Raw genomic sequence first — 922,746 nt, 5'->3', positions numbered from 1 at the left:
AAAAAAAACTATTTTAGGAAAGGGATCAAAAGCATCACATTTGACATATTTAGGTGATAGTGAAATCGGAGCTAATTGTAATATTGGAGCAGGTGTAATAACTTGTAATTATGATGGAGTTAATAAGCATAAAACAACAGTAGGAGATTATGCGTTTATCGGATCTGATTCACAGTTAATTGCTCCAGTTAATATTGGTCCTGGTGCAACTATTGGTGCTGGATCAACTATTGCAAAAGATGTTCCAGCTGATAATCTTGCTATCTCAAGAGCAAGACAGCGTCATATTGATACTTGGCAGAGACCTGTCAAAAAAGACGATAAGTAAAAACTAAGGTATATAATGTTATGTGTGGGATAGTAGGTGCCAATTCTACAAGAAATGTTACAAATATTTTGATTGAGGGGCTGAAAAAACTTGAATATCGTGGTTATGATTCTGCTGGTTTAGCAGTAGTTAATGATTATAATCAAATAGATATGTGTAAAGAAGTGGGTAAGGTTGTTGAGTTAGAAAATGCTGTTAATGACTTATCAGATTTCAAAGGTAATATAGGTATTGCCCATACTAGGTGGGCAACTCATGGTAAACCTTCAAAAGAAAATTCTCATCCGCATGCTTCGGAGAAATTTTGCATAGTACATAATGGTGTAATTGAGAATTTTGCTGAATTAAAAAGATCATTAATTAAAGAGGGCTATCATTTTAAATCAGATACTGATACTGAAGTTGTGGCTCATCTATTAGATAGAGAATGGGATGATTCTAAATCTATTATTGAGAATATCAAGATTATAACCAAGCTTTTAAAAGGAGCATATGCCCTAGCAATAATTTCACAGAAGTTTTCTGATAAGATCGTTGCCGTTCGCTCAGGCTCTCCTCTAGTTATAGGAGTGGGTATTGATGAGAATTTTATTTCATCTGATACATTATCGTTATTGCCAGTTACTAATAGATTCTCTTATCTTGATGAGGGCGATATAGCTATTATATCTCAACAGGATGTTGAAGTCTTTGATAGTAAAGGAATACCTAAAAATTTAGAAGTTGAAGAATATAACTACTCATCTTCAAGTGCTACTAAAGATGGTTATAAGCACTATATGCTTAAAGAGATATATGAGCAACCAGAAGCTATATCAAATACTATTATGGCATCATTAAATGATGGTGAAATTAGTTTAGATAATTTTGATAGAAAAGCTCAAGAGCTATTTGAGAAAACTAAACATATAAGTATAGTTGCATGTGGTACTAGTTATAATGCTGGTATGACTGCTAAATACTGGATAGAAAAGTATGCAAAAATTCCATGTAGTGTTGAGATAGCTAGTGAGATTAGATACAGAGATAATATTGTCGTCGATGGTTCATTATTTGTTAGTATCTCACAATCTGGAGAAACTGCGGATACTTTAGAATCTCTAAGAAAAAGTAAAAAGCAGAACTATATTGGTAGTATGTGTATTTGTAATGTACCAAATAGCTCTTTAGTACGAGAGTCTGATATTGCTTTTATGACAAAAGCAGGTGTTGAGATTGGTGTTGCATCAACAAAGGCGTTTACAACACAGTTAGTAGCATTAGCAATATTTACACTTGTAATGTCTAGATTGAAGGAAAGTTTATCAAATGGTGAGATTGTAAAATATACTAAAGAACTTAATAATATCCGCGCATTAGTTATGGGTGCATTGAAATTAGACCCTGAAATAGACGAGATAAGTGAATACTTCTCTGATAAAGAGCATACAATATTTTTAGGAAGAGGATTGTATTACCCAATAGCAGTAGAGGGCGCTTTAAAACTCAAAGAAATATCTTATATTCATGCTGAAGCTTATCCTTCAGGTGAGTTAAAACATGGACCACTAGCATTAGTAGATAAACACATGCCAATAGTTGCTATGGTAGCTAATGATGATTTATTGGACAAAACTCTTTCTAATCTTCAAGAAGTTCACGCTAGAGGAGGAAAGCTAATTCTTTTTGTAGATAAGGCAATAAAAGATAAAGTTAGCTTTGATAATAGTATTGTCTTGGAATTAGATGGTGGACATGATTTTAGTGCGCCAATAGTATTTACAATACCACTCCAGCTTTTATCGTATCATGTAGCTATTATCAAAGGGACAGATGTCGATCAACCTCGAAACCTAGCTAAGTCTGTTACTGTAGAATAGTGATGCTGTAAATTCTGATAGCATTCCCTAAATTATTTTATATAAAAGGTATTCATTATGGATTTTAATAAATCTTTGTCATCTGAAAATATTAGACTTGAAATAATGACTAGAGGAGATTTTGATAGGTTATACAATATAGCTAAAGATCCTGAAATATGGGCTCAGCATAATGATAAATCACGTAGTCAAGTAGATGGGTTTAAAAAGTATTTTGATGATGGTTTAAAAAATCCTCAAAATTGTTATCTGATTTTTCATAATAAAGAACTTGTTGGTTCTACTAGATACTATGAGTATGACTGTATTAAAAAATCAATAAAAATAGGTTATACATTCTATGCTAAAGAATATTGGGGTACAGAGCTTAATAAAAAGGTTAAAAAACTAATGCTAGATTATGCCTTTGAATCAGTCGAAAATGTACTTTTTGATGTTTGGTATAAAAACATTCGTTCGCAAAAAGCTGTGTCCAAATTAGGAGCTAAACTTTGTGAGAATGATACTTCTCGTGAAAGACTAGTTTTTATATTAAATAAAAAAGATTGGGAAAATTTAAGAAGTAATTAGATGTAAGCTCTTCTTTGAGCTATTCTAGCTCTTTTGATAGCTTGACGTTTTGCTATCTTTCTTTTTTCAGTTGGCTTTACGTAGTGCTGTCTATCTCTAAGCTCTTGCTTGATACCAGCTTTTTCGCAAGCACGTTTGAAGTTTCTTAGGCTTATGTCAAATGGTTTGCGCTCGTCTACTCTAATACTTGGCATTATAGTACCTCAATATTTATAGCTTCAGGACCTTTTCTACCTTCTTGAGTTTCAAAAGTAACTTGTTGACCTTCAGCAAGTGTTTCACCATTAAGTTTTGAAATATGTACAAATACATCTTTACCACCATTCTCAGGAGTGATGAAGCCAAATCCTTTTTGATCGTTGAAAAACTTTACTGTACCTTGTGATTTATTATCCATTTTTATTCTCTTTAGTTATTTGTTTAGTTAGTTCTAGCACATTACTGCTAATTATTGTATGGATTTATGAAATGACAATTTAAGAGATTAAGCAAAAACTGAAATTAAATACTCAGAGAAACTTACTCATAAAGATTCCCTGGTTCCTTACTGTATAGATTGTATTATAAAATAGTGCCAAAAGATACAATTTAGAATAAAATATTTAAAACTCACTAAGTATATCTGAAGTAGTATTTAGTCTAGCTTAGACCTTTTAGCTTGCAGAAGATCTTTTGCACTTGACCATTGCTGTACTCGAGGTTCTAGATTTTTGATTTTTTTATCAAATTCTGCCTCAAGATTTATATCGTATAGATTAGCAATTTCAAGAACACATACCAAAACATCAGTTAATTCTGATTTGATTTTTTCATTATCTAAAGTTTCTTCATAGATTTCTTTCTGCATTATTTCATTAGCTAGTTCTCCAACTTCTTCTGTAAGAGCAATAAAACTAGCTAATCTTGGGTGAGAAATATCTTTAAAAAGCCTATCTATAATTTGTTGAGCTTCTTTGATTTGCATGAGATTTTTTAAGAATTAATTTCTGTTGTTATTTATTCTACAACACTTATATCTACAGAAGGACGTAAAGTTGAGCAAACAGCTAAAGCTTCGTGTACTGGATGATCAGCGAACTTTTCAAAAGGAGCATTTGCGCCTGCCTTAGTGTTGATGCATGGGATAGTCTGTTGCATCAAGTTGTAGTCAAATCTAGGCGCCCATTTACGAGATCCAAGTCTAGCTGTAGTTGAACAGTTATCAACCATATGAGCAACACCTTTGAAGTGCATATATGGATTTAGTGAATCTACAGCTTCAATGATAGACTCATTGACAATCTCAGAGTATGCATGACCTTTTTGAGCTAAAACATCAGATTGAGCCATTATACAAGCTATATATACCCCTGCTGTAATTGGATCAATAGGAGTTGTGTGCTGGTCACGTTCAGCTCTTACCTTTTCACCAACTTTCCATAGTTCAGTTTTGTCAATTTTGCCCATTGGTAGACGATCATGACGAGCACCAGCCATTACAACTGAGCGAATTTCATTACCGCTTTCAACATCTTCATAACATTCAATTAAGATATCAAATAGAGGAGTGTAAGCAGCATTGTAAGCATTTTCAAACTTTTGCTTGTCTTCGACAGATTCTAAGCTTTCGTACACTTTTTTCATTCCTTGCGTAGAGATAATCTTAGAAATAGGTCCAGTGATTGCTTCAGCAGTACGTCTGAAAGCTTCTTCTTTGTCCATACCATTATCAGTGAAGTAGCGATAAAGCACTTCGATGATGCCATGTACACCACCAAGTAAAACACCTCTTTCACCAAAGATATCAGAACGATATTCCATTTCCATAGTTGTTGGGAATACAAATGGTGCACCACAAGCTATAGCCCAAGCTAGAGCCTGTTCAGTTGCTCTACCGTTAACATCTTGATATACACCAATACTGCTATTGATACCGGCACCATTTACTGTCTTACCTTGCTCGTATAGGCGGCGAACGGAAGGCCCCATACCCTTTGGACACATTGCAACGATATTTATATCATCTCTAACCTTGTAGTTAATGCTCTCAATAAAGCCAATTAAGAAACCATGAGAGAAACCTAGAGTTGCTCCGGGTTTAACAGCTGCAAAAATCTTATCGTAAAGTTTAGCTTGAGCGGCATCAGAGATTAGGATAATAGCCATATCTGACTCTTTAATAACATCAAACATTTCACCTAAAGTACCATTTCCTTTAGTGAAACCTACAGCTTCAGCTTGTTTTTCTGAGCTTGAACCAGCACGTAAGCCAATCTTAACCTTGATGTCTGTTCCCTCTAAAGAATCACGTAAATTCTGAGCTTGAGCTGGACCTTGAGATCCCCAACCGATTACACCAATCTGCTTAATTCCCTCAAATGCTTGAGGAAGTTTTTCAAATAGGTGACGACCACCAGCAACGATAGTCTCATTTTGTCCACCTAAGTTATATTCTTTAACTTCAAAAATATTGCTTTGAATCTTCATTTTATTCTCCAGTATTAAGCTTTTTTATTATTAGTCTAACTATAAAGTTATACAAAGACTTGCTTGAAATAAAGTGAAAAATTTGCAACTATTTATTGCAGATAGTGCAATAAAATACAAATATGATTGACAAAAAAGAATTAAAAGCCTTTAAAATTTTGGCTGAAACTCTACATTTTGGTAAGGCAAGTGATAAGTGTTTCTTAACACCGTCAGCATTAACCCGCCTTATCCAACGTATTGAACAAGAAATGGAAGTGGTACTTTTTGAGAGAGATAATAGAAATATCAGACTAACAGATGCTGGTAAGATTTATTATCAATTTGCTAAAGATATGCTACAAAAATATGAAGATCTAAACTGTATATTACACCCTAAAAAAGGCCAAGTAGTAGGCGATATTAGGCTATCTTGTACCGTAACGGCATCATATGTGGTTTTACCAAATATCATTAAAAAGTTACATATCAATTATCCAGGCATAAAAATACAGCTAACTACAGGTTCAATAAAAAATTGTACTAGCCAGCTTGAAGAGGATGCAACAGATGTAATTATAGCTATTTTGTCAAAAGATATTCCTAGTAATCTTTGTGTTAAAGAAGTGTTGACTACAAAAATGGTAATGATCGCTCCTGCTGTAAAGAAAGTTAATAATTTAAAGCAAGCAATTGAAAATATACCTTTTATAAAGCCAGCCCACTATATTGGTGGTAGTAATTTAGATGAGTGGTTTAAAAAGCAAAATTTAAAACCTGAAATATATGGTGATGTGGATGGTAATGAGGCTATCTTGTCACTGGTATCATCAGGTATTGGAACTTCTATTGTGCCAGAGTTGATATTAAGACACAGTCATCTATCTAAATCTGTAAATATAATAAAAACTCAAGGTTTACCAAGTATATCTGTTGGAGTGGTAATGAGAAAAGAAGCTTTATCTTCGCCTGTTAAGAAGATGTTTTGGGAGCTTGTTGAAAGTTTGGGTGTCATTGAAATTTAAATTTCTTATGCGTTAAACAATTTTTTAACATCCTTTTGCTGTATCTATATATTCACTTGTTGATAGTTTATAATGTATATCTAAATTTTTTGATAAAAGTAGTTGTATTACATGAGTGAAATAATAATAAAAACTCCAGAAGAAATAGAGAAAATGAAAGTAGCTGGTAAATTAGCAGCAGAAGTTTTAGAAATGATAACTCCTTATGTAAAAGAAGGTGTGACAACAGCAGAGCTAGATCAAAGGTGTCATGATTATATAGTTACGGAGCAAGATGCTTATCCAGCACCATTGAATTATCATGGTTTTCCAAAATCTATTTGTACATCTATAAATCACGTAGTTTGTCATGGAATACCTGCTGATAAAAAACTTAAGAAAGGCGATATCTTAAATATAGATGTTACTGTAAAAAAGGGTGGCTATCATGGTGATACTAGTAAAATGTTCATGATTGGTGAACCATCAGTTATGGCTAAAAAATTAGTTGAGGTTACTCATGAATGTCTTTGGAAAGGTATAGAAGTAGTAAAACCGGGTAATCATTTTGGTGATATAGGTGCAGTAATAGAAAAACATGCTAAGAAATTTGGATACTCTATAGTTGATGCTTTTTGCGGTCATGGAATAGGCGCAAACTTTCATGAGCCACCACATGTTATGCATCATGGTAAAGCTGGAACAGGTGCTAAGTTTGAAGAGGGTATGATTTTCACAATTGAACCGATGATAAATGTTGGTAAAAGAGCTGTATCTGTTTTAAAAGATGGTTGGACAGCTGTAACAAAAGATAGATCTCTTTCAGCTCAGTGGGAGCATACAATCTTAGTTACGAAAGACGGTTGTGAGGTCTTAACATTAAGAGAAGAAGAAAGAAGCTAAAATGACAAAACAAGTAACTCAAAAGCTCGTAAATCAGAAATGTGAACTTTTACGTTCGCAGAATGAAGAAATCACAGTCAATAAAGTTAGAAAACTTATTGGAGAGGGTGTTTCTATTATTGATTTAGTTGAGAAGGTTACTTTATACAAAGACAATAGAAAACAAGCTATTGCAACTGGAGATTGTGAGCAGGAACTAACAATAAATACAGTTGCTAAAGATGAGTTACTAGAAGCTATTAAATCCACACTCAAAGAGTCAGATATTAAAGAAGATAAGCTCGCTTATGCTTTGCGTAGCAATATAAAGCAGTATATTGATAAAGAAATATCTAAAAGCATAAATAAAATAAAGCAAAAACAAGTCGAGATCTCAAATAAAAACGATAGCTTAGAAATAGCAAATCTTACTTTAGATAGGCGCTATAAAGAGTTACTAGAGAAATACAATGAATTAAAAGAAGAGTCATATAGTTTGAAACAGAGTTATAACTCTAAGTCTATAAAATATATGGAGAAAGAAGCTAGTGAGAAGATGATGCTGGCTTGGGAAGACTTTAAAGGAGTTAAGGAGCAGCTATCAAGTCTTGGTGGATATGCAAAAGTAGCTGTATATGATAAGCGGGGTGTCGTTGTCATTAAATTCCCCGCTACAGATTTTCTTACGCAAGAGTGTCGAGCTGGTGTTAGTAGATATTTAAAAGCAAAAACTGTCTTTGACTATAGTATTCAGGCTTGGGTTCTTTCTGGATTTAAAGATATACTTAAAACATTGGATTTTTTACAAAGAAATAAGTTCGTGTTCTCAAAAGAGCTAGAAACAATAGCTTATCTGAGAAGACAGAAGAGTTAATTAGAATCTTGCATTTACTACAAGGAGTTAAATTTATGGCTAAGTTCTTGAACACTAGTGCTACGAATTATTACTTAGAAGAGCTAATAAAAAGCGCATCCGATCGTCTTATATTAATTAGCCCGTATCTAAAATTAAATGATCGTATCAAAGAGTTATTAGAGGATAAAAATAGATTAAAAATAGATGTGCGAATTGTTTATGGCAAAAGTGAGTTGCAGCCAGCAGAAATAAGTTGGTTGAATGAGCTTACTTTTGTTAGAACGAGCTTCTGTAAAAATTTACATGCTAAATGCTATATGAATGAAACATCATGTATTATAACAAGTTTGAATTTATATGAATTTAGTCAGGTTAATAATAATGAAATGGGTGTATATATTTCTCGTGATGATGATTCAGAAATGTACCGAGAAACTTATGACGAAGCTCAAAGGATAATTAGAATCAGCGAAGAAGTTAGAATATCTTTACAAAAAATAGATAAATCAAAGCATGATAGTGTACTCGATAAAGATACTAATCAAATTGAAAGTGACATTGTTAAACTTACCTCATCAAAGCTTGCTAGTAAATATAAAATCAAAACATCAGACTTAATGGAAAAATTAGTCCTTCTTGAATTTTTAATAAAAGATAAGAATAACGAATACCAACTTACTGAAAAGGGTACTTTAGTTGGTGGTGAGGCTAAGAAAGGGCGATATGGAGATTATATTATATGGCCAGAAAGCTTGAAAATAGAGTAAGTAATACTTTTCTATTTAATGTAAATTGTTTTATTCTTTAGGATTTGATACTAATTCTATTTGTTATCACGCTAGCATCGCTAATTTGGTTGATATATAATTTATCGATAAATATTTATATTTTTCTATAAAAAATGGATTTATTCTCAAGCTTAGAAAGTACTCAGTCTGTAGGAGAGTTTTCTGAACAAGCATATTTAAATTATTCGATGTATGTAATATTAGATCGAGCACTACCACATATTTCTGATGGGCTTAAGCCTGTACAAAGACGTATTATTTACGCGATGAGTGAAATTGGACTAAGTCATTTATCTAAATATAAGAAATCTGCTCGTACTGTTGGTGATGTACTAGGTAAGTATCATCCACATGGAGATAGTGCTTGTTATGAAGCAATGGTGTTGATGGCGCAGAATTTCTCATATCGCTATCCATTTATTGATGGGCAAGGTAACTGGGGCTCAATTGATGATCCAAAATCATTTGCTGCAATGAGGTATACTGAGTCGCGTTTATCTAAGTATGCAGTATTATTGTTAGATGAGTTGAAAAAAGGTACTGTTGATTGGGTCAAAAACTTTGATGGTACAATGGATGAACCAAAACTTTTACCAGCACAAGTACCAAATATCCTCCTAAATGGAGCAATGGGAATTGCGGTGGGGATGTCAACATATATACCTCCTCATAATATTACAGAAGTGATTAATGCTTGCTTACATTTATTGTCTAATCCTAAAGCTAGTATTGAAGAAGTATTAGAAATAATTGAGGCTCCTGATTATCCAGGTGGAGCTAATATAATCAGTAGTAAAGAAGAGATCGCTGAAGTATACAAGTCTGGTAATGGCTCTATACGTCAGCAAGCTGTATATGAGTATGATAATCATGGTAATGTGATAATTACTCGATTACCTCATCAAGTTTCAAGTGCTTCGGTAATGGAGCAAATTGCTAATCAGCTTAAGCAACAAAAGATCACATGGATTAAAAATATCCAAGATGAATCAGATGATAAAGAGCCTGTCAAAATAGTTCTATATTCAGCGTCGACAAAGAAGAATATCCAAAAAATAATGGGGCATCTATTAGCGACTACTGATCTTGAAAAAAGTTTCCGTGTAAATATGAATATGATTGGCACGGATAATAGACCTCAGGTTAAAAATCTCTTAGATATACTTAATGAATGGTTAGAATATCGTAAGCGTACATTACGCAGAAGATTACAAACTAGTTTGGATAAGGTTTTAGATAGGCTACATATCTTAGAAAGTTTGTTAATAGCTTTTTTAAATATTGATGAAGTTATTGATATTATCAGAAATTATGATGATCCAAGTTTAGAACTCCAGAGTAGATTTGCACTTTCTGAAATTCAGGCTGAAGCAATTTTGAATATTAGACTACGTAAATTAGCGAAAATTGAAGAAATTGAAATTAAAAAAGAGCAAAAAGAGTTACAAAAAGAGAAAGAGTTACTTGAAGGGTATCTAAACAGTGAAGTTAAGTTTAGAAACCTAATGAAAAAAGAACTAAAACAAATTCTTGCTGACTTTGGTGATAGTAGACGCTCTAAAATAGTTCAAGCTGATAAAGCACAAGCTCTAGAAGAGAAAGATCTTATGCCTAGTGAGAGAGTAACGGTTATCTTATCAAAAGCTGGCTGGGTAAGATGTGCTAAAGGTGATAATGTTGATCCTAAAGGTCTAAGCTATAAGCCTGAAGATAAGCCATACCTATCTACTTCAGGTAACAGTAATATTAGGCTAATTTTCTTTACTAAACTTGGCAAAGCATATTCGATGTATGTTGATAAATTTCCATCAGCTAGAGGGTATGGTGAGCATATAACCACATATATTCCTTTAGATAGAGAAGATGAAATTATCAGTATGGAGTTTGTTAATGCTTCTACGCATTTCTTAATTGTTAGTACTAGCGGAAAAGGCTTCGTGATACCAGCTGAAGATCTGATAGCAAATAAAATTACAGGTAAGAATATATTTGATGCTGATGATGTCTTTAAGTTTATACCGTATGATAAAGGTTTGAAAATGCTTGCAGTTAGCTCACAAGGCAGAACTATTATTCGTGATTTTGAAAGTTTTGCAGTGCTTAAAAAAGGTAAAGGTAAAGCTATAATTAAACTAGATAAAAAAGATAAACTTAAATTTATAGAATTATTCAAACCGGGGCAAGAGCTTACTCTTAGTGCGGGTAAGAGGTTTATTCGTATTGATAATAAAAACTTTGAAACATACTATACAGATAAGCCATCAGGTGGAGGTGTATTATTACCTCAAGGATTTAGAAAGATAACAAAAATAGATATAGAGAGTGTAGAATGAAAAAAATAGCAATATTAGGGGCTATGGAGATAGAAATCCAGCCGATATTACAAAAGTTAGAAAAATACGAAACTGTAGAATATGCAAATAATAAATATTATGTTGCTAACCATAATGGTATAGAGCTTGTTGTAGCTTATAGCAAGATTGGTAAAGTTTTCTCTAGTTTAACTGCAACAATAATGATAGAACATTTTGGCGCTGAAGCAGTTTTATTCACAGGTGTCGCTGGAGGGCTTCAAGATTTACAAGTGGGTGATATGATTGCTGCAACTGCTACAGTTCAACATGATGTTGATATTACAGCTTTTGGTTACCCTTATGGCAAGATTCCTATTTCTGAAGTTGAGATTGAAACATCAGTAGAACTATTAGAGCAAGCTAAAATTACTGCAAAAGAGCTTGATCTGAATCTACATACAGGTGTGATTGCTACTGGGGATCAGTTTGTTCATTCAGCTGAAAGAAAAGTGTTTGTAGTAAAAGAGTTTGATGCGAAAGCTATAGAGATGGAAGGAGCTAGTGTTAACCTTATTTGTAATGAGATGAATGTTCCTAGTCTTATATTAAGAAGTATATCAGATACGGCTGATGGCGATGCTCCTGATAATTTTGATGAGTTTGCAAAAATGGCAGCAAACCGATCAGCAGAGTTTGTAATGAAATTGGTTGATAAAATAAGATAGTAATATGGTTTTTAAGTTAGGGGAAAAACTTTTAATATTGTTGCTAGTATTAGTATCGACCTATAGTTATAGCTTGACAGATAAGCAAATTAAAAATGTTCAACAGGCTATAGATCAGCTACAGCAAAGAAACTATCAAGATTATTTGATAGCTAAAAGTGAAAGTAAAATCTCTGATAAAAAAATAAAAACTTACTTAAAGTACAAAGAGATATCTCTACATCCTGATAAATTCTCTCAACAGCAAATCCAAGATTTTTTTAAAACCCATAAAGATGAGTATTGGGCATCTGAGTTATGTGATGATTTAGCAATATACTATGCTAAAACTAAAAATTGGAAGATGTTTGAGAAATACTATGATGGCGATTTGCAAACCGTAGGACAGTGTTGGGTTGCAGATAATCAGAATAAAATAAATAAAAAGAAAGCAATAAAGCAGTTTGCAAAATATTGGCAAAAAAATAAGTTTAATGCTCCTGAGTGTGTTGGACTAGATAAAGATGTAAAAAAATACACTAAAAAAGAAAAGCAATGTATATTAGATAAAGCATATAACCTCGCGTTGAGTAATGATTTTGGCGATTCTTCTAAACTTTTATCAAAGTATGTAAAACAAGATCAAGAGTATGCTGAGTATATAAATCAATGGAAATATGTTAACTATAATCTTAGTGTTAGTACGTTAGATAAATTCATAAGAAAATATCATAAGTATCCAAAGTTTACAGAAGTGATTTTAGATATTGCTAGTGATAATGTAAAAACTGATGCTTTGAAATATGCTAAGGTTTGGCAAAAGTTAAAGTATAGAAAGTTTCTGAGCTATAAAATACAACAACAAATAGATGAGAAAATAGCAATTGCTCTTGCACAAAAGCATGATAGTAATGCGAAGCAATGGCTATTAAAAATTGATAAAAAGCATATCTCTAAAATTGCAGAGCACTGGATCTTAAGAATTGACTTGTATAATTCTAACTACAGTGGTTATGTTGAAGATTATCTTGGTAGTTCGAAACAAGTGCAACAAGGAGTAATATGGAAGTATTGGTTAGCTTATAGTTATCAAAAACTTGGTATGCTCAAAAAAGCTAGACCAATATATACTGAATTAGCTAAGGCTCCTTATAACTACTATGCATACCTATCAGCTGATGCTATGGGATTAGGTTATAACTACGGTGATAATACCTATAATGGTATATCCTATTCTGAAATCCAGAAACTTGAATTAGATCCAGATGTTAAACATGCTATTGAACTTCACAAACTAGGCCAGTTTAAAGACTCCGTAAAACTTTGGAAGTGGGTGATTCGGAACAAGTTCTCGAGTGGACATAGAGATGAAATTCCTCTTTTGGCACAACTAGCTTGGCTTTATGAAATGTACTATCAAGCAATATTTAGTATGCATATGATGGGTATTGATAGTCATGTACACTTATTATATCCAGATGCATTTGATGATATTGTACAAGAGCAATCAACTAAATATGATTTAACTCAATCGTTAATTTATTCAATAATGAGAAAGGAGTCATTATTTGAAATTGAAGCAAAGTCATATATTGGTGCAAAAGGTTTGATGCAAGTCACGATACCTACAGTTAATTTTATATCTAATAAGTATAAATTAGGATATAACATCAGTAACTCATCTGATGAAGTATTTGATCCTTATATAAATATTAAAATTGGCTCAGCGAATTTAGATTTTTTAGATAGTTTATTTAAGAACAATTTAGTTCTAGCTATTGCTGCTTATAATGCTGGACCCGGTAATGTGAATAAGTGGCTCACAAATAAACAAGTGCCTGTAAAACAATGGATTGAGAATATACCATTTGGAGAAACTCGCCACTATGTGAGAAAAGTATTAGTTAATATGGTTGTTTATAATAATGTTATTTTGAAGGATAGTAAAAAGATAAAGTTGAGCAATCTACTAAATACAGAAGTATCTAATAAATATAATTTTAAAAACTGATTTCGTATAGTAGTGTTGGGCTTTTATCATTAATAATGTTAGTATTTCTATCAAAATGATTCCTTATATTATTAAATTTCAATGAAAAAAGTTATTATAGGTAGTTTAGCACTTTTGTCTATCAGTGCTGGCTATACTCTCACAAGCCAACAAGAAAGATATTCTCAGCAAGCAATTAAAGCCTTAGATAAAAAAGATTATAAATCTTATTATTACTTAAAATCAAAACTGAAAGAAACAAGTATATATCCATACCTTCAATACAAAGAAATAATCGCAGATCCAGCTATTTTTGAGCCGGCGACAATTGATGATTATTTAAGAACACATCAAGATAGCTATTGGAATAATCAAATCAAAGAAGATCTTGCTAGTTATTATGCTAATAAAAAAGATTGGCAAGACTTTAAAAAGTATTACGCCGGTGGTTTAGGGATATCAGGGAAGTGTTGGTCAATGCAGGCTGAATATGAGTTAGGCAATAAGTCTAAAGCTATAGATGAGTACGGACAGCTTTGGCAAAATCGTGTCTATATGCCATCAGCGTGTAATGATATGCAAAAGTATTGGGATAATTCTGAAGATAAATCAAGAGACTATTTAACTACAAAGGCATATACTCTAGCTTTTGCTAATAAGTTTGATGATAGTTTATGGTTACTAAACACTTATGTTAAAGACAATAAAGATTATGTGAACTATATATCAGCATGGCGAAATGCGATAAAAAATCCTAATAATCTAGACGATTTTATAAGTAAATTTCACAATTATAGAAATTTTGACAAAATATTCGTTGATATATCGAAAGATTTGGTTAGAAAAAATCCTGAGAAATATGCAAGAATATGGGATAGTTTAAGAAATAAAAGATATCTTAGTAATCAGACCAAGCAGCAGTGTATTTCAGCTATAGCAGTTAGTTTTGCTAGGTCACAATCACCTCAAGCTAAACATTGGCTAGCAAGGGTTGATAAAAAATATCTTGATACCACTGCATGGGAATGGTTATTGAGAGTTGATTTATATAATCAAAATTTCAAAGATTATATAAAAACATATAATCAGTTACCTAAAAAGTCTCAACAGGATGAAGCATGGAAATATTGGTTAGCATATAGTTACGAACAAACAGGACAAAAAGCAAAAGCTAATGAAGTGTTTGAAAATTTAACTAAGACTCCTCTGGATTACTATTCATTCCTAGCATCTGACAAGCTTGATAAGCCATATAACTTTGGTAATGATAATGCTGATAAATTAGATAGTCGTGAAACCAAGAAGCTTGAATCAGAAGAAGCTATTCAACAAGCGATAGATTTATATCAGATTGAGCAATTTAAGGATTCTACAAGCCTTTGGAAATGGACAATACGTAATAAACTTAAGAATAAAGATATTACACAGATCAAAGAGTTAGCTAGATTAGCAGAAGATAATAAAATGTACTATGCTGCAATATTTAATATGGCTGTAATTGGTAAATACAATAATATTGATATGTTGTTCCCAAAAGCATTTTTGGCTACAGTTGAGAAGAATGCTAAAAAATTTGGCATAGACCAAGATCTTGTATTATCAATAATGCGTAAAGAGTCATTATTTGATGTTGAAGCCGGATCATGGGCAGGAGCAAAGGGGCTAATGCAAGTAACAGAGCCTACAGCCAAATTTATTGCAAAGAAATATAAATTACCTCTTGTTGGTAATAAATCCGAAGGCATGGCTAGCCAGATATTTATACCGGAGAATAATATTAAGCTTGGTACAGCTAATTTATATTTCTTGGAAAAGCTCTTTGATAAAAATCCTGTATTGGGAATAGCTGCTTATAATGCTGGTCCAGGAAATGTTGCTAAATGGCTAAACAGTAAAGAGGTTCCAGCAACCATTTGGATAGAGAATATTCCATTTGGTGAAACTCGTCATTATGTTAGAAAGGTTCTAATGTATATGATTGTATATAATAATTTTGTATTTAAAGACAAAAAGAATCATATTAGTAACTTCTTAGATTATAAGATATCTGACAAGCAGAGTTTTAGAAAATAAACTCTTAAAAATCTAAATAGTATATTATAATCAATGGTAATTATTTCGTTACAGTATAAAGCTAATGCGTGTAATAAGTGGTGTTAAAAGAGAGAATTTATTAGCATACTTTCTGACATACGTTGGGTATATGACTCTAACAATCTCAATGACCTTAACACCATCGTTAGCATCTAATTTGAATTTATCTAATTATGTAACTCAGATAGCTATGAGTCTATCATTTTTTATGTTTAGTGTTTCTGCGATTTTATTTGCGACTTTATCAGATGTTTTTACAGCAAAGAGAGTACTATTTTTTTCACAGAGCTTGTCTATATTTGGTTTAGTTTGCATCGGACTATCAGATAGTATCTATACTGTATATATTGGTTTTGTGAGTTTGGGGCTTGGTACAGGATGTTACTCGTCTATCGCTAGAGCATTGATATCACGTAATGCTGACAATAATAGCCAAATGAAAAAAGCATATTCGGTTTTATCAGTAATGATAATAGTTGCACCGATAGTTAGTACATATTTAGCTTTATTATTGATTCCGATTTCTTGGCGAGCAGCTTATTTTTGTATGGCAACAATTGAAATGGTATTATTTATTTTTTCAATAAAGATATTAACTGCCGATGCTCAAAGACAAATCGTAATTCCAGCATCTAAAATATTCTCTGGCTTTGCTCATGCACTATCTCAGCCTAGATATTTGTTAAATGTAATGATTGTAGCGATACTCTTTTCTTTTTATTTAGGTGTCTTGATGAGCTCATTTAAAGGTTTGTTAGTTGATGAATTAAATATGTCGATGGATGTCTTTACTATGGTATTTTTGGTAACATCTTTACTATATATTCTTGGGATATTTAGTTATCGCATTAAGGCAGATAGTAGTCATAAGAAACGCTATAATCTAGGTATTTTGGCTATTATATTTATCTTTATAGCTCTATATAGTTTTTTAGAAATATCATCATATAGTACTGTGACAACCTTGCATTTAATATGTTATTTTTTAGGCTTTTTTATACCAATGGCTACAGGTGCAGCTATGAGTAATATTACTAAAGGGCATGGTACAGCGGCCGCGATGATAACATTCTCAGTGGCGTTGTGTATGTCAATATGGGGATTTCTAAAAGCACACTTTAATATGTCAAATTATCATTTTATACTATTGGCTTTGTGGATTAGTTTTAGTTTAGCACTATTGCTTAAGATTATTATAGTTTTCGTCTTGGATAGAAATCAAAAATAAAATCATAAATTTTATTTCTGGCCCTGATTATTACTAGATTCAAGCTGAATTTCTTTTGTGGAAACAAATTTGATTCCCATATCTTTTCCAATTTTCAAAACTTCTGAGATTAGGAACAACAAAATAAAAGCAATTTTCAAGAACCCATGAAATAATGAGTATTTTAAGTTTTTTGACATACTTATGTACTCAATAAAAGGTGTTCTTCCGGTGATTCCAAATTGACAGTATCTCATAGGCAATTTATTTAGCTAGGTATTCTTTTTTAGAAAGAATATTGTAAGCCTGATGTTACAAAATTCTGAGAGTCTCCAGAGAATGAAATGGTATATGTATATGTTACTTTTAGACTAAGGTTGTCGATATACTTGATAGGGAACATTACACCTACTGGGAAGACTGCAAATCCTCCCCATGTATTATTTGTATCTAAATAGCTACTAGGGGCGTTACGCTGGTTGGCTATACCATTAATATTAGTATGTCCTATTCCAAGTCCAGCGGCAGCATAGGCGGTTATATAGTTATTTATTTTATAATAGTATTTTGCAGCCCCAGCAAAGTAGTTATTCACTTGGGTTGTATTATATTGGCTAACAAGAAAGTTTTGGTAAACAAACTCTACAGCATAAGATTCGCTAAATCTATATCCTAAGTTAGCAACTACAGTTCCACCACCTTTAGACATGTTAGTTTGTTGTCCCCAACCACCATTAATTGCTACATATATTGATGGTTTAAATGTTTTCTTAGTTATATCGTCAAGATCATTAATGTTATAGTAGTTCGGAGGTAGTTGATAAAGGCCTCTAGTATCTTTTTCAAGCTTACTGGAGTCTGATTTAATATTAGTATCAAGTTCAGTATTTGCTAACGCTTGGTTTGCTATCAAAAAAAGAATTATACTAAATAAGAGGCTTTTTGTTTTCATACTTATCAATAAAGTTTGTAGGGTATGAGTTACTCTGAATAATTAGCATCAAACTGAATTTTTTGTGATGGTGCCAACTTGATACCGATTTCTTCAGCTAAATCTAGCACGCTCATAATAAATTGTTCCCTCTGTTCTAGCTCTTCTCCCCAATCTGTAGATATAAAGAAAACATAGACTAATATTTTGATAGATGCTGGTTTTAAATCATTTACACGTATATAGTATCCCTCTTTTCTCATATGAGGGGTATTTAATACTAGTTCATTAATACCATCAACATAAGATCTAAGTTTAGAGGTAGGTGTTGATTCGTCAATTTCAAGAGTAGTCATATATCTTCTATATATTCTCTCACCCATATTATTAATTTGTGAAGTTACAAAAGCATAGTTCGGTATAATAAGAGCAGAGTCCTCGAAAGTTCTAATAGTTGTACTTCTTAGTCCTATTTTTTCAACTATTCCTTCTTTGTCTTTTATGATTACCCAGTCCCCAATTTTTATAGGTCTTTCCATAGCTAGGATTATTGAGCCAAAGAGATTTTCAATTGTATCTTTACCAGCTAATGCAATAGCAAGACCACCTATGCCAAGAGCTGTTAAGAAGTGAATCATATCAATCCCTAGCTCTTCGATTATGATTCCGGCAATTATTAATATAATAATAAGATTAATTACTTTATTAGCTATTACTATAGCAAACGCAAATCTTGCAGATCTATTTTGATCCTTAACTTTTTTGTAAGAAGAGATTATGAATGAGCATAGTACATTCATAATCTCTGTACATAAGAACATTATTACAATTCCATATACAATTTTAAAAATTATATCGAAATAGTTGGAAGCATTTGTGAATATGATTAATGAGTTAAAAAAGAAAAAATATGCAGCATACATTGATACTATTAGTGATGTCGCAATATTTAATTTCCTCATTGTTTTATAATCTTTATTTTCAAAAAGACTACGTGTGATTCTAAATATAGGCCTTAAAACTATAAATAATATTTTATAAATTACATAAAATATCATTAGTGAGATTATTGATATAATACTAATATACAGATTTGGTCCATACTCTTTTAGAAGGCTAGGAATATTTTCCCAGATAGAGTTACGTAGATTAGATCCAAAAGGAGCTCTTATATTGCTATCTAAATCATCTAAAAATATACTTACCCCATCTATCTGAGCATTTTTAGGGAAAATCCAGTTTTTAGTCTTGCTATCCTTATTTGTAATATTTTCTAAATATATACTTTTGCCTGAAATAGGTGAGGTGTAGACCATTACTAAATTACTACCTGGAAGAACTTCTCCAGGTATATTTCGTATAGTGATTTTAGCAGTTTTGAAGACTCTATCCATACTGAAAGCTATAAATGAAGCAAAATCTTTTCTAATATTCTCCTTAATCCAGCTGGTATCCATTATGTTTAAAGCATCTGCCATTTTGAACTTATATGCATCATTAGCTCCAAATATGAACTGCATGTATGATAATACTGGCATTGATATATTTCTTATATTATCTTCGCCTAGGCTCTTTTCTTTTTTGAAGTCGGCAAATTTCTTGAGTGTATTAGTGTCTGTGAAATTTTCTTTTGTAAAATACCAATTTCCATGACTATTTTTTGCTAAATAAAATGTTTGTTTGTCATTACCTTTACCTAGCGTTAAATCTAGTTTATTTCCTGTGGTATTAATAGGCACATCACTTATTTTAAAATCGGTTTTTAGTATGGCTACTAGCATGGTATCAATATCTATATCTTTTTCACTGCTAGTATAATCATTAACTTTGACAGGTTCAGGAGAGATAGTGTTTATCACATCATAATAGTAATTATGGTATCCCATCCATAGACTTAAAGCTTTGTATGTAAAATTAGTAAATAAATTTTGAGGTGTTTTATTATTGAATTTATCCATTTCACTCTTACTCAAGAACCCGAATGAACCATCTTCCAGAGCTTCATATTGAGTCTCTGATAAATATGTGGCATTAACCATTGGTTTAATATAGAGGTATGCAGATACTATGAACAATACTAGAAAAACTATTTTAAAAATTAATAGTGCTTTAGATAAATTCTTATTTTTATTCATATTTTATAAACTTTAAGATAAGTAACTAAGTGATTTTAGATTAATGAAAAAAGCTATGCAATTTATTTTTAGCCTTGTGTGTTGATAAGGGTAGAAGATATTAACTAAGTTATCATACGTAAAGAGATATGATTTTAAATATTATTTATAGTAATATTTGTAGCTAAGTTTATAAATGATAAGTAACTAAGATGTTTTCTCACCTTCGTATCCATACTGGATTTTCTGTTGTTGATAGTACTGTTCGTTTGGGTGATCTCTTTGCCAGAGCAAAAGATAAGAATATCCCTGCAGTAGCACTGACGGACGTATGTAATTTATTTGCTGCAGTTAAGTTTTATAAGCAAGCTTTGTCAAATGGGATTAAGCCTATCTTTGGTGTAGAGCTAAAGATTGATACTGAGTTTGGTGTTTGTGATCTGGTTTTATTGGCAGAGAATAATCAAGGCTATCAAAATATTGTTGATTTAGTTTCAAAAGCATATCAAGAAGCTGAGAGGTTTGGCTCAATTCCACTAATTCCCAAAAGTTGGTTGAAAGATACTAAATTAGATAATGTTATTTGTTTAAATGGTGGTCAATATGGCGAATTTGGACAAGCTGTATTGACTAAAGATATTGAAAAAGCAGAGCAAGTAATAGCTGAAAATATCGCAATATTTGGTGTTGATAACTATATCGTAGAGATTCATAAGCTTGGATATGAAAATGAGGGCTTGTATAACGAGAAAGCACTTGAACTTGCAAGTAAGCATAATCTTATAGCTGTAGCTACAAATTTAACTGTTTTTATGGAATCAGATGATTATGATATCCATGAAATTAGAGCTTGTATCAATGAAAAAACAACAATTCTTGATGAGTCGCGTAAATCTAAATTTACAAGAGAACAGTATCTAAAGTCAGCTGATGAGATATATCAAATTTTTTCAGAGCTACCAGTATTGTTAGAGAATACTTTAGCAATCGCAAAAAGATGTAATGTAACATTTGATTTAGGTAAACCATGTTTGCCAACGGTAGATATTCCAGATGGTTTGACAGAAAGAGAGTACTTTTCAAAGCTATGCTATCAAGGTTTAGATAAACGTTTAGCAAAAATTTTAGAAAATAGACCAGCTGATAAGCATGAGCATATTATAAAAGTTTACAAAGATAGACTACAACGCGAGATCGATATTATCTGCGATATGGGCTTTCCTGGCTATTTCTTGATAGTTGAGGATTTTATTAGATGGTCAAAAGAGAATGATATACCAGTAGGTCCAGGGCGTGGTTCTGGTGCTGGCTCATTAGTAGCTTATTCATTGCTTATTACCGATATTGATCCTTTACCGTATGGTTTACTTTTTGAGAGATTTCTAAATCCTGAAAGGGTATCTATGCCTGATTTTGATATTGATTTCTGTATCCAAGGTAGAGATAGAGTTATCAAATATGTAGAGCAAAAATATGGTAAGCAAAGTGTTGGGCAAATTATCACCTATGGCACTATGGCTGCTAAAGGTGTGGTGCGAGATGTAGTGCGTGTGATGGGGCAGAGTTTTGGTTTTGGAGATAGGATTGCTAAGCTAATACCAGAAACACCGGGTACTACATTTAAAAAAATCTTGCATGAAGGTGAACCTCTATATGATGAAATGCAGGCAGATGAAGAAGTTGCTGAGATTGTTGAAAAAGCCCAAAAATTAGAAGGTCTACCACGAAGCCTGGGCAAACATGCCGCAGGTATTGTGATATCGCCAACGGTGATATCAGATTTTGCTCCTGTATATTGTGAAGATAAAGGTGGAGATATAGTTACCCAATTTGATAAGGGCGATGTTGAAGATGTTGGTCTTGTTAAATTTGATTTCTTGGGGCTAAAGAACTTAACAATTATCAAAAATGCTATTGCAAGCATCAATGCTAAGAGATCAGCTAATGAAACGCCTCTAGATATTTCTGATATTCCTCTTGATGATGAGAAAACATTTAAACTGCTTCAAGCTGGTAAAACTATCGGTATATTTCAGCTAGAGTCACAAGGGATGCAACAGATTGTCAAAGATCTTGGCACATCAAGCTTTGAGGAGATTATCGCCTTAGTAGCCCTATATCGTCCTGGTCCGATGGAGAATATCCCAACATTCGTAGATCGCAAACATGGCAGAAAGCAAACTACTTACTTACATCCATTATTAGAAGAAGTGCTTAGAGAGACTTATGGTATACCAGTTTATCAAGAGCAGGTAATGCAAATGGCGCAGAAGCTAGCTGGTTATACTTTAGGCGGAGCAGATTTGTTGCGTCGTGCAATGGGTAAGAAAAAGCCAGAAGAGATGGAGCAACAGCGTAAAATCTTCAAAGAGGGTGCCGCTAAATATCATAATATCGAAGCTGGACTTGCTGATGAGATATTTGACCAAATGGAAGCTTTTGCTGGTTATGGTTTCAACAAATCTCATGCCGCGGCTTACGCGTTGATTGCTTATCAAACTGCTTGGTTAAAAGCACATTATCCAGATGAATATATGGCTGCTCTGATGTCAGGGGATATGGGTAATACAGATCAGTTGGTTAAATTTATTTTAGATGCTAAGAATATGGGTATCACAGTTTTAGCTCCAAATGTAAATAAGAGTGTCTATGATTGTATTGCAGCTTCAAAAGGAACAATCTTATTGGGCCTAGGAGCTATCAAAGGTCTTGGTGGTGAAGCTATCAAGAGTATACTCAATGAGCGTGAAACCGGTGGTGAATTTAGTTCTATTTTTGACTTAACTCGTAGAGTAGACTTGCGTAAGGTTAATAAAAAAGCACTAGAAGCGCTTTGCTTTGCAGGAGCTATTAAGGATATCTCTAAAAATAGAGCAACAGCTTTTAACTCTATCGAAAAAGCTATCAAAAACGCTGGTTATGTGAATGAAATGGCTGCTGCTGGGCAAAATGATTTATTCGGTTTCACAGAACAAGAGAGTGATACTGATACAGAGCTTGAAAGAGAATGTATTGTAGAGGAGTGGAATCTTAGAGAGCTTTTGATTAATGAGAAAAAAGCATTAGGAATGTATTTCTCAGGGCATATTATTGATGGTGAAAGTCATTGGCGTAATCATGTTAGCTTTAGTGATCTTGAGAAAATCCAAAAACCAAATATGGATGGTAATTCAGTCAGAATAATCGCAAGTATGATAACACCTCCAGCTAGACGAAAAACTAAGACTGGTAGAGTTCTGTATATTATTAATATTGATGATGAATTTGATAGAGCAGATTGTCTAGTTGGTGAAGATGTGTTTGCTGCAGTTAAGGATAATATCCAAGTTGATGATGTGGTTGTAGTAGAGGGTAAAGTTAGCTATGATAAACAACGAGAGTGCAATAAACTAAGTGTTGATAAGGTACAACCGATATCACAATATATTGATGAGAATTTTAGTAAAGTTGAGCTGAATCTTAGAAGTCAAAATGTAAACCCTACAAACCTAAAAAAAGTATTAGATAACCTCAAGAAAAATATAGCTACTACTGATATTCAAAGAGAAAATGTCTTAGAGATAAAAGTATCTCTAGATGATGTTGACGCTAAGTTTGAATATTTTCGAAAGCCATTCTCGGTGTATGAGTTTGTTAATGATATTAGTAGGTTAATAGCTGAGGGTACTACTGTTAGTTTGGGTGGGGTTTAAAACATAAAAGTCATTCTATGGCCTGACCATAGAATCTAAAGAAGAGCTTGATAATGGCATTTGTGTATATTCTAGAGAGTAAATGTAATGGAACACTTTATATAGGTGTAACATCAAGTTTAATCAAAAGAGTTTACGAGCATAAGCAGGGTTATTCTGATGGTTTTACGAAAAAATATGATGTCAAAAAGCTAGTATATTATGAGCAGTTTAACAATATAACAGACGCTATTTATCGTGAGAAAAGATTAAAAACTTGGCAAAGAAAATGGAAACTAGACTTAATAAATAAGTTTAATCCTAGGTGGTCAGATTTGTATGCTAGTATTTTAGCATAGTGGATTTAATTTCACATTTTGGTTTTTGGATACTACGGTCGGAGCCGTAGTATGACGACTAGTGGATATATATTAAGACTTAGTGAAAAAGTTGTCATTCTACGACTTGATTGTAGAATCTAAAGAAAGGTTTAGCAATGGCATTTGTGTATATTCTAGCGAGTAAATGTAATGGAACGCTACATCGGCGCGTAACACTTGGCCAAATAATATGAAAAATTACAGAGGTAAAAAATGCGATATGTAGTGATACTGATAATATTGATTATTCTAGCTTTACTTTTTTTGTAGAGGAGTAGATAGATGTCTAAATTTTTAAAGTATATCCTCATTATTGCAATACTGATAATTACAGTGTCATTTGTTATAAGTAAGAAAGATAATGAGATAGTTCCGACAGTTGTTAGCGTTCAAAAAGTCGGTGAATTATCTACATTAAAAGTCACAGTCAGTGGTAATTCTTTATATGTCTCTGATAATGGTACATTAGTAGAAAATACTGCTAAATATAGCTACAAAGCATCTGCTACTTTATCAACGAATATTGATGAATCTGATATCAAAATTGATGCTAAAGATAAAACTATAACACTAAGAGTTAAACCACCCAAAGTAACATCCGTTACAATAGATTTTGATAAAACTAAGCAATTAAGTAGGCAAGCATATACATTTAAGGTATTGCCTAGATTAGGCGTTATAAATACTGATCCTGATAATCATCTGGCAAATATCGCATATAAAGAAGTTCAAAAACTTACAGATAATGAAGCTTCATCAAAAGAGCATATTGAAGAGGCGAAAAATAAGTTTGTTAGTTTGATGAATAAACAGTATCAACCACTAGGATGGAAAGTAGTAGTGGATTGGGTGGGGTAATTTTGAAACTCTTAAGGCAGAATTCCCTAGTTTTAAGCTAAAAATATCAACAATAGATTTACATTTAAAAAGTAATGATGCTAGCTATAAAGATTCTATTAGTCTTTGAAAGAAAAATTTCAAAACATTCTAGAAGATAAAAATCCTTAAAGAATAGTGTCTGTATTAAACCTGTCTAAAGGTCGAACTAAAAATTTTTAGCTTACTCAAAATTAATTTGGTTTGTGAAAATTAAATATTCAAATTACTTCTGTGTATTTAGTTTTTATATATAATTAGATTTTTAGTTTAATTTTTGAGGTTTCAGTTGTATAAGTTACTTACAAAACATAATTATTCTATACCAATTTGTAGTATTTTTTTGACTATAACATTAGGTAGTTGTGCTGCGCATATGGCTATGCCAATAGAGCTAGAAAATGACTCAACTAAAATATCTGTAGAAGGACGAGCTTTTTCTAACTTTAGTGGTGAGTTTAATTTTGGTAAATATCATGTTACTAACATTCATAGAGGATGGACTAAGCGTAGTGATGTAACTATATTAGGTTATGGCTCATCTAAAGTAGAGCAAAAATATCAATTTTCAATTGATGAGTCTGGCGATAATCTATGGATAGTAGAGTGTGTATCTGATGCAAGCTGGAATCATGCGACACTGGGTGAGTTTTTTGGAGGTAAAATAAGTCTAGAGTCGTCTTATGATCCGCAATTAGTTTGTAAGGTAATAGGGAACAATAATACTGAAGTGGCAGCAATTATTATGTCACAATCTTATGATTCTATTACGTTACAAGGAGATGTAACAGATGGTAAAACAAATATTGATATCTCAGGTGTAGATAAATTCTCTACAAGCTCTTTGTCAATGGGGCAGGCAATGGGTTATGTATTCTCATTAAACGAGAATCCTATTGGAGCAGTAGAAGTTATAAATAGTGGTAATGTTTGGATTAGTGAATCGACCAATCAAGAAGAGAAATCATTAATATCTGTTACGTCAGCAGCTATGCTACTATACCAAGATATAAAAAAGGGCTCATCTTAAAATAAGTACTTAAATAAAATAATAAATAGACACTTTCCTTTGTTCCAAGTTTGTCTCAAGATCAGACCAAGAGCTTTGAATATTGATGACTAAATAAAGATTTATCTTTTACCTTGCTAGAAGTTTTATAATAATTTCTAACACCTAAAATCGGCACAAAAACCTCAATATAGAATGTTAATATTCCAGCTAATGACATTGCAATTAAAAACATATTTTGAGAAAGACTCATTAAAACTAGTGGTGGCAAATAAGTGCATATTAAGACCTTAATGTAAGCATTTTGTCCAAAAGCATCTTTTAGCGCATCGATTACACCTATTGAGATACAACAGAAAGAGCCTATCATAGATATTAATTGAAAAGCGCTTAACATATTACTAATAGTGTATGACTGAGTAAAAAAGCTAATACTATTATTAAAAGCTATAAGCTGATTTTTACTATTATAAATACTCATCATTCCGTGACTACCTTCTGCTGGTATTGTAAAGAATATTGCCAAAATCCATGCTATATAAATCAGTGCTATGACTGTCGTACTAAAGATAAGCAAGAAAACAAAAGATTTAAAAGAAATACGATTATCATAAAACTTTACTAAACTTGGGATAATAAAGTGATAACCAAAAGCATTAAATAATACAAATAAGAATGAAAATGCTCCTATTGATTGAATAGGATAGTTATCAATGCTAAGAGTAATTTTGCTTGTAGAATAAAAAATTAGAAATATAGCTATGATGATAAGAGAGAGTTTAGCTACGACAAATATAACATTACTCTTGATTATAATTCTAGAGTTATAAGTTGTAATTCCACCTAGTATAAATACTAGAATTACACCAGATAATAAGTAACTTAAATTACTGTTTTGTGCAAAGTATAAGCTTACGGATGAACTAATGCCAGATATGTAAGTTGTCAGTGTTAAATATAATATTAATAGATAACCTCCAAAAACAGTAACCTTAGCTCCTTTAAAGTTTAAGAATTTGGTAGATAGCGAGAAATATGTATTGTGCTTAACTGGGAGGTTATAAGATATCTTTAATATACATAATCCTGTAAATGTCATTATTAACCATACTAAACATATTGCCAATAAGCTTCCCACAAATCCTAAGTTAACAGCAGCTATAGGTAAACCTATGATGCCACCACCTATAGTCGAACCAATAATCAAAAATACACCTATAAACTGCTTCATATTTCATTATTTTGAATAATTATTCATATATGATAGTTTAAAAACATCTATTTTGAAACATTTTTTATCATGGAAGTGAGATTTTTATTATTTTTTTGAATAAAAATTCACAAATCAGTTAAGTTTATTAGATGCTACCTACCGTGATAATTTAGTCTTATAGACTATTGTAAATTTGTCCTAAAATGCAAAATACTCTCCAAATGGGTTGGTTCAAAGTTATTACTTTGATTGGATTTTTGTACTATACTTATTAGCAAGATTAAAAGTAGATTTTTATAATGAAGTATTATAAGCATATAGATGGTCTTAGAGCACTAGCAGTGTTAGCTGTAGTGTTATTCCATTTAAATATTAGTTGGATTAAGTCAGGCTTTCTTGGAGTTGACATATTTTTTGTTATTTCAGGGTTTCTAATAACTAGTATTATTATTCGTGATTTAGAAAATAAGACTTTTTCTATCAAGAACTTTTATCTAAGAAGAATGAGGCGTATTTTGCCTGCATTAATTGTGGTGCTTATATTTTCGACAATTTTTGCATGGTTAATTTTATTACCTCAAGATTTAAGAGATTATTCTAAGTCGTTAGTTAGTGCTTTAGGATCATTTTCAAATTTATATTTCTTTCATTCACTAAGTTTTGGCTACTTTAGTACCGACTCAGAATTGATACCTCTATTGCATACTTGGTCTCTAGGGATCGAAGAGCAGTTTTATATTTTTTGGCCATTATTTTTGATAGCCGCTTTTAGTATTCCTGTTAAGCTAAAAAACCGAGTTGAGATGTCTATACATCATAAACTATTGTATGGTTGTATAATTTTGACCATTTTATCATTGGTTTCTTTGATATTTTTAAATGGCTCAGAGTATTACTACTTTCCAGTTACAAGAGCATTTGAGTTATTGTTTGGCTGTTTTTTGGCGATATATTCAGTTAATAAAGAAATTACTCTAAGTAAGTTGACCGCAAATATCTTAGGATTAATATCTGTTGTATTGATGCTAGTACCTATACTCTTTGTAAAAGTATTTTATCCAGGTTTGGGTATGATAGAGGCTTGTCTTGGTGCTGCTTTATTTATATATGTGGGCTTAAATAATAATGTCTCTTTCATACACAGAGTTTTCTCACTTAAACCATTGATTGCGATTGGTTTAATATCGTACTCATTATATTTATGGCATTGGCCGATAATTGCTTATGTTAATTATCTGAGTATTGATAGTACTTACCTTATTAAGGCTATTATTCTTATCGTTAGTTTTTGCTTAGCTACACTGACTTATTTCTTAGTAGAGAAACCTTTTAGATATAAGTTTAAGATGCCATTTTCTAAAACATTAATTGTATTATGGATAATCCCAGTATTACTAGCATCTTCATTTGCCTTATGTACTAAATATATCAAAAACTTTGCTGTTAATATTCCACCGCCGATTGTAGATCTTCGTAAATTAAATGGTATTTATGGTTTTGAGAGAGTTGATGAGAATAAATGTTTTTTACAAAACTCATCTCCAGAGTTTACATCAAAAATGCTGCCTCCGGAAAGTAAATGTTTAATAGGTGATGCTTCACAAGATAAAGATACAAATATACTATTTATTGGTGATTCTCATGCTCGTGCAGAGTTTCCAATGTTGGGGGTATGGTTATCAAATATTCATAAAAGTGCTTATTTAGTATCTCAAAGAAGTACTCCTTTTATAGAAAATCTTCCTAATACAGAATTAGGAGTATCAATGATTGATAGAAACAATGCGTTGAAAGACTTAATAAGAAAGCAGTCTTTTAAATATGTTGTTTTGGGTGGTGATTGGTCTGAGAAAAGTAATCAACCTTACATCTCAGGCATTGAAGAATCTATAAAATTGATAATAAAAAATCATGCCGTTCCAGTAGTAATACTGGATACACCAAAATTACCAAAAGGTTTTAATAACTATTGTATTGTTTCAACAGCTAAGTTTATTTTATTGTTTGATCCTCATCATTGTGAATTACCTTTGGAGTATGTGCAAAAACAACAAGAAAAGTTTATTAAACTGATTTATAAGCTTAAAGCCAAGTATCCTGAAATGGTGTTGATAAATCCTAAAAAGGTCTTATGTAATGATAGTTATTGTAAGACCTCTCTAAATGGTATACCTGTATATTTAGATGGTCACCACCTAAATTACTTAGGTTCTCAAGAGATAGCTAAAGAGTATCTTAAAAAGTATGGTAATCCTTTAGCGCCTATAATTAAGTAAAGTTAGGAAATGTAGTTTTTAGTATGAAATCACAATTTATACAATACAATGACTCAAATAATGAGGTGCTATATCAAAGGTGCAAACCTATAAATGATATTCAAAGTTCTGAAATACAAAATATCATAGCTGAAATGTATGAAAAAATGCAAGGCAATGGTATAGGACTTGCGGCTAATCAAATTGGCTATCCTTATCAAATATTTATGATAGAGTTTGATAGTTCTAATGCAAGATATCCATTAAGTTTTGATAGTGTTCCTTTTCAAGTTTTTATAAATCCTAAAATTACAAAAGTGTCTGAGAAACGAGTTAGTTTTTGGCATGGCTGTTTAAGTGCCTTAGGAGAAAAAAGAGGTAAGCTAGCAACATATAAAGAGATTGAGTATGAAGCATATAACCAGCATGGTAAGAAAATTACGGGTAAGTTAGATTCCATAGCTGCGGTAATATTTCAACATGAGTTCAATCATCTGCTTGGTTCTGTGTATGTTGATTTTGATACTGAATATATGGATAACGAAGAGCTTCAATCAAGACTTGCTAGCGGAGAAATCAACGCTTATGAAGACTGTGGTGATGAAATACCATTGATCATAGATGATTATGTTATCGGTAACGATATTTAGGAAGTGCCTGTTTTTTGACAAAACTCTTAAATATAGAGTTGACATAATAATTAATGAGAGTATTATATCACGCATTGACGATAATAGCAGTCTGGAACCACCTGATCCCATTCCGAACTCAGAAGTGAAACGGTCTTACGCCAATGATAGTCTGGCAATGCCCAGGTGAAAGTAGGTAATCGTCAAATCTTTTTCAACTTTTTATCTTTTTTTCAAAATATTTTAAGTTTTTTTCCGAAGGAAGTTTAAATATAGCTGACCGAAGTTAGTTTTCAAGTTAGTTATGTATAGACTCGTTATATAGCTTTATGTGTCCAGTTGTGTGGGGGGCGGATCAACATAAACCTTCTAAATCAAAACCTAACTAAGCCAGCCATATTTAGAACAACAAATTAGATATTATTGATGCTGTTACTATGTAAGCTATAGTTAGTCCACCTAAATATATTGGTAAAGCACAAAACTGAGATTTCAAATTTTTTCTCATATCTATTCACTTACATGTCTTTTTGTCAATGAGGCATATAATATAGCAATATAAATATTTCAACAATTAGTAAAAATTAACAAGGCTAATCAAATTTTGATAATTAGATATTTTTTTGATAAATTTGGCTATGGTTATTTGAAATGTTTTTAGTCCCTTAATATGTTATTATACATGGTAATTTTATTTGCAAAACAAAGCTTAAATGTTTAGAAGTCTTCCTCTTTTTATAGGGTTAAGATATATCCGTGCTAAGAAGCGTAATCGGTTTATATCTATTATTTCTGCTATATCTTTTTTGGGTATATCTTTGGGAGTTGCTGTATTAATTACAGTAATGTCTGTGATGAATGGTTTCGATCAACAAATCAAAAATAGAATTTTGATGATGGTACCACCTTTGAAAGTATATCAGATGGGTGGGCAAGTTACTGATTGGCCAAAATTAGCAAAAGATGTTGAGAAAAGTGCGCCAAGTGTTACAGCAGCAGCTCCTATCGTGGAGTCTCAAGGATTGTTAAGTGCAAATAATGGTGGTAGTACAACTGCTTTTGTACAGATACAAGGTATAGAACCAAAATATCAAACTAAGGTGTTACCAATTGGTGATCATATCATAGAAGGTAAGTTATCATCACTAGATGATAATGAGGGGTATAATATCGTTTTAGGTAGTGCTTTAGCAAATAGCTTAGGTGTTACCGTAGGAGATAAAGTTACTTTAATAGTCCCTAAAGTAAGCTTAACACCTGCTGGGATGATTCCTAGAATCAAGCAATTTAAAGTATCTGGTATATTCTCAGTAAGCTATCAATACGATGCTTATTATGCGATGATTAATATCAAAAATGCTCAAAAAGTATTTGAGACTGGTAATTCAGTATCATCTCTTCAATTAGGCCTAAAAAATATCTACGATGCACCTCTCGTGAAAAATAAACTTAATGATGGCGCTATACCTCCGTATTATTTCACTCGTGATTGGACTGATGAAAACAAATCTTTCTTTGATGCTTTAAAAATGGAAAAGACAATGATGTTCTTTATCCTGTTGCTAATAATTACAGTTGCTGTATTTAATTTATTATCATCTTTAGTGATGGTTGTGACTGATAAGCGAAGTGATATAGCTATTCTTAGAACAATGGGTATGTCATCAAGACAAATTATAACTGTGTTTATCTACCAAGGATTTATAATTGGTTTAATTGGTACAGTTATAGGAGTTCTATTGGGGATTTTACTGTCGACTTATGCTACAGAGATTGTTAATTTCATCCAGCATGTTACAGGGAAACAATTCTTGAGTGCTAGCGTATATCTGATTAATTATATCCCATCGGAACTTATGTGGTCAGATGTATTTAAGGTTACTTTAGTTTCTATGTTTTTAAGTTTCTTAGCGACACTTTATCCTGCTTGGAGTGCTTCTAAGGTTCAACCAGTGGAGGCGCTTAGATATGAGTAATGTAGTTTTAAGTTGTAAGAATGTCTCAAAAAGCTACACAGAATTTAAGACAGATATAGCTATACTAAAAAATGTAAACCTTGAAATTAATAAAGGAGAAAAGGTCGCTATATTGGGTCTATCAGGATCAGGTAAGACAACATTGCTAAATGTTTTGGGTGGACTAGATAAATGTAGCTCAGGTGAAGTAATGCTTATGGGCGAGAGATTTGATAATCAGTCTGTTAATAAGCGTGCAAAGATGCGAAATAAGCATTTAGGCTTTATCTATCAGTTACATCATTTATTGCCAGAGTTTACAGCTATTGAGAATGTAATGATTCCATTAGCTATTACCAAAAAATATACAAAAAAAGAGTCAATAAAGCTTGCTAATGAAATTCTAACAAAAGTTGGTTTAGAGCATAGGGCACATCACAAACCTGCCGAGCTTTCTGGTGGTGAGCGCCAAAGAGTTGCTATTGCGAGAGCTTTAGTTACCAATCCTAACTGTATCTTAGCAGATGAGCCTACAGGAAACTTAGATAGCCAAAGATCTGAGAGTATATTTGCTTTGATGCAGCAGCTTAGTGATGATTTTGGAACTAGTTTTGTAATTGTTACGCATGATGAGAGACTAGCTAGTCGTATGAATAAAATTTATAGATTAGTAGATGGTGAATTAGAATTAGTTGAACATACTAACTAATTTATTATTTACTGATTTTCATTAGCAAAAAATATTTTTATCTGACTCACTTTTAGTATACTGCATAAGTATATAGTCTATAAGTGGTAAAGCTAATGAAGACAATTGTATTTGTATATAAAGACTCTTTAAAATCCTATAAAGAAAAATTTTTACTAAAGATTGAAAAAGATCTACAAAGTTATGAATATCATACTTTAACAGTAGATGATTTATCTGAGGTTGTAGAGATTCTCGAAGATAATTCAAGAATATGTTGTATAGTCCTTGATAGAACTAGTTTTAGTATTGAAGCATTTCACAATATTGCGCATCTTAACACTAAATTACCAGTATTTGTCGTTTCTGATTATAGCCAAAGTATCAAACTCAATCTGCGTGATTTTAACTTAAATATTAACTTCTTACAGTATGATGCTTTAGCTGGTGAGGATTCTGATTTTATCCATAGAACTATCACAAACTACTTCAATGATATTTTGCCACCTTTAACTTATGAGCTGTTTAAATATTCCAAATCTTTTAACTCATCTTTCTGTACACCAGGACATCAAGGAGGTTATGGCTTTCAGCGTTCGGCAGTGGGCGCTTTATTCTATGACTTTTATGGCGAGAATATTTTTAAGACTGACTTATCTATTTCAATGAAAGAGCTAGGAAGTTTATTAGATCATTCGGAAGCTCACAAAGATGCAGAAGAGTATATTGCAAAAGTTTTCCAAGCTGATAGATCGTTGATTGTTACCAATGGGACATCAACAGCTAATAAGATAGTTGGTATGTATAGTGTTGCTGATGGCGATACAATTCTTGTAGATAGAAATTGCCATAAATCAGTTACACACCTAATGATGATGGTAGATGTTAATCCAATATATCTAAAACCAACAAGAAATGCTTATGGCATAATTGGAGGTATACCTAAAAAAGAATTTCAGCGCCAAACTATCCAAGAAAAAATTGATAATAGTAGCATTGCAGATAAATGGCCTGAATATGCTGTTGTCACAAATTCAACTTATGATGGTATTCTCTATAATACAGATACTATTCATTATGAACTAGATGTTAAAAAATTACATTTTGATAGTGCTTGGATACCTTATGCGATATTTCATCCAATCTATAAACATAAGTCTGCAATGCAGATTGAACCAAAGCCAGAGCATATAATTTTTGAGACACAATCTACTCACAAACTTCTAGCAGCTTTCAGCCAATCATCAATGTTGCACATAAAAGGTGATTATAACGATGAAGTTTTGAATGAAGCATATATGATGCATACTTCAACATCTCCTTTTTATCCAATAGTTGCTAGTGTTGAGACAGCAGCAGCAATGATGGAGGGCGAGCAGGGCTATAATCTTATTGACAAAACTATCAATCTAGCGATAGATTTTAGACGAGAGCTAGTTAAGCTTAGATCAGAAGCTGGTGATTGGTTCTTTGATGTTTGGCAACCTGATAATATTGCTAATAAAGAGGCTTGGCTACTAAGAAATGCTGATAAATGGCATGGATTTAAAAATATAGATGGTGATTTTTTATCACTAGATCCTATTAAGATAACAATCTTAACCCCAGGAATAAAAGATAACAATGTTGAGGACTGGGGCGTGCCAGCAGATATAGTAGCTAAGTTTTTAGACGAGCATGATATTGTAGTTGAGAAATCTGGACCTTATTCATTGTTATTTATCTTTAGTTTAGGTACTACAAAGGCAAAATCAGTAAGGCTAATATCGGTACTTAATAAATTCAAACAAATGTATGATGAAAATACATTAGTTGAGAAAATGCTACCAACATTATATGCTGAAGACCCTAAATTCTATGAAGATATGAGAGTTCAAGAAGTTAGTGAAAGGTTGCATCAGTATATGAAAGAGGCTAACCTTCCTAATCTTATGTATCATGCTTTTAATGTGCTACCAGAGCAGCGACTTAATCCTCATAGGGCATTTCAGAAGTTGCTAAAAGGTAGGGTCAAAAAAGTTCCTCTAGCAGAGCTATATCGACAGACTTCAGCTGTGATGATATTACCATATCCACCAGGTATACCAGTGATATTCCCCGGAGAAAAAGTAACAGAAGATTCTAAGGTAATATTAGACTTCTTATTGATGCTAGAAAAGATAGGATCAATGCTGCCAGGATTCGATACAGATATACATGGTCCAGAGAGAGCAAAAGATGGTAAATTATATATCAAAGTGATTGAAGAATAATATTAGATTTTTTTGAAATAAAACGCTTATATTCAGCTAAAAAAAAATGTATAGTGTTGCTTATCGAGTCTAATTTTAGGTGGAAAAATGCTTAAAACTCCTCTTTATGAATCGCACATAGCAGCAAATGCTAAAATGGTAGACTTCTCTGGATGGTCAATGCCAATTAATTATGGTTCACAAATTCAAGAGCACAATAATGTTAGAGAAAACTGTGGTGTATTTGATGTATCACATATGCTAGCAGTTGATATCCAAGGTAAAGATGCTGAAAAGTTTTTACGTCATATCTTAGCTAATGATGTTGCTAAACTAGAAGCGGGTAAAGCGCAGTATGGCTGTATGTTAAATCATGATGCAGGTATTGTTGACGATCTTATTACTTATAAAATTGATTCTGAAAATTTCAGAATTGTTGTCAATGCTGGTAATAGAGAGTCGGATGTAGCATGGTTTAAAGAAAACTCTCAGGACTTAGATGTTGCTATAACTCCACAACAAAGTTTAGCTATCGTTGCTGTACAAGGTCCAAAAGCAGTAGAGGTTGTCAAGCATACTGTGACTACTGAGATTGCAGAAGAAATAGCTAAATTGAAGCCTTTTACATTTAAGTTTTTTAGTAACTGGATGTTCGCTCGAACTGGTTATACTGGTGAAGATGGTTTTGAAATAATGCTGCCAGCAGATCAAGTAGCAGATTTTTGGGATAATTTATTAGAAAATGGTGCCGAACCAGTAGGTTTAGGTGCTCGAGATACTTTACGCTTAGAGGCAGGGATGCACTTATATGGGTCAGATATGAATACAACCACAACTCCTTTAGAGAGAGGGCTTGGTTGGAGTGTTGATCTCTCTGATGAGAGTAGAGATTTCATTGGTAAAAAAGCATATCTTGCGAAAAAATCACAGGGTATAGCTACCAAATGGACAGGGGTTGTTTTGAAGTCGAAAGGCGTGCTTAGAGCAGGTCAGGAGATTGATTTTGATAATGGTGAGAAAGGTTATATAACAAGTGGTAGCTTTTCACCTACTCTTAAAGTTGCAGTAGCATTAGCTTATGTACCTAAAGAGGGCGCTAATCCAGTCGTAAATATACGTGGTAAACAATTAGAAGTAGAATTAGTTAAGGCAAAGTTTGTCAAAAATGGACAATCTTTGATTTAAAACAATAAATATTTTCACAACAATAATTAATCGTAGTCAATACGGAGGTATAAAATGTCGAATATTCCTAATGAATTAAAATACACAAAATCTCATGAGTGGGTTAAAGTAGATGGTGAGGAAGTTACAGTAGGTGTTACCGAACATGCTCAATCTTTATTAGGTGATTTAGTATATGTTGAGCTACCAGAGGTTGGAGAAGAATTCTCAGCTGGAGATGATACTTGTGTTGTTGAATCTGTGAAAGCAGCTTCTGATGTGTATGCTCCTCTTGATGGCGAGGTTATTGATGTGAATGAATCATTAAGTGACGATCCTTCTCAAGTAAACCATGCACCATATAGAGATGGATGGTTATTTAAACTCAGAATTTCTGATGAATCTCAACTGGCAAATCTATTGTCTGCTGATGCTTATGCAAAAACTTTAGAAGACTAATTAGTATAAACCTTTAGAATTTCTATTTAGTCTTTATAAAATTCTATATACAAAGACATGGAGGAAATATGTCTTTTATTCCACATAAACCAGAACAAATCAAAAAAATGCTTGATACTATTGGAGCTAACTCCGTAGATCAACTCTTTGATGAAATTCCAGCTCAGTTAAGAGCCGATACTCTACAAATTCCTGATGGAATCAATGAGATGGAGCTAGCTAGGGTAGCTAGAAAAAGAGCAAATAAGAATCATCATAATACAAATTTTATAGGTGCTGGTGCTTATAGTCATCATATACCGGCTGCTATATGGGATATAGTAGCTCGAGGAGAGTTCTATACAGCATATACTCCATATCAAGCAGAGGCGTCTCAAGGTGGCTTACAAGTTATATACGAGTTCCAAACTATGATGGCAGAGCTGACAGGTATGGATGCTTCAAATGCTTCGATGTATGATGGGGCAACTGCTTTGGCAGAGTCAGTACTAATGGCGATTCGTTCAAATAAAAAAGCCAAGTCACAAAAAGTCTTAATAGCAGAAGCTCTACATCCAACTTATTTAAATGTACTTGAAACTATTACAAAGCATCAAGGTATCGAAGTTGATGTTGTAAATTTGGATTCTAAAAATGGTAAGACTGATGTTGCTAGATTAGATAGTTTTGCCGATACTCAATATGCTGCTGTAGTTATCCAGAGTCCTAACTTCTTAGGGCAGCTTGCAGATGTTGATGCTTTGACTAACTGGGCACATAAGCACGGTGCTTTGGCAATTGCCGTGACTAATCCTATGTCACTTGCGCTATTAAAATCACCTGCGGAATGGGGTGACAATGGTGCTGATATAGTATGTGGTGAGGGTCAACCTATGGGTGTACCACTAGCTTCTGGCGGTCCATACTTTGGTTTTATGACTTGTAAGATGCCTCATATTCGCCAAATGCCTGGTCGTATTGTAGGTAGAACAGTAGATTTAGATGGTAACGAAGGTTTTTGTTTGACGCTACAAGCTAGAGAGCAACATATACGTCGTGCTAAAGCTACTTCAAATATTTGTACTAATCAGGGCTTAATGGTAACAGCTGCAACTATTTATATGAGCTTATTAGGTGCAGAAGGTTTAGAAAGAGTAGCAAGTGTATCTCATGAAAATACTACTAAGCTAGCAAATGAATTATCTAAACTAGATGGAGTAAATGCTAGGTTTAATGATTTATTCTTTAATGAAGCAGTGATCGATTTACCTGTAAATGCGCAAGATTTTGTAACAGAGATGGAAAAAGAAGGTATAGATGCTGGTTATTTCTTAGGTGAGTATCATACTGATTTAGCTAACTCTATTATGGTTTGTGCTACAGAGATTCATACATCTGAAGATATCAAAGAGTACATAGAAGCTACCAAAAAAGTTTTAGCTAGGATAGGAGGTTAATTTAAATGGTTATTTTTGAAAAAACTAGAGGTAAAAACTCGCCATCTGTAATGCCTAGCAAAAAAGGAGATGTTTCAAATATCCCTGCAAATATGCTTCGTTCTAAAAAACCAATTTTACCAGAACAAGCTGAGCTTGATGTTGTCAGGCACTATACACAACTATCACGCAAGAACTTTTGTATAGATACGAACTTCTATCCGTTAGGTTCTTGTACTATGAAATACAACCCGCGAGCGGCGCATAAGTATGCTTCATTAGCAGGATTTTTAGAAAGGCATCCTTATGCAAGTGTCCAGAGTGTTCAAGGGACTCTTGAGTGCTTGTATGATTTACAAGACCTAATCAAAGAGCTAACTGGTATGACAGGTGTATCATTAGCTCCTATGGCTGGTGCACAAGGCGAGTTTGCTGGTGTTTCTATGATTAAAGCATATCATCACAAGCGTGGGGATTTTGAGCGTAATGAGATTATTGTACCTGATGCTGCTCATGGTACTAATCCAGCTACTGCAAAAGTTTGTGGTCTGAAGGTTATCGAGATTCCAACTAAAAAATGTGGCGATATTGATATTGAAGCCCTTGATAAAGTACTTGGGCCTAAGACAGCTGGTATTATGTTGACTAATCCATCTACAGTTGGTGTGTTTGAGAGAAGTATTGCTGTGATCGCCAAGAAAGTTCATGAAGCTGGTGGCTTACTGTACTATGATGGTGCGAACTTAAACGCAATCATGGGTAAAGCTCGTCCTGGTGATATGGGATTTGATGTTTTACACATGAATCTTCATAAGACTTTTGCTACTCCTCATGGTGGTGGTGGTCAAGGTGCTGGTCCTGTAGCTGTTAATGATAAGCTGAAAGAGTTTTTACCTGTACCAATGGTTGGTAAAAAAGATGATGAATTTGTATGGCTAGAAGAAAAAGATGTACCAAATACTATCGGTAGATTATCAGCATTTAATGGTAATATTGGTGTGTTAATTAGAGCATATATCTATGGAGCAATGCTTGGTGGCAATGGTCTAACAGAGGCCTCTGAAATAGCTACTCTAAATGCTAACTATATGATGGCTCGCTTAAAAGAAGAAGGCTTCACGATAGCATATCCTGAGAGAAGAGCTTCTCATGAGTTCATCGTAACTTTGAAGCCTGAGTTCCAAAATTATGGTGTGACAGCTACTGATTTTGCTAAGTGCTTGATAGATAGAGGGGTGCATGCTCCTACTATGTACTTTCCGCTATTAGTACCAGAGTGTCTATTAATAGAGCCTACTGAAACTGAAAATGTTGATAGTATGGAGCAGTTTATCCAAGCAATGGTAGAAATCAGAGATATTGCTAAGAAAGATCCTCAGTATCTAAAAGGCGCTCCTTATAATTTACCAGCGCGTCGTCTTGATGATGTCAAAGCAGCTAAAGAGCTAGATATCGTTTGGCAGCCTAAGTAATTCTTCTTTATAATCTCTTCTAGATTTATCAAAAAAATATAAACATGTCTACAAATCTTAATCTAGTCAAAATTATATTTGTAATAAATATAATTTTTATAACTTTATCTTTTTATTTTCAGAGTGAGTTATCTAGTAATCTTGCAGTACTATGTGCAGCTTTATCGCTTATAGTAAGTATGATTTTTGATAAGAGGATTTTCAATTCAAATCTATTTTTATTTTTATCAACCTTACCAATTTATTTGATAATACCTCTTTATCAAAATCCAATGCTTGCAACATTATTAATCACACTATTAATATCTGTATTAGTATACAAAAAGCAAGTTTTTGAGCTATTTAATTTTGGGGAAATAAAAGATATTAAAATCTGGTTAGCAGTAGCACTTGTATCACTAGTAGCCTCAATAAGTTTGATAGTTTGGGGAGTATCAACTAATGAATTAACTGGAGTTGGAGAAGCAACCTCTCAAGAGCTTGCGAAGCTTAATACTATTGTGATTCTAATACTAATACCTATTGGAGCACTGTTAAATGCAATTGTTGAAGAGGTTGTTTTTAGAGGAATTATCCAAACTGAATTGAGTAAAGTTTTTAATATTTTAGTAGTAATATTCTTACAAGCATTTTTATTTGCCGGATTTCATTACGCGGGAGGGTTCCCTAATGGGTTAATAGGTTTTGCGATGACTTTTGTCTATGCTTGTGCTTTGGGTTTGATGAGATACAAAGTCAAAGGATTATTTGCTCCTATCATTACTCATTCACTTGCAGATATGACAATTTTAATATTTTTGTGGGTGTATTTTTAGAGCTAAAGTTTTTATGTTCACTAGTGTATAATTTTTGTTATATTCTAATCCATATTAATTATTAGATGCGTAACATTTTCTTAAAAATATCTAGTATCCTTTTATTGGCCTCTTTATCTATAAATTATTCTTTTGGATATGCTCATACTAAACTAATGCTTGAGAATAACTGTAGTACAGATGTTGTATTTACTATCAAAGATAAAAATAACAAATCAACTTTTACAAAGACACTAAAACCACATCAGTACTATATGACTAAAGAGTTATCAAATGATAATTTTATGGATTCAACAACTTCATATTATGATATTGGCTTTAAGTCTAAAGATTCGTCAGGTTCTGTAGAATACGAGTTATCAAATGGCTTTTTTTATTTTGGTAAAAAGGGTGCAAATAGAGCTTTATTTAAAGATTCAAAAGGTAATATAGAAATAAATCATCAATTTCGCAATGATGGTTATGAGTATTATTGGACTAATTATTCAGTGAATCTTAAAACATTAATAAACGGTAGTTTAATAACACCAACTTTTACAGTTTCTGCATGTCATCAAGAGCTAGATATATTTGATAGTTTATTATTTGGTGTCAAAAGAATAATGATATTTGGTGATAGCTTAAGTGATAAGGGTAATTTGTATAAATATTCATTACAGCTCTTACCAAAATCAACACCATACTATAGAGGAATGTTTTCTAATGGAGAGGTATGGTCAGAACAGTTTGCAAATAGGCTTTATTTAAATAATATCCCTGTGAGTAATTATGCGGTAGGCGGTAGTTCGGTTATAGTGTTTCCTGAATGGGCTGAGAATAGTACCCCATACGTTTTAGATAATCAGGTCAACTTGTACCTAGACTTAGAAGCTAATGATGATATAAAAGACAATTTAGCAATATTCTTTGTCGGAGGTAATGACTACCTAACTACTAATCCAGAGATGACTGATATTGATGGAGCAGTCAAACAAGTGACCGATGGTATTATCAATGCTATTGAAAAAGTATCAGCAAAACAGACAGTTATTGTTGGACTACCTGATCTAAGTATCACAGGAGAATCTAAATCACTTAGCAATGAAAAAATTCTCAAAAAAATATACAAACAGCATAATAAAATTTTAAGAGAATATGCAGATAAGCATAAAATGAAGTTTATAGATATTGCTACAGTATTTGATGAAATGGTAAATAATACTAAGAGCTTTAATAAAAAATATAATGCAACTATAAGCTTGGATCATATTAAAGATTCTTGTTGGTTGGGAGGGTATTTTTTATCTGAGAAGTCTAGTATTGATAGTGCATATAATAGCCTAGAGGCTAACACCAAAACAGACTCTAAAGTCAAAATGAATGATCTATTAGATCAGCCATCAATGCAAAGTGTTATAGATGCAGGATATGCTGGTAGTATGTGTGATAATCCCCAAGATTATGCGTTTTGGGATCATGTTCATCCAACCTATCAAGTGCATAGGGCATTATATAACTATATATTGTCAGAATTAGGAGTTAGGCCTGTCACAAGAGATAAGTGATAGTGATTTTTCAAGATTTTGTTAAATAATCATTTGACAAAGATAATTCTAAGTAATATGCTGAAAGGTATGGATTTTGTTCCATATGAATTATAAGCATAGTCTTATAAACGTGTTGATTTGATAACTCAGCTTGCGGACACGAAAAATAATCTGCTAAAAGGTGTTTTGGATTATTCCATCTTTCCCTCTCAGATTTCTCCCAAGCTAAAGAGTTTTATAAGTAGGAGAAAACTATGAGTAAATATTCTTTAGAAACATTAGCTGTACATCGCTCTATACCAGAAAAGAGCGGGTCGGTACAAACACCTATACATCAAACTTCTAGTTTTGTATTTGAAAGTACAGAGCATGCTGCAAATCTTTTTGCATTAAAAGAGTTCGGTAGTATATATTCACGATTAACTAACCCAACAGTAGATGAGTATGCTTCTAGGTTAGCTAATCTTCATGGAGCTGCTGGAGGATTTGCCTGCTCATCAGGACATGCAGCACAACTTTTGATTTTCTTAAATCTACTTCAAAGTGGAGATCATATAGTTGCTTCTAAATATTTGTATGGTGGTTCAGTAACACAATTGACACATACATTTCCAAGGCAGTTTGGGTGGCAGTCAACTCTAGTTGATATAAATAAATTAGATGAGGTCAAAAATGCTATCCAAGAGAACACCAAAGCACTATTTATAGAGTCTCAATCTAATCCTTCCGGAGTTATTGCCGATATCAAAGCACTTGCAAAAATTGCTCATGAAGCTGGTATTCCATTGATAGTTGATAATACTGTTGCAACACCTTATTTATTAAATCCATTAGAACATGGCGCAGATATTGTCTCTTATTCTTTGACAAAATATTTAAGTGGTAATGGTTCTATAGTAGGTGGTGCAGTTGTCGATGGAGGAACTTTTGATTGGTCAGCGAATGATAAATTCCCTTTATTAGCAAAACCTGATAGATCCTATAATAATATTTCATTTCATGAAACTTTTGGCAAGTTGGCTTTTACCGTTAGGGGGCTTGCAGTTGGTTTGCGAGATATAGGTGCTACTCTTAGTCCACATACTGCTTTTTTGGCTATACAAGGTCTAGAAACATTAGGAGCAAGATTGGACAAGCATATCAAAAATGCTGAAAAAGTAGCAAAATTTTTAAATGCTCATCCAAAGATTAAAAAAGTTAATTATGCTGGTCTTGTTAATTCTCCATATAATCTTTTGGCTAATAAATATTTTCTAAAAGGTGTCGCGGGATTACTAACCATAGAGTTAAATGAAGGATTTGAGGCTGGTAAGAATTTGGTCGAGCAAACAAAGCTATTCACACACTGTGCTAATATTGGTGATGCTAGAAGCTTGATTATACATCCAGCATCAACCACACATTCGCAGTTAACAGAACAAGAGCGCATACAATCAGGAGTATCTGATGGTTTGGTAAGATTATCAATAGGATTAGAAGATGCTAATGATCTAATAGAGGACTTAAAGCAGGCTTTGGATTATTCGGAGGTGCAGTATGACGATCAATGCAAAAAAGCCATTTGAGTTTTTTACAGACTTACAGCTTAATTATCAAACTGAAATTAGTATCAAAAATAGCTCTAGTATCAAAAGATTAAAAGTTGCTATTGTAAACTTAATGCCAACTGTCAAAGAAACTGAAAAGCACTGGGCAGATGTACTTTCTCATAATAATTCTACAATTGTTGAGTTAGTGTTTTTTCATTCATTAGTACGTCCTAGTACAAGAGTTAGCGAGAGTTACTTACAAGAAAATTATGCTAATTGGCAGGATTATGATTTTGCTGATTTAGATGGGATTATTATCACAGGGGCTCCAGTTGAGTTATTAGAGTTTGAGAGTGTTGATTTCTATCCAGAAGTTTGTGAGATAATTTCAAAAAGTCTTGAGTATGAATTATCTGTGATGTTAGTTTGCTGGGCTGCTCAGGCTGGTCTAAATTATTTATATGATATAAATAAACAATGTCTAGAAAATAAGTTATTTGGTGTATATGAACATAAACCTATTAAACATGATCATCCACTATTAAAAGGTATAGATGGTGAGCTTAAAGCTTGTATATCTCGACAAACAAAAATTACAGATCAGAAAGTATTGGAGCATACAGATGTTATCCTAGCATCTGTAATAGATGGCTTAGATTGTTTAGCTGATAAAAAGTATGATATTACCTACATGTTTAATCATCTTGAGTATACCCAAGATACTCTAGAAGCAGAGTATTTAAGGGATAAAGCAACTATCGATAATATAGCTAAGCCATATAACTACTATGACAGCCAAAATAATATTGATTATTCATGGCAAAATGATAGAAAGACTTTTTATTCTAATTGGTTGGATATTATTAAAGATATTAAATAGCAGAATTATAAATTCCAAGCTTTTATTATATCCTCCTCAGTGATTTTCTTTTGATTGAGATTTTCAAAGTAGATCATATATTGTTTAATGAGCTGATTAATATACATATCTTCACCGGATATATAGAAAATATCATTTTTGTTACAATACTCGAGTAGATAATTTTTTTTATTATCTTTTTCAGGCATGGCGTGACAAAATACAATTTTTGCATCTTTAACTAAGTCTATAAATTGGGTATTTTGCTCTAGCTCTAGTGATGATGATATTGGTGTAGCATCTACTACTAGATCATACGGACCTTCAAAATGAGGGATGTTTTCTATACCTAGTTCTTTTCTTTTTTGAGCTACTTTCTCAGCATTTCTACCGACGATAGTTACTTTTATTCCTAAATCTTGTAGTACCTTAAAAGCCACACCAGATACGCCACCATTACCGTATATTACTGCGGTTTTTATAGTTTTGTTTGATGCCTTTATACCTTTTTTAAGAGCTGTTTGTAAGCCATGACAGTCTGTATTGTAACCATAAAGTTTGCCATCTTTATTGATAATTGTATTAACTGCTAAAGTCTCTTTAGCTATTGGTTCTATGTAATCTAAAAATGGTATTACTTTTGATTTTAGGCCATTGTGAGCCGTTACTGTACCACCATTGACAAAGGGTGCTCTAATAGCATCAGTATAAGTCTTGGCAGTTATATCACCAGAAAATGTAAAATAACAAAGATTTAAGCCTAGCTTCTGTATAGCAGTATTATGTCTTGATATAGATGAGTTACTACCAGAAGTAGAAAATAAAAACTTAGTCTCAGTATTAAGAGGAGCTTTAAAATTATCCGACATCTTATCTCCTTAGCTATGAATAATTAACATTGAATATGCTCTAAGAGGAGGGAGCTTGCCTTTAGTTGTTTTTTCTATAGTCTCCGTACCAGCTCTTTCATGATTTGCAATCACATGCCACACATTAGTCTCGGTAGTTGGAACAATATCGTTGATGTCATAGTTATCAATTGCTGTTGCATTATAAACTATAACAATATTTTTCCACATATCTCCATTGGCATTATCCTTGAGATGAGATACGATAACTCCAGAATGAAGATCATGGTATGCTGCTGAAACAATTAGGTGTTTACTGATATCCTCAGGGCTAGTCATTCTAAAAGCAGGGTGTTCTTTTCTTATCTTTATAAGTCCTTTTACATAATCAAAAAAAGGCTTGTATTGTAATTTATCTTGCCAGTGAAAAGCATTAATATCATCACCACTCTTATAACTGTTATGATCACCTTGCTTTGTTCTCAAAAACTCACAACCACCATGCAAGAATGGCACCCCTTGAGATGTTAATAAAATACCAAGGGCTAAACCGTTTTGGCGAACTCTACGACTTTCAAAGATATTTTCGGGAATATTTTTTCGATAATCTCCAGCTTGAATGTTCCTTTGCAGGCTTTTTTCAATTTGATCCCAAAGTGTATAGTTATCGTGAGCATCTACATAGTTGATAGTCTCTTTAGGGTTAGCAGTTAGATCATGTATAGAGCCTCTAAGACCTTCCATAACCTTGCCGATATTGGCTGGATTATGAGCATCTCCATTGATGTAACCATTACCTGGACTATTATTGCCTCTAATCGCATCCCTAAATGTATCATTAAATACACAGAAGTCTTGGTTTCTCTGAGTGCCCCTATATGTACCATTTCTTAGAGGTGAGTCACCAGCTTTCCATGGTTCTCCATAGACTATAATACCTGGATCTATTTGTTTTACTTCTTCAGTAATTTCTTTGATAGTATCCAAATCGATTAGTTCCATTAAGTCAAATCTTAGACCATTGACTTTATAGTTTTTGACCCAGTGCAGAACGGAGTCTTTGATAAACTTGCGCACCATTGGTTTTTCGGTATCAAGTTCATTACCACACCCAGAACCATTGGTAAAATGGCCTTGGCTATCAGTCCTGAAATAATATTTTGGCACAATACTGTCAAAGTTCGATGTATCAGTCATATGGTTATATACCATATCCATAACGACACCAATACCTTTGTTATGGAATCCGGCAATCATTTCTCTAGCACCTTTGATTCTTTGAGTTGGATCAAAAGGATTAATAGAGTAGCTTCCATCTGGTGCATTGTAGTTTTGTGGATCATATCCCCAGTTTCTATTATCTTTGATATTGGCATTTGACTCATCAACTGATGAAAAATCAAATATTGGTAATAGATGTACATGAGTGACACCAAGTTCATGAAGACTATCTATACCCGTTGAAACAGATAGTTCATCATTTGGAGTAGTTATTTCAGATCCTTCATATACTGTACCTAAAAACTTGCCTTTGATGTTTTCTGGTATTCCACTATCGGAGCCGATAGAGAAATCTCTAACATGTAATTCATAGATAACAGCATCCTGAGGGTTTTGAGGTGTATGGAAGTAGCTGTTTTTCCAGCTTTCAGGAGATAGCTCATCTGAGTTAAGGTCTAGTATGAATCCTTTTCTACCATTGGCACCAAGTCCAACTGCATAAGGATCTATAGCATAAGTTATTTTTGTATACTTATTACCACGATAGTCTATATCATCAAAATAAAGTCGATATATATAGAATTTATTTTCACAGAGGTCTCTAGGTATACAGGCACTATGTGTACCATATTCTAATTCTGGAATTAAATTAAATGCATCATCAGGCATCTCGTGTTTGTCATTATCATCTTCATGATATATCAAAAGCTCAACGTGTTTTGCTGTCGGAGCCCATATCCTAAATGATACTGTGTCATTAGAGAAGACAACACCCATATCATCATTTGGATAGTAGTATTTATCCAAAAAGTTACCGAATAATACTTTCGTTGGCATAAAGGTATTATTTGCACGAATTTCTATTAAATCGCTTGGCTTAAGCTCAGAAGGCAAATTGGTAAATATAACTTTTTTAGACTTATACTTAACGATATTTACAGCGTTTGTAACTTTTTTCGAATTTATCCATAGTTCAAATATAGTACCTATCAGAGGAGTATCTGATAAATAAGCCTCTATTTTATTTGGCTCATCAAGTACAGCATAATTTATTCTGGCATTAGTTCTGTTGACAACATCACTTAGAGAAGTATAAATATCATGATCTCCATAAACTATATAATAGTTATCATGATCTTCATCTATTTTGAATGAGCTTGTTTGTTCAGCCCAATCGTTCTGCCAGTACGTGCTCCATGTTCTTTTGCGTGCTATTATGTTTTTATTTACACAATCAGCATATAGTCCAAAGTCGCTCTTTTTAGACAGTGATTTTGGGCGTGTTTTTCCTTTTTCATCATACGTCCATAAATCCCAGCTAAAGTCCTGCCCTAGATATTGTTCATCTTTTTTTATAAAGTGAATAAGTTGACCTTTACGAGGTTCCCTAGCTACTCTAAAAATTCTTTCTGCTTTATGGTTAGGGTTGTTTTTGCTACTACAATATACTTTGACTTCACTTATATCTGTTACAGAAGGGTCAACACTTAATTTATTATCTTTGACTTCAATAAGCTTTGATTTTGGCTCTACTCGCCATGTAACATCAACAATACTTCTTTTTTTTGTTAAAGACTCTGTTATCGCTATCAGGTCAACTTTGTATCCGGGAACTATGTAATCTTCTGATGCTTTTATTGAAAGTATCTGAGGATTTACAAGCCAGTTGAAAGTCAGTGGTTCAAAAACTCTATTGCTTGCAGAAAGTCTTCTTTCATTGCCCTCTAGATCTATCAAAATAAAAGTATATTGATTTGAGCCATTGATAAGCCCAGAGATCTTAAGAATATTTTTTGTCAGCCATAAGCTACCATCATCAGGGTCAGCTTCCCATATTAGCCTATATCTATCTTCTTTTTTCCATTGATTAAATTGTCCTGTAACATAACCGTATGAGAAGCCATGCGCATTTATTCTAAATCTAATACTGTTTGTATCTGGGTCTTGGTCTAGAGAGTATTCAGCATCGAACTTTTCGAAGATGCTGTCTTTTTCTATCCATATATTATTTAATGACTGCATATTTACAACTTTTGCTTAATAATTTATATATTTTTTAAAAAATTTAGTTAAGCTATTATAGCCTTATTTTTTGAGTTTGAGAACAAGGGTGGCCATAGGCGGGATTTTTATGGCAATCTTTTGGTCAAAGCCATGCTGTGCTTCTGGAACTGATAGTATTTCATCTGAAATAACTTGGCCTGAACCACCAAACTCAAGGCTGTCAGAATTAAAAGCCTCAATATATGATCCTGCATCAGGAACACCTATGTTGTAGTCGTAATAAGTTACAGGAGTAAAGTTACAAACAAATATTAGCTTTTCTTGGTTATCTTTACTAGCTCGGACAAAAGATAAGATACTCTGTTCAGAGTTGTTGGCATCAATCCATTGGAAGCCTTGGTGATCGTAATCACACTCCCACAATGCAGTCTCAGCTTTATAGAAGTCATTTAACTTTTTGAAGAAATGTAGTGTTTCTTTATGTGTGTGATATTCATCAACAACCTGCCACTGTAATTGCTCATATTCTCGCCATTCAACAAACTGTCCAAATTCACTTCCCATAAAAATAAGTTTCTTACCGGGGTGACCAATCATATATGACATATATAGTCGTAGGCCAGCATATTTATTCCATAAGTCTCCCCACATTTTGTTTATGAGAGATTTTTTGCCGTGAACTACCTCGTCATGTGAAATAGATAAGATAAATTTCTCTGAATAGTGGTATACCATAGAGAAAGTGATTAAGTTGTGATGATACTTACGATAAACTGGATCTAAAGAGATATAGCGTAATGTATCGTTCATCCAACCCATATTCCATTTGAAGTCGAACCCTAAACCACCTTGCTCAACAGGTGTGGAGATATTTGGCCAAGATGATGATTCTTCAGCAATTGTGATCACTCCTTTGCAGGTATGCTTTAGGACACCATTGAGTTCTCTTAAGAAAGCAATACCTTCCAAATTTTCATGTCCACCATGAATGTTAGGTACCCACTGACCATCTTCTCTATCATAGTTTAGGTATAAGATATTCGATACTGCATCTACACGAAGTCCATCGATATGAAACTCATTGATCCAATACATTGCATTTGAAATCAAGAAACATTTTACTTCATTTCTACCTAGATCAAAATTATGTGTTCCCCAACCCTCGTTAACAGCTTTGGTAGGTTCTTGATATTCGTAACATGCACTACCATCAAAGTTGATTAATCCATGTTGATCTTTGCAGAAGTGTCCTGGTACCCAATCTAAAATTACACCTATATCATGTGTATGAAGTTTATCAACTAGGTGCTTCAAACCGACTAAATCGCCATGACGACTATTCACTGAGTAAAAACCTGTTGGTTGATAACCCCACGAAGCATCTAGTGGGTGTTCATGTAATGGCATAAACTCTACATGTGTGTATCCCATATCTTTGATATACTCAGGCAGTATCTGGGCTATCTCTTCATAACTCATAAATTCGCCATCTTTGGTTTTCCAAGAAGCAAGATGTAGTTCATATATGTTCATTGGACTATTGTAATAGTCAGCAGTAGCACGTTTTTTTAGCCATTTGTCATCATGCCATTTATATTCCATTTGAGTATTTATTATGGATGCTGTATTCGGTCTTAATTCTGAGAAAAAAGCATAAGGGTCACTTTTATAAACGTAATGATTAGTATCTTTATTTGTTACAACAAGTTTATATTTTTGTCCATTTTTGACACCAGCTATGAATACACTCCATAATCCTGAATTACTAATGGGTTTCATTTGATTTTTGCTTTGAATCTCCCAGTGACTAAAGTCACCTATGACACAAATACTTTTTGCATTTGGGGCCCAGGTTGTAAATCTAATACCATCAATACCATCTTCACAGGCTGCATGGCCACCCATGAATTCATAAGCATATATGTGCTTGCCTTCATGGAAGTAATGTATATCTTGCTCGCCAATGGTGCAATGTTTATTTTGTTTTGAATTTACGTTTTTCATAAAAGCTCCTAGTCAAAAGTATAGAATCAGTGTGTTTTTCAGCGTAGACGCTAATAAGTACTAAAAATCTCTATAATTACAATCTTAATCGTTTATATAAGCTTAGTAAACTGAATAATTAATTTAAAAAATAATTTTACCAGCAATACAGATATTGGTTATTTTAAATTCATAGAGATAGTGATAAGATGAAATGTATGGGCTTTCACCTATGCTCTATTAAGGTGACTAGGTAGTTCGCCAAATTAGTGTGTTTATTCTGTTAACATAATACTAGGGTAGAAAAATGGCAATTCAAAGAGTATTAACCAAACCTTTTGAAAATCAAAAACCAGGAACATCAGGTCTGCGTAACAAAGTCACTGCTTTTCAGCAAGCAGGATATTTAGAAAATTTTGTACAATCTATATTTAATTCTTTGGATGATATAGGAGGTAAGACTCTAGTTGTTGGTGGTGATGGTAGGTACTATAATGATGTGGCTGTACAAATTATTGTTAGAATGGCTGCAGCTAATGGTTTTAGTAAAATTATAGTTGGACAAAATGGTATCTTTTCTACTCCGGCTGTTAGTTGTGTTATTAGAAAGTATCAAGCTTTTGGTGGTATTGTGTTATCGGCTAGTCATAACCCGGGTGGTCCAAAAGGAGACTTTGGTATCAAATATAATGTTTCTAACGGTGGTCCAGCACCTGAGAAAATTACAGATAGAATTTTTTCAGAAACTAAAAAGATTAACCAATACTTAATAAGTGATGCACCTAAAGATAGTGTTAATTTAAACAAGATAGGCATATACAAAATTGAAAATACAACCGTCGAGGTTATTAACTCAGTAACTGATTATGCTGAATTAATGCAACAAATATTTGATTTCGATAAAATTCGTGAACTATTTGCAAATGGTTTTAAGGTGCGTTTTGACTCTATGAGTGCAGTATCTGGTCCTTATGCAAAGTATATTTTTGAGACTCTTTTGCAAGCTCCAGCTGGTACAGTTGTCAATGCTGAACCACTTGAGGATTTTGGAGGTTTTCATCCGGATCCAAATCCTGTAAATGCTGAAGACTTGGTCAAGCATATGCGTAGTGGTAAGTATGATTTCGGTGCAGCTTCAGATGGTGATGCTGATAGAAATATGATTGTAGGCAAGCAAATAGATGTATCACCTTCAGATAGTCTAGCAATTATGGCTGCAAATGCGCATCTTATACCAGCGTATTCAAAAGGAATTAAAGGTGTTGCTAGATCAATGCCTACATCAACTGCAGTTGACAGGGTGGCAGAGTCATTAGGTCTACCTTGTTTTGAGACTCCAACAGGATGGAAATTCTTTGGGAATTTATTAGATGCTCAGAAAATCACACTATGTGGTGAAGAGAGTTATGGAACAGGTTCAGATCACATTCGTGAGAAAGATGGAGTTTGGGCAGTATTGTTCTGGTTGAATTTAGTTGCTGCAACAGGCAAACATGTTGATCAGTTGGTTGAGGAACATTGGCAAAAATTTGGTCGTAACTTCTATTCAAGACATGATTATGAAGCTATAGATACTGTGATTGCTAACTCTATCATGAGTTCTTTAAGAGGTAAATTATCTAGTCTTACAGGGACTCAATTAAATGGTGAGAAAGTGGCTAAAGCAGATGATTTTAGTTATACGGATCCTATAGATGGTTCAGTTTCTAACCATCAGGGAATAAGAATTATTTTTGAAGATGGTTCTCGAATTGTGTTTAGGTTATCAGGTACAGGAACACAGGGGGCTACTTTACGTGTATATTTAGAAAAGTATGAATCTAACTCTTCAAAATTTGATACACCAACACAACAGGCTTTGGCTACTTTGATAAATATTGCTGGAGATTTAACCAATATTAAATCTTTAACAGGCATGGTTAAGCCAACAGTAGTTACTTGATTTAATTGCTATTATAAACACAAGGAGTTAATTATTATGAATAATCCTAATTCATCGCATCAGTTGTATAAAAAGGCTATGGCATTAGTGCTAGCAGGCGGGCGTGGTTCTCGTTTATATAATCTAACAGACACTAGAGCGAAGCCGGCTGTTTATTTTGGTGGTAAGTTTAGAATTGTAGATTTTGCCTTATCAAACTGCTTAAATTCTGGTATCAGAAGAATAGGTGTAGTTACACAATATAAGTCACACTCTTTACTTCGTCATATTCAGCGTGGTTGGGGATTCTTACGTGGTGAGCTAAATGAGTTTATAGATTTGCTACCAGCACAGCAAAGGGTTGATGAAGAGAGTTGGTATCGTGGTACTGCTGATGCTGTGTACCAAAATATTGATATTTTACGTTCTTATGGACCTGAGTATGTCATAGTTCTAGCTGGCGATCATATATATAAGATGGATTACTCAGTAATGCTAAGAGATCATGCCCAAAGCGGTTATAAGTGTACTGTAGGGTGTGTTGAAATTGCTGAAGAAGAAGCATTTGCATTTGGTATTATGGGTATTGATGAAGATCGTAAAATTACAAGCTTCGTCGAAAAGCCTAAAGATAATGCACCAACAATTCCTGGCACAACTGACAGATGTTATGCAAGTATGGGTATATATATATTCAATTCTGATTATTTGTATGATTTACTTGAGGAAGATATTGCAAATAAAGAATCAAGCCATGACTTTGGTAAAGATATAATTCCAAGAGTTGTTAGTGAAAAACAAGCTTTAGCACACCCATTTAGTATGTCATGTGTTCCTAGAGGAGAGGGTGTTGAACCATATTGGAGAGATGTTGGTACTATAGATGCATTCTGGGAAGCTAACCTTGATTTAGCAGCTAATATGCCTGAGTTGAATATCTACGATAAAGACTGGCCTGTGTGGACAGCTCAAGAGCAGCTTCCTCCGGCTAAGTTTGTGCCAGATAGAAAGGGTAATCATGGTGTGATTACAAATACTCTTGCTTCAGGTGGTTGTATAGTGCTTGGTTCGCAAATCTCTAAATCATTGATGTTCTCGAAAGTTAGAGTCTCAGCAGGTTGTGAGATTGATCAGTGCGTGATAATGCCTGAGGTAGTAGTAGGTGAAAATTGCCGTCTGAAAAAAGTTGTGATTGATAAAGGTTGTGATATCCCAGCTGGTATGGTGATTGGAGAAAATCCTAAAGAGGATGCTAAAAACTTTTTTAGAACCGACAAGGGTGTGGTACTAGTAACTAAAAAGATGATAGATGAACTAAAAGAAAAATAAGAGAAGTTTATGCGCGTTTTACATGTATGTAGTGAATTATATCCAATTCTAAAAACAGGGGGTCTTGCAGATGTTACAGCTGCTTTGCCTCCTGCATTAGCTAGTTTTGGGGTTGATAGTAGGGTTTTGGTTCCGGGGTTTCCGGCATTTATGAATGCTATTAAGGATAAACAGCTTTGGATGAATATCCCTTCTCGTTTTGGTGCAGAAGAGATAAACATATTTTTAGCTAAGATTCCTAACACTAAAATCGACATATATGTAATAGATGCTCCTAGTTTATTTGCTCGTCCGGGTAATCCATACGCAGATAGTAGTAATCAAGCTTATGCAGATAATTATCTCAGATTTGCTTTATTGGGTTGGGTAGCGGCAAGAATTTCTGAAGGCTTGGATGCTAAGTGGAAGCCAGAAGTTGTTCATAGTCATGATTGGCATGCTGGATTAGTACCTGCTTATATCAAAGCAAGTGAACTAGCATCTGGCAAAAAAGCTGTAAAAACAGTGTTCACTGTGCATAACCTTGCTTATCAAGGTCTTTTCCCAATGAGTGTTTTTGCGGAGTTAGATTTACCAGGTATATTCTTGAGTATGAATGGTTTAGAGTTCTATGGTCAAGTATCTTTCATGAAAGCAGGTTTGTATTTTGCTGATAAGATCACCACAGTAAGTCCTACATATGCTAAAGAGATTCAGTCTTATGAGCAGGGATGTGGATTAGAAGGGCTACTCGCAGATCGTCATAATGATCTATATGGAGTACTTAATGGTGTGGATCCTCAAGTATGGAATCCTAAAAAAGATACTCTTATAGAGGCTAACTACTCGATTACTACAGCTAATGTTGGTAAAGCAAAATGTAAGGCAGCTCTACAAAAAATGACTGGACTTGCGAAAAAAGAGGATGCAGTAGTTTTTGGAATTGTAACACGCTTAACTGAGCAAAAAGGCCTAAACCTTTTAATTGAAGCAATAGGTGAAATCACTAGTAGAGGTGGTCAAGTTGTTTTATTGGGAAGTGGTGATAAAGCTTTAGAAGAAGCATTTTTAGCTGCGGCTAAGAAATCTCCTAAATCAATAGCTGTACAAATTGGTTATGATGAAAACCAAGCGCATCGTATAATTGCTGGTTCTGATGTGATAATGGTACCATCACGTTTTGAGCCTTGTGGATTGACACAACTATATGGTCTGACTTATGGAACTTTGCCTCTAGTACACAAAGTTGGTGGTCTAGCAGATACTGTTACAGATTCTTCATTGGAAAATTTGGCAGATGGTATGGCTACAGGGTTTGTTTTTGATGAGTTCAGTGTGGAGTCGCTCACTTTAGCAATTCGCCGAGCATTCGCATTATATAATCGTAAAGCAGACTGGAAGAAGGTAAGAAAAACTGCAATGCAACAAAAAGTAGATTGGAATGCAGCTGCTGATAAAATACATCAAATTTATTCTCAATTAGTTTAATAGACTTTCAAAAAAGTTCAAAAAATCAATATTTTTTTTACCAAAAAAAATACTTAAATGGTATTATGATTTTTAATGTAATTACTTTTTATCAATAAATTATTATCAAAGGTTTCTAAAAAAAATGGACAACAAAAATCAAATCAAGCTTTTTTTACAAGATGCTTTAGGATGTGATATAGCTAAAGCAAGTGATCAAGATCTATATTATGCACTATTATCTTATGTTAAAGAGCAAACAGAAAAACTACCAACGCCTGATTTTAAAAAGAAAATATATTATATATCTAGTGAATTTTTGATCGGTAGAATGCTAGCAAATAATCTTATAAATTTTGGAATTTATAATGATGTTAAAGAGCTATTTGAGGCTAATGGTAAAGATATAGCTTTGATCGAAGAGTGCGAGCCAGAACCATCTCTAGGTAATGGTGGTTTAGGTAGATTAGCAGCGTGCTTTTTAGATTCAATAGCATCGCTAGCTATTCCTGCAACAGGTGTTAGTTTGAACTATCATTATGGTTTGTTTAAGCAAAAATTCAAAAAGAATCTACAAAAAGAAACACCTAATCCATGGATAGAGGATAAAGGCTGGCTTAATAAGAGAAAGGCTGCTTATAAGATTGATTTCAATGGTTTTAGTATACAATCTCAGATGTATGATATTGAGATGGTTGGTTATCAAAATAATTTTGTTAATAAATTATGCTTATTTGATGCTGAGAGCGTTGACTCTAGTATCGTTAAAAAAGGTATATCTTTTGATAAAACAGCTATCGAAAAGAACGTTACGCTTTTCTTATATCCAGATGATAGCGATGAAGCAGGACATTTATTAAGAATTTTCCAACAGTATTTCATGGTAAGTAATGCTGTGCATCTTGTATTTGCTGATATGGATGACAAAGGCTACTCAATTGACAAGCTTCATGAACATGCAACTATCCAAATTAATGATACACATCCAACTTTAGTGATTCCTGAGCTTGTACGTCAGCTTATGACTAGAGGACTATCTATAGATGCAGCTATCGAAATAGTTAAGAAAACAGTAGCGTATACTAATCATACTATCTTGGCTGAAGCGCTAGAAAAATGGCCTCTAAGATATCTTAAAAAAGTACTAACTCAAGAATTAATCGATATTATTAGATATTTAGATGCTAAAGTTAAGCTAGAGCATATCGATGAGAAATTATCTATCATAGATGATCAAAGTATTGTACATATGGCTCATATGAGTATTCATTATAGCTTTAGTGTGAATGGTGTGGCAGCTCTTCATACAGAGATTCTTAAAAATGATGAATTGAAGCACTTTAACGATATTTATCCGAAGAAATTTAATAATAAAACTAATGGTATAACATTCAGAAGATGGTTATTACAATCTAACCCTGAGTTAACAAAGTACTTAGAAAGTGTTATCGGTGATAGTTTTAAAACTAAAGCTACTGATTTAGAAAAACTTCTAAAATTTGATAATGATGATACTTTAAAAGCTCTTGAAGACATCAAAAAGGTTAAAAAAGCACAATTTATTAAATTTGCAAAAGAGCATTATGGTGTGGAGCTTATCAAAGATGGAATATTTGACGTACAAATCAAGCGTATCCATGAATATAAGCGTCAACAAATGAATGCTTTGTATATAATCCATAGATATTTACAGATTAAGTCAGGTAAGCTTAAGCCTGCAAGAGCTGTTAACTTTATATTTGGCGGTAAGGCAGCTCCAGCTTATATAATAGCTAAGGATATTATTCATCTAATATTATGCTTACAAGAGCTTATCAATAATGATTCTGATGTGAATAAGTACATGAGAGTATTGTTTGTTGAGAACTATAATGTAAGTGTTGCTGAGAAGTTAATCCCAGCTGCTGATATCTCTGAGCAAATATCTCTAGCATCAAAAGAAGCTAGTGGTACAGGTAACATGAAGTTTATGCTAAATGGTGCTATCACATTAGGAACTATGGATGGTGCTAACGTTGAGATTGCTGAGCTAGTTGGACAGGATAATATCTATACTTTTGGTAAGGATAGTGACACTATCATAGATCTATACAAGACTAGTGGTTATATTTCCAAAGATTATTACAAGCAGCCTGCGATTAAGCCGATCGTAGATTTTATAGTTTCTAAAAAACTTGTTAAGCTTGGTAAGAAATCTAACTTAAAAGAGTTGTATAACGAGCTACTTAATAAAGACTGGTTTATGACTTTGATAGATCTTGTAGAGTATGCACAAGTTAAGGATCAAATGATCAAAGATTATGAGAACCGTAAAGAGTGGATGTCTATGGCTTTAGTAAATATTGCAAAAGCTGGGTTCTTCAGTTCAGATAGAACTATTGCTGACTATAACAGAGATATCTGGAAGATTTAGACTTGTATTGCACTTGTGATATAAGGATGATTAGTGTTATGAATAATATGTCATTCTACGACTTGATCGTAGAATCCAATAACTAACTTAGCTTATAGCCAATGGATCCTATGGTCAAGCCATAGGATGACTGCAGTTGAGTTTGTCACTCTTAGAATATTTTAGTACTATTTGGTTACAGCAATGTGCATTTTTTTATGATGTAGAGAGAGTATATGAAAAAATCTGGATTATTATTAGCTATCTCAAGTTTACCAAGTCAGTTTGGTATTGGTGATTTGGGTAAAAGTGCTTATGAATTTGTTGATATTTTAAAACAAGCAAATACTAAAATTTGGCAGGTGTTGCCACTTACACCACTAGGTTTTGGCAACTCTCCATATCAGTCAAGCTCTTCTTTTGCAGGTGATGAAATCTATATTAGCTTAGAAAAACTAGCAGATTATGGTTTGCTTGAAGAATCATCTCTTAAAAGTTTGAATGTAAACTCTGATAAAGTTGAATATGAACTTGTTCGTAATTTCAAAGATAAGTATCTCGAAGAAGCATTTAGCAATTTTCAAAGTTCAAAAGATAAGTTTGAACAAGAATATAATAATTTTATAGCTCAAAACTCATGGGTTAAAAATTATGCTATTTTTAAAGCTTTTAGAAAGGCTAATAATAACCAAGCTTGGAATTTTTGGCCGCAAGAATATAAAAACTGGATCAAAGATAAAGCTATAGAACTTGATCAATTTCAAAACGAGATAGATTATCAAATATTTTTGCAGTTTATCTTTTATAAGCAGTGGTTTGAGCTAAGAGAATATGCTAATCAAAATAATATTGAAATTATGGGCGATTTACCTATTTATTTAGGTTTTGACTCTGCTGATGTTTGGGAGCATCAAGATATATTTCTATTAGACGAGAATCAAAATCCTAGTTTTGTTGCAGGTGTTCCACCTGACTTTTTCTCAGAAACTGGCCAGCTATGGGGTAATCCTCTATATGATTGGGATAAGCTCAAAGAAACAAATTTTGATTTTTGGATAGAGCGCCTGAAGGGTAACTTCAAGCTATTTGATATCGTTAGGATTGATCATTTTAGAGCTTTTGATACATATTGGAAGATACCAGCAGGTGAAAAGACTGCTATAAATGGTGAGTGGATCGAGGCTCCTGGTTATGATTTCTTTGATACAGTCTATAAGCGTATTCCAGATGCTAATATTATTGCAGAAGATTTAGGTGATTTACGCCCTGAAGTACTTGAGTTGCGTGATCACTATAATTTAAAGGGTATGAAAGTATTCCCATTTCATTTTGATCTAAAAACAGCTAAGTTTGTTGAGGGTACTAATATCATTGCATACTCAGGTACTCACGATAATAATACTCTCAAAGGATGGTATTTTGATGAGTTAAATAGATATCAAAGAAAGCTGTTAAAGAAATATTTTAAAGCTAATGATAGAAATATTTTTAGAAAGATTATTAAGTATTTACTAAATTGTGATGCTGAATATGTAATCCTGCCAGTACAAGATGTTTTAGAGTTAGATAGTCATGCTCGACTAAATACTCCGTGGATAGTTGGTTCACCAAATTGGCAGTGGAAGTTGACTGATTTTGACTTATTAAAGAACAGAAGTTTAGGACTTGAATAAGAAAAATAGTTATGAAAGTTAAACATTTCAAAGGCTTAAAAGACTTTAGATATTTTAATCAGATAAAAGAGCTTAGAAGGATATATAAATATTTTCCTTATCTATATAAATATAATATCCAAGAGGAAGAGGATTATTTTGAAAGTTATTTAGTAATGAGCTCTAATGTTGATATTTTTTATGTTGAAGAGAATGGAGAAATATTAGGAGCATCTTTAGGATGTCCAATATCTAAAAGTTTTGGTTTAACAAAACCACTTTTTGATATGGATATAAATATGGACAAGGCGTATTATTTTGCTGATATTATGATAAAGAAAGATCATTGGGGAAAAGGTATTGCATTTGATCTGTATCAGAAACATATAGGCTATGCAAAAGAAAATAATTATGAAAAGATATGTGCTTTGATAGTTAATCGAGATAATGATCCAAGAAAACCAGAATCTTTTAAAAAGTCAAATATTTGGCAGGTTAACAAGTTTGAGAAAACTGATAAAAATGTTGTATATCCTTGGAGTACATATCAGGAAGATGGTTCTGTCAAGCAAGAGATTAATCAACTAGACTTGTATATTAAAAACTTAAGATAGTTACTTAATTATATAAAATTGATACTTTTATATAATATTTATTGATATCTAAATATGATAAAATCTTTTACAAAATTATAATTATGTAAAAATTTTAATTAGTATGCTTACATTTCAAGAAATTATTTTAAAACTACATCATTACTGGGCATCTAAAGGTTGTGCGATTATCCAGCCACTAGATATGGAAGTCGGCGCTGGAACATTCCATCCAGCAACAACTCTAAGAGCGATAGGTCCAGAGCCATGGACAGCTGCGTATGTTCAACCGTCAAGAAGACCTACAGATGGTCGTTATGGTGAGAATCCTAACCGTACGCAACATTACTACCAATACCAAGTTGTGATGAAGCCATCGCCTGATGATATTCAAGAATTATATCTTGGTTCACTTAGAGAGCTAGGTATAGATCCATTAGAGAATGATATTCGCTTCGTTGAAGATAACTGGGAGTCACCAACATTAGGTGCTTGGGGTCTTGGTTGGGAAGTATGGTCAAATGGTATGGAGATTACTCAGTTTACATATTTTCAACAAGTAGGTGGACTGGAGTGTAAGCCTGTAATGGGTGAGATTACTTATGGTCTTGAGCGACTAGCTATGTATATTCAAAATGTTGATAGCATGTATGATATCTTATGGGCTAATACGCAAAATGGTCCTTTATATTATCGTGATGTATTTATGCAGAATGAAATCGAAATGTCGACTTATAACTTTGAAGAGGCTAATGTTGAAGAGCTTTTCAAACAGTTTGATTTATTAGAGAAAGAAGGTTATAGACTAGTAGGAAAAAATTTACCAATTCCAGCTTATGAGTTTGTATTGAAAGCTTCGCATACTTTTAACTTATTAGATGCGCGTCATGCAATATCTGTGACAGAAAGACAAGGCTATATTCTAAGAGTTAGAAAATTAGCTCTAGAAGTAGCTAAAGAATATTATAGTGCTAGAGAAAAATTAGGTTTTCCAGCTTTTAAAAAAGACAATTGATTAAATGCTTTCGCTAACTTACGATGTAAGTTTTAGCGACATACTTTTTGCAATAGCAGAAAAAGTATGCAAAACTGCTTAGCACATGTTTGCGCTTTAATGTAAGTCATTGGTGCCTACAAAACTCGCAAGCTCAGACAGTTGTAGTCACTGGATCAATGACTTCGACATAAGCTTGCCATAAAGTGCTTTAATGTGGTGAAAATTAAAATGAAAAGTATAAATCAAATATTAAAATTTCTAGATATTCAAACCTTATCTCAAAATAATTTTGAAATTGAATCGCTATCTTTAGATAGTCGTAAATGTGACGCAAAATCAGCATTTATAGCTCTCAAAGGTCTATCAAATGATGGTAATAAATATATTGATAGTGTTTTAGCTAAGGGTACAAAACTTATTTTGAGTGATAAACTACCCCGTCAATCTTCGATTGCCACCTCTTCAATAGCTGAAGGGGAATTACCTAATATTTTTTATGTTGAAAATTTAAAAGATAAGTTATCAGCTTTGGTTAAATGGTTTTATGATTATAAAAAGCCACAAAATATAATTGGTATAACGGGCACAAATGGTAAAACATCGATTTCTAGTTATATTGCACAATTGCAAAAATTAATTGGTCAAAAATCATTATTACTAGGTACAAATGGCAATGGGATTTATCCAGATCTACAAGAGAGTACCCATACGACATTAGATATATTATCTTTATATCAAACTATTTCATATTATAAGAATTATCAAAATCTTGTTATGGAAGTATCTTCTCATTCATTGGATCAAAAGCGTACCGAAGGTTTAGATTTTGATATTGCAGTGTTTAGTAATCTTAGTCATGATCATCTCGATTATCATAAGACTATGGATAATTATTTTGAGGCTAAAGCAAAATTGTTCCAGTTTAAAAGCCTTAAAAAAGCGGTAATAAATATAGATGATGAATATGGTCTGAAACTTTGGGGAAATACCAATAAATCGTCATTCCGTCAGGCTCCGACCACGGAATCCATAGATACTAACTTAAAGTATAGTATTGAGATTATAACAGTCAGCCTAAAGTCAAAAAAAGCAGATATATATATAGAGTCTAAGAGTATAGAGAATATGCAAACAAGCTTTGATTTATATATTTCTCAAAAGTACATGGGTACTTATCAAACATCTTTAGTTGGCGAATTTAATCTAATGAATTTAGGTTTGAGCTTAGCGGCATTAGATGATAGCTCTACTAGAGAACAACTTCTAGAAAATATTTCTAAATTAAAACCTGTAAAAGGGCGCATGGAAGTAATTGCACTAGCAAATGACGCTAAAATCATAATTGATTATGCGCATACTCCAGATGCTTTAGAAAAAGCTCTACAAACTCTAGTAAACTATCATCCAAATAATTTATGGTGTATCTTTGGCTGTGGTGGCAATAGAGATACTACCAAAAGACCGCTAATGGCTCAAATAGCAGAGGAATATGCTAATAAAATAGTCGTTACAGAAGATAATAACCGTTTTGAAAATATTGAAAGTATTTTTGATGATATCAAAAAAGGTTTTAGTCATCCTGATAAGCATACTTTTATTGATAGTAGAGAAGAAGCTATTAAATATACTATCGAAAACTCAAAAGCTAATGATGTTATTTTATTAGCCGGCAAAGGACATGAGTGCTATCTTGATAAAAATGGTATTAAAGAGTATTTTGATGAGCGCGAGGTTATTGCTAAGTATAAAAGCACTACTCCGTCAACCTAAAGGTTGCTACCCCTTCAATATTCTGAAGGGAAATTTATGATATTTGTGGAGCAAAATGACAAATTTAGAAAAGAAAATAAGTTTTATCCAAGAGATAGACAAGCTAAAAGGCGTATATCGTAGAGCATTGATAAAATGTGATAATAATCGTAGAGAGAATACAGCAGAACATAGTTGGCACGTAGCTTTTATGGGCGTTATATTAGAAGAATATGCAAGTGAAGAGCTTGATATGCTAAAAGTGCTTAAGATGCTATTGATCCATGATATTGTTGAGATATATGCGGGTGATACTTATGCTTTTGATAATCATGCAGTACTTGAGGACCAGAACGCTAAAGAACTAGAAGCTTTAGAGAAAATATTTTCATTGTTACCAGAAGATGAGGCTAATGAGTATAAAGCTTTATGGCTTGAGTTTGAAGATAATCAAACAACGGAAGCTAAATACTCAAAAGCTATAGAGCGAGCAGTCCCAGTTTTGCAGAATATGCAAAATAATGGTGGTAGTTGGGTAGCTTATGGCAAAGTGCCTAAAGAAAAAGTTATCAGTAGAAACATAGGATTAAAAGACATTGCTCCAGAGTTATGGCAATATGTAAAAGGACAGATTGATTTAGCTGTAGAGAAAGGGTGGCTTGTTTAAGCAAATATTTGTAGTGACAGATCAATGATCTATCACTATGATAGTTTATTTAAAGCTATTTCCCCTTCACACTTCGACTTCGCTCAGTGATCGGAAGAGGAATTTAATAGAGGTTTATAAAGGAAAATGATCAAATCATTAAAACAATTAGCAACACAAGCTGGCTTAGAATACATCGGCAAAGATGTCTCAATTCAAACTGTTAGCATTAACTCTAATGAAATTAAACAAGATGCTTTATTTCTCGCGATTGTAGCTAATCGTGATGGGCATGAGTTTATTCCAAGTGCTATTAGTAATGGTGCAAAAGCTTTATTAGTATCAAAAAAACAAGATATAAATATTCCACAAGTAGTTTGTGGTAATACTATTAAGGGATTACGAGCATTGGCAAAAGAGTATCGTAAGTCTCTGAAAATGCCTATTATCTCCTTAACAGGTAGTTGTGGTAAAACAACGGTTAAAGAAATGATTGTGACTTTACTTGGTGGTAAAAAAGTACATTTTACACAAGGTAATTTCAACAACTATCTTGGTGTGCCTATGACAGTTTTAGAAACTCCACAAGATGTTGATTTTGCCGTGATTGAAACTGGTACAAGCGTTGCAGGTGAGATAAAAGCTGCTGCTGAAATTATCCAGCCTAATGTTGCGATGATTACAAATGTTGGCGCTAGTCATTTAGAGAATCTTAAAACACTAGATGGTGTAATGATAGAGAAAGGAGAGCTTCTTAAAGCTTTACCCAAAGACGGCTTTTGTATTGTAAATCTTGATGATGAAAGAATACCAGCTTATGCAGATAAATTAGACTGTAACAAAATTACTTGCTCAATGAGTAATCAAGGTGCAGATATCATCATTTTAGATTATCAGATTACACCAGAGTTATACGATGTTAGGATTAGAATCTTTGACAAAGAATATAGCTATCAGTTACCAAACATAGGTAAACATAATTTGTCTAATAGTATGCTTGCGATAGCAAGTGTGGTTGCTGCAGGACTAGAACCTAATGATTTCTTACAAAATACGCAAAATATCAAAAACTATAAAGGCAGATTCTCAACCGAAAAACTAAATGATAAGTTAACTCTTGTAGACGATACATATAATGCTAGTGCTGGTGCTGTCCAAGCTGCTATAGCAGATTTAGCTGAATTTGATGGTAAAAAAGTTATAGCAATTACTTCAATGAGAGAATTAGGTGATGAGGGCGAGAATTATCATCGTAAAATGGGACAATGGCTCAATAAGGCTGGCTTGGATAATATATTTTTATTTGGCGAAAAAAATTTAATAAAGTTTGCTTTAGAAGAGTATAAAGGTTCAAATGTTAAATATTATGATGATAAACAACAGTTAAATAATGATCTATTAAAAGTACTTGATGGGTATAAATCTCAAAATACTAAACTTACTGTTAAAGGAGCTAGAAGCTTTAAGATGGAAGAAGTTGTCAAATTTGTTAAGGAAAACTTATAAGGGACATTATGAAAAGACTTTTTGCCATATTAGTTTTTGTATTACTTGTAAGCGTATCTTTTGGTAAAGATATCATAAAGTATCCAGTAATGGAGTCAAATGTACTTTGTGATTCTGTAAGACCATTTTGTGGCGATAACTGTAGTAATATGCCTTTTTATCCGACCTTATGTAAGCCTACTGAATATGGCTCAGCTTGGTCTGGTGGTGGAGCAACTAGTGCAACTAAACAACTATATTGTGCAAAAGCTACTTATGCAAATTGTCACTACTCAGGCTCTCCAGAAGCAACAGGTATAAATCCAAACAATCAAGCTATGCCATGTAAAGTAAGCGAAGATGGGAAAACAGCTAATTGTAGATGTAAAGTTTTCACAGGTCCTAATTATGTCAATATTGATGGAATTATGAACTTAGGCGTTTATTATGAGACAGTAGCAGTTTGTGGTAAAGATGGTTCAAAGTGTAAAAACCTTTCTACTTGTCTACCGGATGGTAGTGGTGATTGTAAAGGAGTAGAAGCTCCAGTATGTAAATATATAGCTGATCAAAATACTCAAGATGATAATGTATCTTTTATCCCAGGTGCTGATTTAATTTCAACTTATGGTTTTGATATGAATAAGGACTATGATATCGCAAAACCAGGTGAAGGAGTTAAATGTCAAAATATTGATGTAGCAGGTTGTATGACTCAACCATGCAAATATGAAAAAGGTTCAAAAGAATATGCGACTTGTAGTTGTCCTATTACAAATATGAAAACCATGATGCTAAGTCAAAAAGGTGTATCTTGTGATTTGCCAAAAGGTTATGTTTGGGAGTAGCCTAAAAGGATTGATAATTATCTTCTAAACTTTCTAATATTTTTTATCTTAGATTTTATTTTTAATAATATTTAAAACTCTTCTTAGCGGTTCTGCAGCTCCCCATAGTAGCTGATCTCCTACTGTGAAGCAATGAAATATATCATCAGCTAATAGAGACGATTTGATACGACCTATAGCGATATCAAGAGTTCCTGAAGTTGCTTGAGGTGTTAGATGCTTAAGAGTATCTTCTTTGTTATTATCTACAACTTTAACCCACTCATTACCTTGAGATATTTTCTGCTTAATTTGTTCAATTGTTAATTTCTGTCTAAGTTTGATTGTCAAAGCTTGAGAGTGTGATCTTAGGCTAGGAACTCTAACACATACGCCATCAACAGGGATTGCTTTTTTAGTATCTAAAATTTTGTTTAGTTCTGTGGCTGCTTTGTACTCTTCTTTTGTTTGTCCACTTGGCATACCAACATCTATCCAAGGCAATAGATTATAAGCCAAAGTTTGTACAGTTTTTTGTTGAGGGATTTTTGAAGAATCTTTAGATAGTTCTCTTAGAGTTTTTTCTCTTGTTAGGATATCTGCATTTATATCATCAGCTTTACTCAAAAGGTCAGCTTGTTGGAGAAGTTCTTGCATTGCTGCAGCACCAGAGCCTGATATCGCTTGGTAGGTACTAGAGTTAACCCATTCAACAAGATCTTCCTTGAGTAGTCCAGCGATTGCTAGAGACATTAAACTAACAGTGCAATTACTACCAATAAAGTCTTTTTTACCACTATCAATAGCGTTGATTATTTGCCCATGATTTAACGGATCTAGTACTAGGGTACTTTCATTCTCTAGACGTAGTGTAGATGCAGCATCTATCCAAAAACCTTGCCAACCATATTCTCTTAACTTAGAGTGAATTTCTTTGGTATATTCACCACCTTGACAGCTTAGAAGTATATCCATTTTAGCTAATTCTTCGATATTGTAAGCATCTTGCAGTATGCCATACTTCTCCATAAAACCTGAAGGCTGTTGTCCTGCTTGAGATGTTGAAAAAAACGTTGGTGATATATCATCAAAATCATTCGATTCAACCATGCGAGACATCAAAACTGAGCCAACCATACCACGCCAACCAATAAAACCAACTTTAAGCATAAAACCCCTATAATTATTAGTGATAAAATTTATTGGTTAAGTATAATACAAAAGTAATCGATTTGATATTTGTTAAGAGTAAGAGTATAGAATATGATAGTACATAAGTTTGGAGGCAGTAGTTTAGCTACATCAGAGAAGATAAAAAATGTTTCGAATATAATTAGTTGTATCGATGAGGCTGTGGTAGTTTCTGCATCAGCAAAAACTACTAGTAATTTACAAAAAGCTATAGATCAAGCAATTGAGTCTCAAGATTATAGCGAAACACTTAATTTTATTTTTGAGCATCATAGTTCTATACTTCATGATTTAGTTCCCGCTGATAATACTTTAAGAGAAACGATTCTTAAAGATTTAAGAGATATTAAGCATATTCTCAGTACTATAGTAATTACAGGGTTCTGCGCTGATAGTTTGAGATTCTTTATTTTGGGCTTTGGGGAAATATGGTCAGCTAAAATTCTTACGTTATATTTGCAATCAAGAGATAAGAATGCGTATTTTATAGATGCTTCAGAATGTTTGATTGTCAATGATAGTAATTATCCTGTTACAGTTAATTGGCAACAAAGCCCGGAGTCAATCGAGGCTATAAAATCTGAAAATCCTGCTGATGTATATGTTATCACAGGTTTTATTGCTCAAAATAAGCTTGGTAAGAGAACAATATTAGGCTTAAACTGTAGTGACTATTCAGCAGCTATTTTTGCAAAGCTATTACAAGCTGATAAGCTATATATTTGGACAGATGTGGCTGGTGTATACAGTGCTAATCCACAAGTAGTTCCAGAGGCAAAACCTCTAACTCAATTAACATATAAAGAGGCTCTTGAGCTTGCTTATTTTGGTGCATCTGTTGTACATCCTTTAACTATAGCCCCAATGGCTCTAGAGAGAACACCTATTTATATAAAAAGTAGTTATTCCCCAGATGAGGTTGGTACTAAGATTAGTGCTGACAAGGATGAAGACCAAGGTCTTATTAAAGGCCTAACAAGTGTCTCAGATGTGGCGATAGTACGAGTGCAAGGTGCTGGTATGATAGGTGTTTCTGGTATATCGTTCAAAGTTTTTGGAGCACTAGAGAAAGCAGGTGTATCTGTAATGATGATATCTCAAGCGAGCTCTGAATATTCTATATGTTTTGCTATAGATAGTGTCAATGCTGATAGGGCAACCGAAACTTTAAAACATGAGTTTGCTAATGAGATAAAGAATAATCTTATTGAAGAAATTGCTGTTCATAAGCATCATGCTTTGATTACGGCAGTTGGTGAAGGTATGAAGTCTAAGACTGGATCGTTAGCAAAGTTGGTAAACTCTCTTAAGTTAGCAAATATAAATATACATGCTATTGCTCAAGGGTCCTCAGAGAGAAGTGTTACATTTGCAGTAAAAGCTGAGGATGAAGCTAGAGGTGTCCAAGCTATGCATCGTCACTATAATTCTGTAAGTGATGATATTGCAATTGCTGTAATTGGTGCTGGTAATATTGGTAAGGCTTTTATTAAGCAAATTAAACAAACTTATGAAAAATGGTATTCAAAAGGTATTAACTTAGTATTGGTAGGAGCTACTAACTCAAAGCAAATGCGTGTCTCTTATGAAAATTTATTATTTGAAAATATAGGTAATCTACTTAATGAGAATACAGAGCAAGCTAATCTAGAGAAGTTGGCTGAATTTATGTCTCATGCTTCGGCTACCAAAAAAATTGTGATTGATGCTACAGCAAGTGAAGATGTTTCGAAAAGTTATGCTAATTTTTTAAACAACGGAATCAGTGTAATTACTCCTAATAAGTATGCAAATTCAGGGAACTATGAATTCTATCAAGAGCTTAGAAAAGTCGCTAATCAGAATGGCACTAGTTTCTTATATGAAACAAATGTTTGTGCAGGCCTTCCTCTCATAGTTACATTGCAAAATATGGTTCAAAGTGGTGATCATGTTAGATCTATAAATGGTATTTTCTCAGGAACTTTAAGTTATTTGTTTACTCAGTTAAATAATGGTGTGATTTTCTCAGATGCAGTTAAAATGGCTTATGATGCTGGGTATACAGAGCCAGATCCAAGACAAGATTTATCAGGTATGGATGTCGCAAGAAAGACTGTGATCTTAGCTAGAGAAATAGGTCTAAATATAGGTCTGAATGACTTGGTTATTGAAAATTTAGTACCTGAAGAATTACGTGAATGTAGTGTAGAAGAGTTTTTTGTTAAACTTCCAGCATTTAACGAGCAAATAATGCAACAAATTGCAGACAAAAAGAAAGATCTTGCTGGAGTACATTATGTTGGATCTATCGTTAATGGTGTTGCAAATGTAGGTATCCAAGCTTATGATGAATCTAGTCCTTTTGCAAATGTGAAAGGTACTGATAATATCGTGATGATAAATACAGATAGATATACTCAACCTATGGTTATCCAAGGTGCTGGTGCTGGTGTTGAGGTAACAGCAGCAGGTGTATATGCTGATGTTATAACTGTGATAAGAGAAAAGTAGTCATGAAATTAGCTAATATTAAATCAGCTAAGGCATTTGCTCCAGCAACTAGTGCAAATTTTGCAGTTGGTTATGATTTGCTAGGTTTTGCTATCGATGGGGTAGGTGATACTGTAGAACTTATCAAAAGAGATGATGCCGAGTTGGTTATCAAACAAATTAGTGGAGCTACCGGCGCAGATAAACTACCTTTTGACAGTGATAAAAATGTCGCTACAGCCGTAATCAAAAAGTTTTTGGCTGATAAAAATATCAAGATAGGTTTTGATGTTTATATACAAAAAGGTATAACACTAGGCTCTGGTATGGGTGGTTCAGCAGCTTCTTCTGTTGCAGCTCTAGTCGCGATGAATGCTTTTTTTGAAACACCGTATAGCTATGATGATTTGATTGACTATGCTATCTATGGTGAGAGTTTGATATCAGGATCATTTCATGGTGATAATGCAGTTCCGTGTATGTTTGGTGGACTGGTACTATTACAAAGTTCAAAACCATGTAAAAAAATAGATTTACCAATAGTTGATTGTAATGTAGTTATAGTTTGTCCAGATCTTTCAATTGAGACAAAAAAAGCACGTGAGCTTTTGAAAGAGCCTTATGATTTATCTACAATAGTTGAACATAGTGCATGCTTAGCAGCTACAATAAGTGCTTTATACACACAAGATATTGAATTGTTGAGTGAAAGTCTAAAAGATATATTGATTGAACCAAGAAGATCTAAATTAATCATAGGATTTTATGATGTACAGAAAGCTGCTTATGATGCAGGCGCGATAGCTTGTGGTATATCAGGATCAGGACCAACAATGTTTGCACTTGTAAAGAAACAAGATGATGCGAATGTTGTTGCTAAAGCAATGCAGGATAAATTTAAAGAATTTAACCTTAAGTCAGATAGCTGGATAAGTGCTATGAGTGGCAAAGGTGCATATATATTAGAGAAAAAATAATAAAGGTAAGACATGAATTTTATTAGTACAAGAGATAAAAATATCAAAGTTTCATTAAGTGAGGCAATGCAGTCTGGATTAGCTCCAGATGGAGGATTATTTGTACCTGAGAGATTTCCAAAGGTTGATTGGCAGAGTTTTACCAAAGATATCAGCTATGCTGAATTTGCTGCAAATACTTTGAGAGAGTTCTTTAAAGGAGATCAGCTTGCAGCTTCTTTAGATAAGATTTGTAATAATGCTTTTACTTTTGATGTGCCAGTTAAGCGCTTGGATAAAACGACATCTGTTTTAGAGCTTTTTCACGGACCAACTTTATCTTTTAAGGATTTTGGTGCGAGATTTTTAGCAAATTGTCTAAGCTCTATCGATAGTGAGAAGCCATTTACAATTTTAGTAGCAACTTCTGGCGATACAGGTTCTGCAGTAGCGGCAGCTTTTCACGGTAAGGGTAATATTCGTGTTATAGTGATGTTCCCTAAGGGTAAAATCTCTAAAAGACAAGAAAAACAAATAACTTGCTGGGGCGATAATATCCAAGCTGTTGAAGTTGAAGGAGTTTTTGATGATTGTCAAAGTTTAGTTAAAGAAGCTTTTAAGACACCTTGGTGGACAGAAAGAACAAAACTAAATACATCTAATAGTATTAATATTGGTAGATTATTACCACAATCTACTTACTATGCTCACACATCGTGGCAGCATTATTTACAGACTGGAGAGAAAGCAAACTACATAGTTCCATCTGGTAATATTGGTAATATCACAGCAGCATTTTGGGCTAAACAAATGGGCTTCCCAATCGGTGAGATATCTATGAGTCTAAATGCAAATGATACAGTTATAGATTATTTAAATACTGGAGAATTTAACCCAAGAGCAAGTGTTGAGACACTGGCTAATGCAATGGATGTTGGTAATCCTAGTAATTTTGAAAGACTTTTATATCTGTTAGGCGGTTATGAGAATTTCAAAGCAAATGTTAAAGCTATATGTGTTTCTGATTTTGAAATCATAGAAGAAATTAAGCAAGTTTATCGTCAGTATAATGAAGTAGTCTGTCCACATACTGCAACAGGCTTTGTAGCTAAAAATCAGCTAGATGCAAATAAAGATTATATAATTGTAGCAACAGCTCACCCTGCTAAGTTTGAAAGTGTAATTGAGCCAGTATTAGACATACAAGTCCCAGCTACTCCGGCGTTACAGAAGCTACTAGATAAAGAACAATATAAAGTAGTAATAAATAAATCTATGGATGAGCTTTGTGAGGTTTACACAAAAGCTTTTGAATAAAAGTAACTTTTTTAATTCGGCACTGAGGTTAAATTAGTATCCATTTAATGTAGTAACTTGAATGATTTCACCATTATTTGAGATTTTTATATAGTTACCATCTTTGAACCAGTCGCCAAGTACATATCTAGTATAGTTATTCGCTATATGTATAGCCATTTTGTGCGTATGACCATGAATGATAATATCACAGTTGTTACGATATTTTTCGATACCTTTGGTCGTTACATCAACATTCGGATTTTTACGATTTTTTACATAGCTTGCTTTTCGCACATTTCTTGCTGTATATTCTCTTATGAATAAAGGTAATCTTCTAAAAATAAATCTTAGAATAGGATTATATGCAATCCATTTTCTATAAGTTTGGTAACTCTTATCATCTGTACAAAATAGATCTCCGTGCGAGAAGAGTATTTTTTGATTAGATATATCTATATAATACGGATCTTTAATAAGAGTCACGCCACTTTGTTTAGCAAATTTTCTACCAATCAAGAAATCACGATTTCCATACATGAAAAATATTTCTAAACCTTGATCTGAAGCTTCTTTTAGCCAATTTGTGATTTTATGATAAAAGTCATCTCTATGGTTATCACCGATCCAATAATCAAAAAAGTCACCAAGAATAAAAAGCTGGTTTTGTGTAGATGTAATACTATCTAAAAACCTTTTAAAAAGATCGGCCATCTCAGCATGGTTAGCATTTAAATGAAGATCTGAAATTAGATAAATATCTTTGTTATGAGCCATATTTTTGACGGTATTGTTTAAATTTTTCGATTATTGTTTCATCAAGATTTTCTTTGACATACTCAAAAATACTTTCAAAGTTAGTTACTGCTAGAACAGGAATATTGAAATCTTGAGATATTTTCTTAGTTGCTGAAATATCGCTATCCTTAGCTTTTTCTTGACGATCTATAGACAGTACAACACCAGCTATTTCAGCATTAATAGTTTTTAGCTTGTTGTATGATTCATAAAATGCTGTACCTGCAGTCATCACATCATCTATGAGCAATACTTTTTTATTAGTCATATCGGCACCAACAAATACCCCACCTTCGCCATGATCTTTCGCTTCTTTACGATCAAAAGCGTAAGACATATCTATGTTGTATTTCAGCGCTAGTACAGTAGAAATAGCTGCAACTAGAGGGATTCCTTTATATGCTGGACCAAAAAGGATATCGTACTTCACATCGCTTTTGATAATCAATTGAGCGTAATAATCGGCAAGTGTGGCAAGTTGATCACCTGTGTTAAATAATCCAGCATTGAAGAAATATGGGCTAATACGTCCTGATTTAAGGGTGAATTCACCAAATTTAAGTACCTGATTCTTAAGGGCAAACTCTATAAACATATATTATGTCCTAACATATTCAAACTTGTTATAAATTATAGATAATAACTTTGGGAATACCAAGTAATTATAGTTTAAGATAAAAGATCTATTAATATATTTAAACTTAATAAGCTGATATAATTTAACTACTTTATTAGTTAGTTTCAAAAAAAAAATTAATGTCAAAACATATTCATATTTTAGGTATCTGCGGTACTTTTATGGGCTCCTTAGCGGTATTAGCCAAACAAAAGGGGTATAAAGTAACAGGTTCGGACCTTAATGTATACCCACCAATGAGTACTTATCTTGAATCTCAAGGTATAGAGATACTACAAGGATTTGATTGTGATCAACTAGATACAAATCCTGATGAAATTATTATTGGTAATATTATGAAAAGAGGTATGCCAATAGTAGAAAAAATTCTCGCAGAAAAGCTAAATTATTTTTCAGGGCCACAATGGCTATATCAGAATATTCTTAAGTATAAAAAAGTTATTGCAATAGCTGGTACACATGGCAAAACTACAACTACAACAATGACTATCAAAATACTAGAGCAAGCTGGCTTAAATCCTAGTTTTTTGGTTGGAGGGGTTAGTAGTGATTTTGGAGTTTCATCGCGTTATACAGACTCAGAATATTTTGTTATCGAGGCTGATGAATATGATACGGCTTTTTTTGATAAACGCTCAAAATTGATTCATTATGATCCAAGTATTTTTGTGATTAATAATATTGAGTTTGATCACGCTGATATTTTTAAAGATATTGATGCAATATTTTGGCAATTCCATCAATTACTCAGAAAAATGCCATCAACAGCAAAGATTATTTGTAATGACAAAGATGAGAATCTTCAAAAGATAATATCAATGGGATGTTGGTCAGAAGTAGTCAGAGTAAATTCTGATAATGGAATCAAAATAGCTAAACATATAGCAGATTATTCAAGATTTGAACTATGTGATTTCAATGATAGTAATGTCGAAATATCTTGGGACTTAATTGGTGAGCATAATGCGCTTAATGCAATGAGTGCCTATGCGGTAGCAAAACAACTAAATATATCTGATGAAGTGATAAAAGCTGCTTTAGAAAGCTTTAAAGGAGTTAAAAGACGTTTGGAAGTATTATCTCATCAGGATAATGTTACTTTGTATGATGATTTTGCTCATCATCCAACTTCTATTAAGTTAACTTTAGAAGCTGTGCGTAATAAAGCTAAAGATGCTTATGTAATAGCTCTTATAGATCCACGTTCAAACACAATGCGCCAAGGCGATAATAAAGATAATTTGCCGATGTCAATTATAGAAGCTGATAGAGTGTTGTTGTATAATCATAGTTTACTAAAATGGGATGCTAAAGAAGTTCTCAAGAATAGTAATAATGTTGATTTTATAGTTAGTGTTGATGATTTTGTTGATTGTGTAGATGAGTTATTAACTAAGTACCGAGATAGGAATATCCAGCTTGTGATGATGAGTAATGGCTCATTTGATGGGTTAAGAGAAAAGCTAGTCAAGCTTTTGGAGACTAAATGAGTAGTTTAATATATGGTATTCATGCAGTTGATAGTTTGGTAGAAGCTAATCAAGCAAAAGAAATATTGGTATTTAAGAAGTCAAATGCTAATCAAAAGATTGAAAGTATTATCGCTAAAGCTGAGTCAAAAGGATTAAAAGTTACTTTTATTGATAGTTTTAAGCAACTTCGAGGACGAGTCAGAAAAGATGCAAATCATCAAAATATCTTTGCGATAGAGATAAATGATTTTAAAACATACTCCGAGAATGATATTGAAAATTTAATTCCTCAGGATAAAAATGCTTTTATTTTAGTATTAGATAATGTCCAAGATCCTCATAATTTTGGTGCGTGTATACGTAGTGCATATTCAGCAGGTATTGATTTTATAATTATCCCTAAAGATAATAGCGCACCAGTCAATGCAACGGTCAAAAAAGTTGCTTGCGGTGCTGCAGAGCATACAAAGATTGTAGTTGTTACTAACCTTGCTAGAGCAATCGAGAAACTCAAACAATTAGGAGTATGGATTATTGGTTTAGCAGGCGAGGCAGATGATAGCTTATATTCAATGAACTTGGCAGATTCTGTAGCAATAGTTGCAGGTGCAGAAGGTAGTGGTATGCGTCAGCGCACAAAGGCTAGTTGTGATTTTCTTGCTAAACTACCAATGTTAGGAGAAGTTTCTAGCTTAAATGTTTCTGTTGCTACAGGTGTGGCATTATATGAAGCAGTAAGGCAGAGAAGCCTGTGATAACAGTACGAAGGAGTATTTATTTCAGGTAGATTTGTTATCTTTTAGAGCTAGTACTGAGTAGTTAATTTATAAACTAAAGGTATTTAAATGCAATTTGCTTTTTTAAATAGTAATAAGTATGCAGCGATAAACGCTCTTAAAGCTACAATAGCTGTTGCGATTGCTTATACACTAGGTCTTCTGTTAGGAAATTTTTTTAATATAGAGCAAATGTATCTATGGATGACAATTACAGTAGTAGTTGTGATGTCTACTCAGCCTAACTTAGGAGGAGCTCTAGATAAGGCACTAATGAGGTTTTTGGGGACAGTCGCTGGAGCCTTAGTGGCTTTAGTTATTATAGCTTCAGTCCAAAATCATATTTTACAAGTAGTGTTAATTCTACCATTTATATTTTTAGCTGTTTACTTTGCAGGAGCTTCTAAATATAGCTATGCTGGTACATTAGCAGGAATTACTCTTATAATTATTATTCTAAATAAACAGCCGGGTGTTCAAGTTGCTATCTATAGAGCTATTGAAATATCTTTGGGTATAGCGATCTCATTATTTGTAAATAGGTTTATATTTCCAATTAGAGCAGAAACAAGGCTTAAAGAAAGCTATATTAAAACAATTTCAGAAATCCATGATTTTTTTGATATTCTGTTTATTGAGCGTAATCATTCTCATAAAAAGCTTAGAGTTAGTATATTTCATGAATTTGCAAAACACCTTACTCTTATTAAAGAGCTGAAGTATGAAAAATCTGCAAAAAAAGTGCATGAGTTTGAAAAGATGAGTTTATATATTCGTAGGCTATACAGATATATGATCGTTATGTATGAATACATAGAGTTTTCTTTTGATCCTCAAACCATTGCAGATCTTGATAAGGAGCCAGCTTTTATAGAATTTAAGAGTTATATTATGAAATCATTAACTGATGTGTCAGAAGATATTAAGAAACGTAAGCGCATAAGTTATAAGGAGTTATTGCGTTTTGAAAGACATATTTTACCTTTATTAAAAGATGTTAAAGTTTTGAACGATAAGGATGAGAGTTTTATATTTTATATAAAGATGTTCCTTAATGCGTTGAAAAAGCTTTCTTTAGAATATAACTATATTTTGCAAATCTCTAAACATTGATAAACTAAGCTTGTTACGGTAGTATATACGCTTAAATTTTCTTATTAAAAAATCTTTTATTTGTACTTGTTACGAGGTTATAGAAGTTATGAACTTACACTCTAAAAATATTTTAATTCCCATACTTATCACGACAATTATTATAGATATTATGGGAGCAGGACTTGTTTTTCCAATTATGCCTTCGCTATTCTTTGGTCAATCTTGTGTCACATTTGGTGATCCAGGTGGTAATTTTCAAAACTGGTATTACTCTATAGCTTTGGCTTGTTGGCCACTGGGACTGATGATTGGTTGCCCAATAATAGGTGAGTTGTCCGATAAATATGGACGTAAGGTAATATTAGTTGTGGCTTTATCAACAACTTGTGTTTCTTATCTTTTATCAGCGTATGCGATATATTCACATGATTACTTATTATTTGTAGCTAGTAGATTTGTTTGTGGCTTAGCTGGTGGAGCTTTTGAAATCGCTCAAGCTGCGGTTATTGATGTATCCACGGAGGAGGATAGATCACGAAATCTGGGTTACATAACTATGGCGGCATCTTTAGGCTTTGTTGTTGGTCCAGTAATTACTAGTTTTGTATCAGTGATGGAAGTAAGCCATACAATACCATTCGTATTTGCTGCTGTCTTAGCATTAGTAAATATCACATTTATAGTTATTATCATGAAGAGAGATCTACCAAAAAATCCAGGTTTGGTTATTCAGTTGGGTACGATCTATAAAACTATATCTTTTCTACTATCAGATAAACGTGTGAGATTAGTTGGAGTTGTATATCTTCTTATTCAGTGTGCTTGGGGTTTTTATGCGCAGGGAGTAGCTCTATTCTTAAACCTAACATATGGTTATAATGTTTCTATGACAGGAGCATTTTATGCAGTGATGGGGTTAGCTACAGCGTTAGCGAGTATTTTGATACAGCCCAAAATTTTTGCAAAAGTATCAAATCAAGTAGCTTTTGTGAGAGCTGCCGTTGTTTGTGGTATCGGATTCATTCTGGTATCAATTATCTTTAATGAAATTGCACAATGGATGTTGACAATAGTTTTATCGGCTTCTCAACTTATATGTTATACAGCTCTTCTCTCAATGATTTCAGGGTCAGTATCTGATAAAGAGCAAGGTAAAGCTATGGGGGCAGCTGGTGCAGGTTTTGGTCTTGCATGGTTTTTAAATGATATTATGATGGGACACCTATCTTCAATATCGCCAAGTTCACCTATTACATTTGCTGGCTTTATGTATTTTATTGCTGCTATTATCTTTGTCTTTTCTATCAAAATCTTGCGTGAAAGGGTACAATAATCAGCATTAATTAAATTTGATTATTTTTCTTAAATGCAGCTAATCTCTCTTAAAAATGTAAGTTTAAACTTCGGCACTCAAATAGTCCTTGATAAGGTTAATTTAGAAGTTACAAAAGGACAAAGAATCTGTTTAATTGGACGAAATGGTACAGGCAAATCATCACTACTTAAAATTATTGAAGGTAATGTTATTCCAGATGGTGGTGAGATAATAGTTCATAATAATGCTATTGTTGCTAGTATGATACAAGAAGTTCCTAGTGATATCAGAGGAAGTGTTTCAGAAGTTATATTACAAGGCTTAGGAGAGCTTGGTGAGCATTTGATAGCATATCAGCAGACTTTAGTTTTAGATCCTGAATCTACTAAAGTTGAAAATTTACATAGCTATATTGATGAAAAGCATGGATGGTCATACTTAAATGATGTTGAAGTTTTGGCTTCTAAACTTAATCTTGATTCAGTAGCCTCTTTTAAAGATCTATCTGGGGGGATGAAAAGAAGAGTTATTCTAGCAAGAGCTTTGATAAAAAAACCAGACTTACTTCTTTTAGATGAGCCAACAAATCACTTGGATATTGACTCTATTAGTTGGCTTGAAGAATTTTTGTCGGGCTTTGCTGGCGCGATACTTTTTATTACGCATGACAGGAAGTTTCTAAACAATGTTGCTAAAAGTATTATAGAACTTGATAGGGGACATTTATATTCATTTGATGGTAACTATACAAAGTTTCTTGAAAAGAAAGAGCAAATCCTAGATGCTCAAGACAAAGCAAATAGTGAGTTTGATAAAAAGTTAGCTCAAGAAGAAGCTTGGATTCGTCAAGGTATCAAAGCTAGACGCACTAGAAATGAAGGGCGTGTTAGAGCACTAGAGCAAATGCGTCGTGACAGACAGCAACGTAGAGAAAATGTTGGAAAAGCTGATATCAAAGTGGCTCAAGCTAATAAATCTTCCAAAAAGGTTATTCAAGCTGACAATATTGGCTTTGAGTATGAAGGTGACTTTTTATTTAAAGATTTCTCCACTGAAATTCAAAAGGGTGATAAGATTGCAATTATTGGTCAAAATGGTTGTGGTAAAACAACCCTATTAAATTCGCTGCTCGGATTGGATAAACCTACGCAAGGTACAGTAACTTTAGCTGATAATATTAAAATTGCATATTTTGATCAGTTAAGGGATCAGCTAGATGAGTCTTTGAGTATAATTGACAACGTTAAAGAAGGTTCTGATTTTATTAATATAGATGGTAAGGAAACTCACGTAATTACATATTTACAAAAGTTTTTGTTTACTCCAGAGAGATTACACTCTCCCATTACACACTTATCAGGCGGCGAAAAAAATAGATTATTGTTAGCTAAGATTTTATCAAAGCCTAGTAATGTTATTATACTTGATGAGCCAACCAATGATTTAGATATTGAAACTTTAGAGATTCTTGAAGAAATGCTTATAAGCTATCAAGGAACTGTAATTATTGTCAGTCATGATAGAGAGTTTATAAATAATGTTGCAACTAGTACTATAGTTTTTGAGAATGGTAATTTGCAAGAATATATTGGTGGCTATGATAGTTGGGTAGCACAACGAAAGCAACTTGTGCAGCCAGTCAAAGAGACAAACAAAGCTCCACAGTCAAAAAATAAATTAACTTATGAGCAAAAAAAACAGCTACGTAATTTACCAAGTCAAATAGAAAAACTAGAAGCAAATATTACTTTGATTCAACAGCAAATGGGAGAGTTGGATTTTTATCAAAAGTCACAAGAACAACAAAATGAAATTCAGCAAAAACTTGATACTTTAAATACTGATCTTGAAGGTAAGTATCTTTTATGGGAAGAGCTTTTAGAGCTAGAGTAGCTTTTATAGTATTAATTTACTCATATTTTGATTTCTAATTTTAACTTAATGATACTTGATATGCTATCATTGTATTATAGCTAATTTTAGAACAAATACTTCATGAGGACTTATAAGCGCGATATTCATGACGCTGCAGAAGAAAAAAAAGTTTTAACATTGACCGCTTTGGCAGAGTTTGCTGAAAGGTATGGTTATTATGTGGTTCAATCATTATTAATATTTTTTCTTATTGAAAAATTTAATATCTCTCAAGAGGTTTCTGCCTCATTAGTAGGAACAACATTGGCTATGATTTATATTTCAGCTATTGTTGGTGGCTATATTGCAGAAAGTTTGTTGGGGTATTATAGGTCGGGGTTACTCGGCTCCTTTCTTATGTTAGTAGGATTCTTTCTTTTAGCATCAACAGTAAGTCAGGCTGCACTATATCTAGGATTAAGTTTGGTATGTATAAGTAGTGGCTTAATAAAATCTAATATGGCGGCATTTATTGGAAGATTTTATGATCGTTCATCTTACGATCATACTAGAAGGGATTTTGGTTTTAATGTATTTTATATGGGGATTAATCTGGGTGGTTTTTTAGGATTAGTCTTAGCGATGTCTCTTAAAGATCATTTTGGTTATGATGCAGCATTCTACAGTAGTTTAGTGGTAAGTTTTGGAATGCTTATTTTATTATCAGTAGGCTATAAAATAATAGATAAACATTTACTAGATGTCACAATTAATCTGACAGTTATTTTAAAAGTTACTGTAATTTTATTTGTATATATAACTTTATTATTTTTTATATTTCAGTTTCCTGAAGTTGCAAACTTTTCTGTATTAGGGTCCTTATTCGTTTCTCTAATTATCTTATTTATATCTGTTCGTAAGAGTAGTTTTACCAAGGTCTTTGTAGCAATGATATTCTTCGGATTGTCTATTATTTACTGGGCTTTATATTTTCAGATGTTTATAAGCTTACTACTATTTACTGAGTATACGGTTAAACAATACTTATTGAATTCCAGTCAGATATTAAGTGTGGTTTCGGTAACAATTTTGTTATTTGCTGTTGTTATGGGTAAACTCTGGATATATCTCGGTCGTAGAAACCTTATGACTAATGATATAGATAAGTTTAATATGGCATTTGTGATAATGATTTTAAGTTTTCTTATAATAGAAATTTTTATCTATGCTACTCCGTGAGTAGATAAAGTATCTCCATTTGCATTTATTATTGGCTATTTTTTCATAGGAATATCTGAGTTATGTATTTCTGCGATAGGTTTATCATTGGTGACTAAAATTGCACCTAAAGGCTTTGTTGCTTTATATATGGGGATATGGCTCATTACATTAGGTATTGGAGGTAAGTTAGGTGGACTCTTATCTAGCTATTTCTATGTTCCAGAGAGTAATGTAGTTCTTGCTAAAGCAAATATTTCAGATGCATTAGATACTTTTGTTGTAATTGCTGTATTAACTTCTTTGTTTATTGTTTTGGTTAGGAAATATGTTAATAGGAACGCTACATAGCATGGTTTAAGAAGAAATGGTTTAAGTTTATTTAGTTTCCCAAGTATTTCTAAGAGTAACAGTTCTGTTAAATACTAAATTTTCATGACTACAATCTTTTGAGTCAGATATGAAGTAGCCAATTCTGTTAAATTGAAAGTGTTGCTCAGGTCTTATATTTTCTAGAGATTTTTCTACTTTAGCATTTTTAATAATCTTTAGAGAATCAGGGTTTAGTACATCTTCAACGTTATCGAAGCTTGCAGGGTTCTCGTGATTAAATAGTCTGTCATATACTCTGACTTCAGCATCAATACAATTGTTTGCATCAACCCAGTGAACAATACCATTTGGTTTTACACCATCATCAGGTTTTTTACCGCCTAAAGTTTCGGGTAAATAAGAACATACCAGTTCTGTAACTTTACCTTCATCATTAGTTACAACTTCCTTACATTCAATTACATAAGCATTTAGAAGTCGTACCCTACCGTTTGGGCTAAGTTTTTTCATACCTTTTTCTAGTTCAAAGACAAAGTCTTCTCTTTCGATATAAATATCAGAAGATATAGTTATATCTCGACGACCAAACTCAGGGTCTTGTGGATGGTTTGGTACATTTAACTCATGAAGAGGCATGTCTTGGATACTCACTTTTATAGGATCTAAAACTGCATTTTTTCTTAGAGCATTTTTGTTAAGGTCATTTCTAATAGATTCTTCTAAAACAGATATATCTATTATTGAATCTTGCTTAGATATCCCTATCATGTCACAAAAATTACGGATAGATTCTGGAGTATAACCTCTGCGTCTAAAACCTTTGATTGTTGGCATACGTGGATCATCCCAATCATTGACAAGATTGCTATCTACAAGATATTTTAGTTTTCTCTTACTTGTTATAGTGTAGTTTAAGTTTAGCCTTGAAAATTCTATTTGCTGAGGCCTTTGTTGAAATTCAGTTTCTTCGATAACCCAGTCATAAAAAGGTCTTTGATCTTGAAACTCTAAAGTACACAGAGAGTGAGTAATACCTTCTATGGCATCTTCCAGTGGGTGAGCAAACGCATACATTGGATATATACACCATTTATTTCCAGTTTTTGGATGGTGTGAGAATTTTATTCTATATAGAGCAGGGTCTCTAAGATTGATATTACCAGAAGCCATATCTATCTTAGCACGCAGTGTTTTACTTCCTTCAGCAAATTCACCATTTTTCATTGCTTCAAAAAGCTTGAGATTCTCATCTACACTACGTTCTCTATATGGACTATTTTTACCAGCTTCTTTTAGTGTGCCTCGATATTCACGTACTTCTTCTGCTGATAGGTCGCAGATATATGCTTTACCTTTTTTTATGAGTAGCACAGCTAATTCATACATTCTATCGAAGTATTCTGAAGCGAAACGAGGCTCATTTTGCCATTTGAAACCTAGCCACTCTACATCATCTCTTATTGCATTAATATATTCAATATCTTCTTTATCAGGATTAGTATCATCAAATCTTAGGTTACATTTACCTTCAAACTCCTCAGCTACACCGAAGTTCAAGCATATAGATTTTGCATGTCCAATATGAAGATAACCATTTGGCTCAGGAGGAAAGCGTGTTAGAACACTAGAGACTCTCTTTGTTCCAATATCTTTTTTGATTATATTTTTGATAAAATTAGTTTTATTTGCTTTAGTTTCATTATTCATTTTGTCAAAGAAATTATTTACTTAGTAAATTTAAGTAATAGTTTACTTTATTACAAAAACAATAACATATTTTTGTGAAAAAAAAGTATATACTGGATATAATTTGCAGTTAAAATCTAAATGCTTCGCAACATAGGAACTTTCATTATGGATCCTTCAACCATAGACGATAATAAATACTTATATACAATCAAGGAAGTACACAGAAATTTATCACTAGATGAATTAGCTCAACATGCCAAAGAGAATAGTGGTTTTGTTGGCTGCGAAGGCAAAACTCTAGTCGTTGACAGTGGAGATGTTAAGGGCAGACTTCCTGATGATAAGTATATCGTTGAGACCAAGTATGCTAAAAAGAATATATGGTGGAACGAGAATGGATCTGATAATAAAAGATTAAAAAGAAAAAGTTGGAAGTTAATAAAACAGAAGTTTCACGAGGATGTTTCAACGAAAGACATTTTTGTTGTAGAAGGTTATTACAACCATGATGAAAAAAATACAATTGCTGTTCGTTTGATAACAACTCAAGCATCTGCAGCATATTTCTTTAAGTTAATATCAATAGCTCCTAATCAGCAACAATTAGATGAGTTTGAGCCTCAATGGGTAATTATGCACTCTCCAGAGACAGAGATTAGTGATTATGTTGAGATAGGTTTAAACTCACCTAAAATTATCGCTACAAATCTGAAACAACGTGAAAGCATACTTGTTGGGACGTTGTATTTGGCAGAGATTAACAAGGTGTTGTTATCTGTTATGAGTTATTATTTGTCCTTGAATAATATTGGTGTTTTTTATTGTGCAGTTGGTGTTGATGACGAAGCTAATAGCTCTATGTTTTTTGGATTATCAGGGAGTGGTAAGACAACTTTGGCACTAGATAATAATAAAAAACTAGTAGCTAATGAAGCTATAGCATGGACTGAAATGCGAGGAATATATAGTTTAGAGTCTGGCTTAACTATTAAATCAGCAAGTTTTAAGAAAAATGATGGACGTATAAAGAAAGCTCTTCAAGGTAACTTATTAATTGAAAATCCTAATTTTGATGACAGTCAAAATATTATTTTTGGAGAGAAATCAAAGTCACAAAGTAACACATACGTAACTTTCCCGAGAGAAAATTTTGAAAATATAGTAAATACAAATGATCCAAGTAAAATAATTTTTCTTGTAAAAGATGCTAAAGGAGTTCTGCCTCGCGTAGCTAAACTAAGTAAAGGTCAGGCAATTTATTATTTCTTATCAGGTTATACATGTACCTCTACAGGCATTGAGGCTGGAGTTACTGAACCTAAGCCAGAATTTTCTTGTTGTTATGCGCAACCATTTTTATTACTTAAGCCAACTCGTTATGCCAATATCCTACGTCAACGTTTGAAGCATAGTGATGCCAAAATATATATGATTAATGTTGGTTGGATTGATGGTGATTATAAAACTGGTAGACGAGTGCCTGTCGAAGAAACAAAAATGATTGTAAACTATCTTTTGACGGAGCCAGAAAATGTCAGTTTTAAGTTTGAACGACAAAAGTATTTTAACTTTAAAGCTTTGACTTCTATTTATGATAATGATGAAGTTATGCATTTAAAAAATATATGGGAAGATCAATCTTCATACAAGAAACAATATAAATCTCTAATTAAGAGTTTTATCAAAAATTATGAGCAGTTTGAAGATGATGATTTCGCTCTTAAATACAAGAAATTTGAACCAAGTATATAGATACTAATTTTCTCTCTATAAAAAACATAATATATCGATTATAATAGCGCCAATACACTGAAATTTTTTATTATATGTTAATTTATCTTTTTAATTGGTTAAGTCATTACTATAAAGGTCTAGAAGTTTTTAGCAGTTATGTATCTGTAAGAATTATAATGATTTCCATAACTTCATTGTTAATAACGCTTTTTCTCGGTAGGCCAATGATTAGATGGTTGCAGAAAATGCAAATTGGCCAAGTTGTAAGAGATGATGGACCACAAAGTCATTTTTCTAAGAGAAATACACCAACTATGGGTGGAGTTTTAATTCTTTCTTCTGTTATTATATCGGCTTTACTTTGGGGGAATTTGTCTAGCATATATTTATGGATTTTAATTTTAGTAGTTATCTTCTTTGGAGCTATTGGTTTTTTTGATGACTACTTAAAACTAGTTCTTAAGCATCCAAAGGGACTAAGGGCTAAGCACAAATTTGCTTTACAATCTGTTTTCTCAGTTATATTGGCTATAGTTTTGTTTTATCTTTTGTCTAAAAATGGACAAATGAGTCTTTCAATACCTTTTTCTAAGAATCTATATATTCCTATGGGGATCTTTCTGTTTGTGGTATTGACCTTTTTCATTATTAATGGAAGTAGTAATGCTGTAAATTTAACTGATGGATTAGATGGTTTAGCGATAGTTCCTGTAGTTCTTGTTGCTGCAGGATTAGGTATTTATGCTTATATTGAAACAAATAGTATATTAGCTAACTATTTACTTTTCCCGTACATCGACAATAAAGGACTTGTTGAGGTGGCAGTTTTTTGTGCGGCTTTATGTGGGTCGGGCTTAGCATTTTTATGGTTTAATTCGCACCCAGCAGAGGTCTTCATGGGTGATGTAGGCTCATTGACGTTAGGTGCTGTTTTGGGAGTGATTGCTGTGATGATTCGCCAAGAATTGATATTTTTTATTATGGGTTTGTTATTCGTTATAGAAGCATTATCTGTGATGTTGCAAGTAGGATCATATAAGCTTAGAAATGGTAAAAGAATTTTTAAAATGGCACCTATCCACCACCATTTTGAACTAATGGGCTGGCCTGAGACAAAAGTTGTAATACGTTTTTGGATATTCTCTTTGATACTTTTCTTAATCGGTTTGATAGCTATTAAGGTTAGGTAATGTTCAATTTCTATTTTGATGATAAAAAAGTATCTAAACTACTTATGGTTGGTTATGGCTCTACAGGTAGGTCTGTTTGCGATTTTTTAGCTAACTTTATTGATCTTTCAGTTGATATCTCACAGAACGATAATGATTTTATAAATTGTGATTTAGAACAATATGATTTAATAACTGTAAGTCCAGGTATTCCACTTAATAAGTCGCCGTATAGAGTTTTATCTAAATTTAAACAAAAAATAGTTAGTGATATTGATCTGTTTTATCAATCAATTAGAAACACTAAGGCAAAAATGATAGCTGTTACAGGATCGAATGGGAAAAGTACTATCGTCACAATGCTTGATTTTGTTTTAAGAGACTTAGGCTATAAAAGTATCCTTGTTGGTAATATTGGTACGCCACCCCTCAATAAGATTGGTGAGAGATTTGATTACTGTGTGGTTGAGGTTTCGAGTTTTCAAATAGATTTGTTTAATAGTGTAGAGTTTGATTTAGGGTGTGTGATTAATGTATCACCTGATCACTTAGATAGATATAATAACTATGAAGAATATAAACAGTCGAAGCTAAATTTAGCAAAATTTAGTAAAGATTTTTTTGTTTATGATGTGCATAACAATGGTCTTAAGTATGCCGGTGAATATCAGATAGTAAGAGGCTCTATCTATAAAAATGCGACTAAGTTGTTAGATATAGATGAGACAAATCTTTTCGGAGAACACAATTTAGAGAATATTATAGTTGTTCTCAATATTTTTGATAGATTTGGTATAGATGCATTTAAGGTAGTAAATTCAATTAAAAAGTTTAAGGGGCTTAAGCATCGTTGCGAAGTTGTCAAAAAAACAAACGGTGTTACTTATATCAACGACTCAAAAGGTACAAATGTTGGAGCTACTATAGCTGCACTAAATAGTATTACCAATTCGAAGAATATTATATTGTTATTAGGCGGTGTTGCTAAAGGTGGTGATTTTAATCTAATGAAAAAATCTTTAGACAAGTATGTTAAATACATTTGTGTATATGGTCAAGACAAGGAATATATAGAGAATTATATCAAAGATCTATGCCAGTATCAGATTTGTAATGATATGAAAGATGCATTTGACTCAGCTAATCAAAAAGCCCGGGATGGTGATACTATTCTTCTATCACCAGCGTGTGCAAGCTTTGATGAGTTTAGTGGATATGCGGAGCGTGGTGATGTATTCGAAAGATTAGTTGCTAAGCTAAAATAAAAAATGGGAAAATGTAGTGCTATATAGATTAAAGCTTTTATTAAGTGGTCAAAATACAAAAAAAGAGCGTGTTAGGGCAAAGCTAGAAATAGATATTTCGATAGTTTTTGTAATGTTAGGTTTGCTGATTTTTGGTTGGGTAATGGTTACATCTGCTTCTATGGTTGTTGCGTTAGATGATTACAATAATCCATATTTTTATTCTATTAGACAAGGATTTTTTGCAGTTATTGCAATATTTCTTTTCTTATTGGCACTGTTGGTACCTACTAAGAATTATGAGAAAAACTATAATGCTTTTTTCTTTATAATGCTTATAGTATTGGTAGCTGTTTTGGTTCAAGGTGTAGGTAAAAGTGTAAATGGGGCTAGACGTTGGATACCTCTTATTATTATCAATATCCAAGTTGCTGAGTTAGCTAAGCTTTTAGCAATTATTTTTTTCTCTGGGTATATAGCTGAAAATTTACCTAAAATGACTAATTTTAAAGAAGGTATTCTTACGCCTATTACATTATTGGGATGTATTGCAGTTTTGTTGCTTATGCAGCCTGATTTTGGATCAACTGTAGTTATTTCAATATGTGTTATGGGAATGTTGTTTGTGTCTGGTAATAAGGTGCGTTGGTATGGTCTACTTATAGGAGCAATGCTTATCATGGCGACTATGCTTGTGATTGTATCGCCATATCGAATGCATAGGATTACAGGATTTCTTCATCCGTGGGAAAACGCGAATGGTTCAGGTTATCAGCTTGTGCAGGCTCTTATAGGCTTTGGTCGAGGTGGTTGGTTTGGTGACGGATTAGGTAATGGAGTTCAAAAGCAATTTTTCTTACCTGAAGCACATACGGATTTTATAACATCTGTGATAGCTGAAGAGATAGGTGTTATAGGGTTGATGATTTTACTCATGGTATATTTATTTATAGTATTTAGGGCTATGAATATTGCAAAAATGGCTTTTGAGCTAAAAAGATATTATCAAGCATTTCTATCTTATGGGATAAGTTTTTGGATTGGTTTTCAGGTTTTTGTTAATATTGGTGTTAATACCGGCTTGTTACCAACAAAGGGTCTTACTTTACCGCTTATAAGCTACGGCGGTAGTAGTTTACTTATTATGTGCTTTACACTTGGTATTCTAGTAAGGGTTGACTTTGAAAACAAACTCTTGGCGGATACTATCAATCCAAAATATATATATAAGAAAGTAAGAAAATAGTTATAACAATTAATAATATTTTCTTTTGAAGAGAAATGTTTTAAATTTCGCTAAATTGTTCTGGTTTATCCTCTTTATTTTCAAATAAGAATTTTTGCATTTCGTCTTTGAGAAATTCCTTAGCTTTTGAATCCATTAAGTTTAAACGATATTCGTTGATCAAAATTGTTTGATGAGCTAACCAAGCCTGCCATGCTTTATTTGAAATCTCAGCATGTATTTTTTTACCAAGTTCACCAGGTAGTGGTTGAAATGGGATAGCATCTAGTTCTTCATTATATTTTTTGCATAAAATTTTTGTCATTATTCACTCCTTTGAATATTTAAATACATCTTTTAGGTTTTGGAAGTCCTGCTAGTTTTGCAGCTTGTACAGCAGGCGATACAGGAAATAGTATCTGTAAGTACAAACTATTGCCTATTTTTTCTCCATATTTTTCTTTTAGGCCCTTTACAAGTTCTCTTATAGCCGGAGACTTCTTATTTTGTTGATAAAAGTCGCGTAAGAAGTTGATGACTAGCATATGCTCATCTGTTAATGATATGTTTTCATCATTAGCCATTTTAGCGCAAAAATTGACATCCCAACTGTCAAAGTCTAATAAAAAGCCTTGCTTGTCTATGTTGTAGTTATCCACAAATATGGTAAAATTTCATACTAGTTTTTATTATCTGACAATTATAGCAAACAAGAGTAATTGTTTTAATCCATAAAAAGGCATATTTGATGAAAGTTACATTATATACTACTAAATATTGTCCATATTCTTTGAGAGCAAGAATAGCTCTATCAGAAAAGAAAATGGCAATGGATATTGTTGAGGCAGGAGATTTGGAACCAAAGGTTGTGAAAAAAATTTCTCCAAATGGTATTTTTCCTGTTTTAATGGAGAAAGACTATAGTATAAATAATAGAAAAGCATTATTAATATACATAGATGAGAGATTTCCGGCTCCAAGTTTACTGCCAAGTGTTGTTAATGATCGTATTAAGATACGCCTTTCATTGGACAAAATTGACAATGAGTGGTATCCAGTACTTGATGAAATTAGAAAAAATAAAGAAAATAAAGCTAAGTTGAAAGCAATTTTTAAAGATCTTAAAGAGAGTTTATTAGCTATGGAAAAAGCTTTTTCGGACTCTGACTATTTCATATCCTCAGGTTTTACACTTGCTGATTGTTACATAGCTGCTTTAATTATTTGTTTAGAAGCAGAAGGTTTTGTAATTGATGAAGAGTATGGGTCAATTTTTAATTATAAGAAGCGTGTTTTTGCAAGAGATTCTGTCAAAAAAGCCAATTTAAAAGGTGGGGCTGGAGAGTCTTTGCTAAAGACTCTAAGAGCTCATCGATAGGATATAATAATTATGTGGTATCAAGGTTTTATAGATTTTGTATTTTTTGTTTTGAGTACAATCTTGGTTGTAATAGCTATTGTTTTTGTTGTAGGTAGCTTTTTTTCTTTACTTGCCAAGGCAAAGCAAGAAGTTGCAAAGTTAGCTAAAGGCAAGCTTGAGATAAATAAAATAGGCGATGAGTATAGATCTACTAAAGAGCAGATTTTAGGAACTATTCTTGATAAAAAAGAATATAAAAAGTTTGTTAAAGAGCAGAAGAAAATTGATAAGCAAGAAAAGCCAGAACAAAGAAAGTTTGTTATCAGTTTTAAGGGAGATGTTCACGCATCTCAGGTTGAAAATTTACGCAACGAAGTAACAGCAATTTTAGCAGTTGCGAAACCTGAAGATGAGGTTGTGGTAAGAATTGACAGCCCCGGTGGTGTTGTTAATGGCTATGGTTTTGCTGCGGCTCAGTTGGAGCGTATTAGACAAGCAGGAATAACTTTGACAGTTTGTATTGATCAAGTTGCTGCTAGTGGTGGCTATATGATGTCAGCTGTTGCTAATAAGATTATTGCTGCACCTTTTGCAATAGTGGGCTCAATCGGTGTTGTTGGGACAGTTCCTAATGTCAGAGAGTTACTTGAGAAAAATGGTATCAATGTTGAAATGCACACGTCAGGTGAGTTCAAACGTACGCTTACAACTGTTGGTGAAAATACAGAGGAAGGGCGTAAGAAATTTAAACAAGATTTGGAAAATATTCACGAACTATTTAAAAAGCATATCTTGGCATATCGTCCGAGTTTGAATATACACGAAGTAGCTACTGGAGAGTATTGGTTTGGTAAAGATGCTTTAGGTTTAGGACTAGTTGATGAGATTAGAACTTATGATGACTATTTGATTGAGTTATTAAACAATCATTATTCTGTTTATGAAGTCAGTTATGTTAGGAAAAAGGATAAAGGACTAATAAAATCTAAGCTTGCTATGATTAAAAAAACTATTACAAGTTTTTTGTATGCACGTAAAATAATATAGGGCGAAAGTGTTATCTTTAGATATTCATCAACAACTTCTTGATAGTTTTTTTGAACAAAAAACTAAGAAAATGCTTCATCATGCTTTTATTTTTAGAGTTAAAGATGCTGTGTTACTAGATGGTTTTATAAGTTCCTTGTGCCAGCTATTGTTGGGTCAGAAGGTTGTAGACTATAAAGAATCTCCTTATATAAGTATAGCTGCTATAGAGAATGATGAAATTAAAGTTTCAGAAATAAAAAAGATAACCAAAAACTGTGAGTTAACTGCGCATAATAATTTATGTAAAATAATTATAATTGAAGAACTTGATTTCTTAAATGAGTCTGCAGCTAATGCTTTATTAAAAACATTAGAAGAGCCTTCAATAGACACATTCTTTTTGATGTTTACCAAAAATTATACTGATATTTTGCCTACAGTTAAAAGTAGATCTTTAGTTTATGACATTAAATTTAGCCAAAAAGATAAATATAACTATTTAAAGTATACATTTGATATGTCTCAAGAAGCAGTTGAGAAATCATTGTTGATGGCTCGTGATGATGTGAATATTGTAGCTAAAATCAAGCTTGAACAACATTTTTGGACTCTTAGAAATAATCTAATGAAGGTTTTGGTTAAGCAAACAAACCTTAATGTGTTTTTGAAAGAGGTTAATCCACATTTTAGAGATGTTTTATATTGGTTAACGAGTGTAATAATTGATGCTTATAATTATAATCTCGATGAGCAAGCTAGTATTGCTAATTACGATAAATTGGCAGTTATAAAATACCTCTCAGCTAAGTTTACAGATGATTACATATATAAGCTTTATTATAAATCATTGGAAGCAAAGGGTTATTTTGCAAACTTTAAGAATGTTGATAAAGAATTGGTTATAGAAAATTTAATATTAGAAATTATAAAATAGGTGAAATAAAATGGATGTTAAACAACAACAAAAATTAAAAGCTCAAGCACACTCATTAAAGCCCGTTGTCCTAATGGGGGAAAAGGGCCTTACTGAGAATGTAATGTTAGAAATAGATTTGGCTCTAGCATCACATGAGTTAATTAAAGTAAAGGCAGGACGTCTACCGAAAGAAGAAAAACAAGAAATTGCAGCTGAGATTGTTAAAGCTACAAAATCTGAGATTGTGCAAATTATAGGGAATATTCTGGTGTTATATAGACATAATCCTAATAAGAGTAGAAAGTAATAGTAGTTATTTTTAATAGACTTCACTTAATTCAATAACTTATTTTTAGTACTATAAATATTTTAAAAAATTCTATAAAATTTAATTTATAAGTCTTTTCTGGATCTATTTGATAATGAAAAAAGATTAGTTTGATTTTTATAGTAATTCTGGGTCTAGCTTTGTACTCGTGTTCAACGATGTCCAGTGACGAGTTCGTTTATTTAGGTCATCCGAAGTCTTTAAGTGAATATCACATATACTATGATAAAACTCAAAATTTATATATGTTTGTTGATACTAAAGGCTGTTTCTACAAATCTGAAGAGTCTGGAACATGCTTTGCATTAGATGAAGATGAAACAAAATACTTCCTTGATAATGTGCTACCTAAGATGATAACCGCTGAGAATAAGATCTTAAAGTATAAGCAAAAGCTTTTAAAGTATATGAAGGAAACAAATAAAAAATCTATTAAAAAAGCTGTGAAGATAAACTATGAAGTTAGGCCTGTGAAGCAGATAGATATTGATAACCATAAGGAGTATCATTTAGTTAATCAACAGTATAACCTTGAAGCTAATTTAGTAGTTATAGAAAATGATGATGACATCTTGGTCTTATATTCTGTTAGAATTCCAGAAGCTATGAAAAGACAAAAAACACCTAATAAACCATTCTTGCTTGATCCTGAGTATCTGAAAAAAATCATGAACAAGGATTTTATAGCACGAGCAGAAAGATATCATTTAAATAAAAAAGCAGCAAAAAAAGCTAAGCAAGAAGAATTCAATAACTTTTTAAACAATGATATAGATATATAGAAATGATAAATATTGCATTATATGAACCTGAGATTCCACCCAACACTGGCAATATAATTAGATTATGTGCAAATGTAGGTGCTAAATTACACCTGATTGAGCCATTAGGGTTTAAGTTAGAAGATAAGCAACTTAGAAGAGCTGGTCTTGACTATCATGAGTTTGCAGATCTTAAGATTTATAAAAATTTTGATGAGTTTTATCAGAAAAATAAAGAAAATAAGATTTGGGCGTGTACAACAAAAGCGAAGCAGTACTATCATCAAGTAGATTTTGATAGTGATGATATTTTACTTTTTGGTCCAGAAACAAGAGGTTTACCAGCCGAAGTTTTAAGAATGCTTGAACAAACTCAGCTCAAGATTCCAATGCATGAAAACAGTCGTAGTTTGAACTTATCAAATTCTGTGGCAGTAATTTTGTATGGAGCATTGAGTAATATAGGCTTCGATAAATTAGGCCTTTTGTAGTGAAACTCTATAGCTAATAATATTAGACAAATATTAGTGTTTATTTGAGCTATTTGGTTAAAGTTTGTGAAATTTACTGATTAATAAGTTTCTTTTTAAATGGTGAAAGACCAAAAGATATAAATGAAACAATTACTATAGCAATTCCAATCATTAAGAAAAGGCTGGTATAGGTATTTAGAGATAGAGTGAGGGTTTCTGAAGATACTTGCTGTTTACTTATCGCAGTTAATTGAGCAACTAATCCACCCAAAATCGAAGCAAATGCCAAGAATACCCACCACACTCCAATCATAAAGCCATTAACTTTAGCTGGAGCAAGTCTACTAAACATTGATAGCCCAATCGCGGATATTAGCAATTCCCCTAGTGCTTGAAGTGCATAACTACCAAATAGCCAGTATGATGAGATTACACCACTATGAGCTGTAAATTTAGAAACATACAGTAGTATGAAAGATAGGCCTATTACAAGTAACCCAGTAGAGAATTTGCTATATACATTTAAGCTAAACTTCGTGTTATTAGAGTGTACATAGTACATCGCTAAGATTGGACTTAAAACAAATATCCAGAAAGGATTAAGTGCTTGGAATGTCTCCGGTGCTATTATAAATCCTAAAATTGAATGATCTGTGTTTTTGATAGTAAAGAGGTTTATTGATGATGCCATTTGTATGTATGATATCTTATATACTATAGCTTCACACATTAGTATCAAAGCAAGCATCATCTTGTAGAAGTAGCCATCTTTCTTGTATAAAAATGCTAAATATATATAGATAAGTAGACAAGCAATAAAACTCAAAATGACTATTAATTTTGCTAAGAATAGATACGCAAGTAGAGCTTTGACTATATATATCATAGCAATTACCCCTATTATTACCCAGAATAAATAACTTAATCTAAGCTTTTTGGCACCTGCGTGAGTAGAGATATGCTTCATTGTGAAACCAAAGCCTACAAAAGTAGCTATAGCAAAAATTAAAGCTATAGAGATAACTACAAAACTCGCAGAGTAACCGTAATGTTTTGCAATCGTTGGAATTGCTAAGCTACCAAGTAGTGAGCCTAAATTTATAGCCATATAAAAAAGAGTGAAAGCATTGCTGATTTGTCCGGAGTCACTTTTTTCATAACATTTTGATAGCAGGCTTGTAGGATTTGATTTAAATAAACCTGTACCAACACATATAAAAGAAAGCCCCCATAGTGTTGACTCCTTATCCCCAATCGTTAGAAGTACATAACCGCTTAACAAGACAATAAGCCCCAGAATAATGGTTCTTTTTGCCCCGAGAATTGCATCCCCAATATAGCCGCCTAATACTATAAAAGCATATACTAGTGCTGCAAATGCAGCATAGGTCGCAATTGCCGAACTTTCGCTTAATTGAATGCTACCACGTTGTAAATAAACAACTAAGATGGCAACTAAAGCCTGATAGCCAAATCGCTCCCATATCTCTAACATAAAGATAGTATAAAAAGCCTTAGGCTGTTCAAAGATTTTTAACATAAGTTGGTTTCCAATTATTTCTAATTAATTTGATAGTAGAGATTGAGGTTAAGTTTAATGAGCATGAAGTGATATTTATCTCTACATTCTTTCAGGAATAGAGATTCCCAACAAATCTGCTGCTGTAGTCATGGCTTTTATTGTTGCCATACATAATGCTATTCTTGATTTTTTTAGTTGCTCATCTTCAATATTCATTATAGGGCAGTTTACATAAAACTTATTAAAGATATTGGCTAGAGAATATGCATATTCACAAATATGATGAGGTTGGGAGTTTTCATAAGCACGAGATATTGCAATAGGGAATTGTATTAACTGTAGTTGCAGTTTTTCTTCATGTTCATTAGCTGCTTTTGCTATTCTATATTCTTTAGCTAAAGTATTAATGTTGTAGCTCTCGCCGAAGATCTTTCTCAAAATAGCTTTTGCTCTAACGGTTGTATATAGTAAGTATGGACCTGTTTTGCCTTCATATTGGGCGAATTTTTCTAAATCAAAAATATAGTCATTAGAGTAGTTGTTAACCAAATCACCAAACTTAATGGTTGCCATAGCTACTTGATTAATAATATTTTCATCCTTCTCCTCAGGCATTCTTTTGTGAGCATACTCTTTTGCTTGAGATATTAGATCTGAAAGGTGCATTACGCCACCTTCACGTGTTTTAAATGGACGACCATCCTTACCATTTACTGTACCAAATGCAACGTGTTTAAGTTTACATTCTTCATTAACGACTTTTGTTCTCTTAGCCACACTAAATACTTGCTTAAAGTGAAGGGACTGTCTTTTATCCACCACATAAATTATTTCATCGGGATTTAAATCTTTAGCACGCTGCCATAGTGTTGCAAGGTCTGTTGTGCCGTACATCACACCACCATCTTTTTTGATAACTATAAGAGGAGGAATTCCTTCCTTATTAGTGTCAATGACCCATGCGCCTTCATCTTCATATATGAAATTATTCGTTTTAAAATAGTCAATCATTTCATCTACGAACTTGTTCGCATCACTTTCACCAAGCCATAAGTCAAAATGGACATCTAAACTATCAAAATCTTTTTTAATAGCTTCTATAGATATTCTCACGAAATGCTGCCATAGAGCTACGTAGCCTTTACGGCCTTGTTGAAGCTCAAAAGTTGCTTGTCTTGCTTTATCCATTTCAGTTATATCTGATTTGCATCTTCTTGACGCTCTAGGATATATTTCCGCAAGTTCTTGAACTGTTACAGGAGAGCTTTTTGGATACTCACCGCTATAGTTCTCATCAAAGTATACAAGCTCTGGGGATTCTAGTTTTATTTCTTCTATTAGCATGCCCATTTGTGTGCCCCAGTCACCAAGGTGAACATCTGATATTACATTATCATTATAGAATCTGTGTATTCTTTGTAGCGCGTCCCCTAAAAGTGCTGATCTAATATGTCCAACGTGCATTGGCTTGGCTACGTTTGGACCTCCAAAGTCTAAAACTACTTTTTTTGATTGGGCATTAGTTTGTACGCCAAATTTAGGTGAGTTGAGAAATTTGTCAGTTGTACTAGCCAGAAATTTATCTGATAATGATATGTTTATAAATCCAGGCTTAGCTACTTCAAGTTTAGAGAAAATATCTTCTCTATCAATTTGCTCTATTATCTCTTGGGCTATTATTAGAGGAGCTTTCTTAGCAAATTTAGCTAGTGGCATAGCGCCATTACATTGAAAGTGACCCACGCCTTCACGAGTAGATGTTACAACTTTAGCAAAAGTTTGAGAGTACCCTAGCTTTTCAAATGCTTGAGCGAATATGTCTGATAAATAGTTTTCTATATTCATTGAAATAGTCCAGTTCTTTGTTTTAGAAGTTACCGTCTTTAAAATTAAAAATGGAAAAATTAAGTAAATGTAGATATAATATCACGGTTATTTTTAAAAACTCAATAAAATTAAGGCTTTTAAAGGTCAAATATGCTAAAGGGGATTCACAGGTATTTACTAGTATGTTTAGGTACTGTAGCATTTACAGTGCAAGCGCATGCTGCGCGAATTATTAGTAAAAATCCTATCAAAGAAGATTGGAAGTGTGAAATTGTAGATGGTCAATGGAGCTGCAAAAGAGCAGAAAAGCCGAAGAACGTTTTTGATAAAGAAATTAGTGCAGCAGAAAAAGAGAAAGCTTTAGCTGATGATTTAGCGTGGGTTAAGAAACCAGAAACTTTTGTAGGAGGTTATTATAGTAATGACCCTCAGTTTACTCAAGCGCTATGTGCTTCAAAGAAGACCGACCTTAGTTATGAAAATTCAGAATTTGACAATGACGGTACATTAATTGCTTCTGGTAATGTTCAAGTTCTTCAGTGTGATCAAGAATTATATGGGAATAATGCCATAGTAAATCTAACTAGTGATAATAGTGCAATTAGATCAATGGTCATGACAGGTGATGTTATTGCCAAGCAACCATCGACAGGAATTGTTATTAGAACTAAAGAGTTAGATTCTGATATGACTAATGGTACTTATAGTACTGGCGAAGCTTACTTTAGAATGGCACGTGAGACACCTGATACTAGAATATATAATAAAGAGAACTTTACTGGTTATTTGCGCGGTTATGCGAAAACTCTTAAGAAAGAGGAAGATGGTAATATAATGCTTTCAGATGGTTATATTACTTCTGGTGGACCATATGATAATGCTTGGAAAATAACTGGTAGTGATATCGATATCGATACTAATACAGAGATGGCATATGTTAAAAATGGCTTTTTCAAAATAGATGACGTGCCAGTGATGTACATACCATATTTCTCACACCCGATAAATGATAAACGTAAATCTGGATTCTTATTCCCGTGTTTTGTTCAAAATAGTAATTCTGGCATAGGGGTTTCAGTACCATATTATTTCAACTTAGCACCAAACTATGATTTCTTACTTAATAACGTTATTTGGTCAGAAAGAGGTGTTATGGAGAATGGTACATTCCGTTACATGACCAAATACTTTGAGGGACAGTTTGAAGGGTCGTTAGTACCATGGGACTTCAAAGAAGGAAGAATGAGGGGAGCGTTCGATATAACCACGACAGGTAGTTATGCACTTGGCGATGGAACATTATCTACAAATCTAATATATGAGTATGTTAGTGATGAGAATTACTATAATGATTTCTCGTCAGGTAATGTTGATTTGGTTACAAAGACACTATTAACTAGACAATTTGACCTTAACTATGGTAATGAATATATAGACTCTGGGATAACAGTCCTAGATTATGGAGTTGTAAATCCAGCTATTGACTTAGCAAATATACCTTATGCTAAACTACCAGAAGTGAGGTTTAATATAACTTCTGATGGCTATACTCCTGATTATGTAACTCTTAGTGCAAATACTCTTAATACTTACTTTTATAAGTCTCCTTGGGAAATAAATCCTGCTGCTGGCCCTGAGAGAGGAACTAACGTGAGTGGTTTTAGATCTTATGAAGCACCAAAGATCAAGGGTAACTTTAATAATGGTTGGGGGTATTTTAATCCATCCTTAGAACTACCTATTCGTTATTACCAGCTTGATAGAAAATCATCTGATACAATTAAGTTTGATAATAGTACAGTTACAAGTGTTTTACCTATATTCAATATAGATGCGGCTGCTTATTTTGACAGGGATTATACAACTGAAAGTGGCTCTTATACTCAAACAATTAAACCGAGATTATTCTACACATATATCCCGTATCAGAATCAAACGGATATTCCAATATTTGATACAAGCATGCAGAATGAACAATATATGCAGATGTTCCAGGTAAACAGATTTACTGGGTTTGATAGAATCAATAATGCTAATCAGTTAACTTATGCATTAGAGACTTATACAACGAGCCAAGACGATGGAAGTACTTTAGCTTCTGCTAAAATTGGCCAGATGGCATATTTTGAGGATAGAAAAGTTAACTTGTGCCAAGGTGATGCAAAATGTCCATATCCTGGAATGGAAGATAAGTATGCGAATGATATGTTTTCTCCGATTATGTCATCTTTTGAATTTCAGGTAATTAAAAATATTTATTTGTCAGCACAAATTAACTATAGGCTTCAAACATCAAAGTTTGATTATCAAGTCTATCAACTATCATATAAAGATGAGAATGAAAATATTTTCAATATTTCTTATAACAGTATAGAAGATAACTGGAACTCTATTACACAAGAGCAAATTAATAATGGACAGACTCCACAGCCTCAGGAGACAATAACGTTATCTACAATATTAAATATTACAGATCACTGGGGTGTTACAGCGTTGTGGAACTACAACTTTAAACAGCAGCAAATATCGAACGTATTTGCAGGTATTCAATATAATGCTAAATCTTGGGCTATTAGGGCTATGTGGCAGGCTAGTTCATATACTAACGAAGATCCTAACAATCCACAAAAGTTAGCTGATTTGACAAGTACATATATGTTAGAGTTCGAATTAAAAGGTCTTGGAGGTATTGGGGATACTAGTAATCTATCTTCACGTTTACAACAGATAAACGGTTATAAGGTTGGTGAATGGGGAGAAGGTATATAATGAAGAGGTTACTGTCTTCAATTACTATAGTGCTATTAACTACTTCTGTGGGATTGTCTGATATTTCGTCTAGTTTGTTTCAAAATTCATTTAATTCTAGTATTAGTGCACCAGCAGATTCACCAGAAATGTCTGAAGATAAAAGACATTTAGTTAATAAGACAGTAGCGATAGTTAATAGTAAGCCTATTACTTCTTTTGAACTGGATCGAGAGGTAGCAAAGCTCGAAGCTATGAATCCAAATGCAAATTTTAATTCTGATTCATTACAAATTAGAAGGGAAGCTTTGCAAGAATTAATAGCTCAAAGCGTTTTGTTACAATTGGCTGAGCGAAATAATATTGTGGTTTCTAATCAGCAGCTTGACTCTGCAATAAAAGATATAGCTGCAAAAAATGGCGTTTCTGTTGACTCTCTCAAATTAAATATTGAAGCATCAGGCATGTCTTTTGATAGCTATAAGAAAAGAATCAGAGAGCAGCTTATGGTGAGCCAATTACAACAACAAGCCATTTCACAACAAGTATATGTTTCTCCGGAGGAAATCCAAAAATATATTAAAAAGCATCAAGAGCAATTCGATAAAGAAATGGCTCCTGTTAAGCTTTATACTTTAAAAAATCTGATTGTGGCTCTACCAGATTCAAAAAAAGCACGCCAAAAGAAAATAGATTTATTTAAGAAATTAGCAATTGCTGTTAATAAAGGCTATATTGACTTTTCTGAAGTTGTTAAGCAATTTTCTCAAGCCCCTAATGCTACTTATGGTGGTATTGTTAGCCAACAGGTAAAATTTGATTCAATACCTAGTATGTATAAAGAGTATGTAAAAGATTTGAAAGAACATCAAGTATCTGAGCCTTTTATAATAAACCATACTCTACAAATGATATATGTAGACAATATTGATGAAAAAGCTCCGATGCTCAGTAAAAAAGTTACTAAGTATTATGTTTATGCTATTGAAATAAAACTAGATGGAGGCATGACAGAAGAGGGTGCTAAAAGCTCCTTAGATCGAGCTAGGCTTGCTATAGAGAGTGGTCAAAGTTTTACAAAGGTCGCTTTAAAGTATAACCAAGATTATGATCATGCGAATGGTAGGTTTAGATGGGTTTCAAGATTAGATAGTCCACCTGTCATACCACCAGCAGCATTTTCAAAATTAGAGTCAATGAAAAAAGGAGAGGTTTCTGAACCTTTTCAGGCAGATTCTAAGACTTGGATGATTATCAAATATACTAAAGTAAAAGAACATGATGCAGCAGAGGAGCTCAAAGAACAAAAAGCACTGGAAGCAATATTCTCTGAGAAAGCTCAAGAAGTATATAAGACATGGTTAACTTCTATGAAGGACGATGCTTATATTGAAATATTAGAAAGTGATTTAAAGACACCAGAACTTTATTAAAATGCAATATAAAACAAAAGCTAAAAAATCATTAGGTCAAAATTTTCTGCAAGATGAAAATATAATAAGAAAGATAGTTCAATTAGCGAATATTAAAAAAGATGATATGGTGCTTGAAATAGGCCCTGGTTTAGGAGCATTGACTCGCTATATACTCACATACTCTAACCATGTAAGTGTAGTTGAGTTTGATGCTAGTGTCATTGATACTTTGTTACAAAACTGTCAAAAATATGGCGAGCCAAAAATTTTTAATGAAGACTTTTTGAAATTTAACTTAGATACCCTTAGAGTCGAACATCAGCAAAAAATAAAACTTCTTGGTAATTTGCCCTATAATATCTCATCACCAATATTGTTCAAAGTGATTGAGCAAAGCGACAAGATTATCGATGCTCATTTTATGCTTCAGAAAGAAGTTGTCGAGAGAATTATATCTCAACCAAATTCCAAGTCTTATGGGAGGCTGTCAGTGGTTTTACAGTATCATTTTGATTGCAATATGATAATGAAAATTCCTCCTGAAGTGTTTTATCCTAAGCCTAAAGTTGATTCGGCTATTCTACGTCTTAAACCAAAAACTAATAAACTGATTATTAATGATTATCACTTTTTTGAAAGTATTGTTAAACAAAGCTTTGCGCAACGCAGAAAAACTCTGCATAATAATCTTAAAGGTATATTAAATGAACTTAATGTAGATCCTAGTACTTTGCCCGTAAATACAAAGTTAAGAGCGGAAAATTTAAGTGTGGAGGATTTTGTTAGTTTAGCAAACTTTTTGAAATAAGGTGTAAGATAAATGGCTACATATGTTATTGGTGACGTACAAGGCTGTTACGATGAGTTGCAATTGTTGTTGCAAGATATAAAGTTTAATAAAAATAAAGATAAACTTATTTTTGCAGGAGATATTTTAAATAAAGGACCTAAGTCTCTTGAGACAGTTGATTTCATAATGTCTTTAGGAGAGTCAGCGCAAGTTGTATTAGGTAATCATGAGATATTATTTCTGGCTATTAGCTATAACTACTTGCCGTCAAGTAGTAAAAATACTTTCGATGATATTATTAAAGCTAATAATTTAAGAGAAATTCAAGAGTGGTTATGTAATCAAAGCCTTCTAATCAAAGTAAACGATACTTTTGTTGTTCATGCGGGAATTCCACATATTTGGTCGCCTAAAAAAGCTCTTAAAAGAGCCAATGAAGTAGAGTTTGTATTAAGAAACATAACGACTAGAAGGCTTTTATTAGCTAATCTGTTTAATAATGAAATGGAAAAGTGGAATAAAGAGTTAGAGGGTATAGATAGATGGTTGTGTATACTTAATTACTTTACTAGAATGAGAACTATAGATAAAAATGGAAGATTAAATCTTAAGTTCAGCTCAACAATTGATCAAATCCCACAAAGTTTTAAACCATGGTTTAAGATCAAACATAAGAAATTTGAAAATAATTATAAGATAGTTTTTGGTCATTGGGCAGCTATCAAAGGAGAAACAAAAGATAAAGGTGCTATAGCTTTGGATACAGGTTGTGTTTTTGGTGGTCGACTAAGTTGTTATTGTATAGAAACGCATAAGCACTATAGTGTTAAAGCTTTGAAAAGCTATAAGGATGTTTAATATGGATATTTTACTCATTAACGGTCCAAACCTTAATCTATTAGGTAAGAGACAACCTCATATTTATGGTAATAAGACTATTGATGATATTAATAATGAGTTACTTAAAATAGCACAAAATAATAATGTAACTATTGATTTTTTCCAGAGTAATCATGAGGGAGAGATCGTTGATGAAATTCAGCAAACAGAGGCAAAAATAATAATTATAAATCCAGCTGCATATACTCATACAAGCATTGCAATACGCGATGCTTTTTTGGCTATAGAGAAGCCTTTTATTGAAATACATTTGTCGAATATATATAATAGAGAAGAGTTTAGGACTAAGTCGCTTCTATCAGATATTGCTCATGGATGCATATTTGGGTTTGGGCCAAACGGATATACATTAGCGCTAATAGAAGCAATTAACTATATTAATATGAAAGGAGAGTAGAAACATGGATTTATTAAAAGCGATAGATAGAGTAGCAGAGATTCTTAACTCGAGTGATATCAAAGAGATTAGAGTTAAAGATGGTGGCTCAAGCATCTTTATGACAAAAAATAATACTGCTGCTACGGTTGTATCATCAGCTCCTGCTGTAAGTAGTGTTGCTTCAGCAGCACCAGTAGCAGCTAGTGCTCCAACTACTGCAACTTCAGCTCCTAAGCAAGTAGAAGCAGAAGAAATTAACGGTGAAGAAGTTAAATCTCCAATGGTTGGTACTTTTTATAGTGCGTCTTCTCCTGATGCGGCACCTTATGTTAAAGAAGGTCAAGAAGTTAAAAAAGGCGATGTTCTTTGTATAATTGAAGCAATGAAAATTATGAACAAGATTGAAGCTGAGAAAGCTGGTAAAATTGTTAAAATTATCGCTAAAGATGGTGATCCTGTACAATTCGATCAACCTTTATTTATTATTGAATAATAAACAATCAGTAATTTAAGTAAAGACTTCATAAATCTAGTATAAACTTTTAAAGGTAATACAAAATGATTAAAAAAGTATTAATTGCCAATAGAGGTGAGATAGCTCTTAGAATATTAAGAGCATGTAGAGAGTTGGGGATTAAAACAGTAGCTGTTTATTCAACTGCTGATGCTAATCTGATGCATGTTAAGTTGGCTGATGAAGCAGTTTGTATAGGTCCAGCTGCACCTAACCTTAGCTATCTTAATATTCAAGCAATCATCACAGCTGCAGAAATAACTAATGCCGATGCTATTCATCCAGGATATGGTTTCTTATCAGAAAATGCAAAGTTTGCAAAAGCTGTTGAAGAGAGTGGTTTTATCTTTATAGGGCCACGTGCAGAAAGTATCGAAGTGATGGGTGACAAAGTTGAAGCTATTAAGTGGATGAAAAAAGCTGGTGTTCCTTGTGTTCCTGGATCTGGTGGCCCACTTGGTAGTGATGAAAAGAAAAATTTAGAGATTGCTGAGCAAATTGGTTATCCAGTTATTATCAAAGCAGCTGGCGGCGGCGGTGGCCGTGGTATGAGTATTGTTAGAAAGAAAGAAGATTTAATTAGTTCTATCTCTCTAACAAAAAGTGAGGCTAGAATTGCTTTTAATAATGATATGGTATACATGGAGAAGTTCTTAGAAAACCCTCGTCATATTGAAATTCAGGTATTTGGTGATGGTAGAGGAGAAGCAGTGTATCTATTTGAGAGGGACTGCTCTACTCAAAGAAGACACCAAAAAGTCATAGAAGAAGCTCCTGCAATTGGTTTGACTGATGAGCAAAGAAAGCGTATTGGTGAACAATGTGTTAATGCTTGTAAAATACTTAAATATCGTGGAGCCGGTACTTTTGAGTTCTTATATGAGAATGGAGAGTTCTATTTCATTGAAATGAATACAAGGATTCAGGTGGAGCATCCAGTTACAGAATCAATTACTTCTACAGATCTTATCAAAGAGCAAATTAAAGTTGCAGGTGGAAGTAACTTAAGCTGGAAGCAAGAAGATATTGCTATAGTTGGACATGCTATTGAATGTAGAATTAATGCTGAAGATCCTGAGAAAATGATTCCTTCTCCAGGTACTATAGATATGTATCATGCTCCTGCTGGTCCAAGAGTTCGTGTTGACTCCCATATATACTCTGGTTATACAGTACCACCAAATTATGATTCGATGATTGCAAAAGTAATTGTTCGTGGACATGATAGAGAGACTGCACTACAAAAAATGCGTGCTGCGCTTGAAGAAATGGTAATTAACGGAATCAAAACTAATATACCTCTTCATCAAGAAATTCTTAATCATGAGGAATTTATTAAGGGTGGAACTAATATTCATTTCTTGGAAAAAATGTTAGAAAAGAAAAAACAACCTAAGTAAATCTATTCTTTCACCTATATCTTCATTTAAATTTTAAATTTTTTCTTATATACTTTTATCAATATTTAAAATAATATCATATTTGTAAATTATGCATAGTTTTCAAACTTTTCTAAAGTCTACAAGAGAAGCAAAAGAGCTTCAAAGAGAGACAGTTGCAGATGCTATAAACTTATCAGTACAAACAATTGAGATAATCGAAGAAGCTGATAATGATTCATTATTACAAAACTCTAGTAGTGTACTTAAAAATCAAGTGAGAAGATACTGTGAATATTTAGAAATTTCTGAAAAGAAGATAGTATCGATACTTAATAAAATAGATGTGTTGCACTATAAAAAGTCACGTTATGGTAAGTTAAAACTGTTTGATTATATAAACAGATTTGCAATTCTTATACTAGCTGTAGTAATAATGGTTTTAGTGATTAAACACTTAAAAGAGGATGTGTATGTATCAGTATCAGAAGAGAGTCCTAAATCAGCTATAATCTATACACCAATCAATTATGATTTAAATGAACCTGATCAACAACAGCAGACCGAAGAGCATAAGCCTGTCGCTGATATATCTGCTACTCAAAATGTCTCAAGTAGTAATAATGGAGTGGATAGTGGCTCTTCAGAAGTAACAAAGGCTGGTAATGATTCTCCTGATGCTACTATTAATCAAAGAGCTATGAAGGCACATCCACCTGCAACTGCTAATATGAATAATATTGTTATTGATGACGGTATTGATGATACTACTAAATAATATTCAACTATAGTTTCTTTATAATGAATGTTTTAAATAATGTATTACTTAGAGTGGAGAACTACTCAGTTTCTTATATTCTATTCATAGATTTTATTTTATGCTTCGTACTTAGTGTAATTATTTCAGTTCTTGGTAGTATCTTAGTAATTAGGTATAAAAATACAATTAGATTTACATTTGTTAAATCATTTAAATTAACTTTATATCTAATAATATGGGCTTATTTTATTAAGACTTGTGTCGATTTACCCGTAATAGTCCATCTGCCAAATTATAAAGAAGTTATAATTCTGTATTCTGACAAAATTTTTGATTTTTGCGTCTACTTGGCAATTATTATTAGTTTATTCAAATTCTTGTATAATAGTAAAAGTATAGCTATTGAAAAGAAAAAAGCACAAAATAAAGATGCGTATAGTGATTTTAGAGATATTAATGCCATATATAAAGCTTTTGAATTAGGAGCAGTGGCTATCTCTGTTATATTGGTTTTAGCAGCATTTAATGTTCCTTTAACAGCTTTGGGAGCCTTTAGTGGAGTTGCTTTTGCCGGACTGACTTTTTCTCAAAGTACTTTGATAACGAATTTTTTTGGTGGTTTATTTGTTGTATTTAATCGTAAGTATTCTGAGGGGGATGTGATTTCATCTGATATTAATTCATCGATAAAGTTTAGTGGAACTATTAAAAAAATTGGCACTCTTACAACACAGGTTGATAATTATGAAACAGCGCCAATGCATATTCCAAATTCAGTGTTTTTGAATACTTGTATAACAACAACTTCGCGTCGTACTCACAGACGTATAGTACAATTTATAACTATTGATTATAGGTATATCGATAAAATACCAGTTATTAAAGAAAAAATTCTTGCGGTGCTTAAATCTCATCCTAATATTGATCAGAATAGAACAGTATCAGTATCATTAGCTTCGAGTGGAAGTAATATCTCTGGTAAATTAGAAGGGAGTTTTGGAGCTAATGGCGTGAATTTGCAGGTCTATGCGATGGTAAGTAAAGTATTTTTTGTTGACTTCATAACAGTTCAGGATGAGATATTTTTGAGTATTGCAAAAGAGCTGAATAATTTAAATGTTGAATTTGCAATTAATCCAATTACTTTGAATAAGTCGCAGTAGCAATCTTAAGTATTAATTAGCGATTGTTTTAGTTTAAAATAGTCAAATTTTGTATCTTATCAATATTTTCTAAACTCATAATGAGTCTATCAAAACCTAATGCTACTCCTGAGCATTCTGGTATATTTTCTATACAGTTTAGAAGTTTGTGATCTATATCTAAAGTGACTTTATCTTGTTGCTTTCTTATCTTTAAATCATTATTAAATCGTTTCAGTTGTTCATCTTTATCAATAAGTTCATAGTATCCATTTGCTAGCTCAATACCATTATTGAATACTTCAAACCTAGCAGCTACTAATTGATTGTTTGGATTATATACTTTTCTAGCTAGTGCGGATTGATGAATTGTATAATCATAAATAAAATAAATAGTATCTTTTTGGTTAAGGTTTCTTTCAATTTTATAACTAAAAAGTATATCTAAACAATCTGTGATTGTTGGATTTGTCAGTCCTTGGATATCTCCGACAGTATCTCTGACTATATCTTGTAAATGCTCTAGAGAAATATCGTGAGGATTAATATTATAATATTTTTCAAATGCTTCATGATAACTTAAATATATAAAGTTTAAACTTGGTTTAAGCTCTAAGAATAAATTTTGCATTTCTTGCATTAGCTGTAGATAGTCAATACCTACTCGATACCATTCTATCATTGTAAATTCATGCTTATGGAGTTGTCCACAAGGCTCATCACGAAATGCTTTACAAATTTGGTATATACTACCACTACCTGCAGCTAATAGTCTTTTCATCGCATACTCTGGAGAACTTTGAAGGTATCTTTTACCAGAAACTGTCTCAATACTAAAAACATCTATAAAAGGGTCTGTTACACCAAACTCATATGCTAAGGGTGTATCCACTTCGAGTACTTCTAAGTTTTTGAAATAAGTACGAATTTTTTCTAAATATATAGCACGTGTTTTAATATTCTCTAGGCTCATTGTATAACTCTTATTTTGCTGATATTTGCTAGATCAAATTCATGAAGATTGTTATTTTTATCTAAAATTCTTAGCATTAGATTATCAGTAACGCCTTTTGCGGTCCCTTGAAGACTCTTATCTGAATAGTTAAAGGTAATCTTTTTGTTTAGAGTGTAATCATATTCTGAAAAAGTCTCAAGAATATCTAAGTAAGATTTCTCAAAATTATTAATAACATATTTTACTAAATCAACTATAATTTTTGACGAGTCTATCTCATGGTTATTAATTATAGACAGTGATGTCCATTGCCTATCAATATCTTCGTTAATATTTTTCATATTTACATTTATACCGATACCAATAACAATATCAAAACTATCTTTTTTAATATTTTTAGTTTCAATAAGTATTCCTGCTAATTTATGATCTTCAAAATATATATCATTTGGTAATTTTATTTTTAGCTTTTCTTGTTGATCAGCTGGAATATATTTCTTGATAGTTTCTAAAACTCCCAGTGCTATTTTAAGACTTATAAAAGAGTCTTTTACGATGCTAAAGTTACAGCTAAATGCTAATGTTGAATAAATATTATCACTGTTATCAGAGATCCATTTATCACCACGACGTCCACGTCCTTTAGTCTGTTGATCTGCATAGCAAAAATGATACTTATGTGATAGCTCTCTTTCTAGTAAATAGTCATTAGTTGAGCCTATTGTAGTGAAATGTTCAACATATATATCATCAATAGCTTTACTGAGAGTTGTTTTAATATATTTATGATTTTTCATTTTTTGATAAGTTTAATATTGAGAGATAAGTTTGTCTGTCCGAGAAACTCTTCTTTTTGGAGCTCATAACAGGCTCTTATAGTATCGCCAATAGCTATATGTTTAGTTATTTTATTGTCTGAAGCATTAAACCATATTGCTTTGATTGAAGGAATGTTTTTATAGCGTAAAACTAGTTGAGCATGGTTTTTATCTTTACCAACTAAACGTAGATTTTCTATAGTGAAGCTATTGTAAAATAGAGGTTTTTCAAATTCTCTACCAAATGGTTCAAGAGATTCTATCTTTTCTAGAGTTTGTAGTCTGAAATCATTTTCGTCAAGCTCAAAATCATACTCTAAAATAGGCTCTAAAGATATATTATTGTTTTTAACGAAATTGATAATTTCACTTTCAAATAAATTATAAAAAGTATCGAAATCAGATTTATTAATTGTTAAGCCAGCAGCTCCTTTATGGCCACCATACTTTATTATCAAAGTAGGTGATTTACGTGCTATAGTATCAAGGATGGTTTTAATATTAATATTATCTACACTTCTAGCAGAGCCTGATATTAAGTTGGGATCATTTTGTGTTTCAGAAAAAATAATGACAGGTTTGCCAAACATTTCTTTGACTCTACTTGCGGTTATACCGTGAATTCCAGAATGGCCATCATCAAGTAATATACACAGAGAGAAATTGTCGTCGTTCAGTTGATGTGCTTTGATTATTGCTTCATGAGTAAGCTTTTTTTGAATTTCTTTACGTTGGTTATTTTGCTTGGTTAGGTTTTCGTATGTTTCTTCAATTTTGCGTTCATCATTTTCAAGTAAGAAGCTAACAGATCCTAATGCATCAGAAACTCTTCCATCACTATTTAGCAAGGGGGCTATACTAAAGCTAATATACTCACTTGATAGCTTCTCTTTATCTAAGAAGTCCCAACATAGACGATCGTTATTCTTTAGTTGCTCTATACCTAGTTTTGTAACAATGCGGTTATTGTGACTATTTGCCATGCTAACACAGTCTGCAACTGTACCAATTGCAACAAAGTCAAGTAAATTACTTAATCCGTAAGACTTAGATAATGATTTACCATTTTGCAGATATTTTCTACGAAGAGCTGCCATAAAAAGCCAAGCAACCATACAGCCAGCTACAGCTTTGTCTGGATAGTTACAATCATGTTGAGTTGGATTAAGTATCGCTATAGCACTTTGCGGAGGGCCTTCTGGTGGAATACCATGGTGATCTGTTACAATGGTGTCTATTCCATTTTGTTTAAGAACTGCAATCCTAGGTTCATCTGTTGAACCATTGTCAGCTGTTATAACAAGGCTTGGTCTAATACTATCTGTTAATATTCTATTCATCAAAGACTCAGACAGACCATATCCTTCCTGCATCCTGTGACCTATATATGAACGAATCTTTTCTTGAGGGTAATTAAATATCTTTGTCAGTGCTTCATATAAAATTGCATGAGATGTTTGCCCATCACAGTCGTGGTCGGTTTCTAATCCAATGATTTCATTATTTTGTATTGCTTGAAAAAGTCTATCTACGGCTTTATCGATATCTTTGAAGAGAAAGGGGGACGATAGATCTTTGATTGATCCTTTCAATATAAGATCAATATTCTCAAAATTATTTACTCTAGAAGAGATTATTTTTGATAAGAATGTATCGTAACCTTTTGATATCAAAGTATCTAAAACTTTTTGGTTAATTTGTTTTTGTTTTATTAGCATAAATTTATATTAGAAAGATTTTTTTTACCACTGAGGTGGTTTCGACACATATTTACACCTGATATAAATAGTAAGCCTAGAGGTATTGCAAAGAATATACCCCATAAACCCCAAATACCCCCAAATATAAGAATAGATGATACAACTCCAACTGGATGTATATCTAAAACTTCTGAAAATAGAAGGGGAACCAGTAAATTACCATCTAAAGCTTGAATAATAAAAAATACAATCAGCATTGATACAAATGTACCATTTAGTCCAAATTGAAGGATACCAACCATAACAACAGGGATTGTGATAATGATCATTCCAATATATGGAATAATAACAGATAGGCCAACACCTACTGCTAATAGTAATGCATAGTTCAAGTTAAAATACGCAAAACCAATATATGTTACAATCGAAACAATAATTAGCTCAATAGCTTTGCCCCTAACATAGTCAGCAAGCTTAGGTTTTAAATCATTCCATACAAAATATAGGGCTCCATCTTGCTCCGGTAAGAATGATTTGAACCAGTTAATCATTTTTTCTTTGTCTTTTAGGAAGTAAAAAACCATAAGTGGTACTAAGAAAAGATATATCAATATAGAGAAAATAACAGGTAGTGTTGTAGCTGTATTCTCTAATATAAATGAGCCAATACTGGAGCTGATTTTCTTCCAATCAATGCTGTCAAACCAACTTACAATAGAGTTAATTCTTTCATCTGTAAGAATTGTAGGGTATTTGAGAGAGAGCTGCTCTAGACTTTCTTTCAAACTTGATAGGGTGTGAGACGCTTGTTTAATAAAGTCAATCAACTGATTAACGATAATCGGTAGCAATACAAATATCAATGACAAAAGTAAAATTAGGAATAGTACATATACAAAATATACTAGAATGATTCTCTTAATTTTTGTAATTTTATGTAGAATATTTACAAGAGTGTCAAGTAAGTAAGCAATAACTAGAGCAGCCAATATTGGTGCTATATAGTCACCCAAGAAAGTTAAAACTAGATAGAAAAATAACATTAAACCAAAAAACACTATTGGTTCATTGTTTTGATATCTGTTACCATACCAGTTTTTTATAGTTCGTAAGAGCATTGTTAATTAAGCTATTATTAAATTGATAATATTGTATCAGTTTTGAAAAAAATTGAATATATAAAGGTATTAATGGAAAGAATTTAAAATATTATTTCTTAATAGTTATAACAGCTGGGATAATTAATGTTATTACAATTCCACTAATAAGCATCATATCAAAACTAAAAACGGACATTGCCATGCTATCTATAGGTATGAATCCAACTATAATTGCAACAATACATCCAATACACCCTAAAAGAGCCATTAGTATAGTACCTAGAGAGCCTTTACATATTTCATACTGACCTTCTTGAAGAGGAGAGCTGAGTTTAAGCTTCACAGCTGTAATAAACATGAGTATATATGCAATAACAGCTAGCTGAGCAGTTAAGTCACTTAGGTACCAATATGCTTCATTTACTGATGGCATAAATATATACGAGAAGCAAAATACTGTGAAAATGAGTGCTTGAGTAATTAGCATAGTATCAGGAGCATCATTTTTGTTAGTTCTACCAAACATCTGGGGTAGGATATTGTCATTACTGACAACCATAAATGCTCTAGATAATCCCATAATCCAAGCTGAGGTTGTAGTAAATGCACCAAATATTAATGTAATAGCAATAATATATGTCATCCAAGGCATATTGATTTGGTTAAAGAAGTAGTGAAATGAAACCATCAATCCTGTAACAATATCAACATCGCCAATCTGTAGCTGACTACTAACTAAAATCACTGCAATATTTGACAAAATCAAAGAACCTAATATTACAGAACCTGAAATTAGTAGGGCTCTAGGAAAGTTCTTTTTGGCATTTTTGACATTAGCAGCGTGGATTGCACTCATTTCTAGACCGAATAAACTAAACATCACTGTGATAAATAAAGCCCAACTACTAATGTTATTACCTGATGGGATAAAATCAGTAACACTAGGTAATACTATTTCAGAGCTGTGAGAAAATGACCAAATAATAGCTATTAATATAATAATAAACATAGGTAGGAGTGTACCTATAATAGCACCAAGAGTACTAACTGTACTTGAAGTTTTGATACCAAATAAGTTGATAGCTGTAGCACTCCAAAACATCACCAAACTCATAGAGATCATATACCAAGGGTTAGCTACTAGTTCGTTGGCATTTTGACCTATAGTTGGAGCTATTACATAAGCGATAATACCAGCGAAAAAGCCACAAATAGATGGAAACCAAACTAAGTTATAAACCCACTGTATCCATATCACTAGGAAGCCCAATCTTTTACCAAAAGCTTTTTTGACCCAGATATAAATACCACCAGTTTCTTGAGAGGATCCTGTAGACATTTCAGCAGTAAGTAGGGCGCATGGAACTAAAAAGAAAATACCTGCTAGTATATAAAAAGTAATAACTATCCAGCCAGCTTGAGCGGTGATTGATATGTTTCTTAAGCTATCAACAGCAATAATATTTATCATTATTAGTCTGATTAGACCAAACTTTTTACTACTAACAATTTGTTCCATTATTCTATTTTTCTATTTCTCCGATACCACGGTTTAGTATATACTTAAAGGAATTTTATAACAACTAGAGCGTGTGTTAGTTTTATGAAACAAAAAGTTTTTGTTTTAGGCCTGCTAGTTAGCCTATTTAATGTGGCTTATTCTGAAGAAAATTCGTATGTTTGTGATAATAAAATTCTTAAAAATCCAATTATATCAACAGAGTCAAGAACTCAGTTGAATTTTACAAACTGGGCTGACTATATATCTCCTGATATAGTACCTTGCTTTTCTGATTTATCTAATACCAGAGTTAAGTACATATATACATCTGACGATAATATGACTAGGGCAAAAATAATGACAGGCTCTTCAGGTTTTGATTTGATTGAGCAAGGCGCTCTATATCTAAATAGTGAAATAGCATCTAAAGCACTTATTAAACTTGATAAGTCAAAATTACCAAACTTAGATTATCGTAATAAAGTAATTTATGATAAGGTTTCTCAAATTAATGATCCAGGGAATAATTATGCTGTAGTTTATAGCTATGGTACTACTGGGTTAGCTTATAACAAACAAGAAATAGAACAAAGATTAGGTAAGGGTATTGTTCCTGATAGTTGGAAATATGTATTCGATAAAAAGTATCTCAAACAGATAGCGCCATGTGGAGTCTCATTGCTTGATGAGCCTGAGCAGATATTCGGTAATTACTTTTTTTATCATGGTATTGATCCTAATACTAATAGTAAAGCCGAATATGAGAAGGCAGCTCTAGATATTATCAAAAACGTACGTCCATATATTAAGTATTTTGATAGTAATAAATATCAAAATGATTTCACGGCTGGTAATCTTTGTCTAGTAATGGGATACTCTGGCGATGTGGTTAGATCTGTTGAAAGAGCAAAGACTGTTAACCCTGATGTGACTTTAGCTTATGTGATACCTAAAGAAGGTACTAATATTTGGTTTGATATGTTAATGATTCCAAAAGGAGCTAAAGATCTTGATAAAGCTTATGCTCTTATGAACTATATTATAGATCCATACGTAGCAGCTCAAAATAGTAATTATTTATATCAGCCTAATGCAGTAACACAAAATGAAAAATATTTAGATGATATATTTAATGATAGGAATATCAGACCTACTGATGAGATGATCAAAAAAATGTATGTTCTTAATATTCATGATGCAGAAATGCAGAGTTTCATCAGCAGAATGTGGATGAATGTTAAATATGGCATAGAATTTACACCAAAGTACTATAAGCCAGCTCAAAATAGTTAATGTGTATACATACCTACGCTAAACTACTAGCAAGTATAGGGTAGGTAACAAGCATTATCTGAGTTATATTAACTAAATAGTGAGTTGTAATACTTGCTAATAGATTATTTGTAGAATTATATGATAATCCATAAATAATACTTGCAAAAAAAGCAAGAATTGCAAATTTATAGTTTGCAAAAACCAAGTGTGCTGTTGCGAATAAAATAGCTATTATGAGTATGGATAAATATTTATTTAAATAATTGTTAAATATGTTCTTTTGTAATAATCCTCGCCAGAAAACTTCTTCATAAAAACAAGTAAAAAATAAATTTTGAATTATAAATATGATAATCAAATTATTAAATTTAATATCCCATTTAACAAAATTGAAGTTAAATGCTATACCTCCAATTATAAGAATAGCTAATAAACCATAAAAAATACCGAATAATATAGATTTCATAATCTTGTATTTTAACTCTTGTACTAGAGTTGGTATCGCCACAGTAATTATTGATAATCCTACAAATAGAGAGTCAAACTTTAAAGTCATAGAGTATGGTATAGCATCGGACGAGACTAGTATATTTTTATATAAATTCAGATTGTTAAATCCTGGAAGTATATGTAGCATCAACAGATATGCAAATAAAGCTAATATGATTTTAAATACAATGTGATTATATTTATTCACAACTATAGAAAATGCTAAAAATAATAATAGAATTAAAGCACCAATTAAATTTATAATATTAGTCAATAAACCTATTAATAATGACAATATTAGAAATATTATATATTTATAGTCACCTTTTTTTGAATTCATTGAAATACCTGTAGATACATGATTTTAAATATATTTTAAGATCTTGATTATTATAGTTATGATTTGATCTCTGCTAATATTCGATGATAATTCTTAAACCTAACGGGGTTGATATGACCTTGTTTAACTTGCTCGACTATTTCACAACCTTTAGATCCCTCTTCATGTGAGCAATTTCTGAATTGGCACATCCCTTTATATTTTTTGAAATCTAAGAAACCATCAAAAAGCTCTTCTTTTGTGATATGCCAAAGTCCAAATTCTCTAATGCCAGGAGAGTCAATTATGCTAGTAGTATCATCTATCTCGTACAAGGTAGAGCATGTAGTTGTATGACGCCCTTTTTTGGTGGAATCCGATACAGCAGTTGTTGCAGTGATTTTAGTACCTAGTATTGTATTTAATGTTTCAGACTTGCCTACACCTGATTGACCTAAAAATATAGATGTTTTATTTTTAAGTTCTTCAAGTAAGTTGTCAATCCCTATATTGTTTTGTGCAGAGGTATAGAATACTTTATAGCCGATTTCTTGGTAAACATTTGCTAAGTCTTGAATATATTTCTTATCTTTCTCTTTTTGATCATCGATTTTATTGATAACAATTATGGGTTCAATATTACTATTATGTAATGCTGCTAGATATCTATCAATATAATGCTCAACTGGTGCCGGAGAGTGTGCAATAATTATTACAGCACTATCAATATTTGCAGCGATATTCTTATTTTTGCGCTGATATTGATTAGGGCGAGCGATTAAATTCTTTCTATCTAATAATTTAGTAATTACATAAGTGGAATTTGTATATTCTAATTCTACATTATCCCCTACAGTCAGTTCACCTTTCAAGTGGCTTCGTAATAGTGCCGAAACTTTCTCGCCACTTGTAAGTTTGACAGAAATATTGCCACCAAAGTTTGTTATGATTTTTCCTTGCAAAGATATATTATGAATTATCTTTTTATTAAAGTTAATTATAAGCATTATTTATGAAAATGCGAATAATGTCTTGTATATATTTGAATAAAAATATTATCTTTGCTAGTATCGAGAGATTAAGAAAGAAAATTCATATTTAATCTTAAAGAAGAATTAAAGGAGAAGTAATGAAGAAAACTAAATTTTTGACATTGATGGCTTTGGCAACATTTGGTGCGACGAGTTTTTCTTATGCAGATGATGCAGGTGGAGTTAATCTATCACCAGAAGGATACTGGGTACAATTTGATGAAGATCCAGATGCTGGTCGAGGTATGCCTCAGGGTATAGTACACACATACTTTGCAAAGAATAATGATTATGGTAAAAAAGGTACTCTACAGATGGAGATTGTTGTACCTTTAATGTATGTAGACTCATCTGGCAAGCCAACTAAGCCTAGAGCAACTTGTAATAACTGCTCAAATGGTTCATATAACGGATTTGACTATAAAGGTAAAAACACCCCATTACAAGGAATAGTATTCGCAGGTAATATGCAGCCACAACCGGGTACAGGTGTTGCTGGTCAAAGTAGTGATGTATATAAAGATGGTGGTGTAATAAATCCAAATGATGGTAAAGTTTACGCATCTGAAGCACAAGTTCAAGATGCTGGTAGAACAATGTATGCAAAAGCTGCTTATGTTGTCTGGGGCAAAGAATTGGGTAGCAAAGCTGCTCATTGGCAGAGAATCACAAAAGCCGATTACGAAAAAGTTAAAGCAGATTGTGGTGTAACCGCTGATGGACAATATGTAAATAAAGATGAGAAAGTTACTGCTACTTGTACTAACTATCCTGTTGAGCAATTTGGTGTTAAAAGTCCTGTCTAATTAGTTTGTATAATTACAAATTTTCTTTATACTCTCTTCTAAAATAATTTTTCAAATTTAAATATATAGTGTTACGAAAAATTATATTTATAGTTTTAGTGATTTTTTTCACAAGTTGTTATGCTAATAATAAAAAGCTTTCACCAGAAGGATACTGGGTGCAATTTGATGAAAATCCAGATGCTGGTCGTGGCATGCCTGAAGGGATTATTCATACTTACTTTGCTAAGAATGATGATTACGGTGAAAAAGGAACTCTACAAGCAGAGATTGTTGTTCCTTTAATGTCTATTAACTCTGTAGATAAACCCGCTCAACCGAAAGCTACTTGTAATAACTGTTCAAATGGTTCTTATAATGGTTTTCACTACAAAGGGCAAAATGCACCTTTACAGGGTTTTGTATTTGCAGCTAATATGAAAGAGCAAAAAAGTACAAGCCAGCTACCTGTTAAAGGTTCTATGTATAGCAGAAGGGGGTGTTATAAATCCTAGTGATGGAAATGTATATGCTTCAGAAGTTCAAGTTCAAGATGCAGGCAGAACAATGTATGCAAAAGCTGCTTATGTTGTTTGGGGCAAAGAATTGGGTAGTAAAGCTGCTCATTGGCAGAGAATCACAAAAGCTGATTACGAAAAGGTTAAAGCAGATTGTGGTGTAACCGCTGATGGACAATATGTAAATAAAGATGAGAAAGTTACTGCTACTTGTATTAACTATCCTGTTGAGCAATTTGGTGTTAAAAGTCCTGTCTAATTAGTTTGTATAATTGCAAATTTTCTTTATACTTTATCTTAAAAGTCATAATAAATTTCTAGAATGATTAAAAAAATTACGTTTCTAATTTTTGGTCTTTCCATTGTTATGTCAGGCTATGCTAGATTTGATAAAACAAATGCAAATGGCTACTGGTTACAAAAGGATGAAGCAACTAACACAAATGTGGGAGTGATTCATGCTTATACTAATGACCATGGTAGTTTGAATGCTAGAATGTTTGTGCCGTTAGCAAATGTAGATGGTGGCAAGGTTCACCCACCTATGATTTATTGTAAAAATTGTGGCAAGGGAGATGCTTATGGGCATAAATATGATTACTCTAGTGGGAGTGATACATATCAAGGGCTAGAGTTTGTATGGGATATTAAAAAATCAGGTTCTGTTGATAAACCACATGGTAAAGGACCAGTTTATACGGAGGGTTCGGTACTAAATCCACATGATGGTAAGTATTATCACGTCAAAGCTCAAACCATAGAGGATGGAGACAAAGTATATGTTAGAGCTTTTTGGGGCTATTTGGGTAAAGATGAGTATTGGCAAAGGATACCTAAGTCACAAGCAAACAAGATAAAATGGGAATGTGGTTTGACCAAAGAAAATATCTACCCATATCAAGATAAGTCTGGAAATATAGTTGATCAGAAGCTATGGAAGGAGTGTTCAACAAGAGATTTCGTAAAAGATCCTTTGTAATAGTTATTATTTATGCATTTTCAGCAGAATTATCGTCAAATAAAGGTTTTATCTGAAAGCTTAGCTAATCAAATAGCGGCTGGAGAAGTTATAGAAAGACCCTCGTCTGTAGTCAAAGAACTTATTGAGAACTCTATAGATGCTGGAGCAACTGCTATCACCATAGAAGTTCAAGAGGGAGGTAAGTCATTAATCAGAATTAGAGACAATGGTAAAGGGATTACTCGTGATGATTTGCGACTAGCTCTAGTACCTCATGCAACAAGTAAAGTCTATACTCTCGAAGAGTTAGAATCTGTGGCTAGTATGGGTTTTCGTGGTGAGGCTTTAGCGAGTATTGCATCTGTATCTAAGCTAAAGATTATCTCAAAACATCAAAATTTAGATGATGCTTGGCAAATCAATAACCAAACTAGAGAGGTTGTACCAGCTGCACATGTGACAGGGACAACTATTGAGGTTAGTGAGCTATTTTATAATACTCCAGCTCGACGCAAATTTTTAAAGAAAGACAATACTGAGTTTTTACATATTTCTGATTTACTTAAGAAGTATATGCTTTGCTATTTTGGTATAGCTTTTAGACTTATTCATAATGGTAAAGAGGTCAAAGATCTACTTTCAGCAGAAGATGCGCAACTTAAATATAATCGTGTGTTAGATTTGTATAGTCGTGACTTTATTGAGAATGCTATCTATATAGATAAAGAGGTTGGAGATGCTCATTTATGGGGATGGGTGGCTAGTCCTAGATTTAATAGAGCTAGAGCAGATATGCAGAGCTTCTATATAAATGGACGTATCATCAAAGACAAGGTTGTTACTCATGCGATAAAAAATGCTTATAAAGATGTAATGTATGGTAATAGATATCCAGCATTTTTGCTTTATCTTGATATGGATTATAAAGAGGTGGATGTAAATGTTCACCCAGCTAAAAGTGAAGTGCGCTTTAGAAATCAGAAATTCATCTATGATTTTCTTTTTGGTACAGTTAATAAAGCTATAACTACAAGTGCAGATATAGAAATTGAAACTTCTAGCTCAAGTGAAAACAATACATATCAAGAATCTAAAGGTACTAATAATCCTCTTAATATTGGTAATATGAGTTTGGATATTAGTGTGGAAGATGAGCAAGAGGAATCCGAATCAAATACTAGCTTACTTGAAAAATATTTAAATAATCAAAACACTCAAGAAAATGAAATTCATATTAGCCAACAACCTAAGTCTAGCGGATTAGGGCAGGCTATTTGTCAGATTCATGGTATCTATATACTTTCACAAGTTGAAGATGGTGTAGTACTTGTAGATATGCATGCAGCACATGAGAGAATACTTTATGAAGAAATGAAAAAAACTTGGCATGCAGATACGGATAAATTTAAACAGAATCTACTTATGCCACTTACATGCCAGTTATCTAGTAAGACTGTTGCAACAATTGATGAAAATATTGAAACTTTCGAAAAGTTAGGTTTTGAGATATCTATAGTAGCTGATGATGCAATACTTGTACGATCAACGCCTATTTATGTTAAAGATAAAGATGTGCAAAATCTAATATCAAATGTAGCTACAGAGCTTACATCTTCTGGTAAGACAAAGAGTGTTGAATTTTATCTAAATCATATATTGGCTACAGTGTCTTGTCATGCTGCTGTTAGAGCAAATGATAAGTTAAGTATTCCAGAAATGAATCATCTATTAAGACAAATGGAAACTGTGGAAAACTCAGGCCAGTGTAATCATGGCCGACCAACTTGGGTGAAGCTTAATTTTGCACAATTAGATAATTTCTTTTTAAGGGGGAGATAATTAAATAAATTTTGCCACTGAATATTAATCTTTTAACTAAAATGACTAATTATAAGTTTCGCCTCATCGATTTTAATTGATAGAATAATTATCAAAGATACTGATAACTAAATACTAGTATGACTCTAGAAAGAAAAGTAGCAAAAGTATTTAATCTAACGGATGATAACTGGATGAAGCATGCTAATCCGTGGAGTGTTTGGACAAGATATTCTGTACTTCCTTTAATTGTATTAGCATTTTGGAGTCGTACTTGGATAGGTTGGTGGTGTGTTATCCCAGGTGTTATTTCTTTATTATGGATGTTTTTTAATCCAGTATTTTTTAGTAAGCCTCGTTCAACAAAAAATTGGGCTTCTAAGTCTGTATTAGGAGAGAGAGTTTATTTAAATAGAGATCGCATCGAGATACCAGATATTCATAAAACTCCTTTATATAGTATCCTTAATATAATTTCTTCTATTGGAATGATACTCGCAATTTGGGCTATTATTTATTACTCTGTTTGGGGAGCTATTTTTGGTACAGCATTAGCATATATTGGAAAAAGCTGGTATTTAGATCGTATGGTTTGGTTATATGAAACAATGAAATCAAAAAATAAAGAATATCAGAGTTGGGAATATTAAATAGCAATAAAAAATTTGTTTATAGTTCCGCTACTTACTGCGTAAGTTATAGCGACATGCTTTTTCCATAGCAGCCACACCTCGCCATTAAAATAGCACCCCTCTCAAGAGGGGAATTGTATGCAAAACTGCCTAATATTTGATTATTGTGTAATTTGATACGTTATTAATACTTTCTAATATGGTATTTTTATACTGTATTATTAATATAAAAAATGTGGCTTTATGAGTGTTGGAATAGAAAGTTTAATTACTTTATTTATATCATTTGGATCTTTAATTATATCTTTGATATCTTTGTATTTTAGCTTATTTTATAAAAGAATTTCTTTTGTTGGGGCTCTTGCCTCATGGAATCCTAGGACTGTTAGTTATGATGATTCTCAAGTATGTGAAATAGCAGTTTCTAATTCTGGGAATAGGGAGTTTATAATTAGGGAATTAAATATTTTTGATTCTCCCGAGGAAGAAGGAGACATGTTTCCTATACTTAAGATAGACAATGTTCCTATGGTTATGAAGCCAGGAGAGATTAAACTTTTGATATTTCCTATAGATGATTATTACCTTCTTAAATTAAGAGATAGAAATAAAAGGTTTAAACTAGAATTTCATATATATACAGACAAGGCTAAACATATGATTGCAATAAAAGAGTTAAGCCCTAATATTGTTAGTGAAGAGAATATTCCAAAATCAGATTGGGAACCATTTAAAATACAGAAGAAATGGTTTTCCTTTTTTTAAAGATTATTTCTACTATTGCCATACTTTCATCTTGCTTATAAATATTTTTAATATAGAATCTCCTTAGATTATTTGTGTCTGCATTTTCAGTGATTAATTTAGTCTCATGACTTTTAAAAAATCTTATTTTAGATAGGTACTAGTATGCTTAATTATTTTAAAGCTAGAAGTAGACTATTTAGTAATAGTTCTTTTAGCTATGCTTGTGTGATGACTCTATTTAATGCTACTGTGGTAGGCATTGCTTATATATCTATAAGTTGGCATTTGTTAACTCTAAAGAATAACCTTGAAGTTATAATGTTATTTATGCTTACTTGGTGGATCTTTGGAGTTATATTATCTCCAATTACAGGTTATTTTGCTGATCTTATACCTAGAAGAATAATTATAGTTCTAGTAAATATCTTTAGAGTTATATTACTTTCAGCATTTGTATTTTTGGGTAATTTAGATTCTTTAACTCTAGTATATTTGTTTACAAGTATATGGGGGATCATATTAGCATTTTTTATGCCTGCAATGATGATAATGTCGCGAGAGCTGTTTCCTAATGATGATGTTCTATTATATGCAAATAGTACGATGGATGGACTATTTGAATTTGGTATGGTTATTGGAATGTCTTTAGGAGGGATCTTAGTAGCGTATTTCGATATGCATCAGATTATGATAATAATGCTTGCTGGAAGTATTTTTGCGACTTTGTGTAGTTTTATGATTGTACCAAAGAGAATTGTAAAAAATCAAAAGGGGGGCTTTTTAGATAATTGGAAGGAAGTTATTAATTATCTTAGTAAAAATATATCGTTATATTGGTGTTATTTGGCTCAAGTTAGCATCACTTGTATATATATGATTGCTCCAATTTTCATATCTCCATACGCTAAGAATATTCTTCATGCTTCATCTTTGGAATTTGGACTAATAGAAGTGGCATTTTCGGTAGGTTTTATTATTGGGAATATTTTACTGCCATATATGATAGAAAAAATGTCGCCAAAATTAACGCTAGCTTTTTCTATGAGTGCATCAGCTATGATGTATTTGTTATTGGGATTAAACCAAAGTATAGCTTTTGCTATTTTGTATTATCTAGTAGCTGGTGTATTTATATCATCATGGGTGATAATTGTTACTATAGCACAAAAAAATACGCCGATAACTTTACAGGGTAAAATACAAGGTGTTGCTTATGGTTTATCTGGTCTAGTGGTTATGTTTATATATACAATATTTTTCATGATTAATTATTTAGAACCATTACCTAGTAATAGATGGTTTTATGTATTGGCAGCTTTGGCATTATGTACATTATGGCCAATATTTAATGGATTAAAGTTTTTAGACAAAACTAAGTAATAGATATTGAATTAGTGATGAGTTGAAATTATTGATTTAGATTATCTAAATACTTCTCAGCATCTAACGCAGCCATACAACCAGTACCTGCAGAAGTTACTGCTTGTTTGTAAACATGATCAGCTACATCACCAGCAGCAAACACGCCTTTGATATTTGTTTGCGTAGCATCGCCAGCTAGACCAGATTTTACCTTGATATAACCATTTTCCATTTCAAGCTGATCTTTGAAGATACCTGTGTTTGGAGTATGACCAATAGCAATAAATACCCCCATAACATCAATCTTAGATTCTTCGTTAGTTTTGACATTTTTAAGGCGTAAAGAATTAACGCCCATATCATCACCAAGAACTTCTTCTAATGTAGTATCCCAGATAATGTTTACATTACCATTTTCTGCTTTTTCCATTAGTTTATCGATAAGGATTTTCTCAGATCTAAGCGAATCTCTACGATGAATTAGTGTTACAGATTTCGCAATATTTGATAAGAAAAGGGCTTCTTCAACAGCTGTATTACCTCCACCGACTACTGCGACATCTTTGTTTTTGTAAAAGAAGCCATCACAAGTAGCACAAGCAGATACGCCTTTGCCCATGAACTTTTCTTCTGATTCTAAACCTAAGTATCTAGCAGTAGCACCAGTAGCTATAATTAGAGCATCACAAGTATATTCTTCAATCTCTCCAACTAACTTGAAAGGTCTAGTTTGTAGATCTACAGAGTTAATTGTGTCATATGTGATTTGTGTATCGAATCTCTCAGCTTGTTTCTGTAGCTTTTCCATAAGCTCAGGACCCATGATACCATCAGCTTCACCTGGCCAGTTATCTACATCTGTAGTAGTTGTAAGTTGTCCACCGGGTTGCATACCTGTGATTATTACAGGGTTTAAGTTTGCACGAGCCGCATAGATCGCTGCAGTATATCCAGCAGGACCAGATCCTAGGATTATTAATTTATGATGATTTGCCATTTTAAAAAGTTCTTCAAAATACGATTATGGCGAAATTATAGCATAGTGCTTGTTCAAGTGAAATTTTGAAATAACCTTCTTAAGAGGTTTATTTTGAAAATACTAATTGCTGATGTGGATTTATTTCTTTGACAATGTTTTTAATCTCAGCGAAATTATCAATATATGCAAAGCTATCTAGAGCTTCTAGATCTACACCATTATGATAACCGTAACTTACCATTATAGTTTTTACATTTGCCTCTCTAGCACATAAATAATCATTCATAGAGTCGCCAATCATCAAACTCTCTTCAGCTTTAGCATTTAGCTTATTCATAGCAAACAGTAAGGGTTCAGCGTATGGTTTGTAGCTCGTTGTAGTATCTCCACCAACTATAATTTCAAAATAATCAATTAAGCCTAAATGAGTTAGAGACTGTATAGCATCTTCTTCATGTTTGTTTGTTACAACAGCCATTTTTATACCTTGTTGCTTTAAGAAATCTAAAGTTTCAATGACATTGGGATATGCTCTACTATTTGTACTATTTAAGGTTTTGTATGTTTGACTGACAATTTTAACACCTGTATCAGCGATAGATTCAATATAATTATTATCATTAAAATCTAATGCTAGAATTTTTCTAACAGTAGTAGGGTAACCTTTACCAATTATATTTGCTAAGACATCTTCAGATACCGGCTCAAGTCCAAAATGTTTACGCATGGCATTTGTTGCAACTGTTAGATCACCAACTGTATTTACAAGAGTGCCGTCTAAGTCAAAGAATATATTTTTTATCATGTTTTTTCTTACTTATTAATTTGTGATTTTATCTTGTTCATCTCATCAACTTGACTAACTTTAATTTCTAAAGCAGACGATGGAAAAGCAGTGCATTTAGTATCTCGTAAAATTTTTTTAGAAGCAGAGCAGTGGATATTTGTTACTTTTGTAGTTTCGAGTATTTCTTTTAAATTATTTGAGTTAATTCCACCACCAGGCATTATTTGAATTTGGCTGCCAAACTTTTCTTGTAGAGTTTTTATGATTTTTAAACCTTGTATTACATTTGGCTTAGCTCCGGATGTTAAAATTCTATCAAAACCTAGTTCAATAACTTCTTGGGTAGCTGTGTATATATCTGTTGTTAAATCAATTGCTCTATGAAATGTTAGTTCTTTGCCAGCTTTTTTTGTAAGTTCAATAAATGGTTTCAGAAATTCTTTATCAACTTTATTTTCTTTGGTTAAAGCACCAATTACAATTCCATCTATATTTAGTTCAAGCATTGTTTTTAGATCATCGAGCATAATTTGCTGGTCTATCTTATCGTAATAAAAATCACCAGCACGATGGCGAACCATAGCCTGTAATGAACCTATGAAATTCTCTTTGGCAAATTTGACTAAACTAGGCGAGGGTGTAAGTCCTTCTACTCCAAGAGCGGAGCATAGTTCTAATCTATCAGCGCCAGCTTTTTGGGCATTGAGTATTGATTGATAGTTATCTATACAGATTTCTAGGGTTGTCATGGATGAGCAGATTATCTAACTTTGATTTATCATATTATAACATTAGTTTTATGTTGGTTTCGCTACTAACTACTAATGAGTAACCCTTTATTAATCATAACTCATAGTCTTCAATTTGTTTTAGAGTTGGTATAATTGTTTGTAACAAAATTAATTTTATAGAGTTTTTATGAGTCAACTATTTATCGTTTATCTTGGCGGGAGCGCACCCAAAGCAAATATCGAGTTACATGATGTACAGTTTGTAATTGGTAATACTATCGAAGATACCTATGAGCAACTTAGACAAAATTGGTTTGGCACGGTCAAAGGATTGCATTTGGATAGTTATAAAGCTCTCAAAGGTGCAGATGGTTATCAAATATCTATCCAAGATAGACCTCAAAACTTTAATAAAAAGTTATATTTTGTCAATCTTGGTGGCTATGATGAATCTAAGTTAAATGAGCTACATGAGTTTGCTTTATTTGTTGCTGCAGATAAGACAGAGGCAAAAGAAAAAGCAAAGCAAAGCCTACTAAAAAACTCATTACATCAGCATAAAGATAATCTTATGGAAGTTGATGATTGTTTAGAGCTTAGCTCTATTGATGGTAAATATATTCATCTAATTCCAAGTGATGAAAAATATGATTTAAAACCTGATTGGTTTGGTTATAGGGTGATTGGGTAGAGTGCTATAGTTTCGCTACTTACTATGTAAGTTATAGCGACATACTTTTTTCATGGCAGAAAAAGTATGCAAAACTGCCTAGCACTACGCTATCGTAGCTTAAAATAAATGGAAAATAAAAAACTCACTTTGTTCAAACAGTTTTATTTTCTAGACATTTATTTTATAAGCTACTAACCGCTAATGTGCTTTTATGATTATGAAAAAATCACAAAATCAACTCAGCCTGTTTTTTAACAGGTTCATTCATACCATCAGTCCAAATCCAGTAATAAACTGGTTCGCCACCTTTAAAACTAGCTACATAGTGATTATCTTGATTATCAATAGCATGAATTGTTAGCTCATCTAAATATCCAGTTTTAAGATGGCGTAAATCTTTAGCAGCTTCTAACACAGCATCTTTTACAGACATTCCCATTTTCATATATAAAACTACAGACCTAGCTGTGCCACAACGAATAGCCATCTCACCAGTATGTGTACAAGCACAAGCACCATATCTAGAGTCAGCATACGAGCCAGCACCAATAATTGGGCTATCACCTAACCTACCAGGATAACGCCAGCCCCAGCCAGAAGTGCTTGTAGCAGATGAGATAGTGTTATTATAGTCTTTTGATAGATAGACTGTAGTGTCAAATATCTTCTCAGGATCAACAGCAAATTTACTTAGTTCTATCAGTGGAATATTTGGAAACTTAGCTTTTTGCTCAGCAGTTAAGTGTTTATCTAAATGTTTTAACCAAACTTTTTTAATTTCTGGTAATAGGTTATCGATTTTAGTCGCATTAATTTCATTAGCAAATCGATTTGCTCCTTCAGCAACTAATATCTCATGATGTAATCTTTGCATAACTTCATAAGCAACCTCGACAGCATTAGCATAACCTTTTAGAGCACCGATAGAGCCTGTACGCAGATCATCACCATCCATTACAGAAGCATCTAGAGTTACATTGCCCAAAATATCAGGCCAAGAGCCTCTACCTACAGTTTTGATAGTAGTATCATTCTCTACGAGTTTAATACCTTCAATTATAGATCTGAGACCATTTTCTTTATTTTTAAGTCTTTTGAAAGCTTCAGGTACGCCACCACGACCTTCATCATTTGCAATTAGAATCATCTTTATACCCTAAGTTTAGTAAGTTTTTTTAATAATGGAGTTAATGCAAATAATATAACAGCCATAATAATTGCTGCAATAAAAAGTTTAAAATATCCTGATGCAAAACTATTTGCAGGAGTGTTTTTATCTACAGCAATATGTGAACTAATTACACCACCAAAGAATCCTGCATAAGCACTAATTGTCCACCACACACCCATCATTGTTGATTTTAGATGCTCAGGAGCAAGGCGAGTGACTAAGGCTAATCCAACAGGTGAAATGCACAGCTCACCAAATACAAGCATTAGATAGCATAGTAATAACCATATTACATTAGCATGATCTGACTGAGCTGCTATTGATCCTGCTATGCTTAAGAATAAGAAACATAACGCAAGAAATACTAAGCTAAATACAAATTTTAACTCATCAGAAGGTTCTATGTTACGTTGACTTAGTTTCTGCCATAAAACACCAAAGAAAGGGGTGATTATAACTAATAAAGTTAGTTGTGTTGCCATAACAGTAGTAACAGGCATATTAAAACCTAAGATATTAAGCTCAATATTATGCTTGATAAATATAGGAATACTAATAGAAGTTTGGTTACTCAATGACCAATAGAAAAGCATAAAAATAGATAATATTAAAAGAATTGCAATATTAGTTTTTTGGCTGCTTCCAAGAGATTTCCAAAGAGATATTAGATAAATCAACAGAACAATTCCAGATAATGAAATAATTATCATAGATTGAGTAGGGTGAGCTATTAAATAAGCAAAAATACATGCTGAAAAAATCACAAATAATATAATTGCTTGCCAAATATTTAATCCCAAGAAAAGTTTTCTTTGCATAACTTCATAGTTTGGCTCATCACAGCTTTTAGGGAAATGCTTTTTACCTGATTCAAAAAATATTAACCCGAGAGCCATTCCAAAAGCGGCTAAACTAAAACCATAATGCCAACCAATTTTTTCACCAACAAAACCAACTATAAAAGTTGCTAATACAGAACCAAAGTTTATACCTGTGTAAAAGTAGGCAAAGCCACTATTCCGTAGAGAGTCTCTATCATCATAGAGCCTACCAACCATTGTAGAGACATTTGACTTGAAAAAACCTGTACCGGCAGAAATACAACCTAACCCTAAAAATAATGCAGTATCACTAGATCCAGATAGTGCCATAATTATATGACCAGTCATAATTGAGACACCACCAATTAGCACACAACGCCTGTAGCCAATAATTCTATCTGCTAAAATCCCACCAACAGCAGTAGTGATATATAGATATGTTACATAACTACCAAAAACTAGAGCAGCATTAGCATCTGTGAAATCTAATCGCTGAGTCATGTATAAAATTAAAATAGCTGATAATCCGTAAAAGCTGAAGCGTTCCCACATTTCTGCGAAAAATAAGAATTTGAGTCCTTGAGGATGCCTAAGATGTTCCATTTTTGATTTTATTAAAATATAGGGTAAATTCATTTTAACTAAACACTAAATATAAATCATTAATAAGCTATTGCTAAATGTACTTTTAATAGCTAAAAAGTCTTAGTAGCTATTGATATCTAATGTATATTGAATATAATTTCCGCTCTTATATAAATTAATAACCCAAGGTAAATAAGTATGTCATTCAAAGGTTCATGTCTTTGTAATTCTGTTAAATTTGAAATTGATGGTAGTTTTGAAAATTTCTTTCTGTGTCATTGTGAGCATTGTCGTAAAGATACAGGTTCAGCTCATGCAGCTAATTTGTTTTCATCAAATGCAAAATTAAATTGGCAATCTGGTCAAGAATTAGTCAAAAAATATAAACTACCTGCATCACATCATACAAAAAGTTTTTGTAGTGAATGTGGTTCAGCATTACCTTTTGAGCAATCAGAATTTAATTTAGTAGTAGTGCCTGCTGGTAGTCTAGATGATAAAGTGGATATTAAGCCGACAGCTAATATATTTATGGCTAGTAAAGCTAATTGGGATGAAAATTTAGCATCAGCTCATAGTTTTGATGCTTTTCCAATGCCTTAAAGAATAATATTACTTACTATTTTTCATAAGTTTTTCTATACCAACGAATGTAACATTAAATATTACAGGTCCAAGAAATATTCCTATAAAACCAAAAGCTTGGATTCCTCCTAGTATACCTATCAATGAGGCAGCAAAACTAAGTTGTACTTGTTTATTGATAATTTTGGGTTGCATAATATTGTCTGTGAAAATATTTAGAGCAAAACCAACTACTAGTATGATAATAGCTTTGGTAGCACCATATACTACAAATACACTAGCTCCGATGAGTATATAAACAATGCCAACCATAAATGGGATCATAGATGCTATAGCTACAGTAAATGCAAGTAAAATTGGTGTTGGCATGCCTGTTAGTAAAAATACTATAGCCATAACAGTACCAACAAGTGATGCGGTTAGAAAAATTGCTAAACTTACTCTACGAGTTGTAATAATCGCTGTAGATATGAAACTATCGCTATCATCAAAGTCCTTAAGTACTACTTTTTTTGCAAATTTTTCTAAAGTAGAGCTACTAACTAGGAATTGATATACCAGTAAAAGTGTAATTAAAAAATCTGTTATAAAGCTTATAGATGTTGAGCCTACGTATCTAACTTTAGGTAATATTTGACCTAAATTGGAGATTATGGTGTCACTATCATCATTAATGGCTTTTATTAGTTTATCAAAATGTTCTTGAAGGATACTTCCTATGTAAGGAATTTTGCCTATAGAATCACCAAGCGTAGCAAAAGTTTGTGAAAGTGTTTCTGGATGCTGTAAGTATGAAACAATCTCTGAGATAGCATAATACAGAACAATTAATATAGGAATAAATACACACAGAAGAATTCCCATAACTAATAGGAAACTACTTCTATGTTTACCAATATGTTGCTCTAAGTACTCTTGAAGGGGAGCAAGTATTATTGCCAAAAGTCCTGCAAAAAGAATAGAGTAAACAAAAGGGTATAAAACCCACATTACTAAAGCACCAATAATGCAAATAATAGATAGTTTTTTAATAGTTTGTAGTGACATTTTGTTTATAGTTGTAGTAATAATTAGAATAAAGAATAGCAATATGTTTAAGTTTTATAAACTGCTCTATAACCTTAATTCATAAAATTTATAACTATTTAAGTTGATTCTAAAGTGTAACAAGCTTGATTTATGAACGTTTAGAAGCATTTCAAGAGGTTTTACCATTGCTCAATATTTCCTTGAGCATCTAAAAATTTTCCAGAATCTTTATGATGGAGATTTTCAATAAGATTAGTCATCGCTTGGATGCTATCACTAATTTCCACAGTAGCATTATCTCCACCCATCTTAGTCTTAACCCAACCAGGTCGAAGACTTATGGTAATTATCTCTGGGCACTCAGCAGCAAATGTTTTTGTTAACATATTTAGAGCTGCTTTTGATATGCGGTATGAATAACCAAAACCAGCTTTTGTTTGCTCTATAGAGCCAGCTTGACTAGCCATATTGATAACTATTGGATTAGCAGATTTTAGCAGATTCTCTTTGAAATTATGAATAAGATAAAAAGCTCCTAAACAGTTCGTTTGAAAAGCATTATTTATCCAGTTTGGATTAGTTTCAGAAATACTAAATTTTTGATGGTTCTCAGGGTAAATACCGGCATTGTTTATTAATATATCAATAACAATACTTTTATACTTTTGAAATAATTGCTCTTGGTCTCTAGGACTACTAACATCAAGTTTTTCTATAATAAGTTTTTGATATTTCTTAGAAAGTTCTTTTAGGTCATTTGCTTTAGCTGGATCACGGCAAGTTGCGATTACATTACAGTTTTTTGTTAAATAGTGTTCAACGAAACCTAGCCCAATTCCTCTATTTGCGCCCGTAATTAAAATATTTTTTTGCATTATTTTAGTACTTATATATTTGGTTTTATATTATATGACAATTAGTTTTGGCATCACTAATTAAACTCTTTGCGGTACTTTTAGGTAGTTCAACAGCTCCTACTCCTGCGCCTAAAATAGCTCCTAAAATAACAGCCCCACCTATTTGGAATGGTTGTATAAATGAGTTTTTGCTCAAACCACCACTATCAAACATCATTGGAGACATCATGGCTCCGCCAACCATTCCTCCTAATAAACCTACAGGTACCATTAGAATAGTTCCTACTCCTATACCTATTGCTGAGATAGGTGTCATAAGGATAGTAGATAGTGTGCCACATTCTTTGTTTTGTTTATAACTTTCGCTTTTTAATGTTCCCGGTGCTACAGAATTTATATTTTTATTTTCTGATAAACAATATCCCATGCTGGTAGTTAGGAGTAATGTTGTAAGACTAAAAAATAAGATTACTTTTTTAAACATAATTTCATTAGTAAGTTAATAACTTATATTAAGTTATATTATCACTTTAAATTAGATTTTTGAAAATTATGAAATTGAAATATAAATAAAGAAAAATATTTAGAAAATAAAAATTACCAACCAGTAACTTCTTTAAGTTTAGAACCTAACTCTGCAGGTGATCTAGTATAAGCAATACCAGCAGCTTCAAACGCAGCGAATTTTTCATCAGCAGTACCTTTACCACCAGAGATGATAGCACCAGCATGACCCATACGCTTACCTGGAGGAGCTGTAACACCAGCAATATATCCAATAACTGGCTTAGTAACATTGTGTTTAATGTATTCAGCAGCTTCTTCTTCAGCTGTACCACCAATTTCACCGATTAAGATGATAGCTTCAGTTTGAGGATCATTCTCTAAAAGTTTAAGAGCTTCGATTTGGTTCATACCTGGGATTGGATCTCCACCTATACCGATACAAGTAGATTGACCAAAGCCTAACTTAGTAGTTTGAGCAACTGCTTCATAAGTTAGAGTACCAGAACGAGAAATGATACCAACTTTACCAGGTTGGTGGATATGACCAGGCATAATACCAATTTTACATTCACCTGGAGTGATAACACCAGGACAGTTAGGACCAACTACTTGTACATCTTTACCTTTTAAATATTCTTTAACTACTAGCATATCTAGAGTTGGTACACCTTCTGTAATGATTACAACTAGTTTAACACCAGAATCGATAGCTTCGATTGCAGAATCTTTTACAAATGGAGCTGGTACATAGATTACAGATGCATCAGCACCAGTAGCTTTTACAGCTTCTTCCATAGTATTGAAAACTGGTCTGTCTAGGTGAGTTTGACCACCTTTACCAGGAGTCACACCGCCCACGATGTTTGTACCATAAGCAATAGCTTGCTCTGAGTGAAAAGTACCGTTTTTACCAGTAAAACCTTGTACTAAAACTTTTGTATTTTTATCAACTAATACGCTCATTATTTAATATCCTTTTAACTGTTTTAATTTATTAACCTAGTGATTTTACAACTTTATCAGCAGCATCAGCTAAACCATCAGCAGGTATTAGTTTTAAACCTGAATCAGATAGGATCTTAGCACCTTTTTCTGCATTGTTACCTTCTAGACGAACAACTACTGGTACAGTTACATTTACTTCTTTAACAGCTTCGATAATTGCCTCAGCGATCATATCACAACGTACGATACCACCGAAGATGTTAATTAAAACAGCTTTTACATTTTCATCATCTAGGATTAGTTTGAAAGCTTCGATTACTCTTTCTTTAGTAGCTCCACCACCAACATCTAGGAAGTTAGCAGGCTTACCACCGTATAATTGGATGATATCCATAGTAGCCATTGCTAGACCAGCACCGTTTACCATACAGCCGATGTTACCTTCAAGAGCTACATAGTTTAGCTCATGCTCAGAAGCTTTAAGTTCTTTAGCATTTTCTTGAGATTTGTCTCTAAGAGCTAATAGTTTAGGGTGTCTGTAAAGAGCGTTTGAATCAAGGTTGATTTTACCATCAACACAAACGATTTCGCCGTTTTCTCTAACTGCAAGAGGGTTGATTTCAAATAATGCAAAATCACACTCAACAAATGCTTTGTAAGCACCTAGCATAGTTTTAACGAAATCATTAATTTGCTTACCTTCAAGACCAAGTTTAAAAGCTACTTCACGAGCTTGGAATGGTTGAAGACCAACTAATGGATCTACTTCTACTTTAAGGATTTTCTCTGGAGTGTTGTGAGCTACTTCTTCAATATCTACACCACCTTCAGTTGAAGCCATGAATGTTACTTTACGGCTAGATCTATCAACTACCGCACCAAGATATAACTCACGAGTAACAGGGTATACATCTTCAAATACACCTACAGAATTAACTGGCTGACCTTCAGCATCAGTTTGGAAAGTAACAAGATTTGTACCGATTAGGCTCTCTGCTACTTCACGAGCTTCTTGAGATGATTTAACAACTTTTACACCACCAGCTTTACCACGACCACCAGCATGTACCTGAGCTTTAACCACAGCAAATTTACCACCAAGTTGGTCAAATGCTTGAGCAGCTTCATTTGGGTTATGAGCTACGATACCTTTTTGAACTTTTAGACCATAGCTTTCTAAAAGATCTTTAGCTTGATATTCATGTAAGTTCATTGATTTTCTTCCTTATTTGATCGTTTGACGAAAATTTTTGTTAAATAACATCTCAAATAATAACTCATTTACGCTATTTTTTCTAATAAAAAACAGAATTTAAACTTAAAGAATAGGATATATGAAAACTCTTTAGCTAAAGCATGTAATGGAGTACTCAATATCATTGATTTTATTGTCTATAAGTATTTTGTTTATGGTGGTGTTACATTTTACCTAGAGTAAATATAATTTACTAAAACTCTCGAATGCTGAAAGATTAGTCCTAAAAAAGTCGTTAATAAAATGCAATTATAGTAATATTATTTGGTAAATTTAAAAATAAAATAAGGTGATTGGGAATGTTTGATTACATATTTAATAAAATTAAATCGACTATTTTTTCTAAACTCACGCCTGCACAGTTGTTAATTACATCAGTATTAGCGTTTGTGTTTGGTTTTATTCCGGGAATCTCATACTCTCCATTACTCTTTGTAGCAGTAATAACATTAGTGATAATTCTTAGGATAAATATTGGTGTGTTTGTATTTATCGCGATTATTGCAAAAGCACTTTCATTTTTGCTTGAGATTGTTAGCTTCTCATTCGGACAATTTTTGCTAGATGGTTTTACACAACCTATTTTCAAGGCTATGGTTAATACGCCAGTCTTAGCTTATGCTGGATTTGATTATTATCTCGTCGCAGGAGGGTTTGTTCTAGCAATAATCTTAGGTGTTATATTTGGTCTTATTATCGCAAAGATATACAAAAAGATAATTGCAAAAATGTCATCTATTCAGTCAGGTACAGAACTATATAACAAAATCACTAAGAATTTTTTTGTTAAGGTAGCTAGCTGGATCTTCTTGGGCAAGAATATTGCAAAAGTTGACTGGGTTGAAATGCAAAATCGTAAGTTTAGACAGCCATTTAGATTAACAGGAATTGTTCTTGTAGCTTTAATTATTGCGGCTTTGATATATTCTCCTAAGCTCTTAGAAACATCAATGGTATCAAATATCATTAAGCAACAGTTGACTAAAGCAAATGGGGCAACAGTAGACTATCAATCTTTAAGCTTAGATTTCACAAATGCAAGTCTTGATATTAAAGGTTTAGGTGTGGCAGATCCAAAAAATCTTGATAAGGATAGATTCTATGCTGAAAATGTGAGTGCAAGTCTAAATATTTCAAATTTACTTACTAGACAATTAACATTAAGAAATGTTTTGGTTACTGGTGTATCTTTAGATAAACAAAGAGCTAAGAAAGCTAGTTTATATATCAATACTAAAGCAGTATCTAAAGATGATGCTAGCATAAATTCAGAAGAGTTTAAGAAGAAAGCTATAGAAAGTATTGGTAAGGCAAGTCAAAACTTACAACAAGTAGATCTGCAAAAGTTAGAAGCCAATACAAAACAAGCTAAAGAAGTTGCTAATGGTATTAAGCAAGTAGCAGAGTTCTTATCAAACTTTAGCTCTAGTAGTGAGGATGATACAACTGGTGCTAAACAGGCAGGATCAGTTACACCGAAGCAACAAGCTAAAGTATATGGTTACGCGAATGTAAAAAATGAAATGCTTCGTGATAAGTATCCTAGTTTTGTAATTCAAAATATTGATATAAAAGGTTATCAAAATGCCGATACTACATACGATGCTAATATAACTAATATATCAACAAACCCTGTGTTATTAGGTCAGCCAACAGCAATTAATGTTAAGTCTGTAAATAATAGTGATGTTGATGTTAGCGTAGTTGTTTCAAATAAGCTAAATGTTGATAATACTGTCAAGTTTAATTTGCAAAATGTAGCCGGGAATGCAATTAAAGGTTTGAATATTCAAGGGGTTAATATAGATGCTAATAGCTTAACAGTATCTGGTCAGGGAACTTGGCAGTTTAGTGGAGTAAGAAATATAATGTTCAATATTCCTTTGCAGCTAAAATTTGATATTGTGAGTGTTAGCTTTAACCAGTTTACCCAGAAAATACCTAGCTTAACATTAAACGGTGTTATCACTGGTGATTTGAATAAACTCAACTTTAGTGTTGATGCATCTTCTTTGAAGAGTCTATTGAATGTCGATACAGTCAAAAATGTTGCTAGCCAAGTTGCTAAGCAAGCAGGTTTAGATAAGAAAGCACAACAAGTTATTAATAATACTAAAATTAATGGTAAGTCTATCCAAGATTTAAATGCGAATGACATCAAAAAGATCAATAAAAAAGATGTTCAAAATATAGCTTCTCAGTTTGGAATCAAAATTAATTAAATCAAAGGATTTCTCTAAGTATAGTTTATATGTTTAAAGAAATGTTCAATTTACAAATAATTGTTCGCTAGGTTTTTGGATAAATCGTGTGAGACGACAAGCTATTTTTATTTGGTTATAGCTGTAGTATTTTTTATCAAAGACCTTTGACACTTAAAATATTGCTCTTAGGCTTCTCTTTATGGTACAAAATTTTTACTTTAGTGATTTTATTGCATTTTAAATATATAGGCTTTCTTAGCTCATCTGCATAATAGATATACTTTCCATGCTCAAAGTGTGAGCTTATAAGTGTGTATGGAGTTCCTTCAATACTTGCAGGCAGTTTTATGGTTTGAGTGTTTGTTATAGAATTTGAATTAGTAACATTTATGTTTTTTTCTATAAGAGGAGTGTGACTATTTTTCGATATTATATTGACTGATGATGGGTGATTGTTGATTTGCATATCGATAGCATATGCATCTATATTGAGATAGCCAACACATGTTGAGCCCTTTGGAGCATTATAATAAGATAGCTCAAAATCAGCTAATTTATCAGAATTAGAAATTTCAAATATATCTTTATTCGTCGTTTTTACACTAATGTAACTATCCGACTTAATATCAAAAGAGTAGCTGCCTGGTGGGATAATTATATCTTTATTTGATGTTTGATATGACTTACCTAATACAGATAACCCTCTGTCAATACTTCTGCGAGGAAAGGATATTGTTACATTATCGTAACGTTGAGTGACTTTAGCATTCCAAAAATACGGTAGATTGGTACTACTTATGGTATCTTTAATTTTTACATTTGGGTTTGTTAGGATGAGCTCTATTTTACTTTTGCTTAGATTTATCTGTTTTTGAGAGTTAAAGTATACTTTATAAGTGTTATTGGCTTGTGTTTTAAGGTTTGGGTAACTAGATGAAAAACATACTAGGATTATAAATAAAGTCTTAAAAATGTAATTCATGGTTATTGATTGTTAACCTCTACATTTGTTGAATAATATCATAAAAGCTAGAATAATTAATACGATGATATGGATCATAAGAGTGAAGGTGTTGAAAAAGATTTATGTCTATATCAACTATCTTAATGATGACAAATTCATATTTATTTGATTTATGTTGGTAAAATAGAAATACATTATTATGCACATGCAAAAACAATCATGTTTAGTATAGGATGTATAAAGAATAACTTTTAATTATAAGTTGCACTTTAGTAATAACTAATACAAATATTTACATCTGCTTTAATTAAATGTACCATACCTTTAATTATAATTAATTTTAATTTAACTGGTGAGAAAGGTAATAATTTTCTTCTTTTTTTATTTAAGTATATCAACTGTAATTGCTGCAACATATAATGTAGGTCCAACAAAAGAATACAAAATATTACAAGATGTTGCCAAACTTTTACAACCTGGAGATGTTGTGTATGTTGAAGGAAATGCCGAATATCCAGGGAGTGTGAAATTTGAAAACCATGGAACTAAAGTAAAACCGATAAGAATAATAGGTGTAAAAGTAGCTGGTCAAAAACCTGTTATAAAGTCTGAAACAAAAGATGTAGTTGTTACATTTTTTGGAGATAACTATATTTTTGATAACTTTGAGATAGTAGGTAATATGCAAGAAGCATCGGATCCTAAACTTATTACAAGAAGAGGCTTATATCAGGTTGCTGATGGTATTACAATTAGGCACTGTAGCGTCCATGATTCTGCAAATGGTATTATGGGTAGCGATCTTTTCAGTGGAAGCTTAACTATAGAATATTGTGATATATATCACAACGGTGCATTTGTAGGAGATCATAATATCTATATTGCTTCTGACAGAGTTAGACACCCAGATGCAGTTACAAAAGTCAGGTTTAATTACATTCATGACTCTTATCAAGGAGCTGGCTTAAAGAGTCGTGCATTAAGAAATGAAGTATATTACAACTGGTTTGAAAATAATTATAGTTCAGAAGCAGACTTTTTTGGAGCAGACTTGGGACCTGGCACACACCCTATTTATAATGATAAAGGTGAAGTTATTGGCTACACCGATGATAACCATACTACACAAGATGAATTAAGAAAGATTGATAAATCTTATGGTGAGAACTATGTTCGAGAGGATACGGATTTTGTTGGCAATGTTGTAGTTAATGAGAATAAGGTAAAGTCTTTGACTATTGGTGGAGATGGTGGTTCTGGTGGTCCAACTAGAAATGGTACAAGTTTTGGGCGTTATCGTTTCGTAAACAATACTTTTATAAATACTGCGTCAGCAGATGGTGCGGGTCGTTCTTATGTGGGTCAGCTAAAGTTTGGTATAGGTAGCTTAGAATTTGATAATAATATTGTCTATAATAAAAATGGCATAAACATAGTCTTTTACTTTAATCCTTATGATTTAAATAATGATATACATCAAACAAATTCTGATTTAAGATGGAGTGCGGATAGACAATTTATTGGTCATAATAACTGGTTTAAAATCGGTACAAAAATATCTGAAGGTATCACTGATAGTATATTAGGAGAGGTTCCTGATTTTGTTAGTTTAGTAGATAAGGATTTTCATCTAAGACCTGAAAGCCATTTAAAAATATCGGGCTCGCAGTATAATTCAAATATTTTTTCAACGGCAATATATTATACTAATATCGGTGGAGTATTAAAAATGGATGTCGAATTTATTGAGCCTTTAATGTATCCATATTATCAAGCCCCTGATCCTAGGCATTATGACGAGTCAACATTTGATCAAGTTAATATAGCTATAGGGGCATATTCTTAGATTTGTTTACTCAAATACTTCTAGAGCTTTCAGGAAAGTATCAACATTGGCATCTTTTTTGGTTGCATTTTCACTTAAATAGCGGCGGAAGACTTTGGCATTAGGTAAACCATTGAATAAGTTTAATGTATGCTTTGTTATATTATTAAGCTTCATATTAGGATCATTGTCTAGCTTGATTTTTATGTACTCAGCCATCTTGTAGGCTACCTCAAGTGGGGAAATATCATTAATGTGCTGGTTGTAGAACAGATTGTCAAAATTTTTAAATAACATTGGGTTATGGTAGGCTTCGCGTCCAATCATTACGCTATCTACATGTTTTAAGTGTTCTTGGGTATCTTCTATGGTTGTGATACCACCGTTGATGCCTAACTCAAGATTTGGGAAATCTTTTTTGATATTATAAACAGTACTATATTTTAGTTCAGGAATAGTTCTATTTTCTTTTGGAGATAAGCCACTAAGCCATCCTTTGCGAGCATGAATACAGAGATAATCTGCCCCAGCTTGTACTTGTTTATCAACGAAATTATATAGCTCTTCATAACTGTCATTATGATCGTAGCCAATACGACATTTTACAGAGATAGGTATATCTAGATTATCTTTCATAGCCTTGACACAATCTGCTACAAGCTCAGGTTCTGCCATTAGAGATAAGCCAAAATTACCTTTTTTCACTCTTTCACTAGGACAGCCTACATTTATATTTATTTCATTGTAGCCAAGATTTTGTGCAAGTTTACCACATGTTATGAAGTCTTCTGGTATACACCCTCCAAGCTGTAATGTAACAGGGTTTTCTTCAGGATTATATTTTAATAAGAAATCTTTATTACCATGTATTATGGCATTCAAGGTAATCATCTCTGTATACAGCATAGTGTGCTTTGTTATTAGACGCATCATGTAGCGGTAGTGTTTATCGGTCCAATCTAGCATTGGAGCAATACATATTTTTCTATTGGAAGCTTTCATTTTTTATTATTCTGATCAAAAGATTAATTACTGATAATTATAATGGATCATCGTCAAAAGTTAAGCGATGAATGATGCTATCTATTTGTGTACGGTATTTTACTGTATCTTTTGAGTATCTACTATACTGTGGGTTTGATCTATCATATAACCAGTTAGCCAAGTCCCATCCGTAAGTAGTCTGGAAACAGAGTTTACCAAATTCTGTTAGATTAAACTCTGCTTGAGTTTGTAAACACCCTGTCATGAAAACATCAGCATAAGTTTGTAGAATTGGATAGCTCTTATTTGGGAAGTCGGCATCCTTAAAGTCCTTCACGTACATCCAGTAATCACCCTTAGGTAAGCTTTTGACACCTAGCGGTACTATATCTTTACGAGGTATTTTTACACGACAGTATGATGCTTCTCTCAAATCAGTCGCAGAAATATCAGAAGCACTAGCTTTGTAGTATATTGCATTCATAGCATAGCCTTTGTTAGGGACCGCTAGTAAAAATGTAGCGTGAGATTTTTCTCCTCTTGATGCCCATAGTCTTTCAAAGCCACTAACCAGTACTGGCGCAGCATAAGTCGCTTCAGGAACAGTTATTTGTCTAGAATCCTTGTTCATCAAGCTTCCATAACCAATAACGTAGTTGTTTCTTTTTGAGCTCACTTTTGGGCGACAATTTATGCTATTCTCTGGTGTTTGTGATAACTTACTCTGTTCAAGTATTTTAAGTTCACTTTGGTGTATTGATTCTGCTTTTTTAATACCTGATTTTTTCCCAATCAGAAAACTAGAGGCAATTACAGCAACTAACAATATTACTACTAAAAAATTTTTCTTTTTCAAGGTTTTCAAACTTGCCTTATATCTAAAGTATAAGATTATATTAGCATTTCTATATTAAATGAAAACCCCTGAAGGATTATTACAAGGTTACTGATCTAAATTAATATAAATCTTTATTTGTGTTATAATATGATGTGATTGTGGATTTTAAATATAAATATATATTGGAGCTTGTTAATGTCTGAAAATAAAGCTTATGACTCATCGAGTATTAAAGTACTCAAGGGTTTAGATGCAGTTAGAAAAAGACCAGGGATGTATATCGGTGATACAGATGATGGTAGTGGCTTGCATCATATGGTGTTTGAGGTTGTTGATAATGCTATCGATGAGGCTTTAGCGGGCCATTGTGATGATATTAAAGTTATCATCAATAAGGATGGTTCAGTGTCTGTATCTGATAACGGGCGTGGTATACCTACAGATATTCATAAGGAAGAAGGTCGCTCAGCTGCTGAAGTTATTATGACAGTTCTTCATGCTGGTGGTAAATTTGATGATAATTCATACAAAGTATCTGGCGGTCTACATGGTGTGGGTGTGTCAGTTGTAAACGCACTGTCAGAAAAGCTCACTTTGGATATATCTCGTAATGGTTATAGGTATTACCAAGAGTACACGCATGGTGTGCCAGATTATCCGCTAAAACAGTTAGAGCCAACAGATAAATCAGGTTCAATAATTACATTCAAACCAAGTAAAGATACATTCTCTTTTGTTGATTTTGATTATGATATTTTGATGAAAAGAATTCGTGAATTATCTTTCTTAAATTCAGGTGTTAAAATTGAGCTTATCGATAAAATTAATAATAGGTCTGAGGTATTTAAGTATGATGGCGGTATCGCAGCATTCGTTAAATATTTAAACAATAGTAAAAAGCCTATTCATGAAAATGTTATAGCTGTAAGTGGTATCAAAGATGATATTCAGGTTGAGCTTGCATTACAATGGAATGACTCTTACAAAGAATCAATTTTTTGTTTTACAAACAATATTCCTCAACGCGATGGTGGTACTCATTTATCGGGGCTAAAAGCGGCTGTTACTCGTACAATGAATACATATATTGAGTCAGAAGGTTTAAATAAAAAGCTTAAAGTCACTCTTACAGGTGAGGATACTCGAGAAGGTTTAGCTGCTGTTTTATCTGTGAAAGTTCCAGATCCGAAATTTTCATCTCAAACAAAAGATAAATTAGTATCATCAGATGTTAAATCAGCTGTTGAGTCACTAGTAAATGAAAAGCTTCAAGAATTCTTACTAGAAAACCCTAAAGAGGCTAAAATCGTTTGTGAAAAAATTCTAGACTCAGCAAAGGCTCGTGAAGCAGCTCGTAAAGCTCGTGATATGACTCGTCGTAAGGGAGCTTTAGATATAGCCGGTCTTCCAGGTAAGCTTGCAGATTGCCAAGAAAAGGATCCTTCATTATCTGAAATATACCTTGTGGAGGGAGATTCTGCAGGAGGTTCAGCTAAACAGGCTCGTGATCGTAAAACGCAAGCGATTCTACCCCTAAAAGGTAAGATTTTGAATGTAGAAAAAGCTCGCTTTGACAAAATGCTTGGCTCTCAAGAAGTTGCTACTCTCATAAAAGCACTAGGGTGTGGTATAGGCGCAGAAGATTATAATCCTGATAAAACTAGGTATCATAAGATTATTTTGATGACTGATGCTGATGTTGATGGATCTCACATTAGAACTCTTCTTTTAACATTCTTTTATAGACAAATGCCGGAGCTTGTTGAAAGAGGGTATTTATATATTGCACAACCGCCTTTATATAAGGTCAAGAAAGGTAAGCAGGAAACATACCTGAAAGATGAAGATGCTTTAGCAGTATATCTAGGTAATATTGGTCTTGAAGGGGCTAATATCTTACTTGAGGATGGTAATGCTATTTCTGGTCAAATTTTAAATAACTATTATGAACTTTATCAAAAATCTGAGAAGGTAATTAAAAAGTACGCAAAGACATATCCTGAAAAACTGCTCAGAGTAATGGCTTATAGCGCTAAGTATGTAGATGAGAATGCAGATATCAAGAAATGGTGGGAGACTATTGCTGAAGCATGTAATCAAAAAGCATTATCTTATGAAAGGTTTAAGCTTATAGAAACTAAAGATGTTAATGAAGATGGTCAGGAAACTATCTCTTACGGTGTGAATCACTATATAAATGGTTATGACACGGATTATATTGTTAGAAATAGTTTCTTTACTACTAAAGATTATGAAGATCTTGTTACTTATGGTGATGTATTATCAGATATTTCTTTTAAAGGTGCTTATGTAGAAAGGGGTGCTAAAAAAGAATATGTTGATGACTTTGAGTCAGCAATTGACTGGTTACTTAAAGAAGCAAGACGCGGTAATGATGTACAGCGTTACAAAGGTCTAGGTGAGATGAACCCGGGCCAGCTTTGGGAGACAACTATGGATCCTGATAATAGAGTCTTGCTTCAAGTATCAATCAAAGACGCTGTTGAGGCAGATGCTTTATTTACTACTCTTATGGGTGATGAAGTTGAACCTCGTAGGAATTTTATTGAGTCTAATGCGCTTAACGTTGTTAATTTGGATGTTTAATCTAATTTTTTTCTTTATCTCTATTTTTTTCAAATCTTAACAAAAATTAATTTATCTACAGCAATTTAAAAAATTATAATCTTTCATAAATTTTGAAGAATGACAAACTTAATGGAGTCTATAAATGTCAGATATTAATTTGAAGATTGGTTTAGCTGAAATGTTAAAAGGCGGTGTTATCATGGATGTTGTCAATGCCGAGCAGGCAGAGATAGCTCAACAGGCAGGTGCAGTGGCTGTAATGGCTTTAGAAAGAGTGCCGGCAGATATCCGTAAAGATGGTGGTATCGCTAGAATGTCAGATCCAAAGTTGATTAAAGAAATTATGTCAGTAACTTCTATACCTGTGATGGCAAAAGCTCGTATAGGACATTTTGTTGAGGCGCAGATTCTTGAATCTTTGGGTGTTGATTTTATTGATGAAAGTGAGGTTTTAAGTCCTGCAGATGATCTTAATCATATAGACAAAGATAGCTTTAAAGTTCCTTTTGTATGTGGCTGTACAAATTTAGGTGAAGCTCTAAGAAGGATTGGTGAGGGGGCTGCTTTAATTAGAACAAAAGGTGAAGCAGGGACTGGTAATATTGTTGAAGCTGTTAGGCAGTTAAGACAAGTTAATAAAGATATTAGTTACATTAAAGGTGCTGATCAATCAGAACTTATGGCTATAGCAAAAAACATGCAGGCTCCGTATGATTTGGTTAAGTATGTACATGAAAATGGTAAGTTACCAGTGCCAAACTTTTCTGCAGGAGGTGTGGCAACTCCAGCTGATGCGGCTCTTATGATGCAATTAGGAGCGGAGTCAGTATTTGTAGGCTCTGGGATATTTAAATCAGCAGATCCTTTAAAGAGAGCTAAGGCTATAGTTAGTGCTGTTACATATTTTAATGATCCAAAAATATTAGCTGAAGTTTCAGAAGATCTTGGTGAGCCTATGACGGGTATTAATTGTGATTTTGAGAAGTTTTCACAAAGAGGATGGTAAAAAATGTCTGTGAATGTGGGCGTACTAGCTATTCAAGGTGGGTTCCAAAAGCATGCTGAGATGCTTGAATCTTTGGGGGCAGAGGTTAAATTAGTCAAATTTGCAAATGATTTTGATAAAATTGATAGGCTTATTATTCCCGGAGGAGAAAGTACAGCATTACTAAATCTTTTGAATAAGCATCAAATTTTTGATGAATTACAAGATTTTTGCTCACGAAAACCAGTTTTTGGAACTTGTGCAGGTAGTATAATTCTATCAAAAGGCTCTGAGTATTTAAGTCTTATAAATTTGGAGGTAGAGAGAAATGGCTATGGACGTCAAGTTGATAGTTTTGTCACAGACTTAGCTTTTATGAGTAATTCTATCAAAGCCGTATTTATTAGAGCACCAAAATTTACTAGAGTGGGTGATAATGTTGAGGTATTGGCTAAATTTGATGATTCGCCTGTATTAGTTAGGCAAGATAATATTTTAGTGAGTAGTTTTCATCCTGAGTTGACTGAGGATTCTTCTGTGCATAAGTACTTTCTAAATATGTAGTCTTATTTTTGACATTTTTTGCAAAAGAATGTATTCCTTTGAGCTATCACTAAACTTTCAATTTTAGTGTTACAGATATGACAGTTTTGATTGGCTCTACCATAAACATTGAGTTGTTGCGTGAAGTAGCCAGGTTTACCTTCTGTATTTTTATAATCCTTGAGTGTTGTACCACCTTCTGCAATTGCTTTATCAAGTATTTTCTTAATTGAAGTTAAAAGCTTTTCAGCCTCTTTTTTTGTGATAGTGTTAGAAGCTCTTGTAGGTAGAATATTACTATCAAATAATGCTTCACTAGCATATATATTTCCTACACCAACAACTATGCTATTATCCATGATAGTTTGTTTGATCTTTCTAGAGGTTTTCTTTAATTTAGATATCAAATATTCAGCATTGAAATCATCTGTTAAAGGTTCAACTCCATGAGTTGCTAAAACTTTATGTTGTAGTGGTGTTTCGTTTGTGTTGACTAGCCAGTATCCAAATTTACGTGGGTCATTGTAGACTAGACTTAGGTTATCAGATAATTCTAAGATAATGTGGTCATGCTTGATCTTATCATATTCAGAGGTATTTATAATTTTGACAACACCTGACATACCAAGATGAATAATTAACTGCAAGTTATCTTCCATAAAAATAATTAGGTGTTTGCCTCTTCTTTGGACATCTTTCACTACTTTACTTTTTAGTGATAGAAGTTGAGCTTTATCTATGGGGTAGCGAAGCTTATCTGTATTTATCTGTATGCTTTTAATCTTTTTGTTAATAATATTTTTGGTTAAACCTCTTTTGACAGTCTCTACTTCAGGAAGTTCAGGCATAAATTTAATATTACTATAAAAATTAAGATTACTATATGATAACATAATAGGTTATCTATGAGCTTATTATTACAACTAATACTGGTATAAAAATGCGCCTAAAACAGCTTAAATCTTCTATACATAAAAAATTAAATCAATCTTACATATATGACTGCAATAAACAGATAGACTTTAGCAAAATCATAAATGGTTCTATAATTATTGCGAATGATACTTCAATAATCACGATACTAGCTTTAAAGAGTTTTCTGAAAGAAAAAACGATAACGGTTTTGGGCCACTTTGATACTAGAGTTAGATGTTTTGAAAAAGCTATAGCAAATGCTGAAATAAAATATATTGATGATATTAGTTTTTGGGATCATCAAGGTGTACTTATTGTGGACAAGAGTTTTATTTCTCAGGTTGAGCAAAATGATAATAGATTCTTGTTGTTTGTATGTGGGCCTGAGATGCCATATTTTTCAGACCGTAAAAATTTAGATAGACAGGTATTTTTTGATATTGCTAAACTTAAAAGTTTGAGAAGTCTAAATGAGGAGATGGATGATCTTTCTGTGAAAGCTTGGGAGGAGTATTTAGCTCTTTTGAAGGCTCCTGCTGAGATTTGGTTTAGGCAAATGTTAAACGCTAAAAGTAACTTGGTATTAACTGATACGACAGGTGTCACTTTAGATGGTTACAAGTTTGCGACAGGGGCAGCATTGATGTCCAAAAAACTTCAAGAAATTACTAAGCAAGAAGATAATGTTGGTGTTTGTTTACCTACAAGCGCAGGCGGTTATTTGGCGATATTAGCATTAATGATGAGTGCAAAGGCAATAGTTAATCTAAATTATACAGCTTCAGAGGAAGCATTAAGACATGCTATTAATAATGCAGGAATTAAAACAATAATTACTTCTAGAGCATTTGTTGAGAAATTAACTCACAAAGGTTTCTTTGTTGAAGAGATTTTTTCGATGTGCAAGATTGTATATTTGGAGGATATCAAAGCAAAAATAACCAAAGCTGAGTCAATAAAGACATTCTTGCAAATCAAAATGCTACCTGCGTCATGGTTAGTTAAAAAATACCTTAAGCCAACTAAGCTAGATGACTTGGCCTTTATAATATTTAGTAGTGGTAGTGAAGGGGTGCCTAAAGGTATTGCAATCAAGAATAAAAACCTTCTTGCAAATGTTTATCAAAGCACAAATGTTATCGAGTGCCAAGAGAATGATTCTGTGGCAGGGATTTTGCCTATATTTCATGCTTTTGGTCTTACAATCTCACTAGTTTCTCTGTTTCAAGGGGGGTATATAGCATGCCATCCAGATCCAACAGATGCTAAAGGAGTTGCTAATTTAATCAAAAAAAATAAAACTACAGTGTTGTGTGCGACACCAACATTTTTAAGAATTTATACCAAAAATAAAGCAGTCAAAAAAGAAGATCTTGCAACACTTAGGCTTATTATTACAGGTGCTGAAAAACTCTCTAAAGAAGTACGCACTATGTTCGAAGACAAGTTTGATAAGGTTATTAATGAAGGATATGGGACTACCGAACTTTCACCAGTAGCTGCTGTTAATAGACCAACTAAGTCGCCAAATAAAATAGGTACTGTAGGTTTGACAGTTCCCGGTGGTCAATTCAAAATTATACATCCTGAGTCTCATGAAGAGCTACCTATTGGTGTAGAGGGCATGATTATATACCGCGGTGTTAATAAAATGGATTACTATCTTAATGATCCTAAAAAAACTAATGAGGTTATGATCGAGAAATATGGATATAAGTGGTACATAACAGGAGATAAAGGTAAGATCGATGGCGAAGGTTATTTAACGGTAGTTGATAGGTACTCCAGGTTTGCAAAAGTTGCTGGTGAAATGGTGAGTTTGGGACTTTTGGAGCAAAAAGTCTATGATACTTTGAGAGAAAAGGGGTATGATTCTCATAAAATTGATTTTGAGGTTTTAGCTGTGGCTACATCAGATACTAAAAGAGGCGAGATTATTAACTTACTATATAATCTAGAAGACTTAGAACCAACTGAGTTGAAAGAAATCGTAAGATACTCTGGTATTGAAAATCTTTATAAGCCAACCAACTATTTCAAGGTTATATCAATACCTAAATTAGGCTCTGGGAAGACAGACTTTTCTAAGGCTAAAAAGCTCACTAATGAACTAGTTAAGGCATAAGTTAGATGCATTTCTCAGTTTTACTTCGAGAATCTGTAGATGGTTTGGATATAAAGCCAAATGGTATTTATATCGATGCAACATTTGGCAGGGGCGGGCATTCAAAAGCTATATTGGATCGACTAACATCTGGAAAGCTTATTGCTTTTGATAAGGATTTGGATGCTATAGATTATGCAAAAGAAAATTTCCAATTTGAAAATTTCCAGATAGTTCATGCAAGTTTTGCTAGTATTTATGATTATTGTTCTCAGAATAATCTTCTAGGTGAGATTGATGGTGTCATTATGGATTTAGGAGTTTCTTCTCCTCAATTAGATAATGCTAATAGAGGGTTTAGCTTTACGCATGATGGTCCACTAGATATGCGAATGGACACATCAAAAGGCCTTACTGCTAGCCAAGCTTTAGAAGAGTTATCAGTAGATGAGTTAACTTACATCTTTAAGGTTTATGGTGAAGAACGTTTTGCAAAAAAAATTGCTCTAAGAGTTAAAGACTATATAGCTGAGAATGGAAGCATAACTAGAACACATCAGTTAGCTGACCTTATTCGAGCAACCATTGGTAAAAGAGAGAAAAAAAATCCTGCGACAAGGTGTTTTCAAGCATTACGTATATATGTTAATAATGAGCTTAAGGATTTAGAGTTCCTTTTAGGAAATATTCTAGATGTTGTTAAAAAGGGTGGAAGAATTGCTACTATTTCTTTCCATTCATTAGAAGATCGTATAGTTAAACAAAATTTCACTTCTCTTATTAATCCAAAACAAGAGTTAAATAGGATTTCTAAGTTGCTTCCACAAGATACTAGTGGAGTAAAAATGAAATGGATTACAAAAAAAGCTAAAGCAAATCAAGATGAGCTTAGTCAAAATGTTCGCTCTAGAAGTGCTATTTTAAGGATTGTTGAAAAGATATGATGCTAACAAACCGTCAAATACGGATAAGATTATTTGAGTCGTTAAAAAATAGTTTTTTTAAGAAAACGGTGGCTATTGCATTTGTACTTTTATTTGTGTTATTGCTTACAGCATTTGCTTTAATTGTGACACGTTTTGAGTTTAAACTTCTGTTAAATGAGCGTAAAGATCTAATTGTTGAGCAGACCCAATTAGATGAGCAGTGGAGTCAAATTGTATTGGAGTACAGTTCGTTAGCAACACCTACGGCTGTAGAAAAATTTGCTGAAAAAGAAAAGATGTCTTTACCAACTAGAAAGAGTATAGGTACATTGAGTAATCAAGAGGAGAGCTCTGCAAATGAATAGCTATAGACCAAAATTAAGACACTTAGTGGTCATTCTATTGCTATTGTTAAGTTTTATAGTCTTATTTGCCAAATTGATTTATATGGAAACAATTCAGTATCCTAAACTTAAGCAAGAAGGTGATAATCGTAGTGATAGAAGTATAGATATAAAATCATATAGAGGCATAATTCTTGATAGAAATGGTAATCCTTTGGCTATAAGTACTCCGGTTGATACCATTTGGGTTGACCCTTACTATGTCAGTGCAGATAGCTCTGAATTGAAAGAGGTTATGAGTATTTTAAAACTATCCAAAGAAAAAAGAGAAAAGATAGAAAGACAAGTTAAAGTCAGAGAAGGAAGGAGTGGCTTCGTCTATATTGAGAGAAAAGTTCAGCCATATTTATCACAAAAAGTTAAAGATTTGGATATTACAGGTATTCATGTGATACGTGAATTTAAGAGATATTATCCAATGGCTGAGGTTGCGTCCCATATTGTTGGTTTTACTAATGTTGATGGTAAAGGTCAAGAAGGTCTAGAGCTAGAATTTAATAAGTTTTTGACAGGACAAGATGGATATTTCGAGTATAAGAAAGATTTACATGGTGGTGTTGCAAAAGTTGAAGATAACTTTATAATGCCTAAAAATGGTCATAATCTTCAAATAAGTATTGACTCTAGACTACAGTACATTGCATATAAGTATCTGAAAAAAGGCGTGATCAAGACGAATTCTGAAGCAGGTTCAGTTATTATTGAAAATATTCATACAGGTGAGATATTAGCTATGGCTAATTATCCTTCGTATAATCCTAATAGTATGGCAGATGCTTATCCTGATAGACGCAGAAATCGAGCTATTACGGATGTGTATGAGTTGGGTTCGGTAATGAAAGTCTTTGCAGCGGCTACTGCGCTGATTTATGGTGATAATGTGACACCAGAGCAACCTATTATCAATTCGCACCCAGGCTATTATCGTATTGGTAAAAATACTGTGAGAGATGAAAGAGATTATGGTGAAGAAGATTTAAGATATATTCTTATGAAATCTAGTAACGTTGGTATATCAAAGATGATATTGAGCCTAACTGATCCTACAATACTTGAGCCATCACTTAGAAACTTCGGATTTGGTGATAAAACAGGTATACAACTACCTGGTGAGCGTGATGGATTTGTCCCAGCTAAAGATAAGTGGGGAGATTTTCAGCTAGCAACTTTATCTTTTGGGTATGGTATGAATGCAACAGATCTTCAGCTAGTTGCTGGAGTCTCAGCAATTGCCAATGATGGTAAGTATATTAAGCCAACAATTCTTAAAAGAAGAGCTGGAGAAGAAATTGACTCTAGGCCGGTAGCATCTAAAAAGGTTTCTGAAGAAATGGTTAGTATGATGCAATCTGTTGTTGAAGGGGTTGGTGGGACAGGAGCAAGAGCGCAAATTCCTTTATACCATGTTGCAGGTAAAACAGGTACGGCTAGGATGTTGTCAGGAGGGACGTATGGTGCGAAATATTTGGCAAGTTTCGTTGGTGTCGTGCCAGCTAGTGATCCACAGTTGGCTATTGTTGTTACAATAAAGGATCCTAAAGGTGATAAGTATGGAGGTGGCTCTGTAGCTGCTCCAGTTTTTGCTGATGTAGCACTTAATAGTTTGCAAATATTGGGTATTAGGCCTGATAAGATTGGTAACTAAATCTTTTGTCTTTTTTGCTTTAATGGTATATAATCTTAAACCGGTAAACTGTTCCTTTGTGCGGTTTGTCATACACATTAATTAATAGAAAACAAATGGAGAAATGTTATGTTAACAACTCAAGATAAGCAAAATATTATTAAAGAAAATCAGCAGTCTGAAGGCGATACTGGTTCACCTGAAGTGCAAGTTGCTCTTTTAACTGCTAGAATTAACGACTTGCAAGGACACTTTGCAACTCACAAAAAAGATAATCACTCAAGAAGAGGTCTTTTAAGGTTAGTAAGTCAACGTCGTAAATTATTAGACTATTTACATGGTAAAGATGTAGAAAGATACCGTGCTCTAATCAAGAAATTAAACTTACGTAGATAATAATTTCATCCTAATCGTTCTTACGTCATTAAATCAAATAATTATATAAGGTTAAACTGTGAAAATATTTAGAGAAGTCTTTGAACTAGGTAACAAAGAAATAGTTCTAGAAACAGGTGGTATGGCTCGTCAAGCAGATGGGTCTGTGACTGTAAGTTGTGGTAATAATGTTGTATTGGTAACTACAGTAGTTAAAAAATCAGTATCAGCAGGTGCTGATTTCTTTCCATTGTCGGTACACTATTTAGAGAAAACATACGCAGCAGGTAAGATACCTGGAGGCTTCTTAAGAAGAGAGGGAAGACCTTCTGAAGAACAGATTCTTATTTCTAGATTAATAGACAGATCTATAAGACCATCATTTCCTGATGGATTTTTTAATGAGATTCAAATTGTAGCTACAGTTTTATCTTATGATGGGACATTTTCACCAGATATGTTGGCACTAATAGGAGCATCTGCTTCTTTAGCAATATCAGGAGCGCCTTATGATGATATTATTGCTGGTGTAAGAGTTGGTTATACTAATGGTAAGTATATTCTTAATCCTAATAAAGCAGATTTAAAAGAGTCTGATCTTGATTTAGTAGTTTCTGGTACTGATGATGCAATACTAATGGTGGAGTCAGAAGCTAATAGTTTGCCAGAATCTGTGATGCTTGGTGGTATCTTATATGCACACAAGCATCTTAGAACTATTATTAGCTCTATTAATAAACTTGCTAAAGTAGCTTCAAAACCACGTATAGAATATACAATTTATGAGATAAATAAGTTGTTAAAATCTCAGATTAAGTCACATTTCTTTGGTGAAATCAAAAACGCATATACAATAGCATCTAAGCAAGAGAGAAATATTAAGCTTAATGAAGTAAGAAAAAATGTTTTAGAGCATATATTCTCGAGTGATGTTGATGGTAATGAATATACTGAAAAAGAAATTTTAGAAGCTTTCCATGATATTGAAAAGGATCTTGTTAGATCAAATATTTTAGATGGTAAGCCAAGAATTGATGGAAGATGTACGGAAACAATACGACCTATCAATGTTAAAGTTGGTGTATTGCCAGGCGTGCATGGTTCAGCTCTATTTACTAGAGGTGAAACACAGGCTTTAGTGGTTACAACCCTCGGTAGCGATAGAGATGCCCAGCTTGTAGAATCTTTAGATGGTATGGAAAAATCACGATACATGCTTCATTATAACTTTCCTCCATACTCTGTAGGGGAGTGTGGTATGGTGGGTATGGCTCCGAAGCGTCGTGAAGTTGGTCATGCAAATCTAGCTAAACGTGCAACACAAGCGGTTTTTCCAAATGAAACTGCTTATCCATACGTCGTAAGAATAGTATCGGAAATATTGGAGTCAAATGGCTCTAGTTCCATGGCAACTGTTTGTGGCTCATCTTTATCTATGATGGACGCAGGTGTGCCAATAGCTGAGCCAGTTGCAGGTATTGCTATGGGTCTTATCAAAGATGGCGCAAAATATGCAGTTTTATCAGACATATTAGGTGATGAAGATCATTTGGGAGATATGGATTTCAAAGTTGCTGGTACTAGATATGGTGTTACAGCACTTCAGATGGATATCAAAATCAAAGGCATCTCTAGAGAGATTCTTGAGCAAGCACTTGAGCAAGCTAGAACAGGTAGGTTGCATATCTTAGGGATTATGAATGAAGTAATAAGAGAGCATAAAGAATCTGTTTCTGATGTTGCTCCACAAATTCATGTCATGAATATAAACCCAGCTAAGATAAAAGATGTTGTTGGTCGAGGCGGATCTGTTGTAAAAGGTATCGTAGAAAAAACTGGAGCTCAAATTGATACTAGTGACTCTGGTGAGGTTAAAATATTTGCTAAAGATAAAAAATCATTAGATTTGGCTAAATCTATAGTTGAAGAAATTGTTGCTGAAGTTGAAGAAGGACAAATTTACAAGGGTAAGATTGTTAAGCTTTTAGACTCTGGCGCATTTGTTAATCTTCTTGGTAGTCAAGATGGATATTTACCATTCTCAGAAATTGAACAAGCTGGTATGAAAACTAATTCATTAGTCGAGGGTCAGGGCTTAGAAGTCTTGGTTCAAAATATAGACAGAGGTGGTAGAGTTAAACTTTCTCTTGTAGCGAGGTAATTTTATGAGTGAAGTAGTTCAAAGTGTTGATCCAATCAACTTTACAGAATCGGCATCTTTAAAGGTTAAAGAGCTAATTGAAGAAGAAGGAGATAACTCTCTTAGTCTTAGAGTTTATATAACTGGTGGTGGATGTTCAGGATTTCAATATGCTTTCGCATTTGATAATGAGATAAAAGAAGATGATATGGTTGTTACGAAAAATGGTGTTCGCCTTCTTGTTGATTCTATGAGCTTTCAGTATTTAGTTGGGGCTGATGTTGACTATAAAGATGATGTTGAAGGAGCTTATTTTGTGATAAGAAATCCAAATGCGAAAACAACATGTGGTTGTGGTTCATCTTTTTCTGTATAATATTTAATCGTAATCAAACTTATTTAAAGTAGAAATGTTTTATGAAAATTGCTAATTTTGAAGTAGGAAATGGTAAGCCATTTTTCTTGATGTCTGGGCCGTGTGTGATTGAATCAGAGCAAATGGCTATGGATACAGCTGGGTACCTAGCTGAGATCACTAATGATTTAGGCATTAATTTTGTATATAAGTCATCTTTTGATAAGGCGAATCGTTCTTCTATTAACAGTTTTAGAGGTCTTGGTGTTGATAAGGGGCTTGAGATTTTATCTAAAGTTAAAAAAACCTATAATGTACCAGTTGTTACAGATGTCCACGAAGATACTCCTTTTGCTGAAGTAGCAGAAGTTGTTGATGTGATGCAGACGCCAGCTTTTTTGTGTCGTCAGACAAATTTTATACTAGATGTATGTAAGCAAGGCAAACCTGTGAATATCAAAAAAGGTCAATTTCTAGCTCCTTGGGACATGCAACATGTTGTTACTAAGGCAAAATCCACAGGTAATGAGCAGATCATGGTTTGTGAAAGAGGTGTAAGCTTTGGTTACAATAATTTGGTTTCAGACATGCGCTCTCTTGAGATAATGAAAGATACAGGTTGCCCCGTAGTGTTTGATGCTACTCATTCAGTGCAATTACCTGGTGGACAAGGTAGCTCATCAGGTGGTCAACGAGAATTTGTACCTGTTCTATCAAAGGCTGCTATGGCAGTCGGTATTGATGGTCTTTTTATGGAGACTCATCCAAAGCCAGAAGAAGCATTAAGTGATGGTCCAAATTCATTCCCGATGTATAAAATAAAAGAGTTTTTAAGCTTATTAAAAGAACTGGATCATTTAGTTAAAAGTCAACCAAAAATAGAATTATAAGGTAAAAAATAATGGCTGGTAAAGGCGATGTTTTTATAATCGGTATTGTTGGTGGATCTGGCTCCGGTAAAACTTTATTTTCAAATGAAATTATAAAAAAATTAAAATCAAAACATCTAAACCAAATAGCAGTAATTTCTGAAGACAGATATTATAAAAATTGGGGAGAGATGGTTGGCTTTGAAGAAGCTAATAAAATTAATTATGATCATCCAGATGCTTTTGATCACAAACTCTTAAGGAAAGATTTAGCTGATTTGGTTGAGGGTAAAGATATCCATATTCCTTACTATGACTATACAACTCACTCAAGAGTCAAAGAAAAGTCAGAAGAGATCGCTGGTGGTGTAAGTGTCATTATACTTGAAGGCATTATGTTATTTAATGATCGTAAGCTACTAAAAATGATGGATTTCAAAGTATATATGGATACACCATCTGATCTGTGTTTCATTAGAAGGCTTATGCGTGACCAAAATGAAAGAGGCCGAAGTGTTGAAAGTGTTATAAGTCAGTATTTAGAAACAGTTAGACCTATGCATATAAAATTTATTGAGCCATCAAAGAGAAAAGCTGATATTATAGTTCCTGATGGAGCTCAAAATAAAACTGTGATTGATATAATATATAACAAAGTAAAACAATTATTGAAGAAAAATGGAGTAAAAAATGGCTAGAGTAACGGTTGAAGATTGCTTAGATAAGGTAGAAACAAGGTTTGATTTAGTAGTTTTAGCTTCGATGAGAGCGAATAATATACTTAAAAAAGGTTATTCAGAGTCTGTAGATAATGAAAAAAGAGAAAAGGCTACTGTGGTAGCATTGAGAGAAATAGCAGAATCTGAAATATCTCCAGAACAAATCTTAAGAAATGAAATAGAAGGCTAATAAAATCTATATAAAAAGCTTGACTTGTTTTTATAAGGCTGTATAATTCTCAGTTATCGGGTGCTTAGCTCAGCTGGGAGAGCATCGCCCTTACAAGGCGAGGGTCGGGGGTTCGAACCCCTCAGCACCCACCACGATTCCAAAAAGCGACATTAGTCGCTTTTTTTATGTCTAATATTTTTTCATATACATTATCTTTAAGATTATTATGTTTTTGTGTGCTAGAATTTATATAGATAATGTAGTTAGGAGTTAGTGTGAAAAAAATATTATTGAGTTCGTTGTTTTTATCTTTGAGTATTTGTTCATTGTCTTATGCAGATGATTCGGGTACTACAGTGTGCCCAGCTGATTTGAAATATCAAACTATTAATATGAGAGACATGACCTTTGAATATTCACAATATGAAGATCATATATGTGCTGTTTTGAGTGTTGATATGAGTAAAAATAGTGACTGGCAAGAAGGCGGTAGTGGATGGTTTGCTGCTGGGTTTGGTGCAGAGACCATGAAGGGTTCTAATATGTTTATATTCGTACCAGAAAAACTGCAACAGGGTGTTAAATATGATGTCTATGCAAATATTGGTGGAGTATATGGTCCAACTAAACCGTTGGATACAAAACCAGAGGCCGGCCAGATCAAATTATTATCATCATCATTAGGAAAGGTTAACTTTGCTATTTATCCTCAGAAAATATCTGGATTATCAAATAGTGGTAAGGTTGATATGATTTTCTCTCACTCGGCAGCAGGTGTATATAAGTTTGCTCCAGGCCATGTCGCTGCATATGATGGAAAAGCTATGGATTTGAAGTAATTCCTTGAGTTGTATTTGTGAGTTTAATTAAATACAATTGTCGTAATATCATTTGATAAAATTTTTTATGGGAAGATCTAGAAGATATAAGAAACCTCAAGAGGGTATCTTTGAAGGTGAAATTATAGCTCTCAGCCATGATGGTAGAGGAATAGCAAAGATTAATGGTAAAACAACTTTTATTCCATTTACACTGCACGGTGAAGTAGTTAAGTTTGAGTATACATTCACAAAAGCAAAATTCGATGAAGCAAAGGTAGTTGAGTATATTAAAAAATCATCTAATAGAGTTAACCCTCCATGTGAACATTTTGAAATGTGCGGTGGGTGTAGTTTGCAACATATGTCTACAGATGCTCAGATTGAGCACAAGCAGCAAACTTTGCTAAATCAGCTAAAATATATTGGTCAGGGTGTAGAGCCTCAGAATGTTTTAGAACCATTATGTACAGCTAAAACCGAAGGGTATCGTAATAAAGCACGTTTAGGTGTTAGATATGTCAATAAAAAGGGCAAAATTTTAGTAGGCTTTAGAGAACGTAATGGCAGATTTTTGGCTGATATAGATAAATGTATAGTCTTAAATCCTCTTGTGGGAGAGAAATTAACAGAAATTGCCTCTTTCATAGAGACACTTTCTATATATCAGCACATAGCTCAATTAGAGATTGCAATTGATGATGCTAGACCAGCGCTTATCGTGCGCCACCTTGAACCATTTGTGAATGAAGATCTCGAAAAGCTAAAAGCTTTTGGTTTGGAAAATGGCTACTGGATATATCTGCAATCAAAAGGTCCTGATACTATCTATAGGCTATATCCACAAGAAGATGTTGAGCCCAAGAAGTTAAGCTATCAACCAGTTACAGGGATAAATATCGGTTTTGAGCCTAATGATTTTACTCAAGTTAATAATGATATTAATAGAAAGATGATTAAAAGAGCTATTGATCTTTTAGAAATATCAGAAAATGATTCTATTATTGATTTGTTTTGTGGTTTAGGAAACTTTACGTTGCCAATTTCTCAGTATGCAAAAACAGTAATTGGCGTAGAAGGTGAGCAGACAATGGTTAGTAGAGCTAAAGAAACAGCTATTAGTAATAGTATTAATAATGTTAAATTTTATGCAGCTAATCTTTTTGAAAGTTTCGAAGATAAAGAGTGGTTTAATAATTTTGAATATAACAAAATGCTTTTAGATCCACCGAGAGCTGGGGCTCAAGAAGTTTGTAGCAATATTGAAAAATTTGATGTTGAGCGTATTGTTTATGTGTCATGTGATACGGCTACTTTAGCCAGAGATGCTGGAGTTTTAGTAAATGACAAAGGCTATAAGCTAGTTAGTGCCGGAGTCATGGATATGTTTCCTCATACTATGCATGTTGAGTCAATAGCTGTTTTTGAGAAGGTATAATTATGTACATAGGTTTAGATATTGGTGGTAGTAATATTTCTGCAGGAATTTTTGATGAACATAAAAATCTACTTAAGACAGCCAAGGTAAAATCAAAAGGCAAAAGTGATTCTGATACGATTTTGGGTCAAATTTTTAAAGTTATTAACAAATTAATTGATGATTCAACAAGAGATAAAATAAAAGCTATAGGTATTGGTATAGCAGGTTTTGTTGATTCGAAAAATGGTATTTTAAACTTTAGTGCAAATATCAACCTCAACGGTATAAATATAGCTAAAAGAGTTAGTCAAAAATTTGATAATGTACCTGTTTTCGTCGAAAATGATGTAAATGTAGGTGTCATCGGCGAGTGGAAATATGGAGTTGGTAAGGGACATGAAAATATCGTTGGTATATTTGCAGGCACAGGGATTGGTGGTGGCCTAGTTATAAATAATCAGTTTCTATATGGTGTTACCGGCGGTGCTGGAGCTGTTGGCCATGTTACTATTAATACTGAAGGCACTTATTGTCAAAGTTGTGGTTCACAGGGTTGCGTAGAGACATATGCAGGTAAGGTAGGTATGGAAAATAGGATTCTAAACCTACATAAAAAGGGTATTAAAAGCTTGCTTATAGACTTGGTTCTAGAAAATAATGGTAAACTGAAAGGATCTCACCTAAAAAAAGCATTAGCTGCCAAAGATCCTGTAGCAGAAGACATAGTTAACTTAGCAATGACGAATTTAGGTATTGCAGTAGCTAATTATATAAATCTTTTGAATCCATCACTTGTATTGTTTGGTGGTGGCGTTATGGAAGCAATTGGGAGTGAGTATTTAGATGCTATCTATTACTCATGCTCAAAATATGCTTTTAAGACAATGTTGGATGCTTGTGAATTAAAAATCGCAACTTTGGGTGATAACTCAGGTGTTTATGGAGCTATGGATATAGCAGTTAATAGATTGGAAGGAAATTGGTAATGTTAATAGGTGTAGATATTGGCGGTTCAAATATGGCTGCTGGACTGTTTGATGAAAGTAAAAAAGTAGTAGCTACGGCAAAAGTTAAATCAAAAGCAAAAGAAGAAACAAGTATTGTCATAGGTCAATTATTTAAAGTTATCGATAAGTTAATCGCAGAAATTCCTTCAGACAAGAAGCTTGATGGTATAGGTATTGGTGTAGCAGGGCTTATAGATAAAAGAACATCTGTTGTTCGTAGAAGTGTTAACATAAATCTTAATGGTGTTAATCTGAAAGAAGTTGTTGAAGATAGGTACAAGATTAAGTCTGAAGTAGATAACGATGTTAATGTTGGTATTTTAGGTGAAGCAAAATATGGAGCAGGTGTTGGTTGTGATGATATAGTTGGGGCTTTTGTTGGTACTGGTATCGGTGGTGGACTAGTTCTAAATGGTAAACTCTATGGTGGTAATAGCGGTTTAGCTGCTGAGTTAGGTCACACAATCATAAAACAAGGTGGAGCATACTGTCCAGGATGTGGATCTCAAGGTTGCTTAGAGGCATATGCTGGTAAAGTAGGTATAGAGAAAAAGATTGAAAACTTAGCAAAAAAGAAGATCAAAAGTACTCTTATTGAATTAGTAACTGAAAATGGTGGAAAGCTTAAGAGTAGTCATATCAAAAAGGCAATCGAAGCAAATGATGAAATTGCAAATGATATTCTTAGCGAAGCAATGGAATATTTGGGTGCTGGTTTGGGTAGTGCTATTAATATGATAAATCCTTCGATGGTAGTATTAGGTGGAGGAGTTATGGAAGCTATTGGTGAGCAATATTTGCCACAAATTAAACGAGCTGCTATGAGAAATTCATTTGCTGACATTTATGCAGAATGTGAATTTAAATTAGCTAAACTTGGTGACCAAGCTGGAATTTATGGAGCTATGGAGTTAGTTGCTAACTAGTCTAATTAGGTTTATTTATTATGACTCGTATAATTAATGAGTTTTTTTCTCAGTTATCTATTTATTTTAGTGGTTTTAGACGTCTTAATCTGTCACAAATTTTTCATGATTGGAATGTTTTTGAGATAGCTTGGCTTGTGGCTTCTGTAAGTATTCTAGCTGTCATAAGTATTTTGACTACAGATGATTATTTAGTGCTTACTGTTATAGCTACAGTCACTGGTATGTTAAATTTATTGTTAGTTGCTAAAGGTAAGATACTTAATTATTTTTTTGCGTTTGTAAATAATCTTACTTATGCTTACATTTGTTATACTCAGGGTATTTATGGACAGTTTTTACTTTTTGCATTTTTCTTTTTTCCAATGCAATTTTATGGTTTATATACTTGGACTAAGCCGCAGAATATAACAGAAAATAGTGATATCATCACAAAAACGCTATCTAACAAATATAGGATTTATCTTATTAGTGGAATTGTGCTAGCTGCATTTTTGTATGGTTTTTTCATTCTAAAAGGATACTTTCATCAACAGATAGGCTTAGTTGCTGACTCTCTAACTGGTGTGGTATCAGTTGTAGCAATTATTTTGATGGTTAAAGCATATATTGAGCAGTGGGTATTATGGATAGTTATTAATACTCTCTCAACAGTTATATGGGCGCAACAGTATTTTTCTGGTTCAGGGGATGGTGTCGCATTTTTGGCGATGTGGTTGATATATCTATTTAATGCAATATATGGCTATATAAACTGGCTAAAGCTTAAAAAAGACATATAGAATTTCTTATAAAAACTTTCCTATAATTAGCTTAACTTACTTAGTCCATTTCTATATAATCTGCTGTATTGATTATATATCTTACGGAGGGTAGAGCAATGACTGTTAGACAAACTCTATTTCTTATTCTTACTCCTATAGTCGCAATGTGTGTACTATCATTTGGCAATGGTTTCTTCACAACTTACTCATCAATAGAGCTAAATAGCCTTGGTCGTTCTAACTTAATGATAGGTATAATATCAGCAGCCTATTTTTTTGGAATGACAGCAGGATCATATTTCTCTCAATTTACGATAGTTAGAGTCGGATATATTCGTGCTTTTGTTTTATTTGCGTCTCTTATGGCAATTAGTACATTGATTGTAGGTGTTAATAAAAGCGTACCTGTTTGGGTGTTTTTTAGATTTGTATGTGGGTATTCTCTTGCAGCATTATTTATCGTTATAGAGAGTTGGTGTATTTTATCTGCAGAGAAAAAAAATCGAGGTTTAGTATTTTCGATATATCTATTTGTATATTATGGGACTCAAGCATTATCACAGTTAATGATAAATGTTCATTTTAGCAGTGGACTATTGGCATATTGCTTTATATCGTCGCTTTGTAGTATTGCAATTGTTTTGATGGCATTCACAAAAACAGTCGCTCCGGTACCACATTCTGAGGAGGTTTGTTCACCAATAAAAATTATCAAGAAAGTACCTCTTGCTATGGCTGCCAGTGTTATAGGTGGATCCCTTTTAGGTTCTATCTATACTTTGTTACCAATATTTATGGTTAGAGTAAATATTGATCATGATATGGTTTCCGTGTTAATGATGACAACTATTCTTGGAGGAATGTTACTACAAGTTCCTATGGGTAAAATCTCAGATCTTATCGATAGACGAAAAGTAATATTATTAGCAGGTGCCGGTATATTTATAGCATCTTCACTTATAGCTCTATTCCACACATCTTATTTAATATTTGCAATAGTGATATTTGTATTTGGTGGTTGCGCTTTTGTGATATATCCATTGTCAATATCACATGCTAGTGATTTTTTAGAGGAAAATGAGGTGCTAGGAGCAATAGGGGTTTTAACAATTGCTTATGGTATAGGATCCGTTGCTAGTCCTATTATAATATCTAGTGTTATGTCTGTATTTGGGCCATTTGGATTTTTTATCATAACAGCAATACTTAGTGCTATTCTGTGTGTGTATTCAATATATAGAATTTTTGTAAGAAAGTCAGCGGTAGATACTTCTTCATTCACCATAGTTACGCCAGAGAGTCTTAACTTTAGTGAGGCTCAGGAGATAGTTTCAGAAAAATAATCTAAGTATATTAAATTGCAAAGCATACATTGCTAGCTTATAATTGATAGGATTTTTTTAAATTCATAATAAGACTTAATTTATCTAAAGGAGATTATAGTTATGTCATCACAAATCAAGCAAGTTTTTGCTAGACAAATATTAGATTCGCGTGGTAATCCTACTGTTGAGGTGGATGTGATTTTAGAAAGTGGTGCTTTTGGTCGTGCTGCTGTTCCTTCAGGAGCTTCTACAGGTATTAGAGAAGCATTGGAATTAAGAGATGGTAATAAATCTCTTTTCTTGGGTAAAAGTGTCTACAAGGCAGTTGAGAATGTTAATACAAAAATTGCTCAAGCTGTTAAAGGTTTGGATGCGTTAGATCAAAGATTAATTGACAAGACTATGATAGAGCTTGATGGTTCAGAGAATAAGGGTAATCTTGGAGCTAATGCTATTCTAGGTGTTTCATTGGCAACAGCTAGAGCTGCAGCATCTCAGTTGAGAAAACCTTTCTACCGTTACTTAATGGATGTTAAAGAGTATTTGATGCCAGTTCCGATGATGAATGTTATTAATGGCGGGTCACATGCAGATAATAATGTTGATATGCAAGAATTTATGATTGTTCCTGCTGGTTTTGAGACATTCTCTGAAGCGTTAAGATGTGGTACAGAGGTTTTTCATACACTTAAGAAGGTGCTAATAGCAGATGGTTACAGTGTCGCTGGAGTTGGTGATGAAGGTGGTTATGCTCCAGATTTGCCATCTAATGAAGCAGCTATCGAAGCGATCTTAAAAGCTGTTAAGGAAGCTGGATATGAGCCGAGCAAACATGTATTTATAGCTTTAGATCCAGCAAGTAGTGAGTATTACAAAGATGGTAAATATGAGCTAGCATCTGAAGGGAAGTCTCTAAACTCTGAAGAAATGGTTGAATACTATGCTAAATGGGTAGAAAAATATCCTATCGTATCTATCGAAGATGGTATGGCAGAAGAAGATTGGGCTGGTTGGAAACTAATGACAGAGAAACTTGGTAACAAAGTACAGTTAGTTGGAGATGATTTATTTGTTACTAACCCAAGTATCCTAGCTAAAGGTATCGAGCAAGGTGTCGCTAACTCAATTTTGATTAAGCTAAATCAAATAGGTACTTTAACAGAGACTTTCGAAGCAATGGCAATGGCTGGTCAAGCGGGTTATACATGTGTAGTATCTCATCGCTCAGGTGAGACATCTGATACTATCATTGCGGACTTGGCAGTAGCAACATGTTCAGGACAAATTAAAACAGGTTCTTTATCTAGGTCTGATCGTATAGCTAAATACAATCAATTAATCAGAATTGAAGAAGAGCTAGGTGAAAATGCTATCTATCCAGGTGTTAAGGCATTTGTCTTTAGTTCAGAAGAAGCTGATCATGAAGTTCAAGAGATTGTTGTAGAAGAAAGTGAAACTGAAAAAGTTGTGGTTCAAGTAGAAGAATAATAGTTTCATGAGTATAAAATCTAATTCTTTTTTTTATATTTTTATTTCAATAGTTTTATTATTAATTGCCTTATTACAATATCAACTTTGGTTTAGTAATACAGGCTTATTAAAGTATGAGATTTTAAAAAAATCAATTGCTACACAGACAAAAGAAATCAAGCATAAATCTCAGACCAATGCTCAACTGTATTCAGAAGTAGTTTCGCTGCGTAAAAATAGTGAAGTGCTTGAGAGTTTGGCTCGTGAAAATATGGGGTTGATAAAGCAGGGAGAGATTTTTTATAGTGTCAAATAAGTATGTAATAATTCCAGCTGCTGGTATAGGCACAAGGATGGAGTTGGATATTCCTAAGCAATATTACAAACTCATTAATGGTAAAACTATACTTGATAATACTTTAGAAAAATTTGTGGAAGATTCTTTCTTTGACAAAGTTATTGTGGCGATTAGTGATAGCGATAATCTTTGGAATACTTCTGAGTATTTTGATCATCCAAAAGTTCAATACTGTGTAGGTGGTGCTACAAGGTTCCATAGTGTTTATAGTGCGCTTAAATTTATCGGTGATCGTAAAAGTGATGATTGGATATTTGTACATGATGCGGCTAGACCTTGTGTGAATATAGAAGATGTCATAGCGCTTTATAATCAAACTCAAGACTCTCATACTCAAGCTGGTATCTTGGCTATTAGAGCATTTGAGACGGTTAAAAAGGTAGCTATAAAGATGATTATAGCTAAGACTATTGATCGACAAGATATTTGGCTTGCACAGACTCCACAACTATCAAGACTTGGTCAGTTAGAAAAAGCATTTGATTTTTGTTATACAAATAATCTCATAGATAAAATAACAGACGAAGCATCGGCTTTGGAGCTGTATGGTATAAACCCAATAGTCGTTGAAGGCTCTAGAAAGAATATTAAAATCACAACCCAAGATGATTTAGAGTTTGCTAACTGGCAGATTAGCTAGTTATCTACTTTAGTAGTAAACCTATTACATATCCAAATATTATTACTAATCCCATTATAAATAAAATAGAATCAAGTACTACACGTCTGTAGTTTTTGTATTGTATGTTTTTGTAGATTATTATCACGGGCAATACGTACAATAAGAAAGCTACGGTAGGAGCGACTAATATTCCTATAATGTTAAGTATTTTGAAATTACAGATTGTACATATCCATAAAATCATAAATATTAAACCGACACAAATTCTATTTATGACTACTTCTGTGATATTGATCTTATAGATATTTCTAAAAAAGTATTTGAATAAATATTTTAATGCTTCTTTAGAGCCAATATAGCAACCGATAAATGAGCTTATAATAGCTGTAAAAACTATCATAGGAGCTAGAATGTTTAGTAATGTTCCTGGATGTTGTTCTTGTATCAGAGTTACTATTGAGAGGTTATTTATATTCGCTCTATCAAGGTCATGTATTGTGGTGCTGAGTAAGCAAGATGTTACGAATAATAGTACAAATATAAAAAGAATCAATGCATTAATCTGAAGGATTTTATATACTTTGTACTTCTCTTGCGAACGTTCTACTTTTACATAATCACGATAGAATATTACTAGACTAGAAATAACCGGTGAATGATTCATTGATAATATCAAAATTGGCAAGACCATTAATACACCAGTAATATAACCAATAGTGTCAAAATGACTATCAGTTATAAACTCAAAGTTCCAATATGGAATTATATATAGTGACAGTGTAATTACTAATATTATTAGAAATATTACTATTAGTTGCATAAATTTAAGGATTAAATTGATCCCTAAAGAAACAATAACTAATAGTCCAGCAAGAATACTAAAGCTAAACCATATATTAGTCGAAAGATTTGTGTTAACAATATGATAGTTTAATAAGAAGTTACTTAGTTCATTATTTAAACCAATTGAGTACATCGGCATATTTAAAAATATAGCAAAAAAATATAGGACTACACAAATTAGCCCAAATAACTTACCAAGATTATGTGTAAAAACATCTGTGATGCCACCATTATCTGTATATAAAACTATATTCGCCATATTTTTATGTGAATAATATGTCAATGGTAGCGCAAAAATAAGAACTGTTACTAAAGCCCATAATCCACTATGCCCAGCTTGAACAGGAAGATATAATAATCCAGCTCCGATAGCAGTACCAAATAGTGTAAAAATCCACTGTATATCAACTTTAGTTGTATCTGTGTGATTCGAATTCTCCATTTAGTTACTCCAATCCAATATCACTTTGCCACATTGACCACTTTTCATTATTTCAAATCCTTTTTGATAATCATCGATATGAAGTCTGTGTGTGATGATTGGTTCCATATCCATACCTGCTTGAAGCATACTAGTCATTAGATACCATGTTTCAAACATCTCTCTGCCATAAATACCTTTAAGAGTAAGACCTTTGAACAAAATGGTTCCCCAGTCAACAGAGATATCTCCAGCTGATATGCCTAAAAGTGACAGCTTGCCACCATGATTCATAACATCAAGCATCATAGATATTGCTGAGTTAATCCCAGACATTTCTAAACCTACATCAAACCCTTCTGTCATGCCAATTTCTGACATGACTTTACGCATTTGTGCTGTCAATTGTTGTTGATTTTGAAACTCTGATACATTTACTGCAACAGTAGCTCCGAAGTCTCTAGCCATCTGAAGACGATATTCATTAATATCTGTGATAACTATTCTACGAGCACCACAGAATCTTGCTATCTTGACTGCCATAAGTCCAATAGGACCAGCTCCAGTTATAAGCACATCCTCACCAGTTAGGTTAAATGAAAGTGCTGTATGAATAGCATTACCCATAGGATCGAATGTACTAGCTATATCATCACTGATAGAATCAGGAATCTTAAAAACATTGACAGCAGGCATTACTAAGTATTCAGCAAAAGCTCCTTGTACATTTACACCTATGCCTATGGTTTTTCTACAAAGATGGCGCTTACCGGCCCTACAATTACGACATTTTCCACATACAAGATGACCTTCACCAGATACTCTATCGCCAACATTTACACTTGTGACACCATTTCCCTTAGCTACAACTTCACCAGCAAACTCATGTCCAGTAATCATTGGTACAGGTATCGTAGCTTGAGACCATTTATCCCAATTATAAATATGTAAATCAGTGCCACAAATTGCTGTTTTTTTAATTTTAATCAAAACATCATTGTAGCCATATTCTGGCATAGGAGCATCATCAATCATCCAAATACCAGGTTCTTTTTTTAATTTAGCAAGTGCTCTCATAGTTTGATTCCTATTAACTATATAATACCTAATTCTTTAGCAGCTTTTGTAAAGCCATCAACAGCTTTGTCAATTTGCTCAAAAGTATGAGCAGCAGACATTTGTGTTCTAATTCTGGCTTTACCATTAGGTACCACTGGATATGAAAAAGCAATTACATATATGCCATAATCTAGTAGCTTATCAGCAAATTCAGCTGCTTTTTTCTCATCGTATATCATGACAGGAATAATAGGGTGTTCTCCTGGTATTAAATCAAAACCTGCGGCAGTCATTTTTGATCTAAATCTCTGTTGATTTGCTTGTAATTGCTCTCTTAATTCATTTGAATTTTTAGTTATTTCTAAAGCTTTAATAGATGTTTTAGCTATTATAGGTGCTAAAGCATTTGAGAAAAGATATGGTCTAGAAAGATTTTTAAGTAAATCTACTACTTCTTTTTTAGCACAAATGTAACCACCTGAAGCGCCACCTAATCCTTTGCCTAGAGTACCAGTTAGGATATCAACTCTACCCATAATATCACAATGTTCAATTGAACCTTTACCATTTTTACCTACAAACCCTGAAGCGTGAGAATCATCAACCATAACAATGGCATTATATTTATCGGCTAAGTCACAAATAGATTTTAGATCAGCAATAATACCATCCATTGAGAAGACGCCATCTGTAGCAATCATTTTAAACCTTGCTCCAGCTTGATCAGCTTCTATAAGTTTTGCTTCAAGGTCTTGCATATCATTATTGTTATATCTAAAACGCATCGCTTTGCACAATCTAACACCATCAATAATACTAGCATGATTAAGTGAATCACTTATAATAGCATCTTCTTTTGTAAGAAGTGTCTCAAAAAGCCCTGCATTGGCATCAAAACATGATGGATATAGGATTGTATCTTCAAACTCAAAGAACTCACTTAGTTCTTTTTCTAGTTGCTTATGCACAGAGTTTGTACCACAGATAAACCTAACTGATGCCATACCATAACCACATTCTTCAATATGGTTTTTTGCATAAGAAACTATTTCTGGATTATTTGCAAAGCCAAGATAGTTATTTGCACAGAAGTTAATTAGTGTTTCACCATTTTCTAGATTAATTACAGGTTCTTGTGGAGTAGCTATTATTCTTTCGCTTTTGTATGTGCCTGCTTCTTTTATTTCTAGTATTTTATTATTTACATTAGTATAGAAATTATTATTCATGATTAGTTTCCTCTCAAAAAATTAGAATTTAAAATATATTCGACTTTAGAATATTAGCTAATAAACATAAGTTTTAAAACAATTTAATGTCAAATTATATTGTCAATAAATGTTATTTTCTTTTTGCTAGATCGTAATCTGTAAATTTGTGCAAAGAAAACTATTTGAATTATTAATAATTTATTTGTTTTTTATTCCATTATGTAATTATAAATTAATCTTCGTATTCGAGTTTCAGCTATTATTTTTTATCTGGAGCTATTAGTTTTTGATAATTATTTATTTTTGGCTATATGTTATATTGTGTCTCAATAAGAATCTAGCAGGACCTTTAAAGAAAAATTAATATTTATTTATGCAAATCATAATAAATAGGTTTTGAAAAAAAATTTGCTTGATTTGCTTGATTTGATAAGCATAAAATGAATCTGTAAGCAATAAACTTACAGTTATTAATGTTTGTATAAGGAGAAATTCATGAACAAAACAAAATTAGTTTCAATGGTATGCGCTTTGATGGGCGTTGGTTCTTTTGCAGTAGCTGAAGCAGCTCCAGTAAATGATGTTAAAACTTATGATTTTAAAGCACCATTTAAGGACTATAATAATAAAATTGTTTTAAGTATTAATAATGTGGCATCTGGTAAAACAGTTGAATTTACAAGTAACTTTAAACCTAAAGCAGGTTGGGGTAATTGTTTTGGTACAACTGTTGATAATGTTAATTTTGATACTACTCAGAATACCAGTGGTGATTTTGTAACAAAAATGACATTAAAAGATGATACTGCATCATTTAACTTTAGCCAGTCATGTGACATCATGGGTACAGATTCTGGTAATGCAGTTGTGCTGCCAGGGGTAGTAGTTCCCATCGTAAGCAGTCTAAAAGTAGATGGTAAAGATCTAGATATTCAAAGACCGTGTGAAAACAATGTCTGTGAGGATCCAACTCCGGGATATACAAATGCTGCATACTACGCACAGTGGGCTGTCTGGGGTCGTAAATATAACCCGTATGATTTCAAATACGATAAGTTAAACACTATAATTTATGCGTTTATAGGGTTTGATAAAAATACTGGTAATATCAAAACATTAGATGCTTCAGCAGACTCATGGGGTCTGTCTGCAGCAGCTAGAGCAGCTAAAAAGTATCCATACTTAAAGTCATTCTTGTCGTTTGGTGGTTGGACTAATAATGGAATTACAACAGCTCCAATGTTTGAAAAGCTAGCTTCTAGTCAGCAAAGTATGCAAAACTTTGCAGATCAGTCGATTGAATTAATGCGTAAGCTTGGTTTTAATGGTATTGATATCGACTGGGAGTGGTGGTCAGATTATGGTAATGATGTGGCGCCAGCTAAGAAGATGTTGGCTTTCTTCAAAGTTCTTCGTACTGAATTGGACAAGGCAGGTAAAGCAGATGGTAAAAAATACTATCTTGCTATAGCTGTGAATGGTGCTAGAAGTCGTATCGAGGCAATGGAAAATCCGAGTAATCCAAATAGCGTATCAGATTTCTGGAAGCAAACTGGTGAGCTGATGGATGAAATCAATATTATGACTTATGACTATCAAGGTGGTTGGGGTACTGGTTTCCCTGCATACTTCCAAGCGTCAACTGATTTCCCTAGTAATACTCCGTATAGTAATAGAGTGTACTCGGCTGGAAAAGGTCCTACTGATGCTATTGATAATGTTACTGATGTTGCAGCTGATGGAGTAACTCTAGATCAAGCTATTGGTAAAGAAGGTGGTTGGTCAATCAAAGGATCTGTAGATGCGTATATTGCAGCAGGTGTGCCAGCTAAGAAGTTAATTGTTGGTTTACCGTTATATGCTAGATCAATGACGGTTGATAGTGATGTTGATGGTGGTCTATTCCAGACTATTACAGCACCAGGTATTGGTGACTACGAAGCTGGTGTATTTGACTATAAATGTCTAGTGAATCCAGTAAATGATCCTGTAACAGGATGTGGTACAGCTAAGCCTGTTAGTGGTCTATCTAATCTTAAGTATTATGATATTAGTCATAATGTTGATGTATTTAACAAATATGGTAAAGTTGCTATGCAACCTTGGGCATATAGTCCATCAACTAAATCATTTATAACCTATGATGACGTATGGTCTGTAGGTGAAAAGACTAAATATACTAAGAGTAGAAATCTTGGTGGTACTATGTTCTGGCAAGCAGACAATGATTCTACAGATCCAAATAAATCATTAATAAATGCGGTTGCTAAGGTCTATGCATCAGACACAATTAATGTTTCGGTAACAGATATTACAGAAAACTCAGCGACAGTATCATGGAATAAACCAGAATTAGATGGTTCTATCAGATACAAGATAGTAGTTAATGGTGATGTGGTTGCTGAGAATATTACAGCCCTTAATTATGTACTGACTAATTTAGAAAAAGGAACAAGATATAATGTAGAGGTTATCGCAAATACATCTGCTACATCTAGAGAAGATAGTCTAACTTTTGAGACTGTAGGTGCAGAACCAGCTGATGATCAAAACCAAGATCAGAATGATGATCAAAACAATAACGATGATCAAAATCAAGATCAAGGCGATGATCAAAATACTGATAATGGAGCAGCAAATACTTGGACAGCTGATGGAGTATACAACAAAGGCGACAAAGTAGTTATGAATGGTGTAACATATGAAGCGCAATGGTGGACTCAAGGCGAGAATCCTACTCAAACAGGTCAGTGGGGTGTATGGCGTACAGTTTCTGGTCAGACTGATAACCAAGATAATAACCAAAGTGATGACGCGGACCAGGGTAATGATCAAGGAAACACAGATCAAGGTAATACTGATACAAACCAAGGTAATGATAATGATAACTCATCAGCTTCAGGTACTTGGGATGCTACAAAAGTCTACAATAAAGGCGATAAAGTAACTTATAATGGTGTAAGTTATGAAGCACAGTGGTGGACTCAAGGTAATAAGCCTTCTGATGGTGGAGCTTGGAAGAAACCTATTGTGGCTGGTGGTGCTTGGGAGAGTGGCGTTGCTTACTCTGGAGGTCAAACAGTGACTTATCAAGGATCTACATACAAAGCTAAATGGTGGACTCAAGGAGATACTCCGTCAAACAGCAATGTTTGGGAAAAACAGTAATAATCTTTTGTTTAAAAATTTCTAAATAATATTATTTCCTATTTCAATATACCTCCTGACTATTTAGCAAGGAGGTTATTTATTTTACAGATCGTAATAAACTAATTCAAAACACTTAATTTAATAAACTTTTGTTATAATTAAATAAATTAGTCTATCTCGAGAAAATTATGAAAGTAGTTGAAATCAATCATCCTATGGTTAAACATAAATTAGGTCTTATGCGCGCATCGGTGATTAGCACACAAGAGTTTAGAAGATTAACTAAGGAAATAACTAGCTTATTAACTTATGAAGTCACAGCAGGGTTTGAACTTGAAAAAACAGAAATTCTAGGCTGGCAAGGTGAAAATATTGAAGTTGATCAAATTAAAGGTAAGAAGTTGACTGTTGTACCTATACTTCGTGCTGGACTTGGTATGATGGATGGAGTGTTTGAGCATGTACCCGCTGCAAAAGTTAGTATGGTTGGTATGTATCGAGATGAAGAAACTGCTAAACCAGTGGCTTATTTTGCTAAACTTTGTGATAAGCTTGATGAGAGAGTGGCACTAATAGTGGATCCAATGTTGGCGACAGGTGGGTCTATGATTGAGACTGTTACATTATTAAAAAAAGCAGGATCAAAAGATATCAAAATTATTACTCTGGTATCTGCGCCAGAAGGTATAGAAGCATTAGCGAATGCTCATCCAGATGTTGAGTTATATACAGCATCTATAGATAGTCATCTAAATGAGAAAAAATATATAATTCCAGGTCTTGGTGATGCTGGGGATAAGATATTTGGAACTAAATAAGTCAAAAAAATAACTAAAAATCTAACTAAAATAATAATTATGTATTATAGTTTATGGTTACTATTAATTTCTTTTAAAAATATATAATGCAAAAGTATCGCTTATTGATTGAGACAGATGACCAAAAAGGCTTGGTTTATAAAGTTTCAAAAATTATCTATGAAAATAATCTCAATGTTGAGAGAAACTCTGAATTCGTTGATAAACAGCATAATAAATTTTTTATGCGTACTGAGTTTTCTGGAGAAGTAAATATTCAGCAAATGTTGGTTGATTTAAAGAGTACTTTGCCCACTGATTCAGAGATTAAACTAGTAGATTCTTCTAAGAAAAATATAGTTATCTTGGCTACAAAAGAAATGCATTGCTTAGGGGATTTGCTCATAAAGCATGCGGAAGGAAAACTAGATGCTAATATTACTGCAGTAATATCAAACTACGATAATCTTAAGAATCTGGTAGAGAAGTTTGATATCCCATTTGAGTATGTTTCTCATGAAGGGATTTCTCGAAAAGAACATGAGGAAAGAGTTCAAAACATCATAAGAACTTATGATTATGATGTAATTGTACTTGCAAAGTATATGAGAATATTGTCTCCAAATTTTGTTGAGCAATTTCAAGGTAAGTTACTTAATATTCATCATTCATTTTTACCAGCATTTATCGGGGCTAATCCTTATAAGCAGGCTTATGAAAGAGGTGTGAAAATAATTGGTGCAACTAGTCATTTTGTCACAGATGATTTGGATGAAGGACCAATTATAGCTCAGGATATAATTAGGGTAGATCATAATTACTCATGGCAAGACATGCGAGATGCTGGACATGATGTTGAAAAAAATGTTTTATCAACAGCTTTGAGCCTAGTTCTTAATGATAGAATTTTTATTTACAATAATAAAACAGTAATTCTTTAAGAGACTTTGCCCTACAGGTTGTTAATGTAAAGCAAAGTACTAATCTAAAAAGCTAAAATTTATATCAGGAAATTTAATTATAGAAGATGATTGAGAATTTTAGACTGAATTAGTTATAGGCTACTCCTTTGATGCCATCAACCCAAGTCCAGCCTTGATAGTCATCTGAATTTAGAATCCAAGTCATTACACCGCCGTATTGACTATAGTTACCAAGACCACCGTTAGTAATGTCTTTAGTTATATCAGCAGGTTTGTATAATCCTGAACCTGAGCATTCAGCTGTCGCTAAACAAGTTCCTGTTCTGTACTCAGACTCAGATACTGATGGATCTTTAAAGTTTGGTACTCCTAAGACTATCTTTGTTTCTTCTGGTACATAAAATGCGTCAGCAGGTACGCCAGGCATTTTATCGCGTGTTTGAGGGCTTAGTAGCTCAAATGTTTTGGTCAAGAAGCCAACATCTTGTCCTTTAAGTCCAGAGAAGTTAGCACCACCATACTGGTTGTATGTTTGTATAAAGAAAGCGTCAAAGTGAGCATTATTTACAAAGTTTTGAGTATACATAGGTTCAGCAAACTTAGCACTACCACTTGCCCATTGACCGCTTCCATACCAACCTTGTATTTGAGGAGCTGCCGTTAGATACATGTCTTTACCAGTGATGTTTTTGTACTCGGCTCTAGTTGCTTCGATATAGCGTAAGAAGTTTGCATCTATTTTAGCTGATCCAACAGGGTGCTCAACATCTATATCTAAACCATCGAAGTTGTGTTCTGCAATGAATTTCCCCATAGCTTTACCAGCAGATACTGCTTTTTCTCCACTCATATCCGGTCTGAAGAAGTTGACTCCTCCACCAATAGCTATTAAAGCAATACCACCTTTTTGATGAATTGTTTCCATTTGAGTAGGCAGCTGGGCAATTAGGCTATCTTCCCATTTAAGTTGCATGTTATCTACCTCAAAAGGACTGTCAAAGAAAACTGTGCCGTCAGTATCTTGACCAATAAAAGCATATACTAGTACATTGTAGCCTCTGTCAAGAGCTGTTGAAATCATTTGATTTGTGGTATCTGGTTGACTATACCATGTAGAGTTGTAGCCTTTAACATAACCTACAACAACTCTATCAGGCCAGCCATCTTTTGACGAGCTATTTTCAGTAATTTTTAGTGAGATTTGTTGAGTATCTTGGTTAGCTGTGAAAGATGTTGGAGTCACAGCAAGTTTAAATCCAGCAATTGCGGCTACTGCAATATTCCAAGTATTTCCGTCTTTTGGTACTTCTACAGTAATTGAAGAGTTACTCTTAATATCAACTTCTTTAGTATCACCATTTTCGTTAGTTAGTGTAAGAGTTGTTGCTTTATCTTTTGGCAGGCCTTCTACTGCTATGGAAATAGTTTCAGTAGGAACCTGTTTCTTAGCAAATGTAACATCAACTGCTGTTGTATTAAAATTAGTAACAGTTATAGCGTAAGTTTTGCTAGGAGTATAGTTATAACCATTAGTTGTAAAACTACCTATAGTAAGAGTATAGCTTGTACCACTTTCAGATGAAGGGATATGATCTAAAGTTGTAGAGTCATTGATTTTAAGATTGCCATTACTAACAACGTTTCCATTGGTATCTTTAAGAGTATACGTAGCTGTAGGGTTGCCTGTTACTTCCGCTGAGGCATTTATTTTGATAGATCCTTCTTCGGCAGGCTTAGGAGCTGTGTATTCTATATTGACTGTTTTAGAGGCATTTTTAGCAAGAGTGAATGAGGCTGGTGTAGCAGAACCTGTAGCACCATCAATAGCTGGTACACTTACTGTTAAATCTGAGCTATTTCCAACTACAACTTCTAGATTAGTAGTAGAACCCCATTTAGCATTAGTTGATTCTGCTATTTTTTGACCATCTTTTAGGATCTGAACATCTGCTAATTTGTCTTTTGCGATGAAGTCAGGTTTTGCAGGTAGTACTATTGAGACAGTTGCTTTACCTTGTTCAGTTACAGGTCCTTCATTTTTCCATACCCCCCATTGTCCAGATTGGCCAGGATTTTCTCCGCGTGTCCACCATTTAGCAGTATATAAGTTACCATTATATATAGCTTGAGAAGGTTTGGATTTGTCGCTTGGATTGTATACAGTATTCGCATCCCATTGTTGTACTGAATCACCGGGATTTACTGGGTCTGGTGTAGGAGTCGGTTCCGGAGTTGGCTCTGGTGTAGGCTCCGGAGTCGGAGATGGATCATTACCAATAACATCCCAAGCATCAGAACCATATGTTCCACTAGGCTTATATGCAGCAATTTGACACCAACCAGAAGCTGGCCAGCCTTTACACTTATATGTTTTGCCACCATCAGTTACTTGAGAGCCTGCAACATATGACTTTAGGTTTGCAGTAGACCAAGCATCAGTAGCATTAGCTATTGAAAATGATCCTATACCTATCAAAGCACAAACCATAGTAGGTGTTAGTTTAAGTTTATTTTTCATAATGGAATTCTCCTAATACAAGTATTAATAACCGTAAGCGTATTGCTTACAAATTAATTTTATGCTTACGAAATAAAGCTAATCAAGAAAAAAATATTTTTCCTGATGTTTATTATGATTTGCATAAATAAATATTAATTTTTCTTTAAAGCTGGTTATGTATTATTGATTGCGACACAATATAACATATTGTTATAAATTGTTAATTATCAAAAACTAATAGCTGGCTGTAAAAACTAATAGCTAAAATATATATAACTAATGGAATTGTTATATATTTTTAAATGTTATAATTTTGTTCATAAGTAGATTTTTGATTCTTTAGATGCACAAAAAAATATTTTTATTATCTTTACCACTTATACTATCAAATCTAGTTTTACCAATGGTTGGTATTGTCAATACTGCATTAATTGGTCATCTCAGTGACAGCAATTATCTTGCTGCAATAGGCTTAGGAGTTTCAATAATAAATGTTATTTGTTTCATGTTTTCATTTTTTAGAATGAGTTTGACAGGGTTGATAGCTCAGTCATTAAATAATCTTGAAAAGATGCTAGAAATAGTTATAAAGGCCGTGTTAATAGCATTACTAATATCAATAATTGTTTTTAGTCTTAAAAGTGTGATTCTGATTGCTGTATTAAAAATAGTAAATACTTCATTTGATATAAAAATGTTATTAGAAAACTTTTATAATGTTGCTATTTATATTTTGCTTTTTTCATTACTAAATTATATTTTTATTGGTTTCTTTATTGGTGTTGGAAATCCTAGAGTAGTACTTTATAGTTCTATTATCTATATGAGTGTAGCAATAGGGCTGAGCACACTCTTGGTGGTTATTCTCAATTATAATGTTGTTGGTGTAGCAGTTTCTTTAGTTATAGCTGCTGCTAGTTGTAGTATTTATCTGAGTACAAAAATATTTAGATATTTCTATAAATTAGGTAGTTTTAGTATCAAAAAGTTGGTGGATTATAAGCTCTTAAATTTGCGTAGTTATATGCCTTTTCTTCAACTTAATATAAATATTTTTGTGCGTTCTTTATGTTTATTATTAGCATTTAATTCTTTTTATATATTTTCTTCGAATTACGGAAAAACTATTCTAGCAGCAAATACTATACTTGTAGAAATAGGTATGTTTTTTGCGATGTTTCTAGATGCTCTTGCTAATACAACTGAGTCGTTAGTTGCTCAAGCGTACGTTGATAAAAATACTAGCCTATTGAGAGAAACTATTTACAAAACATTTGTGCAAAGTATGATACTAACTCTGGTTTTATCTTTGGTTTATTTTTCTTTTAGTGGTTATATAATATCAATCTTTACCGATATTGTAGATGTTAAGATCCAGATAAATAAATATATTATTTTTTCGTTTCTTATGCCGTTATTTGCAAGTTTTAGCTTTTGGATAGATGGTGTGTTTGTAGGTCTCCTAAAGACTGTAGCAATGAGAAATGCGATGATTTTATCAGCAGGAGTGTATATTGCTTTTGTTTTTTTATTACAACCCTATGAAAATTATGGCTTATGGATTGCGCTAATATTATTCTATATAGCTAGAACAGTATTTTTGATGCCTCCACTAGGTCAGTATATTAAAAAAGGAGTTTAAATGCCGCATATAATCTTAGAAGTACCTCAACAATTTGATACAGAATTAGCAAAGAAGGTAATAAATTTAGCGCAGCAATTTTTGGTAGAGAAGTTACCAACTAGATTAGAAACCTTTAAAAGTAGAGTTTATAGGTACAGTTTTAGTAGTGTAGCAGGAGATGATAGCTTAGATGTAATCCATGTGCAGATTAAAGTTCTAAAAGGAAGAAAGCCTGAGCATCTAGAAGAAATATCACAACAATTGAAAGCTAAAATTTGCCAATTATTAAATTCTGAAATTAATCTAGACAATTACAGTGTAACTTTAGAGTTGATGGAGCTATCTACTGCTTATGCTAATTAATATTTGATTATCGTTATTATTTCACTAATATATACTAAAATCTTCAAACTTAGATATTAGAAAATTAATGAAAAACTATAATAGATTACTATTTTCATCATTAGGTGCTGCTTTTGAGTTCTATGATTTTGCAATATATTCTGTATTTGCTGTAGCTATTGGTAGTAAGTTTTTTGATAAAAGTAGTTCTATAAGCAATACTTTATTGGTTTTTTTAGTTTATATCGTTGGCTATCTTGTGCGTCCTATTGGTGCTTGGGGATTTGGATATATCGCTGATAAGAAGGGTAGAGCATTTGTCTTGAGGCTTAATATGTTCTTACTATTTTTTGCGACTCTAGCATTAGCTTTTTTACCCACGATAGAAAGTATTGGTGTTTTAGCTACTATTTTGTTTGTTGGATTGCGCTGTGTACAATCATTGGCGGTAGGTGCTGAGATACCTGTGTCAGTAGTATATATTGTCGAGAACTACCCTCAAAGACAAGGCTTTATGACAAGTATAGTGTTTTGTTGTTTGAGTATTGGGATTATGATGACATCACTTGTACTGTTTATATTAAATCATTTTACTAGCCAAAGCTTTATAGAAAATTACGGTTGGCGGATTGGATTTTTTATAGGTGCTTGTTTTACATTTATATTATTTTTCTTGAGAAAAAATATTGTAGATATTCCTAAAGTTACTGAAATGTTAGATAAACCTCGCTCTGAAAACTCTATGTTTATTGTGAAAGTAATTGTTGGTATAGCCTTAGTTGCTTGTATTGCTATGTTAACTACTCAGCTATATATGTTTTTACCTGCGTATAAACAAATGTATGTAGAGTCAAATTATGATATTTCTAGTTTACTTCTAACTGGTTCTATAATTATGGCGATTAGTTGTTTGTTAGGCGGTTTTATTAGTGATTATGTATCTAAGTCTAAGATGATGGCGCTATTGATTTTGATAAGTATAGCAGTAACCCCAATCTTCTATAAAAATATGATTGCCGGAACTGATGTTTTTGCATGTTTTATTATTTTGTCAATTATAATGGGATTTTTTGCTTCAACATACAATGTGATTATTACAAATTTTTTTAGATTAGAGTATAGATGTCGTGGTTATGGTATTGCCTATAATCTGGGATATCTGATATTTTCTGCAGGTATACCCGCTTTGACAATATCACTTATAGCTACAACTAATAGCCTTTTAGTACCGGTGTATTTAGTTGTATTTGCTGGAGCTGTATCATTTTTTGGGATTGCTACGGCTAGTTGGTTTATGAAAAAGGCTTAAATATCATCGCCGAAGGATCTGATTTGAATTGATTATATAGTTCTATTATATATCTATCGGTCATAGATGATATGTAATCGCTTATTATTCTAGCTTTACCATGAGAGCTATGAGTGTTATAGAATATAGCACCAATATCATCTGGTAGTAGGCTTTCATCCGGAGTTGAGCTAATCAAAATATCAAAAATCTCTGAAATTATCTCTCGACCACGATACCTTAAGACATTAAGTTTAGGTGATTTTATTATTTTAAATAAAATATATTTTTTAAGTACTTCGACTTGTTTTCTAATTTCATTATTTAAATATACCTTTGAAATAATAGGAACTTCTAGGTTTAGGTCTAGCTCAATATTTTGAATGCAACTATTGACTAGTTTCGAGGTTAGTTTTGTACGTAACAAGCTATTATTAGCAATATTTTTTGATATCTTGTATATCTCCGTGCTATCTATATTGAAATCAATATAATCTGAAAATATATCTTTGAGGATATTTTGAATTTCATCTTTGGTTATCTCTAAATCGTTAGGCATTGCATTATAGATTTTGTCTAGAAGCTTGTTATCAATGCTTGCCATAGATAGTGGATCTATAAATCCGCCTTTAAGAGCATCTTCGACATCATAAGTTGAATAAGCAATATCATCTGCTACATCCATAATATAACATTCTATAGTTTTGAAGTTTTCTGTAGTTGTTATGCCATAGGGCTCGAGGAGCTTATGTTTGATATCTTCAACTAGTCTTGATTCTTCATTATAGTAGCCCTTCGTAAGCTTACCTAGATCACTAATTGGTGGAATAAGCTGATCATATTTTATAGTTGCTGCGAGAGTTCTATATGTTAGGTTTAAACCAAAAGTTTGCTTTTGATCAATATCTTTTTTCGCAGTATGTGATATTAGTCGTAGCGTCTGAGCATTACTTTCAAAACCACCAAAATTACGCATTTTTTTATTTAAGGCAACTTCACCATTATGACCAAAAGGAGGGTGACCAATATCATGACAGAGTGCTGCTGTTTCAATTAGATCATAATCTAAATTTAGACCATGTTCTGTGTTGAGTTTAACAGCTATAGATTTAGCTATTTGCGCTACTTCTAGAGAGTGAGTAAGCCTATTTCTAAAAAAGTCATTTTCAAAACTAGGGAAAATTTGTGTTTTTGCTTGAAGTCTTCTAAATGATGAAGAGTGGACAACACGAGCATAATCCCTTCTAAAAGGAGAAAAGTTATCTTTTTTTGATATATCATTATTTTGTCTTAGATAATCATTTTCATGATAAAGATTTAATGCCATATATACTCGAATATAATTTGTGATTATATATTAAATATTAGAGTAAATGATTAGATATGCAATATTTTAGTAGTAAGAAAGATAAAGAGATTAAGAATAATTATTCTTGAACATCAAACCTGCCAAGCATCATAACTTTATGCCAAGCTTTTGCAAAGTCGTTTACAAATTTTTGCTCATTACCATTTTCAGCATAAACTTGAGCCACAGCTTTAAGTTCAGAATTTGAACCAAAGATTAGGTCTACAGAAGAAGCAGTCCACTTTTGTGCACCAGTTTTTCTATCTATACCGATATACTCACCATTGTTTGTGTCAGATTTTTCCCATTTTGTAGACATATCAAGTAAGTTTACAAAGAAGTTATTATTTAACTGACCTGGAGTTTTGGTAAATACACCTTCTTGAGAGTCATCGTAGTTTACATTTAGTGCACGCATACCACCAACTAATACTGTCATTTCAGGGATATTTAAATTAAGCATACTTGCTTTTTCAACTAATGCCTGAGGTAGTTTATTAGATGCTAGACTACCGTCACTATAGTTTACAAAGCCATCAGCTTTTGTTTTTAGATAGTTGAAAGAAGCAATGTCAGTTTGAGCTTGGGTAGCATCTGTTCTACCCGGTACAAATGGTATCTCTATACTATAGCCAGCTTCTTTAGCTGCTTGTTCAACACCTACATTACCACCTAGTACTATTAAGTCAGCTAATGATACTTTAGTGCCATCAGTTTTGCTATTGTTAAAGTTGGTTTGAATCTCTTTAAGCTTAGCAAGAACAACTTCAAGTTTAGCAGGTTCATTCATTTGCCAATCTTTTTCAGGAGCTAAAGCAATTCTTGCACCATTTGATCCACCTCTATAGTCGGTTTTACGATAAGTAGAAGCTGAATCCCAAGCAGTTCTTATAAGTTGTTGATTTGTTAATCCAGAGTTTATGATATCTTGCTTAAGTTGAGCGATATCTTGAGCTGATACTTGCTTGTAGTCAGCAACTGGCACAGGATCTTGCCATATAAAGTTTTGTTCAGGAATCCAAGGACCTATATATCTAGATTTTGGACCCATATCTCTATGAGTCAGTTTAAACCACGCCTTAGCAAACTCTTCTTTGAATTCTTCAGGATTCTTATAGAATTCTTCAGCATATTTATTAAATATTGGATCTTCTTTTAGCGCTAAGTCTGTTGTAAACATAATAGGCTTATGTTTTACCCCTGGCTTATGAGCATCAGGAACCATATTTTCTGGCTTAGCATCTGTAGGAGTCCATTGGTGAGCTCCAGCAGGACTATGAGTTTTTTCCCAATTTAGATTATACAAGTTATGTAGGAAGTCATGGTTCCAGAAAGTCGGTGTAGAAGTCCAAGAACCTTCGAGACCACTACCCATGGTGTCATCACCATTACCTGTACCATAACTGTTATGCCACCCAAGACCTTGCTGTTCAATAGGAGATTTATCTGGAGCAGGACCAATATCCTTTTTGATATTTTTTTCAGGAACTGCACCATGAGTTTTACCAAATGAATGTCCACCAGCAATAAGAGCTACAGTTTCTTTATCTGTCATGCCCATACCGCCAAATGCTTGACGAATATCGCTAGCAGCACCTTTGATATCCGGTTTACCATCTGGCCCCTCTGGGTTTACATATATTAGTCCCATTTGTGTTGCTGCATAAGCTGGAGCAAGTTTGCCATCTTTGACATTGCTAGACATTAGCTCTTCAGGAGATACACCCCAGTTTGTATCATCACCTTGCCAATCATCTTCTCTACCAAAGGCAAAACCAATCGGCTTCATACCCATAGATTCTAGAGAAACTGTACCAGCTAAAACAATCAAATCAGACCATGATACAGCATCACCATATTTCTGTTTGATTGGCCATAAAAGCTGTCTTGCTTTATCAAGGTTAACATTATCAGGCCAGCTATTTAGTGGAGAAAATCTTTGCTGGCCACGATTAGCACCACCACGACCATCTACTACTCTGTAAGTACCCGCATCATGCCAAGATAGTCTAATAAAAAATGGCCCATAATTACCAAAGTCAGCTGGCCACCAGTCTTGAGATTGGGTTAAAAGATTTTGCATATCTTTCTTAAGCTGTTCTGTATCTAGCTTTTTGAAAGACTGATGATAGTTGTAATTTTTCCCCATTGGACTATCGAGTTTATTCAAATTGCGTAGTGGAGATAAATCTACACTTTGAGGCGTAGCCACTTCTGTACTTTTGTCATCAGCAATAGCACTACTGGTTGCTAATAGCATACCTGACATTCCTAATGCCGTTACAATTTTTTTTAGCATGGTGATTTCCTTACTATAAAGTTAACTATTAATACAAGATTTTTCTTATATTCTCTAAATTAAACCAAATCCTATGTTTAAAATAAAATTAAGGTCTATAAGTGATTGTATGTAAATGAAAAAGTCTAGTCAAATAGTATATGGTTATAAGCTCTATAACAAATTCTTATAGATAGAAAATAAATAGTAATTTAGATGTTTTTGGAAAATTATATTTATTTGATACATGCATGCGTATAAGATCCTACCCATTTTCTAGTATATCCTGATTTACATGAACAGACCAAGTGCGCATGATTATTATGTAATCCTTTTGTTGGATCACATCCTTCTAAGTACATATAGGTTGTATCATGAACACCATTAGGATGAGGACATCTTGCACTTACAAATCCACCGTAACGATCTCCGGGATTACCTGTTAGGCTTATATATGCCCAATCGCATCTTCCCGGGGATGATCCTGATACTCCTCCCCAAGAGCCACTAGGACTATTGACTAATTCTACAGCATCAATATATCTTTGATTATTGATAGTTGCTTGATCTAAATCACTTTGAGTACCACATTTTAAATTACCATACTCTTGATATGGTATTCCACCAGCTGCTTTGCATTCAGATAAGTTTATGCTCGATGTAGTATAAAAAGTTGGTAGCTCACGAAGTCGTATATGCGTAGTTGGAAAGGTGCATGATATATTATATTTAATATTTTCTGTTCCATAAGAGTATTCTAATAGTTCACATCTTCCCGTATTTGTTAAAACTCCATTTTTTAGAGCAAAGCAAGTAGAGCAAGTTATAATAAATAAAACAATAGATATACCATAATTTTTCATATTTTATCTTCCTACAAATTTTTATTTAGGCCAAGTATCACAATAACTCAGAATTTCCTGTGCTGTCTGTCCATTATAAGTATTGCCTAGACTACTCCATGCTCCCCATTTTCCAGAATATAAAGGATCTTCAAACTTATTTTCCCATTTAGCTGAATAAAAAGTTCCATTTCTAATTACAATATCATTTGCCATATATGTAATAGAATCATGCCACTTATATATGTCGTCTACTTTCCATACATTGCTATTATATGGATCAAAACCTTTACTAGCCCACCATTTATTAACAAATCGTTTACCATCAAATATGACTTTTATGGAGGTATCTCCATATGTAATATTGCCACTATATGGTACAACCCAATCTGAATTAGGTGGGGTATATATTCTCCAACTACTATCATTAAAAGGAGATCTCGTTGTCCAATATTGAGCTATAAACAGTTGATTGTTTTCATAACATATGTCCCCTGTATCATATTGGTTGCCATTAATACATTGTTTATATATCGATGTATCAATGCTTGGATATGCACCATTACAGTTTAGATATTCTTGAGCTAATATATTGTTTGAATATGGAGAGGTAATTTCATCTCTATACGGAAAAATTATATTATATGGCTTAATATCTGTAGCGCTCATTCCGGCAATAACTTGCCCTTGCAATTCTGTAGGCAATTGATCGATTTCATCTTGTGTTAGTGTTGAGCCAAGATTTTCCCAGTGTCGTGTATTATTCGGAGATTTATTTTTGCTATTACTTGTTTTTTGAAAAAACTCTCCATTATATATGACAACTTCTCCTTTAGCATATTTATCAATATTTTTACTAAAACCATATATACCATTAACTTGCCAACCACTGTTACTATTACTTGGATCTTGATTTTCACCATCTTGAGTATTTTCAAACAAAATACTATCATATACGACTAGATCTCCCACGCTATAGTAGGCACCTTGTGTATATGGAGCCACCCAATCAGGATCAGGATAATAAACTCTCCAATTAGAAGCATTTTCAAATGGTAGTCCTTGAGCATTATTTGTATGAGCTATAAATAGTATTCCATCCTCATGGCATATATTTCCTTTATTATATATTTCTCTAGCAATACACATTGGGAAATTTAAAGGATTTGGATATCTAGCATCTTCATAATTTATGTCAGTATCTTCCTCAATAGGTACACACTCTAAAGCAGATATATCAGCAATAAAATCGTCTAAAGAAGATTTTATAATACAACCTTGGGAAGAGTTTATATTATATACTCCAATTGATACTTCCCAAACTCCGTTATTTAACAACCATCCTTGTGATAAATTAAATATGCCAGTGAAATTTGATGGTAAATTAAGGTAATGTTTTGATCCATCAGTATTTGTAAAAGTAAGTTCATTATCATTGTTAATAGATAAATCTCCTATGTACCCAACATCTGCATTAGTAAGAGTATCATTTGAATTAAGCTGTATTTGTGATAGAGCATGATAATCTACAGCTGGAATATTTAGTGAAATTGAAGATCGGTCTATAACATTATCTTGGCTTATATATTTGTTACTAATTACTCTAATATTTACGTTTTTCTCGTAATTATTTATAGTTAGTTTTATATAGTAGTCTAACGCTCTTGTCGTATATCCATCACCTGCTAAAATAAAAGGTTTTACTTGTAAGCTGGCTTCATTTAAGTCACTATTTGTAGTTTCATAAAAATATTTACCACTTTCTATATCTCTATATTCTGCAATCTTAGGAAGTATTAGATTTTCTGAATAATCAAAAGAACTATTTGCTATACTGTTGGTAAATGCTTCTTGCATAGAAGACATTTTATGGATTTTTTCTGTTTGATTCTTGCTTAATACTGAGTTTGAATATGAAATATTAAATAGTGTATAGCTTACAAGTAACATAATAGTCGCTATGCTTATAGCTGCTATTAAAGCTACCCCTTGTTGTGATTTCGCTAGTTTAATATTACGTCTCATTTTAAAATGGTCCACCAACTTCGTTAAAAGAGATTATGGCTTCTTGTTCTTTGCCATCTAATAAATAGTTTATTTTTATTCCTTTTACTTCTCTATTCCACAATCTTTTATATTGATCATTTGCATTTTGTTCTGGAGCAACTCTTTGCCACGTGTTATTCAAGTTATAACTTATCTGTAGATCAGAAACACCTTTAAGTAGTATTTGTTCGCTAACTTTATTGCTTCCTGTATAAAATATCTCATATAATGCATATTCTTTTTGACCAGTATCTCGAATGTATATGATTTTGAAACTATAATCTGTATATAATACCGAGCCAGATGGAAAACTATGATCTATCTTTTTAGATAAGTGAATGAGGTTATCATTATCAGTAGCAGTTTCACTAGCACTTAATAGTGTTTCTTCTTGTCCATCTGTTAACATCATAAATGTACCACTTTCAACACTAGAGGTATTATCATCAACTAATCTTAAGATACTTTGATCGCCACTAGATATAGGAGATGTTAGAGTTTGTGGTGAATCAATCGTTTGAAGGACTAAGATGTCTGTTCCAATTTGTACATTAGCAGGATAATCTTTATCACTAATTAATGGAGCTTGTTGTGCATAAATTAGGGGATAATCAAAGGGGTTAATTTCTAGGGTTTGATCTACGGATACATTTTTTTTTATTAAAAATGAACAAATCATATTACCACTAATATAAGAATTATTTATTAAGTTTTGAAAAATAGCTCTTGCTTCAATATTTCTATTAAATGTATTAAATTTTTCTATAGAGGATTTATAGCCTGTATGCATTTGATAGAGACTTTGTATAATTAATGTTGATACAAATATCATAATTGTAATAGTAAGAAGAACTTCTATTAGTGATATTCCTTTATGTTTTTTTGAATAAATCATTTAAATATTTAAACTCATTTTTAAATTAGGATCATTTTTACTTTGAAATATCCAGGTACTTCCTGATATTTGAATATCAATATTATTTGTAGGAGTAGTATCTAAACTTCCAGTTATAATAAATTCATTAAATCTATTGTTAATAAGATTTGTTAAATTTTTATTTTTATTTATAGAGTTTACGGTATTAAAAGTTTTATATAATGCAAATTCAAAAGCTAGTATACTTGAGCATATAATAGTCATGGCAACAATTAATTCAACAAAGGAAAGTCCTTTTATATCTTTATGTCTTAAAGAATTATTAAGCATTTTACACTATCTCAGTAATTTAAATAAACTATGTATTAATTTAATATTTAGTATTATATTTTAAATTTTAAATTTTGCAAATTTATTATTAATATTGTATTTTTATAAGTTGGCAAATTTGAAATTTTATTATGTTATAATTTTAATGTTAATACGTATTTTTTATAAAAATAATTAATTTTTAATTAATAAGTGCTGTTCTGAAAAAATTAAATTAGCAGATAAATAATTAAAATATAAAAAGCATATTTAGGAGTTTAATCAAAAAATGAGAATAATATATAGAATTTTTATTATAAACATATTATTGATAATAATTCCTAATATGGTGCTTGCATTTGTAAAGATTAATTTTGTTCCTACTGATAGTGGAATGTATAATCTAATAACAAAAAAGGAATCTTCTTCAGTCATAAACTTACAGTTAACATCTTTACAAAATGATCAATATAGTAATATGGGATCATCTGTTTCAATAGATACGGGCATTACTTTAAACAATATTGTGACTATTCCAATATCAATTAATAATAATCAGTTTATAGATAAAGTGATAGTAATTCCAATGGAGTCTGGTACTTCAGGTGATAAGTTTTCATCTATTGATATATTAGATGCTGATTTACAAAATCTTAATACTTCTATAGTAGCAACTTCAGAAATTAACTCTATTCCTATTATTATAAAAAATAATAAGGGTATCTTTCTCATATATGCATCTCATGAAAATTCTAATAATGATACTTTAAAAATTTATGAAATAAATATAGATAATAATTCACTCTCTGAGATACTATCAGTAGATAGTTATGAGAACATAAGTAAAATAATCCCTTTGGATGAAAATACTCTAGTAATTATTGAGAAAAAATTTGATTTTTCTGTAGTTGCATACATATATAGTATTTCTAAGCAGGAAGCTGTATATAGTCATGCATTAACAACAGATTCGAATGTAAGGGTTGAGTATGATCCTAATATGTATAAAACTAGTATAGTATCTGATTTAGATGATATAGATATAACTAATGCTCCATCACCATTTGGGATTACAAAAATATATTAAATATTACAAGCATCATTATTTAGAGGGTCTTCGATGGTAATATTTCCTGTAGAATTAATTAATATTCTTTTATAGGCATCATTTTTTTGACATAATGTTAGAGTTCCATCTAAACTATGGCCTTTTCCTTTTATTTTTATAAATGATGTAGTTGGAAAGCGACTCCATTGATAATAAAAATTTGGATTAGGTGTCTCAACACGTCCAAGTAAATAATCATCTTTAGAGTTATACTCACTTGTTCCATCGTTACTAATAAAAGAAATGATAAATTTGCCTGCCCATAAATTATTTGTATCGCAAGTTATGCCATTATTTGAGGAGCAAATAACTACATCTTTATTATTTTGTAGTCCAGATATCCTTGCTTTTTTCATTAGAGTATAAATTTCATCAATTTGATTGTTTTGATAGTATTTATCCATTTTAAAATAACTAATAGTAGCTATAGCAAGTATTATTGTGATTACGAGTACTACTAGTAATTCAACTAATGAGTAAGCATTAATATATTTTTTTATCATATTCTTATTTAAATGAGATAAAAGAAGTGCTTTAAAGCATAACATACATTAAGTAAATATTTTATTAATTTAATATATGTTTAAGATAAGTTGTGATTAATATAATTTTTATTGTAATGGGTTCTGCAATTGATAATCTTATATTTTATAGTCCACCAGTGATATCAATAATAGTACCGGTGCAGTAGTTTGCACCATCTGATAATAACCAAATAACTCCACTAGCAATCTCTTCAGGATAACCACCTCTTTTAAGCGGAATTTTGTGTTTGATTTTATCAACTCTAGCAGCATCACCAGATAGTTTATGGATATCTGTATATGTAGAGCCAGGTCTTATACAGTTTACAAGGATTCCTTCATCAGCTAGTTCTTTTGATAAACCTTTTGTAAGAGTATCAATTGCACCTTTGGTACAAGCGTAATCTATATACTCATTAGGCGAGCCTGAGCGAGATGCACCAGATGATATATTAATAATCTTACCACCGCTATAACCATATTTTTGCGACATATTTTTTATAGCATGTTTTGCACATAGAATATTCCCAATAGCATTTACTTGGAATACTTTTTGTAGACGATCAATACTCATATCCTCTAGACGAGAAGTATGAAAAATCGTACTAGCGTTATTTATAAGCGCATACATGGAGCCATGGTCAGATATAAACTCATCAAACATTTTTTTGATATCTTCTTCATTTGCTATATCAGCACAATAAGTTGATATATTGATATTATAGCTAGATAGCTGAGTCTTTAGCTTATCAATATTCTCATGATTTTTATTATAATGTAAACCAACATTATAACCAGCTTTTGCTGCAGCTAAAGCTATGGCAGATCCAATCCCACCATTAGCGCCCGTTATTAAAATATTTTTAGTCATTATTAAAGCTCAATAATTTATTTTATCGCAATTCTAGCAGATGCCCTCAAGCAAGTCTCTTTCTACAGCGATAGCAGCTTGTTTTTGTGAGTCTTTGAGGTTATTAATCAATATTGAGAATATATATTGCTTATCATTAGTGTAAAGATATCCAGATAGAGAAACTGAAGTTGTTCCAGTGCCGGTTTTTGCATAAACTTTGCCTTTTAATATGACGCTTGAGCGATTTTTAAGTGTACCGGTTTCTCCATATATTGGTAGTAGACTCCTAAAAAGCTCAAAACTCTTATGCTGAGATATCTGTTGTAATAGATTACTAATAAAATCAGCTGATAATAAATCATTATCTGACATTCCAGCACCATCTTCAATTTGAATTTGGCTAGTGTCAATTTTAAGCTTACTTTTTAGTATTTCACCAATAGCATTTTTGCCGGATACGATACTTCCGACTTGATTATACTTATAGCCTATAGTTCTTGTGATTGTCTGAGCATAAAGATTATCGGATACTAAAAGCATATGTTTTAGCAACTTTGTTAGATTAGCTGATTTATGATCTGCTAAAAATATTAGATTTTTTGGAAGTTTATTTGTGACTTTTATTTGTTTGGATGATGAAATTTTAAGCTGTGCAAGTTGAGCTAAGACAGCTTGTTGCATATGTCGTTGAGGATTTTCTATGGCAAAGTTAAAGGTATAGTTGTTTAATGGTAGGCAACCACTAAGAATAAGTTTATGATCCACATAATTAGAGCTAAATTGGCAAGTCTTTAGCTGCTCTGGTTTAGCTACAACTAGCTTATTCACAAAATTAATTTTCTCACCATCAGTTTGCTTTATTTTGAAGGAGTTAGAGCTTGGTGTAAGTTGAAGGGTTATTGCATTTTCATTCAAGTTATATATTGAGCTTGGGGCTCCGTAACCAAATATAGAACTAGTATTGCTTTGATTGATAGGTGTATCACGCCCTTTAAAGTAGCTGTTTACAAAGTAGATATCCTTTATGTTGCGGATATGTTTTTTTTGTAAGCTCATTAAAAGTTTATTTAAGTCCCCGGTAGTAAAACTCGGGTCACCTGAAAACTCAATATAGAGATTGTTAATGGTATGATTATTAATATAATCATAATATATAGCAGTTGAGTATTTAAAGTGTTTACCAAGAAATAGTAATCCTGAGATGCCCGTTAATAATTTAGTGTTACTAGCGGGCATGAAGTTTTTGTTAGAGTCTTTTGAAAAAATAACGGCTTTATTCTGAGAGTCAATAATTTTGATCCCAATTAGTGCTGATTCAAGATTATGATATTTTATTGAGTTATTTAGTTTTTCATTTAACTCTTCAGAGTTAAATGAGAATGCTAAGTGAATTGTTAGTATGAAAAATAATAATGATTTAAATATTTTTGTAGACATTAAAGTCTTTGTACTTAACTTTCAGAAGCTTGATTATAACTAAGATTCCAACAGATAGCTAATAATGCAGTAGCAATTACACAAGAGCCTAATAAGAATATAAATACAGCATCCCAACCTAGCATAGTTGCGATAATACCAATTACAGCTTGAGCACCAACTGTACCTAGGAAGTAGCCAAATAATCCTGTGAATCCAGCTGCAGTACCACCAGCTTTTTTAGGGACTAAGTCCAAGGCTAATATTCCGATCAGAGCGACAGGTCCGTAGATAAGTACACCCATAGCAGATAGTGAAAGTAGTAATATCCAAGCAGTGTCGCTGTACCAGTATACAAACAAAGCACCCATAAATAAAAGCATACATATCACACCCATAGGAGCTCTACGACTACCAAAATATTTATCTGTTATCCAGCCAATTATTATAGTTCCCGGAATCGCAGGTAACTCAAATAATGCAAATCCCAAAAGTCCCGTAGTTGTTGACATGTGTTTAACATGAACAAGGTAATATGTTGACCAGCTTAAAAGACCATATCTAGCACAATAAACAAAAGCATTTGCAAATGCAATTAGCCAAACCCATTTATTATTTAGGACATATTTAAAGAAGATTTCTTTAGCTGAAAACTCTTGTTCATGATGAGCTTCTGAAGTTGTATAGCCTTTGTATACTTCTATAGCTGGTAAACCCACTGATTGAGGAGTATCTGCACCAAAAATTAGAACTAATATTGATACAAATATACACATTGCACCAGCAACATAAAAAAGACCGTGCCAGTTATCATTGAATATTAGTAAACCAATAGGTACAACCGCAATAGCTAAAAATCCTGCTCCGACATTATGAGCAGTATTCCAGATTCCCATTTTTGTGCCGCGCTCATTAGCACAGAACCAGTGTGTCATAATACGTGCACATGCTGGCCATCCCATACCTTGCACCCAACCATTGATAAGCATAGCAATGAATAACACAAGTACGCCTAATGATAATAAGCTAGGTAATATTAGGTTTATAAGTCCTGTGATAAATAATCCAATAGCCAAAAATATCTTTGCATTACTTCTATCTGAGATATTTCCCATCAAAAATTTACTTATACCATAAGCTATACCTAAACCCGCTCCAATTAGTCCAAGCTCATCTGGAGTTAAGGTTGTAATATACTGTTTTGATACATCGAAACTACTACGACCAAAATAGTATGTGAAATAACCTATATAGGCTACCAAAAACATTCTTAGGCGCCAATGAGGGTATGCTTTTTGAATTTGCTCTTTAGCTAATAAAGGCAGAGCTTTTGCTGGTTTAAGGAAATTCATCGTTAATTAGTAAATCTTAAACAATAATAGCTTGCTAGTTTAGTTTAAATTTTGGTATTCGGCAATATAAATTAACTGTTTAATTTTAATGTTTTAAATAATGATCAGAATTTTTTTGGAAAAGGAATATTGGGATAGGCAGGTGGTAAATCTAAACCTTTGGCTGCTTCTACACCTCTTAGTATATCTGGTCTATCAGTGATGATACCGTCAACTTTCCAATCGATTAAGTTATTGATAACTTTATAATTAAAATCGCTACCTTCATCTTCTGTCCAGCCCCAAGTCACAACTTTGACACCTAGTTTATGAGCCTCTTCAACATCTTTTTTAGTTAGATCTTTTTCATAAGGTTCCCAGAATGTACCACCTAATTTTTTGACCACCAATGGATAATTGTAATTATAGTCTTTAGGGTCAAGTGGAGCTGTCCATTTTTGATAATCCGTAAGTTGTTTTGCTTGTTCAGCATTCATTGGTTCTGTTGTATGATCTGTCAAGTATGCTGTTTTGACTTTTGGATTTAATTTCTGTAAATCTACTAGAGCTTGCCATTCAAAAGATTGTACTTCAACATTATCAGTCATATCTGTTTTAACCAAAACTTTGTTTAAAGCTTCAGCCATTTCTTCTGCTGACCAGCTTGCATTTGGATCATAAGGGTTGGTTTTTATCTCGATTTGCAGACGAACTCTACTGCCAACATTAGATTTGACATAGTTGATAACTTCTTCTAAGGTTGGCATATGAACATTGTCCATGCCAATATGGTCTGGATACATCTTAGCTGTAGCAGAATTAGGCTTTATATATCCAACTGTGTATTTTTTGACTTGATCTAAAGTGAGATCTTTTATTGGAGTCTTTTCTGTTATCCAATTACCATTTTCATCTTTTGTAAGATCTGGGTTTAGTGTTAAATCGTGTGTTACAACTAAAACTTTGTCTTTAGTCATATTTATATCCATATCAATAACATCGACACCAACACGCATAGCCTCTGTATATGCGGGCAAAGTGTTTTCTGGAGCAATAGGTCTAAGACCTCTATGAGCATAAATATTTATAACATCAGCAGTAGCAATACTAACACTACATACTGCAAAAGTAGCAACGGCGATCTTTTTAAACATTTTGATTTAAGTGGTTTTGGTTTAAAACACAAATATAATTACTTTTTTATTATTAAATAGCAATATTTTTATATCAGAAAAATGGTTTTTTATGATAGTTGTTTACTTTATAATCACCGTAGTGATTTTTATCTTTGATTAGTGATGTCGATTAGAAAAAAAATTATAATTGTATCGATTATATTTGTTATTTTTGTCTTAGGATTTATTTATTATATTAGTAGATCGAGTATTAAAGTAATTCCTGGTTACGTTAGTACAGATGTTAGATATATATCTTCACAGGAAAGTGGTAGGCTACTTAGATTAGATGTAACTCAAGGAGAGTATATTAGAGAGGGGCAATCATTATTTCTAATTGATTCATCAAAAAATCAGACTTTATTAGATTCAAATAAATTTCTGTATAGTGCATCTCAGGCAGTCTCAGAAAATATGTCTAAAGGTAAAAGACAACCATATATAGAAAAGACAGCCATCGATATATCTAATGCTAAAGCAAATTTAGCCGTTGCATCTAAAGAGTATCAGCGCCAACAAATGTTATTAAAAGATGATAGTACTTCTCAAAAAGAATTTGAACAGGCGCAAAGTAAATATATCCAAGCAAATAATCAAGTTGAAGCATTAGAGGTAATGCAAATTATTAATAATTTACCTGCTCGAGAGGGTTTGCGAAATGCGGTTGACTTTATGTCAAAATTTATCAATAGTAACTCTAAATATTTACAACAAAAAATCAGTTCAGCAGATGTTAAATCACTAGAAAATGGTTATGTTTATCAGGTTTTTTATCACAAAGGTGAAGAAGTGCGTGCGTATAGTCCAGTAATGACTATTATTAATCCTGAAGATGTATATATTGTATTTTATTTATCAAAGGATAATTTAGCTAACCTACATATTGGCCAAACTATTAAATTTATTACACCTAATAATAAGAGTTTAGAAGCTAAGGTTAGTTATATCTCACAAAAGGCTGAATATACACCGCCATTATTGTATGGCATAAATTCTGATTCAGAGATTTCTTTTGAAGTGCATGCTAAGGTTGATTACTCCGCAAATAGCTCTGAGATTCATATCGGAGAGCCTGTAAAGGTAGAGCTAGGATGATAAGTGACAAAGAGGATCAACTAATAATAGATGTCAAAAACCTTACCAAAGTCTATGGTGATAAAACGGTAGTTGATAATATCTCTCTGCAAGTTAAGCAAGGGGATATTTATGGTTTTTTGGGACCTAATGGTTCAGGTAAGACAACCTCTATAAGAATGGTATGTGGTCTACTTCCAATTACAAAAGGTGAGGGTACTTGTCTTGGTTATGATATAGGTACTCACGCGAGTATTATCAAACAGCAAGTTGGTTACATGACTCAGAAATTTACACTCTATCCTGATCTTACAGTTAGAGAGAATCTCAAGATTTTTGCGCGACTTCATAGTTTAAAAAATATTAAAGAAGCTGTTGAGAAGACTATAGATAATTTACAGATAGGTAAAGCTAGAGCAAATCAAAAAGCTTATGAGTTATCAGGTGGCTGGAAACAACGATTAGCTTTGGGTGTGGCAACAATTCATGATCCTAAATTATTACTATTAGATGAACCTACAGCCGGAGTAGATCCAAAAGCACGTAGAGAATTTTGGGACTATATATCAACACTATCAAGTAAAGGCATCACAACATTGGTATCAACTCACTATATGGATGAAGCAGAAAGATGCAATAAGTTGTCATATATCGCTTATGGAAAGCTGTTATCTAGTGGTACTCAAAAAGATATTATTGATAGCTGTGGTATCAAAACATACAATATTTCAGGCAAAAATGTTTATAGCCTTGTGTTAGAGCTTCAAGATAATACTGAAATTGAGCAAGTATCAATGTTTGGTAGTAGTGTACATCTTAGTGTTAAAAATAATGTTGATATTACACACATTCAAACAAAGTATAATCAATTTGAATGGCAATCAATAGAAACATCACTTGAGGATGCTTTTATATATTTGATGAGTAGCCAAAAGGATAACTTTGCATGAAGTATTTTGATATTAATAGATACTATGCGATTTTTCTCAAAGAAGTTATTCATATGCTTAGAGATAAAGTCACAATTGGACTAGTGATTGGTATACCACTTATTCAGCTAATACTATTTGGCTTTGCTATAAATATGAATCCAAAGCATTTAAGTACAGCAATAGTTAATGCTGATAAGACACTACAAACAAACTATCTAATCGAGAAAATTAATAATACGGGTTATTTTGATATCAAATATCAAGACATCTCAAGAGATGATGCGACAACACTAATGCGTAAAGGTAAGGTACAGTTTATCATAGATATACCGCCTAACTTCACTAAGCAAGTTTATCGTGGTGAATCTCCGAATATTCTAATAATAGCAGATGGAGCAAATGCAACTTCAAACTCAGGTGCTTTACAAGCTGTTGATAAGGTCAAAGAGATATACAGTCAATACTTTTCTAATAAACAAATACCTCAGCCACAGCCTTTTAATTTTGTAATCCATAATAAATATAATCCAGAGAGTAAAACACAAAATAATATCGTACCAGCATTGGCAGGAGTGATTTTGACTATGACTATGGTTATGGTTACATCTTTGACAATCACACGCGAGAAAGAGTATGGAACTATGGAATCTCTGCTTGCAACACCTGTTACCTCTCTAGAGATTATTTTCGGTAAGATTACTCCATATATTGTGGTTGGCTATATTCAGTTATTGCTTATTATAATATTTGCCAAAGTAATATTTGGAATAACTATAGTTGGTAGTATTTTACTATTACTTATCGCAACTTTTCCTTTCATTATTGCAAATCTCTTGGTGGGTATTACATTTTCAACTATTGCTGACACACAATTACAAGCAATGCAAATGACATTTTTCTTTTTCTTACCATCGATATTGCTGTCAGGGTTTATGTTTCCATTTGATGGTATGCCAGAGTGGGCACAAGTCATAGGTAATATTTTACCATTAACTCATTATCTAAATATTGTCCGAGAAATTCTTCTCAAAGGAGGAGGATTCTTTGATATCCTCAATAGTATTTACCCACTATTGATTTTTATGATAGTGGTTTCGATAATATGTGTTAAAAAATACAAAAATACTATTTAGATTATTTAGATGAACTTTAATTCTACTTAAATACAAATTTCTTTTATGGTATCTTTAAGGCTTAAAAATTAGAATCTAAAAAATTAGGAAATAAGTTTGTTAAATTATAAAGAGAATTTTGTTGGCAGGAACATCAAATCAGATGTATTATCTGGTTTTGTAGTTGCAGTTGCTCTTATCCCTGAAGCTATAGGCTTTTCATTTATTGCTGGAGTATCTCCTACAGTTGGTTTATATACTGCTTTTATATTAGGTTTGATAACAGCTCTTATAGGTGGTAAGCCTGGGATGGTCTCTGGAGCAACTGGAGCAGTAGCAGTTGTGTTAGTAAGCTTAGGTATTCAAGTTAAAGCATCACTTTCTCCTGAGATGCTTCATAGCTTAACAGCTTCAGGAGAATTGAGTAGTTATATCTTACAGTACATATTGTTATGTGCGATTATGGCTGGTGTTATACAAGTTATAATTGGGATACTTCGCTTAGGTAAGTTGATTAGACTAGTACCACAACCAGCGATGTATGGTTTTGTTAATGGTTTAGCAATAGTTATCGCGCTAGCGCAAATACCATTATTTAGAGATGAAGGAATTGCAATGTATGTTCTAGTTGGTGTAACTATGCTGATTGTTTACTTCTTACCTAAATTTACTGACAAAGTGCCTTCAGGTCTAGTAGCAATTATTGTTATAACAGCTGTAGTAGTATTCTTCAAATTACAGACAAAAAATGTCGGAGATTTGGCAGATATCTCTGGAGCATTTCCAAGTTTTGCATTGCCTAATATTCATTTGACTATGCAGTCATTTCTTATAGTATTACCTTATGCTGTGATTGTTGCACTTGTTGGCTTGATTGAATCACTGCTAACATTATCAGTGCTTGATGAAATGGATAATAAGCGTGGTAATGGTAATCAAGAATGTATCGCTCAAGGTACTGGTAATATTGTTTGTGGTTTCTTTGGTGGTATGGCTGGTTGTACTATGATAGGTCAGTCGATAATTAACTTCACAAATGGTGGACGTGGGCGTTTATCATCATTAACAGCAGCATTGCTATTGATATCTTTTGTAGTTGCTCTATCTGGGTATATATCTTATATTCCTGTCGCGGTTTTAGCTGGTATTATGTTTATGGTGTGTATCAATACTTTTGAGTGGGAGAGTGTTAATCGTATCCGTTATATGCCAAATTCAGATAAGGTGGTTTTAGTAGCAGTTACTGTTATTACTGTATTTTCAGATTTAGCGATTGCTGTTATCTCTGGTGTGATTATTTCAGCTTTAGTTTTTGCTTGGAAAAGTTCACAAGTACATAGCCGTACTCACAGAGAAGATGACAATACAAAAGTATATGAGTTTTTTGGACCACTATTTTTTGGTTCAACATCTTCGTTTAAGAGCTTATTTGATGTAAATTATGATCCAGAAAGTGTTATATTAGACTTTGCTAACTCTAGAGTTATGGATATCTCCGGAGCTGAGGCAATAGATGATATTACTAAAAAATACTTAGATTTAGGTAAGAAAGTTACGCTTAAACATCTAAGTGAGGATTGTCGTAAAATACTCAAAAGTGCAGGTCCATACTGTGTTTTTGAAGAAATAGATCCAACTTATAAACTCGCGAGGGATGTCTAATGGAAAAGATTAAAATAAATACTACTAATGCACCGCAAGCTATAGGTTCGTATGAGCAAGCTATAAAAGTAGGAAACTTTGTATATACTTCTGGTCAAATACCACTAAAAGCAGATGGCACTATGTCTGGAGAGTGTGTTAAAGAACAAACTACTCAAGTCATGCAGAATCTAAAAGCGGTATTAGAGGCAGCTGGCTCAGGTCTAGATAAAGTAATCAAGGCAACTATTTTTATCAAAGATATGACAGAGTTTAAGCTTATTGATGAAGTTTATGGCTCTTTCTTTAATGGTAATTTCCCAGCTCGTTCATGTGTAGAGGTAGCTAGATTACCAAGAGATGTGAGAGTTGAAATAGAAGCAGTGGCTTTAGCAGAGTAATAATTTTCTAATATACTATCTTTTAGTAGAAGAGATTATAAAGTTTAAAGCCTAAGACAGTAATTATCATCACTACAGAAGGGTAGAATGTTAAAGTAAACCCTAAAGCTCTGGCACTGGCTCCTTTTCTATAATTGACAAAGAATAATACTCTTCCTAGAGCAAAAGTGAAAGCTGCGAAAATGATAGTTGACATACTTTGAGCTGGCATGGCTGCAGACCAAGCAGTGTATGCTACAAAAGCTATGCATAATTGTTCTAAAGTATTTTGTATTAAAGATTGTAGGATCTTAGCTTGCTGTGATCCTTGTGTTAACCCGCTACCATTTATATCAGTATCACTAAAGAAGCGATATTTTGCTAACCTTGCTACGGCAATTATAAGAAATACTCCGGGAATTATTAAACTATTAAAAGCTATAGTAATTTTATTATCTATTTTTTCCAAATTAAAAACATCACATATTGATCCTATAGCAACTATCAAAACAGATAGAACTATTCCAATTAATAATCCCTGTAAAACGCCTTTTTGTTCATTGGTCATCATATCTAATCCTATATTTTTATCTCTTAGAAGTATTATGATTTCTTAAATGATAACTTGCAAACTTTAGTAAAAACAATTTACTTAGGATATCTTTATAAGATATATTGAAATTATGACTTCTTAATTTTGAGATCAATATGAAAATATTTCGTCATTTATATGCACAGGTTTTACTTGGTATATTTATAGGAGTTTTACTTGGAATTATTACTCCTGAATTTGCAGTAGCTTTGAAGCCTTTTGCAGATGTTTTTGTTAAATTAATCAAGCTGATGATAGCTCCAATTATTTTCCTCACTTTGGTGTCTGGTATTGCTGCAATGAAAGATTTAAAAGCAGTGGGTAAGATAGGTGGAGTGGCATTATTGTACTTTTTCTCAATGACTATAGTTGCTCTAATCATTGGGATGTTTACAGCAAATTTATTAAAGCCTGGATTAGGTCTTAATATTGATCCATCTACTCTAGATGCGAGTGCTGCAAAAGCTTATATGGGTAATGTTGAGCATGTAGAGAGTATTCAAGGTTTCTTTATGAATATTATCCCTCATACATTTGTAGGAGCTTTTACAGATGGTGATATTTTGCAGGTACTATTTGTATCAATATTATTTGCTGTTGGCTTAGTAATGTATGGAGAATCAGGCAAGCCAATACTAGATGGTATCCAGAGCTTATCCAAAGTGTTTTTTAAGATAATTCATGTGATAATGCACTATTCACCGATAGCTGCTTGTGCTGCGATTGGTTATACAATAGGTATGTATGGGGCAGGTACACTACTTGGTTTATTAGGGTTGTTGCTATGCTTTTATATTACATGTTTGATATTTATCTTAGTATTTTTAGGATTAATACTAAAGCTATATTGTGGCATAAATATATTTAAACTACTTGGATATATTAAGACAGAAATACTTATCGTATTAGGTACTTCATCATCAGAAACTGTTTTGCCAAATTTGATGGAGAAACTTGAGAATTTAGGTTGTGATAAATCGGTTGTAGGTCTGGTGATACCAACGGGATATTCTTTTAATTTAGATGGTACAGCGATATATTTGTCACTAGCTGCGATATTTATAGCACAAGCACTAGGTATAGAGCTTACTTTGAGCCAGCAGGTTTTTATGTTATTAATTATGGTTATTAGTTCAAAAGGAGCTGCAGGTGTTACAGGCAGTGGATTTATCATATTAGCGAGTACTTTGAGCGCCTTGGGCGTAGTACCAGTTGCAGGTATTGTGATTATCTTAGGTATAGATAGATTTATGTCAGAAGGGCGTGCTATTACAAATATGATTGGTAATACTATTGGGACAATTATAATATCCAAATGGCAGAAGAAATTAGATATTGATAAATTAAATAGAGAGTTGAGAGGGCAACTTACAGTCTAACAACTCTATCAAAACTTTCCAAAAGCTTAGCATTATGAGTAATAAATATAACAGTTTTATTTTGCATAAGCTTAACTAAGTTTTCAAAAACTAGCCTTTCAGTCTCTTTATCAAGTCCTTCAGTAGGCTCATCTAGGATAAGTATAGGCTTATCTTGTAAGAATGCACGCGCTAAAGCTAGGCGTTTTTGTTGACCGCCTGATAATTGCCTACCAAGCTCACCAGTCCAAGTATCAAGACCTTTTGGTAGTGATTCAACGTGTTTTTTTAATTCAACTTTTTCTAAAGCCTCTAATAACTCTTCTTCAGTAGCATTATCCTTAGCAATCTTTAGATTCTCTCTAATAGTTGTGTTAAAGATATGTGGAGATTGATTAATCACAGTCATTAGGTTTCTAAGTTGGTCTTCGTTAAATTCTTTGATATTTCTATCGCCGATAGTGACTTCGCCACTACTAACATCCCAGAATCTAGCAAGTAGGTTGATAATGGTAGATTTGCCTTTTCCTGTTGGTGCGAATAGTGCTATTTTTTCATTTTGTTTGATTTTTAAACAAAAATCTTTAAGTACTGATTGCTCTGCATTATATCCAAAATCAACATTATTGAAGCTGATACTATAGTTATCTAAACTAATGTCAGAGTTTGTTGGATACTCAACATCTGCTTTAGCATCTGTAATATTTAATATCCTTTTTGAAGCAGAAATTGTCTTACCTAAATACTGATATGCTAGTGGTAATGGCATAATTGACTCAAACATCGCCATTATCGCCAAGAATATCAAAGCAATAAATGCACCACTTATATAGCCATTTTGAGTTAGTTTGACTGCAAAGACTGTTACCATAACTACAGTTAAGCCTAATGCCAAAGTCATTAAAGCACTACCAAAACCACTTATAAAACTGATTTTTTCTTCTTGCTTTAGTAGTTCAAAATTTTGCTTTTTAATATTTTCAAGATGCTTACCTTCTAGGTCAAAGATTTTAAGCTCTGCTAGAGAATTAACATGTTCTGAGATATTTGTTTTTAATTCAGCACTAGTGTGATTAAGATCTTGAGTTTTTTTCATGGCTAATAGACTACTAACTAATGGTATTACAAAACCTATTAGCAACAGTGCTATAAATGTAAGTAGTGCAAGACTTAAGCTAAAGAAGCTAAATAATATAGCTATAGTTATACTTGCTAAGACAAATACAATGGTTGGGGAAATTATACGAATATATAGATTATCTAATGCACCAATATCATTGACTAGACGTGTAAGTAAGTCGCCACTTTTATATTTGTACAAATGAGAAGGTGCAAGTGGTTCAAGCTTTTGATAGAACCATACACGAATATCTGTAATTATTCTAAAAGTTGCTTCATGTGTTAGTATTCTTTCACCATATCTACTTAGTATTCTACCAAGTGAGAAAGAGCGTACACCAGCAGAAGGGTAAAAATAGTTAAATGAAGTTGCAATAGCATAGGTAGTAGTAGCCAAGTAACCAGTATATGAGATAAACCAGCCAGATAGTGACATTAATCCTATGCCCATAAGTATTGCTGACCATGCAAGTAGGGTACCCAAGAGCATCCATTGAGTTTGATTTTTAAACAGCTTTATAAATGGTATTAAATTTCTCATGCTGTTACCTCATTTCTATAGAAGTTATAGAATTCACTATTTTGATCGCTAACTAGCTCTTCAAATGTTCCAGTTTCAACTATTTTTCCATCTGCTAAGACTACAATTCTGTCAACACACTCTAGGAAGCTTAGTTTGTGAGTTAGCATAATCACAGTTTTATCATTCCAGTTTGATTTAAGTGAGTTGATAATTTTTTCTTCACTATTTTTATCTAAGCTCGCTGTAGGTTCATCGAGAATTAGAATATCATGAGGCTTTAGATATGCACGAGCTAAAGCTAATCTTTGTGCTTGACCTCCAGATACTCCTATATTCTGCTCACCAACCTCCGTATCTAAACCATTTGCAAGAGAGCTTACAAAGTCATTTAAATCAGTGTTTTGTAAAGCTTGATTTATTTGCTTATCTGTAGCACTAGCATTTGCCAGTAGTAGATTATCTTTGATAGAACCTTTGAATAATGATGAGTTTTGTCCTAGCCACGAGATATTTCTAAGCCAAGATTTTTCTTCAAGATTTTTTAGCTCAATATTGTTATTAACTAAGATATTGCCTTGATATTTTATAAAACCAAGTAGTGTATTTATTAGGGTGGTTTTACCTGCGCCACTAGCTCCAACTATAGCTATTTTCTGTTTGTGATTAATCTCTAAAGAAACATTATCAAGAGCTGTTTTATCATCATACTTAACTATCAGATCTTTGATGTTTATAGAGTTTACTTTATCGTTAAATATTTCATTTCTTTCTTGATGAGACGGTTGCATCTCAAATATTTTAGAAATTTCTAGAGCTGCACCAACTGCTTCCGCTTTGGCATGATAATGAGTGCTAAGCTCTCTAAGGGGCATAAAAAATTCAGGGGCTAAAAGTAGAATAAATAATCCACCTTGTAAAGTTATATTTTCTAGCGACCACCAAATATCATTACCTGCGCCGGCATTGATAAAGCCCATACCAAGATATATCGCAACAAGAGCGATAGAAGCAGCAGCAAAAAGCTCAAGTACAGCCGAAGATAAAAAGGCAATTTTAAGAACTTTCATTGTACGGATTCTATAGTTATCAGATGCTTCGTAAATAGTCTCGCTGTGAGATTTACTTTTATTAAAAAGTTTTAGAGTTGTAAGTCCTTTTAGAGTATCTAAGAAAGTCATACTCATTCTTGCAAGTGTTTTAAAATGTTTTTGGCTTTCAGATTCTGCACCTAAACCTACCAAGATCATAAATAGTGGTATAAGAGGAGCACATATTAGTAGTAGAATCCCACAGACTATACTTTGTGGAAATATGAATACTAGAATAGCCAGTGGTAATAGTCCAGATAATGTTATTTGAGGTAAAAATTTAGTCAAGAAACCTGTTAACCCTTCAACTTGCTCCATAGCACTAGTTATTATGTTGGCATTAGAAGTTTTATTAAGCTCAATAGGACCAAGGTTATTGACATGAGCTAGGATATCTTCACGAATTTGCTTTTTGACCATTGTTGCGGCTTTGTAGCTTACTATTTCTCGGATCCAGCTTAGAGCAGCTCTAACTAGTACAATCACAATAATCAAAACAAAGTAAGTACTTAGTTGACCTAAGGTTGAATTTTGTAGATATGCTTCATAAGAAATATGAGCAAGTAAATACAGCTGACCTATTAGTAGTAGACCGCTAAGAAAAGCGATTAATACAGTTAATTTAATCCATTTTTTAGCAGGAGATGCGATATCTTTAAGCCAATTCCTTGCTAGTTTTTTATCTTCTTTAGATGCATCTGATAGCATTAGAGATTCATTAGTTTTTATTTTGTTTTAAATTATAACACAATAGAATTACAAACTTGTTTATCATGTCAAACTAGTGCTGAAATATAGTAAAAAAAAGAGTTTTGTGGTAATTTTTATAATAGTTAGTTCATTACCCTGAGGTTTATGGGATGAAAAAAAGATATATACACTTATTTATATTGGGCCTAGTAATAGTACCATTATTTTGTGGGGCTGTTCCTGAAGCTACCTCTATGGATACTCCAGCTCAAAATATAAGTGATGATGGTAGTACAAATCAACAGCAATCAGAAACTGTCAAAACTTTGTCGGATGTCGAGTCTGAAAATAATCAAGCAACTATTAATAACTCCAGTAAGACTCAAACTATGAAAGAGGAAATTAGTAATATTGATGATGCAGCTAATGGTTTGACCAGCTAGCTAAATTTAATAAATTTGATATATAGCTATTAGGAGATTATTTTATGAAAAAAATTAAGATAGCAATTGCCATGGCAACCTTGGGGTTATCTACTTTGTCATTAGGATATGCCGATGACTTTGACTATTCACAAGGAGATTCTTATCAGGTGGGCAAGGAGCTTGGTCAATCAGTTACTCAAGCAAAACAGGATATTATTGAGAAGACTAACAATGCTTCACAATCTATGAATCAAACATATAATGATGTTAAGAATAAATTTTCAGAAACAGCTAATCAGATAGTAGATCAGGCAAATAAAAGTCAAGAAGTTATAAAAGCAAAGGCAAGTGATGCATCAGATACTTTGAATGATATGACTAATAGCGCCCAAACAAAAGTTCAAAACTTTAAAAAAGGATTTGATGAAGGTACAAGTGATGATCAAGCCAGTAGCGGCGCTACGATGGTTTTTTAAATAGTTAGAGTAGAATTTTTATGAAAATGTTTAAGAAAATTTTTGGGAAAATTAATGTTCCATTAATTATTTTCCTAGTATTAGTGGGTGGATTGTTATTTGTTGCAAATATGAAGAATCAACCTGTAAAAGAAGCTAAAGAAAAAGTAAATAATGCTGTGGATAATGTCTCTAAGTCACTTAATAGTGCAGCAAAAAGCAATAGTAGCCCAATAGAATCATAGCTGTAGATTTATCTAAAAGTAAAAATAGTAGGGTTGATTTTTATTTTTGTAACTACTTTATATAGTAGATGAATATTCCAATATATCATTGATATGCTTGAGGCAATTGCTAATCCATATACACCCCAGTATATCGTAAAAATACTTCCTAATACGATATTTAGAATTAGTGCAATATAAAATGCAAAGCAAGTACTTCTTTCAAATCCTGCCATGTTAAGAATAGTTGCTACACAACCAGAAAGGACATTAACAATTTGCCCAATCATTAGAATACAGAAAATAAAGTATGATGTTGTATATTGCTCTCCATACATCAAAGTTATTGGATAACCACAAATAATAAGCCCTAGAATAGCGAGAATAGAAAGAATAAATATTATTCTAGTATATGATGATATCTTTTGTTGAAATATCTCTCTAGAGTTATTTTTGTAGTCATCTGCTATCTGTGATAAAACATTTGAGTTGACAGCATTTAATACAAAGCTTACTAAAGCACTGAGCTGTAGCGCAACACCAAATAGAGCTACATCACTAGGACCTGACAATCCTTTTAAAATGATAATATCAATCTGTGATAGAAGTAATAATCCCCATTGCATCAAAGCAAAAGATAAGTTGCTACCAACAGGTTTGGCACTTTCGAAACTATATTTAGATGTTTGGATAAGCCATATAGATGTAACATATATGGTCATAAAAATCATCATTGTGCCAATAAGCATTGCAGTATCATTAATGTATAAAACTATAAAAGCTATAGTTAAAAATAGCATAATAAGTCTTAATCCAAGTTGCATTAAATTGGCAAAAACAACCACTCTTCTTGCGACAAAGAATGATTGGAATATATTTGCCATAAAAAATGGTACGGCAAATAAGAGTGCAAAATTTTCTATAGAATTATCATGGTGTTCAGAGTGGTTATAAAAAGTTATTAGAGCAATCAATATGATTACTATTGCAAAGCCTCGTTTAAAGTACCAGTTGTGGACTCGATACGTTTCTTTATGGCGCTCAAAGTTGCTTTTTAGGTCAGATTTACCCCAAGTTCTAGCTAATATGCCTCCGGCTCCCATAGTTGCTATTACTGCTATGATAGTGGCAACTGTAACTCCAAAGATATAAAAGCCATAGTCTTTTATATTCAGGTGCCGAGCCAACAGTATAGCCGTAATAAATGCACATGCTTGACCCAAAGCTTGAACTACCATTGTTTGCAAAGATTTAGATAGTATATGATTAGAACGTATTTTATTTATCAAGATTAGCTAAGTAGTTTATTTTTCAATTAATTTAACAAGATTTTAACAGTAAAGAGCAGATAATATAAGGATAATTTTGACTAGATTACTTTGTTTGTGTATTGAATGTCTCTAGTGCAAGAGCAAGAGAACCTTTGACGCCTGTATTATCGCCAAAAGAAGCAGGTACTATAAAGCTATCCATATCTTTTAATGCAGGATAATCAAAGTAGTTATTTAAGTATTGTTTCACATTTTTACGAATCATATCAAACAAGATTGTTTTATGCATTACACCACCTCCAAGAATAATCTTTTCTGGAGAAAATGCGCATATATAGTTTACCAATGCTTTTGCTAGATATTCTGCTTCAAATATCCATGCAATATGATCATCGTTAAGAGCTCCTGCATGAGCAACTTGCCATCTTTTATTTATAGCTGTACCAGAAGCTAGACCCTCTATACATGTGCCATGAAAAGGGCAGCAGCCCTCGAATTTATCTTTAGGATTTTGTGGGATGAAAAGATGACCAATCTCAGGATGCATAGCTCCTTGGACTAATCTATTATTACATATAACACCGCCACCAACACCAGTACCAACTGTTAGATATAAAAGATTTTCTAAATCTTGAGCACAACCCCAAAGTTGTTCGCAAATTGCCGCAGCATTTACATCAGTATTAAAACCAATCGGTCCTTTATATACTGACTTTATAGCTCCAACGATATCAAAGTTTTGCCATGCTATCTTAGGGGTGTTTGTAATGTATCCATAAGTTTTAGATTTGATGTTGATATCAATAGGTCCAAAACATGCCAAACCTAGAGCTTTGATTTCATAGTTGTTTTGATAATCTGCTATTATCCTAAGAACCTCAGACATTGTTTCTTCTGGAGTAGTAGTATCTGTACGATGACGTTCAATTACATTTCCATCAAAATCACCAATAGTTGTAAAAAACTTGGTTCCACCAGCTTCTATACCTAGTAAATGCATATCAATTGATTTAAATAGTGTATTTAATATTCTAAATAGTATCACTGATAAGCTTACTTTAGAATTATTTGATTGAATGTTTATTAAGTTTTTGAGAAGTTTATTTTTGATTTTTTAATTTATCAGTAAATATTTTCAGGTCTTTTTTTTCAAAGTCATATTTTAATTCATTATTAGCTTGAGCTAGACAGTTTGATAGATATCCTTTTATAAAATTAATGCTATTATCATTCTCCAGTTGTTTAGAAATATGAAGAAGACTTTTTTGGATGCGTTTTGCTACCTGAAGATTATTGCTTCCATAAATTCTTATATATTCAAATCCACTTTTTATAAAACGATCTATCTCAATACCCTCAACATAAATATTTTTATAAATAACTTTGGTAGTAGAGTCTGTATGATCAATTAGATACTTCAAACAACGATTAAGCGAATCAATAACACTAATAGCAGTTCCAGGATCATTTGTTCCAGGACTTAAAGCTTTAGCTGCGATTTCACTGAGGGTTTCTACTCCAAATATTGGATCTTCAATAAAGTTTTTTTCATTAGAGATAATAAAATTATCAGTAATTTTGCTAAGCATCTCTTTAGATAAATATTTGGGAGATTTGATATAAGCTATAATTTCAGAGCTAGCTAAGTGTTCTCCTTTGTATTTTACAATGTATAGTTTTGCATTTAGTTTTTCACAATGGTTGTTTAGAAGTTCTAGATGAATTTCATTAAGAAATCCATAATGATCAGAGTAAATTGGTAGTGCCTCTTCTGGTATTCTTTCTTTATCCAGCTTATTACAGTACATGTACGGATTTTTTGTATATTGTTTAACTGTAGAAAAAGCTTGTTTCTCTGTTTTTTGCAAGATAGTTTTTATTTGTCCAAGTTTTGCAATATTGTCAATCCATACAATAAACGTAAGAATAATCCATATAAATACGAGTATGGTAATAATAAATATTAAAAAGATTCCTGTTTGATTAAAAATTCCAGATTTAAGACCAATAGTAGCAACAACCCCATATATAAAAGCGCCGATAAAGGTTGATGTGGCTTTATGAGAGGTGCTGTCTCTTAGAAGTATAGATAGTACTCTAGGTGTTCCGGATTGACTAGCTGATGTATAAGCTGTAACTATAGCACCCACAGCAAAAACCATTGCTGCAATCATACTATTTGTAATTATAGAGAGTAGGGTAGTAACAGTATCTTTATTAATAGTTGTAGAATAGAAATTTATACCTATTTTCTGAAATAGATAACAAAAATATATTGCTAAAGTTGCAACAACACAATAAGCTGCAGGTTTAAACCACAATTTACTTCTAAGTATATATATCTGATGTTTTACAAAGTTTATAAATTTTGACATTATTTAATCTTCCATAATATTTCCCTGATGAAATTTCATTTTCCAGTCATTATCTACTTTAATCCAAATAGAACATCTATGGTGTTTTTGAGGGCTATCTAAATTTATAGTTTTATATGTTACCAATACTATATGCTCATTAAGCTTATCAATCTCAAAGCTATCATTAATTATTTTCATGTTAATTTTAGCTGGTGAGAATGTGGATTCTAAAATGTCTTTTTTTGTATAGAAATATCCAGATTTTCCAAACTCTTTAAAGTCATCCATTAAAACTCTAGATATATATTTATAATCAAAGCGAGTTTCATAGGATAGTAAAGATTGCTCTAGATTAAGAAGAAGTTGACAAAGAGAAGTCATAGGATTATTTAATAACAGAAATTCCACCCATATAGTTAATAAGTGCTTCAGGAATCATGATAGATCCATTTTCTTGTTGGTAATTTTCAATAATAGCTAGTAATGTTCTACCAACTGCTAAACCAGAACCATTTAAAGTATGTACTAATTCAGGTTTTTTCATACTTGGATTTTTGTGTCTAGCTTTCATACGACGTGCTTGGAAGTCTCCGCACCAACTACATGATGATATTTCTCTATAGGTATTTTGAGAAGGTATCCATACTTCTAGATCATAAGTCTTTTTCGCACTAAAGCCCATATCTCCTGTACAAAGTTTGACTACTCTGTATGGTAGGTTTAGTTTTTGTAGTACTTTTTCTGCATGAGATGTTAATAGCTCCAAAGATTCTTCACCTTTATCAGCTGTAGTGATATGGACCATCTCAACTTTCTCAAATTGATGTTGACGAATTAAACCTTTAGTATCACGCCCATAAGAACCAGCCTCACTTCTAAAACATGGTGTGTGTGCTGTGTAGTATCTAGGTAGAGATTCTGTATCTAAGATTTCATCTCTTACTAGATTTGTGATAGGTACTTCTGCCGTTGGTATTAGGCTATATTCAAAGTCACCTTCTAATTTAAACAAATCTTCAGAGAATTTAGGTAACTGGCCTGTTCCATATAAACTATCATTATTTACCATATATGGCACATATAATTCTTCATAGCCATGCTTTTCTGTATGCATATCTAACATGAATTGTGTCAATGCACGATGAAGCTTAGCAATTTTACTTTTTAGAACTACAAATCGACTACCTGTGATTTTTGCTGCAGCTTTGAAGTCAATCATATTGAGTATTTCACCTATATCTGCATGATCTTTAGCTTGAGCTTCAGGATGAAATTCACGAGGAGTCCCCCATTTTTTTATCTCGACATTTTCACTCTCATCCTTACCAACTGGTACATCATCAGCTGGAAGATTTGGCATTGAAAGAAGAGTGTTGTTTATACAATCTTGAAGGTCTTTTAGCTCTTTTTCGATTACTTTTAGTTCATCGTTAATATCATTAACTTTGGCAAAAAAATCACTAGCATCTTCACCTTTAGACTTTCTTTTACCTATTTCTTTGGAGATAGTATTACGTTGAGATTGAAGCTCTTGAGTTCTCTCTTGAAGATTTTTTCTTTTTACTTCTTGAGCTTTGAATTCTGCTATATCAAACTGATAACCTCTGGTTGCGAGTTTCTCAGCTACTTCTTCTAAATTATCTTTAATATATTTAGCATCAAGCATTTTGTCTGAAATCCTTATTTTTCAAAATTAAAAATAGTTTTGCCTGTCATTTCTTGAGGCTGAGTAATATTCATCACATTAAGTATAGTTGGAGCAATATCAGATAACTTACCATGCTCTAAAGCTACTTGAGCTTTTTTATGTCCAACATATACAAATGGTACCAGATTGGTAGTATGAGCAGTATGAGGTTTTTGTGTTTTAGGATTAACCATCATATCAGCATTACCATGATCTGCAGTAATGAACATGTTACCGTCATGTTCAAGTATTGCGTCTTTTAACCTCGCTAAACATTTATCAAGATATTCAATTGCTTGCATTGCTGCTTCATAGTTACCAGTATGACCAACCATGTCTGAGTTTGCATAGTTGCAAACTATACAATCATATTTACCATTATTGATGGCATCAACTAATTTGTCAGTAACTTCCGGAGCAGACATCTCTGGTTGTAGATCATAAGTGGCAACTTTTGGAGAAGGAATTAAGATCCTATCTTCACCTTCGAATTGATCTTCCTTACCACCATTAAAAAAGAATGTTACGTGAGGATATTTTTCAGTTTCAGCTATTCTTAGTTGAGTCTTATGATTCTTCATTAGCACTTCGCCAAGAGTATTTGTTGGCTGATCCGGTGGGAATGCTACATTGCATTTAAGTTTTGAATCGTACTCTGTAAGAGTTGTGAAGTTTATGTTTAAATGTCTGTCTTTCGGGAAATGATCAAAATTTTCATCTGTGAAAGCATGAGATATTTCTCTAGCTCTATCAGCTCTGAAATTCATAAAAATAACACTATCATTATCTTCAACTTTTATCAGTTTTCCATCTTTTTGGATACAAGTTGGAATGACAAATTCATCAGATTGATCTCTAGCATAAGACTCCTCTAGAGCTTCAAGCGCAGAATTACAAACAAACTCGGCATCTGCATTGACTATCGCGTTGTAAGCTTTTTCAACTCTATCCCAACGATTGTCTCTGTCCATTGCATAATATCTACCACTGACGCTGGCGATATACCCGATTTCTAAGCCTTGTAATAACTTGTCTGTTTTTTTGATAGAGTCTTCAGCGGAGCGCGGAGGAGTATCTCTACCGTCTAAGAAAGCATGTAAGTATACTTTTTTGACACCTTTTTGCTTGGCAATTTTTATCATTTCAAAAATATGTTCTTCGTGAGAATGAACTCCGCCAGGAGAGAGTAGACCCATTAAGTGAAGGTTTGAATCTTTTTGGATAACATTGTCAATAGCATCACAGATGGCTTTATTGTCACCAAAAGTTTTTTCTTCGATTGCTTTGTCAATTTTTGTAAGCTCTTGATAGACCACTCTACCACAGCCAATATTTACATGTCCAACTTCAGAGTTTCCCATTTGACCTCTAGGTAACCCAACTTCTAAGCTAGATGCGCTAATTAATGTTTTAGGAAAATCTTGCCAGATGCTATCCCAGGTAGGTGTATTTGCATTTCTGATGGCATTGAAGTAATCACTTTCGCTGTAGCCCCAACCATCCAAGATCACTAAAAGAGTAGTTTTTTTCATATTTATCCTCAAAAACTTTTAACTTTTGAAATTATTTTTAAATACGATTGTCATTATAACTTTATATTTGGAGTTTGTCTGCTTTGATACAAAAAAATGAAATGTTTTTATCTTTTATGTATTTTCCTAATATTATTTATGTGAAGTTAATTTTCTTATATAATTCTAGGTGGGTATTATCTACTTTTTATTAACCAGGATAATTTTTTATATATGAAAACAAGTAAACTGCCAGTCTTAAATAATACAAATGCTCTAAATGCTTTGATTAGTGCTTTTGCTGAAGAGTTGATGAGTAAAGGGTTTGAAGGTGATATACATTCTGATTATGCTTCAAGAATATCATCATCAATGGATAACAGTGTATATCATGTTGTTCCTGAGCTTATTGTTTTTCCATATGGTAAGAATGATGTTAATAGAGTTTTTGCATTAGCGAGTAAGAAGGAGTATCAAGAAATTAAATTTGCTCCTCGTGGAGGGGGTACTGGTACTTCAGGGCACTCATTATGTGCTGGGGTCATCATAGATACTAGTCGATACATGAATAATATTCTAGAAGTAGATTTTGATAATGGATATGTCAAAGTTGAGCCAGGTGTTGTGCTTGACCAGCTGAATGATACATTAACTGATTCAGAATATTTCTTTGCACCAAATTTATCACCTAGTAATAGAGCAACTTTAGGAGGTATGGTAAACACTGATGCGTGTGGTAAAGGTTCTAGAATTTATGGACGGACAAGTGCGCATGTCTTAGAGTTGGAGTGTACTTTAATAAATGGGCAGAAGTTATCTACTAAAAAAATTAAATTAAGTGATCTTAATGAAGATAAATTAAATGACATTGAGAAAAATATATACTCAATAGTTGTTGAACATATTATAGATAAGTACGAATTAATTGAGGAGAAATTTCCCAAGTTAAGTCGTTATTTAACAGGCTATAATCTTGCCAAAACCTATAACAAAGATGACAATACTGTCAATTTAAGCTACTTAATATCTGGTTCGGAGGGAACATTAGCTTTTGTTACGGAACTCAAACTTAAACTAACTAAAAAACCTAAATTTAAAGCACTGTTTGCGATTTCATACAATAGTTTTAATGATGCGTTGAGAGCTGCTAGAGATTTATTGTCATCTAAGCCATCAGCTATAGAGACCATAGACAATAATATAATTGAAATTGCAAAGGGCGATGAGATTTATCTCAAGATAAAGTATATGCTTGAAAAGAATAACTCTATTAATGTGGCAGCAGTAAATTTAGTTGAATTTATTGCTGATAGTCAACATGAGTTAGATAATATGACCTCGCGTCTAGAAAGGCAATTACTAGAAAAACAATCAGTGTTTCATTTCACAGAAAGCCAAACTGATATGGATAGTCTTTGGGAGTTGAGAAAAAAAGGTGTAGGCTTACTTGGTGCAATGAAAGGAGATCGTAAACCAATACCTTTCATTGAAGATACAACAGTAGCTCCTGAGAAATTAGCAGACTATATCAAAGAGTTAACAGTGTTGCTAGACTCTTATGGTGTAAGATATGGGATGTTTGGTCATGTTGATGTAGGGTGTTTGCATGTAAGACCAGCACTAGATATGTCCTCAGCTGAAGATTCTCAGAAGGTTAAACAAATTACTCAAAAGGTTAGTGAACTTGTTAGAAAGTATGGTGGGGTTTTATGTGGTGAGCATGGTCACGGCTATCGAAGTGAATATATAAAAGAGTACTTTGGTCAAGAGCTTTATGACTCATTAGGACATATCAAAAAAGTATTTGACCCGCATAATCAACTTAATCCGGGTAAAATTACTGTTCCAACAGGTAGTAAGGATAAGCTTGTAAAAGTAGATGGGCCATTCAGGGGTTATTCAGATGAGCAAGTGCCTAAAGATATGCGCGAACAATTTTCTGGAGCATATAACTGTAATGGTAATTCGCAGTGTTTAAACTATAATTTAGACACTGTAATATGTCCATCAGCCAAAGCTAGTAGAAACTGGTTATATTCACCAAAAGGAAGATCAGCGGTATTACGTGAGTGGCTTAATCAGCTTTCGGCAGCAGGATACTCAACAAAGGATAAAGTCTATAATACAGGTTTCGATAAAATAGAAGATTATCCTGATGATTTCTCTCATCAAGTTTATGACTCTTTGGATAAATGCTTAGGGTGTAAAGCTTGTGTGTCAGGTTGTCCTATAAAAGTTGATATCCCTACAATGAAATCGAAATTCTTATACCATTATCATTCTAAGTATAAGAGACCTGGTCTAGATTATTTCGTTAAATATAGTGAGTCACTGTTGAGAATCAACTTATATATGCCAAAAATATATAATGATATTTTTAATATTCAGTTTGTTAGAGCTGGATTGACTAATTTAGTTGGTTTTGCAGATACTCCAATCATCAGTTCGTTAAATTTAAGGTCAGAGCTCAAAAAAAGAGGCGCTCCAGAGTTTAATCTTGAAGAAATGAGAAGTTTGTCTACTGAACAGAAGAAAAGAGCTGTTTGTATCGTCCAAGATATATTTACATCACTGTATGATACTCATATAGTTCTGTCGTTGTATGATTTCTTGACAGCACTAGGCTTTAGAGTATATTTTGCTCCGTTTAGAGTTAATGGTAAGCCTTCTCATGTGAAGGGTTTTCTGAAGTATTTTAAAAAGCATGCTCTAAAAGCTACTAAACTATATAATCAAATAGCTGAAACTAAAGTCGAAATGATTGGGGTTGATCCTGCTATGACGCTGGTTTATAGAGATGAGTATAAACAAGCTTGTCGAGATAAAATAAGATTTAAAGTCAAACTGGTACAAGAATGGTTGATAACAAAACTTGATACCTTACCTACTATGCAAAAAATGTTAGATAAAGAGTTTAATCTTTTTAATCATTGTACAGAAAAGTCTTTATCTGTCGTATCAGTAGAGCAGTGGCAAAAAATATTTAAGCATTTCGGTGTTGAGACAAAAGCAGTTAAAGTTGGATGTTGTGGCATGTCTGGTAGTTTTGGACATGAGACTAAACATATTGATGCTTCTAAACATATTTATAATTTGAGTTGGAAAGCTAAAATTAAAGAAAGTGGTATAAGATCTGTGATTGCCACAGGATTCTCCTGTAGGTGCCAAGTGAAACGTATGGAAGGACATACAATAAAACATCCTGTTGAGATATTGGAATTAAATAGAAAAAAACAGCATAAAGTGTTGACACATAAAATCTAGTCAGTATAATAAACATCAAATCTTTAGGGTTGTTAGCTCAGTCGGTAGAGCAGTTGGCTTTTAACCAATTGGTCACAGGTTCGAATCCTGTACAACCCACCATTTATTTTACCTCTTACTTCAATTTTTTTGTAGTTATGGGTTGTTAGCTCAGTCGGTAGAGCAGTTGGCTTTTAACCAATTGGTCACAGGTTCGAATCCTGTACAACCCACCATTTACCTAAAATATTTCATATAAAAAACTTAATAGGTAAATAATTATTTATTAATATTATTATTTTGGAAGTTCCAATATAATATTAATACTTTAAAAGTTAGAAAATTACTATGTCTAGTGTAAATTTAAAACACCCAAGAGCTTTACCTATTTGCTTTCTTACTGAAATGTGGGAAAGATTTGGTTATGCAATAATTGCAACAACAATGATTTTTATTTTGATCCAAAGGTTTGACTTAAATGATAGTAAAGCAAATATTATAGTTGGCTCATTTAGTGCAATGCTTTATATAACATCAGTATTAGCGGGGCAAGTTGCTGATAAGCTTATAGGGTATTATCGTAGTGTGCTTTTGGGAGGCGTCTTCTTAATAGCAGGCTATACATATCTTGTGTTTGCAAGTGACTTATTTACCTTTTGCATTGCCTTAGGGGCTGTCTGTAGTGGCACAGGTTTATTGAAAACGAATGTTGGTAGCTATTTAGGTCACAGTTATAAGCCTGAAGATAATCACCGTCAGAGCGGATTCACAATATTTTATGTCGGGATAAATATAGGAGGATTGCTTGGTTTCTCAACCGCAGGTTATATATATAATTCTATGGGAGATATAGCAATATTTGTTTTAGCTGCGATAATGATTCTGATAGGAACTTTAACTTTTTATATAGGATTCAAAAAATTAAGTTTGGAATTGTACAGAGAAAGTGTCAGCGTTTTTCAATGGATTCTTGCTATAGCTATATCGATTGGTGGAGGGTTAGCAAGTGTAATTGTTATATACAACCCTAGTATTTCTAATTTGTTCTTAATTTTAATTATCATATTTAGTTTATTTGTTATATTTAAGGGTGCTAAAGATCCAAAAGATTTGAAGAAGGCAGTATCCTACCTAATATTTTTGATAGTTGCTGTAGCATTCTGGGCGTTATATAACCAAATATTTATGTCGTTAAATCTGTTTATAGATAGAGTTGTTGATCATAGAATTTTTGGAGTTAATATTCCAACTCAGTCATTTCTGATATTTAATACTTCGACAGTATTAGGAGGAGGTGTTTTATTAGGACTTTTATGGAAAAAATACAATTTATTAGACACCTATAAGTATTTAATAGGGATGTTTATATTAATCTTTATGTATGTGACTGTCGCAGTAGGAATTCATCTATCTGGAGTAGATACACAAAGTCTAGTAAGTGGTTATTGGGTTGCTTTATGCTATATCTGTCTTGGTTTTGCAGAGCTCTTTGTATCAGCAATAGGATTGTCTTTAGCAACTAGACTGGCTCCACGTGGACAGATAGGTGCTTATATGGGATTATGGCTAGTAAATATTGGTATTGGTGGATTTGTAGCAGGTATTATTGCAAATTTTGCAGCCATATCTGATAACAATATAAATAATATTATTGAACTTAAACATGTATATTTACATGGTTTTAATATCTATATCAGTATTGCTGTGATTGCATTTGTTATAACCATGGTAGCAACCTTTTTTATCAAAAAACTACTTGGTGATGATGCTTAAACTATAAGGAAAACATATATGGAAGTAATTCTTTAATATTTGTTTGTTTTATATCTGTTTTTTTGATGTTAGATAATATAATTGGACACTCAAGATCTAGAAGCTCAGACATAACTTGTCGGCAAGCTCCACATGGAGAAACTCCTTCCGGAGTGTCAGCAACTACTGCGAGTTTTTTGATATCTTCTTTACGATAGCCTTGTGCATAAGCATAGAATAATACTGTTCTTTCAGCACAGTTGCATAGTCCATAAGAAGCATTTTCTACATTAGCACCTTTTAAAATAGAGCCATCTTTCATTAATAGTGCAGCACCAACATTAAACTTGGAATATGGAGTATAAGCATTCTCAGCTGCTTGTATAGCTGCATCAATTAGTTTGTTGTTAATATCATTGCTCATTAGTGTTTATTTTTCCTTAGTTTTCAAAATTATTCTCAATTGAGTGTTTTATGATTGATATTATGTTTTGCATACCTTCATCATATCTGCTTTTATTGACTGATTCTGAAGTTGTTCTCTTTGCTAGAACTGTACATATACAGCTGGCTTGCAAGCCAAAAGTGGCACATACTGTAAGCAAAGCAGAAGACTCCATTTCTAGATTAAGAACGTTTAATTTTCTCCATTCATCTAGAGATTCTCTAAAATGTTTTCTTACATAACCGCTATAGCTATCTCTTCTTTCTTGGCACGGGTAAAAGGTGTCAGAAGATCCTGTAATTCCACAGTGAATATTTATATCTAATGATTTTGCTGAGTTGTATAAAGAACTATTTAACTTAAAGTCAGCAACCGCAGGATACTCTATTGGTGCATAATGATATGAAGTTCCATCTAGACGAACAGAAGCAGTGGTTAATATCAAATCACCAAAATCAATATTTTCTTGAATAGCACCACATGTTCCCACACGTATCAGTTTTTTGATTCCTATCATAGCTAGTTCTTCGATACATATTGCTGTTGAAGGACCACCCATACCTGTTGATATGATGACAGCATTTCTGCCAGCTACTTTAGCCAAATACGATGTATATTCTCTATTAGTAGCAAGAAACTTAGCATTTTTATCTAGCATTTTTGCTAAAGGCTCTGACCTTTTAGGATCTCCGGGAAGAATTGCGATTTCTGCACTATTTATCATCTCTTCACTTAATCCTATGTGATAAAGCACTTCATCTCTAGCCACGCGTTTATTAGCTATATTTATATTACTCATAACTTTAAATATTCAGATTTACTCATATAAACATTCTACTCTTAATAATTTTAAATAGAATATGTTAAGCAATTTTTTTATAATACTGCAAAAAGTAAATTTATAAATTATCATGAAGCAACAGTACGCGAATTTTGCAACCATTGAGAATTTTTTGTTATGTGAAACGCCTGATCAATGGATACAGAAAGCATTAGTAAATATAGAGCTTATGCTTGTAGATCATGCTCACTGTGAGATGAAAGCAGCATCTTCAGCTATGACATATATTTATAGACACCCTGACAAATATGAACTGGTAACTAGAATGTCTAAGATCGCTAGAGAAGAATTGGTACACTTTGAGCAGGTGTTGCGTATTATGAAAAAGCGAGATATTCAATACAAAGCTATATCAGCATCTAGATATGCTAGTCAATTAATCAAGGCCGCTAGGACAGATAAAGAAGGACGCTTTATTGATGCTTTGATAATTGGGGCATATATAGAAGCTCGTTCTTGCGAAAGGTTTGCAAAAGTTGCTCCATACTTGGACTCTGAATTACAGAAGTTCTACAATGGGCTATTAGAGTCAGAAAAAAGACATTTTACGATATATCTGCATTTTGCAGAAAAATATTCTTCTACAGATATTGGCGAAGATATCAAAAGAATAGGTGAAATAGAAAAGGATCTTATATTATCTTCAGATTCGGAGTTTAGATTTCATAGCGGTATCTAGGTATAGATTATTAACTTTACTAGATTATCGGTAATTTCCATTTATATATTATTGACATAATTCTTATTGTCAGACCAAAACCTATAATTATTGCAGCACTTATATATAGGTTTACATTTAGGTATATGAAAATAATGTTCATTCCTCCTACAACAGCTGCTACTGAAGCGTATAGCTCTGCTGTAAAAGCAACTGGGATATCATTACAGATCATATCACGCATGATACCTCCAGCAACGCCGTTAAGTATAGCTATAACAACACCAACTATAAAAACACTAAAGAACTGCATATTAAATACTTCAGTACAAATCTGGTGTGCAATGCTACTACCTATGTAAGCAAAAGCAATAAGACCAATTGAATCTAATATCAAAAATATTTTATAAAACTTATTAATGTATTTTTGTGTAAAGATAGCAATAATTGAGAAAAATAAACATATAACAATGTAATAAGGGTGGAGGATAATCGTTACAGGAAGATTACCTAAGATTAGGTCTCTGACTACACCGCCACCTAAAGCAGTTGTTAAAGCGATTGCTACAACTCCAAAAGCATCCATATTTCTTCGAGACGAAGATATAACACCTGTCATACTTTCAGCAATTATTCCTATAAGAAACATCACTGTAAAAATATAAGGTCCTGATATTCCAACGTGATACATGATTCATTTCCTGAAGCTAGAGTTGGCATATATTTTAGAGATTATTTTTAGAATTTAAATGGTTTTTTGTTATTAGGTTGGTATAACTTCTTTTTATTTCTTCTATGGACAGGTTTGAGCTAAGAGCATAAATATAAGTTACAAGAGAAAATATAAAAATTAGTAATAAAGTTAAGATTAAGGAAAAGTATTCTGGGTAGGTGTTATAGCAAAAAGATATAATAGTTATGCATATAATATGTAGAAAGAACCATAAACTCTTTAGAAAATGAAGCTTATGACTTTTTACTCGGGTTTTTTCTATTATGATAAATATAGTGCTACAAATAATTGCAAAGATAACAATATTAACAATGGTATTCCAGCCACTAAAGAAGATAATAATACTAGAGAAATAGAATGATAAGAAGCAAGTGACATCTGCAGCTTTTAGTTTGTATGCTCTATTTACATCTGGTATTGATTTTCTAAAGTTCATAGTGGCTAGTGGGCCAATTAGGTATGTAATAGCCATAAGTGCTGCAATAAATGTAGATACTTCTGCCCAGTTGTCAAATATAAAGAAAATAAATAAAGAAATGATAAAGCTAATTAACATATAGGTTTTCATGCCTTTTCTATTTTTTGTGGCATCTTGCAGTAAGATATTTTCTGTTATTAGGACATTCAATGACTCGACAGAAACTCGTAGATACATAACACCACATATAAATGGAAATGTTAGAGCTGAAAAATATAAGATAGTACTTAGGAGTCTTGAACCTATATTTGAAGCAACTACACCAAATGCTCCAAGCTCATTTGTTCCAACGTAGACATTATCAAAATTCTTAGCAGAGTAGAAGTAAGCGATTTGCACTAGAAGGAAAATTATTAAAGATATTAAAATCACTAGAATTATTGATAATGGAATGGTGCTTTTGGGGTTATGGGCTTCGCCAGCTATTTCTATAATCGTTTTAAAACCAATAAATGAGAATGCAATACCACCCATTGTGATAGCTGTGAAAATCTCTGACCATTTCCAAGTTAGTATATGTGGTGAGCTATCGCCGACATAGTGTGTAGCTTGTTCTGGAGTACTAAGGCAAAAAATCACTATAAATAAAGCCACAAATATTGGGATAATTATTTTTAGTATAGTGAAATAGCTATTTATACGAGATATCAAGCTTATTGATAAGAAGTTTAGTAAACAGGAAAGTGCCACAATAATTATACCTGCTATCATGTGATGAGTTTGGTTTTTTAGCAGTGTTGGGAAATATACCGCTAAATATTGGATAATAGCATGGCTTTCTATGGGAACAAACATCATATAAGAAAGCCAAGTAAATACTGCAAATATAAACCCAGTCATAGGACCGTATATAATAGTTGGAACTTTTGATGAAGCACCATTCGTTGAGAAAAGTGTACTAAACTCCATAAAGGATAGAGCAATTACAAAAGTGATTATTGCTGCAACAATCCAAGAAACTATAGATGCATAACCTGCTATTTTTGTACTATATTCGGCAGTAAATAGCCAGCTTGAGCCTATTAAAGAAGTAATCCCTATACCGATTAAACTAGTCAAACTAATACTTTTTTGCATATAAATATAAAACCTCAAATTTGTTATGCAGTTATCAAAATATCTAACATAATAAGTATTTATTTAAAGATTATGGTTTATTCGTAAGTTTAAAGATAATTAATTTTTTAAATACGGGCTATTAGAAAAATCAATTTGCTTTATGCCTACTCCTAAGTGATTATGAAATAAAACTGATTTATTATTTGCCTTCTTTTAAGTATCTAAGGCAGATAAGTTTCAGTAACAAAATATTTTATTTAAACATTATAAGAAAAATTAAAACTAAGAGGAAAGTATGATGAAATATCAAGCAAATAATTTTATAAATGGTCAACAAGTTAAGCCAACAGGAACTACAGTTATTGATATAGATAATCCTCAAACTGGTGAAGTAATTGCCAAGATGACTTGTTCATCTGTTGAAGATTTAAACAATGCTGTGAATATAGCTAAAGAGGCTCAAGAAGCTTGGGGAAACACTACGTTTAAGACAAGAGCTCAGGTATTTTTTAAATACAGACAGCTTTTGGAAGAAAATTTTGAAGAATTAGCAGAGCTTTGTGCTGAAGAGAATGGTAAAACAGTTGCAGAAGGTGCTGCAGAAATAGCAAAAGCTATGGAGCTTTGTGAACTTGCAATATCTATCCCTCAAACGCTAGGTGATAGAAGACAAGTTATTAGTACAGGTATTGAGTGTAAAGAGCAAAGAACTCCTCTTGGAGTAGTTGCAAGCATTGTACCATTAAACTTTCCAGTTATGGTTCCTCATTGGACTATTCCAATGGCTCTAGTTTTAGGTAATGCGATGATTGTGAAGCCTTCAGAAAGAGTACCATTATCTTGTATAAGAACTGCTGAGTTATTAAAACAAGCAGGTCTACCTGATGGTGTGTTTAATATTGTTCAAGGTGATAGAGATATTGTAGAGGGTATTTGTGATCACGCAGATATTAAAGCAGTATCATTTGTTGGATCTAGTCCTGTAGCGAAGATCGTATATGAGAGATCGGCTAAGTCAGGCAAAAGATGTATTGCTTTGGGAGGTGCTAAAAACAATTTATTACTATTACCAGATGCTGATCCTGATATGGCATCAAGCGATATTGTGGCATCTTTCACAGGGTGTGCAGGTCAAAGATGTATGGCAGCATCATTACTAATAGCAGTTGGTGATGTTGATCATATTATTGAAAAAGTTGTGGAGAAAGCTAAGGATGTACAAGTTGGTGTAAATCTTGGTGCAATCATAACAAAAGAATCTAAAGATAGAATAGAAAACTACATTACTAAAGCAAAAGATGCTGGATGTAAGATTTTACTTGATGGTAGAAATTCTGTAGTTGAAGGTAAAGAGGGTGGTTACTATGTGAACCCGACTATTATCGATGGTGCAGAGTTTGGTCAGCCATGGTCTTGTGATGAGATTTTTGGTCCAGTTGTAACTATTATTAGGGTTAAAAATATTGAAGAGGCTATCAAGATTCAAAACTCATCTATATATGGAAATGGTGCATCTGTATATACTCAAGATGGTGAAGCTGCGACTTATGTTATTGATAGGTTAACAGCTGGTATGTGTGGTGTGAATATTGGTGTACCAGTTCCGAGAGAACCATTTGGATTTGGTGGTTGGAAAGACTCTAAATTTGGTGTTTCTGATATTACAGGATCTCAACCGGTAGATTTCTGGACTCAGACTAAGAAAATTACAACAAAATGGAATGCTAAGCATAAGAAAGATTGGATGAGCTAATATTTACTCAGGCTAAAGTATTTAAACAAAAACTATATTGTATTTTTTAGGAGAGAGATATGAGTATTAGAGAACAAATCAAACAAAATAATATTGATTATAACGTTTTTACTTGGGTGAAACAAGGTGGTTTAAATCCTGCATGTATCGAAAGAGGAGAAGGTTCTTTCATATATGATTATGATGGTAAGAAAATTTTAGATTTTACTGCGGGTTTGATCAGTGTAAATCTAGGGCATGGTAATCAGTCTGTAATTAATGCTGTAACAGAGCAAATGAAAGCAATTGCTTTTCCTGCACCTGTTCACGCTACTAAAGTTAAAGGTGAGTTAGCAAAGAAATTAGCAGAGCTTTTACCGGGTGACTTGAATAAAGCTTATTTTACATTGTGTGGAGCAAGTGCAAATGAAGCTGCAATCAAGGCCGCTAGAGCATATTCAGGTAAACAGAAAATACTAACAAGGTATAGATCTTTCCATGGTGGTAGTTATGCTACTATGACGCTAGGTGGTGATCCTAGAAAACTTCCTCACGATGCTGATGGTATTCCTGGTGTTGTTCATTTTGAAATACCATCTACTTATGATGGTATCTATAATGAAAACCCTAAGAAACAAACAGAAGAAGCTTTAAAGCATTTAGAAAGAGTAATTAACTACGAGGCTGCTGAAAATATTGCTGCAATTATGCTTGAGGGAGTAAGTGGTACATCTGGTTGCTACCTATATCCAGAAGGCTACATGGAAGGTGTAAGAGAGTTATGTAATAAGTACGGTATTTTACTAATCGTTGATGAAGTAATGAGTGGTTTCTGCCGTACTGGCAAATGGTTTGGTTTTATGAACTATGATATCGTGCCAGATATCGTAACCATGGCAAAAGGTATTACATCATCATATTTACCATTAGGCTGTTGTATGCTTTCTGAAAAGATTATGGCTAAATTCCAAGAAACAGCTTTTGTACTAGGTGCTACATATAGTGGTCATCCAGTATCTTGTGCAGCGGGTCTTGCGACTATCAATGAATATGAAAGACTAAATATACTTGATAATGTAAATAAAATGTCTGCATACTTTGGTGAAAAAGTAGAGGAGCTAAAAGCTAAGCATAAATGTATTGGTGATTATAGGTCAAAAGGTCTATTAGGTTGTTTTGAGCTTGTCAAAAATAGAGAAACAAAAGAGCCATTAGTTCCTTATAATGCTAAAGATGTTAGTATTACAACTAAGATTGCAGGTAAATTCAAAGAGCTAGGTTTACACTCTTTTGTAAGATGGAATCATATATTTGTTGGGCCGCCACTAACAATTAGTAAGGAAGAACTGGATATAGCTGTGACTGTTCTTGATGAAGTATTTACTTTAGCTGATACTTTCTGTGACTAGACTAGTATTCTTGTTTCTGCAACCAATCACAAAATAGTTTAACAATTTTCGTGTGGTGCTTATTTTTCTTCAATATAATTCGATGATTTCTTGTCATTACAATATTTTTTACATTAATAACCTTTAGTGAGTTATTGTCTATCTCACTAAGGCTTACATTAGGTACAGTTGCAAGAAAATCGCTGTTTGCGACATATACTTTAACAGCTTCAATATTCGGTAGATAGAAATCATCATCAATGAAAGAGTTTGTACTTTCTTTTATCATGTCACCATTTTTTGTAAAAACTATATCTCCTAGAACAATGTTCACTTTAACATCGTAGTCACCAGCCCATTTCCTCATGATATTTGAGTTTTTATCTATCTTGGTTATAAGAATATCTCGCGTTGTAAAAGTGTCATGATAATATGCCCATTTATATCCAAAAACATCATCAATGTTAATAGAGTCATACTTTGCAAGTGGGTGGTTTTTATTGCAGATTATTTTGAGTTCAGACTTTTTTATAATGATTTCTTCTGATTTCATTTCATGTAAAAGAACACGTCCCTCGACAAAGCCTATTTCACATATTTCATTTTCAATATTAGCGAAAGTTTTATCAAGGTTATCACTGATAATATTAATCTTTATGTTTGGGTATTCTGTCTGGAATTTATAAAGTAGTTTTGGCAGTACATAAGTTGCTATCACAGAGTTTGCAGCTACAGAAATGTCACCTTGTAGGTTTTCATTGGATTTATTAAATAATTCAAACTCATTTGATTTTTCTATGATTTCAATAGCTTTCTTAAATAGGGCTTTACCGTCACTATTTAGGCTTAGACCACTTTTATTACGGTCAAAAAGTTTTATTTCAAGGATTTTTTCTAACTGACCTAAACTAATACTAGCTGCAGATTGTGATATAAAACATGACTTGGCACCTTCGCTGATAGATTCAGCTTTTGCGACTTCAATAAAAACTTTCAGATGTTTGAGAGTTATACGCATAATGGAGGATAAGTACTACTAAAAATATATTCACAAATTGTAGCATAATTGAGCTATTTAAAAGTCTAAATATATAAAGACTTATTTTTTACGTAGAAGTTTGGCGGATAGAGTACTTGTGGTTTTTTCTTTTAATATATCAAAACCATCAAGTTTATATGTAGCTGTTTTTTCAGTTTCTACATAAATCAATGTTTCATTAGGAATATTTTGATTTTTTAATATTGACTCTAGAGCTTTTGGAGTAATGTTTTTATTGAATGGAGGGTCTAAAAATATAATTAGCTTAGAATTTTTGGCGTCAAAATTTGCAAGGGCTTTTATACTATCGGCTTTATATATTTCACAATTCTTTATTTCCAATGTATTAATATTTTCTTTGATTTGCTGCAAAGCTTTAAAATTAAGTTCATAGAATATGGCTTTTGAAGCACCTCTTGATATGCTTTCTATACCTAGGCTACCACTACCAGCAAAAGCATCAATGCAAATGCTATCATGTATATATGGAGCTAACCAATTAAAGATAGTTTCTTTAAGTTGATCAGAGGTTGGGCGTAAGCCATTTACATTAGGGAACTTAAGCCTTCGATTCTTATATTTTCCAGATATTATACGAATAGTATTTGTCTTCACTTATTCGATATCTCCAACCATTACTGTGATTATGTTATTTTCTTGTATCACTTGATAAGCATTATGAATTTCTTTAGCAGTAACATTATTAATATGCTCAACATAAGTATCAAAGAAATCTAAAGGTAGATTTTTATTTGCGATTGAAGATAGCATATTTAATTTAGAGCTATTTTTTACACTACTGAGTAAATGCGTGCCTTCAATATGCTTTTTAGAGTTTGTTAGGGTTTGTTCATCTATAGTTGAATTGATGAAATTACTATAGACAGTGTTTATAGTGTCTATAGCAAGGTTTGGATTACTTGTTTGAGCCGATATTAAAAAACTACCGTAATCGGGATTAATATTTGCTGTGCTTGATATGTTGTAAACCAGTCCAAGCTCTTCACGAACTTTATTGAAAAGCAAAGAGTTTAAACCGCCACCACCAAGTATCTCATTTCCTAGTTTTAGAGGGAAGTATAATGGATCGTTAATTTCGAGTAATAATTGATGACCAACTAGTATTGCAGTTTGTTTACTTGGAAATTTGTTTTTAACTATTTCGATATTGTTTTTTTGTTGAGCAAATTTTTGCGTATTTTTTTTACCTTTTGGTAGGAGGCTAATTATTTTTTGAGAAATACTTTCAGCCTGAGATTTATCTATAGCACCAACTATACATATATTGGCATTATTTGCACAAATATTTTGATTAAAGAAATCTTCAATATCTTTTTTTGATATTTTTTTAATAGTTTCTTTGTAGCCAATTGTTGGCTTACTATAAGGGTTATTTGCAAAAATATGCTTTGAAAATTCAAGTGATGCTAGGTAGTTGGGCTGTTGATATAAATAGTCAATATGAGTAAGAGTCTGAATTTTTTCTCTTTCTAATATATCAGGATCAAAGTCTGGAATAGTAAAAACTTCTTCTAATATATTAATAGTATTGCTAATAATATTATTATCATTTAACAAGCGAATTTTTATATTAAAAAATTCTTTAGTAGTTTCTGAATGTATAGATATTCCATTATCAGTTATTTTATTTATAAGTTCTTGCTCATTAGACTTCTTAGTCTTTGTAGCAAACATTCCTACTGCCAAATCAGCTAAACCATTCAATTCTCCATCAAATGCAGAGCCAGCTCTAAAGTTAAGCTGTATATCAATCATTGGTAAACTTGGAGATTCTTGGAAATATACTGTTGTATTATTTATATTAAATTTATGGATCATGATTTTTAATCCTTTAATAAGTGAAGAGATGTAAGGTTTGATTTGTCAAAATATCTGTCTAGTACACGGTTAACATCACTAGTTGAAACATCATAAAGTTTTTCAAGATACTTATAGTAGTCAACATCTAGATTTATACTGGCAAGAGAACCTATTAAATTTGCTTGAGTTTCAAGAGAATCCATAGCAAACACTTTATCAGCTTTTATAGTTACTTTTGCTCTATCAAGCTGCTCTTGGGTTATACCATTGTTTTTTAGCTTTATAATTGAATTCTCTATTTCATTTTGGATTTTATCTAAGCTTTGGTTGTGGTTTGCTATAGCTGTAATCATAAAAAGATCCTCACCTTTTATGAAGGGAGAGTATTCGCTATCAATATGACAACATAGATTTTTATCTCTAACAAGCTCTTGTTGTAATACTGATGCATCAGCACTACCAATAATATTATTTAGGATCATTAAGGCAAAAGGATCATTATCATGATAATCAGTTGTTAGCGAGGGTGTTATGTATCCTAATATCGCAGCATCTGTATCATTTGGTGATTTTTGTACTTTTGAGTGTCTATAGCCAATATTTATTAAGCTTGGCTCTTTTTCTATATTAATTAATTTAGATTTAGGAATACTGCCGAAGTAATCCTTTATCATAGGTATAGCTGATGATTCATCAATATCACCTACAAGAACAATACTAGCGTTATTTGGGGCGTAATTTTGTTGATACCACTTTTTTAGATCATTAAGAGTGTAATTTTCAATATCTTCACGCCAACCAATTATTGGAGTGTGTCGTGAATTATTTTGATATGCAAGTCTCATAAATTGTTCAAAGGCGTAGCTAAATGCTTTGTCATCTACACGTAGATTTCTTTCTTCGAGTACAACTTTTCTTTCAGGGATAAATTCATTTTCATCAAAGAGTAGGTTAGACATTCTCGATGACTCAATAGATAGGCTTAGTTCTAGATTTTTTTTATGCCAAAATTGGTAGTAAGCAGTATAATCAAAACCTGTGAATGCATTTTGTACACCCCCATTATTCTCTACTATACTATTAAGCTCATCTTTGGAGTATTTGTTAGTACCTTTAAACATCATATGTTCAAGCATGTGAGATATGCCAGTTAGTTTAGTGGGTTCGTATGTAGAACCTACTTTATACCAAATCTGTGCAAGAGTGACGGGAGCTCTCAAATCTTTTTTAATGTATATACTTAAATCATTGTTTAAGGAATATTTGTTAATGCTCATATATTATTTTATGTTTCTTTAGATTTTATAAATAGATAAATTAGTAATATTAATGCAACAACCGTAGGTCCTGCAGCACCAATTATTGTTGGTAAGTGCAGAATCAGCGCAATTGGGCCAAATATTTGGTTAATAATAAAAAATGCGAATCCAAAAAATGCTCCTAAAAGTAGCTTGAGTATTAGGGTTGATGATCTTGTGGATCCTATACTTAAAGGCACAGAAAGTAGTATTAATACCATTAAAGCTATAGGCTGAAAAATTTCTTGCCAAAATTTTAGTGATATAGAGTCCTTTGCCTGACTATTGGAAAGCATATATTTAGTTAACTGAGTAAAGTTTAGATAATCATTATCGTTGATAGTAATAACTTTAGCTACAGATATTGGTATTGGATTAGACCAGATAGCTTTATAAACATTTTCTTTGACACTTATATGTTTGGCATTGCTGTTGGGGAATGTTACAACACTTACATCAAACACATTTGCTGTCGCATCATTTACGTATTCAGCTTTTTTTGCATATCTAACCTGTTGCACTTGGTTATCACTGGTTATAAACTTTCTTATTCCGAATGCTTTTCCTCCATTAGGATCTATATTTGAGATATTCATAAACCCGTCAGAAGTTTTGAGCCACAAGTCGTGAGTGTTATATGCAACGGTGTTTGAGTCAGCGAGCTTTTGTAATACTGGAGCTATATAGCCACCAAAAACCATTGTGATGATAGAGCCAATTATACCGACTAATACTACCCCTTTTGCAATTTGAGCAGTAGAGCGACCAAAAGATCTTAATACTATTATTTCGGAGTTGTTTGCAAGTAAGCTAAGCCCCATTAGTGCTCCCACCATAGCACAAGCAGGAAGTAATGTGTATAAGATTCCTGGTAACTGATATATAGTTACTATAATAAGCTCTATGTTACTTGCGCCTGTATCATTATTACTTACCTGTGCTAGATATGTGAAAATAAAAAATAAAATACAAAAGATCAAACTTACAACAAGAAAACTGCTAAATACTGTTTTAAAAATGTAACGATCAATACGGTTTAAAAACATTTACTTTTCCTTTTTAGATGATCCATTATCTTTTCTTATTGTTCTAATAGCATAAATTATAAAAAAGATATGTGGAAGCCAGCAGCCTATCCAGATTGGCAATTTACCACCAACCATAAGAGTGTTAACAAACATATTACTACATAAGTATACGGCCAGAACAACAACAGAGGGCAGCAGTTTAGCATATTTATTTTGTCTTGGTCTTAATCTACAAAGAGCAAGAGCCAACAATGATGCTACAATTACAGAAATAGAGTTATTGATACGACCAAAAAGTTCCCCACGTGAAACTGTTCCGTTGTCACTATCAGAAAAATTTTCTATTAATGTGTGCATGTATAGCCTATCAACTTTATCGTGATTGTAATCACGGTCAGAAGTGTCAAAAATAGTGTATATGGCATTCTTAGCAGTGTCATAAGAGTGTTCGTATGTTTTAGGTTCTTTTGTATAAATATGAGCATCGTGGAAGTCTACGTATGCTGCACCTTTATCTGTTATAACCTTTGCTATAGGGGCTGTTACAACTTTGTATTCATCACTATTATCTGTACCCATATATAAGAAAACGTCTTTAAGCGTGTTTCCTGATTTACTTTTTATATATATGACTTTTCCATCAGTAGTTTTAATTATCTTGTCATCTGTTATTGATGATAGTAGTGCTTTTGCAGTCAGTGATGCTTGATAGATGTCCTGCGTCTGTTTAGATAACGGATTAATATACATTACTGTCAAAAATGTTATAAAGGTTAAAGCATATACAGGCTTCATAGTGTTTTTGACAATTTGCATCCATGTGACACCGCCGGCAAGCGTTACAAACATTTCATTGTTTGCAAAGTACTTACCAAAACAAATCACAATAGCTAAAAATATTGCGATAGGAGCGACAAGACTTACATTTCCAGGTATTGTTAATATTACAAATTTTATTATAGAGTCAATTCCAAGACCCTGTGAATAGGCCTGCTGAAAAAGTCGAATAAGTAAATTGGCAGACACAATAGATATTATAAAAAGAGTAATAGATGTGAATGTATTAACTATGTCTTTGTTGTAATATTTTTCTAGAATCAAAGTATGCCACTATATTTATATAATAATTATGCTAGTAGCAATTCTATATTTTTTATAAGCAAAAGTCAGTAAATAAGAATAACTAGCTTTTAAATTTAATGCGATAAATGTCGTTTTTTGATATTATGTTTGAAAATATGTTACAAAAAATACAGGATCTCTAATGAAAATTGTTGTAAATAATCAGTCGACTTTGTCCGCTGAAGTGTTGATTGTTGCTCAAGAAAACCTTAAGAAACTTGTTGAAGAAACAAAATGTCCAAATTCAAAGTCTTTACTAGATAAAAAAGTTTTTAAAGCTGAGTCTAGTGAGGTTCTTCCTTTACTACATGGTGATAAAGTTGTAGTTCTGCTAGGTCTTGGGCTTAGACAAGATTTTATAGCTTCAGAATACGATAAAATTATTGCAAAGGTAGCCGAACAGCTTAAAAAATTAAACATAAAAGAGGTTTCTGTAAATATAGATTATATCTTTGCAAATTATAATGAGAAGCAGTTTACTTTAGACACCATTAGAGCATTGATTTCTGAAACCTATGTTTTTGATCAATTAAAATCTAAAAAAGAGAATTTTTCATTAGAACAAATCGAATTAGTATATTCAGGAAATCAAGATTTGGAAGAGTCTGCTAAGGTTGGTTCAGCAATTGCGTGTGGCCAGAATTATGCCAAGGATTTGCAGAATCTTCCAGCAAATATTTGTAATACAGATTATATGCTAAATGAAGCTAGAGATTTAACATCTAAATATGAAACATTTAATCTTAACTATTTAGATCAGGATGCTATGGCAGAGCTTGGAATGGGCTGCGCATTAGCTGTGGGTCGTGGCTCAGATATGTCTAATTATACTGTATGTATGGAATATAATGGTGGTGATGAAGATCAGGCTCCGATAGTACTTGTTGGTAAAGGTTTAGTGTTTGATAATGGAGGTATCTGTATTAAGCCCGCTGCTGGAATGGATTCTATGAAAATGGATATGGGCGGAGCTGCTGCTGTTATGGGTACAATGAAAGCTCTAGCAATGCTGAACCTTCCTATTAACGTTGTTGGTGTTATGGGGCTTGCAGAAAATGCTGTAGATGCTAGATCATATAGACCAGGTGATGTACTTAAAAGTATGAAAGGTATAACGGTAGAGGTAAGTAATACAGATGCAGAAGGTCGTCTAGTGCTTTGTGATACTTTAACTTATATTGGTAAATATAATCCAAAAGCAGTTATTAATATGGCAACCCTGACAGGTGCTATGATTATCTCTTTAGGAGATGCATTTTCTGGAATGTTTGCTAATAGCGATAAACTTGCCAATAGTCTTCAGCAAGCAGCCGATGTCTCTAATGATTTAGTATGGAGACTGCCTTTGCATAAGCCATACTTTAAAAAGTTAGAAAGTAAAGTTGCTGATATGGATAATTGTGGTCGCGATAGATCAGCAGGCTCTATAGTTGCAGGATTGTTCTTATCAAAGTTTACAGAAGATTATGAGTGGGCTCATCTTGATATCGCTGGATCGGCAATGGGAGATTTTGCAAATTGCAAAGCATCTGGTAGACCAGTACCATTACTTATACATTATCTATTGTCGCAATCTAAATAACATATATTTCTCTCTAGTATATTTTTTCTAGTATGGTAGAATACTTCTGTAATTAAATATCACCTCTTTTAGATTTTAATTACGGAGATTAAAAATGCTAAGAATTACTCAACAAGCGATCACTTTTGATGATGTATTGCTTTCACCTAGATATTCGAACGTACTTCCACATCAGGTAGATTTGAAAACAAATATTACTAGGAATATTCAATTAAATATCCCTTTAGTATCTGCAGCTATGGATACTGTTACTGAGTCACGCCTTGCTATAGCTATAGCTCAAGAAGGTGGGATTGGAATTATACACAAAAATATGTCTATACAGGCTCAAGCTCAAGAAGTTAAAAAAGTTAAGAGATTTGAGAATGGGATGGTGATTGATCCAATTACCATAAAACAAGAGAGCTCAATCAAAGATGTCATGCAGCTTGCAAAAGAACATAATTTCTCTGGTTTTCCAGTCGTTGATGATACTAATAAGATTATAGGTATTGTAACTAAGCGTGACTTTAGATTTGCAAAAGATTTAGATGAGCCAGTGAGTTCTATAATGACACCTAAAGATCAGTTAGTAACAGTAGCTGAGGATGCTTCTCAAGGTGCAATCAAGAAAAAACTTCATGAGCACAAGATAGAAAAGTTACTTGTAGTAAATGAGCAAGGCGAACTAGTTGGTTTGATAACTACAAAAGATATTGAAAGATCACAAAACAAGCCTAATGCTTGTAAGGATTCGCTTGGTCGTTTGAGAGTTGGTGCTGCAGTTGGCACAGCGGCTGACACTAAGGAACGTGTCACGGCATTAGCAGCAGAGGGCGTTGATATAATTGTTGTTGATACAGCTCATGGCCATTCTCAAGGTGTACTTGATATGGTTAATTGGGTCAAAGAGAATTATCCAAAAATTGAGGTTGTAGGTGGGAATATTGCTACAGCAGAAGCTGCGAAGGATCTTGTTAAAGCTGGTGCTGATGCTGTTAAAGTGGGTATAGGCCCGGGTTCAATATGTACAACAAGGATTGTTGCTGGTGTTGGTGTGCCACAGATTACTGCGATATCAAATGTTGCTGAAGCTTTAGAAGGCACAGGAGTTCCAGTTATTGCGGATGGTGGTATCAAGTTCTCTGGAGATATAGCAAAGGCCATAGTAGCTGGAGCTTCAGTGGTTATGATTGGTGGTCTTTTTGGTGGTACTGAAGAGTCTCCTGGTGAGGTGGAACTTTTCCAAGGACGTTCTTATAAGTCATATCGAGGTATGGGATCTCTAGGTGCTATGGAACAAGGCTCTTCTGATAGATACTTCCGTGGTAATACTGATGCTAAAAAATTTGTTCCAGAAGGTGTCGAAGGTAGAGTGCCTTACAAGGGGCATCTTGCTGCAGTTATACATCAGTTAATAGGTGGATTAAGATCTAGTATGGGGTATACTGGTTCAAAGGATATTCAGACTATGCGTACAGAGCCAACTTTTGTTCAAATTACAGGTGCTGGGTTCAAAGAATCTCATGTACATAACGTTACAATTACGAAAGAACCACCTAATTATCAATCTTAAAGCTCTTTATTTTCGTTCTATTAAGCTATAATTTACTATTATTTTTTAGTAGATATAAAGTGATGTCTGAAGCTATACTGTTTCTAAATGGTAGTATCAATTTGTCTTTTTGTGAAAAGTACATTAGAAATATTTTGAATAATTACGATATATTTTGTGCAGATGGTGCTTACAAAAAGATTAGTGAATCTGCTTGTTTAAGTCCAAAAGTTAAAAAAGTTGTAGGTGACTTTGATTCATTCGCTGTTCTAGATGATGAGCTATTTCTTATTGATAAGGATCAGTACTCTACAGATTTTGAAAAATCTTTAGAATATATTATCTCTTTGGGTGTTACAAAGGTTTATGTCTTTGGAGCATCAGAGGGAGAAATGGATCATTTTTTATGCAATATTAGTATTGCTAAAAACTATATGCGAAGATTAGATATTGAGTTTATAGATACTTACTCTAGATATTTTTTTATACCTAAGAAGTATAGTATAGGCGGTGTGCTTGGTAAGATGTTTTCAGTTATGCCTTTTGGATATGCAGAAAATATATACTATAATGGTCTCAGGTATCCCTTATCTGGTGAGACCTTGAGTATAGATACTGGTACAGGTGCAAGAAACTATGCTATTGAAGATAGGGTGGAAATATCTTACTCAGATGGAGATATTTTATTATTTATATCGCATGCAAAATATAAGGATAGATTAAATGACATTTTGTAATAATTCTAGAAAGGGACTAAAACAACAGAATGTAAACTTGAAACAAGAGTTCGCAGTAGATGATCATAGAGTTGAAAAATTATCTTTGAAGCTTGAAGGTATTTACTTTGATTATTCAAAAAATCTTGTTAATGATGCTATATTAAAATCTCTTTTAGAAGCAGCTGATCAGTCTAACCTTAAAAATAAGATTTTGCAGATGTTCACAGGAGAAAAAATCAACTCTACAGAGAATAGATCTGTTTTGCATACTGCGTTACGTGATTTATCTAATTCTCCACTAGTCATAGATGGACAGGATATTCGCAAAGAAGTCAATGAAGAGAAGCAACGTGTAAAAGCTCTTGTTGAAAAAGTAACATCAGGAGAGTGGAAGGGCTTTTCGGGTAAAAAAATTACGGATATTGTAAATATCGGTATTGGAGGTTCAGATTTAGGGCCAAAAATGGTTGTTAGAGCGCTGCAACCATATCACTGTATAGGTCTAAAAGTTCATTTTGTTTCAAATGTTGATGCGGATTCATTATTACAAGCTTTACATGTTGTTGATCCTGAGACTACTTTGTTTATTGTGGCATCTAAATCATTTTCGACAGAGGAGACTCTTTTAAATTCCATATCTGCTAGAGAGTGGTTGCTGGATCATTATGATGATGAAAAAGCTGTAGCTAATCACTTTGTGGCTATATCTAGTAAATTAGATAAAGTAGAAGAATTTGGTATAGATCTTGAACACTGCTACAAGATGTGGGATTGGGTTGGTGGACGCTATTCATTATGGTCATCAATTGGTATGTCGATAGCTTTTGCAATTGGCTATGATAATTTTGAGAAGCTGTTAGCTGGTGCATACTCTGTAGATAAACACTTTAGAGAAACGAGCTTTGATAAAAATATTCCTGTAATTATGGGATTGTTAGCCAGTTACTATTCATGTGCTTATGCTAGTCAGTCACAAGCATTACTTCCTTATGATGAAAGGCTCTGTTATTTTGTGGACTATCTTCAACAAGCTGATATGGAGAGTAATGGTAAATCTGTGAATCTTGCTGGAGAAACGGTTAATTATCAGACTGGCGTGGTGTTATGGGGTGGTGTCGGTACAAATGGGCAACATGCTTTTCATCAACTGTTACACCAAGGTAATGTTTTTATTCCTGTTGATTTTATAGCTGTGGCTACAAGCCATCATAGATATGATAATCATCAACAGGCTTTACTAGCTAATTGTTTTGCTCAGTCACAAGCACTAATGTTTGGACAATCTTACGATATGGTTTATAATGAGCTCTTAAATTCTGGTCTAAGTGAACAGCAGGCAAAAAAGATAGCTCCTCACAAAGTAATTCCAGGGAATAGGCCAAGTACTACTATTATGCTTGATGAGCTTAGCCCATATACTCTTGGGGCTCTTGTTGCTTTATACGAGCACAAGATATTTGTTCAAGGAGCACTGTGGGGTGTGAATAGTTACGATCAGTGGGGTGTTGAACTTGGTAAAAAACTTGGTAAAAATATTTTAAAGGCAATGAGCGATGATTCTTCTGATGAGTATCAGAATCTTGATGAGTCAACTAAATGGCTTATAGCAAAGGTAAAAAATAAATAATGTTTGTTAGTAAGAAAAAAGGCTTTTCTTTAGTTGAGACAATGGTTGTTATTGTCATTATGACTATATTGATGATGGCAGCAATTAGTTCTTTTACCTTTTTTTTTAAAACATTTGCTGAGACTAGATTGACTAATTTACAAAAGTTTATTGAGTATAGTGTTATTAGGGCCCGCTCTGATGGCAGGACTGTTATAATTTGTGCAGCTACTCCAGATAGTTTTGATGAATCAGGTAAATTGGATAGAAATAGTTTGTCTTGCTCTAATTCAAGATTGTGGGGTGACGATCCTCTCGTTGCTTTTGAAAGTACTGATGGTACAGAAATATATGATGGTAATACTGATGAGATAATAGCAAACCTTCCTCAGGGAAATAATGGTCGTATTTATCTTAATTTAGCGGGAAATCCTAGCTTTATTAGGATTGCGCCTAACGGTTTTATGGCTACAGGTAACGGTAATATTACATATTGTGATAGAAATAATAATTATCAAGCAGCATTAGTTATTAACTTGGTCGGTAGAGTAGTTTATACTGATAGTCCTACGAGAGATGGTGGTGGGGCATTTACTTGTGAATAGTTTGATTTGTGTTATTAAAAGGAGAGAATAAATAATGACAAATGATAGAGTACCTATGACTCCAGTAGGAGAAGAGGCATTAAGAGCAGAGCTAAATAGACTAAAAAAAACTGAAAGACCTGCGATTATTGAAGCTATAGCAGAAGCTCGTGATCATGGAGATCTTAAAGAGAATGCTGAATATCATGCTGCTAGAGAGAGACAAGGTATTATAGAAGGTAGAATTAAAGATATAGAATCAAAACTATCTAATGCTCAAGTTATTGATGTAACAAAGCTTCAAGCCAATGGTATGGTTATATTTGGAGCTACAGTTACAATTATGAATATTGATACGGAAGAAGAAACTACATATCAGATAGTTGGTGAGGATGAAGCAGATATAGATAATCATAAAATATCTGTTATTGCACCTTTGGCACGCGCTTTAATTAAAAAAGAAGAAGGCGATGAAGTTACCTTGGATACGCCTAAAGGTAAAGTCACTTACGAAATCTTAGAAGTAGAATACAAATAATCTAAAATTCAACGGATATTTCTCTAAAATTCTTTATGAAAAAAATTATCATTAAGGGTGCAAAAACCCATAACTTAAGAAATATTGATGTTGAGATACCTAGAGACAAGCTTACTGTTATTACAGGCTTGAGTGGTTCTGGTAAATCATCATTAGCATTTGATACGCTATATGCAGAAGGCCAAAGACGCTATGTCGAATCATTGTCTTCTTATGCTAGGCAGTTTTTATCAATGATGGATAAGCCGGATGTTGAGCATATAGAGGGCCTTTCGCCGGCTATCTCAATTGATCAGAAAACGACATCTCACAACCCAAGATCTACAGTTGGGACCGTTACAGAAATATATGACTATCTGAGAGTCTTCTTTGCTAGGGCTGGAACTGCTAAATGTCCAGTACATCATATCGAGCTTAAAGCACAGACAGTTAGCCAGATGGTTGATAAAATTTTAGAGTTTGATGAGAAAGCTCGGTTAATGATACTTGCTCCGATCATTTCTCAGAAGAAAGGTACTCACCATACTTTGTTAGATAAAATATTAGCACAGGGTTATATCCGCGTTCGTATAAATGGTGATTTTTTTAATCTAGATGAGGATTATCCAGAGTTAGATCGCTATAAGAAACATAATATAGATGTTGTAGTTGATAGATTTAAGCCTAAGAAAGACAATGATCAAAGAATTGCAGAGTCTATAGAGACCGCTTTAGATCTTGGTAATGGTATCGTCAAATTAGCAGATATGACTAACGAAAATGCTGAAGATATCTTATTCTCATCAAAGCATGCTTGTCCGTTGTGTGATTATGCTCTCAAAGAGCTATCTCCAAGAATCTTTTCATTTAATAGTCCATTAGGGGCTTGTAGTAGTTGTGATGGTCTGGGGGTCAAAGAATTCTTTGATGAGAAAAAAGTAATAATAGACCCTGCAATTTCGCTTAAGCATGGAGCAATTGTTAAGTGGAATAAAACAAATCAATACTACTATTCACAATTAGAATCTTTGGCTGAGCATTATAAATTTTCATTAGATGAACCTTTTGAGAAATTATCTAAGAAAGATCAAGAAATAATCTTGTACGGTTCTGGTGATGAAACCATTAAGATGACTGTTGATTCAATTAGGGGTGGTAGACAAACTAGAGTTAAATCATTTGAGGGAGTCATACCTCATTTTGAGCGTAGATACTATGAGTCTGACTCAGATATGGTCAAAAAAGATCTCTATGAGCTTATGAGTAACCTTAAGTGTAAGTCTTGTAATGGTGCTAGAATTAATGAATATGCTAGAAACATATTTATAGCAGATAAAAATATAGCAGATGTGTGTGCCTTGTCTATAGATGAATTATTGAAATGGCTTGATGAACTAGAGTTTGTCGGGCAACAAAAAGTTATTGCAGAGAATTTACTTAAAGAGATCAAGCTAAGAGTTGAATTTTTAGCAAATGTTGGTTTGGAGTATTTAAGTCTTTCAAGACAGGCTGATACTCTTTCGGGTGGTGAAGCACAGCGTATTCGTTTAGCTAGTCAGATTGGTGCTGGATTGGTTGGCGTTATGTATATCTTGGATGAACCTTCTATTGGTCTTCATCAGAGAGATAATCAACGCCTTTTAGATGCATTGCATAATCTTAAAGATTTAGGTAATACGGTTATCGTTGTTGAACATGATGAAGATGCAATTAGGCAAGCTGATTATGTTATTGATATGGGGCCAAAGGCTGGTGTCCATGGTGGTGAAGTAGTTGCATCAGGAAATTACCAGACTATTATCAAAAATAAAAAATCTTTGACTGCTGATTATTTAAGTGGTCGCAAGAAAATAGAAGTGCCAGATAAAAGGCTGAAAGCTTATAAGAATCGTTTTATTGAAATAAACGGAGCAACTGGCAATAATTTACAAGGTGATAACTTAAAAATTCCTGTTGGTGTTTTGACTTGTGTAACCGGTGTATCAGGGTCTGGTAAATCAACTTTGATTAATAGGACATTATATCCTCTAGCATCAAGATTATTAAATAGAAGTACACTTGTACCTATGGAATATAAATCACACAAAGGATTTAATCATTTTGATAAGGTTATTGATATTGATCAGTCGCCAATAGGACGTACTCCTCGTTCAAATCCAGCTACATATACAGGTGTCTTTACACCGATAAGAGAGCTGTTTGCAGCTACAGCGGAGTCTAGGTCTAGAGGGTATAGTCCAGGAAGATTTAGCTTCAATGTTCGCGGAGGTAGATGTGAGGCTTGTCAAGGTGATGGTGTTATAAAAGTTGAGATGCATTTCTTAGCTGATGTATATGTGGCTTGTGATGTTTGTGAAGGAAAGCGTTATAATCGTGAAACTCTAGCTGTACAGTACAAGGGGAAAAACATATACGAAGTATTAGAGATGACTGTGGAGGATGCTCTAGGGTTTTATGATGCTGTTCCGAGTATCAGGACTAAATTAGAAGCTTTAATGAGTGTCGGATTGTCTTATATTAAGTTAGGCCAAAGCGCGACTACCTTATCTGGTGGAGAGGCTCAAAGAGTTAAACTAGCTAAAGAGCTTTCAAAACGCTCAACAGGCAAAACTTTATATATTTTAGATGAACCTACTACAGGACTACACTTTTATGATATTCATCAGCTTTTAAAAGTAATTATGGATCTGCGTGATAGAGGTAATACGGTAGTAATTATTGAGCATAATCTTGATGTTATTAAGATGGCTGATTGGATAGTGGATTTGGGTCCTGAAGGTGGAAGTAAAGGCGGACAGATAATTTTTGAGGGAACACCAGAAGACATTGTCAAATGTAAAAAATCTTATACAGGTAAATACTTAAAAAAATTATTGTATTAATAATATGTTAATTTGGCAAAATGACTAGCTAATAATTGAATTTTTTACTATAGTATTAGTTGGATTTTAGTATTAAAACTTCATAGGGAAGAAAAAGGTAAAATAAATATATGGCACAAAATAATGATAATAAAAATAATATGCTCAAAAATATTATTTTTTGGATTTTAATCATTGGTGGGATGCTACTGCTTTTCAATGGTATCAATGATACGAATAGTTCATCTAAAAGTATTAATTATTCATCGTTCGTTAGTAAGTTAAAAGATAATAAAATTAGTTTAGTAGATGTCGATGGTAGAACTATTACTGGTAAAACAGAAGATGGTGAAAGCTTTGTAACTTATGCTCCACTACTTGATGGAGGCTTGGTTAATAAGCTAGAAGATAGCAAAGCTGTTATTAAAGCAAAAGCACCTGAGAAGCCAAATATATTTCTGGCATTCTTGTTAAATTGGTTACCTATGTTACTAATCTTTGGTTTCTTTATCTATATGATGATGAAAGCAGGTGGTGGCAGTAAGGGAGGGCCTTTCTCTGTAGGTAAGAGTAAAGCTAAGCTTTTAGGCGAAGATGAAATCAAAGTAACTTTGGAAGATGTAGCCGGTGTCGATGAGGCTAAAGAAGAAGTAGCTGAGATTGTTGATTTTTTACGCGAGCCAAAAAAATATGAAAAAATTGGTGGTAAAATTCCAAAAGGTGTCTTAATGGTAGGACCTCCGGGAACGGGTAAGACACTTCTAGCAAGAGCTATAGCTGGTGAGGCTAAAGTACCATTTTTCTCAATTTCAGGTTCTGACTTTGTAGAGATGTTTGTTGGTGTCGGTGCATCTCGTGTACGCGACATGTTCGACCAAGCTAAGAAAAAAGCGCCTTGTCTGGTATTTATTGATGAGATAGATGCTGTAGGACGTCATCGTGGCTCGGGTATGGGTGGCGGTAATGATGAGCGTGAACAGACTCTAAACCAAATGCTTGTTGAAATGGATGGTTTTGCTGATAATGAAGGTGTTATAGTCATTGCTGCAACTAATAGGCCAGATGTTTTAGATAAGGCATTATTAAGACCTGGTAGATTTGATAGACAAGTAAATGTAGGTTTACCTACGGTTAAAGGCCGTGAAGCTATACTTAAGGTTCATATGAAAAAAGTAGCTTTAGGCGATGATGTTAGGGCTGACTGGATAGCTCGTGGGACTCCAGGTTTTTCTGGTGCTGAGCTTGCTAACCTTGTAAATGAAGCAGCTCTATTTGCTGCAAGAGAGTCTAAAGATAAAATTAGTATGGCAGATTTCGAAAAGGCTAAAGATAAAATCTTGATGGGCTCAGAAAGAAGAAGTATGGCTATGACTGAGAAAGAGAAGAAGCTTACTGCATATCATGAAGCTGGTCACGCTATTATTGGTAAACTGATGCCTGAACATGATCCTGTTTATAAAGTAAGTATTATACCTAGAGGTAGAGCTCTTGGTGTAACTATGTATATGCCAGAGGGTGATACTGTTAGCCAAAGTAGGCTTATTTTACATGGACGTTTATGTAGTATCTTTGGTGGCAGAATCGCAGAAGAGCTTATATTTGGGTATGATCATGTTACTACAGGAGCATCTAATGATATTCAAGTTGCTACAGATATCGCTCGTAACTATGTAGCTCGTTGGGGTTTATCAGATGCTATGGGAACTATACTTTATGATGTTGAAGATGATGGTCCATTTGGAGGAAGTGGTGGTAAATCTGTCAAAATGTCAGATTCTACTATTCGTGAAGTAGATACAGAAGTACGTAAGTTGATTGATAAGAGCTATAACAAGGCTAAGAAATTATTAGAAGATAATGTTGATATCCTTCACGCTATGGCAGATGCTCTTATGAAATATGAGACTATAGATGCATTACAGGTAGATGATTTGATGGCACGACGTGATGTACGTGAACCAGGTGAGTATGGAGATAGCTACAAGCCAAATGTCGAGGTTGGTAAGGTTATAGCTCCTGCAGCTCCGGATGAGGATGTTCCAGATACATCTGATGAATCTAATCCTAAAGAGGATCTCTAAATATATATTAAATTAAAATCATTCTTAATTCTAAAAATATTCAAGTAAAAATCTAATATGTATTAATAGTAATTTTAAAGTTAATGTGTTAACTAAAGTTAATAATATTAAAAGCTATAAAACTAAGATTTTTGTATAATTTATGCTAATATATTCTGAGTGAAATTAAGATAAAGGGAACAGATATGTCATTACCTACTCCTCATATAGAAACATTAAGAAAAGAAGAATTTGCAAAAACAGTTATTATGCCTGGTGATCCATTAAGAGCAAAATATATTGCAGATAACTATTTAGAAAATGTTACAAGAGTTAATGCTGTTAGAAATATGTTTGGTTATACTGGTACTTACAAAGGTAAAAAAGTAAGTGTCATGGGTTCTGGAATGGGTATGCCTAGTATGGGTATCTATGCTTATGAGCTTTTTAAGTATTATGATGTTGATAATATCATTAGGGTTGGCTCTGCGGGTTCTTATAAAGAAGAATTCAAAGTCTATGATGTAGTACTTGTTGAAGAAAGTTACTGTGAATCTGATTTTGTTGAAATTGTAACTGGTGATAAGGATCGTGATGTTAAGTCTTCGGAAGAGCTTAATAAGGATCTTGAAGAGTCAGCTAAAAGACAAAAGATAGAGCTTAAAAAAGCAAAAGCACACTGTACTGACGTTTTTTATAGAAAAAATTCTGATGATTATAAAAAAATCATCAAAAAGTATGGCTGTGATTTAGTTGAGATGGAGACTGCTGCTTTATTTGCAACAGCAAATGAGTTGGGTAAAAATGCATCTGCGGTTGTAACTATATCTGACAGCTTTATAACAGGTGAATCTACTACTGCTCAACAGAGAGAGCAATCTTTCACTAACATGATGGAAGTTGCTTTAGGTACCATTACTGAAAAATAGCAGTATATCTAATTTTCTGATTCACCAATCTCCTGTTTTATCTTTTCTAATGCTTTTTTAGCTACTTTGTTTATTAGCTTTTTATTGTTTGTTTTTGCATAAAAGTTGGTGGGTTGTTCTATAATAAGTTCTATTTTCTCAACTCTTGAAAACATAGTTGTTTGGTTTAATTTTGTAATAAACTGGCTATGAAGTTCTTTTATTTTTGATTTTAGTATTTCCTTATCACTTTTAACCATAATTTTAACTGGTGAATAAAAAACTAAACTAGTATCTTTTAAATAAGGTATATTTAGCTTCTGTAGTTCTTTATTAGCTACTTCTACAGTAGTCTTTAGATTGGATGCTCTAGCGATAAGTGTTTTATTGGCGTAGGTTGAGTCAGTGATTTTTTTTCTAGTCTTATGTGATTCTATATTAGCTATTTTTTCTGGGATAACTTTTATGCTCATAATTTAATATATATTTGTTGCATTACTTAGTTGAGAATAGAATATTTCAATTGCATTGTCTATGGCTGAGTCTCTTCCTTTATCGGAACAAGATTTAATGGTATATGGTTTAGAAGCTAGTTGACCGGTTAAGTTATCAGTTATTTGTAATTCAATTTCCGTGTTTATGCAGTATTGGCTTTTCACTAACTGGTTATCATAGTCTTTCAATTTTAGAGATATACTAATATTTGCAGAGTTCCTATTATCTGTAGTTAGATAATTGTTTACTTGTATATATTTTTCTAAAGAGCTATAAAAAAAGCCACTATTCTGTTTATCAATGTATATTTGTATGGTTCGCTTAATATTTAATAGTTCGTTGTTTATATCATTTAGAGCTTCCATATAGCTACTAATATTAATTGTTGGAGATAAAATTACTAATGCCCTTAAACTTGATTTTATTACTTTGATGTTTTTATCTATTTGATGAGCTATGTTAAGCCTATAGATAGAGTTTTTATTATATGTAGTTGCTAATGATTGATTTGCTTGGTTGATATTGCTAATAATTAATTTACTTAAATCTTCTATGGTTTGAGATTTATCTATTTGAATTTCTATATAGAATGCTTGATTTGTTTGAGACTGATTTATTATTTTATAGTTTGGAATTGTAATATCTGCTGTAGAGGTTGTAACTTCTTTGATAAGTTTTTGAGATATTTTATTATTGTCAGCAATACTGCTGAAACTAGTTGTTGAAGATACAGTCACCTGTAGTCTTTGAATCATATCTGCTAAAGCGTTATGCGTGGCTTGATCTAAGGTTTTACCTGAGCCGAAACCATATAGAGTTTCATCAGTATTGGATTGACTAGTTAGAAACCACTCTGGAACTGGTTCAATATTTATATCTCTAACCATAGGTTGTTTATTAATACTTTTATGTGTCTGAGGTGTGTTTTTGGTAATATCATATTTTTCTTGAGTATTTCTGGAATAACTACACGCGGATAAACTAAATATTATTAGCACTAGTAGTTTTAGCTTAAAATATCTCATTATTACACTATATGATTCAATTCGTACAATTAATGTATCTATCTTAATTTAAATTTCTTATAAACTCTATATAATGTACATTTAGGTTATTATTTTTATTTAAAACTATAAGAGAATTGGTTAATTAATAATGTTAAATTTAGTTCAGAAAATTATAGGCAGTCGCAACGATAGGTTTATTAAGAAAGTTTCTAAAACGGTTCAGAAAATTACTAGTTTAGAGCCTAAGTTTGAGAAACTTAGTGATCAAGAGTTAAAAGCAAAAACTCAAGAGTATAAAGAAAGGGTCGCAAAAGGAGAGACTTTAGAGAGTATTCTTCCAGAAGCATTTGCTACAGTTAGAGAAGCAGGTAAACGAACCAAAAATATGCGTCATTATGATGTACAGTTAATCGGAGGAATAGTTCTTCATCAAGGTAAGGTTGCCGAGATGAGAACTGGTGAGGGTAAAACACTGGTTGCTACACTACCAGCATATCTGAATGCCTTGACTGGTAATGGGGTTCATGTGATTACAGTCAACGATTACCTTGCAAAGCGTGATGCTGAGTTGATGAGTGATATTTATGAATTTTTAGGTTTATCAGTAGGTGTAATTGTAGCTGACCTAAATCCAGAACAACGTAAAGAAGCTTATGCATGTGATATTACATATGGGACAAACAACGAGTTTGGTTTTGACTATCTTAGAGACAATATGGCTTATGATAAAGAGCAGCAAGTCCAAAGAAGTCGCAACTATGTAATTATAGATGAGGTTGATTCAATTTTAATTGATGAAGCTAGAACTCCACTTATTATATCTGGGGCATCTGATGATAGTTCTGAGATGTATAATATTTTTAATAGACTAGTGCCTTACCTAGAGAAGCAGGAAAAAGAAGAGTTAGAAGAAGATCAAGAGCAGAAAGATTTTTATGTTGATGAGAAGTCTAAAAATGCTTATTTAACAGAAAAAGGCTATGCAAAAATTGAAAGTATGCTTAAAAAAGAGGGCATCCTTGAAGAAGATGATAACTTATATAGTCCTCATAATATTACAAAAATGCATTATTTAAATGCTTGTTTGAGAGCTAATTCATTATACCAACTGAATGTTGACTATATTGTACGTGATCAAGAGATTGTCATTATTGATGAAAGTACCGGTAGAGCAATGCCAGGTCGTAGATGGTCAGATGGTCTACACCAAGCAATAGAAGCTAAAGAAGGCGTTAAAATCAATGCTGAAAACCAAACAATGGCATCCATTACATTCCAGAATTTCTTCAAGCTATATAATAAAATAGCAGGTATGACTGGTACAGCAGATACCGAAGCTTTTGAGCTTCACTCCATTTATGGATTAGAAGTGATAATTATTCCTACTAATAAACCATTAATTAGGAAAGATCATCATGATGAAATCTATGGCAGTGTAAGAGAGAAGTTTGATGCTATAGTTACTGACATCAAAGAAAGGATATCCAAAGGTCAGCCAGTATTAGTTGGTACTGCTTCTATTGAAGCATCTGAGGTTTTATCAACCTTGTTGAAGAAAAAGAAAATTAGACACAATGTATTAAATGCGAAGCAACATGAGAGAGAAGCTAGCATAATTGCTATGGCAGGATATCCAGGTAATGTGACTATTGCAACAAACATGGCCGGTCGTGGTACTGATATTATCTTAGGTGGTAATTTGGACGTTGAAATTGCACAGCTTGAAGATCCTTCAGCAGAGGATGTTGAGAAAATTAGAGCAGAATGGATTAAGCGTAACGAGGTTGTCAAAAATGCTGGTGGATTATGTATTATTGGTTCAGAAAGACATGATTCACGCAGGATCGATAATCAGTTAAGAGGTCGTGCTGCTCGACAAGGTGATCCGGGTGAGAGTAAATTCTATCTATCAATGGATGATAATCTTTTGAGGATTTTTGCATCTCAAAGTATGGCAGAAAGAGTTAAGAAAGGTCTTAAAGGTGGTGAATCGTTAGCTTTTGGTTTTATGTCAAAAGTTATATCAAAAGCTCAAGGTAAAGTCGAAAGTTATCATTTCGATATCCGTAAAAACTTACTAGAGTATGATAATGTTGTAAACACTCAGCGTAAAGTTATTTATGAGCAAAGACAAGCATTTTTAGATTCTGATGATGTTAGTGAAATTCTTGCTGATATTCGTATAGACGTGGCGGAACAGTTATTTCATGATTATGTGCCTGCTGGCTCTATGCATGAATTGTGGGATCTTGAGGGTCTAGAAAAAGCACTTAAGTCTGACTTTCTGATAGAGCTTGACTTACAAAAGTCTTATCAGGAAGATGATAGTTTAGGAGAAGAAGATCTTAAGAAGCTTGTAAGAGAGGCTATAGAGTTTGAGTTTGCTGAGAAAACTAAAGATTTAGAGGTTGGAGCAGTTAGGCAGTTTGAGAAGTTCTCATTATTGCAGTCATTAGATAGTCATTGGCGTGAGCATTTAAGCTCAATAGATCATCTACGCAATAGTATAAATTTACGTGGTTATGCTCAAAAAGATCCAAAAAATGAGTATAAGAAAGAAGCTTTCGAGTTGTTTTCAACTATGCTAGATAACTTTAAGTATGAGGTTATATCTTCACTTGCTAAGATAAGAATTGCTACAGAAGAAGAAACTCAAAGAGCTCAAGAAGAATGGAAAGAGTCTATGAGTGAAATCAAAGCTGAGCATGAAAGTGTTATTGATAATAACCAATCAGAAGATGATAAAGAGCAAGAAGAAGCACCAAAAGTTCAGCAAGTTAAGAGAGAGGGTCCAAAAATAAAGAGAAATGATCCATGTCCTTGCGGCTCAGGTAAGAAATATAAACAGTGTCATGGTAAAGTTGAATAATTCTATATAAACTTAAATGGCTTACAAAAATCGTTGCTTTGGTAATAAACCTAATCAAGAGCTTTATGCAGGTTATCATGATGATGAATGGGGTATACCAAAGTATAATGATAAGGAACTTTTTGAGCTTCTGGTTTTGGAAGGTGCCCAAGCAGGACTTAATTGGGAAACTATTCTAAAAAAACGTCAAGGTTATCGTGATGCTTTTTATAATTTTGATCCCATTAAAGCTGCAAGTATGTCAGATTCTGAACTTGAATCTCATCGAGATAATCCAAATATTATCCGTAATAAGTTAAAAATCTATTCTGTTAGAAAAAATGCTCAAGTATTTCTTCAAATTCAAAAAGAGTTTGGTAGTTTTAGTAATTATTTATGGGCATTTGTGAATAATAAACCTATTAAAAACCACTGGAAATCCTATCAAGAAGTTCCAACCTCAACGTCTATCAGTGAGAAAATCTCAAAAGATCTCAAAAAAAGAGGGATGAGTTTTGTTGGACCAACTATTATTTATGCTTATATGCAAGCAACTGGCTTAGTTAATGATCATCTAGTTGATTGCTGGTGTTATACTAGAGATATGTAAAAATACATTTATAAATTTCAATGAAAGGTTTAGTTCATAAATTACTTGACTGGAACAGAGAATATTTAATATGTGATAGTAATTTAACAATCGATAAAATATCAGAAGTATTTGCTGAGAGATTCGATGTTTTTGCGAATGGTCGAAATTATCTCAATGTTGATCATGAAATATATTTTGATTTTCTATGTGGGTTTAAAGAAACTATCGCAAAAATTGATTATAAAGTTATTGATACTATTGTAGATAATAAATCAGTAGTATTACCTATGATTGCAGAAGTTACTCACCTAGATGAAACTATTGATATCTTTGATGCAATGCTTTGGTTAAAGTATGATGATGAAAATAAGATAGTTTTATGGCACGAGATTTATACACAAAAATAAAGGTTGCGTTGGAGTCAGGGCTTGTGATTTTTGGGTTTTTTGTTATAATATGGTGTCTAGTTTTATAACTAGGTACTATGGAATAATAACAAAAAGTCAGAAGTCTATTGATTGTAGGCAGTTCTGAGGATTTAAAATCTAATAAATGGAGTAATAAATGTACGCGATAATTAAAAATGGCGGTAAGCAATACAAGGTTAAAGAAGGCGAAGTTGTTAAACTTGAGAAATTCGATCTTGGTATTGGCGAAAAAGTTGAGTTTGATACAGTTTTGATGGGTCAAACAGCAGAAGGCGAAGTTAAAATAGGCGCTCCTATTGTAGAAGGTGCTAAAGTTGTAGGCGAAGTTGTAGAGCAAGGTCGTAACAAAAAAGTTAAGATCATGAAGTTCCGTCGTCGTAAGCACAGCATGAAGCAACAAGGTCACCGTCAGTATTTTACAGCGGTAAAAGTTTCATCTATTAGTTTATAATTTTATTAAGAATATTTAAGGAGTATACAAATGGCTCATAAGAAAGCTGGTGGTAGTACTAGAAACGGAAGAGATTCAAACCCTAAGTATTTAGGTGTTAAAAGATATGGTGGTGAGTTTGTTAAAGCAGGTACAATTATTCTGCGTCAAAGAGGTACTAAGACTCATCCTGGTGTAAATGTTGGTTGTGGTAAAGATCACACTTTATTTGCTCTTAAAGATGGTACTGTTAAGTTCCATGTTGGTGGTGCTTTAAATCGTAAGTTCGTTTCAATCGACGAATAATCTATCTATATCTATCTATCTTTTGAGAATATCATAATTTCATATTGATTATTTGCTGAAAAAGATATCATAATTAATTATTTTCTGGATATAATCTTTACTTTAAAACTTAAAGTTAGTTATATGAGTTTCTATATACCTTTGTTCTTATTTTGCATATCATCGACTATTACACCTGGACCAAATAATCTTATGCTTTTGATATCATCAATCAGATTTGGCGCGAGGAAGACTCTATCTCATTATCTAGGAGTCTGTCTTGGCTTTCCTTTTATGGTTTTAATTATAGGGCTCGGTTTAGAGTCAATTTTTGTAAGCCATCCAAGACTACATACAGTGATAAAAGTTGTGGGCGGTATTTATATGTTATGGCTGGCTTTTAAGATAATTTTATCATCTAATTTTGATGATGAAAAAAGTAGTAAACCACTAAGTTTTATTCAAGCAGCTCTATTTCAATGGATAAATCCTAAAGCTTGGATTATGGCAATTGGAGTTGTATCTACTTATACGGTAGTTAGTGCTAATATGAGCCTGTTAGTTCAGGTAGTTATTATTACTGTTATTTATATGGTAGTTTCATTCTTATGTACTGGGTTTTGGCTATTTGGTGGTAATTCAGTAAAAAGAATTCTAAATAATGAAAATCATTTACGAATTTTTAACCTGATTCTAGGAATATTGCTTATACTTTCAATAGTACTTATGATTTTTGAGTAACCTTTTAGCTTTGTCTTTTTTGGAATTTAGCAGAAATAAACATACCAAGTAATACGCCTATTATGATAATTGCTATCATAATTGTCGCTAGGGCATTTATTTCAGGGGTAGGTCCATTCTTGACAGTTGAGTAAATGTACATTGGTAGGGTAGGGTTATCACTACCAGCCACAAACTCTGTGACAACTAAATCATCAATAGATAATGTAAATGTAAGTAATGCAGATGTAATCAATGCAGGTATAAGTTGAGGTAAAGTTATTTTAAAGAAGGTCTCTATAGGACCTGCACCTAGATCTAGAGCAGCTTCTTCTAATGATATATCTACACTAGCTATACGTGATTGCATTACTATTGCAACATAAGCTGTACACATTGTTACATGTGCTATAACCACCGTAGTAGTTCCTCTCTCATGAGGCCAGCCAATAAGATGTTGTAATGTTGAGAACATTAATAATAAAGCCACCCCAAGAATGATATCAGGTAAAACAAGTGGAGTTGCTACAAGACCATATAAAAAACTTCTCGATCTAAAAAATTTAAATCTAGTCATAGCGTAGGCTACTATAGTTCCAAGTATTGTCGCAATAATTGATGTTATTGTTGCTATCTTTAGGCTAGTAAAAGTGGCATTTATAATATCTTCATCATTAATTACTTCATGATACCAATCAAAAGTAAAGCCACCCCATAAGTTTATGATCTGAGAGTCACTAAATGAGAAAACTACTAGGATTACTAAAGGTATGTATAAAAATACCAAGCCAAATACAAGCATTATGCTACTAAATGAAAATTTTTTCATTGCTTATACCCCCTAAACAAAAGTTCTCTTAGCTTGTATACGTTGCATCCACAGGATAGGCAACACTAGAACGACTATTAGTACTACAGATATTGCAGCAGACATACCCCAGTTATTAGATGTGAAGAACTCTTCCCAAATAACATTTCCTATCATTAATGAATTCATCCCGCCCATAATCTGTGGTACTACCACTTCACCAATAGCCGGAATAAATATTAACAAGCTACCGGCAATCAAGCCAGGCATAGATAATGGCAGAGTTATTTTAAAGAATGAATTAACTGGCTTGGATCCCAAGTCTTCTGCAGCATCGTATATGCTTGGGTCAATTTTTATTAAAGTACTATAAAGTGGCAGTATTAAAAAAGGTAAATAACAATAAACCATCCCTAAATACATTGAGAAGTCATTGTATAATAAGGCCATACTTGGCAAACCTAAATCCATTAAAAACTGGTTGAGAGTATGATTTCCTAATAGTGTTACCCAAGCATAAGTTCTAAGTAAGAATGATGTCCAGTAAGGAATAATAATTAATACCAAAAAGAAAATTTGTGTATTTTTTTTAGCTCTAGATAATGCTAAAGCCATTGGGTAACCAATAAAAATACACAAAGCAGTAGTTATAAATGCGACTTTAAAAGATTTTAAAAGAGATATGAATATTAGATTATAGTGAATCAACTCAATATAGTTACTTAGATATAAGGTAAAGTTTAGAGTTGAATCTTTGAATGTCATCAATGCAGTAACAGGGGGAGTACCGTCCGCTGGCAATGTAAAGCTAATACCTACAACAAATAAAAAAGGTATAAGTAAAAATACCATAAACCACACAAAAGGAACTAGGTATACTAATGTGTGTCTAAAGCTTTTCTCTAAGTTTTGCATTATGAGTATAACACCATGATATTTTGTGATTCCCAAGTAAGATATACTTCATCATCCCAAGATGGATGGTCTGCATTTCTTTCAATATTAAAATCTGTAGATTTCATTATATTACCATTAGTGGTTCTAACATGGTAAGTAGATAATCCCCCCATATAAGCAATATCTTCAACAATACCCTTGATACAGTTTATAGGTTTGTTGGGATCATAGTCTTCTGGCTTTTCTTTGCTAATAACAATTTTTTCAGGGCGAAGACCGACCCAAATTTCTTGATCTTCAATTGCTTCTATGTTTCTTCTTAATACAAAATCTGTACCCGCCTGCTCAGAAGTTATAACACTTCTAGTTCTTCCGACTTCTTCTACACGACCCTCAAAAATTGTACTTTTACCGATAAAGCTTGCAACAAATCGACTTTTTGGAAATTCATAAATTTCAGAAGGAGTACTTACTTGTTCTAACCAACCATCGGTCATAATACCTATTCTAGTAGACATGGTCATAGCTTCTTCTTGATCATGAGTTACCATTATAAAGGTACTACCTGTTTGTTCTTGAATATCCACAAGCTCAAACTGCATTTGATCGCGCAAGTTTTTATCTAGAGCCGATAATGGTTCATCTAGGAGAATTAATTTAGGTCTTTTTGCTAAACATCTTGCTAGAGCTACACGCTGACGCTGCCCACCAGATAATTGATGTGGTTTTCTTTTAGCAAGATGATCCATTTTTATGATTTTTAGAGCAGCATCAGTAGCTTTTTCTATTTCTTCTTTTTTTAGAGATTTCTCTTGTTTTAAACCGAACATAATATTTTGTTTAACATTCATATGCGGAAAAAGTGCATAAGATTGAAACATCATATTCACAGGTCTTTTATACGGTGGAGTATTTGACATATCTACACCGTCGATAATTATTTTTCCATCAGAAGGTCTTTCAAAGCCTGCTAGCATTCTAAGAAGAGTACTTTTACCACTTCCTGAACCACCTAATAAAGAAAAAAACTCTTTTGGGTAAACGTCAAGATTAACAGAATCAACAGCTAAATGACCATCATCAAACTGTTTCGAAAGGTTCTTTATAGAAACCAAAGGTTTTTTTGAAGACTTTTGCATCTTTAGCTCTATATACAAATTAGTTAAGATGCTTAATAATAAGCAATTTTTATATAGAAAAAAAGCAAATATTAAGATTAATGAGTATTATTTAAATTATTGAATCTTTAGCATTTTATTAAACTAGCTAGTGATAATAAGTATAATCTAAGAAGTAGCATTATGATTGGTAGTGAAGTATGAGTAAGTTGTCTTCGATTTTCAACAGCGTTGAAAAAGAGTTTTCTGAGCATATATTGAGGCCAGAATTATCAAATCTTCCTGACTGGTTTAGTGGTCAAATTATCAGAGTAGGTCCTGCTAAATTTGAATATGGAAATATTAAGCTAAATCATTGGTTCGATGGTTTGGCTATGTTGTATAGCTTTACTAATAGCAATAAAGGTATTTGTTTTTCAAATAAATACTTACAATCTGAGCAGTATCTATCAGCTACTAAAGGGCGTATGAGATATGATGAGTTTGGTACAGTGTTACCTTATAGGTTCGCTAAGTTAGTTTCGATAGTTAAGACTATTTTTGGGGGCAAAGTAGAAAAGCCAAGTTGCAATGTTAATATTCTTAGAATGGACGATAAACTATTGGCCACTAGTGAAGTTACTACTATGCTTGAGTTTAATAAGAATGATTTGCATACATTAAAAGAATTTAGTTTTAGTGATAAAATGAAAGGTCAGTTTAGCTGTGCTCATCCTCAGCTTGATCCTGTCACGAAAGAACAGTTTAACTTTGTCGTAGATATATCAAAAAAATGTAAATATACTATTTATAAAATTGCGAAAAACACTTCAGAAAGAACAAAAATATATGAATTCTATGATAATCAATTTATATATAACCATACGCTATTTCTCACGGAGAGCTATGTTGTTTTATATTTAGGTCCATTAAGAGCAAATCCACTTGATTTTTTGACTAAACCTGTTTCAGAAGTTATATCTTATGATGATACTGCAAAATGCAAATTATTGGTTATTGATAGACGAACATATGATGTTCGGATTGTAGATGCTGAGAGTGTTGTCTTCCTTCATAGTGTTAATGCTTTTGAACAAAAGAATAAAATATATCTAGACTTTATTGAGTATACTGATAATCTTGAACCATATAAGAAGTTCTACTTTAAAAATATTGAGAATGACGATTGTAAACTAAAAACACGGCTAACACGAATGGTTGTTGAAATCGGTCGTAACACAATAGAGAAAAGTATTATTACAGCTCTTAATGTTGAGTTCCCAAGGATTAATGAGAAATTTTTGATAAAAAACTATCGTTATGTTTATCTAGCTAAGCGTACAGATCAAGCAGAATTTTTTAATAGCATAATAAAAATAGACTTATCAAATAATGATATCGTTGAATATTGCTTTGGAAATGATTTTGTCTCAGAACCTATATTTATAGCTAATCCACAAGCTCAAACTGAAGATGATGGTCTTATATTTGTAAATGTTATCGATACAGATAAGAAACTTAGTTATATTGTCTATTTAAATGCAACTGATTTAAGTTTAGTATATAAAGCATATTTACCAATCCTAATTCCTCCAGCTCTGCATGGGGTATACTTAAAGTAGTATTTTATGAAAAATGTAATTTTTGATTTTGATTCAACATTGGTTAAAAAAGAATCATTAGAGTTAATCTTAGAGCCATTATTAGAGCAATCTCCTTCAAAGCTAAAAGAAATTGAGCATATTACCAATTTAGGTATGCAAGGAGACATTTGTTTTAGAGAGTCTCTTGAAAGAAGATTAGCTATTGCAAGTCCAACAAAGCAAAGTATCAAAGATTTTGCAGATAAGTATTGTCCTGATTTACTGACAAGTGGTATCAAAAAAATAATCGAAACACTTAGAAATAAAGGTTATCAAATATGGATTTTTAGTGGTGGATTAACTGAGAGTATCGAGCCATTTGCAGATTATTTGCATATTCCACGAGACAATATATTTGCAGTAGATATTATTTGGAATGACGATGGAAGCTTTAAGACTCTTGATAACTCTAATGGAGCATGTGATTCAAAGTTAAGCGCTTTTGATAAAGTCAAAGATTTGATAAATGGTGAAATTATAGCTGTTGGTGATGGTTATACAGATTATCAGCTATATGAAAGCGGTTATGTTAATAAGTTCATAGCATATTTTGAACATGTTGAAAGAGAAAAAGTGTCACAATTATCTAAATATATAGCTAGAAATGTAGATGACTTAGAGCTATTGCTTTTCTAACTTTTTGGCAGATATTACCGAGTGAATAAAGGCTATAAACAATACTAGTATTCCTATAGAACCACTAAACCATTCTGGGATATGAACGAATATCTTTAGTAATAGTACAGCTGCTAAAAAACCAATAGCGTAGTGAGCACCATGTTCTAAATATATATATTTTGCCAGAGTTTTCTTTTCTACAAATAGTATGGTCAGTGATCTTACAAACATTGCACCAATACCAAGACCAATCATAATTATGATAATATTTGCTGTAATAGCGAATGCACCAATTACACCATCAAAACTAAATGATGCATCTATTATTTCAAGGTAAATAAATCCCATTATGCCGTTGCGAGCAACTGTCGAACTATCTATATGCGATGTATCAAATATGGAGTTAAGCATACCAATGCTTTCATGTACAACTATACCTAAAAAGTAAGCAATTGCTAAACTGCCTTGATAATCAGGTTCTGCATCATAGATGATTATTAAGCCAATAAAAATTGCAAATAGAATATATCCACCATTATAATCACGTATTTTTCTTGTAATCCTATTGTTCTCAACTATAGGTATCCAATGATGACCTTCATTTTCACTGAGAAAAAAGTTCAGAAAAACCATAAGTAAGAAACTACCACCAAAACTGCAAATATAGGGCATCGAATGTTCTAATATATTTTGATACTGTTGAGGATTGTTTAAAGCAAGTGTAACTACGTTAGTAAAATTAATACCACTTGTGACACTTACCAATAAAATTGGGAATAATAAACGCATACCAAAAACGGCAATCGGTAAACCTAAGTAGATAAAGATCTTTTGCCATTTTTGTGACATTTGTCCAAGAATTTTTGCATTGATGACGGCATTGTCAAAACTAAGAGAAATTTCAAGTATGGCCAGAATTAATACCGAGTATATTGTTTCTAATGGAGCAGTTGGATAAATAAATATAGCAATACTGATACCAATAAGAGTTACAAAGAAAGAACCATAGAAGTATTTTAAAATTTTCAAAGCGATCAAAAAGTATGTTTTTAACGAGTAGATTTTAACATATAATGATATTTTACAAGATATTTTCAAGGTAGTTATATGTCGTTAGCATTGTATACGATTATTTTTTTAGGATTATGTTTCTTTTTATGGCGTAATTTTATGAAAAATAAGGAATATGCTGTAGATGTTGCTCAACGTTCAACGGCAAAATATGATTTAGAGTTGCTAGATGAAACTGTTTGTTTACGTAAAATAGATGTTAAGCTTGAGAATAGGCGTTTAGTTTTTTATAGAGTATACTCATTTGATTATAATAGCTCATCATCTGATGAGAGGTTTCGAGGGTATATTGTTATAAGAAATGGAAGACTTGATGATATTGTGATATCTGAGTTTGAGAAAGCTGATATTGTCAAAGAAAATATTGTATCTAGTCAATTTGAAGACACTCAATCAGGATCAGCAGCAAATAATGTTATAAATTTTGATGAAGAAGGGAAGTTATGATTATTCATTTACACCAGTTACCGAAATTAAAAGGAAGGAGTTATAGTTGTAGTCCTTTTTGTCTAAAGCTTGAGCTATATTTAAAAGCTACTGATTTGAGTTATCAAAATCATTTTAGTTTAGAGTTTAATAAATCACCAACAGGTAAAATGCCATATATAGAGACTATGGGTAAGAAATTTGCTGATAGCAATCTCATTATCGAAATGTTAGATAAGCAAAATCATAATAACTTGGATGAGCATCTAAACCCTGAACAAAAAGCCATATCTACAGCATTTATAAGATTATGTGAGGATAGCTTGTACTGGGTCGGAGTGTATAGTCGTTGGGCTGATAAAGATAATTATACATGGAAAAAAGAGTTCCTAGAGTCCACCAAGCTACCAAAGGCTATGGCGAGTATAGTTTACCCTGTTGCTAAGAGAAATGTTCTGCGTCAACTAAAGGCTGCTGGTGTAACAAATTTAACTAATAATGAAATTTATTTAAAAGCTGAGCGTGATTTACAAGCTATAGCAGACTATTTAGGTGAAAAAGAGTATTTCTTCAATTCTAAGCTATCATTACTAGATTTAGTGGTGTTTAGTTTTATTGTCAATATTGCAGATGGAAGTTGTGGGCGTAGGTTACAAAGTTTTTTGGCTAGCCTAAAGCTTGATAATTTCATAAAAAATATGCAAGAATCATTTGAGATCAGTTGTTGATCTAGGTAACTATCTTGATCTATAAAGTAATATCTTTATGGGTGATCTTAATTATAAAACTGTAAGAGCTATTTGAAAGAGTTTCAGTAGCTTGTAGATAATTTGACTTGAACACAAGGAGGGTGTGTAGTGCAATATATAGAGGAAAAACAACGAACGAAATACTTCATTTCATTATTTTTATTACAATTATTTGAAAGGTTTAGTTTTTTTGGTTTTTTTTATATTTTAATATTTTTCTGTATAAATAAGTTAAATCTTACAGAATCTTACGCATCAACCTTTGCTGGTTCATTTACTGCTCTTTGTTATGTTCTGAGCTCTTTGGGAGGTTTTATATCTGATAAGGCCCTAGGTGTGAGAAGGACTTTAATTGCAGGTGGTATTTGTCTACTATCAGGATATTCATTGTTAGCGACTAGTGATATGCTAATGAATTTTTCGATCTATATAGGGTTGGCAATGATTATTGTTGGAGCATGTTTATTTGTGCCAATGACATTGAACAGTGTATCTAGATTATATGCAGGAGATCCAGCAAAGTTAGACTCTATATACGCTTACTTTAATATGGCTAATAATATTGGAGCATTATCAGGTGCTATTCTAATACCTTATTTAAGCAGTGCAGATTCATATGGTTTAGAAAATAGGCATTATGGAATTGCTTTAGGGGTGTGCGCTTGTGGAGTATTACTAGCTCTGGGCAATATATTTATGAATAAGAAATTATTTTCAACAATAGCTGCACCAGTTGGTAAAAAAACACTTAGTTTTCAGCAGTTGGTTTTAGCTATAGTAGGAATAGTCTTTTTTATATCAGTAGTTACTGGCTTATTGTATTTTAGTGATTTAATTATTATTGTACTTATTCTAGCGGTAATAGTTATTGTTGGTTATTTCATAAATGTTACTTTTCAGCAAGATAAAGAGTATCGCTTAAAAATGCTACTTTTATTAGTATTTATATTTTATGCAACAATATTTTTTATGACTTATGCTCAAAAGACAACATCATTCTTCCTATTTAATGTTCATCATGTGGATTTAAATGTTTTGGGTATAAAATTGAATTCACAAACTGTACCAGGACTTTTAAATACTTCAGGGATTTTAGTTTTTTCTCCACTTCTTGCTATGTATTTCAATAAAATGGGTGATAGATTAAGATCAACAAGTAAATTTGCTTTGTGCTTGTTATGTGCTGGGATATGTTATGGTTTCTTATATTTGGTGTGTGTTTTTAATGATCCTTCTACAAAAGTTTCCTTTTGGTGGGAAGTCATAGCTGTAGGTGTGTTTTTTTCCTGGGCTGAGATTATGGCAACGGCTGTTGGCTTATCTTTGATAACGCAACTTGTCCCGACTAAGGTCAGAGGCTTTTGTATGGGGATGTGGTTTTTAACTTGGGCAGTTGGTATTAAGCTAGGAGCATACGTGGCTTCACTTTATGCTAGTAAAGATTTGGAACACTCAAAGAGCTCATTGCTAGTTGGTCAAGCTAAAATTAATAGCTATCTGGGTTATGAGAATTTATTTATGTGGATTGCTATTGTTACTGTAGTTGCTGCTTTTTCACTTCTAGTCCTAAAAAATAAAATTAATAATGTTATTTATAAATAGTGTGGGAAATTTATGAATATTTTAAAAATTAGTAAACAAACTTTAAGGAATAATATTAAAATTATTCGAGAGTATGTTGGCAATGCTAAGATGTGTTTTCCTGTCAAGGCAAATGCTTATGGGCATGGTATAGAAGAGATAGTAGAGAATACACATGATTTAGTAGATTTTTTTGCTGTTGCTAATTCTCTAGAGGCTTTTAGAGTAACAGCTGTTGCTAAAAATCCAGTGCTAGTATTTGGAGTAATATACTATGAATATATTGAAAAAATGATCTCAGAAAATATCAGAGTTAGCATTCAAGACTATGAAGATATTGAAAAGTTAGAACAAATAGCCAAAGAGCTTGATAAAAAAGTATATGCCCATATTAATATAAACACAGGTATGAATCGTATGGGGGTGTGTTATAGTGATGCTTGTAGAACTATAAAAAGAGCACATGACTCTCAGTGGATTTTACTTGAAGGAGTTTATAGCCATTTAGCATGTGCTGATAATCGAGATCATCCAACAAATACTAAGCAAAAAAAGAGATTTTCAGAAATTGTTGAATATACTAAAGAGTTATCTCGTAAGATAATTTGTCATTTATCAAATTCTTATGGTTTTCTAGGAGATAAGGAAATTTGTTATGATATGATTCGCCCAGGTATTGTAACTTACGGTTTTCTTCCAGAGTTTTATGTTGATAGACCTATAAGAGAAATAAAGCCTATAGCAAGGCTATTATCAAAGGTAGTTAAGATAATTGATTTGGAAGAAGGTGATGGTGTAGGTTATTCTATGATATATAGGGGTTTTCATGGAGAGAAAGTTGCTGTAATACCTATTGGCTATGGCGATGGTTTTCCTAGGGAGCTTGGTGATAGAGGGTTTGTGAGTATCAACAATGTACTATACCCTATGGCTGGAAGAATGAGTATGGATGGATTAACGGTTTCACTAGGCTATAATGAACACGATGTTAAAGTAGGAGATGTAGTAGAACTAATATCTGATATTCCACGCAATAGAAACAGTGCTTTTCTGATGGCTAAGCAAGTCAATACAATCGAGTATGATATTATGAGTACCTTAAACGAGAGAGTTATAAGAGAGGTTATATAACTCCTGAAGTATTTACATGTAAGATCATTCGCAGTAAACTCTTAATTACTATTTAGTAATTTGTTAATTAAAGGATAACATGGAAAAGAAGAGTCTTTCTACCCTTAGCTTGGTAGCTATGGGTGTTGGTGCTATTATGGGGTCAGGGTGGATGTTTGCCGCGCAGTATACATCGCAGGAAGCTGGTCCTGGATCTATTCTTTCTTGGATAATAGGTGCAATTTTAATGATTTTTATAGCCTTAGTGTTTGCTGAGGTTTGTACAATTGTACCAGTTGAGGGGTCTACTTCACGCATTCCTCACATTACTCATGGGACTATGACAAGCTATATGTTCGCATGGATTACATGGATATCATACTTGGTCTTAGCACCAATTGAGGTTCAAGCAGTTATTCAATATTTGGCAGTATTTTATCCTTCACTCATTGATGCTAGCAGAGATGGTGCTTTGTCGATGGCTGGAGTACCGTTAGCAATAATTTTCCTTTTAGGATTCTGTGTTATTAATTTTTATTCACTTAAATGGTTAGCAAAAATTAATAATATTGTTACTTTATTTAAGGTTGCTGTACCAATATTTATATCGATTGTATTTGTTATATTTTGTTTTACTTTACCAGCTTTAAAGGATATGAAGGCAGAAGAATTGTCATTTATGCCATTTGGGTTTAATGGTGTTTTGGCTGCAGTTTCAGTTGGTGGTATTGCTTATGCTTTTACTGGTTTTAAAACTATAGTAGAGCTCGCAGGAAGTACAAAAAACCCTAAGAAATCAATTCCAGTTGCAACGATCGGGGCAGTTTTGATTTGTTTGATTATTTTTCTATTCTTACAGGCTGCGTATTTATTAGTAATGTCAAAGTTTGTACACAATAATGATTGGCAAGGTGTTGTTATGCCAGGAGCTAGCTCATCTAGTTTTGGTCCATTTGCTGTAATGGCTCAAAGTTTTGGAGTTACATGGGTTATGTACCCACTCTACTTTGGAGCTATAGTATTCCCTCTTATGGCTGGTCTAATTTACTTTAGTATTGCACTAAAATCTTTGGGAGCTATGGTGCATAACGGTTACTTGCCAAGTGTTTTAGGGAAGTTAAGCCCAATTATGCAAAAACCAATCTATGCTATTGGACTTAATTTCTTGATCGCTTTAGTTATGTTTGCTCCATTCCACTGGTGGAAAGAAATGGCTACTTTCTTAACGTCATTGATAGCTCTTACATACATTACTGGTCCAACATCAACCATGGCACTTAGACATCATCTACCTGACATGCATAGACCATTTAGGCTTAAAGGTGCTTATTTGCTATCAACTTTAGGTATGTTTGCTGCTACTTTGGTATTTCTATGGAGTGGATGGGCAATAGTTTCAAAAGCTGGTATAGCTCTAATTATTGCTTTGATTATGCTTGGAGTTTATAGAACCTTTAGAAAAGATAGATCAGAAGAAATACATTGGAATTTTAGAGAGTCGATATGGTTTTGGATCTATATTGTACTAGTTACAATAGTTTCTTATTTTAGCTCATTTGGCGGAACAGGGGATTTAGATTTATACTGGAGTTCAGCAATAGTTCTTGTGATTAGTTTTATCGTTATTACAATAGCGAAGAATCTATGTCTGTCTGCTGAAGATATGCAAGAAGGAATCAAAAAAGCTATTAGTGACGACAATTATATCTAAATAAACAATTTTATCTTATTATCTCATAATGTATTATATTGTTTAGAAAAGTTTATTAATAATACACTATGATTAAAGTATCTTTTCAGGGTGAGCATGGGGCTTATTCTGAGCAAGCAATAACTAATTTCTTAAATCAACAAAATATTAAAGATTTTCAGACAGTTCCATGCTTCTCGTTTTCTGAAGCAATTGAACATACTATAGCTGGTAAATCAAACTTTGTTATGATTCCCGTTGAAAACTCATTGGCTGGATCAGTCGTGCCAGCTTATGATGAATTAATTAAGAGTAATTTAAAAGTAAAAGCTGAAGTAGTTTTAAAAATCAAACACTGTTTAATGGGATTGGAGGGAGTGCAGCTTTCTGATGTTAAGAGTGTTATATCTCATCCTCAAGCATTATCTCAGTGTTCTAAAAGCCTTAATAAACTAAAACTTGTTCCTGAGGCTTTTGTTGATACCGCTGGAGCCGCAAAGTATATTTTTGAGAAGAATGTTAAAGATAATTTAGCAATAGCTGGAGAGCTTGCGGCAAAGACTTATGGGTTAAAAATTTTTCAAAACGAGTTTGAGGATGAACATTTTAACTATACACGTTTTCTATTAATGGGATATGACGATATTCAGGTTGATATAGATAATAGTAAATATAAAACAACTTTACTTTTTTCTGTTGAAGATAAATCTAATGCACTCGTAAATACCTTAAATGTTTTTGGTAAACATAATATTAATCTTACAAAAATAGAATCTAGACCATCAAGAAATAGGGCTTGGAATTATTTGTTTTTTATAGATTTTGAAGGCTCTGAAGATGATGAAAATGTTCAAAAGGCTCTGTTGGAAGTGCTTAAAAAGAGTACTTTTTTGAAAGTTTTGGGCTCATATAAAAGCTATCATTATAATTAAAGGACATGATTATGAGAAGGTATCTTAGTTTTATACTAATATTTTTTAGTATTGTATTTGTTTATGCTCAAGATGATATAACGGTTTTATCTTTAAATGACTTTCATGGTCAGGTTGAGCCAAATAAAGACATGGTTGGAGCAGCAAAAATAGCTAGTTTTATAGATAATTATAAAAAGACACATCCAAATCTGGTAGTGGTTGCAGCTGGCGATAACTATCAAGGTACGGGTATATCAAATATTTCTCATGGTGATGTGGTTAATGATTTTTTTGATTACATTGGTGTTAAGTACTCTGCTGTGGGGAATCATGATTTTGATTATGGTCAGAAGTGGTTCAAGCATTGGTATGACAAGAATGGTATTAGATTTTTAGCTGCAAATATTAGTTATAAAGATGATTCGTTATTTGACTATTTTTATAGGAAATATACTGAGCAAAATTCATTAGATTATATTAAGCCTTTTGGCTATGAAACCTTACCAAGTGGTAAAACAATATATTTTATAGGATTAGCGACCTTAGAAACTCCTGATACTACAGCAGAAAAAAATGTCTCGAATTTGAAGTTTATGAATCCTGTTACAAGCGCTAATAAATGGGTTAAGTACATAAATAACTATAATAAGCACAAACTGCCAAAACCAGATACAATAGTCTTATTAACTCATATTCCTACTGATCAACAAAACTCTGAAATTTTTTTTGCAAAGAGGGCTGATTTGGGCGATGAGTCAGAAATATATGCGGTGGTAAATGGTGTTGACGATATCTCAGCTGTTTTGACGGGACATAGTCATAAGTTTGTTAATGGTTTGAAAAATGGTGTTGTAGTTGAGCAAGGAGAGAGCCAAGGTAAAGATATAAGTGTTTTACACTATGATTGTCACACATCCGATGTATGTAAAGTAACACCTGAAGTTATTAATTTAGCTCAGGCTACAAAAAATCTTAAACCTAACAAGGAAGTTAGTAATATAATAGCTAAATACAATAATTCTGTTAAATCTGAGCTTGATAAGATCATAACAAAGGCTCCTGCTGATATGTCAGACGAAGCGCAAGATGGTTACTACAATATTCCTTTAACTTATACATTAGCAGATATTATTAAAAATCAAACCGGTTCGGATTTAGCTCTTGTTAATTCACATGGTATTAGAAGATCTCTACCACAAGGTAATATTACCTATGGTATGATATATGAGGCGATGCCTTTTGATAATATGGTAGTCACTATGGATATAAAAGGGAGTGATTTATTTAAAATGATTGAGCATAGTTTGCAGCCACTTGGAGATAAACAGGTAGGTGTTTTTGCTGGATTAAATATTACATTAGATAAATCAAATCAAATAAAAAGGATTTTAATCGACAATCAGCCTTTAGACGAAAATAATACTTATAAACTTGCAACTATTGATTTTTTAACTACTGGAGGAGATGGTTTCATCTTTGATAATGTTAAAAACTATAAAGACACTAATATTACTATCAGAGATATGGTAACTGAATATTGGTCGAGTAATAATGCTGATATTAAACAGGGCTGGCAGAATATAACAGTACAATAACTTATGTCATATGAAGTTGATATAATATATAAAAATGTTAAAAATCTAAAAATTTCCCTGAGTGTCGACGGTGTAATTACAGTTACCTCGCCCAAAGGAGTTTCAAAAAAAGAAATTCTAGAGCTTTTACAAACAAAAAAAAGATGGATAGATAGGCATACTAAACGTTTACTGATCAATCAAAGATATGACTACAATAATTATAATTTGGATGATGGAGATTGTATTTATTTTTTAGGGCGACAATATCCTATTCAAATAACTTGTTCAAAACATAACTTGGTTAATTATTGTGATGATTATATCGAGTTCTTACTAAATTCTAGTGTTATCAATAATAAAGAGTTTAAGCAAAAACTATTGGAAGAATTTTATAAGGATCAAGCAGACATTATTCTCAATAATCTTGTGGCTAAATATCTGAAAATCACTAATCAAGAAATAAATAGAGTAACAATAAAGAAGACAAAAACTAGATGGGGCTCATGTAACTACGTTAAAAAAAATATAAACCTAAATTTTAATCTGATTTTAAGAGATATAGAGGCTATAGAGTATGTGGTGCTTCATGAAATAGCTCATCTGACTCATCCTAATCACTCCAAAGAGTTTTATGACTATATTTCATGCTATATGCCAGATTGGAAAGCTAGAGAAAAGAGATTAAAATAAGATATAATTTAATTATCTTGTATTATTTCAGTTTTAACTTTTGGAGGAGTTTTATGGAAAGTACGTTTGAGCTTTTTTCTATCGGGGTAGGACCATCTTCATCTCATACTATAGGACCAATGAGAGCTGGCAGCAATTTTATTAGTTTGTATGAGGACAAGTTAACTGAAACTACAAGAATTAAGATTGATTTATATGGGTCACTTGCTCTTACTGGCAAAGGTCATAAAACAGATTATGCAGTTATCTTAGGTGTAATGGGGTTCTTGCCAGAATCGGTAGATATAGAATTAGCAAAACAGCTTTATGACGACTGTTTAAAGCAAAAAAAACTTAATTTAGGTCAAAAATTTGAAATTAATTTTGATTATGATCAGGATTTAATATTTCATTATGATGAATTTCTTCCAGAGCACTCTAATGGAATGCGTTTTTCGTTATTTGATGATGATAAGCTTCTTTGTCAAAAAGAATATTTCTCTATAGGTGGTGGTTTTATCGTTGATAAAAAACAAATAAAAAAAGATGAAGTCCCTACAGAGGTGGAGTGTAATAAGCCTTATAAATTCGCTAGCATGGCAGAACTAAAAAATATTTGTCAAAAAGAAGGTATGTCTATTGCTGAGATAATGTTTGAAAATGAGAAAACAGCTTATGGAGAACAATATTCTTTGAACAAGTTAGCTGAAATTTGGCAGGTTATGGAAACATCAATAGAAAAAGGCTTAACTTGTCCGGAAGCAATATTACCAGGTGGTCTTAAGGTTAGGAAAAGAGCTCCAAGTATGATAAAAAAACTTAAAGAGCAGAATGTTGTTAATACTGACTTTAACTATCTAAACGCCTTTGCAATTGCTGTGAATGAGCAAAATGCATGTGGTGAAAGGGTAGTTACAGCACCAACGAATGGAGCTGCTGGTGTGATTCCTGCTGTATTGAAGTATTATCTGCAGACTCATGAAATTATTAATCAAGATGAATTATCAAAAGTTGTTAATAAATATTTACTTGTATGTGCCGCTATAGGTATTTTATATAAATCAGGAGCCTCTATATCTGCTGCAGAAGTTGGTTGTCAAGGTGAAGTCGGAGTTGCCTGTTCGATGGCAGCTGCTGGCTATTGTGCACTGCTTGGTGGAGATATTGACTCTATAGAGTCAGCAGCAGAGATTGGTATGGAACATAATTTAGGATTGACTTGTGATCCTATTGGAGGATTAGTTCAGATCCCATGTATTGAGCGTAATGCAATGGGGGCTGTACAGGCTATAAATGCTGCAAAATTAGCTCATTTAGATACAGGCGAGAAGAGATTCGTTGGACTAGACTATGTTATTAAAGTTATGTATGAAACAGGTCTGGATATGTGTAGTAAGTATAAAGAAACCTCTTTAGGAGGTTTAGCGACCAATGTCCCTGTATGCTAATTCATTTCAATTATTCTACATAAATCATAAAATTCTACTACTGACAAAATTATACTAATTTAGTATAATTTGTTTGATTTATATATTTAATAGGCAGTATACAATGTATGATGTGAAAAAAATTAGAAAAGATTTTCCATTTCTTGAACAAGTAATTAATGACAAGCCTGTTGTTTTTTTTGATACAGGGGCTTCGGCTCAGAAACCACAAGTAGTCATCAATGCTGTAGCTGATGCATATAGGTTTAATTATGCTAATGTACATCGTGGAGTTTATCAGCTAAGCCAAGAAGCTAGCGACAGATATGAAAATGTACGTGTAAAGGTTCAGCAGTTTATAAATGCTAAGTCATCAAATGAAATTGTGTTAACCAAAGGCACTACAGAGTCAATTAATCTGCTAGCAAATTCTATTGGCAAGTCAATTGTTTCTGAGGGAGATGAAATTATTGTTACTGAAATGGAGCATCATGCTAATTTTGTGCCATGGCAAGTGCTCTGTGAAGAAAAACAATTAGTTTTCAAAGTGGCTAAAGTCAATGATAATGGTGAACTTGATATTCAAAACCTTTTATCTTTGATTACAGATAAAACTAGGGTTGTGGCTATAACCTTGTGCTCAAATGTCTTAGGGACTATTAATCCTGTCAAAAAGATAATAGAAGACATTAAAAAGATTAACACAAATATATTAGTAGTTGTTGATGGTGCTCAAGCTGTTATACATTCAAAAGTGGATGTCCAAGATTTAAATTGTGATTTTTTTGTGTTTTCAAGTCATAAATTATATGGACCAACTGGTGTTGGTGTTCTATATGGTAAATATGAGTTGCTACAAAAATTACCTCCATATAACTATGGTGGGGATATGGTCAATGACGTAACAATTAATAAGACAACATTTGCGTTACCTCCGTACAAATTTGAGGCGGGGACACCTGATATAGTTGGTTCTATAGGGTTTGGTGAAGCTATAGACTACGTTAATTCTATTGGTATGGAAAATATAGCAAACTACGAGCAACAGTTATTAGAATATGCAACAACAGAGCTACAAAAAATTGAAGGTCTAAAAATAATTGGTCAAGCTCAAAATAAAGCAGGAGTCATAACATTTGTTGTTGATGGCTGTAATGCTGGGGATATTGGAGAGCTATTGGCTATAAAAGGTATGTGTGTTAGAACAGGCAAGCATTGTGCGCATCCTTTATTAAATAGAATGGGTGTTTCATCAACTGTGCGCATATCATTTGGTATGTATAATACGGTTGAAGAAATAGACTTATTTATTAAAGCATTGAAAAAAGTAATATCTCAATTAAAATAGTCACAATAAACTGAAAAGGTTAGATAATATGGTCGAAGTTTTTGATCCTAATAATAATATTCTAGAGGTCACAGAAGCTGCTGCTAAGCATTTTGAAAAGCATTTGGCTAAAGACTCTGAAAACATAGGTATATATATAGGTACAAAGTTAATGGGTTGTTCTGGATTAGCTTATGATATAGATTTTGTTACTAAACAGCCAAATGATACAACGATAGTAGATAAGCATGGTCTAAAGTTTTTTGTATCTAATAAGTCCATGGATTTTTTAAATGGCTTGCAAATTGATTATGTTAAACATGACTTTGGACTATACAAATTAGAATATACTAATCCAAATGAATCAGCTCGTTGTGGTTGTGGTGAAAGCTTTACAATTTAGGAATATATAAAAAATGAAGACAACAGATGTAACTATAGTAAGAAGGCAAGTAAAAGCAGTAGCTGTTCCATTTGGTAATGAGATTGAGCTTATGCCTGGTCAGGAAGTTTTGGTAACTCAAGATAAAGGCGGAAGTTTTACATTAAACGTAAATGGTAATTTGCTCCACTTAGATGGAAAGGATGCTGATGCAATAGGTAAGCAGGTAGTTAAATATCCAGTTGAAAATTATGAAATCAAGCACGGAGACCCTATAAATATGGATGCAGTTTGGGATCAGATGAGAACAGTTTATGACCCTGAAATTCCAGTTAATATAGTCGATTTAGGCTTGATTTATAATGTAGTTACCAGAAAGTTAGAGAATGGTAATTTTCATGTGATTATAGATATGACTCTTACAGCTCCAGGTTGTGGTATGGGCCCTGTACTAATGACTGATGTTGAGAAGCGTGTAGCAATGTTGCCAAACGTTGATAAGGTTGATGTTGTGATGGTCTTTGATCCACCGTGGAATTCTGAACTTATGACAGAAGAGGCTAAACTAGAGTTAGGATTATTTTAATTAAGTCATGACAAAAATAGCAATTTATCCTGGTACTTTTGATCCTATCACAAATGGTCATGTTGATTTGGTTGATAGAGCATTAAATATTTTTGATGAAATAGTGGTAGCAGCATCTACCGCATATGGTAAGAAAACTCTCTTTGATTTAGATACAAGAGAGCGAATGATTAGAGAAGTTTTCAAAGATAATAGTAGAGTTAAGGTTGTTAGCTTTGAGGGGCTTCTGGTAGATACTGCCGCAAAGTATAATGCCTGTGCTATTGTGAGGGGATTAAGAGCAGTATCTGATTTTGATTATGAGTTCCAGATGTCTAGTATGAACAATAAGCTTAATAGCGATATTCAGACTATATTTTTAACTCCCAGTGAAAAATTTTCTTGTATATCATCCACTTTAGTTAGGGCAGTTGCTATTCATAACTATCAAAGAGTAGGTGAGTTTGTACCAGAGTGTGTATTTAATAAAATAAAGCTAAAATATTCTAAGGACTAGTATGGCACTATTGATTACAGATGATTGTATAAATTGTGATATATGTGAACCAGAATGTCCTAATGAGGCAATATCACAAGGTGAGGAGTATTATGAAATTAATCCTGACAAGTGTACAGAGTGTGTGGGTCACTTTGAAGAGTCTCAGTGTACCAAGGTATGTCCAATAAGATGTATCATAACAGACCCTAATAATATCGAAAGCCAAGAAGAGTTATTAATAAAATATAGAATATTAACTTCATAAAAATTAAAAAAAACTTGGAAACTTTATTCTAATTTTGTATAATGCTTCAGTCTTATTTATTTACTACTAGTTTAAAAAAGAGTTTTAAAAGGAGCTTTTGATGAAATTAAAGAACATTGTTATCGCTACGACAGTACTATTAGGTACGGCTACGTTTTCATTTGCTGCAGGTTCTGACAATATGGATACGTCAGTAGATGCAAATTCAACAGCTACTCAAAGTAGTGCTGGAAATAGTTTCCTTACTCCTTTTGCTAATACATATAGCTCTTTAACTAACAAAGACAATACTTGGGGTCCACAAGATAGAACAGGTCAGTGGTACTTTGGTGTAGATGCTAATGGTCTTGCTGGAACACCTAATTCTCCTTCTGGAGCTGGCGCAAATATGATAATTGGTTATAACATCAATAAATATTTTGCAGTTCAATATAACCAATTAGTTGGTAGAGTATTTGCAGGTTTAGGTGAGGGTGTTATTAATTTCAGTAATAGTACTATGATCACTCCATATGCTGCTGGTGGTGCTGGTTGGGCTAATTTGGCTGGTCAAGCTACAGGTGCATGGGACGTTGGTGGAGGTCTTAAATTTGAGCTTTCTAGAGATGTTCAAGTAAGTGCTGATTATAGATATATTCAGACAATGGCTCCAAGTGGTATGTCAGGTGCTCAAGGTAGAGCGGGTACTAACATGATTGGTGGTGGTATTACATGGTTCTTTGGTGGCAAAGATGATAATAATAATGATACTGGCAACATCCAAGACAATGGTGCTACTACAGCTGCAGAAACTACAGCTATGCCAACAATTGATGAATCTAAGTATGTTTTACCTCAAGGTATTAAGCAGTGTGAAGGTAACTTCAACTTAACTAAAGAAGGTGTTGCTTGCTATACTGTGAACGGCGATGATGTAACAGTTTATTTAGATACTAAATTTGCTTATGATAGTTCAAAATTAAACAGTAAGGGCAAAGATGCTATAGCATCTTTTGTTAACTTTGTTAAGAACAGTGATATTAAAACAGTAACAGTTAAAGGTTATGCTTCTCAAGGAACAACAGGAAGTGAATTTGAGATATATAACCAAAAACTTTCTGAGAAGAGAGCAGAAGCTGTAGCTGAGTACATGAAGCAACTAGGTTTAGATAATGATAAAATCATTACTAAAGGATTTGGCTATGAGAATACTTTAGATGGTATCCATAAGTCAGATGCTCGTAATCAACGTGTTCAAGCGAGTGTATCAGCTCCTTTAAAAGAAGAAGCTTAATTTCTTAACTTATTAATATTAATCTCTCGAATTTTCTTTTATCATTTTTTAATTTATTTTATTTTAGATATTTAAATACTGATTTTCATATCATCATGTTGTAGAATCAGAAAATGTGAATATTAAGGTTCTCAATTAGCTATTTTATTAACTATCTCTTATTGTACATCTGACTTATATTAGTAAGAGTCTAGATAACTATGGTACTTATCATATGTTTCTCTATGATGGTTATAATAAATGTCTGTTTTAAAGTAGGAAATATCCTACTAAGTGTTTTGGTAAATTTTGTTATACCATGAAGATTATCTTAGCGATAGCCTTTAAGAAATACGCTTGGGAATTGCTACGAGCAAGAGAATAATACTATTTTTGTAAAATAATATAGTAATAAATTTAGATAAAATATTTTGGATAAAATGAACAAATAAGGTTGCTAGCCTATAGCATCTCCCATTTGGAACATTGGCATATACATACTTACTACAAGGAAACCGACAACACCACCTAGCACAATCATAATTAGAGGTTCTAACATTGAGCTCAAACTTCCTACAAGTGTATCAACTTCTTCTTGATATACTCTATTAAGGTTTCCAAGCATCGTTTCTAAAGCACCTGACTCTTCACCAACAGCTATCATCTGTTCTACTAAGAATGGGAAGCTTCCCGTTTCAACAATAGCTTCTTTAAATGATGCTCCTTCACTGATACTTTTTTTAATGTCTATAGCGGCTTGGTCATACTTAGCATTACCTGTTGCTAATGAAACCATATCTAATGCTCTTGTTAAGCTCATACCTGATTGAACAGTAATCTCTAATGTACTAGCAAATCGTGCTAGAGCAGATTTGAAAATAACCTCACCAATTATTGGTATTTTAAGCATAAAATGGTCTTGTGCAACTTGTATCTTTGGGAATTTGAATTTCAGAGATTTAAATATTGATAGTGACATAAATATTACAAGAATAATTTTCCACCATGAATCTTGCATGAAGTTAGATGCATCAACAGTGACTTGAGTAATCGCAGGCAGGGGTTTTCCAGAGTTTATAAACATTGCTGAGAATGCTGGAACCGCAAAAGTTAAAAGTATCCCTGTTACACCGGCTGCTATAACACATACAACAATTGGATATGAAAGAGCTTTTTTAACTTTCTTTTTAATACTTTGTAATGCTTCACGTTGGTCAGCTATTTTATTAAGCATAAGATCAAGGTTACCAGATTCTTCTCCAGCAGTTATGAGACCTATATAAAGCTTATCAAAAACTTTTGGAAAATTACTCAAGGCTTTTGAAAATGATTCACCACCTTCAATAGCTTGCTTAATTTGGATGGCTAATATCTTTAGACGAGGGTGTTTACGAATACCCATTATGAAGACTTCAAAAGATTTAATAATTGGGATACCTGCTTTTGTCATTGTAGCTAGCTGACGAGTCATTTCCGTTATATCCTGATATGATATTTTTTTCGGAAGTAAATCTTTAGGCTGTTTTTTGACTTTAACATCAGTGTAGCCTTTTTGTCTTATTTGAATCTCAGCTTTTTCTTTAGTATCAGCATCTATGATTCCTTTTATGGTTTTACCATTTTTGAGCTTGGCCTTATAGCCCCAAGATGTAATCGTTATTTTGTTTTTATTCTTATTTCCAAATAGCATATTTTATCCTTTAACTTACTCTGTAAGCCTCTTCCATAGATGTTAACCCTTGTGAAACTCTTACTAGTGCTGACTGTCTAACTGTGGCAACTCCTTCTTTTTGAGCCTGTATTGCTAGCTCCATAGTGTTTTTGTCTTCTAATATCATTTTTGCAATTTCTCTAGAAACTGGCATAACCTCATATAAACCAAGTCTTCCTTTGTATCCTTTAAAGCATCTTGGACATCCTTTAGGGTTTGGTTTGTATATCTTTGCACTCTTTACTTTTTCAAGTTTTGTACCGAATGTTTTCATAAGTATCTCATCATTTAGGCCACTGTCCTCAACAAGTAATGAAAACTCGGTATCAGTATCTTCTAATTTGCATTTTGGGCACAATTTTCTTGTTAAACGCTGAGCAATAATCAACGTTACAGAAGTAGCAATATTATATCTAGGTAAGCCCATATCTACCAATCTATTTAATGTTTCTGGAGCACTATTTGTATGTAGTGTTGACATAACCAAGTGACCTGTTTGCGATGCCTTAATTGCAATGGATCCTGTTTCAATATCCCTAATCTCACCGACCATGATTATATCTGGATCTTGACGTAAGAAAGATTTAAGAGCCGCGGCAAATGTTAACCCCTGTTTATTATTAACGTTAACTTGGTTGATACCTTTTACAAAAAGCTCGACAGGATCTTCTGCTGTAGAAATATTTTTTTCAGGTTTATTCAGAATGTTTATACCTGTGTACAAAGTAACTGTTTTACCTGAACCAGTTGGACCTGTTACTAGTACCATGCCTTGTGGTTGTTTGATATATTTAAGATATGTTTCTTTTTGAGTTTCTGAGAAACCTAATTGTTCAATTGGTATTTGTGTTGAACTAGAATCAAGAATACGAAGTACAACTTTTTCACCAAAACTTATTGGACATGTACTAACACGAAAATCAATAGCTTTTTCTCTTGAAAGAGAAATTTTAAATTTACCATCTTGAGGGATTCTTTTTTCTGCGATATCAAGGCTAGACATAATCTTAAGTCTTGATATAACTTTAGGTCCAAGATTTTTTTTGGTATTAAAAGTCTCTATTAGTAGGCCATCTATTCTGTATCTAATACGAAAGTTTTTTTCATATGGTTCAAAGTGTATATCTGAAGCACCTTTTTGTATTGCATCCACAATAGTATTGTTGATGAATCTAATGATAGGAGCTTCTTCATCTTCACCACTTCCTATTATGGCATCTCCTTCACGCTCACCTTCTTCAACAAAGTCAATATCAAGCTCACCACCAGCATTCATCTGCTCTTCAAGTTTTGATTCGCTTTCTACGTGTCCTTCATCTTTGAGATATTGATCGTACTCTTCAATCTTTTCTCGTATTAGATTAATTTCTCCTACAATAGGAGTAAAAGAATAATCATATTTACTGCGTAGTTTTTTTAGTATTTCTTGACTATCTATTGGATTAGCTATTGCTACATAAATGCTCTTTTTTCTTTTAAATAGTGGTAAACATTTATTCTCATTACAAAACTCAGCATCAAAGTAATCTTGCGGTAGAAAATTTACATTTATAGCAGTTAAGTCAATATACTGTAAACGTAACAGAGTTGCAGATTCAATCATAAATGATTTACTATCAACTAATTCATGATCAATTAGGTAGTCTAAGAGGTCTTGTTTGGCTAGTGATTTATCTAAACTTATCTCTTCAAGTTGCTCTCTTGTTATAAGCTTACGATGTAGTAGTAAAGAAGCTAGCTTCTTGTTAATATACGGACTATCAATCATTTATACTAAAATAAATCACAAAAATTAACAAAAATTATATCATGATTGAGATAATTATTAAAAAACAAAATATTCAATATAAATTAATAAAAAGGATTTATTTTAATAATATTTTTTAATGTATAATTCAAATCCGAGTTTAATAAATTTTTTGATATATGCATGTAGATAGATATATTTCTCATAGAGGCGCAAATAATGATGCTGTAGAAAATACAATAGAAGCCTTTCAAATTGCCAAGAATGCTGGGTTTAATTGGTTTGAAACAGATGTGCAAATGAGTTCTGATGGGGTGTTATTCTTGTTTCATGATGATACTCCAAAAAGGTTTTTTGATATTGATAAAAATGTTACTAATATGTCAATATTTAGCTTAAAGTCTTTAGAACTTGTTCATCCTAAGTTAAAGTCAACAGCTAAAATATTAACACTGAAAGAGTATATCGAGTGGGCGGAGAATAATAATGCTTTTTTGAATCTTGAAATTAAAGTAAGTAATGAAAATATAAGCTACCAAAAGACTTTAGTCGCTAAGGTTATTGAGCTTCTTGAGCATTATCCAACTATGAAATCAAAAATTTTATTGTCGAGCTTCTCAAAAGTGGTAATGAGAGAGTTAAGAAGACATAAAGATTTTACTCAAGGTAAACTTTTTTACACCGTTAACTGGGTTAGGGATTTTGAATATATTGATAGTGATTTTTATAAAGACTTTGTTAAAAATAAATATATAGCAGTCATAATAAATTATAGCTGCTTAACCGATTCAAGAGTTAAATATTTGAAACGTAAATTTGGTAAAGTTTTTGTTTATTCTGTTTATACAGATGATGAAGTTAAACACTTGCTTGAATGGCAGGTTGATGCGATATTCATTGATAAGAAAGAACAGTTAAATCTTAGTCTTTAGATAATCTTTTAAAAGATGTTCTACATCTATTATAATACTTTCACTATGAGGACAACCTTCAGGATAAAAGTACTTTAACTCGATAAAGCCTTCTGCAATTCTATATTTGAAAGTAACAAACGGATATTTTTCCTTAATCACTTCTAAGTTTTCTGCAAGCAGGCTTTCACCAATATTGAAAATATTCCATTTTTTACGAACTATTTTTCTTTTTTTATTTGTTTTGTTGTTTAGATTTAATGCCTCAAGCATAGGAATGCACTCTTTAGGAGGTCGAGGAAAAACATATATATATCGACCAGACTCAAACTCTAGTTTAAATCCGTTTGCAGTACCATTTTGATTTATTAAGATTTCTGAGCCCTGAGGAAACATAGCTTGTTTTTCAGTACCCAAAGTAATTCTACCATATTTTTCAATCATCCTTTTTTCTAGTTTGTGCCATGAGTTATCGTCTAAAGATAGACTTTTGTCAAAATATTTGGCAATTGACTCTGTGGTTAAGTCATCTTCAGTGGGACCCAAGCCGCCTATAGTTATAATGTTTTTATGATTTTGCTTTAGAAACTCTATACTTGAAACTATATCTTCATAATCATCTTTACACGATATATGAAACCCTATTTCAAAATCATTACTTACTAGGTATTTAGCAAAATTACAGGAGTTAGTATTAACTATATCTCCATCTACTACCTCATCGCCAATAGCTATAAAGCCGAAATCATATTTCATTATCTTCCTTACAAATTTTTGTAGAATTATTAAAATCCGCTATTCTTGGACATGATTTTTATGTATCATGATTTGTGAAGTATATATTAAGTGTATACAAGATTGAATATCTAAGGAGTCTTTAATGAAAATACTATCTACTAATGTTTATGTCGGACCTAACATCTATGCAAACTTTCCTGTTATTAAACATGAAATTGATTTGGGAGTGCTTGAAGAATGGCCATCTGCAAAGATTGGTCAGGATTTTGTAGATCGACTTGTGGATAGTTTACCGAGATTAGAAGAGCATGGTTGTTCATATAGAGAAAAGGGTGGTTTTATCCGTAGAATGAGAGAGGATGAAGGCACTTGGATGGGTCATATTTGGGAGCATGCAATACTAGAGCTTCAAGATATAGCTGGTAGTAATGTAACATATGGTCGTACTAGATCGACAGGTGAGCTTGGTTGTTATAATTTGGTCTATGAATATAAGCAAAAAGATGTTGGTCTAAGAGCTATGGAGTTGGCTAGAGATTTATTGATATCTTTATTGCCAGAGGATCTTAAAAAGCAAGTGGCTCATAAGAATGAAGATTTTGATTTTGAATATGAAAAAGTAAGGTTTATAAAATTTGCACAAAGCAAAGAATTTGGACCAAGTACAGCATCATTAATTGAAGCTGCTAAAAAAAGAGATATTCCGTATCTTAGATTAAATGACCATTCATTAGTTCAATTTGGTTATGGTAAATACCAACAAAGAATTCGAGCAACAATTACAGGTAAAACTACTAGTATTGCTGTTGACTTATCTTGTGATAAAAATCAGACGAATACTATTCTACAAGGTTTGGGGCTTCCTATGCCTAAGCAAAGGATGGTAACTACTGAAGAGGGAGCTTTAAGAGCTGCAAAAATCCTAGGCTTCCCATTAGTTGTTAAGCCTCTGGATGGTAATCATGGTCGTGGAATATCTATTAACTTAAAAACTATGCAAGAAATTAAAGATGCCTTCGTTGAAGCAAATAAAGTATCTAGATATGTTTTAGTGGAGCAGTTTGCTACTGGTTTCGATCATAGAATGTTGGTGGTTGATGGTAAGCTTGTAGCTGTTGCTAAAAGGGTTCCTGGTCATGTGATAGGAGATGGTAGGCATAATATTAAAGAGCTAGTTGATATTGTAAATGAAGATCCACGTAGAGGCGTTGGACATGAGAAAGTTCTAACAAAATTAGAGTTGGACTATCAAGCTAAGACTTTATTGGCAGCTGCTGGGTATGATGAAAATACTATTCTTAAGGATGGAGAAGTTTTCTATTTAAGATCTACAGCCAACCTTTCAACTGGTGGTACAGCTATTGATGTCACTGATATTGTACACCCTGACAACAAAGATATGGCGGAAAGAGCTATAAAAGCTATAGGTCTTGATGTTGGTGGTGTTGATTTCTTGATAGATGATATATCACAATCTTATCACGATATTGGCGGTGCTATTTGTGAATGTAATGCTGCTCCGTGGTTTAGAATGCATGTGGCTCCTAGTGAGGGTAAATCTAGAGATGTTGCAGGTGCAGTAATAGATATGCTGATTCCTAAAGAACATGGTAATGCTAGGATTCCAATTGCTGCTATTACTGGTACAAATGGTAAAACTACAACATCACGTATGGTTGCTCATATGTGGAAAAATGCTGGGAAAATAGTAGGACTTACAACCACAGATGGTGTTTATATCAATGGAAAACTAACTGTAGCAGGTGATACTACAGGTCCAGCTTCAGCTCAAATGGTTTTGAAAGATCCTTCTGTAGAAATGGCAATCCTTGAAACTGCTAGAGGAGGGTTACTAAGAAGTGGTATGGGCTATGATTACTGTAATGTTGGAGCGTGTTTAAATATATCCTCTGATCACCTAGGTCTTAAAGGAGTTAATACGTTAGAAGATTTGGCTAAAGTTAAGAGTATAGTTCCTCAAGCAGCAAAGGATGTCGCAGTTCTAAATGCTGATGATCCTAATGTACTTAAAATGTCAGCTAAAGTAACAGCAAAATATATACTATATGTAACTATGAATCCAGAGCATGCTTTAGTTAAACAACATATACGTGCTGGCGGTAAAGCTTGTATTATTGAAAAGGGTGTTAATGGAGATATGATTACAATTTTTGATAATCATGTTCATATACCAGTTTTATGGACTCATTTGATTCCAGCTACAATGGAAGGTAAAGCTATCCATAATGTTCAAAACTCTATGTTTGCAATAGCTATATCTTACAGTATGGGTATGAGTTTAGATGATATTAGAGATGGATTGAGAACATTTGTAACATCATTCTACCAAGCGCCAGGACGTATGAACTGGTTTGAGGAGCATCCATTTAAAGTACTGATGGATTATGGACATAATCCAGCAGCAATAAAGCTTGTGAGCCAGATGGTTGATAATATGGAGTTTGCCGGTAAGAAAATATGTGTTTTAGCATCACCAGGTGATAGAAGAGATGAAGATATCTACGAAATAGCTAAAACTGCTGCACCATATTACGATCACTTTATTTGTAAGCGTGATGATACTCTAAGAGGTCGAGCTCCTGATGAAGTTCCAAGAATGCTTAAAGAAGGTTTAATAGAGGCTGGTGTGACTGCCGATAGGATAGAAACTATCGAGAGTGAGCAAGAAGCTGTGGATCATGCTCTGGCAATGGCTCAGGATGGTGATCTGGTAGTTATTTTTGCAGATAAATTAAAAAGAACATGGAAGCAGATTATTTACTTTAACAAAGAAGATGCTGACGACAATAAAGAGCAAAAAGAAGAAAAGAAAGAAATGTTTTCTGCTTCTATTATTGCTCAGGATCCTAGTCTATCAGAAGAAATTTCTGAAGTTATAAAAGCAGGTGTTATAGCTGATGAGAGTGGTGTTAGAGTTATTTTTGATGAAGAAGATAACGACTAATTGTTTATTACTATTTTAAGGGAGCCTTTATATGATTCCTGAAGGTTATTCACGTAGACTTGTTGGACCTAACTTGTTTTTTAAAGAGACTGGAACGGTTCTGGATGTGCCACTTATAGAGCACCGCGATAAATTGACAGAACTTTTTTATCAAGAGGCTAATAGGATTCTTCCTGTATTAGGTTGGCAAGATATAAAACTTACTCATAAGTTTTTTAATAATGGTGTTCGTTATGCAATGATTGCCCCTGTCGACATTACAATGCCAGCGTGTGATGTTATTGACTTTATTTGGCTTTCTGTGAGAGAAGGTTTTGAAACAGGCAGTTTCAAATCACTTCAAGAAGCACAAGATGAGCTAATGCCTTTTATAAATGAAGATAAAAACTTAACTTATAGAAAGCTTTATGAATTAGCTAAATCCAAAGGTTTTAATGCTTTTAGAGATAAGAATAAAGCTTATGTTGGTTCTGGTACTGGCTGTTATGAGTTTGATTTAGACAACGATAAAATTGAAGATGTTGACTGGTCAAAAGTTTATGATATACCGGCTGTTATTGTGACAGGTACAAATGGTAAGACTACAACGGTCAGACTTACTGATTATATTTGTCGTACAGCAGGTAAGCTTACAGGGTATACATCTACTGATTGGGTAAAGGTAAATGATGAGTTGATAGATGAGGGCGATTACTCGGGTCCAACAGGACATCAATTTGTTCTTACAAATAAGAAAGTCGAAGTAGCTCTGCTAGAGTCTGCTCGAGGAGGACTTTTAAAAAGAGGTTTAATAGAAACTTATGTTGATGCAGCAGCTGTTACGAATGTCTCTGCTGATCATTTAGGTGAGGATGGAATAGAGACTGTTGCAGAGTTAGCAGAAGCAAAATCGATTGTGTTCCGTACGATGGGCAAAGGCTCTCATGCTATTATCAACTTAGATAATTCGTATATGAAAGAGCGCTTTGATAAGTTAACTTGTGCAAAAATTATCGTGACGCAAAATCCAGAGCAACACGATATGGACTATTATTTATCAAAGTCTGATTATGCTTGTATTGTTGAAAATGGTAGCTTTACTTGGACAAGTAGTGACTCTAAACAGGAAATACTGCCAGTTGTTGATGCTCCATTGACAGTTAAAGGTTTTGCTAAGCATAATATCGAAAATGCTATGATCGCTATAGCTTTATCTTTTAAGCTTGGAATTAGTTTTGATAATATCGAAAAAGCTCTTAGAAGCTATAAGAATGATCCTAAAGTTAATAGAGGCCGTGCTAATATCTTTGAGTTTGATAATAAGGTTGTGGTTCTTGATTATGCTCATAATGAAGCTGGTATGGATGCGTTATTGAGTATGATGAAAGCTTATGATAAAGGTGGCAAGAAATACTTGATGATTGGTACTACTGGGGATAGGAAGTATCTGATACCTGGCATAAATGACATTATAATTAAGCATGGTATTGATTTTGTGGTCATTAAAGAAACAGAGAAGTATCTTAGAGGAGCTGAGCCTCTTGAACTACCGACATTAATCCGAGGTGATTTACAGAGCAAAGGGTTTGATATCTCAAAGACTTATATTTCACATGGTGAGCTAACAGGTGTGAAGTATATCTTAGACAAGCTTGAAGATGATGATATTGGCATTTTCTGTTGTCAGGCTGAGCTAGAGGAAGTCGCAAACTATCTTGAGAACCTAGCTCAGAAGTAATTAAATCAGTTATCTATTTAGTAGGCATACAACGTGTGTGGCAATGCCTTCTTTCCTACCTATAAATCCTAACCGTTCTGTGGTTGTTGCCTTAATATTTATTTGATTAGTTTGAACTTCAAGCACATTTGCCAAACAAGCTTTCATTTTTTCGATATAAGGAAGCATCTTAGGTGCTTGTGCAATTATGGTACAATCAATATTACTGATTTCGTACTCCTTATCATCAAGCATTTTTTTTATTTCAGATAAGAAAAATTTACTATCAGTATTTTTATACTCCATATCGGTATCAGGGAAGTGTTTACCTATATCTCCAAGACCTAGTGCACCTAAAATAGCATCACAAAGAGCATGGATTAATACATCACCATCAGAATGAGCTTCTAGTCCCATTTCATATGGAATCTCAATTCCACCAATAATGATATTTTTTTTTGAAGATGTGAATTTGTGCACATCATAACCGTGACCAATTCGAAATGACATTATATAGTTCCTAGTCTTGTGTTACAGGGAAGTTATTATTTAACCATGCATTGATTCCACCTTCTACAGATATAATATCCATATAGCCCATACTTTTTAAGCTTTTAGCTGCTAATGCCGATCTAAAGCCACTACCGCAGTATAAATATATTTTTTGATTTTTATTTGGAATTAGACTCTCAATTTTGACTTCTATTTGCCCCTTGCTAAGATGGGTAGCACCTTGGATATGGAATCTATTGAACTCAGAATCTTCTCTAACATCAAAAATGACACCATCTAGTTCATTAGAGTTTATCTTATCGTATAAATCAGATACAGAGCATTCTTTGATATCAGATTTGGCATTATTGACAAGCTTTAAAAACTCATGTGGTCTAGCTTGATTAGGTGATTTAGTAGGATAGCCTTTAGCATTCCATGCTCTCCAACCACCATCAACAGAAATTACATTTTTATAACCCATTTCACGCAGTTTATCAGCTACGATAGCAGATCTGAAGCCACCACCACAATAAAAATACATCTTTTGATTTTTGTTAGGAACTGCTGACTCAATAGCACTTTCGATAATTCCTTTACTAATATGAATAGCATTAGGAATATATCCATTTGCAAACTCTGACTCTTCACGTGTATCAATAAGTAAACCATCAAGAGTTTCTGTTTCATTCATTTTGTTGATATCGTCAACTGTACATTCTTGTATTCTACTTTTTGCATCGTTTACTAAATCTAAAAAACCTGATGTGTGTTGCATATCTATACCTTGTAATTTTGTGATTAAATAACTATTTATATTTTATATTTTTATTTGCTTAAAGAGAATATTTAAAGAATATAATCAATAACTTGGAATATGATGATGATAATTGCAATAGTTAGAGCAAAGTTGTTAAGCTTGCTATTTTTCATTGATTTGTAAATTATTTCAAAATTACGGTTACGAAGTATTCTAACCATATTTAGTGGACATGAAACAAGCATAATTAGAGAAAATAGACCTACAACAGAAAGAGCGATTAAGAAAAGCTTTTTAAAATAATAGTTCAGAAATATCGGTAACATGAAAAGCAGAAAGCTTAGAAGAATGTTTTTGCTTAGTGTTGATAGGTTGTTCATTTTAAATCTATCAAGTATTAGATCTTTTAATGCTAATGATAGAGTTATAAAAGCAGTTGTCACAGAAATTGTAATAAAGGTATAAATTAAAGTTATAACTTCAGAAGACTGAATATTAGCTTTAAGAATATAAATAAGCTGAGTGACACTATCTTCGGAGCTAAGAGATTTTAAGACTTCAGCAAAACTATTTTTATCACCATAAATAGCTATATTGCCAAATATTGATACTATCCAGCATACATATATTACTAGTATTATTAGAGATGCAACTATAATAATTCTTCTAATATCTTTTGGGTGTGGTCCTACATAGTTGACAACGCTAGGAACAATTATGTGAGCTGAGAATGTTGTGGCAAGTATAGGTAAAGTAACTATAACCTCTTTTAGAGTGCCAAAACTATAGCTATCTAGCTTAGAGATGCTTATAGACTTGAAGAGTAAAAGTATTGTAAATAATATGATAATAAGCTTTACGGTAAGAAAAATCCTATTAAGCCATTCAGCAGGCCCTGTGCCTTTTAATATAAATCCACCAAAAAGTATAACAAAGCCAATCTCTATAATAATATAGTTTATATCTAGTAGGCTTTCAAAAGATGAGCCTATTGCAGAGATATATGCTGCAAGCATTCCGTAAAGTATTCCAAAAGCACATATATAAACCAGAATGACTCCTGGTTTTTTAAAGAGTTTATGAGCAAGTCCTAGATAACTAATACCACTTTCAAAATGTAGGCATGCTTCTGCAACAGCTAATGTTGAATATGTCATTAAAAGCCACATCAAAAACATTATGATGCAACCAATAACGACACCAAAGCTTGAAAGAATCATAGGAATAGCAAGAATACCTCCGCCCAAAGAGGTACCTATAATCAAGAAGATACTACCAATTTGTTTATTTATACTTGTCAATTTTTAGAATAGTAAGTTTTATCTTTGAATACATTAAAACATATAAAATTGTGATTATAAATTAATAAATGAAAGAAATAATTACCAAGCTGGTATAGCAGCACCATTCGGATAAAGTTTTTCAGCTAATTGTTTAACTTCATCTGTATTAAATGCTTGTACATACTCTTTAAGTTTAGGATTATTTTTTTGTGATTCTTTAACGGCAATGACATTTGCAAAAGGAGAATCTTTAGGTTCTACAAAAAGAGCATCTTTTAGGCTTAGACCTGCCTTAGGTATATAGTCATTATTTACAATACCAATATCTACATCGCCTAAATTATTAGGGATTTGATCTGCTTGTAAAGCTATGATTTTTAGATTTTTGGGATTACTAGCTATACTATCTGTAGTAGCCTTCCAAGTTATACCATCTTTAAGTTTGATTAATCCAGCATCTTGTAGAATCATTAATGCTCTACCTTGATTAGTAGGGTCATTAGGGATTGCTACTGTAGCGCCATTTGGAATATCTTGGATATTTTTATACTTTTTAGAAAACATTCCCATTGGGTATAAGAAAGTCTTACCAATATATGTAAGTTTATAACCAAACTGTTTGATTTGATTTTCTAGGAATGGAATGTGTTGGAAAACATTTGCTTGCAACTCCCCATCATTAAGTGCTCTATTAGGAATGTTGTAATCACCAAATGTTACTAGATTTACGTCAAGATTATATTTTTCTTTAGCTATTTTTTTACTTAGCTGCATGATTTTATCTTGAGGAGGACTGGTAATATATCCTACAGTTATTTCATTTGTATTGGTAGTAGCTGCAGCATTTACATACAGCTGTGTACCACATGCACCCAATAGAATAGCTGTAATAATCCAAAGTGAAGTTAACTTCTTGGCGGTAACTAGATAGTTGCCGTATGATTGTGTAATTTGAACAAGTATAACTAACATAATTACACCACCAAGTAATAAAGTGTAATTACCGTAATTATAACCTTTGAAATAGGTCAAATCACCTAGGCCACCACCACCAACGATACCAGCCATAGCTGAGAAACCGATTAGTGAAATACATGTTAAAGTAGCAGCATCAATCAACAAATTTTTTGATTCAGGAAGTAATACTTTAAAAATAATCTGTCTTTTAGTTGCTCCCATTGATTTGGCTGCTTCAATAAGCCCGTTATCAACTTCACGCAAAGCTGATTCAGTTAGTCGAGCATAAAATGGCAGAGCAGCAATAGCCAGAGGTACTATTGAAGCGGTAGTCCCTATTGTTGTGCCAACTATAAGTCTTGTCAGAGGATATAGAAGTATTAGCAATATGATATATGGGATACTTCTAGTTATATTTATAATAATACTGAATGTTTTGTTAAATCCTTTAACAGCAACATTTTTACTATCTTGTGTTATATACAGTAATATGCCTAATAATATACCACCTATAACAGCCACTAAAGTAGCTATGAAAACCATAAAAATAGTTTCCCATGTTGATTGAGCTATTAGGCTAAGCTCATGTAAACTAAATATTGTCTGCTGTTGCATAACCTAGCACCTTTAAATTAACATCTTGGTTTGAAAGAAATCTTAATGCATTTTCCCAGTCTTGACGCTCACCTGTAATATGACAAATGGCAATTCCAACTATTTGTTCTTGGATTGTTTCTATATTTGCTTGAATGATACTCGCTGTAGCATTAAATTGACGAGAAATCTCGGCAATGATAGGCATCTTACCTTTATCTCCATAGAATGTTAGCTGTACTACGGGGTATGTATCATCATAGCTATAAGGATTGTCATAAAGTCTTTTAGCTATGAAGTCTGGAACTTTTGTGTGTATGCTTGTTTCAACAAAAGATTTTGTTACAGGGGCTTGAGGATCTAGGAATATATCTAATGTTTTGCCCATTTCTGCAATACGACCTTTGTCAATAATTGCTACACGATCACAGATTTTTCTGACAACATCCATTTCATGTGTAATCAAAACTATTGTTAAGCCAAGTTCTTTATTTAATCTTTTAAGAAGTGCCAAAATCTGTTTTGTAGAGGTTGGATCTAGTGCCGATGTTGCTTCATCTGATAATAAAACTAAAGGATCTAAAGCTAAAGCTCGAGCAATGGCAACTTTTTGTTTTTGACCTCCACTAAGCTCTTGAGGATATGCATTTGCTTTATTTGGAAGCTCTACCAGCTCTAAAAGCTCAAAAACTCTTTTTTTTATTTCGGCCTTTGGTATTCCTTGAATCTCAAGTGGAAGGGCAATATTTTCAAAAACATTGCGAGATGATAGCAAGTTGAAATGCTGAAATATCATCGAAACTTTTTTGCGAAATTCTCTAAGCTGTTTTGGATTCTTCTTTGTAATATTCTCATCAGCAATGAATATTGAACCATCAGTAGGTTGCTCTAGAAGATTTAAGCATCTTAAAAGTGAGCTTTTGCCTGCACCACTATGACCTATTATACCAAATATCTCGCCTTGCTTAATATCAAGGTTTATATTGTCAAGCACGAGATTGCTAGTATTATTTGATCTGTACTCTTTTTTTAAATTTTTAATTTGAATCATTTTTTGCCTTTGCTTTATCGCCGATTTTACTTTCTTGACCACTGACTAATCTTTGAATATTTCCTCTGTGTTTAACAAGTATTATTATCGCTATTATCAAAAATGGTGTTGCCACTTGTAAATCAGATGTAAATATTACTGAAAAACTTGCTATAACAGTAGCTACTAATGCGGATAAAGATGAATAACGAGTAATCACAGCAACACATAACCACGTAATGACAAATATTAAACCCAAAATCCAACTAAATCCAAATAGTGTACCTATTAAAGTTGCAACACCTTTGCCGCCTTTGAAGCCAAAGAAAAGTGGGAATATATGACCAAGGATTGCATATAGTGCAGTACAAGCAGTTATAAACTCATTCCCAGTTAATACTTTAGCTAAAACTACGGGCACTAGACCTTTTAGTATATCAAATGCAAGAGTTATTACTGCTGGTACTTTACCACCTATTCTTAGAACATTTGTAGTTCCTGGGTTACCAGAACCAACGCTTCTTGGAGATGGTAATCTAAATATATAACAGACAATAATTGCACTATTAATTGATCCCAAAAGATAAGCAAACACTAGTATGCTAAAATTTAAAAAGTTCATTGTTTTCCTTGATGATTTTAAAACTATTTGAGTTATTATAAGAGATAATACTATCTAGGCAATATCTTCGCTAGCTATTTTTATAAGTTTGTTATAGGATTAGTAGCTTAAAAAAACTTATTCATTAATATCTGTTTCAAAAGGTTAAATTTTATGACTGTAATGAAGTTCGACTTGATTAAAAAAGAAGGTAAAGCTAGAAGAGGGAAAATAAGTTTCCCAAGAGGAGATATTCAGACTCCTGCATTTATGCCAGTAGGGACTTATGGAGCTGTTAAATCTCTATCTCCGGTTGAGTTAAAAGAAATGGGTGCTGATATTATCTTGGGTAATACATTTCATCTATGGTTACGTCCAGGTACTGAAATTATCAGAAAACATGGTACTTTACATGATTTTAACGGTTGGGACAAACCTATACTTACAGACTCTGGGGGATTTCAAGTCTTTAGTTTGGGTAAAATGCGTAAACTTACAGAAGAGGGCGTTACATTTAAATCACCAATTAACGGTTCAAAAGTTTTTTTATCTCCTGAGATATCAATGCAAGTCCAAAGAGATCTTGGCTCTGATATTGTAATGTGTTTTGATGAGTGCACACCATATCCAGCTACTGAAAAAGAGGCAAAAGATTCTATGGAACTATCTATGCGTTGGGCAAAAAGATCAAAAGATGCTCATGGAGATAATCCATCTGCATTATTTGGAATTATTCAGGGTGGAATGTATGAGCATTTACGTGATGAGTCTCTAAAAGCTTTAAAAGAAATAGATTTCGATGGTTTTGCAATAGGTGGATTATCTGTGGGTGAGCCTAAAGAAGATATGATTAGAATACTTGATCATACTGCTCATCAAATGCCAGAAGATAAGCCGAGATACTTGATGGGTGTTGGTACGCCAAAGGATTTAGTAGAGGCTGTTTATCGTGGTGTTGATATGTTTGACTGTGTAATGCCGTCACGAAACGCTCGCAATGGTCATATGTTTACATCAGAGGGTGTTGTTAGAATTAGAAACGCCAAACACAAGGATGATGTGTCTCCATTAGATTCAAACTGTGATTGTTATACTTGTCAAAATTTTAGTCGTAGTTATTTGCATCACCTAGATAAAACGCAAGAGATATTAGGTTCAAGATTAAATACAATCCACAATCTAACTTATTACCAAAACCTAATGAAAAATATTCGTCAAGCCTTAGAAGAGGGCAGATTTGAAGAGTTTAGAAAAGAATTTCTAGAGAGCTATAAAGGCTAAGCATCAAATAGGATGTCCTAAGTATGAGATTGAAAGTATAATTAAAAGTATGAAGATAATAATTTTTTGATAATACTAAAACTATCTGTCTCTGAATCTTTTGCTAAAAGATAATATGATTTTCCTGTCATGTAGTCTTGTTGAGGTGGTACATAAAGAAATCCATTTTTGATGTGTTCTTGAATTAGAAGTCTATCTGTAACAAAGAAACCAATACCTGAAAAGCAAGCTTGAATTGCTTGAAGAGAATTTTTGAAGATTATATTTTTGTTAGGCTTTTTTGAGATGTTGTTGTGTTGTGCCCAGAGTTGATAATCATCAATGCGAATTTTATCATCAACATAGATTAGCTTTTGTTCTAATATTATTTCTGAGAGGCTTCTACCAGAGTGTTTATTATTACAAACTAGTATTAACTCACCATCTGCTAGTTTGAATTTGTTTTTATTGTTAAAATTACTGTCAATACCATACTCTATGCTGATATCTATATCGTCATAATCAAAATTTACTCTTCTGCCTAGACTAATGAGCTGTATTTCTGTATTTACTAGTGAATTTATTAAATCATCGAGTTTTGGTATTAGCCAATTTGCACAAAGTGTAGTCATACAGTTTATAGATAATTTTTTAGTGCGTTGTTTTTTTAGTACCTCTGTTGCATTGTGAATTTCTGATATTAGAGGGTCTATCATTGTGTAGTACTCTCTGGCTAAGTCAGTAATGACTAGATTTCGTTTATCCGTGATAAATAGTTTTTTATTAAGGTAGTTTTCTAATTTTTTTATAGATTGGCTCACAGCAGAGTGAGTCATAAATAGCTGTTCTGCAGCTTTAGTATAACTTTGTGTTTTCATTACTGCTATAAAAACTGGTAATGAATTTAAAGGAGGGAGGTCATTTTTTTTAATCATATTATGTAAGAAAAACTTACTTATAATGTAAGAATAAAGCGTTTTACAGATTGGTGCAAGAGTTATATTATTCTTATATCTTAAATTCATGGAGTAAAGAAAAATGAACCGAATAAATAACTTTATAAGCTTATGGTTTATGACAGTTTCTGCAGCTCTTATAGCTTTTGGATCATTTGCACGCAAGTATCTGATACAAATAGATGGGATCTACTTAACCATGTTAGTTTCATTTGTTGGTGGAGGCATACTTATGTGGTGGGTTGTAAGTATTTCTTCCTTTTCAAGGGTTGCTCCTTTCGCTTGGCGTTCAATATTTATTAGGGTGGTGTTTAGTCTATTTGCACAGTTATTTTTCTTTATAAGTTTAAGTAATGGCTCATTATTGATTACCATTTTACTATTTAATACTAGTCCTTTATTCATCCCGGTTATTAGGTTTTTGTTTTATAAGCAGAGTGTTAGTTACTTTAATTTTGCTTGTATTATTATTAGCTTTTTGGGAATTTATCTTATACTGGGTGTTGGAGAAGGTAATGTTAATACATATAATCTTTGCGCTCTTTTTGCGGGAGTTTTAAATGCAGCATCTCAAGTTGTTTTATACAATGCAAGCAAAAAAGAAGATGTGTTTATTATAAATCTTTGGATATATACATTTATAGGAATATTTTTATTGTTATTGCTACCGTTTAACATGTCTGCTATATCTAGCTTAAATGAGGTGTCAATGAAGCCTGTAGTCATTTGGGTATCAGTAGCTATAATTATATTTGGTATTAGTTCACAGATTTTTAGAGTAAAAGCCTTTAAGTATACTAAAGATCCTTCACTAATAGCTCCAGCTATGTATTTTTCAGTAATAGTTGCAGCATTATTAGATGTTGTGTTTTATGATAGCTCTATAGGTTGTATGGAGATGATAGGAATTTTGATGGTGTGTGTTTCGAGCATATTGTCTTTAATAAGAAAATAATAAGAGGAAAAGAAATGAAAAATAAAATCGTGATTGTTGCAGACTTTATAAATGAGATAGTCGATGAGAAAGGCGTTTTTGGCGCTCATAACGCTAAGAGAGTTAAAGATGATAAAACTATGGAAAAGGCAAATCAATTAATTGCATGGGCAAGAGAGAATAATATCATGGTTGCTCATGTAAAGGTTGGTTTTAGTAAAGATTATAAGGAGTGTTCAAAAGTTTCTCCTATGTTTAAACAAGCTCCGGAATATGGTGTTTTGAAGTTAGATACCTGGGCAACAGATTTTCATCCAGATATGGATGTCCAAGAGCATGATGTTATAATAACAAAGCATCGTGTGAGTGCACTTTATGGAACTAATTTAGAAGTTGTTTTAAGAGCAAATAGTATTCAAGATATTATTATTTGTGGAGTATCGACTAGTTATGTGATAGAGTCTACAGTTAGAGAATTACATGATCGCGATTATAGTGTTACAGTAGTGGCAGATGCTTGTAATGCTAGCAGCCAAGAATCGCATGAAGCGAGTTTGTCAAATCTGAATAAAATTGCTAAAATTATATGTGTAGATAATTTGTTAAAGGGAGAGTGTTTTGGTAATTAAACTTACTCCCTTTTTTGCTGTACCATGATATAATACACTGTATTGCATATAGAGAGTAAATAATATGAATAAAATAACCTCCGTTCTTATTGGGATATTAGTCTCGATTTCGTTATTCAGCTTTTCTTATTCATTCAATGATACTGAGAATTTGCTGTATCTTCAGGCTTACTATAATCACCAAAATGTTGAGAAAGTTAATACTTTTCATCAAGGTTCTAGAATGTCTAGATATTCAACAAATTTGAAAGTTGATGATTACAGATAGTTGCTTTATCAATTTATCAGGGACTCTGCTTTGAATAAAGTTCACTCTAAACCTTAATATGTGTTAGTTTCTACAGCGCTACTGGGTTACACTTCAATAATCAATCTTTCAAAAAAAAACAATTGAAAATTCTTTTTAAGTTTATCTAGGTGTTTTTTATTTTTTATATTCTTCTTCTGGTTGGTAACTTGCATTGGTTCATTCGGTAAGGTTTAAACTAGAAGCACTAAGATTCTTAGGTTCTTTATAAAATATACGCTTTAGTTTGGCATAGAGGTTTTTATTTTGGCATTTATTTAGTCATAAGATGAGTGGTTTGGTGATTAATATCGTTCTTGTTTTTGTATCGTGATATAATACACTGTATCGAAATTTAGAGTTGAATGATATGATTAAATTAATATTTGTTTTTGTTAGAGTAGCAATTTTGATTTTTTTATTTTGCTTTTGTTACTCATTTAATGACACTAGGGATCTGCTATACCTTCAGACTTACTTTGATACGCAAAATGTTGAGAAAGTAAATGTTTATCATCGGGGTTCTAGAATGTCTGAGTACTCAACAAATCGAAAAGTTGATTATTATAGATAGTAGTCGTTACTGATGTTTTCAAAAGTTATCCGAAATAAAAGCTATTCAGCTACATAAATATCTTTCTGTTGCTCTCATTTGACTATATAGTATCAAGTAGCAACTGTTATTTTATTTGGCATAGGGTTTGTTATGGCATCTATAGATATATCTCTGGATACTAAGAAGAGTTTGTTTGATAAAGATATTGACCGTAAAAAGGCTATACTTCTTACGTTTGTGGCATTTTTGTTTACTGGTTTTCAGTGTGCTATTTATGGCATGTTGACAGTACCGATTTCACAGCATTTTAATATTGATTCTAATACTATTATATTTTTTGATGGTTTCGGTTTATGGGGGCAGATTTTAGCAATGGCGACTGGAGGCATCCTTATCAAAAAAATTAAAGGCAAAAATACTTTAATAGTTGCTGCATTATTTATGATTATAGGGTCAATTTTATCGATATTTGCTCCAGATATTTATGTTTATACAGCAATGACTTTTATATGCAATATGGCTGTTGGTTATGTGTTGGTATCATGCAACTATATTGTGATGGGAACTGTAGAGAAACAAGGTGAATCTGAAGGTAAACTTAGTCTTTTAAATGTATTTTTTAGTCTTGGCTTTTTATCTAGTGCTTTTATAGTTGGGAATATTCTTTTTTATACTAGTTGGCAGGCAGTATTTGTGGTTGTTATGGTTTTATTTATCATATTTATATTATTTTTATTGTCTCTTCAAATTAATGAGAAAATTGAACAGGGCGTAATCACTAAAGCAGAAAATGCATCACAGCCTAGATTTATATTTTTGTCTAAGCCTATTGTTTTGATGGCTATAGCACTATTTTGTATAGTTTATACAGAGCAGATAATGAACTACTATAATCAACCGCATTTACATTTTGATTTGGGCTTTAATATGAAAGATGTAGGTCTGCTAGTGGCTGTTTATACAGGCTCTCAACTTTTGGGTAGGATCTTTTTTGGTAAATTCTTATTACCTAGAGTAAGGATTGAGCGTTATCTTGTGGTGTCAGGGTTGGTTTTTGCTTTTGCAATATTTATTTTCATATATACAAAATCATTTGTGCTAGTACTAATTTTAATGGCTATACTAGGGCTTAGTGATTCATGTATATATCCATCTGTTTTAGGATATGCAATGGATAAACTTCCACATGTATCAAGTGGAGCAACATCATTTTTAGTAACTGTTGGTGCAATTGGTATTCCGTTAGGTACATCCCTATCTGGTATGCTTGGTAACTTATTAGGGCGTGAGCCTGCAATGTTAGTAGGGCCAGTTATGCTTTTGGTATTGGTTACATTGGTAGTGATTGTACACAATTTAAAAGTCGTGAAATAGTGGGGGTGTTATGTCTAATACTGATCAGATAAAAAAATTTATTCAAAGTTCAAAGTATGTATACAAAAATATAGAGATACCAGAGGGTGGTAGTATTAACTATATGAATGAGGATTTGAAGCCTATCCTTGAAAATAAACTTACATCTGCCCAAGCAAAAATCATACTGAATAAATATCATAAAGCTTTTGATATGGGTTTAACTAAGACAGGTTTTCCTAAAGCAGCGGAAAGAGATACAAACGATGATGCTACAAACTATGATGCTGTATGGGTGCGTGATGCAATTTGGGTCTATTATTACTTTAGTGAATTTAGAGAAAATGATGCTAAAACTCTAATTAACAAGCTTTTTGAATATTATGATTCGCCGGCACAACAAGAACGCTTTAGAGATATTATAGCAAATCCAAAGTTGGCAGCAGATAAAATGGCTGTTCCTCATATCCGTTTTGATAGCTCTAGTAATTGCTATGATGATGTGATGATAAATGGTAAACCACAAGTATGGAACCATAAGCAGATGGATGCTCATGGACTTTTTTTGTTAGCTTTAAATGATGCTTATCAAAAACAGATATTCAATGTAGACGATTCATCATTAGTAGCATTTTTAGAGCGATTTTTTGGTTTCTTAGCATCAATAAAATATTATGAATATGCTGATGCAGGGGCTTGGGAGGAAATTGATAGGGTAAATACAAGTAGTATCTCTTTGGTGGCAAATGCTGCTAAGCAATGGAAAAGTACTTTAGATAATAAAAACCTTAGGTTATCAGTAGATTTACAACAGTTAAGTAATTTAGGTATAAATAAAGTTAAAACTCAAATAGCTAGAGGTGGTGAATCACCACTTTATGATGCGGATGATATTTGTTATCGTGAAAGTGATGCTGCGATGTTGCATATTTTTACACCATACTTTAGTGATGATTTAGGATTTGCTGAATATCAAAAAACTTTAGCTCTAGTAGAAGATCTTGTGCGTGATTATGGAGTGATACGTTACAAAGGCGATAGTTATCAATCTGGTAATTTTTGGTTCGAAGATGATAGTACAGCAAAAGAAAGCTTAACAGATGATGCCTCAAGTGTAGAAGAATTTGCAAAAAGAGCTAAGGGTAGATTTGAAGATTCTGAAGCGCAATGGTTCTTTGACAGTATGTTAGCTTTAGCGATGATGAATTTGTATGATAAGTATTCACAAGAATTTAACAAAGATAAGTATTTTAATAAAGTTGCTTGGCATCTAAAAAGAGCTCTAGCTCAAATGACAGCTAGTGATTATATAACAGCAGATGGTCAGCCAGTTAATGCAGAACTGTTACCTGAGAGTATAAATGTTATTATTTTTGATGAGCAAAGGTATTATTTGCCATCTCCTATTACTCCACTTAATTGGGCGAAAGCTTCATTAGCAACAGCGCTTAAAAAATTTAGTAATTATAATATTGTATAAAAGCCACAAATTAGAATATCCAGTTTTTTAATAAAACACTTATTCTAATCTTATTATTAGTCTTTAATTGATTAAGTACTACTACTAATGTAAAATTCCTACGTTTAAAAATTAAAAATTTTCGGGAGAAAAAATGAGAAAGTTACTATTATCATTATCTGCAATCGTATTATTTACATCAACTTCATTTGCAGAAGGTGCTGAACAAGCAGCTGGTAGCCCATTAAGCTCAATCTTAATGCTTGTGGTGTTTTTTGCAATATTCTGGTTCTTATTAATTAGACCACAGCAGAAAAAAAATAAAGAACTACGTAAAATGTTGTCAGAGCTTTCAAAGGGTGATGAAGTTGTCACAAATGGTGGTATGATAGGGAAAATTGCTAAGATTGATGAGTCTTTTGTAGAATTGGAAATTGCTGAAAATGTTGTTGTTAAAGTTCAGAGAAACGCAGTAGCTAATATTTTACCTAAAGGTGCTACAAAAGCTTAATAAGCTAAATTTCTATAAAGTCTTTTAATTTTTTTCTTTTTATGTAAAGGAATTTTCAATGAGTAATAACAGAAGCCTACCTATAAATCAATTTCCTTTATGGAAGAATCTTTTGATAGTTGTTGTATTAGCATTGGCACTTTTTTATGCTTTACCGAATGTGTTTGGTAAAAGCCCAGCTTTACAGATTTCTCAGAAAGATGGTGATGTAAGTACACAGCTTGTCAAAAATATTGAAGATACTCTCAGTACTGACAAAATTGTTTACCAAAGAGTTAACATCTCAGATGATAAGAGTAATGTTGCTATTATCTTCAAAGATGTCGAAGAGCAGCTAAAAGCTAAAAAGGCTCTCAAAGAAAGTCTGGGAGATGAGTATATTATAGCTATGAATATGCTTTCAAACTCTCCAGGTTGGTTATCTGCGCTAGGTGCTAACCCTATGAACTTAGGATTAGATTTACGTGGTGGTATGTATCTGATGTTAGAAGCTGATACAAATACTGCGATTAATGCTCAGTTAGATAATTCTTTAAGTACAATTCTTAGTGCAGCGAAAGATAATAATATAAATATTGTCAGCTCTAAAAAAGCCGAAGAGAAATCAATAGTAAAAGCTCCGCAAGATTATATAGATAACGGTTTTGTTTCTGTTACTCTAGAAAACTCAGTAGGTGTTGATCAGCTAAAACAATATTTGAATACTGAATTTAGAAAGACCCAAGACCCTAATATAGTTTATAGTGTAAAAGATAATACGGTATTTATATCTTATAACAGTGCAAAAATTTTACAGCTTAGACAGGATGCTATATCACAAGTTGTGACGGTTATGCGTAATCGTATTAATGCTTTGGGAGTTGCTGAAGCATCTGTAGCTCAGGCTGGTGATAATCGTGTGGTGATTGAAATACCAGGTATGCAAGATGCGACTCAGGCTAAGCAAATTCTAGGTGGTACATCCACAGCTAGTTTTTATTTAGTTAGTCCTGTTACAGATAGGTTAGCTGCAGAAGAACAGGGTTATAAGGTTTATTCTTTAGATAATGGCAGAGGTTATCAAAGCTATTATAGTTTAAGAGGCGCGCCTGTAGCTGGTGGTGCTGATATTATCGGCGCAAGTCCTTCTATCGATCATCAGACAGGTACTCCTATTGTTATGGTTGAGTTAGATAGAAGTGCTGCAAGCCACTTTAGGCAAATAACAGGCAAAAATATTGGTAATCCAATGGGTGTGATGCTTGTTAATACAACTTATGAAAAAGTCAAAGATAAAGATGGTAAAGAGAAAAATGTAGTAAATAAAACTGAAAAGCTAATCAACGTTGCTACAATTCAGTCAGCACTAGGATCTCAGTTCCAAATTACAGGATTAAATCAAAAAGAAGCAAATAATCTTGCGTTGATGATTAAATCAGGTGCGCTACAAGTGCCAGTGCATATCGTACAGGAAACACAAATTGGTCCAAGTCTCGGTAAAGATAATATCGAAAAAGGTATGTTATCTATTGTGGTAGCTCTGATTGCAGTTATAGTCTTTATCTTAGTTTACTATAGAGTCTTTGGTGTTATAGCTAATATAGCTCTTGTAATGAATTTGGTGTTAATTGTTGCTGTGATGTCAATCATACCGGGTGCTACACTTACATTACCTGGTATAGCAGGTATTGTACTGAACTTGGGTATGTCGATAGATGGTAACGTGCTTATATTTGAGAGAATCAGAGAAGAAATTAGAGCAGGTATGCCACGTCAAAGCGCGATTCATATTGGTTATGAGAAAGCATTTACAACTATTGTAGATTCAAATATTACAACTTTGATTGTTGCTGTTATTTTATTCTTCATAGGTAGCGGAGCAGTCAAAGGTTTTGCTATAACTCTAATGATAGGTATTGTAACATCTATGTTTACATCTGTAACTGTCTCTCGAGCAATGACAAATTTTGTGTATGGTAAGAGAAAGAAATTAGAAAAAATTTCTATAGGCATATAATTTTAGGTTGGATTTATAATGGAATTTTTCAAACAAAAAACAAATATAGACTTCTTAGGAATAAAAAAATATACGACAGCTTTCTCTGTTTTAATGATTGTTGTTTCATTATTTTTTATATTTACAAAAGGTCTTAATCTAGGGCTAGATTTTACAGGTGGCTATCAGGTACAGATTCAAGCGACTAGTTTACAAAACTCAGCAATAATCTCTGAAAAATTGGCTAAAGTTGGTTTTGAACATACTACAGTTACAACTTTTGGCGAAAATAATAACTATCTTATTAAATTTACACCAGATGAAGTTAATTCAAAAACTAATAGTCTAGATAGTGCCCAGCAGTATCTTAAACAACAGGTTGAGAGCTCTCTTGATGCTAAAGTTTTGAGTGTGAATTATATAGGTCCACAAGTAGGTAAAGAGCTTGCTAGTAATGGTGTATTAGCAATTATAATAGCTTTAGTATGTATTTTGATCTATATAAGCGCTAGATTTGAGATGAAATTTGGTATTAGTGCATGTGTTGCCTTACTCCATGACCCTATAGTAATTTTAGGTATATTTGCAGCATTTCAACTTGAGTTTGATTTGACTGTATTAGCAGCTATATTAGCAGTGATAGGTTACTCACTAAATGATACAGTTGTAATCTACGATAGAGTGCGTGAGAACTTTAGAAAAATGCGTAACGCTAATGTAGTTGAAGTAGTTAATAAAAGTATTAATGATACATTATCTAGAACAATTTTAACATCAGGGTTAACGATGCTAGTTGTAGTTGTGCTTTATCTATTCGGTGGTAGCTCTGTGCATAACTTCTCATTGGCTTTAATTTTGGGTATTGTAGTTGGAACATACTCATCTATATATGTTGCAGGTGTTGTGGCTGTAGCACTGGGCTTAAATAGAGAATCGCTGCTTCCTAAGCAAGTATCAAAAGAAGATATGCCAATACTTTAATATTTATTAATGTTAGTTATATAGGTAAATGGTGTATAATTCTAAGGGATAAATTTAAAAAGGATTAATAAATGAGAAAAATAATATTGGCTTCATTAGCTATATCTTTAGGGTTCACTTCAGGCTTTGCAATGTCAAAGAGTGAGCCTGCACAAACTCCTAAAGTTAGTGAAGTTTCACAGCAGTCAAGTAAACTTGTAGATATCTATACAAAAGATGATACTTCTTCTGACGTAACTGGACAAATTGACCTAAAAAACCAAGATAAATATAATATTTTCTACTGTAAGCAAAATAGCTGGTGCGAAGTTGTTAATAAAGAAAATGGTGATACTGGTTGGGTTAGTTTAGAACAATTAAAGCAAGCTAAACAAAAAGCAGCTAAAATCATGCACAAGAAAAATGCAGTGAAAAGATTGGAAGAGTATATGGTAATTCAAGATCAAAAAATTGCTCAGTTGTATGCAATGATGACGCAGCAACAACAAGAGTTCGTCAGAATTATAGAGCAACAGCAAATGCAAATTAATCAGCTGAAGCAAGCTTACTACCGTAGATAGTAACTTATAGTCTGCTATAGGAGCAATATGACGAAAAAAAAATTATTACCAGCTACAAAAGGCAAATCATTACCAGTTGTATCTGATAATAACCTTAGCTCTTATCTAAATTTTGTTAATAAATTACCAATACTGTCTCTTGAGGAAGAGCAAGAGCTCGCCAAACGCTATAAATATCAAAAAGACTTAGATGCTGCTCAGCAGCTTGTCTTGTCACACTTGCGTTTTGTTACTAAAATCGCGCGTAATTTTTCAGGTTATGGCCTTTCGATAGCAGACCTTATCCAAGAGGGTAACATTGGTCTAATGAAAGCTGTAAGTAAGTTTGATCCTGATCAAGGTGTCAGATTAGTATCATTTGCAGTGCATTGGATTAAAGCAGAAATGCATGACTATGTTCTTAAAAACTGGAAGATTGTTAAAGTTGCTACTACAAAAGCTCAGCGTAAACTATTTTTTAATCTTAGAAGTAGTAAAGATAAGATTGGCTGGTTAAGTTCAGAAGATATTAAGCAGTTAGCAGAAGAATTAGGTGTCAAAGAAGAAACAGTTATAGAAATGGAAAAGAGAATGTGTCAAGGTGATGCAAGTCTTGATTTACCATATACTGATGACGAAGGCGGGCAATCTAATCAACAGAGTCTATATTTAGAGGATAAATCATCAAATGTAGAACATCAAATAGTGCAACAAGATTATTATGATAACTTTAAGATGATTGTTAAAGATGTATTAAGTGGTTTTGATACGCGTACTAAAGATATTATTATGTCGCGTTATCTACTTGATACAAAAGCGACTCTTCAAGATCTAGCAGCTAAGTATAATATTTCGGCAGAAAGAGTGCGTCAGATTGAGGAAGAGGCACTTACTAAGCTTAAAAAAGCTATCAAAAACAGGTCCTAATTTTTAACTTTATTGATGGTTAATTATTCAAAAAAATAGTGTTACTTATGTTAATATTACCAGCAATATAGTTTTATTTACTTATTAGATGAAAGATTTTATACCCAAGGTAAAATCAAAAATAAAATCCTCAGTTTATTTAGATGGTTCAAAGAGTATATCGAATAGATCTTTGATAATTGCAGCTATGGCACAAGGTCAAACAACGTTTGTAAATCTACCTAATAGTGCTGATGTACTGGCATGTGTTGGAGCGTTAAAAGAGTTAGGCTGTCAACTAGAACATAACCAAGAATCTAAAACTTTGGTGATCCAAGGATGTAGTGGAAAATTTGTCAACTCAAATGCAAAAATATTTTGTAATGAGTCAGGTACTTTGACAAGATTTATAATCCCTATGTTAGCAGTGCAAGCTACTGGCCAATACTATGTATATGCAAAGCAAAGAATGATGGATAGACCTTTAGCTGATCAATTAATACCTCTTGAAAAGCTAGGTATATCAGCACTCTATCATCAAAAAGAGCATGCTATGCCTCTTACTATCAAAGCGAAGTCTTTAGATGGAGATAATATCGAAGTAGATGGTGCTAAGAGTTCTCAGTTTGCATCAGGTCTGCTTATGGCAGCTCCATATATGACAAAGGGCCTGCAACTAGACTCTATCACAGATCATAAGCAACCATATTTAGAGATGACTGCTAAAGTAATGGCGGAGTTTGGTATAAATGTAGATATTAATGGAAGTGTTTATAGTGTAAATAACTCTAACTATGTTTCCCCGGATAAATATGTTGTTGAGCCTGATGTTTCGACTGCATCATATTTTTGGGCATTTGCTGCTATTACAGGTTCAGCTATTAAGGTCATGAATGTAACGCAAAAATCTAAACAAGGCGATATTAAATTTTTAGAAGTACTAGAGAGAATAGGTTGCCAAGTTAATTACTTTGATGATGGTATAGAAGTTGTAGGTACAGATAGTTTGAGTGGTATAGAAGTAAATATGCGTAATTTTTCTGATACCTTTATGACACTTGCTGCTATTGCGTGCTTTGCAAATTCTGATACTCATATTTCAGGACTTAGTCATACAAGAGGACAGGAGTCAGATCGTGTTGATGCTATGGCAGAAGGACTTACAAAACTTGGTATCTATGTCGAGACAACTCAAGATAGTATTTTAATATCACCAACAAGAAGCAAATTTAAGCCAGCTGAAGTTGATAGTCATAATGATCATCGTATCGCTATGTCGTTAGCATTATTAGGATTGAAATATGATGGTGTTGTGATAAATAATGCAGAGGCGGTTAGTAAAACATGCCCTGACTATTTTGATAGAATGAGAAACTTAGTAGGTTCGTGATGACAAATAAAGAGCGTATTATTACCAGATATCTAAGTCAAAGATGGTATAAGAAGGCTCTTATTATCACGCCTAAAGAGCAGAGCTATTTTTATAAGATAAATGTTCTAAAGCTGGTGGCTTGTTCGGGCTATCTAAAAAATGAGCCTCCGCTAGGGTGTGTATTTGATGTAGAGGCTTGGCCCTTTGAGCATAAGTTTTTTGATCTTATCATATTAGATGAGAGTTTTATAAATTGTCCTGCTTTAATGAAAGCAATATTCAATCAGCTTCATTTTTGTCTAGCAGATGATGGTGAAGTTATTGTCGCTTGTTCGGGCAATATTAGCCTATACAGTTTATTATCAAGATTTATCTCAAATGGTTTTATTAGTAAGCGAGTTAGGTTAATAAACTATACTGGTAACTTCATAGTAAATATGTTCAAAAGAATTTTTAGTAAATATTTTGTAGTGGTTTTTAAGAAGGATAATTACTTCTCTGTTGATCCACTTAGTGTCGGAGAGCTAATCAAAGAACCTACAAAGTCTGAAGTAGCTAAAATATACAGTGGTGGTTGTGCTAAGGAAGTATATGGGAATTTTCACAAAGAAAAATAATGTAATTGCTTATACAGATGGAGCATGTAAAGGTAATCCAGGTATAGGTGGTTGGGGAGCTATCTTGAGTTATAATGGTGTTGATAAAGAGATTTATGGTGCCGAAAAAGATACAACAAATAATAGAATGGAGCTCATGGCAGCAATCAAAACTCTACAAGCACTAAAAAGAAAATGCGATATAACAATCTATACAGACTCTAAGTATCTTCAAAATGGTATTAACCAATGGTTAGCAAATTGGAAGGCTAATGGTTGGAAGACAGCAGCCAAAAAAGAAGTCAAAAATAAAGATCTCTGGCAAGAGCTAGATAGTTTGACAACTAAACACAATGTAACTTGGAGCTGGGTAAAGGGTCATAGTGGTAATCAAGGTAATGAAAAAGCTGATGAGTTGGCAAATAAAGCAATCTTTGAATTGATAGGAAAATAAGTATGGATAATTATTCTAATAAAAAAATTCTAGTTTTATATACTGGTGGTACTATCGGGATGATTAGTACTGAGCAAGGCTATGATGTTGAAGCAGGCTATCTGACAAAAACAATCGCTGGAATTAGAGATTTTTATCATTATGATATGCCAGAGTTCGAGATCAAAGAGTATAGTGATCTTATTGACTCATCAAATATTGACCCTAAAAGATGGATTTCGCTAGCACAAGATATATTGGATAACTATGCTAATTATGATGGTTTTGTGATTTTGCATGGTACAGATACTCTTGCTTATACGGCATCGGTATTATCTTTTATATTGGGTGAAATTGATAAACCAGTTATTGTTACAGGATCACAAATACCAATCTCCAAAATCAGGTCAGATGCTATAGCAAATATCCTTAATAGTTTGATTTTTGCATGCAATGATAATATCAAAGAAGTTTGTGTCTATTTTAATCAAAAGCTAATGCGTGGTAATAGAACTACGAAAATATCAGCGACAGATTTTGATGCTTTTGGATCTCCGAATTATCCAACTCTAGCAAAAGTTGGCATAGATATCGTAGTCAAGCAGAAAAGATTGTGGCAAAGACAAAAGTCACTTAATATACCAAGTTTAGATACGTTTACAATCCCTAAGATTGCGATATTACAGATTTATCCTGGTATGAATAGTGATATGCTATCAGCTATTGTTGAGCAACCATTACAGGGATTAATTCTCAAGACTTATGGTTCTGGTAATATGATGAATGATCCAGAAATTTATACGACTCTTAAAAAGGCTAGTGATAAGGGAATTGTGATAGTGAACTGTACGCAGTGCTTGTATGGTAGTGTCAAAATGGCTACATACAAAGTCGCAAGAGGACTGATTGATGTTGGTGTGATCTCAGGTCGTGATATGACTGATGAAGCAGCATTTGCTAAGCTTTTTTATTTATTAGGTCAAGCAAATATTTCTCTAAAAGAGATCAAGAGAGCTTTTGAAACTTCTTTGCATGGCGAAGTAACATTGTCATAGCAATTATAAAAATTTGTTTATTTTATAGTACTAATATAGTATATTGATACATGAAAAAAAATTCACTTATAAATAAGGGGACCAAACGATGAGTAATATTTCTGAATTAATAAAAGGTAACAGAGCTTGGGCTGAACAAATCAAAAAAACAAACCCTGAGTTCTTTGAAACACTATCAAAAGGTCAATCACCAGAGTATCTTTGGATAGGTTGTTCAGATAGTCGTGTACCTGCTAACCAAGTTTGTGGCTTGATACCAGGTGAGGTTTTTGTACATCGTAATGTTGCAAATGTTGTTTCGCTTACCGATTTAAATTGTTTATCAGTGTTACAGTTTGCTATCGAAGTTTTAAAGGTCAAGAAAATCATAGTATGTGGTCACTATGCTTGTGGTGGTGTTGAAACTGTTGTTAAAGATAAGAGCTATGGCTTGATTGACAACTGGCTAACATCTATCCATGAGGTCAAAGAGCAAAATAAAAAGTTTATTGAAGAGTCATTAGCTTGTTACAAGAATAATGAAGATGAGTACATGAAGAAAAAAGTAGATATGATGTGTGAGCTAAATGCACTCCACCAAGCTCTTAACCTATGTAAAACTACGGTTGTGAAAGATGCTTGGGCAAAAGGACTTAACTTCACTATTCATGCTTCTATATATGGTATTGGCGATGGTAAGCTGTATGAAATCGGTGGTGGTGTAGGCTCAAGAGCTGAGATGGATGCTATGTATGCCGAGGCTATCGAATCTATCAAATCTAGATATTGTCAAACTCAATCTTGTTCATTGTAATTCTTCTTTCTTATAGAAAAATCTTATCATTAATCATATTATATAGAATATATGTGATTAAAAATCTCCTAAATGTCGTATTCTGAAGCAGATACTAAAGCTAATAAGCAAAATTGAGATTATTCTTTAGAAGTATTGTTTTTAACGAAATTTGATTTTTCTATTTAATATTTTATACAAAATATAAGCTATTAAAGCAGTTGTAATATTAATAAAGAACACAGCTTCGACATATTGACTATAAATCTGACCATTAAATAGCGTAAGAGCATCTAATAATGTATAGATAGCAAAAAATATCAAACAAGCTGCTTTGAATTCTCTAGTTTTAAATAGTGCCAAAATTGAGAATAAAAAGATGGCTAACTCAAAGATTCCAATCTGGAAAACTGCCGGAGTAAAAATCCATCCTTGAAATTTACTGATACTATCCCCATCTACTAAATATGTAAAACTGTTGATACAAGCATATAGGCTTATATTGAAAATAATAAAGTAGTTAGCGTAGATATTTGCGTGATGTTTACCGTATATAATGCTAGAGTGTAAGAAAGCTATTATAAAAGGTGATATTAATAAACAAATACTTATAATTACAGTTACCATAAGTCGCTTAAGATTTGTAGAAATAGCTAGATTTTACAGCAAATGTTTTGGCTTGTCATATATTTAATAATAAACATATAGACAATCTAATAGATGATAGTTAAAATTTGCTACTAGACAATTGTTAAATAAATAAAAGGAAAACTTAATAATGCAAGTTACTGTAGAGAAGAAAGAAGGTATCCATTGTTCACTATTGATAGAAGTACCAGCGAATGAGATTGATAGCGTAGTTACTAAAGAGATTAACAAAACTGCAAAAACTATCAAGATGGATGGTTTCAGACCTGGCAAAGTACCTGCTGGTATGGTTGAGAAAAAGTATGGTGAGCAAATCCGTATGGAAGTGATCTCTGATATCATTCCTCAGAAGTATACTAAGGCTATACAAGATGAGAAGTTGGCAGTAGCTGGTATCGAGGTAGACCTTAAAGAAAACAAAAAAGGCGAGCCTCTTAAGTTTGTAGCTAACCTTGAGCTATTCCCAGAATTTGAAGTTTCAGGTTTTGAGAAAATCGAAATTCAAAAGCCAGTTGTTGAGCTAACTGACAAAGAAGTTAAGCAAATGATCGAAAACCTTAGAAAGCAAATGGCTACATTCTCAGAAGTAGAGAGAGCTGTGCAAAAAGATGACAAAGTTGTTATCGATTTCGTAGGTAAGAAAGATGGTGAAGTTTTCGAAGGTGGTTCTGCAAATGATCAAGAATTAGTGATTGGTTCTGGTCAAATGATCCCAGGTTTTGAAGATGGTATCATCGGTATGAATAAAGATGAGCAAAAAACTATCACAGTTACTTTCCCAGAAGAGTACCAAAACAAAGACTTAGCTGGTCAAGAAGCTACTTTTGATATCACTGTTAAGAAGATTCAAGAAGCTCAGTTACCAGAAGTTGACGAAGAGTTCGTTAAGAAGTTTGGTGTGAAAGGTGGGGTAGATACTTTTGAAGACGAAATCAAAGAAAATATGCAACGTGAACTTAAGTTTATCCTACAAAGAAAGATCAAAGATCAAGTATTCAAAGGATTAAGAGAAATCGCTGAATTTGAAACTCCAAAAGCTTTAATTAAAAGAGAAATAGAAGCTGCTAAGCAAAATTTAGTTCAACAAATGGGTGGTGGCCAAAACTTTGATGTTAACCAATTGCCTGATAACTTATTTGAAGCTAACGCTAAGCAAAAAGTTGATACTAGTTTAGTTCTTGATAGTGTAATGAAATCTCAAGAGTTCAAGGCAGAAGATGCTGAAGTTGAGAGCTTATTAGATGAATTAGTTCAAGCTTATGAAGAGCCAGAAAAAACTAAAGAGCAAATCAAAAAGAACGAAAAAGAAATCTCTAACTTAAAAGCTTTAGTTATAGAAAACAAGCTGACTGATTGGGTACTATCTCAAGCTCAAGTAACTGAAAAGCAAGAAGATTTCTTTGAAGTTATTAAAGAAAACATGCAAGCTCAGCAAGGTGGTTTCTAAGCTAGCTTATTAAGAGAGGATATAAATGATAACTAATAACTTAGTTCCTACTGTCGTTGAGAAAACAGCTGGTGGTGAGAGAGCTTTTGATATTTATTCAAGGTTACTAAAAGAGCGTATAGTTTTTTTAAATGGTGAGGTAAATGATCAATCAGCAAACCTTGTAATCGCTCAGTTGTTGTTTTTGGAGTCAGAAGATCCTGACAAAGATATATATTTTTATATCAATTCCCCAGGTGGTATGGTTACAGCTGGTATGGGTGTCTATGATACTATGCAATTTATCAAGCCGGACGTTAATACTATATGTATTGGTCTGGCTGCTAGTATGGGATCGCTATTGTTAGCTGGTGGAGCTAAAGGTAAAAGATATAGTTTGCCTAGCTCACAGATTATGATTCATCAACCACTAGGTGGCTTTAGAGGACAAGCTTCTGATATAGAAATTCATGCAAAAAATATTCTACGTATCAAAGATAGGTTAAATAAAGTTTTAGCGTATCATACAAGTCAAGATTTAGAGACTATTGTTAGAGATACTGATAGAGATAATTTCATGATGGCAGAAGAAGCTAAAGAGTATGGTCTAATCGATCATGTAATAGAGTCTCGTGAAGCAATTATTAAATAATTAAAGGAATTCTAATTCAATAATATGGCTAAAATTCTATACTGTTCTTTTTGTGGTAAGTCACAACAAGAAGTTAAACATATCATCGCAGGTCGTGATGGTAATATCTGTAATGAATGTATTGCTAAATGTGCAGATAAAATTCATAGCACAGAAGGAGCTTCTCTAGAGGATGTATCGTTTGAGAAGTTGCCAAAGCCAATCGAAATCAAAAAATATCTTGATGATTATATTATTGGTCAAGACAATGCTAAAAAAGTATTATCTGTGGCTGTATACAATCACTACAAAAGAATCACTTCCGAAACTGCAAAAGATGATGATATTGAGCTTAAAAAAAGTAATGTTCTATTACTAGGACCTACTGGCTCTGGTAAAACATTATTTGCCCAAACATTAGCAAAGCTTCTAAATGTTCCTTTTGCCATAGCAGATGCAACAACTCTTACAGAGGCTGGCTATGTTGGAGATGATGTTGAGAATATCATTGTTCGATTGCTACAAAATGCTGATTTTGATGTTGCTAAAGCTCAAAAAGGTATTATCTATATCGATGAAATAGATAAGATTGCACGTAAGTCAGAAAGTGCTTCTATAACACGTGATGTATCTGGAGAAGGTGTTCAGCAAGCACTTTTGAAGCTTATAGAGGGTACTGTATCATCTGTACCTCCTAAAGGTGGTCGAAAGCATCCTAATCAAGAGATGATACAAGTTGATACTTCAGATATATTATTTATATGTGGGGGAGCGTTTGCTGGTATTGAGAAAGTTGTTAAGCATAGAATGGATAAAGTTAGTATTGGTTTCAATGCGGATGTGGTACAACAAAAAAATAGCTTAGATACTGAAAAATTGATGCAGAAAGTCGAAAGTGAAGATTTGACTAGATTTGGACTTATTCCTGAACTTATTGGACGTTTACCAATTGTTACTGTGCTAAATGAGTTAAAAGAAGAGGATTTGGTCAAAATTCTTACGGAACCAAAAAATGCTTTAATTAAACAATATGTTAAGCTGTTTGAATTTGATGATGTAATGATTGAGTTTAGTGATGAAGCTCTTGTTGAAATAGCTAAAAAAGCAATAGCTAAAAAAACAGGTGCGAGAGGATTGAGAACTATTCTTGAAAATATACTTCTTGATGTGATGTTTCATGTCCCTTCATCTGAAGATGTTGAGAAAGTTATTATCAACGATAAAGTAATATTAGAGCAAGAAGAGCCAACTCTTGTAATGAAATCACAGCAGCAAAAACAATTAAAAGAGATAATCTAAAAAAATTACAGGAGAATGTAAGTTTATGTCAGAAGTCCTAAATGTCGTTCCTGTTATTCCCTTAAGAGATGTGGTTATATACCCATCAATGACTTTACCTTTAAATGTGGGTCGTAAAAAGTCAATTGAAGCAGTCAAGCAGGCATCTAACAGTTATAATAACTATATCTTATTAGCAACTCAAAAGAACGGTTCAAGTTCTGGTGATGTTGTTGATAATATATACGATATTGGTACGTTAGCTAAAATTGTTCAAATTATGAAGCTTCCTGATGGTAGCTTAAAGATCATAGTAGAAGGTGTAGCTAAAAGATTAGTTGCTAAATATGATAGTGTTGATGGGTGTATATTTGCTAACTTAGATAGCCTTCATATTGATGATAGTTATGATCCTAGTCAAGTTGATAAAGAGCTAAAAGCAATCTTATTGTCGATTAGTGATTCTCTCAAAAAGTTTGTTGATATTAGTGGAAAAGTGTCTAAAGAATCTTTAGCTACGCTTATAAATACAGAAGAGCCTCATAAGTTTATATATGAGATTTCAACTATTCTAAATACAGAGATTACTAAAAAGCAAAAAATTTTAGAAGCTACAGATATCAAAAATAAAGCGTTATTACTTTTATCTTGCCTATATGAAGAGTTAGAAATTCTTGAGCTAGAGGCTAAAATTAAAGATAGAGTCAAATCTCAAGTAGATAAGAATCAACGTGAGTACTATTTGAATGAGCAAGTCAAGGCTATTTATAAAGAGCTTGGTGAGGCTGATGAAGAGTCAGAAGTAACAGCTCTTAAGAAGAGAATTGAAACTACTAAAATGTCCAAAGAAGCAAAAGAAAAATGCTTAAAAGAACTTAAAAAGCTTAAAGCAATGCCTCCTTCATCTTCTGAATCTGCTGTATCAAGGAATTATATTGAGACTATACTCTCATTACCTTGGGGTAAGAAAGCAAAAGTTAAAAAAGATATTAATCTTGCTGAAAAAGTTTTAGAGAAAGATCACTACGGTATTAAGAAAGTTAAAGAAAGAATATTGGAGCATTTAGCTGTTCAAATCAAACGAGACAGTAATACAAAAGCTCCTATTCTATGTCTAGTAGGTCCTCCGGGTGTTGGTAAGACATCAATTGGCCAATCCATTGCTAGAGCAACAGGGCGTGAATATGTTCGTATGGCTCTTGGTGGTGTAAGAGATGAGTCTGAGATTAGAGGACACCGTCGTACATATATAGGATCTATGCTCGGGCAAATTATCCAAAAGATAATTAAGTCTAAGACGGAAAACCCACTTTTCTTACTTGATGAAATAGATAAAATTTCTTCTGATTTTAGGGGAGACCCATCTGCAGCTCTTTTAGAAGTTCTTGATCCAGAGCAAAATAGTACATTTAACGATCATTATCTTGAGATAGATTATGATCTATCTAAGGTGATGTTTGTTGCTACAGCAAATTCACTTGATATAGATCCTGCATTACGTGATAGGCTAGAAATTATACACTTATCAGGGTATACAGAGATTGAGAAGCAAGCAATTGCTAAGCAATATCTAGTACCAAAATCATTGGAAAACAATGGGCTGACTAAGAATGAAATTAATTTTACTCCTAAGGCTATTTTGGATGTGGTGAGATATTATACGAGAGAAGCAGGAGTAAGAAATTTACAACAAAAGATAGACGGTGTATGTCGTAAGGCTGTTAAAAATCTTCTTAAAGATCCTGAGCATGGTAAGGTATCTGTTACACAGAAAAATCTTGAAGACTATCTTGGCGTTCATCAGTTTGATTATGGTATCAAAAATGCCAAGCCTAAAGTAGGTCAAGTCACAGGTTTAGCATGGACTTCTGTAGGTGGTGAGCTACTAACTATAGAAGCTCTGGCGATGCCTGGTAAAGGTAAGGTTAAGTACACAGGTAGCCTTGGCGATGTCATGAAAGAATCAATTGATGCTGCTTTTAGTGTTGTGCGCTCGATTTCAAAAGGCTATGAGCTAGCAGATGATTGTACATATACACGTTCCTGAAGGAGCTACTCCAAAGGATGGTCCAAGTGCTGGTATCGCTATGACTACATGACTTTTATGAGAAAAAAGATGTACATATACACGTTCCTGAAGGAGCTACTCCAAAGGATGGTCCAAGTGCTGGTATCGCTATGACTACAGCTCTGGTTTCTGTATATACAAATAAACCAGTTAGAAATGATATTGCTATGACTGGTGAAGTAACTTTGCGTGGAGATGTTTTAGCAATTGGAGGGTTAAAAGAGAAACTTTTAGCTGCGCTAAGAGGTGGAATTAAAGAGGTTTTGATTCCTAAACAGAATGTTAAAAACTTAGCAGATGTTGATAAAGAAATACTTGAAAAACTTGAAATAACGCCTGTAAATAGTATAAAAGAGGTGTTAGAGAGAGTTTTTTGATGATAAAGTATTGAAACACTACATTTTTAGTGTTATAAAATTAAATGACACTTGTCGATTATGTATAAATAAAGGAGTTTAAGACATGAATAAGAGTGAATTAGTAAGTGCTATAGCTAAAGAAGCAGATGTTACTAAAGAAGTTGCTAGTAATACTCTGGATGCAACTATTGCTGCTGTAACTAAAGCTTTAAAGAATGGTGATAGCGTTACTCTAGTAGGCTTTGGAACTTTTCAAGTAAAAGAAAGAAGTGCTAGAGAAGGTAGAAATCCTAAAACTGGTGAAACAATCAAGATAGCAGCTTCTAAAGTTCCAAGCTTCAAAGCAGGTAAAGGTCTTAAAGACGCTGTAAAATAAAGAAAAATTACAAAAATAGTAATTTTTTGAAAAGCATACTTAACAGTATGCTTTTTTTTTATCTATAATATCTATAGTTTAATAAAGCAGTAATTATTTAAGGTTGATAAAATGTTACAGTCTTTCAATGATAGACTCAAAGGTCCATTTACATGGATTATAATTATTTCTATAAGTTTTATATTTGTCATATCTGGTATGACATTTTTTTTCACGAATATTGGCTCAAGTAGATCTTATGTGGCTAAAGTAGGTGATAATGAGATAGGTCTGCAACAGTTTCAGCAGTATGCTCAAAATGCTACAACTGAGGCACAGAAGAGAGCAGTTTTAGATCAGATGATAAATCAATACTTAGTACTTGCAGATGCGCAGCGCCATAATATTGCGGTATCTAAGTTAGCATTACAATCTGCGATATTTACAAATCCCATGTTTTTTGACAAAGAGGGTAAATTCTCAGCCGATAAGTTGAAGCAAGTTGTAGAGTATATTGGAGGTATGAGTAAATTAGAGCAAATCTTAACTCAAAATATTCAGGCAACAATGATTCCAAAGGCTATAGCGGATACAACAATAACAACTGATTATGAGAAGAAGCTTTTAGATAATATTTATCTAGTTAATAAAAAAATAGAGTATTTGAAGATATCTCCATCAGATTTCAAATCCCAAATTAAGCCTACTCAACAAGATTTGGAAGCTTACTATAATGCTCATAAAAATGAGTATATAAATCCAGCTAAAAAGAAAATTAACTATTTTATAATCACAAAAGATAGCTTTATATCTAAGAGTGATATTAGTGAAAGCGATATAAAATCATATTATGATACTCATAAGGAATTTTTTAAAGGCTATAACAAAGATGCTAAAACTACTATTGCGAAAATAATTCAAAATAGAAGAGCCTTGGAGAAATTTAATACTTACTCGCAGAATATTGATAGTATTAGTTTCACTGAGCTTGAAAAGAATTTAGGTAACCCTAAGGTGGCGAATATTGTGAATAATGATGAATCTACAATATCTACGGTAGCTAATAGTCAATTCTTTGTAAATACAGAGAAGTACTCAAGTATTCCGGTTGCTGATAATGAGATTTTAGTATATGAGGTAAATAACTCTCAGCCATCAACCCAACAAAAACTAGCAGACGTTAAGAGTGAAGTGTCTAAAGCCGTAATTGCAGAGAAATCTCAAAGATTGTCTTTAGAAAAGTCTCAAAAGCTACTTGATGACTTGGTTAGTGATAAAAAAGTAAGTGTTAGCTTCAAGCAAGCAACTATTGATAGTAACTCGAAGTCATTTAGTAAAGAGTTTAATGATTATGTGATGTTTAATACTAATAATCAGTATCATAGTTATCAAGCGGATAATGGTGATATATACATATATAAAGTTATTAAAGTTGAACCTTTAGGTAATAAAGATACTAAATTACCTAGGCAAGTATTAAATACAGTCAAAGAAGAAGAGTTAAACTTCTATTTACAAGTAGTTAAGCAAGAAGTTCCTGTTAAAGTTAATTACAAAAATATCTAAATGAATAAGCTAATCTATGGTCTTGCTGGACCAACAGCATCTGGTAAAACCTCTTTATCAATATCTATTGCAAATAAAATTAATGCTGAAATAATTAGTGTTGATTCATCACTGGTCTATAAATGTATGAATATTGGTACAGCTAAGCCAACTTTGGATGAGCAAGGAGGTATTAAACATCATTTAATAGATATAATTGAGCCAACAGAAAGCTTTTCAGTTGCTGACTTTATAACGAATGTTAATAAGATTAAAAAAGAGGTTTGGAGTAGAGGGAAAGAGGTCTTACTCGTAGGTGGAACGATGCTTTATTTCAAAGGTTTGATAGAAGGTTTATCATCTTTGCCTGAGTCACAGCCTGAAGTGAGGCAGACTCTTGAGTTAGAAAGAAAAGCAAAAGGTTTACAATATTTACATCAACAGTTAAATAAAATGGATCAAGAATCTGCTCAGAAAATTAATCCTAATGATCAGCAAAGAGTATTTCGTGCTTTAGAGGTAATTATGATAACTAGTAAAAAATATTCTGAACTTGTTAAAACATCTAAAGTCGGCGGATTAGAAGAGAAATTAAAGTTATGTGCCCCGGTACCTAATGATAGATCAATTCTACATGATAATATTGAATTAAGATTTAAACAGATGCTAAATCAAGGGTTTCTAGATGAAGTTCAAAGTTTACGCAAAAATCCTAAGCTTACTAAAGAAACTACTGCCATCCGAAGTGTTGGATATCGTCAGGCATGGGAATATTTAGATGGAGACATTAGCTATGAGGAGTTCGTTAAAAAGGGAATCGTAGCCACTCGCCAACTTGCTAAGCGTCAACTTACATGGATTCGTAATTGGCAGGATGAGATTAAATTGATTGAGATGGAGAGTCAAAATAAAGAACAACAAGTCTGGGAATATTTTGGTCATAAATAAGATTTGCTGATAACTTTAAATATTGTTAGAATATATCGCGAAGTTTAATTGTTAAACTTGATAAAATAATAACTATAACAAAATAATTAAAAGGAAGTGAAACAATGTCAAGAATATCATCTTTACAAGACCCGTTCTTAAACGCTCTAAGAAAAGAAAAAGTTAGCGTATCTGTATACCTAGTAAATGGAATCAAACTACAAGGTCAAGTAGAAGCTTTTGATCAGTTCTGTATCGTACTTAGAAATACTGTTAATCAAATGGTTTATAAGCATGCTATTTCTACTATAGTACCGGCTAAGAGTGTAAGAATGGTTTATAGCTCTTTTAACCCATATCATCAAAATTCAAATGATGAACAAGATGAGAATGTAGATGATATTCATTCTGATGATCTTGAAGCTCAAGAAAATCAAGGCAATGTTGCTGAGTAATCAAACTTTATATTCTTTTTTCTTTAATTCCATTCTGGAGTAACATAAATTAATGGAATTTTTCGAGTCTTATGAAGCAGGCAGTAAATGCTTACTTGTAAATATAAATTTTAAATATCGCCGCGAACTAAATGCTGATTTAGCTGAACTGGAAGGTTTGGTTTTAGCAGCTGATAAAGTTGTGTTGGAGAGTTTAGATTTCAATCATCCTGAACCTGATATCAAGTATTTTTGTGGTATGGGTAAAATGGAAATGATCAAAAATAAACGTGATGAGTTAGAAGCTGATCTTGTTGTATTTAATCATCCATTAAGCCCATCCCAAGAGAGAAATATTGAGAAGTTTCTTGAGTGTAAGATTATGGATAGAACGAGGCTTATTCTTGAAATATTCTCACTTCGAGCAAAAACTCATGAGGGTAAGCTTCAAGTTGAGTTAGCTCAACTAAATTATCAGTCAACACGCTTAGTCAAAGGTTGGACTCACTTAGAGAGACAAAAAGGTGGTATTGGTGTACGTGGTGGGCCAGGAGAAACCCAGCTTGAGATTGATAGACGTCTAATTAGACAAAGAATTAAACAAATTACTCAAAAGTTGGAAAAAGTAAAACATCATCGTGATTTAAGTAGATCCTCACGAAAGAAAAATAATATTCCAACAATATCATTTGTTGGTTATACCAATGCTGGTAAATCAACACTTTTTAACAAAATAACAAATGCAGATGTTTTAGCTAAAGACCAACTATTTGCTACACTTGATCCTACTTTACGTAAAGTAATTGTACCAAAACTAGGTGAAGTTATCTTCTCTGATACAGTAGGATTCATTAAGAACTTACCTCATGATTTAGTAGAAGCATTCCATGCAACTTTAGAAGAAGCTATAGAGTCAGACCTTCTAGTTCATGTGATAGATTATGCAGATGAGGATTATAAAAGTTATATCGAGCAAGTAGAAAAAGTTCTAAAAGAAATAGGTATCGCAGATAAAGAGATGATCTGTGTTTATAACAAAATCGATAAAATTGAGAATGCTTATGCTGGATTCGTTCCTATGGATGATTCAGACTCAAGTGTGGTTGGCAGAGTATATCTGTCTGCTCAGACTGGAGATGGTATTGAAGAGTTTTATCATGCGTTGGCTACATTTTTTAATAAAACATGGGTTAGTGAAACTTTAGAATTACCACCTAAATATTCAAAGGTTAGAGCTATGATGTATGAGCTTGGAGCTGTTGATGGAGAAGATGTTTCTGAAGAAGGTAACTATTTGCTTAAAATAAAAATTTCAGAAGATGATTTTGAAAGGTTTAAAAGAGAGTTTGATTTAGATTTAGAAGAGTTCTTCGTTAAATAAGTTTTGATCTTATTTGTACTCAGGAACCTCAATTGGATCTTTAAATATTCCAGCACCTATGAATTTAGAGATAACTGGAGTAGATGATATTTTAACTGTAATAGTCGATAAGTATTTTTTAACTATTTCATCAGATGCTGCTACAGATAGGTTGGTAAGCCCAACTTTTTGTTTTCTAGCTATAATATCTTTTAATCTATGTTGCCATTGATCAAAAGCAATATTATAGTCACCATTTGCTTTATGAAGTTCACCAGCTAATACATAAGCCTCAACGATTGCAAATATACTTCCAAGCCCCATTAATATAGATGGGCAAGCAGCAGAGTCTCCAACAAGAGCAACTCTTCCTTTGTGCCAAGTATCCATGCGTATTTGACTGACTTTATCAAAATAGATTTCCTCCACATCATTTAACTTGTTAAGTATATCTGGAGTCTCCCAGCCAAAGTCATGAAAAGATTTTTGTAGTAGTTCTTTTTTTTGCTCTAAAGTTACTGGGAATTGTTTCACAAGTTCAGCATCTAATGTAAACATAATCAAAGTTTCATCTTGGTCTAGACATACTCTTGCTACTTGTTGCTTCTCACCTACGCTCAGAGCATAAGTATATTTCTCATAATGATCGTATTTTTTGAGAGAAAGAGCTGCTACATATTTATCCAACTCATATTCTTGATATTCTGACTTGTCAAAAGCGATGTTACGTATATGAGAGTGTAAGCCATCAGTTCCTATAACCAAATCAAAGTCCTCTTTAGTTCCATCGCTAAGATGAGTAGTTATAGTTTTATCTTTTTCTTCTATTTTCTCGATAGATGTACCAAACCTAATATCTATACCTTCGCAAGCTTTATAAATAGTTTCTGCAATATCTCCGCGTTTGACACTTAGAAAGTCATCATAGTTATCAGTGATAAGAGATGAGATATTAACTTTTGAAGATCTTCTACCATTTTGATCAAAACAGTGAATATTCTTAATTTGATAAGATTTCTCTTTAAGTTGCTCAAATAGTCCCATCTTTCTCACTACTTCACAGGCAGGACCCCAGAAATCAACTAGGTAACCACCAGTTCTAAATTCCGAAGCTTTTTCAAAAAGAGTAGGTTGGAATCCATACTCTCTCAACCACCATGCTAAAGTTGTACCTGCTATGCCAGTACCATTTATTGCAATTCTTTTCATTTTCATATTCCTAAGAAATGTATCTCTATTATAGATTTTAGAGTTATATTGATAGTTATTCAATACAGCTTTACTGTGCATTTGATATTTATTTGTAGATAGTGCAAAAAATATAGGAAAATTTATATATAATAGGTAGGATAAAAATTATTCAATACTATTTTGGATTAGGAATTATAGGAATAACTATTTATGATAAAAAAGCTTAAAGAAAAATGGTTCTGGAGCAAAAACTCGGAGCAAGGGCCACCAGACTTAGAGGAAATAATCAAAAAATTCTTTGGCAAAAAGTCAAAGAAGAACGATGATGAGAATGAGAGTATTTATTCAAAAAATGCTAACAAGAATAAACCTGTGTTTGATAAACCTCCTGTAGCTAAGATTGCATCTATAGTTGTGGCAGTATTGATAGTTGCATGGATAGGTTTTGGTTTTTATGTGGTACAACCAGCTGAGCAGGCTGCTGTTCTTAGATTAGGCAAATTCTCAAAAATGGTAGAACCTGGTCTACACTGGCATCCTATTGGTATTGATAAGGTGTACAAAGAGAATGTTCAAGAGCTTAAAACTACGTCGTTAAAGCGTGATATGCTTACATCTGAAGAGAATATTGTTCATATTTCTTTTACAGTTCAATATCGTATTGTAGATTTAGAGAAATATTTATTTGCTAATGTAAACTCAACACGACTATTGCAGCAAGCTTTAGAAAGTGCTGTTAGACAGGTTGTTGGTGAAAATAAGCTAGAGCAGATATTAACTACCAATAGGGCTGTGATTACGCAACAAGTCCGTAAAGAGATGGAAGCACTACTAAAGTCTTATAATACAGGGATATATATTAGTGAAGTGATTATGCAACCAGCTCAAGCACCTGATGCTGTTAAAAGTGCATTTGATGATGTAATCAAGGCTCGTGAAGATCGTGAAAGGGAGCAAAATGAAGCCGAAGCTTATGCTAACAGAGTAGTTCCAGTTGCACAAGGTAAAGCTCAAAGAATTGTTGATCAGGCTAACGCTTATAAACAAAAAATTGTTTTAGAAGCTCAAGGTGAAGTTGCCCAGTTTGAACAATTATTACCAATATACAAAAAATCTCCTGATATAGTTATGAATCAAATGTATTTTAATACTATTTCAAATGTACTTCAGCACAATAAGATATTCTTAATAGATGGTGATGGTGCAAAAAATATTTTCTATGGTTTAGATAATGCTCAAAAGCAAGCATTATTACCAAATACTCAAGGGGGTAACTAAGATGAGTAAGTTTCTAAAAATATTCTTAGTACTTGTAGTGGTTGCTTCTGTGGTGGTTTTGAGTACTAAATTTATTGTTAAAGAAGGATCAGAGGCAGTTATTTTAAGACTAGGAGAGCTAGTTAAAGATAAAGATGGTAAAGCAATTGAGTATGAGCCTGGCTTGCATGTTAAGATTCCATTTATTGATACAGTCAAAACTTATGATATGCGTAATAGAGTATTAGAAGCAGACTCAGCTCGTGTTGTTACAAAAGAGCAGAAAGATGTTCTAATTAATGCTTATGTTGTGTGGAAAGTTAGTAATAGTAATATCTCAAAATTCTATACGAGTACAAGTGGAAGTGTAGAAAGAGCAGAAACTTTATTGAAACAGTTTTTAGAGTCTTCTTTGAGAGCAGAAGTTGGTAACAATGATATTCAAAGCCTAATCAATAATAATCGTGATAAGTTAATGATTGCTCTGACAAATAGTGTCCAAAAGCAAGCTAAGCAAATCGGTGTTGATGTTATAGATGTAAGAGTTAAGCAAATTGATTTACCAGATACTGTTACGGACTCTATTTACCAAAGAATGAGATCTTCACGTCAGAAAGTTGCAGCTTCTATTAGAGCTGAAGGTAAACAGTTGGCTGAAAAGATTAATGCAGCAGCAGATGCTAAAGTTACTGTAACAATGGCGGAGGCTGAGAGAGAATCTAAGATCATAAGAGCTGAAGCTGATGCGAAAGCAGCTAAGATATTTACAGAGGCTTATTCTAAGTCCGTACCACTTTATGAATTCTTAAAGAGTATGAACTCTTATAAAGAAAGCTTTAATGGTAAAAATGAAGTTGTATTTATGCTAAAACCAGATAGTAAGTTTTTCCAAGGTTTTAAGTTAGAACCAGATAGTAAGCTTGCAGAAGATATGAAGGAAGCAAAATAAAAATGACTAAAGTAAAAGTACTTTTTGTATGTAAAGGTAACATTTGTAGATCACCAACTGCTCATGGTATTTTTAGAGATATTGTCAAACAAAATGCCTTAGAGAATCATATTCATGTTGCATCTTGTGGCACTAGTTCACGTATGTGGGGACATGAAGGCCATGGAGCTGATTTACGCTCTATAGAAACGGCTAAGAAATATGATTGTAATCTTTCAGATCAGATTTCTCAGCAATTAGAGGAAACTGATTTTGCAGAATATGATTATATAGTTGCGATGGATCAAGAAAATATTGATACAATGAGAGAAATGTTTCCAAATGCTGATTTTTCAAAGGTATCAAGGATGTTGCAGTATGCTCCAACAATTGAGTTGACTGATGTGCCAGATCCATATTATCAAAGTAATTTTGAAAAGGTATTCCTCATGATAGATACTGCCTGTCACGGACTTTTTGAAAAAATAAAGTTAGAGTATAAATTATGAATTACACTAAAGCAAAATACATAATGGGTGCTGCAAAAGTTTCTCAACTTCCAGAAGATAATGGTATAGAGGTAGCTTTTGCTGGGCGCTCGAACGCAGGTAAGTCTAGTGCTCTTAATACTCTTACAGACCAAAAAGGTCTTGCTAGAGTAAGTAAGACCCCTGGTAGAACTCAGTTAATTAACTTATTTGATTTGGGAGATAATAAGCGTTTAGTTGATTTACCTGGTTATGGTTATGCAAAGGTTTCTGAAGCTATAAAGAGACAGTGGCAAAGTGAAATGGAGAGCTATTTGACTTCACGTAAATGTCTTGGTGGTATCGTACTTTTGGTAGATTCTCGGCATAATTTAAAAGAGTTTGACTCTTTGATGATTGAGATGGCAATATCTTTTGATTTGAACTTACATATTCTTTTGACAAAGGCGGATAAGCTAAATAATAAAGAAAGAGCCCAAGCAAATAGAATGATAGAGAGTTTTTTAAAAACTTTTATCCGTACAGATAAAATTTCATACCAGTTATTTTCTTCATTAAGTAAAATGGGTTTAGATAAGTTAAAAGAAAGACTCGATACTTGGTATCAATAATACTAGAAATACTTTTGTTATATAGATTATCAATTGTTACTTAATTAAAATAGCCTGTATAGAATATTCAATTCTAAGTTAAAATACTTTAGTATAAAGTAGATCTAAAATCTTTTATAAAATATGAGGTAATTCTAAAGAATGTATAAAATATTAAACTTTTACACCAAAGAAGAAGTTTCTACAGATAGTTTTGTGTTTGCAGGGGAAAATGAGCCCTGGGAAATCCAGATGAATATTGATGAAATTAGTAAGAAAATCAATAAAGATTATTTTACTCAAGCATCACCGTGTCTATCCAAATATATACCATTTATGCCGATAAAGGATCCATCAAGTTTTGTATCTTTAAGAGAGTCGGCAACTCCACTGCTTAAGAGTAAAATTATTGGTAAAGAGCTGGGAATTAATCTGTATTTTAAAGTCGAAGGTAAAAACCCTACAGGGTCATTCAAAGATAGAGGATCTGCAGTTGATATTACAGTTGCAAAAGAGCTTGGTGCTAAGGGGATAGTACTAGCATCTACAGGTAATATGGCGGCTTCATGTGCTTGTTATGCAGCAGCTGCGAAGATGCCGTGTTTTATTATTGTGCCAGAAGGAGTTGCAGCTTCTAAGTTAGCTCAGGTAATGTCTTATGGTGGGAAAATAGTTCAAGTTAAAGGTAGCTATAATGAAGCAGCAAAATTAGCTTATGATATCGCAAAATCTAAAGATTTTTTCCTTGCTGGGGATTACGCGTTTAGGGTAGAGGGTCAGAAGACAGCAGCATTTGAGCTTATAGATCAGTTACTGTTCCAAGTTCCAGATGAGGTTATAGTTCCTATAGGTTGCGGTACTAATATGACAGCATACTATAAAGGATTTAGTGAATATAAAGAGTTAGGATTTATTAAATCTGTTCCTAAGCTTACAGGTGTTCAATCAACAGAGGCTGATACATTAGCTAGAGCATATCAGAAAAATCAAAATAGGATTGAGCCACTAAAAACAGCAAATACAATTGCGACTGCAATAGCTGTGCCATATCCTATCGATGGTGATAAAGCTATAGATGCAATATATAGCACGGGTGGAGAATCTACTGCTGTAACAGATATGAAGATGTTGGAAGCACAATACTTGCTGTCAACTAAAGAAGGGTTATTTGTAGAATTAGCATCAGCGTCAACTATTGCTCACTTACTCAAAAAATATGAGGAAGGTAAGCTTCAAAAGGGAAGTACGGTAGTATGCGTGTTATCTGGAGAAGGTTTGAAAGACCCTGCGGTAGTGCTAAAATCTGCTATTCAACCACCAATTATATATCCGACAGAGATAGATTTTGACAGGCTTTATAATAGCCATTTCTTTGATAATAAAACGATGTTATTCATAGAGCAAAATGAAGTAATATTTGATCAAGTTCCAACTCTTGAGGAAGTTAAAAAAACTCTAGGTGAGTTATTTGGTGCAAATTATGATAAGAATTTCTTGGCTAAGGTTAGAGAACTGATTGAGAGGTTTTTAGTCAAGGGTAAATCAATTAATGTCTCTGATATACAAGATATTATACAAGATGCTACTGAGATGGCAGATGCTATCAGTAAAGATATCTTAGATGTACAGTCATTTAAGGTAAATGTGGAGCTTGATCAAAAATCTGTGGCTGAAGTTACTGTTAAGGTTGCAGACCAGTTATATTTTGCATCAAGTTCTGGTGTTGGACCTGTAGATGCTGTTTTAAATGCTTTATGTAAAGCCTGTCCTAGTGATATTAGCTATAAGCTGACTGACTATAAGGTTAAAATACGTGGTCAGGGTGCTGATGCTGTTGTTTATGTAGAAATGAGCTTGGAAAAAGAAGGTATTAAAAGTATTGGTAAAGCTGTTTCTCCAGATATAATCCAAGCTTCAGTAGAGGCTTTTATTGATGCTTATAATATTGCATATGCATAGAAAATATTTGAGGTGAAATTAATGAAAAAAGAGTTGAATAAATATAGTAAAAGATTGACAGAAGATAAATCGCAAGGCGCTTCTCAGGCTATGTTATACGGCACGGGGATGAGTGATAACGATATGCATAAGCCTCAAATTGGTATTGCTAGTGTATGGTATGAAGGTAATACTTGTAATATGCATTTAAACCAACTTGCTCAATTTGTCAAAAATAGTGTTGAAAAAGAGAACCTCAAAGGCATGAGGTTTAATACTATAGGTGTTAGTGACGGTATTTCTATGGGCACAGATGGTATGAGTTATTCTCTGCAGTCTAGAGACCTTATTGCAGATTCAATTGAAACTGTAATGTCTGCGCACTGGTATGATGGGCTAGTATCTATACCTGGCTGTGATAAGAATATGCCAGGATGTATGATGGCTTTAGGTAGACTTAATAGACCAGGATTCGTGATCTACGGAGGTACTATCCAAGCTGGGGTTATGCGTGGTAAGCCAATTGATATTGTTACAGCATTTCAGAGTTATGGTGCTTGTATATCTGGACAAATCACAGAACAAGAGCGTCAAGAAACTATCAAAAAAGCATGCCCAGGAGCTGGAGCATGCGGTGGTATGTATACTGCAAATACTATGGCGTGTGCTATAGAAGCTTTAGGAATGAGTTTACCATTTAGCTCATCAACTCCAGCAACTTCTGTTGAGAAAGTACAAGAGTGCGATAAAGCTGGTGAAACTATCAGAAATCTTTTAGAGCTAGATATTAAGCCAAGAGATATTATGACCCGTAGAGCTTTTGAAAATGCAATGGTTCTTATTACAGTTATGGGTGGTTCAACAAATGCGGTACTTCATTTATTGGCTATGGCAAGTTCAGTAGATGTTGATTTAAATATTGACGATTTCCAAGAAATAGCTAATAAAACACCAGTTCTAGCAGACTTTAAACCAAGTGGTAAATATGTAATGGCTGACTTACATGCTATAGGTGGTACACCAGCTGTAATGAAAATGTTACTAAAAGCAGGTATGTTACATGGTGATTGTTTAACGGTAACTGGTAAGACTTTAGCGGAGAATCTTGAGAGTGTGGCAGATCTGCCTGAGGATAATGCAATTATTCACAAGTTAGACAATCCTATTAAAAAAACTGGTCATTTACAAATCTTAAAAGGTAATGTTGCTCCGGAAGGATCTGTGGCTAAAATAACGGGTAAAGAAGGAGAAATCTTTACCGGTGTAGCAAATGTTTTTGATTCAGAAGAAGAGATGGTTGTTGCAGTTGAAGAGGGAAACATTAAAAAAGGCGATGTAATAGTTATACGTTATGAAGGTCCTAAAGGCGGCCCTGGTATGCCAGAGATGCTTAAACCAACATCACTCATAATGGGTGCTGGCTTAGGTCAAGATGTTGCTTTAATCACAGATGGGCGTTTTTCAGGTGGTTCGCATGGTTTTATTGTAGGACATATAGCCCCAGAAGCCTATGAAGGTGGTATGTTAGCATTATTAGAAAATGGCGATAAAATTACTATTGATGCAATTAATAACGTTATAAATGTTGGCTTATCAGATCAAGAGATTGCTCAAAGAAAATCAAAGTGGCAAGCGCCTAAGCAAAAGGCAAATAGAGGAACGCTTAAGAAATATATAAAAACAGTTTCATCAGCTTCAACAGGATGCGTTACAGATTTAGATTAAAAGTTTGTAAAAAAAACTACTAAATATACTTTTTCTATTTAAAAATTTCAAGTCCATGTCTATAATGATTTAACATTTAGTGATTTAATAACATTGCTGAGTGTAGTTAAGTGTTGAATAATATTGAAAAAAGGAGAGTGCTAAAGTATGAAAATAACAGGCTCTCAAGCCATCGTGAAATCATTGGAAGCTCAAGGGGTTGATTGTATATTTGGGTATCCTGGCGGTGCTATTATGCCTACGTACGATGCTTTGCATGAGTCAAGGGACAAAGTTCACCATGTTTTGGTTAGACATGAGCAAGGTGCAGTACATGCAGCAGTAGGTTATGCTAGAGCTACTGAAAAAGTTGGTGTTGCAATAGCAACTTCAGGACCTGGAGCAACAAATCTTATTACAGGAATTGCTGATGCGCAGATCGACTCGGTTCCTATTGTTTGTATAACAGGTCAGGTTTTTAGCCCATTACTAGGTACTGATGCTTTTCAAGAAGCAGATATTATAGGAATGTCTGTCGCGGCTACTAAATGGAATTATCAAATAACAGATCCTAATGAGATACCAGAAGTATTCAAAAAAGCTTTTGAGATAGCTTCTAACGGTAGACCAGGGGCCGTACTTATTGATATTACAAAAGATGCTCAAGTTGGCATGATGGAATATAAAGAGGCTATTGGAAATAAGTTAGGGAAGTGGTTGCATAAGCCAACTATAAATATGGATGATATTTTAAAAGCTTCTGAATATATTAATAGTGCTAAGAAGCCTATTTTGATCACCGGACATGGTGTAATGCTATCTGGAGCTGAGGAAGCTGTTCTAAAAGTTGCTGAGAAAGGAAATATACCAGTTGTAAGTACATTGTTGGGCTTATCAGCTTTTCCTTACAATCATCAACTTTACAAGGGTATGTTAGGGATGCATGGTAATTATGCAGCAAATGTCCTTTGTAACGAAGCAGATGTGGTAATAGCAGTCGGTATGAGATTTGATGATAGAGTAACTGGTGATTTGAATCATTATTTACCAAATGCAAAGATTATTCATATAGAAATTGATCCCTCTGAAATTAACAAAAATGTTAAAGCAGATATTGGTATTAATGCTGATGCAAAAGAAGCGCTAAATTGTTTGTTACCATATATTGCTAATAACTCTCACAGTGAGTGGCATCAAGAGTTTGCATCTGAGCATGATAAAGAAGTCAAAGCTATCATCAATGATGAAACTATGCCTGTTGAAGGCGAAATTAAAATGGCTGAGGTGATTAGTTTACTTTCAAAAGAAACTAATGGACGAGCTATTGTAGTATCTGATGTTGGGCAGCATCAAATGATTGCTGCTAGATATTACCAATTTTTAGAAACTAATTCTCATATTAGTTCTGGTGGCTTAGGTACAATGGGATTTGCATTACCGGCTGCTATCGGTGCTAAGATGGGTGTTAAGGATAATAGAACAGTCGTCGCTGTAATTGGTGATGGAGGCTTTCAAATGAATATCCAAGAGCTTGCAGTACTTAACCAAGAAGGTATTAATGTTAAGGTTCTAATATTGAATAATTCTTTCTTAGGTATGGTTCGTCAATGGCAGGAGTTATTTTTTGAGAGTAGATATTCTTATACAAAAATATCATCGCCAGATTTTGTAAAAGTTGCAGAGGCCTATGGAATACAAGCTGAAAGAGTAAAAGAAAGAAGAGATCTAAAAGATGCATTAATTAGATTTCTTAATTCTGATAGCTCATATTTGCTTGAGGTAATGGTAGAAAATCAGGAAAATGTTTTTCCTATGGTTCCTGCAGGCGAATCAATTAGTAACACAAAGCTTGGTGTAGAGGAGTAGAGCTATGAGTGAAAATATATATTTTATAACAATGAATACTGAAAATACTCTTTGTGTGTTACAAAGAATCTCTTCTGTGTTATCACGTAATCGCGTTAATATAGAGCAACTAACAGTATTTGAAACAGCAAATAAGGGTATTTCTCATTTCAATCTTGTAGTACATGGTACACAAGAAAAAATAGAGAAAATCGTAAAAAAGCTAGCAAATGTGATCGAAGTAATAGATATTAATATTACAAACTGTTTACCAATGCAAGGAGCTGTAGTAAGTGAAGTTCCTCAAAGTGTGAGAACAGTTAGTCAAAGAAAGGCAGCTTAATATTAAAATTTATGAGAAAATAACAAATCGCATAGATGAAGTTTTGCAGTGTCGAAAAAAACAAATATAACTCAGTAAGAATTTAATTTTGAAAAGGCATTAGATATTTTGAAGAATAAGACTATAACAATTGATTTTGGGTCTAGTTTAGTCTCTTAATTTAAGAGATAATGATTCCAATGTAATAATTGGATAAAGAGAGAATTCTAAGTCATGGGATAAAGTAATCGAAAATGATTGGGTTGTTGGCGGATTTCTATTCAACATTGCTAAAGCTACACCTAGAGGTGTATTCTCTGATTTATATAATGAAGTGAAAAATGGTAATGAAGCACAAAGGACTATTCATAAAAATAGTCATCCTGACTATTATCGCAAAGATCTTGAAGAGCTAAGTTAAATAGCGGTTTGCCAAGCTGGTAAAACAGTTATATCTCTTTGTCCTAATAAGTAATTTGTTTCTAATATTTATCTTATAAAGATTTTACTGATTATAGGGTTTACCAATAGTTATTAATAAATACATTATTTAATTAGTGTGAGATGTTTTTTAAGAATTTCTCTATAAACTCTATTCTTTGTTCAGCGGTTTTAGTGCTTTTTGTGATGAGTAGATATTGTTCTTTCGTAATTCTAAAATCAGCGGGTTGAGCCTGAATTAGCTTTATTAGTTTTTGAGGCTCAAATTTAGTAGTGTTAGCAAAATTAATCTTACCAGATGTGGCAAACATTTTTATTTGTCCAATACCTAAATTTATAGCATCAATTTTTATGTGAGCAACTTTTAAAAGATATAACACTTCAACAGGTAGCCTACCAAACCGATCAATAAGTTCGATTTTTATATTTACTAACTCTTTATGATCGGCTTTTGAAATTCGCTTATAAATATTTAATCTAGTATTTACATCACTAATATAGTAATCAGGAATTAGCGTTGGGATATTAAGCTCAACTTCACAAACAGTTGAGTTAATGACATCTTCAATATTTAGCTCCTTCCCAGCTTTAAGATTAGCAATCGTTTTATCTAAGAGATCCATATATAGATTTAGACCTATACCATCAATATTACCACTTTGTTCTTGTCCAAGAATCTCTCCAGCCCCACGAATTTCTAGGTCATGATTTGCGAGTGTGAAGCCACCTCCAAGTGAATCAGTGCTACCAATAGCCTCTAACCTTTTTATAGCATCTTTCGTAATACTACCTTCACTAGGAACTAACATATATGCGTAAGCTTGATGGTGTGAACGACCAACTCTACCTCTTAACTGATGTAGCTGGGCTAGACCTAGATTGTTAGCATTTTCAATAATTAAGGTATTTGCATTTGGTATATCAATACCAGTCTCAATAATTGTGGTACAAAGTAGTATATGATATTTGTTATGCTTAAAGTCAAACATAACTTTTTGGATTTCTTTTTCACTCATCTGACCATGTGCTATAGCTATTCTTAAACGTGGGAATAGTTCTTCGAGAATTTCTTTTTTCTTTTGGATAGTATCGACTTTATTATAAAGATAGAAAATTTGTCCACCACGAATGGTTTCACGACTTACAGCTTCACGAATTATATTATTATCATATTCCTTGACAAATGTTTTTACAGATAAACGTTTAGCAGGGGGAGATGCAATAATTGATAAGTCACGAAGTGCTGAGAATGCCATACTTAAACTACGTGGAATAGGAGTTGCTGACATTGTTAGAATATCTATTTCAGCTTTCAGGGCTTTTAATTTTTCTTTTTGCGCGACACCAAAGCGATGCTCCTCATCAATAATTAATAAGCCTAAGTTATTAAAGTCAATTTTTGAGGATATAAGCTTATGTGTACCAATTATTATATCAACAGTACCTTTTTTGAGATTATCAAAAAGCTCTTGCTGAGCTTTTGCTGTTTTTGAACGAGTTATAACCTCTATATTTACAGCAGTATTAGCAAACCTGTCTTTAAAACTATTGTAGTGTTGTTGAGCTAAAATAGTTGTAGGTACTAGAATAGCTACTTGTTTTTGATTTTGAGTTGCTAGAAATGCTGCCCGCATCGCAATTTCTGTTTTTCCAAAACCAACATCACCACAAATTAGTCTGTCCATTGGCTTAGCAGATATCATATCTTTAAAGACATCATTTATCGCTAAGAGTTGATCAGGCGTTTCTTCATATGGAAAATCTGCACAGAATCGTAAATATTCTTCTTCATCTAAAGAATTGCTGAATCCTTGTCGCATTTCTCTTTTTGCATATATTTCTAAGAGATTTGCAGCAACATCGATAATCTTTTTGATAGTCTTTTCTTTTTGCTTTTTCCATTTATCTGAACCAAGTTTATTTAATGCTATTTTTTCAGTAATAGAAGAGTTATAAATAGAAATTAGATTTAATGAAGTGATTGGCACATAAATTTTTGCATCATTTGCATATCTTAGAAGTATAAACTCATCTTTTTTACCATTTAATTCAATACTTTCTAAGCCTTCGTATCTGCCAATACCATGATCAATATGGACTACATGCATTCCCGGTTTTAGATCTGTCAGATCTTTAAGGTCAACAGTAGGGTGATGATCATGTTCTGATATTTTAGAAGAGTTTTGAATATGCTCAGGAAAAAGATCTGATTCAGTAATTAATATGATTTTCTTATCAATTATTACACCTTCTTGAAAAGGTGAGATAATTAAGCAGAATTTATCTTTGATTTTAAGAGCATCGTCAAAACTTTTTGCAATTCTTATATTTAACTGTAATTTATTCAAATGTTCTAAAAGTATTTCACCACGTCCATTCGAATCAGTTGAAAATATAACTTTATCAAAATTAGAGCTATCTATTAATTTTTGTAAATCCCTAAAAGGATTAGCTAATTTATAGTTTGCTGAGATTTTTTCTAGATGATCTATATTTAGAGTTTTAGACTTAGATTTTGGTTGTTGGAACCATTTGATATGTTGATGTTTTTCATACAGATTTTTGACTTCTTTTTGTGAATAAAAAAGTTCTTGATATGGTAAAACAGGTCTATCAATATCATGCTTTAACTCGTTATATCTATATTTAACCTCTTCTGAGAATGCTTCAATTGAGTTGCTAATATTGTCAATAAGGTGGATATTTGCAGACTTTGGTAAGTAGTCAAATAGACTAACAAGTTCAGGATAAAATAATGGTAAATAGAATTCTATACCACTAAAGTATTCATTATTTTTTATATATGTCGCAATAGTTGAAATTTGCGATTGTTCACCACATAGTATTTTGAGTTTTTCTAATGCTAAAGAAGTATTTTGTGAATTATAAATCAGCTCATGTGAAGGCATAATGTTTATAGATTTTATTTCTTTGCCAGAGCGTTGAGTTTCTGTATCTAACTCTTTGATTGTATCAACTTCATCATCGAAAAGATCAATTCTAAAAGCTACTTTTGATCCAACTGGGAAAATATCAATAATACTACCACGAATACTAAATTCACCTTTTTCAAAAACATTGTTTACTAAAGTATATCCAGCTTCGGTTAGTAATACTTTTTGTTTAGTTATATCTAAGCTATCGCCAATCTTGAGTATGAAACTATGTTCTTTGATAAACTTGGCAGGTGGAAGTTTTCTTAATGTATTTGAAATACTTGTTATTACTAGAGTATTTTTAGGATTTTGTGTAAGTTTATGCAATATTTCTTGTCTTCTTGAGATAATGTCTATTGCTGCAGAGAATCTATCATAAGGTAGTATTTCTAAGTTAGGAAAATAGAATACCTCTATTTTTGAGTCTTTATTTAGATACTTTAATTCATCATAAATTCTATGTGCTTGTTGAGAGTCTTCAGCAACTATTAGATTAAAGTCGCGATTTTGTTTAAGATATTCGTTAAACAAAATGCTAAAAGAAGAACCATAAGCATTAGACACAATAGTATCTTTTGCAGATATTTGATTATTGAGCATTAAAATTTAGTAGATTAGAAATTATTAGAATAAATAATAATATAAATTAGTCTCTATCACCAGCTACAGCACCAAAGATTTGTAGTAGAGTTACGAAGATATTAAATAGAGAAACATATATATTAACAGTTGCTAGGATATAGTTATTTTCTTCACCTCTTACGATAGCATTTGTTTGCCATAAGATAAATCCACCAGAGATAAATGCAAACACTAGCGAAATTACAAATCCTAAAGCAGGTATTTGTAAGAAGATGTTAAGTACTAAAGCAACTATTGCAACAATAGCACCTATAGCACAGAATGATCCTACTCTATTAAAGTTCCTAGCAGGGCTCATAGCAACTGCAGATAGACCTAAGAAGATTAGACCTGTAGTACCAAAAGCCATCATTATAAGTTCAGCGCCATTTGAAAATTGCTGAATGTATAAGTTTAGAATTGGACCTAATGAGTACCCTAAAAGTCCTGTTAGTGCAAATGTAAGTACAATCCCCCAAGGCGAGTTTTTAGTAGCATTGATACCAAACAATAAGCCAATATAAACTACAAGCATTAGTATAGGATTTAACACTGCAGCGCCTGAGCTCATAGCAACAAAAGCCATCAAAGCACTAAATAACAATGTCATTGACAGTAGCCAATATGTATTTCTAAGAACTCTATTAGCTCTTAGTACAGACTCTTGTGACAGGGAGTCTATTACACGAGTATTATTTTCAAAGTTATTCATTTTTTCTCCTTTTTTAAATGTTTTATATATGAATAAAATTCAATCAGATCTGATTATAGCATATTTGTATATTCTTAAATATGGGGCAAGAAGCTAAATTTACAAGAAAATTATTTATAGGCTAATAGAAATATCATATAAGAAGGATACGAATATTAAAGAAGAAAATATTAGGTACAGTAGACTAGTTGTGATAACTTCGTTTTTACCACCAGCAAGTATTTTACCTAATGAAAAATATATAGGTACAATAAAAATATTTAAAACCAAAGCTAGTATCGTTGCTACAATTAGACCTAGGTTACAAAAAAGAGTATTGTTTGTAAAAATGGCTATCATTAAAATAAAAACTCTTAAGGTTTCTATGTAGAGCATTGTCTTTATGATGTGAGACTTCGTAATTGATTCTATACGTAAAGTTATTAGTTTGAATCGCCATCCAAAATATATGATTATGCATATAAAGTATCCTGCTAATAAAAATGAGAATGTACTTAAAGGAGAGTTAAGATATTTTGGATCTACTACATTTTCATATCTAAGAAAACTAAGATAAAAGATTTTATTCGCTGCTAGAAGTCCTAGACTAAAATATATGTATTTTAGGAGGTTTGTACCACTTTCTTTATTATTTGAGATGGTAAGGATATGAAGATATATCAAAGAAATTGGTAATATGACCAAATTTATACTACTAAATACATTTAGGTTTTGTAATAAGTAAAATAAAACAAAAGAGAATATAAAGAATATTAATAATACTCCATAAAAGCTAATATCAATTCGTTCAGTTTGGTTTGTTAGAGATGTGTTAAGTTTGTAGCTGTTCTTTAAGAAAAAAACTAGTAAAAATATAGCTATGAATAAATAAAATATTTTAAAATTATATAAGTTTTTAAATATTGTAATATAGGTGATAATACCTATTGCTATACCAAGTAAAGCGCTAGAGTACACGCCTATAAACCCATACATTCTACGTAAGTCTGTTTTTAGATAAAAAGCACTTAAGTTAAAAAGAAGATTAACTATTACTATAGCTATTCCAATCCATAAGACAGAACAGCTAAATAATGTTATGTTATCAATGAATGAGAGAATCATAGCTATAATTATAAGCTGTAGTCCATGAACTATTGATTTAGTTGAACCAAAAAGATAGTTGCTGATACAGCCAAAAATTCCAGCAAAAAAAATGACAAAGAGATAGTCATTCCTATTATAGAATAAATCAATATCACCATAACTATTTAGAATAGTCATGAAAGGTCCAATACATAAGCACAGGCAAAATGTCATAAAGGCAATGATATGTAGACCCTTAGGTTGCTTAAAATGAATATTTACTTGAGATATTTTTTTAATATTTCTCATTATTTAAGTACTAACTCTTGTAATTTAGTTAAATAATTCTGTTCATCTGGTAGAGTATTGTATTTTTGTGACAGCCACATTTCCTCTGCTAGATAGTCTATCATAAGATGGTGTACTTTATGCTCATCATTGTTGTTTTTACTAAGTAGTTGATGATATGTGGTATTTATCCCGATAGGGCGATTAGTTTGTACTTGTTCAATAATTGCTAAGTGAAGGCTAATATGCAAAAAAGGATTTATTTGTCCCATTTCAGGCGAATAATCTTTGTCAATGTTTTCAATAGTAATTTGTTTATGATACTCAGGGTGTAACTCTATTATTCTAGATATTTGTTCTTCAATGGCTGTGAGTGGTTTTTTATCTAAAAACTTAGCCCAACTATCTATAAAAAGCTTACGAAGTTCATATCTGTCTTGAGAGAGAATCATAAATATTTTTCCTTATCCTTAAATTCACAGTATTCAAAAATTATACAATTACGACATTTAGGTTTTTGAGCTGTGCATATATATCTACCATGTAGTATTATCCAATGGTGTGCATCTTGAAGATACTGTTTTGGAATTACACGTAAAAGTTTTTTTTCAACCTCATTAACATTTTTACCTTTGGCTAACGGTATGCGATTTGCAAGCCTAAAAATATGAGTATCAACCGCCATAGTTGGTTGATTAAATGCTGTGTTAAGAACTACATTTGCAGTTTTTCTACCGACACCCGCTAGAGATATTAGATCATCGAAGTTATCAGGAACTTGGCTATCAAATTTTTCGATTAAATCTTTACATGTTGTGATTACGTTTTTTGCTTTAGTTTTATATAATCCAATAGATTTAATATATTGGGCTAGCTTTTGTTCTCCAAGAGCGTATATTTGCTCTGGAGTATTAGCTATTTTATATAAAACTTGTGTTGCCTTATTCACACTGACATCAGTAGCTTGAGCTGATAAAATAACCGCAATTAATAGTTCAAAATTTGATGAATATTCTAACTCAGTTGTTGGACTAGGATCATTTTGTTTCCATGTTTCAAAAATTTGGATTCTTTTCTGTCTATTCATTATTTGGTGTAGATTTTTTTCTATTTTTATATTTTGCTAATGAAGCTGCAATATAAGCCTTTTTATCTATTTCTTGAGCAGTAGCAATATTTTTATAGACAGCTCTTTGCTTGGCTTTTGTTTGACTTACTCTATATTTGTGGTACTCATATCTATCTTTGAAATGATTCTTTTGGTGAGTATATTGTTTCTCATCAAGATTATCAGGTTGCATATCTGTAGCTAAATCAACTAGAGATATACAATCCATAGGACATGGTTCAATACAAAGTTCGCAACCAGTACATTCTGACTCAATTATAGTGTGCATCAGTTTTTTTGAACCAACAATAGCATCAACAGGACATGCAAGTAAACATTTCTCACAACCAATACACATAGACTCATCAATCTTTGCTACAGCACGAGGTTTGTGTTGACCAAGTGAGCCATCAAGTGGTATCTCAGGTTTGTTTAAAAGTTTAGATAATTCTTTTAAAGTCTTTTCTCCACCGGTTATACACTTATTATAATTTTCGCCATTCGTAATAGCCTTAGCATAACTATAGCAGTCATCATAAGTACATTTTTGGCACTGTGTTTGCGGTAATATTTTATCTATTGCTTCTATGGATATAATCATTTTAATATAGTTCTATATTTGTTTTGGTTTCTATACTTTTTATGTAACTATTAATATTATCAGGAACCTCAAGTAAATCCCTAGCCATGGTTAGTATGAAGAATATTGGAAAAATATTTATATCATCCCAAGAAAAATTATCTCCATTGATGAAAGGTATTTTGACAAAAGGTTCTATCTCTTTGAGGATTTTATTAATTGCTATAATTGAGTCGTAGGGAGGATTTCTAAGCAGAGCATCAAAATCCCCAATGTATTGAGATTTCTTGTTTATAAAATAATCTTTAGCACTTTGTGTTGGGAAATCACATTCATTACGAGGGTGATGAGGAATGCGAGGGTATACTATCCTACGATAATGTTCTGCTAATTGAGCAACCAATTCCTTAACAGAGCTATTAATCATTGATTCTGCTATGTCAAAATTTTGAGTTTTTGCTATAAACTTACATATTTCATCACTTTCTATTATAAAAGTACCATCGTCTTTCTCTAGAAAAGGAACTTGCTTAGAGCCAATTCTGTCTATATGAGATTTTTCATCATCATTCGCTAAGATTATCATCTCATAGTCTAATTTGCTAAGATCTGCCACTAGTCTAACTTTTATACAATACGGGCAGTGATGGTAAAGATATATTTTCATATTTTATTAGTATTTTCAAATCTATGAGGCTAATTATATCATTTATCACAATTAGATAAATGTCTTAAAATATTATTGATATGAGATATTTTTAGTGATTATAATTATTTTAAATAGATATTAAAAAGTTATATTGGCAGGAGAGTGTTTCCAATAGTCTTGACTTTTACCCATTTTATAGCCTAATTCGTATAACTGATTCATTTCTAGATTATCAAATGGTTCTTGTGATATCGGATTGTAACTATATGGGATGTATGTGAAATTATATTTAAAACCATCTTTCATGCTTAGGTAATATATTCTAAATAAGTCACCGATACCCTGAGATGTTGTCAAGGTAAATAGCGCTTTGGTACCTATTGATAAGAAGCTTTGATCAACAGGTACATAGTCTTTATGAATTTTACTATTGCGAATAATATACAGAGACTTATCAATTTTCTTATGGTAATCAATTTTATTTAGAGCTTCTGAAAAATCAACACTAAAACCGTATAAAAATACTTCTGTCATCATGCCTCCATCAACATGAAGTTCATCATAGTCATTATCATCTACCTTAACATCAAATCTTACCGGTGGGAATGCTACAGGTATAGATGCAGATGCTAGTAATATCTTTCTAATAAGTGCTAGAGATTTTTCTTTATCTGGTTGAATCGCAATCTCTCCAATATTCCAGATATTGACTCTTTGATTGTCAAGGTTAGTCGTACCAATATATAGTCTTCTACCTTGATTATGTGCTTTGATAATATCCATTAGAACTTCTTCAGTTAGATATTTCTCAATAAGTTTTTTTAATGGCTCTGTAGAAGCCAGAGATGAAGAGTTACCTAATATAGCATCAGTAACATTAATTTCAAACACATCTTTAGCTGAAATTGTTGTAAATGCTTCTTTTAACCTTTGGTCATATTTCTCACCTAGAAAAGCAAATGGTGCTACTAAGGCTCCAGTGCTAATACCAGTAACTAAATAGAATTCAGGCCTTTTGCCAGACTGGGTCCAGCCATTAACGATTCCTGCACTGAATGCTCCATCACTACCTCCACCTGAAAGCGCTAAAATATCTATTTTAGGATTACTACCTTGGCTTGATAAATACTTTACTAGACTTTGCTCTAAATCTTTTTGGAAATATTGATTTTTACCATACCCGTGAGCTCTAACTGTTTCATAGCCCTTTATATTTGCTTTTTGAGCATATTCTTTTGGGACGGGATTCCTTTTTACAGAACAATTAGTAAGAGTAAGAGTTAATAGTATTAAAAATATATTTCTGAGTAAAGTCATGATAAGTTATTTAGTGTTTTCTGGTTAGTTATTATTATCTACAGATAAGCAGGTAAGCTACTATTCTAAAAGTTATTAGATGATATCACAATTTATGATTAATATATAAAATTAAATCTTTATTTTTATTTAATAGAAAGTTCTTCGCTATAATTCTATATTTCTTTTTTATTAAATACGTAATAGTATAAAAATATTCTATTTTCTAAAGGGTTTATATGTTAAAAGATTTAAGAACAAAACAAAGCTTTACAATTGCTGCTATAACATTTTGGGGCCAGTTTGCCACTTACAGTTTCAATGCTATTTTAATTTTGTATCTGACAAAGTCTGTACTAGATTATGGTATTGGTTTTTCTGAGAGTCATGCTTACTCATTTCAGGGTATTTATAAAGCAATGAATTATGCAATTATTATGTTTGGTGGATATATTGCGGATAGGTACCTTGGTTTGAGAAGATCAATATTCTGGGGTAGTTTGCTATTAGCTTTTGCATACTTAGCTGTATTTTTAAGTGGTTTCATGGTCCATGTAAGTAATGAATTTTTTATTTTTACATTTGCTTTGGTTCCAGTCTGTGGGTCATTATCAATGGGTACTGCATCTGCAATGGTTTCTAAAATTTATAGCACAGATCCTGTTCATGCAAAAAGTGGTATGACTATGTTTTATATATCTATTAATTTAGGTAGTTTGTTAGCATACTTAGTAGCACCCTCATTGATAGGATATCAATTTGGTGCTCTAGCTGTATTAGGTATAGTCTTTGTTGGTAAATTAATAGCTATAGCAAACTTTTCTTATAGGTATAAAATTTATGATAATGTTGTTGATGAAGCTGACAAAAGTCCAATGACGATTATAGCTAAGAAGGTCGTTTTAGGGTATTTAGCCATAGTATATATTTTTACAGTAGTTTGTTATCACTACCCAGATTATGCAAATGTTGTAGTTGCAGGTATTAGTATACTTTGCTTAGTGATATTTTTATTTAGAACAATTTTTTTCTTAAAAGACGATGTACGGATTAAGCAAATAGTAGGTTTGATATTAATAATTGTAGCTGTAGTATTTTTTGTTATCTATAACCAGATGGAATCTACTCTTGTTATGGCCGCAAAGAATAATTCTGATCTTTTAATGTTTGGCTTTAGTGTCAATCCAGCAAGCTATCAAATGGTTAATCCAATTTTGATAATATTTGGTGGGATGCTACTTATAAGAATATATCCATTGTTACCGAGATTTTATATACCTTACCAATTTGCAGTAGGAGTCTTGTTAGCTGCTATTGGTTTATTTGTAATGTATTATGGCTTCTCTCATGATAATAATGGAATCATAAGTGGTAACTATATTACTTTATCATATATTTTGATTTCCATATCAGAGCTGTTTGTAAGTGCGATTGGCCTTAGCATGATAGGTATTTATTGTGATGGTAAGACTATAGGTTTTGCTATGGGTGCATGGTATATATCTGCTTCTATGGCAAATTCTATTACAGGATTATTAAACCAAGTTGTTGCTCTTCCAGAAGATGGAATCAGCACAGTAGAGAGTGCTAGTTTGTATCAGACTTATTTTTTTGATACGAGTATTAGTGTTATGTCTATAGGAATATTTGTACTTGTACTTGCATATTTTTTGATAAGATTTATGAAAAGAAGGAAAATAGATTTTGTGTAAGTATTAGCCTAAGTCAGGAGCACTAAAGCTTCTTTTAGCAGCTTCTTGGTCTAACATGTATAAACCACCATCTTTAACTAGCTTAATTTTGTTTATCATATCGTTAACAGTAGCTTCTTCTTCAACCTGTTCGTCAATGAACCACTGTAAGAAACTCTTAGTAGCATGTTCTCTTTCTTCTAGTGCTATATCCATCAAGCTATAAAATCTATTAGTAACTTCTTGCTCGTGCTCAAGAGTTGCTTCAAAAGCCTCAAGCAATGAGTTGAAATGATTCTGAGGAGCAGAGACAGATTTAACTTCTATGCGACCATTTTTGTCGTTTATGAATTTCATAATTTTTTTAGCATGGAAAAGCTCTTCTTCATACTGCGCCATAAACCAATTAGTAAAACCACCAAGGCCTAAATCTTCAGTATATCCAGCCATCGCTAGATAAAGATTAGCTGATTCAAGTTCATAATTAAATTGATCATTTAGAGCATCTAATAATTTTTGTGATAGCATGACATTTTCCTCATTGTTTATAATTTACGGATTAAGTTTAAATGTTTTTAGCATCATCTGCAAATTTATAGGCGAAATGATTTTTGGATATTGGATAAGTTATTTTTGTTGAGAATATAATCTTAAAGTAAATATTTATAAATAGGAGTTTATATTTTATAATGTAGTCAAAATTACGGATTTATAAAAGTTTCAATAATTACATGAAAGAAATATCTAGTATAAAAGTGAAAGTTGAGAGTGGTACAAAATATACTACAGACCATGGTTTCCACGCTGTCAAAGATGGTATTAGAAACAAAAAAGAAAATTCTGTACATATACGCAAACCAGAATGGTTAAAGGTAAAGAAGCAAGATTCGAAAGAGTATTTGAAAGTTAAGTCTATAACCAAAAAACATAAATTAGCAACTGTTTGTGAAGAAGCAAAGTGTCCAAATATTAATGAGTGTTGGTCTCATGGAACAGCTACAATTATGCTAATGGGAGCAGTGTGTACCAGAGCATGTAAGTTTTGTTCTGTTGATACGGGTAACCCAAAAGGTTGGCTAGATAAAGAAGAGCCTCAGAATACAGCAGAAAGTGTTAAACTTATGAATCTAGAGTATGTTGTATTAACATCCGTGGATCGTGATGATTTAGTGGATGGTGGAGCTGGACATTATGCTGATACAATAACAGCTATCAAGAAATTAGATGAGAATATAAAAGTTGAGGCTTTGACTCCTGATTTTGCGGGAGTTAAACAGAATGTTGATAAAATCATTGATACAAAAGTTGATGTAATAGCTCAAAATATAGAGACTGTAGAACGTTTGACGCATCCTGTACGTGATCCTAGAGCTGGATATTGGCAAACACTAGAGTTTTTGAGATATGTCAAAGAAAAAGCACCTAGTGTACTAACTAAAACTAGTATTATGGTTGGTCTTGGTGAAACCGATGAAGAAATTTATAAGACAATGGATGATGCTCGAAGTGTTGGAGTGGATATAATAACTCTTGGTCAGTATATGCAGCCGACAAAGCATCATCTAAGTGTGGAGAGGTTTGTAACTCCTCAGCAGTTTGAAGAATATCGTAAAATTGGTCTTGAAAAAGGATTTTTAGAAGTTGCCTCTGGCCCAATGGTTAGATCAAGTTATAGAGCTGATAGAGTTTTCAAAAGAAATAATCTAGATTTGTAAATAAAAACGTAAAGGTGAGTTTAAAATGTCAAAAATAGCGGTAGTGTTATCTGGTTGTGGCTATCTAGATGGTTCAGAGATACAAGAAACTGTTTTAACTATATTAGCTTTAGAAAAACAAGGTGTAGAGTGGCAGGGAGTTGCTCTTAATAAAAATCAAAAGCATGTTATTAATCATTTGCATCAAAATGTAGATAATAAGGCCTCTCCGCGTAATATTTTAGAAGAGTCAGCACGAATTACTAGAGGCAATGTTATTGATATTGCAGATGCAGATAGTGATGAGTATGATGCAGTAATTTTCCCAGGTGGTTTTGGAGCTGCTAAAAATATTATGGATTTTGCATTTGTGGGTGATGAAAGCTATCAGATGGATGAAGATGTATTAACCTTTGCAAGAGCATTTTATCTAGCTGATAAGCCAGCAGGTTATATCTGTATTGCTCCTTTGATGATACCTTTAGTTTATCCAGAAGGTACAAAAGCAACCGTAGGAACAGATGATAATACATCAGCAATCTTAGAGAAAAAAGGTGCAGAAGCTGTTATTATGGATGCAACAGATATATGTGTTGATGAGTCTGTAAAAGTTGTATCAACTCCAGCGTATATGTGTGCTAAAAATATTTTAGAAGCATCTCAAGGTATTGATAAATTAGTAGAAAAAGTGGTTAGTTATATATAAATTAAAATAGGTGTAAAAATGGCAGGTCATAGTAAATGGGCTAATATTAAGCATAAAAAAGCTAAAGAAGATGCTAAAAGAGGAAAAATTTTCACAAAGCTTATCCGAGAAATAACTGTTGCTGCAAGATTAGGTGGGGGCGATAAAGATGCTAATCCACGTTTGAGAGCGGCTATAGCAACAGCTTTTGCAAATAATATGAGTAAAGACACTGTTGAAAGAGCTATACTGAAGGGAGCTGGTGGAGATGATGGCGCTAATGTTGAAGAAGTGCGCTATGAAGGCTACGGACCTGGTGGAGTTGCTATAATAGTAGACTGTATGACTGATAATCGTAATCGTACAGTTGGTGAGGTTCGTCATGCGTTTACAAAAAGTGGTGGTAATTTAGGCACTGATGGTTCAGTTGCGTATATGTTTACAAAAAAGGGTATTATCTCTTTTGCTCCAGGAGTTGACGAAGATGCTCTTATGGAAGTGGCCCTTGAAGCTGGTGCAGAAGATATTATTACTCATGAAGATGGAAGTATTGATGTTTTTACAGCACCTAATGACTTCTCAGATGTGCAAGAAGCATTGGTAGAAAAAGGATTTGAATCTGAAAGTGCTGAAGTAACTTTTGATGCTGAAACAAAGGCTGATATGGAAATTGAAGTGGCTGAGAAAGTTATCAATCTAATTGATAAGTTAGAAGATCTTGATGATGTGCAGAATGTATACTCTAATGCCAATTTCACTCAAGAGATTATGGAGCAATTAGGCTAAATATTCTACGGTAATACATTATGGTTTTTATTCTAAAATATTATACATAATTTATAAAAGCTTCTATCTATTGAGAATTATCTATAATAAAATCCTTCTAAGTATGTGTAACAAAAATCTATAAATGGTAATCCTAGGAATAGATCCTGGTTCAAGAATAACAGGCTTTGGAGTTATAAAGATACAAGATAACAAAGTATACTATGTGGCAAGTGGCTGCATTCGTATTACGGAAACCGGTACTGCTAAAAGGCTCAAACAAATCGCCGATGGTATCACAGAAGTTATAAATATTTATGCTCCAGATGAATCTGCTATTGAGCAGATATTCATGTTTCAAAATCCTGGTGCAGCACTTAAGCTTGGACAAGCTCGAGGTGTAGCAATGTGTACTCTTGCTATTAATAATCTTGAAGTATCAGAATACTCAGCTAAGCAAGTTAAACAAGCCGTAGTTGGAACAGGTGGCGCAGCTAAGTCTCAAGTCCAACACATGATACAGTCAATATTAGGCTTAAGTAAAAAACCACAAGAAGATGCAGCAGATGCTTTAGCTATAGCAATATGTCACTATCATAGTAGTAAATCGCTAGCTAGAATCGCTGGAGCTAGTCGAGTTGTACATAAAAGAATCAAATAGTATAAAAAATAGTTGACCCTAACCTTTGGTAATACCTTAATATTCCTCCAACATATCAAAAAGAAAAAGGTTTTTTATGCATTGGTATACAAAAGAAATTAGCAAATTGACAAATGTATCTGTCAAAACTTTACATCATTATGATAGCTTAGGCTTGATAGTTCCTGTACGTAATATAAATGGTTATAGGATTTATACTGAAAAAACTTCAAAACATAATAGTTCTAAAGTCATTTGGTTTTAATTTGAAGCAAATAAAACAGATTTTAGATAAGAAGTTAGATATTAAAGAGAGTTTTTTACTGCAATTAAATACCTTGAAAAAGCAAAAAGATCAGCTTGAAGAGTTAATAACTATACTTTCTAAATTTACAGAGCAAGATGATTTTAAACCTTTTGATATAAGTAATATATTTAATATGATTAAGGAGTCTAATATGTTAGAGGTTTATGAAAACTCTCTTGAAGAGGTTTTAAATGATTTAGAAAAACAACAATATAATCAGTTAAAGCAAGAGAAAAAAATAACGGAAGAGGTTTTCAACAAAAGATGGAAAACTCTTTGCGAAGAAATTAGTCTAAATTTAGATGAAGATCCTTTTGGTGAGTATGGTATTAAGATGGGTGAGAAAATTCATGCAGCTGTTTATAATCTTTATGGTAGGAGGTATGCGGGCTTAAAACATACTGTATGGAATAAAGGTTTTATGACTGGGAAACTTGAAAGCAGTATAGTTACTGAGAAAGTCATTAATTGGATAGATAAAGCTATGCAAGCTTACTTTTCAGTTAGATTAAGAAGCATATTTACTGGTCTGGAGACTAAACAAGATAGTCTTGTAGCAGAGCAGTTTGGACAGCTATTAGATGAAATGTTTGGCAATGAAGATAGTTTAAAACTAAACTTTTTTGAACAAATGTTTAATCATAAGGAAGTACCTGAAAAAAACAAAAAATGGGTCAAGCAAAATCAAAAGATCTTTTTATAGCTAATAGATTGATAAAATATTTGTTTATATAGTCTTCAGTGCTTATAATGGCGTTATTAAGATGATAATCAGTTTTATAAAATGAATTCAAAATACTATTTTAGAGCTTGTACAGTTTGGCTTATTGGTGCAACATTTTTCTTTTATGAGTTTTTCCTAAGAGTATTACCAAATTCATTACATCAGGAGATTATTGATAGTTTTCAAGCAACAGCATTCAGTTTTTCATTGTTTGGTGGTGCTTTTTATCTTTGTTATTCTGCCTTGCAAGTTCCAGTAGGATTTATATTTGATAAATATGGTATAAAAAAATCATTATTCTTTGCTACTATTGCATGTGCTTTAGGTGCTTTATTATTTTCTCTTACATCTAGTATATATGTTGCAATCTTTGCTAGATGTTTAATGGGTGTTGGTGCTGCGTTTGGTTTCTTAGGATTGTTGATAATTTCAACACAATGGTTCCCTGTTAGATATATGGGAATTCTGTCAGGCTCTACTCAGATACTTGGAACTCTTGGTCCAATTTTAGCTGGTGGGCCATTATTGTTTTTTGTTAGCTATTTAGATAGTTGGAGATTAGTAATATTAATATCTGCTATTATTGGAATTTTTTTGGCCGCTCTAATTTTAATTTTTGTCAAAGAGGGTGCTAAAGCTGCTGAAACTCTAAGTAAACAAGAAGTAAATAGCGAAATTAAAGGTAATCTTTTAAATAAGAATCTAATTACTATATACGTCTATGCTTTCTTTATTTACTGTTCCATACCTACTTTAGGAGCTATATGGGGAGTAAGTTTGCTAGAAACTAAAGGTTTTACTGCAACTCAGGCATCATATTCTGTTGCTTTTTTATGGTTAGGATTGGGTATTGGTAGTCCATTTTTTGGGTTTTTATATGACAAGTTTAAAAATAGAATTAATATGTTGTTCGTGGTATCTCTACTAGGATTTGTCTGTGTTTGTGTATTATTGTTTGTACAGTTAAATCACCTAATGAGCATGATAGTATTATTTTTGATAGGATGTGCAGCAGCAGGTCAGACGTTATCTTTTACAGTAATTGCTAATTATAGAGCAGAGAAACCAAAGTCGATATTTTTTGGTATAAACAATACAGCTGTTATGCTTTCAGGATTTGTTGTTCCTTTAGTCGTTGGAGTTTTGGTGAATAGTTTTGATTTAGATATTTCTGTTGCTCTTATGACCCTACCAATTGCATTCTTAGTTGCACTTATGGTTAGTTTGAAGTTAAATACAATTCAAAAGTGCTAAGGAACTGGTAATGATTAGTTTTATTAAAGGGACTTTAATCGAAAAAGATCCAACAGCTTTACTTATAGACGTAAATGGTCTTGGTTATGAGGTTTTTGTACCAATGACTACGTTTTATTCTTTAGGAGAGCTGAATAGTCAAATTAGTCTTTATACTCATTTTGTAGTTCGCGAGGATGCTCAACAGTTATATGGTTTTAAATCAAAAGTTGATAAAAAAGTTTTTCAAGAGCTAATAAAAGTAAGTGGTATAGGTGCTAGAACCGCTATTGCAATATTATCTGGTATGGATTCTACGACACTTCTACATTGTATTGAAAATAAAGATTATGGATTATTAGCTACTGTACCTGGTATTGGTAAAAAAACCGCAGAACGTCTAGTTGTTGAGATTTATGATAAGCTATTGAAAATGGCAAATGAAATTTATAGTCAATCATCTGATACATCTACAAATTCGAATACAAGTAGTGCTCAACAGAGCCAAACGCCAGCAGCTATTTCAAACTCAATTTTTGGTGAATCAGTAGATGCTCTTTTAGCTCTTGGTTATAAACAAAAAGACGCAGAGAAAATGATTCGTGGTACTATTGGAGAATCAACAACAGCTGCTGAGGCAATTCGTAAGGCTCTTCAAGGGTCTATAAGATCAAAAAATAAATAATCTAAGGAATCTTAAATGATATTAGCTATAGCATTGATAGTGCTATTAGTCATCTGTGGCATAGTGCTTTTTTTTAATCTTAATAAAAAATCTAAAGAAGCAAAGCATATTCGTGCTCAATTTGATGATTACAAAAATTTAGTACAGCAAGAATTGTTGTCTTTGCGTAGCAAAGAATTAACTCTTGATACACTTTTAGATCAAGAAAAGCAAAAGAATTTAGAGTTAAAGCAAGATAATACTCTACGTATAGATGAGCTTAAGCAGGAGCTCAAAGAAGAGAGAGAAAAATCTTATAGTTATATCGAAGAAATAAAAAACTACAAATCTCAAGTATCAATGCTTGAAACTCAGCTTAAAGAACAGAATAATGCGATGCAAGATAAATTAGAGCTTCTACAAAATAGTGAGACTAAGTTAAAAACTGAGTTTGAAAACTTAGCTACTAAAATCTTTGAAGATAATTCAAAAAAGCTTAGTGAGCGTAATCAAGAAAGCTTAAGTAGTGTTTTAAATCCTGTACGCGAGCAACTTAAAGATTTTAAGCAAAAAGTGGAAGATGTCTATGATAAGGAATCTACAGCTAGAGGGGCTCTACAAAATGAGTTGAAAACTCTTAAAGAGTTAAACCAAAAAATGACTGCTGAAGCTCATAATCTAACAAATGCTCTTAGAAGTAGTACAAAACAACAAGGTATCTGGGGTGAGATGATACTTGAGAATGTTCTTGAAAAGTCTGGACTAAGAGAAGGCTTTGAATACTTCAGAGAAAAACATACTACTGATGATGAGGGCAAAGCATATCGTCCTGATGTGGTTGTCAAATTGCCTGATAATAGAGATATTATTATAGATGCCAAGACTTCGTTATTTGCGTACAATGATTATATGGCTGCAGATGATGAGCAAAAACAAACTCATTTAAAAGCCCATATTCGCTCTATTAGAGAGCATATTAGAGGTCTTTCTAATAAAAATTACGAAAATTTAAAAGGTATAAATTCATTAGATTTTATATTTATGTTTATACCTGTAGAAGGAGCTTTGCTATTAGCATTAGATAACGATACTAATCTTTATGATGAAGCATTTAAACAAAAGATCATCTTAGTTAGTCCTACAACTTTATTAGTAGCATTACGAGCTGTTGAAAATACTTGGCGTTATGAGAAGCAAGCTCAAAGCATTACAGACATTTATAGTAGAGCGGAAGAGTTGTATAAGAAGTTTGTAGGTTTTGTTGAAGATTTAGAAAAGGTTGGTAAATCTATAAATGATGCTAATAAATCTTATGAGAATGCTTTTAATAAGTTAAAAACTGGTCGAGGAAATTTAATTGGTCAAGTTGAAAAGCTAAAAGTAATATCTAACATAAAGCCTAAAAAAGAGCTTGATAATAATTTAGTTGAAAATGCTATGGGTGATGGTGAGTAGGGAAAATGAAGATTTTTAAAGAATATTTTTTTATAAAGTCTTTTTGGCAGTATCTTGGTCAGTCACAAGACAAGAATTATCGTATTTTACATATTGTAGTAGGTATTGCTGTTTTATTTCAGATTATAAATAGTAATTTTGTGCATACTAAATATGGACTCAATTCATGGGCATATATTCATATGCTTAGTGGGCTAGGGTTAGCTGTGTTAAGCGTACTATTACTTATTATGTCATTAGACAAAAGAGGTATGAGATACTATTTTCCCTATTTGTATGGTGATTTCTCAGCGCTTAAAGAAGATCTACTAGAGTTAAGAAAGTTTAAATTACCTAATGCTCGTAGTGGTAGTCTTGCTGCCATAGTCCAAGGTTTAGGTTTATTAGCTTTAACTCTGGCATGGGTTACAGGATTTTTTTGGTTCACAGCTTGGAACTATCAGTCAGCATATATTGATAGTTTAAAAGCTATTCATAAAACACTAGTTGATCCTGTTGAGATATATATCTATGCTCATGCTCTAATGGGTATTTTGCACTACATTTTACAAAGATACTTTCCAGATAGAATTAGTGGAGTTAAATAATATTAAGAAATTTTTTTTGATAAAGGCTTCAGAAAATCATCAATAGTGCAATGATTTTCGATAGGATGGCGAAGGTTTTTGTCTTTATTGATACTGTAATGGTTATTTCTGCCAACTTTTTTTACTTTTAAATAGGCTGTCTCGGTTAGGTCACTTAGAATATTTAGGACTGCTCTTTCAGTGATCCCAACCTTGATAGCCATATCTCTAATAGTTATGTTTGGGTTACTATTAATGAGACATAACACGTGTGAATGGTTAGTCAGAAAAGTCCAACTTTGTTGTTTCTTAGTAGCCATTATCTATACTTTAGATTATCAATTAGTTAATTATACTGGAGAATATGGCAAAGATGAATGGTGAAGCACAATTTGCAACTCCCCATTAGCATTTGGTTTGAAGCCCATGGTGTAATTAGCTATTACCTTTGTGCCATCAGTTTGAGTTAGGTGTTTATTACCCATGACTATACCTATATTATCTTCAACAATATAGCCAGTATTTTCAAACTGTAAGTCAGCCCATGGACCAATAGCAAAACCATTATCTTCTGGGTATTTATCATTACCAGCCACAAAATAAGATACTGCACCATCTAAGTCACCTCTAAACATTTGTTTAGAAGCAAGAGTGGGCTTAAAAAGAACGTCACTATTATCATAAGCATACATATTTTTGATAAAGTTGTGAGCTAGTTTCTTATAGTCTCCTCCTTCTCTATAAGTCCTAGAAATCTTTAGAAGTCCATCTTTCCATTTAGCTAGTGCGTTATCTATATCTAAACTAGTCATATTTTTCTCCTCTCTCTAAATATGAAATTAAATATATGTATTATATTTCGTGTATTATAATTCATAATATTTATTTGTAAATACAAAATTTAAAAAAAATTATTTTTTAGTATGTGCTTTGTAATTATTTAATTGATTTTCTAAGGCTATATATTAAAAATTAGATTATCTATACTTTTAAGAAAAGTTAATTATTCCAGTGTAATTTATCCACTGTTTCAAGTATTATATAGGTAATTATTTTTACTATTTTATGATATGCACAACCATCCTTCTATACTTGTTTTTGTTCTAGTAATGCTTGGAATTTTGATAGTAACAATTACTTTGAAAAAATTAAAGCAGCCGTATGTGGTAGCATATCTACTAACAGGAATTTTGCTAGGACCATACGGTTTAGAACTAATTCAAGATCAAGAAAATCTTGCTCAACTTGGTGAAATTGGTGTAATACTATTGTTATTCTTTGCGGGTATGGAAGTTTCTCCTAGAAAATTTGCTGAAAATTGGAAAGTTCCAACTATAGGTACAATACTTCAGATAGTAATAACCAGTTTCATTGTGTCTATTGTAGGTATGGTTTTAGAGTGGAGCTTGGCAAAGATATTATTATTTGGTGCTGTGATTAGTTTAAGTAGTACAGCAGTTGTTCTTAAACTACTTAATGATAGTGGCAGCATGAAAACTCGTTTGGGACAAAATGTACTTGGAGTGTTGCTTATTCAAGATTTAGCAGTTGTTCCAATGTTGATAATATTGAGAACAATTGGTGGGGAAGAACCGTCTATCAGTCAGATATTAATACAAATTTTAGGTGGTGTATTTGTTATATCAATAGCCACCTTTATGGCGATTAAAAAGAATCTAAAAATACCATTTATTAGTGTTCTGGGTAAAGATGAAGAAATGCGAGTTTTTGCCGCTTTAGTTATTTGCTTTGGGATGGCTGCATTTACCGAATCTTTAGCATTATCTTCCGCTTTAGGAGCATTTATTGGTGGGATGATTGTGTCAACTGTTGAAGAAACAGAATGGGTAGGCCACAGTTTATCAACAGTTAAAACAATTTTTATGGCATTGTTTTTTATATCTATTGGTATGCTTATTGATTTGAATTTATTTTGGAATCATATTGAACTTTTTATTTCTCTTCTTTTGATAACATATATGCTCAATACTACAATAAATGCCCTGATTTTTAAGGCCCTTAGACAAAGGCTTGATGAGGCTTTAATTGGTGGTGCAATGTTATCACAGATTGGAGAGTTTAGTTTTGTACTTATTTCTATGGGTTATGTTTCTGGAATTCTGACAAATTCGCTTTATCAGTATTGTATTACTCTTATATCTTTATCGCTACTATTTAGTCCATTATGGATTAGTGGAGTTAATTTGTTTATTAATAAGACTATTAAAAAGAAGTGTTAAGTTTGATTATTTTTACTAATTCGTTTAGATATAGTTGTTCTATTTCTTTTTTATCGTCCGAGAAACAGTAGAAATAAGCTTGTATATTTAGGGTATCTGTTTTGTCTGATAGAGTTTTAATCTCAATATATGGTGCGAAATCATTAATGCCATATTGCCTAAGTTTATGCTTAGTGACTAAATTACTTTGAGTAAAAGTTTCGTTAAACAAATACTTCTCAGAAATTATTGCTCGGATAGTTAAGTCTAGAGAATCTCTAATTTTTAAAATATCACTATCAGTACTTATCAAAAAAGGAATTTTATTTAAGGAAATATTCTCTTCACTGGTAAAAGTAGATATAACATTTGTTATAATTATTGAATTAGGGAATTTTAATAGTTTTCCGGTAGTTTTTTTATCTCCATGTTCGACTGTCTCATACATTCTGAAATAAAATAGTTTTATTTCAGTAACACAGCCATGATACCCCATGATTTGTATATAGTCGCCCTCAGAAAATAGGCTTCTCCAGTTAATAATTATCCAACCTACTAGATTCATAACAGTTTCTTTATTAACGATTATAAGACCAGCAGCTACTAAGCTTAACATTGTAAGTAAATTAGTGATTCCACCAAGCCATATTTTTATTATTATAAGAGAAAAAATAATTATGCTTATGTATATTGTACGAGATTTTAGCTTACTAATTTGTTTTTCAGAGGTCTTACGTTTTTTCAATATGTGAAATACTACTGTAGCAATTATAGTTATAAAGATAGCCATAATTGCTGTATCTATAGTGTTCAAAAAAAGCTCATTGTTTAAGGTCATGTTACTAAATTGGTATTTGTATTTTATGTAACAGTATATTATTAATTTTATGGATTTTAAATTTGTATATCTTAATGGCGTAAAAAACTGTATTAATAAGCTTTACAAGTAACATAAAAGTTTTGATATTTAATCGCAAAACAGAGCTTTTTTCTATATCCTATAAGTTATGGTTAAATAATAATATCTATTGGCTAATGAAGACTCATAAATATAGTCTACTAGTGGGGTGGGGGATTTGGATTGTTGCGGCGATTTTCTATGGATTAGACTATTTTCAGCATACTGCACCAAGTGTTTTAATCAAACCAATATCTATTGGAATGGGAGTGGGTATAGAAGATATTGCTTATGTGATGAGTATATATTTTCCTATTTATGCAATATCTCAAGTTCCTGCAGGTATTCTATTAGACCGGTTTGGTTCTAGGATAATGTTATCAATATCTTGTTTAGTTATGAGTCTGGGGATTCTATTATTTGTATATGATCCAAATCTAAGCACAATGCTAATAGGTAGAGTTCTTATTGCGATAGGATCTGCAGTAGCCTTTATAGGTACATTAAAAGTAGCTGCTGATGTTTTGCCAGAGAGGGTGTTTCCTATTGCTGTTGGTCTAACTAATACAATCGGGGTACTAGGTGGTATATTTGGTCAAGTATTATTAAATCATTTAGTGATCCTTCATGGTTGGCAATCAGCTTTAGCCTTAATAGGCTATTTTGGTATTTTTTGGAGCATAATAATTATTGTATTCTTAAAATCATCAATAAACATTGAAAATTCAACTAAGAATTTTAAGTATTTAAGTTTCACACAAAGCTTAAAATTGCTTCTAAACAAGAAACTGTGGTTATTAGCAATTTATGCAGGATTAATGGTTGGTATTGTTGTTAATTCGTTTTCAGAGCTGTATGATGTTTTATTTTTAGAGCAAGCCTATAATCTATCACAGCACACAGCAGCACAAATAAGTGTAATGATGTTCGTAGGTATAGCAGTTGGTGGGCCATCGCATGGTTTTATTGCTAGTCTATTTGGTGAAAAGAGAATATGGATGTTAATTTGTAATTTAATTACTTTATTAGCATTTTCGTCTGTAATTATATTTGCAAGTTCCATTACAGTTAGCTACCTATATATTATATTCTTTATAATAGGATTCTCGGTTTCTAGTATGCTTTTAGCTTTTTCGGTAGTGGAAGAAATATTTCCCGCACAGATTAAAGCAACAGCTCTAGCTATTGTTAATATGGTCATAGGGTTATGCGGAGCAATATTTCAATACTTAATTAGTTATATTAGTGTATATCTTAATGGAGGACCGTTAACTGGACAGGTAGATATAAATGTTTTTGATAGGGCGTTTTTATATCTTATTGTACCTTTATTTATAAGTACTTTAATAATATTCTCATTGGTTATAGAAAAATATAGAATGCGAGAGATTAGTTTAGATAAGCTAAGCAAGTTTTAAAAATATCTTATTTCATGTCTACAAATATTACTTCTTTCTTAGAGCGACAGAATGTTTCTTTAATAAAAAATATACTTATTAAAATACCTAAGGCAGTAAATACCAACAGTAAACTTAAACTAGTCTGGTAGCTAACTACAGATGGGTTTTTTCCTTGATTAGAAAATAAGTCAAAGACTTCACTAATAATAGGCGAACCAACTCCTACTGATAGCATGATAAGAAAGTTATTAACTCCCAATGCTGCCGCTCTACATCCAGAACTAGATTGTTCAGCAATAATTGCGAATCCTATACTCTGCCCACTCGCCCCTAAGCCTAAGCAGATAAATGATAAATATAATATTGTTTGATTTATTGGGAAGAAAATAATTGTAGCTAACGAAACAAAAGTCAAGCAGATAGCAAAAATCATAACGGGCTTTCTTCTTTTTATACGATCAGATATTGCACCAAGACTAGGACAGCCAATACCATAGCCTAACCATGCTAAGGTGATCAAATAAGAACTAAATTTAGCATCAAAGCCATTTAAAGATAAAAAGCTTTTTGTAGCATTTTCAGAAAGATATTCTATAGCTAAGTATGTAGTAGCTGAAAAAATAGCAATTAACCAAATTTGTTTATTGGAGAATATACTTTGAATCTCTTTCATCACAGATGTTGGAGTATTTAGAATAATAAATCTATTTTTACTAGAGTCGCCAGATTGATCATTATTTTTTACTAAAACTATGGTTACTCCAGCTAAAATAATTCCTATTATTGCTAGAGCAATAAATACATAACGCCAGTCTACACCTCCAGCTTGTGACAAAGACTCTAGCGGGCCTGCTGCGATCATTGGACCTAGTACTCCGATAAATTGAGAAAGACCTATAAACAAACCAATATGTTTATGTGGAAGCCAATCATATACAGCAATTAATAAACAAAGAAAGCCAAAAGATGCTCCAAAACCTATCATAATCCTATAAATTAAAGCAGCTGCAAAGCTACTTGATAAAGCGAATAGCCCAACACCTAGAGCACATACTAATATTGCAAGAGTTAGAGCTTTTTTTAGCCCAAGCTTATCTGTGATAATACCTACGGGAATTTGCATGATTCCATATGTAAGCTGATAAGCCGTAGAACTAAGAATACTAAAAGTTAGTATGCTTAAGTCAAGGTCGGATATTATTTGATGTTCGAATGTACCTAGTATAGTTCTCAATAAGAACTCGTACATAAAAAATACAGCACAAGTAAGCCATATAGTGATTGCTAAAAAAGATAATTTATTATTCATCGCTAAAACTTTCTTTTGCTATTTCTTCCCAATCTTCTATTTTTGCTTCTGCTTTTTCATCATCTTGAAATGAAGAAACTTTAAATACTAAATCGCCTTCTTTAATCATAGGATAGTTGTTAATACCTAATATAATTCCATCGATAGGAGACTTTAAGCTAACACTATCATCATTGCCAAAAGGGTCTATTAGTTTACCAATCTTTTGATCTTCTTTAACTCTTGTGCCAAGTTCTATTTCCGTTCTTAAAATTCCTGGTTTATCAGATATCGTCCATTCGGTATCTTCTGAAACAAGAGGCTTAACTTGCTGGATAAAATCCTGGTCTTTTAGCAGATTAATTTTGCGCATTACATTTTGAATACCTGCTGTACCAACATTTATAGCCTCTTCACCAAATTTATTAGCTTCTCCAGCTTCATAGCATATAAACGGTATATCTAGATCTTGGTGGATTTTACGAATACTAGAACGATTCATATTTACAGCAGTAATAACCGGTGCTTGAAAGGCTCTAGCCATTTTGACAGACTCTTCATCTTCCGCATTAAAATATACTTGTGGCAGTATTTCATGATTTAATGCACCTGTCTTAATTTGTACAGAATAGTCAGTTTTTTTGATTATTTCTTGAGTTATTCTATATGCATAACGATGCATGTATGAACCAGATTCATCACCGGGGAAGGCTTGTTCGAGCGTTGGGTTGTGTTTGGCAGCATGTACTAGACCAAAGACATTTAACACTGGAATGGCTATTATTGTTCCGTGTAGCTCTTTAGGATTAGTTTTTTCTAGAACAGAGTTAATTATTTCGATACCATTAAACTCATCACCATTAACCATACCAAAAATTAGTATACAAGGACCTTCTTTAACGCCGTTAAGAATCTTAATTGGTAAATACATAGGTGCACATGAATATTGGCTAGGTAGTGGCATCGCCAAGGTAGCCATTTCTCCGGCTTGGAAAGTATTATCAAAGATTTTGAATTTCATAAAATAATGTAGATTAGAAATGTTAGATTTTAGTTGTACGGGTAGTATAACAAAGACACAATCTTAATTCAAAATAGAGCGTAGTATCTAATAAATAGCAAAATAATAGATAAAAACTCATTTTTAGGCTTTTTAAAATATTTAAAAAACATTAGAATTATGATGCGTTAGGTGTGTGAATTTTTTTAAAAGGTTGTTTAGGTATGTCTGAAGATTTGATGATATTTAGTGGTAATGCTTCTAAGAAGCTTGCTTGTGAGGTTGCAAAGGAGTTAGGGGCAACTCTTGGTAATGCTACTGTTGATAGATTTAAAGATGGAGAGATACATGTAGTATTGAATGAAAATGTCCGTGGTAAAGATGTTTTTGTTATTCAATCAACATGTCCTCCATCTGATAACCTGATGGAGCTAATACTTCTAATAGATGCTTTGAAAAGATCATCAGCGGAGAGAGTAACAGCTGTATTGCCATATTTTGGATATGCTAGACAAGATAGAAGATCTAAATCTGCAAGAGTACCAATATCTGCTAAGGTAGTGGCTAATCTTCTCCAAGCTGTTGGCTTAGATAGAATATTATCCGTTGATATTCATGCTGAACAAATTCAAGGTTTTTTTGATATTCCATTTGATAATGCCTTTGCGACAAAAATATTTCTAGAGTATGTGCGCAAGAATCCTGAAAAATACGAAAATATAAAAATAGTCTCACCTGATATGGGTGGGGTAGTGAGAGCTAGATCTGTAGCTAAGAATTTAGGTGTTGAAATTGCAGTTGTAGACAAAAGAAGACCTAAGCCAAATGTAGCAGAGGTCATGAATATAATTGGTGATGTTGAAGGTAAGCATTGTATATTAGTTGATGATATTATGGATACGGGTGGGACAATGTGTCAAGCTGCAAAAGCACTAGTTGAAAAGGGTGGCGCGGCTAAAGTTTCTGCCTTTTGTGTGCATCCTCTGTTATCTGGTGATGCTATCAAAAATATCGAAAATTCTGCTATTGAAGAACTTATAGTTACTGATTCAATTCCTCTCAAGCCTCATGCTGAATCATGCAATAAGATAAAGGTGATAACATTAGCTCCTTTACTTGCACAAATTGTAGAAAAAACTAATGGTGAAGAGTCTGTGAGCGATATCTTCAGAATAGATGGATTAGTTGATTAATATCTTGAATTTATTATTATAGCTGACTATAATAGCTCAGTTAATCTAGGGTCGCATAGATTAATATATTTGTTTAAACGAAAATAAAGGAATTTAACAATGGCAAATTTTGTTTTGAAAGCAGCTAAAAGAGAAGATTTAGGATCTGGTGCGAGCCGCCGTCTAAGAAGAGCGGGTAAAATCCCTGCTGTTATATATGGTGGTGACAAAGAAGCAGTATCTATAGTATTAGATCACGATAAAGTTTTACACTCTACAGAAGACAAAGCATTCTTCTCAAGTGAAATCACTTTAGAGATTGATGGTCAAGAAGAAAAAGTAATCATCAAAGCACTACAAAGACATCCATATAAAGTTAAGCTTGTTCACGCTGACTTCATGAGAGTATAATACTTCTCTCTACAAATCATTTCTGATTATATTTTTTTATTATCAAAGTTCTTATGTTAAAATAAGACTTCGCATTATCTTCATTATTATCTAATTAGATGAGTACTTACACAGTAATTATTATTTTATTTATTCTTATTGGTATTTCAGCTTTTTTTTCGAGCTCAGAAACAGCTATGATGGCTTTGAATAAATATAAGCTTAAACATTTGGCAAAAAAGAATCATCGAGCAGCTAAAAGAAGTCTGTCTTTAGTTCGTAATCCTGAGAGATTGCTAGTTGCGATACTTATTGGAAATACTTTTGCGAATATATTCGCTGGAACAGTTATCTCATCATATTCAGAAGATCATTTTGGTGACATTGGTTTATTGATAGCAACAATTGTTGTTACAGTTTTAGTTTTAGTTTTTGGTGAAATAATCCCAAAGTCTTTTGCAGCCGTATATCCACAAAGGTTAGCTTTTCCATTTTCATTACCTCTAAAAATAATAATGGTATTGCTATATCCTGCGGTAGTTTTTCTCAGTATGGTTTCAAAATTAACCTTAAAGCTTTTTGGTATAAAGATTGAGCCTGTAAATAATGAGTCTTTGGATAAGGAAGAAATACAGACTGTTGTAAATGAATCAAATGCAAAACTCGGTGTTAAAAATAAAAATATGCTTATAGGTGTCTTAGAGCTTGATAAAGTCTTGGTCCAAGAGGTTATGACTCACTTTAATAAAATAGAATATATAGATCTGAGCAATTCTATAGATAAGATTTTGGCTAGAATAGCAAAAATGAAATCGTTGAATATTATTTTATGTGAAAATGGAGTTAATAATGTTATTGGTGTCATAAAGCTTAAAGAAATAACTAATTTATTGATATCAACAAAGAGATCACAAATAACAAAAGCAAGTTTACGTAAAATTGCTCATCAAGCATATTTTATACCTGAGACTGTCTCTTTACAGACTCAGTTGGTTAATTTTCAATACAAGAGTAAACGGTTTGCTATTGTAGTTGATGAATACGGTGATGTTTGTGGTACTGTTACTATAGAAGATATTATGGAAGAAATTGTTGGAGAATTCTCTGATAGATTTGATATGAATAATAATATTCGCAAACTTGAGGAAAATAGTTATTTAATAGGTGGTAGCGCTACACTAAGAGAAATAAATCGCCATATAGGGATAGAGTTTGAAAGTGAAGATGCTAAAACTTTGTCAGGCCTTATAATAGAAGAAATTGAGAACTTACCACAAGGACCTTGTTGTATAAAATATAATAATATCTTACTTGAAATAACGAATATTAGAGATAACAAAATAGTTTCTATAAAATTAACTACCATTCTAGAAATATAAAATAGATTTTTGTTATTAAACGTTCATCCTATTCCAGTTTATATTCTGCATAAAAGGACTTGGCTGAGTAAAGCCAGTTTCTTCATAGTACTGACCTTGATATGTATATGGACTAGTTTCCATCTGTTCAACACTTTGCTGAAAGTAACCATGAATCAGATCATCTTTATCATAGTCTGGATTATAGTATGTTCCGCTAGGTTGATAATTTGGGTAGGTAAAAGAAGTATTACATCCAACTATACTAACGACTGATAGCCAAACTAAGCAGTTATTAATTATTTTTTTAGGCATTATATATTGATATTAGTTATACATTGAATCTAAAGTTTACAACATCGCCATCTTTCATGATATATTCTTTTCCTTCTAGACGAGCTTTGCCTGCTTCTTTTGCACCTTTCTCGCCATTATACTGAATATAATCATCATACGAGATGACTTCAGCCCTGATAAATCCTCTCTCAAAGTCAGTGTGAATTACGCCAGCGGCTTGAGGCGCTGTAGCACCTACAGGGATTGTCCAAGCTCGAACCTCTTTAACACCTGCAGTTAGGTATGTATGAAGATTTAAAAGAGCGTAACCAGCTTTAATTACTCTATCAAGACCAGTTTCAGTAAGCCCCATATCAGCTAAAAACTCAAGTTTTTCATCTGGCTCAAGCTGAGATATCTCTTGCTCCATAGCAGCGCAAACAGGAACCACATTTGAGTTCTCAGCTTGAGCATATTCTATAACTTTATCTAATAATGGATTATTTTCAAAGCCATCGTCATTGACATTAGCAATATATAATACAGGCTTGCTAGTCAATAGAGGAGTTTGCTTGAGCCATTTAGTCTCATCATCTGTTAGTTCAAATGTTCTGGCTGGTTTTTCTGATTCTAAATGTTCTTTTAGTTTTGTATAAAAATCTGCTTTAGCTAAAGCCTCTTTATCACCAGACTTTTTCATTTTAGCAAATCTTTGAATAGCTTTATCACAAGACTCGATATCAGCTAAAATAAGTTCCATATTAATAGTATTAATATCATCTATAGGATCAACTTTTCCACTTACATGGATAATGTTATCATCTTCAAAACATCTAACTACATGTGCTATAGCATCTGTTTCACGAATATTTGCTAAAAACTTATTTCCTAACCCTTCACCTTTGCTTGCACCTGCAACAAGACCAGCAATATCAACAAACTCCATAGTTGTAGGAAGTATTCTTTCTGGTTTGACAATTTTTGCCAACTCACTAAGTCTTTGATCAGGTACAGAAACAATACCTACATTTGGATCAATTGTACAAAAAGGATAGTTCTCTGCATCAATCCCAGCTTCTGTAAGAGCATTAAAAAGAGTTGATTTACCAACGTTAGGTAAACCGACAATACCACATTTAAATCCCATTATTTTATTCCTTATAGTCTTATTTTGTATGTAGCTTCTGCATAGCAGGTTCTAATTTGTAGTTTATTATATCATCTAAAACACATATACCATTATCAATAGCCTTGTCTATATCATTTCTCTGAGCTATAGAAGGATTCGATAGTACATAATTTGATACCTTTGATTTATGCCCTGGATGTCCAATACCAATTCTTAGGCGAAGATAGTCATTGGTTCCTAAATGTTGATTAATACTTCTTAAGCCATTATGACCACCGTGTCCACCACCTTTTTTTAAGCGAATTTCTCCAGAGTCGATATCTAGCTCATCATGTATTACTAGTATTTCTTGTGGCTCAATTTTATAGAAATTAGCAACTTTACTAACAGCTAAACCACTGTTGTTCATAAAAGTAGTTGGAAATACTAATATTACGTTACTATAATCGATACTTACTTTAGCAATATTACAATTTAGTTTAGAATTTAGGCTAAAATTTTCATTACTATCTTTAGCAATCCTTGCAATAAACCATTCACCAACATTATGGCGTGTATTTTCATATTCCTTGCCTATATTTCCTAGGCCAACAATCATTTTTATTTTAGGCATCTTTACTTTTATTGTGTTGTTCTAACTTGTCCAAAAGTATTTTAGTAACTTCTCTTATAATTTTACTATTTGGTTTAGCGTTTTCTTGTGATTGAGTATAAAAAATAGCCATAATTATAGCTCTATCATCATCAGGCCAAATAATTGCAACATCATTTGTTGATCCGTAGGCACAAGTACCTGTTTTATTACCAACGTCCCACTCATCAGGAATTTCAGCTGCTATACGATTATCATCGGAATCATTTCCTAAAAGCCATTTTTTAAATAATAGTCGATGCTTTTTATCAAGAATATTATTACTAAAAGCAAGCTTATTAATATCTCTAGCCATTATTTTAGGAGTGGTCTTGTTTTGATTGGTGGTAAGATTAACTTGGTTGGCTATGGGCTCTAGACCAGCTACTTTTGTTGCATGATCATGTAGCGATAGTATAAACTTATTAAGTTTACTCAAACCGCCGAGTTTCTCTATTAAAAGATTGGTGGCTGTATTATCACTTTGAATAGCTGCCCTACTAAGTTGGCTAACTGTCATTGTCTGATTGATATGTTCTTTCGTAATAGGGGAGTATCCAACTACTTGATTTGATAAAATCTTTATTTTTTCATTGAGTAAATCCTTATTTGTCATGCTCTGCTTGAGGATGGCACCAACGACAAGAAACTTATAGGTGCTACAAATGGGAAAATAGAAACTTTGGTTATGGGAGAAGTTACTATTATCGTTCCTATTAATTGTATATACACCAATTTTTCCGCCATACTGTTTTTCTAGATTGTGTAAACTATTTGATATTTGAATATTTGCTATAGTCGTAGAAAAACCAATACTTGAGAAAATAAGAGTAGTTGCTAGAATTATTATCTTTTTCATATTTAAAGTTAAAAATTATTAGATGTTAATAGTAAGAACTCATTAACTTTTTTGATATTATCTTTTTCAGCAATTTTTGCCTCGGTAAGAGGGAGCTTATTTCCGCCAGATATCTTAAGAGCACCTTCTGGTGTTTTATATATAATGGTTGGAAAGCCATTGATCTCAGTAGATAGTTTCATATTATTTTCAGCTTTTTCATGAGATTTAGTTAAATTTTTATCATATACTTTCGTATCATGATACTGTATTAATGCTTGTAATGGGTCTTTTGAGTTTAATATACTATTTACGACATCTGCACTATTGTGTAGACTCCCTAAAGGAATCCATCGGACTGCTAGGTCACCAGATTTAATGGCTGGTTGAGATGCATCAAATAAACTTGAGCAATAACCACAATTAGGATCGATTATAGCATAAAACTTATGTGGAGCATTGTCACTACCTTGCTGAATATATGTGGCATATTTCTTAATGTCTAAGTAAAGGTTATTAGCTCGAGTAGATGATGTGAAATAATTAGCATATATTTGATTTAAACTTGTTAGTTTATTTTGATTTCTGTCCCATGCTAAAAGTTCTCCATTAACAATAACATCTCCATTTTCACTAGTGAAAGTAACAGTTCGTTTTGTAGGATCTTTTTTATCTTCTAGTATATAAGCTTGAAGGTGTATACCTGTATCAAAAGTCTTTACTACTTTGTATTGTGGGAAGGCATGTTCAACAATATATAGCCCTTGTTGGTTGTTAAAAGGTGATCTGTTAAGATTAGTGGTACTAAAAAAGTATATAATCACTAATAAAAACAATACAAACACTATAAGTGAAGCGAAATATTTTTTTTGCATCTGAAACAATTAGTATTGAATAAGCATAGCGTGATTATACCATATATAGAGATTATCTTTCGTTAGAAGATAAAAAAATGTCGCTAAAATTATAGCAGGACCAAAGGGTATAACATTAGTACGTTTTGCGATGAGATTAATGCCAATAGCAATAAATATCCCAAAGATACAACTGGCAAAAATTGTATAAAGTAGTATAGGGTAGCCGAACCATGCACCAATAGCAGCTAGTAGCTTAAAATCACCATAGCCAAAACCTTCTTTACCTGTGAAAAGTTTATATACCCAAAACACACTCCATAGAGATAAGTATCCAATAATTGCTCCCCAGACTGACTGATCTAGTGTGGTAAATACACCATAATAGTTGAGAACAATACCGATCCATACTAATGGAAGAGTAAGTGAGTCTGGGAGAATTTGATATTTTGCATCTATAAAAAATAGAGGAATAAAGAATGTGCTTAAACCAGCAAGAGCTATCGCCTGAATAGTAAGTCCAAATACATAAAATATAGTTATGAATACCATAGCTGTAATAAACTCTACTAAAGGGTATTCAAAAGAGATATTCTCCTTACAAAAATAGCATTTACCTTTAAGTATAAACCAACCTAAAATAGGTACATTATGTCGATACTTGAGTTTATTATGACATTTTGGGCATCTAGATGGTTCGATTAAACTAAAGTTTTGTTCCGACTCTTGTTTAGGTAGGTCAAGTATTTCGCGGGCTATGTTTTTTTCATCTGCAAATATTTTATTAGGTATTCTATATATCAAAACATTCAGGAAGCTACCTATAGTTGCTCCAAAGAGAAATATAAATATGAAAATTATATATATATCGTAATACATATTTATTTGTGTTCAGGTGCATATTGCTTATTTTTAGGCTTAAGCTTGTTAACACCATCAATACCCGCAATACGATAGGCTTCAGCCATAGTAGGGTAGTTAAATGTTGTATTTAAGAAATACCTAATACTGTTATGTTTACCGGGCATAGATTTTATTGCTTGACCAATATGAATAATTTCAGATACCCTATGGCCAAAACAGTGAATACCTAGAATTTCGAGTGTTTCTTTGTGAAATAATATTTTTAACATACCAGTTTCACTTCCAGAAATTTGCGCTCGAGCAAGATCTTTGAAGTAAGCTCTACCACTTTCATAAGGAATTTTTTCTGCTGTTAGCTGTTCTTCAGTTTTGCCTATGCAGCTTATTTCTGGTCTTGTATAAATACCTGTTGGAATATCTTCGACTAATTTATCATTGCATGATCCATCAATAATATGAGTAGCAGCAAACCTACCTTGGTTAAAAGCAGATGATGCAAGTGAAGGGAAACCTATAACATCACCAACTGCGTATATATTAGGTTGAGTTGTTTGATAGTTATCATTTACATTTACTAAGCCTCTTTGAGGGCTGTATTCAACTCCAATTTTATCAAGATTTAGACCATTAGTATTACCGGCACGCCCAAGAGCAAATAGCACATAGTCAGACTCTATAATTCTGCCAGAGTTTAATGTAGTAATTACTTTATCACCCTTAGCTTTGATACTCTTGTAAGTTTCGTTATGCATTAGGTTGATTTTTTGATTAACAGTGAAATGGTTTGTTAAAGTTTCTATAATCTCATCATCAAGGAATGACATCAGCTTATCTCTAGTATTGATAAGATTTACTTGAATATCAAGAGTGCCCAATATAGAAGCATACTCACAACCGATCACACCGGCACCATATATGGTAATTGACTTGATATTTTTATCTTTTAACTCAAGAAGTTTGTCACTATCTAAAATTCTTGGATGAGTAAAATCTATATCTTCAGGTTGGTATGGACGAGATCCAGTAGAAAGTATGAATTTCTTAGCTGTTATGATTTCTGTAGAACCATTTTTACGAGAGATTTTAATTTTGTTTTTGTCTAGAAAGCTTGCAAAACCATAAAATACATCAATTTCATTATTGGCAAAACGATTTTTTTTGATCTCTCTTTGTTTTAATACTACTTCGAATGTAGTGTCAAGCATTTCAGGGAAATCAAAGTTTTTTTTGTTATACCAAACTTCACGTGATAGTTGTCTAAGAGTTTTACTCGGAATTGTTCCCCAGTTATTACAACCGCCACCAATCGCATCATCTTCGATAATTGCTACTTTTTGACCATTTCTAGTCGCTTTCATGGCAGCACCTTCGCCACCAGGACCACTACCTATAATGATAATGTCGTAATTATATTCCATGGTTTTACTCCACAATATATTTTTTGGAAAAATTGGTACATATATTCTCGAAATAATAACATAGTCTATAGATATGTTAATTATTTTTGGTGAAATTATTCATATTTTATTAGCATTTCAGCAATTTTCTTAGTTGGAGAGACTATTTGGTCTACTCCTATATTATTTGCGATATTAATGCTTTCATCTTTATCAAGTTTAATAGATATCTTTATATTATTTACTGATTGTTCTGAAGTTTTTAATACTTCTTTTATTGATAATAAAGTTAATATATTATCCGAATCCTTTTCATTGAGAATAAATATACTTTTAGCTTTGCTAATATTTGCCTTTTTTAGAGCATCATAGTCATATGATTCTGCATCTATAAAGTGTTTTTCTTGTTCTGCATCAGTATTTATGAACTTTTGATGATAATCTTTCTCGATTACAATGATATTATCTATTTGAGATTTGAAGTAGTCTTTTATTAAACATTTGGTAATTTCTGTATAGCCACATATTACGATATGGTCTTTCATTAGAGTTGCTCCATCTTTTTGTTTAAACTTTTCTGTAATCTTGTTGATGACACTACCTGCCATTACAGTGATAATTGTTGCAAATAAACCTATACCCATAATCATTATAGATACAGTAAAAAGTTTGGCTTCTTCTGTTAAAGGGTGTATGTCGCCATACCCAACCGTGCTAAATGTAACAATTGTAAAATATATTGCATCAGAGACATTTGTAATTCCATCAAATTCATCTTTGAGATAATATAATCCAGTTACACTATATCCAATCGCTAAAAGAAGTGAAATTAAAAGTACAAACTGGTAGAAGGTGATTGTGTTAGAATTTTTCTATTAAAAGTTTTTCTGAAGTAAACCAGTAAAAAAATCTCTAAAATATGAGTGAAAAATGCAATATCGTATGATATATGCTTATCTTGGATATAGTCACCGATTATTGATAAGCTAATGAAAACAACAGCTAAAAACCAAAAAGATCTTTTTCGATTATAAATACCACGAGCTATAATTATCATCAAATAACCGAGAACTAATGGCAAGAATATTCCCAAACCAGTATTATATTTCATACCAAAGTCATAAAGATCAGAAGGAATGTTCGGATCTAAGTTGACAGAAAAAATCTTGTTAATAACAGGTATTGCAACTGCTAAAATAGTTATAAAACCATTTAGAGTCATCGTTACAGATATAAAAAGTGGAATATATTTGGAATATTTTTCTTTAATAGTCACAGACTGATGATATTAAAATAATTAAACTGATATTTAGAATTATAGTGTATAGATTGATGAAAATACAGTTAATATACAACTATATATGAGCTAACCTTCGGATTTTTGGAATTAGTAAATACATAATAAAACCTGCTATACCAGCAATGATAGCTAGACTAGCGAATAGAGTTAAATAATTATGATTTGTTTCAATTGGGGTTGCATTTATATTTGGTGATGAAACTAATATCGATAGTAAGCTTGCTATAACCCCAGATGTACTACCGGTGACTACCATCCAAGACCCCATCATTAAGCCTTGTAGTCGAGGATTAGCAAGTTTGCCAATCATAGCATATCCTGTTGGCGATATTAAAAGCTCTCCTATGGACTGAAATACATAACTTAAAATTAACCATATAGCAGCTGTTTGTCCAAGTTTGTTCGCTGAGAAAATTCCTATCACTAGCATCAAAAATCCAATTCCTATAAATACGATGCTAAAACAAAACTGCATAGGGAATGAGAATATAAATTTTCGACGAATAATTATAAGAAGACTAGGTAATAACACACCTCCCACAGCTATTACTACAGTATTTACATTTTGAAACCACTGGGTCTGGATTGTGAAGCCAAAAATGTGCTTGTTAACATTGGCTTCTGTGAATACAGTCAAAGCCATTGGAGCAAGCTGATAAGCAGACCAGAAGACTAATCCAAAAGTTGCTAAAATAATATAAGCGTATACCTTTTCTTTTTGCTCTTTATTATCTTGTGATTTTGCAATAGGTACGAACATTGCTAATAATGCAATTCCAATACCTAAAGCAATATAGTTGGTATTTAGAGGATACTGTAAGGCTATAAATAAAATAGCTATAGTCACTAAAATTAAAATAACAGTATATATACTATTTTTATATAGGATATTTGTTCCCGAGTTTTTTATTTTTCTGACAAGAGGAGTGGTTCTGTCTGCTACAGTTTTCCAGCTAGTTATTACAAGCAGAAAAGCTACTATATTTGTAATAGTTGTAATAAGAAAAAGTATATTATAACTATGTTCTGCTTGATATACGCCTGCAACTGTAAATCCAATGAAAAATCCAACATTCATGCCTGCATAGTTCCAAAAAAATGCAGTCTCCCGAGAATTGTCATCATTTTCAAATTGCTGAGTTAACATCATGTTTATACATGGGACATTTAGTCCACAGCCTGTTAGGAAGAGGGCTAGTGCAATATATAAGTGCTCGGTACTTGGGAATGATAAAAATAGACAAGCAATTATTTGTAAAACCATGCCTATTAAAAATAAAGTTCTATAGCTAATTAATCGACCACCAATATATCCACCTAGGATATGTAAGCCATAGTTAAACGCAACAAAAACACCCATTACAGCACTTGCTTTTGTGACGGTGAATCCCAAAGCTTGTGTCATAAATAAGACTAATGTTGAGTAAAGAACAGCAAAGCTTACAGTTGAAAATAGCTGAGTTATTAGTAGTAGCCTAGAGGCTTTTTTAATTAGAGTAACACCCATTAATTTATTAAAACTAAAGTAGATAGTAAAATTGATTTTATAGATGTTTTTTTCTAAAAAGTAGCTAAAATAGCAAATTTAGTAAAGGATTATAGAATATACTGACTTAAATTTTTATTTTTGACTAATCCACTTAGTTTTTCATTTATATAATCTGTTGTTATATTTATAGATTTATTTTCTAAGTCTGGGGCATCAAAAGAAATCTCTTCTAATAGTCTCTCCATAACAGTATGAAGTCTTCTAGCACCGATGTTCTCGACTTCCTCATTTACTTGGAAAGAGATTTCAGCAATCTTTTTAATAGCATCTTCTTCGAAGCTTAATTCAACACCTTCAGTCTTCATTAGAGCGACATATTGCTTAAGGATAGAGCAGTCAGGTTCTTTTAGTATTCTAACAAAGTCTTCTATCTCAAGAGATTTTAGCTCTACTCTAATTGGTAATCTACCTTGAAGCTCCGGAATTAAATCAGATGGCTTAGCAACATGGAAGGCTCCTGATGCTATGAATAAGATATGATCAGTTTTTATCATACCGTATTTAGTCGAGACAGTAGAACCTTCTACCAGTGGTAGTAAGTCACGTTGCACACCTTCTCTAGATACATCTGCACCTGAATTTCCAGATTTTTTACAAACCTTATCTATTTCATCTAGGAATACGATACCATTTTGTTCAACAGACTCAAGAGCTCTAGCTTTGATATCTTCTTCATTGATCAGCTTAGCAGCTTCTTCATCTTGGACTAGCTTGATAGCATCTTTGATTCGCATCTTTTTGGTTTTTTTCTTATCACTACTTAAACTAGAGAATAGATCCTGAAGCTGATTTGTCATATCTTCCATGCCCGGAGGTCCCATAACACCTATACTTTTAGGAGCTACAGATACTTCGATTTCAATCTCTTTATCATTTAACTCGCCATTTTGGATTTTTTTTCTAAAAATCTCACGAGTTTTATTTTCTTTTTCTTTTTTAGAGTGAGCATCTTCAGCAGGCTCATTCGCAAATCCTACTTTTGACTCAGAAGCTCTAGCTGGCGGAATAAGAACATCTAATATTCTCTCCTCTGCTAATACTGCAGCTTTTTCTGTAACTTGTTGCTTAGCTTCTTCACGCTTCATTTTGACTGCTGTTTCTACTAGGTCGCGGATTATAGACTCAACATCTTTACCTACATAACCAACCTCTGTAAATTTAGTAGCTTCAACTTTGATAAAAGGCGCATCCGCTAATTTTGCTAGTCTGCGCGCAATCTCTGTTTTACCTACACCAGTAGGTCCTATCATTAGGATATTTTTAGGAGTTACTTCTTGACGCATCTCATCATCAAGTTGCATTCTACGCCATCTATTACGTAGAGCAATAGCAACTGCTTTTTTAGCATCATTTTGACCAATAATGTGTCTTTCTAATTCATGTACAATTGTTTTTGGAGTCATCACTTGTGTCATCGTATAACTATCCTTTTTTATTTTCTAAACTTTCTATAGTGAAATTATGGTTTGTGTAAATACAAGTATCTGCAGCTATAGTAAGACTTTTTTTGACTATATCTTCTGCTGAAAGATCAGTATTTTCAACAAGGGCTGTTGCCGCTGAGCGAGCATAAGTTGACCCAGAACCAATAGATATGATGTCATTTTTGTCAGCAGCCATAACATCTCCAGCCCCTGATATTAGAAGAGATAGCTTTTCATCTGCAACTATAATCATAGCTTCTAACTTACTCAGCATTCTATCTAAACGCCACTCACGCACCATTTCAACAGCAGCTCTTTCAAGATTACCTTGATAAAACTCTAGTTTTTGTTCAAATTTTTCAAATAGTGTGAATGCATCTGCAGTAGAACCTGCAAAACCTGTTAGAACTTTACCACCATTTAATTTTCTAACTTTTATGATATTTTCTTTTGCTATTGTATGTCCTAATGTAGCTTGACCATCGCCACCAATTACTACTTTATCACCTTTTCTAACGCATAGGATGGTAGTTCCTTTCATTGCTTCCATAATCAAATCCTTTGTTAGGTTTGTTAAAATAATCTATGTAATATTACTAAATGGTATTGATATAAAATTTTACAAGTATTTATTATATTTTTTTTAAGCTTTAAAGCCGTTATTGATTTTTGTAAGACAAAAATAGTAAATTTTATGTTATATTTTAGCTTGTTTTATTTTTACTAGAGCATTTATGATGAATAATTTAAATTTTAGAGAAACGATTTCGATAGCAACAAATATATACAAAAGAGCCTTTAAAATAACTTTTGTATTAGCTTTTATGCTGTCATTTATATCAGAGTTTTGTTTTGTATATTTAATGAAACATGGTATGGCAGACTATATTCAAAGTGGTAACGAAGCTGATATCTCGCAATTACCATCGGGAAATATACTAGCGAGTATGTTTTTGTTGATTGTAGTAGCTACAGTATTTGTTTATGCAATGATAATAATATTGCAAGGTGTAATGGTTAAACATGAGCTAAAAGTATCAGATGCATTAAAAATAGCATTACAAATCTTTTCTAAGAGAGTATTTGTATTTCTTGGAGCATTTTTACTTTCCATGATTGTGATGACAGTACTCACTATGTTTTTACAATATATAGGTATTTTTCTGGGAGTATTATTATTCTTGACGGTTATGCCTGCTGTGTTATTGGCACAAAAGGGTGTTTTTGAATCTATATCTAACAACTTCGCTATAATAAGAAGTAACTTTTTTTATATGTTTAGAATATCGATAGCAATATTAGCTCTTATGGTAATAAAACCGTTAGTAACTTTTGGATTGATATATCTGTTGAAAAACTTTGGTCTAGAGATGAGTTCATTAGAAATGTCTATTCAAAACATCATTGTAACAGTTGTTGATGCTTTTATTTTACCTTTTATTTTTGCAATTAGTGTTGCGACATTTTTCTCAACAAGCTCTAAATAAAATTTATTCTGTAAGAATTTTTTAAAGAAATCAAAATCATAGCTATTTTCAAAACGAATATTTTTATCAGCAAGGTTTGTATTTTTATAAACATTATTAATCTCTGTAACAATACCAGCATCAATCTTGATTTTGATTTGTTCACTACCTTTAGTGTATGTCTTTGTAAACGGTAGAGTTTTGCCGAAGCGCCATTTCCATTCTTTGAGTGTTTCTATCTCTTTGTCTATTAGCTCTCTATTTTCTAATGGCGTTTCTTCATTTATTAAGCTTAAATCAATACTTCTGAAGCTTTTAATAAAAGACCTTGTGAGATCTTGAGTTTGTATATCATGCTTTATCTCAGATAGATTGATCACTTTTGAGCGATGAGATTTTACTCCCTTTGTATCTAAAGATTTATCTATTGGTTGATGAAGATAGTCATAGAGTTTTTTTGTATTAGCATTGATGAGTAGTGTACCATGATGGAAAGCACGATCTTTTTTCTCTCGAAAAGCGCTACCTGATACTTTGTAGGTATGACCATTATGATCAACAACAATATCATTTCTTTCATTTGCATATACATCTATACCTAGCTTTTTGACTGTATTGCATACTAGTTCTAGGTTTGCTTTGATGTTATGTTCTTTTTTTGTACTAATGATAGTGTAGTTAAGATTACCATAATCATGATAAACAGTTCCACCACCACTTTGACGGCGTACCATTGGTATACTATCGTTATTCATTGCTTCAAGATTACATTCAAGCCATGGGTTTTGAGCTCTACCAATAACAACACATGGAGAGTTTTGCCATAAAAATAGAATTTTATCGTGATGTAGTTTCTCTAAAAATAACCAATTTTCAAAAGCTAAATTAAAATAAATATCATTACTTTGTGATATATATATATGCATAGGATATTAAATGTTTTTACTTTGTAGTAAGTATAAGGTTTTATTGGTTCTATAAAAGAGTTTTGTGCTATAATTTTGCTTTATTGAGAGAAATTTTTATATACAAAAATATAATGTCGACGATACAACAGACTTTAGAAATAATCAAAAGAGGGGCAGATGAAGTCCTAATTGAAGAAGAATTAGTTAAAAAACTCGAAAAAAACAAGCCATTAGTGATTAAGTTTGGTTGTGATCCAACAGCTCCTGATATCCATCTTGGTCATACCGTTGTAATTAATAAATTAAAACAGTTGCAAGATTTAGGACATGAAATTCACTTTTTGATAGGTGATTTCACAGCTCAGATAGGCGATCCTACTGGTAAAAATGCGACAAGACCTCCATTGACTGCAGAAGAGGTTGCTGCAAATGCTGAAACATATACTAAACAAGTATTTAAAATCTTAGATAAAGAAAAAACAGTCATTCGTCGTAATGGTGATTGGTTTGATAAAATGTCTGCAAGCGATATGATCAAACTAGCATCTAAATCAACAGTTGCTAGAATGCTTGAAAGAGATGATTTCTCAAAAAGATACAAAGGTGGCCAGTCTATCTCAATACATGAGTTTTTGTATCCATTAGTACAAGGCTATGATTCTGTAGCTATGAATGCGGATATTGAGCTTGGTGGTACAGATCAGAAGTTTAATTTGTTGATGGGCAGAGAGCTACAAAAACAACAAGGTCAAGAACCACAGATTATCATAACAATGCCACTTCTCGAAGGTTTAGATGGTGTCAAAAAAATGTCAAAATCTAGCCAAAATTATATAGGTATTGAAGAAGCACCTAACGATATATTTGGCAAGGTGATGTCTGTTTCAGATGAATTGATGTGGAGATATTACGAATTACTTAGCTTCAAATCTTTAGATACTATAGCTAATTTAAAACAAGATGTTGCTAATGGCACAAATCCACGTGATATTAAAATAGAGTTGGCAAAAGAGTTAATAGAGAGATTTCACTCTAAGGAAGATGCTGAAAGTGCGCATCAAGATTTTATCCAAAGATTTCAAAAAAATCAGATACCTGATGACATAAATGTTGTAGAATTAAGTCAAGAATTGCCAATAGCAAACTTGCTTAAAGAAGCAGGATTGGTAGCAAGTACTTCAGAAGCTATTCGCATGATTAAGCAAGGAGCTGTTAAAATAGATGGTGAGAAGGCTGCTGATAATAAAGCTGTTTTTGGTAAAGGTACAGAAAATGTTTTCCAAGTTGGTAAGCGTAAATTTGCAAAAATTATTATAAAATAAGGGGTTATTTAAAATGGATAAGTTTTTATCAATATTTGTAGGTGTTTTAATAATAGTAACTATTATTACTATATTTATTAATCTATTTCCAATTGCTATTAAAGTATGTTTTATATCGGCAGTAATCAGTGCAATAATTTACGTTGTGCTTAAGATGATAGAAAAGTTTAGTAATTAATCGTTAATAATCTATATTGTTTAATAGTGGATCAATCATTTCTTTTAAAATCAATTATCTGTCTACGTTGTTTTTTTGTAGGTTTTTCTGGGCTTAATAAGTTAGCAGTCTTTCTGATGGTTGCTTCTTTTTCTCTCTTTTCGATACTTTGTTGTGTTTCTGTGTAAAGTTTTTGAGCTTCAGTAGCTGATTTTCTAACTTCATCGAGAGCTTCGACAATTATTGTTTTTTTAATATGTGATTGTTGGATTTGGTATTCATCGCCAATATTTACAGCTTTACTGACTTTTGTTTTTTGTCCCTGAAAGTGTACTTTGCCACCTTCGATAGCTTTTTTTGCGATAGCTCTAGTTTTGTAGAATCTAGCTGCCCATAGCCATTTATCTAGTCTTACACTCATATCAGAACCAATTAGTTTGATTAAATTGATTATAGCTAATAATAACAAGGATTTTAACTGCTTTTAAAGTCTGTTATCCTAAAAGGCAGTTTAGTTATTAAAAAAAGTATTAATGAATAAAACAGTAAATTTACACAAAATGATAACAACATTAGATAGTGATAATAATGCTCTATATGAGTTAGAAGATATCTGTATGAATGATTTCATTGGCAAAAATATGAGAATAGAGTTTTTAGATGAAATTAATTGTGTATCATGTGGCATCAAAACAAAAAAGAGCTATTCTCAAGGTCATTGCTTTATGTGTATGAGAAAGTTACCTGAGTGTGATATCTGTATAGTTAAACCTGAACTGTGCCATTTCGCGGCCGGGACATGTAGAGATTCTAATTGGGGTGAAGAAAACTGCATGAAAACTCATATTGTATACCTATCAAATACAGGAGATATTAAGGTAGGTATTACAAAACTTAAAAATATTCCTTCACGTTGGATAGATCAAGGTGCTAGTCAAGCTATTCCAATCTTTGCTGTGGAGACTAGACTAATTTCAGGATTAGTTGAGGTCGCAATCAAAGAGCATATTTCAGATAAAACAAACTGGCGAAAAATGCTTCAAGGTGAGCCAAGTTCTGAAGTTGAATTTGAGGATCTAAGAGATGAACTGATCGAAAAGTCTAGTGATAAAATAGCTCAAATTACAGCCAAATATGGTGATAATAGTGTTGAAGCTGTAGAGGGTAATATTCAAACTATAAATTATCCTGTGCTTGAGTATCCTACAAAAATTAAATCATTTAACTTAGATAAGAATCCTATTATAGAAGCTAAGCTCATGGGTATAAAAGGTCAGTATTTAATATTTGATACAGGTGTAATAAATATCCGTAAGTATAGTGGGTATAAATGTACTATTTCAGTGTAAATTATGAATAGAGTCGCAATTATCGGTGCCGGTGCTAGTGGACTTATTAATGCAAAAGTTCTCAAGGATGGCGGTTTTCAGGTTAAAGTCTTTGAAAAAACGAACAATATTTGTGGTGTATGGAATTATGATGAGTCAGAAGGTGCATTATATGAAACACTAAAGACTAATCTACCCAAAGAAATAATGGTTTTTGAAAATGAAAAAATTCCTTATAACTCTAATAAATCTTTTATAGAGCATAAAGAAGTTTTGTATTACTTAGAAGCAAATGCTAAAGCTTGGCAAATAGATGATAGTCTTTGCCTAAATGCTGAAGTTATAGGTTTGAAACCTATCCAGAAGTTATCGAAAAGGCCATTATGGAAATTATCTTATATAAGTAATAGCGCGGTATTTAATGAAGAGTTTGACTTTGTAATAATTGCTAATGGGCACTATGATGAGCCTAAAATTCCAAATGATACTAATGGTTTTGATTATATTGTAGGTAGTGCTTCACACAGCAAATATTATAGAAGTGTAGATAACTACGCTAAGAAAGTTCTATGTGTAGGATATTCTTCATCTGGTGTGGATATATCTCATGAGTTATATAATAGTGGTAGAGATGTTTATGTTTCTGTTAGAGAATTAGAAAAGAACCAAGAACTATATAATCTACAAAATAATCTAAATATTAAGTTTATATCTTCTATTGACAAATATTATAAATGCAATGATAAATGTATAGCTACAACTATTAATGGTAATACTATTGAGATAGATGAAATTATTTTTTGTACTGGTTATAAATATAGTTTTCCTTTTCTATCTCAAGATATTATTTCAACAAAAGATAATGTTGTGAGTCCATTATGTAATCAGATACTACATAAAGATTATCTTAATCTTGCTTTTGTTGGCATACCATGGAAAACGGTACCTTTTGTTTTATCAGAATGCCAAGCTATATTTTTGGCAAAGTTGTGGCAGTCTAATCAAGATATCTTATCTAGTATTGTTGAAAAAATGATAAATACTCACAAGCATAGCTTTAAGTTTGATAGTCGCTTATTGAAAAATTATCATATGCTTGGAGATGAACAATGGGAATATAATTTAAGTATTCTTGATGTTGTCGGTGAAAAAACTCATAACAGAGAAGAAAGAATAAGGCTTATAGAGCAAGTATATAATGATGTACATAAATTAAAGATAGAAAATCCTCATGGCTATAGAGATATCGTTTATAATGTTGATTTTGAAAAAGGTCACTATAACAAGCAAATAAATTAGTTGGCTTTAGCTAGGCTCTGCAAAGCAAATTCAATATCTTTTTCGGATGATGAGTCTTCTTTTCTATTTCTATAAACACTGAGAATCTTTTTGATTAAAGTAGCTTGATAGCACTCCTTAGATATTTGTTTTCTTTGAAATTTGTGAACATCATTGATTATAGATCTGATAGCAACCTTTCTACTTAGAGTGTGAGGAGTAAGTGGAAATAGCTTAAATGCTAACCAGAGACCTAAGCATCCAACAATTGAGCTCATAGCTATGGTAAATGATGAAGTGATTTCAAAACTCATATGATTACTTGGTTGGACCATAAATACAAAACCTAAATAGAACCCAAGACTATACATCTGCAGTTTAGGAACGTTAAGAGCTGCTATGGGAATGAGTAGTACAGTTAATAATATTAGTATTAATAGTTCAAAATAGCCCACTGCTTGAGATAGTAAATTTAGTGTTATAAGAATACTTATTGGTATTGATATAATTATGCCTATGATATTTTTTTTAACTGTTTCTGTGGGATTAGGTACGGATATAAAAAGTTGAGACAAGACACAAGGTAGAATAATCATCATAAGAAGACTAGAGTTGCCGTCTGTACTTACCCATACGAAGTACATGATAAGCAGCAAACTTATGGTTCTAGCGATAGCAATTAGTGTAACTATAGGGTTGGTATATGTTATAAAACTATAAACTATCTTGTTTTGATCACTTTTGGCTTCTAAACTTTTGTAACTAGCTAGTAGGTTAGCTATTTTTGAGATTACCTTATTCAGTTTATGATCGTTAGATATGATGTTTAGATTATTACTTGTGCTATTGTCAATATTATTTAGATTGTTTGCGATTGTTTTTAAGTGATTTTGTAGGGTAGAATTATTTTCTGTTTTAGCTAAATATTTTCTTAATGAGTGTACTGTTTCTATTAGTTCAACTACAGTGTTTGAAAATATAAGATAATTACCTTTATCCAAGCTCTCGTATTTTGCTGCACTCAAATCATTATCAAGAGTTATAAGATTATTAAGAATTGCTTCAACTTTTGAATTATATTTTATGTTATTAGTGAAGTCTTGTGTTAGAAACATTTCTTGAACATAATATATAGTAAGTTCTAGTACTTTATTAGATTGGTTCTTTAATGTTTTTTGAACTTTGACTGGCAATATGTAGTAGTTCACAAGGCATGAGCAGATACAGCCAATAGATATTTCAGTTACACGAGAAAATCCGGTATGAAAAATTGTCTCTTCAGTAGTGAGCATAGGATTAGCTATAGAGTAAAAAACAATTATTATGCAGGTAACATTTGCCAATGCTAAGGCATAGATAAAGTTTGGATGAGACATGTTGGCAGAGAAGAATATAGATATAGATATAAAGCTACATAGAGCCATTAGTGCTAATACAGGAAAAGGCAAAAAAAATGTGACTATCAAAAAGCCAACAAACACTCCAATAAAAGATACAGCTATTAATAAAAGAGCTTTTTCAATGATAAAACCTGTTTCTGGTCGAGTTTGTAAAAATAGTGCAGAAATCATAGCCCACATCGGTTTATCTAAATTCAAACTCATTGATATCCATAGAGCCATAGTCAAAGATATACACCCTTTGATTGTATAAATAATATTTTCTTTATTTATAATTACTTCTAGCTCATCTGATAGTCTTTGTATCATTGTATTGTTACCGTTGCATTTATACCTGATATTAAGTTGATACTTTTAGGTATCACATCTAGAGCTATATCAACAGGTATTCGCTTAGATAGTCTTACCCAATCGTAGGTCTGCTGTACTTTTGGCAGTAGTTGACTATTCACATCTGTATTGTTGTCTGCTACAGCTTTGCCAATACTTATTACATGTCCATGTAGTAGTTCTCCACCACTCATTAACTCGATAGTAGCCTTATCATTGATTTTTATATTGGGTAGTTTGGTTTCTTCAAAATATCCAGTTACATAGAAAGAATTAGCTTCAACTAAAGACATCACTGGTTTTGCTGCTACAACATAGTTACCTTGTCGTAGTTCAATATTATTTATAGTACCATCAGCTGGTGCATAAACACTTGTTCTATCTAGATTGATCTTTGCGAGTCTAGCCTCTGCTTTTGCTTTTTCAAGATTTGCCTTTTTTAGCTTTACTTGCATGTGATATTCATCGAGAGTGTCTAAGCTTATTGAGCCATCTTTTCCAAGTTGTTCTCTACGTTGATATTGACGATCAGCTAGCTCCCATTGCATTATTGCATGTTTTAGCTCTGCTTCTTTTTCATCTAGAGTTGCTGCATATCTATCTTTGTCTATTGTAAAGATTAATTGACCTTTTTTTACTCTTTGGTTATCAGATACATATATTTTGGTTACAAACCCAGAAACATCTGGTGCAATAGTGATGATATTAGCTCTAATTCGACCATCTCTAGTCCATGGTGAGTATAGATAGTATCTCCAGATTGAATATAGAGAAAACAATGCCACGCAAATTATAACAATACTAATAGTAGTTTTGGTTCTTTTGTTTGGCATTTTAGTTTCCTATTAGTAGCATGCTTAACCCTAGATAACAGATAAATAGTGCAAGATTAAACCAAGATAATTTAAGATCTACATAGTCATGTATGATTTTTGGTATTGCTAGGTTTGTAGTTATAGTCAATATTGCTGCAATAGCTAAAAATAATATTATTGGAGAAATTAGTAGTCCATCAAAAGTAATTACAGGCATATCAGACTCCTTATTTTGTGCGAGATTTTTTTAATTTTATTTCTGGAGGTAAATTAAGGCTAATTTTCCTAGAGACAGATGTATGATACACTGTATCGCAAAATGGTACAAGAATATTTTGGCAATTTTATATGAAAAAAGCTATTATTAGTCAAAAGACTTTTAAACCTCAGAAATTATTAACTTTTTATGAGTAATGAAAAAAAAATCCAAGTAATCAGCAGAGCTGTGAATGTGCTACAAAGCATTAGTAATGAGCCCGGAGGTATGAGCTTGGGAGATATAGCAAAGAAGGTCAACTTACCTCGATCTACAGTCCAAAGAATAGTTGCTGCTCTTGAGGCTGAAGGATTCACACGAAGCGAAGGGGCAGGTAAGATTTTGCTTGGATCAGGTGTTTTTAAGTTAGCATCTTCATCTTATGCAGATATAGTCTCTTTGACACAGAATACATTAAGGAAGCTTAGTGAAAAAATACGTGAAACAGTTGTTCTGACACAATCAAACAATACTGATCTTATAATAATGCATAGGTTCATAGCGAATAGGGAACTGCAGGTAATTCCAAGAATAGGTGTACTTGAGAAGCCAATTTACTATACAGCTTCTGGTAGGGCTTTGTTAGCACTGTACTCAGATGAGGAAATTATCGATATCCTGGATGAAGGTATTGAAGATAATAAAGAATTGTTTGAAAGGCTTGCTAAGATTAGAGAAGATGGCGTTGAATATGATTATGGTAAAACAATAGAGGGCATAGTCAGTACGGCAGTAGCTGTAAATACATTTTTAGGTAGTCTTGGTGTTTCTATTCTTGTACCTCAATATCGTTATGCGGAAAATAAAGATTTTTATATCAAAGAGCTTTTAAAAGTTAAATCTAAAATTTTAGCAGATATAGGTGTGAAATATTCTGAATAGATTGATCAATTAGATCTTCTAGTATAAACAAATTGACAATCTATGGTTATATGAGAGAATTCGAAGATCAAAAAATCTTATTTTAAAATATAAATAGATGTCTACTAATGACTGGAAAAAAGCCCTTAAAGAATCTTTCTACTCACCTTTAGAATTATTAAAGTTTTTGGAAATAGATAGTGAAGAGGCCAAAGTTTCATTAAATATAACCAAGAGATTTAAAATGATAGTGCCTAGATCATTCGCTAATAGAATGCAAAAAGGTAATATCAATGATCCATTGCTCAAACAGGTTTTACCAACTATCGATGAAGAAGTGATAGATCAATCCTATAGTAGCGATCCACTTGATGAAAAAAATTATAATAAAGTGCCGGGACTATTACATAAATATCATGGTAGAGTTCTGCTGATATCACAAACAAGCTGCGCTGTGCATTGTCGCTATTGTTTTCGTAAAGAGTTTGATTATAGAGAAAATATCCCTGGTAGAAAAGATTGGTTAAAAGCATTTGAATATATAGCAAATGATAGTAGTATCGAGGAGGTCATATTAAGTGGAGGTGATCCTCTTTTAAATAACGATGAGATATTAGAATTTTTTGTAGAAAATATCCAGCAGATATCTCATATCAAAAGGCTTAGGATTCATTCAAGAATACCTGTAGTATTACCAGAGCGAATGACTGCTAAACTTTTGAAAATTCTTTCAGAGCATAGGCTTGATACTGTATTAGTGATACACGTTAATCATCCAAATGAGTTAGATGATAGTATTAGAGAGGTTTTAAAAGAAATACACAACCATGGCATAATTATCCTAAATCAAAGCACATTGCTTAAAGACATAAATGATGATGCTAATGTACTATATGCTTTGAGTACAAAACTTATAAATGCTAAAGTGATTCCGTACTATATACATTCACTAGATACTGTCTCAGGAACTAAACACTATAATGTTGATAATGCTAAAGATATTATGAAAAAACTGTCTGAAATTTCATCAGGATTTATGGTGCCTGTATTAACCAAAGAGATCCCGGGCTATCCATCTAAAAAATGGCTATCTTTTCATAGTTAATTGAAGAATAAAAATATGAATTAATTTTCTTAAGAAAGACTATCTTTATAGTTATAAGGATGGTTTAGATTAGATAGATTTGATATTAACAGCAGCCATTTTGCCTCTGTTTTCTTCAACTTCAAAGCTAATTTTTTCGCCTTCACGTAGAGTGCTTAAACCAGCATTTTCTACTGCACTGATATGAACGAATACATCTTTACCACCATCTTGAGGCTCTATGAATCCGAATCCTTTAGTCGTATTAAAAAATTTAATAGTACCTTGTCTCATTGTTTTATTTCCTTTTGTTTTGTTGTCTTATATAAGTTAAATCACATTGGGCTTAGTTTTAAACTTTAACGATTTACTTATAAAGAATAGATTATTGGAAATAAACTTCTGATTATATTAGTTTCGTAGTAGTCAAATTAAAGTTACAATATAAATAACTGACACTAATCATATAGTATAAAAGTATTAATTGAAAGCTTTTTAATGAAAACTAGGTATTTTAGTTAAATCAAAATCTTCTTCGTATTTGTCCAAGTCTTTTAGATATAAGCATAAATCTTGAAAATCTAAACAACTTTCTACCATCGAAGATTCTTTGTTATCACTAAAGTCTCTATCCGTCATATGGTTTATTAAATTAATAAACTGTTCCATAATCTCAGTATTGAATATACTAAGCTCTGCTGCTTGAGCTATACTTACTTTTTTCGATTCTGATATTTTCTGGACTAAAGCAGTTATATCACTAAAAATAACTTCTAACATTTTATTTTTTTCAAAATTAATGAATGTGTTTTTGGGATCAATCATTCTAAACATATATTGTTAAATAGATGCTTATTATACTCTTAAATGAGAACATAATCTTAGTTATATTTATATATGTCTCCATAATATGTATCTTTAGTGGATACTTTGTATTAACATTGATAGTGTATAAATAAAATAAAGCCTCTAAATCTTCTTTAGATACTTCATTGCTATTTTGCTAATAATAATTTTTAACCCTAAAAGAACTTTAATAGTTCTTAATATTCTAAAATTAAGAGAGGATAATATGCCAAGAATAATAGTCGATCCCAGAAAACCTTTTGATATTAGTCTAAGAAACTTCAAAAGAGCTTGTGAAAAAGCAGGTATTAAACAAGAGCTTAGAGAAAGACAGCATTACGTAAAACCAACCCAGAAGAGAAAAATGGCTAAAAAAGCAGCTATAAGTAGAGCTAAAAAAGAAGCAAGAAGGTCTTATTCTTATTAATCCTAAGACTGTTGGTCTTTTTTTACTATCAACTTTAAGAAAGCTTAATAAAAAGTTTAGAAGTGTAGTTTGGTAGGGCAGTATAATAGTTTTACGTGTATTAGATGAAAAATACTTTACAAATTTTAGACATAAAAAAAGCCCACATTGCTGTGAGCTTTTAATATGGCGGAGAAAGAGGGATTCGAACCCCCGGACCTGTTACAGTCAACGGTTTTCAAGACCGCCGCTTTCGACCACTCAGCCATTTCTCCGAACTGATGGAGTATATTATACAATTATTTGTCTGCATTGCAAGGCGATTTTTGACAAAAATACCAAGATATTTGAAGATTTATATAGTAACTTTTATAAAAGATAATATATTATCGATAATATAGCTTATATTTAAAGGTTGAGTGATGATAAATTTTTTAGCAAAAAATCAAAATTGGGCAAAAATAGCTCCATGGGCTGGTATATTGTTTACAATATTACTATTTGCTAATTTTTCTGTATATGATCCACATTTTTGGGGATTAATTAATATTCCTATGTATTTGTTCCATCAGACAGAGGAGCACTATGTGCCAGGTGGCTTTAAAGATTTTATGAATCGTACAGTTATGGCATTGCCACAAGGTCAAGAAAAACTTACAGACATTAAGATATTTTGGATAAATATACTTATGGTGTGGTTAGCATTTGCAGTTTTTGGCACTTTGAGCTTTATCAATCTTGGTTTTGGATTGTTGATTATAATTTTTAGTATTATAAATTGCTTAACACACATTGCAGAAGGAATTAAGCGTAAAAGCTGGAATCCTGGATTAGTTATGGCTAGCCTACAGTTTATCATATCTATATTTGCAGCTTATTATGTAACAGTACATGGTTTGGATAATCCTGTAGCTTGGTGGGTAGGGACAATAATTTTTTCAATCTTTGCGCATATCTTATTATTTAAACTTGTAATGACTAAAGATTAGTCATAAATCTATATTTATAAATAGACATTTCTGATACATCATATTATTATCTTGCTTAAAATTTGTTTAGCTAAATCTAATAAAAGAGGCTCAAAAATGTCAGATACTAGATATCAAATTACCAAAAAAGTTACTCTAGTGGGGATGTTTGTTAATGCATTGCTTGCTATTTCAAAAACATTTATTGGAATTATAGGACGCTCACCAGCATTGTTTGCTGATGGCATACACTCATTTTCAGATCTTTTGAGTGATGCTATGGTTTTATTTGCTGCTAAGTATGCTAATAAAGGCGAAGATCACAATCATCCTTATGGACATGAAAGATTAGAGACTCTAGCGACATTAGTGCTTTCTGGTTTACTTATATCTATAGGTTTTTTGATTGTATATCATTCGTTAGCTACATTGATACTAGGTGAATATGAAACTCCAGATAGATTTACTGTGTATGCAGCAGTTTTTTCTATATTTGGCAATGAATTTATCTATCAGTATACTATGCGAGCTGCAAATAAAATTGATTCTGATATGTTAAGGGCCAATGCTTGGCATAGCCGTTCGGATATGTGGTCTTCAGTAGTTGTTTTAGTTGGCTTGTTTGGTGCTTTTTTAGGTTTCCCATGGATGGATGCAGTTGCTGCCCTAGTAGTCTGCTATATGATCGTTAAGATGGGTGTCAAGTGGGGTTACTCTGCTGTTGCTGAGCTTATCGATGAAGGTGTTGATGCTGAAACACGTAAAAGCATCAAAGAAATAATTACCAATTCCGAAGGGGTGCATGATTTTCATTTTTTGAGAACTAGAAAAATGGCTGGTAAAATTGTATTGGATGTACATATTTTAGTTGATAAGTTTAGTACAGCTTCTGAGGGTCACTATATAGCAGAGATTGTTAAGAGTAATATTTATCATAATATCGAAAATATCAAGGATATTACAGTGCATGTGGATGTTACAAATCATGAAGATGGTGTAATTAAGCTTGAGAACTTTGAGCCTTCTCGTTTGGAGATACTATCTGAGATAAAAGCTATTTTTGATGAAAATAATATTCCAGAAAGTAATATTTTAGATAAAAAGATGTCTATATATTATTTTGAAAATGAAATTTTAGTAGATCTATATGTCAAAAGATCAAATGATCTAAAAAGACTATCTAAAGTATTGAGCAACTTCTCTGTAAACGGTTATAATATTAATGTAAGCTTGTACTGTAATTTAGCTGATAGCTAATACTAAGGAGATTAAATGAAAATCAAAAAAGCGGTTTTTCCTGTTGCCGGTTGGGGAACTAGATTTTTACCAGCAACTAAATCATGTCCTAAAGAAATGCTAACTGTTGTCGATAAACCATTGATCCAATACGCAGTTGAAGAAGCCATTGAAGCTGGCTGTAAGGAGATAATTTTTGTTACAAGCTCTAACAAAAAATCTCTGGAGGATCATTTTGATAGAAACTTTGAGCTAGAATATTCATTAGAGAAAAAACAAAAATATGAGCTACTAGATTTAGTCAAAAATATAATCCCTAAAGATGTGAGCTTTTTCTTCGTTCGTCAGCCCGAAGCTCTAGGGCTAGGTCATGCTGTGCTATGTGCTAAACCTCTTGTGGGTATCGAAGACTTTGCTGTAATACTGCCTGATGATCTAGTATATAATCATGATTGTGGCACTGGTACCCTTAAACAAATGGTCAAAGCTGTAGAAGGTACTGATATTAGAGGTTGTATAGCTACTCAACAAGTTAAAAGAGATGAAACTAGCTCTTATGGTATTGTAGCTAAAGATAGTGAAAACCTTATAAAAGCAATAGTTGAAAAACCAGCTCCAGAAAAAGCACCATCAACAAATGCTGTAGTTGGAAGATATTTGCTACCAAATAAAATTTTCAGATGTTTAGAATCAACTTCAGAAGGTGCAGGTGGTGAAATTCAACTAACAGATGCAATAGCTAAACTTCTTGATCAAGAAGAAAAAATTCTATCTTATGAGTTTAAAGGCACTCGTTATGACTGTGGTAGTAAATTAGGCTTTTTGATTGCTAATTATGAAATAGCTCTTCAGCATAAAGAATTGGGTGATAAATTTAAAGAGTATCTTCAAAATAGATAAATCTTTATCAATATTTAATAATTCTTATTAAATATTGATAGTGCAAATATAGTCAAAAATTCAGCTAAATATGCTAATATAAATTTTAATCGTGTTTTTAAAGTTAATAATATGCCGTACTCAAGTTTTCAAGTTTCAGAAGACTTCATAGCCCAGGCTAATGTCAATGCTGAGCAATATGAAGTTATGTATAAAGAATCAATAGAAAATCCAGAAGCATTTTGGTCAAAGCAAGCCCATCATATTAGCTGGCATAAACCATTTGATAAAGCTTATGCAAGTAGTTTTGATCCGGTTGATATTCAGTGGTTCAAAGGTGGTGAGCTAAATGTTTGTTATAACTGTGTTGACAGGCACTTAGTAGACAAAGCAAATAAGATTGCATTTGTTTGGCAAGCTGATGATCCATATCATACTAAAAATATTACATATAGAGACTTGTATCATAGAGTATGTGAAATGGCTAATATACTTGAAGCTAATGGTGTCAAAAAAGGTGATGTTGTAACCATCTATATGCCAATGATACCAGAGGCAATATATGCGATGTTAGCTTGTGCACGTATAGGAGCTATGCATTCAGTTGTATTTGGAGGTTTCTCAGCAGAAGCACTTAAGCAGAGAGTCATAAATGCAGATAGTAAGTTTATAATTACAGCAGATGAAAGTATTAGATCAGGTAAGAGAATACCTCTTAAAAAAAGTGTAGATAGAGCAATCTCTGGTTTAGACTTCGTTAGAAATGTCCTAGTTGTGAGTAGGACTAAGACAAAGGATATGGTTTGGAACGATATAGATCTTTGTTATGATAAAGAGTGTGCTAAAGTTTCTGATGAACATAAAATAGAATTCTTTGATGCAGAGATGCCTCTGTTTATGCTGTATACTTCAGGATCAACAGGTACTCCGAAAGGTCTTGTCCATACTTCAGGAGGGTATCTTGTCTATGCAAGCATGACTCATAAGTTGGCTTTTGATTTGAAGGAAGATGATGTCTACTGGTGTACAGCTGATATTGGTTGGATTACTGGGCATAGTTATGCTGTTTATGGTCCGCTTGCTAATGGTTGTACCTCCTTAATCTTTGAAGGTGTTCCAACATACCCAGATGCTTCTAGAATGTGGAAAGAAGTTGATAGACATAATGTGAAATCGCTATATACAGCACCAACTTTGATTAGATTATTAATCAAAGCTGGGGATCAGTATCTTAGAGATTCAGATAGAACTTCATTGAGGGTATTAGGATCTGTAGGAGAGCCTATTAATCCAGAAGCATGGAACTGGTTTGTAGAAAAGGGTGCTAATAATCAAGCACCTCTTGTTGATACTTGGTGGCAAACTGAGACTGGTGGACACATGATCCTACCACTACCAGGAGCACACAAGTTGAAGCCAGGATCGGCATCTAAACCTTTCTTTGGTGTTGATGTGGCTTTATTAGATACAGATGGTAAAGAGATCGAAGGAGTTGGCAAAGGAGCTTTGTGTATTAGAGCTGCGACTCCTGGTATGGCTAGAACTATTTATGGTGATCATGATAGATATATTCAAACATACTTTAGTAGTTTCAAAGGTTTTTATTTCTCAGGAGATGCTGCTAGAAGGGATGAGGATGGCTATATCTGGATAGAAGGTCGTATGGATGATGTTATTAACGTATCAGGTCATAGAATGGCAACTGCTGAAATAGAAGCTGTATTGAATACTCACTCTAGTGTTGCAGAATCTGCTGTAGTTGGTATGCCTCATGATATCAAAGGTGAAGCAATTTATGTCTATTGCATACTAAAAGATGGTCATGATGGTAAGGGTGCTGGAGATGAATATCTTGATAGCATCAGAAAAACATTGGTATCTTATATTAGACAGGAGATTGGTCCAGTAGCAAGTCCAGATGTGATTCAGTTTACTCCAGATTTACCAAAAACTCGTTCTGGTAAAATTATGAGAAGAATTTTGAGAAAAATAGCAGCAAATGATTTTGATAATTTAGGTGACACATCTACACTTTTAGATCCGAGTATAGTAGAGTATCTGATAAAAAATAGATAACCTAAAACTCATGAGCTCTTCTTTATTTCAAGGGTATGTCAAAATATTCTTAGCCTTAATTTTCTGGGCTAGCTTATATCATATAGCACCCATTCCATTAGAGTATGTCGATATATATATGGTTGGTCTTATTCGTTACATTATGGCGTCTTTGATTTTTCTTGTAGTGCATTATATTTTCACCAAAACATTATTTCCACGCTTAAATCTTAGACAATGGCTTTATGTTATAGCTGTGGGGTTCTTTGGAGTGTTCTTGTATAACATAACATTCTTATGGGCTGAGAAACTTATATCAGGAAATATTGTTGCAATTATATATGCTTTTAGTCCATGTTTAATAACTATACTGTCAAGCTATATGTTCAATATGAGAGTTAATCAACAAGCAAAAATAGGTATCTTAGTTGCTTTGTTAGGTACAATAGGTGTTGTTATGTTTTCTAGTGGTGCCTCACAATGTTCAACTAGCGTAAATATGAATCTTGGAGAAATATTAAGTATATTAGCAGTTGTTTGTTTCTCCGCTTATGCAATATTCGGTAAATGTTGTGTAAGAGAAGGTGTTGATATGATTACAATCAATACTTATGGAGCTATAGTTGGTATGATAATGTTTGCTGTTGTAAGTTTATTTAAATCTGATTTTTCAGAACTTGCTAATACAGATATTAAGTTCTGGGTGAGTATGTTATACATAGCTGCATTTGCAACGGTATTAGCTTATTTATGGTACTTAAGAGCTCTTGAAGAAATTGGGGTTTATAAGACGGCAGTTTTTCAAAATACTATGCCATTCTTAGTTATTTTGATTGGTTTTGTTTTATATGGAGAAACAATTTCGATCTTATCACTACTTTTTGGAGGAGTAGTGTTCTTGGGTGTATATATGACAAATGTTGCAGTTAGAAGGAAATCATAGACTATAACATATTTTATTGGCGCTTAAATTGACACTGTGTATATTGATTATGACATCTGGTTTTAGCTTAGATCAATTAAAATTTAACAAGGACTGTTAATTATTCCTATATGTTTTAGACTGAAGAATCGTTATTATAAGCCTCGAGATAGTTCTATATATCATTTGAATGCGTACAAAAGCGGGATTTTCATTATTGGAGTTAATGGTCATGATGGTTATTATGGCTATTATAGCTACTGTAGCTATACCCATGTATTCAGATTATAAGACTAGAGCTAAAATCTCAGCAACAGATGTAGTAGCAAATAGCTATCTCAATCAAGTTACAGATTATACTTCTGGGAGAGAGATATTTCCTGATGAAACTTCTGGATTATGGGGTTGTAGAGAAGTTAATAGTGATAATGTTACTCGGATATGTACAGAAAGAATAGATTCACAAAATGCTATTATGAAAGTATATGTTAATCAAGATATATTATCTAATATAGAGGAACCTTACTATCAATATAATTTAACTTTAGTATGAGTTTTAAGAGGAGTGGCATGTTTATTAAAATACTAATAGTCGCTATTGGAGTTATTTTTTTAAATATATCTTTATTAAATGCAGCTATTCTGTATATAAATAAGATTGCTGGAAATATACCTAGTAATTTAGTTGCTGGAGTTGATTCTAATGAATCATCATCTGAGCAAGATACTAATTTAGATTATCTTTATGATACACCTAGCTTTGGAAATATAGCTAGTATGCCGGGGTTTTATAAATGTGGAGGGAGTGGTGATTTTCTCCCTATTTGTAGAAAGTATTCAAATGATGTGTATATAGGCTCGAGACATAATGTTACTTATATTATTTCAGGTGAAGGAGATGCTAGTGCTGGTTTTTATGAAGATCCAAATGTTTTTGGAATGTTTATTGACTCTAGTGGTCGATTAGGAACTTATACTAGTCTTCCAGAAAATAGTGCAGGGTATTCTAGTAATGTAGGAGATATTATTGATAGATATACTAATACTGATTTTTCACCTTATGATCCTCCTAATTTTAATGTCATCGATGAATTTGAGAAATCAATTGCAGCTTTTTTGGAGACGCAAGATTCAGGAGATAATGATATAGTGAATAAGCCTTGTGGAAGCGGTTGGTTTTGCTCAAAAGAAACTATACGTGAACAAATTAATAGTTATTGCTCTGAGAATCAAGCCAATAAATATTGTAAAACTAGATCTTTTTCTAATTAATTTTATTCTTAAAATCTGCACCGTATGGTGAATACTTAAATCCAATACTTTCACGATTATGAACTTCAACAAGCCTTGAGTGTAGATCAGAGCTAGTAGCTGAATCTCTATGGAATTTACTCCATTGATTGTTTTTGTAGGTATCTTTACAACCAACGAGCATGAAAGCTAGGCTTATAAAGCCTATGATTTTCTTTAGCACAACTGAAAATTCATCGATCAGTTAATAATAAAGTTAATTATATATTATTGGATTAAATTAACGAATAGATAAAGTTTTTTAAACAGTAATCATTTATGAAAATATAGTTTTACTAATCAATTTTTAATAGATGCTATTATTTTTTTCTATGTATTCGTGGATTAATAACAGTTATCCTTAGAGCGTTTTTTATTTATCTGTATAGTTGTATGAATAATAGAGGTTTCTCAATAACAGAGCTAATGATAGTGGTAGCTATTTTCGCTATTATAGCTGCTGTAGCAATACCAATGTATTCAAATTATCAAGTTAGAGCAAAACTTTCTGGTGCAGATATTGCAGCCCGAAGCTATATTAATGAAATTACTCATTATATATATGAAACTGGAAAATTTCCTGATGAGGACTCTGAACTTTGGGGATGTGTTGAAGTAAATAAAGATAATGTTGTACAAGTGTGTAAAGAAAGAGTAGATGCTCAGAATGCAAATATTAAAGTCTATGTTGAACCAACTTTAATACCTGATATTACAGATCCGTATTATCAGTATGATTTAGCATTATCTGAGTAGGATATTAACTTAGGAGGTTAGTCATGAAATTTAAGAGAATATTGGTTTTATTAGGAGGTGTTTTTATCAGTGTATACTGCTCAAATGCGACAACTCTTAAAGTAAGTAAATCTGCAGGAAATTTGTCTAATGGTATGGTTCCCGGTGTTGCTAGTGATAGTGATATAACAGATGAAGCATCTGAGACTACAACTGATACAACATCTGCTCCAACAATTGAAGATACTCGAGCAGCATTAATTGCATCTGGTGATATCGTACAACAGGCTATTCCAACTAAATCTTTATTAAATGATCAGAAAAGTTACTTAAATGAAGATGGTACTCATGGATTTGAATGGGTCGGTACTCCTGAAGAGGGACATCTCGAAATTGCTGCACCAGATGGTTCAAGGCTTGCTCTTGAGCTCCCTGAGAAAGTTGGATATAGATACTCTTGGGGAGATCGTTATTGGGGTCTAAAAGATGCCGAAGGTAATCGTTATTCAATTAATTTACATGATAATGGTGGTATAGATGCTTGGCTAGGTTCAACAAATGTCTACTCAAATCATGTTTCAAGTAATAAAACATTAGAAAAAGCGCCTCAAGGATTCCAAGATCTTTTTACGGCTATTAAAGAATAATAATATTAAATTTAGTATTTATTTACATTTTTACTTCTTCTAAAAACCACCTATCAAGAGAAATTATACAGTTTCCATATTTGATAGATTCATAAGTTCCTCCATTATATGCTGAGCTAATATCTAAGCAGATATTATCACGGTATCTTTTAAAATCTTTGATGTTAGAGCCTTTAAGAGAATCTAGTTTTTTGTCATACGTTTGAATTTGAGCCTTGAGGCATTGGTTAATTTCATAAGTATTACCATCACATATTGGATTATTGGCAAAAACTAGTATTGGTAGAAACAGTGAGAGTATTATTCTAAGCATTATTTTATATCCTATATTTCGATGATATGACTATCTAAATCAAGAAAGTCATTAATTTTGTTTTTTTCGGTTGTGGTAATGAAAACCTGTGATTTTAGCTTTTTTAGATAGTTAAATAGTGTCTGCGTGTGAATATTATCAAGTTCGGATGTTATATCATCTATTAGATAAATACATTTGTTTTCATTTTCTAGGTTATGAATTTCTCCTTGTGCTAGTTTGATTGCACAAATCAGTAGTTTTTGTTGACCACGGGAGAAGATATCTTGTATTGGCTTATGATTTGTAGTTAGGACTATATCTGCCTTATGAGGTCCATGATTAGTTACATTATATCTATTATCAGATTCAAATGACTCCTCTAAAACCTGTGTTAGACTTTTGTGTGAATTCCAGCCGCGGAAGTAATCTATGTCCAGTTTTAAATTTGGGTTAAACTGCGATAGAATTTCATAGATCTTTGGTTTTAATTTTGAGAAATAAGTATGTCTCTTTTTATCCAATATATCTGCAAATTCACATAATTTTTTATCTATTCCGTTAATATAAGCTTTAGGATAGTTTTGTTTGAGAGCTGAGTTTCTTTGCTTTACTAAAAATTTGGTTTGTTGCCATATTTTTAAAAATGTTTTATCAAGATAAAAAGCTCCCCAGTCGAGTACTTTACATCTTTGTTGAGCACCTGAATTTATAATGTTGAAGCTTTCAGGATTCATTAATTGGATAGGCAAAGCTCGAGTTATCTCAGTGTGATTTTTTTGAATTTCTGAGTTTAGTTTTGAAATATTATTACTATTTTTCTTGCGTGATAGTGAGATGATTACTTCATCTTGGTTATAGGCTTTGGTGTATACTATAAACTCATCGCAATCATGATTAATTATGCGATTGAGCTGTGAGCTGCGAAATGATCTACTGTGCGAGAGAAAATATATCGATTCAAGTATAGATGTTTTACCAGAACCATTTTTGCCAACTATAAAGTTTATACTATTTTTAAAATCAAAACTCTTAAAAGGAATATTTCTAAAGTTTTGTAAGCGTAAGTTGGCTATATACATTTTTTAGATAAATTCTAAGCTAGTATTATAAATTTGTTGTTTTAGTATATCAGGATTTAGTTGATAAATATCCTTAAGCAATTCAAAAATTGTAGGTATATTTTTTGGAGTGTTAATATCTTCAAAACTATTATAAAGTCTCATGTCAGGTGAGTCTGTTTCTAAAACAATATTTTTAGGATTGATTTTTTGTAGAGTTTGTTTAAGTTTTGATTGTGGATGAGAGATAATTCCTCCAATGCCTAATTTAAAACCAAGATCTATATACTGTTGTGCGATAGTATCGTTTGCATTAAAAGCATGAATAATACCACCATTAGTAAATTTTAAATCTTTAATGATCCGTAATACCTCATTATGAGATTTTACAGCATGAATAATTACTTGTTTATTGAGATTTTTAGCAATAGCTATTTGCGCTGAGAAAAATTCTATCTGTTTATCAAAATTTTCAAATCTTTTATCTAGACCAATTTCCCCAATTATTTTAGTTGAGTGTTTATTACTATATTCTTCTAAAGCATTTAAGTCAGAGAGGCTGTGATTATTCATAAATACTGGATGTAAGCCAAAACAAATAGAGATATTATTATATTGTTGATTAAGTTTAATTAGATTGTCCCAATTATTTCTTTGAGTAGCAGGGTTTATAAAGTGAGTAATACCTAATTCATCACAGTTTTGTAATAGTGTAGTTCGTGTTTTATCAAAAATAGTAAAATCTAAGTGACAATGCGTATCAATAAACATAGATGTTTAGTTAAATTCTTTGGGTTATTAAGTTATAATATAGCCCAATATTCATGATAATTATACTTTCCAGCATCTAGAGAGTATTAATAAAGTAAACATTTATCTATAGGGTTTGTAAATGAGCAAAGTTACAAAAGATTTTTTATTTGAATTAGGTACAGAAGAATTACCTCCAAAAGCATTGAGAAATTTAGCACAGTCACTGTTAAACAGTGTAAGTAACCAATTACAAGAGGCAAAAGTTAGTTTTGGTAAAACTAAGTGGTTTGCGTCACCAAGAAGGTTATCTTTTGTAATTAAAAATTTAGCAGAGTTTCAAGATGATATAGTTATTGAAAAACAAGGACCTTTAGTAAATATTGCGTATAAAGATGGTGAACCAACAAAAGTAGCTTTGGGATTTGCAAATTCTTGTGGTGTAGAGCTTGATCAGTTAGATAGAATCGAAACACCAAAGGGTGACAAACTTTATTATAAAACTACACAGTCTGGTCAGCCAACTATTTCCTTATTGCAAGAAATCATTGCAAAAGCGCTTAAACAGCTACCAATTCCAAAAATGATGCGTTGGGGTGATTCGGTAGTTGAATTTGTGAGACCTGTGCATTGGGTCTTGGCATTATACGGTAGAGAAGCTGTTGATATTGAGATTCTAGGACATAAGGCTTCTAATGTTACTTATGGGCATAGGTTTCATCATCCTGATGCAATATATATCAATGAGATTTCTGAATATGAGGGAGTATTAGCTGAAGCTAAAGTTCTTGTCGATTGGGAGCAACGCAAGCAGATGTTAATTGAACAAGCCCAAAAGATAGCTAAAGAAAATAACTATAAAGTAGTTTTGGATGATGATCTTGTTGAAGAGGTTTGCGCTATTGTAGAGTATCCGAATGCTATGCTATGTAGTTTCAATAATGATTTCTTGAGAGTACCGCAAGAGGCGTTGATATCCTCAATGGAGGAGCATCAAAAGTGTTTTGCATTATTAGATTGCGATAATAATCTTGTTGCAAACTTTATTACAATCTCAAATATTGAGAGTAAGAAGCCTGAGCTTGTAACATCTGGTAATCAAAAAGTTATGAACGCAAGATTAGCTGATGCGGCATTTTTCTATGATACAGATCTGAAGAAATCTTTAGAACAATTATTACCTAGATTAGAAAATGTTACATTCCAAAATAAACTTGGAAATATGTATCAAAAAGCTCAAAGAATTGCTAATACAGCACAGAAATTAGCAGATTTGAATAATGTAGATAGCCAACAATCTTACAGAGCTGGTTTATTAGCTAAGGCTGATTTGATATCTGATATGGTATTTGAGTTTACTGATCTACAAGGGATAATAGGTAAGTATTATGCAAAAGCGCATGGTGAAACAGATATCGTCGCTGATGCTATAGAACAACAGTATTGGCCAAAATACTCTGGTGCAGAATTACCCAAAACTGATGTCGCAGCTTGTGTTGCATTGGCGGAAAAGTTAGATACTCTAGTTGGGATATTTGGAATTGGTCAAAAACCAACAGGAAACAAAGATCCATTTGCTCTAAGAAGATCTGCAATTGGTATTCTACGTATTCTAAGAGATACAAATATTGATATAGCTTTAGAAAAGGTTATCGAAATTGCATTAGATAGCTATAAAGAAGTAAATAAATTAGAGTTTAGTTCTGATATAAAAGCAGAAGTTATATCATTCTGTCTAGATAGACTAAAAAATCTATATAAAGATGAAGGTGTCGCTGTAAATATCTTTGAGTCAGTGATTAATACTAAATATGATTCAATCAAGGATTTTGCAGCTAGAATAATGGCTGTAACTAGTTTTATATCTACAGATAAAGCTCAGAGTCTTATAGCATCAAATAAGCGTGTTGCTAATATTCTTAGTAAGAACGCTTCCGATGGGAATAAGGACTTTTATAATATTGAGTTAGCTAAATCGGCAGGTAATGAGTATGAGCTAGCACTTGCTTATAGTATCGAAGAAATAAGTGCTGATCTTGATAAGTATTTAGACAATAGAGACTATGGCTATGCTTTAGAGCTTCTAACTTGTCTTGATAAAGTCATTAGCGAGTTCTTTGAAAATGTAATGGTTATGGATGATGATGCCAGTGTCAGAGATAATCGAATTGCATTACTTGCAACTATTCATAAGATGTTTATTGGTGTAGCTGATATTTCAAAACTTTAATCTTAAAATATTTATTTCATTATTTTTCTGCTTTATTATATTTAATAAAACAATCTTTTTTTAAAAAATATGTCAGAACAAAGAAATGTTTTAGGTGATATATTGAAGCCATGTTGTTTAGAGCCTAAGACAGGGTTTTATAGAGATGGCTTTTGTCGCACTGATAATCATGATCATGGCTTACACGTTGTTTGTGCTATTATGACAGAAGAGTTTTTGGAGTATACAGCATCAAGAGGTAATGACTTGTCTACATCTAATCTTTTATTTGATTTTCCAGGACTCAAACCTGGAGATAAATGGTGTCTATGTGCGTTGAGATGGTTAGAGGCATATCAAAATGGAGTAGCTCCAGAAGTAGTGCTTGAGTCAACTAATGAGAAAACTCTACAAGTAGTTAAGAAAGAATATCTGTTAGAAAAGGCTCATTCTGTAGAGGTTTAGTGTATAATTTTACCTCAAGAAGATAAAAGGTATATTTACAAATATTAGATGGTCAAATTGCTAAAATAGACCTTTTATTTTAAATAATTCTTTAGGGTTGAAGATGACTATATCAGGCTGTAATTGAATGCACTCGTTAGTATCTCCATATCCATAACTTACAAAACAAGATTTTAAACTACAATTCTTGGCAAATTTGATATCTGTTAAAGTGTCACCAATAATATATATTTATATCCATTATTATTATATAAGTTTCTATAGATCTTAACTAAGAAATCTATGTCGAAATCTAAGTTAAGGCTTGTATTTATTTTTGAAAAAGTCTTTTCCAGTGAGCATCCTAGTTTTAAAGTATCCTTAATAAGATCCTTGGATATATTTTTATTTAGTGACTTGTATGTCAAGTCTGTAATATTTAAGATACTATCTTTTGTATCACAAATCGTTCCATCAAAATCAAATATGGCTAAAATCATAATGAGTTCTCGGGATAATTGATTAGTATAAGTTATAAGAAAAAATCATTTATTAAAAGAATTTTTATTCTGATTTATTAATTATAATAACGAATTTATGAATACTTTTTATTTAGTTTATAAATTCCAAAAAGTAGCATAACTGTTGCTAATGCAAAGATAAATTGAAAAATTGGAGATGCTATCACTAAATCTCTATCATGATAGAAACTTATAAAATAACTTCCGCTTGCAGCAATCATATTTTTGATAAAGTTAACAATCGAGTTAGCTGTGCCAAAACTATGGTCAATTTGATCAATTGCAAATGAATAAATAAGAGTTGAGCTAAAGGCTACATTTCCACATAAAACAAACATTATTAATGTATAAAAAAAGGCATTATCAAGATTTAGGCTATTAAAGATAATTGAAATAATACAGCTTATAGTTATAAGTGCGACACTATAGTATAAAAATTTAAGTTGTTGAACTTTGCTTGAGTGTCTTTTTATCAAGTAATTTGCAAATATAGCAGCAACACAGCATAAACCATAATATATACAGTACCATAAAGATCCTGTTGCATAGCTACCTAGGTAAATTAAAGCTGATGATGAAATATAGATAAAAAGAGCTGCAAAAATAGTACCACTTGCTACTGTAGCAAGCATAAAGCGTGGATTAGTTAAATGTTGAAAGTAGCTTGGTATTAATTTTAGAATACTAGACTTTCTATCTTTATGCTCTAGAGTTTCTTCAATTAGAAAAGCACATAGAAGCATAACTACACCATATATAGTTAAAAAGTGAAATGTACTTTGCCAAGTATGAGTTAAATTTGTAAGAATAGTGCCAATTATTGGAGCTACTATTGGAGCTATTAACAATATTATTATTATTGATGCTACAAGGTTTGTAAGTTTAGCACCTTTGTAACAATCACGAGCTATTGAGAAGGCTATTACAGCACCTACTGAGTCAGATAATCCTTGTATCAAACGCATTATTTCAAGCATTTTGAAGTTATAACTATATGAACATAGGACAGTACTTATGATATAGATTACGCTACCAATGATAATAATCTTTTTACGGCCATATTTATCAGAGATAGCTCCCCAAAAAAGCATACCGAATGAAAAGCCAATAAAATATGTTGCAAATGTTGTAAGAACAGTGCTATTACTAACACCAAAGTCATTAGCTATCAGTGGAATAGCAGGAGCATAAGTGTTGACAGCTAGTGGTGGAAGGGCAGCAAACAAAGCCAATACTATAGGAAATAATTTAGAATCTCGAGTAATATTTTTCATAATTAGATAGTAGAGAAAATGTCATATATTATTTTATGGTATCAAGTATATACTCTTTTAATTTTTTACCAACTATTTCATATCTCCAACCAACTAATAGCTTATTATTCGAGTAATTAGGATCGATACTAAGATTGTATGCTACTGAGCGAATATCTTTTCTTGATGCTATTAATGAAGCATCGAATTTGAAGGTCTTTGTTTCAAGATCAAAAAAATTAGTTATTTTGTCATTTATCTCGGTGGATATTTTAGCTCCAGATTTTTGCTCTAAGTTTATATGCTCTAGATTCTGTTTAGAGTTAATAACTGTTATTATGCTTTTTTTGATCCAAGGTTTAAGTTTTTTTAATTCTTCAGTATCAAATGAATTTAAAGACTTAGGATTTTTATGAGCTATTGCATAGAGAATTTTATTATCAAAAATAAATCTAACAGGAATATTTTTTTGTTGAGCGATAGATTCACGCCATTGAGCTACCAATATAGCGTTTTTTTGAGTTTTTTCATTAAATTTTTGGATATTACCAATTTTATTATGGATATTATCAACAGTGTTAAACTCTGTTTTTTGTATCTCTAATAGTTCTTCATGGAAGTATTGCTTATAATCAGTTTGATTAAGTTTTGATTCAAGATGGTATTTGATTTCTATAAGATGCTCAACATCTTTTAGAGCATAGTCAAACTGCTTTTGAGAAAGCGGTCTTTTACGCCAGTCTGAAAACTGTGATTCTTTCTCCATTTCAATATCAAGTATATCTTTGAGTAGAGCTTTGAGAGATATCTGCGATTGAGTACCTAAAAATGAAGCTGCAAGCTGAGTATCAAAAATATTATTAACCTCACAATCAAAAAATCTTTTTATAATTGGGATATCATTTGTTGCCGAGTGGATTATTTTTTGGATATTAGTATCCTCAAAAATATCTTTGAGTTTACTAAAATCAAGATCTTCTAGAGTGTCTATCAAGAAGATTTTATTTTTAGTAGCTATTTGTACAAGACAAAGCTCTGGGTAATATGTACGCATCCAGTAAAACTCTGTATCAACAGCTATTTCTTTTGCATTTTTGAGAGCATTTACAACATCTTCTAATTTCTTATTTGTATCTATTATCATTTTTTTAATTTGTTGAGAGGTTTACGCCATGCATGGGTGGCTATTTGTTTAGCATTTTGGGTGATTAAATCTCCGTGAGCGAGAATGATTTTATCAAAATCCCAATCTAGAATTTCCTGTAAAGAGTGAGCCGCAAGCTTTTTATCACTCCAACCTATTTGATATTCTGGAGCAGGTTTAGCTTTGTTCCACATTCTAAGAATTAGCCACCATATCTTTATACCCCAGCCTATATTGTTTGTATTACTACCTATATTTTCAATAACATCTACTAATATTAGAGTTTTGGTGTCTTTATGAAGAAAAGCAACTTCGTTCATAATTTTATTACCTAGAATGGGTTGCTGTAGTAATTCTTCCGAGATAGGCTCATCTGTAAGTATCTTATCATATTTTAGGCCAGGCTGTTTCTTATCCACACCTTGGCAGATATAAGTTTTAGCCTTAGGAAAAGCATCTTGTGCAGATTTGACATGTAAATGATGGAAGTTTCCAGGAGCTATTATACAGCTAACGTCACCAATCTTTAAAATCCTATTTTTTAAACTATTGTCAATCTTACATGGAGAGTGTATTAGTATGGAATCATCCTTTAGCTTTACTAGTGTTGTTCGGGAGCTAAATTTTATCCCTGAATACTTAACTGGATACTCAATAATCCATATTCTATCAGTTATAAAAGGGTATATTTCATACATTAGTTTGTATTTATTAATAAGTAGTAGATTAAACTAGGTATATGTTATCATTTTCATAGATTTATTGTTTAATAAAATTAGATGATTGCTGATAATTCTAAAGATTTTGATTTAAAAAGTTTCTTGGCTAACTTGACTACACACTCCGGTGTTTATCGTATGCTTGATAAGCACGGAGAGATAATCTATGTCGGTAAAGCAAAAAATCTCAAAAATCGGGTAAATAGTTATTTTTCTAAAGGCGCGAAAGATAGTAAAACTCTAATGATGGTAGAGCAAGTAACTCGAATTGAGATAACTATTACTCCTAGTGATTATGAAGCATATTTGTTAGAAAACAATCTCATTAAGCAACATCGTCCTAAATATAATATTCTATTTAAAGATGATAAAAGTTATCCATATCTAGTAATTTCTCGTGATAAATTTCCTAGAGTATCTTTTTATCGTGGTAAATCAGCATATAAAAAAGGTCAATGTTTTGGACCTTATGTATCTATATCATCAGTTAAGAATACTCTAAATATTATCCAAAAAATCTTTCCAATTCGTCAGTGTGAAAACTCATACTATAAGTCTAGGGTTAGGCCATGTTTGCAATATCAAATTAAACGCTGTCTAGCACCATGTGTAGGCTTGGTTTCTCAAGAGCAATATGATGAACAGTTAGCTATTTTGAAGAAGTTTTTAGCGGGGAAGTTTAGTAGTGTTTTAGAAGACATTTCAGCTAAAATGTATCAGGCTTCTGAAGATATGGAGTATGAAAAGGCTCAAGTTTATCGCGACCAGTTAGTGATATTACGCAAATTACAACAGCAGCAAATAGTAGATATCCAAGAAGATAAAACATTTGATGTAATCGGTATCTATATGCAAGATAGCTATGCAAGTATAGCCTTATTACAAATTCAAAATGGTGATGTTGTCGCAGATAGACATTGGAGTATCGATGCCAAAGGCCAGGATAAAACTTCAATAATGCATGCATTCTTATCACATTTTTATTTAGGTGATGAAATTCGTAATATTTGGCCAAAAAATATAATCATATCAAAAGTTGAGTTTGCTGATATTACTGATCTTATGAATAGTATCTCCCAAAAAATTGGTCAAGCCATAAATTGGATAGTTGCACCAGCTGCTGACAATCTCAAGTGGTTGAAATTAGCTGAGGTAAATGCACGACAAAAGCTAAATATCTACACAAGTTCAAAATCTCAGTATCAAAAACGCTTAGAAGCACTCAAAGAATTTCTTGAGTTAGAAAAAGATATTAAGCGTATTGAGTGTTTTGATATTTCACATTTCCAAGGTGAGGCAACCATAGCATCATGTGTTGTATATACAGATGAAGGTGAGGACCGCAAATCTCATCGCAGATACAATATCAAGGATATTAAAGCTGGAGATGATTATGCAGCAATTCATCAGGCAGTATCGCGTCGAGTTAGTTCAGGTTTAGAAGCTGATAATCTTCCTGATATTATGATAATAGATGGTGGTAAAGGGCAGATTCATCAAGCAGAAGCCGTTTTTAGAGAGTTTGGAATTCAAGGTAAAGTCCAGCTTGTAAGTTTGGGTAAAGGTGTTGAGCGTATAAGTGGTAAAGAAAAAATCTACAAAGGTTTTGATGATAGCGAATATACACTAGATGAACACAATCCGGGGTTTTTATTATTACGACAAGTTAGGGACTCTGCTCATGATCATGCGATTAAAGGTCAGCGTAAAAAAGTAAGTGCAAATAGACAATCATCAATTATTGAAGAAATAGAAGGCGTTGGACCAAAGCGCCGTAAAGCTTTGATAATGTATTTTGGAGGCTGGCAAGAGCTGTCTAGAGCATCTGTTGATGAAATCGCAAAAGTCAAAGGGATTAGTAAAAAACTAGCCCAAGAGATTTGGGAATGTTTTCATTAAAAAATACTAAACATCAGCAACATAATGGCGTAGAATATTCGCATTTTAAAAACTATTAAATTAAGAAAATGAATAAAAAAGGTTTGCTACTAATTATTTTAGGAATATTTTCAATACTCTTTTGTTACTACTTTGTTGATAGACAAATTGTTTGGTTTCTATATGCGCATAATTCTCGACAATACACGATTATGAAGTTTTTCTCAGATGATATTATTTCATTTATAAAAGTTTTGGTATTTGTATTTTATGTATACTATTTCATTAAGCTTATACTCAAAAAAGTAGTAGATATTGATACAAAATTCTTGCTAGTAGCTAATGCAATTATAATTGGGCAATTTATCAAAGATATTTTAAAGGGTATTTTTGGTAGATATTGGACGGAAACTTTTAAGAATAATCCTTCTTTGATTAGAAATGATTTATATGGGTTCAATTGGTTTTCATTCGATAATATTAATAACTCTTTTCCATCTGGCCATGCTACATTTATATTTTCATTTAGTGTAAGTATGTGGATTTTATTTCCAAAATATAGATGGCTTTGGGCATTGTTGGCATTTTTAGTCGTGGTTACACAATTGTTACAATACTTCCACTTTGCTAGTGATTTAATTGCTGGATCAATGCTAGGATCAATAATTGGGTATTATGCGGCTCAGTCTTATAGTCAGAAAACTAAACAGTCTTAAATAGAAATACAAATCTCACAAAACTATAGTTATAAAATATCGATATGTTAAAATTATTACAAATATTTAATATTTGATTTAATTAGACAAAAATAATAATGGAAAAGAAACAAGTTAAAGCAGTATCACTAATCTCTGGTGGTCTTGATTCGATGCTTGCAACAAAGATGATGCTAGAGCAGGGTATACATGTAGAAGGTATAAATTTTTTTACTGGTTTTTGTGTAGAGGGACATACTCATGCAATCCGTAAGCAAGATAAGGAAAAACAAAAACGTAACAATTCACTATGGGTTGCTGAGCAGTTAGGGATTAAGTTACATATTATTGATGTGATTGAAGAGTACAAAGATGTCTTACTAAACCCTAAATATGGCTATGGTGCGAATATGAATCCATGTCTAGATTGTAAGATTTTTATGGTGCGTAAAGCAAAAGAATGGGCAAAGGAAAATGGCTTCGATTTTATAATTACAGGTGAAGTAATAGGTCAAAGACCAATGTCACAGCGTAAAAGTACAATGCCAGTTGTTCAAAAACAATCGGGTGTAGATGATTTATTACTTAGGCCGCTAAGTGCTAAAAACTTGCCAGAAACAAAACCTGAAAGAGAAGGTTGGGTTGATAGATCTAAGCTAATGGGAATAACTGGTAGAGGTAGAAAAGATCAAATGAGAATGGCGCGTGAGTGGGGTATAGAAGATTATGCATCTCCTGCTGGAGGATGTTGTTTTCTCACTGATAAACAATACTCTGATAAACTAGTTGATTTATGGCAGGCGCGTAACTCAAAAGAGTATGAATTTGATGATATTATGCTTCTTAAAGTAGGTAGGCATATTCGTTATAAACCTGAGTATAAACTTATAGTCGGTCGCGAAGAAGGTGAAAATAATTATTTAAATGGCTATAAAAATCAATTTATACATGTTTACTGCTCATCCCATCAGGGTCCTTTAATTCTTATTGATGGCGACTTTGATAAGGCTGATGAAGATTTTACGGCACAAATTTTAGGCAGATTTACTCAGGGTAAAAATGCTGAAAGCGTAACAATGGTGTTTAACTATCTTGACGGTACCAGTAAGGAAGTTGTGGTTAAGCCGATGCCTGCTGATGAGATTAAAAAAGAGTGGTATATATAATGCAACAATTAAACTTAGAAAGACTTCTTTGTCCAATGCCAGTTATCAAAACACAAAATGCTTTGAAAGCCATGCAGTCAGGTGAACAACTAAAAGTAGTTTGTACAGATCCGGGGACTATGCATGATATTCCAGCATGGTGTAAAGTAAATGATTATATACTTGTCAAAGCAGAACAAGTAGCAGATAAATATGAATTTATAATAGAGGTGAAATAGTGGATCATTCGGTTTTAAATGTGTTGGTTTGTCCAGTTTGTAACTCAAGCTTGCATTATGACAAAGAAAATCAGCTTTTAATTTGTAAGGCTGACAAATTAGCCTATCCAATTCGTGAGAATATTCCAGTAATGTTAGTTGAAGAAACCAAAAAACTAACGCTAGAAGAGGTAAAAAAATATGGCTAATATTCATGTTGTAATTCCTGCTAGACTTAAGTCAACACGTCTACCTGGCAAGATGCTTGCAGATATCGCTGGTAAGCCAATGATTCAAAGAGTATATGAACAGGTAGCTAAATCAAAATTTAAGAGCATAATCATAGCTACAGACTCAGAAGAAATAAAAGAAGTTGCAGAAAAATTTGGTGCAAAAGTAATCTTAACAAGAGACGATCATGAATCTGGTACAGATAGGATAGCTGAGGCAGTTACTAAGCTAGGTTTTGCTGATGAAGATATTGTTGTCAATGTACAGGGTGATGAACCTTTGATTCCAATTGAAAATATCGAGCAAGCAGCGCAATTATTAATCGAAAAGCCACAAGCAGTTGTCTCGACACTGTGTGAGAGAATTACTGAACCTGGAGACATATATAATCCAAATAATGTCAAAGTTGTTTTTGATAAAAATAATTATGCTTTATATTTCAGCAGAGCCTCAATCCCTTTTGAAAGAGGTTTTTCAGAGAATCATCAAGTTAATATATCTGAGTTTTTTAGACATATTGGTATATATACTTATAGAGTTGGTTTTTTGAAGCACTATGCGGAACTTGAAATATCACCAATCGAAAAATATGAAGCTCTTGAGCAACTAAGAGTGTTATATAATGGTTATAAAATTGCTGTTGAGCAATCAGCTAAACCAACTCCTGCTGGTGTTGACACGCTTCAAGATTTAGAAAAAGTAAGGAAACTGTTTGATGTTTAAACTAGATTCTCGTTTAGAGGCAGATACATTTGAAATTTATGAACACTTAGACTGTAAAGTTTTGCTAATGAATAACTCAATAGTGCCTTGGTTTATAGTTGTACCGTTTACAGATAGAACAGAGTGGTATCAACTTGATGATTCACAGCAGTATAATATTAATAAGATTATTAATAAACTATCTAGCTTTGTAGTTAAAGAATATAATACAGACAAACTAAATGTAGCTACTATAGGTAATGTAGTTAAGCAAATGCATATTCATGTAGTAGGACGTTTTGAAAATGACCCTGTATGGCCAGCTCCAGTTTGGGGTAATATTCAGTCTAAAGCATATACTGAACAAGAAAAAAATAACTTATTAGAAAAACTCAAAAATATATTCTAGTTAGATTAATCATTATATACTATTTATTTCAGTTAACATTTAAATTATTAATTAGCTATAATATTAAGTAAATAATTTTTTATTTTAAATGGCTTGAATTTCTATGAAATTAAACAAGATATTAATAACAGTTTCAGTTTTATTTATCCCTATACAGTTTTGTTATAGTTTTGCCCTTACTACAGGTGGTCAAATCAAAGACATGGCCCAAAGCTATGCTGAAAAAAAATATAATAGACAATATAAAGTTGAGAGAACTTATGATCGAGGATTATCTGTAGTTTTAGGAGAGTATGTTGATACAGGCTGGTTATCTAGTAAAAAAGTAAATGAATGTACTGTGTTTGTGGCTAATCAACTTGATAATAATCTTGTGAATGCTAACCCTACTGTGCCTAGCATAGACGGGAAGTACAACGTGAATAGTGATAACTGTGGTGAGAATATACTAATGCCGAAAATCAAAAAGTATATAGAAAGTAACTTTATAAAAAATTACTATAGCTTAGATACTATAAGTCTTCATTTAAAAATAAGCTATAACTCATCAGAAAACTATCGTGATCTTGAAAGATTGTCTTATAAAAATAAACGTACTTATGAAATATTTAATCAAGACAATAATTGGCTATTAAGTGCAGAAGAATGGTTTGCTAAATATAAAGGCCAACTTAAAGTTAAAAGTATTGTTATAGATATTTATAACCAACCTAAAAATCCTATGAGTATGACAAAAGCAATAGAGTTTGGCTATAATCTTGATTCTTATTTACGTTATTTGACAGATAGTAATAATATACAAGGGCTTTATATTCACGTAACTTCTTTAAGTTCTCAAGAGCTGAAAGATAAAGGTGGTTCCAAAACTAAAGTTGAATTATCAAAAGAACATCCTAGAGGAGTTATTTATAATTACTATTTTGGTATAGCTAATGCAAAAAATGAGCCACTTACAAAATCAAATATATTTGAACATGCTTATCTTACAGATTCTAATAGTGAAACTGGTTACATACTTGTTAAAGATTCAAAATACTATCAGCCGATTGAGAAAATATTAGCTAAAAATAAAAGATATTAGTTAATAAGCTACTAAAGTTTATAGAAATGAATATATTAAGCCTGTTGTAACGATATTTACAGATGTATTGTTAAAATTTCTGACATAAATATAATTCACACCAACACTTAAGTTGTCGATAAATTTAACAGGTGTTCCTAAGCTAATAGGGAAAATTACAAATCCGGTTTGAGAGTTATCACTATTAAGATATGATTCAGGAGCATTATTCGCATTGTCTATATTGAGTATATTATTATGACTAAGGCCAGCTCCTACACCAGCACTTAAATTTAAGTAATTATTTATTTTATAATAGTATTTTAAGATGCCCATATAGTTATTATTGACTAATGTAGTAGAATACTGCTTAGATATGGCAGCAGCATAGCCAAATTCAGCACCAAAGGATTCTGTAAATCTATATCCAACAGTCGTAAATACTATACCACTGGGAGATCCAGCCGTAGCTTGCCCCCATCCTCCACTAACTCCTACAAATGGTGTGGGTTCGAAATCTTTACTATTGATATCATCAAAGTTATATACGTTGTAATAGCTTTTTTTATCAAGTATATCCTCATCATGGAAAGGTTCTGAAGCAAAAGAAAAGTGTGATGTGATCAAAGCTATGATAGTATAAAAAAATATCTGAATCTTATAATAAATTGTAGTCAATTTTGACTCTAATAATTTACCAAGAATAGTCATTCTAGAACTTCATAGAATATCAGTTATTTTTACCACATATTATATGTGTGCCTTGACAAGCTTTTGAAATATAAAAAGTAGGCTTTATATTAAATTTTTCAAAATAGTTTTTTTCTAAGTAGTCAGTATAATCCTTCAAAAGTTTAGTCGGCAGAAGGTGTATAGTTGAGCCTCCAAAACCGCCGCCCGTCATTCTAGCTCCATAAACTCCAGCAAAACTTTGAGATAGCTCGACTAAGTAATCAAGTTCATTACAACTAACTTTATAATCATTTTTTAAAGAGTTATGAGATTGGTACATTAAATTACCTAAATCATTCCAATCTTTACTTATCATTGCATTAGTAGCATCTATTACTCTTTGATTTTCTGTGTAGACATGCAATGCCAGTTTATAGTCTTCGTTCTTAAAATTAGCTTTAGTATGCTCTAATTTTTGTATATCTAGCTCACGCAGTGATTTTATATTATTAAATCTAGCTATATCTTCACAAACTTGACGACGTTCATTATAGGCAGAGTCTGCTAGATTATGTTTGATATTTGTATCACAAATAAGTACCGATAGATTGTCAAGTTCAAAAGGTATGTTGTTACAATGATTATCATTACAATCAATCATTGTTGCAGCATTCTGCTCTGAAAATAAACAAGCCATCTGATCCATAATTCCACATTTTGTACCAATATATTCATGCTCGACTTTTTGAGCAATTTCTGCAAGTTCAAGTTTAGAGATGTTTAGTTTATAGATTTCATTATAAGCATAAGCTAATGCAGTATTTAAAGAAGCAGATGATGAAAGACCAGCTCCAAAAGGTAAATCACTAAAGATGTAAATATCCGCACCTTTGATATCGTTATGGAAATCTAATTTAATTATATTTATAACGCCTTTTATATAGTTTTGCCATGTGTTTGATACTTCTTGTTTTATTTCATTGATATTAAAAGAAGTTGAGTCATCAAGATTTTCACTATAGACATTTACAACATTATCACTTCTTGTTGCTATAGATATAAAAGTGCCTTTGTTGATTGCAAATGGCATTACATAACCACTATTATAATCAGTATGTTCTCCAATTAAATTTACTCTGCCAGGCGAGAAAAAAACTTGGGGAATTCTACCATAAAGTTTAACGAAACGATTGATTAGATTATCTTTGATACAGTCCATCATAATTATAGCTCTCTTAATACTTGTGCTGCTAGCTCTGGAGTAATATCTCTTTGCGATTCTCCAAGCATTTCAAAACCAACCATAAATTTCTTAACTGTTGCTGAACGCAATAATGGCGGATAGAAATGTGCATGAAGCTGCCAGTAATCAGATTCTGTAGCATTTATTGAACCGTGCCAGCCCATTGAATATGGGAATGAAGTATCAAATAGCTTATCGTATTTTACTAATAATGTTTTAAGAGCATTGGCAAGTGATCTTCTTTGCAAATTATTCAGATGATTAATATGAGCGCATTTGAATTTTGGTAGCAATAATGTTTCATAGGGCCATGTTGCCCAAAATGGTACAGCGATTAACCAGTCATCATTTTGATAAACAATTCGGTCTTTTTCATTTATTTCTCTATTAGCATAGTCTAACAGCATATTAGACTTGTTTTTCTCAAAGTATTGTTGTTGCGATTTATACTCTTTTTGAGCCTCTGTTGGTAAGAAGTCACAAGCCCAAATTTGTCCATGCGGATGAGGATTTGAGCAACCCATAATTGAACCTTTATTTTCAAAAACTTGCACCCACTGATATTTTTTACTGAGTTCATTAACTTCGGCTGCCCATAAATCTACAACTTTAGTTATATCTTCTTCTTGCATTGATGCCATTGTCAGATTATGTTTAGCAGAAAAACAAACAACCTTAGCAATACCTGTAGCACCACTTAATTGAAATAAATCGTCATTTATTTCAAGTTTAGGGTCTATCTTTTCTTTAGAAAGTGCTGAGAAATCATTCTCAAATACAAAAGTTTCTTTGAAGTCAGGATTTACTTCTCCATTTGCTCGAGTATTAGTTGGACAAAGATAACATTTATCATCATACTCAGGAAGGGTGTTCTTTTGTGTTTCTTCTGATTGACCTTGCCAAGGTCTATTTAATCTATGAGGAGATACTAATACCCATTCGTTAGTCAAAATGTTTTTACGACGATGGGAGAATTTTAGTTGTGAGACTGTAGTCGAAATCTTCATTTATAATTAAAAAAATGTTGTTTTGTATTTTGAGTATAGTATATCATGAGTAATTGGAGTGTTTAGTAAAAATTAATGTAGGAAGTTTGTATGCAGAGTGAGAAAAAAATAAATTTTGTAGTCATTCGTGTGGCTATAATAGCAGCACTTGCTGGTTTACTTTTTGGTATGGATATTGGCTATGTCAATGGTTCATTACATTTTATATCCCAGACATTTGACTTAAGTGTTGCTGAGAGTGGTCATGTATCTAGTGTATTGTTGCTGGGTGCTGCTTGTGGAGCGTTATGTAGTGGCTTTTTATCAAAGCACTATGGACGTAGAAAAGTTTTATTAATTGCAGCTGCTATATTTTCTATATTTACAATTGTAGGTATTTTAGCTCCAAATTATGAAGTGTTTATTTCATCAAGATTTGTTTTAGGTATAGCAGTAGGTATAGCTTCATTTATAGCTCCATTATATTTATCTGAAATCGCTCCAAAAGAGTTTAGGGGAGCGCTTATAGCTTTATATCAGTTAATGATTACTATTGGCTTGTTTTTGGTTTTCTTGACAAATTCCGCATTAGAAAGTACTGGTTCATGGAGAATAATGTTAGCTGTATTAGCAGTTCCATCTGTGATAATGTTTTTTGGGTGTTTGACGTTACCAAGAAGCCCAAGATGGCTAGTATTAAAGGGTAATAATCAAGAAGCTGCGTTAGTCCTTAAAAAGATAAGATCAAGTGAAGCTGAAGCTCTAGAAGAGCATGAGGAAATTAGACAAACAACTCATACAGGAGTTAGTGTCTTTTCACTACTTAAGAAAAAGTTTTTTATAAAGGTAGTATTACTAGGTATTGCTTTACAGGCATTTCAACAGTTTACTGGTATGAATGCTTTTATGTATTATTCAACAGATATTTTCAAACTAGCAGGATTTACTAATCCTTCAACATCAACAATAGTAATTGGTTTACTGAATATGTTGACTACGTTCTTAGCTATTAAGTATGTTGATAAGTTTGGACGTAAACCTATTTTATACTTTGGATTAAGTTTACTTATTACATCATGTCTTGTAGTAGGATTTATATTTAAAGCTCACTTTGAATATGGCCAACCAATGGTTTTATCTCAAACACTACAATGGACTGCTCTAATTTTCTGTTTATTATTCATTTTTGGGTTTGCTATATCTATGGGTCCTGTAATTTGGATTTTATGTTCAGAGATTCAGCCTATCGAAGGTAGAGACTTCGGTGTTACAGCTTCAACTATGAGTAACTGGATTTGTAATGCTATTATTGGTAACTTTGCATTAACTTGGCTGACATTTCATCCAGATAGTACATTCTTTGGATTTGCTATATCTTGTATAATTTGCGTTTTATTTGTGAAGTTTTTTGTACCAGAGACAAAAGATGTATCTCTAGAGGAAATTGAAAATAATCTAAGAGCTGGCAAACGTCTAGCTAAAATTGGTAATTAATTTGTTAATTATTGAGTAACTAGTGAGGTTAAAGTATGGATGCTCATCAAGAATATAGAAAAATAGTTTATTTGATAGCGGCAATAGCGGCATTAGGCGGGTTGCTATTCGGTTTAGATCAGGGGTTTATTGGTAATGCTGGTGACACTCTCAATAAGCTTTATGGTTTAGACCCAAATGCTGCTGGTAGCTTCAATGCTATATTAGCAACAGGAGGTATTTTAGGTACTATTTGTAGTGGCTTTTTTACTAGATTCTTTGGTAGAAAAAATACATTAATGATTGCTGGATTTGCTTTCCTAGTAGGTGCTTTAATTTCATCTTTTTTGCCACCTATTAATATATTAACTTCATGTAGATTTTTACTCGGTTTTGGAGTTGGTTTGGCATCATTTGCTACTCCATTATACCTTGCTGAAACAGCACCGACTAAGATTAGAGGAGCAATTTCAACACTATTTCAGCTAATGATAACTTTTGGTATATTTTTGATTTCTCTGACCAATATTATTATTGTGATGTGGTTGGGGCATCAAGAAATTTCATTAACTATGATGTTTAGTGTTATTACGTTCTTCGCATTTTTAATGTTTGTTGGGTGTTTTTTCTTACCTAAAAGTCCAAGATGGTTATTATCAAAAGGTAGAGACAGTGAAGCTCATAAGGTTCTTTCAAGATTAAGGGCTGCTCATGAAATTGATAAAGAAATTGCTGAAACCAAAAAAGTTCTTAATACAGATCATGGTTCAGTTGTAGAGAGTTTAACTAAAAAATATTTCTGGAAAATATTAATCGTTGGTGTAATTATTCAAATGTTCCAACAATTGGTTGGTATTAATATGATGATTTATTATGCACCTCATTTTTTATCTGATGTTGGACTTAATGTATTAGTAGCAGCTCTTGCCGTGTATTTGGTTAACTTCTTATCTACATTCCCAGCTATAAGATGGGTCGAAAAATGGGGAAGAAAGAGGTTGTTAACAGTCGGTGCTATTGTAATGATGTCTTCATTGATAGTGTCTGCTATATGTTTTTACTTCATTAAGCATACTCAAGATCCAGCTGATTTTATCAAATATGTATTGCTTATATCTTGTTTGGTATATATTTTTGGTTTTGCTTGCTCATGGGGACCAGTTGCATGGACCCTTTGTTCTGAGATTTTCCCTATTAAAACTAGAGAGATAGGTATGACAGTTACAACAGTTGTTAACTGGACATTTGCAGGATTTGTGATTGCAAATTCAAATGTTATTATGACAAAAGTAGCATTTGGTGATGTTATCATATTCCTAGTTTATGCAGCATTTTGTTTAGCAGCTATATTTTTCTTAAAAATGTTTGTACCGGAAACTAAGGGTACTAGCTTGGAAAAAATTGAAAATAATCTTATTTCAGGTAAAAAACTTCGTGACTTGGGGCATTAGTCGCTTCTTAATAAAGTTGTATATTTCTACCAAATAATGTATCCTAAGCTTTGTAATTACTAATAGTTAAATCAAAAAATAAGGAACTATAATTATGAAAGCTTCAGCTAGACATTTATTAGTACAATCAGAATCTGAGTGTCAACAAATCAAAAAAGATATATCTGAAGGTAAAATAACTTTTGAAGAAGCAGCTAAAAAACATTCTCTATGCCCATCAGGAGCTAGAGGTGGTGATTTAGGTACTTTCTCTCAAGGTCAAATGGTTCCTGAGTTCGATAAAGTTGTATTCAACGATGAACTTCACAAAGTTCACGGTCCTGTTCAAACTCAATTTGGTTATCATTTATTAGAAGTTACATCTCGCGGATAATTTTAAATTTCTCAAAATTTTCAAATTATTAAATAAATTTCTCATATAAAAATTTACGGACAAAAATGAATTCTGAAACTAAAAAAGATTTTAGTCAGCTTGGGCTGAATCAAGATATTATAGACACTGTTATAAAATTAGGATACGAAAATCCAACACCTATTCAACAGTATGCTATTCCATATATCTTATCAGGTAGAGATGTGCTTGGTCAAGCACAAACGGGTACAGGTAAAACAGCAGCTTTTGCATTACCTTTAATAAACAATATGGATATGGAATCTCGAGATAGAGCTCCTCAAGTATTAGTACTTGCTCCAACAAGAGAACTAGCAATACAAGTAGCAGAACAGTTTGAGGCTTTTGCTAAAAATATACCAAACCTAGATGTTACATGTATCTACGGTGGTCAAGAATATGGTTCTCAAATAAGAGCACTTAAGCAAGGAGTAAAAGTTGTAGTTGGTACTACTGGTCGTGTGATGGATCACATCGAGAAAGGTACATTACAACTAGATAATTTAAGAGCATTGGTATTAGATGAAGCAGATGAAATGCTCAGAATGGGCTTTATTGATGATGTTAGATACGTTCTAAGTCATGTATCAGATGAGTGTCAGAGATTGCTTTTCTCAGCGACTATTCCTACTGATATAGCGGATATTATCCAAGAATATCTAAGAAATCCTTGTAAAATACAAGTAAAAGCAAAAACAAAAACAGCAAATACTGTGACGCAGAAGTTCATGGTTATTAAAGGCTTTAGAAAGATAGATGCTTTAGATAGATTGCTTGAAGTTGAAGAAACTGACGGAGTTATTATATTTGTTAAAACTAAAACAAGTACCATAGAAGTAGCTGATAATCTAAAGGCTCTTGGTTATAAAGTCGCAGCGATAAATGGTGATATGCAACAATCTCAAAGAGAGTATATTGTTGATCAATTTAGAAGTTCTAAATCTGATATCTTAGTGGCTACTGATGTGGTTGCCAGAGGTATAGACCTTGAGCGTATTAGTCATGTGATTAATTATGATATGCCAAATGATACAGATACATATGTACATAGAATTGGTCGTACAGGTAGAGCAGGTCGTGAAGGTACATCTATCTCTCTAGTTCCACTAAAAGAAATGAGATTTTTGCGTACTTTAGAGAGATTTACAGGCTCTCCAATGCAAGAAGTATTTATGCCAAGTGCCAAAGATTTAGCACAAAGTAGAATCGATCACTTCAAAACTAGAGTCGCTTCAGCATTAGATAAAAACAAGTCTTTGGATAAATACAAAGAAATTATCACGGGTATTCGCGATGAATTAGAGTTAGATTCAGATGAACTTCTAGCAGTACTTACTTTATTAGCGCAAGGTAAGAAGTCGTTTTTCCCAAGAGAAATTCAAGCTAGAGATGACAGATCTCAAAGAGATAGGAATTCTAGAAATAATCCTAGAGATGGTCGTAGAAATGATAGATTTGAGCGTAGAGGTGAGCGCGGTGATAGAAATAACCGTTTTGAAAGATCAGATAGAAAACCTCGTAGAGCTGTAAATATTGATTTGACGACATATAAACTTGAAGTTGGTCGCGATAATGATGTTCAGCCTAGAAATATTGTTGGTGCAATAGCTAATGAGGGAAATATTGATAGTAAGCATATTTGTAACATTTCTATTCAAAAAGATCATACATTAGTAGATCTTCCAGCTAACTTATCTCCAAAAGTTATCAGTCATCTCAGAAAAGTTTGGGTTGCTGGTAAAAAGTTAAATCTTATAGCTCAGTAAAAAACTTTCTACTTTTATTTATTATTTTTTAATCTGTATATCTTAATTCCATCTTTTATGTTTAGGATCATTAATATTATATTTATTAGTCCTGCTAATAGTTCAATTATTTGTATTATATAAAAAGTTTGATTGAAAAACATTCTAGATGCTAGATAGTTTAGGACTATAGCAGAAGGTATAAGTATAAATATTCCATTAAATGTAATAAGAATCATTCTTTTCTTTTTTTTAGTTACGATACCTTTTTTTGATTTTGTCATTATAGACCCACTTATGCCAGTTGCTACAATAAAGGGTATTAAAATAAACAAACCCGGGAATAATATAAGTTTTTTTACTATTGCTATATTTTCATAATTACCTAATACCTCACTAACTACAGTAGCAGAGAAGAACAAAGTGATACAAAAAGTAGCCATAAGTGCAGAAAGTTTATGTATTATAATTTTCATGATATGTAAGTTAGATTAAAGTATTATATAAATTTGATGTTATATTACATTTTTTAATATGTCAACATGTTGTCGGATTTGGAGTTATGAAAAAAGAAATAATATTTACTAACCTCGTACTAGAAACATTTAAAGCTAGTGGAATACTAAATATACAGGGTGATAATTTAACAAAAGAGTTTGGACTTACATCTTCTAGATGGAAAATATTAGGAGCAATTAAACTATCTAAAGCTCCTATGACGATAGTAGATATATCTAGTTATATGGGACAAAGTCGTCAGGCTGTACAAAGAATAGTGAAGACAATGATTAATGAAGGTTTAGTGAAGCAAGTAGATAATCCAAGGCACAAACAATCTAAATATATAGAGCTAACAAAAAAAGCTAATGATATATATGAGCTCTTAGATGAAAAGCAGTCAAAATGGGCTAAAGAAAGTTCTAGCTGTTTTAATGAGTCAGATTTGTGTATTGCTTTAAATGTTTTGAATCATATAAATAAACTATATTCATAGTTGAATTTATAAAATTTAATAGATAAGGGAAATAGAAAATTTTGTAAAGCTGTGAGTATTGATTTATTATATTCTCAAATAAATAATTTCTTGTGTATTATTCTATTTACTGATCTAAAGTTGTATAATTCATCGGACTATCTATACAATAATTTTTTTCTATAAATGAGTAACTATATTTTTATAGTTTCTGCGCCTTCTGGTGCTGGCAAAAGCTCCTTATTAAAAGCTTTTTTAGAAACTGAAATTGGCAAAGAAAATTTTGCTGTTGCAACATCACATACAACTAGAGATCCTCGGATAGGTGAAACTAATGGTAAAGAGTATCATTTTGTTTCAATTATAGAGTTTGAAAAGATGCTAGATGCTAATGGCTTTATTGAATATGCCAAAGTTTTCAAAAACTACTATGGGACATCTAAATCTGAAATAGATAAGTTGCTTGCTCAAGGTAAAAATATAATACTTGAGATTGATTGGCAAGGTGCTCAGCAAACAAGATCTATATATGGACACAAGGCAAAGAGTATATTTATTTTACCTCCGTCTATGGATGAGTTGAGAAAGCGTCTAGAAATTAGAAACACAGACTCTAAAGACATTATAGACTATCGAATGAGTCAAGCAGAGTCTGAAATCTCTCATGCAGGTGAGTACGATTATCAGCTTGTAAATGATGATTTTAGTCAATCATTAGAGCAACTATGTAAATATTTCGAAGAAAATATCCAAAGCTAATAACTAAGGAGACATTTGGATGTTAAATCAAAAACTTATAAAAGACAAAATATCACAAGCTAGACAAGAGTTACCTAGTTTGAAAATAAAAGATACTGAAAAGCAACAATATATGCATGAAATACAAGAACTATTGAAGCAGCATAATGCTTGCTTGGTAGCACATTATTATGTTGATGCAGAAATACAAGAGTTAGCAGAAAAAACTGGTGGTTTTGTTGGCGATTCGCTTGCTATGGCAAAGTTTGGTCTTGAAAGTGAATGCGATACTCTCGTGGTTGCGGGTGTTAGATTTATGGGTGATTCTGCTAAGATCCTTAGTCCTGAGAAAAAAATTCTTATGCCAACCTTAGAAGCTGAGTGTTCGCTAGATTTAAGCTGTAGTAATGATGAGTTTAAAAAGTTTATAGAAGCCAATCCTGATAGGGAAGTTGTTGTATATGTTAATACATCTGCGGAGATTAAAGCGCTAGCTGACTGGACTGTGACATCATCAAATGCTTTAGAAATATGCTCACATCTGCATAAGCAAGGTAAAAAATTACTTTGGGGACCTGATAGATTTCTAGGAGATTGGATTATAAAACAAACAGGGGCTAATATGCTACTATATGATGGTAGTTGCATAGTACATGAAGAGTTTAAGGCACAAGCGCTTGATGATCTGATGCTTGAATATCCTGATGCTGCGGTTTTGGTACATCCTGAGTCACCTGCTGAGATTATAAAAAGAGCCGATGCGGTAGGATCAACTTCTCAATTAATAGCTGCAAGTAAAGAGATGGACAATGATAAGTTTATCGTAGCGACTGATACAGGTGTGTTTTATAAAATGAAACAGTTATCACCGCATAAACAATTTATTCCAGCACCTACAGCAGGTCGTGGTGCAACATGTCAATCATGTGCAAAATGTCCATGGATGAAGCTAAATCAACTTAAGAATCTAAAAGATTGTTTGATTAATCAAGATAATGAGATATTTGTAGAAGAAACAGTGCGCCAAAAAGCTCTTATTCCTCTAAACAGAATGATAAATTTCTAAGGAAGTATTATGTCTGAAATAATGTTAAATACTAATCAGATTACTAGTGTTCCAGAGAATGTTATTAAAAAATTAGTATCAGAGTCTTTAGTCGAAGATATTGCAGATGGTGATATTACTGCGCAGCTTGCCGAAGATGTAGATACGACAGCATTTTGCATTACACGTGAAGATATGATTTTATGTGGCCAAGAGTTTGCTAATGAAGTTATAAATCAAGTGGATAAAAATATCCAGATAATATGGTTTTATGATGATGCAGACAAAATATCTGCTGGTGAGAAGATTTTTGAGCTTAGGGGAAATGCTCGGAGTATTTTAACAGCAGAGAGAGCAATGCTTAATTTTATTCAGATGCTTTCTGCTACAGCTACAGCAACAAATAATTTAGTTAAATTGATTGCTGATCATAAGACAAAGCTTCTTGATACGCGTAAAACTATTCCAAGTTTTCGTATGGCTCAAAAATATGCTGTTAAATGTGGTGGAGGATTTAATCATCGCATAGGCTTATTTGACGCATATTTGATCAAAGAGAATCACATCCGCTCAGCTGGCGGCATTGCAAAGGCTGTTTCAAAAGCTGCTCGTTTACAACCTACAAAAACTATAGAAGTTGAAGTGACTAATCTTGATGAGTTAAATCAAGCGATTCAAGCTGGTGCTAATATCATTATGCTAGATAATTTCTCAATCGAGGATATAAACAAAGCAGTCGAGATTGCTAAAGGTAAAGTAGCGCTTGAGGTATCTGGTAATATAGATAGTAACTCTATAGTCGAAATAGCTAAAACGGGTGTGGATTTTATATCTGTTGGGGCAATTACTAAACATATTACGGCGATAGATTTATCCATGCAGGTTCAATTATAAAAATGATTACTAGAAAACATGATGTAGTTATAGTTGGAGGAGGATTAGCTGGTATAGTAGCCACTATTGAGTTAGCTGAGCATGGATTAAATGTGGCTTTGATTTTTGATCAAAAATTAAGTCATAGCGCAAGCTCGTATGCTCAAGGTGGAATCGCAGCAATAGTTTCTGAGGAAGATACCATACAATCACATGTAAACGATACATATATAGCTAGTGGTAAGATTGCAAATCTTGATAGTATTACAAAAGTAGTGACAGAATCTAACTCCGCAATATCGTGGTTAGAAGAGCATGGCGTAGAGTTCGATAGGAAGTCAGATGGTAAATATAGCTTACATTTGGAGGGAGGTCACTCCTTAGCAAGGATTTTGCATATTAAAGATTATACTGGTCGAGCTGTTATTACTAAGTTGTACGAAAATCTTGATAGATTAAAGAATATCACTATATATTCTGAACATAATGTTATTGAATTGATTAAAAAAGATAATAAATGTATAGGCTTATATACTCATGATGTAAATCATAATGTGACCAAGTTTATTGCAAAGAAAGTAATGTTAGCTTCAGGAGGTGCATCAGGGCTATACAAATATGTAACTAATGCAACAGCTGGCACTGGAAACTCTATGATAATGGCTTATGATATTGGTTGTGAGCTTGAGAATTTAGAATTTACACAATTTCATCCAACGTGTTTTTTTGCTCGAAATGGAGATCCTGTATTAATATCAGAGGCTATTCGTGGTAGTGGAGCAGTACTAGAAACTGAGAAGGGCTTACGAATAATGAAGTCAGTCCATGAAAGACAAGACTTAGCTCCTAGAGATATTGTTGCACGACAAATATACATAAATATGCAAGCTGGAAGAGATATTTACCTAAATGCTACTCACTTGAGCTCTAGTCAATGGCAAGAAAATTTTCCGTACATATATCAGAAGTTATTAGATAATAATATTGACCCTACGAATGATAGAATCCCAATATCTCCGGCAGCGCATTATAGTTGTGGAGGGATTAGTGTAGATAAATATTCCCAAACTAATATCGATGGACTTTATGCAGTTGGTGAGGTTTCTTGTACTGGTCTTCACGGAGCAAATAGGCTTGCGAGTAATTCACTATTAGAATGTATTGTGTATGCACTTGCAGCTAGTAAACATATTTTAATAAATATAAAAGATACTTATCTAGAGGACAATCAACAGTTAAAATTAGTTGAATCTCATTGTGATTATACAAAACAAATCACTCATATACGCCAATTAATGTGGGATAGTGTTGGATTAGTTAGAAAGCAAAATGAGTTAATAAATGTCTATAAAGAGCTAGAAGTATTAGAAAAATCTATTGTCCATAATTATGATTTAGAAAATTACGATTTAAAATTAGAGGCTTATCGTAAAGTAATCAAGTTAGCTAAACTTTCTGTAGAACAAGCATTAAATAGAAAATATAGTGTAGGAAGCCACTTTCTTAGGTCTTAATTTTTAAATATTAATTGTTTTATTCTAATCACAGTTACTCCAATTAACATTGCATATATAAAATTGATGAAAATAGGAATAACATAGCCAAAAGAATACATAAACACACCATCAAGAAAGACTAAAGTTTGCTCTGGAGTTTTATCAAAATATATAGCAAACCATTGTATAAAATTTTCACTAAAGAATAACTGATTTGCTACATGAATTTTTGTAGTAAAGATAATATTGCAAAGAGCTCCAACAAATATTCCAGGATCAGTTAGTAAGTGTCTATAATCTATACTACTAATTTTTATAGTTTTTGTATGAACAATTTGTAAATGATTATATTCACATAAAACAAAAACTATCAGAAAAATAATAATGTAGATTTTAAAATTAGTGGGTGGTAGTTTGTTTAACAAATATAGCTTGATTATTAAAGTTACTAGAATGCAAAATATAAAAGAGAAAATATATATTTGTGCACTTAAGTAAGAGCCTAGTATTAAAATAAACGAACAGAATATCAACCAGTTAAATAATCTAAGCAATTTTGGTTTGATAATATTTGCATGATCTTCTATGTTATCAGAGCTTTCAGGCTCTGAAGAATCAGTAGAAATTTTACTTTTAAAAAACATAAGGCAATTAATTAATTTTTTACATATTATGGGCTTTTAAAAGTTTTTGTAAACCATTATAGTATCTTTACTATATTAGGAGTTTTATTATATATGAAAAAGTATCTATTAATGTTGGTGAGTATATCAATATTTGGTATGTCATTTGCAATGACACCAAGTAGCTTTATAGCTAAACCTACGCCAAGTAAATATGAGTCTGAAATCATGCACGCCGATGAGCAAATTATAAAGAGTATAGCCGAGCGACAGGAGTTAAGAAGTAAGATGTTGGATTTACAAAAAGAGCAAAACTTACCAGATTCAGATCCGTTCCAAGATAAGGACTTAGAAGCTACGCGTACAAATTTTGCAATAGAGTATAATGTTAATCCTAAACTTGTGGATGAGATTTTTAGTATTTTGAACTCTCCGGATCAGAATACACCAAAGTAGTTTTTAAATAATGTATATAAGAGGTGATGGAATGTCGATTTACGACTTTAAACTAACTAAAAACGATGGTTCGGAATATTATTTACCGAAAGATAAAGTCCTTTTGATTGTTAATGTTGCAAGTAAGTGTGGGTTTACTAAACAATACAGGGGACTTCAGCATTTGCATAAAATACATCCGGATTTAGAGATAGTAGCTTTCCCTTGTAACTCGTTTGGAGGGCAAGAACCCGGTAGTGATGAAGAGATTAAAAACTTTTGTGAAACTAACTATGATGTTACTTTCCCAATAATGAAAAAGACAAAAGTAAATGGTAAAGATGCTGAACCTATATTTGAATATCTCAAGGATAAGGCAAGAGGCGTACTAGGTACAGAACGTATAAAATGGAATTTTACAAAATTTTTAGTATCAAAAGATGGTGAGACTGTCATTAGATATGCGCCTAAAACAATTCCTGAAGATCTAATATCTGATATCGAGAATTTTCTTAAAGATTAAGTTCAAAAATCTGTATAATTTATTTATCTCTGTTTTAAATTCTAAAATATGATTTCGACTTCATTATCTTATATATCATCTTTATTACTTATATGTAGTCTTATAGTTTTGTTATCAAGTAAATCAAAATCAAAATTATTTGAATATTTTCCAGCGATTGTAATTATTTATTTTGTCATAGTAGTACTTTCAGCTATGGGATTTTGGGATTCAAAATCTTCAGAAATTATTCAAACAAGATTACAGCTTCAAGATTTAATATTGCCTGTGATGTTATTTTTGATGCTTATTCGCTGTGATATTAGAGTAGTTATAAAGCTAGGTAGAAAATTACTTATAGCATTTTTTGGAGCTACAGTAAGTATCATGATAGCTTTTGTCATAATGTATTTGACTGTTGGTAAGTATATATCGCCAGATGCTTGGAAAGGATTCTCAGCTTTATCAGCAAGTTGGATGGGTGGTACTGGTAATATGATAGCTGTTAAGCAAGCTCTTAGTACTCCTGATAATCAGATGGGCTATATACTATTGACAGATTCTATTAGTTATTCTATTTGGTTTGCTTTTCTGTTTGCGCTAATTTCTCGAGCAAATATATTTGATAAATGGACAAAAGCCGAATGTATTGAGGAACATATACGCAAAGTAGATATCAATAATCCTTATGATGTCAAAGGCGATATTAACTTTGTTGGAATATTTGTACTAATTGCAATGGCATTTACTGCTACTGATATAGCAAAGATTTTATCAAGTTATTTACCAGTAACAGATTTAATATCTGCTAAGACTTGGACAATACTGCTAGTAACACTATTTGGGTTTGTAGGTGCTATGACTCCATTAGCCAAAATTAGAAGTGATAGTATTATTGCAAGTATCTTCTTATATTTTTTGGTCGCACTTATAGCATCAGGCTCAAGTTTCAAAGGGTTTTCTCAAGCACCGATATACATAGTTTGTGGACTTATGGTTCTTGTTATTCATGCTATACTTATGATAATAATTGCCAAGATATTTAGGCTAAACTTAGCAATGTGCTCTATTGCCTCTTTAGCAAATATTGGTGGAATAGCAGGAGCACCTATATTAGCAAGTGCATATACAAGAAGTTTGGTATCTATCGCAGTTGTTATGGCTTTACTTGGGTTTTTGATTGGTACCCAAGGTGGATTAATTGTAGCTAAGGTACTTTCAGGATTTGCAATATGAGTAAGATAATTGATATAAAAACATCTATCATCAAAATACCTCTTAAAAGAACATTTATAACAGCTGTACGAAGTACAAACCATATTGATTCCTTAGCAGTTGAGCTAACTTTAGATAATGGAGTTAAAGGTTATGGTGTATCTCCAGCAACCACAGCGATTACTGGAGATACGTTGCAGGGTATGCAATATATTATTCGTGAGATATTTGCTCCAGTGATACTTGGCTCAGATTTATCTGATTACAAACAAACTTTAGAACTAGCTTTTAAAAAAGTGATGTTTAACTCCGCTGCTAAAATGGCTATAGATTTGGCGTATCATGATTTATTAGCCAAAGAGCAAAATATGTCTGTTGCTATATTACTTGGAGCTAAAGCAAATTCTATAGTAACTGATGTTTCTATAAGTTGTGGAAGTGTTGCAGAAACTATACAAAATATTCAAAATGGTGTGGAAGCTAACTTTACGGCTATTAAGGTTAAAACAGGTGCTGATTTTAATAGAGATATCCAGTTGCTTAAAGCTCTTGATAATGAGTTTAGTAAAAACATTAAATTTAGGTTTGATGCTAATCAAGGTTGGAATCTAGCACAAACAAAGCAATTTATCGAGGAGATAAACAAATATAGTTTAAATGTAGAGATAATCGAGCAACCTGTTAAATATTACGATATAAAAGCAATGGCAGAGATTACTAAATTTAGTAATATTCTTATAGTTGCAGATGAGTTAGTATTTGATGCCAAAGATGCAGAACGAGTTATAGATGAACAAGCGTGTAACATGATTAATATTAAACTTGCAAAAACAGGTGGTATTTTAGAAGCTCAAAAAATCAAGAAATTAGCAGACAGTGCAGGTATATCATGTATGGTGGGGTGTATGATGGAGTCACCAGCAGGTATTTTAGCTACAGCGAGTTTTGCATTAGCAGAAGATATTGCAGTAGCTGATCTTGATCCTTTAGACTGGGTAGCTAAAGATTTGTATAGTGATTATATTACATTTAATGAGCCTAATATTATTCTAAAAGATAATCTAAATGGTTTTGGTTTTAATCTCTAAGTAGTACATATAACTATGAGTAAAGATAAAGTTGTAATTTTGGTACATGGTTTTATTAAAAATAGTAAAGACATGTCATCTTTAGCTAATTTTTTAAAAGATGGTTATGATGAGGTTATAGCAGTTGACTTACCAACAACATTTGTAAGTGTTGATGTAGCAGTTAATAAACTATGTCAAATTGTAAAAAGTATTCCATCATCAAAGTCGTTGATATTTGTAGCTCATAGTATGGGTGGGATAATATCATGTATGACTATTGATAAGTTACAGCTTACGAATGTTGAAAAGTGTGTATTTATAGCTTCTCCATTTGCTGGCTCAAGAGTCGCAGATTTTGGTGATAGGATTCCTTTTTATTCTAGAGTGCTAAAACCAAATAAAGATCTCAAAGTAACAGATAAGTATTTAGAAATTTGTAATCGAGTAGCAGACAAAGTATCAGTAGGTCTTATTGCTGGTAATAAGTATTCTAAACTTAATTTTTTAGCAAGACTATGTCTGAGAAATGAGCATGATGGTTTGGTAGAAGTATCATCAGTGTTTTCTATAAACAGTCTTGATAGAATTACTATAAATAAAAATCATAGTCAAATTCATCATGATGAAGAAACTCTTACTAAAGTATCATTTTTCTTGAAGACTGGCAGGTTTCTATCTTAAAAATTAAGTTATCTAGTATTAAGAACGAGGCTTGCACGCGAGATTCATTTCTGGCTCTGAGAATGAATTGTGACCCACCTCATGAGCATATCTACAATTTTTACTATTAAGCTGGGTAGCTTCAAAGAATTTGTTATCATTAGTGTGTATTGAGAATCCTTGATTAAACAAGATTATAGATGTGATCAATAGAGCTATTTTTTTCATTTTTTTTCCATCAAGTTTTAATTTTATTGGTATTATGGCAGGTAAATTATATATGTAAAACTAATGATTTTTATATTTCATATTAGTTTAACTTATAAATGGATATTGATTTAGAGATCTTTTATCTGATCATATATCATGCTGGATACTAGATAGATAATAGATAGTCATTAATATACAATGATTTAGTCGTGAAAATACAAGGAGATGTATATGAATAAAAAGAAAGTTCTTTGTATAGGATGGGAGCCAAATTCTGTTGATTACTCCAAATATCCTGGTATGGATCCCGAAAGGCTTCGTAGTGTACTTGAAGTAGATTTACAAAAGTTAAATGATATTGGTTATGATGCTCAAATGGGATATATAACTAGTGAAGAATCTGCAGTTAAAGAGGTTGTTGATCTACTTTCCAATAGAAGGTTTGATATTGTTCTAATAGGTGCAGGTGTACGTAAAGATGATGATTGTTTTTATCTATTTGAAAAATTAGTGAACGTAGTTCATCAATATGCAACTACTGCAAAAATTTGTTTTAATACAGGACCAACGGATAGTGTACAAGCGGTTCAGCGCTGGGATTTATAACTTACTCTAAAAGGTATTTTATGATATCAAAAGTTTTATCTTTCACTTATTATATTTATAGACTTAGTAATTTTTAGGATTTTTAAAAGTGTATTTCTTAACAGAAAAACAAAACCGTGAAATTGAAGAGTATGCTATTTCTCAAGGATTAAATCTAATCGAAAATGCTTCAGATGAAATTGTTAAATTGATTAGTGCTAAGTTTGATAAACAAAGTAAAGTTTTAGTAATAGCGGGTTCTGGCAATAATGCTAGTGATGGAATTGCAGCTGCGATCAAGCTTTTAAATAATGGCTATAGTGTTGATGTTTATAGAGTTTTTGCTAAGGGAAATCAAGACAACCAAAACTATTATCAAAAGTTTTCAAAGTTAAAGACTCCTTTAGATAAATTGCCGGATATTAATAATTATGATGTCGTAATCGATGGAATATTCGGTATAGGATTAGATAGAGATTTACAAGGTGATATTTTAGAACTTGTTAAAGTTATAAATCAAAATTCAAAATACACATTAGCTATAGATGTACCGAGTGGATTAGGTGCTTTTAATGCCAAAGTATATGGTGATGCTATCGAAGCTAATGAGACAATTACATTCTTAGCAGATAAGCAAGGGCTACACACAGGTGATGGTTTAGATTATGCTGGTCAGGTAACTGTCAAAGAGCTGATTGATAATCAAAATATCAATATTACTCAATCAGGCTATCAAGTTTATAAAAATCATGTTCAAGATATAAATCTTGATAATATCCTTAGGAAAAAGAAAAATACCAATAAAGGTACTTATGGTCATCTAGCTATAATAGGCGGTAATGTTGGTATGAATGGAGCTTTGCAATTAGCTAGTAAAAGCTCGTTATATAGTGGTTGTGGTAAGGTCTCGATGATATCTTTAGATAAAGACTTTCGTGCTGATATGTCTATACCTGAGCTAATGACAAAACCATTAAAAATTATTAGCAAAAATTTAGCGATTTTCTCAGCTTTGGCAGTAGGGGTTGGTTTTGATACAACTGATGACTCTCGACAAGTTTTACAGTTAATAATTGATAACTTAACTCAATCAGCGATTTTTGATGCAGATGCCTTAAATATAATCTCAACTAATCAACAAATTAGAGAAAAATTTATCCAATTAGAAAATAAAATAATAACACCACATCCTGCAGAAGCAGCAAGACTACTTGGCTGTACTACCAAAGAAGTCCAAGATGATAGATTTGTAGCAGTTAGAGCATTAGCTAAAAAGTATAACGCCACAGTAGTACTAAAAGGAGCTGGAAGCCTAATTTGTAAATCTGATGAAATCTATATAAATGCTACAGGCAATCAAGGTATGGCAGTGGCAGGGCAAGGAGATGTGTTGTCTGGAATTATTGGAGCGTTCTTAGCTCAAGGTTTGGATACTCTATCAGCAAGTAGATTAGCTGTATATGTTCATGGTTTAGCTGGAGATAATATCGTTAAAAAACTAGGTGGATATGTTGGAATATTTCCTAGTAGAGTGGCTGAGGAGATTAGTATTATTTTGAATAATTATTAGTTGTCAATAAGTCATTTTTAAAACTCTTATCTAAAATCGTCAACACATCATCATGAAATCTTTCTCTTTTTTGATGTGTAGATCTACCACAGAACAACTCAGCGAATCTACTAGTTGGCCATTCAGCATCGACATGGACAGCTCCATCAACTTTGATAAAAGTATTATCTTTTAGATTTATTATGAAGTCTTTGTAGTTATTATTGGCATTACATGCGCTTGCTGAGGCAGCTATTATATAGGTTGGGCAATTTATATTCTTGGCAGCTTGAGAGCCAAGATTGCCTACATCTACAGGGTCTAATCCTATCCAAAGCTTGACCCTAGTATTCTCTGATGTCGCTATCAAAGTAGCTAATCCTCCAGCGGAGAAACCAACCAAAGCAAGATTATTATTTATAATGCTTGTATAGCTGGTATTGCTATAGATATAGTTTATTAGTTCAGATATAAATTTAGCATTTCTATTATGATTAGCCCAAAATGGTAGATTAGGCACTACTACAAAATATCCATGGCTAGCTAGGAAATTCCCCCAACCAGACATATTATCTTTTGATCTTGAGAAACCATGTACGACTATAACTACTGGTAAATTTCGATTAGATTTTTGATAAAAAATATCGTAGTTGGAACTCGCAATATTTAGAGAAATATTAGCCGTTTCTTTGATAATTTTAGATGAGTTTTTGCTATCTTGAGCATTTGACATACTAAAAGTAAAAAATATAGAAAACAAAATAAAACTAAGAGAAAACTTAGTTTTTAGCATCAGATTTAATTAAGAGTCGATTTCTATATCACTAAATTGGATATCCATAACATTATTTTGAGCATCAACTACTTCTACATAAGTTATAGTTTCACCACCTTTTAGGGTTACTTCTTTAAGAGCTTTTGACAGTAATTCAGTTTTAGGAGTTAATACTAATGTCCAATCATCTGTAGTACCGCTAAATTTAGTATTGAAATTATCGTAGATTACTTTTGAGTCACCCTCTAATACAGATAAGAATACTTTAGAGAATGAGAATACCATTGGGCTATCTTCTTCACCAAATACAGATTTTGGACTATCTGCAGTCTTAATTGTAATAGTATCTTTTGTTGCTTTTAGAGAAGATTTAAACGGTTTCTCTTGGTTCCACTCTAACCCATCTTTCTTAGATAGCTCAAATTCACCAGATGCAAGAATAGGCTTGTCCAAACCTTGAATTTTGCGTGATTGGATGAAGTGACCAGAATAGTTATCATTTTTAACTAGCTGTTCTTCTACTTTAGCAAAGTCTGCTGAAGGGGCAGCATAAACTAATCCACTAACTAATATACTTGTAGCAATCGCAACTTTCTTTAACATTTTATATCTCCTGTATAATTTTTATAAATTTAGTTCCAAACTAAGTATTATTAATATTACATATATAACCTTAGTATACTAGACTTATAGATAAGTAAATTATAAAAATTAACAAATATTAATAATCTTATTCATATATGAATAGATACTAATAGTAATTCTTAGCTTAAATTAAAAAGGTGTAATATCGTGGAAAACATCATCTACAATTTGAAAAGGAAGTTTTAATATACAACTATTTAAACTAATGCAACAGATAGCAATTGAGCAAGCAAACAAAACTTTTTTTAATTTCATAACTTATGATTAATATATTAAATTTTCTATATATATTATAGGACTAAAAATTACTTTTCTAGAGATGTCTTTTATTTGTTATAATATTTCATAATACCTAGATAGGCAACTATAGTGAAACATCAACTTAAATGGATGGCATGGGAGACAACTAGGCGTTGTAATCTTAAATGCGTGCATTGTCGTTCATCTTCAGAATGTGAAGTAGTAGGACATCCAGATTTCTCTACTGAGGAAGGCTTTAGAATCATTGATAATATAGTGGAATTTGCTAACCCTGTATTAGTACTCTCTGGAGGAGAGCCACTTTTGCGAGCAGATATTTTTGAGCTAGCAAAATATGGTGCTAATAAAGGTTTACGTATGGCTTTAGCTACTAATGGTTCATTAGTTACTGATGAGATTTGTGAGAAAATTAAAAACTCAAGTATAAGCATAGTATCTTTAAGTATAGATGGAGCTACAGCTGAGACTCATGATGATTTTCGTAGTCAAAAAGGTGCCTTTGAAGCAACTGTAAATGCCGCTAAATTATTTAAAAAACATGGTATACCATTCTTGATAAATTCATCATTTACCAAACGTAATCAACATGAGATCAAGGATGTTTATAAACTAGCAAAATCACTTGAAGCTACAGCATGGTATCTGTTTATGATTGTGCCGACAGGGCGTGGTGAAGAGCTTATGCAAGAGTTGATAGATATCGATGATTATCAAGATATCCTAAATTGGCACTATGATATGGAAGCCGATGAGCAAGATATGCTTGTGCGTCCAACGTGTGCACCACATTATTATCGTATCCGTTTTGAGCGTAATAAAGAAGATGGAGCAAAAGTTCGCTCTAGAGCTCTTAGCTTTGGTACTGGTGGTGGTAAAGGGTGTATAGCTGGGCAAAGTATATGTTTGCTAGATGTTGATGGTAATGTTTATCCATGTAGTTATTTACCTGTGAGTGCAGGTAATGTCAAAGAGAAATCATTTGCAGATATTTGGCAAAATAGTGATGTGATGTATGATATGCGTGATTTTAGTGCTTATGAAGGTAAATGCGGTTCATGTGAATTTATCAAAATTTGCGGAGGCTGTAGAGCTAGAGCTTATAATATCCATGGTAGCTATCTTGCAGAAGAGCCATTTTGTAATCACATGCCAATTAGAATGAAATAATTAGTTAGAATAATTTATAGATATTACTGTCTTTCTAAACCAACTACATCACTCATATTAACAATTTCAATAACTTTTTCTTTTGGAGTAGGCTTGATTATATGCTTGTTTGCTTCTGGAGGCACATCAGTAAAATTCATAGCATTTAGATCATAACTGATATATCCTTCGTTAATACCTGCTGCATAAACTCCAGTAGGGCTATTACCTTGATATGCTGCAATATCTTTATATGAGACTATTAGGTTTTTTAGATCTTTAATAGTAGTCCATAAAGTCATAGAAACCTCATATGGTGGTACAGCGACATTATTAATAATTGATGAAGCATGGAAACAAGCTTCTCTATTTGATTGAGGCTCAGGAACTAGTTGAGAGAGAATATAAGCTCTGACAAACCTAGATACTCCACTGAAGTCTCCAGGCATACCTATCAATTGAGCAACCTCAGGACGAGAACTTGAAACAGTATCTTTATAGTTTATTGTTTTATCAGAAAATTGACTATTGCTACCCTCAAATGGTTCTAATAAAGATTTATATTCTTTGATATTCTCTAAATGCCAATCATAAGTAGGTGCATTAGTTAAGACATTACCAGCATTTTTATGAATGTACATTTTACCACCAATAAACTCTATCACAGCACTGTTGCCATTAGCATCTCTTAGACACATGTGAAGAGGAATATTTTTTATATATATGCCATCTTTTAACTTTACAGCACTATTCACTATCTGATACTCAGATATTAATTTAAGAGCATCAGCTACATCTTTTGCCATAGCTAACAAAAAATTACCTAACTCATACACCGCTAGTGCAGGCCTATTATCATTATCATCATAACTTGGATATACCGTACCATCTAAATACAAGATACTATATGAAAAGCCTTGAGTATTTAAACCATCTGTTACATAACTCTCAAATCCTAATCTACAAAAGTAACCATATTTTGAAGTCCACTTAGCGATTCTGCTTTCAGGAATTTTATCAGCATCTATTACAACATCTGTTACATTTTCAATACCGACATAACCCCAACCATTTTTAAAGGCAATATTTATTGGAAAATCCATAGATCTTGCTTCGATTTTGTATTGATTTTTATTTATAAAAACATTAGTACACATAGTAATCTTACCTTTCAAATTTCATTGCTGGTGCTATACTTACAATATTAATACTACATTATTTTGGAATATAAGAGAATGACTCAAGAGTTTAATAAGATTGTTTTATACAGAATGGTAACACCAGAGAAAACTTGTCCGTATGGTTTAAAAGCAAAAGCGTTATTTGAAGAAAAGGGTTGGTGTTTTGAAGACCATATTTTAAAAACTAGAGCTGAAACAGATGCTTTTAAACATAAGTATAATTTAGAAACTACACCTTTAATATTTATTGATGATAAACAAATTGGTGGTTATAGTGATTTGCTTGAGTTCTTAGGTCAGAAATGAATCAGCAGTTAAAATACTTTGTCTTGTCAACTAAGGTATTACCTGAACATATCGATCCAAATAACCATCTTAATAATATTGTCTATCTTCAATGGATGCAGGATGTGGCTATTGAGCATGTCAAGGCTAATGGCGTATTTGACGTTACAGAGGCTCATGGGCTGACATGGTTTGCTAAGAAGCATACTATAGAGTATCTATCGCAAGGATTTTTAGGTGATGATATCGCTGTAGTTACGTGGGTAGAGAGTATTACCAAGATTTCTACATTTAGAAAGTATCATATTTATAGAAAGTCAGATAAAGCTCTTCTGTGTAAAGCAGATACCCTTTGGGTAATGATAAATGCTCAGAAAGGCAGACCTGCAAAAATACCAACAGAATTAGTTGAAATATTTGATAAATATAATAACTATGAGATTAATAATATTGATAGCTTAATCTAGAAACTAACTTTTAAATTATTTTTTATTATTTTTGACGACTTCTACTGGACCATGATCATCGCAGTGATCTCCATGAGGATGGTGTAATCTACCATCAACAATATAGTCTATATGGTCCCCATGAGGTACTGCCTCATGTCCACAATCTGGACCATGAACATGATCACAACATTCATCCTTGATTGGCTTACACCCATCTGGATTATTAGCTGTGACATCTAGCGTATGCTCATCATAGTGATCATTGTGCTCATGATGAAGATGCCCATCATGTATATAATCATAGTGATCGCCATGTTTAATTTTAGTATGACCACAACCATCCTTATGTTCATGATCGTGATTTTCGTGTACTTTACATTTACTCATAAACTTCTCCTATGTAGGTTTACACTGTTATTTTAACATTTTTTGTCTTAGACCCTCAAATAAATATATAGTGGCTGCTTGAGCTACATTAAGAGATTCAATATCACTTAATGTTGGTATCATCGTCTTTTGGCCTACTGAAAAGTCTTGGATACCATTAGCCTCCTCACCAAATACTAAGATACTATCATTTAATCTAAATTCTCTAGAATAGCAAGAAACTCCCTCATGTGGTGTTGTTAGCCAAATTTTTCGTTCTTTCAGTGCTGGATAGTTTCTTACAGCGCTTAGATTTTCAAAATATCTAAAATTAAGACTAAACTGTGCTCCCATACCAGCTCTTATAGCTTTGGGGTTAAAAGGATCTACAGTGCCATTTATAAGCACTATCTCTGTTAAGCCAACTGCAATGGCTGTCCTTAATATTGTGCCAATATTTCCAGGGTCTTGAATTCTATCTAGTACTAGAATGAAATCATCCTTAAATTCAATGTCAGATGGGGTATCTCTTTTCTTAGCTAAGATTAGCACTCCTTGGGAGTTTTGTGTCTGTGTTAGTTGATGGAAATCTTTCTCTGGAAGAGTATGTTTTATATCAGTAGGGTAGTCATCACTATCGGAGCTTTCTGTTGTTAATAATGCGACTATGTCTTTCTTGGGTAGTCTTGTTAAAGCTTCATTACAGCATCTTAACCCTTCTATAACATAGTATATAGACTTTTTTCTACCTTGAGGTGAATGAAGTTTTTTGATTTCTCTGAGTAGTTTTTGACTTAGATTTTTCATTGAGTAAATATCTAAAATATTTTGGTTGATATTGTATGGGTTTTAATCATGAGATTAAATAGTTACCGTATGTATTTTTGATATAGATACATATAAATGTTATGGTAATATAAATTTTATTCAATATTGGGAATTATTATGCAACGAGAAAAGGGTGCCTATGCGCCAGTTTTTTATCCTGCAATTATTTTAGCTATCATTCTTTCTTTATCGGGGATTTTTTATCCAAATGAGTTTGCCAGTCATATTCAAAACTTACAAAATTTAATTTTGGAGAAATTTGGTTGGACATACATATTGGCAATGAGTATATTTTTGTGTTTGTGTTTGATATTAATGTTCAGTCGATTTGGAGATATCAAACTCGGTCAAGATCATGATTTACCAGAGTATTCAAATGTTTCATGGTTTGCTATGTTATTTGCAGCAGGTATGGGAATTGGTTTGATGTTTTATGGAGTTGCAGAGCCTTTGAAGCATTTTTTAGCGCCACCTAATATATCCTCAGACCAATTAGAAGTCGTTAAAGAAGCTATGAATACGACATTCTTTCACTGGGGAGTAGAAGCCTGGTCTGTATATGCTATTGTTGGTTTATCGCTAGCTTATTTCGCTTATAGACATGATTTACCATTATTACCTCGTTCAGTACTTTATCCAATTTTAGGTAAACATATATATGGTCCTATAGGTCACGCAATAGATGTATTTGCTGTTTTAGGGACTTTATTTGGTGTTGCTACATCTCTAGGTTTTGGTGCAATGCAAGTAAGTGCAGGGATGAATTTTTTGACAGGTTTACCTGATACCATAAATATGCAAGTTATATATATTGTATTTATTGTAGCATTAGCGACTATATCTGTTGCATTAGGACTTGATAAAGGTATTAAAGCATTAAGTAACTTTAATATTGTATTAGCAGTAGTACTATTAGCTTTTGTATTATTGTTAGGTAATACAGCAGGGTTGGTACGTGATTATATCCAAAATATTGGCTACTATTTGAGTACTATAGTGAATCAGACCTTCAATCTCTACGCATATAATCGAGAGAATCAAGAATGGTTACAAAACTGGACTCTATTTTATTGGGGATGGTGGATAGCTTGGTCTCCATTTGTTGGGATGTTTATTGCTAAAGTATCCAAAGGAAGAACAGTTCGTCAGTTTACTATTGGTGTACTATTTATACCTGTTGGTTTTACATTTTTGTGGATGACTGTTTTTGGAAATTCTGCTATTGAAATAGCTATGAATGGTAATGGTGAAGCTTTGATAGATGCCGCAAATAATAATATACCAGTAGCATTATTTGAATTTTTACAACACTTTCCATTTTCTACAGTATTATCAATATTAGCAGTATTTTTGATTGTAACATTCTTTGTTACATCTGCAGATAGTGGTGCCTTAGTTATAGATATCTTAGCCACAGGTAATGCCAAACAATCAATGACATTACAGCGTATCGCTTGGTCAGTACTTAGCGGTTTGCTTGCAATATCTTTAATATTAGCAGGTGGATTACAGGCTCTTCAGTCTGCAACTATAATTAGTGCGTTTCCGCTATTATTTATCTTACTCTTAATGTGTATTTCTTTAATTAAATCTTTAAGGTTGGATTATTTGAGGCTTAAAAGTATTGAGACACATTCAACTGTTGTTCAATTTGCAAAAGCAAACACATCTTGGCAAAAAAGATTAGAAGCAATTGCTCATAAGCCATCGAAAGATCAGGCCATAGAGTTTTTACAAAAAGATGTCACAACAGCTATAATCGAAGTTGCGGATGAAATGGAAAAAAATGGTATTAATACAGAAGTTATTAGAGACCATGATCATATACAATTAACAATTTCAATAGAAGGTAATGAAGACTTTGTATATAGTGTTATGTTAAGAGCATATCAGTCAAAGTTGGACAATTATAATAGAGTCGAGGTGCTTTTGAGTCATGGTGGACAGTACTATGATATTATGGGATATTCAAAAGATCAGGTTATTGCAGATATAGTCAATCAATATGATAAACATTTGCATTACTTACATTTAGCTGTTGCTGATAAAGATATTCTTAATTAAGCATTGCGTAGTTGAGATTAAGTATCCACGCAAAACCTACCCATAAAAGATATGGTATAAGCAAGTACCCAGCAATTTTGTTTATATCTAGAAATACCTTTAGGTTCCATGCTATAAGCACCCATAAGATAGACATCTCAATAAGAGCTAAATCAATATTGTGCCAGCAAAAAAATATGAAGCTCCACAAAAAGTTTAAGCCTAACTGAATTGCGTAAATAATAAAATTTTTTTCTCTTAGAGCCTTTTGTTTGAATACTATCCATCCAGATATTGCAATCATAATATATAAAACTGTCCAAACTGGCGCAAATAACCAGTTAGGTGGTGCAAAAAAAGGATATTCAAGTTTTACAAACCATGTTGGAATGTTTGTTGATGTTAGGGTGCCGACACACATGCCTATTCCTAAAATAACTATTATAAAGAAAGTTAAAGAGATATAGTCTTTACTTTTTATATTACAAGTCAATTTGCTTTCTCCTTAATCGTGCTGAAAAATAGCTTTTAATATCATATAAATATTGTAGATTAGAATATACATTTTTTTGAGTTTATATGATAATTATTAACAATATTTAATAGCTAGAGGTCTTATAATGTTAAAAACTAAAAGTTTAACACCAGAACAATATGAAATTATAATTAATAAAGCTACGGAGCATCCTTTCACAGGAAGATACAATGATTTAGATCAAGCAGGTACGTACATCTGTCGTAATTGTGGTACACCATTATTCAAGGCTGATAGTAAATTTATTTCAACATGTGGGTGGCCTAGTTATGATATACATATTGATAACAATGTAAAAGAGTTACCAGATGCTGATGGCAGAAGGACAGAAATTCTGTGTAATAAATGTGATGGCCACCTGGGACATATATTTCATGGAGAAGGATATACTAAACTAAATACGCGTTACTGTGTCAACTCAGCATCTGTAGATTTTGTTGCAGCAGAAAATTTAGGTGAAACTGAAGAAGTTATCGTAGCAGCAGGCTGTTTTTGGGGTGTGGAATATTACATGAAAAAACTCAAAGGAGTTGTATTTGCTGAATCAGGGTATTGTGGTGGAGACCAGCCAAACCCAGATTATAAAAAAGTTTGTGCAGGAAATACTGGATATTTAGAAGTTGTCAGAATAATTTTTGAGAAAGAAAAAATATCACTAGAAGAAGTTCTAAAATATTTTTTTGAAATACATGATTTTGAGCAAGTTGATGGTCAGGGTCCAGATATTGGGGAGCAATATAAATCAGCAATATTTTATTATAATGAAGAGCAGAAAAAGATAGCTGAAAGCATAAAGTCTGAGCTTATTGATAAAGGATATAAGGTTGTTACAGATGTTAGAGAAGCTAAGCCATATTATGTAGCTGAAGAATATCATCTAGACTATTATATGAAGCAAGGTTCTCTTCCATACTGTCATGCACGCAAAAAAATATTTTAAATAAAAGATTTTTCTTCTGGAAAAAGTCTGCTCTTAATGCTCATAAAGATAATAATTGAAATTACAATAAATGCGAGTTGTTGAGCTGGGATACCAACCATTAGTTTTGATATTGATATAAAGCTTAAGAAAAACCCTGCTAAGGCAGCAACCATAAATTTTACTAGTCTAATTATCGCATTGCCGGCAGCATAACCTTCTTTAAGAATATCAAGAGCTTTTGATGTAGTAATAATATTTACTAAAGCAAAGCATCCTGTTGCTAAAGCATTTAATATAATAAATATATAGATATTATTAAATAAGTATGAGTTTAATATGTTAAGCGATATTACTGCTATGGCTAAATAATATCCAGTTACAATAAGATCTTTTTGATTATGTACTGTCTGTTTTCTCTTGATAAAGCTGCCTGCAAATATTATGCCAAACATATTTAATGCAAATAATATGCAATATTGAGTGTAGCCAAGGTGATAATATTCAATTATCAAATTTGATGATGTGCTAATAAAGCTAAATAATGCGCCAAAACATAAAGCTCCTGTCAGAGCTCCGACAACAAATGGTAAGTTAGCCATGTGAATGATATATACTTTAAAACTTCTAGCTAAACTCTTAGAGCGCTTATGTGTAGGGAGTGTTTCTGGCATAATCAATGTTATAACTAATAAAACAACACCATAGATAGTTAGGAAGTGGAAGATATCTTGCCATCTTCCAGTTGTATAAATGATAATACTACCTATTATAGGAGCAACTATTGGAGCAATCATAAATATCATCACCATTGTTGCTACAGTCTTGACTAGTTTTTGACCTCTATAACAGTCTTTTAATATTGCCATAGCTGCAACAGATGCTGGAGAATCTCCAAGACCTTGTAAAAATCTCATGAATATCAAAGTATCAAAACTATGTGTAAATGAGCATAAGATAGTACTTGCAATGTAGATAATCATACCGATAATAAGTATCTTCTTACGACCAAAGCTATCTGATAACGCGCCCCAGAAAAACATACCTACACCAAAACCTATAAAGTATGTAGAGATGGTAATAGCAAGTTTATTTACATCAACATTAAAGAAGTTACCTATATTACCAAAAGCTGGGATATAAGCATCTATGGCAAAGGGCGGTAGAGCCACAAAGATTACGACAAAGAAAACAAGATACTTACTACCTTTTCTAATTTTTAACATAAGAATTATTTTTACTAATTTTGATGATATATCTTATCAGATAAATTAGGCAATATTTAGTAATTAAGTGCCATGAATAATAAAGAAATGATTAGAGTAAGTATAGATACTAATTAAGCTTCAACGTTATCATCTGAACTGCTAGGTTGATTAGCCGCAACAGAACTGCCTGAATCTGTAACAGGAGCTTCAGTTAGGCTTGGTTGAGTAGTATTTGTATCACTACTAGTTGTAGCCGTGCTAGGAGCCGATGTATTGTCTGTGACCGTCGCATTAGTAGTTGTTGATTTTGCTTTGTCAATCGCTGACTGAATATCGCTAGCACCTGTGTAGCCACCTATCACAGTTGTATTATCAGCATTAGCATTAGTTGCTGGAGCGATTACTAAGAATGGAGTTCCTTGAATACCAAGATCCTCAAAACCTAATTTCAAAGTATCTTTTAGATGATCTGCAATCTTATCATCTTTGATTGCTTTCTTGACTTTAGCAAGATCAGCACCTGACTGAGTAGCTACTTTGTCTACAGTAGAGTTTTTGAGTTTACCTTCATCCTCACCTGTAGCGAAGATACCGTTATGGTATTTCACATAAGCATCAGCACCATACAGTTTATATATAGCAGTACCTACTTCGGCAGCGTATTCAGAAGCCGGAGCTCTTTCACCAAATATTGGGAATTCTGCAAAAACGATTTGTACATTACTATTATCGTGCATTATTTTTTCTATTTGTGGAGCAAGTTTCGAACAATACATACACTGATAGTCAAAGAATTCATATACAACCACTTTCGGATTTTTAACATCAGATTTCGGTGTAAGATCAGATCCATAAATACTATCTCTAACCTTTAAGAAGCTAGAAACTCTTTCTTCACTCATTTTTTGCTGTACTTTGTTACGTAGAGTTTCCATGTTTTTTGCTATTTCTTCAGGAGAGATAGCAGGTTTTTTCGCATTTAGAGCATCAGAGAAGCCCTCAACAATTTTGTCATCGTTAAGGTTGTATGATTTTACATTTTTATCAGCTTCTACAGTAGCACCCATACCATATCCGATAGTATAACTAGCATTTTTAGTAATAGTGTCTGTATTCTGTGTTGCAACGTCAGCAGTTGGAGTAGCAACTGAAGATCCAGAGTTTGTAACAGCTTCAGTAGTAGACTTATCTTTACTTGAGCTATCAGAACATGCAACTAAGCTTGTTGCTATTGCAGCTACAGCTAAAGCTTTTAATAGTTTCTTTTTAGTCATTATAATTAACTCCCTTAATTATTTCTTCTGAGCAGCGACAGCTTGTTGTTGGAATTGCAACATTGCATTTTGCATTTGATCTGGAGTAAGCTTAGATTTACCTCCAGAAATACCATCTTTTAGACCACTAACAACTTCTTGGTTGTCAGTAGTAATATTGTTTTGGTCCATTTGAGTTTTCAATGCTTGGCCCATAGTGTAGCCAACTGAGTAGCTAAGATCATCCTGATTATCTGCAGCTGCAAAAGCGCCACCAATAAGTGAACCAGCAACTAATGGTGCTATAAGTAGAGTTTTAGTTAATTTCATTATTTAGTTTCTCCTGTAGTTTTGGAAATGTCTATCCTAAGTTATTCTAACAAACCGGTTGTAAATCACAATCTTTTATCTATTTTACTTAGCTTAATTTGTTTATTTAATGCCCACTCAATATGTTCTAAAATGATTTTATTGTCTATAAATTCATTTTTCTTATTTTCTAATGATAGTATATTTTCTTGCTTATATGGTGAATTTCCAATACCAACTGCTATATTCCTTATCCAAGCATCATAACCAATTCTTCTAATTGCCGAACCTTGTGTATATTTATCAAAATCTTTTTTAGACCATGAGAATAGTTCAAGAAGTGGCTTGTTTATTAAAAAATCTCGTTGTTGGAAGTCTTTTTCTGTAGTTACTGGAGCATTATTGTTAAAAGGGCAGACTAATTGGCAGTCATCGCAACCGTATATTCTTGTGCCAATTTTATCTCGAAGTTCTAATGGTATAGGCCCTTTGTTTTCTATTGTTAGATATGAGATACATTTTCGTGAATCAATCATTTTACCATGCTGAATTGCTCCAGTTGGACATAACTTGATACATGCTTGGCATTTGCCACAAGAATCTTGATGCTTTGGTAAGTTAGGTAAGTCTGACAGATCAAGATTACTATAAATAACACCGATGAAAAAAAATGAACCTTGTAACTTGTTCATGAGCATAGAACTCTTGCCTTGCCAGCCCAAACCTGCTTTTTCGGCTAGTGGGCGTTCTAAGACTGGGGCACTATCTGTAAAAACTCTAAATTGATGGCCACCTGTAAGATCGTCTATATATTCTCCGAGTTTTTGAAGTTTTTTTTTCATTACTTTATGATAATCTCTACCATGAGCGTATATCGAGATTTCTGCAATGTTAGTTTGCGATCTTAGTCTTTTGACTTCATTTTTAATAGTTACGGGTCTATTGAGGTAGTTTAATGTAGCAACAATTACACTATTAGTTCCAGGGACTAGTTCATCTGGTACAAATCTTTTTGAACCATGTTTGGTCATATATTCAAGATCGGCCTGATAGTTGTTTTCTATCCATTTATCATAATGAGGAATATATTCAGATAAGTCGCAATCAGATTTAGAAATGGATGATAAACCAAGATCTGCAGTAGCAAATTTTTGTACTTGTTGCCACTGCTCTAGAGAAAGCTTTAGCTTCATTATTAGTCTTCTTTACGTTGAATATCCCAAAGCTTTTCTAGTGCATATAATTCTCTAGTTTCTTCAAGCATTACATGTACAACAATATCGCCAATATCGACCAAAACCCAGTCAGATTTATTGTCGCCTTCAACACCCAGTATTGATACTTTATTGTTTTTAAGTTCTTGTTCTAGATTTCTTGCAAGTGATTTGGCGTGAGTCGTTGATGATGCTGTAGCGATCACTATTTTATCCATCATGTCAGTAAGGTGCTCTACATCAATTGCTTGAATGTTTTGGCCTTTTAAATCATCTAGAGCATCTAGAATAATCTGTAGTCTTTGATCAGTAGTCATGAATTTGATTTAATTATTGTTTATAAATTTAGCCTAAGATTATACCATAAGTTAGTTTAAATAATGATATCATTATATAAACAAATAGTTTCAGAGGATCAAAGATGAAGAAAAAGAATTTATTTCTATTCATACTTTTAGTAATTTTGACTGTAATAGTTTTGCTTTTATTCTATAGATTTGCTCAATGGTATGAACAAAAGTTAGGAACAATATTTTCATATATTGTAATGATAGGAATTACTCTGTTTGTATTTACACCTTTTAAGTTTATTAAAGATAACAAAGCAAAAGTAAATATAATCAATTACTTTAAATATTTAGGAGCAAGTATTCTAAAAGTAGCTCAAATAGTTGTCACTATTATTAAAGAAGCTAGTTTAACCATAATGTATCTTGTTACACGATTATTTGCTAAAGACTCATCAGAAAGTAAGTAAGACTAAATTCATAAATGAAATATACAGCTGAACAACAAAAAATCATTACCCATGATTTGAATAAGCATGCCTTAGTCTCTGCAGTCGCAGGCAGTGGAAAGACTCAAACCTTAATAGCCAGGATTGAGTATCTGATTAGTAATAATGTTCCACCTAACAGGATATTGGTTCTAATGTATAACAAATCAGCTCAACTTGATTTTGCAGAGAGACTTAGAAAAGTCATTAAAGCTGATATTGCAAGATTAATTAATGTCAGAACAATGCATTCTTTGGGAAATAGTTTTTTACAAGCTTTCGCAAAAGCAGGGTATGTCAAAGTAAATAAAATCCTCAAAGAATATGAGGTTGATACAATAATTCTAAAGTTACTTAAACTGCGCCAAAAAGAATTTAAAATAACTAAAGAAGTTGATAGTGAGAGAGTAGAGGTATTTAAAGAGTATATTTCATTATTGAAATCAGATTTATCTCTCAGCAATAAGAAAATCAATGATCTTAATGCTAAAGAGAAGAAACTTTTAGATAAGGTGTTCTCAGAATTTCTTAAAGAGTGTGAGATTCAGCAAGCCATAACTTATGATGATATGATATATCTTCCAGCTAAGCTGTTTGAAAAAGATAAAAATAGTGTTACTCAGGCTAGTAGTTTATACTCTCACATAATTATAGATGAGTATCAGGATATTAATCAGGCTCAACAGTTTTTTTTAAAGTGTTTGGTTGGGCAGAATACCTATATTATGGCTGTAGGAGATGTTGATCAGACTATATATCAGTGGCGAGGCTCTACTCCGTATTATATGTTAGAGGGTTTCAAAAAAGATTTTAAGGATGTAAAGCAGTATAGTCTTTCATATACGTTTAGATATGGGGACTTAGTATCTTTGATGGCAAATAATATTATAACTAATAATAAAAAACGTCATGATAATTTATGTATAACATATCCAAAACTAGATAAAGCAACTGATATTAGTATTCTTGATAGTAGTGATAAAGTTGTCCTTAAACTTAAAGCATTGATTGATAGTGGTGTTAAAGCTAGCGATATAGCAATTCTTGTGCGTAAATATAACTCAACAACAGTGTTTGAATTAAGTTGTCTTTATCATGATCTAGCTTACAATGTCATTGCGGATAAAAATATTTTTAGTGAAAACCTATTTAAAGCCATATATGGTTATTTGATGTTATTTAACAAAGCTAAAGGATTTGCAAAGCATAGTGTTGAGCAAAGAGTTGATTTTATTAAATCTATGCTTGACTATCCATCACTATATCTCAAAAAAGATGCTAAACAAAATTTAGCAAATAAAATAGCACAAGATATTTCAGCTAGCATGAATATAATTTCAGAACTCACCAAAACAGTTGATAAACCATTTAAAGAGAAAAATATATTAGCAGTATCAGCTAGTTGGAGAGCTATTTTTAATAATACTCGGATTAAAAAGTCTGAGAGAGCTATAAATTTTATATTAGAAACTCTAGATCTTGAAAAACAAATTTCTAAAGTCTCTGGTGAAACACATTCAAGTAAATCTAAACTACAGATCATAGATGGAATGAGTAGTTTTGCTAAGGGTAAGAAAAGTTCGCTATCAGAGTTTATAGAGCTTTTATATCAGCTATATATAAAATCAGATCAACAAGGTGAAAATGATCCAAATCAAATTCAGATCATGTCAATGCATAGAGCAAAAGGTCTGGAATGGGATTATGTTGTTGTTCATGATGCTACAGAAGGAGGTTTTTTTGGAGAAAAGAACTCTAAAATTAGTGATGAGACAATTGAAGAAGAACGAAGATTGTTCTATGTGGCAATTACACGAGTTAAAAAACACCTCTTTATAGTATCTTCTGATGATATTAGTCGTTTGTCATCGTGGTATGAAATCAAAAAAAACACATACCCCAAGGATTTGAAATGTAAAAATAGCTTGAGATTTCTATATGAAGGTAATCTGAAAGACTGTCAATTACATTTAGAAAATATAAATGATAATGAAAGAAAGTCTTCTAACAAGATCTTCAGACGATACTATGAAAAACTATCAAAAGAGAATTAATTAGATTTATCTTGTAAAGATTCGTTTGGAGTGTCAACTTTCGGTGCTAAATCATCTTTAGATTCAAAAGGTTGGTCTGAGAAATACATAGCTGGATGAGCTATGATTTTGTTGTCATCTATCTTGTTACACCACTGGCCATTCTTATCAATGCTAGCCGAAAAGCCATCAAGAATTTGAATATATTTCTTCCAACACTGTGCTTTAAACATTGCTTTTTTACCTGTGGTAACATTAGTTTTGTGCCAGGTTTTACCGTTATCAGATGACTCTAAATATGTTATCAAGCAGTAATCATGTGGTTTTGGCATTTGAGCTTCTTTTTCTGCTTCAGCAGCTTTTTCCTCTAGCTCAGACTGATAGTGAAAATAATAAGTAATACCTGAAACAGCTATTATTAGACCTACTATTATTGTGAAGATAAATAACTTCTTTTTCATTTTAAAACTTACATGAAAATAACGACTTATTTACGATTATATACTTAATTATATCCAAATGCGATTGGTAGAGTTTATTTTGTTTACTAAAATAGTTTATAATACTAGCTGTTTTGAATTTAATTTAAATATCTGTAGGCGCTATCTACTGGAAGGTAAACTATGATTTCTACTAAAGAATTACGTACTAAATTTATCAACTATTTTGAGTCTAAGAATCACTCGCACCAGCCAAGCTCATCTTTAATACCATTTGGGGATGATACGTTGTTATTTACAAATGCAGGTATGGTGCAATTTAAAGATGTATTTTTGGGGTTAGAAAAGAGAGATTTTTCTCGTGCTGTAACAGTTCAGAAATGTCTCAGAGCTGGTGGTAAACATAATGATTTAGATAATGTTGGCTATACAGCTAGACATCATACTTTTTTTGAGATGCTTGGTAATTTTAGTTTTGGTGATTATTTTAAAAAAGATGCTATTAGTTTTGCTTGGGAGTTTCTAACTAAAGAAATCAAACTACCTGCGGAAAAACTATGGGTGACTATATATGTTACAGATGATGAAGCATTTGATGTGTGGCATAATCATATTGGTTTACCAAAAGAAAGAATCATACGAATAGACTCAAATGATAATTTTTGGTCTATGGGAGATACAGGTCCGTGTGGTCCTTGTACTGAAATCTTCTATGATCATGGTGAAGATGTTGCAGGAGGCTTACCCGGTACACCTGAAGAAGATGGAGATAGATATATTGAAATCTGGAATATAGTGTTTATGCAGTATAATCGCCATGCTGATGGTACAACTACTGATTTACCTAAACCATCTGTCGATACTGGTATGGGGTTAGAGAGAATCGCAGCTGTACTACAAGATGTTCATAGTAATTATGATATAGATTTATTTCAGGCGCTAATTAAAAAAGCCCAAGAAGTTACTAATGCGTGTGATACAAGTTCACCATCATTAAAAGTGGTTGCAGATCATATACGTTCATGTGCTTTTTTAATTGCAGATGGTGTTTTACCATCAAATGAAGGTAGAGGATATGTTTTAAGAAGAATTATTCGTAGAGCAATTCGTCATGGTAATAAGCTTGGCGCTAAGGATATATTCTTTTACAAGTTAGTGGCAGAGCTTATTAATCAAATGGGTGAGGCATATCCTCAGCTAATAGATAAGAGAGAGCTTATTGAAAAGACTCTTATCAAAGAAGAAGAACTATTTTTAAAAACAATTGAAAATGGTATTAAAATTTTTGATGCAGAAGTATCTGAATTAAAAGGAGATATTATTTCTGGTGAAATAGCATTTAAGCTCTATGATACTTATGGTTTCCCTTTTGACTTGACTGCAGATATGGCAAGAGAAAAAGGTTTGAAAGTTGATGAAGAAGCATTTAAAAAGCAAATGCAACAACAAAAACAAAGGTCAAAAGAGGCTGGTAAATTTAATATTGATTATAATAATACTATTAATTCACAAGTAAAATCAGAGTTTAAAGGTTATTCAACGTTATTTGAAGATGCTAAAGTGCTAGAGATATTCCAAGATGGACAACATGTAAATACTATTAGTAATGGATCTTCGGCAGTTATTGTCCTTGATAAAACACCTTTTTATGCTGAAGCAGGCGGACAAGTTGGTGATAAAGGCATATTAGAGGGTGTAGGTGTTGAATTTATAGTTGATGATGTCCAAAAGTCTGGTGAAGCAGTTCTACACATCGGTAAATTGGCTAAAGGAGTTTTAAACACTAGTGATGAAGTTTCTGCAAGAGTTAATAATTTGAGACGGCTTGCAACTGCTGCTAATCATAGTGCGACACATCTACTGCATAAAGCTTTAAAAGTTGTTCTAGGTGATCATGCTGAACAAAAAGGCTCACTTGTTGACGATGGTAAGTTAAGGTTTGATTTTACTCATGATAAGGCCATATCTCGTGCTGAAATTGAACAAATTGAAATTTTAGTTAATCAGCAAATTAGAGCGAACTATCCTGTGGCTACTATTGAGACATCACAAGAAAAAGCTAAATCACTAGGAGCAGAGGCTCTGTTTGGTGAGAAATATGGAGATATAGTAAGAGTAATTTCAATGGGAGATTTTTCTATTGAGCTTTGTGGAGGAACTCATGTTGCATATACTGGAGATATTGGATTATTCAAAATAGTATCAGAAAGTGGTATTGCATCTGGTATTAGAAGAATAGAGGCTATTACCGCAGATAAGGCTATAAAACATACATTTACTTATGAAAATAAGTTGACAGCTGTGAAAGAAGCTATCAAATCAAATGATGCTAACTTATTAGAAAAGCTACAATCATTGTTAGAGCAGTTAAAAAAACAAGAAAAAGAAATCACAAAGCTTAAAAAAGACCTACTATCTGGAACAAGTAATGATATTAAAGAATCTATAATTGGTGACATTAAAGTTGTAGTAGCTAATTTGAAAGAAGTAGATATTAAGACTTTGAGAGAAAAGATTGATGATTATAAATCTAAAAATGATAAGATAGTTTCAGTGTTGAGTACTATAAATGCTGATAAAGTGCAATTTGTGATCGGAGTGAGTAAATCTATTACATCATTAATCAAGGCTGGAGATATAGCTAAGGAGTTTAGTGGGTATATAGATGGTAAAGGCGGTGGTCGTCCAGATATGGCTCAAGGTGGAGGGAACAACTCTGCTAACATTGATGAGGCTCTAAGTAACTTAGAACAATATATCATAAATAATATAAGACAGTAGAGTTTGGTTTTGAAAAGGCTGTATAGACACTTATTAATATCATTTGGAATATTTGGCTTTTGTGTTAGTTCTGTAGCTAATACTATTGCTGATTATACAGATACAGTAAAACAATCTATACAAAATTCACCACAATACAAGTTTATTGGCTTTCAGTTAAACTCCGTGCAGATGGATCCAGCGATTCAACTAGGTAGATTATTACCTAGGATAGATATTGGAGGATCTATTAAAGCAACAAACATTATAGATCAAGAAACTATGGCAGATGGGGATATTGCTGGAGGGCGTTTTGATTCTATCCAAGGAAATATTTCACTAACTCAGCCATTATATGATTACGGAGCTTATAAGGATCTTCAGTCAGCACAAGAAACAGCACAGTTTGCTCAACAGGATTATAGAACTAATTATCAGCAGTTCTTATATGACACAAGTTATGCTTATTTTAATTTAGCCAAGACAATAAAAAATGTTGAGTATACTTCGTATAACTTAAAATCAAATAAACAAAGCTTAAATGAATTAGAAAGTAAATTTAAAGCGGGTACAGCCGATATCGCTGATTATGAAACAGTAAAAGCAAACTACTATATTGCTGAAGCTAGCTATGCAGCAGCTAAAAGAGAAGAAAAAGTTGCTCGAGCAGAGTTGCGTAAGTTCACTAATAATGATGATGATGTTGTTTTATATAGTAATGACTTTAAGATTAAGGATCCGTCACCTAATACTGAAGAAGGTTGGGAAGAGCTTACAATGCGAAGTAGCCCATCATATTTAGGTTCTGTACATACAAAAGAGAGTAATTACTATAACTATCAATCTGCGACAAGCTCATTTATGCCTAAAGTTAATTTTGAAGTTAAATACTCTCCAGGTTTTAATGATGTTAGTTCGCTGGGTAACCCCGTGTTTGATAATTTTCTATCATCAAAAGGTACAGTAAATGCTTTTTATTTTGGGATTAATCTTACTTGGAGTATTTTTTCTGGTGGTACAGATTATGCTCTACTTAAAAAGGCTGCATATAATTATCAGTCCTCTGAATTTGATATGATCCAAACAGGAAGGGTTGCTCAGAATGACGCGATGTATGCTTTTAGGTTTGTTCAGCTTAAAAAGAAAGAAATCGAATCTCTGCGTAAATCTGTTGCAGCTGCAAAAATAGCTTATGAAAAGTATAAAGAAAGATATAATCAAGGAACGACAACTATTACTCAGTACTTTATACTTTTAAATAATTATTATCAATTTCTTATCCAGTTAAATAATACTGAGTTTGATTATATTATGGGCTTTTTGAGCTTGTATAAAACTGCAGGTATTTTAACTTCTAATACCGTTCAGGATTTTAATAACTGGTTAATACTAAATCAAGATGTGGAGTTATAATTATGTATATTTCAACTAAACTACAGTGTTTTTTATATCAGCAAGAAAGTGACTCTAAGCCTGTTTACCTAATTAAAAAATCAAATTTCTCAGATTGGCTTTGCAAGCAAGATAGTTTAACTCAAAATTTTGTAAAACTGTTTGAAAGCAAAAAAACAGTTCTAGCTATTCCTGATAATAACGGCAATATTGAGAAAATAGTATGTATAGTTACAAAAGATATGTACAGTTTAGCTGCACTAACTAGTGAATTACCTAGAGGTAATTATCATATAGAGTATTCTGAGATTGGGGATTTATCCCTATACTATATTGGCTTTGCATTGGCAAGCTATAAGTTTGAAAAATATAAATCTAAATCACAGCCGATTAATGTTAAATTATTCTTGCCAGAGAATTATACCTACCTTTTAACAACAGTTGAGGCAAATTATATAGTTAGAGATATGATTACGACTCCTGCTGAAGATATGGGTCCTGAAGATATTTCTAATATTATCAAAAATGTTGCTAAAGAGTTTGGGGCTACAATTGAAGAAGTTGTTGGTGAGGAGCTTAAAGAACAAGGGTATATGGGAATTTATACTGTTGGTAAGGCTAGTCATAGACCTCCAAGATTAGTTAAATTAAATTGGGGTAATGATAATCACCCTAAAATTTCTATAGTTGGTAAAGGTGTGGCTTTTGATACAGGTGGCCTTGATGTAAAAGCAGCTCAGTTTATGTTGTTGATGCATAAAGATATGGGTGGTGCTGCAAATGCTCTAGGTCTTGCTTATATGATTATGAAACATAATCTTCCAGTAAGATTGACTTTATCAATACCGACAGTTGAAAACGCTGTAGATGCGAAGTCATATCGCCCTAGTGATATCATTAAGATGAAAAATGGAACAACAGTTCAAGTTACTAATACTGATGCTGAAGGAAGATTGATTTTAGCTGAACCACTACATGAAGAGGCTACTAAAAATCCAGAATATTTAATAGACTTTTCAACTCTAACAGGAGCTGCAAGAGTCGCAGTGGGTGATAAAATTTCAGCATTTTTCTGTAATAATGATGATGTTGCAAGAGATGTTTACAATTATGGAGAAATCGAGCAAGATCAGACTTGGAGACTCCCGTTAGCTGATTGTTATAGAAAAAATCTTGATACTGAGTTTGCAGATATATCACACTGTGAGCTGTCAACTTTTGCAGGAGCTGTAAAGGCAGCACTGTTTATGGAGCACTTTGTAGGTGTTGAGAATGCCCCTACTTGGATTCATTTTGACATAATGGCTTGGAATGTTGCTAACTCTCCAGGTAAGCCAAAAGGTGGAGAAATGATGGGTGTTAGAACAATGTTTAAAATGTTGGAAGAGAAATACAGCAAATAAATTTTAAATAATTAATATTTACTTTATTTACTAATATTTTCGAAGTTGTATACTTTATTAATGAATTATAAAAATCTTATTATATAACTATGCAAAAATCGTTATTAGAACAGCTTAAAGAAGTAACTATGGTAGTCGCTGATACAGGTGACTTTGAGTTAATTGAAAAATTCAAACCAGTTGATGCTACTACAAATCCTAGTTTGATTTTAAAAGCTGTTAAAGATCCAAAATATTCTAAGTTAGTTACAGATACTATAGATAAATTTAAGCAAAATAATCCTGAGCTCAAAAAAGATGATCTTATTAAAGAAGTTGCTATTGAGATATTAGTATCTTTTGGAATAAAAATATTGGATGTGATTGATGGGAAGGTGTCTAGTGAAGTAGATGCAAGAGCATCCTTTAACTCTGCAGAAACAATTGATTATGCTAGAAAAATAATTAAAAAATATGAGTCTTACGGAGTTTCAAAAGATCGAATTTTGATAAAAATAGCAGCTACCTGGGAAGGTATAAAGGCTGCTAAATTATTACAAAAAGAAGGTATTAATTGTAATTTAACACTTATTTTTGACCAGATTCAAGCTCAGGCATGCGCTGAGGCTGGAGTTTACTTAGTATCACCATTTGTTGGAAGAATCACAGATTGGCAAATGCAACAGAGCAAACTTGATGATTTTCCTGCTGTAGTTGATGATGATGGTATAAATTCTGTTAGAGCTATATACAAATTGTATAAAGATTGTGGTTTTAAAACCATTGTGATGGGAGCAAGCTTTAGAAGTGCCAAGCAGGTGGTAGCATTAGCAGGTTGTGATGCTTTGACTATATCACCAGCATTGCTTGAAGAGCTTGAAAATAGTTTTGAAAGCTTGGAAGTTAAATTAAAACGTTCTAATGATGTTAGTACCCAAGTGCCACAAGTTACAGAATCTGATTTTCGTTGGCAAATGAATGAGAATTCTATGGCAACTACAAAATTAGCTGAAGGAATTAGGCAATTTGCAAAAGACACCGTTGAATTGGAAAACATAATAACAAAACATTTATAAATAAGAGGTTAATATGAAAAAAACTTTATTAGTATCGGCATTGAGTTCTATTTTTATGGCTCCGTTTGTTTCTTTTGCTAATGATGATCAAGAATACTTAAATCCTAGAAGTGACACACAATTGCATTCTCAGCGTCAGATGATCAACCAGAGAAATAGTCAAGCTTCACAAATGCCTAAGAAACATCAATTAGGTATCACAGAAGAAGATATGAGAGTTCCCGGCGAATCAAGTAGTAAATCTCGTAATATGAGTACTAAAAAGGGCTGGGGAAGTGCTAATGAACAAGAAAAAAAGTCAAAGAGTAATGAAGACTCGGATGATGAAAACCCTAACTTATCTGATTTAGCTAATCCTGCGCCTAAAAATATTCATAGTAATTTATCAATAAGTGATGAAGATAGAGCATTAAATAGGCAGATGATGTTATCTGGCCCTAAAGGTGGTTTTCAAAATAATCAGCCAAGAGGTATTGGTGGCTCGAGTGCTAACCTATAGTCAAAACATAATTGCTTACATTATCCAAATATACTAAAATCTATTAGTTTAAATAATTTAATTCGCTTAGGTCTTTAAATGAACTTTCAGTATAATAATTTTAAAATTTTAGAAATAAATGGATTAGATACCATAAAGTTTCTTCAAGGTTTAGCAACATCAGATTTAAGTCAACTATCTAATGATAATAACTTATTGATGACTGCTTTTGCCAACTTAAAAGGACGAATAATTTCCTTATGTTTTGTGAAGTATATTTCTAGCGAAAAGCTATTGCTTTCAGTTGAACAGAGCATCGTTGATAATTTACTTACTTGGTTAAAAAAGTATGGAATGTTTTCTAAAATTAGTTTTACAGTTAATGAAGATTATGCATTATTTTTTACTAAAGAAGGATTTTTAAATCATAATATTTTAGTTAAGAATACTCTAAATTCTGATACTACATACGAGCAAATACAAAAAACTAATATTTTGAATAAACTTGCTGTCATCAATCAAAATAATATTGAGAAGTTTCTTCCAGCAGAGTTAGATCTTGATAACGTAGAAAAAGTTATTAGTTATACTAAAGGTTGCTATATGGGACAAGAAGTAATAGCTAGGATGCATTATAAAGCTAACTTAAAAAAAGAGCTTGCAGTTGTAAAAGCAGACAAAGATATTGAAGCTTTGGACCTGAAGACTTGTGATAGTAAACCTCTAGCAAATGTTATAAATAAAGTCTATGTAGACGGTGTATGCTATATGCTGGTGGTGTTTCATAAAGAAGCAACAGAGGTTGAGTATCAGCTAGAAAATGAAATAATTATAACTAAATGCTAAATAATCTTAATCAGCAGCAACAGCAAGCTGTAAAATATACTAGTACTCCCTTACTAGTGCTAGCTGGAGCTGGTAGTGGCAAAACTAGTGTGATTATTGAAAAAATTTCTTATTTAATAGAACAACTTTTGTATCCCGCTAAGAGTGTTTTAGCTGTTACATTTACGAATAAAGCAGCTAGAGAGATGCAAGAGCGCGTTAAATCTCGGCTTGATAAAGAAAAATCAAAGGGGTTGATGATTTCAACGTTCCATTCACTTGGTTTAACAATTTTAAAAAAACATTTTTTAGATTTGGGGTATAAGAAAAACTTTACACTTTTTGATAGTCACGACTCACTTGCGTTAATATACGATATTGCGTACGAGGAATATCAGTTACCTAAACAAAATGCTGGGTTTATTCAATCAAAAATATCATTTTGGAAATCAGCGTTACTAACACCTAATGAAATACAACCTAAGGACGATCTTGAAGAGCAAGCAGCTTTTATATATAAAGAATATCAAAAATATCTAAAATCTTATAACTCTTTTGACTTTGATGATCTTATATTTCAACCGATACAGTTATTTAAAAATTACTCAAATATTCAGAAATTATGGTCAGACAAGTTTAGATATATTCTCATTGATGAGTATCAAGATACCAATGAGTCGCAATATCAGCTTTTAAAGTATTTGACTCAGGGTAAAAATAAATTCACAGTTGTAGGAGATGATGATCAGTCTATATATGCATGGAGAGGTTCTCGACCTGAAAATTTACGCCATTTGCAAGAAGATTTCAAAGACCTAAAAGTTATTAAGCTAGAACAAAATTATCGCTCTACAGGCAGGATACTTAATGTTGCAAATAAGCTTATTGAAAATAACAGCCATATTTTTGACAAAAAACTTTGGTCAAATAAAGATTATGGTGAGCAAATTAAGGTTATTAGTCTTACAAATGATGAGGATGAGGCACAATTTATAACTAGTGATATTTTTTTTGATAGGGTAAAAACAAAATCTAAAAACTCTGATTACGCCATACTAATTAGAAGTAATTACCAAGCATACTTACTTGAAAGATATATGCAAATGCACAAAATCCCTTATACAATTAGCGGCGGAAGTTCATTTTTTTCCAAATCAGAAATCAAAGATATCATTTCGTATTTAAGGTTAATAGTTAATCCGGATGATGATAGAGCATTTTTACGTGTTGTAAATACTCCCAAACGTGAGGTTGGAAGTGCTACTATTCATAAATTAGGACAGTATGCAAGTTATCATCACTGTAGCTTTTTCCATACTTTATATAATTTAGAAAAGTTTGAAATACGCGATTTTACCAAAAAAAACTTATCATCTTTTAAAGATTTGATACTGAATACACAGCAAGAAATAAATTCAAGTATATCTGCTCAAGAGTTAAAAAATATAATTAATAATTTTATTGATAATATTTCATACCGACAGTGGCTTATAGATTCTAGTTCTTCAGAGAAACAAGCAGAGTTTAGATATGCGAATGTTATTGAGGTTGTTAAATGGATTGTTAACCAGCTTGAAGGCGAATCATATAATGCTCTTGAGTCACTTGCTTTAGTTTTAAATAAAATGCTTTTGATCGATATCTTAGATAGAGATAATGAGGATAAAAATGATAATCAGGTTCAAATCATAACTATGCATGCTTCCAAAGGTTTGGAATTCAAAAAAGTTTATATAATGGGAATGGAAGAAGGAATTTTGCCACATCAGCAAAGTATTGAGGAAGATTCCATAGAGGATGAGCGCCGATTAGCTTATGTTGCGATCACTAGAGCTAGAGAAAATTTGACTATAACAATGACAAAGCATCGTAAAAAATTTGGTGAAAAACAGATTTCTATTCCAAGTAGATTTATTGATGAATTGCCAGAATCGGATCTATACTGGGTAGGCACAGAAAAAGAGTGTGCAGAAACGCGTCAGCAAAATTCTAAGCAGAATATATCAGCACTTAAAGATATGTTTAGCTAGATTAATATTTTTTCTTAGAAATTATAATTATTCCTCGTGACTTGTTAGTCGAAGAGTCTTTGGACTGGATTGCTTGATATAAGTCAATAGTTCTTATCCAAGCTGAAGGGTATTTATATCTGGCGACGTCCATAAGCAACCACATATCTTCTCTAGGGTTGTATGCTGCTAGTGGTGAAAAATGTCCTCCTCCTTGAGCTCCCATATCACTACGTTTATAATTTATAATTATATAATCTCCTTTTTTCATTGATGATAGCATTGTATTAAGGAACTGTTCTTGATTTTTAAATTCGCTCGCGTGAATTACTTTTACATAAGCCTTAGGGCCTATCGTTTTTTGTTTGTTGATTAGCTCAGCAGTTTGCTCAATAGATAACCCTTTTGCATATACCCATTGAGGAGTTATACCAGATTTAATTAAAGCTTTATTATAGAAAATGTTATTTTGATCAAATATTGAATATTGCATGTGAGCTGGTGATAGACTTGGCTCAATTTTTAGAGCATTTAATACCATGACAGCGGAGGCTGGACCACAGAACGTAGTGCCTTTCTCAGTGGTAAAATATTCTGCAAGTTGCCAATATTGTTGTGAGTATTTTTCTGGTGCTGATTTTAATAAATACTGTCCTTGTAAGCTAGAGAAAGCGATTGTATTTTTAGGTAGGACTAGTTGTTTTGCAAAACAACAGTTGATTAAAACTACTAAAAAGATAACTATATTAAAAGCTTTTTTCATATTATTTTAGAAATTTTAATTTGAAGAGTGTAATTAGACTATAAAAGAAAAAGCTTATATATAAAAGATTTTATATACTAATACAATAATATTAAATAAGAGCTGTTTGTCCTTAATACAATATCAAAAATTTATTAATTGTTTTTATCTGTGATAATATAGAATTGTTTTAAGTAAATGGTATATATTTTGATTTCAATAGGAAAATATTCTAGATTAAAGATTCTTGAGAAAACTTCGAATTGGCTGGTTCTAGATGCTTTGGAGCTTGGTACTGCAAACATTGCTAGTTCGGAATTCTGTGATACAGTAAACGTTGGCGAAAGTGTAGAAGTTTTTTTGTATCATAACTCAAAGGCTGAGCTTATCGCGACTACAAAAAGAGTTCCAACCGTAGGTCAAGTATCTTATTTGAGAGTTAAAAATATTACAAGTATAGGAGCTTTTTTAGACTGGGGACTTGATAAGGATCTTTTTGTACCATTAGCCGAGCAACATAGACCATTTGAAATTGGAAAGTCGTATATTGTCTATTTATATCTTGATAAGATTAATGGACGTATAACAGCTTCTTCAAAAATCAATAAGTTCATAAAAGATTACGCAGGTAATGATATAACTCAAAATCAAGAAGTGGATCTTATAATCGCGAATTCTACAGACATAGGTTATAAAGCAATAATTAATAACAGTTATTGGGGAATCATTTATTCTTCAGAGGTGTTTAAGAGATTAAGTTTTGGCCAATCTGTTAAGGGATATATAAAAAATATTCGAGATGATGGGCGTATAGATCTGTCGTTACAGCTAGTGCACAAAGATTTAGATAGAAATGCTGACTTGGTAGAAAAGTATCTTGTAGAGCATAACGGTTCTGCTCCTTTTAATGATAAATCTAACCCTAATGATATAGCGCGCGAGTTTGGAATTAGTAAGGCTGCTTTTAAGCGAGCTATAGGAACTTTGTTAAAAAGAAAAAAAATAGTAATTAGAGAGGGCAGTATTCATTTAAATGGATAATATTCTGTAAATATTATATTGTTATTAAGAGTTTATATTAGTATAATAATGTCTTGCTCTTTGCTATGCAAAATAATTTTGTATAGCTTATCAGTAAAAAACTAACAATGATAAACCGGAAGGAGTTTACAAAATGAAACATTATGAAATCGTGTTAATGATTCATCCAGATCAATCTGAGCAGCTTGATGCTATGCTTGGTAAATATCGTGGAATCATTGAAGAAAAAGGCGGAAAAATCCATAGATTCGAAGATTGGGGACGTCGTCAATTAGCTTATCCTATCGAGAAACTTCATAAAGCACATTATGTGTTATTCAATGTTGAATGTGACGTTGAGTCTCTAGAGAAGCTTCAAGAAAACTTAAAGTATAACGATGCAGTTTTACGTCGTTTAGTAATTTCTAAGAAAGAAGCTGTTACAGAGCCATCAATTATGATGGAAACTAATGAAAAAGAAGTAATTTAATAGAGGGATTTTAAGATGAGTCGTCGTAAAGTTTGCCGTTTCACTGTTGATGGTGTAAAAGAAATTGATTATAAAGATGTAAATAAGTTAAAAGCTTATATTACTGAAACAGGTAAGATCGTACCTAGTCGTGTAACTGGTACATCAGCTAAGTATCAAAGACAGCTTGCTACAGCTATTAAAAGAGCTAGATTCTTGGCGTTATTACCATACTGTGATCGTCACTTTAACTAATACTGGAGGTTGATTACAATGCAAGTTATTTTAAAAGAAAAAGTTGAAAACCTTGGTGTATTAGGTGATATAGTTAATGTTAAGCCTGGTTATGCTAGAAATTTCCTTATCCCTTTTGGTAAGGCTGTTCAAGCTACTAAAGCTAACATCGAAACTTTTGAAGCTCAAAAGGCTGAGTTAGAAAAAGCAGAAAAAGCAAGATTTGATGCTGCAGTTGTAACTGCAGATGCTATCAAAGATAAAGTTTACACTGTTGCAGCTCAAGCTGGAGAAGGTGGTAAACTATTTGGATCTGTTGGTACTGCTGAAGTTGCTGAAGCAGTATCTCAAGCTTCTGGTAAAGAAATTGAAAAGAGCCAAGTTCGTATGCCGGAAGGAGTTATTAGAACTACTGGAGAGTTCGAACTTACTGTTCATGTATATACAGATGTAGATGCAGATATCAAAGTAAATGTTGTAGCTGCAGAAGCTTAGTTTTATAATATATAAACTAACACAATATCTTAATTAATATAAAAACCATGTGTTAGGCATGGTTTTTTTGTATATGAAATAAGGATTTTGATGTCAATGGATTATCAATTTAAAGTTGCTGAAACTGCATATTCAGTTGATGCGGAAAAGGCAATACTAGGCAATATTCTTCTCAACAATGATAATATAGAGCTAGTTGAAGATTTTCTTCTAATTGATGATTTTTTTGATAAGAGACATAAAATTATCTATAAGCAGATAGCTGTTTTAAATCAGTCAAATACTCCATTTGATGTTCTAATTTTGAGTGAATATTTAGCAACTGAAGGTTTACTAAATGATGCTGGAGGCGAATCATATATTATTGATTTGGCAACTAATACGCCAACAGTTTCAAATATAAAAACATATGCAAATATTGTAAAAGATAAAGCTAAGCTGAGAAGTCTACAAACAAGTGTTAATGATATAGTTCAAAAAATATATTCATCAGACTCTAAGAATCCTGACGATGTTATTGATTATGCCGAAAGCCGGATTCTTGATGTGGCTAAGGAAAGAGAGACTTTAGTTAAGGGCCCTGAATCAATTAAATCAGTTATTCCTAAATTAGTTGATAGGATGAGTGCAATAGTCGATGCAGGTAGTGGATTGACAGGGGTTTCTACAGGCTTTATTGATCTTGATAAAATGACCTCTGGCTTACAACGAGCTAATATGGGTATTATTGCAGCTCGTCCATCAATGGGTAAAACCGTACTAGGAATAAACATAGCTCAAAATGTTGCTAAAATTGCAGATAAACCAGTTTTAGTTTTTAGTTTAGAGATGCCGTCAGAGGATATTGTCACAAGGATGCTAGCATCACAGGCTCGTGTAGAAATGAATTTGCTTAAAGAGTGTAATCGGCTTAATGATGCTCACTGGGTTAAGATTACAAGTGCAATGAAATCATTGAGTGATATGCCTTTATATATTGATGATACATCAAGCTTAACCCCAGCTGAGATGCGCTCAAGAGCTCGAAGACTATATAATGAACATGGTGGTCTATCAATGATATTAATAGACTATCTACAGCTTATGAAAATACCTGGTTATGAAAATAATAGAACCCTAGAGGTATCAGAGATATCTAGATCATTAAAAGCACTTGCAAAAGAGTTAGATATTCCCGTTATAGCATTATCGCAGTTAAGTAGAGATCTTGAAAAACGTCAAGATAAGCGTCCGATAATGTCTGACTTGAGAGAATCTGGAGCAATAGAGCAAGATGCTGACTTGATAATGTTTATTTATCGCGATGAAGTTTATAATAAAGAAAAAGAAGATAATAAAAATCTTGGTGAAATTATAATTGGGAAACAGCGTAATGGTCCTATTGGCACAGTTCATGTTCGTTTTGATGGGCAGTTTGCAAGCTTTGCTAATTTGACTTATGAGAATGACAATATTTTACCTGGTGATATAGGTTATAATGAATAATTTTATAAGAATGAAAGAGAAATTCTATGCAACAAGATAAAGTGAATTTACTTGGGTTAAATCAAAAAGCTATGGAAGAGTTTTTTGTTTCTATAAATGAAAAAAAATTTCATGCAAGACAAGTTTTTAAATGGATACATAAGAAAGGGGTCATTGATTTTGATAAGATGACAGACCTTGGTAAAAATTTGCGTAATAAGCTACAGGAAACCTCAGAAATATTTATTCCAAAAGTAGTTTTTAGTAAAGCATCGAAAGATGGTACGCATAAATGGCTAATTGATGTCGGTGGAAGTGCTGTTGAAACAGTTTTTATTCCAGAAGATGGTAGAGGCACCCTCTGTGTATCTTCACAAGTTGGATGCACTTTGAATTGTAGTTTTTGCTCTACTGGTAAACAAGGGTTTAATAGAAATCTTTCATCTGCCGAAGTTATTTCTCAGCTTTGGATAGCTGCTAGAACCTTATCAAAAAATAATGGCGAACATGATTTTAGTGTTACAAACATAGTTATGATGGGTATGGGTGAGCCATTGATGAATTTTGAGAATGTGGTTCCAGCTATGGATATTATGATGGATGATTTAGCATATGGGCTATCTCGACGTAAAGTGACTCTTAGTACATCTGGTGTTGTTCCTAGAATATATGATTTACTTGAGCAATCAGGAGTGTCTTTAGCAGTATCATTACATGCAGCGACTGATTCTTTACGTAATGAAATAGTACCGATCAATAAAAAGTATAATATTGACGAACTTCTTGAAGCATGTAAACTTTATGCTGAGAAAGGTCCTCATAAGCACATAACATTTGAGTATACATTGATGGAAGAAGTTAATGATAATTTATCAGATGCTGAAGGGTTAGTTGAGTTGTTACGCTCTCGAAATGTTCCAGCTAAAATAAATCTTATTCCATTTAATCCATATCCAGGAACACCATATAGGAAGCCTAGTAATAATCGTATCCATAGATTTAAAGAGTATTTACAACATAATGGTTTTGTCACTACAGTAAGAAAAACTAGAGGTGATGATATTGATGCTGCATGTGGACAGTTAGCTGGTGATGTTATGGATAAAACGAGTAGAAAACAAAGATATTTAAAGAAGCTTGGTGATAAGAATGCAGGCTAGTTTTAAAAGAGCTTTAGTTACTATAATATGTTTTGGGATGCTAACTTCGTGTTCAACTCCTAATAGTTCAAACAGTAGTTCAAGCCCTCAAGTTCAAAAGGATAATAGAAATCAAAATGTAGAAGAGGTCAACTACTCTTTTGATAATAGCTCTTTCCCCAAAGCTAACTATAAAGAAGCAACGAGAATTAATTCTGAATTAGCTATAATATATTCTACGGAAGGGTATCTTGAAAGGGCTAAGACTAAGCTTATAAAAGCACAAGAGTTAGCAAAAGAACACAATAATAATTTGGCAATTGTAGATTATGCAGGTGGATATTATTATCAAAGCATAGGAGCGAATACAATTGCTGAAAAATACTACAAAAGAGCTCTTGATAATCATCCTAAAGACTATGAAGCTATGAATTTTTATGCTCAGTTTTTATGCATGCAAGAAAGTGACTATAGTCGCGCTCAAGAACTCTTTGAAGAATCATTGTTTATGTCAAATAATAATGATATGGCTCAAACATTATTTTTATACTCTCAATGTATGTATAAACAAGGTAAAAAAGATGATGCTCTAGCGTATATGAAAAGAGCAGATAAGTTTAGAGAGGACTATAAGGCAGCCAAATTAAGATTAGCCCAAATGTATTTTGAACGAGGTGAGTACAAAGAATGTTATAAGGTTATTTATGGCATGAAGAATGACACAGCGTTTTTTAATAATAAGCTTATTCTAGATATGAGGTTAAAGTTGGCAGAGTATGCGAATAATAAAAATGAAGCTGCGGCTGTAAGACTAGTTTTATCTTCTAATAACTATAATGATGAGGATATTGAAAAGTTCTTTTCAGCGGCAGATCAAAAGGATATAGATGAAAATGCGTAGAATTAATCAAATGAGTGAAAGTACTCCAGAAAGATTACAGAAATTACTAGCAAAATATGGCATAGGTTCGCGTAGAAAGATAGAGGAATTTATCCAACAGGGAAGGGTACGTGTAAATGGTAAAGTAGCGACTCTAGGAGATAAAGCTACAGATAAAGATAAAATTAGTTTTGATGGAAAAGCCTTACATTTATATGGTCAACCTATGACTAGACCAAGAGTCATTATTTACCACAAAAGAGAAGGTGAAGTCTGTACTAGTAAAGATGAGAAAGATAGAAAGACTGTTTTCGATTCGCTACCTAAACTAGCTAAGTCACGTTGGATAATGGTAGGACGGTTAGATATAAATACTACAGGATTATTGCTTTTTACGACAGATGGGGATTTAGCTAATAGAATGATGCATCCATCTTATGAAATCGAAAGAGAATATGCTGTAAGAGTTTTTGGTCAACAATTATCAGATGAGACTTTAAATAAGTTTAAAGAGGGAATACAACTAGAAGATGGCTTAGCTAAGTTTAACAGCATAAAATTTTCTGGTGGTGAAGGAGCAAACGTTTGGTATTATGTAACTTTATCTGAAGGGCGTAATAGAGAGGTTAGAAGAATGTTCGAGGCTGTAGGTGTTACAGTTAGTAGACTTACTAGAGTTAGATTTGGAGATATTGTTCTTCCTAAGTTTGTTGCAAGAGGAAAAACACTAGAACTTAATCCTTCAGAAGTTAATAAACTGAGAAAATCTGTTAAGTTAAAAGAATATAAGTTTCCTAAAAAACTAGTTGAAAGATTAGAGAAGAAATAATGGATTTTGTGCGTCAAGTAGAAGATATTTTTGATATTGATATCTGGGAGTTGAAGCCAGCATATAGTTCTATAAAACAAACTCAAAGTGAAATCATAGATGAAAATTCTCACGATGCAACAAAAAAAGAGCTCGAAATTATCTACACTAATATAGTAGATAGTTCTAAAATTATAAATATACTTTTAAGTGATAAATTAGATATTGGTTTTTTAAAACAAGTTGCTAATAGTTTATTTTTTAAGTCTAGTGTATATATATATAAATCTAATGATATCAAAGATTTTAATGATTTAAAGGGGATTAATCTTTCAGAAAAAGACTTTATCTGTGATAATTGTGAGTTATTAAAGATTCAGAATAAAAAAGCAATATTATCAAATTTATACAAGTATGCAGATTTTAGAGCTTGATATTACATTTCTAACAAAAACAATTCAGCTAGTAAGAGCTACTGATAAAGATTTTAGCTGGTCAGATAAACAAATCGAAGATTCATTAACTAATGACACCGTTTTAGGTTTAATGATTGATAGTGAGCTTGCTGCTATTGCTATTTTTAACTATATATTTGAAACAGCAGAACTTTTGTATATATGTGTTGATACGGCTACGCAAGGTAGAGGAGTTGCATATAAGCTTTTGAAATATTCAATTAATCATCTTGCCAAGAAAGAAGTTAAAGAAATATTATTAGAAGTCGACATCAATAATACTAAAGCTATATCTTTATATAAAAAAGTCAATTTTATTGAGGTATCATTGCGCAAAAACTATTATAAAAAAGCTAATGGTTATTTCAGTGATGCTTTGATTTACCGATTAAATATATCAAATTAATTTTGCCTATGCTATATTAACGCCTAAAGACAACAGGGGTGCTATCTTACTCGAATAAGATGGCTGAGAAAATAACCCTTTGTACCTGATCTAATTAGTATTAGCGTAGGGAGTTTGTTTGATTATTTTCTATAAATATCATTCAAATTCTTATTATTTAACTTAGAAATAATAGGAGATTAACCGTGGAATATTTAGGTTATATAACTTTAAACATATCATTAGTAATATATTTTATTCATTTTTTACCACAAACCATCCATAATCAGTTCAAGCATAAGACATTTGAAATTAGTCTCTGGACTCATTCGTTAATGATATTTGCTAATTCTTTAGATCTTATATATGCGATAGGGTTTAATATGCAATGGCAATATATCTTAGTTGATATTATTCTTTTAAGCTTTTTAACAGTCCAGCAACTTCAAATCTTAAATGACAGAAGGCAGAGAAATATATTTATACATACTGTGTTTATTTTGTTATTCTTACTGATTGTTATTTATATAGTCAAATTTATATCGCTGAGCCAACAGACTTTGTTATGGAGTGGCTCAATTAGTGGGGTAATATATAATGTATATTGGTTACCTCAGATATATAAAAATTTTCGCCAAAAACAAGCAGAAGGGTTTAGTATATTCTATTTAGGACTTTCTGTACTTAGCCTTATGTGTGATATAAATAGTGCTATATTTTTAGGATGGCCTATCGTATCAATAATAGTTTCTAGTTGCCTATTTATTTTGGTATCTATACAAATTATTCAATATTTCTATTATAAAGGAATGCTTTCAAAGCAAATATTAAATACTTCTATAAACTAGAGTTATAGAACACCACGTGTTTTATGTTAAAATTAGTGATCAGTATTTTTAGAAAAAATTAAAGTATGAAAAAAATTATTAAATTTTTAGTGTGTATATTATCTTTAGGTGCTTGCTCTCTAGTATTTGCATTGGATAATACCTCAAAAACATATATAGCTTATTCAATTGGTGATGCACTGGGTAAAGCTTCACATAAAAGTTTTAGTGCTATGAATCAAGAAATTATTAAAAAAGACTTCATTTCAGGTTTTGATGATACTATTTTAGATCATAAACCTGATATAAACAAAATTTCAGATAAAGATTCTTATGAAGTGGGAATGATTATTGCAACTCAATATAAGTCAAAACTAAAAAAAATGATTGTCATAAACAAACAAAATTGTGAAGAGTTTATTAAAGGTTTTGATGATGGAGCTAATAGTAAAGATCAGTCTTTAACCCCAGAAGATAAAGAGATATTAAAACATTTCAGAATTTCAAAAGATGAGGACAACTAGATAATATCAACTAAATATGGTTGATAAATATATTCTGCTACTTTATTCTTAAATCTAACTAACTCAAAGTCTTAAAATATATAAATAAAATGCAAAGCTTAAAAGATATTCAGAAGTTAATTAAACAAGATATTGAAAATAACAATGAGTTTATAATCAACTCTCTTTCATCAGATGTTGTTCTTATCAATCAAATTAGTCACTATATCATAAATAGTGGTGGCAAAAGACTTAGGCCTTTGTTAGTGATGCTATTTTCTAGAGCTCTAAATTATACTGGCAAAGATCATCTAGCATGTGCTGCAATTATAGAGTTTATTCATACAGCAACTCTTCTACATGATGATGTAGTTGATGATTCGCATCTACGTCGAGGCAAAGAGACAGCTAATAATGTTTTTGGCAATGCTGCAAGTGTATTAACCGGAGATTTTCTATACTCTAGAGCTTTTCAGATGATGGTAGGTTTAGATAATATGCAAATTATGCAAATATTAGCAGATGCTACTAATAAAATATCGGAAGGTGAAGTGCTTCAACTATTAAACGCTAGAAACATTGATTTGACAGAGGAAGATTACATTAATGTCATATACTGTAAAACCGCTAAATTATTTGAAGCATCATGTGAGTTAGCTGGTGTAATTAGCCTAGATAGACAAAGTTATAGTAAATTTCAAAATAGTATTAAAAACTATGGTGTCTATTTGGGGAATGCTTTTCAGATAGCTGATGATGTATTAGACTATGTTTCTGATGCGGAAAGTTTGGGTAAAAATATTGGTGATGATCTGGATGAAGGTAAAATGACGCTACCAACGATTTATGCGTTAGCAAATACTTCAAATCAAGAACAACAGAAAATAAAAGAAGCCATTGAAAAAGGAAACTATGGCATAAACGAAATTATAGCTATAGTTAAAAATAGTGGCGCTGTTAAATACTCTTATCAAGTTGCATGTCAATATGCTGAAAAAGCAAAAGAATCGATAAGTTTCTTACCAGAATCAGAATATAAGAAGGCTATGATCTTACTGTGTGATTTAGCTGTGAAGAGAAAAAATTAGTTATTATTTAAAATCTTTAAGTGTAATTTCGAAAGTTAACGCTTGGTTAGGTCCTATTGTAGCAGGAGCTCTAGTCCCATAAGCTTTGTTGGGAGCACAGTATAATATAAAAGTAGAACCATTAGGCATCTTAGGAATAGCGTCTTTCCAACATTCTATTAGGTTTCTAAGTGGAAAGGTTGCGTTTTCACTTGAGTCAAAACTTGGTCCTATGAGTTTAGCTTCTTTTACATCATTAAGCTTTGATTTGTCGTCTTCATAAGCTATTACTGGTGTTGTTCCTTTGTAAGCAATAGTTACTGTGCTATCTGCAGAAGGTTTTTTACCATCACCTTGTTTAACCATTTGGTAGTAAACACCATCATTTACTTCGACAGCATTATCCATTTTAGCAATTTGCGACATGAACTCATCTGATTTGACTTTATTTAGCTTAGCTATATCTAACTGCTTTTTAATCATCCTATCTTTTAAAGTTTCCATATTTCTTCTAATTTGACTTTCAGAAATTCTAGGCTTCTCATTGTTGAGAGCATCAGCAAAACCTGAGACTGTTTGTTTGTCATATAGCCCAAAATCTTGTCTAGCAATTCCAGACCCAACCTGGTATCCGACTACATAACTTGCATCAGATCCCATTTTTAAACTGTTATTAATTGAAGTATCCTTTGTTTGAGTTTGAGTTTGAGTTTGAGTTTGAGTTTGAGTTTGAGTTTGAGTACTTGGAGTACTAGTAGCTATAGCTTGAGTTTTAGTCTCACTAGTTGTTTCTTTTGTTGAGCATGAACCAATTGCTACTCCTAGGACAGTACATGACATTATCGCAACTATTTTTTTTAGTTTCATCTTATCTCCTTATTTATCTTTGAATATCATCTTTTGTGATATTAAAAAAGTCAAAAAGCTCTTTATCTAACATTTGAGATGGAGAAATATTTGATAGAGCTTTGAATATAACATTTTTTCTTTCAGGGTTATTATTCTCCCATCTATTAAGCATATCTTTTATAAATACTCTTTGCAAATTATCTTGTGAACCACATAGGTTACAAGGAATTATCGGGAAATTTTTTAGTTCAGAATATTCTAGTGTTTCTTTTTCACTTACAAAAGCAAGAGGACGAATTACAATATTACGTTTATCATCACTTAATAATTTCGCAGGCATTGATTTAATAGTGCCGTTATAAAAGAGATTTAAAAAAAATGTCTCTATGATATCATCACGATGGTGTCCTAAAGCAATTTTTGTAATATTGTTCTCCTCAGCAAAATCATACAGAATGCCGCGCCTCATTCTCGAGCATAATCCACATGTAGTTTTACCATCTGGTATAACTCTTTTGACAACACTATAAGTATCTCTTTCAATAATATTAAATTCTATATCTTTAGTTCTAAGATAATTAGGTAAAATCTCTTCAGGAAATCCTGGTTGCTTCTGATCCAAGTTTACAGCTATGATATCAAATTTTATAGGAGCTTTCTTTTGGAGTAATAAAAGCATTTCAAGCAAACAGTATGAGTCTTTACCGCCAGATAGGCACACCATTATTTTATCGCCATCTTCAATCATGTTGTATTGATTAATTGCTTGGGCTGTTTTTCTAAGTATTTGTTTTTCTAGCTTTTTTAAAGGTTGTTTATTAGTTTCTGTCATTTTTTTCTAAAATCATCTTTTTTAGTTCATTAGGTATTTTTTGTAATCTTCCTGTCTTTGTATTGTAACAAGCAAGTTTAGCACTTGCTTTTGTAATAACTTGTTCATTATTAATTAAGCGTATCTCATAATCAAATTCGATGCTTACTGCACCAATTTTAGTAATATGTTGAGTTACTTCAATCTTATTAGGGTGTAGTAGTGGTAAGATGTATTTACAGGTTTGTTCTGTAATTACAAGTTGGATAGAGTTTTGAGTAGCCCAAGACATTAATCCACTATTTTCATATGCCCATGTTGTTCTAGCTTCTTCAAAATAGTTAAAGTAGGTACAGTTATTTACATGTCCATATTTATCAGTGTCAGCAAAGCGAATATTTACAGTATGCTTAAAAATATTTGATTTCATAACTTACCTTTAGAAAATATATGACAGTAGGGGTTTGCGAGGTACTTCACAGTTCTGTAATTGTATAGCATATTTTTGAGCTACATCAGCGGTTTTACGGGCATAGTTTTTTAAGAATGAATTATTTCTATGGCTGCCTCTTCTATATCCTCCAATACCCTCATGGTATGCAAGATATAAATCATAAGTATTTGTTTTACCTATACCTGTTTTATTATGGACATTGTTTAAATACCAACCTATGAAATCTACAGCATCAGCATAATCAGAACGTGAGACAAAAGATTGTTTAGTTTCTTTCTTGTAATGCTCCCATGTGCCATCTAGAGCCTGTGCATAACCATAAGCGCTGGATGCTCTACCTTTTGGAATAAAGCCAAAATAATATTGCATAGAAGGTTGTGCATCAGCCCTGAATGAAGATTCTTGACGTACGAATGCCATTTGTATATTTAGAGGTATCCCCCAACGATCGTAGGAGTCTATCATGTCGTAGTACCAGTCAGGATATTGGTGGATTATACTACACGCATTGTTTATATTTTTTGGAGGCTCTGTTGAGCAAGAACCCAAGAGTAATATGACTGTGGTAATCAGTATTAGTTTTACTATCTTTTTCATTATAAATTCCTATAAAAAACATCCACAACTTTATCTTGGAATCTACGAGCATTGTAACGATCAGAGTACTTGAGATCATTTAGCATGATCGAAAATGAGATGCGATGGTTTTTTGCAGTTAAAACATAGCCTGATAGTGTTGATACTCCAGATAATGTACCTGTTTTTGCATGTACTCGACCAAGCAGTTTGCCTCCCATTCTATATGCGATGGTACCACTTATTCCAGATGAAGGTAGGTAATTATAGAATTGTTTACCAACTTTACTGTTAAAAGTTTTAGTCAAGAAATCAACCATAAATTCAGGACTAACTCTATCCAGATGTGATAATCCAGATCCGTCATACATAGTCAAAGCAGACGTGTCTAATCCTAGTTTTGAATATAAGATGCTTTGAACAGCTTCAGTACCCGCTTTAGTTGAGCCAATTCCTTTTTCTTGTAAACCAATAGTATTTAGTATAGTTTCTGCATATAAATTGTCAGAGTGTTTAAGAGTTTGGTCAAAGAAGTGTCCAATTGTTGCTGATCTTGTTGTTATTTGTGATTCATAACCAGCTGGAATATCACTAGCAATAAGTACCTTACCATGTTTTACTCCACTAGAACTTAAAAAATCATTAACAGTATCTACTGTCTTTAAAGCAGGGTTTCTAATTGCCAGTTTAAACATTTTTTCAGCTGTTCTAGATAAATATCCACTTATATATACCACGTTATCATCATTCATTGATAAAATCGTAGCCTTTGTTGCACTTGTATATTTAGCTGAATTTTTTATGTCAATGTTGCTAGCATTGCTAAGCTCTACAACTCTAGTAGTTAAACTATTTGGATTTTTAACTAGTTTTATAACAGTACAGTTTCTATTTAATGTAAAGCTAGAAGCCGGTGCACCATAGCATAATGTTTTATCTTCTTTAGACCAACCCCTAGGGATATATGGTCCTGAAAATACACCAACAAGATATACATCGCCTGTAATTTTAGATATTCCTTTTTCTGTTTTTATTTTTCTTATCAATGATGATAACTGACTACCAGTAAGGGCTGGATTACCAGTAAATTTTATATACATATCACCATAGAGAGTATGGTTTGATATTCTATTAGATGGATACATAACAGTAGTTGTAAATCTAAAGTTACTAGGAATAGCAAATAATCCTGAGACGATTGTAAATACCTTATTATTACTTGCAGGTTTCATTGATCTGTTTTCAGCATAGGCATACAGATCAGCACCTGTCATAGTTCTTTGGGCTGCTACAGCAATTTTAGCATTAGATAAGTTATATTTTTTTACAAGAGATTGTATTTCGCTACGAGTAGATGCGTAAGATAGGTTTGCGCTTGCTACAAATATAGATATAGCTACTAAAAGCTTAGTTCTTTTTATCAAAGTGATAAACCTATATATGTTTCTAATTTCTTAATTTGGAATAATAGCATTTTATACACTATAAATATAGTGGGGGTACTGTGTAATATATAGATAGGTTTTGGGTTAGTGTAAATAAGTTGTAGCTATGTTGCATTTATATTGTTATATGGTAGAATGATAGCCTGTAAATTTGTCTATCAGCTTTGGGTAAAGAGCTGTAGTTTTGTTAAATTTAAATTAAACTGGCATTTAAGTGAGGTGAGAGGGTATGCCAAGCGTTAGAGTTAAAGAAAGAGAACCTTTTGATGTTGCTCTTAGAAGATTTAAGAGATCTTGTGAGAAGGCTGGAATAGTATCTGAACTACGTCGTAGAGAGTACTTTGAAAAGCCAACTTGGGCACGTAAAAGAAAGAAAGCTGCTGCTGTCAAAAGAGCTTACAAGAGCAATATGATGGCTAGAAGGTAGTATATTATTTAATTCACCGTTGAGAGTTTAACTCTCCCTTTCACTAGGAATTCTTTTTTAAAATGTCACAAATTTTTGATCAATTGACTCTTGATATGAAAGAGTCAATGAAAAATAAAGATAAAAATAGATTAACTACTATTCGTATGGCTATGTCGGCCATTAAGCAAAAACAAATTGATGAGAAAATTGATATTACAGATGATATTGTTACAGCTGTAATAACAAAAATGATCAAGCAAAGACAAGACTCTTATAATCAATACATACAAGCAGAAAGAGCTGAGCTTGCAGAGGGTGAAAAAAAAGAGATTGAAATCTTGACTAAATATATGCCCAAACAGCTTAGTGATGAAGAGGTTGTGACTATTGTTCAAAAAGCAATAGAATCTGTTGGAGCTACCTCAATGAAAGAAATGGGTAAAATAATGGCTAGTGTAAAAAAAGAGCTTGCTGGTAGAACAGATATGAGTAAAGTAAGTGCTATAGTAAAGTCAAACTTATCTTAACTTTCAGATTTTATCAGTATGGCAAAAAAGATTTCAAATAGTTTTATAAAAGAGCTTGTTGCAAGTGCTGATATTGCAGATATTGTGTCTAGATATGTCAATCTCAAGAAATCTGGAAAAAATTATAAAGCATGTTGTCCATTTCATAATGAAAAAACGCCTTCATTTTATGTTAATACTCAAAAGAAATTTTTTCATTGCTTCGGGTGTGGTGTATCTGGAGATGCCTTAACTTTCGTTAAAAAAATAAATAATTTAGACTTCGTAGAAGCAGTTAATAATTTAGCAGAGATTGTGGGGAAACCCATTGAATATGAGAATTATTCACAAGAAGATTTGCAAAGAGAACATCTTTTTAATAAGTGCATTGGTTTTTTAGCGATAGCTCAAAAATATTATCGTTGGAATCTTGGTAATTCAGTATCAAAAGAAAAAGCTATAGAGTATCTTAAGAAAAGAGGAATCGATAGTGGATTAGCTAAAGTGTTTGGTATTGGATATTCATCAGAAGGTTGGAATAATATTACCCAGCTTGCTAAATCTGTTAATGTATCTGAAGATATATTAATTGATACAGGTCTTTCAATAAAGAATGATAAAGGAAATGTTTATGACCGTTTTCGCAATAGAATAATGTTTCCTATCAGAAATATTCAAGGAAGCGTTATTGGTTATGGCGGTAGGGTGATTGATGATTCTGATACAGTTAAATACTTGAACTCTCCAGAAACTATAGTTTTTCAAAAAAATAATATTTTGTATGGATTATATGAATATAGAGAGAGAAAAAAACAACATCCTGAGTTGGCAAATCAAAGTCTTATTGTTGTAGAAGGGTATATGGATGTTGTTGGGTTGGCTCAATATGGTTTTTATTCTGCTGTGGCAACGTTAGGAACAGCATTTTCACAAAATCATGCAAAAATACTATTCCGTGAGAGTAACTCAGTGATACTTTGCTTTGATGGCGATAGTGCTGGACAAAACGCGGCTATCCGAAGTATTAAAATAATTTTACCTATTTTAGATGGTAATAAAAAACTTAGAATACTTACTCTAAAGGAAGGAAAGGATCCTGACGATTATATCAAAGAACATGGGTTGATAAGTTTCCAGAGTGAACTAGATAACTCTTTGTTGGTTTCAGATTTTATAATAAGACATATAATAGGCAATAGAGATATTTCTAAAGCTGAGTGTAAAGCAGAAATTTTGGAGAATTTAAAAGATTTTTTATCTGATGTTAATGAAAATATTTATTCAGAGAGTATTGTATCAACCGTCTCAGAGAAAATAAATATTAGTTCTGATCAAGTAAAAAGATTAATCAAGCTAGGAAAGCAAAAATTTAGTATTGATACTATGAATAAGAGTAATCATATGATTAAGCAAAAAAGGCTTTCAAAAAATATTTTACTTGAAGAGGTAGTGTTAGCTGAAATTTTTGTTAATATTGATGATTTTCGCATTCTACTAAAAGAAAATGACTTTGAAATATTTTCTACTTCAAAAAATCTTGATATTCTTGTAAAAAGCTTGAAAATTTTAAAAGAAGACTCATCTAATCAAATAGAAACTGTGGTATTGATACAGTTTTTGGCAGAGGACTATCCTGACTATAGAGAGTATTTCTTTGAATTATTGAGTTATGGCATTAACAAGGCTAGAAAAAAATCTGATGGTGAACAGTATTGCAGTCAGATATTAAATGACTTAAAAAGGATTGAAGCTAATAGTGTAAAAGAGCAGCTTAATCATTTAGGGTCTCTACCTTTTAGGACAGATGTTCAAGAGATGGAACGTAAGTATTTAGTAGCAAAATTAGGTAATAAAATATAAAAAATTCTATTGGAGTATTAATAGATGACAAGAGAAGATTTACTTTCTGATCTAAAAGATTTGATAGTTGATGGTAAAGAAAGAGGTTATTTAACTAGAGCAGATATTCTGGATGCATTACCGGGAGATGTGTCAGACGATCCTAAAAAGTATGAAGAAATAGAAGCTATACTTATAGATGCTGGTATTGATGTTTATGATAGAACTCCTCAATTAGATGAAGATGATGAACGAAAAGTAAGTGAGGCGAACTTAGATGATTTGAAAGGTAAGACTTCTGATCCTATCCGTATGTATATGCGAGAAATGGGTATAGTAGATCTTTTAGATAAAAAAGGTGAGACTGATATCGCCATCAGAATCGAAGAAGGTACTACGGAAGTTTTTAGTACTATTTTGAGTTACCCAATAGTTATTAAAACTTATATTGAACGCTTTCGTGAATTAGAAGAAAAAGCTGATGATTACATGTCATCACAAGATATTGAAGATGAGTCTGTAGCTAAGTATATTCGCTTTAATGAAATTATAGCGGGCTTCAGTGATGAGCAGATTACAGAAGAAAAAGTTGCGGAAGATGATCATGATGAGAAGATTGATACTCAAAGAGCATATAATTTCTTTGTAAACCTTGAGAAAATGTTTGAGGAGTACCAGGAAAAACCTAATAAAAAGCTATATAACAAAATAGTTAAAGAGTTTGAATGTTTAAGGTTATCTACTTCTCACTTGCAGAAATTGGTTGACTACATTAGACTCCCTTATGCTCGAGTTAAAGAGTTCGAGAGAAAAATACTTAGATTGTGCGTAGAAAGATCAAAAACTCCTCGTCAGGAGTTTATCAAGGTATATGAGATTGGCTCTGTTGAGTGGCTGGAGCCTTTAACTAAAAAATATAAATTTACAGATAATACTATCAAAGAAATTAATAACTTAACTAAGCAAATTAATCAATTTCAGACTCTGATGATGATGAAAGTTGAAGAACTTAAAAAAGTTAATGTTGAAATTTCTAAGAGTGAAGCAAAAATTACTCAAGCTAAAAAAGAAATGATAGAAGCAAACTTAAGACTAGTTGTTTCAGAGGCTAAAAAATATACTAATAGAGGTTTGCATTTCTTGGATATTATACAAGAAGGTAATATTGGTCTAATGAAGGCTGTTGATAAGTTTGATTACAGAAAAGGTTTTAAGTTTTCAACTTATGCAACTTGGTGGATTCGTCAGGCAATCACTCGTTCTATTGCAGATCAAGCTAGAACAATTCGAGTTCCAGTTCATATGATTGAAACTATCAATAAAGTTAATAGAATTAAACGTCAAATACTTCAAGAGAAAGGACGCGAGGCTACAGAAGAGGAGATTATTGAATACACTCCAAATATGACTAAGGATAAGCTTAAAAAAATTCTTAATATCTCTCATACTCCTATTTCTATGGAGAGTCCAATTGGTGATGATGAAGATTCAACAGTAGGTGACTTTATTGAGGATAAGAATAATTATTCCCCAATTGAGGCAGCAAACTTAGAGAACTTAAGAGAGGCTATTAAGGAGCTTATTGATACGGGTTTAACTGAAAGAGAAGCAAAAGTTCTTATGATGCGTTTTGGTATTGGTATGAATACGGATCATACTCTTGAAGAAGTAGGTAAGCAGTTCAATGTAACCAGAGAACGTATTAGGCAGATTGAAGCAAAAGCTCTTAGAAAGTTAAAGCATCCATCAAGATCGGCATTCTTAAAAACATTTTTATAAATTTTCTTATTAATAAATTTCTCAACTAAAATGGCTTTTTGTACTTAGCTGTGCTATATTTTTGCTAAATTTTATTTATTCAATTTTATGATGAAAAAAATAGTATTAATATTTATACTAATATCAAGTACGTTTAGTCTTAACAGCTGTTTATTAATCGGAGCAGGTGTTTATGGTGTTGATCAAGCTGCGTCATACTCTGAGAACCTTGATTACTCTGTCATAGATGTTAGCAATTCAGTCTTGCACGTTCTTAGAGAAATGCCTGGTGTTACTATTACTAAGAATATTATAACTAATCAAGCATCAGAGATTGATGGCGATGTTAACTCGGAGAGATTCAAAGGGACGTTTAGTATTAGTGTGACTAGAATAGCTGACAATTCATCAACGTTAACTATTAAGTACGATATATTTGGTGATAAAGTTCAATCGAAAAGATTCTTAAGAAATGTTAAAGAAGATCTGCATAAAAATGCAGCTTGAAATAAATAATTAAAGTTTGGTTAAGCTTTAATTAGTTTTATGAACTCATCGACATATTGTTTTTGAACTATTTTAGTATCAATGTTATCGATAAAGTCCGATAGTTGGCACATCTCTAAACCACTATATCCACAGGGGTTAATATAACTAAATGGCGTAAGATCCATTTTAATATTTATAGCAATGCCGTGGTAGCTTTTACCTTGCTTTATTCTTAAGCCAAGAGAAGCTATTTTTTTATTATCAATATATATGCCATGGGCATTCTCAATAATGTGAGGGTCAAGATTATAGTGCTTTTGAAGTATATTGATACAGGCTTGCTCTACTACATCAACTAATTTTTTTGCACCAAGTTTATTTCTTTTTATATCAAGCATAAAGTATATTACAACTTGACCAGGACCATGATATGTAACTTGTCCACCTCTATCAGTTTCAACAATAGGTATATTGTGCGGATTTAGGATATGTTCGGGTTTGCCATGTTTTCCTTGTGTAAAAACACTCAGGTGTTCAACAAGCCAAATCTCATCCTTAGTAGTATTGTCACGTTCGGTTGTGAAATCAGCCATTCGTTCAAAAACATCAGAGTATGGCTGTAATCCTAAATCTCTAATTATGATATCTTCTTTCATAGAGTAACGATTATTATAAAACCATGTGTACTTCAGGATGGCTAGAAATTTCTTTGTAAATATTATCTAACTGTTGTTTGCTATCAGCTGTAAATATGGCTGTAATAGATATATATTTACCAGTTTTACTTTCTTTGGTATTAAAATCAATCTCATCATGTTTTGGAACATGTTTTTCAAAGACTTTAAGAATAGCTTCTACAGTCTCTTTCTGTGGGTTTGCCATAATCTTTATTGGAAACTGACATGGAAACTCAAAAAAAGTTTCCGGCTGATTACTGTTATTATCTTCAGACATTATAAATCCTCTTATTTTAGGGTTACCACCAACCTCTTTGTGATATATCATTCATAGATATCACTGGTACACTTGCTATTTTTTCTTTAGTGTCTCCAAGAGTTATGACTAGTTCACCTACGGGTTGTCCTTTTTTAATTGGAGCTTTTAATCCGGATGTAAACACAATACCTTGCTTTAAGAATGGAATATAAGTTTTAGGTACGGTTTTATAAATATTTTGAGTTGAGGCTACAGTTATCTTTTGTCCAGCTTTGGCGTTAGGGATGTTATCTGCACTTATTGTGACTGGAGAGTTAGCTTTGTATAATAAGACATTTTCATACTTACTTATAGCATATCTCAATAATTTAGAAGATTCTGAATCTCTTTTAGCTGAGCTACTAGTACCAAGTACTACAGAGATGAATCTTTCGCCATCTTGTTTTGCAGAGGATACTAAACAATAGCCAGCTGCATCTGTGTGGCCTGTTTTCATGCCATCAGCACCATCAAAAGTGAATAGAAGCCTGTTTCTATTGTTTTGAAGTACAAAGTTGTCGCCTTTAGGGAATAGTTTTGAGCACTTATCTTGAGCTTGAGAGTCTAGCCCTTTTGCAGTAAAACTTTCTAAAACATTACCGCTTGAACGATCAAATTTAGGTAAACATTGCTTACGATCTGCTATGCTTACAGATTCTTGCTCTGTAGCATTCCAAACCAAACCTCTGTCATCGTATATCTCATATGCTTCAGGGAAATTATATATGTAAGATCTAGCTAATAATGCCATGTCATGCGCAGTTGTATACTGTTCTCCTCCGGGCAGCCCATCTGGGTTGGCAAAGTGAGTATTATTCATTCCAATTGCTTTTGCTGTTTGATTCATAAGATCAGTAAATGCATCGGCAGTACCACCGATATATTCTGCTAAAGCTATAGTAGCATCATTACCCGATACAACATCCATTCCTGTTACTAAATTTTTAACAGAAACTTTAGCTCCTGCTTTTACGTACATTTTAGATCCGCCAGTTGAAGCAGCTTTTTCACTTATTGGTACCATAGTATCCCAACTAAGGTTTCCTGCTTTGATTTCACTGGCAACAATATAAGATGTCATGATTTTGGTCAAACTAGCAGGAGGTCTTCTCACATCCATATTTTTCTCACTAACTACATCACCAGTGCGATAATTCATAGCTACCCATGCTGGAGCATCTAGCTCAATATTTACAGGTCTTACTATTATATCTTTCTGTGCTAGTCCGTTACCTCCATTAAAATATGGGTCTGAGCTAGAAGAAATATTGGGTGCTGCGAATGCTGTAGTTGCAACCAAACTAGCTGTTAATAAAGCCATCTTTTTAAATTTCATAATTTTCCTCTTTAAACTTTTGTTAAAGTGTAACTTATTAAGTAATATCTCAAAGTATTTTAATATTTATAGGTTATAAATACAAAGGTTTTTATGATAGACTCTTGTGTAGTGTATCAAGCGTTTATGCTTTAGCAAAAATATAGGAGAAATTGTTATGCTAAAAAATATACCTTGTGGAAAAGATATTCCTAATGATTTCAATGTTGTTATTGAAATACCCCAAGATAGTGATCCGATTAAGTATGAGTTTGATAAAGATAGTGACATGATAGTTGTTGACAGATTTATGTCATCTACTATGAGATATCCTTGTAACTATGGTTTCGTACCAAATACTCTTTACGATGATGGCGACCCAATTGATGTTTTAGTATTGGCTCCATATCCTCTTGCGGTAGGTTGTGTGATTAACTGTAGAGCAGTTGGTGTTTTCAAAATGGAAGATGATGGTGGTGTTGATGCAAAAATTATTGCAGTACCAAGTTCTAAATTAACTAAGGAATATGATCATATAAATGATGTTGATGATTTGCCTGTTTCTTTAAAACAAAAAATTGAGCATTTCTTCACTCATTATAAAGATCTTGATTCTGGTAAGTGGGTAAAAGTCGATGGCTGGGATGATGTTGCTTTTGCTAAAAAAGAAATCGAAAAATCTGTAAATAATTATAAATAATTTCTTCTTTTGTTTTTAATATTTTAGTCTCTAAGTCATTTGTGATAACATTTCATATCGAATTCAATATTTTCATGAAATTTAGTATGAAGCAAAATGTCGTAAATAGTATTAAACTAGTAATCTTTGATGTCGACGGTGTCCTTACAGATAGTAGAATAATAATCTCAAATGACGGAAATGAGTTTAAAAATTTTAATGTTAAAGATGGTCTTGGTATCGTTCTGCTACAGAAACTGGGTATTAAAGTTGCAATTATAACTGGTAAAGAATCAAAGATTGTTCAGCAGAGACTTCAAAGTTTAGGTCTAGATCCCCACGATATTTATCAAGGCCAAAAAAATAAAATCAAAGCATATGAAAGCTTAAAAAATAAATATAGTCTAAATGATCAGAATATTGCTTATATGGGTGATGATTTGCCAGATCTTGTATTAATGAATAAGGTAGGATTGTCTGCAACGCCTACAGATTCAATATCAGTAGTAAAAGAATATGCAAATTATGTATGCCAAAATAATGGTGGTAATGCTGCAGTTAGGGAGTTTTGTGACTATATTATTAAGCAATCAGGTTTTTATGATAAGGTTATTAAAGATTTTATTGATACTGGTGAGGTTAAATAAACAAAAATATGAAGTTTTTCACTAAGTATTCTTTATTTGCTAACGTACTTTCCATAGTTATTATTATCTTAGCTATGTTATATATAAGTTATAATGCTTTAGATGGCGCAAAACCATTAAAAACTAGTCAACAGAAGAATAGAGTTGAATTAAAGGCTTATGATTTTACATACAATAAATATGATGTAAAAGGTAATTTAGTAACGAATTATTTTTCAAAAGAGTTAAGACGCTATATTAATCAAGACTTATTTATGATTAGTCTTACAGAAAAAAGTTATGACGATAAAACAGGCAAGTTACAGTGGCAAGTTAAGTCTAAGTATGGCTATATTCAACAGTTTACTGGTCAAAATTTGACTCATTTATATGATGGTGTTGATGCAATTATTTATACTAGTAATGATTCATCAGGTAATCAAACTAACGAGGGTAAAAACTCCTCTTTAGATAGAATCTTTATTAAAACTTCAGAGATGTTTTATAACTCTGGTTCAAAAGATTTTTATAATGCTAGATTTACAAAGATGTATGATCCTGAGACTGGTAACAATACAACCGGTATTGGAGTATCAGGAAATTCAGACTCAAAAGTTATAAGACTAGGTCAGAATGTGAGGAGTTATTATGCATCTAGTTAGAATGATAGGATTAACGCTACTGGTATTTGTTTCTAATGCTTTCTCAGAAACACAAGTGAATCAAATAGATGATGCTCTTCCGATGTATAATGCAGCAGCACAAGAAGATAGTGTTACTGATAATGAAAAAGAGGATAATTCTGAGGGCAATAGCTTGAAAGAATATGGACCGGTAACAATATGTGCCGATAGTGCTACATATGATGATAGTCAGCATGTTATTACCTATTTAGGCAATGTATTTGTAATGCAAATCCATAATAATCATATACTTTGTCATAAACCTATAGCGCCTAGAAAAGATGTTATTTATTTTGAAAGAGATGAAAACTTATCTCTGGAACAATTACAAGAGAGTTGGTTAAAAACAGCTAAACAACTATGTTCCGAACAAAAAGAATGTAACTTCATATCTGGACAGAGACTTGTAATAAATTTGGATGAGAATAAGAAATTGAAAACCTTCACCATGATTTCAGATGATAATCATAATTCCCAATTCTATACATATCCAACAAATTCAAACCCTGACTATAAAGATGTTAAGACTGCGACTAGAGGTCCTGTTGAGGGTAAATCAAAAATGATAATCTATCATGTTGATGACAAGCATCTAGAAATGTACAGAAAGGCTGTGGCCTTCCAAAATGATAATGTTTATAAGGGTGAAAAAGTTATTTTTGATATTGAACATGATCTAATATCAATTCCTGGTAGTGAAAATAAAAGATCAACAATAATATTAGATGGAGTACAGAAACAGACTAAAATTGATACAGGTCTAACTCCTATTAGTGACTATGAGAAAGATAGACAAAAAGGAAGTGTTAGAGGCTTAAATACATATAACTCTACAACTTAATTAAAGCAGACAGGTTTAAAATGGAAAAATATACATTAGAAGCAAAAAGGCTAGGTAAAAAATATGGTTCGCGATGGGTTGTAAATAATGTCTCCATGAAAGTTTCAACTGGTGAAATAGTTGGTCTCTTGGGACCTAATGGAGCCGGGAAAACAACATCTTTTTACATGATTGTAGGACTTGTGGCTGCAACACGTGGTAAGGTGCGTATGGGGGATGATGATGTAACAAAGATGCCAATTCACCTTAGAGCTAGAAGAGGCTTAGGTTATCTTCCTCAAGAGGCTTCTGTTTTCAGAAAACTAAGTGTTGAAGATAATATTGTTGCTATTTTGGAGACTCGTAAAGAACTTAGTAAAATCCAGATTGAAGAGAAACTAAATCAACTTTTGGATGAGTTTAGTATTCAGCACATACGTAAAAGTTTGGGTATGAGCTTATCTGGAGGAGAGCGAAGAAGAGTTGAAATTGCAAGGGCTCTTGCTATGGATCCTAAGTTTATACTTCTTGATGAACCATTTGCCGGAGTTGATCCAGTATCTGTAATAGAGATTAAAGAAGTTGTGAGACACCTTAAGGATAGAGGAATAGGTGTATTAATTACAGACCATAATGTACGAGAGACGCTTGATATTTGTGAGAGAGCATACATTGTTAATGCTGGGAATATGCTCGCTGCTGGTACACCAGAAGAAGTCTTAGCAGATGAAACGGTTAGAAAGGTATATCTCGGAGAAGACTTTAAGTTGTAATAATCACAATTCATAAAAGGAAGTAAATTATGCAAATTGATCTGACAAAATCAAAAGTAATTTGTATAGGTAGAAACTATGTTGAACATATCCATGAGCTAAATAATGAAATTCCAGATAGTCCAGTAATATTTATCAAACCTAACTCAAGTATAGCTAAAAATCTTAAATTATCGTCAGCTAGAGAAACACACTATGAGTGTGAGATAGTTTTTGCTTTTGATAATGATTCAAATATAAAAGCGGTAGGTTTAGGTTTAGATTTAACTGATAGGAATGTACAATCAAAGCTTAAATCAAAAGGACTTCCATGGGAGTTAGCAAAAGCTTTTGATAATAGTGCTGTGATTAGTGACTTTGTTAAAATCAATAATCAGGATGTTGAATTTTTAAGCTTCAAAGCATATAAAAATAGCTCTTTAATTCAGCAAGGCAGTTATGATTTAATGATTTATAAACCCCAACAAATTATAGACTTTTTAAAACAAAATGAAATCACCATAGCTGAAAATGATTTGTTGATGACAGGAACACCCAAAGGTGTCGGGGTAGTAAGTATCGATGATAAATTTAGAATAGAACTTTTTTGTAAAGATAAAAAAATATTAGAAACAACTTTTGGATAAATGAGATATGTGGGCAATTGTAGGAAGTAGTGGTTTTGAGTCTTTTGATGATTTTGAGATTATAGAAGAACTCTCTCGAGAAACTCCATATGGTCTGTGTTCTAATGGTTTATTTAAAATAAAAATAGAAGATAAGGAAGCATTATTTCTAAATAGAACTGGTTTAGGTCAGAATATATTACCACATCAAATAAACTACAAAGCGAATATATATGCTTTGAAAAAATATGGTGCTACTTCTATTATTGCCTTATCTTCAGTTAGAAGTTTAAGAGAAGAGTTAAAACCTGGGGACATGGTTATTCCGTACCAGTTTATTGATAGAACAAAATCTCTACGAGAATTTACATTTTGTGAACAGGGGTTGCTTAACTATGTATCTCTTTCTAAACCAATAACAGAAAGTATTGCCGAAGAAATTAGGTCAAAGAAACAAGAGTTTGATTTTGATATTCATTTTAAGCAGAGCTACGTTTGTATAGAAGGACCTCAATTTCCTACTATAATTGATGCTAAATGCTTCCAGAGTATGGGAGGTGGTGTCATAGGTATGACAGCTTTTCCAGAGTTTGCTTTAGCAAGAGAAGCGGGGCTTAATTATATTAGCTGTAACTTTATTGTTGACTATGTTCCTTGGTCATATGATGTTAGAAATTTGTATAATGTATTAGAAATAAGGGAAACAAATAATTATAAAGCTGAAAAAATTGTCAAGTGGATGGTAAATAACTTGTCATTTTATGCTGAAAATGATTGTCATGAACTAGGTATTGCTCGATATTTATCAACACCTATTGAGTCATTGCCTCCAAATAAGAAAGAGTGGCTAAAAGTTATAGCTAAGGATAACTCTGAGCATGAAGAAGCACTTGAAGCTGAAATTCTTAAAAAGGTTCCAGATCTATATGGAGGTATTAAGACTATACCACCTAAGCTTCAAGACTTACTGACATTTATTAGTAAATTTGATAGGGATGGCAATCGTCAAGATATTGATACCACAAGAAAGGCTGCTGCATCACTAGGGTTATATAGTTATCCTAAAGTGGATATTGAGAGTGTTGAAGATATTGAAATTACACATAATGATGGTCACAATATCCCTGTTAGAGTATATAATCCTAAAACTGATGAGAAACTTAAAGTAATAATCTTTTCTCATGGTGGAGGGTTTGTATCTGGTACTTTAGACTCATTTGATGCTTTTTGCCGTAAGCTTGCTTTAACTACCAATAGGATTGTTTTTGCTGTTGATTATCGTCTTGCGCCTGAACATAAATTTCCAGCTGGTTTGAGTGATGTTGAGTTTATTACAGAATATGTTTATCAACACTCTAAAAAACTTGGTGTATCTCGTAAGAAATTTACTTTAATGGGTGATAGTGCAGGAGCTAATTTGACAGTTTTAGCAACTTATAATCTATTACAAAAAGGTAGTGTTAAAATTGCCAATAATATTATTTTATACCCATCTGTAGATTTATCGCATATGCCTACGAAATCGCTTGAAGACTATTCTAGTGGCTATATTTTAACTAAAGCAAAAACAAAATGGTATTCTGAGTTATACGTGCCTGAAGGTATGGATAAATGCTCTCCTGAAATATCACCATTTTATATCAAAGAATTAGATAATATGCCGAGAACTTTAGTTATGACAGCAGGCTATGACCCTTTAAAAGATGAGGGCTTATTATTTGCTGAAAGGCTTCTTAGACATGATGTTGAGGTACAACATTATCACTTTGATAGTTTGGTACATGGTTTTATTAATTTCTCAAAATTGATTCCAAAAGAGATGGAAATACTTCACTCTAGGGTTGTTAAATTTCTTGGCTAATTATGAAAAATTATCTACTACAAATTGAATATTTTGGTAAAAACTATTGTGGATGGCAAAGACAGTCTCATTCACCAAGTATTCAAGAAGAGCTAGAAAAAGCACTTTCAAAAATTGCAAATCAAAATATCGAAGTTATTTGTGCAGGTCGAACAGATACTGGAGTACATGCGACTTCGCAAATTGCTAACTTTCATTCAGATGCTGATAGGAGTCTTAGTTCTTGGATGAGGGGAGCAAATGCTCTTTTACCACAAGATATTAAAATACTAGATATTAAAGAAGTTGATAATGATTTTAATTCGAGATTTACAGCGATAAATAGAACCTATAATTATATTATCTATAATTCTGCAATTAGCTCTCCAATATTTGCTGAGCATTGTTTGTGGGAGAATAGAGAGTTAAATATAGATAAGATGAATCAAGCCTGTAAATACTTATTAGATGAGCAAGATTTTACATCTTTTAGATCATCTCAATGTCAGTCCAATACACCATTTAGAAATATTCAAAAAGCTGAGTTTATTAAGAAGGGGAATTTTATAGTATTTGAGGTTGTTGGTAATGCTTTTCTACATCATATGATTAGAAATTTTATTGGCTCGTTATTAAAAGTTGGCTTAGGACTTAGGCTTCCAGAATGGATTAAAGAAGTATTACAAGCAAGGGATAGAACAAAAGCAGCCGAAACAGCTAAAGCACACGGTCTATATTTTGTTGGAGTTGAATATCCTCAGTTTAGTTTTAAACGTCGAGTAATAGAGCTTTTTTGTTAGTCTAATCATTTAGTTTTCTAAGAAAGTCTTTTGTAAGTATTTATTTAATGTTACTTTTATTACTAAAAGCTAATTACAATCAAATTCATTTAGGTTAAAATATCCTTTTAAGAAAATCTCTATTTCTATAAAAATGACAGATATACATAATCATAAGATTTTGATTTTAGATTTTGGTTCGCAATATACTCAACTTATCGCGCGTAGAGTGAGAGAGGTTGGCGTGTTTTGCGAAATATTTCCTCACGACATAGCAGATGATTTTATCAAAGATTATCATGCTAAAGGTATAATTCTTTCTGGTGGTCCTGAGTCTGTATATGATTCAGATGCTAAAGCCCCAGAAATAGTCTTTGAATTAGGTGTTCCTGTTTTGGGTATCTGCTATGGTATGCAGACAATGGTAATGCAGCATGGTGGAGAGGTAAAAGGAGCTGATCAAAGTGAGTTTGGTAAAGCAATCATTAATATCTTAAAATCATCAGAAAATATATTTTCAAATCTTAAAACAGAACAGTCTGTATGGATGAGTCATAGCGATAAAGTTACTCAAACTGGTGAATATTTTGAGGTAATAGCATCATCAGCTAATGCTCCTGTTGCAGCTGTTGCTCATAAGAGTAAACCTTTTTATGGAGTACAGTTTCATCCAGAAACCACTCATACAGAGAATGGTAAACAGATTATAGAAAATTTTGCCTTAAATATCTGTAAATGTGATGCTCTTTGGAATATCGAAAATATTATTGAAAACGATATCAAAGAAATAAAAAAACAGGTTGGAAATGATAGAGTGATTTTAGGCTTATCAGGTGGTGTTGACTCATCTGTGGTAGCAGCAATATTACATGAAGCTATTGGCGATCAACTTACCTGTATATTTGTAGATACTGGACTACTTCGTCTTAATGAAGGCGACCAAGTGATGGAAGTATTTGCAGAGCATATGGATATTAATGTTATTCGTGTAAATGCTAAAAATAGATTTTTAGACGCTCTAAAGGGGATTGGTGATCCTGAAGAAAAGCGTAAAATCATAGGTAAGCTTTTTGTTGATATTTTTGATGAAGAAGCAGCTAAAATTGAAAATGCGAAATGGCTTGCTCAAGGCACGATCTATAGTGATGTAATTGAGTCAGCTGGTAATAGCCAGTCTAAAGCTCATGTTATCAAATCTCATCATAACGTTGGTGGTTTGCCAAAAGAGATGAAGCTTAAGCTATTAGAACCTCTAAGAGAGTTATTCAAAGATGAGGTGCGTAAATTAGGGCTAGGTTTAGGCTTACCGTATAATATGCTTTATAGACATCCGTTCCCGTGTCCAGGTCTTGGTGTGCGTATATTAGGTGAAATTAAGAAAGAGTATGTTGAAACTCTACAAAAAGCAGATGCTATCTTTACTGAAGAGCTCTATAAGCATAATTTGTATCATGATATTTCTCAGGCCTTCGGGGTTTTCTTACCAGTTAAGTCAGTTGGGGTTGTTGGGGATCAGCGTAGATATGAATATGTTATAGCATTAAGAGCTGTGGTTAGTATTGATTTTATGACTGCAACATGGGCAAATTTGCCTTATGACTTCTTATCTATAGTTTCAAATAGAATTGTAAATGAAGTTAAACAAGTATCACGAGTCGTTTATGATGTAACAGGTAAACCACCTGGAACAATTGAGTGGGAGTAACCACTAGCTGACGAAATGTTTAATTTATTAAAGTATATATTCTTTAGAATTGTACTTTTGGGTTAGATGAAGATTTTATACTATGTCGAAATATACTATTTTAGATAAGATAAATACCCCTGCAGATCTTAAGCTTGTACCTGAGGGACAACTTAAAGAACTAGCATCTGAGTTAAGAACTTTTTTGGTAGATACATTAGATGTGAGTGGTGGACATTTTGCAAGTAGTCTTGGTGCTACTGAGCTTACTGTAGCACTACACTATGTTTTTAATACACCTTACGATAATATTGTATGGGATGTTGGACATCAAACATATATTCATAAAATCTTGACAGGTAGAAAAGATAAGCTTATTACTATCAAAAAAGATGGTGGAATTTCAGGTTTCCCAAAGCGATCTGAAAGTGAATATGACACTTTTGGAGTAGGGCACTCAAGTACATCGATAAGTGCAGCACTTGGCATGGCTATTGCAGATAGACTACAAGGTAAACACTCTAGCTCAATTGCTGTAATTGGAGATGGTGCTATAACTGGAGGTATGGCATTTGAGGCACTTAATCATGCTGGGGGAATTAAAGAGGACATTTTAGTTATTCTCAATGACAACGAAATGTCAATTTCTGATAATGTTGGTGGTCTTTCTGCTCATTTTAGCAAGATTATTTCAGGTGGCTTTTATAACTCTATTCGTGAAAAAGGTAAGGAAGTTCTTAAAAATATTCCACCGATGTTTGAGTTTGTGAAAAAGATAGAAACACAGACTAAAGGAATGTTTGTCCCTGCAAATTTTTTTGAAGATTTAGGTTTTTATTATGTAGGACCAATAGATGGCCATAATGTTACAGAGCTAGTAAAGACTTTAAAAATTTTAAAAGATCACAAGGGTCCGAAACTTTTACATGTAATTACTAAAAAAGGCAAAGGTTATACTAGAGCAGAGTCTGATCCAATTAAGTTTCATCATGTTGCACCAAGTTTTCACAGTGGAGATGCTCAATCAAAAGCTTCTAAGCCAACTTACTCAAATATATTTGGTAACTGGATTTGTCAAAAAGCAGCTAAAGATGAGCGCTTAGTAGGTGTAACTCCAGCTATGAAGGAAGGCTCTGATTTAATTAGATTTTCAGAACAATATTCAAATAGATACTTTGATGTAGCAATTGCTGAGCAGCATGCAGTAACTTTTGCAGGTGGTTTAGCCTGTCAAGGACTTAAGCCTGTAGTTGCTATTTACTCAACATTTCTACAAAGAGCTTATGATCAGGTTATACATGATATAGCATTACAAGATTTAGATGTCTTATATGCTGTTGATAGAGCTGGTCTGGTTGGAGCAGATGGAGCAACTCATGATGGTAGTTTTGATATATCATTTATGCGTTGTATTCCAAATCATGTAATTATGACTCCAAGTGATGAAAACGAGACATATCATATGCTTGAACTTGGATATGAATACAAGGGACCTGCAATGGTACGCTATCCTCGTGGAGCAGGTATCGGAGCTGAAATTACTGATAATCTTGATATAGAATTAGGCAAAGCAAAGCTTATTAAGAAAGGTTCTAGAGCCGCAATTTTAAATTTTGGAACTTTATTACCTCTTGCTAACCAGATAGCAGATAAGTATGATATTACTGTAGTTGATATGAGATTTGTAAAACCTCTTGATGAACAGCTGATTGATGAAATATGTCAAAACCATAATATTATATTTACACTTGAGGAGAGTTCAATAGCAGGAGGAGCGGGTTCTGCGGTTAATGAGTATATACTTGCTAGCGATCTAAGTAAAAATACAATTGTCAGAAACTTTGGTCTCAAGGATGAGTTTTTAACTCATGGTACAAAAGATCTTCTGCTAGATTATTCAAATCTTTCTTTTAGCAAAATATCAGAAGTCTTAGAAAAACTTTTAAGTCACAAAGGATAATTATTTGTCTAAATTCTACTTATTATTAATAATGCTATAGATAGTATTTTGTTGGTTACTATTTTATAATTTCAAATATATTATTTTTAGAAACGCTTATCTAATGAAGAAATTAATTTTACCTATTTTTGTAATAGTTTTATTAGCATTGTCATACTATTATTTTATCTATCAAAACTATAATAATTGGCCTATTGTTAACCAAAATCCACAAGGCGAGACTATTGTTGCTTTTGGTGATAGCTTAACAGCTGGATATGGTGTAGATAAATATGATAATTACCCATCTCAATTATCAAGGATGATTGGTGAACCTGTAATAAATATGGGAGTATCTGGTGAAACAACAGGTCAAGCACTATTAAGAATTGAAGATGTTGTGCAAGCTAACCCTAAGATAGTAATGGTGTCATTGGGAGCTAATGATTTAAGAAAAAGAATTCCTGCAAAAGAAGCGTTTGCAAACTTAAAGCGTATAGTGAATATACTACAAGCAAACGGAGCGTTAGTTATTATCGGAGGTCTAGATATACCATATTATAAAAATGATTATGCTGAAGACTATATTAACTTTGCTAAGAGCTATGGATGTTTATTAGTTCCTAATGTTTTAGAAGGTGTAATTGGGAATAAAGATTTAATGGTTGATGCTGTACATCCAAATGCAAAAGGATACAGGATTATGGCAAATCAGTTCTATAATGTTATAAAAGAATATGTAGATTAATTGTTAAAAAAATTAGATACCTTTGTTAAGGTTAGAAATACCTTCTTTTTGATAAACGTGATAGACATCTAAACCAAGCTTTCTTCTAATATATGGTAAAGAAAAATAACCACGGATATATTTTTCACCATTTTCATTTTTATCATACACTACGATATGATGATAGTCTGAGTTAATTAATGTGTTTAGGATATGGCCAATTTTAGTACTTTTTATAATTGAATAAGATACTGTGTTTACTTTGGCAATAGGTAACATAATATCATGTGCAACTAAATCAGCTGGTTTTGTACCAGAACTTCTAGCTCTTTCTTGAAGGGCTTGGCTCTCTATATAATGAAGAGCAATTGTTCCCACAACTTTATCTTCAGCACTAATTACCAGTGCAAAATCTTTATGATTATCAATAATTTTTGTTTTTACATCCTTTAGGTTAAGATCTGCTCTAACTGTTAAAGCATCATGATCTTTATAGTCTCTAAAGACATCTAAAGCAGAACTTTCTAAGTAAAGAAGGTGACTAGCATCATCTCTAAGATAATTTATTGATTTAGTATCACTGAAATGAGAAAGTTCTATTTGTTTGAAATCTTTTAAATCCACTATTTTCTCCATATATTAATGTCGATTCTATTATTAGATTTTAGACAAAACATTTACCTTTTTCAAAGTTTATCACTCAACATTTTACTATATTGGTATAATTTGATTTTTATATTAGTTACAACCGCAAAAATATGCTGTATATAATCCAAAGTCAAATTGAGAGCAATAAAATGTTATAATAAAAATTAAATCTTATTAGAACACTATAATATGATAGAAACTGACAGAATAATATCAGCAAATACAGCACAAAATAAAGATGAAAACTTCATTGATAGAGCTATAAGACCAAAAACTTTAGCTGAATATGAGGGTCAGCCTGCAGTACGCGAACAAATGGAGATTTTCATTCAAGCTGCAAAATCTCGAAAGGATGCGCTTGATCATACTCTTATATTTGGGCCCCCGTGTTTAGGTAAAACAACATTATCAAATATCATTGCCAATGAAATGGAAGTGGAACTTAAGCAGACTAGTGGTCCAGTTTTAGAAAAAGCTGGAGATTTGGCAGCACTTTTGACTAACTTAGAAGAGAACGATGTATTATTTATCGATGAAATACATCGCTTAAGTCCTGTTATTGAAGAAATATTATATCCAGCTATGGAAGATTATCAGCTTGATATTATGATTGGTGAAGGTCCCGCAGCAAGATCAATCAAGATTGATTTACCTCCATTTACATTAGTAGGAGCTACAACTAGAGCAGGGCTTCTGACTTCACCCTTGAGAGATAGGTTCGGTATAATTCAAAGGCTAGAATTCTACTCAATTGACGATTTAGCTAAGATAGTTTATCGTTCGGCTAAGCTTTTAGATCTAGATATTACAGACGATGGTGCTAATGAAATTGCTAAACGTTCAAGAGGTACACCAAGAATAGCAAATAGATTACTACGTAGAGTTAGAGATTATGCTCAAGTTAAAGCGTCTGGAGTTATATCTTATGATATTGCTGATAAAGCTCTTACAATGCTAAAAGTCGATCCCGTAGGATTTGATCATATGGATCATAAATATCTACTCACTCTGATGGAAAAATTTGGTGGTGGTCCAGTAGGATTAGATACGATGGCAGCTGCACTTAGTGAAGAAAAGGGAACTATTGAAGATGTCATAGAACCATATTTAATCCAGCAAGGATACATCATGCGTACCGCAAGAGGGCGTATTGCAACTTTGCTAGCATACAATCATTTTAAATTAAAAATACCAGATAGTTTATCATCAGATCAACAACAGAACTTATCTCTTTAATTCAGAACTTATTCTTTAACAAGAAGCTTTAAGCTTATCTAAATTATTTGATTTAATTACACTATTTAATCTATTTTGATATTCATCTCCCTCTAACGCAGAGTATTCTGTCAGAGTATTAATGAGTTGAGAAGTATCGCCATTAGCTTGTCTTACTTGTCTAAATTTAGCAAACTTTTCTCCAGTATTTAATCTAAAGTAGTATCCAAGAATACTATCTCCAACATCTTTAAAAGTTTCTACTTGGACATCTGAATCTTTAGCTTTGGCACCACAGTTTTCTTCAAAACAATGTAATCCAAAGTAATTATTATAGTCAACTGCAAATCTAGATGTTCCCCAGCCAGTTTCAAGGATTGCTTGAGCAATTACTAGACTTTTAGGCGCTATATTAACTTTTGTAACTAAAGCATTAACTTGCTCTTGTAACGTCTTAGCATTCCATATTTTATAGAAGGAAGTATATTTTTTAATTTTTGTTTTTTGATTTTCATCTAAATCTTGTTTACTATTAAGAATTTCTTGTAGTTTCATAATAGTTTTTCTTTGTTTACATAACTCTTGATTAGCTTCATCTATTTCTTTTGACATAAATTCTATAAAGACTTTTTTCTTTTCAGATACATCTTTTATATTTCTAAAGTCAGGTTTATAAGTTCCTGCCGGTATTGGAGGAGTTTCCAAATGATATTTATCAGAACTTGCAAAACTTATATTTATGAAAAATATAGTTAAAACAAAAAATACTTACCTAAATTGATTGTATTCATAATTTATATTATCTAAGATTAATTTTATTTGAATACAATTGTAACAATATATATAGAATATTAGTATATTTATATTTTATAAGAATTTAATCCTCATAAATTAATATGTCTCCCGGTTGGCAATCTAGATACTTACAAATTGCTTCTAGAGTAGAAAATCTAATAGCTTTTGCTTTTTCGTTTTTTAATATTGATAAGTTTTGCTCTGTAATTCCAATAGCTTTTGCTAAATCTTTAGATTTAATTTGTTTATCAAGCATTATTCTTGCTAAGTCAATTCTTATAGACATCTAAATATCCTTAAATTGTTAAATCATTTTCTTCAGCAAGTTCATGAGCTTTTTGCATAACTTTTGATATTGTTATAATCACTCCCCCACATAATAATGCTAGAATTTCGTTAGTACCAATTGATACACTTACGAAACGTTCACCTACAGGATTATGATAACTTAGAGTCAATGATATTAAAGGCTCAAAAATAATTTGAGCAAAAAAATAGTATACTAATCCCCAACCTAATCTTTTGTATATCAAAACTACTCTAGAAGAAAAAACCTCAAGCTTTTCATAACACGTAAATAATTTGACTAAAAGAGCAATTATATAAAGTATTACTGAAACTGGTATCAAGCTAACTAAAAGACCTATAATTCTAGTATCTAAAGCTATTGGTTGTGACATTTGATCGATATAATGCTGCGCAGTATCTGTGACATTAGGTATATATTCGCTTTGTGCAAAAGCCCAAAATGATATAACAGATATTACTATCAATATAAATACTATTCTAAAAATATTTTTATAGAACTTACTAATTTTTTCTAAGTTTTGCATGACTTTATCTCCACATTTAGATTTTGTTATCTATTTTAGATTAAAATTATCGTTTATCAATAATTATTTATTGTAAAACAGTAACTATTTTGTAAAAATATTTTAAAAATAGAGAGGAATATAATATATGCTTAGAAAAATTTTATTAATATTTAGCTTTTGTTTATTTATGAATTTATCAGTTGCTAATAAGTTACAAAATAATCTGAAAGAATATAATTACAAAGCACTGAAATTAGAAAATAAAAAAGAGTTTGAAGCACCATATATACTTGCAAAGGTAAACGATAGACCTGCTTATGTGATTTTTGACTCAGGATCAAAAGGAATAAGTATTTTTAATCACTCAGTTGATCAATTAAAGCTTAATCAAGAGAGTGGTTCTGAATATTCATCAAATATGGTAGGACAAAAATCTAGGAATCAAAATGTAATATTAAAAAAAATACAAATAGGAAATGTTTTACTTAAAAATGTCAAAGCTAATATAACCAATCAACCTAAAGAAAAGTTGTATCCAGTAATTGTCATTGGTACAGATTTCTTAGCAAGATATGATGCAATTTTTGATTTTTCAGCAAATTTGATATATCTAAGCAAAAATAACTTAACCGCTAAACAACACCATGAAATAGGAAAAGTATTAGATGAAGAAAGTTATTTATTAATTAACTTAACTAAATTATTGTCTCAGCATCAGACAATTGCCATATCAATAGATAGTAATCAACCGGTTAATTGTTTACTTGATACCGGAACTTCTAATTTTACAATTTCAGATAAATATCTGCAGAGCATAGACTTAGCACCAACTAAGCCCAAGAAAACAATTCAGGCAACAGATGGAACATTAACAGTCAGTGATATTAAAATTAAGAAGCTAGTGCTAAACCCTTTAAATCTATTTTTCCAAGATAAAGTTCAAATGGTTAATCTAGAAGCAACAGCTGCAAATATTAAGATTATGAGTAAATTTTTAGGAGTTGTATGCATTTTAGGATATCAGGAGCTAAAGGCAGAAAAAGTAATATATGATTTTTCTGCAAGTAGAATTTATGTCAAGAAATAAGAACTGAAGGGTATATCAATTAGTTAGGAATAACTTTGCTTAAATTTTCGAACATAGTCGCTTGAAGAGCTACATAAACTTGTTCTTCGAAAGCAGCATCGACAGTTTGGTCTTTAGCTATTTGGCTAGCTATCTGTTTTGTAGCTGCAACCATTGCTTTAGCTACAGGGTTATTACTGTTTTGTGCAGCAGTAAAGTTACAAGCGTTTTCTCCAAATAGTATACCATCAGCATCACTTACTTGCTTGTAGATACCGTTTTCAGCGATAGCATTAGCTACTGGAGCAGCAACAGCACTTGCAGGTCTTAACATTAAAGTATGATCTTTAACGTAAATAACACCTTCAGAGCCTATAGCAACAGCAATAGCATTGACAGCAGCTTTAATAGCCCAGTTATTTCCAAGTTTATCTAAATCATATACCTTAATATCACCAACATTTATGATATCAAGGAATTGAGTAAGAATAGATTCTACTGCTTTTTCATCAGATAAGTCTTTTAATACGTTTCTAGCTGTAGCTACATTGCTGTTAGCTCTAATTTCAAGTAAATCAGCTTCACATATTGATTGAGCAGTTCTAGGAGAAGCTATTTTCTCTTGAATACCACTTTCTAAGTCGCCCAGTGTAGTCACTGTATATGCAAGAGTGTTTACATTAGCATAAGTAGTAATTGCCTTATCATTATTACCACCTTGGATCAGCTGAATAGCTTGAATAGTCAAGTAGTTAGTTATATCGTTAAACTCTATAGCTGTTTGAGCATCTTTGCTATTTATATTATATTGACCATTCCAAAGAGCAACTCTTGCGCTCCAGAATTTATCTATATTATTTCTATAACCAATATAATCAAGAGCAGTAGCTGAATTCCATGCAGCTGTTAGCTCAGATGAAACTGGTTTAGCAATATCATTATAGTATGCTGTAGGACCATTTACAGTTATATTTTGGATAGTATTGAATTGAGCAATCTTTTCTTCTGCATAAGCTTTATCGCCTTTTTCAATGCCTTTTAAGATATCGATTTTAGTATTGATACTTTTTAGTTTAGCTTTTTCTGCAGTTACTTTGATTCTCCAGCCTAGTTTTTTCTTGCTTTCCAAATCTTCTATCTTTTTACTGATTTCATCTCTTTCAGCTCTATATTTTTCAAGACCTTGAGCAGCAGAAGCTTCGTCTTTCATATACATATCTTTAGGCTTAACAGAATTAGGTATTTTAACTTTACCATTATTAGTTAATACTAGACCTCTAGCTATTTTTTCACCGTTTGTTTGGATATCGCCAGCGTCTGCAGCTATGCTTTTAACAGCATAAATTGGTGAATTAGGATCAGTATCAGCAGCTGTTTCAACTTTATTTGAATAATCAATGATAGAGTTGTTTACGATATTAGCATTTAAATCATCAGCATAAGCAGAAGCTGCTGCGATTGAGCCTAAAAGTGCAAGGGTAATAGTCTTTTTCATTTATATCTCCATTATTAACAAAATATTAAATTATCATTGATAAAGTATTTAAAACACACGACTATTATATTTAATATTTATTGTATGTCAATATTAAAATTAAAATAATATTTTAAAGTATTTATTTTTTATTAATATTTGCTTCGTATATATATGAAATTTATATCTAAAACATGTAGGAGTAATGATTTTGTAAATAAATATAAAATTAATGTATGGTGTGGTTATTGAAAAATATTAAGTGTAGTGAGACCGAAGATGAGTATTTATTTATTAAAAGAATATTTATATAAACTTTTATACCATAAAAATATAATTCCAGCAGCTAGCAATTTACAAAGGCAAGGTAGAACACAATATATAAACCTAAGAGATATTTCAAGATTTTCAGTATTAGATGAAAATGAGGAGTTAATAAGAGGAAATGTTATAATTGTTGCAATCGCATAACTAAATTTAGTTATAAACGCTAGCGTAGCATAATAACCGTTACCAAGCTCTTTTCTTTCTGGATAGCTATCTATCCATTTGGCTAGAAGTATATTTGGAAGAATTAATTCAGTTGCAAGTCCAGCTCCAGAAATAAAACATATCAACGTAAAGAGTATATAATCGCCATCAGATAGAGCAAATACAAAAGAAAATATACTTGCATAGAATAAAAGAGCATAACCCCATGTTTTAATAATTCCAAATTTAAGAGAGATTTTTTTCATTATAGGAATGAAAAATATTGCCCCAAAAAAATACGTAAAAATATATAGTCCAGTTAAGTCTGGTGTTTTGAGAATATATTTACTAAAGAATATGATAGTAACTGCAGGTAAAGTTGATCCTACAGCACTAATTGTATATCCGACAAATAAAAATATACCATCTTTGTCAAAGTGATCAATGTAATTCTTAATATTGAAACTATAAATTGTATGTTTAGATTTATTATCTAGATTAACTCTATTAATCCATTTAAAGAAAAATATGGTAGCTACTAAGATTAGTATTATTGCAATAATAGCATATAAAAAATAGCTTCTTCCATGCGGCATTAAGGTAAGTAAGACAGATAGTAATATCGAAGCGATTAATACACCTAATATATTAGAAATTTCACGGGCAGAAATCACTAAAGATTTACTATTGTCATCTTTTAACCAAAGGGCCCCTTTTGTAGTTGAGAATATTGTAATATAGCTAAAAGCAAGCGTAGATAAAAAAATCCCAACAGAAAGATTAAGTAAAATATTTGAAAATATTGGCACGCATATAACGTATACTCCAACTATAAATATAGCAACTACAGCTACCAAACTAATTTTACTTAGATAGTGAAATCTATCACAGTACCAACCAATTAAGGGATCGAATATAGCATCTAACGCTCTTAGTATGAATAAAACTATACTTAGTATGGTTAAGTTTATTCCAAAATTGGTATGGTAGTATTCAGGTATAAATATATATATAGGAATACTAGCAAAGGCTACAGGGAAAGCTATAAATGCATAGTTAAAAATATCTGACTTTTTAATATTCATACAAATGATAAATTATTATACTAATACTATAATACCATTTACCTAAATGCATTTTGATTTAAATTTTATTACCAGTTAATTTTTTTATTTGGAACCCATTTATCTAAAAGGCTTTTATATTTTTTCTCTAAAATCTCTTTGGGTGGTAGTTCAGGCAGTTTCGAATATAAATCAGCTTTCTGGAAAGCTTTTAATAGAGGTAGTAATAGCCAATCTTTTTCATTAGCAAGTTCTTGATAAGCATGTCCTCCAGTTTGAGGAGTGTGCCATGGATAAAATGAGTGATATCGTAGAAGATATAATCCTTCATACGGTATATCACTACCTTGCTCAAAAACTTTATAAATATATTCATCATGGCCAAAACTCATATCAACATTATCAAAGCCACATTTTTTCTTATATTTTCCATAATGAGTTTCAGATTCGGTATTATAGTTATTATAATCTTTAGAGTCCTTGACAAACTCCCTATGAGAAAAAACATTAGCAGAAGCAAAAGGGCAAGCAATAGGATATGTATCACCAACAGTTGACCATTGAGGTAATTGACCATATTCTGGTAATGTCATAATTTTGCCTAAATCATGCACAAAACCAACCAGAGGGAACCAAGACCAGTCTTTAATATGGGTATATAGATTTCCTAGACTTTGTTTTTCAGTATAAAAATCTTGCCAAATTTTAGGAACACTTTGCCACTCATGATCTCTAAATAGTGATCTAATTAAAGCATTTTCTCTAATTTCAGTATCACTTTCTAAGAACTTATTTTGGCAAGCTTCTGCTGTTTGATAGGCATGTTCAATTTGTGGAAGATCGTTGTCTGGATCACTTTCATCATGAACGTTTTCTAAAAGCTTAAATACTTCGTAAACATCCATTTTTCCCAAATCAAGTTTGAAGTATTTATCCTTCATTTGAGTAACATATTCAAGATTTTGATTGATATGCATATCTTTATATGTTCTTTCTACACGATCTTGGAATTTACTATCTGTATAGTTACGAAATTCGCCAAATGTATTTTCTACTGTTTGAGACATAATATCCACCTCTATTAATCAATAATTTCTTTACCCAAATATCTCGTTTTTATACCTTTATTCAGGTTGTTTTCAATAGTTTCTAAATCAACTCCTTTTGTTTCTGGAACAAAAAGATATGTTACAATAAACGCTAAGCTGGCTACGCATGCATATATCCCGAAAGTAAATGAAACGCCTAGTTTTGTTAAAATAGTTAAAAATGTAGCAGCAACAATAAAATTAGCTAACCACTGTATTGACGCAACAAAACTCATCGCAGACCCTCTAACGCTTAAGGGAAAAATCTCCGAAATAATTAGCCAGAAAAGAGAACCAACACTAATACAATATCCCACGATATATATTAAAAGACAAATTAAGGCTAATATTGCGACAGTACTACTTGTAACATTATTAAGCAAATAAATCATGCTAAATAAACTTAAAGCAGCCATAGCGGATCCAAGTAGTAGGAATTTTCTTCTACCTAATCTGTCAATAAACATTATAGTTATAATTGTAGCTATGAAGTTAACGAGTCCTAAAGAAAGGGTCATAAGCATCTGCATTTCACTTCCATTAAAACCTATATTTTCCATTATATATGGCCCATAGTACATTACTGTATTTATACCAAAAAATTGTTGAAATATGCCAAGAGCTAAACCTATATATAGAACTGGTCTAATTTTTTTATTAAAAATTGCAGAGAACTTAGGTTTAGTTGCTTTTTCTAAATTATTTTGAATGGCAGATAATTCTTCTGAGACATCATTTGCATTTTCTCTAATTTTTGTAAGTGTCTCATGAGCCTCTTGCTTTCTTCCTTTAGAAAATAACCATTTAGGTGAGTAGGGCATAAAACACATACCTACAAATAGCATAATTGCTGGTACGAGTCCTGTAGCTATCATAATACGCCAACTACCGCTGCTTGTTAGAAAATAATCAACAATAAATGCTATAACTTGGCCACCTGTAAGAAATGCTCCATTCCAAAGAACTAATGAGCCTCTTTTAGAAGCTGGAGCAACTTCAGGAATGAATAAAGGAACTGCGTAAGATGCTACACCAATAGCAGATCCCAACATAAATCTGCCAAGTACTAATGATTCTATATTTGGAGCTAACGATGCCACTAGAGTGCCTACTATAAATAACAAACTGGTAGCAATCATTACTTTTTTACGGCCAAATTTGTCGGTAAAATAACCACTAGCAAGAGCTCCAAAAAAGGCTCCTAGAACACAGAAACTGACAACCATTTCTAATTGCCAATGCTCAGCTAAGAAATCTTGCTGAATAAATGGCGTAGCGCCGGCTATTATAGATGTATCAAAGCCAAATAGTAATCCACCAATTGCAGCAACTGCAACAATAATAATTACATAAAGTTTCGATGATTTATGATGATTTTGTTGCATTTTATTATCCTAATAGATGACTCATATTAAATATCTTTATAGATTGTGTATATGTAATATCGTAAGCAATATCTAAAGCATCTTTTTTAGATAGTCTTCCCTGTAGAACCATTTCAGCTAAATAAACAGCATCAACACGTCTAGCGATATCATGTCTTACTGGTATGGACAACAGAGCTCGCGTATCATCAATGAATCCTGAACAATTATAAAAGCCAGCAGTTTCAGTCACAGCATGACGAAATCTTTTCATACCTTCAGCAGAATCATTAAACCACCAAGCAGGACCTAAAAACACACTTGGGTAATGTCCAGCTAATGGTGCTAACTCTCTAGTATAGGTTGACTCATCCATAGTAAATAAAACCGTCCTAAAGTTGCGATTATTACCTACTTTACTTAAAAGAGGGTGAAGGCCATTTACAAAATCACACTTTAATGGAATGTCGCAACCTCTGTCATTACCAAATTTTCTTTGAATTCTTGTGTTATGGTTTCTAAAAACTCCAGCATGAATTTGCATTACAAGACCGTCATTAGTCGCCATTTTTGCCATTTCGGTTAACATTTGTCCACTGAATACACGCTTATCTTTATCTGAAGCAACATTTGTAATTATTTTTTTGAACAGGTTACGACGCTCTGTTTTATCTAAATCATATGTTTTAGGTATAGTCACACCATGATCTGAGGCTGTGGCACCATTAGCCTTAAAAAACTCTCGTCTCTCCGCTAATATTTTAATAAAATCGTCATAGGTTTCTATATTTTTATTTAGTTTCTTGGCTAATTTTTTTATATTCTTATGGACAGGGTGAAGTTCTGGGTTGGTCACACTATCAGGACGAAAAGTTGGAACTACTTTACATTCGAAATTAGAGTTAGCAATATTTTTGTGATGACGCAAATCATCAGCTACGTCATCTGTAGTAGCAATAACCTTTATATTGAATTTTTTACATATCTCACGAGGAAGGAAATCTTTCTGCTTTAAACAGTTATCTATGTGGTCATATAATTCATCAGCAGTTTCAAGATTAAAAGGTTTGTTGTAGTTAAATACATCTTTGAGTTGAGCATCAAACCATAGACCAACTTGTGTACCTCTAAAAAGGTACCAGTTCTCTGCCACCTTTTTCCATATTTTCTTAGGGTCAGTTTCAACTGGCTTATCATCTTTTCTAGATATGCCAAAATCCTCAAGCCTTAAGCCTTGTGAATAAAACATTCTAAAAATATAATGATCTGGTTTTATAAGTAGTTCAACTGGGTTTTCAAAAGCTAGATTTTCATCAAACCATTTTGGATCGGTATGGCCATGAGGACTAATTATTGGTAAATCTTTAATATGATTATAAATCTCTAGAGCTAGATCTCTAGTTGTTTTATCTGCCGGCATTAATACGTTATCGTTTAACATATACTCCTCCTTTATATTAACGATGAACTTCCTATAGCAATAACATTCTCTTGATCTAAGTATTCTTGTTGGTTTTGAGCATTAATTCCTCCTGTTGCACAAAATTTGACCTCAGGGAAAACTGCTCTATAATTTTTTAAGAGTTTAACTCCTCCAAATGCTTCTGCTGGAAAAAACTTAATAGTTCTAAAACCATAGCTCATAACAGTCATGATTTCAAAAGGTGTTACAGCGCACGGTAGATATTTTAGATTATGTTCTTGAGCGAACTTTAGTAATTCATGATTAGCTCCTGGAGAGACATAAAAATCAGCTTCAAGAAATCTAGCTTTTCTAAAAAGTTCTATATTAGTTATCGTTCCTATACCAATAATTAAATCTCTATTTGACTCTATTACTTTTTTTACAACTTCTAGAGAGTTGGGTGTTCTAAGAGTGAATTCAACTATATTAAGATTTTTTTCCCTTACCTTTTCTAAAATAGCATTTGCCTCTTGAATAGTATCTGCAGAAACTACTGGAATAATAGGATTATTTTTAAGAATCTCACCTGTAGGCATTTGTTAACTCCTTTAATTTATCTAAGTGCTTATCCGTATATTTTTTATCAATTATGGCTCCATTATGTTGTATTATTTCTGCAGCAAAATCTTGTGCGAATTCAATACTTGCTTGTAAGCCCAAATTATTAATAAAAGCAGCTAAGAAAGCAGCATTAAAACTATCTCCTGCTGCAGTCGTATCAACTGGGGTAACTACCTTGTTAGCTTTTACTAAATTAATTTTGTTTTGATATTGTAATAGAGTTGGATTTTTACCGTGTTTTATAATGACTATTGGAATATTGAATCTATTATATCTATCTAAGGTTTTTTGGTAATTAACATCGTCAAAAAGTAACTCTTCGTCATCAAAAGTTGTTAAAACTATCGTTACATACTTTAGTACTTTTTCTAAAAACTCTTTAGTCTGTTGTTTAGATTTCCAGCATTTAGGGCGATAATTTAAATCAAAAATTATCTCTTTATCATCACCTGAGTTTCTAAAATCTTTTAACCAGTTTGCAAATATTTCTAACTGCCTATTGTCCCATCTTGAGAGGGAGATACCTGAAAAATATAAATAATCATACTCTTTACAATACTTATCCAACTCTTCTTTGGATAAATGATAAAAAATATCTTTAATAGGAGCTTGCTCACGCCAATAATAAAAACTTCTTTCTCCGAGATTATCTGTTTGTATAGCATACAAGCCTGGGACTTTATCTTTTATTTTTAAAACTTTTAATGTATCAATATTTTCATCATTCCATTTATTTATCATTTGGTTTGATAAGTTATCATCGCCTAGGGCTGTTAAAAAAGAGACATCACCGTTTAATCTAGCATAATATAGAGCAGTATTTAGAACATCGCCTCCAAAATTCAATTTTACTTGTGAGTCTAACTGAGCTTGACCGCTTAACTCAAGCATACATTCGCCAATAGCTAAAAGCTTACTTTGATTCATTTTCTAGCTCTCTTTTTACAGCATATGCAACACCGCGAACTTCAGCAAGACCTTTCATACGGCCAATACATGAGTATCCGAGATTAGTTTTCTTATCTAAATCTGATAGCATTTGTTGGCCATGATCTGGTCGCATATAGATTGGCTGAGAATCTTTTTCTATTTTTAAAATCTCTTTCACAAGAGCATACATATCAGTATTGCCACATAAGTGCTCAGCCTCATAGAAACTGCGATTATCAGGATTTAGAGCAACATTTCTTAGATGTGTGAAATAAATTCTTCTACCAATTTTTTTTGCCATAAGAGGAAGATTATTATCCCATCTAGAACCTAGTGATCCAGCACAGAATGTTATACCATTCGCCATAGATGGTATATTCTCAAATAACCAATCATAATCTTCTATAGTGCTAATTATTCTTGGTAAGCCGAATAATTCAAACGGAGGATCATCAGGATGTATAGCTAACTTCGCACCGACTTCTTCAGCTACAGGAATTACTTTCTTCAAGAAATATATTAAATTATCGCGTAATTTTTCTTTATTAATGTCTTTATATTCATCAAGAGCTGCTTGAAATTGTTCTAATGAGAAACTTTCTTCAGCTCCAGGTAAGCCAGCAATTATATTACAAGTAAGTTTATCAATCTCATCTTGAGTCATATTTTCAAAATATTCTTTTGCTTGAGATATTATTTCAGCCTTATATGCTTTTTCTGAACCCTTACGTTTAAGTATATGAATATCAAAAGCCGCAAATGCTATCTCATCAAAAGATAATGTCTTTGCACCCGTAGAAGTTTGTTTACCTAAGTCTGTACGCGTCCAATCTAATACTGGCATAAAATTATAAATAATTAATTTAATACCACATTTGGCTAAATTACGGATACTTTGACAGTAATTATCTATATATTCATTACGTGAAGATTTACCTTTTTTGATATCTTCATGAACTGGTATACTCTCAACAACAGACCATGTTAAATTTGTTTTACCCAGTCTAGTAGAGTTTTCAACTTCAAATTGTCTTTTTTGAATTTCTTCTACAGACCAAACCTTACCATTTGGTATATGGTGTAGGGCAGTTACAATATCAGTAACTCCAGTTTGCATAATATCTTCAATACACACAGGATCATTTGGACCAAACCAACGCCATGACTCTATCATTTTATTCTCCTAATTTAGTAAGAGTTTTAATAACACCATTTTTATTAATTTCTTCAATAAAAAATACTATTTTTTCTTTTAAATCTTTATTTGTTGCTATTGTTTCCGGGAATATGCTTTTTAATGATAAAAAGTTATTAACTATATCAATAATTTGAATATTCTCTTGATATATCAATTTATAGTCATTTTGTAGAGGATCACTAATTTCTAATATTTTTCCATGTTGATCTTTACCACTACAAAATAATATCCAACCAGCCAATCCCAAAGCTAAAATATCATAATTTTGCTTGTTTTCTAAAAGATATACTAAAGATCCTAACCATCTTTGAGGAATTTTTTTAGAGCCATCCATAGCTATCTGTTCAGTTCTATGCTTTAAATGAGGGTTAGCAAATCTATTTAAAAGTTTATCAGCATATTCACTAGTTGAGATCTCTTGTGGTAAACCATCTACTAAAGGAGCTGCAATTTCTAACATATATTTTCTAATGACTGTATAAAATTCATATTGAGATATAACTTCATCAACTGTCTTTAAGCCAGCGTAAGCACCAAGATATGCAATTAAACTATGACTACCATTTAACATAGTTAGCTTTAATTTTTCGAAAGGTTCTATATCTTTAACAAACTCAACCCCAACTTTTTCTAGAGCAGGGCGACCATTAACAAAATCATCTTCGATAACCCACTGAGAGAATTCTTCAGTTGCCACTGCTGAGATATCTTTTTGACCAATCATATTTTCAATGTTATCTAGAGCCTGTTGAGTAATAGCAGGAACAATTCTATCTACCATAGAGCTAGGGAAGCTAACATTCTCTGCTACCCAAGTACTAAACTGCATATCTATTTTACTTGAGAAGTCTAGAATAGCTTTTTTTAATATTTTGCCATTATTTGGCATATTGTCACAACTTAATAGAGTAATGGCACCAGCATTTTCCTGCCAACGTTTATATAGCCCAGCTATAGTAATTCCTATAGCAGTTTTAGGTGAGTTAATATTAGCTAAATCATAAGCTATATCAGGGTTTTCAAAATTTAATTCTTGAGTTGATAAATCAACATAATAACCTTTTTCAGTAACTGTATAGGTGATTATTTTTATATTAGGATCTGAAATTTGGGTTATTAGATTTTGAGATTGACCATTACCTGCAAAGTAAACATCTTTTAATGCACCTACTATAGTGTTTTTAGTGCCAGATTCATCATTGGTTGATAAAGTATATAAGCAGTCATTTGCTTTTAAATCATCAATTAATTTTTGGTTAGTTCTAATAGTACCACTTATATAGCCCCAGTTTAGGGCATTTTGATTACCAGTATTAAGTAACTTATCAATATAGAATACTTGATGAGCTCGATGAAAAGCTCCTATACCTATATGCAATATTCCTGGCTTTAAATTAGTACGTTGATAGTTTGGTAAACTACAATTATGTAATTTTTGAAGATTAAGCATTATATTCTAAATCCTTATTCATATTGATTATCTGAGGGTGAGTCACTTTGAAATTATCATGGCCCTCATATTGCCAATTAATATCTAGTTTATCATTTCTATTAGTGATTTGAATATTTAAGAAACCACATTCATTGTCTAAGTACTTAGTACTTTCACCATCATCTAAATATATTTGATGTTGAGTAGCTTCCTCACTTAAAGAAGGATAAATTTTATAAACAATATCTTGTCCGAAATTATTAAATTTAGCCTTACATTTATTTATAGTAATTACGCTTCCTTCTTTAACAAATATAGGAATACTTTCGATATCAATATTCAGACTTACAGTTTTACCACCTTCATATACTTCACCAGTATAGTAGTCATACCAGCTTGAACCTTTAGGTAGGTAGATTTCTCTGACTCTTTGATTTTTATCAAGAATATTTGCAACAAGCAGGTTTCCAATCATAAAATCCTTACTTTCTTGAAATGTTTTCTCATCAGATTCAAAATCATAAAAAGTTGGCTTTAAAATTGGTTTAGCATTAGCATGAGCTTGATAACATAACTGATAAATATATGGACTTATCTCATTACGCAAATCAAAAGCTTTTTGAATAGTCTCCAAAGCTTCTGGATACATCCAAGGAGTATTCACTGATTTATCATCGTTCCATGAGTGAATTGTAAATCTAGGATAAAATATACCATGCTGAATCCAGCGAATTAATAATTCTGAATCTGGAGCAGGACCACTAAAACCACCAATATCATGACCAAAATTATAAATTCCTGATAGAGATAGGCCTTTCGCCATTTCTAGATTATATTTCAAAGTTTTCCACTCTGTATAGTTATCACCAGTCCAAGTTTGAGCATATCTTTGTAGCCCAGCACATCCTGATCTTGTAATTAAGTAAGGACGTTTATTAGGAGCGAAAGCTTTTTGAGCTTCAAAGCTCGCTTTAGTCATTAGCAATGATTGAACTGGCTTTATATGTTTGATTTTTATTTCTTTGTCAAAACCATAACAAACAGCCTCGCCATTATAGACTTCATATTCATTATTATCATTCCAAGTTGATTCAATGCCTTTTTCTAATAATTGTTTTGTAATATTATCTTGCCACCATGAGATAGTTTTTGGATTCGTAAAATCAAGGTAATATCCTAATTCATCCCAAAACTGTGCTAATTCAGGTCTTTGATATTGTTTGTTATATATGAAGCCACCAAAACTGGCAACTTCATCTAATTTAGGATGGTCTTGAAGTAGACAAGGTTTGATATTTGCACATAGTCTAATACCATTATCTAAATATTTCTTGGTGAATCCTTCAATATCTGGAAATTTTATATGATTCCAATTAAATACATATCTCTTATCACCAATAGAAGTATACCCTGAACTTAGCTGAAATGATCCACATTGGATATTGTATTTCTGGCAATCATTAATAAAATTATCCATTTGACTCTGGGCATCTGGAAGGTCTGTATAAGTCATTGTAGAACCAGAATAATACAAACTCCAATAGGGTGGTAATATAGTTTTACCTGTTATCGTGCTAAAAGTTTCAGTAACTTCAGCGATATTATCACCAATCATAAAATAGTAATCTAAGTTACCAGCTTTTGCCTCATAGCTAATGTATGGACCATGATAATTATCAATTTCTTTACCAAAGTTAAAAACACTATCACTTAAATTATCATAGAAAACCCCAAAAGAACTTTTATTTGTAGGATTATGAGATATGAAAAAAGGAATGTGTTTATATAAAGGGTCAGAGCTTTCTGCATCATAGCCCATGGGATCTATTGATTTCATCTCATAACGTTTTTTATTACGGTTGAGAGAACCAGTTTTTTCACCAAGACCAAAAAACATAGCTTCAGGTTCTTTCTTAATAGCGTGGTATACACTTCGATCTGACCAAAAGTCTAAATTATATGCTTGGGTTTGTAAATCCTGAGATACTTTGATCCAGCTATCAACATTTTTTTTATACCAACTAATTCTAAAGCCATTAAGCTCAATTTTACATTTTAACTTTGATGTTTCTATAAAAGCAAAATCATCATTACCATAAGCTTCAAACTTAGGACAACTAAAACTGGATGTGTCTAGTCTATCAGTCCCTTCAAATGGAATGTCATCTTTTGTTATTGACCAAGTTTTATCTAAAGATGGTTTTAGGGATTTAGTGAAGAGTACTCTGAAAATATTTTCTTCAAGAACAAAAACTCTAGCAAATATTTGTTTTTCTTCTAACTCAAATAAAATGTGATCTACCCTAGTATCTTTAAGTTTAAATTTACAAATGTCTAACATAATTCAAAATCCTAAAATGTATTATTATGGCCCCAAGTTTTTTGATGAGGCCAACCTGTAAGTTCTTCAACAACATTAATTGCTTCTTTGGGAGCTTTTTTGAGTTCTCCTCCAGCTCTTAGTCTTTCTAGTTCAGTTACTAATATAGAGTGTTTCGCTTGAGTTAATCTAAATCTTGAACTAGCAATAGCTCCAATGATACAGAATAGTACAGTTCCACCAATAAAACAGATATTTATTCCCAATAAAGCAGATTCTGATTGAGTTATGACCCCTGCTTTAAAATTAAAAATTGATAAGGTAAAGCCAACAATTGCAAACGCTAATGCCTGAACAAGTTTACGTGAAACGGTCATTGTACTAGCAAAAGTTCCTTCTCTTCTTTTAGTGGTTAATGCTTCATCTATATCTGCAATAAAATTATAGATATTCCACGGTGTAAAGTAACATCCTGCTCTAGCAAAACCTAAAACAAATATAATTACAACAAATGAGGTTAAAGCAAGAATCGGAGTAAACATAGGAATGATAAGGAAACTAAGCATGCTTACAAGTAGGCAGCTAATAGCAATTCTATAACTCATCACACTACCAACTTTTATACATAAATATGCAAATATAGGTACTGAAATAACCTGAATTATTGAAAAACATGTATATACAATTGATGCAGAACTAATATTGTAATCTAATATAAAAGTAAAATAGTAAGCAAAACTAGCTCCAAATACATCTAATGCGACAAAAGCACCAATATACATCAGGAGATTAAGTCTAAATGCTCGAACTCGTAGTGTTGAAAATATATTAATAAATATGAATTTTATTTCTTTAAATAAAGAAGAATGTTCTTTTTTTGAAACTTCAACTTTTCTTTCCCAAGTGAACTTATAGACAAAGAACCATGGTAGCATGAATAGTATTGAACAAATAACTCCCATAATTATAAAAGAGGTTTTTTCATCAGCAAAAAAATACATAATAGCTGCAGGTAAAAATCCTGCAACAATATTAGAGCTTTGTGAAAAGACCATTCTAATTCCAGTCATCTTAGATCTGATATGATAACTATCTGTCATTTCCGCAGCTAATGTTTCATAAGGAACTTGAATCATTGTGAAAATGAAATTAAAAGCAATATAGCCGAATAAATAGTACCAAAAGCCAAATCCGGGAATCCAAAGTAGAGCAAATACTGAAACTAAAGGAGCGCCTATTACAAAGAAAAACCTTCTTCTGCCTAATGGACCTCGCCAATTATCTGAAATATATCCCATAATTGGATCTGCAAACACATCGAGACCTCTACCAATTGCTACTATTAATCCTGCTTCTGCTGCAGATAAACCAGCAATATTTGTATAAAAATACATTAGCCATAATCCAAGAATAGTAAAGGCACCACCGCCAAAAAAATCTCCTGACCCGTAGGCAACCATGTTCTTAAATTTAACTTCTTTAGTATTTGACATCACTCTTGTATCTAAGATAGTTATAACTTCAAATATAAGTAATTTAGAGCTAATTTGAAATATAAATTTAATATTTGGTATGTTTTTTTTGATTAACTACCATCATACAAACAAATATTATTAGTGCTATTTTTCAAATATTTTTCTTATAATATAAGTTAATAGTAGCTATAATCGAATTCTAAATAAAATTATCTTGGATATAAAGTTGATGAATATTAGAAAACAAAATTCATTTTTTTTGTTATGTTTTTTCGAATTTTTTGAAAGATTTGGTTACTACGGGTTTAGCTATACTGCTATTTTGTTTTTTATGAGTGAGTATGGTTTTGATTTTACAGAAAAACAAGCTGTACTTCTATTTGGGGGCTTTGCTTCATTAACATATGTTTTTAATGCTATTGGTGGATATGTCGCAGATAAAATTTTTGGCATAAAAAGAACCATGTTTTTAGGAGGTTTTTTTCTTCTGATTGGATATTTTAGCTTAGCGTTAAGTCCTTATTTTGTGAGTATAGATAATTATGTTTATATAAGTTTGGCTTGTATTATTGTTGGGTCTTCATTGTTTAAACCGGCACCTACAAACTTAATATCTAGAATATATACCGATAAACTAAAATTAGATTCTGTTTATACATATTTTTATATGTCGATAAATTTAGGATCATTATCCGCGTCTCTTTTGATACCAGTTTTAGCAACTAAATATGGTTATACTGTTGCATATGGTGTGTGTTCTGTAGGTTTTGCGATAGGTATATTGAATAGTATATTGAGCTACTCTAGTATCAAAAATATTGGTAACGAAGTAGATTTTAAAAACATGGGATATCTAAAAACTATTCTTATAGTTTTGATATTCATTATCGCTATAATGGGACTAAGCATAATATTACAAGCCAATGATACTATAAACTACATATTATGGTTTGGAGCGGGACTCATTTTTGGAGTCTTTGCTTTTCAAATTTATGTTGAAAAAGATCCTAGTTCAAGAAAAAAGATAGTCGCGGCGATTGTTTTATTAGTGTATGCAGTATTATTTTTTATAATATATCAGCAAAAATCAACGTCATTTTTCCTGTTTAACGTGCATCATGTTAATTTGGATTTATTTGGTTATAGTGTCAATCCTCAGAGTATACACGGAGTTTTGAATACTGCTGGTGTGATTATATTATCACCTATATTAGCTTTTATATATACAAAGCTAGGAGCAAAAGATTTTAGCTTACCATTTAAATTTGCCTTAGGAATCTTATTCTGTGGTTTAGCATATGGCAGTATGTTTTTAGCATGTATAATCAACGATCCCACATCTAAAGTCAGTATACTTTGGGAAGTTTTAGCTATAACAGTGTTTTTCTCAGCTGGTGAGTTATTGATTTCAGCCCTAGGATTGTCTTTAATGGCTAAGCTTCTACCACAGAGAATCACAGGCTTTGCTATGGGAACATGGTTTATAACATCAGCTATTGGTATTAAGATTGGTACAACAATTGCTCAAGCAGTTACAAGTGGTATACAGTATGATGAGTCAAAAGGTTTTGATACTCAGATGACTATAAGTAGTTTCCATAAATATCAAGAGTTATTCGGTTATGTTTCCTTAGTCGCGATAGTTTTTGCAATAATTGCTTTTGTAATTGGCAAAAAACTTAATAAAATGATTCAAGATTAAATAATATCAACTAATTAATAATGATGCATAATCAACTTTCTGCTAAAAAGGCATTAATATTGTTACTACTGACTATAACAATGTGGTCAACAGCTTTTATTGGAATCCGTTATTTGATGTTAAATGGATTTAGTGCTGGAGGCTTATCATTAGCCAGATATGCTATAGCTAGTATTGTTATGCTTATAATATTTTTTAGACAAAAAGATAAAGCTAGGCCTAGTTTTAAGGATTTATTGAGATTTGCTATTTTAGGCTTCTTTGGTTTTTTTGCATATAACGTACTGTTAAATTCTGGAGAATCTAGAATTACGGCATCTAGTGCTAATTTTATCATAGCACAAGCTCCCATAATTGTAGCTGTATTTGCATTTATATTCTGGGGTGAAAAAATTAATAAATATGGTATTTTTGGATTTATTTTAGCTATCATAGGTGCCGCAGTAATTTTTTGTTCAAAGAATGATACCTCATTTGAATTTATTGGTATTTGCTTAGTTTATGGAGCCTGTTTTTCAGGTGCTATTTATTCGGTTTTCCAGAAAAGTTTATTTATAAAATTTCACCCAATTGAAGCTATTACTTATTGTATTTGGTTTGGCACGATTATGTTAATGATATACTCTAATGAGGCTTATACAGAATTATCTACTGCAAATTTTACAAGTATCTTTGTTGTTATCTATATAGGAGTATTTCCTGGAGCATTAGGTTATTTATTTTGGGGATATGCTTTTAGAAATATTCCTGCAACAGTTGCTATTAGCTCGTTATATTTTATGCCTATTATTTCTTTATTCTTAGGTTGGATCTTTTTAGGAGAGACAGAAGCATATATATCAATAATTGGTGGAATAATAAGTGTTGTCGGTGCTTTTATAATTAGTAAATATGGCTTAAATAAAAAAACTAACTAAAACTCTTAAATTGTTTGTCTTACCACATTTTAATAAAAATCTTTTTTGTCTATAATATCTGCAAGTTTTTAAATAAAGGATTAGTATGCAAATAGTTGATCAAATGAGAGATCAGGCTCTTGAAGAGTTAAATCTTGTCAGTGATAAAAAGTCTCTAGATGATATTCGAGTAAAGTATCTTGGTAAAAAGGGTGAGTTAACTGGTATGATGAAGCTGATAGCTACATTGCCAAATGAAGAAAAACCAAAGCTTGGTCAAGCAGTAAATATTGCAAAGCAAGCATTACAAAATGCTATTAATGAAAAACTAGCAAAATTTGAAGAAGCAGAATTAAATGAAAAATTAGCAAGTGAAAAAATTGATGTTACATTAAAAGGAGTAGGACAAAATCAAGGTTCACTACATCCTGTAACAAAAACACTTAATCGTATTGAAGCTTTTTTTAAGCAAAATGGTTTTGCAGTGGAGGTTGGTCCTGAGATTGAGAGTGACTATTATAATTTTGAGACTCTAAACATACCATCACATCATCCAGCTCGAGCTATGCATGATACTTTTTATATTGATGATACTCATGTACTTAGAACTCATACATCAGGTGTTCAGATTCGCACCATGGAAAAGCAAGAACCACCTATTAGGATTATAGCTCCGGGTAGAGTATACCGTTGTGATTCTGATATTACTCATACTCCAATGTTTAATCAAGTAGAAGGCTTATTGGTTGATACAGATGTTTCTTTTGCTGATTTAAAAGGGCTTTTACACGCATTTTTAAATTCATTCTTTGAAAAAGATTTAAAAGTAAGATTTAGACCTTCATATTTTCCATTCACAGAGCCATCAGCAGAGGCAGATATGGAGTGTGTAATGTGTGATGGTAAAGGTTGTAGAGTATGTAAGCATACTGGTTGGTTGGAGGTGCTAGGTTGTGGCATGGTGCATCCAAAAGTCCTAAAAGCTGGTAATGTTGATACTGAGAAATATCAAGGTTTTGCTTTTGGTATGGGTGTCGAGAGACTCGCTATGCTTAGATATGGTATTGATGATTTGAGAATGTTCTTTGAAAATGATCTAAGATTTTTGAAACAGTTTTAATTTTTATTATTGAGGTTTATAAATGAAATTTTCACATAATTGGTTAAATGAGTATCTAGATGATACTCAAGATAGCCAAAATCTAGCAGATACTTTAACTTTAGCTGGTTTAGAAGTTGATGCGATTGAGCCAGTAGTTGCTGAAAAAGTAACAGGTGTCGTAGTAGGGCAAATCAAAACTATCAACAAACATCCAGATGCTGATAAACTAAATATATGTAGTGTAGATGTAGCAGAAGAAGAACTACTAACTATAGTTTGTGGTGCTAGTAATATTTATGAAGGAATGAAAGCTCCAGTTGCAACAATAGGTGCAGTTTTACTTGGTAACTTTAAAATCAAAAAATCTAAGCTAAGAGGGCAAGAATCTTTTGGGATGATGTGCTCAGAAGAAGAGCTTGGTCTAGCTGAGAAGGCTGATGGTTTGATGGATCTACCAGCAGATGCTCCAGTAGGCAAAGATATGAATGAGTATCTAAATTTAGATGATAATATTATCGAAGTTGATTTAACCCCAAATAGAGCAGATTGCTTAAGTGTCTATGGTATTGCTCGTGAAGTATCTGCCCTTACAAAAACACAACTTAAAGACATTGAAATAAAAGCGACAGACGTTTCATTGGAAGAAACAAAAGATGTACAAATATTAGCTAATGACGCTTGTAAATCTTATCTAGGCTGTATTATCAAAAATGTAAATAACAAAGCTCAAACTCCACTATGGATGGTTGAGAAGCTAAGAAGGAGTGGTGTGGGCAGTATTTCATTTTTTGTTGATGTGACAAATTATGTGATGTTACTAACTGGTCAGCCGATGCATGCTTTTGATTTGGATAAACTAGAAGGTGGTATTAATGTTCGTTATGCAAATGATAATGAGAAGCTGACTCTGTTAGATGAAACACAAGTTAAATTACAATCAGATACTCTAGTAATTGCAGATGATAAAAAAGCTCTTGCAATAGCAGGTGTGATGGGTGGTTTAGATTCATCAATTACAGATGCTACTACTAACATTTTCTTAGAAAGTGCTCATTTTGTACCAGAAAAAATTGCTGGTAAAGCGCGTAAATATAACTTACATACTGACTCTTCACATAGATTTGAAAGAGGTGTAGATCTTAGACTACCACAGGATGCAATGCAACTAGCCATTAATTTAATAGTAGAAATTGCTGGTGGTGAAGTAGCACCTATATCTGGTGTAGAAGATTCTGAATCTATAGAGAAGACTACACCTATCAATCTATGTATCAATAAACTAAATAGAGTTTTGGGTACGCAGTTTACTATTGAGTATGTAGCTGAAGTACTTACAAACTTACACATGCAAGTTACAAAAATAGATGAATGTTGTTTGGAGGTGATTCCTCCATCATATCGTTTTGATATGGAAATTCCAGAAGATTTAATTGAAGAAGTTGCTCGTGTATATGGCTATTCAAATCTGCCAGAAACTATGCCTAAGTATCAAGCTTCTAAAATTAATATATCAGAAACAAAGCAACCTATAGATACTTTAAATGCTAGACTAGTTGATAGAGGTTATCATGAAGCTATTAATTATAGCTTTATAGATCCTAAGTTTGATGAGTTTTTCTTTGAAGAAAAGGGTATAGCTATTCAAAATCCAATATCGCAAGATTTATCTATAATGAGACAATCTTTGATACCGGGATTAATTAACTCTTTTAAAGCTAATACTGCCCGTCAGCAAAATAGAATTAGAATTTTTGAGAAGGGTGCTTGTTTTAAGTTAGAGAATAACCAACGAGTTCAGTTTGATAGAATTGCAGGTCTAGCTTATGGAGATCTTTTAAACCCTAATTGGTCAAATACTAAAAAAGTTGATTTCTTTGATGTTAAAGCAGATATTGAAGGGCTTTGTGCTGATGTTATAAATCTAAGTTTTGAAGTTTGTGACGATGTTAATTGGCTTCATCCAGGTCAGTCAGCTTATATACTAGCAAATGGTGAAAAGATTGGTGTAATTGGTGTGATTCATCCATCTGTTTTAAAAACATTCCAAATCAAAGCCAAAGCACCAGTAGTATTTGAGTTAGACTTAGCTGTTTTAACTAACAAAAAAATACCTAGTTTTGAGAAAATCTCGAAATACCCATCGGTATCAAGAGATATATCATTCTTAGTAGATAAATCAGTACTTGCTGGAGATATTATCAAAACTATAAATGACCTTAATATAAGTATACTAAAAGATGTAAATATTTTTGATATCTATGAGTCTGAAGAAAATGCAAGAAAGAGCATAGCTTTAAGTATGCTTTTCCAAGATAATGATAAAACTTTAGATGATATAATTATAAATCAAGCTGTAGATTCTGCTTTATCTATTTTAATAAATAAGTTTGGCGCAGAACAAAGAGTTTAATTCTATGTTAGAATGAAATAACATAGGCATACTCTAAAGGATGAGTAAATGTTATTTCTAGCTGTTTGTTTTATAATTACTGGTATTATAGTTGGTATTCTTTCAGGGCTTTTTGGGCTTGGTGGAGGGTTAACTGTAGTGCCACTTATGATGGTATTTGTATCAGTATATGAGCCAAGTTTTAGTGCTAATGCTATGCATATAGCAGTTGCTACATCTCTTTTCGTAATGATATTTACATCTACTATTACAACGTATTCTCACCACAAAGCTAAAAATATAATATGGAAGGTAGCTATCCCTATAAAAATTGGGGTAATAATTGGCGCTATTTTAGGTGCGATACTTGCGAGTTTCTTATCGAGTAAGATATTAAAAATATTTTTTATTATATTCTTGATTTATACTGTTATTAAATGGGCGGCTAAATCATTTTCTAAAAAGAAAAAGGACGGTAGAGCTAGTCAAAGAATAGAACCAAATAATATATTATCTACTATATATGGAAGTTTTACTGGTGCTATAGCTGTACTTCTTGGAATTGGTTCTAGTGTAATGATTGTCCCATTTTTAAAACATAAGAATTTCACAATGGGACAAGCTGCAGCAATAGCTGCTGCTGTTACTCCATTTATTGCACTACTGGGTGCTTTAACGTATATTGTTACAGGTTTTTCAGAGATATCATTACCTCATTTTTGTCTTGGATATGTATATTTACCTGCGGCTATAGGTATTATCTGCGGATCCTTAATTGGAGCACCAATTGGAACTAGGTTATCGGCTAAAATAGCACCTGCCATACAAAATATCATATACTTTGCATTTTTGATTATTATCTTGATTATAATGGTTAGTTAATAGTTGACATAACTATCTCAGAAATAGGATTGTCTAATGCATAAAGTCGCTGTTTCTATTTTATCTGTTATTTTTGTTATAAAAGGATATTCTGATGACTCAATAAAAATACAGCAAAAAAATTATTCTTCAGATTTGACAGAAACTGTAGACAATGTCACGATGCAGTATGGAGAATCACTAAATAAAAACAAACTCAATCAGATCGAAACTTATACCTATGATGATCTAATAAATAGTCAATTAAATACATCTTATCTTAAATATAAATCTTTTAATGGATTTAGGGTTAATGAAGTATTTTCTCATGCAATGTTAAATCCACTTAAACGTACTGGACATCCCTTATTTATGATGCAATCTAGAAAAGACGGGTTACTTGAGGATGGATATATTTATACAGGTGGCAAAACGGCTTTTATTGATTGGAATAGACTTCATGCAATACATAATCAAGGTACAACAAAAGACTTTTCATATTTTATAGATGGGTATGTTGCTTCTACACTATCTAAGTGGGTTAGTGCATTTGGTAGCTTAACTATATATAACGATGGAGCAGGAACACATGTAATCCCATATTCATGGTATGTAACAGTAGGAGACTTATCTGAAAGTAATGTTTTTGGCTATATAGCAAATGATGTAGTTATGTTTGGTAATTTTGATATTGTATCAAACTTCGTATCTACTCTTACTCGATTGTATTTCATGCAATCAGGTGGAAATGCGAACTTATCGTATGCTACAGATAGTATTCTCTTAAATGCAGTTATACTTAATTCAAATACAAAAGGCTATTTTGGAACTACAAATGCTGATAGTAAGGGGGGAATAGGTTATACATTAAATGCTAAATATACATATAAAATGTCTACCGAAGGAGATTATCAATACTTTGGTATATCATATACAAACTCTTCAGGGTTTAATTCAACTACTAATGGTAGGGTTGGAATATTTGATGCTCATTATGTTGCGGCTATATCTGATTTTAACTTTTTTCTTGAAGGAGCTGTTACAGATAAAGGTGTTAGTGGTGTTAACTACTCTTCAGCAATTAGTTCAAATAAGATCTCAGGAGTTCCTTTCTTTGGGTCTATTAGACCAGACTCTCAGTATATCTATGATAACTTTTTAAACTCTGGTGATATGGTTGGGTCATGGTCAATACAAGGAAGTTATACCTGGAACTTATTTGAGAAAAGTCTTATAACTTATTTAGACTATTCTCAACTTTATCAGAGTACAAATAATAATGCTCTTCAATATGGTGGTGGATTTCGTTATAACATATTGTATAGCTCTTGGCTTGGCTTAGATTATACAAGTATTACAACTAAAAGTACTGACTATAAAAGCTCACAAAATTATTTGTCTATTAGTTATGTTATTTATGTCTAATATATTTCAGCCTTTCAAAATTAAGTTCCTTTGTACTCCCAAACCCTCTATTTCTAATTCAAGTACATCATTTTCTTGTAAATAATTAGTTTCTAATCCAAGAATTTCATTTTCAAGCTGAACGCCCCTAGGAGTTCCTGTTAAAATAACATCTCCAGCTTCTAAGGTAAAATACTCACTTAATTTAGCTATTAATGTTGGGATTTTAAAAATCATTGTTTTAGTTGAACCATTTTGCATGATTTGATTATTTACTTTAGTTTTTATGTAAAGATTATCTGGGTTAATCTCATCTTTGCTAACGAGATAAGGCCCTAGTGGACAGAAAGAGTCACAGCTTTTACCCATATTATATTGCCCAGGTTGTTGAAATTGTAGTCCTCTTTCAGAAGCATCATTAGCTATACAATATCCAAATATGTATTCATAGGCATCAGATACTTTGATATTCTTCGCGGGTTTACTAATAATAACAGCAAGTTCGTTTTCATAATCTAGTTTATTACAGTTTTTGGGGATATATATAGGATCGTAAGGTCCTGTAATACTACTTGAAGGTTTCTGAAAAAATATAAAATTAGTTGGTTTAATTTTAGGTCCACCAAGAAAATTGACTCGCTCTAAATGATCTAAATAATTCATTCCTATAGCGACTATTTTTCGAGGGTTATTAATGCAGTTAGTTATATTATTTTCGTTTATATTTTTTATTAATACAGGTAAAGTATTTATATCAATATTGCTTATTATAGAGGTAAGTTTGACAATATTTTGCGGTGAAATATCTGATACGAAATCTTTAATATTGTATAAAATGTCTTTTGATAAGATACATGGATAAATATCATTATTATACTTATAATGTAGAAATTTCATAATAATTCCTTTTTATTGTTAAAATTTTAGATGTATCAATAATCTTGGAGCAAGTTGAAATTATAGTTAATTTAGTGCTATAAAACTAATATTACACTAACTTTCATTGAGACATTTATCGCATAATCCTCTTAACTCAAGATTCCAACTCTCAATCTGATAAGGTGTAAGTTTTTGAAACTCTTTAAAAATATCTAGATTACAAAAATGTGATTCATCAACAAAACCACAATTTTGGCAAACAAATACTTCAAAGCCTTGATGCTTGTGATTTTCTTTACATTTTACATAACAATTTTGACTTTCTATCCTATGGATAAAACCATGTTTTAACCAAAAATCTATTGCTCTATATACAGTAGGGGGATTTGTTTGTTTTTTTGCTGAAAGAATTTCTAAAATATCATAAGCACTTAGTGGAGTGTTTTGATTATAAATAGTTTGGAGCACTTGTTCTCGAGGTTTAGTAAATCTGTATTTATTCTTTTCACAGAAATTTTTAGCTATTTGTATACTTTTACTCATTAATAGAAGTCAAACTTTGTTTAATTTACTCGACAAAGTATAACTCATTTCTTATCATTTAATAAACTGTTATATTGTAACATATTGTATGTTTGTGTATTATATCAATCAAAATTTAACTACAAAGAAAACTCTATATGAAAAAATTACCTGTTACAGTTTTATCTGGCTTTCTAGGGGCAGGTAAGACTACTTTATTAAGTAATATTCTCAATAATAGTAATGGTTTAAAAATTGCTATGATTGTTAATGACATGAATGAAATAAATATTGATGCTGAGCTAATCAAAAATCATGATTCACATATCTCAAAAACTGAAGCAAAGATGGTTGAGCTTAGTAATGGCTGTATTTGCTGTACACTACGTGAAGATTTGCTAATAGAAGTAGAGCAGTTAGCAAAATCACAAAAATATGATTATTTAATTATTGAAAGCACTGGTATCTCAGAACCATTACCTGTTGCGACAACTTTTGAGTTTAGAGATGAAGAGGGTAAGAGTCTAGCCGATGTTGCTTATATAGATACAATGGTTACGGTAGTCGATAGTGTTAATTTTATGAGTCATTACAGCTCTTGTGAATATCTAAAAAATACTGGTGAGAGCTTAGGGGATGAAGATGATCGAGCAATAGTTGATCTTATGGTTGAGCAGATAGAGTTTGCTAATGTCATAATATTAAACAAAATTGATGAATGCTCGACGGCAGAAAAAGAGACTGTCAAATCTATAGTCAAAGGTCTAAATGTTGATGCCGAAATAATCGAAACAAGTTTTTCAAAAGTTGATATAAATAATGTTATAAATACCAAGAAATTTAATTTAGAAGAAGCTGAAAATCATCCATTGTGGAGCAAAGAACTTTATAACTTCAAAGAGCATGTACCAGAAACAGAAGAGTATGGTATTAGATCATTTGTTTATCATTCAATAAACCCTTTTAATCCGGTTAAGATAAAAAACTTTTTTGACAATGTAGAGTGGCCTGGTGTGGTTAGGGCAAAAGGATTCTTTTGGGTATCTACAAGACCTGACTATGTTGGTGAAGTTTCACAGGCTGGTGCTCTAGTTAGACATCAAGGCATGGGAATGTGGTGGGCTAGTATGGGTAAAGATCAATGGCCAAATACTCCAGAGTTCCAGCAAATGCTGAAAGATAGATGGAATGATATCAGTGGTGATAGAAGACAAGAGATAGTATTTATTGGTCTAAAAGATGAGATGAAAGATGAGCAAATAAAAGCGGCTCTAGATGATTGCTTAATAAATGACTACTGGGATCATCCAGAAAAATACACTAATTTAGCAGATCCATTTCCTGCTTGGTTTGAATCAGATGATGAAGAGGCTTAAAAATGAGTAACTTTCAATTAACAATTCTGCTTGTGATTTTATTCGTAACGGCAATTTCTGGTATATTTCCTTTTGTAAAGAAAGCAAATAATCCTGAGGGATTTCACTTCCCAATAGGTGATGCTTTGGCAAGCGGTGTATTTTTAGGTGCTGGTCTAATTCATATGCTAAGTGATTCAGCTGGGGATTTTTCAGAACTAAATATAGATTATCCATTTCCATTTTTAATAGCAGGGATAACTATTTTACTCTTTTTGTTGTTAGAACATATAGGTGGAGCACTATCAAAGAGCAATAAAGGCAATCTATCTTTTATGGCTATAATGGCAACAATAATGTTATCTATTCATAGTTTCTTTGAAGGTGCAGCATTAGGTTTATCAGAACAGTTAAGTGTCGCATTAGTAATATTTCTAGCAATTATTACTCATAAATGGGCAGCAAGTTTTGCTTTAGCTATAAGTATAAATAAAACAAATATGAGCTTTATAACTAGATTTATGCTTTTTATAGTATTTGTAATAATGACTCCACTAGGAATAATCTTTGGACAAGCTGCGCATAATTATGTCACAAATCCATTTGTTGAGCCCACATTTACTGCTATAGCAGCAGGGACTTTTATATATATGGGAACTTTACATGGTTTAGATAGATCTGTACTTGTTAAAGACTGTTGTAATACAAAGCAGTATAGTTTTGTAATTATTGGCTTTGCAATTATGGCAATAGTCGCTATTTGGACTTAGAAATTAACAATAATTTAGACTCTAATTACCACTATAATATTTATTATCTTTGAAATTCTTACAATAATTAATTGTACCATGCTCTAATATTCCTGATTTAATTTTATTATAGCAACTTTGAGTAGGAGCAGTAACAGTCATCAACATACAGTTGCTAGGGTTATCATAGTTATTAGGTACTATATTACTTTGGAATAGTTGATTTGGGAATTTGACTTTTAAACCACTATGAGAGCCGTACCAATCAGTCATTTGATCACCAATAGACATAAGCCAATATACATTTCTTTGCTCTGATAGGGCTTGTCTAAATGAATCTTTATAAGCGACTTTATCATTTGCACCAGACGCACAAAGGCTATTTTCAATTGAACCTGACAAAAATACATATTTATCAATCTGATCATCTGTAAGATTGAGATTATTTTTTAGCCATTTTGCAGTAGTAGTTGCTGAGGCAGTATTACAATATCTAGCAGTTATAAAATAGCAATCAACTCCATTTTTAAAACATTGTTTTTTTACAAATTCAGTAATATATGGAGTTGGTTTGGTACCTTTGCTATCGTAATCATCATTAAAAGACGTTAATTCAAGAGTATTATCAATATCGAACATAATAGCAGGGTGTTTACCACTTTGCTCTATAGCTTTAATAAAGCCAATATCTTTAAATTCGTACATTAGCATATTTAAGCTATCTACTAATTTTTTTGCTGTTTGAGCATACTGAGAATTATCTGTGTAGTCATAACCTGTTTTGCTATCCATATACTTAAATACATCCGAATTTTTGGTAATGTTTGTAGTACATTGTTTAGCATTTTGGGGTAATTTGAATGTATCGCCATACTGCTCATCAAAAGCTGCTTCAAGCTGAGTTACTTTGTTATAAAGTTCTAGTGGATTAACACTACTTTTGTCATTATCATCTGAACATGATGCTAGTACAGTTGTGCCTAATCCTAGTATAAATAATGCTTTCGATGTGGCTTTGAGTTTTTGCATAATAGTATATATCTCCTTGGTTTAACTAAAATAAATCAAAAACAAGGATATAATAATTTACAAATTCAAGGGATTAACTAGTTTTTATCAAATAAAAAATATCAACAAAAGTCTATTTTAAAGATAGCAAATAAGTGTTATGATTTACGGTTACATTAACGGAGTAAGTATTTTAAGAATACTTTCTGCGATCAGGCTACCTCTACTTGTGGTCATATGCTGTGTGCTTTGAGTAGAATCAGCTAATATTTTGTCAGCCCACTGATATATTTTTTCGACATCGTTCTTACTATACAAAAAAGTAGCAATTTCATAATTCAAAAATAAGCTACGATTATCTAAATTAACAGAACCAAGCATAGCGATATTATTATCTATTAACACGGCTTTTGCATGGATCATATTCTTTGTAAAATGAACATCAATATCATTTGCTAGAAAATCTCTTATATAACTGGCTCTAGCACGATCAGCTAATTGATGATTAGATTTTTTAGGTGTAATAATTCTGACATCTATGCCTTTCTTTTTTGCTAGTATAATTGAATGGTATAGTTCAGCAGATGGTATTAGATATGGAGTTATTATCCAGAGCTTTTCTTTGGCTGAATTAATAGCTGTAATAAGACCAGAATATAGTTGATCTTCCTGTAAGTCTGGTCCTGAAGGTATTACTTGAACAAAACCTTCCTGAGAAATAGTGTTTTCAATTTTAAATTCAAGCTCTTCACTTGTAGCAAAGTGCCAGTCTGAGCAAAAAACTTTAAGAAAATATGCTAATGAATCTCCTTGTATTTTAAATAAAATATCATCCCACATTCCTTCATGCTCAATTGGCGACATATATTCATCACCTATATTCATACCGCCACTAAATACAGTTTGATTATCAAAAATATATATTTTACGATGGTTTCTATAGTTAATATAGTTACGTAATGGATTTGATATTACCGGCATAAAAAATACAACTTGAGCGCCTAATTTACGTAAGTTTTTAAAGATTTTTCTATTATGGCGGTATATATAGAATGATCCTAAAGAATCTATCATCATTTTAACTTCAACACCTTCAGCAGCTTTTTTTTCTAAGGCATTGATTACAAGTTTAGATGTTGTGTCATTTTTAAATACATACGTTTGAATGTAGATATTTTTCTTAGCAGCTTTAATCGCTTCCATAAAAGCTTCGAATGACTTAACCCCATTAGTATACATCTCAAAAGAGTTTTTACTTGTTAAGGTTGGTAGATCCATATTTGTAAAAACATTTATTGTTTCTATCGGCAAATTTTTGCAACTATCACTATCATTAATACAAAATGATTGTAAGCTTGATTCGCTAATATCCATATTTTCCTTTTGCCAAAAGCTACGCTTATCTTTGCGTTGGAATATAAAGAAAAAAGGTATAGCCATATACGGAATAAAAAGTATAGCTAATAACCATGCTATTATATTAGAAGCAGACTTCTTATCGACTATTAATTTTAGAACAATTAATATTGTAAATGCCTGACATACAAATAAAATGATGTTTGCTTCCGGGATGTATAGTAAATGTAGTAAGAAATTTTCCATTTATTTATATGGTAATAACAAATTATTAAGCTAGATTGTAACACAGCCTCAATTTTATAGGTAATTTACATTAATGGTGTCAATATTTTCATTATACTTTCAACTATTAAACTTGTGCGTTTCGTTGGTAGGTGAGATGCATCTTGTGTTGAGCCTTCTATTACAGTTTCTGCCCATTTATATAATTTCTTAACTTGTTTAGGTGAATATATAAAAGTTGCTACTTCATAGTTCAAAAATAGACTACGATTATCTAAATTTACTGAACCTAAAATAGCTATGTTAGAGTCAACAAGTACAGCCTTTGCATGTAGCATGTTTTCAGTAAAATATACATCTATGTTACATTCGAGTAAATCTCTAATATAGCTAGATCTTGCTCGATTAATTATTTTATGGTCAGAGTTTTTAGGTGTGATTACTTTTACATCTATTCCACGACATTTTGCTAATAGTATTGATTGTAATAAATCAAGTGATGGGATTAGGTATGGTGTTATAATCCATAACCTATGTTGAGCAGAGTTTATGGCAGTAATTAATCCAGCATAAAGCTGATTTTTATGCATATCTGGACCAGAAGGTATTACCTGAGCGAAACACTCAGTTGTGATTTGACATTCAATTTTGAAGTTTAGTTCTTCTGATGTTGCAAAGTGCCAGTCTGAACAAAAAACTTTTAGAAAGTGGACTACAGATTCTCCTTCAATTTTGAACAATAAATCACTCCACATTCCATTATGCTTAGTCGGTGACATATATTCATCACCTATATTTATTCCACCACTAAAAGCTGTGTTATTATCAAAAATAAATATTTTACGATGATTACGATAATTTATATAATTACGCAAAGGATTAGATATTATAGGCATAAAAAACACTACTTTAGCGCCTAGCTTTCTTAGATTCTTAAATACTCTTTTGTTATGACGATAAACATAAAATGATCCTAATGAATCTATTAATATTTTAATATCTAAACCCTCAGCAGCTTTTTGTTCTAATGCTCTTATTACAAGCTTTGATGTTGTATCATTTTTGATAATATATGTTTGAATATAAATACTATGTTTGGCTGATTTTATAGCCTCTATAAATACTTCAAATGACTTTGTTCCATCAGTATAAATATCAAACGAGTTTTTCATAGTTAGAGTAGGCAGCTCAAGATTTGAGAATGTTCTAATAACACTAACAGGTAAGTCCTGACAACTATTTTGATATATACATGATTTATCAAATGATTCGGTATCATCCATACTCATAGCATTTTTTTGCCAAAATTTACGCTTATCCTTACGCTGAAAAATAAAAAAGAATGGGATCGCAACGTAAGGAATAAAAAGTATAGCTAATAGCCAAGCTAATATATTTGATGGTGATTTTTTGTCAACAATTAGTTTTAAGACTACAAAAATGGTAAAAGCTTGGCATATAAACAAAATTGTATTTGCTTCTAAAATATATACTAGACTGTTTAGGAAGTTTTCCATGGTAAAACTAAATAAAAAAAATATAAGAAAAATTTTATCATAATGATAGCAATCTATATAGCTATGTTATGTTGACCAAATTTTTTAGTGATAAGTAAAATTATAATAGAAATGGCAACTACGGTTAATATTAGATATAGAGGCGTTAATATATATCCCTTAGCGATCCCTAAGCTCGCTAGAGCTAAAAAAGCACCATTAAACACTGCAAAACTAATATTATAACTAAAACCTAATCCACTAGCTCGTACTCCTGGCGTAAATAGAGTGCTCGCATAATTAGATGCTACTCCAACAACAAGTCCCATAAAGATATTGTTAATAAGCATTATTCCTAAAAGATATTTTGAATTAGTTATAACACTATAGTAGAAAAAGCTTCCAAATATCATTAAGCCTAAAGCACCAATCAAAAGTATACGTAAAGGTGTAAATTTATCAGCAAGATATCCTGCAGGTATAGAAACTACTGAAAAAACAAAAAGATTAATAAGTATTAAACTAGGTCCATTTTCTATATGATTTAGCTGAAAGTATGTTGGTAAATATAATGAGAAAAAACCAACTACCATAGCAAATATTGAGACTGCAGCTGTTGCTCTTACGATTGCGAGCTTTTCTGTTTTGAATAAATCAATTAATGGAACTTTGTGATGATCTTTCTTATTTAAAAAAGTGTTGGTTTCATGTATCTCTTTTCTAAAAAAATAACTAATAATAGCAGCAAGACCACCAAACATAAAAGCTACGCGCCAAGCATAATCATCAGTAAGAAAATGAGTAGTTATAATCTTTGTAATCTCTGCAAAGAAAATACCAAAGTTAATAAAGCAAAAAATAATTCCACAAGCAAGACCGCCATTTTTAACTAAAGATTCCTTCACAAAAACTACAGCACTTGGAATTTCGCCACCAATTGCTGCTCCTTGGATAATTCGTAGTACTACAAATAGTAATGTGGCCAATATACCTGCATTCTGATATGAAGGTAGTAGTGCTATCAAAAAAGATGCTAGACCCATAAATAGTATTGTAAGGATAAATGATTTTTTACGTCCGTATCTATCGCCAATATGTCCAAATAATATTCCACCAAATGGTCTAGCAAAATAACCTACTGCAAAAACGGTAAATGCAGAGAGCGCTTGTAATGCAGCAGATCCTTCTGGTGGAAAAAATGTCTTGCCTAAGACGATTGCAAACATACCGAATATGACAAAGTCATAAAATTCTAACATTCCACCAATGCTTGTTAGCAAAATCGTTTTAAAATCATCTTTTTTAAGCATATTTAATTAAGTATAATTAGAGTCAAATTGTATCTATGATAGCGAAAACGCTAGTAATTTGAAATCATGAAAATTGAAAATGTCGCTAAAAGGAAAGTCCAAAAAGGACAGAAGCTTTTGCCTAATATAAAAAATATAATCTTGGTTGCATCTGGTAAGGGTGGTGTTGGTAAATCAACTGTTACGGCTAATCTTGCTGTTAGTTTCGCAAAGATGGGGGCTGGTGTTGGTATATTAGATGCTGATATCTATGGTCCTAGCCAACCAACATTATTTGATCTGAAACAGAACCCTAATACAACAGATAAGAAAAAGATTATTCCGTTGGAAAAATACGGAGTTAAGATGATTTCTATAGGAAATCTAATAGACTCTGAATCAGCAGTAATTTGGCGTGGTCCTATTGTATCTAGAGCGTTGATGCAACTTTTGAATGATACTGACTGGGGAGATCTTGATTATTTATTTTTAGACTTGCCACACGGAACAGGAGATATCCAGCTTACTATCTCTAAAAATATGCCTGTAACAGGAGCTGTAATCGTTACGACACCACAAGACTTATCACTGATTGATGCAAGAAGAGCACTTGCAATGTTCCAAAAAGTTGATATAAAAACTCTTGGTGTCATAGAGAATATGAGTTACTATATTTGTCCGAAATGTGGTAATAATGATCACATCTTTGGTGAAGATGGTGCTCATCTATTGTGTGGTAAAAATAACATTGAATTTTTAGGAAATTTACCACTACATAAATCTATCCGTGAAAATGCTGATAATGGAAAACCATATGTCAGTTTAGATAAAGATGATGCTATCAATACTAGTTATATGACAGTTGCTGAAAATATTGTAAATGAAATTGAAAAACTACCTAAAGCAAGTAGTTTAGATTCTATTGGTGTTAAATTAGAAAATTAAGAGAGAAATAATAGTAATGACTATAAAATCAGATAAATGGATCAAAAAAATGTCTCAAGAGCATAATATGATAGAACCTTTTGAGGCAGGACAAATTAAAGTTTCTAATAACCAAAAAATCGTTTCTTATGGAACTTCAAGTTATGGATATGATGTACGTTGTGCTGATGAATTTAAAATATTTACAAATATAAACTCTTCAATAGTCGATCCCAAAAGCTTTGATGATAAAAACTTTGTAGATTTTAAAGGAGATGTTTGTATTATTCCTCCTAATTCTTTTGCCTTAGCTCGTACGGTTGAGAAATTCAAAATCCCTAGAGATACTTTGGTAGTTTGCTTGGGTAAATCTACATATGCTAGATGCGGAATTATTGTTAATGTAACTCCTCTTGAGCCAGAATGGGAGGGCTATGTAACTTTAGAATTCTCAAATACTACACCATTACCAGCTAAAATATATGCTAATGAAGGTGTAGCTCAGATGCTATTTTTCCAATCAGACGAAGAGTGTGAAACTTCTTATGCAGACAAGGGCGGTAAATACCAAGGCCAAGTTGGTGTCACATTACCTAAGTGTTAGTTTTACTATCTATTCTACCTCTAATATCCTGGAATGCCCTTAAACCAAATAAGTGCATACTTGCATAAATATAATCAAAGATTCCAGCTTGTATAGCTTCATAATTAGCCCAAACTGTATCTGTTGTATACATATACAGTTGGATTGGTAAACCTTTTTCTGTAGGTTGTAATTCTCTTACAATAAATAACCAACCGGGCTCTGTATGAATTTTTGGATGATCTTTCAGATAGTGTTCTAAGTATTTTCTAAACAATGTTGTATTAATCAATTCGTCCTTATTACAAGAGTTTATAATATCATCCATGTAATTTAGTTTTCTTAAATTATCAAGAGTTTCGACATCACAAAACTTAATACTATCAACATCAATATTGAAAGATCTTTTGATCTGTCTGCCACCCATTTCAAACATACCACGCCAATTTTTAACGCTATTTGTGATTAATGAGTAAGTAGGAATGTTATAGATTGTCTTATCAAAACCTCTAATTTTTACAGTATTAATTGATATTTCTTGGACAGTTCCTTCTACACCTAATGACTGTATACTTATCCAATCACCAACTCTAACCATATCTAAAGCTGCTACTTGAATATTAGTAGCAAAGCCTAAAATTGTATCTTTAAAAACTAGCATCAACACTGCTGATAGTGCGCCTAAGCCAGTTAAGAATGCAATAGGGGATTTATTTAGTAACAAAGATATTACTAATATTACTCCAACTAAATATAATAAAATCTTTACTACTTGTGCATAGCTTTTTAGAGAGTAATATTTAAATTCATGCAGGGATTGAAAATAGCTAAAAATAGCATCAATCAAAGATATAAAAAAAGAAATTATTGATATTGTAATGTATACCTCAGCTATTAACTGGATAAAGGAAACTAATTGTGTAACCCACGGATACTCATTACTACTTATAAATCCAATTACAATATATATAAAAACAGCAGGAGCAATATGAGCCAACTTATCAAATATTTTGTTTCTTATAAGTGATTTGCCTAATGATGAGTTAGCCTTAAAAAAAATCTTTTCAGCAAGGGTTGATATATATTTGCTAATTATCTTATTTATAAGCCATGAGAAGAATAGAACAGCTAACAATAATACCATAAAACTCAAGACTACCGTTAACGTAGAATCGTTTGTCAACTTTATATAATATTCCTTTAAAATATCCATTATATCAAACTTCCTTAGTTTTCTATTTTGTCTCTTTACTAGGTAATAATTCTGCAACTTGAAGAACTATTCTTGTTAGTAAATCAGATTGTAAATAACCCCAGATTCTAACTAGTTCATTATTCTGAGCTAATTGTGTACTTGAGTTTGATTGCCAGAACATTTGTGCATTAACAGTACTATCAGGAACAACAGGTGTTTTGACATTAGGTTTAACAACATTATATGTTATTGTATAAATAGCAAGGAATGTGTTATTTGATGCACCACCCACGATACTAGTCATTTGAGTATTCTTGGTTGCACCACGGATATTTATTATATAATCAGCGTACTTTTCTTGTTTTTTACTTCTTATAACAACAGCACCATATCCTATAAGCCTACGTCTTAACTCGTTAATTAAGCTTTGAGGTGCCCCACCTGCATTATAAATATAGAACTTAGTATCAATAAGGCTACTAAAATTTCCAGCATTACCATCTGCAAGGTCACCACGAAGGTGGAATCCACAACCTGATAATAACGTAGCAATTATTAATAAATATAAGGTCTTAGTATAGTTTTTTATCATTGTATATACCTATTTGACTACAATATTGATTAATTTCTGAGGCACATATATAACTTTTATTATTTGCTTATTTTCGATAAAAGTTTTGATATGCTCATCATCTAATACCTCTTGTTCAACTTGATCTTTTGTTAATGAGGCATCTAACTCAAGTTTTGCTTTAACCTTACCATTTATCTGTACAATTAAAAGAAACTCATCTTTTTCAAGAGCTTTCTCATCAACTATTGGGAATTTAGTATGTAGAATATCATCTCCTAGACCGATCTCTTGCCATAAATAATGACAAATATGTGGTGTGAAGGGTGATAGTATTCTTAATAAAATACTAAAGCCTTCTGACTTAACACTATCTGATAAATTATCATAATTGTTAAGCGTATTTAAGATTTTCATACATGCTGAAACAACTGTATTAAATTGACTCTTTTCAAAATCAAAAATAGCTTGTTTCAAATTAGCATAGATCTCATAACGAGCTTTTTTATCATTTTTTGATAATGCCCCAGTATCTATAGTGACATTTTTTGCTAATATCTCTTTATTTGTATAAGCATAATTATATACTTTACGTAAGAACTTATTAGCTCCATCAACACCAGTTTCTGACCATTCAAGTGATTGCTCAGGAGGCGCTGCAAACATACTAAATAACCTAACAGTATCAGCACCATATTTATTGATAAGCTCTTGAGGATCAACAGTATTGCCTTTAGATTTAGACATTTTAGCGCCATCTTTTAGCACCATACCTTGTGTTAGTAGGTTTTTAAATGGCTCATCAGAAGTTATTAAACCTTCATCACGCATTAATTTATGGAAAAATCTTGCATAAAGTAGGTGCATAATAGCATGTTCAATACCGCCAATATATTTATCAACTGGTAACCAATAATTAGCTTCTTCATTTAGCATTTCATTAGCAGTAGGGCATGTATATCGTGCATAATACCAAGATGATTCAAAGAACGTATCAAACGTATCGGTCTCTCTTTTGGCAGGTTTTCCACATTTTGGACAAGCAACATCTAGAAACTCAGGCATATCTTTTAGTGGAGACCCAGCTTCTGTAAGAGTTACATTTGTTGGTAATTTAACTGGTAAGTTTTCTTCTTTTTCAGGAACAACACCACAGTCATTACAATGTATCATAGGAATAGGACATCCCCAGAATCTTTGACGTGAGATACCCCAATCATGAATTCTAAAGTTTGTAGTTTCATAGCCTTTATTGTTATCAAAAAGGTATTTTTTCATTGCTTGATATGCTTTTTTGAAATTCAAGCCATCAAACTCTCCAGAGTTAGTCAAAATACCTTTTTCTGTAAATGCTTCTTTATCTAAGTCTAATTTTGACTTATTATCACTAGGCTTAATAACTTGTTTTAGAGCAATATTATATTTCTGTGCAAATTCCCAATCTCTTTGATCATGTGCTGGGACTGACATTACAGCTCCAGAGCCGTATCCCATAAGAACAAAGTTTGCTACCCATACATCTACAGTTTCACCAGAAATAGGGTGGATTACTTTTATAGAAGTTTTGAAACCTTTCTTTTCTTGAGTAGCCAAATCAGCTTCCATAGTTGATGATTTCTTACATTCCTCTATAAAAGAGGCTAACTCGACATTAGTTTCTGCTTGTTCAAGAGCAAGAGGGTGCTCAGGTGCTATACCCAGATAGCTAACTCCCATAAGAGTATCTGGACGAGTTGTAAATACCTCAATTTCTTGATCAGAATTTTGAATTTTAAACTTAACAGTCAGACCTTTTGATTTGCCAATCCAGTTAGTCTGCATAGTCTTCACAGCTTCTGGCCAACCATCTAATTGGTCAATATCTTTTAGAAGTTCATCTGCATAATCTGTGATTTTCAAGAACCATTGAGGAATTTCTTTCTTCTCTACCAAAGCTCCAGATCTCCAACCTCTGCCATCAACCACTTGCTCATTTGCAAGTACTGTTTGATCAACAGGATCCCAATTAACTACTGAATTTTTACGGTATGCTAAGCCTTTTTTGTATAGTTGAATAAAGAACCATTGTTCCCATTTATAATAATCTTCATCACAAGTTGCTATCTCTCTTGACCAATCAAAACTAAATCCAAGAGAATCTAGCTGTGATCTCATATATGCAATATTGCTTTTTGTCCATTCATAAGGAGATTTTTTGTGTTTTATTGCAGCATTTTCGGCAGGTAATCCAAATGCATCCCAACCCATAGGATGAAGGACATTCTTACCTTGCATCTTTTGATATCTTGCAATTACATCTCCAATCGTATAATTACGCACATGTCCCATATGAAGGGTACCACTTGGATATGGTAACATTGACAAACAATAGAATTTTTCTTTATTCTTATCTTCTGTAGCTTTAAATGAATCATTTTTACGCCAATATTCTTGGGCTTGTTGCTCAATCTGAGTAAAGTTATATTCGCTCATTTAGATGTTAATTCCAGTTAATAATTTATTGAAAATATAATTGCTTAATTTTATTTGAAAATGAGTAAAATATCTAGGAAGTTTATTATGATATAGTATTTACTTAGCCCAAAAGAAATATTTAACAGTATTTATCTAAAATAAGCTTAATTCTCTGCCATCCAAGTTTCTAAGATTACACAAGCTGCCAAGGCATCTACTTTTATATGTGATACTTTTTTACTTTTTACTTCTTCTAAACGCCATCTTGCTTCACGAGTTGAATATGCTTCATTGATAAGATGAACATTTCTTTTATAGCGTTCTTTAACTTCTTTAGCAAAATCTTTAGCTGCTTTTGTAATATCTGTTTCAAAATCTTGAGTATCTAATGGTAATCCTATAATAATATCAGAAGGATTCCAGCGTTTAACAATCTTATCAAGCTCAATCCAGTTAGGCACACCATCATAGGCTTCAACTGTACCTATAGGAGTAGCAGTTTTGGTAATCATTTGACCACTAGCTAATCCAATTCTAGCTTTACCATAATCTATTGCTATTAAAGATTGAAACATTAGCAATTCCCTATATTTTTGAATAAACTATCTAGGCTTTGTAAAGTATAGCCAGCATGTTCAATATGGTTTTGCCATTTTACTTTATTCTCATGATTAAATAATATTTTTTTGCTTAATTTACTTGTTACAATCCAATCATTGGATTTTATTTCATCCGTGAGTTGGTCAGCAGTCCAGCAACTATAGCCAACTACTGGTAGAAAATACTCAGGTAAAATATTATTTGCTAAATCTTCCAGAATATCCATAGAAGCAGTTATAGCAAGACCTTCATCTAGTTTAATTGTAGAGCTATAGTTTCTACCATTTGTAGTATGCAAAATCATAATTTTATGGGGACTAATAGGACCACCCATATAAAGAGGGTAATCTAAAATCTCATTAAATGTATTGTTATGAGGGATTTCTAATTCTTCAAAAACATCTTTTAATGTATCACTTAAAGGTTTATTGATAATCAAACCCATAGCACCATGACGATCATTTTGGCATAGATAAATTACAGATTTAGTAAATATAGCATCATCTTTGATAAGTGGAGTTGCTAATAAAATTTCACTTTTGTGGTTTTGGAACATATTATATTTCTTAAGTATAAAAATTTTTTGTAAAAAATGGCAAAAATAAATGCCGCAGTGGCGATAATTTTAGATGAACAAAGTGCTAAAGTCTATATAAGTCTAAGACAAAAGTTTCAAAGCTATAGTGACTACTGGGAATTTCCTGGTGGTAAGGTAGAAAAAAATGAAACTTTTGAACAATGTATAAGAAGAGAGGTTTATGAAGAAGTTGGTATAATAGCCAAATCAGTAAGTTTTTATTTTCGCAAAAAACATATAAATAAATATAACGATGAAGTTAATCTAGAGTTTTTTATAATTAAGGATTATGAAGGTAAACCTTATGCTAAGGAAAACCAGCAATTAAAATGTATAAACATCCTTGAACTTAATAATTATAAGTTTCTGCCAGCAAGTTTAGAAGTAATAGCAATGTTACAACAAGATTACTCATACGATAGTTAGTATCAAGTCAATAATTAAGCATTTTGTGAAAAGGTTAGGATATAATTTAATGATCTAGAAGATAAGTATGTAATTTAACATAATATATATTATGCGAATTTATATATTTTATTATTTCGCAGTAATAATCTTAGTTGATTTAGTTATATTTGCCCAAATTATTATAAATATAATAATTGTTGCTATGCCTACTATTATATTGATTACAGGAACTACATTTAATAAAGTCAATCCCACATACCAATATATAAGTGAAGCTTTAAATTTTAATTTTTTTTCGTGCGTTTGATTATATAATTTAGTTTGCTCATCTAACTTTACAGCTGTTACCACTAATGCTATATATGACCATATTGGTATTAGTTGAGTCCATAACCATGCTGGATGTATTTGTTCACCAGTATTTACAGTAACTAAAGCTTTTGCTAATTTCTGTTGCGATAAAATAAATAAAACCGAAACAATCAAAGATGTAATTATTAAAACTACTATACATATTTGTATAATGAGCATCATTGTTTCTGGAGATATAGAGTTTATCATTTTGGACTAAATGTATAAATTAAACATGATGATTATTTTATATAATAATTAAGTGTCAGTAAATCCTACAGTTAATTTTGCTAATTAATATTTCTTATTATTTTGATATTTAAATATTTTGTTAAAGACTTAGATTATGGAATAATTCATATAGTTGAAATATTTCTGAAAATTTAATATGGACGACAAAAATAATTTAAAAAGAGATATATTATCACGCCATATAGTCATGATATCTCTAGGAGGTACTATCTCAGCAAGCTTTTTTCTTGGTATAGGTAGTATTCTAAACTCAGTTGGTGCATTTGGTACTGTATTAGGGTTTTTAATTGGTGGGATAATTATGATGCTAGTAATGATAAGTCTAGCAGAAATGGCTATAGAGATGCCGGTAAGTGGATCCTTTCAAAATTATGCTACCAGATTTATTTCGCCATACTCGGGCTTTTTGACTGGCTGGTTATACCTAATAAATTGGCTTACAGCAGCGGCTGGAGGTCTTGTTGCTGCTGGAATTATATGTCATAACTTTTACCCTGCTATTAGCGTTTGGCAGTTTTGTATAGTTACTATATTTATCATAAGTTTATTAAATTTATGTGCCGTAAAAGTCTTCGCAGAAATTGAGTTTTGGTTATCTGCAATAAAAATCATAACTATTATAGTATTCATATTAATTGGTATTGGGATTATAACAGGATATTTAAATACTAATAAGCCAATTTCAGGCTTAGTAAATTTCTATGCAGATGGTTTGTTTCCAAATGGATACAAAGCATTTTTATTTGGTCTAGTTATTATAGTATGTACATTCCAAGGAGCCGAACTAGTTGGTATTGCTGCGGGAGAGACAAGTAATCCCGAAAGAAATATTCGTAAAGCAATAAAAAGTGTAGCTATTAGAATATTACTCTTTTTTGTATTATCATCATTCATAATAGCCTATATTATTCCATATAAAGACTCTAGCGTAGCTAATACTCCTTTTATTACAGTGTTGCAACTAGTCAATATTAAGTATGTTGATACCATTATGCAACTTGTGATTCTTACAGCAAGTTTATCAGCTGTAAACTCATGTTTTTATACTTGTGCAAGGCTTATGTGGTCTATGGCTTCAGATAAACAAGCACCAAAAATATTTACAAAACTTAGCAAAAAACAAGTTCCGATATATGGCGTCATATTTGTAGCTATACTTTCTTGTCTTTGTTTGATTACAAAATTTGTTGGTGCTGAGAAAATATTTATACTCGTAGTTTCATCTTCAGGTATGGTTGGATGTATGATTTGGATAATTATTAGTTTATGTCATATCTACTTTAGAAAATCTCTTTCTTCAGAACAAACTAAAAATCTTAAATTCAAAGCATGGGCTTTTCCACTAATCCCATATTTGAGCATATTGTTTAATTTTTGTGTAATATTAGGAATGTTTTGGGATCCTGATCAACGCATGGTTATTTATTCAGGGATTAGTTTAATTATTTTATTTTCATTATGTTATAAGCTATTTTATAAAAATGAATAAATTCTGCTTTGAAAGTCCCCTACTTTCGTGAGATATCTTTTCGATTTTTCACATTTTGAAACATACAAAATATCATTAATTACATAATAGATCGCATCCTGCGAAAATTCCGCACCTAAATTACAAGCTTCATCAAGCGATTTAGCATCAAACATAAAACCATTTTCTTTGTGCTTAGATGACTTATCAAAACCATTAATTTCATAGAACCAACTATATGACTTTTCTAATTGATTTCTTAATATTTGATTTCTAGCTAAATTTTCTTGATCTTCAAGAAGCTGATTAAATGGATTGTATGCTGTAATAATCGCAAATTGGTTAGGATACCTGCTAGGTAATATAGGGACTTCAAATTTAGTTGTAAAATACCATTCACAAAGATCTAAATTAGAACTATTATTCATAAGCCTTTAGCTTTTGCTCTAATTGGCTACCTGTATGGACACCAGTAAGCGTTTCTACAGGCTGACCTGCTTTGAAAATTATCATAGTTGGTATACTTCTTATGCCAAATTTAGCTGCTAGACTTTGATTATCATCGACATTGACTTTGACAATCATAGCTCCTGTATAATCTTTTGATAGCTGATCAAGTATCGGCGATAAAGTCTTACAAGGACCGCACCAATCTGCATAAAAGTCTACTAATATAGGTTTTGCAGAACTACTTATTAATTTATCAAAGTTAGCTTCATCAGTCTTTATTACTTTGCTTAATGCCATACTATCTCTCCATAAATGTTACATTTGCTCTTATATTAATATCCTGAGATACAGCTACTGGATTATAGCTATTTGCATCATTTTCATTATAAGCTGCTGTTTTCATTAACATAACTGTATTTCTAGGCTTATATCCGTCTGTATCAATATACTGTACTGATTGAATAATATAGTTACTATTAGTCTGTTTATTAAAATTAGTAAGATAATCCTTTGTATCTTTAAAAAGTTGTATCATAAGTTTTTGTTTTGCAGCCTCGACTTCTTTAGCAGGAGGATTATAATCTAATACTTTTACAGCTAATCTTTTTCCAGAAGATCTGTCTTGATTTTCAATTGCTTGTTGTAACTTATTCAAATCACTTTGAGAAATTCTAGATTGAAGTTGTATCGTAATATTGATAGCACCGCTATTGTTAGTATTTTGTTCAATGTTTTTGACTTTCCAGTCAGACTTTACAATGTTGTTGATACTATCTGTAATTTGATTTTCTATACTATTTTGTTTATCTAATGAAGTTGTTGCATAACCAGTCACTTCGACAAGTATGCTATCACTCTTTATCGTGGTTTCACCTTGAGTTGTATACTTAATGGTGTTGTACTCGGCACAGTTATCTGATGCTGCTACGGCAAGAGAGACAGAGCTAACAAACCCAATCAAACAAAATGGAACTAACTTTTTCATATATACGTCCTTTAGAAAACACTTATATAAATTTAGTCTAGCAGATAATGAGATATTAATCAGGTTCAAATGTAGCAATTGTTTCTAAGAATTATATTATATCGTGAAGAATATCATCTAATGCCTCTAAGATTTGCTCTTTCATTTCATTTTCAAATGGGAAATCATCTGATGTTAATTGAGATTTAACAAAGCTCTCTAAAAGTAAATGCTGAGCACTTTCTAAAGTCAGTCCTCTTGACTGTAAATAAAAAAGAGCATCTTTATCAAGCTCCCCTATTGTTGCACCATGTGTACACACTACATCATCAGAGAAGATCTCTAATTCTGGTTTTGTATTAATCTCAGCTTTATTACTTAATTGAATATTTTTATTGTTCTGAAAAGCTTGAATTTGCTCTATACCTTTATTTACGACTGCTTTTGCATTAAACCATGCTTTAGAGCTACCATTAGCTACACCTCGGAAGTTTACATTACTATATGTGTGAGATGCATTATGATTAACTAAAAAACATGCATTAGCAATAGCATTATCATTTACTAAATATAATCCTCTGATATCAAATCTAGAGTACGGCTTATTTAGATTTACTACAAAATCATTTCTAAGAAGTGCATCCTTATTCAATAAGTTAAATCCATTAAATTCAGCAGCGCGATCTAAATTGATTAGATAATTAGCTGTAGTAATTAACTGAGTATTATTTGGATTATCAGCATTGTTTGTGAAGTTTACTTTTGCTGATTCTGCAATATTTATGTCTAAAAACAGGTTTATGGCTGAATTTTCTGTAAGACTGACAAAGTCGATATCTAAATCTAGATTTGCAAACATATCAACGTCTAATTTTAGAGATATATTTGTTAGCTTATCTTTAGCCATATCAGTATTTATAAAGATTAGACTTAAAGAATCTTTAGTATCTTTAGGTATACTTATAGCCAAGTGTTTAGAATTTTCTATTGCTAACTTAGACATAGTTCTTTGATCTCTATGTAGCTCTAAAGCACTAATATGATTCAGTTTTTTGTTGTAATCAATAGCTAAAACACCATCTAGTATTATTACAACATTTTCTTCCGTATCAAATTTAAAACCTTCTAAATAATCTTTAGATTTAGGAGAATCTTTAAGCATTTCAGATATGCCACTTTTGCTATATATAGTAGCTAAGTTAGTATATTTCCAGCTTTCTTGTCTAGTAGTTGGTAGAAATTTATTATCTATTAACATTATTATCAACCTTTAGCTATTTAACCAAGAATATCCTTTTTCTTCTAGCTCAAGAGCTAGCTCTTTACCACCTGTTTTGACAATTTTACCATCAGCTAAAACATGAACAAAATCAGGTTGTATATGATCTAAGAGTCTTTGGTAGTGAGTAATTACCAAAAAGCTTCTATCATCAGATCTCATATTATTTGCACCTTGAGATACCACCTGAAGAGCATCAATATCTAGTCCAGAATCAGTTTCATCTAAGATAGCAAGCTTAGGTTCAAGCATCATTAGTTGTAGCATTTCATTACGTTTTTTCTCTCCACCTGAGAAGCCTTCATTAACTCCACGCGACATGTATTTCTGATCTATTTTTAGAACTTGCATATTTGCTTTTAGCTTTTTCATAAAATCTATAGCATTGATTTCTTCTTCGCCATTTTGCTTTCTAATGCTATTTACAGCTGTCTTTAAAAATTGAACATTACTAACACCAGGAATCTCAATAGGATACTGTAAGCTTAAAAAGATACCAGCTGCGGCTCTTTCGGATATAGATAGATCATCTAAATCTTTACCGTTAAATGTTATCGACCCTTGAGTAATCTCATAGCCATCTTTACCAGCTAAAACATTACTTAGTGTACTTTTACCAGCTCCATTAGGTCCCATAATTGCATGGACTTCACCTTTGTTAACTTTTAGATTTAAGCCTTTTAGAATCTGTTTCTTTTGTTCGCCAACACTTACATGTAAATCTTTAATTTCTAATAACATTTTATTAACCTTTTAACTTATATAATTCTAAAGTTTAACCAACAGCACCTTCTAAACTAACTTCCATTAGTTTTTGAGCTTCAACTGCAAACTCAAGTGGTAACTTTTTAAATACTTCTTTACAAAAACCATTAACAATCATAGCAATTGCATCTTCTTCCGAAAGACCTCTTTGCTTACAATAGAAAAGCTGATCATCAGAGATCTTTGAAGTTGTAGCTTCATGTTCGATTTGAGATGAGTTGCTCTTATTTTCTATATACGGGTATGTATGTGCACCACAATTATGCCCTATGAGTAATGAGTCGCATTGAGAAAAGTTTCTAGCATTAGAGGCATTAGGCGATATTCTCACGAGCCCTCTATAAGCTTGAGAAGCTTTACCTGCAGAAATACCTTTTGAGATAATCGTACTCTTAGTATTTTTACCAAGATGAATCATTTTTGTACCAGTATCAGCTTGTTGAGCATGACGAGTTAAAGCTACAGAATAGAATTCACCAATTGAGTTATCTCCACGTAATACTACTGAAGGGTATTTCCATGTAATAGCAGAGCCGGTTTCAACTTGCGTCCAAGAGATTTTTGCGTTCTTATGACAAACACCTCTCTTAGTAACAAAGTTGTATATACCACCTTTACCTTCTTTATCTCCCGGATACCAGTTTTGTACTGTAGAATACTTAATTTCAGCCCCATCTAAGGCTACTAACTCAACCACTGCTGCATGAAGCTGATTTTCATCACGCATTGGTGCAGTACATCCTTCTAAATAACTAACATAACTGCCTTCATCTGCAACAATTAATGTTCTTTCAAACTGTCCAGTATTCATTGCATTTATTCTGAAGTATGTTGACAGTTCCATAGGGCAAGTCACACCTTTAGGAATATATACAAATGAGCCATCACTAAAAACCGCAGAATTTAAAGCTGCAAAAAAGTTATCACCTTGAGGTACTACAGAACCTAGGTATTTTTGCACCAGTTCAGGGTGCTTTTGTACAGCTTCTGAAATAGGACAAAATATTACCCCTGCTTCAGCTAATTTTTCTTTGAATGTTGTTACAACTGAAACTGAATCAAATACAGCGTCAACCGCTATATTTTTAACTCCAGCTAGCATCTCTTGCTCATGCAAAGGAATACCAAGCTTGTTATATGTATCAATAATTTCTGGATCAACTTCATCTAAACTTTTAGGATGATCTTTTAATGATTTTGGCGATGAATAATAGCTTATGGCTTGAAAATCAATCGGAGGATAGTTTAAATCCGCCCATTTCGGTGATTTCATTTCTAACCATTTTTGATACGCTTTGAGGCGCCACTCTAGTAGAAATTCAGGTTCGTTTTTTCGCGCAGATATCAGACGGATTACATCTTCATTAAGACCTGCATCGATAGTCTCAGCTTCTACTTCAGTTACAAAACCATGCTCATAATCTTGTTCAATGATTTTATCTAAATTTTCGCTCATATCTTAACTTTTGCCCTTCTTGTTGACAATATCATAGATTGATGTTTTTGAAAGTAAATCTAACAGTTGGTTATTCAACACTTTCCAATAACTGCTTACAGTACAGTTTCCTATGCTACACTTTTTTTGTAAATCACAACACTCTGTAAGATTTACATCCTTTTCTACAGATCTAACCACATCTAATACAGTAATATTTTGAGGATCATCAACAAGTGTGTATCCACCTTCTATACCGCGCTTTGAGACTACAATATTTGATATTGAAAGCTGATTTAACAACTTTCTTACTGTAGGAATATTCAGTCCCGTGGTTTCTGCAATTTTTGCAGCACTATAAGGATTTGAGTTATTTTCAGCAATTGTTACAACTACTAGCAAACCGTAGTCGAGTAATTTACTTATTTTTAGCATAATTAACTCTAATCTATACTAATTTAGTATCATATTGTGAATATAATAATATTTATAATGCTTAAAGTAAATTAAAAAATTGATTATTTTTAAACCTTAGACTAGTATTTGTAAATAGTTAAATACTACATTTGTTATTATAACAACTAATTATGAGAATAGCTATTTTAGGCGCAGGACAACTTGGAATATATTTAACACAGAGATTAAGTCTGGATCATCAGGTTTCTATAATTGATTTAGATGAAGAAAAACTTGGGTTTATATCTTCTGCTTTTGATGTCCAAACGATTATTGGAGATGTTACAAAACCTAACATAATGATGGAAGCTAATTTTAAAGATACAGATATGATCATAGCGGTAACATCTAATGATACAACCAATATAGCTGTATGTGATATGGCTTATAAACTTTATAAGACTCCATACAAAATAGCTCGAATCCGTGATACAGAATATAATAGATTCCCAAAACTGCTTAATAATATCGACTTAGTTATAAAATCATTTTTTGAAACAACTAAGAGACTAGAACAGCTAATTTTTTTATCAGGAGCGTATTTTATTTCATCATTTTTTGATAAGCGTATCCAACTGGTTGGAGTTGAGGTTTCACAAGACTCACCACTAATAGGCTTGTCTGTTAAAGATATATACTTAGGTTTAGGTGATATTAAAGTTGACATAATTTCAGTACATAGAAATGGTAAAAAGTTAGATATAGACGACACTGATATTCTAGTTGAACCAGGTGATAGAGTTATGTATTTGTCAGAAAAAGCATACTCTTCTCAAATTCTATCAATTTTTCAGCCCAAAAAAGCAAACATTAGAAAGATTTTCATTGCTGGGATCAACTATGCAAGTATCACCCTTGCAAAATCATTGGAAAATAAAGGCTATATAATAAAAATGATTGATCCTAATGCTGAAAAGTGTGAATTTGCTCTGAATGAGTTATCAAAATCTACAATTTTACATTACAACCCTGTAAATAATAATTTATTAGTTGCTGAAGGTATTGATGAAGCAGATATGTTTTTTGCCTTAACTAACTCCGATGAGATAAATATCATGTCGTCAATTTTGGCAAAAAAACTTGGTGCTCAAAAAACAGTTGCTACTGTAAATAGTTCTGAATACTATGATATAACTAGAGATTTGAAACTTATAGATATCTCAATTTCTCCTCATAATTTCTCATACACGACAATCAAAGCATTTCTAACTCAGGTAGATATGCTTAAAATGTATGAGGTTGAGGATAGTGATGAGATGTTTGTAGAGCTAAAAGTACATGGCCAAGAAAATATGTCTACAGTCATTGGCAAAAAAATAACAGACCTAAAACTGCCAAGTGGCTTACAAATATTAGCGATTATGAAAGATGATAATACTCCTAAATTTTTTACTGATAATTCTCTCATTGATGATGGAGATAGACTAGTTATAAAAGTTGACAATAAAAGTGCATTGCAGACCCTTGAAAAACTTTTTCAAGTAATGCCTTTATACATCGCATAAAATATTGATAATATATATGTGGTTAGGTTAATATAAATCTATCGTATAATTTGTTCATATATAACCCATGGTATCAAACTCAACCGGAAAAGAAAAAATTGGTTTAATTCTGCTTATATTATTAATGACAGGAGCAATTGATAATATAAGAAACCTTCCTTCTACTGCTACTTCAGGAACTTATATATTTTTCTTTTTTATTGTCGCAGTATTTTTGTTTCTAGCTCCTGTAGCTTTAGTATCAGCGGAAATGACAGCAACATATACTGCCAAGGGTGAGGAAGGTGTGTATGGTTGGGTAAAAAAAGCCTTTGGTCCGAATATAGCAATGTTAGCAATATGGTTCCAATGGATCAATACTTTAATATGGTTCCCAAGTATACTAACATTTATTGCAGGAACTATTGCATATATATTCAATCCTGATCTAGCACAGAATATTAAATTTACTATTATTTTTATTACAGTAGTTTTTTGGTCTTTGACTATTCTAAATCTTAAAGGTTTACGTGTTTCTGCGATTTTTGCAAGCGCCTGTACATTTTTTGGTATGGTGGTACCTATGCTGCTTATGGTTATTTTCGCATTAATATGGTTATTAAATAGCTATACTATAAACATTCATTTTGAATTAGGTAATTTAATCCCTAGCTTTACATCTACCGAGTCTTGGATGGGGTTGACAGCAATAATTGCTTCTTTTTTAGGACTTGAATTAGCAACAGTTCACATAAGAAATGTTGCAAACCCTAAAAAAACATTTCCATTAGCTCTATTAATTTCAGTGGTTTTCATTGTAATTACGATGGTATTAGGTGCTTTGGCTGTAGCAATGATATTCCCTCAATCTGAAATAGATGTTGTACATGGAACAATTAAGACTTTTAAAGTTTATCTAGAAAGCTTAGGCATACCTATGTTTTTCTATTATGTTCTAGGATTAATGATCTTCATAGGTTCTATAGGATCGATGATCAATTGGATGATTTCACCTGCTCGAGGTTTGTTACAAGCTGCAGACGATCATTTTTTGCCTGATGCTTTAGACAAAACTAATAAGCATGATGTACCAAGTGGTATCCTTATATTACAAGCAGTTATTATGACAATAATATGTCTTCTGCTAGAGCTTGTACCATCAGTTCAGGCTTATTATTGGCTTCTTACTGCTCTAAGTACACAAATTTACTCTTTGATGTACCTAATGATGTTCTTTGCAGCACTGAAGCTAAAGTTATCGAGTAAAGAATCTATGAAGAATACAGAGGACTTTAATATCCCGTGCGGTAAATTTGGTATGGCTTTTGTATGTGTTTTAGGTATTGTAGGAACAATCTCTTGTGTAATAGTTGGTTTTATTCCGCCTGATAATTTATATCAAAATCCTTTTGAATTTATTCAAATGTTATCAATATGTTTTGTACTATCAATTCTTCCTGTAGTATTATTCATGGTTTATAGAAAGATCAAACTTAAAAATATCTAATGCTTGAATCATTAATTCTCTTTATATTCCTAATTATTGGCTATTATATTTTTAATTTCTCACAATCATTAAAAGTTATAAGACTTATAAACTTATCATTAGACATTATTGTAATTTCTATAATTTTTTTACTAGGTTATAATTTTAGTATATTTACTAATACAAATACTATAGTTCTAGAAGTTATAGGTATAAGTTTGATATATATTACAATTATTACAGTTGTTAATATATTAGGGATTTTTGTTTTTTGTAAGAAAGATCCTAGTATAAAAGCTCACTTTGTATCTGATAACATAAGTCAAGCTAAAGAAAATCTATTTATTACAATCCTCAAAGCAAGCAAGTATCTAATATATTTAGTTATAGGTTATGTACTAGGTGAAATTATTAACATAAATATTACTTCACTTATAAACGACATTGTATTTGTAATGTTATTACTTCTTATGCTGATTATTGGTGGTTTATTAAGATTTGAAAATATATCACTTATAAGTCTCTTTAAAAATAAATTAGCTATGTCCGTGGTTGTTATAGTAATTGCAACATCGATAATTTCAGCTATTTTGATCAGTTATATGATTAATATACCAGTCAAACAAAGTATCATGATCAGCTCAGGCTTGGGCTGGTACTCTTTATCAGTTGTCTTAAATACTGACTTCATTGGTGAATATTATGGGATGATAACATTTATGGTTGATTTCTTACGAGAAATACTAGTAATCGCGATGGTACCATTACTCAAACGATATTTTTCTGTAGAGATGGTCGGATATGCTGCTAATACAGCTATGGATTTCTGCTTACCAATCCTCAGAAATAATTATGGTAATAAAATAGTTCCATTAGCTATAACTATTGGCCTAACAATGACAATCATAACCCCTATTCTTCTAGTATTAGAGAATATGGTCTTATAATTTCTATAAAGCTTAATGAGTGACTAGATCAAATAAAGAGGATTATTTACTACGGAACTTAATACGACCTTTAGTTAAGTCATAAGGAGTTATTTCAACTACTACCTTATCTCCAGTTAATATACGAATATAGTTTTTTCTCATTTTACCCGAGATATGGGCTGTTACAACATGCCCATTCTCAAGTTCTACCCTAAACATTGTGTTTGGAAGAGCTTCTAAAACGACTCCTTCCATTTCTATACAATCTTCTTTTGCCATATTGGCCTCATCTCCGGTTAAATTACTTTTTAATAGTTACACAAAACAGCATCTATTTTAAAAGGAATTATTTAAAAACTCAAATCTTTTGAAAAATAGTTATTAAAAGGTTATAATTTATTATCAAAATTCCAATATTTAAGCATTCCATAGTGGAAAAATTCTTTTTCTTTGAGCTAGTAATATTTGTAGTAGCTGTCTTAGGAGGCGGCATAGGTGCTATCATCGGTATTGGAGGAGCTTTGGTAATAACTCCTCTACTATCAACTGTATTAGATGTACCTCTTCATTATGCTATAGGAGCATCTTTAGTAGCTATAATCTGTACATCAACTGCAACATCTCTTGTTTCTTTAAAATCTCATGGATTAACCAAAGAAAAACTAGGGTTATTTTTAGCATTAGCAACTGCTATAGGAGCTATTTTTGGTGCTAAACTAGCCCTAACACTAAAATCACAAGCATTATTTCTTATATTTGGTGGAATTTTATTTGTAGTGGCGGTTTTGAGTTTTATAAAAAAGAAACAAAATAATAATTTTATTCAAAAGACTACCAAAGTATCGATCATTGCTGAAAAACTTCAACTTAATGACTCGTTTGCTGTAGATAAAATAAAGCATCAATATAGTGTCCAACATCCTATACTTGGTTTTATATTTATGTCTGGAGCTGGGTTTATTGGGGGGTTGCTGGGCATTGGTGCTGGTATTTTTAAAGTAATTGCTATGGATAAAGTTATGAAAATACCTTTTAAAGTTAGTGCATCTACTAGTAATTTCATTATGGGTATTACTGCATTTGCGGCAACTTCAACGTATTATTTTGCAGGATATATTGATAGTTCTATAACGGCTCCTGTTGCTTTAGGTACTTTATTAGGGGCTACTATAGGCTCTAAAATTATGCCTCATATTTCAACAAGAGTTTTAAGACTTACATTTTTTATAGTTTTATTTATTTCAGCATTACAAATGATAATTAAAGGATTTATATGATCAAAGATAATGTCGTATATCGTGTTATAAAATTAAATCTATCATTAGCTGTTTTTATAATCTGTCTAGGTGCTATAGATGCTATTTTTGGAAGTCGCGAAATTGCAAAAAATATCGTTAATTTTGGAATATTTTTGATAATAGTAACGCCAGTTTTAAGGATTCTTTTAGAACTTATCTTTTTTATCAAAGCAAAAAATTACACTTACATACTTATATGTTTAATATTATTCCTAATAATAGCTCTTAGTATAGTCTGTTAGATAGTATATTTATTCTAAAAATGTTAATATTTTCTCTATTGTGATAATTGTGCTCATAAGAGCTGAAAACTTATTGAAATATGTTTACTAGTTTATCAGATAAATTACAGTCTTCATTTAAGAAGATAAAAGGACAAACGTCTTTAACAGAAGAAAATATACAGTCAGCCTTGCGTGACATCAGGGTTTCTCTTTTGGAGGCAGATGTTGCGTTACCAGTGGTCAAAAAATTTATAGAAAATATAAAAGAAAGAGCCATAGGTGAAGAAGTTAAAAAAAGCCTTACACCAGACCAAACATTCATTTCATTTGTAAAGAAAGAAATAGAAAAAGCATTAGGTGAAGAAGCTGTACCCATTAACTTAAAAACACAGCCTCCTGCTGTGATACTAATGGCTGGTTTACAAGGTGCTGGTAAAACAACATCTACAGCTAAGCTTGCTAAATATTTAAAAGAGCAACACAAGAAAAAAGTAATGGTAGTCAGTGCCGATATTTACCGCCCTGCTGCTATTGATCAATTAAGAACTCTTGCAAATAGTTTAAACATAGATTTTTTTGAATCTGATGTATCTCAGAAACCTGACTATATTGTTACAGAAGCTATTAAAACTGCTAAAACAAAATTAATAGATGTTCTGATAATAGATACTGCTGGTAGATTGCATATTGATAGTAATATGATGGATGAAATAAAACAAATCCATAAAATTGCAAATCCAATAGAGACATTCTTCACTGTAGATAGTATGACAGGTCAAGATGCTGCTGTTACTGCCAAAGCATTCAATGATGCTTTAGAGTTAACAGGTGTTATTCTTACAAAGACTGATGGTGATGCTAGAGGTGGTGCTGCTCTTTCAATTAGAGAAATTACAGGTAAGCCAATTAAGTTTTTAGGTACTGGAGAAAAAACAGACGCATTAGAGCCATTCCACCCAGATAGAGTAGCTTCTAAAATACTAGGAATGGGTGATGTTCTTAGTTTGATTGAAAGTATTGAGCAAAAAACAGAAAAAAAATCTGCTGAAAAATTAACTAAGAAGCTTAAAAGTGGTAAAAACTTTGACTTAGAAGACTTTAAAGGCCAAATCCAACAGATGAAAAGTATGGGTGGTGTTGGCTCAATCATGTCTAAATTACCAAATATGCCAGCAAATATGCCGGGTAATGTTGGTGATGAAATGTTCAAAAAAATTGAAGCTATGATAGACTCAATGACTCCACTTGAGCGTAAGAAACCTGAATTAATTAAACACAGTAGAAAACAAAGAATCATTAAAGGATCTGGAACAACAATACAAGACCTTAACAAACTTCTACAACAACATACACAAATGAAAAAAATGATGAAAAGTGTAGTTGGTAAAAAAGGAGGTATGGCTAATATGATGAAACGTATGTCTGCTATGCAAGGTATGGGAAATATGCCAGGTCTTTTTGGTAAAAGAAAATAAGAATAAAAATTATAAGGAAATCTCTAAATGATAGGTGATAAAAACTTTGATAAAGTCTCAAATATAAATATTAAAAAGGAAAAAGTATTGATTCCAGCGGAAGTTCTAATCCAAGATATACCTCTTTTAAAGACTTCTTATGAAACTGTCAAAAAGTCTCGTAAAGAAATGGCGGAAATTATTCATGGTAAGGATGATAGAGTTGCTGTTATAGTTGGACCTTGCTCTATTCATGACACAGAAGCTGCCGTAGAATATGCTAAAAAGCTAAAAGAACAAGTCAAAAAATTTCAAAAAGAAATCCTTATCATTATGCGAGTGTACTTTGAAAAACCTCGTACAACTATAGGTTGGAAAGGACTAGTTAATGATCCAGATCTTGATAACTCTTATAATATCAATAAGGGTCTTCGCATGGCACGTACTTTGCTGTCGGAAATTACGAATATGGGCTTACCTTGTGGGACAGAGTTCTTAGATGTAATTACTCCTCAATATTTTGCAGAACTTATCACTTGGGGCGCTATTGGGGCTAGAACTGTTGAGAGCCAAGTTCATAGAGAACTTGCTTCAGGTCTTTCTGCTTCTATTGGTTTCAAGAATGCTACAAACGGAGATATTCAGGTAGCTGTTGATGCAATTAAATCAGCCACTTACCCTCATCATTTCTTGAGTACCACAAAATCTGGCTCTACAGCTATCTTTGCTACTAAAGGCAATCAAAACGGTCATATAATTCTTCGTGGTGGAGCATCAGGACCTAACTTCAGCAAAGAGCATGTTGATGACTGTATCGAAAAGTTGAAAAAATCTGAAATTGATACTAAAGTTATGATTGACTGTAGTCATGGTAACAGCAAAAAAGATCATACTAAGCAAATCGCAGTATTAGAAGATATTTGTGAGCAAATTAAGACTAGTAATGATGTATTTGGAATAATGATTGAAAGTAACCTTGTAGCTGGAAATCAAGATATTAATAATAAACCTCTAACTTATGGACAAAGTGTAACAGATAAGTGTGTTGATTTTGATGAAACAATCAAAATGCTTGAAATGTTAGCCGATGCAGTTAAAGCTAGACGTAACTCACAAGAGAAAAAAGAAACTAAGGAAGAGTCTCAATTTTCCTTATTATAAATACTTTTATTGATACAAATGAGACACTGCATTCTACAATATTTTCGGATATTTCTGATAGGATTCAGTATTTTATTACTTTCTAATTGTGCTGATCAGAGCGTTACTTTCAAAAATCTTCCTCCAGATAAGCAACCAATTATTGGTAAAGTTTCTAATATCTATATACTAGGTGGATTGGGACAAACATCAGAGGTAACTCCTGCTGATATATGTGGTGGACATCAAGAGAAAGTTGCAAAAGTCACTTTTACAAAACCTTTTCTGTGGGATGGACTAATATCATTGATAACCTTAGGTATAATAACTCCTCGACATACTTATGTTTACTGTGGGTAGCCCTTATGAAGAAGATTATAACTTTTACCATATATATAATACTAGCTGGCTGTGCAACACAAACTGTAAATTTTGAAAAGCCTAAACAAGTATTAGAAAAGCCTACTTATTATAAAAAAGATACCTTCTTGTTAGGTATGGGACCATCAACAGATATAAATGCCAGTAAAATATGTAATGGTCGTAACAATATATACAAAGTTGATGCTGAGCAAACAACTTCAGATTTGATCATAGCATGGGCCACTTTTGGTATATATACTCCTCGTAGCATAGCAATTTATTGCAAAAAATAAGATATAAGTAAAACTTATAACTAGTATAAAATCTATATATTTAACATTAAAACAATTCTTTGTCATAATACTCTCAGAAAATAAATCAAAATATTAAAAGGTATAAAAATGAAAAAGTTAATTCTATCAGTAGTAGTTATGTTTAGTCTAGCAAACTTAGGTTTTGGTGGTAGTTTACACCCAATAAGTGGTTTTTCTCATAATGTTTCATATGCTGCACCTGTAATGATTCTTGCAGAGTAGTTAGATAAATAGGAAAATTATTAGTTATTAATTAATGTCTGTTTTATCTGTTTACCAAAGTCTGTAGCTGATTGAGGATTTTGCGCAGTAATAATTTTACTATCAGTTTTCACACAAGATTGCCACTCCAAAGCACTACTATATTTAGCACCAGCTTTGACTAAACTATCCTCTAGAGAAAAAGGCATAACATTAGTCAAACCGACGATTTTTTCTTCATTATTACTAAAGCCGGTTACTTCTTTATCTCTAATAATATTTTTCCTGTCATTATCTTTAACATTTATCAGAGCTGCTACACCATGACATATTGCACCAACTACTCCATTTCTAGAATAAACATCTAAAATCTTATTCTGTACATTAGAATCATTTGGGAAATCCCACATTGTCCCATGTCCACCAGCAAATATTATTGCATCATATTCTTTGATATTTACATCTCTGAGACTAGTGCTATTTTTTATAATATTTTTCAAATTATCATCGGCTAAAAACCTATCATTTAAAAGATCTTTTTCAGCAACACTATTAGGATCAATAGGGATTTCTCCACCAGTAATTGACACAATATCAATTATGATATTTTCATCAAGAATACTGTAATATGGGTGAGTAAGCTCTGATAGCCATAATCCAGTTTTTTCATTCAAATCACCCATTTTGCTATGACTAGTTGTAACCATTAATACTTTTTTCATAACGTTTTCCTATTTGTTAAAAACTTTATCTAGATGGTTTTTATAATTCTCAGCATACTCCTCAATTTTAGGATCTTTAATAACATCGTTTGCAATAAATGTTGGTAATCCTTTCATACCTATGAATTTATGAGCTTTATGAAAGTGTAGGTATACCCCATCAACTCCAACACCTTCAAAAAGCTGATCTTTCTCCACAAAAGCCTCTAATGGAGCATTCCATGTTAATGAGAACATATATGTTTTACCCTGAAGTAAACCACCAGAACCATATTTTTTGCTAGCATCATGTCTAGATCGACCATCACTAGCATACATAACACCATGACCTGTGGTGAATACTTCATCGATATATTTTTTAACAATCCAAGGTGGACCCATCCACCAACCTGGCATTTGATAAATCACTGTATCAGCCCAAAGCCACTTTTGAATTTCCTCATCTATATCATAACCATCGTCAATTACTGTAACTTTGACATCATGACCAGAGCTTTTAAGGTGCTTTTCAGCGATATCATTTAGATATTGATTCAAAGCACCTTTCGAGTGCCCAAATTCCTTTTTACCATTAATTAACAATATTTTTTTCATATATTTTGCCAGTAATAATTAGATAATAGCCAAGTTAATCAATTGGCTTCCTTGACAGACTGCACCAGTATTATGAATACTAATTACAACACCACCATAAGGTAGAATTAAGTCTTTCTTTTGCATGGTAGATGTCTGAATATATTGACCAATTACATCTCCAGCTTTGAAAATATCACCTGGCTTTATAAACCATTCATATAATCCACCTTCAATTGCTTTTAGGTGTTTATAGTTAGCTCCATAGACATGATGTCTAATATCAGTATTCAATAAATTTGCATCAAAAGGTGATTCAATAATATCTTTATGTTTCAGGTAATTAAGGATGCCTTGAGTTTGCATTTTAGCATTAGCAAAATTTATATATTCCTCAGAACCTAATTCAAGTGTATAGCCCTCTTTTAGTATTTTTTCATCTCTACCTTGTTTTTTAAACTCTTGAGATAAGTGCCACCATGGACAAAATGTAGCTTCATCAAGAGCACCACCAGCTTTATCATTATCAATAATTAGCATATCTTTATAGCCAAATTTTTCTGCTGTTTGTCTAGCAAAATCTGCCGTATATAAGTATGTAGTCGCATCTGTATCAGTATGTAAATCAAGGACATAATCTGCCTTTTGGGCTTCTCTTTGGACTAGAAGATTTAATCTTTTAGCTCTAGATAGCTCCCACTCATTTGCTAGTTCTTTATCTAATTCTTGCTGTAAAAGATTTTCAAAAGCTTGCTTATACTCCGCTGTAGTAGAGTTGATATGTTCTTTGACAAATGCTGAGTAATCAATAGATGGGTAGAAATAGTATCTATTAAAATTATCTCCTGTTGCAGAATCAAATCTACCTTGGTGCCCTGCTCCTATAAATACATCTTTACCGATAGGGTTGCATTGAGGGATTAGATAAACATCGCCTTTTGGCTGATGCTTTTTGAAATACTCTAAAAGCTCTATCATTACAGCATTTCCTTGTAATTCTGAAGCGTGCATACTTGCTTGCATATATACACTTGGTGCTGATGAATCAGAACCTTTGATAATTATTTTCTCTACATGAATATCTTCACCTGTTGATGATTGACTTACTTTGATTTTCTGTTTGGAAATATAGTTAGACATAATGATAATTCAATTTTTTATGATTAGGTAATTATAGCAATATAAAACTTGTACTATAAGAATATTTACTATCAAAAACATTTATTGACTCAATAAGTATTTACTATTACACCACTAGGTCTAAAATGCTAAAATGTCTAAATAAATCTTAAAACTTAATAATAATCTGATGATAAAAGTAATGACATTCAATGCTAATGGTATACGCGCAGCTGCTCGTAAAGGATTTTGGGAGTGGTTTAAAACTCAAGATATTGATTTTTTGTGTATACAAGAAACAAAAGCGCAATTTCATCAGATAGAAAAAGATGAACAGCATTTCCCAGATGGCTATTACTATGATTTTAAAGATGCTGTAAAAAAAGGCTACAGTGGTACAGCTATTTATGCTAAGAAAAAGCCTCTAAAGGTAATCAAAGAGCTTGGATTAGATTGGGCTGATGACGAAGGAAGATATATTCAATTTGACTATGAAAAATTTAGTATTGCCAGCCTATATCTACCTAGTGGTTCTAGTGGAGATATTCGCCAAGAGTATAAAATGCAGTTTCTTGAAAAATATAAAAAAATATTAAAAGAACAAGCAGAATCTGGTAGAGATTTTATAGTTTGTGGTGATTTTAATATTGTGCATAAAGAGATAGATATCAAAAACTGGAAATCTAATTATGGTAAGACATCTGGGGTATTGCCAGAAGAGCAAGCTTGGTTAGATCATATTTTTGATGATTTGGGTTGGGTTGATACTTTCCGAGTGATTAATCATGAGCCGTTACAATATACTTGGTGGTCAAACCGTGGTCAAGCGCGTGCAAACAATGTCGGTTGGAGAATTGACTATCATATTTCAACACCTGCTCTAAAAGATAAGGTTGTGCCAAAGTCTGATTATGTCTACAAAGAAAATTGGTTCTCAGATCATGCTCCGCTAACTATTAGTTATGATTATGAGATTTAATCTATCAAGGAGCTCTCAAAATGCTTAATAGAACTGTTTTAATCACAGGTGCCACAAAAGGAATTGGATTAGCTACAAGCTTATATTTAAATAATCAAGGGTGGCAAGTTATTGGAATAGCGAGATCATATATTGATAATTTTCCCGGAGAGTTGTTTTTATGTGACTTGGCTAATGAAGAACAAACTGCCTCTACACTCATTCAAATAAATGAGATTCACGGATGTCCGGATGCAATTATTAATAATGTTGGAATAGCTATTCCAGAACCATTTGGAAAAATTTCTATTTCAGCACTTAATGACGTCTATAATTTAAATGTTAGAAGTGCTGTGCAAGTATCACAGTTTTTTATTGAAAAAATGAAATTAAAAGAACAATGCAAAATTGTTAATATTGCAAGTAGAGCTATCTTTGGAGTTAAAAATCGTACAAGTTATTCCGCTGCAAAATCTGCTTTAGTTGGATGTACTAAAACCTGGGCTCTAGAGCTTGCTAAGTATGGGATATGTGTAAATGCTATAGCTCCGGGTCCAGTAGATACTGAATTATTTAGAAAAACTAGACCTATTGGTAGTAGTGAAGAAAAAGAAGTTTTAGATTCTATTCCTATGATGCGCATAGGGAAGCCTGAAGAAATAGCTGCAACAATAGCTTTCTTATTATCAAATGAAGCATCTTTTATCACAGGACAAGTTATTTGTGTTGACGGTGGTGGAAGTTTATAACAATGTACTATATTTATATATTCTCAGGTTTGCCAGGAGTAGGCAAAACAACTTTAGCTAAGCAACTAACTCAGGCTCTGACTAATGTAGCCTACTTCAGAGTAGATACTGTTGAGTACTATCTCAAAAAAGCATATTCGCAAGAGCTAAATAAACAAGGCTATGAAATAGTTTATTATCAAGCTAAGGAAAACCTTGAGCTTGGTAAAAGTGTAATTATAGATTGTTGCAATCCTATCTTAGAGTCTCGAGAATTATGGAACTCATTATCAGAGATAAATGATACAAAAGTTATAAATATAGAAATTATCTGTAGCGATATACAAGCTCATCAAAATAGAATAGAAACTAGATATAAATCAAACCCAAACAAGTACCCTACTTGGCAAGATGTTGTAAATAGAGATTATCAATCATGGAAAGAAGACATTATTAGAATTGATACCGGAGAAACTGATATTATAGAATCGTTTAATATACTTATAAATCAACTCGAGGAATATTAATGAAAGATAAATTATTTTATAAGTTATTTATTTTATTTGCATTTCTGTTTATCACACTAGATAGCTTTGCAGAGAGTTTCAAACAGTATAATGTTTATCTAATCCCAGATACTACAGCTGATAAATATGTTAAAGAATTTGATGATTCTTTAGCTAAAACAAATGTACTAGAAAAATACAAGACTACTCCGTTTATCAAAAATCATCCAGTACATTTGACATTGTATTTAACAAGTTTTCAAAGCAAATATCTTAATGATATTGAGATTCAATTAGCTGACCTTGCTAAGAATACAAAATCATTTTATATAAAAACTACTGGTTTTAGTGCTGGTAAAAGTGGCTTTGTAATGCTTGATATCAAAAACTCTCAATCATTACAGCGATTATCAAACTCTGCAATAAGTAACTTAGCAAAGTACAGAGATAAAGACTATCCTGCCCCAAGTTGGGTTAAATTCTATCCGAGTAAATTAGCATCTTTTGAAAAATATGGTTCACCAAATGCTTTTGCAGAATTTAATCCTCATATAAGTATATTAGCTGCTAATTTACAAACAGATCAAGAAAGAGATAGCTTTGACAAAGATTTTAATGCGATTATCAAAGATACGAAATTAAAACCAATTAGCTTTAAGATTAAAGCAATCGGTTTTGGTGAAGTAGATGAAAATGGACAAGTAACTAAAACTCTACATATTTACAAACTAAATAAGTAAAATTGTATTAATAAAATAAATAGTAAGGAAATAAAATGAGTAATAATCATTTTGATGTAATAAGTTTAGGTGGTGGTTCTGGTGGTATAGCATCTGCTGTACAGGCTGCCAAATTTGGTAAAAAAGTTGCAATTATCGAAAAACGTGAACTCGGTGGTACATGTGTAAATAGAGGTTGTGTACCTAAAAAAGCTATGTGGTATGGAGCTAATCTAGCAGAAGCTTTGAAACATGATGTCGCAGGCTATGGTTTTGACGTTGAAGTTAAAGGATTTAACTGGGCAAAGCTTAAAGAAAAAAGAGCTACTTACATAGGTAATATTCATGGTTTCTATGACAGGCTATTAGATAAATGGAACATTACCCATTTTAATAATTGGGGTAAGTTTAAAGATAACAAAACTATCGTACTTAATGATGGTACAGAACTAACAGCAGATCATATCTTTATTTCTCCAGGTGCTTACCCTATTGTGCCAAAAAATATCGAAGGTTCTGAACTTGGTATCACATCTGATGAGTTTTTCGAACTAGAAGAAACTCCAAAAAAAGCTGTAATCGTTGGTGGTGGCTATATTGGTGTTGAGATCGCTGGAGTGCTAAATGCTCACGGTACAGATACAACTGTTATGGTGCGTAGAGATAAGCCATTGATGGAGTTTGATAATTGTATTAGTGATGCTCTGGTTGAATGTATGCAAATGACAAACCTAAATATCATGAATCATACAAATATTACAAAAGTTGAAAAAGCTGGTAGAACTCTAAAAATCACTACTGATACAGGTAAGGTTTTAGAAGGTGTTGATACCCTAATATGGGCAACTGGTCGCGCGCCAAATACTCATAATTTAGGTATAGAAAACACCGATATAGAAATTACTGATAAAGGTATAATTCCTGCTAATGAATGGTCTGAAACAAATGTTAAAGGGGTGTACTCTTTAGGTGATGCTTCAGGCGTGCCACAACTTACACCTGTAGCTATCAAAACAGGTAGATATCTAGCTCGTAGATTATTTAATGGTGAAACTAATCTAAAAGCTAATCTAGAATATATCCCAACTGTGATCTTCTCGCACCCTGCTATTGGTACTGTAGGATTAACTGAAAAAGAAGCTAGAGATAAGTATGGTGATGGTAATGTAAAGATATACAAATCTCGCTTTACAGCTCTATATTGTGCTATCTCTGGTCATAGAATGCCAACCGTTATGAAGCTTGTTGTAACAGGTGATAATGAAAGAGTTGTTGGATGTCATATGATTGGTATAAATGTTGATGAGATGCTACAAGGATTTGCAGTAGCTATCAATATGGGCGCTACAAAGCGTGACTTTGATGATACTATAGCTATCCACCCTACTAGCTCCGAAGAGCTTGTAACTATGTAAGGAAATCTTATGATATTGACTACAGCTGATACTCTTGGTAAAAGAGAAATTATAGAACACAAAGGTCTAGTTACAGGGATAATTGTGCGAACTCCAACTATAACTCAAGGAATACTAGGTGGACTAAAAAATATAATAGGTGGCAAAAATACCTCTTATACTAATGTCTGTAAAGAGGCTAGATTGCATGCTGAGCAAGAGATGATAAACCAAGCTCAAGAGTTAGGTGCTAATGCTATAGTAGCTATACGATATGATTCAAGCAGTTTAGGTGGAACTACTAGTGGTACAGAAGTTTTTTGTTATGGGACTGCTGTAATTGTTAGATAGTTGATATTAAACGTATATTAATACATATTGAATAAAAATATAATCTTCCCTGTTATTTATCATTGTTTTTACAGCTTAAATACTCTATGATGAATTTTTGGCCTTTTTTAAAAGGTTATTTTGTATTGTTCAAAATAGGAGAATAATTGTGACTATTAGTGATGTAAATCATTCAAAAAAAAGTAATCTTACCCCTTTCTGGGTATTGTGGACATTAGAGTTATGGGAGAGATTTGGTTATTATGGTCTGCAAGCTATATTAGCCATATACTTTGCTAAAAAATTAGGCTTCAGTGAATCTGAGGCAATGTTGATTTTTGGTTCATTTTCGGCACTATTATATGGTGGTCCATTAATTGGTGGTTGGATTGGTGATAACTATTTGGGTGCTAAGCGTACGATATTTATCGGAGCAGGAATTTTATTTTTATCTTACCTATCTCTTAGTTTTAGTGCGGTTATAGCAGATTCATTCGGTAGTACAGAAAAAACTGTCGTAATGTACTCATTAGCAGGTGTTGCGATAGGTGGAGGTCTATTTAAAGCTAATCCTACTTCTTTAATTTCAAAATTATTTGAAAAAGGTGACCCAGCTCTAGATGGTGCTATGACTTTATACTATATGGCTGTTAATATTGGTTCATTTGTATCTATGCTTATAACCCCTATATTAGCTGCAAAGTATGGCTATTTACATGCTTTTTTATGCTCTGCATTTGGTATGTTTCTTGGTTTGATTAGTTATACTGTTTTCTATCCAAAAATCCAGAGAATTGCTACAGAGGCTGGTAAGCAAAAAATGTCTTGGATGAAAGTCTTAGTTGTGATTATAGGAGCTTGTATAGCTATATTTATTACAGGTAATATTTTAGAAGATACTACTTTATGTACTAGTATAGTGGTTGTAATTGCAGTATTAGCATTAATATACTTCTTTATGCAAATGTTCAAACAATCTGACCATGAAAGAAAAAGAATGTTAGTAGCTCTAATACTGATTGTTCAGGGAATTATCTTCTTTGTACTATATCAACAAATGCCTACTTCACTTAATTTCTTTGCAGTTAATAATGTTGATCCTCACTTCTTAGGTATGACTGTTCATGGTGAGCAATGGCAGGTACTTAATCCATTAGTGATTGTACTAATGTCACCTTTATTATCTGTAATATATAAGAAGATACCTGGTACGCATGTAACAAAATTCTGCTTTGGTATGACACTATGTGCTATGGCATTTTTAGTACTATACTTCCCACAGTTTACAGCTACTGATGGTATTGTATCTGGATGGTGGTTAGTTGCTAGCTATTTCTTCCAATCTACTGGCGAGCTTTTAATCTCAGCATTAGGCTTATCTATGGTTGCTGAGCTATTCCCACGCAAAATGAGTGGTTTTGCTCTAGGAATGTGGGCTCTAACAACAATGGTCGCTGGTCCAATTGGTGGTTATGTAGGTGCTTTGACAGCTCCAGAAGCAGGTACTGTATTTACAAAAGTTGAAGGTCTAGCAGTCTATGGACATGTATTTTTAACTATAGGAATATTTGTAGCAGTAATCGCAGCTATTATGTGGATTGCTCGCGGATGGTTAAACTCTATCATTGAAAGTACGAGAGTACATTTCGTATCTGAGAACACTCATGGAATGCATGAAGAGAATGCTGTATTACCTACAAAATAATTAATCTTGAGCCTTTGGCTTTCTAACACTTTTATTCTGATGAATTTTTTGTTTTATCTTTTTTGCAAAATCTTTATTATGGCTTGAGCTTTTCTTTTGATTAGTGTTTTTATTATTTTTATTAGCTCTTTTGGCTGCTATTATTTTGACTTCATCAATTTTTTTAGCCTTAGTTTTACGTGACATACTTGTAATAGGTACATTATGAGTAGCCTCAAAACCTTCTAACTCTTCTCGTGGTAACAGATGTCCAATTAAATGTTCTATATTTGATAGTGATTCAACTTCATCTGCGCTTACTAAAGAAATAGCTAGACCATCTTGCCCTGCTCTACCAGTTCTGCCTATTCTATGAACATAATCTTCAGCCACATTTGGTAGATCAAGATTGATCACACATGGTAGTTGGGCAATATCAATTCCACGTGCTGCAATATCGGTTGCAACTAAGACGTTTATATCTTTGGATTTAAAATCTGCTAATGCCTTTGTTCTAGCTGTTTGGCTTTTATTACCATGTATTGCACTACTTGTTATACTAGCTTTATTTAGTTTCTCTGATATCTTATTAGCGCCATGCTTTGTACGCGAAAAAACCAAAACCTGATGTAGATCCTGATCTTTTATTAGTGAAATCAGAGCATTAATCTTAGTTGATTTATCTAGTGTATAAATTTTCTGCGTAATCTTTTTGACTGTTGTATTTACAACATCTGCTGATACTGATTGAGGATTATCAAGAAACTCACTTGCAAGATTTTTTATCTCTGGTGAAAATGTAGCTGAGAACATTAATGTTTGTAATTTTTTTGGTAAAAGCTTATGAATTCTTTTTAAATCATTAATAAAACCCATATCTAACATTCTGTCTGCTTCGTCTAAAACAAATGTATTTAAACTATCAAATTTAAGAGCATTTTGACTATATAAATCAAGTAACCTACACGGAGTCGCTATCAAAATCTCAACTCCTTTGCGTAACTTCATCATTTGAGGATTGATACTAACACCACCAAAAACCACTGCTGAACGAATATGAGTATTCGCTGCATATATTTGAATTTGTTCTTGTATTTGTGCTGCCAGCTCTCTTGTTGGAGTTAGGATTAGAGTTTTGATTCGATTTGCTTGAGCTTTTGGTTGATCAAGAAGTCTTTGGATAATCGGTAATGTGAAGCCTGCTGTCTTGCCTGTTCCTGTTTGGGCAGATGCCATGACATCATTACCTTTTAGAACTAATGGAATCGCTTTGGCTTGAATTGGAGTTGGTTTTGTATAGCCTTTTTTTTCTAAAGCGCTACATATTAAAGGATTTAAACCTAAATCTGAGAATTGCATGAATTTTTTATTTCCGGTATTTTTTAGCATAGCTATATTAACACTAATAGCCTCTATTTACTCTATAAAGATGAGTTATTAAATAATATAATACTTAAAGCCCATTTAATTAAATTGAAAGCTAATAAAACATGAATGATAAATACTGTTCTAAGCTAGGTAGAGATGTGCAACAACATCTCATAAAATTAGGTCTAGAACAAGCTAGAAATTTTGAACTTGATAACGATGCTAAAATTGCTAAGATCTCAAAAGCATATCGTGAAATATTAGATGCTCTAGGCTTACAGACACATGAATTTGAAAAAACACCTTTTAGAATAGCTAGGATGTTTACTCAAGAAATATTCAATGGCTTAGATTATGCTAATTTTCCAGCTTGTGCATTATATGAGAATGAATTCAAATATGAAGGAATACTTACACAAAAAAATATAACTATAATGTCATTTTGTGAGCATCATTTTGTGCCATTTGAAGGTATTGCTGAAGTTTCATTTATTCCTAAAAATAATAATATTATAGGCTTATGTCGTATCAATAGTATTTGCAACTTCTTTGCAAGACGTCCACAAATACAAGAAAGAATGACTGCTCAAATATTTGAAACTCTAAAGTTCATCCTCTCAACAGATGATGTAAGTGTAAAGATAAAAGCAAAACATACCTGTGTATCATTTAGAGGTACAAATAATCAAAACTCTGAAACATATACCGAAATGCTTGGTGGTCTCTTTGCTAAAAAAGAATGATTCTAAAATGAGTAGTTTATTAGATATTGGATTTTTATTTTTTATTATCCTAATAATTGTTTGTATATTTGCAACAGGCTATCTTAGATATTTTGTTATCATTGTAACAATTATCTACTATCTCGTGGGTAATGGCGTTATTGGTAATATCTTGGCTAAACCTATTAGATTAGAATCCACAGATATTGAACAATGTGCAAATACCAAAGCAATTATTCTATTAGGAGCTGGTATCAATCAAGCATTTGATAAATTAGAACCTAGCATTAGTGCTTATGATCGTATCCTTAAGACTGCTGAAGTCTATAACGAATATCCTCAAGATATTATAATAAGTGGTGGTTCTCCATCTGGTTATAAGTTGTCAGAAGCTGAAGTTTATGCTGATATTCTCTATAAGTTAGGAATTCCTAAATCAAAAATAAGATTAGAAAAACAATCTAAAAACACTTACGAGAATGCTCAATTTACCAAAAAGATTTTAAGCGATCACAATAATACATATTGCTTAATTACAGGAGGTATTCACTATCAAAGAGCTAAGTTAATCTTTGATAGCTTTAATATAAATACAATAAACATAGCTTCATCTAAAGTAACTCCTGAAATAGGTCTTCTACCTAGTGCATATAATTTTTATATAACGCAGGCTATAGTCCATGAGTATTTGGGAATAGCTAAATTTTACTTAAAAAGATATTTTTAGTTTATTAAAAGATTGAGCCGAGATTGAAGAAAGATTTTAAAACTATATAATGGTATAAATGTTATAATTTTATATTGTGGAATAATATGTTCAAAGAAATGTTATTGAAAGTCGCAATTATATTCGGTCTCACGATTGGTATGCTTTTTTTGCTTTTAGATACATCTGATGCTCATGCAGTTAGCAATCCACCTATTTTAGAGATAGTCTCTTTTAAAACATCAGAAGATACATCTACTAAACAAGTACTTGATTTGTCTAGTAAAGTGACACAAGAGCTAAAAGGATATCAGGGTTTTATAAAAAGGACTCTAACGCAAAATACTGTTAATCCAAATCAATGGGTTGATATCATTGAGTGGAAATCAATAGATGATGCTCATGCTGCTATGAATCAAGCTCTTAAAAATAAAGATGTAGAAGCATTTCTTAAACTAATGAAGAATGGCTCTAAAGTTTATCAAACTAAATCAGAATATTTAAGTATACAGTCTCAGGCATCTTAAGATCTAGAAAGTAAATTACTTTCCTAGATAGGAGAATAACTAGAATGGTTAAACACCTAAAATATTTAATAATTATCATCATATTTATTAGCAGTTATGGATATAGCCAAACAATTAATATTGCTGCTGCGCAGATGCTAATCAAACAACAGTCTTTTGATGAGTTTGCCAAAGATATGAATAGACTAACTAAGCAAGCTAAAGACCAAGGAGCTGAAATTGTAGTTTTTCCTGAAGATAACACGGTAAATTTAATTGATGGTTTACCATGGGGCAAGGATAGTATTATTAAACTTAGTGAATACTATAGTAAAACTAAAAATTTGGTTACCGACTTAGCTAAAAAATACCAGATGATTGTTATAGGTGGAACTATTGCCAAAAATAATGATGGTAAAATATCCAATACTGTTTTGGTAGGTTTGCCCAACGGGCAAGTAATAGAAAATGATAAAATTTATCTAACTCCAGAAGAAAGAAATGTTGGCTATAATAAGTTTGGTAACAATATATTAGTACTAGATTATAAAGGCACTAAAATTGCTGTTGTAATATGTTATACAAGTGAATTTCCGAATGTCTCTGAACAACTCTCAAAAGTTAAGCCAGATATTATAATCGCACCATCTTACACCAATGATTTGTATGGTTTAAATAGAGTTCATACTGCAATGAAAATGCTATCTATTCAAAATTTTGCATATGGTATGGTAGTAGGTATGGCTTCAGGCTTAGATAAACAAAATACTCAAGGAGTTGATGGAGTAAGTCAAATAATTTTTACATCTCCTCAGAATAAAGCTTTTAAACTCAATCATTTAAATATGGGTAATTTCAATAAAGAAGATGTAGTTGTCGAAAAACTAGATATTACAAAATTACACCAAGCTCGTAAAAATTATGATGCATTCCCTAATGCAGATATTAAATATAATCCAACAATATCGACTAAATTAGTATCTATAACCCAATAAAAATATTTAAATAGAATAACTTCAATTTTAAGCTATAATTTCTACACAGATTTAAATTAAAAAATTAGCTATGAAATATACTAAACTTGGTAAAACTGATATTGATGTTAGTAGAATATGTCTTGGTACTATGACTTGGGGACGTCAAAATACTCAAGATGAAGGCTTTGAGCAGATGGATTATGCTCTTGCACAAGGTATTAACTTTTGGGATACTGCCGAAATGTATGCAATCCCCCCTACTGCTAAGACTTATGGCAAAACTGAAGAAATAATCGGTAACTGGTTTAAAACAAGGCAGAAACGAAATGATGTAGTATTAGCGACTAAGTTTTCGCCTATGACATGGGCTAGAAATGAGCAAAATCCTATTACTGATAAGACAAACATCATTGATGCTGTAAATAATAGTCTAAAGCGCTTACAAACCGATTACATAGATTTATATCAATTCCATTGGCCGACAAATAGACCTCACTATCATTTTGGCAACTGGTGGGACTTCGAGCCTTCAACTGGACATAAAAATAAACAGCGTATAGTTGATAATATCTATGAAATTTTAGTTACTTGCGATGAGTTAATCAAAGCTGGAAAAATTAGACATATAGGGCTGTCAAATGATTCAACTTGGGGGATAAATCAATTCATTAGCTTAGCAGAAAAACATAATCTACCACGTCTAGCAAGTATTCAGCATGAATATAATCTGAATCGCCGTAGAGATGAAACGGATATCATGGAGACATGTGCTCTTGAAGAGATATCATATCTTGCATGGTCACCACTTGAACAAGGAGTACTAACTGGTAAATATCGCAATGGTGCTCGCCCTGCTGGTACTAGAATGTCTGCTGAAATTCTAGATGGGCAAGAAGATCGCTATGCTTTTAGATTTGCTACTAATGATGATGCTGTCACTGAATATATCAAAGTCGCTGAAAAACATAATCTTGATATATGTCAAATGGCTATAGCTTTTACTATCAGAAAAGCCTATATGAGTTGTAGCATAATTGGAGCTACATCTATGGAACAACTAAAAACAAATATTGAATCTATTAATCTAAATCTCTCTGATGAGGTTTTAGCTGATATTGAAAAAGTTAGAAGAAAATATCCTGTTCCATTTTAGAAAAAAATACAAATCAAATTTTGGCCATTATTTGCTATAATTTTTACAGTTTAAAATAATTAAAGATAAATATGAAATATACAAAACTAGGTAAAACTAACATTGATATAAGTAGAATCTGCCTTGGAACTATGACTTGGGGGGCACAAAATACTCAGGATCAAGGTTTTGAACAAATGGATTATGCTCTTTCTCAAGGAGTTAATTTTTGGGATACTGCTGAGCTATATGCTGTTCCACCAACACCTGATACTTATGGTAAGACAGAAGAAATTATTGGTAACTGGTTTGCTTCTAGACAAAAAAGACAGGATGTTATATTAGCTACAAAATTCTCCCCTATACCTTGGGCTAGAAATGAGGAAAATCCTCAGATAAATCGTGAAAATATTATTTCAGCTGTTGATAATAGCCTTAGAAGATTAAAGACAGACTATATCGATTTATATCAATTTCACTGGACTGTAAATCGACCGAACTATCATTTTGCAGATTGGTGGTCATTTGAACCAGCTCAGGGTGCTAATGCTAAACAACAAATACAAAATAATATTCTTGAAACACTTAAAGCATGTGATGAGTTAATCAAAGCTGGAAAGATTAGACATATTGGATTATCAAATGATTCGGCTTGGGGTCTAAATCAATTTATTAACTTAGCCGAAGAACATAATCTACCAAGAATAGTTAGTTTACAAAATGAGTATAACTTACTTAGAAGAAGAGATGAAACTGATGTAATGGAGACTTGTGCTATTGAAGATATATCTTATCTAGCATGGTCACCACTACAAATGGGAGTTTTAAGTGGCAAGTACTTAGATGGTAATATCCCCGCTGGAAGTAGAATGTCTGATGAGGTTATGGGATCACCTGAGCAGAAAGCTCGATTTGCAACTAGACAAAATGCTACAGTTGACTTGTCTGTTAAAGAATATTTAGAAATCGCTAAAAAACATAATCTAGATGTTTGCCAAATGGCGATAACTTTCACAATTAGAAAAGAATATATGAGCTCTAGTATAATTGGGGCAACTACTATGCAACAACTAAAGACTAATATTGATGCTATAAATCTTGAGTTGTCAGCTGAAGTATTAGCAGATATCGAAAAAGTTAGAAGAAAATATCCAATACCGTTCTAATACAGGTTCAAAACATTGTCCAAAAAAATCTTCCTAATCTTAATATGGTTAAGTGCAGTAGCATTTTATATGTATACTCGCATGATAAATACTTCACTTTCAGCATTTTCTATACCATTGATAAATCAATATGGATTTTCTAGTATTGACATTGCTTTTGCTATATCAATATACAGCATCGCAATGCTAATTATGAAAATACCTGTTGGAGTTATAGTTGATAGATATGGTATTGATATCCCTGTAATGATTGCGATGACAGTAGTTCTAATTGGAACTATAATTTTTGCTTTCCCTATTAACTCAGCTACTCTACTAGCTTCACGATTTATTATAGGTATTGGCACGGCTTTTGCTATGATGAGTGCTTATAGACTGACTAGCATTATTCTTAGTAAGCGTCTATTTGCAGTTGCGACAGGTTTTATTTATTTCTTTGGCTCGTTAGCAGTTTCTATTTCAGGAGCGCCACTAAATTATACTGTTAAGCAATACAGCTATACTTATATAGTTTTAACATTAGCAGGTATTATGCTTGTTATATTGATGCTCTACTCTATTAGCAGATTTAAATATGGTAGGATTCCTAGAAGCGATGATATCAAATCATTTAGTGATTATTTTGCTGGTATTAAAGATATTTTCAAAGATAGACAAATAATCTTTACGATACTTTATGCTAGTCTTTTTACTTGTGTCTTTTTCAACACTATTGGCTATTGGGGAAATACTATCTTATTAAATACTAAGCTAGCTAGCCAACAAGCTGGTTTAATAGGTAATAGTATTGCATCACTTGCTTCTGGTATTGCTTCAATCGTTGTTGGTCTAATTATTGCCACTCAATTTCTCAAAAGAAGTCATATTTTTATTTTTACATCACTAGCTAGTATTTCGGTTATTATGATCTTTTATACCAACATCAGTAATATTTATATACTTAGTTTAGCTGCATTGTTTTTTGGTATTGGTTTTGGTTTTACAGGTATAGTTTTTGGACCATAGGGAGCGAATGAACAGAAAGTTACGGTTTGGATTCATTTTTAATGTTGATGGTTGTTTGAATGATTTTGTAAAACCTCTACATTTTTTATAACCCCAATTGAGTGACGATATACTAACTCAGCTCCTAAATAACCTGTAAATAGTGCTAAACATACAGGTATTATAAAACCCATCATGAAGAAAGCTGATGGAAATTTCTTTTTCCTTGAAAGAATCACAGCCCAAATAATAAATATAAATATTGAGAAGGTAAATATTAACGCTATATTTCTATGCAATACCATAGCTTTATGTGCTATCATATTATGAAAATTCACAGTATAAAAAGCATAGAATCCTGCGAAGATAGTTAATATTATAAATATTCCTAACATATATAAAATCATTTCAGCAGAATCAAAACATTTTTTTGATATTCTATCTAACTTTAAAAAACTAAAACCATAACCTAAATTTAAAAGAATAAAACATACTATAGTGAGAGCAATTGAAAAATGCACTAAAAAGGGATGTATATTAGGTATAATCTCTATCATTTTTTATCTCCTTTTAATTCCCATTTAATTAACAGATACTGATAATATAAAGCAGGCAATAATATTAGAGAAAGTATTAAAGTACTAAGCATACCGCCTACCATAGGGGTAGCTATTCTTTTCATTACCTCAGATCCTGCACCTGAACTTAAAACTATTGGTATTAACCCTGATATAACAGCTACAACAGTCATAGTTATGGCTCTCACTCTTAAAGTTGCACCATCTATTATGGCATTATTTATATAATGTAGTTTCGTTAATTGATTATTTTTAAGAGATTGTTTTATGTAAACTAACATTAAAACATTAATCTCAATAGCTACGCCAGCTAAAGCTATAAAGCCTACTCCTATTGCAACCGAAAAACTATATCCAAGCAAATATGTAAGCCAAATTCCACCAACTATAGCTAATGGTAAGGTTAATACTATGATGATGACATCAAAAATATTATTTAAACTCATATATAAAAGTAAAACTATAATTATTATAGTAAAAGGTATAACTTTGAGTAGTTGTTGGTTAGCACGTTGCATATATTCATATTGTCCTGAAAATGTAATTGAGTATCCAGTTGGAAGTTTCAGGTTTTTTTTAAACTCCGATTTCACTTGAGAAATATAATTACCAATATCTACATTAGAATCAACATCTACAAGAACTAAACTAGTCAAGCGACCATTCTCACTTTTTATAATAGGGGGTCCATTGTCAATGTATACTTTTGCAACATCATCAAGGGGAATTTCGGCACCTGTTGGTGTAATAATAGGAAGAAGTTTTAATTTTTCAATAGAATCTCTTTCATACTGAGGAAATCTGAGATTAATAGGATAGCGTTCTAAACCTTCTATAGATTCAGAAATATTAATTCCTCCTATTGCAATTGAAACTAAAGATTGAATATCAGCTATTGATAATCCGTAGTTTGCTGCTTTTACACGGTCAATATCTACATTGATATACCTTCCCCCTTCAGCTTTATCTGCATATACTGACGATGTGCTAGGAATTTTTTTTAGCAAATTCTCTATATTTGTACCAATATCCTGAAGTTTAGTTAAATTAGACCCAGATATTTTTATACCAATTGGTGTTTTAATTCCTGTAGCAAGCATATCAATTCGTGTTCGAATAGGCATAACCCACGCGTTAGTTACTCCGGGTAGCTTAACAGTTGAATTGAGTATTTCTTTTACTTTATTAAATGTCATACCCTTGCGCCATTCTGATTTAGGCTTAAATTGTATAATAGTTTCAATCATTGTTAGCGGAGCAGGATCTGTTGCTGTCTGAGCCCTACCAATTTTTCCAAAAACTGTTTTTACTTCAGGCACAGATTTTATTAATCTATCAGTTTGTTGAAGAATTTGTCTAGCTTTCCCTATAGAAACTCCTGGCATTAATGTTGGCATATACATAAGATCACCTTCATTCATTTCGGGCATAAATTCATTACCAATCTTTTTTATAGGGTATATAGTTATAAAAACAATAATTATTGATATCAGAATAGTAGTTTTTGAATATTTTAAAATTTTGGCTAATATAGGTTTGTAAATGACTATAAGTAACTTATTTATAGGATTTTTATGCTCCGGCACGATCCTACCTCTAACTAAATACCCCATTAATACTGGTACTAAAGTTATAGATAATCCTGCAGATACTGCCATAGCATATGTTTTAGTATAAACTAAAGGAGAGAAAAGTTTACCTTCTTGGGCTTGTAAAGCAAAAACAGGCATGAAACTTAAAGTAATTATTAATAAAGAAAAGAAAATAGGTGGCCCTACTTCAGATGTAGCAGATGCAATAATATTCCACCGGTTTTCTTTAGTTACTTCATTTTTTTCAAAGTGCTTATGAAGATTTTCTATCATTACGATAGCCGCATCTACCATAGCTCCAATAGCTATTGCAATTCCTCCTAATGACATTATATTTGCATTAATACCTTGAAGCCTCATGATTATAAATGCACACAATATACCTATAGGTAAACTTATTAATATTACTAAAGATGAACGTATATGAAATAAAAATACTAAACAAACTAAAAGTACAATCAAAAACTCTTCGACGAGTTTAGAACTCAAATTATCAATAGCATTATTTATAAGGCTAGAACGATCATATGTTTCGATGATTTTAACGCCATCAGGAAGACTTGATTTTAAAGATTTTAATTTATCTTTCACTGCATTAATCGTTTTGAGAGCGTTCTCTCCTGTTCTCATTACTATAATCCCGCCTACAGTATCACCTTGACCATTTAAGTCAACAACTCCGCGCCTCATTTCAGGTCCAACTTTAATAGTTGCCACATTTTTAAGTAATACAGGGGTTCCGTTATTTTCTATTCCAACAGGTATATTTTCTATAGATTTAATATCTTTTAAATAACCATTTGTTCTAACCATATACTCAGCTTCAGCTAACTCTATAACAGACCCTCCGACCTCCTGATTTGAATTAGTTATTGCTGTTTTAATTTGTTTAATACTCAACTTATAAGCTCTCATTGCATTGAGATTAAGTTCTATTTGATACTGTTTTACCATTCCTCCTACAGTTGCTACTTCAGAAACCCCTGAAATAGTTTGTAATTCATATTTTAAGAACCAATTCTGTAGACTAGTTAATTTTGAAATATCTAAGGTGTGTGATGTATCAATTAACGCATACTCGTAAATCCACCCGACTCCAGTTGCATCTGGTCCTAAAGACATTTTAGCTGATTTAGGCAACTCAGATGATATTTGATTTAAAACCTCTAAAACTCGAGATCTAGCCCAATACATATCTGTATTTTCATTAAAAATAATATATACATAGGAGTCACCAAAGAAAGAATATCCTCTTACTGTTTGTGCTCCTGGAACTGTTAATAATGCAGAAGATAACGGATAAGTAATCTGATCCTCTACTACTTGTGGTGCTTGACCTGGATAACTTGTTTTTACTATAACCTGTACATCTGATAGGTCAGGTATAGCATCAACAGGAGTATTTTTAACTGAATAAATACCCACACCTAAGAGAAAAAACATAGCAACCAATACTAAGAATCTATTTTTAATCGACCAGTTAACTACTTTGGTAATCATTTTTATGATCCTTTTGATTCTTTTAAGCTAATAGAAATAATAATATTATTTGGAGCATTTTTTATATATTCAAACTTAATAGATTCACCTAATTTAAGGTCATTAATATCTATATTTTTCTCGAGTTTGAAGCTCATATCCATATTCATTTTTTGATGGAATACAGTTATTTCACTACTGACCTTATTAATCCTTTTAATAATTCCTTGAGCTGAAAAAACATTATTTTGTTTACTATTATTAGTAGAATCTGAAAGAGTTAATCTTTTTAAACTTTCTTGAATATTAGACTCTGAATCAATTAGAAAATGCGAAGAAATAACAACTTCATCATTTGCTTGTAATCCTTGTAAGATCTGAGTATATCCTTGAGCTGTTTGACCTATTTTTACTTTTTTAGCAAAAAAATCATTACCATTTTTTACAATCACATAATCAAGATCTTTACGTCTTATTATAGCAGAAGTGGGTATAGTTAACTGTCTAGTTAAATTGTGTTCTATAGATATATCCGTATATAAGTTAGGCCTTAACAAATATTTTTCATTATTAAGTGTAGCTCTAACTGAAATAGTTCTTGTAGTGGGACTGATTTTAGGAGAAATAAAGTCTATTTTCCCAGTTATATTTGCATTAATTTTATCATTTTTGATTATTAGCTTATCACCAACTTTAATATCTTTAGCTTGACCAGGAAATAATTCAGCACTTATCCATACGTTATCAAGATTAGCAATTGTTAAAATATTTGTATTATTTTCAACATACATGCCTTCCCGGGTTTCAATATTTGAAACAAAGCCAGAAATTGGTGCTACTATATCTATTAATAAATCAGGTTTTCTATTTTTCTCTATACGTTTAATTTGTTCCTCAGAAACTCCAAGAGATAGAAGCCTACTCTTTGAATTTAAAGCATAATCTTTACCCCTAAATATTCCATTTAAATAATCTTGCTCATCTACATATAATTCAGGTGAATATACTTTTGCTATTACCTGACCTTTTTCAACTCTATCACCAACCTCACTTACATATAGCTCTTTAATCCAAGCTTTTCTATATAGATGAATATGTTCTATATTATTCTTATTTTCTTTTATTATCCCAAGAGTATTTATGCTTTCTGTAAGACTTCTACTTTTAGCTTTAGCAATTTCAATACCAATATTATTAATTACTTTGGGAGAGATAGTAACTCCAAGAGAATCAGACTTTTCTGCATAAACAGGTATTAGCTCCATACCCATTGGAGACTTGCACGGTTTGTCACTTTTATAGTTAGGATCCATAGGAGCTACCCAATATAAAGGATTATCAGATAGTTCGTTCTCTAATTTATTAGTTTTCTCTATATAAACAAAATGATATAAACTCAATCCCATTATTACTCCGGTGAGTAATAAGAGTATGATTTTAAAAACTTTATGAATTTTTTTTATCATAAGAATTCCTATTTTTAACAGAGTTTATTTTTTTGTTTCTATAAATGTCATCATTCCAGAATGCATGTGATATAGCATATGACAATGTATAAACCATTTACCTTTAGCGTCTGCTTTTAAAGCAATTGTCACACTTGATTTAGGCTCAACATATATAGTGTCACGTATAACACCATCTTTGAGTGGTTTTCCATTTATATCAACTACTTTAAAAACATGTCCATGTATATGTATTGGGTGAGACATACCAGTATTATTTTCAATCTTAAATAGATAAGTTTTTCCATAGTTTAACTCTATTGGAGATATATTTGGCCAGGTTTGCCCATTAATCTGCCAAACATAACTTTGCATATCACCACTTAATTTCAAATCTATAGTTTTTTCAATATCAGAGGTATCTATATCATCATTTTTAGCATGAAGCCTTCTTAATTGATCATAGCTAAATGCTTTAGAATCAGTTTTAGACAGTTTCTCTATAGTTAGTTTTTTAACACTTTTTTTAGTCTCAGTAGTTAAGATAATACCAGTTTGATCTTTCTCTCCCTCAACTTGACCTAATATAGGAAAAACACCTGAGGCTGGAATTGTAATTTCTACATCCATCCTTTGAGCTATAGCTAATTGGAAAGTACTATCTTTATAAGATTTAACATTAACTCCATCGACAGCGATAACCTTACCTTTTAATTTACCTAGATTTATCCAAAAATTTGTTGATGACGAACCATTGATAAATCTTAAACGATATTTTTCTCCTGGTATTACTTGTTTTATTTCAGGATTATCAACACTTTTATAATTTGTCAAAAATGCATCATATGAAACATCATTTAAATCTGGCTTCATATCATTATCCATTGCCATACCCATGTTGTGCATAGCATGCATATGATGATTAGTGTTATCACTATGTTTAAGATCTTTTATGATCTTTTCTGGTTTTTTAAAACTAAAGTCTTGAAACATAATTACTATATCATTTTTAGGATTATATCCCTTTGGATAAATTATAAGAGGTGCCTCTACATATGTTTGCTCCTGAAAACCATAATGTGAGTGCATCCAGAATGTACCACTCTGCTTTAGTTTAAAATTATAATTATAAGACTCTCCAGTCTTTATATATGGTTGTGTAAGTTCAGTACCATCAGCTTTATTTGGTAATAATAATCCATGCCAGTGTAGTACGGTCGGCTCTTTTAAACCATTTTTAACTGTAACATTAAAGTTATCACCTTCGGTTCCATAGTAACCCCAGGTCCCATCTGGTTGAACTACTGTATTTACAACAACATTTTTACCATCAACTTGTATAGTTTTATTAGTTACTAATAGTTCTACACCATCCTTATTTTTAGGATAAAAAAATACAGCTAATAAAATTATTACTACTACTAATAATAAAACAAACAAAAGTTTCTTTAATTTTTTCATTTTAGACCTTAACCATTTACTATATACATAGCACCCATACACCCATAATTATCATCATTATATTTTCAGTTAATGATAAAAAACCAAGAGGCACTTTACTATTGCCACCAACACAAGCACACTTAAGTTCACGCTTTTGGATATATACAGCATAATATACTGAGACAGCTCCTATAGAACCGATAATTATCGCGATCACAGCTATTATTGAAGTAAATATACTTGCCACGATCCCTATACCAACAACTGCTTCTGCAAATGGATAAATATATGCATAATGTAGCCATCTCATAGCTAATAAATCATATGTGATAAATTGATTTAAAAATTTCTCGATATCCTGGAGTTTTAACATAGCTAATATAGATATGCTAAAGCCCATAAATAATTTAATGATAGATAAAAAACCTAAGCCATATGTATAACTAGTTGCACTAGCTAATAAAAAGGCTATAGCAAAAACAGCTATAACAGGAGTATATGATTTTTCTTTTTTAGGTTTATCCTCTCCAAAAAATACTAGAAGATCATCGTAACCACCGATTCGCTTACCATCTATAAAAGTTTGTGGAGTAGTCTTTACACTATGCTCTTCTTTAAATTTATCAGTCTCTTCTCTAGTTTTTAGATGATTATCTTCAACTTCATAACCTTTTTTTTTCAAAAGATCTTTAGCTCTTATACCATAAGGGCAAATATGCTTATCTGTAACCATTCGATAAAGAACAGCTTTTTTTACTATGTTTTGCTGATTATCACTCATAATGACTCCTTCAATTTACTCGTACTTTTTTAGTAGAGCCATAATCTCTGAGATTTTTTCCTCTCGAGCATCTTGATCATTATGACACTCCTCCAAACAAGACTTCATATGTGTTTCTAAAACTGCTAGTTCTACAGCTTTTAAAGCACTTCTTGCTGCCTTTATTTGAGTCATGATATCTACACAGTATCTATTCTCATTGATCATCTTTTTTATAGCCTCAACTTGACCAGCTACTCTGTTTAACTTGCTTAAATGTTTCGAATGACAAGGATGCATATTTGTAAATTTATTTAATAAACACTAATTTTATTATATACCCTATGGCGGTATATTGTAAATAATTTTATCTTGTTTAGTACTTTTAGGAGCGAATTAACAGAAAATTACGGTTTCAAACGAATTTTTAGATATTTCTACTATTCAAACCGTAACTTTCTGTAAGAAATTCCACAAACACAGGATATGCTACTCTGTTTCAATGAAATATGTACCATTTGGCAATACATGCTTGAATGGTAGCAGTGATATATGAGATAGAGTTTCTTTACTAACCTTTATATTCTGTTTTTCTAATGATTTTATTATTTCGTCTATTTTTATAGTGTTCCACATCAATATGGCATTTGAAACCAAGCTTAGACTACTAGCTTTATTCATTATCTCTTCATAATCACCAGTAGTAAATTCTCCTTGATTAGCAAAGAATATCCAGCGAGGGAGCTTATGTCTATATTCTCCTTTATTAAGCTGAGTTTGAACCGTTTGTCTTAGATCTTTATCGGTTAGATATTGAAGTATATATTTGGTTTTTACAATCCTACCAAGATTTATAAAAGCTCGTGTTAATCTATCAGCTGGGCCACTACTGGTTAAACGTTGAACAACAATGTTTGCTTGAACAGTTTTTCTTTTCAGCGATATCGCTATTCTTAATATATTATCCCATTGTTCTTGGATTATATCTAAGTCAACTATCTTTGTAAGTAATGACTCAAAAGCCCCATATGAATAATTTCTATCAACTTTATACAACTGCTGATCTTTTAAATCCTTAATCCTAGGCATAAAGAAAAAATCTAATATATAAAACATCGCAAAGACTATTTCTGTATATCCATGAGTATCAGTAGTGTGAGCTTTAATACCTAGGACAGTATTATTTTCTAATAATCCATCTAAATCACGAGGTCCACAAGATATAGCTTTCGTATGATAAACAGAAAGTTGATCAGAGACATGTGTATATATTCCTATAGCTTTCTCATAATAGCCATAGTATCTTGGATAGTGAGAAGCCATTAAAGAGCTTGCTCTTATTTTAAACCTCTGTAAATCTGAAGATGAGATTTTTCCATCACCTTGTATAGAGCTTAAAGGATGATTATGATGATGCTTTACTATTTCAGCACTTGCTTGATTAATATTTTCCTCATTTATATAAGTTCCAATAACATGTCTAAGCATATCAACAGTTATTCCAGGAACACTTGCACTAGTTGCTTGGATACCTAAATTTGTAGCTTGAGATATAATGGCTGCTATTAAAGTTTTATAAAAATTATTTGGTCTAGATTTGTGTCCTTGAATAGGTGTAAAGTACTTACTAAAACCTGTGACTTTATCTATATCTATAAGTAATTGCTCTATACGTATTGGAGATAGTCCTGACTCTATTAACTTTTGTATTTTTTCAACCTCGTCAGAGACGATTAGTTTATCTTTTCTTTTAAGCTTTAGCTGGCCATTAATAATAGTTGCAAAATCATCTTTATTCCAGGCTTTCACATACTCTGCAAGTTCATTGTTAAAACCATTTACTAACTCAGATTTTATAATATATTGTGATGATAAGCCTAGCTCATTAGGCGCTTGCTGTCTTACATTCTCCCATGTTAGATCATCAATCATCATATTCCAAAATGGTATATGCTGTCTACTTTCAGCAAGATAGAGATCTCCAGATCGTAATTTTTCACGCATTTCTATAGCTACACTAAGTTCCCAAGCATTTCTATTAACCTTATTATTATCTTTTAACCTAGAGGATAAATCTTTAGTAGCAAAATCATGTGGTGCATTTGAAGGAAGTGTTTTTATTTTACTAGCATCTAAATCTCTTATTATATTTATGCATTCGAGTAAGTACTCACTGCCACTCTCAACTTTAAAAGGTAAATTAATAAAATTGGCAAAGTATTTTCTGAAATTTGGATATCTACGTAAAATTGTGTCACTTAACCCTTTCTCATCTAATAGTTTGTAAGCTTTTAGATTATTTTTATGTTCAAGTAATTTTGAGTCTTGTATTTGATCAAATAATGACTCAATACTAATATTGTCATCCTTTTTAGCATTTAAAATAAGTTCACTAAATTCAATCATATAATCTACATCTTTTCCATGAGATCTACGATTCTGTTTGAACTTTTTTTCATAAGCATTTTTACAGCTGCGTAACATTTCCTGTATAAATTGATCATGCATTTTGATTAAGTTATCTAGCAAATACTTTTTACTTTCAATAAGAAAACAAATCATTAATGCATATCGTTTATGTCCATTAAACCTTTTGATATCTCTAGAATTATAGTTTTTAGTTAGCTTAAAAATATAGGCTAAGAATTTTGAATTTATAAAATTGCTATTAATTCTTTCAAGATTAAAAGAACTTAGCTTTTCATATAATTGCAAATATGTGTTTATAGAAGAAGCAGTTGAATATGGGGGATATTGTTTTAGCTGACTAAAATATGATTTAGAGTCATTGGATGAATCTAATGCTTCATCTATCTGTTCTTTAAGATCAATAGGCAAGCTATTATAAATCTTTTCAAATATTTCACTATGAACTTTATTACAAATACTTGTTATAGTTCTGTCTAATACTGATTTACCTGGAATGACTATTTTATTTTTAAGTAGAAATGCTTGAGCTTCATTATTTAACTCATTTGGCAACATACCTTGTCTAGCCTCTGACTCTATCCATGCTTCAAAGCCTAAAATAATTAAGCCTTCATATTTTTCAAATTCTAAATATGATAATAATTTTTGGCGATGTTCTGTAATAGTTGCTTTACGAGATGGCTCATTAACTATCAAAGTAGGTGGCAATTTTAACTGCTTACTTAAGTAGTTAATGATATCAGCAGGAATATCATTACAATATTGAATAAATTTACCATTGTTTCGTAAAGAGCATAGTTGTATGGATAAATATAATCTGAATTCAGCTTTTACGCTTTTAACTTCGTTTTTATCATCTTCTGATAATGTCCAATTTTTAATAATAAGTTCTTGAGATAATTTCTTTTCCATAATTTTGTCCATTTAGAGTATAGTCTAATCTGACTGTCAGGTCAGTATATAATATGTGTCAGTTATAGGTATGTATTTTACTTTATTGACAAAAACCATTCAAACTTATAGAATCTAATCTGACACTATTTTATGCGAATCTAAAATGACTGGTAAAAAAATTGGTTATATCCGAGTAAGTACTTTAGCTCAAAATCATGAGAGACAATTACATGGCTTAAAATTGAATAAGATATTTATAGATAAAGTATCTGGTAAAAATATCAATAGACCTGAGCTAATGAATCTTTTAGAGTATGCGAGAGATGATGATATTGTTTATATCCATAGTATGGATAGACTAGCAAGAAATCTAGAAGACTTACGTAAAATTGTGACTCAATTAACATCAAATAATGTCGTAGTTAAATTTGTTAAAGAGGGTTTAACATTTTCAAGTGAAGATAATCCTATGTCTATTTTATTACTGTCTGTTATGGGAGCTTTTGCTGAGTTTGAACGCTCTTTGATTAAGGAACGACAACTTGAGGGTATAGCCCTTGCTAAAAATAAAGGTATTTATAAAGGAAGAAAACCTACCTTAGACAAAAATAAAATATTAGAATTGAAAGAGCGTGTGAGCAATGGAGAGAAAAAGACGCATTTAGCTAAAGAGTTTGGTATAAGTAGGGAAACTTTGTACCAGTATTTACGACAATAATTCCAAACCGTAACTTTCTGTTCATTCGCTCCCTAAGGTCCTTTTTGATACTGCAAATAAACGTAAGCAAAGTTATCTTGTCAGTATATTATCACTACTATTTTTGGTTGAATATATCTTAAATAGCATTATTAATCCACTAGCTGCGTATATCCAAAAAGCTACCGTAGATTATGGTTTTGCTACTTTTTTGAGTTATAAAATAGCTTATGGTTTATTCTTGGGATTATTGATTATTGCTAATATTTTAAGCTTTTATATAAAACCTCAAAAAATATAATCAAAGAGCTAAAAAATTCTTTAAAGTTAATAAACCGTATTCGGTCAAATATGCTTCTGGATGATATTGAACACCAAAAATATTTGCATTTCGATGAGCAAAAGACATAATTTCATCATTTTCGGTTGAGGCTAAAGTAATCAAAGGCTCTTTAATATCATTAACAATTAAAGAATGATAACGTGTTACAGCAAATTTCAGTGGATGATCTTTATATAATGCTGATGATTGAAGCTGTTTAATCTCTGAGAGTTTGCCATGGTATATTTGTTTAGCTTTTATGATTTTTGTTCCATAATATTGAGCAATAAGCTGATGTCCTAAGCATATTCCTAACAAAGGCAAATTACTTTGCTGACAATACTCAATGATTGGATAGATATTTTTGAGCTCATCTGGATGACCTGGTCCTGGGCCAATAATAATATGAGAATATTGCTCAATATTATCAATTTGCTCTTCAGTTTTTAGCATTGATACTTGGTAACCAAGATAAGTTATATAATCAACAATCGTACTACTAAATGAATCATAATGATCGATATATAAAACCATCTCAAATCTCCAAATACCCCGGTATTAAGCCTCTGACACTATTAATAAGATATACTTTATCAGCAGTTTTTAGATCATCAAAATTTAGGCTTTTGGATTGCAGTTTGCCTTGAGAAATTAAAGATTTCCTTGCAACACCGGCTAAGACACCATCTTCTAATTTTGGCGTGTAAAGTTTATCATTTTTCTCAATAACTATATTATGAAACCTAGTTTCAGTAATATTATCTTTTTCATTTAAATAGATAAGCTCACAATTATCTTCATGAATGTATTTGTGATGCATTTGAGTATAAAAGCCTCGTATCGAGCTATGTGTAGTTTTGTGCTGAAATAATTTATTAGCTGAATTTATTTTCTCAGGGCAGATTTTTAGTTTAATAGCTTGTTGGTTGGTAGTATTAATTTTAGTATGCTCGATATTTATAGACTTATCATAATGATATTCTAGTCGGATTTTATATTCTTTATCATCAGTTAATTGCTCTACATAATCATATAGTTGATCTCTAATCTTGCAAATATCGATATCAAAAAATAACTGTCTAGAAGAGTCATCAAGTCTATCTAAATGTAACTCTAAATTTCTAAATTTATTATGGTAATAAATACTCTCAATTAAGCAAAAATCTGGTTGATAAATTTGGTGTATAAAGTTTATTTTGGTATTCATTTCTTGCCATTCTGACTGTGCATCTGAATAAACAGTAATGCCACCACCTACGCCAATTTGTAAGTTATAATGATATTGTTGAATCGTGCGAATAGCAACATTAAAACACATATCATTATTTGGCATAATATAGCCAATGCTTCCAGTATAAACTCCCCTTTTACCTTTCTCTATTTGTTTGATTAGTTCCATAGTTCGTTTTTTAGGAGCTCCTGTAATCGAACCACATGGAAATAAGCCATCTAGGATCTTCCTAAAAGATATTTGTTTATCTACTTTTGCTGAGATTTGTGAAGTCATTTGTAATAGATTTTTGTATTTCTCTATTGAAAAAAGTTTATCTACATTAACTGTATGAGTTTTTGCAATAGCGGATAAATCATTACGCAAAAGATCAACAATTATTAAGTTCTCTGCCCTATTCTTATCACATGATGATAATTCTTGGCATATCTTTTGATCTTCCAAGTCATTACCAGTCAGCTTTGCTGTACCTTTCATTGGTTTGACAAGTAAATTATCAGCTTCTTTTTTAAAGAAAAGCTCAGGCGAAATTGATATTATATCTGGGTTTAAAAATGGTAAATATGCAGCATATTTAACTGATTGTTGTTGTTTGAGCTTATTGTACAACTCATAGCTAGTAAGCTTTGTAGTAGCTAAGATATTTTTAGTTAAATTAATCTGATAGCTCTCACCATTTGTAAGTGCTTGTTGAACTTCATCAAAGCTTCTTTGATAACCTGCAAAATGAAGACTATCTATCATCAGATCTATATTTTTATCTGAAACTATATTCTTGGGGATTTCATTTGAATAATTACTAAAAGCGACAAAATGAAGTAATTTAGTATTATCATGATCGCATAAATCATAAAGATTGTTATTAAGATAATAGCTAGCTTCATAACTTAAATACCCAACTAGATATGAGCCTTGTTGCTGCAGTTCTTCCAACTGCCCAAAAGCTAACTCAAGTGATTCTTTATCGTTAGCTATAACTTCTGCAACTGGATTGTAAAAATAGTAGCTTTGCTTATTCATTAAAGTATCTTCAAGAATTGCAAATTGTGGTAATTGGATATTACTCATGATTAATCATTTCTTTTAGTTTTTTTCTATCAGTTTTACCAGTTGTCGTTGTTGGAATTTCATCAATATAAATAATTCCATCTAATTTTTTGTATTCAGCTACATAATTGCCTAGCTTATTATTTATAAACTCTAATGAGTACTGTTGAGATGCTACCAAATATGCCCAAATATTTTCCCCCCATATTTTATCTTTTTTAGATGTAACTATGCAATTATCTATATTTGGTATTTTCAAAATCGCTGCTTCTAACTCAATTGGAGATATATTTGAACCACCTTTAATTATTATATCTTTATAACGTCCATAAAAACTAAGCTCATGGCTTTGAGCATCGAAACTACCTATATCTCCTGTTTCTAACCACTCAGTTTTGATATTTAGAGGTAGCATATTATTTTTGATGAAGATTTTACCATAGTCACTATTTTCAAACTTAACTATTTTTACTTGAGTATCTGCAAAAACTTTGACTTTATTAACTGTATTGGCAGATATATTTTGACCATATCCAAAAACCTCTGTCATACCTAAACCGTTTAGCAATAGTATACCAAGTTTATTTTCAACTTGATTTGCTAAACTTTCACTAACTATATCACCAGCAACACTTAGATAGCATAAATTATTGTTACTATGAATATTTTGCTCTAACAAAAAATGATACATTGTTGGTAACAGTGCTAAAGCAGTTACATTATTTTGGTTAATAATCTCTGCTATTAATCTTGCATCAAATTCACTGATAATTGTTATATTTAATCCAATAGCTAATGCTGGTAAGATTTGATAAGAAAAAGCAAAAGCGTGATTTATTGATAATGCTACTAATAAGTGGTCATTTTGTTTAAGACCTAAATCATTAATTCTATAATTAGCATAATTAATTATTTGATTAATATCATGAAAATGCTTTTGATAAAATCCTGTTGTCCCAGAACTTACATGCGCTGTTAGAGATTTAGCATAAATCGAATAATCTTGCGTATATTCAAGACTCTCAAAAAATGATGTCGGATTTTCTATGTATAATTTATTTACTTCAAGAGTAGATATTTTATCTGTAATAAATAAACTATCATCTTCAATTATCGCTGCTAGCTCATTATCAACCAATCTTGGATTGATTGGCACAAAAATATCTATATCTGCTATCCAACTAGCTATATACAAGCTTACAGATAATGGCGAATTTTTTAGATTAGAATATATTTTCCTATAACCACAAGACTCTAAGAATCTAGATAAACTATATGATTTCTGCAAAATTTGATAATAGCTATATCTTATGTTATCAAAATATATATAAGTATCTTTACCATATTTTTCTATATTTGCTAAAAAATCTCTAAGTTGATGCATATTTGCGGGCAATAAGTTATATAAGCATTTGCCAATATGATATATTAAATAACAAAATTTACTCTAATTTATCTAACAAAATGAAACAATCTCTGTTTTTATCTAATATGGAAATATATGTAAGTCTTGGCTGCTCTGAAGAGGAAAGATCTCACAAACAAATGATAACTCTAGACTTAGAACTTGAGTTTAGCCAAAACTATAGCGCAAGCAATTCTGATAATCTTGAAGAAACTATTTGCTATTATACTCTGAGAAATAACATTCAACACTTTTGTGATAACGTTAGCTGTAATCTTATAGAGTACTTAGCTAAGCAAATTTATCTGTTTATTGGAGAAAAACATAGAGATATAACAATCAAATACTTGAAACTTAACAAAAAGCCCCCAGTTTCACAGTTAGGTTCTGCTTCTTTTATTATTAGGAATTAATGTGCAATATATTATAGGGATTGGAACAAATATTGGTTTCACTATCGAGAATATTCATCTTGCGTTAGATGCTCTAGCATCACACCAAAGTATAAGAATTATTAGAAAAGCTAGCTTATACAGTAGTAAGGCTTTACTTAAAGAAAATGCCCCAAAAGAATGGGATATTACATTTTTAAATACCGCTGTAAAAATTAGTACGTCTCTCAAACCTCAAGATTTGTTGATAGTTTTAAAAGATATAGAAGAAAAAATTGGTAGAGATCTAGATGCTCCAATTTGGTCTCCTAGGCTTATTGATTTAGATATACTATCAGCTGAGGATTTAGTAGTAGATACAGCTAAACTTACAATTCCTCACAAAGAATTAATAAACCGTAGCTTTGCTCTAGCTCCATTACTAGAACTATCCAAAGGTTGGCACCATCCAAAATATGTTGAATGGAATCTAAGCCTAAGACTAAAAGAGCTAGAACCAATTGAAAAACTTAATCAAACACTATCAAATACAATGCGCATGGGTATAGTTAACTTATCAGATCAGTCTTTTTCAGACGGAGATTTTGATGATACTCAGCGTAAATCAAATTTTATTGAGCTAATAAATAATGGTGCTGAAATTATTGATATTGGTGCTGAATCAACCAAGCCTAATGCTACTACTACTAGTGTAGATGAAGAGTTTAATAAATTAGATGAGTTCTTAGAATACCTTAAAGAACAACTTAATGATTTGAATTATAAACATCTTGTAAGTATTGATACACGTAGATTTGAAGTCATGAGTAAAATCTTAGAAAAACATCATGATATCATTTGGATGATAAATGATGTTGAATGTAATGATATTGATAAAAAAGCTCAACTTATAGCTAAATATAAAAAGAAATATGTAATAACTCATAATTTAGGTATCACAGATAGAAACCAATATTTAGATAAAGAAAACGCTATAGATAATGTATGTGAGTTTATTGAGAACAAAAAACAAACTCTCCTAAACCATGGTGTAGCGCAACAAAATATATATTTTGATGTAGGCTTTGGTTTTGGTAAAAAAGCAGATACTGCAAAATACTTATTAGAAAATATTGTTAATATAAAACAAAAACTAAATCTAAAAGCACTAGTTGGACATTCACGTAAACCATCTGTATTAGGTATTCCTAAAGATAGTCACATCAGTACTTTAGATAGTGCTACAAGAGAACTTTCAAGAAAATTAGAAAAACTCAATGTTGATATTATAAGAGTACATAAAATTTAGTAAGGAAAAATTATGCCATACCATCCAGCATTAGAGTCGCTATTAGATACTCCCGAAATAAGAAAAATAAAAAAATTAGATTTAAGAGATCAACGTAAGATATTTGCAGATCTTTCAATAGCACAAATCAAACGTCTACCTCGCCCTGATATTATCGAAGAAGATATTAAGTTAGAAAATGATACTATATTAAGACACTATAAACCTAAAAAAGCATCTGATAAAGCTGTACTTTTTATTCATGGTGGTGGTTGGTGTTTGAGCTCTATAGATACTTATGATCACGTATGTAGATACTTATGTGATCAAGGTAATTTAAATATTTTCTCATTAGAGTATGGCTTAGGCCCTGAAGATAAGTATCCTGCTGCTGTTAATCATGCGCTATATGCTTATGACTGGCTTTATGAAAATATTACTAAGTTTAATTTATCTACTGAAAATATCTTTGTAATGGGCGATAGTGCTGGTGGAAATCTTGTAACTATAATATGCCATGAACGTCAAGAAAATATGCCAAAAGCACAAATTTTGGTTTATCCTGCTGTTGATATGTATACTAAATATGACAGCAATACTAAATTTGATGAGTATAAATATCACCTAACTACCGAATGGTGCGAGCTATTTCTAAAAGCATATATAGGTGAAGACATAATGTCAGAGCCTAAAAAACTTAGACAACCTACAATATCTCCATTATTTTATAAAGATACAAAACAACCTGATACACTAATTGTAGCGGCTACTCATGATATCCTTATAGATGGGATTTATGCTTATGAAGAGAAGCTAAAACAACAAGGTACTTATGTTGAAACTCACTATGATGATGAAATGTATCATGGTTTTATTGGAGGACTTGGTGTAGTTCCATTTGAAAATCCTAAAATAGCTTTAGATAAAATAATTGAGTTTATAAATAAAAGATAAATACTGGTTAAATTATATGATTCCATTTTTTAAAACTGATAAAAAGTCTGGCGAAAAATCAGAAGAACTTATTAAAAAATTTAATGACCTACCTGCTTTTGTCGCAACTGGTGGAGAAATAGTTTTTGTCTCAGACGATTTTCATGAAGTACATCTAAGATTTAATTTAACAGATAACACCAAAAACTATCATGGCACTGGTTTTGGTGGAGCTATATACTCATCACTAGATCCAATTTATCCATTACAGTTATGTAATATTCTTGGTGATGATTATGTGGTTTGGGATTTATCAGCTAATATAGATTATCTTAGACCAATTACACATCATGTTTATGCTAGATTTTTACTATCTCAAGAGATTATCGCAAAAATAAAACAAGATATAATAGATAAAAATAAATCAGTAGTTAGCCTTCCGGTTTGTTATCAAGATAAAGATAGTAATATTTATGCTGAAGCAACTAAAACTATATATATTGCCGATCGAGAGTATTTTAATAATCGTAAAAAATAACTTAGCTAAATACATTTAATATAGATTGTCTTGTTGCATTCTTCAATAACTCAATTTCTTGTTGTGTACTATTTAGTGGTGGTAACCAGTAGATAGTATTTCCTAGTGGTCTTAATAATGCGCCTAATTTTATAGCTTCTCGATAGACATCTAAGCCAGCTCTTTTTTTATCAATATTTAAATCTGCTGCGATAACTGCTCCAATACCTCTAACGTTTTTTATAATAGGTAATTGATTTTGTAGTTCCACAAAGGATTCACCAAATTGTTTTTCAAGATCTTTAACATTGTTAAGTATATTTTCTTCTTCAAATATGTCTAATACTGCATTTGCTACTACAGCTCCTAAAACATTACCACTATGAGTATGTGAATGTAAAAAAGCTTTAGTTAACTCATCATCATAAAACATCTCATAATATTGATTTTTTGTCAAAACAATACTAAAAGGTATAATCCCAGAGGTCAATCCTTTTGATACACACAAAAAATCAGGCTTAATATCAAGATATTCATAAGCAAAAAGTTTACCCAGTCGCCCTACTCCAGTCATTATCTCATCAAAAATAATATAAATATCATTTTCCCTACACCACTTACAAAGTCTATTTAAATAATCTTTACTATAAATCAACATCCCTCCAGCACCTTGACAAATTGGCTCTACTATTAAAGCATTAATAAATTCTTTGTGTTGCTCAAGATATTGTTGCGATTTATTCCAATACACTTCAGCATCTGACCAGAGCGGATCACTTTTGCCAGTAACATACGGAATATTTTTTAACTTAAAACTATCAAATAATAATGGCTTATACGGATCAGAATATAAACCACAATCACTAACACTCATAGTTGCTAATGTCTCACCATGATATGAGTTTTCAAGACAGACAAACTTAGTCTTTTTAGTTTGATTTTGAAAACTTCTAAGGTGTATTGTCATCTTTAGAGCTATCTCTACAGCACAAGATCCATCACTTGCGTATAAAGTTTTATCCATAACTGTCAAATTACAAATTCTTTGACTAAACCTATCTATTTCATCATTTGTAGTATTTGCAAATATTGTATGCTCATATTTATCAAGTTGTTTTTTAAGTTTATCTATTATGTATGGATGTCTATGTCCAAGAGATTTACACCACCAACTTGATGTAACATCAAAAAGCTTTCTATTATCTTTTGTGTAGATATATCTCCCTTCAGTTCTATAAACATTCATAGGAGGTGATTTTTCAAAGTCTTTCATTTGCGTGCATGGATGCCATATGTTTGAGCTATACATATTGTAAACCTTTTGTAGAATATTAAGTTGACATAAATTGTACACAAGATATAAAATACTTTACAACTTTAAAACAATTTTTTATAAAAAATGACATTGGAACAAATCAAAGAAATTTACTCAAGACCATTAACAGAATTAATTTTACAAGCCTTAGAAATTCACAACAAAAACTTTGGTAATGATATTGAGTTATGCTCACTAAAAAGTATCAAAACTGGCACTTGCCCAGAAGACTGTAAATATTGTCCTCAAAGTGGCCATTACAATACTAGCATCGAAAAGCATAAACTATTAGATAAAGATAGTATATTGGCAGAAGCGAAAAATGCGAAAGATGCTGGATCCAAAAGATTCTGTATGGGTGCTGCTTGGAAACACATTCCCAAAAAAGACTTTGATCAAGTAGCTGAGATTATTACTGAAGTCAAAAATCTTGGCTTAGAAACATGTGTAACTCTTGGAAGTATCAACGCTGAGGAGGCTACTAAATTAAAAGAAGCAGGATTAGATTATTATAATCATAATCTTGATACTTCAAGAGAATTTTATCCTGAAATAATTACCACACGCAAATTTGAAGAAAGAATTGAAACTATAAGAAATGTTGCTCAAGCCGATATAAATGTCTGTTGTGGTGGTATATTAGGTATGGGCGAATCTCTAGATGATAGATTTAATTTATTACTTGAGCTATTACAATTACCCGCTGCTCCAAAAAGTATTCCTATCAATACATTAATACCTGTTAAAGGAACGCCTTTAGGAGATAAGTATACAGATGCTCAAATTGATAGTTTTGAATTAGTAAGATTTATAGCGACTACAAGAATACTATTTCCTCAAGCACGCTTGAGATTATCAGCAGGTAGAGAGAATATGTCTTTAGAGACTCAGACTCTATGTTTTCTTGCTGGCATCAACTCAATATTTTATGGTAATAAATTATTAACAGAGAATAATGCTACTGTTAATTCTGATAATTTTTTATTAGCTAAGCTTGGTTTGGAATCAAATGTCGAATTATGTTAAACCTACAAGACAAATATACTCAATATCAAAAGGATAATTTATTAAGAGAGTTAACTCCTTTTGTAAAGGATGATTCTACTATTGATTTTACAACTAGCGATTATTTAGATCTATCATCAGCACACAATCTTAAAGATGCCATAGTAACTGGTTTTGATAAGTATGGTTTTGGAAGTAAGGGATCTAATATAGTCTGTGGTTACACCGATGAGACACAGCAATTTGAATATGAGTTTGCAAAATTTGTTAACTATCCTAGAGCTATATTTTTTAGTTCAGGGTTTATGGCAAATTTAGCAGTTTATTCAACACTATTTAGTAAGCATGATAGTATCTTTGCAGATAAGTATATACATGCGTCTATTATTGATGGAATCAAACTTTCACAAGCTAAACTAAAAAGATATAAACATCAACAATTAGGTCACCTTCAAGATATATATGATGGCAAGAGCTTCACTACAACAGAAGGAGTCTTTAGTACTTCAGGATCAATTACTCAACTTGATAAGCTTGCTAAAATCACACCAGAAAAGCTTATAGTTGATGAGGCTCATAGTTTTGGGATTTTAGGTAAAAACGGTCGTGGTGCGATCAACAGCTTTCAAATAAGTTATAAAAATTGTCCTATCTGTATTTTTCCTCTTGGTAAAGCATTTGGTGGAGTCGGTGCTGTAGTTTGTACTACAGAAGCAATTGCAGAATACCTAATACAATTTGCACGTAACTATATCTATACAACAGCATTACCACCAATGATATTAAAAGCTGCTTTGATACAACTAAAAAATCTTGAAAAGGCTAATGATAATCGAGCAAAACTTCAACAAAATATCATTTTTTTTAATGAACTATGTCATGATAAAGATCTTGAACTAGTGTCTAAAGATTTATCACCTATTAGAAGTATCCAACTAAATGATGCTAATCTAGCGATTAGATTAAAGGATAAGCTCTTTGAAAATAAAATAATAGTGTCTTGTTTTAGATATCCTACAGTACCTAAAGATCAAGCTATATTGAGATTTTCACTACATAGTAATAATACCTTTGACCAAATTCATCAGGCTTTAGAAATTATCTCAAAAGAGGTCAAATATGAACATATATGATCAAGTTAAAAGTAACTTTGCAAAAGCTACAGATTACTCTAAAAACTCAACCATCCAAAATCAAGTACGCCAATTACTTTTAGAGCCGACACTAAACTACTCAAGACTAGTCAACTACAATCATACTAATAATATTCTAAATTTAGGAGTGCGTGATTTATCAGAGCCATTAGAACTTAATAGGATATTTTCAGCAAAGCAAATAGATGCCTGCGATATTGCTTTAACAAAAAACTCAAAATATACAAATATAAACACACTAAAACTTAATTTTGATACAGATCTACGTCTGCTTAAAAATAGCTATGATTTAATATTTTCAAATATGTCATTTCAATGGAGTCAAGACATAGAAATATTAATCAAGAATCTGGCAAAAAAATTAAATAATCGTGCAATTTTAGCCTTTAGCACTGTTTTGGATAACAATTTTCATCAAGTAAAAGACATACTAAGAATAAATAAAATGCACAGTAGCTCTAACATTTTAGAATTTATCAGAAAATCTGACTTAAATTGTCTACATCATGAAGATTTATATTTAGATATTAAATTCAATAACTTTAAAGAGCTAACAAATCATCTAAAATCTACGGGAGTTAATACTTATACAGGAAGCAATAATAAACCTAGCTTTTCAAATATCAAAAAGTTTCTTACAAATACTGACCGTATAAACCTTAGTTATCATATTGGTTTATTTATATGTTTTAAGGAGTAGTTTATGAAAAAGTTTTTTATAATTGGTACTGATACTGAAGTAGGCAAAACATATATATCAACCAAGCTTATTGAAGCTTGTGAGTATGAAAATATTAAATCACTTTGTTTGAAACCTGTAGCGTCTGGTAAAAACCAATTTTCAGAACTATGTGAAGATGTAGAGAGTATTCTAAATGCTTATAAGAACAAATTTACAGCAGATGAAGTAAACCTAATTTCATTCAGTGAAGCAGTTGCCCCACACATAGTAGCAGCAAAATCAAAAGTAGATATTTCAATTGAAAATCTCAAACAATTTATTGAAGATAAGTATACTCGTCGAGATTTAGATATTCTCTTTATCGAAGGAGCTGGTGGATTATTAACTCCATACTCAAATCATGCTACCCAGTTTGATCTAATAAAAGCTCTGCAAATACCAGTACTACTAGTATCAGCTATAAAAGTTGGTTGCATAAACCATACCTTACTAACTATAAATGAGTTAAATCGCCATAATATTAAATTAGCTGGTTGGATTGCTAATTGTAATGACTCAAATATCAAATATATTGATGAACAAATAAATACTATAGAAGAGATATCAGGATATAAGTGTAGTGCAAAAATTTCTCAAAATGCTGATTATTTAGATTTTATAGATTTATCCAAGATACTAATATCGCCAGAAGAAAATGAATAATTCCCTTCAGTATTCTTAATAAGAATTTCGCCATTATTTGCTAGGCCAACATAGTTACAGTTATTATAAGTTTTATCAACTAAAGCCAATGAAAACTCTTTATCTCTTAGATAATTAAGTGATTCAAATTCATTTTTAAAATATGTAAAACCTTTATTAATAAAAACTGCTAAATCTTCTTTAATAGCCTTGATAATTTGTATAGTTAGGTTAGTTCGATTGGCATGGCGTTGAGATTGTAACTTTATTGATGTCCAATCTTTAGAAATTTCTTCATTATATTGCATATTAACATTTATACCAAAACCTATAAATAGCTTCGCTCTACCATTAATTTCGGCACTAACATTTATAATAATACCAGCTATCTTTTTATCATCTACATAGATATCATTAGGCCATTTTAATTTAGCATCTAAGTTAATATTTTTTAGAACTCTTGCAATACTGATTCCAACAACTAGGGATAATCCATTAAGTTTCGATATGTCTAACTCAACTATTTCAAGCATAGTACAGTAGATATTTTTGCCAAATGGTGAAATCCATTTACGTTTAAATCGTCCAAATCCATCTGTTTGGAATTCTGAGATGAAAATTGCATTCTCACTATACTTAGCTTGATTTTCTATTGCATATTTTGAAGTTGAGTCTATAGAATAAAAATAGTTTATATCGTTAAAAACTTTGATTAATTCATCAACTTTGATTAGATCTAATTTTTCTTGGAGTCGATATCCAATCCTGGAGTTAGAAGATACTATTATTTGATAGTTATCCTTAAGTGCTTTGATATTTTTTGAAATTGCTGCTCTTGATATACCTAACTTTTGGGCAATATCTTCACCACTTACATATTTTTTATCATCTAAAAAGGTTAATATTTGCTGTTGAGTTTTGTTCATTTAACCTTGCTCTTTTAACAAAATCATAAATTGCTACTTCTATCCAAATAAACAGCTGCAGCACCAAAAACTTGGAAGTCACCTTCCGTTTCTGACCATTCTATTTTAATTTTTTTAGCTGACTGAGTAAAGGCAAATGTTTTAATCTCTTCCCACATTGCTTTTTCAAAATACTCTCTAGCTGACATTATTGATCCTGCAATTATTATCACCTCTGGATCTAAAGTATACATAATAGACTTTATTGCAACTCCAAGATGTTTACCAAATTGCTTATAGATGTCTATAGCATCGCTATCATTATTTCTTGCTCGTTTAAGGATCTCAACACCTTCAATACCTATCTTTTTTATAAAGAATTGGCCACTACAATAATCTTCCAAGATTCCATCTAAATATGGTAACATGCCAAACTCTCCTGCTCCGCAATTAGAGTCTTTTAGTAAAGAGCCTTTATTGATAATACCGCCACCAATACCCGTGCCTATTGTAATACCAACGAAATTTTCATGCTCTTTGCCCTTGCCATATAGTCTTTGACCTATAGCAAAACAATTAGCATCATTATCTATGAAAACTGGTACTTTAAACTCTGTTTCAAGTATTTCTTTCAGATGAATCTCTTGCCATGATTTGATATTTTGCACATCATATACAATTCCCTTCTCTCGATCTGCAACACTAGGAATACCAACGCCTATGCCTTCTACTTCAGAAGTGAAGACTTTTGCTATTGTATTTATGACAACATCAATAACAGATTGAGCATTATGTTCTGCATCTGGTGGAATTTTACTCAAGTAAGAATCTAATAAATTTTCTCCACATACCCTACCTGAGTTCACTTTAGTGCCACCGATATCAACACCAACCACAGTTCTATTCTTAATTTGAATTTCTTTACTCATATCACTTCAACTTATTTTTTAAATAATTCTGTTAGCTTTATAGTTTTATTATCAATTAATGGCTTAGCTGTTATGGCTACATATAAAATATATATTATAGTTAGATATACAAAACACATTCCTATTCTTAAGCCTAAGATATCTCCAATATTACCAACCACTAATGGCACTATAGCACCACCAATTATCCCCGTACAGAATATTCCTGATACTGTTCCATGATGTGATTTTAGGGAGTTCATTCCTAATGAGAAAACTCCTCCATACATTATCGATGTCAAAAAACCACAAACAGGGAAAAATATCAAAGCCATAGTAGCCGTTCCAAACAATGCTAGAGACAATGATATTAGTTGTAAGATTAGAAATACTTTCAAAATATTTTTGACATTATATAACTTCAATAAAACTATACCTAAAATACCGCCAACACATTGCATGATCCAGAATAATGCTACAGTAGTATTGCCTACAGTTTCGGTATTAAAGCCATGATAGTCACTCAAGAATTTAGAAATCCAGACACTAATTCCTTGTTCTTGACCAACATAAGCAAAGATCGCTAAGAAATATATTATTACGACTTTATTTTTTAGAAGATGTAATACAGTAGCAAAACCCTCTAATTTCTCATCTTCCTTCAACTGAACTTTTGGAAACTTAATTAAAGCAATAAATATTACTAGCAAAAACATTACAATTGCATTGAACCAATAAATAGCAACCCAACTAAAGTTTGTCCCTGTTAGCTTATTAAAAAATAGTAAAAAATAATTACTATCTCCAGAATATGGAAGATTCATAACTAAATAAGAAAGTACAAATGGACTAACAAATGATGCCCCACCAAAAAATACTTGCTGTAATACAGAGAAAAATGAGTAATTTTCCTCTCCACCAGCAACTCTTAATAAAGGCCAAAATGCTACCTGTAAAATAGCAGCCGCTGTCCCAACAGTAAATAAACTTACGATATAAGTAAGATAGCTAACTTTTAGACAGAATAAAATTGAACCCAGAGAGCCCAATAAAAAAGCAAATAAGATCATCTTTTTAGATCCATATTTCTCTAGCGCATAACCTGCAGGAATAGAAATAATATATGCTATAAAAAATGCAAAAGGTAATACCCCAGCTTGCGAAAGTGTCAAACGCAGATCGTTAGTTGCATCTGGGATTATAGGTCCTAAAATATTAGTCACAAATGATACAGCAAAAAAGCCAATCATCACGACAGATACTATTAAATAGTTTTTTTTCATAAAATTTGCCTCAAAAAATTTCTAAGTATGAACCCGTTGCCTTAAATTACCACTTAATAAAATTATAAGATAATCAAAAGCTTACTTTTAACAAATATAATACATAATTCAAGTTTATACTATTAAATAGATATTTTTATAGAGTATTTTTAATTCAAAAAATGGTAAATATACTTTTTAATCAAACATCTTTGAGTTATTACTATTACTAAAAAAATATTAAAGCTTATAATATTAACTGGAACAAAAACAATTCTGGAGATCTAAATGAAAATAGAAGATGTTAAAAAAAATGTTTTTTCGATGCCGCTAGTATCACCTACAGCAAATAGAATAGCTTATAAATTCACTAATAGAGAATATTTCATAATCGACTATATGGCTGATATAGAAATCCTAAAAAAATATGTACCAGAGCCTCTTAAGCCAACTGGTCTTGTAAAATTTGAATTCATGAAAATGCATGATGCAAATGGTTTTGGTAGTTTTAATGAGGCTGGACAACTTATCGAAGTTGAATTTGAGGGTAAGAAAGGCTTATATTCTCACATCATGCTATTAGATAATTTACCATCAATTGCAGCTGGTCGTGAAATATGGGGCTTTCCAAAAAAATATGCTCACCCTACCCTTACAGTAGATTCTGATACATTATTAGGGACAGTAAAATATAATAGTGTTGATGTAGCTTTTGGAACAATGGGATATAAATATGAAGAGCTTAATAAAGATGCTATCAAAAAATCGCTAGAAGAAACCCCTAACTTCTTACTTAAAACCATACCTCATGTTAATGGTAGAGATGTAAGTATTTGTGAACTTGTTAAATACCATGTTAAAGATGTGACTGTAAAAGGTGCATGGACTGGGCCTGTAGATTTACAAGTATTTAACCATGTTCAAGCGGCTCTTCATCATTTACCAGTTTTAGAAATTGTCAAAGGCTCTCACTTTATCGCTGATGTTACATTAGGCTTTGGTGAAGTAGTTTTTGATTATCTTAAGTAGTACTTTCCTAGATTCTTTTTAAAATTGTTCTTATATTTTTTGATAGTATTATTATTGTAGCTACTATGACTATACCTATGACAGTATAAATTAATCTAGATAAGCTTATCTCATACCCGGATAAATGTGCTAACTTTAGGAGCATTGCAATAAATATTGTCAGAAAGAATACATAGCTTCCATAATGCTTAATAATACAACATATAGTAAAAAATGTTGTTATAAACAAAATCATCCAAATGGTATAAGCATTTGATAGATATATAGCTAAAGGTATAGCAAATAATGATCCTATTATAGTACCTATCAAACGATGCTTAATAGCTGTAGATGATCTAATTACATCCGGTTTAAATATTAATAAAACTGTCATAGGTACCCAGTATCCTATTTCAATGTCAAAGTAAATCGATATAAAATTACCTATAATTAAACCAAGTGATAAACTAACCGCATAAATAGTAGAATCTATATCAGGCAGTATTCTTATACTTCTATAATTATCATCAAAAGTATCTTTTATACTTATTTTTTTTAGAATAAATACCAAAACTATTATAAATACTAATGCTCCTATTAGTGTAAATAATCCTATGAGTATTGAATCTTTAACATTAGCATTAAATCCAGTTCCTATGACATACATATCAGCAATAAAGAGAATGCCATTAGCAAAAACCAAATCTGATTTTGCAGTATAGCCAATCAAAAAAGAAAATCCTAATAGTATAAGTGAACTTGTAATTAAATCATGTGAATAATAACTACCTAAAGATATTGCTATACTCATACAAAATATAAATAATACTCCTGCATATAGCCTAAATTTAATACTATGATTGCGTATTGAAACTTGATGAAGTGCTACTACAAAACATCCTAATGCTGCAAATAAGCCGTAAATATTTTGTAGGTCTAAGACAACTTGTAAAACTGTAAAAAAACCTATTACCAAAGAGGCAGTAATGCCTAAGATAATACTGTTCTTTTTAAGACATATATATTTTGACATAAAGCATCGCTGATCTAAAATAATATAAATTATATATATGATTACTACTATTAATCTATTATTTTTTATTTATATGTCATATATCTGATGATTAGTGATATATAATAACATTATGTAATTAAAATATTTTTGTTAGGAGATTTTTATTATGTCAGTTAAAAATAAAGTGACTTTAATTACCGGAGCTGCATCAGGTCTTGGACTAGGTATGGCGACAGAATTTGCAAAACAAGGAGCTAAAGTTGTAATTGCAGATTTGGATTTAGAAAAGTCGCAAGAAGTAGCTATAAATTTATCATCAAAATATGATGTAGAAACTATGGCTGTACAAATGGATGTAACAAATGAAGACCAAGTAAAATCAGGTGTAGATCAAACTGTTAAAAAATTTGGTCGTATTGATACTGTGATTAATAACGCAGGTATTCAAATAATATCACCTATAGTAGATTTTAGTGTATCAGCTTGGAAAAAATTATTTGATATTCATATGACTGGTACATTACTTGTAACTCAAGCAGCTATGAGGCATATGATTGAACTAAAAACTGGTGGTAGAATTATAGTTGTAGGTTCTGTTCACTCAGTTCTTGCATCAAAAAATAAAGCTGCGTACGTAGCAGCAAAGCATGCTCAAGTTGGCTTTGTCAGAGCTCTTGCTAAAGAAGGTGCTGAGCATAATATATCTTCAAACCTAATTGGCCCCGGGTTTGTGCTAACTCCATTAGTAGAAAAACAAATACCAGAACAGGCAAAAGAGCTAAACATCAGTGAAGAAGAAGTGGTCAAAAATGTTATGCTTGGTGGTACTGTTGATGGTGAATTTACAACTGTTCAAGATATTGCTGATACAGCTATATTCTTAGCTGGATTCAAAACGAATGCTTTAACAGGTCAGAAGATTTTGGTAAGTCATGGTTGGGGAATGTAAACAAAGCTAATACTTCTGTGATATATTTATAATCATATTAATTTTATTCTAAAACTGTAGATGCCTACAAATTCAAATATAAGACAAAAACTAGGTCAACTAATTATGCTGGATTTTCGCTATTGGGGTGAAGATTCAAATAATCAACGTATACCTTTTACAAAAACCAATGATATCGTCAATAAGATCTTCCAAGATTATAACTTAGGTGGTTTTATCCTTTTTAGAGAGAATATTCAAAATAATGAGCAAGTCATCTCTCTATTAAGAGATCTTCAAGCTAACACTAATACACCAATATTTTTCGCTACAGATCAAGAAGGTGGTAGAGTTAATCGCTTACAACAAGGTACTAGTGGCTGCGGTAATATGGCACTAGCTGCGACAGATAATCCTAGTAATGCTTACACTATGGCTAAAATAATTGGTGATGAATTATATTCTTTAGGTATCAATATTAATTTTGCTCCAGCTGTAGATGTCAACTCTAACAAAAATAATCCTATTATTGGTGTAAGGTCTTACTCAGATAATCCCAATGTAGTTACTGACTATGCCAAAAATGCGATAAAAGGTTATCATGATGCTAAAATCATCGACTGCATTAAGCACTTCCCTGGTCATGGTGATACTGCAACAGATAGTCATTTAGGTAATGTAATCTTAGATAAAACTTTGAAAGAATTACAGACAACAGAACTACTACCTTTTAGTAAACTTGCTAGAGATTGTAGTATGATAATGACAGCTCATATTAGTGTACCAGCCCTAGATGATACCCAGTACCAATCAGTTTCAACAAGTGAAAATATTTATGTGCCAACTACTCTTTCTTATAAGATAATAACTAAATTACTAAAACAACAAATGAAATTTGATGGTCTAGTAGTATCTGATGCTATGGATATGCATGCTATTGCTAAACACTTTGGAACTATTGAAGCTTCAAAATTAGCTATCTTAGCTGGTATTGATATTTTATTAATGCCTGTTCGAGTATGGTCAGAAAGTGATCTTTATAAGTTAGAAGAGCTTTTTTGTGAACTAGAAAACGAATATAATCATAATCCTAATTTTGCTAATGCAGTTGATAATGCCTACACGAATATTACTGATTTCAAAGCAAAACATAAACTCGATGAAAGTTTAATATTCAAACTCTCATACGATGAGCAATTAAAATATGCTAATCAAATAGTTAATTGTAGTAAACATCAACAGATATCTTTAGATATAGCTAAGCAAAGTACAACTGTAGTTAAAAATTCAGGTATTATTCCATACGATCTCAATAAGTTAAAAAATATCTTGGTTGTAGATAGTGATAGCCAACGTATGGCAGATTTTCATAATGAGTTACAAAAAATAGTATCAAAAAATAGCTATACTACTATAATAAACTCTGAAAATATTAATAATCAAGATATTGAAACTAGTATCGAAAATGCTGATATAGTTTTGCTAATTTCAGCAAACCTGCGTGAATATAATCAGATTTATAGTTATATAACTTCTATAAAGCCAGAGCAAACTATAAATATCGCAGCACTTACCCCTTATGACATTAGTTATATAGATAATATTATTAATTATGTTTGTATTTATGGTGCAACTTCTATAGATCAAACAAATTATACAAAGACTTCACTAAAGATTAATATTCAAGCAGCATTAGAAAATATTTTTAACGGTAATATTCCAACAGGAAAATTACCTGTTCAGATTTAATATCTTAAACTGTTTTTGAACCAAAGAATTCATAATGAATATTTTTTTCTCTAACGCCATTTTTTAATAACTTTTCATGTATATAAAGCATAAATTCTTTAGGTCCACAAAAGAAGTATTGAGCATCATTCTTACCTTCACTAATGTGTTGTTGGACAGTATCTATACAGACTAGTCCTTGCTTTGCATCAGATCCAGAATTATCTTCATAGAAGAAAATAGTTTTAAGTCTTGGGTTCTCACTTGATAGTTTTTCTAACAGCTTAGCAAAAGGATGTTCATTTTTGTTTTTCTTACCACAAACAAAAAGTACTTGTCTTCGATTTTGTGTTTTTAGCTCCGATAAAAGCATACTCATTAAAGGTGTAATACCGATTCCTGCTGAAATAAAAACTATCGGTTTATCAAGATTTTTATTTACTTCCAAGAAAAATTCGCCGCAAGGAGGTGCTATTTCTATTTTGTCACCAACTTTTATCTCATGCGATAGGTATTGAGATACATAACCTTGCCCCTCTTGTTTAACTGTTATTCTTAGATAATCCTCACCAGTAGCTGAAGAAATACTATAATTTCTCATAGTAGTCATTCCATTATATGGAACTCTAACAGTAATATATTGTCCTGGTTTGAAATCATATCTTCTGAAAAGATCATTTTTAAAATAGAAAGAATATGTATTTATACTCTCATTTTCTTTTTTGATTACCTCAAACTCTTTAAAATTATTCCAACCATACTGCTCTAAATTCTCCTCGTATATTCTCTTTTCACGATTAATCAAAATTTCAGCTAATAAATTGTAGGCTGCTGTCCAAGCTATAACTATGTCATCATTATCATTTAAGTCTAGGACTTCTTTAATTGATTCGATTAAGTTAGAACCTACTATTGGATAATGCTCTGTTTTGATTTGTAATGATGCATGTTTTTGGGCTATTAGCTCTACTGCATTGCCTAAAACTTCAAGATTCTCAATATTTTTTGCATAAGCCAAAATTGCTGCAGCTAAAGCTTCTGGTTGAGATGAGTTTTTTTGTCTTGAGGTATTAAAAAACTTTTTAACTTCGGGATTATGCTTAAACATTCTATCATAGAAATGTTTTGTTAAAGCAACTCCATTTTCTTCTAAAACAGGAATTGTTGCTTTTATAGTATCTATATTCTTTTGGCTTAACATAAGATATTTCCATATACTCAAATTATAATATGCATTATATATGCATATTATAATTTATGCAAATTTATCCTATACTTTGGAAACATCTTTTCTAAAATATTTTGTATGAATTTAACTTCTTTTACTGATTACTCTCTTAGAATATTAATAATTTTAGGATCAAATCCCAAACAAAAATATAAAACTAAGGATCTTGTAGAGTTATTAGATATTAAACTTAATCATGCTACTAAAATCATTAATAAACTATCCAATCTCAACTATATAGAATCATATAAAGGTAGGTTTGGTGGTGTATCAATTTCTAAAGCTACATACAATATCAAATTATCAACTATTGTCAAAGAACTAGAACCAATGAACATTGTAGAATGTTTTGATAAGGATAAAGCAACCTGTCCATTAATACCAAACTGTAAACTTAAATTTATACTAAATCAAGCAAGCAATGATTTTATAGCGAGATTAAATGACTATAGATTTATTGATATATGCAATATCATGCCCCCAAATCAAAATAACGAATAAGTCTTTAAACTATATTTTTATATCTTCACTAGCAACTATCGTCGCATTATCTTGACTAGAGATTATATAGAACTTACTTGGATTTAGTTGTTTTTTATAATCATCAAAAGCTAGAGGGCTATGCTCTTTAGGCTTATTTTTTACAACAAGAATATTTAACTGATTTGAGTCATTCCAATATTTAACAAATTTATCAAATTTCATTAAATATTTATCTACATTCGATTTAGGGAACTGTCTAACATCATCTAACTCTCCCTCATCATTTATAATAATTACATTACGTTTAGTGTAGAAGATAATATCATAAAAGCGATCACTCTCAAAAACTTGAGCATTTGGATATTTCTGATATATTTTAGATATTTCTTGAGCTGTCTTATATTTAGAGCTTGTATCAAAATAATCTCCCAATAAATAACCTAAATTTGCAACAACCATCATCATCATACAAATATAAGCAACTAATTTATTTACTGAAAAAGCATTTAATTCTTTGATTAATTTAATCGTGATTACAGTAGCTATTATTGCAATCGCTAATAATATTAAGATATATATAGAGCCAAAACTCCAATACTGAGGAAGACATAAAAGAGCCACAGCAACGATAGGTAGCAAAGCAAAAATAAGGATAATAAATTTAAAGCTTATACTATCCCACTTATCAAACTTTTGTAAGTCTATACTCTTAAAGTGCATAGCTACAAGTATTGATAATGGTAATATTAATGGTGCTAGATAACCAAATAGAAAAGATTTAGAAATCCCAAAAAATATAAATATAAATGTTGCCCAAATAAATAAAAACCACTTATCTGAATTTTGCTTACGATTTTTAAAAGCTTGTTTTGAGAAGAAACTCTTAAGAATTTTAGGTAAAAACAGAGTCCAAGGAAAAAAAGCTCCCATAATTGCTAACAAATAAATAATTTTAGAAACTTCTCTATTTTGCTCATCTGTTGAAAATCTGAGTATTTGTTGAACTACTATGTAGTAATAAGCAAAATTAGGATGATACTGTTCAACTGCAAATATCCATGGTAACGAAATAACTGCTACAATTACCAAACCTAAGTAAAGCCTAATATCAAGTAGCCTTTTATACTGTCCCATAATAAGAGAATATATACCTACTATAGCCATAGGAAAAACTATTCCCATCAATCCCTTGGTCATAACCGCTAACCCAGCAAATACAAAGGCTAAAGTAAGCCAATATGTACTTTTCTTGTAATCATCATATTTAAGGCTTACCCAATAGCTAAGCATAGTCATATTTAAAAATACAGCTATAGCCAAGTCCATGTTCAGATATCTACCAACAAATAGAAATAAAACTGTACTTAAACTTACTCCTACTGATAATAGTGCTGTTTGACGGCAATCTAATACTTTGCGTACTGTTATATATGTAAAAATTAAACATACACCTAGTAATACAGGGTTTACAAGTCTTGCGCCCCATGTATTCTCGCCAAAGATGCTCATAAATATACAAGTAATCCAATATACTAGTGGCGGCTTGTGAAAAAATATCATTCCATCAATATATGGAACTATAAAGTTATGGTTAGCGAGCATCTCTCTTGCTACTTCAGAATACCTAGTTTCATCAGGAGCATAAAAATTAGCTACACCATACATACAAAAAGCTACAATAATCGTAGCTAAAATTAGCAAAATATCTTTAAATTTGTTATTCATGGAGATTAATTAGTTCTGATTTTCCTGGAAGAATTTTTTAGTAAGACAAATAGTTTTTTCGATATCTTCATCACTATGTGCAATTGATATAAAGCCTGCTTCATAAGCAGATGGCGCTAGATATACACCATTATCAAGCATATATGCAAAATATTTATTAAACATTTTAAGATTAGTTTTACCTAAATCTGTAAATGTATTGACAGCAACTTTTTCATTACAGAAAAATAGTCCAAACATTCCACCTAAATATTTCGCATGGAAATTAAAGCCATAGGCTCCAGCAGCTTCATTCAACCCATCAACTAACTGTTTAGCTTTAGCTTCCAATCTGACAAAGAAGCCCTCTTGTGAAACTTTTTCTAATGTTTTGATACCAGCTGCCATAGCAATTGGATTCCCTGATAAAGTACCTGCTTGATATACTGGTCCAGCGGGAGATACTTTTTGCATAATTTCTTTACGACCTCCAAAAGCGCCTACTGGCATACCACCACCAATCACTTTACCTAATGTTGTTAAATCAGGCTTCACATTATAAATACTTTGAGCACCACCCAAAGCAACTCTAAAACCAGTCATCACTTCATCAAAGATAAGTAAGCTATTATTTTCATCACATACTGCTCTAAGCTTAGCTAAGAAATCATCTTGTGGGAAAATCATATTCATATTACCCGCGATTGGCTCAACTATGATACAAGCAATTTCATTTTTGTATTTTTCAAAGAAAGCTTGTATTGAGTCTATATCATTGAAGCTAGCAACTAAAGTATCCTTAACTACATCTTCTGGTACACCTGGAGAATTTGGCTGACCTAATGATAGTGCTCCAGATCCAGCAGCTACAAGAAACTCATCCGCATGTCCGTGATAGCAGCCTTCAAATTTGATAATTTTATTTCTACCTGTATATGCTCTTGCTAATCTAATAGCACTCATTGTCGCTTCAGTACCCGAATTTACAAATCTAACTTGTTCAATATTTGGCATAAGCTCTACTATTTTTTTAGCAAGCTCAATCTCTTGTTTACAAGGAGCGCCATAACTTAGACCATTTTTTAGCTGACATTGTATAGCTTCAAGGACATCATCATCACCATGACCTAAAATCATTGGCCCCCACGATCCGATATAATCTATATATTTGTTCCAATCAACATCATATAAATAAGCACCTTTCGCTGATTTTATGAATCTTGGGAATTCTTGTCCAACACTTTTAAATGCTCTAACTGGAGAGTTGACTCCGCCAGGAATATATTGCTGCGCTTCTTGGAATAAACTTTGAGAGTTAATTTTATTCTCCATGTTCTTGTTCCTGCCTCATTTTATTTATTTTTTTCTCGACTGCTTGCATTAATAAGCTTGCAGCATTAACTTTTGTAGCTTTATAAATTTCTTGAATGCCTGTTGGGCTAGTAATATTTACTTCTGTTAGTTTATCTCCTATCACATCTAAACCAGCAAAGATTACACCCTCTTTCTTTAATTTCTTGGCAACTTTTTTAGCTATTTTATAGTCTTGTTCCTGAAGCTCCCTTACTTCAGCTCTAGCTCCAACTGCTAAGTTACCGCGATTATCGCTATCACTAGGAACTCTAGCCAAGAGATATTTAATAGGTTCTCCATTTACTATCAAAATTCTCTTATCGCCATCTTTAATTGCTTCTTGATAATCTTGTACCATTATATATCTGGTTTCATGATGAGTTAGAGTTTCAAGGATGACATTTTTGTTTTTATCGCCATCTTTGATTCTGAAGATAGAGCTACCACCCATTCCATCAAGAGGCTTAACAATAATATCTTTATGCTCTGCGTAAAATTGATTAATCTGCTTATAGCTTCTAGTTATCAGAGTGTTTGGTGCAAATTTAGGATAATTTGAAATAGCTACTTTCTCATTTAAATCTCTAAGTGCTTGTGGATTATTTACGATTAACACCCCATGTTTTTTTGCCAAATCAAGCATATATGTCACATATATATACTCCATATTAAATGGTGGATCTTTGCGCATAAATATACAATCAAGATCTAATAGTGATAAATCATGATGTTGAGATAATATTTCATACCAAGATTCTTTTGCTTTATGGATTTTTATCTTAAGCGCATCGCCTTTTGGCTTACCATTGATTATGGATAAATCATTCAAATAAAAAGTATAAATTTCCCAGCCTTTATCTTGAGCTGCTTGTAGCATCATATACGTGCTATCTTTTGAAATATTAAAAGAGTTTAAGTTATCTATTATAAATCCTACTTTCATTATTTATCCTATTTTATACCCGATATATTTATCTAAATCTTTACCATTCAAAATATCTGCAATATTTAACATTTTCTTGTTGGGAAATTGTAATTGCTTAAATCTGATTATCTTGTCATTTGTAGCAATATCAAAACCATTTTTAGTTATATCTATAATTGCTGTAACTTTATCATTTGTCGATTTTTCAAGTATCTCAAAATCACCTACTTTGACTTGCTCGCCCTCTAGCATAAAAAATGCTGATGGCCATGGAGTAAATGCTCTAATATGACAACTAATTTCTTTGGCAGATTTTGTGAAATCTATAAGACCTTCTTGCTTAGTAATCTTATGTGCATAAGTAGGCTCACCTTGCTGAGGCTGCGACTTAATCGTATCAATATTTTCTAGAGTTTCTAATAATGGTTTTATTGATAGTTTAGCAAATTTATTATGTAGTGATTGTGATGTATCTGTATCTTGTATCTTAATCTCTAGAGTATTCAATATATCTCCAGTATCAAGTCCAGCATCCATTTGCATTATACAGATTCCAGTTTTAGAGTCTCCTGCTTGAATTGCTCTCTGGATAGGTGCTGCGCCACGCCATTTAGGAAGTAATGAAACATGAATATTTAAACAACCATATTTAGGAATATCCAAAAACTCCTGAGGCACTATAATTCCGTAGGCTATCACAACTATGACATCTGGTTTTAATTCTCTAATTTGCTCAAGTACTTGAGGATCTTTCTTAAAAGACGATGGTTGAAGAACAGTTGTGTTGTTGGCTATAGCGACTTCTTTGACAGGTGAGAATTGTATTTTCTTACCACGCCCTTTTGCTCTATCAGGCTGAGTAAGCACCGCTTGAATATTATGCTGCGATTGGTATAGGTCTTTTAAAACTTGTGCTGAAATATCAGGAGTTCCAGCAAAAACTATATTTAACTTTTTCACACTTATCCTCTAAATCCGAAGGCTCTTAGCTGAACATTATTATGCTTGTCGATTGATGAGCATACATATTTTAATTTAAATATACCATTGTCAGCAGCGATCGCCACAGCAACTTTTAAATCTTCAGCGCAAAGCATTTCTTTTGTTTGAGCTAGTGACTTAATATGTCCTACGACATTTATAACACCAACACTATTATTCAAATTATCTTCACGTCCTAACTTCGTAGTAATCACTTCACTCTGATCTATTTTTTGTAACTCAACAAAGTTATGACCAGGCAAAAATATACCTTTTGGCTCATTTTGGAAATCGCTACCAAAAGCTTTTATACAAATAAATAATAAAATTGCACTAATAAAAGTGTATAAGATATTTTGATACATTTTTGTCATATCTAATCTCTAAAAGCATATGCCCGTAATTGAACACTACTTAATTCAGTAATTTGCCCCTCTGGGAACAGACAAACATATCTTATCTCATGTGCTCCATTTTGAGCAGCTAATTTTGCAGCTTCTCTTATATTTTCATTACATAGTTTTTGGAAATCTCTCTCTTTATCCACACCTATTACTACTCTTATTTCACCTATGCTATCTTGTGTATCTGTCTGATAGCGTAAATTGAAAATCTTGACTCGGCTTGGGTCTGTCGCAGGTAGCTTTGCACTATATTTTGATAAATAGATACCTTTGGGTTCAGGGGTATTCTTAGAAACAAAAAAATATATACAAGATATAAAAACTATAAACAATACACCAACATACATCAAATTTTGACTGAATCGACTCATTAAAAATTAAATATTACTCTAAACTAGCTAGATTTTAACACATCTAGTCTATATTGGCTAAATATTAAGTTATTCAGATAAGTATTAGAAACAAATTGAAAATCATAATTAAAACAATTATCATATTTATAGATTTAAATATATATATTTTTCAATATGTTATCTATCACAAGTTTTTTAAAAGTAATTTCTGATAAAAATAGATTAATTATTTTATATGTATTGAACAAAAATACTCTTTGCGTATGTGATATCCAAAAACTTATCTCATTAACTCAAGGAGCGTTATCAATACAGCTAAAAAATCTTGTAACTGCTGGGTTGCTAGAGTCTTTTAAACAAGGCAAATGGGTGTTTTATAAACTAGATAAAAATATTCCGGAATATCAGTTAAATATTTTAAATGAGCTTTTCAAAAAAATAGATAAAGACGAAGAAATTCAACAAATAATTTCTAAACTAGAAATTTCTGAAATTTGTAAAATTTAAGGAGTAATAAATGAAATTAAAGTTTCTCGATAGGTTTCTGACCTTATGGATTTTTTTAGCTATGATTGTGGGTATCATTATTGGATATACTCTACCCGAAGCTAAAAATTTTATATCAAAATTTGATATCGGATCAGGTAATTGGTTGATTGGACTGGGTCTAATTGTGATGATGTATCCACCACTAGCAAAAGTTAAATACTCAACAATACCTAAAATATTTAAAGATACTAAAATTTTGCTTTTATCTTTAATTCAAAACTGGCTGATTGGTCCTATTCTGATGTTTATTTTAGCAGTTGTTTTTTTCCATGATCAACCTAGCTTTATGATAGGACTAATTTTAATAGGGCTAGCAAGATGTATTGCCATGGTAATTGTGTGGAATGATCTGGCTAAAGGATCTAGAGAATATTGTGCTGGACTAGTTGCATTTAATTCTATTTTTCAAATAATATTTTATGCTGCTTACGCATATATATTTATTACAGTTATTCCAAAACTACTGGGATTTGATACGAACATCAATATAAATATATCAATGTTAGATATAGCAAAAAGTGTCGGAATATATCTAGGAATACCTTTTGTAGCTGGAATATTAACTAGAGCTATCTTAATCTCTAAAAAAGGTGAACAATGGTATATAGATAAATTCACTCCAGCGATATCACCTCTGACATTGATCGCCCTACTATTTACTATAGTGCTGATGTTTACTACAAAAGGAAATCAAATAATTAACCTACCATTTCAAGTAATCAAGGTTGCTATTCCGCTTTTGATATATTTTTTGATAATGTTTAGCATATCATTTTTTATGTCATATAAAGCTAAAGCAACTTATGAGCAAGCCGTATCTTTGAGTTTTACAGCAGCTTCAAATAATTTTGAGTTAGCTATAGCAGTTGCAATCTCAGTATTTGGCATAAACTCTACTGAAGCTTTTGTCGGTGTAATTGGTCCTCTAGTTGAGGTGCCTGTTTTGATTGGTTTAGTAAACGTGGCTTTGTGGTTGAATAAAAGATATTTTAATTAAGCCAATTCTGCAATATTATTAAGAATATAATACCTAAATTATACATCTTCTATGCCATACGTATATCTAGTTATAGCTATAATCACTGAAGTCCTTGGAACAGTTTCATTACCATTATGCAATGGTTTTACAAGGATTGTTCCTTCACTATTTGTTTTGATATTTTATGGACTTTCGTTTTACTTTTTATCATTATCATTAAAATATATGAATATTGCTTTTGCGTATTCTGTATGGTCAGCATTTGGAATTATTCTAATAGGAATTATAGGATATCTATTTTTTAGGCAAAAGTTGGATTTACCATTTATCTTAGGAACACTGTTTATACTTATTGGAACTATTATTATTTGTGCGTACTCAAAGACTATTATGCATTAAGTTTATAATTTTTATTTCTTGTATTTAATTTCCCAACAATTATGGATATTTTTGTTAGATAAAAAATCTCTTGATAAACATTTCTTATCAATATTTTCACAGTCAAATTTAGCAATTATCTCTGATGACATTTTGAAGCGACGATAATTATTAGAGAAATATAAGACTCCATCTTTTTTGAGAGAATCCATAGCTAAATTTATAAGTAACTCATGATCTCTTTGAATATCAAGAATATCATCCATACGTTTAGAGTTTGAAAATGTTGGCGGATCTAAAAATATCACATCAAACTTCTCGCTGTTTGATTTTAACCAGCTAATACAATCTGCCTGAATAAAATTATGCTTTTTAATATCTAAATTATTTAATTCAAAATTATTCTTACCCCACTCAAGATAAGTATTAGACATATCTACACTTGTAGTTTTTGCTCCCTTTAAAGCAGCATGAACACTAGCTGTACATGTATAACTAAATAAATTCAATAAAGTCTTATTTTTTGAAGCCTTTGCCACAAGCTGTCTAATTTTACGGTGGTCTAAGAAAACACCAGTATCTAAATAATCATCAAAATTCACATAAAATTTAGCATCAAATTCATTAATAACATGAAAGTTATTTTTGTCATTATTTTTTTGATACTGCTCTTTGCCTTTTTGACGTTGACGAACTCTTGTATGTATATTCTCGTATTGAATATCTAGAGTTTTATGTATCTGATATATAGCTTGATAGAATCTTTGTTTAGCCATATTTTGATCAATAGTAGCATCGGCACGATACTCTTGTAAAAACACATGCTCGCCATATATATCAACAGCTACAGCAAAAGTTGGAATATCAGCATCATACAAACGATAACATTCTACTCCTGACTGCTTTAACCATGGTTTTAGGTTTTTAAGATTCTTCTTTAACTTGTTAGAAAAATCTACATGCTCATCTGACTTTTGTGCACTTGCTTCAGCTATACGAATATTTTTCTCAAGCTGGCTTTCATGTTTAAATCTTGCATGCTCATTTATATCAAACTGATACAATACTGTTTCAATAGCGCCATTATAGAATTTATTCTTCTTAGTAGTACGTAGCTGCATTTCTTTAATTGACTCACCGAAACTTGTCAAAATCGCAACTTTCCAACCATAAAAGTCTTGAGATAACCTATCACCGAAACCATTAAATATGTCTAAAAGTTCATCAAGCTGATCACCATATAAACGCTCACCATAAGGAGGATTTGTAACTATCAAACCTTCACTTTCAAACTCATTTTCAAGATCACGGATATCTTGTCTTTTGATATTGACAACATCTTCAACACCTGCTTGATAAATGTTTCTATCAGCCTTATCTAAAACATTATTATCAATATCATAGCCTTGAATAATTGCATTTGTTGGCTTTTGAGCTTTTTTTGCTATTTCTAATAAGTTACTCCATAAGTCTTCATCATGAAGCTTTGAATTGAATAGCTTAAATTCTTTATTTAACAACACAGGAGCTATATTTTTTGCAATAAGAGCAGCTTCAATAAGAATAGTCCCAGAGCCACACATTGGATCAATCAATATAGGCTGTTCTTTTTTAAGCTCATCTAACCACCCTGCTTTGATAAGTATCGCTGCTGCTAAAGATTCTTTTAGAGGTGCTTGACCCTGAAACTGTCTATAACTACGCTTATGTAAACTCTCTATATTTAAGCATAAAAACACATTCACATACTGCTTATGTAAGTGAAGTTTAATGATATTATCTGGATTATCAGTATCAATACTTGGTCGTTCATTAGTTTCTCTACGAAACTGATCGACTATAGCATCTTTTGTTTTTTGCGAAACGAACATAGTATTATTGAAATCATAATGCTTACCTGAGATTATGATTTTAAAAGCTGTGTTAACATCAAAATAATCTAACCAATTTATTGATGATATGAAATCATATAAAGCTTGCTGATCTGTAACTTTTTGAGTAGCTATTTTTAGCATAACTTGGCTTGCTAGATGAGAGTAAATACAAACTTTGTAGGCATCTTCAAAAGATCCCTCAAACTCAACTCCAGCAAATTTTTCAGATGATGATATGCCTAACGCATCTAGCTCATCTTTTAATAAAAGCTCGATACCCTTTGCACAGCTAGCGAAAAATGTAAAATTTTGCATAAGAAATTATAAAATATAAAATATGTGTTAAATGATATATTAATTCAAATAAATAACAATTAATAAGCGAAAATCTATTGATTTTATAAGATATAAAATTATAATATCTATTCTAAATACTCGCATAGCTCAGTTGGTTAGAGTACTACCTTGACATGGTAGGGGTCACTGGTTCGAATCCAGTTGCGAGTACCATAACTTATATTAACTCTCTATATGGTTCTAAATACTTAAAGTTCTCTACATATACATATTTATAATTGACATTATTAATATCGATAAGATACTATAAAGCAAATTATTGAATCCAGAAATTTTTATTAAAAAAATAATGTTCAAACAGATTAAAAAATTAAAATTACTTATCCTATACATATTTATTATAACAATATTTTCCTCATGTGTTATTTATAAAGATGGTTACGATAACCTTATTTCAAACACAATCACTTATCAGGAGATGAAAGAACCTTCTTTCGGAAAATTTAGCATAAAATTTCCCAATTCTGAAATTACTCTAGATTCAAAAGATGCCTCAATAGAATGGACTTGTCCAGCTCCAACGGTAGTACCATCAGCACTTATATCTAATATACCTTATAATAGAGAAAAAGAGACTTTAAGATGTATCGCTGTTGGTGGTTGCGATACTTATTCAGCCACTGCAATACGTCAGAAATCTTCTAATAAATGGTCTATAGAAGATGATAAAGTTGCTGTTACATATACACAAAATGCAACTGTACCAATATACAATAATACAATTAATAGTTCAGGAGATACTAAACTTAGTATCATTTGCGTACCAAAATCTCAAGTTGACTATTGGGAATAGGCAAACTTTGATAAATATAAAATAAGGAATGATAGATTATGAAAAAAGTTACAATTAAAAGCTTACTTACATTAACAGCAATGACGCCATCAATATTATTTGCTTCTTTTGAAAGTGTAAGTGATAGCTTTAGTACAGTATCCAACTCAGCCCAAAAGACAGCTGAGGTATCAAATCAAACTCAAGCAAATATAGATAAAGCAAAAAATTTACCTAATAGTTATGATTCTGATGCGAAGCAATATGCGACACAAGAACTTGATAAGCATACAAATAATAGTATATCTAAGACTCAACAAGCATCTAATAATATAACCCAAACTAGAGATACTATAGCTAAAACAAGCAAATCATTAAATAATCTTTTTTCATAAGATTTAAATATTAATAAACCCAATACTCTAAAAAAATACTTTGGCTCAATTTGCTTACTTGCTATACTAAAATTATTAGATTTATTTATACTAGTAACCAATAATGTCTACCCCACTAACGATAGAATTATTCAATGAGTCTACAACTTTAGATTTACAAGTTAATGAACTAACCATCAAATCAGCTATTAATGAACTCTTTGAAGTTAGCCTTAGCTGTGGTGTTCCAGTTAGTGATGATCTACTTGCAAAGTTAGATAACTATGCAGATTTTACCCTAAGCATAAATGGCGATTTCGGTAATCCTAAATTTGAATTAGAATTACAATCTTATGATATTAATTATCAACCTAATACCGATATTCAAATCTTAGAACTTAAACTAACAGATAGATATGCTAAGTTTAGAAAACTAGACCATAAAGGAGCTTTTTATTATCATAATCTCAATGATATTTGGTTAAAGTTTTATGATGGGTTTAAAGATAGACTTAATAGAAAAATATCAGATAATATATTATTTGACTCTAATAATACTGACAAATACCCTACCCATCCTATTTATGTACAATATAATGAAACACATTGGAATTTCTTAACTAGAACTCTGCTAGAGCACGGTGTTAATTATAACTTTGTTGCTAGTCAAGATGGTTTTAATTTTGTTATGTATAATACTAATGAAGATATAACTAAATTTATCCAAAGTGACAAATCTAATAGCATAGATGAACTTTATAGTTACAATCTCAAACTCGATGCTAATATCAAAAATAAAGATGATACGGTTCTAGCTTACAATATTATCCCAGCAAAATCTGGGTATGTGGCAAATAAAGATATTAAAGACTTTTGTAATTATCATAATAAAGAAAAACAACGACCTACTCTTCGTCCCAAGAAATTCATAAAAAATATTAACTTTATTCATCATAATCCATATACTCCTGAAAGTTTTTTGATTAGTAAAGCGACTTTGGATTCTAAATTCCCTATAACTCAAGACTTTAAATCTAGATTTAATACTCTTACTCAATCACAATTAGATGAATGCTTAGATACACAAAAGAATGTATTAAGTAGCTTAGATGCTGAACAGCTTATTTGTAATATTAGTAAGGTATTTTTATTGGCTGGGGCTAAACTAGATATATCTGGCAATAACAAACTTGAATCTAGAGAACATATTGTAACTTCAAGTTTAGTTAAGTTATCAGCTAGTACATCAACCGATAAAGTTATTGGAGCTACTCCTAAAAAGAACTACAATGTTATAACTACACTAATATCTCAAGATATTCATATAGACTATCATCAAGAAGCTCCCGAACAACCGCAGATTAGTAGTTTAGTGGGAGTATTTCCATATCTTGCCGAGTCTAGTACAAATCATGATGTAGTTGATCCTGATGATATAGGTAATGTTAGAGTTAAATTACCTCTAGATTACGAAGTTTGCCCTAATAATGAAAAAGATATTCGTTATTATGTACCCCGTATATCAGATTATGGAGATACTAACTCTAGTCATAGTGTACAGTTATATCGAGAAAGTGAGCTACTATTGATGTTTATAGATGGTAATCCTAACAAACCGATTATTTATGGTGCTTTATCACATGGTCAAACATCTGACCAATCAATGAAAGATCATCATAATAGACATGTTAAAGAATGGGGACAAGGCTCTGGTTTTGGATATTCATCTGATGCTAAAGGTACTAATGATATATTTATCAAATCTCAACATAATGATGGTATAGCTTGGGTAGCTCAAAGTAATCATGGTTCTAAGAATGAATTATCTTTAGATCAGCTATTTGCTAGTACTTCAAATAGAAGTGATTCAGCTACTGGAGAATATCAACACTTCTACGGCTATGATGACAATACAAACTTTGCTGCCAATCATCATAAATCAATCAAGCCAAAAACTGCGGTTGAAGATATGCTCAAAACAAAGCAAGAAACTTTACAAAATAAAAAATAGCTCTTCTAAAAACTACATTTATAAACAACAAGTTTAGCTTAACTTTAAAATATTAAATATACTAGCCTAACTTTAATTTAATACAAAAACCTTGATATTTAATTCCCAAAAGCATCACATTTTATATTATTTTTTGCTATGATGTAACTATATTGTAAATTTTTCTTTTAAATTATGGCTGGAATCATTAATACAGTAGGAAGTGGTATATACTTTAGTTTAGAGCCTGTGATGTATGGTCCTTTTTTGGGAATTGGGACGTCGACAGCTACTCAAATAGGAGCTCAATCGCAAAGCACCGTTTTTTTTGAGAACGCTCCAGTAGATGCCTCAGATACTATACACCCTGTTACGTTGTCTTTACCAATGCTGCCAGGAGCTATTACTGGAACAACATGCATGCCTGCTCAAAAAGTAACAGATGCTAGCAATATTTTTTCGATAAATAATCAAGCTGTAACAAATAGTGGTACACACAAAGTCCAAAACATCGGCAATTGCCCTACCGCTCCAATGATCTTATCAACAAGCCATCAGGCTAGATTCTACATATCCAAATAAAAGGAGAAATAATGTCTGTTTTAGTAGAACTCAAAACTTTAGTAAAGCAATTAAATAAAAAACTAACAGTTTCATTAGAATCTGCAGTCGGGTTGTGTATGTCACAAGGCAATTATGAAATTACTTTAGAGCATTGGTTAATAAAAATTTTATCAGATGAACAACCAAATGATTTTACTCAGATTTTAGAACATTATGATATATCAGTTCCAGATGTAGTTAGAGAGTTACAAATTAACTTAAGAGACTTTGAAACTGGAAACTCTGGCAAGCCTTTATTTTCACCTCTTCTTTTAGAGATTATTCAAGATGCATGGACTATAGGATCACTACAATTTAATGCAGAAAACATTAGATCTGGCTATGTTTTTTTAGCTTTATTAAATAAAAAAGCTCTTTTATCACAAATGAATCTGCTTGAGTCACTTAAGATAATATCTAAAAATAAGCTTATAGAAGATTTTGATAACTTTGTTGCTGCTAGTTCAGAAAAAGATCAAGTTAAAAAAACTACTAAGGTAGAATCTTCTAAAGATAGTGACTCAGCAATAGAAAAATACTGTGAGGATTTAACTCAAAAAGCATTAGATGGTAAAATTGATCCAGTATTTGGTAGAGAAACAGAGTTAGATCAAATGCTTGATATATTTTGTCGTCGCCGAAAAAATAATCCCATATTAGTTGGAGAACCTGGAGTAGGTAAAACAGCCGTTGTTGAAGGTCTGGCTCTGAGAATAGCTGAAAATGATGTTCCTGATGTTCTTAAGAATACAAAAATTTTATCATTAGATATCACCCTTCTTGAAGCTGGTGCAAGTGTCAAAGGAGAGTTTGAAAAACGTTTAACTGCTGTAATAGATGAAATAAAATCATCTGAAGTTCCACTTATTGTATTTATCGACGAGGCTCATCGATTAATTGGAGCTGGTGGTCAAGCAGGTAATGATGCTGCCAATATTTTAAAACCAGCACTTTCAAGAGGTGAGTTAAGAACTGTTGCTGCAACCACATGGAAAGAGTACAAACAATATTTTGAAAAAGATCCTGCTTTAACGCGTAGATTCCAATTAGTCAAACTAGATGCTCCAAATGATGATATGACTGTGACTATACTTAGGGGTCTAAAATCAAGATATACTCAAAATCATGGTGTAGTTATTCGAGATGATGCCTTAAGAATGGCTGTAAATCTTTCTTCTAAATATATAACAGGTAAAAATCAACCAGATAAAGCTATTGATTTGATTGATACTTGCGCTGCTAGGGTTAAAGTCTCAATGAGTTCTAGCCCAAGCATTATTAATCACGCTATTAAAGATATTGGAGCATATGAAAGAGAGCTTGAAGGTCTACTAGAAGATGAGGCTAGAGGCGTAGATACAGACAAGAACAGTATAGAGGCTCTAAAAAATAAAATTGACAACCTAAACCAGCAAATTAAAATTAATCAAGAACAATGGCTAAAAGAAAAGGAAATAATACAAGAATTACAAAGTGTTCATGATCTGATATTAGAAACTGATGATGAAACAGTCTTGTCTGAACTAATCGAACAGCGTAGCTCCTTAACTAATCAATTAGAGCAAGCTCAAGATGATGCTCCTATGGTATTTTTTGAAGTATCTCCTGATACTGTTGCTAAAGTTGTTTCTGACTGGACAGGTGTACCCCTTGGTAAAGTCCTAAGAGATGAGTCTCAGAGTTTGCTGACGTTGGATGAGACATTATGCAAACGAATAAAGGGTCAAGATCAAGCAATGCTTCAAGTTGCTCAACACTTGAAAATGTCTAAAGCAGGTCTTAAAACACCAGAGCAACCTATGGGAGTGTTTCTCTTAGTTGGACCAAGTGGTGCTGGTAAAACTGAGACAGCACTAACTGTAGCTGATACTTTATTCGGTGGAGAAAGCTCCATGTGTACGATTAACATGGGAGAGTATCAAGAAAGGCATACAATTAGTAGATTGATAGGATCTCCTCCAGGATATGTAGGTTTTGGTGAAGGTGGCGTGCTTACAGAAGCTGTTCGTCAAAGACCATATAGTGTTGTTTTATTAGATGAAGTTGAGAAAGCTTCTTTAGATGTTATGAATCTTTTTTATCAGGTATTTGATAAGGGCTCTTTAACAGATGGAGAAGGCAAAGAAATTGATTTTAGCAATACTGTTATTTTTCTAACAAGTAATCTTGCAACTCATGAAATTACTGAACTAACATTACAAGATCCTAATATTTCTATGCAAGATTTAGTTGCAAAGATCAGGCCAGTCTTAAGTAATTGGTTTAAACCAGCACTCCTAGCTAGAACAACAATTATTCCATATTTCATATTGAGTAATGAAGCACTAAAGGAGATAGCTACACTTAAATTAAACAAATTTGCAAAACAACTAAGAAAAACAAATAAAATAGAACTTACATATAGTAATAGTGTCTTAGAAAATATTGCAGATAGATGCAAAGAAGTAGAAACAGGCGCAAGAAATATCGATATGATTCTAAAAGCTAATGTAATGCCAAAACTTTCTGAAAAGCTACTTTTGGCCATGTGTGATGACGCACAAATAAAATCAATCCATATTGATATTGATGAAAATAGTGAATTTATATATGAAATCAAATTTAATTAATATAGGACACGGGTAAATGGCTGAAGAAAATAATAATCAAGAAGAAAATAAAAAAACAACTACAGCTAAGCGTAGTACTACAAAAAAGCCTACTTCGGCAACTACTAAAAAAACAACAAGTACTACAAAAGCTAAAACTACAACAACTAGAGCAAAATCAAGTACTACAAAGACCACAGCTACTAAAAAAGCTACGGGGACCACAAAAACTAAAAGCGCTGCAACTAGAGCAAAATCAAGTGCTACTAAAACTACAGCTGCTAAAGCTAAAGGGAGTACAAAAACCACACCTGAATCAAGCACCACTACAGTCAAATCTATAACTGAAGATAAGATTTCTAAACCTGAACGAAATGCTTCTGGGTTAGCGAGTGATTTTTTGAAAAAGCAAGCTACAGGCAAAGTAGCAAATATCACTAGTAATAAAGCTGATTCAAATTTAACGAAAGAATCTTCTACTCAAATCAAAGATGAAAAAGAAGAACCAAAAGATAAATCTAAAATAGTCAAAGCAGACACCGATAAAACCATTACTATCATTGAACAGCCATCCAAAAGTAAACCTAAAACTCAACAAAAAGAATCAAAAATTATTAGCATTGATAGCGATGCTACTTTAACTGCTGGAACAAGCACAAACCTTTCAATAGGTAATAAAGATAAAAAACTTGCCTATCAAATGCTTGATGAGAAAAGAGTTTTGAATGATAGATTTCAACTAGAGGATATCATTGGTATTGGTGGTATGGGGATAGTATATCGAGCTACAGATATTATCCGTCAGCAGGTAAAACCAAACAACTGCTCTGTTGCTATCAAGGTACTTAGCCAAGATGTCAAAAAATATAAACAAGCATTTTTAGCTCTACAAAGAGAAGCTTACAAAGAACAACAATTATCTCATCCTAATGTTATTAAAGTATATGATTTCAATAGATGCGATGATGCTGTATATAAGGTTATGGAGCTAATCGATGGTATTCACCTTAAAGAATGGATGAAAGAAGCTCGCAATAGCGGAAAAGCAAAACCTAATTGTGAAAACTACATCAAACAAGTCAAACATATTATAAATGAGGTAGCTAAGGGACTAGAGTATGTACATAATCAAGGTATTGTACACTCTGATCTTAAACCATCTAATATTTTTGTGCTAGAAAATGGCGATATTAAGATTTTTGATTTTGGTATTGCAAGAACAATAAAAACAACAAATTTTAATCAAAAAGATCCTGATGCTTCTATTTTTGATCCAACAACATTTGCCGCATTCACTCCTAAATATGCTAGTTATGAAATGCTAACTAGACAAGCACCCTCTCCTGCTGATGATGTGTATGCACTAGGGTGTATCATGTATGAAATGCTTACAGGACATCACCCGTATAATGGCAAAAATGCCAAAGATGCTTTAGAACTAGAGATGTCCCCAGAGAAGCCAAATGATATTGATAGCGATCTGCAAGATTTAGTTATGTCTATGCTTGAACTTAAAAAAGAAGATCGTATACAAAACATGACAGATATTTTAGATAAGCTTAATCAACAATATCTACCTAGTATTGAGAAACAGAACCATTATGACACATCATATACTGTTGATACGAATTCTCTAATTATAAACAAGCCTTTTATCTTAACTATTTCATTATTATTAGGGGTCGCTAACTTATATGGATTAAGCACATGGTTTAAACCTAAAAGTGAAACTTATGTTATTACTGACCCAGTAGAAGTAAAAGAAGCAGTTGCTGAAAATACTACTGAAAGTAGGCAAATAATAGGTACAACACCTGGGTGTGAAAGTATAATTTCCTCAGTAGACCCTAATGGTGAAAAATGTCTACTATCTCTAAAGACCGATAATGGCAACGTTTACAGACTTAATATGTTAGTTTTTAGTGGAGAAGATGGAAACTATGCAATATCAAAAGATCCATTGAACAATATTAGTGTATCCTCTTTAGGAGAGCATCTAACAACTGAGGAGCAAGAAAATCCTCTAGCTGTACATAAATTCACAAAACAAAGCTTACAAACATTCTATATACGTACAGTTTCTTTATATGGTAATTTAGGTTTAGCGACACCTAAGCAAATTGTATCACTTTCTAATAATGGTCAAAAAATATGTGATAACTCAGCATCTTCTCCTAATAGTTTAGACTTTTTGGGTAGGGACTATGGAGAGGCTGTTATCAAGGGAGGGAGTAGCTTTGATGTATTATCTGTTACTAAAGACTGTAATATCAAGTCAACTCCTCTAACAGATTATAATGGTAAAAATATTATTACAAGACTGGTTTGGAAGCCAACAAGATAAAAGGTAAAATTATGACAACGAAACAAAGAATGAAAATGACTTATCTGTTATATATTTTTAGTGTATTTTTTATCCCTTTAATGGCTTTTGTACTATTTTTTGCAAATAAAGAAAGAAAACAGCAACCAAAAAAATGGTTAAAAACTCACTGTAATACTCTAATAAGATATACATTACTAAATCTTGCTTGGATAGTTACAACCATACTAATTGTTTATATCGCTAGTTTAATCGGGGGCAAAATATACACATTCTTCTTATTACTTAGCTGGGTTGGTATGATATGGTTATGGGCTTTTAATCTAGACCAGTACTTCACACTTGTTGTGGCATTTTTAGTTGAAAGAGAACTTGGTACTCCTAGATATTTCACTGAAATGAAAGTTCTTGCAAAGCTTATGTACAAATCAATAGTAGAGAAATTTCAAAGAAGAAAAATTAAAAGATTATAACTTTACTTTTTGAATATAGTATATAAAAGGTTGTAAAAATCATGAGTATCCAAAGACATTTAACTTTAAGTATAGATGATCAAAAACTAGAGCTAGAAGTAGCTAGCTTTGAGTATCTAGGTAAAATCAATAATGGCTATGATGTAGAGTTTATAGCATATACTGACGAAAACATTCAGAGCTTCATAGGTTGTCGCTTTGATTTTAGTTACTCAGGTGTTGCTATCACCGGTGGCTCTATACGAGGATATGTTAAAGAGGCTATTTTGGGCTATGACTCAAAACAAGCTCGTCAGATGTATAGAATTATCTGTAGAAGTGTTGTTGGTTTTCTTAAAGATTACTATCTAAAGAAAATGTTTAGTGAATCTTCAAATCAAGCAATAATTACAAATATGTTAGAAACTCTATGTAGTACTCAAGCTGACTTCATAGGGTTATTTAATTCTCTAGAAATACAACAAAATAGTAGCCAACTATTAAATGGTAATGCTTTTGAATTTTTTAATTATCAATTCAATAACTATGGTTTTTATATAGCTAATGACAAATTTTTAGATAGAGATGTTGTTGATATATATAGCCAGCCTAATGATTTGACAGGAATGAGTGGTAGCTATAATGTAACTAAATCAGCTAATCAAACTGCTATAAATCAAGTCAAAAGCTTCAAAAAACATACATATAAACATTTACCAGATCTAGATATACTTGGTTATGATATAGATCTTGGACAAGATGCAACAATCGCAGATTCTCCTTTTGCAATCACTGAAGAAAATGCTGCTAGAATTTTTTATGATAATAATTTCAAACAAAACGATGCCAAAGAACTAACCAAACGTATTAATCTTAGTATTAATAGTTTGAATGGACTAAGTCAGCTAACTCTTGAAAATATAGTACATCGAGAAGGAGATATCATTGAGCTAACTAGTGGTGTAGAAACCAAAAGATATTGGGTATATAGCTCTCATATCAGAGCAAATGTTGAAGAAACCAAACATTGGGCTATAGAGACTCATCTAAATATTTTGGAATTAACAGACAATCCTTGGTACCCTCCTCTAGCAGCTAAACCACTAACTAAGGTTGTGGAAGGCTTTAAATACAATAGTCAACAAGGACTAGGAAAATATAATAAATTACCCATAAAATCCGATATACCTTTTAATCAAGATAAAGATCTTAGCCATACTAGAAATGTAAGCTTGAGTAGTTCAAAAACTGGTGGTGTATATAGTAGTCCACAAAGTGATAGTAGACTGGTATTAGCAACTAGTGATAATAATCGTGAATATGTAAGTTTAGGATTTAGCAGTGATGCTACAGCAGATGAACATGTAAGTAGTAAGAATATCCAAGATAGTGGTATATATAGTGCAGGTAATGTTGGACTAGGTTTCACACGGACTAGAGCTGGGCAAGATTACTCCAAAGTTAGCTTATATGGTCAAAGCTCAGAGGGCAAAGTTAGTGAGTTAGGTTTGGGTGGAGAGAATACTACTAGTCATAATGATGACTTTACTCGAAATACTTTCTCAAATGATTACCCTAACCTTGAAGGAATTATCAAGCGTAGTGTAAATAGTGCTATAGATATAGCAGCTGGAGATATAGCCTTAAACTATGGCGATATAGAGAATATAACTGTAGATAAGAGAACTACTTCAGATAAAGCTACAGATCATTATAGACACACTATAAATAGTGATAATTATCTGCATAGATATTTCATCAAAAATTTCAGTGAAAATAAATCAGCTACTAATGCTGTAGATACTAATTTTATTACAGATTTTAAGCTTAATACTGCAAAGATTAATGATAATTATCAAACTACAGTTATTTGGGCTACAGAGAGACCAACTGAAAACAAAATAGAGCTAGATGGCCAACAAGAAAAATTAACAAAACAATACTATAGCTTTGAAAAAAAGCAAAATAACTATAATTTTAAGATTACACTTGATAATCAAACTCAGCTAATAGCACAAGGATCAAATCTTGATGAAAATATCAAAAGTATAAGTATCCAAGCAGAACCTCTTAGCAAAACAAAAACTTATGGTTTAGTAGTTGGTTGGAGTATATTTGGCAAAGGTAGTTTAGAGATATCTGGAAATAGTGTTGAGATATCCAAGCAGCGAGTTTTTGTTGAATTAAAAGATGCTGAACCTTTGGTATTTAAATTCAACATAAATGGTAATACTAGCACACTGACTGTACAACTATGTCAGCTCAAGGCTATCAAATCTGACTTGACTCCCCTACCCGATGCTGATGAAATCATAACTGCTGATGATAGTGGTATCAATTATCAATCAAATCTAGAACAACATATAGTCTATACAGATAAGCTAGTAGCTAGTGATGATAATCCTGAGACAGATATCCTAACATGGCATGATAACTACACATCGCAGAATTATAATAATACCAATTCTTCAAAGCTAGTAGGTCAATATCAAGCTAATAAATTAGCTCAAGCTAAGAGCTACCATACAGATAGCCTAGCTAAAGCCGAAGATATATCTACTGATGCAATCTACAAGCGAGATCATCAAGGTAATCTAAGTGTCATTCATAATGCTAAGTTTGAAGAAACTAAAAAACTAAGTGATCGCTATGAAATCAAAAATATAGCCGAGAATGAAATAAAAAAACATACAGAAACCATACAACTAGAAGACTATACCAAAAAAACAGAGACTAATATCAAAGGCGATATAACTATGCAGTCAAACAAAGCAACTAGAAGTTATGCAGAATATAGTTTGACTGGGCTACAAGGTATGAATTGGGAAATAGAAAAACTAGAGTTAAATGCAAAAGAATCTAAGATAACTGCTAAAGAATATAATATTGGTGAGCAAGACGATGGACAATAGTAAATTTACTGATATATCAGATAAGAAATTTTTGACATCAACTATGAATTTTTACAATAACTGTAAAAGTCCTGATGTAAAAAAAATGGATGATTTGGATGATCTTGTTAATAGTCTAGTAGCAGATGCTGAAGCAGGAGCTGATGGAGGTCTTAGAAAATCAGACTTAAAAGATGGTTTGCAACATCTACTAGTAACACCAAGATGGCGTAAGAACACTCCTAATAATACACCAAAAGCAAATAGTACAAGCAATATAGCAGTATTAAGTAGACTATCTACAGGGCAACAAGAATATATACTAAGAGAGATAACTAATCTATATATACCTGACTCCGCAGATCAAGATAAGCAAGTCCAATTGCCAACAGACTATAGTAATTTAGATCAGTTAATCAATAACGGCATACAAACCAAACAAAAGGCTATCCAAGCAGAGATTGATGCTAAAAATTATCAATTAAAAATTACTGATAGTTTAGCTGCTGGAGAATTTCAGTATTTAGCAAGCACTACACCTGAATATCAAAAAATAAAAGATGAAATAAAAAATTTAGAAGATAAGTTAAAAGAACAACAGCAAAAAAATGCTACTCTTAAAAAACATTTACAAGATGAGATTATAAAAGACCTACAACCTATAAATGCTGAAACTATGGCAGAGGGATATGTTTATATCTTCTTGCAAGACAGCAAGGTTGAAGGTTATGCGGAATTATCTTTGTACAAAGAATATAAATCTAGTATCACTAATGATAATACATTCTATGCAGAGGTTGATATATCAGAGTATAAAGACTGTGACTATCGTGTAGCAGATGCAGATAGTGCCAAAGCTCAGATTCCCCTACCAGCGTGTTATGCAAAAGATCAAGCAACTTATAAGCTACAAAAAGTAGTTGTACTATTTAGTACTGTACAATTATCATCTGCTAGATTAGCCAAAATAGAAAGCGATAGTAAACTACAAACCCAACATGCCAAGACTCTAAATAGCTCTAATCTCAAAGATAGCTTTGATATGAGTCTAGTAGAGAATATCTCTCATGCCAAAGCTAAAGCTCGTGATATCAAATATAACTATCAAGATAATGGTGCAACTCAAACACAGTGGACAGAGCTAGAAGTTTACCCTATATACAACTATAACCGTAAAACTATAGGTTGGAATCTGCTATTAGATAATCCTCTTGGAGTGATGAATAATAATAACTTCGCTATAGACTGGTTACAAACTCAACTAAGTAATGTTTGTGTCCAAATCCAAGCTGATAACTATGGCAAAAGCTCTATTTTGATAGCAAATTTCCTATTTAATCCGCAAGCTAGTGGTTTAATTAGTGTTGATATGGACGATATGGATTATGATGATAATACTAACCCTTTGAGTCCATACAACAAAACTTTTAGATTCTCTAATACTGATGTAGAAGCACAATATAGATCTAAAGTACCGCAGTGGGAGGCATACAATGCTAAGCTTAAAGAGATTGAGCGTACCAAAAGTACTATTGATTTAGATCGCTTAAAATACAACCTTAGATCCAAAGCACGTGAGCTAATGCGTAATCTGATGGAAGCATTTCAAAAGCAAGGATTAGACTGGGTAGATCCTAATGATAGCCTGATAGAGTGCTGGCGAGATATATTCAGTCAAGGAGCGTATGGCTATAGTAGTAGTTTTGAAAAATGGTTTGATACTGTCAATCATCTTAGTTTAGATCCAAAAGATACTGATAGCTTGTATGATGTAATTAGTAATAGACCTGTTGATACTATAAGAATCAAACATGATTCTAAAGGTCAGATGGTTTCTACAAATAGTAAAGATTCTTATATATATACATTAGAGGGCTATACACTGACAACTTATGAGTATCATATCTATTATTATAAAAAAACTGTCAAAACTTATGATGAGAAACTCAATCTCAAAGGAGATCCTGAAGTTACTTATGTACAAAAGGATAATCCTAAGACAGTAATTGCAGATATAGGTGCTTATGCAAAAGGCAAAGCTCCAGACGGTTTGAAATATATTACTAGAGCATTGAAGCCTAATGATTGTGCCTCTGATGATATAATCCGCACATGGGTAGCCAACAGCGTATCACAAATTACAGGTACAGATTTAAACACCTTCTTAGAGGGAGGTAAACCAGAGGTATCTGAACTACTAATACCAAGTGATACTGTACCAGCTGATAAATCTCAAGGTCTTTATGATGCTAAGAAACTAGCTCTAAGTAATAGTGTTGAACTAATACTATCTCAGGCTAAAGATACTCCTGTACCTAGAAACCAGTTTAATGAAGCCGTGATGAAATACTCTGAAGAGTATATGAAAAAAGGTGCTAAAAAAATAGCTGGGGAAACTAGTGTTACTACTTATGAACTAGTTGATAGTATTATCAAGGGTAAAGATATCCCTTCTGCTACTATTAGCCTTATCACAGATGAAAAAGTAGAAACTGCTATAACTAGCTTTATAAACAAAGTACATATCAGATATGCTAATAATGAGTTTACAAGGAATATCCTTAGTGACAAAGCACTAAAAGATAAGTTCACACAGATGGTAGAAGATAGCTTTGAGGTGAAGAACTTCTTTGGTGCACCGAATGGTAAATCTATCACTAGAATATTACTAAGTAGTAAATTTGATACAAATGTTAGTATAGCTCAAGAAGTTAGCCCACTATTAGCTAAAGCTGCTAGTGAGAGAAATATAGCTGTAGAGACTAGATATTATAAAGGAGAGACTCACTACTTCGTAGAGGAAAACTCTTATAGAGAGTTTCAACAGCAAGTACATACTGAGACTGATGATTATCTCAAGAAGCTAGATGAGCAAAATAAACTAAAAACTAAAAATCTAATAGATAAAAAGCAATATGAAGAGCTGAAAAATACATCTATTGGTAGTTTAAGATTTAAGTTTGTAAAAGGAATTATGGAGAGTTGTTATGGTACATATAGTGCTATTGATGAGCTAAATGAAAAGTTACAAAAACTACAGCAAACAGAAGGTGTAGATAATGCTATAGTATGTTTGGGATTGTATAAGCAGGTATTTGATATACAAAAAAACTGTGTTGAGATAGTTAACAAATGGAATAATCACAAGCTGAGTATGATGCTAAAAGTAGTACCATGCACAGAGCTATTTGGCAGTATAGAGACAGAGACTACCAAAAAGATAGATAACTTAATGACTAAGAAAAAAGATATTAGTCAACTACTCAAGATGAATGATGTAGTAACTGGGACATTAGGGCTAGGTATAAGCACCCTACAGCTGATACAAAGTGTTCGAAGCCTTGCTGAGAGTATGAACCAAAATGATGAGCATATTATACGGGCTGATATGGCTAACTTTATAAATGCTGGTGCTACTACTGTGTCTTCTGCTAAAGCTATCGCTGATACGCTTAAAGATCAAGCTCGAGAAAAGCTAAAAGACATGGCTATTGAAAGCCGTGCTAAGAAGAATTTGGCTAAGCAAAGTGGTAATCTTTTAGAACAAGGTGCTAAGCAAGGTCTAAAAAATGGTGCTGAAGTTGTGGCTAAAGAAACTTTTAAAGAAACTGCTATTTTAGGACTGAAAAGATTTGGTATAGAAGCCGTAGCTTTTTTAAGTATTCCATACTTAGGAGAGATATTACTTGTTATTGATATCGCCACTACCTTGTGGGCAGCTTGGGAAGAGGCTCATAAAGATAATATTTATCAACAATGGGTGAAACTATCTAATCTATATCCATAGTCAATTCCCCTTCGAGTGTCGAAAGGGTGGCAGTCATTAGACTGACGGGGTAGTACTTTAAAAAATAAAACAAATTGTCATACTACGGCTTGACCGTAGTATCTAAAAAAAGGAAAATAAAATGAAACTAAAAAATAAACTATTACTATCAACTTTATTAATAGGTATATCAACTTGTTCTTTTGCAAATCTTGAAGACTGTTACAAAACAGGTATTAATGGAGATTATGATGGCGCTATAGAAAAATGTAAGCCATATGCAAAAAAAGATTTCTTAGCAACTGTTATGATTGGTTCTGCTAATGTAGTTCAAAAGAACTATAATGATGGCTTATCTGATTTAAATTGGGCTATTGATTATTCTAAATCTAACAAGCTATCAGAAGAAGAAAAATATAAATCATTATCTGGGGCTTATGCTACAGCAGGTAACATCTACTACTTTGGACAAGCTGGCAAAGCAGATAAAACTAAAGGACTAGAATATATAACTAAAGCTGCTAATTTGGGTAATGATTATGCCCAATATCAATTAGGAGAAGTATATCAAAGCGGAGAAAATGGAACTGTAACAAGAGATATATCTACAGCTTATAAATGGACTGAAACTGCAATAGCTAATGGTAGTCAAGATGCTAAGGATAGTTTTCTAAATGTTAATTTAGATGGTTTTACAAAACAAGTTCCATACTGTATAGCAATGGGCGAACAACTAGTAGCAGAAGCATATATGGATGGCTCTGCTGGATTACCTAAAGATAACTCAAAAGCTAAAGAGTATCTAAATCAAGCTATAGCACTATATCAAGATAATAAACCTACAGCTGAAAACACTAAATACTGCCCTACTGGTGCTGATAAACTAAACTTAGAATCTGCTAAGAAAGAGTTGGATAGTTTGTAGATTTCAAAAAAGTACTACCCCGTCAGTCTAATATCTGCCACCCCTTCAACACTTGAAGGGGAATTGTAGCAAAGTAATGTTTTATGAAGGTGAGTCATGGGCCAGCTAATATCTGAAATAAACTCTTTAATTGAGCTAACAAATAATATTAAAACACAATCTATTATTGTCATAGTAATAATCATAATATCAGTATTTTTATATAAACACTTTAGAAACCCTTTTTCAAAAGAAAATAGAATATATAAAAAACTTGAAAGATTAAATAACCTATCTACAAACATAGCTAATAACCCTAATACTTTTTCCAAAAAAACAATTGAATTAAAATTATTGCTTTCAGCTGGTCAGCTATTATATTCAAATTTCAAAATCACTATATATAATCACTATGAAACTAATTTGCTATTTAAAGCCCTTGAGGTTTTAAAACCTTTTGAAATCAAAATACTTGGTTCGTCCGGAATACTCCATTTTGAAAAAGATAAAATTCTTATCAAGAAAGGGCAAGCTTCTAAGTACAACAAGTTTTTGAAAAAATTAGACTTTTATACGCTTTTTTAATGATACTTTTTTTATTTATTGGTTATTTACTTTTAATGTTTTTTGAAAAAAATTACTTTATGATATTTTTAGTATCTTTTTAATGATAATAGGAATTCTTTTTGAGGTTCTTGCTCTGAATATAGCAGATAAAATTGTAAGAAAAAGAGCCTATAAAAATATATTAAAAAAGATCAAAAAAAGTGAATATATCTTTTAAAATAATTAGCTAATATTAATATTCAAAAATTGATTAATCATTTCTATCAGTATAAATTAAAACTATGAACATTTATTTGTAGTGAAAGATTTTTTATGACTGAAAAACACTACTTGGGCTACATTAAATTTATTCAACAAGTTATTTTTCTTTATTATTTAAACACCTTCTTAGAGGGAGGTAAACCAGAGGTATCTGAACTACTAATACCAAGTGATACTGTACCAGCTGATAAATCTCAAGGTCTTTATGATGCTAAGAAACTAGCTCTAAGTAATAGTGTTGAACTAATACTATCTCAGGCTAAAGATACTCCTGTACCTAGAAACCAGTTTAATGAAGCCGTGATGAAATACTCTGAAGAGTATATGAAAAAAGGTGCTAAAAAAATAGCTGGGGAAACTAGTGTTACTACTTATGAACTAGTTGATAGTATTATCAAGGGTAAAGATATCCCTTCTGCTACTATTAGCCTTATCACAGATGAAAAAGTAGAAACTGCTATAACTAGCTTTATAAACAAAGTACATATCAGATATGCTAATAATGAGTTTACAAGGAATATCCTTAGTGACAAAGCACTAAAAGATAAGTTCACACAGATGGTAGAAGATAGCTTTGAGGTGAAGAACTTCTTTGGTGCACCGAATGGTAAATCTATCACTAGAATATTACTAAGTAGTAAATTTGATACAAATGTTAGTATAGCTCAAGAAGTTAGCCCACTATTAGCTAAAGCTGCTAGTGAGAGAAATATAGCTGTAGAGACTAGATATTATAAAGGAGAGACTCACTACTTCGTAGAGGAAAACTCTTATAGAGAGTTTCAACAGCAAGTACATACTGAGACTGATGATTATCTCAAGAAGCTAGATGAGCAAAATAAACTAAAAACTAAAAATCTAATAGATAAAAAGCAATATGAAGAGCTGAAAAATACATCTATTGGTAGTTTAAGATTTAAGTTTGTAAAAGGAATTATGGAGAGTTGTTATGGTACATATAGTGCTATTGATGAGCTAAATGAAAAGTTACAAAAACTACAGCAAACAGAAGGTGTAGATAATGCTATAGTATGTTTGGGATTGTATAAGCAGGTATTTGATATACAAAAAAACTGTGTTGAGATAGTTAACAAATGGAATAATCACAAGCTGAGTATGATGCTAAAAGTAGTACCATGCACAGAGCTATTTGGCAGTATAGAGACAGAGACTACCAAAAAGATAGATAACTTAATGACTAAGAAAAAAGATATTAGTCAACTACTCAAGATGAATGATGTAGTAACTGGGACATTAGGGCTAGGTATAAGCACCCTACAGCTGATACAAAGTGTTCGAAGCCTTGCTGAGAGTATGAACCAAAATGATGAGCATATTATACGGGCTGATATGGCTAACTTTATAAATGCTGGTGCTACTACTGTGTCTTCTGCTAAAGCTATCGCTGATACGCTTAAAGATCAAGCTCGAGAAAAGCTAAAAGACATAGCTATTGAAAATCGTGCTAAGAAGAATTTGGCTAAGCAAGGTGGCGAGGCTTTTGCAAAAGGAGCTGCAAATGTAGCTGAAAAAACAGGCACTAAAGCTGTAACAGAGAAGTTAGTGGCTAAAGGTGCTATTGCCGGTATAGAAAGAGTAATAGGTGGAGCTGCTGCTTTCTTAGCAATTCCTTATTTGGGTGAGTATTAGTAATAGATATTGCTACTACCTTATGGGCTGCTTGGGAAGAAGCCCATAAAGATAATATATACCAGCAATGGGTAAAATTATCTAATCTATATCCATAGTCAATTCCCCTTCGAGTGTCGAAGAGGTGGCAGTCGTTAGACTGACGGAGTAGTACTTAAAAAATAAAACAAATTATCATACTACGGCTTGACCGTATATCCAGAAAAGGAAAACATAAAATGAAACTAAAAAATAAACTATTACTATCAACTATTTTGTTAGGCTTATCTGCAAATTTATATGCTAGTGTTGAGGAGTGTTATAAAGCGGGTCTAAATAAAGAATATAAAGAAGCTATTGAATTATGTAAGCCTTATGCAGAAAATAAAGATTATCCTGAAGCTAGCGGAGTTCTTGCAGGAAGTTATGCCCAAGAAGAAGATTATAAGAACGCTCTAAAATATTCTTTATGGCTTAGTAACTATTATGGTAATCATAAACCTGAATCCACTAATGAACGTGAAACATATACTTTAACCTTAACTACAGTAGGCAATATTTATTACTTTGGACAAGCAGGCAAAGCGAATAAAACTAAAGGATTAGAATATATAACTAAAGCCGCTAATTTGGGTAATGCTTTTGCTGAAAAACAGTTAGGTGGTATGTATGTAAGCGGTCAAAATGGAGATCTTAAACAAGATTTTGCAACTGGTTATAAATGGACAGAAATAGCCATAGCTAATGGTAATGAAGAAGCTAGGAGTAGCTATCTAATGACTAATTTTGATGTCTTTGAAAAAGAATATCCTTACTGTTTAGCTATGGGCGAACAGCTAGTAGCACAGGCATATATAGATGGTTCTGCTGGATTACCTAAAGATAATTCAAAAGCTAAAGAATATCTAAATCAAGCTATAGCACTATACCAAGATAACAAACCTACAGCTGAAAACACTAAATACTGCCCTACCGGTGCTGATAAACTAAACTTAGAATCTGCTAAGAAAGAGTTGGATAGTTTGTAGATTTCAAAAAAGTACTACCCCGTCAGTCTAATGACTGCCACCCCTTCAACACTTGAAGGGGAATTTGTAGCAATAAAATTTTTTAATATTTATTCTTATTAACTCGAGTAAAAGAATATTAATCAAGGATTTTAAAATTAGTACTAATACGGTAATATTTTATTAGAAAACAAATATAAGTTTGTATTTAGTTCTATTATTTTTAGAATTACATTTAGTCTTAGATAGGAAGTTAATATGGCAAAATTTGACAATTCGGAGCAACAATTAGAAACATGTATGACTATATTTAATCCATTGGATATAAATATAGATATTAACAATGATGCTAAAGTTGATAAGCAAATGAATAAAGCTCCAAATACTCCTTCTGAGAAAATATGGGACTCTGCTATAGATAATACTTTCTACACAGAAAAAACAACTGAAATAACAGTAAGTCTTGAATGTCCTAAATTTGCTGAAGATCCTAAGAATATAGAAGTTATATTTGATGTGTATGCTGTAGATAGTACAACTATATTAAATTCAAAAGTTGATTTTAGTTATAGAATACCTATAGACACTAAACAAATAGAAAGTTTAGGGGCTGGTGGGGATACTTTACTTAAAAGTATAACAAGAGATAATTTAGTAACTGTATATAGTAAAGTAAATAGCTATTTACAAAATAAGATACAGAGTAAATTTCATTATGATATGACACAAAAGTCATTAAAAAATACTATATCAAAGGAGTTAGGTACTGTAAAACTATACGCCCTCGCCTATATAGTTATTGATAACAAAATCAAGAAAGGCGATGAAGAAGTAACTATTAAATCAACAAGACCTAATATAGCAATGCATAAATATAAACTTGATGAGCAAGCTAAGACTAACTATGATAATTTTATGCTAGAAACTGTAAAAAATAACATAGACAAAGAATTAAAAGATAAGGTTTATTTCTTTAAAACTTTTAAAGAAATCAAGGGGCTAAAAGTAGAAGATATCTTAAAGGATAACTTAGTAAACTCTAAACCTGTACCTAGACAAGAAGATAAGTTTTTTGTGAAAATTGGGTGATTTTATGCTTGAGTGTGTAAAAAAAGGCATTAAAAGTGAGTTAAAAGATAAAGCTTATTTCTTCAAAAAATATCAAGAAATAAACCTTATTAAAGAATTTAAAGGTCAAAATATACCTGCTCAAAATATATCTAAAAGCGAACTTAATATACTAGTTATTAGTTAGATCTTTCTCAGTTAGTGGTTTTATTTGAGCTTGGGAAGTCTTTTTAAGCTGATTATCATCAAATCCTTGAGGCAAATTTGCATACGCATATATTAGCTTCTCTAAAGTACAGTTTTGAATAGAACTATTAACGATAAAGTCAGTTGCTGTAAAATTAGCTTGTGCAAAATCACAATCAACAAGCTTACAGTTCGCAAGTATCCCAGTAGCGAAGTTATCTCCAGCACCCTCAACTCCAACCAAGTCCGTATCATGCATTTCTACTTGACTAAAATCATTATTTAGCATTTGCGAATTTTGAATCTCAACTTCCCTCCACTCACTATCACTGAAGTTACATTGTTGAATATTTTCATTATAAAGTAGAGACTTATATATACTATTACCATTAGCAAAGCCCACTTTTAACCATGAGTTATTATTTAGCTCTCCATTTTGGATCTGGCTTGCAAAAAATGTAACTTTTAAAAAGGAACTATCAGTTAATTTTGAAGAGTCTATCAACATCCCACTAAACTGACTTTTATTAAATACTGTCTTTGATATACTAGTTTTTAGTATATTGCCCTTATACCACATCTCTGAATTAAATTTAGATTGTATAATATTACAATTATGTAAGTCAGTAGTATGAAGCTGTGTACCACTAAAGCTACATTTAGTAAATGTGCAATCTTCAAAGACAATACTCTTAATAGTAGCTTTATCAAAATTAACATTATCAAATGTACAATTAGTAAATGCACTTTGACCTAATTCAGTAGACTCAAATTGACTATTTGTAAAACTACAATTTTTATATTTGCATCCTACTATTTTTGCATTATTAAATTTAGCAGCTGAAAAATTAGCTCCTGTATATTTATTAGATACGATTGCACAGTCTTGCGCATTTAGATTAGCAAAATCAGTATCTTGATGATCTATAGTATCTATAGTTTTTGCTTGCCAATCTTTATTTAATTTCTGAACTTTGTCTAATAATGAATCATACGCAGGCTTTGTCCATAATTTATCGTATACAAAGTTATTTATACTACATAACTCGACTGGATATTCTAATAGCTCATCGACCATATCAGGACCTAATGATACATTATATAAAGGAGGTTCTGCACCATAATCACCCTTATGATCTATCTCTTGTATAGATGGGATACTCTCGCAATAATCATCCAATGGTCGTTTTTCTTGTTCATTTGACATTATAGCATCCTCTAAATATTTTCATTTTGCATAGATTTTGGCAATAAATCAGTTTCTTTCAATCCAGTTTCACTAGGATTTGTAATTCTCTCATCTATATATTTTATATTCTCTGAAAGTAAATGCGGATTATTAGCATCATTAAGCTGTATCATAACCGTATCTAGTTCATCAGCTAAAACCATAGAATTTGTTTCAAATACAAATCTTGTAACGATTACCCCAGCTCCTAAATTTGGTAATAAGACCAAAGTATCAGTCTTTCCATCATATTCTTTGTATTTAGCATTATTATCTTTAGCAATGATATTTACCCTATAATCAGGAACCACCCCCATTATTTCCTTATTACCAAAGCCTATAAGCTTGTACTTGGTAGCAGGCTCTAGATTATCTAACCATTGATCTGGAGAACTCATCATAAAATATCTTTGATCCATAGATTTTGGAAAGGCAGGTATTGCAGCTATAGATTTTTGCTCACTTCTACTATATTTTCCTAAAAATGTTCGTCTAGAAGCACATAATACATGTTTTCCAGACAGTCCAGCCGGTTCAATATTTCTATCTATAGGAGTATTTACTTGATTAGATTTATATTCAAATATTGGTAACTCTTGAGACATTTTTTTGCCGAAATATCCTTGTCCAAATGGATTTTTAGAATATTCTGGACTTCCATAAGCTTTCGTATAACTCAATGGTACAATTTCTGTTGAATTTGATTTTTCAATCACATAGCTCATACCACTTTTTTTCCAAACTCTTTTCGGCTGTTGGATGATCTTTTTTGTATTATCGCCTACAGAGACTATTAGCTCTTTAGGAGCTTCTACTGCTGGTAAAACTGCATATACTAAATATTCTGGCTGAGGCTTATCATATCCCTCATCGTAACCCATCTTTTGGCTCTCTAGTAATTTGTTCAGCATTGTACTAAGACTGTTAATAGGTATCAAATTCTCAGAAGCTTCTAAATCAAAACCATAACTTACACTTACAACATGTTTGAATTTACCAGATTTACTATCATAATAAACATTAGGTTGAGCATGAGCATAACTTGATATATATTGTTGCATAATGCTATATTCCTTCTAAATATATTGTTTGAGGCTGCTCTTGGCTGGTAACCATCGTTGTCCAGCCTAAATAAACATTATCTGCAGATAATGTCATTGGGATATTTTTGGGTAAATGTAAAGATATCGAATATAAAATATGATGTGGCAATAAAAATTTTATAAGCTTATTTAAAAGAGCATTCTTACTTCCATTAGGAAGATACTCTTTTGCATCTTGTAAATATATATGAATCATACAGCTATTCTGGATATCAACAGTTTCGTTACCGAGCACAAATCCTCCATCAAAATCGCTATTTGCTTTGGATAATCTTGTTAAATTATTAGCCTTTAACTCTATAACTCTAGGTACAAAACTTTCTATATATACTCTGTCAAATTCAAAGAAATTTTCTATCAATTTTGCCGAATTATTAGAAGATATACGATTACCAAATAACAAAGGAGCACTATTCATAATACGATAAAAAACTTGTTTATCATCACTATACACTTGTAGAGCTAATCCAAGAATATTAGGCCAAATATCATTTATAATATTATTTCTAGCAAGTACATTTTTATAAAAACTCTCAGCTAAAAGCTCAACAAGCCTATTATTAAAAAAATTATAAAAATCATTTAACTCGTTACTGTCATTATTAACATCATGCACTATTTGCTCATGAAGATTTAGAGGTAATGGACTATTTACACTTTGTAATCCAAAAAAGTTTATATGAATTATAAGCTCAACAAACTCATCATCAGATACTTTCCAACTAATATCATCTATCTCTCTAGCTGCAAATGCTAAACTAGCATCACACTTATATCCAATTTTAATCTTATTATCATATTTCGAATTGATTGATAGAACTTTCTTTACAACAACTTCTAATGATTTATCAATATATATCTTTTTAAGTTGTTCTAATTCTATTAGTAATAAGTCATCTATGACAGACATGCTTGCCACTCCATGACTGAACCCTTTTCCATACCTATCATTCTCACACGATTATATGTATTCACATCAGCTAGATTACTATATATTTGGTTCAAAATTGATCCAAAAAGATATATATCTCCTTCATTTAAAAAACTTTGTTCGTTAATTATTATCTCAATAACATTTCCTCTAATAACTCGTCCTTTATAATATTCCTGCTCTATTTCTAAATTAATTTTATTAATAGCATTACATACTTTCTGAGTTAGTGATTTTTGCTGAGTTTTTCTATGTAATTGAATATCATTAAATAATATTATCAATTGTCTAAGAGTTTCTACTGTAGTTAATTTACCCAAACGCACAGAGAAGAAATTTATTAGTTGCCAAAGATTCCTATCAGAATAATCAGGAATAATAGGTGCTGTAACATGAGTGATATTTTTATATGTATAAGCTAACTTTTTAGTAGTAGAACTAATATTACCTTCTCCTAGTATCTCATGAGTATTTAAACAGAAGCTCTCCCCCTCTATCGATATATATGAGTTATCCAATACACTACTTTCAAAAGTTAGATTAAATTCGGGCTTACCATTTACAGCATTATTACTAATAAATTGTTTATATAGAGGCTTGTCATTGAAACTACTTTCAAAATCATTCCATAAAAATATTTCGTTTTTCTTAGCAGAATTTTTACTAAGACTACTTACTTTTGTAATCTTATTAATAGCTTTATTTTTATTATCATCTAACCTAATTTTATGATTCTTAGTCTTATTATTATAATGTATAGGTGAAATTGATGCTTTTTCTACATTTATAATAGGTGTTGTATACAGAGCAAAGTTTTTCATAGTCATTGGAATATACTCAATTCCATCTAGAGCTACTGTTATTCTCAATTTAAACTTATCAATATTTATTCGAGATCTAGAGATACCTTTCTTGACTAACTCAAGATTTATATAATTGAATAACTCTGGATAACGAAAATAATGAGTAATCAACCTAAAAATATCTGGCTGAGTTGATTCTACCCCTGCTTTTTCTAGTAAATCAACATCTGAGAAACTGGCATTATATCCTCCAATAAGATTATTATTAGAATCAAGTAACTCTAAGTTCATAACTTTTTTCTTCAATAAGTATGCTATTTGCAAACTAGTTGATTGATTGCCTAATATGTATATTGGTAGCTTTATTTCTTCAAAATCGAATAATGACATTTTATAATCAATGTCAAAATGTAACTCTATAATCTCCTTGTTATTATATATATCAGAGCTTACTTTAGTTAAATTAATTGGGTAAATATCAACATCTGCAAAAGTTCTAAAACTTAAATCTATTTCTTTATATTTTCCAGATATTATTTTACTTTTTGGAATCGTAAGTTTTTCTTCTTTGGGTTTATCATTTAATCCAAATTTTAAAACTGTAATTGAGGGATATGGCTGTAAAAATTTTGGCCATATCGTTTGTAAAATGTTTTGAGATAATTCAGGTACTCCATCATCAAGGCGCTTTTGAACTTTTGCAGTTAAAAATGCAAAAGCCTCTATCAACCTTTCAACATCTTGGTCTTGAGAATGATTTTCTAAAAAAGGAGCTATATTAGGAAAACTCTTAGCATACTCCTTTGCTGTATTTCTTATATGAATTAATTCTTTTTCATATACATCTTGAAAGCTCACTAACTACTCCTCACCATCACTCTTCCAGTATCTGTCATCACTGTTTGATATTCTATATAGTGTTTTTTATTTTGATACAGTACATATCCCTCTAATATAAAAAGTATTTGTCCTGGATTCTTTTTAGAATCTATAGTAGTTTTTATACTTTTAACTTGCATTCTTTTTTCATACTTATTAACTATCCTAATTATTTCTTTTTCTAACGCTGATAGCTCTTGATAAATATTATGGGTGATCCCATTAAAATCAGGTATCCCATATTCTAAATCAATTAAAGTAGCTCCCTGCTTTGTATTTAATAGCAACTCTAAATTAGTAGAAATTTGAGATAACAAGTCATTGAATCCAGCTTCGCTGTAAGAAAAATCTTGGGATTTAATACGATTAAATAAGCTCTTAGCATGCATAATCTCATCCCTGTTTTAATAAGTATTACTTTAAAGTTTAAATCAATTAACCCTTTTGTTCATCTAATCGACCAACTAGAGATAAAGTAACATCAGCACCTTGATATTTAAAGTGTGGTCTCACTAGAATCTTCACAGTATACCAACCAGCATTACCGGGAACATCACTAACTGTTACTTTAGCTTCTCTTAGTGGCTTTCTACTACGAATTTCTGCAGTAGGATTATCTTGATTTGCAACATATTGAGATAACCATTCATTTAACTCTCTAGAAAGATCTGTAGCATCTTTCCAACTACCTAGCTGTTCTCTTTGCATTACTTTAATGTAGTGAGCTATTCTAGATATGACAAACATATATGGTAGTTGTGTGCCTAATCTATAGTTTAGTTCCGCAGCTTTGCCTTCTTCAGAGATCCCAAAAGTTTTAACTTTCTGAACTGAATTTGCAGAGAAGAAAGCAGCATTATCACTACCTTTTCTATACGCTAAAGGAATAAAACCAAACTCTGACAATTCATATTCCGTACGATCAGAAATAAGAGTCTCTGTAGGAATCTTTGTTTCTATATCACCCATAGATTCGAAATTATGTATTGGAAGATCTTCTACCGCACCTCCACTTGTCGGACCAATAATATTTGGTGACCAGCGATACTTGGCAAAACTTTCTGTAATTCTACTAGCAAATGCAAAAGCTGTATTACCCCAGCTATAGTCATTATGTTCTTTAACTGTTTCTTTATAGTTAAAAGATTTTATAGGTCTTTCTTCAGGATCATACGGTTCTCTCAATAAAAACTTCGGCATTGTTAAGCCTACATACTTAGAGTCTTCAGTGTCTCTAAATGCATTCCACTTAATATATGCTTTCTGCTCAAATAACGATGTCAAATCTTTTATTGTTGATAACTCAGTAATATCATTTATACCAAACATTTTTGGTGAAACCGCTGCTATAAAAGGTGCATGTGATATAGAACCTACAGCAGCAGCATTCTGCAACAGCTTCACATCAGGAGTTGAATGTGAAAAATCATAATTAGCTATGATAGCCCCATATGGTTCACCACCAAATTGACCATATTCTTGAGTATATACTTTCTTATAAAACCCAGATTCGCTTATTTCAGCAGCATCTTCAAAATCGTCCATCAAATCTTGTTTTGAAAGGTTCATTAACTCAACACGAGTATTCTCTCTAAAATCAGTTCTATTGACTGTGAAATGTAAACCTCTCCAAGCAGATTCTAACTGTTGAAATTTTTCATTATGGACAATCTGATCAACTTGTTTGCTTAATTTTTCATCTATCTCCGCTATGAACTTATCAATTAATGAACGATCGATTTTTTCTTCCGCATCTTGATGTTTAACTATCTCACCTAGTAATGCCGTTAAACCCAATTTTGTTTCATCTATCTGTTCGCTATTGCTCTCATCATAAGAAACATCTTCTAATAAACTCTCTAACAAAGAACCTTCATGGCTATGTTGTGTAGACATTATTCTATCTCTCCTTTAAAAACTATAAAATATTACTTTTCAGTATTAGACTCTATTCCTAGTTCTTGACATAATTTATCTAATGACTCTTTATCTTTAACTAAGCTTTGTAGATTTCTTCTGAATTTTGGCACATTACCAAGAGGGCTCTTAAGAGCAACTAGAGCTTCTCTCAACTGCTTCAATTTTTTTAATTCATCAACTTGCTCAACAATCGAGTCAGGATTAAAATCTTTTATAGAATCGAATTTAAGTTTAATACCAAGTTCTGAATCTTTTTCATCTTCATTTATTTTATTTTCAACAGCCATATCTAGTGATAAATTATAGCTCTTCATAACATCATCAAAATTTAACTTATTTATATTTACAGCCTTTCTATCTTCTACAGGAGTATCATCCTCTTTTAAAGTAAAGTCACCAACAGCAAGAAGCTTTAGTGGAAGTTCTTTTTCTTCGACTTTATCACCATGACTACGGTATTTGATATTTATTCTTTCTTTTGGTGCAACACTACCTTCTTTTGATATCCCTTTTGCCATAAAACACTCCTTTCTAGTTAAAATTTATGTATATATAAATTTGATTATAAGTTAAATAATCATCTTCTAAAAGCTTAGAAACTAATTTTTTTCATTATCTCTTCTTTTCTTTTTATTAAAGATTGATCTGATGTGTCAACTATATATTCTTCGTACAGGTTATTTAAACTCCTGAAGACCTCTCTTAGTTCGATATTATTATCAATACATTGATCTACCAAAGAGTCATCACAAACAAATTTTTCAATAACATTTATTTTAGAATAGTTACTTAAATGTGGATTATCACAAGCATATAACAAGAAGCCCATTTTTAAATTCAAGAATTTGGATTTCTTTACATACTCTATAACTTTATTATATTGCATATCCACATCATAACATTCAATGTATTCCTCAAATTTTTCTCTAATAATAGATATATCATCTACTAATTGAGTAAAAACCCAGTCGTAAATATACTCTGGAATACAAACTCTATCTTCATAAGATAACTCAAAAATATTTGGAATTTGGCTTATTAAAAAAGCTAATTCAGCAGAAATAAAATCACTGATTTTTTTAAATACTTTATCATTAGATTTCATGTACATATCATCTAGTATTTGTATCATATACACTTGTATATCCAACAAAAAAGGATTTTTTATAAATAACTTCTCTAACTCACCTAATTTTAAAATAGGATCCGAAATGCATAGTATTTGATTTAATTCTACTAAATCAGATGAAGTACTAGTTTCTATGGTTTCCTCATACAAATCATTATAATAAAGAGTATTCCACAAGATTTTTCTGGATTGGACTAGCAATGTAAATAAATCATCTTGATTATCTTTACAAAATGCTAACCTATCAAGTAATTCAGATCTAGCATACTCTTTAACACTAGTAAAATCGTCTATTGCTAACTCTTTAGAACTAAGGTCTTGCTCTTCTATTTCACTCTCAACATATTGTGTCTTGACTAAATCTCTGTCTTCTTGCTCTTGTCTTTGCCTTTCTAAAGCCTCTTCTTGTTCTTGCTTTAGCTTTTCCTGTTCTTGTCTTTGCCTTTCTAAAGCCTCTTCTTGCTCTTGCTTTAGCCTTTCTTGCTCTTTTTGAGCTAATACAGTTTTTTGTTCTTGAATTCTTTTTTCATTCTCTAAAGTCTTCTTTGCATTAAGAAACCAATCATAAATTTGTAATAATGCTAAATTGTCATCATCTGCATGAAACTCATTAAACCAATTAATCACATCTTGTTTAGCTTGATCTACTCGATCTAAATCTTTTAATTGCAAATCTTGAGGGTTTCTATCTCGATAATCTGCTATGAACTTTACCATCCATGTTATCAAGTTTATTCGAGATTTTTTCCTTTTCCCATATGGCATAATAGCATCTTTTTCTTGAGTCAAAATGTTAGAAAACATATATAAACCAGCAAGTAGTCCACCTACTTTATATTTCTGATATAGTGCTACTATTATATAAGTGATAATTTTAAGATGCTTGCCTTGTGTAGTTAAAACCACCTTCCCATTTTCAATAATTAATTGCCAATCAGGTGTTTCAGGTACTACATTTTGTAACTTCTGTATCTCATTTTCAATAGCTTCAAATTCTTGACTATATTGAACCTCTGATATATCTAAAGGCTCAATACTATTTGTAACATCGACTATATAATTTTCTAAAAAACCTAACATTTTTCTCTCTTAAAACTTACATTGTAAATTTTCTAAGCTTCCTAAACTATTTATACTACCTTTACCTTTTGTAGATATTTTATATGTTGCGAAACTCTTATTAAACTTGATAGTATAAGTATCATCTTTTTGATTATATTCAAAATGCGATAAGAAGTTTATCAATCCCCAAGGTCCAGTATAAACATTTTTGACATCTTCTTTATTTTTATAATGCCATATTATTTGTACTGTACCACTAGTACTACTATCTTTTGCTGGCCAATAAAAATCTTGCTGATATTGAGGACCATTGAAATAACCATATTTTTTATTATCATATATAATATCGACTCCAGATAAGTCACTTGAAAGGAGTACTGGCGTTAGTCCAACTGTCATATTTAACTTATCTTCTGACGAATTAGTATTGTTATTTTTTGTTAACGCATTTAGCTGTGAAATCACATTAATTTGTTTAAATAAATGCTTATCAAAAGGAAACTTAACATTATTAATTTCTTTAATGGTTAACAAACCAGATTTATCTTTTATAGCAAATGGTAAAACATTATTATTTATATAATTCATCAAATCACTAGACTTAGACATAAGCTGTTTATATTCATTTAGACCTAACTCATCTTTTGAATTTGCAAAAGGATAATTTGATGCTAAATTACTAGAGCAAAACTGTGAAAGTTCATTATTCCATAAATCCGTATCATAGATAGCACCAGCATCAAACATGCTATAAGTGAAACTACTCAAATAGCTATCAACTAAGAATGTCATTGATGTAGGTAACTCTTTAACCATTTCCTTAAGTCCTATTAAAGAATCCTGTTTGTTTGTAGCTATTAATTCAGATACAACAAAAGCTTGTTCTTGATTCGTACTTGAATTGCTGCTCATTATCATAACTAACTTTTCGAGTAAACTAATCTTTTCGTTAAGCTGATCAACTCTATATCTATTATTAACAAAGTTAGCCAGAGAAGATATCATTTTCTTATCACTACCATTTGTTGATGAAACCACATCTGAAGTTAAGTTAGTTTTCAACTGGGTAAATATTTGATCAAAAACAGATATATAGCTATTATTTCTACTATCATTATACTTTTGCTGGAAATTTGTCTTCCTGAATTTGATACTTTTCAAGGCGTCAACCCATACACTCGCATAATCATTCCAGTAAAGATCAAATATTTTTGATTTTGCTTTTGTCGCATCAAATTTGGATTTTTGATCTATTGAATCAAAAACCCACTGGTCTTTCTCAGCTATTTCTAGTTCTTTAACTAAGTTTTCTTTTGAATAATTCTGCCATCCATCTACAGTATAAACATAATTAATACTTATAGGTTTTTCAAATAAATTCACATACTGTAGACCGCCTATTATTACAGGCCTATAGTTTGCTTTTTGCTCTATATTTTTTTGTTTAAACTGTTCATAAGCTCTATAAACATAAATATCACCACCCAACACATTCTTTGCTTTTTCTATCAAAGAGTTATCTAGTTTACTATGTAGAGCATCTGATGGTAGTAAAAGTAAATCATCTAAATAAACCTCTAGTGAATTTAACGTCTCACTATCATTATCATATAAGTTTTTCCAGTAACTATCTAAATTATCTTTTATAAATTTAGTATTCATATGTTGTGTTTTATCAAACATCACATACATCATTAACCAGTTATATAAAGTTTGCATTTTTTGAGCTTTATCAACAGTCTCATTATCACCAGTATTTGAGATTTTATCCATTAAAGATTGAATATTATTCTTGATTTCTTGTAAAATGTATGGCCTAAATACTTCTTTCAACTCTATATTATACTGCTCATTTAATGCCTTGTCTGTTAGCGTAGGAAAACTAAAACCAAAATGATGCCAGCTTGCAAATTTTGTATTTCTTAGTTTTGCTAAATATTCTAACTTTTGCATACGTTCCCAATAGCTTGGAGTATATAAAGGGGCTCCTATTATAGGCTGTAAAGTATTATTGGTATGTTTAACTTCTGCTAAATAGTATGATGCTTGTGTATATCCTGTTATCCAAGACAATACCAAGCCAACAGCAGTAATACCTGAAATAGAATAAACATAGTTTTTATGTTTTGATAGAAAGTGGACAGTATTATCAATAAATGTTGCTTTTCTACCCTCTTTTAATATGACATCTTTCATTATATTTTTTAAGAAATAGATATCAGATCTAGCTTTATCAAAATGATGTATTTTATTTGTACTAACCGCAGTAAAATAAACACCTCTCAAATATAAACTCTTTGTGTAGTTATTTTCATATACAGCATCTGCTAATAAAGAGTTTAACTTTTCACATAGATATGTAAAGTATCTGACAAAATAAAATGCTCTATCATTATCTATATTTGAATTTTTCTTTCTAATACTAGAGAAAACATTTTCATTGATATTATTAACTATATTATTAAACTGATCATCAAGCCAATCAAGTGGTTCTGAAGTATTTGAAGATGGTAATGTTACTCCTAAAATATTATTTGTAACATCAAAACTTTTAGGATCGAAGTATTCTACAAATCCAGGTACTTTATCCATATTAGTTAAAAAAATATATATAGGAATATTCCTAATACCACTGTTATATATCTTTTTTAAAATAATTTTATATTTATTAAAATCTCTTTCTAATTCATTAGGTGTCTCAGTAATGAGACGCTCAGCATTTATATTTAAAATTAATCCATCTAATGGCTTAAGACGACGATTTCTTTTGATTAAGTCTATAACACTATCAAATAGACTTGTTTCCTCGACTCTAGAAACTTCTGTTAGTTTAGAATTTATATCTATGAAAGTTACATCTGGTGAACTATACCAATCGAAAGTTGGCTTATTTGATTTTGCGCTAGTTTCACTGTATTTTGAATTAAAATGTATATTGCAGTTTTTAACTATAGTGGTTTTTCCACTATCAGATAATCCAAGTGTCAGAAACCATGGTGATTTGTATAATCCTCGCCCTCTAAAAAATTTAATATTTTTTGTCTGTAAATAAATAAGTTCTCTTAAGGCTTCTGAGAACTTAGATAAATAACCATTATATTCTTGATCTGCATTATTAAAATTAATTTTATAATCTTTATGTGCTTTAATTACATAAAAAGTAATAAAGTATATACAGGTCAAAAATAATTTAACTACCTCACTAGCAAAAAGATCGTAGCTAGATAATTTAAAAAAAGGTAATAATATCCATATAATAATTAAAGCACTAGCATGGCTTATTATCGTTTTTGAAACTAAATCTCGCTTCATTTATTTACCTCATTAGAGTTATCAATGTTATCAAACACATGTAGCTTTTTAAAAGTTTCAAAACTAAACTTGTCATCTAAGCTACTGGTTTTTAATATGTATTCTGCTAAAACAGTTTTGTCATTATAGATTTTAAATATATTAACGCCTTTCTCATCATTGTAGCTAATATTACCTTTTTCCAAAAATTTAAATAGTCCCCATTCACCATCAAAATTTATCATATTTGTTTCATTATCTTTTGATGTATAGCTTATCGTAACAGGAGACTTACTAACATTAGTAGTTGGCCAGTCAATAATAAAATCTTCTTGAGGCCCATTAGCGTAGCTATATGATTTATTTGCATAATTTATAGTCAGCACAGATAAATTTTTAGCCAAAAACTCAGGTGTTAAAAATAATTTAAAACCAACACCATCATTAGAGAAAAACATATTTTCTATCATATTAAATGAATTAATCATTTCCAAAAAGTTCTTATCATAAGCAAATGGTTCGCCATAATATTTTTTCCAAACATAACCGTTAGAATTAGAGCTTTTCTCAATAAGTGATGACATATTTTCTTTTATGAACTTTTGCATGACACCGCCTTTTTTAAAGAACTCTATAAAAGACTTTGTTGAACTCTCTTTATGTGATTCTAATTTTATTGGATACCTATCTTTTAGATAGCTATTGTAATATGTTAATGGTCCTTTCTGCCAACGCATATTTATTTCTTTTATTGCCATATCATTTAAGACTCTCGTTGTAATATTTACAAGTTGAGATGTCCATTTTTTTACAGGCTGTGGAGCATTATTGCCCATCTCCCATAAACTTGCAAGATTTTTAAATATAGCCGAATCCTTTTTGTTTTGCACTAATAAAAATGCATCTAAATCAGGCTGACTAGATAATGATATTACCACAAGAGAATTGCGAATATCTCCCAACTCACCTGCTATCATAGATATGGTTCCTGAGCCTTTAGATGAATCATTTTCACTAGCTTGAGACTTTTTATATTCAGCAAGAGACTTAATAAGTCCTCTATAACTTGTAGTTACTATGTTTCTATTATTACCACTTAGTCCAACTTTACTAGATATATCTTCTACGCTTATAAAATTAGTATTTTGTGTAATCTTCTTAAGCACTGCGATGATCGAATTATTTTCTACAGTTAAACTATTTAAAAGCTTTATAAGTGTGCTAATACTCGTAGTTCTTTGAATATTAATATCATCTAATGCCTTATTCCATACTTCTAAATAATCATTCCAATATAAAATATCCATATTAGATTTTAAAGAAACTAAAGATAATCTATCAAAGCTATCTTCATCTGATAAAACCCACATACTTTTTGCAGCCTGTTTTAAATATTCAACCTGATTTTTAAGATAAATATCATAGTACCCTCTTTTGGTGTATAAAGCTGGCAATTTGACTACTTTATTATCAAATACCAGGCTTGTGTTTAAATCTCCCGAGTCTCCCAATAAAATATATTCATCATTATCTACTAGTGCCTTATCCTTCAACATTTGATATGCTAAAACATAAGTTGAGCTTGATCTTAAAATATTTCTAGCCTCAAATAATAAAGATTTGTTCAATTTAATAGTATCTGGAAAACCAGAAATAATAACTGCTTTTAACAACTCTTCTTTATCAGAAAGATCTTGTGCTGATATTTGTTGCTTTTTCCACATAGTATAAATATTTCTAGTGAAAGAAGTTTCATTAAAATGCTCTTTATTTACTAGCATTAAGTATGTTGCTAGCCATATATTCAAATGCTCAATTTGTTTTGAGTTAGCTGTATTATTTTTAGGTATATCATTTATCGCTTGTCTAAGTTGATTCTCAATATCACTTTGCAGATCTGGTATGAACTTAATTTGCACAAGCCTTTGATATATTTTTAATATATCGGTAATAAGAGTTCTATTATAATATAGTCCATACAATGAAAGATTATGCTCATAGTTTATTTGTTTAGCAAATTCAATTGCAGCATTATTAGGTCCTATATTAGAGTGTAGCGCTTTATTATATTTAGAGTCCACACTGTTAAATAAGTTTATATAAGATAAGGAGCTTTTAATCCAGATAAAAGACAATACAAAGCCACATGATAGTAAAGCAGCAGATTTACTATAGTCTCTATATTTTAACTTTTTGATATAAGTAGTATTTTCACCAAAGTTATAAACTTCTTTTAAGATAATCTTTTTAAATATATTGTCTAAAAAATAAACCCTTTGGTCCATTGATTTTTTCACCTTACTCAAGGTTTGCATGCGCATAAAATCAAAGCATGTATCAGAATTTTTATAACTGACAAAATAAAAACCTCTAACTAATATTTTCTCTTGAATTTTGTTATCAAAGAATCTATCTAGACTAGATTCTATAGTATCCAAACAGAAAAGTACTTGCTTAGAAAAAGTAATTATATTAATTACTTTTTCCGTAGGTTGCGTATTATCACATTTAGTAATAATATTTTCATTTAAACTATCAAAAAACTCTTGAAACTTTTCTCTTATTCTTCTGAAGCTAATAGATTCACTCTCAGATAAAGTAACTCCTAAGGGGTCATATTTAAGCTTATCTGAAGCTACAGAAAAATAATCTTCAAATCCAGATATAACCTCCATACCTGTAAAGGTAACATATACAGGTATTTTGATATGAAATTTCTTATTTATTTTTTCCAAATATTTTCTTAATTCAAAAATTTCTGTTTGGATTTTTTTCTGATACAACGATATAGCATCTTTTGACTCAAATATCTTATCTAAGCTAACAACATAAATGATACCATTAATCGGATAGTGCTTGTCCATTGCATAAATATGTTGAAATAATCCATAGAAGTTTTTGAGATTAAATAAAGCTATTAACGCTTTATCTACAGACATATTCCACGATAACTCTGAACTATTAAACTTATCTACAACAGATATAGAATCATTTGTAACACTACTACTCTTAGAGGTATGTCTCATAAGAGCTTCTATACATTCTTTATTATTTCCAAGAATCGTATATACCGGAGTATTAATCTTACTTATCTTTTTTCTTTTCTTTAATAATAAAGATAGTTTTTTTAACTCTTCTCTTACCTTATAACTTGTTAAATTAAGAGCTTTAGTTTTTTTATTCTTTCTTTTTGCGAGAAATACAACAAAAGATGAAAAGCTTAATAGATTTTTCTTATGTAATACATATATTAATATAACAACTATAAGAAATAATGTTGTGAATAGCTTAGCATTTGTTGATTTTAAAATAGAAAACCCAAATAATGAAATACCTGGGATAACTAACCAAATAAATAATATTAAAATACAAAATATAGCAAGAAATAAGAACCATCGAGTTCTTACAAACTTACTCAAAGCTAAAGGAACTTTTCTAAAAAGATTAGTCATATAGATCTATCTCCAAATGCCTTGCTACTCGTTGACTGTATCTTTAGAAACAGGCGGAACAGACGGTGATGACTCATATGATGATATAAGCTGATTTTTAGTATTATCAATATCTTTCAAAACAGGTTGCTCTGCTTGATTTATAAAGAATGAGAGGCCTATATATATAACTAAAAGTATAGCTAAAATAACTCCAAAAAAGATAGAAAAAGTATGCTTATATTTTATTGGAGCTTTTGGCTCATAATCTGTCTGCCAGTGTTTTGCAATAGAAGCATCATCATGTAGATCTCTATATTGACATATAACATCGTATGACTCTCTCTTAAGCCTATCTAACATAAGCTTCCCATTCGTCTTACTAGAGAACTGTCCTTTAAACCCAAGGCATAAACATATATAAATAAGCTCAAACACTTCTATATATTCAGATATATTATCTAAACAAAATAATCTGATTTTGAAAAACGTTTCTCCACCCCAAGACTCATTAAAGTTACTACTTAGCATAGATTGCTGAGACCAGTGTATATTTTGCCCATATTCTGTAGCTAAAATTGCCTCATCTATGAAAGCACATAAAATATACTTAGCGCTTTTAAGAAGATTATCACCTATACCATCCTGTTGACATCTAATTGTAAACTTTGTCAATCCATCTGATAGAATCATTTTTAATTTATCAACACTAAAATCTATGGAGTGATTAATTACTTGATAATGTGTAGCAAAGATTTCACTTGCATATTTCATAAGGCTATTTGGACCAAACATATACTCCTGTTTCGAAACCTTTTGAAACAAGCTCTCGCTAGTTATTTCTCTAACTTGCTCCTGTTTTACTTCCCCAAAATTACGCTGAGTTATTTCGTCATTATCAGCTAATGGCATGAATATAGTTTTATCATCATCATTATTGGCATACATAATAATACTTACCTCTTTGTTGCCCATAGTTGCATATCAATTTGCGAAAATTTTCTTGTTAGGTATATAGACATTATCTTCGATTCATATATTGATTTCCAAAAATCAGAATTTTTATCTAATTCAAAATAGACATAATCTGACATAAATGGTATTTGTTTTGGTGAAGAAGCCATTGATACTACTTTGATACCCGGTAACTGTTTTGATACAACATTTGATATCTGGCTTTTTGATGCTATCTTTATAATTTTAGGAAATGTAAGAGCAAGTTGATCTTTTGGCATTTCAGTTTTACATGCTATAACAAAGCTCCATTCTGAAATATTTGTTAAATCGATGCTCTCCACATTTGCAATATACAAAGCATATTTCTCAAAATAACTAAGAGGTATTCTAATAGCTCGCTCTTCAAAAACGCATGCAAATGCTTCTTTTAAATCTTCAGATAATATTGAGAAAATTTCTGTAAGATCTTCATGTTTATATTTAATATACTCATTGTATCCTTTATCTTCATGAGTAAAGGTTCGTAGCTCTGAACTAAACTGTAATAAAACTTTAAAAAGTTCTTCTGGATGTACTCTACTACTGTTATAAATATGCTCTACAATAGGAATATATCTATTTAATAGTTGTACAAACAGCATCTCGATGAGACCTGCCGTCCCATATTCATCGACATTTTTAAGACGCTGCATGATTTGTTTTTTTCTTTGCTGTGCTAACATAAAAACATTTTTTAAAATATTTTTAAGTCTGTTACTAGCAAAAATATTTAATAATGGTGGAATATAAGCTTTGTCTAATAATACTGTTTTATTAGGACTTACAGAGCTTATTTTAGCTACTGGTAACAGAATAAATTCTTGGAAATTAGAAGTATCTATAATCAAATACATATTTAGTTTTAATATAGATAGCTCTATTGATTTCTCAGCTCCCATCATAGCATCACTAACTGTCTGATTTGACATATAGTATCGCTCTGTAGTAGCGTTCAATTTAGTTTCAGAAAATAAACGTGCATTTTGAGGAATAGGTGATACAGCCAAATATACAGTTTTATTGACACAAGTTTCGTCAAGTTGTAATGAGATTTCATCGCCATCAATTTCTGGGATATTGATTATTGTACCATCTGGTAATATAGCCTCACACTTTGTAATAGAAATAATCCCTTGCTCTAACTTAGCTTCATCCACTTCAATGCTCTTTAGACCGTAATTGTATCTACCACTTCTAACTAACTCTTGCTGAGCCGATTCAAAAAGAGTGTCTTGTAATTGAAAATGCTGTTGAGAAACTGTCAGTCCAGAGAACCATGCTACTCTTTTCATATATAAACTATCCTAATTTTATTCTTTAAGTTTAACCCCGTAGCTTGTTAACTTAAGCTTATACGTTTTTGGCAACCAATGACTTTCTACAGGTACTATTTGTTTCCAATCTAAGTTAATATTTCTATAGCCGGCTGCTATACCGATATACTTAGCATCTTCATCTGTAGATATGTATATTTCCTTTTGCTCACCTGGTTGTAACACATAGGTTTCTCTAGATATAACTGATCCTTTCAAGCCATTCTCACTATTAATTTGAGAAAAATTGGCAGAATCAAATGCCAGTTTATCCTTAAGTTGAAATACATAGATCATTATAGAAGAAGGAGTACCCTGCAAGTTAGGATTTATATCATTAGTTGTATCTGCATCAAGATATACAGTTGAACATGAGTCTAAGAATAGAGATAAAATTAAAGTAGTAGCAACACATAACAAACTTCTTTTTTTCATTATTCCACCTATACAATTAATTTTGGTTATATTTTTCTGATATATATTCTTTTATATTTTTCTTCTTCTGTTTTTCTGATGTGCCAAGCATTTGAGTATATTTAACTTTATGCTTTGACCAGCATTTACTGGCAAGTGTGCCGGGTAAAACTCTTCCTGTTTGTGTAACTTCTTTTTCGATCTGATCAGGGTCAAAAGACTCAACCATAAGCTCAACTACTTCTCGAGTTGAATTATCTATTTTTTTGAAATGAGAAATTACTTCACTAATAGATTCCCCTACTGCTTGTCTTGCTGGCATTATCTGATTATTCATATCAAAAAACACTGTTTCTAAGGCTTGCTTTGCAGACATACTCATTTTGAAAGGGTTTTTGACTTGAGAAGTAAACATTGTTAAGTCGCTATCCAGTTTGTTTTTAGCATTGTTTCTTTCCATCATCAACCGAATTAAACCATCTACTGAATATGAGAGTATATCAATGACATCTGAATAAACTTTATCTCTATTAATCTGTGAAATCACATTATAAGACAGTCCAAGTTTTTGACAGAGCATCTCAAGAAATTTGTCATCTCCTTTAAAGCTTTCTTGTTGTATACTTTTTTGTCGTTGCTGATTTATAACTTGTACATCTACCTCTTTGTCTATTTTTCTAGGCTGTTCTAAGCCCTCAGGCTTGAAATTTGCTGTTTGTAAAGGTTCTTGTATAGTTTCTTTTAAAGTAAAAGATTGCTCTTTTTCTTTTATTGCAGAAAAATCAAACTCCTGATCAGATTCCTTTATATCCACTATATGTGAATAATCTTCTAAGTTTTCATCTTCATTATTTTTTTCTATAGTTTGAGGAGCGTCAATACTTTTTTTATTTAGATCATCAATTATAAAATCCGACTCAATTCTTAATTGTTCAAAAGGATCTCTTGACTGATGAATTGCTTGATTTTTAGAGTCTTCAAATGGAAGATGATTGTTATCTGCAAGGTTTAATTCATTTAGAAATGCAAGCGAGTCATTATCATCCTGAACTTTATTGTCATCGATAATATGTTTAATATCAGTGTGAGCATCATTTTTTAAGATATTCGCAACAACTAACTTATATAGACCTAACTCTAATATATCACCCTGTTTTATTTTAGTTGGTAGATTTCTCTCTAACTTTAAACCGTTAAGCTTAGTTCCATTAGTACTAATATCTGTAACAAAGAACTCTCCATATTGAGATTCTAAAAGCATATGCTTGCCTGAAATTTTTCTAGTATGATCATTTAGTGACCACAAACAGTCTTTTGATCTACCTATATAACCCCCAAGTTCAGAAAAAGTCTTTTGATTCTCGACATCTCCATACTCAGCTTTTATATCTTGTAAGTTACCTATTCTTAAAGTTAGCATAATTTACCTTTATTTACATATCTACTAAATAAATACAACATCAATAATACATGCTGTCATATTATCTCTACCCACATTAGCCAAAGCTTCTTTAATCATCATATCACAGGTCACCCGAGGAGCCTCGCTTCTTGATAAAATAGCCTCTAAGTCAGTATCAGTTAACTCTTTATTTATACCATCTGAACAAAGAAGAAACCTTTCGCTTTTTTTGAGGACTAACCTGTGCTCATCAACAACAACATCTTCTTCTCCGCCAACGACTCTAGCAAGAGCTTCCTTATATTGCTCTGCCATAGGATGAAATTCATCAACAAGTCCCTTCTGTTTTAAGGAATTAAAGACTGTATGATCGATAGTAACTTGAGACAACTGGTTAAACTCAGGGTCAAATCGGTATATTCTACTATCTCCAACCCATAATATCGCAACTTTATTGCCTCTCATTATAAGAGCAACAATAGTAGTACCACATTTCACAGAGCTTCCAACTTTTTTTGCATAATAAAAAAGTTCTGTGTTCTTTTTTCTGATAAAAGCTTTTATGAAATCAACGGTTTGATCAAAACCCACTATATTGTCAGGTAACATAATTTTTTGAGTTACAAGTCCACTAGCATACTCACCATTATGATGCCCTCCCATTCCATCGGCAACTATCCATACTCCAATTTCTGGTTGAGCCAAAAAAGCATCTTGATTAACAGCTCGTTTGTTCCCTACATGAGTTTTTGCGTTAGAAATTATTTTAAGAGACTTACCCATAACTATGTTCTCTTCCTAACTTTTTTTACATTTAAAACCATTTTTTTTCGTAAAAGCTCTATTTATATAATTAAACAAATGATAACAATTTTATAAATAGTTATCATCAAGAAAAATATAAAATAAAAGATTTAAATTAGCTAGCGTTTGTAGTGTCTAGGTGACCACTAACATTAATCACTTTATCATCGTAAGTGATATCTTGGAACTTCATTTTTACAATAATATGACCACGACCTTTTTCATCTGGATTTCTTTGATCACCTTGTTCTAATTTAAGATCTGTAACGATACCATCTTTGAAAGTAGACATCATTGTGGTTTTATTTGAACCACCTGTTGCAGCCCTATCGACCTCAACAACATCCATTTCTTTGATGTTATCTTTACCTGCCATTACGTTTAACAATAGCGCTGGGATACTGTGGTACATAGGAACTTTAACCCATACTATTGATTCTAGAGCTGCTTGCGAATGATCTGCAGCACCAAAGCTATCATTATGAGGTTGATGAAACTCATAACCCCAGTCAAAAGTTAAACAATAGTCTTCAGTCAAAGGGCTTGTAGTATTACTATTACGTCCTGCAACATCTTTTGATCCTGTTTTTTGAGTAATTGTACCAAAATTTCCTGAATCAATTTTTACATAAACTGGCATTTTAATTTATCTCCTGGTTTAATTTATTTTTCACATAGCATTAGAGTAAAGATAAAAATCCTCAATGCTATAATTCGATTGTAGACAAATTATTTTTCCTTTTCTAGCCTTTTGAATTTTTTTTACAAGTATTTTCACAGCATCATTTTATCTTTTATAATCAAACCTAAAGATTTACATTATATTTTTGCAGACATACAATTAATCAAAACTAGTGTAGATTATTTTTAAGTATTAAGACTATGTCCTATCAAAAAGAAGAATTTAAAAAAAATGTAATAACTTTGTCTAATGAAAATAATGCCCATAATATATATGAAATAACTAGCATTAAAAATGATATATTCACTCTTAAAGATAAAAAAGAAAATTTCCAAGAAGCTGAGTTAGCTGCTTCTTGTATAATTGTACCTAAAGTTGGTGATATCGTCCTTTGTATAGAGCATGATAGTCAACTATATATAACTTTTGTTATTAAAAGTTATAGTTTAGAGCCTAAAGAATATAATTTAAAAGGTATAGTAAAAGCTGGACTAGATGAAAGTTATATCAAAATTGATCCTCAAAGTATTAATCTACAGACAAATAAAATCAATTTGGTATCTCAAGTTATTTCAACAATGGCTAATATTGGTAAATGGATAATCAACGGAATAAGCATTAAGGCAGAATCAATTCATCAAAAAACCCAAAATCATAATATTGAATGTAATCAAACATTAAATATATCTGCAAAAAACAAGAAAACAATCATAAAAGAGTTAGATTCTCAAATAGCTGATACAACTCTACAAAATAGTAAGCAAATAAACATTACCACAGATAAACTGAATATAAATAGTTAATCTAAAGTTTCTTAGTACGTCAAACTCAATATAAAAAATTAAACTACAATTAACCAAAATATTTGATTAATAATTCAGATAAGTATAAATTAAAACATATATACTTTTAAAAATTATACGCTGATTTCCACGATGATAAACTTCGCCCTCAATGGTCAAGTAGTGCGTCTATTTGATATTAAGTTTAGTCAAGGCTTGTATACCGGTATTTCAGGTAGTGCCTATATTGATAGTAAAGCTAATGTCGGTGATGAAATCGAATTTAAGTTAGATAACATATCTTTTAAAGCTATAGTTACTAGTACGGACATTGATTCTCAGAGTTGGGCTTTTGGTGGTAATAATCCTACATATATAGCTTTTGTATCTAGTGAAGTTTTTCTCAAAGAAGATAAATCTCTAATCAAATATCCTGATGGCAAGATAAATGATGTTTTAGAAAAAGTCTTAAAAAACTACGAAATAACAGCTGATTTTGAGAGTAATAATAGTATCTTTGTTGATAATGTCTTACAAAATAATAATCTATCTACCTTTAATTATCTAACTAATATATGTAACCAGTACGGGATTGTATTCTATAGAGATTTAAGAGAAGATGCTCAGCTTAAATTCTGTAATACCTTTGCTAATAAAGATGCTATTAATGTAGATGTTCTTGATAAACAAAAAGCTACTATCGATACTAAACCTGTGGCTTATGTAGCTGAAAATATTGTTATTGATGATAATCATAATGTTTTGGCTCTTGGATTTAATCGTCATCAAGCAGATGGTGGCTATAAGAAATATGTCGAAGTTAAAAATGGTATTATCCAGTCGCCATTTATTGGTAGTACTTCTGATTTAACTAACTTTTATGCAGAAAGTTTAGCTAATCATTTTCAAACTTATAGAAATATCTTGGCTTTAGATGGTGTTGGTATTGTAGCTGTTGGTGATACTATACATATCGATAGTAAAAAACTACCTATAGATACCAAAGACTGGTCGATAGTACAAGCAGATGTAAGTATCACTACAGATAGCCAAGAGTTCAATAAATTAGCTACTTGTGAATATTCTGCTATTGCTGTGGCTAATAATGTCCAAAACTTGGCTACAGGTATATTAGATCAATACAATCTATCTAAATTTGTCAAAGAAGGTTTTGCAGTCAAAGGGTATTCTGATGATACAGAAGATGCTACTACTCTTAACGATACAGGTAAGTATCAACTATCTATACCTGAGTACTATACCCAAATTGATGAGGATGAGGTTATCAATGATGTTGCCAAAATTCATCTAAATCATACTCCCGATCAGAAACATAGCTTCCCTCTTGTGCAGAACTCCCCTACTCTAATCATGGAGTTACAAGACCCTACTATTCTTGGTACACGTAATACCGAAGCTAGACCAGCCCATAACAGAAAAGGATACGAGCAAGATTATCGCTTAGCTGATAATAAACATAACTCGCTTAACTTTATTAATACTGGTGCTTTTAAGCATAATATTGCTAATCCTAAATCCACCAACTCTGTGGTATTAGAATCCCAAGGCTATCGTGGTGCTAGCCGCTCTGCTGCTCTGCGACTGGGTGATGAGAGCTATCGAGATATCCATAAAGGCAAGAAATCAGGGATGTCGTTACAATCTCAAGGTAATCACTATGAGCTACACCCTAACTATAAGGCAACTGTGTATGGTAATCGCAATAATGTAGATGCCAAATACCAAAGTATCTCTCCTGTATATGCTATGGTAGCACAGAGATTACATTCTCAGGATAATCCATATCATTTGTTAGAGGCAATCAATGCTGATGAATATCATCAAGAAATATTTGCTAAGACTAGTAGCTTAACTACTCATGTCCAAGATAATATTGCAATTGATACTACCGCAGCAAATATTATTGATAAATATACCAATAAAGTAACTAAAGATATTTATCTAAATACAGAAGAAACTCACACAACTGATGATGAGCATAATCTACAGTTCAATGAAGTTGAAAGAAATCTAACTGTTGAAAATGATATATTTGAAGAGACTCAAGCTAAAGAGATAAATATAAGTGCTAATGAAGCTATTAATACTCTTTATCATAATCAAAAAGATACCAATGTTGATGGTGATTTGACTTTTGAGGAACATGAGCTAGAGCAGAATATAACCAAAGGCTTAACTCTAGCTGGTGGTGCTATGGCTATCACAGCTAATGAGTTGGTTAAACATGCTCCACAGGGAATACATATCACAGCTAATAAAGTATCTGTAAATACTGCTGAGCAATTAGTCTATGGTATGTATAGTGTTGTTAGTGATGAAAGTAACGTTAAAGATCCACAAAAACCTACTAATGAAGTACTTAGAATCTATATCATGGATAAATATTGTACTGATGAGGAAGTTGCTGAGGATGACAAGAAAATCTTAAAAGATAAAGATAAGATCGTTGATTATATTCAAGATTCTGTCTTGACACCATTATTATCTAATAGCTATATCGAAGCAAAAAGTTTCAAAGATGGTGATGATATTGGCACTCCAATAGCTGTTGAGTTTACACAAGATAAATATTATGAAATCAAACTAACTGATGATATTGAGGCAATATGTTTGAAGTTAAACACTTTGAATATTTCAAATAATCGTTTCCAAAGTCTGATAGTTGGTGTAAATGGTGAAAAAGCTGAAGATGTAATAGATGACTTCAAACACCACCAAAACACTCTATCTTTGAAACCAAAAGATTGGCAAAAGATAGAAGTCAAACAAGGTAAGACTGAAACTATTAATGATATTGAGACTACTGTTAACCATCTTGTTATCAATGTCTTTGAACCTCCGATGATGATTAATCTTAGAGAGGATTATTATTTTGCATATTATAAGGCTAATCAAAACTTTGGTGAATATAACAATCTAATACAAAGATATGCTCCTCTAGCTCATTACTACGAACCTGTTGGATATAAAATTGCTTATTATGACCATATCGTTGATGATAGTGATGACTTCTGGCAAGAATATATCCTCAAATTAGCAAAAAGCCAAAATAAACTACTTAAAAGACAAAAACCTGGTAGTACTATCGATCCTAATATTACTTTTGCTATTCATGGATATAATGTAGCTGTAGAAGATAAAATAAATAATAAAATGCGTGGCTATCCTCAAGCTCTAGAATATATGGATAGTCAGTATGATATTACTGAAAATAAATTAATGAATGATACCCCTTGGTATGATGTAACTGGTTACTTCAAGGGTAATATACATAAACTATCTGACCAGAAAGCTAGTATCCTACCTTTTGATAGTGATAAAGAGTCGCTTGAATATAACACTGATAATGAAAATACTGCTGAAGGCGCTTGTAAATGGAATCTACAGTTGGAGTATTCATTAAACAAAGCTGCTGGTTGGGATGAAAAATCTCTTGATGATTATAACCGTATTGTTCAAATAGCTTGGCAAGGTAATCCTAAAGCTCCGTATGACTATAGTGCTGCTATTGCTATGAGTGAGTTTGCTGGGCAGAAGCTAGCTATTGTGATTGATTATCTTAAACAAAATGGTATCAAGGTTAATATTATGGCTCACTCTTTGGGTAATGCTGTAATTATGAATACTTTGAAGAATGTAAGTACTCCTGTAGATCAAGCTCTATGTTGGGAACCTGCTATTGCTAATGATAGCTTGAGTAATTCTAATAGAAATGAAGCTGTACAAACTATCTCTAATACCTACGAAAAGTATGAAGATGGTAAGCTTGTGCTTGAATCTAAACCAACTCCTCAAGAATACAATGTCAGCTATAACTATGCAGCTGCTGCTAGTAAGGCTGATAAATTCACAATTGCTTATAGTAACCTCGATGAGATGCTAGGACCTATTCCTAATATTCCTAGCTTGTTCAAAAAAGGTGAAATTCAATCTATGACTATGAATGAAGCTGTCAATAGAATGATTACCCATGTCTTAGTAAGTGTATCTAGCTACTACTTCTCTACTGCTAAGATTGGTACTAGCTTTGCTGATACTACTTATAAGCTAATTCCTAATATCTTAGCTGGGAATATTGATTATAATAAATATCCTGAGGCTCAAGCTATTCATGAAAAAATAAGTGATAAAGGCGCTGGATTATTATTCGCTATAATTGGTGTGGCCTCTTATGCTCTTGATAGTTTCGTAGCTCAAAGTACTAGTACAGATACTAATGGTGGCTTTGAATCAATTTATCAAATTGCTAATAAGTTTATCTATCCTGCTAGTTTCTTTGTCGAGGGTAATATTGGGCAAAAGTGCCAAGCTTTCTATAGAAAATGGTTACAAGTCTACCCTAACCCTAATGATAATAAGCCTTTCTTAGCTACTAATGATACAGATATGCTAACTGGTGAAAGCTTATATCAAAATCTAAATTTAAGAGAGAAGTTAAGACATAACTTTATCCCTATATATGCTTATCATGAGAAAGATACTCTATATGATATTGCTAGTGAAGTTATCGATAAGTTATACAAACTAACTAATACTGGCGTTGCTGATATTCCTCAACAAGTTTGGGACAATTTGGAGGATTCAATATCTAACATATTCAACCAAAATCCAATATCGACTGTTTGGGATACTTCGATGAGTTTCGTGGGGCCTGCTGTTAATGGTGCTGGTAGTTTGACTACTACTGTTATTGATTTCTTAAAAGGGGCTGATATACAAGCTGCTATTAAAAATATCAAAGATAATAAAGAAGAGCTATTAGCTGTAGTATTCACAGTACTTATGCAACCTAACTCTAAAGTAGCTCCGGCTATGGGGTATAGTGGGGTTGATGATAACAGTGAATTTTATAATACTAATATTGGTAGTAAACTATTCCAAACTCCGCAAGAAGTTGACACAATGCGTTTACCTGAATCGACTAGAGGTAATTACCCTTGTTATTATATTGATGAAAATAATGAAAAAGTAACTACATCTTATGACCAATTAACTGATGTACAAAAACAAACAGCTAAATCAATGCTATGTATAGATCATTCGGCTATGTTGTACCCTACTGATGACTTTATGAATTATATTTATAAAGGACAATTATTCGGAAGAAAAGATATTGGATTAGATTTCTTTGGTGATTATGATATGGATGAAGCTAGATCAAATAACGAAGAATACAGTTAAGGGCGATTATGTTTAGTTTAAAAAAAATAATATTCATATTCTTTTCATTTATTAGTGTTAGTTTGCTGTATGCCATGCCTACTATTCTTTCAGTATCAACTGATGGTAAATATGTAGTTAGTGCAAATAATGATGGTAATGTTTATTTATATGATTTAAATAATAAAAGCATAAAAAAAATAAGTAATAAAACTGTTAATGTTTTTAGTGCTAACTTTATTAAGGATACTCATGATTTCATATATCAAACATACAATGATAATGTAGTTTATATAATAAATGCTGACACACTAAAAACAATAAAATCTTTTACAGGGCAAAAAAACAGTGTTATGCAAACTGTAAATAAAGATTTAAATACTTATGCTTTTGCTACATGGAATGGCTATATAAATATTGCTCAAATAAAAGGTGATAAATTAGGACATATATATTCGTATGGTAATCAGTTTATGAATATGGATTCAAAATTAATACCTACTTTCTATAAAAATAAGTTAATTACTACTACTGGTAGTGGCTCACTTTTAATATTCAATATTGATGAAATATTTAACAGCGAAAATAAAGATAATCCTAAAAATCAAATAGAAATTCATAAAAACTCTGGGGCTGTTATGAGTGCCATAGACCCTAATGGTGAGTTTGTTTATACAGCTGATAGCTCGAGAGTTGGAATAGCTTATAACTTAGATACTCAAAAACTTATATCAGAAAAGAATGGAATTTATTTTACTAATGAAGTTGCCGATGTTACTTATTTAAAAAATAACGAAAAAAAATCTATTCGACAGGGAATATCAAATTTTAAATTTATAGATAAAGACAAAATTATAGTCACTTTTAAAGGAACTAGTCAGCCATATTTATGGGCATGGTTCTTTACTCCTAGCAAATTTGATTGGAGTGGGAACGGTAAATATAAAAGACCAATGTTTTATTCAGATAAATATGCAAAACTAGTCAATAACCCTCTTGACTACATAATAGGCAACTACAATATCGAGCCAAGACCAAATGTGGATGGTTATAACTATACATTTGATACTTCTGTAGAAGCTCACAAACTTGTAATTGGTCAAGCTAATGGTAATGGTATTATGGTGTATAACTATAACCCTAGTGATGAAACTCTAAAACTTGAATGGGTCGGAGAACCTCCTAAAGCGGAAGAGAAAAAAGAAGAGAAAAAAGAAGGTTGGTTTTGGTAGTAGTTTGAAAGTACTACCCTGAGCTACTTCGACACTCGAAGGGGAATTTTACCAAATTAGTGCTTGCAAAAATAAGGATCTATAAAATATGAGAGAGGTTATAATTCAAGTTGTTTCAATATCTATTGTAGGTATCGTAAGTTATTTAATTAAAATAATTAATTCTAAAGAAACCTCATTTTTTTCTTTTTTTTATAAAAGCAATAGAGTTAAAAGCAAACTAGATGAAATAAGTCATACAGATTGTATCATCAAAAAGCGGTTGCTAATTAATGAACTTGAGCAATCTTTTCCTAGTTCATTAAAAAACTTTTATGGTCTTTATAAATTTAATCTCGTTGACTATGCTATAGCTGAAAAATTGAGCAGTTTCATAAGTCATCATTTAATTAAAAATCTTTTTCTAAGCTATTCAATCAAAGTAGATATAAAAAACAAAAAGTTTAGCTTTCATAAAAAAAATAATATAAATACAAAGGTTCGAAGAAAAAGATGGTTAATATTAATTGCCTATATTGTCCTATCCATTCTTACCGCTTTGTTATTTTATGTAGCTTCACAATCAAACAGTTTTGTATTAGGTATAGTAATAGCTATAATAGCTCAACTATTATTAGTTATGATTTATTTTTCAATAGCAATTGATGGTATTGATATGTTTATCAATACTAAAAATGTTGTCAAAATGGTTAAAAAACAACTTCCTGATAATTTTGATTATTCATTTGAAGATTATAAAAAAAGGCTATTAGCAGATGATAACTAATATTAAAGAATATGTTAATTTGGACAGTGTAGCTGTAGTAATAGCTATATTATCATTCTTTGTATCAATTATTACAATTTTTATGACTCGTAAAAATATAGCATCTCAAATAAAAGCAGGATTAGCTCAAAATAATAGACAGACTTGGATTAATGAGTATAGAGAAAAAACATCACAACTATTAATGTTGATTGACAGTTATTCTATGCTTAATGATGATGATAAAAGTCGCTTAACTCACTTTCAAAAACTATCTTCAACAACATATCAGTTGATGCTAATGTTAAATAGTAAAAACGATAAAGACTTATATGAACTAGTTGAAAAAATAGCAAAAGCAGCTGAATCACAAGTAAGCAACAAATTAACTTTTGAACAAAAAAATAGTATATATACAGATATTTATAAACAAAGAGAATCTTTAATATCTAAGACCCGAAAGATGTTAAAAAATGAGTGGGAAAAAATCAAAGAAGAATCTGGAATAGCTAAATAGATTTATATGAAAAATAACAAATATTCTAAACAGAATTTTACAGTTTATTTTTTACAGATAGTATATTTAAACTATCTAGTAACTCTATTTCATATCTTCAAAAAACAAAACCTTACCCCTTGGTATGATGTAACTGGTTACTTCAAGGGTAATATACATAAACTATCTGACCAGAAAGCTAGTATCCTACCTTTTGATAGTGATAAAGAGTCGCTTGAATATAACACTGATAATGAAAATACTGCTGAAGGCGCTTGTAAATGGAATCTACAGTTGGAGTATTCATTAAACAAAGCTGCTGGTTGGGATGAAAAATCTCTTGATGATTATAACCGTATTGTTCAAATAGCTTGGCAAGGTAATCCTAAAGCTCCGTATGACTATAGTGCTGCTATTGCTATGAGTGAGTTTGCTGGGCAGAAGCTAGCTATTGTGATTGATTATCTTAAACAAAATGGTATCAAGGTTAATATTATGGCTCACTCTTTGGGTAATGCTGTAATTATGAATACTTTGAAGAATGTAAGTACTCCTGTAGATCAAGCTCTATGTTGGGAACCTGCTATTGCTAATGATAGCTTGAGTAATTCTAATAGAAATGAAGCTGTACAAACTATCTCTAATACCTACGAAAAGTATGAAGATGGTAAGCTTGTGCTTGAATCTAAACCAACTCCTCAAGAATACAATGTCAGCTATAACTATGCAGCTGCTGCTAGTAAGGCTGATAAATTCACAATTGCTTATAGTAACCTCGATGAGATGCTAGGACCTATTCCTAATATTCCTAGCTTGTTCAAAAAAGGTGAAATTCAATCTATGACTATGAATGAAGCTGTCAATAGAATGATTACCCATGTCTTAGTAAGTGTATCTAGCTACTACTTCTCTACTGCTAAGATTGGTACTAGCTTTGCTGATACTACTTATAAGCTAATTCCTAATATCTTAGCTGGGAATATTGATTATAATAAATATCCTGAGGCTCAAGCTATTCATGAAAAAATAAGTGATAAAGGCGCTGGATTATTATTCGCTATAATTGGTGTGGCCTCTTATGCTCTTGATAGTTTCGTAGCTCAAAGTACTAGTACAGATACTAATGGTGGCTTTGAATCAATTTATCAAATTGCTAATAAGTTTATCTATCCTGCTAGTTTCTTTGTCGAGGGTAATATTGGGCAAAAGTGCCAAGCTTTCTATAGAAAATGGTTACAAGTCTACCCTAACCCTAATGATAATAAGCCTTTCTTAGCTACTAATGATACAGATATGCTAACTGGTGAAAGCTTATATCAAAATCTAAATTTAAGAGAGAAGTTAAGACATAACTTTATCCCTATATATGCTTATCATGAGAAAGATACTCTATATGATATTGCTAGTGAAGTTATCGATAAGTTATACAAACTAACTAATACTGGCGTTGCTGATATTCCTCAACAAGTTTGGGACAATTTGGAGGATTCAATATCTAACATATTCAACCAAAATCCAATATCGACTGTTTGGGATACTTCGATGAGTTTCGTGGGGCCTGCTGTTAATGGTGCTGGTAGTTTGACTACTACTGTTATTGATTTCTTAAAAGGGGCTGATATACAAGCTGCTATTAAAAATATCAAAGATAATAAAGAAGAGCTATTAGCTGTAGTATTCACAGTACTTATGCAACCTAACTCTAAAGTAGCTCCGGCTATGGGGTATAGTGGGGTTGATGAAACTAAGGCAAGTACTCAACAGCTAATCTCAAGTGGCAAGCTTTTCCAAACTCCTCAAGAAGTTAACACTATGGATTTACCTGAGTCAACTAGAGGTAATTACCCTTGTTATTATATAGATAGTGACAATACTAAACACACAGTAGCTTATGACCAATTAACTGATGAACAAAAACAATCAGCTAAGTCAATGCTATGTATAGATCATTCGGCTATGTTGTACCCTACTAATGACTTTATGAATTATATTTATAAAGGTAGATTATTTAGTGGTAAGTTTAAAGGCTCTTTTGATTTCTTCGGTGATTATGATATGGATGAAGTTAAATCAGCAAATAATCAATTTGCTGGTGATGATACTACAACTGGCTCACAAGGAAGCTACTAATGAAAAAGATATTTATAACATTATTTTTAAGTTCTTTTTTCCTAAATTGTTTTGCTAATGTTAGCAAGCTTTCTATTTCAACTGATGGTAAATATGCTGTTGCCACAGATACTAATAAACATGCTTACTTATATAATCTTGAAAATAAAAAAGTAAAAGATTTAGGCGATAACTATAATTATAGTTCTGCTTATTTTATACCTAATAGTGATTACTATTCTTTACAAGATAATAATACTAAAGTAGTAAAAATCTTCGATACAAATCAAAAACTCATAAAAGAGTTTAAACCTGATTTTATAGCTAGAGCTCAAGCAATAAATGAAAATATGAACTTATGGGTTGGCTCTGATATCGGTGGTAATGTTTATCAATATAGTTTACCTGATAATAACAAGAAACAAATATTTGTTTCTTGGTTATGGGGCAAAATGGATACTACTCCATATTGGAGAGGTAATCCTTATAAAGGTAACCTACCTAACGGATGGACTACATTTAATAGTTTCTCTTTCTACAAAGATAAATTAATAATGACAGCTGAAAATATTTTAGTTGTCTATGATACAAAAAATCATAAGTGGAAAATGGTAAATGAAAATGTTAATGAAACTATGAATGCCATAGACCCTAATGGTGAGTTTGTCTATACAGCTGATGATCGAGCTATGGGAGTTAAGTATAATCTAGATACTCAAAAAGCTATTGAATTTACAAATAACACAGCAAATCCTGCTAACTATAGATTAGATTATCTAGACAAATCCATAGAGCCAATCCCATACTTTATCAAAAATAGAAAGCCTATTGGCAAATTATCTAACTTTAAATTTATTGACAAAAATAGAATTGTTGGCACCTTAAAAGGAACTACACAACCATTTCTATGGTTGGGGCTATATGATTATAATATAAAACAGAAAGCTATAGGTAAAGACTATCATTTTGCAACAATGCCATTACTAAAATACATACCATTAATTAGTACTCCAATGGATTATATAACTGGCAATTACAATATAGAACCAAGACCAAATGTAGATGGTTATAATACTACATTTGATACTTCTGTAGAAGCTCACAAACTTGTAATTGGTCAAGCTAATGGTAATGGTATTATGGTATATAACTATAATCCTAGTGATGAAACTCTAAAACTTGAATGGGTCGGAGAACCTCCTAAAGCGGAAGAGAAAAAAGAAGAGAAAAAAGAAGGTTGGTTTTGGTAGGATGTAATTCCCCTTCGGGCCTGTCCCAAACTTGATTTGGGATCTAAGGGGTGGCAGTCGTAGACTGACGGGGTAGTACTTTTAAAAACCACCCCCCGCCAACAAGTTGGCACCCCTTCGACACTACTCACTCCAATGCTTATCCAAGCTCTTAGATTTCTTAACATCCAAATACCAATATATACAACCTACTAGCGATACTATTGGGATTAACCAAGATGATAGAAGTAAAAAGAAAGTTTGCCAAAAACCATTAATAAAGGAGTTATATATATATATAATCGCTCCTAAACCTTCTCTATTGACACCTATACCTGGCATTGTAACTAACCAGTAAAACATCAAAACAAAAGAAATAGGTAGCGCTATTTTTTTTTTCTTAAACATAAGGAATGCTAAAATTACAATGATAATTTGATAGAAAATAGAACTTTTTTTAATAGCTTCAACAGCCCCTAACATCTTACTAAATGAGTAAATAGCATCCCAACTTGATAATATCAAAATGATATATAATCCTAACAATATATAAAAAGTAATCTTTAATCTTTTAGACATTTTGTTTCCTTTCTTATCCTAAGCTTCTTTCAAGAGTGAATAAAGTAGCTAATCCGCTAGCTACACTAACTACTGTGGCACCCACTCCAGTTGCAACTGCTCCTGCGACTCCGACAAGCACAGGTGCTGCAACCGCCGCACCAGCAACTACAGCAATAGCTCCACCTACAGCAAAAACTGTTTTTGTCGCAGCGCCATAGGCCGCCGTATATTCAGCCTCTAATATTGGTTCTAACAACAAGTGGAACTCTAGGTTCATACTTCCTTTTATCTCCTGACCATCAGTTTTTTCATCTATTAAACTTTGCTCATTAGATAAACTTCCTTTAACTTCAATAGAACCATTAGCATACCTCTTAGAGTAGTCTATTTTTAAGTCATAACTTCCAAATTTACTACTAAAATTCATTATGGGGTTAGCATCATCAGGCAGAGCCTTCTCAATACTCAAAGTACCCAAAGCATTAGCCAAATCAGATTTTGCTTTGGCTTGTATCTCACCTTTTCTAGTCGCCGTTAGCTCTGTTTGTTGTAATGTTGATGTTGTATCTTTAACTGTAAAGTCACCAGCTAGTGTAATTGTCCCTGTGATTCTATATGGAGGGACATAGCATGGCTGTATAGGTATAGTTTCTGATAGTAGCTCAACCTTAGTCGATGGATTACCATTTTCTAAACTTGTCTCACCAGTTTTTAGTTGTTTCTCTATCTTCTCAGCATCTCTCTCACTTACATAATCTACTACTGGGAATTTTGAAAAATCATGTTTCGCAAAGTCACTCTCTTTATCTTTTAGCTCCATTTGCTCAGAATTTAAGTACTTATATGCACCATAAATATCTGCATAGCTACGACTAACATTATATACATCTTCAGGAGTTTTTGCATTTTTACCATAATCTTCAAAATATAATATTGAATTCTTATCATGCCATATAGCATTTATTGCTTCTTGGGCATTCATCTTATTATATTCTGTCAATGGCTGATAACTCTCTAATGCCTCTAAGTAAGCTTTTTTCGTGCTCAGAGTTGATAGCAGTTTGAGAGCTACTTGCATAGCTTGGAATACTAAAAATCTTGCTCCAGCTTCTCCATCTTGGTCATCAGCCTTTGACCAATCTACATTTATTAGTAAATATAAAAGTTTACCAATTGCACTAGGTGGTAGTGCTAAAAATAATTCATCTGAAGCTTGTAAAATCTCGCTGTATGTATTAACTACATTTTTAGTTTGATTATTTTCTTGTAAGCTTTTTAGATACTCTTTAATCTTACTATCTGCTGGGACATCATAAGTATCTACTAACATTTGATACAAACATCTTCTTTCTAACTTCTCTGCTACATCTTTTGATACTAATTCATCATCTAGATCAAAATTAGCTCTAGCTAGTTGATAATAATAAAACTTCTCTAATGTGTAATGTTCATCTACACTAGCTTCAAATATCAAAGCATCTCCAGTTGGGTAATCCAAATCATGATTATGTGTAGACAATAGATACTTCGAATCAGCATATACTAACCATTTATCATCTTTATAATCTATCTGATAGGGTTTTGTTAATGCTTGCTTCTTGATATCACTTATTTTAAGTCTACCTAGATTTAGCTTTTCTATCTTTTTATCATGCTTTGTACTAGCTGTCCTACTCCACAATAATAATCCATCTTTTATTTGATTATCTTTATCTGTAGGGTATTTATTATGATTATCACCTTCTAAGACATATTTATTATTTTTGACTGCTACTTCCGCTGTCTGTGATAATAGTATCTCACTATCTACATATTCCTCTGTAGTAATCAAATCAAATACTCCATAATCTTCATCTATTTCATGTTGATATGATTTATATGCTATAGCTGTCTCATTATCATAGTCAATATCTGCTATCACATCTGGTTTATACGGTAGTCTTGCTTGTTTCTCTGATATCTGTTTGAAATTATATCTACCTGCCATTAGTAAGCCCATATATAGCAAACTAGCTTGATATGTCTTGCCTATATCCAACCATCTATTTATATTATTCTCTGATAAGCTCTGTAAATACTTAACTCCATCATCTACTGCATCTTGATTTGCAAACTTATAGCCTGCCTTATATCCCAAGCCTTTTACTTTAGAATCTAAATCTGAATTTATAGTTCCCCAATTTATTAATGATGTATTACCATCCAATTTAGCCTTACTAAAATCTAGTGCTACTATATTTGGATTACTAACTACTGATTGATCTAACATACACATACTAGCTCTTACAAAGCTTATATGAATATAATCTCTATTTGATAATAATACTTGCTCTAAATCAGGACTTGTATCAAATCTATTTGCTACTTGGCGTTTACCATAGTTATATTTGTATACTGAGTTTGTCTTTGATTTATTCAAATACTTTTGTTGTGAGTTAAATACTTCTCTAACCAAATTTGTAGGTACAAAATATAGCTTTGATAACTTAGGGCTATATATAACCTCACCTATATAATAAACATCATCTGCAACATCATCTGGATGTTTGTATTCTGCTTGTTTGGTTTGATAATTTTGTAGCTTAAATGATGACTTACTGATATCAGCATCCATCATTAGCTTTTCGCTTACATTATATTTAACATCTCCTGCTTTGACATGCTTAAATGGTGCTTTCTCTGTATGCTTCTTTGCACTCATTCCAAAACTAGCACCTTTAACATCTAACTTCTCTGCTGAGATCTTGGCAACATTTGATTTGATATTAATATTCTTAGTAGCTGTAATAGCATGTTTACCGGGGCTAGTCTCTGTTAGCTTATTAGTACTAATAGTTGTACTATCTGCTATTATGCTCTCTGTTCTATTAGCTGTCTTTGTTAGTATTGTTTCTTTTTTGATTTCACTTTTAAAATCATTCGAATGATAAGATTCTTTGGCTGTCTTTGATTGTTGGGTTAGCTTAGTGTCATCTTCATAGGTTGTTGTAATATTACCCTTACTAGTCTCTCGAACTTCACTTGATGATAGTAGTTTCTTCTTTTGAGATCCTGCATAGTCCTCTTGAACTATACTGTTATCATTGACTACATTCTTTTGGACTTTGCCACTTTTATACTCTGATACACTACTTTGGCTCTTCGCTCCTGATTCATCCTTATCATCCCAATCAGATGGGCGATTATCATATATTTTGGCCATAACTAAGTTTACATTTTTTAAAAGAATCTAACAAAAATGATAACTAAAAATAACATCAAGAGCTAGTGTTATTTTTTCAACTTTAATTCAAAATTAACTATGGTTATCGAATACACATAATCGATATCAAATTTGAAAAATCAAAACCTAATAAATTTTTAACTTCATCACTTTTTAGCAATGCTACTAAGCCTGCTTTGGTATTATCATGTTTGAATATTTTTTCTATCGTAGCGTCATTTTCAGTCAGCTGAATTTTCAAAAAATCTTTTTCTAAAAAAATCTTACACCCTTCTTTTAAACTTGGGTGATGTGCTAGACCATATTCGTATGCTTTTAATTGATTATCATTTAATGTCATACTTACAAACTCTCATCTTCTTTGACCCAACTTTGCATAGCTGTAATAAGCTCAGCAAAAATATCTGCCATTAGTAATAAATCAACTTCATGACCAACATTATCTTCTTTATTTAGATCTTTTATACCATCTAAGAATTTAATACTTTTAAACTGTAACTTAGTATTTGCTGTCATAGCAAGCTGCCCTTTCCAAGTTATAGCTAGCTCCGTAATGTACCCTCCACTATCAATAAATGATTTGATATTATCATTCAGCATTGAGCTACCTTGACATGAGATATTTGCAATACTATCTCCTATAGCACTTGTGAGCTTACATTTTTCTGCTATTTCAATATCTACTGGATAAGTATCTTCGACAAGCCATTCTGTTAGAATATCTGTTTCTTCTTTGATGACAGGCTCAAACCTTGCTTCACATCTATGTAATAGATCTAAAACTTCTGTAATTTGCTTTTCTGAAACACTATCAATTATTAGATAGTTATTAGTCAGATCCAAATAGCCATGAATCTTTCTAAACTTACTAAATGCTAGAGGTAGTAGCTTTTGCTCCATATCCTCTTTTATTTGTGTTTTTCCTTTTTTACTTACATATCGAGTAAGTTCTAACTCTTGAATATACTCTTGTGCTTGTTGGTTGATAACTTGAGCGGGAAGAATTTTTTCTTCAGTAAGCAAACAAAATGCAGCTAAATGATTAAACTTAAAAAGGCATTGTTCATCTTTTATAAATGGGTTTGTAAAACCTCTCGAAGATTTCTGAGAATTACTACAAGGAATAAATGCGAGTTTATTCATCGAATCTTCAAAAATATCTATATTAATATCAGTAATTTTGAATGCTGTAAGGTTTTTAAAAAACATAAAAAACGATTAAATATAATAAAACTGTCTCAAAATAATAAAACATCTAATCATAAAGTAAAACTATTAAACTACAAATTTAATAGTTTATATGATTTAACTATCTCAAAACTCATGACTGTTGTTGCTGTATCTGCTGGGAAATATTTGATTATAGCTATTTTGTCAAAGATAATTTTTTTAGAAAATTGATATTCCAAAAGCTTGTCATAATTAGTAGCGCCATACACTAAGCTAACATGAGGATCTAAATTATATTCACTTTCTATATCTAATTTTCTTATACTAGCAAAAAGATTATCTAACTGTATAGTTTTTGATAACTTGAGATAATAGTTTATAAAATAAGAGTCTCTATCTATAACTATACTATCAATATCTAATGAGATATTCTGATAATCAAGCTGACAAGCCCGATACCCAAAATCTTCAACAATATTTTTAGCAGAGCTAAATAATGTTAAATGAGGTATAAATGATGGCTGTCTAGCAATATAAGAATTATAGTTGATACATCTAGCTAGAGCTAAGAGATATTTCTGTGCTGGTATTAGCCAAACACTATATTTATGAGATGACACAATTATTAACTCATTCTAACAAAAATTGTAATATTTGTTATAATAGCAAATCTTTAGTTATATAAATTATGAATTTCTAGGAATAAATATGTCACAAATAGTTGTTTGCGCAATGTACAAATTTGTAACGCTTGAAGATTATGAAGCTATGCGCCAGCCTCTGCTTGATACTATGATAAAAAATAATGTCAAAGGTACACTACTTCTTGCTAATGAAGGTATTAACGGTACAGTAGCAGGATCTCGTGAAGGTGTAGATGAGTTATTAGCATATCTAAAATCTGATTCTAGATTAGCTGATATTGACTACAAAGAGTCTTATCATCAAGAAATGCCTTTCTATCGTTCAAAAGTAAAACTTAAAAAAGAGATTGTAACTCTTGGTATCGAAGAAATTGATCCAAATAAAGTCTGCGGAAAGTATGTAGAGCCTAAAGATTGGAATGCTCTTATATCTGATCCAGAGACTATACTTGTAGATACTCGTAATGATTATGAGATCGAAATAGGTACATTCAAAAATGCTATCAATCCAAATACAGAGACTTTTAGAGAGTTTCCGGAATATGTCGATAAAAATCTAGACCCTAAAAAGCACAAAAAAGTAGCTATGTTTTGTACTGGCGGTATTAGATGTGAGAAATCTACAGCTTTAATGAAAGCTAAAGGTTTTGATGAGGTTTATCACTTACAAGGTGGTATCTTAAAATATCTAGAAGAAGTACCTAAAGAAGAATCCATGTGGGAAGGTGAATGTTTTGTATTTGACTCAAGAGTAGCTGTAAATCATGATCTTGAGAAAGGTAGCTATGATCAATGCTTTGCTTGTCGTATGCCTATCACCGAAGAGGACAAAAAACGCCCAGAGTATGTCAAAGGTATAAGCTGTCATCATTGTTATGATAAAGTTACAGAAGAGCAAAGAGCACGCTTTGCTGAACGTGAAAAACAATCTCAACTAGCTGCTGAAAGAGGGTTTTCACATGTTGGTGATGATGCCAAAAAATTAGCAAAATTAAATAAACAACAAAAACAACAAGCAAAAGAAATAGCTCGTAAAAAAGCAAAAAGTGAAATTTAACTTCTACTTATAAACAATCAAAATTCAAATCATATTTTTAGAAGCAATTTTATACTCCTACTGTTAAAATAACATATATTTAAATATTTCTTTTAAGATAAAATTCTCAACATAAAAGGCTATAACTCTTATGCAAGAAAAAATCACACAATTTGAGAACTTTTTAACTCAACTACAACGAAAAATCACATTTACTCTTGAGCAATCTGAAACTAGCTCAGCTAAATTCATTAGTGATAAATGGCAAAAGCCAAACACTCCTGAACAAAAACTCAAAGGCTATGGTAACTCTATGATTATAGAAGGGGGCGAAATTTTTGAAAAAGGCGTCGTTGCATTCTCTAGAGTACACGGAAATGCTTTACCACCATCTGCTACCGCAAAAAGACAAGAACTTGCTGGTAAATCATTTATTGCCACAGGTGTTTCGTTAGTTATTCATCCTCGTAATCCTTTTGTGCCAACATCTCATGCTAACTTTAGAATCTTCGTTGCTGGTGCTGATACAGATAATCCTATATGGTGGTTTGGTGGTGGTTTTGATCTAACCCCTTACTACCCTTTTGAAGAAGATGCTATTCATTGGCACCAAACTGCAAAAAATGTTTGCGATAAACATGACGCTAGCTATTATTCTAGTTTTAAAAAATGGTGTGATGAATACTTTTATCTCAAACATCGTGATGAATGTAGAGGCGTTGGAGGTTTGTTTTTTGATGATTTAAATGACAAATCTTTTGATGAATGTTTTAAATTTGTGACTGATTGTGCAAATTCATACTTAGATGCTTATATACCAATAGTAGAAAAAGGAAAAAATATCGAATATTCACAAAGGCATAAAGATTTTCAACTTTACCGTCGTGGTAGATATGTCGAATTTAATCTAGTCTTCGATAGAGGTACAATATTTGGCCTTCAAAGTGGTGGACGCACAGAATCAATACTATCATCAATGCCACCTATGGCTACTTGGAAGTATAACTGGCAACCTGAGCCTGGTTCTGAAGAAGAAAAAGTATATGAATATATAAAGCCAAGAGATTGGATTAAATAGTGTTTACAACTAAAAAACATATCATTTATGTAAAAATAATTATGTTACAATAAGCTCAAATTATTAGAGGTTTTTTTAGATTATGAAAATTAATTTTTGTGCAGGTCCAGCTGTTGTGCCTATATCTATAATAGAACAGTTACAACAAATGATGATTGATTATAAAAATACTGGAGTATCTTTATTATCTATTTCACATCGTGATAAAGTTTTTGATGAAGTGCATGCCTCTATTCAAAAAAATCTCAGAAGTTTACTTAATATTCCGGATAACTACTCTGTGCTTCTAATGCAAGCTGGAGCTACGGCACAATTTGCTGCTATACCTATGAATTTATCAGATAAGTATAATAGAGCATTGTATGTATGTAGTGGGCAATGGTCAGAAAAAGCTGCCAAGGAAGCTACTAAATTTATGTCTGTAGATGCTGTGAAGTATGATAATAATATTGCTCAAAGTTTCCAAGCAGATACATACGATTATATATATTATACAGACAATGAGACTGTAGATGGTTTTCAGATTAACAAACTTGCCAAGTCTTGCAATACAGAAATAGTTTGTGATATGTCATCAAGCTTTCTATCAAAGCCTATCAATATTAGTGATTACGGTTTGATATATGCTGGTGCTCAGAAAAATGCTGGTATACCAGGCTTAACTATAGTTATCGTCAAAGATTCTTTAATCAAAGCAAAAGATAATATTCCGGTAGTGTTTGACTATCTAGTTACCAAGAAATCAAATTCAGTTTACAATACTCCTTCTGTTATCTCATGGGTTACTTTTGAGTTGACACTAGAATATTTAATTAACAAATTTGATAATTTGAAGAATGTAGAGTCTTTCAATAACCAAAAAGCAAATCTACTCTACTCAGCTATTGATAATTCAAAGATTTTCAAAAATGAAATTAAGCCAGAATATCGCTCTAACATGAATATTATATTTCATCTACCAAATGAAGAACTAACTGATAAATTTCTAAATGAGGCTAGTAAAGCTGGCTTTTATGGCTTAAAAGGACATCGAAGTGTCGGTGGCTGTAGAGCTAGTCTTTATAATGCTGTTAGTCTAGAAGATGTTGAGAAATTAGTACAATTTATGCAAGGTTTTGAAAATGAACAACTCTAAAATAATAACTGTAGATGGACCAAGTGGTGTTGGTAAAGGAACATTATCAAAAAAATTAGCAAAGCACTTTGACTATAAACTTTTGGATAGTGGCGCAATATACAGAATAGCTGCATTGCATTGCTATAATGCTGGCGCTAATTTAGATAATGAAGATGATGTTTGTAGTAAGCTTGAATTACTAGATGTATCGTTTAAAGTTCAAAATGATTCTATAATAGTCCTTCTAAATAATGCTGATGTGACTAAAGCTATCCGTACTGAACAAACTGGTATGCTAGCATCAAAAACTTCTGCATATCCAAAAGTACGCCAAATGTTACATGATAAAATGCTCTCTTTTGCAACTGCTGCTGGACTTGTAGCAGATGGTAGAGATATGGGTACAGTTGTTTTCCCTGATGCTAAATACAAATTCTTCTTAGATGCTAGCTCAGAAGTTAGAGCTCAGAGAAGATATGATGAGCTACTGATAAAAGGTGAAAATCCTAATTTTGATAAAATTAAAAATGATATTGAACAAAGAGATTTTCAAGACAGAAATAGAAAAGTAGCTCCTTTGAAGCCTGCTGATGATGCTATTTTAGTTGATACTAGCAACCTATCTATCGAAGAAGTTTTTCAAAAAGTTTTAAATCATATTAACAATCTTTAATTTCTCCACACCAACAACATAAAATATCACAACCATTAGCTCCTGAAAAGACAGAGTGTTGTGAGTTAATAGGGTTTACAAAAAAATCACCCTTGCTAAACTCTCCTCTTTCATCACTCATAGAACCATCTATAACATATACCCATTCAACATCTGGATGACTATGTTGGCTTAATTTTGCATTTGGCTCTAATCTAATAAAATCTATTTGAAAGTTTCTTGAATCATCTTTAGCTAATAACTTTTTAGAAATTCCTGGTTTAAATGCTTCAAGGTTGATATCTTTTAAATTTATTTTCATTGGGCTAACTCCACTCAAACTAAACACTGCTAATAATTCTACTTTATCATAGATAAAAATAACTTTATAATTACACGATTAAAAAAGATTTTAACCAAATTAATCAATGTCTGAAATTAATTCTCTAAATAAAAAGTTAAATAAAATAATTATTGAAACAAATGGTTTATCAATATTTAATACTCTTGAACTACTAAGTTATGAGAATCTAGATGAACATGAATCGCAATGTCTTCAAGATTTTATAAAAAAACTCAAATTATTTAATAATGATGAGCTAGATATAGAAGACTTACTAAATCACCCTATTGGTATAGCATTCTATGACTTTTTAAAGAGTTTTCCTCTTAAATATCATGAAGAGCATATCCACCTAACAGGCTCTCTCTCAGCAGAGTTTATTTATCCGCGCCTCAAGAAACTTTTAGATGGTAAAAATGGTAATATCTATAGTCAAAAAATAGTAAATATCTATGGCGAAAATGCACTACCAATAAATTCTGTAGAAGATGTTGAAAAACTTATAGTTTTAAAAGATGGTGAAAAATTCTCGAGATATTTAGATCTTTTATATCTTGCAAAAATTATTCTCAATACAAAACAAGATCATATAGATGCCGCTTATCACATGGCTAGTGAACTATATCATAAACATAATGTAGGAAGTATTAGGCTCAAATTCACACTATCACGCTCTACAAGTGATGAAAAAGAAGCAATTTTAAATGAGGACTTAGCAACAGAAGAGGATGTAGTTCTTGGACTTTATGAAGGTTTTGAAAAATTCAAAGAAGAATATCCAGATTTTGGCTATGTACTTTCTCCATCATTTAGAAAAGAAGCTAATTTTTTTGATGCTACAAAGTTTAAAACAAAAAAAGAAAGTTTTGAATACCAAGTAAACTGTCTAATCGATATATTAGAAAAATATTCATTTCTACAGAATGTAATGAAAGATATAGATACTGTCGGTGATGAAAAAAATATCTATAAAAAAGCCCATTTTGAAACATTAAAACAAGGAATTAGAAAACTGCAATATTATGGTTTTAAAATTCGCTCACATCATGGAGAAACTTTCCATACACTAAAAAAAGGTGTTCAAGCAGTTGATAATGCTTTAAATATTTGGAATATTGATACGCTAGAGCATGGCCTGTCAATAGGTATCAATCCAAACTACTACTTTCAAAGATTGCTACAAAAGGTTCTAAAACTTAATCAGAACTCTCAGCCTCTTGATGACAAATCTATGGAATATCGTGAAATACAAGAAATTCATTGGAATGAAAATAACTCTTCAATTAGAGATAAAATCACAAATGGAATAAAACTAAATTCTGATGAAATTTTAGAATTTACAAAAATAAAATTCCATACAGCTATAGAGATAGAAAGATATCAACATGATGTTCTAAATAGAATTATCAGTAAAAATATTGGTGTTGTTGGTCTTCCTTCTTCTAATCTCAAATTAACTACAGCCATTCCAGACTACAAAGACCACCCTTTCAGCTGGTGGGAGAAAAAAGGTATCAAACTAGGTATTGGTACGGATAATTACATTACTTTAGATACTAACTATATTAGAGAAATGCTGATTATTTTATTTTCTGATGCGCATAATCTAAAAATTACTAAATTGCTAATGGTCGCTTGTAAAGAAAATAGACGAGCTTACATTAGTAGCCTACTCTGGAAAATGAATAAGAAATAAATATTATTTAGATATTTTGAAGAGCTTCTTCAACCTTTTTTCTGTAGTTTTTATCAGCTTGAGCAAACTGGTCAAGCATTATTTCTTGGATATCTTGACTAGCATGTATCAATCCTTCTGCAATATTATTAGCTAACTGTTGCTGTTGAGATTCGCTCATTAATCTAAAAAGATCTCCAGCTTGTGAATAGTTATCTTCACCTTGTGCATCATAATAATCAATATAACCCTCTATTTCTATAGGTGGCTCTATATATTGTTTGGCATCTGAAGGAGAATCAGAATGCGCATTTGGATAAAAATTAGGCATTTCATTCTGTGATACATTAAGAGCTGTACCAGCCATTGCTCCATCACGCTGATAATTATGCATTGGACATTTTGAAGCATTTACAGGTATATGACTTGCATTTACACCGACTCGATATCTATGAGCATCTTGATAAGCTAGTAGTCTAGCTTGTAACATCTTATCTGGAGATACTCCAACACCAGGCACCAAGTTATTAGGAGCGAAAGTAGCTTGTTCTACTTCAGCAAAATAATTATTAACATTACGGTTTAACTCTAAAACACCTATTTTTTGAAGTGGGAGATCTTTATGTGACCAAACCTTAGTTAAATCGAAAGGATTTATACTAAATTTTTTCGCTTGCTCTTCAGTCATAATTTGTAATTTAACATCCCATTTTGGATAGTTTCCACTTGCTATAGCATCAAACAAATCTTTTTGAGCTCCATAGCTTGGCTGCCTAGATGCTTCTTCATTTGTGAGATTTTTAATTCCTTGTTGTGTTTTAAAATGCCACTTAACCCAAAAACGGTTACCTTCTTGATTATAAAAGCTAAGTGTATGAGAGCTAAATAAATGCATATGCCTATAGTTCTTTGGGATACCTCTATCAGACATCAATATTGTCATTTGATGCAAAGATTGTGGGTTTTTTGACCAAAATTCAAACTGGGCCGCAGGATCTGGTAGGTTAGTTTGAGGATTCTTTTTTTGTGAGTGTACAAAATCTGGGAATTTATTAGGATCTCTTATGAAAAATACTGGTGTGTTATTTCCTACAATATCAAAATTACCTTGCTTGGTATAAAATTTGATAGCTGCACCACGCACATCTCTAACATAATCACTAGAATCTTGACCTCCACCAACAGTAGAAAATCGTACAAAAACATCAGTCTGTTTATTCTGATCTCTTAAAAAATCAGCTACTGTCAAATCTGATAAGTCTTTTTCAAGAGTGAATGTACCATACGCTCCTGTTCCACGTGCATGTACTACACGTTCAGGGATTCTCTCACGATTAAAATGAGCTAGTTTTTCAAATAATCTAAAATTATCAAATGTTAGCGAACCATTTTTACCTGCACTAATACTTGTATTATCATTAGGTACTGGAGCACCATTTGCTGTAGTTAGTATCTTATTCATGTTCTCTCCTCATTGAAATAAATATCAATCATTATTAAGCGCAGCAATACATATCGAATGCATTATTAAAATAGGCACTTAATGAAATAGTATATATATGAATAGAATTGGTCAATATTGTTAAGAACTTTAAGTCTAGAATAGTTTTTTGATAAAAAAATTAATAACCAGCTTTTATAACACTGCCATTAGCAATACCTGCTACTGACTTAAGATATGCGTTAGCTACTTTTTCTGCTTCTACAGGTTCATAACCCACAAAGAATGGTCCATATTTTGCTAATGCTTCTTTGACTACAGTTGGACTAACAGTATTTATACGGAAGTCTTTATACTCAAGAGTTGCTGCTTTTACAAACCCTTCTACTGCAGCATTTACTGTAGCTGCTACAGCACCTAAAGCAATTGGTTCAACATTCAATATCCCAGTAGTCAATGTAAATGAACCACCCTTATTGATATAGTTTGCACCAATTTGCACTAGGTTGATTTGTCCAAGTAGCTTATTTTTAAAACTGAAGTTCCAGTCTTCTTGAGTTAAGTCATCAACAGCTTTAAAAGCTACTTTACCGGTAGTAGATACTAAAGCATCAAAAGGACCTACTTTTTCAAAGAAATTTTTGATAGATTCTATATCTTCTATATCAATACGGTGTGAACCATTACTTCCACTAAATGTTGCAGGAATAACTTCATAACCAGTGCTAATGAACTTATCATAAGTCGCTGATCCTATTACTCCGCTTGCACCTATTAGAACTATTTTTTTGCTCATTTGAGACTCCACTTATTACTATTTAGCTTCTAAGTATTTTAGAAGATTTTCAGGAGAAGACTCACCATAAGGATCATCTTCAGCGTTATCACGCTTACCAGGCTCTACAAACATCTTTTCGATTTCGTGATTATTAACAATCATCGCATATCTCCAAGATCTCCTACCAAAGCCAAGATTTGACTTATCTACAAGCATATCCAAACCTTCCGTAAATTCACCATTACCATCAGGAATTGGTTTAATATTTTTAACATCTAGTGCTTGTATCCACTTATTCATTACAAAGCTATCATTTACAGATAAAACATAAATTTCATCTATTCCCAGCTCTTTAAATCTAGCCGCATTATTCTCAAATCCGGGTAGTTGATAAGTAGAACAAGTCGGAGTAAACGCTCCAGGTAATGAAAAAACAATTACTCTTTTGTTATCAAAAATATCAGCAGATGTAACATCTTGCCATCTAAATGGGTTTGATCCACCAATACTTTCATCTCTTACTCTAGTCTTAAAAGTTACATTAGGTACTCTTTTAGTCATGTCTAACTCCTTGTGTTTTGTTAAGTTACACTGTTATTGTATTGCTTTAATAAATAATTTAAAATATATTATATTTATACTAGCTATAAGCTTTACTTATATGAATACTCGTACTCTTGAATATATCATTTCTGTATATGAAACTAAAAGCTTTATTACAGCGTCAGAAAAGTGCTTTGTCAGTCAACCAGCTCTTAGTATGCAAATAAAAAAATTTGAAGAGCTTATAGGTATACAAATCTTTGAAAGAGGTACAAAACAAGTACTTATAACAAAAGCTGGTATGAAAATAGTTAACCAAGCCTATAAAATTCTAGACGAAGTAAAAAACTTAAAAAAAATATCAGAACTGCACTTAAATAATGGAAAAATAAGTATCTCGATAGGAGCATTTCCAACATTATGTCCGTATTTAATGCCAAAAATACTACCTGCTATCAAGAAAGATTTCCCTAATCTGAGTATATCCATAATTGAAGAAAAAACTGATACTCTTGTAAGTATGCTTGATCAAGGTAAGATTGACTTTGCTCTTTTGGCGACTCCTACCGATAACTATCAGTTTAAAAGAAAAAAAGTCTTTAATGATAAATTCTACGTAGCTGTAGCAAAGACTAATCCCATAGCAAAAAGCAAAAAAATTTGCATAACTGAAATAGTTAAGCAAAATCTTATGCTATTAGATGAAGGACATTGTCTGAGAGATCAAACTTTAAAACTCTGCTCATTAAAAGATTTTAATAATAATGATTTCAAAGGTAGTAGCTTAGAAACATTAAGACAAATGGTATCCATTGATGAGGGCATTACACTAATTCCCGAAACAGCACGCATGAAAACTGAAAATGTTAAATATATTGATATTGATAATAGAGATTTTTACAGAGAGATTGATTTAGTTATGCGTAAAAGCTCTATCTATGAGGACTTATTTACCAAGATTAGTGAGATAATTTCAAAAAACTATAAATAGATTATTTAGCATTAGTACTTTCAAATATCTTATCTGCTGATTTGGCTACAAAACCTTGATATAACTTACCACTTTGATCAGGATAGCGTTTTGCAAACTCATAGTAACAACAAGGAATTTCTTTCCACCCCTCTATAAATTTAACTTCAGAGTTGCCTGAGATTGTACTTGATTGTTCTAGATAATCTGCTGGTGTTCCTTTGATTTCTCCACCTGAGCTATTCAATACAAAGCCATTCAATTTTAGAAAATCATTAACTTCAGAAACTTCGCTAAATTTTTTCAAATCGTTAATAAAGACAGTAAAATGATTCGCTCTAAAACCAAAAGCATAAAACCAAGCGGCATATTCAGACTCTTCAAGAAGTTTTTGATAAGTTTTGTAACTTATAAAGCTCCAACTTGCACCTGATGTTAACAAAGCTTCAGGATTCTTCAGTAAACTATTAGGTATACCTTCTACACAAGCTTCCATCGTTTTTTGTAAGAATGGGCTAAATTCACTAACTAGAAGCTGACTAATAAACACTTTAGGCTGATTACGATCACTATGTTCAAGATGAATAGCTTTTAATCGCTTGACGTCAAAGTCATAATGTCCATATACCTTATAGCCAATATCTATAAAGGGCTTTGATAGCACATTTATATCTATTTTTGGATTATCTAACGTTCTTAATGCTATATGATCATTGACAGGCTTTTCACCCTCAGCCACAAAAGAATCATAAACTTGCTTAACATGTGAATTAGTTTCAATATACTGATCCCAAAGTTTATCTAAAATCTTAAAACTCATAAACTAATCCTCCAGATTAAATTTGATTCCTTGAGCTAATGGTAAATCTTTACCATAATTGATTGTGCTAGTCTGACGTCGCATATATGCTTTCCACGCATCTGAACCAGCTTCACGACCGCCACCAGTATGCTTTTCACCTCCAAACGCGCCACCAATTTCAGCACCTGATGTACCAATATTCACATTCGCAATACCACAATCACTGCCTGAACTAGATAAAAACTTCTCTGCATTTTGGATATTATCAGTAAATATAGAGCTTGATAAACCATATCTAACACTATTGTTGAATTTGATTGCTTCATCAATATCTTTGAATGGCATTATGTACAAAATAGGACAGAAATTCTCTTCTGCCACTATTGGCATATTAGCATTTGCTTCAATTATTGTTGGCTCAACAAAGAAGCCAGCTTTTGCAATTTTTTTACCACCAGTTAAAATTTTACCGCCTTCTATTGTAGCTTGATCTACAGTTTTTAAGAAATTATCAACTGATGCTTGATCTATAAGAGGTCCCATAAGATTTTTTTGATCTAACGGATCTCCAACTGTAACTTGTTTGTAAGCATTGACCATTTTATCTTTGACCAAATCATAGATTGATTCATGTACAAATAGTCTTCTTAGAGAAGTACATCTCTGCCCTGCTGTACCAACTGCTCCAAAAACAGCTGCTGGTATTGCTAATTTTAGGTTAGCTGATTCATCAATAATTGTAGCATTATTACCGCCTAACTCTAGAATTGACTTACCAAATCTTTTTGCTACTTGTTGTCCTACATCTTGACCAACTTTTGTAGAACCTGTGAAAGATACTAAATTTACCCTTTCATCATTAACTAATGCCTTTGAAACCTCAATCTCTTTAGAAATTATTGTATAAAAAATTTCAGGATAACCATGCTCTTGAATTACTTTTTGACATATATTGTGTACAGCAATTGAGCATAGCGGTGTCTTTTCGGACGGTTTCCACACTACAGTATTACCACAAATGACTGCTATAAAAGCATTCCAAGACCATACAGCTACTGGAAAGTTAAATGCAGAAATAACTCCAACTACTCCTAATGGATGCCATTGCTCATACATTCTATGATCGTGACGCTCAGAATTCATCATCACACCGTATAACATACGTGATTGTCCTACTGCAAAATCTGCCATATCAATCATCTCTTGAACTTCGCCATCACCTTCTTGCTTAGATTTACCCATCTCAAGAGATACTAAGCTTCCTAGATAATCTTTATTTTTACGGAGCTCTTCGCCAATAAGTCTAACTAACTCTCCTCTTTTAGGTGCTGGAATTTGACGCCATTGTTTAGCAACCTCAGCAGCCTTTGTAATAGCATATTGCATATCATCTAGGTTTTGATTTTTAACTTTAGCTAAAAGCTCACCAGTTGCTGGACTTAAAGTTTCTATAACATTTTTATTATCATCAGTTATATACGCTTCTAAACCTAAATTTAATTCTTGTAAAATACTCATTATGTCCCCCAAATTAATCTGCTTGTATCAAAAGTCCTGAATTTCTATAGTACTTACCGAATCTATTATCATAAAACTCTTGTAAACATATAGATTCTTGGTTTATAAACCCTGTAGGATTATCTTTAGAGTTAAGCAATAGATCTATACTTACACACAAGCTTGTAGCAGTAGTTAATTGTAATGCTGAGAAATATTTACCAAACATACGTTTTGAAGGGTATTTTTGCGCAAAATGACGCTCTGCTTTTAAGCCTTTTCGGATACCATCTACTGATACATAGATAAGAACTACATCTTGATTAATTCTTGGAATCGCTCTTTCCATGATTTTAACCATAGTATCCAAATCTTCGCCTAGCTTCATATCTTGCATTAAGAATTTCATCTTATCACAATGCCCTGGATGACGGATACTTTTGTAGTTTATATTTTTAACCTTACCTGCATAAGTCTCGATCATCGAGCCAATACCACCAGAGGTATTAAAAGCCTCATAGGTAAGCCCATCTATTTTAATCTCTTCAACATCAGCTAATGGAGCTAGAGTTCTTTTTTTACCATCAACGACTCCTTCGCAAGGCTTTGCATATTCATTTATTAGGCCTTCTGTAGACCAAGTCAAACCATATTGAAGTGTATTCGAAACATTTAAAGGCAAAGCTCCTACCCTCATACGTACGGTATCAATTGAGTCGAACTCTTGCATAAGATTATTAGATACAATACTTATAAATCCTGGAGCTAGGCCACATTGCGGTGCAAAGAAACTATTTTCTGCTTTATCAGCTATACTTTTGATATAGTTAGTAGCCTCTACATCTTCTGTCAAGTCAAAGTAGTTAAGCTCTAACTCGCCTGCTATTTTAGCTATATCTTTATTAAGAAAAAACGGTAAACATGAAACTATAGTTTTTATATCATTCTGCTGCACATAGTTTTTTAAGTCTGAAGAGTTTGTAGCATCTAACTCTACGTATATCAAATTATCTACATTTTTTTCCAAAACTGGTTTGTCATGAGGAATGTATCTATCAATTAAATGAACAGTATAGTCACCACTTTCAACCAGTAAGCAGCTAACCAAAGACCCGACTCTGCCGGCACCAAGTATTACGATATTTTTCATAAATACCTCAAAATTACGCCTCTTGTACTTTAATTTATATCACTTGGACTGCTATGAGTAAATATAATTCGTGCTAGATTAATTAGATTACTTTGAAATTATTTAATAGAAAATAATAAAAATACAAATGATTAGTTAATTTAAAATATAATAAGAGCAACTTTATACTACTAAAAAATAAAATAATATACTTTTTTGAATTTGCCAATATCTACAATCCACAATAAAGTAGTCTTGCCTTGTTTTACATCTATTTTTTGACGAATATTATTAACCTGAATTGTATAGTTGCCACTATCAATCTGTTGTTCGAATAGGTCAATGCTATTGGGTAATAACAACCATGATCTCATATCTGCTCGCTTCGGATCAGTATTTGATAGGTCAAATTTTAAATGACTGCCCAAAAGCCCTCCTAGAGGAAAATTTTTATCATAATCATATTTAAATGCCTCAATAACAACACTTTGTGTAACAACTCTAGAGTAACTCTCTATGAGCGATTTCATAGCATATAGTGTCGTGTCAAGTAATGTCTCTGTATAAGTATCTACTAATGCACTACCTCCCGATGAAATTACTACTCTTTTCGGCTCAAAAAAACTATATTTTGTTTTGTATACAGGAAACTCCAGTTTCTTGATTCCTATATTGCCTAAATCAAGATTAACTTGTGCAGATTTACGTATATTGACAAGGCCTTGTTCATAAAAAACCACAACTCTACCCATTCCCATAGAAAAGGGAGATATTTCACCAGCTACTGCAGATCGATACTCATTAGCTGTTTGATCAAGATATTTGTTACCAATTGTATATTTTTGAGCATTTTCAAGGTCGTTCAAAGATTCCTGATAATTTTTTGAAATAGCTGAGTCCAATAAACTTTTTAGATAGTAAGCCATTGGATTACCATAAGCATTAGGAATTATTGATGAAAATTCAAGCATGGCTTTTAATGACTTAAAGTTATCTAAGCCTAATTCATCGCTAGTGATATCATTTCTATCAAGATCCTCTTTAGCAAGCTCCTTCATACCACCTGCTATTATATTTTGTTCATTTCTCCATATTTTGGCAGTCTCTAAACTATCCAGTGATTTAAGTGCTTGATTAACATCATTCGTTTTTAAATAATTTAGTGCTTGATATGTATACAAAAAGCTTATTGCATAGTCTGGAATATTATATGATGTTTTGATGTCATAATAGTTGTATGTATTTTTATTTAATAAAAACTTTTTTGCTTGCTCTAATGACTGGTCTTTATCTTTAGGGATAGATTTAATCGCTAGATCATAAAATTTTATAGAATCTAAGTAGTTATCGTTAAACTGCAGTAATCTTCCAGACTCCAAATTATTAAGGTTTTTTAACTGCTTTATATTAGCGATATTATTATTTTCATTTATTGCTTCAGATATATTATCTTCTACGAGATTTTTTCGCACTGGAGCAAATATCCATGGATAATTATAAGATGCAAATTTTATTTTTGTGACATCTTTTTTTGTGGTTGTACACGAGCTCAAAAGAACTACTGACAACGCTAATATTAATAGCTTATTGGATTTTTTCTTTTTCATCTTTGATAACACCAATGCCAAGGCTCATAAATATACCCATAATCATTATCACGCGGAAAACTCATCTTAAAACCAAACCTGTGAGCATTTTTACTTAACCACTCAAAAGCTAATGTATTTTCAAAAGATTCTGTTAAAACTTCTTTTTCATCTCCAGTAGTCAAATCTATAGCTCTACCTGTATGATGCTCACTCTCTCCGTGCAGAGCATTTACTCGCATAATTTGTTCAAGTGTTTGACCACTAGCTAGTTTTCTATCTATAATTTTTTGCTGATAATCATAACTTCTAAAACCAGAAACTATATACAAAAGAATACCCTCTTTTTCTGCTGCTTCTTTTAGTTCTAACCAAACTTGATGAGTATTCTTTTCTAAGAACAAATCTCGAGCAAAAAAATCCTTGCCAGCATAGATTAAGTCTTCCTTTTTAGCTTCGGGAAATATTATTTTTCTTACCATTTAGCTGACTCTTCCAACCTTAATAACTCACAAAGATATTTATCATGTTCAGAGGTATTAATAACTGTTTCATTAGCTGAGCGTAAATTTAATTTACCAAAATCAATATCTATATTATCTTTACTAGCATTTTTTGCAGTGTGTAAAGTAAGATTAGTTTGTCCCCCTGTCATTGCAAGATATACATCAGCCAATAACTCACTATCTAATAATGCTCCATGGAAAGTACGATGATCATTTCTAATGTAGTACCTTTTACAAAGAGCATCTAGATTATTTTTCTGAAGAGGATGTTTCTTCCTAGCAAGTTCCAAGCTGTCAACGATTTTCGCAACATGTTGTTCTAGAGTGCCATACTTATTATTTTTCAGAAGCCCAAGCTCCCAGTTTATAAATGGCACATCAAATGCAGCATTATGGATAATAACTTCGGCACCTTTAAGAAAATCAATCATCTTTTCAACATTTTCTTCAAAGAGTGGCTTATCTGCCAAAAACTCATTAGTTAGACCATGAACTGCTAAAGCTCCAGCCTCAACTTCATAATTTGGATTACAATAAAAATGTAGATTATTACCTGTAACTTTCCTATCAATGACTTCAACAGCCCCGAATTCTATAATCCTGTTACCTATTTTATAATCAAAACCCGTCGTCTCAGTATCTATAAAAACTTGCCTAGACATCAAAATTTCTCTATTTTGTTACTAAGCTTTAGTATAACAGTAGATTACTATAAATATAACGTATAGTTGAGAGAAAGATAGTTCTGTCTCTCTTTAAAATTACTACTACGAGAGTAAATATTTGTATAATCTAAACCCAACCAAGAGCCATAGAAAGCATTGTATCTTACGCCAGCGCCGTATTGATAAGCAAAATTTGATTTATTTTGTAAAACTTGTGAATAATCAACATAAGGAATAAATCTTTTACCATATATTGTTGCTGTATAACTTGACTGTAATGACCAAGAAGCAACATTTTCTCCTGTACCTAAGAAATTATCATATATCAAAGCTGCACTAGGCCTTACGGAACCAAAAAAAGGTACACCAGCAATATTATTTGGGCTAACAGATGAAGAGTCATTGACTCCTCCAACACCCCTATCTGTTAAAAGAGCTTCTGCTTCAAAGTTAATATCTGAAATAGCTAGGCCATAATTCAAATCAAATGCGCCAACATTTCCACCATTTTTAGTTTGGAAACCTGATACATTTGAATACGCAGCTCCAAAAAACTGATAATCCCCTACTGTATCCATCTCGTAGACATATTTACTATTTAAAGAAAACCCCACACCACTTTTACTAGCAGCATTAGTTACACCAAAATAGCTATCAGGGTTTGCATTTAAAAGTACCGCATTTAGATGCAAATCTTGTGTATGATAAGAAAGATTTATATTCCCACCTGACTGCATAAAATATGTCCTAGTCAACGTCGAGACATAGTTCGAAACAATATCAAAGTTACCGTACATCACAGTTGAGTTTGCCACATAACCAAAAAATGGACTTTCTGAAAGGTTTCCTAGAATAAAATATAATGTATTTGGACGTACATTGAAGCCTTCATCACTGTGATCTTGATATAACGTAAACCCAACGAGTGACGTAAACCATTTAGAAATAGTTGATGCCGCATAAAAATCTACTGCATAAGAAAAAAGTCTATTTTCACCTCCTTGGGGAACTCTATTTAGTCTTTGCCAATCAATCAATGCTACTTTTGTTCCAAAGTAGATATAATTATCATCTAAAATACCTTGCTGTCTTGCTTGGAGCATAAATAGAGGATCTCCAGTATCTTCCTGAACATTCAGCATTGCATGAGTTAACGTTTCACTAACTCTAAAGCCGTTAAACCAAGAAGTTTTTATAGAATCAATATTTAGTGCTTGGTTAACTTTAGTATCAAAGGTTTTCTTAGCTAGTGCTCGTTTTTCACTATCTGTAAGAGCCTCACCTTCTTTGATTGATAAGTCTTGAATAGCTTGCTGCGCAACTTTCTCTTGCTGTGCTGTACTTAGTGGAGCTTTATTAAAGATATAATCTTGGTTAGGAAAGACTCTTCTATAAGCATTAGATTCAAGCCGACGAATATTATCAGGATCATAGCCACTTTCTACAGAACTAGCATCAGCTGGATCAGAACTTGTATCAGCACTGACAGCTACACTAAATGGGAATAATACTAAAATACTTGCTAAAGCTACTATCTTTCTAAACATGAAACTACAATTCTTTGCTATCTAAGTCCTTGTCATTTTCTTCTATTATGTCAACTATTTGTTGTTGGCTTAGTGCTTCACCTTCTTTTATTTCTATATCATCTATAGTATCAGCCACTCTTTTACTCACAGGAATTTTTTTGCCATTCTCTTCTATGTAATATGCATAACAAAAACTACATACAAATCCAAAGATAAGAAAAAAAGATAACCTTATATACTTCATTTTATATTTTTTTAACAAATTGAGATTTTAATTTCATAGCCCCAAAACCATCAACCTTACAATCTATATCATGGTCTCCAGTAACTAAACGGATATTTTTAACCTTAGTTCCAACTTTAATAACTTTTGATGAACCTTTTAATTTTAAATCTTTGATAACACTTACAGTATCACCATCAGCAAGAAGATTACCATTTGAGTCTTTGATAACCAACTGTTCATCAATAGATTCATTAATTTGCCATTCATAACCGCATTCTGGACATATTAGTAACTCACCATCTTGATAAACATATTCGGATTGACATTTAGGACATGAAGGATACTCAGACATAATAATCCCCTTTAAATTCTTTAGTGTGCATTAATATAACATTATAGTCTGCTAATTACTATCAATTATATTTAATCGCACCATATACTCAAACAATCTAATTTTATATAAATATTCTCAAATACATAGTCATAATATTATCTTGCTCTGAGAAAGTTTTTGCCCTTCCTTTAACATACGTATAGCTAAAACCAAGCCACCCATCAGCAAAAACATTATATCTAAAGCCAGTTGCCAAAGATGCCGCATAATTATCAGATGCTTGTTGGATCTGAGAGTAACTCACGAATGGTACAAAATCCTTATTCATAACATTCGCTGTATAGTCGAGCTGTGAAGACCAGCCAAAAACATTACCTCCACTAGTCAAAAAATCATTCGACTTTAAATCTGGAAAAATTGATGATGCAAAAGATTCTCTTAAATTAAAACCTCCCGAAACATCTGTCATTGAGGTTACACCTTTATCTGTAAACACAAATTCATTAACAAGCTCCAATTTGCTAATATTCATCCCCACATTAAAGTCCACGACTCCGACGTTGTCATTATAGTCATTTGTAAAGCCCGAAACATTTGAATACGCTGCTCCAACATACCAATAATCTCCAACACTTTGTAAATCTTGGGTATATTTCATATTTACAGAAAAACTTAACTTAGAGTTACCTTCATATGCATTAGCTACTTTCAAAAAATCATCCTTAGATGAAGCTAAGAATACAAAATTTGTCTGCAAGCCATCTTTATTATACGAAAGATTCACATTACCCCCAGATTGCATAAAATACAAACGTGTTAAGGTAGGTATAATATTAGTAGACTCATCAAAATTCCCAAAATTCACAGTTGATAGTGCAGCATATGAATAAACAGGTAATTTATTCAAATTACCTAATATAAAATATACTCCACCGGGAGTTGCTGACCACTTACCATCAATAGTATAGGTATTTAAAGAAGCAAAAACAGATGTCCAATCACCTAAAGTACTTGCTACATAATACTCTAGTGAATAGTTATTAATTGAACGTGATGATACGCCATTTTGAGTATCTAGCCCCCAGGTTGGAATAAAAGAAGCCATTCCTCCCACATATAGATAGTCATCTTTTAGCAAACCGTTTTGGCGTGATAAAATGATAAACTCAGGATCTCCGGTTTCTTGCTGGGTATTAAGCATTGCTTGAGAAAGTATTACATTATTTTTTATCCCTTGATAGAATGGAGGCTTAACTTTATCAGCACGAGACAGCTTTAGAAGAGTTTTTCCAACATCAAACGTTGTCCCGGGAGCTATTGATTCTCCTTCATACTGTTCGACCGTATCTAAAGCAGAATTATCTTGAGAAGTATTAGCTTTTGATTTATCAGTATTAACTAACTTTTTTTGAGTATCTATATCTGCAACATCATTTGCCGCATAGACATCATAAGTCAGCACTAGCAAACTTATTAATATTAAAAAAATATTTTTCATCTATGAGCAAAAATTGTGATTAAATTAGAAAGTATAAGAATAAATGATAAATTATAGATCTACAACGTGATCAGATAGGTATTCAGCTACACCTTCAGGAGATGCTTTCATACCTTCATCACCTTTGTTCCAACCAGCAGGACAAACTTCACCATGTTCTTCATGGAACTGTAACGCTTCTACCATTCTAGTTATTTCATCCATATTTCTACCAAGAGGAAGATCATTAACAACCTGATGACGAACGATACCTGATTTGTCGATCAAGAAAGTACCTCTAAATGCCATACCACCTTCAGACTGAACATCATAAGCTTTAACAATTTCTTGATTAATATCTGCAACCATAGTGTACTGAACTGGTCCAATACCTCCGTCATTAATTGGAGTATTTCTCCATGCATTATGTGTGAAATGAGAATCTATTGATACACTTACAACCTCAACACCTAGCTCTTTTAGCTTAGCTGTTCTTTTGTCTAAAGCAATTAATTCAGATGGGCAAACAAATGTAAAATCTAGTGGATAGAATACCACAACAGCATATTTACCTTGGATAGCTTTAGCAAAGTCATAACTATCAACAATTTCACCAGTTCCTAAAACAGCTGGTGTATTAAATACAGGTGCTTTTTTACCTACTAATACCATAATTCATTCCTCCATTTATACAAAGTTTTATGGTCAATATTAAAATTTAACGCTCTTAATTTTGCTTTCTAATTATACTTATGTCAACTCTATTTATCGTATATAATATTGATAACAATACTTATTAACAAAATTTAATATGCTTTTACCTGTTCACAAAAACACAAAACTTCTAATTTTTGACTGTGATGGCACAATCGCAAACAATATGAAAATACACGTTAATGCTTGGCTTAGTGTATTGAAAAATACCAAGCCAGAGGTCGAATCTATCGACTTTGATAAATATAACGGACTACCTAGTGAGTATATACTCAAAGAAGTATTCAAATTTGATGAAAGTGAAACACCCATAATCGCTGAAAAAATTAAAGAAGCTTCTTATGAACTATTAAGCCAAACTAGACCTATCCAACCTATAGTTGACTTAGTTATACACTATCATAATAAAATACCCATGGTAGTAATATCTGGTGGCAAACAAGCCAATGTAATTAAGTCTTTAGATGTTCTGGGACTTACTGATTATTTTGACAGCATAATTACAGCAGATGATTCACACCCAAATAAAAGCTCACCTGATGCATTTACATTATTAGCGAATAAATACAATGTTAAACCTCGTGACTGTCATGTATTTGAAGATGGTGTACCAGGTCTTATTAGTGCTCTAAAGGCTGGGATGACAGTAACTGATGTTAGAAATATTAACTTAGATATATAATTAATTAGAGTAAAATCACATGATAAAAAACACACTATTAGGACTACTACTGTTATCTTCTTTGGGGTACACAGAAGTAGTAAATACGGCAACATGGACAACTAAAGATATCGAAAATGATTTCAAAACAAAATATTTCTGTAATGAGAATCTATCAAAAGAGGATTGTGATAAAAATTTTAAGAACATAAAAGATTATGGCATAGATGTCGGCTCTCTTGGTAATAAAAATATAAAATACATCCAACTTGATAAAATATCATATACTACAACCAATTCTTTCCCAGCTACAGGAAAAATAACATCTCATGTATCTGGACTTGTAATGCTTCCTAACACCAATCATCCAAAGGGAGTAGTCTTATACTATCACCCTACTGTATTTGATAATGCTGGAGTTCCTTCTAATCTAGATAAAAAAAATAAGACTAGCTTGTATCTAAATACTGTTTACGCTGGAGTATATGCCGCTAATGGATATATCGTTGTTGCTCCTGACTATATTGGTCAAGGAGATGACTATAAAAACTATCACCCCTATGTTTTATATCCGAAACAAACCATAAATACAGCTGTTGATTTATTGAATAATGCTAGTAGTGATATCCGCAAAAAATATGGTCTGAAAGATAACTCAACACTAAATCTATTTTCAGTTGGTTATTCTGAAGGTGGAGCATATTCTATATGGACAGCCAAATGTTTAGGATGGCGTGGTAACTGTGAAGGGGTAGATAAGTTAGATACACTATATAGATATAGAGCTGCTGCTGGATTAAGTGGAGCTTATGATGTAAGTAATACCACTCTAGACTTTATGACTGATAACAATGACTCTAGTAAGTATTTTTTACACAGTAAACTTATCACATCGATGCTAAAACCTGGTTTAATGGCAAACACTTTTATGAGTTATCTAAATTATAGCAATGTATCTAAAACTATAAGCACAAACGATATTGATAAAGGTTTCTTTGAAATGAAGTGTTCAACATTCTCACAAGAAAAGTGTAATCTTGAAAACAAACACTATAACTTCGATTCTTTATTTTTGCAGCAGCATTTACCAAATACACAATTTGCTGGAGCAATATTTAATAGTGCATTATACAAGAAGTTCCCTAATCAAGAATCTGCTTCTCATTACGCTATACCTACTGGTAACAACTCAATGTATGACTTATTTAATGAAAAAATATTTACCAATAAAGAACTTATTGAGACAATGAAAGCTGCAGATATTGTTGATTTTGGTAAAAAAACCAGAACTCCTTTGTATCTATTTGCACTCAAAGAGGACTCTGTAGTAACTCGACTTAATTATGATAAATTTATGCAAAATGCCAATGCTATAGTTGATGGTTTTATTTTGGATAATAACAAAATTGTTACAAGCACTACTGATTGGTTACCGGTACAGCTCGATATTAATGAAATTGACCATGTAACTGGTGAAACCTATGCTAATCTATTTGCATATAAATACATTGATGATATAAATAAGGTATACATATAAAACTATGATTGATGCTATTACACAGAGGACCGGTATTTTAGTCGATGAAACTGGTATTAATAAACTTGAGAATACTAACATCTTTGTAGCTGGATGTGGCGGAGTAGGCTCTTATGTGATAGAGGCTCTTGCCAGAGCAGGTATTGGCAAGCTTACTATAGTTGATATGGACGTAGTAGATCCATCAAACATTAACCGACAGCTAATTGCTCTTCATAGTACTATTGGAAAATCAAAAGTTGATATTATGAAAGAGCGCATCGCAGATATAAACCCAGAATGTAAGGTTAATGCTTTAAAGACTTTTATAAACCCAGAAAATACTCTTGAGCTACTTAGCAATGAAAAATATGACTATGTAATTGATGCTATTGATACACTTAATGCTAAAGTAAACCTCATTAAGGTAGCTCATCAAGACTTAGGTATAAAAACAATATCAAGTATGGGTGCCGGTGGAAAAACAGACCCAACGCAGATAAAAGTAGCAGATATATATAAAACTGATGTATGTGCTCTAGCAAGGGCGATGAGAACAAGATTAAAAAAATTACATGTTGCAAAGGGAGTCAAAGCTATCTTTTCAACACAAAAAGGTATAGACCCTCTCCCACCTAATGCTCCCGAGCCAAATCAACATGGCAGATCTAGAGCAACAAATGGAACCCTCAGCTATATGCCATCACTATTTGGTCTCACAATAGCAGGTATTGTTATCAAAGAAATTGTTGTAAATCATTTTAATCAATAAAATATTTTAAACCCTAGAAATATACTCTCATATCATTTACCCTTAATGATTAATATAACTAAAAAGTCATTTAGAAAATGCCAAAAAAGTTTAGACTTAGATATGTATTACTTGTTGTAATTATTGTAGCAGCTGCAGTTTTTTTCTCTAGTAACTCCTCAGATGTACAAGTTGATGCAAATATGGGAGCTTGTGAAATATTAGATCAAAACCCTAACTGGAAATTATCACTAAAAAAAGCTCAAGATAAATATAATCTATCCCCAGCTTTTGCAATGGGTCTTATATATCAAGAATCTCGTTTCGATGCCGAAGCTAAAAGCAGTTACTCAACTGCTTATGGATATGCTCAAGCTATAAACAGTACATGGAAACACTTCCAAGAAGAAGTTAAGCAAAATGCTAAAAGAAATAATTTTGATGATAGTGTACAGTTTATAGGCTGGTATATGGCACAACTTTCAAAATCTCTAAAACTTAAAATGAGTGATAGCGAAAATCTATATATGGCATATATGCTTGGAGCAACTGGATATAAGCGCTACAAAGCTGGCACATTCAAAAATAAGGCTAAAATCGAAGAAGATAAAAATATAGCAAATAAAGTTAAAGCTTATACTAATTTATATAAGTCACAGTTGAAAGACTGTAAAATTTAGAATCTATACGCCAGTGTAGTCATTACTTTTGACTGAAGCTTCATTATAGCTTTTACAGGTTTAGGTAACTTTTTGCCTCCAGCTTTCTCTGCTTCAATTGCATGCTCAGATTCATCAAGGTACATTTGTTTAAGTATCTCACGTGAGCGATTATCATTAACTGGTAAGTTTTTTAAATGTGAATCCAGGTGTTTCATAACTTGTTTTTCTGTCTCCACAACAAAACCATAACTTAGACTATCACTAATAGAGCCAGCGGTAGCTCCTATACCAAAAGATGCCCAGTACCAAAATGGATTTAGTAAACTAGGCTTTGCCTCTAACTCATCTAGTCGCTCCGCACACCAAGCTAAATGGTCATACTCTTCGTCAGCTGCGTGATATAAGTGCTCTTTTGTTTCAACTGATTTTGCTACAGATGCTTGCCCTCTATAAAGTCCTTGAGCACAAATTTCTCCAGTATAATCAACTCGCATCAGTCCAGCTGCGTGTTTTTTATCCTCATCAGATAACTTACCATCTCTTATATCACCAGCTGGAGACTTTCTATTGGGATTAAGAGGATGCTTTGTAAATCTTGCATAACTATCAATTTCTTCAACAATTCGATCTAAAAAAGATAATTTTCTCATAACTGAAGTCCTTTCTTAAATAAAACCAAATATCGCATTAGCTGCGACAATTGCAAACAACAGATTGAGTATCAAGAACACCCAACCCACCGTATAACCTTCTCTAATTGAAAATACAGCATAAATAGCCAAAACTATACCACATACAATCATAGGTTCATTTCTACTCAATAGTATACCAAAACATAACGCTACAAGCCCTATAAAAGCACAAACTCTAGCTATATTTATTTTATACTTACTAAAATAAGTAATTGAGAATATAATTGCCAATACTATGAATACTAGTAAATTATATATCTGAGAAAAACTAAAAAAAACCATAGTGGCACTAACAAATGCAATACCTTGCAAACCACTAAAAAATGGCTCTTTTTGGATCACAGCTGATAAGAATAAGAAAAAAGTTGCAAAAAAAACTATAAGATTTTTCTGAGCAACATCTGTTTCAACTAAACCAAACATAAATATTATTAGACCTACAATTCCCACTAGTAAGCCTACATTACTCATAATTTTTTTTAACATATAAAAAGACAAATCAGTTTAATTGAAAACTATTATAATTATAAACTATAATCGTTACAAAAGTTTTCATTGAATAACAGCTAAACTATTAGTTATAATTATGAAATATCTATTTTGATTCATTTTTTAGCATAATTAAGGAGATTTTAATGGCTAGAAAGAAAATAGCGCTTATTGGTGCTGGTAATATTGGTGGAACACTTGCTCATTTATCACTAATCAAGCAGCTAGGTGATGTGGTTCTTTTTGATATAGCTCCGTGCATGCCTCAGGGTAAAGCTCTAGACTTATTACAAACTTGCCCTATTGAAGGAGTTGATTTCAAAGTTAGAGGTACAAATGATTATAAAGATCTAGAACACTCTGATGTGGTAATAGTCACAGCTGGTGTACCAAGAAAGCCTGGTATGTCTCGTGATGATTTACTTGGCATCAACATTAAAGTAATGCAAGCTGTAGGCGAAGGTATCAAGCACAACTGCCCAGATGCATTTGTTATATGTATCACGAATCCTCTTGATATCATGGTAAATATGCTACAAAAGTTCTCTGGTGTACCTGATAATAAGATTGTTGGTATGGCTGGTGTACTTGATTCTGCAAGATTTAGAACTTTCTTAGCAGATGAGCTTAATGTCTCTGTACAGCAAGTTCAGGCTTATGTAATGGGTGGACATGGTGATACCATGGTACCTCTTACAAAAATGTCTAATGTTGCGGGTGTATCTCTAGAGCAACTAGTCAAAGAAGGCAAAATTAGCCAAGAAAGACTAGATTCTATAGTAGCTAGAACTAGAAGTGGTGGTGGTGAAATTGTAGCTTTACTTAAAACAGGTTCTGCTTACTATGCTCCAGCTGCTGCAGGTATACAAATGGCAGAAAGTTATCTAAGAGATAAGAAGATGGTTCTTCCATGTGCTGCAAAAGTAAAAGCTGGTATGTATGGTGTTGACGAAGATCTATTCGTAGGTGTTCCAACAGAAATCTCTGCTAATGGCGTAAGACCTATTGAAGTTGAAATTTCTGATAAAGAAAGAGAGCAACTTCAAGTATCAATTAATGCAGTTAAAGAGCTTAATATTGCCGCTGCTGAAATTTTATCAAAATAATTTTCTAGCATGTCTAGACAGTAACCATTGTACTGTCTACATCTCAAAAGTGATTCATCAAAGTCAAGTGTAATATTTGACTTTTTGGTATTCTAAAATCAAAAAAAATTGATAAAATTTCTTTAGTTAAAAATCAATTATACTAAATTAGTATAGATTTGTTACTAATATAATATTTTTGAAATTACTTTAAATTTAAATAGGGTTTTTGTTTATTATGTCTAATGAAAAATACCTTGGCATCCATATAGATATATCTAAGGATCATGAGCTATCAGAACAAGCACAACAATTGCTTACTAATTACTATTGTCTAGAGAATGAACCCTCTCCACAATATGCTTTTGCAAGAGCTTCTGTTGCATACTCTTTTGGCGATATGAACCTTGCGCAACGCATATATGATGCTGCATCTAAAGGTTGGTTTATGTTTGCATCTCCGGTGCTTTCAAATGCCCCTCTTCCAGGTGCAAAAGTTAAATCATTGCCAATAAGTTGCTTTTTATCTTATGTTCCAGATTCATTAGAAGGCCTTATAGAACACTCATCTGAGCTTAGATGGCTGTCAGTAAAAGGTGGTGGTGTTGGTGGACACTGGTCAAATGTAAGAGCTGTTTCAAATAAAGCTCCGGGACCGATACCGTTTATGCACACAGTTGATGCAGATATGGTTGCTTATAGACAAGGTAAAACTCGCAAAGGCTCTTATGCTGCTTATATGGATGTTTCTCATCCAGATATAGTTGAATTCTTGGGTATACGTGTACCAACAGGTGATGTGAACAGAAAGTGCTTAAATCTACACCATGCAGTTAATTTAACTGATGACTTTATGCAAGCAGTTGCTGACGATGCAGATTGGAAACTTGTAGATCCTGATGACAAAACTGTTAGAGATATAGTCAAAGCTCGTAAAATATGGGAAACAATTCTAGAGACTCGCTATCGTACTGGTGAACCTTACTTAAACTTTATCGATACTGCGAATAGAGCGTTACCAAAATCACAAAAAGAGCTTGGTTTAACAATTAAAGGCTCTAACCTATGTAATGAGATTCATTTAGTAACTGATGAAAAGCGTACAGCAGTTTGTTGTCTTTCTTCAGTAAATTTAGAAAAGTATGATGAATGGAAAGATACATCTCTAATTAAAGATTTAATTAGATTTTTAGACAATGTTTTACAGTTTTTCATAGATCATGCTGGAGATGAAATTTCTAAAGCTAGATATAGTGCTTCTCGTGAAAGAAGTCTTGGCTTGGGTGCTATGGGCTTTCACTCATATTTACAGAAGCATAATGTTCCATTTGAATCTCAAAAAGCCAAAGAAATTAATGAAGAGATATTTAAGCGTATAAAAGAGCAAGCTGTAGAAGAGACTCTAATATTAGGATCTGAAAAAGGTGAAGCTCCTGATATGGCTGGTACTGGTCGTAGAAATGCTCACTTATTAGCAATAGCACCTAATGCCAATAGTTCTCTTATATTAAACACTTCGCCAAGTATCGAGCCTTGGAAAGCAAATGCTTTTACCTCAAGAACTAGGGTTGGTTCACATTTAACTAAGAATAAATACTTAGAAAGAGAGTTAGAAAAGGTTGGTAAAAATACTGAGGAAGTTTGGTCAGATATTATTACTAATGGAGGCTCTGTTCAACAGCTAGAATTCTTGAGTGATGATATTAAAGCTGTATTTAAAACAGCAATAGAAATGGATCAAGATTGGGTTGTATATTTAGGTGGACAACGTCAAAACCATCTATGCCAGGGGCAATCTCTTAATATATTTTTTCCAGCTGGAGCTTCTCGTGGTTATCTCCATAAAGTTCACTTCAATGCTTGGAAATATGGTTGTAAAGGATTATATTACTTAAGAACAGAGACTTCTAATAGAGCCGAAAATATTTCTAAGAAGGTTGAAAAAAATAGGCTTGTAGAATTCTCAGAGTTAAAACAATCTGAGAATGAATGTATCGCTTGTGAGGGCTAAAATATGAAAGTAAAAATATATACTAGAAATGGCTGTCCATTTTGCGTATGGGCGAAACAATGGTTTGATGAGAATGAAATATTCTTTGAAGAAACCATAATGGATGATCACTCTCAACGTCTTAGATTTTACGAAGAAATGAATCAAAGTGGTAAAGTTGCTTTCCCGATTTCAACTGTACCACAAATATTCATTGATGATGAGCATGTTGGTGGCTTTACAGATCTTAAAGCCAATGAGAAAGAAATCTTAGCTAAGAAATAGGTAATAATAGTGGAAGTAAAAATATATACAAAAACGAACTGTCCTTTTTGTGACCTCGCTAAAAGTTGGTTTGGTGCAAATGATATTCCTTTTACACAAATTACTCTTGATGATGATGAAAAAAGACTAAATTTCTATGCAGAAGTAAATAAGAATATCCTACTCGTTGAGGAACATGTTAAATCAGTACCACAAATATTCGTCAACGATGTACATATTGGTGGCTACGACAATTTAATGGCTAGAGCTGGTGAAGTTATTGCTCGTGTCAAAGGTTCTTCTCTAACAACTTTTTCTAAGACATACAAGCCATTTAGCTATCCTTGGGCTGTTGACCTAACTGTCAAACATGAAAAAGCTCACTGGATAGAAGACGAAATAGATTTATCAGAAGATGTAACTGACTGGAAAAATGGTAAAATTACTAAAGTTGAAAAAGAATATATTACTAATATTCTAAGGTTATTTACTCAATCGGATGTAGCTGTTGGTCAAAACTATTATGATCAATTTATTCCAGCTTTTAAGAATAATGAGGTCAGAAATATGCTTGGCTCATTTGCTGCACGTGAAGGTATTCATCAAAGAGCATACGCCCTTTTGAATGACACTCTTGGTCTTCCAGATTCTGAGTATCATGCTTTCTTAGAATATAAAGCAATGACCGATAAAATCGATTTTATGATGGATGCGGATCCTAGTACTCGTCGTGGCTTAGGACTTTGTCTTGCTAAGACAGTATTTAATGAAGGTGTAGCCCTATTCGCATCATTTGCAATGTTACTTAACTTCCAACGCTTCGGTAAAATGAAAGGTATGGGTAAAGTTGTTGAGTGGTCAATCCGTGACGAATCAATGCACGTCGAAGGTAATGCTGCATTATTTAGAATGTACTGCCAAGAAAATCCTTATATAGTTGATAATCAATTCAAAAAAGAAATATATCTAATGGCTAGCAAAGCCGTTGAACTTGAAGATAAATTTATTGATTTAGCTTATGAGATTGGTACTATCGAAGGTCTAAAAGCTGATGAAGTAAAAGAGTATATTCGTCACATTACAGATAGACGTTTAAATCAACTTGGTTTAAATGAAATATATAGTATTGATAAAAATCCTCTTACTTGGTTAGAGTGGATCTTAAATGGTGCTGATCATACAAACTTCTTTGAGAACCGAGTAACAGAATATGAGGTTGCAGGTCTAACAGGTAACTGGGATGAAGCTTATCAGCACTAATTCTACTTTTTATTAATTTTTTTCTCATAATTAGTTTCTTTTATATCCCTTACAAAAATTTTAAATATCTATTTCGTATAAAGCTATGTTTTAATATTCATAGGTAGTATAGATAAATATTAAAAATGGATTTTCAAAATTTAGAAAATATTATTAACCATGATATTTCACATGGCTTCTCAGGAGTAGCTGTGAATGTGGTTTTTCATAACAAACCTATTTATAAAAATAATTTTGGTTACGCATATAGATATAATCAAGAAGGAAATCTTGTCAGCAACCCACAATCTTTAAGAAATAATATGCTTTTTGATATAGCTTCTCTGACAAAAATTTTTGCAACGACTTATGCAGTCATGTACTTATATGAGCGAAAAAAAATCAAACTAGATGATAAGATAACAAAATACATTCCAGAATTTAAATTTGAGAATACCTCTTATATCCCAACTATTCGAGATTTATTAAATCATGCTACTGGTGTAGCTCCATTTTTTGATTTTTATAATAATCATATTGCAGATTCTCTATATAGCCAAGACAGAGAAACTACTATCAGATTTTTAAAAACAAAGATGTCTGTCATTGAACCAGCACAAAAGTATTGCATCTACTCAGATATAGGTATGAAAATATTAGGATGTTTAATTGAGACTATAACTAATCAAAGAATGGATGATTTCCTAGAAAAAAATATCTATTCGAAAGCTGGTGCTCAAAATACCTGTTTTAATCCTTTGGAAAAAGGCTATTTACCAAATCAAATAGTAGCAACTCAAATTGACGGCCATGCTAATTGTGGTACAACTAATTTTAATAATATAAAAACTGATACTCTTCGAGGCTTAGTTCACGATGAAAAAGCACTCTACTCAATGAGCGGTATTGCTGGTCATGCAGGATTATTTTCTACTATTGACGACATTACCAAACTAGCAGGCTTGTTATATCAAGAAAATACATTTTTTACTCAAGGCACCATAAAAGAATTTAGTCAACCATCTAACATTAACCCTTCTTTTGGATTAGGGTTTTGGACAGCAAATGGACGCAAGAACAGACCTTTTTTTGGTGAAAAATGTAGTGATCAAACTATAGGACATACTGGATTTACAGGTCAATGCTTTATTTCTGATTCTCAAAATAAGATTACCATTATAATTATGTCGAACAGTGTGCATAGTCCTATTATCTATCCTAGAATTTTTGAAGGCAAAACTTATAGAACAGGCATGTATGGACAATTAATAGACTCGATATATACGGAGTTAGGTTTATGAATTTAAATTTTAGATACAGTTTTAAGTTTATTCTTCCTGTATATATCATCTCAGCTATCATTGGTGGCTATGCCTTAGCAATTGTTGGAGGCATTGGTAAAGATATTCAATATAACTTCGACCTGGATAATCACCAGTTATCTATTTTACTAGGCTTAGTATTCCTAGGTGGTATTTTAGCAAAAGTTGTTTGGCTAGCTACAGATCGAATTGGTCGAAGAGCAATGATAATTTCTTTTGCAATAATGTATATCATAGGAACTTATCTTTTTGTAATATCTAATAGCTATAATACTCTAATAGTAGCCAGATTTATTCAAGGAGCTGCTATTTTACTTTGTACTTATGCATTTCCTATATATATTACAGAAATATCTCCAGCTAATAGAAGAGGTATGTATGTAACTTTATTTCAACTATTCTGGACAGCTGGAATGTGTTTATCAGGAGTTATAATATTTTTCTTTTATAATACTCTTAGCTGGTATCAATATTTATACATTACAATATTTCTTGTAATAGCTTTGCTCGGCTTGATTTGCATATTACCCCCGAGCCCTACTTGGCTTGTACTAAGAAAGAGGTATGATGATGCATATATAGTCATAAGTAAAACTCAACCCACTTTGACAAAGCAGGAAATACAAAAGCATATCGAAGAAGTTAGAGTTAGCCTCAGAGAACACAAGCCTAAGACTTTTTTACAAAAAATTTTAATTGGAAAAGATATTTGGCCTGTTTTATTAGTAACAACAATCTTAATATTAAATCAATTGACTGGTATTAATTTTATTATTTTTTCTTCAGAGCTAATCCTTTCACCATTAACAAATAACATTTATATAACTCATATAGCAAACTCTCTAATTTTAATTGTTAACTTTGGAGTCACCATATTAACCATCTTTTATATAGATAAGTGGGGAAGAAAAAAAGTTATCTTTACAGGACTAACAATTGCATTAATAAGCATGATTCTGCTAGTAGTATTATATAGCCTACCTACTTTTGACTATAATTACATACTAGTAATTTTGTTCTTAATAACATGTATTGCCGGATTAGCATTTGGTCCTTCTGGAGTCATCGTAACCCTTATAAATGAACTATTACCGAATAGAGTAAGAATTATTGGTATCTTCATAGCGGGTGTAGTTTCAATGTTATTTGCATTCTTCTTTATTGGATATTTTTTACAAATAGGCGAGAGATACGGCTTTAATATTATGTTTGGAATTATTTTTATAAGTTCATTTGTATATTTATTGATTGTTAAGAAACTTATTCCAGAAACTGCTGGCAAAACATTAGAAGAAATAGAAAATGAGTTTCAATAAACCCTAAGCTAATTATTAATTTTATATTTACATTTAATTATTTTTTGATAATATTACATAAATTTTAATTTATTGAATAATTATACAATGCCAAAAAGAAAAGTTATAAGTTTTTTTACTTTACTTATTTTTTGTTTATCTTATATATATGCTAACGTTGATCAATATCAGCAAAAAATGGTATATTTCGGCTATGGATCTCTGATTAAAAACTCTGATGGACTACATATAGGACCTTGGCAGGCTAATGGTCCTGATATGGCCGTAGATTTTTTGAGGGTTAGCGGATTATATTTTGCTCCTCCTACATCTAGTTCTGCATGTATTAAGCAAGAAGATGGGACATGTAAAAAAATGACTGTTCCTCTTCCGGCTGCAATGTGCTTAAGTGTGAATGATGAGGATGGTAAAAGTACAGGCTATCTTTTAGCAAATCAAGTTAGACTAGCGGTTACATTTATCCCACAAGATTTAATAACTCTCGATGCAAAAAGGACTGCTATGCATTATGCAGTTGTTGACAACGATATTAACTTCGACCAAGCAAGAGAAGAATTAGCAAAGAGAGAAGGGACTTCAACAATTGAAAATATAGCTTACATAAAGAGAGAAAATCAAGACTATAATAAATTTGAACTCTCGACAAAAGCAAAATCCTTGAATGAACAAGATATTAACGAAATAAAAAATTGGATGGATAATCAAGGAGTAGATGTTGTATTCTTTGCCTATTTTGATGCAAATTTCACAGAGCAGATGCAAGCATTATCAAATGCTTTAATTGATAAAATAGATGTATCTGAATGGAACTCAGAAAATGTTCATGGGTTTTATGACATGCTTAGATACTACAACTGGGGAGCATTAGGAACTGCAAATAACTATATTGTTACTACTCCTGAAAATACCCAACACGCTAGTAAATTCTGGATTAACTCTCAGAATAACTTACTAACATATACAAAAGACTTGCTTAACAGTGGCATAAATCCCAAGGAATTTAGTCATTGGCATATCGACTGTAGTCAGTTTATCGCCAATGATCTTTAAAGTTCTTTGATCAATTAAATTCTAATGAATAAGTAGCTATTGTATTTAAAGCTTCATTATTAATTTTTCATTTCTTTTAAACTTTCTAACTCTTGTAAGGCTTCAAACCATTCTAATTCAGTTTGTTCTATTTTTTCTTTTAACTGAGAATGCTCAAGTAAAGTTTGCTGAAGTTTTTGCTTATCATCATATAAATCCTGATTTTGGAGAGCATCTTGCATTTGTTGATCTTGCTGTTGTAATTTTTCTAATGCCCTTTCAAGTTTTTTGACTTTATCCTGAAGTGGTTTAAGTTGCTTTCTTTTATCTGCAGATAATTTTCTATCTTGTTTTTTAGCATCATTATTAGATTGAACTACTATATTTGATGTATTGTTCTCAGATTTTTTGACTTCAAGAATGTACTTATAGTAATCCTTCATGTCACCATCAAAAGGCTTAACCTGCCCTTCACCAACTAGCATATACTCATCAACTGTTGATTCTAATAAAAATCTATCATGCGAAACTAATATTATAGCTCCTTGGAAGCTCTGTAATGCTACAGTTAAAGCTTCTCGAACGCCTATATCTAAGTGGTTTGTTGGTTCATCTAGTAATAAAAAGTTAGGCTCTTGATATACAATCATTGCTAGAGCTAATCTAGCTTTCTCACCACCAGAAAAAGTTCCTGCCTTTGCTAAAGCCTTGTCTCCTACAAAGTTAAAACTACCCAAAAAAGTTCTAAGCTTTTCTTGAGTTGCTTGTGAGTCTAAGCGTTGCATATGTAATAATGGCGAGGCTTCAGAATCAAGCATATCTAATGAGTGTTGCGAGAAATACCCAACTCTAAGATTTGGATGTTTTTCTATCTTACCTGATAAAATCTCAATATCTCCAATAAGAGATTTAATAAGTGTTGATTTACCAGCTCCATTTAAACCCAATAGACCTATACGCATTTCATTATAGATATTTAATTTTACATCATTTAAGATCTTCTTATCACCATAACCAAGATCAGTATTTTGTAAACTGACCAAAGTACCTCCAAGATGCTCTTTAACTTGCTTAAATTCAAAGCCAAATTCAGAATCTGACTTAACAGCTTCTATTCGCTGTATTTTTTCTAACATTTTGACACGACTTTGTGCTTGTTTTGCTTTTGATGCTTTAGCTTTAAACCTATCAACAAAACTTTGTAAGTGAGCTATATGCTTTTGTTGTTTCTCAAACTGCTTTTGTTGTAGTACTTTTTGCTCATAAGACTGCTTTTCATAAGATGAATAGTTACCAGCATAAGTATCTATATTCTTATTATCGATATGAAATATTTGCTTGACAACATTATCTAGAAAGATTCTATCATGTGAAATAAGTAGTAAAGAACCTTTATATTCTTGTAGATACTCTTCTAACCATAGTACAGCATCTAAATCTAAATGGTTAGTTGGTTCATCGAGTAGTAAAATATCTGACTCTTGTAGCAGTGCTTGAGCAAGATTTAAACGTATCTGCCAACCACCTGAGAGCTCTTTTACCTTTTGTTGCAAGTGACTAATACTAAAACCTAAACCTGAGAGCAATTTACCAGCTTGAGACTCTATTGCATAACCTCCTAAAGATTCATACTCTTCATGATATTTTGAGTAATCTACAAAGTTCTCAGACTCTAAAGATTTTTGCATTTGGATCTTCAATTGTTTTAAAGATTCTATACCATTGACTACATAATCTATCACTTTAGCTTCGAAATCATCAACCTCTTGCTTAACAGTAACTATACGGGTATTTTTAGCAATCTCAATATCGCCCTTATCTGGTGTTAGATTGCCTTGTATAAGGTTAAAAAGTGTCGTTTTACCTGTACCATTTTTGCCCACAAGACCTATTTTTTGATTAGGAAAGATTGAGAAATTAATACTATCAAAAAGTTCTTTTATCTCTACTTGATAAGATACATTTTTAAAGAAAATCATTTGTTTTAATATAAATATTTCATTAGCTAAATTATATACATTGAGTATTTATATAAAAGTGATTTTCAAATATAAGCTACTGATTTAGCTTATTTAGTAATGATAGATATACAAAGCAAACAATATAAGCAACTACAGTACCCCAATTAATACCCATAATTGGATATAACCAATATATCAATAAGTCATAGATTAATAAGATAGAAACTCCATAAGAGAAATGTTTTAACACACACGGAAATAGCTGATCTTTGTATGTAAATATCAAAACTGTAGTCACGGATGTTAACATAACTGGAAATGATGAAAAAATACCGGCCCACTCATGACCCACTATACGAGACACTCCAGTAATCAACAAAACTAATGAAGCAACTAGAATAATCCTAAATGTAATAACAATTAGTTTATTAGCCGGTTTAAGCTTAACAGCTACCTTTGTATGCTTATTATCAGCAACTCTTCTGAAAAAAAGAATCGTGATAAACATGGCGACCAAGAATATCATGAAACCAGAGAATATATTAATACTAAATTTTGTAAGAATATAGCCACTGATAAAATAAATAATAAAACCGACAAAAAGAGCGCTTAAAGTATTAAAATAACGATTATTAAGAAATAATTTACCACCTAAATAGAACCCTATTGTAAATAACAAAGTACAACAGAATCCTGCAAAAGCATAAGGCATTGAATCTATCAAAAACTGTAATCCATTCTCACGCGCATAAAAATAAGTAAAAAGACCAACACTAAGTGGTAAACCTGAAAATAAACCTCCTAATCTAGGACTTTTCTCAGATATATATATTAATCCTAGTACCATTAAAGCTGATAATATTATTTTTATAGTAATCAACAACATATAACAAATACCTTTATAAAATATAGACTAAAAGTTTACACTATTTGGTATTTTTATAAATCATTTTACAGATCTAATAATGCTATACTATTCAAAGCATTTATTTATATTGGTATCTATGATGCAAAATGTAATTATTGTCTTATTTAATGAGTTTGAAACCTTAGATGTTTTTGGGCCAGTTGAAATTTTTGGGAGTTTCAAAGAGCACTTCAAACTTGAGTATTATTCTCTAGAAGGTGGTAATGTATATAGTAGTCAGAATGTCTGTATAAATACCAAAAAACTTTCAGATGCTAATTTTAAAAACTCGATATTATTTGTGCCTGGGGGTATTGGTACAAGAGAGTTAATATACAATACAAAATTAATAACTGAATTAACTAGACTGGCAAATAATGCTAAATATATACTTACAGTCTGTACTGGCTCTTCCTTATTTTCACAAACAAATCTGCTTAATAGCAAAAAAGCCACCTCTAATAAAAAAGCTCTAAAATGGACAAAATCTATAGCTCCAGATGTAATCTGGATCGACAAAGCCAGATGGGTAAAAGATGGTAATATTTATACAAGCTCTGGCATAAGTGCAGGCATAGATATGTCTCTAGGTTTTATCGCGGATATCTTAGGCTATGATGTAGCTAAACAAAAAAGTATTGAGTTAGAATACTCATGGCAAGAAGATGCAAATGTTGATGAATTTGCAGATATTTATAAATAGTTAGTCATTTGCAAAGAGTTTTAAAACGCTATCAAGCTGAGGCTGTTGAATATTCCAAAATATAATATTAGCTCCAATATAATTCTTATCAAAATCATATAATTCTGCTGGTGTAAATTTCTTCAATGTTTTTGGATTTGTGTATGTATAATCAGGCTCTTGAACTGCAATAGCTATAGTATTTATATCTGCCTTATATTTATATAAAAATTGATAACTATTTTTCATCTGACTATTTCGATATGGTACTGTGTCAGGATTACCTATGCCGATATTATTTTTGATTGCTATATCAAATATCTCTTGCATAAAGCCATGATCATTATTCCATTCACACGGTAAGAAATTGATATATTGCACTACTTTGCTTTGCTTAAACTGTTTTTTAAGATAAAGCATATTGCTAACTACTGAATCTACATAAGTCTTACAAAACTTATCCGTTAAAAACTTATCATCTATATCAATAGATGTTTCAGGTAAGTTTATACCCGCTATTTTACCATCATACTTTTTAGCTAGCTGACCTATCAACTTATGAAATCTCTTGTTTACTTTAGGATTCCATTGTTTAGTAATCCAACCAGCACCTAAAGGCTGCCCCTCTCCTGCGAAATCAGTTTGTCTGAGCACTCCATCATCATAGGTTTTAGATTGTAAGTATTCTGGAACTGGAATACGCTTAATTTCAAATGATTTATCTTGTAGCTGTATAAATAGCTTTTTATTATATTTTTTGAGTAATTGATAATCCTCCTCGATATCTGAAAAATCATAGTTATCTTCTTCTGGCTCCAATCTTTTCCAAGAATAAACTATTTGAGCACCTTTTACCTGAGGATTATCAATTTCTTTGAGATGATCTTTTACAGAATCTCCTCCTAAAAATAAATATAGCTCTGGATTACTCGCAAAACATAAATTAAAGGCCATAAAACTTACTACAAGTATAATTATCTTTTTCATATATATCCTAAATTAAAAACTACAAACCATTAGAGTGTATAATAGCGAGTAGTTGTCAACCAAAAACTTATACAGCAAATATCATTATGAGTAAAACAAGAAAAATCATACATATTGATATGGATTATTTCTTTGCTCAGGTAGAGGAAAAAACAAATCCGAGCCTCAAAGATAAACCATTTGCTGTAGGTGGTACAAATCCCAAACGCGGTGTAATATCAACATGTAATTATATAGCTAGAGAATATGGTGTACATTCTGCTATGCCAACAGCTATCGCTCTTCAAAAGTGCCCAGATCTTATACTTCTAAATACGGACTTTGCAAAATATAAAGCAGATTCTGCGATTATTCGTGAGATATTTCATTCTTTTACAACTAAAGTGGAGCCTCTATCTCTTGATGAAGCGTATCTAGATGTTACGGATGTTACAGTATATAAAAATAGTGCAACACTAATTGCTCTAGCGATTAAGCAAGAAATTTTTAACAAAACGGGACTCACAGGATCAGCTGGAGTAGCTCCAAACAAACTACTTGCAAAGATAGCTAGTGATATTAACAAACCTAATGGCTTATATGTAATCACTCCTGAGCAAGTTAATGATTTTGTTAAAAATTTACCAGTTAAGAAACTTTTTGGTGTTGGTAAGGTCTCCCAAGAAAAACTAAAAAGTATGAATGTCGAGACTTGTTCAGATTTGCAGCAACTAAGCTTAGCTACTCTAGTAGATAAGTTTGGTAAATTTGGAAGTAGTTTATATAACTATGCTAGAGGTATAGATAATCGTGAAGTTAATCCAGTTCGTATTCGTAAATCTGTAAGTGTTGAAAATACATACCTTGAAGATCTAAAGACTCTCGAGGCCTGCCTAGAGAAACTACCAAGTTTATATGATAAATTGACTAGTCGTATAACTGACGAGCATTATAAGTCTATTATTGGTATTGTTGTCAAATTTACAGATACAAAATTTAATAAAACCAGTCTGACTAGAGTAGCAAAAATACTAGATAAAGAAGTGATAAAAAATCTAATAATTAAATTACATCAGAAACAAAATCACCCTATTCGATTGATTGGTATAGGTGTAAGGCTTGGAGAAGTTGATGACAGGCAGATGGAATTGTTTTGACCATTATTCTAGGGAGAAATTAAAATTACTATTTTTCACTCAATTCATAAAAATCTAATAGTTCTTGTTTCATATTTTTCTCAAAACCTTCCATATTATCATCATATTCAAGATATCTATTAGGTCTGATATTAAAACCTATTATTTCTGTATTTTTATGCTTTATTAGCTTTATTCTTCTTGTTTTATCATCACTTTGTTCAAGTCCCATAGCATAACCAATTTCATGATAAACATTTCCATTGATATTTTTATTTCTATCATCACTTAAATTAGCTATAAGTAAACCACTCCTTCTAATTCCATCCAATACAGCTTTTGGAATATCATTAGCACTTATTTTAGGTTGCTTATCTATTCTGAATAGTTCCAAGTCTATATTATATTCTCTATTTATTTTGTCTATAACATTTTTTAAAGAATTATAAGGGTTCTCTACTGTACTTTCATTATTAAAAGGCATAGATACAAAAATAGTATGTTGAAGTGTTTTCAAGTATTCTGAAAATATTTTATAAATTTCTTTTCCTTTTACATAAATATTTAAAAGATGTTGCTTTAAAACCCAATTCTTGTATATTTTTAGTCTTTTTTCAGTATTCTCACTTTCTAAAATAGTTCTAACCCCAGCGACCAAAACACCCTTATTAAGCAGATTTTCTCCTGTACAAAAATCAAAACAAGAAATAACTTTATCAATAGCATCTTTAATTTTTTCAACTTTAACTTCTTGTAGATTCTCATTTTTAAAAATTTCTTCAAGGATATCATGAGTAGTTTCATAAGGCTCTTTTTTAACCTTTTCATCAACCCAGCCTTTATCAAAATCTATTTTACCTAATTTTCTAATCATAGGATAAAAGTTTCCGAACTCTCTAACAAGCTCATCATCATCATAAATATACTGATTCTTATATTTCCCTTCGATAATTCTTTTTATATTCTGCTCTTTTGATATCGGCAATTGCTTATAATTTATGTTATTAAATATAATAGGTGCTGTTCTCTCATATTTCTCATCATTAAATAATACAATTGTAAAGCTTACTGTTAGAAAACCATCATTTTCTTTGGCTGCTTCAAGCCTATGATTACCATCTATTCTAAATAATGGGGCTTGATTCTCTTCTATGCTTAATGTAAAAAGCTCAAATTCTTCTACAGCTCTTGATGCTTTTGTAGATTTCACCTTCTTTATTGACATAGAAATTTTATCAGAAATCTTTAAATTTGGTACAGACTTATCTGATCTAAGTTTTGTATTAAAAGTTTCAAAACCATCAATCTTTAAAGCGAAAGTCAATTCAGGAAAATATCTATTTTCAGCTTCTTCTTTTATATATTTTTTCAACCTATCTAATTGTTTAGTGTCTGCCTCTCTTTGATATGATTGATCTGGCTCAGATATTCTAATCAAATCTTTTATATTAGCTTCACCTCTTAAACAGATGTTACCAAGCTTAGAGTTTATTATTCCTTTTAATTCTATAGCCATCTTAATCTCCCAAAATCATCTTTTCTATCTCTGCTTTTGTAGTTTCTAAATCTGCTATAGCTTCCTCTTGTAACCGCTTGGCCTTTGCTCGTATAGCTGAGATATGCTCTACTATCTCTTGTTGAGATATTTCACCGGCTTTTGCTTTTGCTGGTGTAAGTGGTGGTAATGGTATTTTTATTCCTTTTACAGATTCTTTTGTCAAACCTGTGACTGTTGCTCCTGTTATCTCTCTTTTTAAAAATATCTGTCCAATACTAGAATATAAATAGAAAGCTAAATATGTAGGGTTTATTTTTTCTTTTAATGTTCTTATAAGAAAAACATGCTCATTAATATTTTGTCCTACAAAACCAATGTTTTCTAGTAAGCCTACTTTCCCAGTTGTTGCTCCATCCTTAACTAAAATAATATCATTAATTTTAGTTTCTGTTTTTAGTATCTTTTTATGAAACTCTAAAGGTATATACTTGGGTTTTCCTTCATAAACTTGGCATTGACTATTAACATGCTCACCACCAATACTAAAAACACCTTCTTTTATACTACTAACCCCACCTTTGGGTCTAGAGCCACTTTCTAAAAATGAAATTACTTCTTTTAAAGAAGTAATATTGTATTTGTCATTAAATAAATTTGTTTCAAATTTTTTATAATATGTTTGATGATAATCACAATCCCACCTACTCCCACTAACCTCACTAAAATCTGTAGTAAAAATCCTAGCTTGTAGTGAATTATCTTTTTCTGGCAACTCTATACCAAGCTTATCTAGTAAATAACTATCTATACTAGCTAGTAATTCTCTTGCTTTTTGTTCCTTTTGCTGTTTTTGTTGATAGGCTTGTTCATATTTTTGAATTATTTGATTTTGAATTTCCAGATTTGGTAGAGGGATTAGTAAGGATTTATATTCTTCTGCATTAATATTAGGTTGTCCCGAACTTCTCTGAACATTTTTAACCCACTCTTTATACAAAGTAGTCTGAGTATAAATAAATATATATTTTGGCACAGCCTTAAATGTATCTATTACAAATCTAATCATATACCCAGCAAACAATGATTGTTCTCTTACTTTCTCATGAATATATGACTTACCTACAGTATTTCCACTTCTTGCAATTAAAATATCATTTTCATTTAACAGAAATCTACTTTCTATTTTGTTTGCTGTTTTTCCTAATCCCGGAATTAAATTACCAAACTCATCAATATCTGTAATACGAACATACTTAGCTTGTTCTTCAGTAGTTCTTTCTATACCAGCTTCATTAGCGCCATATTGAGGGTTTACTTTAAGTAAATCCTTAAATTTAACAACTTGGCAAGAAAAGTTATGCAATAAGTTTTGAATATAGCTATTAAAAGCTGGATCCCACCTATTCTGTAACTCGGAATAATTCACCAAAAAAATTTTATTATTATCTACAGAACTATCAAGTTTATATTCTGCCATCTTCAATATCCTTGATAAATTTTGTTAGATGCTGCTGTATTTGATCTAGCTCATTACTACCAGTTTCTTTACCTGTTGCATCGTAGCCAATATTTTCAGCTATTGCCATGAATATAGGATAATCAAGATTTTGAGCTTTTATTTGCTCTTTTCTCTGTTCCTGATATAGATCTGTTAGCTTTTCTTTAAAATCTGCTAACTTTTGATTATATTCTGCTGAGATTTCTGTTTTCCAGTCTTTAAACTCTTGTGTTTTTTCTATAGTTTTTTTATCAGTTTCTGCTGTAGTGTTTATAAATCCAGTATGATTTTTTATAACTTCTTTTTTCTCAGCTTCTATAGCTTTACAAGTATTTTGATAGCCTTGCGAATCTTTTATATTATTCTGTAAATCTACTTTTAGTTGCTTATAAGCTTGGCTTTTTATAGCTGGCCATTTTCTCAAGAAAAGCACCGAACTTTTGACACCTGCGCCATTTGCAGCAAATGCTGTCTGCGGCATAGATACAACAGCCACGAGCCTAAACCAATCTTCTATTTGATCTCTTACATATTGTAATGAGCTATTTGTAAGTATCCCATCAGGTATAACTATCGCAAGAAAGCCATTTTCTTTTAAAAATCTATAACATTGCTCTATAAATAAAACTTCTGTACTTTGTGAATCCTTTTCTTTGCTTTTTTTAGTCTTTAAATCAAGCCAGTCTATTTCTGTATTACCAAAATCAAAAGTTTTTAGATAATTTTTTTCAGATTTTTTGACCTTACTCCCAAATGGTGGGTTTGTAATAATGAAATCCATAGAGTTAGCTTTAAACTCTCGATTTGTCTTTTGCATCTCATCAAAGCTAACCAATCCATCGCTAGCTATTACATTTGTATGACCATCATCATGGATAATCATATTCATCTTAGCAGTTCTAGCTATTTGTTCATTTATCTCTATACCAAATAGATTTTTCTCTGCAAAATCATGCCAATAGCTATGATGGTATTTTGCATCATCTATATCAGTTTCAAAATCAGGATATTCTTCATCCGCTTGACTTCTAACCTTATCCAAAGCATGCAACAAAAATCCACCACTACCACAAGATGTATCTAATACTCTGTTCGTGTTTTTAATATTTAAAACATCTACAACAAACTTAACTATAGGTCGTGGCGTAAAATATTGCCCAAAATCACCCCTAAAAAAACTTCCCATAAAAGTTTCAAAAGCTCGACCTTTGCTATCTAAATCTGTCTTGTTAAGGTTTACCCCTTGTAGATAATTTACAATTGTTCTAATTCTATAGTCTGAGAGCCTAATATCATCTTTAAAGACCTCTTTATCAAACTCTTTACCGCGATTATAAATATATCTTACTCGCTCAGCTAAAGCTTTATTAGTACGATAATCTTCATCCCTATTTTTTTCTTTATCTTCTTTTGTTAAATCTTCTTGTATTACTTGAAAATGATATACTTCACCTTTTTTACGAGCTTTTTTATTATTACCCTCAAGGTTATATCTCTCATCCCAAATCTTACAAAAAATTAACTTATCTAACTCGTCAAAAGCTTCCGAAGGATTTAGCTGACCTCCTGCCCAAAGTGCATTATGCGCTTGTTTAAAAATCCTAGTTAACTCACCTTCTGACACTGTTTGGATATCTTTAAACTTTTTATCTTTATAAGCTTTATATTTGGCTTCTTTACAAACGCCACCTTTTGCATACTTAAATGGTGGCACTCTATCTTCACCAAATTTAGGAATATCTGGTAATGTCTCTTTTAGATTTTTATCTTTATCAAACCTAAAATACTCATTTAAAATACCAGATGTCACCCAAATATATTTGATAGTTCGAGAGATAAATCTCGCATAGCTAAAACCCTGCTCTACTGCTTGACGATATTCTGACTCTGAAACTTCTTGTTTTTTACACTCTACAATTAGCTTAGGTTTTTCATGTGTTTTATCATCATAGACGACCATATCTACTTCTTTTTTAGTAGAACCATCAGTTATAGTTTCAAATTGGTTTATATACTCTGGACTATAATCATAGTCATATACTAATTTTAAAAAAGTATCTGCCTGAACTCTTTCTTCTGGATTATCTATATTTCTTGATTTATTTTGAAATACATAAGTTATTCTCTTAAACTCTTCATCAAAACTAATATGATTATCTTGTATACCTTGCTCTAGGTATTTTATTTCTTCTTTAAGCTTGATGAATTTTTCTATTAGGTTTTTTTCTTCCATTAAATCAACTAGAGTGAAAATTAACTAGGAACAATTTTACAACATAAGAAATTAAAAAAGAATTTTTAAAACTTATATAATGACCTTTTATATTCTTCCAAAACTCTAAAAATCTCCTGCTCATCAACTAACTGATTTAGTTTTTGCCTAAACTCTTTTGAACTAGGTAAATCAGCAAGATAAAAACTTGCATGAGTTCGAATTTCTTTAACTGCTACTTTAGGAGTTTTTAGCTTAATAAGTCTTCTTAGATGTTCTCCTAATACTTCAACACGCTCAACTGGTGTTGGTGGCGGTATTAGCTCGCCTGTATTTAGATACTCAGCAATTTGTCTAAATATCCAAGGGTTACCACGAGATGCTCGACCTACCATCACCGCATCTACTCCTGTATGCTCCATCATAGCCTTAGCACTATGAGGACAGAACACATCACCATTGCCAATCACAACTGTATCTACAGCTTTTTTAACATCACGGATAATATCCCAATTTGCTTTACCAGTATACATTTGTTCACGCGTACGCCCATGTAAAGCTATAGCACTTACGCCAGCATCTTCACATGCTTTAGCAACCTCTATAGCATTGATATTTTCATTATCCCAGCCGATACGCATCTTTACAGTTACAGGTTTATGTACTGCCTTGACAACTGCTGTTAGTATCTCATGTATTCTATCGACATCTTTTAGAAGTGCTGCTCCTGCTTGTAGTTTTTTAGCAATTTTTGGCATAGGACAGCCCATATTTATATCCAAAAAATCACATTCCGTATTCTCTGCAATATATTTTGTCGCACCAACAAAACTCTCTAAATCTGTACCAAATATTTGTATCCCAAGTGGTTTTTCACTGTTTTCCATATAGAGCATTTCCATTGTTTCCCAATTACGCTCTACTACAGCCTTATTACTAACCATCTCAGTATATATTAGCCCTGCACCATGCTCTTTGCATATTGTACGAAAAGCACTATCACAAAAACCTGCCATTGGTGCAAGTACGACATTATTTTCTATTTCAATATCAGCTATTTTAAAGCCCATCTTTTACACCATCTAATAGAAACCATTGCCCCATTTGTTTGGGTTGGCCAAAGCTTATGCCATGTTTTTTAAACTCTTGTTGAACTTCATCAACTTGATTTTCAATAATTCCTGATAAGGCTAATTTACCGCCATGCTTTAGACTACATGTAATACTCTCAACTAGACTTATAAGTACATTTGAAAAAATATTTGCCACAACTAAATCAAACTGTTGTGTAGGTGGGTTATCACTAAAGTGGGTTTTATCTGCTACGCTATTCTCTTGAGCATTTTTGATAGATGATTCTATTGAGTTCGGATCAATATCTATACCTTCGGCATAATTTGCCCCTAGTTTAACAGCTCCAATAGCTAAGACTCCAGTACCACAACCATAGTCTAGTACTTTCGAATCTTTGCTAATATGCTGTTCTAACCATTCTAGACACATTTTAGTTGTTTCATGATTACCACAGCCAAAAGCAATACTAGGATCAACTATTATATAAGTATGCTCATTATCTTGAGGTGGCTGCTTCCAATTTGGATAAACAACTATATTCTTACCTATTTCTATAGGTTCGTAATCATATAACCAAGCAGCTTCCCACTGCTGATCTTTGATTATTTTATAATTTATTTCACTTTCAACTATATTTTCAAACTTTTGTTGAATATTAGCAATGATAACATCTATATTATGATGGTTCTCATATAAGACTGTAATACTGACTATATCATCGGATTTATCTATTCTTGTTACAGAACCTGCATTGTTATCAAAGAGATAATCCTCGACTATATCAAAATATTTAGATTTTAGCGTAAATTCTAACTGGTGCCATTGTTGCATTTTATAAAAAAATAGTTCAAAACTTTATATATCGTAAAATAATACTAAATATACTAATTAACGGCTAGATTAAATTTATTATTTAGTGTCTGATAATTAACCTTATTTCAACAATCTTCATTTTAATTTTCTTATTTTGACCTAGTTCTTCTTAACCAAAAAATGATTAACAATCCTCAGTACATGCACTGCCATATATCCAGCACTAGCCACTAACAAGCCCGCGACAAAACTACCTAAAAACAACGGTTTCCAAAACTCATGTAAATGATTGAGCATATAAGAACCAAATGTTTCCCAGTCTGAGATATAAACCTGCTCTCCAAGCAAAAAGCATCCAAATATATAGTTTCCCAAATACATCGGTACCCAAGTCAAAGGATTACTAATCCATACTGTTGAAATCGCTATTGGCATATTAGCTCTCAAAATTATAGCTGAAATAACTACAGGAGTCGTTTGCAGGGGCAAAGGAATCATCATCCAAAAAAAGCCGACAAAAACACCTCTTGCTACAGTGTCATAATTAGCAATCCATAGACTTTTATCTGTAATTCTATGCGCAGCAAAGCCGAGTAATTTAGAATTTTCTAATCTTCTTCTCTTTCTAATTAGTTTTCGAGCTCTTCTTGTATTCATACGCTTATCTTCTACAAAAAGTTTCTACCAAGAATCAATATCCATACATTAATAAACGTTTTCTTATATTTAAACTCAGAATATATAACCCAACTCTATGGCTGACTATAAGACCAAAATAGTCTATTTGCGTCATCACCTGGGCTAAATTCTACTTGCTTATTGTCAATATATTCACCATATCTTGAATTAATGAATTGTCTATCTGGTGGTACATAAGCAGCACCTTGAGCTCTCTCTTGCTCAACTTCAGGACCATAATACATTGTATATGGATTTGCTGGACGCATATAAGAGTAGCTGATTGCTACACTCATCAAACCAAGTGTCATTAAAATTATCTTTTTCATTTTATATCTCCTTTAAAAGGCTTTTAGGCCAAAATTAATTATAACCTTTTTAGTTACTTATATGAAAAAAATTTAACTTTAGACTATCGATATTTTGTTACAATTATTCTTAGTAAAAATATATACATAAGTAACTATGCAACAATATAGTAACAAATATAATAAAAAAGCTATTTTGTTAGTTAATCTAGGTACACCAGATAACTATGATGCAAAATCCATCAAAAAATATCTTAGAGAATTTTTATCTGATCGAAGAGTAATAGAAGCTAATCCTTTATTATGGAAGCTAATCTTAAATTTAATTATTCTACCAATTCGTTCAAAAAAGAATGTCCATACTTATGAAGCCGTATGGAATAAAGCACATAATAAATCACCTCTGCTCCTATACACCGAGAATCTAGCGAAAAAACTAGATCAAAGAAGCGATAATTATATAGTAGATTGTGCGATGCGTTATGGTAATCCAAGCATTGAAAGTAAGATTAAAAGCTTACAAGATCAAGGGGTAACTGAGATAATAGTATTTCCACTATATCCTCAATATTCTGCGACTACTACTGCGACTGTGTATGATGAGGTTTATAGAGTCTTATCAAAGCTAAGATGGCAACCCACTATCAAAGCAATAAATCCTTACTATGATAATAAGTTTCATATTCAAACTATCAGTCAACAAATTAGAAATTATCTGCAAGCTACAGACTCATATCCGGATATAATTTTATTTTCTTTCCACGGCTTACCAAAGGAATATTTTGATAAAGGTGATCCCTACTATTGTCATTGTCACAAAACTTATCGCTTGGTTAAAGAGAGCCTACAGAATGAATATCCTAATATAGATTTTGAATTATCATTTCAATCTCGTTTTGGTCCTAAAAAATGGTTAGAACCATATACAACTGTCAAACTAGAAGAATTTGCAAAGCAAAATAAAAAAGTTGTAGTTATAGCCCCAGGATTTAGTGCCGATTGCCTAGAAACATTGGAAGAGCTAGCAATCACTGAAAAAGAAAACTTTATTGAAAAAGGTGGTAAAGAGTTTAATCTGATTCCATGTTTAAATGACTCTGATGAGCATGTCGATATGTTATACAAAATCATAGATGGTGAAATATGTCTAAAAAAATAGCTATACATTGGTTTCGTCAAGACTTACGCCTTGCGGATAACCCTGCTCTACATCAGGCTAGTCAAGCAGATGAAACAATTACAATATTTATACTAGACGAGAATCAAGAGATTGGTGGTGCTAGCAAACTTTGGCTTCATCACTCTTTGAACAGCCTAAATAAATCTCTAGATAATAAACTCCATTTTTTTAGAGGCAACCCTCTAAAAATCATAAAAAAACTTGTTAAAGAAAATAATATCACAGATTTTTATTGGAATAGATGTTATGACAAGTACAGTATTGATAGAGATACTCAGATTAAACAATTTCTACAAGAGCAAAATATAAATGTAAGTAGTTTTAATGGTAGTTTACTTATCGAACCATGGCAATGTAAAAAAAATGATGGCACACATTACAAGGTCTACACACCGTTCTATAAGGAACTTATCAAAATTAGAAAATATCGCTCAAATATTGCCAAACCATGTTTTAATTCGCTAGAAAAGCTAGAGACTGCAGCTGACTTAAGCTCTTTAAAACTATTAGAGCCAAAACTTTCTTGGCAAAATATAATAGATCAATGGCAAATTGGCGAAGTTGCCTCGCATCAAATCCTTGAGGAGTTTCTAGATAGTAAAGTAAAAGAATATAAAACAGCTAGAGACTTTATGAGTACAGACTCAACTTCTAAATTATCTCCATATTTACACTTTGGTGAGATATCACCTAACCAAATTTTTAATGCCGTGCAAAGTCTAGACTATATTGGTAACAATGAAGAGCACTTTATCAAAGAGTTAGTTTGGCGTGATTTCTCTTATTATCAGATATATTATTATCCTGAACTACATAACAAGAACATCAACCAAAAATTTGATAGTTTTGAATGGGATAATGATCCTACTCTTCTCAAAAAATGGCAAACAGGACATACTGGCATCCCGATAGTAGATGCGGGCATGAGAGAGCTTTGGCAGACTGGCTATATGCATAATCGCGTACGTATGATAGTTGCTAGCTTTCTTATCAAAAACTGTCTTATCCACTGGAAATATGGAGAAAAATGGTTTTTTGATACTTTATTTGATGCTGATTTTGCTAGTAATAATGCTAACTGGCAATGGGTTGCTGGTTGTGGTCTAGATGCTGCTCCTTACTTTAGAATTTTTAATCCTGTACTTCAAGCTGAAAAATTTGAAGCTTTTGAATATATCCGTAAGTATGTACCTGAACTCAAACTTTTACCCAATAAACTACTTGCAAAGCCATGGGAAGCAAGCGAGTTAGTATTACAAGAAGCAGGAGTTAAATTGGGCGATAATTATCCAAAACCTGTAGTAGACCTCAAAAAATCTCGAGATAAGGCATTAGAGTTGCATAAGAAATTAAACTAAAACTCAAATTTAATAAATTGCTTATATTGCTGCCTTTTCTTGAGTTTGATATCTGAATTATAGTAATTTCTGCTAACTACTGTAAATGTGTTCCTGTGTAAATTTCAAAAAATATATACTGCTAAATATAGCTTGAATCTACATATTTTCGATCTAGACTATTACACATTCAATTTCTCTAATATTCATAAGGAGTATTATAAAATGCTCATAATTGACATTATAACTTTAATAGCAGCAGGTATTGCAAGTGGTTTTTTCACTAGCTTATTCGGCTGGGGAGGAGGATTAACTATTGTACCTGCACTATTAATTTATTTTCCTCTGACTGGAGTAAGTCTGGCAATGTCAGTGCACTTAGCTTTTGGAACCTGTTTTTTAGTTATGCTAGTAACTAACATTGCCAGTACATATAGAAGTCATAGGTCTGGGCAAATGCTTTGGAATATCTTCCTGATATTACTTCCGTTAACAATATTTGGAATGATTGCTGGTGGTTTTATTGAGAAAATTATGCCTGCAGAAATGAATATTATTATTCTAATACTAATTACCATCTATGCTTTTATAAGATTCATTCAAAAACTAATATCTCACAAAAGCTCTAATAAAACATCGGATGAGATCAAAATAGACAAAAGAAAATATACTATTTTTGGTTTCTTTGTAGGATTGCTATCATCTTGTACGGGAGGTGGGTCAAGTCTAATGCTATCTCCTGTCTTAAAAAGCTCTAACCTTACTATGAAACAGACAATAGGCGTAATAACAGCGATGAATATGCTAATCGCTATGATGGGAATAATCGTCTTTATAATTATTGGAGCTCACATATCAAACTTACCGGCTTATAGTATTGGTTATGTTAATTTTTCTGTAGCACTTATACTAATTTTATGTTCTTTTGTTGGAGTACCTATAGGTCATAAAGTAGCAAAATATTTAGATGAATTTCAATATATAGCTCTTTACATTATTTCACTACTAGTCATTTTAATTATTTTAATTTTAAAGTTGACATAATACTTATTGTGACAATATCATAAAACATAGTTCAATTCCTTGCTATATAAAACTACAATTCCTAATAGCAACAAAATCTAACACTTATAACATACTAAAAACGTAAAAAAATTCCTGAATTTGTTAAATCGTATTTATAATTTAAACAAATTCTAGCCAGTGCAAAACTCAAGTTTAATGAACTGTTTATATTGCTGTCCTTTCTTGAGCTTAATATCTGACTTATCATAGTTTTTGCCAATTACTGGTATAAACTGTGGCTCAAAACATATTGCATGAAATTTCTGTGAATTTAAACCATTTGATAACTTCAAACCATCAGGAAAATTAGTAGTATATATCTGCGTAGCTGGATAAGAACTTGTTACTACAAGCTTTCGTCCACTGATCTCATCTGTCAATTTAATAGCCCCATCAACAATATAACAATGATCTACCCCGCCACCACTAAAATATTCAAAATTAGTTTCTAATTTATCTGCAATAACTGATTCTTGACTAAAATCCATTTCATAAGGAACTTTTATAATTTCCTTAGGTATACTGTTTGTATCAGTTATTACTACTCTCTCTGCAGATACTTGTAATTTGTGATTTTCAATAGTCGCTTTAAAATCTCCAGATAAATTGTAGTAATTGTGATTTGTGAGATTTAGCAATGTATCTTCATTAGCTATGGCTTCAAAATGGATTACTAATGAATTATCTTGTAACTCATAAGTTATATCAATCTGTACATCTGCTGGAAAACCATCATCTGATGATTTTTGAATACGACTAAATTTAACTTTATTTTGATTAATTGTATAATCAAATCGCTGATGAGAGATATTATTAAAACTTCCATGAAGAGTATTAATAGATTTCTCATTTTTACTAACACTATACTTTTTATTATTTAGGATAAACTCACCATCTTTGATCCTCCCAGCTACCCTACCGATACTAGCACCATAATATGATGGATTATTAAGATAATTTTCTATATCTGTATACTGTAAGATTATATTTTCAAACTTACCATTGTTATCTCTAGTTCTAAGAGAATATACAGTAGCTCCAATATCTAATAGTTCTAATTGGATATTATCATTTTCTAATGAAATTACATTTAGGAAGTTTTGTGCAGTTTTAATTCTTTTAGTAGATACTTTTAGCATAGTCTAATATCAATTTTGCAACTTGTGATTTTGATATATTATTATACTCTTTTAAATTATTTTCAGATAAGATTGTTACACTTGAATTATCATTACCAAATACTTCGGTTGAATTAGCAACTATCATATTTAGATTTTTTTTGACAAGCTTAGATCGAGCATATTCAACTATATTTTCAGACTCGGCCGCAAAGCCTATAGCAAAAATACTTGGATATGACTTTTTACAATTTGCTAAAACATCAGGATTTTTAATAAACTCTAAAGTTAAAGTTTCATCAGTTTTTTTAATTTTATTTGTAAATTTATTTTTGATCTTATAATCAGCTACTGCAGCACAACCAATAAAAATATCACTATCTTTAGCTTTCTCGAGCATTGCCTGATTCATCTCATCAGCACTTTTGGTATCAATAATTTCTAAATTAGGATGTTTAATATCAAAACTTATTGTAGTTTTTGCTTTTAATACTACTACATTTGCTCCTCTTACAAGTAACTCTCTTACCAATGCAAAACCCATCTTACCAGAGCTGTAATTTGATAGGTATCTAACACCATCGATATCTTCTACAGTTGCTCCTACTGTTATCACTACTTTTTTAGCTTTGAAATCTTGAGCAATATTCAATAACTCAAATAAAACTTCAGGCTCATGTAATCTGCCACCACCTATATCTCCACAAGCTTGAATGCCTTGATCTGGAGCAATCAAATTAAATCCTATATTTTGAAGCTTTGTGATATTAAGCTGAGTTAGTTGATTTTGCCACATATTTACATTCATAGCAGGAGCTATATATACTTTAGAATTATCCTCATTAGCTAATATTGTTTGACTTAATAAATCATCAGCTAAACCATGAGCTAATTTTGCAATAGTATTTGCTGAAGCCGGAACTATAAATATTTTATCAGCCCAACGTGATAAATTGATATGTGCCATACTTTGACTATATTCACTCATATTCAAAGATTCATCAGTGTAGACATTACAGCCTAAGGCTACTAAAAGTTCAGGCTTTATAAACTGCTGTGCTCCTTTAGTGACTATAGCTCTACACTCAACACCACTTTTAATAAAAAGTCTTATCAAATTTATAGTCTTAAAAGCTGATACACTACCAGTAATCCCAAATAAAATCTTATTACTCATAAATATTAATCTCTATTTATTTAATATCTTCTCTCTTTTATAAAACATTATTATTAGTAAAACCATAATAGCTACTAATACAGCTAAGATATTTACATTCATTCTAAATGTGCTTTCATTAGTAATCCAATAAGCAAAAATAATCCCAAAGAAAATACTACTAGTCCTGCCTAAGGCAAATATCATATTAGTAGCTAATGAACGAACTTCTGTTGGAAACTCAGTTGCTGCATATTGTGCCCACATAATGTTATAACCACCACCAATAAGCCCAATAAGTATTCCATAGAAAAATATAAAATCACTAGATACATATTTATACGCAAAGATACTCACCAGAAATATAACTATATTTATTACAAAAAATAAACTCGGTGATTTAAAATATTGGTTATATATTCCGCTAAGAATACTACTAATAATATTTCCTGCAAAAAATCCAAATAAAAACAGCTTAACTAAACTTGCAAAATCGACATCATTCGCGATGAATTTCACCAATGCAAACATTACAGTTATCACAAAGAAATAAGGTAGTGTAATTAAAAAGTTAAGAATCAGCGGTTTATTATAATTTCTGATAAGAAAACCAATACTTCCCGCATTTTTAAATTTATCAGATTTATACAACTCTATAAAATGTGGGGACTCTTCTAACACTCTTCGAAATGCGTATATACCCAAACCAGCAAATCCACCGAAAACGAACATCACTTTGTAAGAGAAAACACCAAAAAGTGTAGCAACAACTCCACCCATTACACCTAAAATATACAAAAGACTCATTCCCCAAGCGGCTAATCGAGGCGGAAAGAATTCTACTATCAAAACACTAGATACAGCAAACTCACTCGCTAGAGCCAAGTATGCTAAAAATCTTAGTAACATAAAAATGTAAATATTATTCACAAATATACACATCAAAGTAGTCAAAGAATAAAGCAAAATACTATATTTTATAACAGTAATACGCCCAAACTTATCAGCTAAGATACCAAAGAGGATTGCACCGACTAAGATACCAACCATTTGAATATTGTTTATCAAGTAATAAGTTTGTTGAATTTTAGTAGAATCAAAAATTCCAAATTGTTGTTTTAGTAGATCAACATAAGAAACACTAAACACCGTTAAATCATAAAAGTCTATAAAATAACCTAAACAAAGGATTATTAAAATCCATTTTGCATTTTTCATTACTCAAAATAAATTGATAATATTAGAGATGTATTATAGATAGATAAAAGTTTAATGACTATAGCTAAAAAGCATTAATCGACAATAATATTCTTCTCATTTGCTGTAGATCTACAAAATGCTACATAACGCTTATCAGTCACAAACAAATAGAAGACAATACCAACAGCTGCATCAGCAAAATAGTTTGTGATAGGTGTAGTTAAACAAACAAAAATTATAAATGGTAATATAAGCATCAGAAGGTTCTTAATTCCAATTCTTCTAAACTCAAGACTTGCATATATAGTTATAAGAACTACGAGTATAGCACTCATATTAATTTGTGTTTGAATCTCTACAGTATTAAGTAGTAATGTCAAAACTACAAATACTACTAAACCAAATAATCTAGTACGTGGTGCTAAAGCTCCCATACTCACAGGTGCTGCCATATATCCAATAATATGAAAGCCTGTCACAACCAACATTAAACCTGTCCAGTTGTCTGAGAAAAACAGAAATATAACTGACAATATAAAGTTTGCAAGAAGAGATCTACGCGAAATATTTACAACTGGAGTAATCTTAGCAAAGTATCTAGGCATCTGCCCTTCTGAGGACATTGCATATAGCATTCTCGAAGATGCACCTAAATATGTATAACCTGTAGCAGATGGACTAACAACACTATCAACTATAAGCAAAAATGAAATATATCCAAGTCCTAATAATGTTGCTAGCTGTAATAATGGTGAATCAAAATCTAAACCAGCCCAACCACCTTTTTCTAAAAGATATTGATGAGGTACCGCTTGCATGAATGCATATTGTAAGCCTAAATATAAAGTCAAAACTATTAGTAGCGCTAGAATAATAGCTAATGGGATATTTCTACCGGGGTTCTTAACTTCACTAGCATAAGCAACTACAGTTTGAAAGCCATTGAAAGTATATATTAAACCACCTGCAACAATAGCTGTTAATGCTGAGCTAAATCCAAACTGGGAATTATTAGGGATATCATCTGAGAACATACTTACATGATCAGAACTGTGCATAAGTGCATAAGCTATAAATATAATGACAATTATAAATGGAACCGCCATTTTAAAAACTGTTATAGCATTATTAACTCTAGCTAGTAGTTTGACACCATAAAAATTAATTACTAGATATATAAATAGTACAACTAGTGCAAAAATCATCCCTGACATAGTTAAAACACCATCGTGCATCAACCACTCCATAGCTTTAACACCTGATAAATACTGTGTAGTTGCTAAAGCCTCTGATGAAATAACCACTACAATACCAAACCAGTTTGCAAAAGCAAATGGCATTGCAAAAATACTATTATGAGATATCGCGCTCGATCTAGTAGTAGCTCCTCTTACTGGATACAGAGATACAACTTTACCAAGACATAGCGCAATCATCACAACAATTAATGCTGCTAAGATCCATGCTAAGAACGCCCAGTTACCAGCATTTTTAGCTGTAAGCTGAGCACTAAATAGCCAACCTGAGCCGACCATACAAGTAGTACCGATTAAAACGGCACTAAACAACGACATCTTTTTTACAGATACATTATCACTCATATTCATTCCTTATAATTAATTTAAAACTAGACAAAAAAATATTTTTCATATTTTTAAGCTATGATTATTTGATAGTTTTCGATCATTAACTGACAAAAAAATTTAACAACGTAACTTTTAAATTATCATCAAGAATATGAGTTTACAATATTTTTTATTCCTCTAGACTCATTAAAGAGGCATTACCACCAGATGCTGTAGTGTCAACACTAACTGTTTTTTCTACAACAAACCTGCGCAAATATAGAGGTGATGCTGTTTCTATTGCCAAGCTAGTACACTTACCATCTTTAGCAACACTCTCAGCAACAAACGGGATAATTGCTCCTCTACGTAACGCTAAAGCCTGATGAATCTGTTTAACAGAAGAAATACTTCCAGAAAAAGCTACTAAAGCTACCTTACTATTAAAGAGTAATGCCGAAATAATCTCCTCATCATCAGATAAGATTAGATGGATAACTTTAGGGTTAACTCCTGCTTTAAGCATTAACTTAACAATATTATAAGCTGTAAGGTTGCCTGTGTATGCCGGCTTTGTAACTACAGTATTACCTGCTAATAGTGCTGCTGTAGATTGACCTACAAATCTTATTAACATGTCACAGCTTGAACACATACTAATTACTACACCGCGACCTTTCAAGCTTAGTTCATCAATTTCACCTGTTGGTCCAGGCAGTAGTTCAGGATGAGCAAATTCTTTTTTAGCCTGTAAACAGTAGTATGCTACCTGCTGTATAGTTTTATCAATCTGAATATGAGCATCTTCTACAGATATATTTGACTCTGCGACCAAGCATGATGCTACTAGATGACGTTCTTTTTCTAATAAATCTAAGAATTTCTCAATAATTACAGCTCTGTCTTCAGCATTTATATGATTCCAAATATCTGCTTCTGCATTGGCGATTTCTATAGCTTTATCTACAGTACTTACTGAAGCAATATGTTTTTTACCAATATTTTTGCCATCAGCCGATTTTAAATCGATATATTTATCCTTTTTGGCTTTCTCACCAGCCACAATACTACTAATACTGTACTTATCTTTTATTAGTTTATTTGTGGCTTTTTCATCGTTAGAAATTTTTTCAGGATTATAAATCTCTTCTACTGCTCCAACACCTGATAGCTTCTCATTTGCCAAACGATGCATATAATAAGGACCACCTGCTTTTGGACCAGTACCAGACTTACCTTGTCCGCCGAAAGGCTGAACACCTACAACAGCACCAACAATATTCCTATTGACATAGACATTACCAGCTTTAATATTATTTTTAACATAGTTCATAACTTCATTAATTCTACTATGAACACCAGCAGTCAGACCATATCCAGTAGAATTAATATCTTTTACAAGTTTATTAAGCTCATTAGCTTTAAACCTAAGGATATGAAGAATCGGACCAAACTGCTCCCTACCAAGATCAGATAGTTTCTCTATTTCAAATGCTGTTGGCAATACAAAAGTACCCTCTTGAGTATCTTCATTTGGCTTTGATTGATATATTAGTTTAAATTGTTTTTTCTTCTCTTCTATATACGCATTTAGATTATCAGCTGCTTCTTTGTCTATTACAGGTCCAACATCTGTATCGATGTATTTTGAATCACCTATTTTAAGTTCTTTCATAGCACCAACAATCATTTTGATATAATTATCTGCTATATCTTCCTGTAAGCATAATATACGTAATGCTGAACATCGTTGGCCGGCACTGTCAAAAGCAGAACGTATAACATCAGCAGTAACCTGCTCAGGAAGTGAAGATGAATCAACAATTAAAGCATTTTGTCCACCTGTTTCTGCTATAAACGGTACTATCTCACTAGATTTTGATGCTAACGTTTGGTTTATAATTCCAGCGACCTCAGTTGAACCTGTAAATATTACACCTTTACACACAGGACTTTGAACCAAAGCACTACCAACAGTTGCTCCATCTCCAGGAGTAAACTGCAACACCCCTTTAGGAAGACCTGCCTTGAATAGTAATTTAACAGCTTTATAGGCAATGATTGGAGTCTGCTCAGCTGGCTTAGCAACTACTGTATTACCAGCAGCTAATACAGCGGTTATCTGACCTAAAAAAATTGCTAATGGGAAATTCCAAGGACTAATACATACCATAGCTCCTCTACCTGTAAACTCAATCTGTTTCAAATGATCAGATAACGCTGGTAAATCAATAGGTCCATTAAATTCTTTACGAGCTTGAGCTGCATAATAGCGACAAAAATCTACAGCTTCTCTAACTTCATCAATTGCATTTGATAAAGTTTTACCCGCTTCAATCATAGCTATAGCGATAAATTCATTAGTATTTTTCTCTAATAGATCTGCGAATTTCTCTAAGATTTCTGCTCTTTGGGATGCAGGAGTACTGTTCCAATCCTCAAAAGCACTCTGAGCATTTTTCAATGCTCTTTTAGCCATTTTGGCATCAGCATTGATAACAGACCCTATTGTATTTCCAGTATTAGGATTTATAACCTCTTCAGCAGTTGTTTTGTCAATATCAACATTAGAGACTATTGGTTTTGCTTTGTATGTATTTTTATGAGTATATTTCTCAATATTTTTATACATACTAGCAAGTTCAGCAAAGTCATTTGTATTGTAGCCTTGTGAATTTAACCTAGGAGCTACTATATCTTTAGGATAAGGTATATTAGGATGCTGACCACAGCCATAATCTATAGCTTTTTTAACTGGATCCTCTATTAGCTCTTCAATAGGTAAATTTTCATCAACGATTCTATTTACAAATGAACTATTAGCACCATTTTCTAATAATCTTCTAACTAAATATGCAAGTAAATGCTTATGACCTCCAACAGGCGCATATATTCTACAAGGAATCTCCTCATATCCCTCTTTACCTACGATATTATCATATAGAGGATCTCCCATACCGTGTAGACATTGAAATTCAAAATCTTTATTACCATTAGCTAACTCCATAACTACAGCTACAGTTTGCGCATTGTGCGTAGCAAATTGAGGGTAAATATATTGATGGTTTTCAAAAAGTTGTTCTACACATGCTTGATAAGAAACATCTGTATGATATTTACGTGTAAATACCGGATAGCCATCTAAACCTTGCTCTTGAGCATGTTTGATTTCAGCATCCCAATATGCACCTTTTACAAGACGAATCATAAATCTTCTATTTGTTTTCTTAGCAAGATTAGCTAAGTAGTCTAGTACGTAAGGAGCTCTTTTTTGATAAGCCTGAACAACTATACCAATTCCATCAAATCCATCTAGAGATGGCTCATGAGCTAATCTCTCTACTAGCTCCAAAGATATTTGTAACCTCTCAGTTTCTTCTGCATCAATATTCATGCCAACATTATACTGTTTAGCTAATTGAGTAAGCTTTAGAAGTTTTGGATATAACTCCTGATGAACTCTTCGGTGTTTAGCAACCTCATAGCGTGGATGCAAAGCAGATAGTTTTATGGATATACCTGGATTCTTTTTAATTTCTTTATTTGTAGCATATTTAGCTAATTCATTAATAGCATGTATATATTGTTCATAGTAGTAGTCAGCATCAGCCATTGTCATCGCTGCTTCACCTAACATATCATAGGAGTAGCTATAGCCTCTAGCAACTTTCACCTCTGATACTTTTAATGCTTCTTCAATAGTTTCACCAAGTACGTATTGCTTACCAACTATTTTCATCGCTTGCTTCATAGCCTGACGAATTACGGGTTCACTCGATTTTTTTAGTAAATTTTGAAATACTTTTCGATATGCTCCATGAGGATTTTTTAGTATTTTACCTGTTAGCATCAAGCTCCAAGTAGCAGCATTGACAAACAGATGCTTTTCTCTACCAACATGATTCTTCCAAGCAGCACTTGTGAGCTTATCTTTTATTAACAAATCAATAGTATATTTATCAGGAACTCTTAATAATGCCTCAGCTAAACACATTAGAACTATGCCCTCTTCAGACGATAAATCGTACTCAATCATAAAAGCATCGATACCAGATTTTTTTAATCTATTTTTTCTAACTTTTTCTACTAGGCTATATGCTCTTTCTCTTACTTGAGCTTTCTGGACACTTGTCATGTGAGCTTTTTCAACAAGCTTAGTTACAGCTTCTTTTTCTTCTACTAACCAATATTTAGAGATATTCATTATTTCACTTGAAATAGGATACTCACTTGAATGATTTAATAAGTTATTCATATAGTTTCCTCTTATATTTACTTTAGTATATTTTTATTAAACTTCTTTTTCTCTTGAATAATTTTATCAACAAGCTCTTTATATTTATCAGGTGGAGTTACCCCTTTAAATAACCAATCAAACATATCATTATCTTCACTAGCCAAAAACTCAACAAAAAGTTTCTTACCAGTAAGATCTTCTTGCATATAACAATTATTTAAATATGGCGCTAAGATTATATCAAGTTCAAGCATCCCTCTACGTGCAGAGTATTTTATTTTTTCAACTGAATTGAATATAAGATCATTTTTTATTTTCATGATAGACGAGCTTATTAAATATAAGGATTACACTAGTTTATACTATACACTTAACACAACCAATATCGTTAAAGGAATTATTTCAAAAAATACTCTTTTATTTAGCTAAACATTCCGGTATTATTTGCTCTATAATTTTAGGTTTATTCATAGCATTTATTACCTATCTAAAATAAGTTTATTCAAACAAAAAAATACTAAAAGGATTTAAATTTAATGGCTATCAGTCAAAATGTTACAAAAATACTTCAAGATATTGACGAACTGGATTTATTTAGCAATATTTCAGATGAGTGGTCAACACTACTTAATGAACCTGATGAAGAAATCAAAATCAAAAAACTATATTCTGCATTAGTAAAGGAAAGTATCCGTCGTGAGACTGCAGAAAGATTAGCTAAGGATGCTAGGTCATATTGCGATCTTGTTCAAGAACAATCTAAACAACGCATATCTGACTTGAAAGAAAGTCTAGAAAGTCAAATTACTTTTTTGACTCAACAAATTAAAGATTTGAAAGATGAGTCTTCAAAAAATCTAGACTACTATAGAAAAGAACTAAAAAAAGCTACTAAAAATCTAATAGAAAATAAAAATTAAATCATCAGTATAGCTAGTTTCAAATAACTACTTTGCTTCGATTAAAATTAAGAAAACCAATACTACCTATCGATATATCTAAAATTTCCAGTATAGGAAAACACTTCTTTGTTGTTACACCTTGAAAAAACAGCTCTTGAAAACCTATCTTGATTATCTTTTTCTATTTCTAAATCAGCACAATTAGTTATAACCTTACCTTGATCATCTAAAACACCATAGCTTGCATAAGAAACGCCTAAAAGTGATAAAAACATCAATCCTGTTACTAAAATTTTACCTTTCATATTACATAACATATTAAGAGTTACTTATAAAAACATATTACCAAAGTAACTACTTATTTTCTATTAGAGTTTATTAAGAATAATTCTAAGTCTCTTTTAGACTGTTTTTGCAAAGCTAAATTGCCAATGTCTTTTATAAGAATAAATTTTAGCTCTTTATTGCTATTTTTCTTATCTAAAAGCATAGCATTTAAAAATTCTCTTTGACAAATATCTTTAGGAAAGTCAGTTGAGATTCTAAAGCTAGTTATGAACCCTTTAAAGTCTTTTGCTTGTTGCTCTGATATCATCCCTAGATAGCAAGAAAAATCTATAGCTTGTGCCATCCCAACACCCACAGCTTCGCCATGCTTTAGCCCCAAATACTTTTGACACTTCTCAATAGCATGACCAAAAGTATGGCCAAAATTAAGTATAGCTCTAGCTCCTGTAGTTTCTTTTTCATCTTCAGCTACGACTTCCGATTTAATATGGCAGCTTCTTTTTACCATCTCAATCAAAGTAGAAGTATCTTTAGCTAAGATTTTTTCTTTATTTAAGTCAAGCCAAATATAAAAATCTCTAGATATAAAAGCATACTTAACAACTTCAGCCATACCAGATATATATTCTCTTTGGGGTAAAGTTTGATAAAACTGTACAGATGTATATACAAGCTTTGGTTGATAAAAAGCTCCTATCATATTTTTGCCTAGAGAATGATTTATCGCTGTCTTACCACCAACAGAAGAATCCACTTGTGATAATAATGTAGTCGGTATTTGAATGAAATCTACTCCTCGCTGATATATCGCAGCTGCAAATCCCGTGATATCACCAACAACACCTCCTCCTAATGCTACTAAAACGGTAGAGTTACGTGTATACTGATTCTGCAACAAACATGACAAAATCTTATCCAAGCTCTGTTGCGACTTATATTGTTCCCCATCTTCAAGTATACATGTTTTGATGTTTAACTCATTGGGTACTGAGTCTAAAAATATACTGAGATACAAATCAGCTACGGTAGTGTTCGTAACGACCAAAATCTGTTTGTTTTCTATCCATGAGAAAATATGAGAAAAATCTAGTGAGGAATCTACTAAAATATCATAAGCTGCACTAGATGTGGGACTAACTAATAATTTACTAATCACAGAATTGTTTCTTCAACTAGGAATGTAGATATTTTATTAACTATATTTTTAACCGTTGCACCATTTGTCTCAACCACAACATCAGCAATACTCCTATACAAAGGCTCTCTCTCAGCCATTAACTGTTCTAAAACAGGTCTTTTATCATCGACTCTCAGAAGAGGTCTCTTTGTATCTTTAGCAGTTCTCTCAAGTTGTTGCTCAATAGTCGCCTCAAGATAGACAACTTTGCCACGTGATGATAGTAATGATCTAGTATCAGAATCAAGGATAGCACCACCACCGGTAGCCAATACTATATTTTGTTTTTCCGCTAAAATTTCAGCGATAACATCTCTCTCGCGCTGCCTAAAACCTTCTTCACCCTCCAGGTCAAAGATCCAATTAATATCAACGCCACATTTTTTTTCTATTGTATCATCAGAATCTATAAACTCTAATTTTAACTGTTTCGCTAATTGCTTACCAATAGTAGATTTTCCAGCACCAACTGGACCAATTAAGAAAATATTTTTTGTTCTTATCATTTTTGACTCAAAATTATAAGTTGATTACACACTGTGATAGTTTGTTACTAATCACCCCTTGTACATAAAAAATTATAGGCTATAAGATACCTAAATATTAATACTATTGCAACTATTATCTACTATCATTTTTGGACTCGTGACTCAATAATCTTAGGTGTGATGAAAATTAAAAGTTCAGCATCTTTATCATCTATCTTAGTAAAACTAAATAAATAACCTAGATATGGGATATCACCTAAAAATGGTATCTTATTGCGAGTCTCTGTTTGAGTTTTGGTATAGATACCGCCAATTACAACTGTATCACTATCTTTAACCATAACCTTTGTAGTTACTTCTCGTTTTTTAATAAGCGGTGGCAAATCTTCACCAGTCGAAGTTTTACCTGAAGATGCTCCAACACTGTTTTTCGTTACAAGCACTTCCATTACAATATTACCGTCTGGCGCAATCTGAGGTGTAACTTGTAGCTCTAAAACTGCCTCTTGGAATGCTACTGATGCTGCCCCTGATGCAGTAGCCTGTTGATACGGTACATCTGTACCATCTTTAATAAATGCAGTTTCATTATTTGCGACAACCAAATGTGGAGATGATACCTCATTAGCCAAAGATTCATTCTCCAAAGCTCTAATCTCCATTTCCAAATTAAGACCACCTGCCAATGTGTATGCTAACTTAGCAGTACTTGCAACTACGCTTTGATCATCGCCACCTGTCTGCGTACCATATGTGTTAAGACCTATATCAACGCCTGAAGGATGACTAACTGTGTAGTTAAAACCAAGCTCTAATCCACTTGTTCTAGTAACCTCGACAATTCTTGCCTCAATTAGCACCTGATCATTAGGTATATCAATTTCATTCACAACTTCTTTAATACGCGGAATTTTTTCTTCTGTATCTGTTACTATGAGAGTGTTTGTACGAGCATCTGAAGTTATACTACCTCGTGGTGACATAATTCCACCATTCTGTTTTGCCATAGACGTGATAACAGTTTGAGCTGCTTGTGCTGTGGTATAATTTAGAGGAATAAACTCTGTTACCAATGTGGCATTATTCTCTAGCGACCTTTTTGTTTGTAGCTCTAGTTGCTCCTGAGCAGCGATTTCAGCAGCAGTTGCAACATACAGGATACTACTCATCTTCTTAGTAGCAAGACCTTTGCTAACAAGGACAATATTCATAACCTCATTCCACGGAACATTCTTAAGGTCTATAGACATGTTTCCACGCACACTACTACTTACAACCAAGTTTAACCCAGCAAACTCTGATAAAACCTGTAAAACAGTCTGCACAGGAGTATCTTTGAAGGATATAGATATAGGCTCATTAACATTAAAGCCTTCAACCCGACTGTTACGTCTATCTATCTTAAATTTAAAAGTATTACCCTCTTTAAAATCGCTTAACGCTATTCTATCTAATGAGTGTATTATAAAAATAACATTACCATTATCTTTAAGAATCTTAATAGAGTCTACTATCGTGTTAAATACTTTGGTATCAATATTACTGACCCATTTATCAGAAATAGTTGTATCATCAAAAGTTATCGTAAGAGTATATCCATCTTGTGATAATTTAGTTTTATATCCAGCAAAATTACTAATATTTTCTTCAAAAGCCACATCAAAAACAGCACTACCATTCAAGCTTCGATGAAATTCTAAATCTTTTATATGTTTATTATAGTTAGTAGTTTTATTTTCATCTCTTCCAACTATTTTTGTTTCTGGCTGCTTAGTTTCTTGAAGCTGGTTTATTGCTGTTTGGTTAGCCTCTTTTGGGTCAGCAAATGATACTTCACAACCCAAGAACCCTCCAATCACGGTCAAAATAGCTAATAATTTATTTTTTCTAAAAAACATTAATTCATCCTAATGTATAACAACTGGAGTTTTTTGCCAAACTCTTTTTTCATTATTCTTTTTCCATTCGTCAACTACAATACCTTCTTTGGTAATATCTTTGACTTTTCCATAGTTTTGTCCAATTAATTCACCTTGCTTAACATATATTGGCTTAGTTTCCATTGAACTCTCTATTACACCCCATTTTTGCTTATTTTGAAGAACAACTCCTTTAAATTTAAAAGAGTTTAAAGGATATTGTTGTAAACCTGTAGGTTTAGTATTCATAACCTCTTTAAGCTCTTCTGGAATAACTATAGGTTTTAACTTAACAACCTGTTGTTTTTGTTCAATACCTTTAATTGGAACTTTCTTCTCAAAAGGGAGTGCATGATCAACATTAAAAACATTACGTATCTTTGATAATCTTTCAAAGGTTAATGTATCCCCTTTATATTCAGGGATGTCAAGCTTTTCGGTACTCTTCATAGTTTTAGTCCTATTTTGAATAAGCTCATTAACTTGGTTTATTCTAGTTTCATAATTAGCATAGCAACTGCCGTAGCTACTCAGTAATAATACAAAACTTAGAAATTTTAATCTTTGATGTCTAATCATTTAATTTACGCTCCTACTCCTTGACGTGAATAGGTCTGTAAATTTAGTTCGGTAACTATTTTAGTATCAGACTCTTTTTTAATGTTTATATTTGTAATAACCGCTATATCTTTCATATCAATTAGAGCAACAAAAAGCTTAATTAACTGAGGAAAATCACCAACTAATTTAGCTTTAAAATCAAGAGCGTATAAATCTAAATATTTATTTTTTTCGACTCCTGCAGGTGAAAGATCAATAATTGTAATACCAGAACTACGAATAGCTTCATTTAATGCAGATAAAAAAATAGGTACAGAATGACGCTCGGGAATACTAAATCTTTCTTCAATATTATGTTTTTCTAACACCTTAACTTGCTCTTTAAGTGCGTTTAAGTCTTTCTCTTTCTTAATTAATCTAGGTATTTGAGATTCCATAGATTTTATATGGCTTTCTCTTTGATTTGCCTTTGATATAACTGGGCTTACCAATATACCATAAAATATAAAAACAAATAGAACAAAAGTTACTATCAGCACAGGTAGTTTAATTTTCAGAGGAGTATCAATAACAATTACAGAGTACTTGTTAGATAAAAGAAATTTTCTAATTTTATCTACCATTTCACACTCTCCCCCTTAAACGCATTACCTTCACCAAACTTAAACTCTAGAGAGAAGCTTCTTTGACCATTTTTTTCTGATCCTAGATTTTTAAGTTCCACTTTTTTAACTCTAAACTCTATTTCTAAGTTTTTCATAAAAATTGAAAGTAATTTCAAATCTCTAACATCGCCTGTAATAACAATGATATCAGTATTTGATACATAATTAATATTGGTAATATATAACTGGTCAGTAATAGCTCTAGAAATTTTCTCTATACCAAGTAATATATAATACTGGCTAGCTTTAATATTTGCCAAGTCAGATGATACATCTAACAGTTTATCTCTTTGATTTTTTACGTCTGAGTATTCTGCTACATTTTTATTAAGCTTACTAATTTGAGTCTGGATATATCTCTCTACCTTTATATCTTCATCACTAGACCACGAAAATATTATCGAAAGAATAAACATTGATATAAAAGCTACCAATACCATAAATGCTAGATCAACACCTATGTAAGTAAGCTTTTTTTGGCGCCAACGACCACGTACAAAATTAAGATTTTTCATTACTACAAAGCCTCCTTCATAGCAATCGCCACTGACAAAACATATCTATATGGCTGCTCTATGCTCCCAAAACTCTGGGAATCAATATTTACAAATGGATCAAGTATTTTACAATTTTTTTGAGACAAATCTTTTATTGACTCAAAGATACTTTCAAAATTTTGCTTAATTCCATATACGTATACATTATTATCTTGAACTTCATCAAAACTGTCAAAATTACTTTCACTAAGATCCAAAGACATAAAATCCATAAACCTTAATAGCAGCTGGATAACTTCATCAACATAAGCTATATCACTAATATTTTCATCAAAAATTTTAACAGATTCATAACTTTTTAATTCGCCTTGAGGAGAAAAGCTATAAATAGATAATTTATCTGAATATAAGCCTAAAAATATACTATCATTTGCATGCTTAGATATTTCACTAAGATAAAGATTTGAAACAAAATCACTAATCGCAAGCTTATCTAAAACACATGCAGACAAGGCTCTCTTTGCTTTATTAGCAATGTTATATAACTTTTTCATCTTTTCATTATCAGATATATAATAGACTATTAACGTACCATTACTTTCCAATTGATCGTAATAGTCATATGCAATATCAGCATAACTCTCTGGAAAACGCTTCTTCAAAAAGTATTCAGATATATAAAAAAGTACACCTTCTTTTTTGATTATCTCTAGTGCTCTTTTATCACAAGAAATTTCTTCTTTTGTAACATCAATTTCATTATAACTAGCAAAACCTAGTTTAGTAAAACGGCCAAGTTTATTCCTTTTTATTATTTCCGCAATAACGCTACCAACGTATTCCGTTGTTAACTCACCTTCAAAATATGCTTCAGACGTAAAAATATCACTATCACAGCTAACTAGCGCGTAGCTATCGCCTTTTCTGTCAAGCTTCACACTAGCAAGTGAACACCTATCATATTCAACACCCAAAACTGTTCTTTGAGCTTTTTTGCGTCTTTTCTCAAGTAATAACGATATCATAAAATTTCTTATAAAAAACTGTAGCCAAAAATTAGATACTCTATTTCTAGATATATAAGTTTGTTTATTTTATAATTAAATCCACATTAAGTAAACTATAGTTTTAAAACGTTAAGGCTAAATTAACTATGCGTATAATACTTTTAGGTGCCCCTGGAGCTGGCAAAGGGACTCAAGCAAAAATAATCGAAGACAAATATAGTATCGCTCATATATCTACAGGAGATATGATTAGAGAGACAATTAAGTCAGGAAGTAATATTGGTCAAGAACTAAAAAAAGTGCTCGATGCCGGACAGTTAGTTTCAGATGAATTTATCATCCAGATTGTTGAAGACAGAATTTCTAAAGACGACTGTAAAAATGGTTTTTTACTAGATGGAGTACCTAGAACAATAACTCAAGCAGAAGAACTAGACAGATTGGGTGTAAATATAGACTATATAGTTGAAGTTGATGTTGCTGATAGTCTATTAATAGAAAGAATAACAGGTAGAAGAGTTCATCCTGCATCTGGTAGAACATATCACACTAAATTTAACCCCCCTAAAGTTGAAGGCAAAGATGACGTTACAGGAGAAGACCTGATAACCCGTACTGATGATAATGAAGATACAGTTAAAGAAAGACTCTCTGTGTACCACGCTCAAACGTCTAAGCTAATTGATTTTTATAGAAACTTCTCATCTGCAAATACAAAAACGCCAAAATATATAAAAATAGATGGCGATCAAGCTGTTGATAAAGTATCACAGGATATTTTTAACCAACTTAAATAGCTATTTAATCTAAACACTCTAGCAACAATTCTGTAAATGATATGTATTCCAATTCTCCATGATATGAAAGTCCTATCTGACAGCTGCGATTAAAACTAACTCCAACCTCACAGTCTTTAATTTGCGGCTTAAGAGATTCTAAGCTTGTAGCATTTAACTCAGGAGTTGTAAAACCCTTATCTCCTGCAAACCCGCAACAGTATATTTGCTCAGGAACAACTACTGATGTACCACATTTTTTTAGTGCATTTACATAACTATTATCAATATTTTGTTTACGAGTAGAACAATCAATATGCAAAGCTATTTTATTATACTTTTTTGTTAATTTGATGTTATCTAATTTATCTATAATTAGACTGTTAATATTTATAATATCCAAATTTTGATCTTTAGCAAAATTAGCACAGGAACTATTATCAGTAACCACATAGTCATACTGAGTATAATCTATACTCTGCTCCAATAAACCTTGAGATGCATGTTGCTGAGTATGATTCGCCTGTGAGTGATACATTTGCCCACAACATTGATTATTCAAATTCTGCGGATAATTAACTTCAAAACCCAGCTTTTCTAATATTAGTTGACTTGGATACTTTGTATATTTTTTACTACTGGCGAAAATTCTATTTGGACAAGCTGGTAACAATAATACTTTTGGCTTTGTATTTTCTCTATTAGAGTCTATAAAGCTTGAGGATTGTACTTTTGGCATAGTTTCCAAATATACAGGTATAGATTTGAAGTTATTATGTAGTAGCTTAGTCATACCTTGAAGATTCTTCTTTCCTATAAAATTAGCAGCTAAGTTCCCTAATTTAACTTTTTGTTTCGCTTTAGTTATTTGTTTGTCATGATTAACTAGCTTGTTTTGCAGCTTTTTCTGACTAAGAATAAAATCACCAGTATCAATATCAACTGGACAACGAGTTTTGCATAAACTTGTAGTAGCACATGTTTGTATACCATAGTAATCATAATCTTTAAGCCATTGTTGTTTTTGATTACCATCTAGAGTCTGAATCTTACGAGCAACAGAGTTTCTTTGTCTTGGAGTTAAACTTAAGTTTCTTGATGGACAAACAGGCTCACAAAAGCCGCATTCCATACATTGATCTATTTTCTCATCAACGCTATTTAATTCTTTGAGATTCTTAATATGCAGACTCTTATCTTTAGTAAGTTTAACATCAGGATTAAGAGTGTTTTTAGGATCAAAAAGCTTTTTAATGCGCCACATAATATTCAAACATTTATCACCCCATTCCACTATTGCGAATGGTGAGATATTTCGTCCACTTCCATGCTCTGCCTTAAGCGAACCATTATACTTCTCTGCAACTAAAGAAGTAATTTCTTGCATAAATTCATCATATTCAATTAACTGTTTCTCATCATTAAAATCAGGAGTAAGAACGAAATGAATATTCCCAGCCAAAACGTGACCAAATATTGCAGCATTGGAATAATTGTATTTGATAAATAGCTGTTTAACATCTGTTATCAAGCCTGGTAAATCAGCAATATTTACTGCTATATCCTCAATAAGCACAGTACTGCCGTTTGGCCTTTGCCCAGCAATTGTAGGCAAGACACCTTTCCGAGCTTTCCAAATGGTTTGAATCTCTCGCTCATCTTGCCTAAAGCCGACTTGATGAAGAATATTTGCCTGCTCAATACTTTGATTTATTATATCAAGTTTATTATCCAAGCTATCTTGACTATCCTCAGATACTTCAACCATAATCGCAGCAATATCAGAACTTTCAAGGTTTATCAAAAAGGGCTGTAATTCCACTACATCTGCTACTGATTTCAATGATAGGTGGTCAAGTAATTCAACAGATGAAGGGGTATATGGCTCAAGCTCTGTAGTCAGTCGCACTAGCTCATCAAGGCTTCCATATATTAAATTCAAGGCCTTAAATTCATGGTCAGCAACAGTATTTAATGTCACATTACTAACAAAACCAAGAGTACCTTCAGAACCAATGATTAATCTTTCTATAATTTTTATTGGATCATCAAAATCTAAAAAAGCATTCAGACTATATCCACTAGTATTCTTGATTGAAAATTTCTTTTTAAGAAAAGCAACCAAATCTTCATCACTCTTTATCTGACTATGAATAGCTAATATTGAATTTATGAAATTCTCATTATTCTCTTTAAAGCTCGTAATACTAGCAGAATCAGATGTATCTAGCACTTGACCATCAGCAAACACAACTCGCATTGAATCTAAAGTGGCATAAGAATTTTTTGCTGTACCACAACACATTCCACTAGCATTATTTGCAATAATACCACCGACCTTAGCACTATTAATTGAGCCAGGATCAGGTCCAATTTTACGATTGTATATCTTGAGATATTTGTTAGCATTCTCCCCTATTATGCTCGGCTCAAGCTTAATCTTATTACCATTATCAACAACCTGATAATTAAGCCAAGCATCAGAAGATAAGACCACAAGTACTTCATCAGTAACCGCTTGACCAGAAAGGCTAGTTCCAGCTGCCCTAAATGTTAGCTTAACATTATATTGATTTGCTAATTTAATTATCTCTACGACTTCTACTTCTGTTTTAACAAATATTACTAGTTTCGGCACCATCCTATATAGGCTAGCATCTGTAGAATATGCATAACGCAATAATTCATTTTCAATAATTTGTTTATCTTTTAAAAATTTGCTTAGCTGTGATCTAAATTCATTTAACATTGGAAAAAATCTCTAGATATATACTTGATAGAAGTATACCTAAGATTATACTGAAGATTAATTATTTTTCAGTGAATAGCATATATTTAGTTAAGTCACGAATATCATTTTTATTTTTAAAATTTGATTTATGCAACCATATTTTGATTTTTTTATTCGAACCTTGCTGGACGGCATAAAGATAAATCCAGCTATTAATGACAATATACTTTCTAATAGTCCAAAAATCAGATTCTTTAGCATTTATAACAAATGTTAAAGAATTATTATCTAAGCTATTAGGTAAAATAATAGTTTCAACTACTTGCTTATTTGATACAGCCTCGAACAATATTGATAATATAATCAAAAATATACCAAAAAAAAGAATAACATTTTGGTTATAATAAACACCAATAACAAAACTTGTCAGAAAGACCATGCAACAGTATATGAGTTTCCTATATTTTCGAGACTTTTTGACTTCTAATCGCTGCATAATCGCAATGTTTTAGATCAAATCATAGCCAAGTGACTTCAATGCTCGATCATCATCAGACCAACCACTTTTTACTTTGACGTGTGTTTTAAGGTTAACTTTCATACCAACTAATCTTTCGATGTCTATGCGGGAATCAGTACCAATTTTTTTAAGCTTAACTCCTTTTGCACCAATAACTATACCTTTTTGGCTATCTCTTTCGACAAGTATACTAGCATAGATATCAGCGATATCTTTTTCTTGATCAACCTTATAACTATCTATTTCTACAGCTATTTGATAAGGTACCTCACTACCAATAGTTCGCATAATTTTTTCACGAATTATTTCAGCAACCATAAATTTAATACTTCTATCAGTGATTTGATCATCCTCATAGAAAAAATACTCTGATTCAGGCAAAAGTTTCTCGACTCTTGATTCAAGTTCATTTACATTATGACCTTGCTTAGCAGAAACATATATCACATCATAGAAGCTTAATTTTTCTTTAACGGACTCAATAAACATTGACGCCTCTAATGATTTCTTTTTATCAACCTTATTGACAACTAAAAATATTGGGACTTGCGAATGCTTTAATTTCTCTACGATATTGTCCTCTAACTCAGTCCACTTGCCCAACTCAACAACAAATAAAATTACATCAACATCTTTTACCATAGTTGTCGCTGCTTTATTCATAAACTTATTGATTGCCTTAGGTTCTTTTATATGAATGCCGGGAGTATCAACATAAATAAACTGTGTATCTCCAAGTGTTTTGATACCCGTTATTTGATGTCTTGTTGTCTGAGGTTTACGCGAAGTAATACTAACTTTATATTTTAGTATATTGTTGAGTAAAGTAGATTTACCCACATTAGGTCTACCAATAATTGAAATATAACCACACTTTTTCATAAAAATTTCACAATAAAAATAATATATTGATTTTAACAGGTATAGAAATATATTTAAGCAATATTTACTCATAACTATGTTTAAAGTACGATGTCTCTTGTGATTATAGCAACACCTTGTTAAAATTTTGCAGCTTGGTTCATAAAGCAATAAATATAAAATTAAGTAAATATGAAACAAATAGGTCGTAAGTTAATTTTAAAAAGAATGATGTTATTGGTATTTGCCATTAGTACTGCTTTTAGCATCTTTCCTGCTAGTAATGTAACGCCTATATCTAATCACATAACTATTAGTAATCCTTGCAGTAGTGCTAGTAGCGCATCCACTTCAACAACTATAGGTTGTAACAGTATTAGTCTTGCAGCATTTTTAGCAAGATTCAAGCAAATTTCAAATATCTATCGGCCTATTGGTATTCTATTTATCAAGATGGTTTCAGGACTAAGTTTTTTATTGATAGAGCGTATTTATCGTCCACCAAAATTTGTTTTTTGTTAATGATTTAATAATATCTCTAGCCATTTAACACTCAGTAAAAATGGTTATTAGTTTTATACCCAAAATAGCAAAAAAGGTATTTATATGTTACAGAAAACAAAGTTATTTTATGTTTTAATATTAGTTGGAATAGGTGTTTTATTATCTAGCTTTGCTAATGCTTCAGCTACGCAACAAAACCTAGTAGCTAATGCAATCGATAGCATTGCTCCAGGCTCAATGAGTCTAGCTGATAAAAGTATGTTAAAACAATACAGTGTTGATAGGAATTTTCAATTACAAGTCAAAATTCTTAATGAAAATACTTTAATAGCAACATGGAATATTAAGCCAGGCAATTATCTGTATTTAAAGAATTTTAGTTTTTATAGTCTAACCCCACAACAAGTCAATATTCAAAAGGTTATTTTTCCTAAAACATACCATATTAAAGATGATCCTTTTTATGGGCGAGTAAAGATTTATAAAGATAGTGTAGCTATTAAGCTAAAAATTAGTAGAAGCAATAAAACTATTAATAAATTACCACTAGTTATTGCTTATCAAGGTTGTTCTGAAAGTGGTATTTGTTTTGCTCCTATTCAGCAAAAATTTAACCTTGATTTATCATCAACTAACAAAATTTACGAAGGTGAAGAATATTTTGGCCAGTTACCTAAAGAGCTTCAGAAAAAATTAGATGTTACACATTCAAATATTGGAGATAGCGATTATACAAGTTTTTTAAGTCATACAAATATTGTTTGGGCATTTTTGATATTTTTTGGCTTAGGTTTGTTATTGACATTTACACCTTGTGTTTTACCGCTATTACCAATCATCTCAAGTATTGTTACTGGACAAAAGCAATTAACGACAACAAAAGCATTTAGCATTTCATTATCTTATGTTTTAGGGATGGCAATTAGTTATGCAGTAGTTGGGGTATTAGCAGGAATTTTTGGAGGTGGTATCCAAAATATACTTCAAACACCATGGGCAATTGGGGCTATGGCATTATTGTTTGTGGTTATGGCTGTGGCAATGTTTGGAGTTTTTGAATTAAAAATACCATCATTCATACTTAGTTCTGTAAATAATCTAAGTAGTAAACAAAAAAGCGGCACCTATATTGGCGTATTTATAATGGGTATATTATCAACGTTGATTGTTTCAACTTGTGTAACAGCTCCTTTGGTAGCAGTACTAGCTTATATTAGCTATTCGGGTAACGCCTTTTATGGAGGACTTATCTTATTTGCGATGGGGCTTGGTATGGGTGTGCCAATCTTAATTGTGGGAACAACTAGTGGCTCAATCTTACCAAAAGCTGGTAATTGGATGCATACGGTCAAGCATATATCCGGATTTATGCTACTTGGATTAGCAATTTATATGTTATCAAAAATTATCCCTGCACGATTTACTCTATTGCTAACCGGGATTTTGATTTTAAGCTTAGCAGTTTACTCAGGTGCGTTTAGTTTTTATATCAAAACAGCATCAGCAAAAGTAAGGCAACTTTTTGCTTATATATTTCTAGTTTACGGAAGCACATTATTAATTGGATTTCTAATGGGTAATACAAGTATTATTGAACCTTTAGGAGCTACGGCAGCTCAAATAAACCAACCACAACTAGAGTTTGAGCAAGTTACTAATTCAAAACAATTGCATAGAGCTTTAGAAAAAGTTAAAAAACAAGGTAAGCCTGTTATTGTTGACTATTATGCAAACTGGTGTTTGGACTGTCAGTATATGAAGCATACAACTTTTGCAGATCCAAAAGTGATTAATAAGCTTAAAAATTACAAATTAATTCAAGCTAATGTTACCGATGTTGGACAGGATAGTAGCAAGTTATTGAAAGAATTTAATCTTTTTGGACCACCTAGCGTGATTATTTTTGACCAAAAGGGGCATAAAGAGAAAAGTTTTGTTGGTAAAGTCGATGCTAAAGAGCTACTAAACTCAATCTAAATTATGCGCTGAGTTTGTAAGCGATAAGTTTAATCACAATTAAAGGTGGCTTAACTAAAATTACTTCAGTAATACAAATTTTTATTTCATAATCTTAGGAATAAATATTTTTTTAAAGAGAATTATTAAGAAATAAATAGATCAAATAAGTAGTAATCAAGACGTATGACGTTTTACAAAGCTTGAAAGTCTATTCATTGCTTCTTCAAGTTCTGGCATTTCATTTGCACAGCTTATTCTAGCAAATCCAGACAAACCAAATGCTGTGCCCGGCATCATAGCAACATACTCTTCTTCAAGCAACGCATTGCATAACTCTATATCACTACTGAATTTTGTGTGTTTGATTAAATCACGAATATCTGGGAAAAGATAGAAAGTACCATCGGCATTCTTGACATCAATATATGGCATATCTTTCAGAGACTTTGTAACAAACTGCTCTTTTTGTTTATATGAGTCAACAAAATATTGCAAATCCTTAGCAGGCATTTCCATAGCAGTAATAGCTGCATACTGGGATATAGAACAAGCACAAGTAGCTGATTGTGATTGAAATTTTTTCATTGCATCATTAAGCAACTTCGGAGCAATAGTAAAACCAACTCTCCAACCTGTCATAGCAAAGTTTTTTGAAACTCCACTGGCAATTACATATCTATCAGCCAGATCAGGAGCTACTTCTGTTACTAGAGTTATTCTATTGTTAAAATAAAGCTGATCATATATATCGTCACCTATTATCCAAATATTAGGATATTTTCTAAGCAAATTAGCTAAATCCTCAATACACTTTCTTGAGTAAATTAACCCTGTTGGATTATTAGGTGAATTAATAATAATAGCCTTTGTTTTTTCTGTAATAAGCTTTTCTAAATCTGTAACATCTATTTCAAAGTCATTTTCAAACTTAGTTTCAATTGCTACTGGCTTAGCTCCAGTAAGAGCAATCATATCTGGATATGACACCCAATAAGGAGCAAAGAAAATAACTTCATCTCCTTCTTCTAAAATACAGTTAAATATATTGTGTAGACTATGCTTAGCGCCCGATGTTATACAAATTTGATCTGCAGCAAAATCAACATTATATTCTCTTTTGTATCTTGCTGAAACCGCTTCTCGCAGTTCCTTAATACCGTCAACATTAGTGTATTTTGTGATATTATTGTTAATAGCACCTATACCAGCTTGCTTTATAACTTCTGGTGTGCTGAAGCCAGGCTCTCCAATAGCAAGCGAAATAACATCATGCCCCTGGTCTTTAATTTGTTTTGCTAATGCTGCCATCGCATTAGTTGGTGAAGTTGAAACATTCTGAATCTTTGTGTTTAGTGATGCCATTTTAGTTCCTTATAACTTTTCTACTTTAAACTCATTATGTTTAATCTCAATACAAGAATAATTGTCTATATATGTGTACAAGTCAGAATCAACCAAGGGCTCTGATAGTACTAAATAACCATTTTTTAACTTATGCTTTTTTGATAGTTCTAGAGTTTCTATAATATCTTTATAACTTATATAGTATAGCGATGGTTCATTACCAATGGTAGACATTTTTAGCGAATATGATGTATGTCCATTCGAGTAGGCAATACTTGCTTTAACTTTTTCTTTCAAACCATTTCTAGATTGGATTTTTGTTATTTGCTCAATAGATTTGGCTATAGCTGTCGTTGGATTCTTATCTATATCATTTGATAAAGCTAATAAAAATATAGCTTCTGAATCTGTAGATCCTAACCTTGCTTTGAAATACTGAGGTTTGATATGTTGCTCAATCTCTTGACGAATCTCATCAAAATCACCGATAGAACCATTATGCATAAATAGATGCTTATCAAATACAAATGGATGAGAATTAACTCTAGATGTTGGCGCAATAGTACTAGCTCTTATGTGTGCCATAAAATTTCTACTTTTTATGTGCTTAGCTATAGATATCAAGTTTTGATTATTCCAAGCTGGTAATGAGTCCTTAAAAACTCCCGGTTCTTTGTGCAAACTTGTATACCAACCAATACCAAAACCATCTCCATTAACAGAAACAGCGCCTTGAGATGAATGTATACTTTGATGTATGAGTGAGTTCTCTGGATCTACCAATAAATCACTCATTTTAATTTTATCGCCATGATACATTAGCCATCTACACATAAGATTATTCTCCTTTTGTTTTCCAATGACTAGTCCCTCTCAAATAAACTGGGAAGGTCTCTTGAGTTAAACTTTGATTTAGTTTCTGCTGCTGATACATATCAAATACATAGTCTACAATCTTATCTACGTCAATTTTAAAATCATTATTAACTATTTGTATCTCAGCTATAGATTCTCCTATTAATTCATAACCTGAGTATAACTTTTCTGAATATTCCTCAAGTTTATAAACATTCTCAGAAATTATTTGATTTGTTTGCAAATCGTAAAGTCCTAAATAGAAATCTCCCATCTTGGCATCAAGAATCACGGCTACCTTGTCTGATGTTGTTGGTGTACTTTTAGCTAATGCAAACATACTCGAAAACCCTACAACAGGAATATCCAGGCCTACGGCAAAGCCCTGACTTACTGCTGCTGCAAGCCTCACTCCAACAAAGCTACCAGGACCAACACCATAAGCTATAAAATCTAATGATTTCATATCTATACAAGAGTTATCAAAAACACTTTTAACCATCTCTAGTAAGTATTTATTGTGTTGCCTAGGAATCTCCCTAGTCTCACCATATACTCTTCCATTGGCAGATAATACCACGGAACAATACTTACTCGATGTGTCAATTATCAAAAAATTCATTATCCAAACAACTCCTGTTTAATAAAAATATTCCTGAAGAATTATAAACCTTACTATAATAAATTAAAAATCATCATTCATTAAAAAAAGATAACTTTGCATAAATCACATACAATATGTAAAATCATGTTCTATATTAACCGATCCTAGCCTATTTATATATAATGTTACATTGGTTCCCCGGGCATATGCATAAAGCTACTAAAGAGTTTCGCAAAAAAATGCCATCTACTGATATCGCTATTGAGATTGTGGACGCACGTATTCCCGACTCTAGTAGCAACCATGTTTTAGAAGATATTGTTGGAGATAAGCCGATAATAAGAATTTTATCAAAAAGTGATTTAGCCAATCCTCAAGTAACTAAACAATGGTTGGATTTCTATAGTGGTAGCGCTATCGCAGTTAATACATTACAAGACAAAAATATAGCAAAAAGAGTAGTTGAGTTAGCTCAAAAAAAATGTCCTAAAAGAGGCACGGTTTTAAAGCCCACTAGAGCTATAGTATTTGGACTCCCGAATGTTGGAAAATCAACAATGATAAATAAGCTTGCTGGCCGTAAAGTTGCTAAAACAGGAAATGAACCAGCCGTAACTAAGCTACAACAACGCATCGATATTAGTAAAAATTTCATGATTTTTGATACTCCAGGAATCATGTTCCCTAGCCCCAAGAGTGAAGCTAGTGGTTATAGAATCGCAAGTATTGGCTCTATTCGTGATACGGCGATGGACTACGAAGGTACAGCTCACTATCTTATAAACTTTCTCAAAGAGAGAAATACAAAAAACTTCTTATCGCGATACAATTTCATATCTGGGCAAGATTTTTTAGAAAAACACCCTCAAGAAATAATTAAAGATATATCTGCTGTAAAAACCAACTACAATATAAAACAGGCTTCTAAAAATATAGTCCATGATTTCAGAGCAGGACATTTTGGTAAAATTTCCTTAGAAGACCCACTAACGATACAGCAAGAAAAAGAACAACTTCTTCTAAATCTAAAAAACCAAGACAACAATATCTAATTGTCTTAAAATAAATATAAAGTTATTATATACAATAGTTAGATACATTTATTTGAAACTATAGTTAATGTCTGAATCAAAAAACACTTCAAAAAAGCCAAAAAGAATTGGTCACATAAAGGCAAATAAGAAGAATATACTTGGCGCTATACTAATTGTAACTATTCTCAGTGGAGGTGTCTATGGTGTAAGTAGTTATCTAGATTATAGACATAGCAAGTTTCTCAAAGAATATAATACTGCTATCACAGATATTAAAAGTCACAATAAAAATGGTTATAAGAATGCGTTCAACATTATTAAAGAGCTTGTAGATGATGATGAAGCATCAGCTCAAGATTTTTTCTATTTAGCATACTCTTACCAGTATGGACTTGGTACAGAAAAAAATTATTTTGATGCATATAAATATTATAAAAAGTCAGCAGCCCTAAACTATCCACAAGCATTCTACCAGATAGGTACTCTCTACAGAGATGGACTAGGAGTCAATAAAGATAATAAAAAAGCCATAAAATATTTTAAAAAGTCCTACGATTTAGGTTACAAAAAGTCAATATCATCTATCGCAAGCATGATTAATTCAGATAACAACCTAATTGCGACTATTGATTCAGAAATTTTATATGACATTTATCTAGCTTATCAAAATGGTAAATTAACTAATGAGAATGAAAAAAACATAGATAAATACATTACAACTGCTGCTGCTAATGGTTATGAACCAGCTATTATTGTTCAAGCCCGAGACTTTACAAAAAAAGGTGATAACTATAGAGCTCTAATGTTATGGCAGACACTACTGTACAGCTCTGACCCTAAAGTGGCAGAACTAGCAAAAAAAGAAATCGTAAAAGTCGAAGAACTAGTTAAGCAAGAAAGGTTAGAAACACTAGAAAAAGAAAGACTAAAACGTATTGAACTACAACAAAACTTGCGAAAAAAACGAATTGAGAAAGCAAGAAGAGCAGAACAAGTAAAACAAAAAATCGAACTTGCTCTATCAACACCAAAACAAGAGATACCAAATCTAAATGGTTTAATCTATTTAAACCTATCAAGAGTTAATAAAGATCAGTTACAGCAATTTTACTCAGATATACTAAAGTCCTCTATTGATATGAAGATGTTAGATATTAATGATAATTTAGATTATAGCTATATTGATGACTTCTTAATACTATCAAAATACATTGATATTAGATCGTCTTTAAGATTTGACTTCGGAGAAAAAGCTAACAGTAACAAGTATGAGGGAATTGTTTATTTTTTCTATAATAATGAAAATAAATTTATTAAGCAGTATGCTATTAAGGCTTTAAAAAATATACAAGTAAAAGACTCATCACTATCACCAAAATTAAAAGATTTTGAAAAAATAAAGGTTATAAATAATCAAGCTCAAAGTACAAAAGAAAATAAAAAGCAGAATAGCAAGCTTAAAAAAGCTCCTGAAGAAAAAATTCAATTAACTCATGAAGAGAAAGTCCAAAGAATGCAAATCTTTGCTCAAAAAGGTGATTTTAGACAGTTATATAAGCTAGAACAGGCAGCAAAAGGTGGTGATGCTTATGCTATGTACTATGCTGGAGAATATTACTACAACGCAAAAGAATACAAAACAGCCCTTGACTACTTTAATAAATCCGCAGATAAAGGGTATGGTCCAGCCTACTATAAATTAGCATCCTTGTACTATAATGAAGAGCAAAACGGTGTGCCTTATGATAAACAAAAAGCCATGTACTACTACAAAAAGGCAGCTCAGCTAGGTGTAAGAAACGCTCAACATATTTTAATGCTTATTGAATAAAAACCTCTTCTGCTTACTGGTATTCACCCTTTTTCCAGTGTTTACGACAAACTGAAACATATTTTGTATCAATATCTTTTAGAGAATCATCATCGACAACTATTGGATTCCCTTCTTTTACAGCTTTACCATTTTGCACCATCATATTAAAACTAGCTTTTTTACCACAGAAACATATAGTTTTAACCTCCTCTAAAGTATCAGCAATTGCAAGTAATAAAGCCGAGGTTTCAAAGGGTTGGCCCAAATAGTTTGTACGAAGCCCATAACATATAACGGGTATATCCATTAAATCAACAACATCAGAAAGTTGCCAAACTTGCTCTTGAGTAAAAAAATGTATTTCATCTATCAATACACAGTCTATTTTGTGTTTTTTATTATATTCTCTAATAAACTCAAATATATTATCCTGATCTGTCAAAGAATAAGCATCTTGATCTATACCTATGCGTGACTTGACCTTATTTAATCCTGCTCGCTTATCTATCGCAGAAGTTAAAACCAAAGGTTTTCTACCTCTATCCTCATAATTATAAGCCACTTTTAAAAGATCTAATGTTTTACCAGCATCCATTGCTGAATATCTAAAATATAATTTTGCCACTATTAAAACCCTTTATATTTTTTCCTAATAATATTAATCCCATGACGAATTGGTAAAACCAATGTCTCCAAATCATCTCTTTGACTTACATATTTATTAAAACTATCCAGTGCTTTTGCTCGTTTATCTTGGGGATTTATTACCTCACCACGCCAAAGTATATCATCTACTATGATAACTCCTTTATCAGATAGCTTATCAATCAAGATATCAAAATACTGTTGCGTTTGTTTTTTATCAGCATCAATAAATGCTATATCTATCTGATCTGGTAGGGTTGGTAATATATCAATGGCATTACCCTGACAGTACTCTATGTTAGGATATTGAGCTATAAAATCTTTTGCAACTACTTCGCCTGACTGATTAGTTCTATCAATTGTATAGACTTTTGTATTAGCAGATACTTCTGCCATTGCGATAGCCGACATTCCAGTAAATGTGCCAACATCCACACAAATTCTTGCTTGAGTCGTAAATACAAAAAATTGTAGTAATTTAGTCACCATCTTTTCTGATAGCATCTGAGCACCATGAATAGACTCTTTAGTAATATCATTTAAACGATTAAGATTAGTTGATAAATCACTCGTATGCTCAATACAGTATTGCCAAATACTATCTTCAGTAAACTGATTTTGTTTCATTACAAATGAGAATATAAAATAATTGACTCCGAGTATTTTGCATTAATGATAATCATTAGTCTAGACACTTGCCGTGCTTTTAATTAAATTTTATGATAGAATTTGCGAGCATTTTATTATAAACAACTCTCTTATACTTAGAGAAAAATTACTAAACAGAATAAATACATAAAGGTTTCAAATCAATGAAAGAACAAAAAAAAGTTTTTATAAAAACTTTGGGTTGCCAAATGAATGAATATGACTCGCAAAAAATGCATGAAGTATTAGATGAGCATTTCCATACTGTCAAAACTGATGACTATAAAAATGCAGATATAATTCTAATCAATACATGTTCAATTAGAGAAAAAGCCCAAGAAAAAGTATTTCATGAGTTAGGAAGATGGAAAAATCTTAAAAAGAAAAATGAAGACCTAGTTATTGGTGTTGGTGGATGTGTTGCATCTCAAGAAGGTGAAAATATAATTAAAAGAGCTCCTTTTGTAGATTTAGTGTTTGGTCCTCAAACAATTCATAGATTGCCTGAAATGATCAAGCAAAAAAGAGAAACTCAAAAATCTCAGGTTGATATATCTTTCCCAGAAGTTGAGAAATTTGACTTTTTACCTGAGCCAAAAGCTGAAGGTGCTAAAGCATACGTATCAATTATGGAAGGATGTGATAAATATTGCTCATACTGTGTAGTACCATATACTCGTGGACCTGAAGTTAACAGACCATTTGAAGATGTACTTGGAGAATGCGCAGCTCTAGCAGAGCAAGGTGTAAGAGAAATTACTCTATTAGGACAGAATGTAAATCACTACTTAGGTCCAATGGAAAATGGCGAAACTGCAGATTTAGCATTACTAATTCACTTCATAGCTGAAATAGATGGTATTGAAAGAATTAGATTTACAACTTCTCACCCTGTAGAGTTTTCACAAAATCTGATTGATGCTTATGGCAGTGTACCTGAACTAGCTAACCATTTACATCTACCTGTGCAACATGGTTCAGACAGAGTTCTAATTAATATGAAAAGAAATCATACAATTTTAGAATTCAAACAAAAAATTAGAAAATTAAGAGCAATCAGACCAGATATTACTATTTCATCTGACTTCATCGTTGGCTTCCCAGGTGAAACTGAAGAAGATTTCCAAAAACTTATGGATTTAGTAAAAGATGTGAATTTTGATCAGTCATTTAGCTTCATATATAGTAAACGTCCTGGTACCCCTGCTGCTGACTTACCTGATGATACACCAATGGAAGTAAAAAAAGATAGATTAAAAAGACTACAAGATTTATTAAATAGTAATGCCCAAATTATTTCTAGACAAATGGTTGGAACAGAGCAAAGAATCTTAGTTGAAGGTACATCTAAAAAAGATGATAATGTTCTAGCTGGTAGGACAGAAAATAATAGAATTGTTAATTTCATGGGCGATAAGTCTTTGATTGGTCAGTTTGCTATGGTTAAAATAACAGAAAACTTACCAAATTCTCTTAGAGGAGAGCTTATTTAACTTATGAATAAAACTCAATTTGTTCTAGAGCCTTATAATTACGATGCTATGATGCTACTTTGTGGCAATCTTGATGAAAATATTCGTGCGATTGAAAATTACTTCACTGTTGAAATTAAGCATCGTTCTGATGAATTTGAGATAACAAGTGAATCAAGTGCTAACAATACTCAAGCAAAAAGATTTATCAAGTCATGTTATGCTGAAATTTTAGCTGGAAATACTGAGCTTGATTTAGAACAAATCACAACAATTCTAAACGCTACTGCAAAAGAAAAAATAGCTTCAAGCAATAAACCTCAAAAGAAAGTTGAAGAAGCTGAAGTTCAATTAAGAAGTAAAAAGCTCAAAGCACGTACACAAAACCAAGCAATTTATTTAGATAATATCAAAAATAATTTTGTTACATTTGGGGTTGGTCCTGCAGGTACTGGTAAAACTTATATGGCTATTGCCTGTGCTGTGTCTGCCTATGAAAGAGGCGAAGTTAGAAGAATAGTACTTGTTCGACCTGCTGTTGAAGCGGGTGAAAAGCTAGGCTTTCTACCTGGTGATTTAACACAAAAAATTGACCCTTATTTACGTCCAATGTACGATGCCTTGTTTGATTTTATGGGTGTCGAGAAAGTAACTAAACTAATAGAAAAACAAGCCATTGAGATAGCACCTTTAGCATATATGCGTGGTAGAACCATTAATGATTCTTTTATAGTCCTTGATGAAAGTCAAAATACTACTAAAGAACAAATGAAAATGTTTTTGACAAGAATTGGTTTTAATACTACTGCTGTCATAACAGGAGATATAACTCAGGTTGACTTACCTAAGAATGTAACTTCTGGCCTAAGACACGCCCTATCAATTCTTGATAATATTGATGGAGTAGCTATTACATATCTTAAATCAGTAGATATTGTACGCCACCAAATAGTTCAAAAAATTGTAAATGCTTATGACAAGCATGAAGAGAATACTAAAAATGGATAGTCTAAATTTAAATGTCATCAATGATGACGAACACCCCATACCTAATCAAGATTTACTAGAAAAATGTTTTGCTCTCGTAGCTGATAAGCATAATATTTCACAAGCTGAAGTGAACGTAAACATTGTATCAAATCATGAGATACAGCAAATTAACAAACAATTTCGCAATAAAGACAAGCCGACAAATATTATCTCTTTTGAATTTGAAAAACCTGAAGGATTACCTGAAGATATAGCTAATGACTTTTGGGGAGATATTGTTATAGCTCCGGAAGTACTTCAGAAAGAGGCTCTAGACCAAAATAAAAAGCTAGATCATCACTGGCAGCATATTTTTATCCATGGATTATTACACTTACTAGGTTATGATCATATTACTGATCATGAAGCCGAAGAAATGGAAGGCTTAGAAATTGAGCTATTAGCTAAGCTAGATATAGCAAATCCGTATATTGAACAAGAGAACTCAAATGTCAGAAAATAATCATTTCATAAAAAAACTTACATCGAGTATTTTTAATATTAAAAATGAAGATGCCCTTATTGATGCTATTAATAGAGCAGCAGATAATGAAGTTATTGATAAAACATCACAAAATATGCTAATTGGTGCTATGAAAATATCATCTTTAGATGTGGGTGATATTATGATTTCACATACTAAAATAGTTGCTATAGATATGTCAATGTCTATAAATGAAATTTTAGAAAAGACTATAAACTCCAGTCACACACGTTTACCAGTATACTGTAAAGACAAATCTGAAGTTCTAGGAATTTTGCATTCTAAAGATCTATTAAAACTAATTTTTGAAAAAGAAATTGAATCATCTGATGATGAGGAGTTAAAAGCAGAAGATATCAAAACTATACTTCGCCCTGCTATTTTTATACCAGAAACAAAAAAACTTAATGCGATGCTAAAAGACTTTAAAAATAGTCAAAATCATATTGCTATTGTTGTTGATGAGTATGGTGCAATTTCTGGACTAATAACAATCGAAGATGTCTTAGAAGAAATTGTTGGAGATATAGAAGATGAGTTTGATATTTCTAGTCAAAATATTATCAAAATAGCTGATGATAAGTTTATAATTGATGCTACAACATCAATTGAAGATTTCAACGAATATTTTGCAACCTCGATAGATGATGATGGTGATTATGACACTATTGCTGGGATGATAATTCAGACTTTAGAAAGATTACCTGAAAAAGGCGATAGTATTGTTGTTGATGGCTTGAAATTTATAGTACAAGAAGCAGATAATAGAAAAATCATTAAAATTTTAGTCGAAAAGTTTAAAAAGTAATGAAAAAAATTATTCTAAAAATCACTCCACCAGTATTAAGTGGTGCCTTACTAACGTTAGCTTTTGCTCCATTTCGCATTGATGTATTAGCTGTTGTAGCTTTAGTAACTTTTTTTTATTTACTGAATAGATCAGTTAGAATTCGTGATGCTTTTTTCACATCTGCATTATTTGGAATAGGATTCTTTGGTACTAGTATATCTTGGGTATATATAAGTATTCATCTATTTACCGAATCAGTAGCTGCTGGACTATCTGCTGCTATTGCATTAGTAATTTTACTTAGCTTCCTACATATAATACCTTTTGGTGTTTTTAGTCATATTCTCACACGTAAAGCTAGTAAATTTGCTAAGCTATTAATTTATCCTGCATTGTGGACACTATTTGAGATTGTCAAAGCAAACCTTCTATGGGGAGGGTTTCCTTGGGTTTCTCTCGGTTACTCACAGACAGAATCACCTCTAATTTGGTATGCAAATATTGGAGGTGTTTATTTAGTAAGCTATATAGTTGCTTTGATTGCTTGTCTAATAGTCTTTTTCATCTGTGACAACACTTCTACTAAGAAGATAATTAGTGTTGTAGCTATTATAGTAGCGTTATATTTAGGTGGTTATATCATTAAATACAATCAACCTGAAATTCAAACGAATCAACCTCAAAAAGTAGTTTTGATCGAGGGCGATTTTGTCCAAGGGTTTAAATGGGATCGTGATAACTTTGCAAAAATGCAAAAGTACTATCAACAAGCTGCATCTAAATACAAAGATTCCTTAATAATACTATCCGAAAATGCTATCCCTAATTATCGACAATTCATGAGTGAATATTTTAGAAATCTTACAAAATCTGCAAATAAAAATAATAATGCTATGCTTATAGGATCTTTAAGTGCTGATCAATCAGCTGGTGGAACCAAAATTTATAATAGCTCTATCATTATTGGTAAAGGTGAAGGCGTTTATAATAAACATCACTTAGTCCCATTTGGTGAATATTTTCCAATTAAGTTTTTTGGATATGTAGATAGTGTTGGTCTTAGTAGTTTTAATGCTGGTGATAATATACAACCTATTATGACAGCCTTTGGCTCGCCTATTGCTAATTTTATTTGCTATGAAGTTGCATATCCTGAACAGGTTCGAGATCAACTACAAGGTGCTAGACTTATTTCTATAATAAGTGATGACTCGTGGTTTGGTGACTCCATAGCACGTGAACAGCAGCTACAGATATCTCAAGTAAGAGCTATAGAGAATAACAAATATGTTCTTACAACTACAAGCAATGGTATTACAGCTGTTATTAATTCAGATGGAATAATTGTCAAAGAACTACCCAAAGATACTCGCACCTCTCTTGAGCAAACGGTTTACCTCAATGATTATCATTCTATTTGGATGAAAGTTGGTATGTCATTAATATGGTTACTAATAATATTCAGTGTAATAGTTGGCATAATTATCAAAGAGAAATCACAAAAAAAATAATTATACTTTTCTCCTGTAAAGGATATGTTATAAATATTTAGATATTCCTTGTCCGACTTTAAAAAAAGATAAATACCTGCTATATAAAATTTTTGTTTAATACAACTCTTCTATAAACTCTAACTTATTGGTTCATGACAATATGTTAAACTCAAATGAAACGCCTACTATTTACATCTTTATCCTTAGTTCCAACATTTTTACTAGCAAATACTACTCTAGATGACTCTTTTAAGAATTTGGAAGATAAACATCATGGCAAACTCGGTATATACACCGTCAATACAGATGATAAAACTAATATCAGCTACAATGAAAATTATCACTTCCCAATTTGTAGTGTTTTTAAATTTCTATTAGTCGGTGCAGTTCTAGAATATGATATGCAACACAAAGGTTTTTTAGATAAACAAATTCTAATAACACAAGATGATATTGGTACTCTAGGTTATGCTCCAGTAACAGGCAAAAATATTGGTAAAACTTTGACAATATCACAACTCAATTACGCAGCTATTCTGAGTGATAATCCTGCTGCTAATATCCTTGTTAGAGAGATTGGGGGCTTGGAAAACCTTAATAAATTAGTAGCAAAGCTTGGAGATAAAGATACTATTATCAAGAATGATGAGCCTAAAATCAACCACACAAAACCAGATAGCAATATCAACAAAACAACACCTAAAGCTATAACTCAAGACATCTATAATCTAGCATTTGGTAATATTTTAGATAAAAAACATCGTGAAATTTTTATAGGATATTTACAAAAAAATAATACTGGTGCAAATAGAATAGCTTACAGTATGCCTAAAAATTGGATAATTGGTGATAAGACAGGAACTTGTGGAGAGTATGCAGCTAGCAATGATGTAGCGATAATTTGGCCACAGGATAAACAACCTTTTGCTCTAAGTGTTTTATATACAAATCCTAGTGATGTAAAAGCTCCAAGTAATGAAAAAATTATTCAGCAAGCATCTAAGCTCATTGCAGATAGTCTATTAAATAATAGCTATAAATAAGATGTACGCCACATAGAAGAGACATTATTTACAACGGAATCCCTATCTTGAATATTAGTCAAGAAATATAATCCAGTTCGTTGTTCAATGTCTTTGATTGATACTCTATAATTTGCAATCTTTGTCTTCTCAACTCTTGCATTAGGCATTACAAAAGCTATGGCTTGATTTTTAGAAGGTACATATATTATCTTAAAGAAGTAATCCGGCACCGCTATCTTATTATCACCTATTGTTTTATGTATCTTCTGTTTCTTATATATAGGACCTGTATATACATAGATTGAATCATACATATTTGCCCAAATTCGCTCATCTGTTTCCAATCTCTCCCAACCTTGCCTGTTTAATCCGGCTTTTTGAGGAGACATATTTGATAATAAAAACGATTCATCAGCAGATTTTTTACTAAAGTCCATTGAAGCATAAGATGCCAAATGTCCTCTATCATAACCAGAACGATAATAATCATCTAATGTAGCTCGATAAACAAAAGGTATATCTCCATCCTCTTTAAATTTATCATCTCTTTTTAGTTTATTAGCGACTTTTGACTTTGTAAGCTTAAATGCTACCCAGCTTGCCTCTTTAGTTTGATAATTATAGCCAACAACATAACCATCACGACATAGGTAGAGATTTGATTGTCCTAACCCTTCTTTAATATCATAACTAGGATTACCATAAGCCAAAAATCCATGGCAATAATCAGTCACTGCAGGCAGTATTCTAACAGGTGGATACTGTTTTAGATTCTCGAATTGATTTATTTGCTGTTGTTGATCTTTTGCACTATCACTTTCAGAAAAGAATTTTGCAATTATATTTTGATTATCTTTAGCAGTATATTGCTTTAGTGGCTCGCTAGTAAAATAGTTATATATTTTATAACGTAAATCTATAAACTTATTTTTAATATCAAACTTATCAAATAGAAGTCCTGAAAAACCTCCACTAATAGTTAATACCAAAAATAATACTATCTTTACATAGCTAATTGACTTCTTATTGTCTTTGTTAGAGTTTTTCTTTTTTGCTGCCATGTTTACCTATTTTTTATCACAAAAATATCACTAGAAATTTTCATCTATATTAATTGAAAAATATTAGAAATAAAAAATTATTCAGCTATTTAATATGTCTTGTCTTGAATAATAAGAAATCTTTGACTTCTTGATCTTCGATTAATGGTAATACTTCTTTTCTAATTCTACTATAGTAATTGTTTATAGTTTTTTTCTCGGTATAAGTTAGCATCCATGTTTCAATCAAATTATATTCATAAGGTACTAATGTCAAATCCTCAAAACAATAAAAAGGTCCATGCCCTGTAGGAGAATCTTGATTGCGTTGCTTTACATAACATAAGTTTTCAATTCTAATACCAAACTGACCTGGAAAATATGCTCCCGGTTCATTGCTTAGAATCATACCGGGCATTAGCTCAACTTTTGATGCTGAGTTTATGCGTTGAGGACCTTCATGCACACCTAAGAAACTACCAACTCCATGACCTGTACCATGAGCATAATCTGAACAGAAATGCCATAAATGCTCACGAGCTAATACATCTAAGTGAGATCCTGTAGTTCCTTTTGGAAAGACTGCCCTGCCTAAACCAAGATGACCTTTTAAAACTAATGTATAGTATCTTCTATGTTCATTAGATGGCCTACCAAAGTGAAGTACACGAGTAATATCAGTTGTTCCTTCTTTGTACTGACCCCCAGAATCACATAGTAGAGGTGCTTGATCATCAATTTTCTTTAGATTTGCATCTCTCTTAGCTGAATAATGAATAATCGCACCATTAGCAGCATGACCAACAATATATGAGAAACTATCTTCAACATAACCCTTTTGCTTAGCACGAAACTCTTTGAGCTTTGCCATCGCATCAAGTTCATCTATCCCTTGATAGTTGTTCTCCATCCAATGCCACCACGAAATAAATGCTGCAGCATCCTTTTTATGAGCATCTTTTGATCCATTTATTTCCACAGAATTTTTAAGAGCTTTGCTTAAAATTATTGGGCTAGTATCTTCGATAAGTTTACTATGCTCATTTTCTTTGATTGCTAATTTAACAGCATAGCTTGCAATATTACTATCAATAACAAACTTTGCAGCAAACTTTTTCAAATCTGTAAAAAACTCTTTATAATCCAGAACAATAATATTGTTTTGCTCAAAATCACTCAGAACATCTTCCGTGACTTTATCTTTATCAATATACAAGAAAGTACTTTCAACTGTAACCACCATATAACAAATTGCTAATGGCGTATTTTTGATATCTCTACCTCTTATGTTTAAAGTCCACATAATTGAGTCTAAGCTTGTTTCTATCAAACACTCAGCTTTGATAGATTTCAAATATGTTCTAAGATTTCTCAACTTTGAATCAACAGATTGACCAGAATATTGAATCTCATGAGCAAATATTTTCTCTTTAGGCAATGCTATTTCTTGATTAAGCTCTTTTTGAGCCTGAGCAACTAAATTATTGTTATCAAAGATAATTTTGCCATTTACTTTTTTTGCTATTGATAATAAGTTTTCCGCTCTAGCAATACCTATTTTTTTTGGATCTATCGCAAGTGTTTTACCAGCTAAATTTTCTTCAAGCCACTCTTCTATTTTTGAAGAAAAAGTTGTTTGCTTCAATAGTTCAAATTCATTTTTATCAAGTTGAAAATCTGCTTGAGTGAAGTACCTACCATCTGTAGAAAGATAAGACCTATCTAAGCCTACAAGCACATCTCCTGCTGAGCCATCAAAGCCACTAATCCAACTACGGTACTGCCAGCATTCTGGAACATATTCATTATTATGATCATCTATAGATGGAACTAGATAAAAATCATAGCCTTTCTCTTTCATCAACCTTTTTAAAACTTGTAATTTTTCAGACATTTTATCCCCATTAGATATATTTAAATTCATTCAAACCATACAAATGTAGCTTGTCTACCTGTAATACCCTCTTTGCGATAAGAGTAAAATCTTTTGTTACTGTAAGTACATAAACCAGAGTCGACTATATCAAAACAGTGATTATCATTTAATATTTGTCGAGCTACCATTTTCATATCAAAAAGATATTTATCTTCACTTTTTGAGCGAAATGCTTGTCCATATGCCTCATGCTGCTCTACAAATTTATCATGAACATCACAACCAACTTCATAGAAATTTCCAGATATACAAGGACCAAACCAAGCTACTAGATCTAAGCCAACAAACTCTTTGAGAGTCTGCTCTAATATTCCTTGCAACAAACCTCTCCAACCAGCGTGAATAGCAGCTACTTTTGTCATCTTTTTATCAAAAAGTATTATAGGTAGGCAATCTGCTGTCAAAACTACACAAGCCTGCTTAGGCTTATCTGTAACTATAGCATCACAAAATTCACCACTATATTCTTCAAAATATGTGACAATATTTGTATGATTTTGTCTTAACCATTTAATATCAGCATTGATGTACGATCTAAATGAATTACGATTTTTTTCTACAGCTAAATGCTTATCACCAACATTATTTGCTAGATTAAATTTAGCATATTTATCTTTACTAAAGCCTTGAGTATTATTTGTATAACCTAGTTTAAGTCTAGCAAAAGGCGTATTTACAAAAACTACTGACATCCTCTTAAACTTACCTATTTTTTAGCGTAACGATTTTTAACATAATTCTCGACAATCTCTATGAACTCTTTTGAGATATTATCACCTCTAAGAGTATGAGCTTTTTTACCATCTATAAATACTGGTGCTACAGGAGACTCTCCACTGCACGGCAAACTAATACCAATATCTGCATTTTTTGACTCACCTGGTCCATTTACTACACAACCCATCACAGCTACTTTCATAGCTTCAACTCCATGATATTGGTCTTTCCAAGTATGCATTTTTTCATCTAAATGCTCTTTGACCGTACTAGTTAGCTCTCTAAAAAATGAGCTAGTAGTTCTTCCACAGCTCGGACAAGATGTCACACTTGGCGTGAATGTTCGCATACCAAGGTTTTGTAAAATCTCTCGACAAACTCTAACCTCTTCTGTACGTGGAGCATTTGGTGCTGGAGTCAATGATACACGTATAGTGTTACCTATACCCTGTTGTAATAATATCCCCAAGCTAACAGCACTAGCAACAATACCTTTTGTGCCCATACCAGCCTCAGTTAAACCTAAGTGTAGAGCATAGTCACACTCTTTAGCAAGTTTTTGATACACCGCTACTAAGTCTTGAACTTCACTAACTTTACATGAAATAATGATTTTATCTTTTGCTAAGCCAAGATCTTGCGCATATTTTGCGCTCTCTAATGCTGAAGTAATAAGCGCTTTGTGCATTATTTGCTGCAATGTTAACGGATTTTCTTGAAGATTATTCTCATCAATTAGTCTGGCTAATAATGCCTGATCTAAACTTCCCCAGTTAACTCCAATACGAACAGGCTTATCATTTGCAATGGCAATTTTGATAATCTCTGCAAACTGAGTATCTTTCTTTTTACCAAAACCCACATTACCTGGATTTATACGATATTTTGCTAGTGCCTTTGCACACTCTGGATATTTACTAAGTAGAGTATGACCATTATAGTGAAAATCACCAACCAAAGGTACATGGCAATCATGCTTTGCCAACTCTTTAACAATCTCTGGCACAGCGGCAGCAGCTGGCTCATCATTAACGGTAATTCTAACTATCTCACTACCTGCTTTATGAAGAGCTAAAATTTGCTTAACTGTCTTTTCAATATCTGCAGTATATGTATCTGTCATTGATTGGACAACAACCGGATTATTTCCGCCAATTAAGACATCTCCAACTCTTACAACATTTGTTTTACTCATATAAGAACCCAAAAAATTATATTTATATTTTTAAATAATTTCACGAAAAGTATACAATGTAAGATTATATCATCATAAAGATTAATTTTCATAAGCTATGAACTTTAAAGAATTAGAAAATTACTTAAATAACTACTTTGATATCGCTCAATTTAAAGACTATTGCCCAAATGGTCTACAGATTCAAGGAGATAGAGATATCAAGAAGGTTATCACTGGTGTCACAGCATGTCAGGCACTTATAGACCACGCTGTAAAAGAGAATGCTGATGCCATTATTGTACATCATGGTTATTTTTGGAAAGGTGAAAATTACCCTATCATAGGTATGAAGTATGAGCGTATCTCAAAACTTATAAAAAATGGTATACACCTATTTGGTTATCACTTACCTCTAGATGGACATTCTAAAATAGGTAATAATATCTTATTAGCAAAAAAACTAAATCTTACAAATCTAGAGTTTTTTGAAACAGGTTCCAAGCCTGATATTTCAGTGATAGGCAACTGTGATTTAGATTTAGATACTTTTAGCAATTTAATAGAAAATAAACTTGATAAAAAGCCAACCGTAATTTCTACAAAACAGCAAAATAAAAAAGTAGCTATTTGTACTGGTGGGGCACAAGACTATATTGAATATGCATATCAAGCAGGAGCTGACACTTTCATATCAGGAGAAATCTCTGAAAGAACAACTCATGCTGCTCGAGAACTAGGTATAAACTATATCGCAGCAGGACATCACGCTACAGAAAAAGAAGGTGTAAAGGCTATTGCTAATTTGCTTAAACAAGAGTTTACTTTAGATACAAAATTTATAGATATAGATAATCCAGCCTAGTCATACTCATTATTTCCGAGGTAATTCTTGAGAGACTCCTTCAGGATATCCCCTGTAAGAGATAATCTTTTTATCATTACTTGGGTTAATAATTCTATCTATGTATCCCAAAAATTTAGTGTTATCAGTTCCTAGCCTATATACTAAACTATTCCAGTTTATTTTTTTATCTTTGACAGTAATATTTGGATCTGCCCATGATGCCTCAGCCAAACCAGTCATTTTCGGAAATGCCATATACCATAAATGATTAGCATTATTAATATTCTCTGACCACAGAGCTCCTTCTAGACCCTTTATATTTTTAGCGTCTTTTGTTGATAAACTTGTAATTGTAGTTTTTGAATCTAAAGCACTATTTAAAGCAGCATGAGTATCTGCATATTCAGTAGCCCAGTAAAAACCAGGCTCCCAAAAATCTGGATTATATGATAAATCAAAATATGTATCGTCAGCATATGCTAATACTGTAGAGTAACCAGCCTTTGCTAGTTGTTGTGCTTCATTGTATCCAGAGCTACTAAATGCACTCCAAACCCAAATATATCCGGTTTTATCGGAAGGTATTGAGTTTTTATCAATACCTCCCGCTAAATTTCCACTAGGATCATTTTGGACAGTTTGTTGCCATCCAGATATTCTAAGATTTGTATTTTGTTGCAACTCTTTGAAAAAATTATGCGACTTTTCTAATGCATTTAAATCTTTTTGATTTTCACATGTCGAGTCATTAATCCAAGCATCAGCAGAAACTTCATCACCACCTACACTAATTTGCGGCTCAAAATATACTGTATTTTGGTTATCAAAAAGTTTATATATCTCAGTTACAATCTGATCAATCTTAGCTGTAAACTTTTCTCCTTGAGTATTTGACTGGTTATATAAACACACTGGTAAAACATCATCATAATACCCTTGTACACTTATAAAGTCACTTTTATCAGATTTATTAATAAATATATCTGGTGCTGAATCAATTAATGCTTTAGCATGACCTGGTAGATCTATTTCAGGAATAATAGTTATTTGTCTAGCATTTGCATAACTAATAATCTCTTGAATATCTTTTTTTGAATAATATCCCTCATAAATCGTTGCAGCTGTTGGGTAATTAGGCGATATAATATCGCTATCTTTTATTTTCTGACTAAAGTAATTTGATTTATCTAAATTTGCTTGTTGATACATTTGTGCCGGAATAATTGAGTTGTCATTATATCCTCTTGTACTGGCTCTTTTAACATCAACACTATCTAAAACTAGTCTAAAACCTTCATCATCAGAAAAATGAATATGTAAAGTATTTAGTTTTTGGCTTGCCATAGCATCAATTAGTGTTTTTATTGTCTGAACACTAAAGTAATGTCTAGCGACATCTAACAATATACCTCTATACTCAAATCTTGGTTGATCTTTGATTATTACTTGAGGAAGTATCAACATATTAGTAATATTCTTACTACCAACATTATCTTTTTGATAAAGGTTTCTCAGTGTTTGGATAGCATAAAATAAACCAGCATTTGTCTGATATCTAATATAGACCTTATTATCAATTATTTTTAAAATATAGCCTTCTTTATTTTTAATAGATAAATCTTTTCAAGAATAATACTTGCATGACTTTTATCAGTAACTACTTTTAAGTCATTAGTTGTAATCTTATCTGTTTTAAAATATTGATTTAACAATTTGATATTCTGCTTACTATTAGAATCATCCACATATGCTCCATTGTCTAAATTTATATTTTGCTTTGAGCCAATATCACTAATACTTAGGGGAGTTGGTATCAGATGATATTGATTAGCAAACTCTGAAGAATCACTGGCAATTGAGTTATCAATATATGATTGTAATTTTTTTTGGATTTCTATATAAATATTAGCTGAATCATAGCCCTGAATGCTTGAGATTTCCTTAGTATTTTTAGATATATAAGCATTTGGATTAGCATTGGAAGTTATTACATTACCGTTAGAGTCAATCAAAAAGAAGCTTTGAGGAAGAGATGATATATTACCGGGAACCCACAGGTTATTATTCTTGAAATTAAATCTATATGTATGCCCTGCCTCTAGTTCAAAATCAGTAGTAGCTCTAAACAAATTACTATAACCATCAGCATAGATCGGCATAGTAGTCAGATTGTCTGCTTTTTTAACATAACTTAGATTTGCTGATTTTTTAGTGCTTAAATCAATTACCTTAAGAGTAAGATTAGGATTTACATCCTTAGATGAGTTATAAGTTCTCGGCATATAAAAACCAAAAAGCCAATTTCCTGTTTGATTTTGATTAATCTTGACATCAATATTCATATCAAAATTACGATTATTTTGACTAATATTTTTTATTTGAATTTTTTGAACATCAAAATCAGTTGCAAATCCACTACCAATTAAACACTGAGAGCTAAGTAATACAGCTATTAAATTCTTTTTCATATATGCCTTATATCAAATTGAATTAATTTAAAATAATAACAATTATTAGAGATATTATCTAAACTATTTGATATATTGAAAATAAAAGATAAGAGGAAATATAGAGTAAAAAAATTATTTAATGAAATCTTGTTCGATTTCTTCTAGGGTACGTCCATTTGTTTTTGGTACAAATTTAAATGCTATAAAGCTATACACCAAAGTACATACTCCGCATATACCCAAAATCACACCATAATTTCCATTAAAATGTTGTGTTACAGGCATCACTGAAGAAGCTAATATTGCAGAAGCCATACTATTTAAGAATAGAGCCACTGCTAAACCTTTACTTCTGATATTAGTTGGTAAAAGTTCAGACATAATAACCCATATATACGCTCCTGGACCAATTGCAAAAAAGAATATATATAAAATAAATCCTATAAGCAAAACTATACCTTTTGCTGAAGTATCAGGCATCGTATACATAAGCACGGCGAGAGTCAGTAAAACAATAGAAACCATTAAGGTCCCAAAAGTAATTACAAATTTTCTTTCAATTTTATCTGCTATAGCTACTGCTATAATTGTTGTAACAAAATTAAGACCTGTGATCGCAACACCACCAACTACAGCAGCATATACAGAACCTAAACCAGTTTCTTTTAGCATTGTTGGAGCATATTGCAAAATACTATTAATTCCTGTCATTTGAGCTAAAATAGCAACAGAGAATACTATAAGCATTGGCATCAAATAATGTCTTTTAGTAAGACTTGATAATAAACTACCTTCATTCTTAGTTTTTTCAATCAAAGCCTTAACTTCTTGCATTTGCTGTTTTGCTGCATCTACACCTATTGTTTCTGTCAAAATCTTCTCTGCTTCTTGTTCTCTATTTTTCATAATCAACCACCTAGGAGACTTGATTAAAAGAAAACCGCCTATGAATACGATTAAGCCGGGGATTAAAGCTGTAAGAAACATATTTCTCCAATCACCAGTTTCTAAACCAGTTGTAGGATCAGTTGATATAAATAGTAGACTTACAGCAACAGATATTAATATACCTGCTGTGAGAAATAGCTGAAAACATGTAACGGCTAATCCTCGAATCATGCTAGGCACAGATTCTGTTAAATACAATGGAACTGTTATAGATATAAAACCAACAGCCACACCCTGTACTAACCTCGAAAAAAGTAAGAAATTATAACTTTCAGCAAAGTAAATCATAAATACTGATACTACAAATATTAATCCAGATGCCGTGATAATATTTTTTCTACCAAAAATATCTGCTAATACTCCACCTATAAGAATTGCAAAAGCTCCTCCAAATAACACAGAACCACCTAAAAATGATTCTTGAGCAGCAGTCATACCTAACTCAGATTTAATAAAAGGCAAAGCTCCTCCGATTATACCGATGTCATAACCATATAACATTCCACCCATCGCTGAGAAAAATATAATCATAAACACCTTTAGCTTATTAGCTTCTTTCATTGTTTTCTCCTTCAAAGATAAAACTATAGTAAATACCTAAATTAAACTGTTTCGGTAACTTTTTTTAGATTACTAGGACTATCCGGATTATAACCTAACGACAATGCTAGATCATTAACCATCAAATAGAATTTTTGCAATATAACTACAGTTTCAAGAATTGGATGTGTTGCTACATTAACATGTAGATGAACTTTTGCATCAGATTGATTATCTGTTGTAGCGAAAACAGTTCTAACTCCTAAATCAGTCATTCTCTTGACTATATCACGTGTACCTTGAGCACTCTCATCATGTTGCAGTATGGTAAATGTTGTAAAAGTCTGATTCATCAAAGCAAATGGACCATGTAATACTTCGGCTGAACTAAATGCTTCTGCATGTATCCCACATGTTTCTTTGAATTTCAAAGCCATCTCTTGGACTATCGGGAATCCAAAACCTCTTCCGATGACAAACATGTTTTTACTTTTCTTAAGCTCTTCTATAGCTGGAGTCCAATCAGAATTTAGACTCGTTTCCAGTGTTTCAGGGAGACTATTCAAACTTTCCAAAAGAGCTTGATCTTGATTATATTCAGCTACAATACTTACTAGTGCAACTAATGAAGTTATTACACTCTTGGTTGCTGCAACAGCATTTTCTGCATCAGCTCTCACAGGTAAGACTAAATCTGCGCTGTCTGCTAAAGGTGACTTTTCCACGTTGACTATAGCTAGTGTAGTACACCCTGCTTTCTTGCAACCTTCAAGAGCTAGACGCAAGTCAGGGCTACCACCGGATTGTGATATACCTATAGCTAATGTATGCTCATCGCCTATATTTTTATTATAAATAGTCGTTACAGAAGGTGGTAGCGAAGAAACACTAAATCCTAACTGAGTCTCAAATAAATATTTTGCATAATTTGCCACACAATCAGAACTTCCTCTTGCTACAGTAATAACTCTTTTAATGTTCTTTTCTTTAAGAGTTTTGACTATAGATTTAATGATATCTTTGTTAAGTTTAAGTTGATTGGCAACTTTTTCGAAACTACTACTAGCTTCTTGATGCATAAGCGTTTTTGTCATATTAATTGATAAAGTAAAAATTATAGGTAATCAATTATAGGCTTCTTTTTTTTATTTTTACAATAAAAACATCTATCAAATATAGACAATTGTTATTAATTTTTGATAAGAAAAATTCATGCCAGGTATGTAGTATACCAATCTAGTAAACTATGTTAAAATCCATCTCTACAATTTTATATAATAAGGTTAAAAATATGGTGGTTTTACTTATAATATCAATCTCTCTTCTAATATATCTACATGTTAAGCAAGTTAGCTTCAACCTTAGAACGATATTAGCACTAGTTACAGGAATTATTATTGGCATTGTTTACAATTGGACAAATAGTTATAGTAATAGTTTCATACAAATTAGTAATATTTTAGGTGATGGTTATATCTCTTTACTTAAAATGTTAATTATCCCTATTGTATTGACATCAATTATTCACTCAATAATAAACCTAAGAAACCATAAAAGCTCATATATAATAAAGCTTGCTACAAAAACAATCATAATTTTACTTGTTCTTACTGGCATAAGTGCTGCGATTGGCTCAACAGTTGCTATTTTAATGAAGCTTGGTCAAGGTATAGATCTTAGCTCAATGACTGCAGTAACCAAAGAAGCAAAATCAGCCACTCTATCTGAGAATATACTAAGCTTCTTACCAGATAATATTTTTCAACAAATGGATAAAAATAATGTTATTGCTGTTGTTATATTTGCTATATTAATTGGTTTCTCAATGCTTATAGCTCATCGTGAAGATAGTAAGCTAGCTGATCCATTTATAAATTTTATTGATTCTGCTTTTTTTGTAATCAAAAAACTAGCAAAGTTAGTTATTGCAACTACACCTTATGGAGTGCTAGGACTAATGATACAAATGAGTATTGAATTAGATAAAGGAAGTATATCTGCAGTTATTTCTTTTGTTTTAGCTTGTTATATAGCTATGTTTATAGTTTTACTTATGCATATAGCATTGCTTCTGATATTCGGTACAAATTTAGTAAAATTCTATAAAAGTATATGGAGAGCTTTACTTGTAGCTGCTACGTCTAGATCAAGTATGGGTACCCTACCACTATCTATAAATGGTCTTAACAGATATGGATTATCAGAGACTATTTCTACATTTGCACCTACTATGGGCACCACTATGGGTATGAATGGTTGTGCAGGAGTATTTCCTGCAATATTAGCAATTATGGCTATGTCTGCAACAGGTATGGATATAAATTTTGCAACAATACTTACTATATCTCTAATCTGCATGTTTGCTTCACTAGGTGTTTCTGGTATTCCTGGCACTGCGTATGTAGCCGCTGGCGTCGTATTTACATATTTTAATTTACCATGGGAAATTATTGGTTTAATACTAGGTGTAGACGCTCTTATTGATAGTTTTAGAACACCTCTAAATATACATGGAAGCATGACTACAGCAGTAATAGTAGATAAAACTACCAAAGCTTCTTAACACGCTAATATTTAATAAACTATTTAAGTACCACAAAAAGTAAATCTAACTTTCTCTTGCTCTAAAGGCTCTGACATATATTTCTTAGTGAACGCGTTGAGTTTATATGGTGCTTCAAGTGCTGTCACAAGACTTTGAAGAATACTAAAATTACCATTTTCTGCAAACTCAAGTGCTTTTTCAACTTGATGATTACGCGGAATTATTACTGGATTAGATTTCATCATACTTTCAAAATTGATATCGTAATTGACATATTTATCTAACCAATCTTTTAAGCCTTTATTCCGCAAGTAATCAAAATTATTATAGCTTAGATTATAGAACGTATTTGTATAATCTAACTTATGTTTAAACATATCAGTGAGCAAACCGGAAATAAGTTCATCATCATATTCACTATTGATACTAAAACCTATTTTACTAAGAAACATTTGTCTCCATTTTTGCTTATAAATTTCCGAATAACTTTGCAGTTTATCTTGAGCTAATTCAATAGCTTCATCCTCATCTGTTGAAATAAGTTTCAATAAACTTTCTGCTAGTCTTGCAATATTCCAGCCAGCAATTGATGCTTGATTAGCAAATGCATATCTTCCATCTCGATCTATTGAACTAAAAACAGTATCAGGATCATAAGTATCCATAAGTGCACAAGGTCCATAGTCAATAGTTTCGCCTGAAATAGTCATATTATCAGTATTCATAACCCCATGAATAAAACCTACTCTTTCCCATTGTGTTATTAAAGTTGTCTGTTTATCAATGACATAGTCAAGTAAGCTCAAAGCTTTATTATCAGCGTATGGAATATTATGTCTAACAATCGTATAGTCTAATAACTCTTGGCTATAACTCTCCCCAAGCATAGCTGCATACTGAAAAGTACCTACTCTAATGTGACTACTTGCAACTCTAAGAACTATTGCTCCTTGTTGTAATTTATTTCTTTGAATATTCTCACCTGTTGATATCACAGCTAAAATTCGGCTAGTAGGTATGCCTAGATTATGCATAGCTTCACTAACTATATATTCTCTAAGCATTGGCGCTAAAGCTGCTTTACCATCACCACCCCGAGAGAACTTAGTTAAGCCAGCTCCTTTTAGATGAAAATCAACCAGCTCCCCATTTGGTTTTTCATATTCACCAATTAAGATAGCTCGACCATCTCCTAACATTGTAAAATTACCAAACTGATGACCAGCATAAGCTTGTGAAATTGGCTTTATACTACTATACCCTAACAAATTTTTTAATAACTCTTGTGCTGATTTACCTTCTAAATCTAAGCCCAAATCCTTGGCTAAACAGTCATTTACAATCAGTAACTTTGCATTAGGATATCTGTATACTTTTTGTTGTGAATAAAACTCATTAGATAAGTCTGTATAACTATATTGGAAATCAATCATAAAATCTATACTTTACTATTTTAGTATAATTTTAGCAGAGTATAGATAATATCATAGCTTTTGAGGTAAAATAGATACCATAAGCGCTAGGATAAGGAGTCAAATAGTTATGGAATATCTCAAACTAGCAATAGTTGATTCTGAAAACTATAACAACTTCTCTCATATTTCTGAGGGTAATTTTGACAGAGTAATTGTCTTTACTAATCCACAAGAATTAGAAGCAAACTTCAATAAAACCCAAATCTACCATAACTTTGAACTTGTACCAATAATTTATGGTGAAGGCAACAAAGATAATATGGATGGTTATATTTGTGCTAAAGTTGGTGAATATGTCGAAAGATATCGTGATTTCCGTACTTACCTTAGCATCACAATTTTTAGTAATGATCGAATTTTTAGAGGTATTGCGTCATATTATACACGCAAAGGATTCAATATAGCTACTGCTGCTCCTAACCAATGCGACACTGGTAATAGTAATACTGATCCTAAAATACGTATCAAAAAATTCCTGTCTTGCCATGAAAGCGTTGTTAATAAAACATTCAAAAAACACTTTAATGAAACCAATCAAGATGCCTTCTATAGACTCATTAGAAGACATTTAGACAAAGATATACCTAGACAAATTACAGATCTTTTCGTTGAAAACAATATTGTATTCTTTTCAAATAAATCACGTAAGATTGGTATTGATGAATCTAAGTATAACCTTTTGTAATGTTTTAATAAGGTACTGGATATACGATTTTTATAATGCTAAAATATTGCAACTTTTTATTTACTAATCATTTTTTTAGAGTTAATTATGGAATATAGAAAATACATTTGTATCGTTTGTGGTTTAATTTATGATGAAGCTGAAGGTTGGCCAGAAGATGGTATTGAACCCGGTACTAGATGGGAAGATGTCCCTGAAGACTGGGAATGTCCTGACTGTGGTGTTGGTAAGGATGAGTTTGAACTATTAGAAGAATAATTTCTTAAATGGTCTCCTTGTTTCAAGAAATATCTTTTGAAAATAAAGATTTTATTGTAATGAGAGATGATCTAAATCACCCTATCTTCTCTGGCAATAAGGCTAGAAAATTAGCTTATCTTCTAAAAAACCCAGATAAATACTCTCACATCAAGACTATTGTATCTTTTGGCGGTAATCAATCTAATTTCATGCTGGCATTATCACAGCTAGCTAAGATCAAAGGCTGGGATTTCCATTATTGGATAAAACCACTACCAAAATTTCTTAAAAATGGTAAAAATGGTAACCTAAAGATAGCTCTAGAAAATGGCATGCAGTTATTTGAGACTACAAGCTCTCTAAACCTAGAAAGTATAAAAACAAATTACAATATAGGCAATAGCCTTTACTTCTTTGATCAAGGTGGTAGGAATACTCTCGCTGAAGAAGGCATAGCTGACTGTGCTAATGAAATTAAAAAGTACTGTCTAAAAAATGATATCGATAATTATAGTGTTGTTGTGGCATCTGGTACTGGCACAACTGCACTATATCTTGAAAAGTACTTACCAAACAAAGTCTACACTATTGCCTGTGTTGGTGATAATCAATACTTAAAAAAACAATTTAATGATATTGATAATGGTCTCAAACATCCTAAAATTCTCAATTTAAACTTTAAAACTCATTTTGGGCAATTAGATATCCAAAATTATGCAATATACCAAAAGCTTTTAGAGCAGACAGAAATTGAGTTTGAGCTACTATATGACCCTATAGCTTGGCGTGCATTATTAAATGAACATCATAAACTTACAAAGCCTATTATCTATATTCACTGTGGTGGAACTAGTGGCAACGAAACAATGATTGCTAGATATACAAGACTAACAAAATAACTTGTTAAATATACTGTGCTACTAATATTTTGTTTAATTGCTTTCTTAATTCAACAATATTTGTCTTCACAGATCTACATAGATTATATGTAGTATTAAGCTTCTCTGTTGTTGAATTACTAAACCTTATACTACTAAGATTCGCCCTTGGAGAACTTTCAATAGCTGTTAAGACTGTAGATTCTTGTAAATCTAGAGGCTCCTGTAATATTTTTACTATCTGTCGAGCATAGGCTTTGATTTGCTCAGTTTTCGAAGAAAAGTCATGCTCATGGTTGATATATTCAAACATTTTATAAGCTATAGACATTCTCATTTGCTCTTCGAGAAAGATATAAGCTAATTGATGTTCTATATTTTTACTCAACTTCTCATCACTACCAAACTCTAAAGACTTCCATTGGTTCAATAGAATATTCATCCTTTTAAGCTGAGTTTTTATGATGCGCATTCTTTGATGAAACCTATTTTTATTTTGCTGTATTAGCTTTTTGATTTCTTTAGGCTGATTTTTTGTAGATAGCTGTTTTATTGATTGCTCTAATTGATTTAGATTGTTTGTTATATCTGGAGCTGTATCAACAACTTCTATCAAATCTAAATCAGGCGCAACTTCAGATACAGTTAAATAACATTGTTTATAAATACCTAGAATATGATTATATTTTTCAAGAACTCCTGTTCTTAACTTCTCTATAGAATTAAATAAATAATCTTTTTTAGCATCTTCAAACTTAGAAACTGCTTTCAAATAATAAATTTTTCTACCAGATAATAATTCTATAAAAAGAGTTATAACATTACTTGCATCTTCTAAATCATACAAGTTATACATCCCTGCACTACTATAAATCTTAGACAAAAAGCCTATTTTCCTATCAAGGCCTTTCTTCAAATCTGAATATTTACCAACTAAAGCATTTTGAAACTTGATCCTTAAATCATCAGGAATACTCTGGTTACTATTTATTTGCTTATAGAAGCTTCTTAATTTACGCTTATTGCTCGGAGTGTCTATAGGAAAACCATTATCTCTATACAGGTATATGATCTCAGCAAACTCTGCCATTTCCTCATTAAAATGTAATTTAAATGCATAAAATATTTCTTTACTTGTTGGATGAGACTTAGCAAGAATCTCATAAGCAATTTTATTATCTCTTACCTGATCGGTTAGATTACTAAGAGTAAGCTTTTTAGACATATATAAACTTTGATATGATTCCTCAATTACAGATAGAAACTTATCTTGCATCAACTCTTTTTCACGGTGCTTGATAGAATCAAAAATTATTTTACTAATAAAACCTACTAAACCGACAAAAAACACATAAAAAGAAAAATATGCAACTGTAACTAGCGGAACTCCTTGACCATGACTTAAATAATACCCCAAAGTTATAGCTATAATCGTGACTGGTCCAGCTGCCCAAAGTATAGATAGTATCGCCGCTTTGACATCAGCACGATGAATCGATGATATTAGTTCACTAACATAGGTATTATTATACGAGTTTCTACTTTTAAATATTGCTTTTATTCTATTGAGCTGTAACAAAATACCCCAACTATAATTTGCTAATAAGTTTAGTTTATATTTTAACAAAACCATTCAGCAACCCCAAATTCATAAAAGATTATTTTGATATTGAAATTAGAAAACCAATTATCAAATCAAAGTATTTAATTTTTAGGTACTTTTAAACCTTATTAGTCTATAATTGTTGGTGATTTTATAAAAATAGGTAAAATTTAATGATTGAGAATTTAAGAAATATTGCGATTATCGCACACGTTGACCATGGTAAAACTACACTGGTTGATAAACTATTACAACAATCTGGTACACTAAACACTCGTGGCCCAGAAGTTGAAAGAGTCATGGACTCAAATGACATTGAGAAAGAAAGAGGGATTACAATCCTTGCAAAAAACACTGCTCTAAAATGGAATAACTACCGAATTAATATCGTAGATACTCCAGGCCATGCTGACTTCGGTGGTGAGGTTGAACGTGTATTATCTATGGTTGACTCAGTATTACTACTAGTTGATGCTGTTGATGGTCCTATGCCTCAAACAAGATTTGTAACAGAAAAAGCTTTTGCTCAAGGTTTAAAACCAATTGTGGTCATCAACAAAATCGATAGAGATGGTGCTCGCCCTGACTGGGTAGTAGATCAAGTATTTGATCTATTTGATAGATTGGGGGCTACTGATGAACAATTAGATTTTCCTATTATTTATGCTTCTGCTATCAATGGTTGGGCAACTAATGAGCTTGGCGAACAAAAAGAAGATATGACAGATCTTTTCAAGGCTATTGTTGAAAATGTTGAGCATCCAGCTGTTGATGAAAATGGTCCATTCCAAATGCAAATATCTTCCTTAGACTATTCTAACTTCACAGGTACTATTGGTATTGGTCGTATCCAAAGAGGTAAAGTCAAAACAAATACTCCTGTAACTATTGTTGGTAAAGATGGTAAAACTCGTAATGGTAGAGTATTACAAATATTAGGCTATATGGGTCTAGACAGAGTTGAAGTGCCTGAAGCTCAAGCTGGTGATATTGTATGTGTAACAGGTATGGAAGGTTTGAATATATCAGATACATTATGTAGCCCTGATAAAGTAGAAGCATTACCTGAGCTTTCTGTAGATGAGCCAACTATTAGTATGACTTTCCAAGTTAACAACTCTCCATTTGCTGGTAAAGAAGGTAAATATGTAACTTCTCGTCAAATTAAAGACCGTCTTGACAAAGAACTACTTACAAACGTAGCTCTAAGAGTTGAGCAACTTGATGATCCTGATAAATTTAAAGTATCTGGTCGTGGCGAGCTTCACCTTTCGATCTTACTTGAAAATATGCGCCGTGAAGGTTATGAGATTGCAGTATCTCGCCCACATGTAATCTTTAAAGATGTTGATGGCGAAAAACACGAACCTTATGAGCAAGCAATTATAGATATCGAAGAAGAGCATCAAGGTACTGTAATGGAAAGAATGGGCTTACGTCAAGGTGAGCTTAAAAATATGGAACCAGATGGTAAAGGTCGTGTAAAACTTGAATTTATAATACCATCTCGTGGTTTAATTGGTTTTTATACAGAATTTTTAACTATCACATCTGGCTCAGGTATTTTAAACAAAGTATTTGATCATTACGGACCTATGAAAAAGCAAACTCTTGAAACTCGTCAAAACGGTACTCTAGTTTCTATGCTATCAGGTAAAGCAGTAGCGTTTGCTCTTTGGAACCTTCAGGAGAGAGGTAAAATGTTTATCTCTCACGGTACAGATGTTTATGAGGGTATGATTATTGGTATTCATAGTAGAGATAACGACTTAGCGGTTAACCCTTGTAAAGGTAAACAGTTAACTAACGTTCGTGCCTCTGGTAAAGATGATGCTCTTACACTAGTTACTCCAATTAAACTAACTCTTGAGTATGCTCTTGAGTTTATCGAAGATGATGAGCTTGTTGAAATTACACCTGAATCAATCAGACTAAGAAAGAAACATCTAACAGAATCTGATCGTAAAAAAGCAGCTCGTGGAACTCTTTAATTTTATAAAATAATTATATATTTCTATATAAATCATATAATACATTCTAAAGTTAACTCCTAAATCACTTTTATAAAATTTAAATAATTTATAGGACTTTCTTATGAAACGATTAGATAATAAAATAGTATTAATAACAGGTGCTGCTAGAGGAATAGGTAAGGCAACTGCTGAACTCTTTTCAAATGAGGGAGCAACTGTGATTGTTTCAGATATAAACGACAGTTTAGGTAATCAAACGGTTAAAGATATTAACTCATCAAATTGTGAATATAAACACTTAGATGTTAGTATTGAAGGTAATTGGATAGAAGTTACTAACTATATTGAATCAAAGTTTGGCAGATTAGATATTTTAATTAATAATGCAGGTATTACCGGCTTTATTGAAAGTGCAGGTCCTCATAACCCTGAGGATTTAGATATGGATTCTTGGCAAAAGGTTCATTCTATAAATTCTAATGGTGTAGCCTTAGGGTGCAAATATGCTATTAAACTTATGAAAGAAAATGGCGGCAGTATAGTCAATATTTCTTCCCGCTCTGGACTTGTAGGTATACCTCAGGCTGTTGCATATGCTTCGAGTAAAGCATCTGTAAGAAATCATACTAAATCTGTTGCTTTATACTGTGCTGATATGAATTATGGGATTAGGTGTAACTCAATTCATCCAGGAGCTATATTAACGCCAATGTGGGATGAGATGCTGCCAAAAGATGAAGATCAAAAACAAGCAGCTATTAAAACTATTACTCAAGACATACCTTTAAAGAGAATGGGTAATGCAAAAGATGTAGCTTATGCTGCTTTATATCTAGCATCTGATGAATCAAAATATGTCACAGGGATTGAACTAAATGTAGATGGTGGAATACTTGCAGGAAGCTCTGCTGCACCAGAAGACAGAAAAAAGTAAAAAACCAATATTATTCCTATGCTTCTTAATAAATATATTGAACAAAAAGATTATGGTAACCCCAATGACATTCTGGAACAAAAAGAAGCTTTTTTAGTTAATTATACAAATGTGTTAACTAAAGTTGTTCTTAGAACAATCAACCCTTCTGATATTTTATCTTTATATGGTGAGGGTCAATACCGCTACAATCACTCTACTCCTAGAATTCCAGGTTTTGAAGCAGTTGGTATTGTTATAGGTTCAAAAAAACCAGAGTATAAAGTTGGTGATAGAGTTCTAATCATGACATCTGGTACTTGGCAAACATTTATAGATATTGAGCCACAACAATTACTAAAATTGCCTAAAAAAATACCTGATAATATTGCTGTACAATGTTATATAAATGGTTTAACAGCTTGGGTAATCCTGACTGAAGTAATAAACATTTCTAAAGACGACGTAGTCATAATAAATGCTGGCAATTCATCAATAGCTAAAATTTTTATTCAACTTTCGAAATGTTTAAATTATAAGATTATAGTTGTCACAAGCAGTAAAACCTCAAAAAGACTATATGATTATGGTGCTGACTTTGTAATAAACTCTAAATTATCTCTACAAGAGCAAATTATTAAAAATAATATACCTTTACCAAATATAGCCTTAGATGCTGTAGGAGGTCTTAATGGAGTCAGATTACTAGAAACAATTTCTAATAATGGAAGGTTTATAGTATATGGTTGTTTGTCCATGACCAATTACCCCAAGAAAGTATCTAATATTTTTTATGATAAAAAAATCATTCCTGAAAGATTTTTTTTGAAAGAGTGGGAAAAAAGAGTTGGAGCAATATTTCGTAATGCTAAACTTAATCAGTTTATCGAATATATAATTTGCTATAAACTAGACTTACCTGTTTATAAGAATATAAATTTAGATAACTTCAAGCTGGCATTTTATGAGATTGAAAATAGAAGACAAAATAATAAATATGGCAAAATTCTATTAAGTAGTTATTAATAACCCACTGCTAAAGCATTACCTCTACGTGGATCTGCTGCACCATAGACATATTGTCCATCAGACATTACAGACTCTGCAGCACCCATAGCAGCATAAGGAGTAACAGTGTTACCCATTTTTTTAAGTAGATTGATAGTATCCACAGATACACCCTGCTCTACACCAATTTCTTCTGGCCATAGTTGACTATGTATACGAGGATTGTTAACTGCTGATTGTAGATTCATATTATAGTCTATGATGTTTAAAATCACTTGTAATGTTGTTGTAATAATACGACTTCCACCTGGTGAACCTGTAGCTAAAAACGGCTTGCCATCTTTATCAAGAACAATTGTCGGGGTCATTGAGCTTAATGGTCGCTTATTTGGAGCAACTGTATTAGCTTCACCTTGAACTAAACCAAACACATTTGCCACGCCTACTTTTGCTGCAAAATCATCCATTTCATTATTTAACAATATACCAGTTCCTGGCACAACAATACCATTCCCATAAGAATAATTAAGCGTATAAGTATTAGACACCATATTGCCATCTTTATCAACTACACTAAATTGAGTAGTCTGAAGCTTTTCGCGATCTTCTGGATCAACTGTACTTATATCTTTACTCGGAATATGCTTATCTGTAGTGATTTTTTGAGCAATCTGTTTCGCATATTTTTTAGACAAGAATTTAGCCAAATCCATCTTAACAAAATCAGGATCTCCTAAATCAGAGTTTCTATCATTATAAGCATAGCTCATTGCATTACTCATAAGATTAATGGTTTTAGCGCTATTGTTACCATAGTCAGCTAATGGGAAGTTCTCTAGAATATTTAATAACTCTATCAGAATTACACCACCGGAGCTTGGTGGCGGCATAGAATATACTGTATAACCTCTATATGTACCTTTAAGTGGCTTCATTTCTTCGACATTGTAGTTTTTCAAATCTTGTAATGTGATTAAACCACCATTTTTAGCCATACTATCTGCTATCTTATGAGCAATATCTCCTTCATAGAAAGCTTTTTTACCTTGTTTTGCTATTAGTTTCAGACTATTTGCAAGTTCAGGCTGCTTTAAAATTTCTCCAACCTTATAAGCAGAACCATCTTTATGATAAAAAATCTTCATAGCTTCTGGTGATTTTTCAAGCCATGGTTTTGCAGTTATAAGCGACTGATTTAGGTCATAGCTTACCGGGATACCATCTTCAGCAAGCTTGATAGCTGGAGCAATAACTTGTGATAATTTCAATTTACCGTATTTTTGTTGAGCATCTACTAAACCAGCTACAGTACCTGGAACACCAGAAGCACTGTATGAGCCAGAAACCTTAGCATAATCAACATCTCCCTTGTCATTTAAAAACATATCTTTAGATGCTTTTGCAGGAGCTTTTTCACGGTAGTTTACAGCTATATTCTTATTGCCATCTTGTAAGTGGATAATCATAAAGCCACCACCACCAAGATTACCAGCTCTAGGTAATGTAACAGCCAAAGCAAAGCCAACCGCAACAGCTGCATCTACAGCATTGCCACCTTGTTTTAATATATCTAAACCAACCTGACTTGCTAAAGACTCTTGAGAAGAAACCATACCATGTGTTGCAACTACTGGTTGAGCAATTTGCATCTCTTCTTGAATAGGAATAAAATCATAACCTGTTGGTACTGGTGCAGCAATCAAAGCTAAATTTGGTAAAAAAATTACCATACACATCAAACTTACAAATAGTTTTTTCACTAATAAACCTCAGTAACTATTTTTCAAACATAATATATAAGATATCAAAAAACGATACCTTAAAAAAACTTTTTAAGCTAAACAAAAGATATTTTTTAAGACTTGTTTATAACTTAGACTAAACTTCAGTAACCTTATTTACACTAGCAAGACTACTTTTTAGAACTGGTGGAGTATTTTGATATGCCTGGACAAAACTTTCATCACTATAGGCAACTTCTGATTTAGTATTTTTGTTTTTAATACCTAAAACACTTAATATTGCTTGATCACTTTGAGGACTATCAAGTGATGGATCTTTTTGTTTAAGGACTTTTGCCATACCATAGTCATAGTTCTGGAGGTAGGCATTTCTCATAGCTGCATATGGATCTACCGATACTTCTTCTAAGTTTGAATATGCCGGTAAATAAGAGACTCCTTCATTGGTATAATATAATCCATATACACTATAGTTTACAGCATAGGCTGTAAATGTACCTACTCCTGGAGCCAAAAACAAATACGACAGAGGATTGAACATAGCATCTACGCCATCACTAACTCCCTCTATAGTACCAGGTCCAAAAACTGGCCAAACAATATATGGTGAAGCATATCCTTTCTTATACACTCCCCATTTATGAAGAGTAACTGCAAAATCCTGATGATAACGCATTGGCAATCCAAACCTACTACCAGCTACATCAAAAATACCTACTACCCCAAGAGTTGTATTTTCTAAAAATCTCATACTATCATCACCAGCATATCCCCATTCACCTTGAAAAAGATCATTCGCTACTCGACTAGGTTCAAAAAGATTTTGGAAAATATTGAATATACCCGTCTGTACAGCATCAGGCATAACATAATTATAAGCTTTTGCTACAGGTGTCAGATCCTCATATAACTCATTATTCCAATGAAACATCTCGCGATTATAGTTTTCATAAGGATCTCTATCATTAAGAGGTGTCTCCCATTTAACTGAACAACCTGATAGTACTATGATAGTAGCGAGTAACAAAATACTCTTTTTTATTTTTAATTTCATGAACTTATTAAATTGATTCCTAAAAATCTCACAATTATAGCTAATAATTGCTATATATACATACTGAAGTAGTATTTTATGAAAATTTTTGACCTTTCTTGAAGCTTCTAACCCAAAAACGCTCTACAGCAAGTGCTTCAAGTAACTTATCTGAACATTGCTGACTTTGATTTGTTATATATGATGTAATAATCTTAGCTGCTAATAATGATGAACATAAACCTTTTGAGCCAAATCCTGAAGATACATATAGACCTTGTTGATACTCAATATTTGGCATTTTTGATTTTGGATAGCCTTTAGACAGAGGCTTATAAAAAACTTGTTCAAAACTATTATAATCAGCAAGCCTACCAATAAGTGGTAAATGATCAGAAGTTACACATCTCGTAGCTACTCTTGAATTAATAATTTCAACATTATAATTTTTATTATCAAATATTTGCTTAATTTGATTAATATTAAAATTATTATCTTCTTGCCTTATATCTCCACTAGTATCATTATTATCTCGAAATGTTGCTCCAATAACTTGTAGATTATCTTTATAATTAGGGATTATATATCCTTTATCCATAATATTATTTGAGATATCAAAACATCTTTTGATAACTGTTAGCTGTCCTTGTGATGGGTATACCGGAATATTTTGCAGCAGAGAAATATTTTTAAATAATGGATACCCTCCAGCAAATATCACAATATCAAAATCTTCAGTAAAATTATTAAATTCTAATTGCCAAGTATTATTCTCTAATTTCTTAATATCCAAGAGCTCATTATTTAATTTTAATTTAGCAGTTGATAATTTAAGCCATAGCTGACAAATACTTTTAGGTACCACAGATAAAGCATTAGGGTAATATACAGCCATGTTATGAGTATCTTTGCCAAGTAATTGCGAAAGCTCTTGATGAGATATTAGTCTAGCTAAATCATCAGCTATCTCTCTTTTTGTAAAAATCTTATGATATCTATTTAGTTCTTTTTCATCACTTAATATTTGCAAGACACCCTGATTACAAATTTCTATATCATTACGATACTGATTTATAAACTCTAATAATATACTATATCCTAGTGTATGAAACTGATCTGAAAAATTGTTATCTGAAGTTAAATATGGTTCTAAAATTCCAGCGAAGTTTCCAGAAGCTTCTGTTGCAATATCAGAGTTTTTATCAAATATAGTTATATTAAAGTTAGATAGTGTACTTAATTCATAAGCTAATGAACATCCTGCTAGTCCAGCTCCTATTACTGCTATTTTCTTATTCATATAAATTCTCGTAATTATATTTATCCAAATACCATTTAGCTGGATTATTTTGGATATATTCTCTGATTTTTGCTAACGATTCTTGATTTCTTATTATATGGTCATAAAAAGATCGTTGCCATTGAAATTCAATTAAGCCAAGGGCGTTACGAATTTGCTTAGTACAAATCTCTTTATAAGATTTTATAACTTGTGATAAATTAGATTTTTCATTTGTAGTGACAGCACATTGTGCTGTCATTGTTCCTTTAGCAAGATTATCAGATTGGACAGAACACTGTTCTGTCCCTACATTTATATTATAGTTTTGGATTATAATTATTGCGTGAATATGATTAGGCATAACTATAAATTCATCTAAAAACACATCATTATAAAATTGAGGAATATTCTTTAATCTATCAAAAGCTATGACACCACAATCATTCAAAACCATCTTGCCATGATTAGATATTTCACCAAAATAATTGACTCTATCTTTTGTGCAAATGGTTACAAAATAATAACTGTTTTGTGAATAATCAAAACTTTCTAGACGATTATATTTTCTTTGATTATGCTCTTTAAGCACCAAAACCTCTAATGCCTTCTCTTTTACGCTTTTGTTCTGCTCTTAGCATACGGGCTTGTTTTGGATCAATAGTTAGATTTCTGTATATCTCAATTCTATCTCTATCCTCAAGAACATGATCTAAATTGACTATTTGTCCATAGATACCAACTTTAAGATTTTCGATAATGTCTAATTCAGAATAAGCATCTAAGATTTTTGATTCAATAATAGCTTCTCTAACAGTCATAGAATCACCAGACTCAACATAAAAAGACTTCTGCTCATTAGGTAAAGCATAAATGACTTCTACTTTCACTATTTATAAACCTCTTCTGCACGTTTACAAAATGCTCCCAACATCTTATCTGCAAGCCCACGAAATACTGGACCAAGAGCCATTTCCACAAATTTATTTTCAAAGGTAAACTCCATGTCCAATGATACTTTACATGAATTTTCATCTTGAGGTTCAAATTTCCAATCACCTGTTAAACTTTTGAATGGTCCATTCATAAGATTTAAATGAATATGCTCATCTTTTACCATTGTATTATGTGTAGCAAAATCCAATTTCACAAATCCTGATTTGATTTTTAGAGATGCTTTTGCTTCTGTTTCCGTGTGTTCAAAAATCTCAATATCGTAGCACATCGGCAAAAATTCAGGATAGCTTTTAATATCATTTACAAGATCATACATTTGTGAAGCAGTATAATTAACAATTGCAGATTTATTAACTTTATTCATTTATTTAATCTTTTGTGTTTTGCTGATAATATATAGCGTTACATTGTATATCTTTTACAAAAAATAATAAAGTTATGAGTAAACATAAGGTTTCTCCAGCAACTATTGCTAGGAATAAAAAAGCCTTCCATGATTATACTATTCTCGAGAAATTTGAAGCTGGAGTAGTACTACAAGGATGGGAAGTAAAAAGTATCAGAGCTGGTAAAGTACAGATGACAGATAGTCATGTGCATATCAAGCGTGGTGAAGCTTGGCTTTTTAATTGTCTAATAACTCCTCTATTATCAGCATCTACTCATGTTGTAGCTGATGCTTCAGCAAATCGTAAACTATTACTTAATCGCCGTGAAATAGATAAAATCATGGGACGAATTGAGCAAAAGGGATTTACATGTGTGCCTTTGGCTATGTATTGGAAAGGTCCTCGTGTAAAAGTTGAAATAGCTCTTGCTCAGGGTAAAAAAGTTCACGACAAGCGTCAGGCTCAAAAAGATAAAGATTGGGCTCGCGAAAAAGATAGAATCTTTAAGAAGGCGCATAGATAAAATGACTGAAATAAAAATAAGCAAAACTGAAAAAAAATTACGCCACTATATTACTAAGGCTATAGCTGATTATAAGCTTATCGAAAAAGGTGATAAGGTTATGCTATGTCTATCAGGAGGTAAGGATTCTTTTGGATTATTAAAAGTTTTGCATGGTCTTGTCAAAGATGGAACTTATGATATTGATCTTCATGTGTATACATTAGATCAGTCTCAACCTGGTTGGGATGATAGTCAACTTAGAAAATATCTTGACGATCTAGGTATATCTTATGAGATTGAAACAAAAAACACTTATGGTGTTGTTATAGATAAGGTTCCAGAGGGTAAGACTTATTGTTCGTTATGCTCGAGACTTCGCCGTGGTAACATCTACAGATATGCAAAAGAGCATAAAATGGATAAAATCATTCTAGGACATCATCGCGATGATCTGATCGAATCATTGCTAATGTCGATACTTTATCAAGGACAAATCAAGTCTATGCCACCTAAGTATATAACTCAAGATGGTGAAAATACTGTAATTCGCCCAATGGTACTAGTTCAAGAGCGAGATCTTATCGAATTTGCTAAAGAAGAGCAGTTTCCGATAATCCCTTGTAACCTATGTGGATCACAAGAAAATCTTAAAAGAAAAAAGGTTAAAAAACTTATCCAAGATCTAGCACATGAAAATCCAAAAGTACCTAGTAACATCTTAAATTCGCTTTCAAATGTATTACCTAGTCATTTGATGGATAGAGATTTACTTAATATCATACAAAACTAAATTTGCAAGTTCCTCTATCTATTCTATCATTCTGAACTAGTTTCAATCTCAATAAAATAAATACTTATCATAATATCGAGTTTTGAATTAATTAACATATATAATCACAGTACATTAGCAGTTAGTAGTCCATAAAACAAATTATTAGAAAATAAAATTAATACTATTCGCCATACTACTGCTCCGACCATAGTATCCATTAACAGAGTAGAGATGTTATCAATATCATTTAGATCCTATAGTCAAGCCATAGGATGACATCATTTTTTCATTATGTCATTCCAAAATATTACAAAATAGAGTGATATTTTATATCTATAGAACTAACCCACATTATGAGAAAAATTAGAAATTTTAAATGTATTTTGACATGTACTTTGGTTAGCATTTGGTGCATTAGCTAGCAAAGCAGACAAATCTTTTTGGCTTGGCTCATCAGCATTTTTAGGTAATGATATATACACATCAACTAGCATACCATCTTTACAATTTAGATATACTTTATTACTAGTACCAGCCCCAAAACTTTGATTAAAAGCATTATCAAACTGTTCAATAGTTATATCTTTACCAATATTTTGGCTAAATAACTGCTCTAATTTCGAATCATTTATTTGATTTACAAAAGTAGCTGCTTGAGTATAGTATTGGTTTTGATCATGTAATTGACAAGTTCCATGCTTATACCATTCATGGCGTTGTAAACATGAAGAGTCATTATATCCTGGCATCACACTATGCAGCAACTCCATGGTTTTATCATCTAAATTTAATGGCGCATAATTACAAAAATCAGATTGTTTCTGAGCATCACAAAAACCATAATTAGTACCACAAGTATCTTGATTTGGCCAAAATCCATGTAGCGAAAAACTCTTAGCCGCTGCACTATCTACAGGTAGATTTTTACACTCTTGCTTTCCAGCACTGAAGCCATAAGTCTCACAAAATGCAGGCTGCCAACTTAGAGCTAATACATAGCTATCAGCAAGTCCAGGCTCCTGGACACATTGTTTAGCAGGAGTATCACCTCCTTCTTCAATATCTGCGATACCGCAACTACTACTTACCCAGCGCAACTGGCTTTCACTAGCATTTGAAATAAATACTCTAAACCAATCAGGATTAGTATCTTTATTTTTTTCCTGAATAGAGTAAATTTGCCCTGCAATTACATAAGTATTATCAGGGTTAGTCATTTTGTTTTTTGATATATATGCTTGACACGATGACTCTGCTGTAAATGTACCTTTAGCAGGCACTGCGTACACTGATGTAGTAATTAATGCCAAAAGGACAATCACTAATATACGAATTATTATTTTCATATAAGTAAATTTTTGGTTAACTTCAAATAGTAATTATAACTTAATTAGAAGTATTTCGAGAAACTAACTTTTGACAAATTTGTTCTAATGAAATACCTTTCTCTCTCAGTAAAACTAATAAATGAAATAATAAGTCCGCTGTTTCAGATATTAGCTCATCTTCTGAATCTTGCTTCATTGCAGCAATCACAACTTCTACACCTTCTTCGCCAACTTTTTGAGCTATTCTAGGTAATCCTTTTTTAAATAAACTACTCAAATAGCTATTCTCAGGTAAATAGTCTTTTCTTTCAGCAATTAATTTTTCTAATTTATCTATTATATACAAAGAGCTATTTTCTTCATTTTTAGTAAAACATGATTTACTACCAGTATGACAAGTTGGACCGTACGGTATAGCTTTTATAAGTATAGAGTCATTATCACAATCAACAGCTATATCTTTTAGCTCAAGAAAATTACCGCTTTCTTCGCCTTTAGTCCACAATCGCTTCTTACTACGACTATAGAAAGTCACTTTGCCGATTTCTAAAGTTTTCTCTAAAGATTCTTTACTCATATAGCCTAGCATTAAGACACTATTATCAATTGCTGATTGAATAATAGCTGGAACTAAATTATCCATTTTTTGCCAAGCTATAGACTCTATAATTTTGTTATCCATTTTGTATCCTATTTTACTACTCTTGTCGGTATATTATTTTTAAAAAGCTCTTGTTTTAATTCAGGTATCGCAATAATATCATCGTGAAATACACTTGCTGCCAAAGCACCATCTATATTGGTATGCTTAAATACATCGATAAAATGCTGAATCTCTCCAGCTCCACCAGAGGCAATAACAGGGATTGATACATTTGATTGGACTTCTCTAAGATGCTCTAGATCATAGCCACCTTTGACACCATCTTGATTCATACAATTAAGAACTATCTCTCCAGCACCACGAGACTCAACTTCTTTTGCCCAGCTAACAGGATCTAATAACGTCTGTACAGTCTTATCAGCACTACCTGTATATTGGCAAACTTTAAATTCACCATCAATAAATTTACTATCCACGCCAACTACCACACACTGTGTACCAAACTCATAAACTAACTCATCTATCAAATCAGGTCTAGCAAGCGCTGCTGAGTTGACAGATATCTTATCTGCTCCTTCATTTAATATTGCGCGAGCATTCTCTACAGACTTGATACCTCCAGCTACACAAAATGGAATATTTATCTTTTTAGCTATTTCTTGTATCCACTTGATAGAAAGCAGCTTATTATCAGGACTAGCTCCAATATCATAAAATACCAGCTCATCAGCTCCTGCATCTGAGTATTTCTGTGCTAGTTCAATAATATCGCCAATGATTCTATGATTTCTAAATTTTACACCTTTGACAACTACGCCACCTTTGACATCAAGACATGGAATTATTCTTTTTGTTAACATTCTAAAGCCTCTTGAAGTGTAAATTTATTCTCATATAGAGCTTTGCCTATAATAACACCATAAGTATTTTGCTCTTTTAGAATTTCTAAATCTTCTAAGCTACCAACACCACCAGAAGCCATGAATTGAATATCTGGATAAATAGATGAGTAGATTCTATATAGCTCAAAATTGGGACCTTGCAGCATACCATCTCGAGAAATATCAGTACATAAGACATACTCAAGACCATCACCAAGATAAGTTTGCAATATCTCATCTAAAGTTGTTGTGCTTGATTCTTGCCAGCCATGCGTTGCTATATAAGGTATTCCTTCTTTGATAAATACATCTAAAGCTAAAACTATCTTCTCAGCTCCATATCTCTCAAAAAACTTCTTTGTTAATGCTATATCCTTAACAGCTAAACTACCAACAACTACCCTATCAACCCCAATCTCTAAAAGCTTTTCAATAGTCTCAAAATCTTTGACACCTCCACCAACCTGTAGAGTCATATTACAGTTCTCTCTAATCTGCTGGATAGTCTCAAATTGACAAGTTTGGCCTTTTTTAGCACCATCTAAATCTACGACATGGATAAACTCTGCACCAGCTTGTTGATATGACTTTGCAACATCTTTTGGCTCAAGCTCATAAGTAGTAGTTTTATTGAAATCACCTTTTTCTAAACGAACACATTTGCCATTTATTAGATCTATCGCTGGAAATATATTCATTTACAAAGCTCCTTGTATAAAATTCTCTAAAATCTTCATGCCAACCCTACCGGATTTCTCAGGATGAAATTGTATTCCATAAAAATTATCTTTATTTACCATCGCAGTGAAATCATTTATATAGTCATTAGTAGCTATGCTAAATTGATTAAGCTCAGCATAAAAACTATGCACAAAATATACATAATCATCTTCTGCGATACCTTTAAATAAAAAATGATCCTTATTTATATTTTGTAAACTGTTCCAACCCATATGTGGAATGCTAAAACCTTGCGTTTTTTTAAAAGCTTTTACTTTTTCAGGAAAAATACCTAAACAATCTGTATTTCCTTCTTCAGAAAAACTATACATAATTTGCATTCCTAAGCAGATTCCTAATACTGGTTGCGTCAGTTGTGGGATAAGCTTATCTAAATTATATTTTTTTAGATTTGCCATTGCTGATTTAGCATGTCCTACACCAGGTAAAATTACGCAGTCTGACTTTTTGATAACTTCAGCATCATGTGTTAGGACTATTTCTTGCCCTAATTTCTCAAAAGCATATTTTATCGAAGCAAAATTACTCCCACAACAATCTATTATCGCTATCATAATACTCCCTTTGAACTAGGAATCTCATCTATACCATTTTTGGCAATCGCTTGTTTGAGCACTTTTCCTAAGCCTTTAAAACACGCTTCTATCATATGATGAGTATTCTCACCTGTTACTTTAATATGTAGTGTTGCTTTTAGACCTTCAGCAAAAGATACAAAGAAATGCTTTACTAATTCTACTGATAAATCTCCAACCATTTCTCGATCAAAACTTGCCTCAAATGAGCAGTAATTTCTACCGCTTAAATCTAGAGCAATCTCAACTAAAGCTTCATCCATTGGTAATAAGAAACCATAACGATTAATACCATACTTATCACCAAGAGCTTGAGCAATTGCTTGTGAAAGAGTAATCGCAACATCCTCAACACAATGATGATCATCGATATGAAGATCGCCTTTTGCCTGAATTACCGCACTAATACCTGCGTGTTTTACAATCTGATCAAGCATATGATCAAAAAACCCAAGACCCGTATCTATTTCTCGAGTTCCGGGAACATCTAGATTAACTTTTACAATAATATCAGTTTCATTAGTTACACGCTTGATTTCAGCTACTCTAGGCTTATTTAATATTGCTGTAGTAATATCATCCCAAGATTGATAATTTCCAACACCAAATTGAATAGGATTGACTTTTATATTATGTGCTAATTGAACATCAGTTTCTCTATCACCTATCACATGGCTATCTTTTAGAGAGATCTTTTGCTCTACTAAATAGTCCATCAATAAACCAACTTTAGGTTTACGACAGTTACAATTTTCATGAGCGAAATGTGGACATATTAAGACATCCTCAAACTCTATCCCTTGAGACTTAAATACCTTCATCATCAAGTCATGTGGCGCATCAAAATCTTCTTGAGGAAAAGACTCAGTTCCTAATCCATCTTGATTTGATACCATAACAAGTTTAAAGCCTGCTTTTTGTAATTTTTTAAGAGCTTCAAAAACACCATCAAAAAACTCTAGTTTCTCAATACTATCGACCTGCTTATCTATAGGTGGCTCAACTATTAAAGTACCATCTCTATCAATGAATAAATATTTATTTTGTTTCATATTCGCTACTTAATTTTTGTAATACTTCGATTAATTTTTTATTTTCAGATACTGTCCCTATGCTAATTCTTAGAACTTTTTCATCATTGAAAAAATGAGCCATAGAACGGACTACTATTTTATTATCGATTAGTTTATTAAAGATACTCTCTCTAAATCTAACTAATATAAAATTAGCATCTGATGACCACAATTTATCAACAATCTTCATTTGTGATAATGCTTGATATAGATGTTCTCTTTGCTCTTTTACTTCAGTAATTTGACTAGCTATATTTGCTAAACTCTCATCATCAAGCATTGCTAATATAGTATTTTCTGTAGTTTTTGGGATTGGATACGGTGCTAATATTTTTCTCAACCAAGATATTCTATCTGAGTTAGTAATAACAGTCCCTAGCCTAAGACCTGCCATACCAAAAGATTTTGACAAGGTTCTTAGCACAACTAAATTTTCATATTTATTGATAATGCAAGAAACAGATTTTTCATTACTAAATTCAATATATGCCTCATCAACTACAACTACACACTTGCCAGCTAATTCACTTAAAATTTGTTCAATATCAGCTAATGATATAGATTTACCAGTAGGATTATTAGGAGTACATAAAAATAGTAATTTACAGTTATCAGGAATACTCACTAAAAGCTCTGTAACATTAATTTCAAAGTTATTTTCTTCTTTTAGCTTAAGAGTCTTATAATTAACACCTTGTAATTGAGCAGCTATTTTATACATTCCAAAAGTAGGCTCAACTGCAAAAGCTGAATCTTTTTGATACTCACAATATAATCTAAATAACAGATCAATCCCCTCATCACTACCTCGAGTAACTAATAGATTGCTTGCATCAACATTATATATTTTTGCTAATTTCTCCACTAATTTCCTTGGTTGTGGTTCAGGATAGCGATTATATAGATATTCATCATTATATGGTGATTCATTAGCATTTAACCAAATATCTCCATCTAATTTTAAGGAGCGTGCAGATGAATATGCACTAAATTTTTGTAAATCTTTACGAATAAGACTTTCTGTAGTTTGATTTTGCATAATGTTATAAACTCTCCAAACGAATAGCTATTGCGTTTTCATGAGCTTTGAGACCCTCTATATCAGCTAATCTCATTGCTATTTGACCTATGTTTTTTATACCTTGCTTAGATACATTTTGAATACTTATAGCTTTCATAAAATCTATAGTTGCTAAACCGCTATAGGCTTTTGCATATCCATAAGTAGGTAGTACATGATTTGACCCAGTAATATAATCACCTAATGCTTCAGCCGCCCAAGGACCTACGAATACAGCACCTGAATTTTGAATACTATCAATATAATTATATGCATTTTCAATATTTAAAATAAGGTGCTCAGAAGCATACTCATTAGCTATATTAATTGCTTGGCTAAGTGTATCTACAACAATAATTGCACTATTTTCTAAAGATTTTTCAATGATAGCTTTTCTTTGGGCTGTACTAGTTTGCTTAGAAACTTCATCTCTAACCTTATCTGCTAAAATTTGACTAGTTGTGATTAATAAAGCTTGTGAATCTGTGCCATGCTCAGCTTGAGCTAACAAATCTGCAGCAACAAATCTAGGATCTGCGCTCTCATCAGCAACTACTAAAACCTCTGAAGGTCCAGCAGGTAGATCAATAGCAGCACCTTGACTATCATTAGATACTTGCTGTTTTGCCTCTGTAACCCAAGAATTTCCAGGACCATAAATTTTATTAACTTTAGGTACAGTTTCTGTACCATAAGCTAGAGCAGCTATAGCTTGAGCTCCTCCTAGTTTATAAATCTTTGAAACCTTACAAATATCAGCTGCTATTAAAATTAATGGATGAACATTACCATTTTTATCACAAGGTGTGGTCACATAAGTTTCTTTACAACCTGCGATTTGTGCTGGAGCTGCTAGCATTATTAGCGTAGAAACTAAAGGAGCTGAACCACTAGGTACGTATAAACCAACTTTTTCAATAGGCCTATAAACTTTTTTACAAACTACCCCATCATTAGTATCACAAACAGTTGTTTTTGGCTTCATTACTTTATGATAATTAGATATACGAGCTATAGAATTCTTAACTAACTCGATATCATCTGGCGAGGCTAGTGAGTAAGCTTCTTTAATCTCATCTGCTGAGACTTCAATATTATCTAAATCAACACTATCAAATTTAAAAGTAAATTCAAAAAGTGCTTTATCACCGTTCTGCTTAACTTCATTTAAAATATCTCTAACACCTGCAACTAAGCTAGCTTTATTAGCAGAAACTGGGCGAGACAGAAGCTCTACTTGCTTAGTAGTGCTAAGCTCTTGCCAATTATATATTTCAATCATTGTCGCTACTTACTCCAACATCTTCTCAATTGGTAAAACTAATATAGAACTAGCACCAGCTTCTTTTAACTTCTCTAAAGTTCCCCAGAAAACTCCCTCTTTGGTAACCAAATGTATCGCAACTTTAGTATCCCCATATAAAGGCATTATAGTTTGACCTTCATGTCCAGGTAGAATATGAGCAATCGTATCTATCGAATCTTTATCTATGTGAAACATAATATATTTACGCTCTTGAGCATGCTTTACACCCTCAATTCGTCTAAGTAATAATTGATAATATTCTTCTAATTCATCTCCAAAATTTTCATTTGAGCGAATTAAAATAGCTTGGCTTTTCATTATTGTATGAATTTCTTTAAGATTATTCTCTTCTAGAGTTCGACCAGTAGAAACCAAGTCACATATTGAGCTAGACATCTGAAGATTCGGAGCTATCTCAACTGATCCTGAAATAGATAGAGGATCTAGATTTAAATTATTCTCATCTGAAAATTTCTGTACTAGATAAGGATATGATGTTGCGATACGAGTATTCTTAAGTGTATTAATATCATCGCTAGCATCATTAGGAACTGCTATAGATAATCTACAATATCCAAACCCTAATTTCTTAGTTTTGATAATATCATTCTTTTTACTGGTATCTTTTATACTTAGTAAGTACTCTTCTAAAACATTCTCACCCACTATCCCAAAATCACATACATTGCCATTAACTAGAGTTGGAATATCATCATCTCTCACAAAAAGAAAATCAATTGGAGCATTTATTGAATGGCATAACAAGTTACTTTTACTTGAGAACTCTACTTTAATACCTATTTTGTTGAATAATTCCATAGAATTGTCATATAGTCTACCTTTTTTTTGTACAGCTACTCTTAATCTTTCTCTCATTTTAGCTCTCTCTATTAGTTTTATTATAGATAGTATTGTAACCATTAGTCCCGTAACTAAGACATCTTGCAACTCTGCTAATAGTTGTAAGGCTAACTCCTGTTTCAGCATGTATCTGCCTATAAGGCTTATCTTTTTTTAGCTCTTTAACTACTCTCCAACGTGCAGCCATTGCCATCAAATCTACAGGCGTACATAAATCTTCTAAAAAAAGCTTAGCTTCTTCGACAGAATCAAAGTTTGTAAAGACCTCGTAAAGATCATGCAGATTTTCTTCATTATTTTTTATTTCAGACATCTATTATTCAATTAAATAATGTATTAATGTACTATCATAGTAGTACATAAGAACAGCAAATACAAACAAAAATATTGGCTAATATAATATATTTACTAATTAGAGAAAAATATTACAGAAATAAGGGCTTTACTCTTCTAACTCGATGCCTTTAGTCTCAGGCATAGTTGCTATGATAATAACTATAATTATAGAAGCTATTAGAGCATAAAAACTAGGAGCAACATTACCGAAATACATAACTAACGCTGCTGATACCATTGGTACAGTTCCTCCTAACAATGCATTACTTATATTATATCCAGTTGCTACACCACTAAATCTTAGATGTGTTGGAAATAGCTCATTGATTGTGACTACAAATGTCGCTGTAGCTGCTGATATTAATAACATTATCACAGTCATAACTAATGTTATAACAATTTGTGAATCTGTATTAGTCATAATATAAAATGCGGGTATTATTAAAACTCCAATCCCAATACAAGATATTAATAATACTTTTTTTCTACCAATTTTATCTGATAGTCCACCCCATATTGGAGCTGTTGTAAAATAGAAAAAAGCTGCAATCATAGACATCAGCATTGCTGTGTGTACAGAATAACCCAAATCACTTTTTAGGAATGTTGGTATAAAGCCAGAAACCATATAGTATACAATTCCTAAATAGCCTGCTAAAGCAAACACAATAAAGATTTGATAAGGATATTCTTTAACTGCAGAGACTACAGGAGTATCATCTAACATCCCATCTTCTTTTGATTTAAGATACTCAGGAGACTCATCTGATGCAAACTGAAGTACCAAAACAACAATAGCTAGTATCGCCCCAACAATAAAACAAATTCTCCAACCATAAACATGCATCTGATCAGAATTTAAAAAACTTGTTAAGATATAGACTATAAATGTACCTAAAAAGACACCTAAGCCTGAGAAAAACGTACCAAAAGCAGTAATCAACCCACGCTTACTATCGGGTGCACCTTCACTTAATACTGCAAGTACACCATTATATTCACCACCTATTGAGAAACCTTGAATCATTCTAGCCAGGAGAATAATTATCACAGATGCAATTCCCAAACTTCCATAACACGGAGTAAAAGCTATCATAGCAGTAGATATAAACATCAGCGCCACAGTAAATATTAATACATGCTTACGCCCTTTTTTGTCCCCGAGATTACCAAAGAAAATCCCGCCTATGGGTCTCATCAAATATCCAGCAGCAAACAATCCAAATGTTTTTAATATAGCAACAGAAGAATTATTATCCGGAAAAAATGTTGCAGAGATATAAATAGTTACATACGTAAATAGAGCAAAATCAAAATACTCTACAGTTGTTGCAAAACCTGCAAATATTATATTTTTGGGAGATACCTTTTTTTGCATTTCATCAATTTTGAATTTATTTTTAACTATTATGATGAATAATAATTTAATTTGCAAAAATACTCTTATATCATTGTTTTATAAAAACTTTTTTATTTACTATAAAAATGAGATATATAAATATAAAGCTTGCAACTATTATACTTGCTATAATCGGTATGTTGAGTCCAGGCTTTGCTAACAAAAGTACTAGTTCAAGCATTGCAAGCATTAGTCTAAAGCAAAAAGCTATTGAAAATGTTCAATACAGTATCTTTAACCAAAAAGCCGCAGATACATATTTGCATAATGCTATAAATGCTCTTGAATTAGCTATGAAGCAAACTGATCCTGATAGCAAAGAGCTCCTACAATTAGGTTTATCATTGTTTTCTCTTCAGATTGAAACAAAAGAATATAACCAAGCTGGTGAAACTCTGGATATGCTGGTAGAAAATTTCCCTGACAACCCTATTGTACAAATATATGACTCAGCATATTCATATATTTTTGATTTTAGTAATTTTAGAAAAACATTTGCTAAACTAGAAACATCTAAATGGCCTGAAATGCCAGTATATATAAATGCCTTTGATATTATCAAAAGAAGCTTTAATTTACATATAAATACTAACGCCAACCAAATACAACTTACACGAAATTCTATACCTGTAATTGTAATTTTAGGATCTCCGTTAAACTCTAATGCAAGTATGAATGAATATTTAGTAAGAAGGCTATTCAAAGGGTTAGATGCATACTATAGGTTTTCAAATGCAAGAATTATAGTCAGCGGTGGTCGAGTTACAGGAGGTAAAACAGAATCTTATCAAATGAGACAATGGCTAGTTAATAGTGGTGTACCCTTAGATAAAATCATACTAGAAGACCAATCTTTTAATATGGTTTGGCAAGGAGTCAATACTTTTTCAACAATAAAAAATATGAACCCTAAACCTACTGATATTATTTTAGTTGATTCAACAGCGAATATTAGAAGAGCTAGTGCTATATTTAAACAGGAAGCATTTGACAACAATATGCTGGATATAAAGATTCATAATTTAGCCTCAGAGACTAAAGGATATAACATAATGTATCCTCTTACAGATTATGAAAAAGTAATGATTATCAAAGATACTCTTAGAGCCGCTGGAATATGGGAAATGCCAGGAATGATTTTTTAAATCTTATAAAGAGATTTAATTTATGGTAATTTTTTTATATTATCTTGTAATATTTTTTAACAAAACCTAAATATGAAAGTCTCAAAAAAAATTATCCTAAGCTTAATAATTATAATTTCACCTATCTTATCATTTGCAGATCGATCAAATAACTTCAATCTTGATATCCTGAATAACCAACAAACTGCAATAGCAAATATTCAGTATGATTTGAGTGTTTCGACTGATGATAAAAATGATGGCTCTATTACTCAAAGAGGCGACCTACAAGGCTCAATTAACTCTTTAAAAAGTGCTCTTAAAGAATCTAAGCCCAATAGTTATATCAGTACACAGCTTACCCTTGCATTAGCATCTTTAGAAATATCTAATAATTCAGTAAATGATGCCAGAAAAACATTAAGCTCTCTTGGCACTATAAAATCTTATAATAACCCGATATTACAGATATTCTTAACCGCATATTCTTTAATTTGGAACCCTAATAATTTTGATCAAAATATTACTATTCTTAAAGAATCTAGATGGTCAAAAATGCCTCGCTTTATACAAGCAATACAAACTGCTAAAACTAACTTCAAATTAGGCATAAACTCAAAATTAGATCAGTTAAAAAACATTGATCAAAATTCTTTAGCAATAGTTACATTAGGATATTCATTAAATGATGACGGCACCATGAGCAATATATTAGTTGATAGACTAAAAATAACTCTATCAGCATATAAAAAATACCCTAATGCGATAATCATAGTATCAGGTGGCGTTGCTCACGAAGGTGTAACAGAATCATATCAAATGAAACAATGGTTAATTAAGCATGGTGTTTCTGCACAAAGCATAATACAAGAGGATCAATCAACTAGCACTGTCACCAATGCCATTAATACGATAAATATAATCAAAAAAATAAATAGACCTGTTAAAAATATTCTACTAATAAGCTCTGACTCTCACATTCGTAGAGCAAACTCTATTTTTGAGCAAGAAATTTACAATGCTAAATTACCTATCAAAATGTCTAATATAACTGCTAGAACAAATTATGATATTGATAAACCAGCACAGCAACAAGAAAAAATACTAATAATCAAAGATACTCTTAGAACAGCTGGAATATGGCAAATGCCAGGTATGGTTTTCTAGTCATTACCTTCAAATTCATCTATAAACTTCTGAGCTGCAGCAATTCTTTCTTTACATAACTGATAACTTTTTGAGGCTTGTTCTAGCATTGGTGCTAATTCATCTAACAGAGCAGGATTATCTTGTTGCTCTTGAAGTTTTTCATTAATCTCTTCTAATATTTGATAATTTTTTGCAAATTTTTTACTTTGAGTTGCCATTTTCTTTCACCTCTACTTGTATATTTCCATCGGCATAAACTATCTCTAAATCTGAGTATGCTTGTGCTTGTTTTTGAGTTGTTATATATTTGCCATCTGTTGTCTTTGTCAAGCTAAAGCCTCTTTTAAGAGTTGGCTCTATTGATACAGATAATATCTGCTTATAAAGAGATTCGCTTGTTTGATTATAGTATTTTAAAATATTTCGAGCTGTATTAGTTGACTGATTATATGAATTATAAATGTTATTTTCATAACTTCTTATCAAGCTTTTTGAGCTTGATAATATATTTTCATGCATAGTATTCACGGTTTTATCATATAGCTTAGTAACTCCCCTTGCTATAGAAGTAGATTCTTTATAGTTATGATCAACACTTTGATTCATTTGATAGAGATAATGTTCTATACGTGTTTTAAAATTATGATACAGATTATCTAATTGATGTTTATTTTGTTTAGCTAAATTTTTAGTAATTCTTACTATCGATTCATAATTATATTTAGCGTTTATTGCATTATCAATAATTGTATTCGCTATATAATTTATAACCTTAGATGGCGTATCAAATCTTTTTGTACATATCTCATCTAAAACTGTGCTATCTCTTTCATGTCCTATACCAACTAGCACGGGAATTTCACTATTACAAATACTTTCAGCTGGTAGTATATTATTAAACCAGTCAAGATCAGCCTGAGAACCCCCTCCTCGGATTAATACTATCGCATCATATTTATCAGCCATTGTTGCTATCTTAGAAAATGCTGTTGAGACACTTTTCGCACATTCTGCACCTTGCATCTTTGCTTCATATATATCAAAGTTACATAAACTTAAATCTTGTAATTTATCAGCCTCTTCAAAGAAATCTCCTTTACCTGCAGCCGTTATACTTGTGATTACTGCAACATTGGTAAAATCATCTGGCATATTAAGAACTTTATTTCTCTCTAAAATACCTTTTCCGGACAAGCTTTGTAGAATCTCAATTTTACGAGCTTGCCTATCACCAAGTGTAAAGGCAGGATCTATATCTATTATATTTAGACTAAGTCCAAAACTAGTATGATAATTTACACTTACCCTAAATAAGACTTTCATATCTGTTTTTAGAGTTTCTCCAGTAGCTTGACTAAATTTACTATGGATATAATCAACTTTATTTGCCCAACAGTTACATCTAATTTTAGCTATAGGAAATTTACTAACACCATCATGCTCTATAAGCTCACCATAGTAATGTTTACCAGATCTACGCCATTCAGATAGCTCTGCAACTACCCAAAAACCTTCATAGCCGAAACTCATTTCAATAGTACTTTTTATAAGCTCAAGAAACTCGCTTAACTTCAATGATTCTTGCATAATAGTATTAATTGGAAAGTTTAATTGAGATAAATTCTACACTTACGAAATTATTATACAACTGTTATCAAACTAGCTAACCTCGAGATCTAAAATATTTTTATTGCCTATCAAAAGTTGCCGTAATTTCATAAACATCAACACTCTCTTCATTAGCTACTCCCATAAAATGAGTATCAGGACTGAATATAAGCTGAAGAGGCTTATCTTTTAGATAAAATGCTTGAGATAAGACAAACCCATTAAATACTTGTATAGCCGATTCACTCATTATGGCTGTAACTTTATCGACATGCTCCACATCAATAAGGGAAGCATCAAAACCTCTTTGCAAAATAAGTTTATCTTCTATCGCATTTGTTTTAGCGTTAATCTCTCTAATATCAAAGCTATACTCATATGCTACTAGAAACATTTGTTTTTCATCATATGCATATATTTGATAAGGCTCTAGCTCCAGATTAACACTTGATGTAAGTCTCACTCCCACACCATTAAGTAAATACATTTTTAAGGCTCCTTGACTAAGTCCAGAATCACCATTTTTTAAAGCTACTACCATCCGTAGTGTTTTCTTGTCTTTATCTTTTAGTATTCCAAAATCCTTAATCGTATTACCTGGATAATCCACTAGTTTACTAGAGCGATTAATTGTGCCATCATTCAAAATATCATATTTATATATCTGCTCTTTAGATCTAACATAAACATAATCAAAGCCTGTATCAGCATAAAACTTAAATCCAAGTGGAATATAGCTCAAAGACTTAGAGTCCGTCTTATCTAAACTCCCATCATTCCCTATGTTAAATATAATTAAGGAGCCTTTATTACTATCTTCTTCGTGTGTCAATACATAAATTTTACTGTTAAACTTTTCAACAGCTATAATATTCTGGGTTATATGTTCACTTGATATCTGTGAGTTAACTCTACTTGATATAGGAGACACGCCATATTCAGAGATTATATGCTCTGAAAACAAATATAATCGGGATCCATTTTCAGAGATAATCGCTTTTAAGACTTTGCTACCAATATTAGTTTCACTATCAAAACAACTAGAAGATACAGCACTATTACTTATTGAATAGTTTAGCTTTATAGCACTACTGCAGTACTGTGTTCCTTCACGATATATTGAGTATAGTCTAGAGTTTTTTCCTTCTGACATAGCTAGTGTTTGAACATTAGGCTCATATACTGTACTTATATAACCTGGCTGAGCCTTATGATTATCTTTACTGGCACGAACAAAGCTAGCTTGAGTATTAGTACTAAAAAATGTTAACAATATGCTTATACAAAATATTTTTTTCACCATACTCATAAATTGTAATATCTACATAGTTTTATTAAGTAGTATTTGCAAGTATACATGACTATGAAAAATATTTAAGTTTATCTAAGTTATATATCAAACTAGAAGTTAGATAGCTATTGTAGACAAACTCATCTTTGACCAAAATAACAAAAAAATGCTATATTAAGCAAAATATTTTATAAAAAATAATGAATTTAGTAGTACTATGAATAAAACAAAAATAGGCTTTGCAAGTATAAATAATATAACTACAGAGGAAATAAATACTCTTGTCAAAATTATTAATGATGCCTATAGGAGTGCTGAAGGAGATCTATGGATAGATTCTGCAAAAAGAACAACTTTTAATGAATTAAAGACTCTAATTAATAATAATCAGATAATTATCGCAACAAATAATAATCAGATTATCGGCTCTGTAAAAGTCACAAGACTCTCAGAGAGTATAGCTGAACTTGGAATGCTTGCTACTGCCTTTAACCATAGGGGGCTTGGCATTGGTACTAAGCTTGTGAATGCTGCAGAAAATTGGGCAAAGAATAATGGCTTTAAAATAATGCAACTTGAACTACTTACCCCTAAACACTATATTAATCCAAGCAAAGAGGTTTTGAAAAGATGGTACACCAAATGTGGATACATACACCACTCTATAGAGCCATTTAAAAGCTTATTCCCTGATACATACCATCTATTAGCTGTAGAGTGCGACTTTAATATCTATCACAAGTCACTAGTCACTCCTTTAGACAAAATTTTATAACGTGCTAGTTACATCAAAAACTTTAACGTTTATCGACAAAGACTCTCCACCTCCTCCTCGGTAAATTGTTCCTGCTGTCGGCGTAGCATCAATATATGTTCTACCACATGCAATACGTACATGATCACTATTAACTTCACAACCATTTGTAGGGTCATATCCTATCCAGCCAATCCACGGTATATATACCTCCACCCATGCGTGCGTAGCGTCACTCATCTCAGTATTATTATAGTGACCACCATTAAATATATATCCTGAACGATATCGAGCAGGTATACCTAAAAGCCTTGCTAAACAAATAAACAGATTTGAAAAGTCTTGACAAACACCTTGCCTAGTAATATATACATCATAAGCAGTTGTGGCAAAATTAGTAGAGCCTGAGACGTATTTATATTCGTAATAGATTGTTTTATTAATATCATCTAGTACCGCCATAATATCACTATCATTCCTTTTGACAAAAGATACAGCATAATCCATCAACTCTTCAAGTTGAGTTTGTGGCAACTCTACAGACAATAGATATGGAGTCATCATCTGCCTCTGCCATGGCATCCATGAGATTGGCATAGTTGTACGAGAATTAATAGACCTTTTACGCACACTATGATCATTACTCACAGCAATTTTTGTCTTCATTTCTATTGTAAATTCTTTATAAGATTCTTTAGTTTTGAGAAACACAACGTCATTACCAAAAACATCAGTATATTCTTCTTTCTCGCAAGCAACTGATATTTTAAGATCATAATTGAGTATACGCTGTTTTGCATCTACAATTGGTTTCATACGAATATCATGTTTACTTAAATTCACTGGAAACTCATAACTGTATTTTGTAGTATGAATAATGTCTAAAACTCTTTCTGAGCTTTCAAAAACTTTATTCTCAACTGGAACATTTAATCGCTCAGGCTGGTATGTATGCCCTCCATAATTACTACTACTTTTATCACTATTCCATACAACACGACCATGAGAAACAGCTACCATTTGACCTGGCAATAATTTTCTCCATGTACCGTCAACGTTTGTATTATTTGAAAATATTGTATAAGTTCTAAGCTCATCTCCATACAAGCCTGTTGCTACATTCACATAACCAATATCTAAATTATTACTATTTGTCGGAGGGTAGAACTTTTTATAATAAATTGGATTAAAATCCTCCTTATCTTGATAAACTACTGTTATATCACCATTAGAAAGAACCAAGTTTACTTGACCAACCTCATTTATCTGCTTCAATAAGTCATAAACATAAAATAGATTATCGTCATTTAGCTCTCTAATATTTTTTTTTCTAAGTTGAGAAAGAATCCAGCATAATATATATTCTGAATCAGTTTTACCGACAGGTTCATAGTCAGAAAAGTTAAGGCATAACGTATTTTGATACATCCTATTTAAATCGCCGTTATGAACAATAGTCCACTCTTTACCTGCATGAGGTTTCATAAATGGCTGAAGATTTAAATCAGTTTTGTCAAACAAACTATGACTATAAATATGTCCAATAAAAGTGCTAGAACAAAAGTTTGGATTGTTGTCAAACAAAGCACGTAAAGCTTCTACATTTTCAACATGATTATCTTTCATAATCGATACAGCATTATGATTATCATGATACCATCCTATACCCCACATAAATTCTTGTAAGGTTGCGGTATCATCTGCTAAAAAGTTAATTCGTGGAGATATTGGGCAATCTGAAGATATAGCCAAGATATTACTAAACATTAAATATTTTTCCTTTTTTATTTCTACCCTTCTAACATTGCTACGTAGAAATCTACATCAGATATAAAGAATTCTTTTGAAATAATAGTTGTAAGTTGTGCCATTGAGTTTATCAGATATGTAATAAATTCATGATTTTTTTCTAGCAATGACTCAGTAGCATTACTTTCAAAGTATTTTATAATTTCCTCTACTTTTGTTCTAGATTGCATACCTATACCTGTCGAATGATATGACATCCTTTTTAACACAGCAAGACAATCATTTAAACAAAAAGTAACTGTTCTAGGATAATCATCTGATTTCAACAAGAACTCCGCTACATCTTTTCTGTTAACGTCAAAATCTGCTTTACGCATAAATGCGTCTTTTGACATTGTATTTAACAACATCTCCTGCCAATACTGTGATTCATCTGTAGTTTCATTCTTTGACGCGAGACTTATATGTCTATGATGATGTATATCACCTAATCTCAATGTAAAGTCAACTCTCTCAATAAGCATACCTAACTTCATAAAGTTATAAGTATCATTCCTTAGAATAAAATTATGATAAAAACCTATCCACAAGAAGCAAAACTTAATGATTTTTTTACAGAATTCATCTAGATTTACTACAGAAAATCTATGAGTTTCAGCTGAATTAATCCACAACCATAGCTCATTAATCTCCTCCCACATATCTGCAGCTATCAGATCTCTAATTATCCGAGCATTTTCACGTGCAGAAGATAATGATGAATATATCGAAGATGGATTTTCTTTATCCCAAATCAAAAACTCTTGTATCTTTCTTGCGTTAGACTTTGCACTGTAACCATATTTTTTAATAAATGCCTCTTTACCGCCTAATACCACTACTAAGGGATACCAAATATCTTCAGCATCACCATATATCTCAAGTTCGACGTTATATGCCACTTCAATAGCATTAGTTAACATCTGAACTCTTTCAATATTTCTACTTAACCAAAAACAATTTTCTGCTGTACGAGATATCATCATTTCTTATCTCTCCCTAAAACCCATGTATCTTTCGAACCACCACCTTGACTAGAATTCACAACATATGATCCTTCTTTAAGAGCTACTCTTGCAAGCCCTCCTGGTAGTATCCATGTATCTTTACCAGTAACTAAAAACGCTCTCAAATCCACCCTTCTTGGCAATACCTTACCATCGATAAATGTAGGACTTGTAGATAACTCTACTAATGGTTGAGCTATATATGCTCTCGGCTTTTCTTTTATTTTAGTAGCAAACTCTTGTAACTCCTCTGCACTAGCCTGTGGTCCAATAAGCATCCCGTAGCCTCCAGAACCATTAGCTTCTTTTACAACTAATTTATCAAGATTACTCAAAACGTAATTTCTATCATCTTCTTCACTACAAAAATATGTTTTAACTTGGGCTAATATTGGCTTTTCGTTAAGATAATATTCAATCATTTTGTGAACATACGGGTATATTGCTTTGTCATCAGCAATACCATTACCTACAGCATTTGCTAAAACTACATTACCAGCCTTATATGCCTCTATTATGCCAGGTACTCCAAGCATACTTTCAGGATTAAAGAATTCCGGATCTAAAAACTTATCATCTATTCTTCTATAAATTACAGTTACAAGCTTAGGTCCTTTAGTAGTTTTGAGATATACATGATTATTATGTACAAAAAGATCTGAACCTTGTACTAGCTTACATCCCATTTTACGTGCAAGATAGCTATGTTCAAAGTATGCTGAATTATATTGTCCCGGCGTTAAAACTACACTTAAACCTTTTTTACCGTCTACAACCGGAGAAATACTAGATAGTGCTTTTCTCAATTCAGTTGGATAATCCACTACTTTTTTGATATTAGCATTTGCAAATGCCTCAGGAAGTACTTTCATTAGAGAATTACGATTTTCTAATACATAAGAAACACCAGATGGAGTTCTTACATTATCTTCTAATACCATAAAACCACTTTCATCTTTTATAAGATCAAGTCCTGCAATATGGCAATATACACCATGTGGAGGCTTCACGCCTCTCATCTCGGGTAGATACTCTTCTGATGATTCTACAAGCTCTCTTGGTATCACACCATCTTTTAATATTTTTTGCTCGTCATATATGTCATTCAAAAAAGCATTTAGTGCTTTAAGACGTTGTTTTAATCCTTTCTCAAGCTCAGACCACTCTTTTTCAGAGATTATTCTGGGAATTAAATCAAATGGAAAGATCTTTTCTGTACCTTGAGTATCACTATAAACCGTAAAAGTAATTCCATTTTTTAGAAAAGAAGCATCTACAAACTTCTGCTTTTCGTATAAAGATTCTACACTTAACTCATCTATAGTTTTAATTGCCTGAGAAACATCACCACGCACATGACCTTCATTAGAAAAAATTTCATCATACACTCCAGGATAAGGAGCGTAACCTGAAAAAATACTATCATTAGACATATATGAGAGACCTCCAAATAAAATAATCTAACAAATTCATAGTATAATAAATACTTATTTTTGTATACAAAAAAATTACTTTTATATAAACAATACATTAAAGTTTAACTAATTTTCGCGCACTTGTAGTATAAAGACTACCTAGTTTCTATAAAACAATATCTCCTTATAATTGAAAAATATTAATATTGCTTTGACTACCAACACCTATGAAATTATTTGATAGAAATAAACTACTATCAGAAGTCTCATTTAGAAATAAGTTTGATAATAAATAACCCTCTTTTAAATCATAAACGACTACCGAGCTTGAATATACCACAGCAACAAGACTATTGTTTTGCAACAAACCTACAAAATTCCCATTAACCTTATATTCATCACCCAACAACTTTACGCTTTCATCAGTACCATTAATAAGCTTAGATTTAAAAGCTACTAAAACTTTACTCTGTCCACTGAACTTATCTTTGTATGTGACTATTTTCAGAGGTAAATCTTTATAAACTCTATTATTTGTTTGTCTCACTATACCACTTGAAAAATTATATGTATTAACAAAACCTATTTCTAAACCTTCATTACCAGAATGACCAACCAGCAAAACTTTGCTTTCAGTAGAGCTTTCAGTTATTACAGAAAAATCAGATATTTCTCCAGAAGGTATAGTTATTATTTTTTCATTTTTAATCACTTTTCCATTTCTTAAAAAACTATAAAAATAAATGCTTTTATTACTTTGTATATATACACTTTCAATACTGTTAAACACTATTTTTTTAGGCTTATACCTCAATACGGTAATATTAAGCTCATCTAATGATCCATCTGTATTAACTCTATAAATTATTAATTTACCTTTTTGACTTTTGTCACTTGCAGTTAACAAATATAAATATTTTCCTTCATCTACTAATTTAGCATCTACAATTTTTTGTATAAATCGCTTTCTAAAAATTTGTCCTTTTATTCGATCTGTAATAGGAGAAATGTTGTAAGCAACTATATTATAATTTGATAATATATAAAAAGTTTTTCCGAAATTATCCAAAATTATTTTATTAACTTTATTGCCAACAACATATTGATTACCAAAACAGCTTGTTGTTGAACCAGTATTATTAATTGAATATGAAACCTTTGTAACACTGAGACAATAATTATCACTTGGTCTAAATATTGAGAATAGTTTTGTGCTATCACTAGTAATAGCTGTTGCTTGTATATTTGGCTCAGCTAGAGATGTGATATATCCAGGTTGAACTATATGATTATCTTTAGCAATTTTTACATAATACGCTTCAGAAAATTGTGAAAAAAACAAAATCACAAAAGTAACGAATATATTTTTCATTCTTGGATACCATAATAGAATATTTGATAGTAAAGTAAGTAGAGCATATATAGATACATAGATATGATCATTTAGCTCTATTTAGACAACTATATTTGAGAAATATTAATATTATTCTCATCTCCAAAGCCTATGAAATCTTTGGATATAAACGAACTATTCTCATTAATATCCTTTAAGAACAACTCACTGAGTAAACTATTTTGTCTTAAATCATAAGTTACTACAGACCCAGAAAAGATAGCTTCAACAAGATTATCATGTTGCAACAATTTCAAAAAGCTACCGTCTATTTTATACTCATCAACATCTTCAAAATATGTATTATTAAGGTTAGCCACTATATACTTATGGTCAAAAGCTATTAATACCTTCCCATGACTACTTCCCTTATCTATATATGATGCTATTGCACTGGGTATATCATCATATTTCTCCTGGTATAGCAATCTTGAAGAACCGTTAGAAACTTTATATACCTCAACTATACCTTGCTCTCCTGACTCATTATCTTGTGTCGCTAATATCACTTTACTTTCAGTACTATTTTCATTTAATACTGAAAAATCGATTATTTCACCAGAGGGTATAGTAATTATCTCTTCTTGCTTTTTGATCTTACCATCCGACATAAGATTATAGCTATAGATACTTTTATCACTTTGAATATATACATCATTGCTATCATCAAATATAATTTTCTTAGGCTTAAAACTCAGTGGCATTATTTTTATTTTCTTTAAAGTCCCTACAGGATTAACTTCATAAACAAAAAGCTTACCACTTTCATTTGTGTAGCTAGCTGTCACAAGATAAAAATACTTTTCTTTATCTACTAATTTGGCATCTATAATCTGTTGCGGATATTTCTGAGTATAAAACTTTGGACCAACAATGTTCTTATTCTTATTTATAGTATATCCAAGGACTGCACTATCAGATAATGTATAAAAAGCTTTTCCATTATCTGTTAGGATTATTTTTTTGACTTTGTTACCTACAATATATTGATTATCGAAGCAACTAGTAAATGAATTTGCATTATTTATCGAAGCAGCTAATTTTGTAATATTAAGACAGTAACTACCGTATGGCCTAAAGACTGAAAATAACTCTGTTCCATCCTTATTTACACTTGCTGTCTGAGTATTTTTTTCTTTAATAGTTGCAATATAACCAGGCTGAGAAACATGATTGTCTTTAACAATTTTTACAATATATGCTTGAGAACTTTGTAGTAAAAAGAATCCCAAAAAAGCAAGAACCGCATTTTTCATAATTAAATTTACAAGATACTTAAATTTAATAAATTATAACATAGGTGAATATTATTGCTTTTATCAGTTTTTGACACCTATTATCAAAAATTAAATATCACTAACTTTTCAGATCATATTATTTTTGATGATTTTTTATAAAAACTTATTCCTAATTTCTTATATAAAAAAATTGCAAACAAAGCAAATATCAAACAAATCATACAAATAATAGTAGGACCAAGCCAAATAGTGCCTGTTTTTGTTATTATCGTTGTAGCAACTATAGGACAAACACCGCCAACAAAGGCTGAATTTAAACTATAGCTCAAGGCAACACCTGATAATCTAAACTCTGTTGGAAAAATATCACACAAGAAAAATAATGTTGTCGATGCACCAACTGAATAGCAAATAATTAAAAAAATCATGCCTATAAAAACACTAAAAGTATCTGACATCAAATAGAATATTACAGGAATGGTTATCAATAAAATTAAACAACCAACAATATACATTTTACTAAGTCCAACTTTATCAGATATATAGCCAAATACTATCACAGATATCAAAACTATTATCTGTACTGGAATCATTATTAAACTTGTGTTGCTAGTATTTAATAATTTTGCAATATAAAAATTAGAATACTGAAGCAAAATTATTGCACCTAAAGCAAATAACATTGCGAAACAAAAACCAATAAATATGTTTATATAGTTTTGTTTAAAAAGAGTAATAATACTCTTTTTATCTCTACTTGCAATTTTCCTAAACAGTGGTGTTTCTGTTAATCTTAATCTTGCGTAATAGCCGAATATAGCCAAGAAACCACCTAATACAAAACCAATTCTCCAAGCATAATCATCAAATAAATATTCAAGAATCAGACATACTGTTGTTGCAAATAAAAACCCTGATAAAACAAATGCAAATAAAATACTTAGTTTAAATCCTATATTCTTTGTACTTGTTTCATAAACAATCACATACGCTGCAGGCAACTCTCCGCTTAAAGCAAATCCCTGTAATATCCTAAACATTACAAAAGCTATACTTGCAAACACCCCAAAAGTAGCATAAGAAGGCATAATCCCCATTAGTAATGAAGATATTCCCATAAGAATTATTGTAAATGTAAATATTTTCTTCCTACCATATCTATCACCCAAGATTCCTAAAGTAACAGCTCCTAAAGGCCTAACAATATATGTTAGAGAAAATATAGCAATTGTGATGAAACTTTTAATTAATGAATCATCAATCCCAGCAAAAAATGTATTTACAATTTGTGCCGAAAATAATACATATAACAAAAAGTCATAAACCTCTAAAACTGCGCCTGTGCCAGCAATTAATACTACTTTGAAATCTTCTTTCATCACTAAAACTACTTACAATTTAACTATCATATCTTTGTTGTTTTTATGATAGCCACCTCTTTTTGAATAAACATACACTCCTAATAACCCAATTACACCACAAACAATGCCAACAAGAGATGGACCTAGAAAATTATATGCTGTCATTGTAATTATTGTTGTACTCACTAAAGGAGCGATTCCTCCAACTATAGCAAAAGCAAGGTTATAGCTAAGACCTACTCCAGATAATCTAACATCTGTCGGAAACAAATCACAAAGTAAAAATATAAAGGTAGCCGCAACTAATGCATAACACAACATAATAACTATAGATGCTAAAACAATTGCCGATACATTACCAATACAACTCATCAAATAAAATACTGGTAAAGCACAAATCACAATAAGCCCAGCACCAGCTATAAACATTTTTGCAATGCCAACTTTATCTGATAAAAAACCAAAAATAAAAGTAAAACAAGTAAGTGTTAAAACACTTGGTGTTAGAATCAACGAGATTTGACCAGAATTATATCCAGTTAAAATATCTTCAACAAATTTATGTATATATAGAGTCAACATTACGCCGCCAAAAGCTACTATAATTACTATACATATCCCAGCGAACAAATTTGGTCCATAAGTTGAAACTAAAGAGCCAAAAGAGTGTCTTTTTTGTTTATCAATATTCTCGAATTCAGGTGTTTCATGAAGATTGCGACGCACATAATAACCGACAAATCCTAATAGCCCCCCAATAATGAATCCTGCTCTCCATGCAAAATCACCAAATATATACTCAAGAGCAAAACCTACAAAGTCAGAAAATAAAAATCCACCTGTTACAAACGTAAATAATATAGCGGTGGCAAAACCTATTTTACCTTTAACTGATTCATATACAATAACATAAGCCCCGTGCAACTCTCCACCCAAAGCAATACCTTGCAAAATACGTAATAACACAAACACAAAGCTCGCATATAGTCCCCACTGAGCATATCCAGGCATCAATCCCATACACAATGAACAACTTCCCATTAATAATATTGTAAATAATAGTAGACGTCTTCGCCCTATCAAATCACCAACAATCCCTAATATCGTTCCTGCAAACGGTCTAACAAGGTATGCTATGGAGAATATTAATACTGTCAAAAATGCCTTGATAGTAGGATTTGTAATTTGAGCAAAAAAAGTTGCTGAGATTTCTTTAGAAAAAATCATATATAAAACAAAATCATAAAACTCAAGAATTGCACCAATTCCAGCTAATAAAATAACATTTCTACTGTCTTTATCGTACATCTACAATACTCACTTTAAAAATCAAGTTTAGCAAATCATACATTTTTTTAGCTTTATTTAGAAGAATTTAAATCTATAAAAAATACAAATTACTGACATAGGTTACAATCAATGTCTTTGGACAAATCAAATTTATTTAGTTGCATTGATGTTGCGTTATATCTATATAAAGTAGAACTCTGATAGTCTTGTTTTTTTAATAAAAAATTGATTGCTAAGTTCGCCAGAGTTAAGCCTGCCTGACCAGCTACTATGCCAATAACTCCTAAAGTACTCTTGTGCTCTACTTTAGCCAGATCAGGATATAAACAATTTAAACATGCCGAACTATGGCTAATATTAAATATTCCTGCTTGAAAGTCCAACCCTAAAACTCCTCCTGATAATAAGGGTATAGAATATTCTAATGAAATTTTATTACTTAGTATTTTAGTTAAATAATTATCACTTGTATCTATTATTAAATGATACTTTTCCATATCTAGTTTAGTATAGTTATGATTAGTTAACCTTTGTGTAATTGCAGTTATACTTATATACGGATTAAGCTTTTGCAACCTATTTTTAGCTATGACTGCTTTACTTTGCCCTAAGTGATCAATATCAAATAAAACCTGCCTGTGTAAATTTGATATTGAAACCGAGTCATCATCAACTATACTCAATTCCCCAATACCCAAACCAGTTAAGTAAGTGGCTACAGGTGAGCCCATTCCACCCACACCTATAAGCAACACTTTAAACTTTTTAAATTTTTTTTGAGCATCAATACCAAAACCATCAAGAATAATTTGTCGCTTATAATATTCAAGTTCAGATTCTGATATTTTATGATGATAAATCATCTACTTCTCCAATAACTTTATTATATTTTGTATCTCATAATTAGATATCTCATCTATTAGTGTGACTACAGCTATACCATCGACTCCTATATTCGCTATAGACTGAATGTGCCTCTTCTTTATACCTCCAATTGTAACCAATCGTGTATTAGTGATATTTAACCACTCATGAATCTTATTGATACCTTGTGGTGCAAATTTCATTTTTTTAGTATTTGTCGTATATATAGGACCTAAAGCTATATAACTAGGATTAACTCCCAAAGCTATTGCTAACTCATAATAATCATGTGTACTTAGGCCTAATGCTATATCTGTATTTTTAATTTTTAATAAAGTTTGCCTATCTATACTTAATAAATCCTCATACCCAAGATGTACACCAAAAGCTTTATGTTTAATTGCTAATTCATAGTAGTCATTTATAAATAGTTGCAGACCATATTTGTTTTGATACTCTACAGCTTCTACAATATGCTTTTGTATATACTCACTATCATTTGATTTAATTCTAAGCTGTATAGTTTTAACCCCTAAGTTAGCTAAACTAGGTATCTTATCAGCACTGTCGACTATCGGGTAAAAGCCAGTTTTATTAATTGATCTAAATTTTATACTTAGATCTTTACCATGCACACTTACTTTAGGAAATAATCCTTGTTTATTTATATATTTAGAATCTACAATGAAGAATCCATACGATGCTATTTTTTGGCTACTTTTAATAGCGTTAGAAATATATGACTTAGCTAGAATAATAGAATTATTGACATCAAACCCTAAAGTTAAAAAACTAGCAATAGCACTTGCAAAAGTGCAACCTGTTCCTCTTACTTTTTCATCTAACTTATATCTTTTTGATGTTAATGTATAGTTAACTTCAGGAGTATAATAGCAGTCCAAAGATATATTTTTATCAGAATCATGCCCCCCTTTCAAAAGTACACTTTTACAGTTGTATTTTTCTTGTATTGCTTTAGCTATTTCAGCAATTTCGACATTAGGAGAATCATGCTCATCAAGAAGCATCTTAGCTTCATCAAGGTTTGGTACTAAAATATTAGCTAATGGATAAAGCTTCTGCTTAGAATATTCTACAAGTCTATAATCAACCAAGCTATAGCCTGTGGTACTCGCCATCACTGGGTCACAAATGTAGAACACATCTTTTAAATCATTCAACAAGTCTACAACAATATCAATCTGCTCCGTAGATGATAGTACTGAAGTTTTGATGACTTTAATCTTAAACTCTTTACTTATTGCTTGTATTTGTTCTTTGAAAATACCTTTAGAAACCTTTTCAATATTTAAGATATTGGTTGAGTTTTGTGCAGTAACACAGCTTATAATTGTACAAGCATGAACACCTATGTTATTAGCAGTTTTGATATCCGCTTGAATACCAGCTCCTGATGAACTATCTGAGCCACCTATGGTCAAAAATATATCACGCATAATACTATCTCTTAGTACTGGTGCCAAAATGGCGTATCTACTAAATTAGTTGATGGAACAGCAATTTCTCTTTCAATCATCCTTTTCGCTTTAAAAGCTTCTCTTCCTGCATATATTGCTAATTTAAAAGCATTAGCCATACTAGCGGGATTCCCAGCTAATGCTACAGCACTGTTCAGTAATACACCATCATAGCCCATCTGCATAATTTCACATGCTTGTGAAGGCACGCCAATACCTGCATCAACAATTAGTTTAATCTTATCAAATCGTTCTCTTAGAACTTTCAAAGCGTATGGATTTACCAATCCTTTACCACTACCAATTGGCGCTGCCCAAGGCATTAAGACCTCACAACCAACGTCAATTAATTTTTTAGCAATTACTAAGTCATCTGTAGTATAAGGTAAAACATTAAATCCTCTTTTTACTAACTTCTCACATGCGTCTATTAGCTCGACAGAATCAGGCTGTAAATTATAGTCATCTCCTATAACTTCAACTTTAATAAAATTAGTGGCAAATATTTCACGTGAAATTTCTGCTATTTCTATTGCCTCTTGAGAGTTTCTACAACCAGCAGTATTCGGTAAAAACTTACACCCTGTATTTTTTAACTCCTCCCAAAATTGATTTTTAACATTCACATTTTTTGCAGACCTTTTTAAGGATACGGTCAGAAGATCTGCTTCTGACTTATCTATAGCTTCAAGCATAATCTCAATACTAGGATACAAGGCTGTTCCTAATATAAATCTTGAGTTAAATTGCTCTCCATACAACTCAAGCATAACCTATCCTCCTTGCATTGGTTGAACAGTAACAACCACATCATTATTTTTAAGAAAAACTTCAGAATAACGTCTTTTTGCTATAAAGCTATTATTAAGCATTACAGCAAAACAAGGGTATTCAAATTTTTGGCTCTTTAATAAATCTGTAACTGTTATACTATTATCAAAATTCAGCTCTTTTTCATTAAACAAAATACGCATATTCAGCCTCCAAAATCATAATTATTCTTTATCACAGTTTGTGCAACCATTGGTGAAAACAAGTATCCATGTCGTGATAAACCATTTAGATATGTTATATTCCCTTTAGTACTTATAATTGGCTTATCATCGATACTCATCGGACGCACACTAGTTAAAGTTTTCAATATCCTTGCTTCTAAAAAACGCTTATCTAGCGTAACTAACATACTTAGCAACTCTAATGCACCCTGTACAGAAATCTTAGAATAATCAATACTATCAATACTTGTTGCACCAAGATAAAAAATACCATTCTCTCTAGGAATCAAATAAATAGCGTGTCTCGGGTGTAAAAGCCTAATAACAGAATCTAACTTAATACTTTTATTTTCTAAAATAATCGACTCCCCTCTTACACCATACAACTTGATATCATCAACACTTGAGATACCTGTACAATCAAATATATGCTCATACTCTTTATCAAAACACTCTCGATAGAATTGTTCTTTAGTAGTTTCAATAATTTTTATATTTTCGAGGTTAAGAAATAACTCTTGTGTTAATACAAAGAATTTTGGAACATCAATTAATGCTTCATCCGCTATTAGAGCTTTTTCACAAAGAGAGTTTGATAAAGACAACCCTTTATTAAGGATATCTACCTTTTCTATAGAACATATATCTATAAAAGGCTTTGTATCTAAGTTTTTTAGTCTTAAATCTATATTTCTAATAGCTAAATCCAACTCATATTTATCTTGATTATGTGCAACAACACAGGTATTAATCTTTTTTACAAAGCTATCATCCATACCTAGACTTTCATTAACAAACACATTTAATTCATACCAAAGATCGTAGCTATTAAATCCCAGCTTATACACATGCTTTTGGCAACTTATTAGCTCAGTTACTGGAGCAAGCATACCTCCAGCACAATAGCCACAGCTAGTCTTATAATTCAGACTATCGGTATAGATATCGATCTTTAAATTAGGATATCGTTTAACTAGATAAAGTGCTAAAACTCTACCCATAAGCCCTGATCCTAGGATTGAGACTTTACTCATGTTTAGATTCTATTTTCTTAAGATCTTGAGAAAGCTTCATAGAACAAAAGCTAGGCCCACACATAGAACAAAAATGAGCAAATTTATGCCCCTCTTTGGGTAATGTTTGATCATGAAAATATCTTGCTTTATCAGGATCCAAACCTAAATTAAACTGATCTTCCCATCTAAATTCAAATCTTGCTTTTGATAGAGCGTTATCTCTTATTTGAGCGCCAGGAAAGCCTTTTGCTAAATCTGCAGCATGCGCTGCTAGCTTATAAGTAACAATTCCCTCTCTTACATCTTCTTTATTAGGAAGGCCAAGATGCTCTTTTGGAGTTACATAACATAACATAGCAGTACCATACCAAGCAATTTGGGCAGCCCCAATTGCTGATGTAATATGATCATATCCAGGAGCAATATCTGTAACTAATGGACCTAGTGTATAGAAAGGTGCTTCAAAACAGTCTTTTAACTCATAATCCATGTTTTCTTTAATTAATTGCATTGGAACATGGCCAGGTCCCTCTATCATAACCTGTACATCATGCTTCCACGCTATTTTAGTTAACTCCCCCAGAGTTCTTAATTCTGACAATTGTGCACTATCATTAGCATCGTTTATAGATCCCGGTCTTAACCCATCACCAAGTGAAAAACTAATATCATAAGCTTTCATAATTTCACAAATTTCCTCAAAATGAGTATAAAGAAAATTTTCCTGATTATGATGTAAACACCACTTAGCCATTATTGATCCACCGCGCGAAACAATCCCTGTAATTCTGTTTGCTGCTAATGTAACAAAGGCTTTTCTAACTCCAGCATGAATTGTAAAATAACTAACGCCTTGTTCAGCTTGTTCAATTAAGGTATCTTTATAGATCTCCCAAGTTAAATCCTCAGCTTTACCATTTACTTTTTCTAAAGCCTGATAAAGAGGAACTGTGCCTATAGGTACGGGACTATTTCTAATAATCCATTCTCTTGTCTGATGAATATGCTTACCTGTAGAAAGATCCATAACAGTATCTGCTCCCCACTTTACTGCTATAACCATTTTTTCAACTTCTTCTAGTGTAGAAGATGTAACTGCCGATGTCCCAATATTAGCATTAACTTTAACCAAGAAATTTCTACCGATTATCATCGGTTCCAATTCTGGATGATTAATATTAGCCGGAATAATAGCTCTACCCGCAGCAACTTCTTCTCTTACAAACTCAGGAGTAATTTCTCTTTGAATATTTGCTCCAAATGATACTCCCTGATGTTGATTTGTATACTCAGCACTTAAATGAAAATTAGCTCTTAGAATATTTTCTCTAATTGCAACATAATACATTTCTGGAGTTATAATACCTTTTCTTGCATAATGCATTTGCGAAACATTTTTACCATATTTTGCTTTGATAGGTACATGCCTATTTCTAAAATTTAATTTATCTTCTTTAAATTGAGCATTGGTATAGTCTGATGAGAAACATCCCAAACCTTGTATATCTTCATTTTTTTTGAGCCAACTTAATCTATGTCTAGACAAGCCCTTTTCTATATCAACCGCGTTACCTGAAGAATACTCTCCAGATGAATCATAGACAAAAACATCTGGATTTGTACTGATATTACCTTCGATATTTGTATTTGTTTGAGCAATTTTTCTAAAAGGAACTTTTAGTGCTGTATTAAGACATTCAACATAACATTTTTCCGAATTTGGATATTTAATCGTTATTGTTGAGTTTTCTGTATTAGTTTGAATATCTTGATTTCTAGAGTTAGTCATTTCATCTCCTATTTTCAATTCAAACTAGTATAGGCAGATGAAATTAAAGGTATAATTGATACAGTAATAGAATCACAACTATAGCAAATACAACCAAACTACACTTCCTACACTAGTGCTAACTAGATCAGGTTCAAAGGGTTGGAAAATCCTCTCAGCATGATTCGAAAAAAATCATGCACCCCTGTGTTTTCGGTATAAAGTTAATAGTATATCTAAATCAAAGTCAAGTTAGTAACCAGCATTTTCTATTAGTAACTATCTAAACTAACTATTTCAAGATGTTGCATCTGTGTTTGTAAAAACATCTCGCCAACAGATCTAAACTTCAGAGGAATATCTGTAACATAAAATTTATACTCTGGATTAGAATTGTTTTTATTCAAAAGATTATTTTTAACAAGCAGTTGCTGAAGCATCTTACTAGCTTGTAATGATGGGTCTATAAGCTTTACATCAAGAGCTTTAGCGATACTATCTTTGATAATAGGATAATGTGTACAACCCAAAATTAGAGCTTGAATGCTTTTATCGTTAAAATACTCAAGATATTGTTTAGCTACTAATTCAACAACTTCTCCCTCTATAAATCCCTCTTCAATCATAGATACAAAAAGACCACATGAACTACTATAAACTTCGGTACTAGGATTATTTTTGTGTATTTGTAGTGCGTATGCGTTACTATTGATAGTAGCTGGGGTTGCTATGACACCAACTGTTTTAAGACTATCGACTAAGCTAACTCCAGCACTTATCACATCAATAACAGGAACTGTTTTAGCAATTTCTTGAACGATATCTTTTGCAATAGCTGATATAGTATTACAAGCAATAATTATTGCTTTAACTTCTTGATCAATCAAAAATTTAGCCGTTTGGGCCGCAAACTTTTGAATAGTCGCTCGTGATTTAGTCCCATAAGGTATTCTAGCAATATCACCAAAATATATAATATCCTCATTTGGCAATATATTCATCAAGTTCTTGACGACAGTTAAACCACCAATTCCTGAATCAAAAACACCTATAGGCCTATCGTCAAGCATTACTTTTTCTCTATTTTACGAATTATTTTTCTACGTGAACGCGTAGGCATCTTCTCTAAATATTCTTCTTTTGCTTTAATAAAAGGTATTAGATTTCCTAATGACAAAACTGCTTGATTAGCATCATCTGCAATGAAATTTTCACTTAACTGTGCATCATCGTTTGCAAAAATAACAACAGTCACAACAGGAATACCTTTTATATATATTTTTTGTTTATAAAGGTATGTTTGTAGTACTTTTTTCTGGGCAAATGTTTGCCTAATTGGATTTTTTATTGTTTTTGCATAGACTTTGTTGTTCTGAGAAGTCTTTGATACATTCCATCTCTCGGCCATGTTCTCTACTTCGATATAGCCACGATTATTCTTAACCTCAATTATGTATATACCTTTACGAGATACTGCAATAAAATCAATTTCTCTATTGCCAACTGTGGATTTCTCATCTGGTAAAACCACTCGATTAAATAGTACAAAATTATTGTCTAATTTTTTTAACTCATCTAAAACCGTAGTTTCGCCTTCTGCACCAGAAATGATTATATCTACAGGATTATCATCTTTTGTTATTAAAAAGAAAAATACAAATAGTATAAACGCTAATGTAAATCCAACCTCTAGCGATTGAGTAACAAATTCAACATCTCCTAGATATAGATCAACACCAACTATCAAACCACATAGAATAATAGATGCATATAGACTTTTTTTTGCTCTAATCAGGTAGTTCCTTAACCTAGCCCATGTAAAGCGCAAAAAGAGCCTGTCTTTTTTTAATTTACTTTCAATAGCCATAATACCAATATACTTTGTTTAAAAACGTAAAATTATAAATTAATAAACTTCTGCTTTATTTCAGTTATTTTATCTCTAACTGCCGTTGCCTGCTCGAATTCAAGCTCTTTTGCATAAGCTCTCATTCGTTTTTCTAGAGCTTTGATAACCTTCGAAGCTTCAGTCATACCTAGTATAGCCGAAACATCAACATCATCAACCTTTAAGCGCGAATTATTTTTATAAGCACGCTTTTGCATTTCTGGAGAACTATCTAACATATCATCTATGCTCTTGATGATTGTTTTAGGAGTTATATTATTTTTCTGATTATATTCGTTTTGAAGGTTGCGACGTCGTAAAGTTTCATCCATAGCTTTTTTCATAGATTTTGTGACAATATCTGCATACAAAATAGCTCTACCATTTTGATTCCTAGCTACACGTCCAATAGTTTGGATAAGAGATTTCTCAGAGCGCAAAAACCCTTCTTTATCAGCATCAAAAATTAATAAAACTCCAACCTCTGGCATATCAAGACCCTCTCTAAGAAGATTAATACCCACAAGCACATCAAATACACCATGACGTAAGTCATGAATAATTTGAACTCTCTCAACAGTATCAATATCAGAGTGTAAATATCTGACATTAACACCATGCTCAGATAGATACTCTGTTAAATTTTCTGCCATTTTTTTGGTTAAAGTCGTTATTAAAATCCTTTCTTCTTTGGCTATAGCCTTATTTATCTCTGATAACGCATCTTCTACTTGTATAGCTACAGGCCTTACAGAAACTTCAGGATCCAATAAACCTGTTGGTCTGATCACTTGTTCTACAGTGTTTTGAGACTTTTCAAGTTCATAATTAGCTGGTGTCGCAGATACATAGATTGTCTGAGGCAACAAATTCTCAAACTCATTAAATTTCAAAGGTCTATTATCCAAAGCAGAAGGCAGTCTAAACCCATAATTAACAAGATTAGACTTACGAGACAAATCCCCTTTGTACATTCCACCAAACTGTGGTAGTGTGACGTGCGACTCATCAACTATGACTAAGGCATTTTCTGGTAGGTAGTCAATCAATGTTGGTGGTGGATCACCGGGAGCTCTACCTGATAACAATCTTGAATAATTTTCGATACCCGTGCAATAGCCAAGCTCTTGAATCATTTCAATATCATATTTAGTACGTTGTTCTATTCTTTGAGCTTCAAGTAATTTACCTTCTTCTTCAAAATATTTAACTCTTTCTTTAAGTTCTGCTTTGATCTCTTCTATAACTATATCTTTGCGCTCTTTTGATGCAACATAATGTGTACTTGGGAATATTGTTGCTCTATGTAATGTTTTAATTTTTTTGGAAGTTAATGAGTCGATCATACTTATCGCTTCAATCTCATCATCAAAAAATTCTACTCGAATAGCATCTTTTTCAGAGTCTGCTGGGAATATATCCAATATTTCTCCCCTAACTCGGAAACTACCTCGACTGAAGTCCATATCATTACGCGAATATTGCATCTCTACTAACTTAGTTTGAGCTTTTTTTAGCCCTAGTTCTTCTCCTACCTTTAGGTGCAAAAGCATCTGCATATACTGCTCAGGGTCACCTAGACCATAAATAGCCGATACAGTTGCGACTATAATTACATCATTACGCTCAAGTATTGCTTTGGTAGCTGAAAGACGCATTTGTTCAATATGCTCGTTTACAGATGAATCTTTTTCTATATAGGTATCAGAAGCTGCAACATAAGCTTCTGGTTGATAATAATCATAATATGACACAAAATACTCAACTGCATTATCTGGGAAATATTGCTTAAACTCAGAATATAATTGAGCTGCCAAAGTTTTGTTATGTGCAACAATCAAACATGGTTTTTGTGTTTGTTGAATCACATTTGCCATAGTATATGTTTTACCTGAGCCTGTAACTCCTAGCAAAACCTGATGCTGTAACCCACCATTAACACCTTCAACTAACGATTTGATTGCCTTGGGCTGATCACCACCTGGGCTATATTTTGTTACTAATTTAAACTTATATTCTGACATTCTTCAAACTTAATTTTTTTATAAAAAAGCTGTGCTAAAGCCTTGAGAATTTATTATAACATAGCTTTATATCTGTATTAAAAACTATAGCTTAGTCCTGTTGTTATAAAGTTTGCTTCTCCCTTATCAAAAGATTTTACATATAAATATGTAATTAAGAAATCCATATTATCAATAAAACCTGTTGGAACTGATAAACTTACTGGAACTGCGAACAAACCCGAGGTTTTACTGGAACTTAGCCCTAAAAGCTTATTTTTTTGAAAGCTACTTCCAATACCAAGGCCCACACCTGCACCTGCTCTTACCCCACTAAACAACTCATAATTATACTTTACAAGCCCTAAGTATGAATTACCATTAAGCTCAGTGTCTTGTTTGCTCGCAAAATAACCAAGATATCTAAATTCGCCCGTAATATTTTTAGTGAAAAAATACCCTGCCGTGGTGGTAAAAACTCCTGTATTATGTGGAGACGAACTAAGATGTCCCCAACCTCCGGATGCTGTCACAAAAAATCTATTAAAGTCAGCACTGCCGGTTACAGTTTTTGGATCACTATAACTCTTAAAAAAAGTAGTGACTAAAACTAAAGTATAAAAAGTCTTTTTAAAAAAGATATTCTTCGAGCTCATATAGCAAAGCTTGCTGTTCTTCTGTTAGATCACGATTCATGCGTAAATCTTGCATTTCTTGATAGATATCTTCCAAAGTTTTGCGAGTTTTACCTTTATGATCAATCAAAAGCTCATCATTATCTAGGCTAACAATCTTATTTAGATACTCTTGAAACTCCATTTGGGCTTTATCAGGTAGTTTTGAAAAATCTAATCTACCAATTATCCTTACAGCTCTGTTATAATAAGGTTTTGGTAATTGATTAAGCATTTGCGCTTTTTGATAAATTTGTGAAGTATGAAACTTATCACAACCCCTTTCATCAGCAGCACTCATAAAGTCACTTTGATAAATTGCTGCATCTATATCAACATTCTCAATCTCTGGATACTTATATTCCAATACATAATCAACAAAATTAGTAAATATTTCTAGATTGTTTCTTATAAATTCCTTATTTGCCTTTATCAAATCCAGTCTATCTTGAGGTAATCTCCCCACAAAACGAGTTTTAGCAGGCAATATTAGCGGAATATCACCCCACTTTTTGTTTAAAGTCAAACGCCAATGCTCAGCTTCTAAACTGCCAAATTCTTCTATAAATTCACTAAATAAATAACTATCTAAGCGAAGAAATATCTCTTGATTTTTGTAATGCCTATGCTGACCAATATCTAATATGGCCGACATAAAATTATTTTTAAAGCCAAAAACTCCACTTACTGCAATTGCTTGTCTATACCCAATACCACCGACTTCTATACCGATATCTAGTTGAGCTAGAGTATTTTCATCATTTTGCTTATTAAACTTTGCCAATAAAAACTGCCACATTTTAGGATTAGTTATTCTTAACTTTTTAGCTAGCTCTACTGTGACAATTACATCTGTAATAGCATCATGAGCTCTACCACCACTATATAGATTATTTTCAGTATTTAAATTTTCTAACTTCAAAGATATTTTCTTCTGTCCTTCTTCATCGAGAACTTTAGGCCACTTAAGAGCATCATTACAAAATAAATAATAGCAAGTAACTATTGGAAACAGATCAGCCCTTGAACAACCATTTTTAAATTGATGACTATATGGAGGTAGCATATTTTTATAAAAAGCAAATCTCAAAAACTCATCATCAAATCCAAGTGTATTGTAACCTATACTAATAGTCCCCGGTGTATTTATGATTTTATGAATTTTTCTAATTGCCTGATATTCTGACACACCAGTATTTGCTTGAGCAATAGAAATATGATGCGTTATCGTTGCAATTGGAGATGGAGTTGTATCAGGATTTAGCTTCACAAAAAAATTAAACCTTTCAATTTCATTAAAGTCTAAATCTGTGCGAATCGCAGCAAATTGTAATACTTGGTCAAAAGAATTGTTAATACCAGTAGTTTCTAAGTCATAAAATAAAAAAGTTTGATTTTGAAACATTAAAGAATAAGCTCATATTTAATTAAATTATTAGCTTAGAATTTTAACATACCTTTATAATGATTAATAATTTTGAATATTAGAAATAAGCTTGATTTAAAGACTCAACAGAAACTCTAAAGAATAATTTTTGTGTTTATAAAGTAAGATTATGCAGGCTGTCTAGTTGCAGCAATTACAACTTCTCGTATATTTATATTTTGTGGTTGGCTAAACATAAACATAGCTGTACGAGCAATATCATCTGCTACTAAAACCCCACCCATAGACTCTTTCCAGTTTTCATAATCTGATTTAATTTGATCAGATGTAGTATGACTTAAAAGCTCAGTTTCTACAGCACCTGGACAAATTGTCATTATTCTAACATTATCATCAGCAACTTCTTCACGTATATTCTCACTCATTGAAGATACTGCAAATTTTGTACCAACATATGCAGCGTGATTAGGGAAAGACTTCTTGCCTGCAATTGAACTGATATTTATAATCGTTCCACTTTTTCTTGCCTTCATATCACCCAATACAGATTGAATACCATTTAATAATGCCAATACATTCACTTCGTACATCTTTTGCCATTCAATAGGATCTTGTGTATCAATTTGACCAAGCAACATTAGACCTGCATTATTAACCAATAATTCAACTGGACCGTATTCAGCTTCAGCTTCTTTTATAGCATTTTTTAGAGCTTGAGCATCTGTTACATCTACTTTACGAATCATTGTGTTAGGTAAATTTAATTCCTCTATTTTTTCTATTCTTCTACCTATTAGCAAAAGTGAATGGCCTGCTTCAGAAAATCTTTTTGCAATTGCTGCTCCGATTCCAGAACTTGCCCCAGTGATTACAACTAATGATTTAGACATACTATTTCTCCTTTATTTTTTGTTTTAGTATTTACACCGTTTCATTGGTTGTAAATTTTATACAAACTTATTAAACTGATAAATACCAATAATCATAAAACATTGTTATTAAATAATGAACAATATTTATTGGCGAGGTATCCAATGTTTCATCCACGTCGCAGAACAGCAAAGCTTTACAAAGGCAGCAGATATATTAGGTATGGCCAAATCAAACCTAAGCCAAAATATTAAAGACCTAGAAAGCCACCTTAAAGTTCAACTACTATATAGAAGCACTAGACATGTTCGTCTTACCGAAATAGGACAAGATTATTATAAGAAATGTAAGCAAGCTCTCCAAGACCTTGATATAGCAACGCAACTAACTAGCCAAGAACACAACGAAATAAGTGGTAATATAAAAATCAACTGTGTTGGAGGAATAATTGGTGAAGATGTTATTGCCCCTGTAATTTTGAAGTTCCAGCGACTACATCCAAAAGTCAATCTTCATCTTGATTTCTCTAGCAATAGAATCAATCTCATAGATAGCGATTATGATCTAGTTATCCGTATGGGTAACTTACCTGACTCAAACTTGATAGTTTCACCGCTTAGAACTGTTACTACCAAGTATGTAACGAGTAAAGACTTTTTTGAGAGATATAGTGAGATATCCGACCCAAGACAGCTTGAAGATATACCTCTAATCTACGGTAGTATTAAGCAATGGAATTTTAACTCTACAAATGATAAATACACCCTCCATATTCATAACAATGGTTTTCATGCAACTAATGGCAGAGTTATGAAACAAGCAGCTCTTCTAGGATTAGGAGTCACTAGATTGGTAGATATTTATGTTGATGCGGATATCAAAAATGGTAGATTAGTCGAAATACTACCTCAATATAGAGAAGAAACAAAGCTTTCTATCATTTCACTACCCGTAAAATATCAACTTAAAAGAATCAGCTCTTTAATAAATTATCTCAAAACTAACTTTAATACAGAATACGAAAACAAAAGTGAGATAAACTAAACTACTTTTGAGCTAATAATCTATCATACCTAATTGTTATTTTCTTAAAATTACTTTGTATTTGCTCTTTAGTAAAATACACAAATTCTTTATACAGACCATCATCATGTTTTTTTTGTTGCATAAATAAAGTTCTATATGTCCTCAGATTAATCAACAATTCATCTATAAGTATCAATACTTTCTTATATTCATAATATTTTTTTGTATCAGAAAACTCATATTTAGCATTTACTAAAGTTTCATTAAGCTTAATACTTTTTTCTATCAATGAAATAATCTTCCTATTCTCAACACTACAGTCAACTTTATTAACAAGATCCTTAAGCTCAGAATAGATCCTATACATATCTCTGTTAAAAAGCACTCTATTCTTTCGCCCTCTAGTAAGGAAAGTTATCAAAACTATACTTAATGTTCCTATTGCTACACATGTAACCCTAACAAAAAATAATTCCTTGTCCCAACCAATAAATAATCCAAAGTACATTACTAAATATACATGTATAAAAAAAACACTAGTTGCATAGTTTAAAAACATCGTATATACATACAATGCTAAAGCAAAACAACACAGTGCAGCAACCAATGTAAAATTATGAGGTATATTTTTTTGGATTAGCAACAATACTATAGACCCTATTGAAGTACCCAGTAATGAGAAAATAACAATCGCTTTAGCTCTAGTGTAAACAACACTTGTACTGGTACTAGCTGCAACACTAACTACTGCTATAACCACCCAATATATCCTATCTCTAAAGTCATCATCACCACTTAAACTAAATATCAAATAACAAATTATTAATCCAACTATCGATGCTATAAAAACCCTTATGGCTAATAATGTAGTATCAGAAAGCTTATCTACATATCTATCCTTAAATAAGATCATAATACGCCTCTCTGATATTTTCTAAACCAATAAACATATCATCCAAAAATAATAAACTACTAAATAAAAGTTTTCTTTTTTGTTTATCTCTTTGATATTTATGGATATAGTTCATTTCAAACTTATATTTCAAATGAGATATATCCTCAGATTTTTTTTCAAAAACTTCAGCAGATTTTTGTATATATAACATCAAAAACATTGTGTTTTTATAAATTTTTTCTAAATCTTGTGATAATTTTTTTGCTTCACTTTCTTCAAAACCTAAACGAACATAATCAATAGTAAGTTTTTTATAAACCAGTAGAAATTTTGATGTTAAGCGATTAAAAACCACTAAGTTATGACTTAAATATCGCCATTGCTCTTGATGGCTTTTACGTAAAAACATTAAGCCATGATTTTTAAACGAGTTTATATTTTGGTACTTTAAATTACTTACTTCAACAACATTTGATTGTGTAAACCTTCTATATTTTGCCTTTTCAAATGTATCAATATAGTTACGCACAAAATTTTTTAAAAACTCATTAAATACTTTACTAACATCATTAGCCTTCATTAGTTTGTAGTTTCTAATAATCACCAGATAAACAATCAAACCAATCAAAATAGCTGTAAGAGTAAAATGTAAATGATTGTCCTTCTCCAATGGATAGCGCACAAAACAAATACAAGTAATGACTACAATCATCATCGGAAATATAGTAAAAGCCTCTCCAAACCTTCTAAACCAAAATGCTATAAAAGCGACAAACACTATTAGCATAAAATTAGTTTCAAACAAAGGGTGAACATATGGAGATATATTAACGATAATTATGGCTATAATCATATATAATGCAAAAGCCAAACGTTTAGCCTGTATACTCCCCAGCAGAATACTTCCAGCCAAATTAGCCATAAATAATATAATTATAATAGTAAGATTTTTATCAATATTTAAAAATGCTGCGAGACCTAAAAATGAAAAAAGTATAATTGCAGATTTGATAGCTCCATCTTGAAATACTTTCATAGGGTCTTGATCAACATATTTATGATATATCTCACTAATACTAAGCATTTACAAATCTACTTTTAGTAGTAAAAACATTTTAGGAATTATATTGCAAAAGTTACTTAATTAATATCACTAGAATAGTTATTTTTGTTTTAAAATATAGTAAAATTTAATAGCATTAAAATAAAATACACATTTATCTTTATGATTTATAACAATACTTATGATGTTATTGTTGTTGGGGGCGGTCATGCAGGCATTGAAGCTGCTGCTGCTTCAGCACGTATAGGCGCAAAAACTCTACTACTTACTCACAATATTGACACCATTGGACAAATGTCCTGTAACCCAGCCATTGGTGGAATTGGCAAGGGTCACTTGGTTAAAGAAATAGATGCCATGGGCGGTATTATGGCAAAAGCCATTGATATGGCAGGTATTCAATTTAGAATCCTTAATTCTCGAAAAGGCCCAGCTGTTAGAGCAACAAGAGCTCAAGCAGATAGAGTTTTATATAAAAAAGCAATTAATTCTTTACTTAATGGTCAAGAAAATTTAGATATTTTCCAAGATTCTGTAGATGATTTAGTAGTCGAAAATGGAATTGTATATGGAGCTATCACAAAAACAGGAATAACTTTCAAGTCAAAAAAAGTTGTTCTTACAGTTGGGACATTTTTAGGAGGTAAAATACATATAGGCAAAGTTTCTAAAGCTGGAGGTCGAGCGGGAGATCAGCCATCAAATGCATTAGCTGCTCGCTTAAGAGCATTACCATTTAGAGTAGATAGACTCAAAACAGGCACTCCTCCACGTATAGATTGTCGAAGTGTCGATTTTAGTGTTATGGATGTACAACACGGTGACACTCCAACACCACACTTTTCATTTTTCTCAAAAGGAAAAATTGAACATCCAAGACAAATACCTTGCCATATAACTTACACTAACACAAAAACTCATGAGATTATCACAAACAATCTTGACAAATCAGCAATGTACAGTGGACTTATAGAAGGTATAGGACCACGTTATTGCCCTTCTATTGAAGATAAGATTGTAAGATTTGCAGAGAAAGACAGACATCAAATCTTTGTTGAACCTGAGGGTTTAAACAGTATTGAGCTGTACCCTAATGGTCTATCAACTAGCTTACCATTTGAAGTACAGTGTGAGTATATACGCTCAATTAAGGGTTTTGAAAATGCTTTTATTATGCGTCCAGGCTATGCAATTGAATACGACTTCTTTGATCCTAGAGACCTTAAACCAACCCTTGAAACTAAGCATATTAAAAATTTATTCTTTGCTGGACAAATTAATGGAACCACAGGGTATGAAGAAGCTGGAGCTCAAGGTTTAGTTGCTGGTATAAATGCTGCCATTAGTCTAGACAGTGATAAATCATGGTATCCAACTCGTTCTAATAGCTATATGGGTGTATTGATAGATGACTTGATAACCAAAGGTACTAAAGAGCCTTACCGCATGTTTACATCCCGTGCAGAGTATAGACTAATTTTACGTGAAGATAATGCAGATTTAAGACTATCCGATAAAGCCTGTGAATTAGGATTGCTAAACAAACAAGATCAAGAGTTTTTTATCAATAAAAAAACTGCTATAGATGAAAATATAGCTATGATGAAAAATACTTGGATTGGTCCTCAAACCCAAAAAGCTCGTGACTTAGAAAAGTATTTAGATAAAAAAATGACTCGTGAAAGCACTCTTTTTGACTTACTAAAACGTCCAGAGTTAGACTATAAAAAATTACAACAAATTCCAGATGTTAACTTAAAAGTGAATGATGAGGCTGTGATTGAACAGATAGAGATCTCTGCTAAATATTCTGGTTACATAGAGCGTCAAAATAAAGATATCGAAAAAATATCGACTCTTGAACTAAAAGCAATACCTGAGAACTTTGACTATTCTCAAGTCAAAGGCCTTTCAAATGAAGTTCTTCAGAAACTAACTGAACAAAAGCCCACAACATTAGGAGAAGCATCTCGTATACCTGGCATAACCCCTGCTGCAGTATCATTACTTACTATATACATGAAAAAAACTGGCTTTATAAAATAGGAAGAAAATATATGAAAAAAAACTCTTTTAGAATAATAGCTTTAATAGTACTAGTATTAGCACTTTTTTCATGTGCTACTAAACAAAAGTATATAGAACAACAAAAAGCATGGATTGGCAAAAACATCTATTCTTATACTAAAGAGTTCGGTATGCCCAACGATGTTATACAAGTATCTCCAGATCCTAATATTGAAACTTATGTATATGTCAGAAAAGCAGTAAATCCAAATACTCCTGCTTTTGCTGGTAATCCAATGAATAGCTTAATTATGGCAAATAGAAATCCTCACTTTGTACAATTTGGTGCTTTAATGTGTACAACTTGGGTTTCATACAACAAAAGCACTGAGCTAATTGTAAACATAACATTCCGCGGTAATTACTGCGCTATTAATTAGTACATGACAGGGAAATTTAATGAATATTAAACAAACTTCGACACCTTTGATTACAGGGCTAGTGTCTGCATCTATATGCTTTAGCTTCGGATTTTTTTCAAATGTTTTCAAATATAACGGACTAGAATTTTTCTACGCTTATATCGCTTTTCTGGTTTTATTATGCTATCCAATGAACCTCATAGCAATATATTTCCAAAAAGCTTTCCCTGACTTAAATTCTCATAATAAATTAGTCTATAAAATCACAGGCAGCAATAAGTTTAAACCTGCTAGTATATTATTAACTGGAATGATGATTATCTTTGTTGCTCTTATTATGTTTAACATGTCAACTTATGTTTTAGATTTTTTTGATAATATTCCAGCTATTGATAGACTGAGTAATCAAAGCTTAAAATTTAGTAACAACTTCCCAATATACACATCTCTATTGGCAATATTCATTGCTATCCTTTTAATGTTTATACTTGCGGATAAGAAAAAAATAAACTTAAATGAGACGCTTAAGACTACTGCTCACATATCTCTATATTTAGTGACTGTATTAATGTTAATAGTCATATATACCCCACAGGGGATAATTGGAATAAAAGATTTCCTTTTTGGCATAAACTATCAAAAGGTTGAACAACTTCGTTGTATGTTTGGATTGGCTTTAGTTTACGCAATATTAAGCAATTTTATATCAATAGCATTTTATAAAAACATTATAAATATTGGTGATAATAACTTTAATAAGCTTAAGACGAGTGCATTTAAAAGTATATTTTATAATATAATTTTTTCGTTTATGATTTGTATAACTATATATGCTATATTAGGTGACTACAGAAGCTACCTACAACCAACAGAAAGTATACAAATTACAACTATTTTTAAAATAGTAAAAACAAATTATCCGATGTATTACTTATTACTTGAGGTGATATTCACAACACTTAACCTAGTAGTTTTTGTTACATCATTGAAGTATATTTTTCAAATTGGAACGAAATTATATACTAAACTGCTAGTTCTATTAATTCCCTTTATTATAACTATATTTTTTATCAAATCTGGTATCGCTTACGTTGATTTCTCTAATATGAGTGCTCTTCATATAGTCATCATATTTATCTTCTTATTTGACGTATTCATTATAGGTTGGATTTATGATGCTCAAAAGCTTAGTTATGAAATACTTAAAAGCACAAATACTAAACTATCACCAATATTCAATATAGCCCTAAGAATAATTATACCGTTTATATGCATTATTATTACTATTGGCTATATATTCATACATATGTCTATTATGTGGCAATTTATAGCAACAATAGTATTGATTACCATATATATAATCAAAGGAAGTATTTTCAGTAAAATATTTAACAAGAGAAAGTTTTAAAATGTTTTTTAATAAAAAAAGTAAACAAGATGAGCTAAAAAAATTAGCCGCTAGCGAGGCTGCTAAACATATTACATCAGAAATAACCTTAGGTGTTGGCACTGGTAGCACAGTAGCCTTTTTAATCGAAGAGCTAGCTAACTATAGAGATAAAATAAAAGCTGTAGTGTCAAGCTCAGAAGACTCCACAAAAAAACTTAAAGCACTAGGGTTTGAAGTAGTAGATTTAAATTATGCTGGAAATATAGACTTGTATATTGATGGTGCTGATGAGTGTAATAGCCATAAAGAACTTATCAAAGGTGGTGGTGCAGCACTTACACGTGAGAAAATATGTGTCGCAGCAGCAAAAAAATTTATTTGTATTATTGATGAATCTAAAAAAGTGAATACTCTAGGAGAGTTTCCTCTTCCTGTAGAAGTTATCCCAATGGCAAGAAGTTATGTAGCTAGAGAAATAATTAAATTAGGCGGTCAACCTGTATATAGAGAGCAGACTACAACTGATAATGGCAATGTCATTCTAGATATCTACAACCTAAAAATAGATAATCCACTAAAACTTGAAACAGAGCTAAACCAAATCACTGGAGTTGTAACAAATGGAATTTTTGCATTAAAACCTGCTGATCAAGTAATTATGGCAAAGAATGATGGGAGTATTGTAACTTTATAATAATTTTTGACAATTTCATCTTTTACAAAATAAGGACTCGCTCCTAATGATCTTTCTAGAAAAACAAAATGATAATTCTGAAACTCTATCATATATAGGCCATGTTGATAATGTCATCCAAGGCATAGTTCCTGAAGAGTTAAAATATAAACGTTTCCTTGCAAGTAATTTTGATTATGGTTTTGAATTAGGCTCACCTCAAAGTATTTATAACCTTGGTGAATGCATTTTGCTTAATGATATGATTTATTCTTCAAGAACAGATGTTAGCAGAACAGAAAGAGATCCCCTGATGTGGGGACCAGAATTCGTAACAACTGGGATATTTCTTATTCCTAAAAACACTCCTGTAAACTATATAGCTAAATATTTTTCTTTTGATAAAGAAAGTACATTAGCTGATATATATCGACAGATTTACAATCAAATCAAATCTCCTTTTGCCATTGTTGGATGTGTACAGTTTTCAGCAGTAAATGCTGAAGCTATCACTAAAGCCCCCATAAATAGAGAAAATATTTTCACAAATAGTCAAAACTACTATGATGAAAAAAAATATGAAGATACCGATGTAAACTTTGCTATTATGGGTGTTGTAAGTAATCCAAACGATAAAAAGTTAGAGAAAATCAATCAAGAACTATCATCCGTGTTGTATCACAATCCTTTTGCAAATAAAAATAAACTTTTAACCCATACACACGGACTAATGCTCAATAAGTCAATTATTGATATCGAAAAGGTTCATCCACGTAATGCTAAAGAGGTTCTGCATATACAGGACCGATCACTTGTTCGCTATATTAAGCTTAAAGTCTATAAAATAAAAGGCCTAAAGAAACATGCTTAAATCTATAGAAATATAATCTTATCTAAGCACTCTTCTTCCATCGCAAAATAAATTTGAAAATAAAAGGAAGTAGTGTCAACAATAGCAGAATTACAACAGCTAATACAAACTTATAATCGAACAATTTAGTATAATCTAATTGAGAGTTTTTAAAATGAACACCAAACCATACATATATAAATGTTATAGGAATAATACCAATCAAAGTAGTCAAAAAGAAGATACTGTTTTTAACTTTTAAAATTCCTGCCAAAATATTTGGAACAAAAAAAGGAATTGGTAAAATTCTAGAAATCAACAATATAGACACAGGATAATTTTCTACCAACAATTTAAATCTTGAAATGATCTTAAATCTTGGATTTGCTTGCACCTCTCCCCAATTATGTTTAATAATCAAAAAAGCTAACATCGCTCCCAACGTGGCTGAGAATAAACAAATAAAAAAACCCAACATGAGCCCAAATAAAAGTCCGGCAAGTATTTTTAAGAATGGTTTGATTGGAACAGAAAAGAATACTGTCAAAATGTATATGCAAGCATAACTAAAAGAGGCTAGTATTGTATGATTATCTATGTAAGAATTAGCTCTCTCGTAAGCAAAGTTGATCTTATCTAAATCTAAATATTTATAGCCATTGAGAATTAAAAACACAAAAACACCTATACTTAAAAAAAAGACTAAAATAAGCCTTTTAACAAGTAAGGGGTTTATGAATTTCACAAAATTTTATAAAGAAAAAATTTGATTAGAATACTCAATTAAGCTAAAGCAGCTTTTGCTTTTTCAACAACAGCAGCGAAAGCATCTTTGTTGTATACAGCTAATTCAGCTAATGCTTTTCTATCTAGCTCAACACCAGCTTTGTTTAAGCCATTGATCAATTGGCTATAGCTAATATCATGTTGTCTAGCAGCAGCATTAATACGAACAATCCAAAGAGATCTGAATGTTCTTTTTTTAACTTTGCGATCTCTATAAGCGTATTGACCAGCTTTAATTACAGCTTGCTTAGCTACTCTATATACTCTTGAACGAGCACCATAGTAACCTTTAGCTTGATTTAAAATCTTCTTATGACGTGCGCGTGCTGTTACGCCTCTTTTTACTCTTGACATTATTTAGTCTCCACTTTAAAAATTGATAAACAAACTTATGCGTATGGCATCTGTTGAACTAGGCTAGCTTGATCAACTTTAGCTACTTGATTCATACCTCTTAAATGACGCTTTCTTTTAGTAGTCATCTTAGTATTGATATGAGCACGATTTGCACAACGGTGTTTGAAACCACCCTTACCAGTCTTTTTAAAGCGCTTAGCAGCACCACTCTTAGTTTTTAACTTAGGCATTTTAAATACTCCGCATTGTATTAATTGTTATTATTGATTTACTACTTTTTCTTAGGTCCTAAAACCATAATCATTTGGCGACCTTCCATTTTAGGTTGGTGTTCCACCGCACCGTATTCAGCAGCATCGTTTGCCATACGCTTAAGCATTTCCATGCCTAGCTCTTTATGTGACATTTCTCTACCTCTGAATCTAAGTGTGACTTTTACTTTATCGCCCTTTTCTAGAAACTTTATCAGGTTGCGTAGTTTTACCTGATAGTCCCCTACATCAGTCACAGGTCTAAGCTTTACTTCTTTTACCTGTGTCTGCTTTTGGTTCTTTTTAGCTTGTGCTTTTTTCTTACCCTGTTCGAATAAGTACTTACCATAGTCCATCAAACGACAAACTGGTGGATTAGCATTAGCTACCATTTCAACCAAATCAACATTAGCTTCTTCAGCTAATGCTAAAGCCTCATTGATAGATACAATTCCTATTTGCTCTCCATCAACACCAACTAAACGCACCTCTTTTGCTCTGATTTGCTCATTTATAGGTGCTTTTTTATCCGTTTTAATAACTTTTTTCCTCCACAGAAATTATTATTTTTTTGCTTTAATTTGCTCACCTAAGAAAGTGCAAAAATCTCCTGTAGACATCTGCCCAAGATCTTCACCGTTATGCTTTCTTATAGTAACAATCTTTTGCTCTTGCTCGTTTTTACCCAATATAACAAGGTATGGAACACGCAAAAGAGTATGCTCACGTATTTTAAACCCTATTTTTTCATTTCTCAAGTCTAATTTCGCTCGAACACCATTTTTTTCTAAGGTTTCAAAGACTTCTTGGCAATATTCATCTTGATGATTACTGATACCCATGACAGCTACTTGCACAGGTGTTAACCATAACGGCATATTCCCTGCATAATGCTCTATCAGCATTCCAATAAATCTTTCTAAAGATCCCACAATAGCTCTATGTAACATTACAGGAACTTGCTTATTACCATTTTTGTCAATATATATAGCTCCAAGTCTATCAGGCATAGAGAAATCCAACTGTATTGTTCCGCACTGCCAACTTCTACCAATAGCATCTTTTAAATGAAACTCAATCTTAGGGCCATAAAATGCACCTTCACCTGGCAATAGCTCATAATTCACATTATGAGCATCAAGAGCATTTTTTAGCATTTGCTCAGACTTATCCCAAGTCTCATCATCACCTATTCTCTTATCTGGTCTAAGTGCGATCTTGACTGTAAAATCATTGAACCCAAAATCTTGATAAACCTCAAAACATTGTTTAACCATTAAGATCACTTCTTCTTCAACTTGTTCTGGAGCACAAAAGACATGGCCATCATCTTGAGTAAAACTGCGTACCCTTAATAATCCATGCAAAGACCCCGATGGTTCATTCCTATGCACTATTCCGAACTCAGCCATTCTAATAGGCAGATCCCTATAACTGTGAAGCTTTGTATTATAAACTTGTACACAAGTTGGACAGTTCATCGGTCTAATTGCAAAATCTCTATTTTCAGATTTTGTTGCAAACATATTCTCAGCATATTTTGAAGCATGTCCTGACTTTTCCCACAGACTAAAATCTGCTATCAAAGGAGTCCTTATTTCACTACACCCATATTTTTTATTTGAAGCACGCATGTAATCCTCTACTTCACGCCAAATTCTAACACCATTATCATGCCAAAAAGCAATGCCTGGTGAATCTTCTTGAAAGTGAAATAAATCCAAAGCTTTACCAATTTTTCTATGATCGCGCTTTTCTGCTTCTTCTAACACATTTAAGTACTGATCTAAATCTTCTTTAGTCGCCCAACACGTTCCATAGATACGAGTCAACATTTCATTATTAGAATCACCTCTCCAATATGCTCCTGCTAACTTAGTAAGCTTAAAAGCTTTGATAACAGATGTGCTTGGTATATGTGGACCACGACAAAGATCACTAAACTCCCCTTGAGTGTAAATCTTAATTTGTTGATCTGCTGGAATACTATCTATTATATCAACTTTATAATTCTCACCTTGAGCTTTAAAAAACTCTATAGCCGCGTCTTTAGAAACAACTTTATAACTTACAGGGGTCCCTTTCTTAGCAAGCTCTTTCATTTTCTTTTCGATCTTCGGCAAATCTGCCTCACCAATAGCTTCTTTGAAAGAAAAATCATAATAAAATCCATTGTCAACAACAGGTCCAATCGTAACTTCTGTATTTGGATACAACTCTTTGACTGCATGAGCTAAAAGATGCGCACATGAATGGCGTAAAATTTCTAAGCCTTCAGAATCTTTTGTTGTGATAAGCCTTAATTCACAATCATTCTCAATAATATCTTTAGCATCTGTTAACTGGCCATTTATGTATACTCCCACAGTTACTTTAGCCAAACCTGGAGAAATAGATTTTGCAACTTGTAATGAATTAACGCCTTTTTCAAACTCTCTTATCGAGCCATCAGGAAATTTAATATTTATCATATCTACTAAGTCTTATCTGTTTAATAAAGTTATCGAAAATTTTATAGCGTTTATTATATGTTATAGGCTTTGCTATGTAAATTAATAATCAATTCATGGAATATAATTTGGCACAAGTCTACTCTAACAATTTCAACATATAATAATATTATCAACATACCTAAAGCCATAATATAAACTTATGAAAAGTTTATTTTTTTAACCTCAAGTCAATTGATATTTTATAAAATCCCACTTTATTAAATAAAAATTAAAGATATGAGTTAACTAATCACAATATTCATTAATTTTTAATTTAAAAGTCCTTTTTATTAATTTTCTGTAACCCGAAAGTATTAATACACAGGCATTTCAATTTACTTTTAGTAATTGATAATATAGAAATGCAGGTATTTTATTGATATCTGTGTTATTAGATAATGTAGATAAGGAGTCTTATTATGAAACTTAATAAAATCACTTTGACTACCGGGCTAATTTTATTAGCAAGCACACAAGCTTACTCACACGGATATGTTGAAAGTCCAGCTTCTCGTGCGCTGTTATGCAAAGAAGGGAAAAATAAAAATTGTGGAGCTCGTGCTCAGTACGAACCTCAGTCAATTGAACAAGCAGATGGATTATTCAACTTAGGTGCTTTAGATAATAATATAGGTAGTGCTGATGTGGCAGGTTTTGAGCCATTAGATGAGCAAGAGCAAAGTCGCTGGGCAAAAACTGTAGTGCGTCCAGGACAACCACTACAAATAAAATGGTTCTTTACAGCTAATCACAAATCTAAGCATTTCAAATTCTATATAACTAAGCCTAATTGGGATCCAGACAAATTACTTACACGTGACAGTTTTGAAGAGCAACCTCTAAATTGCTACAACCCACAACCAACATGGATAGCTCCTAACCAGCCACCTCAGGAGGGTCTAACATTTACTTGTACACTACCTAGTAGATCAGGTTATCAAATTATAATGGCTGAATGGGATGTAGATGACACGAGAATGAGTTTTTACAATTTATTAGACTTAGACTTTACAAACGACAAGCCTGCTGGATCTGTTATCTTACCAAATGGTGATACTACCAACCCTGATGATAATTCAGGTGAATCTAGTACTCCTATATACGATCCTGCTAAATCTTATCCAACACCAGGAACAGAGGTCATCTTTGAAAATAAAATATATCAAAACAAATGGTATGTAAATCCTGGGCAAAAGCCTGGTGCTGGACAGTGGGGACCATGGGAATACGTTAGAGAGCATGAACAACAAAATGATCCTACAGATAAGTTTCCAATAGAGGCAACTAAATTCACCATCAACCCTTTAAATATTAAAGAAGGCGATAAGATCACTTTACAATTGTTCAAAGATGGTACTATGTATGAATATCCTTTGCTAACAGTACCAAAAGCTATGAGCACAAGTGATTTATTTACACAGCTAACAAATAAGATAAATACTCTTAGCGCTACTGACTTAGATAATCATGTTATCGCAGGTGTTAAAAATGAAAACAATGATGTTGTTCCAAATAATAACGCTGTTTATGTTTATCAAACTGCTAACAAGCCATATAGCCAAATTAGTTTCTACTATCAGCAAGCAGATCAAAATGTTAAAAATGAACTGCATTTGATGGACTTCAATAGTGAATATAGCGTTGGATCTGACAATAAACTATATATAAATGCCAAAATAATGTCTCACAGTTCAACTAATGCAAATGTATCTGTTGTATTGCAAGATCAGAATGGTAATCAAGTTTATAGAAAATCAGATATTGAAATATCTCCAATGGATACATATAACTTAGCACTACAAATAGACAATATCAAAGCTGGAAATTATAAAATTGTTATTTCTAGTGAAATACCTGGGGCTGAAGCTTGGCAGAAAGATCTCGATATTAAAGTAACAAATTCAGAAGACTCAGGAGATACACCTCCTGTAGTCGACAAAGAAATAAATGTTACTATCAACGCGAATACTCCTTTCTATCAAGTTAATTCAGATGATACTGTAACTGCACGAGCATGGTCTAGCAGCCTAGGAAATATAAATCTAGCTAATAATCAGATAACCATTACCCCTTGGAATAAAACTACTGCATCTAAAGGTAATGACAGCTCTGCATACGTAAAATGTCCATTACCCACAAACAACCAAACAAATGTTACATACCTAGTCAGTGGTGACTTAAACAACATCTCTTGTGTAATAAAATAATTCTTAGATCTTTGTAACCACATATAAAATTATTCATATTCACATAGCTCTTATTAGCTATTATGATTATCTAGATTATCACGATATATAAGGTGCATTGTTGCCAATGCATTATTCGTATTATATAGACCCTGATAACCATTCATTTTTGCATTGCACTTATTATTATATTTCTTGTTACACTTATCTAAATAGTAAAGACAAAAGTCTAAAGATATTTTGGTATGAGTTTCATACTCTATACCTTTTTTAGGATTATATATTTTGCAATAATTAAGATATTCATCACTAGCTTGACTAGATGATATAAGTAAAAATATAGAAATAAATAAAGAGAGTTTATTCAACATGACTCCTGTAATCTTCAGAGAGTAATAATTCTTCAGCTTCTCCAGGTTGAGACATCTCAATTTCAAACAACCATCCCTTTATATAGCAAGATTGGTTAATTAACTTTGGATTATCTATCAACTCTTTATTTATACTTATAATCTTCCCTGATATAGGTGTATAAATATCTGATGCCGTTTTAACAGATTCTATTACACAAATTTCATCATCTTTTGAATATTGATTACCTAATTTAGGCAAATCAACATAAACGATTTCTCCAAACTCATTTTGAGAATAATCATCTATTCCTACTCTTGCAGTATTACCCCTGATTTCAACCCATAAGTTAGAGTCTGTGTATAAGTAGTTTTGATTTATTTCAGCCATAATTCCTCTTTAACAAAACATCTTTATATTTTAGCTAATAGATGATAATAACATAAAAATCCTTTAAAATTAATTTGAAAATCAAAAGTTAATTTGTAGGTATTTATGAGCTTGAAAAACAAAAACATAATTATTACCGCTGGCGGTACCGGTGGACATATATATCCAGCTCTTGCAGTAGCTGAACTATTAAGAAAATACGAAGCTAATGTGATATGGGTTGGAACTCCTAATAGTATGGAGGCAGAAATTGTACCTACACACTTTAACATGCAACATATTAAATCTTCTGGAGTGAGAGGCAAAGGGATTATAAGAAAAATAACTTTTCCATTTAAACTTATATCAAGCACTCTAAAAGCACGTAAGTTACTCGCAAAACTAAAAATAGACTTAGTTATAGGTTTTGGAGGTTATGTATCTGGGCCTATATGCCTAGCTGCTGCACAAAAAAATATTCCTATAATAATACATGAACAAAATGCAAAAATTGGCTTAACCAACAGAATACTAGCTAAACTTGCAACAAAAATATGCTTAGCCTTCGAGATACAGGATATACATCAACGACTTAATTCTAAACAGATGGCAAAAACAAAGATTGTTGGTAACCCTATTAGAGACGATATTGTTAATCTTAATAGTAAAGTAAAAGATATAACTAAAAACAGTGAATTAAATCTTCTTATTTTAGGAGGCAGTCAAGGAGCTAAAAGTATAAATGAGATTATACCAGAGCTAATTATAAATGCTGCTAAACAAAAGATAAACATAAATGTATGGCACCAAACAGGTAAGCTATCTTTTGAAGCCACTAAAAAGAGCTATGACAAAGTACCTCAAGGTCATATTAAGGATATATCTGCATATATAACAAATATGACCGAAGCTTATGAGTGGGCTGACATACTAATTTGTCGAGCAGGAGCTCTAACTGTTTCAGAATCTGCTATAGCTGGCGTCCCCGCAATATTTATACCATTACCATCAGCTGTAGATGATCACCAGTTTTTTAATGCTCAAACTATGGTAAAGAATCACGCAGGATTCTGTCTCAGACAAGATCAAATGACTTTAGAGAATTTAATAGATATAATAAAGCCACTTTATGATGATAAAAATAAACTCCAAGAATTATCAGAAAAAGCAAAAAAAACGTTGATAAAAGACTCTAGTGAACAGATATTAAGATCTGTAGAAGAAATTTTGAATAAAAAATAAGGATTAAAAATGAACTTTGATATGTCAAAGCTAATGCAGCAAGCTCAAAAAATGCAAGAACAAATGAAAAAAGCTCAAGAAGAGCGTGAAAATATGGAAGTAACTGGTGAATCTGGAGCTGGACTTGTTAGCATAATAATGACTGGTAAGTATGATGTTAAAAGAGTCACTATAGATGACTCTCTACTGTCGGAAGATAAAGAAATGCTAGAAGACCTAATCGCAGCAGCGATAAATAGTGCAGTGAAAAAAGTAGAAAGTGATTCATCTTCTGCAGATATTGGTAAAATGGCAAAGGATGCCGGTATAGATTTACCTAATGGATTTAACTTCCCTTTTAAATAATGGACAGTAAGATATTCTCTCCTAAAATCACTGCTGTAATGGAGTCTTTACGTAAATTACCAACTATTGGTAAAAAATCATCACAAAGACTCACTTTACACCTGCTTGATAAGTCTCCAGAAACGGCTGTTGCAATTGCTAACTCACTCTTAGATGCGGCTGAAAACATCAAAAAATGTAAATATTGCCAATCTCTTACAGAAGAAGACATTTGTCAGATTTGTAGTAGCCAAAGTAGAGATGAATCTAAATTATGTATTATTGAGAGTATGCTAGATCTGATTGCTATCGAAGAAGCTGGTTTTTTCAAAGGGAAATACTTTGTACTAAATGGTAGAATATCTCCTCTTGATGGTATCGGACCAAACGAGCTCAAACTTGATATCTTAGAGCAAATTATTACCGATAGAGATATCAGTGAAATCATCTTGGCAATTAGTCCTACCGTAGAGGGAGAGACAACAGCTCACTTTATTTCCCAAATGATTGATAAAAGTATAAAAATCTCTAGAATTGGGTTTGGTGTCCCTTTTGGTGGTGAATTAGAATACTTAGACCAACAAACATTAATCCATGCTTTTAATGCTAGGACTAACATTTAAATAAAATTTATTTATTTAAGATTCTCTCAATATCCGCACAAACATCTATTTTTCTTACTAAACGGATTAGTAAATATAACTCTCTTCTGTTCCTGACAACTACTACACAAGCAAGTTTCGCATGCTTTTTGTCAACAAACATCATATCAAAGCTTCTAATATTCACTCCTTCTCTTGCAAAAGTAGCTGTTATCTTAGCTATAGCTCCTGGAATGTTTTTGAGAGTAATAGAAAGTCTAGCTCTAAAACTAGGATCATCATCAGCATTTGTAAACCAGTCAGCATTGATTTGTTTTACTTGCCCATCTTTAGTTTTAGAGTAAAGTTCATTACAACTTTTTCTATGCACCTCAACATTGCCATCATCGTTAACAATACCGATTATTTCATCATTTGGTAATGGTAAGCAACAATCTGCTATACGTGAATCATCTCCATAGCGAATTTGTATTTTAGACATAGATGATTTCTTATAAGCACTACGCATATCATTGAAGTTTTTAACAATAAAATCGATAAAATTATTAGGATCAATTAAACCAAGCCCAGTATCTAAATAAAAACGATTTATAGTATCTATTCCTTCATAATTAAATAAAGCTCCATCTACAATTTCATTAGGAACCTCTCTCAAGTCTACACCAAGTAATCTAAGCTCCCCTTCTACAATATCTTTTCCTCGAATATAATCTATATTTTTATATTGTTGCTTCAAGAAATCTTTTATAGCTGATTTCGCCCTACTAGTTTCTGCAAACTCCAACCAAGCAGGGTTAGGATCAGCAACAGCTGAGGTTACAATTTCAATATTGTCACCCTGTTTTAAGCGATAATTTAGAGGTACTGGCTTTCTATTTACTCTAGCAGATATAGATTTATTACCAATATCTGTATGAATAAAGTAAGCGAAATCTATACATGTAGAATTAATAGGTAACTCAACGATATCTCCTTGAGGAGTAAATACAAACACATCATTACTAAATATATCTGATTTGACATTTTCTAAGAATTCAACTGAGCTAGCTGTATAAACATTTATATCTGATATCTTTTTAAGCCATCTTTGCAATGCTTTGTCAGTTTTCTCGCCTATTTTATAGCTCCAATGAGCTGCGATACCGTACTCCGCTTGACGATCCATATTATTTGTTTTTATCTGTATCTCTAAAGGTATGTTATATGGCCCTAAAACAACTGTATGTATAGAACGATAGCCATTAGCTTTTGGTGTAGCAATATAATCTTTAAACCTTTGAGGAATAGGCTTATAAAGCTCATGAACTTTACCAAGAGCAACATAACAATCAATTCTATTAGGAACAATAACTTTATAAGCATACATATCCATAATCTCATCAAATGAGATACCTTTTTTACGCATTTTATTATAAATGCTATATAAGGTTTTTTTACGTGCTTTGATACCATCATCGATAACAATACCACTTAGCTTATCAACCAATGCATCCTTAACTTGCTGAAAAACTTTTTCCTTATTTTTTTCTACTTTTTTTACTTTTTCTTCTAATATATGGTAACGATATGGATTCATCCCTTCGAATGCAAGAGTTTCTAACTGCTCTTTGAGAGTGTTGATACCTAGCCTATGAGCTAGAGGAGCGAATACATCTAAAGTCTCTTTAGATATCCTACGCTTTTTCTCTGGCTTAAGTGGAGCCAATGTTCTCATATTATGCAATCTATCAGCAAGTTTAATAAAAATGACTCTTACATCTTTAGTAACCGAAAGCAGCATTTTACGAAAATTTTCTGCTTGCTGCTCTATTTTGTTTTTATGCCTAATTTGTGTAAGCTTAGTTACTCCTTCAACCAGTTCTGCTACTTTATCTCCAAATAAGTTAGCAATATCCTCTGCTGTATGATCAGTATCTTCAACTACATCGTGTAGCAATGCGGCTATAATAGTGTCAACATCCATATGAAGTTCAGCAAGTATACAAGCTACAGCTACAGGATGAGTAAAATAAGGCTCTCCTGAACTTCTTACTTGAGTTTCATGAGCATCAGCACCGAATATATATGCTCTAGCTATCTTAACTCTTTCTTCAATAGGAAGATATTTAGAAATTAAATGGTTTAGGCTATAAAAACAAAACATATTTAACCAATATTTTTTAATAATATCTAATTAAATGATAAATTGAATTAGAGGCCAAAGCAATTTATAACTACTTTGATTTGAAAGAAATTAAATATTTTCTTGAAATAAATGCCATAAAGGCTATCAATGCAATATCAATAATAAGTAATGCTGCTGCTAATGTAGTATTATATTTTTTCTGCGAGAACACAGCCCCCTGTCCAGGTGGAACTACATTAGTTGGATTATAAGTCATACCATATGTTTTAATGATACTAGAGTTTATATCTCTAACATTTACTACAGGTATATCATCTTTCAAGAAATTAACAGCTACAGAGTTCACTGTACTATATTCAGGAGGGAGCTTAGTAGTTACTCCTGTAGGGAAACTATGTAGTTTAAGAATTTGCTCATCAGAACTTTTAGTAGTTGCTTTTTTATCTTTCTTTGACTTCTTATCAGAGTCTTCAACTTTTACTTTTGGCTGCTTCAAACCAATAGAAGCCATATTACCACCTACATTTACGTAAGCCTTTATACTATTTTCGCCTGCAGCTTCTTTGTACATTTTAAGACGCTTTGCAACAGAAGTGTTTGTAGAATCTTTATATGGAATATTAATTACCTTAAAGTCATTCCTTTTTATCGCATCATTTAATTTAAGTATAGCGCCAGGAGTCATTCCATAACCATTATCATGAGAACCTCCCAAAGTAATCCCTATAACATCATAATCAAAAACTCCTTTTTCAACTAAGTTCTTGTATATGTCAGGCCATGTGAATCCTGGTCTATTTGCACCGAACTGCGATGCTCCAGCTGAAAATATAATTAAAGGCTTAAGCTTCAATGTCTTAATAGCTGATAACATAGCTATATCTAATGCAGGGTACGATCCTGTTTCTTGTAACGCAACTGTATCGCCTTCTTTTAGATTAAGCTGGCTTAACCAACTAACAAATATAGCAGCCATATTAGGGTTGACAGAAGATCTTTTTGCATACAAATCACCAGAATCTGTGGTAATCTCGGTCATAGATAAACCTATAAGCCCTGTACAAGAGACATCACCCATCGTTCTACATAAATACCCTTTTGACATAAAGTATCTTTGAGTCAAATTAAATGCTTTTTCTGTCAGTTCTGCTGCTTGCAATTTTTGAGTGTAACCCTTAGTTTCAACAACTAGGTTTTTCTCAACTATGTATAAAGATATAATCATAAAAATACTTAAAAATAAGATGATATACCTAGATAAAAATTTACGGTGCCAATACATCGTTTTCATATTATATTCCTACTATTTGAGGTCCAATTAAAACTATTAATAACAAACGTATAATAATAGAAGCGATCAATAAAGATCCTACTGTTTCGATAAGACCCTGTCTATCTATTGATAAAGTTATAAGTCCCGGAATAATATATCCTATAACCTGAATCTGATTTGAATAAAAACTCGTTGTCAGATATTGTGAGAACAATATATTAAAAATTGTGCCCAGTATAAATGATAAAAGGACTGTTATAGCAATTCTTCTTCTACCATAAATAATCATGAATTTTGACATAAATCTAACTATACCAAAGATTATGATTGATATAATAATAGTTACTATAACTCTGTCAGGAGCACCCATCTCTAGTGCAAAGTAACCTGGTACAACCATACCACCTGTAGATAAACCTAAAAGCGATACAAAAACTAAACCGACAATAAGACCAATACCTATCGAGAGCGTTAATGGATCCATATTTTCTCCTGTTTATTTTAAAAAATTATAAATTATGCTTTTGCTTATGACTCTGATCACAATAATCAACTAAGCTCATACCAATATCTTTAATATTACCAACTCCCACAAGCATATATGAGCCCGCTGGTTGTGTGGCATTAATCTTTTCCAAAATCTCTAGAGGCTGCATATCTTCACACACAGTAACTTGAGCAGGCTTAATACCCAAAGATTTAGAGTATTTTTTATAAAAGGAAACAAATACATCTGTACCAGTACCTATAAGAGTAACTAAGTCTGGTTTTTCCCAATTTAGTATAGCTTCTGCAATTTGCTTAGATCTATCTTCTCTATCAGCTCTACAGTTTACAACTAAAACTTTTTTATCACACTCTTTATACTTTTCATAAAGTTTATCCCAAAGCATTTTAGTTGAGACAGGATCATTCGCAGCAAAAGCATTAGCAAAATTCATTTCAGAATCTTTAATATCAAAATTATACTCCGTCATAGCACCGGGATCTGGAGTAGCCTCCCACATACCTTTAAGTGCGACATCTCTAGGAATCCCTAGATCATCAGTTATTTTTAAAGCTAAAGCAACATTAATTTTAAATTCAGAATAAACAAACTTATTGATTTCTTCTTCTGAAATTAACTCAGCATCATCTGCTGTAGCTACAACAAGCTCTGTATCTCTATCTTTACAAGCATACTCAAAAAAATCAATATGCACGTCTTCTGCTGTAAAGTACTTAGACTTTACAGGAACTGTTCCAGCTAAAGCTTTCGCTACATCTCTTTCAGTTGGACCCATAACATCTAAATGATCAGGGCGAGCATTAGTCAAAACACCATGAGTTGCTTTAATCAATTTCAATTCACACAACGATTGAAGTAATGGTTGAAGAGCCATACATTCAATTATTATAGCATCTGCTTTCGCACGTCTTGCTTTAAACATGATTTTAACCTGTTCAGCAATATTACTGAAACCAATCCTAAAAACTGGCGTCTCAGATCCATCAACATCTATATATCTAGCCAATGTACCGGTAGTTTTTGCTACAGTTCTATATCCTCCAGCCCTAACTCCAGCAGCAATTAACCTTGCAACACTTGATTTACCTCTGGTTCCATTCACATGAATTCTAATTGGAATGCTTTTGATACTAGCATTATGTACAATATTCTCTATTATCAGATACAAACATAAAATTATGAATACTATTATAATTAACCAAAAATCCAAAGCATTTACTCCGTATATAACAAAATTCAAAAATAATTATAACACTATGATTAATAAATATACAGCACGAGAAAACTAAATTTATTTTTCACTAAACTTCCACATGTCTTGTTTCAGGCATGAGATATACTACAGGTATCATACATATTGAAGCCACAATCAAAAGCCATGCCGGAGCTAATAAACTTCCTGTAGACACAACTAGCGACGTTGCAATAAATGGGATTGTACCTCCAAAAAATGAATTACCAATATTGTAACTTAGACCATTACCACTATAACGATACTTCGTACTAAATAACTCTGGCGCCGCTGCACCATAAGCTCCCCATACAGCCATTAACGGTACACTCAAAACAATCATTGAAAGTACAAGTGCTGCAATTCCTGTACCCATAATCATGAAACTAGGATATGAAAAAAATAAATAAACTATAATAGAAAATTTGACCAATGGCTTCCTGCCTAAACGATCACTCAAGTATCCCCATAAAGGTGCAGAAAAAGAGAATATCAAACTAAATATGGTTACCACAGCTAAAGAGAAAAATTCAGAATAATTTAATTCAACAAAGTAATTACTCAAATAAGATAGAACCAAGTAATACATAATGTTCGCATACGCAGACAAAGCAATTGCAAAAAAGAGAGGTTTCTTTTGAATACTAAACATTTCCCTAACAGGCTTTACTGAAATATCACCTTGAGCCTCTAACTCTTCAAAAGAATTACTTTCGGGTATAAGCAATCTCATTACTAAAGCAAGTAATGCTAGAACAAGCCCAATAACATAACCCACTCTCCATCCCCACAGTTCAAGAACCTCATGACTAAATACCCCAAATAAAATCATTGCGACTAATGATGCTAAAAACACTCCCGTACCTGAAGACATCGTAGCAAAACTTGCAATAAACCCTCTTCGATCTGGTTTCGTAGACTCAATCATAAAAACCATAACACCACCATAAGATCCTCCAATAGAAAACCCTTGTAGTAGCCTCATCACAACCAAAATAATTGGAGCCAATACTCCAATACTTTGATATGTAGGAAGTATAGCGATTACAAATATTGGTAATATCATCATAACCACAGAAATAATTAAGGCTTTTTTGCGACCAAAACGGTCACCAAAACTCCCCATAACCATACTGCCAATAGGCCCCATAAAGAAGCCCGCAGCAAAAACACCAAAAGTCATCAATATAGCAGTATATTTGCTAAAATCTGGAAAAAACACGCTTGCAATGATAGGTGTTAAGTAAGCAAAAAGCATAAAATCATACCATTCAACAATCGTACTTGCTGAAGCAAAAAAAACGTGTCTTTTTGAAAAACGATTCATTTATTATAAAAAATTTATATATTTGAGAATTATACTTTATATTTAAATATATGACTTTTCAATCACAAAATAGATATGGCAAAAACTTTGTAAATATTGAAAAATGAATAAAATTTCTTTGTGGTGCGGACGGGGAGACTCGAACTCCCACGGTTGCCCGCTGGAACCTAAATCCAGTGCGTCTACCAATTTCGCCACGTCCGCAATATTCTGGGGTGATTGATGGGACTTGAACCCACGACAACCGGAATCACAATCCGGGGCTCTACCAACTGAGCTACAACCACCATTACAAATTGCTAATTTACATTGTAATGGCACGTCTGGCAGGATTCGAACCTGCTACCCTCGGCTTAGAAGGCCGATGCTCTATCCAGATGAGCTACAGACGCATCAAAAAATGGTCGGAGCAGAGGGATTTGAACCCCCGACCCTCTGGTCCCAAACCAGATGCGCTACCAAGCTGCGCTATGCTCCGACAATCTTAACTTAATGGTGGCCTGAGGCGGAATCGAACCACCGACACGAGGATTTTCAATCCTCTGCTCTACCGACTGAGCTATCAGGCCAATGACGAGTATTATACATACACCTACATGTTTAAGTCAACACTTTTATAAGTATTTTATTACATTTTTTCTTCATAAAAAGTTTTTAGATCATTTCCATCTGCATAAGCATATAAGGTCTGTGCTACAGATGTCGATCCTGAACAAATATTTCCTTTTTTATCAATAGCTATAAGACCAACATAATCTCCATAAACATCACTCTCAGCAATAGATTTATCTATTGCTTGCGATAATGACATCCCATCTTTGACTCTTGTCGCTATTTTTGCAGCTACTGCTTGATTGATAATATGTTCGCCAATACCAGTACATGATATGCCCATACATTCGTTCGCAAAATTACCTGCTACAGTTGGACTATCTCCTACTCTACCAGGATATTCAAAGCCTGCTCCTCCAGTTGAAGTAACTGCACAGATTTTGCCTTTAGAATCTAAAGCTACAACTCCTATTGTACCTGTGTAACCTTTTTTAAGTTCTAAATATTCTTGATATCTTTTTTTAGTCATTGGATCATATTCTGCTAAACCCATGACATCATGCGCAAATGTAGTAGCTTGATTCCCACCCAAAACACTATGATGTTGTTGCATTAATCTATTTGCAACATCTATGGGATTCTTTATATTTTGAATATTTATTACACCTGCAAACTTTTGTTTTTCGCTATCGATTATAGATGCAGACATTCTAATTTGTCCGTCTTGCTGAACTCTTGAACCTGTACCGGCATTAAATATCTCATCGTCTTCGAGAAGTTTAGCTGCAAACACTGCAGCCTCGTTTGCATCGTCGATATCTCTTAGGTAATTATATGCTTTTTGAACAATTGGTAATAAATGTTGGTGATAGTCGCAAAATGATGTGTTTTTATCTTCTCTAGCTCCACATCCACCATGAATTATAATTTTTTGCATAATAGCTCCAGTTTCAAATTATCACTCCATATTAAATAACGATTATATCTAAGATACTTAAAATGTCATACAACAAATATAAATGAAACTGGCTAAAAGATTAGAAGATAAATAAATTAGGTATAAATAAAATATTAGAACTCTACAAGACAAGTATTAAGATCAAACTTTTGACCTTCTAAAAGCATATGCATACGAATATCAACTAAACTAATAGGAGCATTGTTGCGAGCATTATGTAGTGATGAATGCTTAAGGTGGGAGAAGTCTATAATAGTTACCATACCAGAACCAACAACCTCAATCACATTTTCAGAATTCAGTAATGCTGATGTATCTTCATCAATACCAACACCAACCATGTAAGGATTGTATGATAATGCAGCTAGAAGCCTCCCTAATCTATCTCTTTGAGAAAAATGCTGATCTACTAATAATTTATTAGTTAAACCTAATCCAGGAGCAAGGTTAACCATATTGCACCTAGGCATAAGACCTGCCTGACCACCTGCAATCATAAAGCCAGATATAAAGGCCGCACCGGCAGAAGTACCTGCAACATTTACACCTTTTGCATTTAATCTACGAATAAGCTGTGCTATTGGGGTACCACCAAGAGTAGTAGAAAGTAAAAGTTGATTACCACCTGTCATAAAGATACCTGTGCTTTGAGCAAGCTGATCTTGATAATCTTTATTAGTAGTCGCATCTAAACGAGTTTCAATCTTTAGGTTATAAACATCTTTGACTCCCATTTTAGAGAAAATATCAACATATATATCTCCTGTATCTGGCAGTTTTGATGCTGTAGGAATAACAGCTATCTTTGCGTCACTTCCACCTGAAAGCTCAACAAATTTCTCTAGTACCGTTGGGCTTGCAAATTTATCTTCTCCACCACCAATTGGCATAATATACCCACGGTGATCCTTTTTTACTGGCTTAGACGGCATCTTGGAAATCTCCTTTTATAAAATTTATAAAAACTATGCATAATAATATTTTGTTAAAATAATACTAATTTATTAGACATTTTTCTATAAAAAAGGTTTATTTTTAGCATATAAATTGATACGCAGTTAATATTATTTACCCTTATTGTAATTGATGGTATGCTATGCGGTAAATATTACTATTAATTTTCAAGTATCTGTGAAATGAAAAAGATCAAAGCTCTAACAATCGGTGGCGCAACTCTTGACACCATTATAGAATATGAAGAAATGTTCACTATGAATATGCAAAAGAAGGATACAACTCAATCTTTTATGCTTCTCGAAGAAGGAGCTAAAATTGAAGTTACTGAGCAAAAATCTTTTTCAGGTGGTGGAGCAACTAATGCGGCAGTCTCTTTTAAGAAACAAAATATAGACGTTAGTTTCTTTGGAAAGATTGGCAAAGATATTGCAGGTGAACAAATAACTAACGAACTTAAAGAACACGGAATTGACATTTCTAACATTCGTTATTCAAACAGTTATGGTACAGCAACATCTTACGTTGTACCCACTCTAAGTGGAGATAGAACAATTTTTGCCTATAGAGGTGCTAACAAAGATATTTTGCAAGATGACCTACCATCCAAAGCAATTATAGAGAGCGACTTTATCTATATCACATCGCTGAGCAAATCATCTGCTGCTAGACTACCAGAGATAGTCAAATTAGCAGCGGATAACAACACAAAAGTAGCCATAAACCCAGGTTCTAGTCAGCTAAGCGTTGGTGAAAGTTTTATCAAAGATTCAATGTTTGGTATAGATATTCTCGTTTTAAATTTCCAAGAAGCTCAAAAACTGATGTTGTCACTTTTATCATCTGATGACAAAGATATTATAGAATCAAAAGATAGGCTAGAAACTCCTCTCGACAGTAATAAGAGTGACTTTTTGAACTCTACCTTTAGACTTAAAGATTTCTTTAGAATCTGTTTAGATTTAGGTGTAAGAATAATTGTAGTTACAGATGGTGCTAATGGTGTATATGCTGCTTCTAAAGACAAGATATACCATAGTGAATCTTTGAGAATTAATAACGTTGTTAACACTCTTGGTGCAGGTGACTCATTTAGCTCAACATTCTGTGCAAATATTTATAAAGATAAGCCTATAGAAGAGGCTATCAAATATGCTCTAATTAATTCTAGCCATGTAATACAGCACTCTGATGCAAAATCAGGTTTACAAACATCCGAAAATCTTGAAAAGATAAAATCAAAAATGAACAGTGGCTTAGATAAAAAAATTACAATTACCTCTTGGTAATTTAATTTTAGGACTATTCACCTCGTCTCTCCCTCTATTTCACTCCATCATTCTCTTGTAGGTGGGAATCTCATAAATCATAAGTACTAGCCTAAAGATACTCGCCTGCGCGGGTATGACTATACATTTTTGTAATTCTCTCGTATGAGCAAATCTCTAAACATACGCCGTATCTAGGAGATCCTGAATCAAATTCAGGATGACAGTATCATTTGTTGTTATCTCCTAGCTAAATAATCTCCATCAAAAAATGACTCCACATCTGCGACATAATAATCTATTTCTTGATTATCATAAAAATTAGCCTCTGACTTATGATCATCTGCATGAACTAATACAGTTTGCATACCTAAATGTTTGGCAGGTACTAAATTGTGTGATGAATCTTCAAAGAAGATTGCATTGGTAAAATCAATATCAAACTTATCTCTACCTATCTCAAAATATTTAGTCTTTGGCTTGGAAACTAAGCCCGTATCTTCTATGGTTAAGATACCATCAAAACTATCATCTAAACCTAACTGTTTTAAAACTCTATAAGTATGAAAGTTAGAAGCATTAGTAAAAATATAAGTACGATTATTTTTTCTTAAATCATTAATATGTTTATTTAGTTTTTCATTCGGTTTGAAGTGACTAATCTCAATATCATCAATATAGTCAAGAAATTCTTTAGGCTCAATATTATGATAACGCATCATGCCAAGCATAGTAGATCCAAACTCATAATATAGTTCATCACGAATTGCATTAGCTTTGTCGGTATCTGAAATATTTAGTTTTAGTTTGATATAATCACTCATTCTTGCCATTTGGCAATCAAACAAACCATTATTATATGGATATAGTGTATTATCCAAGTCAAATATGTAGGTTTTCATTTCATTCCTTAAAATTTTCTATAATAAATTAAGCTTTTTAAGTTCATCTTGGACAATACTCGCTGTCTTATCCCAACTAAAATCTTTTACCCTATTTAGTGATTTATTTACTTTCTCAGCATACATTTTTTTATTATCTACAATCTGCTGCATCTGCTTAATCAACTCATCTGCACAATAAGGATCAAAATATAGGCCAGCATCTAATGCTATTTCTTGTAAGACTTCTATTTTAGAGGCTAAGACAGGAGTTCCACAAGCCATAGACTCTACTAATGGTAGCCCAAACCCTTCTTCAAAAGAAGGTAGTATAGTTGCTGTTGCTAATTGATAATATTTTGCCAAAACTTGATCGGTAGTGTCTAACCCTATTGTTTGTATCTTTGAAAGGCAAATATTATATTTATGAGCATAGCATCGTAGTTTATGATCGACCTCTCCTGAGAATACTAAGTTATACTCATCATAATATTTAAAGTTTTTAAATGCTTTAAATATTATCTCAACATTCTTATGAGGACGTCTATTACCAATATATAAAAAATATTTTTGTTTAACTATAGTCGGGTTGTAATCAAAAACCAATGATATTCCATTATAAGCAACTGTAATTTTATTACTGTTGATACCCGACCATGCTAGTATTTGATTTTTTGAAAAGTTTGAAACTGTCATAATTTTGACATTTTCTCTCTTAATAATCGGCTTTAGTATTTTTTCAAAATAGAGTTTTTTTATAAAGCTGCTCTCATATTTAGATGTAACCGGTATAAGATCATGTATTGTTATAAGTAGTGGTTTATCTGTTTTCAAAAATATTGATAACGGAACATTCGCAGCAAAAGTATAATATCCCTTAACTTCTTTTTTTCTAATCAAAAAACTTAAATAAAACAAATCTTTTAGAGAAAATGGTTTTATATGCTTGGAAGTAGCGATAAAGTTCTGGGGTAAATATTTGATTATTTCACAAGCATATCTACCTATTCCATGTTTACCTTGCCAGCGCATGTCTATTAATAATTTTGGCATAGCTATTCTTTAGTAATTCTTTTTGCGTTTAAGGTTTTTCTTAGCTTTTTCATAAAAAGATATATTCTCGCGATGAGGTTGGGAAAGTAAAAAAATAATACATACTTAATGCTAATTTTTATATTCTTTTTTCTCGCTGCTCTATAATAAATTTTATATAAATAAAGTAACTTGTCTATATTACTATTATCATGGCTATTAGTAGCATAATGACCTAGAGCAGGCCTTAGAATTGCTTCAAATATTAATTTTTCTAACTCAGGGTATTTCGCTAAAAGTCTTTTATGCCTAACTTGATATACTTTTTTGAAGCTCTTTAAATGATTACTATTGAATTCTTTATACATTGTTTCTGAGTGACTATCACCTCTAGAAAAATAAAAATATTTCACTAATGAACTCTTAACAACCTTATTTGCTAGATCATAAATTTTAGAGAATATCTCTACATCTTCAAAGACTATATTTTCTTGGAACTTTAGGTTTGATAAAAATTTAGAAGATACTAAACTTGCGCATGCTATTAAAAAAATATTACCTTGTAAGTATCCCTTAACAATATCTACCCCTTGATAAATAGTTTCGACAGGCTCTACACTGTTTGTACCACCATAATAATAATTATTGTCACAACGTACAAAAGATACTAAAGAAATATCTGCATCATACTTTTTTATATTGGTATAAAGAGTTTCTATATAATCTAAAGATACCCAATCATCACTATCCACAAAAGCTACATATTCACCTCTAAAAATTTCTAAACCAATATTTCTAGCTGCTGATGAGCCATGGTTTGCTTTATCGACAACTACAATACGACTATCACTAGCAGCAAAGCTATTACATATTTTTAAAGAATTATCAGTAGAACCATCATTAACCAAGATTATCTCTAAATTTTTGTAAGTTTGGTTAACAATAGAAAACAAGCATCGATACAGATATTTTTCAGTGTTGTATACTGGGACAATTATAGAGATCAAAGACAACATCTAGTACCTTTTTTTAAAATACACTTTAAATACCTTATAAACTTTAGTACTTCCAAACATATTATAACTAAAAACTCTAAAAACCTTATAAAAATAAAAAATATTTGCACAAAAGATATTTTTACCATTTTTTATAGCAACATCTTTACTTTCTCTTAATGTTTTCATATCAGCTACGCTACTTATTCCCTCCAGAGAGAAATAGCTGAAAGCTTCATCTATAAAAGCACCATTATTAGTTTGTACAAGGAGCTTATTCAAAAAGTCTAAATCCGCAGCAATTTTAAAACTGGTGTCAAATTTAATATTTCTCACAAAATGTCTCTTAATAAATAAGCTCATATGAGACATTGGCATATATTGATACACTTTTTCTGCAATTTCACTTTCTGCTGTAACAAGTTCTTTATTATCATTTTTGAAAAAATAAGTATTTGAGTATATATAATCATTATTATTGCTTTTCAAAAACTTGTTATACTCTTCAAAAATATTATTAGCATAATAATCATCTGAATTTAAAAAGCCTATATAATTACCCGTTGCTAGTACTATACCTTTATTCATAGCATCATAGATACCATTATCAGGTTCTGAGATTAATACATCGATTATATCTTTATAATTTGAAATAATCTCTAAAGTCTTATCTGTTGAACCACCATCAATAATAATATACTCAATATTTTTATAAGTTTGATCTTCGATACTTTTTAGAGTTCTTTGTATAGTTTTTTCTGAGTTGTAGCAGACCGTTATTACTGTGAATTTTATGTTTTTCCAATTTAAACACATTATTTAAACTTATCTCTCTTAATTTATTTTAGAAAATTCAAAAAATATGAATTATATTATCTTCTGTATAATTTCATAATATGTATTAGCAAATTTTTTAGTCCTTTCATCTAAAATATTTTGATTAAATTTTGTTTCATTTTTATAATCATAATTAGCTAAAACCTGTTTAAGTTCGATGGCGCTATAAGAATCAAAGAATATTGCCTCTGGATACTGTTCTTTGTGAACACTAATATCGGACAAGATCATATTTTTACCTATACTTTTACATTCCTCTACAGTTGAGCTCCACCCCTCAAATAAAGAAGGATTAATAACTGCTATTGAAAATTTCATTAGTAAAAAAACATCTTTATAATCTATCAAACCTAGTAATTTTATATAATTTCCAAGATTATTCTTTCTAATATAATTTTTTATTTCATGATAGTAATTTTTATCTCTATAATCTTCTAAACTACCACTACAAATTATCAATATATTAAAGCCATCTTTAACTAACAGTTTTACAGTTTCAAATACTAACAAATGATTTTTATGTTTCCATAATTGATTAGGCAAATAAAAATAAGGTCTATTTATATTATATTTTCTTTCAATCAGTCTAAAATCCTCTTCACCCATATTAAAATATGTAGCTTTAGGCTGAGAAACAAATTGCAAAACTTCCGCCTTTTTTATGTAATCTGGAGCGATTTTTTTATAATCATAAAACGCATCATAACTACTTAGAACAATTTTCTCACTATTTTCTATTAGATTTCTAAAATTTTTATTCCTTAAATTAATTTCATCACTAGAAAACATGTTTTCTAGATGAATATGTTGAAAATCAGGTATCCAATTAATAGTTTTAATAGACTTAAAATTAACTAATTGGGAATGAGAAAGAATATCTATATCATATTTTTTAAATAATTGTTCGAGATAGTAGTTTGATTTAAAAACTTATTAAAGATTTTATTAACATACCATCTAAAGCTTCTTCTGTTAAAAATCGTATCCTCTATTACAGTAGCATATTGCTGAAAAGTTCGTTTCTCATGGTCATCAAAGTTTTTAGAAAGAAAAACATATACTTCGATATTTCTCTTTTGATACTTATTTATCGCATATAATAAGTTCTTAAAATAATTCAATCCCCCTGTCCATTCATTAGGAAAATCAATCACAAACCCTACTCTAATCATTTATTTTTTTTACCCAGTCTATATAGCCCACTATACCATACTCAAACTTAATACCTGGACTGCTACATATTTCTTTAAGCTTAGTTATATCAGCACAATAATATATAGGATTACCTATATTTACTTTCCTATTAAACTCAATACTTATTTTAGGATTTACTAGATTTTTAACAATCTCAACCACCTGTCTAACAGTATACTTTAAACCTGTTCCACCATTAAGTATAATAAATTGCTCACTGATATTTAAAAGTTTTGAAAAAATAATCAAAACATCTTCTATATGAATAAAATCTCTTGTTTCTTCACCAGTTCCCCAAAACTCCACTTCTTTACTAGAATATCTTATTTTATTATATGCATCCCATAAAAGTTGTTTTTTGAGCCCATTACCATAAACTGAAAAAAGACGTACTACAGAAATCTTTAAACTATATTTTTCCGAATAACTCTGACATAAGTCTTCTACTATTTTTTTATGATATCCATAAGGAGATGCTGGCTTCCCTACATAATCTTCTTTAATTGGTGTATTTGTATGCTCTCCTTGTACTGCTGGACTTGATGGATATATAAGTTGAGCTTTAGGATTATAAACTCTCATATACTCCAAAACCTCTAAAGTTCCATCTACTGTTTTTTTAAAATCCTGATAAGGATTCTCTATAGAAAAACCAACAGAACCACTCCCTCCACAATGAATAATAATATCAAATAGCTGCTTAAATTCTAGTATAGCTTTTATTGAAATATCTCCACTTTGCCAATAATCTAAACCTATACTTTGTGATTCTTTTATAGATAAACTACCATGTCCTACCCCATAAGTCTGATATCCACGTTCTTTAAAAAATTTTGAAACATTTGAACCTAAAAATCCTTTAGCTCCAGTTATTAATATTTTTTTCATAATAGATCTTTAATTTTCGAAAATTTACCAGTTTCAACATCCACTATATCTAGACTAGAAATTATTTTTAAATTCTCTTCAATACCACTAAAAGTTAATTTTCCACCATCATCTCTTGCTTCTCTAAACTGAGATTGCTTATATGCCTCTTCAGGAGTTAAAACATTAAATTTTGACACAAGATCATCTCTAACAAAAAAAACATTATTCCCAGCTGAATTAGAGCCTATAAGACTGTATCCTTTCTTCTTTGCTAAAAAATCAAGGGCTGATATTGAAGCTCCATAATATATATTTGAATAATGCTTAGTATTTCTTACAAATTTAGCATCATAAGGAACACTTACTTTATAGGTATCACCAAAATGACTATTATATTCACAAATTACAATACCAGGTGAAATACAATCTATCGCTTCCCAAATCCAATAATCATTACCATCAATATCAACTGATAAAATTCCTATTTCTCCATGAATTCCATTTTTTGTTATTAATTGATTTATATTATCTTTTGTAATAAATGCACATTCTGCCTTAATATTATGCTTCCAGTAAATAGAGTCATTTTTTATATAAGAAATATTTTCTTCTGACCCATCTATAACCAAACCTCTCCAATTATTATTTTGTAATAGGAATCTTGTATTTGATTCCGTATAATTTTCAACACCAAACTCAATAAATGTTTTTCTTTAATATCAATATTATCAATTAAAAATTGAATTATTCCATCTTCTCCCCACTGGGAAAATACTTTAAACTCATTATCTCCAATATCTTTTGAATTAAGAGTTCTACATTGTCTAGACTCAATTCGCCCCAAAGCCAAATCAATTTTATTAAATCTTTCTTCATAGTTTTGAAAAGATTTTAGCATTCTTTTTATCTTCAATATCTTTTTAAGCATTCTTATCTCTTAAATCATCAATATGACAATTTCATTTGTTAAAACAAAAAAATAACTTTATTTTTTAATTATCATATATAAATATTTATTTTTCTCAAGATAACTTCTAGAACCATGTCTGAGCAGATTAATATATTTTCTATACCCTCTCCAACCCAAAATATTTGCTATTTCATTTATGTCTCTCATACAGTCTTGCCCAATTTCATTTTGCGCCCAATGTATATTAGTTTCTGCAAGATATGGAAGCTTAAAAAGAAAAGCGTATTTCTGTCTTATTGAATTAAAACTAGAAAACTGTAAATTATAAGTTAGTAAATCAGGAAATTTTTTATAAAAAGGATCTTCAATATAGTCATTTTTAGAATATTCCATATACTGCCCATAAATTGATACCTTACAACCAGCATATGACGCATATAAAATATGTGATCCTATAGTATTTGATGTTACATATTCAAATGACCTAAAAATCCGACTCATCCGAAGAAGTCCACTTTTATCTGTTACATCTGCTCCTATTATGATTGGAATATTATATTTCTCAAAAATTTTAACCCACAATTCTTTATCAAAACAAGATCTATGCACGCACGCAACAACAATATCAAATTTATCTTTAATTTTGAGAATATCATCAATGTATCTTTTTTCATCAAACGAATGATTTGTATATGGTAAAGAATGAGGAGGCATTATTAACAAGCTTCTTGGTATTCTTTTAATTTTATTAGTTTTTACATCATACTGATTAACATAAGCAAAAGGTAATCCTAATGCTATAGATTTAACTCCTTCGCTATCCAAAAAGTTTTGCTGTTGCATATTAGCAACAAAATTAACTCTAGTATATTTATCAATAACAAATTGCTCAATATACTTAGGTGAAGCAAAAATCCATCCATGCTTCCAATTGATTCCTCTACTATAAGTTTTTTTTATACCTAGCCTATCAGCCAAATATTTTGAAAACCCATAATAATCAATCTCAGATATGAGTTCCATTGGCTCATATTCAGGAATATTTTTTAATATTTCACTAAATAATTCTTTTTGTAAGTTGTATTTCATTATATATTGCTAGCCAACATATTCAAAAACCTATCCCCAAACGCATAATCTCTCTCAGCAACTTTCCCTAAAATATCATTTAGATATTTCGGATGCATACCATATCCAGGTCTTACACTCCGAATATTCTCCTCTGTAAATCTTTCACCTTTCTTAATATCTTTTGCAACATATAAGCTTCTAGCGAACTGCCTACTTTTCTTTTTCTTTTCTGTAAGTATATAGTCTACTTTACCATATAATTTTTCAGCATTTCTTACTTCAGATATCATATTTGCAAACTCATCCTTATCTAGAGAAAAATCAGCATCCGGACCACCTATGGACTTATCTAACATAAAATGTTTCTCAATTACTCTAGCTCCTAAAGTAGTAGCTACCACTGGTGCTGTGATACCCAAAGTATGATCAGAAAATCCTGCAACAACTCCAAATGTATTAGCTAAGTTTGGTATCGTCGCTAGATTAGCATCCTCTAGCGGCGCCGGATACGCGCTAGTACACTTAAGCAATACTATATCGTTATTACCAGCTTCTCTACAGATATTTACAGCATCTTGTATCTCATCAATAGTTGCAATTCCTGTTGATATAATTATTGGTTTACCTTTTGAGGCAACATATCTAATAAGTCCATAATCTGTTATTTCAAAAGATGCTATCTTATACGCACTAGGGTTGAATTGTTCAAGAAAATCAACAGCTGACTTATCAAATGGCGATGAAAAAATATCTATACCAATTTCTCTAGCATATCTAAATAGCTCCTCGTGCCATTCCCATGGAGTATAAGCCTCTTGATAAAGATCGTGCAAATATCTACCATCCCAAAGAGTTTCACCGGTAATTAAGAAATCTTTTTTCTTGCAATTCAAAGTTATAGTATCAGCTGTATATGTTTGTAATTTAATTGCGTTAGCACCTATCTCTTTAGCAGCTTTAATTGTATTTAAAGCATTTTGTAAGCTACCGTTATGATTGGCACTTAGCTCAGCAATTATAAACACACCTTCACTATTTAAATCAAAGTTCCCTATTTTCACTTAACAACTCCATGCATATTACCAATTGATTATTAACTTTTTTTCGTGATACTTCTGTAAATTTAAATTTTCTATGAAGATTAATCACCTTTACATTTGTTTCAAATACTTCTAATTTCAACTTTTTAAGCTTCAATACATTAAAAGCATAGTCTATAGAAATACTATTCAATAGCCTACCTACACCAGGAACAGTTGTAAGCGGATTAGCATATAAACCATACTCACCCTCCCTCTCCTCATTCTTGAAATTATAAAAGTCGATAACACCGAGATAATTATCCCCTCTTTTTACTAAAAAATACAATTTACTATCATCTTCTTTTAGTTTTTCTATAAAACTTAGATGATCAGCGAGAGATATATCATGTGTGTTATACATCCATTTCTTAATCTCTGAATGATTTCTCCATGATAAAATCATTTTTTTCTCGTCCAATGATGTATCATAAAAATTTATCAATGCAACTTTCTCACTCATATTCTCTTAGAACCCTTAACTTACTTTCAATTTCTCTCTTCAATTTTTCAAGATCTATCTCATGTTGAACACAATATCCCTTTTGCTTAAGATAAAGATACATATCTTGCTGATTTTCAGCTGTCTTAATGGCAATTAAAAGTAAACCCATAAAAATAACTTCATTAACCGTGACACTAGGTGTCACTATAGCAAAATCACTTTCATGCATTAATTTAGCTATTTCACTAGAATTAATATGTAAATCAATCCAATTTTTATCTGAACAATATTGTTTTAATTGCTCTAAATTCTTATTTGCTGTTGTTGTCACTAAGTTTACTTCTATGCCGCCAACTTCGCCAATAACGCTCAATATTTCTATATTTATATTGCTATGGTCAGCTCCACCCATAGCGACAAAGACTTTAGGTATTGTGTTTTTAGGTTTAGGCTTATTTTTATAATCATAAAACTCTTGTCTAAGCAAAGTATACTTAAATCCGCATTGTAACTCACAATGCTCAGGAACTAAATTTTTATATCTAGATTCATCAGCACTAATATTGTGATTTAAAAGAATATCACAATAGTGTTTCTCATAAGTATCATCTAAAACCATAAATTTAATATAAGGATACTTTTCTTTAAAAGCTCTTTCAAAATCATAACCTAGATTATAGCTATCTAGAATCACTATATCAGGGTTCAGTTTTTCAACCACTTTGATAAACTCGAGTAAGCTATTATCTCTAATAATCTCAACACTATAACCAGACTCTATAATCTTGAAGTTAATATTACCGGGTAAGTCTCTTGTTACAAAAGTTACATCATCAAACTGAGTTGCTAATACAAGATCTCTCATGATATGACCAGTGCCAATACTTGATGAAGAATCAGCTCTAATTATAGCTTTCATTAGATTTTTCCTGAACTTTTTAAAGCTCCATACATCAACTCTGCTCTTTTCCAATCCTCTAAAGTGTCAATATCTTGAACTAAATACCTTGGTAAGATAATAGGAATACTTTCATCAGAAAACATATGTTTTTTAGTTTTACAGTCTAATTTTCTCCAATAAAATTGACCAGCATCCTGATATGCTTCTTCTAAGTCTTGACTTCTTTTTGAAAAGTTTTCAGGCCAAAACATTTTGCATCTATTTTCATCTGTGATTTTAAATGTCCTCTGAATAGGAAATGGCATGCTAGTGCAAGAAAATGCATTAATGGCATCACTTGTAGATAGCTTTTCGTAAGCATCTACTAAGTATTTCTCTTGTAGGAATGGAGCTGTAGCATATATAGTACATACATAATCATATCTTTCACCATTAGATACTAAAAACCTTATGGCATGATCAATTACTGACTGAGTATCAGCAAAATCATTACTTAACTCAACTGGCCTTACAAACGGAACATCTGCTCCATACTGCTTCGCAACAATTGCAATCTCATCATCATCTGTGGATACAATTACCCTATCAAACAAATTTGATTTTATAGCAGCTTCGATAGAGTAGGAAATAATCGGTTTACCATGGAAATCTTTAATATTTTTCTTAGGAATTCTCTTACTTCCACCCCTAGCTGGTATTATTACGACATTAGAGTATCTATTCATTTTTTTCTAAGAAGAAACCATGTTATATCATCTTGTGGAAAGTTATTATCTCTATGGTAGTGAAACTTATAATCCACTAATTCCAAATCAGGATATTTATCGAGCATCTCTCCAGCGAAGTCTCTTTTGAAAAGTTGCTCATTATTTCCTCTGTATGGAATCGTTACAGGAGTTGGATTATAATATTCTGCTATAACAATATATTTAGAAGAAAATTTATATAATTTTTCATAAATTAATTCTAAAAACTCTGGATTAATATGTATCAAGACTCCTTTTATTAAAGATAAGTCTCTTTGCCTGTCTATTTGAATATCTAAGATAGACTCATGATATACGGTTTTTACAAATTCTAATTTATTCAGTTCATTCACTGCATCTTGGCTAATTTCAATAGCAGAAATATCCATATTTTGTGATAAACTATTTATCGCATGAAGATTTAGTCCTATGTTTGAGCCAAACTCAATGACACTAGAAATATTGGTCGTTGATGAAAGAATATCGGAAAAAACCTTTATGTTATCCTTAATTATATCTTGGTTGTTACGCTTTATGTATTCTACAGCCCATTTTGGATCTGCCCAAAAAGCTTCTTGTTCAGTTTTAAATTTTTTCATAAACTGTCCTTATTTACTTTATTAAGAGACTTTTTTATTTGTTCACAAATATACTTTATCTGCTCCTCTGTCAAATCTGGATACATAGGCAAACTTATTGCCCCATTATAATATGCTTCTGCATTAGGGCAGTATCCTTTCTTGAATCCCATCTTTTGGTAGTAAGGCTGCAAATATACAGGTATATAATGGACATTGACTCCTATATCATTATTACGAAGATATTCAAACACCACTCTTCTTTTGTTAGCTGGAACAACTATCGGATATAGATGTAAGCCTGAATAACTTTTATCAAACTGATGTGGCAAAACAACTTCAAAACAATCAGACAATAACTCCTCGTACCGCCTTAACACCGCATGTCTCTTTGCAACAAACTCATCAAGTCTAGAGATTTGTGATAGACCAAGCGCACACTGCATATCTGTAATACGATAGTTGTAGCCTAAATCTATCATTTGATAATACCAAGGACCCTCTGACTCTTTTGTCATCAGAGATTCATCTCTAGTCATACCATGAGTTCTCAATAAACCTATCTTTGCTGCTAGCTCACTAGAATTTGTCATCAGCATACCACCTTCTGCAGTAGTCACGATCTTAACAGGATGAAAACTAAAGATTGCAATATCAGAATATTGACAAGATCCTATTGGCTCATCAAGGTATCTACCACCAATAGCATGAGCTGCATCTTCAACTATCGAAAAACCATATTCCTTTGACAACAAGTGTATCTGTTGCATATCACATGATTGTCCTGCAAAATGTACTGGAGCCACTACTTTGGGTAATTTACCAATCTTTTTTGCCTCAATTAACTTATGTTCTAAACATTCAACAGACATATTATAAGTTCTAGGACAAATATCGACAAAATCAACATCTGCACCACACATAACAGCAGCATTAGCCGTAGCTAAAAATGTATTAGGCGATGTCCAAACAATATCTCCCTTACCAACACCTAATGCCAAATATGCCAAGTGCAAAGCACATGTTGCATTTGCTACAGCGAAAGCATGCTTAGCTCCGCAATACCTTGCGACAGACTTTTCAAAATTAACAACCGCTGGTCCCTGTGTTAAAAAATCCGACTTTAGAGTATCTACTACAGCCTCAATATCATCTACAGATATATTTTGTCTTCCATAAGGAATAAAATCCATAATTACATCCTCGCCATCATTTCCAAAAATGACTCATGTGTTAACCACTCAGTATTATTTCCAGAATTATACTCAAAGCCTAGCTCTACAGGCCTACCCACCTCTCCTAACTGATTCTTCGTGAAGTCAGCCTTGTGAGCAAATTGAATAGTAGGACAAAGTACATAATGATCATCAAATTCCAATGTCAAATGAGAGTCATCAGAAGGACACATGATCTCATGAAGTTTCTCTCCAGGTCTTATACCAACAATTTTATGAGGTAAATCTGGAGCCATTGCTTTTGCTAGTTCTGTCATGTACATAGATGGAATTTTAGGCACAAAAATCTCTCCGCCCTGCATTCTTTCAAAATTTTTGAGCACAAATCTAACTCCCTCTTCTAATGTAATTAAAAAACGAGTCATTTTCTCATGTGTAATAGGTAGCTCTGTAGCTCCTTCATCTATCAGCTTCTGAAAGAAAGGTATAACCGAACCTCTACTACCAAGCACATTACCATAGCGGACAACAGCAAATCTCGTCCTTCTTGATCCGACCATGTTATTAGCAGCAACAAACAATTTATCAGATGCTAACTTTGTAGCACCATATAAATTAATTGGATTAGCTGCTTTGTCAGTAGATAATGCTATGACTTTTTCGACATTATTTGATAATGCTGCCTTTATGACATTCTCTGCGCCATGTACGTTAGTCTTGATACACTCCATTGGGTTATACTCGGCTGCTGGAACCTGCTTCTGAGCTGCGGCATGAATAACATAATTAACGCCATGCATAGCTTCTTTTAATCTTTCACCATCCCTAACGTCTCCAATGAAATATCGCATACAAGGATCATTAAATTCTTGAGACATCTCGAACTGCTTTAACTCATCTCTACTAAAAATTATTATTTTTTTAGGCTTACATTCAGATAATAATATCTCTGTGTACTTTTTACCAAAACTACCTGTACCACCTGTTATTAAGACCACTTTATTATCAAACATTATAACGCTCTACACTTTTTCTAAACTACCATTTATTAAATTATAAACGACATCATACCCCTCAATAGTACTAAGCCTATGAGCTATGGTTATTATAGTTATATCTTTTAACTCTTTTATCACATTTGTTACTTCTTTTTCGGTGTCATTATCAAGAGCTGATGTTGCTTCATCCATAACTAATATTTGTGGATTTTGATATAATGCCCTAGCTATACCAAGTCTTTGGCGTTGACCACCTGATAGTCTAATACCATTCTCACCAACAAAAGTATCCAAACCTTTATTCAAATTACTGACAAAATCATCAAGCTGCGCCATTTCTAGACATTTCCAAACTTTAGTTTCATCTATATCTGACTTTAACTCACCAAAAGCAATATTCTCTTTGATAGGTGTATCATAGAGTATAATTTGTTGTGGAATATATGCAAATAGTCTTTGTACTACCTTAGTGCTATTAATTTGCTTATCATCTATATAGATACTACCACTTTGTGCTGTATAGAAACCCATTAACAAATCAACTAAGGTACTTTTACCAGAGCCTGAAGGTCCTATAAAAGCTGTTTTCTTACCTTTTCCTATTGCCACAGAAATATTTTTCAAAGCTTGAGTACCATCAGGATAGCTATAACTAACGTTATCTAAGCGGATACTTTTTTCAAACTTTATATCTAAATTAAAACTATCTTCTGCATTATTTGAATAGCTTTGATATTTTCCTAACTCTTCATATATTACCTTCAGAGCTGGAGCAGAATATTTTATACTGGTAACCGCTTGCATAATCCTATTAAGTGCCGGTAGCAACTGTGTTGCAGCAACCCCAAATACAGATAATAATATAAAAATTGAATTTGTCGACTCACCAAAGGCTATAAGAGTTAGTAAAGTAATTAATACAAATGTAATAGCTATAGCTTCTATAAAAAATCTTGGAAGAATTTGAAATATTTGATTAAATTGTAATGACTTATTGAGCATAGTTGCTTTTTCACTAAACTCATTTGTGAATACTTTTTCTTTGTTATAAAGTTTTATTTCCTTGATCCCTAATAAGCCATTCATAGTTGTTTTAGTCATGCTCTTTAATGCTTCTGCTCTTTGCTTACCGTATTTAGTTAAAATTCCTTTTATTTTTAACATAAAGATAAATAATGAAACTCCCAAAATAAGCAAAGTAAAAAAACTAAATAAGAAGTTTATATATAACAATAAAGCAACTATAAATATACATGAAAATAAATCAGTAGCTAATATTCCTAGAGGATTAATTATTCCTCCAGATAATTGATTAGTTTCCGAGTTTATATTACGTATAAGAGTTGGTGTGCTTCTAGTTAAATGAGATTCATAATCCATGGATATATATAGTTTAAATAGCTTTTTCTGAATACTTAGGACTATAGAGTTTAGAAATTTGGTTTGAAACCAAAATAATAGAATACCAATTATATTTTTTATCCAAAAGGCTGAAATTAATAAAAGTATACTTATTAGTATTATTTGAAAATGACCAAAGCCACTCAAAAAATGTATATTATCAAACTGATTTGGATTGACCAAAATACTCACAAAAGGAATAACAGCTCCAACACCTAACATCGAAGATATTGAGCCTAAAAATAATAGAACAAGGTATAAAAAAAATCTTCTTTTTTGAGTAGCATCTAAAATACCAAAAAAATATCTAAAAAATTGCTTCATTTAACACCACTATCTATCACTTCATCATAAACTAATTTGTAACTTCCGACCATTTTTTCTAGACCAAAGATATCGTCAAATCTAGCTTTAGCATTAGCTCCATATTCTTTAGCTTTTTGTTCATCTTGCCAAAGCTCTTTGAGCTTTTTAGCTAAATCTTGACTATCATCTGACTTGGCTACTAATCCTGTTTGTTTATCCACATTCACAAAAGTTGTACCTGTACCAATCTCGCAAGTTATCATTGGCTTAGCAAATATACTTGCCTCTAACAAAACTAACCCAAAGGCTTCTGTCCTTATATTTGAGGGTAACACCAGAGCATAACTTAGCTTTAGTAATGATAGCTTATCCTTATCATCTAATGCACCGACAAATTTTACATTCTGCAGATTATTTTGCTTAACTTTTTGCTCAAGTAACTCCCTTTGATCACCATCACCAACTATAACAAGTGGATAATCTTGCCCTTGCATAGCATCAATCAAGATATCTAAGGCTTTGTAATACCTCAACCCACCAATATAGATAAAGAATTTCTTAAAACCAATATTATTTTTCCAATATAAATAGTTTTCCTCATCAATATTATAATCTGATTTATCCAAACTCATTGGAATAACTTTTTTAGGTACTTTTATTTCCCTAAGAATCTCACTACTCTCAAGATAATTAGGAGATGTTGGTAAAATATATTTTGCGCCATTGAGAAACCTTCTCATTAAAGGTTTATACAATATCATCAACTTTTTTTGCTTGATAATATCTGAGTGATAAGTGACTATATATGGCTTATTTACTCTACAAATAGTCTGCAACAAGTCAGCATATGGATATGGAAAGTGATAGTGAATAATATCAATTTGCTTAGCTAACTCTTTGAATTTCTTAATTGCCGATAATGAAAAAGTTGTTGAAGCTATATTCAAATTTGTTTTAGCAAAATGCAATGTATAAAAATCTTTGTGTATAGTTTGATTCTCTTTACCCATAGCCAGAATATGTATATCCAAATCATACTTTTTAAACATAGCAACTGATAGCTCATGTATGAACTTTTCTATACCACCATAAGTCTCTGGATAAAATGATTTAAATACATGTAAGATTTTCATTCTCTAAATATCATTCTCTTTGGCATAATTCTGCCATCTAACAATATCAACGCATATATCATCGATAGTTTTTTGTGTCTCAAAACCGAGCTCCTGTTTAGCTTTGGCAACATTCGCGGACATCTCTGTAATATCACCAGCTCGTCTAGCTACTATTTGATATGGAATCTTTTTACCTAGTGCTTTCTCATAAGCTGTGACAATCTCTAGTACGCTACATCCATGACCTGAGCCTAGATTATATGCTCGCCAATCTGGCTCAACCTTTGAGATATGCTCAATTGCCAATATATGCCCTATAGCCAAATCTACTACATGGATATAATCTCTAATACAAGTACCATCCCTAGTATCATAGTCGCCACCAAAAATGCTAAGTTTAGGCAATTTACCTGACCCCACTTGCCCAACATAAGGCATTAAATTATTAGGAATACCTTGAGGGTCTTCACCAATCAATCCACTACTATGAGCCCCTACAGGATTAAAATATCTGAGACATGTAATATTAAAATTATTATCAGCCTTATACAGATCTGCTAAAATATTCTCTATCATTAGCTTAGTAGCACCATACGGATTAGTTGCACTAAGTTGCATGTCCTCTACAAATGGTGGTGTATTGTCCATGCCATATACAGTCGCTGATGAACTAAATACAAAATCATAAACTTGGTACTCTTGCATTAACTCAAGCAAATTTAGTGTACTTAATAGATTATTATGATAATAAGCCAAAGGCTTCTGTACACTCTCGCCAACAGCTTTGAGACCTGCAAAGTGAATCACCGCATTTATACTATGCTCTTGAAAGACTTTCTCTAACTTATCTTTGTCTAAAAGATCTATCTGATAAAAATCAAAATCTTTGCCTGTGATTGTTTTGACTCTATCAGCTACAGATAGTTTGCTATTTGAAAGATTATCGACCACAACAACTTGATAGCCTCTATCAAGAAGCTCGACGACCGTGTGACTGCCTATGTAACCTGTACCACCTGTTACTAATACTTTTTTATTCATATCTATACTCTATATAATTGACATTTACTTGATTCACCACTTTGGTATTTACTACTTTCTTCTTAGGCAAAAATATTCCTAATACTTTCATAAAAATAACTCTAACTGTCTCGATAATAATAAGTAAATCAAAAACAAAACTCCATCTTCTAATATATACAAGATCAAGCTTAAGTTTATTCTCAGGAAGAGTTGCATAGCTTGTCAAAACTTGAGCGTATCCTGTAATCCCAGCTTTAACTTTGGTTCTACATAAGAACTCTGGAGTCTCTTTTGCAAACTCATCAATTAACTCTCGTCTTTCTGGGCGTGGCCCCACTATAGACATATCACCTTTTAAGACATTAAAAAACTGCGGTAGCTCATCTAACCACACAGGCCGAATTATCTTACCAACCTTAGTAATTCTATCGTCATCACTACTTGCCCACACGGCACCTGTGTGAGATTCGGCATCTACTTTCATGCTCCGGAACTTTATCAGTTTAAATTTTTTTTCGTTTTTAGAAACTCTTTCTTGAACGAAAAAAGGAGACCTCTTATCTTCTAAAAATATAGCCAAAGCAACTATCAACATAATTGGAGCGGTCAGAATAATAATCGCAACACTAAAAATCATATCAAAAATTCTCTTTACTGCTTGAGCTTCAAATGACAAACCAAAATTTTTAACACTCATCGCTAGACTATCACCAAGAGGTATAAGTACAGATCCCCAAATAGATATTTCATACTTTCGAGGTATAATCACCATCTCAACATTACACTGACTCAAAAGTGATAAATCATTATCACCAAGTTGCTTTAGAGCTTTATCTGAAATAAAAACTTTAGTATAACTTTTGATAATATCAACCAACGTTAAACCATTCATATCTATACATAGATAGCCATTCACGGTTTCATTAGGCAACTTAGAATGCATTGCTTTATCAAAAAGCCAGTCTTGTTCACCATGACATCCTATAATCAATACACTGTTATAAATAGTATTCCGCATCAGCCTCCTAAAGTAGACACGTAATACCGATAAAGCTATAAACTGAATAATAAAACCAATAAGAATAATACTACGAGGAAAAGCAAAACCTCTCAAAAAAAAGGCTAAAGATGTAATCACTATTGCTATCGTAAATGAACATAATATTACTTTTAGTATATTTCTTGATTTTGAAATCTTCTCACCATTTGTGTATTCAGCAATAAGAAATGTTAGCAGTGCAATAGCTACTATAAATGATGCTAAAAAGTTAAAGCTACTAAAGTTGCTAATATCATAATCAAAAATATGTAGAGGTATAAAATAGCTCAATAAAACTATTATTACAGAAAAAAAGAGTTCTATAATTTTAAGCTTAAGTATCATACTAGATTTTCTTGAGCTCATCTCTCATCTTATCAATAGTTTGTTTGTAGCTATCTGAGTTAAAAATAGCCGACCCAGCTACAAAAGCATCAACTCCGCAAGCTGCAATCTCTGCAATATTATTAGGATTAACGCCACCATCTATCTCTAGTAAGATATCTCTACCAGTTGATTTAATCCACTGAGAAACTTCTTTAGCTTTATCTAGCATTGCTGGTATAAATTTTTGACCGCCAAAGCCTGGATTTACTGACATTATCAATATCCTATCAATATGACTTTCAACATATTTTAGACAATCTATTCCTGTAGCTGGATTTAGAGCTAGGCCCGCATCAATATCAAAGGACTTGATAAGCTGTAAACTTCTATCTATATGCTCACTAGCTTCTGGATGAAATACAACACTACTAGCACCAGCTTTAGCAAAGCTCTCAATCAAGCTATCTACTGGTTTAACCATAAGATGAACATCCATGCCAGCTGTAATACCATAATCTCTCAAAGCCTTAAGAACCATAGGGCCAAACGTAAGGTTAGGCACATAGTGATTATCCATTACATCAAAATGAATGTTATCAGCTCCTGCTTCCAAAACTGTCTTAACATCATCTCCTAATCTTGCCAGGTCAGCAGATAGTATCGAAGGGTTAACCTGAAATTTTCTCATTGCTAATTATCTAAACATATAAAAATTAAAAATAATTTTAACATAACAATAAAAAATATTTGAGCTAATAAATCTCAAAAACTATAATATCTAGTGCTAATTGCTTTTTATAATAAATAAAGGAAAATAACAAAATGGATCATATTCAAAACGCCAAACAAACATTTGAACTTGAAATACAAGCTTTAGAGAAATTAAAGGAATCTATTGGTGATGACTTTAAAAAAGCATGCGACATCATTTTGAACAACAATCACGGTAGAGTGATTATAACTGGCATGGGAAAATCAGGCCAGATTGGCAAAAAAATTGCTGCCACACTTGCAAGCACAGGAACACCTGCTTTCTTTGTCCATCCTGGCGAAGCTGGTCATGGTGATTTTGGTATGATTACAAACAAAGATGTTGTAGTAGCAATATCTAACTCTGGTAATTCTAGTGAGATTATGGGAATTATGCCGATGATCAAACATCTCAATATACCTATAATTTCTATTACTAGTAATAAAAATTCACTAATGGCTAAAAATAGTGATGTAACACTCAATTTAGGTGTTGATAAAGAGGCTTGCCCCCTTAACCTTGCGCCCACATCTAGTACAACTGCAACATTAGTTCTAGGTGATGCCCTAGCAATCGCTTTGCTTAAGGCTAAGAATTTTTCTGCTAGAGATTTTGCTTTTTCTCATCCTAGTGGCGCACTTGGTAGAAAACTAATACTAAAAGTTGAAAACATTATGCGCAAAGGTAATGAAATACCAAAAGTCAAATCTACGGATAACATACGTAAAGCAATATTAGAAATAAGTGATAAAGGAGTCGGCGGCACATTGGTTGTTGATGATGACAAGCTCTTAGGCATATTTACTGATGGTGATTTAAGAAGAATGTTTGAAGCCGAGAGCTTTAATTCTCAGAGAGCGATTAGTGAAGTTATGAGTCAGAATCCTAAAACAGTTTCAAGTGATGAAATGGCAATTATAGCACTTGAAGAAATGGAAAAATTTGAGATCACTAGTTTAGCAGTAGTTGACGGTAAGAATAATGTTGAAGGTATAATCACCATGCACGACCTAGTTAAGTTAGGGCTTAGATAACACTAGTTTCTAATAAAAATTTTCTTCAGCCAGTGGTCAGCACTTACATATCTTCCACCACCGTATAAGAATAATGTAAATAACATAATAAAGTATGTAACAGAAAACTCCATACCACCATTAAGCATTACAGGATCACCTAGCGCAGTAACATAGTTATATCTATCTGGGAAGTTTTGTGATAACCATACAAATAGATCATTTAGTCTCTGTGTAGATTCTGCAGTTTTGTCTGCAATCGCAGGCCATCCATGAGCCCAGTGAACCGCAGCACCAGCAACACCCATTACAAACATCATTGGAATAGAAACAAGTCTAGTAAATAAGCCTAATGCAATACCAACACAGCCAATAACTTCTGCAGAAGTTGCTAAGAATGCCATAACTTCTGGCATAGGCATACCTAAACCACCTTGAGAAGCTGGAGCACCAAACCATGCCACAGTTGTACTAAAACCCTCTATTTTTGATCTAGCCCCTACAAACATAGTCGGTACTAAATAAAGTCTTATACCTAACAAAAGTAAAAAGTCGATAGACTGAAACTTTTGGATAATCTTGTAATATATATCATATATTCTATTTATCATAAATTGCTCCTTATAATGATAAAGTAATCATATTTTGGTTATGCCAAGAGACTAAACGATTAATTAAGTACTCTTGTTGTTCATTTTTTATTTGCTTAAAATCATCTGATTCAAAAATATCTACTCCTTTTTCTAATGCTGAACTTAACACAGCATATTCAAGTGTAGATATTCTTTGGTATGAAGTTCTATGGTTTATATTGCGATAAAGCGCATACATAATACTTTGCTCTGTGCTTATTTCTTCATCTAAATTATTTATATCAAAAGGAAGTAGTATAAAAGTTAGTGTCGGATTTTCTTTTATATTTCGGATATCTTTAAAACTTATATTTCTAGTGATTTCTATATTTTCAACAACTTTAGATTCATCTATTTCTATAGAGAAAAGTAGCCACTCAAACTCTATTAATTTGGATAATTTTTCATTCATTTTCACAGACTTTGAAGATTTTAGTATCTCTGTAGCTATTTGATGAAATGCTGGCTCAGATGATATATTGTCCTCAAAAAAAACTTTTAAAATCTTATCTTTTAACTCTTGAGAAGCATGTTTATTAAAGTAAGGAAAAGTATTTTCTAAAACACTAGATACATTACCAACAATAAACTCACGATACATTTGTATCTTTTCATCACTAGCACTACCGTAACGAATAGCATGAGTAAAGTTTTGCATTTTAGTCTTGATAGATTCTGATATATTCATATTTTGTCCTCTATAACATCTGTTATGCTATTTAACTCACTCACCAAATCATCAAGCTTCGGTACAAAATGATCCCGCTCAAGTAACATTGGGTGCCAACCATGTTGCTCCACAGCAAACTTAGCTAGCTCTTTTACTTCCTGTATTACATCTTTGCCATGAGTATCTAAAATGAAATCATCTTTTTTATAATGTCCTGCTATATGGTAATAATTGACACTACCCTTATTTATACCTTTTATAAATTCATAAGCATCATAGTTATGATTATGTCCATTAACATAAACATTATTTATATCAAGAAGCATTTTCGCACCACTTCTCTGTAGAATCTCATTGATAAAATCTAGCTCATTCATATCATTATCATATTGGTAGTAATATGATATATTTTCTAATGTAAGTGGTCTTTTTATAATCTCTTGAACCTGCTCTATGCGATTGCAAATATAAGAAATATTTTCTTTCTCCCTAGGAACTGGTAAAAGATCATATAAGTACCCTTTTTCATCATCAGAAAAACATAAATGATCACTATATATATCAATACTGTAATCATCTAAGAATGCTCTAATTTCATTCAGAAATTTCTTATTAAGTGGCTGAAATCCACCTATAGATAGGCTCAAACCATGAGCTATGATAGGATAAATACTAGCGACCTTGTCAAGGTAGTCTTGCTTAAACCCGCCTAAGCCCATCCAGTTTTCTGGAGAAAGCTCAAGAAAATCAATCCCTTCAACTTTTTGTGTTGATAATATTGATTGATGTTCAGATCTTAGACCTATACCTTGACATTTACCGATCATTGTCCACAAACTCCATTAGAGCATTTACCCAACTGTGCTATCTCTTTTTTATCTTGCTTACCATAACTTTTACAGACCTTTGTACCACAGTTACCATCTCTTGCTCTGACAAGTTTTCCATCTTGCTCATCAGCATCAACATCAACCACACCAAATTTTTTAAGTGAGCCACATTTACCACTCGCGCATTTACCTTCGCCTTGAGCTATTGGACTACTCTCAGATGAATCCTGAACACTTTGAGCTTGTGTAACTGGAGCTTTAGCCTCTTCTGCTAAAGCAATACCAAACGACATAGAAGCTGTTAAAGCAATTGTTAAAGGTATTTTTTTCATATTAAATTCTCCTATTTAACTCCATTAACTGGGAAGCATGCTAAATCTCGACCTTCATAAACAGGTCCTTTATAATACTTTTTAACTATTTTTGTTGATTCATCTTTAAGCACTAAACCTTTACCTAAGAAATGACTTAAAACTAATGCTTTTGGATTAACTGCTGCAGCAACTTGTCCAATGACTGATGGTTTAGCATGTAAGAAACTACCTACTGCATCAGCACTTTCATCAATCGGCATTGGCATCATTAGAATATCTGCATCTTTTGCAAATTTAACAAACGCATCTCTAAACTTATCATGATCATTACTACCACCGGCACCTGTTACAACGATAGTACCTTTCTTAGATACAATCTTATATGCCAAAGTTGGAACATCACCTTTAGGAATACCTAACGCCCAAACAGTAAACTCATCATTTGAAAAGACCTTCGTTGGTTCTAATTTTGTATAGTCAATATTTTTTACAGGGTCAAGCTTAAATGGGAAACCATCAGTAGCTGTAAGTATTCCATGTAAATATGCAAAAGAACCATGCTCTTCACCAAAAACTCGTTGAAGAAAATCCGTCGCACTAGGGAACAAGCCCGAGCCTGTAGGACCTGAAAATGGGAGATTTTCTGTTCTTTTGGAGAAATATGCTCCTTTTAATATTGCTGGAATATCTGCTGAATGATCAGCATGAAAATGAGTCATATTGATCGAATCTAAATCCTCTAATCTAGCTCCTGATTGACCAAATCTAAGATATGTACCACCACCGGCATCAATCAAAACTTTAGATTTTCCATCAATCCATATTAACTCACCTGCTGACGCTCTGGCATCATCTGTAATTGGCCCGCCAGAACCAAGAAGCTGTAGAGTGAAAGATTTATCTAAACACTGTGGATTTGTTTGTGCAACACCTTGTGATACTCCAAAAGCACATATTGAAGCAAACACAAAGTTTAAAGCTCTTTTTTTCATAAACAACCTTATAAATTTAATTTTGTAAGGTTATTATCAACGATTAGAACAAATAATTAAAACTAATATTTTTTATAAAATATATCAATTTTTATTATATGAAATATATAAGATTGAGTTAGATAAAACTAAATTAAGATATTTTAAAACTAAAGAACATTACCCATCAAAACACTATGATAACCAGCATCAACGTGAATATTTTCGCCTGTAATACCAGAAGCCATATCAGAACATAAGAATGCAACTGTATTACCAACTTCCATAATATCAACGTTTTTCTTAAGTGGTGATACTGTAGCATTATAATCTAACATCTTTTTGAAGTTAGAAATACCTGAAGCTGCCAAAGTTTTGATCGGACCTGCTGAAACGCAGTTTACATTTATTCCATCTGGACCTAAAGCAAGAGCTGTATATCTCATAGTAGCTTCTAAAGATGCTTTAGCAATACCCATAGTATTATAACTAGGCATAGCTTTTTCAGCTCCAATGTATGTAAGACCTACGATAGAGCCTTTTCTACCTTTCATCATTTCACGGCCTTCTCTAGCTAAAGCTGCAAAAGAATATGCACTAATATCATGAGCTATAGAGAAACCTTCACGAGTTACAGTATCGACGAAATCTCCACCTAACTGATCACGTGGAGCAAATGCAATCGAATGAATAATACCATCTAGACCATCCCAAACTTTACCAAGTTCCACAAATAAATCTTTCATCTCTTGATCAGAGGTTACATCACAAGGCAAAACTGCAGCTGGATTAAACTCATCACTTAATTTTTCAACTCTTTCTTTGAATTGACCAACATAAGTAAACGCAAGTTCTGCACCTTCTCTATGAAGAGCTTTGGCAATACCATAAGCGATTGATTTATTACTTAACAGACCAGTAACAAGTATCTTCTTTCCTGCTAAAAAACCCATTTAATATCTCCTTTAGTAGATTAAATTTAAACTCGGCTCGGACATACACAGCCGGCACCGACGATGTAGTATTATCTCAAGCTAATGGATATAATTATATAATAATTTAATAGTATTATAAAACACTAGTTTAATTTAAAGGCGATTATCAATGCATTGGAAAGAAAAAAAAATAGTCTCGGCACCATCTAGCGAAATGGGGTTTGACAAAGCTAAAGCAAGTTGGGATATTATGAAAATATCATCTGAACTTGTCGAAGGATATGAAAGATTAGATAAGATATCTCCGGCTATCAGTATATTTGGTTCAGCAAGAATTTCCGAAGATGATAGGTACTACAAAGATACTGTTGAACTAGCTAAATCTTTGTCAAATCATGGCTTTGCTGTTATCACAGGTGGTGGTCCCGGAATTATGGAAGCAGGAAACAAAGGTGCACAGCAAGGCTCCTGCTCCAGTGTTGGTCTTAACATAACGTTACCGCATGAGCAAAAACCTAACAGCTATCAAGATGTCTTTTTGATTTATAGATATTTTTTTACGCGTAAGGCGATGTTTATCAAACACTCTATGTCATATATAGTTATGCCTGGTGGCTTTGGTACTCTAGATGAGCTTTTTGATATTACAACCCTGATACAAACAGGTAAAAAAGTCAAAATGCCAATTATACTCTATGGTAAAGATTTCTGGGGCGGATTAATGGAGTGGATAAAAACCACCTTGGTTCAAAAAGGCGTAGTTAGTAAAGAAGAAGTTAACCTTCTAACCCTTGTAGATAGTATTGATGAAGTATTAGAAGTAGTAGCTGAACATTATATGCATACCTATAGTTCAAAAGCACACTCAAAAATTGTATTTTAAAGGTTTTAAATATGGATGTAAGTACTATTTCAACAACATTAATCAACAATTCACTACCCATTATTACTGCCTTTACAGTTTTGATTCATATTTTTTGTGGTTTAGGGATAGCTAAAGATATCCCCAGAGTCTTAGACAGAAGAATAACCACAATACTTTTACCAAAAAATATTTGGATACTTGTTGGATTAGTCTTTGGTATATGGGGCTTGCTTATATACTGGTTATTTCATCACTCAACTATATCAAGAGGTTAAAATAAACCATGAGCAATAATAATTTATGGGAACCAAAATCATATAACTCAATAGGTAAGTTTGTCACAGAATATGGCAACGAAATTGTTGAGCTTCTAGGCCCTCAAAAAGATGAGAAAATTTTAGATATTGGATGCGGTACGGGTGAGCTTACCAATAAAATAAAATTACAAGGAGCTAGCATAGTTGGTATTGATGTTTCAAATCAGATGTTAAATCAAGCTAAGAAAAATTATCCAAATATAGAGTTCATAGAAGCAGATGCTCAACAAAATTTACCATTTAACTCAGAGAGTTTTAATGCTGTTTTTTCAAATGCCGCATTACATTGGATGCTAAATCCAACAGCTGTCATAAAAAATGTAAATAAAATTTTGAAGAAAAATGGCAGATTTGTTTTGGAGATGGGCGGTAAAGGAAATATAAAAAATCTATTAGCAAGTTTAGATAAAGCATCTCAAAAATATGCTATCCAAGACTATAGTCTTGAGAATTTTTACCCAAGTATTTCGGAGTATACTTCTCTACTTGAAAGTAATGGCTTTTTAGTCAAATATGCCATCTTATTTGAAAGACCTACTCTACTAGAAGGCTCTGATGGCTTTAGAAACTGGGCTATGACTTTTAGAAAGAATTTATTAGATAAAGTAACTAATACTGATGAATTCTTAGAATATGCTGAAAGAATTGCTAAACCATATCTGTATAAAAACAATAATTGGTATGCAGATTATGTCCGATTAAGAATTATTGCCTATAAGACACAATAGCTAACAGACTTCTTCTCCACCAAAAACTTCTTTTCTCAAATTCTCAATATCTTTTCTAATAATATCTTCAACTACCTCTTTAGTCAGGGTATGATCTATTCCTTTGATTAGATTGACACTTCCCCAAGTACTCTCAAAAAATTTATTATCAACAACGTTATCGTTCTCAGCTAAAGTAACCTTTATTGCTTCATGGAATTTCCCAAGTTTGCCATTAAACAATAGTAATAAGTATGCTCCTAACATCTTTCTAATCTTGATCTTACCAAGAACTCTCATTGTTTTATGATGAATAAAAAATGGTGTAATTAAGTGTAGTCTTTGATATAAGGCTTCATCAATTAAAGATGAAATCCCAGCAGACATTGATATCGCGTAGATAAGATCGTAATTATCAGCACTAACTTTATACTTATTGATAATTCTTTTAAGCTTACGCTTTACAAATACTGGTCGACCTAGAGCCACAGTTGTTACTTTAATTTTGATACCATCAATATCAATATGCTCAACACTATCGCCTTTACTATAGTATCCCCTAATTACTAGTATATTTAACTTGTCTTTATTCATTAATCGATAAGCTCTATTTGATAACCATCTGGATCTTTTATAAATGCTATAACTTGCGTACCACCTTTTACAGGACCTGCTTCACGAATTACAACCCCGCCCTTTTCCTTGACATCTTCACATGCCTTGTAGACATCATCTACTTGCATACACAAATGACCAAAAGCATTACCATGATCATAATCATGATCGCCCCAGTTATATGTCAGCTCCAATACAGTATGATCCGAAACATCCCCATAACCAAGAAATGCTAAAGTATATTTATACTCTGAGTTATCCATCCTTTTTTGAACAGTCATACCTAATATTTTTGTATAAAAATCTATAGATCTATCTAAATCTTTAACTCTCAACATCACATGAGCAAAACGCATTTTAACTCCTTTATAAAGTTTATTTGTTATTGATAAACTATTTTGCTATATTATAGCAGATTTTTGATCCCCTGTTCGTAACTATCCGGGGTTAACAAAACTAAAGGAATATAAATGACAAATTTCAATCTTTTAATACTATTTACTTTTGTAGACTTCTTTGTCTTGTTTCTAGCTTATAAGCTTTTTGGCAAAAAAGGATTGCATGTATTTATAGTTGTTAGTGTGATTGCAGCAAATATCCAAGTTAACAAAGGCGTTGCTTATGATATTGCTGGTTTCCATATTGTTGCAACACTTGGCAATGTAATGTTTGGTGGTATATTTACAGCGAATGATCTACTAAATGAAAAGTATGGTAGACAAGAAGCACGCAAAGCCGTCCTAAAATCAATATTTTTTGGCCTATCCTTTGTGCTTTTGATGTTTATCTCAACCCTATTCACAAGCTTAAATGATGGTTTCTATAATGATGTAAATAACTCTTTAAATCTATTTTTCTCAATAAATGGTGGCGCTTTAAAAGCTGTAATTATTGGAAACCTAGTTTATCTTGTATCTCAACTATTTGATGTACTTATATACTCTAAGATAAAAAACTTTAGTTCTGATATAAAATGGTTATGGCTAAGAAACACTGGTTCAACTTTGATATCACAGATTCTTGATACTACGCTTATAACTTATGGATTTGCATTTGCTGGGATTATCCCAATGGAATATGTTTTTGAAGTTATAATTTCAACATTAGTTATTAAATATATAATTGCGCTTATAAATGCTCCTCTTTTCTATATTTTAGCATTTACAAAGCCTAGAGAATCATAACTATAAGTATAATAATCATAATCACTAAATAAGCCCTATTTTGTATTTTTTGAGAGACTCTACCTGATAAATTAACTCCCATTGATACCCCCATGAATGATCCAACTATCAAACTAATCGCTACCGGTAGATATACAAATCCTAAGCAATAATCAGGTAGATTTGATAACCCATAACCAGCTACAATATATGAGATAGCTCCAAAAAGTGCTAAAAAAGGTACTATTGATGATGCAATTGCAGCTGCTGTTGTGAGTCTATAGTTACGGCTTCTTAAAAAAGGAACAATAATTATACTTCCTCCAATACCCAATACAACTGAAACAAAACCTGTGAAAATTCCATAAATATACAGCAATATCGGCAAAGGTTTATCTACATTAGTATAATATTCATCAGCTGTGGATTTCGCACTATTTAGCATTTTTAAGACTAACTTAATAACTGTATATATCAAAAATATTATAAACAAAGATTCTAATAGACTGCTAGAAAGATAACTTGCCATAGTAGCTCCTAAAACTGTACCAATTATTAACCCCATCTTTAGCTTTAAGGCAATACTCCAGATTATATTGTTAGCTTTATAGTGAGCATATGTTGTTTTTATAGAGGTAAAAAACATAACAAATAAGGATGTTGCAACAGCAATATGCATAGAATTAGATACAAATAATGATTCATGAATAGAGATAAATGTTACAATTGCTGGAACAATAATTAAGCCTCCTCCAAAGCCAAACATACCTGCTAACACACCCACCAAAACACCAATTAATACAAAGCTTAAAACTATAACAAACATATTCAACACCCAACCCATTAAACAAGATCTATATCAAGAGACTATTTAGATAAAAATAAGACTGACAGAGTTACTTTTTAGTAATTTTTTCAAGCAACAAAGTATCTCCGTCAATATTTTCTGTAACCAAACCAACACCTTTGCAATAAATCTCATAATCTATTGTATGATGACAATTCTTACTATTATCTTCTTTATTCTTGTAACAATTGGTAACGTTATTATCCATACGTATACAATCTTTATAAGTATTACTATTTATTACTATCTCTGGAATTACTTTAGTAAATACCGAAGTCCCTTGACTATCAGACATCTCATCAGAATAATTTATAATTTCAGTCTTATTAAGAATAATTTCTTTAGGAAAAAGCTCTTGTGGTTTACTATCAATATTTTCTATTGTGCCATCAGGTTTACCACTTTTAATAGATGAGAAATAAACTACACCATCTTTAATTTTATATACTGATTCGTTAGCTAAATAAGGTTTATCACTACCCATTTTAGTTACCGTCTCATAAACACACTTTGTCTTAGGTTCATTACAGCTTTTAACAGTCATATCAAATGCTGCGGTAAGTTTAGCAGGCTTATCTAAACGATTGTAAACATAAGTATAAGTAGCTCCAACATCTGTTGTAATATAATCACTGCCTTTCAATGCTTCTTCATTTGCATAGGCTGTTGATAAAGCCAAAAAACAAAAAGCTAATACAGCTAACTCTCTTTTCATTGTTAACTTTCCTTTTTGCCATTTTTAGTTATTGAATGTAAAGATTGAACAACATCTTTTTGACCCAAAACATATTCTCCCTTGTAATTAAACATGCTGTATTTACGATATACCTCTCCAATACCTTCACAGTAAATAATCTTAGACTTGTATATTGTATCTTTGTCAGGATGATCTTTAAAATCAACAACATTATTTAATTCGAGTTGCACACAATTTTTGTAGAGATTATCATTAACACTAATTTCAGGAATCAATTTAGTATATCTTGATGTCTCTTTAATAGTATAGTTATCATAAGTTTCTATGCTAGTTTCAGCTTTGTTTAACTCTATTTTTTGAGGAAATAAAGGAGTATCTTGAAGTTCAGAATCTCCAAGCTTCACTGTCCGAATAGCGCCATCATTATCTTTAATTTTCATGGTATTCGTTTGAAAAACTGCACCATTCTTAATGACATAGGTATACTCACTATATCCATTAACCTTACCTTCTTTATCGTAGTTTCTTAACTGATAAATACACTCTATTTTATTTTCATTACAATTTTCAACAACTGTTTCAAATTTTTGATCAGGAGTGTTTGGCGATATATAAGTATAGATGGTTCCCGTATCTGTTGATATTAAATCAGAGCCCTTTAAAGATGTTTGATTTTGATCTGCTGCTAATGCTAGTAGAGGTAAAAAACTTAGAGTAAATATAATTTTCTTATTCATTTATCTTCCTTTGTTTGTTAATTTTAGCCCCCACCACTAAACAAACTACAGAAGAATAAAGTCTAAATCAAGCCTAGCTTTAATAAACCATAATATACACCATCATTATAGTTTGCTTTAGTTATTAGACTTGCTTTTTCTTTTAATTGAGGGGAAGCATTATCCATAGCAACAGCCACATCAACTCGATCAAACATTTCTAGATCATTATTACCATCACCAAATGCGTATGTCTCATATCCTTCAAGATCTAGATATTCTACAACCTTATTTATACCATCTGCTTTGGTATGTCCTGCTAAATAGCAGTCAACATAACCATTTTCATTATGCGGAGCTATCACACACTCGTCTCCAAGCGTATGTTCTAAAGCTACAGTATCAACATTTCTACCCAAAACTAAAGCATTGTAAATTGTTACGTTATATAAGTTATGTGTTGTGATAATCTTATCTTTACTTACTATCACATTATCATAAAAGTAACTAAGATCTTCTGATTCAAGGTTGTTCACATACGCAAATTCACCTTCAAAAAGCCAATCATGATTATGTTTTTCACAAAACTCTAAAACATTATCAATCGCACTTTGTGGAAATAGCTTCTCATAAACAAGTTTATCACCAACACTAACTACAGAACCATTAGCTGTAACATAACCATCCATAGGCAAATCAAGGACTGCTGAAGGAATGAAACTCGGCGATCTACCCGTAGCTATAAAAGTCTTATAACCTTGCTTTCTTAATTTTTTGATTGCTTGGATATTTTTATCTGAGACAAAAAGCTCTCCTTTATGTTCGTATACTAGAGTGCCATCAATATCAAAAAAAAATGCTTTCTTCATTCTCTAACTAACTTAATTTTCATTAATATTGGTAATAATAAATTACTAAAAGCTAAAAGGATATAGCTATTGCAAAGAAAAGATTATAATTATCTTAAAGGTGTTAAAAGTGACTATTCACCATCAACTATATTTCTTGAATCGTGACCTATGCTTCTTGTCACATCTCTTGCTGCATGTCCTATTGAGTCACCCATATCTTTAAAGTTACTTTTAATTGATGCATTACTGCTAGCACTTGAAGTATCCTGCTCATTTGAGCATGAACCTAATAAAACAATTGATATTACACACACTATTGTTTTTAAATACTTCATTTGAAACACTCCTTATTTTTTAAAAAATAAACATCGCATCACCATAGCTAAAAAATCTATATTTTGACGCTATTGCATGTTCGTATGCTTTCATAATTTTTTCTTTATCTGTAAATGCACTTACTAGCATTATAAGTGTAGATTTTGGCAAATGGAAATTTGTAATCATTGCATCTACAACATGAAACTTTTTACCTGGATACAAGAAAATATCTGTTTCACCTTGATAAGGTTCAATCTCTCCACTTTGTCCTGCTGTCTCAAGAGAACGCACCGAGGTTGTACCAATAGCTATCACCCTACCACCATTTGCTTTTGTTTGACGAATCTTATTACAAACTTCTTCTGGTACAGATATAACTTCTGAGTGCATCTTATGGTTATTGACATCATCAACTTGAACAGGTTTAAAAGTTCCTGACCCAACATGTAAAGTGATATAGGCTATATCAGTACCTTTAGCTTTTATTTGTCGGATTAGCTCTTCTGAAAAGTGCAAACCAGCTGTTGGAGCAGCAACAGAGCCTAAATCTTTTGCATAAACTGTCTGATATCGTTCAGCATCAAATTCTTCATCATCTCGCTTCATATACGGAGGTAAAGGAATATGCCCAAACTCTTCCATCAATTGATAGATATCTTTATTACCCTGCAGTTCAAGTAGATACATTCCGCCATCTTTTTCTAATACTTTTGCTAAAGTATCTTGGACATATATTTCACTACCAATAGTTGGTGAGCGATTTGCTTTAATATGTGTTTCAAAAATTTTGGGTGTTTTAACTCTTTCTATAAGATATTCAAGCTTTGCGCCTGTAGTTTTTTCACCATATAGTCTAGCTAGCATTACTTTACTATTATTAAAGATAAGCAAATCTTCAGGATTAATAAAATCAATAAAATCAGTAAATTTATAATCTAAGATCTCGCCAGTTTGCTTATTCAACTTTAACAACCTACTAGCATCTCTGTTTTCTAAAGGATAGCTAGCAATTAACTCTTCTGGTAACTTATAATCAAAATCGTCCGTTCTCATTTAATAAATTTATTTTAAAAAAATCTTTTGAGCAAAATATTATCATATCTTAGATAATAGATATAACAATTTAGGCCATTATCATCCTAATATGCTATTATCCATATATAACAATTTAAATATACATATTTATGTTATTTTCAGACTTAAACTTAAGCCAAAACATCATAGAAATATTAGAAAATAAAAATATCAAAATACCTACAAACTCACAGATTTTAAGCTTTGAAAAAATCTCAAATGGAGAAAATATCTGGCTAAAATCACCAACTGGTAGCGGTAAAACACTTGCTTATATTTTGCCAATTATGAATAAATTATTAATAGATAAAAAACCTCTTACACAAGTTGTTTTTTTTACACCTACTCATGAGTTAGCCATTCAAATTAGTAATTTTATAAATGAGACATTCTCAAGTATAGGCATTAAATCACTAGCACTAATTGGTAAAGCATCGATAGACAGACAAAAAGAAAAATTAAAGAAAAAACCAAATATTGTAGTTGGCTCTGTTGGCAGAATTCTAGAACTTATCGATCAAAAAAAACTAAAGGCTGCTCATCTACAATACTGTATTATTGATGAGGCAGATCGTATGCTTGAAGATGACAGCTTAAAGTTTTTAAAACAAATTATCTCTAAAACCACAAATCTACAATATATATTAGGCTCTGCCACTATCAAAAACCACGCCTTTGATATTGCGAGTAGTTTTATCGAAAATTTAGAGCTTATTGATAACTCCAAAGAAAAAGAAACTATAGAACATAGCTATATCACAGCTGATGGTAATCGTAAAACCGATACATTACGAAAGTTACTAAACAAAATATCTCCTTCCAAATCTATAGTATTTCTACATAGAAACAATGATGTTGATTTCGTCACAAAAAAAATAGATAAACTAGAATGTGGGGTTGGCTCTATTCATGGTGAACAAAATAAAATTGATAGAGCTAATACCATCAAAAAATTCAAAAGTGGACAAATCAAAGTTTTAGTTGCCTCTGATGTTGCAGCTAGAGGACTTGATATTAATGATGTTGATTTTGTAATAAATTATGATATCCCATCCAAAGCAGAAGATTACCAACATCGAGCAGGTAGAACAGGTCGTATGGGTAAGTCAGGCAATAGCATTCTAATTATTAAAGAAACTGAATTTTCTTATGTTGAAAAACTACAAAAGAAGTTAGGAATTGATATTAAGAAGTTTTAATATTTGTAAATTCGCCTATTTAAAAATCTAATTTATAGCCAAAATCATCTGTTTTCTATATTTACAACAATATAAAGTTACTATTAGAAGTGATAACCAAAGGATAAATTTATAAAGATTTACTCTTAACTAATATTTCCTATACATCTGAATATGTTAATATAATTTTCCAAAACTAATTTAATACCCAAAAAACTAACTATGAAAAAATTTCTATCCATTACAATTATTATATTTGTAACATTATCAGCCTCTTTTGCTAGTAACTGGCCTAGTGGATATATACCCAAAAATCAAATCATAAATATAGATAGTATTATCGGAGCTCCTCCAAGTACAGATTCATTAGCATTTTCTAGTGATAAAGCGATATCAGAAGCAGTATTTAGCCAAAATAAAAATACTACTGATTACAAAATAGCAATTCATGACGCATCTAATGACCAAGACGTTCATATCGCTGATTTTAGCAAAGCTTTTGGCCAAGAAATTACTAAAGACAAAACTCCTGCAATATACACTTTATTAAATAGATCAACGACTGATGTATCGAATATAAAGCAATCAGCTAAAGAAAAATACAAGAGAATAAGACCCTTCGTGTTTTTTGATAGAAAACCTTGCGATCCTAATGAGGATCCTAATAGCTATTCATACCCTTCTGGACACTCATCTAGAGCTTGGAATTACGCTATGATTCTAGCAGAACTAAAACCTCAAACAGCTAAGCAGCTTTTTGAGTTAGCTGATAGAAAATCCCAAAGTCGAGTTGTTTGCGGAGTACATTGGAAAAGTGATATCCAAGCTGCTAGAACTGTAGCTTTGGCAAACTTTGCAATTTTGAATGGAAACCAAGAATTTCTAAAAGATTTAGAAAAAGCTAGACAAGAAATTAATCAATAAGTCTACAACGCCTGTTTTACTACCAAACTTTTGACGATACTATATTTATCAACAAACTCAAATCCAGCTCTACGAGCTTTTTTAATATAGTCACTCTCACTACCAAATACTTCTTTAAAAGCTTTCATAAGAGCTATCATCTTAGTATTATCAAGCTTTCTTTCGCGTTGGTATTTATCTAACGTTGAGATATGCCCAATTAATCTACCTTTGGCAAAAGCTTCACTTACAACTTTACTCAAAGCTATAACATCCTTAAAGCCAATATTTACACCCTGACCAGCTAAAGGATGAATAGTATGTGCTGCATCACCAACTAGTACAACATTACTTTTAATATAGCTCTTAGCGTGACGTTGAATTAGTTCAAAGCTAAATCTTTTTGATAAAAGTTTTACACTCCCAAAAGTATTATTAATTGCTTTTGCTAACTCTAATTCAAACTTCTCATCAGCCAAACTCATTAAGAAATCAGCATAATCAGTTTTTACAGACCAAACTATCGAAGCTTTATTAGGATTTTCTAACGGTAAAAATGCTAAAACTCCCTTATCATAAAACCTTTGATATGCAGTTTGATTATGTTGTTTTTCAAGCTCAAGAGTTGCCACTATCGCAGTATGTTTATATGGTTTAACTTTAGTTTCAAAATTAAAATAATCTCTAACAAAAGAGTTAGCTCCATCTGCGCCGACGATCAAGCTAGTTTCGATATTTTTATCAGCTAAAACAACTAATTCCGTGTTACCATTCTTTTGAATTTTTTCTATTTTCTGATTTGTAAAAATCTCAATACCCGTATTACTAATTTCAGTAAAGAGAGCTTGTGTTATAACATCATTTTCTACAATATTACCCAAATTATGCTCAGATATCTCTTCTGCTGAAATAGTAATACTTTCACTAGGAACATCATCCCAAACACACATTTGATAATATGGTGATATACGATTGCTTTTAACGGCCTTCCAAACACCCAAATCTTGTAGCAACCTCTTAGAGGTATGATTAACCGCACTTACTCTAGTTTCTACTCTATCTGAATTGAGATGCTTATGATTTATTTCTCTTGCTTCTATTACAGCGACTTGTAAACCATTTTGATGCAAAGATAAAGCTAAACTAAGCCCAACCATACCACCGCCAACAATCACTACATCTTTTTGGATACTTTTAATGTTCATCTTCAACCACCTTTCTCATTAGTGTTGAACCTCTTGTCAGCTTACCCATCATCACCCGAGATAGAACTTTTTTGGCCAATTTGCTTCTTTGTAACAAATGTAATCCAACATTTCTACTTGCCACAAACTTAAGATCATTTGATACAAACCATTTCACAAATCCATGTGTAATATTAATTGTTCTATCATGATCTGGTTTTCTAACTTTGGCAAACTCTTCTAAAACTGCTGCTATAGAGCTTTGTGAAAAATCACTTTCAACAAGTAAGTCATATAAAAAGCCGATATCTCGAATACTTAAATTCATGCCTTGACCAGATACAGGATGTAGAAAATGTAAAGCATTACCAAAAAATAGTACATTATCTTTATATACTTCATTTGATTGAATAAGATATAAAGGAAAAACAGCAGGCTTAGTAGCAACTTCAATCTGACCTAATCTATAACCAAATCTATCTTGAACCAGTTCCTCAAACTCTTTTTTGCCTATGTTTAACTTTGCTTTTGAGTCTTCTCGATCAACAGTCCAAACACAGCCCATTGTAGTTTTTGCTTTGGGAAGCATTGCAAGTACTCCATCAGTCATAAACCTCTCAAACGCTGTATTATCATTATCAAGATCTGTTTGGATATCAAAAACGACTGCATCTTGTTTGTAATCGGTAGTTTGAGCTCCTACATTTAGCATTTTACGTATACTTGAGTTTGCACCGTCACAAGCAATTATTAGTGAAGCCTTTATTATTTTATCTTGTTGTTCTTGCTCAACAACTAGCGAATAATCATCAGCATTCTTTTGCAAACTAACGACATTAGTCTTAAAAGCTTTTTCGATGTTTTCATTTTTCGCAACATTCTGCAATGCAACTGCTAATAGTTCTCGCATTGGAGCAATAGCCCCAAGAAATGGCAGATTCTCATCCTTAGCAAAAATCTCAGCTCTACCATATCGTCCTTTATCAGAAACATGAACTTTTTTTATGGATTGAGTTTTACTAGCAACTTTATCCCACAAACCAAGAGTATTCAAGAATGCAATCGATGAATAAGACACAGCTATACTACGGTTATCATTTTTGACTTCTAGTTCATCTTTTTCAATATGAATAATTGTACAACCTGTCTTTGCAAGGGCTAAGGATGTAAGTAAACCAACAACTCCGCCACCAACAATTGCTATATCGTATTTAATATTCATAGAATAACCTAAACTTTTTCACTATCAATCAATAACACTGCAACCTTTGTATACTCTAACAACTCTATAAAATCTTGTTCACACTCATCATTATCCTCAAGAGCTTCATAATCCATATATGATATTTGCATTAAATCATTAATTGCTTCTTTTACTTCTTTATCTTTTGAATTTTCGAAATCTAGTCCAAATAATCCAACACCTGATAAAAAACCCTTTATCCAATATGTAAGAGCTTCTGCTTTATAAGTTAGCTCTTCTTCATCTTCTGGTAGGAAAAGGTCAAAAGTTAAACCTTTCTCATCAAATTGCGACTTTGTATAATCATATAGTTTTTTCATAGTTTGTAGTGCCGATGTAGCTACTAAGTCTCCTTCTTGTATAGACTTTGTCATCAAAGAATCCGACCAAGCAGTAAATTTAACTTCAGCACCAAAACTAAATAATGCACACAGTAAGCCATGTGCTTCTGAGGCAGAAGTCAAGGCTTGCATTACTTTTAGAGCTTCTACAACATCTTCAAAATTAGGTTTCTCATTTTTCATAGATTAGAATTTATTTTATATATTACTAACTGATATTTTACTTCATATAGATAATTAGTTATAGGTCTTTTTTAATAGTATTAGTCTAAAAAAATATTCATTTCTTAAACAAAAAAACAGATAGCTTAAATCAAACAAAGTCAAGCAATATATCTATAAACTTTTTACCATAAATCATTCAAACGCCGCATTTAGTCGTTTATAATAATCACGTATTCAAAAGTTTAGTTGTCTGGGTTATTGGTGATTTAGCTACAATCTTGAGCCGATACTACTTAGAATAGGGAGTCTTGGTATCCCAACTAGAGAGCAAGCTTTGGTGCCTAGCACTTACAAAGAAGCCCAACGTTGAGATTATGACACCCACTTGATACCAAATGGGATCAAGAATATTGGGCTAAAACGGTACTCCGGACAACTAATTATTTATAGTCTTAGTCATGAATAAAGATAATATACGCCAAAAGCTCTTAAACATTAGAAATAGTTTAGGTAACAAGGATAAGTTATCCTCTAAAATAAACCTTAGAGTTATAGACTATATTCAAAACAACTTTTCAGATCCAAAAATAGCTAGTTTTGTTTCACTCAAAAATGAAGTCAACACATCACTGATCAATGACAGCTTTAAAAATATTTATTTACCTATAGTTCACCCTTTCATAAAGCATGGAATGTGGTTTGCTAAGGATTCAAAAAAATATTATTTAAATAAATATAAAATAAAAGAACCTAAATATTCAGCAAAGGATATTATCTCAGCTTGGGAGCTTGATATTGTTATAGTGCCAATTGTTGGTTTTAATCGTGACAAATTCAGAATGGGAATGGGAGGAGGCTTTTACGACTATACTCTAAGCTTCAAAAAGAACTCTAATTCCCCTTTAACTATAGGCATAGCCTTTGATGAACAGCAAAATAATGATATTATCATAGACATATATGATATTAAGCTTGATTTAATTATTACACCGACAAGGATATTATGAGACATGGATAGTACAGCTGTAGCAACTCAAATTAAAAGTGAAATACTATCCAAAATTGATTCTCAAGCATTAATTGAAGTAATAGATGAGACGCACAAGCATACTAAACATAAAGGGTTTGTTGAAGGCAAATACCATTATGTCATTAATATCTCTTCTAAAAAGTTGAGCGACACCTCAAAAATCAAAGCTCATAAGGAAGTATTTAAATCTGTAGAAAAGCTCATGCCATATATCCATGCGTTATCAATAAAAATCAAGCCGGAGTAAAGTAATGTTTGATTTTATTATACACTTTAATGAATACATAAATTATTTTATAGATATGTTAGGCGTGTGGTTTTATATACTACTGTTTTTTATAGTTTTTTGTGAAACTGGCATAGTCCTAGGTATTTTTTTCCCTGGTGACTCGCTTTTATTCACAATAGGCTTAACTGCCGCTGCAACAAGCATCAACATCCATTTAGCAGTTCTGTCAATCTGCTTAGGAGCTATTATAGGAGACTCGTGCAACTATATTACGGGTAAATTTATAGGAGAGAAACTATTTAGCACACATGCTAGAATTCTCAAAAAGGCATACTTGATCAAAACCAAAGAGTTTTTGGACAAATATGGTACAAAAGCAATAATTTTTTCACGATTCATAGCTTTTGTTAGAACAATTACTCCTTTTGTTGCTGGAGTCAGCAATATGAACTATGCAAAATTTGTCACATTAGGTATCATATCGGCAGTTATATGGTCTTTCTCAATTACCTATACAGTATACTTTTTTAGTGATAACCATTTTGTTAAACAATATCTAAGCTTGATTATTGTTATAGTCATAACAGCAGTTATGATTCAAATGATTCTCAAAGGCATTATAAATAAAATAAAAGCAAAAAGAGCTTAACCTTTAAGTATTATTTTTTTATAATCTAACGACAAAACATTCAAAATGAATAATTTATGGATACCATTTCAGCGTTGTTTCATATTATCCTGCATCTAGATCAATTTATTAGTACATATATTAATATACTTGGTGACTGGACTTACTTGTTACTTTTCTTAGTCATCTTTTGCGAAACAGGACTTGTTGTAACCCCTTTTTTACCAGGTGACTCATTACTCTTTGCACTAGGACTTACAGGTGCTGCGACTAGTTTAAATGTACACATATTAGCTCCGATACTTGTAACTGCTGCCGTTTTTGGTGACTCCTGCAATTATTTCCTTGGAAGAATGGTTGGTAAACGGATATTTAAAGATGATGCAAAAATCCTCAAAACAGCTCACTTACTTAAAGCACAAGAGTTCTTTAATAAGTACGGTGCTGCAGCAATTATATTAGCAAGATTCACGCCACTTGTAAGAACATTCATGCCTTTTACAGCTGGTATGGCACGCATGAAATATCCTAAATTTGTATTAATGGGAATTATAGGTGCTTTTATATGGGTTTATTCTATTATTTACCTAGCATTTTTCTTTAGCAACAATGCTTTTGTCAAAAAATATTTCGGTTTATTTGTCATTTTAATTATTGTTGTATCTTTGATACCACCTACAGTATCTTTCATCAAAGCTTTTAAGAACAAGCTATCTAACAAAACTTAATTACAAAGACTATTTTTTGCCCAAATTCAAATAATCTATCAAAAGTTTGCGGCTTTTTAATTGCTTACCAGCTAAAGCATAATCAATATGGGCACGAGTAACTTTAGAAATGGCTTTTAAATCCTCAGCTGTCCATGAACTGACTGATTGACTGATTTTCAAGAGGCTTTTACCCACAATGCTATTTGGTATAGCCGATAGAGTTCTTTTAAATCCAGTGGCATATATCGAATAATTAAGACTTTCATCAATAAGCACACCATCGACATCACAATCAACATAAACTCCCTGTCCAAGACTATCTAGTAACTCAAGCTCAAACATTCTCAGCAAATATTTATAATTAATTTCATTTATATTTTTTAGAATAAAAGCATATTTTTCAAATAAAAACTCCTCTTCATGAGAATAGTTTAATAACAAATATATCAACTCATTCATGTACTGCAGTGACAATAAATTAATATATGAACTTTGATAAAATGACTCAACAAACTCTACGTTGTAAATTTTAGATAATCCATCTGACTTTTTCGCAAGACTAATTTGTCCTCTTAACTTGACCAAGGGTTGATATAAATTTATTGTTTTTTTATTAACCCTTATTAATCCAGAAATTTTGCCAAATTCTCGAGTAAATATACTCACTAGTAGAGAATTCTCTTTATACTTACGTTGATGTAATATATAAAAATCATATAATTGTTGCATTGATTTTCTCGATAAGCTCGATTAGTTGAGAAGCATTTCTGTATTTAAAATCAGGCAAGTTAAATTTATCTACAAGCTGTTGGATCGTTATTTGTTTAATATCATATTTACTCTTTAGCTTTTGCTGTAGCCATTTTGTCATTGCAACTATATAAGCATCTCCATAAACCCTAAATGATATCTTTTTATCACAAATATACATCTGTATTGTCGAAAAACTATCCTTTACTTCATACCTAATTTGCTCAGGTAGAATAATAGCATCATCAAAGTTAACATCTAATAGAAATTTTTTTACTATATCATTATACACTCTCTTCTCCTTCTGGAGATATAGCTCTTAAAAGTTGTACTTTTTCAACCACTTTATTAGCTGCAAAGATGACCTGCTCTTTTGATGTTTGCAAACCGAATGAGATTCTTATTGTAGATTCCGCTTGATCTGCACTCAGGCCGATAGCAGCTAAAACATGGGATGGCTCAACAGCCTGAGAATTGCATGCAGACCCCATAGACATACAAATACCATCGAGCATTGCTAATAAAGTTTCTCCTTTTACTCCAATAAAAGTAATACTTAGTATACCTGGATAGCTATTATCAAGTTTTGTATTTATCCTTATATCATCAGTTTCTTTAATAGTACCTAAAAAAGTATCTCGTAAATCCTTTATGTACTGAAGATTATTCTGTCTATTAGCAAATATCTCTTTAGCAGCTTCAGCTAAAGCAAATATTTGATAATTCGCCAGTGTTCCAGCCCTTAGATTAAACTCTTGCGCACCACCATGAATCTGTTTTTCTAGTTTAACTCTTGGTTTTTTAGACCTTACATATAAAAATCCCACACCTTTTGGGGCATAAAGTTTATGACCAGATACTGATAGTAAATCAATATTCATATCATTTATATTAATATCAACCTTACCATACCCCTGAGCAGCATCAACATGGAATATCACACCGTTTTGCTTAGTTACCTGACCAATTCCATAAAGATCATTTAGAGTTCCTAGCTCATTATTCACGGCCATTAAGCTTACAAGTATTGTCTCTGGTTTAATAGCATTTTTAAGTTGCTCTAAATTAATCTGTCCAAATTCATCAACACCCAAATATGTGACCCTAAAGCCTTGAGTTTCTAAAGACTTACATACATCAAGTACAGCCTTGTGCTCAACTTTTGAAGTAATTATATGATTACCTTTATTTTGGTATGCATAAGCAACTCCTTTTATTGCAAGGTTATTCGACTCAGTAGCCCCTGATGTGAAAACAATCTCTCTAGGCAAGACGGACAAAGTTGTTGCAATTGATGATCGAGCCTCTTCAATTTTATTACTAACAAACTCAGCTTGTTCATATGTGGACGACCCCGAGTTAAAAAAGTCAACATCATTATTAATTGAGCTTAGCATTAAATTTTTAACGTTTGCACTGAGAGGCGTTGTCGCTGCATAATCTAAGTAAATAAGACTCATTAAACCCAATAATTCTTTTAATTAATATCTAATATTGCTATTATATCAAATAATTGCGTACATAGTACTTTAACAAAATCGCAAGCTAAATTGGCGCTTGACTAAAGATGGTAAATTTGGTCGGTTTCATATTTAAAGAAATAGCCTGTTAGCACGATTTATTAAAATGGCCGAAATAGGTCTAAACAAAACGAACTAACTCGTTAAACAGTTAGTTATGAACATTATATTACTGAAGGAATTAATAAAAAAATGAAGAAAATACTAATAAATAGTAAAAGTAGTGAAGAAACAAGAATTGCTACTCTAGATAACGGAAAACTTATTGATCTAGATATCGAAAACGTAGATAGAGAACAAAAGAAAGCTAACATTTACAAAGGTTACATATCTAGAATTGAACCTAGCTTAAATGCTATATTTGTTAACTATGGTGAAGATAAAAATGGTTTTTTACCATTTAAAGAAGTTTCTGAGTATTATCTAAAAGATGTGCCAAATGGTGAAAATATAGCACCTCTTCTCTCTGAAGGACAAGAATTAATCGTACAGATTGACAAAGAAGAGCGTGGTGATAAAGGTGCTGCACTAACTACATTTATCACACTAGCTGGTTCATACATGGTTTTACTGCCAAACAACCCAGATGGTGGCGGAATTTCTCGTCGTGTTGAAGGTGAAGATAGAGAGAAATTAAAAAAATATCTAAAGGACTTAAATATCCCTAAAAGTATGAGCGTAATCGCAAGAACTGCTTGCGTAGAATGCTCATTTGAAGAATTAAAGCATGACTTCGACAATCTAGTTGAATTATGGAGCTCAATATTCAAGGCTTATCACAAAATCAAAAAGCCTGCCCTACTTCACAAAGAGAGCGACATAATTGTAAGAACAGTTAGAGATCATCTAAAAGAAGATGTTAAAGAAATTATTGTAGACTCTAAGGAATGTTTTGCAGATGTTAAAAGGCAGCTTGGTCTACTTAGACAAAGCTTCGATACAAACAAGGTTAAACTATACAACGAAGAGCTACCGATATTTGCTCAATTTGGTATCGATCAACAGATAGAAAATGCATACAAGAGAGAGATTAGATTACCTTCTGGTGGATCTATTGTTATTGATACTACAGAAGCTTTAGTTGCGATTGATGTTAACTCATCTCGCGCTAACAAAGCAGAGGATGTAGAAACTACTGCTTTCAAAACAAACTTAGAAGCTGCTGAAGAAGTTGCTCGTCAACTTAGAATTAGAGATCTTGGTGGTCTTGTTATCGTTGACTTTATCGACATGTCATTCTATCCAAATAGAAAGCAAGTTGAAGAAAAGTTAATGGAAGCTCTACAGCAAGATAAAGCACGTATCCAAATGTCTCGTATATCTAAACTTGGACTTGTTGAGATCTCTAGACAACGTTTGAGTTCATCAATCAACGAGAGTGTAATGCAAAAGTGTCCTCGTTGTGACGGCCATGGCTTTATTAAAACTACTCAAGCTACAGCACTTACTATTTTACGTAAAATCAGAGCGGAAGCTATCAAAGAAGATACTAATGAAATACGTGTCCAAGTACCTGTGGATATAGCTGCATATATCCTAAATGAGAAAAGAGATAGTATTGTTGAGATTGAAAGAATCTCTGAAGTTAAAATAATGCTAATCCCTAACTTCAACATGGAATCTCCAAAATTTCAAATGCAAAGAATCTGGGGAGCAAGCTACAAGTCTAATCGTACAAGCTCTGATTTGATAGAAGATGTATACAATGTTGAAATTCCTAAAGCAGGTAAAAAGAAAGTAGCCGCTGTGGAGCTAAGTAAGACAACATCAAACAGTCAAAATCAAGCTCCCAAGGAAGATAAAAAAGCCCAAGACAATATAGCTAATAAAAATACTCAGAACACTAAAAAAGAGGCTATCAAAGAAGAACCAAAGAAAAAAAGTTTTTTGAGTAAATTGCTAGGTAAACTTGGTGGTAATGCTGAAGATACGACTATTGAGAAGACTAAGCCTCAAGATAAACAACACAAAAATAAAGGTCAAAAGCCTCAACACCCGAAATCTCAAGATAATAGACAAGAAAGAGATAACAGCCAACGTAATGACCGTAAAAACGATAACAAAAACGATCGTAGTGATAATAAAAATAATAACAAAGGTCAAAAGCCTCAACATCAGAAGTCTCAAGATAATAGACAAGAAAGAGATAACGGCCAACGCACTGACCGTAAAAATAATGACAACAAGAATGATCGCAATAAGAATGATCGTAACAAAAATAGATCAAATGATAAATTTGATAAAAAGTCAAATAACCGTAGCAATAACAGAAGCAATAACTTGAATCTTAACAATGCTGAAGAAGTTGTCGATATTACTCAGCTCAAATATCAAAATCAAACAGCTGAAAAAACTGATAACATCAAAAAAGTAATATCTAAAAACCCTGAAGAGTTCGTCTCTGTTATGGTTAAAGATGTTTTAGAAAATTATGATAGCCTAAAAGATGATGGAGCTACTAAGGTTGCTACTCAGGAAAGAGCTAAAACAAATAAATATCTAAAATTTGATACTGTTTCTGTAGATAAAGAAATAAGTACTTTGAAAGCTGCACAACAAGCTAGTAATGTAGAAGCTGATAATAAAAAAATTATAGAGACTGACAATGTTCAAGAAGAGCAAGTAAAAGAAACAGTTGAAGTAGTAGATAAAGTTGTCGTCAAAGAGGAGCAGCCAAAAAGAATAAAAAAAATAGATAAAAGTAATGAAACTTCTGAACAAAATGATCTTAAAAAAGAAAAGCCTAAAGCTGCTAAAAATAATAAAAAAGAGAAAGTGGTAGAAAAAGCTAATAAACAGGATCAAATTAAGCCAGAATATATAAATTACTCTCCAGCTATTGATTTTGAGTCTCAGACAATAATCTAAACTAAAAGGCTATTAAATCTAATGTTACACTACCCTCAAATTGACCCAGTTGCTTTACACTTGGGTCCAATTAAAGTTCATTGGTATGGTTTAATGTATTTGTTCGGTATTTTTGCTGGATGGTATTTGATGAGGTATCGCGCAAAAGTTAAAACTTGGGCACCTATCAAACCAGAGCAAGCAGGAGATTTAACATTTTATATTGCCTTAGGTGTTATATTGGGAGGTAGGATTGGATATATAATCTTTTACAACCTTCCTTATTACTTCCATAATCCAGCTCAAATGTTTTTCTTATGGGATGGTGGCATGTCATTCCATGGGGGATTTATAGGTGTATTAATAGCATTTGCACTATATGCACGCAAACTTGGAGTAAACTTCTTTGACCTTGGTGAATTTGTAGCTCCAGTTGTGCCTATAGGTTTAGGTGCTGGCAGAATTGGTAACTTTATCAATGGTGAACTGTGGGGCAAAGTTACGGACTCACCAATAGGTATGGTATTTCCCACTGGAGGTCCTTTACCTAGATACCCTTCCCAGCTCTTTGAATTCTTCTTAGAAGGTGTTGTACTATTTACAGTATTATGGATAGTTAGTATCAAAAAAAGACCACGCTACTTAATATTGGGGTTATTTATGTTCTTATATGGTAGCGCTAGGTTTATTTGTGAATTCTTTAGGCAACCAGATCCTCAATATGGCTATATATTCTTTAACTGGATGACTATGGGACAAATATTATCTATTCCAATGATAGTATTAGGAGCTGCAATTCTTATTATGGTATTTATTAAAACAAGGAAGAGTAAATGCGAGAGTATCTAAATTTTCTCAAGTATATTAAAGAAAATGGTACTATAAAAGGTGATAGAACTGGTACTGGGACTAAAAGTGTTTTTGGCTATCAGATGCGCTTTGACTTACAAAAAGGTTTCCCCTTAGTTACTACAAAAAAAATTCATATCCCAAGTGTGGTTCATGAACTATTATGGTTTTTAAGTGGTAGCACAAATGTAAAATATCTAAACGATAATAAAGTTAGAATATGGAATGAATGGGCAACTGAAGATGGAGAGTTGGGTCCGATATATGGTAAGCAATGGCGTGATTTTAATGATCAAGGTATAGATCAAATTACTGAAGTAATTGAAATGCTAAAAACCAATCCAAATTCACGCAGAATCCTAGTCTCAGCATGGAACCCTTGTGTTGTACCTTCAGAAAAAATTTCTCCTCAAGAGAATGTTACAAAAGGTAATTCTGCCCTACCACCTTGTCATGCAATGTTCCAATTTCATGTTGCTGATAACAAGCTATCCTGTATGCTCACACAGAGAAGTGCAGATGCGTTTTTAGGAGTTCCATTTAACATAGCAAGCTACTCATTACTAACGCATATGGTTGCTCAGCAATGCGACCTTGATGTTGGTGATTTTATTTGGTCTGGTGGCGATTGCCATATTTATAACAACCATATTGAGCAAGTAAATGAGCAGCTTAGTAGAGAGCCTTTAGGCTTACCAACACTCAAAATCTTAAGAAAGCCAAGCTCTATATTTGATTACAAATATGAGGACTTTGAATTTCAGAATTATAAATATCACCCAGCTATAAAAGCAAAAATTTCTGTATAAGGATATTATAAAATGAGCCAACTATCTCTTAATAAAAAGAAAATTCCAATTCTTCTATTAGAAGGTATTCACTTAAATGCTCTTGAGACATTCAAAGCAGCTGGATATGAAAATATTGAACTACTAAACACAGCTCTTGAGGGCGAAGAACTTATCAATAAACTCAAGGATTTTAAAATTGTTGGTTTGCGCTCTCGTACGCAATTAACAAAAGAAGTACTTGAAAAATCCCAACATCTAACAGCTATCGGTTGCTTCTGTATTGGTACTAACCAAGTTGATCTAAAAACAGCTCAAAATCTAGGAATACCTGTATTCAACGCGCCATTTTCAAATACTCGTAGTGTCGCTGAGCTTGTATTAGCTGAAGCTATCTTATTGATTCGCAATGTAATTGATAAAAATGCTAAAACTCATCGTGGTGAATGGCACAAATCAGCTGACAATGCTAATGAAGTGAGAGGTAAAACTCTTGGAATTATTGGCTATGGTCATATTGGTATGCAGCTTGGTATATTAGCTGAAAGTGTAGGCTTAAATGTCATCTTTTATGATGTTGAAGAAAAGCTTCCTTTAGGTAATGCCAATGCTGTAGAAAGTTTAGAGACTCTACTTAAAAACTCTGATGTTGTTTCACTACATGTACCTCAGTTATCTACAACTGCAAATATGATTTCTACCAAAGAATTGAGCTTTATGAAAGAAAACTCTGTATTGATAAATGCATCCAGAGGAAATGTGATCGATATCGCAGCTTTAGTTGAGGTTTTAGAAAGCGGTAAGCTCAAAGGTGCCGCTATAGATGTTTTTCCTAAAGAACCTTCTGCAAAGGGTGAAATATTTGAAAGTCCACTAAGAGGTTTTGATAATGTTTTCTTAACTCCACATATTGGTGGTAGTACTATTGAAGCACAAGAAAACATTGCTAATGAAGTTAGTGCCAAGCTTATTAAATATTCTGATAATGGTTCGACCCTAAATGCTGTAAACTTCCCAGAATTATCATTACCTAGTCATACTGAAACACATAGAATATTACATATACACCAAAATATACCTGGTACTATGAATGAGCTAAACAAGATACTGGCAGCAAAAAATATTAATGTTGAAGGTCAATATCTTAGAACTCTAGAAGATATTGGCTACGTTGTAATGGATATTAAATCAACATCTGATGAGGCAAGAGACCTTGTTGATGAATTCAAAAAAATAAAAACAACAATAAAAGCTCGTTTTCTTGTATAAATGTCTCTAGATAAAACTCAAATTATCTCTCAAATTTTAAAACACTCCCCTTCACACATAGTTATCGGTTATAGTGGTGGTGTAGATTCTAGTGTTTTGTTAGATATAACAAAAGATTTAGATATTCCCATCATAGCAGCTTATGTTAATCATAATATTCATCCTGATGCACTAAAATGGCAATTGCATTGCCAAGCAAAATGTAATAATACAAATATAAGGTTCATAGCTCACTCTCTAGATCAAGCCCCCAAAGGAGAAAGTTTTGAAGCTTGGGCAAGTAAGCAAAGGATAGATTTCTTCATTGAGATCATGAGTCAGTACTCTAATCCGATTCTTCTACTAGGTCATCATCTAGACGATCAAGCTGAAACATTCTTAATCCAAGCAATAAGAGGGTCAGGATTAGCTGGCTTGGCTAGTATGCCGTACTATAAAGAATTAAATCATGGAAGCGTACTTCGCCCTCTTTTAGATTATACAAAGAAAGATATTCAAGACTATGCAAACCAAAACAAGATTAGTCACATCTATGATGATAGTAATGAGGATATAAAATATCGTCGAAATCTTATTCGCAATCAGATAATGCCAATATTAGAGCAAATTAATCCAAATATTAGCAGAACTCTTTCTCGTAGTGCTAAGATCTGCGCAGAAAGTAATAACATATTACAAAAGCTACTTAATGAAAAATTACAGAAGATTTCTAAAGATAATGGTCTATTTATCTCTGAATTACTTACCTTAGATAATGATATACAAAAAAGTTTGATTCATCATTGGTTTAAAGAAACAACAAATCAAAGTCTAAAAAGTAAACAAATTGAAGAAATACATAAAGCTCTTAGTAATATTCACACTGGTTGGCAATTTGATATCAATAAACAATATCAAATATCTGTAGAATATAATCAACTAATAATTAAAAGTAATAACCAATTAAATTTAATCTTAAATAATAAAGATATAATTGAATGGCTCAAAGAAAAATTGAATAAGGACTTTAATACTAATGAGATTATAGTCCGAAAAAGACAAGCTTCTGATAAATGTAGATATCAAGGCAGAAACAAAGCAAATAAGTTAAAAGTACTATTCCAAGAGCTGAAAATACCAGCATCAGAACGCTCTAAAGCAAGAGTTATATTACTAAATGATAAAATAATCGCAGTTTATCCTTTTTTTATCTGTAACTAAAGTTATTATCTTAGTTTTTTTATAAGAAATGCTACTAGAAACCATAGTAAAATAGTCACGCCTAAGATAATCATAATATGAGTAAACAATCCTTCAAATAAATGAGCTTGTTTAACTAAATCAATATCCTCACCCGCTCCTTTAAATGCTGCTAAGTCAGCAACTTTTGCCCCTATAAATCCCGCGACACTTCCTGTAAAAAGCATATATGACGCTGCTAAAAAACCTGTATATTTTTTATCTTCAACGGAGGTAATCTCAGAAAGAGCAATAGGATCTATAAATAATTCAGATATTCCTAAGAATGCCAAAGCAATAATTACCAATAGCGCTGAAGTCGTACCATCCAAACTAGCATTTTTGGCAGCTATAAAGAATAAAATAAAACAGATTAGTTGAAATATAAAGCCAAATGAAAATTTTATCATCCGACCAAAATCATCATCTAAAGACTTTACTCTCTTCCAAATCCAAGCAAGAATCAAACCTCCAAATAATATTGACAGAGAATTCATAGAAGTGAATGTACTAGCCGGTATATCAATCCCAAACAAGTAAGTATCGACATTTCTATGTATAAATATTTCGACAGAAGTATACAACTGCTCATCAAAAACCCAGAAAACTATACCAAATATATAAAAAGGTAATAAAGTAACTAATGATTTACGCGTAGAGAAATCTGTCTTAATAAAAATAATTATAAAAAATAATGTTGTTATACAAGCAACCACGGCTAAAAGATAACCATCAAAAAGATACTCTAAAGCAAAATACGCAAGCACAACCATAATAACTATACTTAAAAGAAGTATAAGGCTATTAAAATATCTAGGTAAGGGTTTCTCAGGAAGAATATCTGGAATATATTTAGAACCGAGCATAAATACTATTAACCCAAATATCATACCAATACCAGCGACTCCAAAACCGTAGTGCCAACCATAATAATGGGCTATCAAGCCACATATCATAGGAGCGAATATACCTCCAAAATTGCCTCCTAAATATAGTAATGTAAATGCTGAATCTTTTTTAGGATCATGGGAACTATACTGCTGCCCCAGTAGGCATGAAACATTACTCTTAAAAAAACCATAACCACAAACTATAAAAGCCATTCCTAGATATAATTTAGCATCTCCTCCAAAACCTAAAATAATATGTCCAATAGACATAAGTGCTGCTCCATAAATAACAGCTTTTTTATACCCTAATACTCTATCTGCGACAACTCCTCCAACAATCGGCGAAAGATATACCAGAGTCACATACGCCCCAGCAATTGCATAAGAGGTTGTATCACCAAACTTAAGGTGATCAACCAAATATAATATTAACAAAGCTCTCATCCCATAAAAGCTAAAATACTCCCACATATAAATTGCTATAATATACCACAAAGCTTTAGGGTGTTTATTTGAATGGTGGACTGTTTCTTCCATTAACTAACAAGTTTGATTTATATCTAAATAGATTATAAATAAACAAGTTAGTCAGTGAAAGTTTAATTTCAGCTATTAAAAATTATATATTGGCATCAAAATATGAATGGTATTAGTTTATTAAAACTATGCTAATATCAGCATAGCTAATATAAACAAAGGATAGTTATCAATGAAATCTTTACTCAAAAAAACTTTTACCTATATTTCTTTATTATTTATGTTATTTTCGCAATCTATAGCATGCACAGCTGTAACTCTAGTAAATAAAAAAGGTGATGTAGTATCGGGAAGAACCATGGAGTGGGCTCTTGATTGGAACTGGCAGCTTCTCTACATTCCTAAAAACACTTCTCACTATTTAACAGCTCCTAGTAGCACTAACCTGCCGAAACAGGAATACAAATCGAAATATCCAGTATTAGCCACAGGCTTATCAGAAAATGGACAAACTCTTGTAATTGATGGACAAAATAGCCAAGGGCTAAGCCTAAGCGCAAACTATTTACCTGGATTCACAAAATATCAGACTGTAAATAAGAGTGACTCTAAATATGCATCAATAATTGAGTCTACCACCCTTATATTAAGTCAATTTGCCAATGTTAATGAAGTAAAGCAAGCATTAAAAGAATATAAAGTATGGTCTGATAAAAATATAGAAATTGATGGAATATCTCCAGAAGTTCATTTTTTAATAACAGATAAAAATGGTGCTGGCTTAGTTGTTGAGTACATAGATGGTAAAGTTAAATTCTACAATGTAAACTCAAACGTTAAAGTAATGACAAATGCACCAACATATGACTGGCAATTACTAAACTTAAAGAATTACTTATCACTAGATAATAAAACCCCAACAAATCTTAAAATCAGTGATGTTATAAATACTGAAAAACATGAAAAAACAGTTCAAGATATCAGTGGTTTTCTAGGTGGCGGATTACTTGGAATTCCTGGAGATTATTCTCCTCCGTCAAGATTTGTTAGAACAGCTGCAATTGCTTATTATACAAATAACAAAAGTCCTAAAAATGATGATAGTCTTGTATCAAAAGTAACTCATATATTACATAATGTTGATATTCCGAAAGGTGTTGTAGCCGATGAAATACAGAATAAGAAAATGTTTGATCATACAGCATACGTAGTAATCAAAGATTTAAATAATAATAAACTATACATAACAACATATAACAAACCTAATAATCCTGTTATTGTAAACTTAAATACTCTAGATAAAGATAATACAAAAAGTTTTGATGTTATCTTAGAAAAACTACCATTCCCAAATAATGATATTACAAATAAATTAGTTACTATGAATAAAAACTAAACAGTATATCTAATCACTTTCTTTTCAAAAGTTGGTTATAAACCTGCTGAATTCCTTCAGCCTCATTTTGGATTTTATATTTTGATGACACCAAATCATAGCCATTTTGAGCTATTTCATATCTTAATTCATCATTAGACATTAAGGTATCTAACTTTTCAGCAATCTGTTGACTTGATTTTGGTTCTATTAAATAGGCGTTCTGAGCATCAGAAATAATCTCAGGCCAAGCACCAGCTTTAGTAGCAATCACAGCACATTTAGATGCCATAGCTTCAAGAGCTGGCAAGCCAAAGCCTTCTTTATGACTAGCACAAACTACGATATCTAATGCCCTATACCAACTTGGAATCTCTTTGCTATTCTTGATAAACCCTGTAAATATTATCCGTTCTGACAAACCCGCTTGCTGAACCATTTGCTCTAGTTGTTTTTTGAACTCTAAATCTTTAGGTGTTGCTTCACCAATAACTACAGCTGTCCAATCAGGATATTTTATTAGCATAGCTACTACTGCTTCAATAAACTCATAAGTTCCTTTAGACTTTCTGATTCTGCCAAATATTCCTATACCGTATTTACCTGGTAACTTTCTATTTTGCCACTCTTGAGCCTTATTGTCAGCAGGATAAAAAACTTCCGTATTAACTCCATGCGGCACTATATATGGCGGTCTCTCAAGATATTTCGCAGATATTTCAGATGGACATATAACTGCTTCCATTCTGTTTATATAAAATTTTGTCAGTTTTTTATGATGCCTTTGTGCTACAGAAGTAAAAACCAATATTATCTTATATCTAAAAACGTATTTTAAGATAATGCCCACAAGCATATCGATATTTCTACGTGCATGCCAAATACGCCATTTATCACGCCAACACTTAAATAAAAAATCTCTAAATCTAATTGTCTTAATACCATTAGAATCAATATTAAAGCCCATGCCTACAATATTTATTAGCTTAGCTTGCTCTGGCATCACAGCCAGCATACTAGCATTAATCCCAGAAAATCTACGACCTAATGACAAGGCAACAACTTCAATATCTTTTATATCTTTAGTTTCCACTTATTTAATTATAATAATAGGTTATATCAGACATACTAAAGCAATATCTGATTATTTACAAGAGTCTCAAAATCCAAGAAATAGTGATTACTAATATTTATTAATCTCTAATAATTGTAATCTAAGAATTACTGGCTTAAAGTGTTATAATGTTTTCATATATTAGTTATTTGTTTGAAGTAATAGATGTCCTTTTTAAAAAAAATTTGTAATATTTTTTCTTACAAAAAACCCATCATAAAAGACAATACATTCTTGCTATGGGAGCCTTGCACACACAGCCATGCTGAAATAGTTCCTGGATTTGCGAAATATTTACTTGATTTGGGTTACCATGTTTCTATCTTAACCAATCCTAAAAGATACAATGAAGGATTATTCTGTAGATTTGATAATGAAAATATCTCGTACAATAAAATGTCTAAAAGACAAATTCGCAAGTTTTTCAAAAAAAATAGTTTGGCTAATGTACAAGGAGTACTAATCACAACAATTGGCAAACTATATGATGGTAAAGATATAAACCAAGCATATAACTCGTTTAATAAACAAATAGATAGAAATAAACTTTTCTTTGTTGAACATGAAATTGATAGCTACTTTGATAATAACTCTGAAACACGTAAGGATATTATCACACTTAGAACAATGGACTACAAAAATGCGACTACTATAGCTGTCAACCCCCACTATTTTGGACAGTTCAAGCTAAATAATAAGAACTCTCTGACAACTTTTATTACTATTGGTGCAATTTCAGAAAAAAGAAAAAGCACTAAACTTCTTGTAAATGCTGTAGAAGAACTAGTAAATACGGGTATTACTAACTTCAAAGTTGTCGTTATTGGTAAAGGAAATATCAAAGATTTACCTACACACCTGCAAAAGTATTTTGATATTAAAGGACGTCTTGATTTCAAAGAAATGTATACTGAAATTGAAAAAGCTGACTTTATCCTATCTGCATACGAAGATAATCCTGATCATATCAAATATATTACGTGTAAGACTAGTGGTACATTTCAACTTGTCTATGGTTTTCTAAAGCCAATTATTATTAGAGAAAGTTTTGCTCCAATAAATGGCTTTAATCAAGATAACGCCATATTATATAAAAAAGATGATGATTATGCAGAAGCTATGGCTAGAGCAATAGAGTTATCTCGGCACAATTATTTGCAAATACGCGAAAACCTCAAAGAATACTCAGATCAACTATATTGCCAATCACTGAAAAATTTACAATGCGAAATTAGAAATAGGCATTAATTCTTGAATTGCTTTTCGTTCTTAATTATTTTTCTAATAAGAAATAAACTACGTGTTGGTTGTAATAAAATATATTTGATAGCTGTCAGTCTAGCCTTATTAAATTTGCCCTCAAGATATAGTGAATCAATAATATAGCGCCCTTTTCTCTTGTTAAAGAATTTTGACTTAATTCTATCAATTTTTCCAGAAGCAAAACATTTACCAGTAAACCAGCATAACGAATAATTACCAGCAAAATTTTTCTTTAGATTTACATGAAGGTCTTTTTTATATGAACGATTATACTCAGGCTTTATAAACATCGCGTTTTGATGTGTATATATCGCGTCTTTTATATATGGAAAAAGCTCAAATCTAAAGTTATTTATATTATTAGCACCTGAGTGTAATGGAGTCTTTTCTTGTTGATTAACTGTTAGATTAATTGCTTTGCCCAACAAACCTGGACCTGTGATGCTTAAAGGATCATTACCATAAAAACCATTCTTTGAATTCTCTACTATCATATCAATAGCTTTTTTTAGGAATGGATGCTTTGGCTTTGAGCACATAAACGCCTGATAAATATAGCCATCAAACTCATAGTCTGATTTATATTTATCTTTAACTGAAGCAAACTCAATATCATTGGATAAAACATCATCAAGACTAACTAATAATTCTTGCTTAATATCGCTATACACGCCACCATGTATGTATAGCACACAATAGCGCCACAAATCACATTTATAAGCCCCAGGTATTATATTATCATAAGCTTCAAGAACATTTTTTTCAAAGTTCTCTTTGAGAAACCCGCGACACGCTTCATCATCAAAGAAATGAAACTCCCAATCAGAGTTTTTATCAATCCATGTATAAACTGCATTATACATCTCTTGACTTACCTCACTTGTTCTCCAAGTTTTAAAAATCTTTTTGGTAATGTACTGATATTCTATAGAATTTGATGATTTAGCTCTTGAGGGAATAAAAGCCGGAATTTTTTTAATCGAAGTTGACATAAATAAAAGTCCAAATAGGTTTAATGTTTATACGCTAAGTTATTCCAGTATAAAATTTAACAAATACTATGAAAATATACTAACTCAAAATACGTTTTTTGCAAATATAGCAATAAGATTTAAACTATTAAGAAGTTATAGTATTAGAATCTTTACTTTCTTCACACTTTCTTTGAGCTAAGAATATTGCTGTTAAGTTAGCAAATAAAATAACCATTATTTGTGTAGTAAAAAAATAATCAAACAAGCAGCCAATAAACATTGCTAATATTAAAACTCTAAAATAAACTCGGTTGCGATATTCTAACCATCTTGCTTCAACAAAAAATGCCACAAAACATAATAAAAGAGAAACTCCAGCGACAATACCTGCCCTAAAAATATAATTGACAAATTCATCATGAGCCATAATACCGTCATTAACTACACGAGGATCATCTCTTAATCGTTTATTTTCATTTATCAAAATTTTAGTACATTGAATAACATCAGTAGTACTTGTAAGATAAGGACACCCCAGTATATAAAGTTTAGGATATTGTCTTAAAACTTTAAATGAAGAGCTATAGTATAACAATCTAAGCCCTGTCGAAGTCTCATATTGTTTCCTAGCATCTATATTGTTATAGTCTTGATTAAAGAATACTTGCGACTCTTCAACAGAGGTTTGTAATCTATAATGGAAAATACCAGAGAACTTATAAACAATTCCAAAGATAATACTAATCACTATGATGCAGGTAGTTACAATAGTGACCAAACGTTTTATACTTAACTTATTATGTTTAAAGCTAAAGTATTTTAAGGCTATGAATGAGTAATAAATAAATACTACAAATTCAATAACATAGCCTGCCTTACTACGATTTACAAAAAGATCAATAAAAATTACTAATAATCCAGCAGCAAACATCAATATTTTTAACAGTAAATTTGGCATTCTAATAGCTTTACCAATAATTACCACAGCAGAAAAAGGAAATGTCAATGCCACTATTGACTGGATAACACTACCTCCATGTATCCCAAAGTATATCTGACTAACTACAAAATTCGCATGTAGTACATATCTGAATAACGCATACAAAGAAAATATAACTACAATAGCTAGATAAAAATTCAAAAGATAATTAGCATACTTAGTATTTTTAGATAGAAAGTAACTAGCTGAACATATGTATAGAAATATAAATATAGGATTTGAAAAACCCAATATTGACTTAATATCTAAATTGCCACTAGCAAAAGATGCATAAATCATACCAATATTTATCATTATCGCAGATAACAGTAAAAACTGAAGTGACTTATTGTTTTTGAGGACTTTAAAAACCTCTTTATTAAAAAGAGAGAAAAAATAATTAATATAAACCCTACCGAGATAAAAAATCTAGCAAAAAAGAAAATACTTACAAACATTACCAACATAAGCAGAAATACTATCTTGGTGTATATTTCAGATCTCAAAACTTTTCTCCCAACATAAAATATATAATTTTACTGCGATACTACAAATTATAGTATAACAGCTCTTATTTTTAATAATAAAACGATTCTGTTAATTAAACTAAAGTTTTTAGTAGTTTAAATATTTCCTTAAATGACTTATTTGGCTTATTTTTCTCAATCTCTTTATGATGATTTCTAATTAACTGACGTAACTTCTGTACATCTATGTTAGCATATTCTTCTATAAGCTTATCTAAAGTAGCGTTAGATTTGCTAGGATCCAAGAGATTACTACGAATATTCTCTAAACGTTGAAGCATAAGGTTTGTACTTTTATCTTTATTCACTAGAACATCATAAGCTTGATAAATTTCTTCTAGATTGTCTGTTTTTCTTAGTAGCTTACCTATGAACTGTATTTGTCTTTTTAAAGCTATCTTTTGTAAATTTTTAGCATTAAGAATATTATTTTTTAGATTTTCATCTATTGGTAACTTACTTAACTGTTCTTTACTTAGTTCAGTGAGAGATTTACCAAAGTCAGTTATTTCTAAAGCATCTTTTTTTATAGTTGTTTTACTTTTTACAGCTTTATAATGAGAATTTTCTTCTTCTCGCTCTAAACGTTCTATTTCATCTAAGTCAATTACTTTGCTCATGGCTATTATTTTAATTTGCTAATATATATATATAATATAAGCTATAATTTTAAACGTTTAATTTATTTTATCCACCTAAAAGATATCAGGAGACTACCAAATATGTTTAGCTTTGAAAAAAATAGCTTAAAAAACACTGATAAAGAAATATTTGATGCTATAGAGCTTGAAGTTAAAAGACAACATGAGCATGTTGAACTTATTGCATCAGAAAACTATGCTAGCCCTGCCGTAATGGAGGCTCAGGGTTCTCAACTTACAAATAAGTATGCCGAAGGATATCATGGTAAAAGATATTATGGCGGCTGTGAATTTGTTGATATAGCTGAGAAACTAGCTATTGAAAGAGCTCAAAAGCTATTTGGCGTTGACTATGCAAATGTTCAGCCTCATTCTGGTTCACAAGCAAATGCCGCGGTATATAATGCTGTACTAAAACCAGGCGATACTGTCCTTGGCATGGATCTTGGTGCTGGTGGACATTTGACTCATGGTAGTAAAGTGAATTTTTCAGGTAAGATTTATAATTCTATCCAATATGGTCTAAATGAAAGTGGTGATATAGACTACAAACAGGTAGCTAAACTTGCTGAAGAGCACCAACCAAAAATGATAATCGCTGGATTTTCAGCTTTTTCAGGAATCATTAATTGGGAAAAATTTAGAGAAATCGCAGACTCAGTAAATGCTGTACTTATGGCTGATATTGCTCACGTTGCAGGTCTTGTAGCAGCAGGATTATATCCGAACCCTTTCCCTTATGTCGATGTTGCAACCACAACTACTCATAAAACTTTAAGAGGACCGAGAGGTGGATTAATACTTTGTAACAATAATCCTGACCTAGCTAAAAAATTCCAATCTGCTATTTTTCCAGGTATTCAGGGTGGACCTTTGATGCACGTAATCGCAGCTAAAGCAGTTGCATTTAAAGAAGCATTAGAACCTAGCTTTATTGACTACCAAAAGCAGGTATTGAGAAACGCTAAGGCTATCGAAAAAGTTCTAAAAGAACGTAATATTAATATTATTTCAGGCGGTACGAATAATCACCTATTATTACTAGATATAACAAATACAGGATTCTCAGGCAAAGAAGCTGAGGCTGCTTTAGGTAGAGCGAATATCACTGTGAATAAAAACTCTATACCGAATGACCCTCGCTCTCCATTTGTGACAAGTGGTTTAAGAATAGGAAGCCCCGCTATTACAACTAGAGGATTCAAAGAAGCTGAGTGTGAGCAAATCGCAAATTGGCTAGCAGATGTAGTATACAACTGCGGAGATGAGAAAGTTGAAACTGAAACAGCTGCAAAAGTTTTAGAACTTTGTGACAAATATCCAGTTTATAAGTAAAAAATCTCTTTTCGTATAATAATTTTTAATTTAATATCTTTTAATTTAAATCACTCAACATCTTTTTTTTAACAAATGATCTAAGCTCTATTTTAGCTATCATTAACTATCGTAAACCTCATTAATTGAGGGATACTATCTAGACAAATCAAATAAAGGATAAGCTGTTACACAATTTCTAACATAATAGATATATTTTAAATCCTGCTAGTATCAGCACCTCCAACTGAAACAAATAGTTGCTAATAAGACAAATTATTAATACTAACAGCTAAAACTAGGTTTACATAACTATAGAAAAGAAATAAAAGTCATTCTTAAACCTTTACATTAGAGCAATTGTTTATTTACGACACATACCTCCTTCTTGCCAATATTCACTACCTACACAGTGATGACAGTAAAATAAACCATTCGGATCATATTTGTTTTTGATTTTAAGAAGCTTATTATAATTATCACCCCAAAAAACTTTCTGCCAGTTTTTTTGGAAATAATCTGCCTCATTTGCATAGGTTCCCGCATTAGGAGCTAATGCCATTACCATTCCCATAGCCTTATAAATATTATCTACTTTTTGTTGTATTTGTGGAGTCATTTTTGGTTTGCCAAGCTGAGGTTTATCTGTACTATAACTCATGATAGCCAAAGCTCCAGCATTATAAACACCTGGATGCATAGATGTCTGCTTAGTTAACTTTAGAGCTTGTTCAGAAGCTCCTGCCAAACCTTTGTTAATTTGAATAGATACTGGTGCAAGCTGAGAAACCTTGTAAAAAGTTTCTGTCGTTTTATCAATATTTTTAGGATCAAACAACTTCTCAGGTAAATACCAAGACTGATAAGTATACCAATATGCAGAAACTTCTCCTGTATTAGAAGCCCACCAAAACTCTCCATCACGTGCATCTTGACCAGTATTTTTAATAACCATATCAGGATAATTTTTATGCCAATAATCATAGTTCCAAATCTGTGTTGGTGGAATATCTATATATTTAGCCTGATAATGAAGACCAGGTTGATTTTGTACCCACTTTTTAAATGGCTGCCAAATTTCTAAAACCTCTTTTTGACTTAAATCTTGTGTAACCATGGCTATTGTCATTTTATTATTTGGACGAAAAGCAAACTGTTCACCCCAGTTCTCATTATTCAAGTTAGAATAATAAAATGAAAGAAACTCTTTTATCAAAGCCTTATATGCTTCATCTGAGCTCGCTGTTATTTCACCACTAATCAAACCAAAGTGACTAGGAAGCTGATGTGTTCTTAGTGTTAAATTTGTAACAACTCCATAAGTTCCACCACCGCCACCTTTAATTGCCCAAAACAAATCTTGATTTTGACACTCATTAGCCATCACTGTCTTACCATCTGCAGTAACAACCTCAGCCTGTACTATTCCTCCTGCACCTGTACCATATTTTTTAGACCAGCTACCAAAACCACCACCTTGAGGAAAACCACCAGCTGCCCCAACAGTTGTACAACCTCCTCCTTGGACATATTCATGATGTTTGTTAGTAACAACATCATAAGCCTCAAGCCATCTTGTTCCAGCTCCAACTGTAACAGCTGAATACTCTTTATCCTTTGGACAACTCTGAGGGTGAAAATGCTTATCATATTTAATATCACGCATATTGTGAGTCCATATTAACAAGGCATCTGGAGAACTAGAACGCCCTAAATAGTCGTGTCCAGCCCCTTTGATAACAATACGTAGATTATGTTTTCTAGCAAAGTTAATAGCATTCACAACATCTTGAGTATCCTCTGCTTCAACAGCATAGCTACTTGGCTGAATATGCCATGCTCCATACCACCCTTGAGATTCATTTCTACTAGAATCTGACTGCATATAAAAAGGATTTTTCATATTTTGTAAAATTGATTTACAGCTATCATTTTCTGAATCTTTTTCACATGTGGAAAAAAAAGAAGTTGGCTTTATGAGTTTACCTTTAAGTGATTTTGCCAGATCATCCCATTGTTTAGAATCAGGCCAGCATACCTCTGAAGGTAAGCAGCGACAACTAGACTTTGAAGTCTCATTTGAGAGATTTGAAGATGTTTGACTATGAGCAAAACCAAACATTGAGGTTAAAATACAGCTTGTAATAATTTTTTTGTACATTTTACCAAGAAATTACTCTGTGATAATAGATATACTAAAGGATTAATATTTTAAAGAAAAGTTATCATGCGTTTTCAAAAATAAATTTTCCACATTTTTTTTACAACCAACCAAACCATCTATCAAACCAAGTGGGATTTTCTGTACCATCTGGACGTAGGTTATTTACAAATTTATTTTTAGGATAATTTTTCTTAAGTACTCGTATATTTGCTTTAGCCTGATCATACAATCCAAGCTTATTATAAGCCTTAATTGTTAATACCAAAGCATCTTGAGTAGCTGTACTCTGAGGATAGTTTCTTATAATTTGAGAAGCTCTATCCAAAGCCGCGTTATATGCGCCTCTTTTATAGTAGAAAATAGCAATATCATAATAATGCTCCGCGATTATGTTATTTATATACAACATTCTGCGCTTTGCATCAGGGACAAAACTACCTTTAGGATCAAGCTTTATCGCTTTTTCGAAGTTAACATAAGCATCTTGATAGCCGGTTGGATCATGATAGTTCATATCATAAGGAGCATAAGTTTGTAAGATACCCCTACCATCTTCAAACCCAACAACACCAATCATATAGTATACATAGCCCTTATATGAACTATACGGATACATCTTAATAAACTGTTGTCCTAATGCTAGAGCCATAGTTGATTCATCATCCATATAGTAAACATAAATCAAATCAACCATACCTTTCTCAGCCAGTGGAGTAAACGGATACTGTGCAACTAATGACTTGTATGATCGAATAGCATCAAAGTACTTTTCATTTTGCATTTGCTCATGAGCTTTTGCATAAATGAAGCTCGCCGTAAAACCTGTATAAACTTGCGGAAGCTCACTATCTTTTTTGGGTCCACAAGATACTAACATCATTACCATAGATATAATGGTTATTAAATATAAAAACCTTTTCATTTAATTTAACTATCCTTAGAATTTTCTTATATAATTCTACGTAAAAATCAATTTATTTAATAAAAAATACTTATATTAAGCATATAACATGGCAAATAATACACTATCTAACGAATTTCATCAAAAATTTATGATGCATCCAGATTATGCAGGCAAGAGAATCGACTCGGCAGTAAACGAGATGTTTGATCAATTTTCCCGTTCACAAATACAAAAATGGATTAAAGATGGCCTAATTACGGTTAATGGAAAAGCTACAAAGCCTAAATATATCATATTAGGAGATGAAGAAATTGATATCAATGTCGAGCTCTTACCAACAAATGAGTGGATAGCTGAGGATATTGATTTAAGTATCGTATTTGAAGATGATGACATTGTAGTAATTGATAAACCTATCGATATGGTTGTACATCCTGGTGCTGGCAATATAACTGGCACCATATCAAATGCTTTACTCCATAAATATTCTAATCAAGACAAATTACCAAGAGCAGGTATCGTTCACCGTCTAGATAAAGACACTTCAGGCTTAATGGTTGCCGCTAAAAGTAGTATTGCTTATCATAGCCTAGTTCAGCAGCTATCAGAAAGACAAGTGTCTAGAAAATATCTTGCAATAGTAGAGGGTGAAATCTATGAAGAAGGAACAGTTAACCAACCCATAGGAAGAGATCCCAATAATCGCACAAAAATGGCTATCAATTATAGAGGTAAAGAAGCTATTACTCACTATAAGCCTGTAGAGGTATATGATGGTTTCACTCTAATTGAGTGCCAACTAGAGACTGGAAGAACTCATCAAATAAGAGTTCACATGAAAAGTATCAAGCATCCTTTAGTTGGTGATCAAACATATAACAAATCATCAACAAAGCTAGAAAAAATTGGAATAGAAAATATACATAGACAAGCTCTACATGCATATAAACTTTCTTTCATCCACCCTATATCTCAAAAGATGGTACGATTTAAAAGCAAACTTCCTGAAGATATGCTAAATTTAAAACTAGAACTACAACAAACAATCGAAGTCGACGATGACTATGAGGAAGATTATTACGATTATGAGTAATATAGATAACAAACTAATTCTAAAGTATTGCCTTTATTTACTACTCATAATCATATCAGCTGCAATACTATCATCTATAAATAGCTCCAAGCATGAAAAAATGAACTATTTCTTAGAATCTAGAGCTCCTTTTATAGTCAAAAAACCTAATTTTTCTGATATAAAAGACTTCAAAGAAAGAAAAAAAGCTTTTATATTATATATGCTCTCTGCTATTGAAAAAGCTAATAATGAAATATGCTTACAAAGACAGCAAATACATAAACTACAAAAAGATTTGGTTGAAAGCAATACTCTTAGTAGCAGACAGCTTAATAAACTAGATCTATATTTAAGATATTATAAAATTGATCCCGCGCATAATACTGCTGATGAATTAAGTTATCTTGATATTAAAGCAGAAAGAATTCCAACGAGTTTTGTGCTAGCTCAAGCAGCTCTTGAAAGTGGCTGGGGAACATCTAGGTTCTCCAGAGATTATAATAATTACTTTGGATTACACTGTTTTTATGAGGGCTGTGGTGCCAAAGCTAAATCAGCGAATGTTTATCTTGAAACATTCAATAGTGCCGCAGAAAGCGTTCTTGGGTATTATTATAGACTTAATACCGGTTCTAAATTTAAAGACTTTAGAATAATTAGAGACAAAATTAATAATAATGAACTTCCCGAACAAGACTTATTGAATACTCTAGAAAACTACTCAGCTCTCGGTGGTGATGAATATAAAAACAGACTTATTTCAGTTATTGAGCATAACAATTTGACTCAATATGACTCTATTAAATACTGCAAATAGCCTGCTTCTAGTTGGTATTAGTGATATTTTTTAGTATATTTGATTAATAAAGATAATACTATACAGAAAATAAATGGAAATAATAATCAAGCAAAATACTATTTATTTTGAAGGTATATTAACTCTAAAACAAATTGACTCTAAGCTCATTGATAAAAAAATAAGTCGTAATAAAGACGATATAAAACAAATTGATTTGACTAAAGTTACATCATTAGACACTGCTGGTGCTTATATAATTATCAAAACAGCGAAGGATTTAAGCTTATCAAAAGAGAATATTATTTTCGCAAATGAGAAAGATAAAAATCTTGTAGATATTGTATTTAAAAACTTCCCAACTACTGCTGAGGAACAATTATCGAATAAATCAAACGTTGTTTTCAATAGTATCTATACTCTTGGTAAAAACACAAATAACTTATTATCAGAAGTTAAAACAAGCATAAGCTTCCTCGGAGCTATCTTTTTAGGTTACATAACGTTAATTCGTAGACCTTATAAAGCTTTTTTTTCAATTGTTCTAAATATTTGCTACGACTCTACAATCAGAGCATTAAGTATAGTAATACTATTATCACTAATTATAGGCTTGGTATTAACCTATCTTCCTCTTAATTTACTAATGCAGTATGGAACTCAAATATTTGTAGTTGATATGCTTGGAATCTCCTCATTTAGAGAATTTGCCCCACTATTCACAGCTATAATAATTGCTGGTAGAAGTGGCTCAGCATTTACCTCAGAAATTGGCATAATGAAAGTTAATGAAGAAATCGATGCTCTACAGACAATAGGTGAAGACCCTATGCAACGTCTTGTTTTACCAAGAATAACAGCACTAGTTATCAGTTTACCTGTACTCACGGTTATAGCTATGATTGCTAATATCGCTGGTGGTATTATTATTGCCGACCTAATCGCAGGAATCACACCACTACAGTTTATAGAAAGACTATTTTCCAATGTAAATGTAAATCACTTCTATATAGGTCTTCTAAAGACACCTTTTTTTGCATTAGTAATTGCTGGAATAGGTTGTCATCAAGGATTATCTGTTAAAAGGGACTCCCAAAGTGTTGGTAAAGCAACTACAACAAGTGTTGTTTACTCAATATTTTTGATAATACTGGTTGATGCTATCTTCGCAGTAGGTCTAAATGGATCTTAGGAGAAAAAGATGAATGAAAGCCTAATTCAAGTAAGAGATTTGAGTACAAAATTTGGTAAGGAATGGATTCATAAAGATTTAAACTTAGATATCCACTTCGAAAAAATTAGCTGTATTATCGGTGCTAGTGGTTGTGGTAAGACGACCTTAATGCGAGAAATTTTAATGTTGCAACCAATATACTCTGGCAAGATTTTTTTGTTAGGCCAAGAGATCTCAAAACTAGCAGACAACCCAATTAAGCGTAAAGCAATATCCAGCACAATGAGTATGATGTTTCAACATTGTGCTCTCTTTTCATCTTTAACAAACTTACAAAATGTAATATTTCCACTTAAACAACATACAAACCTCCCATTAGATATTTTAACTGATATAGCTATTATCAAATTAAAGATGGTAGGATTAAAAGAAGAAGCATTCCATAAATATCCGTCAGAAATAAGTGGTGGTATGCTCAAAAGAGTCGCTCTAGCTAGAACTATAGTACTAGATCCCAAGGTTGTATTTTTGGATGAGCCGAATGCGGGTCTAGATCCATATTCTGCTAGGGCTATGGATGATCTTATTTTATATCTAAAAGAAGAGCTTAAGATGTCTGTTGTGATGATTACTCACGATTTAAACACTATTTGGCATATTGTTGATGATATTATATACATGGATGAAAAAAAGATTATGCTTCATGATACTGTTGAGTTTGTATCACAACAAACTCAATATGAAAGTATCAGAAAGTTTTTTGACTCACATAATGATGGTAAGTATTAGGAGCTTATAATGAATGAAAATAGTATAAAAAACCTAATTGCAGGACTATTTGTGATTTTTATGGTATTCGTAATGGTGTTTATAGGTTTTTTTCTATCAGGAGGTTTTAAAAACCAAGATACCACCACATTTGTCACAAACTTCAAAAGTATTTCTGGACTAAATATAGGTTCTGATGTCTCATACAAGGGGTTTAATATCGGTAAAGTATCTGATATTTCAATAAATAAAGAAAACCCTAAACTTGTTAGTGTTTACATGAAAATAAATAGTCAAATTCCTATATATAAACAGACTGTAGCAACTCTACAAAGTGTAGGTATCACAGGCCAATCAAAGGTTGAGCTTTCACTAAACATTTCAGAAAAAAACACTAGCTTGGATTTAATTGACTTAAGAAAAGGTCAAATACCAGAGATAAAATCAAAGCCATCACAGCTTGAAACTATTTTAGGTAAAGTCAATGGCATTGCTGGATCTCTAGAAGAGATCTCTAGTAAGTTTAATAAGATGATGTCTAAGGAAAATATTCAAAGATTCAACGAATTTGCAGATAGTTTGAACATTCTTCTATACAATCTAAGTAATTCATCAATATATTTCAATAGAACTCTTATGAACTTTAATGAAACAATGATCGAAGGACAAGAAACTCTAACTAGACTTAATAATGTAGTTAGTGTTTTGGAATATGATCCTTCGACAATTGTTAGAGGTGTAACCCATAAGGATGAGGATTAGAATAATGAAAAAATATATAATATTATTTACTATACTTTTACCCTTTCAATTGTTTGCTTTTTCGATATTTGGTGACCCTTTAGAATTACCTGCACAAAAACAATATGTAATTTATAATCAAGAGATGGAGTCAAAAAAGCTTCCTGATACCGGTGATGCTTATATAAATACAACTTTACTTATCTATAACATCCAAACTCAAGCATCTAAATCAACACAGATGTTCTATATCAAGGGTAATCGTTTATACACCTTTAAAAATAGTGAGTGGGCTTTACCTGTATCAAAAATGCTTACAGTTGCTACATTTGAATATATTTTAGATAATAATATTGTCAAGAATCTTGCTTTCCAAGATATAAATATTAGACAAGAGTTCACGTTATCCGGAACCACCACTTATGGTCCTATACTAGATTTAGACAATAAACAATTCTTCTTCTATATTACTTTCTATTTAAAAAATGAAAGAACGGGCTATACAGATATAAAGACTATAAAGTATCATCATAAAATTGATAGTGATAACATAACTCCTGATAGTTATGCTGAAATGACAAATAAGGCTTTAGTTCATATATTCTCTCAATTAAAACCTTGGTTATTAGAAAACCTTGAAAAAGAAAAACATAAAAACAAGCAAATTGAGAAACGACAAAAAACTATGCCTAATAATATCCAAGCCTTACTAGCAACTAAGCAATAAAGCTAGCTACTAATCCTATTATACCGCCAAAAACTCCGCCCCAAACAACTAACCAGCCTAAATGTTCACGAATTATTCGTTGAATTATTTCTTTTACCATTAACGGCGTTAACTCATCTAGTCTACTATCAATAAGTTTTTCTATTTTCTCAGATGCTTTTTGAGAAATTTTATTAGTATCAATATCTATCTCATCTAAAAGGTTAATAATCTTAGCATCTAGCTTATTTATAAATGGCTCACGCAAGCCTTCTAGGGCATCTTTACCCCCCAAGAACATATCAATCATTGAACCATATTTACTACTCATTAGCATATCAACGAAACTATCAAAAATCTTGTTATAATCAATTTTTGCGGCTATATTATCTGCAATATACTTTTTTATATCATTATTACTAAGAAATTTACTCAAATTATCTTGAGAGAAAAATTGCTCCATAATCATCTTTTTTATGGCTTTTTTAAAGCTTTCAAACTTATTGGGAATTATTCCTGAGCCGTATAGAAACGGTATTTTTTCAAAAAGCATATATATTGCTATCCAATTAGTTAATGCTCCTGACAAAGCATAAAAGCCTATATTCTTAATATGCTGCTCAGCAAAGTACCACCCTGCTACTGCCAATATCACAGCAACAATATTAGTAACAAAACTTTTATTAAAAATACCCATAAATATACCCTACTCTTTAAATGATTTAGAATTTATAATAAGAACAGTATTCTATCAAATTTTAACTTTATGAGAACTATTCGAGGCTTTTTTGCAGAAATTTCAACAAAAACAATGCATATCTCAATCACTGGTGAATATTACAACTATTTTAAAAATGTACTAAGACTCAAAAAATCAGATTCTGTAGAGTTATTTAATAATAGTGATGGCTTGCAATACAAAACAAAAATCATTGATATAACTAATAAAAATATAGCATTACAAGTATTAGAAAAAAAAGAAATCCATAATGAAAATGACTACATTACCAATATCTATCAAGCTATTATCAAAAATGAAAACTTTGATCTTATTGTACAAAAAGCTACTGAGCTCGGTATAGATAATATCTATCCGATTATCACAGAGTTTACTAACCACAAATTTGATAAGAAAGGTTTTGATAAAAAGTTAGATCGTTGGAACAAAATAGCTATAGCTGCAGCAGAACAATGCGGTAGAGTCTTTGTACCCAAAATACACCACCCTACTGAACTTAAGACTATACAACTACCAGATAATTATATTAATTTAACTCTTTGCCCATATTCAGATACCCCAAAAAACTTTGAGTGCATTATCAAAGACAATGATAAATTTAATATTTTCATAGGTCCTGAAGGCGGTTTTAGTAGTAAAGAAATGGATTTTTTTAAGATTAAGAATTTCAATACTATAAATTTAGGTAAAAGAATACTCAAAGCAGAGACTGCCCCAATAAATATTCTTTCAATAATCAACTTCATCAAATAGTATAATGCCTGACATATAATTATTGCAAAACATCTGTTGTAATGATTTAATTAAGTATCTAAATACTGTTAATTTTCAGGGTACATTCATGGATAAAAATTATCATACCTTATCTCGTCCTTTTTGGATAGTTTGGGCAATTGAGTTCTGGGAAAGATTTGGTTTCTACGGTTTTCAGGCGATTATCGCATTATATTTCACCCAACAGTTACATCTTAGCGAATTAGAAACTATTTACCTAATGGGGTCTTTTTTTGCTTTTACATATGGATTTATATGGGTTGGTGGTATTATTGGTGATAAAGTTCTTGGAACAAAACGTACAATACTTATTGGGGCGGTGATCCTTTGTTTATCTTACCTAAGCTTCATTTTTGCTAATGAAAAATCAATATACTACATATTTGCAGGTATTATTGTTGGTAACTCTCTATTTAAAGCGAACCCTTCTTCTTTAATATCAAAAATGTTTGATAAGGGTGATGGTCGTTTAAATAGTGCTATGACACTTTACTACCTTGCTATCAATATGGGTGGTCTTTTGTGTATGGCCTTAACCCCTATAATATCTCAGGCCTATGGATACACAGAAGCTTTTATAATTTGTGGTGTTGGTTTGCTTATAGGCATACTAGGTTTTATTATGTTCTTCAAACATCTTGAAGACTTAGGATCAGAGCCAGGTAAAAAACCTCTAAACATTACTCATGCAGCATATGTAATAATTGGAAGCATCATATCTATAATTTTCATAGCAAATATTCTTCCGAACACTGGATTATGTATCACAATAACAGCTATTGTTGTTATTGTTGCTACTATTTATTTTTTAGAAGTAGCGATAAAACTCAATCCATACGAAAGAAATAGAATGTTAGTTGCATTAGTACTAATTATTGAAGCAATATTCTTCTATGCATTGTACTTCCAGATGCCAACAACTCTAACATTTTTTGCACTACACAATGTTGACCTATCTATATTTGGATGGCATGTACCAGCCGCACAATACCAGTTCTTAAACCCTCTTTGGTTGATGCTACTGTCTCCGATTCTTGCTATTTTATATAAGAAAAGCAAAATGACTCATGCAACTAAATTCAGTATTGGTATAGCTCTTATGTTTGTTTCCTATGCTATCCTTTATTGCACAAAATATTTTGCTACAAATGGGATTATTTCAGGATACTGGCTAATTCTAACTTATGCCTCCTCATCTCTTGGAGAACTATTAATATCTGGTCTAGGATTAGCTATGGTTGCAGAACTATGTCCTGCAGCGATATCAGGCTTTGTTATGGGATTCTGGTTCCTTGCAACAATGGTAGCTTCTTATTTAGCTTCATATATCGGATCATTTATAGCTTTACCTCTATTTGATAACAATATCACTAGTCAACAAAGCTTAGATACTTATACATCTGTATTTGGATATGTTGCTATATGTATATTAATAGTTACTATTATAATGGTTATTTTAACACCTCTACTTAATAGATATATTAAAAAAATAGATGTAACTGACGATCATAGAGCAGATGCTCCTAGCGTTGTAATTAAACAAAAATAACGATAATCACTCACATACTTATATTCCTTCATGGATTTAATTTCTTAAAATCATTTCAAAACGTTCTATTTTTGCTAGAATATCTAATAACACATTAGAAATAATATTGACTATGAGTACTTTTTCTAGCAAGACTTGGATATCGAATTATCCAGAGTATGCACCAGCAAATATCCAAGAAAATCAATTTACAATCCTTGATATGTATGAAAAGTCGATTATGCAATTTCCATATAGAGACGCAGTTTCATGTCATGATGTAAATTTATCATTCTCCAAGCTCGATGACTTAGCTACCAGAGTAGCAAGTTTCTTACAAAATGACTTAAAGATTGAAAAGGGAGATAGAGTAGCTATTGTACTACCTAATTGCTTGCAATTTACAGTTTGTTTATTCGCTTGTATCAAAATTGGTGCTGTTTTTGTAAATACTAATCCACTTTACAAAGCTGATGAGCTCGAATCAATTTTTAATAATTGTGATATTAAAGCAGCTATTGTCATGGATATGTTTGCGCACCACATTCAAAAAGCTAAGCTAAATATTAACTCACTAGAAAATATAATTGTTACAAATATTGCTGATTTATACCCATTCCCTAAAAAACAAATTATTGGCTTCGTATCAAAAAACTTAATAAAAGATAAACCAAAGTATAACAAAAAAATCTTTATCCCATTTACTAAAGCTATTAAGGCTAATAAAAAACTATATAAAAAACCAGATATAGATAAAGAAGATATACTATGCTTACAATACTCAAGTGGCACTACTGGTAAGCCTAAGGGAGCAATATTAACTCACAATAATCTTGCCTCCAATATTCAACAAGTATGGGCTTGGGTAAAACATGATATGGACATGTCCGATCAAGTTATAATAACAGCTTTACCTCTCTATCATATATTCTCTTTGAGTGCGAATTTATTGTGTTTTTTCTTTGCTGGAGCTAAGAATGTTTTGATTCCTAATGCTAGAGACATAAAAGATTTGATTAAAACCATGTCAAAAAATGAGTTTACTATTTTTAATGGCCTAAATACTCTTTATATGGCTATGCTAGAACATCCTGACTTTGAAAAAATAAATAAGACAAGATATCAGTATTCACTAAGTGGAGGCATGCCTATTTCTCGTAAGATATACTTGCACTGGCTAGATAAAACTGGTGTAGAACTCAAAGAGGGATATGGAATGACAGAAATGTCTCCAGCTATAGCCCTAAATAAGTTTAATGAATCAGAAGATGATTACTTTGGCACATGCGGCTATCCTATCCCTGGCACAGAACTTAGCATCAGAGATATTGAGACAAATCAAGAAATAGATGAATGCTACAAAGAAGGAGAAATCTGGCTTAAAGGACCTCAAAAATGTCATGGTTTCTGGAATGATAAACAGAATAATGAACTATATTTTACAACTGATGGTTGGTTAAAAACGGGTGATATTGGCTATATAGATAAAAAAGGTCGCCTAACCATATCAGATAGAATAAAAAACATGATTATTGTATCTGGATTTAATGTTTATCCTCGTGAAATTGAAATATGCATTCTAAAACTAGATTACATAAAAGAAGTTGCCGTAACAGGTGTTAACTCTAAAGTTTCTGGAGAAAGAGCAATCGCTTTCATATCTTTAGAAAAAGGTTCTAAGGCAACGGAAGATGATATTATAAAGCACTGTAAGGAAAAATTAGCTAGCTATAAAATCCCTAAATCATGTATTTTTGTCGAGACTTTACCAAAAAACAACACAGGTAAAATAGATATCAAAAAACTAAAAAAAGACTTTTTATAAAAGACATTATTAATTTTCTTTAGAAAAGTATTGCTTTGGTGTTTTTCCAAAAGCCTTACGAAACATGGCTATAAAATTACTAGGTGATGCATAACCAAGTGAATCTGCAACTTCAGTAACTGATATATCTCTAGCTAACATATCTAATCCACGTGCTAGCTGAGCTTGTTGACGCCAACGTGAAAAACTAAGACCTGTTTCAGATAAAAAGATTCTTCTTAACGTTCTAGCTGACATTGCACCAAATGAAGCCCACTGCTCTAAACTTGTTGCTATTGATGGATTATCAATAATTGCATTAGCAACTTTTAAAGCCCTTTCAGTCTTTGGCATCGGTAGGTGAAGAGCCTCTTCCGGCGCAGAGCTAATTTCATTGCAAATAATCTTTGTAATATATTCTTGATCTACTTTTAACTTTTGTTTTTTATCCCATTCTGTAGCTCTAAGTGCAAGTGCTCTAAGTACTTCACTCATTGGAATAACCCTAGAGCTTTTCGGCATTTCCTCACACATACTAGGTAGTATAAAAATAACCCAGCCAGTTACTAATCCACTTATACGAATTTTATGAGATGTACTAGGTGGAATCCAACCTGCCCTATTAGATGGGAGCACCCATGACCCATCAGGCGTACTTACGTGTACTAGTCCAGATTCAATACAAAATATTTTACCTCGAGAATGTTCATGCCAGTCAGTTTCTTGATTACTTATTCTATTTTCACTATCAGAAGTATTGCCACCCTTTATAGCAATTATTGACGGCCCATCAAGCCATTGACTATAATTTGATATTTCTTCATCAATAATATTTTGGCCAATTTTCAATATTTATTGTCCATACAATGCTATAATACATTACTAAAATTGTGCAATAATTCTACAATAAAATAAACTGTAAAATTAAATTCCTTAGTAATATAGCTAAAAGCTATAGTATATTAACAAGATTCTAACTATAAAATAATAGGTTATGCAGACTGATAATACAGCAAACACTGGCTTCTGGAGTCAGAAAAGAACAATAGTTGCACTAGCAATAAGCTTGTTAGCATTAGCTGAAATTGTTGACTTAACAATTGTAGCTGTTGCCATACCTCAAATCATGGGAGCAATCGGTGCAAACGTTGAAACTATTGCTGATGTTACTACAGTATATATTGTTACTGCAGCAATCTTTATATTATTATCAGGGTTAATTATAGAGAAATATGGCATAAAGCGTGTAGCTTTAGTTTCATCTGTAATTTTCGGAATTTCATCAATCATGTGCGGGCTATCAACATCTTTAGCTGAAATGATTGTATTTAGAGCTTTTCAGGGTATGGGAGGAGCATTTCTACCATCAGTAGCACAGACATATATCTCTACAAACTTCAGAAATGAAGAATACAACAAAATGATGACTGTATACAGTATGGTTATCGTTATGGGACCTATCATAGGGCCTGTTCTTGGTGGAGCTATTTGTGAAAATATGTCTTGGGAATGGATCTTCTATGTAAACGTTCCTTTATGTGTCGTAGCTTTTATAATTATCTTCTTTATGATGGAAGCCACAAAAATCAAAAAAATCAAAATTGACTACATTAGCTTTGGATTTATGGCTATTGGTGTCGGATGCCTAGAACTTTTCATAGATAATGGAAATACCAATGGTTGGTTCTCTTCTATAGAGATGATTATACTTTTAAGCATATCGATTGTTTCATTAGGATTTTTTATCTGGAGAGGTTTAATATACTCTTCTGTTGTAAAATTCAGAATATTTAAGAATTTCAATTTTATTTTAGCATGCTTTTTATGCTTTATGTTTGTGCTATTATTTTCTGCTGCTATGGCGTACTTACCAACAATGCTACAACAAGTATATGGCTACCCAGTTGATTTAGCTGGTTACATAACAGCTCCTAGAGGAGTTGCCGCAATTTTTGGTGCTGTAATCACACAAAATTTTTTAGTGAAAAAACTGGGAGTTAGGACAACGATAAGCTTAGGAATGCTTACATTCGGAGCCTCTTGTCTAATGCAAGCAAGTTTCTCACCCACAGCTAGTGAATTTGATATAGTCTTAACTACTGCTATTCAAGGACTAGGCATGATGATGTTTTTCGTTCCATTCATGAGTGTGCTTGTCGTTGGAGTAGCTGATGAAGATATGGGCGATATGTCAGGATCATTCAACTTTTTCAGGAACTTTGGTAGTTCGGTAGGTACTGCTTTTGTAGCAACTTTTATATCAAGAAACCAACAAACCACATATCAAGAACTATCACAGAATATTTCATATATGAACGATAGTTTTCAAAATTGGACTAGCACATTACCAATAGCCAATAATACCGAAGCGATAGCCATGGCAAAGCAACAAGTATTACATCAAAGTAGCTTATTGAGTTATGTCAATTCTTTTTATGTTGTAGGTATTCTTAGCTTATTACTAGCTATTGTACCATTTTTGCTAAAAGAACCTCCTAAAGACGCTGCTGTTCCAGCAATGCATTAATTTTATTATAGGAATAATTTAAAATGTCAGAAGAAAAGAAACTTGATAATCAAACATCAAAAGAAGAGCAAAACCCTAATACTAAAAAAGAGTCTAAATTTTCAACTAAGAAAATAGCTATTGGATTAAGTATAATCACAGCAACAGCTTTTGGTATCTATGGATATTATAAATATAATAAAGTTTTTCCAAATACTGATAATGCTTATGTAAAAGCTGATGTTATTAATATTTCTCCAAAGGTTGGAGGATATATTGAAAAAGTGTATGTACAAAATAATCAGTATGTACATAAAGGCGACAAGCTAGTGCAAATAGATCCAAAAGATTATCAACTACAAGTCGCTAATGCTAATACAAAAATCATACAAGCCAAAGGCCAGTTAGCCGTAGCTCAAGAGCAAGTTAGTGTTGCAAAATCAAACCTTACTAAAGCCCAATCATCTCTGGATACAGCTACAAGTATGGCTGATAGATATATAAAACTCTATAAAGAAGATGCCGGTTCTTTACAAGATGCTCAAAAATACATAAACCAGAAAATACAGGCCGAAAAAGCTAAAGATGAAGCATACTCATCTCTTAAACAAGCTCTTGTACAAGTAGAAATAGCTAAAGCTCAAGTTAGTGCTGCAAAAGTTGGTTATGATAACGCAAACTTAAATCTCAGCTACACAACTCTTTTTGCTCCAGATGATGGTTATGTTTCTAACCTAAAAATATACAAAGGACAGCTAGTTTCAACAGGGCAACCTTTATTTGGTTTTATCGATAACAGAACATGGTGGATAGATGCTAACTTTAAAGAGACTGATCTTGATAGAATCAAACCTGGTCAGCCAGTAAAAATTGAACTAGATATGTATAGTCATACATACACTGGTAAAGTAAATAGTATAAGTTATGCCACAGGTTCGGTATTTTCACTACTGCCTCCTGAAAATGCCACTGGTAACTGGGTTAAAGTTACACAACGCTTTCCTGTCAAAATAGTGCTTAAAAATGATCCTAAATATCCATTAAGGGTTGGTGCAAGTGCAACAGTAAAAGTAGATACTTTGTAGGTGGCTATACTATGATAAAAAATAAATTTATTTCATTTACACTAATTACAGCAACATTATTAATCTCTAGCTGTAGTTTTTTTAATCCCAAATATGAAAGACCTGAGGTTAAATCTCCTGCTCTTTGGAATAGCCAAGATAAAAATGTTGAAGTAACAAAAAACTGGAATCTTACAAAAATTGCATGGTGGAGAGAATTTCACGACCCTGTATTAAATAATCTAATAACTACAGCATTAAAAGATAACAACAAGTTACAAGTTTCTATAGGAAATATTCTCCAAGCTAATGCTGAAATAAATAAGGCTAATTATGGTTGGTTACCCACGGCAAGTGTTGGTGGCGGCGGATTTGTAGCTCAAGCCTTTGATATCAACTCAAACTCAAGTATCCCTCAACTCAACAATGTTGGCACTCAAACTGCTGGTGGTTCTTTAGTAGGTATCATCCCCAGCTATACAATAAATATTGCTAGACAGTTTAAGCTAGGAGAAATCTCTAGATTAAGCAAGAAAATGCAGGTCAACCTTAAAAATACTACAAGACTATCAATTATAAGTCAGGTCAGTGCTGCTTATTTCTCACTAATCACTGCTCAAGAGCAACTAAAATTACAAACTAGAATGGTAAATCAATTAGAGCTACTCTTTCACTATGCCCAAAACCAGCACAAACTTGGAGCTACTTCCCCAATGCTTGAGGAAATAATAAGACAACAGCTTGAAGCTCAAAAAGGGAAAGTAGCTATGATCGAAAATGATATAGTCCATTTCCAAAACACTCTCAAAATTTTGATGGGTAGAAATCCGGGTAAAATTGTGACTTCAAGAACCCTTGATGACATAAATGCAAATGTAAAGGTTCCTGTTAATATGCCTTCTCAAGTACTAGAAAACAGACCTGATGTGGGTATTGCAGAATACAAACTTGAAACAGCTAATGCTAATATTGGTTTAGCTAGATCTCAATTTTTCCCAAGCATTGATTTAACAGGTACTTTCGGAAACGCCACTTTAGCACTTGGTGAGCTAGCTACAATGAATGCATGGGCATGGGCTGCTGAAGCTGTAGCTGCTGTACCAATATTTAACTTGAGCATCCTAGCTGACAGTGACAAAGCAAAAGCTCAGTTCTACCAAGCGTACTATGATTATATAAATACTCTACAGAAGGCATTCCAAGATGTTGACGATACCCTATCTGAAAGATCTGCAAATGAAAAAAATTATAAAAAACAAACAATCTCTCTAAAATCAACTGAAACGCAAGAGAGTATATTTGCTAAAAAATATAGTTCAGGTGCTATTAGTAAAGCTCAATATACAGGTATCACGCTTAATGTTCTGTATCAGCAAATGCAAGTAAATCAAGCTAAACTAAAATCTTTAATAAGCATCGTTAACCTATATCAAGCTCTAGGTGCTGGCTATAATGTAGACAACTATAAAGATCCTCATTATAACAACCCTGCTTTTGATAAATAACTCCTTCTAAAAAGGTATATATATTAATTTCGTAATGTTTTTTGTTATGATAGAATCCCTGCAAATTCAAAAAAACATCTAATAAAGGCTATATAATCATGAAAATAGTAAAAAACTTTATTGTAGAACAGTATTCTAATAATTTAATAAAATGGTTAAAAGAGACTTGTATAAGATATCCTGCTGAAGGTTTTGTGATTGGTATTAGTGGTGGTATAGATTCGGCAGTAGCCGCATCTTTAGCAGTCAAAACAGGATTACCTACAACTGCTCTAATATTACCATCGAAGAACAATCAAGACCAAGATATGCAAGATGGAATAGAACTAATCAAAAATCTTAATATAGAGTATCATACTGTTTCAATACAACCTGCTTATGACACGTTTATAGAGTCAATATTTAACTTTACAAACTCACAAAATGATCGCCAACATGTTATCAAAGGAAATGCCCAAGCCCGTCTTAGAATGATGTATTTATATGCTTATGCTCAGCAAAATAATAGAATTGTTATAGGTACAGATAACGCATGTGAGTGGTATATGGGGTATTTCACTAAATTTGGTGATGGTGCGGCAGATATATTACCACTTATTAATCTCAAAAAATCTCAAGTTTTTGAACTAGGTAAATACTTAAAAGTTCCAAAAAATATTATCCAAAAAGATCCTTCTGCCGGTCTATGGCAAGGTCAAACTGATGAGGATGAAATGGGTGTCACATACAAAGAAATCGATGACTTCTTAGACGGTAAAGAAGTCTCAGAAAAAGCTCTCGAAAGAATAAGCTTCTGGCATAATCGTAGTCACCATAAAAGATCCATGGCTTTCACCCCTAATTTTTAATAAAGCTTATCTAAAATTATATTTGACTAAAATCAAAAAACTAATATATCATAATTAAAAATAATCATCTAAAAATCATTATGAAAAAACTATTTACAATATCTCCTCTTCTACTGTTACTCATTGCTTGTGCTCACCTGGACAACAACGACAAAATGACCGAGCTTTATGTTGATAAGAAAACTCCAAATATCCAAGATATAAGCTTTAATAAATTAGGTACCCTTCCAACAAATATAGAACACCAAAGCTATTACAACGTCATAGTTTCTGGCTCTGCAATAGCTAACTGTAATGTTTTTGATTATGGTAGTAAAAAAATCGATGAACCAGGAAAAAGTCAAATATTTATAGGTGATGCTCGAGACTGGGATATTGTTAGGATTGATTGTCGTAAAAATAATGGTAAAGGCAAAGTTGGTGAAATATATGATCTAAAAATAAAACTTCTTTCAAATGATACAACTTACTATGCTTCAACAAAAATCAGACATGGATAAGTCCTAAAAGAAGCCTAGAGAAATAAATTAATAGAATACTAATGTTAATAAAAATTTGAAGAAACTAGTTCTAATAAAAACTACTACTATTCAAAAAATTTCTTGGCATAATCTTTGACATTATCAAACCAAGTTTTGCTTTTTGGAGAATGTTTATTTTGGTAATCTTCACCTAGACTATTAGCAAATTTTTCTAGTAGCTCTTTTTGTTCTGCATTTAGATGAATAGGCGTCTCAACAACTACTTTACAAAGAAGATCGCCTCTTCTTTGGCCTCTTAGAGACTTCATTCCTTTTTCTCTTAAACGAAAAACTTTACCTGTTTGTGTTTCGGGTATAACCTTAAGAACCACCTCGCCATCAAGAGTTGGTACTTTGATCTCACCACCAAGGCAAGCTTTTGTGAAACTAATTGGCATTTCACAATATAGATTCATATCTCTTCTTTCAAAGATTTTATGCTCTTTGACTAATATCTGTACGTACAAGTCACCACTCATAGAGCCATCAGATCCAGAATCACCCTCGCCTTGCAGCCTGATTCTATCACCGTTATCGACACCCTCAGGTATCTTCACTCTTATAGTTTTTTGCTTTTTAACTTTACCACTACCATAGCAGTCATCGCAAGGATCAGCGATACTATTACCACTACCATTACAAACAGGGCAAGTTTGCTCAAAAGCAAAAAACCCTTGCTGTCTACGAATAGTTCCCTGTCCGTGACAAGCATGACATGTTGTTTTAGTTTTAGATTTAGAACCTGTACCTTCACAACTATCGCAAGATTCCATTCTTGGTACACTTATCTCTTTTTCAATACCAAAAAAAGCCTCTTCCAAACTAATCTCAATAGTATACTCTAAGTCACTACCTCTAGAGGCTCTAGATCTACCTGACCCACGTGATGCACCACCACCAAAGAATGTATCAAAAATATCTTCAAAGCCACCAAAGCCGCCAGCTCCTCCAGCACCACCTTGCTGATTAACTCCAGCATGACCAAATTGATCATATCTAGATCTCTTACTATCATCACTTAAAATTTCATAAGCCTCTGATACTTCTTTGAATTTTATTTCTGCTTCTTTATTATCGGGATTACGATCTGGATGATATTTCATTGCGAGCTTTCTATAAGCTCTCTTGATTTCAACACCCGAAGCTGTCTTAGATACATTTAAAATTTCATAATAGCATTTCTGTTGCATTTTACCTAACCTAAAAATTTTGGACAGAGTATTATAACAAAAAGAAAAGTGTGGATAAACCACACTTTGTTGACTTGTTTAGATTTTATTTATTTTTTGTCTTCTTCAACATCTTCAAAATCAGCATCTACCACATCATCATCTTTCTTTGGCTCTTCGGCTTGAGCATCACCTTGAGCATCTGCAGCTTGAGCTTGTTCAGCATATGCTTTTTGAGCAATTGGTGAGAATACTTCCTCTAGAGCTTTTGTCTTAGCTTCAATAGCTTCTTTATCATCACCTTTAGTTACAGACTCAAGATCCTTACAAGCTTCTTCAACTTTTTCTTTTTCTTCTGCAGTTACTTTTTCACCTAACTCAGCAATAGCCTTTCTAGAGCTATGGATTAGATTATCAGCTGTGTTTCTCGCAGATACTAATTCATGAAACTTCTTATCTGATTCAGCATTAGCTTCTGCATCTTGTACCATTTTTTCGATTTCTTCTTCAGATATACCACCACAAGATTTAATCACAATATTTTGCTCTTTACCTGTAGCTTTATCTTTTGCAGATACATTCATTATACCATTTGCATCCACATCAAATGTTACCTCAATTTGTGGCATACCACGTGGTGCTGGTGGAATATCTGCCAAGTCAAACCTACCTAAAGACTTGTTCGCAGAGGCCATTTCACGCTCACCTTGAAGTACATGTATAGTTACTGCCGGTTGGTTGTCTTCAGCTGTAGAGAATACTTGTGACTTCTTAGTAGGAATCGTTGTATTTCTCTCAATAAGCTTAGTCATCACACCACCCATAGTCTCAATACCTACAGACAAAGGAGTTACATCAAGTAATAGTACATCTTTAACATCACCAGAAAGTACACCACCTTGGATAGCTGCACCAACTGCTACAGCTTCATCAGGGTTTACATCTTTACGTGGCTCTTTGCCAAAGAACTCTTTTACTTTTTCTTGTACTAGAGGCATACGAGTTTGTCCACCCACTAATAATACTTCTGTAATATCAGATTTGCTTAAACCAGCATCTTCAAGAGCTTTTTTACAAGGCTCTAAAGATCTAACTACTAAGTCAGAAACTAAAGACTCAAACTTAGCTCTAGTCACTTTAATATTTAAGTGCTTAGGTCCAGTAGCATCTGCTGTAATATATGGTAGGTTAACATCAGTTTGCTGAGCTGAAGATAATTCCACCTTAGCTTTTTCAGCTGCTTCCCTTACTCTTTGTAAAGCAAGCTTATCATTATGAAGATCTATACCTTGCTCTTTTTTGAACTCATCAATTAGGTAGTTCATTAAGGCAACGTCAAAGTCTTCACCACCTAAGAAAGTATCACCGTTTGTTGATAATACTTCGATTTGGTTATCACCGTCGACATCAGCAATCTCAATAATTGAAATATCGAATGTACCACCACCTAGGTCATATACCGCTACAGTTTGCTCACCTTTCTTAGAATCTACACCATACGCTAGCGCAGCAGCTGTAGGCTCGTTAATAATTCTTTTTACTTCAAGACCTGCTATTTTACCAGCATCTTTTGTAGCTTGTCTTTGACTATCATTGAAATATGCTGGCACTGTAATTACAGCTTCTGTAACTGACTCACCTAGATAATCTTCTGCAGTTTTTTTCATTTTTCTTAGAACTTCTGCAGAAACTTGTGGTGGAGCCATTTTTTTGCCTTCTTTAGTAGCAACCCAAGCATCTCCATTATCAGCTTTAACAACCGCGTAAGGTACTTTCTTCTTAATATCATCCTGAACGACTTTGTCGTCATACTTACGACCAATTAGTCTCTTGATTGCAAAGAATGTATTATCAGGATTTGTTACAGCCTGTCTTTTAGCTGCCTGACCTACCAAAATTTCTCCTCCATCTGTGTATGCAACAACAGATGGTGTAGTTCTATGGCCTTCAGCATTTTCTATAACTTTAGCATTCTTACCATCCATGATAGCAAGACAAGAGTTAGTAGTACCTAAGTCTATTCCTATAATTTTTCCCATGAAAATTCTCCTGTATTATTTTAATTTTATTTTTTAAACTTTTTTCAATCTCGACTTATAGATGGGTATATCTATTAGCTTTTCAAGTATTTTTTTTAATTTTTTACTATAACTACTTTAGCAGCTCTAACTACACGACCATTCAACATATAACCTTTTTGAAATACATCAAAAATAATATTATCTTCAAGCTCCGGATTAGGAACCATAGCCATAGCCTCATGAATATTGGGATCAAACTTTTCGCCTTTTGGATTCAGCTCTTCCGTGCCATTTTTCTTAAGGATATCCACAAGCATTTTAGATGTTAGCTCAATCCCCTCTTTCATTGCTATAGCTTCTTCAAGCTTAACCTCATGCTTTAGAGCTTGTTCAATACTATCAATTACAGGCAAAAGTTCCTTAGCAAATTTTTCTATGCCAAATTTACGAGCATTAGATACATCTCTTTCGGCTCTCTTACGAATATTCTCCATCTCTGCTTTAGCTCTCAAAGCTTCATCTTTAAAAGAATCGCAAGTTCCCTCTAATTCCTTAATCGTATCTTTTGCTTTGTCTAGTTGCTCTTCAATAGATATTTCTTCAACAGAATTATTAGAAGAATCCTGATTCACTTCTTCTGCGTTATCTAGAACCTTATCTTCTGTATTATTTTTTTCTTCTTTACCCATAAAACAACCTTTTCTTTTGATCTTGTTAATACTACAATTTGTTAGATGTTTTTATACATAGTGGTTATTTTTATATTTTCAAGAAATTATTGGCATTTTTTATTATGAATATTAAAAAAGTAAAAGAGAGTTTTAAAAAAATAGGTGTTATAACTCTTCTAATTCTCATAAGTAGTTGTACCAATATAACAGCGCAGCGCTATCTATCTAAAAAATATTCTGATAAGGTTGATTATAAAAAAGCAACTTTCAATGACTTAAATAATTGGAACTCTAACAACCATCTTATATCTTTTAATACATTTAAAAAGTCATGTGTAAAAATAATTGATGAAAACAAGTCAGAATATGCAAATTGGATAAACATTTGTAATAAAGTAATAAATGATAAAATAAAAACAGAAGATGAAGCTAAAGCATTTTTTGAGCAGAACTTCACCCCATACCAAATAGTATATAAAAATAAAGATACTGGAACATTCACCGGATACTACGAACCTACCATAAAAGGTAGCTTAGTAAAAACTCTACAATACACTATACCTATCTATAGAACTCCCAATGACTTAATTAAAAAATCTAAAGGTGATGATTCTTTTGCTTTTGGCAGATACAAGGATGGCAAATTTGTTCCCTACTACACGCGCGCAGAAATATCAAATGGTAACCTCCTTACCAAAAAAGATGTTTTGGTATGGGTGAAATCGAAAGTTGATAGAACATTCCTGCAAATTCAAGGTTCTGGAAGAATAGAAACAGATAGTGGTGATATCTTAGTTGGTTACGATAGTCAAAATGGACATGAGTACAAACCGATTGGAAGGTATCTGCTCGATAATGGCTATATGAGTAGAGATGAGATGTCGATGCAAGCAATTAAAGCGTGGCTAAGAAAGAATAAAAGTAAAATGGATGAAGTTCTAAATTATGACCCATCTTTTGTATTCTTTAGATATATAGATCGCAAGAATGCGGTTGGTGCTCAGGATGTTGAACTAACTCCCGGTTATTCTCTGGCTGTTGATGACAGATACTATTTGTATGGAGTTCCTCTTTGGCTAGAAACCGATTACTACGAAGATAACCATCATGACACTAAACCACTTGATAGATTAATGATAGCTCAAGATACAGGAGGGGCAATTCGAGGCCCTATAAGAGGTGATGTATTCTGGGGGCATGGTCAACAGGCTGAATTTAACGCTGGACACATGAATAATCAAGGTAAACTATGGATTCTGTTACCAAATGAATAATTTTAAACATTTTGACACTATAATTATTGGTGCTGGTATCTCAGGCATATCTCTTGCACAAGAACTATCTGAAGCAAACATTGAAAGCTGCATATTTGAGTCAGATAGTATCGGAGGTTGTATAGACTCACAAAGATATAAAAACTTTTGGTTTGAGATGGGGGCACATACAATATATAACTCTTATAACGAAACTATAGACTATATTTGTAATAACTCTCTTGAACAAAACATTCAATCAAGGAAAAAAGCTCCGTTTCTATTTGTACAGCCTAATAATAAAATTCAAAGTATTTTTACCAATATAAACCCTTTTACTGCTGCTTTTAGTTTCTTAAAGAATAGAAATATCTCAAAGGAAGATAAAACTGTTAGCGAATATGCAAAAAAGCTATTTGGCAAAAA

General features: G+C 32.2%; 868 protein-coding genes, 10 tRNA genes, 1 rRNA gene, 1 other RNA gene, 9 pseudogenes and 3 riboswitches (2 of these 892 cut by a window edge). Of the genes and pseudogenes, 470 read left to right on the top strand and 419 right to left on the bottom strand.

Annotated features, from left to right (window positions below):
- The 3 genes in view from glmU to F0R75_RS06435 are tightly spaced (at most 57 nt apart) and all read left to right on the top strand, a layout consistent with a single transcriptional unit that may run on beyond the window.
- Positions 1–328, top strand: the 3' portion of a protein-coding gene (glmU, locus tag F0R75_RS06445) for a bifunctional UDP-N-acetylglucosamine diphosphorylase/glucosamine-1-phosphate N-acetyltransferase GlmU (RefSeq protein ID WP_149367909.1). It extends 1,037 nt beyond the left edge of the window; 328 of the gene's 1,365 nt are visible here — the last part of the coding sequence; the start codon falls outside the window, past its left edge; the stop codon is at positions 326–328.
- 20 nt (positions 329–348) lie between these two features.
- Positions 349–2,187, top strand: coding sequence for a glutamine--fructose-6-phosphate transaminase (isomerizing) (gene glmS / locus F0R75_RS06440; protein WP_149367910.1), 1,839 nt, complete (start codon positions 349–351; stop codon positions 2,185–2,187).
- A gap of 57 nt (positions 2,188–2,244) precedes the next feature.
- A complete protein-coding gene (locus tag F0R75_RS06435) occupies positions 2,245–2,757 on the top strand; it encodes a GNAT family N-acetyltransferase (RefSeq protein ID WP_149367911.1) in 513 nt (170 codons plus the stop codon).
- Here the strand turns inward: F0R75_RS06435 and rpsU (F0R75_RS06430) are convergent.
- The 4 genes from rpsU (F0R75_RS06430) to F0R75_RS06415 form a co-directional block, all read right to left on the bottom strand.
- Positions 2,754–2,951, bottom strand: coding sequence for a 30S ribosomal protein S21 (gene rpsU / locus F0R75_RS06430; RefSeq protein WP_013923610.1), 198 nt, complete (start codon positions 2,949–2,951; stop codon positions 2,754–2,756). The genes F0R75_RS06435 and rpsU (F0R75_RS06430) overlap by 4 nt on opposite strands.
- Positions 2,951–3,154: a cold-shock protein gene (locus F0R75_RS06425; RefSeq protein WP_004286368.1), complete on the bottom strand. Its 204-nt coding sequence runs from the start codon at positions 3,152–3,154 to the stop codon at positions 2,951–2,953. Before F0R75_RS06425 ends, rpsU (F0R75_RS06430) begins: the two co-directional genes overlap by 1 nt.
- A 237-nt stretch (positions 3,155–3,391) precedes the next feature.
- On the bottom strand, positions 3,392–3,721 hold the full coding sequence (locus tag F0R75_RS06420; protein WP_149367912.1) for a MazG nucleotide pyrophosphohydrolase domain-containing protein: 330 nt from the start codon (positions 3,719–3,721) through the stop codon (positions 3,392–3,394).
- 32 nt (positions 3,722–3,753) lie between these two features.
- Positions 3,754–5,223, bottom strand: a complete 1,470-nt coding sequence (locus tag F0R75_RS06415) for a ketol-acid reductoisomerase (RefSeq protein WP_149367913.1) — start codon at positions 5,221–5,223, stop codon at positions 3,754–3,756.
- 122 nt (positions 5,224–5,345) lie between these two features.
- Here F0R75_RS06415 and ilvY point away from each other — a divergent pair, with 122 nt between their 5' ends.
- From ilvY to F0R75_RS06370, 9 genes are all read left to right on the top strand, one after another.
- Entirely contained in the window at positions 5,346–6,227 is an 882-nt protein-coding gene (gene ilvY / locus F0R75_RS06410) for an HTH-type transcriptional activator IlvY (protein ID WP_149367914.1), read from the top strand.
- A 111-nt stretch (positions 6,228–6,338) separates the two neighbouring features.
- Positions 6,339–7,109 carry a type I methionyl aminopeptidase gene (gene map / locus F0R75_RS06405; protein WP_149367915.1) on the top strand — a complete coding sequence of 257 codons (771 nt, stop codon included), beginning with the start codon at positions 6,339–6,341 and terminating at the stop codon, positions 7,107–7,109.
- Position 7,110: 1 nt separating this feature from the next.
- The gene (locus tag F0R75_RS06400) at positions 7,111–7,962 is read left to right on the top strand and encodes a hypothetical protein (RefSeq protein ID WP_149367916.1); all 852 of its coding nucleotides are present in this window, start codon (positions 7,111–7,113) and stop codon (positions 7,960–7,962) included.
- A gap of 35 nt (positions 7,963–7,997) precedes the next feature.
- On the top strand, positions 7,998–8,711 hold the full coding sequence (locus F0R75_RS06395) for a phospholipase D family protein (protein WP_149367917.1): 714 nt from the start codon (positions 7,998–8,000) through the stop codon (positions 8,709–8,711).
- A gap of 134 nt (positions 8,712–8,845) precedes the next feature.
- Positions 8,846–11,065, top strand: a complete 2,220-nt coding sequence (parC, locus tag F0R75_RS06390; RefSeq protein ID WP_149367918.1) for a DNA topoisomerase IV subunit A — start codon at positions 8,846–8,848, stop codon at positions 11,063–11,065.
- Positions 11,062–11,751, top strand: coding sequence for a 5'-methylthioadenosine/adenosylhomocysteine nucleosidase (locus tag F0R75_RS06385; RefSeq protein WP_149367919.1), 690 nt, complete (start codon positions 11,062–11,064; stop codon positions 11,749–11,751). Before parC ends, F0R75_RS06385 begins: the two co-directional genes overlap by 4 nt.
- 4 nt (positions 11,752–11,755) lie before the next feature.
- The gene (locus F0R75_RS06380; RefSeq protein ID WP_149377242.1) at positions 11,756–13,741 is read left to right on the top strand and encodes a transglycosylase SLT domain-containing protein; all 1,986 of its coding nucleotides are present in this window, start codon (positions 11,756–11,758) and stop codon (positions 13,739–13,741) included.
- 75 nt (positions 13,742–13,816) lie between these two features.
- On the top strand, positions 13,817–15,793 hold the full coding sequence (locus tag F0R75_RS06375; RefSeq protein WP_394367475.1) for a lytic transglycosylase domain-containing protein: 1,977 nt from the start codon (positions 13,817–13,819) through the stop codon (positions 15,791–15,793).
- Between the two features lie 64 nt (positions 15,794–15,857).
- A complete protein-coding gene (locus tag F0R75_RS06370; protein WP_149367922.1) occupies positions 15,858–17,042 on the top strand; it encodes an MFS transporter in 1,185 nt (394 codons plus the stop codon).
- A gap of 11 nt (positions 17,043–17,053) precedes the next feature.
- Here the strand turns inward: F0R75_RS06370 and F0R75_RS10150 are convergent, their stop codons facing one another.
- The 3 genes from F0R75_RS10150 to F0R75_RS06360 all read right to left on the bottom strand — a co-directional run bounded on the left by F0R75_RS10150 (position 17,054) and on the right by F0R75_RS06360 (position 20,087).
- A complete protein-coding gene (locus tag F0R75_RS10150; protein WP_179951655.1) occupies positions 17,054–17,221 on the bottom strand; it encodes a hypothetical protein in 168 nt (55 codons plus the stop codon).
- Positions 17,222–17,307: 86 nt separating this feature from the next.
- Positions 17,308–17,973, bottom strand: coding sequence for an outer membrane protein (locus F0R75_RS10260; RefSeq protein ID WP_013923599.1), 666 nt, complete (start codon positions 17,971–17,973; stop codon positions 17,308–17,310).
- Between the two features lie 29 nt (positions 17,974–18,002).
- Positions 18,003–20,087 (bottom strand): mechanosensitive ion channel family protein, encoded by a 2,085-nt coding sequence (locus tag F0R75_RS06360; protein ID WP_149367923.1) that lies wholly within the window; start codon positions 20,085–20,087, stop codon positions 18,003–18,005.
- A gap of 191 nt (positions 20,088–20,278) precedes the next feature.
- On the opposite strand from F0R75_RS06360, the gene dnaE reads away from it, so the two are divergent.
- From dnaE to F0R75_RS06340, 4 genes are all read left to right on the top strand, one after another.
- Positions 20,279–23,758, top strand: a complete 3,480-nt coding sequence (gene dnaE / locus F0R75_RS06355; RefSeq protein WP_149377241.1) for a DNA polymerase III subunit alpha — start codon at positions 20,279–20,281, stop codon at positions 23,756–23,758.
- A gap of 53 nt (positions 23,759–23,811) precedes the next feature.
- Positions 23,812–24,096 carry a GIY-YIG nuclease family protein gene (locus F0R75_RS06350; protein ID WP_149367925.1) on the top strand — a complete coding sequence of 95 codons (285 nt, stop codon included), beginning with the start codon at positions 23,812–23,814 and terminating at the stop codon, positions 24,094–24,096.
- Positions 24,097–24,399: 303 nt separating this feature from the next.
- Complete coding sequence (locus tag F0R75_RS06345) at positions 24,400–24,975, top strand: DUF4230 domain-containing protein (RefSeq protein WP_149367926.1); 576 nt, start codon at positions 24,400–24,402, stop codon at positions 24,973–24,975.
- A 361-nt stretch (positions 24,976–25,336) separates the two neighbouring features.
- Complete coding sequence (locus F0R75_RS06340; protein ID WP_149367927.1) at positions 25,337–26,023, top strand: hypothetical protein; 687 nt, start codon at positions 25,337–25,339, stop codon at positions 26,021–26,023.
- Positions 26,024–26,084: 61 nt separating this feature from the next.
- On the opposite strand, the gene F0R75_RS06335 is transcribed toward F0R75_RS06340, so the two are convergent.
- Complete coding sequence (locus F0R75_RS06335; protein ID WP_149367928.1) at positions 26,085–27,233, bottom strand: aromatic amino acid transport family protein; 1,149 nt, start codon at positions 27,231–27,233, stop codon at positions 26,085–26,087.
- A 281-nt stretch (positions 27,234–27,514) separates the two neighbouring features.
- On the opposite strand from F0R75_RS06335, the gene F0R75_RS06330 reads away from it, so the two are divergent.
- From F0R75_RS06330 to F0R75_RS06265, 14 genes are all read left to right on the top strand, one after another.
- On the top strand, positions 27,515–29,491 hold the full coding sequence (locus F0R75_RS06330) for an acyltransferase family protein (RefSeq protein WP_149367929.1): 1,977 nt from the start codon (positions 27,515–27,517) through the stop codon (positions 29,489–29,491).
- Between the two features lie 23 nt (positions 29,492–29,514).
- Positions 29,515–30,120, top strand: a complete 606-nt coding sequence (locus F0R75_RS06325; protein ID WP_149367930.1) for a peptide deformylase — start codon at positions 29,515–29,517, stop codon at positions 30,118–30,120.
- 73 nt (positions 30,121–30,193) lie between these two features.
- Positions 30,194–30,308, top strand: a 5S ribosomal RNA gene (rrf, locus tag F0R75_RS06320).
- Between the two features lie 504 nt (positions 30,309–30,812).
- Positions 30,813–32,075, top strand: a complete 1,263-nt coding sequence (locus F0R75_RS06315; RefSeq protein ID WP_149367931.1) for a lipoprotein-releasing ABC transporter permease subunit — start codon at positions 30,813–30,815, stop codon at positions 32,073–32,075.
- Positions 32,068–32,763: a lipoprotein-releasing ABC transporter ATP-binding protein LolD gene (lolD, locus tag F0R75_RS06310; RefSeq protein WP_146421004.1), complete on the top strand. Its 696-nt coding sequence runs from the start codon at positions 32,068–32,070 to the stop codon at positions 32,761–32,763. Before F0R75_RS06315 ends, lolD begins: the two co-directional genes overlap by 8 nt.
- Before the next feature lie 95 nt (positions 32,764–32,858).
- On the top strand, positions 32,859–34,994 hold the full coding sequence (locus F0R75_RS06305; protein ID WP_149377239.1) for a lysine decarboxylase LdcC: 2,136 nt from the start codon (positions 32,859–32,861) through the stop codon (positions 34,992–34,994).
- Positions 34,995–35,081: 87 nt separating this feature from the next.
- Complete coding sequence (gene gcvT / locus F0R75_RS06300; protein WP_149367933.1) at positions 35,082–36,158, top strand: glycine cleavage system aminomethyltransferase GcvT; 1,077 nt, start codon at positions 35,082–35,084, stop codon at positions 36,156–36,158.
- A gap of 54 nt (positions 36,159–36,212) precedes the next feature.
- Positions 36,213–36,596, top strand: coding sequence for a glycine cleavage system protein GcvH (gene gcvH, locus F0R75_RS06295; protein WP_013923583.1), 384 nt, complete (start codon positions 36,213–36,215; stop codon positions 36,594–36,596).
- A gap of 68 nt (positions 36,597–36,664) precedes the next feature.
- Entirely contained in the window at positions 36,665–38,032 is a 1,368-nt protein-coding gene (gene gcvPA, locus F0R75_RS06290) for an aminomethyl-transferring glycine dehydrogenase subunit GcvPA (RefSeq protein WP_146421007.1), read from the top strand.
- Positions 38,033–38,037: 5 nt separating this feature from the next.
- Positions 38,038–39,483, top strand: a complete 1,446-nt coding sequence (gcvPB, locus tag F0R75_RS06285; protein WP_149377238.1) for an aminomethyl-transferring glycine dehydrogenase subunit GcvPB — start codon at positions 38,038–38,040, stop codon at positions 39,481–39,483.
- A gap of 44 nt (positions 39,484–39,527) precedes the next feature.
- On the top strand, positions 39,528–40,298 hold the full coding sequence (locus F0R75_RS06280; protein ID WP_149367935.1) for a CPBP family intramembrane glutamic endopeptidase: 771 nt from the start codon (positions 39,528–39,530) through the stop codon (positions 40,296–40,298).
- A 65-nt stretch (positions 40,299–40,363) separates the two neighbouring features.
- Positions 40,364–41,842: an SGNH/GDSL hydrolase family protein gene (locus tag F0R75_RS06275; protein ID WP_149367936.1), complete on the top strand. Its 1,479-nt coding sequence runs from the start codon at positions 40,364–40,366 to the stop codon at positions 41,840–41,842.
- Positions 41,843–41,944: 102 nt separating this feature from the next.
- Positions 41,945–42,022: riboswitch (SAM riboswitch) on the top strand.
- Positions 42,023–42,078: 56 nt separating this feature from the next.
- Positions 42,079–43,389: an O-acetylhomoserine aminocarboxypropyltransferase/cysteine synthase family protein gene (locus tag F0R75_RS06270; protein WP_149367937.1), complete on the top strand. Its 1,311-nt coding sequence runs from the start codon at positions 42,079–42,081 to the stop codon at positions 43,387–43,389.
- Positions 43,361–44,233, top strand: a complete 873-nt coding sequence (locus tag F0R75_RS06265; protein WP_149367938.1) for a homoserine O-acetyltransferase/O-succinyltransferase family protein — start codon at positions 43,361–43,363, stop codon at positions 44,231–44,233. Before F0R75_RS06270 ends, F0R75_RS06265 begins: the two co-directional genes overlap by 29 nt.
- A 5-nt stretch (positions 44,234–44,238) precedes the next feature.
- On the opposite strand, the gene F0R75_RS06260 is transcribed toward F0R75_RS06265, so the two are convergent.
- The 3 genes from F0R75_RS06260 to glgB all read right to left on the bottom strand — a co-directional run bounded on the left by F0R75_RS06260 (position 44,239) and on the right by glgB (position 50,289).
- Positions 44,239–45,081 (bottom strand): shikimate dehydrogenase family protein, encoded by an 843-nt coding sequence (locus F0R75_RS06260; RefSeq protein WP_149367939.1) that lies wholly within the window; start codon positions 45,079–45,081, stop codon positions 44,239–44,241.
- A gap of 9 nt (positions 45,082–45,090) precedes the next feature.
- A complete protein-coding gene (pulA, locus tag F0R75_RS06255; RefSeq protein WP_149367940.1) occupies positions 45,091–48,303 on the bottom strand; it encodes a type I pullulanase in 3,213 nt (1,070 codons plus the stop codon).
- A gap of 63 nt (positions 48,304–48,366) precedes the next feature.
- On the bottom strand, positions 48,367–50,289 hold the full coding sequence (gene glgB / locus F0R75_RS06250) for a 1,4-alpha-glucan branching protein GlgB (RefSeq protein WP_149367941.1): 1,923 nt from the start codon (positions 50,287–50,289) through the stop codon (positions 48,367–48,369).
- Positions 50,290–50,575: 286 nt separating this feature from the next.
- Between glgB and F0R75_RS06245 the strand changes: the two genes are divergently transcribed.
- The 11 genes from F0R75_RS06245 (at position 50,576) to F0R75_RS06195 (ending at position 65,326) form a co-directional block, all read left to right on the top strand.
- Complete coding sequence (locus F0R75_RS06245; RefSeq protein ID WP_149367942.1) at positions 50,576–52,210, top strand: alpha-D-glucose phosphate-specific phosphoglucomutase; 1,635 nt, start codon at positions 50,576–50,578, stop codon at positions 52,208–52,210.
- A gap of 36 nt (positions 52,211–52,246) precedes the next feature.
- The gene (glgC, locus tag F0R75_RS06240; protein ID WP_149367943.1) at positions 52,247–53,518 is read left to right on the top strand and encodes a glucose-1-phosphate adenylyltransferase; all 1,272 of its coding nucleotides are present in this window, start codon (positions 52,247–52,249) and stop codon (positions 53,516–53,518) included.
- A 9-nt stretch (positions 53,519–53,527) separates the two neighbouring features.
- Entirely contained in the window at positions 53,528–54,985 is a 1,458-nt protein-coding gene (glgA, locus tag F0R75_RS06235) for a glycogen synthase GlgA (RefSeq protein WP_149377237.1), read from the top strand.
- Positions 54,986–55,109: 124 nt separating this feature from the next.
- Positions 55,110–57,377, top strand: coding sequence for a glycogen/starch/alpha-glucan family phosphorylase (gene glgP / locus F0R75_RS06230; RefSeq protein ID WP_149367945.1), 2,268 nt, complete (start codon positions 55,110–55,112; stop codon positions 57,375–57,377).
- 215 nt (positions 57,378–57,592) lie between these two features.
- Positions 57,593–59,029, top strand: coding sequence for a 4-alpha-glucanotransferase (malQ, locus tag F0R75_RS06225; RefSeq protein ID WP_149377236.1), 1,437 nt, complete (start codon positions 57,593–57,595; stop codon positions 59,027–59,029).
- A gap of 11 nt (positions 59,030–59,040) precedes the next feature.
- Positions 59,041–59,622, top strand: coding sequence for a GNAT family N-acetyltransferase (locus F0R75_RS06220; protein ID WP_149367947.1), 582 nt, complete (start codon positions 59,041–59,043; stop codon positions 59,620–59,622).
- Positions 59,623–59,725: 103 nt separating this feature from the next.
- Positions 59,726–60,616 carry a glycine--tRNA ligase subunit alpha gene (glyQ, locus tag F0R75_RS06215; RefSeq protein ID WP_013923567.1) on the top strand — a complete coding sequence of 297 codons (891 nt, stop codon included), beginning with the start codon at positions 59,726–59,728 and terminating at the stop codon, positions 60,614–60,616.
- Between the two features lie 210 nt (positions 60,617–60,826).
- Positions 60,827–62,368, top strand: coding sequence for a UDP-N-acetylmuramoyl-L-alanyl-D-glutamate--2,6-diaminopimelate ligase (locus F0R75_RS06210; protein ID WP_149367948.1), 1,542 nt, complete (start codon positions 60,827–60,829; stop codon positions 62,366–62,368).
- 55 nt (positions 62,369–62,423) lie between these two features.
- Entirely contained in the window at positions 62,424–63,014 is a 591-nt protein-coding gene (locus tag F0R75_RS06205; RefSeq protein WP_149367949.1) for an HD domain-containing protein, read from the top strand.
- Between the two features lie 126 nt (positions 63,015–63,140).
- A complete protein-coding gene (locus F0R75_RS06200; protein WP_149367950.1) occupies positions 63,141–64,499 on the top strand; it encodes a UDP-N-acetylmuramoyl-tripeptide--D-alanyl-D-alanine ligase in 1,359 nt (452 codons plus the stop codon).
- A gap of 8 nt (positions 64,500–64,507) precedes the next feature.
- Positions 64,508–65,326, top strand: coding sequence for a hypothetical protein (locus F0R75_RS06195; protein WP_149367951.1), 819 nt, complete (start codon positions 64,508–64,510; stop codon positions 65,324–65,326).
- A 48-nt stretch (positions 65,327–65,374) separates the two neighbouring features.
- Here the strand turns inward: F0R75_RS06195 and asd are convergent, their stop codons facing one another.
- Positions 65,375–66,475 (bottom strand): aspartate-semialdehyde dehydrogenase, encoded by a 1,101-nt coding sequence (asd, locus tag F0R75_RS06190; protein ID WP_149367952.1) that lies wholly within the window; start codon positions 66,473–66,475, stop codon positions 65,375–65,377.
- A gap of 93 nt (positions 66,476–66,568) precedes the next feature.
- Between asd and thrA the strand changes: the two genes are divergently transcribed.
- From thrA to thrC (F0R75_RS06175), 3 genes are read left to right on the top strand one after another with little or no spacing between them, the layout of a single operon-like run.
- Positions 66,569–68,989, top strand: coding sequence for a bifunctional aspartate kinase/homoserine dehydrogenase I (thrA, locus tag F0R75_RS06185; RefSeq protein WP_149377235.1), 2,421 nt, complete (start codon positions 66,569–66,571; stop codon positions 68,987–68,989).
- A 2-nt stretch (positions 68,990–68,991) separates the two neighbouring features.
- Positions 68,992–69,945: a homoserine kinase gene (locus tag F0R75_RS06180; protein ID WP_035735213.1), complete on the top strand. Its 954-nt coding sequence runs from the start codon at positions 68,992–68,994 to the stop codon at positions 69,943–69,945.
- A gap of 12 nt (positions 69,946–69,957) precedes the next feature.
- On the top strand, positions 69,958–71,241 hold the full coding sequence (gene thrC / locus F0R75_RS06175) for a threonine synthase (protein WP_149367954.1): 1,284 nt from the start codon (positions 69,958–69,960) through the stop codon (positions 71,239–71,241).
- Positions 71,242–71,274: 33 nt separating this feature from the next.
- On the opposite strand, the gene F0R75_RS06170 is transcribed toward thrC (F0R75_RS06175), so the two are convergent.
- Together F0R75_RS06170 and pyrE are read right to left on the bottom strand one after the other, a co-directional pair.
- Positions 71,275–71,997 (bottom strand): UDP-2,3-diacylglucosamine diphosphatase, encoded by a 723-nt coding sequence (locus F0R75_RS06170; protein ID WP_149367955.1) that lies wholly within the window; start codon positions 71,995–71,997, stop codon positions 71,275–71,277.
- Positions 71,987–72,613, bottom strand: coding sequence for an orotate phosphoribosyltransferase (gene pyrE, locus F0R75_RS06165; protein WP_149367956.1), 627 nt, complete (start codon positions 72,611–72,613; stop codon positions 71,987–71,989). The genes F0R75_RS06170 and pyrE overlap by 11 nt, the downstream gene beginning before the upstream one ends.
- 161 nt (positions 72,614–72,774) lie before the next feature.
- Between pyrE and mpl the strand changes: the two genes are divergently transcribed.
- The 6 genes and pseudogenes from mpl (at position 72,775) to F0R75_RS06135 (ending at position 80,736) form a co-directional block, all read left to right on the top strand.
- Entirely contained in the window at positions 72,775–74,145 is a 1,371-nt protein-coding gene (gene mpl / locus F0R75_RS06160) for a UDP-N-acetylmuramate:L-alanyl-gamma-D-glutamyl-meso-diaminopimelate ligase (RefSeq protein WP_149367957.1), read from the top strand.
- Positions 74,142–74,882 (top strand): 23S rRNA (guanosine(2251)-2'-O)-methyltransferase RlmB, encoded by a 741-nt coding sequence (gene rlmB / locus F0R75_RS06155; RefSeq protein ID WP_149377234.1) that lies wholly within the window; start codon positions 74,142–74,144, stop codon positions 74,880–74,882. Before mpl ends, rlmB begins: the two co-directional genes overlap by 4 nt.
- A 90-nt stretch (positions 74,883–74,972) precedes the next feature.
- The gene (locus tag F0R75_RS06150) at positions 74,973–76,016 is read left to right on the top strand and encodes an FUSC family protein (RefSeq protein ID WP_013923554.1); all 1,044 of its coding nucleotides are present in this window, start codon (positions 74,973–74,975) and stop codon (positions 76,014–76,016) included.
- A gap of 88 nt (positions 76,017–76,104) precedes the next feature.
- Positions 76,105–77,331 (top strand): MFS transporter, encoded by a 1,227-nt coding sequence (locus F0R75_RS06145; RefSeq protein WP_149367959.1) that lies wholly within the window; start codon positions 76,105–76,107, stop codon positions 77,329–77,331.
- A 33-nt stretch (positions 77,332–77,364) separates the two neighbouring features.
- The gene (locus F0R75_RS06140; protein WP_149367960.1) at positions 77,365–79,206 is read left to right on the top strand and encodes an ATP-binding cassette domain-containing protein; all 1,842 of its coding nucleotides are present in this window, start codon (positions 77,365–77,367) and stop codon (positions 79,204–79,206) included.
- 102 nt (positions 79,207–79,308) lie between these two features.
- Positions 79,309–80,736 (top strand): annotated as a pseudogene (locus F0R75_RS06135) (peptide MFS transporter).
- A gap of 27 nt (positions 80,737–80,763) precedes the next feature.
- Here the strand turns inward: F0R75_RS06135 and F0R75_RS06125 are convergent.
- Complete coding sequence (locus F0R75_RS06125; protein ID WP_149367962.1) at positions 80,764–82,425, bottom strand: glutamine--tRNA ligase/YqeY domain fusion protein; 1,662 nt, start codon at positions 82,423–82,425, stop codon at positions 80,764–80,766.
- 147 nt (positions 82,426–82,572) lie between these two features.
- Between F0R75_RS06125 and F0R75_RS06120 the strand changes: the two genes are divergently transcribed.
- The 4 genes from F0R75_RS06120 (at position 82,573) to ftsW (ending at position 87,800) form a co-directional block, all read left to right on the top strand.
- Positions 82,573–84,159, top strand: coding sequence for a phosphoenolpyruvate carboxykinase (ATP) (locus tag F0R75_RS06120; RefSeq protein ID WP_013923549.1), 1,587 nt, complete (start codon positions 82,573–82,575; stop codon positions 84,157–84,159).
- Between the two features lie 74 nt (positions 84,160–84,233).
- The gene (gene mraY, locus F0R75_RS06115; RefSeq protein ID WP_149367963.1) at positions 84,234–85,331 is read left to right on the top strand and encodes a phospho-N-acetylmuramoyl-pentapeptide-transferase; all 1,098 of its coding nucleotides are present in this window, start codon (positions 84,234–84,236) and stop codon (positions 85,329–85,331) included.
- The gene (gene murD, locus F0R75_RS06110) at positions 85,331–86,575 is read left to right on the top strand and encodes a UDP-N-acetylmuramoyl-L-alanine--D-glutamate ligase (protein ID WP_149367964.1); all 1,245 of its coding nucleotides are present in this window, start codon (positions 85,331–85,333) and stop codon (positions 86,573–86,575) included. Before mraY ends, murD begins: the two co-directional genes overlap by 1 nt.
- Positions 86,576–86,591: 16 nt before the next feature.
- Positions 86,592–87,800, top strand: coding sequence for a putative lipid II flippase FtsW (gene ftsW / locus F0R75_RS06105; protein WP_149377231.1), 1,209 nt, complete (start codon positions 86,592–86,594; stop codon positions 87,798–87,800).
- Positions 87,801–87,840: 40 nt separating this feature from the next.
- Here ftsW and F0R75_RS06100 read toward each other — a convergent pair whose 3' ends face one another.
- Positions 87,841–88,104 (bottom strand): oxidative damage protection protein, encoded by a 264-nt coding sequence (locus F0R75_RS06100; RefSeq protein ID WP_013923545.1) that lies wholly within the window; start codon positions 88,102–88,104, stop codon positions 87,841–87,843.
- Between the two features lie 19 nt (positions 88,105–88,123).
- Complete coding sequence (locus F0R75_RS06095) at positions 88,124–88,438, bottom strand: TusE/DsrC/DsvC family sulfur relay protein (RefSeq protein WP_149367966.1); 315 nt, start codon at positions 88,436–88,438, stop codon at positions 88,124–88,126.
- Positions 88,439–88,527: 89 nt separating this feature from the next.
- Here F0R75_RS06095 and sspA point away from each other — a divergent pair, with 89 nt between their 5' ends.
- From sspA to trmL, 6 genes are all read left to right on the top strand, one after another.
- The gene (gene sspA / locus F0R75_RS06090) at positions 88,528–89,157 is read left to right on the top strand and encodes a transcriptional regulator SspA (RefSeq protein WP_149367967.1); all 630 of its coding nucleotides are present in this window, start codon (positions 88,528–88,530) and stop codon (positions 89,155–89,157) included.
- Between the two features lie 12 nt (positions 89,158–89,169).
- Entirely contained in the window at positions 89,170–90,186 is a 1,017-nt protein-coding gene (sohB, locus tag F0R75_RS06085; protein ID WP_149367968.1) for a protease SohB, read from the top strand.
- Positions 90,187–90,193: 7 nt separating this feature from the next.
- Positions 90,194–91,102: a DNA polymerase III subunit delta' C-terminal domain-containing protein gene (locus F0R75_RS06080; RefSeq protein ID WP_149367969.1), complete on the top strand. Its 909-nt coding sequence runs from the start codon at positions 90,194–90,196 to the stop codon at positions 91,100–91,102.
- A gap of 10 nt (positions 91,103–91,112) precedes the next feature.
- Positions 91,113–91,391 (top strand): ribosome assembly RNA-binding protein YhbY, encoded by a 279-nt coding sequence (gene yhbY / locus F0R75_RS06075; protein WP_146421043.1) that lies wholly within the window; start codon positions 91,113–91,115, stop codon positions 91,389–91,391.
- Positions 91,392–91,522: 131 nt separating this feature from the next.
- Positions 91,523–92,194, top strand: coding sequence for an FTN_0109 family protein (locus tag F0R75_RS06070; RefSeq protein WP_246145943.1), 672 nt, complete (start codon positions 91,523–91,525; stop codon positions 92,192–92,194).
- Between the two features lie 2 nt (positions 92,195–92,196).
- Positions 92,197–92,664 carry a tRNA (uridine(34)/cytosine(34)/5-carboxymethylaminomethyluridine(34)-2'-O)-methyltransferase TrmL gene (gene trmL / locus F0R75_RS06065; protein ID WP_013923538.1) on the top strand — a complete coding sequence of 156 codons (468 nt, stop codon included), beginning with the start codon at positions 92,197–92,199 and terminating at the stop codon, positions 92,662–92,664.
- Between the two features lie 73 nt (positions 92,665–92,737).
- Here the strand turns inward: trmL and F0R75_RS06060 are convergent, their stop codons facing one another.
- Both F0R75_RS06060 and argS read right to left on the bottom strand, forming a co-directional pair.
- Entirely contained in the window at positions 92,738–94,186 is a 1,449-nt protein-coding gene (locus F0R75_RS06060) for an oligopeptide:H+ symporter (RefSeq protein ID WP_149367970.1), read from the bottom strand.
- Between the two features lie 81 nt (positions 94,187–94,267).
- Positions 94,268–96,013, bottom strand: a complete 1,746-nt coding sequence (argS, locus tag F0R75_RS06055) for an arginine--tRNA ligase (RefSeq protein WP_149367971.1) — start codon at positions 96,011–96,013, stop codon at positions 94,268–94,270.
- Between the two features lie 132 nt (positions 96,014–96,145).
- Between argS and F0R75_RS06050 the strand changes: the two genes are divergently transcribed.
- The 9 genes from F0R75_RS06050 to F0R75_RS06010 all read left to right on the top strand — a co-directional run bounded on the left by F0R75_RS06050 (position 96,146) and on the right by F0R75_RS06010 (position 106,043).
- Positions 96,146–98,764, top strand: a complete 2,619-nt coding sequence (locus F0R75_RS06050; RefSeq protein ID WP_149367972.1) for an LPS-assembly protein LptD — start codon at positions 96,146–96,148, stop codon at positions 98,762–98,764.
- On the top strand, positions 98,764–100,176 hold the full coding sequence (locus tag F0R75_RS06045; protein WP_149367973.1) for a SurA N-terminal domain-containing protein: 1,413 nt from the start codon (positions 98,764–98,766) through the stop codon (positions 100,174–100,176). Before F0R75_RS06050 ends, F0R75_RS06045 begins: the two co-directional genes overlap by 1 nt.
- 1 nt (position 100,177) lies before the next feature.
- Entirely contained in the window at positions 100,178–100,966 is a 789-nt protein-coding gene (gene rsmA, locus F0R75_RS06040; RefSeq protein ID WP_149367974.1) for a 16S rRNA (adenine(1518)-N(6)/adenine(1519)-N(6))-dimethyltransferase RsmA, read from the top strand.
- A 12-nt stretch (positions 100,967–100,978) separates the two neighbouring features.
- Positions 100,979–101,806, top strand: a complete 828-nt coding sequence (locus F0R75_RS06035; RefSeq protein ID WP_149367975.1) for a symmetrical bis(5'-nucleosyl)-tetraphosphatase — start codon at positions 100,979–100,981, stop codon at positions 101,804–101,806.
- Position 101,807: 1 nt separating this feature from the next.
- The gene (gene aroQ, locus F0R75_RS06030; protein ID WP_149367976.1) at positions 101,808–102,245 is read left to right on the top strand and encodes a type II 3-dehydroquinate dehydratase; all 438 of its coding nucleotides are present in this window, start codon (positions 101,808–101,810) and stop codon (positions 102,243–102,245) included.
- A 4-nt stretch (positions 102,246–102,249) separates the two neighbouring features.
- On the top strand, positions 102,250–102,720 hold the full coding sequence (gene accB / locus F0R75_RS06025; protein WP_013923530.1) for an acetyl-CoA carboxylase biotin carboxyl carrier protein: 471 nt from the start codon (positions 102,250–102,252) through the stop codon (positions 102,718–102,720).
- A 65-nt stretch (positions 102,721–102,785) separates the two neighbouring features.
- Entirely contained in the window at positions 102,786–104,141 is a 1,356-nt protein-coding gene (gene accC, locus F0R75_RS06020) for an acetyl-CoA carboxylase biotin carboxylase subunit (RefSeq protein WP_146421052.1), read from the top strand.
- Between the two features lie 91 nt (positions 104,142–104,232).
- A complete protein-coding gene (locus tag F0R75_RS06015; protein WP_149367977.1) occupies positions 104,233–104,898 on the top strand; it encodes a helix-turn-helix domain-containing protein in 666 nt (221 codons plus the stop codon).
- Between the two features lie 23 nt (positions 104,899–104,921).
- The gene (locus tag F0R75_RS06010) at positions 104,922–106,043 is read left to right on the top strand and encodes a mechanosensitive ion channel family protein (protein ID WP_149367978.1); all 1,122 of its coding nucleotides are present in this window, start codon (positions 104,922–104,924) and stop codon (positions 106,041–106,043) included.
- A gap of 28 nt (positions 106,044–106,071) precedes the next feature.
- Here F0R75_RS06010 and epmA read toward each other — a convergent pair whose 3' ends face one another.
- From epmA to gadC, 5 genes are all read right to left on the bottom strand, one after another.
- Complete coding sequence (gene epmA, locus F0R75_RS06005; protein WP_149367979.1) at positions 106,072–106,995, bottom strand: EF-P lysine aminoacylase EpmA; 924 nt, start codon at positions 106,993–106,995, stop codon at positions 106,072–106,074.
- A complete protein-coding gene (locus tag F0R75_RS06000; protein WP_149367980.1) occupies positions 106,992–107,774 on the bottom strand; it encodes a biotin--[acetyl-CoA-carboxylase] ligase in 783 nt (260 codons plus the stop codon). Before F0R75_RS06000 ends, epmA begins: the two co-directional genes overlap by 4 nt.
- Entirely contained in the window at positions 107,771–109,513 is a 1,743-nt protein-coding gene (gene recJ, locus F0R75_RS05995; RefSeq protein WP_149367981.1) for a single-stranded-DNA-specific exonuclease RecJ, read from the bottom strand. Before recJ ends, F0R75_RS06000 begins: the two co-directional genes overlap by 4 nt.
- Positions 109,507–110,613, bottom strand: coding sequence for an AI-2E family transporter (locus tag F0R75_RS05990; protein ID WP_146421058.1), 1,107 nt, complete (start codon positions 110,611–110,613; stop codon positions 109,507–109,509). The genes recJ and F0R75_RS05990 overlap by 7 nt, the downstream gene beginning before the upstream one ends.
- Before the next feature lie 91 nt (positions 110,614–110,704).
- The gene (gene gadC, locus F0R75_RS05985) at positions 110,705–112,114 is read right to left on the bottom strand and encodes a glutamate transporter GadC (RefSeq protein ID WP_149367982.1); all 1,410 of its coding nucleotides are present in this window, start codon (positions 112,112–112,114) and stop codon (positions 110,705–110,707) included.
- Positions 112,115–112,198: 84 nt separating this feature from the next.
- Here gadC and F0R75_RS05980 point away from each other — a divergent pair, with 84 nt between their 5' ends.
- On the top strand, positions 112,199–113,389 hold the full coding sequence (locus tag F0R75_RS05980) for a polyamine ABC transporter substrate-binding protein (protein WP_149367983.1): 1,191 nt from the start codon (positions 112,199–112,201) through the stop codon (positions 113,387–113,389).
- A 13-nt stretch (positions 113,390–113,402) separates the two neighbouring features.
- Here the strand turns inward: F0R75_RS05980 and F0R75_RS05975 are convergent, their stop codons facing one another.
- Both F0R75_RS05975 and rsgA read right to left on the bottom strand, forming a co-directional pair.
- Entirely contained in the window at positions 113,403–114,200 is a 798-nt protein-coding gene (locus F0R75_RS05975; protein ID WP_149377230.1) for a CPBP family intramembrane glutamic endopeptidase, read from the bottom strand.
- Positions 114,201–114,256: 56 nt separating this feature from the next.
- On the bottom strand, positions 114,257–115,141 hold the full coding sequence (gene rsgA, locus F0R75_RS05970) for a ribosome small subunit-dependent GTPase A (RefSeq protein WP_149369190.1): 885 nt from the start codon (positions 115,139–115,141) through the stop codon (positions 114,257–114,259).
- Positions 115,142–115,308: 167 nt separating this feature from the next.
- Between rsgA and F0R75_RS05965 the strand changes: the two genes are divergently transcribed.
- The 7 genes and pseudogenes from F0R75_RS05965 to F0R75_RS05935 all read left to right on the top strand — a co-directional run bounded on the left by F0R75_RS05965 (position 115,309) and on the right by F0R75_RS05935 (position 122,051).
- Positions 115,309–116,016 (top strand): DUF2147 domain-containing protein, encoded by a 708-nt coding sequence (locus F0R75_RS05965; protein WP_149367985.1) that lies wholly within the window; start codon positions 115,309–115,311, stop codon positions 116,014–116,016.
- 134 nt (positions 116,017–116,150) lie between these two features.
- Positions 116,151–116,772 (top strand): annotated as a pseudogene (locus F0R75_RS05960) (DUF2147 domain-containing protein); the annotation flags it as partial.
- A 108-nt stretch (positions 116,773–116,880) separates the two neighbouring features.
- Positions 116,881–117,492 carry a DUF2147 domain-containing protein gene (locus F0R75_RS05955; RefSeq protein ID WP_013923518.1) on the top strand — a complete coding sequence of 204 codons (612 nt, stop codon included), beginning with the start codon at positions 116,881–116,883 and terminating at the stop codon, positions 117,490–117,492.
- A gap of 12 nt (positions 117,493–117,504) precedes the next feature.
- Positions 117,505–119,313 (top strand): DNA mismatch repair endonuclease MutL, encoded by a 1,809-nt coding sequence (gene mutL / locus F0R75_RS05950; RefSeq protein ID WP_149367986.1) that lies wholly within the window; start codon positions 117,505–117,507, stop codon positions 119,311–119,313.
- A gap of 119 nt (positions 119,314–119,432) precedes the next feature.
- Positions 119,433–119,942 carry a DUF6653 family protein gene (locus F0R75_RS05945; protein ID WP_149377229.1) on the top strand — a complete coding sequence of 170 codons (510 nt, stop codon included), beginning with the start codon at positions 119,433–119,435 and terminating at the stop codon, positions 119,940–119,942.
- Between the two features lie 225 nt (positions 119,943–120,167).
- Complete coding sequence (locus F0R75_RS05940) at positions 120,168–120,689, top strand: hypothetical protein (protein ID WP_149367988.1); 522 nt, start codon at positions 120,168–120,170, stop codon at positions 120,687–120,689.
- A gap of 144 nt (positions 120,690–120,833) precedes the next feature.
- Positions 120,834–122,051, top strand: coding sequence for an MFS transporter (locus F0R75_RS05935; protein WP_149367989.1), 1,218 nt, complete (start codon positions 120,834–120,836; stop codon positions 122,049–122,051).
- Positions 122,052–122,079: 28 nt separating this feature from the next.
- Here the strand turns inward: F0R75_RS05935 and trxB are convergent, their stop codons facing one another.
- From trxB to F0R75_RS05920, 3 genes are all read right to left on the bottom strand, one after another.
- The gene (gene trxB, locus F0R75_RS05930) at positions 122,080–123,030 is read right to left on the bottom strand and encodes a thioredoxin-disulfide reductase (RefSeq protein WP_149367990.1); all 951 of its coding nucleotides are present in this window, start codon (positions 123,028–123,030) and stop codon (positions 122,080–122,082) included.
- Positions 123,031–123,118: 88 nt separating this feature from the next.
- Positions 123,119–123,817 (bottom strand): HAD-IA family hydrolase, encoded by a 699-nt coding sequence (locus F0R75_RS05925; RefSeq protein ID WP_149367991.1) that lies wholly within the window; start codon positions 123,815–123,817, stop codon positions 123,119–123,121.
- An 8-nt stretch (positions 123,818–123,825) separates the two neighbouring features.
- On the bottom strand, positions 123,826–124,548 hold the full coding sequence (locus tag F0R75_RS05920) for a copper homeostasis protein CutC (RefSeq protein ID WP_149367992.1): 723 nt from the start codon (positions 124,546–124,548) through the stop codon (positions 123,826–123,828).
- 169 nt (positions 124,549–124,717) lie between these two features.
- Between F0R75_RS05920 and F0R75_RS05915 the strand changes: the two genes are divergently transcribed.
- Complete coding sequence (locus F0R75_RS05915; RefSeq protein WP_149367993.1) at positions 124,718–125,221, top strand: DUF1543 domain-containing protein; 504 nt, start codon at positions 124,718–124,720, stop codon at positions 125,219–125,221.
- Positions 125,222–125,429: 208 nt separating this feature from the next.
- On the opposite strand, the gene F0R75_RS05910 is transcribed toward F0R75_RS05915, so the two are convergent.
- A complete protein-coding gene (locus tag F0R75_RS05910; protein WP_149367994.1) occupies positions 125,430–126,350 on the bottom strand; it encodes a glycosylasparaginase in 921 nt (306 codons plus the stop codon).
- Between the two features lie 2 nt (positions 126,351–126,352).
- A complete protein-coding gene (locus F0R75_RS05905; RefSeq protein ID WP_149367995.1) occupies positions 126,353–127,798 on the bottom strand; it encodes a peptide MFS transporter in 1,446 nt (481 codons plus the stop codon).
- A 180-nt stretch (positions 127,799–127,978) separates the two neighbouring features.
- Between F0R75_RS05905 and F0R75_RS05900 the strand changes: the two genes are divergently transcribed.
- The gene (locus F0R75_RS05900) at positions 127,979–128,383 is read left to right on the top strand and encodes a GFA family protein (RefSeq protein WP_146421074.1); all 405 of its coding nucleotides are present in this window, start codon (positions 127,979–127,981) and stop codon (positions 128,381–128,383) included.
- A gap of 9 nt (positions 128,384–128,392) precedes the next feature.
- On the opposite strand, the gene F0R75_RS05895 is transcribed toward F0R75_RS05900, so the two are convergent.
- The 5 genes from F0R75_RS05895 to sucC all read right to left on the bottom strand — a co-directional run bounded on the left by F0R75_RS05895 (position 128,393) and on the right by sucC (position 132,916).
- Complete coding sequence (locus F0R75_RS05895) at positions 128,393–129,412, bottom strand: AI-2E family transporter (protein WP_012279760.1); 1,020 nt, start codon at positions 129,410–129,412, stop codon at positions 128,393–128,395.
- 161 nt (positions 129,413–129,573) lie between these two features.
- A complete protein-coding gene (locus F0R75_RS05890; protein ID WP_146421075.1) occupies positions 129,574–130,269 on the bottom strand; it encodes an SDR family oxidoreductase in 696 nt (231 codons plus the stop codon).
- 25 nt (positions 130,270–130,294) lie between these two features.
- Entirely contained in the window at positions 130,295–130,735 is a 441-nt protein-coding gene (locus tag F0R75_RS10255; RefSeq protein WP_035735286.1) for a hypothetical protein, read from the bottom strand.
- Positions 130,736–130,848: 113 nt separating this feature from the next.
- Positions 130,849–131,721, bottom strand: a complete 873-nt coding sequence (sucD, locus tag F0R75_RS05880) for a succinate--CoA ligase subunit alpha (protein ID WP_013923500.1) — start codon at positions 131,719–131,721, stop codon at positions 130,849–130,851.
- A gap of 31 nt (positions 131,722–131,752) precedes the next feature.
- Positions 131,753–132,916, bottom strand: a complete 1,164-nt coding sequence (gene sucC, locus F0R75_RS05875; protein WP_013923499.1) for an ADP-forming succinate--CoA ligase subunit beta — start codon at positions 132,914–132,916, stop codon at positions 131,753–131,755.
- 341 nt (positions 132,917–133,257) lie between these two features.
- On the opposite strand from sucC, the gene F0R75_RS05870 reads away from it, so the two are divergent.
- Positions 133,258–135,180 (top strand): TIGR03546 family protein, encoded by a 1,923-nt coding sequence (locus F0R75_RS05870; protein ID WP_149367996.1) that lies wholly within the window; start codon positions 133,258–133,260, stop codon positions 135,178–135,180.
- Positions 135,181–135,316: 136 nt separating this feature from the next.
- Here F0R75_RS05870 and F0R75_RS05865 read toward each other — a convergent pair whose 3' ends face one another.
- Positions 135,317–136,144, bottom strand: a complete 828-nt coding sequence (locus F0R75_RS05865; protein WP_149367997.1) for a hypothetical protein — start codon at positions 136,142–136,144, stop codon at positions 135,317–135,319.
- A gap of 334 nt (positions 136,145–136,478) precedes the next feature.
- On the opposite strand from F0R75_RS05865, the gene F0R75_RS05860 reads away from it, so the two are divergent.
- Positions 136,479–137,972: a right-handed parallel beta-helix repeat-containing protein gene (locus tag F0R75_RS05860; RefSeq protein ID WP_149367998.1), complete on the top strand. Its 1,494-nt coding sequence runs from the start codon at positions 136,479–136,481 to the stop codon at positions 137,970–137,972.
- Between the two features lie 6 nt (positions 137,973–137,978).
- Here F0R75_RS05860 and dusA read toward each other — a convergent pair whose 3' ends face one another.
- The gene (dusA, locus tag F0R75_RS05855; RefSeq protein WP_149367999.1) at positions 137,979–138,953 is read right to left on the bottom strand and encodes a tRNA dihydrouridine(20/20a) synthase DusA; all 975 of its coding nucleotides are present in this window, start codon (positions 138,951–138,953) and stop codon (positions 137,979–137,981) included.
- A gap of 37 nt (positions 138,954–138,990) precedes the next feature.
- Positions 138,991–139,791, bottom strand: a complete 801-nt coding sequence (gene chaC, locus F0R75_RS05850; RefSeq protein ID WP_146421082.1) for a gamma-glutamylcyclotransferase ChaC — start codon at positions 139,789–139,791, stop codon at positions 138,991–138,993.
- Between the two features lie 177 nt (positions 139,792–139,968).
- Between chaC and gyrB the strand changes: the two genes are divergently transcribed.
- The 3 genes from gyrB to pdxT all read left to right on the top strand — a co-directional run bounded on the left by gyrB (position 139,969) and on the right by pdxT (position 143,911).
- A complete protein-coding gene (gyrB, locus tag F0R75_RS05845) occupies positions 139,969–142,380 on the top strand; it encodes a DNA topoisomerase (ATP-hydrolyzing) subunit B (RefSeq protein WP_149368000.1) in 2,412 nt (803 codons plus the stop codon).
- Between the two features lie 124 nt (positions 142,381–142,504).
- The gene (gene pdxS, locus F0R75_RS05840; RefSeq protein WP_149368001.1) at positions 142,505–143,368 is read left to right on the top strand and encodes a pyridoxal 5'-phosphate synthase lyase subunit PdxS; all 864 of its coding nucleotides are present in this window, start codon (positions 142,505–142,507) and stop codon (positions 143,366–143,368) included.
- 3 nt (positions 143,369–143,371) lie between these two features.
- The gene (pdxT, locus tag F0R75_RS05835; protein WP_149368002.1) at positions 143,372–143,911 is read left to right on the top strand and encodes a pyridoxal 5'-phosphate synthase glutaminase subunit PdxT; all 540 of its coding nucleotides are present in this window, start codon (positions 143,372–143,374) and stop codon (positions 143,909–143,911) included.
- 2 nt (positions 143,912–143,913) lie between these two features.
- On the opposite strand, the gene mutM is transcribed toward pdxT, so the two are convergent.
- Positions 143,914–144,738, bottom strand: coding sequence for a bifunctional DNA-formamidopyrimidine glycosylase/DNA-(apurinic or apyrimidinic site) lyase (gene mutM, locus F0R75_RS05830; RefSeq protein ID WP_187985997.1), 825 nt, complete (start codon positions 144,736–144,738; stop codon positions 143,914–143,916).
- Between the two features lie 92 nt (positions 144,739–144,830).
- Between mutM and migR the strand changes: the two genes are divergently transcribed.
- From migR to ispD, 20 genes are all read left to right on the top strand, one after another.
- Entirely contained in the window at positions 144,831–146,930 is a 2,100-nt protein-coding gene (gene migR, locus F0R75_RS05825) for an iglABCD operon regulator MigR (RefSeq protein WP_149368004.1), read from the top strand.
- A gap of 5 nt (positions 146,931–146,935) precedes the next feature.
- The gene (gene rsmH / locus F0R75_RS05820; RefSeq protein WP_149368005.1) at positions 146,936–147,853 is read left to right on the top strand and encodes a 16S rRNA (cytosine(1402)-N(4))-methyltransferase RsmH; all 918 of its coding nucleotides are present in this window, start codon (positions 146,936–146,938) and stop codon (positions 147,851–147,853) included.
- The gene (ftsL, locus tag F0R75_RS05815) at positions 147,850–148,200 is read left to right on the top strand and encodes a cell division protein FtsL (RefSeq protein WP_041263817.1); all 351 of its coding nucleotides are present in this window, start codon (positions 147,850–147,852) and stop codon (positions 148,198–148,200) included. The genes rsmH and ftsL overlap by 4 nt, the downstream gene beginning before the upstream one ends.
- Entirely contained in the window at positions 148,193–149,884 is a 1,692-nt protein-coding gene (locus F0R75_RS05810) for a peptidoglycan D,D-transpeptidase FtsI family protein (RefSeq protein WP_149368006.1), read from the top strand. Before ftsL ends, F0R75_RS05810 begins: the two co-directional genes overlap by 8 nt.
- A gap of 108 nt (positions 149,885–149,992) precedes the next feature.
- Positions 149,993–150,259 (top strand): 30S ribosomal protein S15, encoded by a 267-nt coding sequence (gene rpsO / locus F0R75_RS05805; protein WP_004288130.1) that lies wholly within the window; start codon positions 149,993–149,995, stop codon positions 150,257–150,259.
- Positions 150,260–150,317: 58 nt separating this feature from the next.
- Positions 150,318–152,399: a polyribonucleotide nucleotidyltransferase gene (gene pnp, locus F0R75_RS05800; RefSeq protein WP_013923485.1), complete on the top strand. Its 2,082-nt coding sequence runs from the start codon at positions 150,318–150,320 to the stop codon at positions 152,397–152,399.
- Positions 152,400–152,403: 4 nt separating this feature from the next.
- Complete coding sequence (gene erpA, locus F0R75_RS05795) at positions 152,404–152,754, top strand: iron-sulfur cluster insertion protein ErpA (protein ID WP_013923484.1); 351 nt, start codon at positions 152,404–152,406, stop codon at positions 152,752–152,754.
- Between the two features lie 41 nt (positions 152,755–152,795).
- Entirely contained in the window at positions 152,796–153,623 is an 828-nt protein-coding gene (kdsA, locus tag F0R75_RS05790; RefSeq protein ID WP_013923483.1) for a 3-deoxy-8-phosphooctulonate synthase, read from the top strand.
- 11 nt (positions 153,624–153,634) lie between these two features.
- Positions 153,635–154,300, top strand: coding sequence for a uridine kinase (gene udk, locus F0R75_RS05785; protein WP_013923482.1), 666 nt, complete (start codon positions 153,635–153,637; stop codon positions 154,298–154,300).
- The gene (rpoZ, locus tag F0R75_RS05780; protein WP_013923481.1) at positions 154,293–154,511 is read left to right on the top strand and encodes a DNA-directed RNA polymerase subunit omega; all 219 of its coding nucleotides are present in this window, start codon (positions 154,293–154,295) and stop codon (positions 154,509–154,511) included. Before udk ends, rpoZ begins: the two co-directional genes overlap by 8 nt.
- A 58-nt stretch (positions 154,512–154,569) precedes the next feature.
- Positions 154,570–154,645, top strand: a tRNA-Val gene (locus F0R75_RS05775).
- Between the two features lie 123 nt (positions 154,646–154,768).
- Positions 154,769–155,332 carry a hypothetical protein gene (locus tag F0R75_RS05770; RefSeq protein WP_149377228.1) on the top strand — a complete coding sequence of 188 codons (564 nt, stop codon included), beginning with the start codon at positions 154,769–154,771 and terminating at the stop codon, positions 155,330–155,332.
- Positions 155,333–155,399: 67 nt separating this feature from the next.
- Positions 155,400–156,749, top strand: coding sequence for a 23S rRNA (uracil(1939)-C(5))-methyltransferase RlmD (gene rlmD, locus F0R75_RS05765; RefSeq protein WP_149377227.1), 1,350 nt, complete (start codon positions 155,400–155,402; stop codon positions 156,747–156,749).
- Positions 156,750–156,751: 2 nt separating this feature from the next.
- Complete coding sequence (locus F0R75_RS05760; RefSeq protein ID WP_013923478.1) at positions 156,752–157,717, top strand: ROK family protein; 966 nt, start codon at positions 156,752–156,754, stop codon at positions 157,715–157,717.
- The gene (locus F0R75_RS05755) at positions 157,717–158,664 is read left to right on the top strand and encodes an ROK family protein (protein WP_146421092.1); all 948 of its coding nucleotides are present in this window, start codon (positions 157,717–157,719) and stop codon (positions 158,662–158,664) included. Before F0R75_RS05760 ends, F0R75_RS05755 begins: the two co-directional genes overlap by 1 nt.
- A 20-nt stretch (positions 158,665–158,684) precedes the next feature.
- Positions 158,685–159,446, top strand: a complete 762-nt coding sequence (pnuC, locus tag F0R75_RS05750; protein WP_149368009.1) for a nicotinamide riboside transporter PnuC — start codon at positions 158,685–158,687, stop codon at positions 159,444–159,446.
- A gap of 98 nt (positions 159,447–159,544) precedes the next feature.
- Positions 159,545–160,771: an MFS transporter gene (locus F0R75_RS05745; RefSeq protein ID WP_013923475.1), complete on the top strand. Its 1,227-nt coding sequence runs from the start codon at positions 159,545–159,547 to the stop codon at positions 160,769–160,771.
- Between the two features lie 102 nt (positions 160,772–160,873).
- Positions 160,874–162,241 (top strand): phosphopyruvate hydratase, encoded by a 1,368-nt coding sequence (gene eno, locus F0R75_RS05740; protein WP_149377226.1) that lies wholly within the window; start codon positions 160,874–160,876, stop codon positions 162,239–162,241.
- 7 nt (positions 162,242–162,248) lie between these two features.
- Positions 162,249–162,539, top strand: coding sequence for an FtsB family cell division protein (locus tag F0R75_RS05735; protein ID WP_013923473.1), 291 nt, complete (start codon positions 162,249–162,251; stop codon positions 162,537–162,539).
- A complete protein-coding gene (gene ispD, locus F0R75_RS05730; protein WP_149368010.1) occupies positions 162,529–163,221 on the top strand; it encodes a 2-C-methyl-D-erythritol 4-phosphate cytidylyltransferase in 693 nt (230 codons plus the stop codon). The genes F0R75_RS05735 and ispD overlap by 11 nt, the downstream gene beginning before the upstream one ends.
- Positions 163,222–163,225: 4 nt before the next feature.
- On the opposite strand, the gene F0R75_RS05725 is transcribed toward ispD, so the two are convergent.
- The 3 genes from F0R75_RS05725 to F0R75_RS05715 are packed head-to-tail and all read right to left on the bottom strand — an operon-like array spanning position 163,226 to position 166,755.
- Entirely contained in the window at positions 163,226–164,488 is a 1,263-nt protein-coding gene (locus F0R75_RS05725; protein WP_149368011.1) for an amino acid permease, read from the bottom strand.
- A complete protein-coding gene (tdh, locus tag F0R75_RS05720) occupies positions 164,489–165,544 on the bottom strand; it encodes an L-threonine 3-dehydrogenase (protein ID WP_149368012.1) in 1,056 nt (351 codons plus the stop codon).
- A 17-nt stretch (positions 165,545–165,561) separates the two neighbouring features.
- Positions 165,562–166,755 (bottom strand): glycine C-acetyltransferase, encoded by a 1,194-nt coding sequence (locus F0R75_RS05715; protein ID WP_149368013.1) that lies wholly within the window; start codon positions 166,753–166,755, stop codon positions 165,562–165,564.
- Positions 166,756–167,232: 477 nt separating this feature from the next.
- On the opposite strand from F0R75_RS05715, the gene F0R75_RS05710 reads away from it, so the two are divergent.
- The 3 genes from F0R75_RS05710 (at position 167,233) to purU (ending at position 171,625) form a co-directional block, all read left to right on the top strand.
- Positions 167,233–169,905, top strand: a complete 2,673-nt coding sequence (locus tag F0R75_RS05710) for a glycosyl hydrolase family 18 protein (RefSeq protein WP_149368014.1) — start codon at positions 167,233–167,235, stop codon at positions 169,903–169,905.
- A gap of 170 nt (positions 169,906–170,075) precedes the next feature.
- Positions 170,076–170,705 (top strand): uracil phosphoribosyltransferase, encoded by a 630-nt coding sequence (upp, locus tag F0R75_RS05705; RefSeq protein WP_149368015.1) that lies wholly within the window; start codon positions 170,076–170,078, stop codon positions 170,703–170,705.
- An 86-nt stretch (positions 170,706–170,791) separates the two neighbouring features.
- A complete protein-coding gene (purU, locus tag F0R75_RS05700; RefSeq protein ID WP_149368016.1) occupies positions 170,792–171,625 on the top strand; it encodes a formyltetrahydrofolate deformylase in 834 nt (277 codons plus the stop codon).
- Positions 171,626–171,734: 109 nt separating this feature from the next.
- Here purU and F0R75_RS10290 read toward each other — a convergent pair whose 3' ends face one another.
- Positions 171,735–174,125, bottom strand: coding sequence for a glycosyl hydrolase family 18 protein (locus tag F0R75_RS10290; protein ID WP_149377225.1), 2,391 nt, complete (start codon positions 174,123–174,125; stop codon positions 171,735–171,737).
- A gap of 325 nt (positions 174,126–174,450) precedes the next feature.
- Here F0R75_RS10290 and F0R75_RS05690 point away from each other — a divergent pair, with 325 nt between their 5' ends.
- From F0R75_RS05690 to F0R75_RS05680, 3 genes are all read left to right on the top strand, one after another.
- Entirely contained in the window at positions 174,451–175,749 is a 1,299-nt protein-coding gene (locus F0R75_RS05690; protein ID WP_149368018.1) for an MATE family efflux transporter, read from the top strand.
- Complete coding sequence (locus F0R75_RS05685; RefSeq protein ID WP_149368019.1) at positions 175,750–176,094, top strand: tautomerase family protein; 345 nt, start codon at positions 175,750–175,752, stop codon at positions 176,092–176,094. It begins immediately after the preceding gene.
- A gap of 67 nt (positions 176,095–176,161) precedes the next feature.
- Positions 176,162–177,382: an MFS transporter gene (locus tag F0R75_RS05680; protein ID WP_149368020.1), complete on the top strand. Its 1,221-nt coding sequence runs from the start codon at positions 176,162–176,164 to the stop codon at positions 177,380–177,382.
- On the opposite strand, the gene dgt is transcribed toward F0R75_RS05680, so the two are convergent.
- The 6 genes from dgt to F0R75_RS05650 form a co-directional block, all read right to left on the bottom strand.
- Positions 177,366–178,688: a dGTP triphosphohydrolase gene (gene dgt / locus F0R75_RS05675; protein ID WP_149368021.1), complete on the bottom strand. Its 1,323-nt coding sequence runs from the start codon at positions 178,686–178,688 to the stop codon at positions 177,366–177,368. The genes F0R75_RS05680 and dgt overlap by 17 nt on opposite strands.
- Positions 178,689–178,788: 100 nt before the next feature.
- Positions 178,789–181,008 carry a catalase/peroxidase HPI gene (gene katG, locus F0R75_RS05670; RefSeq protein WP_149368022.1) on the bottom strand — a complete coding sequence of 740 codons (2,220 nt, stop codon included), beginning with the start codon at positions 181,006–181,008 and terminating at the stop codon, positions 178,789–178,791.
- A 215-nt stretch (positions 181,009–181,223) separates the two neighbouring features.
- Positions 181,224–181,850: a hypothetical protein gene (locus tag F0R75_RS05665; protein ID WP_146421108.1), complete on the bottom strand. Its 627-nt coding sequence runs from the start codon at positions 181,848–181,850 to the stop codon at positions 181,224–181,226.
- A 21-nt stretch (positions 181,851–181,871) separates the two neighbouring features.
- Entirely contained in the window at positions 181,872–183,854 is a 1,983-nt protein-coding gene (locus F0R75_RS05660) for a hypothetical protein (protein WP_149368023.1), read from the bottom strand.
- A gap of 1 nt (position 183,855) precedes the next feature.
- Positions 183,856–184,770: a pilus assembly FimT family protein gene (locus tag F0R75_RS05655; protein ID WP_149368024.1), complete on the bottom strand. Its 915-nt coding sequence runs from the start codon at positions 184,768–184,770 to the stop codon at positions 183,856–183,858.
- Positions 184,771–185,082, bottom strand: coding sequence for a hypothetical protein (locus tag F0R75_RS05650; RefSeq protein ID WP_146421111.1), 312 nt, complete (start codon positions 185,080–185,082; stop codon positions 184,771–184,773).
- Between the two features lie 268 nt (positions 185,083–185,350).
- Between F0R75_RS05650 and F0R75_RS05645 the strand changes: the two genes are divergently transcribed.
- Complete coding sequence (locus F0R75_RS05645) at positions 185,351–186,148, top strand: hypothetical protein (protein WP_149368025.1); 798 nt, start codon at positions 185,351–185,353, stop codon at positions 186,146–186,148.
- Here F0R75_RS05645 and F0R75_RS05640 read toward each other — a convergent pair.
- The 5 genes from F0R75_RS05640 to F0R75_RS05620 all read right to left on the bottom strand — a co-directional run bounded on the left by F0R75_RS05640 (position 186,145) and on the right by F0R75_RS05620 (position 191,453).
- Positions 186,145–186,672 (bottom strand): GspH/FimT family protein, encoded by a 528-nt coding sequence (locus tag F0R75_RS05640; RefSeq protein WP_187985998.1) that lies wholly within the window; start codon positions 186,670–186,672, stop codon positions 186,145–186,147. The two genes, F0R75_RS05645 and F0R75_RS05640, sit on opposite strands and share 4 nt — an antisense overlap.
- 145 nt (positions 186,673–186,817) lie before the next feature.
- On the bottom strand, positions 186,818–187,564 hold the full coding sequence (locus tag F0R75_RS05635) for an SDR family oxidoreductase (RefSeq protein ID WP_149368027.1): 747 nt from the start codon (positions 187,562–187,564) through the stop codon (positions 186,818–186,820).
- 33 nt (positions 187,565–187,597) lie between these two features.
- Complete coding sequence (dacB, locus tag F0R75_RS05630; RefSeq protein WP_149368028.1) at positions 187,598–188,983, bottom strand: D-alanyl-D-alanine carboxypeptidase/D-alanyl-D-alanine endopeptidase; 1,386 nt, start codon at positions 188,981–188,983, stop codon at positions 187,598–187,600.
- 14 nt (positions 188,984–188,997) lie between these two features.
- Complete coding sequence (locus tag F0R75_RS05625; protein ID WP_149368029.1) at positions 188,998–190,314, bottom strand: MFS transporter; 1,317 nt, start codon at positions 190,312–190,314, stop codon at positions 188,998–189,000.
- A 104-nt stretch (positions 190,315–190,418) separates the two neighbouring features.
- The gene (locus tag F0R75_RS05620) at positions 190,419–191,453 is read right to left on the bottom strand and encodes a glycerophosphodiester phosphodiesterase (protein WP_394367476.1); all 1,035 of its coding nucleotides are present in this window, start codon (positions 191,451–191,453) and stop codon (positions 190,419–190,421) included.
- A gap of 138 nt (positions 191,454–191,591) precedes the next feature.
- On the opposite strand from F0R75_RS05620, the gene F0R75_RS05615 reads away from it, so the two are divergent.
- The 5 genes from F0R75_RS05615 to F0R75_RS05595 all read left to right on the top strand — a co-directional run bounded on the left by F0R75_RS05615 (position 191,592) and on the right by F0R75_RS05595 (position 196,628).
- Positions 191,592–192,563, top strand: a complete 972-nt coding sequence (locus F0R75_RS05615) for an HlyD family secretion protein (RefSeq protein ID WP_149368031.1) — start codon at positions 191,592–191,594, stop codon at positions 192,561–192,563.
- Positions 192,560–193,492, top strand: coding sequence for an ABC transporter ATP-binding protein (locus F0R75_RS05610; RefSeq protein WP_149368032.1), 933 nt, complete (start codon positions 192,560–192,562; stop codon positions 193,490–193,492). Before F0R75_RS05615 ends, F0R75_RS05610 begins: the two co-directional genes overlap by 4 nt.
- A complete protein-coding gene (locus F0R75_RS05605; RefSeq protein ID WP_149368033.1) occupies positions 193,489–194,607 on the top strand; it encodes an ABC transporter permease in 1,119 nt (372 codons plus the stop codon). The genes F0R75_RS05610 and F0R75_RS05605 overlap by 4 nt, the downstream gene beginning before the upstream one ends.
- 96 nt (positions 194,608–194,703) lie before the next feature.
- Positions 194,704–196,248 (top strand): SulP family inorganic anion transporter, encoded by a 1,545-nt coding sequence (locus tag F0R75_RS05600; protein WP_149368034.1) that lies wholly within the window; start codon positions 194,704–194,706, stop codon positions 196,246–196,248.
- Positions 196,248–196,628: a RidA family protein gene (locus tag F0R75_RS05595; protein WP_146421122.1), complete on the top strand. Its 381-nt coding sequence runs from the start codon at positions 196,248–196,250 to the stop codon at positions 196,626–196,628. Before F0R75_RS05600 ends, F0R75_RS05595 begins: the two co-directional genes overlap by 1 nt.
- Before the next feature lie 22 nt (positions 196,629–196,650).
- Here the strand turns inward: F0R75_RS05595 and F0R75_RS05590 are convergent, their stop codons facing one another.
- Entirely contained in the window at positions 196,651–197,178 is a 528-nt protein-coding gene (locus F0R75_RS05590) for an MAPEG family protein (protein WP_246145941.1), read from the bottom strand.
- Positions 197,179–197,315: 137 nt separating this feature from the next.
- On the opposite strand from F0R75_RS05590, the gene dctA reads away from it, so the two are divergent.
- Positions 197,316–198,578: a C4-dicarboxylate transporter DctA gene (gene dctA, locus F0R75_RS05585; protein ID WP_149368035.1), complete on the top strand. Its 1,263-nt coding sequence runs from the start codon at positions 197,316–197,318 to the stop codon at positions 198,576–198,578.
- Here the strand turns inward: dctA and cydC are convergent.
- Positions 198,568–200,217: a heme ABC transporter ATP-binding protein/permease CydC gene (gene cydC, locus F0R75_RS05580; protein ID WP_149368036.1), complete on the bottom strand. Its 1,650-nt coding sequence runs from the start codon at positions 200,215–200,217 to the stop codon at positions 198,568–198,570. The genes dctA and cydC overlap by 11 nt on opposite strands.
- Positions 200,214–201,995 (bottom strand): heme ABC transporter permease/ATP-binding protein CydD, encoded by a 1,782-nt coding sequence (gene cydD / locus F0R75_RS05575; protein ID WP_149368037.1) that lies wholly within the window; start codon positions 201,993–201,995, stop codon positions 200,214–200,216. Before cydD ends, cydC begins: the two co-directional genes overlap by 4 nt.
- 152 nt (positions 201,996–202,147) lie before the next feature.
- Here cydD and F0R75_RS05570 point away from each other — a divergent pair, with 152 nt between their 5' ends.
- Genes F0R75_RS05570 through F0R75_RS05560 form a run of 3 tightly spaced genes read left to right on the top strand, consistent with a single transcriptional unit; the run spans position 202,148 to position 203,102 of the window.
- A complete protein-coding gene (locus tag F0R75_RS05570) occupies positions 202,148–202,420 on the top strand; it encodes a hypothetical protein (RefSeq protein WP_146421129.1) in 273 nt (90 codons plus the stop codon).
- A gap of 44 nt (positions 202,421–202,464) precedes the next feature.
- Positions 202,465–202,878 (top strand): hypothetical protein, encoded by a 414-nt coding sequence (locus F0R75_RS05565; protein ID WP_149368038.1) that lies wholly within the window; start codon positions 202,465–202,467, stop codon positions 202,876–202,878.
- Positions 202,879–202,898: 20 nt separating this feature from the next.
- On the top strand, positions 202,899–203,102 hold the full coding sequence (locus tag F0R75_RS05560) for a hypothetical protein (protein WP_013923437.1): 204 nt from the start codon (positions 202,899–202,901) through the stop codon (positions 203,100–203,102).
- An 8-nt stretch (positions 203,103–203,110) separates the two neighbouring features.
- Here the strand turns inward: F0R75_RS05560 and F0R75_RS05555 are convergent, their stop codons facing one another.
- From F0R75_RS05555 to gpmI, 6 genes are all read right to left on the bottom strand, one after another.
- Entirely contained in the window at positions 203,111–204,370 is a 1,260-nt protein-coding gene (locus tag F0R75_RS05555) for a lipopolysaccharide biosynthesis protein (protein WP_149368039.1), read from the bottom strand.
- Between the two features lie 85 nt (positions 204,371–204,455).
- Complete coding sequence (locus tag F0R75_RS05550; RefSeq protein WP_149369192.1) at positions 204,456–205,352, bottom strand: ROK family protein; 897 nt, start codon at positions 205,350–205,352, stop codon at positions 204,456–204,458.
- Between the two features lie 100 nt (positions 205,353–205,452).
- Positions 205,453–206,727, bottom strand: coding sequence for a DUF2254 domain-containing protein (locus F0R75_RS05545; RefSeq protein WP_149377224.1), 1,275 nt, complete (start codon positions 206,725–206,727; stop codon positions 205,453–205,455).
- Positions 206,728–206,730: 3 nt separating this feature from the next.
- The gene (locus F0R75_RS05540; protein ID WP_149368041.1) at positions 206,731–207,090 is read right to left on the bottom strand and encodes a DUF4440 domain-containing protein; all 360 of its coding nucleotides are present in this window, start codon (positions 207,088–207,090) and stop codon (positions 206,731–206,733) included.
- A gap of 4 nt (positions 207,091–207,094) precedes the next feature.
- On the bottom strand, positions 207,095–208,375 hold the full coding sequence (serS, locus tag F0R75_RS05535) for a serine--tRNA ligase (protein WP_149368042.1): 1,281 nt from the start codon (positions 208,373–208,375) through the stop codon (positions 207,095–207,097).
- 14 nt (positions 208,376–208,389) lie between these two features.
- Complete coding sequence (gpmI, locus tag F0R75_RS05530; RefSeq protein WP_149368043.1) at positions 208,390–209,928, bottom strand: 2,3-bisphosphoglycerate-independent phosphoglycerate mutase; 1,539 nt, start codon at positions 209,926–209,928, stop codon at positions 208,390–208,392.
- 213 nt (positions 209,929–210,141) lie between these two features.
- On the opposite strand from gpmI, the gene F0R75_RS05525 reads away from it, so the two are divergent.
- From F0R75_RS05525 to F0R75_RS05510, 4 genes are all read left to right on the top strand, one after another.
- Complete coding sequence (locus F0R75_RS05525) at positions 210,142–213,171, top strand: FAD-binding and (Fe-S)-binding domain-containing protein (protein ID WP_149368044.1); 3,030 nt, start codon at positions 210,142–210,144, stop codon at positions 213,169–213,171.
- Between the two features lie 26 nt (positions 213,172–213,197).
- A tRNA-Lys gene (locus F0R75_RS05520) sits at positions 213,198–213,273 on the top strand.
- A gap of 37 nt (positions 213,274–213,310) precedes the next feature.
- Positions 213,311–213,386: transfer RNA gene (locus F0R75_RS05515), tRNA-Lys, on the top strand.
- Positions 213,387–213,498: 112 nt separating this feature from the next.
- Entirely contained in the window at positions 213,499–214,923 is a 1,425-nt protein-coding gene (locus F0R75_RS05510; protein WP_149368045.1) for a peptide MFS transporter, read from the top strand.
- 1 nt (position 214,924) lies between these two features.
- Here F0R75_RS05510 and cdd read toward each other — a convergent pair whose 3' ends face one another.
- Both cdd and udp read right to left on the bottom strand, forming a co-directional pair.
- A complete protein-coding gene (gene cdd, locus F0R75_RS05505; RefSeq protein ID WP_013923428.1) occupies positions 214,925–215,326 on the bottom strand; it encodes a cytidine deaminase in 402 nt (133 codons plus the stop codon).
- Positions 215,327–215,342: 16 nt separating this feature from the next.
- Positions 215,343–216,146 carry a uridine phosphorylase gene (gene udp / locus F0R75_RS05500; protein ID WP_149377223.1) on the bottom strand — a complete coding sequence of 268 codons (804 nt, stop codon included), beginning with the start codon at positions 216,144–216,146 and terminating at the stop codon, positions 215,343–215,345.
- 109 nt (positions 216,147–216,255) lie between these two features.
- On the opposite strand from udp, the gene F0R75_RS05495 reads away from it, so the two are divergent.
- On the top strand, positions 216,256–216,867 hold the full coding sequence (locus F0R75_RS05495; protein WP_187986016.1) for a MiaE family protein: 612 nt from the start codon (positions 216,256–216,258) through the stop codon (positions 216,865–216,867).
- Positions 216,868–216,886: 19 nt separating this feature from the next.
- Here F0R75_RS05495 and F0R75_RS05490 read toward each other — a convergent pair whose 3' ends face one another.
- Complete coding sequence (locus F0R75_RS05490; protein ID WP_013923425.1) at positions 216,887–217,537, bottom strand: trimeric intracellular cation channel family protein; 651 nt, start codon at positions 217,535–217,537, stop codon at positions 216,887–216,889.
- A gap of 34 nt (positions 217,538–217,571) precedes the next feature.
- The gene (locus F0R75_RS05485; RefSeq protein ID WP_149368048.1) at positions 217,572–219,134 is read right to left on the bottom strand and encodes an APC family permease; all 1,563 of its coding nucleotides are present in this window, start codon (positions 219,132–219,134) and stop codon (positions 217,572–217,574) included.
- A gap of 277 nt (positions 219,135–219,411) precedes the next feature.
- On the opposite strand from F0R75_RS05485, the gene mmsA reads away from it, so the two are divergent.
- Positions 219,412–220,869, top strand: a complete 1,458-nt coding sequence (gene mmsA, locus F0R75_RS05480) for a CoA-acylating methylmalonate-semialdehyde dehydrogenase (protein WP_246145939.1) — start codon at positions 219,412–219,414, stop codon at positions 220,867–220,869.
- Between the two features lie 59 nt (positions 220,870–220,928).
- Positions 220,929–222,257 carry an aminotransferase class III-fold pyridoxal phosphate-dependent enzyme gene (locus tag F0R75_RS05475; protein ID WP_146421142.1) on the top strand — a complete coding sequence of 443 codons (1,329 nt, stop codon included), beginning with the start codon at positions 220,929–220,931 and terminating at the stop codon, positions 222,255–222,257.
- Between the two features lies 1 nt (position 222,258).
- Here the strand turns inward: F0R75_RS05475 and F0R75_RS05470 are convergent, their stop codons facing one another.
- From F0R75_RS05470 to lptF, 6 genes are all read right to left on the bottom strand, one after another.
- A complete protein-coding gene (locus F0R75_RS05470) occupies positions 222,259–223,254 on the bottom strand; it encodes a LysR family transcriptional regulator (RefSeq protein WP_149368049.1) in 996 nt (331 codons plus the stop codon).
- Between the two features lie 81 nt (positions 223,255–223,335).
- A complete protein-coding gene (gene rsmD, locus F0R75_RS05465; protein WP_149368050.1) occupies positions 223,336–223,890 on the bottom strand; it encodes a 16S rRNA (guanine(966)-N(2))-methyltransferase RsmD in 555 nt (184 codons plus the stop codon).
- A complete protein-coding gene (locus tag F0R75_RS05460) occupies positions 223,891–225,114 on the bottom strand; it encodes a M16 family metallopeptidase (protein WP_149368051.1) in 1,224 nt (407 codons plus the stop codon). It abuts the gene before it with no gap.
- A gap of 5 nt (positions 225,115–225,119) precedes the next feature.
- The gene (locus F0R75_RS05455) at positions 225,120–226,373 is read right to left on the bottom strand and encodes a M16 family metallopeptidase (RefSeq protein WP_149368052.1); all 1,254 of its coding nucleotides are present in this window, start codon (positions 226,371–226,373) and stop codon (positions 225,120–225,122) included.
- A gap of 8 nt (positions 226,374–226,381) precedes the next feature.
- Positions 226,382–227,440 (bottom strand): LPS export ABC transporter permease LptG, encoded by a 1,059-nt coding sequence (gene lptG, locus F0R75_RS05450; protein ID WP_146421146.1) that lies wholly within the window; start codon positions 227,438–227,440, stop codon positions 226,382–226,384.
- Positions 227,441–228,523: an LPS export ABC transporter permease LptF gene (gene lptF / locus F0R75_RS05445; RefSeq protein ID WP_041263800.1), complete on the bottom strand. Its 1,083-nt coding sequence runs from the start codon at positions 228,521–228,523 to the stop codon at positions 227,441–227,443.
- 163 nt (positions 228,524–228,686) lie between these two features.
- Between lptF and F0R75_RS05440 the strand changes: the two genes are divergently transcribed.
- From F0R75_RS05440 to deoD, 9 genes are all read left to right on the top strand, one after another.
- The gene (locus F0R75_RS05440) at positions 228,687–230,126 is read left to right on the top strand and encodes a leucyl aminopeptidase (RefSeq protein ID WP_149368053.1); all 1,440 of its coding nucleotides are present in this window, start codon (positions 228,687–228,689) and stop codon (positions 230,124–230,126) included.
- A gap of 94 nt (positions 230,127–230,220) precedes the next feature.
- A complete protein-coding gene (gene guaB, locus F0R75_RS05435) occupies positions 230,221–231,681 on the top strand; it encodes an IMP dehydrogenase (protein WP_149377222.1) in 1,461 nt (486 codons plus the stop codon).
- Between the two features lie 62 nt (positions 231,682–231,743).
- Positions 231,744–232,397: a thiamine diphosphokinase gene (locus F0R75_RS05430; protein WP_149368054.1), complete on the top strand. Its 654-nt coding sequence runs from the start codon at positions 231,744–231,746 to the stop codon at positions 232,395–232,397.
- On the top strand, positions 232,384–234,006 hold the full coding sequence (pgi, locus tag F0R75_RS05425) for a glucose-6-phosphate isomerase (protein ID WP_149368055.1): 1,623 nt from the start codon (positions 232,384–232,386) through the stop codon (positions 234,004–234,006). Before F0R75_RS05430 ends, pgi begins: the two co-directional genes overlap by 14 nt.
- Positions 234,006–234,590: a type II secretion system protein gene (locus tag F0R75_RS05420; protein WP_146421151.1), complete on the top strand. Its 585-nt coding sequence runs from the start codon at positions 234,006–234,008 to the stop codon at positions 234,588–234,590. The genes pgi and F0R75_RS05420 overlap by 1 nt, the downstream gene beginning before the upstream one ends.
- Before the next feature lie 34 nt (positions 234,591–234,624).
- Positions 234,625–235,107: a transcription elongation factor GreA gene (gene greA / locus F0R75_RS05415; RefSeq protein ID WP_013923407.1), complete on the top strand. Its 483-nt coding sequence runs from the start codon at positions 234,625–234,627 to the stop codon at positions 235,105–235,107.
- A 35-nt stretch (positions 235,108–235,142) separates the two neighbouring features.
- The gene (gene uvrA / locus F0R75_RS05410; protein WP_149368056.1) at positions 235,143–237,968 is read left to right on the top strand and encodes an excinuclease ABC subunit UvrA; all 2,826 of its coding nucleotides are present in this window, start codon (positions 235,143–235,145) and stop codon (positions 237,966–237,968) included.
- A 110-nt stretch (positions 237,969–238,078) separates the two neighbouring features.
- On the top strand, positions 238,079–240,028 hold the full coding sequence (ftsH, locus tag F0R75_RS05405; RefSeq protein WP_188030128.1) for an ATP-dependent zinc metalloprotease FtsH: 1,950 nt from the start codon (positions 238,079–238,081) through the stop codon (positions 240,026–240,028).
- A gap of 185 nt (positions 240,029–240,213) precedes the next feature.
- Positions 240,214–240,936 carry a purine-nucleoside phosphorylase gene (deoD, locus tag F0R75_RS05400; protein WP_149368057.1) on the top strand — a complete coding sequence of 241 codons (723 nt, stop codon included), beginning with the start codon at positions 240,214–240,216 and terminating at the stop codon, positions 240,934–240,936.
- An 8-nt stretch (positions 240,937–240,944) separates the two neighbouring features.
- Here the strand turns inward: deoD and F0R75_RS05395 are convergent, their stop codons facing one another.
- Positions 240,945–241,388, bottom strand: coding sequence for a hypothetical protein (locus F0R75_RS05395; protein ID WP_149368058.1), 444 nt, complete (start codon positions 241,386–241,388; stop codon positions 240,945–240,947).
- A 3-nt stretch (positions 241,389–241,391) separates the two neighbouring features.
- The gene (locus tag F0R75_RS05390) at positions 241,392–242,435 is read right to left on the bottom strand and encodes an LPP20 family lipoprotein (RefSeq protein ID WP_146421155.1); all 1,044 of its coding nucleotides are present in this window, start codon (positions 242,433–242,435) and stop codon (positions 241,392–241,394) included.
- A gap of 130 nt (positions 242,436–242,565) precedes the next feature.
- Here F0R75_RS05390 and secA point away from each other — a divergent pair, with 130 nt between their 5' ends.
- The 6 genes from secA (at position 242,566) to F0R75_RS05355 (ending at position 247,741) form a co-directional block, all read left to right on the top strand.
- Positions 242,566–245,286 carry a preprotein translocase subunit SecA gene (gene secA, locus F0R75_RS05385; protein ID WP_149368059.1) on the top strand — a complete coding sequence of 907 codons (2,721 nt, stop codon included), beginning with the start codon at positions 242,566–242,568 and terminating at the stop codon, positions 245,284–245,286.
- 16 nt (positions 245,287–245,302) lie between these two features.
- Positions 245,303–245,875, top strand: a complete 573-nt coding sequence (locus F0R75_RS05380) for a DNA-3-methyladenine glycosylase I (protein ID WP_149368060.1) — start codon at positions 245,303–245,305, stop codon at positions 245,873–245,875.
- A gap of 20 nt (positions 245,876–245,895) precedes the next feature.
- Positions 245,896–246,264, top strand: coding sequence for a hypothetical protein (locus tag F0R75_RS05375; RefSeq protein WP_149368061.1), 369 nt, complete (start codon positions 245,896–245,898; stop codon positions 246,262–246,264).
- 157 nt (positions 246,265–246,421) lie between these two features.
- Complete coding sequence (gene rplU, locus F0R75_RS05365) at positions 246,422–246,736, top strand: 50S ribosomal protein L21 (RefSeq protein ID WP_004288036.1); 315 nt, start codon at positions 246,422–246,424, stop codon at positions 246,734–246,736.
- Between the two features lie 30 nt (positions 246,737–246,766).
- A complete protein-coding gene (gene rpmA, locus F0R75_RS05360; RefSeq protein WP_004288034.1) occupies positions 246,767–247,021 on the top strand; it encodes a 50S ribosomal protein L27 in 255 nt (84 codons plus the stop codon).
- 123 nt (positions 247,022–247,144) lie between these two features.
- On the top strand, positions 247,145–247,741 hold the full coding sequence (locus tag F0R75_RS05355; RefSeq protein WP_149368063.1) for a LysE family translocator: 597 nt from the start codon (positions 247,145–247,147) through the stop codon (positions 247,739–247,741).
- Positions 247,742–247,745: 4 nt separating this feature from the next.
- On the opposite strand, the gene F0R75_RS05350 is transcribed toward F0R75_RS05355, so the two are convergent.
- Genes F0R75_RS05350 through F0R75_RS05340 form a run of 3 tightly spaced genes read right to left on the bottom strand, consistent with a single transcriptional unit; the run spans position 247,746 to position 250,564 of the window.
- Positions 247,746–248,549 (bottom strand): ABC transporter permease, encoded by an 804-nt coding sequence (locus F0R75_RS05350; protein ID WP_149368064.1) that lies wholly within the window; start codon positions 248,547–248,549, stop codon positions 247,746–247,748.
- A gap of 12 nt (positions 248,550–248,561) precedes the next feature.
- Positions 248,562–249,443: an ABC transporter permease gene (locus F0R75_RS05345; RefSeq protein WP_013923396.1), complete on the bottom strand. Its 882-nt coding sequence runs from the start codon at positions 249,441–249,443 to the stop codon at positions 248,562–248,564.
- Complete coding sequence (locus tag F0R75_RS05340) at positions 249,443–250,564, bottom strand: ABC transporter ATP-binding protein (RefSeq protein WP_146421161.1); 1,122 nt, start codon at positions 250,562–250,564, stop codon at positions 249,443–249,445. The genes F0R75_RS05345 and F0R75_RS05340 overlap by 1 nt, the downstream gene beginning before the upstream one ends.
- A gap of 179 nt (positions 250,565–250,743) precedes the next feature.
- Here F0R75_RS05340 and F0R75_RS05335 point away from each other — a divergent pair, with 179 nt between their 5' ends.
- Both F0R75_RS05335 and F0R75_RS05330 read left to right on the top strand, forming a co-directional pair.
- On the top strand, positions 250,744–252,144 hold the full coding sequence (locus tag F0R75_RS05335; RefSeq protein ID WP_149368065.1) for a carotenoid oxygenase family protein: 1,401 nt from the start codon (positions 250,744–250,746) through the stop codon (positions 252,142–252,144).
- Positions 252,145–252,150: 6 nt separating this feature from the next.
- A complete protein-coding gene (locus tag F0R75_RS05330; protein WP_149368066.1) occupies positions 252,151–252,801 on the top strand; it encodes an HAD-IB family phosphatase in 651 nt (216 codons plus the stop codon).
- Here F0R75_RS05330 and F0R75_RS05325 read toward each other — a convergent pair.
- Positions 252,787–253,812, bottom strand: coding sequence for a DUF475 domain-containing protein (locus tag F0R75_RS05325; RefSeq protein ID WP_149368067.1), 1,026 nt, complete (start codon positions 253,810–253,812; stop codon positions 252,787–252,789). The genes F0R75_RS05330 and F0R75_RS05325 overlap by 15 nt on opposite strands.
- A gap of 78 nt (positions 253,813–253,890) precedes the next feature.
- On the opposite strand from F0R75_RS05325, the gene F0R75_RS05320 reads away from it, so the two are divergent.
- The 15 genes from F0R75_RS05320 to F0R75_RS05250 all read left to right on the top strand — a co-directional run bounded on the left by F0R75_RS05320 (position 253,891) and on the right by F0R75_RS05250 (position 268,308).
- Positions 253,891–254,301, top strand: a complete 411-nt coding sequence (locus F0R75_RS05320) for a DUF3301 domain-containing protein (protein ID WP_149368068.1) — start codon at positions 253,891–253,893, stop codon at positions 254,299–254,301.
- Complete coding sequence (locus tag F0R75_RS05315; protein ID WP_146421477.1) at positions 254,301–255,008, top strand: glutathione S-transferase family protein; 708 nt, start codon at positions 254,301–254,303, stop codon at positions 255,006–255,008. Before F0R75_RS05320 ends, F0R75_RS05315 begins: the two co-directional genes overlap by 1 nt.
- Positions 255,009–255,137: 129 nt before the next feature.
- Entirely contained in the window at positions 255,138–256,631 is a 1,494-nt protein-coding gene (locus F0R75_RS05310; RefSeq protein WP_149368069.1) for a peptide MFS transporter, read from the top strand.
- A gap of 12 nt (positions 256,632–256,643) precedes the next feature.
- On the top strand, positions 256,644–257,741 hold the full coding sequence (gene alr, locus F0R75_RS05305; RefSeq protein WP_149368070.1) for an alanine racemase: 1,098 nt from the start codon (positions 256,644–256,646) through the stop codon (positions 257,739–257,741).
- A gap of 79 nt (positions 257,742–257,820) precedes the next feature.
- Positions 257,821–259,431 carry an APC family permease gene (locus F0R75_RS05300; protein ID WP_149377221.1) on the top strand — a complete coding sequence of 537 codons (1,611 nt, stop codon included), beginning with the start codon at positions 257,821–257,823 and terminating at the stop codon, positions 259,429–259,431.
- A 68-nt stretch (positions 259,432–259,499) separates the two neighbouring features.
- Positions 259,500–260,342 carry a prephenate dehydratase gene (gene pheA, locus F0R75_RS05295; protein WP_013923383.1) on the top strand — a complete coding sequence of 281 codons (843 nt, stop codon included), beginning with the start codon at positions 259,500–259,502 and terminating at the stop codon, positions 260,340–260,342.
- Between the two features lie 11 nt (positions 260,343–260,353).
- Positions 260,354–261,919 carry a bifunctional metallophosphatase/5'-nucleotidase gene (locus F0R75_RS05290; RefSeq protein WP_187986000.1) on the top strand — a complete coding sequence of 522 codons (1,566 nt, stop codon included), beginning with the start codon at positions 260,354–260,356 and terminating at the stop codon, positions 261,917–261,919.
- 3 nt (positions 261,920–261,922) lie between these two features.
- On the top strand, positions 261,923–262,591 hold the full coding sequence (locus F0R75_RS05285; protein ID WP_149368073.1) for a M48 family metallopeptidase: 669 nt from the start codon (positions 261,923–261,925) through the stop codon (positions 262,589–262,591).
- A 53-nt stretch (positions 262,592–262,644) separates the two neighbouring features.
- Complete coding sequence (locus F0R75_RS05280; RefSeq protein WP_146421170.1) at positions 262,645–264,018, top strand: L-serine ammonia-lyase; 1,374 nt, start codon at positions 262,645–262,647, stop codon at positions 264,016–264,018.
- Positions 264,019–264,121: 103 nt separating this feature from the next.
- Positions 264,122–265,345 (top strand): aminotransferase class V-fold PLP-dependent enzyme, encoded by a 1,224-nt coding sequence (locus F0R75_RS05275; protein WP_149368074.1) that lies wholly within the window; start codon positions 264,122–264,124, stop codon positions 265,343–265,345.
- Between the two features lie 28 nt (positions 265,346–265,373).
- The gene (locus F0R75_RS05270) at positions 265,374–265,727 is read left to right on the top strand and encodes a HesB/IscA family protein (protein WP_149368075.1); all 354 of its coding nucleotides are present in this window, start codon (positions 265,374–265,376) and stop codon (positions 265,725–265,727) included.
- Positions 265,728–265,740: 13 nt separating this feature from the next.
- On the top strand, positions 265,741–266,292 hold the full coding sequence (gene sufT / locus F0R75_RS05265; RefSeq protein ID WP_149377220.1) for a putative Fe-S cluster assembly protein SufT: 552 nt from the start codon (positions 265,741–265,743) through the stop codon (positions 266,290–266,292).
- Between the two features lie 7 nt (positions 266,293–266,299).
- Positions 266,300–266,788, top strand: a complete 489-nt coding sequence (gene coaD / locus F0R75_RS05260) for a pantetheine-phosphate adenylyltransferase (protein ID WP_149368076.1) — start codon at positions 266,300–266,302, stop codon at positions 266,786–266,788.
- Position 266,789: 1 nt separating this feature from the next.
- The gene (locus F0R75_RS05255; protein ID WP_013923375.1) at positions 266,790–267,035 is read left to right on the top strand and encodes a YfhL family 4Fe-4S dicluster ferredoxin; all 246 of its coding nucleotides are present in this window, start codon (positions 266,790–266,792) and stop codon (positions 267,033–267,035) included.
- A 100-nt stretch (positions 267,036–267,135) separates the two neighbouring features.
- The gene (locus tag F0R75_RS05250; protein ID WP_146421174.1) at positions 267,136–268,308 is read left to right on the top strand and encodes an OmpA family protein; all 1,173 of its coding nucleotides are present in this window, start codon (positions 267,136–267,138) and stop codon (positions 268,306–268,308) included.
- A 436-nt stretch (positions 268,309–268,744) separates the two neighbouring features.
- Here F0R75_RS05250 and F0R75_RS05245 read toward each other — a convergent pair whose 3' ends face one another.
- Both F0R75_RS05245 and pilB read right to left on the bottom strand, forming a co-directional pair.
- Positions 268,745–269,977 (bottom strand): type II secretion system F family protein, encoded by a 1,233-nt coding sequence (locus F0R75_RS05245; RefSeq protein WP_013923373.1) that lies wholly within the window; start codon positions 269,975–269,977, stop codon positions 268,745–268,747.
- Positions 269,978–269,987: 10 nt separating this feature from the next.
- Complete coding sequence (gene pilB, locus F0R75_RS05240; RefSeq protein WP_146421176.1) at positions 269,988–271,766, bottom strand: type IV-A pilus assembly ATPase PilB; 1,779 nt, start codon at positions 271,764–271,766, stop codon at positions 269,988–269,990.
- A 158-nt stretch (positions 271,767–271,924) separates the two neighbouring features.
- On the opposite strand from pilB, the gene F0R75_RS05235 reads away from it, so the two are divergent.
- The gene (locus F0R75_RS05235) at positions 271,925–272,677 is read left to right on the top strand and encodes a glycerophosphodiester phosphodiesterase family protein (protein ID WP_149368077.1); all 753 of its coding nucleotides are present in this window, start codon (positions 271,925–271,927) and stop codon (positions 272,675–272,677) included.
- On the opposite strand, the gene F0R75_RS05230 is transcribed toward F0R75_RS05235, so the two are convergent.
- Complete coding sequence (locus F0R75_RS05230) at positions 272,660–273,412, bottom strand: competence/damage-inducible protein A (RefSeq protein ID WP_149377219.1); 753 nt, start codon at positions 273,410–273,412, stop codon at positions 272,660–272,662. The genes F0R75_RS05235 and F0R75_RS05230 overlap by 18 nt on opposite strands.
- 124 nt (positions 273,413–273,536) lie before the next feature.
- Between F0R75_RS05230 and cphA the strand changes: the two genes are divergently transcribed.
- Both cphA and F0R75_RS05220 read left to right on the top strand, forming a co-directional pair.
- Positions 273,537–276,359 carry a cyanophycin synthetase gene (gene cphA / locus F0R75_RS05225; RefSeq protein WP_149377218.1) on the top strand — a complete coding sequence of 941 codons (2,823 nt, stop codon included), beginning with the start codon at positions 273,537–273,539 and terminating at the stop codon, positions 276,357–276,359.
- A gap of 31 nt (positions 276,360–276,390) precedes the next feature.
- The gene (locus F0R75_RS05220; RefSeq protein WP_149368080.1) at positions 276,391–278,076 is read left to right on the top strand and encodes a Mur ligase family protein; all 1,686 of its coding nucleotides are present in this window, start codon (positions 276,391–276,393) and stop codon (positions 278,074–278,076) included.
- 9 nt (positions 278,077–278,085) lie between these two features.
- On the opposite strand, the gene ispF is transcribed toward F0R75_RS05220, so the two are convergent.
- The 6 genes from ispF to plsY form a co-directional block, all read right to left on the bottom strand.
- Entirely contained in the window at positions 278,086–278,565 is a 480-nt protein-coding gene (ispF, locus tag F0R75_RS05215) for a 2-C-methyl-D-erythritol 2,4-cyclodiphosphate synthase (protein ID WP_013923367.1), read from the bottom strand.
- 10 nt (positions 278,566–278,575) lie between these two features.
- Positions 278,576–279,325: a rhodanese-like domain-containing protein gene (locus F0R75_RS05210; protein WP_149368081.1), complete on the bottom strand. Its 750-nt coding sequence runs from the start codon at positions 279,323–279,325 to the stop codon at positions 278,576–278,578.
- A 71-nt stretch (positions 279,326–279,396) separates the two neighbouring features.
- Positions 279,397–280,608: an amino acid permease gene (locus tag F0R75_RS05205; RefSeq protein ID WP_149368082.1), complete on the bottom strand. Its 1,212-nt coding sequence runs from the start codon at positions 280,606–280,608 to the stop codon at positions 279,397–279,399.
- 81 nt (positions 280,609–280,689) lie between these two features.
- Positions 280,690–282,162 carry a MetQ/NlpA family ABC transporter substrate-binding protein gene (locus tag F0R75_RS05200; protein WP_149368083.1) on the bottom strand — a complete coding sequence of 491 codons (1,473 nt, stop codon included), beginning with the start codon at positions 282,160–282,162 and terminating at the stop codon, positions 280,690–280,692.
- Positions 282,140–283,192, bottom strand: coding sequence for a methionine ABC transporter ATP-binding protein (locus F0R75_RS05195; RefSeq protein WP_146421184.1), 1,053 nt, complete (start codon positions 283,190–283,192; stop codon positions 282,140–282,142). Before F0R75_RS05195 ends, F0R75_RS05200 begins: the two co-directional genes overlap by 23 nt.
- On the bottom strand, positions 283,179–283,793 hold the full coding sequence (gene plsY / locus F0R75_RS05190; protein ID WP_149368084.1) for a glycerol-3-phosphate 1-O-acyltransferase PlsY: 615 nt from the start codon (positions 283,791–283,793) through the stop codon (positions 283,179–283,181). The genes F0R75_RS05195 and plsY overlap by 14 nt, the downstream gene beginning before the upstream one ends.
- A 153-nt stretch (positions 283,794–283,946) precedes the next feature.
- Between plsY and tgt the strand changes: the two genes are divergently transcribed.
- Entirely contained in the window at positions 283,947–285,053 is a 1,107-nt protein-coding gene (gene tgt, locus F0R75_RS05185; protein WP_149368085.1) for a tRNA guanosine(34) transglycosylase Tgt, read from the top strand.
- 41 nt (positions 285,054–285,094) lie between these two features.
- On the opposite strand, the gene F0R75_RS05180 is transcribed toward tgt, so the two are convergent.
- Complete coding sequence (locus tag F0R75_RS05180) at positions 285,095–285,967, bottom strand: LysR family transcriptional regulator (RefSeq protein WP_149368086.1); 873 nt, start codon at positions 285,965–285,967, stop codon at positions 285,095–285,097.
- 103 nt (positions 285,968–286,070) lie between these two features.
- On the opposite strand from F0R75_RS05180, the gene F0R75_RS05175 reads away from it, so the two are divergent.
- The 15 genes from F0R75_RS05175 to F0R75_RS05100 all read left to right on the top strand — a co-directional run bounded on the left by F0R75_RS05175 (position 286,071) and on the right by F0R75_RS05100 (position 300,366).
- On the top strand, positions 286,071–286,943 hold the full coding sequence (locus F0R75_RS05175; RefSeq protein ID WP_149368087.1) for a DMT family transporter: 873 nt from the start codon (positions 286,071–286,073) through the stop codon (positions 286,941–286,943).
- 14 nt (positions 286,944–286,957) lie between these two features.
- Positions 286,958–287,551, top strand: coding sequence for a cysteine hydrolase family protein (locus tag F0R75_RS05170; protein ID WP_146421188.1), 594 nt, complete (start codon positions 286,958–286,960; stop codon positions 287,549–287,551).
- A 64-nt stretch (positions 287,552–287,615) separates the two neighbouring features.
- Entirely contained in the window at positions 287,616–287,819 is a 204-nt protein-coding gene (locus tag F0R75_RS05165) for a hypothetical protein (protein WP_083817032.1), read from the top strand.
- Between the two features lie 724 nt (positions 287,820–288,543).
- Positions 288,544–289,767: an MFS transporter gene (locus F0R75_RS05155; protein ID WP_146421189.1), complete on the top strand. Its 1,224-nt coding sequence runs from the start codon at positions 288,544–288,546 to the stop codon at positions 289,765–289,767.
- A 10-nt stretch (positions 289,768–289,777) separates the two neighbouring features.
- Positions 289,778–291,226, top strand: a complete 1,449-nt coding sequence (locus tag F0R75_RS05150; protein WP_149368088.1) for a hypothetical protein — start codon at positions 289,778–289,780, stop codon at positions 291,224–291,226.
- Positions 291,227–291,359: 133 nt separating this feature from the next.
- Positions 291,360–291,716: a preprotein translocase subunit YajC gene (gene yajC / locus F0R75_RS05145; RefSeq protein WP_149368089.1), complete on the top strand. Its 357-nt coding sequence runs from the start codon at positions 291,360–291,362 to the stop codon at positions 291,714–291,716.
- 58 nt (positions 291,717–291,774) lie between these two features.
- Positions 291,775–293,712, top strand: coding sequence for a protein translocase subunit SecD (gene secD, locus F0R75_RS05140; protein ID WP_149368090.1), 1,938 nt, complete (start codon positions 291,775–291,777; stop codon positions 293,710–293,712).
- Positions 293,713–293,730: 18 nt separating this feature from the next.
- The gene (secF, locus tag F0R75_RS05135; protein ID WP_149368091.1) at positions 293,731–294,672 is read left to right on the top strand and encodes a protein translocase subunit SecF; all 942 of its coding nucleotides are present in this window, start codon (positions 293,731–293,733) and stop codon (positions 294,670–294,672) included.
- A gap of 71 nt (positions 294,673–294,743) precedes the next feature.
- Entirely contained in the window at positions 294,744–295,232 is a 489-nt protein-coding gene (locus F0R75_RS05130) for an SH3 domain-containing protein (protein WP_149368092.1), read from the top strand.
- A gap of 27 nt (positions 295,233–295,259) precedes the next feature.
- Entirely contained in the window at positions 295,260–296,138 is an 879-nt protein-coding gene (gene rpoH, locus F0R75_RS05125; protein ID WP_146421192.1) for an RNA polymerase sigma factor RpoH, read from the top strand.
- A gap of 88 nt (positions 296,139–296,226) precedes the next feature.
- On the top strand, positions 296,227–297,507 hold the full coding sequence (gene aroA, locus F0R75_RS05120) for a 3-phosphoshikimate 1-carboxyvinyltransferase (protein ID WP_149368093.1): 1,281 nt from the start codon (positions 296,227–296,229) through the stop codon (positions 297,505–297,507).
- Positions 297,507–298,106 carry a class I SAM-dependent methyltransferase gene (locus F0R75_RS05115; RefSeq protein WP_149368094.1) on the top strand — a complete coding sequence of 200 codons (600 nt, stop codon included), beginning with the start codon at positions 297,507–297,509 and terminating at the stop codon, positions 298,104–298,106. Before aroA ends, F0R75_RS05115 begins: the two co-directional genes overlap by 1 nt.
- Positions 298,081–298,539: a ribonuclease HI gene (rnhA, locus tag F0R75_RS05110; protein WP_187986001.1), complete on the top strand. Its 459-nt coding sequence runs from the start codon at positions 298,081–298,083 to the stop codon at positions 298,537–298,539. Before F0R75_RS05115 ends, rnhA begins: the two co-directional genes overlap by 26 nt.
- A 2-nt stretch (positions 298,540–298,541) precedes the next feature.
- Complete coding sequence (ansA, locus tag F0R75_RS05105) at positions 298,542–299,573, top strand: asparaginase (RefSeq protein WP_149368096.1); 1,032 nt, start codon at positions 298,542–298,544, stop codon at positions 299,571–299,573.
- 88 nt (positions 299,574–299,661) lie between these two features.
- The gene (locus F0R75_RS05100; RefSeq protein ID WP_013923346.1) at positions 299,662–300,366 is read left to right on the top strand and encodes a carbonic anhydrase; all 705 of its coding nucleotides are present in this window, start codon (positions 299,662–299,664) and stop codon (positions 300,364–300,366) included.
- Positions 300,367–300,507: 141 nt separating this feature from the next.
- Here the strand turns inward: F0R75_RS05100 and F0R75_RS05095 are convergent, their stop codons facing one another.
- Positions 300,508–300,972, bottom strand: a complete 465-nt coding sequence (locus F0R75_RS05095; protein ID WP_149368097.1) for a DUF6790 family protein — start codon at positions 300,970–300,972, stop codon at positions 300,508–300,510.
- Between the two features lie 151 nt (positions 300,973–301,123).
- Between F0R75_RS05095 and tig the strand changes: the two genes are divergently transcribed.
- From tig to hflX, 9 genes and pseudogenes are all read left to right on the top strand, one after another.
- The gene (gene tig / locus F0R75_RS05090) at positions 301,124–302,440 is read left to right on the top strand and encodes a trigger factor (RefSeq protein ID WP_149368098.1); all 1,317 of its coding nucleotides are present in this window, start codon (positions 301,124–301,126) and stop codon (positions 302,438–302,440) included.
- A 25-nt stretch (positions 302,441–302,465) separates the two neighbouring features.
- Positions 302,466–303,071 (top strand): ATP-dependent Clp endopeptidase proteolytic subunit ClpP, encoded by a 606-nt coding sequence (gene clpP, locus F0R75_RS05085; protein ID WP_013923343.1) that lies wholly within the window; start codon positions 302,466–302,468, stop codon positions 303,069–303,071.
- 24 nt (positions 303,072–303,095) lie between these two features.
- On the top strand, positions 303,096–304,349 hold the full coding sequence (clpX, locus tag F0R75_RS05080; protein WP_149368099.1) for an ATP-dependent Clp protease ATP-binding subunit ClpX: 1,254 nt from the start codon (positions 303,096–303,098) through the stop codon (positions 304,347–304,349).
- A 25-nt stretch (positions 304,350–304,374) separates the two neighbouring features.
- A pseudogene (gene lon, locus F0R75_RS05075) lies at positions 304,375–306,773 on the top strand (endopeptidase La).
- Between the two features lie 85 nt (positions 306,774–306,858).
- On the top strand, positions 306,859–307,131 hold the full coding sequence (locus F0R75_RS05070) for an HU family DNA-binding protein (protein ID WP_004287553.1): 273 nt from the start codon (positions 306,859–306,861) through the stop codon (positions 307,129–307,131).
- Between the two features lie 111 nt (positions 307,132–307,242).
- On the top strand, positions 307,243–308,676 hold the full coding sequence (locus F0R75_RS05065) for a SurA N-terminal domain-containing protein (protein WP_149368101.1): 1,434 nt from the start codon (positions 307,243–307,245) through the stop codon (positions 308,674–308,676).
- On the top strand, positions 308,677–309,603 hold the full coding sequence (miaA, locus tag F0R75_RS05060) for a tRNA (adenosine(37)-N6)-dimethylallyltransferase MiaA (protein WP_149368102.1): 927 nt from the start codon (positions 308,677–308,679) through the stop codon (positions 309,601–309,603).
- 104 nt (positions 309,604–309,707) lie between these two features.
- The gene (gene hfq, locus F0R75_RS05055; RefSeq protein ID WP_013923338.1) at positions 309,708–310,037 is read left to right on the top strand and encodes an RNA chaperone Hfq; all 330 of its coding nucleotides are present in this window, start codon (positions 309,708–309,710) and stop codon (positions 310,035–310,037) included.
- Positions 310,038–310,089: 52 nt separating this feature from the next.
- A complete protein-coding gene (gene hflX / locus F0R75_RS05050) occupies positions 310,090–311,397 on the top strand; it encodes a GTPase HflX (protein ID WP_149368103.1) in 1,308 nt (435 codons plus the stop codon).
- 9 nt (positions 311,398–311,406) lie between these two features.
- Here the strand turns inward: hflX and F0R75_RS05045 are convergent, their stop codons facing one another.
- Positions 311,407–312,585, bottom strand: a complete 1,179-nt coding sequence (locus F0R75_RS05045; RefSeq protein ID WP_187986002.1) for an FAD-binding domain — start codon at positions 312,583–312,585, stop codon at positions 311,407–311,409.
- Between the two features lie 192 nt (positions 312,586–312,777).
- Between F0R75_RS05045 and hflK the strand changes: the two genes are divergently transcribed.
- The 9 genes and pseudogenes from hflK to F0R75_RS10355 all read left to right on the top strand — a co-directional run.
- Positions 312,778–313,845, top strand: a complete 1,068-nt coding sequence (gene hflK, locus F0R75_RS05040; protein WP_149368105.1) for an FtsH protease activity modulator HflK — start codon at positions 312,778–312,780, stop codon at positions 313,843–313,845.
- Between the two features lies 1 nt (position 313,846).
- Entirely contained in the window at positions 313,847–314,773 is a 927-nt protein-coding gene (gene hflC, locus F0R75_RS05035; RefSeq protein WP_149368106.1) for a protease modulator HflC, read from the top strand.
- Between the two features lie 2 nt (positions 314,774–314,775).
- Positions 314,776–315,261: a low molecular weight protein-tyrosine-phosphatase gene (locus F0R75_RS05030; protein WP_146421211.1), complete on the top strand. Its 486-nt coding sequence runs from the start codon at positions 314,776–314,778 to the stop codon at positions 315,259–315,261.
- Positions 315,258–315,851: a ribosome biogenesis GTP-binding protein YihA/YsxC gene (gene yihA / locus F0R75_RS05025; RefSeq protein WP_149368107.1), complete on the top strand. Its 594-nt coding sequence runs from the start codon at positions 315,258–315,260 to the stop codon at positions 315,849–315,851. The genes F0R75_RS05030 and yihA overlap by 4 nt, the downstream gene beginning before the upstream one ends.
- Before the next feature lie 141 nt (positions 315,852–315,992).
- The gene (gene thrC / locus F0R75_RS10325; protein ID WP_013923331.1) at positions 315,993–317,789 is read left to right on the top strand and encodes a threonine synthase; all 1,797 of its coding nucleotides are present in this window, start codon (positions 315,993–315,995) and stop codon (positions 317,787–317,789) included.
- Between the two features lie 21 nt (positions 317,790–317,810).
- Positions 317,811–319,493: a dihydroxy-acid dehydratase gene (gene ilvD / locus F0R75_RS05015; RefSeq protein ID WP_149368108.1), complete on the top strand. Its 1,683-nt coding sequence runs from the start codon at positions 317,811–317,813 to the stop codon at positions 319,491–319,493.
- Positions 319,494–319,640: 147 nt separating this feature from the next.
- Positions 319,641–321,338 carry a biosynthetic-type acetolactate synthase large subunit gene (gene ilvB, locus F0R75_RS05010; RefSeq protein WP_149368109.1) on the top strand — a complete coding sequence of 566 codons (1,698 nt, stop codon included), beginning with the start codon at positions 319,641–319,643 and terminating at the stop codon, positions 321,336–321,338.
- A gap of 4 nt (positions 321,339–321,342) precedes the next feature.
- Entirely contained in the window at positions 321,343–321,660 is a 318-nt protein-coding gene (locus F0R75_RS05005; protein ID WP_013923328.1) for an acetolactate synthase small subunit, read from the top strand.
- Between the two features lie 283 nt (positions 321,661–321,943).
- Positions 321,944–322,060: pseudogene (locus tag F0R75_RS10355) on the top strand (ketol-acid reductoisomerase); the annotation flags it as partial.
- Positions 322,061–322,193: 133 nt separating this feature from the next.
- Here F0R75_RS10355 and mfd read toward each other — a convergent pair.
- From mfd to F0R75_RS04960, 8 genes are all read right to left on the bottom strand, one after another.
- The gene (gene mfd, locus F0R75_RS04995) at positions 322,194–325,616 is read right to left on the bottom strand and encodes a transcription-repair coupling factor (RefSeq protein ID WP_149368110.1); all 3,423 of its coding nucleotides are present in this window, start codon (positions 325,614–325,616) and stop codon (positions 322,194–322,196) included.
- Positions 325,617–325,662: 46 nt separating this feature from the next.
- Complete coding sequence (locus F0R75_RS04990; protein ID WP_149368111.1) at positions 325,663–326,349, bottom strand: Bax inhibitor-1/YccA family protein; 687 nt, start codon at positions 326,347–326,349, stop codon at positions 325,663–325,665.
- A gap of 114 nt (positions 326,350–326,463) precedes the next feature.
- Complete coding sequence (locus tag F0R75_RS04985) at positions 326,464–327,723, bottom strand: hypothetical protein (RefSeq protein ID WP_149368112.1); 1,260 nt, start codon at positions 327,721–327,723, stop codon at positions 326,464–326,466.
- Positions 327,723–328,154, bottom strand: coding sequence for a DUF1841 family protein (locus F0R75_RS04980; RefSeq protein WP_146421218.1), 432 nt, complete (start codon positions 328,152–328,154; stop codon positions 327,723–327,725). Before F0R75_RS04980 ends, F0R75_RS04985 begins: the two co-directional genes overlap by 1 nt.
- Complete coding sequence (gene nth / locus F0R75_RS04975) at positions 328,151–328,789, bottom strand: endonuclease III (RefSeq protein ID WP_149368113.1); 639 nt, start codon at positions 328,787–328,789, stop codon at positions 328,151–328,153. The genes F0R75_RS04980 and nth overlap by 4 nt, the downstream gene beginning before the upstream one ends.
- Positions 328,782–329,411: an RnfABCDGE type electron transport complex subunit B gene (locus tag F0R75_RS04970; RefSeq protein WP_149368114.1), complete on the bottom strand. Its 630-nt coding sequence runs from the start codon at positions 329,409–329,411 to the stop codon at positions 328,782–328,784. Before F0R75_RS04970 ends, nth begins: the two co-directional genes overlap by 8 nt.
- A gap of 1 nt (position 329,412) precedes the next feature.
- Positions 329,413–330,057, bottom strand: coding sequence for a glutaredoxin 2 (gene grxB, locus F0R75_RS04965; protein ID WP_149368115.1), 645 nt, complete (start codon positions 330,055–330,057; stop codon positions 329,413–329,415).
- 120 nt (positions 330,058–330,177) lie between these two features.
- Positions 330,178–331,356 carry a patatin-like phospholipase family protein gene (locus F0R75_RS04960; protein ID WP_149368116.1) on the bottom strand — a complete coding sequence of 393 codons (1,179 nt, stop codon included), beginning with the start codon at positions 331,354–331,356 and terminating at the stop codon, positions 330,178–330,180.
- Positions 331,357–331,574: 218 nt separating this feature from the next.
- Here F0R75_RS04960 and F0R75_RS04955 point away from each other — a divergent pair, with 218 nt between their 5' ends.
- Positions 331,575–333,047: a peptide MFS transporter gene (locus F0R75_RS04955; RefSeq protein WP_149368117.1), complete on the top strand. Its 1,473-nt coding sequence runs from the start codon at positions 331,575–331,577 to the stop codon at positions 333,045–333,047.
- A gap of 3 nt (positions 333,048–333,050) precedes the next feature.
- Here the strand turns inward: F0R75_RS04955 and F0R75_RS04950 are convergent, their stop codons facing one another.
- Positions 333,051–333,554, bottom strand: a complete 504-nt coding sequence (locus F0R75_RS04950) for a ferritin (protein WP_013923318.1) — start codon at positions 333,552–333,554, stop codon at positions 333,051–333,053.
- A gap of 203 nt (positions 333,555–333,757) precedes the next feature.
- Here F0R75_RS04950 and lipA point away from each other — a divergent pair, with 203 nt between their 5' ends.
- The 10 genes from lipA (at position 333,758) to F0R75_RS04900 (ending at position 341,780) form a co-directional block, all read left to right on the top strand.
- On the top strand, positions 333,758–334,741 hold the full coding sequence (gene lipA, locus F0R75_RS04945) for a lipoyl synthase (RefSeq protein ID WP_149368118.1): 984 nt from the start codon (positions 333,758–333,760) through the stop codon (positions 334,739–334,741).
- A gap of 25 nt (positions 334,742–334,766) precedes the next feature.
- Positions 334,767–335,426, top strand: coding sequence for an isoprenoid biosynthesis glyoxalase ElbB (gene elbB / locus F0R75_RS04940; RefSeq protein ID WP_149368119.1), 660 nt, complete (start codon positions 334,767–334,769; stop codon positions 335,424–335,426).
- Between the two features lie 18 nt (positions 335,427–335,444).
- Positions 335,445–336,191, top strand: a complete 747-nt coding sequence (locus F0R75_RS04935; RefSeq protein ID WP_146421227.1) for a YebC/PmpR family DNA-binding transcriptional regulator — start codon at positions 335,445–335,447, stop codon at positions 336,189–336,191.
- Positions 336,192–336,315: 124 nt separating this feature from the next.
- Entirely contained in the window at positions 336,316–336,831 is a 516-nt protein-coding gene (gene ruvC / locus F0R75_RS04930; RefSeq protein WP_013923314.1) for a crossover junction endodeoxyribonuclease RuvC, read from the top strand.
- 76 nt (positions 336,832–336,907) lie between these two features.
- The gene (locus F0R75_RS04925; RefSeq protein WP_149368120.1) at positions 336,908–337,075 is read left to right on the top strand and encodes a MerR family DNA-binding transcriptional regulator; all 168 of its coding nucleotides are present in this window, start codon (positions 336,908–336,910) and stop codon (positions 337,073–337,075) included.
- A 1-nt stretch (position 337,076) separates the two neighbouring features.
- Complete coding sequence (locus F0R75_RS04920; RefSeq protein ID WP_149368121.1) at positions 337,077–337,820, top strand: hypothetical protein; 744 nt, start codon at positions 337,077–337,079, stop codon at positions 337,818–337,820.
- 81 nt (positions 337,821–337,901) lie between these two features.
- The gene (locus F0R75_RS04915; RefSeq protein WP_149368122.1) at positions 337,902–339,095 is read left to right on the top strand and encodes an MFS transporter; all 1,194 of its coding nucleotides are present in this window, start codon (positions 337,902–337,904) and stop codon (positions 339,093–339,095) included.
- Positions 339,096–339,105: 10 nt separating this feature from the next.
- Positions 339,106–339,759, top strand: coding sequence for a Holliday junction branch migration protein RuvA (gene ruvA, locus F0R75_RS04910; RefSeq protein ID WP_013923310.1), 654 nt, complete (start codon positions 339,106–339,108; stop codon positions 339,757–339,759).
- A 15-nt stretch (positions 339,760–339,774) separates the two neighbouring features.
- On the top strand, positions 339,775–341,193 hold the full coding sequence (locus F0R75_RS04905) for a DNA recombination protein RmuC (protein ID WP_149368123.1): 1,419 nt from the start codon (positions 339,775–339,777) through the stop codon (positions 341,191–341,193).
- 5 nt (positions 341,194–341,198) lie between these two features.
- Complete coding sequence (locus F0R75_RS04900; RefSeq protein ID WP_149368124.1) at positions 341,199–341,780, top strand: cytochrome b/b6 domain-containing protein; 582 nt, start codon at positions 341,199–341,201, stop codon at positions 341,778–341,780.
- Between the two features lie 2 nt (positions 341,781–341,782).
- Here F0R75_RS04900 and F0R75_RS04895 read toward each other — a convergent pair whose 3' ends face one another.
- Both F0R75_RS04895 and F0R75_RS04890 read right to left on the bottom strand, forming a co-directional pair.
- Positions 341,783–342,079 carry a helix-turn-helix transcriptional regulator gene (locus F0R75_RS04895; protein WP_041263787.1) on the bottom strand — a complete coding sequence of 99 codons (297 nt, stop codon included), beginning with the start codon at positions 342,077–342,079 and terminating at the stop codon, positions 341,783–341,785.
- Between the two features lie 30 nt (positions 342,080–342,109).
- Positions 342,110–342,571, bottom strand: coding sequence for a phosphoribosyl-AMP cyclohydrolase (locus F0R75_RS04890; protein WP_146421234.1), 462 nt, complete (start codon positions 342,569–342,571; stop codon positions 342,110–342,112).
- 258 nt (positions 342,572–342,829) lie between these two features.
- Between F0R75_RS04890 and F0R75_RS04885 the strand changes: the two genes are divergently transcribed.
- On the top strand, positions 342,830–343,999 hold the full coding sequence (locus F0R75_RS04885) for a cation:proton antiporter (RefSeq protein ID WP_146421235.1): 1,170 nt from the start codon (positions 342,830–342,832) through the stop codon (positions 343,997–343,999).
- On the opposite strand, the gene F0R75_RS04880 is transcribed toward F0R75_RS04885, so the two are convergent.
- Positions 343,983–344,816: a mechanosensitive ion channel domain-containing protein gene (locus F0R75_RS04880; protein WP_146421236.1), complete on the bottom strand. Its 834-nt coding sequence runs from the start codon at positions 344,814–344,816 to the stop codon at positions 343,983–343,985. The genes F0R75_RS04885 and F0R75_RS04880 overlap by 17 nt on opposite strands.
- A 197-nt stretch (positions 344,817–345,013) precedes the next feature.
- On the opposite strand from F0R75_RS04880, the gene F0R75_RS04875 reads away from it, so the two are divergent.
- A complete protein-coding gene (locus F0R75_RS04875; protein WP_146421237.1) occupies positions 345,014–346,294 on the top strand; it encodes an MFS transporter in 1,281 nt (426 codons plus the stop codon).
- A gap of 7 nt (positions 346,295–346,301) precedes the next feature.
- Here F0R75_RS04875 and F0R75_RS04870 read toward each other — a convergent pair whose 3' ends face one another.
- Together F0R75_RS04870 and F0R75_RS04865 are read right to left on the bottom strand one after the other, a co-directional pair.
- On the bottom strand, positions 346,302–347,585 hold the full coding sequence (locus tag F0R75_RS04870) for an MFS transporter (RefSeq protein ID WP_146421238.1): 1,284 nt from the start codon (positions 347,583–347,585) through the stop codon (positions 346,302–346,304).
- A complete protein-coding gene (locus tag F0R75_RS04865; RefSeq protein WP_013923302.1) occupies positions 347,578–348,585 on the bottom strand; it encodes a succinylglutamate desuccinylase/aspartoacylase family protein in 1,008 nt (335 codons plus the stop codon). Before F0R75_RS04865 ends, F0R75_RS04870 begins: the two co-directional genes overlap by 8 nt.
- A 203-nt stretch (positions 348,586–348,788) precedes the next feature.
- On the opposite strand from F0R75_RS04865, the gene F0R75_RS04860 reads away from it, so the two are divergent.
- The 3 genes from F0R75_RS04860 (at position 348,789) to F0R75_RS04850 (ending at position 351,505) form a co-directional block, all read left to right on the top strand.
- Complete coding sequence (locus F0R75_RS04860) at positions 348,789–349,757, top strand: ribose-phosphate pyrophosphokinase (RefSeq protein WP_149368125.1); 969 nt, start codon at positions 348,789–348,791, stop codon at positions 349,755–349,757.
- Between the two features lie 99 nt (positions 349,758–349,856).
- Complete coding sequence (gene rplY, locus F0R75_RS04855; protein ID WP_013923300.1) at positions 349,857–350,147, top strand: 50S ribosomal protein L25; 291 nt, start codon at positions 349,857–349,859, stop codon at positions 350,145–350,147.
- A gap of 98 nt (positions 350,148–350,245) precedes the next feature.
- Positions 350,246–351,505, top strand: a complete 1,260-nt coding sequence (locus F0R75_RS04850) for an HlyC/CorC family transporter (RefSeq protein WP_149368126.1) — start codon at positions 350,246–350,248, stop codon at positions 351,503–351,505.
- Between the two features lie 15 nt (positions 351,506–351,520).
- On the opposite strand, the gene F0R75_RS04845 is transcribed toward F0R75_RS04850, so the two are convergent.
- The 13 genes and pseudogenes from F0R75_RS04845 to hslV all read right to left on the bottom strand — a co-directional run bounded on the left by F0R75_RS04845 (position 351,521) and on the right by hslV (position 362,296).
- Entirely contained in the window at positions 351,521–351,799 is a 279-nt protein-coding gene (locus F0R75_RS04845) for a hypothetical protein (RefSeq protein ID WP_013923298.1), read from the bottom strand.
- 16 nt (positions 351,800–351,815) lie between these two features.
- Positions 351,816–352,907 (bottom strand): redox-regulated ATPase YchF, encoded by a 1,092-nt coding sequence (ychF, locus tag F0R75_RS04840; protein WP_149368127.1) that lies wholly within the window; start codon positions 352,905–352,907, stop codon positions 351,816–351,818.
- A gap of 19 nt (positions 352,908–352,926) precedes the next feature.
- On the bottom strand, positions 352,927–353,502 hold the full coding sequence (gene pth / locus F0R75_RS04835) for an aminoacyl-tRNA hydrolase (RefSeq protein ID WP_149368128.1): 576 nt from the start codon (positions 353,500–353,502) through the stop codon (positions 352,927–352,929).
- Positions 353,495–354,379, bottom strand: a complete 885-nt coding sequence (gene bla / locus F0R75_RS04830) for a class A beta-lactamase (RefSeq protein ID WP_149368129.1) — start codon at positions 354,377–354,379, stop codon at positions 353,495–353,497. Before bla (F0R75_RS04830) ends, pth begins: the two co-directional genes overlap by 8 nt.
- A gap of 8 nt (positions 354,380–354,387) precedes the next feature.
- The gene (locus tag F0R75_RS04825; RefSeq protein ID WP_146421241.1) at positions 354,388–355,233 is read right to left on the bottom strand and encodes a DsbC family protein; all 846 of its coding nucleotides are present in this window, start codon (positions 355,231–355,233) and stop codon (positions 354,388–354,390) included.
- 9 nt (positions 355,234–355,242) lie between these two features.
- Complete coding sequence (locus tag F0R75_RS04820) at positions 355,243–356,091, bottom strand: prepilin peptidase (RefSeq protein ID WP_149368130.1); 849 nt, start codon at positions 356,089–356,091, stop codon at positions 355,243–355,245.
- Positions 356,092–356,093: 2 nt separating this feature from the next.
- Positions 356,094–357,494: a Si-specific NAD(P)(+) transhydrogenase gene (gene sthA / locus F0R75_RS04815; RefSeq protein ID WP_179951662.1), complete on the bottom strand. Its 1,401-nt coding sequence runs from the start codon at positions 357,492–357,494 to the stop codon at positions 356,094–356,096.
- Between the two features lie 95 nt (positions 357,495–357,589).
- Positions 357,590–358,123 (bottom strand): NAD-binding protein, encoded by a 534-nt coding sequence (locus F0R75_RS10230; protein ID WP_246145980.1) that lies wholly within the window; start codon positions 358,121–358,123, stop codon positions 357,590–357,592.
- A gap of 6 nt (positions 358,124–358,129) precedes the next feature.
- Positions 358,130–358,285 (bottom strand): annotated as a pseudogene (locus F0R75_RS10225) (ion channel); the annotation flags it as partial.
- A 17-nt stretch (positions 358,286–358,302) separates the two neighbouring features.
- Complete coding sequence (locus F0R75_RS10220) at positions 358,303–358,749, bottom strand: hypothetical protein (RefSeq protein WP_246145979.1); 447 nt, start codon at positions 358,747–358,749, stop codon at positions 358,303–358,305.
- Positions 358,750–358,828: 79 nt separating this feature from the next.
- Positions 358,829–360,280, bottom strand: coding sequence for a peptide MFS transporter (locus F0R75_RS04805; protein ID WP_149368131.1), 1,452 nt, complete (start codon positions 360,278–360,280; stop codon positions 358,829–358,831).
- A gap of 89 nt (positions 360,281–360,369) precedes the next feature.
- A complete protein-coding gene (hslU, locus tag F0R75_RS04800; protein ID WP_013923289.1) occupies positions 360,370–361,737 on the bottom strand; it encodes an ATP-dependent protease ATPase subunit HslU in 1,368 nt (455 codons plus the stop codon).
- Positions 361,738–361,744: 7 nt separating this feature from the next.
- Positions 361,745–362,296: an ATP-dependent protease subunit HslV gene (gene hslV, locus F0R75_RS04795; RefSeq protein WP_013923288.1), complete on the bottom strand. Its 552-nt coding sequence runs from the start codon at positions 362,294–362,296 to the stop codon at positions 361,745–361,747.
- A gap of 187 nt (positions 362,297–362,483) precedes the next feature.
- Between hslV and F0R75_RS04790 the strand changes: the two genes are divergently transcribed.
- Positions 362,484–363,233, top strand: a complete 750-nt coding sequence (locus F0R75_RS04790; RefSeq protein ID WP_146421245.1) for a hypothetical protein — start codon at positions 362,484–362,486, stop codon at positions 363,231–363,233.
- An 11-nt stretch (positions 363,234–363,244) separates the two neighbouring features.
- Here F0R75_RS04790 and F0R75_RS04785 read toward each other — a convergent pair.
- A pseudogene (locus F0R75_RS04785) lies at positions 363,245–364,138 on the bottom strand (lipoate--protein ligase family protein); the annotation flags it as partial.
- Between the two features lie 113 nt (positions 364,139–364,251).
- Between F0R75_RS04785 and tyrS the strand changes: the two are divergent.
- Both tyrS and F0R75_RS10145 read left to right on the top strand, forming a co-directional pair.
- Positions 364,252–365,442 (top strand): tyrosine--tRNA ligase, encoded by a 1,191-nt coding sequence (gene tyrS / locus F0R75_RS04780; protein WP_013923285.1) that lies wholly within the window; start codon positions 364,252–364,254, stop codon positions 365,440–365,442.
- Between the two features lie 13 nt (positions 365,443–365,455).
- Complete coding sequence (locus tag F0R75_RS10145; RefSeq protein WP_013923284.1) at positions 365,456–365,620, top strand: hypothetical protein; 165 nt, start codon at positions 365,456–365,458, stop codon at positions 365,618–365,620.
- Between the two features lie 31 nt (positions 365,621–365,651).
- Here F0R75_RS10145 and F0R75_RS04775 read toward each other — a convergent pair whose 3' ends face one another.
- Positions 365,652–366,020, bottom strand: coding sequence for an RNA-binding S4 domain-containing protein (locus tag F0R75_RS04775; RefSeq protein WP_146421247.1), 369 nt, complete (start codon positions 366,018–366,020; stop codon positions 365,652–365,654).
- A 112-nt stretch (positions 366,021–366,132) separates the two neighbouring features.
- Between F0R75_RS04775 and F0R75_RS04770 the strand changes: the two genes are divergently transcribed.
- Positions 366,133–366,948 (top strand): DUF2797 domain-containing protein, encoded by an 816-nt coding sequence (locus F0R75_RS04770; protein ID WP_149368133.1) that lies wholly within the window; start codon positions 366,133–366,135, stop codon positions 366,946–366,948.
- 3 nt (positions 366,949–366,951) lie between these two features.
- Complete coding sequence (locus tag F0R75_RS04765; protein WP_149368134.1) at positions 366,952–368,226, top strand: NAD(P)-binding domain-containing protein; 1,275 nt, start codon at positions 366,952–366,954, stop codon at positions 368,224–368,226.
- On the opposite strand, the gene F0R75_RS04760 is transcribed toward F0R75_RS04765, so the two are convergent.
- The 3 genes from F0R75_RS04760 to F0R75_RS04750 are packed head-to-tail and all read right to left on the bottom strand — an operon-like array spanning position 368,223 to position 370,967.
- Complete coding sequence (locus F0R75_RS04760) at positions 368,223–369,914, bottom strand: FUSC family protein (protein ID WP_149368135.1); 1,692 nt, start codon at positions 369,912–369,914, stop codon at positions 368,223–368,225. The genes F0R75_RS04765 and F0R75_RS04760 overlap by 4 nt on opposite strands.
- The gene (locus tag F0R75_RS04755) at positions 369,911–370,768 is read right to left on the bottom strand and encodes an efflux RND transporter periplasmic adaptor subunit (RefSeq protein ID WP_149368136.1); all 858 of its coding nucleotides are present in this window, start codon (positions 370,766–370,768) and stop codon (positions 369,911–369,913) included. Before F0R75_RS04755 ends, F0R75_RS04760 begins: the two co-directional genes overlap by 4 nt.
- 1 nt (position 370,769) lies before the next feature.
- On the bottom strand, positions 370,770–370,967 hold the full coding sequence (locus F0R75_RS04750; RefSeq protein ID WP_013923278.1) for a hypothetical protein: 198 nt from the start codon (positions 370,965–370,967) through the stop codon (positions 370,770–370,772).
- Positions 370,968–371,156: 189 nt separating this feature from the next.
- On the opposite strand from F0R75_RS04750, the gene F0R75_RS04745 reads away from it, so the two are divergent.
- Together F0R75_RS04745 and epmB are read left to right on the top strand one after the other, a co-directional pair.
- Positions 371,157–371,888: an IclR family transcriptional regulator gene (locus tag F0R75_RS04745; RefSeq protein WP_041263776.1), complete on the top strand. Its 732-nt coding sequence runs from the start codon at positions 371,157–371,159 to the stop codon at positions 371,886–371,888.
- 97 nt (positions 371,889–371,985) lie between these two features.
- Positions 371,986–372,972 carry an EF-P beta-lysylation protein EpmB gene (gene epmB, locus F0R75_RS04740; protein ID WP_149368137.1) on the top strand — a complete coding sequence of 329 codons (987 nt, stop codon included), beginning with the start codon at positions 371,986–371,988 and terminating at the stop codon, positions 372,970–372,972.
- A 69-nt stretch (positions 372,973–373,041) separates the two neighbouring features.
- Here epmB and F0R75_RS04735 read toward each other — a convergent pair whose 3' ends face one another.
- Both F0R75_RS04735 and F0R75_RS04730 read right to left on the bottom strand, forming a co-directional pair.
- A complete protein-coding gene (locus F0R75_RS04735; protein ID WP_013923275.1) occupies positions 373,042–373,245 on the bottom strand; it encodes a cold-shock protein in 204 nt (67 codons plus the stop codon).
- A 201-nt stretch (positions 373,246–373,446) separates the two neighbouring features.
- A complete protein-coding gene (locus F0R75_RS04730; RefSeq protein WP_149369196.1) occupies positions 373,447–373,776 on the bottom strand; it encodes a hypothetical protein in 330 nt (109 codons plus the stop codon).
- A 247-nt stretch (positions 373,777–374,023) separates the two neighbouring features.
- Between F0R75_RS04730 and rpsU (F0R75_RS04725) the strand changes: the two genes are divergently transcribed.
- Positions 374,024–374,224 carry a 30S ribosomal protein S21 gene (rpsU, locus tag F0R75_RS04725; RefSeq protein ID WP_146421252.1) on the top strand — a complete coding sequence of 67 codons (201 nt, stop codon included), beginning with the start codon at positions 374,024–374,026 and terminating at the stop codon, positions 374,222–374,224.
- A gap of 166 nt (positions 374,225–374,390) precedes the next feature.
- Here rpsU (F0R75_RS04725) and F0R75_RS04720 read toward each other — a convergent pair.
- A tRNA-Ser gene (locus tag F0R75_RS04720) sits at positions 374,391–374,478 on the bottom strand.
- A 144-nt stretch (positions 374,479–374,622) separates the two neighbouring features.
- On the opposite strand from F0R75_RS04720, the gene F0R75_RS04715 reads away from it, so the two are divergent.
- The 7 genes from F0R75_RS04715 (at position 374,623) to F0R75_RS04685 (ending at position 381,535) form a co-directional block, all read left to right on the top strand.
- Entirely contained in the window at positions 374,623–375,192 is a 570-nt protein-coding gene (locus F0R75_RS04715) for an HXXEE domain-containing protein (RefSeq protein ID WP_149368138.1), read from the top strand.
- A 96-nt stretch (positions 375,193–375,288) separates the two neighbouring features.
- Positions 375,289–376,428, top strand: coding sequence for a cation diffusion facilitator family transporter (locus tag F0R75_RS04710; protein WP_013923271.1), 1,140 nt, complete (start codon positions 375,289–375,291; stop codon positions 376,426–376,428).
- Between the two features lie 15 nt (positions 376,429–376,443).
- Positions 376,444–377,307, top strand: a complete 864-nt coding sequence (gene galU / locus F0R75_RS04705; RefSeq protein ID WP_146421255.1) for a UTP--glucose-1-phosphate uridylyltransferase GalU — start codon at positions 376,444–376,446, stop codon at positions 377,305–377,307.
- A gap of 111 nt (positions 377,308–377,418) precedes the next feature.
- The gene (gene acs, locus F0R75_RS04700; protein WP_146421256.1) at positions 377,419–379,362 is read left to right on the top strand and encodes an acetate--CoA ligase; all 1,944 of its coding nucleotides are present in this window, start codon (positions 377,419–377,421) and stop codon (positions 379,360–379,362) included.
- Positions 379,363–379,372: 10 nt separating this feature from the next.
- Positions 379,373–380,284, top strand: coding sequence for a DMT family transporter (locus F0R75_RS04695; protein ID WP_149368139.1), 912 nt, complete (start codon positions 379,373–379,375; stop codon positions 380,282–380,284).
- Positions 380,285–380,453: 169 nt separating this feature from the next.
- Complete coding sequence (locus F0R75_RS04690; RefSeq protein ID WP_149368140.1) at positions 380,454–380,816, top strand: pilin; 363 nt, start codon at positions 380,454–380,456, stop codon at positions 380,814–380,816.
- A 17-nt stretch (positions 380,817–380,833) separates the two neighbouring features.
- Positions 380,834–381,535, top strand: coding sequence for a hypothetical protein (locus F0R75_RS04685; RefSeq protein ID WP_149377217.1), 702 nt, complete (start codon positions 380,834–380,836; stop codon positions 381,533–381,535).
- Here F0R75_RS04685 and F0R75_RS04680 read toward each other — a convergent pair.
- A complete protein-coding gene (locus tag F0R75_RS04680; RefSeq protein WP_149368142.1) occupies positions 381,528–381,737 on the bottom strand; it encodes a hypothetical protein in 210 nt (69 codons plus the stop codon). The two genes, F0R75_RS04685 and F0R75_RS04680, sit on opposite strands and share 8 nt — an antisense overlap.
- A gap of 209 nt (positions 381,738–381,946) precedes the next feature.
- On the opposite strand from F0R75_RS04680, the gene F0R75_RS04675 reads away from it, so the two are divergent.
- Positions 381,947–382,309: a prepilin-type N-terminal cleavage/methylation domain-containing protein gene (locus F0R75_RS04675; RefSeq protein WP_149368143.1), complete on the top strand. Its 363-nt coding sequence runs from the start codon at positions 381,947–381,949 to the stop codon at positions 382,307–382,309.
- Positions 382,310–382,332: 23 nt separating this feature from the next.
- Positions 382,333–382,935, top strand: a complete 603-nt coding sequence (locus F0R75_RS04670) for a hypothetical protein (protein ID WP_149368144.1) — start codon at positions 382,333–382,335, stop codon at positions 382,933–382,935.
- Between the two features lie 22 nt (positions 382,936–382,957).
- Here F0R75_RS04670 and F0R75_RS04665 read toward each other — a convergent pair whose 3' ends face one another.
- The 3 genes from F0R75_RS04665 to F0R75_RS04655 are packed head-to-tail and all read right to left on the bottom strand — an operon-like array spanning position 382,958 to position 385,059.
- Positions 382,958–383,248, bottom strand: coding sequence for a lysozyme inhibitor LprI family protein (locus F0R75_RS04665; RefSeq protein ID WP_149368145.1), 291 nt, complete (start codon positions 383,246–383,248; stop codon positions 382,958–382,960).
- A gap of 11 nt (positions 383,249–383,259) precedes the next feature.
- On the bottom strand, positions 383,260–384,309 hold the full coding sequence (gene recF / locus F0R75_RS04660; RefSeq protein ID WP_149368146.1) for a DNA replication/repair protein RecF: 1,050 nt from the start codon (positions 384,307–384,309) through the stop codon (positions 383,260–383,262).
- A gap of 3 nt (positions 384,310–384,312) precedes the next feature.
- Positions 384,313–385,059, bottom strand: a complete 747-nt coding sequence (locus tag F0R75_RS04655) for a TatD family hydrolase (RefSeq protein WP_149368147.1) — start codon at positions 385,057–385,059, stop codon at positions 384,313–384,315.
- 121 nt (positions 385,060–385,180) lie between these two features.
- Here F0R75_RS04655 and glyS point away from each other — a divergent pair, with 121 nt between their 5' ends.
- Entirely contained in the window at positions 385,181–387,268 is a 2,088-nt protein-coding gene (gene glyS, locus F0R75_RS04650; RefSeq protein WP_149368148.1) for a glycine--tRNA ligase subunit beta, read from the top strand.
- 69 nt (positions 387,269–387,337) lie between these two features.
- Positions 387,338–387,712 carry a DUF2237 family protein gene (locus F0R75_RS04645; protein ID WP_149377216.1) on the top strand — a complete coding sequence of 125 codons (375 nt, stop codon included), beginning with the start codon at positions 387,338–387,340 and terminating at the stop codon, positions 387,710–387,712.
- A 60-nt stretch (positions 387,713–387,772) separates the two neighbouring features.
- Here the strand turns inward: F0R75_RS04645 and F0R75_RS10350 are convergent, their stop codons facing one another.
- The 5 genes from F0R75_RS10350 to F0R75_RS04620 form a co-directional block, all read right to left on the bottom strand.
- A complete protein-coding gene (locus F0R75_RS10350) occupies positions 387,773–387,913 on the bottom strand; it encodes a hypothetical protein (RefSeq protein WP_425460486.1) in 141 nt (46 codons plus the stop codon).
- Positions 387,914–387,918: 5 nt separating this feature from the next.
- Complete coding sequence (locus F0R75_RS10345) at positions 387,919–388,191, bottom strand: HAD hydrolase-like protein (protein ID WP_149368150.1); 273 nt, start codon at positions 388,189–388,191, stop codon at positions 387,919–387,921.
- Positions 388,192–388,286: 95 nt separating this feature from the next.
- Positions 388,287–389,486: a multidrug effflux MFS transporter gene (locus F0R75_RS04630; protein ID WP_146421267.1), complete on the bottom strand. Its 1,200-nt coding sequence runs from the start codon at positions 389,484–389,486 to the stop codon at positions 388,287–388,289.
- A gap of 28 nt (positions 389,487–389,514) precedes the next feature.
- Positions 389,515–390,609, bottom strand: coding sequence for a ribonuclease D (locus F0R75_RS04625; protein WP_149368151.1), 1,095 nt, complete (start codon positions 390,607–390,609; stop codon positions 389,515–389,517).
- A complete protein-coding gene (locus F0R75_RS04620; RefSeq protein WP_149368152.1) occupies positions 390,606–391,307 on the bottom strand; it encodes a DUF4336 domain-containing protein in 702 nt (233 codons plus the stop codon). The genes F0R75_RS04625 and F0R75_RS04620 overlap by 4 nt, the downstream gene beginning before the upstream one ends.
- A gap of 81 nt (positions 391,308–391,388) precedes the next feature.
- Here F0R75_RS04620 and uvrC point away from each other — a divergent pair, with 81 nt between their 5' ends.
- The 8 genes from uvrC (at position 391,389) to F0R75_RS04580 (ending at position 397,687) form a co-directional block, all read left to right on the top strand.
- Positions 391,389–393,227 (top strand): excinuclease ABC subunit UvrC, encoded by a 1,839-nt coding sequence (gene uvrC / locus F0R75_RS04615; protein WP_149377215.1) that lies wholly within the window; start codon positions 391,389–391,391, stop codon positions 393,225–393,227.
- A 68-nt stretch (positions 393,228–393,295) separates the two neighbouring features.
- Complete coding sequence (locus F0R75_RS04610) at positions 393,296–393,922, top strand: phosphatase PAP2 family protein (protein WP_149368154.1); 627 nt, start codon at positions 393,296–393,298, stop codon at positions 393,920–393,922.
- A gap of 98 nt (positions 393,923–394,020) precedes the next feature.
- A complete protein-coding gene (locus F0R75_RS04605) occupies positions 394,021–395,067 on the top strand; it encodes a tRNA (5-methylaminomethyl-2-thiouridylate)-methyltransferase (RefSeq protein ID WP_149368155.1) in 1,047 nt (348 codons plus the stop codon).
- Entirely contained in the window at positions 395,067–395,285 is a 219-nt protein-coding gene (locus F0R75_RS04600; protein WP_042518577.1) for a sulfurtransferase TusA family protein, read from the top strand. Before F0R75_RS04605 ends, F0R75_RS04600 begins: the two co-directional genes overlap by 1 nt.
- A complete protein-coding gene (locus F0R75_RS04595) occupies positions 395,285–395,473 on the top strand; it encodes a Trm112 family protein (RefSeq protein ID WP_149368156.1) in 189 nt (62 codons plus the stop codon). The genes F0R75_RS04600 and F0R75_RS04595 overlap by 1 nt, the downstream gene beginning before the upstream one ends.
- Positions 395,466–396,218 (top strand): 3-deoxy-manno-octulosonate cytidylyltransferase, encoded by a 753-nt coding sequence (kdsB, locus tag F0R75_RS04590; protein ID WP_149368157.1) that lies wholly within the window; start codon positions 395,466–395,468, stop codon positions 396,216–396,218. Before F0R75_RS04595 ends, kdsB begins: the two co-directional genes overlap by 8 nt.
- Positions 396,211–396,606 (top strand): HIT domain-containing protein, encoded by a 396-nt coding sequence (locus F0R75_RS04585; protein ID WP_149368158.1) that lies wholly within the window; start codon positions 396,211–396,213, stop codon positions 396,604–396,606. The genes kdsB and F0R75_RS04585 overlap by 8 nt, the downstream gene beginning before the upstream one ends.
- Before the next feature lie 103 nt (positions 396,607–396,709).
- Positions 396,710–397,687 (top strand): hypothetical protein, encoded by a 978-nt coding sequence (locus F0R75_RS04580; RefSeq protein WP_149368159.1) that lies wholly within the window; start codon positions 396,710–396,712, stop codon positions 397,685–397,687.
- A gap of 18 nt (positions 397,688–397,705) precedes the next feature.
- Here the strand turns inward: F0R75_RS04580 and F0R75_RS04575 are convergent, their stop codons facing one another.
- From F0R75_RS04575 to F0R75_RS04565, 3 genes are read right to left on the bottom strand one after another with little or no spacing between them, the layout of a single operon-like run.
- The gene (locus tag F0R75_RS04575; protein ID WP_149368160.1) at positions 397,706–398,377 is read right to left on the bottom strand and encodes an outer membrane beta-barrel protein; all 672 of its coding nucleotides are present in this window, start codon (positions 398,375–398,377) and stop codon (positions 397,706–397,708) included.
- Between the two features lie 19 nt (positions 398,378–398,396).
- Complete coding sequence (galK, locus tag F0R75_RS04570; RefSeq protein WP_149368161.1) at positions 398,397–399,560, bottom strand: galactokinase; 1,164 nt, start codon at positions 399,558–399,560, stop codon at positions 398,397–398,399.
- Positions 399,561–399,562: 2 nt separating this feature from the next.
- Entirely contained in the window at positions 399,563–400,588 is a 1,026-nt protein-coding gene (locus F0R75_RS04565) for a UDP-glucose--hexose-1-phosphate uridylyltransferase (RefSeq protein ID WP_149368162.1), read from the bottom strand.
- Between the two features lie 90 nt (positions 400,589–400,678).
- On the opposite strand from F0R75_RS04565, the gene F0R75_RS04560 reads away from it, so the two are divergent.
- The 4 genes from F0R75_RS04560 (at position 400,679) to F0R75_RS04545 (ending at position 405,648) form a co-directional block, all read left to right on the top strand.
- Positions 400,679–402,061, top strand: coding sequence for a sugar porter family MFS transporter (locus F0R75_RS04560; protein ID WP_013923246.1), 1,383 nt, complete (start codon positions 400,679–400,681; stop codon positions 402,059–402,061).
- 35 nt (positions 402,062–402,096) lie between these two features.
- The gene (locus F0R75_RS04555; RefSeq protein ID WP_149368163.1) at positions 402,097–403,491 is read left to right on the top strand and encodes a sugar porter family MFS transporter; all 1,395 of its coding nucleotides are present in this window, start codon (positions 402,097–402,099) and stop codon (positions 403,489–403,491) included.
- 94 nt (positions 403,492–403,585) lie between these two features.
- Positions 403,586–403,864, top strand: coding sequence for a peptidylprolyl isomerase (locus F0R75_RS04550; protein ID WP_013923244.1), 279 nt, complete (start codon positions 403,586–403,588; stop codon positions 403,862–403,864).
- 65 nt (positions 403,865–403,929) lie between these two features.
- On the top strand, positions 403,930–405,648 hold the full coding sequence (locus F0R75_RS04545; protein WP_149368164.1) for a DEAD/DEAH box helicase: 1,719 nt from the start codon (positions 403,930–403,932) through the stop codon (positions 405,646–405,648).
- Positions 405,649–405,662: 14 nt separating this feature from the next.
- On the opposite strand, the gene F0R75_RS04540 is transcribed toward F0R75_RS04545, so the two are convergent.
- Positions 405,663–406,103: a hypothetical protein gene (locus F0R75_RS04540; RefSeq protein ID WP_146421281.1), complete on the bottom strand. Its 441-nt coding sequence runs from the start codon at positions 406,101–406,103 to the stop codon at positions 405,663–405,665.
- An 86-nt stretch (positions 406,104–406,189) separates the two neighbouring features.
- On the opposite strand from F0R75_RS04540, the gene F0R75_RS04535 reads away from it, so the two are divergent.
- The 5 genes from F0R75_RS04535 (at position 406,190) to nadB (ending at position 410,770) form a co-directional block, all read left to right on the top strand.
- Complete coding sequence (locus tag F0R75_RS04535; protein WP_149368165.1) at positions 406,190–406,621, top strand: MarR family winged helix-turn-helix transcriptional regulator; 432 nt, start codon at positions 406,190–406,192, stop codon at positions 406,619–406,621.
- A 165-nt stretch (positions 406,622–406,786) separates the two neighbouring features.
- On the top strand, positions 406,787–407,359 hold the full coding sequence (gene gmk / locus F0R75_RS04530) for a guanylate kinase (RefSeq protein ID WP_149368166.1): 573 nt from the start codon (positions 406,787–406,789) through the stop codon (positions 407,357–407,359).
- Positions 407,360–407,378: 19 nt separating this feature from the next.
- Positions 407,379–408,404 carry a quinolinate synthase NadA gene (nadA, locus tag F0R75_RS04525; RefSeq protein ID WP_149368167.1) on the top strand — a complete coding sequence of 342 codons (1,026 nt, stop codon included), beginning with the start codon at positions 407,379–407,381 and terminating at the stop codon, positions 408,402–408,404.
- A 9-nt stretch (positions 408,405–408,413) separates the two neighbouring features.
- Positions 408,414–409,277 (top strand): carboxylating nicotinate-nucleotide diphosphorylase, encoded by an 864-nt coding sequence (nadC, locus tag F0R75_RS04520; RefSeq protein ID WP_149368168.1) that lies wholly within the window; start codon positions 408,414–408,416, stop codon positions 409,275–409,277.
- 2 nt (positions 409,278–409,279) lie between these two features.
- On the top strand, positions 409,280–410,770 hold the full coding sequence (nadB, locus tag F0R75_RS04515) for an L-aspartate oxidase (RefSeq protein ID WP_149368169.1): 1,491 nt from the start codon (positions 409,280–409,282) through the stop codon (positions 410,768–410,770).
- On the opposite strand, the gene F0R75_RS04510 is transcribed toward nadB, so the two are convergent.
- Positions 410,767–411,396, bottom strand: a complete 630-nt coding sequence (locus tag F0R75_RS04510) for a hypothetical protein (RefSeq protein ID WP_149368170.1) — start codon at positions 411,394–411,396, stop codon at positions 410,767–410,769. The genes nadB and F0R75_RS04510 overlap by 4 nt on opposite strands.
- A 93-nt stretch (positions 411,397–411,489) precedes the next feature.
- On the opposite strand from F0R75_RS04510, the gene F0R75_RS04505 reads away from it, so the two are divergent.
- The 5 genes from F0R75_RS04505 to F0R75_RS04485 all read left to right on the top strand — a co-directional run bounded on the left by F0R75_RS04505 (position 411,490) and on the right by F0R75_RS04485 (position 415,278).
- Positions 411,490–411,831: a chorismate mutase gene (locus F0R75_RS04505; protein ID WP_146421288.1), complete on the top strand. Its 342-nt coding sequence runs from the start codon at positions 411,490–411,492 to the stop codon at positions 411,829–411,831.
- 31 nt (positions 411,832–411,862) lie between these two features.
- Positions 411,863–412,333 carry a glutathione peroxidase gene (locus F0R75_RS04500; protein ID WP_146421480.1) on the top strand — a complete coding sequence of 157 codons (471 nt, stop codon included), beginning with the start codon at positions 411,863–411,865 and terminating at the stop codon, positions 412,331–412,333.
- Positions 412,334–412,441: 108 nt separating this feature from the next.
- A complete protein-coding gene (locus F0R75_RS04495) occupies positions 412,442–413,548 on the top strand; it encodes a DUF819 family protein (RefSeq protein WP_246145977.1) in 1,107 nt (368 codons plus the stop codon).
- Positions 413,545–414,615, top strand: a complete 1,071-nt coding sequence (locus F0R75_RS04490) for a dipeptide epimerase (protein ID WP_149368172.1) — start codon at positions 413,545–413,547, stop codon at positions 414,613–414,615. Before F0R75_RS04495 ends, F0R75_RS04490 begins: the two co-directional genes overlap by 4 nt.
- Positions 414,616–414,630: 15 nt before the next feature.
- The gene (locus tag F0R75_RS04485) at positions 414,631–415,278 is read left to right on the top strand and encodes an alpha/beta fold hydrolase (RefSeq protein ID WP_149368173.1); all 648 of its coding nucleotides are present in this window, start codon (positions 414,631–414,633) and stop codon (positions 415,276–415,278) included.
- A gap of 18 nt (positions 415,279–415,296) precedes the next feature.
- On the opposite strand, the gene F0R75_RS04480 is transcribed toward F0R75_RS04485, so the two are convergent.
- Positions 415,297–415,485, bottom strand: a complete 189-nt coding sequence (locus F0R75_RS04480) for a hypothetical protein (RefSeq protein ID WP_146421292.1) — start codon at positions 415,483–415,485, stop codon at positions 415,297–415,299.
- 213 nt (positions 415,486–415,698) lie between these two features.
- On the opposite strand from F0R75_RS04480, the gene F0R75_RS04475 reads away from it, so the two are divergent.
- Both F0R75_RS04475 and F0R75_RS04470 read left to right on the top strand, forming a co-directional pair.
- Positions 415,699–416,073, top strand: coding sequence for a hypothetical protein (locus F0R75_RS04475; protein WP_146421293.1), 375 nt, complete (start codon positions 415,699–415,701; stop codon positions 416,071–416,073).
- An 88-nt stretch (positions 416,074–416,161) separates the two neighbouring features.
- Positions 416,162–417,622, top strand: coding sequence for an NAD(P)H-hydrate dehydratase (locus tag F0R75_RS04470; protein ID WP_149368174.1), 1,461 nt, complete (start codon positions 416,162–416,164; stop codon positions 417,620–417,622).
- Here F0R75_RS04470 and F0R75_RS04465 read toward each other — a convergent pair.
- Positions 417,603–418,334, bottom strand: coding sequence for a dienelactone hydrolase family protein (locus tag F0R75_RS04465; RefSeq protein ID WP_246145976.1), 732 nt, complete (start codon positions 418,332–418,334; stop codon positions 417,603–417,605). The two genes, F0R75_RS04470 and F0R75_RS04465, sit on opposite strands and share 20 nt — an antisense overlap.
- 69 nt (positions 418,335–418,403) lie before the next feature.
- Entirely contained in the window at positions 418,404–418,979 is a 576-nt protein-coding gene (locus F0R75_RS04460) for a LolA family protein (RefSeq protein WP_146421296.1), read from the bottom strand.
- Between the two features lie 411 nt (positions 418,980–419,390).
- On the opposite strand from F0R75_RS04460, the gene F0R75_RS04455 reads away from it, so the two are divergent.
- Positions 419,391–420,449: a radical SAM/SPASM domain-containing protein gene (locus F0R75_RS04455; protein ID WP_149368176.1), complete on the top strand. Its 1,059-nt coding sequence runs from the start codon at positions 419,391–419,393 to the stop codon at positions 420,447–420,449.
- A 23-nt stretch (positions 420,450–420,472) separates the two neighbouring features.
- Here F0R75_RS04455 and F0R75_RS04450 read toward each other — a convergent pair whose 3' ends face one another.
- A complete protein-coding gene (locus tag F0R75_RS04450) occupies positions 420,473–421,585 on the bottom strand; it encodes a linear amide C-N hydrolase (RefSeq protein ID WP_149368177.1) in 1,113 nt (370 codons plus the stop codon).
- Positions 421,586–421,663: 78 nt separating this feature from the next.
- On the opposite strand from F0R75_RS04450, the gene F0R75_RS04445 reads away from it, so the two are divergent.
- Complete coding sequence (locus tag F0R75_RS04445) at positions 421,664–421,915, top strand: glutaredoxin domain-containing protein (RefSeq protein WP_004287665.1); 252 nt, start codon at positions 421,664–421,666, stop codon at positions 421,913–421,915.
- The gene (locus F0R75_RS04440; RefSeq protein ID WP_149368178.1) at positions 421,912–422,361 is read left to right on the top strand and encodes an acyl-CoA thioesterase; all 450 of its coding nucleotides are present in this window, start codon (positions 421,912–421,914) and stop codon (positions 422,359–422,361) included. Before F0R75_RS04445 ends, F0R75_RS04440 begins: the two co-directional genes overlap by 4 nt.
- Positions 422,362–422,376: 15 nt before the next feature.
- Here F0R75_RS04440 and F0R75_RS04435 read toward each other — a convergent pair whose 3' ends face one another.
- Both F0R75_RS04435 and F0R75_RS04430 read right to left on the bottom strand, forming a co-directional pair.
- Positions 422,377–422,730 (bottom strand): hypothetical protein, encoded by a 354-nt coding sequence (locus F0R75_RS04435; protein ID WP_149368179.1) that lies wholly within the window; start codon positions 422,728–422,730, stop codon positions 422,377–422,379.
- 27 nt (positions 422,731–422,757) lie between these two features.
- Positions 422,758–423,516, bottom strand: coding sequence for a TrmH family RNA methyltransferase (locus F0R75_RS04430; RefSeq protein WP_149368180.1), 759 nt, complete (start codon positions 423,514–423,516; stop codon positions 422,758–422,760).
- A gap of 138 nt (positions 423,517–423,654) precedes the next feature.
- On the opposite strand from F0R75_RS04430, the gene F0R75_RS04425 reads away from it, so the two are divergent.
- Positions 423,655–425,601 carry a BCCT family transporter gene (locus F0R75_RS04425; protein WP_149368181.1) on the top strand — a complete coding sequence of 649 codons (1,947 nt, stop codon included), beginning with the start codon at positions 423,655–423,657 and terminating at the stop codon, positions 425,599–425,601.
- Here the strand turns inward: F0R75_RS04425 and F0R75_RS04420 are convergent.
- Positions 425,594–426,001, bottom strand: coding sequence for a TspO/MBR family protein (locus F0R75_RS04420; protein WP_246145989.1), 408 nt, complete (start codon positions 425,999–426,001; stop codon positions 425,594–425,596). The genes F0R75_RS04425 and F0R75_RS04420 overlap by 8 nt on opposite strands.
- 199 nt (positions 426,002–426,200) lie before the next feature.
- Between F0R75_RS04420 and F0R75_RS04415 the strand changes: the two genes are divergently transcribed.
- On the top strand, positions 426,201–427,055 hold the full coding sequence (locus F0R75_RS04415) for a bifunctional methionine sulfoxide reductase B/A protein (protein WP_149368183.1): 855 nt from the start codon (positions 426,201–426,203) through the stop codon (positions 427,053–427,055).
- On the opposite strand, the gene F0R75_RS04410 is transcribed toward F0R75_RS04415, so the two are convergent.
- The 5 genes from F0R75_RS04410 to rsfS form a co-directional block, all read right to left on the bottom strand.
- Entirely contained in the window at positions 427,052–428,260 is a 1,209-nt protein-coding gene (locus F0R75_RS04410; protein WP_013923217.1) for a multidrug effflux MFS transporter, read from the bottom strand. The two genes, F0R75_RS04415 and F0R75_RS04410, sit on opposite strands and share 4 nt — an antisense overlap.
- 113 nt (positions 428,261–428,373) lie before the next feature.
- Complete coding sequence (locus F0R75_RS04405) at positions 428,374–429,516, bottom strand: DsbA family protein (RefSeq protein WP_149368184.1); 1,143 nt, start codon at positions 429,514–429,516, stop codon at positions 428,374–428,376.
- 18 nt (positions 429,517–429,534) lie between these two features.
- A complete protein-coding gene (locus tag F0R75_RS04400) occupies positions 429,535–429,825 on the bottom strand; it encodes an FKBP-type peptidyl-prolyl cis-trans isomerase N-terminal domain-containing protein (RefSeq protein ID WP_149368185.1) in 291 nt (96 codons plus the stop codon).
- Between the two features lie 65 nt (positions 429,826–429,890).
- Positions 429,891–430,997 carry a tRNA epoxyqueuosine(34) reductase QueG gene (gene queG, locus F0R75_RS04395; protein ID WP_149368186.1) on the bottom strand — a complete coding sequence of 369 codons (1,107 nt, stop codon included), beginning with the start codon at positions 430,995–430,997 and terminating at the stop codon, positions 429,891–429,893.
- A gap of 2 nt (positions 430,998–430,999) precedes the next feature.
- A complete protein-coding gene (rsfS, locus tag F0R75_RS04390) occupies positions 431,000–431,335 on the bottom strand; it encodes a ribosome silencing factor (RefSeq protein ID WP_146421309.1) in 336 nt (111 codons plus the stop codon).
- 104 nt (positions 431,336–431,439) lie between these two features.
- Between rsfS and F0R75_RS04385 the strand changes: the two genes are divergently transcribed.
- A complete protein-coding gene (locus F0R75_RS04385) occupies positions 431,440–431,775 on the top strand; it encodes a hypothetical protein (RefSeq protein ID WP_149368187.1) in 336 nt (111 codons plus the stop codon).
- Between the two features lie 14 nt (positions 431,776–431,789).
- Positions 431,790–433,847: an ATP-dependent helicase gene (locus tag F0R75_RS04380; protein ID WP_149368188.1), complete on the top strand. Its 2,058-nt coding sequence runs from the start codon at positions 431,790–431,792 to the stop codon at positions 433,845–433,847.
- Here the strand turns inward: F0R75_RS04380 and F0R75_RS04375 are convergent.
- Positions 433,844–434,287, bottom strand: coding sequence for a hypothetical protein (locus F0R75_RS04375; protein ID WP_013923210.1), 444 nt, complete (start codon positions 434,285–434,287; stop codon positions 433,844–433,846). The genes F0R75_RS04380 and F0R75_RS04375 overlap by 4 nt on opposite strands.
- A gap of 162 nt (positions 434,288–434,449) precedes the next feature.
- Between F0R75_RS04375 and alaS the strand changes: the two genes are divergently transcribed.
- The 7 genes from alaS to F0R75_RS04340 all read left to right on the top strand — a co-directional run bounded on the left by alaS (position 434,450) and on the right by F0R75_RS04340 (position 444,209).
- Positions 434,450–437,047, top strand: a complete 2,598-nt coding sequence (gene alaS, locus F0R75_RS04370) for an alanine--tRNA ligase (RefSeq protein ID WP_149368189.1) — start codon at positions 434,450–434,452, stop codon at positions 437,045–437,047.
- A 9-nt stretch (positions 437,048–437,056) separates the two neighbouring features.
- On the top strand, positions 437,057–438,439 hold the full coding sequence (locus tag F0R75_RS04365) for a TolC family protein (protein ID WP_149368190.1): 1,383 nt from the start codon (positions 437,057–437,059) through the stop codon (positions 438,437–438,439).
- A 2-nt stretch (positions 438,440–438,441) separates the two neighbouring features.
- Complete coding sequence (locus tag F0R75_RS04360) at positions 438,442–439,821, top strand: M17 family metallopeptidase (protein WP_149368191.1); 1,380 nt, start codon at positions 438,442–438,444, stop codon at positions 439,819–439,821.
- An 89-nt stretch (positions 439,822–439,910) separates the two neighbouring features.
- Positions 439,911–440,876, top strand: coding sequence for a transaldolase (gene tal, locus F0R75_RS04355; RefSeq protein ID WP_149368192.1), 966 nt, complete (start codon positions 439,911–439,913; stop codon positions 440,874–440,876).
- Positions 440,877–440,889: 13 nt separating this feature from the next.
- On the top strand, positions 440,890–441,375 hold the full coding sequence (locus F0R75_RS04350; protein WP_146421315.1) for a hypothetical protein: 486 nt from the start codon (positions 440,890–440,892) through the stop codon (positions 441,373–441,375).
- 78 nt (positions 441,376–441,453) lie between these two features.
- On the top strand, positions 441,454–442,200 hold the full coding sequence (ygfZ, locus tag F0R75_RS04345; RefSeq protein WP_149368193.1) for a CAF17-like 4Fe-4S cluster assembly/insertion protein YgfZ: 747 nt from the start codon (positions 441,454–441,456) through the stop codon (positions 442,198–442,200).
- A complete protein-coding gene (locus F0R75_RS04340) occupies positions 442,194–444,209 on the top strand; it encodes a UvrD-helicase domain-containing protein (RefSeq protein WP_149368194.1) in 2,016 nt (671 codons plus the stop codon). The genes ygfZ and F0R75_RS04340 overlap by 7 nt, the downstream gene beginning before the upstream one ends.
- Before the next feature lies 1 nt (position 444,210).
- On the opposite strand, the gene F0R75_RS04335 is transcribed toward F0R75_RS04340, so the two are convergent.
- Positions 444,211–444,951, bottom strand: coding sequence for a phytochelatin synthase family protein (locus F0R75_RS04335; protein WP_149368195.1), 741 nt, complete (start codon positions 444,949–444,951; stop codon positions 444,211–444,213).
- Between the two features lie 189 nt (positions 444,952–445,140).
- Here F0R75_RS04335 and F0R75_RS04330 point away from each other — a divergent pair, with 189 nt between their 5' ends.
- The 13 genes from F0R75_RS04330 to F0R75_RS04270 all read left to right on the top strand — a co-directional run bounded on the left by F0R75_RS04330 (position 445,141) and on the right by F0R75_RS04270 (position 454,697).
- A complete protein-coding gene (locus F0R75_RS04330) occupies positions 445,141–445,971 on the top strand; it encodes a CvfB family protein (protein ID WP_149368196.1) in 831 nt (276 codons plus the stop codon).
- Positions 445,972–446,104: 133 nt separating this feature from the next.
- Positions 446,105–446,440 (top strand): 30S ribosomal protein S6, encoded by a 336-nt coding sequence (gene rpsF / locus F0R75_RS04325; RefSeq protein WP_013923199.1) that lies wholly within the window; start codon positions 446,105–446,107, stop codon positions 446,438–446,440.
- 15 nt (positions 446,441–446,455) lie between these two features.
- A complete protein-coding gene (gene rpsR / locus F0R75_RS04320; protein ID WP_004287690.1) occupies positions 446,456–446,674 on the top strand; it encodes a 30S ribosomal protein S18 in 219 nt (72 codons plus the stop codon).
- Positions 446,675–446,692: 18 nt separating this feature from the next.
- Positions 446,693–447,148 carry a 50S ribosomal protein L9 gene (gene rplI, locus F0R75_RS04315; RefSeq protein ID WP_013923198.1) on the top strand — a complete coding sequence of 152 codons (456 nt, stop codon included), beginning with the start codon at positions 446,693–446,695 and terminating at the stop codon, positions 447,146–447,148.
- A 90-nt stretch (positions 447,149–447,238) separates the two neighbouring features.
- On the top strand, positions 447,239–448,633 hold the full coding sequence (gene dnaB / locus F0R75_RS04310; RefSeq protein ID WP_179951663.1) for a replicative DNA helicase: 1,395 nt from the start codon (positions 447,239–447,241) through the stop codon (positions 448,631–448,633).
- 26 nt (positions 448,634–448,659) lie between these two features.
- Positions 448,660–449,772 carry a dual-specificity RNA methyltransferase RlmN gene (rlmN, locus tag F0R75_RS04305; RefSeq protein ID WP_013923196.1) on the top strand — a complete coding sequence of 371 codons (1,113 nt, stop codon included), beginning with the start codon at positions 448,660–448,662 and terminating at the stop codon, positions 449,770–449,772.
- The gene (locus F0R75_RS04300) at positions 449,762–450,652 is read left to right on the top strand and encodes a CDC27 family protein (protein WP_149368197.1); all 891 of its coding nucleotides are present in this window, start codon (positions 449,762–449,764) and stop codon (positions 450,650–450,652) included. The genes rlmN and F0R75_RS04300 overlap by 11 nt, the downstream gene beginning before the upstream one ends.
- Positions 450,645–451,460, top strand: a complete 816-nt coding sequence (rluB, locus tag F0R75_RS04295; protein ID WP_149368198.1) for a 23S rRNA pseudouridine(2605) synthase RluB — start codon at positions 450,645–450,647, stop codon at positions 451,458–451,460. Before F0R75_RS04300 ends, rluB begins: the two co-directional genes overlap by 8 nt.
- The gene (locus tag F0R75_RS04290; RefSeq protein WP_149368199.1) at positions 451,460–451,873 is read left to right on the top strand and encodes a chloroquine resistance protein; all 414 of its coding nucleotides are present in this window, start codon (positions 451,460–451,462) and stop codon (positions 451,871–451,873) included. The genes rluB and F0R75_RS04290 overlap by 1 nt, the downstream gene beginning before the upstream one ends.
- Entirely contained in the window at positions 451,854–452,300 is a 447-nt protein-coding gene (locus tag F0R75_RS04285; RefSeq protein WP_149368200.1) for a GNAT family N-acetyltransferase, read from the top strand. Before F0R75_RS04290 ends, F0R75_RS04285 begins: the two co-directional genes overlap by 20 nt.
- 24 nt (positions 452,301–452,324) lie before the next feature.
- A riboswitch (TPP riboswitch) is annotated at positions 452,325–452,430 on the top strand.
- A gap of 55 nt (positions 452,431–452,485) precedes the next feature.
- A complete protein-coding gene (locus F0R75_RS04280; RefSeq protein ID WP_149368201.1) occupies positions 452,486–453,127 on the top strand; it encodes a PQ-loop repeat-containing protein in 642 nt (213 codons plus the stop codon).
- 65 nt (positions 453,128–453,192) lie between these two features.
- On the top strand, positions 453,193–453,630 hold the full coding sequence (locus tag F0R75_RS04275; RefSeq protein WP_149368202.1) for a hypothetical protein: 438 nt from the start codon (positions 453,193–453,195) through the stop codon (positions 453,628–453,630).
- A gap of 89 nt (positions 453,631–453,719) precedes the next feature.
- On the top strand, positions 453,720–454,697 hold the full coding sequence (locus tag F0R75_RS04270; RefSeq protein WP_149368203.1) for a polyprenyl synthetase family protein: 978 nt from the start codon (positions 453,720–453,722) through the stop codon (positions 454,695–454,697).
- Between the two features lie 3 nt (positions 454,698–454,700).
- On the opposite strand, the gene F0R75_RS04265 is transcribed toward F0R75_RS04270, so the two are convergent.
- Genes F0R75_RS04265 through dacB (F0R75_RS04245) form a run of 5 tightly spaced genes read right to left on the bottom strand, consistent with a single transcriptional unit; the run spans position 454,701 to position 458,790 of the window.
- Positions 454,701–455,543 (bottom strand): FKBP-type peptidyl-prolyl cis-trans isomerase N-terminal domain-containing protein, encoded by an 843-nt coding sequence (locus F0R75_RS04265; protein WP_149368204.1) that lies wholly within the window; start codon positions 455,541–455,543, stop codon positions 454,701–454,703.
- 13 nt (positions 455,544–455,556) lie between these two features.
- A complete protein-coding gene (gene ttcA / locus F0R75_RS04260; protein ID WP_149368205.1) occupies positions 455,557–456,357 on the bottom strand; it encodes a tRNA 2-thiocytidine(32) synthetase TtcA in 801 nt (266 codons plus the stop codon).
- Complete coding sequence (locus F0R75_RS04255) at positions 456,344–456,766, bottom strand: acyl-CoA thioesterase (RefSeq protein ID WP_146421329.1); 423 nt, start codon at positions 456,764–456,766, stop codon at positions 456,344–456,346. Before F0R75_RS04255 ends, ttcA (F0R75_RS04260) begins: the two co-directional genes overlap by 14 nt.
- 9 nt (positions 456,767–456,775) lie before the next feature.
- Positions 456,776–457,387: a transglycosylase SLT domain-containing protein gene (locus tag F0R75_RS04250; protein WP_149368206.1), complete on the bottom strand. Its 612-nt coding sequence runs from the start codon at positions 457,385–457,387 to the stop codon at positions 456,776–456,778.
- Entirely contained in the window at positions 457,387–458,790 is a 1,404-nt protein-coding gene (gene dacB, locus F0R75_RS04245; protein WP_013923184.1) for a D-alanyl-D-alanine carboxypeptidase/D-alanyl-D-alanine endopeptidase, read from the bottom strand. The genes F0R75_RS04250 and dacB (F0R75_RS04245) overlap by 1 nt, the downstream gene beginning before the upstream one ends.
- A gap of 250 nt (positions 458,791–459,040) precedes the next feature.
- Here dacB (F0R75_RS04245) and rpsU (F0R75_RS04240) point away from each other — a divergent pair, with 250 nt between their 5' ends.
- The 5 genes from rpsU (F0R75_RS04240) (at position 459,041) to F0R75_RS04220 (ending at position 463,830) form a co-directional block, all read left to right on the top strand.
- Entirely contained in the window at positions 459,041–459,238 is a 198-nt protein-coding gene (rpsU, locus tag F0R75_RS04240; protein ID WP_013923183.1) for a 30S ribosomal protein S21, read from the top strand.
- Positions 459,239–459,300: 62 nt separating this feature from the next.
- Entirely contained in the window at positions 459,301–459,747 is a 447-nt protein-coding gene (locus F0R75_RS04235; RefSeq protein ID WP_149368207.1) for a GatB/YqeY domain-containing protein, read from the top strand.
- Positions 459,748–459,765: 18 nt separating this feature from the next.
- Positions 459,766–461,586 carry a DNA primase gene (dnaG, locus tag F0R75_RS04230; RefSeq protein WP_149368208.1) on the top strand — a complete coding sequence of 607 codons (1,821 nt, stop codon included), beginning with the start codon at positions 459,766–459,768 and terminating at the stop codon, positions 461,584–461,586.
- A 24-nt stretch (positions 461,587–461,610) separates the two neighbouring features.
- Positions 461,611–463,344 (top strand): RNA polymerase sigma factor RpoD, encoded by a 1,734-nt coding sequence (gene rpoD, locus F0R75_RS04225; RefSeq protein WP_013923180.1) that lies wholly within the window; start codon positions 461,611–461,613, stop codon positions 463,342–463,344.
- Between the two features lie 87 nt (positions 463,345–463,431).
- The gene (locus F0R75_RS04220; protein ID WP_149368209.1) at positions 463,432–463,830 is read left to right on the top strand and encodes a DUF3568 family protein; all 399 of its coding nucleotides are present in this window, start codon (positions 463,432–463,434) and stop codon (positions 463,828–463,830) included.
- A gap of 20 nt (positions 463,831–463,850) precedes the next feature.
- On the opposite strand, the gene lipB is transcribed toward F0R75_RS04220, so the two are convergent.
- The 3 genes from lipB to F0R75_RS04205 are packed head-to-tail and all read right to left on the bottom strand — an operon-like array spanning position 463,851 to position 466,123.
- Positions 463,851–464,468, bottom strand: coding sequence for a lipoyl(octanoyl) transferase LipB (gene lipB, locus F0R75_RS04215; protein WP_149368210.1), 618 nt, complete (start codon positions 464,466–464,468; stop codon positions 463,851–463,853).
- A gap of 13 nt (positions 464,469–464,481) precedes the next feature.
- A complete protein-coding gene (locus F0R75_RS04210; protein WP_149368211.1) occupies positions 464,482–464,766 on the bottom strand; it encodes an HP0495 family protein in 285 nt (94 codons plus the stop codon).
- Between the two features lie 22 nt (positions 464,767–464,788).
- Complete coding sequence (locus F0R75_RS04205) at positions 464,789–466,123, bottom strand: D-alanyl-D-alanine carboxypeptidase family protein (protein WP_149377214.1); 1,335 nt, start codon at positions 466,121–466,123, stop codon at positions 464,789–464,791.
- 157 nt (positions 466,124–466,280) lie between these two features.
- Between F0R75_RS04205 and ppa the strand changes: the two genes are divergently transcribed.
- The 11 genes from ppa to F0R75_RS04150 all read left to right on the top strand — a co-directional run bounded on the left by ppa (position 466,281) and on the right by F0R75_RS04150 (position 477,278).
- Entirely contained in the window at positions 466,281–466,802 is a 522-nt protein-coding gene (gene ppa / locus F0R75_RS04200) for an inorganic diphosphatase (protein ID WP_013923175.1), read from the top strand.
- A gap of 86 nt (positions 466,803–466,888) precedes the next feature.
- Positions 466,889–467,428, top strand: coding sequence for a KdsC family phosphatase (locus F0R75_RS04195; protein ID WP_149368213.1), 540 nt, complete (start codon positions 466,889–466,891; stop codon positions 467,426–467,428).
- Positions 467,429–467,436: 8 nt separating this feature from the next.
- Complete coding sequence (gene lptC / locus F0R75_RS04190) at positions 467,437–468,069, top strand: LPS export ABC transporter periplasmic protein LptC (RefSeq protein WP_149368214.1); 633 nt, start codon at positions 467,437–467,439, stop codon at positions 468,067–468,069.
- Positions 468,056–468,931 carry an LptA/OstA family protein gene (locus F0R75_RS04185; protein WP_149368215.1) on the top strand — a complete coding sequence of 292 codons (876 nt, stop codon included), beginning with the start codon at positions 468,056–468,058 and terminating at the stop codon, positions 468,929–468,931. Before lptC ends, F0R75_RS04185 begins: the two co-directional genes overlap by 14 nt.
- A gap of 20 nt (positions 468,932–468,951) precedes the next feature.
- On the top strand, positions 468,952–469,683 hold the full coding sequence (lptB, locus tag F0R75_RS04180) for an LPS export ABC transporter ATP-binding protein (RefSeq protein WP_013923171.1): 732 nt from the start codon (positions 468,952–468,954) through the stop codon (positions 469,681–469,683).
- Between the two features lie 29 nt (positions 469,684–469,712).
- Positions 469,713–470,309 (top strand): fumarylacetoacetate hydrolase family protein, encoded by a 597-nt coding sequence (locus F0R75_RS04175; protein ID WP_149368216.1) that lies wholly within the window; start codon positions 469,713–469,715, stop codon positions 470,307–470,309.
- A 7-nt stretch (positions 470,310–470,316) separates the two neighbouring features.
- Positions 470,317–472,149: an alpha/beta hydrolase fold domain-containing protein gene (locus tag F0R75_RS04170; protein ID WP_149368217.1), complete on the top strand. Its 1,833-nt coding sequence runs from the start codon at positions 470,317–470,319 to the stop codon at positions 472,147–472,149.
- A gap of 2 nt (positions 472,150–472,151) precedes the next feature.
- Complete coding sequence (truA, locus tag F0R75_RS04165) at positions 472,152–472,928, top strand: tRNA pseudouridine(38-40) synthase TruA (protein WP_149368218.1); 777 nt, start codon at positions 472,152–472,154, stop codon at positions 472,926–472,928.
- 133 nt (positions 472,929–473,061) lie between these two features.
- Positions 473,062–474,612 (top strand): glutamine-hydrolyzing GMP synthase, encoded by a 1,551-nt coding sequence (gene guaA / locus F0R75_RS04160; protein WP_149368219.1) that lies wholly within the window; start codon positions 473,062–473,064, stop codon positions 474,610–474,612.
- 82 nt (positions 474,613–474,694) lie between these two features.
- A complete protein-coding gene (dxs, locus tag F0R75_RS04155; RefSeq protein WP_149368220.1) occupies positions 474,695–476,551 on the top strand; it encodes a 1-deoxy-D-xylulose-5-phosphate synthase in 1,857 nt (618 codons plus the stop codon).
- A gap of 103 nt (positions 476,552–476,654) precedes the next feature.
- Positions 476,655–477,278 carry an arylesterase gene (locus tag F0R75_RS04150; RefSeq protein WP_149368221.1) on the top strand — a complete coding sequence of 208 codons (624 nt, stop codon included), beginning with the start codon at positions 476,655–476,657 and terminating at the stop codon, positions 477,276–477,278.
- A gap of 12 nt (positions 477,279–477,290) precedes the next feature.
- Here the strand turns inward: F0R75_RS04150 and F0R75_RS04145 are convergent, their stop codons facing one another.
- A complete protein-coding gene (locus tag F0R75_RS04145) occupies positions 477,291–477,881 on the bottom strand; it encodes a CBS domain-containing protein (protein WP_179951665.1) in 591 nt (196 codons plus the stop codon).
- 213 nt (positions 477,882–478,094) lie between these two features.
- On the opposite strand from F0R75_RS04145, the gene ruvB reads away from it, so the two are divergent.
- Positions 478,095–479,141, top strand: coding sequence for a Holliday junction branch migration DNA helicase RuvB (gene ruvB, locus F0R75_RS04140; protein WP_149377213.1), 1,047 nt, complete (start codon positions 478,095–478,097; stop codon positions 479,139–479,141).
- Positions 479,142–479,156: 15 nt separating this feature from the next.
- Here ruvB and F0R75_RS04135 read toward each other — a convergent pair whose 3' ends face one another.
- From F0R75_RS04135 to F0R75_RS04125, 3 genes are all read right to left on the bottom strand, one after another.
- The gene (locus F0R75_RS04135) at positions 479,157–479,732 is read right to left on the bottom strand and encodes a glucosaminidase domain-containing protein (RefSeq protein WP_149369199.1); all 576 of its coding nucleotides are present in this window, start codon (positions 479,730–479,732) and stop codon (positions 479,157–479,159) included.
- A gap of 265 nt (positions 479,733–479,997) precedes the next feature.
- Complete coding sequence (locus tag F0R75_RS04130; protein ID WP_149368222.1) at positions 479,998–480,201, bottom strand: helix-turn-helix domain-containing protein; 204 nt, start codon at positions 480,199–480,201, stop codon at positions 479,998–480,000.
- Between the two features lie 10 nt (positions 480,202–480,211).
- Positions 480,212–480,748 (bottom strand): DUF2975 domain-containing protein, encoded by a 537-nt coding sequence (locus F0R75_RS04125; RefSeq protein ID WP_149368223.1) that lies wholly within the window; start codon positions 480,746–480,748, stop codon positions 480,212–480,214.
- Positions 480,749–480,875: 127 nt separating this feature from the next.
- On the opposite strand from F0R75_RS04125, the gene F0R75_RS04120 reads away from it, so the two are divergent.
- On the top strand, positions 480,876–481,817 hold the full coding sequence (locus tag F0R75_RS04120; RefSeq protein WP_149368224.1) for a retroviral-like aspartic protease family protein: 942 nt from the start codon (positions 480,876–480,878) through the stop codon (positions 481,815–481,817).
- 19 nt (positions 481,818–481,836) lie between these two features.
- Here F0R75_RS04120 and F0R75_RS04115 read toward each other — a convergent pair whose 3' ends face one another.
- The 11 genes from F0R75_RS04115 to F0R75_RS04065 form a co-directional block, all read right to left on the bottom strand.
- Entirely contained in the window at positions 481,837–483,291 is a 1,455-nt protein-coding gene (locus tag F0R75_RS04115; protein WP_149368225.1) for a hypothetical protein, read from the bottom strand.
- Positions 483,292–483,557: 266 nt separating this feature from the next.
- Positions 483,558–484,826 (bottom strand): MFS transporter, encoded by a 1,269-nt coding sequence (locus tag F0R75_RS04110; RefSeq protein ID WP_187986004.1) that lies wholly within the window; start codon positions 484,824–484,826, stop codon positions 483,558–483,560.
- Between the two features lie 68 nt (positions 484,827–484,894).
- Complete coding sequence (locus tag F0R75_RS04105) at positions 484,895–485,872, bottom strand: inositol oxygenase family protein (protein ID WP_149368226.1); 978 nt, start codon at positions 485,870–485,872, stop codon at positions 484,895–484,897.
- 14 nt (positions 485,873–485,886) lie between these two features.
- Positions 485,887–487,278 carry a sugar porter family MFS transporter gene (locus tag F0R75_RS04100; protein WP_149368227.1) on the bottom strand — a complete coding sequence of 464 codons (1,392 nt, stop codon included), beginning with the start codon at positions 487,276–487,278 and terminating at the stop codon, positions 485,887–485,889.
- Positions 487,279–487,282: 4 nt separating this feature from the next.
- Positions 487,283–488,698, bottom strand: coding sequence for a glucuronate isomerase (gene uxaC, locus F0R75_RS04095; RefSeq protein WP_149368228.1), 1,416 nt, complete (start codon positions 488,696–488,698; stop codon positions 487,283–487,285).
- A gap of 11 nt (positions 488,699–488,709) precedes the next feature.
- On the bottom strand, positions 488,710–489,258 hold the full coding sequence (gene eda / locus F0R75_RS04090; RefSeq protein ID WP_149377212.1) for a bifunctional 4-hydroxy-2-oxoglutarate aldolase/2-dehydro-3-deoxy-phosphogluconate aldolase: 549 nt from the start codon (positions 489,256–489,258) through the stop codon (positions 488,710–488,712).
- Complete coding sequence (locus F0R75_RS04085; protein WP_149368230.1) at positions 489,245–490,210, bottom strand: sugar kinase; 966 nt, start codon at positions 490,208–490,210, stop codon at positions 489,245–489,247. The genes eda and F0R75_RS04085 overlap by 14 nt, the downstream gene beginning before the upstream one ends.
- Positions 490,197–491,387, bottom strand: a complete 1,191-nt coding sequence (uxuA, locus tag F0R75_RS04080) for a mannonate dehydratase (RefSeq protein WP_149377211.1) — start codon at positions 491,385–491,387, stop codon at positions 490,197–490,199. The genes F0R75_RS04085 and uxuA overlap by 14 nt, the downstream gene beginning before the upstream one ends.
- A 1-nt stretch (position 491,388) precedes the next feature.
- Entirely contained in the window at positions 491,389–492,861 is a 1,473-nt protein-coding gene (locus F0R75_RS04075) for a mannitol dehydrogenase family protein (RefSeq protein ID WP_149368232.1), read from the bottom strand.
- Positions 492,854–495,184: a glycoside hydrolase family 31 protein gene (locus tag F0R75_RS04070; RefSeq protein ID WP_149368233.1), complete on the bottom strand. Its 2,331-nt coding sequence runs from the start codon at positions 495,182–495,184 to the stop codon at positions 492,854–492,856. The genes F0R75_RS04075 and F0R75_RS04070 overlap by 8 nt, the downstream gene beginning before the upstream one ends.
- An 11-nt stretch (positions 495,185–495,195) precedes the next feature.
- Positions 495,196–496,656, bottom strand: coding sequence for an MFS transporter (locus tag F0R75_RS04065; protein ID WP_149368234.1), 1,461 nt, complete (start codon positions 496,654–496,656; stop codon positions 495,196–495,198).
- Between the two features lie 208 nt (positions 496,657–496,864).
- Between F0R75_RS04065 and F0R75_RS04060 the strand changes: the two genes are divergently transcribed.
- From F0R75_RS04060 to F0R75_RS10215, 6 genes are all read left to right on the top strand, one after another.
- Positions 496,865–498,340: a peptide MFS transporter gene (locus F0R75_RS04060; RefSeq protein WP_149377298.1), complete on the top strand. Its 1,476-nt coding sequence runs from the start codon at positions 496,865–496,867 to the stop codon at positions 498,338–498,340.
- A 23-nt stretch (positions 498,341–498,363) separates the two neighbouring features.
- The gene (locus F0R75_RS04055) at positions 498,364–499,257 is read left to right on the top strand and encodes a DMT family transporter (RefSeq protein ID WP_149368235.1); all 894 of its coding nucleotides are present in this window, start codon (positions 498,364–498,366) and stop codon (positions 499,255–499,257) included.
- 85 nt (positions 499,258–499,342) lie between these two features.
- A complete protein-coding gene (gene pheS / locus F0R75_RS04050) occupies positions 499,343–500,356 on the top strand; it encodes a phenylalanine--tRNA ligase subunit alpha (RefSeq protein ID WP_149368236.1) in 1,014 nt (337 codons plus the stop codon).
- A 22-nt stretch (positions 500,357–500,378) separates the two neighbouring features.
- Positions 500,379–502,748, top strand: coding sequence for a phenylalanine--tRNA ligase subunit beta (gene pheT / locus F0R75_RS04045; protein WP_149377210.1), 2,370 nt, complete (start codon positions 500,379–500,381; stop codon positions 502,746–502,748).
- A 48-nt stretch (positions 502,749–502,796) separates the two neighbouring features.
- Positions 502,797–503,609, top strand: coding sequence for a sulfite exporter TauE/SafE family protein (locus F0R75_RS04040; RefSeq protein WP_149368238.1), 813 nt, complete (start codon positions 502,797–502,799; stop codon positions 503,607–503,609).
- Between the two features lie 36 nt (positions 503,610–503,645).
- Positions 503,646–505,013 (top strand): hypothetical protein, encoded by a 1,368-nt coding sequence (locus F0R75_RS10215; RefSeq protein ID WP_149377209.1) that lies wholly within the window; start codon positions 503,646–503,648, stop codon positions 505,011–505,013.
- A gap of 6 nt (positions 505,014–505,019) precedes the next feature.
- On the opposite strand, the gene F0R75_RS04030 is transcribed toward F0R75_RS10215, so the two are convergent.
- Positions 505,020–505,889, bottom strand: a complete 870-nt coding sequence (locus tag F0R75_RS04030) for a fumarylacetoacetate hydrolase family protein (RefSeq protein ID WP_149377208.1) — start codon at positions 505,887–505,889, stop codon at positions 505,020–505,022.
- A 96-nt stretch (positions 505,890–505,985) separates the two neighbouring features.
- Positions 505,986–506,414 carry a Fur family transcriptional regulator gene (locus F0R75_RS04025; RefSeq protein ID WP_146421367.1) on the bottom strand — a complete coding sequence of 143 codons (429 nt, stop codon included), beginning with the start codon at positions 506,412–506,414 and terminating at the stop codon, positions 505,986–505,988.
- 137 nt (positions 506,415–506,551) lie between these two features.
- On the opposite strand from F0R75_RS04025, the gene F0R75_RS04020 reads away from it, so the two are divergent.
- Both F0R75_RS04020 and F0R75_RS04015 read left to right on the top strand, forming a co-directional pair.
- Entirely contained in the window at positions 506,552–507,769 is a 1,218-nt protein-coding gene (locus F0R75_RS04020; protein WP_149368241.1) for a GTP-binding protein, read from the top strand.
- Positions 507,770–507,771: 2 nt separating this feature from the next.
- Positions 507,772–508,518: a ZIP family metal transporter gene (locus tag F0R75_RS04015; RefSeq protein ID WP_149368242.1), complete on the top strand. Its 747-nt coding sequence runs from the start codon at positions 507,772–507,774 to the stop codon at positions 508,516–508,518.
- Positions 508,519–508,539: 21 nt separating this feature from the next.
- On the opposite strand, the gene F0R75_RS04010 is transcribed toward F0R75_RS04015, so the two are convergent.
- The 4 genes from F0R75_RS04010 to F0R75_RS03995 form a co-directional block, all read right to left on the bottom strand.
- Positions 508,540–509,526 (bottom strand): HAD family acid phosphatase, encoded by a 987-nt coding sequence (locus F0R75_RS04010; RefSeq protein WP_149368243.1) that lies wholly within the window; start codon positions 509,524–509,526, stop codon positions 508,540–508,542.
- Positions 509,527–509,676: 150 nt separating this feature from the next.
- Complete coding sequence (gene cls / locus F0R75_RS04005; RefSeq protein ID WP_149368244.1) at positions 509,677–511,107, bottom strand: cardiolipin synthase; 1,431 nt, start codon at positions 511,105–511,107, stop codon at positions 509,677–509,679.
- Between the two features lie 65 nt (positions 511,108–511,172).
- Complete coding sequence (cls, locus tag F0R75_RS04000) at positions 511,173–512,603, bottom strand: cardiolipin synthase (RefSeq protein ID WP_149368245.1); 1,431 nt, start codon at positions 512,601–512,603, stop codon at positions 511,173–511,175.
- A 53-nt stretch (positions 512,604–512,656) separates the two neighbouring features.
- Entirely contained in the window at positions 512,657–513,892 is a 1,236-nt protein-coding gene (locus tag F0R75_RS03995) for an MFS transporter (protein ID WP_149368246.1), read from the bottom strand.
- Between the two features lie 63 nt (positions 513,893–513,955).
- On the opposite strand from F0R75_RS03995, the gene F0R75_RS03990 reads away from it, so the two are divergent.
- Positions 513,956–514,816, top strand: a complete 861-nt coding sequence (locus F0R75_RS03990) for an Mrp/NBP35 family ATP-binding protein (RefSeq protein WP_149377207.1) — start codon at positions 513,956–513,958, stop codon at positions 514,814–514,816.
- A gap of 16 nt (positions 514,817–514,832) precedes the next feature.
- The gene (dcd, locus tag F0R75_RS03985; protein ID WP_013923129.1) at positions 514,833–515,399 is read left to right on the top strand and encodes a dCTP deaminase; all 567 of its coding nucleotides are present in this window, start codon (positions 514,833–514,835) and stop codon (positions 515,397–515,399) included.
- On the opposite strand, the gene F0R75_RS03980 is transcribed toward dcd, so the two are convergent.
- The 5 genes from F0R75_RS03980 to F0R75_RS03960 all read right to left on the bottom strand — a co-directional run bounded on the left by F0R75_RS03980 (position 515,389) and on the right by F0R75_RS03960 (position 520,754).
- Positions 515,389–516,591, bottom strand: a complete 1,203-nt coding sequence (locus F0R75_RS03980) for a mechanosensitive ion channel family protein (protein ID WP_149368248.1) — start codon at positions 516,589–516,591, stop codon at positions 515,389–515,391. The two genes, dcd and F0R75_RS03980, sit on opposite strands and share 11 nt — an antisense overlap.
- A 22-nt stretch (positions 516,592–516,613) precedes the next feature.
- Positions 516,614–517,165 (bottom strand): LPS-assembly lipoprotein LptE, encoded by a 552-nt coding sequence (locus tag F0R75_RS03975; protein WP_149377206.1) that lies wholly within the window; start codon positions 517,163–517,165, stop codon positions 516,614–516,616.
- A 9-nt stretch (positions 517,166–517,174) separates the two neighbouring features.
- The gene (leuS, locus tag F0R75_RS03970; RefSeq protein WP_149368249.1) at positions 517,175–519,616 is read right to left on the bottom strand and encodes a leucine--tRNA ligase; all 2,442 of its coding nucleotides are present in this window, start codon (positions 519,614–519,616) and stop codon (positions 517,175–517,177) included.
- Positions 519,617–519,762: 146 nt separating this feature from the next.
- Positions 519,763–520,173, bottom strand: coding sequence for a Holliday junction resolvase RuvX (gene ruvX, locus F0R75_RS03965; protein WP_149368250.1), 411 nt, complete (start codon positions 520,171–520,173; stop codon positions 519,763–519,765).
- On the bottom strand, positions 520,173–520,754 hold the full coding sequence (locus F0R75_RS03960) for a YqgE/AlgH family protein (RefSeq protein WP_013923124.1): 582 nt from the start codon (positions 520,752–520,754) through the stop codon (positions 520,173–520,175). Before F0R75_RS03960 ends, ruvX begins: the two co-directional genes overlap by 1 nt.
- A 36-nt stretch (positions 520,755–520,790) precedes the next feature.
- On the opposite strand from F0R75_RS03960, the gene F0R75_RS03955 reads away from it, so the two are divergent.
- A complete protein-coding gene (locus tag F0R75_RS03955) occupies positions 520,791–521,201 on the top strand; it encodes a (deoxy)nucleoside triphosphate pyrophosphohydrolase (RefSeq protein WP_149368251.1) in 411 nt (136 codons plus the stop codon).
- 111 nt (positions 521,202–521,312) lie between these two features.
- Here the strand turns inward: F0R75_RS03955 and F0R75_RS03950 are convergent, their stop codons facing one another.
- Positions 521,313–521,744, bottom strand: coding sequence for a hypothetical protein (locus F0R75_RS03950; RefSeq protein WP_149368252.1), 432 nt, complete (start codon positions 521,742–521,744; stop codon positions 521,313–521,315).
- Between the two features lie 178 nt (positions 521,745–521,922).
- On the opposite strand from F0R75_RS03950, the gene F0R75_RS03945 reads away from it, so the two are divergent.
- Positions 521,923–523,275, top strand: coding sequence for an amino acid permease (locus tag F0R75_RS03945; protein WP_149368253.1), 1,353 nt, complete (start codon positions 521,923–521,925; stop codon positions 523,273–523,275).
- Here the strand turns inward: F0R75_RS03945 and F0R75_RS03940 are convergent.
- From F0R75_RS03940 to F0R75_RS03910, 7 genes are all read right to left on the bottom strand, one after another.
- Positions 523,260–523,682 (bottom strand): DUF3293 domain-containing protein, encoded by a 423-nt coding sequence (locus F0R75_RS03940; protein WP_012281041.1) that lies wholly within the window; start codon positions 523,680–523,682, stop codon positions 523,260–523,262. The two genes, F0R75_RS03945 and F0R75_RS03940, sit on opposite strands and share 16 nt — an antisense overlap.
- The gene (gene trxA, locus F0R75_RS03935) at positions 523,675–524,001 is read right to left on the bottom strand and encodes a thioredoxin (RefSeq protein WP_149368254.1); all 327 of its coding nucleotides are present in this window, start codon (positions 523,999–524,001) and stop codon (positions 523,675–523,677) included. The genes F0R75_RS03940 and trxA overlap by 8 nt, the downstream gene beginning before the upstream one ends.
- Before the next feature lies 1 nt (position 524,002).
- The gene (locus tag F0R75_RS03930) at positions 524,003–524,689 is read right to left on the bottom strand and encodes a hypothetical protein (protein ID WP_149368255.1); all 687 of its coding nucleotides are present in this window, start codon (positions 524,687–524,689) and stop codon (positions 524,003–524,005) included.
- Between the two features lie 91 nt (positions 524,690–524,780).
- Positions 524,781–525,926 carry a Fe-S cluster assembly protein SufD gene (gene sufD / locus F0R75_RS03925; RefSeq protein ID WP_149368256.1) on the bottom strand — a complete coding sequence of 382 codons (1,146 nt, stop codon included), beginning with the start codon at positions 525,924–525,926 and terminating at the stop codon, positions 524,781–524,783.
- Positions 525,927–525,938: 12 nt separating this feature from the next.
- Positions 525,939–526,688 (bottom strand): Fe-S cluster assembly ATPase SufC, encoded by a 750-nt coding sequence (gene sufC / locus F0R75_RS03920; protein WP_013923116.1) that lies wholly within the window; start codon positions 526,686–526,688, stop codon positions 525,939–525,941.
- A gap of 34 nt (positions 526,689–526,722) precedes the next feature.
- The gene (gene sufB / locus F0R75_RS03915) at positions 526,723–528,168 is read right to left on the bottom strand and encodes a Fe-S cluster assembly protein SufB (protein WP_013923115.1); all 1,446 of its coding nucleotides are present in this window, start codon (positions 528,166–528,168) and stop codon (positions 526,723–526,725) included.
- A gap of 3 nt (positions 528,169–528,171) precedes the next feature.
- Positions 528,172–528,582 carry an SUF system Fe-S cluster assembly regulator gene (locus F0R75_RS03910; protein ID WP_013923114.1) on the bottom strand — a complete coding sequence of 137 codons (411 nt, stop codon included), beginning with the start codon at positions 528,580–528,582 and terminating at the stop codon, positions 528,172–528,174.
- A gap of 152 nt (positions 528,583–528,734) precedes the next feature.
- On the opposite strand from F0R75_RS03910, the gene trkA reads away from it, so the two are divergent.
- The 3 genes from trkA (at position 528,735) to F0R75_RS03895 (ending at position 532,520) form a co-directional block, all read left to right on the top strand.
- The gene (trkA, locus tag F0R75_RS03905) at positions 528,735–530,108 is read left to right on the top strand and encodes a Trk system potassium transporter TrkA (protein WP_149368257.1); all 1,374 of its coding nucleotides are present in this window, start codon (positions 528,735–528,737) and stop codon (positions 530,106–530,108) included.
- Between the two features lie 67 nt (positions 530,109–530,175).
- Positions 530,176–531,594 carry an APC family permease gene (locus tag F0R75_RS03900; protein ID WP_149377205.1) on the top strand — a complete coding sequence of 473 codons (1,419 nt, stop codon included), beginning with the start codon at positions 530,176–530,178 and terminating at the stop codon, positions 531,592–531,594.
- On the top strand, positions 531,594–532,520 hold the full coding sequence (locus F0R75_RS03895; protein ID WP_149368259.1) for a LysO family transporter: 927 nt from the start codon (positions 531,594–531,596) through the stop codon (positions 532,518–532,520). The genes F0R75_RS03900 and F0R75_RS03895 overlap by 1 nt, the downstream gene beginning before the upstream one ends.
- A gap of 42 nt (positions 532,521–532,562) precedes the next feature.
- On the opposite strand, the gene infA is transcribed toward F0R75_RS03895, so the two are convergent.
- Complete coding sequence (gene infA / locus F0R75_RS03890; RefSeq protein ID WP_004287780.1) at positions 532,563–532,781, bottom strand: translation initiation factor IF-1; 219 nt, start codon at positions 532,779–532,781, stop codon at positions 532,563–532,565.
- A 152-nt stretch (positions 532,782–532,933) separates the two neighbouring features.
- Between infA and F0R75_RS03885 the strand changes: the two genes are divergently transcribed.
- From F0R75_RS03885 to F0R75_RS10285, 7 genes are all read left to right on the top strand, one after another.
- Entirely contained in the window at positions 532,934–533,779 is an 846-nt protein-coding gene (locus F0R75_RS03885) for a sulfite exporter TauE/SafE family protein (protein ID WP_146421391.1), read from the top strand.
- Entirely contained in the window at positions 533,776–534,042 is a 267-nt protein-coding gene (locus F0R75_RS03880; protein WP_149368260.1) for a DUF1634 domain-containing protein, read from the top strand. The genes F0R75_RS03885 and F0R75_RS03880 overlap by 4 nt, the downstream gene beginning before the upstream one ends.
- An 80-nt stretch (positions 534,043–534,122) precedes the next feature.
- Complete coding sequence (ffh, locus tag F0R75_RS03875; protein ID WP_041263745.1) at positions 534,123–535,499, top strand: signal recognition particle protein; 1,377 nt, start codon at positions 534,123–534,125, stop codon at positions 535,497–535,499.
- 27 nt (positions 535,500–535,526) lie between these two features.
- The gene (locus F0R75_RS03870; RefSeq protein WP_149368261.1) at positions 535,527–536,639 is read left to right on the top strand and encodes a 3-deoxy-7-phosphoheptulonate synthase; all 1,113 of its coding nucleotides are present in this window, start codon (positions 535,527–535,529) and stop codon (positions 536,637–536,639) included.
- An 18-nt stretch (positions 536,640–536,657) separates the two neighbouring features.
- Entirely contained in the window at positions 536,658–536,978 is a 321-nt protein-coding gene (locus tag F0R75_RS03865; protein ID WP_149368262.1) for a Bor/Iss family lipoprotein, read from the top strand.
- Positions 536,979–536,983: 5 nt separating this feature from the next.
- Complete coding sequence (locus F0R75_RS03860; protein WP_149368263.1) at positions 536,984–537,274, top strand: Bor/Iss family lipoprotein; 291 nt, start codon at positions 536,984–536,986, stop codon at positions 537,272–537,274.
- Positions 537,275–537,382: 108 nt separating this feature from the next.
- Positions 537,383–537,517 carry a hypothetical protein gene (locus tag F0R75_RS10285; RefSeq protein WP_013923104.1) on the top strand — a complete coding sequence of 45 codons (135 nt, stop codon included), beginning with the start codon at positions 537,383–537,385 and terminating at the stop codon, positions 537,515–537,517.
- A 20-nt stretch (positions 537,518–537,537) separates the two neighbouring features.
- Here the strand turns inward: F0R75_RS10285 and F0R75_RS03855 are convergent, their stop codons facing one another.
- From F0R75_RS03855 to F0R75_RS03845, 3 genes are read right to left on the bottom strand one after another with little or no spacing between them, the layout of a single operon-like run.
- Positions 537,538–538,203, bottom strand: coding sequence for a type 1 glutamine amidotransferase domain-containing protein (locus F0R75_RS03855; RefSeq protein ID WP_149369201.1), 666 nt, complete (start codon positions 538,201–538,203; stop codon positions 537,538–537,540).
- 24 nt (positions 538,204–538,227) lie between these two features.
- Positions 538,228–538,812, bottom strand: coding sequence for an NAD(P)H-dependent oxidoreductase (locus F0R75_RS03850; RefSeq protein WP_149368264.1), 585 nt, complete (start codon positions 538,810–538,812; stop codon positions 538,228–538,230).
- A gap of 18 nt (positions 538,813–538,830) precedes the next feature.
- Positions 538,831–539,931: a M14 family zinc carboxypeptidase gene (locus F0R75_RS03845; RefSeq protein ID WP_149368265.1), complete on the bottom strand. Its 1,101-nt coding sequence runs from the start codon at positions 539,929–539,931 to the stop codon at positions 538,831–538,833.
- 169 nt (positions 539,932–540,100) lie between these two features.
- Here F0R75_RS03845 and F0R75_RS03840 point away from each other — a divergent pair, with 169 nt between their 5' ends.
- The 7 genes from F0R75_RS03840 (at position 540,101) to F0R75_RS03810 (ending at position 546,250) form a co-directional block, all read left to right on the top strand.
- Positions 540,101–540,889 (top strand): exodeoxyribonuclease III, encoded by a 789-nt coding sequence (locus F0R75_RS03840; protein WP_149368266.1) that lies wholly within the window; start codon positions 540,101–540,103, stop codon positions 540,887–540,889.
- 20 nt (positions 540,890–540,909) lie between these two features.
- A complete protein-coding gene (locus tag F0R75_RS03835) occupies positions 540,910–541,617 on the top strand; it encodes an SDR family oxidoreductase (RefSeq protein ID WP_146421400.1) in 708 nt (235 codons plus the stop codon).
- A 2-nt stretch (positions 541,618–541,619) separates the two neighbouring features.
- Complete coding sequence (locus F0R75_RS03830) at positions 541,620–542,123, top strand: P-loop nucleotide/nucleoside kinase family protein (protein WP_149368267.1); 504 nt, start codon at positions 541,620–541,622, stop codon at positions 542,121–542,123.
- Entirely contained in the window at positions 542,123–542,842 is a 720-nt protein-coding gene (locus F0R75_RS03825) for a 2'-5' RNA ligase family protein (protein WP_149368268.1), read from the top strand. The genes F0R75_RS03830 and F0R75_RS03825 overlap by 1 nt, the downstream gene beginning before the upstream one ends.
- A 35-nt stretch (positions 542,843–542,877) precedes the next feature.
- Positions 542,878–544,236 (top strand): glutathione-disulfide reductase, encoded by a 1,359-nt coding sequence (gene gorA, locus F0R75_RS03820; RefSeq protein WP_149368269.1) that lies wholly within the window; start codon positions 542,878–542,880, stop codon positions 544,234–544,236.
- A 9-nt stretch (positions 544,237–544,245) separates the two neighbouring features.
- Positions 544,246–544,566, top strand: a complete 321-nt coding sequence (locus F0R75_RS03815) for a YbjQ family protein (protein ID WP_149368270.1) — start codon at positions 544,246–544,248, stop codon at positions 544,564–544,566.
- A 148-nt stretch (positions 544,567–544,714) separates the two neighbouring features.
- Positions 544,715–546,250, top strand: coding sequence for an oligopeptide:H+ symporter (locus F0R75_RS03810; protein ID WP_013923094.1), 1,536 nt, complete (start codon positions 544,715–544,717; stop codon positions 546,248–546,250).
- On the opposite strand, the gene F0R75_RS03805 is transcribed toward F0R75_RS03810, so the two are convergent.
- Positions 546,251–547,588 carry a DEAD/DEAH box helicase gene (locus F0R75_RS03805; protein WP_149369202.1) on the bottom strand — a complete coding sequence of 446 codons (1,338 nt, stop codon included), beginning with the start codon at positions 547,586–547,588 and terminating at the stop codon, positions 546,251–546,253.
- A 131-nt stretch (positions 547,589–547,719) separates the two neighbouring features.
- Here F0R75_RS03805 and folE point away from each other — a divergent pair, with 131 nt between their 5' ends.
- The 7 genes and pseudogenes from folE to F0R75_RS03770 all read left to right on the top strand — a co-directional run.
- Entirely contained in the window at positions 547,720–548,340 is a 621-nt protein-coding gene (gene folE / locus F0R75_RS03800; RefSeq protein WP_149368271.1) for a GTP cyclohydrolase I FolE, read from the top strand.
- A gap of 7 nt (positions 548,341–548,347) precedes the next feature.
- Positions 548,348–549,046, top strand: a complete 699-nt coding sequence (locus tag F0R75_RS03795; RefSeq protein ID WP_149368272.1) for a YdcF family protein — start codon at positions 548,348–548,350, stop codon at positions 549,044–549,046.
- A gap of 86 nt (positions 549,047–549,132) precedes the next feature.
- Positions 549,133–549,552, top strand: coding sequence for an antibiotic biosynthesis monooxygenase family protein (locus F0R75_RS03790; protein WP_013923090.1), 420 nt, complete (start codon positions 549,133–549,135; stop codon positions 549,550–549,552).
- A gap of 44 nt (positions 549,553–549,596) precedes the next feature.
- Entirely contained in the window at positions 549,597–550,526 is a 930-nt protein-coding gene (locus tag F0R75_RS03785) for a nitrilase-related carbon-nitrogen hydrolase (RefSeq protein ID WP_149368273.1), read from the top strand.
- Between the two features lie 70 nt (positions 550,527–550,596).
- A complete protein-coding gene (locus F0R75_RS03780) occupies positions 550,597–551,661 on the top strand; it encodes an aldo/keto reductase (protein ID WP_149368274.1) in 1,065 nt (354 codons plus the stop codon).
- A 71-nt stretch (positions 551,662–551,732) separates the two neighbouring features.
- Positions 551,733–552,806, top strand: coding sequence for an aldo/keto reductase (locus F0R75_RS03775; RefSeq protein WP_149368275.1), 1,074 nt, complete (start codon positions 551,733–551,735; stop codon positions 552,804–552,806).
- A gap of 69 nt (positions 552,807–552,875) precedes the next feature.
- Positions 552,876–553,802, top strand: a pseudogene (locus F0R75_RS03770) (MFS transporter); the annotation flags it as partial.
- A 47-nt stretch (positions 553,803–553,849) separates the two neighbouring features.
- On the opposite strand, the gene F0R75_RS03765 reads toward F0R75_RS03770, so the two are convergent.
- From F0R75_RS03765 to F0R75_RS03735, 7 genes are all read right to left on the bottom strand, one after another.
- Positions 553,850–554,347 (bottom strand): DUF2231 domain-containing protein, encoded by a 498-nt coding sequence (locus F0R75_RS03765; RefSeq protein WP_040007718.1) that lies wholly within the window; start codon positions 554,345–554,347, stop codon positions 553,850–553,852.
- The gene (locus F0R75_RS03760; RefSeq protein ID WP_425460485.1) at positions 554,344–557,403 is read right to left on the bottom strand and encodes an efflux RND transporter permease subunit; all 3,060 of its coding nucleotides are present in this window, start codon (positions 557,401–557,403) and stop codon (positions 554,344–554,346) included. Before F0R75_RS03760 ends, F0R75_RS03765 begins: the two co-directional genes overlap by 4 nt.
- A 59-nt stretch (positions 557,404–557,462) precedes the next feature.
- Positions 557,463–558,905 (bottom strand): efflux RND transporter periplasmic adaptor subunit, encoded by a 1,443-nt coding sequence (locus tag F0R75_RS03755; protein WP_149368277.1) that lies wholly within the window; start codon positions 558,903–558,905, stop codon positions 557,463–557,465.
- Between the two features lie 24 nt (positions 558,906–558,929).
- Positions 558,930–560,345, bottom strand: a complete 1,416-nt coding sequence (locus F0R75_RS03750) for a multicopper oxidase family protein (protein ID WP_149368278.1) — start codon at positions 560,343–560,345, stop codon at positions 558,930–558,932.
- 19 nt (positions 560,346–560,364) lie between these two features.
- Positions 560,365–561,108, bottom strand: coding sequence for a MauE/DoxX family redox-associated membrane protein (locus F0R75_RS03745; protein WP_149368279.1), 744 nt, complete (start codon positions 561,106–561,108; stop codon positions 560,365–560,367).
- Positions 561,109–561,123: 15 nt separating this feature from the next.
- Complete coding sequence (locus F0R75_RS03740; RefSeq protein ID WP_040007701.1) at positions 561,124–561,387, bottom strand: metal-sensitive transcriptional regulator; 264 nt, start codon at positions 561,385–561,387, stop codon at positions 561,124–561,126.
- 189 nt (positions 561,388–561,576) lie between these two features.
- Positions 561,577–564,429 (bottom strand): Tn3 family transposase, encoded by a 2,853-nt coding sequence (locus F0R75_RS03735; RefSeq protein WP_188030139.1) that lies wholly within the window; start codon positions 564,427–564,429, stop codon positions 561,577–561,579.
- A 145-nt stretch (positions 564,430–564,574) separates the two neighbouring features.
- On the opposite strand from F0R75_RS03735, the gene F0R75_RS03730 reads away from it, so the two are divergent.
- A complete protein-coding gene (locus tag F0R75_RS03730) occupies positions 564,575–565,129 on the top strand; it encodes a recombinase family protein (RefSeq protein ID WP_040007700.1) in 555 nt (184 codons plus the stop codon).
- A gap of 37 nt (positions 565,130–565,166) precedes the next feature.
- Positions 565,167–565,409, top strand: a pseudogene (locus F0R75_RS10320) (MFS transporter); the annotation flags it as partial.
- On the opposite strand, the gene F0R75_RS03720 reads toward F0R75_RS10320, so the two are convergent.
- Genes F0R75_RS03720 through F0R75_RS03710 form a run of 3 tightly spaced genes read right to left on the bottom strand, consistent with a single transcriptional unit; the run spans position 565,410 to position 569,092 of the window.
- Positions 565,410–565,964 carry an anthranilate synthase component II gene (locus F0R75_RS03720; RefSeq protein WP_149368281.1) on the bottom strand — a complete coding sequence of 185 codons (555 nt, stop codon included), beginning with the start codon at positions 565,962–565,964 and terminating at the stop codon, positions 565,410–565,412. It lies immediately after the preceding pseudogene.
- Position 565,965: 1 nt separating this feature from the next.
- The gene (pabB, locus tag F0R75_RS03715) at positions 565,966–567,729 is read right to left on the bottom strand and encodes an aminodeoxychorismate synthase component I (RefSeq protein WP_149368282.1); all 1,764 of its coding nucleotides are present in this window, start codon (positions 567,727–567,729) and stop codon (positions 565,966–565,968) included.
- Entirely contained in the window at positions 567,722–569,092 is a 1,371-nt protein-coding gene (locus tag F0R75_RS03710) for a class I adenylate-forming enzyme family protein (protein ID WP_149368283.1), read from the bottom strand. The genes pabB and F0R75_RS03710 overlap by 8 nt, the downstream gene beginning before the upstream one ends.
- Positions 569,093–569,172: 80 nt before the next feature.
- On the opposite strand from F0R75_RS03710, the gene F0R75_RS03705 reads away from it, so the two are divergent.
- Genes F0R75_RS03705 through F0R75_RS03690 form a run of 4 tightly spaced genes read left to right on the top strand, consistent with a single transcriptional unit; the run spans position 569,173 to position 572,243 of the window.
- The gene (locus tag F0R75_RS03705) at positions 569,173–569,526 is read left to right on the top strand and encodes a dihydroneopterin aldolase (RefSeq protein WP_149368284.1); all 354 of its coding nucleotides are present in this window, start codon (positions 569,173–569,175) and stop codon (positions 569,524–569,526) included.
- Between the two features lies 1 nt (position 569,527).
- Positions 569,528–570,793: a dihydropteroate synthase gene (gene folP / locus F0R75_RS03700; protein ID WP_149368285.1), complete on the top strand. Its 1,266-nt coding sequence runs from the start codon at positions 569,528–569,530 to the stop codon at positions 570,791–570,793.
- Between the two features lie 12 nt (positions 570,794–570,805).
- The gene (bioJ, locus tag F0R75_RS03695) at positions 570,806–571,726 is read left to right on the top strand and encodes a pimeloyl-ACP methyl ester esterase BioJ (protein ID WP_004287811.1); all 921 of its coding nucleotides are present in this window, start codon (positions 570,806–570,808) and stop codon (positions 571,724–571,726) included.
- A gap of 16 nt (positions 571,727–571,742) precedes the next feature.
- Positions 571,743–572,243, top strand: a complete 501-nt coding sequence (locus F0R75_RS03690; RefSeq protein ID WP_149368286.1) for a PaaI family thioesterase — start codon at positions 571,743–571,745, stop codon at positions 572,241–572,243.
- A gap of 1 nt (position 572,244) precedes the next feature.
- On the opposite strand, the gene bioA is transcribed toward F0R75_RS03690, so the two are convergent.
- Complete coding sequence (bioA, locus tag F0R75_RS03685) at positions 572,245–573,531, bottom strand: adenosylmethionine--8-amino-7-oxononanoate transaminase (RefSeq protein WP_187986006.1); 1,287 nt, start codon at positions 573,529–573,531, stop codon at positions 572,245–572,247.
- Positions 573,532–573,621: 90 nt separating this feature from the next.
- Here bioA and bioB point away from each other — a divergent pair, with 90 nt between their 5' ends.
- The 4 genes from bioB to bioD are packed head-to-tail and all read left to right on the top strand — an operon-like array spanning position 573,622 to position 577,080.
- Positions 573,622–574,563 carry a biotin synthase BioB gene (gene bioB / locus F0R75_RS03680; RefSeq protein ID WP_149368288.1) on the top strand — a complete coding sequence of 314 codons (942 nt, stop codon included), beginning with the start codon at positions 573,622–573,624 and terminating at the stop codon, positions 574,561–574,563.
- Positions 574,557–575,675 (top strand): aminotransferase class I/II-fold pyridoxal phosphate-dependent enzyme, encoded by a 1,119-nt coding sequence (locus tag F0R75_RS03675; RefSeq protein WP_149368289.1) that lies wholly within the window; start codon positions 574,557–574,559, stop codon positions 575,673–575,675. Before bioB ends, F0R75_RS03675 begins: the two co-directional genes overlap by 7 nt.
- Complete coding sequence (locus tag F0R75_RS03670) at positions 575,662–576,396, top strand: methyltransferase domain-containing protein (RefSeq protein ID WP_149368290.1); 735 nt, start codon at positions 575,662–575,664, stop codon at positions 576,394–576,396. Before F0R75_RS03675 ends, F0R75_RS03670 begins: the two co-directional genes overlap by 14 nt.
- Positions 576,397–576,399: 3 nt before the next feature.
- Positions 576,400–577,080 carry a dethiobiotin synthase gene (gene bioD / locus F0R75_RS03665; RefSeq protein WP_149368291.1) on the top strand — a complete coding sequence of 227 codons (681 nt, stop codon included), beginning with the start codon at positions 576,400–576,402 and terminating at the stop codon, positions 577,078–577,080.
- Here bioD and F0R75_RS03660 read toward each other — a convergent pair.
- From F0R75_RS03660 to F0R75_RS03650, 3 genes are read right to left on the bottom strand one after another with little or no spacing between them, the layout of a single operon-like run.
- A complete protein-coding gene (locus tag F0R75_RS03660) occupies positions 577,023–577,985 on the bottom strand; it encodes a biotin--[acetyl-CoA-carboxylase] ligase (RefSeq protein WP_149368292.1) in 963 nt (320 codons plus the stop codon). The genes bioD and F0R75_RS03660 overlap by 58 nt on opposite strands.
- Before the next feature lie 23 nt (positions 577,986–578,008).
- Entirely contained in the window at positions 578,009–578,893 is an 885-nt protein-coding gene (locus F0R75_RS03655) for an ROK family protein (protein WP_149368293.1), read from the bottom strand.
- Between the two features lie 11 nt (positions 578,894–578,904).
- Positions 578,905–580,155, bottom strand: a complete 1,251-nt coding sequence (locus F0R75_RS03650; RefSeq protein WP_149368294.1) for a sugar MFS transporter — start codon at positions 580,153–580,155, stop codon at positions 578,905–578,907.
- A gap of 267 nt (positions 580,156–580,422) precedes the next feature.
- On the opposite strand from F0R75_RS03650, the gene F0R75_RS03645 reads away from it, so the two are divergent.
- Positions 580,423–581,163, top strand: coding sequence for an acetoacetate decarboxylase (locus F0R75_RS03645; RefSeq protein WP_149368295.1), 741 nt, complete (start codon positions 580,423–580,425; stop codon positions 581,161–581,163).
- 7 nt (positions 581,164–581,170) lie between these two features.
- Here the strand turns inward: F0R75_RS03645 and F0R75_RS03640 are convergent, their stop codons facing one another.
- Positions 581,171–582,175 (bottom strand): FUSC family protein, encoded by a 1,005-nt coding sequence (locus tag F0R75_RS03640; protein ID WP_146421427.1) that lies wholly within the window; start codon positions 582,173–582,175, stop codon positions 581,171–581,173.
- A 148-nt stretch (positions 582,176–582,323) separates the two neighbouring features.
- On the opposite strand from F0R75_RS03640, the gene F0R75_RS03635 reads away from it, so the two are divergent.
- On the top strand, positions 582,324–583,106 hold the full coding sequence (locus F0R75_RS03635) for a 3-hydroxybutyrate dehydrogenase (protein WP_146421428.1): 783 nt from the start codon (positions 582,324–582,326) through the stop codon (positions 583,104–583,106).
- A gap of 60 nt (positions 583,107–583,166) precedes the next feature.
- Positions 583,167–584,834: a glycoside hydrolase family 3 protein gene (locus F0R75_RS03630; RefSeq protein ID WP_149368296.1), complete on the top strand. Its 1,668-nt coding sequence runs from the start codon at positions 583,167–583,169 to the stop codon at positions 584,832–584,834.
- 4 nt (positions 584,835–584,838) lie between these two features.
- On the opposite strand, the gene hmpA is transcribed toward F0R75_RS03630, so the two are convergent.
- The gene (gene hmpA, locus F0R75_RS03625; protein WP_149368297.1) at positions 584,839–586,014 is read right to left on the bottom strand and encodes an NO-inducible flavohemoprotein; all 1,176 of its coding nucleotides are present in this window, start codon (positions 586,012–586,014) and stop codon (positions 584,839–584,841) included.
- A 105-nt stretch (positions 586,015–586,119) separates the two neighbouring features.
- Here hmpA and F0R75_RS03620 point away from each other — a divergent pair, with 105 nt between their 5' ends.
- Complete coding sequence (locus tag F0R75_RS03620; protein ID WP_013923065.1) at positions 586,120–586,542, top strand: Rrf2 family transcriptional regulator; 423 nt, start codon at positions 586,120–586,122, stop codon at positions 586,540–586,542.
- 9 nt (positions 586,543–586,551) lie between these two features.
- Here the strand turns inward: F0R75_RS03620 and F0R75_RS03615 are convergent, their stop codons facing one another.
- From F0R75_RS03615 to fvfA (F0R75_RS03590), 6 genes are read right to left on the bottom strand one after another with little or no spacing between them, the layout of a single operon-like run.
- A complete protein-coding gene (locus F0R75_RS03615; RefSeq protein WP_149368298.1) occupies positions 586,552–588,249 on the bottom strand; it encodes a phospholipid carrier-dependent glycosyltransferase in 1,698 nt (565 codons plus the stop codon).
- 9 nt (positions 588,250–588,258) lie between these two features.
- Positions 588,259–589,560: a glutamate-1-semialdehyde 2,1-aminomutase gene (gene hemL, locus F0R75_RS03610; protein WP_149368299.1), complete on the bottom strand. Its 1,302-nt coding sequence runs from the start codon at positions 589,558–589,560 to the stop codon at positions 588,259–588,261.
- Positions 589,550–590,524, bottom strand: a complete 975-nt coding sequence (gshB, locus tag F0R75_RS03605) for a glutathione synthase (protein ID WP_149368300.1) — start codon at positions 590,522–590,524, stop codon at positions 589,550–589,552. The genes hemL and gshB overlap by 11 nt, the downstream gene beginning before the upstream one ends.
- A gap of 3 nt (positions 590,525–590,527) precedes the next feature.
- Complete coding sequence (gene fmt / locus F0R75_RS03600) at positions 590,528–591,466, bottom strand: methionyl-tRNA formyltransferase (protein ID WP_149368301.1); 939 nt, start codon at positions 591,464–591,466, stop codon at positions 590,528–590,530.
- A gap of 2 nt (positions 591,467–591,468) precedes the next feature.
- Positions 591,469–591,861, bottom strand: a complete 393-nt coding sequence (gene fvfA / locus F0R75_RS03595) for a Francisella virulence factor A (RefSeq protein ID WP_149368302.1) — start codon at positions 591,859–591,861, stop codon at positions 591,469–591,471.
- 2 nt (positions 591,862–591,863) lie between these two features.
- Positions 591,864–592,262, bottom strand: coding sequence for a Francisella virulence factor A (gene fvfA, locus F0R75_RS03590; protein ID WP_149368303.1), 399 nt, complete (start codon positions 592,260–592,262; stop codon positions 591,864–591,866).
- Between the two features lie 156 nt (positions 592,263–592,418).
- Between fvfA (F0R75_RS03590) and F0R75_RS03585 the strand changes: the two genes are divergently transcribed.
- From F0R75_RS03585 to F0R75_RS03575, 3 genes are read left to right on the top strand one after another with little or no spacing between them, the layout of a single operon-like run.
- On the top strand, positions 592,419–592,751 hold the full coding sequence (locus F0R75_RS03585) for an ArsR/SmtB family transcription factor (RefSeq protein ID WP_149368304.1): 333 nt from the start codon (positions 592,419–592,421) through the stop codon (positions 592,749–592,751).
- A gap of 10 nt (positions 592,752–592,761) precedes the next feature.
- Positions 592,762–593,790: an ACR3 family arsenite efflux transporter gene (arsB, locus tag F0R75_RS03580; RefSeq protein ID WP_149368305.1), complete on the top strand. Its 1,029-nt coding sequence runs from the start codon at positions 592,762–592,764 to the stop codon at positions 593,788–593,790.
- A gap of 51 nt (positions 593,791–593,841) precedes the next feature.
- Positions 593,842–594,171 carry a DMT family transporter gene (locus F0R75_RS03575; protein ID WP_149368306.1) on the top strand — a complete coding sequence of 110 codons (330 nt, stop codon included), beginning with the start codon at positions 593,842–593,844 and terminating at the stop codon, positions 594,169–594,171.
- 11 nt (positions 594,172–594,182) lie between these two features.
- Here F0R75_RS03575 and rlmKL read toward each other — a convergent pair whose 3' ends face one another.
- Entirely contained in the window at positions 594,183–596,339 is a 2,157-nt protein-coding gene (rlmKL, locus tag F0R75_RS03570) for a bifunctional 23S rRNA (guanine(2069)-N(7))-methyltransferase RlmK/23S rRNA (guanine(2445)-N(2))-methyltransferase RlmL (protein WP_149368307.1), read from the bottom strand.
- 118 nt (positions 596,340–596,457) lie between these two features.
- Here rlmKL and F0R75_RS03565 point away from each other — a divergent pair.
- From F0R75_RS03565 to F0R75_RS10135, 16 genes are all read left to right on the top strand, one after another.
- Positions 596,458–596,534 (top strand) — tRNA-Val (locus tag F0R75_RS03565).
- A gap of 265 nt (positions 596,535–596,799) precedes the next feature.
- On the top strand, positions 596,800–597,174 hold the full coding sequence (locus F0R75_RS03560; RefSeq protein WP_149368308.1) for a hypothetical protein: 375 nt from the start codon (positions 596,800–596,802) through the stop codon (positions 597,172–597,174).
- A 38-nt stretch (positions 597,175–597,212) separates the two neighbouring features.
- Positions 597,213–597,548 (top strand): hypothetical protein, encoded by a 336-nt coding sequence (locus F0R75_RS03555; RefSeq protein ID WP_149368309.1) that lies wholly within the window; start codon positions 597,213–597,215, stop codon positions 597,546–597,548.
- A 103-nt stretch (positions 597,549–597,651) separates the two neighbouring features.
- The gene (locus F0R75_RS03550) at positions 597,652–599,538 is read left to right on the top strand and encodes a type VI secretion system Vgr family protein (RefSeq protein ID WP_149368310.1); all 1,887 of its coding nucleotides are present in this window, start codon (positions 597,652–597,654) and stop codon (positions 599,536–599,538) included.
- Positions 599,539–599,712: 174 nt separating this feature from the next.
- Positions 599,713–600,099, top strand: a complete 387-nt coding sequence (locus tag F0R75_RS03545) for a hypothetical protein (protein ID WP_146421444.1) — start codon at positions 599,713–599,715, stop codon at positions 600,097–600,099.
- Positions 600,100–600,110: 11 nt separating this feature from the next.
- Positions 600,111–602,729, top strand: coding sequence for a type VI secretion system ATPase TssH (tssH, locus tag F0R75_RS03540; protein WP_149368311.1), 2,619 nt, complete (start codon positions 600,111–600,113; stop codon positions 602,727–602,729).
- Between the two features lie 16 nt (positions 602,730–602,745).
- The gene (locus F0R75_RS03535) at positions 602,746–605,052 is read left to right on the top strand and encodes a serine/threonine-protein kinase (protein ID WP_149368312.1); all 2,307 of its coding nucleotides are present in this window, start codon (positions 602,746–602,748) and stop codon (positions 605,050–605,052) included.
- An 11-nt stretch (positions 605,053–605,063) separates the two neighbouring features.
- The gene (locus F0R75_RS03530) at positions 605,064–605,504 is read left to right on the top strand and encodes a hypothetical protein (protein ID WP_146421447.1); all 441 of its coding nucleotides are present in this window, start codon (positions 605,064–605,066) and stop codon (positions 605,502–605,504) included.
- A gap of 41 nt (positions 605,505–605,545) precedes the next feature.
- Entirely contained in the window at positions 605,546–608,395 is a 2,850-nt protein-coding gene (locus tag F0R75_RS03525) for a hypothetical protein (protein WP_149368313.1), read from the top strand.
- Positions 608,385–612,161, top strand: a complete 3,777-nt coding sequence (locus F0R75_RS03520) for a hypothetical protein (RefSeq protein WP_149368314.1) — start codon at positions 608,385–608,387, stop codon at positions 612,159–612,161. Before F0R75_RS03525 ends, F0R75_RS03520 begins: the two co-directional genes overlap by 11 nt.
- Before the next feature lie 121 nt (positions 612,162–612,282).
- Positions 612,283–613,065, top strand: coding sequence for a tetratricopeptide repeat protein (locus F0R75_RS03515; RefSeq protein WP_149368315.1), 783 nt, complete (start codon positions 612,283–612,285; stop codon positions 613,063–613,065).
- Positions 613,066–613,161: 96 nt separating this feature from the next.
- Positions 613,162–613,629, top strand: coding sequence for a hypothetical protein (locus F0R75_RS03510; protein ID WP_149377203.1), 468 nt, complete (start codon positions 613,162–613,164; stop codon positions 613,627–613,629).
- A 294-nt stretch (positions 613,630–613,923) separates the two neighbouring features.
- Positions 613,924–615,522, top strand: a complete 1,599-nt coding sequence (locus F0R75_RS03505; protein WP_149368317.1) for a hypothetical protein — start codon at positions 613,924–613,926, stop codon at positions 615,520–615,522.
- Positions 615,523–615,740: 218 nt separating this feature from the next.
- Positions 615,741–616,529: an SEL1-like repeat protein gene (locus F0R75_RS03500; protein WP_149368318.1), complete on the top strand. Its 789-nt coding sequence runs from the start codon at positions 615,741–615,743 to the stop codon at positions 616,527–616,529.
- Positions 616,530–616,766: 237 nt separating this feature from the next.
- Positions 616,767–617,597 carry a hypothetical protein gene (locus tag F0R75_RS03495; protein WP_149368319.1) on the top strand — a complete coding sequence of 277 codons (831 nt, stop codon included), beginning with the start codon at positions 616,767–616,769 and terminating at the stop codon, positions 617,595–617,597.
- Between the two features lie 4 nt (positions 617,598–617,601).
- Positions 617,602–617,763 (top strand): hypothetical protein, encoded by a 162-nt coding sequence (locus F0R75_RS10135; RefSeq protein WP_187986007.1) that lies wholly within the window; start codon positions 617,602–617,604, stop codon positions 617,761–617,763.
- Here the strand turns inward: F0R75_RS10135 and F0R75_RS03490 are convergent.
- From F0R75_RS03490 to F0R75_RS03415, 16 genes are all read right to left on the bottom strand, one after another.
- Entirely contained in the window at positions 617,749–618,969 is a 1,221-nt protein-coding gene (locus F0R75_RS03490) for a pentapeptide repeat-containing protein (RefSeq protein ID WP_149368320.1), read from the bottom strand. The genes F0R75_RS10135 and F0R75_RS03490 overlap by 15 nt on opposite strands.
- An 11-nt stretch (positions 618,970–618,980) precedes the next feature.
- Complete coding sequence (locus tag F0R75_RS03485; protein ID WP_149368321.1) at positions 618,981–620,051, bottom strand: DUF2169 domain-containing protein; 1,071 nt, start codon at positions 620,049–620,051, stop codon at positions 618,981–618,983.
- Positions 620,052–620,055: 4 nt separating this feature from the next.
- Positions 620,056–621,003 carry a type VI secretion system baseplate subunit TssG gene (locus F0R75_RS03480; protein ID WP_149368322.1) on the bottom strand — a complete coding sequence of 316 codons (948 nt, stop codon included), beginning with the start codon at positions 621,001–621,003 and terminating at the stop codon, positions 620,056–620,058.
- Positions 620,991–622,685, bottom strand: coding sequence for a type VI secretion system baseplate subunit TssF (gene tssF, locus F0R75_RS03475; protein ID WP_149368323.1), 1,695 nt, complete (start codon positions 622,683–622,685; stop codon positions 620,991–620,993). Before tssF ends, F0R75_RS03480 begins: the two co-directional genes overlap by 13 nt.
- Positions 622,685–623,095, bottom strand: a complete 411-nt coding sequence (gene tssE / locus F0R75_RS03470; RefSeq protein ID WP_035735910.1) for a type VI secretion system baseplate subunit TssE — start codon at positions 623,093–623,095, stop codon at positions 622,685–622,687. The genes tssF and tssE overlap by 1 nt, the downstream gene beginning before the upstream one ends.
- 46 nt (positions 623,096–623,141) lie before the next feature.
- Positions 623,142–624,602 (bottom strand): type VI secretion system contractile sheath large subunit, encoded by a 1,461-nt coding sequence (tssC, locus tag F0R75_RS03465; RefSeq protein WP_146421460.1) that lies wholly within the window; start codon positions 624,600–624,602, stop codon positions 623,142–623,144.
- Positions 624,603–624,634: 32 nt separating this feature from the next.
- Positions 624,635–625,144, bottom strand: coding sequence for a type VI secretion system contractile sheath small subunit (gene tssB, locus F0R75_RS03460; RefSeq protein ID WP_218961589.1), 510 nt, complete (start codon positions 625,142–625,144; stop codon positions 624,635–624,637).
- Positions 625,145–625,218: 74 nt separating this feature from the next.
- A complete protein-coding gene (locus tag F0R75_RS03455) occupies positions 625,219–626,835 on the bottom strand; it encodes a type VI secretion system ImpA family N-terminal domain-containing protein (RefSeq protein WP_149368324.1) in 1,617 nt (538 codons plus the stop codon).
- A 9-nt stretch (positions 626,836–626,844) separates the two neighbouring features.
- Positions 626,845–630,129 carry a type VI secretion protein IcmF/TssM N-terminal domain-containing protein gene (locus F0R75_RS03450; RefSeq protein WP_149368325.1) on the bottom strand — a complete coding sequence of 1,095 codons (3,285 nt, stop codon included), beginning with the start codon at positions 630,127–630,129 and terminating at the stop codon, positions 626,845–626,847.
- Entirely contained in the window at positions 630,126–633,560 is a 3,435-nt protein-coding gene (locus F0R75_RS03445) for an ImcF-related family protein (RefSeq protein WP_149377202.1), read from the bottom strand. Before F0R75_RS03445 ends, F0R75_RS03450 begins: the two co-directional genes overlap by 4 nt.
- Positions 633,561–633,584: 24 nt before the next feature.
- A complete protein-coding gene (gene icmH / locus F0R75_RS03440; RefSeq protein ID WP_149368328.1) occupies positions 633,585–634,514 on the bottom strand; it encodes a type IVB secretion system protein IcmH/DotU in 930 nt (309 codons plus the stop codon).
- Entirely contained in the window at positions 634,496–635,827 is a 1,332-nt protein-coding gene (tssK, locus tag F0R75_RS03435) for a type VI secretion system baseplate subunit TssK (RefSeq protein ID WP_149368329.1), read from the bottom strand. The genes icmH and tssK overlap by 19 nt, the downstream gene beginning before the upstream one ends.
- A gap of 18 nt (positions 635,828–635,845) precedes the next feature.
- A complete protein-coding gene (gene tssJ / locus F0R75_RS03430) occupies positions 635,846–636,283 on the bottom strand; it encodes a type VI secretion system lipoprotein TssJ (protein WP_149368330.1) in 438 nt (145 codons plus the stop codon).
- Between the two features lie 16 nt (positions 636,284–636,299).
- Positions 636,300–637,682 (bottom strand): type VI secretion system-associated FHA domain protein TagH, encoded by a 1,383-nt coding sequence (gene tagH, locus F0R75_RS03425; protein ID WP_149368331.1) that lies wholly within the window; start codon positions 637,680–637,682, stop codon positions 636,300–636,302.
- A 24-nt stretch (positions 637,683–637,706) separates the two neighbouring features.
- Positions 637,707–638,447, bottom strand: a complete 741-nt coding sequence (locus tag F0R75_RS03420) for a PP2C family protein-serine/threonine phosphatase (RefSeq protein WP_149377201.1) — start codon at positions 638,445–638,447, stop codon at positions 637,707–637,709.
- A gap of 136 nt (positions 638,448–638,583) precedes the next feature.
- Positions 638,584–639,108: a hypothetical protein gene (locus F0R75_RS03415; protein ID WP_146421469.1), complete on the bottom strand. Its 525-nt coding sequence runs from the start codon at positions 639,106–639,108 to the stop codon at positions 638,584–638,586.
- A 242-nt stretch (positions 639,109–639,350) separates the two neighbouring features.
- Between F0R75_RS03415 and F0R75_RS03410 the strand changes: the two genes are divergently transcribed.
- From F0R75_RS03410 to F0R75_RS03380, 7 genes are all read left to right on the top strand, one after another.
- Positions 639,351–639,953, top strand: a complete 603-nt coding sequence (locus F0R75_RS03410) for a DUF3540 domain-containing protein (protein WP_146421470.1) — start codon at positions 639,351–639,353, stop codon at positions 639,951–639,953.
- A 132-nt stretch (positions 639,954–640,085) separates the two neighbouring features.
- Complete coding sequence (locus tag F0R75_RS03405; protein ID WP_149368332.1) at positions 640,086–645,134, top strand: alpha/beta hydrolase; 5,049 nt, start codon at positions 640,086–640,088, stop codon at positions 645,132–645,134.
- Positions 645,135–645,142: 8 nt separating this feature from the next.
- Positions 645,143–646,345 carry a WD40 repeat domain-containing protein gene (locus F0R75_RS03400; protein WP_149368333.1) on the top strand — a complete coding sequence of 401 codons (1,203 nt, stop codon included), beginning with the start codon at positions 645,143–645,145 and terminating at the stop codon, positions 646,343–646,345.
- 88 nt (positions 646,346–646,433) lie between these two features.
- Positions 646,434–647,111 (top strand): hypothetical protein, encoded by a 678-nt coding sequence (locus tag F0R75_RS03395; RefSeq protein ID WP_149368334.1) that lies wholly within the window; start codon positions 646,434–646,436, stop codon positions 647,109–647,111.
- Positions 647,101–647,607, top strand: coding sequence for a hypothetical protein (locus F0R75_RS03390; protein ID WP_149368335.1), 507 nt, complete (start codon positions 647,101–647,103; stop codon positions 647,605–647,607). Before F0R75_RS03395 ends, F0R75_RS03390 begins: the two co-directional genes overlap by 11 nt.
- 6 nt (positions 647,608–647,613) lie before the next feature.
- Complete coding sequence (locus tag F0R75_RS03385) at positions 647,614–649,716, top strand: alpha/beta hydrolase (RefSeq protein ID WP_149368336.1); 2,103 nt, start codon at positions 647,614–647,616, stop codon at positions 649,714–649,716.
- Positions 649,716–650,945, top strand: a complete 1,230-nt coding sequence (locus F0R75_RS03380) for a hypothetical protein (protein ID WP_149368337.1) — start codon at positions 649,716–649,718, stop codon at positions 650,943–650,945. Before F0R75_RS03385 ends, F0R75_RS03380 begins: the two co-directional genes overlap by 1 nt.
- A 123-nt stretch (positions 650,946–651,068) precedes the next feature.
- Here F0R75_RS03380 and F0R75_RS03375 read toward each other — a convergent pair whose 3' ends face one another.
- From F0R75_RS03375 to F0R75_RS03355, 5 genes are all read right to left on the bottom strand, one after another.
- Positions 651,069–651,503 (bottom strand): hypothetical protein, encoded by a 435-nt coding sequence (locus F0R75_RS03375; RefSeq protein WP_149368338.1) that lies wholly within the window; start codon positions 651,501–651,503, stop codon positions 651,069–651,071.
- 13 nt (positions 651,504–651,516) lie between these two features.
- A complete protein-coding gene (locus F0R75_RS03370) occupies positions 651,517–654,687 on the bottom strand; it encodes a hypothetical protein (RefSeq protein ID WP_149368339.1) in 3,171 nt (1,056 codons plus the stop codon).
- A gap of 103 nt (positions 654,688–654,790) precedes the next feature.
- Positions 654,791–655,048: a hypothetical protein gene (locus F0R75_RS03365; protein ID WP_004287836.1), complete on the bottom strand. Its 258-nt coding sequence runs from the start codon at positions 655,046–655,048 to the stop codon at positions 654,791–654,793.
- 2 nt (positions 655,049–655,050) lie between these two features.
- A complete protein-coding gene (gene rdgC, locus F0R75_RS03360; RefSeq protein ID WP_149377200.1) occupies positions 655,051–655,917 on the bottom strand; it encodes a recombination-associated protein RdgC in 867 nt (288 codons plus the stop codon).
- A gap of 71 nt (positions 655,918–655,988) precedes the next feature.
- Positions 655,989–656,498: a hypothetical protein gene (locus F0R75_RS03355; RefSeq protein WP_149368341.1), complete on the bottom strand. Its 510-nt coding sequence runs from the start codon at positions 656,496–656,498 to the stop codon at positions 655,989–655,991.
- Positions 656,499–656,586: 88 nt separating this feature from the next.
- On the opposite strand from F0R75_RS03355, the gene trhO reads away from it, so the two are divergent.
- The 4 genes from trhO (at position 656,587) to cmk (ending at position 660,426) form a co-directional block, all read left to right on the top strand.
- Entirely contained in the window at positions 656,587–657,579 is a 993-nt protein-coding gene (gene trhO, locus F0R75_RS03350) for an oxygen-dependent tRNA uridine(34) hydroxylase TrhO (protein WP_149368342.1), read from the top strand.
- Between the two features lie 130 nt (positions 657,580–657,709).
- On the top strand, positions 657,710–658,636 hold the full coding sequence (gene hemF / locus F0R75_RS03345) for an oxygen-dependent coproporphyrinogen oxidase (protein WP_149377199.1): 927 nt from the start codon (positions 657,710–657,712) through the stop codon (positions 658,634–658,636).
- Between the two features lie 82 nt (positions 658,637–658,718).
- On the top strand, positions 658,719–659,771 hold the full coding sequence (gene serC / locus F0R75_RS03340) for a 3-phosphoserine/phosphohydroxythreonine transaminase (RefSeq protein ID WP_149368344.1): 1,053 nt from the start codon (positions 658,719–658,721) through the stop codon (positions 659,769–659,771).
- Entirely contained in the window at positions 659,758–660,426 is a 669-nt protein-coding gene (gene cmk, locus F0R75_RS03335) for a (d)CMP kinase (protein ID WP_149368345.1), read from the top strand. Before serC ends, cmk begins: the two co-directional genes overlap by 14 nt.
- Here cmk and F0R75_RS03330 read toward each other — a convergent pair.
- A complete protein-coding gene (locus F0R75_RS03330; protein WP_149368346.1) occupies positions 660,413–660,727 on the bottom strand; it encodes a cupin domain-containing protein in 315 nt (104 codons plus the stop codon). The genes cmk and F0R75_RS03330 overlap by 14 nt on opposite strands.
- Before the next feature lie 106 nt (positions 660,728–660,833).
- Here F0R75_RS03330 and F0R75_RS03325 point away from each other — a divergent pair, with 106 nt between their 5' ends.
- Complete coding sequence (locus tag F0R75_RS03325) at positions 660,834–662,444, top strand: amidohydrolase family protein (protein ID WP_149368347.1); 1,611 nt, start codon at positions 660,834–660,836, stop codon at positions 662,442–662,444.
- A gap of 7 nt (positions 662,445–662,451) precedes the next feature.
- On the opposite strand, the gene F0R75_RS03320 is transcribed toward F0R75_RS03325, so the two are convergent.
- From F0R75_RS03320 to F0R75_RS03310, 3 genes are all read right to left on the bottom strand, one after another.
- Positions 662,452–663,885 (bottom strand): catalase, encoded by a 1,434-nt coding sequence (locus tag F0R75_RS03320; RefSeq protein WP_149368348.1) that lies wholly within the window; start codon positions 663,883–663,885, stop codon positions 662,452–662,454.
- Between the two features lie 160 nt (positions 663,886–664,045).
- Complete coding sequence (locus F0R75_RS03315) at positions 664,046–664,660, bottom strand: short chain dehydrogenase (protein WP_146422106.1); 615 nt, start codon at positions 664,658–664,660, stop codon at positions 664,046–664,048.
- A gap of 18 nt (positions 664,661–664,678) precedes the next feature.
- Positions 664,679–665,203 carry a peroxiredoxin gene (locus F0R75_RS03310; RefSeq protein WP_149368349.1) on the bottom strand — a complete coding sequence of 175 codons (525 nt, stop codon included), beginning with the start codon at positions 665,201–665,203 and terminating at the stop codon, positions 664,679–664,681.
- A gap of 100 nt (positions 665,204–665,303) precedes the next feature.
- Here F0R75_RS03310 and oxyR point away from each other — a divergent pair, with 100 nt between their 5' ends.
- Positions 665,304–666,176 (top strand): oxidative stress transcriptional regulator OxyR, encoded by an 873-nt coding sequence (oxyR, locus tag F0R75_RS03305; protein WP_149368350.1) that lies wholly within the window; start codon positions 665,304–665,306, stop codon positions 666,174–666,176.
- A 1-nt stretch (position 666,177) separates the two neighbouring features.
- Here the strand turns inward: oxyR and F0R75_RS03300 are convergent, their stop codons facing one another.
- From F0R75_RS03300 to F0R75_RS03245, 11 genes are all read right to left on the bottom strand, one after another.
- Positions 666,178–666,975, bottom strand: a complete 798-nt coding sequence (locus F0R75_RS03300; protein WP_149368351.1) for a DUF1338 domain-containing protein — start codon at positions 666,973–666,975, stop codon at positions 666,178–666,180.
- A 3-nt stretch (positions 666,976–666,978) separates the two neighbouring features.
- A complete protein-coding gene (gene amaB, locus F0R75_RS03295; RefSeq protein ID WP_149368352.1) occupies positions 666,979–668,475 on the bottom strand; it encodes an L-piperidine-6-carboxylate dehydrogenase in 1,497 nt (498 codons plus the stop codon).
- A 13-nt stretch (positions 668,476–668,488) separates the two neighbouring features.
- Entirely contained in the window at positions 668,489–669,604 is a 1,116-nt protein-coding gene (locus F0R75_RS03290) for a saccharopine dehydrogenase family protein (RefSeq protein ID WP_149368353.1), read from the bottom strand.
- Between the two features lie 170 nt (positions 669,605–669,774).
- A complete protein-coding gene (locus F0R75_RS03285) occupies positions 669,775–671,190 on the bottom strand; it encodes a COG3014 family protein (RefSeq protein ID WP_149368354.1) in 1,416 nt (471 codons plus the stop codon).
- A complete protein-coding gene (locus F0R75_RS03280) occupies positions 671,187–671,651 on the bottom strand; it encodes a M15 family metallopeptidase (protein WP_149368355.1) in 465 nt (154 codons plus the stop codon). The genes F0R75_RS03285 and F0R75_RS03280 overlap by 4 nt, the downstream gene beginning before the upstream one ends.
- Entirely contained in the window at positions 671,645–672,337 is a 693-nt protein-coding gene (gene dnaQ, locus F0R75_RS03275) for a DNA polymerase III subunit epsilon (RefSeq protein ID WP_013923037.1), read from the bottom strand. Before dnaQ ends, F0R75_RS03280 begins: the two co-directional genes overlap by 7 nt.
- A 47-nt stretch (positions 672,338–672,384) precedes the next feature.
- Positions 672,385–673,887: a hypothetical protein gene (locus tag F0R75_RS10130; RefSeq protein ID WP_187986008.1), complete on the bottom strand. Its 1,503-nt coding sequence runs from the start codon at positions 673,885–673,887 to the stop codon at positions 672,385–672,387.
- Positions 673,888–673,891: 4 nt separating this feature from the next.
- The gene (locus F0R75_RS03260; RefSeq protein WP_146422099.1) at positions 673,892–674,113 is read right to left on the bottom strand and encodes a hypothetical protein; all 222 of its coding nucleotides are present in this window, start codon (positions 674,111–674,113) and stop codon (positions 673,892–673,894) included.
- A gap of 1 nt (position 674,114) precedes the next feature.
- Positions 674,115–674,447: a zinc ribbon domain-containing protein YjdM gene (locus F0R75_RS03255; protein ID WP_013923034.1), complete on the bottom strand. Its 333-nt coding sequence runs from the start codon at positions 674,445–674,447 to the stop codon at positions 674,115–674,117.
- A gap of 103 nt (positions 674,448–674,550) precedes the next feature.
- The gene (locus tag F0R75_RS03250) at positions 674,551–675,927 is read right to left on the bottom strand and encodes a hypothetical protein (protein ID WP_149368356.1); all 1,377 of its coding nucleotides are present in this window, start codon (positions 675,925–675,927) and stop codon (positions 674,551–674,553) included.
- Between the two features lie 51 nt (positions 675,928–675,978).
- The gene (locus F0R75_RS03245) at positions 675,979–676,578 is read right to left on the bottom strand and encodes a peroxiredoxin (RefSeq protein ID WP_013923032.1); all 600 of its coding nucleotides are present in this window, start codon (positions 676,576–676,578) and stop codon (positions 675,979–675,981) included.
- A gap of 139 nt (positions 676,579–676,717) precedes the next feature.
- Between F0R75_RS03245 and F0R75_RS03240 the strand changes: the two genes are divergently transcribed.
- From F0R75_RS03240 to F0R75_RS03225, 4 genes are all read left to right on the top strand, one after another.
- Positions 676,718–677,302 (top strand): HAD family hydrolase, encoded by a 585-nt coding sequence (locus F0R75_RS03240; RefSeq protein ID WP_149368357.1) that lies wholly within the window; start codon positions 676,718–676,720, stop codon positions 677,300–677,302.
- A gap of 19 nt (positions 677,303–677,321) precedes the next feature.
- Complete coding sequence (locus tag F0R75_RS03235) at positions 677,322–678,818, top strand: alpha/beta hydrolase family protein (protein ID WP_149368358.1); 1,497 nt, start codon at positions 677,322–677,324, stop codon at positions 678,816–678,818.
- Between the two features lie 4 nt (positions 678,819–678,822).
- Positions 678,823–679,569 (top strand): tRNA threonylcarbamoyladenosine dehydratase, encoded by a 747-nt coding sequence (locus F0R75_RS03230; RefSeq protein ID WP_149368359.1) that lies wholly within the window; start codon positions 678,823–678,825, stop codon positions 679,567–679,569.
- 77 nt (positions 679,570–679,646) lie between these two features.
- Positions 679,647–680,228, top strand: coding sequence for a transglycosylase SLT domain-containing protein (locus tag F0R75_RS03225; protein WP_146422095.1), 582 nt, complete (start codon positions 679,647–679,649; stop codon positions 680,226–680,228).
- On the opposite strand, the gene coq7 is transcribed toward F0R75_RS03225, so the two are convergent.
- Both coq7 and F0R75_RS03215 read right to left on the bottom strand, forming a co-directional pair.
- Complete coding sequence (gene coq7 / locus F0R75_RS03220; RefSeq protein WP_149368360.1) at positions 680,225–680,860, bottom strand: 2-polyprenyl-3-methyl-6-methoxy-1,4-benzoquinone monooxygenase; 636 nt, start codon at positions 680,858–680,860, stop codon at positions 680,225–680,227. The two genes, F0R75_RS03225 and coq7, sit on opposite strands and share 4 nt — an antisense overlap.
- Before the next feature lie 15 nt (positions 680,861–680,875).
- Complete coding sequence (locus F0R75_RS03215) at positions 680,876–681,388, bottom strand: MFS transporter (RefSeq protein ID WP_146422093.1); 513 nt, start codon at positions 681,386–681,388, stop codon at positions 680,876–680,878.
- Between the two features lie 149 nt (positions 681,389–681,537).
- Between F0R75_RS03215 and mdh the strand changes: the two genes are divergently transcribed.
- The 7 genes from mdh (at position 681,538) to F0R75_RS03180 (ending at position 689,657) form a co-directional block, all read left to right on the top strand.
- Positions 681,538–682,497 carry a malate dehydrogenase gene (gene mdh, locus F0R75_RS03210; RefSeq protein ID WP_149368361.1) on the top strand — a complete coding sequence of 320 codons (960 nt, stop codon included), beginning with the start codon at positions 681,538–681,540 and terminating at the stop codon, positions 682,495–682,497.
- Between the two features lie 217 nt (positions 682,498–682,714).
- Positions 682,715–684,487, top strand: a complete 1,773-nt coding sequence (locus tag F0R75_RS03205; RefSeq protein WP_146422091.1) for a ribonucleoside-diphosphate reductase subunit alpha — start codon at positions 682,715–682,717, stop codon at positions 684,485–684,487.
- 3 nt (positions 684,488–684,490) lie between these two features.
- A complete protein-coding gene (locus F0R75_RS03200) occupies positions 684,491–684,751 on the top strand; it encodes a glutaredoxin (RefSeq protein WP_041263737.1) in 261 nt (86 codons plus the stop codon).
- A gap of 6 nt (positions 684,752–684,757) precedes the next feature.
- Positions 684,758–685,990 carry a ribonucleotide-diphosphate reductase subunit beta gene (locus F0R75_RS03195; protein ID WP_146422090.1) on the top strand — a complete coding sequence of 411 codons (1,233 nt, stop codon included), beginning with the start codon at positions 684,758–684,760 and terminating at the stop codon, positions 685,988–685,990.
- Between the two features lie 125 nt (positions 685,991–686,115).
- Entirely contained in the window at positions 686,116–687,270 is a 1,155-nt protein-coding gene (locus tag F0R75_RS03190; RefSeq protein ID WP_149368362.1) for a serine hydrolase, read from the top strand.
- Positions 687,267–688,607, top strand: a complete 1,341-nt coding sequence (locus tag F0R75_RS03185; RefSeq protein WP_149368363.1) for an MFS transporter — start codon at positions 687,267–687,269, stop codon at positions 688,605–688,607. The genes F0R75_RS03190 and F0R75_RS03185 overlap by 4 nt, the downstream gene beginning before the upstream one ends.
- 87 nt (positions 688,608–688,694) lie before the next feature.
- Complete coding sequence (locus F0R75_RS03180) at positions 688,695–689,657, top strand: hypothetical protein (RefSeq protein ID WP_149368364.1); 963 nt, start codon at positions 688,695–688,697, stop codon at positions 689,655–689,657.
- A gap of 59 nt (positions 689,658–689,716) precedes the next feature.
- Here F0R75_RS03180 and F0R75_RS03175 read toward each other — a convergent pair whose 3' ends face one another.
- Positions 689,717–691,615, bottom strand: a complete 1,899-nt coding sequence (locus F0R75_RS03175; RefSeq protein ID WP_149368365.1) for an ABC-F family ATP-binding cassette domain-containing protein — start codon at positions 691,613–691,615, stop codon at positions 689,717–689,719.
- Positions 691,616–691,691: 76 nt separating this feature from the next.
- On the bottom strand, positions 691,692–692,483 hold the full coding sequence (locus tag F0R75_RS03170; RefSeq protein WP_149377198.1) for an MFS transporter: 792 nt from the start codon (positions 692,481–692,483) through the stop codon (positions 691,692–691,694).
- 121 nt (positions 692,484–692,604) lie between these two features.
- Here F0R75_RS03170 and F0R75_RS03165 point away from each other — a divergent pair, with 121 nt between their 5' ends.
- The gene (locus F0R75_RS03165) at positions 692,605–693,207 is read left to right on the top strand and encodes a DJ-1/PfpI family protein (RefSeq protein WP_149369203.1); all 603 of its coding nucleotides are present in this window, start codon (positions 692,605–692,607) and stop codon (positions 693,205–693,207) included.
- Here F0R75_RS03165 and F0R75_RS03160 read toward each other — a convergent pair whose 3' ends face one another.
- Complete coding sequence (locus F0R75_RS03160) at positions 693,208–694,173, bottom strand: hypothetical protein (RefSeq protein WP_149368367.1); 966 nt, start codon at positions 694,171–694,173, stop codon at positions 693,208–693,210.
- Between the two features lie 86 nt (positions 694,174–694,259).
- Here F0R75_RS03160 and dinB point away from each other — a divergent pair, with 86 nt between their 5' ends.
- Positions 694,260–695,309, top strand: a complete 1,050-nt coding sequence (gene dinB / locus F0R75_RS03155; protein ID WP_149368368.1) for a DNA polymerase IV — start codon at positions 694,260–694,262, stop codon at positions 695,307–695,309.
- A gap of 28 nt (positions 695,310–695,337) precedes the next feature.
- Here dinB and F0R75_RS03150 read toward each other — a convergent pair whose 3' ends face one another.
- The 7 genes from F0R75_RS03150 to F0R75_RS03120 all read right to left on the bottom strand — a co-directional run bounded on the left by F0R75_RS03150 (position 695,338) and on the right by F0R75_RS03120 (position 703,390).
- The gene (locus F0R75_RS03150; protein WP_149368369.1) at positions 695,338–696,804 is read right to left on the bottom strand and encodes a ParB N-terminal domain-containing protein; all 1,467 of its coding nucleotides are present in this window, start codon (positions 696,802–696,804) and stop codon (positions 695,338–695,340) included.
- A 1-nt stretch (position 696,805) separates the two neighbouring features.
- Positions 696,806–698,263: a restriction endonuclease subunit S gene (locus tag F0R75_RS03145; protein ID WP_149368370.1), complete on the bottom strand. Its 1,458-nt coding sequence runs from the start codon at positions 698,261–698,263 to the stop codon at positions 696,806–696,808.
- The gene (locus F0R75_RS03140) at positions 698,250–700,517 is read right to left on the bottom strand and encodes a type I restriction-modification system subunit M (RefSeq protein ID WP_149368371.1); all 2,268 of its coding nucleotides are present in this window, start codon (positions 700,515–700,517) and stop codon (positions 698,250–698,252) included. The genes F0R75_RS03145 and F0R75_RS03140 overlap by 14 nt, the downstream gene beginning before the upstream one ends.
- A gap of 65 nt (positions 700,518–700,582) precedes the next feature.
- The gene (dusB, locus tag F0R75_RS03135; protein WP_149368372.1) at positions 700,583–701,566 is read right to left on the bottom strand and encodes a tRNA dihydrouridine synthase DusB; all 984 of its coding nucleotides are present in this window, start codon (positions 701,564–701,566) and stop codon (positions 700,583–700,585) included.
- Positions 701,556–702,401, bottom strand: coding sequence for a 50S ribosomal protein L11 methyltransferase (gene prmA, locus F0R75_RS03130; protein WP_149368373.1), 846 nt, complete (start codon positions 702,399–702,401; stop codon positions 701,556–701,558). Before prmA ends, dusB begins: the two co-directional genes overlap by 11 nt.
- A 141-nt stretch (positions 702,402–702,542) precedes the next feature.
- Entirely contained in the window at positions 702,543–703,040 is a 498-nt protein-coding gene (locus tag F0R75_RS03125; protein ID WP_149368374.1) for a DUF2062 domain-containing protein, read from the bottom strand.
- Positions 703,041–703,135: 95 nt separating this feature from the next.
- Positions 703,136–703,390, bottom strand: coding sequence for a hypothetical protein (locus F0R75_RS03120; RefSeq protein WP_013923010.1), 255 nt, complete (start codon positions 703,388–703,390; stop codon positions 703,136–703,138).
- 136 nt (positions 703,391–703,526) lie between these two features.
- Here F0R75_RS03120 and hemH point away from each other — a divergent pair, with 136 nt between their 5' ends.
- From hemH to F0R75_RS03105, 3 genes are all read left to right on the top strand, one after another.
- Positions 703,527–704,528 carry a ferrochelatase gene (hemH, locus tag F0R75_RS03115; protein WP_149368375.1) on the top strand — a complete coding sequence of 334 codons (1,002 nt, stop codon included), beginning with the start codon at positions 703,527–703,529 and terminating at the stop codon, positions 704,526–704,528.
- On the top strand, positions 704,513–705,907 hold the full coding sequence (locus F0R75_RS03110) for a cryptochrome/photolyase family protein (RefSeq protein WP_149368376.1): 1,395 nt from the start codon (positions 704,513–704,515) through the stop codon (positions 705,905–705,907). Before hemH ends, F0R75_RS03110 begins: the two co-directional genes overlap by 16 nt.
- 204 nt (positions 705,908–706,111) lie before the next feature.
- Positions 706,112–706,930, top strand: coding sequence for a sulfite exporter TauE/SafE family protein (locus F0R75_RS03105; protein WP_149368377.1), 819 nt, complete (start codon positions 706,112–706,114; stop codon positions 706,928–706,930).
- A gap of 152 nt (positions 706,931–707,082) precedes the next feature.
- On the opposite strand, the gene F0R75_RS03100 is transcribed toward F0R75_RS03105, so the two are convergent.
- The 6 genes from F0R75_RS03100 to F0R75_RS03075 all read right to left on the bottom strand — a co-directional run bounded on the left by F0R75_RS03100 (position 707,083) and on the right by F0R75_RS03075 (position 716,547).
- Positions 707,083–708,090 (bottom strand): aldose epimerase family protein, encoded by a 1,008-nt coding sequence (locus tag F0R75_RS03100; protein ID WP_149368378.1) that lies wholly within the window; start codon positions 708,088–708,090, stop codon positions 707,083–707,085.
- Complete coding sequence (gene coaBC / locus F0R75_RS03095; RefSeq protein WP_149368379.1) at positions 708,071–709,246, bottom strand: bifunctional phosphopantothenoylcysteine decarboxylase/phosphopantothenate--cysteine ligase CoaBC; 1,176 nt, start codon at positions 709,244–709,246, stop codon at positions 708,071–708,073. The genes F0R75_RS03100 and coaBC overlap by 20 nt, the downstream gene beginning before the upstream one ends.
- Before the next feature lie 12 nt (positions 709,247–709,258).
- Positions 709,259–710,443 (bottom strand): MFS transporter, encoded by a 1,185-nt coding sequence (locus F0R75_RS03090; protein ID WP_149368380.1) that lies wholly within the window; start codon positions 710,441–710,443, stop codon positions 709,259–709,261.
- Positions 710,444–710,517: 74 nt separating this feature from the next.
- Complete coding sequence (locus F0R75_RS03085) at positions 710,518–712,026, bottom strand: APC family permease (protein WP_149368381.1); 1,509 nt, start codon at positions 712,024–712,026, stop codon at positions 710,518–710,520.
- Positions 712,027–712,180: 154 nt separating this feature from the next.
- Complete coding sequence (gene putA / locus F0R75_RS03080; RefSeq protein ID WP_149377197.1) at positions 712,181–716,245, bottom strand: bifunctional proline dehydrogenase/L-glutamate gamma-semialdehyde dehydrogenase PutA; 4,065 nt, start codon at positions 716,243–716,245, stop codon at positions 712,181–712,183.
- Positions 716,246–716,262: 17 nt separating this feature from the next.
- The gene (locus tag F0R75_RS03075; RefSeq protein WP_146422071.1) at positions 716,263–716,547 is read right to left on the bottom strand and encodes an FAD assembly factor SdhE; all 285 of its coding nucleotides are present in this window, start codon (positions 716,545–716,547) and stop codon (positions 716,263–716,265) included.
- A 216-nt stretch (positions 716,548–716,763) separates the two neighbouring features.
- Between F0R75_RS03075 and F0R75_RS03070 the strand changes: the two genes are divergently transcribed.
- Positions 716,764–717,147: a hypothetical protein gene (locus tag F0R75_RS03070; RefSeq protein ID WP_013923000.1), complete on the top strand. Its 384-nt coding sequence runs from the start codon at positions 716,764–716,766 to the stop codon at positions 717,145–717,147.
- 62 nt (positions 717,148–717,209) lie between these two features.
- Here F0R75_RS03070 and F0R75_RS03065 read toward each other — a convergent pair whose 3' ends face one another.
- From F0R75_RS03065 to F0R75_RS03030, 8 genes are all read right to left on the bottom strand, one after another.
- The gene (locus F0R75_RS03065) at positions 717,210–717,434 is read right to left on the bottom strand and encodes a hypothetical protein (RefSeq protein WP_041263936.1); all 225 of its coding nucleotides are present in this window, start codon (positions 717,432–717,434) and stop codon (positions 717,210–717,212) included.
- Positions 717,435–717,487: 53 nt separating this feature from the next.
- Positions 717,488–718,573: a 3-dehydroquinate synthase gene (aroB, locus tag F0R75_RS03060; protein ID WP_149368383.1), complete on the bottom strand. Its 1,086-nt coding sequence runs from the start codon at positions 718,571–718,573 to the stop codon at positions 717,488–717,490.
- Positions 718,570–719,100 (bottom strand): shikimate kinase AroK, encoded by a 531-nt coding sequence (aroK, locus tag F0R75_RS03055; RefSeq protein ID WP_013922997.1) that lies wholly within the window; start codon positions 719,098–719,100, stop codon positions 718,570–718,572. The genes aroB and aroK overlap by 4 nt, the downstream gene beginning before the upstream one ends.
- Positions 719,101–719,225: 125 nt before the next feature.
- Entirely contained in the window at positions 719,226–720,980 is a 1,755-nt protein-coding gene (locus F0R75_RS03050; protein ID WP_149368384.1) for a type IV pilus secretin PilQ, read from the bottom strand.
- Between the two features lie 9 nt (positions 720,981–720,989).
- On the bottom strand, positions 720,990–721,580 hold the full coding sequence (locus tag F0R75_RS03045) for a pilus assembly protein PilP (protein WP_149368385.1): 591 nt from the start codon (positions 721,578–721,580) through the stop codon (positions 720,990–720,992).
- A 5-nt stretch (positions 721,581–721,585) separates the two neighbouring features.
- Positions 721,586–722,185: a type IV pilus inner membrane component PilO gene (locus F0R75_RS03040; RefSeq protein ID WP_149368386.1), complete on the bottom strand. Its 600-nt coding sequence runs from the start codon at positions 722,183–722,185 to the stop codon at positions 721,586–721,588.
- The gene (locus F0R75_RS03035) at positions 722,179–722,742 is read right to left on the bottom strand and encodes a PilN domain-containing protein (RefSeq protein WP_013922993.1); all 564 of its coding nucleotides are present in this window, start codon (positions 722,740–722,742) and stop codon (positions 722,179–722,181) included. Before F0R75_RS03035 ends, F0R75_RS03040 begins: the two co-directional genes overlap by 7 nt.
- Before the next feature lie 2 nt (positions 722,743–722,744).
- A complete protein-coding gene (locus F0R75_RS03030) occupies positions 722,745–723,749 on the bottom strand; it encodes a type IV pili (protein WP_149368387.1) in 1,005 nt (334 codons plus the stop codon).
- Positions 723,750–723,877: 128 nt separating this feature from the next.
- Between F0R75_RS03030 and adk the strand changes: the two genes are divergently transcribed.
- Complete coding sequence (adk, locus tag F0R75_RS03025) at positions 723,878–724,528, top strand: adenylate kinase (protein WP_149368388.1); 651 nt, start codon at positions 723,878–723,880, stop codon at positions 724,526–724,528.
- Positions 724,529–724,532: 4 nt separating this feature from the next.
- On the opposite strand, the gene F0R75_RS03020 is transcribed toward adk, so the two are convergent.
- From F0R75_RS03020 to era, 3 genes are all read right to left on the bottom strand, one after another.
- Entirely contained in the window at positions 724,533–727,256 is a 2,724-nt protein-coding gene (locus F0R75_RS03020) for an FAD-binding and (Fe-S)-binding domain-containing protein (RefSeq protein WP_149368389.1), read from the bottom strand.
- A 61-nt stretch (positions 727,257–727,317) separates the two neighbouring features.
- Positions 727,318–727,734, bottom strand: a complete 417-nt coding sequence (locus F0R75_RS03015; protein ID WP_187986009.1) for a hypothetical protein — start codon at positions 727,732–727,734, stop codon at positions 727,318–727,320.
- Between the two features lie 12 nt (positions 727,735–727,746).
- Entirely contained in the window at positions 727,747–728,640 is an 894-nt protein-coding gene (gene era / locus F0R75_RS03010) for a GTPase Era (RefSeq protein ID WP_013922988.1), read from the bottom strand.
- A gap of 171 nt (positions 728,641–728,811) precedes the next feature.
- On the opposite strand from era, the gene F0R75_RS03005 reads away from it, so the two are divergent.
- The gene (locus F0R75_RS03005) at positions 728,812–729,141 is read left to right on the top strand and encodes a hypothetical protein (protein ID WP_149368390.1); all 330 of its coding nucleotides are present in this window, start codon (positions 728,812–728,814) and stop codon (positions 729,139–729,141) included.
- 84 nt (positions 729,142–729,225) lie between these two features.
- On the top strand, positions 729,226–731,100 hold the full coding sequence (gene dsbD, locus F0R75_RS03000) for a protein-disulfide reductase DsbD (protein WP_149368391.1): 1,875 nt from the start codon (positions 729,226–729,228) through the stop codon (positions 731,098–731,100).
- A gap of 156 nt (positions 731,101–731,256) precedes the next feature.
- On the opposite strand, the gene F0R75_RS02995 is transcribed toward dsbD, so the two are convergent.
- Genes F0R75_RS02995 through tsaB form a run of 3 tightly spaced genes read right to left on the bottom strand, consistent with a single transcriptional unit; the run spans position 731,257 to position 733,903 of the window.
- Positions 731,257–732,444, bottom strand: coding sequence for a pyridoxal phosphate-dependent aminotransferase (locus tag F0R75_RS02995; RefSeq protein WP_149377196.1), 1,188 nt, complete (start codon positions 732,442–732,444; stop codon positions 731,257–731,259).
- Positions 732,445–732,453: 9 nt separating this feature from the next.
- Positions 732,454–733,260 (bottom strand): class II glutamine amidotransferase, encoded by an 807-nt coding sequence (locus F0R75_RS02990; protein ID WP_149368393.1) that lies wholly within the window; start codon positions 733,258–733,260, stop codon positions 732,454–732,456.
- A gap of 4 nt (positions 733,261–733,264) precedes the next feature.
- Positions 733,265–733,903: a tRNA (adenosine(37)-N6)-threonylcarbamoyltransferase complex dimerization subunit type 1 TsaB gene (tsaB, locus tag F0R75_RS02985; protein ID WP_149368394.1), complete on the bottom strand. Its 639-nt coding sequence runs from the start codon at positions 733,901–733,903 to the stop codon at positions 733,265–733,267.
- Positions 733,904–734,067: 164 nt separating this feature from the next.
- Here tsaB and ylqF point away from each other — a divergent pair, with 164 nt between their 5' ends.
- Positions 734,068–734,937, top strand: a complete 870-nt coding sequence (ylqF, locus tag F0R75_RS02980) for a ribosome biogenesis GTPase YlqF (RefSeq protein ID WP_149368395.1) — start codon at positions 734,068–734,070, stop codon at positions 734,935–734,937.
- Between the two features lie 67 nt (positions 734,938–735,004).
- Positions 735,005–736,750 carry a sel1 repeat family protein gene (locus F0R75_RS02975; protein WP_149368396.1) on the top strand — a complete coding sequence of 582 codons (1,746 nt, stop codon included), beginning with the start codon at positions 735,005–735,007 and terminating at the stop codon, positions 736,748–736,750.
- A 13-nt stretch (positions 736,751–736,763) separates the two neighbouring features.
- Here the strand turns inward: F0R75_RS02975 and F0R75_RS02970 are convergent, their stop codons facing one another.
- Entirely contained in the window at positions 736,764–737,357 is a 594-nt protein-coding gene (locus F0R75_RS02970) for a thymidine kinase (protein WP_149368397.1), read from the bottom strand.
- Positions 737,358–737,359: 2 nt separating this feature from the next.
- On the bottom strand, positions 737,360–738,004 hold the full coding sequence (locus F0R75_RS02965) for an O-methyltransferase (protein WP_149368398.1): 645 nt from the start codon (positions 738,002–738,004) through the stop codon (positions 737,360–737,362).
- Between the two features lie 185 nt (positions 738,005–738,189).
- Between F0R75_RS02965 and miaB the strand changes: the two genes are divergently transcribed.
- The 6 genes from miaB to bla (F0R75_RS02935) all read left to right on the top strand — a co-directional run bounded on the left by miaB (position 738,190) and on the right by bla (F0R75_RS02935) (position 744,336).
- Complete coding sequence (gene miaB, locus F0R75_RS02960; RefSeq protein WP_146422051.1) at positions 738,190–739,518, top strand: tRNA (N6-isopentenyl adenosine(37)-C2)-methylthiotransferase MiaB; 1,329 nt, start codon at positions 738,190–738,192, stop codon at positions 739,516–739,518.
- A 3-nt stretch (positions 739,519–739,521) separates the two neighbouring features.
- Positions 739,522–740,505, top strand: coding sequence for a PhoH family protein (locus tag F0R75_RS02955; protein ID WP_149368399.1), 984 nt, complete (start codon positions 739,522–739,524; stop codon positions 740,503–740,505).
- Complete coding sequence (ybeY, locus tag F0R75_RS02950) at positions 740,498–740,989, top strand: rRNA maturation RNase YbeY (RefSeq protein WP_187986010.1); 492 nt, start codon at positions 740,498–740,500, stop codon at positions 740,987–740,989. The genes F0R75_RS02955 and ybeY overlap by 8 nt, the downstream gene beginning before the upstream one ends.
- Positions 740,976–741,818: a CorC family transporter gene (locus tag F0R75_RS02945; protein WP_013922975.1), complete on the top strand. Its 843-nt coding sequence runs from the start codon at positions 740,976–740,978 to the stop codon at positions 741,816–741,818. The genes ybeY and F0R75_RS02945 overlap by 14 nt, the downstream gene beginning before the upstream one ends.
- Positions 741,818–743,311, top strand: coding sequence for an apolipoprotein N-acyltransferase (gene lnt / locus F0R75_RS02940; protein ID WP_149377195.1), 1,494 nt, complete (start codon positions 741,818–741,820; stop codon positions 743,309–743,311). Before F0R75_RS02945 ends, lnt begins: the two co-directional genes overlap by 1 nt.
- Before the next feature lie 155 nt (positions 743,312–743,466).
- Positions 743,467–744,336 carry a class A beta-lactamase gene (bla, locus tag F0R75_RS02935; protein ID WP_149368402.1) on the top strand — a complete coding sequence of 290 codons (870 nt, stop codon included), beginning with the start codon at positions 743,467–743,469 and terminating at the stop codon, positions 744,334–744,336.
- Here the strand turns inward: bla (F0R75_RS02935) and F0R75_RS02930 are convergent.
- The 4 genes from F0R75_RS02930 to ispG all read right to left on the bottom strand — a co-directional run bounded on the left by F0R75_RS02930 (position 744,327) and on the right by ispG (position 749,206).
- Positions 744,327–745,379: a DNA/RNA non-specific endonuclease gene (locus F0R75_RS02930; protein WP_149368403.1), complete on the bottom strand. Its 1,053-nt coding sequence runs from the start codon at positions 745,377–745,379 to the stop codon at positions 744,327–744,329. The two genes, bla (F0R75_RS02935) and F0R75_RS02930, sit on opposite strands and share 10 nt — an antisense overlap.
- Positions 745,380–745,464: 85 nt before the next feature.
- On the bottom strand, positions 745,465–747,252 hold the full coding sequence (locus F0R75_RS02925; protein WP_187986011.1) for an aminopeptidase P family protein: 1,788 nt from the start codon (positions 747,250–747,252) through the stop codon (positions 745,465–745,467).
- Between the two features lie 26 nt (positions 747,253–747,278).
- Positions 747,279–747,986: a peptidoglycan editing factor PgeF gene (gene pgeF, locus F0R75_RS02920; protein WP_149368405.1), complete on the bottom strand. Its 708-nt coding sequence runs from the start codon at positions 747,984–747,986 to the stop codon at positions 747,279–747,281.
- A 14-nt stretch (positions 747,987–748,000) separates the two neighbouring features.
- A complete protein-coding gene (ispG, locus tag F0R75_RS02915) occupies positions 748,001–749,206 on the bottom strand; it encodes a flavodoxin-dependent (E)-4-hydroxy-3-methylbut-2-enyl-diphosphate synthase (protein ID WP_149377194.1) in 1,206 nt (401 codons plus the stop codon).
- 97 nt (positions 749,207–749,303) lie between these two features.
- Between ispG and F0R75_RS02910 the strand changes: the two genes are divergently transcribed.
- The gene (locus F0R75_RS02910) at positions 749,304–750,050 is read left to right on the top strand and encodes a Nif3-like dinuclear metal center hexameric protein (protein ID WP_149368407.1); all 747 of its coding nucleotides are present in this window, start codon (positions 749,304–749,306) and stop codon (positions 750,048–750,050) included.
- A gap of 252 nt (positions 750,051–750,302) precedes the next feature.
- On the opposite strand, the pseudogene F0R75_RS10210 reads toward F0R75_RS02910, so the two are convergent.
- The 4 genes and pseudogenes from F0R75_RS10210 to F0R75_RS02895 all read right to left on the bottom strand — a co-directional run.
- Positions 750,303–751,592 (bottom strand): annotated as a pseudogene (locus tag F0R75_RS10210) (family 20 glycosylhydrolase); the annotation flags it as partial.
- A 23-nt stretch (positions 751,593–751,615) separates the two neighbouring features.
- On the bottom strand, positions 751,616–752,500 hold the full coding sequence (locus tag F0R75_RS10205; RefSeq protein ID WP_246145972.1) for a hypothetical protein: 885 nt from the start codon (positions 752,498–752,500) through the stop codon (positions 751,616–751,618).
- Between the two features lie 114 nt (positions 752,501–752,614).
- Positions 752,615–753,991: a sugar porter family MFS transporter gene (locus F0R75_RS02900; protein WP_146422041.1), complete on the bottom strand. Its 1,377-nt coding sequence runs from the start codon at positions 753,989–753,991 to the stop codon at positions 752,615–752,617.
- A gap of 41 nt (positions 753,992–754,032) precedes the next feature.
- Positions 754,033–755,064 carry an SIS domain-containing protein gene (locus F0R75_RS02895; RefSeq protein ID WP_146422040.1) on the bottom strand — a complete coding sequence of 344 codons (1,032 nt, stop codon included), beginning with the start codon at positions 755,062–755,064 and terminating at the stop codon, positions 754,033–754,035.
- A 197-nt stretch (positions 755,065–755,261) separates the two neighbouring features.
- Here F0R75_RS02895 and F0R75_RS02890 point away from each other — a divergent pair, with 197 nt between their 5' ends.
- On the top strand, positions 755,262–756,533 hold the full coding sequence (locus tag F0R75_RS02890; protein WP_149368409.1) for a dicarboxylate/amino acid:cation symporter: 1,272 nt from the start codon (positions 755,262–755,264) through the stop codon (positions 756,531–756,533).
- A gap of 23 nt (positions 756,534–756,556) precedes the next feature.
- On the opposite strand, the gene F0R75_RS02885 is transcribed toward F0R75_RS02890, so the two are convergent.
- Positions 756,557–757,948: a protein adenylyltransferase SelO gene (locus tag F0R75_RS02885; protein ID WP_149368410.1), complete on the bottom strand. Its 1,392-nt coding sequence runs from the start codon at positions 757,946–757,948 to the stop codon at positions 756,557–756,559.
- Positions 757,949–758,057: 109 nt separating this feature from the next.
- Between F0R75_RS02885 and F0R75_RS02880 the strand changes: the two genes are divergently transcribed.
- From F0R75_RS02880 to F0R75_RS02870, 3 genes are all read left to right on the top strand, one after another.
- A complete protein-coding gene (locus tag F0R75_RS02880) occupies positions 758,058–758,675 on the top strand; it encodes a PIN domain-containing protein (protein WP_013922959.1) in 618 nt (205 codons plus the stop codon).
- 87 nt (positions 758,676–758,762) lie between these two features.
- Positions 758,763–758,933 carry a rubredoxin gene (locus F0R75_RS02875; protein WP_012279604.1) on the top strand — a complete coding sequence of 57 codons (171 nt, stop codon included), beginning with the start codon at positions 758,763–758,765 and terminating at the stop codon, positions 758,931–758,933.
- Positions 758,934–758,941: 8 nt separating this feature from the next.
- Entirely contained in the window at positions 758,942–759,814 is an 873-nt protein-coding gene (locus F0R75_RS02870; protein WP_149368411.1) for a 1-aminocyclopropane-1-carboxylate deaminase, read from the top strand.
- A gap of 4 nt (positions 759,815–759,818) precedes the next feature.
- Here the strand turns inward: F0R75_RS02870 and F0R75_RS02865 are convergent, their stop codons facing one another.
- Positions 759,819–761,375 carry a hypothetical protein gene (locus F0R75_RS02865; RefSeq protein WP_149369205.1) on the bottom strand — a complete coding sequence of 519 codons (1,557 nt, stop codon included), beginning with the start codon at positions 761,373–761,375 and terminating at the stop codon, positions 759,819–759,821.
- A 194-nt stretch (positions 761,376–761,569) separates the two neighbouring features.
- Between F0R75_RS02865 and typA the strand changes: the two genes are divergently transcribed.
- The 3 genes from typA to F0R75_RS02850 all read left to right on the top strand — a co-directional run bounded on the left by typA (position 761,570) and on the right by F0R75_RS02850 (position 765,308).
- Positions 761,570–763,387, top strand: a complete 1,818-nt coding sequence (gene typA / locus F0R75_RS02860) for a translational GTPase TypA (RefSeq protein WP_146422035.1) — start codon at positions 761,570–761,572, stop codon at positions 763,385–763,387.
- 103 nt (positions 763,388–763,490) lie between these two features.
- Positions 763,491–764,303 (top strand): SDR family oxidoreductase, encoded by an 813-nt coding sequence (locus F0R75_RS02855; protein WP_149368412.1) that lies wholly within the window; start codon positions 763,491–763,493, stop codon positions 764,301–764,303.
- An 18-nt stretch (positions 764,304–764,321) separates the two neighbouring features.
- The gene (locus tag F0R75_RS02850) at positions 764,322–765,308 is read left to right on the top strand and encodes an alcohol dehydrogenase catalytic domain-containing protein (protein WP_149368413.1); all 987 of its coding nucleotides are present in this window, start codon (positions 764,322–764,324) and stop codon (positions 765,306–765,308) included.
- On the opposite strand, the gene ggt is transcribed toward F0R75_RS02850, so the two are convergent.
- The 6 genes from ggt to F0R75_RS02820 all read right to left on the bottom strand — a co-directional run bounded on the left by ggt (position 765,305) and on the right by F0R75_RS02820 (position 770,665).
- Positions 765,305–767,026: a gamma-glutamyltransferase gene (gene ggt / locus F0R75_RS02845; protein ID WP_246145987.1), complete on the bottom strand. Its 1,722-nt coding sequence runs from the start codon at positions 767,024–767,026 to the stop codon at positions 765,305–765,307. The genes F0R75_RS02850 and ggt overlap by 4 nt on opposite strands.
- 142 nt (positions 767,027–767,168) lie before the next feature.
- Positions 767,169–768,086, bottom strand: a complete 918-nt coding sequence (locus tag F0R75_RS02840; protein ID WP_149368415.1) for an MlaA family lipoprotein — start codon at positions 768,084–768,086, stop codon at positions 767,169–767,171.
- Between the two features lie 76 nt (positions 768,087–768,162).
- Positions 768,163–769,365, bottom strand: coding sequence for an FAD-dependent 5-carboxymethylaminomethyl-2-thiouridine(34) oxidoreductase MnmC1 (mnmC1, locus tag F0R75_RS02835; RefSeq protein ID WP_149368416.1), 1,203 nt, complete (start codon positions 769,363–769,365; stop codon positions 768,163–768,165).
- Entirely contained in the window at positions 769,358–769,936 is a 579-nt protein-coding gene (locus F0R75_RS02830) for a transposase (RefSeq protein WP_149368417.1), read from the bottom strand. Before F0R75_RS02830 ends, mnmC1 begins: the two co-directional genes overlap by 8 nt.
- On the bottom strand, positions 769,929–770,234 hold the full coding sequence (locus F0R75_RS02825) for an RnfH family protein (RefSeq protein WP_149368418.1): 306 nt from the start codon (positions 770,232–770,234) through the stop codon (positions 769,929–769,931). Before F0R75_RS02825 ends, F0R75_RS02830 begins: the two co-directional genes overlap by 8 nt.
- The gene (locus F0R75_RS02820; protein WP_013922948.1) at positions 770,234–770,665 is read right to left on the bottom strand and encodes a type II toxin-antitoxin system RatA family toxin; all 432 of its coding nucleotides are present in this window, start codon (positions 770,663–770,665) and stop codon (positions 770,234–770,236) included. Before F0R75_RS02820 ends, F0R75_RS02825 begins: the two co-directional genes overlap by 1 nt.
- A gap of 74 nt (positions 770,666–770,739) precedes the next feature.
- On the opposite strand from F0R75_RS02820, the gene smpB reads away from it, so the two are divergent.
- The gene (gene smpB, locus F0R75_RS02815) at positions 770,740–771,213 is read left to right on the top strand and encodes an SsrA-binding protein SmpB (protein ID WP_149368419.1); all 474 of its coding nucleotides are present in this window, start codon (positions 770,740–770,742) and stop codon (positions 771,211–771,213) included.
- A gap of 1 nt (position 771,214) precedes the next feature.
- Positions 771,215–771,985: a tRNA 2-thiocytidine(32) synthetase TtcA gene (ttcA, locus tag F0R75_RS02810; protein WP_149368420.1), complete on the top strand. Its 771-nt coding sequence runs from the start codon at positions 771,215–771,217 to the stop codon at positions 771,983–771,985.
- A gap of 323 nt (positions 771,986–772,308) precedes the next feature.
- Here ttcA (F0R75_RS02810) and F0R75_RS02805 read toward each other — a convergent pair whose 3' ends face one another.
- The 11 genes from F0R75_RS02805 to F0R75_RS02755 all read right to left on the bottom strand — a co-directional run bounded on the left by F0R75_RS02805 (position 772,309) and on the right by F0R75_RS02755 (position 782,110).
- The gene (locus F0R75_RS02805) at positions 772,309–773,313 is read right to left on the bottom strand and encodes a ribonuclease T2 family protein (protein WP_149368421.1); all 1,005 of its coding nucleotides are present in this window, start codon (positions 773,311–773,313) and stop codon (positions 772,309–772,311) included.
- Positions 773,314–773,353: 40 nt separating this feature from the next.
- The gene (hisIE, locus tag F0R75_RS02800; RefSeq protein ID WP_149368422.1) at positions 773,354–773,977 is read right to left on the bottom strand and encodes a bifunctional phosphoribosyl-AMP cyclohydrolase/phosphoribosyl-ATP diphosphatase HisIE; all 624 of its coding nucleotides are present in this window, start codon (positions 773,975–773,977) and stop codon (positions 773,354–773,356) included.
- 8 nt (positions 773,978–773,985) lie between these two features.
- Positions 773,986–774,759, bottom strand: coding sequence for an imidazole glycerol phosphate synthase subunit HisF (gene hisF / locus F0R75_RS02795; protein ID WP_149368423.1), 774 nt, complete (start codon positions 774,757–774,759; stop codon positions 773,986–773,988).
- Complete coding sequence (gene hisA / locus F0R75_RS02790; RefSeq protein ID WP_149368424.1) at positions 774,753–775,478, bottom strand: 1-(5-phosphoribosyl)-5-[(5-phosphoribosylamino)methylideneamino]imidazole-4-carboxamide isomerase; 726 nt, start codon at positions 775,476–775,478, stop codon at positions 774,753–774,755. Before hisA ends, hisF begins: the two co-directional genes overlap by 7 nt.
- Positions 775,479–776,075, bottom strand: a complete 597-nt coding sequence (hisH, locus tag F0R75_RS02785) for an imidazole glycerol phosphate synthase subunit HisH (protein WP_149368425.1) — start codon at positions 776,073–776,075, stop codon at positions 775,479–775,481.
- Positions 776,072–777,148 (bottom strand): bifunctional histidinol-phosphatase/imidazoleglycerol-phosphate dehydratase HisB, encoded by a 1,077-nt coding sequence (gene hisB, locus F0R75_RS02780; protein WP_149368426.1) that lies wholly within the window; start codon positions 777,146–777,148, stop codon positions 776,072–776,074. The genes hisH and hisB overlap by 4 nt, the downstream gene beginning before the upstream one ends.
- Positions 777,135–778,208: a histidinol-phosphate transaminase gene (hisC, locus tag F0R75_RS02775; RefSeq protein WP_149368427.1), complete on the bottom strand. Its 1,074-nt coding sequence runs from the start codon at positions 778,206–778,208 to the stop codon at positions 777,135–777,137. The genes hisB and hisC overlap by 14 nt, the downstream gene beginning before the upstream one ends.
- A 4-nt stretch (positions 778,209–778,212) precedes the next feature.
- A complete protein-coding gene (gene hisD / locus F0R75_RS02770) occupies positions 778,213–779,511 on the bottom strand; it encodes a histidinol dehydrogenase (RefSeq protein ID WP_149368428.1) in 1,299 nt (432 codons plus the stop codon).
- Positions 779,512–779,520: 9 nt separating this feature from the next.
- Entirely contained in the window at positions 779,521–780,411 is an 891-nt protein-coding gene (gene hisG, locus F0R75_RS02765) for an ATP phosphoribosyltransferase (protein WP_149368429.1), read from the bottom strand.
- 1 nt (position 780,412) lies between these two features.
- Positions 780,413–780,709, bottom strand: coding sequence for a YerC/YecD family TrpR-related protein (locus F0R75_RS02760; RefSeq protein ID WP_013922936.1), 297 nt, complete (start codon positions 780,707–780,709; stop codon positions 780,413–780,415).
- Positions 780,710–780,838: 129 nt separating this feature from the next.
- Positions 780,839–782,110 carry an MFS transporter gene (locus tag F0R75_RS02755; RefSeq protein WP_149377193.1) on the bottom strand — a complete coding sequence of 424 codons (1,272 nt, stop codon included), beginning with the start codon at positions 782,108–782,110 and terminating at the stop codon, positions 780,839–780,841.
- A 107-nt stretch (positions 782,111–782,217) separates the two neighbouring features.
- Here F0R75_RS02755 and F0R75_RS02750 point away from each other — a divergent pair, with 107 nt between their 5' ends.
- Complete coding sequence (locus tag F0R75_RS02750) at positions 782,218–783,276, top strand: ElyC/SanA/YdcF family protein (RefSeq protein ID WP_246145970.1); 1,059 nt, start codon at positions 782,218–782,220, stop codon at positions 783,274–783,276.
- Between the two features lie 72 nt (positions 783,277–783,348).
- A complete protein-coding gene (locus F0R75_RS02745) occupies positions 783,349–784,422 on the top strand; it encodes a YdcF family protein (protein WP_149368431.1) in 1,074 nt (357 codons plus the stop codon).
- Here the strand turns inward: F0R75_RS02745 and xseB are convergent.
- From xseB to F0R75_RS02730, 3 genes are all read right to left on the bottom strand, one after another.
- On the bottom strand, positions 784,419–784,622 hold the full coding sequence (gene xseB, locus F0R75_RS02740; protein ID WP_004287964.1) for an exodeoxyribonuclease VII small subunit: 204 nt from the start codon (positions 784,620–784,622) through the stop codon (positions 784,419–784,421). The two genes, F0R75_RS02745 and xseB, sit on opposite strands and share 4 nt — an antisense overlap.
- Positions 784,606–785,991 (bottom strand): exodeoxyribonuclease VII large subunit, encoded by a 1,386-nt coding sequence (gene xseA, locus F0R75_RS02735; RefSeq protein WP_149368432.1) that lies wholly within the window; start codon positions 785,989–785,991, stop codon positions 784,606–784,608. The genes xseB and xseA overlap by 17 nt, the downstream gene beginning before the upstream one ends.
- Before the next feature lie 100 nt (positions 785,992–786,091).
- Positions 786,092–787,321, bottom strand: a complete 1,230-nt coding sequence (locus tag F0R75_RS02730) for a hypothetical protein (protein ID WP_149368433.1) — start codon at positions 787,319–787,321, stop codon at positions 786,092–786,094.
- Between the two features lie 199 nt (positions 787,322–787,520).
- On the opposite strand from F0R75_RS02730, the gene F0R75_RS02725 reads away from it, so the two are divergent.
- Entirely contained in the window at positions 787,521–788,078 is a 558-nt protein-coding gene (locus F0R75_RS02725; protein WP_149368434.1) for a GNAT family N-acetyltransferase, read from the top strand.
- On the opposite strand, the gene F0R75_RS02720 is transcribed toward F0R75_RS02725, so the two are convergent.
- The 19 genes from F0R75_RS02720 to F0R75_RS02630 all read right to left on the bottom strand — a co-directional run bounded on the left by F0R75_RS02720 (position 788,073) and on the right by F0R75_RS02630 (position 810,512).
- Complete coding sequence (locus F0R75_RS02720) at positions 788,073–789,824, bottom strand: class II glutamine amidotransferase (protein WP_013922928.1); 1,752 nt, start codon at positions 789,822–789,824, stop codon at positions 788,073–788,075. The two genes, F0R75_RS02725 and F0R75_RS02720, sit on opposite strands and share 6 nt — an antisense overlap.
- A 23-nt stretch (positions 789,825–789,847) precedes the next feature.
- Entirely contained in the window at positions 789,848–790,768 is a 921-nt protein-coding gene (locus F0R75_RS02715) for an alpha-E domain-containing protein (RefSeq protein WP_232215367.1), read from the bottom strand.
- Positions 790,769–790,827: 59 nt separating this feature from the next.
- Positions 790,828–792,285, bottom strand: coding sequence for a circularly permuted type 2 ATP-grasp protein (locus tag F0R75_RS02710; protein WP_149368435.1), 1,458 nt, complete (start codon positions 792,283–792,285; stop codon positions 790,828–790,830).
- 166 nt (positions 792,286–792,451) lie between these two features.
- Positions 792,452–793,639 carry a hypothetical protein gene (locus tag F0R75_RS02705; protein ID WP_149368436.1) on the bottom strand — a complete coding sequence of 396 codons (1,188 nt, stop codon included), beginning with the start codon at positions 793,637–793,639 and terminating at the stop codon, positions 792,452–792,454.
- Between the two features lie 89 nt (positions 793,640–793,728).
- Positions 793,729–794,916 carry a hypothetical protein gene (locus F0R75_RS02700; protein ID WP_149377192.1) on the bottom strand — a complete coding sequence of 396 codons (1,188 nt, stop codon included), beginning with the start codon at positions 794,914–794,916 and terminating at the stop codon, positions 793,729–793,731.
- Positions 794,917–795,029: 113 nt separating this feature from the next.
- Positions 795,030–796,277: an MFS transporter gene (locus F0R75_RS02695; protein WP_149368438.1), complete on the bottom strand. Its 1,248-nt coding sequence runs from the start codon at positions 796,275–796,277 to the stop codon at positions 795,030–795,032.
- A 12-nt stretch (positions 796,278–796,289) separates the two neighbouring features.
- Positions 796,290–797,567, bottom strand: coding sequence for an MFS transporter (locus F0R75_RS02690; RefSeq protein WP_149368439.1), 1,278 nt, complete (start codon positions 797,565–797,567; stop codon positions 796,290–796,292).
- Positions 797,568–797,656: 89 nt separating this feature from the next.
- Positions 797,657–798,412 (bottom strand): HesA/MoeB/ThiF family protein, encoded by a 756-nt coding sequence (locus tag F0R75_RS02685; RefSeq protein WP_149377191.1) that lies wholly within the window; start codon positions 798,410–798,412, stop codon positions 797,657–797,659.
- Complete coding sequence (gene thiD, locus F0R75_RS02680; protein ID WP_149368441.1) at positions 798,413–799,870, bottom strand: bifunctional hydroxymethylpyrimidine kinase/phosphomethylpyrimidine kinase; 1,458 nt, start codon at positions 799,868–799,870, stop codon at positions 798,413–798,415.
- Between the two features lie 11 nt (positions 799,871–799,881).
- Positions 799,882–800,661 carry a thiazole synthase gene (locus F0R75_RS02675; RefSeq protein WP_149368442.1) on the bottom strand — a complete coding sequence of 260 codons (780 nt, stop codon included), beginning with the start codon at positions 800,659–800,661 and terminating at the stop codon, positions 799,882–799,884.
- Positions 800,662–800,664: 3 nt separating this feature from the next.
- Positions 800,665–800,865 (bottom strand): sulfur carrier protein ThiS, encoded by a 201-nt coding sequence (thiS, locus tag F0R75_RS02670; RefSeq protein ID WP_149368443.1) that lies wholly within the window; start codon positions 800,863–800,865, stop codon positions 800,665–800,667.
- Between the two features lie 2 nt (positions 800,866–800,867).
- Positions 800,868–801,920, bottom strand: a complete 1,053-nt coding sequence (locus F0R75_RS02665; protein WP_149368444.1) for an FAD-dependent oxidoreductase — start codon at positions 801,918–801,920, stop codon at positions 800,868–800,870.
- Complete coding sequence (gene thiC / locus F0R75_RS02660; protein ID WP_149368445.1) at positions 801,913–803,691, bottom strand: phosphomethylpyrimidine synthase ThiC; 1,779 nt, start codon at positions 803,689–803,691, stop codon at positions 801,913–801,915. The genes F0R75_RS02665 and thiC overlap by 8 nt, the downstream gene beginning before the upstream one ends.
- An 87-nt stretch (positions 803,692–803,778) precedes the next feature.
- A riboswitch (TPP riboswitch) is annotated at positions 803,779–803,887 on the bottom strand.
- Between the two features lie 55 nt (positions 803,888–803,942).
- A complete protein-coding gene (murI, locus tag F0R75_RS02655; protein WP_146422003.1) occupies positions 803,943–804,740 on the bottom strand; it encodes a glutamate racemase in 798 nt (265 codons plus the stop codon).
- The gene (locus tag F0R75_RS02650; RefSeq protein WP_013922914.1) at positions 804,740–805,537 is read right to left on the bottom strand and encodes a nuclease-related domain-containing protein; all 798 of its coding nucleotides are present in this window, start codon (positions 805,535–805,537) and stop codon (positions 804,740–804,742) included. The genes murI and F0R75_RS02650 overlap by 1 nt, the downstream gene beginning before the upstream one ends.
- Positions 805,538–805,569: 32 nt before the next feature.
- Entirely contained in the window at positions 805,570–807,582 is a 2,013-nt protein-coding gene (uvrB, locus tag F0R75_RS02645; RefSeq protein WP_149368446.1) for an excinuclease ABC subunit UvrB, read from the bottom strand.
- 77 nt (positions 807,583–807,659) lie between these two features.
- Positions 807,660–808,217 carry a porin family protein gene (locus F0R75_RS02640; RefSeq protein ID WP_149368447.1) on the bottom strand — a complete coding sequence of 186 codons (558 nt, stop codon included), beginning with the start codon at positions 808,215–808,217 and terminating at the stop codon, positions 807,660–807,662.
- Positions 808,192–809,640, bottom strand: coding sequence for an exodeoxyribonuclease I (locus tag F0R75_RS02635; protein ID WP_149368448.1), 1,449 nt, complete (start codon positions 809,638–809,640; stop codon positions 808,192–808,194). Before F0R75_RS02635 ends, F0R75_RS02640 begins: the two co-directional genes overlap by 26 nt.
- A 149-nt stretch (positions 809,641–809,789) precedes the next feature.
- Positions 809,790–810,512 carry an SDR family oxidoreductase gene (locus F0R75_RS02630; RefSeq protein WP_146421999.1) on the bottom strand — a complete coding sequence of 241 codons (723 nt, stop codon included), beginning with the start codon at positions 810,510–810,512 and terminating at the stop codon, positions 809,790–809,792.
- A 115-nt stretch (positions 810,513–810,627) separates the two neighbouring features.
- On the opposite strand from F0R75_RS02630, the gene F0R75_RS02625 reads away from it, so the two are divergent.
- Positions 810,628–811,536: a LysR family transcriptional regulator gene (locus F0R75_RS02625; protein WP_149368449.1), complete on the top strand. Its 909-nt coding sequence runs from the start codon at positions 810,628–810,630 to the stop codon at positions 811,534–811,536.
- Position 811,537: 1 nt separating this feature from the next.
- On the opposite strand, the gene F0R75_RS02620 is transcribed toward F0R75_RS02625, so the two are convergent.
- Positions 811,538–812,431, bottom strand: coding sequence for an FUSC family protein (locus F0R75_RS02620; protein WP_146421997.1), 894 nt, complete (start codon positions 812,429–812,431; stop codon positions 811,538–811,540).
- Complete coding sequence (locus F0R75_RS02615; RefSeq protein WP_013922907.1) at positions 812,418–813,497, bottom strand: hypothetical protein; 1,080 nt, start codon at positions 813,495–813,497, stop codon at positions 812,418–812,420. The genes F0R75_RS02620 and F0R75_RS02615 overlap by 14 nt, the downstream gene beginning before the upstream one ends.
- A 141-nt stretch (positions 813,498–813,638) precedes the next feature.
- Here F0R75_RS02615 and mnmG point away from each other — a divergent pair, with 141 nt between their 5' ends.
- The 5 genes from mnmG to F0R75_RS02590 are packed head-to-tail and all read left to right on the top strand — an operon-like array spanning position 813,639 to position 818,839.
- Positions 813,639–815,522, top strand: a complete 1,884-nt coding sequence (mnmG, locus tag F0R75_RS02610) for a tRNA uridine-5-carboxymethylaminomethyl(34) synthesis enzyme MnmG (RefSeq protein ID WP_149368450.1) — start codon at positions 813,639–813,641, stop codon at positions 815,520–815,522.
- A gap of 11 nt (positions 815,523–815,533) precedes the next feature.
- A complete protein-coding gene (locus F0R75_RS02605) occupies positions 815,534–815,923 on the top strand; it encodes a hypothetical protein (RefSeq protein WP_149368451.1) in 390 nt (129 codons plus the stop codon).
- Between the two features lie 19 nt (positions 815,924–815,942).
- Positions 815,943–817,313 carry a hypothetical protein gene (locus F0R75_RS02600; protein ID WP_149368452.1) on the top strand — a complete coding sequence of 457 codons (1,371 nt, stop codon included), beginning with the start codon at positions 815,943–815,945 and terminating at the stop codon, positions 817,311–817,313.
- A gap of 1 nt (position 817,314) precedes the next feature.
- The gene (gene rpiA / locus F0R75_RS02595) at positions 817,315–817,989 is read left to right on the top strand and encodes a ribose-5-phosphate isomerase RpiA (protein WP_149368453.1); all 675 of its coding nucleotides are present in this window, start codon (positions 817,315–817,317) and stop codon (positions 817,987–817,989) included.
- A 46-nt stretch (positions 817,990–818,035) separates the two neighbouring features.
- A complete protein-coding gene (locus tag F0R75_RS02590; protein WP_013922901.1) occupies positions 818,036–818,839 on the top strand; it encodes a hypothetical protein in 804 nt (267 codons plus the stop codon).
- Between the two features lie 22 nt (positions 818,840–818,861).
- On the opposite strand, the gene F0R75_RS02585 is transcribed toward F0R75_RS02590, so the two are convergent.
- From F0R75_RS02585 to thrS, 5 genes are read right to left on the bottom strand one after another with little or no spacing between them, the layout of a single operon-like run.
- Positions 818,862–819,563, bottom strand: coding sequence for a TVP38/TMEM64 family protein (locus tag F0R75_RS02585; RefSeq protein WP_187986012.1), 702 nt, complete (start codon positions 819,561–819,563; stop codon positions 818,862–818,864).
- Between the two features lie 38 nt (positions 819,564–819,601).
- Positions 819,602–819,958, bottom strand: a complete 357-nt coding sequence (gene rplT, locus F0R75_RS02580) for a 50S ribosomal protein L20 (RefSeq protein ID WP_013922899.1) — start codon at positions 819,956–819,958, stop codon at positions 819,602–819,604.
- 35 nt (positions 819,959–819,993) lie between these two features.
- Positions 819,994–820,191, bottom strand: coding sequence for a 50S ribosomal protein L35 (rpmI, locus tag F0R75_RS02575; RefSeq protein ID WP_013922898.1), 198 nt, complete (start codon positions 820,189–820,191; stop codon positions 819,994–819,996).
- Between the two features lie 41 nt (positions 820,192–820,232).
- Complete coding sequence (gene infC / locus F0R75_RS02570) at positions 820,233–820,769, bottom strand: translation initiation factor IF-3 (RefSeq protein WP_146421990.1); 537 nt, start codon at positions 820,767–820,769, stop codon at positions 820,233–820,235.
- Between the two features lie 6 nt (positions 820,770–820,775).
- Positions 820,776–822,683 carry a threonine--tRNA ligase gene (gene thrS / locus F0R75_RS02565; RefSeq protein WP_149368455.1) on the bottom strand — a complete coding sequence of 636 codons (1,908 nt, stop codon included), beginning with the start codon at positions 822,681–822,683 and terminating at the stop codon, positions 820,776–820,778.
- Between the two features lie 440 nt (positions 822,684–823,123).
- Here thrS and F0R75_RS02560 point away from each other — a divergent pair, with 440 nt between their 5' ends.
- On the top strand, positions 823,124–824,911 hold the full coding sequence (locus tag F0R75_RS02560) for a lytic polysaccharide monooxygenase (RefSeq protein ID WP_149368456.1): 1,788 nt from the start codon (positions 823,124–823,126) through the stop codon (positions 824,909–824,911).
- Positions 824,912–824,964: 53 nt separating this feature from the next.
- On the opposite strand, the gene F0R75_RS02555 is transcribed toward F0R75_RS02560, so the two are convergent.
- Together F0R75_RS02555 and gcvH (F0R75_RS02550) are read right to left on the bottom strand one after the other, a co-directional pair.
- On the bottom strand, positions 824,965–825,261 hold the full coding sequence (locus tag F0R75_RS02555) for a hypothetical protein (protein WP_149368457.1): 297 nt from the start codon (positions 825,259–825,261) through the stop codon (positions 824,965–824,967).
- Entirely contained in the window at positions 825,251–825,631 is a 381-nt protein-coding gene (gene gcvH, locus F0R75_RS02550) for a glycine cleavage system protein GcvH (protein WP_149377190.1), read from the bottom strand. Before gcvH (F0R75_RS02550) ends, F0R75_RS02555 begins: the two co-directional genes overlap by 11 nt.
- Before the next feature lie 105 nt (positions 825,632–825,736).
- On the opposite strand from gcvH (F0R75_RS02550), the gene murG reads away from it, so the two are divergent.
- The 3 genes from murG to recR are packed head-to-tail and all read left to right on the top strand — an operon-like array spanning position 825,737 to position 827,799.
- Positions 825,737–826,852, top strand: a complete 1,116-nt coding sequence (murG, locus tag F0R75_RS02545; protein WP_149368459.1) for an undecaprenyldiphospho-muramoylpentapeptide beta-N-acetylglucosaminyltransferase — start codon at positions 825,737–825,739, stop codon at positions 826,850–826,852.
- A 9-nt stretch (positions 826,853–826,861) separates the two neighbouring features.
- On the top strand, positions 826,862–827,197 hold the full coding sequence (locus F0R75_RS02540; RefSeq protein ID WP_149368460.1) for a YbaB/EbfC family nucleoid-associated protein: 336 nt from the start codon (positions 826,862–826,864) through the stop codon (positions 827,195–827,197).
- Positions 827,197–827,799: a recombination mediator RecR gene (gene recR, locus F0R75_RS02535; RefSeq protein WP_013922890.1), complete on the top strand. Its 603-nt coding sequence runs from the start codon at positions 827,197–827,199 to the stop codon at positions 827,797–827,799. The genes F0R75_RS02540 and recR overlap by 1 nt, the downstream gene beginning before the upstream one ends.
- Positions 827,800–827,806: 7 nt before the next feature.
- On the opposite strand, the gene F0R75_RS02530 is transcribed toward recR, so the two are convergent.
- The 12 genes from F0R75_RS02530 to F0R75_RS02475 form a co-directional block, all read right to left on the bottom strand.
- Positions 827,807–829,921 carry a RelA/SpoT family protein gene (locus F0R75_RS02530; protein ID WP_149368461.1) on the bottom strand — a complete coding sequence of 705 codons (2,115 nt, stop codon included), beginning with the start codon at positions 829,919–829,921 and terminating at the stop codon, positions 827,807–827,809.
- A gap of 70 nt (positions 829,922–829,991) precedes the next feature.
- A complete protein-coding gene (gene pgsW / locus F0R75_RS02525) occupies positions 829,992–831,194 on the bottom strand; it encodes a poly-gamma-glutamate system protein (protein ID WP_149368462.1) in 1,203 nt (400 codons plus the stop codon).
- 1 nt (position 831,195) lies between these two features.
- A complete protein-coding gene (gene pgsC / locus F0R75_RS02520) occupies positions 831,196–831,660 on the bottom strand; it encodes a poly-gamma-glutamate biosynthesis protein PgsC (RefSeq protein ID WP_149368463.1) in 465 nt (154 codons plus the stop codon).
- A gap of 25 nt (positions 831,661–831,685) precedes the next feature.
- Complete coding sequence (pgsB, locus tag F0R75_RS02515) at positions 831,686–832,894, bottom strand: poly-gamma-glutamate synthase PgsB (protein WP_149368464.1); 1,209 nt, start codon at positions 832,892–832,894, stop codon at positions 831,686–831,688.
- 91 nt (positions 832,895–832,985) lie between these two features.
- Complete coding sequence (locus tag F0R75_RS02510; protein ID WP_013922885.1) at positions 832,986–834,242, bottom strand: MFS transporter; 1,257 nt, start codon at positions 834,240–834,242, stop codon at positions 832,986–832,988.
- Positions 834,243–834,363: 121 nt separating this feature from the next.
- Positions 834,364–834,446 (bottom strand) — tRNA-Leu (locus F0R75_RS02505).
- A 7-nt stretch (positions 834,447–834,453) separates the two neighbouring features.
- A tRNA-His gene (locus F0R75_RS02500) sits at positions 834,454–834,529 on the bottom strand.
- Positions 834,530–834,557: 28 nt separating this feature from the next.
- A tRNA-Arg gene (locus F0R75_RS02495) sits at positions 834,558–834,634 on the bottom strand.
- Between the two features lie 9 nt (positions 834,635–834,643).
- Positions 834,644–834,720 (bottom strand) — tRNA-Pro (locus tag F0R75_RS02490).
- A 15-nt stretch (positions 834,721–834,735) separates the two neighbouring features.
- Positions 834,736–834,811: transfer RNA gene (locus F0R75_RS02485), tRNA-Phe, on the bottom strand.
- Positions 834,812–834,870: 59 nt separating this feature from the next.
- Positions 834,871–835,731, bottom strand: coding sequence for an isoaspartyl peptidase/L-asparaginase (locus tag F0R75_RS02480; RefSeq protein ID WP_149368465.1), 861 nt, complete (start codon positions 835,729–835,731; stop codon positions 834,871–834,873).
- Positions 835,732–835,865: 134 nt separating this feature from the next.
- Entirely contained in the window at positions 835,866–836,684 is an 819-nt protein-coding gene (locus F0R75_RS02475) for a cyanophycinase (protein WP_146421981.1), read from the bottom strand.
- Between the two features lie 204 nt (positions 836,685–836,888).
- Between F0R75_RS02475 and F0R75_RS02470 the strand changes: the two genes are divergently transcribed.
- A complete protein-coding gene (locus tag F0R75_RS02470) occupies positions 836,889–837,995 on the top strand; it encodes a carbohydrate kinase family protein (RefSeq protein WP_149368466.1) in 1,107 nt (368 codons plus the stop codon).
- A gap of 218 nt (positions 837,996–838,213) precedes the next feature.
- Here F0R75_RS02470 and F0R75_RS02465 read toward each other — a convergent pair whose 3' ends face one another.
- The 22 genes from F0R75_RS02465 to rpe all read right to left on the bottom strand — a co-directional run bounded on the left by F0R75_RS02465 (position 838,214) and on the right by rpe (position 857,585).
- Positions 838,214–838,876: a pyrimidine 5'-nucleotidase gene (locus F0R75_RS02465; protein WP_149368467.1), complete on the bottom strand. Its 663-nt coding sequence runs from the start codon at positions 838,874–838,876 to the stop codon at positions 838,214–838,216.
- An 18-nt stretch (positions 838,877–838,894) separates the two neighbouring features.
- The gene (locus tag F0R75_RS02460; RefSeq protein WP_149368468.1) at positions 838,895–839,908 is read right to left on the bottom strand and encodes a glycosyltransferase family 4 protein; all 1,014 of its coding nucleotides are present in this window, start codon (positions 839,906–839,908) and stop codon (positions 838,895–838,897) included.
- A 2-nt stretch (positions 839,909–839,910) separates the two neighbouring features.
- On the bottom strand, positions 839,911–840,903 hold the full coding sequence (locus tag F0R75_RS02455; protein WP_149368469.1) for a glycosyltransferase family 2 protein: 993 nt from the start codon (positions 840,901–840,903) through the stop codon (positions 839,911–839,913).
- Positions 840,904–841,698 (bottom strand): glycosyltransferase family 2 protein, encoded by a 795-nt coding sequence (locus tag F0R75_RS02450; RefSeq protein WP_149368470.1) that lies wholly within the window; start codon positions 841,696–841,698, stop codon positions 840,904–840,906.
- Between the two features lie 51 nt (positions 841,699–841,749).
- A complete protein-coding gene (locus F0R75_RS02445) occupies positions 841,750–842,508 on the bottom strand; it encodes a glycosyltransferase (RefSeq protein WP_149377189.1) in 759 nt (252 codons plus the stop codon).
- Positions 842,509–842,597: 89 nt separating this feature from the next.
- Positions 842,598–842,891 (bottom strand): hypothetical protein, encoded by a 294-nt coding sequence (locus F0R75_RS02440; protein ID WP_149377188.1) that lies wholly within the window; start codon positions 842,889–842,891, stop codon positions 842,598–842,600.
- Entirely contained in the window at positions 842,884–843,801 is a 918-nt protein-coding gene (locus F0R75_RS02435) for an NAD-dependent epimerase/dehydratase family protein (RefSeq protein WP_149368472.1), read from the bottom strand. Before F0R75_RS02435 ends, F0R75_RS02440 begins: the two co-directional genes overlap by 8 nt.
- On the bottom strand, positions 843,798–844,412 hold the full coding sequence (locus F0R75_RS02430; RefSeq protein WP_223144703.1) for a hypothetical protein: 615 nt from the start codon (positions 844,410–844,412) through the stop codon (positions 843,798–843,800). Before F0R75_RS02430 ends, F0R75_RS02435 begins: the two co-directional genes overlap by 4 nt.
- Positions 844,403–844,711, bottom strand: a complete 309-nt coding sequence (locus F0R75_RS10190; RefSeq protein WP_223144702.1) for a hypothetical protein — start codon at positions 844,709–844,711, stop codon at positions 844,403–844,405. The genes F0R75_RS02430 and F0R75_RS10190 overlap by 10 nt, the downstream gene beginning before the upstream one ends.
- Before the next feature lie 57 nt (positions 844,712–844,768).
- Positions 844,769–845,782 carry a hypothetical protein gene (locus tag F0R75_RS02425; RefSeq protein ID WP_149377187.1) on the bottom strand — a complete coding sequence of 338 codons (1,014 nt, stop codon included), beginning with the start codon at positions 845,780–845,782 and terminating at the stop codon, positions 844,769–844,771.
- Complete coding sequence (pseI, locus tag F0R75_RS02420) at positions 845,782–846,825, bottom strand: pseudaminic acid synthase (RefSeq protein ID WP_149368475.1); 1,044 nt, start codon at positions 846,823–846,825, stop codon at positions 845,782–845,784. Before pseI ends, F0R75_RS02425 begins: the two co-directional genes overlap by 1 nt.
- The gene (pseH, locus tag F0R75_RS02415) at positions 846,806–847,306 is read right to left on the bottom strand and encodes a UDP-4-amino-4,6-dideoxy-N-acetyl-beta-L-altrosamine N-acetyltransferase (protein ID WP_149368476.1); all 501 of its coding nucleotides are present in this window, start codon (positions 847,304–847,306) and stop codon (positions 846,806–846,808) included. Before pseH ends, pseI begins: the two co-directional genes overlap by 20 nt.
- The gene (gene pseG, locus F0R75_RS02410; protein WP_149368477.1) at positions 847,299–848,207 is read right to left on the bottom strand and encodes a UDP-2,4-diacetamido-2,4,6-trideoxy-beta-L-altropyranose hydrolase; all 909 of its coding nucleotides are present in this window, start codon (positions 848,205–848,207) and stop codon (positions 847,299–847,301) included. Before pseG ends, pseH begins: the two co-directional genes overlap by 8 nt.
- Positions 848,207–848,914 (bottom strand): pseudaminic acid cytidylyltransferase, encoded by a 708-nt coding sequence (gene pseF / locus F0R75_RS02405; protein ID WP_149368478.1) that lies wholly within the window; start codon positions 848,912–848,914, stop codon positions 848,207–848,209. The genes pseG and pseF overlap by 1 nt, the downstream gene beginning before the upstream one ends.
- Complete coding sequence (locus F0R75_RS02400) at positions 848,911–849,534, bottom strand: pseudaminic acid biosynthesis-associated methylase (RefSeq protein ID WP_149368479.1); 624 nt, start codon at positions 849,532–849,534, stop codon at positions 848,911–848,913. The genes pseF and F0R75_RS02400 overlap by 4 nt, the downstream gene beginning before the upstream one ends.
- A complete protein-coding gene (pseC, locus tag F0R75_RS02395; protein WP_149368480.1) occupies positions 849,531–850,706 on the bottom strand; it encodes a UDP-4-amino-4,6-dideoxy-N-acetyl-beta-L-altrosamine transaminase in 1,176 nt (391 codons plus the stop codon). Before pseC ends, F0R75_RS02400 begins: the two co-directional genes overlap by 4 nt.
- A 2-nt stretch (positions 850,707–850,708) precedes the next feature.
- The gene (gene pseB / locus F0R75_RS02390) at positions 850,709–851,701 is read right to left on the bottom strand and encodes a UDP-N-acetylglucosamine 4,6-dehydratase (inverting) (RefSeq protein WP_149377186.1); all 993 of its coding nucleotides are present in this window, start codon (positions 851,699–851,701) and stop codon (positions 850,709–850,711) included.
- Between the two features lie 9 nt (positions 851,702–851,710).
- Positions 851,711–853,411: an ABC transporter ATP-binding protein gene (locus F0R75_RS02385; RefSeq protein ID WP_149368482.1), complete on the bottom strand. Its 1,701-nt coding sequence runs from the start codon at positions 853,409–853,411 to the stop codon at positions 851,711–851,713.
- Positions 853,408–854,526, bottom strand: a complete 1,119-nt coding sequence (locus tag F0R75_RS02380) for a glycosyltransferase family 4 protein (RefSeq protein ID WP_149368483.1) — start codon at positions 854,524–854,526, stop codon at positions 853,408–853,410. Before F0R75_RS02380 ends, F0R75_RS02385 begins: the two co-directional genes overlap by 4 nt.
- 3 nt (positions 854,527–854,529) lie before the next feature.
- Complete coding sequence (galE, locus tag F0R75_RS02375) at positions 854,530–855,549, bottom strand: UDP-glucose 4-epimerase GalE (protein WP_149368484.1); 1,020 nt, start codon at positions 855,547–855,549, stop codon at positions 854,530–854,532.
- Entirely contained in the window at positions 855,542–856,936 is a 1,395-nt protein-coding gene (locus tag F0R75_RS02370) for a sugar transferase (protein WP_149368485.1), read from the bottom strand. Before F0R75_RS02370 ends, galE begins: the two co-directional genes overlap by 8 nt.
- Entirely contained in the window at positions 856,917–857,585 is a 669-nt protein-coding gene (gene rpe, locus F0R75_RS02365) for a ribulose-phosphate 3-epimerase (protein WP_149368486.1), read from the bottom strand. The genes F0R75_RS02370 and rpe overlap by 20 nt, the downstream gene beginning before the upstream one ends.
- 134 nt (positions 857,586–857,719) lie before the next feature.
- Here rpe and F0R75_RS02360 point away from each other — a divergent pair, with 134 nt between their 5' ends.
- Positions 857,720–858,682 carry a KpsF/GutQ family sugar-phosphate isomerase gene (locus F0R75_RS02360; RefSeq protein ID WP_149368487.1) on the top strand — a complete coding sequence of 321 codons (963 nt, stop codon included), beginning with the start codon at positions 857,720–857,722 and terminating at the stop codon, positions 858,680–858,682.
- Between the two features lie 2 nt (positions 858,683–858,684).
- On the opposite strand, the gene F0R75_RS02355 is transcribed toward F0R75_RS02360, so the two are convergent.
- The 6 genes from F0R75_RS02355 to F0R75_RS02330 all read right to left on the bottom strand — a co-directional run bounded on the left by F0R75_RS02355 (position 858,685) and on the right by F0R75_RS02330 (position 863,031).
- Complete coding sequence (locus F0R75_RS02355; protein ID WP_004287493.1) at positions 858,685–859,272, bottom strand: HvfX family Cu-binding RiPP maturation protein; 588 nt, start codon at positions 859,270–859,272, stop codon at positions 858,685–858,687.
- 10 nt (positions 859,273–859,282) lie between these two features.
- Positions 859,283–859,981 carry an HvfC/BufC family peptide modification chaperone gene (locus F0R75_RS02350; protein WP_149368488.1) on the bottom strand — a complete coding sequence of 233 codons (699 nt, stop codon included), beginning with the start codon at positions 859,979–859,981 and terminating at the stop codon, positions 859,283–859,285.
- On the bottom strand, positions 859,978–860,790 hold the full coding sequence (locus F0R75_RS02345) for an MbnB/TglH/ChrH family RiPP precursor modification enzyme (RefSeq protein WP_187986013.1): 813 nt from the start codon (positions 860,788–860,790) through the stop codon (positions 859,978–859,980). Before F0R75_RS02345 ends, F0R75_RS02350 begins: the two co-directional genes overlap by 4 nt.
- Positions 860,787–861,125 carry a hypothetical protein gene (locus F0R75_RS02340; protein ID WP_149368490.1) on the bottom strand — a complete coding sequence of 113 codons (339 nt, stop codon included), beginning with the start codon at positions 861,123–861,125 and terminating at the stop codon, positions 860,787–860,789. The genes F0R75_RS02345 and F0R75_RS02340 overlap by 4 nt, the downstream gene beginning before the upstream one ends.
- Before the next feature lie 11 nt (positions 861,126–861,136).
- Entirely contained in the window at positions 861,137–862,099 is a 963-nt protein-coding gene (locus tag F0R75_RS02335) for an MBL fold metallo-hydrolase (RefSeq protein ID WP_149368491.1), read from the bottom strand.
- 149 nt (positions 862,100–862,248) lie between these two features.
- Positions 862,249–863,031 carry an enoyl-ACP reductase FabI gene (locus tag F0R75_RS02330; RefSeq protein ID WP_013922865.1) on the bottom strand — a complete coding sequence of 261 codons (783 nt, stop codon included), beginning with the start codon at positions 863,029–863,031 and terminating at the stop codon, positions 862,249–862,251.
- 151 nt (positions 863,032–863,182) lie between these two features.
- Here F0R75_RS02330 and F0R75_RS02325 point away from each other — a divergent pair, with 151 nt between their 5' ends.
- Genes F0R75_RS02325 through F0R75_RS02315 form a run of 3 tightly spaced genes read left to right on the top strand, consistent with a single transcriptional unit; the run spans position 863,183 to position 864,923 of the window.
- Positions 863,183–863,896 (top strand): LOG family protein, encoded by a 714-nt coding sequence (locus F0R75_RS02325; RefSeq protein WP_013922864.1) that lies wholly within the window; start codon positions 863,183–863,185, stop codon positions 863,894–863,896.
- An 11-nt stretch (positions 863,897–863,907) separates the two neighbouring features.
- Positions 863,908–864,153 (top strand): hypothetical protein, encoded by a 246-nt coding sequence (locus F0R75_RS02320; protein ID WP_013922863.1) that lies wholly within the window; start codon positions 863,908–863,910, stop codon positions 864,151–864,153.
- An 8-nt stretch (positions 864,154–864,161) separates the two neighbouring features.
- The gene (locus F0R75_RS02315) at positions 864,162–864,923 is read left to right on the top strand and encodes a class I SAM-dependent methyltransferase (RefSeq protein WP_149368493.1); all 762 of its coding nucleotides are present in this window, start codon (positions 864,162–864,164) and stop codon (positions 864,921–864,923) included.
- Here F0R75_RS02315 and F0R75_RS02310 read toward each other — a convergent pair whose 3' ends face one another.
- Both F0R75_RS02310 and gloA read right to left on the bottom strand, forming a co-directional pair.
- On the bottom strand, positions 864,924–865,496 hold the full coding sequence (locus F0R75_RS02310; RefSeq protein WP_013922861.1) for a hypothetical protein: 573 nt from the start codon (positions 865,494–865,496) through the stop codon (positions 864,924–864,926). It abuts the gene before it with no gap.
- Complete coding sequence (gene gloA, locus F0R75_RS02305; protein ID WP_149368494.1) at positions 865,496–865,873, bottom strand: lactoylglutathione lyase; 378 nt, start codon at positions 865,871–865,873, stop codon at positions 865,496–865,498. The genes F0R75_RS02310 and gloA overlap by 1 nt, the downstream gene beginning before the upstream one ends.
- Before the next feature lie 114 nt (positions 865,874–865,987).
- On the opposite strand from gloA, the gene F0R75_RS02300 reads away from it, so the two are divergent.
- Complete coding sequence (locus F0R75_RS02300; protein ID WP_149368495.1) at positions 865,988–866,701, top strand: queuosine precursor transporter; 714 nt, start codon at positions 865,988–865,990, stop codon at positions 866,699–866,701.
- On the opposite strand, the gene F0R75_RS02295 is transcribed toward F0R75_RS02300, so the two are convergent.
- The 6 genes from F0R75_RS02295 to queA all read right to left on the bottom strand — a co-directional run bounded on the left by F0R75_RS02295 (position 866,688) and on the right by queA (position 871,162).
- Entirely contained in the window at positions 866,688–867,506 is an 819-nt protein-coding gene (locus tag F0R75_RS02295; RefSeq protein ID WP_149368496.1) for a sulfite exporter TauE/SafE family protein, read from the bottom strand. The genes F0R75_RS02300 and F0R75_RS02295 overlap by 14 nt on opposite strands.
- A gap of 70 nt (positions 867,507–867,576) precedes the next feature.
- Positions 867,577–868,242 (bottom strand): hypothetical protein, encoded by a 666-nt coding sequence (locus F0R75_RS02290; protein WP_149368497.1) that lies wholly within the window; start codon positions 868,240–868,242, stop codon positions 867,577–867,579.
- Positions 868,243–868,244: 2 nt separating this feature from the next.
- Complete coding sequence (locus F0R75_RS02285) at positions 868,245–868,961, bottom strand: hypothetical protein (protein ID WP_149368498.1); 717 nt, start codon at positions 868,959–868,961, stop codon at positions 868,245–868,247.
- 62 nt (positions 868,962–869,023) lie between these two features.
- Positions 869,024–869,809 (bottom strand): Cof-type HAD-IIB family hydrolase, encoded by a 786-nt coding sequence (locus F0R75_RS02280; protein WP_013922854.1) that lies wholly within the window; start codon positions 869,807–869,809, stop codon positions 869,024–869,026.
- Positions 869,810–869,922: 113 nt separating this feature from the next.
- Positions 869,923–870,126 (bottom strand): hypothetical protein, encoded by a 204-nt coding sequence (locus tag F0R75_RS02275; protein WP_013922853.1) that lies wholly within the window; start codon positions 870,124–870,126, stop codon positions 869,923–869,925.
- Positions 870,127–870,145: 19 nt separating this feature from the next.
- The gene (gene queA, locus F0R75_RS02270) at positions 870,146–871,162 is read right to left on the bottom strand and encodes a tRNA preQ1(34) S-adenosylmethionine ribosyltransferase-isomerase QueA (RefSeq protein WP_149368499.1); all 1,017 of its coding nucleotides are present in this window, start codon (positions 871,160–871,162) and stop codon (positions 870,146–870,148) included.
- Positions 871,163–871,293: 131 nt separating this feature from the next.
- On the opposite strand from queA, the gene F0R75_RS02265 reads away from it, so the two are divergent.
- Entirely contained in the window at positions 871,294–872,382 is a 1,089-nt protein-coding gene (locus F0R75_RS02265) for a DEAD/DEAH box helicase (protein WP_149368500.1), read from the top strand.
- Between the two features lie 201 nt (positions 872,383–872,583).
- The gene (locus tag F0R75_RS02260; RefSeq protein WP_149368501.1) at positions 872,584–873,285 is read left to right on the top strand and encodes an acid phosphatase; all 702 of its coding nucleotides are present in this window, start codon (positions 872,584–872,586) and stop codon (positions 873,283–873,285) included.
- Positions 873,286–873,287: 2 nt separating this feature from the next.
- Here the strand turns inward: F0R75_RS02260 and F0R75_RS02255 are convergent, their stop codons facing one another.
- Genes F0R75_RS02255 through F0R75_RS02245 form a run of 3 tightly spaced genes read right to left on the bottom strand, consistent with a single transcriptional unit; the run spans position 873,288 to position 876,215 of the window.
- A complete protein-coding gene (locus F0R75_RS02255; protein WP_149368502.1) occupies positions 873,288–874,469 on the bottom strand; it encodes an FAD-dependent oxidoreductase in 1,182 nt (393 codons plus the stop codon).
- Positions 874,459–875,670, bottom strand: a complete 1,212-nt coding sequence (locus tag F0R75_RS02250) for an FAD-dependent monooxygenase (protein ID WP_149368503.1) — start codon at positions 875,668–875,670, stop codon at positions 874,459–874,461. The genes F0R75_RS02255 and F0R75_RS02250 overlap by 11 nt, the downstream gene beginning before the upstream one ends.
- Positions 875,671–875,678: 8 nt before the next feature.
- Entirely contained in the window at positions 875,679–876,215 is a 537-nt protein-coding gene (locus F0R75_RS02245) for a UPF0149 family protein (protein ID WP_013922847.1), read from the bottom strand.
- Between the two features lie 226 nt (positions 876,216–876,441).
- On the opposite strand from F0R75_RS02245, the gene ssrS reads away from it, so the two are divergent.
- The 5 genes from ssrS to F0R75_RS02220 all read left to right on the top strand — a co-directional run bounded on the left by ssrS (position 876,442) and on the right by F0R75_RS02220 (position 878,812).
- A non-coding RNA gene (gene ssrS, locus F0R75_RS02240) (6S RNA) lies at positions 876,442–876,636 on the top strand.
- A 19-nt stretch (positions 876,637–876,655) separates the two neighbouring features.
- Positions 876,656–877,204, top strand: coding sequence for a 5-formyltetrahydrofolate cyclo-ligase (locus F0R75_RS02235; protein ID WP_013922846.1), 549 nt, complete (start codon positions 876,656–876,658; stop codon positions 877,202–877,204).
- A gap of 3 nt (positions 877,205–877,207) precedes the next feature.
- Complete coding sequence (locus tag F0R75_RS02230) at positions 877,208–877,474, top strand: BolA/IbaG family iron-sulfur metabolism protein (protein ID WP_149368504.1); 267 nt, start codon at positions 877,208–877,210, stop codon at positions 877,472–877,474.
- A 4-nt stretch (positions 877,475–877,478) separates the two neighbouring features.
- The gene (locus F0R75_RS02225; RefSeq protein WP_146421946.1) at positions 877,479–878,105 is read left to right on the top strand and encodes a VTT domain-containing protein; all 627 of its coding nucleotides are present in this window, start codon (positions 877,479–877,481) and stop codon (positions 878,103–878,105) included.
- A 56-nt stretch (positions 878,106–878,161) separates the two neighbouring features.
- Positions 878,162–878,812, top strand: coding sequence for a VTT domain-containing protein (locus tag F0R75_RS02220; RefSeq protein WP_041263707.1), 651 nt, complete (start codon positions 878,162–878,164; stop codon positions 878,810–878,812).
- Positions 878,813–878,821: 9 nt separating this feature from the next.
- Here F0R75_RS02220 and recO read toward each other — a convergent pair whose 3' ends face one another.
- The 3 genes from recO to F0R75_RS02205 are packed head-to-tail and all read right to left on the bottom strand — an operon-like array spanning position 878,822 to position 881,004.
- Positions 878,822–879,523, bottom strand: coding sequence for a DNA repair protein RecO (gene recO, locus F0R75_RS02215; RefSeq protein WP_149368505.1), 702 nt, complete (start codon positions 879,521–879,523; stop codon positions 878,822–878,824).
- Positions 879,507–879,836 carry a hypothetical protein gene (locus F0R75_RS02210; RefSeq protein WP_149368506.1) on the bottom strand — a complete coding sequence of 110 codons (330 nt, stop codon included), beginning with the start codon at positions 879,834–879,836 and terminating at the stop codon, positions 879,507–879,509. The genes recO and F0R75_RS02210 overlap by 17 nt, the downstream gene beginning before the upstream one ends.
- Positions 879,829–881,004, bottom strand: coding sequence for a cysteine desulfurase family protein (locus F0R75_RS02205; RefSeq protein ID WP_149368507.1), 1,176 nt, complete (start codon positions 881,002–881,004; stop codon positions 879,829–879,831). Before F0R75_RS02205 ends, F0R75_RS02210 begins: the two co-directional genes overlap by 8 nt.
- Before the next feature lie 252 nt (positions 881,005–881,256).
- Here F0R75_RS02205 and F0R75_RS02200 point away from each other — a divergent pair, with 252 nt between their 5' ends.
- From F0R75_RS02200 to tilS, 5 genes are read left to right on the top strand one after another with little or no spacing between them, the layout of a single operon-like run.
- Positions 881,257–883,932 (top strand): Rne/Rng family ribonuclease, encoded by a 2,676-nt coding sequence (locus tag F0R75_RS02200; protein ID WP_149368508.1) that lies wholly within the window; start codon positions 881,257–881,259, stop codon positions 883,930–883,932.
- A 21-nt stretch (positions 883,933–883,953) separates the two neighbouring features.
- The gene (gene lgt / locus F0R75_RS02195) at positions 883,954–884,760 is read left to right on the top strand and encodes a prolipoprotein diacylglyceryl transferase (protein ID WP_146421942.1); all 807 of its coding nucleotides are present in this window, start codon (positions 883,954–883,956) and stop codon (positions 884,758–884,760) included.
- On the top strand, positions 884,745–885,569 hold the full coding sequence (locus F0R75_RS02190; protein WP_149368509.1) for a thymidylate synthase: 825 nt from the start codon (positions 884,745–884,747) through the stop codon (positions 885,567–885,569). Before lgt ends, F0R75_RS02190 begins: the two co-directional genes overlap by 16 nt.
- Before the next feature lie 12 nt (positions 885,570–885,581).
- On the top strand, positions 885,582–886,817 hold the full coding sequence (gene serA, locus F0R75_RS02185) for a phosphoglycerate dehydrogenase (RefSeq protein ID WP_146421940.1): 1,236 nt from the start codon (positions 885,582–885,584) through the stop codon (positions 886,815–886,817).
- Positions 886,818–888,017, top strand: a complete 1,200-nt coding sequence (gene tilS, locus F0R75_RS02180) for a tRNA lysidine(34) synthetase TilS (RefSeq protein ID WP_149368510.1) — start codon at positions 886,818–886,820, stop codon at positions 888,015–888,017.
- A 5-nt stretch (positions 888,018–888,022) separates the two neighbouring features.
- On the opposite strand, the gene F0R75_RS02175 is transcribed toward tilS, so the two are convergent.
- Positions 888,023–889,462, bottom strand: coding sequence for a peptide MFS transporter (locus F0R75_RS02175; RefSeq protein WP_149368511.1), 1,440 nt, complete (start codon positions 889,460–889,462; stop codon positions 888,023–888,025).
- A gap of 172 nt (positions 889,463–889,634) precedes the next feature.
- Here F0R75_RS02175 and F0R75_RS02170 point away from each other — a divergent pair, with 172 nt between their 5' ends.
- Entirely contained in the window at positions 889,635–890,798 is a 1,164-nt protein-coding gene (locus F0R75_RS02170; protein ID WP_149368512.1) for a linear amide C-N hydrolase, read from the top strand.
- Positions 890,799–890,811: 13 nt separating this feature from the next.
- Here F0R75_RS02170 and F0R75_RS02165 read toward each other — a convergent pair whose 3' ends face one another.
- Entirely contained in the window at positions 890,812–891,870 is a 1,059-nt protein-coding gene (locus F0R75_RS02165) for a glycosyltransferase family 4 protein (RefSeq protein WP_149368513.1), read from the bottom strand.
- A 186-nt stretch (positions 891,871–892,056) separates the two neighbouring features.
- On the opposite strand from F0R75_RS02165, the gene F0R75_RS02160 reads away from it, so the two are divergent.
- The gene (locus tag F0R75_RS02160; RefSeq protein ID WP_149368514.1) at positions 892,057–893,139 is read left to right on the top strand and encodes a hypothetical protein; all 1,083 of its coding nucleotides are present in this window, start codon (positions 892,057–892,059) and stop codon (positions 893,137–893,139) included.
- Here F0R75_RS02160 and F0R75_RS02155 read toward each other — a convergent pair.
- The 3 genes from F0R75_RS02155 to yjgA all read right to left on the bottom strand — a co-directional run bounded on the left by F0R75_RS02155 (position 893,136) and on the right by yjgA (position 896,254).
- Positions 893,136–894,146: a glycosyltransferase family 32 protein gene (locus F0R75_RS02155; RefSeq protein WP_149368515.1), complete on the bottom strand. Its 1,011-nt coding sequence runs from the start codon at positions 894,144–894,146 to the stop codon at positions 893,136–893,138. The two genes, F0R75_RS02160 and F0R75_RS02155, sit on opposite strands and share 4 nt — an antisense overlap.
- A gap of 127 nt (positions 894,147–894,273) precedes the next feature.
- Positions 894,274–895,422 (bottom strand): hypothetical protein, encoded by a 1,149-nt coding sequence (locus tag F0R75_RS02150; RefSeq protein WP_246145969.1) that lies wholly within the window; start codon positions 895,420–895,422, stop codon positions 894,274–894,276.
- A gap of 286 nt (positions 895,423–895,708) precedes the next feature.
- Complete coding sequence (gene yjgA / locus F0R75_RS02145) at positions 895,709–896,254, bottom strand: ribosome biogenesis factor YjgA (protein WP_146421933.1); 546 nt, start codon at positions 896,252–896,254, stop codon at positions 895,709–895,711.
- Between the two features lie 102 nt (positions 896,255–896,356).
- Here yjgA and glyA point away from each other — a divergent pair, with 102 nt between their 5' ends.
- Positions 896,357–897,610 (top strand): serine hydroxymethyltransferase, encoded by a 1,254-nt coding sequence (gene glyA / locus F0R75_RS02140; protein ID WP_013922827.1) that lies wholly within the window; start codon positions 896,357–896,359, stop codon positions 897,608–897,610.
- Between the two features lie 343 nt (positions 897,611–897,953).
- On the opposite strand, the gene F0R75_RS02135 is transcribed toward glyA, so the two are convergent.
- Both F0R75_RS02135 and F0R75_RS02130 read right to left on the bottom strand, forming a co-directional pair.
- Positions 897,954–899,750, bottom strand: coding sequence for an FAD-dependent oxidoreductase (locus tag F0R75_RS02135; protein ID WP_149377185.1), 1,797 nt, complete (start codon positions 899,748–899,750; stop codon positions 897,954–897,956).
- 100 nt (positions 899,751–899,850) lie between these two features.
- Positions 899,851–900,675 (bottom strand): outer membrane protein assembly factor BamD, encoded by an 825-nt coding sequence (locus F0R75_RS02130; RefSeq protein WP_013922825.1) that lies wholly within the window; start codon positions 900,673–900,675, stop codon positions 899,851–899,853.
- Positions 900,676–900,763: 88 nt separating this feature from the next.
- Here F0R75_RS02130 and rluD point away from each other — a divergent pair, with 88 nt between their 5' ends.
- The 6 genes from rluD to F0R75_RS02100 all read left to right on the top strand — a co-directional run bounded on the left by rluD (position 900,764) and on the right by F0R75_RS02100 (position 905,938).
- The gene (gene rluD / locus F0R75_RS02125; RefSeq protein WP_149368517.1) at positions 900,764–901,750 is read left to right on the top strand and encodes a 23S rRNA pseudouridine(1911/1915/1917) synthase RluD; all 987 of its coding nucleotides are present in this window, start codon (positions 900,764–900,766) and stop codon (positions 901,748–901,750) included.
- On the top strand, positions 901,722–902,549 hold the full coding sequence (locus tag F0R75_RS02120) for a glucosaminidase domain-containing protein (RefSeq protein ID WP_394367472.1): 828 nt from the start codon (positions 901,722–901,724) through the stop codon (positions 902,547–902,549). The genes rluD and F0R75_RS02120 overlap by 29 nt, the downstream gene beginning before the upstream one ends.
- 73 nt (positions 902,550–902,622) lie before the next feature.
- Entirely contained in the window at positions 902,623–903,720 is a 1,098-nt protein-coding gene (locus tag F0R75_RS02115) for an MlaE family ABC transporter permease (protein WP_146421929.1), read from the top strand.
- Positions 903,721–903,729: 9 nt separating this feature from the next.
- The gene (locus F0R75_RS02110) at positions 903,730–904,491 is read left to right on the top strand and encodes an ABC transporter ATP-binding protein (RefSeq protein ID WP_146421928.1); all 762 of its coding nucleotides are present in this window, start codon (positions 903,730–903,732) and stop codon (positions 904,489–904,491) included.
- A gap of 9 nt (positions 904,492–904,500) precedes the next feature.
- Positions 904,501–905,232: an MlaD family protein gene (locus tag F0R75_RS02105; protein WP_013922820.1), complete on the top strand. Its 732-nt coding sequence runs from the start codon at positions 904,501–904,503 to the stop codon at positions 905,230–905,232.
- Positions 905,233–905,236: 4 nt separating this feature from the next.
- Complete coding sequence (locus tag F0R75_RS02100) at positions 905,237–905,938, top strand: hypothetical protein (protein WP_149368519.1); 702 nt, start codon at positions 905,237–905,239, stop codon at positions 905,936–905,938.
- On the opposite strand, the gene F0R75_RS02095 is transcribed toward F0R75_RS02100, so the two are convergent.
- Positions 905,928–906,614: a DUF445 domain-containing protein gene (locus F0R75_RS02095; RefSeq protein ID WP_013922818.1), complete on the bottom strand. Its 687-nt coding sequence runs from the start codon at positions 906,612–906,614 to the stop codon at positions 905,928–905,930. The genes F0R75_RS02100 and F0R75_RS02095 overlap by 11 nt on opposite strands.
- 69 nt (positions 906,615–906,683) lie before the next feature.
- On the opposite strand from F0R75_RS02095, the gene F0R75_RS02090 reads away from it, so the two are divergent.
- The 3 genes from F0R75_RS02090 (at position 906,684) to F0R75_RS02080 (ending at position 910,783) form a co-directional block, all read left to right on the top strand.
- Positions 906,684–907,409 carry a 16S rRNA (uracil(1498)-N(3))-methyltransferase gene (locus F0R75_RS02090; protein WP_149368520.1) on the top strand — a complete coding sequence of 242 codons (726 nt, stop codon included), beginning with the start codon at positions 906,684–906,686 and terminating at the stop codon, positions 907,407–907,409.
- 88 nt (positions 907,410–907,497) lie between these two features.
- Positions 907,498–908,979, top strand: coding sequence for an oligopeptide:H+ symporter (locus F0R75_RS02085; RefSeq protein WP_013922816.1), 1,482 nt, complete (start codon positions 907,498–907,500; stop codon positions 908,977–908,979).
- A gap of 112 nt (positions 908,980–909,091) precedes the next feature.
- Positions 909,092–910,783 (top strand): long-chain-fatty-acid--CoA ligase, encoded by a 1,692-nt coding sequence (locus F0R75_RS02080; RefSeq protein ID WP_149377184.1) that lies wholly within the window; start codon positions 909,092–909,094, stop codon positions 910,781–910,783.
- Between the two features lie 9 nt (positions 910,784–910,792).
- On the opposite strand, the gene F0R75_RS02075 is transcribed toward F0R75_RS02080, so the two are convergent.
- On the bottom strand, positions 910,793–911,614 hold the full coding sequence (locus tag F0R75_RS02075; RefSeq protein ID WP_149368522.1) for an AraC family transcriptional regulator: 822 nt from the start codon (positions 911,612–911,614) through the stop codon (positions 910,793–910,795).
- Positions 911,615–911,756: 142 nt separating this feature from the next.
- Here F0R75_RS02075 and F0R75_RS02070 point away from each other — a divergent pair, with 142 nt between their 5' ends.
- The 5 genes from F0R75_RS02070 (at position 911,757) to F0R75_RS02050 (ending at position 917,185) form a co-directional block, all read left to right on the top strand.
- Entirely contained in the window at positions 911,757–913,289 is a 1,533-nt protein-coding gene (locus F0R75_RS02070; RefSeq protein WP_149368523.1) for an MDR family MFS transporter, read from the top strand.
- 23 nt (positions 913,290–913,312) lie between these two features.
- Positions 913,313–914,353, top strand: coding sequence for an HlyD family secretion protein (locus F0R75_RS02065; RefSeq protein WP_013922812.1), 1,041 nt, complete (start codon positions 913,313–913,315; stop codon positions 914,351–914,353).
- 11 nt (positions 914,354–914,364) lie between these two features.
- Positions 914,365–915,837 carry a TolC family protein gene (locus tag F0R75_RS02060; RefSeq protein ID WP_149368524.1) on the top strand — a complete coding sequence of 491 codons (1,473 nt, stop codon included), beginning with the start codon at positions 914,365–914,367 and terminating at the stop codon, positions 915,835–915,837.
- Positions 915,838–915,935: 98 nt separating this feature from the next.
- Complete coding sequence (nadE, locus tag F0R75_RS02055; RefSeq protein ID WP_149368525.1) at positions 915,936–916,685, top strand: NAD(+) synthase; 750 nt, start codon at positions 915,936–915,938, stop codon at positions 916,683–916,685.
- 80 nt (positions 916,686–916,765) lie between these two features.
- Positions 916,766–917,185 (top strand): hypothetical protein, encoded by a 420-nt coding sequence (locus tag F0R75_RS02050; protein ID WP_149368526.1) that lies wholly within the window; start codon positions 916,766–916,768, stop codon positions 917,183–917,185.
- A gap of 86 nt (positions 917,186–917,271) precedes the next feature.
- Here the strand turns inward: F0R75_RS02050 and dnaJ are convergent, their stop codons facing one another.
- The 3 genes from dnaJ to grpE form a co-directional block, all read right to left on the bottom strand.
- Complete coding sequence (dnaJ, locus tag F0R75_RS02045; protein ID WP_146421921.1) at positions 917,272–918,396, bottom strand: molecular chaperone DnaJ; 1,125 nt, start codon at positions 918,394–918,396, stop codon at positions 917,272–917,274.
- A gap of 89 nt (positions 918,397–918,485) precedes the next feature.
- Entirely contained in the window at positions 918,486–920,414 is a 1,929-nt protein-coding gene (gene dnaK, locus F0R75_RS02040; RefSeq protein ID WP_149368527.1) for a molecular chaperone DnaK, read from the bottom strand.
- 95 nt (positions 920,415–920,509) lie between these two features.
- Complete coding sequence (gene grpE, locus F0R75_RS02035; RefSeq protein WP_149368528.1) at positions 920,510–921,085, bottom strand: nucleotide exchange factor GrpE; 576 nt, start codon at positions 921,083–921,085, stop codon at positions 920,510–920,512.
- A gap of 104 nt (positions 921,086–921,189) precedes the next feature.
- On the opposite strand from grpE, the gene mltA reads away from it, so the two are divergent.
- Together mltA and F0R75_RS02025 are read left to right on the top strand one after the other, a co-directional pair.
- Complete coding sequence (mltA, locus tag F0R75_RS02030; protein ID WP_149368529.1) at positions 921,190–922,341, top strand: murein transglycosylase A; 1,152 nt, start codon at positions 921,190–921,192, stop codon at positions 922,339–922,341.
- On the top strand, positions 922,334–922,746 hold the beginning of the coding sequence (locus F0R75_RS02025; protein ID WP_149368530.1) for an NAD(P)-binding protein. 775 nt of this gene lie beyond the right edge of the window; the window shows 413 of its 1,188 coding nt (coding positions 1–413); its start codon is at positions 922,334–922,336; its stop codon lies beyond the right edge, outside the window. Before mltA ends, F0R75_RS02025 begins: the two co-directional genes overlap by 8 nt.

Origin of the sequence: Francisella marina (genome assembly GCF_008369785.1) — a bacterium.
GTDB lineage: Bacteria > Pseudomonadota > Gammaproteobacteria > Francisellales > Francisellaceae > Francisella > Francisella salimarina.
This window is presented reverse-complemented; position numbering and strand designations above follow the sequence as displayed.

Coding starts and splice junctions, on each gene's coding strand:
- hisB (WP_149368426.1), bottom strand. CDS start 777,148: ATGAAACAAAATAAATATTTATTCATTGATAGAGATGGTACTTTAATA.
- F0R75_RS06335 (WP_149367928.1), bottom strand. CDS start 27,233: ATGAAGCAGTTTATAGGTGTATTTTTGATTATTGGTTCGACTATAGGT.
- tsaB (WP_149368394.1), bottom strand. CDS start 733,903: ATGAATTTTTTGATAATTGACACATCGAGTAAGTATTGTTCCGTGGTA.
- F0R75_RS03660 (WP_149368292.1), bottom strand. CDS start 577,985: ATGAACAAAACTCAACAGCAAATATTAACCTTTTTAGATGATAAAAAA.
- F0R75_RS02100 (WP_149368519.1), top strand. CDS start 905,237: ATGAAAAAATATATAATATTATTTACTATACTTTTACCCTTTCAATTG.
- F0R75_RS06205 (WP_149367949.1), top strand. CDS start 62,424: ATGACAAATTTAGAAAAGAAAATAAGTTTTATCCAAGAGATAGACAAG.
- F0R75_RS04670 (WP_149368144.1), top strand. CDS start 382,333: ATGAAATTTAAGAGAATATTGGTTTTATTAGGAGGTGTTTTTATCAGT.
- F0R75_RS02340 (WP_149368490.1), bottom strand. CDS start 861,125: ATGAAAAAAATACCTTTAACAATTGCTTTAACAGCTTCTATGTCGTTT.
- hemF (WP_149377199.1), top strand. CDS start 657,710: ATGCAAGAAAAAATCACACAATTTGAGAACTTTTTAACTCAACTACAA.
- F0R75_RS04265 (WP_149368204.1), bottom strand. CDS start 455,543: ATGAAACTAAAAAAAATAGTTGCGATAATGTCATGTACTGTCCTAGGA.
- clpP (WP_013923343.1), top strand. CDS start 302,466: ATGATAACTAATAACTTAGTTCCTACTGTCGTTGAGAAAACAGCTGGT.
- F0R75_RS05890 (WP_146421075.1), bottom strand. CDS start 130,269: ATGCAAAAAAATATTTTAATTACGGGCGCAAATAGAGGAATTGGGCTA.
- F0R75_RS04880 (WP_146421236.1), bottom strand. CDS start 344,816: ATGACCTTAAACAATGAGCTTTTTTTGAACACTATAGATACAGCAATT.
- F0R75_RS06385 (WP_149367919.1), top strand. CDS start 11,062: ATGAAAAAAATAGCAATATTAGGGGCTATGGAGATAGAAATCCAGCCG.
- F0R75_RS05350 (WP_149368064.1), bottom strand. CDS start 248,549: ATGAAAAAATTTTCATTTAGTAGCATAATGCTTGTATTTGGCTTGGTA.
- F0R75_RS05210 (WP_149368081.1), bottom strand. CDS start 279,325: ATGCAACACACATCAGGTTTTTTAGATTTAGTAAACGATGCAAAAAGT.
- F0R75_RS04750 (WP_013923278.1), bottom strand. CDS start 370,967: ATGCCTGTAATTACTTTTGATGGACTACTAATTTCTCCAATAATATTA.
- gyrB (WP_149368000.1), top strand. CDS start 139,969: ATGTCTGAAAATAAAGCTTATGACTCATCGAGTATTAAAGTACTCAAG.
- tssC (WP_146421460.1), bottom strand. CDS start 624,602: ATGTCTACACAACATAGCCATGAAGGTTCTTTGTTAGAGAGTTTATTA.
- F0R75_RS03040 (WP_149368386.1), bottom strand. CDS start 722,185: ATGGTAGATAAAATTAGAAAATTTCTTTTATCTAACAAGTACTCTGTA.
- F0R75_RS05525 (WP_149368044.1), top strand. CDS start 210,142: ATGAAAACAAGTAAACTGCCAGTCTTAAATAATACAAATGCTCTAAAT.
- F0R75_RS06145 (WP_149367959.1), top strand. CDS start 76,105: ATGAACTTACACTCTAAAAATATTTTAATTCCCATACTTATCACGACA.
- F0R75_RS05615 (WP_149368031.1), top strand. CDS start 191,592: ATGTCGATTAGAAAAAAAATTATAATTGTATCGATTATATTTGTTATT.
- F0R75_RS04375 (WP_013923210.1), bottom strand. CDS start 434,287: ATGAAAAAGAAGTTATTTATCTTCACAATAATAGTAGGTCTAATAATA.
- F0R75_RS02700 (WP_149377192.1), bottom strand. CDS start 794,916: ATGAAAAATGCGGTTCTTGCTTTTTTGGGATTCTTTTTACTACAAAGT.
- F0R75_RS06325 (WP_149367930.1), top strand. CDS start 29,515: ATGAAATCACAATTTATACAATACAATGACTCAAATAATGAGGTGCTA.
- F0R75_RS02280 (WP_013922854.1), bottom strand. CDS start 869,809: ATGAAGAAAGCATTTTTTTTTGATATTGATGGCACTCTAGTATACGAA.
- F0R75_RS06415 (WP_149367913.1), bottom strand. CDS start 5,223: ATGAAGATTCAAAGCAATATTTTTGAAGTTAAAGAATATAACTTAGGT.
- malQ (WP_149377236.1), top strand. CDS start 57,593: ATGAAAAAATCTGGATTATTATTAGCTATCTCAAGTTTACCAAGTCAG.
- F0R75_RS06140 (WP_149367960.1), top strand. CDS start 77,365: ATGCAGCTAATCTCTCTTAAAAATGTAAGTTTAAACTTCGGCACTCAA.
- F0R75_RS04580 (WP_149368159.1), top strand. CDS start 396,710: ATGAAATTAAACAAGATATTAATAACAGTTTCAGTTTTATTTATCCCT.
- fvfA (WP_149368302.1), bottom strand. CDS start 591,861: ATGACAAAAATGTATCAAAATATCTTATACACTTTTATTAGTGCAATT.
- F0R75_RS03120 (WP_013923010.1), bottom strand. CDS start 703,390: ATGAAAAAGATAATTTTAATGACACTTGGTTTGATGAGTGTAGCAATC.
- hflK (WP_149368105.1), top strand. CDS start 312,778: ATGATAAAAAAGCTTAAAGAAAAATGGTTCTGGAGCAAAAACTCGGAG.
- F0R75_RS05965 (WP_149367985.1), top strand. CDS start 115,309: ATGAAGAAAACTAAATTTTTGACATTGATGGCTTTGGCAACATTTGGT.
- F0R75_RS06125 (WP_149367962.1), bottom strand. CDS start 82,425: ATGAATAATGAAACTAAAGCAAATAAAACTAATTTTATCAAAAATATA.
- ilvY (WP_149367914.1), top strand. CDS start 5,346: ATGATTGACAAAAAAGAATTAAAAGCCTTTAAAATTTTGGCTGAAACT.
- F0R75_RS04545 (WP_149368164.1), top strand. CDS start 403,930: ATGAATTCTGAAACTAAAAAAGATTTTAGTCAGCTTGGGCTGAATCAA.
- F0R75_RS02560 (WP_149368456.1), top strand. CDS start 823,124: ATGAAACTTAATAAAATCACTTTGACTACCGGGCTAATTTTATTAGCA.
- F0R75_RS04865 (WP_013923302.1), bottom strand. CDS start 348,585: ATGAAATTCAAAATCTTTGATAATACTTTCCAAGCCGGAGAAATGGCT.
- F0R75_RS05545 (WP_149377224.1), bottom strand. CDS start 206,727: ATGTCAAAATTTATAAACTTTGTAAAACATCAGATATATATACTTAGA.
- queA (WP_149368499.1), bottom strand. CDS start 871,162: ATGAGAACGGACGATTTTGATTATAAGTTACCAGAAGAGTTAATTGCT.
- F0R75_RS03230 (WP_149368359.1), top strand. CDS start 678,823: ATGATTGATGCTATTACACAGAGGACCGGTATTTTAGTCGATGAAACT.
- F0R75_RS03795 (WP_149368272.1), top strand. CDS start 548,348: ATGAGTAGTTTATTAGATATTGGATTTTTATTTTTTATTATCCTAATA.
- F0R75_RS03830 (WP_149368267.1), top strand. CDS start 541,620: ATGTACTATATTTATATATTCTCAGGTTTGCCAGGAGTAGGCAAAACA.
- F0R75_RS02695 (WP_149368438.1), bottom strand. CDS start 796,277: ATGAAAGAAGATTTCAAAGTAGTATTAATTGCTGGCACAGGCGCAGTT.
- F0R75_RS03910 (WP_013923114.1), bottom strand. CDS start 528,582: ATGCTAAAAATAAGTAAATTACTCGACTACGGTTTGCTAGTAGTTGTA.
- F0R75_RS03315 (WP_146422106.1), bottom strand. CDS start 664,660: ATGAGCAAAAAAATAGTTCTAATAGGTGCAAGCGGAGTAATAGGATCA.
- F0R75_RS05475 (WP_146421142.1), top strand. CDS start 220,929: ATGAGTATTAGAGAACAAATCAAACAAAATAATATTGATTATAACGTT.
- tssK (WP_149368329.1), bottom strand. CDS start 635,827: ATGAAAAGAGTAGCATGGTTCTCTGGACTGACAGTTTCTCAACAGCAT.
- rpmI (WP_013922898.1), bottom strand. CDS start 820,191: ATGCCTAAGTTAAAAACTAAGAGTGGTGCTGCTAAGCGCTTTAAAAAG.
- amaB (WP_149368352.1), bottom strand. CDS start 668,475: ATGAGTATTTTACAAGAATTAAATTTAGGTTTAGAAGCGTATATAACT.
- F0R75_RS04565 (WP_149368162.1), bottom strand. CDS start 400,588: ATGAAGATTTCGACTACAGTCTCACAACTAAAATTCTCCCATCGTCGT.
- F0R75_RS05030 (WP_146421211.1), top strand. CDS start 314,776: ATGACTAAAGTAAAAGTACTTTTTGTATGTAAAGGTAACATTTGTAGA.
- aroA (WP_149368093.1), top strand. CDS start 296,227: ATGAAAGATTTTATACCCAAGGTAAAATCAAAAATAAAATCCTCAGTT.
- F0R75_RS06435 (WP_149367911.1), top strand. CDS start 2,245: ATGGATTTTAATAAATCTTTGTCATCTGAAAATATTAGACTTGAAATA.
- F0R75_RS03765 (WP_040007718.1), bottom strand. CDS start 554,347: ATGATAGAGATTATACCTAATATACATCCCTTTTTAGTGCATTTTTCA.
- trxA (WP_149368254.1), bottom strand. CDS start 524,001: ATGGCATTAAGCAAAGTAATAAAGACTGATGAAGCTAACTTTGATAAA.
- F0R75_RS04030 (WP_149377208.1), bottom strand. CDS start 505,889: ATGAAATTTCTACATTATAAGTATAATAATGATATTTATCCATGTATC.
- cls (WP_149368244.1), bottom strand. CDS start 511,107: ATGGAAAATTTCTTACTACATTTACTATACATCCCGGAAGCAAACATC.
- F0R75_RS02335 (WP_149368491.1), bottom strand. CDS start 862,099: ATGAAAAAAAGAGCTTTAAACTTTGTGTTTGCTTCAATATGTGCTTTT.
- pth (WP_149368128.1), bottom strand. CDS start 353,502: ATGCCTAAAATAAAAATGATTGTTGGCCTAGGAAATATAGGCAAGGAA.
- F0R75_RS02315 (WP_149368493.1), top strand. CDS start 864,162: ATGAGCAATAATAATTTATGGGAACCAAAATCATATAACTCAATAGGT.
- F0R75_RS02690 (WP_149368439.1), bottom strand. CDS start 797,567: ATGTACGATAAAGACAGTAGAAATGTTATTTTATTAGCTGGAATTGGT.
- recF (WP_149368146.1), bottom strand. CDS start 384,309: ATGTATATAGCCAACTTACGCTTACAAAACTTTAGAAATATTCCTTTT.
- glyA (WP_013922827.1), top strand. CDS start 896,357: ATGTTTAGCTTTGAAAAAAATAGCTTAAAAAACACTGATAAAGAAATA.
- F0R75_RS04885 (WP_146421235.1), top strand. CDS start 342,830: ATGCACAACCATCCTTCTATACTTGTTTTTGTTCTAGTAATGCTTGGA.
- F0R75_RS04400 (WP_149368185.1), bottom strand. CDS start 429,825: ATGAAATTAACTAAAACTCTACTTATAGCACCATTAGTTGCTGGTTCA.
- F0R75_RS02245 (WP_013922847.1), bottom strand. CDS start 876,215: ATGAAAAATGAGAAACCTAATTTTGAAGATGTTGTAGAAGCTCTAAAA.
- F0R75_RS02150 (WP_246145969.1), bottom strand. CDS start 895,422: ATGATAAATATTGGTATGATTTATGCATCTTTTGCTAGTGGCAATTTA.
- F0R75_RS03225 (WP_146422095.1), top strand. CDS start 679,647: ATGCCAAAAAAGTTTAGACTTAGATATGTATTACTTGTTGTAATTATT.
- F0R75_RS03780 (WP_149368274.1), top strand. CDS start 550,597: ATGAAATATACTAAACTTGGTAAAACTGATATTGATGTTAGTAGAATA.
- F0R75_RS06400 (WP_149367916.1), top strand. CDS start 7,111: ATGACAAAACAAGTAACTCAAAAGCTCGTAAATCAGAAATGTGAACTT.
- F0R75_RS02630 (WP_146421999.1), bottom strand. CDS start 810,512: ATGTCTAAATCATTAGTTGTAATCACTGGGGCAAGTTCTGGAATCGGA.
- rpsR (WP_004287690.1), top strand. CDS start 446,456: ATGAGTCGTCGTAAAGTTTGCCGTTTCACTGTTGATGGTGTAAAAGAA.
- rpsU (WP_013923183.1), top strand. CDS start 459,041: ATGCCAAGCGTTAGAGTTAAAGAAAGAGAACCTTTTGATGTTGCTCTT.
- F0R75_RS03240 (WP_149368357.1), top strand. CDS start 676,718: ATGCTTTTACCTGTTCACAAAAACACAAAACTTCTAATTTTTGACTGT.
- F0R75_RS03205 (WP_146422091.1), top strand. CDS start 682,715: ATGTCTAATGAAAAATACCTTGGCATCCATATAGATATATCTAAGGAT.
- F0R75_RS03655 (WP_149368293.1), bottom strand. CDS start 578,893: ATGAGTAAAGAAATTCAAATTAAGAATAGAACTGTGGTTGGTGTTGAT.
- F0R75_RS03245 (WP_013923032.1), bottom strand. CDS start 676,578: ATGGTATTAGTAGGTAAAAAAGCACCTGTATTTAATACACCAGCTGTT.
- deoD (WP_149368057.1), top strand. CDS start 240,214: ATGTCATTACCTACTCCTCATATAGAAACATTAAGAAAAGAAGAATTT.
- F0R75_RS04820 (WP_149368130.1), bottom strand. CDS start 356,091: ATGTATTACGATATATATATAATTTTCATATTTATATTTCTCTTTGGA.
- ilvD (WP_149368108.1), top strand. CDS start 317,811: ATGAAAAAAGAGTTGAATAAATATAGTAAAAGATTGACAGAAGATAAA.
- miaA (WP_149368102.1), top strand. CDS start 308,677: ATGAATAAGCTAATCTATGGTCTTGCTGGACCAACAGCATCTGGTAAA.
- F0R75_RS05735 (WP_013923473.1), top strand. CDS start 162,249: ATGAGTATAAAATCTAATTCTTTTTTTTATATTTTTATTTCAATAGTT.
- F0R75_RS05195 (WP_146421184.1), bottom strand. CDS start 283,192: ATGATTCAAATTAAAAATTTAAAAAAAGAGTACAGATCAAATAATACT.
- upp (WP_149368015.1), top strand. CDS start 170,076: ATGAAAGTAGTTGAAATCAATCATCCTATGGTTAAACATAAATTAGGT.
- F0R75_RS04270 (WP_149368203.1), top strand. CDS start 453,720: ATGCAAAGCTTAAAAGATATTCAGAAGTTAATTAAACAAGATATTGAA.
- uxaC (WP_149368228.1), bottom strand. CDS start 488,698: ATGTTAAACGATAACGTATTAATGCCGGCAGATAAAACAACTAGAGAT.
- F0R75_RS05955 (WP_013923518.1), top strand. CDS start 116,881: ATGTCAGGCTATGCTAGATTTGATAAAACAAATGCAAATGGCTACTGG.
- gcvT (WP_149367933.1), top strand. CDS start 35,082: ATGCTTAAAACTCCTCTTTATGAATCGCACATAGCAGCAAATGCTAAA.
- F0R75_RS02400 (WP_149368479.1), bottom strand. CDS start 849,534: ATGAAAAAATTTAAAACTGAACAAGAAGCTTTTTGGGCAGATCCAAAA.
- F0R75_RS03525 (WP_149368313.1), top strand. CDS start 605,546: ATGAGTATCCAAAGACATTTAACTTTAAGTATAGATGATCAAAAACTA.
- F0R75_RS04055 (WP_149368235.1), top strand. CDS start 498,364: ATGCATAATCAACTTTCTGCTAAAAAGGCATTAATATTGTTACTACTG.
- F0R75_RS03375 (WP_149368338.1), bottom strand. CDS start 651,503: ATGTCTAAAAGATTAAAGATTACTTTTTATATATTGTTAGGATTATAT.
- F0R75_RS02110 (WP_146421928.1), top strand. CDS start 903,730: ATGAATGAAAGCCTAATTCAAGTAAGAGATTTGAGTACAAAATTTGGT.
- F0R75_RS05565 (WP_149368038.1), top strand. CDS start 202,465: ATGAAAAAAATTAAGATAGCAATTGCCATGGCAACCTTGGGGTTATCT.
- F0R75_RS03750 (WP_149368278.1), bottom strand. CDS start 560,345: ATGAAAAAATTAAAGAAACTTTTGTTTGTTTTATTATTAGTAGTAGTA.
- F0R75_RS03250 (WP_149368356.1), bottom strand. CDS start 675,927: ATGAAAAATATTTTTTTAATATTAATAAGTTTGCTAGTGCTGACTTAT.
- F0R75_RS04980 (WP_146421218.1), bottom strand. CDS start 328,154: ATGATTCTCTCTCAAGACAGATATGAACTTCGTAAGCTTTTTATAGAT.
- F0R75_RS03855 (WP_149369201.1), bottom strand. CDS start 538,203: ATGGTTACAACTAGTCATAGCAAAATGGGTGATTTGAATGAAAAAACT.
- ispF (WP_013923367.1), bottom strand. CDS start 278,565: ATGTCATTTCGAATTGGTCACGGTTATGATGTGCACAAATTCACATCT.
- pgsW (WP_149368462.1), bottom strand. CDS start 831,194: ATGAAAACGATGTATTGGCACCGTAAATTTTTATCTAGGTATATCATC.
- F0R75_RS05980 (WP_149367983.1), top strand. CDS start 112,199: ATGAAACAAAAAGTTTTTGTTTTAGGCCTGCTAGTTAGCCTATTTAAT.
- F0R75_RS03960 (WP_013923124.1), bottom strand. CDS start 520,754: ATGTTCCAAAACCACAAAAGTGAAATTTTATTAGCAACTCCACTTATC.
- alaS (WP_149368189.1), top strand. CDS start 434,450: ATGATTTCTACTAAAGAATTACGTACTAAATTTATCAACTATTTTGAG.
- F0R75_RS05900 (WP_146421074.1), top strand. CDS start 127,979: ATGTCATTCAAAGGTTCATGTCTTTGTAATTCTGTTAAATTTGAAATT.
- leuS (WP_149368249.1), bottom strand. CDS start 519,616: ATGAGCGAATATAACTTTACTCAGATTGAGCAACAAGCCCAAGAATAT.
- F0R75_RS06015 (WP_149367977.1), top strand. CDS start 104,233: ATGCATAGTTTTCAAACTTTTCTAAAGTCTACAAGAGAAGCAAAAGAG.
- F0R75_RS10260 (WP_013923599.1), bottom strand. CDS start 17,973: ATGAAAACAAAAAGCCTCTTATTTAGTATAATTCTTTTTTTGATAGCA.
- F0R75_RS03835 (WP_146421400.1), top strand. CDS start 540,910: ATGCTTAATAGAACTGTTTTAATCACAGGTGCCACAAAAGGAATTGGA.
- F0R75_RS05220 (WP_149368080.1), top strand. CDS start 276,391: ATGATTCCTGAAGGTTATTCACGTAGACTTGTTGGACCTAACTTGTTT.
- F0R75_RS02465 (WP_149368467.1), bottom strand. CDS start 838,876: ATGAAAACCTACATATTTGACTTGGATAATACACTATATCCATATAAT.
- ispG (WP_149377194.1), bottom strand. CDS start 749,206: ATGAGTAAAACAAATGTTGTAAGAGTTGGAGATGTCTTAATTGGCGGA.
- F0R75_RS02925 (WP_187986011.1), bottom strand. CDS start 747,252: ATGTCTGAAAAATTACAAGTTTTAAAAAGGTTGATGAAAGAGAAAGGC.
- migR (WP_149368004.1), top strand. CDS start 144,831: ATGCGCCTAAAACAGCTTAAATCTTCTATACATAAAAAATTAAATCAA.
- tal (WP_149368192.1), top strand. CDS start 439,911: ATGCAAAAATCGTTATTAGAACAGCTTAAAGAAGTAACTATGGTAGTC.
- F0R75_RS03380 (WP_149368337.1), top strand. CDS start 649,716: ATGAAAAAGATATTTATAACATTATTTTTAAGTTCTTTTTTCCTAAAT.
- F0R75_RS03160 (WP_149368367.1), bottom strand. CDS start 694,173: ATGAAAAAGATAATTATACTTGTAGTAAGTTTTATGGCCTTTAATTTA.
- F0R75_RS02880 (WP_013922959.1), top strand. CDS start 758,058: ATGGAATATCTCAAACTAGCAATAGTTGATTCTGAAAACTATAACAAC.
- F0R75_RS02290 (WP_149368497.1), bottom strand. CDS start 868,242: ATGAAAAGAGAGTTAGCTGTATTAGCTTTTTGTTTTTTGGCTTTATCA.
- ftsH (WP_188030128.1), top strand. CDS start 238,079: ATGGCACAAAATAATGATAATAAAAATAATATGCTCAAAAATATTATT.
- sohB (WP_149367968.1), top strand. CDS start 89,170: ATGTGGTATCAAGGTTTTATAGATTTTGTATTTTTTGTTTTGAGTACA.
- F0R75_RS05760 (WP_013923478.1), top strand. CDS start 156,752: ATGTACATAGGTTTAGATATTGGTGGTAGTAATATTTCTGCAGGAATT.
- ybeY (WP_187986010.1), top strand. CDS start 740,498: ATGGATAGTCTAAATTTAAATGTCATCAATGATGACGAACACCCCATA.
- F0R75_RS02715 (WP_232215367.1), bottom strand. CDS start 790,768: ATGTTAACTAATGCTATTGAAGTGGCATATAACGTCGAACTTGAGATA.
- smpB (WP_149368419.1), top strand. CDS start 770,740: ATGAGTAAACATAAGGTTTCTCCAGCAACTATTGCTAGGAATAAAAAA.
- lgt (WP_146421942.1), top strand. CDS start 883,954: ATGTTACACTACCCTCAAATTGACCCAGTTGCTTTACACTTGGGTCCA.
- dgt (WP_149368021.1), bottom strand. CDS start 178,688: ATGGCATTAAATCTTTATCATGAAAATGATTATCTAAGACAAAATAAT.
- hslV (WP_013923288.1), bottom strand. CDS start 362,296: ATGGAAGCAATGAAAGGAACTACCATCCTATGCGTTAGAAAAGGTGAT.
- thiC (WP_149368445.1), bottom strand. CDS start 803,691: ATGACTAACTCTAGAAATCAAGATATTCAAACTAATACAGAAAACTCA.
- mutL (WP_149367986.1), top strand. CDS start 117,505: ATGCATTTTCAGCAGAATTATCGTCAAATAAAGGTTTTATCTGAAAGC.
- gpmI (WP_149368043.1), bottom strand. CDS start 209,928: ATGAAAAAAACTACTCTTTTAGTGATCTTGGATGGTTGGGGCTACAGC.
- F0R75_RS03255 (WP_013923034.1), bottom strand. CDS start 674,447: ATGTCTGAGTATCCTTCATGTCCTAAATGTCAATCCGAATATGTTTAT.
- dnaQ (WP_013923037.1), bottom strand. CDS start 672,337: ATGTCTAGGCAAGTTTTTATAGATACTGAGACGACGGGTTTTGATTAT.
- F0R75_RS06425 (WP_004286368.1), bottom strand. CDS start 3,154: ATGGATAATAAATCACAAGGTACAGTAAAGTTTTTCAACGATCAAAAA.
- bla (WP_149368402.1), top strand. CDS start 743,467: ATGAAACGCCTACTATTTACATCTTTATCCTTAGTTCCAACATTTTTA.
- F0R75_RS04875 (WP_146421237.1), top strand. CDS start 345,014: ATGAAGACTCATAAATATAGTCTACTAGTGGGGTGGGGGATTTGGATT.
- dusB (WP_149368372.1), bottom strand. CDS start 701,566: ATGGGCTTTAAAATAGCTGATATTGAAATAGAAAATAATGTCGTACTT.
- F0R75_RS06060 (WP_149367970.1), bottom strand. CDS start 94,186: ATGTTAAAAATCTTTGAACAGCCTAAGGCTTTTTATACTATCTTTATG.
- F0R75_RS02730 (WP_149368433.1), bottom strand. CDS start 787,321: ATGAGTATGGTGAAAAAAATATTTTGTATAAGCATATTGTTAACATTT.
- F0R75_RS05935 (WP_149367989.1), top strand. CDS start 120,834: ATGCTTAATTATTTTAAAGCTAGAAGTAGACTATTTAGTAATAGTTCT.
- rsfS (WP_146421309.1), bottom strand. CDS start 431,335: ATGACTACTGATCAAAGACTACAGATTATTCTAGATGCTCTAGATGAT.
- F0R75_RS03400 (WP_149368333.1), top strand. CDS start 645,143: ATGTTTAGTTTAAAAAAAATAATATTCATATTCTTTTCATTTATTAGT.
- ttcA (WP_149368205.1), bottom strand. CDS start 456,357: ATGACAGAAACTAATAAACAACCTTTAAAAAAGCTAGAAAAACAAATA.
- F0R75_RS03090 (WP_149368380.1), bottom strand. CDS start 710,443: ATGAAAAATGCAAAATGGATTTTAATAATCCTTTGTTTAGGTTATTTT.
- F0R75_RS03445 (WP_149377202.1), bottom strand. CDS start 633,560: ATGACTAATCTTTTTAGAAAAGTTCCTTTAGCTTTGAGTAAGTTTGTA.
- F0R75_RS03065 (WP_041263936.1), bottom strand. CDS start 717,434: ATGAAAGGTAAAATTTTAGTAACAGGATTGATGTTTTTATCACTTTTA.
- F0R75_RS03845 (WP_149368265.1), bottom strand. CDS start 539,931: ATGTCTAACTATATTTCCAAACAGAAAATCAAAGTAAGTCAATCATCA.
- F0R75_RS05925 (WP_149367991.1), bottom strand. CDS start 123,817: ATGATAAAAAATATATTCTTTGACTTAGACGGCACTCTTGTAAATACA.
- pseG (WP_149368477.1), bottom strand. CDS start 848,207: ATGAAAGCTATAATTAGAGCTGATTCTTCATCAAGTATTGGCACTGGT.
- F0R75_RS03630 (WP_149368296.1), top strand. CDS start 583,167: ATGCCTACAAATTCAAATATAAGACAAAAACTAGGTCAACTAATTATG.
- F0R75_RS02230 (WP_149368504.1), top strand. CDS start 877,208: ATGGATAGTACAGCTGTAGCAACTCAAATTAAAAGTGAAATACTATCC.
- F0R75_RS10135 (WP_187986007.1), top strand. CDS start 617,602: ATGCTTGAGTGTGTAAAAAAAGGCATTAAAAGTGAGTTAAAAGATAAA.
- F0R75_RS02460 (WP_149368468.1), bottom strand. CDS start 839,908: ATGCCAAAATTATTAATAGACATGCGCTGGCAAGGTAAACATGGAATA.
- F0R75_RS03730 (WP_040007700.1), top strand. CDS start 564,575: ATGACTGGTAAAAAAATTGGTTATATCCGAGTAAGTACTTTAGCTCAA.
- F0R75_RS04985 (WP_149368112.1), bottom strand. CDS start 327,723: ATGAGAAATATTAAAAAAATATCTCAAGTAAATATTCATTTTAAGCAA.
- F0R75_RS06330 (WP_149367929.1), top strand. CDS start 27,515: ATGAAGTATTATAAGCATATAGATGGTCTTAGAGCACTAGCAGTGTTA.
- F0R75_RS02975 (WP_149368396.1), top strand. CDS start 735,005: ATGTCTGAATCAAAAAACACTTCAAAAAAGCCAAAAAGAATTGGTCAC.
- F0R75_RS10130 (WP_187986008.1), bottom strand. CDS start 673,887: ATGTTTAGAAAGATAGTAGCTTTAGCAAGTATTTTAGTATTATTCCCA.
- F0R75_RS04250 (WP_149368206.1), bottom strand. CDS start 457,387: ATGAAAAAGATAGTAAAACTAATACTGATTACCACAGTCATATTACTC.
- F0R75_RS06245 (WP_149367942.1), top strand. CDS start 50,576: ATGGCAATTCAAAGAGTATTAACCAAACCTTTTGAAAATCAAAAACCA.
- F0R75_RS02285 (WP_149368498.1), bottom strand. CDS start 868,961: ATGAATAAGAAAATTATATTTACTCTAAGTTTTTTACCTCTACTAGCA.
- F0R75_RS04645 (WP_149377216.1), top strand. CDS start 387,338: ATGTCAGAACAAAGAAATGTTTTAGGTGATATATTGAAGCCATGTTGT.
- mltA (WP_149368529.1), top strand. CDS start 921,190: ATGAATATTAAAAAAGTAAAAGAGAGTTTTAAAAAAATAGGTGTTATA.
- F0R75_RS02650 (WP_013922914.1), bottom strand. CDS start 805,537: ATGGCTATTGAAAGTAAATTAAAAAAAGACAGGCTCTTTTTGCGCTTT.
- F0R75_RS02955 (WP_149368399.1), top strand. CDS start 739,522: ATGAATAAAACTCAATTTGTTCTAGAGCCTTATAATTACGATGCTATG.
- F0R75_RS03850 (WP_149368264.1), bottom strand. CDS start 538,812: ATGAAAAAAATATTGTTAATTAATGGTAAAAAGGAATTTGGGCACTCG.
- F0R75_RS04235 (WP_149368207.1), top strand. CDS start 459,301: ATGTCACAAATTTTTGATCAATTGACTCTTGATATGAAAGAGTCAATG.
- F0R75_RS05915 (WP_149367993.1), top strand. CDS start 124,718: ATGAGTCAACTATTTATCGTTTATCTTGGCGGGAGCGCACCCAAAGCA.
- F0R75_RS05645 (WP_149368025.1), top strand. CDS start 185,351: ATGAGAATAATATATAGAATTTTTATTATAAACATATTATTGATAATA.
- F0R75_RS05340 (WP_146421161.1), bottom strand. CDS start 250,564: ATGCAAAAGTCTTCAAAAAAACCTTTGGTTTCTATAAAGAACCTTTCG.
- F0R75_RS05905 (WP_149367995.1), bottom strand. CDS start 127,798: ATGGAACATCTTAGGCATCCTCAAGGACTCAAATTCTTATTTTTCGCA.
- F0R75_RS04010 (WP_149368243.1), bottom strand. CDS start 509,526: ATGCAAAAACTCAAAGCCACATCGAAAGCATTATTTATACTAGGATTA.
- F0R75_RS02900 (WP_146422041.1), bottom strand. CDS start 753,991: ATGAAAGAAGCTAATAAGCTAAAGGTGTTTATGATTATATTTTTCTCA.
- acs (WP_146421256.1), top strand. CDS start 377,419: ATGCCGTACTCAAGTTTTCAAGTTTCAGAAGACTTCATAGCCCAGGCT.
- trxB (WP_149367990.1), bottom strand. CDS start 123,030: ATGGCAAATCATCATAAATTAATAATCCTAGGATCTGGTCCTGCTGGA.
- F0R75_RS04380 (WP_149368188.1), top strand. CDS start 431,790: ATGAAATATACAGCTGAACAACAAAAAATCATTACCCATGATTTGAAT.
- F0R75_RS04100 (WP_149368227.1), bottom strand. CDS start 487,278: ATGCAACAAAATCATCATAAATCATCGAAACTTTATGTAATTATTATT.
- F0R75_RS05710 (WP_149368014.1), top strand. CDS start 167,233: ATGAACAAAACAAAATTAGTTTCAATGGTATGCGCTTTGATGGGCGTT.
- F0R75_RS03145 (WP_149368370.1), bottom strand. CDS start 698,263: ATGGCAGAATATAAACTTGATAGTTCTGTAGATAATAATAAAATTTTT.
- F0R75_RS05165 (WP_083817032.1), top strand. CDS start 287,616: ATGAATAAAATAACCTCCGTTCTTATTGGGATATTAGTCTCGATTTCG.
- epmA (WP_149367979.1), bottom strand. CDS start 106,995: ATGAGCCTAGAGAATATTAAAACACGTGCTATATATTTAGAAAAAATT.
- thrS (WP_149368455.1), bottom strand. CDS start 822,683: ATGATAAATATTAAATTTCCTGATGGCTCGATAAGAGAGTTTGAAAAA.
- pdxT (WP_149368002.1), top strand. CDS start 143,372: ATGTCTGTGAATGTGGGCGTACTAGCTATTCAAGGTGGGTTCCAAAAG.
- F0R75_RS03365 (WP_004287836.1), bottom strand. CDS start 655,048: ATGACATTAAATGATAATCAATTAAAAGCATACGAATATGGTCTAGCA.
- F0R75_RS05100 (WP_013923346.1), top strand. CDS start 299,662: ATGAGTAATATTTCTGAATTAATAAAAGGTAACAGAGCTTGGGCTGAA.
- F0R75_RS06395 (WP_149367917.1), top strand. CDS start 7,998: ATGGCTAAGTTCTTGAACACTAGTGCTACGAATTATTACTTAGAAGAG.
- F0R75_RS04735 (WP_013923275.1), bottom strand. CDS start 373,245: ATGAGACAAGGTACTATTAAATTTTTTAATACGACTAAAGGATTCGGA.
- F0R75_RS02615 (WP_013922907.1), bottom strand. CDS start 813,497: ATGCTTAGTATTAGTGAGATATATCATAAATATGTTGATCAAGACCCT.
- F0R75_RS02175 (WP_149368511.1), bottom strand. CDS start 889,462: ATGGAAGAAACAGTCCACCATTCAAATAAACACCCTAAAGCTTTGTGG.
- F0R75_RS05255 (WP_013923375.1), top strand. CDS start 266,790: ATGGCACTATTGATTACAGATGATTGTATAAATTGTGATATATGTGAA.
- nadE (WP_149368525.1), top strand. CDS start 915,936: ATGAAAATAGTAAAAAACTTTATTGTAGAACAGTATTCTAATAATTTA.
- lnt (WP_149377195.1), top strand. CDS start 741,818: ATGAAAAAAATTATTCTAAAAATCACTCCACCAGTATTAAGTGGTGCC.
- F0R75_RS02590 (WP_013922901.1), top strand. CDS start 818,036: ATGATCTTTCTAGAAAAACAAAATGATAATTCTGAAACTCTATCATAT.
- F0R75_RS04175 (WP_149368216.1), top strand. CDS start 469,713: ATGCAAATTGATCTGACAAAATCAAAAGTAATTTGTATAGGTAGAAAC.
- hisH (WP_149368425.1), bottom strand. CDS start 776,075: ATGATAGCGATAATAGATTGTTGTGGGAGTAATTTTGCTTCGATAAAA.
- gshB (WP_149368300.1), bottom strand. CDS start 590,524: ATGAAAGTAGGATTTATAATAGATAACTTAAACTCTTTTAATATTTCA.
- F0R75_RS03100 (WP_149368378.1), bottom strand. CDS start 708,090: ATGCTAAAAGTATCTACTAAAAGAATTAAAACTGCACAAAACTTCCTA.
- rpmA (WP_004288034.1), top strand. CDS start 246,767: ATGGCTCATAAGAAAGCTGGTGGTAGTACTAGAAACGGAAGAGATTCA.
- pgi (WP_149368055.1), top strand. CDS start 232,384: ATGACATTTTGTAATAATTCTAGAAAGGGACTAAAACAACAGAATGTA.
- rlmD (WP_149377227.1), top strand. CDS start 155,400: ATGGGAAGATCTAGAAGATATAAGAAACCTCAAGAGGGTATCTTTGAA.
- F0R75_RS06260 (WP_149367939.1), bottom strand. CDS start 45,081: ATGTCGGATAATTTTAAAGCTCCTCTTAATACTGAGACTAAGTTTTTA.
- mmsA (WP_246145939.1), top strand. CDS start 219,412: ATGATGAAATATCAAGCAAATAATTTTATAAATGGTCAACAAGTTAAG.
- rluD (WP_149368517.1), top strand. CDS start 900,764: ATGGCAAATAATACACTATCTAACGAATTTCATCAAAAATTTATGATG.
- F0R75_RS05510 (WP_149368045.1), top strand. CDS start 213,499: ATGTCTAGTGTAAATTTAAAACACCCAAGAGCTTTACCTATTTGCTTT.
- F0R75_RS03015 (WP_187986009.1), bottom strand. CDS start 727,734: ATGCAGCGATTAGAAGTCAAAAAGTCTCGAAAATATAGGAAACTCATA.
- F0R75_RS04730 (WP_149369196.1), bottom strand. CDS start 373,776: ATGATTGATCCCAAAAACACATTCATTAATTTTGAAAAAAATAAAATG.
- ffh (WP_041263745.1), top strand. CDS start 534,123: ATGTTTACTAGTTTATCAGATAAATTACAGTCTTCATTTAAGAAGATA.
- F0R75_RS04425 (WP_149368181.1), top strand. CDS start 423,655: ATGCAACGAGAAAAGGGTGCCTATGCGCCAGTTTTTTATCCTGCAATT.
- F0R75_RS02725 (WP_149368434.1), top strand. CDS start 787,521: ATGAATAAAACAAAAATAGGCTTTGCAAGTATAAATAATATAACTACA.
- F0R75_RS03045 (WP_149368385.1), bottom strand. CDS start 721,580: ATGATTAGACATCAAAGATTAAAATTTCTAAGTTTTGTATTATTACTG.
- F0R75_RS03520 (WP_149368314.1), top strand. CDS start 608,385: ATGGACAATAGTAAATTTACTGATATATCAGATAAGAAATTTTTGACA.
- F0R75_RS04025 (WP_146421367.1), bottom strand. CDS start 506,414: ATGAGTAAAAGTATACAAATAGCTAAAAATTTCTGTGAAAAGAATAAA.
- F0R75_RS04430 (WP_149368180.1), bottom strand. CDS start 423,516: ATGAAAAATCTAAGTCAAAAACTACTCAGAGAAATCAAAAAACTTCAT.
- glgC (WP_149367943.1), top strand. CDS start 52,247: ATGAATAATCCTAATTCATCGCATCAGTTGTATAAAAAGGCTATGGCA.
- F0R75_RS05895 (WP_012279760.1), bottom strand. CDS start 129,412: ATGTCACTACAAACTATTAAAAAACTATCTATTATTTGCATTATTGGT.
- F0R75_RS02320 (WP_013922863.1), top strand. CDS start 863,908: ATGGATGTAAGTACTATTTCAACAACATTAATCAACAATTCACTACCC.
- F0R75_RS02300 (WP_149368495.1), top strand. CDS start 865,988: ATGACAAATTTCAATCTTTTAATACTATTTACTTTTGTAGACTTCTTT.
- F0R75_RS02350 (WP_149368488.1), bottom strand. CDS start 859,981: ATGAATATATCAGAATCTATCAAGACTAAAATGCAAAACTTTACTCAT.
- rpiA (WP_149368453.1), top strand. CDS start 817,315: ATGTTTTTTAATAAAAAAAGTAAACAAGATGAGCTAAAAAAATTAGCC.
- trhO (WP_149368342.1), top strand. CDS start 656,587: ATGTCACAAATAGTTGTTTGCGCAATGTACAAATTTGTAACGCTTGAA.
- F0R75_RS10145 (WP_013923284.1), top strand. CDS start 365,456: ATGGATAAGTTTTTATCAATATTTGTAGGTGTTTTAATAATAGTAACT.
- F0R75_RS04125 (WP_149368223.1), bottom strand. CDS start 480,748: ATGCAAAACTTAGAAAAAATTAGTAAGTTCTATAAAAATATTTTTAGA.
- F0R75_RS04605 (WP_149368155.1), top strand. CDS start 394,021: ATGGAAAAGAAACAAGTTAAAGCAGTATCACTAATCTCTGGTGGTCTT.
- asd (WP_149367952.1), bottom strand. CDS start 66,475: ATGCTTAAAGTTGGTTTTATTGGTTGGCGTGGTATGGTTGGCTCAGTT.
- F0R75_RS02480 (WP_149368465.1), bottom strand. CDS start 835,731: ATGCAAAAAATTATAATTCATGGTGGATGTGGAGCTAGAGAAGATAAA.
- xseB (WP_004287964.1), bottom strand. CDS start 784,622: ATGGCAACTCAAAGTAAAAAATTTGCAAAAAATTATCAAATATTAGAA.
- F0R75_RS04460 (WP_146421296.1), bottom strand. CDS start 418,979: ATGTTAAAGAAAGTTGCGATTGCTACAAGTATATTAGTTAGTGGATTA.
- F0R75_RS06195 (WP_149367951.1), top strand. CDS start 64,508: ATGAAAAGACTTTTTGCCATATTAGTTTTTGTATTACTTGTAAGCGTA.
- guaA (WP_149368219.1), top strand. CDS start 473,062: ATGACAGATATACATAATCATAAGATTTTGATTTTAGATTTTGGTTCG.
- F0R75_RS05685 (WP_149368019.1), top strand. CDS start 175,750: ATGCCGCATATAATCTTAGAAGTACCTCAACAATTTGATACAGAATTA.
- F0R75_RS05910 (WP_149367994.1), bottom strand. CDS start 126,350: ATGATTCTAATTGCAAATGATGAAGGTCGTGGTGGCGTACCTGAAGCT.
- F0R75_RS05175 (WP_149368087.1), top strand. CDS start 286,071: ATGAACCGAATAAATAACTTTATAAGCTTATGGTTTATGACAGTTTCT.
- sspA (WP_149367967.1), top strand. CDS start 88,528: ATGAAAGTTACATTATATACTACTAAATATTGTCCATATTCTTTGAGA.
- F0R75_RS02665 (WP_149368444.1), bottom strand. CDS start 801,920: ATGAGTAAAGTCTCAATCCTAGGATCAGGGCTTATGGGTAGAGTTTTA.
- F0R75_RS05655 (WP_149368024.1), bottom strand. CDS start 184,770: ATGATTTATTCAAAAAAACATAAAGGAATATCACTAATAGAAGTTCTT.
- F0R75_RS03995 (WP_149368246.1), bottom strand. CDS start 513,892: ATGCTTAAAAAAGATGATTTTAAAACGATTTTGCTAACAAGCATTGGT.
- F0R75_RS02605 (WP_149368451.1), top strand. CDS start 815,534: ATGAAAAAAAACTCTTTTAGAATAATAGCTTTAATAGTACTAGTATTA.
- rlmN (WP_013923196.1), top strand. CDS start 448,660: ATGCAACAAGATAAAGTGAATTTACTTGGGTTAAATCAAAAAGCTATG.
- F0R75_RS05550 (WP_149369192.1), bottom strand. CDS start 205,352: ATGCATTTACTAGGTATAGAAGCTGGTGGAACCAAGTTTTTTACAACT.
- bioA (WP_187986006.1), bottom strand. CDS start 573,531: ATGTATAGCTCAAACATATGGCATCCATGCACGCAAATGAAAGACTTT.
- F0R75_RS03190 (WP_149368362.1), top strand. CDS start 686,116: ATGGATTTTCAAAATTTAGAAAATATTATTAACCATGATATTTCACAT.
- cphA (WP_149377218.1), top strand. CDS start 273,537: ATGAAAATACTATCTACTAATGTTTATGTCGGACCTAACATCTATGCA.
- F0R75_RS02820 (WP_013922948.1), bottom strand. CDS start 770,665: ATGAATAAAGTTAATAAATCTGCAATTGTTAATTATACTGCTTCACAA.
- F0R75_RS10190 (WP_223144702.1), bottom strand. CDS start 844,711: ATGCTTAAAAAGATATTGAAGATAAAAAGAATGCTAAAATCTTTTCAA.
- F0R75_RS05155 (WP_146421189.1), top strand. CDS start 288,544: ATGGCATCTATAGATATATCTCTGGATACTAAGAAGAGTTTGTTTGAT.
- dxs (WP_149368220.1), top strand. CDS start 474,695: ATGTCGAAATATACTATTTTAGATAAGATAAATACCCCTGCAGATCTT.
- F0R75_RS03185 (WP_149368363.1), top strand. CDS start 687,267: ATGAATTTAAATTTTAGATACAGTTTTAAGTTTATTCTTCCTGTATAT.
- F0R75_RS03410 (WP_146421470.1), top strand. CDS start 639,351: ATGTCCTATCAAAAAGAAGAATTTAAAAAAAATGTAATAACTTTGTCT.
- ansA (WP_149368096.1), top strand. CDS start 298,542: ATGGATAATTATTCTAATAAAAAAATTCTAGTTTTATATACTGGTGGT.
- F0R75_RS03125 (WP_149368374.1), bottom strand. CDS start 703,040: ATGAATACAAGAAGAGCTCGAAAACTAATTAGAAAGAGAAGAAGATTA.
- F0R75_RS04350 (WP_146421315.1), top strand. CDS start 440,890: ATGAAAAAAACTTTATTAGTATCGGCATTGAGTTCTATTTTTATGGCT.
- F0R75_RS05715 (WP_149368013.1), bottom strand. CDS start 166,755: ATGAATAATAATTTCTATACTAATGTAAATAATAAAATACTAGAAATA.
- F0R75_RS02380 (WP_149368483.1), bottom strand. CDS start 854,526: ATGAAAATCTTACATGTATTTAAATCATTTTATCCAGAGACTTATGGT.
- uvrC (WP_149377215.1), top strand. CDS start 391,389: ATGATTGCTGATAATTCTAAAGATTTTGATTTAAAAAGTTTCTTGGCT.
- F0R75_RS06420 (WP_149367912.1), bottom strand. CDS start 3,721: ATGCAAATCAAAGAAGCTCAACAAATTATAGATAGGCTTTTTAAAGAT.
- F0R75_RS05990 (WP_146421058.1), bottom strand. CDS start 110,613: ATGCTCTTACGAACTATAAAAAACTGGTATGGTAACAGATATCAAAAC.
- F0R75_RS03775 (WP_149368275.1), top strand. CDS start 551,733: ATGAAATATACAAAACTAGGTAAAACTAACATTGATATAAGTAGAATC.
- F0R75_RS05610 (WP_149368032.1), top strand. CDS start 192,560: ATGATAAGTGACAAAGAGGATCAACTAATAATAGATGTCAAAAACCTT.
- F0R75_RS02675 (WP_149368442.1), bottom strand. CDS start 800,661: ATGCTTGAGTTGTATGGAGAGCAATTTAACTCAAGATTTATATTAGGA.
- sucC (WP_013923499.1), bottom strand. CDS start 132,916: ATGAACTTACATGAATATCAAGCTAAAGATCTTTTAGAAAGCTATGGT.
- rplT (WP_013922899.1), bottom strand. CDS start 819,958: ATGTCAAGAGTAAAAAGAGGCGTAACAGCACGCGCACGTCATAAGAAG.
- F0R75_RS04445 (WP_004287665.1), top strand. CDS start 421,664: ATGACTCAAGAGTTTAATAAGATTGTTTTATACAGAATGGTAACACCA.
- mutM (WP_187985997.1), bottom strand. CDS start 144,738: ATGCCTGAACTTCCTGAAGTAGAGACTGTCAAAAGAGGTTTAACCAAA.
- F0R75_RS04490 (WP_149368172.1), top strand. CDS start 413,545: ATGAGTAAGATAATTGATATAAAAACATCTATCATCAAAATACCTCTT.
- tilS (WP_149368510.1), top strand. CDS start 886,818: ATGTCTCTAGATAAAACTCAAATTATCTCTCAAATTTTAAAACACTCC.
- F0R75_RS02325 (WP_013922864.1), top strand. CDS start 863,183: ATGCATTGGAAAGAAAAAAAAATAGTCTCGGCACCATCTAGCGAAATG.
- F0R75_RS05945 (WP_149377229.1), top strand. CDS start 119,433: ATGACTCTAGAAAGAAAAGTAGCAAAAGTATTTAATCTAACGGATGAT.
- F0R75_RS06035 (WP_149367975.1), top strand. CDS start 100,979: ATGGCTACATATGTTATTGGTGACGTACAAGGCTGTTACGATGAGTTG.
- F0R75_RS03075 (WP_146422071.1), bottom strand. CDS start 716,547: ATGAAAATAAAAAATGATCTTATATTCAATTCAGTTGAAAAAATAAAA.
- F0R75_RS04070 (WP_149368233.1), bottom strand. CDS start 495,184: ATGTTAGACATTTGTAAATTTAAACTTAAAGATACTAGGGTAGATCAC.
- F0R75_RS03510 (WP_149377203.1), top strand. CDS start 613,162: ATGGGCCAGCTAATATCTGAAATAAACTCTTTAATTGAGCTAACAAAT.
- thiS (WP_149368443.1), bottom strand. CDS start 800,865: ATGCGTATTTTGTTTAATGAAAAAGAGCTGAATTTTGATAATAGTATA.
- F0R75_RS03720 (WP_149368281.1), bottom strand. CDS start 565,964: ATGGTTTTATATATCGATCATTATGATTCATTTAGTAGTACGATTGTT.
- cdd (WP_013923428.1), bottom strand. CDS start 215,326: ATGAGCAATGATATTAACAACAAACTAATTGATGCAGCTATACAAGCA.
- F0R75_RS02225 (WP_146421946.1), top strand. CDS start 877,479: ATGTTTGATTTTATTATACACTTTAATGAATACATAAATTATTTTATA.
- F0R75_RS04130 (WP_149368222.1), bottom strand. CDS start 480,201: ATGTCTATAAGAATTGACTTAGCAAGAATAATGCTTGATAAACAAATT.
- thrA (WP_149377235.1), top strand. CDS start 66,569: ATGATAGTACATAAGTTTGGAGGCAGTAGTTTAGCTACATCAGAGAAG.
- F0R75_RS02470 (WP_149368466.1), top strand. CDS start 836,889: ATGAAAAAGATCAAAGCTCTAACAATCGGTGGCGCAACTCTTGACACC.
- F0R75_RS04340 (WP_149368194.1), top strand. CDS start 442,194: ATGCTAAATAATCTTAATCAGCAGCAACAGCAAGCTGTAAAATATACT.
- rpoZ (WP_013923481.1), top strand. CDS start 154,293: ATGGCTAGAGTAACGGTTGAAGATTGCTTAGATAAGGTAGAAACAAGG.
- rplU (WP_004288036.1), top strand. CDS start 246,422: ATGTACGCGATAATTAAAAATGGCGGTAAGCAATACAAGGTTAAAGAA.
- F0R75_RS03790 (WP_013923090.1), top strand. CDS start 549,133: ATGTTCAAAGAAATGTTATTGAAAGTCGCAATTATATTCGGTCTCACG.
- rplY (WP_013923300.1), top strand. CDS start 349,857: ATGGCAAATTTTGTTTTGAAAGCAGCTAAAAGAGAAGATTTAGGATCT.
- kdsA (WP_013923483.1), top strand. CDS start 152,796: ATGAAAATTGCTAATTTTGAAGTAGGAAATGGTAAGCCATTTTTCTTG.
- F0R75_RS02095 (WP_013922818.1), bottom strand. CDS start 906,614: ATGGGTATTTTTAATAAAAGTTTTGTTACTAATATTGTTGCTGTGATA.
- F0R75_RS06380 (WP_149377242.1), top strand. CDS start 11,756: ATGGTTTTTAAGTTAGGGGAAAAACTTTTAATATTGTTGCTAGTATTA.
- F0R75_RS03370 (WP_149368339.1), bottom strand. CDS start 654,687: ATGGCCAAAATATATGATAATCGCCCATCTGATTGGGATGATAAGGAT.
- F0R75_RS04825 (WP_146421241.1), bottom strand. CDS start 355,233: ATGCAAAAAAAATATTTCGCTTCACTTATAGTGTTTGTATTGTTTTTA.
- F0R75_RS05380 (WP_149368060.1), top strand. CDS start 245,303: ATGGCTTACAAAAATCGTTGCTTTGGTAATAAACCTAATCAAGAGCTT.
- F0R75_RS02635 (WP_149368448.1), bottom strand. CDS start 809,640: ATGTTTCAAAATCAAACTTTTTTATTTTATGACTTAGAAACTACTGGT.
- F0R75_RS02235 (WP_013922846.1), top strand. CDS start 876,656: ATGAATAAAGATAATATACGCCAAAAGCTCTTAAACATTAGAAATAGT.
- F0R75_RS02540 (WP_149368460.1), top strand. CDS start 826,862: ATGAACTTTGATATGTCAAAGCTAATGCAGCAAGCTCAAAAAATGCAA.
- F0R75_RS04805 (WP_149368131.1), bottom strand. CDS start 360,280: ATGGGTGTTACTCTAATTAAAAAAGCCTCTAGGCTACTACTAATAACT.
- F0R75_RS04135 (WP_149369199.1), bottom strand. CDS start 479,732: ATGTCAAAAGAAATAGATGAAGCTAATCAAGAGTTATGTAAACAAAGA.
- F0R75_RS02170 (WP_149368512.1), top strand. CDS start 889,635: ATGAAATCTTTACTCAAAAAAACTTTTACCTATATTTCTTTATTATTT.
- sufC (WP_013923116.1), bottom strand. CDS start 526,688: ATGTTATTAGAAATTAAAGATTTACATGTAAGTGTTGGCGAACAAAAG.
- F0R75_RS06150 (WP_013923554.1), top strand. CDS start 74,973: ATGCAATTTGCTTTTTTAAATAGTAATAAGTATGCAGCGATAAACGCT.
- F0R75_RS05170 (WP_146421188.1), top strand. CDS start 286,958: ATGAAAAATAAAATCGTGATTGTTGCAGACTTTATAAATGAGATAGTC.
- F0R75_RS06305 (WP_149377239.1), top strand. CDS start 32,859: ATGAAGACAATTGTATTTGTATATAAAGACTCTTTAAAATCCTATAAA.
- F0R75_RS04870 (WP_146421238.1), bottom strand. CDS start 347,585: ATGAATAATAAATTATCTTTTTTAGCAATCACTATATGGCTTACTTGT.
- F0R75_RS03260 (WP_146422099.1), bottom strand. CDS start 674,113: ATGAAGTATATAAGGTTATCTTTTTTTCTTATCTTTGGATTTGTATGT.
- nth (WP_149368113.1), bottom strand. CDS start 328,789: ATGAATAGACAGAAAAGAATCCAAATTTTTGAAACATGGAAACAAAAT.
- ggt (WP_246145987.1), bottom strand. CDS start 767,026: ATGTGTATGGTAATTTTTTTACCAAATTTAGCTTTGATTGCTGCACCA.
- ilvB (WP_149368109.1), top strand. CDS start 319,641: ATGAAAATAACAGGCTCTCAAGCCATCGTGAAATCATTGGAAGCTCAA.
- F0R75_RS05330 (WP_149368066.1), top strand. CDS start 252,151: ATGAAAAATGTAATTTTTGATTTTGATTCAACATTGGTTAAAAAAGAA.
- F0R75_RS04665 (WP_149368145.1), bottom strand. CDS start 383,248: ATGCTTAGAATAATACTCTCACTGTTTCTACCAATACTAGTTTTTGCC.
- F0R75_RS03550 (WP_149368310.1), top strand. CDS start 597,652: ATGTCTACCCCACTAACGATAGAATTATTCAATGAGTCTACAACTTTA.
- hisG (WP_149368429.1), bottom strand. CDS start 780,411: ATGAGAGAAAGATTAAGAGTAGCTGTACAAAAAAAAGGTAGACTATAT.
- glyS (WP_149368148.1), top strand. CDS start 385,181: ATGAGCAAAGTTACAAAAGATTTTTTATTTGAATTAGGTACAGAAGAA.
- F0R75_RS04990 (WP_149368111.1), bottom strand. CDS start 326,349: ATGAATAACTTTGAAAATAATACTCGTGTAATAGACTCCCTGTCACAA.
- F0R75_RS03865 (WP_149368262.1), top strand. CDS start 536,658: ATGAGACACTGCATTCTACAATATTTTCGGATATTTCTGATAGGATTC.
- F0R75_RS02890 (WP_149368409.1), top strand. CDS start 755,262: ATGGTGGTTTTACTTATAATATCAATCTCTCTTCTAATATATCTACAT.
- F0R75_RS05665 (WP_146421108.1), bottom strand. CDS start 181,850: ATGAAAAATTATGGTATATCTATTGTTTTATTTATTATAACTTGCTCT.
- F0R75_RS05150 (WP_149368088.1), top strand. CDS start 289,778: ATGTCTAATACTGATCAGATAAAAAAATTTATTCAAAGTTCAAAGTAT.
- F0R75_RS04935 (WP_146421227.1), top strand. CDS start 335,445: ATGGCAGGTCATAGTAAATGGGCTAATATTAAGCATAAAAAAGCTAAA.
- F0R75_RS06180 (WP_035735213.1), top strand. CDS start 68,992: ATGAAATTAGCTAATATTAAATCAGCTAAGGCATTTGCTCCAGCAACT.
- F0R75_RS02910 (WP_149368407.1), top strand. CDS start 749,304: ATGAACTTTAAAGAATTAGAAAATTACTTAAATAACTACTTTGATATC.
- F0R75_RS05560 (WP_013923437.1), top strand. CDS start 202,899: ATGAAAATGTTTAAGAAAATTTTTGGGAAAATTAATGTTCCATTAATT.
- F0R75_RS02930 (WP_149368403.1), bottom strand. CDS start 745,379: ATGGCAGCAAAAAAGAAAAACTCTAACAAAGACAATAAGAAGTCAATT.
- F0R75_RS03455 (WP_149368324.1), bottom strand. CDS start 626,835: ATGTTAGGTTTTTTAGAAAATTATATAGTCGATGTTACAAATAGTATT.
- mpl (WP_149367957.1), top strand. CDS start 72,775: ATGTCAAAACATATTCATATTTTAGGTATCTGCGGTACTTTTATGGGC.
- katG (WP_149368022.1), bottom strand. CDS start 181,008: ATGCTAAAAAAAATTGTAACGGCATTAGGAATGTCAGGTATGCTATTA.
- F0R75_RS05395 (WP_149368058.1), bottom strand. CDS start 241,388: ATGAGCATAAAAGTTATCCCAGAAAAAATAGCTAATATAGAATCACAT.
- glmS (WP_149367910.1), top strand. CDS start 349: ATGTGTGGGATAGTAGGTGCCAATTCTACAAGAAATGTTACAAATATT.
- F0R75_RS02705 (WP_149368436.1), bottom strand. CDS start 793,639: ATGAAAAATATATTCGTTACTTTTGTGATTTTGTTTTTTTCACAATTT.
- F0R75_RS03860 (WP_149368263.1), top strand. CDS start 536,984: ATGAAGAAGATTATAACTTTTACCATATATATAATACTAGCTGGCTGT.
- rnhA (WP_187986001.1), top strand. CDS start 298,081: ATGGGAATTTTCACAAAGAAAAATAATGTAATTGCTTATACAGATGGA.
- sthA (WP_179951662.1), bottom strand. CDS start 357,494: ATGGAATATAATTACGACATTATCATTATAGGTAGTGGTCCTGGTGGC.
- F0R75_RS03485 (WP_149368321.1), bottom strand. CDS start 620,051: ATGCAACAATATATATCAAGTTATGCTCATGCTCAACCTAATGTTTAT.
- F0R75_RS10205 (WP_246145972.1), bottom strand. CDS start 752,500: ATGAAAAAGAATTTAATAGCTGTATTACTTAGCTCTCAGTGTTTAATT.
- F0R75_RS06010 (WP_149367978.1), top strand. CDS start 104,922: ATGAATGTTTTAAATAATGTATTACTTAGAGTGGAGAACTACTCAGTT.
- adk (WP_149368388.1), top strand. CDS start 723,878: ATGCGTATAATACTTTTAGGTGCCCCTGGAGCTGGCAAAGGGACTCAA.
- dusA (WP_149367999.1), bottom strand. CDS start 138,953: ATGAAAGCTTCCAATAGAAAAATATGTATTGCTCCAATGCTAGATTGG.
- F0R75_RS03705 (WP_149368284.1), top strand. CDS start 569,173: ATGAAACAATCTCTGTTTTTATCTAATATGGAAATATATGTAAGTCTT.
- hemH (WP_149368375.1), top strand. CDS start 703,527: ATGCAACAATATAGTAACAAATATAATAAAAAAGCTATTTTGTTAGTT.
- F0R75_RS05345 (WP_013923396.1), bottom strand. CDS start 249,443: ATGCAAAACTTAGAGAAAAGCTTTAGACACACATTAGTATACCTAGTT.
- F0R75_RS02870 (WP_149368411.1), top strand. CDS start 758,942: ATGGTCTCCTTGTTTCAAGAAATATCTTTTGAAAATAAAGATTTTATT.
- bla (WP_149368129.1), bottom strand. CDS start 354,379: ATGAAAAAGATAATAATTCTAGCAACTACTCTTATTTTCTCAAGTATT.
- F0R75_RS04465 (WP_246145976.1), bottom strand. CDS start 418,334: ATGTCAAATGCTCAAGATAGCAAAAACTCATCTAAAATTATCAAAGAA.
- rlmKL (WP_149368307.1), bottom strand. CDS start 596,339: ATGCAAAATTTTACATTTTTCGCTAGCTGTGCAAAGGGTATCGAGCTT.
- F0R75_RS02310 (WP_013922861.1), bottom strand. CDS start 865,496: ATGAATAAAGACAAGTTAAATATACTAGTAATTAGGGGATACTATAGT.
- F0R75_RS05280 (WP_146421170.1), top strand. CDS start 262,645: ATGGAAAGTACGTTTGAGCTTTTTTCTATCGGGGTAGGACCATCTTCA.
- F0R75_RS04120 (WP_149368224.1), top strand. CDS start 480,876: ATGCTTAGAAAAATTTTATTAATATTTAGCTTTTGTTTATTTATGAAT.
- F0R75_RS03805 (WP_149369202.1), bottom strand. CDS start 547,588: ATGCAATTCTCAGATTTAGGTTTAAATCCTTTAATATGTAGCGCTTTA.
- bioB (WP_149368288.1), top strand. CDS start 573,622: ATGACATTGGAACAAATCAAAGAAATTTACTCAAGACCATTAACAGAA.
- F0R75_RS03385 (WP_149368336.1), top strand. CDS start 647,614: ATGAAAAATAACAAATATTCTAAACAGAATTTTACAGTTTATTTTTTA.
- tagH (WP_149368331.1), bottom strand. CDS start 637,682: ATGCTAACTTTAAGAATAGGTAACTTACAAGATATAAAAGCTGAGTAT.
- F0R75_RS06200 (WP_149367950.1), top strand. CDS start 63,141: ATGATCAAATCATTAAAACAATTAGCAACACAAGCTGGCTTAGAATAC.
- F0R75_RS02120 (WP_394367472.1), top strand. CDS start 901,722: ATGAGGAAGATTATTACGATTATGAGTAATATAGATAACAAACTAATT.
- F0R75_RS02135 (WP_149377185.1), bottom strand. CDS start 899,750: ATGTACAAAAAAATTATTACAAGCTGTATTTTAACCTCAATGTTTGGT.
- lipB (WP_149368210.1), bottom strand. CDS start 464,468: ATGAAAGAAGATATCATAATTAGAGATTTAGGATTACAGCCATACTCT.
- F0R75_RS03740 (WP_040007701.1), bottom strand. CDS start 561,387: ATGCATCCTTGTCATTCGAAACATTTAAGCAAGTTAAACAGAGTAGCT.
- F0R75_RS05200 (WP_149368083.1), bottom strand. CDS start 282,162: ATGCAACAGCAGACAATATTTAGTTTACATGAGCTTAGCCTAATAGCT.
- mraY (WP_149367963.1), top strand. CDS start 84,234: ATGTTAATTTATCTTTTTAATTGGTTAAGTCATTACTATAAAGGTCTA.
- galK (WP_149368161.1), bottom strand. CDS start 399,560: ATGATGGACTGTATCAAAGATAATCTAATCAATCGTTTCGTTAAACTT.
- F0R75_RS04710 (WP_013923271.1), top strand. CDS start 375,289: ATGTCAGATACTAGATATCAAATTACCAAAAAAGTTACTCTAGTGGGG.
- F0R75_RS02260 (WP_149368501.1), top strand. CDS start 872,584: ATGAAAAAATTTCTATCCATTACAATTATTATATTTGTAACATTATCA.
- F0R75_RS03555 (WP_149368309.1), top strand. CDS start 597,213: ATGAAAAAAGTTACAATTAAAAGCTTACTTACATTAACAGCAATGACG.
- F0R75_RS02370 (WP_149368485.1), bottom strand. CDS start 856,936: ATGAGCTCAAGAAAATCTAGTATGATACTTAAGCTTAAAATTATAGAA.
- glgB (WP_149367941.1), bottom strand. CDS start 50,289: ATGAAAAACGTAAATTCAAAACAAAATAAACATTGCACCATTGGCGAG.
- F0R75_RS10345 (WP_149368150.1), bottom strand. CDS start 388,191: ATGATTTTAGCCATATTTGATTTTGATGGAACGATTTGTGATACAAAA.
- F0R75_RS02080 (WP_149377184.1), top strand. CDS start 909,092: ATGAGTACTTTTTCTAGCAAGACTTGGATATCGAATTATCCAGAGTAT.
- lptB (WP_013923171.1), top strand. CDS start 468,952: ATGGAAAAATATACATTAGAAGCAAAAAGGCTAGGTAAAAAATATGGT.
- F0R75_RS04435 (WP_149368179.1), bottom strand. CDS start 422,730: ATGAGTAAATGTAAAGTACACGAAAATCACGATCATGAACATAAGGAT.
- F0R75_RS03300 (WP_149368351.1), bottom strand. CDS start 666,975: ATGAGTTTTAAGATTTTAGATAAACTTTGGGATCAGTATATTGAAACT.
- icmH (WP_149368328.1), bottom strand. CDS start 634,514: ATGGGCAACAAAGAGGTAAGTATTATTATGTATGCCAATAATGATGAT.
- F0R75_RS03930 (WP_149368255.1), bottom strand. CDS start 524,689: ATGAAAAAGTTAGTTCCATTTTGTTTGATTGGGTTTGTTAGCTCTGTC.
- F0R75_RS02750 (WP_246145970.1), top strand. CDS start 782,218: ATGAGATATATAAATATAAAGCTTGCAACTATTATACTTGCTATAATC.
- F0R75_RS04185 (WP_149368215.1), top strand. CDS start 468,056: ATGCATCTAGTTAGAATGATAGGATTAACGCTACTGGTATTTGTTTCT.
- F0R75_RS02275 (WP_013922853.1), bottom strand. CDS start 870,126: ATGAAGTATTTAAAAACAATAGTGTGTGTAATATCAATTGTTTTATTA.
- F0R75_RS02805 (WP_149368421.1), bottom strand. CDS start 773,313: ATGAAAATAATAATTCGTATATTAGTGATTGTCCTTTTGGCATTAATT.
- F0R75_RS02995 (WP_149377196.1), bottom strand. CDS start 732,444: ATGGCATCACTAAACACAAAGATTCAGAATGTTTCAACTTCACCAACT.
- F0R75_RS02840 (WP_149368415.1), bottom strand. CDS start 768,086: ATGAAATTAAAAATAAAAAAGAGTATTTTGTTACTCGCTACTATCATA.
- F0R75_RS04115 (WP_149368225.1), bottom strand. CDS start 483,291: ATGAAAAAGACTATTACCCTTGCACTTTTAGGCTCAATCGCAGCAGCT.
- F0R75_RS04275 (WP_149368202.1), top strand. CDS start 453,193: ATGAAAAAAATTATTAAATTTTTAGTGTGTATATTATCTTTAGGTGCT.
- galE (WP_149368484.1), bottom strand. CDS start 855,549: ATGAATAAAAAAGTATTAGTAACAGGTGGTACAGGTTACATAGGCAGT.
- dnaK (WP_149368527.1), bottom strand. CDS start 920,414: ATGGGAAAAATTATAGGAATAGACTTAGGTACTACTAACTCTTGTCTT.
- F0R75_RS04925 (WP_149368120.1), top strand. CDS start 336,908: ATGCATTGGTATACAAAAGAAATTAGCAAATTGACAAATGTATCTGTC.
- rpe (WP_149368486.1), bottom strand. CDS start 857,585: ATGAGAAAATTTCAGGTTAACCCTTCGATACTATCTGCTGACCTGGCA.
- sufB (WP_013923115.1), bottom strand. CDS start 528,168: ATGAGCGAAAATTTAGATAAAATCATTGAACAAGATTATGAGCATGGT.
- F0R75_RS02220 (WP_041263707.1), top strand. CDS start 878,162: ATGGATACCATTTCAGCGTTGTTTCATATTATCCTGCATCTAGATCAA.
- F0R75_RS06100 (WP_013923545.1), bottom strand. CDS start 88,104: ATGACAAAAATTTTATGCAAAAAATATAATGAAGAACTAGATGCTATC.
- F0R75_RS04535 (WP_149368165.1), top strand. CDS start 406,190: ATGAAAAAAGAAATAATATTTACTAACCTCGTACTAGAAACATTTAAA.
- rpoH (WP_146421192.1), top strand. CDS start 295,260: ATGACGAAAAAAAAATTATTACCAGCTACAAAAGGCAAATCATTACCA.
- F0R75_RS03635 (WP_146421428.1), top strand. CDS start 582,324: ATGTCAGTTAAAAATAAAGTGACTTTAATTACCGGAGCTGCATCAGGT.
- tig (WP_149368098.1), top strand. CDS start 301,124: ATGCAAGTTACTGTAGAGAAGAAAGAAGGTATCCATTGTTCACTATTG.
- F0R75_RS03640 (WP_146421427.1), bottom strand. CDS start 582,175: ATGTCAAAATATATATGTCTTAAAAAGAACAGTATTATCTTAGGCATT.
- secD (WP_149368090.1), top strand. CDS start 291,775: ATGAGTAATAACAGAAGCCTACCTATAAATCAATTTCCTTTATGGAAG.
- F0R75_RS03285 (WP_149368354.1), bottom strand. CDS start 671,190: ATGAAAAAGAAAAAATCCAATAAGCTATTAATATTAGCGTTGTCAGTA.
- F0R75_RS05660 (WP_149368023.1), bottom strand. CDS start 183,854: ATGAGACGTAATATTAAACTAGCGAAATCACAACAAGGGGTAGCTTTA.
- trkA (WP_149368257.1), top strand. CDS start 528,735: ATGAGAATAGCTATTTTAGGCGCAGGACAACTTGGAATATATTTAACA.
- guaB (WP_149377222.1), top strand. CDS start 230,221: ATGCTAAGAATTACTCAACAAGCGATCACTTTTGATGATGTATTGCTT.
- hisA (WP_149368424.1), bottom strand. CDS start 775,478: ATGAATATATTTCCAGCGATAGATCTAATAAATGGCAAATGTGTTCGT.
- F0R75_RS05870 (WP_149367996.1), top strand. CDS start 133,258: ATGTTTGATTACATATTTAATAAAATTAAATCGACTATTTTTTCTAAA.
- F0R75_RS03420 (WP_149377201.1), bottom strand. CDS start 638,447: ATGGGTAAGTCTCTTAAAATAATTTCTAACGCAAAAACTCATGTAGGG.
- cydC (WP_149368036.1), bottom strand. CDS start 200,217: ATGAGAAATTTAATACCATTTATAAAGCTGTTTAAAAATCAAACTCAA.
- dinB (WP_149368368.1), top strand. CDS start 694,260: ATGAGTAAAACAAGAAAAATCATACATATTGATATGGATTATTTCTTT.
- hisF (WP_149368423.1), bottom strand. CDS start 774,759: ATGTTAACAAAAAGAATAATTCCATGTCTTGATGTCAAAGGTGGCGTA.
- ruvA (WP_013923310.1), top strand. CDS start 339,106: ATGATTAGTTTTATTAAAGGGACTTTAATCGAAAAAGATCCAACAGCT.
- F0R75_RS03950 (WP_149368252.1), bottom strand. CDS start 521,744: ATGATAAACTCTATATCTCCAGAAACAATGATGCTCATTATACAAATA.
- folE (WP_149368271.1), top strand. CDS start 547,720: ATGAATGATAAATACTGTTCTAAGCTAGGTAGAGATGTGCAACAACAT.
- F0R75_RS03390 (WP_149368335.1), top strand. CDS start 647,101: ATGATAACTAATATTAAAGAATATGTTAATTTGGACAGTGTAGCTGTA.
- F0R75_RS04845 (WP_013923298.1), bottom strand. CDS start 351,799: ATGCCTAAAAAAATAATTAATAACTGCTTAGTTTGGCTATCAGTCGTT.
- gadC (WP_149367982.1), bottom strand. CDS start 112,114: ATGGAACAAATTGTTAGTAGTAAAAAGTTTGGTCTAATCAGACTAATA.
- F0R75_RS05115 (WP_149368094.1), top strand. CDS start 297,507: ATGACAAATAAAGAGCGTATTATTACCAGATATCTAAGTCAAAGATGG.
- nadA (WP_149368167.1), top strand. CDS start 407,379: ATGTTAAATCAAAAACTTATAAAAGACAAAATATCACAAGCTAGACAA.
- F0R75_RS04765 (WP_149368134.1), top strand. CDS start 366,952: ATGAATAGAGTCGCAATTATCGGTGCCGGTGCTAGTGGACTTATTAAT.
- F0R75_RS04550 (WP_013923244.1), top strand. CDS start 403,586: ATGAAAGCTTCAGCTAGACATTTATTAGTACAATCAGAATCTGAGTGT.
- F0R75_RS02685 (WP_149377191.1), bottom strand. CDS start 798,412: ATGATTTATCATCATAAAATATCAGAATCTGAACTTGAATATTATAAG.
- F0R75_RS02205 (WP_149368507.1), bottom strand. CDS start 881,004: ATGAGTCTTATTTACTTAGATTATGCAGCGACAACGCCTCTCAGTGCA.
- tssJ (WP_149368330.1), bottom strand. CDS start 636,283: ATGAAAAAAAGAAGTTTGTTATGTGTTGCTACTACTTTAATTTTATCT.
- F0R75_RS05460 (WP_149368051.1), bottom strand. CDS start 225,114: ATGATCCATAAATTTAATATAAATAATACAACAGTATATTTCCAAGAA.
- F0R75_RS05595 (WP_146421122.1), top strand. CDS start 196,248: ATGGAAAAGATTAAAATAAATACTACTAATGCACCGCAAGCTATAGGT.
- F0R75_RS04560 (WP_013923246.1), top strand. CDS start 400,679: ATGCAGAGTGAGAAAAAAATAAATTTTGTAGTCATTCGTGTGGCTATA.
- dctA (WP_149368035.1), top strand. CDS start 197,316: ATGAAAATATTTCGTCATTTATATGCACAGGTTTTACTTGGTATATTT.
- uxuA (WP_149377211.1), bottom strand. CDS start 491,387: ATGATAGAGTCATGGCGTTGGTTTGGTCCAAATGATCCTGTGTGTATT.
- thrC (WP_013923331.1), top strand. CDS start 315,993: ATGTATAAAATATTAAACTTTTACACCAAAGAAGAAGTTTCTACAGAT.
- F0R75_RS04040 (WP_149368238.1), top strand. CDS start 502,797: ATGTTATTTCTAGCTGTTTGTTTTATAATTACTGGTATTATAGTTGGT.
- F0R75_RS04210 (WP_149368211.1), bottom strand. CDS start 464,766: ATGTCTGAAGATAATAACAGTAATCAGCCGGAAACTTTTTTTGAGTTT.
- uvrB (WP_149368446.1), bottom strand. CDS start 807,582: ATGTCAGAATATAAGTTTAAATTAGTAACAAAATATAGCCCAGGTGGT.
- queG (WP_149368186.1), bottom strand. CDS start 430,997: ATGAAGCTAAAGCTTTCTCTAGAGCAGTGGCAACAAGTACAAAAATTT.
- cls (WP_149368245.1), bottom strand. CDS start 512,603: ATGGAAAACTTCCTAAACAGTCTAGTATATATTTTAGAAGCAAATACA.
- F0R75_RS05285 (WP_149368073.1), top strand. CDS start 261,923: ATGTCATATGAAGTTGATATAATATATAAAAATGTTAAAAATCTAAAA.
- xseA (WP_149368432.1), bottom strand. CDS start 785,991: ATGCAAGAATCATTGAAGTTAAGCGAGTTTCTTGAGCTTATAAAAAGT.
- F0R75_RS04955 (WP_149368117.1), top strand. CDS start 331,575: ATGTTAAAAGATTTAAGAACAAAACAAAGCTTTACAATTGCTGCTATA.
- F0R75_RS10150 (WP_179951655.1), bottom strand. CDS start 17,221: ATGTCAAAAAACTTAAAATACTCATTATTTCATGGGTTCTTGAAAATT.
- pnuC (WP_149368009.1), top strand. CDS start 158,685: ATGACTCGTATAATTAATGAGTTTTTTTCTCAGTTATCTATTTATTTT.
- F0R75_RS04610 (WP_149368154.1), top strand. CDS start 393,296: ATGAATAAAAAAGGTTTGCTACTAATTATTTTAGGAATATTTTCAATA.
- F0R75_RS06360 (WP_149367923.1), bottom strand. CDS start 20,087: ATGAATAAAAATAAGAATTTATCTAAAGCACTATTAATTTTTAAAATA.
- F0R75_RS03650 (WP_149368294.1), bottom strand. CDS start 580,155: ATGAAAAAAAACTATTTAATAGTATCTGTCGTGATGATTGGCTTTTTT.
- F0R75_RS05070 (WP_004287553.1), top strand. CDS start 306,859: ATGAATAAGAGTGAATTAGTAAGTGCTATAGCTAAAGAAGCAGATGTT.
- F0R75_RS06210 (WP_149367948.1), top strand. CDS start 60,827: ATGAAAAGTATAAATCAAATATTAAAATTTCTAGATATTCAAACCTTA.
- F0R75_RS03535 (WP_149368312.1), top strand. CDS start 602,746: ATGGCTGAAGAAAATAATAATCAAGAAGAAAATAAAAAAACAACTACA.
- F0R75_RS04970 (WP_149368114.1), bottom strand. CDS start 329,411: ATGATTATATCCATAGAAGCAATAGATAAAATATTACCGCAAACACAG.
- rdgC (WP_149377200.1), bottom strand. CDS start 655,917: ATGTTTTTTAAAAACCTTACAGCATTCAAAATTACTGATATTAATATA.
- F0R75_RS03330 (WP_149368346.1), bottom strand. CDS start 660,727: ATGAAAATAAATTTAAAAGATATCAACCTTGAAGCATTTAAACCAGGA.
- F0R75_RS04220 (WP_149368209.1), top strand. CDS start 463,432: ATGATGAAAAAAATAGTATTAATATTTATACTAATATCAAGTACGTTT.
- F0R75_RS05625 (WP_149368029.1), bottom strand. CDS start 190,314: ATGAATTTCCTTAAACCAGCAAAAGCTCTGCCTTTATTAGCTAAAGAG.
- F0R75_RS02895 (WP_146422040.1), bottom strand. CDS start 755,064: ATGACAAAAACGCTTATGCATCAAGAAGCTAGTAGTAGTTTCGAAAAA.
- F0R75_RS02475 (WP_146421981.1), bottom strand. CDS start 836,684: ATGCCGTCTAAGCCAGTAAAAAAGGATCACCGTGGGTATATTATGCCA.
- murD (WP_149367964.1), top strand. CDS start 85,331: ATGTTCAATTTCTATTTTGATGATAAAAAAGTATCTAAACTACTTATG.
- F0R75_RS04500 (WP_146421480.1), top strand. CDS start 411,863: ATGTCGATTTACGACTTTAAACTAACTAAAAACGATGGTTCGGAATAT.
- ruvX (WP_149368250.1), bottom strand. CDS start 520,173: ATGTTTCAATCTTTAATAGCAATAGATTATGGTAAAGCTAGAATTGGA.
- ruvB (WP_149377213.1), top strand. CDS start 478,095: ATGATAGAAACTGACAGAATAATATCAGCAAATACAGCACAAAATAAA.
- F0R75_RS04475 (WP_146421293.1), top strand. CDS start 415,699: ATGAATAAAAAGAAAGTTCTTTGTATAGGATGGGAGCCAAATTCTGTT.
- F0R75_RS05245 (WP_013923373.1), bottom strand. CDS start 269,977: ATGCTATTTGGAAATAAGAATAAAAACAAAATAACGATTACATCTTGG.
- eno (WP_149377226.1), top strand. CDS start 160,874: ATGTCATCACAAATCAAGCAAGTTTTTGCTAGACAAATATTAGATTCG.
- F0R75_RS03290 (WP_149368353.1), bottom strand. CDS start 669,604: ATGAAAAATATCGTAATACTTGGTGCCGGCAGAGTCGGGTCTTTGGTT.
- F0R75_RS04110 (WP_187986004.1), bottom strand. CDS start 484,826: ATGAATATTAAAAAGTCAGATATTTTTAACTATGCATTTATAGCTTTC.
- arsB (WP_149368305.1), top strand. CDS start 592,762: ATGAAATTAAAGTTTCTCGATAGGTTTCTGACCTTATGGATTTTTTTA.
- recO (WP_149368505.1), bottom strand. CDS start 879,523: ATGCAACAATTATATGATTTTTATATATTACATCAACGTAAGTATAAA.
- F0R75_RS03815 (WP_149368270.1), top strand. CDS start 544,246: ATGATATTGACTACAGCTGATACTCTTGGTAAAAGAGAAATTATAGAA.
- F0R75_RS05130 (WP_149368092.1), top strand. CDS start 294,744: ATGAGAAAAATAATATTGGCTTCATTAGCTATATCTTTAGGGTTCACT.
- hisD (WP_149368428.1), bottom strand. CDS start 779,511: ATGATTGAAATATATAATTGGCAAGAGCTTAGCACTACTAAGCAAGTA.
- erpA (WP_013923484.1), top strand. CDS start 152,404: ATGAGTGAAGTAGTTCAAAGTGTTGATCCAATCAACTTTACAGAATCG.
- grxB (WP_149368115.1), bottom strand. CDS start 330,057: ATGAAAATATATCTTTACCATCACTGCCCGTATTGTATAAAAGTTAGA.
- hflC (WP_149368106.1), top strand. CDS start 313,847: ATGAGTAAGTTTCTAAAAATATTCTTAGTACTTGTAGTGGTTGCTTCT.
- F0R75_RS05810 (WP_149368006.1), top strand. CDS start 148,193: ATGAATAGCTATAGACCAAAATTAAGACACTTAGTGGTCATTCTATTG.
- accB (WP_013923530.1), top strand. CDS start 102,250: ATGGATTTATTAAAAGCGATAGATAGAGTAGCAGAGATTCTTAACTCG.
- F0R75_RS04630 (WP_146421267.1), bottom strand. CDS start 389,486: ATGAAAAATATTACTCGAGATTCTAAATTATTTCCTATAGTATTGGCT.
- F0R75_RS02640 (WP_149368447.1), bottom strand. CDS start 808,217: ATGAGCTCGAAGAATATCTTTTTTAAAAAGACTTTTTATACTTTAGTT.
- era (WP_013922988.1), bottom strand. CDS start 728,640: ATGAAAAAGTGTGGTTATATTTCAATTATTGGTAGACCTAATGTGGGT.
- parC (WP_149367918.1), top strand. CDS start 8,846: ATGGATTTATTCTCAAGCTTAGAAAGTACTCAGTCTGTAGGAGAGTTT.
- recR (WP_013922890.1), top strand. CDS start 827,197: ATGGACAGTAAGATATTCTCTCCTAAAATCACTGCTGTAATGGAGTCT.
- F0R75_RS04385 (WP_149368187.1), top strand. CDS start 431,440: ATGAAGAAAAAGAATTTATTTCTATTCATACTTTTAGTAATTTTGACT.
- udp (WP_149377223.1), bottom strand. CDS start 216,146: ATGAGTAATATAAATATAGCTAATAAACGCGTGGCTAGAGATGAAGTG.
- F0R75_RS06265 (WP_149367938.1), top strand. CDS start 43,361: ATGACGATCAATGCAAAAAAGCCATTTGAGTTTTTTACAGACTTACAG.
- F0R75_RS04960 (WP_149368116.1), bottom strand. CDS start 331,356: ATGACTTTACTCAGAAATATATTTTTAATACTATTAACTCTTACTCTT.
- F0R75_RS02115 (WP_146421929.1), top strand. CDS start 902,623: ATGGAAATAATAATCAAGCAAAATACTATTTATTTTGAAGGTATATTA.
- F0R75_RS05690 (WP_149368018.1), top strand. CDS start 174,451: ATGCACAAAAAAATATTTTTATTATCTTTACCACTTATACTATCAAAT.
- F0R75_RS05440 (WP_149368053.1), top strand. CDS start 228,687: ATGAAAATTGTTGTAAATAATCAGTCGACTTTGTCCGCTGAAGTGTTG.
- miaB (WP_146422051.1), top strand. CDS start 738,190: ATGAAAGAACAAAAAAAAGTTTTTATAAAAACTTTGGGTTGCCAAATG.
- trmL (WP_013923538.1), top strand. CDS start 92,197: ATGATAAATATTGCATTATATGAACCTGAGATTCCACCCAACACTGGC.
- F0R75_RS05430 (WP_149368054.1), top strand. CDS start 231,744: ATGTCTGAAGCTATACTGTTTCTAAATGGTAGTATCAATTTGTCTTTT.
- F0R75_RS05650 (WP_146421111.1), bottom strand. CDS start 185,082: ATGCTTAATAATTCTTTAAGACATAAAGATATAAAAGGACTTTCCTTT.
- F0R75_RS03310 (WP_149368349.1), bottom strand. CDS start 665,203: ATGACTAAAAGAGTACCTAATGTAACTTTTAAGACTAGAGTAAGAGAT.
- F0R75_RS05180 (WP_149368086.1), bottom strand. CDS start 285,967: ATGATTAAAAAAAATGACCTCCCTCCTTTAAATTCATTACCAGTTTTT.
- F0R75_RS03280 (WP_149368355.1), bottom strand. CDS start 671,651: ATGGTAAGAAAAATAATATTTCCCGAAGCTAAAAAGGAAGACTTAATC.
- F0R75_RS03645 (WP_149368295.1), top strand. CDS start 580,423: ATGAAAATAGAAGATGTTAAAAAAAATGTTTTTTCGATGCCGCTAGTA.
- F0R75_RS02160 (WP_149368514.1), top strand. CDS start 892,057: ATGTCCTTTTTAAAAAAAATTTGTAATATTTTTTCTTACAAAAAACCC.
- lptG (WP_146421146.1), bottom strand. CDS start 227,440: ATGTTTTTAAACCGTATTGATCGTTACATTTTTAAAACAGTATTTAGC.
- F0R75_RS02050 (WP_149368526.1), top strand. CDS start 916,766: ATGAAAAAACTATTTACAATATCTCCTCTTCTACTGTTACTCATTGCT.
- F0R75_RS05570 (WP_146421129.1), top strand. CDS start 202,148: ATGAAAAAAAGATATATACACTTATTTATATTGGGCCTAGTAATAGTA.
- F0R75_RS05640 (WP_187985998.1), bottom strand. CDS start 186,672: ATGATAAAAAAATATATTAATGCTTACTCATTAGTTGAATTACTAGTA.
- mdh (WP_149368361.1), top strand. CDS start 681,538: ATGGCTAGAAAGAAAATAGCGCTTATTGGTGCTGGTAATATTGGTGGA.
- F0R75_RS05605 (WP_149368033.1), top strand. CDS start 193,489: ATGAAGTATTTTGATATTAATAGATACTATGCGATTTTTCTCAAAGAA.
- F0R75_RS03895 (WP_149368259.1), top strand. CDS start 531,594: ATGCTTGAATCATTAATTCTCTTTATATTCCTAATTATTGGCTATTAT.
- F0R75_RS10255 (WP_035735286.1), bottom strand. CDS start 130,735: ATGTTTAAAAAAGTAATCTTATTTTTTAGTCTTACAACATTACTCCTA.
- F0R75_RS04655 (WP_149368147.1), bottom strand. CDS start 385,059: ATGTTTATTGATACGCATTGTCACTTAGATTTTACTATTTTTGATAAA.
- F0R75_RS03035 (WP_013922993.1), bottom strand. CDS start 722,742: ATGAAAAATCTTAATTTTGTACGTGGTCGTTGGCGCCAAAAAAAGCTT.
- rsmA (WP_149367974.1), top strand. CDS start 100,178: ATGCAATATAAAACAAAAGCTAAAAAATCATTAGGTCAAAATTTTCTG.
- plsY (WP_149368084.1), bottom strand. CDS start 283,793: ATGAACTTTTTAAATTTTAGCATACTAGTGTTTGCTTATCTTTTGGGA.
- tyrS (WP_013923285.1), top strand. CDS start 364,252: ATGTCGACGATACAACAGACTTTAGAAATAATCAAAAGAGGGGCAGAT.
- uvrA (WP_149368056.1), top strand. CDS start 235,143: ATGAAAAAAATTATCATTAAGGGTGCAAAAACCCATAACTTAAGAAAT.
- F0R75_RS03755 (WP_149368277.1), bottom strand. CDS start 558,905: ATGATAAAAAAAATTCATAAAGTTTTTAAAATCATACTCTTATTACTC.
- F0R75_RS02385 (WP_149368482.1), bottom strand. CDS start 853,411: ATGAAGCAATTTTTTAGATATTTTTTTGGTATTTTAGATGCTACTCAA.
- F0R75_RS04850 (WP_149368126.1), top strand. CDS start 350,246: ATGAGTACTTACACAGTAATTATTATTTTATTTATTCTTATTGGTATT.
- F0R75_RS05335 (WP_149368065.1), top strand. CDS start 250,744: ATGAGTAAGTTGTCTTCGATTTTCAACAGCGTTGAAAAAGAGTTTTCT.
- rluB (WP_149368198.1), top strand. CDS start 450,645: ATGCGTAGAATTAATCAAATGAGTGAAAGTACTCCAGAAAGATTACAG.
- F0R75_RS10215 (WP_149377209.1), top strand. CDS start 503,646: ATGCATAAAGTCGCTGTTTCTATTTTATCTGTTATTTTTGTTATAAAA.
- dnaE (WP_149377241.1), top strand. CDS start 20,279: ATGTTTTCTCACCTTCGTATCCATACTGGATTTTCTGTTGTTGATAGT.
- mnmC1 (WP_149368416.1), bottom strand. CDS start 769,365: ATGAATAAGAAAATAGCAGTAATAGGAGCTGGACTAGCAGGATGTTCA.
- F0R75_RS03840 (WP_149368266.1), top strand. CDS start 540,101: ATGATAAAAGTAATGACATTCAATGCTAATGGTATACGCGCAGCTGCT.
- serS (WP_149368042.1), bottom strand. CDS start 208,375: ATGCTTGATGCTAAATATATTAAAGATAATTTAGAAGAAGTAGCTGAG.
- F0R75_RS04890 (WP_146421234.1), bottom strand. CDS start 342,571: ATGACTAGTTTAGATATAGATAACGCACTAGCTAAATGGAAAGATGGA.
- F0R75_RS06345 (WP_149367926.1), top strand. CDS start 24,400: ATGTCTAAATTTTTAAAGTATATCCTCATTATTGCAATACTGATAATT.
- tssH (WP_149368311.1), top strand. CDS start 600,111: ATGTCTGTTTTAGTAGAACTCAAAACTTTAGTAAAGCAATTAAATAAA.
- ychF (WP_149368127.1), bottom strand. CDS start 352,907: ATGGGATTTAAATGTGGTATTGTCGGTTTACCTAACGTTGGTAAATCA.
- F0R75_RS05635 (WP_149368027.1), bottom strand. CDS start 187,564: ATGACTAAAAATATTTTAATAACGGGCGCTAATGGTGGGATTGGATCT.
- F0R75_RS02130 (WP_013922825.1), bottom strand. CDS start 900,675: ATGAAAAGGTTTTTATATTTAATAACCATTATATCTATGGTAATGATG.
- murI (WP_146422003.1), bottom strand. CDS start 804,740: ATGCTTGACGATAGGCCTATAGGTGTTTTTGATTCAGGAATTGGTGGT.
- F0R75_RS05045 (WP_187986002.1), bottom strand. CDS start 312,585: ATGAAAAGAATTGCAATAAATGGTACTGGCATAGCAGGTACAACTTTA.
- F0R75_RS05270 (WP_149368075.1), top strand. CDS start 265,374: ATGGTCGAAGTTTTTGATCCTAATAATAATATTCTAGAGGTCACAGAA.
- F0R75_RS03785 (WP_149368273.1), top strand. CDS start 549,597: ATGGTTAAACACCTAAAATATTTAATAATTATCATCATATTTATTAGC.
- greA (WP_013923407.1), top strand. CDS start 234,625: ATGACAAATGATAGAGTACCTATGACTCCAGTAGGAGAAGAGGCATTA.
- F0R75_RS05235 (WP_149368077.1), top strand. CDS start 271,925: ATGCATGTAGATAGATATATTTCTCATAGAGGCGCAAATAATGATGCT.
- F0R75_RS04360 (WP_149368191.1), top strand. CDS start 438,442: ATGTATATTTCAACTAAACTACAGTGTTTTTTATATCAGCAAGAAAGT.
- F0R75_RS03560 (WP_149368308.1), top strand. CDS start 596,800: ATGAAAGAACCTTCTTTCGGAAAATTTAGCATAAAATTTCCCAATTCT.
- F0R75_RS02065 (WP_013922812.1), top strand. CDS start 913,313: ATGTCAGAAGAAAAGAAACTTGATAATCAAACATCAAAAGAAGAGCAA.
- epmB (WP_149368137.1), top strand. CDS start 371,986: ATGTCTACTAATGACTGGAAAAAAGCCCTTAAAGAATCTTTCTACTCA.
- F0R75_RS03170 (WP_149377198.1), bottom strand. CDS start 692,483: ATGTTGTTGATTACTATAAAAATAATATTATCAGCTTTAATGGTACTA.
- F0R75_RS03735 (WP_188030139.1), bottom strand. CDS start 564,429: ATGGAAAAGAAATTATCTCAAGAACTTATTATTAAAAATTGGACATTA.
- F0R75_RS03405 (WP_149368332.1), top strand. CDS start 640,086: ATGATAAACTTCGCCCTCAATGGTCAAGTAGTGCGTCTATTTGATATT.
- F0R75_RS02875 (WP_012279604.1), top strand. CDS start 758,763: ATGGAATATAGAAAATACATTTGTATCGTTTGTGGTTTAATTTATGAT.
- bioJ (WP_004287811.1), top strand. CDS start 570,806: ATGCCATACCATCCAGCATTAGAGTCGCTATTAGATACTCCCGAAATA.
- serC (WP_149368344.1), top strand. CDS start 658,719: ATGAAAATTAATTTTTGTGCAGGTCCAGCTGTTGTGCCTATATCTATA.
- F0R75_RS05230 (WP_149377219.1), bottom strand. CDS start 273,412: ATGAAATATGATTTCGGCTTTATAGCTATTGGCGATGAGGTAGTAGAT.
- F0R75_RS04745 (WP_041263776.1), top strand. CDS start 371,157: ATGAGTAATGAAAAAAAAATCCAAGTAATCAGCAGAGCTGTGAATGTG.
- F0R75_RS04205 (WP_149377214.1), bottom strand. CDS start 466,123: ATGAAATTTAAAAAGATGGCTTTATTAACAGCTAGTTTGGTTGCAACT.
- F0R75_RS02440 (WP_149377188.1), bottom strand. CDS start 842,891: ATGATTAGAGTAGGGTTTGTGATTGATTTTCCTAATGAATGGACAGGG.
- F0R75_RS04405 (WP_149368184.1), bottom strand. CDS start 429,516: ATGACTAAAAAGAAACTATTAAAAGCTTTAGCTGTAGCTGCAATAGCA.
- F0R75_RS03505 (WP_149368317.1), top strand. CDS start 613,924: ATGACTGAAAAACACTACTTGGGCTACATTAAATTTATTCAACAAGTT.
- rpoD (WP_013923180.1), top strand. CDS start 461,611: ATGACAAGAGAAGATTTACTTTCTGATCTAAAAGATTTGATAGTTGAT.
- F0R75_RS05680 (WP_149368020.1), top strand. CDS start 176,162: ATGAAAAACTATAATAGATTACTATTTTCATCATTAGGTGCTGCTTTT.
- F0R75_RS02200 (WP_149368508.1), top strand. CDS start 881,257: ATGAAGAAAATACTAATAAATAGTAAAAGTAGTGAAGAAACAAGAATT.
- F0R75_RS04415 (WP_149368183.1), top strand. CDS start 426,201: ATGTTAAAAACTAAAAGTTTAACACCAGAACAATATGAAATTATAATT.
- thrC (WP_149367954.1), top strand. CDS start 69,958: ATGAATTTTATTAGTACAAGAGATAAAAATATCAAAGTTTCATTAAGT.
- F0R75_RS05250 (WP_146421174.1), top strand. CDS start 267,136: ATGAAATTAAAGAACATTGTTATCGCTACGACAGTACTATTAGGTACG.
- pgeF (WP_149368405.1), bottom strand. CDS start 747,986: ATGTCAGTAGTTTTTGTAAATACGCCTTTTGCTAGACTTAAACTAGGT.
- argS (WP_149367971.1), bottom strand. CDS start 96,013: ATGAATATAGAAAACTATTTATCAGACATATTCGCTCAAGCATTTGAA.
- F0R75_RS04690 (WP_149368140.1), top strand. CDS start 380,454: ATGCGTACAAAAGCGGGATTTTCATTATTGGAGTTAATGGTCATGATG.
- tssB (WP_218961589.1), bottom strand. CDS start 625,144: ATGGCAAAAGGGATATCAAAAGAAGGTAGTGTTGCACCAAAAGAAAGA.
- F0R75_RS04480 (WP_146421292.1), bottom strand. CDS start 415,485: ATGAAAAAAATAGCTCTATTGATCACATCTATAATCTTGTTTAATCAA.
- F0R75_RS03690 (WP_149368286.1), top strand. CDS start 571,743: ATGATTCCATTTTTTAAAACTGATAAAAAGTCTGGCGAAAAATCAGAA.
- F0R75_RS03515 (WP_149368315.1), top strand. CDS start 612,283: ATGAAACTAAAAAATAAACTATTACTATCAACTTTATTAATAGGTATA.
- F0R75_RS02190 (WP_149368509.1), top strand. CDS start 884,745: ATGCGAGAGTATCTAAATTTTCTCAAGTATATTAAAGAAAATGGTACT.
- dcd (WP_013923129.1), top strand. CDS start 514,833: ATGACTATAAAATCAGATAAATGGATCAAAAAAATGTCTCAAGAGCAT.
- F0R75_RS02710 (WP_149368435.1), bottom strand. CDS start 792,285: ATGTCTAATGATAGTATTTTTTCAGGTTACGCTCCTTATCCTGGAGTG.
- recJ (WP_149367981.1), bottom strand. CDS start 109,513: ATGCTAATAAAACAAAAACAAATTAACCAAAAAGTTTTAGATACTTTG.
- kdsB (WP_149368157.1), top strand. CDS start 395,466: ATGGCTAATATTCATGTTGTAATTCCTGCTAGACTTAAGTCAACACGT.
- aroQ (WP_149367976.1), top strand. CDS start 101,808: ATGGATATTTTACTCATTAACGGTCCAAACCTTAATCTATTAGGTAAG.
- F0R75_RS03880 (WP_149368260.1), top strand. CDS start 533,776: ATGATCAAAGATAATGTCGTATATCGTGTTATAAAATTAAATCTATCA.
- sufD (WP_149368256.1), bottom strand. CDS start 525,926: ATGTTAATAGATAATAAATTTCTACCAACTACTAGACAAGAAAGCTGG.
- F0R75_RS04255 (WP_146421329.1), bottom strand. CDS start 456,766: ATGAAATCAAATATTTTTAAGCATACTGTAAATATTCGCTTTGCTGAC.
- coaD (WP_149368076.1), top strand. CDS start 266,300: ATGACAAAAATAGCAATTTATCCTGGTACTTTTGATCCTATCACAAAT.
- F0R75_RS05590 (WP_246145941.1), bottom strand. CDS start 197,178: ATGATGACCAATGAACAAAAAGGCGTTTTACAGGGATTATTAATTGGA.
- F0R75_RS10290 (WP_149377225.1), bottom strand. CDS start 174,125: ATGAAAAATAAACTTAAACTAACACCTACTATGGTTTGTGCTTTGATA.
- F0R75_RS04105 (WP_149368226.1), bottom strand. CDS start 485,872: ATGTCTCAAACAGTAGAAAATACATTTGGCGAATTTCGTAACTATACA.
- hisC (WP_149368427.1), bottom strand. CDS start 778,208: ATGCAAAATCAAACTACAGAAAGTCTTATTCGTAAAGATTTACAAAAA.
- ylqF (WP_149368395.1), top strand. CDS start 734,068: ATGTTACATTGGTTCCCCGGGCATATGCATAAAGCTACTAAAGAGTTT.
- ruvC (WP_013923314.1), top strand. CDS start 336,316: ATGGTAATCCTAGGAATAGATCCTGGTTCAAGAATAACAGGCTTTGGA.
- F0R75_RS02435 (WP_149368472.1), bottom strand. CDS start 843,801: ATGAAAAAAATATTAATAACTGGAGCTAAAGGATTTTTAGGTTCAAAT.
- F0R75_RS03545 (WP_146421444.1), top strand. CDS start 599,713: ATGGCTGGAATCATTAATACAGTAGGAAGTGGTATATACTTTAGTTTA.
- F0R75_RS04300 (WP_149368197.1), top strand. CDS start 449,762: ATGCAGGCTAGTTTTAAAAGAGCTTTAGTTACTATAATATGTTTTGGG.
- F0R75_RS02855 (WP_149368412.1), top strand. CDS start 763,491: ATGAAACGATTAGATAATAAAATAGTATTAATAACAGGTGCTGCTAGA.
- F0R75_RS04195 (WP_149368213.1), top strand. CDS start 466,889: ATGAAGCAAAATGTCGTAAATAGTATTAAACTAGTAATCTTTGATGTC.
- sucD (WP_013923500.1), bottom strand. CDS start 131,721: ATGAGCGTATTAGTTGATAAAAATACAAAAGTTTTAGTACAAGGTTTT.
- gcvPA (WP_146421007.1), top strand. CDS start 36,665: ATGTCTTTTATTCCACATAAACCAGAACAAATCAAAAAAATGCTTGAT.
- F0R75_RS04600 (WP_042518577.1), top strand. CDS start 395,067: ATGCAACAATTAAACTTAGAAAGACTTCTTTGTCCAATGCCAGTTATC.
- F0R75_RS04555 (WP_149368163.1), top strand. CDS start 402,097: ATGGATGCTCATCAAGAATATAGAAAAATAGTTTATTTGATAGCGGCA.
- F0R75_RS04585 (WP_149368158.1), top strand. CDS start 396,211: ATGTTTAAACTAGATTCTCGTTTAGAGGCAGATACATTTGAAATTTAT.
- F0R75_RS03415 (WP_146421469.1), bottom strand. CDS start 639,108: ATGCCAGTTTATGTAAAAATTGATTCAGGAAATTTTGGTACAATTACT.
- hmpA (WP_149368297.1), bottom strand. CDS start 586,014: ATGTTAAGCCAAAAGAATATAGATACTATAAAAGCAACAATTCCTGTT.
- rpsO (WP_004288130.1), top strand. CDS start 149,993: ATGTTAACAACTCAAGATAAGCAAAATATTATTAAAGAAAATCAGCAG.
- F0R75_RS10230 (WP_246145980.1), bottom strand. CDS start 358,123: ATGATTATGGGTATAGGTTTATTTGCAACAATTATCACTGTAATGGCA.
- F0R75_RS05455 (WP_149368052.1), bottom strand. CDS start 226,373: ATGAGCATTAACAAATATTCCTTAAACAATGATTTAAGTATATACATT.
- F0R75_RS03530 (WP_146421447.1), top strand. CDS start 605,064: ATGACAACGAAACAAAGAATGAAAATGACTTATCTGTTATATATTTTT.
- galU (WP_146421255.1), top strand. CDS start 376,444: ATGAAAATCAAAAAAGCGGTTTTTCCTGTTGCCGGTTGGGGAACTAGA.
- rpsU (WP_146421252.1), top strand. CDS start 374,024: ATGCCAAGAATAATAGTCGATCCCAGAAAACCTTTTGATATTAGTCTA.
- F0R75_RS03110 (WP_149368376.1), top strand. CDS start 704,513: ATGTCTAAAAAAATAGCTATACATTGGTTTCGTCAAGACTTACGCCTT.
- pgsC (WP_149368463.1), bottom strand. CDS start 831,660: ATGGATCCATTAACGCTCTCGATAGGTATTGGTCTTATTGTCGGTTTA.
- pulA (WP_149367940.1), bottom strand. CDS start 48,303: ATGCAGTCATTAAATAATATATGGATAGAAAAAGACAGCATCTTCGAA.
- F0R75_RS03050 (WP_149368384.1), bottom strand. CDS start 720,980: ATGTTTTTTAGAAAAAATAAATTATTAGCTATTTTGACCGTGATTGGA.
- F0R75_RS05320 (WP_149368068.1), top strand. CDS start 253,891: ATGTCGTTAGCATTGTATACGATTATTTTTTTAGGATTATGTTTCTTT.
- F0R75_RS02250 (WP_149368503.1), bottom strand. CDS start 875,670: ATGAATATTAAATACGATATAGCAATTGTTGGTGGCGGAGTTGTTGGT.
- gcvPB (WP_149377238.1), top strand. CDS start 38,038: ATGGTTATTTTTGAAAAAACTAGAGGTAAAAACTCGCCATCTGTAATG.
- tdh (WP_149368012.1), bottom strand. CDS start 165,544: ATGAGAGCACTTGCTAAATTAAAAAAAGAACCTGGTATTTGGATGATT.
- F0R75_RS04440 (WP_149368178.1), top strand. CDS start 421,912: ATGAATCAGCAGTTAAAATACTTTGTCTTGTCAACTAAGGTATTACCT.
- ftsL (WP_041263817.1), top strand. CDS start 147,850: ATGATGCTAACAAACCGTCAAATACGGATAAGATTATTTGAGTCGTTA.
- F0R75_RS03585 (WP_149368304.1), top strand. CDS start 592,419: ATGTTATCTATCACAAGTTTTTTAAAAGTAATTTCTGATAAAAATAGA.
- F0R75_RS03670 (WP_149368290.1), top strand. CDS start 575,662: ATGAACATATATGATCAAGTTAAAAGTAACTTTGCAAAAGCTACAGAT.
- F0R75_RS04620 (WP_149368152.1), bottom strand. CDS start 391,307: ATGTATGAAATATACCCTTTTATAACTGATAGAATATGGATTATTGAG.
- F0R75_RS02360 (WP_149368487.1), top strand. CDS start 857,720: ATGGATCATATTCAAAACGCCAAACAAACATTTGAACTTGAAATACAA.
- elbB (WP_149368119.1), top strand. CDS start 334,767: ATGTCAAAAATAGCGGTAGTGTTATCTGGTTGTGGCTATCTAGATGGT.
- F0R75_RS04895 (WP_041263787.1), bottom strand. CDS start 342,079: ATGGCTACTAAGAAACAACAAAGTTGGACTTTTCTGACTAACCATTCA.
- F0R75_RS05940 (WP_149367988.1), top strand. CDS start 120,168: ATGAGTGTTGGAATAGAAAGTTTAATTACTTTATTTATATCATTTGGA.
- glgP (WP_149367945.1), top strand. CDS start 55,110: ATGGACAACAAAAATCAAATCAAGCTTTTTTTACAAGATGCTTTAGGA.
- F0R75_RS04905 (WP_149368123.1), top strand. CDS start 339,775: ATGATATTAGCTATAGCATTGATAGTGCTATTAGTCATCTGTGGCATA.
- F0R75_RS05290 (WP_187986000.1), top strand. CDS start 260,354: ATGAGAAGGTATCTTAGTTTTATACTAATATTTTTTAGTATTGTATTT.
- F0R75_RS06045 (WP_149367973.1), top strand. CDS start 98,764: ATGAAGAGGTTACTGTCTTCAATTACTATAGTGCTATTAACTACTTCT.
- pseF (WP_149368478.1), bottom strand. CDS start 848,914: ATGAATAGATACTCTAATGTCGTAATAATACCAGCTAGGGGTGGAAGT.
- F0R75_RS05490 (WP_013923425.1), bottom strand. CDS start 217,537: ATGTATCACGTTGGAATATCAGGACCTTATATTTTTACAGTGATGTTT.
- F0R75_RS02625 (WP_149368449.1), top strand. CDS start 810,628: ATGAACAATATTTATTGGCGAGGTATCCAATGTTTCATCCACGTCGCA.
- rpsU (WP_013923610.1), bottom strand. CDS start 2,951: ATGCCAAGTATTAGAGTAGACGAGCGCAAACCATTTGACATAAGCCTA.
- accC (WP_146421052.1), top strand. CDS start 102,786: ATGATTAAAAAAGTATTAATTGCCAATAGAGGTGAGATAGCTCTTAGA.
- F0R75_RS05975 (WP_149377230.1), bottom strand. CDS start 114,200: ATGAATTCAAAAAAAGGTGACTATAAATATATAATATTTCTAATATTG.
- F0R75_RS03760 (WP_425460485.1), bottom strand. CDS start 557,403: ATGTTTTTTCTCTTAGGTGTGGGTATTTATTCAGTTAAAAATACTCCT.
- F0R75_RS03500 (WP_149368318.1), top strand. CDS start 615,741: ATGAAACTAAAAAATAAACTATTACTATCAACTATTTTGTTAGGCTTA.
- F0R75_RS05300 (WP_149377221.1), top strand. CDS start 257,821: ATGGAAAAGAAGAGTCTTTCTACCCTTAGCTTGGTAGCTATGGGTGTT.
- dsbD (WP_149368391.1), top strand. CDS start 729,226: ATGTTACAGAAAACAAAGTTATTTTATGTTTTAATATTAGTTGGAATA.
- ppa (WP_013923175.1), top strand. CDS start 466,281: ATGCTAAAAAATATACCTTGTGGAAAAGATATTCCTAATGATTTCAAT.
- clpX (WP_149368099.1), top strand. CDS start 303,096: ATGGCTAAAATTCTATACTGTTCTTTTTGTGGTAAGTCACAACAAGAA.
- dnaB (WP_179951663.1), top strand. CDS start 447,239: ATGTCAATGGATTATCAATTTAAAGTTGCTGAAACTGCATATTCAGTT.
- F0R75_RS02510 (WP_013922885.1), bottom strand. CDS start 834,242: ATGAATCGTTTTTCAAAAAGACACGTTTTTTTTGCTTCAGCAAGTACG.
- gmk (WP_149368166.1), top strand. CDS start 406,787: ATGAGTAACTATATTTTTATAGTTTCTGCGCCTTCTGGTGCTGGCAAA.
- F0R75_RS02255 (WP_149368502.1), bottom strand. CDS start 874,469: ATGAACATTAAAAGTATCCAAAAAGATGTAGTGATTGTTGGCGGTGGT.
- F0R75_RS06050 (WP_149367972.1), top strand. CDS start 96,146: ATGCTAAAGGGGATTCACAGGTATTTACTAGTATGTTTAGGTACTGTA.
- F0R75_RS03710 (WP_149368283.1), bottom strand. CDS start 569,092: ATGCATCAACTTAGAGATTTTTTAGCAAATATAGAAAAATATGGTAAA.
- F0R75_RS05485 (WP_149368048.1), bottom strand. CDS start 219,134: ATGCAAAAAAGTATTAGTTTGACTAGTTTAATCGGTATAGGGATTACT.
- F0R75_RS02620 (WP_146421997.1), bottom strand. CDS start 812,431: ATGATCTTATTTAAGGATAGATATGTAGATAAGCTTTCTGATACTACA.
- F0R75_RS03140 (WP_149368371.1), bottom strand. CDS start 700,517: ATGGAAGAAAAAAACCTAATAGAAAAATTCATCAAGCTTAAAGAAGAA.
- F0R75_RS03235 (WP_149368358.1), top strand. CDS start 677,322: ATGATAAAAAACACACTATTAGGACTACTACTGTTATCTTCTTTGGGG.
- F0R75_RS02755 (WP_149377193.1), bottom strand. CDS start 782,110: ATGCAAAAAAAGGTATCTCCCAAAAATATAATATTTGCAGGTTTTGCA.
- F0R75_RS03825 (WP_149368268.1), top strand. CDS start 542,123: ATGAAAGATAAATTATTTTATAAGTTATTTATTTTATTTGCATTTCTG.
- coq7 (WP_149368360.1), bottom strand. CDS start 680,860: ATGAGAAAATTATCTTTTTTAGATCGAATTGTTGAAGAAATTGATAGT.
- bioD (WP_149368291.1), top strand. CDS start 576,400: ATGAAAAAGTTTTTTATAATTGGTACTGATACTGAAGTAGGCAAAACA.
- F0R75_RS03165 (WP_149369203.1), top strand. CDS start 692,605: ATGCAAAATGTAATTATTGTCTTATTTAATGAGTTTGAAACCTTAGAT.
- serA (WP_146421940.1), top strand. CDS start 885,582: ATGAGCCAACTATCTCTTAATAAAAAGAAAATTCCAATTCTTCTATTA.
- thiD (WP_149368441.1), bottom strand. CDS start 799,870: ATGCGTGATATATTTTTGACCATAGGTGGCTCAGATAGTTCATCAGGA.
- F0R75_RS03450 (WP_149368325.1), bottom strand. CDS start 630,129: ATGAAGCGAGATTTAGTTTCAAAAACGATAATAAGCCATGCTAGTGCT.
- F0R75_RS05390 (WP_146421155.1), bottom strand. CDS start 242,435: ATGAGATATTTTAAGCTAAAACTACTAGTGCTAATAATATTTAGTTTA.
- F0R75_RS02105 (WP_013922820.1), top strand. CDS start 904,501: ATGAATGAAAATAGTATAAAAAACCTAATTGCAGGACTATTTGTGATT.
- gcvH (WP_149377190.1), bottom strand. CDS start 825,631: ATGGCTGAAATAAATCAAAACTACTTATACACAGACTCTAACTTATGG.
- hslU (WP_013923289.1), bottom strand. CDS start 361,737: ATGACACAAGTGATGACTCCAAAAACAATTGTACATGAATTAGAAAGA.
- pabB (WP_149368282.1), bottom strand. CDS start 567,729: ATGAGTAATATCCAATTACCACAATTTGCAATTCTTGAAGATACTTTA.
- secA (WP_149368059.1), top strand. CDS start 242,566: ATGTTAAATTTAGTTCAGAAAATTATAGGCAGTCGCAACGATAGGTTT.
- F0R75_RS03070 (WP_013923000.1), top strand. CDS start 716,764: ATGGCTATCAGTCAAAATGTTACAAAAATACTTCAAGATATTGACGAA.
- F0R75_RS04775 (WP_146421247.1), bottom strand. CDS start 366,020: ATGAGTGTAAGACTAGATAAATGGCTATGGGCAGCTAGATTCTACAAA.
- F0R75_RS03005 (WP_149368390.1), top strand. CDS start 728,812: ATGAAACAAATAGGTCGTAAGTTAATTTTAAAAAGAATGATGTTATTG.
- pdxS (WP_149368001.1), top strand. CDS start 142,505: ATGTCAGATATTAATTTGAAGATTGGTTTAGCTGAAATGTTAAAAGGC.
- gcvH (WP_013923583.1), top strand. CDS start 36,213: ATGTCGAATATTCCTAATGAATTAAAATACACAAAATCTCATGAGTGG.
- F0R75_RS05275 (WP_149368074.1), top strand. CDS start 264,122: ATGTATGATGTGAAAAAAATTAGAAAAGATTTTCCATTTCTTGAACAA.
- tssE (WP_035735910.1), bottom strand. CDS start 623,095: ATGCATGCTAAGAGCTTATTTAATCGTATTAAATCCCAAGATTTTTCT.
- gloA (WP_149368494.1), bottom strand. CDS start 865,873: ATGCGTTTTGCTCATGTGATGTTGAGAGTTAAAGATTTAGATAGATCT.
- F0R75_RS04290 (WP_149368199.1), top strand. CDS start 451,460: ATGGATTTTGTGCGTCAAGTAGAAGATATTTTTGATATTGATATCTGG.
- lipA (WP_149368118.1), top strand. CDS start 333,758: ATGAAAGAAATATCTAGTATAAAAGTGAAAGTTGAGAGTGGTACAAAA.
- F0R75_RS03575 (WP_149368306.1), top strand. CDS start 593,842: ATGCCATACGTATATCTAGTTATAGCTATAATCACTGAAGTCCTTGGA.
- rplI (WP_013923198.1), top strand. CDS start 446,693: ATGCAAGTTATTTTAAAAGAAAAAGTTGAAAACCTTGGTGTATTAGGT.
- F0R75_RS02530 (WP_149368461.1), bottom strand. CDS start 829,921: ATGTTTTGTTTTTATAGCCTAAACCATTTAATTTCTAAATATCTTCCT.
- F0R75_RS02945 (WP_013922975.1), top strand. CDS start 740,976: ATGTCAGAAAATAATCATTTCATAAAAAAACTTACATCGAGTATTTTT.
- F0R75_RS05920 (WP_149367992.1), bottom strand. CDS start 124,548: ATGACAACCCTAGAAATCTGTATAGATAACTATCAATCAATACTCAAT.
- F0R75_RS05065 (WP_149368101.1), top strand. CDS start 307,243: ATGTTACAGTCTTTCAATGATAGACTCAAAGGTCCATTTACATGGATT.
- F0R75_RS02295 (WP_149368496.1), bottom strand. CDS start 867,506: ATGTTTGTTATAGTTTTAAGCTTTGTATTAATTGGTGTTTTGGTGGGT.
- tgt (WP_149368085.1), top strand. CDS start 283,947: ATGACTGTAATGAAGTTCGACTTGATTAAAAAAGAAGGTAAAGCTAGA.
- rsmH (WP_149368005.1), top strand. CDS start 146,936: ATGCATTTCTCAGTTTTACTTCGAGAATCTGTAGATGGTTTGGATATA.
- pseB (WP_149377186.1), bottom strand. CDS start 851,701: ATGTTTGATAATAAAGTGGTCTTAATAACAGGTGGTACAGGTAGTTTT.
- F0R75_RS04085 (WP_149368230.1), bottom strand. CDS start 490,210: ATGAATCAAAGTAAGCTTTTAGCTATTGGCGAATGTATGCTTGAGTTA.
- secF (WP_149368091.1), top strand. CDS start 293,731: ATGGAATTTTTCAAACAAAAAACAAATATAGACTTCTTAGGAATAAAA.
- typA (WP_146422035.1), top strand. CDS start 761,570: ATGATTGAGAATTTAAGAAATATTGCGATTATCGCACACGTTGACCAT.
- grpE (WP_149368528.1), bottom strand. CDS start 921,085: ATGGGTAAAGAAGAAAAAAATAATACAGAAGATAAGGTTCTAGATAAC.
- F0R75_RS02345 (WP_187986013.1), bottom strand. CDS start 860,790: ATGATCGGTAAATGTCAAGGTATAGGTCTAAGATCTGAACATCAATCA.
- F0R75_RS03215 (WP_146422093.1), bottom strand. CDS start 681,388: ATGTTAAAAAAAATTATGAGTAATGTAGGCTTACTAGTGGGAATTGTA.
- F0R75_RS02450 (WP_149368470.1), bottom strand. CDS start 841,698: ATGTGTTTAAATTGGAAAAACATAAAATTCACAGTAATAACGGTCTGC.
- F0R75_RS04860 (WP_149368125.1), top strand. CDS start 348,789: ATGTCTGAAGATTTGATGATATTTAGTGGTAATGCTTCTAAGAAGCTT.
- F0R75_RS04950 (WP_013923318.1), bottom strand. CDS start 333,554: ATGCTATCACAAAAATTATTAGATGCTCTAAATGATCAATTTAATTAT.
- F0R75_RS03955 (WP_149368251.1), top strand. CDS start 520,791: ATGGCAAAAATAAATGCCGCAGTGGCGATAATTTTAGATGAACAAAGT.
- F0R75_RS02070 (WP_149368523.1), top strand. CDS start 911,757: ATGCAGACTGATAATACAGCAAACACTGGCTTCTGGAGTCAGAAAAGA.
- F0R75_RS03175 (WP_149368365.1), bottom strand. CDS start 691,615: ATGATTTTCTTTAAAAATGTATCTTATCAAGTAGAGATAAAAGAACTT.
- nadC (WP_149368168.1), top strand. CDS start 408,414: ATGTCTGAAATAATGTTAAATACTAATCAGATTACTAGTGTTCCAGAG.
- F0R75_RS05745 (WP_013923475.1), top strand. CDS start 159,545: ATGACTGTTAGACAAACTCTATTTCTTATTCTTACTCCTATAGTCGCA.
- F0R75_RS02745 (WP_149368431.1), top strand. CDS start 783,349: ATGAAAGTCTCAAAAAAAATTATCCTAAGCTTAATAATTATAATTTCA.
- F0R75_RS04420 (WP_246145989.1), bottom strand. CDS start 426,001: ATGTGTGTCGGCACCCTAACATCAACAAACATTCCAACATGGTTTGTA.
- mfd (WP_149368110.1), bottom strand. CDS start 325,616: ATGCTCAATAATCAAATATCTGCAAAAGATACTATTGTGTCTAATGCT.
- F0R75_RS03200 (WP_041263737.1), top strand. CDS start 684,491: ATGAAAGTAAAAATATATACTAGAAATGGCTGTCCATTTTGCGTATGG.
- F0R75_RS02085 (WP_013922816.1), top strand. CDS start 907,498: ATGGATAAAAATTATCATACCTTATCTCGTCCTTTTTGGATAGTTTGG.
- F0R75_RS04770 (WP_149368133.1), top strand. CDS start 366,133: ATGAATAAAACAGTAAATTTACACAAAATGATAACAACATTAGATAGT.
- F0R75_RS02090 (WP_149368520.1), top strand. CDS start 906,684: ATGAGAACTATTCGAGGCTTTTTTGCAGAAATTTCAACAAAAACAATG.
- F0R75_RS04150 (WP_149368221.1), top strand. CDS start 476,655: ATGAAGAAATTAATTTTACCTATTTTTGTAATAGTTTTATTAGCATTG.
- lolD (WP_146421004.1), top strand. CDS start 32,068: ATGAGTAATGTAGTTTTAAGTTGTAAGAATGTCTCAAAAAGCTACACA.
- F0R75_RS06275 (WP_149367936.1), top strand. CDS start 40,364: ATGCGTAACATTTTCTTAAAAATATCTAGTATCCTTTTATTGGCCTCT.
- coaBC (WP_149368379.1), bottom strand. CDS start 709,246: ATGAGTAATAAGATTTTATTTGGGATTACTGGTAGTGTATCAGCTTTT.
- yhbY (WP_146421043.1), top strand. CDS start 91,113: ATGGATGTTAAACAACAACAAAAATTAAAAGCTCAAGCACACTCATTA.
- pheT (WP_149377210.1), top strand. CDS start 500,379: ATGAAATTTTCACATAATTGGTTAAATGAGTATCTAGATGATACTCAA.
- F0R75_RS04790 (WP_146421245.1), top strand. CDS start 362,484: ATGAATAATTTAAATTTTAGAGAAACGATTTCGATAGCAACAAATATA.
- F0R75_RS06120 (WP_013923549.1), top strand. CDS start 82,573: ATGGATCCTTCAACCATAGACGATAATAAATACTTATATACAATCAAG.
- F0R75_RS02850 (WP_149368413.1), top strand. CDS start 764,322: ATGCTTCTTAATAAATATATTGAACAAAAAGATTATGGTAACCCCAAT.
- oxyR (WP_149368350.1), top strand. CDS start 665,304: ATGAATACTCGTACTCTTGAATATATCATTTCTGTATATGAAACTAAA.
- F0R75_RS02965 (WP_149368398.1), bottom strand. CDS start 738,004: ATGAAACAAAATCAGTTTACTGAAGATAGTATTTGGCAATACTGTATT.
- F0R75_RS03945 (WP_149368253.1), top strand. CDS start 521,923: ATGGACGACAAAAATAATTTAAAAAGAGATATATTATCACGCCATATA.
- map (WP_149367915.1), top strand. CDS start 6,339: ATGAGTGAAATAATAATAAAAACTCCAGAAGAAATAGAGAAAATGAAA.
- hfq (WP_013923338.1), top strand. CDS start 309,708: ATGTCAAGAATATCATCTTTACAAGACCCGTTCTTAAACGCTCTAAGA.
- hisIE (WP_149368422.1), bottom strand. CDS start 773,977: ATGGATAACAAAATTATAGAGTCTATAGCTTGGCAAAAAATGGATAAT.
- gorA (WP_149368269.1), top strand. CDS start 542,878: ATGAGTAATAATCATTTTGATGTAATAAGTTTAGGTGGTGGTTCTGGT.
- F0R75_RS03085 (WP_149368381.1), bottom strand. CDS start 712,026: ATGAGTGATAATGTATCTGTAAAAAAGATGTCGTTGTTTAGTGCCGTT.
- F0R75_RS04695 (WP_149368139.1), top strand. CDS start 379,373: ATGAGCTCTTCTTTATTTCAAGGGTATGTCAAAATATTCTTAGCCTTA.
- cydD (WP_149368037.1), bottom strand. CDS start 201,995: ATGCTATCAGATGCATCTAAAGAAGATAAAAAACTAGCAAGGAATTGG.
- mnmG (WP_149368450.1), top strand. CDS start 813,639: ATGATTTATAACAATACTTATGATGTTATTGTTGTTGGGGGCGGTCAT.
- F0R75_RS05755 (WP_146421092.1), top strand. CDS start 157,717: ATGTTAATAGGTGTAGATATTGGCGGTTCAAATATGGCTGCTGGACTG.
- F0R75_RS03320 (WP_149368348.1), bottom strand. CDS start 663,885: ATGAATAAGATACTAACTACAGCAAATGGTGCTCCAGTACCTAATGAT.
- lptC (WP_149368214.1), top strand. CDS start 467,437: ATGAAGTTTTTCACTAAGTATTCTTTATTTGCTAACGTACTTTCCATA.
- F0R75_RS06000 (WP_149367980.1), bottom strand. CDS start 107,774: ATGAAAAATCATAAATATATTAAAACAACTCTCAGTAAAGCTATTGAT.
- F0R75_RS04575 (WP_149368160.1), bottom strand. CDS start 398,377: ATGACTATTCTTGGTAAATTATTAGAGTCAAAATTGACTACAATTTAT.
- F0R75_RS04625 (WP_149368151.1), bottom strand. CDS start 390,609: ATGATAATAGATACAAATAAGAAATTAGAAGATGTTGTAAATGCTCTC.
- F0R75_RS04505 (WP_146421288.1), top strand. CDS start 411,490: ATGAAAAAGTATCTATTAATGTTGGTGAGTATATCAATATTTGGTATG.
- yihA (WP_149368107.1), top strand. CDS start 315,258: ATGAATTACACTAAAGCAAAATACATAATGGGTGCTGCAAAAGTTTCT.
- hflX (WP_149368103.1), top strand. CDS start 310,090: ATGGAATTTTTCGAGTCTTATGAAGCAGGCAGTAAATGCTTACTTGTA.
- F0R75_RS04015 (WP_149368242.1), top strand. CDS start 507,772: ATGAGTAACTTTCAATTAACAATTCTGCTTGTGATTTTATTCGTAACG.
- infA (WP_004287780.1), bottom strand. CDS start 532,781: ATGGCAAAAGAAGATTGTATAGAAATGGAAGGAGTCGTTTTAGAAGCT.
- F0R75_RS03325 (WP_149368347.1), top strand. CDS start 660,834: ATGTCTGAAATTAATTCTCTAAATAAAAAGTTAAATAAAATAATTATT.
- F0R75_RS03615 (WP_149368298.1), bottom strand. CDS start 588,249: ATGAATAACAAATTTAAAGATATTTTGCTAATTTTAGCTACGATTATT.
- sufT (WP_149377220.1), top strand. CDS start 265,741: ATGAAGACAACAGATGTAACTATAGTAAGAAGGCAAGTAAAAGCAGTA.
- F0R75_RS04510 (WP_149368170.1), bottom strand. CDS start 411,396: ATGTTTTTTAAAAGTAAAATTTCTACTGATTCTTCAGAGCCTGAAAGC.
- pheA (WP_013923383.1), top strand. CDS start 259,500: ATGATTAAAGTATCTTTTCAGGGTGAGCATGGGGCTTATTCTGAGCAA.
- putA (WP_149377197.1), bottom strand. CDS start 716,245: ATGAATAACTTATTAAATCATTCAAGTGAGTATCCTATTTCAAGTGAA.
- F0R75_RS02720 (WP_013922928.1), bottom strand. CDS start 789,824: ATGTTTAGTAATATCTTGGCTATATCTTCAGATTGCCCAATATCTCCA.
- F0R75_RS10285 (WP_013923104.1), top strand. CDS start 537,383: ATGAAAAAGTTAATTCTATCAGTAGTAGTTATGTTTAGTCTAGCAAAC.
- F0R75_RS06280 (WP_149367935.1), top strand. CDS start 39,528: ATGTCTACAAATCTTAATCTAGTCAAAATTATATTTGTAATAAATATA.
- purU (WP_149368016.1), top strand. CDS start 170,792: ATGCAAAAGTATCGCTTATTGATTGAGACAGATGACCAAAAAGGCTTG.
- F0R75_RS05865 (WP_149367997.1), bottom strand. CDS start 136,144: ATGAATTACATTTTTAAGACTTTATTTATAATCCTAGTATGTTTTTCA.
- F0R75_RS05375 (WP_149368061.1), top strand. CDS start 245,896: ATGAAAGGTTTAGTTCATAAATTACTTGACTGGAACAGAGAATATTTA.
- F0R75_RS03030 (WP_149368387.1), bottom strand. CDS start 723,749: ATGATATCGTTATTACTTGAGAAAAGACGCAAAAAAGCTCAAAGAACA.
- rpsF (WP_013923199.1), top strand. CDS start 446,105: ATGAAACATTATGAAATCGTGTTAATGATTCATCCAGATCAATCTGAG.
- F0R75_RS06350 (WP_149367925.1), top strand. CDS start 23,812: ATGGCATTTGTGTATATTCTAGAGAGTAAATGTAATGGAACACTTTAT.
- cmk (WP_149368345.1), top strand. CDS start 659,758: ATGAACAACTCTAAAATAATAACTGTAGATGGACCAAGTGGTGTTGGT.
- F0R75_RS03490 (WP_149368320.1), bottom strand. CDS start 618,969: ATGTCAAATGAACAAGAAAAACGACCATTGGATGATTATTGCGAGAGT.
- F0R75_RS02760 (WP_013922936.1), bottom strand. CDS start 780,709: ATGTCTGAAATAAAAAATAATGAAGAAAATCTGCATGATCTTTACGAG.
- F0R75_RS04075 (WP_149368232.1), bottom strand. CDS start 492,861: ATGCTTAATCTTCAAAAATTACATAATTGTAGTTTACCAAACTATCAA.
- F0R75_RS02155 (WP_149368515.1), bottom strand. CDS start 894,146: ATGTCAACTTCGATTAAAAAAATTCCGGCTTTTATTCCCTCAAGAGCT.
- F0R75_RS02885 (WP_149368410.1), bottom strand. CDS start 757,948: ATGATTGATTTCCAATATAGTTATACAGACTTATCTAATGAGTTTTAT.
- F0R75_RS04020 (WP_149368241.1), top strand. CDS start 506,552: ATGAAAAAATTACCTGTTACAGTTTTATCTGGCTTTCTAGGGGCAGGT.
- pseC (WP_149368480.1), bottom strand. CDS start 850,706: ATGGATTTTATTCCTTATGGAAGACAAAATATATCTGTAGATGATATT.
- F0R75_RS04760 (WP_149368135.1), bottom strand. CDS start 369,914: ATGATACAAAGACTATCAGATGAGCTAGAAGTAATTATAAATAAAGAA.
- murG (WP_149368459.1), top strand. CDS start 825,737: ATGAGCTTGAAAAACAAAAACATAATTATTACCGCTGGCGGTACCGGT.
- fvfA (WP_149368303.1), bottom strand. CDS start 592,262: ATGAGTCGATTCAGTCAAAATTTGATGTATGTTGGTGTATTGTTTATA.
- yjgA (WP_146421933.1), bottom strand. CDS start 896,254: ATGAGCAAAGTAATTGACTTAGATGAAATAGAACGTTTAGAGCGAGAA.
- eda (WP_149377212.1), bottom strand. CDS start 489,258: ATGCCTACAGGTGAGATTCTTAAAAATAATCCTATTATTCCAGTAGTT.
- F0R75_RS02555 (WP_149368457.1), bottom strand. CDS start 825,261: ATGTTGAATAAACTCTCTTTATTTATTTCTATATTTTTACTTATATCA.
- F0R75_RS03150 (WP_149368369.1), bottom strand. CDS start 696,804: ATGGCTATAGAATTAAAAGGAATAATAAACTCTAAGCTTGGTAACATC.
- F0R75_RS06170 (WP_149367955.1), bottom strand. CDS start 71,997: ATGGCTCATAACAAAGATATTTATCTAATTTCAGATCTTCATTTAAAT.
- ygfZ (WP_149368193.1), top strand. CDS start 441,454: ATGAACTTTCAGTATAATAATTTTAAAATTTTAGAAATAAATGGATTA.
- pseH (WP_149368476.1), bottom strand. CDS start 847,306: ATGAGTGAGAAAGTTGCATTGATAAATTTTTATGATACATCATTGGAC.
- F0R75_RS03940 (WP_012281041.1), bottom strand. CDS start 523,682: ATGAATAATAGTTCTAATTTAGATCTTTGTGAATGGTATTTTACAACT.
- F0R75_RS04065 (WP_149368234.1), bottom strand. CDS start 496,656: ATGTCAAATACTAAAGAAGTTAAATTTAAGAACATGGTTGCCTACGGG.
- F0R75_RS05355 (WP_149368063.1), top strand. CDS start 247,145: ATGAGTTTCTATATACCTTTGTTCTTATTTTGCATATCATCGACTATT.
- F0R75_RS03620 (WP_013923065.1), top strand. CDS start 586,120: ATGAATTTAACTTCTTTTACTGATTACTCTCTTAGAATATTAATAATT.
- F0R75_RS06370 (WP_149367922.1), top strand. CDS start 15,858: ATGCGTGTAATAAGTGGTGTTAAAAGAGAGAATTTATTAGCATACTTT.
- F0R75_RS02445 (WP_149377189.1), bottom strand. CDS start 842,508: ATGTTTTCTAGTGATGAAATTAATTTAAGGAATAAAAATTTTAGAAAT.
- F0R75_RS04285 (WP_149368200.1), top strand. CDS start 451,854: ATGCAGATTTTAGAGCTTGATATTACATTTCTAACAAAAACAATTCAG.
- glgA (WP_149377237.1), top strand. CDS start 53,528: ATGCGCGTTTTACATGTATGTAGTGAATTATATCCAATTCTAAAAACA.
- glyQ (WP_013923567.1), top strand. CDS start 59,726: ATGCTTACATTTCAAGAAATTATTTTAAAACTACATCATTACTGGGCA.
- F0R75_RS05005 (WP_013923328.1), top strand. CDS start 321,343: ATGAGTGAAAATATATATTTTATAACAATGAATACTGAAAATACTCTT.
- F0R75_RS05095 (WP_149368097.1), bottom strand. CDS start 300,972: ATGGTAACTGTAATTATAAGTATTTGTTTATTAATATCACCTTTTATA.
- F0R75_RS03495 (WP_149368319.1), top strand. CDS start 616,767: ATGGCAAAATTTGACAATTCGGAGCAACAATTAGAAACATGTATGACT.
- F0R75_RS05470 (WP_149368049.1), bottom strand. CDS start 223,254: ATGCGTATAACTCTCAAACATCTGAAAGTTTTTATTGAAGTCGCAAAA.
- F0R75_RS04540 (WP_146421281.1), bottom strand. CDS start 406,103: ATGAAAATTATAATACATAAACTTTCTGCACTTATGGCTACTTTTTGT.
- F0R75_RS04450 (WP_149368177.1), bottom strand. CDS start 421,585: ATGTGTACTAATGTTTTTATAAATAAAAATCAATACAAAATCGAAGCA.
- F0R75_RS03675 (WP_149368289.1), top strand. CDS start 574,557: ATGTTAAACCTACAAGACAAATATACTCAATATCAAAAGGATAATTTA.
- F0R75_RS03900 (WP_149377205.1), top strand. CDS start 530,176: ATGGTATCAAACTCAACCGGAAAAGAAAAAATTGGTTTAATTCTGCTT.
- F0R75_RS03180 (WP_149368364.1), top strand. CDS start 688,695: ATGCCAAAAAGAAAAGTTATAAGTTTTTTTACTTTACTTATTTTTTGT.
- F0R75_RS02455 (WP_149368469.1), bottom strand. CDS start 840,903: ATGTTGTCTTTGATCTCTATAATTGTCCCAGTATACAACACTGAAAAA.
- F0R75_RS06220 (WP_149367947.1), top strand. CDS start 59,041: ATGAAAGTTAAACATTTCAAAGGCTTAAAAGACTTTAGATATTTTAAT.
- F0R75_RS04335 (WP_149368195.1), bottom strand. CDS start 444,951: ATGAAAAAAGCTTTTAATATAGTTATCTTTTTAGTAGTTTTAATCAAC.
- F0R75_RS04485 (WP_149368173.1), top strand. CDS start 414,631: ATGAGTAAAGATAAAGTTGTAATTTTGGTACATGGTTTTATTAAAAAT.
- F0R75_RS04410 (WP_013923217.1), bottom strand. CDS start 428,260: ATGTTAAAAATTAGAAAAGGTAGTAAGTATCTTGTTTTCTTTGTCGTA.
- F0R75_RS02355 (WP_004287493.1), bottom strand. CDS start 859,272: ATGATAAATAGAATATATGATATATATTACAAGATTATCCAAAAGTTT.
- F0R75_RS02600 (WP_149368452.1), top strand. CDS start 815,943: ATGAATATTAAACAAACTTCGACACCTTTGATTACAGGGCTAGTGTCT.
- F0R75_RS02060 (WP_149368524.1), top strand. CDS start 914,365: ATGATAAAAAATAAATTTATTTCATTTACACTAATTACAGCAACATTA.
- aroK (WP_013922997.1), bottom strand. CDS start 719,100: ATGATAAGAACAAAAAATATTTTCTTAATTGGTCCAGTTGGTGCTGGA.
- prmA (WP_149368373.1), bottom strand. CDS start 702,401: ATGCAACAATGGCACCAGTTAGAATTTACGCTAAAATCTAAATATTTT.
- F0R75_RS02425 (WP_149377187.1), bottom strand. CDS start 845,782: ATGAAATACAACTTACAAAAAGAATTATTTAGTGAAATATTAAAAAAT.
- F0R75_RS02990 (WP_149368393.1), bottom strand. CDS start 733,260: ATGTGTAGATGGCTAATGTATCATGGCGATAAAATTAAAATGAGTGAT.
- F0R75_RS03105 (WP_149368377.1), top strand. CDS start 706,112: ATGCTCATAATTGACATTATAACTTTAATAGCAGCAGGTATTGCAAGT.
- truA (WP_149368218.1), top strand. CDS start 472,152: ATGAAAAATTATCTACTACAAATTGAATATTTTGGTAAAAACTATTGT.
- alr (WP_149368070.1), top strand. CDS start 256,644: ATGAATATTTTAAAAATTAGTAAACAAACTTTAAGGAATAATATTAAA.
- F0R75_RS03745 (WP_149368279.1), bottom strand. CDS start 561,108: ATGAGTGATAATCAGCAAAACATAGTAAAAAAAGCTGTTCTTTATCGA.
- F0R75_RS02265 (WP_149368500.1), top strand. CDS start 871,294: ATGTTATTTTCAGACTTAAACTTAAGCCAAAACATCATAGAAATATTA.
- pilB (WP_146421176.1), bottom strand. CDS start 271,766: ATGATTGATAGTCCGTATATTAACAAGAAGCTAGCTTCTTTACTACTA.
- rlmB (WP_149377234.1), top strand. CDS start 74,142: ATGAGTAGTTTAATATATGGTATTCATGCAGTTGATAGTTTGGTAGAA.
- nadB (WP_149368169.1), top strand. CDS start 409,280: ATGATTACTAGAAAACATGATGTAGTTATAGTTGGAGGAGGATTAGCT.
- dnaG (WP_149368208.1), top strand. CDS start 459,766: ATGGCAAAAAAGATTTCAAATAGTTTTATAAAAGAGCTTGTTGCAAGT.
- pheS (WP_149368236.1), top strand. CDS start 499,343: ATGCAAATAGTTGATCAAATGAGAGATCAGGCTCTTGAAGAGTTAAAT.
- dacB (WP_149368028.1), bottom strand. CDS start 188,983: ATGTCTACAAAAATATTTAAATCATTATTATTTTTCATACTAACAATT.
- F0R75_RS05725 (WP_149368011.1), bottom strand. CDS start 164,488: ATGGAGAATTCGAATCACACAGATACAACTAAAGTTGATATACAGTGG.
- F0R75_RS03870 (WP_149368261.1), top strand. CDS start 535,527: ATGATAGGTGATAAAAACTTTGATAAAGTCTCAAATATAAATATTAAA.
- F0R75_RS03975 (WP_149377206.1), bottom strand. CDS start 517,165: ATGATAAAAAACTATACTAAGACCTTATATTTATTAATAATTGCTACG.
- F0R75_RS06315 (WP_149367931.1), top strand. CDS start 30,813: ATGTTTAGAAGTCTTCCTCTTTTTATAGGGTTAAGATATATCCGTGCT.
- F0R75_RS05540 (WP_149368041.1), bottom strand. CDS start 207,090: ATGACTTCTCTTTGTCAACTTCTTCTTAATCTAGAGCAATCTTTACTA.
- F0R75_RS04170 (WP_149368217.1), top strand. CDS start 470,317: ATGTGGGCAATTGTAGGAAGTAGTGGTTTTGAGTCTTTTGATGATTTT.
- udk (WP_013923482.1), top strand. CDS start 153,635: ATGGCTGGTAAAGGCGATGTTTTTATAATCGGTATTGTTGGTGGATCT.
- yajC (WP_149368089.1), top strand. CDS start 291,360: ATGAGAAAGTTACTATTATCATTATCTGCAATCGTATTATTTACATCA.
- dnaJ (WP_146421921.1), bottom strand. CDS start 918,396: ATGCAACAGAAATGCTATTATGAAATTTTAAATGTATCTAAGACAGCT.
- F0R75_RS05420 (WP_146421151.1), top strand. CDS start 234,006: ATGTTTGTTAGTAAGAAAAAAGGCTTTTCTTTAGTTGAGACAATGGTT.
- F0R75_RS04755 (WP_149368136.1), bottom strand. CDS start 370,768: ATGCCAAACAAAAGAACCAAAACTACTATTAGTATTGTTATAATTTGC.
- F0R75_RS04685 (WP_149377217.1), top strand. CDS start 380,834: ATGTTTATTAAAATACTAATAGTCGCTATTGGAGTTATTTTTTTAAAT.
- ttcA (WP_149368420.1), top strand. CDS start 771,215: ATGACTGAAATAAAAATAAGCAAAACTGAAAAAAAATTACGCCACTAT.
- F0R75_RS03395 (WP_149368334.1), top strand. CDS start 646,434: ATGAGAGAGGTTATAATTCAAGTTGTTTCAATATCTATTGTAGGTATC.
- hemL (WP_149368299.1), bottom strand. CDS start 589,560: ATGGAGAATAAAATTAACTCTCAAAGTTTATTCCAAGAAGCGCAGCAA.
- F0R75_RS04915 (WP_149368122.1), top strand. CDS start 337,902: ATGAATTCAAAATACTATTTTAGAGCTTGTACAGTTTGGCTTATTGGT.
- F0R75_RS04675 (WP_149368143.1), top strand. CDS start 381,947: ATGAATAATAGAGGTTTCTCAATAACAGAGCTAATGATAGTGGTAGCT.
- F0R75_RS03480 (WP_149368322.1), bottom strand. CDS start 621,003: ATGTCTGTCATAGATGACTTATTACTAATAGAATTAGAACAACTTAAA.
- F0R75_RS03980 (WP_149368248.1), bottom strand. CDS start 516,591: ATGGATATTTTAAAGGAATATTATATAAAGTTGACAAACGATTCTACG.
- F0R75_RS03020 (WP_149368389.1), bottom strand. CDS start 727,256: ATGTTAAATGAATTTAGATCACAGCTAAGCAAATTTTTAAAAGATAAA.
- F0R75_RS02330 (WP_013922865.1), bottom strand. CDS start 863,031: ATGGGTTTTTTAGCAGGAAAGAAGATACTTGTTACTGGTCTGTTAAGT.
- pyrE (WP_149367956.1), bottom strand. CDS start 72,613: ATGTTTATAGAGTTTGCCCTTAAGAATCAGGTACTTAAATTTGGTGAA.
- F0R75_RS06270 (WP_149367937.1), top strand. CDS start 42,079: ATGAGTAAATATTCTTTAGAAACATTAGCTGTACATCGCTCTATACCA.
- F0R75_RS04900 (WP_149368124.1), top strand. CDS start 341,199: ATGAAGATTTTTAAAGAATATTTTTTTATAAAGTCTTTTTGGCAGTAT.